At 66.1% G+C, this 906,057-nt stretch carries 821 protein-coding genes, 8 tRNA genes, 3 rRNA genes, 7 pseudogenes and 3 riboswitches (2 of these 842 only partly in view); of the genes and pseudogenes, 413 read left to right on the forward strand and 426 right to left on the reverse strand.

The features are described 5' to 3' along the window. The 4 genes from C8C99_RS13060 to C8C99_RS13075 form a co-directional block, all read left to right on the forward strand. Window positions 1-80, forward strand: partial view of a universal stress protein gene (locus C8C99_RS13060; protein ID WP_056647816.1) — the end only. The gene continues 400 nt to the left of window position 1, outside the view; the window shows 80 of its 480 coding nt (coding positions 401-480); its start codon lies beyond the left edge, outside the window; the stop codon is at window positions 78-80. Window positions 81-98: 18 nt separating this feature from the next. After that, on the forward strand, window positions 99-623 hold the full coding sequence (locus tag C8C99_RS13065) for a phosphatidylglycerophosphatase A (RefSeq protein ID WP_056647813.1): 525 nt from the start codon (window positions 99-101) through the stop codon (window positions 621-623). After that, window positions 623-1,150: a CinA family protein gene (locus C8C99_RS13070; protein ID WP_056647810.1), complete on the forward strand. Its 528-nt coding sequence runs from the start codon at window positions 623-625 to the stop codon at window positions 1,148-1,150. Before C8C99_RS13065 ends, C8C99_RS13070 begins: the two co-directional genes overlap by 1 nt. 92 nt (window positions 1,151-1,242) lie before the next feature. Next, a complete protein-coding gene (locus tag C8C99_RS13075; protein ID WP_056647807.1) occupies window positions 1,243-2,151 on the forward strand; it encodes an alpha/beta fold hydrolase in 909 nt (302 codons plus the stop codon). Between the two features lie 16 nt (window positions 2,152-2,167). On the opposite strand, the gene C8C99_RS13080 is transcribed toward C8C99_RS13075, so the two are convergent. The 3 genes from C8C99_RS13080 to C8C99_RS13090 all read right to left on the reverse strand — a co-directional run bounded on the left by C8C99_RS13080 (window position 2,168) and on the right by C8C99_RS13090 (window position 6,187). Then, entirely contained in the window at window positions 2,168-3,130 is a 963-nt protein-coding gene (locus C8C99_RS13080; protein WP_056647804.1) for a D-2-hydroxyacid dehydrogenase, read from the reverse strand. 32 nt (window positions 3,131-3,162) lie between these two features. Then, complete coding sequence (tkt, locus tag C8C99_RS13085) at window positions 3,163-5,145, reverse strand: transketolase (RefSeq protein ID WP_056647800.1); 1,983 nt, start codon at window positions 5,143-5,145, stop codon at window positions 3,163-3,165. Window positions 5,146-5,299: 154 nt separating this feature from the next. Then, window positions 5,300-6,187, reverse strand: coding sequence for a LysR substrate-binding domain-containing protein (locus C8C99_RS13090; protein WP_056647797.1), 888 nt, complete (start codon window positions 6,185-6,187; stop codon window positions 5,300-5,302). A gap of 137 nt (window positions 6,188-6,324) precedes the next feature. On the opposite strand from C8C99_RS13090, the gene C8C99_RS13095 reads away from it, so the two are divergent. The 8 genes from C8C99_RS13095 (at window position 6,325) to C8C99_RS13130 (ending at window position 13,698) form a co-directional block, all read left to right on the forward strand. After that, window positions 6,325-7,074, forward strand: coding sequence for an SDR family NAD(P)-dependent oxidoreductase (locus C8C99_RS13095; protein WP_056647794.1), 750 nt, complete (start codon window positions 6,325-6,327; stop codon window positions 7,072-7,074). Between the two features lie 81 nt (window positions 7,075-7,155). Beyond that, a complete protein-coding gene (locus tag C8C99_RS13100) occupies window positions 7,156-8,139 on the forward strand; it encodes a TRAP transporter substrate-binding protein (RefSeq protein WP_056647790.1) in 984 nt (327 codons plus the stop codon). Window positions 8,140-8,191: 52 nt separating this feature from the next. After that, window positions 8,192-8,692: a TRAP transporter small permease gene (locus C8C99_RS13105; protein ID WP_056647787.1), complete on the forward strand. Its 501-nt coding sequence runs from the start codon at window positions 8,192-8,194 to the stop codon at window positions 8,690-8,692. Continuing rightward, window positions 8,689-9,948 (forward strand): TRAP transporter large permease, encoded by a 1,260-nt coding sequence (locus tag C8C99_RS13110; protein ID WP_056647783.1) that lies wholly within the window; start codon window positions 8,689-8,691, stop codon window positions 9,946-9,948. Before C8C99_RS13105 ends, C8C99_RS13110 begins: the two co-directional genes overlap by 4 nt. 28 nt (window positions 9,949-9,976) lie before the next feature. After that, the gene (locus tag C8C99_RS13115) at window positions 9,977-10,804 is read left to right on the forward strand and encodes a transketolase (RefSeq protein WP_056647781.1); all 828 of its coding nucleotides are present in this window, start codon (window positions 9,977-9,979) and stop codon (window positions 10,802-10,804) included. A gap of 15 nt (window positions 10,805-10,819) precedes the next feature. After that, window positions 10,820-11,827, forward strand: coding sequence for a transketolase family protein (locus C8C99_RS13120; protein ID WP_056647778.1), 1,008 nt, complete (start codon window positions 10,820-10,822; stop codon window positions 11,825-11,827). Continuing rightward, the gene (locus C8C99_RS13125; RefSeq protein WP_233247219.1) at window positions 11,824-13,149 is read left to right on the forward strand and encodes a glycerate kinase; all 1,326 of its coding nucleotides are present in this window, start codon (window positions 11,824-11,826) and stop codon (window positions 13,147-13,149) included. The genes C8C99_RS13120 and C8C99_RS13125 overlap by 4 nt, the downstream gene beginning before the upstream one ends. A gap of 48 nt (window positions 13,150-13,197) precedes the next feature. Beyond that, window positions 13,198-13,698, forward strand: a complete 501-nt coding sequence (locus C8C99_RS13130; protein ID WP_108625967.1) for a nuclear transport factor 2 family protein — start codon at window positions 13,198-13,200, stop codon at window positions 13,696-13,698. 62 nt (window positions 13,699-13,760) lie between these two features. Here C8C99_RS13130 and C8C99_RS13135 read toward each other — a convergent pair whose 3' ends face one another. From C8C99_RS13135 to C8C99_RS13145, 3 genes are all read right to left on the reverse strand, one after another. Beyond that, window positions 13,761-14,357, reverse strand: a complete 597-nt coding sequence (locus C8C99_RS13135) for an IPTL-CTERM sorting domain-containing protein (RefSeq protein WP_146186026.1) — start codon at window positions 14,355-14,357, stop codon at window positions 13,761-13,763. 79 nt (window positions 14,358-14,436) lie between these two features. Continuing rightward, window positions 14,437-15,252 carry a sterol desaturase family protein gene (locus C8C99_RS13140; protein WP_108625968.1) on the reverse strand — a complete coding sequence of 272 codons (816 nt, stop codon included), beginning with the start codon at window positions 15,250-15,252 and terminating at the stop codon, window positions 14,437-14,439. Between the two features lie 30 nt (window positions 15,253-15,282). Beyond that, entirely contained in the window at window positions 15,283-16,137 is an 855-nt protein-coding gene (locus C8C99_RS13145) for a YecA family protein (RefSeq protein ID WP_108625969.1), read from the reverse strand. Between the two features lie 221 nt (window positions 16,138-16,358). Here C8C99_RS13145 and C8C99_RS13150 point away from each other — a divergent pair, with 221 nt between their 5' ends. The 3 genes from C8C99_RS13150 (at window position 16,359) to C8C99_RS13160 (ending at window position 20,936) form a co-directional block, all read left to right on the forward strand. Then, window positions 16,359-18,104 carry an FMN-binding glutamate synthase family protein gene (locus C8C99_RS13150; RefSeq protein ID WP_108625970.1) on the forward strand — a complete coding sequence of 582 codons (1,746 nt, stop codon included), beginning with the start codon at window positions 16,359-16,361 and terminating at the stop codon, window positions 18,102-18,104. Next, the gene (locus C8C99_RS13155) at window positions 18,101-18,910 is read left to right on the forward strand and encodes a hypothetical protein (RefSeq protein ID WP_108625971.1); all 810 of its coding nucleotides are present in this window, start codon (window positions 18,101-18,103) and stop codon (window positions 18,908-18,910) included. The genes C8C99_RS13150 and C8C99_RS13155 overlap by 4 nt, the downstream gene beginning before the upstream one ends. A 283-nt stretch (window positions 18,911-19,193) precedes the next feature. Continuing rightward, window positions 19,194-20,936 (forward strand): ABC transporter ATP-binding protein/permease, encoded by a 1,743-nt coding sequence (locus tag C8C99_RS13160; protein WP_108627152.1) that lies wholly within the window; start codon window positions 19,194-19,196, stop codon window positions 20,934-20,936. 3 nt (window positions 20,937-20,939) lie between these two features. On the opposite strand, the gene C8C99_RS13165 is transcribed toward C8C99_RS13160, so the two are convergent. The 9 genes from C8C99_RS13165 to argS form a co-directional block, all read right to left on the reverse strand. Further along, window positions 20,940-21,431: a putative toxin-antitoxin system toxin component, PIN family gene (locus C8C99_RS13165; protein ID WP_108625972.1), complete on the reverse strand. Its 492-nt coding sequence runs from the start codon at window positions 21,429-21,431 to the stop codon at window positions 20,940-20,942. Further along, on the reverse strand, window positions 21,428-22,723 hold the full coding sequence (locus tag C8C99_RS13170; RefSeq protein ID WP_108625973.1) for a class I SAM-dependent RNA methyltransferase: 1,296 nt from the start codon (window positions 22,721-22,723) through the stop codon (window positions 21,428-21,430). Before C8C99_RS13170 ends, C8C99_RS13165 begins: the two co-directional genes overlap by 4 nt. Then, window positions 22,720-23,202: a thioesterase family protein gene (locus tag C8C99_RS13175; RefSeq protein WP_108625974.1), complete on the reverse strand. Its 483-nt coding sequence runs from the start codon at window positions 23,200-23,202 to the stop codon at window positions 22,720-22,722. The genes C8C99_RS13170 and C8C99_RS13175 overlap by 4 nt, the downstream gene beginning before the upstream one ends. Before the next feature lie 80 nt (window positions 23,203-23,282). Then, a complete protein-coding gene (locus C8C99_RS13180) occupies window positions 23,283-24,872 on the reverse strand; it encodes an RNA polymerase factor sigma-54 (RefSeq protein WP_108625975.1) in 1,590 nt (529 codons plus the stop codon). Beyond that, the gene (gene lptB, locus C8C99_RS13185) at window positions 24,872-25,669 is read right to left on the reverse strand and encodes an LPS export ABC transporter ATP-binding protein (protein ID WP_108627153.1); all 798 of its coding nucleotides are present in this window, start codon (window positions 25,667-25,669) and stop codon (window positions 24,872-24,874) included. The genes C8C99_RS13180 and lptB overlap by 1 nt, the downstream gene beginning before the upstream one ends. Window positions 25,670-25,680: 11 nt before the next feature. Beyond that, window positions 25,681-26,340, reverse strand: coding sequence for a lipopolysaccharide transport periplasmic protein LptA (gene lptA / locus C8C99_RS13190; RefSeq protein ID WP_108625976.1), 660 nt, complete (start codon window positions 26,338-26,340; stop codon window positions 25,681-25,683). Between the two features lie 107 nt (window positions 26,341-26,447). Further along, window positions 26,448-27,104: a thiol:disulfide interchange protein DsbA/DsbL gene (locus C8C99_RS13195; RefSeq protein ID WP_056647739.1), complete on the reverse strand. Its 657-nt coding sequence runs from the start codon at window positions 27,102-27,104 to the stop codon at window positions 26,448-26,450. Window positions 27,105-27,196: 92 nt separating this feature from the next. Next, entirely contained in the window at window positions 27,197-27,853 is a 657-nt protein-coding gene (locus C8C99_RS13200) for an SPOR domain-containing protein (RefSeq protein WP_108625977.1), read from the reverse strand. Window positions 27,854-27,868: 15 nt separating this feature from the next. Then, window positions 27,869-29,578 carry an arginine--tRNA ligase gene (gene argS / locus C8C99_RS13205; RefSeq protein WP_056647733.1) on the reverse strand — a complete coding sequence of 570 codons (1,710 nt, stop codon included), beginning with the start codon at window positions 29,576-29,578 and terminating at the stop codon, window positions 27,869-27,871. 110 nt (window positions 29,579-29,688) lie between these two features. Between argS and C8C99_RS13210 the strand changes: the two genes are divergently transcribed. Further along, complete coding sequence (locus C8C99_RS13210; protein WP_108625978.1) at window positions 29,689-30,216, forward strand: hypothetical protein; 528 nt, start codon at window positions 29,689-29,691, stop codon at window positions 30,214-30,216. 81 nt (window positions 30,217-30,297) lie between these two features. Then, entirely contained in the window at window positions 30,298-30,591 is a 294-nt protein-coding gene (locus tag C8C99_RS13215; protein WP_108625979.1) for a PsiF family protein, read from the forward strand. Window positions 30,592-30,696: 105 nt separating this feature from the next. Here C8C99_RS13215 and C8C99_RS13220 read toward each other — a convergent pair whose 3' ends face one another. Then, window positions 30,697-31,143 (reverse strand): DUF2214 family protein, encoded by a 447-nt coding sequence (locus tag C8C99_RS13220; RefSeq protein ID WP_108625980.1) that lies wholly within the window; start codon window positions 31,141-31,143, stop codon window positions 30,697-30,699. A gap of 173 nt (window positions 31,144-31,316) precedes the next feature. Beyond that, the gene (locus C8C99_RS13225) at window positions 31,317-32,687 is read right to left on the reverse strand and encodes a dicarboxylate/amino acid:cation symporter (protein WP_056647722.1); all 1,371 of its coding nucleotides are present in this window, start codon (window positions 32,685-32,687) and stop codon (window positions 31,317-31,319) included. A 241-nt stretch (window positions 32,688-32,928) separates the two neighbouring features. Here C8C99_RS13225 and C8C99_RS13230 point away from each other — a divergent pair, with 241 nt between their 5' ends. Then, complete coding sequence (locus C8C99_RS13230; RefSeq protein WP_108625981.1) at window positions 32,929-35,604, forward strand: PAS-domain containing protein; 2,676 nt, start codon at window positions 32,929-32,931, stop codon at window positions 35,602-35,604. Between the two features lie 104 nt (window positions 35,605-35,708). Here the strand turns inward: C8C99_RS13230 and C8C99_RS13235 are convergent, their stop codons facing one another. The 3 genes from C8C99_RS13235 to C8C99_RS13245 all read right to left on the reverse strand — a co-directional run bounded on the left by C8C99_RS13235 (window position 35,709) and on the right by C8C99_RS13245 (window position 39,398). Then, entirely contained in the window at window positions 35,709-36,356 is a 648-nt protein-coding gene (locus C8C99_RS13235; RefSeq protein WP_108627154.1) for a response regulator transcription factor, read from the reverse strand. A gap of 29 nt (window positions 36,357-36,385) precedes the next feature. Continuing rightward, complete coding sequence (locus C8C99_RS13240) at window positions 36,386-37,321, reverse strand: LysR family transcriptional regulator (protein WP_015016104.1); 936 nt, start codon at window positions 37,319-37,321, stop codon at window positions 36,386-36,388. A 151-nt stretch (window positions 37,322-37,472) separates the two neighbouring features. Beyond that, a complete protein-coding gene (locus C8C99_RS13245; protein ID WP_108625982.1) occupies window positions 37,473-39,398 on the reverse strand; it encodes an acyl CoA:acetate/3-ketoacid CoA transferase in 1,926 nt (641 codons plus the stop codon). Window positions 39,399-39,628: 230 nt separating this feature from the next. On the opposite strand from C8C99_RS13245, the gene C8C99_RS13250 reads away from it, so the two are divergent. Then, entirely contained in the window at window positions 39,629-41,836 is a 2,208-nt protein-coding gene (locus C8C99_RS13250; RefSeq protein WP_108625983.1) for a malate synthase G, read from the forward strand. A gap of 129 nt (window positions 41,837-41,965) precedes the next feature. Here the strand turns inward: C8C99_RS13250 and C8C99_RS13255 are convergent, their stop codons facing one another. Both C8C99_RS13255 and C8C99_RS13260 read right to left on the reverse strand, forming a co-directional pair. Beyond that, the gene (locus tag C8C99_RS13255; protein ID WP_108625984.1) at window positions 41,966-43,141 is read right to left on the reverse strand and encodes a M20 aminoacylase family protein; all 1,176 of its coding nucleotides are present in this window, start codon (window positions 43,139-43,141) and stop codon (window positions 41,966-41,968) included. An 8-nt stretch (window positions 43,142-43,149) separates the two neighbouring features. Beyond that, window positions 43,150-44,130, reverse strand: a complete 981-nt coding sequence (locus C8C99_RS13260) for a tripartite tricarboxylate transporter substrate binding protein (RefSeq protein ID WP_108625985.1) — start codon at window positions 44,128-44,130, stop codon at window positions 43,150-43,152. 153 nt (window positions 44,131-44,283) lie between these two features. On the opposite strand from C8C99_RS13260, the gene C8C99_RS13265 reads away from it, so the two are divergent. From C8C99_RS13265 to C8C99_RS13285, 5 genes are all read left to right on the forward strand, one after another. After that, window positions 44,284-45,186 (forward strand): LysR family transcriptional regulator, encoded by a 903-nt coding sequence (locus tag C8C99_RS13265; RefSeq protein ID WP_108625986.1) that lies wholly within the window; start codon window positions 44,284-44,286, stop codon window positions 45,184-45,186. 335 nt (window positions 45,187-45,521) lie between these two features. Further along, window positions 45,522-45,686 (forward strand): cysteine-rich CWC family protein, encoded by a 165-nt coding sequence (locus C8C99_RS13270; protein ID WP_369867756.1) that lies wholly within the window; start codon window positions 45,522-45,524, stop codon window positions 45,684-45,686. 39 nt (window positions 45,687-45,725) lie between these two features. Further along, complete coding sequence (locus C8C99_RS13275; RefSeq protein WP_056647703.1) at window positions 45,726-45,917, forward strand: 4-oxalocrotonate tautomerase; 192 nt, start codon at window positions 45,726-45,728, stop codon at window positions 45,915-45,917. A gap of 58 nt (window positions 45,918-45,975) precedes the next feature. Then, window positions 45,976-47,433, forward strand: coding sequence for a DHA2 family efflux MFS transporter permease subunit (locus tag C8C99_RS13280; protein ID WP_108625987.1), 1,458 nt, complete (start codon window positions 45,976-45,978; stop codon window positions 47,431-47,433). Window positions 47,434-47,526: 93 nt separating this feature from the next. Then, entirely contained in the window at window positions 47,527-48,294 is a 768-nt protein-coding gene (locus C8C99_RS13285) for a class II glutamine amidotransferase (protein WP_108625988.1), read from the forward strand. 150 nt (window positions 48,295-48,444) lie between these two features. On the opposite strand, the gene rrf is transcribed toward C8C99_RS13285, so the two are convergent. From rrf to C8C99_RS13345, 12 genes are all read right to left on the reverse strand, one after another. Then, window positions 48,445-48,557: ribosomal RNA gene (gene rrf / locus C8C99_RS13290) — 5S ribosomal RNA — on the reverse strand. A gap of 144 nt (window positions 48,558-48,701) precedes the next feature. Further along, window positions 48,702-51,580 (reverse strand): 23S ribosomal RNA (locus C8C99_RS13295). 392 nt (window positions 51,581-51,972) lie between these two features. Continuing rightward, window positions 51,973-52,048: transfer RNA gene (locus C8C99_RS13300), tRNA-Ala, on the reverse strand. 33 nt (window positions 52,049-52,081) lie between these two features. Then, a tRNA-Ile gene (locus C8C99_RS13305) sits at window positions 52,082-52,158 on the reverse strand. Window positions 52,159-52,210: 52 nt separating this feature from the next. Next, window positions 52,211-53,739, reverse strand: a 16S ribosomal RNA gene (locus C8C99_RS13310). The 16S, 23S and 5S rRNA genes sit together here with 2 tRNA genes alongside, the layout of an rRNA operon. Before the next feature lie 554 nt (window positions 53,740-54,293). After that, window positions 54,294-55,250, reverse strand: coding sequence for a glutathione synthase (gene gshB, locus C8C99_RS13315; protein WP_108625989.1), 957 nt, complete (start codon window positions 55,248-55,250; stop codon window positions 54,294-54,296). A 52-nt stretch (window positions 55,251-55,302) separates the two neighbouring features. Beyond that, complete coding sequence (locus C8C99_RS13320; RefSeq protein WP_108625990.1) at window positions 55,303-56,490, reverse strand: benzoate/H(+) symporter BenE family transporter; 1,188 nt, start codon at window positions 56,488-56,490, stop codon at window positions 55,303-55,305. A 167-nt stretch (window positions 56,491-56,657) separates the two neighbouring features. Then, window positions 56,658-58,526: a potassium transporter Kup gene (locus tag C8C99_RS13325; RefSeq protein WP_056643693.1), complete on the reverse strand. Its 1,869-nt coding sequence runs from the start codon at window positions 58,524-58,526 to the stop codon at window positions 56,658-56,660. A 268-nt stretch (window positions 58,527-58,794) separates the two neighbouring features. Then, complete coding sequence (gene gshA / locus C8C99_RS13330) at window positions 58,795-60,090, reverse strand: glutamate--cysteine ligase (RefSeq protein ID WP_056643695.1); 1,296 nt, start codon at window positions 60,088-60,090, stop codon at window positions 58,795-58,797. Window positions 60,091-60,185: 95 nt separating this feature from the next. Then, window positions 60,186-61,652 (reverse strand): TrkH family potassium uptake protein, encoded by a 1,467-nt coding sequence (locus C8C99_RS13335; RefSeq protein WP_108625991.1) that lies wholly within the window; start codon window positions 61,650-61,652, stop codon window positions 60,186-60,188. Between the two features lie 27 nt (window positions 61,653-61,679). Beyond that, on the reverse strand, window positions 61,680-63,143 hold the full coding sequence (gene trkA / locus C8C99_RS13340; RefSeq protein WP_108625992.1) for a Trk system potassium transporter TrkA: 1,464 nt from the start codon (window positions 63,141-63,143) through the stop codon (window positions 61,680-61,682). Between the two features lie 60 nt (window positions 63,144-63,203). Beyond that, complete coding sequence (locus C8C99_RS13345; protein ID WP_108625993.1) at window positions 63,204-64,484, reverse strand: glutamate-5-semialdehyde dehydrogenase; 1,281 nt, start codon at window positions 64,482-64,484, stop codon at window positions 63,204-63,206. Window positions 64,485-64,530: 46 nt separating this feature from the next. On the opposite strand from C8C99_RS13345, the gene C8C99_RS13350 reads away from it, so the two are divergent. Then, window positions 64,531-64,869, forward strand: coding sequence for a hypothetical protein (locus tag C8C99_RS13350; RefSeq protein WP_108625994.1), 339 nt, complete (start codon window positions 64,531-64,533; stop codon window positions 64,867-64,869). A 376-nt stretch (window positions 64,870-65,245) separates the two neighbouring features. On the opposite strand, the gene C8C99_RS13355 is transcribed toward C8C99_RS13350, so the two are convergent. Both C8C99_RS13355 and holA read right to left on the reverse strand, forming a co-directional pair. Then, window positions 65,246-66,640 (reverse strand): FAD-binding oxidoreductase, encoded by a 1,395-nt coding sequence (locus tag C8C99_RS13355; protein ID WP_233247220.1) that lies wholly within the window; start codon window positions 66,638-66,640, stop codon window positions 65,246-65,248. Beyond that, window positions 66,613-67,668 (reverse strand): DNA polymerase III subunit delta, encoded by a 1,056-nt coding sequence (gene holA / locus C8C99_RS13360; RefSeq protein ID WP_108625995.1) that lies wholly within the window; start codon window positions 67,666-67,668, stop codon window positions 66,613-66,615. Before holA ends, C8C99_RS13355 begins: the two co-directional genes overlap by 28 nt. 188 nt (window positions 67,669-67,856) lie before the next feature. Between holA and rocF the strand changes: the two genes are divergently transcribed. Then, window positions 67,857-68,834 carry an arginase gene (rocF, locus tag C8C99_RS13365; RefSeq protein ID WP_108625996.1) on the forward strand — a complete coding sequence of 326 codons (978 nt, stop codon included), beginning with the start codon at window positions 67,857-67,859 and terminating at the stop codon, window positions 68,832-68,834. Between the two features lie 24 nt (window positions 68,835-68,858). Here rocF and lptE read toward each other — a convergent pair whose 3' ends face one another. From lptE to C8C99_RS13395, 6 genes and pseudogenes are all read right to left on the reverse strand, one after another. Next, window positions 68,859-69,356 carry an LPS assembly lipoprotein LptE gene (gene lptE, locus C8C99_RS13370; RefSeq protein WP_056068079.1) on the reverse strand — a complete coding sequence of 166 codons (498 nt, stop codon included), beginning with the start codon at window positions 69,354-69,356 and terminating at the stop codon, window positions 68,859-68,861. Between the two features lie 4 nt (window positions 69,357-69,360). Continuing rightward, window positions 69,361-72,084 (reverse strand): leucine--tRNA ligase, encoded by a 2,724-nt coding sequence (gene leuS / locus C8C99_RS13375; protein ID WP_108625997.1) that lies wholly within the window; start codon window positions 72,082-72,084, stop codon window positions 69,361-69,363. A 99-nt stretch (window positions 72,085-72,183) separates the two neighbouring features. Next, on the reverse strand, window positions 72,184-72,636 hold the full coding sequence (locus tag C8C99_RS13380; RefSeq protein WP_099731888.1) for a biopolymer transporter ExbD: 453 nt from the start codon (window positions 72,634-72,636) through the stop codon (window positions 72,184-72,186). Between the two features lie 128 nt (window positions 72,637-72,764). Beyond that, window positions 72,765-73,421, reverse strand: a pseudogene (locus tag C8C99_RS13385) (MotA/TolQ/ExbB proton channel family protein); the annotation flags it as partial. Between the two features lie 13 nt (window positions 73,422-73,434). Continuing rightward, the gene (dapB, locus tag C8C99_RS13390) at window positions 73,435-74,274 is read right to left on the reverse strand and encodes a 4-hydroxy-tetrahydrodipicolinate reductase (protein ID WP_108625998.1); all 840 of its coding nucleotides are present in this window, start codon (window positions 74,272-74,274) and stop codon (window positions 73,435-73,437) included. A 63-nt stretch (window positions 74,275-74,337) separates the two neighbouring features. Then, on the reverse strand, window positions 74,338-74,901 hold the full coding sequence (locus C8C99_RS13395) for an outer membrane protein assembly factor BamE (RefSeq protein WP_108625999.1): 564 nt from the start codon (window positions 74,899-74,901) through the stop codon (window positions 74,338-74,340). Window positions 74,902-74,994: 93 nt separating this feature from the next. Between C8C99_RS13395 and fur the strand changes: the two genes are divergently transcribed. Further along, a complete protein-coding gene (gene fur / locus C8C99_RS13400) occupies window positions 74,995-75,411 on the forward strand; it encodes a ferric iron uptake transcriptional regulator (RefSeq protein WP_056643713.1) in 417 nt (138 codons plus the stop codon). A gap of 118 nt (window positions 75,412-75,529) precedes the next feature. Here fur and hprK read toward each other — a convergent pair whose 3' ends face one another. The 4 genes from hprK to C8C99_RS13420 form a co-directional block, all read right to left on the reverse strand. Next, window positions 75,530-76,486, reverse strand: a complete 957-nt coding sequence (gene hprK, locus C8C99_RS13405; protein ID WP_056643715.1) for an HPr(Ser) kinase/phosphatase — start codon at window positions 76,484-76,486, stop codon at window positions 75,530-75,532. A gap of 55 nt (window positions 76,487-76,541) precedes the next feature. Next, window positions 76,542-77,009, reverse strand: coding sequence for a PTS sugar transporter subunit IIA (locus C8C99_RS13410; protein WP_015016130.1), 468 nt, complete (start codon window positions 77,007-77,009; stop codon window positions 76,542-76,544). Between the two features lie 99 nt (window positions 77,010-77,108). Beyond that, a complete protein-coding gene (hpf, locus tag C8C99_RS13415; RefSeq protein WP_056643717.1) occupies window positions 77,109-77,444 on the reverse strand; it encodes a ribosome hibernation-promoting factor, HPF/YfiA family in 336 nt (111 codons plus the stop codon). Between the two features lie 231 nt (window positions 77,445-77,675). Then, window positions 77,676-78,902, reverse strand: a complete 1,227-nt coding sequence (locus C8C99_RS13420; protein WP_108627157.1) for an MFS transporter — start codon at window positions 78,900-78,902, stop codon at window positions 77,676-77,678. A gap of 217 nt (window positions 78,903-79,119) precedes the next feature. Here C8C99_RS13420 and C8C99_RS13425 point away from each other — a divergent pair, with 217 nt between their 5' ends. Further along, entirely contained in the window at window positions 79,120-80,043 is a 924-nt protein-coding gene (locus C8C99_RS13425; RefSeq protein ID WP_056643719.1) for a phosphoribosylaminoimidazolesuccinocarboxamide synthase, read from the forward strand. A gap of 125 nt (window positions 80,044-80,168) precedes the next feature. Here the strand turns inward: C8C99_RS13425 and C8C99_RS13430 are convergent, their stop codons facing one another. Together C8C99_RS13430 and trxA are read right to left on the reverse strand one after the other, a co-directional pair. Further along, a complete protein-coding gene (locus tag C8C99_RS13430) occupies window positions 80,169-81,005 on the reverse strand; it encodes an META domain-containing protein (protein ID WP_108626000.1) in 837 nt (278 codons plus the stop codon). A 48-nt stretch (window positions 81,006-81,053) separates the two neighbouring features. Next, a complete protein-coding gene (gene trxA, locus C8C99_RS13435) occupies window positions 81,054-81,962 on the reverse strand; it encodes a thioredoxin (protein ID WP_056643721.1) in 909 nt (302 codons plus the stop codon). Window positions 81,963-82,122: 160 nt separating this feature from the next. On the opposite strand from trxA, the gene purE reads away from it, so the two are divergent. From purE to C8C99_RS13455, 4 genes are all read left to right on the forward strand, one after another. After that, entirely contained in the window at window positions 82,123-82,617 is a 495-nt protein-coding gene (gene purE, locus C8C99_RS13440) for a 5-(carboxyamino)imidazole ribonucleotide mutase (protein ID WP_056643723.1), read from the forward strand. Continuing rightward, a complete protein-coding gene (locus C8C99_RS13445) occupies window positions 82,614-83,786 on the forward strand; it encodes a 5-(carboxyamino)imidazole ribonucleotide synthase (protein ID WP_108626001.1) in 1,173 nt (390 codons plus the stop codon). The genes purE and C8C99_RS13445 overlap by 4 nt, the downstream gene beginning before the upstream one ends. Before the next feature lie 14 nt (window positions 83,787-83,800). Next, on the forward strand, window positions 83,801-84,817 hold the full coding sequence (locus tag C8C99_RS13450; RefSeq protein ID WP_108626002.1) for an L-threonylcarbamoyladenylate synthase: 1,017 nt from the start codon (window positions 83,801-83,803) through the stop codon (window positions 84,815-84,817). 75 nt (window positions 84,818-84,892) lie between these two features. Further along, window positions 84,893-85,846: an SGNH/GDSL hydrolase family protein gene (locus tag C8C99_RS13455; protein WP_108626003.1), complete on the forward strand. Its 954-nt coding sequence runs from the start codon at window positions 84,893-84,895 to the stop codon at window positions 85,844-85,846. An 89-nt stretch (window positions 85,847-85,935) separates the two neighbouring features. Here the strand turns inward: C8C99_RS13455 and C8C99_RS13460 are convergent, their stop codons facing one another. From C8C99_RS13460 to dacB, 5 genes are all read right to left on the reverse strand, one after another. After that, window positions 85,936-86,622, reverse strand: coding sequence for an OmpW family protein (locus C8C99_RS13460; RefSeq protein WP_056643730.1), 687 nt, complete (start codon window positions 86,620-86,622; stop codon window positions 85,936-85,938). Between the two features lie 25 nt (window positions 86,623-86,647). Beyond that, window positions 86,648-87,790, reverse strand: a complete 1,143-nt coding sequence (locus C8C99_RS13465; protein WP_056643732.1) for an SGNH/GDSL hydrolase family protein — start codon at window positions 87,788-87,790, stop codon at window positions 86,648-86,650. A 164-nt stretch (window positions 87,791-87,954) separates the two neighbouring features. Beyond that, on the reverse strand, window positions 87,955-89,253 hold the full coding sequence (locus C8C99_RS13470; RefSeq protein WP_056643734.1) for a lipase family protein: 1,299 nt from the start codon (window positions 89,251-89,253) through the stop codon (window positions 87,955-87,957). A gap of 133 nt (window positions 89,254-89,386) precedes the next feature. Continuing rightward, window positions 89,387-89,656 carry a SemiSWEET transporter gene (locus C8C99_RS13475; RefSeq protein WP_056643736.1) on the reverse strand — a complete coding sequence of 90 codons (270 nt, stop codon included), beginning with the start codon at window positions 89,654-89,656 and terminating at the stop codon, window positions 89,387-89,389. Between the two features lie 31 nt (window positions 89,657-89,687). Beyond that, window positions 89,688-91,163, reverse strand: a complete 1,476-nt coding sequence (gene dacB / locus C8C99_RS13480) for a D-alanyl-D-alanine carboxypeptidase/D-alanyl-D-alanine-endopeptidase (RefSeq protein WP_056643738.1) — start codon at window positions 91,161-91,163, stop codon at window positions 89,688-89,690. Between the two features lie 90 nt (window positions 91,164-91,253). Here dacB and C8C99_RS13485 point away from each other — a divergent pair, with 90 nt between their 5' ends. The 5 genes from C8C99_RS13485 (at window position 91,254) to corA (ending at window position 95,549) form a co-directional block, all read left to right on the forward strand. Next, window positions 91,254-92,234 (forward strand): DMT family transporter, encoded by a 981-nt coding sequence (locus tag C8C99_RS13485; protein WP_056643740.1) that lies wholly within the window; start codon window positions 91,254-91,256, stop codon window positions 92,232-92,234. A 44-nt stretch (window positions 92,235-92,278) separates the two neighbouring features. Further along, window positions 92,279-92,992 carry a tRNA (adenosine(37)-N6)-threonylcarbamoyltransferase complex dimerization subunit type 1 TsaB gene (tsaB, locus tag C8C99_RS13490; protein ID WP_056643741.1) on the forward strand — a complete coding sequence of 238 codons (714 nt, stop codon included), beginning with the start codon at window positions 92,279-92,281 and terminating at the stop codon, window positions 92,990-92,992. Window positions 92,993-93,013: 21 nt separating this feature from the next. Beyond that, complete coding sequence (rimI, locus tag C8C99_RS13495) at window positions 93,014-93,514, forward strand: ribosomal protein S18-alanine N-acetyltransferase (RefSeq protein WP_056644122.1); 501 nt, start codon at window positions 93,014-93,016, stop codon at window positions 93,512-93,514. Window positions 93,515-93,567: 53 nt separating this feature from the next. Next, complete coding sequence (locus C8C99_RS13500) at window positions 93,568-94,341, forward strand: uracil-DNA glycosylase family protein (RefSeq protein ID WP_056643743.1); 774 nt, start codon at window positions 93,568-93,570, stop codon at window positions 94,339-94,341. A 221-nt stretch (window positions 94,342-94,562) separates the two neighbouring features. After that, window positions 94,563-95,549 carry a magnesium/cobalt transporter CorA gene (gene corA / locus C8C99_RS13505; RefSeq protein WP_015016148.1) on the forward strand — a complete coding sequence of 329 codons (987 nt, stop codon included), beginning with the start codon at window positions 94,563-94,565 and terminating at the stop codon, window positions 95,547-95,549. A 203-nt stretch (window positions 95,550-95,752) separates the two neighbouring features. On the opposite strand, the gene C8C99_RS13510 is transcribed toward corA, so the two are convergent. From C8C99_RS13510 to C8C99_RS13545, 8 genes are all read right to left on the reverse strand, one after another. Beyond that, window positions 95,753-96,505: a 5'-methylthioadenosine/adenosylhomocysteine nucleosidase gene (locus tag C8C99_RS13510; protein ID WP_056643745.1), complete on the reverse strand. Its 753-nt coding sequence runs from the start codon at window positions 96,503-96,505 to the stop codon at window positions 95,753-95,755. Window positions 96,506-96,621: 116 nt separating this feature from the next. Further along, window positions 96,622-98,301, reverse strand: coding sequence for a long-chain-fatty-acid--CoA ligase (locus C8C99_RS13515; protein ID WP_056643747.1), 1,680 nt, complete (start codon window positions 98,299-98,301; stop codon window positions 96,622-96,624). Between the two features lie 94 nt (window positions 98,302-98,395). Then, a complete protein-coding gene (pntB, locus tag C8C99_RS13520; protein ID WP_056643748.1) occupies window positions 98,396-99,808 on the reverse strand; it encodes a Re/Si-specific NAD(P)(+) transhydrogenase subunit beta in 1,413 nt (470 codons plus the stop codon). A 34-nt stretch (window positions 99,809-99,842) separates the two neighbouring features. Then, the gene (locus tag C8C99_RS13525) at window positions 99,843-101,447 is read right to left on the reverse strand and encodes a Re/Si-specific NAD(P)(+) transhydrogenase subunit alpha (protein ID WP_108626004.1); all 1,605 of its coding nucleotides are present in this window, start codon (window positions 101,445-101,447) and stop codon (window positions 99,843-99,845) included. 62 nt (window positions 101,448-101,509) lie between these two features. Continuing rightward, on the reverse strand, window positions 101,510-102,244 hold the full coding sequence (locus C8C99_RS13530; protein WP_108626005.1) for a hypothetical protein: 735 nt from the start codon (window positions 102,242-102,244) through the stop codon (window positions 101,510-101,512). Between the two features lie 318 nt (window positions 102,245-102,562). Further along, a complete protein-coding gene (fba, locus tag C8C99_RS13535; protein ID WP_108626006.1) occupies window positions 102,563-103,627 on the reverse strand; it encodes a class II fructose-bisphosphate aldolase in 1,065 nt (354 codons plus the stop codon). Between the two features lie 90 nt (window positions 103,628-103,717). Next, window positions 103,718-105,037: a histidine kinase dimerization/phospho-acceptor domain-containing protein gene (locus tag C8C99_RS13540; protein ID WP_108627158.1), complete on the reverse strand. Its 1,320-nt coding sequence runs from the start codon at window positions 105,035-105,037 to the stop codon at window positions 103,718-103,720. A gap of 47 nt (window positions 105,038-105,084) precedes the next feature. Beyond that, window positions 105,085-105,789, reverse strand: a complete 705-nt coding sequence (locus C8C99_RS13545; RefSeq protein WP_056643757.1) for a response regulator transcription factor — start codon at window positions 105,787-105,789, stop codon at window positions 105,085-105,087. A gap of 92 nt (window positions 105,790-105,881) precedes the next feature. Between C8C99_RS13545 and C8C99_RS13550 the strand changes: the two genes are divergently transcribed. Together C8C99_RS13550 and C8C99_RS13555 are read left to right on the forward strand one after the other, a co-directional pair. Then, window positions 105,882-106,643 (forward strand): phosphatase PAP2 family protein, encoded by a 762-nt coding sequence (locus C8C99_RS13550; protein WP_233247222.1) that lies wholly within the window; start codon window positions 105,882-105,884, stop codon window positions 106,641-106,643. Further along, a complete protein-coding gene (locus tag C8C99_RS13555) occupies window positions 106,636-107,205 on the forward strand; it encodes a phosphatase PAP2 family protein (protein WP_108626007.1) in 570 nt (189 codons plus the stop codon). The genes C8C99_RS13550 and C8C99_RS13555 overlap by 8 nt, the downstream gene beginning before the upstream one ends. Window positions 107,206-107,279: 74 nt before the next feature. On the opposite strand, the gene pyk is transcribed toward C8C99_RS13555, so the two are convergent. The 5 genes from pyk to speD all read right to left on the reverse strand — a co-directional run bounded on the left by pyk (window position 107,280) and on the right by speD (window position 112,180). Further along, a complete protein-coding gene (pyk, locus tag C8C99_RS13560) occupies window positions 107,280-108,716 on the reverse strand; it encodes a pyruvate kinase (RefSeq protein WP_108627160.1) in 1,437 nt (478 codons plus the stop codon). Window positions 108,717-108,823: 107 nt separating this feature from the next. Continuing rightward, on the reverse strand, window positions 108,824-109,609 hold the full coding sequence (locus C8C99_RS13565) for a CPBP family intramembrane glutamic endopeptidase (protein WP_108627161.1): 786 nt from the start codon (window positions 109,607-109,609) through the stop codon (window positions 108,824-108,826). 14 nt (window positions 109,610-109,623) lie between these two features. After that, window positions 109,624-111,021 (reverse strand): aminopeptidase P N-terminal domain-containing protein, encoded by a 1,398-nt coding sequence (locus C8C99_RS13570; protein ID WP_108626008.1) that lies wholly within the window; start codon window positions 111,019-111,021, stop codon window positions 109,624-109,626. Beyond that, window positions 111,018-111,794, reverse strand: coding sequence for a nucleotidyltransferase family protein (locus C8C99_RS13575; protein WP_108626009.1), 777 nt, complete (start codon window positions 111,792-111,794; stop codon window positions 111,018-111,020). Before C8C99_RS13575 ends, C8C99_RS13570 begins: the two co-directional genes overlap by 4 nt. Further along, window positions 111,791-112,180: an adenosylmethionine decarboxylase gene (speD, locus tag C8C99_RS13580; RefSeq protein ID WP_108626010.1), complete on the reverse strand. Its 390-nt coding sequence runs from the start codon at window positions 112,178-112,180 to the stop codon at window positions 111,791-111,793. Before speD ends, C8C99_RS13575 begins: the two co-directional genes overlap by 4 nt. Window positions 112,181-112,303: 123 nt before the next feature. Between speD and tkt (C8C99_RS13585) the strand changes: the two genes are divergently transcribed. Then, on the forward strand, window positions 112,304-114,385 hold the full coding sequence (tkt, locus tag C8C99_RS13585) for a transketolase (protein ID WP_108626011.1): 2,082 nt from the start codon (window positions 112,304-112,306) through the stop codon (window positions 114,383-114,385). Between the two features lie 88 nt (window positions 114,386-114,473). Continuing rightward, window positions 114,474-115,472: a type I glyceraldehyde-3-phosphate dehydrogenase gene (gene gap, locus C8C99_RS13590; RefSeq protein WP_056643768.1), complete on the forward strand. Its 999-nt coding sequence runs from the start codon at window positions 114,474-114,476 to the stop codon at window positions 115,470-115,472. Window positions 115,473-115,581: 109 nt separating this feature from the next. On the opposite strand, the gene C8C99_RS13595 is transcribed toward gap, so the two are convergent. Next, entirely contained in the window at window positions 115,582-116,685 is a 1,104-nt protein-coding gene (locus C8C99_RS13595) for a mechanosensitive ion channel family protein (protein WP_108626012.1), read from the reverse strand. Between the two features lie 372 nt (window positions 116,686-117,057). On the opposite strand from C8C99_RS13595, the gene C8C99_RS13600 reads away from it, so the two are divergent. Together C8C99_RS13600 and C8C99_RS13605 are read left to right on the forward strand one after the other, a co-directional pair. Continuing rightward, window positions 117,058-117,435: a DUF4398 domain-containing protein gene (locus tag C8C99_RS13600; protein ID WP_108626013.1), complete on the forward strand. Its 378-nt coding sequence runs from the start codon at window positions 117,058-117,060 to the stop codon at window positions 117,433-117,435. Window positions 117,436-117,557: 122 nt separating this feature from the next. Continuing rightward, a complete protein-coding gene (locus tag C8C99_RS13605; RefSeq protein ID WP_108626014.1) occupies window positions 117,558-118,478 on the forward strand; it encodes an OmpA family protein in 921 nt (306 codons plus the stop codon). 67 nt (window positions 118,479-118,545) lie between these two features. Here the strand turns inward: C8C99_RS13605 and C8C99_RS13610 are convergent, their stop codons facing one another. From C8C99_RS13610 to C8C99_RS13620, 3 genes are all read right to left on the reverse strand, one after another. Beyond that, a complete protein-coding gene (locus tag C8C99_RS13610; RefSeq protein ID WP_108626015.1) occupies window positions 118,546-119,565 on the reverse strand; it encodes an aldo/keto reductase in 1,020 nt (339 codons plus the stop codon). 65 nt (window positions 119,566-119,630) lie between these two features. Continuing rightward, window positions 119,631-120,233: a YdeI family protein gene (locus C8C99_RS13615; protein WP_108626016.1), complete on the reverse strand. Its 603-nt coding sequence runs from the start codon at window positions 120,231-120,233 to the stop codon at window positions 119,631-119,633. Window positions 120,234-120,301: 68 nt separating this feature from the next. After that, window positions 120,302-121,132, reverse strand: coding sequence for an RNA polymerase sigma factor (locus C8C99_RS13620; protein ID WP_108626017.1), 831 nt, complete (start codon window positions 121,130-121,132; stop codon window positions 120,302-120,304). Between the two features lie 135 nt (window positions 121,133-121,267). Here C8C99_RS13620 and C8C99_RS13625 point away from each other — a divergent pair, with 135 nt between their 5' ends. The 3 genes from C8C99_RS13625 (at window position 121,268) to C8C99_RS13635 (ending at window position 123,804) form a co-directional block, all read left to right on the forward strand. Continuing rightward, window positions 121,268-121,621 (forward strand): FlxA-like family protein, encoded by a 354-nt coding sequence (locus C8C99_RS13625; RefSeq protein WP_108626018.1) that lies wholly within the window; start codon window positions 121,268-121,270, stop codon window positions 121,619-121,621. A 123-nt stretch (window positions 121,622-121,744) separates the two neighbouring features. Further along, the gene (locus tag C8C99_RS13630; protein ID WP_108626019.1) at window positions 121,745-123,061 is read left to right on the forward strand and encodes a flavin-dependent oxidoreductase; all 1,317 of its coding nucleotides are present in this window, start codon (window positions 121,745-121,747) and stop codon (window positions 123,059-123,061) included. Window positions 123,062-123,204: 143 nt separating this feature from the next. After that, window positions 123,205-123,804: an ATP-dependent Clp protease proteolytic subunit gene (locus C8C99_RS13635; RefSeq protein ID WP_108626020.1), complete on the forward strand. Its 600-nt coding sequence runs from the start codon at window positions 123,205-123,207 to the stop codon at window positions 123,802-123,804. Between the two features lie 79 nt (window positions 123,805-123,883). Here C8C99_RS13635 and C8C99_RS13640 read toward each other — a convergent pair whose 3' ends face one another. From C8C99_RS13640 to C8C99_RS13675, 8 genes are all read right to left on the reverse strand, one after another. Then, entirely contained in the window at window positions 123,884-124,837 is a 954-nt protein-coding gene (locus tag C8C99_RS13640; RefSeq protein WP_108626021.1) for a Gfo/Idh/MocA family oxidoreductase, read from the reverse strand. 24 nt (window positions 124,838-124,861) lie between these two features. After that, window positions 124,862-125,728 (reverse strand): class III extradiol dioxygenase subunit beta, encoded by an 867-nt coding sequence (locus tag C8C99_RS13645; protein ID WP_108626022.1) that lies wholly within the window; start codon window positions 125,726-125,728, stop codon window positions 124,862-124,864. 2 nt (window positions 125,729-125,730) lie between these two features. Further along, on the reverse strand, window positions 125,731-126,171 hold the full coding sequence (gene ligA / locus C8C99_RS13650) for a protocatechuate 4,5-dioxygenase subunit alpha (RefSeq protein WP_108626023.1): 441 nt from the start codon (window positions 126,169-126,171) through the stop codon (window positions 125,731-125,733). Between the two features lie 4 nt (window positions 126,172-126,175). Then, window positions 126,176-127,120 (reverse strand): amidohydrolase family protein, encoded by a 945-nt coding sequence (locus C8C99_RS13655; protein WP_108626024.1) that lies wholly within the window; start codon window positions 127,118-127,120, stop codon window positions 126,176-126,178. A gap of 22 nt (window positions 127,121-127,142) precedes the next feature. Beyond that, on the reverse strand, window positions 127,143-128,141 hold the full coding sequence (locus tag C8C99_RS13660) for a tripartite tricarboxylate transporter substrate binding protein (RefSeq protein WP_108626025.1): 999 nt from the start codon (window positions 128,139-128,141) through the stop codon (window positions 127,143-127,145). Window positions 128,142-128,311: 170 nt separating this feature from the next. Beyond that, window positions 128,312-128,995, reverse strand: coding sequence for a 4-carboxy-4-hydroxy-2-oxoadipate aldolase/oxaloacetate decarboxylase (gene ligK / locus C8C99_RS13665; protein WP_015016178.1), 684 nt, complete (start codon window positions 128,993-128,995; stop codon window positions 128,312-128,314). Between the two features lies 1 nt (window position 128,996). Continuing rightward, entirely contained in the window at window positions 128,997-130,031 is a 1,035-nt protein-coding gene (locus C8C99_RS13670) for an amidohydrolase family protein (protein ID WP_108626026.1), read from the reverse strand. Between the two features lie 35 nt (window positions 130,032-130,066). Further along, a complete protein-coding gene (locus tag C8C99_RS13675) occupies window positions 130,067-130,759 on the reverse strand; it encodes a substrate-binding domain-containing protein (protein WP_108626027.1) in 693 nt (230 codons plus the stop codon). Window positions 130,760-130,922: 163 nt separating this feature from the next. Between C8C99_RS13675 and C8C99_RS13680 the strand changes: the two genes are divergently transcribed. Next, window positions 130,923-131,888, forward strand: a complete 966-nt coding sequence (locus C8C99_RS13680) for a LysR substrate-binding domain-containing protein (RefSeq protein ID WP_108626028.1) — start codon at window positions 130,923-130,925, stop codon at window positions 131,886-131,888. Between the two features lie 125 nt (window positions 131,889-132,013). Here the strand turns inward: C8C99_RS13680 and C8C99_RS13685 are convergent, their stop codons facing one another. The 8 genes and pseudogenes from C8C99_RS13685 to C8C99_RS13720 all read right to left on the reverse strand — a co-directional run bounded on the left by C8C99_RS13685 (window position 132,014) and on the right by C8C99_RS13720 (window position 139,744). Continuing rightward, window positions 132,014-132,928 (reverse strand): NAD(P)-dependent oxidoreductase, encoded by a 915-nt coding sequence (locus C8C99_RS13685; protein ID WP_108626029.1) that lies wholly within the window; start codon window positions 132,926-132,928, stop codon window positions 132,014-132,016. A 61-nt stretch (window positions 132,929-132,989) separates the two neighbouring features. Continuing rightward, window positions 132,990-133,967, reverse strand: coding sequence for a tripartite tricarboxylate transporter substrate binding protein (locus C8C99_RS13690; protein ID WP_108626030.1), 978 nt, complete (start codon window positions 133,965-133,967; stop codon window positions 132,990-132,992). Between the two features lie 8 nt (window positions 133,968-133,975). Further along, window positions 133,976-134,707 (reverse strand): ABC transporter ATP-binding protein, encoded by a 732-nt coding sequence (locus tag C8C99_RS13695; protein WP_056643805.1) that lies wholly within the window; start codon window positions 134,705-134,707, stop codon window positions 133,976-133,978. Beyond that, the gene (locus C8C99_RS13700; RefSeq protein ID WP_108626031.1) at window positions 134,700-135,473 is read right to left on the reverse strand and encodes an ABC transporter ATP-binding protein; all 774 of its coding nucleotides are present in this window, start codon (window positions 135,471-135,473) and stop codon (window positions 134,700-134,702) included. The genes C8C99_RS13695 and C8C99_RS13700 overlap by 8 nt, the downstream gene beginning before the upstream one ends. Window position 135,474: 1 nt before the next feature. Continuing rightward, window positions 135,475-136,470: a branched-chain amino acid ABC transporter permease gene (locus C8C99_RS13705; protein WP_108627162.1), complete on the reverse strand. Its 996-nt coding sequence runs from the start codon at window positions 136,468-136,470 to the stop codon at window positions 135,475-135,477. Continuing rightward, a complete protein-coding gene (locus C8C99_RS13710; RefSeq protein ID WP_056643809.1) occupies window positions 136,470-137,342 on the reverse strand; it encodes a branched-chain amino acid ABC transporter permease in 873 nt (290 codons plus the stop codon). The genes C8C99_RS13705 and C8C99_RS13710 overlap by 1 nt, the downstream gene beginning before the upstream one ends. 293 nt (window positions 137,343-137,635) lie before the next feature. After that, window positions 137,636-138,823: pseudogene (locus tag C8C99_RS13715) on the reverse strand (ABC transporter substrate-binding protein); the annotation flags it as partial. A 144-nt stretch (window positions 138,824-138,967) separates the two neighbouring features. Further along, complete coding sequence (locus tag C8C99_RS13720) at window positions 138,968-139,744, reverse strand: GntR family transcriptional regulator (protein ID WP_056643812.1); 777 nt, start codon at window positions 139,742-139,744, stop codon at window positions 138,968-138,970. Between the two features lie 270 nt (window positions 139,745-140,014). Here C8C99_RS13720 and C8C99_RS13725 point away from each other — a divergent pair, with 270 nt between their 5' ends. Beyond that, on the forward strand, window positions 140,015-141,070 hold the full coding sequence (locus C8C99_RS13725; protein WP_108626032.1) for an aromatic ring-hydroxylating dioxygenase subunit alpha: 1,056 nt from the start codon (window positions 140,015-140,017) through the stop codon (window positions 141,068-141,070). Further along, window positions 141,067-142,032: a PDR/VanB family oxidoreductase gene (locus C8C99_RS13730; RefSeq protein ID WP_108626033.1), complete on the forward strand. Its 966-nt coding sequence runs from the start codon at window positions 141,067-141,069 to the stop codon at window positions 142,030-142,032. Before C8C99_RS13725 ends, C8C99_RS13730 begins: the two co-directional genes overlap by 4 nt. Before the next feature lie 116 nt (window positions 142,033-142,148). Here C8C99_RS13730 and C8C99_RS13735 read toward each other — a convergent pair whose 3' ends face one another. The 3 genes from C8C99_RS13735 to C8C99_RS13745 all read right to left on the reverse strand — a co-directional run bounded on the left by C8C99_RS13735 (window position 142,149) and on the right by C8C99_RS13745 (window position 148,164). Next, the gene (locus C8C99_RS13735; protein WP_056643818.1) at window positions 142,149-142,502 is read right to left on the reverse strand and encodes an HPF/RaiA family ribosome-associated protein; all 354 of its coding nucleotides are present in this window, start codon (window positions 142,500-142,502) and stop codon (window positions 142,149-142,151) included. Window positions 142,503-142,601: 99 nt separating this feature from the next. Then, the gene (locus C8C99_RS13740) at window positions 142,602-144,623 is read right to left on the reverse strand and encodes a CHASE2 domain-containing protein (RefSeq protein ID WP_108626034.1); all 2,022 of its coding nucleotides are present in this window, start codon (window positions 144,621-144,623) and stop codon (window positions 142,602-142,604) included. Then, on the reverse strand, window positions 144,595-148,164 hold the full coding sequence (locus C8C99_RS13745) for a TonB-dependent receptor domain-containing protein (protein ID WP_108627163.1): 3,570 nt from the start codon (window positions 148,162-148,164) through the stop codon (window positions 144,595-144,597). Before C8C99_RS13745 ends, C8C99_RS13740 begins: the two co-directional genes overlap by 29 nt. A 325-nt stretch (window positions 148,165-148,489) precedes the next feature. Between C8C99_RS13745 and C8C99_RS13750 the strand changes: the two genes are divergently transcribed. Then, window positions 148,490-149,389 carry a gamma-glutamyl-gamma-aminobutyrate hydrolase family protein gene (locus C8C99_RS13750; protein WP_056643822.1) on the forward strand — a complete coding sequence of 300 codons (900 nt, stop codon included), beginning with the start codon at window positions 148,490-148,492 and terminating at the stop codon, window positions 149,387-149,389. Between the two features lie 61 nt (window positions 149,390-149,450). After that, on the forward strand, window positions 149,451-149,615 hold the full coding sequence (locus C8C99_RS23930) for a hypothetical protein (RefSeq protein ID WP_156391433.1): 165 nt from the start codon (window positions 149,451-149,453) through the stop codon (window positions 149,613-149,615). Between the two features lie 26 nt (window positions 149,616-149,641). Here the strand turns inward: C8C99_RS23930 and C8C99_RS13755 are convergent, their stop codons facing one another. Further along, a complete protein-coding gene (locus C8C99_RS13755) occupies window positions 149,642-150,583 on the reverse strand; it encodes a LysR family transcriptional regulator (protein ID WP_199226395.1) in 942 nt (313 codons plus the stop codon). Window positions 150,584-150,641: 58 nt separating this feature from the next. Between C8C99_RS13755 and C8C99_RS13760 the strand changes: the two genes are divergently transcribed. The 4 genes from C8C99_RS13760 (at window position 150,642) to C8C99_RS13775 (ending at window position 154,431) form a co-directional block, all read left to right on the forward strand. Beyond that, window positions 150,642-150,992 (forward strand): protocatechuate 4,5-dioxygenase subunit alpha, encoded by a 351-nt coding sequence (locus C8C99_RS13760; RefSeq protein WP_056643824.1) that lies wholly within the window; start codon window positions 150,642-150,644, stop codon window positions 150,990-150,992. Window positions 150,993-151,155: 163 nt separating this feature from the next. Next, the gene (locus C8C99_RS13765) at window positions 151,156-152,001 is read left to right on the forward strand and encodes a class III extradiol dioxygenase family protein (protein ID WP_056643825.1); all 846 of its coding nucleotides are present in this window, start codon (window positions 151,156-151,158) and stop codon (window positions 151,999-152,001) included. A 136-nt stretch (window positions 152,002-152,137) separates the two neighbouring features. Next, window positions 152,138-153,421, forward strand: coding sequence for a putative DNA modification/repair radical SAM protein (locus C8C99_RS13770; protein ID WP_108626035.1), 1,284 nt, complete (start codon window positions 152,138-152,140; stop codon window positions 153,419-153,421). Between the two features lie 23 nt (window positions 153,422-153,444). Beyond that, a complete protein-coding gene (locus tag C8C99_RS13775; RefSeq protein WP_056643829.1) occupies window positions 153,445-154,431 on the forward strand; it encodes a TIGR03915 family putative DNA repair protein in 987 nt (328 codons plus the stop codon). On the opposite strand, the gene C8C99_RS13780 is transcribed toward C8C99_RS13775, so the two are convergent. Both C8C99_RS13780 and C8C99_RS13785 read right to left on the reverse strand, forming a co-directional pair. Then, window positions 154,325-155,326 carry a pyridoxamine 5'-phosphate oxidase family protein gene (locus C8C99_RS13780; RefSeq protein WP_056643831.1) on the reverse strand — a complete coding sequence of 334 codons (1,002 nt, stop codon included), beginning with the start codon at window positions 155,324-155,326 and terminating at the stop codon, window positions 154,325-154,327. The genes C8C99_RS13775 and C8C99_RS13780 overlap by 107 nt on opposite strands. Continuing rightward, complete coding sequence (locus C8C99_RS13785; RefSeq protein ID WP_056643833.1) at window positions 155,323-155,964, reverse strand: glutathione S-transferase family protein; 642 nt, start codon at window positions 155,962-155,964, stop codon at window positions 155,323-155,325. Before C8C99_RS13785 ends, C8C99_RS13780 begins: the two co-directional genes overlap by 4 nt. Before the next feature lie 117 nt (window positions 155,965-156,081). On the opposite strand from C8C99_RS13785, the gene C8C99_RS13790 reads away from it, so the two are divergent. Next, window positions 156,082-157,020 (forward strand): LysR family transcriptional regulator, encoded by a 939-nt coding sequence (locus C8C99_RS13790; RefSeq protein WP_056644136.1) that lies wholly within the window; start codon window positions 156,082-156,084, stop codon window positions 157,018-157,020. Window positions 157,021-157,105: 85 nt separating this feature from the next. Next, entirely contained in the window at window positions 157,106-157,435 is a 330-nt protein-coding gene (locus tag C8C99_RS13795; RefSeq protein WP_056643835.1) for a hypothetical protein, read from the forward strand. A gap of 136 nt (window positions 157,436-157,571) precedes the next feature. Here the strand turns inward: C8C99_RS13795 and C8C99_RS13800 are convergent, their stop codons facing one another. The 8 genes and pseudogenes from C8C99_RS13800 to C8C99_RS13835 form a co-directional block, all read right to left on the reverse strand. Further along, window positions 157,572-158,048 carry a peptidylprolyl isomerase gene (locus C8C99_RS13800; protein WP_108626036.1) on the reverse strand — a complete coding sequence of 159 codons (477 nt, stop codon included), beginning with the start codon at window positions 158,046-158,048 and terminating at the stop codon, window positions 157,572-157,574. A gap of 152 nt (window positions 158,049-158,200) precedes the next feature. Next, window positions 158,201-159,280, reverse strand: coding sequence for a pirin family protein (locus tag C8C99_RS13805; protein ID WP_108626037.1), 1,080 nt, complete (start codon window positions 159,278-159,280; stop codon window positions 158,201-158,203). Between the two features lie 276 nt (window positions 159,281-159,556). Beyond that, on the reverse strand, window positions 159,557-161,029 hold the full coding sequence (locus tag C8C99_RS13810) for an RNB domain-containing ribonuclease (protein WP_108626038.1): 1,473 nt from the start codon (window positions 161,027-161,029) through the stop codon (window positions 159,557-159,559). A gap of 26 nt (window positions 161,030-161,055) precedes the next feature. After that, window positions 161,056-162,276, reverse strand: a complete 1,221-nt coding sequence (locus C8C99_RS13815; protein WP_108626039.1) for an MFS transporter — start codon at window positions 162,274-162,276, stop codon at window positions 161,056-161,058. A gap of 93 nt (window positions 162,277-162,369) precedes the next feature. After that, a complete protein-coding gene (locus C8C99_RS13820) occupies window positions 162,370-163,812 on the reverse strand; it encodes an MFS transporter (protein ID WP_056643845.1) in 1,443 nt (480 codons plus the stop codon). A gap of 149 nt (window positions 163,813-163,961) precedes the next feature. Next, a pseudogene (locus tag C8C99_RS13825) lies at window positions 163,962-164,449 on the reverse strand (DUF1579 domain-containing protein). Window positions 164,450-164,482: 33 nt separating this feature from the next. Further along, window positions 164,483-165,142 carry a glutathione S-transferase family protein gene (locus C8C99_RS13830; protein WP_056643847.1) on the reverse strand — a complete coding sequence of 220 codons (660 nt, stop codon included), beginning with the start codon at window positions 165,140-165,142 and terminating at the stop codon, window positions 164,483-164,485. Between the two features lie 44 nt (window positions 165,143-165,186). Further along, window positions 165,187-165,615: a VOC family protein gene (locus C8C99_RS13835; RefSeq protein WP_056643850.1), complete on the reverse strand. Its 429-nt coding sequence runs from the start codon at window positions 165,613-165,615 to the stop codon at window positions 165,187-165,189. Between the two features lie 113 nt (window positions 165,616-165,728). Between C8C99_RS13835 and C8C99_RS13840 the strand changes: the two genes are divergently transcribed. Continuing rightward, window positions 165,729-166,391, forward strand: a complete 663-nt coding sequence (locus C8C99_RS13840) for a TetR/AcrR family transcriptional regulator (protein ID WP_056643852.1) — start codon at window positions 165,729-165,731, stop codon at window positions 166,389-166,391. A 125-nt stretch (window positions 166,392-166,516) separates the two neighbouring features. Here the strand turns inward: C8C99_RS13840 and C8C99_RS13845 are convergent, their stop codons facing one another. Then, window positions 166,517-167,503, reverse strand: a complete 987-nt coding sequence (locus C8C99_RS13845; protein WP_056643854.1) for a YafY family protein — start codon at window positions 167,501-167,503, stop codon at window positions 166,517-166,519. A gap of 136 nt (window positions 167,504-167,639) precedes the next feature. Between C8C99_RS13845 and C8C99_RS13850 the strand changes: the two genes are divergently transcribed. Beyond that, window positions 167,640-168,368 carry an NIPSNAP family protein gene (locus C8C99_RS13850; RefSeq protein WP_056643856.1) on the forward strand — a complete coding sequence of 243 codons (729 nt, stop codon included), beginning with the start codon at window positions 167,640-167,642 and terminating at the stop codon, window positions 168,366-168,368. Window positions 168,369-168,418: 50 nt separating this feature from the next. After that, window positions 168,419-168,955 carry a hypothetical protein gene (locus tag C8C99_RS13855; RefSeq protein WP_056643858.1) on the forward strand — a complete coding sequence of 179 codons (537 nt, stop codon included), beginning with the start codon at window positions 168,419-168,421 and terminating at the stop codon, window positions 168,953-168,955. A gap of 102 nt (window positions 168,956-169,057) precedes the next feature. Here the strand turns inward: C8C99_RS13855 and C8C99_RS13860 are convergent, their stop codons facing one another. Next, window positions 169,058-169,951, reverse strand: a complete 894-nt coding sequence (locus C8C99_RS13860) for an oxidoreductase (RefSeq protein ID WP_108626040.1) — start codon at window positions 169,949-169,951, stop codon at window positions 169,058-169,060. A 157-nt stretch (window positions 169,952-170,108) separates the two neighbouring features. Here C8C99_RS13860 and C8C99_RS13865 point away from each other — a divergent pair, with 157 nt between their 5' ends. After that, window positions 170,109-171,092, forward strand: coding sequence for a LysR family transcriptional regulator (locus C8C99_RS13865; protein WP_108626041.1), 984 nt, complete (start codon window positions 170,109-170,111; stop codon window positions 171,090-171,092). Between the two features lie 16 nt (window positions 171,093-171,108). Here the strand turns inward: C8C99_RS13865 and C8C99_RS13870 are convergent, their stop codons facing one another. After that, window positions 171,109-171,906 carry an SDR family oxidoreductase gene (locus C8C99_RS13870; protein WP_108626042.1) on the reverse strand — a complete coding sequence of 266 codons (798 nt, stop codon included), beginning with the start codon at window positions 171,904-171,906 and terminating at the stop codon, window positions 171,109-171,111. Between the two features lie 141 nt (window positions 171,907-172,047). Here C8C99_RS13870 and C8C99_RS13875 point away from each other — a divergent pair, with 141 nt between their 5' ends. Together C8C99_RS13875 and C8C99_RS13880 are read left to right on the forward strand one after the other, a co-directional pair. After that, window positions 172,048-172,974, forward strand: coding sequence for a LysR family transcriptional regulator (locus C8C99_RS13875; RefSeq protein WP_108626043.1), 927 nt, complete (start codon window positions 172,048-172,050; stop codon window positions 172,972-172,974). Window positions 172,975-173,050: 76 nt separating this feature from the next. Next, window positions 173,051-173,752 carry an aspartate/glutamate racemase family protein gene (locus C8C99_RS13880; protein ID WP_056643867.1) on the forward strand — a complete coding sequence of 234 codons (702 nt, stop codon included), beginning with the start codon at window positions 173,051-173,053 and terminating at the stop codon, window positions 173,750-173,752. A 5-nt stretch (window positions 173,753-173,757) separates the two neighbouring features. Here C8C99_RS13880 and C8C99_RS13885 read toward each other — a convergent pair whose 3' ends face one another. Continuing rightward, window positions 173,758-174,738, reverse strand: a complete 981-nt coding sequence (locus C8C99_RS13885; protein WP_108626044.1) for an alpha/beta hydrolase — start codon at window positions 174,736-174,738, stop codon at window positions 173,758-173,760. Between the two features lie 37 nt (window positions 174,739-174,775). Then, a complete protein-coding gene (locus C8C99_RS13890) occupies window positions 174,776-175,348 on the reverse strand; it encodes a hypothetical protein (RefSeq protein WP_108626045.1) in 573 nt (190 codons plus the stop codon). Window positions 175,349-175,608: 260 nt separating this feature from the next. Between C8C99_RS13890 and ompR the strand changes: the two genes are divergently transcribed. Further along, window positions 175,609-176,373: a two-component system response regulator OmpR gene (gene ompR / locus C8C99_RS13895; protein WP_108627164.1), complete on the forward strand. Its 765-nt coding sequence runs from the start codon at window positions 175,609-175,611 to the stop codon at window positions 176,371-176,373. After that, entirely contained in the window at window positions 176,370-177,746 is a 1,377-nt protein-coding gene (locus tag C8C99_RS13900) for an ATP-binding protein (protein ID WP_108626046.1), read from the forward strand. The genes ompR and C8C99_RS13900 overlap by 4 nt, the downstream gene beginning before the upstream one ends. Window positions 177,747-177,880: 134 nt before the next feature. Here C8C99_RS13900 and C8C99_RS13905 read toward each other — a convergent pair whose 3' ends face one another. Beyond that, a complete protein-coding gene (locus C8C99_RS13905; RefSeq protein ID WP_108626047.1) occupies window positions 177,881-179,839 on the reverse strand; it encodes a sigma-54-dependent Fis family transcriptional regulator in 1,959 nt (652 codons plus the stop codon). 313 nt (window positions 179,840-180,152) lie between these two features. Between C8C99_RS13905 and C8C99_RS13910 the strand changes: the two genes are divergently transcribed. Together C8C99_RS13910 and C8C99_RS13915 are read left to right on the forward strand one after the other, a co-directional pair. Continuing rightward, window positions 180,153-181,676 (forward strand): aldehyde dehydrogenase family protein, encoded by a 1,524-nt coding sequence (locus tag C8C99_RS13910; RefSeq protein ID WP_056643876.1) that lies wholly within the window; start codon window positions 180,153-180,155, stop codon window positions 181,674-181,676. Window positions 181,677-181,767: 91 nt separating this feature from the next. Further along, entirely contained in the window at window positions 181,768-182,142 is a 375-nt protein-coding gene (locus tag C8C99_RS13915; protein WP_056643878.1) for a DUF779 domain-containing protein, read from the forward strand. Window positions 182,143-182,263: 121 nt separating this feature from the next. Here the strand turns inward: C8C99_RS13915 and C8C99_RS13920 are convergent, their stop codons facing one another. Next, complete coding sequence (locus C8C99_RS13920; protein ID WP_056643879.1) at window positions 182,264-184,225, reverse strand: methyl-accepting chemotaxis protein; 1,962 nt, start codon at window positions 184,223-184,225, stop codon at window positions 182,264-182,266. Window positions 184,226-184,472: 247 nt separating this feature from the next. Here C8C99_RS13920 and C8C99_RS13925 point away from each other — a divergent pair, with 247 nt between their 5' ends. Both C8C99_RS13925 and C8C99_RS13930 read left to right on the forward strand, forming a co-directional pair. Further along, window positions 184,473-184,913 carry an acyl-CoA thioesterase gene (locus tag C8C99_RS13925; RefSeq protein ID WP_056643881.1) on the forward strand — a complete coding sequence of 147 codons (441 nt, stop codon included), beginning with the start codon at window positions 184,473-184,475 and terminating at the stop codon, window positions 184,911-184,913. Beyond that, the gene (locus C8C99_RS13930) at window positions 184,910-185,881 is read left to right on the forward strand and encodes an EamA family transporter (RefSeq protein WP_108626048.1); all 972 of its coding nucleotides are present in this window, start codon (window positions 184,910-184,912) and stop codon (window positions 185,879-185,881) included. Before C8C99_RS13925 ends, C8C99_RS13930 begins: the two co-directional genes overlap by 4 nt. A gap of 48 nt (window positions 185,882-185,929) precedes the next feature. On the opposite strand, the gene C8C99_RS13935 is transcribed toward C8C99_RS13930, so the two are convergent. The 12 genes from C8C99_RS13935 to def form a co-directional block, all read right to left on the reverse strand. Further along, window positions 185,930-186,922, reverse strand: a complete 993-nt coding sequence (locus C8C99_RS13935) for a succinylglutamate desuccinylase/aspartoacylase family protein (RefSeq protein ID WP_108626049.1) — start codon at window positions 186,920-186,922, stop codon at window positions 185,930-185,932. Further along, window positions 186,919-187,893, reverse strand: a complete 975-nt coding sequence (locus C8C99_RS13940; protein ID WP_108626050.1) for a tripartite tricarboxylate transporter substrate binding protein — start codon at window positions 187,891-187,893, stop codon at window positions 186,919-186,921. The genes C8C99_RS13935 and C8C99_RS13940 overlap by 4 nt, the downstream gene beginning before the upstream one ends. A 166-nt stretch (window positions 187,894-188,059) precedes the next feature. Then, window positions 188,060-188,956, reverse strand: a complete 897-nt coding sequence (locus C8C99_RS13945; RefSeq protein ID WP_108626051.1) for a LysR family transcriptional regulator — start codon at window positions 188,954-188,956, stop codon at window positions 188,060-188,062. A gap of 106 nt (window positions 188,957-189,062) precedes the next feature. Next, window positions 189,063-189,887 (reverse strand): orotidine-5'-phosphate decarboxylase, encoded by an 825-nt coding sequence (gene pyrF, locus C8C99_RS13950; protein ID WP_108626052.1) that lies wholly within the window; start codon window positions 189,885-189,887, stop codon window positions 189,063-189,065. Window positions 189,888-190,074: 187 nt separating this feature from the next. Continuing rightward, window positions 190,075-190,632 (reverse strand): FlgO family outer membrane protein, encoded by a 558-nt coding sequence (locus C8C99_RS13955; RefSeq protein ID WP_108626053.1) that lies wholly within the window; start codon window positions 190,630-190,632, stop codon window positions 190,075-190,077. Then, window positions 190,629-191,315: a hypothetical protein gene (locus C8C99_RS13960; protein WP_060985874.1), complete on the reverse strand. Its 687-nt coding sequence runs from the start codon at window positions 191,313-191,315 to the stop codon at window positions 190,629-190,631. Before C8C99_RS13960 ends, C8C99_RS13955 begins: the two co-directional genes overlap by 4 nt. 216 nt (window positions 191,316-191,531) lie before the next feature. Next, a complete protein-coding gene (locus tag C8C99_RS13965; protein ID WP_108626054.1) occupies window positions 191,532-192,731 on the reverse strand; it encodes a phosphoglycerate kinase in 1,200 nt (399 codons plus the stop codon). A gap of 84 nt (window positions 192,732-192,815) precedes the next feature. Continuing rightward, a complete protein-coding gene (locus C8C99_RS13970; RefSeq protein ID WP_056643895.1) occupies window positions 192,816-193,151 on the reverse strand; it encodes an AzlD domain-containing protein in 336 nt (111 codons plus the stop codon). Then, window positions 193,148-193,921 (reverse strand): AzlC family ABC transporter permease, encoded by a 774-nt coding sequence (locus C8C99_RS13975; protein ID WP_235510668.1) that lies wholly within the window; start codon window positions 193,919-193,921, stop codon window positions 193,148-193,150. Before C8C99_RS13975 ends, C8C99_RS13970 begins: the two co-directional genes overlap by 4 nt. A 47-nt stretch (window positions 193,922-193,968) precedes the next feature. Further along, on the reverse strand, window positions 193,969-194,943 hold the full coding sequence (fmt, locus tag C8C99_RS13980; RefSeq protein WP_108626056.1) for a methionyl-tRNA formyltransferase: 975 nt from the start codon (window positions 194,941-194,943) through the stop codon (window positions 193,969-193,971). A 63-nt stretch (window positions 194,944-195,006) separates the two neighbouring features. Then, the gene (locus C8C99_RS13985; RefSeq protein ID WP_108626057.1) at window positions 195,007-195,513 is read right to left on the reverse strand and encodes a hypothetical protein; all 507 of its coding nucleotides are present in this window, start codon (window positions 195,511-195,513) and stop codon (window positions 195,007-195,009) included. Beyond that, window positions 195,513-196,022, reverse strand: coding sequence for a peptide deformylase (gene def / locus C8C99_RS13990; RefSeq protein WP_056643903.1), 510 nt, complete (start codon window positions 196,020-196,022; stop codon window positions 195,513-195,515). The genes C8C99_RS13985 and def overlap by 1 nt, the downstream gene beginning before the upstream one ends. Before the next feature lie 199 nt (window positions 196,023-196,221). Between def and C8C99_RS13995 the strand changes: the two genes are divergently transcribed. Both C8C99_RS13995 and dprA read left to right on the forward strand, forming a co-directional pair. Continuing rightward, entirely contained in the window at window positions 196,222-197,424 is a 1,203-nt protein-coding gene (locus C8C99_RS13995; protein ID WP_082576878.1) for a LysM peptidoglycan-binding domain-containing protein, read from the forward strand. A gap of 71 nt (window positions 197,425-197,495) precedes the next feature. After that, window positions 197,496-198,662, forward strand: a complete 1,167-nt coding sequence (dprA, locus tag C8C99_RS14000; protein ID WP_056644140.1) for a DNA-processing protein DprA — start codon at window positions 197,496-197,498, stop codon at window positions 198,660-198,662. Between the two features lie 95 nt (window positions 198,663-198,757). Here the strand turns inward: dprA and C8C99_RS14005 are convergent, their stop codons facing one another. The 5 genes from C8C99_RS14005 to C8C99_RS14025 form a co-directional block, all read right to left on the reverse strand. Then, a complete protein-coding gene (locus tag C8C99_RS14005) occupies window positions 198,758-201,136 on the reverse strand; it encodes a DUF1631 domain-containing protein (RefSeq protein WP_056643906.1) in 2,379 nt (792 codons plus the stop codon). 17 nt (window positions 201,137-201,153) lie between these two features. Continuing rightward, window positions 201,154-202,104, reverse strand: a complete 951-nt coding sequence (gene secF, locus C8C99_RS14010; protein WP_056643908.1) for a protein translocase subunit SecF — start codon at window positions 202,102-202,104, stop codon at window positions 201,154-201,156. Between the two features lie 12 nt (window positions 202,105-202,116). Further along, the gene (gene secD / locus C8C99_RS14015) at window positions 202,117-204,000 is read right to left on the reverse strand and encodes a protein translocase subunit SecD (RefSeq protein ID WP_108626058.1); all 1,884 of its coding nucleotides are present in this window, start codon (window positions 203,998-204,000) and stop codon (window positions 202,117-202,119) included. A gap of 106 nt (window positions 204,001-204,106) precedes the next feature. Beyond that, a complete protein-coding gene (gene yajC, locus C8C99_RS14020) occupies window positions 204,107-204,442 on the reverse strand; it encodes a preprotein translocase subunit YajC (RefSeq protein ID WP_056643912.1) in 336 nt (111 codons plus the stop codon). A 300-nt stretch (window positions 204,443-204,742) separates the two neighbouring features. Continuing rightward, window positions 204,743-208,324: an indolepyruvate ferredoxin oxidoreductase family protein gene (locus C8C99_RS14025; protein ID WP_056643915.1), complete on the reverse strand. Its 3,582-nt coding sequence runs from the start codon at window positions 208,322-208,324 to the stop codon at window positions 204,743-204,745. Window positions 208,325-208,512: 188 nt separating this feature from the next. On the opposite strand from C8C99_RS14025, the gene C8C99_RS14030 reads away from it, so the two are divergent. Beyond that, window positions 208,513-208,998 (forward strand): Lrp/AsnC family transcriptional regulator, encoded by a 486-nt coding sequence (locus C8C99_RS14030; protein ID WP_056643917.1) that lies wholly within the window; start codon window positions 208,513-208,515, stop codon window positions 208,996-208,998. Window positions 208,999-209,070: 72 nt separating this feature from the next. On the opposite strand, the gene C8C99_RS14035 is transcribed toward C8C99_RS14030, so the two are convergent. Then, window positions 209,071-210,294 carry a murein transglycosylase A gene (locus tag C8C99_RS14035; RefSeq protein ID WP_199226397.1) on the reverse strand — a complete coding sequence of 408 codons (1,224 nt, stop codon included), beginning with the start codon at window positions 210,292-210,294 and terminating at the stop codon, window positions 209,071-209,073. Here C8C99_RS14035 and C8C99_RS24045 point away from each other — a divergent pair. Both C8C99_RS24045 and C8C99_RS14040 read left to right on the forward strand, forming a co-directional pair. After that, on the forward strand, window positions 210,227-210,373 hold the full coding sequence (locus tag C8C99_RS24045; protein WP_199226399.1) for a hypothetical protein: 147 nt from the start codon (window positions 210,227-210,229) through the stop codon (window positions 210,371-210,373). The two genes, C8C99_RS14035 and C8C99_RS24045, sit on opposite strands and share 68 nt — an antisense overlap. A 192-nt stretch (window positions 210,374-210,565) precedes the next feature. Next, complete coding sequence (locus C8C99_RS14040) at window positions 210,566-211,216, forward strand: OmpA family protein (protein ID WP_108626059.1); 651 nt, start codon at window positions 210,566-210,568, stop codon at window positions 211,214-211,216. Between the two features lie 37 nt (window positions 211,217-211,253). On the opposite strand, the gene C8C99_RS14045 is transcribed toward C8C99_RS14040, so the two are convergent. The 4 genes from C8C99_RS14045 to C8C99_RS14060 all read right to left on the reverse strand — a co-directional run bounded on the left by C8C99_RS14045 (window position 211,254) and on the right by C8C99_RS14060 (window position 219,004). After that, on the reverse strand, window positions 211,254-211,883 hold the full coding sequence (locus C8C99_RS14045) for a response regulator transcription factor (protein ID WP_056643921.1): 630 nt from the start codon (window positions 211,881-211,883) through the stop codon (window positions 211,254-211,256). Window positions 211,884-211,968: 85 nt separating this feature from the next. Then, window positions 211,969-214,038: a nitrogen regulation protein NR(II) gene (locus tag C8C99_RS14050; protein WP_233247225.1), complete on the reverse strand. Its 2,070-nt coding sequence runs from the start codon at window positions 214,036-214,038 to the stop codon at window positions 211,969-211,971. Further along, on the reverse strand, window positions 214,035-214,850 hold the full coding sequence (locus C8C99_RS14055) for a carbon-nitrogen hydrolase family protein (RefSeq protein ID WP_056643923.1): 816 nt from the start codon (window positions 214,848-214,850) through the stop codon (window positions 214,035-214,037). The genes C8C99_RS14050 and C8C99_RS14055 overlap by 4 nt, the downstream gene beginning before the upstream one ends. Next, window positions 214,847-219,004 (reverse strand): YhdP family protein, encoded by a 4,158-nt coding sequence (locus C8C99_RS14060; protein ID WP_108626060.1) that lies wholly within the window; start codon window positions 219,002-219,004, stop codon window positions 214,847-214,849. The genes C8C99_RS14055 and C8C99_RS14060 overlap by 4 nt, the downstream gene beginning before the upstream one ends. A 143-nt stretch (window positions 219,005-219,147) precedes the next feature. On the opposite strand from C8C99_RS14060, the gene glnE reads away from it, so the two are divergent. The 15 genes from glnE (at window position 219,148) to C8C99_RS14135 (ending at window position 238,146) form a co-directional block, all read left to right on the forward strand. Beyond that, window positions 219,148-221,904, forward strand: a complete 2,757-nt coding sequence (gene glnE, locus C8C99_RS14065; RefSeq protein WP_108627166.1) for a bifunctional [glutamate--ammonia ligase]-adenylyl-L-tyrosine phosphorylase/[glutamate--ammonia-ligase] adenylyltransferase — start codon at window positions 219,148-219,150, stop codon at window positions 221,902-221,904. A 114-nt stretch (window positions 221,905-222,018) separates the two neighbouring features. Continuing rightward, a complete protein-coding gene (locus C8C99_RS14070) occupies window positions 222,019-222,750 on the forward strand; it encodes a TetR/AcrR family transcriptional regulator (protein ID WP_108626061.1) in 732 nt (243 codons plus the stop codon). Next, window positions 222,747-224,132 carry an efflux transporter outer membrane subunit gene (locus C8C99_RS14075; protein WP_108626062.1) on the forward strand — a complete coding sequence of 462 codons (1,386 nt, stop codon included), beginning with the start codon at window positions 222,747-222,749 and terminating at the stop codon, window positions 224,130-224,132. The genes C8C99_RS14070 and C8C99_RS14075 overlap by 4 nt, the downstream gene beginning before the upstream one ends. Window positions 224,133-224,243: 111 nt before the next feature. Further along, window positions 224,244-225,458 carry an efflux RND transporter periplasmic adaptor subunit gene (locus C8C99_RS14080; RefSeq protein ID WP_108627167.1) on the forward strand — a complete coding sequence of 405 codons (1,215 nt, stop codon included), beginning with the start codon at window positions 224,244-224,246 and terminating at the stop codon, window positions 225,456-225,458. Window positions 225,459-225,470: 12 nt separating this feature from the next. After that, on the forward strand, window positions 225,471-228,605 hold the full coding sequence (locus C8C99_RS14085; protein ID WP_108626063.1) for an efflux RND transporter permease subunit: 3,135 nt from the start codon (window positions 225,471-225,473) through the stop codon (window positions 228,603-228,605). Between the two features lie 106 nt (window positions 228,606-228,711). Next, window positions 228,712-229,914 carry an HD-GYP domain-containing protein gene (locus C8C99_RS14090; protein WP_056643934.1) on the forward strand — a complete coding sequence of 401 codons (1,203 nt, stop codon included), beginning with the start codon at window positions 228,712-228,714 and terminating at the stop codon, window positions 229,912-229,914. A gap of 335 nt (window positions 229,915-230,249) precedes the next feature. Beyond that, complete coding sequence (locus C8C99_RS14095) at window positions 230,250-230,834, forward strand: glutathione peroxidase (protein WP_056643936.1); 585 nt, start codon at window positions 230,250-230,252, stop codon at window positions 230,832-230,834. Between the two features lie 244 nt (window positions 230,835-231,078). Continuing rightward, window positions 231,079-232,389, forward strand: a complete 1,311-nt coding sequence (locus C8C99_RS14100) for an NAD(P)/FAD-dependent oxidoreductase (protein WP_108626065.1) — start codon at window positions 231,079-231,081, stop codon at window positions 232,387-232,389. Next, entirely contained in the window at window positions 232,386-233,201 is an 816-nt protein-coding gene (locus C8C99_RS14105) for a DUF1365 domain-containing protein (protein ID WP_108626066.1), read from the forward strand. The genes C8C99_RS14100 and C8C99_RS14105 overlap by 4 nt, the downstream gene beginning before the upstream one ends. 23 nt (window positions 233,202-233,224) lie before the next feature. Beyond that, window positions 233,225-234,448, forward strand: coding sequence for a cyclopropane-fatty-acyl-phospholipid synthase family protein (locus C8C99_RS14110; RefSeq protein WP_108627168.1), 1,224 nt, complete (start codon window positions 233,225-233,227; stop codon window positions 234,446-234,448). 61 nt (window positions 234,449-234,509) lie between these two features. Continuing rightward, entirely contained in the window at window positions 234,510-235,043 is a 534-nt protein-coding gene (locus tag C8C99_RS14115; RefSeq protein WP_108627169.1) for a chalcone isomerase family protein, read from the forward strand. Continuing rightward, entirely contained in the window at window positions 235,040-236,338 is a 1,299-nt protein-coding gene (locus C8C99_RS14120; protein WP_108626067.1) for an MFS transporter, read from the forward strand. Before C8C99_RS14115 ends, C8C99_RS14120 begins: the two co-directional genes overlap by 4 nt. Window positions 236,339-236,362: 24 nt before the next feature. Beyond that, window positions 236,363-236,905 (forward strand): DUF3833 domain-containing protein, encoded by a 543-nt coding sequence (locus C8C99_RS14125; protein WP_056643944.1) that lies wholly within the window; start codon window positions 236,363-236,365, stop codon window positions 236,903-236,905. After that, window positions 236,902-237,684 carry an SDR family oxidoreductase gene (locus C8C99_RS14130; RefSeq protein WP_056643946.1) on the forward strand — a complete coding sequence of 261 codons (783 nt, stop codon included), beginning with the start codon at window positions 236,902-236,904 and terminating at the stop codon, window positions 237,682-237,684. Before C8C99_RS14125 ends, C8C99_RS14130 begins: the two co-directional genes overlap by 4 nt. 6 nt (window positions 237,685-237,690) lie before the next feature. Beyond that, the gene (locus C8C99_RS14135) at window positions 237,691-238,146 is read left to right on the forward strand and encodes a nuclear transport factor 2 family protein (RefSeq protein ID WP_056643948.1); all 456 of its coding nucleotides are present in this window, start codon (window positions 237,691-237,693) and stop codon (window positions 238,144-238,146) included. Between the two features lie 12 nt (window positions 238,147-238,158). On the opposite strand, the gene C8C99_RS14140 is transcribed toward C8C99_RS14135, so the two are convergent. From C8C99_RS14140 to C8C99_RS14175, 8 genes are all read right to left on the reverse strand, one after another. Next, entirely contained in the window at window positions 238,159-239,064 is a 906-nt protein-coding gene (locus tag C8C99_RS14140) for a sugar phosphate isomerase/epimerase (protein ID WP_108626068.1), read from the reverse strand. Window positions 239,065-239,079: 15 nt separating this feature from the next. Beyond that, a complete protein-coding gene (locus C8C99_RS14145) occupies window positions 239,080-239,979 on the reverse strand; it encodes a VOC family protein (RefSeq protein WP_108626069.1) in 900 nt (299 codons plus the stop codon). Between the two features lie 37 nt (window positions 239,980-240,016). Beyond that, window positions 240,017-240,877 carry a shikimate dehydrogenase gene (locus C8C99_RS14150; protein WP_199226401.1) on the reverse strand — a complete coding sequence of 287 codons (861 nt, stop codon included), beginning with the start codon at window positions 240,875-240,877 and terminating at the stop codon, window positions 240,017-240,019. A 129-nt stretch (window positions 240,878-241,006) separates the two neighbouring features. Further along, a complete protein-coding gene (locus C8C99_RS14155) occupies window positions 241,007-242,011 on the reverse strand; it encodes a TRAP transporter substrate-binding protein (RefSeq protein WP_108626071.1) in 1,005 nt (334 codons plus the stop codon). A gap of 55 nt (window positions 242,012-242,066) precedes the next feature. Continuing rightward, window positions 242,067-243,347: a TRAP transporter large permease gene (locus C8C99_RS14160; RefSeq protein WP_056643955.1), complete on the reverse strand. Its 1,281-nt coding sequence runs from the start codon at window positions 243,345-243,347 to the stop codon at window positions 242,067-242,069. A gap of 27 nt (window positions 243,348-243,374) precedes the next feature. Continuing rightward, window positions 243,375-243,959 carry a TRAP transporter small permease gene (locus C8C99_RS14165; RefSeq protein ID WP_108626072.1) on the reverse strand — a complete coding sequence of 195 codons (585 nt, stop codon included), beginning with the start codon at window positions 243,957-243,959 and terminating at the stop codon, window positions 243,375-243,377. A 207-nt stretch (window positions 243,960-244,166) separates the two neighbouring features. Further along, a complete protein-coding gene (locus C8C99_RS14170; RefSeq protein WP_056643957.1) occupies window positions 244,167-244,883 on the reverse strand; it encodes a TetR/AcrR family transcriptional regulator in 717 nt (238 codons plus the stop codon). Between the two features lie 104 nt (window positions 244,884-244,987). Beyond that, a complete protein-coding gene (locus C8C99_RS14175) occupies window positions 244,988-245,602 on the reverse strand; it encodes a glutathione S-transferase N-terminal domain-containing protein (RefSeq protein ID WP_056643959.1) in 615 nt (204 codons plus the stop codon). A 131-nt stretch (window positions 245,603-245,733) separates the two neighbouring features. Between C8C99_RS14175 and purB the strand changes: the two genes are divergently transcribed. The 3 genes from purB to C8C99_RS14190 all read left to right on the forward strand — a co-directional run bounded on the left by purB (window position 245,734) and on the right by C8C99_RS14190 (window position 248,826). Further along, complete coding sequence (purB, locus tag C8C99_RS14180; protein ID WP_108626073.1) at window positions 245,734-247,113, forward strand: adenylosuccinate lyase; 1,380 nt, start codon at window positions 245,734-245,736, stop codon at window positions 247,111-247,113. A 49-nt stretch (window positions 247,114-247,162) separates the two neighbouring features. Continuing rightward, on the forward strand, window positions 247,163-248,191 hold the full coding sequence (locus tag C8C99_RS14185; protein ID WP_056644157.1) for an acyltransferase: 1,029 nt from the start codon (window positions 247,163-247,165) through the stop codon (window positions 248,189-248,191). A 74-nt stretch (window positions 248,192-248,265) separates the two neighbouring features. Beyond that, a complete protein-coding gene (locus C8C99_RS14190) occupies window positions 248,266-248,826 on the forward strand; it encodes a YaeQ family protein (RefSeq protein WP_056643963.1) in 561 nt (186 codons plus the stop codon). Between the two features lie 83 nt (window positions 248,827-248,909). On the opposite strand, the gene C8C99_RS14195 is transcribed toward C8C99_RS14190, so the two are convergent. Continuing rightward, window positions 248,910-249,215, reverse strand: coding sequence for a hypothetical protein (locus C8C99_RS14195; RefSeq protein ID WP_056644159.1), 306 nt, complete (start codon window positions 249,213-249,215; stop codon window positions 248,910-248,912). 47 nt (window positions 249,216-249,262) lie between these two features. Then, on the reverse strand, window positions 249,263-249,709 hold the full coding sequence (locus C8C99_RS14200) for a DUF3717 domain-containing protein (RefSeq protein WP_056644161.1): 447 nt from the start codon (window positions 249,707-249,709) through the stop codon (window positions 249,263-249,265). A 525-nt stretch (window positions 249,710-250,234) separates the two neighbouring features. Between C8C99_RS14200 and C8C99_RS14205 the strand changes: the two genes are divergently transcribed. From C8C99_RS14205 to C8C99_RS14215, 3 genes are all read left to right on the forward strand, one after another. Next, the gene (locus C8C99_RS14205) at window positions 250,235-250,990 is read left to right on the forward strand and encodes a TerC family protein (protein WP_056643965.1); all 756 of its coding nucleotides are present in this window, start codon (window positions 250,235-250,237) and stop codon (window positions 250,988-250,990) included. An 87-nt stretch (window positions 250,991-251,077) separates the two neighbouring features. Then, on the forward strand, window positions 251,078-251,536 hold the full coding sequence (locus C8C99_RS14210) for a hypothetical protein (RefSeq protein WP_108626074.1): 459 nt from the start codon (window positions 251,078-251,080) through the stop codon (window positions 251,534-251,536). Window positions 251,537-251,609: 73 nt separating this feature from the next. Further along, window positions 251,610-251,963, forward strand: a complete 354-nt coding sequence (locus tag C8C99_RS14215) for a phage holin family protein (protein ID WP_056643968.1) — start codon at window positions 251,610-251,612, stop codon at window positions 251,961-251,963. Here the strand turns inward: C8C99_RS14215 and C8C99_RS14220 are convergent. Beyond that, window positions 251,931-253,391: a M48 family metalloprotease gene (locus tag C8C99_RS14220; RefSeq protein ID WP_233247374.1), complete on the reverse strand. Its 1,461-nt coding sequence runs from the start codon at window positions 253,389-253,391 to the stop codon at window positions 251,931-251,933. The genes C8C99_RS14215 and C8C99_RS14220 overlap by 33 nt on opposite strands. Before the next feature lie 197 nt (window positions 253,392-253,588). On the opposite strand from C8C99_RS14220, the gene moaC reads away from it, so the two are divergent. After that, a complete protein-coding gene (moaC, locus tag C8C99_RS14225) occupies window positions 253,589-254,077 on the forward strand; it encodes a cyclic pyranopterin monophosphate synthase MoaC (RefSeq protein ID WP_056644165.1) in 489 nt (162 codons plus the stop codon). Window positions 254,078-254,175: 98 nt separating this feature from the next. Here moaC and C8C99_RS14230 read toward each other — a convergent pair whose 3' ends face one another. The 10 genes from C8C99_RS14230 to sucC form a co-directional block, all read right to left on the reverse strand. Then, window positions 254,176-255,885 (reverse strand): PglL family O-oligosaccharyltransferase, encoded by a 1,710-nt coding sequence (locus C8C99_RS14230; RefSeq protein WP_108626075.1) that lies wholly within the window; start codon window positions 255,883-255,885, stop codon window positions 254,176-254,178. A gap of 82 nt (window positions 255,886-255,967) precedes the next feature. Next, the gene (locus C8C99_RS14235) at window positions 255,968-256,462 is read right to left on the reverse strand and encodes a pilin (RefSeq protein WP_108626076.1); all 495 of its coding nucleotides are present in this window, start codon (window positions 256,460-256,462) and stop codon (window positions 255,968-255,970) included. 324 nt (window positions 256,463-256,786) lie between these two features. After that, window positions 256,787-257,575 carry an MBL fold metallo-hydrolase gene (locus C8C99_RS14240; protein ID WP_108626077.1) on the reverse strand — a complete coding sequence of 263 codons (789 nt, stop codon included), beginning with the start codon at window positions 257,573-257,575 and terminating at the stop codon, window positions 256,787-256,789. A gap of 10 nt (window positions 257,576-257,585) precedes the next feature. Continuing rightward, on the reverse strand, window positions 257,586-259,850 hold the full coding sequence (locus C8C99_RS14245; RefSeq protein WP_108626078.1) for a CHASE2 domain-containing protein: 2,265 nt from the start codon (window positions 259,848-259,850) through the stop codon (window positions 257,586-257,588). 77 nt (window positions 259,851-259,927) lie between these two features. Then, entirely contained in the window at window positions 259,928-260,578 is a 651-nt protein-coding gene (locus C8C99_RS14250; protein ID WP_108626079.1) for an FHA domain-containing protein, read from the reverse strand. A gap of 41 nt (window positions 260,579-260,619) precedes the next feature. Then, entirely contained in the window at window positions 260,620-261,408 is a 789-nt protein-coding gene (locus C8C99_RS14255; protein WP_108626080.1) for a Stp1/IreP family PP2C-type Ser/Thr phosphatase, read from the reverse strand. Between the two features lie 17 nt (window positions 261,409-261,425). After that, a complete protein-coding gene (locus tag C8C99_RS14260) occupies window positions 261,426-264,059 on the reverse strand; it encodes a CHASE2 domain-containing serine/threonine-protein kinase (protein ID WP_233247227.1) in 2,634 nt (877 codons plus the stop codon). Window positions 264,060-264,319: 260 nt separating this feature from the next. Beyond that, window positions 264,320-265,006 (reverse strand): TerC family protein, encoded by a 687-nt coding sequence (locus C8C99_RS14265; protein WP_056643982.1) that lies wholly within the window; start codon window positions 265,004-265,006, stop codon window positions 264,320-264,322. Window positions 265,007-265,149: 143 nt separating this feature from the next. Next, complete coding sequence (gene sucD, locus C8C99_RS14270) at window positions 265,150-266,046, reverse strand: succinate--CoA ligase subunit alpha (RefSeq protein ID WP_056056609.1); 897 nt, start codon at window positions 266,044-266,046, stop codon at window positions 265,150-265,152. A gap of 15 nt (window positions 266,047-266,061) precedes the next feature. After that, window positions 266,062-267,222, reverse strand: coding sequence for an ADP-forming succinate--CoA ligase subunit beta (sucC, locus tag C8C99_RS14275; RefSeq protein ID WP_056643985.1), 1,161 nt, complete (start codon window positions 267,220-267,222; stop codon window positions 266,062-266,064). Window positions 267,223-267,426: 204 nt separating this feature from the next. On the opposite strand from sucC, the gene argC reads away from it, so the two are divergent. After that, window positions 267,427-268,359 (forward strand): N-acetyl-gamma-glutamyl-phosphate reductase, encoded by a 933-nt coding sequence (gene argC / locus C8C99_RS14280; protein ID WP_108626081.1) that lies wholly within the window; start codon window positions 267,427-267,429, stop codon window positions 268,357-268,359. A gap of 55 nt (window positions 268,360-268,414) precedes the next feature. Here the strand turns inward: argC and recX are convergent, their stop codons facing one another. Next, window positions 268,415-268,873: a recombination regulator RecX gene (gene recX, locus C8C99_RS14285; RefSeq protein ID WP_056643989.1), complete on the reverse strand. Its 459-nt coding sequence runs from the start codon at window positions 268,871-268,873 to the stop codon at window positions 268,415-268,417. Window positions 268,874-268,957: 84 nt separating this feature from the next. Then, window positions 268,958-270,034 carry a recombinase RecA gene (recA, locus tag C8C99_RS14290; RefSeq protein WP_056644169.1) on the reverse strand — a complete coding sequence of 359 codons (1,077 nt, stop codon included), beginning with the start codon at window positions 270,032-270,034 and terminating at the stop codon, window positions 268,958-268,960. Between the two features lie 140 nt (window positions 270,035-270,174). Between recA and C8C99_RS14295 the strand changes: the two genes are divergently transcribed. Continuing rightward, window positions 270,175-270,687, forward strand: a complete 513-nt coding sequence (locus C8C99_RS14295) for a MarR family winged helix-turn-helix transcriptional regulator (protein WP_108626082.1) — start codon at window positions 270,175-270,177, stop codon at window positions 270,685-270,687. Here C8C99_RS14295 and C8C99_RS14300 read toward each other — a convergent pair. After that, window positions 270,660-271,607, reverse strand: coding sequence for a LysR substrate-binding domain-containing protein (locus tag C8C99_RS14300; protein WP_108626083.1), 948 nt, complete (start codon window positions 271,605-271,607; stop codon window positions 270,660-270,662). The genes C8C99_RS14295 and C8C99_RS14300 overlap by 28 nt on opposite strands. Window positions 271,608-271,714: 107 nt before the next feature. Between C8C99_RS14300 and C8C99_RS14305 the strand changes: the two genes are divergently transcribed. From C8C99_RS14305 to C8C99_RS14320, 4 genes are all read left to right on the forward strand, one after another. Continuing rightward, on the forward strand, window positions 271,715-272,680 hold the full coding sequence (locus tag C8C99_RS14305; protein WP_108627172.1) for a tripartite tricarboxylate transporter substrate binding protein BugE: 966 nt from the start codon (window positions 271,715-271,717) through the stop codon (window positions 272,678-272,680). 165 nt (window positions 272,681-272,845) lie between these two features. Beyond that, the gene (locus tag C8C99_RS14310; protein ID WP_108626084.1) at window positions 272,846-273,778 is read left to right on the forward strand and encodes an N-formylglutamate amidohydrolase; all 933 of its coding nucleotides are present in this window, start codon (window positions 272,846-272,848) and stop codon (window positions 273,776-273,778) included. A 127-nt stretch (window positions 273,779-273,905) separates the two neighbouring features. Continuing rightward, window positions 273,906-274,580, forward strand: a complete 675-nt coding sequence (locus C8C99_RS14315) for a response regulator transcription factor (RefSeq protein ID WP_015016303.1) — start codon at window positions 273,906-273,908, stop codon at window positions 274,578-274,580. A gap of 80 nt (window positions 274,581-274,660) precedes the next feature. Next, a complete protein-coding gene (locus tag C8C99_RS14320; protein WP_056643997.1) occupies window positions 274,661-276,112 on the forward strand; it encodes a sensor histidine kinase in 1,452 nt (483 codons plus the stop codon). A gap of 56 nt (window positions 276,113-276,168) precedes the next feature. Here C8C99_RS14320 and C8C99_RS14325 read toward each other — a convergent pair whose 3' ends face one another. The 3 genes from C8C99_RS14325 to C8C99_RS14335 are packed head-to-tail and all read right to left on the reverse strand — an operon-like array spanning window position 276,169 to window position 278,388. Continuing rightward, a complete protein-coding gene (locus tag C8C99_RS14325) occupies window positions 276,169-276,891 on the reverse strand; it encodes an SPOR domain-containing protein (protein ID WP_108626085.1) in 723 nt (240 codons plus the stop codon). A 49-nt stretch (window positions 276,892-276,940) separates the two neighbouring features. After that, window positions 276,941-277,801, reverse strand: a complete 861-nt coding sequence (locus tag C8C99_RS14330) for a biotin--[acetyl-CoA-carboxylase] ligase (RefSeq protein WP_108626086.1) — start codon at window positions 277,799-277,801, stop codon at window positions 276,941-276,943. Continuing rightward, entirely contained in the window at window positions 277,798-278,388 is a 591-nt protein-coding gene (locus C8C99_RS14335; protein ID WP_056644003.1) for an SET domain-containing protein, read from the reverse strand. The genes C8C99_RS14330 and C8C99_RS14335 overlap by 4 nt, the downstream gene beginning before the upstream one ends. A gap of 119 nt (window positions 278,389-278,507) precedes the next feature. Here C8C99_RS14335 and C8C99_RS14340 point away from each other — a divergent pair, with 119 nt between their 5' ends. The 5 genes from C8C99_RS14340 (at window position 278,508) to C8C99_RS14360 (ending at window position 284,081) form a co-directional block, all read left to right on the forward strand. Further along, the gene (locus tag C8C99_RS14340) at window positions 278,508-281,417 is read left to right on the forward strand and encodes a DNA topoisomerase III (protein ID WP_108626087.1); all 2,910 of its coding nucleotides are present in this window, start codon (window positions 278,508-278,510) and stop codon (window positions 281,415-281,417) included. Next, window positions 281,414-281,644, forward strand: coding sequence for a hypothetical protein (locus tag C8C99_RS14345; protein ID WP_233247228.1), 231 nt, complete (start codon window positions 281,414-281,416; stop codon window positions 281,642-281,644). Before C8C99_RS14340 ends, C8C99_RS14345 begins: the two co-directional genes overlap by 4 nt. Before the next feature lie 31 nt (window positions 281,645-281,675). Beyond that, window positions 281,676-282,014, forward strand: coding sequence for a DUF4124 domain-containing protein (locus C8C99_RS14350; RefSeq protein ID WP_108626089.1), 339 nt, complete (start codon window positions 281,676-281,678; stop codon window positions 282,012-282,014). Window positions 282,015-282,215: 201 nt separating this feature from the next. Next, on the forward strand, window positions 282,216-283,199 hold the full coding sequence (locus tag C8C99_RS14355; protein WP_108626090.1) for a glycerophosphodiester phosphodiesterase family protein: 984 nt from the start codon (window positions 282,216-282,218) through the stop codon (window positions 283,197-283,199). Between the two features lie 129 nt (window positions 283,200-283,328). After that, entirely contained in the window at window positions 283,329-284,081 is a 753-nt protein-coding gene (locus C8C99_RS14360) for a tyrosine-protein phosphatase (protein ID WP_108626091.1), read from the forward strand. Between the two features lie 36 nt (window positions 284,082-284,117). Here C8C99_RS14360 and C8C99_RS14365 read toward each other — a convergent pair whose 3' ends face one another. Continuing rightward, the gene (locus C8C99_RS14365) at window positions 284,118-285,434 is read right to left on the reverse strand and encodes an MFS transporter (RefSeq protein ID WP_108626092.1); all 1,317 of its coding nucleotides are present in this window, start codon (window positions 285,432-285,434) and stop codon (window positions 284,118-284,120) included. Window positions 285,435-285,643: 209 nt separating this feature from the next. On the opposite strand from C8C99_RS14365, the gene C8C99_RS14370 reads away from it, so the two are divergent. Next, window positions 285,644-287,065, forward strand: coding sequence for a DUF2130 domain-containing protein (locus C8C99_RS14370; protein ID WP_108626093.1), 1,422 nt, complete (start codon window positions 285,644-285,646; stop codon window positions 287,063-287,065). Between the two features lie 113 nt (window positions 287,066-287,178). Here C8C99_RS14370 and C8C99_RS14375 read toward each other — a convergent pair whose 3' ends face one another. Beyond that, on the reverse strand, window positions 287,179-287,775 hold the full coding sequence (locus C8C99_RS14375; RefSeq protein WP_108626094.1) for a flavin reductase family protein: 597 nt from the start codon (window positions 287,773-287,775) through the stop codon (window positions 287,179-287,181). Window positions 287,776-288,096: 321 nt separating this feature from the next. On the opposite strand from C8C99_RS14375, the gene C8C99_RS14380 reads away from it, so the two are divergent. Continuing rightward, complete coding sequence (locus C8C99_RS14380) at window positions 288,097-288,480, forward strand: VOC family protein (RefSeq protein WP_108626095.1); 384 nt, start codon at window positions 288,097-288,099, stop codon at window positions 288,478-288,480. On the opposite strand, the gene C8C99_RS14385 is transcribed toward C8C99_RS14380, so the two are convergent. The 4 genes and pseudogenes from C8C99_RS14385 to C8C99_RS14400 all read right to left on the reverse strand — a co-directional run bounded on the left by C8C99_RS14385 (window position 288,481) and on the right by C8C99_RS14400 (window position 291,872). Further along, window positions 288,481-289,083, reverse strand: coding sequence for a hypothetical protein (locus C8C99_RS14385; RefSeq protein ID WP_108626096.1), 603 nt, complete (start codon window positions 289,081-289,083; stop codon window positions 288,481-288,483). 25 nt (window positions 289,084-289,108) lie between these two features. After that, window positions 289,109-289,930, reverse strand: coding sequence for a DUF899 domain-containing protein (locus C8C99_RS14390; protein WP_108626097.1), 822 nt, complete (start codon window positions 289,928-289,930; stop codon window positions 289,109-289,111). A 175-nt stretch (window positions 289,931-290,105) separates the two neighbouring features. Then, complete coding sequence (locus C8C99_RS14395; protein ID WP_108626098.1) at window positions 290,106-290,804, reverse strand: PQQ-binding-like beta-propeller repeat protein; 699 nt, start codon at window positions 290,802-290,804, stop codon at window positions 290,106-290,108. 44 nt (window positions 290,805-290,848) lie between these two features. Beyond that, window positions 290,849-291,872, reverse strand: a pseudogene (locus C8C99_RS14400) (helix-turn-helix domain-containing protein). Window positions 291,873-291,983: 111 nt separating this feature from the next. Between C8C99_RS14400 and C8C99_RS14405 the strand changes: the two are divergent. Continuing rightward, on the forward strand, window positions 291,984-292,592 hold the full coding sequence (locus C8C99_RS14405) for a class I SAM-dependent methyltransferase (protein ID WP_108626099.1): 609 nt from the start codon (window positions 291,984-291,986) through the stop codon (window positions 292,590-292,592). Then, window positions 292,589-293,332, forward strand: a complete 744-nt coding sequence (locus C8C99_RS14410) for a tRNA-uridine aminocarboxypropyltransferase (RefSeq protein ID WP_108626100.1) — start codon at window positions 292,589-292,591, stop codon at window positions 293,330-293,332. The genes C8C99_RS14405 and C8C99_RS14410 overlap by 4 nt, the downstream gene beginning before the upstream one ends. 58 nt (window positions 293,333-293,390) lie before the next feature. Here the strand turns inward: C8C99_RS14410 and C8C99_RS14415 are convergent, their stop codons facing one another. Continuing rightward, on the reverse strand, window positions 293,391-294,035 hold the full coding sequence (locus C8C99_RS14415; RefSeq protein ID WP_108626101.1) for a DNA-3-methyladenine glycosylase: 645 nt from the start codon (window positions 294,033-294,035) through the stop codon (window positions 293,391-293,393). 199 nt (window positions 294,036-294,234) lie between these two features. On the opposite strand from C8C99_RS14415, the gene C8C99_RS14420 reads away from it, so the two are divergent. Both C8C99_RS14420 and C8C99_RS14425 read left to right on the forward strand, forming a co-directional pair. Beyond that, the gene (locus C8C99_RS14420) at window positions 294,235-294,486 is read left to right on the forward strand and encodes a hypothetical protein (protein WP_108626102.1); all 252 of its coding nucleotides are present in this window, start codon (window positions 294,235-294,237) and stop codon (window positions 294,484-294,486) included. A 225-nt stretch (window positions 294,487-294,711) separates the two neighbouring features. Beyond that, window positions 294,712-295,284 (forward strand): hypothetical protein, encoded by a 573-nt coding sequence (locus C8C99_RS14425; protein ID WP_056644038.1) that lies wholly within the window; start codon window positions 294,712-294,714, stop codon window positions 295,282-295,284. 24 nt (window positions 295,285-295,308) lie between these two features. On the opposite strand, the gene uvrA is transcribed toward C8C99_RS14425, so the two are convergent. Continuing rightward, complete coding sequence (gene uvrA, locus C8C99_RS14430; protein WP_233247229.1) at window positions 295,309-298,398, reverse strand: excinuclease ABC subunit UvrA; 3,090 nt, start codon at window positions 298,396-298,398, stop codon at window positions 295,309-295,311. 201 nt (window positions 298,399-298,599) lie between these two features. On the opposite strand from uvrA, the gene C8C99_RS14435 reads away from it, so the two are divergent. From C8C99_RS14435 to bcsS, 9 genes are all read left to right on the forward strand, one after another. Next, on the forward strand, window positions 298,600-302,367 hold the full coding sequence (locus tag C8C99_RS14435) for a fibronectin type III domain-containing protein (RefSeq protein ID WP_056644042.1): 3,768 nt from the start codon (window positions 298,600-298,602) through the stop codon (window positions 302,365-302,367). 14 nt (window positions 302,368-302,381) lie between these two features. Then, the gene (locus C8C99_RS14440; protein ID WP_056644044.1) at window positions 302,382-303,437 is read left to right on the forward strand and encodes a helix-turn-helix domain-containing protein; all 1,056 of its coding nucleotides are present in this window, start codon (window positions 302,382-302,384) and stop codon (window positions 303,435-303,437) included. A gap of 120 nt (window positions 303,438-303,557) precedes the next feature. Beyond that, complete coding sequence (locus tag C8C99_RS14445; RefSeq protein WP_108626103.1) at window positions 303,558-305,918, forward strand: IPT/TIG domain-containing protein; 2,361 nt, start codon at window positions 303,558-303,560, stop codon at window positions 305,916-305,918. Between the two features lie 1,370 nt (window positions 305,919-307,288). Then, a complete protein-coding gene (locus C8C99_RS14455; protein ID WP_108626104.1) occupies window positions 307,289-308,467 on the forward strand; it encodes an MFS transporter in 1,179 nt (392 codons plus the stop codon). Between the two features lie 125 nt (window positions 308,468-308,592). Beyond that, the gene (ssb, locus tag C8C99_RS14460) at window positions 308,593-309,150 is read left to right on the forward strand and encodes a single-stranded DNA-binding protein (RefSeq protein WP_056644053.1); all 558 of its coding nucleotides are present in this window, start codon (window positions 308,593-308,595) and stop codon (window positions 309,148-309,150) included. A gap of 391 nt (window positions 309,151-309,541) precedes the next feature. After that, the gene (locus C8C99_RS14465) at window positions 309,542-310,114 is read left to right on the forward strand and encodes a hypothetical protein (RefSeq protein ID WP_108627174.1); all 573 of its coding nucleotides are present in this window, start codon (window positions 309,542-309,544) and stop codon (window positions 310,112-310,114) included. A 666-nt stretch (window positions 310,115-310,780) separates the two neighbouring features. Next, window positions 310,781-313,054 carry a UDP-forming cellulose synthase catalytic subunit gene (gene bcsA, locus C8C99_RS14470; RefSeq protein WP_108626105.1) on the forward strand — a complete coding sequence of 758 codons (2,274 nt, stop codon included), beginning with the start codon at window positions 310,781-310,783 and terminating at the stop codon, window positions 313,052-313,054. Next, on the forward strand, window positions 313,051-315,360 hold the full coding sequence (locus C8C99_RS14475; protein ID WP_108626106.1) for a cellulose biosynthesis cyclic di-GMP-binding regulatory protein BcsB: 2,310 nt from the start codon (window positions 313,051-313,053) through the stop codon (window positions 315,358-315,360). Before bcsA ends, C8C99_RS14475 begins: the two co-directional genes overlap by 4 nt. After that, window positions 315,357-316,079 carry a cellulose biosynthesis protein BcsS gene (gene bcsS, locus C8C99_RS14480; protein ID WP_108626107.1) on the forward strand — a complete coding sequence of 241 codons (723 nt, stop codon included), beginning with the start codon at window positions 315,357-315,359 and terminating at the stop codon, window positions 316,077-316,079. Before C8C99_RS14475 ends, bcsS begins: the two co-directional genes overlap by 4 nt. Window positions 316,080-316,089: 10 nt before the next feature. On the opposite strand, the gene bcsZ is transcribed toward bcsS, so the two are convergent. The 3 genes from bcsZ to C8C99_RS14495 all read right to left on the reverse strand — a co-directional run bounded on the left by bcsZ (window position 316,090) and on the right by C8C99_RS14495 (window position 320,240). Continuing rightward, window positions 316,090-317,379, reverse strand: coding sequence for a cellulose synthase complex periplasmic endoglucanase BcsZ (bcsZ, locus tag C8C99_RS14485; protein WP_199226403.1), 1,290 nt, complete (start codon window positions 317,377-317,379; stop codon window positions 316,090-316,092). Beyond that, entirely contained in the window at window positions 317,379-318,485 is a 1,107-nt protein-coding gene (gene mnmA, locus C8C99_RS14490; RefSeq protein ID WP_108626108.1) for a tRNA 2-thiouridine(34) synthase MnmA, read from the reverse strand. Before mnmA ends, bcsZ begins: the two co-directional genes overlap by 1 nt. Before the next feature lie 93 nt (window positions 318,486-318,578). Continuing rightward, entirely contained in the window at window positions 318,579-320,240 is a 1,662-nt protein-coding gene (locus tag C8C99_RS14495; protein ID WP_108626109.1) for an L-lactate permease, read from the reverse strand. 365 nt (window positions 320,241-320,605) lie between these two features. Between C8C99_RS14495 and C8C99_RS14500 the strand changes: the two genes are divergently transcribed. From C8C99_RS14500 to C8C99_RS14515, 4 genes are all read left to right on the forward strand, one after another. Then, a complete protein-coding gene (locus tag C8C99_RS14500; protein ID WP_108627176.1) occupies window positions 320,606-321,598 on the forward strand; it encodes a LysR substrate-binding domain-containing protein in 993 nt (330 codons plus the stop codon). A 192-nt stretch (window positions 321,599-321,790) separates the two neighbouring features. After that, entirely contained in the window at window positions 321,791-323,257 is a 1,467-nt protein-coding gene (gene tcuA / locus C8C99_RS14505) for an FAD-dependent tricarballylate dehydrogenase TcuA (RefSeq protein ID WP_108626110.1), read from the forward strand. Further along, window positions 323,244-324,425, forward strand: coding sequence for a tricarballylate utilization 4Fe-4S protein TcuB (gene tcuB / locus C8C99_RS14510; protein WP_108626111.1), 1,182 nt, complete (start codon window positions 323,244-323,246; stop codon window positions 324,423-324,425). The genes tcuA and tcuB overlap by 14 nt, the downstream gene beginning before the upstream one ends. A gap of 37 nt (window positions 324,426-324,462) precedes the next feature. Next, window positions 324,463-325,443, forward strand: a complete 981-nt coding sequence (locus C8C99_RS14515; protein ID WP_108626112.1) for a tripartite tricarboxylate transporter substrate binding protein — start codon at window positions 324,463-324,465, stop codon at window positions 325,441-325,443. Between the two features lie 36 nt (window positions 325,444-325,479). Here the strand turns inward: C8C99_RS14515 and C8C99_RS14520 are convergent, their stop codons facing one another. From C8C99_RS14520 to C8C99_RS14535, 4 genes are all read right to left on the reverse strand, one after another. After that, window positions 325,480-325,968: an NUDIX hydrolase gene (locus C8C99_RS14520; RefSeq protein ID WP_056644180.1), complete on the reverse strand. Its 489-nt coding sequence runs from the start codon at window positions 325,966-325,968 to the stop codon at window positions 325,480-325,482. A 44-nt stretch (window positions 325,969-326,012) separates the two neighbouring features. Beyond that, window positions 326,013-326,513 (reverse strand): GNAT family N-acetyltransferase, encoded by a 501-nt coding sequence (locus C8C99_RS14525; RefSeq protein WP_108626113.1) that lies wholly within the window; start codon window positions 326,511-326,513, stop codon window positions 326,013-326,015. 17 nt (window positions 326,514-326,530) lie between these two features. Continuing rightward, window positions 326,531-327,235: a riboflavin synthase subunit alpha gene (locus C8C99_RS14530; protein WP_108626114.1), complete on the reverse strand. Its 705-nt coding sequence runs from the start codon at window positions 327,233-327,235 to the stop codon at window positions 326,531-326,533. Between the two features lie 78 nt (window positions 327,236-327,313). Further along, the gene (locus C8C99_RS14535) at window positions 327,314-328,663 is read right to left on the reverse strand and encodes an esterase-like activity of phytase family protein (RefSeq protein ID WP_199226405.1); all 1,350 of its coding nucleotides are present in this window, start codon (window positions 328,661-328,663) and stop codon (window positions 327,314-327,316) included. A 195-nt stretch (window positions 328,664-328,858) separates the two neighbouring features. On the opposite strand from C8C99_RS14535, the gene C8C99_RS14540 reads away from it, so the two are divergent. After that, window positions 328,859-329,110 (forward strand): hypothetical protein, encoded by a 252-nt coding sequence (locus C8C99_RS14540; RefSeq protein ID WP_056056709.1) that lies wholly within the window; start codon window positions 328,859-328,861, stop codon window positions 329,108-329,110. 193 nt (window positions 329,111-329,303) lie between these two features. Here C8C99_RS14540 and C8C99_RS14545 read toward each other — a convergent pair whose 3' ends face one another. From C8C99_RS14545 to C8C99_RS14575, 7 genes are all read right to left on the reverse strand, one after another. After that, window positions 329,304-331,022: an FAD-dependent oxidoreductase gene (locus tag C8C99_RS14545; protein WP_199226407.1), complete on the reverse strand. Its 1,719-nt coding sequence runs from the start codon at window positions 331,020-331,022 to the stop codon at window positions 329,304-329,306. An 11-nt stretch (window positions 331,023-331,033) separates the two neighbouring features. Then, complete coding sequence (locus C8C99_RS14550) at window positions 331,034-332,026, reverse strand: two-component system response regulator (RefSeq protein WP_056644074.1); 993 nt, start codon at window positions 332,024-332,026, stop codon at window positions 331,034-331,036. After that, window positions 332,023-335,775, reverse strand: coding sequence for a PAS domain S-box protein (locus tag C8C99_RS14555; protein WP_108626116.1), 3,753 nt, complete (start codon window positions 335,773-335,775; stop codon window positions 332,023-332,025). The genes C8C99_RS14550 and C8C99_RS14555 overlap by 4 nt, the downstream gene beginning before the upstream one ends. 122 nt (window positions 335,776-335,897) lie before the next feature. Further along, on the reverse strand, window positions 335,898-337,472 hold the full coding sequence (locus C8C99_RS14560) for a polyamine aminopropyltransferase (RefSeq protein WP_369867428.1): 1,575 nt from the start codon (window positions 337,470-337,472) through the stop codon (window positions 335,898-335,900). 85 nt (window positions 337,473-337,557) lie between these two features. Then, window positions 337,558-337,776, reverse strand: coding sequence for a DUF350 domain-containing protein (locus C8C99_RS14565; RefSeq protein ID WP_015016355.1), 219 nt, complete (start codon window positions 337,774-337,776; stop codon window positions 337,558-337,560). 73 nt (window positions 337,777-337,849) lie between these two features. Next, window positions 337,850-339,364 carry a DUF4178 domain-containing protein gene (locus C8C99_RS14570; protein ID WP_108626118.1) on the reverse strand — a complete coding sequence of 505 codons (1,515 nt, stop codon included), beginning with the start codon at window positions 339,362-339,364 and terminating at the stop codon, window positions 337,850-337,852. 114 nt (window positions 339,365-339,478) lie between these two features. Further along, window positions 339,479-340,528: an SPFH domain-containing protein gene (locus C8C99_RS14575; RefSeq protein WP_056644083.1), complete on the reverse strand. Its 1,050-nt coding sequence runs from the start codon at window positions 340,526-340,528 to the stop codon at window positions 339,479-339,481. A 283-nt stretch (window positions 340,529-340,811) separates the two neighbouring features. On the opposite strand from C8C99_RS14575, the gene C8C99_RS14580 reads away from it, so the two are divergent. After that, window positions 340,812-341,045 (forward strand): DUF2061 domain-containing protein, encoded by a 234-nt coding sequence (locus C8C99_RS14580; RefSeq protein ID WP_108626119.1) that lies wholly within the window; start codon window positions 340,812-340,814, stop codon window positions 341,043-341,045. Between the two features lie 202 nt (window positions 341,046-341,247). Here the strand turns inward: C8C99_RS14580 and C8C99_RS14585 are convergent, their stop codons facing one another. Both C8C99_RS14585 and C8C99_RS14590 read right to left on the reverse strand, forming a co-directional pair. After that, on the reverse strand, window positions 341,248-341,553 hold the full coding sequence (locus C8C99_RS14585; protein ID WP_108626120.1) for a flagellar basal body protein: 306 nt from the start codon (window positions 341,551-341,553) through the stop codon (window positions 341,248-341,250). Between the two features lie 94 nt (window positions 341,554-341,647). Continuing rightward, window positions 341,648-342,628 carry a LysR family transcriptional regulator gene (locus C8C99_RS14590; protein ID WP_233247230.1) on the reverse strand — a complete coding sequence of 327 codons (981 nt, stop codon included), beginning with the start codon at window positions 342,626-342,628 and terminating at the stop codon, window positions 341,648-341,650. A 142-nt stretch (window positions 342,629-342,770) separates the two neighbouring features. Here C8C99_RS14590 and C8C99_RS14595 point away from each other — a divergent pair, with 142 nt between their 5' ends. From C8C99_RS14595 to C8C99_RS24325, 6 genes are all read left to right on the forward strand, one after another. Beyond that, window positions 342,771-344,132, forward strand: coding sequence for an aspartate aminotransferase family protein (locus C8C99_RS14595; RefSeq protein WP_108627178.1), 1,362 nt, complete (start codon window positions 342,771-342,773; stop codon window positions 344,130-344,132). 88 nt (window positions 344,133-344,220) lie between these two features. Next, window positions 344,221-345,738: a CoA-acylating methylmalonate-semialdehyde dehydrogenase gene (locus C8C99_RS14600; RefSeq protein ID WP_108626121.1), complete on the forward strand. Its 1,518-nt coding sequence runs from the start codon at window positions 344,221-344,223 to the stop codon at window positions 345,736-345,738. 399 nt (window positions 345,739-346,137) lie between these two features. Next, on the forward strand, window positions 346,138-348,480 hold the full coding sequence (locus C8C99_RS14605; protein ID WP_108626122.1) for an NADP-dependent malic enzyme: 2,343 nt from the start codon (window positions 346,138-346,140) through the stop codon (window positions 348,478-348,480). Between the two features lie 154 nt (window positions 348,481-348,634). Then, window positions 348,635-349,042, forward strand: coding sequence for a ribonuclease domain-containing protein (locus tag C8C99_RS14610; protein ID WP_056644089.1), 408 nt, complete (start codon window positions 348,635-348,637; stop codon window positions 349,040-349,042). Between the two features lie 131 nt (window positions 349,043-349,173). Then, window positions 349,174-349,599 carry a barstar family protein gene (locus C8C99_RS14615; RefSeq protein ID WP_015016366.1) on the forward strand — a complete coding sequence of 142 codons (426 nt, stop codon included), beginning with the start codon at window positions 349,174-349,176 and terminating at the stop codon, window positions 349,597-349,599. Window positions 349,600-349,658: 59 nt separating this feature from the next. Further along, a complete protein-coding gene (locus C8C99_RS24325) occupies window positions 349,659-349,787 on the forward strand; it encodes a hypothetical protein (protein ID WP_255411686.1) in 129 nt (42 codons plus the stop codon). 279 nt (window positions 349,788-350,066) lie between these two features. Here C8C99_RS24325 and rsmA read toward each other — a convergent pair whose 3' ends face one another. Genes rsmA through C8C99_RS14630 form a run of 3 tightly spaced genes read right to left on the reverse strand, consistent with a single transcriptional unit; the run spans window position 350,067 to window position 354,722 of the window. After that, window positions 350,067-350,846 (reverse strand): 16S rRNA (adenine(1518)-N(6)/adenine(1519)-N(6))-dimethyltransferase RsmA, encoded by a 780-nt coding sequence (rsmA, locus tag C8C99_RS14620; RefSeq protein ID WP_108626123.1) that lies wholly within the window; start codon window positions 350,844-350,846, stop codon window positions 350,067-350,069. A 57-nt stretch (window positions 350,847-350,903) separates the two neighbouring features. Then, window positions 350,904-352,340: a peptidylprolyl isomerase gene (locus tag C8C99_RS14625; RefSeq protein ID WP_108626124.1), complete on the reverse strand. Its 1,437-nt coding sequence runs from the start codon at window positions 352,338-352,340 to the stop codon at window positions 350,904-350,906. A gap of 3 nt (window positions 352,341-352,343) precedes the next feature. Beyond that, complete coding sequence (locus tag C8C99_RS14630; protein ID WP_108626125.1) at window positions 352,344-354,722, reverse strand: LPS-assembly protein LptD; 2,379 nt, start codon at window positions 354,720-354,722, stop codon at window positions 352,344-352,346. A gap of 152 nt (window positions 354,723-354,874) precedes the next feature. On the opposite strand from C8C99_RS14630, the gene C8C99_RS14635 reads away from it, so the two are divergent. The 3 genes from C8C99_RS14635 (at window position 354,875) to C8C99_RS14645 (ending at window position 358,248) form a co-directional block, all read left to right on the forward strand. Continuing rightward, window positions 354,875-356,029, forward strand: coding sequence for an aminoglycoside phosphotransferase family protein (locus tag C8C99_RS14635; RefSeq protein ID WP_199226409.1), 1,155 nt, complete (start codon window positions 354,875-354,877; stop codon window positions 356,027-356,029). Window positions 356,030-356,128: 99 nt separating this feature from the next. Further along, window positions 356,129-356,902: a 16S rRNA (uracil(1498)-N(3))-methyltransferase gene (locus C8C99_RS14640; protein ID WP_108626126.1), complete on the forward strand. Its 774-nt coding sequence runs from the start codon at window positions 356,129-356,131 to the stop codon at window positions 356,900-356,902. 182 nt (window positions 356,903-357,084) lie between these two features. Further along, entirely contained in the window at window positions 357,085-358,248 is a 1,164-nt protein-coding gene (locus C8C99_RS14645) for a diguanylate cyclase (RefSeq protein WP_108626127.1), read from the forward strand. On the opposite strand, the gene C8C99_RS14650 is transcribed toward C8C99_RS14645, so the two are convergent. Both C8C99_RS14650 and C8C99_RS14655 read right to left on the reverse strand, forming a co-directional pair. Next, on the reverse strand, window positions 358,232-358,801 hold the full coding sequence (locus C8C99_RS14650) for a DUF3617 domain-containing protein (RefSeq protein ID WP_146186027.1): 570 nt from the start codon (window positions 358,799-358,801) through the stop codon (window positions 358,232-358,234). The genes C8C99_RS14645 and C8C99_RS14650 overlap by 17 nt on opposite strands. Window positions 358,802-358,954: 153 nt before the next feature. After that, complete coding sequence (locus tag C8C99_RS14655; RefSeq protein WP_108626129.1) at window positions 358,955-360,244, reverse strand: acyl-CoA dehydrogenase family protein; 1,290 nt, start codon at window positions 360,242-360,244, stop codon at window positions 358,955-358,957. A 208-nt stretch (window positions 360,245-360,452) separates the two neighbouring features. Here C8C99_RS14655 and C8C99_RS14660 point away from each other — a divergent pair, with 208 nt between their 5' ends. Then, the gene (locus C8C99_RS14660) at window positions 360,453-361,223 is read left to right on the forward strand and encodes an SOS response-associated peptidase (protein WP_108626130.1); all 771 of its coding nucleotides are present in this window, start codon (window positions 360,453-360,455) and stop codon (window positions 361,221-361,223) included. Between the two features lie 42 nt (window positions 361,224-361,265). Here the strand turns inward: C8C99_RS14660 and C8C99_RS14665 are convergent, their stop codons facing one another. Continuing rightward, window positions 361,266-362,525: a branched-chain amino acid ABC transporter substrate-binding protein gene (locus tag C8C99_RS14665; protein WP_082576888.1), complete on the reverse strand. Its 1,260-nt coding sequence runs from the start codon at window positions 362,523-362,525 to the stop codon at window positions 361,266-361,268. Window positions 362,526-362,608: 83 nt separating this feature from the next. Next, window positions 362,609-364,249, reverse strand: a complete 1,641-nt coding sequence (locus C8C99_RS14670; protein ID WP_108626131.1) for a long-chain-fatty-acid--CoA ligase — start codon at window positions 364,247-364,249, stop codon at window positions 362,609-362,611. 355 nt (window positions 364,250-364,604) lie between these two features. Here C8C99_RS14670 and C8C99_RS14675 point away from each other — a divergent pair, with 355 nt between their 5' ends. Then, entirely contained in the window at window positions 364,605-365,144 is a 540-nt protein-coding gene (locus C8C99_RS14675) for a hypothetical protein (protein ID WP_158274170.1), read from the forward strand. 105 nt (window positions 365,145-365,249) lie between these two features. After that, window positions 365,250-365,882: a hypothetical protein gene (locus C8C99_RS14680; RefSeq protein ID WP_056642180.1), complete on the forward strand. Its 633-nt coding sequence runs from the start codon at window positions 365,250-365,252 to the stop codon at window positions 365,880-365,882. Between the two features lie 104 nt (window positions 365,883-365,986). On the opposite strand, the gene ubiD is transcribed toward C8C99_RS14680, so the two are convergent. From ubiD to C8C99_RS14715, 7 genes are all read right to left on the reverse strand, one after another. After that, complete coding sequence (ubiD, locus tag C8C99_RS14685; RefSeq protein ID WP_056642177.1) at window positions 365,987-367,474, reverse strand: 4-hydroxy-3-polyprenylbenzoate decarboxylase; 1,488 nt, start codon at window positions 367,472-367,474, stop codon at window positions 365,987-365,989. Window positions 367,475-367,540: 66 nt separating this feature from the next. Further along, window positions 367,541-368,137 carry a UbiX family flavin prenyltransferase gene (locus tag C8C99_RS14690; RefSeq protein WP_056642175.1) on the reverse strand — a complete coding sequence of 199 codons (597 nt, stop codon included), beginning with the start codon at window positions 368,135-368,137 and terminating at the stop codon, window positions 367,541-367,543. Then, the gene (locus tag C8C99_RS14695; protein ID WP_108626133.1) at window positions 368,130-368,543 is read right to left on the reverse strand and encodes a putative zinc-binding protein; all 414 of its coding nucleotides are present in this window, start codon (window positions 368,541-368,543) and stop codon (window positions 368,130-368,132) included. Before C8C99_RS14695 ends, C8C99_RS14690 begins: the two co-directional genes overlap by 8 nt. A gap of 3 nt (window positions 368,544-368,546) precedes the next feature. Beyond that, complete coding sequence (locus C8C99_RS14700; protein ID WP_056642169.1) at window positions 368,547-369,074, reverse strand: SCP2 domain-containing protein; 528 nt, start codon at window positions 369,072-369,074, stop codon at window positions 368,547-368,549. A 16-nt stretch (window positions 369,075-369,090) separates the two neighbouring features. Continuing rightward, window positions 369,091-369,711 carry a hemolysin III family protein gene (locus C8C99_RS14705; protein ID WP_056642167.1) on the reverse strand — a complete coding sequence of 207 codons (621 nt, stop codon included), beginning with the start codon at window positions 369,709-369,711 and terminating at the stop codon, window positions 369,091-369,093. 18 nt (window positions 369,712-369,729) lie between these two features. Then, window positions 369,730-370,689, reverse strand: a complete 960-nt coding sequence (locus C8C99_RS14710) for a U32 family peptidase (protein WP_056642163.1) — start codon at window positions 370,687-370,689, stop codon at window positions 369,730-369,732. A gap of 36 nt (window positions 370,690-370,725) precedes the next feature. Next, a complete protein-coding gene (locus tag C8C99_RS14715; RefSeq protein ID WP_233247231.1) occupies window positions 370,726-371,781 on the reverse strand; it encodes a peptidase U32 family protein in 1,056 nt (351 codons plus the stop codon). Between the two features lie 240 nt (window positions 371,782-372,021). Here C8C99_RS14715 and C8C99_RS14720 point away from each other — a divergent pair, with 240 nt between their 5' ends. Then, on the forward strand, window positions 372,022-373,206 hold the full coding sequence (locus C8C99_RS14720; protein WP_056642156.1) for an MFS transporter: 1,185 nt from the start codon (window positions 372,022-372,024) through the stop codon (window positions 373,204-373,206). Here C8C99_RS14720 and C8C99_RS14725 read toward each other — a convergent pair. Beyond that, window positions 373,192-374,115, reverse strand: coding sequence for a LysR family transcriptional regulator (locus C8C99_RS14725; protein WP_056642154.1), 924 nt, complete (start codon window positions 374,113-374,115; stop codon window positions 373,192-373,194). The two genes, C8C99_RS14720 and C8C99_RS14725, sit on opposite strands and share 15 nt — an antisense overlap. 158 nt (window positions 374,116-374,273) lie before the next feature. On the opposite strand from C8C99_RS14725, the gene C8C99_RS14730 reads away from it, so the two are divergent. Both C8C99_RS14730 and C8C99_RS14735 read left to right on the forward strand, forming a co-directional pair. Next, window positions 374,274-375,644, forward strand: coding sequence for a M20/M25/M40 family metallo-hydrolase (locus C8C99_RS14730; protein ID WP_056642206.1), 1,371 nt, complete (start codon window positions 374,274-374,276; stop codon window positions 375,642-375,644). 218 nt (window positions 375,645-375,862) lie between these two features. Beyond that, on the forward strand, window positions 375,863-376,348 hold the full coding sequence (locus C8C99_RS14735; protein WP_056642152.1) for a YidB family protein: 486 nt from the start codon (window positions 375,863-375,865) through the stop codon (window positions 376,346-376,348). Between the two features lie 68 nt (window positions 376,349-376,416). On the opposite strand, the gene C8C99_RS14740 is transcribed toward C8C99_RS14735, so the two are convergent. From C8C99_RS14740 to C8C99_RS14785, 10 genes are all read right to left on the reverse strand, one after another. Further along, window positions 376,417-377,295: an alpha/beta hydrolase gene (locus C8C99_RS14740; RefSeq protein ID WP_108626134.1), complete on the reverse strand. Its 879-nt coding sequence runs from the start codon at window positions 377,293-377,295 to the stop codon at window positions 376,417-376,419. Between the two features lie 139 nt (window positions 377,296-377,434). Further along, window positions 377,435-377,944, reverse strand: a complete 510-nt coding sequence (locus tag C8C99_RS14745) for a peroxiredoxin (RefSeq protein ID WP_082576827.1) — start codon at window positions 377,942-377,944, stop codon at window positions 377,435-377,437. Between the two features lie 67 nt (window positions 377,945-378,011). Then, window positions 378,012-379,502 (reverse strand): M20 family metallopeptidase, encoded by a 1,491-nt coding sequence (locus C8C99_RS14750; protein WP_056642146.1) that lies wholly within the window; start codon window positions 379,500-379,502, stop codon window positions 378,012-378,014. Window positions 379,503-379,572: 70 nt separating this feature from the next. Then, complete coding sequence (locus C8C99_RS14755) at window positions 379,573-380,799, reverse strand: GGDEF domain-containing protein (protein WP_108626135.1); 1,227 nt, start codon at window positions 380,797-380,799, stop codon at window positions 379,573-379,575. Between the two features lie 102 nt (window positions 380,800-380,901). Next, on the reverse strand, window positions 380,902-382,965 hold the full coding sequence (locus C8C99_RS14760) for a methyl-accepting chemotaxis protein (protein ID WP_108626136.1): 2,064 nt from the start codon (window positions 382,963-382,965) through the stop codon (window positions 380,902-380,904). Between the two features lie 155 nt (window positions 382,966-383,120). Beyond that, the gene (locus tag C8C99_RS14765) at window positions 383,121-383,948 is read right to left on the reverse strand and encodes a hydroxypyruvate isomerase family protein (RefSeq protein ID WP_108627182.1); all 828 of its coding nucleotides are present in this window, start codon (window positions 383,946-383,948) and stop codon (window positions 383,121-383,123) included. 232 nt (window positions 383,949-384,180) lie between these two features. Further along, a complete protein-coding gene (locus C8C99_RS14770; RefSeq protein ID WP_108626137.1) occupies window positions 384,181-385,317 on the reverse strand; it encodes a glycerophosphodiester phosphodiesterase in 1,137 nt (378 codons plus the stop codon). Window positions 385,318-385,385: 68 nt separating this feature from the next. After that, window positions 385,386-385,970, reverse strand: coding sequence for a methionine biosynthesis protein MetW (metW, locus tag C8C99_RS14775; protein ID WP_056642134.1), 585 nt, complete (start codon window positions 385,968-385,970; stop codon window positions 385,386-385,388). Next, window positions 385,967-387,097 carry a homoserine O-acetyltransferase gene (locus C8C99_RS14780; RefSeq protein ID WP_108626138.1) on the reverse strand — a complete coding sequence of 377 codons (1,131 nt, stop codon included), beginning with the start codon at window positions 387,095-387,097 and terminating at the stop codon, window positions 385,967-385,969. The genes metW and C8C99_RS14780 overlap by 4 nt, the downstream gene beginning before the upstream one ends. Before the next feature lie 245 nt (window positions 387,098-387,342). After that, the gene (locus tag C8C99_RS14785; RefSeq protein ID WP_056642129.1) at window positions 387,343-387,909 is read right to left on the reverse strand and encodes a TMEM165/GDT1 family protein; all 567 of its coding nucleotides are present in this window, start codon (window positions 387,907-387,909) and stop codon (window positions 387,343-387,345) included. 16 nt (window positions 387,910-387,925) lie between these two features. Then, window positions 387,926-388,111: riboswitch (yybP-ykoY riboswitch) on the reverse strand. Window positions 388,112-388,356: 245 nt separating this feature from the next. On the opposite strand from C8C99_RS14785, the gene C8C99_RS14790 reads away from it, so the two are divergent. Next, on the forward strand, window positions 388,357-388,734 hold the full coding sequence (locus tag C8C99_RS14790) for an RNA-binding protein (protein ID WP_056642126.1): 378 nt from the start codon (window positions 388,357-388,359) through the stop codon (window positions 388,732-388,734). Between the two features lie 271 nt (window positions 388,735-389,005). Then, entirely contained in the window at window positions 389,006-389,563 is a 558-nt protein-coding gene (locus C8C99_RS14795; protein ID WP_056642122.1) for an RNA-binding protein, read from the forward strand. Window positions 389,564-389,679: 116 nt separating this feature from the next. On the opposite strand, the gene C8C99_RS14800 is transcribed toward C8C99_RS14795, so the two are convergent. Genes C8C99_RS14800 through C8C99_RS14815 form a run of 4 tightly spaced genes read right to left on the reverse strand, consistent with a single transcriptional unit; the run spans window position 389,680 to window position 392,690 of the window. Next, window positions 389,680-390,462, reverse strand: a complete 783-nt coding sequence (locus C8C99_RS14800; RefSeq protein WP_056642120.1) for an SDR family oxidoreductase — start codon at window positions 390,460-390,462, stop codon at window positions 389,680-389,682. Window positions 390,463-390,499: 37 nt separating this feature from the next. Next, window positions 390,500-391,120, reverse strand: coding sequence for an LPS export ABC transporter periplasmic protein LptC (gene lptC / locus C8C99_RS14805; RefSeq protein ID WP_056642116.1), 621 nt, complete (start codon window positions 391,118-391,120; stop codon window positions 390,500-390,502). Beyond that, entirely contained in the window at window positions 391,117-391,686 is a 570-nt protein-coding gene (locus tag C8C99_RS14810; protein WP_056642114.1) for an HAD family hydrolase, read from the reverse strand. Before C8C99_RS14810 ends, lptC begins: the two co-directional genes overlap by 4 nt. A gap of 2 nt (window positions 391,687-391,688) precedes the next feature. Next, the gene (locus C8C99_RS14815) at window positions 391,689-392,690 is read right to left on the reverse strand and encodes an SIS domain-containing protein (protein WP_108626139.1); all 1,002 of its coding nucleotides are present in this window, start codon (window positions 392,688-392,690) and stop codon (window positions 391,689-391,691) included. Between the two features lie 212 nt (window positions 392,691-392,902). On the opposite strand from C8C99_RS14815, the gene C8C99_RS14820 reads away from it, so the two are divergent. Next, entirely contained in the window at window positions 392,903-394,888 is a 1,986-nt protein-coding gene (locus C8C99_RS14820; protein ID WP_056642108.1) for a monovalent cation:proton antiporter family protein, read from the forward strand. 114 nt (window positions 394,889-395,002) lie between these two features. Here the strand turns inward: C8C99_RS14820 and C8C99_RS14825 are convergent, their stop codons facing one another. After that, window positions 395,003-398,056 (reverse strand): EAL domain-containing protein, encoded by a 3,054-nt coding sequence (locus tag C8C99_RS14825; RefSeq protein WP_108626140.1) that lies wholly within the window; start codon window positions 398,054-398,056, stop codon window positions 395,003-395,005. A 219-nt stretch (window positions 398,057-398,275) separates the two neighbouring features. On the opposite strand from C8C99_RS14825, the gene C8C99_RS14830 reads away from it, so the two are divergent. Next, window positions 398,276-398,830: an adenine phosphoribosyltransferase gene (locus tag C8C99_RS14830; protein ID WP_056642102.1), complete on the forward strand. Its 555-nt coding sequence runs from the start codon at window positions 398,276-398,278 to the stop codon at window positions 398,828-398,830. 59 nt (window positions 398,831-398,889) lie between these two features. On the opposite strand, the gene C8C99_RS14835 is transcribed toward C8C99_RS14830, so the two are convergent. From C8C99_RS14835 to rpmH, 7 genes are all read right to left on the reverse strand, one after another. Continuing rightward, window positions 398,890-399,852: a hypothetical protein gene (locus C8C99_RS14835; protein WP_056642099.1), complete on the reverse strand. Its 963-nt coding sequence runs from the start codon at window positions 399,850-399,852 to the stop codon at window positions 398,890-398,892. A gap of 110 nt (window positions 399,853-399,962) precedes the next feature. Then, complete coding sequence (locus C8C99_RS14840; protein WP_043565827.1) at window positions 399,963-400,454, reverse strand: Crp/Fnr family transcriptional regulator; 492 nt, start codon at window positions 400,452-400,454, stop codon at window positions 399,963-399,965. An 81-nt stretch (window positions 400,455-400,535) separates the two neighbouring features. After that, on the reverse strand, window positions 400,536-401,957 hold the full coding sequence (gene mnmE, locus C8C99_RS14845) for a tRNA uridine-5-carboxymethylaminomethyl(34) synthesis GTPase MnmE (protein WP_056642096.1): 1,422 nt from the start codon (window positions 401,955-401,957) through the stop codon (window positions 400,536-400,538). Window positions 401,958-402,048: 91 nt separating this feature from the next. Beyond that, on the reverse strand, window positions 402,049-403,755 hold the full coding sequence (gene yidC, locus C8C99_RS14850; protein WP_056642093.1) for a membrane protein insertase YidC: 1,707 nt from the start codon (window positions 403,753-403,755) through the stop codon (window positions 402,049-402,051). Further along, complete coding sequence (gene yidD, locus C8C99_RS14855) at window positions 403,752-404,045, reverse strand: membrane protein insertion efficiency factor YidD (RefSeq protein ID WP_082576826.1); 294 nt, start codon at window positions 404,043-404,045, stop codon at window positions 403,752-403,754. The genes yidC and yidD overlap by 4 nt, the downstream gene beginning before the upstream one ends. Beyond that, on the reverse strand, window positions 404,042-404,560 hold the full coding sequence (locus C8C99_RS14860; protein ID WP_056642090.1) for a ribonuclease P protein component: 519 nt from the start codon (window positions 404,558-404,560) through the stop codon (window positions 404,042-404,044). The genes yidD and C8C99_RS14860 overlap by 4 nt, the downstream gene beginning before the upstream one ends. A gap of 73 nt (window positions 404,561-404,633) precedes the next feature. Continuing rightward, the gene (gene rpmH / locus C8C99_RS14865; RefSeq protein ID WP_005798102.1) at window positions 404,634-404,768 is read right to left on the reverse strand and encodes a 50S ribosomal protein L34; all 135 of its coding nucleotides are present in this window, start codon (window positions 404,766-404,768) and stop codon (window positions 404,634-404,636) included. Window positions 404,769-405,198: 430 nt separating this feature from the next. On the opposite strand from rpmH, the gene dnaA reads away from it, so the two are divergent. The 7 genes from dnaA to C8C99_RS14900 all read left to right on the forward strand — a co-directional run bounded on the left by dnaA (window position 405,199) and on the right by C8C99_RS14900 (window position 415,253). Beyond that, window positions 405,199-406,623: a chromosomal replication initiator protein DnaA gene (gene dnaA / locus C8C99_RS14870; protein ID WP_056642088.1), complete on the forward strand. Its 1,425-nt coding sequence runs from the start codon at window positions 405,199-405,201 to the stop codon at window positions 406,621-406,623. Window positions 406,624-406,790: 167 nt separating this feature from the next. Next, window positions 406,791-407,909 (forward strand): DNA polymerase III subunit beta, encoded by a 1,119-nt coding sequence (dnaN, locus tag C8C99_RS14875; RefSeq protein WP_108626141.1) that lies wholly within the window; start codon window positions 406,791-406,793, stop codon window positions 407,907-407,909. Window positions 407,910-408,064: 155 nt separating this feature from the next. Next, entirely contained in the window at window positions 408,065-410,680 is a 2,616-nt protein-coding gene (gyrB, locus tag C8C99_RS14880; protein WP_108626142.1) for a DNA topoisomerase (ATP-hydrolyzing) subunit B, read from the forward strand. A 66-nt stretch (window positions 410,681-410,746) separates the two neighbouring features. Then, the gene (locus C8C99_RS14885) at window positions 410,747-411,109 is read left to right on the forward strand and encodes a nucleotide pyrophosphohydrolase (RefSeq protein WP_108626143.1); all 363 of its coding nucleotides are present in this window, start codon (window positions 410,747-410,749) and stop codon (window positions 411,107-411,109) included. A gap of 41 nt (window positions 411,110-411,150) precedes the next feature. Next, window positions 411,151-413,631: a DNA/RNA helicase domain-containing protein gene (locus C8C99_RS14890; protein ID WP_233247232.1), complete on the forward strand. Its 2,481-nt coding sequence runs from the start codon at window positions 411,151-411,153 to the stop codon at window positions 413,629-413,631. 49 nt (window positions 413,632-413,680) lie between these two features. Then, window positions 413,681-414,514, forward strand: coding sequence for a DUF3883 domain-containing protein (locus C8C99_RS14895; protein WP_233247233.1), 834 nt, complete (start codon window positions 413,681-413,683; stop codon window positions 414,512-414,514). Between the two features lie 325 nt (window positions 414,515-414,839). After that, window positions 414,840-415,253: a YkgJ family cysteine cluster protein gene (locus tag C8C99_RS14900; protein WP_015011832.1), complete on the forward strand. Its 414-nt coding sequence runs from the start codon at window positions 414,840-414,842 to the stop codon at window positions 415,251-415,253. Between the two features lie 77 nt (window positions 415,254-415,330). Here the strand turns inward: C8C99_RS14900 and C8C99_RS14905 are convergent, their stop codons facing one another. From C8C99_RS14905 to C8C99_RS14925, 5 genes are all read right to left on the reverse strand, one after another. Continuing rightward, window positions 415,331-416,785: an AMP-binding protein gene (locus C8C99_RS14905; RefSeq protein ID WP_108626145.1), complete on the reverse strand. Its 1,455-nt coding sequence runs from the start codon at window positions 416,783-416,785 to the stop codon at window positions 415,331-415,333. Window positions 416,786-416,832: 47 nt separating this feature from the next. Continuing rightward, on the reverse strand, window positions 416,833-418,155 hold the full coding sequence (locus C8C99_RS14910) for a serine hydrolase (RefSeq protein ID WP_108626146.1): 1,323 nt from the start codon (window positions 418,153-418,155) through the stop codon (window positions 416,833-416,835). Window positions 418,156-418,225: 70 nt separating this feature from the next. Beyond that, complete coding sequence (locus tag C8C99_RS14915; protein WP_056642070.1) at window positions 418,226-418,798, reverse strand: thioredoxin family protein; 573 nt, start codon at window positions 418,796-418,798, stop codon at window positions 418,226-418,228. Between the two features lie 36 nt (window positions 418,799-418,834). Beyond that, window positions 418,835-419,557, reverse strand: a complete 723-nt coding sequence (locus C8C99_RS14920; RefSeq protein ID WP_082576825.1) for a cytochrome c biogenesis CcdA family protein — start codon at window positions 419,555-419,557, stop codon at window positions 418,835-418,837. Next, the gene (locus C8C99_RS14925; RefSeq protein WP_056642067.1) at window positions 419,554-420,066 is read right to left on the reverse strand and encodes a DUF2147 domain-containing protein; all 513 of its coding nucleotides are present in this window, start codon (window positions 420,064-420,066) and stop codon (window positions 419,554-419,556) included. Before C8C99_RS14925 ends, C8C99_RS14920 begins: the two co-directional genes overlap by 4 nt. Before the next feature lie 179 nt (window positions 420,067-420,245). Here C8C99_RS14925 and C8C99_RS14930 point away from each other — a divergent pair, with 179 nt between their 5' ends. The 3 genes from C8C99_RS14930 to C8C99_RS14940 are packed head-to-tail and all read left to right on the forward strand — an operon-like array spanning window position 420,246 to window position 423,193. Then, entirely contained in the window at window positions 420,246-421,004 is a 759-nt protein-coding gene (locus tag C8C99_RS14930) for a response regulator (RefSeq protein ID WP_056642194.1), read from the forward strand. Continuing rightward, window positions 421,001-422,320, forward strand: a complete 1,320-nt coding sequence (locus C8C99_RS14935; RefSeq protein ID WP_108626147.1) for an ATP-binding protein — start codon at window positions 421,001-421,003, stop codon at window positions 422,318-422,320. The genes C8C99_RS14930 and C8C99_RS14935 overlap by 4 nt, the downstream gene beginning before the upstream one ends. Before the next feature lie 60 nt (window positions 422,321-422,380). After that, complete coding sequence (locus tag C8C99_RS14940; protein ID WP_233247234.1) at window positions 422,381-423,193, forward strand: DUF72 domain-containing protein; 813 nt, start codon at window positions 422,381-422,383, stop codon at window positions 423,191-423,193. Here C8C99_RS14940 and C8C99_RS14945 read toward each other — a convergent pair. Then, window positions 423,171-423,473 (reverse strand): acylphosphatase, encoded by a 303-nt coding sequence (locus C8C99_RS14945; protein WP_056642062.1) that lies wholly within the window; start codon window positions 423,471-423,473, stop codon window positions 423,171-423,173. The two genes, C8C99_RS14940 and C8C99_RS14945, sit on opposite strands and share 23 nt — an antisense overlap. Before the next feature lie 68 nt (window positions 423,474-423,541). On the opposite strand from C8C99_RS14945, the gene C8C99_RS14950 reads away from it, so the two are divergent. The 3 genes from C8C99_RS14950 (at window position 423,542) to C8C99_RS14955 (ending at window position 425,550) form a co-directional block, all read left to right on the forward strand. After that, complete coding sequence (locus tag C8C99_RS14950; protein WP_056642058.1) at window positions 423,542-423,787, forward strand: ATP-binding protein; 246 nt, start codon at window positions 423,542-423,544, stop codon at window positions 423,785-423,787. An 81-nt stretch (window positions 423,788-423,868) separates the two neighbouring features. Beyond that, entirely contained in the window at window positions 423,869-424,015 is a 147-nt protein-coding gene (locus C8C99_RS23935) for a hypothetical protein (RefSeq protein ID WP_156391390.1), read from the forward strand. A gap of 122 nt (window positions 424,016-424,137) precedes the next feature. Beyond that, window positions 424,138-425,550: a homoserine dehydrogenase gene (locus C8C99_RS14955; protein ID WP_056642055.1), complete on the forward strand. Its 1,413-nt coding sequence runs from the start codon at window positions 424,138-424,140 to the stop codon at window positions 425,548-425,550. Between the two features lie 3 nt (window positions 425,551-425,553). On the opposite strand, the gene C8C99_RS14960 is transcribed toward C8C99_RS14955, so the two are convergent. From C8C99_RS14960 to C8C99_RS14970, 3 genes are read right to left on the reverse strand one after another with little or no spacing between them, the layout of a single operon-like run. Then, complete coding sequence (locus C8C99_RS14960) at window positions 425,554-426,429, reverse strand: ABC transporter permease (protein ID WP_056642190.1); 876 nt, start codon at window positions 426,427-426,429, stop codon at window positions 425,554-425,556. Window positions 426,430-426,455: 26 nt separating this feature from the next. After that, entirely contained in the window at window positions 426,456-427,316 is an 861-nt protein-coding gene (locus C8C99_RS14965) for an ABC transporter ATP-binding protein (protein WP_108626148.1), read from the reverse strand. Then, a complete protein-coding gene (locus C8C99_RS14970; protein ID WP_056642052.1) occupies window positions 427,313-428,329 on the reverse strand; it encodes an ABC transporter substrate-binding protein in 1,017 nt (338 codons plus the stop codon). The genes C8C99_RS14965 and C8C99_RS14970 overlap by 4 nt, the downstream gene beginning before the upstream one ends. Window positions 428,330-428,561: 232 nt before the next feature. On the opposite strand from C8C99_RS14970, the gene C8C99_RS14975 reads away from it, so the two are divergent. Together C8C99_RS14975 and C8C99_RS14980 are read left to right on the forward strand one after the other, a co-directional pair. After that, on the forward strand, window positions 428,562-429,236 hold the full coding sequence (locus C8C99_RS14975; protein ID WP_056642184.1) for a response regulator transcription factor: 675 nt from the start codon (window positions 428,562-428,564) through the stop codon (window positions 429,234-429,236). After that, window positions 429,233-430,708 (forward strand): sensor histidine kinase, encoded by a 1,476-nt coding sequence (locus C8C99_RS14980; protein WP_108626149.1) that lies wholly within the window; start codon window positions 429,233-429,235, stop codon window positions 430,706-430,708. The genes C8C99_RS14975 and C8C99_RS14980 overlap by 4 nt, the downstream gene beginning before the upstream one ends. 102 nt (window positions 430,709-430,810) lie before the next feature. Here the strand turns inward: C8C99_RS14980 and C8C99_RS14985 are convergent, their stop codons facing one another. Both C8C99_RS14985 and C8C99_RS14990 read right to left on the reverse strand, forming a co-directional pair. Further along, window positions 430,811-431,446: an FMN-binding negative transcriptional regulator gene (locus C8C99_RS14985; protein ID WP_108626150.1), complete on the reverse strand. Its 636-nt coding sequence runs from the start codon at window positions 431,444-431,446 to the stop codon at window positions 430,811-430,813. Window position 431,447: 1 nt separating this feature from the next. After that, window positions 431,448-431,927, reverse strand: a complete 480-nt coding sequence (locus C8C99_RS14990; protein WP_108626151.1) for an OsmC family protein — start codon at window positions 431,925-431,927, stop codon at window positions 431,448-431,450. Between the two features lie 99 nt (window positions 431,928-432,026). On the opposite strand from C8C99_RS14990, the gene C8C99_RS14995 reads away from it, so the two are divergent. Further along, window positions 432,027-433,469 (forward strand): PLP-dependent aminotransferase family protein, encoded by a 1,443-nt coding sequence (locus tag C8C99_RS14995; RefSeq protein ID WP_108626152.1) that lies wholly within the window; start codon window positions 432,027-432,029, stop codon window positions 433,467-433,469. Window positions 433,470-433,485: 16 nt separating this feature from the next. Here the strand turns inward: C8C99_RS14995 and C8C99_RS15000 are convergent, their stop codons facing one another. Beyond that, a complete protein-coding gene (locus tag C8C99_RS15000; RefSeq protein WP_108626153.1) occupies window positions 433,486-434,595 on the reverse strand; it encodes an MBL fold metallo-hydrolase in 1,110 nt (369 codons plus the stop codon). 152 nt (window positions 434,596-434,747) lie between these two features. Here C8C99_RS15000 and C8C99_RS15005 point away from each other — a divergent pair, with 152 nt between their 5' ends. The 4 genes from C8C99_RS15005 (at window position 434,748) to C8C99_RS15020 (ending at window position 439,259) form a co-directional block, all read left to right on the forward strand. Beyond that, a complete protein-coding gene (locus C8C99_RS15005) occupies window positions 434,748-435,485 on the forward strand; it encodes a TetR/AcrR family transcriptional regulator (protein WP_108626154.1) in 738 nt (245 codons plus the stop codon). Between the two features lie 87 nt (window positions 435,486-435,572). Beyond that, window positions 435,573-436,124 (forward strand): gamma carbonic anhydrase family protein, encoded by a 552-nt coding sequence (locus C8C99_RS15010; protein ID WP_108626155.1) that lies wholly within the window; start codon window positions 435,573-435,575, stop codon window positions 436,122-436,124. Between the two features lie 58 nt (window positions 436,125-436,182). Further along, window positions 436,183-437,238, forward strand: coding sequence for a sensor domain-containing diguanylate cyclase (locus C8C99_RS15015; protein ID WP_108626156.1), 1,056 nt, complete (start codon window positions 436,183-436,185; stop codon window positions 437,236-437,238). Between the two features lie 98 nt (window positions 437,239-437,336). Continuing rightward, on the forward strand, window positions 437,337-439,259 hold the full coding sequence (locus tag C8C99_RS15020; protein WP_199226414.1) for a radical SAM protein: 1,923 nt from the start codon (window positions 437,337-437,339) through the stop codon (window positions 439,257-439,259). A gap of 100 nt (window positions 439,260-439,359) precedes the next feature. Here C8C99_RS15020 and C8C99_RS15025 read toward each other — a convergent pair whose 3' ends face one another. Next, the gene (locus C8C99_RS15025) at window positions 439,360-439,659 is read right to left on the reverse strand and encodes a hypothetical protein (RefSeq protein WP_108626158.1); all 300 of its coding nucleotides are present in this window, start codon (window positions 439,657-439,659) and stop codon (window positions 439,360-439,362) included. A gap of 163 nt (window positions 439,660-439,822) precedes the next feature. Between C8C99_RS15025 and dinG the strand changes: the two genes are divergently transcribed. From dinG to C8C99_RS15040, 3 genes are all read left to right on the forward strand, one after another. After that, window positions 439,823-441,985: an ATP-dependent DNA helicase DinG gene (gene dinG / locus C8C99_RS15030; protein WP_108626159.1), complete on the forward strand. Its 2,163-nt coding sequence runs from the start codon at window positions 439,823-439,825 to the stop codon at window positions 441,983-441,985. Window positions 441,986-442,047: 62 nt separating this feature from the next. After that, on the forward strand, window positions 442,048-442,407 hold the full coding sequence (locus C8C99_RS15035; protein ID WP_056643602.1) for a zinc ribbon domain-containing protein YjdM: 360 nt from the start codon (window positions 442,048-442,050) through the stop codon (window positions 442,405-442,407). Between the two features lie 156 nt (window positions 442,408-442,563). Beyond that, window positions 442,564-443,067: a pyridoxamine 5'-phosphate oxidase family protein gene (locus C8C99_RS15040; RefSeq protein WP_108626160.1), complete on the forward strand. Its 504-nt coding sequence runs from the start codon at window positions 442,564-442,566 to the stop codon at window positions 443,065-443,067. Window positions 443,068-443,220: 153 nt separating this feature from the next. Here the strand turns inward: C8C99_RS15040 and C8C99_RS15045 are convergent, their stop codons facing one another. Both C8C99_RS15045 and C8C99_RS15050 read right to left on the reverse strand, forming a co-directional pair. Next, a complete protein-coding gene (locus C8C99_RS15045; RefSeq protein ID WP_108626161.1) occupies window positions 443,221-444,633 on the reverse strand; it encodes a serine hydrolase in 1,413 nt (470 codons plus the stop codon). 393 nt (window positions 444,634-445,026) lie between these two features. Next, on the reverse strand, window positions 445,027-448,233 hold the full coding sequence (locus C8C99_RS15050; protein ID WP_369867758.1) for an IPTL-CTERM sorting domain-containing protein: 3,207 nt from the start codon (window positions 448,231-448,233) through the stop codon (window positions 445,027-445,029). Window positions 448,234-448,672: 439 nt separating this feature from the next. Between C8C99_RS15050 and C8C99_RS15060 the strand changes: the two genes are divergently transcribed. The 4 genes from C8C99_RS15060 to C8C99_RS15075 all read left to right on the forward strand — a co-directional run bounded on the left by C8C99_RS15060 (window position 448,673) and on the right by C8C99_RS15075 (window position 451,008). Next, window positions 448,673-449,284 carry a PolC-type DNA polymerase III gene (locus C8C99_RS15060; RefSeq protein WP_108626163.1) on the forward strand — a complete coding sequence of 204 codons (612 nt, stop codon included), beginning with the start codon at window positions 448,673-448,675 and terminating at the stop codon, window positions 449,282-449,284. Window positions 449,285-449,569: 285 nt separating this feature from the next. Beyond that, entirely contained in the window at window positions 449,570-450,151 is a 582-nt protein-coding gene (locus C8C99_RS15065) for an NnrU family protein (protein WP_108626164.1), read from the forward strand. 99 nt (window positions 450,152-450,250) lie between these two features. Further along, window positions 450,251-450,514: a DUF3297 family protein gene (locus C8C99_RS15070; protein WP_108626165.1), complete on the forward strand. Its 264-nt coding sequence runs from the start codon at window positions 450,251-450,253 to the stop codon at window positions 450,512-450,514. Then, on the forward strand, window positions 450,511-451,008 hold the full coding sequence (locus C8C99_RS15075) for a ribonuclease HI family protein (protein ID WP_108626166.1): 498 nt from the start codon (window positions 450,511-450,513) through the stop codon (window positions 451,006-451,008). Before C8C99_RS15070 ends, C8C99_RS15075 begins: the two co-directional genes overlap by 4 nt. A 21-nt stretch (window positions 451,009-451,029) precedes the next feature. On the opposite strand, the gene C8C99_RS15080 is transcribed toward C8C99_RS15075, so the two are convergent. The 5 genes from C8C99_RS15080 to C8C99_RS15100 all read right to left on the reverse strand — a co-directional run bounded on the left by C8C99_RS15080 (window position 451,030) and on the right by C8C99_RS15100 (window position 454,348). After that, window positions 451,030-451,557, reverse strand: a complete 528-nt coding sequence (locus C8C99_RS15080) for a GFA family protein (RefSeq protein WP_108626167.1) — start codon at window positions 451,555-451,557, stop codon at window positions 451,030-451,032. A gap of 47 nt (window positions 451,558-451,604) precedes the next feature. Further along, complete coding sequence (locus tag C8C99_RS15085) at window positions 451,605-452,897, reverse strand: RNA polymerase sigma factor (RefSeq protein ID WP_199226416.1); 1,293 nt, start codon at window positions 452,895-452,897, stop codon at window positions 451,605-451,607. A gap of 6 nt (window positions 452,898-452,903) precedes the next feature. Then, window positions 452,904-453,311, reverse strand: coding sequence for a VOC family protein (locus C8C99_RS15090; protein WP_108626168.1), 408 nt, complete (start codon window positions 453,309-453,311; stop codon window positions 452,904-452,906). A 63-nt stretch (window positions 453,312-453,374) separates the two neighbouring features. Further along, on the reverse strand, window positions 453,375-453,911 hold the full coding sequence (locus tag C8C99_RS15095) for an SRPBCC family protein (protein WP_108626169.1): 537 nt from the start codon (window positions 453,909-453,911) through the stop codon (window positions 453,375-453,377). 23 nt (window positions 453,912-453,934) lie between these two features. Beyond that, the gene (locus C8C99_RS15100; protein WP_108626170.1) at window positions 453,935-454,348 is read right to left on the reverse strand and encodes a YciI family protein; all 414 of its coding nucleotides are present in this window, start codon (window positions 454,346-454,348) and stop codon (window positions 453,935-453,937) included. Window positions 454,349-454,624: 276 nt separating this feature from the next. Between C8C99_RS15100 and C8C99_RS15105 the strand changes: the two genes are divergently transcribed. From C8C99_RS15105 to C8C99_RS15115, 3 genes are read left to right on the forward strand one after another with little or no spacing between them, the layout of a single operon-like run. Then, complete coding sequence (locus C8C99_RS15105; protein WP_233247235.1) at window positions 454,625-456,637, forward strand: TonB-dependent siderophore receptor; 2,013 nt, start codon at window positions 454,625-454,627, stop codon at window positions 456,635-456,637. A gap of 3 nt (window positions 456,638-456,640) precedes the next feature. Further along, window positions 456,641-457,189 (forward strand): YfiR family protein, encoded by a 549-nt coding sequence (locus C8C99_RS15110; protein ID WP_108626171.1) that lies wholly within the window; start codon window positions 456,641-456,643, stop codon window positions 457,187-457,189. Beyond that, complete coding sequence (locus tag C8C99_RS15115; protein WP_108626172.1) at window positions 457,186-459,099, forward strand: bifunctional diguanylate cyclase/phosphodiesterase; 1,914 nt, start codon at window positions 457,186-457,188, stop codon at window positions 459,097-459,099. Before C8C99_RS15110 ends, C8C99_RS15115 begins: the two co-directional genes overlap by 4 nt. Window position 459,100: 1 nt before the next feature. Here C8C99_RS15115 and C8C99_RS15120 read toward each other — a convergent pair whose 3' ends face one another. Continuing rightward, a complete protein-coding gene (locus C8C99_RS15120; RefSeq protein ID WP_056643580.1) occupies window positions 459,101-459,466 on the reverse strand; it encodes a YciI family protein in 366 nt (121 codons plus the stop codon). A 441-nt stretch (window positions 459,467-459,907) separates the two neighbouring features. On the opposite strand from C8C99_RS15120, the gene leuA reads away from it, so the two are divergent. From leuA to C8C99_RS15140, 4 genes are all read left to right on the forward strand, one after another. Then, a complete protein-coding gene (gene leuA / locus C8C99_RS15125; protein ID WP_108626173.1) occupies window positions 459,908-461,587 on the forward strand; it encodes a 2-isopropylmalate synthase in 1,680 nt (559 codons plus the stop codon). Between the two features lie 133 nt (window positions 461,588-461,720). Next, on the forward strand, window positions 461,721-462,227 hold the full coding sequence (locus tag C8C99_RS15130) for a C40 family peptidase (protein ID WP_108626174.1): 507 nt from the start codon (window positions 461,721-461,723) through the stop codon (window positions 462,225-462,227). Between the two features lie 164 nt (window positions 462,228-462,391). Then, complete coding sequence (locus tag C8C99_RS15135) at window positions 462,392-463,492, forward strand: 3-deoxy-7-phosphoheptulonate synthase (RefSeq protein ID WP_108626175.1); 1,101 nt, start codon at window positions 462,392-462,394, stop codon at window positions 463,490-463,492. Between the two features lie 300 nt (window positions 463,493-463,792). Continuing rightward, a complete protein-coding gene (locus C8C99_RS15140) occupies window positions 463,793-468,685 on the forward strand; it encodes an EAL domain-containing protein (RefSeq protein ID WP_108626176.1) in 4,893 nt (1,630 codons plus the stop codon). A 1,287-nt stretch (window positions 468,686-469,972) separates the two neighbouring features. Here the strand turns inward: C8C99_RS15140 and C8C99_RS15145 are convergent. Continuing rightward, complete coding sequence (locus C8C99_RS15145; protein ID WP_108626177.1) at window positions 469,973-470,533, reverse strand: Spy/CpxP family protein refolding chaperone; 561 nt, start codon at window positions 470,531-470,533, stop codon at window positions 469,973-469,975. Window positions 470,534-470,867: 334 nt separating this feature from the next. Between C8C99_RS15145 and C8C99_RS15150 the strand changes: the two genes are divergently transcribed. Continuing rightward, window positions 470,868-471,938 carry a recombination-associated protein RdgC gene (locus C8C99_RS15150; RefSeq protein WP_056643567.1) on the forward strand — a complete coding sequence of 357 codons (1,071 nt, stop codon included), beginning with the start codon at window positions 470,868-470,870 and terminating at the stop codon, window positions 471,936-471,938. Between the two features lie 28 nt (window positions 471,939-471,966). On the opposite strand, the gene C8C99_RS15155 is transcribed toward C8C99_RS15150, so the two are convergent. The 9 genes from C8C99_RS15155 to C8C99_RS15195 form a co-directional block, all read right to left on the reverse strand. After that, the gene (locus tag C8C99_RS15155) at window positions 471,967-472,740 is read right to left on the reverse strand and encodes a gamma-glutamylcyclotransferase (protein WP_108626178.1); all 774 of its coding nucleotides are present in this window, start codon (window positions 472,738-472,740) and stop codon (window positions 471,967-471,969) included. Between the two features lie 39 nt (window positions 472,741-472,779). Beyond that, window positions 472,780-473,553 carry a pirin family protein gene (locus C8C99_RS15160; RefSeq protein ID WP_108626179.1) on the reverse strand — a complete coding sequence of 258 codons (774 nt, stop codon included), beginning with the start codon at window positions 473,551-473,553 and terminating at the stop codon, window positions 472,780-472,782. 168 nt (window positions 473,554-473,721) lie between these two features. Beyond that, complete coding sequence (locus tag C8C99_RS15165; RefSeq protein WP_233247236.1) at window positions 473,722-474,555, reverse strand: enoyl-CoA hydratase/isomerase family protein; 834 nt, start codon at window positions 474,553-474,555, stop codon at window positions 473,722-473,724. Between the two features lie 86 nt (window positions 474,556-474,641). Continuing rightward, on the reverse strand, window positions 474,642-476,441 hold the full coding sequence (locus tag C8C99_RS15170) for a long-chain fatty acid--CoA ligase (RefSeq protein ID WP_199226418.1): 1,800 nt from the start codon (window positions 476,439-476,441) through the stop codon (window positions 474,642-474,644). Continuing rightward, the gene (locus tag C8C99_RS15175; protein ID WP_015011891.1) at window positions 476,438-477,256 is read right to left on the reverse strand and encodes an ABC transporter ATP-binding protein; all 819 of its coding nucleotides are present in this window, start codon (window positions 477,254-477,256) and stop codon (window positions 476,438-476,440) included. The genes C8C99_RS15170 and C8C99_RS15175 overlap by 4 nt, the downstream gene beginning before the upstream one ends. A gap of 13 nt (window positions 477,257-477,269) precedes the next feature. Beyond that, on the reverse strand, window positions 477,270-478,451 hold the full coding sequence (locus C8C99_RS15180) for an ABC transporter substrate-binding protein (RefSeq protein WP_108626181.1): 1,182 nt from the start codon (window positions 478,449-478,451) through the stop codon (window positions 477,270-477,272). 17 nt (window positions 478,452-478,468) lie between these two features. Further along, window positions 478,469-479,506 carry a branched-chain amino acid ABC transporter permease gene (locus C8C99_RS15185; protein ID WP_108626182.1) on the reverse strand — a complete coding sequence of 346 codons (1,038 nt, stop codon included), beginning with the start codon at window positions 479,504-479,506 and terminating at the stop codon, window positions 478,469-478,471. A gap of 94 nt (window positions 479,507-479,600) precedes the next feature. Further along, a complete protein-coding gene (locus C8C99_RS15190; protein ID WP_108626183.1) occupies window positions 479,601-480,491 on the reverse strand; it encodes a branched-chain amino acid ABC transporter permease in 891 nt (296 codons plus the stop codon). Further along, entirely contained in the window at window positions 480,488-481,330 is an 843-nt protein-coding gene (locus C8C99_RS15195; protein WP_108626184.1) for an ABC transporter ATP-binding protein, read from the reverse strand. The genes C8C99_RS15190 and C8C99_RS15195 overlap by 4 nt, the downstream gene beginning before the upstream one ends. Before the next feature lie 155 nt (window positions 481,331-481,485). On the opposite strand from C8C99_RS15195, the gene C8C99_RS15200 reads away from it, so the two are divergent. After that, window positions 481,486-482,355 carry a TetR/AcrR family transcriptional regulator gene (locus C8C99_RS15200; protein ID WP_233247237.1) on the forward strand — a complete coding sequence of 290 codons (870 nt, stop codon included), beginning with the start codon at window positions 481,486-481,488 and terminating at the stop codon, window positions 482,353-482,355. A gap of 352 nt (window positions 482,356-482,707) precedes the next feature. On the opposite strand, the gene C8C99_RS15205 is transcribed toward C8C99_RS15200, so the two are convergent. The 3 genes from C8C99_RS15205 to C8C99_RS15215 all read right to left on the reverse strand — a co-directional run bounded on the left by C8C99_RS15205 (window position 482,708) and on the right by C8C99_RS15215 (window position 485,248). Beyond that, the gene (locus tag C8C99_RS15205; protein WP_108626185.1) at window positions 482,708-484,363 is read right to left on the reverse strand and encodes an ATP-binding protein; all 1,656 of its coding nucleotides are present in this window, start codon (window positions 484,361-484,363) and stop codon (window positions 482,708-482,710) included. 123 nt (window positions 484,364-484,486) lie between these two features. Next, complete coding sequence (gene cueR, locus C8C99_RS15210; RefSeq protein WP_233247238.1) at window positions 484,487-485,005, reverse strand: Cu(I)-responsive transcriptional regulator; 519 nt, start codon at window positions 485,003-485,005, stop codon at window positions 484,487-484,489. 36 nt (window positions 485,006-485,041) lie between these two features. After that, window positions 485,042-485,248 carry a heavy-metal-associated domain-containing protein gene (locus C8C99_RS15215; RefSeq protein ID WP_015011905.1) on the reverse strand — a complete coding sequence of 69 codons (207 nt, stop codon included), beginning with the start codon at window positions 485,246-485,248 and terminating at the stop codon, window positions 485,042-485,044. Between the two features lie 167 nt (window positions 485,249-485,415). On the opposite strand from C8C99_RS15215, the gene C8C99_RS15220 reads away from it, so the two are divergent. From C8C99_RS15220 to C8C99_RS15230, 3 genes are all read left to right on the forward strand, one after another. Further along, complete coding sequence (locus C8C99_RS15220) at window positions 485,416-487,677, forward strand: cation-translocating P-type ATPase (protein ID WP_108626186.1); 2,262 nt, start codon at window positions 485,416-485,418, stop codon at window positions 487,675-487,677. A 118-nt stretch (window positions 487,678-487,795) separates the two neighbouring features. Beyond that, window positions 487,796-489,463 (forward strand): methyl-accepting chemotaxis protein, encoded by a 1,668-nt coding sequence (locus C8C99_RS15225; protein ID WP_056643545.1) that lies wholly within the window; start codon window positions 487,796-487,798, stop codon window positions 489,461-489,463. Window positions 489,464-489,691: 228 nt separating this feature from the next. Further along, complete coding sequence (locus C8C99_RS15230) at window positions 489,692-490,279, forward strand: hemerythrin domain-containing protein (protein ID WP_056643543.1); 588 nt, start codon at window positions 489,692-489,694, stop codon at window positions 490,277-490,279. A 105-nt stretch (window positions 490,280-490,384) separates the two neighbouring features. Here C8C99_RS15230 and C8C99_RS15235 read toward each other — a convergent pair whose 3' ends face one another. Next, complete coding sequence (locus C8C99_RS15235) at window positions 490,385-491,488, reverse strand: alkene reductase (RefSeq protein ID WP_056643541.1); 1,104 nt, start codon at window positions 491,486-491,488, stop codon at window positions 490,385-490,387. 171 nt (window positions 491,489-491,659) lie between these two features. Here C8C99_RS15235 and C8C99_RS15240 point away from each other — a divergent pair, with 171 nt between their 5' ends. Next, window positions 491,660-492,886, forward strand: a complete 1,227-nt coding sequence (locus C8C99_RS15240) for a YbfB/YjiJ family MFS transporter (protein ID WP_108626187.1) — start codon at window positions 491,660-491,662, stop codon at window positions 492,884-492,886. 8 nt (window positions 492,887-492,894) lie between these two features. Here the strand turns inward: C8C99_RS15240 and gstA are convergent, their stop codons facing one another. The 6 genes from gstA to C8C99_RS15270 all read right to left on the reverse strand — a co-directional run bounded on the left by gstA (window position 492,895) and on the right by C8C99_RS15270 (window position 497,490). Next, a complete protein-coding gene (gstA, locus tag C8C99_RS15245) occupies window positions 492,895-493,503 on the reverse strand; it encodes a glutathione transferase GstA (RefSeq protein WP_056643538.1) in 609 nt (202 codons plus the stop codon). Between the two features lie 191 nt (window positions 493,504-493,694). Then, a complete protein-coding gene (locus C8C99_RS15250; protein WP_056643536.1) occupies window positions 493,695-494,468 on the reverse strand; it encodes a class II aldolase/adducin family protein in 774 nt (257 codons plus the stop codon). 412 nt (window positions 494,469-494,880) lie between these two features. Further along, a complete protein-coding gene (locus C8C99_RS15255; protein WP_108626188.1) occupies window positions 494,881-495,336 on the reverse strand; it encodes a carboxymuconolactone decarboxylase family protein in 456 nt (151 codons plus the stop codon). Window positions 495,337-495,562: 226 nt separating this feature from the next. Then, window positions 495,563-496,438 carry an RNA polymerase sigma-70 factor gene (locus tag C8C99_RS15260; protein WP_108626189.1) on the reverse strand — a complete coding sequence of 292 codons (876 nt, stop codon included), beginning with the start codon at window positions 496,436-496,438 and terminating at the stop codon, window positions 495,563-495,565. A 176-nt stretch (window positions 496,439-496,614) separates the two neighbouring features. After that, window positions 496,615-496,881, reverse strand: coding sequence for a YkgJ family cysteine cluster protein (locus tag C8C99_RS15265; RefSeq protein WP_056643532.1), 267 nt, complete (start codon window positions 496,879-496,881; stop codon window positions 496,615-496,617). A gap of 12 nt (window positions 496,882-496,893) precedes the next feature. After that, complete coding sequence (locus C8C99_RS15270; RefSeq protein ID WP_108627189.1) at window positions 496,894-497,490, reverse strand: NADPH-dependent FMN reductase; 597 nt, start codon at window positions 497,488-497,490, stop codon at window positions 496,894-496,896. Window positions 497,491-497,817: 327 nt separating this feature from the next. Here C8C99_RS15270 and mnmG point away from each other — a divergent pair, with 327 nt between their 5' ends. The 14 genes from mnmG to C8C99_RS15340 all read left to right on the forward strand — a co-directional run bounded on the left by mnmG (window position 497,818) and on the right by C8C99_RS15340 (window position 511,467). Then, the gene (gene mnmG, locus C8C99_RS15275; protein WP_108626190.1) at window positions 497,818-499,803 is read left to right on the forward strand and encodes a tRNA uridine-5-carboxymethylaminomethyl(34) synthesis enzyme MnmG; all 1,986 of its coding nucleotides are present in this window, start codon (window positions 497,818-497,820) and stop codon (window positions 499,801-499,803) included. Further along, a complete protein-coding gene (gene rsmG / locus C8C99_RS15280; protein WP_199226420.1) occupies window positions 499,800-500,486 on the forward strand; it encodes a 16S rRNA (guanine(527)-N(7))-methyltransferase RsmG in 687 nt (228 codons plus the stop codon). The genes mnmG and rsmG overlap by 4 nt, the downstream gene beginning before the upstream one ends. A 117-nt stretch (window positions 500,487-500,603) precedes the next feature. After that, the gene (locus C8C99_RS15285; protein ID WP_108626192.1) at window positions 500,604-501,218 is read left to right on the forward strand and encodes a LysE family transporter; all 615 of its coding nucleotides are present in this window, start codon (window positions 500,604-500,606) and stop codon (window positions 501,216-501,218) included. A 24-nt stretch (window positions 501,219-501,242) separates the two neighbouring features. After that, window positions 501,243-502,055 carry a ParA family protein gene (locus tag C8C99_RS15290; RefSeq protein ID WP_056643522.1) on the forward strand — a complete coding sequence of 271 codons (813 nt, stop codon included), beginning with the start codon at window positions 501,243-501,245 and terminating at the stop codon, window positions 502,053-502,055. Window positions 502,056-502,089: 34 nt separating this feature from the next. Then, a complete protein-coding gene (locus C8C99_RS15295) occupies window positions 502,090-502,629 on the forward strand; it encodes an alpha/beta hydrolase (protein WP_108626193.1) in 540 nt (179 codons plus the stop codon). 26 nt (window positions 502,630-502,655) lie between these two features. Next, window positions 502,656-502,952 carry a cupin domain-containing protein gene (locus C8C99_RS15300; RefSeq protein ID WP_108626194.1) on the forward strand — a complete coding sequence of 99 codons (297 nt, stop codon included), beginning with the start codon at window positions 502,656-502,658 and terminating at the stop codon, window positions 502,950-502,952. Window positions 502,953-502,992: 40 nt separating this feature from the next. Next, complete coding sequence (locus C8C99_RS15305) at window positions 502,993-503,910, forward strand: ParB/RepB/Spo0J family partition protein (protein ID WP_108626195.1); 918 nt, start codon at window positions 502,993-502,995, stop codon at window positions 503,908-503,910. 235 nt (window positions 503,911-504,145) lie between these two features. Continuing rightward, complete coding sequence (locus tag C8C99_RS15310) at window positions 504,146-505,504, forward strand: hypothetical protein (protein ID WP_108626196.1); 1,359 nt, start codon at window positions 504,146-504,148, stop codon at window positions 505,502-505,504. A 10-nt stretch (window positions 505,505-505,514) separates the two neighbouring features. After that, window positions 505,515-506,258: a methyltransferase type 12 gene (locus tag C8C99_RS15315; RefSeq protein WP_108626197.1), complete on the forward strand. Its 744-nt coding sequence runs from the start codon at window positions 505,515-505,517 to the stop codon at window positions 506,256-506,258. Between the two features lie 337 nt (window positions 506,259-506,595). Then, on the forward strand, window positions 506,596-508,128 hold the full coding sequence (locus C8C99_RS15320; protein ID WP_108626198.1) for a COG3014 family protein: 1,533 nt from the start codon (window positions 506,596-506,598) through the stop codon (window positions 508,126-508,128). Between the two features lie 36 nt (window positions 508,129-508,164). Further along, entirely contained in the window at window positions 508,165-508,563 is a 399-nt protein-coding gene (locus C8C99_RS15325; protein ID WP_108626199.1) for a YcfL family protein, read from the forward strand. 39 nt (window positions 508,564-508,602) lie between these two features. Further along, complete coding sequence (gene lpoB / locus C8C99_RS15330) at window positions 508,603-509,220, forward strand: penicillin-binding protein activator LpoB (RefSeq protein ID WP_056643504.1); 618 nt, start codon at window positions 508,603-508,605, stop codon at window positions 509,218-509,220. Between the two features lie 192 nt (window positions 509,221-509,412). Further along, window positions 509,413-510,375, forward strand: a complete 963-nt coding sequence (locus C8C99_RS15335; protein ID WP_108626200.1) for a hypothetical protein — start codon at window positions 509,413-509,415, stop codon at window positions 510,373-510,375. A 6-nt stretch (window positions 510,376-510,381) separates the two neighbouring features. Then, entirely contained in the window at window positions 510,382-511,467 is a 1,086-nt protein-coding gene (locus C8C99_RS15340) for an alpha/beta hydrolase (protein ID WP_108626201.1), read from the forward strand. An 11-nt stretch (window positions 511,468-511,478) separates the two neighbouring features. Here the strand turns inward: C8C99_RS15340 and C8C99_RS15345 are convergent, their stop codons facing one another. Together C8C99_RS15345 and C8C99_RS15350 are read right to left on the reverse strand one after the other, a co-directional pair. Next, complete coding sequence (locus C8C99_RS15345; RefSeq protein ID WP_108626202.1) at window positions 511,479-512,114, reverse strand: flavin reductase family protein; 636 nt, start codon at window positions 512,112-512,114, stop codon at window positions 511,479-511,481. A gap of 237 nt (window positions 512,115-512,351) precedes the next feature. Continuing rightward, complete coding sequence (locus C8C99_RS15350) at window positions 512,352-513,299, reverse strand: helix-turn-helix domain-containing protein (protein WP_199226422.1); 948 nt, start codon at window positions 513,297-513,299, stop codon at window positions 512,352-512,354. A gap of 65 nt (window positions 513,300-513,364) precedes the next feature. Here C8C99_RS15350 and C8C99_RS15355 point away from each other — a divergent pair, with 65 nt between their 5' ends. Further along, complete coding sequence (locus C8C99_RS15355; RefSeq protein WP_108627191.1) at window positions 513,365-514,642, forward strand: MFS transporter; 1,278 nt, start codon at window positions 513,365-513,367, stop codon at window positions 514,640-514,642. A gap of 148 nt (window positions 514,643-514,790) precedes the next feature. Beyond that, the gene (locus tag C8C99_RS15360; protein WP_108626203.1) at window positions 514,791-515,303 is read left to right on the forward strand and encodes a DUF1993 family protein; all 513 of its coding nucleotides are present in this window, start codon (window positions 514,791-514,793) and stop codon (window positions 515,301-515,303) included. Between the two features lie 118 nt (window positions 515,304-515,421). Here the strand turns inward: C8C99_RS15360 and C8C99_RS15365 are convergent, their stop codons facing one another. From C8C99_RS15365 to C8C99_RS15375, 3 genes are all read right to left on the reverse strand, one after another. Continuing rightward, window positions 515,422-515,967, reverse strand: coding sequence for an alpha/beta hydrolase (locus C8C99_RS15365; RefSeq protein WP_233247239.1), 546 nt, complete (start codon window positions 515,965-515,967; stop codon window positions 515,422-515,424). Between the two features lie 258 nt (window positions 515,968-516,225). Beyond that, a complete protein-coding gene (locus tag C8C99_RS15370; RefSeq protein ID WP_108626204.1) occupies window positions 516,226-516,537 on the reverse strand; it encodes a YciI family protein in 312 nt (103 codons plus the stop codon). 44 nt (window positions 516,538-516,581) lie between these two features. Further along, window positions 516,582-517,208: an FMN-dependent NADH-azoreductase gene (locus C8C99_RS15375; RefSeq protein WP_108626205.1), complete on the reverse strand. Its 627-nt coding sequence runs from the start codon at window positions 517,206-517,208 to the stop codon at window positions 516,582-516,584. A 161-nt stretch (window positions 517,209-517,369) separates the two neighbouring features. On the opposite strand from C8C99_RS15375, the gene C8C99_RS15380 reads away from it, so the two are divergent. Together C8C99_RS15380 and C8C99_RS15385 are read left to right on the forward strand one after the other, a co-directional pair. Beyond that, on the forward strand, window positions 517,370-518,269 hold the full coding sequence (locus C8C99_RS15380) for a LysR substrate-binding domain-containing protein (protein WP_108626206.1): 900 nt from the start codon (window positions 517,370-517,372) through the stop codon (window positions 518,267-518,269). Window positions 518,270-518,493: 224 nt separating this feature from the next. Beyond that, window positions 518,494-519,912 (forward strand): hypothetical protein, encoded by a 1,419-nt coding sequence (locus C8C99_RS15385; RefSeq protein ID WP_369867465.1) that lies wholly within the window; start codon window positions 518,494-518,496, stop codon window positions 519,910-519,912. A gap of 106 nt (window positions 519,913-520,018) precedes the next feature. Here the strand turns inward: C8C99_RS15385 and C8C99_RS15390 are convergent, their stop codons facing one another. The 5 genes from C8C99_RS15390 to C8C99_RS15410 form a co-directional block, all read right to left on the reverse strand. Next, window positions 520,019-522,256, reverse strand: coding sequence for an NADP-dependent isocitrate dehydrogenase (locus C8C99_RS15390; RefSeq protein ID WP_108626207.1), 2,238 nt, complete (start codon window positions 522,254-522,256; stop codon window positions 520,019-520,021). 241 nt (window positions 522,257-522,497) lie between these two features. Further along, entirely contained in the window at window positions 522,498-523,235 is a 738-nt protein-coding gene (gene pdeM, locus C8C99_RS15395; RefSeq protein WP_108626208.1) for a ligase-associated DNA damage response endonuclease PdeM, read from the reverse strand. Between the two features lie 5 nt (window positions 523,236-523,240). Further along, window positions 523,241-525,964: a ligase-associated DNA damage response DEXH box helicase gene (locus C8C99_RS15400; protein ID WP_108626209.1), complete on the reverse strand. Its 2,724-nt coding sequence runs from the start codon at window positions 525,962-525,964 to the stop codon at window positions 523,241-523,243. Continuing rightward, on the reverse strand, window positions 525,961-527,658 hold the full coding sequence (locus C8C99_RS15405; protein WP_108626210.1) for an ATP-dependent DNA ligase: 1,698 nt from the start codon (window positions 527,656-527,658) through the stop codon (window positions 525,961-525,963). The genes C8C99_RS15400 and C8C99_RS15405 overlap by 4 nt, the downstream gene beginning before the upstream one ends. After that, window positions 527,655-528,719 carry a ligase-associated DNA damage response exonuclease gene (locus C8C99_RS15410; protein WP_056643480.1) on the reverse strand — a complete coding sequence of 355 codons (1,065 nt, stop codon included), beginning with the start codon at window positions 528,717-528,719 and terminating at the stop codon, window positions 527,655-527,657. The genes C8C99_RS15405 and C8C99_RS15410 overlap by 4 nt, the downstream gene beginning before the upstream one ends. 368 nt (window positions 528,720-529,087) lie before the next feature. On the opposite strand from C8C99_RS15410, the gene C8C99_RS15415 reads away from it, so the two are divergent. Both C8C99_RS15415 and C8C99_RS15420 read left to right on the forward strand, forming a co-directional pair. Continuing rightward, entirely contained in the window at window positions 529,088-529,573 is a 486-nt protein-coding gene (locus C8C99_RS15415) for a BON domain-containing protein (RefSeq protein WP_056643642.1), read from the forward strand. A gap of 165 nt (window positions 529,574-529,738) precedes the next feature. Then, window positions 529,739-531,328 (forward strand): annotated as a pseudogene (locus C8C99_RS15420) (ABC transporter substrate-binding protein). 50 nt (window positions 531,329-531,378) lie between these two features. Here the strand turns inward: C8C99_RS15420 and C8C99_RS15425 are convergent. Next, window positions 531,379-531,705 carry a YnfA family protein gene (locus C8C99_RS15425; protein ID WP_199226424.1) on the reverse strand — a complete coding sequence of 109 codons (327 nt, stop codon included), beginning with the start codon at window positions 531,703-531,705 and terminating at the stop codon, window positions 531,379-531,381. Continuing rightward, window positions 531,699-532,427 carry a helix-turn-helix transcriptional regulator gene (locus tag C8C99_RS15430; RefSeq protein ID WP_056643476.1) on the reverse strand — a complete coding sequence of 243 codons (729 nt, stop codon included), beginning with the start codon at window positions 532,425-532,427 and terminating at the stop codon, window positions 531,699-531,701. Before C8C99_RS15430 ends, C8C99_RS15425 begins: the two co-directional genes overlap by 7 nt. A gap of 79 nt (window positions 532,428-532,506) precedes the next feature. Between C8C99_RS15430 and C8C99_RS15435 the strand changes: the two genes are divergently transcribed. Together C8C99_RS15435 and C8C99_RS15440 are read left to right on the forward strand one after the other, a co-directional pair. Continuing rightward, window positions 532,507-532,851 (forward strand): NIPSNAP family protein, encoded by a 345-nt coding sequence (locus C8C99_RS15435; RefSeq protein ID WP_056643475.1) that lies wholly within the window; start codon window positions 532,507-532,509, stop codon window positions 532,849-532,851. Then, a complete protein-coding gene (locus C8C99_RS15440) occupies window positions 532,848-533,192 on the forward strand; it encodes an antibiotic biosynthesis monooxygenase (RefSeq protein ID WP_056643474.1) in 345 nt (114 codons plus the stop codon). Before C8C99_RS15435 ends, C8C99_RS15440 begins: the two co-directional genes overlap by 4 nt. A 57-nt stretch (window positions 533,193-533,249) precedes the next feature. Here C8C99_RS15440 and C8C99_RS15445 read toward each other — a convergent pair whose 3' ends face one another. From C8C99_RS15445 to C8C99_RS15460, 4 genes are all read right to left on the reverse strand, one after another. Then, a complete protein-coding gene (locus tag C8C99_RS15445) occupies window positions 533,250-533,990 on the reverse strand; it encodes a metallophosphoesterase (RefSeq protein WP_056643472.1) in 741 nt (246 codons plus the stop codon). A 96-nt stretch (window positions 533,991-534,086) separates the two neighbouring features. After that, on the reverse strand, window positions 534,087-534,455 hold the full coding sequence (locus C8C99_RS15450) for a DUF1801 domain-containing protein (RefSeq protein ID WP_056643470.1): 369 nt from the start codon (window positions 534,453-534,455) through the stop codon (window positions 534,087-534,089). Window positions 534,456-534,579: 124 nt separating this feature from the next. Further along, window positions 534,580-535,383, reverse strand: coding sequence for a hypothetical protein (locus C8C99_RS15455; protein ID WP_056643465.1), 804 nt, complete (start codon window positions 535,381-535,383; stop codon window positions 534,580-534,582). A gap of 146 nt (window positions 535,384-535,529) precedes the next feature. Next, window positions 535,530-536,954 carry an FAD-binding oxidoreductase gene (locus tag C8C99_RS15460; protein ID WP_108626212.1) on the reverse strand — a complete coding sequence of 475 codons (1,425 nt, stop codon included), beginning with the start codon at window positions 536,952-536,954 and terminating at the stop codon, window positions 535,530-535,532. 169 nt (window positions 536,955-537,123) lie between these two features. On the opposite strand from C8C99_RS15460, the gene C8C99_RS15465 reads away from it, so the two are divergent. From C8C99_RS15465 to C8C99_RS15510, 10 genes are all read left to right on the forward strand, one after another. Beyond that, a complete protein-coding gene (locus C8C99_RS15465) occupies window positions 537,124-537,810 on the forward strand; it encodes a TetR family transcriptional regulator (protein ID WP_056643462.1) in 687 nt (228 codons plus the stop codon). Between the two features lie 95 nt (window positions 537,811-537,905). Beyond that, window positions 537,906-538,904, forward strand: a complete 999-nt coding sequence (locus tag C8C99_RS15470; RefSeq protein WP_056643461.1) for a tripartite tricarboxylate transporter substrate binding protein — start codon at window positions 537,906-537,908, stop codon at window positions 538,902-538,904. Beyond that, window positions 538,901-540,409 (forward strand): carboxylesterase/lipase family protein, encoded by a 1,509-nt coding sequence (locus C8C99_RS15475; protein WP_108626213.1) that lies wholly within the window; start codon window positions 538,901-538,903, stop codon window positions 540,407-540,409. The genes C8C99_RS15470 and C8C99_RS15475 overlap by 4 nt, the downstream gene beginning before the upstream one ends. A gap of 109 nt (window positions 540,410-540,518) precedes the next feature. Further along, window positions 540,519-541,091 carry a hypothetical protein gene (locus C8C99_RS15480; RefSeq protein WP_056643459.1) on the forward strand — a complete coding sequence of 191 codons (573 nt, stop codon included), beginning with the start codon at window positions 540,519-540,521 and terminating at the stop codon, window positions 541,089-541,091. A gap of 106 nt (window positions 541,092-541,197) precedes the next feature. Continuing rightward, the gene (locus tag C8C99_RS15485) at window positions 541,198-541,527 is read left to right on the forward strand and encodes a DUF2752 domain-containing protein (protein WP_233247240.1); all 330 of its coding nucleotides are present in this window, start codon (window positions 541,198-541,200) and stop codon (window positions 541,525-541,527) included. Between the two features lie 269 nt (window positions 541,528-541,796). Continuing rightward, entirely contained in the window at window positions 541,797-542,591 is a 795-nt protein-coding gene (locus tag C8C99_RS15490; RefSeq protein ID WP_108626215.1) for a GntR family transcriptional regulator, read from the forward strand. Next, window positions 542,588-543,409 carry a transporter substrate-binding domain-containing protein gene (locus C8C99_RS15495; protein ID WP_063462183.1) on the forward strand — a complete coding sequence of 274 codons (822 nt, stop codon included), beginning with the start codon at window positions 542,588-542,590 and terminating at the stop codon, window positions 543,407-543,409. The genes C8C99_RS15490 and C8C99_RS15495 overlap by 4 nt, the downstream gene beginning before the upstream one ends. 68 nt (window positions 543,410-543,477) lie before the next feature. Then, window positions 543,478-544,152, forward strand: a complete 675-nt coding sequence (locus C8C99_RS15500) for an amino acid ABC transporter permease (RefSeq protein WP_108626216.1) — start codon at window positions 543,478-543,480, stop codon at window positions 544,150-544,152. 6 nt (window positions 544,153-544,158) lie between these two features. Further along, a complete protein-coding gene (locus C8C99_RS15505; protein WP_108626217.1) occupies window positions 544,159-544,812 on the forward strand; it encodes an amino acid ABC transporter permease in 654 nt (217 codons plus the stop codon). Further along, on the forward strand, window positions 544,796-545,590 hold the full coding sequence (locus C8C99_RS15510) for an amino acid ABC transporter ATP-binding protein (protein WP_108626218.1): 795 nt from the start codon (window positions 544,796-544,798) through the stop codon (window positions 545,588-545,590). The genes C8C99_RS15505 and C8C99_RS15510 overlap by 17 nt, the downstream gene beginning before the upstream one ends. Before the next feature lie 131 nt (window positions 545,591-545,721). Here the strand turns inward: C8C99_RS15510 and C8C99_RS15515 are convergent, their stop codons facing one another. Next, window positions 545,722-546,090, reverse strand: coding sequence for an EF-hand domain-containing protein (locus C8C99_RS15515; RefSeq protein ID WP_108627192.1), 369 nt, complete (start codon window positions 546,088-546,090; stop codon window positions 545,722-545,724). A 330-nt stretch (window positions 546,091-546,420) separates the two neighbouring features. On the opposite strand from C8C99_RS15515, the gene C8C99_RS15520 reads away from it, so the two are divergent. Beyond that, complete coding sequence (locus tag C8C99_RS15520; protein ID WP_108626219.1) at window positions 546,421-546,861, forward strand: hypothetical protein; 441 nt, start codon at window positions 546,421-546,423, stop codon at window positions 546,859-546,861. A gap of 179 nt (window positions 546,862-547,040) precedes the next feature. Beyond that, window positions 547,041-547,610 carry a cob(I)yrinic acid a,c-diamide adenosyltransferase gene (locus C8C99_RS15525; protein WP_108626220.1) on the forward strand — a complete coding sequence of 190 codons (570 nt, stop codon included), beginning with the start codon at window positions 547,041-547,043 and terminating at the stop codon, window positions 547,608-547,610. A 194-nt stretch (window positions 547,611-547,804) separates the two neighbouring features. Here C8C99_RS15525 and C8C99_RS15530 read toward each other — a convergent pair whose 3' ends face one another. The 4 genes from C8C99_RS15530 to C8C99_RS15545 form a co-directional block, all read right to left on the reverse strand. Beyond that, window positions 547,805-548,227: a hotdog fold thioesterase gene (locus C8C99_RS15530; protein ID WP_108627193.1), complete on the reverse strand. Its 423-nt coding sequence runs from the start codon at window positions 548,225-548,227 to the stop codon at window positions 547,805-547,807. A gap of 251 nt (window positions 548,228-548,478) precedes the next feature. Further along, window positions 548,479-549,630, reverse strand: a complete 1,152-nt coding sequence (locus C8C99_RS15535) for an ABC transporter substrate-binding protein (protein WP_108626221.1) — start codon at window positions 549,628-549,630, stop codon at window positions 548,479-548,481. A gap of 183 nt (window positions 549,631-549,813) precedes the next feature. Continuing rightward, on the reverse strand, window positions 549,814-551,355 hold the full coding sequence (locus C8C99_RS15540; protein WP_108626222.1) for an acetyl-CoA hydrolase/transferase family protein: 1,542 nt from the start codon (window positions 551,353-551,355) through the stop codon (window positions 549,814-549,816). Between the two features lie 162 nt (window positions 551,356-551,517). Then, a complete protein-coding gene (locus C8C99_RS15545; RefSeq protein ID WP_108626223.1) occupies window positions 551,518-552,807 on the reverse strand; it encodes a solute carrier family 23 protein in 1,290 nt (429 codons plus the stop codon). Window positions 552,808-552,940: 133 nt separating this feature from the next. Here C8C99_RS15545 and C8C99_RS15550 point away from each other — a divergent pair, with 133 nt between their 5' ends. Beyond that, window positions 552,941-553,690, forward strand: coding sequence for a zf-TFIIB domain-containing protein (locus C8C99_RS15550; protein ID WP_108627194.1), 750 nt, complete (start codon window positions 552,941-552,943; stop codon window positions 553,688-553,690). A 175-nt stretch (window positions 553,691-553,865) separates the two neighbouring features. Continuing rightward, window positions 553,866-554,783: a class I SAM-dependent methyltransferase gene (locus C8C99_RS15555; RefSeq protein WP_233247241.1), complete on the forward strand. Its 918-nt coding sequence runs from the start codon at window positions 553,866-553,868 to the stop codon at window positions 554,781-554,783. Between the two features lie 131 nt (window positions 554,784-554,914). Here C8C99_RS15555 and ubiM read toward each other — a convergent pair whose 3' ends face one another. The 4 genes from ubiM to C8C99_RS15575 form a co-directional block, all read right to left on the reverse strand. Continuing rightward, window positions 554,915-556,213 carry a 5-demethoxyubiquinol-8 5-hydroxylase UbiM gene (ubiM, locus tag C8C99_RS15560; RefSeq protein ID WP_108626224.1) on the reverse strand — a complete coding sequence of 433 codons (1,299 nt, stop codon included), beginning with the start codon at window positions 556,211-556,213 and terminating at the stop codon, window positions 554,915-554,917. Window positions 556,214-556,392: 179 nt separating this feature from the next. Further along, a complete protein-coding gene (locus C8C99_RS15565; RefSeq protein ID WP_056643440.1) occupies window positions 556,393-556,824 on the reverse strand; it encodes a hypothetical protein in 432 nt (143 codons plus the stop codon). 165 nt (window positions 556,825-556,989) lie between these two features. Then, window positions 556,990-557,886, reverse strand: a complete 897-nt coding sequence (locus tag C8C99_RS15570; protein ID WP_108626225.1) for an alpha/beta fold hydrolase — start codon at window positions 557,884-557,886, stop codon at window positions 556,990-556,992. Between the two features lie 239 nt (window positions 557,887-558,125). Beyond that, window positions 558,126-558,737: a TetR/AcrR family transcriptional regulator gene (locus C8C99_RS15575; RefSeq protein ID WP_108626226.1), complete on the reverse strand. Its 612-nt coding sequence runs from the start codon at window positions 558,735-558,737 to the stop codon at window positions 558,126-558,128. Between the two features lie 107 nt (window positions 558,738-558,844). Here C8C99_RS15575 and C8C99_RS15580 point away from each other — a divergent pair, with 107 nt between their 5' ends. Then, window positions 558,845-560,917, forward strand: a complete 2,073-nt coding sequence (locus tag C8C99_RS15580; RefSeq protein ID WP_108626227.1) for an acetoacetate--CoA ligase — start codon at window positions 558,845-558,847, stop codon at window positions 560,915-560,917. Window positions 560,918-561,005: 88 nt separating this feature from the next. On the opposite strand, the gene C8C99_RS15585 is transcribed toward C8C99_RS15580, so the two are convergent. Together C8C99_RS15585 and C8C99_RS15590 are read right to left on the reverse strand one after the other, a co-directional pair. Beyond that, window positions 561,006-562,007 carry a tripartite tricarboxylate transporter substrate binding protein gene (locus tag C8C99_RS15585; RefSeq protein WP_199226428.1) on the reverse strand — a complete coding sequence of 334 codons (1,002 nt, stop codon included), beginning with the start codon at window positions 562,005-562,007 and terminating at the stop codon, window positions 561,006-561,008. A gap of 91 nt (window positions 562,008-562,098) precedes the next feature. Then, complete coding sequence (locus tag C8C99_RS15590; protein WP_108627196.1) at window positions 562,099-564,036, reverse strand: acyl-CoA synthetase; 1,938 nt, start codon at window positions 564,034-564,036, stop codon at window positions 562,099-562,101. Window positions 564,037-564,308: 272 nt separating this feature from the next. Between C8C99_RS15590 and pssA the strand changes: the two genes are divergently transcribed. After that, window positions 564,309-564,935 carry a CDP-diacylglycerol--serine O-phosphatidyltransferase gene (pssA, locus tag C8C99_RS15595; RefSeq protein ID WP_108627197.1) on the forward strand — a complete coding sequence of 209 codons (627 nt, stop codon included), beginning with the start codon at window positions 564,309-564,311 and terminating at the stop codon, window positions 564,933-564,935. Between the two features lie 42 nt (window positions 564,936-564,977). Beyond that, window positions 564,978-565,820 carry a PhzF family phenazine biosynthesis protein gene (locus C8C99_RS15600; protein ID WP_108626229.1) on the forward strand — a complete coding sequence of 281 codons (843 nt, stop codon included), beginning with the start codon at window positions 564,978-564,980 and terminating at the stop codon, window positions 565,818-565,820. 119 nt (window positions 565,821-565,939) lie between these two features. Here the strand turns inward: C8C99_RS15600 and C8C99_RS15605 are convergent, their stop codons facing one another. Together C8C99_RS15605 and C8C99_RS15610 are read right to left on the reverse strand one after the other, a co-directional pair. Continuing rightward, window positions 565,940-566,821, reverse strand: coding sequence for a LysR substrate-binding domain-containing protein (locus C8C99_RS15605; RefSeq protein ID WP_056643432.1), 882 nt, complete (start codon window positions 566,819-566,821; stop codon window positions 565,940-565,942). Window positions 566,822-567,015: 194 nt separating this feature from the next. Beyond that, window positions 567,016-567,939 (reverse strand): DMT family transporter, encoded by a 924-nt coding sequence (locus C8C99_RS15610; RefSeq protein WP_108626230.1) that lies wholly within the window; start codon window positions 567,937-567,939, stop codon window positions 567,016-567,018. Window positions 567,940-568,109: 170 nt separating this feature from the next. Between C8C99_RS15610 and minC the strand changes: the two genes are divergently transcribed. The 4 genes from minC (at window position 568,110) to yccS (ending at window position 572,368) form a co-directional block, all read left to right on the forward strand. Continuing rightward, window positions 568,110-568,868 (forward strand): septum site-determining protein MinC, encoded by a 759-nt coding sequence (gene minC, locus C8C99_RS15615; protein ID WP_108626231.1) that lies wholly within the window; start codon window positions 568,110-568,112, stop codon window positions 568,866-568,868. Between the two features lie 47 nt (window positions 568,869-568,915). Continuing rightward, window positions 568,916-569,731, forward strand: a complete 816-nt coding sequence (minD, locus tag C8C99_RS15620) for a septum site-determining protein MinD (protein ID WP_056643423.1) — start codon at window positions 568,916-568,918, stop codon at window positions 569,729-569,731. Window positions 569,732-569,733: 2 nt separating this feature from the next. Then, on the forward strand, window positions 569,734-570,000 hold the full coding sequence (gene minE, locus C8C99_RS15625; RefSeq protein ID WP_015011987.1) for a cell division topological specificity factor MinE: 267 nt from the start codon (window positions 569,734-569,736) through the stop codon (window positions 569,998-570,000). A 169-nt stretch (window positions 570,001-570,169) separates the two neighbouring features. Next, window positions 570,170-572,368: a YccS family putative transporter gene (yccS, locus tag C8C99_RS15630; RefSeq protein WP_108626232.1), complete on the forward strand. Its 2,199-nt coding sequence runs from the start codon at window positions 570,170-570,172 to the stop codon at window positions 572,366-572,368. Between the two features lie 35 nt (window positions 572,369-572,403). Here yccS and C8C99_RS15635 read toward each other — a convergent pair whose 3' ends face one another. After that, window positions 572,404-572,994, reverse strand: coding sequence for an MOSC domain-containing protein (locus C8C99_RS15635; RefSeq protein WP_108626233.1), 591 nt, complete (start codon window positions 572,992-572,994; stop codon window positions 572,404-572,406). Then, on the reverse strand, window positions 572,991-573,512 hold the full coding sequence (locus C8C99_RS15640) for a flavin reductase family protein (protein WP_108626234.1): 522 nt from the start codon (window positions 573,510-573,512) through the stop codon (window positions 572,991-572,993). Before C8C99_RS15640 ends, C8C99_RS15635 begins: the two co-directional genes overlap by 4 nt. 104 nt (window positions 573,513-573,616) lie before the next feature. On the opposite strand from C8C99_RS15640, the gene C8C99_RS15645 reads away from it, so the two are divergent. Further along, complete coding sequence (locus tag C8C99_RS15645) at window positions 573,617-574,408, forward strand: alpha/beta fold hydrolase (protein WP_108626235.1); 792 nt, start codon at window positions 573,617-573,619, stop codon at window positions 574,406-574,408. Window positions 574,409-574,469: 61 nt separating this feature from the next. Further along, window positions 574,470-575,228 (forward strand): YdcF family protein, encoded by a 759-nt coding sequence (locus C8C99_RS15650; protein ID WP_056643407.1) that lies wholly within the window; start codon window positions 574,470-574,472, stop codon window positions 575,226-575,228. Between the two features lie 2 nt (window positions 575,229-575,230). On the opposite strand, the gene C8C99_RS15655 is transcribed toward C8C99_RS15650, so the two are convergent. Next, window positions 575,231-575,806 carry a flavodoxin family protein gene (locus tag C8C99_RS15655; protein ID WP_056643403.1) on the reverse strand — a complete coding sequence of 192 codons (576 nt, stop codon included), beginning with the start codon at window positions 575,804-575,806 and terminating at the stop codon, window positions 575,231-575,233. A 48-nt stretch (window positions 575,807-575,854) separates the two neighbouring features. Next, window positions 575,855-577,192, reverse strand: coding sequence for a D-amino acid dehydrogenase (locus tag C8C99_RS15660; protein ID WP_108626236.1), 1,338 nt, complete (start codon window positions 577,190-577,192; stop codon window positions 575,855-575,857). Window positions 577,193-577,368: 176 nt separating this feature from the next. Between C8C99_RS15660 and C8C99_RS15665 the strand changes: the two genes are divergently transcribed. After that, the gene (locus C8C99_RS15665; RefSeq protein ID WP_108627198.1) at window positions 577,369-578,280 is read left to right on the forward strand and encodes a LysR family transcriptional regulator ArgP; all 912 of its coding nucleotides are present in this window, start codon (window positions 577,369-577,371) and stop codon (window positions 578,278-578,280) included. 129 nt (window positions 578,281-578,409) lie between these two features. Beyond that, window positions 578,410-579,033, forward strand: a complete 624-nt coding sequence (locus C8C99_RS15670; protein ID WP_108626237.1) for a TetR/AcrR family transcriptional regulator — start codon at window positions 578,410-578,412, stop codon at window positions 579,031-579,033. 103 nt (window positions 579,034-579,136) lie between these two features. On the opposite strand, the gene C8C99_RS15675 is transcribed toward C8C99_RS15670, so the two are convergent. The 5 genes from C8C99_RS15675 to C8C99_RS15695 all read right to left on the reverse strand — a co-directional run bounded on the left by C8C99_RS15675 (window position 579,137) and on the right by C8C99_RS15695 (window position 583,160). Further along, on the reverse strand, window positions 579,137-580,075 hold the full coding sequence (locus C8C99_RS15675) for a fasciclin domain-containing protein (protein WP_108626238.1): 939 nt from the start codon (window positions 580,073-580,075) through the stop codon (window positions 579,137-579,139). A gap of 55 nt (window positions 580,076-580,130) precedes the next feature. Further along, entirely contained in the window at window positions 580,131-580,586 is a 456-nt protein-coding gene (locus C8C99_RS15680; protein WP_108626239.1) for a fasciclin domain-containing protein, read from the reverse strand. A gap of 188 nt (window positions 580,587-580,774) precedes the next feature. Next, entirely contained in the window at window positions 580,775-581,197 is a 423-nt protein-coding gene (locus C8C99_RS15685; RefSeq protein WP_108626240.1) for a universal stress protein, read from the reverse strand. A 113-nt stretch (window positions 581,198-581,310) separates the two neighbouring features. Then, window positions 581,311-582,156 (reverse strand): metallophosphoesterase, encoded by an 846-nt coding sequence (locus C8C99_RS15690; RefSeq protein WP_108626241.1) that lies wholly within the window; start codon window positions 582,154-582,156, stop codon window positions 581,311-581,313. A gap of 26 nt (window positions 582,157-582,182) precedes the next feature. After that, window positions 582,183-583,160, reverse strand: coding sequence for a LysR family transcriptional regulator (locus tag C8C99_RS15695; RefSeq protein WP_108626242.1), 978 nt, complete (start codon window positions 583,158-583,160; stop codon window positions 582,183-582,185). Between the two features lie 138 nt (window positions 583,161-583,298). Here C8C99_RS15695 and C8C99_RS15700 point away from each other — a divergent pair, with 138 nt between their 5' ends. Beyond that, window positions 583,299-583,739 (forward strand): hypothetical protein, encoded by a 441-nt coding sequence (locus C8C99_RS15700; RefSeq protein WP_108626243.1) that lies wholly within the window; start codon window positions 583,299-583,301, stop codon window positions 583,737-583,739. Between the two features lie 206 nt (window positions 583,740-583,945). Here C8C99_RS15700 and C8C99_RS15705 read toward each other — a convergent pair whose 3' ends face one another. The 5 genes from C8C99_RS15705 to norR form a co-directional block, all read right to left on the reverse strand. Next, complete coding sequence (locus C8C99_RS15705) at window positions 583,946-585,817, reverse strand: phosphoenolpyruvate carboxykinase (GTP) (protein ID WP_108626244.1); 1,872 nt, start codon at window positions 585,815-585,817, stop codon at window positions 583,946-583,948. A 308-nt stretch (window positions 585,818-586,125) separates the two neighbouring features. Continuing rightward, window positions 586,126-586,836 carry a 7-cyano-7-deazaguanine synthase QueC gene (gene queC / locus C8C99_RS15710; protein ID WP_108626245.1) on the reverse strand — a complete coding sequence of 237 codons (711 nt, stop codon included), beginning with the start codon at window positions 586,834-586,836 and terminating at the stop codon, window positions 586,126-586,128. A gap of 92 nt (window positions 586,837-586,928) precedes the next feature. Next, window positions 586,929-587,075, reverse strand: coding sequence for a hypothetical protein (locus C8C99_RS24055; protein WP_199226430.1), 147 nt, complete (start codon window positions 587,073-587,075; stop codon window positions 586,929-586,931). A gap of 88 nt (window positions 587,076-587,163) precedes the next feature. Next, window positions 587,164-588,363, reverse strand: a complete 1,200-nt coding sequence (locus C8C99_RS15715; RefSeq protein ID WP_108626246.1) for a threonine ammonia-lyase — start codon at window positions 588,361-588,363, stop codon at window positions 587,164-587,166. A gap of 121 nt (window positions 588,364-588,484) precedes the next feature. Then, window positions 588,485-590,050, reverse strand: coding sequence for a nitric oxide reductase transcriptional regulator NorR (gene norR / locus C8C99_RS15720; RefSeq protein ID WP_108626247.1), 1,566 nt, complete (start codon window positions 590,048-590,050; stop codon window positions 588,485-588,487). Between the two features lie 259 nt (window positions 590,051-590,309). Here norR and C8C99_RS15725 point away from each other — a divergent pair, with 259 nt between their 5' ends. The 5 genes from C8C99_RS15725 (at window position 590,310) to C8C99_RS15745 (ending at window position 596,384) form a co-directional block, all read left to right on the forward strand. Further along, window positions 590,310-592,595, forward strand: coding sequence for a nitric-oxide reductase large subunit (locus tag C8C99_RS15725; protein WP_108626248.1), 2,286 nt, complete (start codon window positions 590,310-590,312; stop codon window positions 592,593-592,595). A 71-nt stretch (window positions 592,596-592,666) separates the two neighbouring features. Beyond that, window positions 592,667-593,095, forward strand: a complete 429-nt coding sequence (locus C8C99_RS15730; RefSeq protein ID WP_108626249.1) for a hemerythrin domain-containing protein — start codon at window positions 592,667-592,669, stop codon at window positions 593,093-593,095. A gap of 292 nt (window positions 593,096-593,387) precedes the next feature. Next, window positions 593,388-595,406 carry a ribonucleoside triphosphate reductase gene (locus C8C99_RS15735; RefSeq protein WP_108626250.1) on the forward strand — a complete coding sequence of 673 codons (2,019 nt, stop codon included), beginning with the start codon at window positions 593,388-593,390 and terminating at the stop codon, window positions 595,404-595,406. A gap of 92 nt (window positions 595,407-595,498) precedes the next feature. Then, window positions 595,499-595,702: an anaerobic ribonucleoside-triphosphate reductase gene (gene nrdD, locus C8C99_RS15740; RefSeq protein ID WP_108626251.1), complete on the forward strand. Its 204-nt coding sequence runs from the start codon at window positions 595,499-595,501 to the stop codon at window positions 595,700-595,702. Next, window positions 595,677-596,384, forward strand: a complete 708-nt coding sequence (locus C8C99_RS15745) for an anaerobic ribonucleoside-triphosphate reductase activating protein (protein ID WP_233247242.1) — start codon at window positions 595,677-595,679, stop codon at window positions 596,382-596,384. The genes nrdD and C8C99_RS15745 overlap by 26 nt, the downstream gene beginning before the upstream one ends. A gap of 154 nt (window positions 596,385-596,538) precedes the next feature. On the opposite strand, the gene C8C99_RS15750 is transcribed toward C8C99_RS15745, so the two are convergent. The 6 genes and pseudogenes from C8C99_RS15750 to C8C99_RS15775 form a co-directional block, all read right to left on the reverse strand. Then, window positions 596,539-597,390, reverse strand: coding sequence for a hypothetical protein (locus C8C99_RS15750; RefSeq protein WP_108626252.1), 852 nt, complete (start codon window positions 597,388-597,390; stop codon window positions 596,539-596,541). Window positions 597,391-597,509: 119 nt separating this feature from the next. Next, a pseudogene (locus C8C99_RS15755) lies at window positions 597,510-598,201 on the reverse strand (HRDC domain-containing protein); the annotation flags it as partial. A 171-nt stretch (window positions 598,202-598,372) separates the two neighbouring features. Next, window positions 598,373-598,816 (reverse strand): DoxX family protein, encoded by a 444-nt coding sequence (locus tag C8C99_RS15760; protein WP_108626253.1) that lies wholly within the window; start codon window positions 598,814-598,816, stop codon window positions 598,373-598,375. A gap of 311 nt (window positions 598,817-599,127) precedes the next feature. Next, the gene (gene recQ / locus C8C99_RS15765; RefSeq protein WP_108627200.1) at window positions 599,128-600,987 is read right to left on the reverse strand and encodes a DNA helicase RecQ; all 1,860 of its coding nucleotides are present in this window, start codon (window positions 600,985-600,987) and stop codon (window positions 599,128-599,130) included. A gap of 254 nt (window positions 600,988-601,241) precedes the next feature. Then, a complete protein-coding gene (locus C8C99_RS15770) occupies window positions 601,242-601,838 on the reverse strand; it encodes a hypothetical protein (RefSeq protein ID WP_056643349.1) in 597 nt (198 codons plus the stop codon). 9 nt (window positions 601,839-601,847) lie between these two features. Continuing rightward, the gene (locus tag C8C99_RS15775) at window positions 601,848-602,429 is read right to left on the reverse strand and encodes a hypothetical protein (RefSeq protein ID WP_056643345.1); all 582 of its coding nucleotides are present in this window, start codon (window positions 602,427-602,429) and stop codon (window positions 601,848-601,850) included. A 137-nt stretch (window positions 602,430-602,566) separates the two neighbouring features. Between C8C99_RS15775 and C8C99_RS15780 the strand changes: the two genes are divergently transcribed. The 3 genes from C8C99_RS15780 (at window position 602,567) to yegQ (ending at window position 606,231) form a co-directional block, all read left to right on the forward strand. Beyond that, window positions 602,567-603,631, forward strand: coding sequence for a homocysteine S-methyltransferase family protein (locus C8C99_RS15780; protein ID WP_056643343.1), 1,065 nt, complete (start codon window positions 602,567-602,569; stop codon window positions 603,629-603,631). A gap of 176 nt (window positions 603,632-603,807) precedes the next feature. Next, on the forward strand, window positions 603,808-604,755 hold the full coding sequence (gene ttcA / locus C8C99_RS15785; protein WP_108626254.1) for a tRNA 2-thiocytidine(32) synthetase TtcA: 948 nt from the start codon (window positions 603,808-603,810) through the stop codon (window positions 604,753-604,755). A gap of 36 nt (window positions 604,756-604,791) precedes the next feature. After that, window positions 604,792-606,231, forward strand: coding sequence for a tRNA 5-hydroxyuridine modification protein YegQ (yegQ, locus tag C8C99_RS15790; protein WP_108626255.1), 1,440 nt, complete (start codon window positions 604,792-604,794; stop codon window positions 606,229-606,231). A 25-nt stretch (window positions 606,232-606,256) separates the two neighbouring features. Here the strand turns inward: yegQ and C8C99_RS15795 are convergent, their stop codons facing one another. Continuing rightward, entirely contained in the window at window positions 606,257-607,201 is a 945-nt protein-coding gene (locus tag C8C99_RS15795; RefSeq protein WP_108626256.1) for a LysR family transcriptional regulator, read from the reverse strand. Between the two features lie 175 nt (window positions 607,202-607,376). On the opposite strand from C8C99_RS15795, the gene C8C99_RS15800 reads away from it, so the two are divergent. Both C8C99_RS15800 and C8C99_RS15805 read left to right on the forward strand, forming a co-directional pair. Then, the gene (locus C8C99_RS15800) at window positions 607,377-609,017 is read left to right on the forward strand and encodes an argininosuccinate lyase (RefSeq protein ID WP_199226432.1); all 1,641 of its coding nucleotides are present in this window, start codon (window positions 607,377-607,379) and stop codon (window positions 609,015-609,017) included. 257 nt (window positions 609,018-609,274) lie between these two features. Continuing rightward, a complete protein-coding gene (locus C8C99_RS15805; RefSeq protein ID WP_108626257.1) occupies window positions 609,275-610,435 on the forward strand; it encodes a hypothetical protein in 1,161 nt (386 codons plus the stop codon). 282 nt (window positions 610,436-610,717) lie between these two features. On the opposite strand, the gene C8C99_RS15810 is transcribed toward C8C99_RS15805, so the two are convergent. Further along, window positions 610,718-612,025 carry a Glu/Leu/Phe/Val dehydrogenase gene (locus tag C8C99_RS15810; RefSeq protein WP_056643325.1) on the reverse strand — a complete coding sequence of 436 codons (1,308 nt, stop codon included), beginning with the start codon at window positions 612,023-612,025 and terminating at the stop codon, window positions 610,718-610,720. A gap of 257 nt (window positions 612,026-612,282) precedes the next feature. On the opposite strand from C8C99_RS15810, the gene C8C99_RS15815 reads away from it, so the two are divergent. Beyond that, window positions 612,283-613,350: a zinc ribbon domain-containing protein gene (locus C8C99_RS15815; protein ID WP_056643322.1), complete on the forward strand. Its 1,068-nt coding sequence runs from the start codon at window positions 612,283-612,285 to the stop codon at window positions 613,348-613,350. Window positions 613,351-613,399: 49 nt separating this feature from the next. Further along, complete coding sequence (locus tag C8C99_RS15820) at window positions 613,400-614,509, forward strand: zinc ribbon domain-containing protein (RefSeq protein WP_056643319.1); 1,110 nt, start codon at window positions 613,400-613,402, stop codon at window positions 614,507-614,509. Window positions 614,510-614,569: 60 nt separating this feature from the next. On the opposite strand, the gene C8C99_RS15825 is transcribed toward C8C99_RS15820, so the two are convergent. Together C8C99_RS15825 and C8C99_RS15830 are read right to left on the reverse strand one after the other, a co-directional pair. Next, on the reverse strand, window positions 614,570-615,481 hold the full coding sequence (locus tag C8C99_RS15825) for a PPK2 family polyphosphate kinase (RefSeq protein ID WP_056643316.1): 912 nt from the start codon (window positions 615,479-615,481) through the stop codon (window positions 614,570-614,572). Window positions 615,482-615,631: 150 nt separating this feature from the next. Beyond that, window positions 615,632-616,621: a GlxA family transcriptional regulator gene (locus C8C99_RS15830; protein WP_056643313.1), complete on the reverse strand. Its 990-nt coding sequence runs from the start codon at window positions 616,619-616,621 to the stop codon at window positions 615,632-615,634. A 98-nt stretch (window positions 616,622-616,719) separates the two neighbouring features. Between C8C99_RS15830 and C8C99_RS15835 the strand changes: the two genes are divergently transcribed. Next, a complete protein-coding gene (locus C8C99_RS15835) occupies window positions 616,720-617,556 on the forward strand; it encodes an MBL fold metallo-hydrolase (protein ID WP_056643310.1) in 837 nt (278 codons plus the stop codon). Between the two features lie 33 nt (window positions 617,557-617,589). Here C8C99_RS15835 and C8C99_RS15840 read toward each other — a convergent pair whose 3' ends face one another. Then, complete coding sequence (locus C8C99_RS15840) at window positions 617,590-618,531, reverse strand: LysR family transcriptional regulator (RefSeq protein ID WP_056643307.1); 942 nt, start codon at window positions 618,529-618,531, stop codon at window positions 617,590-617,592. A 74-nt stretch (window positions 618,532-618,605) separates the two neighbouring features. On the opposite strand from C8C99_RS15840, the gene C8C99_RS15845 reads away from it, so the two are divergent. The 3 genes from C8C99_RS15845 (at window position 618,606) to metH (ending at window position 622,832) form a co-directional block, all read left to right on the forward strand. Further along, on the forward strand, window positions 618,606-619,061 hold the full coding sequence (locus C8C99_RS15845; RefSeq protein WP_108626259.1) for a PACE efflux transporter: 456 nt from the start codon (window positions 618,606-618,608) through the stop codon (window positions 619,059-619,061). An 88-nt stretch (window positions 619,062-619,149) separates the two neighbouring features. Then, window positions 619,150-619,914: a hypothetical protein gene (locus tag C8C99_RS15850; RefSeq protein ID WP_108626260.1), complete on the forward strand. Its 765-nt coding sequence runs from the start codon at window positions 619,150-619,152 to the stop codon at window positions 619,912-619,914. 42 nt (window positions 619,915-619,956) lie between these two features. Continuing rightward, window positions 619,957-620,058, forward strand: a riboswitch (S-adenosyl-L-homocysteine riboswitch). 20 nt (window positions 620,059-620,078) lie between these two features. Beyond that, window positions 620,079-622,832, forward strand: a complete 2,754-nt coding sequence (gene metH / locus C8C99_RS15855) for a methionine synthase (protein WP_255411688.1) — start codon at window positions 620,079-620,081, stop codon at window positions 622,830-622,832. A gap of 76 nt (window positions 622,833-622,908) precedes the next feature. On the opposite strand, the gene C8C99_RS15860 is transcribed toward metH, so the two are convergent. Further along, window positions 622,909-623,310, reverse strand: coding sequence for a RidA family protein (locus C8C99_RS15860; RefSeq protein ID WP_108626262.1), 402 nt, complete (start codon window positions 623,308-623,310; stop codon window positions 622,909-622,911). 158 nt (window positions 623,311-623,468) lie between these two features. On the opposite strand from C8C99_RS15860, the pseudogene C8C99_RS15865 reads away from it, so the two are divergent. Beyond that, window positions 623,469-624,391 (forward strand): annotated as a pseudogene (locus C8C99_RS15865) (LysR family transcriptional regulator). A 102-nt stretch (window positions 624,392-624,493) separates the two neighbouring features. On the opposite strand, the gene C8C99_RS15870 reads toward C8C99_RS15865, so the two are convergent. Continuing rightward, window positions 624,494-624,973: a VOC family protein gene (locus C8C99_RS15870; RefSeq protein WP_108626263.1), complete on the reverse strand. Its 480-nt coding sequence runs from the start codon at window positions 624,971-624,973 to the stop codon at window positions 624,494-624,496. Window positions 624,974-625,232: 259 nt separating this feature from the next. On the opposite strand from C8C99_RS15870, the gene C8C99_RS24430 reads away from it, so the two are divergent. Beyond that, on the forward strand, window positions 625,233-625,655 hold the full coding sequence (locus tag C8C99_RS24430) for a DUF4279 domain-containing protein (RefSeq protein ID WP_108626264.1): 423 nt from the start codon (window positions 625,233-625,235) through the stop codon (window positions 625,653-625,655). Window positions 625,656-625,794: 139 nt separating this feature from the next. On the opposite strand, the gene C8C99_RS15880 is transcribed toward C8C99_RS24430, so the two are convergent. The 4 genes from C8C99_RS15880 to C8C99_RS15895 all read right to left on the reverse strand — a co-directional run bounded on the left by C8C99_RS15880 (window position 625,795) and on the right by C8C99_RS15895 (window position 630,549). Next, complete coding sequence (locus tag C8C99_RS15880) at window positions 625,795-626,337, reverse strand: shikimate kinase (RefSeq protein ID WP_056643290.1); 543 nt, start codon at window positions 626,335-626,337, stop codon at window positions 625,795-625,797. Between the two features lie 323 nt (window positions 626,338-626,660). Then, window positions 626,661-627,830: a serine hydrolase gene (locus tag C8C99_RS15885; protein ID WP_108626265.1), complete on the reverse strand. Its 1,170-nt coding sequence runs from the start codon at window positions 627,828-627,830 to the stop codon at window positions 626,661-626,663. Between the two features lie 107 nt (window positions 627,831-627,937). Next, on the reverse strand, window positions 627,938-629,629 hold the full coding sequence (locus C8C99_RS15890) for a long-chain fatty acid--CoA ligase (protein ID WP_108626266.1): 1,692 nt from the start codon (window positions 629,627-629,629) through the stop codon (window positions 627,938-627,940). A gap of 146 nt (window positions 629,630-629,775) precedes the next feature. After that, window positions 629,776-630,549, reverse strand: coding sequence for an SDR family oxidoreductase (locus C8C99_RS15895; RefSeq protein WP_056057149.1), 774 nt, complete (start codon window positions 630,547-630,549; stop codon window positions 629,776-629,778). A 300-nt stretch (window positions 630,550-630,849) separates the two neighbouring features. On the opposite strand from C8C99_RS15895, the gene C8C99_RS15900 reads away from it, so the two are divergent. Beyond that, complete coding sequence (locus tag C8C99_RS15900; RefSeq protein ID WP_056643279.1) at window positions 630,850-631,851, forward strand: YihY/virulence factor BrkB family protein; 1,002 nt, start codon at window positions 630,850-630,852, stop codon at window positions 631,849-631,851. Between the two features lie 322 nt (window positions 631,852-632,173). Then, entirely contained in the window at window positions 632,174-632,965 is a 792-nt protein-coding gene (locus C8C99_RS15905; RefSeq protein WP_108627202.1) for a glycine zipper 2TM domain-containing protein, read from the forward strand. 66 nt (window positions 632,966-633,031) lie between these two features. On the opposite strand, the gene C8C99_RS15910 is transcribed toward C8C99_RS15905, so the two are convergent. The 3 genes from C8C99_RS15910 to C8C99_RS15920 all read right to left on the reverse strand — a co-directional run bounded on the left by C8C99_RS15910 (window position 633,032) and on the right by C8C99_RS15920 (window position 635,838). Beyond that, window positions 633,032-634,219 carry an amidohydrolase family protein gene (locus tag C8C99_RS15910; protein ID WP_108626267.1) on the reverse strand — a complete coding sequence of 396 codons (1,188 nt, stop codon included), beginning with the start codon at window positions 634,217-634,219 and terminating at the stop codon, window positions 633,032-633,034. 68 nt (window positions 634,220-634,287) lie between these two features. After that, on the reverse strand, window positions 634,288-635,010 hold the full coding sequence (locus C8C99_RS15915) for a TetR/AcrR family transcriptional regulator (RefSeq protein ID WP_056643272.1): 723 nt from the start codon (window positions 635,008-635,010) through the stop codon (window positions 634,288-634,290). 51 nt (window positions 635,011-635,061) lie between these two features. Continuing rightward, window positions 635,062-635,838 carry a ferredoxin--NADP reductase gene (locus C8C99_RS15920; protein ID WP_056643268.1) on the reverse strand — a complete coding sequence of 259 codons (777 nt, stop codon included), beginning with the start codon at window positions 635,836-635,838 and terminating at the stop codon, window positions 635,062-635,064. Between the two features lie 399 nt (window positions 635,839-636,237). On the opposite strand from C8C99_RS15920, the gene C8C99_RS15925 reads away from it, so the two are divergent. The 13 genes from C8C99_RS15925 (at window position 636,238) to C8C99_RS15985 (ending at window position 652,269) form a co-directional block, all read left to right on the forward strand. Then, entirely contained in the window at window positions 636,238-637,857 is a 1,620-nt protein-coding gene (locus tag C8C99_RS15925; protein WP_108626268.1) for a 6-hydroxynicotinate reductase, read from the forward strand. A 12-nt stretch (window positions 637,858-637,869) separates the two neighbouring features. Then, on the forward strand, window positions 637,870-638,790 hold the full coding sequence (locus C8C99_RS15930) for a UPF0280 family protein (RefSeq protein WP_108626269.1): 921 nt from the start codon (window positions 637,870-637,872) through the stop codon (window positions 638,788-638,790). A 21-nt stretch (window positions 638,791-638,811) separates the two neighbouring features. Continuing rightward, on the forward strand, window positions 638,812-639,453 hold the full coding sequence (locus C8C99_RS15935) for an amino acid synthesis family protein (RefSeq protein ID WP_108626270.1): 642 nt from the start codon (window positions 638,812-638,814) through the stop codon (window positions 639,451-639,453). 54 nt (window positions 639,454-639,507) lie between these two features. Continuing rightward, window positions 639,508-640,092, forward strand: a complete 585-nt coding sequence (locus tag C8C99_RS15940) for an amino acid synthesis family protein (protein WP_108626271.1) — start codon at window positions 639,508-639,510, stop codon at window positions 640,090-640,092. Between the two features lie 80 nt (window positions 640,093-640,172). After that, a complete protein-coding gene (locus C8C99_RS15945) occupies window positions 640,173-641,384 on the forward strand; it encodes an ABC transporter substrate-binding protein (RefSeq protein WP_015012054.1) in 1,212 nt (403 codons plus the stop codon). A gap of 176 nt (window positions 641,385-641,560) precedes the next feature. Continuing rightward, complete coding sequence (locus C8C99_RS15950) at window positions 641,561-643,468, forward strand: ABC transporter permease (RefSeq protein WP_108626272.1); 1,908 nt, start codon at window positions 641,561-641,563, stop codon at window positions 643,466-643,468. Beyond that, complete coding sequence (locus C8C99_RS15955) at window positions 643,465-644,253, forward strand: ABC transporter ATP-binding protein (RefSeq protein ID WP_108626273.1); 789 nt, start codon at window positions 643,465-643,467, stop codon at window positions 644,251-644,253. Before C8C99_RS15950 ends, C8C99_RS15955 begins: the two co-directional genes overlap by 4 nt. Continuing rightward, window positions 644,250-644,993 (forward strand): ABC transporter ATP-binding protein, encoded by a 744-nt coding sequence (locus C8C99_RS15960; protein ID WP_108626274.1) that lies wholly within the window; start codon window positions 644,250-644,252, stop codon window positions 644,991-644,993. The genes C8C99_RS15955 and C8C99_RS15960 overlap by 4 nt, the downstream gene beginning before the upstream one ends. A gap of 75 nt (window positions 644,994-645,068) precedes the next feature. Further along, window positions 645,069-645,794, forward strand: coding sequence for a bifunctional nicotinamidase/pyrazinamidase (gene pncA / locus C8C99_RS15965; RefSeq protein WP_108627203.1), 726 nt, complete (start codon window positions 645,069-645,071; stop codon window positions 645,792-645,794). Between the two features lie 120 nt (window positions 645,795-645,914). Then, the gene (locus C8C99_RS15970) at window positions 645,915-647,087 is read left to right on the forward strand and encodes an ABC transporter substrate-binding protein (RefSeq protein ID WP_199226434.1); all 1,173 of its coding nucleotides are present in this window, start codon (window positions 645,915-645,917) and stop codon (window positions 647,085-647,087) included. 21 nt (window positions 647,088-647,108) lie between these two features. After that, a complete protein-coding gene (locus tag C8C99_RS15975; protein ID WP_108626275.1) occupies window positions 647,109-647,615 on the forward strand; it encodes a (2Fe-2S)-binding protein in 507 nt (168 codons plus the stop codon). Continuing rightward, window positions 647,612-651,379, forward strand: a complete 3,768-nt coding sequence (locus tag C8C99_RS15980) for a molybdopterin cofactor-binding domain-containing protein (protein ID WP_108626276.1) — start codon at window positions 647,612-647,614, stop codon at window positions 651,377-651,379. The genes C8C99_RS15975 and C8C99_RS15980 overlap by 4 nt, the downstream gene beginning before the upstream one ends. Before the next feature lie 179 nt (window positions 651,380-651,558). Continuing rightward, a complete protein-coding gene (locus C8C99_RS15985) occupies window positions 651,559-652,269 on the forward strand; it encodes a hypothetical protein (RefSeq protein ID WP_233247243.1) in 711 nt (236 codons plus the stop codon). 427 nt (window positions 652,270-652,696) lie between these two features. On the opposite strand, the gene C8C99_RS15995 is transcribed toward C8C99_RS15985, so the two are convergent. Both C8C99_RS15995 and C8C99_RS16000 read right to left on the reverse strand, forming a co-directional pair. Further along, window positions 652,697-653,236: an EVE domain-containing protein gene (locus C8C99_RS15995; protein ID WP_233247244.1), complete on the reverse strand. Its 540-nt coding sequence runs from the start codon at window positions 653,234-653,236 to the stop codon at window positions 652,697-652,699. Window positions 653,237-653,335: 99 nt separating this feature from the next. Continuing rightward, complete coding sequence (locus C8C99_RS16000; RefSeq protein WP_108626279.1) at window positions 653,336-653,956, reverse strand: LysE family translocator; 621 nt, start codon at window positions 653,954-653,956, stop codon at window positions 653,336-653,338. 101 nt (window positions 653,957-654,057) lie between these two features. Here C8C99_RS16000 and C8C99_RS16005 point away from each other — a divergent pair, with 101 nt between their 5' ends. Then, window positions 654,058-654,507: an Lrp/AsnC family transcriptional regulator gene (locus C8C99_RS16005; protein WP_015012065.1), complete on the forward strand. Its 450-nt coding sequence runs from the start codon at window positions 654,058-654,060 to the stop codon at window positions 654,505-654,507. Window positions 654,508-654,515: 8 nt separating this feature from the next. On the opposite strand, the gene C8C99_RS16010 is transcribed toward C8C99_RS16005, so the two are convergent. The 3 genes from C8C99_RS16010 to C8C99_RS16020 form a co-directional block, all read right to left on the reverse strand. Then, window positions 654,516-654,947 (reverse strand): VOC family protein, encoded by a 432-nt coding sequence (locus C8C99_RS16010; protein WP_108626280.1) that lies wholly within the window; start codon window positions 654,945-654,947, stop codon window positions 654,516-654,518. A 37-nt stretch (window positions 654,948-654,984) separates the two neighbouring features. Beyond that, the gene (locus C8C99_RS16015; protein WP_108627206.1) at window positions 654,985-655,362 is read right to left on the reverse strand and encodes a VOC family protein; all 378 of its coding nucleotides are present in this window, start codon (window positions 655,360-655,362) and stop codon (window positions 654,985-654,987) included. Window positions 655,363-655,461: 99 nt separating this feature from the next. Next, the gene (locus tag C8C99_RS16020; RefSeq protein WP_108626281.1) at window positions 655,462-656,343 is read right to left on the reverse strand and encodes a helix-turn-helix domain-containing protein; all 882 of its coding nucleotides are present in this window, start codon (window positions 656,341-656,343) and stop codon (window positions 655,462-655,464) included. A 103-nt stretch (window positions 656,344-656,446) separates the two neighbouring features. Here C8C99_RS16020 and pobA point away from each other — a divergent pair, with 103 nt between their 5' ends. Together pobA and C8C99_RS16030 are read left to right on the forward strand one after the other, a co-directional pair. Beyond that, a complete protein-coding gene (gene pobA / locus C8C99_RS16025) occupies window positions 656,447-657,619 on the forward strand; it encodes a 4-hydroxybenzoate 3-monooxygenase (RefSeq protein WP_108626282.1) in 1,173 nt (390 codons plus the stop codon). A gap of 331 nt (window positions 657,620-657,950) precedes the next feature. Continuing rightward, entirely contained in the window at window positions 657,951-658,193 is a 243-nt protein-coding gene (locus C8C99_RS16030; protein ID WP_146186029.1) for a hypothetical protein, read from the forward strand. A 412-nt stretch (window positions 658,194-658,605) separates the two neighbouring features. Here the strand turns inward: C8C99_RS16030 and C8C99_RS24435 are convergent, their stop codons facing one another. Then, entirely contained in the window at window positions 658,606-658,743 is a 138-nt protein-coding gene (locus C8C99_RS24435; RefSeq protein ID WP_108626284.1) for a transposase, read from the reverse strand. A gap of 854 nt (window positions 658,744-659,597) precedes the next feature. Between C8C99_RS24435 and C8C99_RS16040 the strand changes: the two genes are divergently transcribed. Beyond that, a complete protein-coding gene (locus C8C99_RS16040) occupies window positions 659,598-660,017 on the forward strand; it encodes a BLUF domain-containing protein (RefSeq protein WP_108626285.1) in 420 nt (139 codons plus the stop codon). A gap of 369 nt (window positions 660,018-660,386) precedes the next feature. Here C8C99_RS16040 and C8C99_RS16045 read toward each other — a convergent pair whose 3' ends face one another. The 10 genes from C8C99_RS16045 to C8C99_RS16095 form a co-directional block, all read right to left on the reverse strand. Next, window positions 660,387-661,529 (reverse strand): sensor histidine kinase KdpD, encoded by a 1,143-nt coding sequence (locus C8C99_RS16045; RefSeq protein WP_108626286.1) that lies wholly within the window; start codon window positions 661,527-661,529, stop codon window positions 660,387-660,389. Between the two features lie 281 nt (window positions 661,530-661,810). Continuing rightward, window positions 661,811-663,093, reverse strand: a protein-coding gene (locus C8C99_RS16050; protein WP_233247246.1) for an IS3 family transposase whose coding sequence is annotated in 2 segments (ribosomal slippage) — window positions 661,811-662,757 and window positions 662,757-663,093 — 1,284 coding nt in all. Because the reading frame shifts where the segments join, the coding sequence is not laid out codon by codon here. A 157-nt stretch (window positions 663,094-663,250) separates the two neighbouring features. Beyond that, window positions 663,251-663,565, reverse strand: a complete 315-nt coding sequence (locus C8C99_RS16055) for an RNA-binding protein (protein ID WP_108626287.1) — start codon at window positions 663,563-663,565, stop codon at window positions 663,251-663,253. 64 nt (window positions 663,566-663,629) lie between these two features. Beyond that, on the reverse strand, window positions 663,630-663,899 hold the full coding sequence (gene infA / locus C8C99_RS16060; protein ID WP_108626288.1) for a translation initiation factor IF-1: 270 nt from the start codon (window positions 663,897-663,899) through the stop codon (window positions 663,630-663,632). A gap of 796 nt (window positions 663,900-664,695) precedes the next feature. Beyond that, window positions 664,696-666,408 carry a tannase/feruloyl esterase family alpha/beta hydrolase gene (locus tag C8C99_RS16070; RefSeq protein WP_108626290.1) on the reverse strand — a complete coding sequence of 571 codons (1,713 nt, stop codon included), beginning with the start codon at window positions 666,406-666,408 and terminating at the stop codon, window positions 664,696-664,698. A 153-nt stretch (window positions 666,409-666,561) separates the two neighbouring features. Further along, window positions 666,562-668,289, reverse strand: coding sequence for an acyl-CoA dehydrogenase family protein (locus C8C99_RS16075; protein ID WP_108626291.1), 1,728 nt, complete (start codon window positions 668,287-668,289; stop codon window positions 666,562-666,564). Window positions 668,290-668,412: 123 nt separating this feature from the next. Further along, complete coding sequence (locus C8C99_RS16080) at window positions 668,413-669,402, reverse strand: Bug family tripartite tricarboxylate transporter substrate binding protein (RefSeq protein WP_108626292.1); 990 nt, start codon at window positions 669,400-669,402, stop codon at window positions 668,413-668,415. 102 nt (window positions 669,403-669,504) lie between these two features. Next, window positions 669,505-670,269: an SDR family NAD(P)-dependent oxidoreductase gene (locus C8C99_RS16085; protein ID WP_108626293.1), complete on the reverse strand. Its 765-nt coding sequence runs from the start codon at window positions 670,267-670,269 to the stop codon at window positions 669,505-669,507. Window positions 670,270-670,298: 29 nt separating this feature from the next. Continuing rightward, window positions 670,299-672,176 carry a feruloyl-CoA synthase gene (locus C8C99_RS16090; RefSeq protein ID WP_108626294.1) on the reverse strand — a complete coding sequence of 626 codons (1,878 nt, stop codon included), beginning with the start codon at window positions 672,174-672,176 and terminating at the stop codon, window positions 670,299-670,301. 40 nt (window positions 672,177-672,216) lie between these two features. Then, window positions 672,217-672,999, reverse strand: a complete 783-nt coding sequence (locus tag C8C99_RS16095) for a crotonase/enoyl-CoA hydratase family protein (protein WP_108626295.1) — start codon at window positions 672,997-672,999, stop codon at window positions 672,217-672,219. A gap of 160 nt (window positions 673,000-673,159) precedes the next feature. Between C8C99_RS16095 and C8C99_RS16100 the strand changes: the two genes are divergently transcribed. After that, window positions 673,160-674,047, forward strand: coding sequence for an amidohydrolase family protein (locus C8C99_RS16100; protein ID WP_108626296.1), 888 nt, complete (start codon window positions 673,160-673,162; stop codon window positions 674,045-674,047). Window positions 674,048-674,075: 28 nt separating this feature from the next. On the opposite strand, the gene C8C99_RS16105 is transcribed toward C8C99_RS16100, so the two are convergent. After that, the gene (locus C8C99_RS16105) at window positions 674,076-674,573 is read right to left on the reverse strand and encodes a MarR family winged helix-turn-helix transcriptional regulator (protein ID WP_108626297.1); all 498 of its coding nucleotides are present in this window, start codon (window positions 674,571-674,573) and stop codon (window positions 674,076-674,078) included. A gap of 183 nt (window positions 674,574-674,756) precedes the next feature. Next, window positions 674,757-676,301 (reverse strand): YifB family Mg chelatase-like AAA ATPase, encoded by a 1,545-nt coding sequence (locus C8C99_RS16110; RefSeq protein ID WP_108626298.1) that lies wholly within the window; start codon window positions 676,299-676,301, stop codon window positions 674,757-674,759. 214 nt (window positions 676,302-676,515) lie between these two features. On the opposite strand from C8C99_RS16110, the gene C8C99_RS16115 reads away from it, so the two are divergent. The 11 genes from C8C99_RS16115 to C8C99_RS16165 all read left to right on the forward strand — a co-directional run bounded on the left by C8C99_RS16115 (window position 676,516) and on the right by C8C99_RS16165 (window position 686,405). Then, window positions 676,516-677,226, forward strand: a complete 711-nt coding sequence (locus C8C99_RS16115) for a TorF family putative porin (protein ID WP_108626299.1) — start codon at window positions 676,516-676,518, stop codon at window positions 677,224-677,226. A 43-nt stretch (window positions 677,227-677,269) separates the two neighbouring features. Next, entirely contained in the window at window positions 677,270-677,608 is a 339-nt protein-coding gene (gene glnK, locus C8C99_RS16120) for a P-II family nitrogen regulator (protein ID WP_015012094.1), read from the forward strand. A 36-nt stretch (window positions 677,609-677,644) separates the two neighbouring features. Then, the gene (gene amt / locus C8C99_RS16125) at window positions 677,645-679,192 is read left to right on the forward strand and encodes an ammonium transporter (RefSeq protein ID WP_108626300.1); all 1,548 of its coding nucleotides are present in this window, start codon (window positions 677,645-677,647) and stop codon (window positions 679,190-679,192) included. Window positions 679,193-679,460: 268 nt separating this feature from the next. Further along, complete coding sequence (gene glcE / locus C8C99_RS16130; RefSeq protein WP_108627207.1) at window positions 679,461-680,600, forward strand: glycolate oxidase subunit GlcE; 1,140 nt, start codon at window positions 679,461-679,463, stop codon at window positions 680,598-680,600. 41 nt (window positions 680,601-680,641) lie between these two features. Then, complete coding sequence (locus C8C99_RS16135; RefSeq protein ID WP_108626301.1) at window positions 680,642-681,463, forward strand: YoaK family protein; 822 nt, start codon at window positions 680,642-680,644, stop codon at window positions 681,461-681,463. 45 nt (window positions 681,464-681,508) lie between these two features. Then, entirely contained in the window at window positions 681,509-682,762 is a 1,254-nt protein-coding gene (glcF, locus tag C8C99_RS16140) for a glycolate oxidase subunit GlcF (RefSeq protein WP_056643173.1), read from the forward strand. A 129-nt stretch (window positions 682,763-682,891) separates the two neighbouring features. Further along, window positions 682,892-683,830, forward strand: coding sequence for a ProQ/FINO family protein (locus tag C8C99_RS16145; protein WP_233247247.1), 939 nt, complete (start codon window positions 682,892-682,894; stop codon window positions 683,828-683,830). Window positions 683,831-684,006: 176 nt separating this feature from the next. Next, window positions 684,007-684,294 carry a DUF2798 domain-containing protein gene (locus tag C8C99_RS16150; RefSeq protein ID WP_108626303.1) on the forward strand — a complete coding sequence of 96 codons (288 nt, stop codon included), beginning with the start codon at window positions 684,007-684,009 and terminating at the stop codon, window positions 684,292-684,294. 178 nt (window positions 684,295-684,472) lie between these two features. Beyond that, a complete protein-coding gene (locus C8C99_RS16155; RefSeq protein WP_108626304.1) occupies window positions 684,473-684,970 on the forward strand; it encodes a GyrI-like domain-containing protein in 498 nt (165 codons plus the stop codon). 65 nt (window positions 684,971-685,035) lie between these two features. After that, the gene (locus tag C8C99_RS16160; protein WP_056643169.1) at window positions 685,036-685,770 is read left to right on the forward strand and encodes a YafY family protein; all 735 of its coding nucleotides are present in this window, start codon (window positions 685,036-685,038) and stop codon (window positions 685,768-685,770) included. 296 nt (window positions 685,771-686,066) lie between these two features. Next, entirely contained in the window at window positions 686,067-686,405 is a 339-nt protein-coding gene (locus tag C8C99_RS16165) for a hypothetical protein (RefSeq protein ID WP_146186030.1), read from the forward strand. A 172-nt stretch (window positions 686,406-686,577) separates the two neighbouring features. On the opposite strand, the gene C8C99_RS16170 is transcribed toward C8C99_RS16165, so the two are convergent. From C8C99_RS16170 to lplT, 3 genes are all read right to left on the reverse strand, one after another. Next, window positions 686,578-687,066 carry a glutathione peroxidase gene (locus tag C8C99_RS16170; protein ID WP_108626305.1) on the reverse strand — a complete coding sequence of 163 codons (489 nt, stop codon included), beginning with the start codon at window positions 687,064-687,066 and terminating at the stop codon, window positions 686,578-686,580. Between the two features lie 67 nt (window positions 687,067-687,133). Next, window positions 687,134-688,030 (reverse strand): DMT family transporter, encoded by an 897-nt coding sequence (locus tag C8C99_RS16175; protein ID WP_108626306.1) that lies wholly within the window; start codon window positions 688,028-688,030, stop codon window positions 687,134-687,136. A gap of 204 nt (window positions 688,031-688,234) precedes the next feature. Next, the gene (gene lplT / locus C8C99_RS16180) at window positions 688,235-689,539 is read right to left on the reverse strand and encodes a lysophospholipid transporter LplT (RefSeq protein ID WP_108626307.1); all 1,305 of its coding nucleotides are present in this window, start codon (window positions 689,537-689,539) and stop codon (window positions 688,235-688,237) included. 156 nt (window positions 689,540-689,695) lie between these two features. Between lplT and alr the strand changes: the two genes are divergently transcribed. Together alr and C8C99_RS16190 are read left to right on the forward strand one after the other, a co-directional pair. Continuing rightward, a complete protein-coding gene (gene alr, locus C8C99_RS16185; RefSeq protein WP_108626308.1) occupies window positions 689,696-690,811 on the forward strand; it encodes an alanine racemase in 1,116 nt (371 codons plus the stop codon). 137 nt (window positions 690,812-690,948) lie between these two features. Further along, the gene (locus tag C8C99_RS16190) at window positions 690,949-691,818 is read left to right on the forward strand and encodes a hypothetical protein (protein WP_108626309.1); all 870 of its coding nucleotides are present in this window, start codon (window positions 690,949-690,951) and stop codon (window positions 691,816-691,818) included. Window positions 691,819-691,912: 94 nt separating this feature from the next. Here C8C99_RS16190 and C8C99_RS16195 read toward each other — a convergent pair whose 3' ends face one another. After that, on the reverse strand, window positions 691,913-692,404 hold the full coding sequence (locus tag C8C99_RS16195) for a MarR family winged helix-turn-helix transcriptional regulator (RefSeq protein ID WP_108626310.1): 492 nt from the start codon (window positions 692,402-692,404) through the stop codon (window positions 691,913-691,915). Window positions 692,405-692,475: 71 nt separating this feature from the next. Between C8C99_RS16195 and C8C99_RS16200 the strand changes: the two genes are divergently transcribed. Beyond that, on the forward strand, window positions 692,476-693,285 hold the full coding sequence (locus C8C99_RS16200; RefSeq protein WP_108626311.1) for a siderophore-interacting protein: 810 nt from the start codon (window positions 692,476-692,478) through the stop codon (window positions 693,283-693,285). A 21-nt stretch (window positions 693,286-693,306) separates the two neighbouring features. Here the strand turns inward: C8C99_RS16200 and C8C99_RS16205 are convergent, their stop codons facing one another. Continuing rightward, window positions 693,307-694,194, reverse strand: a complete 888-nt coding sequence (locus tag C8C99_RS16205; protein WP_108626312.1) for a LysR family transcriptional regulator ArgP — start codon at window positions 694,192-694,194, stop codon at window positions 693,307-693,309. Between the two features lie 77 nt (window positions 694,195-694,271). On the opposite strand from C8C99_RS16205, the gene C8C99_RS16210 reads away from it, so the two are divergent. Next, window positions 694,272-694,880, forward strand: a complete 609-nt coding sequence (locus C8C99_RS16210) for a LysE/ArgO family amino acid transporter (RefSeq protein WP_108626313.1) — start codon at window positions 694,272-694,274, stop codon at window positions 694,878-694,880. 73 nt (window positions 694,881-694,953) lie between these two features. After that, entirely contained in the window at window positions 694,954-696,534 is a 1,581-nt protein-coding gene (locus tag C8C99_RS16215; RefSeq protein ID WP_108626314.1) for an ABC transporter substrate-binding protein, read from the forward strand. 73 nt (window positions 696,535-696,607) lie between these two features. Here C8C99_RS16215 and C8C99_RS16220 read toward each other — a convergent pair whose 3' ends face one another. The 3 genes from C8C99_RS16220 to hpaI all read right to left on the reverse strand — a co-directional run bounded on the left by C8C99_RS16220 (window position 696,608) and on the right by hpaI (window position 699,150). Continuing rightward, window positions 696,608-697,231 (reverse strand): glutathione S-transferase family protein, encoded by a 624-nt coding sequence (locus tag C8C99_RS16220; protein WP_108626315.1) that lies wholly within the window; start codon window positions 697,229-697,231, stop codon window positions 696,608-696,610. Between the two features lie 76 nt (window positions 697,232-697,307). Beyond that, window positions 697,308-698,285, reverse strand: coding sequence for a 2-dehydropantoate 2-reductase (locus C8C99_RS16225; protein WP_108626316.1), 978 nt, complete (start codon window positions 698,283-698,285; stop codon window positions 697,308-697,310). Between the two features lie 34 nt (window positions 698,286-698,319). Continuing rightward, on the reverse strand, window positions 698,320-699,150 hold the full coding sequence (gene hpaI, locus C8C99_RS16230; protein ID WP_108626317.1) for a 4-hydroxy-2-oxoheptanedioate aldolase: 831 nt from the start codon (window positions 699,148-699,150) through the stop codon (window positions 698,320-698,322). A gap of 111 nt (window positions 699,151-699,261) precedes the next feature. Here hpaI and radA point away from each other — a divergent pair, with 111 nt between their 5' ends. The 7 genes from radA (at window position 699,262) to C8C99_RS16265 (ending at window position 705,469) form a co-directional block, all read left to right on the forward strand. Continuing rightward, a complete protein-coding gene (gene radA / locus C8C99_RS16235) occupies window positions 699,262-700,641 on the forward strand; it encodes a DNA repair protein RadA (RefSeq protein WP_108626318.1) in 1,380 nt (459 codons plus the stop codon). Window positions 700,642-700,699: 58 nt separating this feature from the next. Next, the gene (locus C8C99_RS16240) at window positions 700,700-701,119 is read left to right on the forward strand and encodes a glycerate kinase (protein ID WP_108626319.1); all 420 of its coding nucleotides are present in this window, start codon (window positions 700,700-700,702) and stop codon (window positions 701,117-701,119) included. A 113-nt stretch (window positions 701,120-701,232) separates the two neighbouring features. Then, window positions 701,233-702,171, forward strand: a complete 939-nt coding sequence (locus C8C99_RS16245) for a branched-chain amino acid transaminase (RefSeq protein ID WP_056643128.1) — start codon at window positions 701,233-701,235, stop codon at window positions 702,169-702,171. Between the two features lie 5 nt (window positions 702,172-702,176). After that, on the forward strand, window positions 702,177-702,383 hold the full coding sequence (locus tag C8C99_RS16250; RefSeq protein ID WP_056057299.1) for a zinc-finger domain-containing protein: 207 nt from the start codon (window positions 702,177-702,179) through the stop codon (window positions 702,381-702,383). A gap of 3 nt (window positions 702,384-702,386) precedes the next feature. Beyond that, window positions 702,387-703,202 (forward strand): glycosyltransferase family 2 protein, encoded by an 816-nt coding sequence (locus C8C99_RS16255; protein ID WP_108626320.1) that lies wholly within the window; start codon window positions 702,387-702,389, stop codon window positions 703,200-703,202. Continuing rightward, window positions 703,199-704,482, forward strand: a complete 1,284-nt coding sequence (locus C8C99_RS16260) for an O-antigen ligase (RefSeq protein ID WP_108626321.1) — start codon at window positions 703,199-703,201, stop codon at window positions 704,480-704,482. The genes C8C99_RS16255 and C8C99_RS16260 overlap by 4 nt, the downstream gene beginning before the upstream one ends. A 12-nt stretch (window positions 704,483-704,494) precedes the next feature. Continuing rightward, a complete protein-coding gene (locus C8C99_RS16265; protein ID WP_108626322.1) occupies window positions 704,495-705,469 on the forward strand; it encodes a glycosyltransferase in 975 nt (324 codons plus the stop codon). Between the two features lie 205 nt (window positions 705,470-705,674). On the opposite strand, the gene C8C99_RS16270 is transcribed toward C8C99_RS16265, so the two are convergent. Together C8C99_RS16270 and C8C99_RS16275 are read right to left on the reverse strand one after the other, a co-directional pair. Further along, window positions 705,675-706,793, reverse strand: coding sequence for a nitronate monooxygenase family protein (locus tag C8C99_RS16270; protein WP_108626323.1), 1,119 nt, complete (start codon window positions 706,791-706,793; stop codon window positions 705,675-705,677). Between the two features lie 33 nt (window positions 706,794-706,826). Then, complete coding sequence (locus C8C99_RS16275; protein ID WP_108626324.1) at window positions 706,827-707,711, reverse strand: LysR family transcriptional regulator; 885 nt, start codon at window positions 707,709-707,711, stop codon at window positions 706,827-706,829. Between the two features lie 54 nt (window positions 707,712-707,765). Between C8C99_RS16275 and C8C99_RS16280 the strand changes: the two genes are divergently transcribed. Further along, complete coding sequence (locus tag C8C99_RS16280; protein WP_108626325.1) at window positions 707,766-709,034, forward strand: YbfB/YjiJ family MFS transporter; 1,269 nt, start codon at window positions 707,766-707,768, stop codon at window positions 709,032-709,034. Between the two features lie 12 nt (window positions 709,035-709,046). On the opposite strand, the gene C8C99_RS16285 is transcribed toward C8C99_RS16280, so the two are convergent. From C8C99_RS16285 to C8C99_RS16295, 3 genes are all read right to left on the reverse strand, one after another. Beyond that, the gene (locus tag C8C99_RS16285; RefSeq protein WP_108626326.1) at window positions 709,047-710,303 is read right to left on the reverse strand and encodes an ATP-binding protein; all 1,257 of its coding nucleotides are present in this window, start codon (window positions 710,301-710,303) and stop codon (window positions 709,047-709,049) included. 42 nt (window positions 710,304-710,345) lie between these two features. After that, window positions 710,346-711,068 (reverse strand): response regulator, encoded by a 723-nt coding sequence (locus C8C99_RS16290; RefSeq protein WP_056643106.1) that lies wholly within the window; start codon window positions 711,066-711,068, stop codon window positions 710,346-710,348. Window positions 711,069-711,218: 150 nt separating this feature from the next. Next, window positions 711,219-712,613: an MFS transporter gene (locus C8C99_RS16295; protein ID WP_199226436.1), complete on the reverse strand. Its 1,395-nt coding sequence runs from the start codon at window positions 712,611-712,613 to the stop codon at window positions 711,219-711,221. Window positions 712,614-712,743: 130 nt separating this feature from the next. Between C8C99_RS16295 and C8C99_RS16300 the strand changes: the two genes are divergently transcribed. Further along, complete coding sequence (locus C8C99_RS16300) at window positions 712,744-713,595, forward strand: M48 family metallopeptidase (protein WP_108627209.1); 852 nt, start codon at window positions 712,744-712,746, stop codon at window positions 713,593-713,595. A gap of 18 nt (window positions 713,596-713,613) precedes the next feature. Here C8C99_RS16300 and C8C99_RS16305 read toward each other — a convergent pair whose 3' ends face one another. The 4 genes from C8C99_RS16305 to C8C99_RS16320 form a co-directional block, all read right to left on the reverse strand. Beyond that, window positions 713,614-714,714, reverse strand: a complete 1,101-nt coding sequence (locus C8C99_RS16305; RefSeq protein WP_108627210.1) for a GGDEF domain-containing protein — start codon at window positions 714,712-714,714, stop codon at window positions 713,614-713,616. A gap of 242 nt (window positions 714,715-714,956) precedes the next feature. Continuing rightward, the gene (locus C8C99_RS16310) at window positions 714,957-715,595 is read right to left on the reverse strand and encodes an MBL fold metallo-hydrolase (RefSeq protein ID WP_108626327.1); all 639 of its coding nucleotides are present in this window, start codon (window positions 715,593-715,595) and stop codon (window positions 714,957-714,959) included. Between the two features lie 256 nt (window positions 715,596-715,851). Then, a complete protein-coding gene (locus C8C99_RS16315; RefSeq protein WP_108626328.1) occupies window positions 715,852-717,759 on the reverse strand; it encodes a GspE/PulE family protein in 1,908 nt (635 codons plus the stop codon). A 19-nt stretch (window positions 717,760-717,778) separates the two neighbouring features. Then, on the reverse strand, window positions 717,779-718,582 hold the full coding sequence (locus C8C99_RS16320) for an exodeoxyribonuclease III (RefSeq protein WP_056643614.1): 804 nt from the start codon (window positions 718,580-718,582) through the stop codon (window positions 717,779-717,781). 10 nt (window positions 718,583-718,592) lie between these two features. On the opposite strand from C8C99_RS16320, the gene pyrE reads away from it, so the two are divergent. Together pyrE and C8C99_RS16330 are read left to right on the forward strand one after the other, a co-directional pair. Further along, window positions 718,593-719,291, forward strand: coding sequence for an orotate phosphoribosyltransferase (gene pyrE / locus C8C99_RS16325; protein ID WP_056643087.1), 699 nt, complete (start codon window positions 718,593-718,595; stop codon window positions 719,289-719,291). A gap of 5 nt (window positions 719,292-719,296) precedes the next feature. Further along, a complete protein-coding gene (locus C8C99_RS16330; RefSeq protein ID WP_199226438.1) occupies window positions 719,297-719,992 on the forward strand; it encodes a DUF4124 domain-containing protein in 696 nt (231 codons plus the stop codon). A 123-nt stretch (window positions 719,993-720,115) separates the two neighbouring features. Here the strand turns inward: C8C99_RS16330 and gatB are convergent, their stop codons facing one another. Genes gatB through gatC form a run of 3 tightly spaced genes read right to left on the reverse strand, consistent with a single transcriptional unit; the run spans window position 720,116 to window position 723,374 of the window. Beyond that, window positions 720,116-721,567, reverse strand: a complete 1,452-nt coding sequence (gene gatB / locus C8C99_RS16335) for an Asp-tRNA(Asn)/Glu-tRNA(Gln) amidotransferase subunit GatB (RefSeq protein WP_108626330.1) — start codon at window positions 721,565-721,567, stop codon at window positions 720,116-720,118. A 1-nt stretch (window position 721,568) separates the two neighbouring features. Then, window positions 721,569-723,062: an Asp-tRNA(Asn)/Glu-tRNA(Gln) amidotransferase subunit GatA gene (gatA, locus tag C8C99_RS16340; protein ID WP_056643077.1), complete on the reverse strand. Its 1,494-nt coding sequence runs from the start codon at window positions 723,060-723,062 to the stop codon at window positions 721,569-721,571. A gap of 12 nt (window positions 723,063-723,074) precedes the next feature. Further along, window positions 723,075-723,374 carry an Asp-tRNA(Asn)/Glu-tRNA(Gln) amidotransferase subunit GatC gene (gatC, locus tag C8C99_RS16345; RefSeq protein ID WP_094290150.1) on the reverse strand — a complete coding sequence of 100 codons (300 nt, stop codon included), beginning with the start codon at window positions 723,372-723,374 and terminating at the stop codon, window positions 723,075-723,077. Between the two features lie 207 nt (window positions 723,375-723,581). Here gatC and C8C99_RS16350 point away from each other — a divergent pair, with 207 nt between their 5' ends. The 4 genes from C8C99_RS16350 (at window position 723,582) to mrdA (ending at window position 728,361) form a co-directional block, all read left to right on the forward strand. Next, window positions 723,582-724,625: a rod shape-determining protein gene (locus tag C8C99_RS16350; protein ID WP_008907364.1), complete on the forward strand. Its 1,044-nt coding sequence runs from the start codon at window positions 723,582-723,584 to the stop codon at window positions 724,623-724,625. A 131-nt stretch (window positions 724,626-724,756) separates the two neighbouring features. Beyond that, a complete protein-coding gene (gene mreC / locus C8C99_RS16355) occupies window positions 724,757-725,680 on the forward strand; it encodes a rod shape-determining protein MreC (protein WP_108626331.1) in 924 nt (307 codons plus the stop codon). Window positions 725,681-725,723: 43 nt separating this feature from the next. After that, window positions 725,724-726,242: a rod shape-determining protein MreD gene (gene mreD, locus C8C99_RS16360; RefSeq protein WP_056057460.1), complete on the forward strand. Its 519-nt coding sequence runs from the start codon at window positions 725,724-725,726 to the stop codon at window positions 726,240-726,242. 178 nt (window positions 726,243-726,420) lie between these two features. After that, complete coding sequence (gene mrdA, locus C8C99_RS16365) at window positions 726,421-728,361, forward strand: penicillin-binding protein 2 (RefSeq protein WP_108627211.1); 1,941 nt, start codon at window positions 726,421-726,423, stop codon at window positions 728,359-728,361. Window positions 728,362-728,478: 117 nt separating this feature from the next. Here mrdA and C8C99_RS16370 read toward each other — a convergent pair whose 3' ends face one another. From C8C99_RS16370 to C8C99_RS16390, 5 genes are all read right to left on the reverse strand, one after another. Then, on the reverse strand, window positions 728,479-729,366 hold the full coding sequence (locus C8C99_RS16370; protein WP_108626332.1) for a DMT family transporter: 888 nt from the start codon (window positions 729,364-729,366) through the stop codon (window positions 728,479-728,481). Between the two features lie 83 nt (window positions 729,367-729,449). After that, entirely contained in the window at window positions 729,450-730,202 is a 753-nt protein-coding gene (locus C8C99_RS16375; protein WP_108626333.1) for an amino acid ABC transporter ATP-binding protein, read from the reverse strand. After that, complete coding sequence (locus tag C8C99_RS16380; protein ID WP_056643061.1) at window positions 730,199-730,981, reverse strand: amino acid ABC transporter permease; 783 nt, start codon at window positions 730,979-730,981, stop codon at window positions 730,199-730,201. Before C8C99_RS16380 ends, C8C99_RS16375 begins: the two co-directional genes overlap by 4 nt. Window positions 730,982-731,108: 127 nt before the next feature. After that, the gene (locus C8C99_RS16385) at window positions 731,109-731,873 is read right to left on the reverse strand and encodes an ABC transporter substrate-binding protein (protein ID WP_056057476.1); all 765 of its coding nucleotides are present in this window, start codon (window positions 731,871-731,873) and stop codon (window positions 731,109-731,111) included. 261 nt (window positions 731,874-732,134) lie between these two features. Then, window positions 732,135-732,893, reverse strand: a complete 759-nt coding sequence (locus C8C99_RS16390; protein WP_015012153.1) for a TSUP family transporter — start codon at window positions 732,891-732,893, stop codon at window positions 732,135-732,137. Between the two features lie 518 nt (window positions 732,894-733,411). Between C8C99_RS16390 and C8C99_RS16395 the strand changes: the two genes are divergently transcribed. Next, window positions 733,412-734,764 (forward strand): ammonium transporter, encoded by a 1,353-nt coding sequence (locus C8C99_RS16395; RefSeq protein WP_108626334.1) that lies wholly within the window; start codon window positions 733,412-733,414, stop codon window positions 734,762-734,764. A 78-nt stretch (window positions 734,765-734,842) separates the two neighbouring features. Further along, on the forward strand, window positions 734,843-735,172 hold the full coding sequence (locus C8C99_RS16400) for a hypothetical protein (RefSeq protein ID WP_015012155.1): 330 nt from the start codon (window positions 734,843-734,845) through the stop codon (window positions 735,170-735,172). Between the two features lie 35 nt (window positions 735,173-735,207). Here C8C99_RS16400 and C8C99_RS16405 read toward each other — a convergent pair whose 3' ends face one another. Next, the gene (locus C8C99_RS16405; protein ID WP_108626335.1) at window positions 735,208-735,558 is read right to left on the reverse strand and encodes an antibiotic biosynthesis monooxygenase; all 351 of its coding nucleotides are present in this window, start codon (window positions 735,556-735,558) and stop codon (window positions 735,208-735,210) included. Between the two features lie 14 nt (window positions 735,559-735,572). Then, window positions 735,573-737,264, reverse strand: a complete 1,692-nt coding sequence (locus C8C99_RS16410; RefSeq protein WP_108626336.1) for a GMC family oxidoreductase — start codon at window positions 737,262-737,264, stop codon at window positions 735,573-735,575. A 286-nt stretch (window positions 737,265-737,550) separates the two neighbouring features. Between C8C99_RS16410 and C8C99_RS16415 the strand changes: the two genes are divergently transcribed. Genes C8C99_RS16415 through C8C99_RS16430 form a run of 4 tightly spaced genes read left to right on the forward strand, consistent with a single transcriptional unit; the run spans window position 737,551 to window position 741,261 of the window. Beyond that, window positions 737,551-738,675, forward strand: coding sequence for an ABC transporter permease (locus C8C99_RS16415; RefSeq protein WP_108626337.1), 1,125 nt, complete (start codon window positions 737,551-737,553; stop codon window positions 738,673-738,675). Next, window positions 738,672-739,547 carry an ABC transporter ATP-binding protein gene (locus C8C99_RS16420; protein WP_108626338.1) on the forward strand — a complete coding sequence of 292 codons (876 nt, stop codon included), beginning with the start codon at window positions 738,672-738,674 and terminating at the stop codon, window positions 739,545-739,547. The genes C8C99_RS16415 and C8C99_RS16420 overlap by 4 nt, the downstream gene beginning before the upstream one ends. Continuing rightward, window positions 739,547-740,515, forward strand: coding sequence for an MlaD family protein (locus C8C99_RS16425; RefSeq protein ID WP_108626339.1), 969 nt, complete (start codon window positions 739,547-739,549; stop codon window positions 740,513-740,515). The genes C8C99_RS16420 and C8C99_RS16425 overlap by 1 nt, the downstream gene beginning before the upstream one ends. A 53-nt stretch (window positions 740,516-740,568) precedes the next feature. Beyond that, a complete protein-coding gene (locus C8C99_RS16430; RefSeq protein ID WP_108626340.1) occupies window positions 740,569-741,261 on the forward strand; it encodes an ABC-type transport auxiliary lipoprotein family protein in 693 nt (230 codons plus the stop codon). Window positions 741,262-741,337: 76 nt separating this feature from the next. On the opposite strand, the gene C8C99_RS16435 is transcribed toward C8C99_RS16430, so the two are convergent. The 3 genes from C8C99_RS16435 to C8C99_RS16445 all read right to left on the reverse strand — a co-directional run bounded on the left by C8C99_RS16435 (window position 741,338) and on the right by C8C99_RS16445 (window position 746,137). Beyond that, window positions 741,338-742,714 (reverse strand): NAD(P)/FAD-dependent oxidoreductase, encoded by a 1,377-nt coding sequence (locus C8C99_RS16435; RefSeq protein WP_108626341.1) that lies wholly within the window; start codon window positions 742,712-742,714, stop codon window positions 741,338-741,340. Between the two features lie 85 nt (window positions 742,715-742,799). Further along, a complete protein-coding gene (locus C8C99_RS16440) occupies window positions 742,800-744,254 on the reverse strand; it encodes a DUF1501 domain-containing protein (protein ID WP_056643037.1) in 1,455 nt (484 codons plus the stop codon). An 8-nt stretch (window positions 744,255-744,262) separates the two neighbouring features. Continuing rightward, entirely contained in the window at window positions 744,263-746,137 is a 1,875-nt protein-coding gene (locus tag C8C99_RS16445) for a DUF1800 family protein (RefSeq protein ID WP_108626342.1), read from the reverse strand. A gap of 376 nt (window positions 746,138-746,513) precedes the next feature. Here C8C99_RS16445 and C8C99_RS16450 point away from each other — a divergent pair, with 376 nt between their 5' ends. From C8C99_RS16450 to C8C99_RS16460, 3 genes are all read left to right on the forward strand, one after another. Beyond that, the gene (locus tag C8C99_RS16450) at window positions 746,514-746,732 is read left to right on the forward strand and encodes a CsbD family protein (protein WP_056643031.1); all 219 of its coding nucleotides are present in this window, start codon (window positions 746,514-746,516) and stop codon (window positions 746,730-746,732) included. A gap of 108 nt (window positions 746,733-746,840) precedes the next feature. Further along, window positions 746,841-747,422: a hypothetical protein gene (locus tag C8C99_RS16455; RefSeq protein ID WP_056643027.1), complete on the forward strand. Its 582-nt coding sequence runs from the start codon at window positions 746,841-746,843 to the stop codon at window positions 747,420-747,422. Between the two features lie 228 nt (window positions 747,423-747,650). Next, the gene (locus C8C99_RS16460) at window positions 747,651-748,187 is read left to right on the forward strand and encodes a hemerythrin domain-containing protein (RefSeq protein ID WP_056643025.1); all 537 of its coding nucleotides are present in this window, start codon (window positions 747,651-747,653) and stop codon (window positions 748,185-748,187) included. A 252-nt stretch (window positions 748,188-748,439) separates the two neighbouring features. On the opposite strand, the gene C8C99_RS16465 is transcribed toward C8C99_RS16460, so the two are convergent. The 6 genes from C8C99_RS16465 to C8C99_RS16490 all read right to left on the reverse strand — a co-directional run bounded on the left by C8C99_RS16465 (window position 748,440) and on the right by C8C99_RS16490 (window position 754,170). Further along, complete coding sequence (locus C8C99_RS16465) at window positions 748,440-748,811, reverse strand: hypothetical protein (RefSeq protein WP_233247248.1); 372 nt, start codon at window positions 748,809-748,811, stop codon at window positions 748,440-748,442. Then, complete coding sequence (gene creD, locus C8C99_RS16470) at window positions 748,808-750,244, reverse strand: cell envelope integrity protein CreD (RefSeq protein WP_056643023.1); 1,437 nt, start codon at window positions 750,242-750,244, stop codon at window positions 748,808-748,810. Before creD ends, C8C99_RS16465 begins: the two co-directional genes overlap by 4 nt. Before the next feature lie 111 nt (window positions 750,245-750,355). Continuing rightward, complete coding sequence (gene creC, locus C8C99_RS16475) at window positions 750,356-751,822, reverse strand: two-component system sensor histidine kinase CreC (protein WP_108626343.1); 1,467 nt, start codon at window positions 751,820-751,822, stop codon at window positions 750,356-750,358. Window positions 751,823-751,888: 66 nt separating this feature from the next. Beyond that, a complete protein-coding gene (locus C8C99_RS16480) occupies window positions 751,889-752,599 on the reverse strand; it encodes a winged helix-turn-helix domain-containing protein (protein WP_108626344.1) in 711 nt (236 codons plus the stop codon). Between the two features lie 9 nt (window positions 752,600-752,608). Next, the gene (locus tag C8C99_RS16485; RefSeq protein ID WP_015012174.1) at window positions 752,609-753,244 is read right to left on the reverse strand and encodes a MarC family protein; all 636 of its coding nucleotides are present in this window, start codon (window positions 753,242-753,244) and stop codon (window positions 752,609-752,611) included. Window positions 753,245-753,423: 179 nt separating this feature from the next. Further along, window positions 753,424-754,170, reverse strand: coding sequence for an SDR family oxidoreductase (locus C8C99_RS16490; protein WP_108626345.1), 747 nt, complete (start codon window positions 754,168-754,170; stop codon window positions 753,424-753,426). 122 nt (window positions 754,171-754,292) lie between these two features. On the opposite strand from C8C99_RS16490, the gene C8C99_RS16495 reads away from it, so the two are divergent. Continuing rightward, entirely contained in the window at window positions 754,293-754,982 is a 690-nt protein-coding gene (locus C8C99_RS16495) for a dienelactone hydrolase family protein (protein WP_108626346.1), read from the forward strand. 107 nt (window positions 754,983-755,089) lie between these two features. Beyond that, window positions 755,090-755,950, forward strand: coding sequence for an amidohydrolase family protein (locus tag C8C99_RS16500; protein WP_108626347.1), 861 nt, complete (start codon window positions 755,090-755,092; stop codon window positions 755,948-755,950). Window positions 755,951-756,137: 187 nt separating this feature from the next. On the opposite strand, the gene C8C99_RS16505 is transcribed toward C8C99_RS16500, so the two are convergent. Together C8C99_RS16505 and hemB are read right to left on the reverse strand one after the other, a co-directional pair. Beyond that, window positions 756,138-757,379: a magnesium transporter CorA family protein gene (locus tag C8C99_RS16505; protein ID WP_199226441.1), complete on the reverse strand. Its 1,242-nt coding sequence runs from the start codon at window positions 757,377-757,379 to the stop codon at window positions 756,138-756,140. 58 nt (window positions 757,380-757,437) lie between these two features. Continuing rightward, entirely contained in the window at window positions 757,438-758,445 is a 1,008-nt protein-coding gene (hemB, locus tag C8C99_RS16510; protein ID WP_108626349.1) for a porphobilinogen synthase, read from the reverse strand. Window positions 758,446-758,766: 321 nt separating this feature from the next. Between hemB and C8C99_RS16515 the strand changes: the two genes are divergently transcribed. The 21 genes from C8C99_RS16515 (at window position 758,767) to C8C99_RS16615 (ending at window position 773,809) form a co-directional block, all read left to right on the forward strand. Beyond that, window positions 758,767-759,195: a CopD family protein gene (locus C8C99_RS16515; protein WP_015012180.1), complete on the forward strand. Its 429-nt coding sequence runs from the start codon at window positions 758,767-758,769 to the stop codon at window positions 759,193-759,195. Window positions 759,196-759,213: 18 nt separating this feature from the next. Continuing rightward, the gene (locus C8C99_RS16520; RefSeq protein ID WP_108626350.1) at window positions 759,214-760,317 is read left to right on the forward strand and encodes a VanZ family protein; all 1,104 of its coding nucleotides are present in this window, start codon (window positions 759,214-759,216) and stop codon (window positions 760,315-760,317) included. A 98-nt stretch (window positions 760,318-760,415) separates the two neighbouring features. Further along, window positions 760,416-760,775, forward strand: a complete 360-nt coding sequence (locus tag C8C99_RS16525; RefSeq protein ID WP_015012182.1) for a ferredoxin — start codon at window positions 760,416-760,418, stop codon at window positions 760,773-760,775. Window positions 760,776-760,862: 87 nt separating this feature from the next. Then, on the forward strand, window positions 760,863-761,513 hold the full coding sequence (locus C8C99_RS16530; protein ID WP_108626351.1) for an alpha/beta hydrolase: 651 nt from the start codon (window positions 760,863-760,865) through the stop codon (window positions 761,511-761,513). Window positions 761,514-761,610: 97 nt separating this feature from the next. Then, on the forward strand, window positions 761,611-762,780 hold the full coding sequence (locus C8C99_RS16535; RefSeq protein ID WP_056642989.1) for a D-alanyl-D-alanine carboxypeptidase family protein: 1,170 nt from the start codon (window positions 761,611-761,613) through the stop codon (window positions 762,778-762,780). A 265-nt stretch (window positions 762,781-763,045) separates the two neighbouring features. After that, the gene (gene rpsL, locus C8C99_RS16540) at window positions 763,046-763,423 is read left to right on the forward strand and encodes a 30S ribosomal protein S12 (protein ID WP_015012185.1); all 378 of its coding nucleotides are present in this window, start codon (window positions 763,046-763,048) and stop codon (window positions 763,421-763,423) included. 174 nt (window positions 763,424-763,597) lie between these two features. Continuing rightward, a complete protein-coding gene (rpsG, locus tag C8C99_RS16545) occupies window positions 763,598-764,071 on the forward strand; it encodes a 30S ribosomal protein S7 (RefSeq protein WP_005798541.1) in 474 nt (157 codons plus the stop codon). 148 nt (window positions 764,072-764,219) lie between these two features. Further along, window positions 764,220-766,322 (forward strand): elongation factor G, encoded by a 2,103-nt coding sequence (gene fusA / locus C8C99_RS16550; RefSeq protein WP_056642986.1) that lies wholly within the window; start codon window positions 764,220-764,222, stop codon window positions 766,320-766,322. Between the two features lie 142 nt (window positions 766,323-766,464). Next, window positions 766,465-767,655 (forward strand): elongation factor Tu, encoded by a 1,191-nt coding sequence (gene tuf, locus C8C99_RS16555; protein WP_056642984.1) that lies wholly within the window; start codon window positions 766,465-766,467, stop codon window positions 767,653-767,655. 26 nt (window positions 767,656-767,681) lie between these two features. After that, window positions 767,682-767,993, forward strand: coding sequence for a 30S ribosomal protein S10 (gene rpsJ / locus C8C99_RS16560; protein WP_005796953.1), 312 nt, complete (start codon window positions 767,682-767,684; stop codon window positions 767,991-767,993). A 233-nt stretch (window positions 767,994-768,226) separates the two neighbouring features. Continuing rightward, the gene (rplC, locus tag C8C99_RS16565; RefSeq protein WP_056642809.1) at window positions 768,227-768,901 is read left to right on the forward strand and encodes a 50S ribosomal protein L3; all 675 of its coding nucleotides are present in this window, start codon (window positions 768,227-768,229) and stop codon (window positions 768,899-768,901) included. Then, window positions 768,901-769,521 carry a 50S ribosomal protein L4 gene (gene rplD, locus C8C99_RS16570; RefSeq protein WP_008906425.1) on the forward strand — a complete coding sequence of 207 codons (621 nt, stop codon included), beginning with the start codon at window positions 768,901-768,903 and terminating at the stop codon, window positions 769,519-769,521. Before rplC ends, rplD begins: the two co-directional genes overlap by 1 nt. Beyond that, window positions 769,518-769,832 (forward strand): 50S ribosomal protein L23, encoded by a 315-nt coding sequence (gene rplW, locus C8C99_RS16575; RefSeq protein ID WP_007847815.1) that lies wholly within the window; start codon window positions 769,518-769,520, stop codon window positions 769,830-769,832. The genes rplD and rplW overlap by 4 nt, the downstream gene beginning before the upstream one ends. Before the next feature lie 2 nt (window positions 769,833-769,834). Beyond that, on the forward strand, window positions 769,835-770,659 hold the full coding sequence (gene rplB, locus C8C99_RS16580) for a 50S ribosomal protein L2 (RefSeq protein WP_008906426.1): 825 nt from the start codon (window positions 769,835-769,837) through the stop codon (window positions 770,657-770,659). Window positions 770,660-770,669: 10 nt separating this feature from the next. After that, entirely contained in the window at window positions 770,670-770,945 is a 276-nt protein-coding gene (gene rpsS, locus C8C99_RS16585; protein WP_010467177.1) for a 30S ribosomal protein S19, read from the forward strand. Between the two features lie 9 nt (window positions 770,946-770,954). After that, window positions 770,955-771,287 (forward strand): 50S ribosomal protein L22, encoded by a 333-nt coding sequence (rplV, locus tag C8C99_RS16590; RefSeq protein WP_007847806.1) that lies wholly within the window; start codon window positions 770,955-770,957, stop codon window positions 771,285-771,287. Between the two features lie 15 nt (window positions 771,288-771,302). Then, complete coding sequence (gene rpsC, locus C8C99_RS16595; protein WP_015012189.1) at window positions 771,303-772,184, forward strand: 30S ribosomal protein S3; 882 nt, start codon at window positions 771,303-771,305, stop codon at window positions 772,182-772,184. A gap of 2 nt (window positions 772,185-772,186) precedes the next feature. Next, window positions 772,187-772,603 carry a 50S ribosomal protein L16 gene (gene rplP, locus C8C99_RS16600; protein ID WP_015012190.1) on the forward strand — a complete coding sequence of 139 codons (417 nt, stop codon included), beginning with the start codon at window positions 772,187-772,189 and terminating at the stop codon, window positions 772,601-772,603. Between the two features lie 17 nt (window positions 772,604-772,620). Next, on the forward strand, window positions 772,621-772,818 hold the full coding sequence (rpmC, locus tag C8C99_RS16605) for a 50S ribosomal protein L29 (protein WP_056642807.1): 198 nt from the start codon (window positions 772,621-772,623) through the stop codon (window positions 772,816-772,818). A gap of 9 nt (window positions 772,819-772,827) precedes the next feature. Beyond that, on the forward strand, window positions 772,828-773,097 hold the full coding sequence (gene rpsQ, locus C8C99_RS16610) for a 30S ribosomal protein S17 (RefSeq protein WP_056058906.1): 270 nt from the start codon (window positions 772,828-772,830) through the stop codon (window positions 773,095-773,097). A 202-nt stretch (window positions 773,098-773,299) separates the two neighbouring features. Next, on the forward strand, window positions 773,300-773,809 hold the full coding sequence (locus C8C99_RS16615; RefSeq protein ID WP_015012193.1) for a peroxiredoxin: 510 nt from the start codon (window positions 773,300-773,302) through the stop codon (window positions 773,807-773,809). Between the two features lie 69 nt (window positions 773,810-773,878). On the opposite strand, the gene C8C99_RS16620 is transcribed toward C8C99_RS16615, so the two are convergent. Next, window positions 773,879-774,382 (reverse strand): GNAT family N-acetyltransferase, encoded by a 504-nt coding sequence (locus C8C99_RS16620; RefSeq protein WP_369818058.1) that lies wholly within the window; start codon window positions 774,380-774,382, stop codon window positions 773,879-773,881. Between the two features lie 464 nt (window positions 774,383-774,846). Then, the gene (locus C8C99_RS16625) at window positions 774,847-775,350 is read right to left on the reverse strand and encodes a TlpA disulfide reductase family protein (RefSeq protein ID WP_108627212.1); all 504 of its coding nucleotides are present in this window, start codon (window positions 775,348-775,350) and stop codon (window positions 774,847-774,849) included. 185 nt (window positions 775,351-775,535) lie between these two features. Here C8C99_RS16625 and C8C99_RS16630 point away from each other — a divergent pair, with 185 nt between their 5' ends. From C8C99_RS16630 to ptsP, 5 genes are all read left to right on the forward strand, one after another. Beyond that, on the forward strand, window positions 775,536-776,069 hold the full coding sequence (locus tag C8C99_RS16630; protein ID WP_108626352.1) for a hypothetical protein: 534 nt from the start codon (window positions 775,536-775,538) through the stop codon (window positions 776,067-776,069). Next, a complete protein-coding gene (locus C8C99_RS16635) occupies window positions 776,066-777,325 on the forward strand; it encodes an MFS transporter (protein ID WP_108626353.1) in 1,260 nt (419 codons plus the stop codon). Before C8C99_RS16630 ends, C8C99_RS16635 begins: the two co-directional genes overlap by 4 nt. A gap of 86 nt (window positions 777,326-777,411) precedes the next feature. Next, the gene (locus C8C99_RS16640; RefSeq protein ID WP_056642796.1) at window positions 777,412-777,864 is read left to right on the forward strand and encodes a PTS sugar transporter subunit IIA; all 453 of its coding nucleotides are present in this window, start codon (window positions 777,412-777,414) and stop codon (window positions 777,862-777,864) included. Next, a complete protein-coding gene (locus tag C8C99_RS16645) occupies window positions 777,833-778,102 on the forward strand; it encodes an HPr family phosphocarrier protein (RefSeq protein WP_015012201.1) in 270 nt (89 codons plus the stop codon). Before C8C99_RS16640 ends, C8C99_RS16645 begins: the two co-directional genes overlap by 32 nt. 54 nt (window positions 778,103-778,156) lie before the next feature. Further along, window positions 778,157-779,914, forward strand: coding sequence for a phosphoenolpyruvate--protein phosphotransferase (gene ptsP, locus C8C99_RS16650; protein ID WP_108626354.1), 1,758 nt, complete (start codon window positions 778,157-778,159; stop codon window positions 779,912-779,914). Window positions 779,915-779,996: 82 nt separating this feature from the next. Here ptsP and C8C99_RS16655 read toward each other — a convergent pair whose 3' ends face one another. From C8C99_RS16655 to C8C99_RS24060, 5 genes are all read right to left on the reverse strand, one after another. Continuing rightward, a complete protein-coding gene (locus tag C8C99_RS16655) occupies window positions 779,997-780,830 on the reverse strand; it encodes a DMT family transporter (protein WP_108626355.1) in 834 nt (277 codons plus the stop codon). 87 nt (window positions 780,831-780,917) lie between these two features. Next, complete coding sequence (locus C8C99_RS16660) at window positions 780,918-781,631, reverse strand: AraC family transcriptional regulator (RefSeq protein ID WP_108626356.1); 714 nt, start codon at window positions 781,629-781,631, stop codon at window positions 780,918-780,920. A 31-nt stretch (window positions 781,632-781,662) separates the two neighbouring features. Then, window positions 781,663-782,643: a lipoyl synthase gene (lipA, locus tag C8C99_RS16665; protein ID WP_015012205.1), complete on the reverse strand. Its 981-nt coding sequence runs from the start codon at window positions 782,641-782,643 to the stop codon at window positions 781,663-781,665. 15 nt (window positions 782,644-782,658) lie between these two features. Beyond that, on the reverse strand, window positions 782,659-783,354 hold the full coding sequence (gene lipB / locus C8C99_RS16670) for a lipoyl(octanoyl) transferase LipB (RefSeq protein ID WP_199226443.1): 696 nt from the start codon (window positions 783,352-783,354) through the stop codon (window positions 782,659-782,661). A gap of 21 nt (window positions 783,355-783,375) precedes the next feature. Continuing rightward, entirely contained in the window at window positions 783,376-783,693 is a 318-nt protein-coding gene (locus C8C99_RS24060; protein ID WP_056642785.1) for a YbeD family protein, read from the reverse strand. Between the two features lie 288 nt (window positions 783,694-783,981). Between C8C99_RS24060 and C8C99_RS16675 the strand changes: the two genes are divergently transcribed. The 9 genes from C8C99_RS16675 (at window position 783,982) to C8C99_RS16715 (ending at window position 791,152) form a co-directional block, all read left to right on the forward strand. After that, on the forward strand, window positions 783,982-784,455 hold the full coding sequence (locus tag C8C99_RS16675) for an ATP synthase subunit I (RefSeq protein ID WP_108626357.1): 474 nt from the start codon (window positions 783,982-783,984) through the stop codon (window positions 784,453-784,455). A gap of 19 nt (window positions 784,456-784,474) precedes the next feature. Beyond that, a complete protein-coding gene (atpB, locus tag C8C99_RS16680; RefSeq protein WP_056642777.1) occupies window positions 784,475-785,353 on the forward strand; it encodes a F0F1 ATP synthase subunit A in 879 nt (292 codons plus the stop codon). 55 nt (window positions 785,354-785,408) lie between these two features. After that, a complete protein-coding gene (gene atpE, locus C8C99_RS16685; protein WP_015012210.1) occupies window positions 785,409-785,678 on the forward strand; it encodes a F0F1 ATP synthase subunit C in 270 nt (89 codons plus the stop codon). A 34-nt stretch (window positions 785,679-785,712) separates the two neighbouring features. After that, window positions 785,713-786,183 carry a F0F1 ATP synthase subunit B gene (locus C8C99_RS16690; RefSeq protein ID WP_056058864.1) on the forward strand — a complete coding sequence of 157 codons (471 nt, stop codon included), beginning with the start codon at window positions 785,713-785,715 and terminating at the stop codon, window positions 786,181-786,183. A 10-nt stretch (window positions 786,184-786,193) separates the two neighbouring features. Beyond that, entirely contained in the window at window positions 786,194-786,736 is a 543-nt protein-coding gene (locus C8C99_RS16695; protein WP_108626358.1) for a F0F1 ATP synthase subunit delta, read from the forward strand. Between the two features lie 42 nt (window positions 786,737-786,778). Continuing rightward, window positions 786,779-788,332 (forward strand): F0F1 ATP synthase subunit alpha, encoded by a 1,554-nt coding sequence (gene atpA / locus C8C99_RS16700; RefSeq protein WP_056642771.1) that lies wholly within the window; start codon window positions 786,779-786,781, stop codon window positions 788,330-788,332. Between the two features lie 18 nt (window positions 788,333-788,350). Beyond that, entirely contained in the window at window positions 788,351-789,217 is an 867-nt protein-coding gene (atpG, locus tag C8C99_RS16705) for a F0F1 ATP synthase subunit gamma (protein WP_056642768.1), read from the forward strand. 33 nt (window positions 789,218-789,250) lie between these two features. After that, the gene (gene atpD / locus C8C99_RS16710) at window positions 789,251-790,657 is read left to right on the forward strand and encodes a F0F1 ATP synthase subunit beta (RefSeq protein ID WP_056642765.1); all 1,407 of its coding nucleotides are present in this window, start codon (window positions 789,251-789,253) and stop codon (window positions 790,655-790,657) included. Window positions 790,658-790,735: 78 nt separating this feature from the next. Continuing rightward, window positions 790,736-791,152 carry a F0F1 ATP synthase subunit epsilon gene (locus C8C99_RS16715; protein ID WP_056642760.1) on the forward strand — a complete coding sequence of 139 codons (417 nt, stop codon included), beginning with the start codon at window positions 790,736-790,738 and terminating at the stop codon, window positions 791,150-791,152. Between the two features lie 296 nt (window positions 791,153-791,448). Here C8C99_RS16715 and C8C99_RS16720 read toward each other — a convergent pair whose 3' ends face one another. From C8C99_RS16720 to C8C99_RS16740, 5 genes are all read right to left on the reverse strand, one after another. After that, window positions 791,449-791,745, reverse strand: a complete 297-nt coding sequence (locus C8C99_RS16720) for a DUF4148 domain-containing protein (RefSeq protein ID WP_108626359.1) — start codon at window positions 791,743-791,745, stop codon at window positions 791,449-791,451. A 90-nt stretch (window positions 791,746-791,835) separates the two neighbouring features. Next, the gene (locus C8C99_RS16725; RefSeq protein ID WP_108626360.1) at window positions 791,836-792,123 is read right to left on the reverse strand and encodes a DUF4148 domain-containing protein; all 288 of its coding nucleotides are present in this window, start codon (window positions 792,121-792,123) and stop codon (window positions 791,836-791,838) included. Between the two features lie 438 nt (window positions 792,124-792,561). After that, a complete protein-coding gene (locus tag C8C99_RS16730) occupies window positions 792,562-793,104 on the reverse strand; it encodes a TPM domain-containing protein (protein WP_056643677.1) in 543 nt (180 codons plus the stop codon). Then, window positions 793,104-794,024 carry a YgcG family protein gene (locus tag C8C99_RS16735; protein WP_056643675.1) on the reverse strand — a complete coding sequence of 307 codons (921 nt, stop codon included), beginning with the start codon at window positions 794,022-794,024 and terminating at the stop codon, window positions 793,104-793,106. Before C8C99_RS16735 ends, C8C99_RS16730 begins: the two co-directional genes overlap by 1 nt. Before the next feature lie 34 nt (window positions 794,025-794,058). Continuing rightward, window positions 794,059-794,670 carry a LemA family protein gene (locus tag C8C99_RS16740; protein ID WP_369818061.1) on the reverse strand — a complete coding sequence of 204 codons (612 nt, stop codon included), beginning with the start codon at window positions 794,668-794,670 and terminating at the stop codon, window positions 794,059-794,061. A gap of 210 nt (window positions 794,671-794,880) precedes the next feature. Here C8C99_RS16740 and C8C99_RS16745 point away from each other — a divergent pair, with 210 nt between their 5' ends. From C8C99_RS16745 to C8C99_RS16755, 3 genes are all read left to right on the forward strand, one after another. After that, window positions 794,881-795,330 (forward strand): nuclear transport factor 2 family protein, encoded by a 450-nt coding sequence (locus C8C99_RS16745; protein ID WP_056643673.1) that lies wholly within the window; start codon window positions 794,881-794,883, stop codon window positions 795,328-795,330. Window positions 795,331-795,395: 65 nt separating this feature from the next. After that, the gene (locus C8C99_RS16750) at window positions 795,396-796,418 is read left to right on the forward strand and encodes a YheT family hydrolase (RefSeq protein WP_056643671.1); all 1,023 of its coding nucleotides are present in this window, start codon (window positions 795,396-795,398) and stop codon (window positions 796,416-796,418) included. Beyond that, a complete protein-coding gene (locus tag C8C99_RS16755) occupies window positions 796,411-796,959 on the forward strand; it encodes a DUF2946 family protein (protein ID WP_056643669.1) in 549 nt (182 codons plus the stop codon). Before C8C99_RS16750 ends, C8C99_RS16755 begins: the two co-directional genes overlap by 8 nt. 133 nt (window positions 796,960-797,092) lie before the next feature. Here the strand turns inward: C8C99_RS16755 and C8C99_RS16760 are convergent, their stop codons facing one another. From C8C99_RS16760 to C8C99_RS16775, 4 genes are all read right to left on the reverse strand, one after another. After that, window positions 797,093-797,947, reverse strand: a complete 855-nt coding sequence (locus C8C99_RS16760) for a cytochrome c5 family protein (RefSeq protein WP_108626361.1) — start codon at window positions 797,945-797,947, stop codon at window positions 797,093-797,095. Window positions 797,948-798,103: 156 nt separating this feature from the next. After that, window positions 798,104-799,537 (reverse strand): efflux transporter outer membrane subunit, encoded by a 1,434-nt coding sequence (locus C8C99_RS16765; RefSeq protein ID WP_108627213.1) that lies wholly within the window; start codon window positions 799,535-799,537, stop codon window positions 798,104-798,106. Beyond that, window positions 799,530-802,685: an efflux RND transporter permease subunit gene (locus tag C8C99_RS16770; protein ID WP_056643665.1), complete on the reverse strand. Its 3,156-nt coding sequence runs from the start codon at window positions 802,683-802,685 to the stop codon at window positions 799,530-799,532. Before C8C99_RS16770 ends, C8C99_RS16765 begins: the two co-directional genes overlap by 8 nt. Before the next feature lie 13 nt (window positions 802,686-802,698). Then, window positions 802,699-803,994 (reverse strand): efflux RND transporter periplasmic adaptor subunit, encoded by a 1,296-nt coding sequence (locus tag C8C99_RS16775; RefSeq protein ID WP_108626362.1) that lies wholly within the window; start codon window positions 803,992-803,994, stop codon window positions 802,699-802,701. 190 nt (window positions 803,995-804,184) lie between these two features. Between C8C99_RS16775 and C8C99_RS16780 the strand changes: the two genes are divergently transcribed. From C8C99_RS16780 to C8C99_RS16880, 21 genes are all read left to right on the forward strand, one after another. Further along, on the forward strand, window positions 804,185-804,841 hold the full coding sequence (locus C8C99_RS16780; protein WP_056643661.1) for a TetR family transcriptional regulator: 657 nt from the start codon (window positions 804,185-804,187) through the stop codon (window positions 804,839-804,841). A 70-nt stretch (window positions 804,842-804,911) separates the two neighbouring features. Beyond that, window positions 804,912-804,987: transfer RNA gene (locus C8C99_RS16785), tRNA-Arg, on the forward strand. Window positions 804,988-805,088: 101 nt separating this feature from the next. Beyond that, window positions 805,089-805,174: transfer RNA gene (locus C8C99_RS16790), tRNA-Tyr, on the forward strand. A 73-nt stretch (window positions 805,175-805,247) separates the two neighbouring features. Continuing rightward, a tRNA-Gly gene (locus tag C8C99_RS16795) sits at window positions 805,248-805,321 on the forward strand. Between the two features lie 60 nt (window positions 805,322-805,381). Then, a tRNA-Thr gene (locus tag C8C99_RS16800) sits at window positions 805,382-805,456 on the forward strand. Window positions 805,457-805,530: 74 nt separating this feature from the next. Next, window positions 805,531-806,721: an elongation factor Tu gene (tuf, locus tag C8C99_RS16805; RefSeq protein ID WP_056642984.1), complete on the forward strand. Its 1,191-nt coding sequence runs from the start codon at window positions 805,531-805,533 to the stop codon at window positions 806,719-806,721. Window positions 806,722-806,736: 15 nt separating this feature from the next. Continuing rightward, window positions 806,737-806,812 (forward strand) — tRNA-Trp (locus tag C8C99_RS16810). Window positions 806,813-806,903: 91 nt separating this feature from the next. After that, complete coding sequence (secE, locus tag C8C99_RS16815) at window positions 806,904-807,290, forward strand: preprotein translocase subunit SecE (RefSeq protein WP_056641821.1); 387 nt, start codon at window positions 806,904-806,906, stop codon at window positions 807,288-807,290. Beyond that, window positions 807,287-807,883 (forward strand): transcription termination/antitermination protein NusG, encoded by a 597-nt coding sequence (gene nusG, locus C8C99_RS16820; RefSeq protein ID WP_015012231.1) that lies wholly within the window; start codon window positions 807,287-807,289, stop codon window positions 807,881-807,883. The genes secE and nusG overlap by 4 nt, the downstream gene beginning before the upstream one ends. A 161-nt stretch (window positions 807,884-808,044) precedes the next feature. Then, window positions 808,045-808,476, forward strand: a complete 432-nt coding sequence (rplK, locus tag C8C99_RS16825) for a 50S ribosomal protein L11 (RefSeq protein WP_056641824.1) — start codon at window positions 808,045-808,047, stop codon at window positions 808,474-808,476. Then, complete coding sequence (gene rplA, locus C8C99_RS16830; RefSeq protein WP_056059944.1) at window positions 808,477-809,172, forward strand: 50S ribosomal protein L1; 696 nt, start codon at window positions 808,477-808,479, stop codon at window positions 809,170-809,172. Between the two features lie 239 nt (window positions 809,173-809,411). Next, window positions 809,412-809,936, forward strand: coding sequence for a 50S ribosomal protein L10 (rplJ, locus tag C8C99_RS16835; protein ID WP_007850048.1), 525 nt, complete (start codon window positions 809,412-809,414; stop codon window positions 809,934-809,936). A gap of 40 nt (window positions 809,937-809,976) precedes the next feature. Beyond that, window positions 809,977-810,354 carry a 50S ribosomal protein L7/L12 gene (gene rplL, locus C8C99_RS16840; protein WP_056641827.1) on the forward strand — a complete coding sequence of 126 codons (378 nt, stop codon included), beginning with the start codon at window positions 809,977-809,979 and terminating at the stop codon, window positions 810,352-810,354. Between the two features lie 268 nt (window positions 810,355-810,622). After that, a complete protein-coding gene (gene rpoB, locus C8C99_RS16845; RefSeq protein WP_056641830.1) occupies window positions 810,623-814,735 on the forward strand; it encodes a DNA-directed RNA polymerase subunit beta in 4,113 nt (1,370 codons plus the stop codon). 21 nt (window positions 814,736-814,756) lie between these two features. After that, a complete protein-coding gene (rpoC, locus tag C8C99_RS16850) occupies window positions 814,757-818,992 on the forward strand; it encodes a DNA-directed RNA polymerase subunit beta' (RefSeq protein ID WP_056641833.1) in 4,236 nt (1,411 codons plus the stop codon). Window positions 818,993-819,170: 178 nt separating this feature from the next. Then, window positions 819,171-819,776 carry a LemA family protein gene (locus tag C8C99_RS16855; RefSeq protein WP_082576816.1) on the forward strand — a complete coding sequence of 202 codons (606 nt, stop codon included), beginning with the start codon at window positions 819,171-819,173 and terminating at the stop codon, window positions 819,774-819,776. 18 nt (window positions 819,777-819,794) lie between these two features. After that, window positions 819,795-821,264 carry a 16S rRNA (cytosine(967)-C(5))-methyltransferase RsmB gene (gene rsmB, locus C8C99_RS16860; RefSeq protein ID WP_233247249.1) on the forward strand — a complete coding sequence of 490 codons (1,470 nt, stop codon included), beginning with the start codon at window positions 819,795-819,797 and terminating at the stop codon, window positions 821,262-821,264. A 37-nt stretch (window positions 821,265-821,301) separates the two neighbouring features. Further along, window positions 821,302-821,886 carry a DUF4390 domain-containing protein gene (locus C8C99_RS16865; protein WP_056642011.1) on the forward strand — a complete coding sequence of 195 codons (585 nt, stop codon included), beginning with the start codon at window positions 821,302-821,304 and terminating at the stop codon, window positions 821,884-821,886. After that, window positions 821,883-824,177, forward strand: coding sequence for an ATP-binding protein (locus C8C99_RS16870; protein WP_108626364.1), 2,295 nt, complete (start codon window positions 821,883-821,885; stop codon window positions 824,175-824,177). Before C8C99_RS16865 ends, C8C99_RS16870 begins: the two co-directional genes overlap by 4 nt. Window positions 824,178-824,217: 40 nt before the next feature. Next, complete coding sequence (locus tag C8C99_RS16875; RefSeq protein ID WP_056641843.1) at window positions 824,218-824,901, forward strand: response regulator; 684 nt, start codon at window positions 824,218-824,220, stop codon at window positions 824,899-824,901. A 60-nt stretch (window positions 824,902-824,961) separates the two neighbouring features. Next, window positions 824,962-825,037 (forward strand) — tRNA-Phe (locus C8C99_RS16880). 89 nt (window positions 825,038-825,126) lie between these two features. On the opposite strand, the gene C8C99_RS16885 is transcribed toward C8C99_RS16880, so the two are convergent. The 12 genes from C8C99_RS16885 to C8C99_RS16925 form a co-directional block, all read right to left on the reverse strand. Further along, window positions 825,127-825,702 (reverse strand): PIN domain-containing protein, encoded by a 576-nt coding sequence (locus C8C99_RS16885; protein ID WP_108626365.1) that lies wholly within the window; start codon window positions 825,700-825,702, stop codon window positions 825,127-825,129. Then, window positions 825,703-826,170, reverse strand: coding sequence for a helix-turn-helix domain-containing protein (locus C8C99_RS16890; protein ID WP_108626366.1), 468 nt, complete (start codon window positions 826,168-826,170; stop codon window positions 825,703-825,705). It abuts the gene before it with no gap. Between the two features lie 126 nt (window positions 826,171-826,296). Continuing rightward, a complete protein-coding gene (locus tag C8C99_RS24230) occupies window positions 826,297-827,274 on the reverse strand; it encodes a tyrosine-type recombinase/integrase (protein WP_108626367.1) in 978 nt (325 codons plus the stop codon). Continuing rightward, window positions 827,274-827,498, reverse strand: a complete 225-nt coding sequence (locus C8C99_RS23940; protein WP_056641853.1) for a DUF4224 domain-containing protein — start codon at window positions 827,496-827,498, stop codon at window positions 827,274-827,276. Before C8C99_RS23940 ends, C8C99_RS24230 begins: the two co-directional genes overlap by 1 nt. Window positions 827,499-827,508: 10 nt before the next feature. Further along, window positions 827,509-828,021 carry a hypothetical protein gene (locus C8C99_RS23945; RefSeq protein WP_158274173.1) on the reverse strand — a complete coding sequence of 171 codons (513 nt, stop codon included), beginning with the start codon at window positions 828,019-828,021 and terminating at the stop codon, window positions 827,509-827,511. A 118-nt stretch (window positions 828,022-828,139) separates the two neighbouring features. Continuing rightward, window positions 828,140-828,448 (reverse strand): hypothetical protein, encoded by a 309-nt coding sequence (locus C8C99_RS16905; RefSeq protein ID WP_056165032.1) that lies wholly within the window; start codon window positions 828,446-828,448, stop codon window positions 828,140-828,142. A 25-nt stretch (window positions 828,449-828,473) separates the two neighbouring features. Next, the gene (locus tag C8C99_RS16910) at window positions 828,474-829,706 is read right to left on the reverse strand and encodes a phage/plasmid replication protein, II/X family (protein ID WP_158274174.1); all 1,233 of its coding nucleotides are present in this window, start codon (window positions 829,704-829,706) and stop codon (window positions 828,474-828,476) included. Between the two features lie 204 nt (window positions 829,707-829,910). Further along, a complete protein-coding gene (locus C8C99_RS23950) occupies window positions 829,911-830,072 on the reverse strand; it encodes a hypothetical protein (RefSeq protein ID WP_156391387.1) in 162 nt (53 codons plus the stop codon). Window positions 830,073-830,331: 259 nt separating this feature from the next. Then, window positions 830,332-830,577 (reverse strand): hypothetical protein, encoded by a 246-nt coding sequence (locus tag C8C99_RS16915; protein WP_056641863.1) that lies wholly within the window; start codon window positions 830,575-830,577, stop codon window positions 830,332-830,334. Window positions 830,578-830,931: 354 nt separating this feature from the next. Further along, the gene (locus C8C99_RS23955) at window positions 830,932-831,078 is read right to left on the reverse strand and encodes a hypothetical protein (RefSeq protein ID WP_158274175.1); all 147 of its coding nucleotides are present in this window, start codon (window positions 831,076-831,078) and stop codon (window positions 830,932-830,934) included. Then, the gene (locus C8C99_RS16920) at window positions 831,075-831,719 is read right to left on the reverse strand and encodes a helix-turn-helix transcriptional regulator (RefSeq protein WP_108626370.1); all 645 of its coding nucleotides are present in this window, start codon (window positions 831,717-831,719) and stop codon (window positions 831,075-831,077) included. The genes C8C99_RS23955 and C8C99_RS16920 overlap by 4 nt, the downstream gene beginning before the upstream one ends. 141 nt (window positions 831,720-831,860) lie before the next feature. Beyond that, window positions 831,861-832,460 (reverse strand): helix-turn-helix domain-containing protein, encoded by a 600-nt coding sequence (locus C8C99_RS16925; protein ID WP_108626371.1) that lies wholly within the window; start codon window positions 832,458-832,460, stop codon window positions 831,861-831,863. Window positions 832,461-832,822: 362 nt separating this feature from the next. Here C8C99_RS16925 and C8C99_RS16930 point away from each other — a divergent pair, with 362 nt between their 5' ends. Further along, complete coding sequence (locus tag C8C99_RS16930; protein ID WP_056641872.1) at window positions 832,823-834,076, forward strand: Hsp70 family protein; 1,254 nt, start codon at window positions 832,823-832,825, stop codon at window positions 834,074-834,076. Window positions 834,077-834,177: 101 nt separating this feature from the next. Here C8C99_RS16930 and rsmI read toward each other — a convergent pair whose 3' ends face one another. Continuing rightward, the gene (gene rsmI / locus C8C99_RS16935; RefSeq protein WP_056641875.1) at window positions 834,178-835,107 is read right to left on the reverse strand and encodes a 16S rRNA (cytidine(1402)-2'-O)-methyltransferase; all 930 of its coding nucleotides are present in this window, start codon (window positions 835,105-835,107) and stop codon (window positions 834,178-834,180) included. On the opposite strand from rsmI, the gene C8C99_RS16940 reads away from it, so the two are divergent. The 3 genes from C8C99_RS16940 to C8C99_RS16950 all read left to right on the forward strand — a co-directional run bounded on the left by C8C99_RS16940 (window position 835,107) and on the right by C8C99_RS16950 (window position 836,869). Then, complete coding sequence (locus C8C99_RS16940) at window positions 835,107-835,517, forward strand: YraN family protein (protein ID WP_056641878.1); 411 nt, start codon at window positions 835,107-835,109, stop codon at window positions 835,515-835,517. The genes rsmI and C8C99_RS16940 overlap by 1 nt on opposite strands. Before the next feature lie 90 nt (window positions 835,518-835,607). After that, the gene (locus C8C99_RS16945) at window positions 835,608-836,207 is read left to right on the forward strand and encodes an SIS domain-containing protein (protein ID WP_056641881.1); all 600 of its coding nucleotides are present in this window, start codon (window positions 835,608-835,610) and stop codon (window positions 836,205-836,207) included. Beyond that, complete coding sequence (locus C8C99_RS16950; RefSeq protein WP_056641885.1) at window positions 836,204-836,869, forward strand: BON domain-containing protein; 666 nt, start codon at window positions 836,204-836,206, stop codon at window positions 836,867-836,869. Before C8C99_RS16945 ends, C8C99_RS16950 begins: the two co-directional genes overlap by 4 nt. 192 nt (window positions 836,870-837,061) lie before the next feature. Here C8C99_RS16950 and C8C99_RS16955 read toward each other — a convergent pair whose 3' ends face one another. From C8C99_RS16955 to C8C99_RS16970, 4 genes are all read right to left on the reverse strand, one after another. Further along, window positions 837,062-837,976, reverse strand: a complete 915-nt coding sequence (locus C8C99_RS16955) for an NAD(P)-dependent oxidoreductase (protein WP_056641888.1) — start codon at window positions 837,974-837,976, stop codon at window positions 837,062-837,064. 99 nt (window positions 837,977-838,075) lie between these two features. Then, the gene (locus tag C8C99_RS16960; RefSeq protein ID WP_056641891.1) at window positions 838,076-839,212 is read right to left on the reverse strand and encodes a PilT/PilU family type 4a pilus ATPase; all 1,137 of its coding nucleotides are present in this window, start codon (window positions 839,210-839,212) and stop codon (window positions 838,076-838,078) included. Between the two features lie 58 nt (window positions 839,213-839,270). Beyond that, entirely contained in the window at window positions 839,271-839,906 is a 636-nt protein-coding gene (locus tag C8C99_RS16965; RefSeq protein ID WP_056641894.1) for a cyclic nucleotide-binding domain-containing protein, read from the reverse strand. A gap of 67 nt (window positions 839,907-839,973) precedes the next feature. Beyond that, window positions 839,974-841,017, reverse strand: coding sequence for a type IV pilus twitching motility protein PilT (locus C8C99_RS16970; protein ID WP_056641897.1), 1,044 nt, complete (start codon window positions 841,015-841,017; stop codon window positions 839,974-839,976). A 37-nt stretch (window positions 841,018-841,054) separates the two neighbouring features. On the opposite strand from C8C99_RS16970, the gene C8C99_RS16975 reads away from it, so the two are divergent. Further along, window positions 841,055-841,774, forward strand: coding sequence for a YggS family pyridoxal phosphate-dependent enzyme (locus tag C8C99_RS16975; RefSeq protein WP_108626372.1), 720 nt, complete (start codon window positions 841,055-841,057; stop codon window positions 841,772-841,774). A 13-nt stretch (window positions 841,775-841,787) separates the two neighbouring features. Here C8C99_RS16975 and ltaE read toward each other — a convergent pair whose 3' ends face one another. The 3 genes from ltaE to C8C99_RS16990 all read right to left on the reverse strand — a co-directional run bounded on the left by ltaE (window position 841,788) and on the right by C8C99_RS16990 (window position 844,913). Further along, a complete protein-coding gene (gene ltaE / locus C8C99_RS16980) occupies window positions 841,788-842,852 on the reverse strand; it encodes a low-specificity L-threonine aldolase (RefSeq protein WP_056641908.1) in 1,065 nt (354 codons plus the stop codon). A gap of 109 nt (window positions 842,853-842,961) precedes the next feature. Beyond that, entirely contained in the window at window positions 842,962-844,209 is a 1,248-nt protein-coding gene (locus C8C99_RS16985; RefSeq protein WP_108626373.1) for a branched-chain amino acid ABC transporter substrate-binding protein, read from the reverse strand. Window positions 844,210-844,262: 53 nt separating this feature from the next. Next, a complete protein-coding gene (locus tag C8C99_RS16990) occupies window positions 844,263-844,913 on the reverse strand; it encodes a TetR/AcrR family transcriptional regulator (RefSeq protein WP_056641917.1) in 651 nt (216 codons plus the stop codon). A gap of 144 nt (window positions 844,914-845,057) precedes the next feature. Here C8C99_RS16990 and C8C99_RS16995 point away from each other — a divergent pair, with 144 nt between their 5' ends. The 4 genes from C8C99_RS16995 (at window position 845,058) to C8C99_RS17010 (ending at window position 852,705) form a co-directional block, all read left to right on the forward strand. Beyond that, window positions 845,058-846,668 carry an AMP-binding protein gene (locus C8C99_RS16995; RefSeq protein ID WP_108626374.1) on the forward strand — a complete coding sequence of 537 codons (1,611 nt, stop codon included), beginning with the start codon at window positions 845,058-845,060 and terminating at the stop codon, window positions 846,666-846,668. 87 nt (window positions 846,669-846,755) lie between these two features. Further along, window positions 846,756-850,028: a carboxyl transferase domain-containing protein gene (locus tag C8C99_RS17000; RefSeq protein ID WP_108627215.1), complete on the forward strand. Its 3,273-nt coding sequence runs from the start codon at window positions 846,756-846,758 to the stop codon at window positions 850,026-850,028. Between the two features lie 208 nt (window positions 850,029-850,236). Then, entirely contained in the window at window positions 850,237-851,376 is a 1,140-nt protein-coding gene (locus C8C99_RS17005) for an aminotransferase class V-fold PLP-dependent enzyme (protein ID WP_108626375.1), read from the forward strand. A 33-nt stretch (window positions 851,377-851,409) separates the two neighbouring features. Then, on the forward strand, window positions 851,410-852,705 hold the full coding sequence (locus tag C8C99_RS17010) for a DUF445 domain-containing protein (protein WP_108626376.1): 1,296 nt from the start codon (window positions 851,410-851,412) through the stop codon (window positions 852,703-852,705). Window positions 852,706-852,765: 60 nt separating this feature from the next. On the opposite strand, the gene C8C99_RS17015 is transcribed toward C8C99_RS17010, so the two are convergent. From C8C99_RS17015 to purU, 5 genes are all read right to left on the reverse strand, one after another. Beyond that, window positions 852,766-853,491: an LrgB family protein gene (locus tag C8C99_RS17015; protein WP_060984769.1), complete on the reverse strand. Its 726-nt coding sequence runs from the start codon at window positions 853,489-853,491 to the stop codon at window positions 852,766-852,768. Beyond that, window positions 853,475-853,834 (reverse strand): CidA/LrgA family protein, encoded by a 360-nt coding sequence (locus tag C8C99_RS17020; RefSeq protein ID WP_060984770.1) that lies wholly within the window; start codon window positions 853,832-853,834, stop codon window positions 853,475-853,477. The genes C8C99_RS17015 and C8C99_RS17020 overlap by 17 nt, the downstream gene beginning before the upstream one ends. 5 nt (window positions 853,835-853,839) lie before the next feature. Further along, window positions 853,840-855,339, reverse strand: a complete 1,500-nt coding sequence (locus C8C99_RS17025) for an FAD-linked oxidase C-terminal domain-containing protein (protein WP_108626377.1) — start codon at window positions 855,337-855,339, stop codon at window positions 853,840-853,842. 240 nt (window positions 855,340-855,579) lie between these two features. After that, window positions 855,580-856,485 carry a LysR substrate-binding domain-containing protein gene (locus tag C8C99_RS17030; RefSeq protein ID WP_056641939.1) on the reverse strand — a complete coding sequence of 302 codons (906 nt, stop codon included), beginning with the start codon at window positions 856,483-856,485 and terminating at the stop codon, window positions 855,580-855,582. Window positions 856,486-856,494: 9 nt separating this feature from the next. Next, the gene (gene purU, locus C8C99_RS17035; protein WP_108626378.1) at window positions 856,495-857,343 is read right to left on the reverse strand and encodes a formyltetrahydrofolate deformylase; all 849 of its coding nucleotides are present in this window, start codon (window positions 857,341-857,343) and stop codon (window positions 856,495-856,497) included. 71 nt (window positions 857,344-857,414) lie between these two features. Here purU and C8C99_RS17040 point away from each other — a divergent pair, with 71 nt between their 5' ends. Next, window positions 857,415-859,736, forward strand: a complete 2,322-nt coding sequence (locus C8C99_RS17040) for a bifunctional diguanylate cyclase/phosphodiesterase (protein ID WP_199226445.1) — start codon at window positions 857,415-857,417, stop codon at window positions 859,734-859,736. 10 nt (window positions 859,737-859,746) lie between these two features. Here the strand turns inward: C8C99_RS17040 and C8C99_RS17045 are convergent, their stop codons facing one another. Beyond that, window positions 859,747-860,679 carry a ChaN family lipoprotein gene (locus C8C99_RS17045; RefSeq protein WP_233247250.1) on the reverse strand — a complete coding sequence of 311 codons (933 nt, stop codon included), beginning with the start codon at window positions 860,677-860,679 and terminating at the stop codon, window positions 859,747-859,749. Between the two features lie 71 nt (window positions 860,680-860,750). On the opposite strand from C8C99_RS17045, the gene C8C99_RS17050 reads away from it, so the two are divergent. The 16 genes from C8C99_RS17050 to C8C99_RS17125 all read left to right on the forward strand — a co-directional run bounded on the left by C8C99_RS17050 (window position 860,751) and on the right by C8C99_RS17125 (window position 881,963). Next, entirely contained in the window at window positions 860,751-862,688 is a 1,938-nt protein-coding gene (locus C8C99_RS17050; protein WP_108626379.1) for a type IV pili methyl-accepting chemotaxis transducer N-terminal domain-containing protein, read from the forward strand. Beyond that, window positions 862,685-863,419: a response regulator gene (locus tag C8C99_RS17055; protein ID WP_108626380.1), complete on the forward strand. Its 735-nt coding sequence runs from the start codon at window positions 862,685-862,687 to the stop codon at window positions 863,417-863,419. Before C8C99_RS17050 ends, C8C99_RS17055 begins: the two co-directional genes overlap by 4 nt. Window positions 863,420-863,754: 335 nt before the next feature. Beyond that, window positions 863,755-865,047 carry a nitrate/nitrite transporter gene (locus tag C8C99_RS17060; RefSeq protein ID WP_056641957.1) on the forward strand — a complete coding sequence of 431 codons (1,293 nt, stop codon included), beginning with the start codon at window positions 863,755-863,757 and terminating at the stop codon, window positions 865,045-865,047. Between the two features lie 20 nt (window positions 865,048-865,067). Further along, entirely contained in the window at window positions 865,068-866,477 is a 1,410-nt protein-coding gene (locus C8C99_RS17065) for a NarK family nitrate/nitrite MFS transporter (RefSeq protein WP_108626381.1), read from the forward strand. A 35-nt stretch (window positions 866,478-866,512) separates the two neighbouring features. Beyond that, complete coding sequence (locus C8C99_RS17070; protein WP_108626382.1) at window positions 866,513-870,313, forward strand: nitrate reductase subunit alpha; 3,801 nt, start codon at window positions 866,513-866,515, stop codon at window positions 870,311-870,313. A gap of 23 nt (window positions 870,314-870,336) precedes the next feature. Continuing rightward, window positions 870,337-871,860, forward strand: a complete 1,524-nt coding sequence (narH, locus tag C8C99_RS17075) for a nitrate reductase subunit beta (protein WP_056641968.1) — start codon at window positions 870,337-870,339, stop codon at window positions 871,858-871,860. Window positions 871,861-871,880: 20 nt separating this feature from the next. Beyond that, on the forward strand, window positions 871,881-872,582 hold the full coding sequence (gene narJ / locus C8C99_RS17080) for a nitrate reductase molybdenum cofactor assembly chaperone (RefSeq protein WP_056641971.1): 702 nt from the start codon (window positions 871,881-871,883) through the stop codon (window positions 872,580-872,582). After that, complete coding sequence (narI, locus tag C8C99_RS17085) at window positions 872,579-873,310, forward strand: respiratory nitrate reductase subunit gamma (protein ID WP_108626383.1); 732 nt, start codon at window positions 872,579-872,581, stop codon at window positions 873,308-873,310. The genes narJ and narI overlap by 4 nt, the downstream gene beginning before the upstream one ends. A gap of 27 nt (window positions 873,311-873,337) precedes the next feature. After that, entirely contained in the window at window positions 873,338-874,282 is a 945-nt protein-coding gene (locus tag C8C99_RS17090; RefSeq protein WP_199226447.1) for a peptidylprolyl isomerase, read from the forward strand. Window positions 874,283-874,318: 36 nt separating this feature from the next. Continuing rightward, the gene (locus C8C99_RS17095) at window positions 874,319-874,996 is read left to right on the forward strand and encodes a carbonic anhydrase (protein WP_108626385.1); all 678 of its coding nucleotides are present in this window, start codon (window positions 874,319-874,321) and stop codon (window positions 874,994-874,996) included. Window positions 874,997-875,096: 100 nt separating this feature from the next. Next, entirely contained in the window at window positions 875,097-877,541 is a 2,445-nt protein-coding gene (locus tag C8C99_RS17100) for an adenosylcobalamin-dependent ribonucleoside-diphosphate reductase (RefSeq protein ID WP_108626386.1), read from the forward strand. After that, window positions 877,538-878,872 (forward strand): NnrS family protein, encoded by a 1,335-nt coding sequence (locus C8C99_RS17105; RefSeq protein ID WP_108626387.1) that lies wholly within the window; start codon window positions 877,538-877,540, stop codon window positions 878,870-878,872. Before C8C99_RS17100 ends, C8C99_RS17105 begins: the two co-directional genes overlap by 4 nt. 23 nt (window positions 878,873-878,895) lie before the next feature. After that, complete coding sequence (locus tag C8C99_RS17110; protein WP_108626388.1) at window positions 878,896-879,573, forward strand: nitroreductase; 678 nt, start codon at window positions 878,896-878,898, stop codon at window positions 879,571-879,573. Window positions 879,574-879,609: 36 nt separating this feature from the next. Further along, entirely contained in the window at window positions 879,610-880,023 is a 414-nt protein-coding gene (locus tag C8C99_RS17115) for a hypothetical protein (RefSeq protein WP_056641986.1), read from the forward strand. A gap of 122 nt (window positions 880,024-880,145) precedes the next feature. After that, window positions 880,146-880,625 (forward strand): hemerythrin domain-containing protein, encoded by a 480-nt coding sequence (locus C8C99_RS17120; protein ID WP_108627218.1) that lies wholly within the window; start codon window positions 880,146-880,148, stop codon window positions 880,623-880,625. Between the two features lie 255 nt (window positions 880,626-880,880). Further along, window positions 880,881-881,963 carry an AbrB family transcriptional regulator gene (locus C8C99_RS17125; protein ID WP_108626389.1) on the forward strand — a complete coding sequence of 361 codons (1,083 nt, stop codon included), beginning with the start codon at window positions 880,881-880,883 and terminating at the stop codon, window positions 881,961-881,963. 27 nt (window positions 881,964-881,990) lie between these two features. Here the strand turns inward: C8C99_RS17125 and C8C99_RS17130 are convergent, their stop codons facing one another. The 3 genes from C8C99_RS17130 to C8C99_RS17140 all read right to left on the reverse strand — a co-directional run bounded on the left by C8C99_RS17130 (window position 881,991) and on the right by C8C99_RS17140 (window position 884,457). Next, entirely contained in the window at window positions 881,991-882,290 is a 300-nt protein-coding gene (locus C8C99_RS17130) for a DUF3567 domain-containing protein (RefSeq protein WP_055392879.1), read from the reverse strand. Between the two features lie 201 nt (window positions 882,291-882,491). Continuing rightward, window positions 882,492-883,643, reverse strand: a complete 1,152-nt coding sequence (locus C8C99_RS17135) for a DUF3108 domain-containing protein (protein WP_108626390.1) — start codon at window positions 883,641-883,643, stop codon at window positions 882,492-882,494. Window positions 883,644-883,674: 31 nt separating this feature from the next. Then, on the reverse strand, window positions 883,675-884,457 hold the full coding sequence (locus tag C8C99_RS17140; RefSeq protein ID WP_108626391.1) for an IclR family transcriptional regulator: 783 nt from the start codon (window positions 884,455-884,457) through the stop codon (window positions 883,675-883,677). Between the two features lie 102 nt (window positions 884,458-884,559). Here C8C99_RS17140 and C8C99_RS17145 point away from each other — a divergent pair, with 102 nt between their 5' ends. Both C8C99_RS17145 and C8C99_RS17150 read left to right on the forward strand, forming a co-directional pair. After that, window positions 884,560-885,570 (forward strand): fumarylacetoacetate hydrolase family protein, encoded by a 1,011-nt coding sequence (locus tag C8C99_RS17145; protein WP_108626392.1) that lies wholly within the window; start codon window positions 884,560-884,562, stop codon window positions 885,568-885,570. A 97-nt stretch (window positions 885,571-885,667) separates the two neighbouring features. Then, a complete protein-coding gene (locus tag C8C99_RS17150; RefSeq protein ID WP_108626393.1) occupies window positions 885,668-886,645 on the forward strand; it encodes a tripartite tricarboxylate transporter substrate binding protein in 978 nt (325 codons plus the stop codon). A gap of 103 nt (window positions 886,646-886,748) precedes the next feature. Here the strand turns inward: C8C99_RS17150 and C8C99_RS17155 are convergent, their stop codons facing one another. Beyond that, entirely contained in the window at window positions 886,749-887,162 is a 414-nt protein-coding gene (locus C8C99_RS17155) for a VOC family protein (RefSeq protein WP_108626394.1), read from the reverse strand. 364 nt (window positions 887,163-887,526) lie between these two features. Here C8C99_RS17155 and C8C99_RS17160 point away from each other — a divergent pair, with 364 nt between their 5' ends. From C8C99_RS17160 to C8C99_RS17175, 4 genes are all read left to right on the forward strand, one after another. Further along, window positions 887,527-888,690, forward strand: a complete 1,164-nt coding sequence (locus tag C8C99_RS17160; RefSeq protein WP_108626395.1) for an iron-containing alcohol dehydrogenase — start codon at window positions 887,527-887,529, stop codon at window positions 888,688-888,690. Between the two features lie 94 nt (window positions 888,691-888,784). Continuing rightward, window positions 888,785-888,874: riboswitch (glycine riboswitch) on the forward strand. 161 nt (window positions 888,875-889,035) lie between these two features. Continuing rightward, complete coding sequence (locus C8C99_RS17165) at window positions 889,036-891,381, forward strand: penicillin-binding protein 1A (RefSeq protein WP_108626396.1); 2,346 nt, start codon at window positions 889,036-889,038, stop codon at window positions 891,379-891,381. Between the two features lie 342 nt (window positions 891,382-891,723). After that, the gene (locus C8C99_RS17170; RefSeq protein WP_233247251.1) at window positions 891,724-892,806 is read left to right on the forward strand and encodes a hypothetical protein; all 1,083 of its coding nucleotides are present in this window, start codon (window positions 891,724-891,726) and stop codon (window positions 892,804-892,806) included. A 144-nt stretch (window positions 892,807-892,950) separates the two neighbouring features. Next, window positions 892,951-893,631: a type 1 glutamine amidotransferase domain-containing protein gene (locus C8C99_RS17175; RefSeq protein ID WP_108626398.1), complete on the forward strand. Its 681-nt coding sequence runs from the start codon at window positions 892,951-892,953 to the stop codon at window positions 893,629-893,631. 175 nt (window positions 893,632-893,806) lie between these two features. Here C8C99_RS17175 and C8C99_RS17180 read toward each other — a convergent pair whose 3' ends face one another. Together C8C99_RS17180 and C8C99_RS24330 are read right to left on the reverse strand one after the other, a co-directional pair. Next, window positions 893,807-894,709: a LysR family transcriptional regulator gene (locus C8C99_RS17180; protein ID WP_108626399.1), complete on the reverse strand. Its 903-nt coding sequence runs from the start codon at window positions 894,707-894,709 to the stop codon at window positions 893,807-893,809. Between the two features lie 31 nt (window positions 894,710-894,740). Then, window positions 894,741-894,869: a hypothetical protein gene (locus C8C99_RS24330; protein ID WP_255411691.1), complete on the reverse strand. Its 129-nt coding sequence runs from the start codon at window positions 894,867-894,869 to the stop codon at window positions 894,741-894,743. 25 nt (window positions 894,870-894,894) lie between these two features. Here C8C99_RS24330 and C8C99_RS17185 point away from each other — a divergent pair, with 25 nt between their 5' ends. The 5 genes from C8C99_RS17185 to C8C99_RS17205 all read left to right on the forward strand — a co-directional run bounded on the left by C8C99_RS17185 (window position 894,895) and on the right by C8C99_RS17205 (window position 900,603). Then, entirely contained in the window at window positions 894,895-895,623 is a 729-nt protein-coding gene (locus C8C99_RS17185) for a pirin family protein (protein WP_108626400.1), read from the forward strand. Between the two features lie 134 nt (window positions 895,624-895,757). Next, window positions 895,758-896,447 (forward strand): hydrolase, encoded by a 690-nt coding sequence (locus C8C99_RS17190; protein WP_108626401.1) that lies wholly within the window; start codon window positions 895,758-895,760, stop codon window positions 896,445-896,447. 163 nt (window positions 896,448-896,610) lie between these two features. Further along, window positions 896,611-898,503, forward strand: a complete 1,893-nt coding sequence (locus C8C99_RS17195; RefSeq protein WP_108627219.1) for an amidohydrolase — start codon at window positions 896,611-896,613, stop codon at window positions 898,501-898,503. A gap of 2 nt (window positions 898,504-898,505) precedes the next feature. After that, window positions 898,506-898,916 carry a DoxX family protein gene (locus C8C99_RS17200; protein WP_056647691.1) on the forward strand — a complete coding sequence of 137 codons (411 nt, stop codon included), beginning with the start codon at window positions 898,506-898,508 and terminating at the stop codon, window positions 898,914-898,916. Then, window positions 898,906-900,603 carry an MFS transporter gene (locus tag C8C99_RS17205; RefSeq protein WP_233247252.1) on the forward strand — a complete coding sequence of 566 codons (1,698 nt, stop codon included), beginning with the start codon at window positions 898,906-898,908 and terminating at the stop codon, window positions 900,601-900,603. Before C8C99_RS17200 ends, C8C99_RS17205 begins: the two co-directional genes overlap by 11 nt. Window positions 900,604-900,698: 95 nt before the next feature. On the opposite strand, the gene C8C99_RS17210 is transcribed toward C8C99_RS17205, so the two are convergent. Then, complete coding sequence (locus tag C8C99_RS17210; RefSeq protein WP_108626402.1) at window positions 900,699-902,807, reverse strand: molybdopterin-dependent oxidoreductase; 2,109 nt, start codon at window positions 902,805-902,807, stop codon at window positions 900,699-900,701. Between the two features lie 137 nt (window positions 902,808-902,944). Here C8C99_RS17210 and C8C99_RS17215 point away from each other — a divergent pair, with 137 nt between their 5' ends. Together C8C99_RS17215 and C8C99_RS17220 are read left to right on the forward strand one after the other, a co-directional pair. Beyond that, window positions 902,945-904,093 carry an ABC transporter substrate-binding protein gene (locus tag C8C99_RS17215; RefSeq protein ID WP_056647581.1) on the forward strand — a complete coding sequence of 383 codons (1,149 nt, stop codon included), beginning with the start codon at window positions 902,945-902,947 and terminating at the stop codon, window positions 904,091-904,093. A 487-nt stretch (window positions 904,094-904,580) separates the two neighbouring features. Further along, on the forward strand, window positions 904,581-906,057 hold the 5' end (the start) of the coding sequence (locus tag C8C99_RS17220; protein WP_158274176.1) for a DUF11 domain-containing protein. It continues 5,102 nt past the right edge of the window; only the first 1,477 of its 6,579 coding nucleotides appear in the window; it begins with the start codon at window positions 904,581-904,583; its stop codon lies off the right edge, out of view.

Below are 906,057 nucleotides of genomic sequence, written 5' to 3' on the forward strand. Positions count from 1 at the left end.
AGATCGCCCGCACCGCCCCCGTGCCCGTGCTGCTGGTGCGCCTGCCCGCCGAAGCTGCCGGCGGTGCCGCCGGCGCCTGACCCTTTTTCTTCCATGCCATGACCGTTTCCGAGCCCCTGCCACCCCTTGCCCCTCAGCGCCCCAGCGTGCGCTTCATGCTGTCCCACCCCGCCCACTTCATGGCGCTGGGCTTTGGTGCGGGCCTGGCCCCGAAGGCGCCGGGGACCGTGGGCACCCTGTGGGCTTGGCTGGCCTACCTGGTGCTGCAGCAGTGGCTGAACCAGCGGCAAATGGGCTTGCTGATCGCAGTCAGCACCGTGGTGGGCTGGTGGGCCTGCACCACCACGGCACGCCACATGCGCGTGGCCGACCCCGGCAGCATCGTGTGGGACGAGGTGGTGGCCTTCTGGCTGGTGCTGTGGCTGGCCATGCCCATGGGGCTGTGGGGGCAGGTGGTGGCGTTTGGGCTGTTCCGCTTTTTTGACGCCGCCAAACCCGGCCCGGTGGGCTGGGCCGACAGCCTGTTCAAGGGCTTTGGCTGGCGCGGGGGCTGGGGTATCTTGTGGGACGACTTTGTGGCAGCCTTCTGTACCTTGCTGGTCATTGCACTGTGGAGGTTCTGATGGCACCCACATCACTATCAAAAAGTGAGCTACTAGAGCAAGAAGTACAAGCGCTTGATGCCAATTTGACGCAAATATCGCTGCGTTTGCTGGCCCGCCGCCACCTACTGGCCACTGCCGAAAGCTGCACTGGCGGCATGATCGCCGCCGCCTGCACCGACCTGTCGGGCTCCAGCCAGTGGTTCGAGCGCGGCTTTGTGACCTATTCTAACGAGGCCAAGGCCGAGATGCTGGGCGTACCCCCCGGCCTGATCGAGCAGCACGGTGCGGTGAGCGAGCCTGTGGCGCGCGCCATGGCCGACGGCGCCCTTGCCCACTCGCGCGCGCAGGTCAGTCTGGCCGTGACGGGCGTCGCGGGCCCCACGGGCGGCACCGAGACCAAGCCGGTGGGCACCGTGTGGTTCGCCTGGTGCGTGGGCGGGCAAACCCACAGCGAAATGCAGCACTTTGCTGGGGACCGCGCCGCCGTCCGCACGGCCACGCTGCGGTACGCCCTGAAGCGTCTGCTGAGCCTGCTGCCTGCCTGACTTTACCGGGGCACCATGCCCAGGCCTGGCCTGAGTAGCCGCTGTCGTCCACAAGACAGGGCTTCACCCGCCCCTTGCCACACCATACGGCCATGACAACGACATCTCCCTGGTTTGACGGCTTTGCCACTCAGCGCATCACCACCTCGGGCGCGGAGATCTTTGTGCGCACCGGGGGCACCGTGGGCGCTCCGCCGCTGCTGTTGCTGCACGGCTTTCCGCAAACGCATGCGCTGTGGCACCGCGTGGCACAGCAACTGGCACGCCACTATTTTCTGGTGCTGCCCGATCTGCGCGGCTATGGCGACTCATCCCACGCGCCGGGCCTGCCCGACCACAGCAACTACAGCAAACGCGCCCTGGCGCAGGACATGGCCGAGGTGATGACCGCTCTGGGCCACGACCGGTTCTACCTGTGCGGCCACGACCGGGGCGGCCGTGTGGCCCACCGGCTCGCGCTGGACCACGCCGCGCGCGTCAAGAAGCTGTGCGTGATCGACATCGCCCCCACGCTCGACATGTACGCGCGCACCGACATGGAGTTTGCGCGCGCCTACTACCACTGGTTCCACTTGATCCAGCCCGCGCCGCTGCCCGAGACCATGATTGGCGGCAACGCGCGCGCCTACCTGCACGCCAAGCTGGGCGGCTGGGGCAGCGCTGGCCTGGCCCACATCGAGCCCCAGGCCCTGGCCGACTACGAGCGATGCTTTTGCACGCCCGAAGCCATCCACACCGCCTGCGAGGACTACCGCGCCAGCGCAGGCATCGACCTCGACCACGACCGTGACAGCCGCGCGCGCGGCGAGAAGATCGCCTGCGACACCTTGGTGATCTGGGGCGCGCACGGTGTGGTGCACCGGCTGTTTGATCCACTGGCGCTGTGGCAGGCGCAGTGCGCGGGCGTGGTCACGGGCCAGGCCGTGCCGGCAGGGCACTTCATCCCCGAGCAATTGCCTGGAGAGACCGCCCAGGCACTGGTCCAATTTTTCAGCGCCTGAGCCCACTGCCGCAGATTCAGGCGCGCGGCTGCACCACGTTCACGGGGTTGCCCGCCACACAGGCCTCGATGTTGCTGGTCAGCTGGTCGGCCAGCGCCTGGATGGCCTCGGCGCTGGCCCAGGCCACATGGGGCGTGAGCACGAAGTCCGGCCGGTCCAGCAGCGCCATGAAGGGGTGGTCAGGGGGTGGCGGCTCCACGCTCGTCACGTCAAAGGCCGCGCCGCTGATCTGCCCCGCCTGCAGCGCGGGGCCCACGGCCTGCTCATCCACCAAACCACCGCGTGCGGTGTTGATCAGCAAGGGCCGCCGCTGCATGAGCGCAAACTCGGGCGCACCGATCATGTGGCGCGTGTGGGCGTTGAGCGGGCAGTGCAGCGTCAGCACATCGGCTTCGCGCAGCGTCTGCTCGAATGGGGTGTACAGGCGGCCCTGGCCGCTGCGCCCCTTGTGCGCCGCCATCAGCACCCGCATGCCCAGCGCGCGGCCGATGGCGGCCACGGCCTGGCCCAGCGCGCCGTCGCCAATCACACCGAGCGTGGAGCCCGCCAGGTCGCGGATCGGGTGGTCAAAAAAGCAGAACTGTCCGGCCTGCTGCCAGCGCCCGGCGCGCACCGCGTCGCGATAGGCACACAGGCTGCGACGCAGGGCAAAGATCAGCGCAAAGGTGTGCTCGGGCACGGTGTGGGTCGCGTAGCTGCGCACGTTGCTCACCACCACACCCCGGGCCTGGCAGGCCGCCAGGTCCACGTTGTCAGTGCCCGTGGCGGCCACGGCCACCAGGCGCAGGCGCGGCGCCTGGGCCAGCGCCTCGGCGGTGATGCGCACCTTGTTGGTGATCACGACGTCGGCATCGCGGATGCGCGCCACCACGTCGGCCGGAGCGGTGGCGGCATGCTCAGCCCAAGTGTGGTCAAAAGCCGGGCGGCGCAACTGGGTGGTGGGAGAAAGGGTGTCGCGATCGAGAAAGACGATGTGCATGGGAACTCTCTGGGTGGGGTGGTTCAGGCCATTCATGCCGCACGCAGGCGGTGGGCTTCGGCAGCCACGGCCTCGGCGGTGATGCCGAACAACTCGTAAAGCGCGGGCGCGGGGCCCGAAGCACCAAAGCCCCGCATGCCCACGAAGCTGCCGCGAGGTCCCAGGTAGGCGTCCCAGCCCATGCGGCAGGCGGCCTCCACCGCCACGCGCACGCCGCTGCCCAGCACCGCGCGGCGGTAGTCTGCGTCCTGCTGGTCAAACAGCTCCCAGCAGGGCAGCGATACCACGGCCGTGCCCACGCCGCCCTGCTCCAGCAGGTCGCGTGCGGCCACGGCCAGCGCCACCTCCGAGCCAGTGGCCAGCAGCGTGACCTCGCGCGGGCCGCGGGTGGCCTCGTGCAGCACGTAGCCGCCGCGGGCACTGCAGTTGCGGGCGTCGTGGGCGGTGCGTACCAGCGGCAGCGTCTGGCGTGCGAACACCAGGCTCACCGGGCCGTCGGTATGGGCCAGCGCGGCCTCCCAGCATTCGGCGGCCTCCACCGCATCGGCCGGGCGCATGACCCACATGTTGGGCGTGGCGCGCAGCGACGCAAGAATTTCCACCGGCTGGTGGGTGGGGCCGTTCTTGCCGATGCCGATGGAGTCGTGGCTGAACACGAACTTCACCGGCAGGCCCATGAGGGCGGCCATGCGCATGGCGGGCCGCTCGTAGTCCGAGAACGCGAGGTAGGTCACGCTGAGCGGCACGATGCCGCCGTGCGCGGCCATGCCGTTGGCCATGGAGCCCATCACGTGCTCGCGCACGCCGCAGTGCACGTAAGCCCCACCGGGGTCGGCTGCCGTGAAGGCGCGCAGGCCGCGTTTGTGGCTGGTGGGCGCCTCCAGGTCGGCGCAGCCCACCATGCGCTCGGGGATGACGGGGGCGAGCAGGTCGTTGATCTCGGCCGAAAGCAGGATGCCGCCCTGGCCTTCGGGCTGGGTATGGGCACGCGCCTTGTAGTCCTGCAACACCTGCTGCCAGCCCGTGGGCAGGCGCCCTTCCATCACCCGGCAGAACTCCTCGCGCTCCGCCGTGGGCAGGGCCTGCAGACGCTGCTGCCAGGCGGCGTGTTCGGCGGCGCTGCGTTGTCCGGCATCAAGCCAGGCCTGCAACACGTCGGGTGGGACAACGAAGGATGGGTGGGGCCAGCCCAGCAGCGCGCGCGCGTCATCGGCGTCTTGGGGGTGCAGGCGTGCGCTGTGGCCACCGCGCTGGCCCTGCACGCGCGGCAGCCCCTTGCCGATGACCGTGCGGCAGGCGAGGAGCGAGGGGCGCGGGTCCTTGCGCGCCAGGGTCAGCGCGGCCGACACGGCGTCGATGTCGTGACCATCCAACTCCTCCACATGCCAGCCCGCCACACGGAAGCGGTCGGGCACGTTTTCGCTGATGGACAGCGAGGTCGCGCCGTCGTCGGTGATGAGGTTGTCGTCCCACAGCAGCACGAGGTGACCCAGTCGCAGGTGCCCGGCCAGCGAGATCATTTCCTGACCCACGCCCTCCTGCAGGCAGCCATCGCCCACGAAGGCGTAGGTGAAATGGTCCACCAGGGCGCTGCCGAAGCGGGCACGCAGGTAGGCCTCGGCCACGGCCATGCCGAAGGCGTTGGCAATGCCCTGGCCCAGCGGGCCGGTGGTGACCTCGATGCCGTGCCCGGGGTTGCGCTCGGGGTGGCCTTCGCAGATGGCGCCCAGCTCGCGGAAGCGCTGGATCTGTTCCAGGGTGATGGCCTCGTAGCCCGTGAGATGCAGCAGCGAGTACAGCAGCATGGAGCCGTGGCCGTTGGAGAGCACCACGCGGTCGCGGTCCCACCACGTGGGGTCAGCGGGGTGATGCCTGAGGTGCTGGGTGTAAAGCGCCGTTGCGATCTCGGCCATGCCCAGGGGCACGCCCTGGTGGCCTTCGGTGGCGCGAACGATGGCGTCGATCGACAAGAAGCGGATGGCATGCGCCAGGGGCTGCAGGGGGTGGGCACTCATGGGGTGCGCGGCATGCCAGGGGCTGCCGCTTGTCTCCGGGTGGTTGTGGCAAAGGAATCAGCCCGGATTCTTTGCGCCCGAATTCATGAAGACAAGCGACGTTTATTCAGGGATACATGAAATCAGTTCATTCACCGCCCCCGCCTGACCGATCTCATCGCCCTTGGGACTGCAGCGCCTCCTCGCGCACCCAGTCCAGAAACCGCCGCACCTCGGGCCGGGCCGCGTGGCGCCCCGGGTAGACCAGAAAGTGCGCCTGCACCTGCAGCTCCACCTCGGGGCCGAACACAGGCTGCAGGCGGCCTGTGGCGATCAGGGCCTGGCCCAGGCTGGTGCTCTCCAGCGCCACGCCCAGCGACTGCACGGCAGCGTCCAGGCTCATCATCGCGCGGTCAAAGCGCAGCGCAATGCGCTCGGGCCGCTGGCCAGGCAAAAACCGCGCAAACCAGTCGGGCCACTGTGCCACGTTGACCACCGACTGGATCAGCGGCACGCGCAGCAGGTCTTGCGCCGTATGCACCGCATGGGTGCGAATGAACTCGGGGCTGGCCAGCGGCATGACTTTTTCAGCAAACACGGGTTCAACCTCGAGGTGCGGCCAATTGGGCAGCCCGTAGCGGATATCGATGTCTACCAGGCCCAGCTGAAAGTCCGAATGCACGTGCGAGGCCGACAGCGACAGCGCAATGTCCGGGTGCCGCCGCGTGAAACGCGAGATGCGCGGCATCAGCCACAGGCTGGCAAAGCTGGGGCTGCAGTGCAGGTGCAGCGTGTCCTGCATGCCGTGGCGCAGGCTTTCGGTGGCGGTGTTGATGGCTCCGAGCGCGTTGGCCACGCGCTGCAAGTAGCTTTGCCCTGCCGGGGTCAGCTCCACGCCTCGCGCCGAACGCTCAAACAACCGCACCCCAAGCAGCCCTTCGAGCTTGGCGAGCTGGTGGCTCACGGCCGAGGGCGTGAGGTTCAGTTCGCCGGCGGCCAGCGAAAAGCTCTTGCGGCGGGCAATGGCTTCAAACGCCTGCAGGGCACTCAGGGGAGGAATCATGTGGATGACAGTTGTTCACTTATTGCGACGCAACATGAACGAAATTAAATCTTGGGTGAGTTTATATCGTTTGTTTTCAAAGACCCTGCCTTCCAGAATCCAGCCCATCGCAATGCAGTACATACAAGGAGACACGCATGCTGCTCAAAGACAAGGTTGCCGTCATCACCGGCGGTGCGGGACTCAACGGCCTGGGTTTTGCCACGGCACGCATGATGGCCGAACAGGGCGCCAAGGTGGTGATCCTCGATCTGGAAGGGGCCAACCCGCAGGCCGCTGCTGCCCGGCTCGGCACAGAGCACCTGGGGCTGGTGGCCAACGTGACCGACAAGGCCTCGTGTGAGGCGGCGGCAGCAGCCATCCAGGCGCGCTATGGCCACATCGACATCCTGGTGAACAACGCCGGCATCACGCAGCCGGTGAAGTTCCTCGATATCACGGGCGCCGATTACGACCGCATCCTGGACGTGAGCCTGCGCGGCACGCTCTACGCATCGCAGGCCGTGCTGCCGTTCATGGTGGCGCAGAACAGTGGCGCCATCGTCTGCATCTCGTCGGTGTCGGCACAGCGCGGCGGCGGCATCCTGGGCGGCCCGCACTACTCGGCCGCCAAGGCTGGCGTGCTGGGCCTGGCCCGCGCCATGGCCCGCGAATACGGCGGCAACAACATCCGCGTGAACTGCGTGACGCCGGGCCTCATCGCCACCGACATCAACAAGGGCAAGATCCCCGACGACAAGCGGCAAGGGATTCTGGACGGCATTCCGCTGGCCCGCATCGGCGAGCCTAACGACGTGGCCGGCTGCGTTGTCTTCCTGGCCAGCGACCTGGCCAAGTACTGCACGGGCGTCACGCTCGACGTGAACGGCGGCATGTTGATCCACTGACGTGGGCACCGACCGCTGCCACCCGGCCTTCCCACAAGCGCCATCCCCATAAGCCATACCAAAAACCCAGGAGACAAAACCATGCCATCGATCCACATTCTTCGCCGCACCCTGTTGGCCGCCGCCGTGGCAGGCGCAGCCTCATTCGCCTCGGCCCAACCCGTCAAGCTCACGCTGGCGCACGGCAACCCGCCCGACAACCCACGCCACGTGGCGGCCGTGAAGTTCGCGGAAACGGTCAAGGCCAAGACGGGCGGCCGCGTGGAGATCCAGGTGGCCCACTCAGCGCAACTGGGCGACGATGCCGCCATGGTGACGGCCCTGCGCTCGGGCACGCTGGACTTCTCGGCCAACAGCCAGGGCGCAGTGTCCGCCGTGGTGCCCGAATATGCCGCGCTGGGCATGCCGTTCCTGTTCGCCGATGCGCCCAAGGCCTGGTCGGTGATGGATGGCCCCATCGGCAAGGAGCTGGCCGACAAGTCGGCCGCCAAAGGCATGGTGCTGCTGGGGCTGTGGGACAACGGCGTGCGCCAGATGTCCAACAGCAAGCGCCCCATCAAGACGCCCGCCGACATGAAGGGGCTGAAGATGCGCACCCCGCCAGATTCGGTGACGGTGGACATCATGCAGGCCCTGGGCGCCGACGCGCAGCAAATCAAGTTCTCCGAGCTGTACGTCGCTCTGCAGCAGGGCGTGGTCGACGGCCAGGAGAACCCGCTGACCAACATTGCATCGGCCAAGCTCTACGAGGTGCAAAAGTACATCTCGCTCACGGGTCACAAGTACGAGAGCACGCCGTTCCTGATGAGCAAGCGCTCGTGGGACCGCATGGCGCCGGGAGATCGCCAGATCGTGGCAGACGCCGCCACAGAGGCGACGCAGTTGCAGCGCCAGCTGAACAAGGAGATCGACGATAAGCTGGTCGCTGACCTCAAGGCCCGGGGCGTGCAGGTTGACACGGTGGAGCGGGACGCTTTCATGCAAGCCGCCCAGCCGGTCTACACCAAGTGGCTGGCCAGCCCCATTGGCAGCTTTGTCGGCCGCGTGCAGCAGGCCGCCCGCTGATTCCTTCGCCATTCCGGGGCGCACCGGCTGGTGCGCCCGCAAGGAGATCCTGATGAATCCTCTTTTGAGAGCGGTGGACACTGCCATCGCCTGGTGGTGCCATGCCGTGCTGTATGTGACGCTGTCGGTGGTGTTCGCCATCCTGAGCATCAACGTGGTGTTGCGCTACGTGGCTGGCACCAGTCTGTCTTGGGCTTCGGAACTACCTGAGCTGATGTTTCCCTGGATGATCATGGCCGGCGTGGTGCTGGCCGCCCAGCACGGATCGCACATTGCCGTGGTGCTGGTCACGCAGAAGCTCGGCGCTGCACGGCGCTGGGTGCTCACCGCGGGCTCGCTGGTGGTGGTAACGCTGTACCTGGGTCTGTCCTGGGCCGCGTGGCCCGTGTTCGAGATCGCAGCAGACGAGCGCAGCCCCATCATGCAGGTGCCGGGGTCGGTGAGCGTGGGCTGTCTGCTGCTGGGCTTCGTGATGCTGGCCGTTGTGACGCTGTGCCGGCTGCCTCAGGTGTGGCGCGGTACCGCGCACGACGAACCGGGAGCCGACGCATGACCACACTCATCATCGGCCTCTTCATCCTGGCCGCGCTGGCCTCCATACCGATCGCGCACGCGCTGGTGCTGGCGTCTGTCTGTGGGCTTCTGATTATTGACCGTGTGCCCGTACACCTGGCGGTCGAACAGATGATCACGCAGACGCAGAGCTTTCCGCTGATCGCCATTCCCTTCTTCATGATGACAGGCGCGCTGATGGTCAGCGGTCGGCTGGGCCAGAGCCTGGTGCAGCTGCTCAGCATGATGATCGGCCGCGTGCACGGCGGCCCGGCGCAGGTGGGGGTGCTGTCGTCCACCATCTTCGGCGGCGTGTCCGGCTCCGCCGTGGCCGACGCCTCGGCCATTGGATCCATGCTGATCCCCTGGCTCAAGAAGCTGGGCTACCCGGCTCCGTTCGCGGCTGGCACGCTGGCAGCGGCGGCCACCATCGACATCCTGATCCCGCCGTCCATCCCGATGATCGTGTACGCGCTGGTGTCGGGCGCCTCCATCGGCGCGCTGTTCGTGGCCGGCATCCTGCCGGGGCTGCTGATGTGCGGCGGCTTCATGGCCGTGTGCTACATCCAGGGGCGCCGCCGCAACTTCCCGCGCGACACCACGCCCTTCGAGTGGCCGGCGTTCCTGCGGCAGCTGCTACATGCGGGGCCGGCATTGCTGATGCCGGTGCTGATCATCATCTTTCTGCGCTTCGGCATTGCCACGCCGACCGAGGTGAGCGTGATGTCCACGCTGTACGCGCTGGTGGTGTCAGGCATCGTCTACCGTGACCTGACCATCGCCAAGCTCAAGGCCGCTGCGGTGGAGGCCGGCATCTCCACAGGAGTGGTGCTGCTGATCATCATGGCCTCCAGCGTCGTGGGCTGGATCGTCACCTACGAGCAGCTGCCTGCCGCCTTCACGCTGTACGCAAAGGAAACGCTGCAGTCGCCGTGGCTCATCATCCTCGCGATGAACCTGATCATGCTCGCCACGGGCATGTTCATCGACCTGCCGGCGGCCGTACTGCTACTCACGCCCATGTTCGTGCCGCTGGCGTCCGCCGTGGGCATGGACACCGTGCAGCTCGGGATCATGATGATCGTGAACCTGTCCATCGGGCTGTACCACCCGCCCATCGGCACCACCTTGTTCATCACCAGCTCAATCGCCAAGGTGCGCATCGGCGACGTGGTCAAGGAGCTGATTCCCTTTTACATGGTCGCATTGCTGTTGCTGCTGGGCTTTGCCTACCTGCCGTGGCTGACCTTGCACTGATGATCCTTCACCCGGAGACGAACGATCCATGAGCACCCTCCAACACATTGCACAGGCCGCATGGCGCATCCGCCGCTTCGCCGTGCGCATGGGCGAAGTCCAGGGCCAAGGCTACGTCGGCCAGGCACTGGGCTATGCCGACGTCCTGGCCACGGCCTACGCCCACGCGCTGAACCTGCGCCCTGACGACCCACAGTGGGACGGTCGTGACCGTTTCCTGCTCTCGCATGGCCATTACGCCATCGCCTTCTATGCCGCACTCATCGAGGCCGGCACCATCCCCGAATCGGAGCTGGAAACCTATGGCAGCGACGACAGCCGCCTGCCCATGTCCGGCATGGCCACGTACACGCCGGGCATGGAGATGTCGGGCGGCTCACTGGGACAGGGCCTGCCCATCGCTGTGGGCATGGCACTGGGCCTGCGCCACCGGGGCAATCCGGCGTTTGTCTATAACTCCATGTCCGACGGAGAGCTGGACGAAGGCTCCACCTGGGAGGCCGCCATGTCTGCCAGCCACCACCGGCTGGGCAACTTGATTTGCATCGTGGACATCAACAACCAGCAGGCCGACGGGCCGTCGAGCAAGGTGATGGGCTTTGAGCCGCTCACCGACAAGTGGGCGGCCTTTGGCTGGCATGTGCAGCGCGTGGACGGCAACCACCTGCCGGCCGTGGTGCGCGCCTTCGACACGGCGCGCCAGCTGGCAGAGCCCAGGCCCCGGGTGATCCTGTGCGACACGCTCATGGGCAAGGGCATTCCCTTCCTGGAGTCGCGCGACAAGAACCACTTCATCCGCGTCGATCCGCCCGAATGGCAACAGGCCCTTGAGGTACTCGATGCCCATCGTCCTTGAACCCGGGGCCACACCATGAACACTGCAGCAACCGACAAGAAACCCCGGCTGACCACCTCGGCCATGATCGCCTCCATCGCGTCCGAAGGGCAGCGCGTGAAGGCAGCCCCCTTTGGCAAGGCGCTGGTGGAATACGCCGCCAGCCACCCCGAAGTGGTAGGCATGACGGCCGACCTGGCCAAGTACACCGACCTGCACCTGTTTGCCCAGGCTTACCCCGATAGATTCTTTCAGATGGGAATGGCCGAGCAGCTCCTGATGGGCGCGGCAGGCGGCATGGCCAAGGTGGGCCTGGTGCCGTTTGCCACCACCTACGCGGTGTTTGGCACCCGGCGCGCCTACGACTTCATCCACCAGGTGATTGCCGAGGAGAGCCTGCCCGTCAAGATCTGCTGCGCCCTGCCCGGCCTGACCACTGGCTACGGCCCCAGCCACCAGGCCACCGAAGACCTGGCCATGATGCGCGCCATCCCTGGCCTGACGGTGGTGGACCCGTGCGACGCGCTGGACATCGAGCAGGCCGTGCCGCAGATCGCGCAACACCCCGGCCCCGTGTACATGCGCCTGCTGCGCGGCAACGTGCCGCTGGTGCTGGACGAATACGACTACCGCTTCGAGCTGGGCAAGGCCAAGCTGCTGCAGGACGGTGCCGACGTGCTGGTGATCAGCAGCGGCTTCATGACCATGCGCACGCTGGAGGTCGCCAAGCAGCTCGCCACCGACCACATCAGCGTGGCTGTGCTGCACTGCCCCACGATCAAGCCCCTGGACAACGCCACCATCCTGGCCGAGGTGCGCAAGCCCGGCCGGCTGGTGGTGGTGGCCGAGAACCACTCCACGGTGGGTGGCCTGGGCGAGGCCGTGGCAGGCCTGCTGCTGCGCGAGGGCGTGACACCGTCGCGCTTTCGCATGCTGGCGCTGCCCGATGCGTTCCTGGACGCAGGTGCCCTGCCAACGTTGCACGATCGCTACGGCATCTCTGCCGACAAGATGGCCGCCCAGCTCAAGCAGTGGCTGGCGTGACGGCACCGCCGCCCCGCGGAGGCACTGCAACGCCCGGGGGCTTTTTGCGGGGGTTGTTCGACATCGCCGTGCGCGCCGCGCAGCCGGTGCACCGCATGGCGCAGGCGCTGCCCGCGCCGCCTCGGGGACGCACCGTGGTACTGGGTGCGGGCAAGGCGGCTGGTGCCATGGTGCATGCGCTGGAGGCCCTGTGGCCACAGGATGCGCCGCTGTCCGGCCTGGTGGTCACGCGCTACGGGCACACGCCACCTCTCCCGACGGGTCTACCCGCGCGCATCGAGATTGCCGAGGCCGCGCACCCCGTGCCCGATGCGGCCGGACTGCAGGCCGCTGAACGCATGCTGGCCCTTACCCATGGCCTTGCAGCCGACGACCTGGTGCTGTGCCTGATCTCGGGTGGCGGCTCGGCCCTGCTGACACTGCCCTGCGAGGGCCTGACGCTGCAGGACAAGCAGACCCTCAACCGCGCGCTGCTGCACAGCGGGGCCACCATTGCCGAGATGAACTGCGTGCGCAAGCACCTGTCCCGCATCAAGGGTGGCCACCTGGCCGCCGCCTGCGCGCCCGCCCAAGTGGTCACCCTGGCCATCAGCGACGTGCCGGGCGACGACCCTGCCGTCATCGCCAGCGGCCCCACCGTGCCCGATGACTCCACCTGTGCCGATGCATTGGCCATTCTCACCCGCTACGGCATCACCCTGCCCCACGCCGTGCAGGCCGCGCTGCGCCGCGGCGACCTGGAAACCCCCAAGCCCGGCGACCCGCGTCTGGCCGGCCAGCAGGTTCACCTGCTGGCCACGCCCCAGCAGTCGCTACAGGCAGCGGCTGAGGCAGCGGGTGCAACCGGGCTGGCCGTGTACCTGCTGGGCGATGCCATCGAGGGCGAATCACGCGACGTAGGCCGGGTGCACGGCGCCATGGCGCGTGCCGTGGCCCAGGGGCGCAGCAGCCTGCAACGGCCGTGCGTGTTGCTCAGCGGCGGGGAAACCACCGTCACGGTGCGCCGGGCCGAGGGCCCCGCCCCGCGCGGGCGCGGCGGCCGTGCGGGCGAGTTCTGCATGGGCGTGGCCGAGGCCCTGCAAGGGCAGCCTGGCGTGTGGGCCCTGGCAGCGGACACCGATGGCATCGACGGCATGGAGGACAACGCGGGCGCCATCGTCAGTCCCGATACCTTGGCACGGGCGAATGCCCTGGGCCTGGACCTGGCCGGGCACCAGCAGCGCAACGACGCCTACGGATTTTTCTCAGCCCTGGGCGACCTGGTGGTGACCGGTCCTACCCATACCAACGTCAACGACTTTCGGGCACTGCTCGTGCTGTGATGACCGGAGCGTGCGTGTAGCATGGGCAGCCCTTGAGGAGGAGAACCCATGCACCCCAACGCCCAGACCCTGCAACTCTTTTACACCGCGTTTGCGCAGCTGGACCACGCCACCATGGCCGCCTGCTATGCACCCGACGCCACTTTTGACGACGAGGCCTTTTCCCTGAAAGGCCGCGAGCAGGTGGCAGGCATGTGGCGCATGCTGTGCACTGCCACCCAAAAGCCCGGCGCCGCCGAACACTGGAAGCTGGAGTTCAGCGGCATTGACGCCGATGCGCAGGGCGGCAAGGCGCACTGGGAAGCGCACTACCTCTTCAGCGCCACGGGGCGCAAGGTGCACAACATCATCGACGGCACCTTCACCTTCACGCCCGACGGGCTGATCGCCACCCACCGCGACCGCTTCAACTTCTGGCGCTGGGCGCGGCAGGCGCTAGGTGCGCCGGGGCTGCTGCTGGGCTGGTCGCCATCGCTCAAGCGCAAGGTGCGTAGTACAGCGGCGGGGAATCTGAAGAAGTTTCTGGCGCAGGAGGCACGGCCGCTATGACCCGCACACCAGGCCCGCGAAATACGACACAAGCCCCCTGTGCAATTGGCTGCGCTTGAGCTTCAAGTCTTCTTGCGACGCACCGCATTGAATGCCGATGCTGTCATGGCCAGCAACAGCGCCATAAGCCCCCATTCGCTCAGTGTCGGAACAGAGGTTGCGCTGGCAGCCAGCACGTTAAGCGTGGCGTTGGCGGCAGGGGCACTGCCGGCACTGGAATTCAGGCCCGTAGTGACGTTATTTTTTACGCCCGGCGCTGTCGCCGTGACCTGAACAGAAAAGGTGCAACTGCCCCCTGCGGCCAGCGCCCCGCCGGCCAAGGCCACCGCGGAGGAACCCGGTACGGCGGTCACCACGCTACCGACCCCACAGTCGCCCACCAAACCGTTGGGAGTGGACACCGCCAAGCCAGCAGGCAAGTTGTCCGTGAACGTGATGTTGTTAGCAGCCCCCCCCATCCGATTGATGGTGAACGCCAGCGAGGTAGAGCTTCCGACCGCCACGCTTGGCACTCCAAACGCCTTGCTAAAAGTAAAGACAACGCCCGCTTGCGCGCCAGTTGCCCACAATGCGCCGGCGCCGATCAACAGCGCTCCCATCCAACGAACTTTCGACATATCGTCCTCTAAAAAATGCAGGCTTTCTGAACGCTCAATCAAGAGAGTGGCGTTTGTACTTCAATGTTTTGAAAATGTCTTCCAAAAAATGACCGCGCGCACTCGGTCTTGAACTAGCGCCTCAAGGCAGCTTGTCAAAGGGTTGGCTCAAGGCCCGCCAGAGCCCGTCAGGCCGGGCATCGTTGTCGTTGGCCAGTCCCAGGTGCATGTCCTTGTGGCCCAACACTGGTTGCACGCAGTAGGTTCCTGCCAAGTGGTCCCACCAGGGGAACACCATTCCGAAGTTGCTGTTGCCCTCATCCATGCGTTCAGAATGGTGCACACGGTGCATATCCGGGGTCACCATGACCCAACGCAGCCTCCGATCCCAGCGCAAAGGAATCGCAACATTGGCATGGCAAAACGCGGAGTGCACCAGTTGAAACACCGCGTACAACAACAAGGAGACAAGAGGAATGCCCAGCGCCGCGCAAAGCATCAGCGTCAGTGCAGCAAGTGCCGCCACTTCCAGCGGATGGTGTCGCACACTGGTCGTCACATCGAACGCGGCGTCTGCGTGATGCACTTGGTGCATTCGCCACAGTAGTGGAATGGAGTGCGAAGCACGGTGCAGCAGATACTGAATCGCATCAACCAGCAAAACGCCAATGACGATCTTGGGAACACCGGGCAATGCCGATCCGGCCAACCCTGTCCACTCTAAGGACGTCCCCAGTCGTACCGCTGCGGTCTGCACGGGCTCGGCCACCCACCACATCAACAGACCACCCAACCCATACAGCAATAGATTGACCTTTCTCCGCCCTTGGCAGCCTTCGCCGGTCACACGGCGAGGCCAGAAGTGCTCTGTCAAAGCAAGAATGCCCAGGACCACCGAGAACAGTACGTACTGCCCCCATTCAAAGTGATCCATCACGGCCTGGATGAATTGCGCCATTTTTGCGTTTGCAGGGAGGTCCAAGAGGACTCAAGCCCCGTGGCACTTCTTGTATTTCTTGCCGCTACCGCAGTGGCAAGGGTCATTGCGCCCTGGCTCGGGTGCCTTGCGCACGGTCTCCACGCGCGGGCCCATGCTCTTCCACAGCTGGCGGAGGTCGTACACCGCCCAGATGGCTTCGCCGAAGGCTTCCACGCGCGCCTGGCTGGTGCTGGGTGGGCCGTCTTCGTCGTACATGCAGACTTCGGGCTTGCCGGTGTCGTCTTCGGTCAGGGCCACGATGCGGTCCAGCGCGTCGTCCAGCCACTTGGCGGCTTCCTTGTCGCGCGGGGCGGCCCAGTCTTCGGGCCAGTTCTCCACGGCAAACATGAAGCCCAGCGCCCAGACCTGGCCGAAGGACGGGATCTCCTGGTCGTCGCCCATCTCCGCGCGCTGCTCGTCGGTCAGGCTGGCCACGGCACCGCGCATGTCCATGGCTTCGGGCTGGAAGGTGCGATCGTCATCCAGCGTCTTCACATCGGTGTCGAGCTGGGTCACGATCTCGGCCCAGCGGCGGTCCCACAGCTCCAGAAACCGCGCCTGCTGTGCGGCGTCGGCAAACGCGGGCAGCAGCGGCAGCGGCGCGCCCTCCGCCACGTCCAGCTCGGCCCCGTCACCCAGCAGCATGGGCAGGTATTCGGCCGGGGCAATCGGGCGGCGGCTGCAGATCAGCGCCGTCATGAAGCCGTCGCAGAACTCCCACTGCGGAATTTCCTCGCCGCGCGCGCGCAGGTCGTCGAGGATGTTGTCGATCTCCTCCAGCTCCTGCGGGCCCAGCGCAGCGGCCGGGGCGGTCGTGGGGTCGAGTTCGTCAGTGGCGGGGGTGGGCGATGTGGGTTCGGTCATGTTGGCTCCGGTCGTCAAGGGAGAAAGCGGGGATTGGCGGGCAAAGTTTTACTTTTATGATGCGCAGGCCTTGTGCCACGGCCATGTCACGGTCATGGTGCAGCAGCGGCACCGCAGACGTGGGCTGGGGCGGCGCAAGGCAGGCCGCTCACCACCCGGCAACCCGATAAAAAGGCGGTCAGTGTAGCCCTCCCGCGCCGCGGCCCAGAACCAGGACCTCCATGATCCACCAACTGAACTCCCTGTACCCGGTGCGCTACACGGCTTTTGTGCTGTGCGTTTTCGGGCTGCTGTTGTCGCTGTTTGCGCTGGTGGCCTTTCAAGTGGGGCTGCCCGTGGTGCTGGTGTTCGCGGCCCTGGTGGCTTTGGGCGTGTACGACCTGCAACAGTCGCGCCACGCCATCCTGCGCAACTACCCGGTCATCGGCCACATCCGCTTCATGCTCGAATACGTGCGGCCCGAGGTACGCCAGTACTTCATCGAGAGCGACAGCGAAGCCGCGCCGTTCTCGCGCGCGCAGCGCTCGCTGGTGTACCAACGCGCCAAGGGCGACCCGGACAACCGGCCCTTTGGCACACACCTGGACGTGGGCGCGCAGGGCTACGAATGGGTGAATCACTCGCTCGCGCCCACACAGCTGCCGTCGCACGACTTTCGGGTGTGGATCGGGGGCAGCCCCGATGCGCCGTCGCAGTCCGTGTCGCCCTGCACCCAGCCTTACCACGCCAGCGTGTTCAACATCTCGGCCATGAGCTTCGGCGCGTTGTCGGCCAACGCCATCCTGGCGCTCAACCAGGGCGCGAAAAAAGGCGGCTTTGCGCACGACACGGGCGAGGGCAGCATCAGCCAGCACCACCGGCTGCATGGGGGCGATCTGATCTGGGAGATCGGCTCGGGCTACTTTGGCTGCCGCAACCCCGATGGCACGTTCAGCGAAGAGCGTTTTGCCGCCAATGCCACCGACCCACAGGTCAAGATGATCGAGCTCAAACTAAGCCAGGGTGCCAAGCCGGGCCACGGTGGCGTGCTGCCCGGCGCCAAGGTGACGGCCGAGATCGCGGCCGCACGCGGCGTGAAGGAGGGGGAAACCTGCATCTCGCCCGCCAGCCACAGCGCGTTCCACACCCCGGTGGAGATGATGCAGTTCATCGCAAAACTGCGCCTGCTCTCGGGCGGCAAGCCCACGGGGTTCAAGTTCTGCCTGGGCCACCCGTGGGAGTGGTTTGCCATCGTCAAGGCCATGCTGGTCACCGGCATCACGCCCGACTTCATCGTGGTGGACGGCGCCGAGGGCGGCACGGGCGCGGCGCCTGTCGAGTTCACCGACCACGTGGGCGCGCCGCTGCAAGAGGGCCTGCTGCTGGTGCACAACACGCTGGTGGGCGTGAACCTGCGCGACCGCGTGCGCCTGGGCTGCGCGGGCAAGGTGATCAGCGCCTTTGACATCGCGCGCATGATGGCGCTGGGTGCCGACTGGTGCAACGCGGGTCGCGGCTTCATGATGGCGCTGGGCTGCATCCAGGCGCAGAGCTGCCACACCGGCCACTGCCCCACCGGTGTGACCACGCAAGACCCGCTGCGCCAGCAGGCGCTGGTGGTGCCCGACAAGGCCACGCGCGTGGCGCAGTTCCACCGCAGCACGCTGCACGCGCTGCAGGAGCTGGTGCAGGCCGCCGGCCTGCGCCACCCCCAGGACATCACGGCCCACCACATCGTGCGCCGCATCAGCGACACCGAGGTGCGCCTGCTGTCCAACCTCATCACCCGCATGCAACCCGGCGCGCTGCTGGGCCCGCTCGACGCGCAGCACAACGTGTTTCGCCTGTACTGGCCCCTGGCCAGCGCCCACAGCTTTCAGGCCAGCGAGCCTGCTCTGGAGCCGTCGGTGCCACACCATGTGGAGATGGTCCACGCCGCCGCCGCAGCGGGCACGGCTGCCGTGGTGGCGGGAGATGCGGCCGCATGACAACGAACGTTTCGGCCATCGACTACAGCGCCTTTCTGCGCCAGCAGCTGGCCACGCAGCCTCACAACGTGATGAGCCATGTGCTGGGCAATGAGCAGATCTGGATCAAGCGCGCAGGCGCCCCCCATGGCACGGGCCGCTACCGCGCCATGGCCATGCTGGCAGGCCTGCTGCGGCTGCCGGTGCTGCGCCCTGTGCCCAACCCGGGCGGCCCCGCCGCCATTGCCACCGAGGTGCGGCGCCTGCGGGACCTGGCCGCTCGCGGCGTGCGCGTGCCCGAAGTGCTGGCCGCGCAAGAGAATGGCTTTGCCATGCGCCACCTGGGCCGCGTGGGCGAGGAGGCCCATTCACTGGGCAACGCGATCGAGCGGACGCTGCGTGCGCATGACCCCGCCGCCGTGCTCTCGCTGTGGCAGCAAGGGCTGGACGCGCTGGCCCACGTACACCACCAGGGCACCTGCCTGAGCCAGGCGTTTGCGCGCAACATGGTGCGCGACCCCAGCGGTGCGGTTGTCTGCATCGACTTTGAGGACGACCCGGCCGCCGTGTTGCCACTGCCGCTGTGCCATGTGCGCGATGCCCTGTGCTACGCGCACTCCACCGCCATCTTCTTGCACCAAAGCGGCCGGCTGCCCGAGGCCCGCGAACGCTGGGCAGCATGGGTCGCACAGGGCGACGAGGAGATGCAGGCGCTGCTGGCGACCAGTATCCGCCGGATGGGATGGATGCGGCACCTGCCCGCGAGCCGTCGGCTGGGGCGGGATTTGCAGCGGGTGCGGGCGGCGTATGACCTGCTGGTTCCGTAAGCCACGGTGTGCGTCCGGGGCCAGATCGTGGAGTCAAGCAGTCATGCACAGATGAACCACCGGCGCAGCCCTCGTTAGCGGGCGGTCGTCATCCGCTGGCAGCACCAGGCCGAACAGCGATTTAATGTGCAGACGGAGCTTCGCTTCGACCTATTTCTTTGCAATGACCTCTCCTGCCGCCGCGATTCCCGGCCCTTCAGCGCCCGCTCCGTTGCCTCCCCCCGATACCAAACACCGACGCCAGCGCCCGCCGACCCTGTCGCTGGCCGCCTGGAAGCAGTTCATGGGCGTGGCCCGACCCTATTGGGCAGGGGACAAGAAGCGCACCGCATGGGGACTGCTCGCGCTGCTGATCGGACTCATGGTGTGTGAGACGCAGCTTGCGGTGATGTTGATCGACAAGACGGGGGAGATGACATCGGCACTGGCGGCCAAGCAGGCCGACCGCTTCTGGTCGGCGGTGCGCACCACCCTGGTGGTGCTGGCGTTCGCCGTACCGGTATACGCCTTCTACTACTACATGCGCGACGCGTTCTCCAACCACTGGCGGCGCTGGCTCACCTACCGCTTTCTGGACGGCTACCTGAGCGAGCGCAAGTACTATGAAATTGGTGCGGGCAGCGACATCGACAACCCCGACCAGCGCATCAGCGAAGACATCAACACCTTCACGGGCCGGTCCACGCACTTCCTGCTGATCTTCCTGGGTTCGCTGATGCAGCTGGTGGCCTTCAGTGCGGTGTTGTGGTCCATCTCCAAGACCCTGGTGGCCTTTCTGGCCGTGTATGCCCTGCTGGGCACTTTCGGGGCGCTGTACCTGTTTGGCGCGCCACTCATTCGGCTGAACTTCTGGCAGATCCGGCGTGAGGCAGATTTCCGGTTTGGACTGATGCGGCTGCGCGAAAACGCCGAATCCATTGCCTTCTACAGCGGCGAGCCGCAAGAACGCGCCCAGATCGACAACCGGTTCGAAGCTGCCTTCACCAACTACGCGCGGCTCATCAAGAAGCAGCGCTCGCTCAACCTGTATCAGCGCTCTTTCAGCCAGCTCACGCTGGTGTTGCCCAGCATCCTCCTGGCCGACGGCGTGCTGTCGGGCGAGCTGGAAGTGGGGCGGGCCATCCAGGCTGCTGGTGCGTTCGCGGCTGTGCTGGGCGCCATTTCACTGATAGTGGACAACTTCGAGAGCCTGAGCCGGTTTGTGGCGGGCATCGACCGGCTGCACGCACTGTCGCAGGTGGTGCTCAAAACCCCTGCCGCACCCACCCCGTGGGCAGAACCTAGCGCGGGGGGCAAAACGGCGGACGATTTGCCGATGCGCGATGCGTCCCCCGGCACCACCGAGCCGCCCCCGCAAATCATCACCCGCATTGGCGACACATTGGCCATTGAGGACCTGTGCCTCTACACCCCCCAGTTTGGTCGCCTCCTGGTGCGTGACCTGTCGCTTCAGCTGCAGCCCGGCGATGCACTGCTGATCACAGGCCCGAGTGGCAGCGGCAAAAGCTCTATCCTGCGTGCCATTGCCGGCTTGTGGCGCACGGGCACCGGCACCGTGCAGCACCCGCCCCTGCAAGACGTTTTCTTCCTGCCCCAACGCCCCTACATGCAGATCGATACGCTGCGCAGCCAGATCATCTACCCGAGCAGGCAGACCGGGTTGAGCGATGAGCGCTTGCTCGAGTTGCTGCAGGAAGTGCAACTGGAATCACTGGCAGAGCGCGTGGGTGGGCTCAACGCGTCGCACGATTGGGAGAAGCAGTTGTCCATCGGTGAGCAGCAACGCCTGGCCTTTGCCCGGGTGTTGGCGCGCCAGCCCAGCATTGTCATCCTCGACGAGGCGACCAGCGCGCTGGACAGCGCCAACGAAACCGCCCTTTATGAGCGCCTGCGCGCGAGCGGCACCACCCTGATCAGCATTGCCCACCGCCCCGCCGTGCTCAAGCACCACACGCATGTGCTGGAAATCAAGGGCGAAGGCGCGTGGGCGCTGCACGCCGCTGCAGACTTCAGGTTCGATGGCTGAGCGTCAAACGCCGGCGGGCGCCGATTCCTCTGCGCGCTCAAGCACCAGTGCCGTCGCCACATGGGCATCCAGCGTGAGCAGCCGCTTGCGCATGCAGATCACCGCCTTGTCCTTGCTCAGCAAGATGGCGCGGTGCGCGGCGGCCAGATCGATGAATTTCTGGTCGTCGGCGTCCTTGCACACATAGGTGACGCGCGGCGCCACATCCATCAGAAGCGCCTGCGCATCAAACGCCGCCAGCACCTGCGCCGCATCCACCCGGTAGTAGTCCATGCGCGCCACGATGTGTGGGTAGGCCAGCACGCGCTCCAGCTCGTCGCGCATGACCTGCGTGGCGATCCATGACAGGCGACCTTGGGCCAGCAGGGTGCGCAGCGGAACGGTGCGTGGGTCGCTGAAGATCAGCAGGTCGAGCGCGACGTTGGTGTCCACCACCACGGGGCGTACGGGCTCGCCCGCCGCCGCCTCGGCAGGCAGGCTCAGTTCGACCTTCATGGTGCGCCGTTGCCAGCGTCGTGATCAGCGGATGGCTTGGCAGGACGTTCGCGCACCGCACCCTTGATCATGTCGAAGCGGAACATGCGGCATTCGATGGGGCCGTTCCACATGGGCACGCGGCGCGATTCCTTCAGGCGCATCTTGCCGGGCAGCTTGAGGTCGGGCGTGAGCATCCAGGCCGTCCAGCCGCTGTAGTTCTTCTTCCAGTGCGTGGCCAGCTGGCTGAAGAACTCGCCGCCGTCTTCGGTCTGCGCCTCTTCGCGGCCCACGGCCAGGCCCTGGGCGCGGTCGGCCGCGCGCTCACTGGCGTTGCGGCCTGCGCTGCCTGCGGCCGCAATGCGCTCGCCATAGGGCGGGTTGAGCAACATCACGCCGGGCTGCTCGCAAGGCGGCATGCGCTGCAGGGCGTCGCCACCGCGCAGCTGCACGGCCTCGGCCACGCCTGCGCGCTCGGCGTTGCGCTGGGCAAAATCGACCATGCGGAAGGCCACATCACTGCCAAATATGGGTACAGCGCTAGTACAAATTGCGCTTTCAGCTTCGTTTTTGATAGCAGACCAGACGTGCGCCTGGAAGGGCAGTAGCTTTTCAAACGCAAAGCGCCGCAGCATGCCCGCGGGGATGCGGCAGGCGATCTGCGCCGCCTCGACCACGATGGTGCCGCTGCCGCAGCAGGGGTCGTACAGGGGCAGGGGGTTGTCGCCATGCGGGTCCCAGCCGCTGGCAGCGATCATGGCGGCGGCCAGGGTTTCCTTGAGCGGTGCGTCGCCCTTGTCCTCGCGCCAGCCGCGCTTGAACAGCGGCTCGCCCGAGGTGTCGATGTAGAGCGTGGCCTCGTCGGTGGTCAGGTGCAGGTGGATGCGCACGTCGGGCCACTGGGTGTTCACATCGGGGCGCACGCCGCTCTTGTGGCGGAAGCGGTCGGCCACGGCGTCCTTCACCTTGAGGCCCGCGAAGTTCAGGCTCTGCAGCGGGCTGTGCTGGGCTGTCACCTCGACCTTGAAGGTCTGGCGTGTGGTGAACCAGATCTCCCAGGCCACGTCGCTGGCCATTCCGTACAGATCGTTCTCGGAGCGGTACGGGCGGTGCGCAAGTTGCACCAGCACGCGCTGCGCCAGGCGGCTGTGCAGGTTGAGCTGCATGGCCTGGCGCCACGAGGCGCGCAGCAGCACGCCACCCCGGCCCACCAGCAGGTCTTGCCCCGTGAGGCCGGTGATGCCATGCACCTCGTCGGCCAGAAAGCCCTCGACGCCCGCAGCGCAAGGGAGGAAAAGTTGGAGTTGGTTCATGTCGATGGGGAGGATACGCGCTCGGGCAACGTGTGGGAACCCGGCGTGCCGGCGCGCGCCAGCAGCAACTGGCGGATGGATTCAGGGATAGCCGCCACCTTGCGGTCGGCCTTGCCAATGAAGACGATGCCGATCTTGCCGCGCGCCACCTCGCGGCCCGAGGTCTTCTCGGTCATGCAAAAGACCAGGTCGAACCCATAGCGGTTGAAGTCGGCCGGCGCCATCTCCACGCGCATGGTTTCGCCGTGGAAACCTTCGGACTTGTACTGCGCCACGATGTCGCCCACGACGATGGACAGGCCGCCCACGTCCGCCTCGGGGTAGCCCAGCGACTGGAAGAAACGCACGCGCGCTTCGGACACCAGGCTGAGCAACTGCGCGTTGTCCAGGTGCCCGCCCTGGTTCACATGGCTGATGTAGATCTGCAGCTCGGTGGCAAAACCGAAGTGCGCGGGGAGGTCGAAGACGATGCGGGCCATGGTGGGCTGCGGTGGGTAATACGGAAACAACAGAAAAGACTACGGCGGCGCTGGCGGGCAGTGCGCCACCTGCCGAGCGTCTACAAAGCCTTGCGCAAATTCGCCGGCGCGATCTTGAGCGCCTCGCGGTACTTGGCCACGGTGCGGCGGGCGCATTCGATGCCCTGCTCCTTGAGCATCTCGGCGATCTGGCTGTCGGACAGCGGCTTGGCCGGGTTTTCCGCCGACACGAACTGCTTGATCAGTGCGCGCACGGCCGTGCTCGATGCATTGCCGCCCGTTTCGGTGCCCAGGCCGGAGCCAAAGAAGTATTTCAGCTCGTAGGTGCCGATCGGCGTGGCCATGTACTTGGCGGTGGTCACGCGGCTGATGGTGGACTCGTGCAGGCCCAGTTCGTCAGCGATGTCGCGCAGCACCAGCGGGCGCATGGCCAGCTCGCCGTGGGTGAAGAAGTTCTTCTGCCGCTCGACGATGGCGCGCGAGACACGCAGGATGGTGTCAAAACGCTGCTGGATGTTCTTGATGAACCAGCGCGCCTCCTGCAGGCGCTGCTGCATGCCCTGGTGGCCCTCGCCGCCCTTGTGACCGCGCAGCGCGCCGGCGTAGATGTCGTGCACACGCAGGCGGGGCATCACATCGGGGTTGAGGCTGACGATGAAGTTGTGCTGGCCATCGCGGCCGTTGGCACGCCCGGCTTTGCGCACGATGACGTCGGGAATGATGATGTTGCGCTCAACATCGGCAAAACGGCGGCCAGGGCGCGGCTCCAAGCGGGCGATCAGGGCCATGGCGGCGCGCGTGCGCTCCTCGCCATCGCCACACAGCTGCGTCAGGCGGCGGATGTCGCGGCGGGCCAGCATCTCCAGCGGCTGCTGGCAGATGCGCAGCGCGGTCTGCACGGCGTCGGGGTCGGCATCGCTGTCTTCGTCGGCCGCCAGGGCGGTGAGCTGCAGCGTCAGGCATTCGGCCAGGTTGCGCGCGCCGACGCCCACAGGCTCCAGGCTTTGCAGCAGCCTTTGGGCCACCGTGAAGCGATGTACCAGTTCTTCGATCTGCTCCAGGTCGTCGGGCCCGGCGAGGCTGATCGCCAGCTCTTCGAGAGGCTCTTCCAGGTAACCGTCGTCGTTCAGCGATTCGATGAGAAAACGCAGTGCGGCCGTGTCCACGTCAGACAGCCGCAGCGACAGCGCCTGGCGGTGCAGGAAGGCCGTGAGCGATTCGTGCGAGCGCGCCAGTTCGGTGGCGTCGGCCTCGTCGCCCTCGGCGCCGTTATGGGTGCGGGCGGGGGCGTCGCCGCCCCACTCGGCATCATTGGGCACCATCTCGACGGTGCCGTCGCCGCTCCAGTCGGGCTCGTCGGTGCCTCCACCGGAGATTTCAGCATCATTTTGGCTTTCAGTGCTGGTGCTGCTTGCGCTGGCAGCTCCTGAAAACATAGCATCATCGGCACTGTAGTCGTCGGCCTGTGCGGGCGTGTCGGCGGCTTCCAGGCCAAACTCCTCACGCGGGGCTTCGTCGGCATTGCGTTCGAGGAACGGGTTTTCGTCGAGCATCTGCTCGACTTCCTGCGACAGTTCGAGCGTGGACAACTGCAGCAGCCGGATGGACTGCTGGAGCTGAGGGGTCAATGCAAGGTGCTGCGAGACGCGCAGCGACAGTCCAGGCTTCATCACATGCGGAAATGCTCGCCCAGGTACACCCGGCGCACTTCGGCGTTGTCCACGATCTCGGAGGGCGTGCCCTGGGCCAGTACGCGGCCGTCGCTGATGATGAAGGCGTGGTCGCAGATGCCCAGCGTCTCGCGCACGTTGTGGTCGGTGATGAGCACACCGATGCCCCGCGCCTTCAGGAAGCCGATGATGCGCTGGATCTCGATCACGGCGATGGGGTCGATACCGGCGAAGGGTTCGTCCAGCAGGATGAAACGTGGCTGGGTGGCCAGGGCGCGGGCAATCTCGACGCGGCGGCGCTCGCCGCCCGACAGCGCCAGGGCGGGCGAGGCACGCAGGTGGTCCACGCGCAGCTCCTGCAGCAGGGCTGTCAGGCGCTCTTCGATGGCATCGCGCGACAGCGGCTGGCCGTCATCGGCGCGCTGCAGTTCCAGCACGGCGCGCACGTTTTCTTCGACAGTGAGCTTGCGGAAGATGGAGGCTTCTTGCGGCAGGTACGACAGCCCCAGGCGCGACCGGCGATGGATGGGCATGTGGGCCACCGATTGGCCATCGATGCGGATGTCGCCCGCATCGCTGCGCACCAGGCCCACGATCATGTAGAACGACGTGGTCTTGCCCGCGCCATTGGGCCCGAGCAGCCCCACCACCTCGCCTTTTTGCACCACCAGCGACACATCCTTGACGACCTTGCGGCTGCCATAGGACTTGGCCAGGTGCTGCACCTCCAGGCGGCTGCCCGACTGCGAATCAGGCCCCAGGCGGCCACCCGCCTGGGTATCAGGACCGGTACTCACCACAGGCCCGCTCACTTGGCGCCGCCGCCAAGGCTGCTGCTGGGGCGCAGCGCCGGTGCGGGCGCGTCGGGCGCAGGGGCCGGGGCTGCCGCACCGGGCGGCGGGTCCTTGGGCGCCAGCACGGCGCGCACACGGCCACCGGGCGCGGGGGTGTCGCCTGCCGCAGCCGAAGACGCGGGCGCCTTCTGGCCGTCCACGGTGAACACGTCGGTGAGGTTGTTGTAGACGATCACGGCGCCGGTGATCTCATCGTTCAGCACCGACCCACGGTAGCGGCGCAGTTCGGCGCGGGTGATGAAGCGCACGTTGTCGGCCTTGCCGTCGTACTCGATGACTTCGCTCTCGCCTTCGATGAACTCGTCCGGCGCTCCGGTCACGGTGTCGCGCTTCTGGCGGAAGAACGCCCGTTTGCCCGCCTCGGCCGTGACCACGCCGTACTGGTAACCGTCGGCGTCCTGGCGCACATCCAGCCGCGCGCCGCGCAGCACGATGGTGCCCTTGGTCATCACCACGCGGCCCGAGAACACGCTGGTCTGCTTGAGTTCATCGTGACGCAGGGCATCAGCCTCGATGTTCATGGGCTTGGCACGGTCGGCCTTTTCGGCGTGTGCCACGCCCGCAAGGCCAGTCAGGGCTGCGAGCAACAGGAGGGGGAGTAGGCGTTGGGTCATAGGGCACGAATCTTGCAATGATTGTAGCCACCCGATGGTACCCATCCCGAAAAAAAGCCCGCATCAGCGGGCCTTTGGGACAGCTTGCCGACAGGGTCGGCAACTCGTCAGGCTTTGCGCGCCGTCGATGCCAGGTATTCGACCACTTGCAGCACCGTCTGCATGCTGCCAGCCATCGTGCCGTCGGTGTAGTACTTGCCTGCCACACCCATGGATGGCACGCCCTCGACGCCGTACGAATCCTGCAGCTGCGAGGCGCGACGCACCTGATTGGCCACGCTGAAGGAGCCGTAGACCTCCTTGAACTTGGCGGCGTCCACGCCCTGCTGGGTCACCCAGGCCAGGATCTCGTCGTCCTTGGCGAGCTTGACTTTTTCCACATGGATGGCGCGGAAGACCTTGGCGTGCAGGGCGTCGAGCTTGCCCATGCCTTCGAGCGTGTAGTACAGCTTTTGCTGGGGCACAAAGCTGGCATTGAACGCCACGGGCACGCGGCGGATGGAGAGGTCCTTGGGCGCGGCCTTGACCCAGGCGTCCAGCGAAGGCTCGAAGGCGTTGCAGTGGGGGCAGCTGTACCAGAAGAACTCGATCACATCGACCTTGCCAGCGGGGGCATCGGGAGCGACGGGCTTGTCCAGCCGCTTGAAGTCCTTGCCCTCCTTGAACTGGCGGGCTTGCGCCATGGCGGGGTTGGCCACTGGCAGCGTCAGGGCAGAAGCGGCAACCGCCGAGGCGGCGGACAAAGAAAACTCACGGCGTTTCATGACAAAGACTCTCCTGGTTCAGGTATGCGGGATGTGAGACATCCCTTTACAAAAAGTTCAGCCCTGGCGTTGGTGCCGTTTTGACAGGCACTTCAGCGCTGCACGCGCACGAGCGCCGATTCCAGCCCGGCGCCGTCGAGTTTCTCTTTGAGCACCTCGGCATCGTCACGCTTGGTGAAGGGGCCGATGCGCACCCGGAACACCGCCCGGCCATTTTGCTCACGCTCGCTCACGCGGGCCTCCCAACCCAGCATGGCCAGCTTGGCGCGCTGGGCGTCTGCGTCGGCCTGGGTGCGAAAGGCGCCTGCCTGCACAAAGTAGTCAAACGGGTCCGCGCTGCCCTTGGCCGCTGCCTTGGCCACGGCCAGATCGCCCAGGGGGTCGGCACCCGGCTTGCTCTCGGCCTTGGCTTCGGCTTTCGCGTCTGGCTTGCTTGCGGCGGGCTTGGCGGCCGATGCGGCGGCGCGCACCTCAGGGGCCGGTGCCGATGCAGGGGTTGACGCAGCCGCGGCCACCGGGGGCGCGGCGGGGCGGGCCGGGTTCTTGCCATACAGCGGCGAATTCGGGTCCCAGTTTTTGTTTTTCTGGGATTCGGCCGCGTCCATGTCCGCGCCGCGGCCGTTGCCCTTGTTCAGGAACGGCACCGGCACCTTGGTCACGTACACCGCCACGGCCAGCGCCGCGCCCAGGCCCACGATGACCCCGATGATGAAGCCGACAATGGTCCCGCCCGTCTGTTGCTTTTTCATATTGGTAGTAACTGCTTACATTCTGGCCGGAGCCGACACGCCCAGCACAGCCAAGCCATTGTGCAATACCTGGGCGGTGGCAGCGACCAGCGCCAGGCGCGCCTTCTTCACCACCTCGTCGTCCACGAGGATGCGCTCGGCATCGTAGTAGCTGTGGTAGCTGGCGGCCAAGTCGCGCAGGTAGAAGGTCACGTCGTGCGGGGCTTCGCCGTCGGCAGCGGCCGTGAGCATCTCGGGGTACTTGGCCAGTTGCAGCATCAGCGCTTGGGCCTGGGGGCCTTCCAGCGCCGACAGGTCCACGTCCTGGAGCGACGCCACGTCGCCACCACCCGCCTCTTGCCAGGCGCGCAGCACCGACTGGATGCGGGCATGCGCGTACTGCACGTAGTACACCGGGTTGTCGTTGTTCTGCGCCACCGCTAGGTCCACGTCGAAGGTGTACTCGGTGTCGGGCTTGCGAGACAGCAAGAAGAAACGCACCGCGTCCTTGCTGGTCCACTCGATCAAATCGCGCAGCGTGACGTAGCTGCCCGCGCGCTTGCTGATCTTGACCTCTTCGCCGCCCTTGACCACGCGCACCATGGTGTGCAGCACGTAGTCGGGGTAGCCCTGCGGAATGCCCACGTCGGCCGCCTGCAGGCCGGCGCGCACGCGGGCAATGGTGCCGTGGTGGTCGGTGCCCTGGATGTTGACGACCTTGGTAAAGCCGCGCTCCCACTTGGCGATGTGGTACGCCACGTCGGGCACAAAGTAGGTGAAGGTGCCGTCCTGCTTGCGCATGACGCGGTCCTTGTCGTCGCCGTAGTCGGTGCTCTTGAGCCACAGCGCGCCGTCCTGTTCGTAGGTCTTGCCGTTGGCGATGAGCTTGTTCACCGTGGCCTCGACCCGGCCGCTGGTGTACAGGCTGGACTCCAGGTAGTACTCGTCGAACTGGAGGTTGAAGGCCTGCAGGTCCTTGTCCTGTTCATTGCGCAGGTAGGCCACGGCAAACTGGCGGATGTTGTCGTAGTCGTCTACATCGCCATTGGCCGTGAACTCGCGGTCGTCGGCCTTGACGGTGGCCTTGGCCTTGAAGGCCTCGGCAATGTCGGCGATGTAGTCGCCGTTGTAGAAATTCTTGGCCAGCGGGTTGTCGCTGTCGGTGGGCCAGCAGTCGTCGCCGGGCTTGAAGCCCTTGGCGCGCAGCTGCGTGCTCTTGGTGAGGGTGTCGATCTGCACGCCCGCGTCGTTGTAATAGAACTCGCGGTGTACCTTCCAGCCCTGGGTGCTGAACAGGTTGCAGATGGCATCGCCCAGCGCCGCTTGGCGGCCATGGCCCACGTGCAGCGGGCCCGTGGGGTTGGCCGACACGAACTCGACCAGCACCTGCTGGCCGTTGCTGGCCTGATAACCGAAACGTTCACCGGCCGTCAGCACCTCGCGCACCACTTCCTGCTTGGCAGCGGGTTGCAGGCGGATGTTCAGAAAGCCCGGGCCCGCGATTTCAATGGCGGACACCCAGCGTTGAAAGGCTGGCGTGGCTTCGAGCGCAGCCTTGAGCTGCTCGCCCAGGGCGCGCGGGTTGAGCTTGAGCGGCTTGGCCAGCTGCATGGCCGCGGTGCAGGCAAAATCGCCATGGGCCGCTACCTTGGGAGATTCAAAGGCTGCCTTGGCGCCAGCGCCGGGAGACAGGTTTTCCAGCTCGGCTGCGAGCGCAGCGAGCAATTCATTTTTGGCTGTGAGCATCGGCGGATTTTACGGGCCCGCCAGCGGCGGGGCGCCAGACGCGCCGCCACGGGGCATCCCGCAGCCAAAGGCACAATGGGCCACCGTGCCCTTTCACCCGGAGATTGCACATGCCGCCCCCACCCATCTTGCTCTACCGGCGCCGCTGGACCCTGGTGTTTCAGGTGCCTTTTGTGCTGCTGATGACGATGTGCCTGGCGTTCTCGCTGTATTGGGCGTCCGTATCGAACGACCGGCTGCTCACGGCCATCTGCCTGTGTGCCGCGTTCGTCTCCTTCTGTGTGGGCGGAACCCTGGGCCGGTCCGCTCTGGAGGCCTACCGGGAGCAAGACCCGGCAGTGGTCATTGACGCCACCGGCATCACCGATCTGCGCCAGGACGACCCACACACCGTGCCCTGGGAAGCCATGGAACGTGTGCACTTGGACGACTACGAAGGCGTGATCCTGGTCAAGTTGCGACCCGGCCACAAGGACTCTGCCCTGGGCGTGATCATCAAGGCGCTCAAACGCTGGCAGCAACGGGGTGATGTGGTGTTTGCCCTCGGCGGGCTGGCGCACGACCCCCGGCAGATCCAAACGACACTGAAAGCCTTTCACGCAGCAGCGGCCTCCAAGCCCCGCACAAGGTTGTCATGACTTGTGCGCGTTGTCGCACGCCGTGTTCTATGGTGCAATGCCATCGGGACCCCCCATAACGCATTCACACCAGGAGATTCCATGAAAAAGCTTCTTTCCCTGACTGCACTCGGCCTGGCCCTGTCACTGGGCTTTGGTGCTCACGCCGCCGAAGACGCCAAGGCGCCCACCAAACAGCAATCGAAAATGGCGACCTGCAACAAGGACGCTGGAGAAATGAAAGGTGACGAGCGCAAGGCCTTCATGAAGACCTGCCTGAGCAACAAGCCCGCCACCCAGCAGGACAAGATGAAGACCTGCAACGCCGATGCCAAGACCAAGACCCTCAAGGGCGACGAGCGCAAGGCCTTCATGAGCGAGTGCCTAAAGAAGTAAGTTCACGCGCAGTGCGCCGCCACTGGCGCACCCGACAAAACAAAAAGCCCGCCGGCAGCAAGCCGGGCGGGCTTTTCTTTTGGGGAAATTCGGGGGAATTCGCGCTTACCAGCCGCGCGCCCAGAACACCGCAATCATCGCCACCACCGGCAACACATGCGACTGGATCATCACTAGGCGGCGCACCCGCGAGACTTCCTGAGCGGGTGGCAGGGCGCCGGTGCTGCGCAGGTTCTGGCGCCAGCGGCGAAAAGCAGCCGATGGCACAAACGACAGCACCACCATGGCCAGCACCAACGTGATCTTGATGTGGAACAGGGGCTGCGACAGGTACCACGAAGCGCCCTTCACGCCCCAGATCAGCCGGGCCAGCCCACTCCCAAGCATCACTGCCCCGGCCACACCGCAGATCACATCCAGCCGGGCCAGGCGCTCGATCACGGCGGCGTTGAGCCATTCGATACGGCACAGCGCGGCCTGGCTCGACAGGAAAACCACAAAGGTCAGGATGGCCAGAAGGTGAAAGGCGGCCAGGATGGCTTCGAGGGTCATGGTGAGGATTCCTTGTAGTGCCCCAGGCTTTTGAGCCGCGCCAAGCGCTCATAGAGCCGTCAGGCAGGGCCGCCATTGTGCTTGATGGCGGTGACTCGACACTACCCGCAAAAAAAGCGGCGCGGGCCCGAAGGCCCGCGCCGCTGGGGTCTCTATTGCGCAGGTACCCGCGCTCAGGCCACGGTGCGTGCCATCGTTGTCACAGGTACGTCCGCCGACACCACAGGCGCAGAAGCGGCAGATACCGCGAGCGGCAGTGGATGGCCGTTCATCGCTGCGTCCAAACGTTCGTGATCCAGCGCGTTTTCCCAACGCGACACCACCACCGTAGCCACGGCGTTGCCGATGAAGTTGGTCAGCGAACGGCATTCGCTCATGAAACGGTCCACGCCCAGGATCAGCGCCATGCCGGCCACGGGCACTTCGGGCACCACGGCCAGGGTGGCAGCCAGGGTGATAAAGCCCGCGCCCGTCACACCCGCTGCGCCTTTGGACGACAGCATGGCGACGAGCAGCAGCGCCACCTGGTGGCCCAGCGTCAGTTCGGTGTTCGTGGCCTGGGCGATGAACAGCGCGGCCAGCGTCATGTAGATGTTGGTGCCGTCCAGGTTGAACGAGTAGCCCGTGGGCACCACGAGGCCCACCACCGACTTGCTGCAACCGGCCTTTTCCATCTTTTCCATCAGCGATGGCAGGGCGGATTCGGACGACGAAGTGCCCAGCACCAGCATCAGCTCGGCCTTGAGGTAGCGGATCAGCTTGAACACCGAGAAGCCACAAAGGCGCGCCACCAGGCCCAGGATCACCACCACAAACAGCAGCGAGGTGATGTAGAACGAGCCCACCAGCCACGCCAGGTTGACCAGCGAGCCCAGGCCAAACTTGCCAATGGTGAACGCCATGGCGCCAAACGCGCCGATGGGAGCGGCCTTCATCACGATGCCCACCACCTTGAACACGGGGGTCGTCAGCGCGTCCAGAAAGTTCAGCACCGGCCGGCCTGCCTCACCCACCATCGCCAGGCCCACGCCGAACAGCACGGCCACCAGCAGCACCTGCAGGATGTTGTCGCCCACGAACGGACTCACCAGGGTCTTGGGGATGATGTCCATGGCAAAGCCCGTGAGCGTCATCTCATGCGACTTGGCCACATAGGTCTTCACCGCCGTCTGGTCCAGGTCGGCCACGTTGATGTTCATGCCTGCGCCGGGTTGCACCACGTTGGCCACCACCAGGCCCACCACCAGGGCCAGCGTGGAGAAGAACAAAAAGTACGCCATGGCCTTGCCAAACACGCGGCCCACGGTGGAGAGCTGCGACATGCCCGCGATGCCGGTCACGATGGTCAGAAAGATCACCGGAGCGATGATCATCTTGACCAGCTTGATGAACGCGTCGCCCAGCGGCTTGAGCGCCTCGCCATAGGCGGGCTCGAAATGGCCCAGCAGCACGCCCAGAACGATGGCGAACACCACCTGGAAGTACAGTTGCCGATAAAAAGGCAGCTTCAAGGTTGAGGCTGCGGGAGCGGAATGGTTGTGCATGGAACGGGTCTCCTGGGGTCACGGGGCTGCACCACCGGGGTGCCTCCGGCGCGCGTTAGGGTGCCGTTTGTACCGCTGCACTTTGTTTCAGCCGATAACCTATTGGTATTAGTCGAGCACGGCTTCATAGGAGAACGCGTGCACCAAATCAGGGTAACTACTTAGTCCCCAGCCTGGTGCGGCACACTTCCAGCCGCACCCAATTGGCCTTGCTGCCGCACAACCACCCCGCCGGATTTCCATGCCCACACCCCGCCTTCGCCAGTTCTGGACGCTGCTCATCCTGCTTGCAGGCACAGCGGCCAGCATGTTCGCGGCCGGCCAGTGGGCCTGGCACCGGTCTTTGCTGGACGAAAGCGACAGCGTGCAGCGCCAGCTGGCCCTGTACGGTCAGACGCTGGCCCAGCGCATCGACCGCTACCGCACCCTGCCCGAGGTGCTGGCCTTGGACGCGCAACTGCAGGACGCGCTGCGCCGCACCCTGAGCACCGACGAGGTGGCGCGGCTCAACCGCAAGCTGGAGCAGGCCAACGGCGCCAGCCAGTCGTCCACCCTCACCCTGCTCAACCGCGACGGCCTGGCCGTGGCCGCCAGCAACTGGCGCACGGCCACCAGCAACGTGGGTGTGGACTACAGCTTTCGCCCCTATGTGCAGCAGGCACTGGCCCAGGGGCGCGGCAGCTTCTACGGCATTGGCGTGACCACGGGCGAGCCCGGCTACTTCCTGTCGCAGGCCATCCGCGACGACAGCGGCCACATCCTGGGTCTGGTGGCCATCAAGATTGCGCTGCAGGAGCTGGAGCGCGAATGGCTGCAGACCCCCGACATCGTGCTGGCGTCGGACGCGCATGGCGTGGTCTTCCTGGCCAGCCAGGACGCCTGGCGCTACCGCCTGCTGGAGCCGCTGGACGACGATGAACGCCGCGAGCTGAACGCCACGCGGCAATACTCCGACCAGCCCCTGCGCCCGCTCGACTATCGGGTGGACGACCACCTGGACAACGGCGGGCGGCTGGTGCGCGTGCAACCGTCCGCCGACATGCCCACCCCACCCAGCCGCATGCTGTGGCTGAGCCAGCCGTTGCCGGGCACCCCTTGGCAACTGCACCTTGTGCACACCACCCACAGCAGCATTGCCGACAGCCGCTGGGCGGCTGCGGCCGGGGGTGGCGGCTGGCTGGCCCTGTCGCTGCTGGTGCTGTTTGTGCGCCAACGCCAGCGCCTGGCCCGCCTGCGCCAGCGCAGCCGCCAGGAGCTGGAGACGGTGCTGCAACAACACGCGCAAGAGCTGCGCACCGCGCAGGACGGCATCGTGCAGGCCGCGCAGCAGGCTGACATGGGTCTCTCCCGCAGCCTGGAGCACCTGCCCCAGGGCGTCGTCATCATCGACGCCGACCTGAAACTGGTGGCCTGGAACTCGCGCTACGTGCAGCTGTTCCGCTACCCCGCCGACCTGATGCAGGTGGGCCGCCCCATCGAAGACCTGATGCGCCACAACGCGCGCCGTGGCCTGCTGGGCCCGGGCCCGGTGGAAGAAGCCATCGAACGCCGCTTGGCCCACCTTCGCAGCGGCACGTCCCACCTGCACGAAAGTGCCAAGGAAGACGGCACGGTGCTGGAGATCCGGGGCAACCCGCTGCCCGAGGGCGGCTTTGTGACCAGCTACGCCGACATCACCAGCTACAAGAACGCCGCGCGCGAGCTGCGGTCCCTCGCCGACGCGCTGGAGCAGCGCGTGGCCGACCGCACCCGCGACCTGGACGCTGCGCGGCGCGAGGCCGAGCAGGCCAACCGCTCCAAAACCCGCTTTGTGGCCGCCGCTGTGCACGACCTGCTGCAGCCCCTGAACGCCGCGCGCATGTTCACCTCGCTCTTGCGCAGCCACCTGCCGGGCGACGCCGAACGGCACGCGGTGGACAGCATCGACGGCGCCCTGGCCGCGCAGGACGCCATCCTCAACAGCCTGCTCGACATCTCGCGCATGGAGTCGGGCCAGTTCGACGTGCACATCCACGACGTGGCGCTGGGCCCGCTGCTGCAGGTGCTGGGCCACAACTTCGGCGTGCTGGCCGAGAGCCAAGGTTTAAAGCTGCGCTGCATGCCCACCCGCGCCGTGGTGCGCACCGACGAGAACCTGCTACGCCGCATCCTGCAGAACTTTGTCTCCAATGCCATCCGCTACAGCCGACACGGCCGCATCGTGGTGGGCTGCAGACGGGTGAAGCAGGCGGACGGGGACCACCTGCGCATCGAGGTGCACGACCAGGGCCCCGGCATCCCCGAGGCCTTGCAACGCGAGATCTTTGAAGAATTCCGCCGCCTGGACGAAGGCCGCGCCGACGACCGGGGCGCAGGCCTGGGCCTGGCCATCGTCGAACGCCTGGGCCGCCTGCTGGGGCATGAGATCGGCCTGCGCTCCCAGCTAGGGCGCGGCAGCGTGTTCTGGGTGTGTGTGCCCCTGGGCAACCCCGCCGCCGCACAGCAGGCCGCGCCCCCCGCCACCACGCTACAGCCCAGTGACGACGCGCCCCTGCAAGGCAGCAGCGCCTGGGTGATTGATGACGACGGCCCCACCTGCGCCGCCACGCAGGCCCTGCTGCAGCGCTGGGGTTGCACGGTACCGATGGCGGGCGGCGCGCCCGAGGCCCTGGCCGCCGCCCAGCCCGGCCATGCGCCACAGCTGGTGCTGCTGGACGTGCACCTGGGCGCGGGCCTCCACGGCCCCGAGGTGTTCGCGCAGCTGTGCCAGCGCTGGGGCCAGACGCCCGCCGTGATCCTGGTCACCGCCGAGCGCGACGCCACCCTGCGCCGCCAGGCCGCCGAGCGCGGCTGGGGCTTTCTGGCCAAGCCGGTGCGCGCGCCTGCACTGCGGGCGCTGGTGAGCCAGACGCTGCTGAGACAGGCCGCATCCCCCTGAGCCGCTGCGCCCGGATAGAGAGGCTGCGCTCTTGGCTATGCTTTTGATAGCTATCAGCGCTTTATGGACAAGCGATAGCAGCCGCTTTGATTCAAATCCCAGCCTCAGGAAGACACGCCTTCTTCCGTCTCCAGGCTTTTCACCAGCACCGCCGCCTGCGTGCGGCTGTAGCACGCGAGCTTTTTCAGGATGGCGGTGACATGCACCTTCACCGTGTTCTCGGCCAGGCCCAGCGCAGCCGCGATCTGCTTGTTGAGCAAACCATCGGCCAGGCACAGCAGCACGCGGAACTGCTGGGGCGTGAGCTGCGCCAGCCGGGCGGCCAGCTCGGCGTCAGCCTCGGAGCGCTCGGCCGCCATGGGCGGGAACCAGCTGCCGCCGTCCAGCACGGCCTGGATGGCGTCGCCCATGGCGTCGGCGGGGGCGGATTTGGGGATGAAGCCTGCCGCGCCAAACTGCTGCGCACGGCGGATGACGCGCGGGTGGTCGTTGGACGAGATGATGACCACGGGCAGCTCGGGGTATTCGCCGCGCACATGCAGCAGGGCCGAAAAGCCGCGCGTGCCGGGCATGCTCAGGTCCAGCAGCACCAGCTCGACCTCAGGGTGGTCCTGCAGTGCCTGCCCCAGCGTGGCGGCGCTGGCGGCCTCCAGCGTGCGGAACTGCGGCAGCCGCTCGCGCAGCACGTGCAGCACGGCCGCACGGAACAGCGGGTGGTCGTCAGCGACGAGGAGCGTGGGCGGGGTGGACATAGAGTTTGTGCAGTCTGCCACGGGCGCCATCAGCCGCCGGCCTGGGGGCCTTTCCAGAACGCGGGCTGTGCGTACTGGTGCTTGAGGTGCTCGATCCACAGCCGCACCCGCAGCGGCATGTGTTTGCGCTGCGGGAACACCACATAGATGCCGTTGGGCGGCGCGGCAAAGTCGTGCAGCACCTCCACCAAACGGCCAGCGGCGATCTCGGCCTCCACCTCCCAGGTGCTGCGCCAGGCAATGCCGTAGCCCGCCAGGCACCAGTCGTGCAGCACCTGCCCGTCCGAGCAGTCGAGCGGGCCGCCGGGCTTGAGGTGGATGACCTCGGTGCCACCACCCTCGACCGGCATGCGGAACGCCCAGCCGCGTGTCTGCGAGGCCTCGCTCGACAGCGTGAGGCAGTCGTGCTGCACCAGCTCGCTGGGGTGGCGCGGCGTGCCGTGGCGCTGCAGATAGGCGGGCGTGGCCACGCACAGGCGGCGGTTGTCGGCAATGCGAACGCTCACCAGCGACGAGTCGGGCAGGTCGCCCACACGCACGGCGCAGTCGTAGCCCTCGCCCGCCAGATCCACCACGCGGTCGCTGAGGTTGAGCGAGATCGTGACATCGGGGTGCGCCGTGCGAAAACGCGGCACCAGCGGCGCCACATGGCGGCGGCCAAAACCGGCCGGTGCGGTGATGCGCAAATGGCCCGTGGCCTTGACGCCGCCTTCGGACACGCTGGCCTCGGCATTGGCCACGTCGGACAGCAGGCGCTGGCAGTCTTCCAGAAACGCACTGCCCTCGTGCGTGAGGCTGATGCGGCGTGTGGTGCGCACCAGCAGCTTCACGCCCAGGTGTTCTTCCAGCGCATCGAGCCGCCGGCCCATGATGGCCGGGGCCACGCCCTCGGCCTTGGCCGCCGCGGTGAGGCTGCCGCGCGTTGCCACCGACACAAACGATTCGAAGGCCTTGAGTTTGTCCATGGGCGCTGATTATGGGGATAAAGCGGCGGAGGGCCTGGTGGCAGACTCGGGAGCGGTCTGTGATCGGTTTTGAAGCCAAACAGGCCGCATGCGCCAGCGCAACATGCCTGAGCAGCTACACAAATGATAGTAAACCGGCATCACCCGCACTTCACACCAGGCGCGACTTGAGGAACCCCACGGTGCCATAGCGCTTGACCTCGGTGTACAGATCGCGCGTGAGGCCCTGCACCATGGCGGTGTAGGCGTCGGCCAGGTCGGGGGCGATGGTGAAGTGGTCGTAGTTCACGATCACGCCCACGCGCTCGCCCTGTGCGGCGAGCGGGGCGAGCAGGCGGCGCACCTCCTGCTCGATGGCGTCGATGGTGCTGGCGGTGTTGATCTGCAGGCCCGAGAAGTCGATGTGCAGCAGCTGGCGCGCGGCGTCCAGCTCAAAGCGCTGCACCAGCGGGCGGTTGAGCAGCTGCTCGCGCAGGCCCAGCGGGCCGGGCTCGAACAGGCGCAGGTCCATGGTCTGCAGGCCGGGGCTGATGCGCGGCGTGAACGCCATGTGGGCCAGCACGTCGCGGTGCAGATCGATACCGGGCGCCAGCTCGATCAGCTCCAGCGCGCCACCGCCATCCGCTTCGCCCGAGGGCACCAGGCGGAACACGCAGCGCTCCGTCACATACAGCACCCGCTGGCCGCGCCGCAGCGCCTCGGCGCCGCTGAAGGTGCGGTGCTCGACCTCGCGCACCAGCTTGCGCGCGCCGCCCTCGTGCAGGATGTGCAGGTGGCCGTCCACCGCCTCGACCTGCAGCGCGCCGGCGGTGAAGGTGCCGACGAACACCACGGTCTTGGCGTTCTGGCTGATGTTGATGAAGCCGCCCGCACCCGCCAGGCGCGGCCCGAACTTGCTCACGTTGAGGTTGCCGTGCTGGTCGGCCTGCGCCAGGCCCAGGATGGCGATGTCGAGGCCGCCGCCGTCGTAGAAGTCAAACTGGTTGGGCTGGTCGATGATGGCCTGCGGGTTCACCGCCGCGCCAAAGTTCAGCCCGCCCGCCGGGATGCCGCCGATCACGCCCGGCTCGGCCGTGAGCGTGACCAGGTCGATGATGCGCTCTTCGGCCGCCACGTTGGCCACGCCCTCGGGCATGCCGATGCCCAGGTTGACCACCTGGTGCGGGCGCAGCTCCAGCGCTGCGCGGCGGGCGATGATCTTGCGCTCGGTCAGCGGCATCGCCTCCAGCGTGTCCATGGGCACGCGCAGCTCGCCCGCAAACGCGGCGCTGTAGGGCTCGGCAAAGGTCTGGTGGTGGTGCGCGGGCTCGGTGGCCAGCACCACGGCATCCACCAGCACGCCGGGCACCTTGACTTGCCGGGGGTTGAGCGTGCCGCGCTCGGCAATGCGCTCGACCTGCGCAATGACCACACCGCCCGAGTTGCGCGCGGCCATGGCGATGGCCAGCGCTTCGAGCGTGAGCGCCTCGCGCTCCATGGTGAGGTTGCCATCGGCGTCGGCCGTGGTCGCGCGGATGATGCCCACGTGGATCGGAAAGGCCTTGTAGAACAGGTAGTCCTGCCCGTCGATGGGCAGGATGCGCACCAGGTCTTCGGTGGTGCGGGCATTGAGCTTGCCGCCGCCATGGCGCGGGTCCACAAAGGTGTCGAGGCCCACGCGCGTGAGCGTGCCGGGCTTGCCCGCAGCGATGTCGCGGAACAGGTGCGTGATCACGCCCTGTGGCAGGTTCCAGGCCTCGATCTGGTTGTCCACCGCCAGCTTCTGGATGCGCGGCACCAGGCTCCAGTGCCCGCCGATCACGCGTTTGAGCAGACCCGCATGGCCCAGGTGGTTGAGGCCGCGCTGCTTGCCATCGCCCTGGCCTGCGGCGTAGACCAGCGTGAGATCGCGTGGGGTTTGCGTCGATTCCCAGCGCTGGGCCAGCGCCACCGCAATGCTCTCGGCAAAGCCGATGCCCACAAAGCCGCCCGTGGCCACGGTGTCGCCGTCGTGGATGAGCTGCACGGCATCGGCGGCGCTCACGATCTTGTTCTTGTGGGCCGCGTTGAGCGCGCTGGCGTCCAGGGGTGCCTGCATGGGTTTGTCTCCCGGTGGGTTTGTTGTGGGCGCAGCGTAGTGGGTAACGGGCCAAAGCACCATTCAGGGCGACTACGGACCGCCCTCAGTTTTGCGTAAAAGTCACTGGTTTAGAGATTTTCAGCGTATTTATATGGACAAACATTTGCAATACAGTCTGTCCATGGCCTGCTTGTGCGGGCACCGTTTTTCTTTGATCCCCGTTTCCACCACTCTTCTCTAGGCACCCCATGACCGATCGCACCCAAGTTCACGGCCTGCAAGTGGCCACCTCCCTGTACCGCTTTGTCGAAGACAAGGTGCTGCCCGGCACGGGGGTCGATGCCGCCGCCTTCTGGAAGGGCTTTGACGCCATCGTGTCGGACCTGGCCCCGCGCAACATCGCCCTACTGGCAGAGCGCGACCGCCTGCAAACCGAGCTAGACACCTGGCACAAGGCCAACCCCGGCCCCATCCAGAACATGGTGGCGTATCGCAGCTTCCTCGAAAAGATCGGCTACCTGGTGCCCCAGCCTGCCGACGTGAAGGCCACCACGGCCAACGTGGACGACGAGCTGGCCACGCAAGCTGGCCCCCAGCTGGTGGTGCCTATCCTGAACGCACGCTATGCGCTGAACGCCGCCAACGCGCGCTGGGGCAGCCTGTATGACGCGCTGTATGGAACGGACGCCATTCCAGAAACCGATGGCGCCGAAAAGGGCAAGGGCTACAACCCCGTGCGCGGCGCCAAGGTGATCGCATTTGCACGCCAGGTGCTGGATGACACGGCGCCCCTGGCCAGCGGCTCTCACAAGGACTCCACCGGCTACAAGGTCGAGGGTGGCCAGTTGGTCGTGTCGCTCGCCAACGGCAGCACCACGGGCCTGAAGGACGCGTCACAGTTCAAGGGCTACCAGGGCAATGCCGCCGCGCCTTCGTCGGTGCTGCTGCAGCACAACGGCCTGCACCTGGATATCCAGATCAACCGCGCCACCCCCATCGGCCAATCTGATGCCGCTGGCGTGAGCGACCTGGTGTTGGAAGCCGCGTTGTCCACGATTCTCGATCTGGAAGACTCCGTGGCCGCCGTGGACGCCGAAGACAAGGTGCTGGGCTACAGCAACTGGCTGGGCATCATCCAGGCCACGCTGACCGAACAGGTCGCCAAGGGCGGCAAGACCATCACACGCGGCCTGAACGCCGACCGCATCTACACCGGCCCCCAAGGCGGTGAAGTGCGCCTGCATGGCCGTTCGCTGATGTTCCTGCGCAATGTGGGCCACTTGATGACCAACCCCGCCATCCTGTGGAAGGATGCCCAGGGCCAGGTGCGCGAGATTCCTGAAGGCATCATGGACGCGGTGGTGACCACGGCCATCGCCCTGCACGACCTGCAAGGCCATGGCGCCAACGGTATTCGCAACAGCCGCAAGGGCAGCGTCTACATCGTCAAGCCCAAGATGCACGGCCCCGCCGAAGTGGGCTTTGCCGCCGAGCTGTTTGGCCGCGTCGAGAAGCTGCTGGGCTTGCCCGACAGCACCGTCAAGCTGGGCATCATGGACGAAGAGCGCCGCACCAGCGTCAACCTCAAGGCCTGCATTGCCGCCGCCAGCAGCCGCGTGGCCTTCATCAACACCGGCTTCCTGGACCGCACGGGCGACGAGATGCACACCGCCATGCACGCAGGCCCCATGGTGCGCAAGGGCGACATGAAGACCAGCGCCTGGATCCAGTCGTACGAGAAAAACAACGTGCTGGTGGGCCTGAGCTGTGGCCTGCGCGGCAAGGCGCAGATCGGCAAGGGCATGTGGGCCATGCCCGACCTGATGGCCGAGATGCTCAAGCAGAAAATCGCCCACCCCAAGGCCGGTGCCAACACCGCCTGGGTGCCCAGCCCCACGGGCGCCACGCTGCACGCGCTGCACTACCACCAGGTGAAGGTGAGCGACATTCAGATCGAGCTGGAAAAGACCGATGTGAACGCCGAGCGCGACAACCTGCTGACCGGCCTGCTCACCGTGCCCGTGGCCGCCGCCCCCAACTGGAGCGACGCCGAGAAGCAGCAGGAGCTGGACAACAACGCCCAGGGCATCCTGGGCTACGTGGTGCGCTGGGTGGACCAGGGCGTGGGTTGCTCCAAGGTGCCCGACATCCACAACGTGGGCCTGATGGAAGACCGCGCCACGCTGCGCATCAGCAGCCAGCACATGGCCAACTGGCTGCACCACGGTGTGGTGACCGAAGCCCAGGTGCGTGCCACGTTCGAGCGCATGGCCGCCGTGGTGGACCAGCAAAACGCGGGTGACCCGCTGTACCAGCCCATGGCCGGACACTTTGACACCAGCATGGCGTACAAGGCGGCCTGCGACCTGGTCTTCAAGGGCCTGGAGCAGCCCAGCGGCTACACCGAGCCACTGCTGCACGCCTGGCGCCTGAAGGTGAAGGCCGCCACGGCCTGACCAGGCTTGAGCGAAATGCTATTTATTGGATAGCACTCAGCACATACAGGATAGGCACCCGAGGCCTCTCTGATCCAAAAACAACGGCGCCCGAGGGCGCCGTTGTGGTTCTGGGAGCAACCTGCGGGTTCAGACCAGAAAGCGTTGCGCCAGCAGCGCCCAATAGGCCGCACCGATGGGCAGATTGGCGTCGTTGAAGTCGTAGCCGGGGTTGTGCACCATGCATGCCCCCGCGCTGTCGCCGTCGCCGTTGCCGATGAACAGGTAGCTGCCGGGCACGCGCTCCAGCATGAAGGCGAAGTCTTCGCTGCCGGACAAGGCCAGGCCCTGCAGGGTCACATGCGCCTCGCCGACCAGCTCCAGGGCCACCTCGCAGGCGAAGGCGGTTTCTTCCGGCGTGTTGACCAGCACGGCATAACCGGGCCGCCAGTCGATCTGCGCCGTGACGCCCAAGCTGTCCGCCTGCGCGGCGATCAGCGCCTTGATACGCTGCTCCAGCCTGGCGCGCACTGCGCGGTCCAGCGCGCGCACGCTCAGCTCCAGTGTGGCGCTTTGCGGGATCACGTTGTTGGCCTTGCCGGCATGCAGCGCCCCCACGGTCACCACCGCCATCTGCAACGGATCGATGTTGCGCGAGACCACCGTCTGCAGCGCCATCACGATGCTGGCGGCGGCCACGATGGGGTCGGTCGCCAGGTGCGGCATGGCGCCATGGCCGCCGACGCCGGTGAGCGTGACCGTGGCGTAGTCGGACGAGGCCATGGTGGCGCCCTCGCGCAGCACCAACTGGCCTTGTGGCAAGCCAGGCATGTTGTGCATGGCAAAGACCGCATCGCAGGGGTATTTGTCGAACAGGCCGTCGTCCATCATGCGCAGCGCGCCGCCGCCGCCTTCTTCGGCAGGCTGGAAGATCAGGTTCAAGGTGCCCGAAAAGTCCCCGCTCTGCGCCAGATGCTGTGCGGCAGCCAGCAGCATGGCGGTGTGGCCGTCGTGGCCGCAGGCATGCATCACCCCGTCGTGGCAACTGGCGTGTGGCAGGCCGGTGGCTTCATGGATGGGCAGGGCATCCATGTCGGCGCGCAGGCCCAACCGGCGCTGGCCGGAGCCGCGCACCAGCTGGCCCACCAGACCGGTGCCGCCCAGGCCGCGCTCGACTGTGTAGCCCCAGCCCTGGAGCTTCTCGGCCACCAGGGCCGAGGTGCGGTGTTCGTCGAACGCCAGTTCTGGGTGGCGGTGGATGTCGCGCCGCAGGCCGATGAATTCGTCGGCCGTTGCATTCAGTGCTTTCAGCAAAGGGGTGCTCATGGGGACGCTCACTGGGGCTGCAGGTTGATAGATTTGGCGATGGCACGGTAACGCGCGGTCTCGGCCTCGAAGAACGCGGTGGCTTCGGCCAGCGATGTGGACGGCGATGCCAGCTGCGTTTGCGCTGCCAGCTGCGAGCGCACGGAGGGGTCCTGCAGCGTCGCGCCAATGGCCTTGTGCAGGCGCTGGACCACCGCTTCTGGCGTGTTCTTGGGCACCATGAAGCCGCTCCAGATGCCGTAGGAGAAGTTTTTCAGCTCCTTGCCTTCACTGGCGGTCGGCACGTTTTTCAGCAGCTCGGAACGTTGCCCGCCGAGCTGGCCGATGATCTTGACCCGGCCCTGATCGGCCATCGCGCCCATCGCCGCGCTGTACACCAACACGGCGAAATCAACCTGCCCGCCGCCGATGTCCTGCATCAGGGGGGCATTGCCCCTGTAGGGCGCGTGGAGCAGCTTGATGCCGGCGCGTTGCTGCACGTCCTCAAGGATCAGGTGGTACAGCGAGCCCACGCCCACGCTGCCGTAGGTCAGCGGCTTGTCGCTCGATTTGCGCGCCAGCGCAATCAGCTCGTCCACGCTGTTGACCGGCAGATCCTTGCGCGCCACGAAAACCATCACGGCATCCGCCACCGGATGCACCAGGCGGAAGTCCTCCGTCTTGAGCTTCACGGCGGCGTTGGCCAGCGGCGACAGGATGACCTCGTTGGGCGAGCCCTGGAAGATGTAGTAGCCGTCGGCAGGCGCGGCCAGCACCTTTTGGGCAGCAAGACCCCCCGCGGCGCCGCCCAGGTTTTCCACCACCACCGGCTGGCCCAACTCCTTGCCCAAAGGTACGGTGAAGATGCGTGCCGTCGCATCGGATGGCCCCCCGGCCGGGTAGGGCACCATCAGGTTGACCGGTTTGCTGGGGTAGGTCTGGGCGAGGGCGGCGCCGTTGACCAGCAGCGCACTGGCCAGGAGCAGACTGACTGTCTTGAATGCGTTCATGGGGTTGTCTCCTTGGAATATTTGGAATGCATCGGAATGCCTGGAACGGGCGCACTGGGGATGCACCTCAAGAATCCTAGATAGGCCGAATTGATGTGTCCAATGCATTATTTTTCTGCTTATCATTCATTTGACTCATTCATTGGCTGCAGCATGAACCTCCAACAACTCGAACATCTGCTGGCTGTGGCCGAGACCGGCTCGTTCAGCCGCGCCGCCGAGCGACAGCACCTCACGCAATCCGCCCTGAGCCGCAGCATCCAGGCCCTGGAGGAGGATCTGGGCGCGCGCCTGGTCGACCGCAGCGGCAAACGCAACGAGCTCACCCCGCTGGGTGAAGCCGTGGCGGTGCGCGCCCGGCGCATGGTGTTCGAGGCGGCCGAACTGCGCCGCAGTGCCGAACTGCTCAAGCAGGGCGATCTGGGCGCTATCCGCGTGGGTCTGGGGTCGGGGCCGGGCGCGATGCTGATGACGCCATTTCTGATCCACATGGCCAGACACCATCCAGGCGTACAGGTCAGCGTGTCGCCAGGTGCGACCGAACTGCAGCTCATGCAGCTGCGCCAGCGCACGCTGGACGCGCTGGTGGTTGACGTTCGCCGCACGGCGCCGGCGCCCGACCTGGCCATCGAGTACCTCACCGATATGCGTGCCGGTTTTGTCTGCCGCAGCGGCCATCCCTTGCTGCAGGCCGGCGGCCCGGTGTCGTTTGACGCGTTGCTGCGCTACCCACTGGCGTCGATCCCCCTGAGCACCGAAGTCGCCCATCTGCTGGTCACCCGTTTCGGTCCGCAGGCCGACCCGCAGCAGGCCGTGAGCCTGCGCTGCGACGACATCACCAGCCTGATCGCCACCGTCGCGGCCTCGGACGCGATCTACCTGGGCATCCTGGCACCCGCACGCGTGGGCATCGCCGCGGGACAGCTCTCCGAGCTGGCCACCGAGCCACCGCTGGTCAGCGGCGCGCGTTTTGCCTTTGTCACGCTGGCGGGACGCACCGAAGCGCCGTCAATGGGCCTGTTCCGCCAGTTTGTGGCGGAGCAGCTGCGCGACTAAGTGCTCCAGAAATGGCTCTGGTGGCCCACGCCATTGCGACCAGGGGCCGGCGCCATCGAAGATGCCGGGGCGGCGGAAACCAGTCCATTCCAAGCCAAAATGGCCCCCTGCGCCCGTAGATAAAGCGCAAGATGCTACTTTTATGAGAGCATTGTGGAATGAACCGCAGGCGGGCGCCGTTGCGCGACGCTTGCCCCCGGCCCGCCACGCGCCGCCGTACACTGGGCGCCGGTGCCTGTTTCCTGCGCGCGCTGCCCATCTCATCCCGCTCCATGCCACGCCCAGAACCGGACTCCTCTCGTTGCCCCCTGTGCGGCCAGTCCAACCAATGCGCGATGGCGCTGGGGTTGCCGCCCGACAGCTGCTGGTGCATGACAAAGCGCATTGCGCCCGGCGCCCTGGAGGCCCTGCCTGCGACCCAGCGCGGCCAACGCTGCATTTGCCCCGCCTGCGGCGCGCCCGGCGCACGCAGCGAAGACACCGCGCAACCGCCGATATGATTTCTCTTTCGTTTTTTGCCCACTCCCAAGGAAGCTGATATGCCCACGTACCACGTCGAAATGATGGAAGGCCGCACGGTCGAGCAAAAGAAGAAGCTGGTGGAAGAGATCACCCGTGTGTCCGTCGAGATCCTGGGCGGCTCGCCCGAGTCTGTGGACATCCTGATCACCGACATCAAGCGCGAAAACTGGGCCACGGGCGGCAAGCTGTGGCTGGAGCGCACGTCCTGAACGCAGGTTCCAGCACTGTTGTGAACCCCGTCCTACTGCCTCAGCATTTGACCGTTTCATGAACTCCTCCTCGGGGTCACTGTCCGTCTTGCGCGAGCGCTATGGCGAGCGCTATCGGTGGCTGCTGTTGCTGTCCGTCATGGTCGGCACCATGGCCTCCATCATGTCCTCCACCATCGTCAACGTGGCGATCCCGGACATGAGCCACTACTTTGCACTGGGCCAGGAGCGCGCCCAATGGGTCACCTCGGGCTTCATGGTGGCCACCACCGTGTCCATGCTCACCACCCCCTGGCTGCTGTCGCGGTACGGCTACCGCGCGACCTATGTGGGCGCTATGTTGCTGCTGCTGGTCGGCGGTGTGGGAGGCGGTCTGGCGCGCGATTTTGGCCTGGTACTTGCCGCACGGGTGGCCGAGGGGCTGGCGGCCGGTGTTGTGCAACCCATCCCGGCCGTCATCATCCTCTACGCCTTCCAGCCCCATGAGCAAGGGCGCGCCAGCGGCATTTTTGGCATGGGCGTGGTGCTGGCACCCGCCATTGGCCCGAGCATCGGGGGATTGCTGGTGGACTGGTTTGGCTGGCGCTCGATTTTCTTCATGGTCGTGCCGCTGTGCCTGGCATCCATTTGGCTGGCCTACAAATTCGTGCCGATCACTGCGCCCGGGGGCGTTGAGGCCAATCGCCAAGGTCAGGCGCTGGACTGGCGGGGGCTGCTGCTGGGCACCGTGGGCACGCTGTGCCTCCTCAATGGCCTGGTCTCGCTGCATGGTGGGTCCATGACCGAAGCAGGTGTCCTGTTACTGAGCGCGGTCGTGGCCGTGGCTTGCTTTGTGGCTTGGCAACGCAGGCTACTGCGCACCGGGCGCAAGCCGCTGATGGACCTGCGCCTTTTTCAATACCGCCAGTTCGCCATGGGCAGTGTGGTGGCGTTCATCTACGGTACAGCCTTGTTCGGCTCCACCTACCTGTTGCCGGTATTCATGCAATTGGGGCTGGAGTTGTCGGCATCCCACGTGGGCACCCTGATGCTCCCAGCCGGATTCGTGCTGGCCGCCACCATCGCGGTGGTGGGCCGACTGGCCGACCGTCAACCGACCCATTTGCTGGTCAGCACCGGGCTGGGTTTGCTGGCGCTGTCGTTCGGACTGATGGTGTTTGTGGGCCTGGGCTCGTCGCTGTGGATGCTGGTCGCTTTTGCGATCCTGGGGCGCATCGGGCTGGGATTCATTCTGCCCTCGCTGAACCTCGGCTCGATGCGCCCGCTGGACAAGTCGTTGATTTCTCAAGGCTCCAGCGCCATTGGCTTCTTGCGCATGCTGGGCGGCGCAGCAGGGGTCAGCCTGTGTGGCATCGTGCTGGAATGGCGCCTGAGCGCACATGGCGCGTCGCTGGCGGCTGGAGCCAGCAACTCTGCCCGCATTGCAGCGTTTGGCGAGACTTTCTTGATGCTGACTTTTCTGTGTCTGCTGGCTCTGGTAGCGGCTTGGCAACTGCGCGAAGCCCGTTCCGAATGACGCTACCACGCCCCCTATCCTGATGCTTTCGGGCCGGCGTGGCCCAGACTCTATCAAGCTTTTTTTCGACACCGAAGAAACGGAACCTTCGCCATGTGCCAACTGCTCGGCATGAACTGCAATGTCCCCACCGATGTGACCTTCAGCTTCACGGGGTTTGCGCAACGCGGCGGAAAGACCGACCATCACACCGATGGCTGGGGTATCGCGTTCTTCGAAGACAAGGGGCTGAGGCACTTTGTGGACCATCTGGCGGCGGTGGACTCCCCTGTGGCTGAGCTGATTCGCCGCTACCCCATCAAGAGCCGGAACGTCATTGCCCATATCCGCAAGGCCACCCAGGGCGTGGTGAGCCTTCAGAACTGCCATCCCTTCGTGCGCGAACTGTGGGGTCGGTACTGGGTGTTTGCCCACAACGGCGATCTGAAAGACTTCCGTCCACGCCTGCATTCGCATTTCCGTCCGGTAGGCGATACGGACAGCGAGCACGCGTTTTGCTGGATCATGCAGGAGTTGGCCAAGTCACACGCCAGCGTGCCTTCAGTTCCAGAGCTCACGCGGACCCTCAAGGAACTCGCTGCGCGTATGGCCCCTCATGGCACATTCAATTTCCTTCTTTCCAATGGTCAGGCCTTGTGGGCACACGCCTCCACCAATCTGCACTACATAGAGCGCCGCCATCCATTTGGCGCAGCGCATTTGAGTGACGAAGACCTGCAGCTGGATTTTTCGAAGGAAACCAGCGAACACGACCAAGTCGCGGTGATCGTGACGAGCCCATTGACCAGCAACGAGAGCTGGACGGCATTCGGCAAGGGAGAGCTGCTGGTGTTCGAGCAAGGCCGGCGGCTGCCGATTTGATTGCAAGCAATGTCTCGCGGCTAAAGGCCAAGGGAGGGATCAGGAAGAGGGAACCGATGTGTGCGCTGAGAGCTAGTCCTGTGGCGAATCTGGCGCTCCAAAGCAAAAAACCCCAGTCCTTTGGAGACTGGGGTTTTCTGGGCTGTAAGAGCCTGACGATGACCTACTTTCACACGGGAACCCGCACTATCATCGGCGCAAAGTCGTTTCACTGTCCTGTTCGGGATGGGAAGGAGTGGTACCAACTTGCTATGGTCATCAGGCATAACTTGGTGCTGGGCTGTTCTTGTGAACAGCCTGGCGAATTCATAGAGTCTGGAATCAGATTTTTTGTATTTGACTGCGTCTAACTTGGCATAACAGACTTTGAGCTTCACGCTGGTGAGCGTGTTGGCTATCAAAGTTATAGGGTCAAGCCGCACGAGCAATTAGTATCAGTTAGCTTAACGCATTACTGCGCTTCCACACCTGACCTATCAACGTCCTGGTCTTGAACGACTCTTTAGGGGGCTCAAGGCCCCGGCAGATCTCATCTTGAAACGAGTTTCCCGCTTAGATGCTTTCAGCGGTTATCTCTTCCACACTTAGCTACTCGGCAATGCCACTGGCGTGACAACCGATACACCAGAGGTGTGTCCACTCCGGTCCTCTCGTACTAGGAGCAGGCTTCCTCAAATCTGCAGCGCCCACGGAAGATAGGGACCAAACTGTCTCACGACGTTTTAAACCCAGCTCACGTACCTCTTTAAATGGCGAACAGCCATACCCTTGGGACCGGCTACAGCCCCAGGATGAGATGAGCCGACATCGAGGTGCCAAACACCGCCGTCGATATGAACTCTTGGGCGGTATCAGCCTGTTATCCCCAGAGTACCTTTTATCCGTTGAGCGATGGCCCTTCCATACAGAACCACCGGATCACTATGTCCTGCTTTCGCATCTGCTCGACTTGTCAGTCTCGCAGTTAAGCACGCTTATGCCATTGCACTATCGTCACGATGTCCGACCGTAACTAGCGTACCTTCGAACTCCTCCGTTACGCTTTGGGAGGAGACCGCCCCAGTCAAACTGCCTACCATGCACTGTCCCCGATCCAGATAATGGACCTAGGTTAGAACCTCAAACACACCAGGGTGGTATTTCAACGTTGGCTCCATGAGAACTAGCGTCCTCACTTCAAAGCCTCCCACCTATCCTACACAGATCTGTTCAAAGTCCAATACAAAGCTACAGTAAAGGTTCATGGGGTCTTTCCGTCTTTCCGCGGGGAGATTGCATCATCACAAACATTTCAACTTCGCTGAGTCTCAGGAGGAGACAGTGTGGCCATCGTTACGCCATTCGTGCAGGTCGGAACTTACCCGACAAGGAATTTCGCTACCTTAGGACCGTTATAGTTACGGCCGCCGTTTACTGGGACTTCAATCAAGAGCTTGCACCCCATCATTTAATCTTCCAGCACCGGGCAGGCGTCACACCCTATACGTCCACTTTCGTGTTTGCAGAGTGCTGTGTTTTTATTAAACAGTCGCAGCCACCGATTTTTTGCAACCCCGTTGGGCTCCCTCTGTACGAGTTCACCTACTTGGGGCATACCTTCTCCCGAAGTTACGGTATCAATTTGCCGAGTTCCTTCTCCTGAGTTCTCTCAAGCGCCTTAGAATACTCATCTCGCGCACCAGTGTCGGTTTGCGGTACGGTCGTCAATAGCTGAAGCTTAGTGGCTTTTCCTGGAAGCAGGGTATCACTCACTTCGTCTGCAAGCAGACTCGTTATCACCCCTCATCTAAGCCCGGCGGATTTGCCTACCAGGCACGACTACAGGCTTGAACCAACATATCCAACAGTTGGCTGAGCTAACCTTCTCCGTCCCCACATCGCACTATTGATCGGTACAGGAATATTGACCTGTTTCCCATCAGCTACGCATCTCTGCCTCGCCTTAGGGGCCGACTCACTCTACGCCGATGAACGTTGCGTAGAAAACCTTGCGCTTACGGCGAGGGGGCTTTTCACCCCCTTTAACGCTACTCATGTCAGCATTCGCACTTCTGATACCTCCAGCATCCGTTACCAGACACCTTCACAGGCCTACAGAACGCTCTCCTACCACTTGCAATAAATTGCAAATCCGCAGCTTCGGTAACTGGCTTAGCCCCGTTACATCTTCCGCGCAGGACGACTCGATCAGTGAGCTATTACGCTTTCTTTAAATGATGGCTGCTTCTAAGCCAACATCCTGACTGTTTTAGCCTTCCCACTTCGTTTCCCACTTAGCCAATTTTAGGGACCTTAGCTGGCGGTCTGGGTTGTTTCCCTCTTGAGTCCGGACGTTAGCACCCGGTGCTCTGTCTCCCAAGCTGTACTCTGCGGTATTCGGAGTTTGCATAGGTTTGGTAAGTCGCCATGACCCCCTAGCCTAAACAGTGCTCTACCCCCGCAGGTAATACTTGAGGCACTACCTAAATAGTTTTCGGAGAGAACCAGCTATTTCCAAGTTTGTTTAGCCTTTCACCCCTATCCACAGCTCATCCCCTAGTTTTGCAACACTAGTGGGTTCGGACCTCCAGTACCTGTTACGGCACCTTCATCCTGGCCATGGATAGATCACTTGGTTTCGGGTCTACACCCAGCGACTGATTCGCCCTATTCGGACTCGATTTCTCTACGGCTTCCCTATTCGGTTAACCTTGCCACTGAATGTAAGTCGCTGACCCATTATACAAAAGGTACGCAGTCACCCTTGCGGGCTCCTACTTTTTGTAAGCATGCGGTTTCAGGATCTATTTCACTCCCCTCCCGGGGTTCTTTTCGCCTTTCCCTCACGGTACTGGTTCACTATCGGTCGATTACGAGTATTTAGCCTTGGAGGATGGTCCCCCCATATTCAGACAGGATTTCTCGTGTCCCGCCCTACTTTTCTCTAACTTAGTACCACACGTCTGTTTTCGCATACAGGGCTATCACCTGCTATGGCCGGGCTTTCCATCCCGTTTTGCTAACAGTCGTGCTATCACTAGAAGGCTCTTCCGATTTCGCTCGCCACTACTTTCGGAATCTCGGTTGATGTCTTTTCCTCGAGCTACTGAGATGTTTCAGTTCACCCGGTTCGCCTCGCATACCTATGTATTCAGTATGCGATACCTCTTGCGAGGTGGGTTTCCCCATTCAGAAATCTCCGGATCAAAGCTTATTTGCCAGCTCCCCGAAGCTTATCGCAGGCTATCACGTCTTTCGTCGCCTGTAATCGCCAAGGCATCCACCACATGCTCTTAGTCACTTGACCCTATAACTTTGACATCTCTTTCAAGATATCGCCATCATCTTCAAGGACTTGCCAGGTCTTTCACCTGGCGCGTTATGCCGTAATGTGAATAATTCCTCGATATCACTATCAAGAAACATTCGTCATTACTGAGTTCAAATTACTTCGCAATCGCTTTCGCAATCACGTTTGCTCATTGAACATTCGTTTTGACGCAATCAAAAATTTGTCACCAGGGGCACGGTCTGCACTAAACCTTTACGAATGTGCAGTTTCCCCTGGCAACTCTGATTTCGACTCTATGAATTTTTAAAGAACAGCCGATTGATCAATCGATATTGATCAACAACAAAGCAGCCTCTTAGCAAAGCCGCTTTGGTGTTGAATGACCGAAGTCTTCTCTTGTCGTTGGGTGGTGGAGGATGACGGGATCGAACCGACGACCCCCTGCTTGCAAAGCAGGTGCTCTCCCAGCTGAGCTAATCCCCCAGTGTCCTCTTACCGCATCTAGCCATCGGAATTTGGTGGGTCTAGTTGGGCTCGAACCAACGACCCCTGCGTTATCAACACAGTGCTCTAACCAGCTGAGCTACAGACCCTGTTCCAACAACCGATAAGTGTGGGCGTTCAATATTGAATGCAGTTTTCCAGAAAGGAGGTGATCCAGCCGCACCTTCCGATACGGCTACCTTGTTACGACTTCACCCCAGTCACGAACCCTGCCGTGGTAATCGCCCTCCTTGCGGTTAGGCTAACTACTTCTGGCAGAACCCGCTCCCATGGTGTGACGGGCGGTGTGTACAAGACCCGGGAACGTATTCACCGCGACATTCTGATCCGCGATTACTAGCGATTCCGACTTCACGCAGTCGAGTTGCAGACTGCGATCCGGACTACGACTGGCTTTATGGGATTGGCTCCCCCTCGCGGGTTGGCAACCCTCTGTACCAGCCATTGTATGACGTGTGTAGCCCCACCTATAAGGGCCATGAGGACTTGACGTCATCCCCACCTTCCTCCGGTTTGTCACCGGCAGTCCCATTAGAGTGCCCTTTCGTAGCAACTAATGGCAAGGGTTGCGCTCGTTGCGGGACTTAACCCAACATCTCACGACACGAGCTGACGACAGCCATGCAGCACCTGTGTTACGGCTCTCTTTCGAGCACTCCTCTATCTCTAAAGGATTCCGTACATGTCAAAGGTGGGTAAGGTTTTTCGCGTTGCATCGAATTAAACCACATCATCCACCGCTTGTGCGGGTCCCCGTCAATTCCTTTGAGTTTCAACCTTGCGGCCGTACTCCCCAGGCGGTCAACTTCACGCGTTAGCTTCGTTACTGAGTCAGTGAAGACCCAACAACCAGTTGACATCGTTTAGGGCGTGGACTACCAGGGTATCTAATCCTGTTTGCTCCCCACGCTTTCGTGCATGAGCGTCAGTACAGGCCCAGGGGATTGCCTTCGCCATCGGTGTTCCTCCGCATATCTACGCATTTCACTGCTACACGCGGAATTCCATCCCCCTCTGCCGTACTCTAGCTATACAGTCACAAATGCAGTTCCCAGGTTGAGCCCGGGGATTTCACATCTGTCTTATATAACCGCCTGCGCACGCTTTACGCCCAGTAATTCCGATTAACGCTCGCACCCTACGTATTACCGCGGCTGCTGGCACGTAGTTAGCCGGTGCTTATTCTTACGGTACCGTCATGAACCCCAGGTATTATCCAGAGTCTTTTCGTTCCGTACAAAAGCAGTTTACAACCCGAAGGCCTTCATCCTGCACGCGGCATGGCTGGATCAGGCTTGCGCCCATTGTCCAAAATTCCCCACTGCTGCCTCCCGTAGGAGTCTGGGCCGTGTCTCAGTCCCAGTGTGGCTGGTCGTCCTCTCAGACCAGCTACAGATCGTCGGCTTGGTAAGCTTTTATCCCACCAACTACCTAATCTGCCATCGGCCGCTCCGTGAGCGCAAGGCCTTGCGGTCCCCTGCTTTCATCCTGAGATCGTATGCGGTATTAGCAAAGCTTTCGCTTCGTTATCCCCCACTCTCGGGCACGTTCCGATGTATTACTCACCCGTTCGCCACTCGTCAGCATCCGAAGACCTGTTACCGTTCGACTTGCATGTGTAAGGCATGCCGCCAGCGTTCAATCTGAGCCAGGATCAAACTCTACAGTTCGATCTTGATTTTTTCGCTCTTTCGAGCAACTCATAATTAAGAATTGAAGTGAACTTCACTTCTCTCTCATGAGCGTTTGTAGTGCTAAGCACTAGTTCCAAAGAACTTGGCACTCGCCATCAAACGCCCACGCTTATCGGCTGTATGTTTTTAAGGATCCCAACAAAATAAATCAGACCACAATCTTCTTTATTTTGCAAACCTCGCTGCGATCAGCGAAGCCTTGAATTCTAGCACAGTTTTTAAAGAACTGTCAAACTTTCGTCTTCTTTTTTTACCCCGTTTCGACGACTCCCGCATTTCGCAGCAACCATCTCCACCGAGCGAAGCCTTGTATTCTATACCGGTTTTTAACCCACTCAGAACACAAAACCAAACTTTTTCCACCACCTTTCCAGGTCATCCGCAGCAGCACCGAAGCACCACCACAAACCACCCATAGCACCTGAACACTTTTGCGCTCAAGTCTCAGTAGCGAAGCCTTCGACTATAGCACGGTTTCAATGAACGGCAGGGAAAACCCCAGAGACTTATTCGAAAACCCGCTCTGATGATCAGTTGCACGCACCCGCCACAGCCGCCTCCAGCGCATCGATGAACAGGAAGGCCACATCGCAGCCTGTCTGATCAAAGATTTCCTGAAAGCAGGTCGGACTGGTGACATTGATCTCCGTAACGCAGTCTCCAATCACATCCACCCCAGCCAGCAGCAGGCCACGCGACTCCAGCACAGGGCCCAGTGCTTCGCCAATCTCACGATCCCGCGCTGACAGAGGGCGCGCCACGCCCTTGCCGCCAGCGGCCAGGTTGCCCCGCACTTCGCTGCCTTGGGGAATGCGCGCCAGACAGAACGGCACCGGCTTGCCGCCAATGATAAGAACCCGCTTGTCGCCCTCAACGATCTCGGGGAGAAACTTTTGCACCATCACGCTCTGTGCGCCGTGGCGGTTGAGGGTTTCGGTGATGCTGCCCAGGTTGAGGCCGTCTGGCCCCACGCGGAAGATCCCCATACCACCCATGCCGTCCAGGGGTTTGAGGATGATGTCCTGGTGCTCCGCATGAAAACGGCGAATGTCTTCCGCATCCCGGGTGACCAGCGTGGGCCCGATGAACTGCGGGAACTCCATGATGGCCAGCTTTTCAGGGTGGTCGCGCAAGGCGCTGGGCTTGTTGAATACGCGTGCGCCGTCGCGCTCTGCCTGCTCCAGCAAGTGCGTCGCGTAGAAGTACTCGCTGTCGAAGGGCGGGTCCTTGCGCATGAGCACCGCGTCAAAGTCGGCCAACGCTGCGCTGCGCTGCGGCTGGGCCTCGTACCAGTCGGTGGCATCTCCCGTGAGGCGGATGTCCTGCACCCGGGCAGTGACCTTGCTGCCGCGCTGCCAGGTGATGTGCGGCGGCTCGCACACCGTGAGGGTGTGGCCGCGACGCTGTGCCTCGCGCATCATGGCGAAGGTGGTGTCCTTGTAAATCTTGAAGCTTTGCAGCGGGTCGGCGATGAAGAGCAGTTTCATGGTGTCGGGTCAAGAAAGGGAGGAGGCCAGGGGCCCAGGCAGCCAAGGCGGCTTACGCGCCGTTGGCCTGCGAACGCCTGTACTGTTGCACAAATAGCGCAATGCTGCCGGCCACCACTCCCCAGAAGGCAGAGCCCACCCCAACAATGACCACACCGCTGAGGGTGACTAGAAAGGTGATGAGCGCCGCCTCGCGGTGCGACTCGTCCCGCAGCGCCGCCGCCAGACCGTTGCCGATGGTGCCCAGCAGGGCCAACCCCGCGATGGTCACCACCAGTTCCTTGGGAAAGGCGGTGAGCAGCCCCGTGATGACCGCACCAAACAGACCGATCGCCACATAGATGGCACCGCATGCCACTGCGGCCGTGTAGCGCCGGCTGCGATCGGCGTGCGCTTCGGGGCCCATGCACATGGCCGCGGTGATGGCGCTGAAATTGAGAGCGAATGCGCCAAAAGGCGCCAGCACCAGGGTGGCCAGACCCGTGAGCGTGATGAGCCGTGAAATGGGCAGGTCGTAGCCCGACGCACGGATGACCGCCACACCGGGCAGGTTTTGCGAGGCCATGGTCACCACAAACAAAGGAATCGCCAGGCTGATGGCGGCAGCCACGCTGAACTGGGGCGCGGTGAAAACCGGCAGGGCCAACTCCAGCTGCACCGCCGACCAGGCCATCTGCCCCTGGGTGGCCACAAACGCCACCGCCACTGCGAGGGTGATGACCACCGCATACCGCGCAGCCAGACGGCGGCTCACCAGATAGACCATCAACATCAGCAGCACCAAGGGCAACGCGGTCTGGGCTGCCGCAAATGCCTGCAGGCCGAAGCGGGCCAGCACGCCAGCCAGCAGGGCCGCAGCGATTTCCATGGGGATGCGGTTCATCACGCGCTCAAACCAGCCGGTAGCGCCCGCCAGGGTGATGAGCAAGGCGCTGAGCATGAAGGCGCCGATGGCCTCGCCCATGCTGAAGCCGCCCGCCAACCCCGCCGTGGCCAGCACGGCGGCGCCCGGTGTGGACCAGGCCACCATGACGGGCTGGCGCAGGATCAGCGAGGGCACCAGCGAACACAGCCCCATGCCCAGACCCAGCGCCCACATCCAGGACGTAATCTGCGCAGGCGTGGCGCCAAACGCCTGGGCGGCCTGGAACACGATGGCCACCGAACTGGTAAAGCCCACCAGCACCGCCACGAAGCCCGCCACTGCCGTGGAAAGGCTCAGGTCTTTGAAAAATTGCATGGGTGCGATTCTGTCACCGCGCGCATCGGGCAATGAGACAGACCGGCAGCTCGCACCTGTCACTACATTATTAATAGCACTCCAGGCAATTAACACTAGCGCTACCAAGCAAAAACCGCCTCAAACTGCCTCGCAGTACCTGCAGGGGGCCTGAAGAGCCCCTGCGGTCAGATCTCGATCTTGGAGCCGAGCTCGACCACCGCGTTATTGGGCAGGTGCAGGAAGTCGGCCGCACCGCTGGCGTTGTGGTGCATCTGAGCGAACAGCTTTTCGCGCCAGGGCGCCATGCCGCTGCCGATAGTGGGGATGACGGTGTCGCGCGACAGGAAATAGCTGGTGGTCATGGGCTCCAGCTCACAGCCTCGCCCACGCAGCAGCTCCAGCGCACGGGGCAGGTCGGGGTCGTTCTTGAAGCCGTAGTGCACCACCACCTGCCAGCAGTCGTGCCCCAGCGACTCGACCTGCAGCCGCTTGTCCAGGCCAATCCAGGGTGTCTCATGGTTGTGCACGGTGACAAACAGGTTTTGCTGGTGCAGCACCTTGTTGTGCTTGAGGTTGTGCAGCAAGGCATTAGGCACTGCGCCGGTTTCGGCCGTCAGGAAGACGGCAGTGCCATCCACCCGTGTGGGCGGGCTGATGAAGATCGATTCCAGAAAGTCCTTGAGGTCGATGGCATCGGCGCGCAGCTTGTCGTTGAGCAGGCGGCGCCCTTCCTTCCAGGTCATCATGAGCGAGAACACGATGCCGCCGATCATCAGCGGGAACCAGCCGCCCTGGAACAGCTTGAGCAGGTTGGAGGCGAAGAACGCCAGGTCCACCACAAAGAAGCAGCCCGTGGCCGCGATGCACAGCGCCAACGGATAGCCCCAGCCGTAGCGGATCACGAAGAAGGTCAGCGTGGTGGTGATCAGCATGTCCAGCGTCACCGCGATGCCGTAGGCCGCAGCCAGATTGCTGGACGAACGGAACATCACCACCGCCAGCACGATGGCCACGAACAGCCCCCAGTTGACCAGCGGCATATAGATCTGGCCCGTGTCGCGCACGCTGGTGTGCTGGATGTTCAGGCGCGGCAGGTAGCCCAGCTGGATGACCTGTTTGGTCACGCTGAACGCGCCAGTGATCAGCGCCTGCGAGGCAATCACAGTGGCCATGGTGGCCAGGATGACCAAGGGCACCAGTGCCCAGTCAGGCGCCATCAGAAAAAATGGGTTCTTGACAGCCTCGGGCTCGGCCAGCAGCAACGCGCCCTGGCCAAAATAATTGAGCGTGAGGGCCGGCATGGCCACGCCAAACCAGGCCATGCGGATCGGCCGCTTGCCGAAGTGGCCCAGGTCGGCATACAGGGCCTCGGCCCCCGTCACGCACAGCACCACCGCGCCCAGAATGATGAAGCTGGTGCCCGGGTTGGCCCACATGAAGCCCAGCGCATGGTGCGGGCTCAGCGCCCACAAGATCTCCGGGTGGCCCACGATGTGCGACACGCCCAGCAGCGCGATGGTGATAAACCACACCAGCGTGATGGGGCCAAAAAACTTGCCAATGCCGCCCGTGCCGCGCTTTTGCACAGCAAACAGGCAAAACAGCACCACCAGCGTGATCGGGATCACGTAGTGCTTGAAGTGCTCGGACACCACCTCCAGCCCCTCCACCGCCGACAGCACCGAGATGGCCGGGGTGATGACGCCATCGCCATAAAACAACGACGTGCCAAAAATACCCACGCCCAGCAGCACGCTGCGCAGCTGGGGTTTGTCTTTGACGGCCTGCGAGGCCAGGGCCAGCATGGCGATGAGACCACCTTCGCCGTTGTTGTCGGCGCGCAGCACCAGCACCACGTACTTCAGGGAGACGATGACCGTGAGGGTCCAGAAAAAGATGGAGAGGATGCCGTAGACGTTTGCGGGCGTGAAAGGCACATGGCCGGACCCGAACACCTCCTTGACGGCATACAGCACGCTGGTGCCGATATCGCCATACACAACACCGATGGCGCCCAGCGTGAGCGCTGCGAGCGATGACTTGGAGCTTTGCACTGACCACCCCCGGGCGCTCGGCCAGACGGGGTTCCGTTACTTTTGGGAACGCTATTGTGCGCCTGAGCCAGATCAAGCGTCTGGAGGCACCACTCCATGTTGCAATGCAGCAACTCGCTCTTGGCAAGCGGACGTGAGCGTGGCATGCCGGGCGGCACCCTCCCGCTGCAGGCCGTTGCGCGGGCCACTCCAGGGCGCCGCCGCCAACCTGGACAAGCCCGCTTCGCCAAGCCGCACAGGGACTCAGCGGCACGGGCGCCCAGGGGGTTTAGTCGTACACCTCGGCGTCGGGGTTGGTCGCCTCCAGTTCATAGCTGGCCGCGAGCATCGCCAGCCGAGCCACCACGCCATACATATAGAAGCGGTTGGGTGCGCTCACCCCAGGGCGCACGCCGGGCTGGGGCATGTGGGTGCTGTGCTCGAAGGCCAGCGGCACGAAGCTCGCACCCGGGGCATTGAGGTTCTCGTCCACGCCGCGCTCGGCGTGCATGCGGTAGAAGCCGCCCACCACGTAACGGTCCATCATGTAGACCACGGGCTCGGCCACGGCCTCGTGCACCCGCTCCTGGGTCAGCACGCCTTCCTGGATGATGAGGTCGCTGACCGGCTGGCCGTCCTTGATGACGGCCATCTTGTTCTTGGTCTTGCGGTTCATCGCGTCCAGCTCCTTGGCATCGCGCACGGTCATCACGCCCATGCCGTAGGTGCCGTTGTTGGCCTTGACGATGACGAACGGCTTCTCGTTGATGCCGTATTCCTTGTACTTGCGCCGCACCTTGGTTAGCAAGGCGTCCACGGTAGTCTGCAGCTTGTCCATCCCCTTGTCTTCGGCAAAGTCCATGCCGTCGCACTGGCTGTACATGGGGTTGATGAGCCAGGGGTCGATGCCCAGCATCTTGCCAAAGCGCTTGGCCACTTCTTCGTAATTCTTGAAGTGCGTGCTCTTCTTGCGCACGCTCCAGCCGGCATGCAGCGGCGGCAGCAGGTACTGTTCGTGGATATCCTCCAGAATGCCGGGCGCGCCGGCCGAGAGGTCGTTGTTGAGCAGGATGGTGCAGGGGTCAAAATTCTTGAGCCCCAGGCGCCCCTTGTTGCGGACCACGGGTTCCAGCGTTACCGAGTCGCCGTTGGGCAGCTCGATCAACGTGGACTTCTTGATCTCGGGGCTGATGGAGCCCACCCGCACGTTGAGACCCGCCATGTTGAAGATGCGCTGCAGCTGCACCACGTTGGACAGGTAGAACGTGTTGCGCGTGTGGTTCTCGGGGATGATGAGCAGGTTGCGCGCTTCGGGGCAGATCTTTTCGATGGCGGCCATGGCGGCCTGCACCGCCAAGGGCAGCATCTCCTTGGTCAGGTTGTTCCAGCCGCCCGGGAACAGGTTGGTATCGACCGGGGCCAGCTTGAAGCCCGCATTGCGGATGTCCACCGAGGTGTAGAACGGCGGGGTGTGCTCCATCCACTCCAGCCGGAACCAGCGTTCGATGGCGGGCATCGAGTCGAGAATGCGCTGTTCGAGTTCGTTGATCGGCCCCGTGAGGGCCGTGATGAGATGCGGAACCATGGAAAGCCCTCGGGAAGCGATTGCGGTGAATTGTAGGATGTGGGGTCACGCCAGGTTTTCGCAAGTGACCCCGGGTGCAGCCCCTGCCCTGCCCCCTACCGGCGCCAGAACGCCGGGGTCAGCAAGGCCATGAAGCTCAGTATCTCCAGCCGCCCCAGCAGCATGGCCAGCGTACACACCCAGATCTGAAAGTCGGTCAACACCGCATAGTTGGACGCAGGCCCCACACTGCCCAGGCCCGGCCCCGCGCAGTTGACGCTGGCCAACACTACCGAGAACGCCGTCACCGGGTCCAGGTCCGTCAGCAGCATGACCATGCTCAGCCCAAAGACCGTGCCGCCATAGACCAGCATGAAGGCCAGCACCGAGAAGATCACCCGGTTGTCCACCACAGCATCGCCCAGCTGCACCGGCTGCACGGCGCGCGGGTGCACCAGGCGGTTCATCTCGCGGCGCGCCTGCTTGACCAGAATGAGCATGCGCACCATCTTGATGCCTCCGCCCGTCGAGCCCGCACTGGTGGCCACGCCCGACAGCAGCAGCATGAACACCGGCGCAAACACGGGCCAGGCCAGGTAGTCCACCGTGGCGTAGCCGGTGGTGGTGGCCATCGACACCAAGTTGAACATGCCATGGCGCAAGGCATCGAGTGGCGCATAGACGCCCTTGGCCCACAGCAGCAGCGCCACCAGCAGACCGCCGCCGATCAGCGTCACCAGCGTGGCCCGCAGCTCCGGGTCGCGCCAGAAGCCGCCCCACTGGCCCTTGCGAAGGGCAATGAAGTACAACGCGAAATTGCAGCTGGCCACCAGCATGAAGAAGATGCAGATCGCCTCCAGCAGCGGCGACTGGAAGTAACCAAAGCTCAGGTCGTGCGACGACAGCCCGCCCAGGCTCACGGTGGTGAACATGTGCATCAACGCATCGAGCGGCGCCATGCCCCCCGCCCAGTAGGCCAGGCCACACAGCGTGGAGAACAACGCATACACCCCCCATAGCCCCTTGGCCGTGCCGGTCATGCGCGGCGTGAGCTTGGTGTCCTTCAGCGGCCCCGCCGCCTCGGCCTTGAACAGCTGGCTGCCGCCCACGCCCAGCAGCGGCAGCACGGCCACGGCCAGGATCAGGATGCCCATGCCGCCCATCCACTGCAAAAAGGTGCGCCACACATTCACCGACACCGGCAACGCATCCAGGCCCGCCAGCACGGTGGAGCCCGTGGTGGTGAGCCCCGACACGGCCTCGAAATAGGCGTGCGTGAACGACAGCGGGTGCCCGGTGTAGTGCCCGGCCAGCATCAGCGGCAGCGCGGCCGACAGGGGCAACAGCGCCCACACCAGCGAGACCAGCATCACGCCGTGGCGCGGTTGCAGCTCCTGCCGAAAAAGCCGCAGCCGCCACCACAGCCAGGCGCCGGCCAGCATCGTGGCCCCCATGGACAGTGGGTACACAAACCAGACGCCATCGCGCGTCCACAGCGACACCGCCAGCGGCAGGCCCATGGACAGCGAGAAGATCATCAACAGAATGCCCAGCACGCGCAGAACGGGAAACATGTCCGTCATGGAGGTCTCGCGCAGCTCGGTGCCGGGTCAGAAAAAAGTTGCGCTCACGCGGAAGAGCTTTTCCACGTCGCGCACCAGCCGCTTGTTGGGCAGGAAAAACACCACATGGTCGTTGCTCTCGATCACCGTGGCGCTGCGCGGGATGATGACCTCGGGCTCGCGCAGATCGGCAGTGGCTGCACCCGCCGTTTCCGACGCGTCGGGCAGACCGCGCACGATCAGGCCAATGTGCACATCGCGCGGCAGTTGCAGGTCACTGACCTTGCGGCCGACCACACGCGAACTCTTGCGGTCGCCGCGCGCCACGATCTCCAGCGCCTCGGCCACGCCCCGGCGCAGGCTGTGTACCGCCTGCACGTCGCCCTGGCGCACATAGGCCAGCAGCTCACCCAGCATGGCCTGCGCGGGCGACAGTGCAATGTCGATCTGCGTGCCGTGCATCAGGTCGGCATAGCTGCGCCGGTTGATGAGGGCCAGCACCCGGCTCGCGCCCATGCGCTTGGCCAGCAGGCACGACATGATGTTGTCCTCGTCATCGTCGGTGAGCGCGAGGAACAGGTCCACCTCCTCGATGCCTTCGTCACCCAGCAGGTCTTCGTCGGTGGTATCGCCCTGCAGCACCAGCACCTCGGGGGGCAGGGCCGACGCCAGCTCCACGCAGCGGTCCGCATGGTCCTCGATGATCTTGATGTGAAAGCGCCCGCCCGCCTGGCTGAGCTGCCGCGCCAGCCGCAGGCCCACGCGGCCGCCGCCCGCAATCATGATGCGGCGCACGGGCTGGGGCTGCTGGGAGGCGGGCCGGTGCAGGGCAGCCAGCACGTTGGCAATGTGCTCGTGCGCGGCCAGCACGAACACCTCGTCCCCCGGCTCGACGCGCGTGCGGCCGTCGCAGGCGATGAAACGGTCGGGCTCGTCCGGGAACCGCCGGTAGATCGCCACCATGCGCATCGCCAGCTCCGGCGCACTCTCGCGCAGCGCGCCGATGGAGTGGCCCACCATGGGAGCCCCCCCACGCGCCCGCACCGACACCAGGCAGGCGCGCCCCCCGGCAAATTCGCGCACCTGCATGGCCTCGGGGTACTCGATGAGCTTGCCGATGTAGCGGGTCAGCGATTCTTCAGGGCAGATGATGCGGTCCACCGCAAACCCCTCGGGGCCCACCAGCCGTTCATGGGCCTCGAAGCCTGTGGACCGCACCCGCGCGATGCGTTTGGGGATGTTGAACAGCAGTTGCGCGATCTTGCAGCACACCAGGTTGGTCTCGTCCTGCGCGGCGCAGGCGATCAGCAGGTCGGTGTCCTCGGCCCCCGCCTCGGCCAGCACGGCGGGCTCGATGCCGTTGCCCACCACCCCGCGCAGGTCAAACCGCGACTCCAGGTCTCGCAGGCGCGCGGCATCCGTGTCGATGACGGTGATGTCGTTGCGCTCGGACACCAGGCTGTCTGCCACGCTCTGGCCCACGCGGCCGGCGCCGAGGATGATGATTTTCATGTGAAATAGGCCGCAAGCGCTAGTCGAATATGCGCCAGCAGCTATTGTTTCAGGAGCACATCAGGCCCGCACCTCGCCCTCGCCCAGCACCACGTACTTGAGCGAAGTGAGGCCTTCAATGCCCACCGGGCCGCGCGCGTGGAACTTGTCGGTGCTGATGCCGATTTCGGCGCCCAGCCCGTACTCAAAGCCGTCGGCAAACCGCGTGCTCGCGTTCACCATCACGCTGGCCGAATCCACCTCGCGCAGGAACTGCTGGGCGTGCATGTGGTCGCGCGTCAGGATGGCGTCGGTGTGGTGGCTGCTGTAGCGGTTGATGTGGGCAATGGCCTCGTCCACCCCCGCCACGACCTTCACGCTGATGATGGGGGCCAGGTATTCCTCGCTCCAGTCCTGCTCGGTGGCGGGCACCAGATTGGCACCTGGCACCGACTGCAAAATCGCCAGCGACTCGGGGCAACCGCGCATCTCCACGCCCTTGGCGGCATACACCGCGCCGATTTGGGGCAAGAACTCTGCCGCCACGCCGCGCGCCACCAGCAGGCCTTCGCTCGCGTTGCAGGGGCTGTACTTGTTGGTCTTGGCGTTGTCGGCCACCTTGACGGCCATGGCGATGTCACAGGGGTCATCCACATACGTGTGGCAGTTGCCGTCCAGGTGCTTGATGACGGGCACCTTGGCATCGCGGCTGATGCGCTCGATCAGGCCCTTGCCGCCGCGCGGGATGATCACGTCCACAAACTGCGGCATGGTGATGAGCTGGCCCACGGCCTCGCGGTCGGTGGTCTGCACCAGCTGCACCGCGTCTTGCGGCAGTCCGGCCTCGGCCAGCGCCTGCTGCACGATCTTGGCAAGCGCCTTGTTCGAATCAATCGCCTCGGACCCACCGCGCAGGATGCAGGCATTGCCGCTCTTGATCGACAGAGATGCGGCTTCGATGGTGACGTTGGGACGGCTCTCGTAAATCATGCCGAACACACCGATCGGCACGCGCATCTGCCCCACGCGGATGCCGCTGGGCTGCTGCTTCATGCCGAGGATCTCGCCAATGATGTCGGGCATGGCGGCCAGCTGCTCACAGCCCTCGGCGCAGGTCTCCAGCACCTTGGGGGTGAGCTTGAGCCGGTCCACCATCGGGCCCGCCAGTCCATTGGCCACGGCGCGCTCCAGGTCTTTGGCGTTGTCAACCTGCAGCGCAGCCACGTTCTCGCGCAGCAACCGGGCCAGCGCCTTGAGCGCTTTGTTTTTGATAGCTGCTGGCGCTTTGGCCATCAGCGCCGAGGCCGTTTTTGCCTGGAGACCGAGAGAGTGCGTGTATTCAGCGACGTTGAGGGCATTCATCCAGCGATTTTGCCGCACTTGGTATCGGCCCGGTGGGCGCGGGCCCATGGCTGCTTTACCCTCGGGCCTGTCACCCACCATCGATCCGCCCGGCTACGCCATGACCGACACCGCCCACACCCAGCTGACCACCTTCACCCAGGCCCTGCAAGCCTTTGAACGCGGCGACCACACCGCCGCCGCCCTGAGCACCCTGGCCCGCGAGCAAACCACCCTGCTGGCCGCCCTGCCCCCGCGCTACAGCGAAGTGCTGCTGAACCTGCTGGACCGGCTGGAATCGAGCGCGTTGTTCTCGGAAGAAAGCTGCTCGTTCAGCCAGAAGGATCTGGTGGCGAACCTGACGATGTGGGCAGAAAAAGCACAGGGCACCATGAACGCTGGCTGACCACCCCGGGGCCGAGCAACGCGACGGCCCGAGTGGCTGTTCGTTTCCCCTCCCCTCTGTATGCGCCGAGGAGCGCAGCGGCCAGCGGATCAGGGCTCGCGACTGTTTGAGCGCAGCGAGTTTGAGCGAGACCCCGCTGGACGCGAGCACCGCAGGTTGCCCGAAGCGAAGCGCAGGGACGCAGACAGTGGGGTCGCCTTTCTTTTGGGTACTTTTGTTTGGCGAAGCAAAGAAAAGTACCTCGCCCGCCGGGGCGACAACCCGGCTCCCGCCCTGCGCACAGGCTTGCAACCAAATCAACGAGCAAGCCCCGGCAAACGCTACCAATTCAATAGCTGTCAGCGCTTATCTCACAAGCACTAGAAGCCAAAAACAATCAAACCTCCGCCCGCCCCAACCACTTCTCCCGCGCAATATAAGCCCGCACCCCCAGCCCCATGAACGGCTGGGGCGGCATCCGCGTCGGCCCACCCAACGCCAACGCATGCGCCAGCAATGGGTGGTCCTGCCCCAGCGCCAAATCCGCCGCCAAAGCCCCCAGCGCAGTGAACTTGACCACCCCCGCTCCGTTGCACCCCGCCACCCCATGCACCTGCGGGGCCAGCCGCCCCCAGCGCGGCGCACCATTGCGGGTGATGGCGATGGAGCCCTCCCAAAAATGCTCCAGCGCCACATCGCCCAGTTGCGGAAAACGCGCCGCAAACACCGCAGCGTGCTCACACCGCACCCGCTCGCGCACCGCTGGGCTGACGCGGAAATGCGGCGCATATTCAAACCCCTGGCGCACCAGAATGCGGTGGTCGTCCGTGTAACGCAGCGTAGCCCCGGTCACGGCGCTGGCAGGCGTCACGCCCCAGCCCTCGGGCGCACCCAGGCGGCTGCGCTGCTCGGGCGTGAGCGGCGCGGTCAGTGAGCCGAAGGTGACCAGCGGAAAGGTCTCTGCGCCCCAGGCACTGCCAAACAAGCCCAGCTGCTGCGCAAAGCCATTGGCCGCCAGCAGCAACTGCGGCGCACGCACGCGGCCCTGCGGGGTGTGCGCCACCACCCGGCCACCCGACAGGTCCAGCCGCTGCACCGGCGTTTGCTCGTGCAAGGTCACGTTGGCAGGCAACGCATCGGCCAAGCCCCGGCACAGCGCGGCGGGGTTGAGCAGCACGGTGCCCGGCGTGTAGAGCCCAGCGGCAAAGTAGCGGGTGCCCAGGCGTGCGGCCAGGGCGTTGCGGTCCAGCAGCTCGTGCGGAGCCCCCAGGGCGCGCAGCTCCTGCACATGGTGCTGCAGCGTGCGCTCCGCGGCGGGCGATACAGCGCAGTGGTACTTGCCTGCGCGGCGCCACTGGCAGTCGATGCGGTGCTGTGCCACCAGCCCCTCCAGGTCGTTCATGCCCGCCGTGAGCAAGGCCTGGTAGTGCGCGGCCTGGCGCAGTTCTTCGAGCGAGCTGCCAATGTTGTGCGGCACATCAATCGCAAAGCCCGAGTTGCGGCCTGAGGCGTTGTTGCCCACGGTGCCTGCGTCTACCACCACGATGTAGGCGTGCGGGCGCAGCTCGGCCAGGCGGCGCGCAGCGGCCAGGCCCGCAAAGCCCGCGCCCAGCACCAGCCAGTCGGCCAACACATCGCCCTGCAGCGCGGGACGCGGCGTGCGTGGGGGCAAGATGGCAGACCAGCCGTTGGTGGCGTCGTCGTTGGGCAGGCGCAAAGACCGAGAACCCTGCGAGGGCCGCAGGGTGGAATCCGCAGGTGCCATCACCGGGCCGCGCTGGTCAGGCGGCACAGCTGCAGCGCCAGGCGCTGCAGGGCCTGCCAGCCGTCCTGCGGCCAGTCGGGCTGCTTGAGGCCTTTGACAATGCCGTCCACCGTATGTGCCGACTGCAACAGGCGCGCCAGGGCGGCGTCGCTGGCCTTGGGCAGGATGCGTTCAAACAGCCGCTCCTTGGGGCCCCAGATGCGGTTCTCGCGCAGGGCCATGGGCAGTGGGCGGCCGGCGTTCATGGCGTCTTTCACGCGCTTGAGGGCACGGATGTCTTCGGCCAGCGCCCAGTGCACCAGCACTTCGGCCTCGCCCTCGGCCTGCAGGCCATCGAGCATGCGCTGCACGCGGGCGGTCTGCCCGGCGAGCACTGATTCGGACAGCTTGAACACGTCGTAGCGCGCCACGTTGAGCACGGCGGCCTCGACCTGGGCTTGCGTGAGTTCGCCCGCCGGGTGCAGCAGCGCGAGCTTCTGGATTTCCTGGTGCGCGGCCAGCAGGTTGCCTTCCACCCGGTCGGCAAAGAACTGCAGCGTGCGCTGGCCTTCCTCGCCCGCTACCACGCGCTGGCCCTGCGCGGCCAGGCGCTGGGCGATCCACTGCGGCAGCATGCCGCGCTCGATGGGGTCGATCTGAATAGAGACGCCGTTGCCTTCCAGCGCCGCAAACCAGGCGCCAGTGCGTGTGGCCTTGTCCAGGCGCGGCAGCATCACCAGCGTGAGGGTGCTGTCGTTGCCACGTGCGGATTCGGCCACCTGCTGCAGGGCCATGCTGCCGTCCTTGCCGGGCTTGCCTGAGGGGATGCGGATCTCGACGATCTGCTTGTCGGCAAACAGGCTGAGCGAGCCACCGGCGGCCAGCACGGCGCTCCAGTCGAAATGGGCGCCCGCCACGGTGTAGCTGCTGCGCTCGGTGTAGCCCTGGGCGCGGGCCGTGGCGCGGATGGCGTCGGCGGCTTCCTGCTGCAGCAGAGGCTCGTCGCCATGCAAGACATAAAGCGGCGACAGGCCCCGTTGAAGATGCTGAGAGAGTTGGGCCAGGGCGACTTGCATGCGGCAAAGTTTATCGCCTGGGCAGACCCGCCATCGCGCAAATTGCCAGCGGATGCCCTCACAGTGCACAAGGGAGGCCACGAACCGATCAGCTGCGGCGCTGTTCATTGGCGCCCAAAGCCCTGAGAATTCCCCCGGGCGCCAGCGCCCCGACCGCTCACTGCCACCCCCCAGAAAGTCAGACCGCCATGCCCCCCACCGCCCTGCGCAGAGCCCAGCCCACCAGCCTGATCGGCGCCCCCACCGATATCGGCGCCGGGGCGCGCGGGGCCTCCATGGGGCCCGAGGCCTTGCGTGTGGCGGGCCTGCAAGCGGCGCTGGAGTCCCACGGGCTGCAGGTGTTTGACCGGGGCAACCTGAGCGGTCCGGCCAACCCCTGGCAGCCGCCCGTGGACGGCTACCGCCACCTGCCCGAGGTGGTGGAATGGAACCAGCGCGTGTTCGATGCGGTGTATGCCGAGCTGCAGCTGGGCCACCTGCCCATCCTGCTGGGCGGCGACCACTGCCTGGGCCTGGGCAGCATCAGCGCCGTGGCCCGCCATTGCGCGGAGGTGGGCAAGAAGCTGCGGGTGCTATGGCTGGATGCCCACGCCGACTTCAACACCAGTGCACTGACGCCTAGCGGCAATGTGCATGGCATGCCCGTGGCCTGCCTGTGCGGATTTGGCCCCGAGGCGCTGACCGGGCTGGCCCGCATGCCGGGCGGTGGGCCTGCGCTGCACCCGTCACAGATCCGGCAGATCGGCATCCGCAGTGTGGACGCGGGCGAAAAGCGCTTTGTGCACGAGCAGGGCCTGGAGGTGTTCGACATGCGCTACATCGACGAGGTGGGCATGCGCCAGACCATGCAGCAGGCGCTGGCCGGGCTGGACGCGCACACCCACCTGCATGTGAGCTTTGATGTGGACTTTCTGGACCCCGACATTGCGCCCGGCGTGGGCACTACGGTGCCCGGCGGCCCCACCTACCGCGAGGCGCAGCTGTGCATGGAGATGATTGCCGACAGCGGGCGGCTGGCCTCGCTGGACATTGTGGAACTCAACCCCGCGCTGGATGTGCGCAACCGCACCGCCGTGCTGGCGGTGGACCTGGTGGAGTCGCTGTTTGGCAAGAGCACGCTGATGCGCGTGCCCTCGCATGGCCAGGGGCCAACGCTGAGCGCCTGAGCGCGCAGACGCTCAGAGCCGCTCCTAGCGCTTCGCAGCGGCCAGCCGGCGCATGAGCTGCTGCACCAGATCCGTCCGCATGTCGCGGTAGAGCAGCGCCTCTTCGGCTTCCTTGGCCAGCGCAATGGTTTCGTTGTAGCTGATGTCGCGCTGCTGCAGCAGCTCGGTGTCCGGAATCAGCTCCACGCCCGTGGGCGTGCGCAGGCGGAACTTGATGCGCAGGCGCAGCTGCAGCTCGCGCACTTGGCCCGACGCATTGAGGCCCACCACCACACGCTCCTGCTGCTCCTGCAGGAGGTCGAAAATGGCCTCTGCCGTCGGCATGCTGGCCGGGTCGCGCAGCAGCTTGAGCTGGCTGCCCGATCCGTCGAGCGTGCGCTGCAGCTCCCGCGCCAGCGGCGAGCTGGCAGGGGCCGCGATGTAGAGCGAGCCAAACCCGAACTCCGGCACGCCACGCAGCCGGAATCCGCAGGCAGACAACAGGGCCACGGGGGCCAGGCTGAGCAGGGTGCGTTTGTTCATGGGGTCAGACCACCACGTTCACCAGACGGCCGGGCACCACGATCACGCGCTTCGGATGAGCACCGGCAGCCTGGGCCACGAAAGCCTCGCTGGCCAGCGCAATGCGCTCGATCTCGGCCTTGTCGGCCTGGGCGGGCACATGGATGGAGCCGCGCAGCTTGCCGTTGACCTGCAGCATGAGTTCGATCTCGTCCTGCACCAGGGCGCTGGCATCGACCTGCGGCCAGGGCGCATCGAGCAGTTCGCCCAAGGCACCGGCGTAGCCCAGGCCCGCCCACAGGCTGTGGGCGATGTGCGGCGTGGCGGGGTACAGGCAGCGCAGCAGGATGCCAAAGCCTTCGATCAGCGCCACCTGGGCACCGGCCGAGTCGGTGGCCTTGAAGTCTTCGAGCGCGTTGATCATCTTCATCGCGCCCGAGACCACGGTGTTGTACTGCATGCGCTGGTAGTCGTAGTCCACCTGCTTGAGCACGTTGTGGATCTCCAGGCGCAGGGCTTTGGCCTCTTTGCCAAATTCGACATCTTTCAGGCTGCTGGCGCTAGCCACGCTTGCGGTAGCAGCTCCCATATCCATAGCAGACAGCTTCACGCCGAAGTTCCACACGCGGCGCAGGAAGCGGTAGCTGCCTTCCACGGCCGCGTCGTTCCACTCCAGCGTGGCTTCGGGCGGGGCGGTGAACATGGTGTACAGGCGGGCGGTGTCGGCGCCGTACTTCTCGATCAGGTCCTGCGGGTCCACGCCGTTGTTCTTGGACTTGGACATGGTGCCCACGCCCTCGTAGTCGATGGGCGTGCCCACGGGCAGCATGCCGTCGCCGCTGGTGGCTTCGTTCTTGAGCTTGGCGCCGATGATCTTTCCGCCTTCGTCCAGCACATGCTCCACGTCGTGCGGCCAGAAGTAGTCTTTGCCGCCCTTGGCGGTGCGGCGGCTGTAGATGTGGTTGAGCACCATGCCCTGCGTGAGCAGCTTGGTGAAGGGCTCATCGACCTTGACCAGCCCCAGGTCGCGCATGACCTTGGTCCAGAAGCGGGCGTACAGCAAGTGCAGGATGGCGTGCTCAATGCCGCCGATGTACTGGTCCATGCCGCTGCCGCCAGTGGCATGTTGCTGGTCCCGCATCCAGTAGGCGGTACCGTCTGCCACCATGGCGTCGGCATTCTTGGGGTCGCAATACCGCATGAAGTACCACGAGCTGTCCACGAAGGTGTCCATCGTGTCCGTCTCGCGGCGGGCGGGCTTGCCGCACACGGGGCAGGTCACGCCCGCGTGGAAGCCTTCGTGCTTGTGCAACGGGTTGCCCGAGCCGTCGGGGATGCAGTCTTGCGGCAGCACCACGGGCAGGTCTTTTTCAGGGACCGGCACGGCGCCGTGTTCTTCGCAATGGATGATCGGGATCGGCGTGCCCCAGTAGCGCTGGCGGCTCACGCCCCAGTCGCGCAGGCGCCAGGTGGTCTTCTTCTCGCCCAGGCCCTTTTGCTCCAGCGCATGGGCCACGGCGTTCACGGCTTCTTTGTACGACAGGCCGCTGAAACTGTCGGAGTTGATGGTGACGCCGCGCTGCTTGTCGCCGTACCAGTCGTTCCACTGGTGGTAGTCAAAGTGCTCTCCATCGACCAGCACGACCTGCTTGATCTCGATGCCGTACTTGAGGGCGAACGCAAAGTCGCGCTCGTCGTGGGCGGGTACGCCCATCACGGCGCCATCGCCGTAGCCCATCAGCACGTAGTTGCCGACCCAGACTTCGACCTTTTCGTCGGTGAGCGGGTGCGTGACGAACAGGCCCGTGGGCACGCCCTTCTTCTCTTGCGTGGCCAGCTCGGCCTCGGTGGTGCCACCGCTCTTGCATTCTTCGATGAAGGCCTTGAGCGCAGGGTTGGTCTTGGCGGCGTGGGCGGCCAGCGGGTGCTCCGGCGCCACAGCGCAGAAGGTCACGCCCATGATGGTGTCGGCGCGCGTGGTGAACACGTACATCTTGCCGTCGCCGATCAGTGCGCCGTCGTCGCCAGCGATGTCGTGCGTGAATGCAAAGCGCACGCCTTCGCTCTTGCCGATCCAGTTCTCCTGCATCAGCTTGACGCGCTCGGGCCAGCCGGGCAGCTTGTCGCCGGTCACAAAGCCCAGCAGCTCTTCGGCGTAGTCGGTGATCTTGAGGTAGTAACCGGGGATCTCGCGCTTTTCCACGGTGGCGCCCGTACGCCAGCCCTTGCCGTCAATCACCTGCTCGTTGGCCAGCACGGTCTGGTCCACCGGGTCCCAGTTCACGACCTGGGTCTTGCGGTAGGCAATGCCTTTTTCCAGCATCTTCAGGAACAGCCATTGGTTCCATTGGTAGTACTCGGGGTCGCAGGTGGCGACTTCGCGGCTCCAGTCGATGGCCAGGCCCATGGCCTGCATCTGCTTTTTCATGTACGCGATGTTTTCGTACGTCCACTTGGCGGGTGGCACACCGTTCTTGAGCGCCGCGTTCTCGGCGGGCAGTCCAAACGCGTCCCAGCCCATGGGCATCAGGACGTTGTGGCCGTTCATGCGCAGGTAGCGCGTGAGCATGTCGTTGATGGTGTAGTTGCGCACGTGGCCCATGTGCAGCTTGCCGCTGGGGTAGGGCAGCATGGAGCAGGCGTAGAACTTCTTCTTGCTCGTGTCTTCCGTCACGCGGTAGGCGTCGGTGGCGGTCCAGTGGTCGTGCGCCGCGCGTTCGACGTCTTGGGGAGAGTATTTGTCTTGCATGGGAGCTCGGGGGTGAGAGAAGAGTGCAGCCGCAGGGCCGCGCTGCAGGGATTTTAGGCGGTCAGGGACTGGCACCAGCGTGCCAGCAGCCGGGGTGGGTCAGCGGGACGGGGCTGGAGACGCAGGCGACACAGGATTCGCCGCAGGTTCGGCCACAAATCCGATGCGCTGCAGCCCGGCCAGGTGGGCCGCGCCCATGACTTCGACCACGCGGCCATAGGGCACGGCAGCGTCGGCGCGCAGCTGCACCTCGGTGTCAGGGCGCTCGGCGCCAATGCGGCGCAGGCGCTCGGCCAGCGCAGCCTGCGACAGGGGCTGGTCATCCAGAAACGCCTGGCCCGAGGCGTCGACCACCAGCGTGACGAATTGTGGGGCCGTGCCGGGCGTGGCGCCTTCGGTGCGCGGCAGGTCCAGCCGGATGGAGCTGGCCAGCAGCGGCGCCGTCAGGATGAAGATCACCACCAGCACCAGCATCACGTCCACCAGCGGCGTCATGTTGATGTCGCTCATGGGCTGCGGCCCGGTGGTGCGTTCGAGTCGTCCGAAACTCATGCCCCCACGCTCCCCGCTGCGCGTGGTTCGCTGCCCCCCAAGGGGGCTGACCCGCCTTGGGGCGGCCCGGCGGCGGGTCGGATCGCATTGCTCAGACCTGCTGTGGTGCCAGTCAAACTCTGTACGGGCGCCGTGTCGATGACCAGCTCTCGCAGATCGCGCGCAAACCCTTCCAGGTCAGCCTCAATGCGCCCGAGCAGGCGGCCAAACACGTTGTAGGCCAGCACGGCAGGGATCGCCACGGCCAGCCCGGCCGCCGTCATGACCAGGGCTTCGCCCACGGGGCCGGAGACGCGGTCGATGGTGATCTGCCCCGCACCTGCCACGGCCGTGAGCGCGTGGTAGATGCCCCACACGGTGCCCAGCAGCCCTACGAACGGCGCCGTGGAGCCCACCGTGGCCAGCAGCACCTGGCCAAACTGCAGGCGCCCCAGTACATCGTGCAGGGCGTCGCGCAGCACGCGGGTGAGCCGCTGTGACAGGCTGCCGGCCGTGGCCAGCGTGGGTGGGGTCACACCGTCGTGATTTGCTATCAAATTTGCAGCATCCACCAAAGGAAGCACTAGCGCATCCCGGTCAAAAGACTGCAAGCGCTGCTGCGCCAGGAGCAGCGAGGGCGCCTGCCAGAACGCGGCCGTGCAGCGGGCTACATCGGCACTGGCGCGGCGCATGAGCCGCAGCTTCCACACAATGACCACCCAGCTCGCCACCGACATGGCCAGCAAGACCAGCGCCGCACTTTGCGTGACAGCATCACCTTGGCGCCACCAGTGGAGCGCGTCCATGAGAGTCGGCGTGTCAGTTCAAGCCCAGCACGTCGAACATATCGAACATGCCAGTCTTGTGGGCCGCCAGGAAACGCACGGCACGCAGGGCGCCCTGCGCATACGTGGCGCGGCTGGAAGACTTGTGCGTGACCTCGATGCGCTCGCCAATGCCCGCGAACAGCACGGTGTGGTCGCCCACGATGTCGCCGCCCCGGATGGCCGCAAAGCCGATGCTGGAGGGGTCGCGCTCGCCCGTCACGCCTTCGCGGGCGTACACGGCGCAGTCCTTGAGATTGCGGCCCAGGGCTTCGGCAATCACCTCGCCCATCTTGAGTGCTGTGCCCGAGGGCGCATCGACCTTGTGCCGATGGTGGGCTTCGATGATTTCGATGTCGTACCCCGTGGCCATGGCCTTGGCGGCCATTTGCAGCAGCTTGAGCGTGACGTTCACGCCCACGCTCATATTGGGCGAGAACATGACGGCGGTGCGCTGTGCGTAGGCGTCGAGTTCGGCCTTTTGCGCATCGGTGAAGCCGGTCGTGCCGATGACGGCTTTCACGCCCAGTTCGGCGCATACCGCGAGGTGGGCCAGCGTGCCTTCGGGGCGGGTGAAGTCGATCAGCACCTCTGCGTTCTTGAGGCCCGACGCCACGTCGGCCGTGATGGCCACCCCGCTGGCGTAGCCCAGAAAGGCGGTGGCGTCCGAGCCGATGGCGGGACTGGCGGCCACGTCCAGCGCACCAGCCAGTACGCAGTCGTCACTGGCGCGGATGGCCTCGATCAGCATGCGGCCCATGCGGCCCGAGGCCCCGGCAACGGCTACACGAAGGGGGGATGCCGCGGGGGCCGCTGGCGAAGAACTCGCAGTCATGGAAAGGTCCTGTTCAATGAAAGGGCAGCGAGCGCAAAAGGCGCACTGCCAGTGCCGCAGGGATCAGCGCGCGGGCGCTTCGAGCGGCGGGTAACTGGTGGTGACCGGCAGCGCAGGCGTGGTTGCAGCCGCTGGCGCGGGGCGCTCCTTCACCGGGTATTTGGCCAGTTGCTCCGGCGTGGCCTCCAGCACCGGCGTCTTGCCCTTGGCGCCATCGCGCGCACCCAGCGTGGCGACGAATTCGGTCTCGGTCGGCATTTCATCGCCTTCGGAGCGCTCCAGGGCATCGCCCTTGAAGAACACGGTCAGCTTGCGGGTCTGGATTTCTTCACCAGGGCGTTTGAGCGTGAACACGTACTCCCAGCGGTCCGCATGGAACAGGCTGGTGACCAGGGGTGTCCCGAGGATCTCGCGCACCTGCTGGCGGCTCATGCCAGGCTGCAGGGCTTCGACTTGCTCGCGGGACACGAAATTGCCCTGCACCACGTCCACCCGGTAGGGTTTGACGATGCTGGCGATGCGACTGCCGGCGCCATCCAGACTGCCGCAACCGGTCAGGGCAGCCATGCTGGCACCGATCAACATAACCAGGCCCAGACGGGCGCTGTAACGGGCTTGGACGGGCATGGGTAAAAGGCCAAAGGATATGATCGTCCCATTGTAGCGGCAGCCCCTCCAGCCCCCGAGGCCGCTGCCCGCCCCTCCCCCACAGAGCCAGCCATGACCAATATAGACGAACTCAAAAGCACGGGACTCAAGGCCACACTGCCCCGCCTGAAGATTCTGGAGATTTTCCAGAAAGGTGCGCAGCGCCACATGACGGCGGAAGACGTGTTCCGCGTGCTGCTGGAAGAACGCTCGGACATCGGCCTGGCCACCGTGTACCGGGTGCTCACGCAGTTCGAGCAGGCCGGCATCCTGATCCGCAGCAACTTCGAGAGTGGCAAGGCGGTGTACGAGCTCAATGAGGGGCAGCACCACGACCACTTCATCTGCACCTCGTGCGGCAAGGTGGAAGAGTTCTACGACGCAGAGATCGAAAAACGCCAGCATGCGGTGGCGAAGGCCAAGGGCTGGGTGGTACAGGACCACACCATGGCGCTGTACGGCCAGTGCGCTGCCTGCGCGAAGAAATGACTCCCCCTGAGCCGCCTTCGGCGTCTTCCCCCAGAGGGGGACGCTCCCAGCCCTGCGGGGCGGCCCTTGCGCGGGAGCCCTGGCATGGGCCGCGCCAGTTTCGTCGGCCTGAGCGCCGCTAGCCGCCGGTATCGCGCTCCATGGCGCGGCGGTGGCGCTCGACGAACTCCTGGTATGTGTCGATGCCGCGCAACTGCAGGATGGTGTTGCGCACGGCGGCTTCGACCAGCACAGCGATGTTGCGACCGGCCACCACCTGGATCACGACCTTGAGCACGGGCACACCCAGCACATCCTGAGTGAGCGGCTCGTACGGCAGGCGCTCGTAGTCCCGCTCCATCGTTTCCTTGCGCACCAGGTGCACGATGAGCTTGAGGCGCATCTTGCGGCGCACGGCCGTCTCGCCAAAGATGGCGCGGATGTCGAGCAGGCCAATGCCGCGCACTTCCAGCAGGTTCTGCAGGAGTTCGGGGCACTTGCCCTCGATGGTGGTCTGGTTGATACGGAACAGGTCCACCGCATCGTCGGCCACCAGGCCGTTGCCTCGCGAGATCAGCTCCAGGCCCAGTTCGCTTTTGCCCAGGCCCGACTCGCCGGTGATCATCACGCCCAGGCCCAGGATGTCCATGAACACGCCGTGCATCGTGGTGCGGTCGGCAAAGTGCTTGGACAGGTAGGCGCGCAGCACGTCGATGACAAACGCCGACGACTCGTGCGTGGAGAACATCGGAATCTGCGCACGCTCGCACATCGACACCAGCGCATCGGGGGCGGTCTGGTTATCGGCCAGCACCAGAACCGGCGGCTCCAGCGTCACGATGCGGGCAATGCGGCGCTTGCAATCGTCGGGAGACGCGTTGCTCAGGTAGGCGATTTCGCGCTCGCCGAGGATCTGGACCCGGTAGGGATGGATGTAGTTGAGGTAGCCGACCAGGTCGGCGCCGGAACGCGCTGAGCGCACGGCCACTTCGTCAAAGCGGCGCTCTGAGGCGCCAAGACCCGCCACCCATTCCCACTTCAGCAGGCCGCGAAATTCCTCAAAAAGGACGTCGGCACTGACAACATTGGGCTTCACGGCGGTTCAGTCAGTGCAAAAAAACGGTGTGGGGGAGGGCGTGTAGTGCAGGAACTCAGGCGGCCTGCGTGGACTGCCAGCCTGCAATCATGCCGTGCAACTCCGTGGCATCGGTGCAGGCCTTGAGTTTCTCCCGCAAGGCCGAGTCGCTGAGCAGCTCGGCAATTTCGGACAGGATTTCCAGATGCTTTTGCGTCGCCGCCTCGGGCACCAGCAAAAAGATCAGCAGACCGACCGGCAATTCGTCCGGCGCGTCGAAGCCGATGGGGTTGAGTAACTGGAACACCGCGGCCATCGGTGCCTTGAGGCCCTTGATGCGCCCATGGGGAATGGCCACGCCATGACCGAGCCCGGTGGAGCCCAGGCGCTCGCGTGCAAACAGACTGTCGGTGATCAGGGCGCGCGACAGCCCATGCTGGCTCTCGAACAGCAGACCCGCTTCTTCAAAAGCACGCTTCTTGCTGGTGGCGTCCACGCTCACAAGCACTTGAGCGGAGGGCAGGATGGAGGCGAGTCGGTTCATGGTCAAGGGTAACAATTATGCACATATTGGCAAAAACCCTGAGGGCAACAAAAAACCGCCCAAAAGGGCGGCTGCTTTGCCAGGCTCAGGGCTGGCGCATCAAGCATTCAGTTCGCGCTTGACGGCTTCGTGGTGGTGGTCTTGCAAACGATCCTTGTGGCGCACGACCTGACGGTCCATCTTATCAACCAACTCGTCCACAGCGGCATACAGGTCGGCGTGGGAGCTTTCCGCAAACAGGTCGCTGCCCTTGACATGAATATTGCATTCCGCTCGCTGTCTCTTTTCCTTTTCCTTTTGCTTCTCTACCGTCAGCAGTACCTTGACATCGACAACTTGGTCAAAATGGCGGGTGATCCGATCCAGCTTGGTGGTGACGTAGCTGCGCAAGGCGGGGGTAACTTCGAGGTGGTGACCGCTGATCGTCAAGTTCATAAATAAGTCTCCTGTGGCTCTCGGTGGAAAAACGCCGCCCTGGATCAGAGGAGCGGCTCGGCGAACTTGGATGCATCCGTTGACGTGAGTTCACTATGCCCCCGCCCTCCCCGAAAAGCAATCCCATACCGCCGCAGGCCACTGGGTTATGCCCGGCAAGGTGCCAAGCGCTCCAAAAGCGCGCACAATGAGCGGATTGGAGGGGCCGTAGATTCCTGCGCAAGATCCCCCTCAACGGGCTGACGGCGCCGCACCATGGAGCTTGAGCCGGCCCACCACCAGCATCGATAGCGCGCTGGCACTGATGCCCACCAGCGCGGCCACCCAGTAGTTCTGCACCAGCCCCTGCGCATCGCGGCTGATCAGCACCCCACCCACAAAAGACGCGACCCCCATCGAGGCCGATTGCACAGACGCGTTCAGTGTCATGAAGGTCCCCCGCAACGGCGCGTGCGCCGCCGAGGCGATGATGGCCATGCCCGGGATCATGCGGCCGCTGACAAACGTGAACATCAGCGTCGACACGATCAACACCCCCCACAGCGGCAACCCCTGCACCAGGGTGATGCCAAGGATGCATGGCAGGCCCGCCAAGGCCAGCCAACGAAACGTCGGCACCTTGCCGCGCCGGTCGGTCATCCGCCCGAACAGCCGCGCCGTGAACAAGGTCACCACCCCGCCGCACAGGTACACCAGCGGCACCTGGTCGGCGCGCACGCCGGCATTCGTCTGCATGTAAATGGTGATGTACGGGATCACCGTAAAACCTGTAAACATCAGCAACGCCGAGAACAGAAAGGCCCACCGGTGGTTGCCATCGGCCAGCACCTGCGTGATGCCGCCCAATACAGACCGCCCGTTCGCAGCCTGCACATGGCCCGTCATGGTTGGCAGCGTGCGGGCAGCCTGCACAGCCAGCACACCCACCATGACGGCAATGCCAATGAACGGCAGGTTCCAGCCCCCGTACTGCGCAAGGATCAGGCCCAGAGGCACCCCCGCCACCGTGGACACAGAAAACGACGTCATCACGATGCCCATGGCGCGCCCGCGCCGCTCAAAGGGCACTACATCGGCCACGATGGTCTGCGACAAGGCCGACAGCACGCCGCCAAAAGTCCCCGCGAGAATGCGCGCCACCATCAGCGTGCCGTAGGTGGGCGCCAGGCCGCAGGCCAGCGTCGCCAGCCCAAACAGGCCGTAGAGCACCAGCAGCAGCCGCTTGCGACCGAATCGGTCGATGTAGGTCGAGGCCAGCAGGCCCGACGCACCGGCCGACAGCGTGTAGGCAGACACCAGCAACCCAAACTGCGCGTCGCTGATCGCGAACAGCTGCGTCAGCTGCGGCCCCAGCGGCATCATGATCATGAAGTCGAGGATGTGGGTGAACTGGATGCCTGCCAGCGTCAGCAGCAGCCACAGCTCGCGGCGGGGAGAAAGGGCAGGGGAAGAAGACACGGCAGACGGCCACAAAGGCCCAGGCGGGTTCAGGGCCGCCCAGTGTGCCGCATGCGTACCGGGCGCGCACCCCTGCCGCCGCAAGCCCCTGGGAAACCTCCGCGCTCCAGGCCGACGCGTAAAATCGCCGGGTTGCGCCCAGGCCTGGCCTGCCGCACCCCCTCCCCTACGTTCTTCGGCCTGCCCGCAGCGGATACCCACCGCCCACACCGACACCATGACCCAGCCCAGCCCCACCGCCCTGCACACTTCGGCCCTGACTTCGCTGCCCCTGCTGGCACGCGGCAAGGTGCGCGACAACTACGCCGTGGGCGACGACCGTATCCTGATGGTGGCCAGCGACCGCCTCTCGGCCTTCGACGTGATCATGGGCGAACCCATCCCCGGCAAGGGTGAGCTGCTCACGCAGATGGCCCTGTTCTGGTTCGACAAGCTCGGCCACATCTGCCCCAACCACCTCACAGGCGACGCCCCCGAGAGCGTGGTGAGCCCTGAAGAGGCCCCCCAGATCCGTGGCCGCTCGATGCTGGTGCAGCGCCTCCAACCCATCCCGGTCGAAGCCGTGGTGCGCGGCTACCTGGCCGGCAGCGGCTGGAAGGAATACCAGGAGTCGCGCTCGGTCTGCGGTGTGCCCCTGCCCGAAGGCCTGACCAACGCCGCCAAGCTGCCCGAACCCATCTACACGCCCGCTGCCAAGGCCGCCATGGGCGAGCATGACGAGAACATCACATTCGAACGCACGGTGGAGATGATCGGTCTGGACCTGGCCACCCGCATCCGCGACCTGAGCATTGCAATCTACAAGGCCGCAGCCGACATCGCGCTCACCAAGGGCATGATCATTGCCGACACCAAGTTCGAGTTCGGCCTGGCGCCCGATGGCACGCTGGTGCTGATGGACGAGGTACTGACCCCCGACAGCTCCCGCTACTGGCCCGTGGAAGGCTACGCCGAGGCCCTGGCCAAAGGCGAAAACCCGCCCAGCTATGACAAGCAGTTTGTGCGTGACTGGCTGGAACAGGCCCAGGTCAATGGCAAACCCTGGGACAAGACAGCGCCCTCGCCCCGCCTGCCCCAGGCGGTGATCGAGAAGACAGCGGCCAAATACCGCGAGGCGCTGGAGCGGCTGACCTCGGCGTAAACGTTTCCGAGGCGGCTTCTTGGGGACCGGGTCCTTCCGGCTTCCGCTGATCTTTTGAAAGCATGGGGCAGCCGCCTGGCCGTGCGCCCGCCAGGCTGTTGCGCGATGCAAGCCCGACGCCGCCTTCAGCTCAGCGGCGTCTCGGCCGCCTCAAACCGCAACAAGGGCTCGCCGTCTGCTCCTCGCAGCACCAGCCGGGTGCCGTCCTGGCGAAAGCCTTGCACCGCCAACAGAGCTTCAAAATAACGGGTCTCGATCCCGCTGCTCTGCAGACACAAAGCGATGTTGGACACCAACTGGCCCAAACGCAGCCGCCCGCTTTGCGGCTGCCACTCGTAGTCGGCCAGAAAGCGGTTGCAACCGCCCGAACCGATCACCCGCGCCTCCTCTGCCTGAAAAACCAGGTGGGGAGCCACCGCGCCATCGGAAGGGCTTGGGATGGTTTCTCCCGCCATCTCGACGAGCCGCCAATGGGTCAGCAACAAGGGTACCGACGCCTCCACCGTGGCGGCCTGCGGCAGCATCCGCTGCATTTGAACGTCGACATGGCGGTAGGCGGCCTCCTGGGGCACGGGGTAGCGCCTGTCGCTGGCGAGCAGCAAACGCCCCTCCAAGGTCACGGTGGCCCGCACCTCGTAACGCCCCTTGGGCGCAAACCGCATCGAAGGGTAGGGAATCCGCAATGCGTAGGGAGGCTGGCCCGCAGGCGCTCGACGCTGTCGCCCCAGGACGACGGGCGGTTGGTCCGGCTGGGTGACATCCAGCAGCGTGGCCTCAAACACCGCCTCGGGGGGAAACACAACGCGCTCTCGTGACAGCGCCACACCCGTCACGACAGCATCCGGTTCAGGGGGGCGGGTGGCGCAGCCAGCCAGCCCCAGCACTCCCCAGAAAAGACTGCAGTACAGCCCGCGGCGGGCCCAGCCAGCACAGTGCCCCTTGCGCCCGGGTCGAAGCACCATGGCGAGTGCCGTGGTCGCCCTGCTCACCCCTTCAACCTCTCGCCACCCTCAGCTCAGCACCACGCTGGACAGCCGCCGCCGGTAGGTGGCTACCACAGGGTCTTCGGGCGGGATCTGGCCCTCGGCGACCTTGGGCTTGGGGGCCTCGATCAGTTCAAGGATGGCGACATAGGTCTTGCGGGCGGCCTCTTCGCCCCACGCCTTGTCGCGCATGAGGATTTCGAGCAGCTCGTCCATGGCATCGGTCCAGCGCTGCTGGGTGATGAGCCAGCGGGCGCGGGCATAGCGGGTGTCGAAATCCCGCTTGTTGGCCGCGATTTTTGCTTCGAATCCGGCTTCAGCGGAGGCGTCATATGCGCCAGACGCTACGAAATCAAGAGCATCCATCCAGGCCTTGAGGGCCCCCAGCTTGCGCGACATGGCGGCCTTGGCGATCACGGGGGCAAACGCCACCTTGGCATCGTCCTCGCGCCCCAGCTGCAGCAGCAGCTTGACGTAGTCAAAGCGCGCGTCATCGTTGGCAGGGTCGGTGACGACGGCGTGCTGCAGTTTCTCCAACGCGGTGCCGGTGTCACCTTCTGCCAGAGCTTCCAGTGCCTCCTCTTCCTCCGCCTCGGCCACCATTTCTTCGGCGGTGGGTACGTGCTTGTCGAGGAAAGCGCGCACCTGGCCTTCGGGCAAGGCGCCCATGAAGCCGTCCACAGGCTGGCCATTCATCAGCAGCACACAGGTAGGAATGCTGCGGATGCCGAACATGCCCGCCAGCTGCTGCTCCTGGTCGGAGTCGATCTTGGCGAGCTTGAAGCGGCCCGCGTATTCCGTCTCCAGCTTCTCCAGCACCGGCCCCAGGGACTTGCAAGGGCCACACCAGGGCGCCCAGAAGTCCACCAGCACGGGCACATTCATCGAGGCGGCAACCACCTCGGCTTCAAAGTTCTCTACGGTGACGTCAATCATGATGGTGTGGGGCTTAGAACCTGTGGAACAAACAGTTTGCGCGCTATTTTGGCCCATCGAAACAGCCCCATACCCGCCAGGGGAGCGCAAAAAGTAAAATCGCGGGTTCCACCTACAGCGGCTGGGCAGACAAAGCCTGCCCGCCAGCACCCTCCACACCATGAAACCCATCCAGATCGGCGTGGTCATGGGTTCCAGCAGCGACTGGGACACCATGCAGCATGCAGTGCAAATCCTTGAACAGTTCGGCATCGCGCACGAGGCCCGCGTGGTCTCGGCCCACCGCATGCCCGATGACATGTTTGCCTACGCCGAGGCCGCCGCCAGCCGGGGCCTGAAAGCCATCATCGCCGGGGCCGGCGGCGCCGCCCACCTGCCCGGCATGATTGCCGCCAAGACCCCTGTGCCCGTGCTGGGCGTGCCCGTGGCCAGCCGCCACCTGCAGGGTGTGGACTCGCTGCACAGCATTGTGCAAATGCCCAAGGGCATCCCGGTAGCGACCTTTGCCATTGGCACGGCCGGTGCAGCCAACGCGGCCCTGTTTGCCGTGGCCCTGCTGGCCAACGAGAGCCCCGACCTGCGCCAGCGCCTGGAAGCCTTCCGCGCCGAGCAGACGGAAGTGGCCCGCAACATGACCCTGCCGCCCGCCGCATGACCGCCAGTGACCTGAAGCCTTTGCTCCCCGGTGCGACCCTGGGCGTGCTGGGTGGCGGCCAGCTGGGCCGCATGTTCGTGCACCAGGCGCAGGCCATGGGCTACTTCACGGCCGTGCTGGATGCCGACCCGACCAGCCCCGCCGGGTTGGTGAGCCACCACCACATCCAGACGGGCTACGAAGACCCGCAGGGCCTGGCCGAGCTGGCCCGCCTGTCGGATGCGGTGACCACCGAGTTCGAGAACGTGCCCGCCGCTGCATTGGCCGCCCTGGCCACGCAACGCCCGGTATCGCCCGCCGCCAGCGCCGTGTCGGTGGCGCAAGACCGTGCGCGCGAGAAGGCGCACTTTGTGGCCTGCGGCGTGCCCTGCGCACCGTATGCGGTGATCGAAACGGCCGAACAACTGGCCGCCGTATCGCCCGACCTGCTGCCCGGTATTCTGAAAACGGCCCGCATGGGCTACGACGGCAAGGGCCAGGTGCGCGTGAAGACGCCCGCCGAGCTGGCCGCCGCGTGGGAGTCCGTCGGCAAGGAGCCTTGCGTGCTGGAGAAGATGCTGCCGCTGCAGCTGGAATGCTCCGTCATCGTGGCGCGCGGTGCCGATGGGGACATGGTGCACCTGCCCGTGCAGCGCAATCTGCACCGTGACGGCATCCTGGCTGTGACAGAGGTTTATGAAGGAAATCTGCCGCAAGCGCTAGTGGATCAAGCGGTGGCCGCTGCGAAATCTGTAGCACAGGGACTCCAGTACGTGGGCGTGCTGTGCGTGGAGTTCTTTGTGCTGCAGGACGGCAGCCTGGTGGTCAATGAGATCGCTCCGCGCCCGCACAACAGCGGCCACTACAGCCAGAACGCCTGCGATGTGTCGCAGTTCGAGCTGCAGGTGCGCACCATGGCGCGCCTGCCGCTGACGCAGCCCCGCCAGCACAGCGCCGCCGTCATGCTGAACCTGCTCGGCGACCTGTGGTTTGCCCACGGCGACGCGGCGCAAACCCCTGCCTGGGCCGAGGTGCTGGCCTTGCCCGGTACGCACCTGCACCTGTATGGCAAGCACGATGCCAAGCGCGGCCGCAAGATGGGCCACCTGAACATCACCGCCGCCACCCCCGAGGCTGCGCGCGCCACAGCCCTGCAGGCGGCAGCGCTGCTGGGCATCGAGCCCTTCTGAGCCGGGCCCCTCCCATGATCCTCGACGGCAACGACCCCCAGGCCATCGCCACCGCCGCGCGTGCTGTGCGCAGCGGCGCCCTGCTCGGCCTGCCCACCGAAACGGTGTACGGCCTCGCGGCTGATGCCAGCAGCGATACCGCCGTGGCGCAGATCTTTGCCGCCAAGGGGCGACCCAGCGACCACCCGCTGATCGTGCATGTGGCCAATGCCGAGGGCATTGCGCATTTCGCCAGCACGGTGCCCGCGTTCGCCCAGAAGCTGGTCGATGCCTTCTGGCCGGGCCCGCTCACGCTCATCCTGCCGCGCCTGCCCGGTGTGGCCACCGCCGCCACCGGCGGGCAGGACAGCGTGGGACTGCGCTGCCCCGCGCACCCCGTGGCCCACGCCCTGCTGCTGGCCTGCGCAGCAGCGGGCGATGGCAAAGACGCCGGTGGCCCGCCCGTGTGGGGTGTTGCAGCCCCCAGCGCCAACCGTTTTGGCCGCGTGAGCCCCACCACCGCCCAGCACGTACAGGACGAGCTGGGTGCCGAGCTGCTGGTGCTGGACGGCGGGCCCTGCGATGTGGGCATTGAAAGCACCATCGTGGACTGCACGCGCGGTGTGCCTGTGCTGTTGCGGCCCGGCGCCATCACCCGAGCGCAGATTGCAGCGGCTTGCGGTGTGCCTCCACTGTCCAAGGAAGACCTGCCCACGGCCACACCCCGCGCTTCGGGCACGCTGGAGGCCCACTACGCCCCCAGCGCCAAGGTGCGGCTGATGGATGCCAAGGCGCTGCAGACCAGCCTGGACCTGCTGGGCGCCGAGGCCGCCCACATCGCGGTCTATGCCCGCGCTGCACTGCGCACCCAGTCCTCCAAGCTGGTCATGCGGCGCATGCCCGACGACGCGGCCGCCACGGCGCAGCAGCTGTTCGCCGTGCTGCGCGGGTTTGACGATGAGGGCGTGAAGCTGATCTGGATCGAAGCCCCGCCCGCCAGCCCCGAGTGGGAAGGCGTGCGCGACCGCCTGCAGCGCGCATCCGCAGCCTGACCCGGCACGATGGCGCCGCTTTACATCCGTTGACTTTGCGTCGTTAAACTACCCCCCACTTTTCTGGAGAAATACATGGCAGCAAATTGGATGCGCCGCACCATCATGGTCGCCGCATGTGCGTCGGCCGCGTTGCTCGCGGCCTGCGGTTCCAGCACCACCGAATCGGCCATCTCGCCCCAGCGCTTCATTGCGTTCGGCGACGCCATGAACGATGTGGGGCAAAACGGCTCGCGTTACACCGTCAATGACGGCAGCGTCAACAACTGGACCCTGCAACTGGTCGCCAACTATGGCAAGTCGCTCGCTCCGGTCTCCGCAGGCGGCCTGAGCTATGCCACCGGCAACGCCCGCGTCAGCGCCAAGCCCGACGCGGCTGGTAACGCCAGCACCCGCACCGTCACCGAGCAGATCGACACCTTCCTGACCAGCGGCAGCTTCGCAGCCACCGACGTGGTGATCGTGAGTGGCGGCGTCAGCGACGTGATCGCTGGCATGGCGGCTGTGAACGCAGGCACGCAGACCGAAGATGCCATGGTGGCTGCTGCTCGCAAGGCTGGTGAAGACCTGGCAGCCCAGGTACGCCGCCTGGTGACGGCCGGCGCCAAGTATGTGGTGGTGACCGGCACCTACGACCTGAGCAAGACCCCGTGGGCCAAGACCATCGGCCGCGAGGCCCTGCTGACCAACGCCAGCAGCCGCTTCAACGAAGGCCTGCTCGTGGGCATCGTGGACCTGGGCGCCAACGTGCTGTACGTGGACTCGGCCTATTACGTGAACCTGTACACCAGCGTGCCTGGCAACTATGGCTTCAACAACTCCACGGCGGCGGTGTGCACATCGGTGGACGCCAACAACGGCATCGGCATTGGTGCAGGCCAGGTCAATTCGGCCCTGTGCAACACCTCCACGCTGCTGTCGGGTGCCAGCGCTACCTCGTTCGTGTTTGCCGACACCGTGTACCTCACGCCGTCGGCCCAACGCCAGTTTGGCACCTACGCCTACGACCGCCTGCGCGCGCGCTGGTAAGCCGGCACGCTCCGGGTTCTCCCCAAATAAAAAGGCCGCCCACCGGGCGGCCTTTTTATTTGGGGCGGCGGGTCCGCTCCTTGTGGAGGTCAGAACCGGTACACCACACCCAGCGCCACCACGTTGGGATTGAGCTTGACGTCGATGGTCTGGCCCGTGGACAGCGTGTTACGCGTCTTCACAAAGGTCTTGTAATACGCCACATCCAGCGACCACTGTTCGTTGAGCGCGATGCTCACACCCACCTGTGGCGTCAGACCAAACCGCGACTCGGCACTCAGCGTGGTGGGGCGCGAGGGGTTGCCACCGGTCAGCCCGGTCAGCGCAGCGGTGCCGCGTTCCTTGAAGAACTTGGCGTAGGTCACGCCCAGGCCCACATAGGGGCGCACCCGGGCATTGGCCTCCAGAAAGCGGTACTGCGCGAACACGGTCATGGGCAGCACCTTGACCTCGCCGATCTTGCCCACACCGCCGATGGCCCCCGCACCCATGATGTCGTGCTTGAAGGGCAGCGCCAGGGGCACGTCCACCGCCCAATGGTCGGTGAGCATGTAGGTGATGCCGCCCGCCAGTTGCGTGTCGGCACGCACGTCCACCTTGGTGCCTGTGAAGCTGGGCGCGGACAGGTCGCCGCTGGTGACCTGCGGCGAGATTTGCGTGGCGCCCGCGCGTACCAGCCAGTTGCCTGCGGTTTGCGCCTGGGCACCGCCGGACAGGGTGATCGCCAGGGCGGCCAATGCGCCAGCCAGGGAAGGAGAAATGGTTGTGGTTTGCATGGTGTGTGAACCCTTCAACAGCCGATTACAGCCAGCCAGCGCGGGCCAGCGAACGCGATACCAGCTGGCTGACCAGCTGGTGGCCATACGGCGTGGGGTGGAAGCTGTCGGAGAACGCGTAGGTCTTCCACCAGTCCGCACCACCCGTGGCGCCTGCGGGCGGTGTCTGTGCCGACAGGGCGGCTGCCGTGCAGGTGGGGAAGGTATAGGTGGGCAGGCCGTCAGCACCCAGGCCCGTGATGGGGCATGCGGTGTATTTGGCGTTGGTCAGCCCGAACTGCGCAGGGTTGGCCACCTGGTCGTTGAACGAGGTGTAGAAGTCCACCACCACCACCTTGCTGTTGCCCGCAAAACGTTTGGCCAGCTGGGCGTTGAAGGCTTCGAGCCAGGCCTTGAGCAGGCCCTGCACCTGCGCACTGGCGGCAGCGCCCGCTGACGCCGTGATGCCGCCGAGCACCTGCTGCAGGCGCGGCGTCTTGTCGATGGCAGGCATGTTGAGCACCGCCACACGCTGTGCGCCCTTGCTCAAGGCATTGGCTTCGATCGCGTCGTGGAACTTGTCGGCCAGCGCCACCATGTAGGCGCCACCCACCTGGGCCTGGCCCGTGGCACCGCCCGCGAGGCCTGCGTTCACCGTGGCTGCAGGCAGCAAGGTGGACAGCAGCGCGCCGAAGGCCTTGCCGCCGTCCTTGGAGGCCGACAGGTAGGCACCAATGAGGTCCGCGGCATCGTTGCCACCACCGTCGATCAGCAGCAGGTCGCCCGCGCTGAAGCCGTCGACGCCGGCATCGGTCAGTTGCTTGACGATGGAGACAGGCGACGTGGGTGCCGTGAAGTTGTTGATGCGCCCGCCGCCGATGGCGTAGTTGGTGCAGCCCGCCGCATTGTTGAAGGCACTGCCGGTGAACGCATAGCGGGGGCAGAGCGTGTTGCTGTAGCTGCTGGCCACCAGCTCCGGCCAGATGGGTGTGGACGATGGGCCCGTGGGCGCACTGCCCTGCACCGTGAACTTGAAGCCAAACGTGCCGCTATCGGCAATGCTGTCACCCATGACCTTGACGGTCTTGATGGGCGCCACCGGAGCGGTGTCGGCACCGCCGCCTCCGCACGCCACCAGCAGCGACGCTGCCGCCAGAGAAACCCACAAAGCCTTGCGCTGAAAAACCATCGGTATCACTCCTGTTATCGTAAAAATAGAACGACCGTGCTATTCCTCGCGGATCATATTCGCCAACGCAAAAAAGCCCCACCGGGTAAATACCGGTGGGGCTTAGGGGTGGGGTTCTAAAAGCCTGCGAACCCCTTGGGGGCTTCACGCAGGCATCACAGCCGTCACTTGACGGTGTCGAACACCGCCTTGGCCTGCGCGTGGCAGAACGGCGGCTCGTAGGTGCCGTGGTAGCTGCCGTAGTAGGTGGCAAAAGCTGCCGAGGTGGGGTCGGTGGGTGCCTTGCCGCCAGGACCATAGGTGGCCTGGATGGCAGCGTCCACATCCACCGTGTTCACATTCGTCACACCCCGGCTGTCGAAGTCGGCTTTCATGACGGCCATGTGAACTGCTGGGGGCACGGTGGGGTCGCCTGCGCCACCACACAACATGACGCGCGCCTTGGGGGTCCAGCCCAGCAGGTCGTTCTTTTTGGCGGCCAGATACAGTGGATGGGTGGTGCTGGTCTGCGAACCGGTGATGAACGCCGACTGGAACAGCGCGTCACGCGCCTGGTTAGGCGTGCCCGCAGGCAGCGTGCCCGTGGTCACCAGGGTGGTGTAGTTGAGCGTGGGGTTGGGCAACAGGTTCTCGATGTAGCCGGAGTACGGCGCCTTGAACACATCCTTCACGTCGGTGTAGACGGTGCCATAGACCTTCTGCCAGGCCGTGACGAGGTAGGGCACAAAGAACTGCACACCAGCGATCGCGTCTGGAATGCGCAGCGAACCCGACAGGTTGTAGGGGCCGGCCAAGTGAGCGCCCGCGACCACGTTGAATTCGTTGCCGTAGTCCCGCTCGGCGGCGCGCTGCGCCGCCATGGACGAGTGGCCGCCCTGCGAGTACCCGGTGAACATCACCTTGCCCGACAGCGTGGCGCCCACCGTGCTTGCCGCATTGCGTGCTGCACGCACCGAGTCGATGACCGAGGTGGCTTCCGAATCGGCATGCAGGTAGGGGTGGTAGCTGTAGCCCGACTTGGCAAAGCCCAGGTAGTCGGTGGCCACCACGGCATAGCCCTGCGCGGCGTACATGGCGGCCAGCAGGAAGGTTTCGCTGTCCTGCGGGTTCGCCAGGGTGCGGGGCTTTTGCACATCGGTGCCCTTGGCGTAGGCCACCAGTGGAGCGGCCGTGGTGCATGTGCCGGCGGGCACCAGCATCACGCCCGAGGCGTTGGTGTTCTCGCCGCTCTTGGCACCCACGGTCGCATAGTTCAGAGACACCACCTTCACGTCACATTTGGCCTTGCCGCTGATCGCCTGCAGGCCGCTGCTGGCCGTGGCCGCATCGATCTGCGCCACGGTGAGCGTGGTGAGCGTGGCGGGAGGGTCAATCAACGCGCCGCGCGCCGGGTCGTCAGAGCCACCGCAGGCGACAAGCAGGACCGCTGCAGCGGCCACACAGGTAAGGCGGAAATAGGTCATGGATGGATACCTCGGTCAGTGAAGAACGACGCATCGTGCGCGCACCTGCGCTGCAGCATCCATAGGGGATAACGCGGGAGGCCGCACGCCGCCAGACACCTAGGCGACAGCGCGCCGGGGCCCGCGTGACCGGTCAGTCGGGACGGTGCACGCCGTACAGCACCTTCATCCCCAGGATGGTGCCCGCCAGGGCCAGAGTGATGGCATTGGCCACCACGATGGGCCAGGCTGCCAGCGCCAGGCCGTAGGCCAGCCACAGTGCCACGCCCACCGTGAAAACGCTGTACATGCCCAGCGAGATACCGCTGACGTCGCGGGTGCGAAAAGTGTGCAGGGCCTGGGGCACAAAGCTGCAGGTGGTCAGGCAGGCGGCGAGGTAGCCGATCAGTTCGTGGAGTTGCATGGTGGGGAAGAAGCGAGGCAGCGCCGATTGTTCATTGCTCGCGCGCCGTCCAGTCGATGAGGCTGTCGAGCACCGGCCGCGCCGCGCCCGCATTGGCGTGGTTGACCACGGCCACCAGCACATAGCGACGCCCACTCGCGGCATGCACATAGCCCGCCACAGCCATCACGTCGCGCAGGCTGCCGGTCTTGAGGTGGGCAGTGCCCGCCCGGCTCTGGCTGCGGCGCAGTGTGCCGTCCACACCCGTGATCGGCAGCGACGCCACCAGCTCGGGCATCACAGGTGACACCCAGGCCATCTGCAGCATGCGGGCCAGAGCCTGAGCGGTCAGGCGGGCGTCGCGGCTGAGCCCGGCGCCGTTGTCCACCTGCGGCAGGTCCGCATCGCCCATGCGAGCCTGCCACCACTGGCGCAGCACCTCGCGGGCCCCATCAAACGTGGCCACACCGTTTTTTTGCAACGCCAGGGTCAGCAACACCTGCTGTGCCATCACGTTGTTGCTGTACTTGTTCACATCGCGCACCACCTCGGCCAGCGCGGGGGACGTGACCACAAACGCGGGTTTGAGGCCCGGGGGGACCTTGCCATCGCGCACGCTGCCCGTGAGCTTGCCGCCCAGTTCGCGCCACATGCCCTCCACCGCCCGCGCCGCAAAGCCGCGCGGATCGGCCGCAGCCACCGGCCACACGCGTTCACCACACGCGGCGGGGTACACACCCTGGAACGACACCTTCGAGGGGTCCGACAGCTCTGCTCGCAGGGTGGCACGCCAGTCACCACAGTCTGCGCCCGGCGCCGCCAGCGCCACGGTGGGCTGGCGCTGCACCCCGGCCAAAGGCGGGTCGTACTGGATGCGCGCCAGACCGGCGGCAGCATCGGGCACAAAGGTCATCACCGACGACTTGTAATTCAGCAGCAGGGCGTCGGGTGAGACGTTGTAGGGCCGCAGCGGTTCGCCATCAAACCGCGCCGGGTCCTGGTCCGGCACGTCGAACGCGCTGCGGTCCAGCACGATGTCGCCCACGATGACCTGGATGCCCTGGCCCTGCAGCCGCCGCATTAGCAGCCACAGCCGCTCCATGACCAGCTTGGGGTCGCCCTGGCCCTGGATATACACATTGCCCCGCAGGCTGCCGTCCTGCACTGTGCCCTGCACATACACCGGCGTGTTCCAGACATAGGCGGGGCCCAGCTGTTCCAGCGCTGCATAGGTGGTCACCAGCTTCATCACCGACGCGGGGTTCACAGGCACCTGGGCACGGTGCGCAAGGCGCGGACTGGCCTTGCCAACCGGTTGCGCGTCCACCACCATCACCGACAGGGCCTCGCGGGGGAGCTTGGCGCGGACCAGGGCGGCCTCCACCTCGGGCGGCAGAGGGCCTGCAGCGGGAGCCGCCGTCTGCGCCCCCGCCGAGCCCACCCCGCCCGCAGCCATCAGCCACGCAGCACCCCAACCCACCACACCACGCAGCACACGGCGGCGCCAAAGAGCAGAAACAGACAACATGGCGGGGAGTCTATCGCCCACACACCTGCACCAAGCGCCGCTCTACTCCCAGCGCCAGCACGGCCTGCGGCGGGCGCCGATAATCGCCCGATGCGTTTTTCTCCCCGCACCATCGGCCTGCTGGCGGCCGTGGTCACCGTCACCATCTGGACGGGCTTCATCATCATCGCCCGCGCCTCGGCCCAGCGCACGCTCACCCCGTTCGACATTGCACTGCTGCGCATCGTGGGCGCCAGCCTGGTGCTGCTGCCCTGGGGCTGGTGGATGGTGCGGCGACGTCTGGCGGCACGGGGAGCCTCGGCACCGGCGTCCAGCCTGGCGGGCATCTCGCCCCTGCCCTTGCGCACCACGGCGCTGCTGGGCAGCTTTGGCGGGCTGCTGTACGCGCTGCTGGCCTATTCGGGGTTCTTCCATGCACCGGCCACCCATGCGGCGGTACTCATGCCGGGCAGCCTGCCGCTGTGGACGGCGCTGCTGGCCGCCTGGCTGCTGCGCGACCACATCACGCCGCTGCGCGCCGCCGGCCTGGCGCTGATCGTGGCGGGCGATCTGCTGGTGGGTGGGCGCAGCCTGCTGGCGGCGTTTTCGGGCGGCGATGTCTGGAAGGGCGACCTGCTGTTCATGCTGGCCGCGTCGTCCTGGGCCACCTACAGTGTGCTGGCGCGGCGCTACGCGGTGGACGCGGTGCAGGCCACCATTGCCGTCACGGCGTTTGCCTGCGTGGTGTACCTGCCCAGCTACTCGCTGCTGGTCTCGCTGGGTGCGGTCACCAGTCACCTGGCGCTGGCGCCGTGGAGCGAGATCGCGTTCCAGATGCTGTTCCAGGGCGGTGGCTCCGTGGTGGTCTCAGGCATTGGCTTCACGCGCATGATCCAGCACTACGGCCCCGTGCGATCGACCATGATCACGGCCCTGGTGCCTGGACTGTCGGCGATGGGGGCGGTGATTTTTCTGGACGAGCCGATGCACTGGAACCTGGTGGCTGGCCTGCTGCTGGTCACCGCCGGTATCCTCGTGGGCGTGCTGCGCAAAAGCCAGGCCCCGAAAGCCCCTGCCGCTGCCACCCCCTGAGCCCCATCGCCGAACGCGCCGCCAAAGACCACCACACCCAGCCCATGAATCTGCTCGCCTTTGACACCAGTACCGACACCCTCTCCATTGCCGTGCAGCACGGCGATGGCGTCTGGCAGCACCAAGGGCCCGGGGGGCCGCAGGCCTCGGCGGCACTGATTCCCGCCGTGCGTGCGCTGATGGCGCAAGCGGGCCTGACTTTCGACACGCTGGATGCGGTGGTGTTCGGGCGCGGCCCCGGCTCGTTCACCGGGCTGCGCACCGCCTGTGCCGTGGCCCAGGGTCTGGCCTTTGGTGCCAAGGGCGGGCAAGGTGTGCCGGTCTTGCCCGTAGACACCCTGCTGGCCGTGGCCGAGGAAGCCCGCCATCAGCACGGCTGCACCCAGGTGGTGGCGGTGCTGGATGCGCGCATGGACGAGGTCTACCACGCGCACTGCGAGTGGCTGCCCGCCGAAGCCCGCTGGCAGGCCGACGAAGACTTCGGCCTGGGGGCGCCCGAGTCGGTGCAGCCCCCAACAGGCTGGACGGTGGCTGGCAACGCCCGCGCGCCCTACGGCGACCGGTTGGCGCCTACCGCCCCGCACCTCATGGCCTTGCCTACCGCCGCAGCCCTGCTGCGCCTGGCGCCCGCGCTGATCACCGCCGGCCATGCCGTGGCCGCCAGTGACGCCCTGCCGCGCTATATCCGCGATAAAGTGGCGCAAACCACCGCCGAACGCGCCGCACTGCGTGCCGCCCAGGCAGCGGCAACGCCCTGAGAAGGGGTGAACGAATCCCTCATGAGCGCACTGCCCACCTCCTCCGCATCGCCGTCCGGCGCCAGCCCCACCCGCCCCGAGGCACGCTTCGAGGCCCTGACCCTGGCGCGGCTCGATGCCGTGCTGGCCGTGGAGCAACTCGCCTATTCGCACCCCTGGACCCGCGGCAACTTCACCGACGCCATGGCCTCGGGCTACGAGGCGCAGCTGCTGATGGCGGACGAGCATCTGCTGGGTTACTTTGTGGCCATGATGGGCGTGGATGAGGTGCACCTGCTCAACATCACCGTCACCCCCGAGTACCAGCGCCAGGGCTGGGCCCGCGTGCTGCTGGACGCCCTGGCCCTGTGGTCACGCGGGCGCGGTGCACAATGGCTGTGGCTGGAGGTGCGGGTGAGCAACCTGCGCGCCCAGCAGATCTACCAGACCCACGGATTCCGCCGCGTGGGCGACCGCAAGCGTTACTACCCTGCAGCACACGGACAGCGCGAAGACGCCGTGGTCATGAGCCTGGCTCTCTGACCCCACGCCGCACCCGACCCTGCTGAACCTCTGATGGCCTGTTTTCTTTCTGTATGAGCCTCCACCTCAATGCGCGACAGCGCGCCATGCTGCAAGAAATGGGCGTCACCGTGTGGGGCCCAGCGCCGGCCATGGATGCGCCCCAGCAGCCCCCGGCAAGCGCCCCTGCTGTCGCAGTGGCAGCACCCGTCGTGGCGCCGCCGCGCGCCCAGCCCCAGGCCCCGTCGTCCCCCACGCTTGCCGAGCGCCCCCAGGCGCCGCCGGTCCACACCACCAGCCGCAGCGCACCCCCAGCCATCGCACCTGCAGGCGCAGGCCCGGCCGCGCCCGCCCTGCGCCTGCACCCTGCGCAGGCGCTCTACCCCGCCGCCGACCCGGCGCAAACGCCCGCCGGGCTGGGCCGGGGCTGGCTCATCGTGACCGAGAGCATGACCCCTGCCGAGCCCCTTGGCGGCGACGCGGGCCGTTTGCTCGACAACATGCTGCGGGCCATGCAACTGCACCAACATCCGCGCGTGTTCGTGACTACGCTGGAGCGCTCTGCGCCCGGCACGGAAGCCAGCGCGGACATTCCGGCCACACTGGCCGACACCGTGGACCGCCTGCAGCCCGCCATGGTGTTGGTGCTGGGCCACGTGGCGGCGCGTGCGGCGCTGGGACGCACCGAGCCCCTGGGACGCCTGCGCGCAGGCCCCCATGTGCTGGCCGGGTGCCCGGCGGTGGTGACCTACGACCCCGCCTTTTTGCTGCGCTCACAGGACAACAAGGCCGCCGCCTGGGCCGACCTGTGCCGGGCGCTGGCCATGGTGCGCAGTGCCGAGGGCTGACGCCTGTTGAAAGGCTTCGGCGCCCGCGCCACGCCGCACCAGGCGCCCGCGAGGTCATCGCCCGGTGCCATAATCCGCCGCTTGCCTAATTTTTACGGAGACAGCTCCTTGGAAACCTACCCGAGTTGGTAGCTTTCAGCTCCCGGCGCATTTGACTGCTGTGGGGTTGAAAGCACCCCTACCCCCGCACCGCAGACGCCAAAAAACAAGGGAGTGAGCCCATGCTCAACATCTTTACGCTCGCCAATGGCCGGCTGTTCCAGGAAGAAATCGAGTCCCTGGAAGAGCTGACCAAGTTCCAGCCGATCTGGGTGGACCTGGAAGCCCCCACGCTCGAAGAAAAGCGCTGGATCAAGCAGCACTACGGCCTGTCCATCCCTGAGGATGCGATGGACGAGGACATCGAGGAATCCGCCCGCTTCTACGAGGAAGACAACGGCGAGCTGCACATCCGCAGCGACTTCTTGATCGATGACGACGAAGACCCGCGTTCGGTGCGCGTGGCCTTCATCCTGAACCAGCACAACACCAACTTGAAAAGCCGGGGCGTGCTGTTCTCCATCCACGATGAAGACGTGCCCGTGTTTCGCCTGCTGCGCATGCGCGCGCGCCGCGCGCCCGGACTGATCGAAGACGCCAAGGAAGTGCTGCTCAAGCTGTTCGACGCCGACGCCGAATACTCGGCCGACACGCTGGAGAACATCTACGACGAGCTGGAGGCCGTGAGCAAGCAGGTGCTGGCCGGCGACGTGACTGACACCCGCGCCGGCGAGGTGCTGGCCGCCATCGCCCGCCAGGAAGACTTGAACGGCCGCATCCGCCGCAACGTGATGGACACACGCCGCGCCGTGAGCTTCATGATGCGCTCCAAGATGCTCAACTCCGAGCAGTTCGAGGAAGCCCGCCAGATCCTGCGCGACATCGAGTCGCTGGACAACCACACGGCGTTCCTGTTCGACAAGATCAACTTCTTGATGGACGCCACGGTCGGTTTCATCAACATCAACCAGAACAAGATCATCAAGATCTTCTCGGTGGCCAGCGTGGCGCTGCTGCCGCCCACGCTGATCGCCAGCGTGTACGGCATGAACTTCAAGTTCATGCCCGAACTGGACTGGTCGCTGGGCTACCCGTATGCGCTGGGCCTGATGCTGGCCAGCGCGCTCGGGCCCATGTGGTACTTCCGCAAGCGCGGCTGGCTGAAGTAGCCCCCCTGTGGCGCTGCGCGCCTTCCCCCTGGGGGGGGACGCCTCCAGCGGCCCGGCAAAGCCGGTTCCGCCATGGCGCTGGTAGATACATAGCGCCGGTTGCAGCGCATCGTGGCGAACGGCAAACGGGGTGCAGTGGAGCCCTCTTTAGAGGGAAAATCTGCCGCAAGCGCCAGTGCAATATGCCCCAGCCGCTATCAGTTTTATAGCTTCTGCAGAAACGACAGCACCATGTGCTCGGCGTACCGGCTGGCCACGGTCTGCACGAACTGGGCGAAGTCGCCGTGGGCTTCGTCGTCGGCCCGGTCGGAGATGGTGCGCACAGCGGCAAAGGGCAGGCCGTAATCGTGACAGACCTGGGCGACGGCGGCACCTTCCATTTCCACGGCCAGCACATCGTGCCCGGCAGTGCGCAGGGCGGTGCGCAGGCGCTCAGACTCTTGGGCGGTGGAGACAAAACGGTCCCCGCTGGCCACCAAGCCCTGGTGTGCTCGGTGGGCATCCCCGTGGATGGTTTTCAAGCCCCAGAGGCTGCTTGCGCTAGTGACACATAGGTTGGCAGCTTCTGAAAGCATAGCAACCAGCACAGGGTCGCACGCGAGGCGGCTGCGTGCGTAGCCCGGCAGCTCCCACCGAGGAAACAGCGGCGAGGCATCCATGTCGTGCTGCACATAGTCTTGCGCCACCACCACATCACCCCGGTGCACCCCATCGCCGACCCCGCCCGCGACGCCCGTGAAGACGATGCGCGCCACGCCAAAATGTTCGATCAAGGCCGTGGCTGTGGTGGCAGCCGCCACCTTGCCAATGCCCGACAGCGCCAGCACCACCGGGCGGTTGTGCAGCTCGCCGCGCCAGAACGCCCGGCCTGCGTGCATCAGCCGCTGCGGATGCGCCAGGTGCTGCACCAGCGAGCTTTGTTCTTCGGGCAGCGCACTCAGAATGGCAGTGCTCATGCAGAGGTCCTTGGGGTCATGTCATCGGGTCACAGCACACCCGCGCCAGCATCGCCGCGCGGTCGCAAAAAAGGCGGCCGGAGCCGCCTGGGGATTGTGACGTGCCGGAGACTGCGTCACTTCTTGTCGCGCAGTTCGCGGCGCAAGATTTTGCCCACGGGTGTCTTGGGCAGCTCGGTGCGGAACTCGATCACCCTGGGCTGCTTGTAGCCGGTGAGTTCGTGGCGGCAGAACTCCTTGACCTGCGCTTCGGTGAGCGCCGGGTCCTTCTTCACGATGACGAGCTTGACGGCCTCGCCGGTCTTCTCATCAGGCACGCCCACCACGGCGCATTCGAGCACGCCCGGGCAGTTGGCCACCACTTCTTCGACCTCGTTGGGGTACACGTTGAAGCCGCTGACCAGCACCATGTCTTTCTTACGGTCCACGATCTTGAAGAAGCCGCGCGCATCCATCACGCCGATATCGCCCGACTTGAAGTAGCCGTCCTCGGTCATGACCTTGGCGGTTTCATCGGGACGCTGCCAGTAGCCGGCCATCACTTGCGGGCCCTTGATGGCGATCTCTCCGGGCTCGCCCAGCGTGGTGACCTCGCGGCCCTCATCGTCCAGCAGCTTCATGGAGGTGCTGGGCAGCGGCACGCCGATGGTGCCGGTGTACTCGGTGCTGGTGGTGGGGTTGCAGCTGGCCGAAGGACTGGTCTCCGACAGTCCATAGCCTTCGCAGATGGGGCAGCCTGTCTTTTCGAGCCAGAGCTTGGCCACAGCACCCTGCACCGCCATGCCACCACCCACCGAGACCTTGAGGTTCTTCCAGTTGACGGTGTTGAAGTCCGGGTGGTTGGCCAGGCCGTTGAACAGTGTGTTGACGGCCGGGAAGCTGTGGAAGGTGTGCTTGGACAGCTCCTTGAGCACCGCAGGCAGGTCGCGCGGGTTGGGGATCAGGATGGTCTTACCGCCCGTGCGCATGCTCAGCATCATGTTCACGGTGAACGCGAAGATGTGGTACAGCGGCAGCGCACAGATGCTGGTGGGCTGCTCACCCGCCGGCACCTTCTTCATCACGGGCTCGTTCCAGGCCTCGGACTGCAGCACGTTGGCGATCACGTTGCGGTGCAGCAGCACGGCGCCCTTGCTCACCCCCGTGGTACCGCCGGTGTACTGCAGCAGCGCAATGTCGTCGGGCTTGATGTCGGGCTTCTTGAGCGCGCCGCGCGTGCCCTGGGCAACGGCGTCATTGAAGCGCACTGCCCCCGGCAGGTTGTAGGCGGGCACCATCTTCTTGACGTTGCGCACCACGTAGTTGACCAGCGTGCCCTTGAGCAGGCCCAGCTGGTCACCCATGGCGCACAGCACCACGTGCTTGACGGGCGTGTGCGCAATGCACTGCTCCAGCGTGGTGGCGAAGTTCTCGATGATGACGATGGCCTTGGCGCCCGAATCCTTGAGCTGGTGCTCCAGCTCGCGCGGGGTGTACAGCGGGTTCACGTTGACCACCACAAAACCTGCACGCAGCACGGCCGCCACGGTCACCGGGTACTGGGGCACATTGGGCATCATGATGGCCACGCGGTCGCCCTTGACCAGGCCCAGGCTCTGCAGGTAGGCGGCGAACGCACTGGAGAGCGAATCGGTCTGGGCGTAGGTCACGTCCTTGCCCATGAAGCTGTAGGCCACGCGGTTGGCGTACTTCTTGAACGCCTCGTCCATCAGCGCTACGAGGGAGCTGTACTGCGTGGTGTCGATGTCTGCGGGAACACCTTGTGGGTAGGCGGCCAGCCACGGGCGGTCGGTCATTGGGATTGTCTCCTGGTAGGTTTTATGGGGGTCCGGAAAGCACACCGACGCCTTTCAGCACGGTCGTGCTTTTCTTATAAGGGAATTATGCCCCTCAGCTCTTGAGCGCGGTCAGCACCTCGTCCAGCATTTTCTTGGCATCGCCAAACAGCATGCGGTTGTTGTCCTTGTAGAACAGCGGGTTGTCCACCCCTGCATAGCCCGAGGCCATGGAGCGTTTCATCACGATCGAGGTCTTGGCCTTCCACACTTCGAGCACCGGCATGCCCGCGATAGGGCTGGTCGGATCGTCCAGCGCGCTGGGGTTCACGATGTCGTTGGCGCCAATGACCATGGCCACGTCGGCATCGGGGAAGTCCTCGTTGATCTCGTCCATCTCCATCACGATGTCGTAGGGCACCTTGGCCTCTGCCAGCAGCACGTTCATGTGGCCAGGCATGCGGCCTGCCACCGGGTGGATGGCAAAACGCACATTCACACCCTTCTCGCGCAGGGTCTTGGTGATCTCGTACACCGTGTGCTGGGCCTGGGCCACGGCCATGCCGTAACCAGGCACGATGATCACGCTCTTGGCATCGCGCAGCAGCTCGGCTGTCTCGGCGGAGCTGACGGGCACGGCCTCGCCCTGCGGCTCGGCAGCTTCGCCCTTCTTGGCGGGCGTGCCAGCGCCCGAGCCAAAGCCCCCCGCGATCACGCTGATGAAGTTGCGATTCATCGCGTTGCACATGATGTAACTCAGGATGGCGCCCGAGGAACCCACCAGAGCGCCCGTGACGATCAGCAGATCGTTGGACAACATGAAGCCCGTGGCCGCCGCCGCCCAGCCCGAGTAGCTGTTGAGCATGGACACCACCACCGGCATGTCGGCGCCACCAATGGCCATGACCATGTGGATGCCGAACAGCAGCGCGATCACCGTCATCACCATCAACGGCACCATGCCTTGCTCGACGGTCTCGGCGCGCAGAAACTCGCGGCCGAACCAGATCACGATCAGCAACGCGGCCAGGTTGAGCCAGTGGCGGCCGGGCAGCAGCAGCGGCTTGCCGCCGATCTTGCCGTTGAGCTTGCCGAAGGCGATCAACGAGCCGCTGAACGTGATCGCACCGATCAGGATGCCGACGTAGATCTCCACCTCGTGGATGATCTTTTCCGCGCCCTGCAGCTGGATGGAGGTATCGACGTAGCTGGCAAACCCCACCAAGCAGGCCGCCAGGCCCACCAGGCTGTGCATGAGCGCGACCAGCTCGGGCATCTGGGTCATCTTGACGACCTTGGCGGCATAGAGGCCGATGCCGCCGCCAATCACCAGGGCGCCGACAATCCAGGCCACCCCTGCGGGACTCACGCGCGGGCCAAACACCGTGGCCAGAACGGCCAGTGCCATGCCGACCATGCCGAACAGATTGCCCCGGCGGGAGGTTTCAGGGTTGGAGAGCCCCCCGAGGCTCAGGATGAACAAAATGGCCGCGCCCAGGTAGGCGACGGTGGCGAGACTTTGGGACATGTTGGGTGCTCCTAGTGTTCTTGTTGTTGTGGAGTTACTTGCGGAACATGGCCAGCATGCGGCGCGTGACCGCGAAGCCGCCGAACATGTTGACGGCCGTGAGCACCAGCGCAGCAAAGGCCAGCCAGAGGATGAGCCCGTCAGGCCGCCCATTCACCCCCGCATCGGGCGGTGCAATCTGCACCAGCGCGCCGATGGCGATGATGCTGGAGATGGCGTTGGTCACGCTCATCAGCGGTGTGTGCAGTGCAGGCGTGACGTTCCACACCACCATGTAGCCGATGAAGCAGGCCAGCACAAACACCGTGAAGTGCCCCAGGAAGGCCACGGGCGCATAGGCACCGATGGCCGAGAACAGCACAGCCAGCACGGCGAAGACGATGGTCAGCGTCTTCGCGGACATGGGCGCACCCGTGCCGTGGCCATGGCCCGATTTCTTTTCGACCACTGGCGCAGCGACCTTGGGCGCGGGCGCTGGCGCCTGCTTGAGCGGCGGCGCCGGCCAGGTGATCGCGCCGTCCTTGACCACAGTGAGGCCGCGGATCGCGTCGTCTTCCATGTTGACCACGGCCACGCCGTCCTTGGCCTTGCACAGCTCTTCGGTCAGGCGCAGCAAGTTGGTGGCATACAACGTGGACGACTGCTTGGCCAGGCGCGAGGCCAGGTCGGTGTAGCCCACGATGGTGACGCCGTGGCGCACCACGGCCTCGCCGGGCACGGTGAGCTCGCAGTTGCCGCCTTGCTCGGCGGCCATGTCCACGATCACGCTGCCGGGCTTCATGCTCTGCACCATCTCGGCGGTGATGAGCTTGGGCGCGGGTTTGCCGGGGATCAGCGCGGTGGTGATGATGATGTCCGCGTCCTTGGCCTGCTCGGCGTACATCTTGCGCTGCGCGGCCTGGAAGCCATCGCTCATGACCTTGGCATAGCCGCCGCCGCCCGATCCTTCTTCTTCGTAGTCCACCTTGACGAACTCGCCGCCCAGCGACTTGACCTGGTCGGCCACCTCGGCGCGCGTGTCGTTGGCGCGCACGATGGCGCCCAGGTTGGCAGCGGTGCCGATGGCGGCAAGACCCGCCACGCCAGCGCCTGCAATGAACACCTTGGCGGGCGGCACTTTGCCTGCAGCCGTGATCTGGCCGTTGAAGAAGCGGCCGAAAGCGTTGGCTGCCTCGATCACGGCACGGTAGCCGCTGACCCCGGCGGTGGAGGTGAGCGCGTCCATCTTCTGGGCGCGTGACAGTGTGCGGGGCAGGCAGTCGATGGCCAGTACCGTGGCCTTCTTGGCGGCCAGCTGCTGCATCAGATCGGGGTTCTGGGCGGGCCAGATGAAGTCGATGAGCGTCGTGCCCTCGCGCATCCGCGCCACTTCGTCGCTGCTGGGCGGGCGCACCTTGAAGACGATGTCGGATGCCGCCCACAGTGCCGCAGCGTCGCTGACGATCTCGGCGCCTGCAGCACGGTAGGCATCGTCACTGAAGTTGGCGGCATCCCCAGCCCCGGACTCGACCGTGACGGCAAAGCCCAGCTTGATCAGCTTCTCCACCACATCGGGCACGGTGGCCACGCGCTTTTCGCCAGGGAAGGTTTCCCTGGGCACGCCGATACGCTGCGGCTGCGGGACGGGGCTAGTCTGCATCAGAGGTCTCCTCAAGTTTCGTAATCGTTATGCCAGGCCGCCAGACAGGGAGGGCTTGCGCGCTAAGGCCTGGAGGTGGGTGTTGGGAAGGGGAAGGGCGGGATGGCCAGATGACCGTCCACCATACCGGTGCTCAGGCGCACGGCCTGGGCCAGGTCACGCCCCCACTGCAGTGCGGGTCGTCCGGCCACCAGGAATTCCTCGTTGTTGCGCGTGGTCGGACGCAACAGTCGCTGGTCCACCAGCGCATCGACCTTCACCCAGGCACCCGCCTCCGTGACATAGCGATAGCTCAGATAGGTGTATGGCTGGGTCAGAGTGATCTTGCTGGTGCGGAGCCACTCGACAAGGTCTGGCCGGTTCTTGTCCAGCCACTGGGAACTGCTTCCCCATCGCTTGAGCCGCAGACAGTCTGCGCGCACAGGACTGCCTGCAGCGCCATCCTCTACGGTGACGTCCTGCTGGGTGGGGCAATAACCGATGCCTTGCGGAGAACCACTCAGGTCTCCAGCGCGGTTGGTCTGCACGCGCAACACTGCCAGCCAGTCTCCCTGCGCATTCCGCAAGCCCACATCGCGGGTCTGGAGCGCAATACGCCCCCCGGAGCCTGCAATGGCTTCCTCGGAGGTGCCTAGATCCTGCCACGCTCCCGGTGGCAACACCAGGCGGCCGCGGCCCACGGGGTATTCGGATTGGGGAGGAACAGTGAGGGGCGCGCAGGCCGCCGTGAACACCGTCACAGCCAACACGGGCAAGAGAGGCAGCAGCCGCCGGAACTTTGAAATGGTCAGAGTCATAGAGAAAGGTTCATACGAATTCGCCTTCAATCATCCCACGGCACCCGAGTCCGTCCTTCGACGGCTCCTGCCATGCAACAACCAGCTCGGTGGAGCTGGCGAGAAATGTGTTGAAAGCGCCCTGGTATCGGACACTTCTTGCGGCGCTGCCGGTGGGCAAGCTGACCGCGAGCTTACATGAAGAAAATCTTGTCGCTGTCGCCTTTGTCTCCTGTAGAGGGAACTCCCCAGTCCGGGGATGCATGCAGGCAAAAAAAAAGCCTGGCAGCACAACGCAGCCAGGCTAGGCAGCGGCCCCGCAGGGCCCGGTGCCAACGATCAGTTCACCACTTGCGCCAGTGCACCCGAGGCGTACTGGGCGGCCACGGCCTGCAGGCTCAGGCCCTTGATCTTGCTGCCCTGGCCTTCGCAGCCGAACTCCAGGTAACGCTGCTTGCAGACCTGCTTGGCCGCTTCGCGGGCGGGCTTGAGCCATTCGCGGGCGTCGAACTTGTCGGGGTTCTCGAACAGGAACTTGCGCACCGCACCGGTCATGGCCAGGCGGATGTCAGTGTCGATGTTGATCTTGCGCACGCCGTGCTTGATAGCTTCCTGGATTTCTTCGACGGGCACGCCGTAGGTTTCCTTCATCTTGCCGCCGTACTGGTTGATGATGGCCAGGAGCTCGGCAGGCACCGACGAGGAACCATGCATCACCAAGTGGGTGTTGGGGATGCGCCGGTGGATTTCCTTGACACGGCTGATGGCCAGGATGTCGCCCGTGGGCTTGCGGCTGAACTTGTAGGCGCCGTGGCTGGTGCCGATGGCAATGGCCAAGGCGTCGAGTTGCGTGGCCTTCACGAACACGGCGGCTTCTTCGGGATCGGTCAGCATCTGGCTGTGGTCGAGCTTGCCGACCGCACCAATGCCGTCTTCCTCACCGGCATCCCCGGTTTCGAGGTTGCCCAGGCAGCCCAGTTCGCCTTCGACCGTTACGCCCACCTTGTGCGCCATGTCCACCACCTTGCGCGTCACCTCGACGTTGTAGTCGAAGGACGAAGGGGTCTTGCCGTCTTCCATCAGCGAGCCGTCCATCATCACCGAGCCAAAGCCCAGGTCGATGGCGCCCTGGCAGATCTTGGGCGAAGTGCCGTGGTCCTGGTGCATGACCAGCGGGATGTGGGGGAACGCCTCGACCGCAGCCTGGATCAGGTGCTTGATGAAAGGCTCGCCCGCGTACTTGCGCGCGCCAGCGCTGGCCTGCAAGATGACCGGAGCACCCACTTCGTCCGCAGCGGCCATCACGGCCTGCACCTGCTCCAGGTTGTTGACGTTGAAAGCGGGAATACCGTAGCTGTGGGCGGCGGCATGGTCGAGCAGTTCGCGCATCGAAACGAGGGGCATGGTCGTGGGGTCCGTGGTGGGTTGAAGAAGCAGGGGCAAGGCGCTGTAACGCCTGGCGATGCGGTGGTAACCGCTTGGTAACTCCCAATTTTAACCGGGGGACGCCGCCGAGGGCGATGGCAAATCCAACCGGTAGCAGGTGGTAAAGGGCGCCGGCGCCGGCGCTGCGCCAAAGTGCCCCCCATGGATGTCCGCCACGCGGCGCAGGATTTCGTGCCCCAGATGCAGGCTGTCGACCGCCGCCGTCCGCCCCGCTGCGCCGCCTGCTTGCTGGCGCGCACCGTCGTCACACACCTGCAGCCACGCGCCGCCGGAGTCGGCAGTGCCCAGCTGGACGGCGATCTGGGTGCCCTCGGGCGTGTGCTTGAGCGCGTTTTCCACCAGATTGCGCACTGCAATGTCCAGCAGCACCGCATGGCCGGGCACGATCAGCGCGGTCGGTGCGGACAGGCCGAGGTCGTCGCCCCGCTTCCACGCTGCCTGGGCATAGTCGGCGCACACCGACCGGGCCAGGGCGCTCAGGTCCACGGGCGCCTTGGCTTCGTGCAGCTCTGCCCGGCTGGCGCGGGCCAGGGCCAGCAACTGGTTGAGCACATGGCCCGCACGCAAGGCGTCCTGGCCGATGCGCGCCAGCGCCTGGGCCCGGGCCTCTTCCGTCAGCTCCCCCGCCAGGGCGCTGGCCTGCAGGGCAATGGAGGATAGCGGAGTACGCAACTCGTGCGCCACCTCGTTGGCCAGCCGGCGCTCGCGCACCATGGCGACCTGCTGGCGATCCAGCAAGGTGTTGATCGACGCCACCACCGACTCGAACTCGCTCCAGGCATGGCGCGAGGCCAGGCGCTGGGTACTGGCCGGGTCCAGCGCCGCCACATCCGCAGACAGCGCATACAACGGCCGCAGGCCGCGCCACAGCGCCAGCCCCAGGGCCAGCGACACCACGGGCAGCAGCCACAGGCCGGGCTCGATGAGCTGTCCGGCAATGTCATCGGCCAGCTCGTCCCGCTCGCGCAGCTCCAGCATCACCATGATCTTGCGGGTACGCCCGGCATCCCACTGCGAAAAGCTGCGCCAGGCCACCTTGTCGGGTCCAAGCGTGAGGTCGGCAAACCCCTCTGCGTCGCTGAAGGGCGGTTCGGGCACCGAGCCAGTGAGGACCAGCAACCGCCCCTGTGCATCCCACTGCACCACGCTGATGCTCTGCTGGTAGTCGTGCGACTTGAGCCAGGGGGTGGGGGTGCGCTCGGTCCGCCGCGGGCCCTCCATCGCCTCGGTCGCCCGCAGGTTGAGCAGCAGGGCGGCCACGCTGGCCAGGTGCCCGTCGGTCAGTTCGTCGGCCTCGTGCACGCCAGTCTGGTAGCCAATGAAGACGAAACTGCCCCAGACGATGGCCAGCGCGCCCAGCGACCACATCAGTAGCTGCCGGGTCAGCGAAGAGCGGCGCGCAGCGGCGGGAGCGTTCACGCGGGCGTCTCCTGCGGCATGAAGTAACCCACCCCGCGCATTGTCTGGATGCAGGCGCTGCCCAGCTTGCGACGCAGGTGGTGGATATGGACCTCGACCGCATTGCTCTCCACGGCAGCATCCCAGCTGTACAGGCGTTCCTCGATCTGCTGGCGTGACAGCACCCGGCCCCGCGCCTCCAGCAGCACCAGCAGCACCGAAAACTCGCGCGGAGACATCTCCACGGGCTTGCCTTGCTGGCGCACCGTGCGGGTCGCGGGGTCCAGCTCGATATCGCCCAGGCGGATGGTGGGAGAGGCCCGGCCCACCGCGCGGCGCAGCAACGCCCGCAGGCGCGCATCCAGTTCGTCCACGTCAAAGGGCTTGGTCAGGTAGTCGTCCGCGCCCTGATCCAGCCCCGCGATGCGCTGCTGCACCTGGTCGCGCGCCGTGACGATCAACACCGGGGTGGAGGGGTCCGGCAGGACAGCCGAAGCGGCCCCCGTTACGGGGGGACTCAGGCGCAGGCGCCGCAGCAGTTCGCTGCCGTCACCGTCCACCAGCCCCAGGTCCAGCAGCACGGCATCAAACCGCTCGGCGCGCAGGGCGCTCCAGGCGCTGGCGACGCCGTCACTGACATCCACCGCATAGCCACGCTGCTGGAGGTTGCTGCGCAGGCCGCTGGCTATGCCCGCATCGTCTTCGACCACGAGTATTCGCATGCAGGCATTGTCGCAGCCTGTCAGGACCGAGCGGGGCAGGGGCAATCGCTGCTTTAAGACGGCGTTAAGTACGGCCGCCTATCTTTCGGCACATGCAGCATTCGCCCGTCACGCCGTCCGCCACTCCCATCGCGCCGCCCTCTCCCACCCATCGCCATGCGCTGCTTTTCTGGACCCTGGGGGCATTGGCCTGTGTCGTGGCCTGGGATGCTGCAGGGCAAGACCTCGCGTTTGCCCAGGTGTTTGGCTCATCCAACGGGTTTCCGATGCGAGACCAGTGGTTTTTTGTGCAGGTGTTGCACGAAGGAGCCCGCCGCCTGGGATGGCTGCTGGTGCTGCTGCTGGCGCTGAGCGTGTGGTGGCCCCGAGGCTTTCTGCGCAAGCTGGACGCCAGCGAGCGCCTGCAGATGGCCGTGAGCGCCCTGCTCTCGCTGGCCGTGGTCAGCATCACCAAAAACCTCAGCGCCACCAGTTGCCCCTGGGACCTGGCGCAGTTCGGCGGTGTGGCGCGCCATGTGTCGCACTGGGCGCTGGGCGTGCTCGATGGCGGCAGCGGCCGCTGCTTTCCGGCAGGCCATGCCTCTGCCGGGTTCGCGTTTTTAGGAGGCTACTTTGCACTGCGCCACAAGGCGCCCTCAGCCGCGCGCTGGTGGCTGGCGGGCTCGCTGCTGGCCGGGTTTGTATTGGGTGCGGCACAGCAGGTGCGAGGCGCGCACTTCATGAGCCATACGCTGTGGACCGCTTGGCTGTGCTGGGCCACGGGCTGGCTCTGCGATCTGGCGGCCACGGCGTTGCGCCCCCGCTTTCCGAATTTCGCGAGCACCACCCCGCCACCGGACGGCTCCCATGCTTGAACTCGATCTGGTCTTGTTTCAGGCCCTCAATGCAGACGCCGCCACCTTGCCTGCCGTGGTGACGGTGGCACGGTGGGTGTCTCAGCAACTGCCCACCGCCATGGGCGGCCTGCTGCTTGGCAGCCTGGTGCTGGGCAATGCAGAGCAGCGGCGCTCGCTCGCGCTGGCGCTGGCATCCATGGCCCTGGCATGGATCGGCGTACAGCTGTTGCGGCTGGCTTTTCCCATGCCCCGGCCTGCGCAGCTGGGCCTGGGCATCCAGTGGATTGAACACGCTGCGCGTGCGGGTTTTCCCAGCATGCATGTGGCCGGGGCGGCCGCGCTGGCGGCAAGTCTGCTCCTGCGGCCGATTACGGGACTGACCTGGCTGACCTGGCTGGCCGCCGTCGTGACGGCGGCCATGCTGTGGAGCCGCGTCTGCCTGGGCGTGCACTTCCCGTCCGACGTGCTGGCCGGCCTGCTCACCGGTGGACTGGCGGCTGCGGCCATCCACGCACTGGCGGCGCGGGCGCCGCGCCTGCAAGCCCTGCTGCACAAATCGCCACAAGGCAACGCACACTGACCGCCGTCCGGCGCTCCCTGACCCCTCTCCGAGGCGCTGCCCCGGAATAGGGAGGGGGCCACCGACCTCGCTGGTCAGCTGGCGACGCAGATTTTCAGCATGTTCGTGCCGCCCGGCGCACCCATGGGCTCGCCGCAAGTGATGGCGTATACATCGCCCTTTTGCACGATGTTGCGGCTCTTGAGGTGGCGCTCGGCCTGGTCCAGCGCAGTGTCGCGGTCGGCACTGGTGTCCATGAGCAAGGGACGCACGTTGCGGTACATGGCCATCTTGCGTTGTGTGGCCACCTTGGGGGTGAGCGCGTAGATGGGGATGCGGATGCTGTGGCGGCTCATCCACAGCGCCGTGGCCCCGCTGTCGGTCATGGCCACGATGGCCTTGGCGCCCAGGTGGTGGGCCGTGAACAGCGCGCCCATGGCGATGGACTGGTCGATGCGGCCAAAGGTCTGGCCGGTGAAGTCGGCATCCAGCTGGTGGTCTTCAGCCGCTTCGGCAGCCGCACAGATGGTGGCCATCTCTTCCACGGTTTCGAGCGGGTAGCGGCCAGCGGCCGTTTCGGCGCTCAGCATCACGGCGTCGGTGCCGTCGAGCACGGCGTTGGCCACGTCACTTACCTCGGCGCGCGTGGGCACGGGGTTGGTGATCATGCTTTCCATCATCTGCGTGGCGGTGATGACGACCTTGTCCAGATCGCGCGCCATGCGGATCATTTTCTTTTGCAGCGCGGGCACGGCCGCATTGCCCACTTCCACCGCCAGGTCGCCGCGCGCCACCATGATGCCGTCGCTCACGCGCAGGATGGCCTCCAGGTGCGGGATGGCCTCGGCGCGTTCGATCTTGGCGATCAGGCCCGGCTTGTGGCGGTACTCGGACGCGGCCACGTTGCACAGCTGACGCGCCATTTCCATGTCGGTCGCGTTCTTGGGGAAGCTCACCGCCACATAGTCGGCCTGGAAGCTCATGGCCGTGCGGATGTCTTCCATGTCCTTGGCCGTGAGGGCCGGCGCCGTCAGGCCGCCGCCCTTCTTGTTGATGCCCTTGTTATTCGACAGCTCGCCGCCCACCTTGACAGTGGTGTGCACTTCTTCGCCGCGCACCGCATCCACGGTGAGCACGATCAGGCCATCATTGAGCAGCAACAGGTCGCCCGCCTTCACATCGCGCGGCAGTTCCTTGTAGTCCAGCCCCACGCCATTGATGTCGCCCAACTCGGTGCGCGAGGCATCGAGCACGAACTTGGCGCCCGGCTCCAGCTGCACCTTGCCCTCGGCAAACTTGCCCACGCGGATCTTGGGGCCCTGCAGGTCGGCCATGATGGCCACTTCGCGGCCCGCACGCTGGGCGGCAGCACGCACCGTGGCAGCGCGGTCGATATGGTCCTGTGCCTTGCCGTGGCTGAAGTTCAGCCGCACCACGTTCACCCCCGCTCGGATCATCGCCTCCAGCAGCGCCGGGTCGCTCGACGCAGGACCCAGGGTGGCAACAATCTTGGTGGCGCGGCGGGTAGGCATGGACATGTCTCTTTTCTCTCGGTCGTTGGGGATGTAATCGAGTTTCAATTCTCACACGAAGCGGTTACATGCGAGTTACCCGCGCAGCAGCAACACGGCTCAGTGCTTCAGAGCAGCGGGGATGACAACAGATGTGCCAGCACATGCGCAATGATCGCGGCCTCCAGGCCGTGGCGCGCAAACAGCCAGCCCGCCACCAGGCCAAAAACTGTATTGCCCACCAGGACGAACGCCACCACCGGCGCGGTCAACACCCCGGCCAACGCCTGCGCGGCAGGCAGGTGCCCCACGGCAAACAACACGGCGCTCAACAGCACCGCCCCAGCCACCAGCCCCTTGCCTGGGCGCCCCTGACCACGCTGCAACAGGCGCCAGCCCAGCCACAACAGCAGGGTCATCACGCCCCAACGCACCAGTAGCTCTTCGGTGATGCCGCCGTAGAGCAGCTTGACCACCAGCGGCATGGCACTGGCAGGATCGGACGGCTGCAGCGCCGTGGGCGCCAGCCGGGACAGCACCCATAGCCACGCAGCGCCCGCCACGCCACTGCAGACTCCGGGCACAAGTTGGGTACGCAGCGCGGGGCCCATGGGTCTGCCTGTCAACCAGGCAGACACTGCGGGCGCCTGCAGGCCCACGCGGGGCGCCAGCCACACCCCGAGTGCCACGGCCAGCGCCAGGAGCACCGCCGTCTGTAACCCGCTAAGCAAAAGCACGGCCTCTGGCGGCAGCGGCAGCAGGGCGGCATTGGCCTTCAAGGTGGGCAGCAGCGTCCAGACCACCGCCACCACGCCGGGCATGCCCAGCAGCCACAGCGCGCCGCCCAGCCGCCACTTGCCGGGCTGAGTCGGCGCATGGGCCGCATCGGCTCCGGCAGCGTTGTCCACGGCCATGGTGTTGCCCACGTTCAGGCGCGCATCAGCGCCTCGATCTCGTCGGCCTTCACCGGCACGCCGCGCGTGATCAGCTCACAACCCGTCTCGGTGACGATGGCATCGTCTTCGATGCGGATGCCGATGTTATGGAACTGCTCAGGCACCCCTTCGGCGGGACGCACGTAGATGCCGGGCTCGATGGTCAGCACCATGCCGGGCCGCAGGATACGGCTGGGGCGGTTGGTGATGGTTTCACCCGAGAGCGGGTCTTTGCGTTCGCTGGTCTGGCCCACCTCGCCGGGCTCCACATAGCTGCCGCAGTCGTGCACATCCATGCCCAGCCAGTGGCTGGTGCGGTGCATGTAGAACTGGAAGTAGGCACGTTTGTCGATCACGTCCTGTGCGGTGCCCACCTTGTTCTTGTCGAGCAGGCCCAGGTCCAGCATGCCCTGGGCCAGCACGGCCACCGTGGCGTCGTGCGGGTCGTTGAAACGCGCGCCCGCCTTGGTGGCCGCCACGGCCGCATCCTGGCTGGCCAGCACCAGGTCGTACAGCGCGCGCTGCGGGCCGGTGAACTTGCCGTTGGCCGGGAAGGTGCGGGTGATGTCGCTGGCGTAGCTGTCCAGCTCGCAGCCTGCGTCGATCAGCACCAGCTCGCCATCGCGCACAGGCGCTGCATCGGCACGGTAGTGCAGCACGCAGGCATTCGCACCCGCTGCCACGATGGAGCTGTAGGCCGGGTACTGCGAGCCCGCGTCGCGGAACGCATGCAGCAGCTCGGCATCCAGGTGGTATTCGCGCACATCCTCCCCGGCGCGCAGCATGCGGGCCGAGCGCTGCATGGCGCGGATGTGAGCCTGCGCACTGATGGCGCTGGCGCGGCGCATGATGTCCTGCTCGTGCGCGTCCTTGAACAGGCGCATCTCGTCGAGCAAGGTGCACAGGTCGTTTTGCTCGGCAGGGCAGATGGCGCCGTAGCGCACCCGCCCGCGCACCACATTGAGCCAGCCCTCCACGCGCGCGGCCAGGCCGCTGTGGGTGGCAAACGGGTACCAGACGCAGGCCGTGTTTTCAAGCAGGCGCGGCAGCTTGCTGTCCAGCTCGGCCATCGAATGCGCGGCGTCCACGCCCAAGGCTGCGGACGCAGCGGCCGGGCCCAGGCGGTAGCCGTCCCAGATCTCGCGCTCCAGGTCTTTGGGCTGGCAGAACAGCGTGCTACGGCCATCCGCCGCCACAACCAGACAGGCACCGGGCTCGGTGAAGCCGGTCAGGTAATAGAAGTAGCTGTCGTGGCGGAACAGAAAGTCGCTGTCCCGGTTGCGTGGACGCTCCAGCGCCGTGGGGATGATGGCAATGCCCCCGGGGCCCAGCTGGGCAGCCAGGTGCGCGCGGCGCTGGGCATAGACGGAGGCAGGCACGGTGGTGTTCATGGCGCGTCGAGAGAAAGGGTGTTGAGTTCGGCCAGCCGCTCGGGCGTGCCCACATCGGTCCAGCGGCCGGTGTAGAGCTGCGCACTGACGCGGCCATTGTCCATGGCCCGGCGAAGCAGGGGCGCCAGCGGGGCTTTGATGCCGCCCGGGTTGCCCGGTGGAATGTCGCACCAGGGCAGCGCAAACAGCTCGGCGCGCAGCAGGGCGATGGTGCTGTAGGTGTAGCGCGGGGCGGGGTCGGCGGCGGGCAGATTCAGCGCCAAGCCGTCGGCCGACAGGCCAAAGTCGCCGCGCGGGTTGTGGGCGGGGTTGGGCACCAGCCACAGGTGGGCCAGATAGTCACTGGCCTCAAAGGCCGCTACCGCGGCGCTGTCGAACACGAAGTCGGGCGCAAACACATCGCCCGCCGCCAGCCAGAACACCGGCCCCAGCTGGGGCAGCGCGCGCGCAATGCCCCCGGCAGTTTCCAGCGCGCCACCAAAGTCCACCCCCTCGTGAGAGTATGAAATTGATAGCTGTTCAGGCATATTTTTCCTGCACTTGGAGGCAAAAACGCTGGGAAAATACCCGCTGATCTGCCCACCCAACCATGCGGTGTTGATCACCGCCCTCTCGACACCCGCATCCAGCAAGGCCTGTAGGTGCCACTGCAGCAGCGGCTGACCCTGCACCTGCAGCAGGGGCTTGGGGGTGGTGTCGGTCAGCGGGCGCATGCGTTCGCCCCGGCCGGCGGCCAGCAGCAATGCGGGCACCTGGTGGTGAACAGGACTCATGCCGCCACCCCGCTCACCACACCCCGCTGCAGCGCATGGCGATCCACGGCCGTGGGCTGGAACAAGGCCAGCAGCGTGTCCATCAGCGCATGTGCCTTGGCCGAATGGTCGGCGCCGAAGTTACACACATACACATCCAGCGTCACCGCGCGCTGCTCGGGCCAGGTGTGTACACACAGGTGCGACTCTGCTAGTAAAACAGTAGCGGTCACCCCACCAGGGCCGTGCACCGTGGCCGGAAACTCATGAAACAACTGCCCCACGGCCTGCAGTCCGGCGGCGCGCACCGCATCGGTACAGGCCCGGCCCAGGGCGGTGGCGTCCAGCAGCCAGGCACTGGCGCAGCGGCAGCCCTGGAGATCGGCGGTGAGGTGCAGTCCTTGCATGGCCCGCACTGTAGTGCATTGCCGCCCTGCGCCCAGCGTGCGGCTGGCCGATTCAGGCGGGTGAAAGCCGCGCCGGTAAAATGCCGGGTTTCCCCTGAACCTCCCACCCTGAACCACTCCCCCATGGCCAACACCCAGCAATCCCAACAGATGGCAAATGCGATCCGCGCATTGGCCATGGACGCCGTTCAACAAGCCAACTCCGGCCACCCCGGTGCCCCCATGGGCATGGCCGACATGGCCGTGGGCCTGTGGGCTCGCCACCTCAAGCACAACCCCACCAACCCCCAGTGGTTTGACCGCGACCGTTTTGTGCTGAGCAACGGCCACGGTTCGATGCTGATTTATTCGCTGCTGCACCTCACGGGCTACGACCTGCCCATGAGCGAGCTCAAGAACTTCCGCCAGCTGCACAGCAAGACCGCCGGCCACCCCGAAGTGGGCATCACCCCCGGCGTGGAAACCACCACCGGCCCGCTGGGCCAGGGCATCACCAACGCCGTGGGCTTTGCGCTGGCCGAGAAGCTGCTGGCCGCCGAGTTCAACCGCGAAGCCCATGCGGTGGTGGACCACAACACCTACGTGTTCCTGGGCGACGGCTGCCTGATGGAAGGCATCAGCCAGGAAGCGATTTCGCTGGCAGGCGCCTGGAAGCTGAACAAGCTGATCGCCCTGTACGACGACAACGGCATCTCCATCGACGGCCAGGTGACACCCTGGTTTGCCGACAACACGGCCTTGCGTTTTGTGTCCGCCGGCTGGAACGTGATCGGCCCCATCGACGGCCACGATGCCGACAAGGTGGCGGACGCGATTGCGGAAGCCAAGAAGCAGACCGAGCGCCCCACGCTCGTCATCTGCAAGACGCACATCGGCAAGGGCAGCCCCAACCGCGCCAACACCTCCAAGGCCCACGGCGAGCCCCTGGGAGCCGAAGAAATCAAGCTCACGCGCGAAGCCCTGGGCTGGACGGCGGAGCCCTTCGCCATCCCCGAAGACGTGTACGCCGGTTGGGACGCCAAGGCAGCAGGCGCTGCCGCCGAAGCCACCTGGAACAAACGTTTTGCCGCCTACACCGCAGCCTTCCCCGAACTGGCTGCCGAGCTGACCCGCCGCATGAACGGCGACCTGCCCGCCAACTTTGCGCAAGTGGCCGTGGACACCGTGGTCGCCGCCCACACCAAGGGCGAGACCGTGGCCAGCCGCAAGGCCAGCCAGCTGGCGCTGGAAGCCTTCACCGCCGCCCTGCCCGAGCTGCTGGGCGGCAGCGCCGACCTGACGGGCTCCAACCTCACCAACACCAAGAGCACGCCCAACCTGCGCTTCGACATGCAGGGCAACGTGGTCAAGACCGAAGTGGCCGAAGGCCAGAAGATCGGTGGCCGCCACATCAACTACGGTGTGCGCGAGTTCGGCATGGCCGCCATCATGAACGGCGTGGCGCTGCACGGCGGCTTCATCCCCTACGGCGGCACCTTCCTGACCTTCAGCGACTACAGCCGCAACGCCATTCGCATGGCCGCGCTGATGAAGCAGCGCGTGATCCACGTGTTCACGCACGACTCGATCGGCCTGGGCGAAGACGGCCCCACGCACCAATCCATCGAGCACGTGGCCAGCCTGCGCCTGATCCCGAACCTCGATGTCTGGCGCCCGGGTGACACGGCAGAAACCGCAGTGGCCTGGAGCGTGGCCCTGTCCAACCGCAACAAGCCCACCGTGCTGGCCCTGTCGCGCCAGAACCTGCCCTACGCGCCCAAGCGCGACCTGGGCGACATCAGCCGCGGTGCCTATGTGCTGTCCGAGCCCGCCGATGTGGGCATCAAGAAGAAGCCCCAGGCCGTGATCATCGCCACCGGCTCTGAAGTGCAGCTGGCCTTGAAGGCCCAGCGCCTGCTGGCCGACAAGAAGATCGCCGTGCGTGTGGTCTCCATGCCCAGCACCACCACCTTCGACCGCGAAGACGCCAAGTACAAGAGCAGCGTGCTGCCCGCTGGCGTACCCCGCGTAGCGGTGGAAATGGGTGTGACCGACGGCTGGTGGAAGTACGGCTGCGCCGCCGTGGTGGGCATCGACACCTACGGCGAATCGGCCCCGGCCCCCGTGCTGTTCAAGCATTTCGGCTTCACCGAAGAGAACGTGGCCGACGCGGTGCTGGTGGCCATTGGCGCCGCGCGCCTCAAACCCGCCAAAAAGGCCCGGTAAGACTCCCTTTGCCCGCTGCGCACCGCTGCCAGCGGGCGCGCGGCGGCAAATTCCTGATTTCGATTTTGCAACCTTGGAGAGACACCCTATGACGATCAAGATTGGTATCAACGGCTTCGGCCGCATCGGCCGCAACGTGCTGCGCTCGGCCATCCAGAACTTCAGCGACATCGAAGTCGTGGGCATCAACGACCTGCTGGAGCCCGACTACCTGGCGTACATGCTGCAGTACGACTCGGTGCACGGCCGCTTTGACGGCACCGTGGCCGTGGAAGGCAACACCCTGATCGTCAACGGCAAGAAGATTCGCCTGACGCAAGAGCGCGACCCAGCCAACCTGAAGTGGAACGAAGTCGGCGCCGACGTGGTGATCGAATCCACCGGCCTGTTCCTGGACAAGGTCTCTGCGCAGAAGCACATCGATGCGGGCGCCAAGAAGGTGCTGCTGTCGGCTCCCTCGAAGGACGACACCCCCATGTTCGTGTTCGGCGTGAACCACACCACCTACGCAGGCCAGGCCATCATCTCCAACGCCTCGTGCACCACCAACTGCCTGGCCCCCGTGGCCATGGTGCTGAACAACAAGTGGGGCATCAAGCGCGGCCTGATGACCACCGTGCACGCTGCCACCGCCACACAAAAGACCGTGGACGGCCCTTCGAACAAGGACTGGCGCGGCGGCCGCGGCATTCTGGAAAACATCATCCCTTCGAGCACTGGCGCTGCCAAGGCCGTGGGTGTGGTGATCCCGGCGCTGAACAAGAAACTGACCGGCATGTCCTTCCGCGTGCCGACCTCCGACGTGTCGGTGGTGGACCTGACGGTGGAGCTGGATAAGGCTGCCACCTACGAAGAAATCAAGGCCGAGATGAAGGCGCAGTCCGAAGGCGCCCTGAAGGGCGTGCTGGGCTACACCGAAGACAAGGTGGTGGCCACCGACTTCCGTGGCGACACCCGCACTTCGATCTTTGACGCGGACGCCGGCATCGCGCTGGACGGCACCTTCGTGAAGGTCGTTAGCTGGTACGACAACGAATGGGGCTACTCGAACAAGTGCCTGGAAATGGTGCGCGTGGTCGCCAAGTAAGCTTTCTTTGAGAAGTTGAAAAAGCGCTAGAAGCAACTACCCTGTTCAAGCCGGTCGCCTGCAAAGGCCACCGGCTTTTTTTCCGCCTGCGCGGTACTGGCCCACGGAATCAGGTCGCCGCCACGGCAGGTGCCTGCGGCGGCGTGCTGGCAATGTGCACCGTGCGGGTGGGGAATGCAAACTCCACCCCCATGGCCTTGAACTCACGCAGCAGTCCCAGGTTGATGGACTGCTGCAGGTCCATGTACAGGTTGTAGGCCGGGTCTTCGACGATGTAGACCACTTCGTAGTCCAGCGAGTTGGTGCCCAGTGCCTTGAAATGTGCACGGTCAAAGCGCAGCTCTGGGTGCGCCTCGATGAGCTTGCGCACGACGCCTGGAATCGCCTCGGCCTGCTCGGGGGTGGTGCCATAAGCCACGCCAAAGGTGAACACGATGCGCCGCCGCTCCAGCATGCGGAAGTTGCTGATGGTCTGCTTGAGCAGGTCAGTGTTGGACATCACGATCTGCTCGCCCTGCAAGCTGCGGATGCGCGTGGTCTTGAGGCCGATCACCTGCACCGTGCCCGACACGTTGCCCACCACGATGAAGTCGCCTACCTCAAAAGGCTTGTCCACCGCAATCGCCAGCGAGGCGAACAAGTCGCCCAGGATGTTCTGCACCGCCAGCGCCACGGCAATACCACCCACCCCCAGGCTAGCGATGAAGGCCGTGATATTCACCCCCACGTTGGACAAGATGGCCAGCAGCACCACGCTCCACAGCAGCGTGCGCAGCCCCCACGACATCAGCGTGGCCGAAGCGCTGACCTGCGTCATGCCGCTGGACGAGTGCCGCTCCACATAGCGGCGCACGCCGATGCCGATCGCGCGCATGCCCCACAGCCCCATCTGCAGCGCCACGGCCACAAACCACAGCTGGCTCAGGCGGCTCTCCCAACGGCCCGGCAGGTCCAGCAGACTGGCGCCCACCAGCAGCGCCACCACCAGCATCAGCGTGCGGCTCGTGCCTTCCAGCACGTCCACCAGGGTCAGTGCCATGCCGCTGTGTGACTGCGTGGCCCACCCTTTGGCGCGACGGGTCAGCAAGTGCAGCACCACAAGGATGGCGGCGTAGGTAGCGACAGCCGCTGCCAGGGCCACACACAGGCTCCATAGCGGCACACCCGCAAAAGTGGTCTCCTGGACCCAGATGAAAAACGTGGATGGCGGCATGCAGTAACTCTCCTCTTCGTTGTGCAAGGGGGATAGGTGGAAGGCGGGCGTACGGCGTGCGCAAACAGCCCGCGCACAGGCATCGGCAGCAGACGGCGCAGCCTGGGGACAACGCGGTGTGCGTGTGTTGCCCTTGATCGAGGCCCATGCAAAGCGAGAGTTCCCCGACGCGCCTTCACATCCGTCGCACTCACAGTGTCAGCGCCCGGCGTGCAAATGTTCGTAAGACATGCCCGACAGCGATACAGAGGCAGGACCTACGCCCGCTCGCTGAGCGGGCCCCAACAATGCATCAACACCAGAACCCCCTGGTTGCCCACCCCACACACGGGTGCGGCGTCTCCAACAACCTCCAGAGGAGTCCCACACACCATGCATTCATCTGCACTGATCCGCACTGCCACAGCGGCAATCGCACTGGGCGCACTGGCCGCCTGCTCGTCCACCCCCGCCCCCACCGAACAGATGGCGGTCACCCGCACCACCGTGAACCGCGTAGCGGCGGCACCGGCGGTGGCCACCAGCGCCCCCGTACAACTGCAGCAGGCCCGCGAGAAGCTCATCCAGGCCGAGAAGGCCATGGCAGAAAAGGACTATGTGGCCGCGCGCCGCCTGGCCTCAGAGGCAGAGGTCGACGCTCGCGTGGCCGAGACGCGCGCCGACGCCGCGGGCAATGCCGCCACCCTGGCCCAGGTGCAGGACAGCATCCGCGCACTGCAAGACGAAATCAACCGCCGTTCGCCCCGCTAGTCCAGCGCCCTGCGCGGTGCCCAGTGCGCCCCGCCTGGCGGCTACGCCTCTCGCCCACCGGCGCCAAGGCCCCAGATGGCCCCGCGATTGAATTCACTCCAATACCCAAGGAACATCCAACCATGCCACGCTTTTTTCACCGCACCACCGCCCTGTGCACCAGTCTGATTGCCGTGGGCCTGCTGGCCGCCTGCGCTAGTACCACCCCGTCGCCCGCCCTCGAAGAAGCCCGCACTGCCGTGAGCACTGCGGCAGGCGACCCGGCCGTCAACCAGTACGCCCAACTCGAACTCAAGCAGGCCACCGATGCCCTGGCCCAGGCCGACAGCGTGTGGGCCGATGACAAGGACACCTCCGAGACCAACCACCTGGCGTACATCGCCCGCCAGCGCGCCGAGATTGCCACCAACACGGCCCGCGCACGCCAGCTCGATGCCAATATCAAGCAGGCCGGCAGCGAAGCCGATCGCATCCGCCTGCAGGCCCGCACCCAGGAGGCCGATGCCGCCCGCCTGCGCGCACAACAGGCCCAGCAGCAGGCCATGAGCGCCGAGCAGCGCGCCGCACAACAGCAGGCACAAGCCACCGCCGCCATGGCCCAGGCCAACGCCGCGCAAGACCGTGTGCGCGCACTCGAAGCCCAGCTGCGCGACATGGAAGCCCAGCAAACCGAACGCGGCCTGCTGGTGACCTTGGGCGATGTGCTGTTTGCCTTCAACAAGGCCGAGCTGTCAGCGCAAGCGGCCCCACGTTTGGACAAGCTGGCCAACTTCCTCAAGCAGTTCCCGGACCGCAAGCTGCTGATCGAGGGCTACACCGACAGCGTGGGTGGCGACAGCTACAACCAGGACCTGTCAGACCGCCGCGCGCAGGCCGTGCGCGATGCACTGGTGCAGCGCGGCGTGGACAGCAGCCGCATCACCGCACGCGGCTATGGCAAGGCCCACCCGGTGGCCGACAACGCATCACCCGAAGGTCGCGCCATGAACCGCCGCGTGGAGATCGTGATTGCGGATGACAAGGGGAACTTGCGCGGGCGTTGATGCCTCGCACACGCCCTCTCAGGCCGCAGTGAAGCTGCGGTGCTGAGGCCCCACTAGACCGCGCCGCTCACGCTGCGCGGTCTGCAAACGTCTCGGTATCCACTTCGCTCGCAGCTTGCGCGTTGTAGCGGTTGCCCACCACCGTGCGCTCGTTGATCAGCGCATCCAGCCGCGCCATGGTGGCGGCATCCAGCCGCACATTGGCAGCCCCCAGGTCGTCCTGCAAATGCGCCACGCTGGTGGTGCCCGGGATGGGGATGATGTGCTCGGCCTTGTGCAGCAGCCATGCCAGCGCCAGTTGGGCGGGCGTGCAGCCCACATCGCGCGCAATGGCCTGGTAGCCGTCGAGCAGCGCCAGGTTGGCCGCATAAGCGTCGGGCGCAAAACGGGGCATGGCGCGGCGGATGTCCTTGGCGTCGAGCGTGCTCACATCGCGCAGCTCGCCACAGAGAAAGCCCCGCGCCACGGGGCTGAACGCCACAAAGGCGGCACCCAGTTCGTGGCAGGCGTCCAGCACGGCGATCTCGGGGTTGCGCGTCCACAGCGAATACTCGGTCTGCACCGCCGCAATCGGGTGCACCGCGTGGGCCTTGCGCAAGGTGGCGGCCGACACCTCCGACAGGCCGATGCTGCGGATCTTGCCCGCGCGCACCAGATCGGCCAGTGCGCCCACGCTGTCTTCGATGGGCACCTTCTTGTCCCAGCGGTGCAGGTAATACAGGTCAATCACATCGGTCTGCAGGCGGCGCAGGCTGTCTTCGCAGGTCTGGCGCAGCGTGGCGGGGCGGCCATCGATCACGCGCACCAGCTTGCCGTCGCCGTTCACATCAACACCCTGCATGCCACATTTGCTGGCCAGGGTGAAACGGCTGCGTTGCTGCTTGAGCACACGGCCCACCAGGGTTTCGTTGGCGCCAAAGCCATAGAGCGTGGCGGTGTCGAACAACGTCACGCCCGCATCCAGCGCGGCCAGCAGCACGCGCTCGCCCTGCTCGGCAGACACCGGTGCGCCATAGGCGTGCGAGAGGTTCATGCAGCCCAGGCCAATAGCCGAGACGGAGAAAGGTCCCAAGGTTCTTTGTTGCATGCCGCGAGCTTACGGCAAGCGCGGCAACCGACCGGGTGGCTCGGGCTTGGGTGGAGGCGTGGAGCCTAGGCAGCCAGTGGCCGCTTCGCCCACAACTCGATCCGCTCACCCGCTGCGCAGGCGGCCACCAACTGCGCAAACCGCGCCTCCCGGGTCGCATCGCGTTTGGCGGAGGTCACCCAGTGCAGCATCACCTTGCGGTAGCTGGGCGGTGTGGATTCCTGAAAGTACCGCCACGCGGCTTTGTTGCGCTGGAACGCACGCTGCAGCGCCACCGGCAGCTCGGCCACTCCCGCCTGTTCGTGCGAGTAGATGGCCGACTTGTCGGCCTTGCGGTGCGCAAAGGCGGCCAGCCCCGCAGGCGTCATGCGGCCCGCCGCCTGCAACTGCTCCACCTTCGCGATGTTGACCGCACTCCAGATCGACGACGGCTTGCGCGGCGTGAAACGGATCGAGTACGTGTGCTCGTCAATACGCCGCCGAATGCCATCGATCCAGCCAAAGCACAGGGCTTCGTCCACCGACTCCGACCAGCCCATGCTGGGGCGGCCCGAGCCCACTTTGTGAAAACCCACCAGCAACTCAGGCGCGCTGGCCGCATGGCGCTCCAGCCACTGGCGAAACGCCTGCGGCGTGGCGAAGAAGGTGGGGGTGGTCTGGGAGGCCATGGTGTTGCGAACGTCCTTCCTGCGTGCTGCCGGGCGGGCTGGCTATTGCTGCTGTGCCGGTGGGTCGGCTAGGCCACCAAGACGTCTTGCGCAAGCTCGGCGCAGGGCCCCAGGGGCAACACGCACAGTGTCACGCTGTCGAGCGTGAGCACCAAGCCCAGTTGCCCGCCCACCTGCACCACCCCACCCACCGTGGCCGGTGCGCGCGAGGCACGCGATGGCACGGATTGCACGGAGCGCTGCATCGCCATCGCACTCACGGGCGGCTGGCGCAGCAGGGCCCACAGGGCCTGCGGGTCCCGAAATTGCAGCGACTGCAGATAAAGACGCAGCACCGCAGGGTCGCCGTCACTGGGTTCATCGCGCCCATCACCGTGGCGGGCCTGCGTTTGGGACTGCGCTTCGGCCTGCCGCAGGCGCTGCAATGCGCGGCGCAATTGCTGGCGGCTGGCCGTTTCCGTCCGGCCGGTGGCCTGCGCCAGCTCGGCATGGCTGGCATCGAACACCGCATGCAGCAGCACTGCGGCGCCCTCCATAGGCGTCACGCACGCCGCCAGCCGCCGCAATGCGAGCGTGGCTTGCTGCGCCAGCGCGGCATCGGCCTCTGCCGAGGGCGCGACCGAACCGGCAACATCGCCAAGCGCAATCTGCGTGGCTTCGGTCAGCCATTGGGCCATCCACTGGCGCCGCCGCAGGCGGTCGATGGCCAGGTTGCGCACCACCGTCAACAGCCACGCCTGGGCCGCATTGAGCGCCGGGGCCTGGGCCTCCAGCGCACGCACGTAGGCGTCTTGCACGGCGTCCTCGGCCTCGGCCGGACCCAGCAGGCGCGTGGCGGCGCGCAGCAGGGTGCTGCGGCTGGCGTTCACCAGCGCCATCAGATGTTCATCGTTCTGCATCGGGGCATGGTGCCACAGGCTGCGGCAAGCCGCACATCGCCAGACCATGGCTCGCATAGGTTGGCGGCGCTCAGTTCAAGAGCCCGCTTTGCGAGCGGACCGTCAACTTTCCCTGCGCCTTGCCGATATCCAGGGATGCAAGTTGGCAGCACCACCTCCTCCCCCGTCAAACCTTCTTCCTCCAGCGGCAGCAGCGACATCGCCAAGCTGCAAAAGCAGCTGCGTGAACTGACGGAGGAACTCAAGGGCGTGGTCAGTTCCGACATGGACGCCAAGGCCAAACAAGAGAAGGCCAAGCTGCTGCAGGCGCAGATCCAGATGGTGCAAGCCCAGATTACGGCGATACAGCGCGCGCAACAGCAAGAGCAGCAACTGTCCCAGGTGGCGAAGGCCGAAGAGGCGGCGGCCAATGCCGCGCAGCAAAAGAAGACCCAGGCGGCAAAGACTTCATCTTCTGGCCTGGGCAATAACGTCGATACCTACGCCTGAGCAGTAGGGCTTGGGGAGAAGGCTGCCAACCTGCAGCACACCGCCCCCGGCATGCGTCCGGCGCCCCATGGGCCTGCGGCGTCCGCGACAAGCTCCACCCGCCATTGCATGGACAATCTCGGCATGTCTGGCGCACCTACTACTTCACACCCTTCTTCCGCCCACCCCGTACTGATCGCCGGGGGTGGCATTGGTGGCATGGCCACCGCCCTCACCCTGCACCAGATCGGCGTGCCCTGCATCGTCTTTGAGACGGTGCCGGAACTGCAGCCGCTGGGCGTGGGCATCAACCTGCAGCCCAACGCCGTGCGCGAGCTGCACGACCTGGGGTTTGGCAACGACGTGCTGGACACCATTGGCCTGCAGGCGCGCGAATGGGCGCTGGTGGGCCGCAACGGGAACGAGGTGTATGCCGAGCCGCGCGGCCTGGAGGCGGGCTACCACTGGCCGCAGTATTCGGTGCACCGGGGTCAGCTGCAGATGATGCTGTACCACGCCGTCAAAGCCCGCCTGGGCGACAACGCCGTGCAGCTGGGGCAACGTGTAGTGGGCTACCGGCAGGATGCGAATGGCGTCACCGCCATCGTCGAGACACGCGACGGCGAGAAGCGTGAAGTAGCGGGCTCGCTGCTGATTGCGGCCGACGGCCTGCACTCGGCCGTGCGGGCGCAGATGCACCCCACGCAGCCCCCCATCCAGTGGGGTGGCGCCATCATGTGGCGGGGCACCACGCCGGGGGTGCCGGTGCGCACGGGTGCTTCGTTTGTGGGCGTGGGCTCGCTGCGACACCGCGTGGTGTTCTACCCCATCACGCCGCCGGACCCGGCCACAGGCCTGGCCACCATCAACTGGATTGCCGAGATCACGGTGGACAACCAGGGCGGCTGGCAGCACGGCGACTGGAACCGGCGCGTTGCGCTGGAGGAGTTCGCTCACCACTTTGACGGCTGGAACTACAGCTGGCTGGACGTGCCCGCCATGCTGCGCGGCGCCAAAGACATTTTTGAATACCCCATGATCGACCGCGACCCCGTGCCCACCTGGGTGGACGGCCGCGTGGCGCTGCTGGGCGATGCGGCGCATGTGATGTACCCCGTGGGCTCCAACGGAGCCAGCCAGGCCATCGTGGATGCGCGCGTGCTTGGCGCGCAGCTGATTGCGCACGGCGTGGGCCCGCAGGCGCTGCGCGCCTACGACGACAAGCTGTGCAAGGACATCTCGGCGCTGGTGCTGCGCAACCGGGGCTCTGGGCCCTTTGGCCTGCTGGGGCTGGTGGACGAGCGCTGCGGCGGGGTGTTCGACCACATCGACGACGTGCTGCCGCGTGAGGAGCGCAAGGGTTTCATGGCCCGGTACAAAGCGGCGGCGGGGTTTGCCATCGAGACGCTGAATGCAGCGCCGCCCACCATTGCACCGGGGCAGCGCGTGGCGGTGGGCTGAACAGTCCAAAGCAAAGCAGCACCGGGCGGACCAGTCGGTCCGCCATCCATCGCATGCCGAGCGCGCAAGCGCAGGGCCATGTCACGCCCGGCGTGTCTCGTTCGTCAAGGCAGTCCTGTCACTCTATTCAAAGACTTGGCCCCATGGACACGCCAGATACCCACACCCCACCCTCCACCCCTGGCGCCGAGCCGCGCACGTCGTACCTGGAAGAAAAGGCCTTCAAGGCGCGCACCCTGCTGGTCTTCGGCACCATCACCGACACGCTGGCCGCCGATGTGGCGCGGCGGCTGATTGCGCTGGATGCAGAGAGCGCCGAGCCCATCGACATGCTGGTGAGTTCGCCCGGCGGGCACCTGGAGTCGGGCGACACAATCCACGACCTGGTGCGCTTTATCGCTGCGCCGGTGAACATGATCGGCACCGGCTGGGTGGGCAGCGCGGCCACGCACCTGTACCTGGCGGCACCGCGCGAGCGGCGGTTCTGCCTGCCCAACACACGCTTTTTGATCCACCAGCCCAGTGGGGGCGCGGGCGGCCCGGCCAGCGACATCGCCATCCAGGCGCGCGAGATGGTGAAGGCGCGCGAGCGGATTGCAGGCACCATCGCCCGGCAGACAGGCAAACCGCTGGAGGTGGTGCTGGCCGACATCGAGCGGGACCGCTGGATGTCGGCCGAGGAGGCCGTGGACTACGGCCTGGTCTCGCGCGTCATCGAGAACAAAGCGGCACTCAAGGGATGAGGCCGTGCCGCTATTTACTATTAAATAGATAGCTATCAGCGCTTGATGGTCGGGCGGAAACGGCCTTTCTTACTTGAAATCAGCCCGCGTTGAGCTGCTGCTCCAGGTTGTGCAGCACCTGGTAGCACGGCAGCACCTGCGCCACGCTGGCGTTGGGCTCGCGGCCTTCCTTGATCGCGGCGAAGAACTCGCGGTCCTGCAGCTCGATGCCGTTCATCGACACATCGACCTGGCTCACGTCGATCTTCTCTTCCTTGCCGTTCACCAGATCGTCATAGCGGGCGATGTAGGTGGCGGTGTCGCCGATGTAGCGGAAGAAGGTGCCCAGCGGGCCGTCGTTGTTGAAGCTCAGGCTCAGCGTGCAGATCGCACCGTTGGCGGCCTGCAGCTGGATGCTCATGTCCATGGCAATGCCCAGATCCTTGTGGATGGGGCCCTGGATGGCGTTGGCTTTGACGATGGGGCTGCCGGCCTGGTAGGCGAACAGGTCCACCGTGTGGGCCGCGTGGTGCCACAGCAGGTGGTCCGTCCAGCTGCGGGCCTGGCCCAGCGCGTTCATGTTGGTGCGGCGGAAGAAGTAGGTCTGCACATCCATCTGCTGGATGTTGAACTCGCCTGCGGTGATCTTCTTGTGCACGTACTGGTGGCTGGGGTTGAAGCGGCGGGTGTGTCCGCACATGGCGACCAGGCCGGTCTGCTTTTGCAGGGCGACGACCTTCTCGCCATCGGCCAGGATGTCGCACAGCGGGATCTCGACCTGCACATGCTTGCCCGCTTCCAGGCAGGCGAGGGACTGGCTGGCGTGCATCTGCGTGGGCGTGCACAGGATCACGGCGTCCACTTCCTTGATGGCCAGGCTGTCGGCCAGGTCGGTGGTGACGTGTTTGATGCCGTACTTGTCGGCCACTTCCTGGGTCTTGGCCAGGTCGCGGCTGATGAGGGAGACGACTTCCACGCCGTCGATGTTCTTGATGCCGTCCAGGTGCTTGATGCCGAAGGCGCCTGCGCCTGCGAGTGCGACTTTGATGGTCATGGTGTGTGTCCTTTGGCGGGTTTTTTACGTGTTCTCAAGAATCAGGTGGCCCACGGCGGTGTTCGACGCGGGCACATGGTAGAAGCGGTGCGCCAGCTTCGGCGGCTTGCCTCCAGCCACATCGGCCATTGCGCCGCGCGCGATGAGCCACATCACCAGCTCGATGCCTTCGCTGCCCGCCTCGCGCACGTAGTCAATGTGCGGGATGCTGGCGGCGGCCTCGGGGTCGGCAATCAGCTTGTCGAGGAAGGCGTTGTCGAACTCCTTGTTGATGAGCCCCGCGCGCGGGCCCTGCAGCTGGTGGCTCATGCCGCCCGTGCCCCAGATGTGCACGTTCAGGTCCTCGTCGTAGCTCTCCACCGCCTTGCGGATCGCCTGGCCCAGGTTGTAGCAGCGGCGGCCGCTGGGCACGGGGTACTGCACCACGTTCACGGCAAACGGGATCACCGGGCAGGGCCATGCGCCCTTCACGGGGTCCTGCTCGCCAAACATCAGCGACAGGGGCACAGTCAAGCCGTGGTCCACGGCCATCTTGTTGACGATGGTGAGGTCAAAGTCCTGCTGGATGACCGACTGCGCAATGTGCGCGGCCAGGTCGGGGTGGCCGATGACCTTGGGCACGGGGCGCGGGCCAAAGCCCTCGTCGGCCACTTCGTAGTCGGCGGCGGTGCCGATGGCGAAGGTGGGGATCAGGTCCAGGCTGAAGGCGGTGGCGTGGTCGTTGTAGACCAGGAAGATCACATCCGGCTTGTTGTCCTTGACCCATTGCTTGCCAAACTCGTAGCCCGCGAACACGGGCTTCCAATAGTCTTCGTGGGTCTTGCCCAGGTCCATGGCCGCGCCAATGGCGGGCACATGCGATGTGAACACGGAGGCGGTGATTCTGGCCATCGTCAAATTCCTTTCTTGCCCGCGCTGCCCTGGGGCTGGCGGTGCGCCTGCGCGTCGCCGTCTTCGCCAATCACGCGGTTGCCGTTGGCCGACCGGCCACCGTTGATCATCATGTTGCGGTATTCCTCTTCGGTCATGCCGGTCATGCTGCCTGCCATCTGCTGAAAGCTCTTGCCGTCGGTGGAGCCGATCTTGGCCAGAAAGTAGATGTTGCCGCCCAGGCGAATGCACCAGTTCAGGTCGCGCGCCAGCACGGCCTGCTTCTGCTCTTCGGTCATCGCCCATTCGTCCAGGTAGGCGCGTTCATCGGCCTTGAAGCGCGCGCGGTTCTCGGCCTTCATCAGGCTCATGCAGAACTGGTTGAGCCAGTAGCCCTTGCGGCTTTGCTCGGCGTCGAAGATGGTCGTGCCGGGCACGTCCAGGTAGGGTTTGTCGAGTGGCATGGCATCAGCCTTTCTTTGTCACTTCTTCAGGCCAATACAGGCGCATGGGGTTGTCCACCAGCAGCTTCTGCTGCAGCTCAGCCGTGGGCGCGATGTGCGGTATGAAGTCCACCAGCAGGCCGTCGTCGGGCATGTGGTCCTTGAGGTTGGGGTGCGGCCAGTCGGTGCCCCACAGCACGCGATCGGGGAATTCTGCAACCACCTTGCGGGCAAAGGGCACCACGTCCTGGTACGCGTTCTGCTCACCGTTCAACGCCTTGGGGCCGGTCACGGAGAGGCGCTCGGGGCAGCTCACCTTGCTCCACACATTGGGGTGCTGGCGCATGAACTTAAGGAACAGCGCGAACTCTTCGCTGTCCACACCCTTGCTCACATCGGGGCGGCCCATGTGGTCCACCACCACGGTGGTGGGCAGGGCGGTGAAGAAGTCCCACAGCTCGGGCAGGTCCACCGCCTCGAAGTAGATGACCACATGCCAGCCCAGCTTGGCGATGCGCGCGGCAATCTCCATCAGCTCGTCCTTGGGCGTGAAGTCCACCAGGCGCTTGACGAAGTTGAAGCGCACACCGCGCACACCAGCGTCGTGCATGGCCTGCAGCTCCTGGTCGGTGACCGAGCGCTTGACGGTGGCCACGCCACGCGCCTTGCCGCCGGAGTGCACCAGCGCATCGACCATGGCGCGGTTGTCCGCACCGTGGCAGGTGGCCTGCACGACCACGTTGCGCGCAAAGCCCAGGTGGTCGCGCAGCGCAAACAGCTCGTGCTTGCTCGCGTTGCACGGGGTGTACTTGCGCTCGGGCGCGTACGGAAATTCAGCACCAGGGCCAAACACGTGGCAGTGCGCGTCCACGGCGCCCGCAGGCAGCTGGAATTGGGGCTTGGCAGGGCCGGCATACCAGTCAAGCCAGCCGGAGGTTTTGGTGAAATCACCGGAAGTCGGTTTGGACATCTTGGTTCTCGCAGGGTTCGGGTCAATCGGGTTTGATGTTGGCTTCACGCACCAGTTTTTCGTAGCGTTGGCGATCGGAACGAATCAATGCCGCAAACTGGTCGGCCCCGCCCGGCAGCACCTCGCCACCGACGGCCGCCATGCGGTCGCGCACTTCCTTGGTCTGGAGCGCCTTTTGCACTTCAGCGTGCAGCTTGGCGACGATGGGCTTGGGGGTGGCCGCCGGTGCGACCAGGCCGTACCAGACCGAGGCCTCAAAGCCCGGGAAGCCAGACTCGGCAATGGTCGGTGCGTCAGGGAACACAGCGGTGCGTTTGGCGCTCAGCACGGCCAGCACTTTCAGGCGGCCACTCTTCACGTGGGGCTGGGCCTCGAGGGCGTTCACGGCCACCAAGGGCAACTGGCCGCCGATCACGTCGGTCAGCGCCTGAGATCCGCCCCGGTAGGGGATGTGCAGCAACGAGACGCCGGCAGCGCGCTTGAAGAACTCGATCGCCATGTGGGGGGTGGACCCATTGCCGGGGCTCGCAAAGGAAATGCTGCCGGGCCCGGCCTTGGCAGCGGCAATCAGCGACTTGATGTCGCTGTAGGGTGCGTTGATATTGGCGGCAATCACCACCGGCACGCGGCCGACCAGCGCCACCGGGACCAGGTCCTTTTCCGCATCGAACGGCATCGGTTGGTAGAGCGCCATGTTGGCCGCCAGCGCGTTGGCCGCCATCAGCAGGGTGTACCCATCGGGTGGCGACTCAATGACGTATTTGACGGCAATGTTGGTGCCCGCGCCAGGCTTGTTGTCCACCACAAACGGCTGCCCCAGGCTGGCCTGCAATGCCTGCCCTACCGACCGCGCCACAGCGTCCACGGCGCCGCCCGCCGAGTAGCCGACGACGATCTTGACCGGTTTGGAAGGGAAGTCTTGCGCGCGGGCCGCCAGGGGCACCGCCCCAGCCGCCACCAGGGACGAGACAGCCAGCGTGCCCAGCAAGCGACGCGAGATCAGAGCGAATGGAGCGAGCATGGAAGTGGGCCTGTGCAATGGAAGGGATGGAGCAAACAGACGACAAGGACCAACGAGAACCTCAAGGGACGAGGCAACTGGAACCTGGGAGGCATCTGAGCGCTTCATTTTTGATAGCTGCCAGCGCTTTAAGAATAAGCACCAGAAGCCAAAAATACTTGAAAGTCTTGTCAATCGATGTACTTGAGGCCTGCCTTCTCCAGGCCGGGGCGCATGTTGTACATATCGAGGCCCAGCACGCCGCTGGCGAGCTTGGCGCGCTTTTCGCCTTCAAAGCTCTCGCGCTTTTGCGCGGCGGCCAGCGTCTCGGCCGCGCGGGCGGCGGGCACACACACCACACCATCGTCGTCGGCCACGATCACGTCGCCCGGAGTGACCAGCGCACCGGCGCACACCACGGGGATGTTGACCGAGCCCAGCGTGGCCTTGATGGTGCCCTTGCTGCTGATCGCTTTGCTCCACACGGGGAAGTTCATCTCCTGCAGCGTCTTCACGTCGCGCACACCGGCGTCGATGATGAGGGCGCGCGCGCCACGGGCCTGGAAGGATGTGGCCAGCAGGTCGCCAAAGTAGCCGTCGGTGCACTCCGAGGTGACGGCCGCCACCACGATGTCGCCGGGCTGGATCTGCTCGGCCGCCACATGCATCATCCAGTTGTCGCCGGGCTGCAGCAGCACGGTGACGGCGGTGCCGCTGACCTGCTGGCCGCTGTAGATGGGGCGCATATAGGGCTTGAGCAGGCCCACGCGGCCCATGGCCTCGTGCACGGTGGCCGAGCCGAGGGCGGCCAGGCCGTCGGCCGCTGCGCGATCAGCGCGGGTGATGTTGCGGTAGACAACGCCAAGTTCAAACATGTCAGAGCCCCTTTGCCTTCAGGCGTGAATCGAGTCGGGAGAACACGCGGCGCGTGTTGGCTTCGTAGATCTGGTGCTTGTCGTCGGCACTCAAGATGGTGGAGGCCTCGATGTAGCGCTTGGTGTCGTCGTAGTAGTTGCCGGTGGTGGGGTCGATGCCGCGCACGGCGCCGATCATCTCGCTGGCAAACAGCACGTTCTTCACCGGGATCACGGTGTTCAGCAGGTCGATGCCGGGCTGGTGGTACACGCAGGTGTCGAAGAACACGTTGTTCATCAGGTGCGTGTCCAGCAAGGGCTTCTTCATCTCTTGTGCCAGTCCACGGAACCGGCCCCAGTGGTAGGGCACTGCGCCGCCGCCGTGCGGGATCAGGAACTTGAGCGTGGGGAAGTCCTTGAACAGATCGCCCTGGATGAGCTGCATGAAAGCCGTGGTGTCGGCATTCAGGTAGTGCGCACCGGTGGTGTGGAAGCACGCATTGCAGCTGGTGCTCACGTGGATCATGGCGGGCAGGTCGTACTCCACCATCTTTTCGTAGATGGGGTACCAGTGCTTGTCGGTCAGTGGTGGGCTGGTCCAGTGGCCGCCCGAGGGGTCGGGGTTCAGGTTGATGCCCACGGCGCCGTATTCATGCACGCACTTTTCCAGTTCGGGGATGCAGGTGGCCGGGTCCACGCCGGGCGACTGCGGCAGCATGGCCACGGGCACGAAGTGGTCGGGGAACAGCGTGGAGACGCGGTAGCACAGCTCGTTGCAGATGGCGGCCCAGGTGCTCGACACATTGAAGTCGCCAATGTGGTGGGCCATGAAGCTGGCGCGCGGGCTGAACAGCGTGATGTCGCTGCCGCGCTCTTTCATCAGCTTGAGCTGGTTGGTCTCGATGGACTCGCGCAGCTCGTCGTCGCTGATGTGCAGATCCGCCACTTTGGGCATGGCCGCCGGGTCTTTGATGCCGGCGATCTGCGCATTGCGCCAGTTCTCCAGCGCCTTGGGGGCCGTGGTGTAGTGGCCGTGGCAGTCGATGATGAGGCTCATTGTGGGGTGCTCCTGGAAGGTGTTCTGGTGATCGGTCAGGCGGGGGTCATACCCTGTTTCTGCTTGGCTTCAGCCGCAGCAGGAGAGGCCAGGTAGGCCAGCAGCGAATGCGCGGCATCCACCTGTTGCGAATGCACGCCAACGCCTGCGGAAAACGTAGTGGTGATCTGGATGGCCGATGGCAGCGGGCCCACGATCTGGATGCCCTGCACGTGGAGTAACTCGCTCAATTGCTGAAAGCCCAGCGCCACTTCGCCCTTGGCCACCAGCGAGCCCACGGGCACGCCAGGGGGCGCCTGCACCATGCGCGGCGCAATCTGCTCGGCAATGCCCCAGCGCTCGAACAGTTTGCTCAGCGCTACGCCGCTGGGGCCGGTGGACAGGCTGATGCTGGGCGCGGCCAGCACGGCATCGCGCACTGCGCCTTCGCTCGACAGGTCGGGCAGCGGCGCGCCTGCAGGCACGGCCACAGCCACGCCCGAGTGCACCCAGTCCACCTTGCTGCCGGGTACCAAGTGGCCCGCAGCCATGAGCTTGTCGATGGCATCGGAGGCGAGGATGACGACATCGAAGGCCTCACCGGCCGCCACACGCTTGGCGGCGTCCACACCGCCCACCGACTCGACGGCGGCCTGCGTGCCCGACTGCTGTGCAAAGCCGGCCACGAGGTCGGCCAGCACCTGGCGCGTGGCCATGGAAGAAATGCCTCGGATCACTGGCTGCGTCATGCGTTATCTCCTGCCGGGCTGCAGGTGGCCCAGGCGGTGCGTGCAGTTGTATACATGCCGCCGATTGTGGGCAGCGGCGGCCCAAACATGAAGGCGGCACCGGCACTACCAGATATATCATTCCGTGATCGTTGACCTACAGCTATAGCAGAGAGCCTTGCCCATGGACCTGAAGCAGATCGAATACTTTGTGCGGGTGGCCGAGCTGGGCAGCTTTACCCGCGCCTCGGTGGTGCTGGACATCGCCCAGCCTGCGCTGAGCCGCCAGGTGCGCCTGCTGGAGGTGGAGCTGCGCCAGAACCTGCTGGTGCGCAACGGCCGGGGCGCCACGCCCACCGAGGCGGGCAAGCTGCTGCTGGAGCACGGGCGCGGCATCCTGCACCAGGTGGAGCGCGCGCGGGAAGAGCTGGGCCGCGTGCGCGGTGCGCTGGCCGGGCGCGTGGCCATTGGCCTGCCGCCCAGCATTGCCAAGGTGCTGACGGTGCCGCTGACGCGCGCCTTCCGGGTGAAGATGCCGGACGCGGCGCTGGCCATCAGCGAGGGGCTGTCGGTGGCCATGCGCGAATCGCTGACCACCGGGCTGCTCGACATTGCACTCCTCTACAACACCACGCCCGCGCCGGGCATCGAGACCACCGCGCTGCTGGAGGAAGACCTGTTTCTGGTGCAGCGCCGCGCCGGGGGCCAGAGCGAGGCGGAGGCCGACGCCCTGGCCCGCACGCCCCTGCCGCTGGACGAGCTGCCGCGCTTTCCGCTGATCATCCCCACACGCCCCAACTCCATCCGCATGCTGGTCGAATCCGAACTCGCCGCACGCGGCAAACGCCCGCAGATCAGCCTGGAGATCGACGGCGTGGCCGCCATCCTGGACCTGGTGGCCGATGGCGCGGGCTGCGCCGTGTTGCCCATGAATGCAGTCACCACCTCGGGCAAGGCCGAAGTGTTCAGCACCCGACCCATCCACGGCGCGGGCAGCGATGGGGAGAGCGAGGGCGAAGACGGCAACACCCGTCTGCGCAGCAAGCTGTTCATGGCCGTGAGCTCGCAGCGCCCCGCCACGCTCACGCAGCAGGCGATGGCGGAGTTGATTCGGACGACGCTGCAGGCGTTGTATAGAAGCCCCCCCTGAGGCGCTACGCGCCTTCCCCCCCAGGGGGGACGACGCCATCACTGCGGGGCGGCCCTTGCTCGGCGTCCATGATCTACGGCCGCGCCAGTTTTATAGGGCAGCGCCCCATCAAAGGGGTCGAGGCGTCAACCCGCATCAGCTGGAGATGACAAACTGCCTAGCACCCGGTCCGCATAGTCCTGCCAGCGCGCGTCCTTGGGCAGGCCTTGAAACACGCCTTCGCGGGCCAGGTCGGCCACCCACTGCTGCTTGGCGGCGACGGCGGAGGCCATCAGCGGTTCCATGCCGGCCTCGTGCACCGTCTGGGCGGACTCGCGCATTTCCTCGGCGCGGCGCTGGCCGTGTTGCACCACGCGGCTGAAGAAGTAGCGGCCTTGTTCGTGCCAGTCGATGGACGGGAAGGTTTCGGCCAGCGTGGGCAGCACATGCTCTTCCACGCCGTATCGGCGGGCTGTGGCGTAGCTCTCGATGACCAACGCCTCCAGCCCTTTGATCATGATGCTGCGGCACATCTTGATGGCGCTGGCCACGCCCAGTTGCTCGCTCACCGGTTGGGCATCCATGCCCCAGCTGGTCAGCACCGCGGCCAGTGCGGCAGCTTGCGCGCCGCCCAGCAGCATGGGCACGCGGATGCCGTAGGGCGGCACCGAGGTCATCACGCCCGCCTCGACATAGTGCGCGCCCCGCGCCTCGATGAGCACCGCGGCCTGCCGCTTGGTGCCGGGCGATGCAGAGTTGAGGTCCAGGAAAACGGTGCCGGGGCGGATGTGCTGCGCAGCCTCCTGCGCCACGGCCAGCGTGTTCGACGCGGTGACCGCCGAGATGATGCAGTCGCAGCGCGCACACAGCGCCTGCATCGCATCCACCGCCACCACACCCGCCTGCGCGGCGTGCTTCTGCTGGGCGTCGCGGTGCGCGGGGTCGGCCAATTTCAGGTCCCACGCAGCGACGGAGGCCACGCCACGCTGGACGCGCAAGCCCGCACTGAAGATCTTGCCCACCTCGCCATAGCCCACGAGGCCGATGTGTGTGATGTTCATTCGATGTTCCTTCCTGCCCCTGCACCACCGCTGGCAACGCTGGCGCGCAGCGGGGTGGTACTCACTGACGCGCGATCTTGGCCTTGGCGATCACATCGCCCCAGCGGCGCACATCGGCCGCCAGGTGCTCGCCCAGCTGCGCGGGGGTACTGCCCTGGGCATTGAGGTTCAGCTCCAGCAGGCGCTTTTTCACATCGGGCTGGGCCAGTGCCGCCTGCACTTCGCGCGAGAGGCGCTCCACCACCGCCGGGGGCGTCTTGGCAGGAACGGCCAGGCCGTTCCACGACGTGACGTTGAAGCCCGCGAGCGGTCCGCCACTCTCGCGCACCGTGGGCACATCGGGCAGCTGCGGCGCCCGCTGCGCGCCCATCACGGCCAGCGGCCGCAGGGCCTTGGCGCCGATCTGCGGCATGAGTCCGCCCAGGATGTCGATCATCACGTCGATCTCGCCACCCCGCAGCGCCGTGATGATCGGCGGCGTGCCGTTGAAGGGCACCACCTGCGCGTCGATGCCCGCCGTCACCTTGAACAGCTCGGCCGCCAGGTTCTGTGTGGTGCCGATCTGCGGGGTGCCGATGTTGAGCTGGCCGGGGTGGGCGCGCGCATACGTGAGCAAGTCGGCCAGCGTGCGAAAGCGCCCACCTTCCTTCACCACCACGGCCAGATCGAACGTGGCCAGCAGGGAAACGGGCGCAAAGTCCTTGAGCGTGTCAAAAGGCAGCGACTGGAACAGCGCCGCACTCACCGCTGTGCCGCTGCTCACCAGCAGCAGCGTGTGCCCATCAGGCTCGGCCCGCGCCACCACATCGCCTGCCACCACGCCACCGGCGCTGGGCTTGTTTTCGATGACCACGCTTTGCCCTAGCGGGCCAGCAATCTTTTGGCCCACCGTGCGCGCCGTGATGTCGGCCGCGCCGCCCGCCGCATTGGGCACGACGATGCGCAGCGGGCGTGAGGGAAAAGCGGCCTGCGCGCTGGCCGCACCGCCGAACGACGCTACCAGCCACGCCAGGAGGGTTCTGCGGTGCACGGCGCTCATGGTGCGCGCTACCGCGCCACGCCCAGCAGGCGGTCCAGCAGCTCGGGCTGCGCGCTCAGCTCGGCGGCGCTGCCGGTGTGCACCACGGTGCCCCGGTCCAGCACGGCGGCGTGGTCCGAGATGGCCAGGATGGCCTGCGGGTGCTGCTCCACGATGATGGCCGACAGCCCCTCTTCGCGCGTGATGCGGCGGATGGCGCGCAGCAGCTCTTCCACGATGATGGGTGCCAGGCCTTCCAGCGGCTCGTCGAGCAGCAGCAGGCGCGGGTTGAGCACCAACGCGCGGCCCACGGCCAGCATCTGCTGCTCGCCGCCGGAGAGCTGCGTGCCCAGGTTGGTCTTGCGCTCGGCCAGGCGCGGGAACATTTCGTACACGCGCTCGGGCGTCCACTGCCGTGCGGTGGAGCCTTTGCGGCCCGGGCGGGCCACGGCCGTGAGGTTTTCATGCACGGTCAGCGACTTGAAGATGTTGCGCTCCTGCGGCACCCAGCCGATGCCGGCGGCTGCGCGCTCGTGCGGGGGCAGCTTGTGCAGCGCCACGCCACCCAGGCTCACCGTGCCCGCATGCTGGCGTGTGGCGCCGGCCAGCGTGTTGATGAGCGTGGTCTTGCCCGTGCCGTTGCGGCCCAGCAGGGCCAGCGTGTCGCCTTCGGGCAGGGCCAGCGAGATGCCTTGCAGCACCACGGCTTCGCCGTAGCCTGCGCTCAGGCCTTCGATGCGCAGCAGCTCGGTCTTAGACATGGGCGTCCTCCCCATGGCCCAGGTACACGGCCTTCACCTGCGGGTCGTTGGCAATGGTGTCGGGGTCGCCCTCGGTGAGCACGGTGCCGTTGACCAGCACCGTCATGCGGTTGGCAAAGCTGAAAACCAGGTCCATATCGTGTTCGATCAACAGCACCGAGACATCGGCGGGCAGGGCGGCCACGGTCTGCAGCAGCTCTTCGCGCTCACCCGCTGGCACGCCGGCCACGGGCTCGTCGAGGAGCAGCACACGCGGCTCGCAGGCCAGTGCAATCGCAATCTCCAGCAGGCGGCGCTTGCCATAGGCCAGCACGCGGGTTTCCTCGCCCATCACGGACGTGAGGTGGAACTGCTCCAGCAGCTGCTCGCAGCGCTCGGTGACGGCGCGGCGCGCACCCAGCGGCTGCCACCATTTGCTGCCCAGGCCCTGCTGCTGGGACACGGTCAGGGCCAGCGTCTCCAGCGGCGTGAGGGTGTCGAACAATTGGTTGATCTGGAAGGTGCGCACCATGCCGCGCTGCACGCGCTGGTGCGGCGCCAGGCGCGTGATGTCCTGGCCTTCGAGCGTGATGGAGCCCTCGGTGGGCTCCAGCACGCCGGTCAGCAGGTTGATGAGCGTGGTCTTGCCCGCCCCGTTAGGGCCGATGAGCGCATGGCGTGCGCCCTTTTGCAGGTTGATCGTGACGTTGTTGGTGGCCGTGATGCCGCCAAAACGCTTGACCAGGCCCTGCGCCGACAGCACGGTGTTGGAAGTGGTGTTGTTCATGTCAGTGGCCTCCCGCTTTGGGGGCGGCCCCGGCCTTGCGGCCAGCGCCAAACCAGGTCCAGGGGCGGAACAGGCGGTCGCGCCCGACCAGCACCAGCACCACCAGGAACAGGCCGACCCAGAAGGTCCAGTACTGCGGCGTGATGGACGAGATCACGTCCTGCAGCAGCTTGAAACCGATGGCGCCCAGGATGCCGCCATACAGCCAGCCCACGCCGCCGATCACAAGAATCAGCATCACGTCGGCCGAGCGGTGAAACTCGAACAGGTCGAGCGAGGCAAAGCCCGTGGTCTGCGTCAGCAGCGCGCCCGCAGCACCGGCCAGCGCAGCGGCCAGCGTGTACACCTGCGCCAGCTTGGCCGTCACCGGGATACCGATGGCCATGGCGCGCAGCCGGTTGTCGCGAATGGCCTTGAGCGTGGCGCCAAAGGGCGACTGCACGATGCGGCGAGCGATCAGAAAGAACACCAGCAGCACCGTGAGCGAATACCACGCGGCCGTGCGGCCATAGAGGTCAAATTCAAACTTGCCGAGCACCGGGCCCATCATCACGCCCTGCAGACCGTCGGCACCGCCGGTCAGCCAGTCGAGCTTGTTGGCCAGCTCCAGCATCACCAGGCCCACGCCCAGCGTGACCATGAGGCGCGTGAGATCGGTGCCGCGCATGATGGTGAGCGACGCTACAGCGCCCAGCACCGTGGCCGCAGCAATGCCCACGGCCAGGCCCACCAGCGGGTCGGGCATCACATGCTTGGCAAACAGCGCGGCCGCATAGCCGCCCAGGCCAAAGAAGGCTGCGTGGCCCAGCGAGACGATGCCGGTGTAGCCCAGGATCAGGTCCAGCGAGAGGGCGAACAGCGCCACGATGGCGATCTCGTTGATGATGAGCGCGTGGCTGGGCAGCGCGAGCGGCGCAGCGAAGGCCAGCAGCCACAGCACGGGCTCCCACCAGCGAAAGCGCCGGGCCTGCAGCAGGGGGTTGTGCGGGTTCGCCATCACTTGCCCCCCTTGCGCACAAAGAGGCCCTGGGGGCGCCAGATGAGGATCAGGATCATGAGGCTGTACACGATGAAGGCGCCCAGCTTGGGGATGTAGTACTTACCCGCTACGTCGGCAATGCCGAGCAGCAAGGCGGCCAGCAGCGGGCCGGTGATGGACGAGGTGCCACCCACGGCCACCACGATCAAAAAGTAGATCATGAACTTGAGCGGGAAGCTCGGGTCGAGCCCCAGCACTTCAGCGCCCAGAGCGCCGCCCAGGCCCGCGAGGCCCGAGCCGAACGCGAAGGTGGACAAGAACACGATGTTCACGTTGATGCCCATGCCTGCGGCCACGCGCTGGTCGTCCACACTGGCGCGCAGGCGGCTGCCGAAGCGGGTTTTGGTGAGCACGTACTGCAGGCCCACGGTGAGCGCAGCGCACACCGCGATGATGAACAGTCGGTAGTGGCCCATGCCCAGCATGAGGGCGCCGCTGCCGACCTCGGTGCGGCCCTTGAGCCATTCGGGCAGCTGCATGATCTGCTGCGTCGAGCCCACGAAATAGTCCACACTGGCCACGGCCATGAACACCAGACCGATAGAGAACAGCACCTGGTCCAGGTGGGCCTTGTGGTACAGCGGCCGGTACAGCGTGCGCTCCAGCACGCCCCCCAGCACGGCGGTGCCCACAAACGCGAGCGGCAGGCAGACCAGGAAGGGCACGTCCAGCCGCTGCATGAGCAGCACCGTGATATAGCCCCCCGCCATGGCAAAGGCCCCGTGCGCCAGGTTGATGAAGTTCATCAGCCCCATGGTCACGGCCAACCCTACCGCCAGGATGAACAGCAGCATGCCGTAGGCAACGCCGTCGAAAAGAATGGTCAGCATGAAATCACTTCATTGAAGACAAAAAAGGCCGCCGCACTGAGGCTGTGGCTGGGTATCTAACTGAAAGACTGTCGGCTCAAGGGGCTTGCCCCGGCTTCGACAGGCTCAGCCCGAACGGTAAGAGTGCCAGGCACGAACGCACCATACAGGCAGCACCCCACATGAGAACTCCACTCGCGACTACTGGCGCGCCCTGAGCCAGTGCCGCCGTGCAAGGGCCGCCCCGCCGCAGGGGCGGCGTCCCCCTGGGGGGAAGCCGCGAAGCGGCTCAGGGGGGCTTCCTGCTTAGGGGGTTACTTCGTCTTGCCGGGGTCCTTGACGTCCTTGATCACGTCGAATTCCACGTTGTACAGCTGACCGTTCACACGCTCCACCTTGCGCAGGTACACGTCCTGCACGATGTCGCGGGTCTGCGCATCGATGAACACCTTGCCGCGTGGGCTCTCGAAGATCTGGCCCTTCATGGCGGCCAGCAGGGCGTCGCCGCCGCCGGCACCCTTGGTGGTCTTGAGCGCTTCGTAGATCACGCGCATGCCGTCATAGCCACCCACGGCCATGAAGTTGGGGCGCAGGCCCTTGTTGGCCTTCTCAAAGGCTTCCACAAACTTCTTGTTCATGGGCGAGGGGTGCGCAGCCGAGTAGTGGTGCGAGGTGACCACGCCCAGAGCGCCGTCGCCCATGTCGTTCAGTTGATCGTCATCCGTCACGTCACCGGTGCCGATGAGCTTGATGCCGGCCTTGTCCATGCCGCGCTCCAGGAACTGCTTCATCACCGCAGCGCCCGCGCCCGAGGGCACAAAGACGAACAACGCATCGGGCTTGGCGTCGCGCACCTTCTGCAGGAAGGGGGCGAAGTCTGGGTTGCGCAGCGGCACGCGCAGGGCTTCGGTCACCTGGCCGCCGTTGAACGTGAGGCGCTGGTTGAAGTACTTTTCTGCATCGATGCCAGGGCCGTAGTCGCTCACCAGCGTGACCACCTTTTTGATGCCGTTCTTGGGCGCCCAGTCGGCCAGCGCCACCGACACCTGCGGCAGCGTGAAGCTGGTGCGCACCACATAGGGCGAGGCCTCGGTGATGCTGGAGGTGGCAGCGGCCATCACCACCAGCGGGGTCTTGGACTGGGTGGCCAGCGGGGCGGTGGCCATGGCCGAGGGCGTGATGCCCATGCCAGCCAGCACGTTGACCTTTTCGTTGACGACCAGCTCCTGGGCCATGCGGCGGGTCACGTCGGGCAGGCTGGTGTCGTCCTTGACGATGAGCTGCACCTTCTTGCCACCCACCATGTCGCCGTTCTGCGCCATGTAGAGCCGTGCGGCGGCCTCGATCTGGCGGCCCGTGGTGGCCTGTTGGCCAGTCATGGGCAGGACCAGGCCGATCTTGAACACGTTGTCCTGGGCAGCGGCGGGCACGGCGGCCAGGCCGGTGGACAGCACGATGGCTGCCGCAGCCGAAGCACGAAGAAGGTGGCGTTTTTGCATCGTTGTCTCCTGTGGAAAGTCGTTGTATACAGAAAAAACTGCGGCGAGTTTGGCGTGCGCTGGGTTATTTCACAAGCGCAAATTCAAGCATTCAGGTATCACCAAATGACATAACAGACGAGCCACGCCCAAGCCTCGGTCGCCTGTTTATGCCCGCTCCCGGATCAGCTGTACACCGGGCAAGCCCTGCACCTGCGACGCCTGCACTGCCGCCAGCAGGTTGCGCCGGGTGATGCGCGAGTGCTCCCGCAGGATGGCCTCGGCCCGTGCGCCCTCGCGCCGCTCGATGGCGTCCAGTGCTTGCCGGTGCTGGTCCTGCGCCACCACGAGCATGTCACGCGCTTGGGCCGAATGCGTCTGCACCACCACAAACGCCGAGGGCGATGCAAAGGGCAGGCCCTTGACACGGTCCAGCTCCCGGGCGACCACGTCACTGCCCACCATGCGGCTCAGCAGCAGGTGAAACCGCGCATTGAGGTCCACGTAGCGCGAAAAGCCCTCGTCGTCCAGCATGGGCGGGGCCAGCGTGGCATCGATGGCATCGAGGCAGGCATGGGCCTCCGCCAGCAGGGCAGGCGCCACGCCACGCTCTGCGGCCAGCCGGGCGGCCAGGCCCTCCATGGTGCCGCGCAGCTCGATGGCGTCGGCCACGTCGGTTTCAGAGAACGTGCGCACGGCGTAGCCCCCACCGGGCAGCCGGTGCAGCAGGCCCTCTTGCTCCAGCCGCATCAGCGCGGCGCGGATGGGCGTGCGCGACACCCCCAGCTTCTCGACGAGGGTCAGCTCGGCAATGCGGGCGCCGCCGGGCAACTCGCCCGCCAGGATCATCTCGCGCAGGCGCAATTGCGCCTTGACGGCCTGCGAGGTCCCTGCCTCGGCAGGGTCGGACGGCGGGGCAAGGGTCAGGGGGTCGGGAGGGTTCATGGCGGCAGTGGGTGCTGTGGCAAATGGTGGGATTGAAGCCAGCCCTTCGAATGTATACAGAAACCAAGATCACATCCACTCGCACACAAGCAGATCTATTACAAAACAACAACTTATGAGATATACAAAAGTGCAATAGCTGTTTTATGCCTTTTTTATGTATACAGAAAACCAGGTTTTTCGCACAATTGCGGCACCTCAGCTGCGATCTGCGCGCGAGCTGTATACCAAGCTCGCAACAACACCATCCACCCACGGAGAGAGACAACCATGTATCCCAAGAACGCCTGGTACGTAGCCTGCACCCCCGACGAGATCGCGGACAAGCCCCTGGGCCGCACCATCTGCGGCGAGAAGATCGTGTTCTACCGCCCTGCACCCGACCAAGTCGCCGCGCTGGATGATTTCTGCCCCCACCGGGGCGCACCGCTGTCGCTGGGCAGCGTGTGCGAGGGCCAGCTGCAGTGCGGCTACCACGGCCTGCGCGTGGAATGCACCGGCAAGTCGGTGTCCATGCCCGGCCAGCGCGTGCAGGGTTTTCCCAAGGCGCGCAGCTTTCCGGTGGTGGAGCGCTATGGCTTCATCTGGGTGTGGCCCGGTGATGCCGCGCAGGCCGACCCCGCCACCATTCACCACCTGCCCTGGGCCAACAACCCCGAGTGGGCATACGGCGGCGGGCTGTACCACATTGCCTGCGACTACCGCCTGATGATCGACAACCTGATGGACCTGACGCACGAGACCTATGTGCACTCCACCAGCATCGGCCAGAAGGAAATCGACGAGGTGCCCTGCAAGACCCGTGTGGAGGGCGACGAGGTCATCACCAGCCGCTTCATGGAAGGCATCGAGGCCCCACCCTTCTGGAAGATGGCGCTGCGCATGAACGGCCTGCCCGACGACCAGATGGTGGACCGCTGGCAGATCTGCCACTTCAACCCGCCCAGCCATGTGCTGATCGAAGTGGGCGTAGCGCTGGCGGGCCATGGCGGCTACGACGCGCCGGCCGACAAGAAGGCGTCGAGCATCGTGGTGGACTTCATCACGCCCGAGACCGAGACCTCGATCCACTACTTCTGGGGCATGGCGCGCAACTTCAAGCCGCAGGACCCGTCGCTCACCACCCAGATCCGCGACGGCCAGGGCAAGATCTTTGCCGAGGACCAGCAGATGCTGGAGCTGCAGCAGGAGAACCTGACGCGCTATCCCGACCGCAAGCTGCTCATGCTCAACATCGATGCCGGTGGCGTGCAGTCGCGCAAGATTCTGGACCGCCTGCTGGCCGCCGAGCGCGCGCCTGCCGCACCCCAGGCGGTGGCCGCATGACCGCGCAGGAGACCCTGCAGGTCCGCGTCGTCAGGAAGCGGGCCGAGGCCGAAGGCATCGCCAGCTTTGAGCTGGCGCGTTTGGACGGCGCAGCCCTGCCGCCGTTCAGCGCTGGCTCGCATATCGACGTGCACCTGCCGGGTGGACTGGTGCGCCAGTATTCACTGTGCAATGCCTCGCACGAGTCGCACCGCTACCGCATCGCCGTGCTGCGCGACGCGGCATCGCGCGGCGGCTCCGTCGCCATGCACGACAGCGTGCATGAAGGCGACGTCGTCACCATCAGCACGCCGCGCAACCACTTTGCCCTGCACCCGGCACAGCGCACCGTGCTGCTGGCGGGTGGCATTGGCGTGACGCCACTGCTGTGCATGGCCGACCGGCTGGCGCGCACAGGCGCCGACTTTGCACTGCACTACTGCACGCGTTCGGTAGAGCGCACCGCGTTTGCCGCCGAAATTGCCGCTTCGCCCCTCGCGCCACACACCCACTTCCACTTTGATGCGGGAGCCCCCGAGCAGAAGCTCGACACCGCCGCCGTGCTGGCCGCCCCCGGACCCGACAAGCGCCTGTATGTGTGTGGCCCGGCCGGCTTCATCGACCATGTGGTGGCCACCGCCAAGGCCCAGGGCTGGGCGCAGGACCACATCCACCTCGAATACTTTGGCGCCCCGGCGCAGGACACCTCGGGCGACCAGGGCTTTGAAGTGCGCATTGCCAGCACTGGCAAGGTCTACCCCATTGCGCCCGATGTGTCGGTGGTGGAAGCGCTGCGCAAGGAGGGCATCGACATCCTCACATCCTGCGAGCAGGGCGTATGCGGCACCTGCCTCACGCGCGTGCTGGAGGGCGAGGTGGACCACCGCGACATGTACCTGACGGACGAGGAAAAGGCAGCCAACGAGCAGTTCATGCCCTGCTGCTCGCGCGCGCGCAGCAAGCTGCTCGTGCTCGACCTGTAGGCAACCCCAAACAAAAGGCGCTGCCAGCTTATGGCTGCAGCGCCTTTTTCATTCACTCCTGAATTGATAGCTGTCAGTGCACATAAATCATGCACTAGCGGCCTATTTCACCTGAACTACTCTTCTGCGGCCGCCGCGCGGATGGTGTCACGGCCGTTGCGGTCCTTCACCCGGCCCAGGTCGGCGTCGAGGGCGCGGGCCAGCTTGTCGGCCGCGCCGATGAAGGCGTTGGCCATCTTGTCGGCGTCGTCAGTCACGGTGATGGGCTGACGGCCCGTGACGCGCGCCTCGATGCGGCAGCGCTTGTCATTGGCGCCGGACTTGCCCGCATCCACGTCGGACAGAAACACCTCCAGCCGCGTCACATGGTCCTGGAAACGCGACAGCCGGCTCTTGCACTCGTCCGTGATCCAGCGGGCCAGAGAATCGCCGCCTTGGATGTGGTCGTCGGTATTGACTTGTACTTGCATGGGGAGGGTCCTTCCTGATGAAGTTGCGAAGTCCCCATCATGGCACCAGCCTCCATGCCCCCGGTAAATACATGTCAAAGGATGTTGGATGGGCTCGCACTACAACTTGTCGAGCGCCACGGCGGGTTGCCAGGGCGCCCCGGGGGGCAACGCCCGCGCTTCGTCCACGCGCGCCATGAGGCGGGTGGCGGCCAGGTCGCCGGGCAGCCGCCCCAGCACCCGCGCCAGCTGCGCCTCGGCACCGTGCCAATCGCGCGCACGGAAGGCCGCCAGCGCCGCGCTGCTGGCCTCGCGCACCAGGGCGTCGTCACAGGGTGTGAACACCCGCACGGGCTCGGTCTTGCCTTTGACGATCACATCGTCCAGCGCGCGCAACGCCACCGTGGGCGGCAGCTGCGCCGCCGTGGCTTCCGACAGCAGGATGCCGGTGCCAAAAGCCTTGTTGGCGCCCTCCAGCCGCGCGGCCAGGTTCACCGCGTCACCAATCGCCGTGTACGAAAAGCGCTGGTCCGAGCCGACATTGCCCACCACCACGCGCCCCGTGTGCAGCCCGATGCGCATGTGGATGGGCGGCAGGCCGCGCGCACGCAGATCGGCCACCAGCGCGGCCATGGCCTGCTGCATGGCGACGGCAGCGGCCACCGCGTGTTCGGCATGCTGCGGGTCGTCCAGCGGCGCACCCCAGAAGGCCATCACTGCGTCGCCGATGAACTTGTCGACCGTACCACCCGTGGCATGCACGATGGGCGTCATGGCGTTGAAGTAGCCGGTGAGCACCTCCACCGTCTGCTCGGCGCTAAGCTGCTCAGACATTGTGGTGAAGTTGGCCAGATCGGTGAACATGAGCGTGACCTCGCGCGCCTCGCCGCCCAGGCGCATCAGCTCGGGCTGCGCGATGAGGCGCGAGACCACGGCGGGTGGCACGTACTGTGCAAACATGGCCCGCGTCTGGCGCGCGCGCTGGCGCACGATGGCATAGCCTACCAACGCAGCGGCACCATAGACAGCCACGGCACCAACCGCTGGCAACAGCGGCGGCCACCACAGGCGCAGGCTGACAAACAGCCACCACGACACCGCGCCCATCGCCACCACCAGCGCCGCCGTCAGCGCCCCCGCGCCCGCCGGATGCAGCCGCAGGCTGGCCCAGAGCAGCACCGGCAACAGCAGCGCGGTGATCGCCAGGGTCCACGCGTCTGACACGCTGCGCAGCCCGCCTCCGGTCAGGTAGTTGTCCAGCAGCGTGGCCTGCAGCTCCACCCCGGGGAACAGCCGCTCACCACCCGCCGTGCCAAACGGCGAGTTGAACAAGTCGGCCTGCGAATGCGACAGCTCGGTGGCGGTGCGCGCCGAGCGCCCCACGAGCACGATCTTGCCCTGGAAGAAACCTGCAGGCAGCAGCCCCGGCTCCAGCGCCTGGTAGTACGAGCGCGTGTCGAACGTGCCGCGCGGGCCACGGTAGCCGATCCAGTCGAAGGGGTGCAGCGCCGGGGCTTGGCCCCGCGCATCGGCCGCACGCTGGGCCAGCCGCAGCGCAAAGCCTTCGCGTGCGGCGGGCGCACGGCGCACCACGAAGTCGTCGTCGGGCTCCACCCCGGCATCGCCCGCATCGGCGCCCGCATCCAGAAACCGCTGCAGCGGCTGAATCTCCGTCCACAGCGCGGCATTGGCGCTGTCGATCTTCTCGCGCGCGGAGGCCAACACCACCGGCAACCCCCGCCCCGCTTGCGCAATGGCGCGGTCCAGGGCCGCGTCCTCGGCCTCGGTGGACGGGTCGGCAAACACAACGTCCAGCCCCACGGCAAGCGCACCTTCGGTGCGCAGCCGCTCCAGCAGCGCCGCGTGCATGCTGCGCGGAAAGGGCCAGGTCTGCTGCAGCTCCTGAAAAGTCGGCTCGTCGATCGCGAGGATCACCACGGGGGCCGCCGAGTGGTGCGGCGCAGCCAGCGCCGTCAGCACATCAAAGGTCTTGAACTCCAGCGCGTGCCAGGGGCGGCTCACACTGGCCGCGAGCACCAGCAGCAACGCGAGCGCCCCCGCCGCCAGCGAGAGCCACCGCTGCCGCTGCCGGGCGTGTGGCACGGCCGCCGAATCAGAAGCGGTAGCGCGCATCCAGGACATAGCGGGCCTTTTGCCGGTCCGACTTCGGAGCCCACAGGTTCATGGCCGCAAAGCCCACCACCCAACGCTTGTCCTGCGTTTCCCAGAAACCCATCAGGTCCACACCCCAGCCCGGCGCGCGGCGCGTGAGGTTCTCCTTGTCCTCAAATCGCTCGGACCGGTACACCGCACGCGCGCTCAGGTACAGGCGCTGCGCACTGGCCCAGGTGGCGCCCAGCGCCACGGTGTGGCGGGGGATGTAGGGAATGCGCCCCACCACCTCGGCACCACCGTCCAGCGTGCGGCTTTCGCTGTGCTGGTACAGGTACTTGGCGTAGGCCGACCAGCGACGGCTGAACATGTGGTTGACCGTGCCACCCAGGGTCTGCAGCGTGCCGCGCTCAAAGCTTGGCGTGTCTTCGAGCAGGTCGCTGGTGGACAGGTTGACCAGCTGCGCATTGCGCATCTCTTCGAGGAACGGCAGGCTGGGCGTGCGCAAGTCGACCCCGACGGTGCCAGGGTTGTTCACCCGCAGATGGTCGGCGCGCAGGCCCACGAAAGTGCTGGCGCCCACCTCCATGCCCAGCTGCGCCACCGTGCGCTTGTGGCGGCCCCCGGCTTCGACCAGCCGGTCTTCAACGGGGATGCCCGCGGTCTCCACGCTCGCAAGGGTGGAGACGCTCAAGGGACGCATCCAGTCTTGGTAGGCCACGCGCAGCGTGGTGCCCGCCGCAGGCTGCCACACCGCCCCCAGGCGTGGCGTGACCACGCGCTCGGTGTCCGCGCGGCGGGCTTGCTCTTCGCTGAACTGGTCCAGCCCCACCAGATAGCTCTGCGTGAGGCCGTCCACACGGTGGCGGATTTGCTGCAGGCCCAAGGCAGCGTCCAGGCTCAGCGCCGGGTCCACCCGCTGCGTGGTGGCCAGCGTGAGGCCGGTGTAGCGGCGGTCAATGCGGTTGTAGCCCGCCAGCACCAGATAGTCGCGGTACAGCCCCACGCCGGGAATGTCGGCCACCACAGCGGCCTCGCCCGCCAGCAGGTTGTTCTGGCGCTCATGCACATGCTCCAGGGTCACACTCCAGCGGCTGCCCGGGGTGGTATCCACCGTGTGGCGCAGCTGGATGTCGCTGAAGTCCTTGCGCGGAGCACTGCTCACGCCCATGACGCTCAGGAACGGCGGGTCGATGTAGGCCGTGGGGTAGCGCAGCAGTTGCAGGTTGTCCACACTGCGGCCCAGCTTGATCCAGGTCTGCTCGGTCGGCCCCCACCGGTAGGCCATGCCCAGGGCACCCTGGGTGACGGTGTCGTCCAGCGCCGTCTCCTGCGCGTTCTGGCCCCGCAGGCGCATGCTGAACTGGTTGGCATAGGCAAACAGGTTGATGCGCTCAGTAGGCTGCATGCCCACCCCGGCGGTGATGGCGTGGGCCCGCAGGTCTCCCTCGCCCGCCCGCATGGCGGGAAGGCGGTTGACCTGCAGGTCGAACGGATAGGCACTCACATCCGCCGTCTGTGCTTTGAAGAACCACGACACCGGCACATGGCTGTTGTCCAGGCCATTGAGCGTGACCGCAGGCGCGCGCATGCGGTAGAACTCGTGGTCCAGCGTCACGCCCACCGACCCGTGGCTGCCGGGCTGCTGCAGCAGCGGCGAAAAACGCTGACTGCCGCCAAACGCCATGGGGTCTGTCAGGAAGCCCTGAAACAGCGCTGAGTTCTTGTTGAACTCACCCGCATAGCGGTCCGCCATGAACAGGTGGCTGCCGCCCCAGTAGGGGTAGAAGCTCTGCTGCGCCATCTCCAGCGCCCAGTCTTCCATGCCAAAGAACGCCAGCGATGCGCCCAGGTTGGCACTGCCCTTCTGGTCGTTGGCCACCTGGTTGAGCGACTTGAGGTACGGCATGCGCGCCACGGCGGCGCGCGCGGCCTCCACCGCCTCGCCGGGCCGGAACAGATCGGTGTGGATCTGGGCCAGCAGCATGTAGGGCACCGGGTCCTTGTCGTCCAGCACGGTGGCCTGCTGCAGGGTTGTCAGCGCATCCTGGTGGCGGCCCAGCTGGTAGTACGCCACAGCGGTCCAGGTCTTGGCGCGGGCATAGCGCGGCTCCATCACGCCCGCTCGCAAGAACGCATCCAGCGCGGCATCCGACTGCCCTTGCTTGAGGTGCAGCAAGCCCTGGCCGGTGAGCGCAACGTAGTCCGCAGGGTTGTCGCCCAGCGCGGTGGCAAAGGCCTGACCCGCCTCGGTGAACTGGTTCACAAAAGTTTCCAGCGTGCCCAGCTCGCCCCAGGCGCCGGGCGATTGCGGCGACAGCTGTAGCGCGCGCCGCAGGTTCTCGCGGGCGGGGCGCGGGTCTTCGCGCTCGGCATGTGCGCTGCCCAGGCCTTGCCAGGCGCGAGCATCGCCAGGTGCCAGCGTCTGCGCCTCGGCATAGGCCGCCAGCGTGCCGGGCGCATCGCCCCGGCGCCGGGCCAGCTCGGCGCGCACCAGCGCCAGGTCAGCATGGGGCGTGCCCTGCGCCGGGGCCAGGGTGGCCGCCGCTTCGTCCACACGGTCGCTCAGGATCTGCACCCGCGCCAGTTGTGCCACGAGCGCCGGGTGGGCGGGCCAGCGCTGGAGCGCAGTGCGCAGCGTGTCGGCTGCCGCAACCCCTTCGCCCTCCATCAGCTGCACGTCGGACTGCATGAGCCACGCGGGCAACGGCGCCGCGTCGGCGGCAGCCACCTGCCGCGCCAGCAGGCCGCGCGCGGCCAGCAGGTCGCCCGCCTGGAGGGCCACGGCCGCATCGAACACATCCACCCATGCCGGCGCTGCGGAGGTGCGCGCCTGCGCCAGCGCGGCACGGGCCGCCGCCAGGTCGCGGGCCGCCAGAGCATCCCGCACGGACACCAGTGCTGCAGGCACGGGCTCGGCCGACAGGTGGGGCACCGGGTCGGCCCGCAGTGCATTGACCCACTGGATGCGGTCGCGCGGCTGGCTCAGCACCAGCTTGACCGGGGCCTTGCCCACTTCGGCCAACGCCGCTTCGTTGGCACCCACGGACACCGAACCCTGCGCGTTGGAAAACTCCACCGTGCCCGAGAGCACGGTGATCAGCGTGCGGCCGTCCTCCACACTGATGTCCCAGTCGGTGCCCCGGATGGCCGCCGTCGCAGCCGGCGTCTCCAGGTTCAGACGGCTGCCATCGGCGCGTTTGGTCTGCGTCCACGCACGGCCGGCATTGAGCAGCAAGGTGGTCACGGGCTGCGCCGGGGTGGCCACGCCCTTGACCTGCAGCACCGTATTCTGGTGCAGGCGCAGCTGGGTGTCGTCGGCAAACAGCAGCGCCATCCTGGCGGCCTGCCGCGTGCGCACGAAGTCGCCCTGGGCCAAGGCCTGGGCAAGGCGGGCAGGCGCCCAGTCCGCCGCCACTGCAGCGCGCTGGTCGCCCGCCCCTTGCAGGCTGACGATCTCAGCCGCAGCCCCCGCAGGGACAGTGGCCCGCGCAGCCTGCGGCCAGCAGGCTACGGCGGTCGCGGCGGCCAGCACGGCGAGAGCGGACAAACGGAATGTTGGATGGGACATGTTGTGGCTTTCCGGGAAGGCGGGCATCGCGCCACCCAGTGCCCCTCCCTGGCACCGGGTGAACCGAAATTATGGCGAGCACCCCCGCAAAATCCGCCTCCAGCCGCCGGATGTGCAGACACATTTCATGAAGAAAGCCACATTTCGTAGCATGTTGTGGCAGATCGAAGGAGCCTCCTCCAGACCAAAACACCGGGGCACAGCTGCTGCACGGCACTTTCCTACAGACGCCGCAAAGGCACGGTGCTACAACCGCAAAAGTCTCTCCCTCAACGACCACAATGATCGACCACGCGCGCCACGCGCTGCCCGGAGCCCTTCCCCCATGCCCGCTGCTGCCCCCCGCCTCAAGATTGGTCTGTCCGCCTGCTTCCAGCACGCCGACCCCACCCGCCCCCTGTTCACCAACAAGACGTTGCAGTACGTGGAGCAGTCCATCGCGCACTGGATCATGTCGTCGGGCGCCATCGTCGTGATGGTGCCCTGCCCCACGGGCGAGACCGCGCGCGGCGACGTCACGCTGCGGCACTATGCCGAGTGGCTCGATGGCGTGGTGATGCACGGCGGCGCCGACGTGTGGCCCGGCAACTATGGCGAGGAGCCCCTGCGCGAGGAGTGGCTGGGCGACCGCGTGCGCGACATCTACGACCTGGCCCTGGTCAAGGCCTTTGCCGAAGTGGGCAAGCCCATCTTCGGCGTGTGCCGGGGCCTGCAGCTCATCAACGTGGCCTTTGGCGGCGCGCTGTACCAGGACATCGAGACCCAGCACCCCGGCGCGCTGCAACACCGCAACGCCACCACCTACGACCAGCATTTCCACGACATCCAGATCGTTCCCGACTCGCATCTGGCCAAGCTGTACCCCGCCATGCCCCGAGCGCGCGTCAACAGCATCCACCACCAGGGCATCAAGCGCGTGGCGCCCGAGTTCGTGGTCGAGGCCCTGAGCGAACCCGACGGCGTGCCCGAGGCCATCCGGCTCAAGCCCGCTCCAGGCCGTGGCTACATCGCCGCCACGCAGTGGCACCCGGAGTTCCACAAACAAGGCTCGAACACGCTGGACGACACGGCCATCCTCAACGACTTTCTGGCAGCCTGCGTGCAGGCCCGCGAACACCCGGTGCGGCCCGGCAAGCCGGCGGGGCTGAGAGACCGGGCCACGCGATTGCTGCGCGGTGCCTTGCGACGCCAACACAAGGCCGCCACCAAGGTTGCTGAACAATGACGCAGCCCTCCTGCGCCCTCGCCGCGCTGGTAAAGCGCCCCTGCCGCGCTGGGAGCGTGGCATGAGGCCTTTTCATTGCGCGGCGCTTCTCTGCGTGATTGCCGCTGTGGTGCTGGCTGTCGCAGGATTAGGGGGTGCGGCAGGTTTCACCCTGGTGCTCGGCACCGTGATCGAAATCATTGGCGCAATGGCCACCGGCAAGCAAGGGAATGACACCCCGCACTGAGTGGTGCCAGGCGACACCCGACGACTTCACGTACCCCCGCTGGCCAGCGCCGGCCTGACCACGGCTTCCACCTCCCCACGCAGCCACCGGTTCGCTGCATCTTGCTGGTAGCGCGCATGCCAGATCAAATACATCGGCATGGCCGGGCACACCACCGGCAAGGGTGCGCTGGCCAAGCCTGCCAGCGCCGTGCGGGCCAGCAGCGAGGGCGCAGTGGTGAGCAGCGCCGTGCCGCGCACAAACGCCGGTAGCGCCGCAAAGCCCGGCACGCGCACGGCAAAGCGTCGGCGCACGCCGCGCGCCAGCAGCTGGCGGTCCAGATCGAGCCCTCGGTGGGCTTCATAAGCCACGGTGGCATGGTCGGCCGCCAGGTAGTCGGCTTCGGTGGCGGGCGCGCTGCGCACGCTGGCGTCGTAGAACACGCGGTACTGGTCTTCGAAAAGGCGCTTTTGCACGATGTCGGTGCCATCGGGCGGGCGGGGGCTGATGACGAGCTGGCACGCGTCGGAGCGCAGCAGCTCGGCGCTGGGCGCGCCGCTGGGCACGATGCGCAGCGTGACGCCCGGTGCGGCACTGCGCAGGCGGGACGCCAGCGCGGGCAGCAGCAAATCACGCTGAAAGTCGTTGGCTGCAATGGTCAGCTCGGCATGCCAATGCATCGGGTCGAACTCGGCCCCTCGGGCAAACCGCTGCATCTGGTGCAGCATGTCCCGCGCAGGCTGGGCCAGCGCCTCGGCGCGGGCGGTAGGCACGATGCCGCGCCCGCGCTTCACGAACAGCGGGTCGCCCGTGATGGCGCGCAGCTTGTCCAGCAGGTGGCTCACGGCCGACTGGGTGACGCCCAGGCGTTCGGCCGCTGCCGTGATGCTGCCGGTTTCCAGCACGGCCAGCAGCAGTTTCAGCAGGTGGCCGTCCAGCTGCGATCCATCGAAATTGCTCATGCATTCGATGATGTTTTCAGGCTTCATCTTTGGCAATGGCGCGCCGACACTGCGCTCTGACTTACATCAAGCCCCGGAGACTTCCATGCCTTCCCCACTGCCCCCGATCCCCGGCACCACGCCGTTCGATGGCGACCAGGCCCGCAAGGGCTATGCGCTGAACAAGATGTGCTTTTCGTTCAACGACGAGGCCAACCGCAAGGCCTTTCTGGCCGACGAAGAGGCGTACATGCGCAAGTACGGCCTGAACGAACAGCAGGCCGCCGCCATCCGCGCCAAGAACGTGCTGCAGCTGATTGCCGCGGGCGGCAACGCCTATTACCTGGCCAAGTTCGCGGGCATCTTCAAGCTGGACATGCAGGATATCGGCGCACAGCAGACGGGCATGACCAAAGACGAATTCAAGGCCAAGCTGGTGGCGGCGGGCCGGGACTGATCCGCGCGGCGCTGCGCCTTTTCCCCCTTCCCCACCCCCACCCGTTCACGCTGAGCCTGTCGAAGCGCCGCACCAACGACGCGCCCGGGCTTCGACAGGCTCAGCCCGAACGGTTGGGGGGCGGCAACCCCGTCCTCTCAAACACTGCATCTGGAGACATCCCATGGCACAACTCATCGGCGGCCTCGGCACCTCGCACATCCCGGCCATTGGCAACGCCATCCACAAGGGCCTGCAAAGCGATCCGTACTGGAAGCCCTTCTTCGACGGCTTTCCGCCCATCCGCCAGTGGCTGGGCGAGAAGAAGCCCGACGTGGTCGTGATGTTCTACAACGACCACGGCCTGAACTTCTTCCTCGACAAGATGCCCACCTTTGCCGTGGGCGCGGCGGCGCAGTACCACAACGCCGACGAAGGCTGGGGCATCCCCACCCTGGCGCCGCTGCAGGGCGAGGTGGACCTGTCCTGGCACCTCATCAACACGCTGATCGACCAGGAGTTTGACGTGACCACCTGCCAGGAGATGCTGGTGGACCACGCCTGCACACTGCCGCTCAAGCTCTTCTGGCCCGAGGGCGAGTGCCCCGTGGCGGTGGTGCCGGTGTGCATCAACACCGTGCAGTTTCCGCTGCCCTCGGCCAAGCGCTGCTACGCACTGGGCAAGGCCGTGGGCCAGGCGATCCAGAGTTGGGACAGCGACAAGAAGGTGGCGGTGATGGCCTCGGGCGGCCTCAGCCACCAGCTCGACGGCGAACGCGCGGGCTTCATCAACAAGGCGTTTGACCTGCAGTTCATCGAGAGCCTCACCACCAACCCCGAGTGGGCCACGCAGTTCAGCGTGCACGAGCTGGTGGAAAAGACCGGCACCCAGGGCGTGGAACTGCTGATGTGGCTGGCCATGCGCGGGGCCCTCGCCACCGCCCGCGCGGGGGTGCGGCGAGTGCACAGCAACTACCACATCCCCATTTCGAACACGGCCACGGCGGTGATGGCGCTGGAAACGGTCTGACCGCGTTGATTTCAAGCATTTTTGGCTGCTAGCGCTTATCCATCAAGCGCTAGCAGCTATCAATTCAGGATCACACAACCCCTGCGCATTCTCCCCAGGCTGGCATCAGGCATTGAATTCACTGTAAATTCATCCAGTGAATTTACAGTCCAAACTCGCCATCCTGGCCGATGCGGCCAAGTACGACGCCTCGTGTGCATCGAGCGGCGCTGCGCCGCGCGATTCGGTGGGCGGGCGCGGCATGGGCTCGACCGAGGGCATGGGCATCTGCCACAGCTACGCGCCAGACGGGCGCTGCATCTCGCTGCTCAAGATTCTGCTCACCAACTTCTGCCAGTACGACTGTCTGTACTGCGTGAACCGCGTGACGAGCAACGTGCCCCGGGCGCGCTTCACGGTCGATGAGGTGGTGCAGCTCACGCTGGACTTCTACCGCCGCAATTGCATCGAGGGGCTGTTCCTCTCCAGCGGCATCATCCAGAGCCCCGACTACACCATGGAGCAGGTGGTGGAGGTGGCCCGCGTGCTGCGCGAGGAGCACGACTTTCGCGGCTACATCCACTTGAAGACCATTCCCGACGCATCGCCCGAGCTGATGCAGCGCGCCGGCCGGTATGCCGACCGCCTCTCCATCAACATCGAGCTGCCCACGGCCGAGAGCCTCACGGCCCTGGCGCCCGAGAAAAACAGCGCCGCCATCGACCGGTCCATGGCCCGCATGGCGGTGCACATTGGCGAATCGCGCGCGGCCCGCAAGGAGCAAGCCGCGCAGGCCATCGTGTCGATGCCGCAGTCGCGCACCACGCGCCGGGCCAGTGCGCCGCTGTTTGCGCCCGGCGGGCAAAGCACGCAGATGATTGTGGGCGCCGACGCCACGGACGACCGCACCATCCTCGCCACCAGCGCGCGCCTGTACGGCGTGCACCGGCTGCGGCGCGTGTACTACTCGGCCTTCAGCCCCATTCCCGATGCCGCGCGCGCCCTGCCGCTGGCCGCACCGCCCACCGTGCGCGAGCACCGGCTGTACCAGGCCGACTGGCTGATGCGCTTTTATGGCTTTACGCACGACGAGATCGTGCCGCCCAGCCAAGGCAATCAGGTCGGCATGCTGGCGCTGGATGTGGACCCCAAGCTGGCCTGGGCGCTGGCGCACCGCGAGCGTTTTCCGGTCAACCTCAACACCGCCCCGCGCGAACTGCTGCTGCGCGTACCCGGCTTTGGCGTGCAGACGGTAGACCGCCTGCTGGCCGCCCGCCGCGTGCGCCGCCTGCGGCACGCCGACCTGGCGCGGCTGCATGTGCCGCTCAAGAAGGTGCTGCCGTTTGTGGAGGCGGCCGACTACCGCCCCGGCCGTGCGCTGGAGGCTGCTGACCTGGCTGCACAGCTGGCGCCGCCGCCGCTGCAGCGCAGCCTGTTTTGAGCGCACAGTTCCGTTAGGCACGAATGCAGCGCCACACCCTCACGCTGGACCACCCCACCGACTGGCAGGGGTTCCGCGCCGCCGCTCGCTCCCTGGTGCAAGCCAACGTGCCCCCGCAGGCGGTGGACTGGCGCTGCGGGGCCGATGCGGCTGAAGACCTGTTTGCACCTGAACCTCACAGCCCATACGCCCTGCCGCCGCCAGCCACCGATGCGCCCACGCTGCGCGTACCGCCCGACTTTGTGCGCCTGTGCGAGCAGCTCATCCTGCATCGCGATCCGGCCCGCTTTGCGCTGATGTACCGCCTGCTGTGGCGCATGGCGCAAGGCGGCGCGGAAGCCGACGCCGCGCGACAAGACCCGCTGGACGCCGACCGCATGTTGGCCCACCACATGGTCCGCGCCGTGCAGCGCGACATGCACAAGATGCACGCCTTCGTTCGCTTTCGGCCTGTGGTGGAGCCCGATGGCAACACCCTGCACATGGCCTGGTTCGAGCCCGACCACTACATCACCGTGGCCAACGCGGGCTTCTTCATCCGCCGGTTCACGCAGATGCGCTGGGCCATCCTCACGCCCGACGCCAGCGTGCGCTGGGACGGCCAGCAGCTGCACACCGGCCCCGGCGCGCAGCGCAGCGACGCGCCTCCACCCGACGCGGGCGAGGCGCTGTGGCTCACCTACTACCGCCACATCTTCAACCCCGCGCGGCTCAAGCTCACCATGATGAAAAAGGAAATGCCCACGCGCTACTGGCACAACCTGCCCGAGGCCGCGCTCATCACCGAACTGGCGCAGACAGCGCACGAGCGCAGCGCGAAGATGGTGGAGGCCAAGGCCACCGTGCCGCGCAGGCGCATCGCAGCGCCATCGCCGCGTTCGCAGCCCGCCGCAGGGGCGCCACTCATCCCAGCGCCGCCTCGCGCATCACCCGGAACTGAGGGGCCGATACCGGCGACGTCCAGCGCCACGGCAACACCTGCGGCCGCCACAGGGCGCGCAGCACCGTGAGGCGCAAAACGCGTTGTGCGCCAGGCCAGGTAGCACGCGCTGCACGCTCCCACAGCACCTCGGCCTGCGCTGCAATGTGCAGCAAGCCGCCCTCTTCATAGTCCACCACCAGCAAGCCTGCCAGCGGGTGCAATGCGAGGTTGCCCAGGGTGTTGAAGAACTGATTGCCCGGGTAGTCCGGCAAGCTCAGCACCACACCACCCGGTGTATGCGCCACCTGCACAAAGCCCGGCTCGCCACCCCGGTGCGACACGTCCACGCCTTCACTGTGCCCGGCACCGGGGCGCGGCGCCGAGGCACTGGCAATGAACAGCGTGTCGGCACGCTGCACACGCGCGATGGCGGCTTCGTCCAGCTCGGCGCCCAGCCACTGCGTCGGGCCCGGGGCAACCAGCGCTGCGCGCAGGCCGGGCTCGCGAGCCTGGATGTATTTGGGGCAGTTGCCAAAGCTCTGCACCACCTGCACGCCCAGGCCATCGTCGCCAAACGCCGTCACCCGCCCGTTCATGCGGTTGCGTCGCCGGGTGTGCGGCTCCAGCCCCAGCACGCCCACAGCAGCGCCGGGCGCCAGGTGTGCAAGCACCGGGTCCTTGGAGTCCGGCGCGGTCGCGATCTGCATGCGCAGCGCATCGGGGGTGTGCACAAAACCGGGCGGGCCGGCAAGCATGGTGGCCCACGGCTGGCCTTGGTCATCCAGCGCCCCCAGCAGCAAGGTGGGCAGCTTTTCAAACAGCTCGCGGTGCTGGTCGGGCATGTGGTCGCGCAGCACCATGGCACCCACGGCCGCCATGCGCTCGCGCACACCCACGCGCGCCTGCAGGGCCTGCTCGCCAGGGTGGAATGCCTCGGGCGGCACCGGCACCGCAACCGATGCAGCGGGTTCGGTGGCTGTCATGCCGCCACCTGCTCGGCCGTGGGCAGCTGGTCGGCCAGCGACGGATAGCCCGGCAACGCCTGCATGCGCGCCACCCAGGCCGCAATGCGCGGGTAGGCCTCCAGCGGCAGCCCCGCCAGATACGCCTGCGAGGTGTAGCTGACCATGGCCACATCCGCCAGGCTGGGCGCTGCGCCCCCGAGCAACCAGGCCCGCCCCTGCAGTTCGTCCTCCATGAAGGCCAGCAGGCGCTTGCCGGTGGCCTGCGCGACCTCGTTCATGGCACGGCCCGTCAGCGTCGCAAAACGCGGCCCACCGATGCCCGGCGCCAGAAAGCCCGCCGCCAGGCTGAACCAGCGCTGCAGCTGCGCCTGCCCCACGGCGTCTTGCGGCAGCCAGGCACTGCCGGGGGCGTAGCGCAGCACCAGGTACACCAGGATGCCATTGCTGTCGCTCAGCACCTGGCCCGCGTCCACCAGCACGGGCACCTGGCCCAGCGGGTTGAGCGCCAGAAACTCCGCGCGCTGGTGTTCGCCGCGCAGCAGGTTCACGTCGATCAGTTCATAGGGCAGCCCGAGCAGGGACAGCATCAGCTCCACGCGATGGCAATGGCCCGAGATGGGCATGCGGTACAGCTGGAGCGGGGTGGTGGGGAACATGGTGAATCCTCGTCGGTGGGTGAGTGAAAAGATGGCTCGACGATATCTATTGCAATCTGCGATGTGAATAACCAATCACCGCTTTTCATAATTGCGGCATGCGCAATAATGGGCCGCATGGACTATCTCGACACCCTGCGCTGTTTTGTGACCGTGGCCGATGCGGGCGGCTTTGCCGTGGCGGGCCGGCGGCTGGGCTGCTCGGCCACGGCCGTCACGCGCGCCATCGCAGCGCTGGAGGCACGGCTGGGTGTGCTGCTGTTCCAGCGCAGCACGCGCATGGTGAGGCTGACCGAGGCGGGCGAGCGCTTCTTGCAAGACTGCCGCCCCATCCTGAACGACCTGCACGAGGCCGAGCAGGCCGCCAGCGGTGCACAGGCCGAGGCCCAGGGCCTGCTGTCCGTCACCGCCCCGCAAATGTTCGGCATCCAGCATGTGGCGCCCATCGTGCAGGGCTTCTTGCAGGCCCAGCCGCGCGTGCAAGTGCGCACGCTGTTCGTCAACCGGCTGGTGCATTTGCTCGATGAAGGCATGGACGTGGCCATCCGCATCGCGCCCCTGCCCGACTCGGGCCTCACTGCAGTGCAGGTGGGCGCGCTGCGCCGCCTGGTGGTGGCATCACCCGCGTACCTGGCGCAACACGGCAGGCCACGCCACCCTGCAGACCTGAGCAACCACCGCGCCATCGGCTTTGCCTTTGATGCACGCACGCCAGCGCCCTGGAAGTTTCGCGATGGCGCCACCGGCCAGCCGCAGTTCACCTGGATCAGCAACAGCAACGAGGTGGACATTGCCGCCGCAGAGGCGGGCATTGGCCTGACCCGTTGCCTGGCCTACCAGGCCGCAGCGAGCCTGCGCGCGGGGCGGCTGCGCATCGTGCTGGCCGAGCACGAACTGCCCCCCGTGCCCGTGCACATCGTGTACCCCGCAGGGCGGCGGGCCCCGGCCAAGGTGCGCGCGTTTGTGGAATGGGCGCGCGAGCGCCTGACCAAGGAGCCGGTGCTGAACGGGCGCGGCCTGGGGCGCGGTAACGCCTTGTTGCCAATGACTTCGTAACCTGTCATCGCGCCGCCGGCGAGGGCCGTTGCATAGCTAAGTCCGACGCTGTGTCGGGCGGTTATCCGATCTGAAAGGATTTCTCATGAACAAGCTCCTCGCTGCCCTGCTCGCTGGTTTCTTTGTGACCGCCTCGTTTGCCCAAGCCCCTGCGGCCCCCGCAACGCCAGCAACTCCCGCGAAGGCCGCGGCGCCTGCGACCCCTGCCACATCGGCCATGCCCGCCACCCCAGCCACTCCCGCAATGCCCGCCACTCCGGCGGCCAAAGCCGAAGCCAAGCCCGCAGTGATGCCCGCCGCTGCCCCCGCGTCGGCCCCTGCCGAAAAGAAGGCAGAGAAGAAGGCGAAGGCCAAGAAGACCAAGGCAGCGGCAGAGAAAAAAGCCGACGCCGCCAAGCCTGAAGCAGCCAAGTAATTCACGACGCTGTACCCCACAAAAAAGCCCGCAATGCGGGCTTTTTTGTGCCAGGGCATCCACCGCTGCACGCGGGGCAGCAACCTGAACTTCCAAGGTCTGCATGCGTCGCCAGCCTCAGGCTGGCGAGCAGCCATCAATGGTGGTGGCCGTGCGCACCGTGCACATGGCGGTGCGCAATTTCTTCGGCGCTGGCGGCGCGCACTTCGGTCACCTTGCAGCTGAAGGTCAGCGCCTGGCCTGCCAGCGGGTGGTTGCCGTCCAGGTGCACTTCGGGGCCCTTGATCTTGACCACGTTGAACACGGCGGGCTGGCCGTCGTCGCCCACGCCTTGCAGCTGACCGCCGACCTTCACGCCGGGCGGGAACTCGCTTTTGGGGATGGTGCGCACCAGGCTTTCATCGCGCGCGCCAAAGGCGTCTTCCACCGCCAGCTGCAGCGTGGTGCTGAAGCCCACGGCCTGGCCGTCGAGTGCAGCCTCGACCTTGGGGAAGATGTTCTCGTAGCCGCCGTGCAGGTACGACAGGTGGCCCGCATCCAGCGGCTTGCCCTGGGGCGTGGTGACCTTGTAGGTGATGGTGACGGCGGAGTCTTTGGTGATGGTGGTGGCCATAGGGGTCTTGCACTTTCTGCGCGGTGAAGAATCAGCGCGAGACGGATAGGGCTGTGCCGCCAGCCGCCGCGCGGGTCAGAACGAAACCCCGGATTGTCCACGAGGCGCCCGGTGGCATACCGTGCGCCCCGTTCCGGGCTGGGTGAGCAGCCCTATGCGCCCACCGGGGCATCAGCCGGGCGCTCTTCCTCCGTCTGGCCGGGGTAGCGCGCAAAACGCCGCGCCTCGGTGCCGTGCACCGGGTCCTGGTCGGGCCAGGGCCAGCCGCCAAACTGGGTGCGGCGGTAGTCGTTCATGGCCTGCATGATCTCGGCCTGCGTGTTCATCACAAACGGGCCGTACTGCGCCACGGGCTCGGCGATGGGCTGGCCTTGCAGCAGTAGGCATTCCAGCGGCGTAGCGCCGGTGTTGGTCAGCAGCCAGTCCTGGCCGGCCACCAGCTCCAGCGCGGCGTGCTGGCCCACGTCCTGCGGGCCCACGCGCAGGCTGTCGCCCACGAAGAAGTACAGCATGCGGCGCGTGCCCTGGCCGCGCGCGGCGGGCAGCGTCCACTGCGCGCCGGGGTCCATGCGCAGCGTCCAGATGGCCACATCGCCCTCGGGCTGCGAAGCCCAGGACTCGGGCGGCGGCGACAGAGGCGCGGGCGCGCCGGGCAAGGCACCCGCCACCACCGTCACCGTGGTGGCGCGGCCTGCGTCGTCGTTGTGCACCAGGCGCGGAATGCGCTCGTTCCACAGCATGGTGAAGTGGGGCTCCACCATCTTGTTCTTCGCGGGCAGGTTCAGCCAGATCTGGAACAGCTCCAGCGGGTTGGGCTCGTTGGCGTTGAGCAGCGGGAACATCTCCGAATGCACGATGCCCTTGCCCGCCGTGACCCACTGCACATCGCCCCCGCCAAAGCGCGCGGCGGCGCCCAGCGAGTCGGAATGATCAATAAGGCCCTTGCGCACCAGGGTGACGGTTTCAAAGCCCCGGTGCGGGTGGCCCGGAAAGCCAGGCACGGTGTCGCCGTGGTACATGCTCCAGCCGTCCTTGCGGCTGAAGTCGCTGCCGATCTGGCGGCCCTCCAGCGACACAGCCGGCGCAAACGCGCCGTTGCCTGCAGGGTAGGCGTCGTCATGGTGGGCGCAGAACAGGAACGGGTCCATCGTGGGCCACAGCGGACCCAGCGCCTGGGCCTGCACGACGGGCAGGCTGGCGGCCGACGAAGACACGGTGGGGGAGGACGACATCAAAGGCTCCTTGGGTTTGCGCCACCGGCTATCGGGCAGCACGCCTGCCAAAGATAAGGCCAGGGGCCGCTTTCAGAAGTGCGGCGGGTGGAACAGTGCGGTGCGCTGGGCAGGACGGTGGTGGAAGTCCGGCCTGCGGGCGGCGCGCCCCATTTTTGATTAAAACCGCCTCTTGCGCTTGTATTCATTACTAATTTTGCTACACAAAATATAGCAATTCAGTCCGCCGGGCTCATCGCGACAGGGACCGACCGGCCCCGATACCCCGCTCGCGCATCACTGCGCTTGCTCGAAATCGATGAACCCACGTTCCACATTGGTACTGACCAGCTTCACGCGGATCTTGGTCCCGACGTCAAGGTTGAACTCGCCGGACACCAGCAGCCCCTCGGCCGGTGGCGAGAATATGCGCACCCAGGTCGCATTGGCGGTGCGGCCAGTGACGATGGCGTCAAACCTCTGGCCGATCAGCCCTTGCATGAACAACGCTGCCTCGGACTTTCGCACGCTGCGTTCCACCTTTTGCGCCGCGTCTTCCTGGCGCGTGCAGTGCTCGGCCAGCAGGGCCAGTTCGGACACCCCGTAGGGCGGGCGCTCGCCCGCCAGCAGCGCCTTGACCATGCGCAGGCTGATCAGGTCGGGGTAACGCCGGTTGGGCGCGGTGGAATGGGTGTAGTCGCGCACCGCCAGGCCGAAGTGCCCGATGGGCTCGCCCCGCGTGTGCTCCACCACGTACTCGCCTGACCCCATCAGCTTCACGATGACCAGCGACAGGTCCGGAAACCGCACCGGATCAGCCTGGCGCTGGCGTGCCAGAAAGCCCTCCAGCGCGCGCGAGTCGGGTTGCTTGGGCAGTGTCTCGCCGTATTTGCTGGCCACTTCGACGATGCGCAGCCAGCGCTCGGGCGACCGCACCACCCGCCGCAGTGCACTGCTGCCGTGCTGCGCCAGAAACTGTGCGGTGCAGGTGTTCGTAGCGATCATGAACTCTTCGATGAGCTGGCGCGCCCGGTTCTGCACCTGCTGACGAATGTCCACCACGCGGTCCCCGTCAAACACGGCGCGCGGCTGAAAGGTCTCCAGGTCCAGCGAGCCCTGCTGGCGTCGCCGCGCGCGCATGCGCTGCGCCACGGTGTCCTGGATGCGCAGCTGCTCGTCCATGCCGGGCACCGCGCGCGCGGCTGCGGGCAGGTCGTCTTCGCCGTCGATCCACGCGGCCACTGCATCGTAGGCGAGCTTGGCGTGGTTGCGCACCCACGCACGGTGCACGGTGGAATGGGTGACGGCGCCTTCGGTATCCACCACCATTTCCGTCACGATGGCCAGGCGCTCCTGGCCCGGGTTCAGCGAGGTGAGGTCGGTGGAAAGCTGTTCGGGCAGCATCGCAAACACCCGCGCCGAGGTATAGACCGATGTGGTGTTGGTGTGCGCGTGCTGGTCGATGGCGGAGTTCTTCTTGACCAGGGCGTCCACATCGGCCACGGCCACAAAAATCTTCACGACGCCATTGCTCAGCGGTCCACACGCAGTGAGCTGGTCCAGGTCGAGCGAGTCGTCGTTGTCGATCGAGCACCAGGGCAGCGCCGTCAGGTCGCGAATGCGCGGGTCATCGTCGTGGCTGGCAGCGCCGATGGTCTGCAGCTGCTGCAGGGCGCGCTGCGGAAACTCGGGCTCCAGGCCGCGCTCCTTCATGGCATCGGTGGCAATGCGCACCAGATCGCTGCGGTGAAAGTAGTGTTCTTTGTTCATGGCTCCAATGTACGTCTGCGATGCCACTAGCGCCGCCCGACTGCGGCGGGCTGCAGCACCGCAAACACCACCATGGCGGCCAGGGACAGCAGGGCGGCCAACCCGAAAGCCAGCCTTGGTGCAACCGCCCACAGGGCACCCGCCACCAGGGACGCGGGCAGGTACAGGCCGCCCGTCACAAAGTTGTAGACGCCCACGGCGGTGGCGCGGCGCTCGGGCTCCAGGTCGGCGATGAAGGCCTTGCTCTGCGACTCCTCAATGGCATAGAACACACCATAAAGGCAAAAAATGCCCACCATCTCGGGGCGACTGCCCGCCAGCACCAGCCACACATTGAGGGCCGCATACAGCGCATAACCCAGCACCACGATGCGGCTGCGCCCGACGTGGTCGCCAAGTCGGCCTACCAGCGGTGCAGCCACCACACAGGTGGCATTGAACAGTGCGTACAGCAGCACGACCTCGGTCAGCCCGAACCCCACGTCGTGCGCCTTGACCATGAGAAAGCCAAGGCTGAAATACGCCAGCGCAAATACCCCGGCCGGCAGCAGGAACCGCTTGAACCCCGGGCTGAGCTGTTGCCAGTTCTCGCGAACACTCTCGCGCGCATGGGGCGCAGCGCGCTGGTCTGGAATGCGCGAGAGCACCATCACGCTGGCCACGGCCGGCACAAAGGCCACCAGGAAGAGCGTGCTGTAGGTGCTGGCCGATTCGCCCAGCCACTTGAGCAGCCCATAAGCCACCAGCGGACCCAGCACGGCACCCGATTTGTCCAGCGCCTTGTGCACGCCAAAGGCATAGCCCCGCGACTCCTTGCCGGCGATGGATGACAGCCAGGCATCGCGCGGCGGGCCCCGAAAGCCCTTGCCCAGCCGCTCAATCACGCGAAAGACCGAGAGCCCCACGATGGACGATGACACCAGCAGGATCAGCTTGGCCAGTGTCGAGAATGCGTAGCCCGCGGTGGCAAACCCTTTGCGCCGGCCGCTGCGGTCGGACAGCCACCCCGCCAGGTAGTTGAGGGACGACGCCGAAAAATCCGCCAGCCCCTCGATCAGCCCCAGCAGCGCGGCGGATGCGCCGGCCACGGTGGTGAAGAACACCGCAAACACCGAGAAGATCATCTCGGAGCTCAGGTCCGTGAGAAAACTCACCAGCCCGAGCTTGAGCACATCCGGGTGGAGCCTGGAACCGGGGACATCCGCGCTGGCCGGTGATGCAGGGATGTCGTCAGGGGTCAAGCTCATGGCGTGCTTTCTGGGTCCGGTACGGCCTGATTGTGGGGCACACGCCGCCCGCGTCGGCCCTGGAGACCTGGCCCGATGGGCGCGGGCTCCGTCCTACGGATGGGAGCCCTGGCCTTGTGCTGCTGGCGGCAGCGGCGCCGGGCGCAACACCAGACCTCCCAGCAACGCCGCCACCAGCGCGCACAGGGCCGACACCCAGAACGCGAGTTGGTAGCCCGCATTGAGGGCCTCTCGCACACCGGCGCCCGCACCGCGCAGCTGTTCGGTGCGGGCGTCTGCCAAGCTGGCCAGAATGGCCAAGCCCAGCGCACCGCCCATCATGAACGCGGTGTTGACCACCCCCGACGCCAGCCCCGAGTCTTCGGGTTTCACATCGCCCATGGCGGCCAGCAGCAGCGGGTTGAGCGCAATGCCGGCGCCCACGCCCAGCAGCAGCATGCCGGGCAGCACATGGATGACAAAGCGGCCTTCGGTGGGTGCCAGCGCAAACAGGGCCAGGCCCACCGCCGCCAGCAGCAGCCCCCAGCCCAACGTGCGGCAAATGCCAAAGCGCATTACCACCCAGGCCGACAGCCCCAGCGAGCAGCCCGCCATGATGAGGTTGGACGGCAAAAACGCCAGGCCCACCTGCATCGCGTCGTAGCCCAGCACCAGCTGCATGTACAGCGCCGACAGAAAGAACCACGCAAACATCGACGCCGCCCACAGCACGCCCACCACGTTGGAGATGGCCAGGTTGCGCAGCCGCAGCAGCGGCAGCGGCACCAGCGGTGCGGTCACATGCGACTCGATGAACAAAAAGGCAGCCAGCAACGCCGCCGCAGCGCCCAGCAGCCCCAGCGACTGCAGCGAGGTCCAGCCCGCTGCGTTGCCGTTGACGATGGCGTACACCGCCAGCATCAGTGACGCGGTGATGGTGACGGCGCCCGCCACGTCCAGCCGCTGCCCGTGCGCCTGCCCCTTGCCGCCCGGCAGCAGCGCCAGGCAGGCCAGGTAGATGGCCACGCCCACGGGGATGTTGACCAGAAAGATCCAGTGCCAGCTCAACGCGCTGGTAAGCACGCCACCCAGCAGCACGCCAATGCTGCCGCCCCCGGCGCACACAAAGCCATAGACGCCCATGGCGCGCGCACGCTCACCCGGCTCGGTGAACAGATTCATGATGAGCGACAGCGCCACGGCCGACACCACGGCGCCGCCCACGCCCTGCACCGCACGTGCCGCCACCAGCAGCCCCTGCGTATTCGCCAGCCCGCAGGCCAGCGATGCGATGGTGAACAGCGTGATGCCCGCCAGGAACAGCCGCCGGTGGCCATACAGGTCGCCCAGCCGCCCGCCCAGCAACAGGCAGCCGCCAAAGGTGAGCATGTAGGCGTTGACCACCCACACCAGCGAGGTTTCGGTGAAGCCCAGGTCGGCCTTGATGCTGGGCAGCGCGACGTTCACGATGGTGGTGTCGAGCACGATCATCAGCTCGCCCAGGCACAGCAGGATGAGTGCGGGCCAGCGCGCGCGGCCTTCGATGCGGAGGGTCATGGGACGGTGGAAATCAAAAGAGATTGGCAGCGCAGTGTGTCATGCGCGTTGCGCTGGCGACTGGCGGGGCGCAAGGCCAGTGCACCCGTGAGGCTGGCTTTGCCAGTCCACCGGGTGCGTCCCCCTTCAGGCGGAGGCCGCGCAGCGAGTCAGGGAGTCCTCGTGTACTTGGCTTGCATGAACTGCTTCCAGCTGCCGTCCGGCTGCTGTCCGAATGAGGTGAGCGTGCGCTCGTTGGCGCTGACGACGGTGATCACGTCCCGGTAGCGCATGGTGGCGCCGTCGGCCTTGAAGCTGGGCCTTCGGTCTCCAGCGTCAGCACTTTCTGGTCCGCATCCAGCGTGCCACGGTACACCCACATATGCGTCATCATCGAGCCCACCCAGGTGCCGGCAAACGCCTGCTGGTCCGGGTCGTAGCCCAGCGTCATCAGCATGCGGGCCTCGCCACCCCCGCCGGGCATGGAGCCCGCCCCTTCGCACAGCACCCACAGGCTGCCCAGTGCGCGCACATGCTCGGTGCCCCGGCTTTGCGCGGGGGGTTCGCCCGGGCCCATGTCGGCCAGCGACTCGCAGGTCCAGTCGCCCAGCAGTTGCTGCAGCCAGCGGTGCATGGCGTGGGGTTCGGGGTTCATCATGGGGAGTCTCCTGGTGACGTGGTGGGCGCGCGCTCAGTCGCGGTCGGGTGCCCCGAGCGGAAAGTAGTGGCGGTAGGGGCGACCGCCTTCCACCGCGCGTGCAAACGAGGGGCGTGCGAGCAACCGGGCGCGGTAGGCGCGTAGCTGCGGGTAGGTGGCTGTGATGGGGTGCGTCCAGTCGGCATAGAACAGCGAGGGCGCCGCAGCGCAGTCCGCCAGCGAGAACGAGTCGCCCGCCGCCCAGGTGCGCCCTGCCCACATGCCCTCCAGCCAGGCGTAGGCTTTCTCCAGCTTCTCGGTGGCCCAGGCCACGCCTTCTGCCTTGCGCTCGGCGTTGCCGTTCAGCGCGGCGTTGACCGCGTGCTGCACCGGGGCCATCACGTGCAGGTCAAAGAAGCGGTCCATGAACCGCACGTCCAGCGCCGCCCGGGGGTCGGCAGGAATCAGCAGCACCGGCCCCGGGTGCGCGAGCTGCAGGTGCTCGATCACGATGCTGCTTTCCACCACCGTGTGGTCGCCGTCCACCAGCACTGGAAACTTGGCCAGCGGCCAATGGCGCAGCCAGTCGGCGGAATGGCTGACGGGCTCAGCGGGGTCGAGACTGAGCAGCTCAAACGGCGTGCCGTTCTCGTACAGCGCGATCAGCACCTTCTGGGTGTAGGACGAAAAGGGGTGGCCGTAGAGGGCGAGCATGCGGGTTCCTGCGTGTGGGTTGGTGTGGTTGGCGGGGGGCGCACTCATTCGGGGGCCACCACCATCCAGGGCACGCCAAAGCGGTCGGCCACCATGCCAAACGCCTGCGAGAAAAAGGTCTTGGTGAGCGGCATCTGCACCTTGCCGCCATCGGCCAGCGCGTCGAAATAGCGCTTGGCATCGGCCGCATTGGCCGGGCTCAGCGCCAGCGAGATGCCCTGGAAGCTGGCATGACCCGAGCCCATGCCGTCCGACGCCATGATCTGCGTGTCGCCCACGGTGAACGAGGCGTGCATGACCATCTCGGGCGTGGGGCCCGGGCCGCTGCCGTCGGCGCAGCCCTCACCAGCGGCGGGCTCGGGGTTGTCCTTGTAGCGCATGAGCATGGTGACCTCGGCGCCAAGGGCGCGGCGGTAGAACTCCAGCGCTTCATCGCAGCGGCCTTCAAACATCAGGTAGGGCTCGACTTTCATGGGGGTCTCCTGGGAGAGGGTTGACGGGTCAGGAATGATTTCGGTGCACAATTGTGAACACCGTCCACAAACCATAGCAAAGATAATGGACAGTGTCCACATCCAAGCTCCCCATGACCGTAACCACCCGCAACAAAGCTGCCGCCAACCCGCCCACTGCGCGCACCACCTACCGCCACGGGGATTTGCACCGCGCGCTGCTGGACGCGGGCATTGAACTGGCGCGCCAGGGCGGGCCCGATGCCGTGGTGCTGCGCGAGGCCACGCGCCGCGCGGGTGTGGCACCCAATGCGGCCTACCGCCATTTCGCCAACCGCGACGACCTGCTGGGCGCTGTGCGCGCCGCCGCCGTGGCGGCCGCCGCGCGGTCGATGGAGGCCGAGTTGGCCATGGTGCCCACCACCGGCAGCCCGACCGCGCAGGCCCATGCCAAGGTACGCGCCGTGGGCGCCGGCTACCTGCGGTTTGCGCACGCCGAAACGGGGCTCTTTCGCACCGCGTTCGGCGGCCGCTTCACGGTGCAGCAAACCCCCGACCCCGCCATGGGCGGCGCCACGGGGCTCAACCCCTTCCAGCACCTGAGCGCCGCACTGGACGACCTGGTCACCGCTGGCGCCCTGCCACCCGCGCGCCGCCCGGGCGCCGAATACCTGGCCTGGTCCACCGTGCACGGCATGGCTCTGCTCGCCATCGACGGGCCGCTGCGCGGCACGCCCCAGCAGATGCTGGATCTGCTGGGCCAGCGCCTGCTGGACATGGTGGAACGGGGGCTGTGAGCGCCCGGCGCACGGGCCAGTCTTGCCAAAAATCCTGTGCACGGGTGCTTGTGGACTTACGGGCCGGTAGTGCCCACCAATCATGCCTTTATTGCTATTAAATTAGCAGCAATTTCACCGCTACCTCATTCGGCAACCAGCCCATACAGCCGCGCCGTGGCCTGCACCCGCGCCACCAGCGCGCGGCGCAATGCCATGGGCCGCAGCACCTCCACCTGCGGCGACAGCCGCATCAGTTGCCCGCAGGCATGCTCCACCGATTCAATGGGGATCGTCACGGCCGTGCGGCCATCCTTGCGGCGGGACGGCGGGGCGGCGGCCACCGCACGGGCCACAGCGCTGCTGAGCGTGCGCAGGCCGCGCAGCCCTTCGGGCGTGGCCAGCAGTGCGGCCTCGCCCGTGTACAGGCCTGACTCAAAACGCCGGATCGACGCAGCCCAATAGCCGGGCAGGTCAAAGCCTGCGGGGCGTTTGGCCGGTTGGTCCAGCGCCGTGGCCGCGAGGATGTTCGACACCCGGTAGGTGCGTGGCCCGCGCGCGTCCACCCCCGCGGGCAGCGCGACCAGGTACCACACGCCCGCTTTCAGCACCAGGCCGAGCGGACTCACGGTGCGCTCTGCCGTGCGCGCCCAGCCCTCGTAGCGCAGGGTGATCTGGTGGCCGCTCCACACGGCGGCCGCCACCGTGGGCAGGTGCGGTGTGGGGTCGCTCTCGCGGTACCAGTCCACCGGGTCCAGGTGCAGGCGGGTGCTGACACGCTGCGCGTCGTCGCGCCAGGCGGCGGGGAGTGCGGCCAGCAGCTTCAGGCGCGCGCCCGCGACATCGCCGCCCAGACCCAGGTCCTGCGCAGGGCCGGGCAGGCCACTCAAGAACACGGCCTGCGCCTCGGACGGCGTGAGGCCTGTGAGCGCGGTCTTCCAGCCCGGCAGCAGTGCAAAACCACCATGGCGCCCGCGCTCGGCATAGATGGGCACGCCCGCAGCGCTGAGTTGGTCCACATCGCGGTACAGCGTGCGCACCGACACCTCCAGCGCCTCGGCCAGCGCCTGTGCGCTCATGCGGCCGCGCGTTTCCAGCAGCATCTGGAGGGACAACAAACGGCTGGCGCGCATAGGGCTTGGCAGGGGTGGTGCAAAAAGACAGAAGGCCAAAGATAGCGCAAATACCTGCCATGGGTTGGCAGGTATAGCGACACACACTGCAGCCCTGTCTTTGCCTTCTTGCCCCCATACCCTCTCAGGAGCCCCCATGCCCACCACCGATCCCCACGCCATCGTCGAACTGCGCCAATACACCTTGCACCCCCAGCAGCGCGAAGTGCTCATCGACCTGTTCGACCGGGAGTTTGTGGAAACCCAGGAGGCGCTCGGCATGCGCGTCCTGGGCCAGTTTCGCGACCTGGACCGGCCCGACCAGTTCGTCTGGCTGCGTGGCTTTGCCGACATGCCGGCGCGCCACCGCGCGCTGGAGGGCTTTTATGGCGGCCCCGTGTGGGCAGCGCACCGCAATGCCGCCAATGCAACCATGATCGATTCGGACAACGTGCACCTGCTCTGCCCGGCCTGGCCCGGTGCCACGGCCGCCCTGCCGCAGCATGCTCGGCCGCAGCCCGGCGCGCAAGGCGCCGCCGCCGGCATCCTGCAGGTCACCGTGTTCCCGTTGCGGGAGCCCGCCACACCACCGCTGCTGGACTTCTGCCGCCACCGCATGGCGCCCACCCTGCTGCGTGGCGGCGCGCGCCAGCTCGCTTGGTATTGCACCGAGCACAGTCCCAACACCTTTGCCCGCCTGCCGGTGCGCGAAGGCGAGCCCGTGCTGGTGGGCCTGGCCCTGTTTGGCGACGAGGCTGCGTTGCAGTCGTTTGCCGACAGCGGGGCCTGGGCACGCGACGTGGCGCCCGGTCTTGCCTCCTGGCTGGCGGCAGCGCCCGAGGTGCTGCGCCTGCAGCCCACCGCGCGCTCAGCTCTGCACGCCTGATGCACCTGCAAACATCCTCCCCCATTCACGCACCCACCCCGGAGCCCCCCATGTCCACCCCAGCCCACCTCATTCCCATCCCGTCGCCCACCGTGGCGCCCAGCGCCGCGCGCGACTTCGACTTCCTCATGGGCCCCTGGCGCATTCGCAACACGCGGCTGGTGCGCAGGCTCGCGGGCTGCAACGACTGGGAGGTGTTCGACGCCACAGGCACCGCGCATCCCTTGCCCGGCGGCATCGGCAACTTCGACACCTTCACACCGCTGGCCTGGAAGCCCGGTTACGTGGGCATGGCACTGCGGGTGTTCAACCCCGTCACGCAGCGCTGGAGCATCTACTGGCTGGACAACCTCACGGGCGGCCTGGACCCGGCCACGGGCCTGCTGCTACCGCCCGTGGTGGGGGGCTTCCACGACGGAGTGGGCCTGTTTGAAGGCGAGGACCTGTTCGAGGGCCGCCCGGTGCGCGTGCGCTTCGAGTGGTCGCAGATGCACACCGGCGCACCGCGCTGGCAGCAGGCGTTTTCGGACGACGGCGGCGCGACCTGGGAGGTGAACTGGGTGATGGAGTTTGCGTGGCCGGTGTGAGCGTAGGTAGCACCTCAGCACCCAGGCTAAACAATTGGAGCCAAAATAGCCCCTGGCGCTTGATGGCTGAGCGCTGTCAGCTACCAAAACAGGAGCATTTACTCACGCCATCTGGGGCGCTTTTTCCTGCACCGGGAAGTCCGTGGACGCCGCCACCGCACGCCACTGGGCCGTCTCTTTCGCCACGAAGGCATGTTTGTCGGCAATGGTTTGCAGCGTGTCCGTGCCCAGCGGCAGGCGCAGCGGGGGCGTGGGGCTGGCCACCAGCTGCATCACGGCCTGGGCCAGGCGCACGGGGTCGCCGGGCTGGTTCAGGTTGATGCGGCGCGCGGCTTCGCGCACGGCCCCAGCGCTCTCGGCGTAGTCCTCCAGCACCCGGTGTGATACGGCCAATGAGGCGCTGTCCAGAAACTCGGTGCGGAAGTACCCCGGCTCCACCACCGTGGCGTGGATGCCCAGCGGCGCCAGCTCGGCATGCAGCGCTTCGGTGATGCCCTCGACCGCGAACTTGGTGGAGCAGTACAGGCCAAACCCGGCGGCCGACTGCACGCCGCCCAGCGACGAAATGTTGATCACATGCCCGGCGCGGCGCGCGCGCATGGCGGGCAGCACGGCGCGGGTCACATGCAGCAGGCCGAACACATTGGTGTCGTACAGGCGCAGCACCTCGTCGGCGGTGGCTTCTTCGACCGCGCCCAGCAGGCCATAGCCCGCGTTGTTGACCAGCACGTCGATGCGGCCGAAGCGGTCGAGCGCCGCGCCCACGGCATGGCGGGCCTGTGCCTCGTCGGTCACGTCCAACGCCAGGGGCAGCAGGGCATCATGTACGCCCAAGCGCTTTTCGACCGAGGCGGCATCGCGCGACGTGGCGACCACGGCATCGCCCTGGGCCAGCGCGGCCTCGGCAATGCGCGCGCCGATGCCGCGCGAGGCGCCGGTGATCATCCAGACGCGGGAATACGAGGAATGGGTGGTGGTGGCTGTGGTGGGAGTCATGACAGGTCCTTGAGGTGGTGTGGAGCAATGGGCAGTGCCCATGGCGGTGGACTTTAGGCAAGCCATTGCCATGCAACTAGCCCATAATCTCTGGATTCATTCGCAAGCAACGCTTGCCAATCCACCACACAGCCGCCCGGCACAATGCCTGCTCACCATGGCCATCAATGAACTGCGCGCCATCGCCAACTTTGCCAAGGCCGCCGAGCTGGGCAGCCTGCGCCAAGCGGCGGCCGCGCAGGGCATCACGCCACAGGCGTCCAGCCAGTTGCTGGTGCAGCTCGAATCGCACCTGGGCGTGCGGCTGTTCCACCGCACCACGCGCAGCCTGAGCCTCACCGAAGAAGGGCGGCAGTTCCTGGCCTCCGCACAGCCGGGCCTGGCCACACTGCAGCACGCGGTGCAAGGCGCGCGGCGCGGGCGTGAGGCCATGGCGGGGCCGCTGCGCATCGTGGCGCCGCGCTCCATCCTGCTGGAGGTGATCTGGCCGGTGCTGCACGAGTTCTGCCGCCGCCACCCCCTGGTGGAACCCGATGTGCAGCTGGACGACCGCATCGGCAACTGGGTGGAAGACCGCGTGGATGTGGGCTTCCGCTCGGGCTACCCGCCCGAGGGCGGCGTGGTGGCGCGGCGGCTGCTCACGCTGCAGCTCATCGTGTGCGCAGCGCCTGCGTACATCGCGCGCCACGGGGCGCCGGCCAGCATCGACGACCTGGCGCAGCACCGCTGCAGCGGCTTTCGCCATGCGTCCACCGGCAAGCCCATGCCCTGGGAGTTCCAGGTGGGCGACGACATCGTGGCGCGCACCATTCACCCCACGTTCTGCACCAACGACATCGAGGTGGAGGCCCGTGCGGTGCTGGGCGGCCACGCGGTGGGCCAGCTGGTGGGCGTGACGGCCGCGCCGCTGGTACGCAGCGGCCAGCTGGTGCCGCTGCTGCCCCAGCATGTGGCGCAGCACCTGGCGCTGTACGTGTACTACGGCAGCCGCACGGCGCTGCCAGCGCGCGTGCGGGCGTTTATCGACCTGGCGGTGGAGATGGTGGCCAACAACCCCGCCTACCTGCTCACGCCCAAAGAGCTGGCGACCCACGGCCCGGCTGTACAGAAAAAGCCCCGGGCGCGAAAGCCCACGCAGTGAGCGCCGTGCTGACCGTTCAGGCCGCAAACCCGCCGTCGATCAACAAGCTCGCCCCCGTCACCATGCCCGACTCCGGCCCGGCCAGATAAGCCACCATGCCCGCGATCTCGTCAGGGTGCGCGTGGCGGTTCAGTGCCATCAGGCCGTGCATGTCGCCCGCCATGGGGCCATCAGCCGGGTTCATGTCGGTGTTGACCGGGCCGGGCTGCACATTGTTCACCGTGATGCCACGCGGGCCCAGGTCGCGCGCCAGGCCCTTGGTCAGGCCCACGATGGCGGCCTTGCTCATGCCGTACACGCTGAATCCGGCCCATGGCACGCGGTCGGAGTTGGTGCTGCCGATGGTGATAACCCGGCCATAGGCGCCGCCCTGGCCCATGTGGCGCACGGCGGCCTGGGTGGCCACGAACACGGCGCGCACATTCACATTGAGCGTATGGTCAAAGTCGGCCAGCGCAAAGCTGCTGAGCTCACCCGCGATGGCGACGCCCGCGTTGTTGACGAGGATGTCCAGGCGGCCCAGCTCGCGCGCGGCGCGGTCCACCGCCTGCGTGAGGGCGACGGCATCGGCGCTGTCGGCCTGCAGGGCCAAGGCCTTGCCGCCGCTTGCCGCAATGTCAGCCACCAGCGCCTGCGCAGGTGCTGCGGAGCTGCTGTAGGTAAAGGCCACGGCCGCACCGTCGCGCGCCAGGCGCCGCACGATGGCCGCGCCAATGCCGCGCGCGCCGCCGGTGACGAACGCGACCTTGCCGGCCAGCGGGCGGCCAGGCGATGAAGGAGCAGAGACCGGGGATGTTTCAGACACAGAAGACATGGTGTTGTTTCTCCAACGAGATGCATGCAGAAAATGGTTCGCAACCGAACCGGGAAGACCTGCAGTTTCAGAAAAACACTCATGCTCCGGTAGCCATGAATGGGCTGTATATCTTTCAACCCTTGGTTGAAAATACCGCTCATGCAGCCCCTCAGCCACCTCGAATCGTTTGTGCAGTCCGCCCAGTCGGGCAGCTTTTCGGCCGCCGCGCGGCTCATGGGCCTGACGCCCGCCGCCGTGAGCAAGAACGTGGCGCGGCTGGAGGCCAGCCTGGGCGTGCGGCTGTTCCAGCGCAGCACGCGCAGCCTTACGCTCACCGAGGGCGGGCAGCGCCTGCTGGCGCAAGTGGGCCCGCCACTCACCGCCCTGGCCGATGCGGTGGACCACGCGGCCGAGGCCGAGCAGCAGCCGGCGGGCACGCTCAAGGTCAGCATGGGCCAGGCCTTTGGCCGCGCGTACCTGGTGCCGCTGCTCGCCGAGTTCTTGCAGCGCTACCCGGCCATCCAGCCCGACTGGCGCTTTGAGAACCGGCAGGTGGATTTGATCGGCGAGGGCTTTGACGCCGGCATTGGCGGCGGCCTGAACCTGAACCCCGACATGGTGGCGCGCACGCTGGGCCCCATCCACCTGGTGGTCGTGGCCGCGCCTGCGCTGCTGCAGGGCCGCAAGCGGGCGCCGCGCCACCCGGCGGACCTGGCGCAGTGGGATGGCATTGCACGGCGCAACATCCGCACCGGGCGCATCAACGTCACCACGCTGCGCAACAAGGCCGGCGATGCGGCTCCCGTGGAGCTGCGCCCGCGCGTGGTGTTCGACGACCCCGAGGCCATGTGCCAGGCCGCGCTCATGGGCCTGGGCCTGGCCGTGCTGCCCATGCCGTTTGCGCAGCCCTGGTTGGCGCGGGGCGACCTGGTGCGGGTGCTGCCCGGCTGGTGGGCCGATGCAGGGCCGACCTCGCTGTACTACCCCAGCAAGAAGCTGCTGCCCGCACGCACCCGGGTGTTTGTGGACTTTGTGGTGGAGCAGTTCAGCACGCGCGGCTTTGCGCAAAGGGTGCGCGGGGACTGACTGGCACAGCGGTGGGGCTAGGCCACGGCAGCGCGGTGGCAATAATGGGCCTTTGCAACCGCTCTGGACCACATCCATGCCCCAACACATCGGCATCGTGGGCTGCTCCGCCGAAGGGGCTGCTTTGTGTTACCGCACCCTGTGCGCCGAAGGCGCTGCGCTGCTGGGCCGCCCGCATGCGCACCCCGAGGTGACGCTGCACACACCGTCGCTGGCCGACTATGTGGACTGCCTGGACCGGAATGACCTGCAAGGCGTGGCCGACCTGATGCTGGCCTCCGCCCACAAGCTGGCCCGTGCAGGCGCCGATTTTCTGATCTGCCCCGACAACACCATCCACCAGGCGATGGACCGCGTGCTGCCCCACTCGCCGCTGCCCTGGCTGCACATTGCCGAGGTGGTGGCGGCCGAGGCGGCAGCGCGCGGCCACCGGCGTCTGGCCCTGACCGGCACGCGCTGGCTGGTGGACAGCAGCGTGTACCCCGATGCGCTGCAGGCCCAGGGCCTGCAATGGGTGCGCCCCACCGAAGCTGAACGCAGCGAGATCAACCGCACCATCATGGACGAGCTGGTGCCCGGCCTCATTCGCCCTGAGGGCGTGGCCCTGTTCCAGCAGATCATCGCCCGCATGCAGCGCGAGGAAGGCTGTGATGCCGTGGTGCTGGGCTGCACCGAGATCCCGCTGATCCTGAGCGATGCCAACTCCCCGCTGCCCACGCTGGACTCCACCCGCCTGCTGGCCCGTGCTGCGCTGCGGCGGGCCGTGCAGGCTGACTGAACGAACTACTTGAGCCGCTGCGCCACCACGGCGTCCAGCGAGGCCATGAAGGTCTCCACGGCCCGCGTGTAGGCGCTCTCCAGGCCCAGCTGCGCGTTGATCTCGCCATGGGTCAGCTCTTGCGGCAGCACCTCGGCACGGCCGCCCAGGTCGCGCACGCGGCGGGCCATGCCCTGCGCCTGCAGGCAGGGGTGGTCGGGGCGCTCGGTGGAGCAGACAAACTGGAACGGCGGCACCGGCCCTGACAGCGCGTGGTAAGGCGACACCGCCGCCCAGAACAACGGGTTGGCACCCATCACCTCGTCATAGAACGGGTAGTGCGGCGCGGTCATCACCACCGGCACATTGAGCGCCGCGCTGTCCAGCGACACGGTGCCCAGCCAGGGCCAGGCCCCCTCACGCTGGGCCAGGGTGGGCGATGCATTGATGAGCGACACCAGGTGCGCGCCCGCTGAGTGCCCCATCAGGATGAACCGCGATGCGTCGGCGCCCCAGCTGGCAGCACGGCTTTGCGAGGCGGCCAGCGCCATGGCCACGTCCTGCGCCTCCTGCAGCACGTTCACGGCGGGGTACAGGCGGTAGTTCACCGAGATGAACACAAAGCCCTTGGGCACCCAGCGCGCCACCTTCTCCTGCACCACGCGGGACATGGCCTTGTCGCCCGTGCGCCAGGCGCCGCCATGCACCATGAAGATCACCGGCGCGCGCGTACCGCTGGCCACCGCAGCGCTGCTGACGGCGCCGCCAGCGGCGGGCAGGTAGACATCCATGCGCTGCAGCGGGTCCGCACCATAGGGCACATCGGCCAGGCGCTGCACACCGGCGGGCAAGGCCGCGGCGGTGTCGCGCAACTGGGCAAAGGGCCCAAGCCCGCGCAGCTGGGCGTGGGCGGGCGGGGTCAGCACAGCGGCCAGCGCACACAGCGCTGCGCCCAGGCCTGTGCGCAGAAACGCGAACGCGGAGAGTGGGGTGGAAGGACGGGACATGCGGGATCTCCTGGCTCAATGAATGGAAGGTAACGAATCAGGGCCGCGCCGGGCAGGCCATCGGGGCGCCGCTGGCGTCAAAGCAGCTGGCGCTGCGGGAACGGCCGGTGTCCGCGTTGTACGAGCTGCTGGTCTGCACGCTGTTGCCGGTGGTGGCGCTGGTGGCCGTGGTGGTGCGGCCCTGCGTCACGCTGCCGTCAGCGCTGCGCGTGGCGGCGCCCGTGCTCTGCAGCGTGCCCCAGTCGCCCTGGGCGGTAATGGCGCTGCTGTGGCTGGCCGTGCCATCGGCATTCCTTGCGCTCTGGCCCTGGCGCACCGCCGTGGCGCCGTTGGGGCCCACCGCGGCGGCGCCGCTGCGCACGCTGCCCTGGCCCTGGCCGTCGGTGGTCACGCTGCGGCCGCGCAGCACGCCCCCACCGCCCGGCGCTGCGCGGACCACGCCGGTGCGTGCGGTGGTGCTGCCATCGGCGTTGTGCTCCACCGTGTGGCGGCTGCGTGCGCTGGCATCGCTGGCCGCCAGGAGCAGCAGTGCGCCCACGGCGAGGGCGGCCAGCAGCATGGCGCGGTAGGTGGCAACGGGGGCGGACGGTGTCGGGGCGGAAGAGAACATGGCGGTGGGCTCCTTGCAACAGATCAAAGGGTGCGAAGCAGCAGGGTGCTGCGATGGGCTGAACTATGGCCGCGAGGTATGAGCCAGTTGTGGCGCCCGCTGCACGATGTATGACAAAGCATGACAAACCACCGGCACGTGTCATGCGTTGTCATGCACCGCAGCGCCCGCCCGCGCTGGCGCCCGGTGTTTTCGGCCCTACCATTGGCACGCAGCCTTGGCTGCACTCACCCGCCGCTGCCACACCCACACACCGCCCCATGACGGAAGCCCTGGCCAAGATCCTGGTCGCCGATGACGAACCCGACCTGCGTGCGCTGCTGCAGCGCTACCTGAGCGACCAGGGCTACAGCGTGCGCACGGTCGATGGCGCGGGCCCGCTCGATGTGCTGCTACAGCGCGAGCGCTTTGACGTGCTGGTGCTCGACGTGATGATGCCGGGCGAGGATGGCCTCTCGATCTGCCGCCGCTTGCGCGCGCAGGGCGAGACCATTCCCATCCTGATGCTCACCGCGCGCGGAGACCCCGTGGACCGTATCGTAGGCCTGGAGATGGGTGCCGACGACTACCTGCCCAAGCCCTTCAACCCGCGCGAGCTGCTGGCCCGCATCCAGGCCATGGTGCGCCGCCAGCGCCTGCTGGGTGCACACACCGGGCCGCGCCAAGTGGGCGGGCACATCACGTTTGGCGCATTCACGCTGTGGCTGGATGAGCGCCGGTTGGAACGCCATGGGGGCGCGGACGGCGACGGCGCCCAGGACGTGCCCCTGACCACGGGCGAATTCGCGCTGCTTCAGGCACTGGCACAGCAACCGCACCGGCCCCTGGGCCGTGACCGGCTCATCGCACTGGCCCATGGCCCCGACCACACCGCCACCGACCGCAGCATCGATGTGCAGGTGATGCGCCTGCGCAAGCTCATCGAGGCCGACCCCGCACAGCCGCGCCATATCCGCACCGTATGGGGCGTGGGCTATGTATTTGTGCCCGATGGTGCAGCGCCCGGCGGCGGAGGCAAGCCATGACGCCCTCCGCCACACCCCAGACCACCCGGGGCTGGTGGCCACGCAGTCTGCTGGGCCGCAACCTGCTGCTGATGGCGGTGCTCATCGTGCTGGGCCAGCTGGTGGCGGCCATGCTGGTGCGGCAGATGATCTTTCAGCCCCGCGTGGCGCAGGTGGCCGATGGCGTGGCGCGCAACGTGGGCGCGCTGCGCGCAGGGCTGCAGGCGCTGCCCCCGGCAGAGCGCGCCGCATTTGTCGAGGCGTTCAACCAGCAGGCCGTGCGGTCGGCCCCACCGGTGGCAGCGGAGAACGCTGCGCGGCGTGCGCTGCTGTCGCCCATGGAGCGGCAGTTTGTGCAGGCGGTGTCGCGCCGCCTGGGGGCGGACGATACGCCAACAAATACTTCGCAACCCGTATGGCGCCGCGACAGCACGGGCGTGCTGGCCCTGCGTGTGGTGCACCAGGGGCCGGAGGGGGCGGAGACCTATTGGCTGAACCTGCCCAGCGTGTTCCCCACGCGCGAGTTCACCGGCGCGTGGCTGGCCGCCACGCTGGCCAGCATGCTGCTGGCGCTGCTGGGAGCCTGGTGGCTGCAGCGGCACATCAACCGCCCGCTGGCGCAGGTGGTGGCAGCGGCCCGGCAGTTGGCGCAAGGCCAACCGCCCGCGCCGCTGCCCGAGGACGGGCCGGAAGAAATCGCCACCGTGGGCCGCAGCTTCAACCACATGGCGCACAGCCTCGCCGCAGCCGAGCAGGAGCGTGCGCTGATGCTGGCCGGTGTGTCACACGACCTGCGCACCCCGCTGACCAAGCTGCGCCTGGGCGTGGAGATTGCCGGTGCGCAGGCGGATGCGCCCCTGGCCGCGAGCATGGCCCGCAGCATCGACGAGATGGACGGCATCGTGGGCCAGTTTCTGCAGTTTGCGCGCAGCGGTGAGGCAGGGGTGCCCACCCCGGCGTCGCTCAACGACCTGGCCCAGGCCGTGGCCGAGGCGCAGGCCGACCATGGACGCACCGTGCGACTAGCGCTAGGTGCGCTGCCCGATGTGCCGGTGCGCCCCCAGGCCCTGCGCCGCGCGCTGGACAACCTGGTGGAAAACGCCTGGCGCCATGGCACGCCACCGGTGCTGCTGCGCACGGGGGTCGATGCCGACGGCGTGTGGCTGGAAGTGCAGGACCAGGGCCCGGGCATCGCCCCGGCAGAGCTGGACCGCATTCGCCAGCCCTTTGCGCGCGGCGATGGCACGGCACGTTCGGGCGCATCGGGCGCGGGGCTGGGCCTGGCCATTGTGGAGCGCGTGGCGCGCAGCCACGGCGGGCGGCTGGAGCTGCACAGCGCGCCGGGCGCGGGGCTGCGCGCGCGGCTGGTATTGCCACGGAGCGAGCGGGGCTGATGCCGCCGGGCGCGCCCTGCGAACGCCCAGGACATGCCGCACCCTGAAAATTCAGCCAAAAGTGCCGCAAGCGCTAGTGCAATATACGACAACAGCTCTCAAATCAATAGCAAATCAATGAACCTGACAGGCCCTCAGGCCACCGGCATCTTCAGCTTGCGGTACAGCGTCTGGCGGCTGATGCCCAGCTGGCGCGCGGCCTGCGACATGTTGCCGCGCGCAGCCTGCAGCGCCTGATCGATGGCAGCTTGGGACAGCTGCTGCAGGCTCAGGCTGGCTGGCAGGCCGTCCACACCAGCGCCCACTGCGGCATCGCTGCGCGGGCTGGCGGGCACCGCCGTCAGCGCCTGCACCAAGTCGTCCGGCATGTGCTCCCAGCCCAGGGTGTCTTCGCCCTCGGCCAGCATGGCGCAGGCGGTGCGCAGCACATTGGCCAGCTGGCGCAGGTTGCCGGGCCAGGGGTAGGCGGCCAGACGGGCCAGCAGGTCGGGCGCCACCTGCACTTCAAAACCCAGGCCCTGCTCGGTGGCCAGGTCGGCCAGCAGGCGCTGCAGCAGCGCCACAAAGTCGCTGCGCTCGCGCAGTGCGGGCAGCTGCACCGTGAGGCCGTTGATGCGGTAGTACAGATCTTGCCGAAAGCGCCCTTGTTCCGCCGCCTGCATGAGCTGGTTGTGCGTGGCGCAGACCAGTGCAAAGTCCACCGGCACGGCCTTGCTGGCGCCCACGGGCGTCACGCTGCGCTCTTGCAGCACACGCAGCAGGCGGGTCTGCAGGGCCAGCGGCATATCGCCGATTTCGTCGAGGAACAGCGTGCCGCCATGGGCCTCGCGCAGGCGGCCCAGGTGGCCTTCCTTGCGCGCGCCGGTGAAGGCTCCCGCCACGTGGCCGAAGAGTTCGGATTCGATGAGGTGCTCAGGGATCGCCGCGCAGTTGATGGCCACAAACGGCGCGTCGCGGCGCGGGCCGCTGGCGTGCAGCGCCCGCGCAAACACCTCCTTGCCCACGCCCGACTCGCCCTGCACCAGCACCGCAATCGGCTTGCCCACCACGCGGCGGGCCTTGTCGGCGGCGGCGCGCCAGCGGGCGTCGCCGGTGTCCAGCAACGCCAGCGCATCTTGCTGGGGCACTGCGGCCGCCGCAGCGGCGGGCCGTGTGGGGGTGGCAACCCAGGCTGCGTCCATCTGCACCTGGGCAAACAGCAAGGCGCCTTGCAGTGTGCGCAACGCCTGCGGCTGCTGGGGGCGGCGCTTGTGGTGCGAGAGCAGGTCATCGAGCCGCACGTCCAGCACCCGCTCCAGCAAGGTGGCGCCCACGTCGCCCGCATGCAGGCCCAGCTGCGCCAGGGCCACGCGGTTGGCGCCCACGATCCAGCCATCGGCCGACACGGCCACGATGCCCTCGGCCACGCTGCCAATGCCCTCGGGCGCGCTGTGCAGGTGCAGGCGGATGTTGCGTTTGCAGGTGGCGGCCAGCAGGCGGTTTTCAATCATGCGGGCGGCCGTGCTGACCAGGCCCAGCGTGTGGGCGTGGCCGTGGCGGTAGTCGCCCGAGATGTCGAGGATGCCCAGTAGCTCGCCCGTGGCCGACAGGATGGGCGAGGCCGCGCAGGTGAGAAAGTTGTTGCGCTCCAGAAAATGCTCGCCGCCGTGCACCTCCACTGCACAGGCCTCGGCCAGGGCAGTGCCGATGGCATTGGTGCCCCGGTGCGCCTCGTGCCAGGAGGCGCCGCTGGTCAGCGCCACGCGCTCGGCCTTGTCCACAAAGTGCGGGTCGCCCAGCGTGTGCATCAGCATGCCGCGCCGGTCGGCCAGCACCACCACGCTCTGGCTGTGGCGCACCTGCTCGAACAGGTATTCCATCACCGGCCGCGAATGCGCCAACAGCTCGGGGTTGCTGGCCAGCACCTGGCGCAGCGTGCCGCTGCTGGGGTGGTCGATGGCCTGCGGCCGCCCGGTGGGCAGCAGGCCGGCCGCCATGCTGCGCGACCAGGAGCGCGCCAGGCGCTCGTCCACCAGGCCGCTGGGGCACTGGCCAGAGTCCAGCAGATGCTGGCGGGCCTGTCGCAGGGCGACGGGGGAGGTGTTGGGGCGCACGCTTTGTCTCCGTGCGGGCTCAGGGCGGCCCGCTTGTGGTGTGTGGGCCAGTATGGCGGGCTCGACGGCGCGGGGCAAGGGTATGGGCGCAAGCGGGGCGCCAACTGTTCCATTTCGTGACAGGTGTCGCGGCCCGGGACACCCGGGCGCGGGCGGCTGCAACAGGTATCCGCACTGGGCGGCCGAAAAAAGTCAATGAAATCAACACTTCGCGCGCCTTAGCCCGCTGGCATGTGTTTTGAGTAAGGGGTTGGCATCGGACAGGCGCTACAGAGCCCACCCGATGCACACAACCATCGCAGGAGACAACACCATGACCGTTTACGCAGCCCCCGGCGCCGCTGGCGCCAAGATCACGTACAAGCCCCGTTACGACAACTTCATCGGCGGCAAATTCGTGCCGCCCGTCAAGGGCCAGTACTTTGACGTCATCACGCCCGTGAGCGGCAAGGTCTACACCCAGGCCGCCCGCTCCACCGCCGAAGACATCGAACTGGCACTGGACGCCGCCCACGCCGCCGCCGACAGCTGGGGCAAGACCGATGCCGCCACGCGCGCCAACATCCTGCTCAAGATCGCCAACCGCATCGAAGAGAACCTGGAGCGCCTGGCCTACGCCGAAACCGTGGACAACGGCAAGGCCATCCGCGAGACGCTGAACGCCGACATCCCGCTCACCGTGGACCACTTCCGCTACTTTGCCGGCTGCGTGCGTGCGCAAGAAGGCGCCCTCTCCAACATCGACGAGAACACCGTGGCTTATCACATCCAGGAGCCGCTGGGCGTGGTGGGCCAGATCATCCCGTGGAACTTCCCCATCCTGATGGCCGCGTGGAAGCTGGCCCCGGCGCTGGGCGCAGGCAACTGCGTGGTGCTCAAGCCCGCAGAGTCCACGCCGATTTCCCTCCTCATCCTGGTGGAGCTGATTGCCGACCTGCTGCCGCCTGGCGTGCTGAACATCGTCAACGGCTTTGGCCGCGAGGCCGGCATGCCGCTGGCGCAGAGCAAGCGCATCGCCAAGATCGCGTTCACCGGCTCCACCAGCACCGGCCGCGTGATTGCGCAGGCCGCCGCCAACAACCTCATCCCCGCCACGCTGGAGCTGGGCGGCAAGAGCCCCAACATCTTCTTTGCCGATGTGATGGACAAGGACGACGCCTTCCTGGACAAGGCCGTGGAAGGCCTGGTGCTGTTCGCGTTCAACCAGGGCGAGGTGTGCACCTGCCCATCGCGCGCACTCATTCAGGAATCGATCTACGACAAGTTCATGGAACGTGTCTTGAAGCGCGTGGCCGCCATCAAGCACCAGAACCCGCTGGACACCGACAGCATGATGGGCGCGCAGGCCTCCAAAGAGCAGCTGACCAAGATCCTGAGCTACCTGGACCTGGGCAAGCAGGAAGGCGCGGAAGTGCTGGCTGGCGGCGGTCAGGCCCACCTGGGCGGCGACCTGGAAGGCGGCTACTACGTGCAGCCCACGCTGTTCAAAGGCCACAACAAGATGCGCATCTTCCAGGAAGAAATCTTCGGCCCCGTGCTGGCCGTGACCACCTTCAAGGACGAGGCCGAAGCCCTGGCGATTGCCAACGACACGCTGTATGGCCTGGGTGCAGGCGTGTGGAGCCGCAACGGCAACGTAGCCTACCGCATGGGCCGCGCGATCAAGGCTGGGCGTGTGTGGACCAACTGCTACCACGCGTACCCTGCGCACGCAGCGTTTGGTGGCTACAAGGAGTCGGGCATTGGGCGTGAGACGCACAAGATGATGTTGGACCACTATCAACAGACCAAGAACCTGCTGGTGTCGTACTCGGAAAACAAGCTGGGCTTCTTCTGATCTCTGGGAACAGACACGAGATCAAGACAAAGCAAGGGGAGCTGGCAACAGCTCCCCTTTTTGCCTTTGCACAACCACAAGGAGACACCCCATGGTCGACAAAGTCATCGCCACCCCTGCCGCGCTGGAGCTGGTGGCCTTTCTACAAGCCAAGCACGGCCCCGACTTGATGTTCCACCAGTCGGGCGGCTGCTGCGACAACAGCGCAGCCAACTGCTATCTGCCCGGCGAGATCACGATGGGTGCGGGCGACGTGTACCTGGGCGACATCGGCGGCTGTCCGTTCTACATCGGACGCGCGCAGTACGAGACCTGGAAACACACGCAGCTCATCATCGATGTGATCGAGGGCACAGGTGGCACCTTCTCGCTGGAGGGGCCGGAGGGCAAGGCCTTTCACACGCGCTCGCGGGTGTTCACCGACGCCGAGCTGGCCGCGCTGGGCATGGAGCGCCCTCAGGGCTAAAAGCCTGCTGACGATCTCGCGGGGGATCGTCAGCAGGCTCCAGTAGCAAGGTCCATTCAGGAACGGTGGGGTCCTTTCAAGCCAAAACGGCCTATAGCGCCTTGGGCATATGCGCCAGGCGCTATTGAAGTCGTAGCGCTCCGCTGTGGCTGCGCTCATCGCCCAGGCGGAACACTGACACCACGTGCACCAGGTCTTCGGCCTGGTTCTTGAGGCTGCTGGCGGCAGCGGCCATCTCTTCGACCAAGGCGGCATTCTGCTGGGTGACCTGGTCCATCTGCGTGACGGCCTCGCCCACCTGGGCCACGCCCAGGGACTGTTCGTGGCTGGCGGCGCTGATCTCACCCACGATGTCGGTCACGCGGCGGATGGCACCCACCACCTCGTTCATGGTGGCACCCGCGCGGTCCACCAGGGCGCTGCCCTGGGCCACGCGCTCCACGCTGGCGCTGATGAGGGACTTGATCTCGCGCGCAGCTTCGGCACTGCGCCCGGCCAGGCTGCGCACCTCGCTGGCTACCACGGCAAAGCCCCGACCCTGCTCGCCCGCACGGGCGGCTTCCACCGCAGCGTTCAGCGCGAGGATGTTGGTCTGAAACGCGATGGAGTCGATCACACCGATGATGTCGGAGATCTTCTGCGACGAGGCGTTGATGCCATGCATGGTGTCCACCACCTGGGCCACCACCTCGCCCCCCTGGATGGCCACCGTGCTGGCGCTGGCGGCCAGCTGGCTGGCCTGCTGGGCGCTGTCGGCGTTCTGGCGCACGGTGGCGTTGAGCTGCTCCATCGACGCGGCGGTTTCCTCCAGCGCGCTGGCCTGGCTCTCGGTGCGGGCCGACAGGTCGGTGTTGCCCTGGGCGATCTGCACGCTGGCGGTGGCCACGCTCTCCGACCCGCTGCGCACGTTGCGCACCACGTCCGTGAGTTGTGTGCGCATCTGCTGCAGCGCCTGCAGCAACTGGCCTACTTCGTTGGTGCCGTGGGCCAGGGGCGCGCCCGCCAGATCACCCTGCGCCACCGCACGCGACAGCGCCACGGCCTGCGACAGCGGTCCGGTCATGGAGCGCACGAACACCAGCGCCATCGCACTGGTGGCCGACAGCGTGAGCACCAAGGCCAACGCCACCCACAGCAGACTCCGCTGCAATGCAGCCACACGAGCCTGCAGGGCTTGGTCCAGATTGGTCATGGACAGGTTGTTGAGCGCGTTCAGCGCCTCGATGGTGCGGGTGAAGGCGTCGAAATAGTCCTTGGAGGGCAGTTGCAGCTCGGTGGCGTTGATCACGTCGCGCTCCACCATCTGGAGCGACTGCTGGATCTGCCCCTGCACAGCCTGCGCGCTGCTGCCCAGCGCGCGTTGCAGTTCGGCATTGCCTTGCAAGGCACGGTCCAGCCCCCGGAACGTATCGGCCTGCAGCTCAGCCACGCGCTGCTGCAGCACCAGCAGCTGGCCCTTGCCTTGGGGCGTGAGCTCGTGCTTGCCCAGTGCACTGGCGCCCTGGGCGCGCAGCATGCCCAGTTTTTCTCCCAGCATGGGGGCCTGAGCGAGCGATGCCTGGATCAGCGCATGGGTCTCGGCTTCAGGATCGATCTGCAGGCCATAGGCATGCACCAGGGCCTCGTTGAGCTGCAGCAGCGCCGCGATGAGCTGGGTGTGCTGCGCGGTGCTCTGCGCCGGTTCGATGCTGCGCGCGGCCACGGCCTGCTCCAGCGAGCGCCAGGTCTGCTGGGCCTGGGCCCAGGCCGCCATCTGCGAATCGGGCACCTTGGCTGCGGCAAAGCGGGCGCTCACGTCGTCCAGCGCCGTGTTGACCGCATCGCGTGCAGCGGGGCGACGCGCAGCCAGCGACTCGTCGCCGCCGAGCATGCCCACCGACAGGCCCCGGTGCACCTGCATGCGCTGCACCAGCAGCGTGAGTGCCTGCGCGGGGGCCACGCCCTGCGCCTCCCGGCGCGCGTGGTCGATGGAGTGCAGCGAGTCGCGCACCACCAGGTAGGTGGGCAAGGCGCTCATCAAGAGCCCGATGGTCCCCAGGATGAGGAATTTTTCGAGCAGGTTCAACCGGTGAAGCAGTGACATGGCAGCGTGCGCAGTGGAATAGGCCCCAGGGGCGGGTGTCGGCACCGCCGACTGGGTGGTGGCCCTCTAGGGCCGAACGGAATGCTTCTCAATGTAGGGATGTGTCTGCAGTAAGGTTTTGACTCAGGTCAAGTCACGCAGAGCTTCGCCCGGTGGCGGGTGCTGGCGCGCGCACCGCTGCGGGGAGACGGCGGCGGCCGGGCGCTGGAGAATAATGACCGCTTCCCCATCCTTCGGAGCCTCCGGCATGCACTCGACCACCCTGCGCTTCCTGGCGTCTCAGACCACCCTGCCCCAGGCGGGCCGAGTGCCCGGCGGCACGGTGCTGCGCTGGGTGGATGAGGCAGGTTTTGCCTGCGCTAGCGCCTGGGCCCGGGGAGACTGCGTGACCGAGTTTGTGGGCGGCGCCCACTTCGTGCGCCCCATCCGACCGGGCCACCTGGTCGAGGTGCATGCGCGCCTGGCCTACACCACCGACACCAGCATGTGCCTGGCGGTGGAGGTGCGCAGCGGCACAGTGCACGGCGCATCACGGGAGGACGTGGTGCACTGCGTGGCGGTGTACACCGCGGTGGATGCCAGCGACCAGCCGCGCACCGTGGACAAATGGAGCCCCGAGACGCCCGGCGACATTGCGCTGGCCCAGCGCGTGAAGGCGCACATCGACGCAGCGCGCGCGGCGCAATGAGCGGCGCTGCACAGACCGCATCCGCCACCAGCCCGCTGCGCGCGCGCGACCTGCTCGCAGCGCTGGTGGTGGTGATCCTCTGGGGCGTGAACTTTGCGGCGATGAAGTGGGGGCTGCGCAGCTTCAGCCCGTTCCAGCTGGGCGCCGCGCGCTACCTGTGCGCTGCCCTGCCGCTGGTGCTGCTGGTGCGCCCGCCGCGCATGCACTGGCGCTGGGTGCTGCTGCTCGGGCTGTTCCAGGGCGTGGGGCAGTTCGGCTTTTTGTTCATGGGGCTCAAGGTGGGCATGACGGCCGGGCTGGCCAGCGTGCTGCTGCAAACCCAGGTCTTCTTCACGGCGCTGTTCGGTTTTGCACTGCTGCGCGAGCGGCCGGGTCTGCCGCTGCGCGTGGGCATGGGGCTCGCCGCGCTGGGGCTGGTTTGTTTTGCGATGAACTACGTGGGCCCGGGCTCGGGCGTGGGGGTAGCGGCGGCCACCACGCTGGCGGGCCTGCTGCTCACGCTGTGCGGCGCGGCCATGTGGGCGTCGTCCAACATCGTGGCGCGGCTGGCACAGCAGCACAGCCCGGGGTTTGACCCGTTGGCGTTTGTGATCTGGAGCAGCCTGGTGCCGGTGCTGCCGTTCATGGCACTGTCGGCTGCGTTCGACCCCGACGCCGCGCGCTGGCTGCAGTGGCAGACGCTGGCCAGCGTGCCGCTGCTGTCGTGGGCGGCGGTGGCCTACCTGGGCTGGGCCGCCACCATCGTGGGCTACGCGCTGTGGACCAATCTGCTGCAGCGCTACCCCGCCAACCGCGTGGCGCCCTTCAGCCTAGCCGTGCCAGTGGTGGGCCTCACCGCTGGCTGGCTGCTGCTGGACGAGGGCGTGGCGCCCTGGCAGTGGGCGGGCATTGCGCTGGTGGTGGCCGCGCTGGCCTGCGTGGTGCTGGGGCCCCGACTACAAGCCAAAATGGCCGGTAGCGCCGGTTGAATATACCCTAGCAGCTATCAACTAGATAGCAAACAACGACAGCACTGGCTACAGCAACCGGCGCCGCGCAAAGCGCACCACGGTCACTCCGGCACGTGCCTGGCGCACCGAGGGCATGACCAGCACGCAGTCGTCGTACGGAGTGACCACCGGCGTGCCGTCGTTGTCGCCAATCACCGTGCCCGCCTTCTCGAACACTTCCAGGCCCGTGTACGGCGCCACGAACCGGAAGGCGCTGCTGGTGGCGACCACGGGGCCGGTCACCTCCAGCGCCCACTGGCGCGGTGCGTCGGGCAGGCGCCAGCCGGGCAGCTGCTGCGCCAGCGCGTCGGCGCTCAGGGCGCCAGACTGCTCGATGAAGCGCACGCACTGGTCCTGCGCCACAGCGCGGCTGGCCGGGTCGCCATGGAAGCCACACTCGATGAGCAGCGAGCGGGTGCCGTTGTCGTCCAGGTCGCCGAACCGGCCGTAGTCGCGCATGCGTACGCCGTCCTTGTGGCCGGCATCCACCACGATGTGCTCGGGCGAGCGCATGGCGCGCGCCAGCGCCAGGTTGCGCGGCTGGATGCCGGTGAGCAGCAGCGGCGCCGAGGGCTCGTGCATGGAATGGATGTCGAGCAGCCAGTCGGCCTGCGCCACCCACGGGCGCAGCGCGGCGGCGCGGCGGCGCTCGTTGGTGTCGGCCGCGTCGATGCGCTCGTCCAGCCACTGGCGGTTGAGGTCTTCGTCGGTGAAGCGCGAGGCATCGTGGTTGCCGGGGTCAAAGCGGTCGAAGGCATCCAGGTTGCAGAACGCCAGCGTGAGCGTGCCCTGCTGCGGGCGCACACCGGCGTCGAGCAGGCCTTTGAGCGCCCAGGCACCGCACAGCTCGTTGCCGTGCACCAGGGCGCTGACCATCACGCGGCGGCCGGGTCGGCCCGAGTCGAAGTGCCATACGCCTTCGGTGCCGGTGTTGCCGGCACGCCAGGCGCTGATGTCGGGGGCAGGCAGCGCAAACACCAGGGGTTGCACGGACGTGGGAGAGAGGGGGCTGCTGCTCATTCTTCGATCTTGGCGAATTCAACAATCTTTTTGTATTTGGCCACTTCCGTGACCAGGAACTGGTCGATGTTCACGGTGGGCGAGGCCACGGTGGACCCGCTGGCTTCCATCTTCTTGCGGAAGTCCGGCGATTGCAGGCTGTCGGCCAGCGCCTTCTTGAGCTTGTCGGTCACGGGCTTGGGCAGGTTGGCAGGGCCCATGAGCGCAAACCACACGCTGATGTCCACGTTCTTGTACTGCGGCGACTCCGCCAGCGCGGGGATGTCGGGCGTGGTGGCGGAGCGCTTGGCCTCGGTGGTGCCCAGTGCAATCACCTTGCCGCTCTTGATGTGCGGCAGGCCGCTGGAGAGCACGAACACGCCGTACTCCAGGTTGTTGCCCATGAGGTCGCTGGTGAGCGGTGCCACGCCCCGGTAGGGGATGTGCGTCATGAACAGCTTGCCCTGCTCCTTCACGGCCTCGCCCGCCAGGTGCAGCGCCGTGCCCACGCCCGAGCTGCCGTAGCTGAACTTGCCGGGGTTCTTGGACACCTTCTGCGTGAACTCCGCCATGTTCTTGACGCCCGCACCGGTGGAGGCCACCAGCACCAGCGGCTGCGAGGCAATGAGGCCGATGGCGGTGAAGTCCTTGATGTCGTACTTGACCTTCTTGGTCACGAGCTTGTTGATGGCAATCTCGTTGTTGGCGCCCACCAGCAGGGTGTAGCCGTCGGGCGCCGCGTTGGCGACCTTCTGCGCACCGATCGCGCCACCGGCACCGCCCAGGTTCTCGATCACCACCGGCACGCCAAGCTTGTTGCCCAGCTCGGTGGCCACGGTACGCGCGGTCAGGTCGGTACTGCCGCCGGGCGGGTAGCCCACCACGATGGTGATGGGCTTGCTGGGGTAGGCGTCTTGCGCGATGGCAGGGGCAGCGAGGACGGCCAGGCCGCACAGCAGTGCAACACGGCGCAGGGGATGAGCGGTGGTCATGGCGGAACTCCTTGGCAAAGGCGGGGGTGGTTGGAGGCGATTGGTATGAACTGGATTGTGAAAAGCCAGCCCCGGGCTGTTGGTGCCAAAACGGCACCACATCGTGCCGATTCAAGATACGTGGCACGGGGAAACCCGCAGGCCACTTTCGGTCAGCTTCGGCATATCAGCGCTGCGCCAAGGCCTTCCACAGCGCCTCGGCCAGCGGCCCCAGGCGGCGCTTGGGGCGGTACAGACGCACGTCAAACCGCACCTCCATGCGGGCGTCCCCCGCCAGCGCGAGGCGCTGGGCCTTGCAGTCGGCAAACACCATGGACCAGGGCAGCCACGCAACGCCCAGGCCTTTTTGCACGTATTCGTAGTGGGCGTCGGCCGAGTCGCACTCCACCACGCGCTGCAGCCGGGGTGCATGGGGGTTGTGCGCCAGGTGGTCTTCCACCAGCCGCCCCAGGGCCAGTTGGGGCGCATAGGCCAGGTAGGGCACCCGCGTGGCATCGGGCCCGAACCGGTGCAACGCCTGCCCCTGCGCCGTGGCGCGCGACACAGGCACCAGCCGGTCGGAGGCGACCGTCAGGTGCGTGAACTGGCGCGCATCGAGCCGGATGGCCAGTGTGGGGTGGTGGTACACGAGCGAGAAGTCCGCCTCGTTGCGCTCCAGCATGCCCACCGTGTCGGCCAGCGCCCGGGTGCGAATGCACAGCTCGCCGCCCTGCAAAATGGGCTGCAGGCGCACCAGCCAGTCGGCCACCACGGTGCGCGCCAAGGTGCGGCCCGTGGCCAGGGTCACGGTGCGGGCCTGGCGCCCGACCAGGCTTTGCAGCTCTTCGTGCGACTGCGTGAGGTTGCGCACCATTTGCCCGGCGGTGTCCAGAAAACTTTGCCCGGCAGGCGTGAGGGTGACGGGGCCTCCGCCCCGCTCCACCAGCGGCGTGCCCGCCCAGGCCTCCAGCGCGCGGATGCGGCGGCCAAACGCGGGGTGGGTGACATGCCGCAGCTCGGCGGCACGGGTGAAGCTGCGCTCCTGCGCCAGCACGATGAAGTCTTCCAGCCATTTCAACTGCATCGTCGGCTCCTGGAGGGGCGGCTGTCAGGCGGGTGGCAATCTACGGTGCCGGGGTCGCGCCAGCGCCATCAGGGGGCTGTGCGCGACGTTCAGGGTGGTGGGGAACTCAGCCCCGGGCAGCTTCCAGAACGCCCCGGGTGCGTGTGGCTTCGGCACGCGCAGCCGCGGCAAAGTCTTCGCCTTTGGACGCGTAAAGAATGGCCCGCGACGAGTTCACGATGATCGGCCCGTCGTTGCGCAGCCCGGCGCGCACGGTGGCGGCGGCGTCACCGCCCTGGGCGCCCACGCCCGGGATCAGCAGCGGCAGCGTGGGCGCGATGGCGCGCACGCGCTCGATCTCCTGCGGGTAGGTGGCGCCCACCACCAGGCCGAGCTGGCCGTTCTTGTTCCAGCGGCCTTGCGCCAAGCGCGCCACATGTTCGTACAGGAGCGGCTGGCCCTCGACGCTGGCCAGGCGCTGGGTCTGCAGGTCGTCACCGCCGGGGTTGGAGGTGCGGCAGAGCAAAAACGCGCCCTTGCCGTGGTAGGCCAGGTAGGGCTCGATGGAATCGAAGCCCATGAAGGGCGACAGCGTGACGGCATCGGCGCCGTAGCGCTCGAAGGCCTCCTTGGCGTACTGCTCGGCCGTGGAGCCGATGTCGCCGCGCTTGGCGTCCAGGATCACCGGCACCTGCGGTGCGTTGGCACGCATGTGCTGCATCAGGCGTTCGAGCTGGTCCTCGGCACCGTGCGCGGCAAAGTAGGCGATCTGCGGCTTGAAGGCACACACCAGGTCGGCGGTGGCGTCCACGATGGCAGCGCAAAAGTCATAGATCTTGCGCGGGTCGCCCTGCATGCCCGCAGGGAAGCGGGTGGGTTCGGGGTCCAGGCCCACGCACAGCAGGGAGTTGTTCTGCGCCGTGGCGTCGCGCAGCATGTCGGTGAAGTTCATGGGGCGTGATTTTAGGTGGGTGGGCGCGGAAGGCCTCTACCCATGGCCGCGATCATCTGGCGGAGGCGGCATGAGACGCAGGCTGCGGGCGACCTGACCGGTAGCAGCGGGCAATAAAAAAGGCCGTCGAGACGGCCTTTTTGGGTTGGCTTGGAGGCTTCTGCAAGCCTCTGGCGACAACGTGAGATCAGCGGGGCACAGCCAGCAGGCGTTGCACGTCGCGGTCGTTGGGCAGCGCGTAGTCGTAGCCGCGCACGATGCGGCTGTCTTCCGTGCGCACCAGCTTCAGGCTCACGTAGGTGTAGTTGGCGGCTGCCGAGTAGGTCCCCACCAGCACCAGCGAGGCGTTGTGGTTGCGGGCAATGTCCTTGATCTCGCGCGACAGCAGCAGCTCGCCTTGGCCCTCGCGCACAAACACGTCGCCGCGCAGCTTGATTTCCTTCACGTTGAAACCGCTGGCCGCCATGCTGGTGGCGTACTGCTCGGACAACGTGCGGCCCAGAGGGGCGGCGCGGCTCAAGTCATTGACGTTGACCACGGTGGCCACCAGCACAGGGCCTGCACCCAGAGCGTTCATGTCAAAGCCGGTGGTCAGCTTGGCCACCGCATCGCGGCTGGTCTGGATGAACTGGCTGCTGGCGGCTTCCTGGTAGGTGGGCTCGACGCGCACCGGCGCGGAGTTGTTGGCGCAACCGGCCAGCACGGCACCGGCCAGCACCGTCAGAAGAAGTGCGGGGGTTTTCATTGCGAGACAACCTTCATGTTGACGTTCTTGTACGAGGGGCGCGTAAACAGCGGGGTGTCAGCGTTTTCCAGGTAGTACACGTCGGTCTTGCGAGCCAGGTACTGGCCGCCGCGCGTGACGGTGGTGGTCAGGATCAGCTCGGTGTTGGTCGGGCCGCCGGAGTTGATGCTGTTGGCGTAATCAGCGGCAATCGACAGACCGAGGCCTGCGGCCAGCTGGGCGTCGATGTGCTCATGGCGCAGGCCGTAGGCCGCAAACAGGCCCGCAGCCAGCATGGTGAACTGGCCAGGAATGAAGTGCGGGCGGTCGCTGTTGTGGCGCACGACCTGGATACCGTAGGAGACTTCCAGAGCCTGGCCCAGGTTCTGCTGCACCACGGCGCCGTTCTGGACCAGCTTGGTGATCAGGAACTCGCGGAAGGCGGTTTCAAACTGCGTGGCATTGGCGGGCAAAGACACATGCAGGGGGGTATTGGGGGCCACGCCGGCCTTGTCCAGGGTACCCAGCGTCTGGTTGACCACATCGCGCGAGACCAAGTCCCAATGGCCGGCGGAGCGAACCTTGGGCTGCGAGGTGTACTCGAAATTTTCCGCGACGGGAATAGGCGCCCTCTGTGCGCACCCCACCAAAGTTGCCACAGCGCCAGCCAGCACGGCCAAGCTGATTGCCTTTGAAAACGACATGATTCCCTCCTACGGACTGAATTTGCGAGGGTCCGAACAGATGCGACCCGCACGATTGAAAAATAATTCTGGGCGGTATCCTCAACAAAAACAAGAAAAAATTACGCTAACTACGCTCCGGCGTACACAGTTCGTTGTTTTTGGTCACAGTTGTGTGCCGATGCAAGGCGTGTAAGCAGGCAGAGCCACCTTTGCAGCGGCCCGCCTTGCATTTGCTTACACGGAAGCGGCTGCGCGCTGCTCCAGGATGTCGAAAGCGGGCAGCTTTTTGCCTTCCAGCACTTCCAGGAAGGCGCCGCCGCCGGTGGAGATGTAACCCACCTGTTTGTCGATGCCGTACTTGGCAATGGCGGCCAGCGTGTCGCCGCCGCCCGCGATGCTGAAGGCCGAGGATTCAGCAATCGCCTTGGCCAGTTGCTTGGTGCCGTTCTCAAAGGCGGCAAACTCGAACACGCCCACGGGGCCATTCCAGACGATGGTGCCTGCGGACTTGAGCTGCGCGGCCAGCCGGGCGGCGGTCTCGGGGCCAATGTCAAGAATCATGTCGTCGGGGGCCACGTCGGTGGCTGCCTTCACGGTGGCAGGGGCGTCTGCCGCAAAGGTCTTGGCCACGACCACGTCGGTAGGAATCGGCACCTCGGCGCCCCGCGCCTTCATGGCGGCCATCACGGCCTTGGCTGCGTCCAGCAGATCGGGCTCGGCCAAGCTCTTGCCGATGGGCAGACCCGCGGCCAGCATGAAGGTGTTGGCAATACCGCCACCCACAATGAGCTGGTCCACTTTGTCGGCCAGGCTTTGCAGGATGGTGAGTTTGGTGGACACCTTGGAGCCCGCCACGATCGCGGCCAGCGGGCGCTGGGGCTGGGCCAAGGCCTTGGTCAGGGCGTCAATCTCGGCCGACAGCAGCGGGCCAGCGCAGGCCACGGGAGCGAACTGGGCGATGCCGTAGGTCGTGCCTTCGGCGCGGTGGGCGGTGCCGAAGGCATCGTTCACAAAGATGTCGCACAGTGCGGCCAGCTTGCGGGCCAGCTCTTCCTTGTTCTTCTTCTCGCCGACGTTCAGGCGGCAGTTTTCGAGCAGCACGACCTGACCGGGCGCGACGGTGACGCCGTCCACCCAGTTGGCCACTAGGGGAACGTCGCGGCCCAACAGCTCCGACAGGCGCGCGGCCACGGGCGCCAAAGAATCCTCGGGCTTGAATTCACCTTCGGTCGGGCGGCCCAGGTGGCTGGTCACCATGACGGCGGCACCGGCGTCCAGCGCCATGCGGATGCAGGGAATCGAGGCGCGGATGCGGGTGTCTTCGGTGATGCGGCCGGTGTCGTCCTGCGGAACGTTCATGTCCGCACGGATGAAGACGCGCTGGCCTTGGGCCTTGCCCTGGGCACACAGATCGGAAAAGCGGAGGATGTTCATGGGGTGGAAGTTTCCTGGAGGGGCCGGTGGATCAGGGGCGCCATTTTAGGCGGCCATGCTGACGCGGCCGGGCACCGCCAGGCCTCACCACCCCCAGCCGATGTGCAGCGGCAGGTACACCGCCATGCCCACGAGGATGGTGCCCAGAATGCCCCGGCGCCAGAAGTAGTACGCGCTCGCGAACAGCACGGCGGGCAGGCGTGCATCCATGAAGGTGTCGATCAGCTCGCCCTGCGCCATGAGGATCTCGGGCGCAATGACCGCGGTGAGCGCGGCCAGCGGGGCGTACTTGAGGCCGCGTTTGAGCCAGTCCGGCAACGGCAGCTCACGCTCGGGAATCATGAAGAACGAGCGCGACACCACTGTGATGATCGCGAGGCCTACGGTGGCAAGAAAAGGGTAGATCCAGGACCAGCTCATGGATGGCGCTCCTCGCGCAGCGGCACCACATCGCCGGCCTCGACATGCTCGCGCTCTTCAGGGGGCATGACGCTGTCGGCGGGCACCAGCAGCAGCTCGGGTTGGCGGCGGCTGCGGTCCACGGCTTCCATCATCAACCCTGCGGCCACGGCTGCGGCCAGGGCCACCAGGATGTTGAGCTTGAGGGGCAGCGCAAAGGCCGCAATCGCAGCCGCGGCCGCAACGCCTGTCGCCAGCCAGGTGGCGCGGTCAAACAGCAAGGACAGCAGCACGCCCAGCAAAGCCAGCACCCCCGCAAATCCCAGCCCCCAGGACAGGGGCACTGCATTGGCCAGAAAGATGCCCGCGATCGACGGCACCTGCCACGCCAGCCAGTTGGTGGTGGCGGCGCCCCAGAAATACGGCACCTGCTCGGGAGCAGGCCGGGGCTCGGGGAAGCGCTTCATGAACGCCACGTAGATCACGTCTCCGCTGAAATAACCGATGGCCATGCGCGTGCGCAGCGGCAAGTGCGCAAAGTAGCTGCGCCACATGCTGCTGAAGATCACAAAGCGCAGGTTCACGCAGGCGGCCGTCAGCCAGACGACCCACAGCGGCGCGCCCACGGACAGCAGCGGAATGACGGCGAGCTGGGCACTGCCGGCGTAGACCAGCAGTGACATGAACACCGCCATGCCGACTGGCATGCCACTCTTGACCATCGCCACTCCGGTGACCAGCCCCCAGGCCGCAATGCCCAGGGAGGTACCCGCCATGTCGATGGCGGCCATGCGGGACGATGGGTGACGCAGCGTCCGGCCCAGCGCAGCCGTCACGCTCATGCAGGGCGCGCACCCAGCACCATGCCGGGTTGCAGGTCAAAACCGCGCAAAAAATCCGCCGCAGCCAGCCGCTTGCCACCGGCGCGCTGCAAGGTGGTCAGACGCAGGGCCGTGCCTTCACCACACGCAACGCCAACGCCCGAGCCATCTACGCACAAAATCTGCCCGGGGTGCTGGTCCGACATGCCCAGATTGCTATCAATAACATAGCTCCAGACTTTGACCGTTTCGCCGTTGCACTCGGTGCTGGCGCCCGGGAAAGGATCGAACGCGCGGATCCGCTGGCCAATGACCGGGGCGGGCAGCGTCCAGTCGATCGTGCTCTCGGCCTTTTCGATCTTGTGGGCATAGGTGATGCCTTCAGCCGGTTGCGGCACCGCGCTGAGGCCGCCGCAGGCGGCCAGCTCCAGGGCCTCGACGATCATGCGCCCGCCGAGCGCGGCTAGGCGGTCGTGCAGGGTGGCCGTGGTGTCGCTGGGAGCGATGGGGAGGCGCTCGGTGAGCAGCATGTCGCCCGTGTCCAGCCCTGCATCCATCTGCATGATGGTGACGCCGGTTTCCGCGTCGCCCGCCTCGATGGCGCGGTGAATGGGGGCGGCCCCGCGCCAGCGCGGCAGGAGGCTGGCGTGGATGTTCAGGCAACCCAGGCGCGGCAGCTCCAGGGTCCACTGCGGCAGGATCAGCCCGTAGGCGGCCACGACCATCACATCGGCCTGCGCGGCCAGCAGGGCCTCGCGTGCTGCGGCTGCATCGTCGGGGTATTTACCGTCCAGGCGCAGGCTGCGGGGCTGTGCGACAGCGATGCCATGCTCGAGCGCACATTGCTTGACGGGTGACGCCTGCAGCTTCATGCCACGGCCTGCAGGGCGGTCAGGTTGCGTCAGCACCAGCGGGACGGTGAAGCCTGCGGACAACAGCCGCTCCAGGGCCACACGGGCGAATTCGGGCGTACCGGCAAAAATGACTCTCATGAAAACGGGTATCGGCTCAGGTGGGGGCGCAGGATTCAGTCAGTGACTCAGCCGGTCAATCTGTCAGTCGCGCGCGTTGTCAAAATTCGGCAGTTCGTCAGTGAACAGCACTTGCCGCACCACACCTTGGCGGTCCAGGTGCACATGGGCCTGGCGCAGGTCCGAGTTCTGCCGGAAGCGGTAGGTCCAGATATCGCCATCGAAGCGCGCCACCTGCTCGACACGCAAGGGCATTCCGAAGGTGTTTTGCAGGTCGGCACGGATCCAGCTGCCGACGGGCAGGCTCTCGAACCGTTGGTGCGTGAGCACCTGCTCGTTGCGCACCAGCCGGCCGCTGGCATCAAAGTCGAGGTTGTAGGCGGCAAACCCGGCGGGCAGTTCGGAATAGAGCAGACGCTCTCCGGACGGCAAGGCAATCGTGGCCGTGGGCGGTCCCAGGCGGGCAATCACCTCGGCCCGCACCGCACCGGGCTGCTCACGGGCCGGTAGTACGCAGCCTGTCAGCAGGCACACCAGCGCCCAAAGCGCCAGCACTCCGACACCACGACGGGCGCAGAGCGCTGCGCGCATCACTCGCGCGCCTCCCGCTGCTGCTTGACCATTTTGGTCTTGATGCGGTTGCGCTTGAGCGGCGATAGGTATTCGACAAACACCTTGCCCATGAGGTGGTCCATCTCGTGCTGGACACAGACCGCGAGCAGGCCATCCGCCTCGATCACGCGGGATTGGCCCTGGGCATCCAGCGCCCGCACATGCACCGCATCAAACCGCTCCACGCCGTCATAGATGCCGGGCACCGAGAGGCAGCCTTCCTCGTTGAGGTGCTTTTCGGCGCTGGTCCAGACCAGCTCAGGATTGATCAGCACCAAGGGCTGATCACGCTCCTCCGACACGTCGATGACCACCAGCCGCTCATGCACATCTACCTGGGTGGCCGCCAGGCCAATGCCGTGGGCGTCATACATGGTGGCCAGCATGTCGGCGACCAGCGTGCGGATGCGGTCGTCCACCGCCTGGACGGGGCGGGCGACCTTGTGAAGCCGGGGGTCCGGGTAACAGAGAATGGGAAGGATTGCCATGGCTGCAGGTAAGAGATGTCGCTATTTTCGCCACTTTTGCGGCCTACTGCCGCCTTGCGAGCCAATAATCGTTGCCGAATCAAGGGCTTGAGCAGAGAATCTAAGAAGCTTTGTAACGTATTTGCCCGGCTGCACGCCTGCTTTGTGCGCCGAGGTGCCAGCGAGGGGGCGTTTCCCAATGCATGAGAAAAGGAACAACATGACGGCATTCACCAGCGTGCAGCGGACCGCCCTGGGCGCGCTCACCATCATTGCTGGCGCATTGCTGGTCATGCCGGCCCAGGCGCAGAACTACCCCATCTCCAGCAGCCAGCGCGCCACGGCGCAGCAGGTGTCCGAGCGTGGCGTACCCCTGGAAGAGTTGGCCCCCAACGCCCCCGACACCTACACCGTCAAGCGCGGTGACACGCTCTGGGGCATTTCGGGCATGTACCTCAAGCGCCCCTGGCGCTGGCCCGAACTCTGGGGTATGAACCTCAAGGCCATCCCCAACCCGCACCTGATCTTCCCCGGCCAGACGCTGTACCTCATCAAGGAAGGCGGCTACGCCCGCCTGAGCACCAGCCGCTCAAACGAGCCCGAAACCGTGCGCATCTCGCCCCGCACGCGCAGCGATAGCTTGGCCGACAACGCGCTGCCCACGCTCAAGCAGCACCTGATCGAGCCCTTCCTGGTAGAGCCTTTGGTGGTAGATGAGCAAGTGCTTTTGAGCGCCCCGCGCGTTATCGCGACCACTGAAGAGCGCGTGCTGATGGCCGCGGGCGACCGTGTCTACGTGCGCGGAGACGCCGCTTCGCCCATGCTGGCGGAGGCTGGCGAGCCACGCTACTACCGCGTGTTCCGCAATGCCGTGGCACTCAAGGACCCGGTGACGGCTGAAGTGCTGGGATATGAAGCCCAGTACCTGGGCAAGGCAGAGCTGGTGCGTGGCGAGTCCTTCGAAGAAATTCCGAACGGCAAGGGTGGATACACGGCGGAGTACATCCCCGCCACTGTTGATCTGTCGGCCACCAAGGAGGAAGTCCGCGCGGGCGACCGCCTGCTGCCCGCACCCGCTCGTCCGTTCCTGAGCTACACCCCCCGCGCCCCCGAGATGGAAGTGGATGCCAGAGTGGTGTCCATCTATGGGAGCTCGGCGGTGGCCTACGCGGCCCAGAATCAGGTGGTGGCCATCAACATGGGTTCGCAGGACGGACTGGAGCCCGGCCATGTGCTCAGCTTGCTCACCAAGGGCGACCGCATCAAGGACATGACCGACAGCAACAAGGCGATGGTCAAGCTGCCCAGTGAAGTCAACGGCACCGCCATGGTGTTCCGCACCTTCGAGCGCGTGTCCTATGTGCTGCTGCTGGAAATCCGCAACGGCGTTCGCGTCGGCGACCGCTTGGTCAACCCCAAGTAACGCACCATTGGCCGGCGACACACGTGGTGGTGCGGTGACTCCGCGCTGCGGCGGCAGTACCGGTGAGCTTCATGGACCACGAAGAGCTGGGCGCTTGGCTGCGACTGACCTTGACGCCTGGCGTGGGCAACGGTGCCGCGCGACGCCTGTTGGCGCGCTTCGGCCTCCCGCAATCCATCTTCCAGCAGACCGAGGCGGCGCTGCAGCACTGTGTGCCGCCTGCCCATGCGCGGGCCTTGTGCGAGATTCCGAAAGAGTGGGAAGCCCTGTGGCAAACCACTGCCCGATGGCTTGCCAACGCCGCGCCAGAAGGCCCCGCACGCGCCATTGTGAGCCTGGGTGACCTGCGTTATCCGCAGGCCCTGCTGGACACGGAAGACCCGCCGCTGCTGCTCTATCTCATGGGCCCGGCATCTCTGCTGGAGCACCAGCCCTTCCCCATTGACCGCTGCCTCGCAGTGGTCGGCAGCCGCAACCCCACGGCCCAAGGTGCAGAGAACGCGCGCCTGTTTGCCCGGGCACTGCACAGTGCAGGCTTGACCATCGTGTCGGGGCTTGCGCTAGGGGTGGACGCCGCCGCCCATGAAGGCGCGCTGGACGCGGCGACAGCCCCTTGCGCGGTGGCCGCCACCATCGCTGTGGTGGGAACGGGGCTGGACCGTGTCTATCCCCGCAAAAACCTCGACCTAGCCCACCGCATTGCCGCACACGGGCTGATCGTCAGCGAATACCCGCTGGGCACGCCGCCACTGCCCGCCAATTTCCCCAAACGCAACCGCATCATTTCGGGACTCTCACAAGGCACTCTGGTGGTGGAAGCCGCGCTGGCTTCCGGGTCATTGATCACCGCCCGCATGGCGGCCGAGCAAGGCCGCGAAGTGTTTGCCATCCCAGGTTCCATCCATGCGCCGCAGTCACGTGGCTGCCATGCACTGATCCGCCAGGGGGCCAAGCTCGTCGAGTCGGCCCGGGACGTGCTGGAAGAACTCAAAATCCCCGCCACCACTGTTCCGGGCCTGCCCCTGGAAGGCGCGGACGATGCGGGAGCAGCGGTATCGGGCAAGGCCGAAGGCCCGGTGTTGTCGGCGTTGGGCTATGACCCCATGGGCCTGGACGCTCTGGTCGCACGCACGGGCATGGACGCATCAGCCTTGCAGGTGGCCTTGCTGGAACTGGAACTTGACGGCAGCGTTGCGCGGCTGCCGGGGGGCTTGTTTCAGCGGATCGGCAGAGGCTAGCCGGTCGCCAGGGCGATCCCCCGCTCCACGACAGGACGGGCTTTGTGCATGCGACTCATCGCCTCATCCTGGGCGGCGCATGGCACTCCCCGTGCTCAATCCAACAACCGCTCAGGGTTGGCGTCGAGCTTGGCCAAGGCATCGCGGGTGGCACGCAGCGTGATGCCCTCTTCGTCCTGGGCCACCAGCAAACCGGCCTGCAGGTACGCGGCCAGACGGCGCACCTGGATCAGATAGCTGCTGCCATCCACGGCCGCAAAAAGGTGCAACTGCTTGCGCTGGCTTTGCCACGCGTACTGCACCTGGGCCGACGCACCGTTGTGGTCCAGGGTGTACCAGGTGCCCGGCTGCAGGTCCTGCGCCCAGGCCACCATCGCATCGTCCACCGGTGCGCCATTGTCGGCAATCACGTGGATGGACGAGGCGTCGATGCCCAGCATCATCTCGATGTTGTCCGCATTGAGTGGCATGTCGCCGAGCGTGGCATCGCTGATGAAGTCTTCCAGATTGGCCAGGCGCTTGGCCATGGCGTCGATGTGCGCCTGCGGGATGGACGCAGTCTTGGACAAGAACGCATCGGCCAGGGTGTCCGTCAACACCTTGACCTGTGCATCCTGCGCCGCGCCATTCACGCCCAGCAGGGTCAGCCCCTGGCGCAGGCGCTGCAGCAGCGCCGGCAGGTTCTGGATGACCTGTGCTCGGTCGCTGCGGTTGGGCTTGGCACTGGCCGCCCAGACGAGGTCTGCCGCCGTGCGCTTGAAGGCTACCGTGTCGGCATGCTGCGGGCCATCGCGCACGGCCGATAGCGCCAGCACCTCGGCCCAGGTCTTGAACAGGAACTCCCGGATTTCGTCGCGCACCGGCATGTCGCGCAGCATGGTGCGCAGCTCGATGGTGTACTGGATGGCCAAGGTTTCCCGTTGCTCGACCTGCTGGGCGACACTGACCAGGCGCGAGGTGACCTGTTTTTCGGTGAGGAACTTGGCCAGGAATTTCTCGAACTCGTCATAGACCAGCTGGAAGACGCGGCGTCCGGTCTCGGGGTACTGCTCAATCACCTGCACCACACGGCGGATTTCAGCTTCCAGCGCGCTGCCATTGATGCTGGTCGCATCAAAACCCAGTACGCAAGCGCCCATGCGGTCGATCAGCTTGCGGGCGGGGTGGTCCAGGTTGCTGAAGAATTCAGGCTCGGCCAGGGCCACGCGCAGCACCGGCACCTGCAGCCGCGCAAACCACACCCGCACGGCAGGCGGGATGCGGTCTTCAGCGAGGATGCTCTGGAACATCAGCGCCACCACCTCGATGATCGCCTTTTCGCCCGTGGTGGTCGCCTTTTTCTTGAGTTCGGTGGAGCGTTCACGCACCGCACCCACCAACTGCACCACCGCCGCCGGACTGTAGTCCTCCATCAACGTGGCCACGCCGCTGTAGTAGGTGTCGGCATGCACCCGGTGCGCCGTCAACGCATGGGCCAGGGCGGCCGACGCTGGCGGCGCATTGACCATGTCGAAACCGGTGGCGGGCTGTGTGAGCAGGCGCCGCAATTGCCCCATCACGCCTTGGGCACGCTGGCGTGCCCGGGTCAGGGGCGTCATGCCATTGGCAAAGGCAGTGGGCATACCCTGCGGACGAGGGTGGCCACCATGCGCAGGCGGCCGCATCTGCATGCCCGGCGGCCCCATGGGACGTCCCTCGCCAGGCTGTGTACCCCCGCGGGCCGCAGCCATGGCCTGGCGGGTTTGCGCCAGGGCCTGCGAAGCCAGGCCCCCCGCACCCGAGTCCCCGCCGCCCGTTGCTGCACCACCTTGGGTGCGACGTACTTTGGACTTGAGATCGACCTGCGGCGTGATGCCCTGCTCCACATAGAACACGTTGACCGCCTGGTAGTGCTTTTGCAGGAGGTTGGCCAGCTCGCGTTGCAAGGGATCCACCACCGTTTGGAGGTCCGTACGGGGCAGACCGGCGTCCACCCATTGTTCCACCAGCAGCAGGCACACCGTGTCGGGCCGCAGGATGTCGCTGTTGTCCAGCTCCTGGCCTTCCAGGGACTGGGTGCGCTGGCGCAAGGTGTCGAACTGGTGGTTGACCTGCTCAGTCACCGTCAACGCCATGCGTGAGGCGAGGATTTTGTTTTCCACCACATCGTCGCTGAGCAGCTCGAACTGGCTGAGTCCACCGCCACCACCCGCCGCCAGCTGACCGCGCGTGGAACTGACATGGGGGGCCAGCGCCTCTTGCCACGCCTTGCCGGTGCGTTCCGTCCATGCGGAATGCTTTTGCTGGTACTGCATCCACGCATCCCGGCGCGACTGCATTTCACGGGCAGTACCCGTCTGGTTCATCAGCGCGGTAAGAAAGTCCTGAACGGTTTTGTCCAGGTCTGCCAACCCACCACAGATCCCCTCTACGAACCGCTGGCGCGCCTGGCGGGCCAGGCGGCGTTGCGGAACTGAGGGGGGCGTGGTGTGCATGAACAGATATTAGCGGGTCAGACGGCAGCTCCGGCATGGGGATCGTTGGGATCCCCTTCCTTTTTGGCGGGCTTGACAAGGTCCTCGCGCTTCACTCCCAGCCACATCGCGATGGCTGCCGCCACGAACACCGAGGAATAGATACCGAACAGAATACCGATGGTCAGCGCCAATGCAAAGTAGTGCAGGCTGGGGCCACCAAAAAAGAACATCGACAGCACCATGGCCTCGGTGGAGGCGTGGGTGATGATGGTACGGCTCATCGTGCTGGTGATGGCGTGGTCGATGACCTCGTGCGTGGTCATCTTGCGGTACTTGCGGAAGGCCTCACGGATCCGGTCGAAGATCACCACCGACTCATTGACCGAGTAACCCAGCACCGCGAGCACCCCCGCCAGCACCGACAGCGAGAACTCCCACTGGAAGAACGCGAAGAAGCCCAGGATGATCACGACGTCGTGCAAGTTGGCAATGATCGCCGCGACACCGAACTTCCATTCGAATCGGAAGGCCAGGTAAATCACGATGCCCACCACCACCATGGCCAGCGCCATCAGGCCGCCATGCACCAGCTCCTCGCCCACCTGCGGGCCTACAAACTCGGTGCGGCGCAGGGTCACAGCAGCGTCTGCAGCCTTGAGGGCGCCCAGCACCTGCTCGCTCTGCTGCGCGGACGTCACGCCCTTTTGCACCGGCAGGCGAATCATCACGTCGCGCGAGGTGCCGAAGTTCTGCACCTGAACATCGGGGTAGCCCAGCGCCGCCACGGTGTCGCGGACCTTGGCCAACTCGGCGGGCTGACTGTAGGCCACCTCCATCACGGTGCCCCCCGTGAACTCCACCGACAGGTGCAAGCCACGTGTGAGCAGGAAGAACACCGCCAGGGCGAAGGTGATGAAGGAGATCGCGTTGAAGACCAACGCGTGCTTCATGAAAGGGATGTCTTTGCGGATACGGAAGAATTCCATGGTCTTCCTCCTTTAGTTCGTCTTGGCCACAGCGCTGTCGGACTCAGGCTTCCACACCTGACCGATGGCCACACTCTTGAGCTTCTTCTTGCGGCCGTACCACAGGTTCACGAGGCCACGCGAGAAGAACACCGCCGAGAACATGCTGGTCAGAATGCCGATGCAGTGGACCACCGCAAAGCCACGCACCGGGCCGGAGCCAAATGCCAGCAGCGCCAGGCCTGCGATCAATGTGGTCACGTTCGAATCCAGGATGGTGGCCCAGGCACGCTCATAACCCGCGTGGATGGCCGCCTGGGGCGACACACCCTCACGCAGCTCCTCGCGGATGCGTTCGTTGATCAGCACGTTGGAGTCAATCGCCACCCCCAGCGCGAGCGCCATGGCGGCGATGCCTGGCAAGGTGAGCGTGGCCTGCAGCATGGACAGGATCGCCAGCAGCAGCAACACGTTCACCGCCAGCGAGACGGTGGAGAAAATGCCGAAAAGTGCGTAGTAGATGCACATGAACACCGCAATCGCCACCATGCCCCACACCACGCTGTGGATGCCGCGCTCGATGTTGTCAGCGCCCAGGCTCGGGCCGATGGTGTATTCCTCGATGATTTCCATGGGCGCTGCCAGCGAGCCCGCGCGCAGCAGCAGCGCGGTGTCGTTGGCCTCGGCCGTAGTCATGCGGCCCGAGATCTGCACGCGGCCGCCACCGATTTCGGAGCGGATCACAGGGGCCGTAACCACCTCGCCCTTGCCCTTTTCGAACAGCACGATGGCCATGCGCTTGCCCACGTTCTCGCGCGTGATGTCCTTGAAGATGCGCGAGCCCTTCGCGTCCAGCGTGAGGTTGACCGTGGGTTCCTGCGTCTGGCCGTCAAAGCCTGGCTGCGCATCGGTCAGGTTTTCGCCGGTCAGAATGACCTGCTTCTTGACGATGACGGGCTGGCCGTTGCGTTCCAGATAGCGCTCGGAGCCGAAGGGTACGGGACCGCGGCCTGTCTCTGCCGAACGGGCTTCGGTGCCCTCGTCCACCATGCGCACTTCCAGCGTGGCGGTGCGGCCCAGGATGTCCTTCGCCTTGGCGGTGTCCTGCACGCCGGGCAGCTGCACCACGATGCGGTCCAGGCCCTGCTGCTGGATCACGGGCTCGGCCACGCCCAGCTCGTTGATCCGGTTGTGCAGCGTGACCATGTTCTGCTTGAGCGCCTGCTCCTGCACGCGGCGCGTGGCTTCGGGCTTGATGGAGGCGCGCAGCTTGAACTCGGTGCCTTCCGGCGTGGTGGTGACCAGCAGATCGGCGAACTGATCAGCGACCAGGTTGCGCGCGGCCGTGGCCGTAGCTTCGTCACGCACCTTGATGTCGATGGACTGGCCGTCACGGCTGATGCCGCCGTGGCGGATGTTCTTGTCGCGCAGTGCGGTGCGGATGTCGCCTGCATAGGACTCGGCCTTCTTGGTCAGTGCCGCCTGCATGTCCACCTGCAGCATGAAGTGCACGCCGCCGCGCAGGTCCAGCCCCAGATACATGGGGTTCGCGTGCAGGGCCTTGAGCCACAGCGGCGAGCGCGACACCAGGTTGAGGGCCACGGTGTAGGAAGGGTCGTTGGCATCAGGCACCAGCGCCTTCTGGATGGCGTCCTTGGCCTTGAGCTGGGTGTCGGGCGTGTCAAAACGCGCGCGCACCGAATTGCCCTCCAGCGCCACAAAGTCGGGCGTCACGCCCGCAGCCTTGAGCGCCTCTTCCACCCGCTGCTGCACAGCGGTGTCCACCTTGATGGTGGCCTTGGCCGACGACACCTGCACGGCAGGCGCCTCGCCAAAGAAATTGGGCAGGGTGTACAAGGCCCCCACCAGCAGCACGATCACCAGGATCGCGTACTTCCAGACCGGATAACGGTTCATGATCGCGCTCTCACCTCAGTTGTGCAGGCGCCCGAAGCGCCGGCGCCCCCTGACCCCGCGCCCGGCGGTGCCGGGGCGCGCAGCGCCTCAGGGGGATGTTCATGGATTACTTGACGGAGCCCTTGGGCAGCACCTGCACCACGGCGCTGCGCTGCATTTGCACTTCCACGCCGCTGGCGATCTCGATGTGCAGGAAACCTTCGGACAGGCGCGTGACCTTGCCGACGATGCCGCCGGAGGTGGCTACTTCATCGCCCTTGGCGATGGCGTCGATCATGGCGCGGTGTTCTTTCTGGCGCTTCATCTGGGGGCGGATCATGACGAAGTACAGCACCACAAACATGAGCACCAGAGGCAGCATGCCGGTCAGCGAGGACATGATGTCACCGCCGCCAGCGGCTGCGGCAGGTGCGGTTTGGGCGAAAGCGGAAGAAATAAACACGGACTGGACTCCACAACGGATGGTCAAAATTCACACAACCCGCCCACACCAAGCGCCATAGCGCCCGCTGGGGCAGAACAGGGCATTGTATGCGGCGCCCTGCGCACCGCCCAAGGGGTAAGACCCAAGCTGGCACCGGGGGTTTGCCCCCACCGCGCAAGGCTCAAGCCCTCCACAAGGGAATATGGGTAAAAATGGGCCTATGCGCTAGCGAAATATGCCTAGACAGCTATTTTATTAATAGCAAAAGCCCGCGCGAACGCGGGCTTTTGCATGCGGGCTTTAATGCCCCGGGGCCACTCAGGCCACCTGACGCTGGACGGGCGTGCCCGTGCGCCACTGTGTCATCAGGCCGTCCCACTTGGGGCGCGCAGCCTTCAGGTGCCGCTCCTTCACGTGGCCGTAACCGCGAATTTCTTCGGGAATGCGCGCAATCTCCACGGCCAGCGCCAGGTTGTCGGCGTTCAGGCGGGCCAGCAGCTCATCAATGCAGGCGCGGTATTCGACGATCAGCGCACGCTCCATGCGGCGCTCCTCGGTCTTGCCGAAGATGTCCAGGGCCGTGCCACGCAGGCCCTTCATCTTGGCCAGCACGCCAAACGCGCTGCGCATCCACGGGCCGAACGGCTGCTTGACCAGCTCGCCCTTGTCGTTCTTCTTGGCGGTCAGGGGCGGCGCCAGGTGGTGCACCAGCTTGTAGTCGCCTTCGAACATGTTCGCGATCTTGTCCGTGAAGGCCTTGTCGGTGTGCAGGCGCGCCACCTCGTACTCGTCCTTGTAGGCCATGAGCTTGAACAGGTAGCGGGCCACGGCCTCGGACAACTTCGTGCCGGTGCCCAGCTTCGCTTCCGCTGCCTTCACCTTCTCGACGAAGGCTTGGTAGTCGGCTGCGTAAGCCGCGTTCTGGTAGCCGGTGAGGAACTCCACGCGCTTGGTCACCATTTCGGCCAGCGAAGGCTTCTTGACGAACTGGATCACCTGCGCGGCCTGGAACAGCGCCTGAACGGCGGCGAGGTCGTGCGCGCAACGGCGGCCCCATTCGAAGGCCGCCTTGTTGTTCTCGACCTGCACGCCGTTCAATTCCATGGCGCGCATCAGCGATGCGTAGGTGAGCGGCACGCGGCCCTTTTGCCAGGCGTAGCCCAGCATCAGCGGGTTGGTGTAGATGCTGTCGCCCAGCAGTTGGGTGGCCACCTGCTCGGCGTCAAAGCTACCCACACCGCCCGCGCCCACGGCGGCACTGATGGCTGCATCGCAGTTGCCACCGGGGAACTGCCAGTCGGGGTTGTTCACAAACGCAGCCGTGGGCGTGCCATGCGTGTTGAGTGCCACGAAGGTACGACCGGGCTGCATGACGGCCAAGGTGTACTTGTGCGCGGCCACGATGGAATCACAGCCGATCACCAGGTCAGCCTTGGCGGTATCGACCTTGGTGGTGTAGATGGCGTCCGGCCGGTTGGCGATCTGGATATGGCTCCAGGTGGCGCCGCCCTTTTGGGCCAGGCCACCGGCGTCCTGAGTGATGACGCCCTTGCCGTCCAGGTGCGCAGCCATGCCCAGCAACGAGCCGATGGTGATCACGCCCGTACCGCCCACACCGCCCACCACAATGCCCCATGCGCTTTCGGCCACGGGTAGCACAGGCTCAGGAATGGAGGGCAGCGCCGACAGGTCGCCCTTCTTCTCTTTCTTGGGCTTCTTGAGCTGGCCGCCTTCCACCGTCACAAAGCTCGGACAGAAGCCGTTGACGCACGAGTAGTCCTTGTTGCAGGTGCTCTGGTTGATGCGGCGCTTGCGACCGAGTTCGGTCTCCACCGGCTCCACGGACAGACAGTTGGACTTGGTCGAGCAGTCGCCGCAGCCCTCGCACACCAACTCGTTGATGACCACAGTCTTATCGGGCGTGGCCAGCTTGCCGCGCTTGCGGCGGCGGCGCTTTTCCGTCGCGCAGGTCTGGTCGTAAATGATGGCCGTGCAGCCCTTGATCTCGCGGAACTGGCGCTGGATGGTGTCCAGCTCGTCACGGTGGTGCACCGTCACGCCTTCGGCCAGGGCCGCGCCGTCGTACTTGTGCGGCTCGTCGGTCACGATCACAAGCTTGGCCACGCCTTCAGCCTTCAGGCTGTTCATGATCTGCAGCACGCTGTGGCCCTCGGGCCGCTCGCCCACCTGCTGACCACCAGTCATGGCCACGGCGTCGTTGTAAAGCACCTTGTAGGTGATGTTCACACCCGCTGCGATGCTCTGGCGGATGGCCAGCAGGCCGCTGTGGAAGTAGGTGCCGTCGCCCAGGTTGGCAAAGATGTGCGCGTCGGTGGTGAAGGGCTGCTGACCGACCCAGGTCACGCCCTCGCCACCCATCTGCGTGAAGGTGCTGGTACGGCGGTCGGGCATCCAGTTGACCATGTAGTGACAGCCAATGCCCGCCACAGCGCGGGAGCCTTCGGGCACGCGGGTGCTGGTGTTGTGGGGGCAGCCGCTGCAAAACCACGGGGCGCGTTCGCCCGTGTCCACCTTCAGCTCCGTCATTGCGCGCTCGCTGGCCTCGATGATGGCCAGGCGCGCTTCCATGCGGGCCACGATGTCGCTCGATACGCCCAGCTTCTTGAGGCGCTTCGCAATGGCCTTGGCGATGATGGCCGGCGTGAGGTCGGCCTTGGCGCGCAGCAGCCAGTTCTGGCTGGGGTTGGGCATGCTCCATTCGCCGCCGGTGAGGTCTTCACCGTTGGGGCCCTCGGGCTCGTCAAACTTGCCCAGCACATTGGGGCGCACGTCGGGGCGCCAGTTGTACAGCTCTTCCTTGAGCTGGTACTCGATGACCTGGCGTTTTTCTTCCACCACCAGAATCTCCTGCAGGCCCTGCGCGAAGTCGCGGGTGATGGTGGCTTCCAGCGGCCACACCACATTGACCTTGTGCACGCGGATGCCCAGCTGGCGGCAGGTGTCGTCATCCAGGCCCAGGTCCACCAGCGCCTGGCGGGTGTCGTTGTAGGCCTTGCCGCTGGCGATGATGCCAAAGCGGTCTTGTTTGCCTTCGATGACGTTGTAGTTGAGCTTGTTGGCGCGGATGTACGCCAGGGCCGCGTACCACTTGTAGTCCATCAGGCGCGCTTCCTGCTCCAGCGGCGCGTCGGGCCAGCGGATGTGCAGGCCGCCGGGCGGCATCACAAAGTCCTCGGGCAGGATGATCTTGACCCGGTCGGGGTCGATGTTGATGCTGCTGGACGACTCCACCACCTCCTGGATGGTCTTCATGCCCGACCACACGCCCGAAAAACGGCTCATGGCAAAAGCGTGCAAGCCCATGTCCAAAATTTCCTGCACGCTGCTCGGGAAGAACACCGGAGTACCGCAGGCCTTGAAGATGTGATCGCTCTGGTGCGCGGCCGTGCTGCTCTTGCTGATGTGGTCGTCGCCCGCAATCGCGATCACGCCGCCGTGCTTGGCAGTGCCCGCCATGTTGGCATGCTTGAACACGTCGGAGCAGCGGTCCACGCCGGGACCCTTGCCGTACCAGATGCCGAACACGCCATCGAACTTCTTGCTTTGCGGGTACAGATCGAGCTGCTGCGTGCCCCACACCGCGGTGGCGCCCAGCTCTTCGTTCACACCGGGCTGGAAGACGACGTTGTTGGCCGCCAGGTGCTTCTTGGCAGCCCAGAGCGCCTGGTCGTACGTGCCCAGAGGCGAGCCCCGGTAGCCGCTGATGAAACCTGCCGTATTCAGTCCCGCCGCCGCATCGCGCTGGCGCTGCAGCATGGGCAGGCGCACGAGGGCCTGCACACCGCTCATGAAGGCTCGGCCCTCACCCAAGGTGTATTTGTCATCCAGGGTGACGGTCTCTAGCGCTTTGCGGACGGATTCTGGCAGCGGGGCATTCATGGCTATGTCTCCAATGGCTTCTTTGTGGGGCCTGGCCTTGTGGGCCGGTGGGGCAGGATCCGTCCGCCCGTTTAGGGCAGCCGCTCCAATGTGGAGGTAAGTGTATGTCTGCGTCGCTGATATGTCTTTGCGTTCTGTGCCGTGTTTAGGCTATTCTGAGAAAGGATCTTTCTCTTTTCAACCGCTTTGTGAACACTCTCGACAAATTCGATATCGCCATCCTCAACGAGCTGCAGGCTGACGCCCGACTGACGAACGCCGAGTTGGCCCAGCGAGTGGGACTGTCGGCCGCCCCCTGCTGGCGCCGCGTGCGGGCGCTGGAGGAGCAGGGCTTCATCAAGGGATACCGCGCGGAGATCGACCGGCACAAGATCGGCCTCGGGGTGCTGGCCTTTGTGCGGCTGGATGCCGACCGCAGCACGGGCAACCTCACGCGCAAGATGGAGGAAGCCATCCGCCAGATCCCCGAGGTCGTGTCCTGCCACTATATCAGCGGCACTGGCACGTTCGAGCTGCAGGTGGTGGCGCGGGACCTGGACAGCTTCTCGCAATTTGCGCGCGATGTGCTGCTGAACCTGCCCAACGTGAAGGACATGCACACCAGCTTCTCGCTGGGCGAGGTGAAGGCCAGCGGGGCGCTGCCGCTGACGCACCTGAGCCGTCCGCGTGCTTGAAAGCCTACTAGCGCCCTCAGCACACGCCCATGAGCACGGCGGCGCGATGCCAGGCCCGCAGCCCCGCCCGCCTCAGCGTGGCCACAGCGCCCACAGGCGCAGGTTCTGCTTGAGCCGGCCTGCGATGTCGCCCGCCTCCGGTCCCCAACCCGTGAAATAGTCCGCGCGCACCGCCCCGAGGATGGCACTGCCCGTATCCTGCGCCAGCACCAAGCGGTTGAGCTGTACCTGCGGGCCGGTGGACGCAAGCCACACGGGAGTGCCATAGGGAATGCTCTGCCGGTCCACCGCGATGGATCGCCCCGGCGTCAAGGGCACGCCCTGTGCGCCGCGCGGGCCGAAACCGGCGTCCAGCGGGCTCAAGGGCTCTTCACGAAAGAACACATAGCGCGGGTTGCTCCACAGCAGCTCGTTGGTGCGCTGGGGGTTGATGGCCACCCAGGCGCGGATGCCAGGCCAGGTCGCATCGCGCGTGAGGCCCTGGTCGAGCAACCAGCGGCCCACGCTCTGGTAGGGCTGGTCATTGGTGCCCGCGTAGGCTACCCGCACCAGCGAGACGGAGCCATCGGACTCGGTGATGCGCAAGCGGCCCGAGCCCTGGATGTGCAGCACCATGGACTCGATGGGGTCACGCAGCCACGCAATGGCCCGGCCCGCCAGTGCGGCCTGGGCCTCCGGCAGCGTGTCGATCTGCTGGCGCGTGTACCAGGGCTTGCGCGCACCCAGACTGGCGGGCACACGGTAAATGGGCACGGTGAAGCCATTGCCGGGCTGGCGTACAGCATCCATCATGGGTTCGTAGTACGCCGTGAGCAGACCGTCGGGGTTGCCGTCGGTGGACTCGACGCGATAGGGCTGCAGGCGTGCAATGAGCCAGGCGCGCTGTTCATCGGCCGTGGCAATGCTCAGTTGCCGCACCTCGCTGCACAGCGCTGTGAAGGGCGGCTGGGGCCGTTCGCAACTCTTGATCCAGGCATTCCAGGCTTCGTGCAGTGCGTCTTCGGTAAAGCCCGGCAGCTCGGACCAGCGCACCGGCGTCCAGCGGCTTTTGGGTTGCGCCAGGGGCGGTGGCAAAGGACCGGTGTCGCCAGGCAGCACCACGCTACTGGGTGGCAGCGGTGCCGGGGTACCCCCAGGGCGCGCAGGGACAGGGGCAGGGGGCGTGGAGCAGGCGGCCAGCGTTCCTACAATCAGCGCCGTCAACGCAACGCGCAGGAGTGTCAATTTCATGGGGCTGATTTTGCTTGAAGCGCTGCTGGCGCTGGTGGTGCTGGTGGCCATCGTGTGGTGGACCATGTTCTCGGGACGCAAGGGGGGCGAGCTCAAGTCCCCGCAGCCCACCGACCAGGACAGCCCCCCGCCTCCCGCCCCCTGACAGGTGGCGCGCCCGGCGCAGGGGCTGCGGCCATGTCCTACAGCCACGGTGCCGATGTGCTGTTGGCGCCGGCCCGGCTGCAGGGCCACGATGGCACGAGCCGGGTGAAGCCGCTGTGCGGGAATGCGACGACGCTCCCGACGCAGGGGTGCAAAGCCCACCCAGCGCCATCGACTTTCAAGGAGCACGCACATGCGCACACACATTCAACTTCTCGGCGCTGCCGCCGCCATCGTTCTGGTCACCGGTTGCGCGAACATGGACGACACCCAGCGCCGCACGGCCACGGGCGCCGGCATCGGGGCGCTGGCGGGCGCGGTCATCGGCTCTGCCACCGGCGGCAGTGCAGGGACTGGAGCGGTGGTAGGCGCGGGCGTGGGGGCACTGGGCACCTACATCTGGTCGCAAAACATGGAGCGCCAGAAGCGCGAGATGGAACAAGCCACACAGGGCACCGGCATCGCCGTGACGCAGACGGCCGACAACCAGCTCAAGCTGAACATTCCCAGTGACATCTCTTTTGCGGTGGGTCGCTCGGACATCCAGCCCAACTTCGCCCCGGTGCTGGACCAGTTTGCCGCCGGCCTGCGCAGCAACCCGAACACCGACGTACGCATCGTGGGCCACACCGACAGCACGGGCTCCGACGCTGTCAACAACCCCTTGTCCATGGACCGCGCCGCCAGCACCCGCAGCTACCTCACGGCGCGCGGTGTGGATGGCCGCCGGATCGTGATCGAAGGCCTCGGCGAGCGCTACCCCATTGCCACCAACGACACCGCCGAAGGCCGTGCACGCAACCGGCGGGTCGAGATTTTTGTGGGTGAGCGACCCCGGGGCTGAGCGCGCGGGCGTCGAAATCCAGGCCTCGCAGCCAGGCTCAGTGCCCGGTGCGCAGCAGGTTGGCCAACTCCACGGCCGACTTGACCTGCATCTTGTCAAACACGCGTGAGCGGTGGACCTCCACCGTGCGCACGCTGATATCGAGCTGGTCAGCGATCAGCTTGTTGGGCAGCCCCGCCACCACCAGATCCATCACATCGCGCTCGCGCTCGGTCAACTCGGTCAGGCGCACCTGCAGGTCGCTGCGCTCGCGCACCTGCGCCAGGTGCTCTGCAGATCGGGCCAGCGCCTGCTCGATGCGGTCCACCAGCGCGTTGTCGGAAAAAGGCTTCTCGCAAAAATCAAACGCACCGCGCTTGACCGTGTCCACGGCAGTGGGCACATCGGCGTGTCCAGTGAGAAAAATCACCGGCATGGTGGCCAGGTCTCCCCGCGCGGCCAGCACGTCAAACAGTGCCAGACCGCTCATGCCAGGCATGCGCACATCCAGCAACAGGCAACAAGGCTGGCGCTGGGGCGGCCGCTTTTGCAGCATGGCATCGAAGGCCTCGGCCGAATCAAAGGACTCGCTGGGCAGTCGGCGCGAGCGCAGCAGCCAGGCCAGCGCCTCGCGCACGCTGGCGTCATCGTCCACGATGTACACGGTGGCGTTGGTGATGGGCTCCATAAATCAGTTCAGTGGTCCATTGCAATATCTGTCACGCGCACACGCTGAAGCCGCCAGGGCCTGGCACAGGCCCATGCCATAAGCCTCAGGATGTGGCGCCATTGTTCACGGGTAGCGTGAAGGTAAACACCGTACCACGGGGTTCATTCGGCGCAAATCCGAGGAAACCGCCGTGTTGTTCGATGACGGTGCGGCACATGCTCAGTCCCAGGCCCATGCCCTCGGGGCGGGTGGTGAAGAACGGGGTGAACAGCTTTTCTGCGACCTCGGGGGGAATCCCCGTCCCCACATCGGTCACGGCAAATTCAATCCAGCCGTTGTGCGGGTTGGAGGCTGCACGCCGCACCCGGATATCCAGCACACGATTGCGCACGCCGGGGTCGTCCATGGCTTGCATGGCGTTGCGTGCCAGGTTCAGCAGCACCTGCTCCACCATGGTGCGATCGCACAACGCGGGCGCCAGGCCCGGCTCGATGGATGTGTTGACGCGCACACCCAGCTTGCGGGCCTGCAGGCTCACCAGCGGCAGGATGGCATCGAGCAATTGCTGCGCATGCACGGCCTCGCGGGCCTGGTCACGGCGTCGCACAAAGTCGTGGACGCTCTTGATCACGCGGCCCGCGCGCTCGGCCTGGCGGGCAATCTGGCGCATCGCCATGCGCACATCGTCCAGGGCATCGTGCTCGGGGGTGGACGCACCGGCGCCGACACTGGCGGGCGTGGCATGTTCCAGCAGGTTGATGGAGCCATTGGCGTAGCTGGAGATGGCGGCCAGCGGCTGGTTGAGTTCGTGGCTGAGCAACGAGGCCATCTCGCCGACCGTGGCCAACCGCGCAGTGGCCTGCAGACGTTCCTGCGAGGCGCGGGACAGCTCCTCGACCCGGCGCTGCTCGCTGATGTCCAGGAACGCGCTCATCCAGCCCGTGTGCTGGCCTTGGGCGTTGATGAGCGGGGCCTCGATGATCAGCACAGGAAACCGGGTGCCATCCTTGCGCATGAACTCGGACTCAAACCCCTCGCGCGGTGGCATGGTGCCTGCAAAACGGATGGCTTGGCGCTGGCGGTATTCCTCGACACGCTCGGGCGGCCAATAGGGTGCTGACATGCTCAGGCCCAGCAGCTCCTGCGGGCTGAAGCCCACCATCTCGCAAAAGGCCGGGTTGACGTAGGTGATGCGCCCCTCCAGGTCGCGCGCGCGCAGCCCGGTCACCAGCGAGTCCTCCATCGCCTTGCGAAAGGCCAGCGCGTCGGCCAGGTCGCGCTCGGCGCGCAGGCGGCGACGGTTGTCGCGCACCAGCACCACCATCACCGTCACCAGCGCAATCGACATGGCCGTCACCAGGGCTGTGAGCACATTGGGAAACAGGCTGGGCGCGCTGTGCCAGCTGTCCATGCGCAGTACCAGCGTGCTGCCTGGCAGGTCCATCAGGTGCTGTGCCGAGAACATGCGCGAACCCCGGCGTGCCGCACCCAGCACGGCCAGTCGGGTGCCGTCGGCCTCGGTGAAGGAGGCTTCCTGGCTGCGGGTGAGGTTGTGACCCACCAGATTGGCCAGGATGTCCTGCAGCGCATAGGTCGCTACCAGGTACCCGTTGGTGCGCCCGCTGGCAGACAGCGGCACACACAGCTCCATCATCTCCGAGCCCAGACCGTCCCCATGGGGCTGAAAGTAGCTACTGGAATACGCAGGCCCCCCCAGGCGACGCGCGTTGGCGCAGGCGATGGTGAGGTCCGACTGGCCACTGTCGCGCAGTCGCATGTCCCACGCCACCGGTCGGTAGGGCGACTGCACATGGGTGCGCATGTGCAGGCTGGCGTCACGCAGCTCGATGCGCACCAGTTCGCGCCGATTGCGCAGCAGGTCAGACGCCTCGACCTCCCAGGCCAGATGGCTCGGGTTGTCGCTGGGCAGGGCCTGCAGGCTCTGCAGGTTGTGCGTCAGCGCGGTGCGGATGTCAGACACCGCATCGGCCGTGTCGCGCTCCAGGCGGGTCTGCACCTGGCTGGCTTCGTAGCGCCCGGCCAGCCACACCATCGTGGCCAGCATGGACACCACGAGCAGCACCAGCGCAGTCCACAACGACCAGCGTCGCCAGGCGCCGCGCCAGCGCTGCAGCAGCGTGCGTTTGGCGGGGAAGGCAGGGGTGGCAGTCACAGCACGCGGTGGGTCAATGCGGGCAGCTGGGCACGCACGGCGCCCAGGCGTTGCGCGTCCAGCTCTCCGGCGACCACGCCAGCGCCCTGATCCCGCTGCGCGACGATGCTGCCCCAGGGGTCCACCAGCATGCTGTGGCCCCAGGTGTGGCGGCCATTGGCGTGCACACCGCCTTGGGCAGGGGCCAGCACATAGGCCAGGTTTTCCACCGCGCGGGCGCGCAGCAGGACCTCCCAGTGCGCTTGGCCCGTGGTGTGGGTGAAGGCGCTGGGCACCAGCAGCAGGTCGGCACCGGCGCGGGCATGGGCGCGATAAAGCTCCGGAAAGCGCAGGTCGTAGCACACGGACAGCCCCACGCGCCAGCGCCGCCCGTCCCGGGCCTGCAGATCAAAATGCACCGGAGTGTCCCCAGCGTCGATGACCCGGCCTTCGTCGTACTGTTCCGCGCCGTTGCTGAAGCGAAAGAGGTGGATCTTGTCGTAGCGCGCAACGCAGGTGCCCGTCGGGTCGAAGACCAGCGTGGTGTTGCGCACCCGGTCCGGCGCGTCTGTGGCCATCGGCAGCGTGCCGCCCACAATCCACATCTGCAGCGCGCGTGCGGTATCGGCCAGAAACTGCTGGATCACCCCGGCGCCGGCGGTCTCACGGAACGCCAGCTTGTCGGTGTCCTTGTGCCCCATCAGGCAAAAATACTCAGGCAGCACGGCGAGTTCGGCGCCGCCCTGCGCAGCCTGTTCCAGCAGCTCGCGCGCAACACGCAGGTTGTCGTCCAGCGCGGTGCCGGACACCATCTGGATGGCAGCAACTTTCATGAAGGTTCTCCGGTCTTGGGGGGCGGGTTGACGCGGGGCGCCGCCTCGGTGGCAGGGCTCGCTTCGCGCCCGCGGCGGGCCACGCGCACCACGCGCGGGTCGGCCCAGGTGCCATCGACGCGGAACTCCTGCGTGGCCGCCTCGATCAGCGGGCCCCGCAAAAACACCTGGGCCAAAAAGCTGCCCAGGCCAATCACCGGGTTGATGGCCGTGGCCACGAGCGAGGCGGTCATGGCATTGATCTCGGGCACCACCACCACACGCAGGTCCTGCGTTTCCTGGTCGATATTGGCGCTGCCCTCCATCAGCACGGCCGCATTGACGCCCTTCATCTGCAGGTTGTTGGTGGTGGCCACGCCCCGCTCGATGCGCACATCGCCCCGCACAAAATCGAACGCAAAGCCTTCGCTGAACACATCACGAAAATCCAGTGTCAGCCGGCGTGGCAGCGATTGCAGACTGAGCACGCCCAGCAGCTTGGCCAACCCAGGGTCGGCCTTCAGAAACTGGCCGGACTCGACATTCAGGTTGATCTGCCCGGTCATGCTGCGGTAGTCGGGGCTGAACGGCGCGCCAATCCAGCCCACCTGCCCCTCCATGCGGCCCTTGCCACGCCGAACCACGTTGGCCATGCCCAGGCGGGCCAGCAGGTCGCCCGAATCGCGGATATCGAGCTTGAAGCTCAGCACGGTGCGCCGCTCCGCAGAACGGGGGCCCGCCGCAGCGGCATTGAGCACCGCCCAGTTGCCGCTGGCGGTGAACGCTGCCTCAGGCGCGGTGATGTTGAACTTGGACAGACGCCATTCGCGCTGCACGCCCTCGCCGCCCCGGTTCTGGGCCTCCATCTCCACCCGACCCAGCCGCTTGCCCCGCAGCTCAAAGTCGTCCACCACGATGTCCAGCGCGGGCAGATTGCCCGGTTGCTCGTTGAGCAGCTCTTCGACCTGCGTCACATCGCTTTGCGGCATGTTCACCCGCGACAGGCGCGCAAACAAGCGGCCATTGCTGAACTCGGGCGTGCCTGGCTGGCGGTATTCCAGGTAACCGTTGAGTTCGGTGGCATCGAGGTTGGCTCGCCAGGTGGTGCCGTCGCGCAGCGCACCCGCCACCACGTTGTGCAGTGTGCGGCCCTGCAAAGTGAGTTCACGCGCGCGCAGTGCCAGCGTGGTGGGCAGATAGTCCTGCGCCACCGCCGGCCCGGCGGGCGTCGTCGTCGTTGCTGGGCTGCGGGTAGCTGGCTCGGCCGCAGTCACCCGTGTGAGCACCTCGTCCCAGGCGTCCACATCCAGCTTGCCTTGGTTGATGTTGGCAGCCACGCCCTGGGTGGGCATCGGGGCCGACTCACCGTTGCTCAGGCCCACACCGATCGCGCCCCGCAACACGCGCGGCAGGGGGCCGCTCAGGTCGCGCACATAGGTCGCCGATCCGAGGGAACCCAGGTCCAGCGTGATCTGGTCCCGCAGCGGGGGGGCATTGCTCCCGTTGCCGTTGTTGTTCGCCAAGCCCACCAGCGATTCGCGCGCCACTTGGTTGTCGAAACGCAGGGGCAGGCTGCTGTCCGCCGTTTTACCCAGCGGGGGAGGCAAGGCCAGGGCCAGGCCCTGCAGGCTGGTGTTCACCTGCAGTTCAGGCACCCCGCGGCGAAACGACAGGGCCAGTGTGTACGGGGCGCTACCAGTGGCCCGCCGCGCCAGTTGCGACAACATGCCCAGCTGCGGGGTTTGCTGCAGCCCCTCGGCCGTGGCGGTGCCCTGGGCACGGATCTGCACTGCAGACTCGGTGGCCGGGGCATTGGCCGCCAGAGCGCGCATGCCACCTTCCAGCCGCACCGGGCCGCCCAGCGCCTGGGCCTGCACGTTGGACAGCGAAAACCCCGTCTCGCTGAACTGCACGGCGCCCCGCACGCGGGTGAGCGCAGGGGTGTCGGGGGTGATGCGCAGCTCGTTGCCCGCCAGCGTGACGCTGCCCTGCACCTTGGATTTGTTGATGTCGCTGATGGGCAGGCTCAACCGCAGCTGGAAGTCGGCGTTGCCCGTACCGCTGGCCTGCTCCAGCGCATTGCCCGTCATGCGGCCCAGCGGCGAGGTGGCCATGAGCGTGAGCAGCTCGGCCAGCGGGCCGCGTGCATCGGCACTCACGCCCACCACGGTGTGCGCCAGGTCTGGAATCCGCGCCTCGACCTTGGACAGACGCAGGCCCTTGCTGCCTGCAAAGCCGCCGCTCGCGCCGCGCACCTGCATGGACGAGCGTTCAAAGATCAGCTCGCCGCCCAGATCGATCAGCGCGGGCCAGGGCAGGGTGCCCGCGGGCTGCAGTGCGGTGGGCACGTAGGCGTAAGTGACGTCCTTGACCCGCGCCGCAATGCGGAATTCACCTTGCTTGGGGTCGTTGAAGGGCAGATCGTGCAGATCGCCCTTGACGCGGAACTGCACATTGCTGGCGCTGCCAGCCACCACCGCATCGCGCACATAGTGGCGCGAATCAGCGGGGATGGACAGGGGCAGGTAGCGGTGCACCCGGGTGCCGTCAGCGCGGTGCAACGTGCCCGTGAGGTCCAGCCCCCCCGGAAAGCGCGACCGGTGGGGCGCCTTGGATGGGTCGCTGGTGTGCCAGGTGGCGCGGGCATCGCCCTGGGCATCGGCATTGGCGAACTGCACATCGTTAGCCTGCACAGCAATGCGGTCGCCGTCCAGTTGCCAGCGCACATCGGCGCTGAGCCGGTCGAGCGGCAGGACGGGCTCCTCAAAAACCCCCGGCAGTACCAGCGCCCCCGACGCCATGGTCAGCGCCGCCTTGCCCCCTGCCTGGTTCATATCGATGTCCACGTTGGCGCCGCGCAAGCCCAAGTGGGCGGGTGCCGCGACATCGGTAGCACCGGCCAGCGCCAGCCCCTGGATGCGCCCCTTGACCTGGTACTGCTGCAGCGCATCCAGCGGCCCCTTCCAGGTGGCCTGGATCTCGTCCACCAGCCCTTGGGGCGTGTAGGTGCGCAAGGCGTCGTGGGCGGCCGTTCCCAGCGGCAGACGGCTGGCCACCTGCGCCAGTGCCGCCAGGTCCAGCCGGTCGGCCCGCAACTCGCCTTGCGCCGGGGCCTTGCCGTTGGCATCGGTGTGCACCAACCGCAAGTTGCCGCCAGGCCAGGTCAGGCCATCGTCGGTCTGGAACTGCAGCGCCTGCGTCGAGAATTCAAAGCCGCCAACCAAGCGGCGACCTCCCAGGCGCCCCTGGATGGAGGGCAGCACCAGCGGTCGCAAGTCAGGGGCCAGGGTGGTGTTCACATCGGCGAGCGCCAGGTCGGCCGTGCCACCCACGACCTGCCCGCTGCGCACGTCGGCCCAGGCCCGCAGCGCGCCCCGGCCCTGGGCCACCTCGATGCCCACATCGGCGTGGTGACGCAGGCGCGATACGTCCACCCGCGCGAAATGGGCAAACACCTGGCCGCTCCAGTGCTTCCAGTTGCCATCGCGGGCGCGCAGCAGCGGCGCGCGAAACAGGCCCACCAGGGTAAAGCGGTCACCCCATTCCGGCGGTGGCGTGGCATCTACCCGAAGGTTGTGGCGCCAGTTGCCGTTGCGCAAAACCACGTCCACCTTTTCCAGCGCCAACTCCGGGGCGCCGCGCTGCTCATCGGTCCAGCGCACGGTTCCGTCCTTGATGTACACCTCGCCCTGCGAGAACAACCAGTCGGCCGCCGCGCTGCTGTCGCCCTGGTTCTGGGCAAATTCAAGCCCCGCCACATAGATGCGCCCGTCGCTCGCGCGGCGCACGTCCAGGTCAGGGCCTTCGATGTAAAGCTGCTCAAACCCCCACTGCAACAACGAACGGGGCGACAGCGCCACCACCACCCGGGGCAGGCGCAACGCGGTACGGCCTGCCGCATCCAGCAGCGCGACGTCAGACAGCTCAATGGACGGGATCAACCCCTCGGTGCGGGCCACGATGGCGCCGATCTGCACGGGAACCCCCAATACCCGTGCGGCCTGCGCCTGCAACTGTGGGCGGAAATCACCGATTCGCGGCACAATCCAACCATGAAGAGCCCCCCATGCGATGGTCAGCAGCAGCCAGAAGGCGAGCAACAATCCCAGAGACCACCGCGCAAAACCTGCAACTATTTTCAGCAGGCGTGAGGGGTGCGAGGTGGGATCGATCATGGTGAGATGGAAAGTGGCAGGAATTATGACCCGCAGCCCTGGCATGGGTTCACTCGTGACCCGAGTGTCCAGTGAGCTTTTGTATGCCGTCGGGCCCGCAGACCAGCACCTCGCTCCCCGTCCAACATCCGGCTGTGGCTGCCATGCATCCTTCTCTGTCTGACCCCCGCTGCCACCAGCCCCTGCCGGAGGGGCCCCTGGCCGAGCATTCCCGCTTCTACCAGCGCCTGCACCGCCGCTACGCCAACGACCTGCCGCTGCTGCCCCCGGGCGTCCCGGTGCTCGCGACCATGGAACAGGCCTACGACGCCCTGTGCGCGCGCGGCTGCGACACGGGCACCGCGCTGCGCGTGCTGCGCCAGCTGGTCATGGAACGACTGATCCAGCTGGACTGCGAGGCGCAGACACCGCTGGCCGACATCACCCGCACCGTGACCGAACTGGCCGAGCTGGCCCTGGACCGTGCCTGCCAGCAGGCGCGCCGCGAGCTGGACGAACGCCATGGCGCACCGTGCGGCCCGCAGGGCCAGCCCGTGCAGCTGTGGATCATCGGCATGGGCAAACTGGGCGCCCGCGAGCTCAATGTCTCCAGCGACATCGACCTCATCTATGTGTATGAGCACGATGGCGAAACGGCTGGCATGCCCGATGGCCGGGGCCGCATCTCCAACCACGAATACTTCGCACGCGCCGTCAAGGCCATCTACAGCCTGGTGGGTGACACCACCGAGCATGGCTTTGTCTTCCGGGTGGACCTTGCCCTGAGGCCCAATGGCAACTCGGGCCCCGCCTCGGTGTCCCTGGCCGCGCTGGAGGAATACCTGCAGGTGCAGGGCCGCGAATGGGAGCGATTTGCCTGGCTCAAGAGCCGCGTGGTGGCCCCGCGCGACTGCATTGGCAGCCCCGAGGTGCAGGCCCTGCGCGGCGTGGTGCTGCCGTTTGTGTTCCGCCGCTACCTGGACTACAGCGTGTTCGACGCGTTGCGCTCGCTGCACAGCCAGATCCGGGACCATGCGTCCAAACGCAGCGCCGGACACCCCGAGCGCGCCAACGACGTCAAGCTCTCACGCGGCGGCATCCGCGAGATCGAATTCACCGTGCAGCTGCTGCAGGTGGTGCGCGGCGGGCAGTTCCCCGAGCTGCGCCGCCGCCCCACGCTCGATGCGCTGCAGCGCCTGGCCCATGCGGGCCTGATGCCCCAGGAAACCGCCGACGCGCTGGCCCGGGCCTACGTGTTTTTGCGCCGGGTGGAGCACCGCATCCAGTACCTGGACGACCAGCAGACCCACGTGCTGCCCACGCGCGACGACGACCTGGCCTGGATCGCCAGCACCCTGGGCTACAAGGACTGCTGCGCCTTCCTGCACGAGCTGGACGCACACCGCGAGCTGGTGGCCCAGGAGTTCGACACCCTGCTGGGTGGCAACGGCAAAAAGCAATGCAGCGGTGGTGGCTGTGGCGGCCCCCGGGCGGCGGCACCGCCGCCCCCGGAACTGGAAGGCCTGCTGGAGCAACTGCCATCGGGCTTTCGCGAGCGCGTGGCCGAATGGCGCAACCACCCGCGCGTGGCCGGTCTGCGTGACGAAGCGCGGGCCCGCCTGTTCCGCCTGGTGCAGCGCACAGCCCAGTGGCTCAAGGAGGGACGCGTCACTGAAGAGGCGACCATACGCCTGGCCAACTGGCTGGAGCCGCTGCTGCGGCGCGAGAGCTATCTGGCGCTGCTGCTGGAGCGGCCCTCGGTGCACGAACAGCTGCTGCACCTGCTGGGCGCGGCCAAGTGGCCCGCGCGGTACCTGCTGCAGCACCCCGGCGTGATCGACGAGCTGGTGGGCGACGCGCTGCTGTCCGAGCGTTTTGTGGTGGCCGACTTTGAACGCGAGCTGGGCATGCGCCTGGCGTCGCTGCGCTCCACCGGCGAGGACGACGACGAAACTCTGCTCAACCTGCTGCGCCGTGCGCAGCATGCCGAAACCTTCCGCACCCTGGCGCGCGACGTGGAGCGCCGCATCACCGTCGAGCAGGTGGCCGACGACCTCAGCGCGCTGGCCGACAGCGTGCTGCGCATCACCAGCCAGTGGTGTTGGAGCCGCCTCAAGAACCGCCATCGCGACGAACCCCAGTTCGCCATCATTGGCTACGGCAAGCTGGGCGGCAAGGAGCTGGGCTACGGCAGCGACCTCGACATCGTCTTTGTGTTCGACGACGACGATGAGCGCGCCCCCGAGGTGTACGCGGCCTTTGTGCGCAAGCTCATCAACTGGCTCACCGTCAAGACGGGCGAAGGCGACCTCTACGAGATCGACACCGCCCTGCGGCCCAACGGCAACTCGGGCCTGCTGGTCACGAGCTTTGAGGCCTATGCCAACTATCAGCAGCAACGCGGCAGCAACACCGCCTGGACCTGGGAACACCAGGCCATGACACGTGCGCGGTTTGTGATGGGCAGCGAGGCCCTGCGCGAGCGCTTCGACGCCGTGCGCGAGGCGGTCATCACCTCTGCCCGCGACCCGCTGGCGTTGAAGGGCGAGATCGTGACCATGCGCGAGCGGGTGCGCTCGGCCCACCCCACGCCCGCCGGAAGCTTCGACGTGAAGCACAGCCCGGGGGGCATGGTGGACGCAGAGTTTGCCCTGCAGTACCTGGTGCTTTCGCAGTCTGCCGCTCACCCGGAACTGCGTGGCAACCTGGGCAACATCGCCCTGCTGCAGCGCGCCGAGCAAGTGGGCCTGCTGCCCGCAGGGGTGGGCCACGCAGCCGCCGACGCCTACCGCGAGCTGCGCCGGGTGCAGCACGTGGCGCGGCTGGACGAAGCGCCCACCCAGGTCACGCCCCCCGCACTGCAGGCCGAGCGCGATGCCGTGCTCGCGCTGTGGCAGGCCGTGTTTGGTCCTGCCCCGTAGCAAGCGGCCACTTTCGATGCGGTGACAACCCGTTGCACTTTGGTGCAGCAGCAGCTTCTGAAAAATTCATTAATTCAAACAACTGTTTGAATTCTGGTGGTTTAATCCGGGGCCATGAGTTCCGGTGCCCACCCCATTCCCGCTGCAGCCCAGCGCACAGCCCGCAGTGACGGACAAGACACGCGTGCCCGTCTGCTGCAGGCCGCGCTGCAGCTGTTCTCCGAAAGAGGCTTTGCCCAGACGTCGGTGCGCGCCATCGCCCAGGCGGCGGACACCAATGTGGCCGCCATTGCCTACCACTTTGGCGACAAGGCCCAGCTGTACACCGCCACGTTCTACGAGCCGTTTGGCAGCGGCAGCGATCTGATCCCGGTGTTTGCTGACCCGGCCGTGGACCTGCAGGGCGCGCTGCACCACTATTTCGCAGGGTTTCTGGAACCGCTCAAGCACGACGACCTGGTCACGCAGTCACTGCGCCTGCATGTGCGCGAGTTGCTGGACCCTACCCATGTCTGGCCCGAACTCATCGAACGCGAATGCCGCGCCCCTCACATGGCGCTGGTTCAGGTGCTTTGCCGCCACATGGACGTTCCGGCGGTGGACGACGACATGCACCGGCTGGCCTTCTCCCTGGCCGGGCTGGTGATGCAGTTGTGGACGCAGCGCGACCCTCTGGTGGCCATTGCCCCCCAGCTGGCCACTGCCGGGGTAGTGGACCGATGGGTGGAACGGCTGACCGGCTACGCCCTGAGCATGGTGCAAGGAGAAATCGCCCGACGGCAGGCCACACAACGGTCTGGGCGTCGCACTTTGCGGACTTCACACAAGAAGGAATCCAACGCATGAATCTACGTACGACCCGTTTCGCATGGGCTGCGTTGCTGCCCCTGGCCCTGGGCGCCTGCGCGGTGTCTGCGCCGCCCGCCCGGGTGCCTGCGACTCCGCCCATCGCATGGCAAGCTCCACTGCCGCACCAAGGCTTGCTGGGCGATCTGGCCCGCTGGTGGACCCAGCTGCAAGATCCGCTGCTGGTCGAGCTGATCGACGCCGCCCAGACCGTGAGCCCGGGCATCGCGCAGGCCCAGTCGCGCATTGCGCAGGCCCGTGCCACGCAGGTGGGAAGCCGGGCGGCTTTGCTGCCCTCGCTCGACGCACAGGCCAGCGCCAGCCGGGGCTTCAATGACCAGCTGGCCCGCGTGGCCACCACCTCGCAGGCAGGGCTGCAGGCGAGCTGGGAGGTGGACCTGTTTGGCGCCAACCGCGCCGCCAAGACCGCGGCCGATGAACGGCTGGCGGGCGCACAGGCCCTGTGGCACGAGGCGCGCGTGAGCGTGGCGGCCGAGGTGGCGCAGCAGACCAGCAGCATCCGCACCTGCCTGGCCCAGCAGCAGGTGGCCGAGCGCGACGCACAGTCCCGTGGTGAAACGTCCCGCCTGTCGCAGCTGAGTGAGCGCGCGGGCTTCACTGCGCCCGCCACAGCCGCACTGGCCCGTGCCAGCGCCGCGGAGGCCCAGGCCCGCGCCTCGCAGCAGCGCATGCAATGCGATGTGGAAGTCAAGGCCCTGGTGGCGCTCACCGGCTGGGAAGAACCCACCCTGCGCACCCGGCTGGCCCAGCCGGTGGCTGCGGCCCCGGACACTTTATTTACCGTCGACGCACTGCCCGCCCAGGTGCTGGCCCAGCGCCCCGACGTGTACAACGCCGAGCGCGAAGTGGCGGCTGCCAGCGCCGACGTCGCCAGCGCCCAGGCCCAGCGCTACCCACGCCTGACCCTCAGCGGCACCGTGGGTGCAGCCCAGGTGCGCACCGGGGGCGTGACCACCGACCTGAACACCTGGACCATCGGCCCGCTGGCGCTCAGCGTGCCCCTCTTTGACGGTGGCCGCCGCGCTGCGCAGACCGATGCTGCGCAGGCCCGCTACGACGAGGCCGCGTCGCAGTACCGGGCCAAGGTGCGCCAGGCCGTGAGCGAGGTCGAGCAAGCCCTGGTGCGCCTGCAAAGCACGGCCGAGCGCAGCGCCAGCGCGCGCACTGCCGCCGAAGGCTACCGTGCGTCGTTCGACGCGACCGAAGCGCGCTGGCGCGGCGGCCTGGCCAGCCTGGTGGAGCTGGAAGATGCCCGGCGCACAGCGCTGGCCGCCGAGAACGCGCTGATCGCGCTGCAGCACGAGCGCCAGACCGCCTGGATTGCGCTGTACCGCGCCGCCGGTGGTGGATGGAAGCTATGAGACACCCCCCTGAGGCGCTTTGCGCCTCGCCTGCGCATCGCCGGTTTCAAGCGCAGTGGACGACGCCCAACACCATGCACAGCTGATATGAATTTTTCAGGACAGATGCACATGCAACACTCCTCCTTCTCCTTCAAGTTTTCCCCCACCGCCTTCGCCGTGATTACCGCCTGCGTGCTGGCCACGGGCGGTGCGCTGGTTTTCTCGGGCGCATCGCGTGCCGCCGATGAACCCAAGGCGGGCCAGCCCCGGCCTGCGCTCACCGTCAGCACGGCGCAACCGCAGCGCATGCAGGTGCCGCTGCGCCTGGCCGCCAACGGCAACATCGCGGCCTGGCAAGAGGCGAGCATTGGGGCCGAGAGCAACGGCCTGCGCCTGACCGAGGTGCGCGTGAACGTGGGCGATGTGGTCAAGGCCGGGCAGGTGCTGGCCACCTTCTCGGCCGACACGGTGTTGGCCGATGTGGCCCAGAGCCGCGCCAGCCTGCTCGAAGCCCAGGCCAATGCGGCCGAGGCCGCCGCCAATGCCGACCGCGCCCGCTCGTTGCAAGCCACGGGCGCACTCAGCCAGCAGCAGATCCAGCAGTTCACCACGGCCGAGCAGACCGCCCAGGCCCGCGTGGAGGCATCCAAGGCCGCGCTGAACGCGCAGCAGCTGCGCCTCAAATACACCCAGGTGGTGGCGCCTGACAGTGGCGTGATCTCGGCCCGCACCGCCACCGTGGGCGCGGTGGTGGGTGCCGGCACGGAGCTGTTCCGCATGGTGCGCAAGGGCCGCCTGGAGTGGCGCGCCGAAGTCACGTCCACCGAGCTGCGGCGCATCCAGCCCGGCGCCAAGGTCAGCGTCACCGCCGCCAGCGGCGCCGTGGCCGAGGGCACCGTGCGCATGGTCGCGCCCACGGTGGACCCGCAGACGCGCAATGCGCTGGTCTACGTGGATCTGCCCGCCAACACCGACTTCCGAGCCGGGATGTTTGCGCGGGGCGACTTCGCACTGGGCAGCAGCGATGCGCTCACCGTGCCGCAGGAGGCGCTGGTGGTGCGCGACGGGTTCTCGTACGTGTTTGTGGTGGGCGGCGACCAGCGCGTGCAGATGCGCAAGGTCCAGACCGGCCGCCGCGTGGCTGACCGGGTGGAGGTGCTGTCGGGGCTGGATGCGGGCGCCTCCGTGGCCGTGCGCGGTGCGGGCTTTTTGAACGATGGCGACCTTGTGCGCGTGGCGGCCCCTGCGGCGGCGCCAGCGGCGGGCAAGCAGTCCTCCAGCGAGTATTTCATGCAAAAAGTGCCTGTAGCGCTAGTGAATCATGCGCTAACAGCTATCAATTGAGGAGCATTCGAGATGAATGTATCCACCTGGTCCATCAAGAACCCCATACCGGCGCTGATGCTGTTTGTGCTGCTGACCTTCGGCGGCCTGCTGTCCTTCAACGCCATGAAGGTGCAGAACTTTCCCGACATCGACTTGCCCACGATCTCCGTCACGGTGGCGCTGCCGGGCGCCTCGCCCGCGCAGCTGGAGAACGACGTGGCGCGCAAGATCGAGAACAGCATCGCCACGCTGCAGGGCCTCAAGCACATCTACACCAAGGTGCAGGACGGCGGCGCCACCATCACCGCCGAGTTCCGGCTGGAGAAGCCCACGCAGGAGGCGCTGGACGATGTGCGCTCCGCGGTGGCCCGTGTGCGCGGCGACCTGCCGGGCGACGTGCGCGATCCCATCGTGACCAAGATGGACCTGGCCGCGCAGCCCGTTCTGGCCTTCACCATAGCGTCGGCCCGCATGGACGATGAGGCGCTGTCCTGGTTTGTGGACGACGCCGTGGCCAAGAAGCTGCTCACCGTGCGCGGCGTGGGCGCCGTCAACCGCGTGGGCGGTGTGCAGCGCGAGGTGCATGTGGCGCTCGACCCGGTCAAGCTGCAGTCCCTGGGCGCCACGGCGGCCGATGTGTCGCGCCAGCTGCGGCTGGTGCAGACCGAGAGTGCCGGCGGCCGCACCGACCTGGGCGGCAGCGAGCAGCCGGTGCGCACGCTGGCCACGGTGCAGTCGGCGCAGGAGCTGGCGGGCCTGACGCTGGCACTGTCGGACGGCCGTCATGTGCGGCTGGACCAGGTGGCCACGGTGACGGACACCATCGCCGAGCCCCGCGCGCTGGCACTGCTCAACGGCAAGCCGGTGGTGGGCTTTGAAGTGGCGCGCAGCAAGGGGGCCAGCGAAGTCGAAGTGGGCGCTGCCGTGCAGGCGGCCCTGCAGGAGATGCGAGCGCAGCACCCCGACCTTGAAATCACCGAGGCCTTCAACTTCGTGCAGCCGGTGCAGGAGGAATACGACGGCTCCATGCACCTGCTGTACGAAGGCGCGCTGCTGGCCGTGCTGGTGGTGTGGCTGTTCCTGCGCGACTGGCGCGCGACGTTTGTATCGGCCGTAGCGCTGCCGCTGTCGGTGATCCCGGCGTTCATCGGCATGTACTGGCTGGGCTTCTCGATCAACGTGATCACGCTGCTGGCGCTGTCGCTGGTGGTGGGCATTTTGGTGGACGATGCCATCGTGGAGGTCGAGAACATCGTGCGCCACCTGCGCATGGGCAAAACGCCCTACCAGGCCGCCATGGAGGCGGCCGACGAGATCGGGCTGGCCGTGATCGCCACCACCTTCACGCTGATTGCTGTGTTTTTGCCCACGGCGTTCATGAGCGGCATTGCGGGCAAGTTCTTCAAGCAGTTTGGCTGGACGGCGTCGCTCGCGGTGTTTGCCAGCCTGGTGGTGGCGCGTCTGCTCACGCCCATGATGGCGGCCTACATCCTCAAGCCCATCGTGGGCGACCACAAGGACCCACGCTGGATGACGGTGTACCTGCGCTGGGCCGCATGGTGCATCAAGCACCGGTGGATGACTTTCATTGCCACGGCGGCGTTTTTCATCGGTTCGCTCGCGCTGATCCCGCTGCTGCCCACGGGCTTCATCCCGCCGGATGACAACTCGCAGACGCAGGTGTACCTGGAGCTGCCGCCCGGCGCCACGCTGGCGCAGACGCGCGCCGTGGCCGAAGACGCGCGCCAGCGCATCGCCCAGGTAGACCACGTGCAAAGCGTTTACACCACCATCGGCGGCGGCTCGGCCGGCACTGACCCCTTCATGGGCGGCGCCAGCACCGAAACGCGCAAGGCCACACTCACCATCCTGCTGTCCCCGCGCGGCGACCGGCCGCGCAAGCAGGGCATCGAGAACAAGATCCGCGCCGCGCTGGAGACACTGCCCGGCGTGCGCAGCAAGGTGGGCCTGGGCGGCTCAGGCGAAAAGTACGTGCTGGTGCTCACCGGCGACGACCCGCAAGCGCTGACCGCCGCCGCATTGGCGGTCGAGAAAGACCTGCGCACCATCCCCGGCCTGGGCAGCATCTCGTCCACCGCCAGCCTGGTGCGGTCCGAGATCGCCGTGCGCCCCGACTTTGCCCGCGCCGCCGACCTGGGCGTGACCAGCAGCGCCATCGCCGAAACCCTGCGCATTGCCACGGTGGGTGACTACGACGTGTCGCTGCCCAAGCTCAACCTGGCTGCGCGCCAGGTGCCCATCGTCGTCAAGCTGCAGGACGACGCGCGCAAGGATCTGTCGCTGCTGGAGCGCCTGCCGGTGCCCGGCGCCAAGGGCCCGGTGATGCTGGGCCAGGTGGCCACGCTGGAGTTCAGCGGTGGCCCGGCCGTGGTGGACCGCTACGACCGCGCGCGCAACGTGAACTTCGAGATCGAACTCTCGGGCCAGCCGCTGGGCGATGTGACCAAGGCGGTGGAGGCGCTGCCCTCCATCCAGAACCTGCCAGCCGGCGTGCGCCAGATCACGATTGGCGACGCTGAAATGATGGGCGAGCTGTTTGCGAGCTTTGGCCTGGCCATGCTCACCGGCGTGTTGTGCATCTACATCGTGCTGGTGCTGCTGTTCAAGGACTTCCTGCACCCGGTGACCATCCTGGCGGCGCTGCCGCTGTCGCTGGGCGGGGCGTTTGTGGGGCTGCTGATCGCGCAGAAGAGCTTCTCGATGCCCTCGCTCATCGGGCTGATCATGCTCATGGGCATTGCCACCAAGAACTCCATCCTGCTGGTGGAATACGCCATCCTGGCGCGGCGCGAGCACGGCATGACGCGCTTTGAAGCGCTGGTCGACGCCTGCCACAAGCGGGCGCGCCCCATCATCATGACCACGCTGGCCATGGGTGCGGGCATGATGCCCATCGCGCTCGGCGTCGGCGCGGCGGACGCGAGCTTCCGCTCGCCCATGGCGGTGGCGGTGATTGGCGGGCTCATTACCTCCACGCTGCTGAGCCTGCTGGTGATTCCGGCGGTGTTCACCGGAGTGGATGACCTGGGACAAGGGTTCGGGCGGCTGGCTCGCCGCCTGCGCTGGGGACGGCACGGGCCCACGCCACCGGCGGCACCTGCGGCACCGGCCCTGGCGCAGTCCACCCCGCCGCCCGCCCCGTGATGCACCCGCGGCCGTGCCCCTCGGCATGGCTGCGAAAAGCAGGGCAATCACGGGGGTTGCCCGGGCTTTGGCGAGGGGGTAGCCGTCGGATAATGCAACGCGCACCATGAACCTCGTCAGCCTCAACATCGAATCCATCCAGCTGGGCCACCCCCTGCCTTTTGTGCTGCGGGGGGCCGACGGCGCGTTGCTGGCGCAAAAGGGCTATGTGATCCGCACCCGCGAGGAGCTGGCCAAGCTGGTGGAACGCGGGCACGAGCTGTGCGTGGACACCGACGAATCCGGCGGCAGCCACCGCGCCTACCTGGCGCAGCTGCAGCGCATGCTGATCGCCGACACCAACCTGGGCGAGATCGCGGCCATGAAGATGACGGCGGGCGAACAGGCCGCCGCCGCGCGTGCCGGCAAAACCCTGCCCGACTGGCCAGAGTTGCAGTTGCGCGCCACGCAGCTGCTGCGCTCCCCGTCGCCCAGCGACTTTGGCGGGCGCTTTCAGGCGCTGCACGATGAGCTCGCGCGCCATTGCGAGCAGACACCCGACGCCACCCTGCTGGCGCTGATCTATCTCTCGGCCCAGGAAACGCGCATGTACAGCGCCACCCATTCCATGCTGGTGAGCTGCGTGTGCATGGTGGTGGCGCGCGAGATGCTGCGCTGGCCCAGCGGCCGGGTGCATCAACTGGGCCATGCGGCGCTGAGCATGAACATCGCCATGACGGAGCTGCAGGACCAACTGGTGTTGCAGACCCAGCCCCTCACCGCCACCCAGATCGCCGCCGTGGAAGACCACGCTGCGCGGTCCGAGGCGCTGCTGCGCCACTTGGGCGTGGCCGACCCGGCATGGCTGGAGGCCGTGCGCTGCCACCACCACCGCACGCCGGGGCCCATGGCAAAAAAGACCGAAGCCCAGCAGATGGCGCGCCTGCTGCAGCGTGCCGACATTTTTGGCGCCCGCCTGGCCCCGCGCGCGGCACGGCTGCCCATGCCCGTCACGGCCGCCATGCAGGCCAGCTACTACGATGAAGAGCACCAGGTGGACGAGGCCGGCGCCGCCCTCGTCAAGACGCTGGGGGTGTACCCCCCGGGTGCCTTTGTGCGCCTGGCCAGCCGTGAAGTGGGCGTCGTCATCCGCCGGGGCACCACCGCCACCACCCCCCGCGTGGCCGTGGTGACCAACCGCGACGGCATGCCCACGGGGGAGCCCATCCCCCGCGACACGGGCATGCCGCCCTGGAAGATCACCGGCGTCGTGGCGTTCAAGGATGTGCGGGTCAAGCTGCCGCTGGACCGCCTGCTGCAATTGGTCTGACACCCCCGGGGCGCCACAGCCCCCCATAGCTTCCGCTGCCGCCTCCCTCGCGCGGCGGGCACTGCGCTGACGTCCCCGCGCTGATTTCCCCTGAACGGCGCCTCGCACAAGGTGCCGGGTTGAGCTGCCCGCACACCCCTTGCCCCGAGAGGGCCAGCGGGGTACCGCGCCATGCGCGCTTTCACAGCGCGCTTTTTCACGCTCCCACGCCCTTCGGTCAGAAATCTGAATCCAACGGCACTCGGGCCACGTATACCGCTCAGTACAAATAAAAACTTATGTGGACAAAAAAAGATGAAATGGTTAAATTGCCTGCACTAACTGCCCAAAGTCCTATGAACCGCCTCACAAGACTCCTCTCTACAGCCGCCGCCCTGGGGGCTTGGCTGTTGCTGGCGCCCGCCGCCCAGGCGGCCGACGCGCCCGCCGGATGCCCGGCCACGCTGCAGCACACCTTCCCGCGCCTGCAGGACGAAAAGCCCCAGTCGCTGTGCCAGTACAGCGGCAAGGTGGTTCTGGTGGTCAACACGGCCAGCTTCTGTGGCTTTACCGGCCAGTACAAGGGCTTGGAGGATCTGTATGCCCGCTACAAGGACAAGGGTCTGGTGGTGCTGGGCTTCCCGTCCAACGACTTTGCCCAGGAAAAAGGCAGCAACAAGGAAATCGCCGACTTCTGCGAAAACACCTTCGGGGTGAAATTTCCGATGTTTGCCAAAAGCAGCGTGAAGGGCCCTGAGGCCTCGCCGCTGTACCAGCAGCTGGCCCAGCTGTCGGGCACGGCGCCCCGCTGGAACTTCCACAAATACCTGCTGGGCCGCGACGGCAAGCTGGTGGACAACTACTCCAGCCTGACCGGGCCGGACAACAAAGGGCTGGTGCGTGCCATCGAGCAGCAGCTGGCCCAGCCCACACCCCGGTGAGCGCAATGATTTCTTTACATTTCTTGAAAAAAAATACAGGCGGCCTCTGGAACTTCGCCGGAGCGGCCCCACTCTATCCGTTGCGCAAGACGATTGCGCAGCGTACAGTTTTAGTGTTGCGAAGCCTTTCGGTCCCTCGGGTTCCGACTGACCTCCTGGAGCGCTTCTCCTCCCTCCCTCTCTTATTCGTTTCGGGACGCTTCGCAACCTTTTTATTCCGTGCACCGGCCAGAGGGGGCCGGCCATGAAAATCGCCATCATCGGTTCCGGCATCTCCGGGCTCTCCGTTGCGCGCCAGCTGCGTGGCCACGCGGACATCTCCCTGTTTGAAGCGGGCGACTACTTCGGGGGGCACACCCACACCGTCGATGTCACCTTGCCCGATGCGTCGGGCACCCCTGTCACCCACGGTGTGGACACCGGGTTTCTGGTGTTCAACGAGCGCACCTACCCTCATCTCATCCGCCTGCTGGCCGAGCTGGGCGTGGAGACGGCCAAATCCGACATGTCGTTCTCGGTGCAGGTGCCCGCAGCCCTCAGCGGGGGGCGCGCGCTGGAATGGAGCGGCACCAACCTGAGCACCGTGTTTGCCCAGCGCTCCAACCTGGTCAACCCGCGCTTTCTCGGCATGCTGCGCGACCTGCTGCGCTTCAACCAGCTGTGCACGCGCATTGCCGAAAAGCAGGCGGAGGCGGCGCTGATGCAGCCCCTGGGCGACTTCCTGCGAGAGCACCGCTTTGGCGATGCCTTCCGCGACTGGTACTTCTTGCCCATGCTGGGCTGCATCTGGAGCTGCCCCACCGACCAGATGCTGAAGTTTCCCGTGGCCACCATGATCCGGTTCTGCCACAACCACGGCCTGATCCAGGTGAGCAACCGCCCGCAGTGGTGGACGGTGTCCGGCGGCGCGCGCCACTATGTGGACAAGATCGTGGCGGGCATTGCCGACAAGCGCCTGAACACCCCCGTGCGCCGCATCGAGCGCGATGCCGCCGGTGTGCGCGTGGTGACTGCAGACCGCACCGAACACTTTGACAAGGTGGTGCTGGCCACACACTCCGACCAGTCGCTCGCGCTGCTGGCCCAGCCCACGACGCAGGAGCGCACCGTGCTCGGCGCCATCCGCTACCAGGCCAACCGCGCCGTGCTGCACACCGATACGTCTGTGTTGCCCCAGCGCCGCGCCGCCTGGGCCGCGTGGAACTACGAGCGCGCCCCGCAGAAGAGCCGCGAGTCGGCCCGCGTGTGCCTGCACTACCTCATCAACCAGTTGCAGCCCGTGCCTTTTGCACAGCCCGTGGTGGTGTCGCTGAACCCGGTGCGCGACATTGCGCCCGAGCACGTGATCGGCAGTTACGAATACGCCCACCCGGTGTTCGACATGGCCGCCATCCGCGCGCAGCAGCAGGTGGGCAAGCTGCAAGGGCAGCAGCACACCTGGTTCTGTGGCGCCTGGACGGGCTACGGCTTCCACGAGGACGGCCTCAAATCCGGGCTGGCCGTGGCTGAGCAATTGCGGGCAGCCCTGCCAGCCCCTTTGGCGGAGGCCGCGTGAGCCAAGCCCCGGCCCCATCCGCAGCGCCCCTCATTGGCTTCGGCCAGGTGCGCCACACGCGGCTGCGGCCCCGGCGGCACGCGTTTGCCTACCCCACGTTTTTCCTGATGCTGCCGATGCGCAGCCTGAGCGGCACACACACCAGCACACGCACTGGCACACACACGCCGCTGGCGGTGAACCGCAGTGGCGCCATCAGCTTCCATGACGTGGACCACGGCGACGGCCGCAGTGCCGCGCAGGGCGGTGCGCTGGCCTGGCTGGACGAACTGCTGCGCACCGAAGGCATCACCGACGCCACCGGCGAGGTCTGGCTGCACTGCTACCCGCGCGTGCTGGGCTACACCTTCAAGCCCGTGAGCTTCTGGTACTGCCACCGGGCGGACGGCCACCTGCGCGCCATTGTGGTGGAGGTCAACAACACCTTTGGCGAGCGCCATTGCTACCTGCTGGATGCGCCGCAGTACGGCGTGGAGCAGCAGGCGCGCAAGGTGTTCCATGTGTCGCCCTTTTGCGAGGTGAGCGGCGGCTACCGCTTTCGCTTCATGCGCACCCAGGCCGGTGCACAGGATGCAGGCCGCACGGTGGTGCGCATCGACCACGACGACGACACCGGCCCCCTCATCCAGACCAGCGTGAGCGGCACCCTGCAGGCCATCACCCCCCAGACGCTGCGGCAGGCGCTGTGGGGCTACCCCGCCATGACGCTGGCCATCATCGCCCGCATCCACTGGCACGCGCTGCAGCTCTGGCTCAAGCGTGTTCGTTTCCACCGCAAGCCCGAGGCGCCCGCCGCCGCCGTGACCCGTTGATTTCCATGACGAACGAGACCGCCATGAACTCCACCACCGCCCCCCGCTCTGCCCAGACCCTGCCCGCCGGCACCCCTGCTGCCGCCCGCACGGCGCTCAAGCTGCTGCACAAGCTGCAGCACGGTCACCTCACGGTGCAGTTGCCCGACGGCACCCTGCAGCACTTCGGCCACGGCAACGGCCCCTCTGCCGCGATCACGCTCAAGAACTGGAACGTGTGCAGCGCCGCACTCAAGTCGGGCGACATCGGCTTTGCCGAGAGCTACATCGCGGGCGACTGGACCACGCCGCACCTTACCGACCTGCTCAAGCTCTTCGTCGCCAACCGCCAGCAGGTCGAAGGCGTGATCTACGGCACCTGGGCGGGCCGGCTGCTGTACCGCATCAAGCACCTGCTCAACCGCAACACCCGCGCCAACAGCCAGAAGAACATCCACGCCCACTACGACCTGGGCAATGCGTTCTACGAACTCTGGCTGGACGACACGATGAACTATTCGTCCGCCTGGTTCGAGGGCGATGCGGGCGGTGACATGCGCACCGCACAGCACGCCAAGGTGCGCCGCGCCTTGCGCATGGCGGGGGTGGAGCCCGGTTCCCGCGTGCTGGAGATCGGCTGCGGCTGGGGCGCGCTGGCCGAGATGGCGACCGTCGAATTCGGTGCCCGCCTGACGGGGGTGACGCTCTCTACCGAGCAGCTGGCATTCGCGCAAAAGCGCATGGTGCAGCAGGGGGTGGCCGCGCATGCCGACCTGCGCCTGCAGGACTACCGCGACATCCAGGACGGCCCGTACGACGCCATCTGCTCCATCGAGATGGTCGAGGCCGTGGGCCGCGAATACTGGCCCACGTACTTCCAGTCGGTGAACCGCCTGCTCAAGCCCGGCGGCAAGGCCTGCATCCAGAGCATCGTCATCGACGACAGCCTGTTCGACCGCTACATCAGCTCCACCGACTTCATCCAGCAATACATCTTCCCGGGCGGCTGCCTGCCCTGCCCGCGCGAGTTCCGCCGCGAAGCCGAAGCCGCAGGCCTGCGCGTGGTGGACGAGTTCGCGTTTGGCCAGGACTACGCCGAAACCCTCAAGCGCTGGCGCGAGCGTTTTCTGGCGCAGCGCACGCAGATCCTGCAGCTGGGCTTTGACCAGCGCTTCATGCACATCTGGGAGTTCTACCTCGCGTACTGCGAAGCGGCGTTTGCGATGAGCAACATCGACCTGGTGCAGTACACGCTGGTCAAGGACTGATCAAGGGCCGAGAGTCGCTATGAAAAACATAGCTATTACCGCAATATTCACTAGCGCATTGATGGCTTTTGGCCCTCAAACTGCGCTGGCGCAGGTGGCAGAAGCCAGCGCCGCCACTGCAGCCCCGCTGTCGGGCGCGCGGTTGGCGGGGCAGGGCGTGCTGCGCTTTCTGGGGTTTGAGATCTACCGCGCGCGGCTGTGGGTGCAACCCGGCTTTGACGCCGACAACTACGCTGCCCACCCTTTGGCGCTGGAGCTGACCTACCACCGCGATTTTTCGGCGGACGCCATCGCCAAGCGCTCCATCGAGGAGATGCGCCGCGTGGGCAGCTTCACGCCCCAGCAGGCCACGCGCTGGCAGCAGGCACTGGCCGCCGCCTTGCCGGATGTGAAGGCCGGCGACCGGCTGCTGGGCCTGTACCAGCCCGGCGCAGGCGCCGTGTTCAAGATGGGCGGGCGTGTGGTGGGCGAGGTGCCCGACGCCGAGTTCTCGCGCCTGTTCTTCGGCATCTGGCTGTCGCCACAGACCTCCGAGCCCGGACTGCGGCAAGAGCTGATCGCCGCCACCCGCACGGCGGGCCAAGGGCAGCAATGACCACCCACACGCCCATTCGCGCCGGCCAAGGCCTGGCCTATGGGCTGCTGGGCCTGCCGCTGGCGTTCGTCGCACTGCCTCTTTACGTGCTGCTGCCCAACCACTACGCCCGCGAGTTCGGCATGCCGCTGGCCACGCTGGGGTCGGTGCTGCTGGCGGCGCGGCTGTTCGACGCGGTGTCGGACCCGCTGCTGGGCCGCCTGTCGGACTACCTTTTTTACCGCTCGGTGCGCGCTGTGCTGGCAGTGGGCTCGGTGTCGGCAGTGGTACTGGCATTGGGGCTGACCAGCCTGTTCTTCCCGCAGGTAGCAGGGGCCGATGCGCTCATCGCCTGGGCGCTGGTGGCACTGCTCATCACCTACACCGCCTACAGCCAGCTGGGCATTGCGCACCAGTCCTGGGGCGCGCGGCTGGGCGGCGACGAGCTGCAGCGCGGCCGCATCGTGGCCTGGCGCGAGGGCGCTGCGCTGGTGGGCGTAGTGACGGCGTCGGTGTTGCCCGCGCTGCTGGGCCTGCCGGTCATGCTCAGCGTGTTTGCGCTCACCTTGCTGCTGGGCTGGTGGGCGTGGACGCGCGCGCCGCGCCCCACAAGTCACGCGGGCGCCGTGGCCGGCGTTTACCGCCCGCCCCAACGTGCGAGCCTGTGGCGGCCCTGGGGGCGGCCCGCCTTCCGCCGCCTGCTGGCGGTGTTCATGCTCAACGGCATTGCCAGCGCCATCCCGGCCACGCTGGTGCTCTTCTTCATCCAAGACCGCCTGCAGGCCCCGCCCGCGCAGGAGCCGATGTTCCTGGCCGCTTATTTCGTCTGTGCGGCGCTGTCCATCCCGCTGTGGCTGCGTGCCGTGGCGCGCTGGGGCCTGGCGCGCACCTGGCTGGCCGGCATGCTGCTGGCGATTGGCGTGTTCGTGTGGACGGCGTTCCTGGGTGCGGGCGATGTGGTGCCATTCCTCATCGTCTGTGCGCTGTCGGGCGTGGCCCTTGGCACCGACCTGGCCCTGCCCAGCGCCTTGCTGGCCGGCGTGATTGCCGCCGAGGGCGACAGCGGCCAGCACGAGGGCGCTTACTTTGGCTGGTGGAACTTTGCCACCAAGCTCAACCTGGCGCTGGCCGCAGGCCTGGCGCTGCCGCTGCTGGGCTGGTGGGGCTACACGCCAGGCACACGCAGCGACGACGGCCTGCACACCCTGGGGCTGGCCTACGCCGTGCTGCCCTGCGCGCTCAAGCTGGCGGCGGCTGCAGCGCTGTACGCACTTTTATTGCGGCACCCACGCGGTGCAGCGCTGGCCGGAACCTGACTCCCCATACACAAGGCACACCCCATGATGCAACGACGCCTTCTCCTCTCCGCCGCAGTGGCTGCACCCGTGGTGCTGTCCGGCTGCGCCAGCCAGAACCTCGATGGCTACGCCAGCGAAAAACCGGCGCTGGACCTGGCCCAGTATTTCAACGGCAAGATCGACGCCTACGGCATCTTCCAGGACCGTAGCGGCCAGATCGTCAAACGCTTCACCGTGGTGATGGACTGCAGCTGGAAGGGCAACGAGGGTGTGCTGGACGAAGCCTTCACCCATTCCGACGGCACCACGCAGCGCCGCATCTGGCGTCTAACGAAGCATGCTGACGGCCGCTACACCGGCACGGCCGACGATGTGGTGGGCACGGCCAACGGCCAGACGCGCGGCAACGCCTTCCGCTGGAACTACACGCTGGCCCTGCCCGTGGACGGCAAGGTCTACAACGTGGACCTGGACGACTGGATGTACCTCATCGATGACCGCGTGATGCTCAACCGCGCCACCATGAGCAAGTTCGGCGTGCGGCTCGGAGAGATCACCCTGTCCTTCACCAAGCGCGCACCATGAAACTCAACCCTCCCTTGCGCGACTGGAAGGGCCGCCGGGCCTGGCTCATCGGGGCCAGCAGCGGCATTGGTCGGGCCACGGCGGCAGCACTGCATGCGCGCGGCGCGCATGTCATTGTCTCGGCCCGGAGCAGCGATGCGCTGAACGCCTTTGTGGTGCAGCACCCTGGCAGCACGGCGCTGGCCTTTGACACGGCCGAACCGGCGCAGGTACAAGCCGCCGCCGCGCAGGTGCTGGCGGACGGTGCGCCCGACCTGGTGTGCTACTGCGCGGGCTACTACCGCGACATGCGCGCGACCGACTTCGACCTGACCGTGATGCTGCGCCACGAGCAGATCAACTACAACGGCGCACTGCATGTGCTGGCCGCTGTGCTGCCCGCCATGCTCACTGCGGCCCAGACGGGGCACCCTGGGCATGTGAGCCTGATCAGCAGCGTGGCGGGGTTCCGGGGCCTGCCCAAGAGCCTGGCCTACGGGCCCACCAAGGCCGCGCTCATCAACCTGGCCGAGGCGCTGTACCTGGACCTGCACGACCTGGGCCTCGGTGTGAGCGTGATCAACCCCGGCTTTGTGGCCACGCCGCTCACGGCGGGCAACGACTTCACCATGCCTGCGCTCATCTCGCCCGAAGCGGCAGCCGACGCCATCCTGCAGGGCTGGGCGCAGGGGCAGTTCGACATCCACTTCCCCAAGCGCTTTACGCGCGTGATGAAGCTGCTGCGGCTGCTGCCCTACCGGTGGTACTTTCCAGCCGTCCGCAAGTTCACGGGACTCTGAGTTTCCATGCAGCCCCCTTACACCGCACCCGCCACCGAAGAAGCCGTCACGCGCGTCATTGCGTTTTTTGAAAACCTATCGCCCGCCGATGTGGCGAGCATCGGCCAGTTCTACGCGCCCCAGGCGCGCTTCAAGGACCCGTTCAACGAGGTGGTGGGCGTGCCCGCCATCCAGGGCATCTTTGCCCACATGTTCGAGGCACTGGAGCAGCCGCGTTTTGTGGTCACGGGCCGCGTGGTGCAGGGGCAGCAGTGCTTTTTGACCTGGGACTTTTTATTCGCGTTCAAAGACTTCCACAAGGGCGTGACGCAGACGGTGCGTGGCGCCTCACACCTGGTGCTGGACGCCCAGGGCCAGGTGACCTTGCACCGCGACTACTGGGACGCAGCCGAGGAGCTGTACGAAAAGCTGCCCGTGGTCGGTGCATTGATGCGCTGGCTCAAAAAGCGCGCCAATAGCTGACGGTTCGGGCCTTCAACCCACGGCGCGGATGCGCGGGTGCCCCGGCAGCGGCACGGCGCGCTGCAGCACGCCTTCGGCCAGCCACAGCGCGCTGTTCCATGCGCGCTGCGCCACATAGGGCAGCGGCAGCTGCTGGTAGTCGTCGTTGAAGACTTCAAAGCTGTAGTCGCCCTGGTAGCCCATGCCGTCCAACGTGCGCACCAGCTCGGCCAGCGCCTGGCTGTGTACGCCCTCGCCGGGAAACACGCGAAAGTGCCGCGCAGTCTCGATGCGCTCCTGCACCGTGCGCGTCTCCTGCCACATGAAGTCCGACAGCTGCACGAGGTAGATCTTGGCCGGGTCCACATCCTCCAGGGCCGAGAGTGGCGTGCTGGTGGCGAACTGGTGGTACGAGTCGATGGCGAGGCCCAGGTTGGGGCAATCGGCCTGCTCCACAGCGGCCCAGGCCTGGTGCACCTCGTTGATGTGGCGGCCCCACGAGAGGCCTTCAAAGGCCACACGGATGCCGTGGGGCAGCGCCAGCAGGGCCAGCTTGCGCAGGTCGCGCGCAATGGCGTCGGCATCGGCCGTGGCGTGCGATGACGTGGAGCTGCAGGCCAGCAGCACGGGCGCGCCCAGGTCGCGCGCCATCAGGATCATCTGCTTGGCAATGTCCACCTTGTAGCTGTGCAGGTGGCCCGACAGGCCCTCGAAATCGCGCAGCACCTGAAAGCCCGTCACGCGCAGGCCACTGCTGCGCACCGCGTGCACGGCGGCCTCGATGCCCTCAGGGTGGCCCACGATGTCGCGCGCGGCCAGCATGATCTGGCCAAAGCCTGCGGCCTTGACCGCAGCGAGCTTGGCCTCCAGCGGCCCGGCCAGGCTGATGGTGTCCATGCCGAAATCGGCGACGTTGCGTTGCATGGTGGATCGGCGCATGGGCGGTCTCCAGGCTCAGCGCGCGTCGAGCACCAGCTCGAAGCTGGGCGATGCGGCATCGGCGCGCGTGAGGGCGCCGCGCGTGCCGGTGTGCACGCCCGTGGGCGACTCCACAAACTCCACTCCCCGCGCACGCAGCGCCTGAACGGTGGCCAGCACGTCGGGCGTGCCAAAGGCCACGCGCTGCAGCAGCTCCTCGGGGTCGGCATCCAGCGCATCGACCTGCGGCTCAATCAGTTGCCAGTGCAATGTGCCGCACGGGCTGGACAGAATACGGCCGTGGGTGAGCACGCCAAACGACTGGTTGGGCGCCAGCTCGGCGAAGCCGAACAGCTCGCTGTAGAAGTGGATCCAGTCCGCCGCGCGCCCCAGGCCGATGTACTGCACCACGCCGAACAGGTGCAGGTCTTGCAGTGCGGGCGGGCGGGGGTTGACGGTGGGGATGGTCACAAAGTCCACATCGTAGATGGAGAACTCTTTCCAGCGGTCCACAAAGTAGATGCGGCTGGCGCCCACGCCGTGGATGGCGGGGATGTTCAGCTCCATCACCTCGACCTCGGTGTGCACGGCCCAGGCGCCCAGCTCCAGCACGCGGCGGTAGGCGGCGGCCGTGTTGTTCACGCGGAAGGCGACTGCGGTGAGCACGGGCGTCTCGCTGAGCGCGGCTGGCGCGTGCAGCCCGGTGCGCTCGGCATCCTGGTGGGCGTTGACGATGATGTTCATGTCGCCCTGGCGGTACAGCAGCACCTCGCGCGAGCGGTGGCGCGCCACGGGCTGAAAGCCCATGCGCTCCAGCGCCTGGCCCAGCGCCTGTGGGCGGCTGGTGGCGTATTCGATGAACTCCACGCCCTGCAGGCCGAGGGGGTTGGGCAGTTCGCCCAGCGCTTCGCGGGCGGCCATCATCGGGGTGCTCATGGGGTTGGCTCCTTGTGGTTTGCTGCGGGCGATGGCATCAGCGGGTACTGACCAGGCGGCGGAAATGCGCGTCCATGCGCGCGGCATCGGGCGCCTCGCCAGTGAACAGCTCAAACGCGCCCACGGCCTGACCCACGGCCATGCCGCCGCCGTCCGACACCCGGCAGCCCAGCGCGCGCGCGGCCTGCACCAGCGCGGTGTCGAGCGGGAAATACACCACCTCGGACACCCACATGGCGGGCCGCAGCAGCGCCACGTCCAGCGGCAGGCCGGGCAGTTTGTCCATGCCCGTGGGCGTGGCGTGGATCAGGCCGGTGGCTTGTGCCATGGCCGTTTGGATGTCAGCCGCTTCGGCCCGGGCGCCGTAGAGTGCGTTCACGTCGGCCGCCAGTTGCGCTGCGCGCTCGGGCTGTGCATCGACGATGCTCAGGTGCTCGGCGCCCAGGCGCAGCACGGCATGGGCAATCGCAGCGCCCGCACCGCCTGCGCCCAGCAGCACCACGCGGCGCAGGTCGGCGCCGGGCAGCGCGCGGGTAAAGCCCCAGGCCCAGCCCGATCCATCGGTGTTGTGCCCCACCAGTTGTCCGTCACGGATAACCACGGTATTCACGGCGCCCATGGCTCGCGCTTCTTCGGACAGGCTGTCGAGGTGCGGGATCACTGCCTGCTTGCAGGGGTAGGTCACGTTGCAGCCGGCGTAACCCATGATGCGCGCCGCTGACAACAACGTGGGCAGATGCTCCACCGAGGAGGCCGAGCGGTCCAGGTCGATGAGCTGGTAGTGCAGGCGCATGCCGTGGTGGCGTGCTTCTTCTTCGTGCAGCGCAGGCGACAGCGACTTCTGGATGCCGGCACCGATCAGCCCGATCAGCACCTTGCGAGGGCTTGTGGATGGCATGGTGGACGTGGGTGTAGTGACCGGGGGTTCAAGCAGCTGGGTGCTCATGGGGCAGGCGGGATACGGGGTGAATGCACGGCCGGGCGTGGCGGGGCCACTGGCGGCCGTGCGGGGTGGTCAGCGTGGGGCTTACTTGCCGCCGCGCAGCTTGGCCAGCGTGGCGTAAACCTCTTTCACCGTCTCGGCACCCACTTTTTCGCTGTGCTTTTCGACCACGGGCTTGACCTTGGCGCGCAGCTTGTCCAGCTCGGCGGGCGAGAACTCGGACACCTGCATGCCGGCCTTCTTGAGGTCTTCCAGCGCCACGTTGGCCTGCACGCGCGACACACCGCGCTGGAAGGTGGTGGCCTCAGCCATGGCGTCGGTCACTGCCTTCTGGTCGGCAGGGTTGAGGCTGTCCCAGAACTTCTTGCTCACGAGCACGGCCTGGGGGTTGTACATGTGGCGCGTGACGGTGAGGTACTTTTGCACCTCGGAGAACTTGGACGACAGGATGGTGGAAAACGGGTTCTCCTGGCCGTCCACGGCCTTTTGCTCCATGGCGGTGTACAGCTCGGGGAACGGCATGGGCACGGCGTTGGCACCCAGCGCGTTGAACATGTCGATGTAGATGGGCGACTGGATCACGCGGATCTTGAGGCCCGCAATGTCCTCGGCCTTGGTGATGGGACGCTTGCTGTTGGTGAGATTGCGAAAGCCCAGCTCCCAATAACCGAGGCCCACCAGGTTCTTGGCCTGCAGCTTGTCGAGCAGCTTCTTGCCGAAGGGGCCATCCGTCACGGCGTCGGCTTCTTGCGGCGTGGCGAACAGGAACGGGAAGTCGTAGATGCCGAATTCCTTGGCCTGGGCAGACAGGATGCCGGCGTTGAGCACGGTCATCTCCACCGTGCCACCTTGCAGCGCCGACACGGTCTGCAGGTCGCCGCCCAGGGTGCCTCCAGGGAAGAGCTTCACGGCAATGCGGCCGTTGGTCTTGGCCGCCACCAGGTCGGCAAACTTTTGCGCGCCCTGGGCCTGGGGGTGGTCCTTCTGGTTCTGGAAGGCGAACTTGATGGTGCGTTCCTGTGCCTGCGCGGCGGGCAGCAGCGATGCGGCGACGAGGGCCGTGGCGAGCAGGGTTTTGAGCAGCTTCATGGGATGGTCTCCTTGGGTTTTGGGCGGGCAAAAACGGTAGGTGCGGGAGGGCGTGTCAGCCCCCCAGCAGGCGCAAGGGCACAGTCACGATGGACGGGAACAGCACCAGCAGGAACATGACGATGAACTGCGCCACCATGAACGGCATGACGCCCCGGGTGACCTGCGACATGGAAATGCGGCCGACCCCGGCCACCACGTTGAGCACGGTGCCCACGGGCGGCGTGATGAGGCCAATGGCGTTGTTGATGATGAACAGCACGCCGAAATACACCGGGTCGATGCCCGCCGCCTTGACCACCGGCATCAGCACGGGCGTGAGGATGAGGATGGTGGGCGTCATGTCCATGGCGGTGCCCACCACCATGACCAGCACCATGATCGCAATCAGCAAGAGCGTCTGGTTGCCCATGAAGGGCTCCAGCATGCCGATGACAGCGGACGGAAGATCGGCCACGGTGATGAGCCAGGCCGACACCATGGCCGCAGCGACCAGGAACATGACCACGGCACTGGTGCGTGCGGAGGTCTGGAAGATATCCACCAGCTGGCGCAGGGTCAGCTCGCGGTACACGACCATCGCGACAAACAACGAGTAGACGGCAGCCACCACAGCGGCCTCGGTGGGGGTAAACACCCCCATGCGCAGCCCCACCAGGATGATGATGGGCAGACCCAGGGCCCACACGGCCTCGCGCAGCGCCAGCAGCAGCTCGGCGCGTGTTGCGCGCTTGGGCGGCGCCACGTTCTCGCGCCGCACCAGCCACCACCACGTCACGGCCAGCGAGAGCCCCAGCAGCACGCCCGGAACAATGCCCGCCAGGAACAGCTTGCTGATGGACACGTTGGCGGCCACGCCGAAGATTACAAAACCGATGGACGGCGGGATGACTGGCGCGATGATCCCGGCAGAGGCAATCAGGCCTGCCGAACGCTCCTTGTTGTGCCCAGCCGCCACCATCATCGGAAGCAGCAGCGACGCCAAGGCCGCCGCATCCGCCACGGCCGAGCCGGACACAGCCGCCAAGATCACGGCCGCCATGATGGCCACATAGCCCAGGCCACCGGGAACATGGCCCACCACGGTGAGCGCCAGCTTCACGATGCGCTTGGACAACCCCCCCACATTCATGATCTCGCCCGCCAACATGAAGAAGGGCACGGCCAGCAGCGGGAAGCTGTCCGCGCCGTTGATGACGTTCTGCGCCAGGATCTGCGCGTCGAACAGGTCCAGATGCCACATCAGCGCCACGCCGCAGATCAGCAGCGCGTAAGCGATGGGGACGCCGATCGCCATGGCAAGCAGCAGGGAGCCCAGGAAGATGGTGACGGTCATGGTGCGCGTTCCAGTGCAAAAGGGGGATCAGCGGCGCGGGCCTGCGGACGGAGGGGGGGCACTGGCGTCTTCCGTGCGGTGTTGCAGGGCTGCGAGTTCCTCGCTTTCCTGCACCATGACCAGTTCGTTGTCGCTCAGCGGCACAAAGAGCGTGCGCAGCAGGTCACGCAGCAAGATGGCAATGGCGGACCCACCCATGAGCACACCGCTGGCGTAGAAGATGCCCACCGATGCCCCGGTGACCGGGGCCTCAGTGTCGGCATTGATCACCATCTGCGCCCAGCTGCCCTTGAGCAGCAGCCAGGAGACATACAGCATGGCGACCTGTGCGAGCACCAGGCAGACTTTTTTGCCCGGCGCAGGCAGGCGGGACACCAGCACGTCGGTGCCCAGGTGTCCGTGCTCCCGCAAGGCCACCACGGCCCCCATGAAGGTCAGCCACACAAACAGCCATCGCGACAGCTCTTCGGACACCGTGATGCCCGAGTTCACGGTGTAGCGCAACACCACGTTGCCAAACACCAGCACCACCATGATGGCCAGACACAGGCCGGAAAGCATGTCGAGTGCGCGGGTGTATCGCCCGAGCCAGCGGTCGGCCAGTGCAAGCATGGTGTCTCCAGTCGTTATCGGTTGCTGTTTTTAAATTTTGTACGAACTGGTTAGTATTTGATCTAGGTGCAAACCCTGCTCGTGGGCGGCGGTCGGGCCGTGCGGGAATGGCCGCAATGCGGGGACGCACGGCGCCAGACGCAGAGCGTCCTCCGCGCCCGGGAGCACCGCACGGTCGAGGCGCGCAATGCGCCGCAGGGATTCGAGTCAGGGCCGCAGAAAGCGCACGATCATTTCAATGATCGATTCACGGCGTTGCGCCGTGGCGGCAGGCGTGTCCAGCGAGCGCTTGAAGATCGCGCCAAAGGTGTGGCGGTTGGCCACGTTGAAAAAGCACAGCGCCGAGATCGACATGTGCAGATCGACCGGGTCCACATCCGGGCGAAAAACCCCCGCCGCCACGCCGCGCTGGTACACATCGCGCACGGCGTGGATGACCGGGATGTTCAGTTCCTGGATCGTGGCGGATTGGGTGATGTACTCGCCCCGGTGCATGTTCTCGTTCATCACTAGGCGGATGAAGTCGGGGTTGGCGAGCTGGTAGTCCACCGTGAAACCGACCAGGGTACGCAGGGCCTGCTCGGGAGCGAGGTCTTCGAGGTGCAGCTCGGACTCGATGCGCCGGATGCGCCGGTAGGCATCCTCCAGCACCGCCACGTACAGACCTTCCTTGCTACCGAAGTAGTAGTAGATCATGCGCTTGCTGGTGCTGGTCAGCGCCGCGATCTCGTCGATGCGGGCCCCGGCCAGGCCCTTGTCGGCAAACTCCGCCGTGGCCACCTGCAGGATGTTGGCCATGGTGCGGTCTGGGTCGTTCACGCGCACCCGGTCGGCGCCCGGCGTGGCAGCGGCCTCACGCGCAGCGCGCTGGCGGGTCGCCCTCGCACCAGAGACTGGGGGTGGGTTTTGAACCATTTCGTTCATACGTCCGGGAGCATACGGCAAGCGGAGGGTCGAACGGCACAAAGACCTACCGCACTCTGCGGCAGGACGGGCTGGCCGGAGCCTTTCAGCGGCCGCAGGACAGGTCAGGCAGGCTTGGTGTCCGCGAAGCTGGGGCGCTGCATCAGCTTGTCGAGCAGCTTGCCCAGGTTGGGGTATTCGTTGCGCCAGGCGATCTCGGGAAAGCGGAACTCCAGCCAGCCCAACGCACAGCCCACCGCAATGTCGGACAGGCTCAGGTGGATACCGCTGCAATAGGGCTTGTCGCCCAGGCCCTGGCTCATGGACTTGAGGCCATCGTTCACCTTGAGCAACTGGCGGTCGATCCAGGCCTGGCTGCGTTCGCTGTCCTTGCGGTGAACCCAGGTGGCTTCCAGGCGGGCCAGGATGCCGGCGTCCATCACGCCGTCGGCCAAGGCCTCCCAAGTCTTGACTTCCGCGCGCTCGCGGCCCTGGGTGGGGATGAGCTTGCCCACGGGCGACAGGGTGTCGAGGTATTCCACGATGACGCGCGAATCAAACACGGCCTCGCCGCCTTCCATCACCAGGCAGGGCACCTTGCCCAAGGGGTTGGATGCGGAGATGTGGGTGTCGTCTGCCCAGACGTTTTCTTGCACGAACTGGTAGTCGAGCTTTTTCTCAGCCATCACGATACGTACCTTGCGCACGTAGGGGCTGGTGGTGGCTCCGATCAATTTCATGGTGTGTCTTCCAGTGCGCGGGGATGCTGAACAATTCGGGTTTGATTCTATCGACAGCGACCCGGCGTGAGGCTGACTGATGCGCCGCCCCCACAAACCCCGCCAACCCACCCCGCCTACAATGGCGCGCCATGAGCCTGTCCACCATCACCGCCCTGTCGCCGCTTGACGGCCGTTACGCCCCCAAACTTGCCGCCCTGCGCCCGATCATGAGCGAACACGGCTACATGCACCGCCGCGTGCAGGTGGAAGTGGCCTGGTTCATTGCGCTGTCGGATGCGGGTTTTGCGGAATTCAAGCCCCTCACCACCGGAGCACGTGCTTACTTGCTGGGCCTGGTCAAAAACTTTTCCGAGGCCGACGCTGCCGCCATCAAGGAGATCGAGAAGACCACCAACCACGACGTGAAGGCCGTGGAATACTGGATTAAGAGCAAGTTCGAAGCCCGTCCTGAGCTGGAAAAGGCCTCCGAATTCGTGCACTTTGCCTGCACCAGCGAAGACATCAACAACACCAGCCACGCACTGCAACTGCGCTCGGGCCGCGACCAGGTCATCCTGCCGGGCCTGGACCGCATCATGCTCAAGCTGCGCGAAATGGCCCACGCCTTTGCCGACGTGCCCATGCTCAGCCGCACGCACGGCCAGACCGCCAGCCCCACCACCGTGGGCAAGGAAATGGCCAACGTCCTAATGCGCCTGCAAACGGCCTGCGAGAAGATCGCCGCCGTCAAGATCATGGGCAAGATGAACGGCGCCGTGGGCAACTACAACGCCCACCTGTCCGCCTGGCCCGACTTTGACTGGGAAGCCTTCAGCAAGAAGGTCATCGAAACACCCGAGCCGCTGGGCCTGGGCCTGACCTTCCAGCCCTACTCGATCCAGATTGAGCCGCACGACTACATGGCCGAGCTGTTCGACGCCGTGGCCCGTGCCAACACCATCCTGATCGACCTCTCGCGCGACATCTGGGGTTATGTGAGCCTGGGCTACTTCAAGCAACGCCTCAAGGCGGGCGAAATTGGCTCGTCCACCATGCCGCACAAGGTCAACCCCATCGACTTCGAGAACGCCGAAGGCAACTTGGGACTGGCCAACGCACTGCTCAAACACCTGTCCGAAAAGCTACCCATCAGCCGCTGGCAGCGCGACCTGACCGACAGCACCGTGCTGCGCAACATGGGCGTGGCCCTGGGCTACGCCACGCTGGCCTACGCATCGCTGCTGACGGGCCTGAACAAGCTCGAAATCAACGAAGAAGCCCTGGCCGAAGACCTGGACGCCTCGTGGGAAGTGCTGGCCGAGCCCATCCAGACCGTGATGCGCCGTTTTGGCGTTCAGGGCGCCTACGAAAAGCTCAAGGAAGTGACGCGCGGCAAGACCGTGACGGCCGAGGCGCTGCACGGGCTGATCCAGTCGCTGGAAATCCCCCAGGCTGAAAAAGACCGCCTGCTGGCCATGACGCCCGGGAGCTATGTGGGCAAGGCAGCCGAGCTGGCACGCCGGGTTTGACCGCGTTGTGCAGCCCGTAGGCTCGAACGCTTCGCAGTCCCTGGAGCAAATGCGGTCCTATCGGGCGCAGCATCGCATCAACAACTTCGACGCTCTGCGAATGATGGCTGCGCTGCTGGTCATTTGGAGCCACCAGTTTGCGCTCATGGGACTAACCACTCCACTATTTTTCGGCAACGAGCCTGGCGCCGTGGGCGTGGTGATGTTCTTCGCGATCAGCGGATATTTGGTCAGCCAGTCGTGGATGAGTGATCCCGATGTACGGCGCTTCGCACTGCGCCGTGCTCTGCGAATCTGGCCTGGCCTGGCGGTGGCAGTACTCCTCGCAGTGCTAGTGCTAGGCCCATTGCTCACAGAGTTGCCGCTGGCCGCCTATTTCCGCCACCCGGAAACACGCCAGCACCTGGGTAATCTAGTTCTCAACACCTACACCAGCTTACCGGGTGTTTTTACAAGCAATCCTCATCCCTCCTCTGTCAACGGGCCGCTGTGGACCATTCCTCTGGAGGTGGGCTGCTATGTGGGACTCGCCGTTCTGGGAGCCGTGGGCGTGCTGCGCTGGCGGTGGGCATCTGTGGGCGGTTTCTTGTTGCTTACAACCTGGCTGCAGTGGCGTTACCGTGGGCCAGAGTTTCCCCAGTGGTCATTTGCGCTGCAATACGCCATCATTTTTTCACTGGGCGCGACGTTTGCGCAATGGCAACGCTTTTGGAGACCCAGCCCCTGGGCCACGGCTTTGATTTTCCTAGCGGCTTGCGGCATGCTGCTGCAGTGGGGGCCGCCGATTCTGAGCGGACAGGCGCCGTTGTGGGCGTTGGGCGGGCTCGCTGTCATCTGGGGCAGCTGCCGTACGCCCGGCTTCGCGAGCGCTGGGCGCTTTGGCGATTTTTCCTACGGGCTCTATATTTACGGTTTCCCCGTGCAACAGCTAGTTATCTGGAGCTTCGCCAATCAGCTCAGCTTCCCTGCCGCTTTCGCGCTGAGTGTTCTAGGGGCGCTCGCACTGGCCGTTGTATCGTGGCACTGGGTCGAAAAACCGGCCCTCCGGTGGAAGCCACGCATGCCCACTGTGTCCTAGCCCCTTCGCGGAACAGCTGCGAACCGAGACCCGTGATGCGGGCTTATTGCTTTGCGCAAACATATCCCCCTCTTATGGCCATCAAATCCACCATCTTCAAAGCGAACCTTCAGATCGCAGACATCGACCACGGCTACTACGCCGACCACTCCCTTACCCTGGCCCGTCACCCCAGCGAGACGGACGAGCGGATGATGGTGCGGCTGGCGGCGCTGGCCATTCAGGCGCACCAGCTCAACGACCTGTGCAATGGCGACGCCACGCTGGCGTTCGGCGCTGGCCTGTCTGACCCCGATGACCCGGACGCGTCGCTGACCGACTTCACCGGGCGCAAACGGGTGTGGATCGAAGTAGGACAGCCGGAAGATAAGCCGCTGACCAAGGCCTGCAGCAAGGCTGATTCGGTGATCGTGTACTGCTTCAACCACGCGGCCGAGATCTGGTGGAAGGGCATAGAAACCAAGCTCTCGCGGCTGGACAAGCTGCAGGTCTGGCGCATCCCGACAGAAGCCTCGCAGGCGCTGGCGCAACTGGCCGAGCGCAGCATGCAGCTACAGGCAACTGTGCAGGAAGGGGCCATCACCCTGAGCAGCACGCAGGGCAGCGTGCATGTGGAGCCTGTGCGCTGGAAGTGACGCATTTCTCGGCAAAATGCTTGGTAGCGCTAGTGCAATATGCCTCATTAGCTATTAAATAGATAGCAAACAATCGAGTCCCGTCAGTCGCGCGGCATGAGGGCTCCGCAGTGCCAGCACTGCTCGAAACCACCTTCCACCAATTCACCGCAGCGGCAGGCCCAGCGACGCTGGGGCAAGTCCTGCAACGCCTGCAGCAGGGTCTGCGCGCGCGTGGCATGTTCATCGTGGTCCAGCCAGATTTCAGGCAGGCACTGGTCGGGCGGCAAGTGCCCGGCGGCAGCGCCCAGGTACTGGCGCTGCACGGAAGCCGTCATGCCTGCCTCGCACAGGAGGTCCACCCATAGGGTGGCAATCGCGATGTTCGGGGCTTGGGTCAGGCGCAGCATGGCAGCACCATAGCGGTTTGCCGCGCCTGCGTACATCCCACCGCTGCTTAACCCAGCGTACCGTTGGCCACCCCCGGTATCGTCACACCTTCTGCCGCTCGCTCGGCGTACCGGTTGAAACGCCAGGCCGAATGCTCCAGCGTGATGCGGCGCCACACCATCCGCTTTTCTGCAGGGGTAAACGAAGGCCAGAACTGCACCTCATCGAACGTGCGACCACAGCCCTTGCACAGGTCGTCGCCCTGGCTGGTGGAGCAAATTGCGATGCAAGGGGTGTCGGGCGTCGTGTCGTACCAGGCCTGCCACGCGGCCATCGCGGCCGGGGTCAGGCTGCTATCGTCGATCTCGGTCGCACGCCCATAGACCATCAGCGCATAGACCTCACCCAGGGCCTGGACCTCGGGCGCGAGGCTTAGCCCATCGGGCGATGCGGGCGCACGGTGGCGCCAGTGGTTGATGGCGGCTTCGATGTCGGTAATGTGGATGGCAGCCATGAAAACGAGCGAGGGACGCGAAAGCGCGATGGCACTGGAAGGGGGCTGGATCATAGCGGCCCGCCGCGATGGATGCTGGCCGTGGTGTTATCCGATGCGCTCCCCAGGCTGAATCTCCTGCTCAGCGCACGCACTTTTGGATGTACGCAGTAACCACAACGCCCCGGCCCTTGCGCTGCCTCGCCAGGAATGTTCCAATCGCTGTCTCGAAGGGGAGTAGCTCCCGCCTTGCCAGCCGGCCCGCCATCGCTCGGGCTGGACCAGCGCAAGGCATCGGATTTGTCGTCAATACGAAGCCTTGCTTCCGGCAATCCGGGTTCACACACAAGCAGCCTGTGTGGAACTGAGCAAGACCTTTGATGGGCCCACCGTGGGCTGATCAAGGACATCCCTTCGCTTGTCATTCCTCCCCGCTCAGGGGCAAGCCTTCCTTGACCAGGTCACCGTGAGCCCCCTATCCCTGCGAGGGGCTCGGCGCTACAGTGGCGCCAGGATCCTCGTTTCGCCACTGACATTGAGGAATTTATGGACTTTCTGGCTTCGCCCGAATTCTGGCTCGCACTAGGCCAGATCATCATCATCGACATCTTGCTGGGTGGCGACAACGCGGTGGTCATTGCGCTGGCCTGCCGCAAACTGCCTCCGGCGCAGCGCACCAAAGGGATCATCTGGGGCACTGCAGGTGCCATCGTGCTGCGCGTGGTCCTGATCGCCTTTGCGATGACCTTGCTGGCGCTGCCTTTCCTCAAGTTCGTGGGCGCACTGCTGCTGGTATGGATCGGCGTGAAGCTGCTGGCACCCGATGAAGAGGGCCATGGCGACGTGCAAGGCAGTGACAAACTGCTGGCCGCCATCAAGACCATCATCGTGGCCGATCTGGTCATGAGCGTGGACAACGTGATCGCCATCGCAGGCGCTGCGCAAAACGCGGGCGACCACTCTTTCCTGCTGGTCGTGCTGGGCCTGCTGATTTCTATCCCGATCATCGTCTGGGGCAGTCAGCTGGTCATCAAGCTCATGGAACGCTTTCCCTTCATCATCACGCTCGGTGGCATGCTGCTGGGCTGGATCGCTGGCGGCATGCTGGTCACCGATCCCGCCCTGGCCAACCCGGACAAGTGGCAATGGATGCTCAAGATGCCCCTGGACGGCGCGAGTGGTGAGGTGACCGATGTGGTCAAGTACGGGGCCAGCGTGGCGGGCGCACTGCTCGTCCTGTTGGCAGGCAAAATCATTCTGGCCCGGCGTGCCAGTGCTGGCTCGGCACCGGCCGGACACTGACCGATTCACACGGATTGCATTGCATCTGAGGCAGCGCAGGGAGGCCATACCGCTCCCCTGTGGCGTGCCACACACCTGGAGGTGGGTATGGACAGAGTCATCGTGTATGTGGACGACGCGGCGTACGCGCAGCAGGTGTTGGAGCCCCTCTGCGGACGACCGGCCAGCGCAGACACCCATTGGGTACTGGTTGCCTGCGCGCCGCGCATGACGCACCGCGTCAGCAAGTGGGTGAGCCACAGCACACGCGAGAACTGGCGCACCAAGTGGGCGGACAAGCTGTTCGCCCAGATTGTGCCCACCTTGCATGCGCCCTCGGGCGCGGTGACCACCGTGATCGCGAAGGGTCCGTTGGCCGAGCTGACTGCGCAGATTCAGGCCGATGGGGGCGGCATGGTGGCCGCGCCCGTACTGGATGCCCGTCGGCCCAAGTCTGAGCCCGTGCAGCCTGCTGGCCGCGCCGACGGACGCTGGTCGTCGCTTTCGGGCACGCTGGGCAGCGTGCTCACCGGCTTTGGCGTGCTGTGGGTGCTTGCGCTCGAATGAGTGCAGGAGCGGCTTGGTCACGCTAGCCGCATTCACTGACCGCCCACCCGCGGGCCAGTGCTATTCTCCGGCCATGCGACTCCTTCTGAAATGGCTGCTCAGCGCTGCATCGCTGCTGTTCGTGGCTTATATCTACAGCGGTGTGGAGGTGAAGAGCTTCACCTCGGCGCTGATCGCGGCCTTCGTGATCGGCCTGTTCAATGTGGTGCTGCGGCCCGTGCTGGTCGTGCTCACCCTGCCCGTCACCATCGTCACGATGGGGCTGTTTCTCTTCGTCATCAACGCGCTCATGTTCTGGGCGGCGGCCAGCGTGCTGGACGGCTTCCATGTCGCAGGCTTCGGGGCCGCGCTGCTGGGCTCGCTGATCTACTCGGTACTGGGGCTCGTGATCGAATCAGCGCTCGGCGGCCTGTTCACGAAGAAGTGATTCCATCGCGCGCAGGCGCGTGTCGATGATCGACGCCTCAATGTGGTCCACCGTTGCTCCGCCGCGCCGGGCCATGTCCTGGCCCGCCTTGAACCGGTCCACGGCAGCAGCATAGTCATAACGTGCTGCATGCGCCTCCGCCTCCGCGCGGACTGCCCTTAAGGCCTGCCCCTGCGCCTGCCAGGTGGACGCCAGCAGTTGCCATACGGTGGCATCCTTGGGGTGGGTAGCCGCCCAGGCCTGCAATGCCTGCGTGGCCTCACCCGGCCGATTGGCTCGCAAAAGCGCCTGCGTGCGCAACACCAGTTCGGGCCGGCGAGTGCTGCTGTCATCCGCAACGGATGCCAAGGCCGTAGCAGCATCACCCGCCGACAGTTCAATCTCCGCCATCAACAAGCGCGCGAGCCGGTGGGCCGCAGGGTCTGGCCGCACCAGATCATCCAGTTGGCGGACCACCGTGCGCGCGCCCACCGTGTCACGCAGCTGGCTGCTGGCCAGCGCCGCTGCATACAGCACCGCGGCACGGCGTGGCAAGGTCAGTGCCTGAAAACCCGAGCCACGCGGTTCGGCGATCCATTGGCGCAAGGTATCCACCCCCGGGTTGGACAATACGCGCGCCCGTGCTGCCACCATGGCATGTTCACTGGAAGGCTGCGGAGCGGGCCCAGGCGCAGTCGCCCCGCCTGGAGGGATGCGCGACTGCATGTCTGCCATGCGCTCCGTCGTCAGTGGGTGGCTGCGCAAGTAGGGCCACGACCCGTTGTCGTTCAACCGGTTGGCCTGCTGCAGCTTTTCAAACATGCTCACAAAGCCTTGGGGCGCAAAGCCCGCAGGGGCCATGAGCCCATAGCCTATGCGGTCCGCTTCGCGCTCCATATCCCGGGAGAAATTGAGCTGGTTCTGCATGGCCAGCGCCTGCCCCCCCACCACCAATGCCTGCGTGGCACCCGGGTTCTTGCTGGCGGCGAGGGCGCCGAGCACCATCGCCCCCAACAGCAAAGGCGTCTGCTTGCTCTGCTGCGTGATCAGGCGCGAGATGTGGCGCTGGGTCACATGGCTCAACTCATGGGCCAACACGGAGGCCAGCTCGTCGCGTGTGGCCACCACACCAATCAGCCCCAGATGCACACCCAGATACCCTCCAGGCAAGGCAAAAGCGTTCACCGTGCGGTCGCGGCCCAGCAGAATCTCCCACGCAAAGCGCTCATCCAACTCGGCACTCAGCTCCCCCCGAGCTTTGGCGGCTGCCAGGAGCGGCTGCCAGATCCCCTGCACATAGTCAGCCACGACCGGGTCATCCACATAGTCCGGGTCGCGGTACAGCTCCCGGATGATGCGATCGCCCAGGCGGCGCTCGGCGCTGGTGGTGAGGTCGCTGGCGTCGCCGAGGGTAGGGAGGGAGGGCTGGGCAGCAGCCGGCAACGCAATAGCAATGCCAGTCGCTATCAATAGTGCAGCTGTGCAAGCAATTCTGCTATGCGTTTGGAAAGTATTTTGCTCGACATGGTGATGCAGAACGGCATCATTGGCCGAAGGCTTTGCGGGGGGGCATTTGCGGATCCACATGCACGTATGATGCCCTGCCCCCCCAAATGTTTCCCACCTATTCACCTGGTTACGACCCCATGTCCGCACTCACCCATTTTGATGCCCAGGGCCAAGCCCACATGGTTGACGTGGCCGCCAAAGCGGCTACACATCGCATTGCAATCGCCAGCGGCCGCATCGAAATGCTGCCCGCCACGCTGGCACTCATCGAAGCTGGCAACGCCAAAAAGGGTGACGTGCTCGGCATTGCCCGGATCGCCGGCATCATGGCCGCCAAGAAAACCAGCGACCTGATCCCGCTGTGCCACCCACTGGCATTGACCCGAGTTGCTATTGAATTCGAAGCATCCAGTGTTCAAAAATTAGGCACTACAGGCATATTTTGTACCGCAACTGTGGAAACCGTCGGTCCCACTGGTGTGGAGATGGAAGCGCTTACCGCCGTGCAGGTCGCGCTGCTTACCATTTACGACATGTGCAAAGCTGTGGATCGGGGCATGTCCATCCATGATGTGCACGTTGTGGAAAAACAGGGCGGAAAGTCGGGGCGCTACCGGGCAAGGTAGCTTTGTGAGCCTTTTTTTAGAGTCGAGCGAAACGGCCAGAAAATTTGCGCTTTCCGCTTTGAAGGCAGATCGTTTGATCCGCTCCCAGACATAACGGATCACTCAGGCCAGGCCACTTCCGCCATGGGGGGGAAAACAGCTGACTGTTCGTCCCACTGTCTGCGGATGTCTCGCACCTCCCGTTCTCCCAAGCGGTTCATTCGCGTCAGCACAACAATCCAATACTCAGCTTGTCGGGGCTGTCCTGCAAATGCATACATAGCCGCCAGCTTGTAGTTGGCCATTATGCTGGGCAGTAACTTCATGGTCTTGAGGGCTCGCTCCAGATCCTTTTCCGCGTATGTTTTTGAAGGATCAATTCTCGCCAGCCAAATCATGTCCTGCAATTGGGTCAGTGCCACCACGTCAGGGGCAACCCGTTCCCCCGCTTTGTCGAGCTTCTGATGCTCAAAGCGCAGCGTGAAAAAGTCGCGTTCGATACGGGCATAGTCGTATACAGTGATCGACAGTCCAACACCCCCCAGTACCAACGCGACAACAGTCGGCCAGAGGCGGGTACTCAACACGGGCTTGAATTTCAACGCTACGTTCAACGCTCCCAGCATGAGGCCGAACGGCAGCAGGAAGTACGCGTAGTGCAGCGGAAATTCAAGCATGGCATGCACGCCCAAAGCCACCACAAATAACAACATCCACAGCTGCTCCACCTTGGCAACACGCCTCAGCGCACTGACCATCCACACACCCAGCAACAAACACACCGCCAGACCTAAGGGAAGGCCGAGCTCGACCACTAGGTCCATGAACAGGTTATGAGCATGCCGGAGCGTTCCACCGGTCACCATGGCGTACGGATCAGAGGGGAACTGAGCGAAACTCGTTTGCATCCATCCGTATCCAGACCAGGGGTGCTGCAACAATGCATCCGACAATTTGGCCCAAAACTCAAGGCGCAGCTTGAAAGATGAAGTCCCCCGCAACGGCTGTAGCTCTGTGGCTCGCCCCAGCCACACATTGACGAAAGGGAGGGTCACCACAAAAAGGGCAAACACTACCGTCCAGCCAAGTGCGCCCGCCATCAACCGGCGTGATATCGCCAAGCGTTTTCGCAACATGATCAGCGCAGCCAGCGAAACAATCACAACCGCCCAGCTCGTGCGTGACTCGGTCAGCGCGAGGCCAATGGCTAACAGTACCGCCCAGCCCCATGCAGCCAAACCTGGCAGACGCCGTTGCTCGTGTAGCCAAGCGCAGGCCAGAACGCCCAGGCACAAAAGGCTTGCCAGTTGATTCGGTTGGCCAAGATTGCCATGGAAGCGCGCCGGGGGCGCGGGGATGAAAAGCCAGAATGCTGATCCCGGATCGATGCTCCACCATTGCTGGAACTGGATCAACAATGATCCCGACGCGCCGATCAGTACCGCTATGAACAAAAAGTCCGCGCATTGACCGGGTTTCCAACGTTCCCAGGCAGCCCCCACCAACAGTGCCAACATGAGCCCAGCCAAGAACAAGCTGCTGATAAAGGCGACGCCTAACGTCTCGATAAGGCCTGAGGCATATTGCAGCCAAACGACCCCAACACAAGCCAGACCCAGCAAGGGCAGTGCGTGCCACTCCTGCAACGCCATTTTTCGGCTGCGCCAGAGCACCACAACGGCCAGCACCCACAACACACAGGCTGCCCACGCATCGGAATAAAAATCAACCCAAGGCACGTGGTGATTAGGTAACAGCCAGCACAGCGCATAGGCCAAACTGGCAAGAACGGCCCAGCCTGTTGCTTTGGATGTTGAGTCAGTGGTCATGCGAAGTGACGGCAGTCTAGAAAAACAAAAAAGGGAGCCAAAGCCCCCTTCCTATAAATCGCGAACGCAGTTCGCGAAAAACTTAGCGGCAAGAACCTGGTGCGTACTTGGTGGTGTTACCGGTTGCCTTGCACACCCATTCGTACACTTGGGTACCTTGGCCACCAGTAGTAGCCGTGCCCAATGCGTAAACACCGCTAGCGCTATCTTTGTAGGGTGTCAGGGTGATGGAGCCCGGAGTGGCAGTGAGGTCAACGCCCAGATTGGTCTGGTGTGGCACCACTACGATCTGGCCAGTGACTTCGTTGGCGGCGATGGAAGCCACCATCTTGGTGGGGTTGGTCGCATCGCAACCGAAGGCATTGGTACCCGACAAAGTGGCGGTCGGATTCATGCTCTGGATGGTTTCGCTGATGGTGGTGCGGCACTGCGAAGCGGCCAGCACCACTTCAGACATACGCGCCTTGATGGTGTAGTCCTTGTACGCAGGCAGCGCCACGGCAGCCAAGATACCGATGATCGCAACCACGATCATCAATTCGATCAGGGTGAAACCCTTTTGGATAGAACGCTTCATGAAGAACTCCTAGAAAAAGTTGCAAATGCGCTGTGGTTATGCAATTGCTGTGCCTGCCCGTTGAAACAGACGACGATTGCATCAAGCCCACAAGAAGCCCCGCAGGTAGTAAAGACAAAACCGCCTGCCAGCACACTGCAAGCTTTCAGAAGTTCGGCGTTTTTTAGCAAAGCTCTCAAAGAGAGCGCCGCATCCAGCATGAGCCGACGAATCCACCCGACACGGCCCCCGATCTACATTCATGTTTGCTCGGCAGACGACCTCAATTCATTCTCGAAATTACATTTTTGTCGCCCAGTATTGTCACGCCCATGGGCACTTTCGCTAGACCTCCATCGTCTGCCCGGCACTCAGCCACCGAATGTCATGCGGACTGTGGTGGGTACGGGCCGTGCTGTCGAACTGTCGAATCTCATCCATGATGAGCGAAGTCTCCGATGGCTTGGTGTGCGTGATGTAGATGGGGTAGCGATCCGCGGCGGGGATATGCGCCAATTCCTGCGCGAGGGTCTCGGGCGAGAGGTGCAGGCTGCGGCGAGCGAGGTCGCGCTCGCGGTTGCTGAAGGCTGTTTCGATCACCAGGCAAGCCACCGGCATTGCGTTGACACGGTTCCAGAATGAAGGGTTGCGCTCGGTATCGCCGCTGAACACCCACCAACCAGTGTCGCCTTGGACCGCAAACCCTACGGCGGCGACAGTGTGGTGAGCGGGTAGCACCTCAATCTGCGTGCCTGCGATGCTCAACACCTCACCGGACACAAAGGTCCGGTACTGCAGGAAGGGGGATGCCGCAGAAGGTATGGTGCTGAAATCTGGCCAGATGACGTTGTTGAAGACATGGGCCTGAAGCGCCCCGATGGTGTCGGCAAGGGCGTGCACTTGCACGGGACGACGGCGCTGGGACGACACCGCGTCCAGCATCAGGGGCAGGGCGGCGATGTGGTCCAGATGGGAATGGGTCAGCAGTACGTGGTCGATCTTGCCCATTTCATCCAGCGTGAGGTCACCTACCCCGGTGCCAGCATCGAGCAAGACGCTGTCGCCGATCAAGAACGATGTCGTGCGACAGTCTTTGGCGATGGCGCCGGAGCATCCCAGCACGCGAACCTTCATGTGAAGCCTTCTACTTGGTGTCGAAATTGGTGGCACTGTCCCAGTTGGGGTCAAAAGCCTGCCCACGCAGCGCCTCAACCCGGGCGGCATACAACCCGTACAGCATGCATTGAGGCCTGCGCTCTTGCAATTGCGCCATTAGTCTGTCGCATTGTGCCCATTCCTGCGCTGCATAGGCACGCAGAAAACCCTCCCACACCACCAATTCTTCGGCAAGGTCGCTCGACAGCTCTCCCTGGAGTGCAAGCGGCTGGTAAATCGGTACGGCCTGCGCCTTGCCCTTGACGCGCACGCGGTCCATAGCCTGCCATACGAACTGAGGAGCGAGCTGCATGGCGGACTCGCTCACCACGATCGAGGTACCGTAGTGCTTGGAAAGCCCTTCCAGGCGGGAGCCGAGGTTGACCGCATCGCCAATGACCGTGTAGCTACGCCGAATGTCCGAGCCCATGTCGCCCACGCACATGACGCCAGTATTGAGTCCAATGCCTACGCCAATCTCAGGCAGCCCGCGCTGGCGGTGGTCGGCATTGATTTGCCCAATCGCCTGCGACATTTCCAGGGCGGCAGTTACCGCCAGTTGCGCGTGGTCAGGGGTGGCCACGGGCGCACCCCAAAAGGCCATGACGCAGTCGCCCATGTATTTGTCAATCGTGCCTCGGTGGCTGCGGATGATGTGGGTGAGTTTGCTGAATACCTCATTCAACAACCCCTGCAACTGCAATGGCTCCATGCGTTCAGACATGGCAGTGAAGCCCCGCATGTCGCAGAACATCACCGTCAGCTCCCGGTTGGTGGCCTGCATGCTGTAGTGCTCGGGCTGCTTGACCATCTCCGCCACCAGCTCAGGGGGCACGTAGGCACTGAACAGTGCGGCCAACTCACGCTTGGAGCGGCTCTCCACAAAATAGCCGTATGCCATGTTGAGTGCAAAGGCCAGCATCGACATCACCACCGCTGTCGCCAACGGTAGCGCCAGCCCCTGAGCGATGTACATCCACAGATTGAGCCCCACCAGCGCGCACACCACCCCCCCGCTGAGCAAGACCGCAGACGATGCGGACAAGAGGGGTAGTGCCACCGCCAGCAGCACACCCGCGCATAACAGCTGCAGCACATCAAACCCTGCGGCGTAGTCGGGGCGGACTATGCTCTTTCCATCCAGGAATGCCGATAGCACGTTGGCGTGGGTTTCCACTCCGGGGTACGTTCTGCCCACCGGGGTCACGCGCAAATCCAGCAAGCCAGGGGCCGTAGAGCCGACCAGCACCAATTGGTCCTTGAGCTGGCCAGACGGCAGCAGGCCATCCAGAACGTCAGACGCCGAGATGTACCGGAAGGAACCTCCTTTGGCGTCGCCCGGGCCCCGGTAGGGAATGAGTGTGGCCAGCTGCTGGTCTACGGGTAGCACCAGCGCACGGCCGTCCTGCCGTAGCACGACGCTCTGGAGCAGGTCGTGCGTTCCAGAGGGCGTGGGGCTGACAAAGCCTGGATGGATCTCCGGCAGGCCAATGGCGGTACGGAACATGGCCAGCGCCAGCGATTCGTAATACTGCCCCTGGTACTCGCCCAACAAAGGCAAGGATCGAACGACCCCATCTTCGTCCGTGATCGAATTGAAGAACCCCGCCGCGGGGGCCGCGCGGGTAAGTGCCTCGATGTTGCTGCTATACCCACGCCAGGTGGTGGCCCCCAGAGGCAAGCCCCGCAAGCGCTCCAGCGGAAGCGCGGGGTCTGGCAACATGCCCTTGGTGATGCCGTCGCGGTCTTCGCCAGACAGGTAGTAACCCAACACCACCGGCTGCCCTTGCAGAGCCTGCGCAAAAAGCGCGTCATAGTCCAGCGATGGTGCCAGGCGCTCCAGTTGCTCCTTGAAGGCTGGCTGGCTGCGCAAAGGACCCCGCGCCAGTTGCTGCAGCGTAGAAAGCCCCGAGCTTTCATCGGCCTCGGCAAACAGCACGTCAAACCCCACCACCGACACCTGCTGGCGCTCAAACAGTTCGCGCATCAGCGTGGCCATCTTGTCCCTGCGCCAGGGCCATTGGCCTACACGCCCCAGGCTCTTTTCATCGATATCGACAATGACAATCCGCTCGTCCAGCGTGCGCGGCATGGTCACCCGCAAGCGGGTGTCGTAGATGATGTGGTCCAGCCGTTCCAGCACCTGCAGGTGAAGTAAGTCTGCCACGTGCAGCAGCGCAAACACCAGCGGTATCAGTGTGACCGCAATGCGCTGCCAGCGCCGGCGAAACAGATGCAACAGGGACTGCAGCATGTGTCCGCGCGCGAGAAAATGGGTTCAGGTCAGGCCAACAATGGCTCGCAGATACGGCGTAGGCCCTTTGCCAGATGTCAGCTTTGCTCGAACTGCATCTCGGTGCCCGCCAGCTCCAGGCGATCACCGTGCTTGAGGGGAACCGGCGACGCACCAATGGCTGCGCCATTCAGCAAAGGCATGTCAGGCCCCTCGACATGGGCCAACACAAAACCCTGATGCCGCTTGGTGATGGAGGCCACCGCCACACCGGGCTTTCCGATGGTGGTCACTACCTTCTGGAGCGATACCTCGCGACCTGCAGCAGCGCCGGACATGACCCGGATCACCGCTGAAACCGGGGCCGGCGCAGGCGCCGCCTGGGCGGGCCTGGCAGCTGCCACGGCAGGCGGCACCATGCCAGGCTTGAAGATCATGGTCTTCTCGAAGTTCTGGCCTTCGGCATCTTGCAGGAAGCGGATCTTGTACTTGCCCACCTCCACCGTATCGCCATTTCGCAGCTCCTGGCGCTTGACGGCCTTGGCATTCACATAGGTGCCGTTGGTGCTGCCAAGGTCCTCAATCTCCACATCCTGACCCTCCATATGGAGCACGGCATGCTCTCCACTCACCGCAAGGTTGTCGATCACGATGTCGTTGTAAGGACGCCGACCCAGCGTGGTCCGCTCCTTGGTCAGCTGCACTTCCTTGATGACGACGCCGTCGATTGAAACGATCATTCTCGGCATGATCTACTCCTGATGTGATGAATTGTTGTGTTTCGGGCCGTTCAAGAGGCCCCTAGCAATCGAGACATGAGGCCACGTTTTTTGCTTCCTGCGGCAGCCTGCACCAGCAGCACGCTCACGTTATCACGCCCCCCGTTGGCGTTGGCTGTGTCAACGAGCAATGTCGCTTTTTCCTCCAATGGCAGGGGCGCACGCACCAACTCTGCCAGGTCCGGATCGGACACCATGTCGGTGAGCCCATCGGAACACAGAAGAAACAGATCATGGGGCGCCACCTGGAACTCGTTGACTTCCATCAACACATTGGGCTCCACGCCCAGAGCCCGGGTGACCAGGTTCCGGTTGGAGGACAACGCCGCCTGCTGCGCTGTCAGCAGCCCCGCATCCACCTGCTCTTGCAGCCAGGAATGGTCGCGCGTGATTTGCTGCAGAACTCCACCTCGCAGCCGATAGCAGCGCGAATCGCCGATGTGACCCAAGATCAGGCGACTGCTGTGGAACACCGCCACCACCAGCGTGGTGCCCATGCCCGCGTACTGCGGATTGGAGAGGGACGCACCCAGGATAGCGTGATTCGCGTTCTCCACGCAAATTTCCAGCGCTCGGCGCACATCGGTGGACTGGGGACTCGTGCCCGCCTGGGCCAGCCAGCGCGCCATTTCAGTACGGATGAAGGTGGTGGCCATGCCGCTGGCCACCTCACCCGCGTTGTAGCCGCCCATGCCATCGGCCAATATCGCAACCTGCGCATCGCGGTCAACAGCTACCGCGTCTTCATTGTTGGAACGCACGCGGCCCTTGTCGGTCCGCGCAGTGAATTCATAGGTCATGGATGTGGAGGTGTGCGTCATGGGGCGCCCGAAATCGGCGAGGCTGCCGCACCCCGCACGGCGGGGGGCTCCATCACGGTTTCCTGAAAATCCGCCATTTCTTGCCCTGATGCATCGCGGTCCGCATCATAGACGACTGGTTCAGGGGTAAAACTGGCATCGCCCGCCATTGCCTGCCGTAGATCCATCGCGAACTGCCGCCCAGTCTGATAGCGGGCCTCCGGGCGCTTCTGTAACGCCATCGCCACGACCTTGGCCACAGCGGGCGGGAGTTCAGGGCGTAGCTGGCGCACATCGGGCGCCTCCACGTTGGCGATCTTGTGCATCAGCTCGGTCATGGACGCACCACGGAGCGGCAGCGACCCCGTGAGTAACTGGAACAGGGTGATGCCCAACGAATAGAGGTCCGAGCGCCCATCGACCTTCTTCCCCGCCAACTGCTCGGGCGACATGAAGCTGGGTGTACCCAGAACCAGCCCCGTGCGGGTCTTGCTCGAATCCGTGATGCGCGCGATGCCAAAGTCGGTCACCTTGACTGCGTCCGTCGCGCTGTCAAACATGATGTTGGCAGGCTTGATGTCGCGGTGCACCACATTGTGGGCATGGGCGTAGTCCAGCGCATCCGCGACCCGGGCCGCAATGGACAGCACTGTGGGCACAGGCAGCAACCGGTCTTGGCCGCAGGCATGGGTCAGGTCTTCGCCCTTGAGGAACTCCATGGCGATGTAGGCGAGGTCGTGCTCCTCGCCGGCATCAAAAATGGTAACGATATTCGGATGCTGCAATCGACCCGCGGTCTCGGCTTCGCGGAAGAAACGGGCGCGCGCATCAATCAAGGCATCGCCTTCAAACTCCTGCCCCAGGGCCAGCGTCTTGATCGCCACGACGCGGCCGATCTTGGGATCTCGCCCCAAATAGACAACCCCCATGGCACCTTTGCCAATCTCGCGGTCGATCTGGTAGCGGCCCAACATTGGCACGCCCCCCGTGGCGTCGCCTGGCAGCCGGGGTAAAGCAGGGTCTGCCTGCGGCACGGAATCCTTCACGCCCAGCGGGGCTTGCGCACCGGTCTGTGCCTGAGCGCGCGCACGCTTGTAGCGGCTGCGCACGTCCTTGTACTGGCGGTCATGGCGAAGGATGTGTTCGTACACCGCCTGGGCCTTGGCGAAGTGGCGCTTGCGCTCGAAATCCTCTGCCAGGTGGTACAGGTTGTCCAGAAGCGCGTTGCTGGGGGGCACCTTGCGCAGGCGCTCAAAGGCCATGTCCAGCTGACCCTGGCCCTGCAGCGCCAGGCCCATCATGCGGTCGGCCTCAGCGGCTTCGGCAGAACGCCCAGAGACTTCGCCCTGCCGTCCGCGGTACAGAATCGCCGCCATGGCCGCTCCTGCCAGCAGCGCCAGCACCGGAAGCAACAACGGGACCCACAGGCCTCCATACCGCAGCAGGGTCCATTCAGAGATGACCAGGGTGAGCGCGAGCGCAGCGCCCGCACCTACCCCCACTGGACGCGCGATGCGCGGCGCCATCGCCCCCACATACAAAACCACCAGCGCCAACACCAGCCAACCCACGGGGGCGGCCCAACCTGGCTCCAACACACCCAACCCGAGGCGGATCGACGACAGGGTTTGTGCCAACACTTCCACCGGATAGACGGCCGGCTCCCCCGATTGCGCTGCCGGACCAGGCAGCGTATCCGCCATTTCACCCACCAGCACGATCTTGCCCCGAAGGCCGCTGGCCGGGGTGGCTCCGCCAAGCACACTGGAGGCAGACCACACAGGGAAAGAGCCCGCACCGTCGGCGGCCATCTGCCAGCGGGGGCGCATTACGGTAGCTGCATTCGTGGGAATGTTCAGCGCCCCCAACCGCAGCCCGCCAGGCGCGTCGGTCACGCGGAGATCACCCAAACCCAGATGCAGGCTGTGTTGCGCCGCCAGCAACGCCAGGGACGGCACCCCGACACTGTCGTAGCGAAGAAGCAGTGGAACCTGGCGCATGCGGCCATCCTGGTCGGGCTCTGCATAAACGTGCCCCACCCCCGCAGCCACAGCGCCCAGCGAAGCGATAGGGTGCCGAGCCAATTGCACGGGGGTCGCGGCAACACCTGGATCAGGCACCGTGCTGCGGCGCACGTAAGAGGGCAACGGCGCCGAAGCCCCGGTGCTTTCATAGCGCGAAGCAAGGAACACATTGCCCGCCCGCTGGATGGCTGCAGCCAGGCGCGCATCGCCGTCGAGCGCAGCTTCTGCCTCTCCCACCACACGGCCCAGCTCGGCCGTCAATGCGGTTCCCTCGCCCGCCGCAGCGAGGGTTTCGCGGATTTTTCGCAGGTAGCCCAACCCTCTGTCGCTCTGGGGTTGTGTGAATGCGGGGGTATAGACGATGGCCTGGGCGCCAGCCGCTGACAGTCGATCAATGAGCTGCGCGTGAACGTCACGCGGCCAGGGCCAAGGACCGACCGCGGCAAGGCTGGCGTCGTCGATGCCCACAATCACCACGTCGGCCAGCGGGGCGGGGGAGGAAATGCGGACAGCCGCGTCGTAAAGCCTGTGCTCGAGCGCCAGCGATGCGCCCGTGACCGTACACAGGCCTGCGACGACCAGTGCCACCAATCCGCCCCAAAAGCCGTCGGTACGCCATCCATCCATCCGCCGCGCCGAGGTTTTTCGTCCCACTTGCTGTTGTTCCACTCAGTATTGAATGGTTCAAAGCAATATCTGCGCCCATGCTGGCCAAGCACTTCGGGGCCGCAGAATGGCGGTGATTGGCAGCGAATGGGCGATTGCGGTGGAGCGGCGTGTCGTTCTTGTCATGCGATGCGAGACAGGGCGCCACCGCAATGTCATTTTTGTCACCCGTGGACCCGCAAGAAGGATCCGACCTTCGTACGAGCCTCCCGCCGCGACCATCAATTGGTCGACGCGCTGCGCGATCCCTTGCGCCAGAACTTGCCCACACCCACCACCAGCGCAGCGCCGAGCGCAGCAGCCACATAGTGCAGCGCGGGATGCGCCACGGCGTAGTCGTGCAAGATGGCATCGCTGGCGATGGTTTCGCCACCCACCCAGCCAATCAGTGCGGCACCCAACACCACGATGACAGGGAACCGCTCCATGAGCTTGATCATGAGCGTGCTGCCAAAGATCACCAAGGGAATACTGATAGCCAGGCCCAGCACCAACAAGATCACATTGCCTTGCGCAGCAGCGGCCACCGCGATCACGTTGTCCAAGCTCATCACCAGATCGGCAATCAGGATGGTGCGCACGGCGGCCATCAGGCTGCCATAGGTCTTGGATTCGCCCTCATCTTCCTCGTCGTCGCTGAGCAGCTGAAAGCCGATCCACAGGAGCAGGCATCCCCCCACGATCTGCAGGAACGACAGCTCCAGCAGCTTGGCCGCCACAACGGTCAGCAAGATCCGCAAGACCACGGCAGCGCCCGAGCCCCAGAAGACGGCTTTCTTTTGCTGATGGGGAGGAAGGGACCGGGCGGCCAGCGCGATCACCACCGCGTTGTCACCCGACAGGATGATGTTGATCCAGACGATCTTCACCAAGCCGATCCAAAAATCGGCGCTTTGCAGAAACTCCATGACTGACTCCACTGTTATGAATGCAAGAAGCGCCCGGAACCGGGGTTCCGAGCGCTTCTCTTTTGTAGGAGCCGCCAGTCTAGCGGTCTGCGCCGTGCGCCGCGTCCGTAATTGTGCTTACGAACGGGACGGCGCCAGCCCACTTACTTCAGCTGGGCCTTGAGCAGCTTGCCCAGTTCCGAAGGGTTGCGGGTGATGATGAAGCCCGACTCTTCCATGATGGCCAACTTGGCATCGGCCGTATCGGCGCCGCCAGAGATCAGCGCGCCAGCATGGCCCATGCGCTTGCCGGGAGGGGCCGTCACGCCAGCGATGAAGCCCACGATAGGCTTCTTCATGTTGGCCTTGCACCATTGGGCTGCTTCGGCTTCGTCAGGACCACCGATTTCACCGATCATGATCACGGCGTCGGTATCTGGATCGTCGTTGAAAGCCTTCATCACGTCGATGTGCTTCAAGCCATTGATGGGGTCGCCACCAATGCCCACGGCGCTCGACTGGCCCAGACCCACTTCGGTCAGCATGGCCACAGCTTCGTACGTCAGCGTGCCCGAGCGGGACACCACGCCGATGCGGCCCTTGCGGTGGATGTGACCGGGCATGATGCCGATCTTGATTTCGTCAGGCGTGATCAGGCCGGGGCAGTTGGGGCCCAGCAGCAGGGTCTTCTTGCCGCCAGCCGCTTCCTTAGCCTTCATCTTGTTGCGCACCATCAGCATGTCCTTGACGGGAATGCCTTCGGTAATGCAGATGGCCATGTCCAGGTCGGCTTCGACAGCTTCCCAGATCGCATCCGCAGCGCCTGCGGGCGGCACGTAGATCACCGACACGGTGGCGCCGGTCTGCTGTGCTGCTTCCTTGACGGAGGCGTAAATCGGGATGTTGAAGATCGACTCGCCGGCCTTCTTGGGGTTCACGCCTGCGACAAAGCAGTTCTTGCCGTTCGCGTATTCCTGGCACTTTTCAGTGTGGAACTGGCCCGTCTTGCCCGTGATGCCCTGGGTGATGACCTTGGTGTCTTTGTTGATGTAGATCGACATGTGTGTTCTCCGGGCTTACTTGACGGCAGCAACGATCTTGGTCGCAGCTTCGGCCATGGTGTCTGCAGCGATGATGGGCAGGCCGGACTCGGCCAGCATCTTCTTGCCCAGCTCTTCGTTCGTGCCCTTCATGCGCACGACCAGCGGCACGTTCAGGTTCACAGCCTTGCAAGCGGTGATCACGCCGGTGGCGATGGTGTCGCACTTCATGATGCCGCCGAAGATGTTGACCAGAATGCCTTCGACCTTGGGGTTCTTCAGCATGATCTTGAAGGCTTCGGTGACCTTCTCGGGGGTGGCACCGCCGCCCACGTCCAGGAAATTGGCCGGCTCGCCGCCGAACAGCTTGATCGTGTCCATGGTGGCCATGGCTAGGCCAGCGCCGTTCACCAGGCAGCCGATGTTGCCATCGAGGCTGATGTAGGCCAGGTCGAACTTGGAGGCTTCGACTTCGGCAGGGTCTTCTTCGTCCAGATCGCGGAAGGCCACGATTTCGGGGTGGCGGAACAGCGCGTTGGCGTCAAAGTTGAACTTCGCGTCCAGAGCCATCAGGTTGCCCTTGGAGTCGCAGTTCAGCGGGTTGATTTCCACCAGCGACGCGTCGGTTTCCATGTAGCACTTGTAGATCTTGGCGAAGATGTCTACGGCTTGGTCGATGGAAGCGCCAGTCAGGCCGATGGCAGCGGCCACCTTGCGGGACTGTGCTTCGGTGATGCCAGCGATGGGGTCGATCATCTCGGTGATGATCTTCTCGGGCGTGGAGTGGGCCACTTCCTCGATGTCCATGCCGCCTTCGCTCGAAGCGATCAGGGCCACCTTCTGGGTAGCGCGGTCGGTCACCAGCGACACATACAGTTCGTTCTTGATGTCGGCGCCGTCTTCGATGTACAGGCGGCGGACCTTCTGGCCTTCTGGGCCGGTCTGGTGCGTGACCAGCTGCATGCCCAGGATGTCGCTGGCGCGTGCCTTCACGTCGTCAATGGTCTTGGCAACCTTCACGCCGCCACCCTTGCCACGGCCACCGGCGTGGATCTGGGCCTTGACCACCCACACGGGGCCGCCGAGTTTTTGAGCAGCTTCCACGGCTTCTTGCACCGTGAATGCAGGGATGCCGCGCGGAACGGGCACACCAAAATTGCGCAAGATTTCCTTGCCTTGGTATTCGTGAATCTTCATGAGGTCTCTCTCAGGGAAGGGTGGTAGTTACCCGTTTACCATGAACAGATGTCTGGCCGCGGGCTTGGGACATGGCAACCCGCGACTGTATCATGCTGCAACGCACCATCCTTGTGCCTGACTGACACCCCGGGCTGGCCTCACGGCCTTCCCACCCCCATTTTCACCCGGCAGACGCTGCCGCCTTTTTGCAGGAGCACCTCCATGTCCAAAGTCTTTATTGATGGCGAAGCCGGTACCACGGGCCTGCAGATCCGCGAGCGCCTGCAGGCCATGCCGCAGATCGAGCTGGTCAGCATTGCGCCCGGGTTGCGCAAAGACCCAGCCGCCAAGCGCGACCTGATCGCAGGCGTGGACCTTGTCATCCTCTGCCTGCACGACGATGCCGCACGCGACACCGTGGCGATGGTGGACGAGATCGAGCGCACCTCGGGCCGCAAGGTCAAGGTAATCGATGCCAGCACGGCTCACCGCACGGCCGATGGCTGGGTGTACGGGTTTCCAGAACTCGCGGCAGCGCAGACACAGGCGGTGCGCGACGCCAGCCGTGTGTCCAACCCCGGCTGCTATGCCACCGGTGCCATTGCCATGCTGCGCCCGCTGGTCGATGCGGGCATGGTCCCTGCGGACTACCCTTTGAGCCTGCCCTCGGTGTCGGGCTACTCCGGCGGCGGACGCACCATGATCGAAGCCTACGAGGCAGGCACCGCCGCGCCGTATGAGGCCTACGCACTGGGCCTGTCGCACAAGCACATTCCCGAGATCCTGCGCTACACCGGGCTCACACGCCGCCCGGTGTTCATCCCTGCCGTGGGCAACTTCCGCCAGGGCATGCTGGTGCAATTGCCGCTGCACCTGGACCTGCTGCCCGGCGCCCCCAAGGCCAGCGACCTGCACGACGTGCTGGCCAGCCACTACAGCCGCACCAACACGCCCGAGCAGTGGGTGAGTGTGCTGCCGCCCACCGATGATTTGAAGCTGGCGGCCGACACGCTGACCGACACCAACAAGCTGGAGCTGCGCGTGTTTGCCAACGAGCAGTACCGGCAAGCCGTGGTCATTGCGCGCCTGGACAACCTGGGCAAAGGCGCCAGCGGCGCCGCCGTGCAGAACCTGCAATTGATGCTGGGTGTGTAAGCACACCCGAGCCCTTGAGAAGATGAGGAAAAGGCCCCGCAGGTCAGCAGTGCGCTCACCCCTCGTCGGAATCACCGGCGCCCTGTACGGCGCGCCGCGCCACGTCGCCTGAGAACCCCCGCACCAGCAGAAACCGCATCTGCTTGGCGCGGGTTTGGGGGTCGCTTGCGGGCTCGCCAAACTTGCGGCGCCACACCTCGCGGGCACGCTCCAGTTCGCTGCCCTGCAGTTGGGCCACGGCCTGCTGCACGGCCTCGGCGCCCAACCCCTTGGATTGCAACTCCTGCCGGATGCGCGATGCACCCAGGCGGCCGGCGCGCCGGTTCAGCACCGACTCCACGACCCGCGCCTCGCTGATGAAGTCCCGGGCCTGCAGGTCGTCCAGCACGGCGTCCAGGTCTTCGCCCTCTTGCACATGGGGGCTGAGCTTGCGCCGCAGCTCAGCCCGCGAATGTTCGCGCTGGCTCAGCAGCCGCAGTGCACGGCCTTTGAGCGAGAGCGCAGTGAATCCCATGGCTGACCAAACGCTATATTTTCAATAGCTACAGGCGCATATGGAATGTGCGCCTGCAGGCTATTTGGCTTCAAAAACCGGAAATCACTCGTCGGTAGCCGCTGCTGGAGCCTGCAGTGCGCCAGGCAACAGCGCAATGCCCAGCCCTTCGCGCACCTTGTTCTCGATCTCGCGGGCCAGGTCGGGGTTTTCACGCAAAAACTCGCGGGCGTTGTCACGGCCCTGGCCAATCTTCTCGCCGTTGTAGGCGTACCAGGCACCGCTCTTTTCCACGATCTTGGCCGTCACGCCCATGTCGATGATCTCGCCTTCGCGGCTGATGCCTTCGCCGAACAGGATGTCGAACTCGGCCGTCTTGAAAGGCGGGCTCACCTTGTTTTTGACCACCTTGACCTTGGTTTCGTTGCCGATGGCTTCGTCGCCCTTCTTGATGGTGCCGGTGCGGCGGATATCCAGGCGCACGGAAGCGTAGAACTTGAGCGCATTGCCGCCAGTCGTCGTTTCGGGCGAGCCGAACATCACGCCGATCTTCATGCGGATCTGGTTGATGAAGATGACCATGCAGTTGGTCTTCTTGATCGTGGCGGTCAGCTTGCGCAGCGCCTGGCTCATCAGGCGGGCCTGCAGGCCGGGCAGGGCATCGCCCATCTCGCCTTCGATTTCGGCCTTGGGTGTGAGGGCTGCCACCGAGTCCACGATGATCAGGTCCACGGCGCCTGAGCGCACCAGGCTGTCCACGATTTCGAGCGCTTGCTCACCCGTGTCGGGCTGGCTGATGAGCAGGTCGGACAGCTGCACGCCCAGCTTCTGGGCATATTGCACGTCGAGGGCGTGCTCGGCATCGACAAACGCGCAGGTGCCGCCCTGCTTTTGCATCTCGGCCACCACCTGCAGCGTGAGCGTGGTCTTGCCCGACGACTCCGGTCCGTAGATCTCGACCACGCGGCCGCGCGGCAGGCCGCCCACGCCCAGGGCAATGTCCAGGCCCAGGGAGCCAGTGGAGACCACCTGGATGTCCTCGATCACCTCGCCTTCACCCAGGCGCATGATCGTGCCCTTGCCAAACTGCTTCTCGATCTGGGCGAGCGCGGCGGCCAGGGCTTTGGCCTTTTCGGTGTTCACGGGCAATGCGGGGTTGGTGCCTTTGACTGCGACGTCCATGAGAAACTCCTTGAAAAACAACAGGTTGGATGCTTGCATCGCTCTGCGGTTAATCACAGGCTGGATGCTTGAACAGTAGTTTATGCGAGCAATGAAATCCAAATAAAGCGATTTTTAGTCAGTTTGTCTGACAATATCGCATGGCCGATTTTTCTCCTGCCGCCACATCCGTCCCGGGAGCGGATGACCGCTGGCGCCAAACCCACCTGGGCCGCCTGATGGGCAGCGCCCTGCGCCGCTTCGACGCGCGGGTGCTGCAGCTCATGGCGCGCAATGTGGAGGTGCCGCTGGCGCTGTCCAACTTGGCAGCGCGCGACCAGGTGACGGCCGCCCATGTGCACATCACGCGGCACCTGGCCTTGCAGGGCGACCGGCTGACCGACCTGGCCCAGCGCGCGGGCATGACCAAGCAGGCCATGGCCAACCTGGTGGACCAGTGCGAGGCCTGGGGCCTGGTCACACGTCAGCCAGACCCGCTGGATGCGCGGGCGCGGCGCGTGTGCTTCACGCCCACTGGCCTGGCGTGGCTGCAAGCGTTCCAGGATGCAGTGGCGCAGGCCGAGGCGGAGTTCCGCGCCGAGGTGGGCCATGACGTGGCCACCGTGGTGGCGATCGGGCTGGAAGCCTATGCGGGCGGAGATACGGGTGTCTGAGCCCCCATCGGCTCGGCGCACGCCAGCAACCATTCCTTGAAGCACTGCAGCGCGTGCAGCTGCGTGCGGCCTTCGGGGTAACAGAACCAGTAGCCCACATCGCTCCGGTAGCCGCCGCGCAGGTCGGCATCGGGCAGGGGCTCGCGCACCAGACCCGCCGTGATTTCGTCCTGCACCAAGCAGCGCGGCACCAGCGCCAGGCCCATGCCCGCCATCACGGCGCGGATCATGGTCTGGAACTGGTCGAACTGCGGTCCTGCCAGCGGATCGATGAGCCCTTCCACCCCGTGCGTCTCACTCCAGCGCAGCCAGCCTTCCGGCACGGTCACATGGCGCAGCAGGATGTAGCGGGCCACATCGCGTGGGGTGTGGATGGGCCAGTCGGCCACCTTGGTGCGGGGGGCGATCAGCGCCACCTCGTTGCCCGTGATGTGGTGGGCGTGCGCGCCGGGCCAGTGGCCGTCGCCGAACAGGATGGCGCAGTCCAGCTCGGGCCGGGTGAAGTCATAGCTGTGCACATAGGGCACAAAGTGCAGCGTGATTTGCGGGTGCTGCTGCTGGAACTGGGGCAGGCGCGGGATGAGCCACTTGGCCGCAAACGTGGGCAGGCTGGACAGGTGCAGCGCACCGCCGCCGTCATCGCTGGTGATCAGCTCCAGCGTGGCCGCCTCCAGCTGCGCCAGCACGCCACGCACCGCCTTTTCGTAGCGCTCGCCGGCCGGGGTCAGCGCCAGGCGCTTGCGGCTGCGCTCGAACAGCGGCACGCCCACCCAGGTCTCCAGCTCCTTGATCTGCTTGCTGACCGCACTTTGGGTGAGGTGCAAGGCCTCTGCCGCGCGGGACACCCCGCCGAACCGCGTCACCGTGGAAAACGCCCGCAGCAGGTGAAGGGGTGGAGAAAGGCGGCGAAGGGATGACATAGTAAGTAATCAAATCATTCCAAATAGGAATGTTATCAGGCATATCCATTGCTTGGTAGAGCGCATTGAATCCTTTAATCTCAATGCAACTCACAGGAGAAATGCCCATGCAACGCCGTCATCTGCTCTCAGCGCTGGCCGCCGTATCTTTCGCTCCCGGAATGTCTTTGGCGCAAGAGGGCAAGCCCCTGCGCATCATCGTTCCGTTCCCACCCGGGGGCGCCACGGACATCACGGCCCGCAGCCTGCAAGAGTCGCTGGCGCGCATCCTCAAGCAGCCCGTGGTGCTGGAAAACCGGGGCGGCGCAGGCGGCTCCATCGGCATGGCCGAAGTCGCCCGCGCGCCGGCAGACGGCCTCACCCTGGGCGTGGCCACGCTGTCCACCCATGGCGTGAACCCCGCCGTGTACACCAAGCTGCCCTACCACCCGACCAAGGACTTCATTGGCGTGACCGAGATCGTCAAGGCCCCGGGCGTCATCGTGATCAACCCGGCCGTGGTGCCCGTCAAGGACTTTGCGGAGCTGGTGAAATACCTCAAGGCCAACCCCGGCAAGGTGTCCTACGCCACCCCCGGCAACGGCACCATCGGCCACATGTGGGGCGAGTTGTTCAAGAGCAGCACGGGCACCTCCATGGTGCACATCCCCTACCGTGGTGCAGGCCCGGCCATCAACGACGTGCTCGCGGGCCAGGTGGCGGTGTACTTCGACCAGGTGGCTTCGTCGCTCCCGCACGTCAAATCGGGCAAGCTCAAGGCGCTGGCGGTGTCGTGGCCCGAACGCCTGGACGTGCTGCCCGATGTGCCCACCTACGCAGAGCTGGGCTACAAGCAAGCCAACGAGCCTTCATGGTTTGGCCTGGTGGCCCCGGCGGGCACGCCTGCTGCGGCCGCAGACCGCATCCAGCAGGCCGTCGCCCAGGCCCTGAAGGAGCCCGCTGTGCGCGAGCGACTGGCAGGCCAGGGCCTCTACCCCTCGGGCACCACACCCAAGGATTTCACGGCCCAGATCGCCAGCGAGATCGACAAGATGAAGCGCGTGGCGGCCTACGCCAAGGTGGTGCTCGACTGACCTGATTCCCCCCGGGCCCTGGGCCCGGGGACGGCCACAGCTGGGATGGTGAGACGACGCAGGCCAGCCTGCTTCCCGGGCCTGCTCAAGGTCTCAGGGATAACCATAGTCACATCCCGGTCTGGGCGGCTAGGCCAGCCGCCCTCCTTTGCGCACACTCTGCCTATGCATGCAGCCTTGAAACTGATCCACCACCGCTTCCAGCAAGCCCAGCCCGGCGTCACCGGCTCCCCGGGGCTTGCCACTCAACCCTCCACCGCCACTGTCACTGCGGTGCCCGGCAGCACCCCGCTGGTGCTCGACTCTCCCCACAGCGGCACCCGGTACCCCGACGACTTTGGCTCCGCCCTCGACCTGGCTACGCTGCGCCGGGCCGAAGACACGCACGTCGAGAAGATCTACGCCTTTGCCCCCGCGCTCGGCGTGGCCTGGGTCGAGGCCCACTTCCCCCGCATCTACCTGGACGCCAACCGCGATACCACCGAGCTGGACACCAGCTTGCTCAACGGGGACTGGCCCGATCCCATCTCCACTGACTCCAAGGTGCTCAGCAAGGTGCGCCTGGGCAAGGGGCTGATCTGGAAGTTCACCGACCAGGGCGAGCCCATCTACCAGCGCCCGCTCACGGTGGCCGAGGTGCGCGCGCGCATCGACCGCTGCTGGCGCCCCTACCACGCCGCCGTGGCCCAGGCCATTGACGCCGCCCATGCGCGCCATGGCTACAGCATCCACCTCAACTGCCACTCCATGCCCGCCGTGGCCGGGCGCTTTGCCACCGAGTTTCCGGGGCTGGAGCATGCCGACTTTGTGATCGGCGACCGCGACGGCACCACGGCCAGCCCGGCGCTGTCGGCGTTGATCTGCGAGCACCTGCGCGCGTGCGGCTACAGCGTCGAATACAACCACCCCTACAAGGGCGTGGAGCTGGTGCGCCGGTACGGCAACCCCGCGCAGCACCGCCACAGCATCCAGGTCGAGATCAACCGCAAGCTCTACATGGACGAGACCACACTCGCCCAGCACCCCGAGGGCATGGCCCGCCTACAGGCCGACCTGCAAGCCCTGGTGCACAAGCTGCTGGCGCACGACCCGCGCTGACAGCCCCGGACCTGGGCGCTGCGCGCGCAACGGGCGCCGTTTTCTCGGCGCAGCGACGCGCGGCGCCGCCTAAAATCGGCGCACAGGCGCGGCGCCAGACCGCTGCCACCCACCAGGAGACACCCGCATGCGCATCCTCATTGCCGAAGACGACCAGGTGCTGGCCGATGGCCTGCTGCGCACGCTGCGGGCCTCGGGCGCCGTGGTGGACCATGTCGCCAGCGGCAGCGAGGCCGACGCGGCGCTGATGACCAACAACGAGTTCGATCTGCTCATCCTGGACCTGGGCCTGCCCAAGATGCATGGGCTGGAAGTGCTCAAAAAACTGCGCGGCCGGGGCTCCGCCCTGCCAGTGCTCATCCTCACCGCCGCCGACAGCGTGGAAGAGCGCGTGAAGGGCCTGGACTTTGGCGCCGACGACTACATGGCCAAGCCCTTCAGCCTGCAGGAGCTGGAAGCCCGCGTGCGCGCCCTCACGCGCCGGGGCATGGGCGGCACCAGCAGCGCCATCAAGCACGGCCCGCTGGTGTACGACCAGGCCGGCCGCGTGGCCACCATCGACGGCAAGATGATCGAGCTGTCGGCCCGCGAGCTGGGCCTGCTGGAGGTGCTGCTGCAACGCGCCGGCCGCCTGGTGAGCAAGGAGCAGCTGGTGGAGCGCCTGTGCGAATGGGGCGAAGAGGTGAGCAACAACGCCATCGAGGTCTACATCCACCGCCTGCGCAAAAAAATCGAGGGCGGGCCCATCCGCATCGCCACCGTGCGCGGCCTGGGCTACTGCCTTGAGAAGATCCCCAGTTAACTATCAAAACGATAGCTGCTCGTGTATATGAATCCAGCGCTATCGGGTGTTTTGGCTTCTAAACTGCCACGGCGGGTGCTGTGAAGATCTTCCAGCGCGAGCAGCGCTCCCTGTTCGGCGAAATCCTCGACTGGATGCTCACGCCGCTGCTGCTGCTGTGGCCGGTGAGCCTGGCACTGACCTGGCTGGTGGCGCAGGGCCTGGCCAACAAGCCGTTTGACCGCGCGCTGGAATACAACGCCCACGCCCTCGCCCAGCTCGTGAGCGTGGTGGGCGACAAGGCCCAGTTCAACCTGCCCCAGCCCGCCAGCGAGATCCTGCGCGCCGACGACTCCGACATCGTGTACTACCAGGTCATCGGCCCGGGCGGCGAGTTCCTCTCGGGCGAGCGCGAACTGCCCGAGCCCCCCAGCGACGAGGTGCCCATGTCCGGCGAGGTGCGGCTGCGCGATGCGGAGATGCGCGGCATTGACATCCGTGTGGCCTACATCTGGGTGCGCCTGCCGCTGAAAGACACGCCGGTGGCGCTGGTCCAGGTGGCCGAAACGCGCGAAAAGCGCAGCGTGCTGGCGACCGAAATCATCAAGGGCGTGATGCTGCCGCAGTTCGTCATCCTGCCGCTGGCGGTGCTGCTGGTCTGGCTGGCGCTCGCGCGGGGCATCCAGCCGCTCAACCAGCTGGAGCAGCGCATCCGCGCGCGCAACCCCGACGACCTCTCGCCCCTGGACGACCGCACCGTGCCACTCGAAGTCGCGCCGCTGGTGTCGTCCGTGAACGACTTGCTCACGCGCCTGAACGATTCACTGGCCACCCAAAAGCGCTTTCTGGCCGATGCCGCCCACCAGCTCAAGACCCCGCTGGCGGGCCTGCGCATGCAGGCCGACCTGGCCCAGCGCGAAGGCACCAGCACCGAAGAGCTCAAGCGCTCGCTGCAGCAGATCGGCCGCTCCAGCATCCGCGCCACGCACACCGTCAACCAGCTGCTGGCGCTGGCCCGGGCAGAGGGCAGCGGCGTGGGCATTGCCCGCCAGCCCTGCGACCTGGCACGCCTGGTGATCGAGGTGGTGCGCGACTCGGTGCCCCGCGCGCTCGACAAGCACATCGACCTGGGCTACGACGGCGCCGAGCCGGGATCTCCGGGCGTGCTGATCGACGGCAACCCCACGCTGCTCAAGGAGCTGGTGCGCAACCTGGTGGACAACGCCATCAACTACACCCCCTCCACGCCCGACAAGCCCGGCGTGGTCACCGCCCGCGTGCTGGCCGACACCTTCGGCCATGTGCTGCTGCTGCAGGTCGAAGACTCCGGCCCCGGCGTGCCCGAGGCCGAGCGCGAGCTGGTGTTCCAGCCGTTCTACCGCGCCCTGGGCAGCGAGGCCGATGGCTCCGGCCTGGGCCTGCCCATCGTGCTGGAGATTGCCAGCAAGCACGATGCCGAAGTCATGCTCGAGGACGCGCGCCCCGGCCAGAACCCGCCGGGCGCGCGCTTCAGCGTGCGTTTTGCAGCGCGGGACGTGGTGGCTGGCAGCTGACAGGGCAGACCGCAAGGCCGGCGCACCACAGACCTGCATACCCACAGCCAGGCGCTTCAGGCGCAGGTACGCAGCGTCTTGCCCGCCATGGCCGTGCGCAGCACATCCAGTTGCGCGCGCAGCGCGTCGTTCACGGCGGGCAGGCGCAGCGTAAAGCCGGAGGATTCGGCGCGCTCCTGGATCACGCGGGCCGTGCGCACGCCCTTGTTGCCCAGGTTGGTCAGCTCGCGCTCGGCCGCCTCCTTCGAGGCAAAGCGGCCGAGCGACAGGCCCAGCTCCAGCGTGCCGCCGGCACGGTCGTGGTCCACCTTGCGGGCGCGCAGCTCGGCGCGCTTGCGGTCCAGCGTTTCGGCATCGTCAAACCGCCCCATGTAGACCATCCAGCGGCCCGGCACGGGCGTGGGCTCCAGCACCCAGCTGCCCTGGGGCAAGCCGGCGGCGGCCGTACGCAGCGCCTCGGCCTGGCGGTCGTCAAACACCCCGGCCTGCAGACACTCGGCAGCGTCTGCCGGGGCAGAGGGGGAGGGAGAAGAGGGGGGGGAGTCGTTGGCGGCGGTGGCCAGGGATGGGGGGGTGGGGGTCGTGGAGGGCCCCGCGGAGGAGGTCTTGCTGGGGTTGACCTTCAGGATCTGCAGCGTCTCGGGCTTGATCTGCTGGTTCATGCGCTGGGGCTCGGACTGCTCTTGCGGCGCGTAGCCCAACGGCCTCAGCAGCCCTTGCGACCACGCGTAGTACCCCGCGTTGGCCAGCAGCAGCGCGATCACGGCAAGACGGAGCATGGGGTGCAGCCTTTCAAGGACACTTGTCGCATCGGGAAGGGAAGCTGTCTCACACCGGTGGCACTGCCGCCGGCCGGACGCTGATCTCGGAACTGGTGATGGCCTGCATACCGCCCGCCGTGTGCACCAGCAGCGCCCCATCGTCGCCCACGCCATGCGCGGTGCCCGTGTGGCCGTCGCTCAGCGTCACGGCGCGGCCCTGCAGTACGTCGCGGGCTGCAAAGCGGGGCTGCATGGGCGCAAACCCATAGCCCGCAAACGACTGCAGCATGGCCACCAGCGGCGGCACGATGCGCAGCAGCGCGGTGGGCGCGTCCAGGCCCGGCTCCACATCCTGCAGGCTGCCGGGCGGCATGCTCATGCCCTCGGGGCTGCGGGGCAGCACGTTGATACCGATGCCCACCACCACATAGCGCGCAGTGCTGGCCTGGGCGTGTGCAGTTGCCGCCTGGGGCGCGACAAAACTGGCGGTCTCCACCAGGATGCCGCCCAACTTGCGGTCGCCCGCAGCGCCGCCCAGCCAGAGGTCATTGGGCCACTTGAGCCCCACACGCGCAGGCTGGTTGGCACCCAGCGGCGGCAGCGTGGGCTGCAGGCTTTCGGCCACGCTCACCCCCACCGCCAGCGACAGGCCGGACCAATCCTGGGGCGCCAGCGGCAGACCCAGCGACATCATCAGAGAAGACCCCACATCGCTTTGCCATACCCGCCCCAGCCGCCCGCGTCCGGCGGTCTGCTGCTCGGCCACCAGCAGGGTGGGCTCGCACTGCCCGTTGCGCGCACGGCGCATCAGCTCGGTATTGGTGGAGTCGATGGTGGGCAGCACCTCGACGGTGAAGCCCGGCAGCAGCGGTGACACCGCCTCCCAGATGGCCTCGGCGGGCCAGCGGATCGGGGATGTGGCGCTCACTGGCTGCGGCCTCGCGGCTTGGCCTTCTGGGGAGCCTTGGCGGCCTTCTTGGCCTTGGTGGAAGACGGCTTGGACGGGGGCAGCGGCACCGGCGGTGCCCAGCCACGCTTGGGCGCCAGCAGCGTGCCCCGGCAGTTGGGGCTGCCGCACCAGCAGGGGTATTCGGCCTTGAGCTTCGGGGTGTAGCGCTCTTCGATGATCAGGCCGTAGTCGTAGTTCAGCTCTTCGCCGGCCTTGATGTTGCGCAGCGCCGTGATGAAGATGCGCTTGCCTTGCTCGTCGGCGTAGCAGTTGGGGTTGCAACTGTGGTTGATCCAGCGCGAGGAGTTGCCGCCGAACTTTGCGTCGATCACGTGGTCTTCATCCACATGGAAGTAGAACGTGTGGTTGGGCTGCAGGGGGTCGTGCGGGTGCCGGTCCTGCGCCTCCTGCCAGCCGATCACTTCGCCCGTGTATTCGACAAGGACTTCGCCCTCTGCAATATCCTGCACGGCAAAAACGCCCTTGCCGTGCACACCCGAGCGCCGGGTCTGGATGCGGCGGCCCTGGGCGGCGGTCGGGGTTGCAGGCGGTGCTGTGCGGGGCATGGCAAAAACTCTGTTAACTTGAATATGCACACATGCGCGTGCGCGTGTACGCGTGAGGCAACGGATTGTAGAAGCGACCGGCCGGATGCCGGACAGCCAGATTGGCGAGAAACCAAAAAATGACCAAGACCCTGGTAATTGCAGAAAAACCCTCGGTGGCGCAAGACATCGTGCGCGCACTGACGCCCGTAGCGGGCAAGTTCGAGAAGCACGAAGACCACTTCGAGAACGACCGCTATGTAGTCACCAGCGCCGTGGGCCACCTGGTGGAGATCCAGGCGCCCGAGCAGTTCGACGTGAAACGCGGCAAGTGGAGCTTTGCGCACCTGCCCGTGATCCCGCCGTTTTTTGACCTCAAGCCCGTGGACAAGACCAAGAGCCGCCTGAATGCGGTGGTCAAGCAGGCCAAGCGCAAGGACGTGACCGACCTCATCAACGCCTGTGACGCGGGCCGCGAGGGTGAGCTGATCTTCCGCCTCATCGAGCAGTACGCCGGTGGCAGCAAACCGCTGGGAAAACCCGTCAAGCGCCTGTGGCTGCAGTCCATGACACCCCAGGCCATCCGCGATGGCTTTGACGCGCTGCGCAGCGAGCAGCAGATGGCGGGCCTGGCCAGTGCGGCCCGCAGCCGTTCTGAAGCCGACTGGCTGGTGGGCATCAACGGCACCCGCGCCATGACGGCGTTCAACTCGCGCGATGGAGGCTTCTTCTTGACCACCGTGGGCCGGGTGCAGACCCCCACGCTGTCGCTGGTGGTGGAGCGCGAAGAAAAGATCCGCAAGTTCATCAGCCGCGACTACTGGGAAATCCACGCCACCTTTGGCGCCCAGGCCGGTGAATACCCCGCCAAGTGGTTCGACCCCAAGTGGAAAAAAGGCGAGGACGTGGAAGCCCGCGCCGACCGCGTGTGGTCCGCTGCCGAAGCCCAGGCGATCGCCAACGCCGTGCGCGGCAAGCAGGCCACGGTCACCGAAGAGAGCAAGCCCACCACCCAGGCATCTCCCCTGCTGTTCGACCTGACCAGCCTGCAGCGCGAGGCCAACGGCAAGTTCGGGTTCAGCGCCAAGACCACGCTGGCCCTGGCGCAAAGCCTGTACGAACGCCACAAGGCCCTGACCTACCCGCGTACCGACTCGCGCGCGCTGCCCGAAGACTATTTGCCCGTGGCCAAGCAAACGTTTGAAATGCTGGCCGACAGCGGCATGCGCCACCTGGCGCCCCACGCGCTCACCGCGCTGAACAACAACTACGTGCGCCCGTCCAAGCGCATCTTCGATAACAGCAAGGTGAGTGATCACTTTGCCATCATCCCCACGCTGCAGGCGCCGAGCGGCCTGTCTGAAGCCGAACAGAAGCTGTACGACCTGGTAGTGCGCCGCTTCATGGCCGTGTTCTTCCCCAGCGCTGAATACACCGTGACCACCCGCATCAGCACCGTGGCACCCCACAGCTTCAAGACCGAAGGCAAGGTGCTGGTCAAGCCGGGCTGGCTGGCCATCTACGGCAAGGAAGCGGCCGACGAAGTGGAAGGCGGCAAGGACGGCGACAAGGGCCAGAACCTGGTGCCGGTCCAACCCGGCGAAATGGTCAACACCCTGCAGGTAGACCCCAAGGGCCTCAAGACCAAGCCGCCCGCTCGCTACTCCGAAGCCACGCTGCTCGGCGCCATGGAAAGCGCGGGCAAGCAGATCGACGACGACGAGCTGCGCGAGGCCATGCAGGAAAAAGGTCTGGGCACCCCAGCCACGCGCGCGGCCATCATCGAAGGTTTGCTGACCGAAAAGTACATGCTGCGCGAAGGCCGCGAAATCATCCCCACCGCCAAGGCCTTCCAGCTCATGACGCTGCTGCGCGGGCTGGAGGTGGAAGAGCTCTGCCGCGCCGACCTGACCGGCGAGTGGGAGTACAAGCTCTCGCAGATGGAAAAAGGCCAGCTCAGCCGCGAAGCCTTCATGGCCGAGATCGCTGCCATGACCGAGCGCATGGTCAAGAAGGCCAAGGAATACGACCGCGACACCATTCCGGGTGACTACGCCACGCTCGAATCGCCCTGCCCCAACTGCGGCGGCGTGGTCAAAGAGAACTACCGCCGCTTTGCCTGCGTGGGCAAGCCGGGCGCAGAACCGTGCGGCTTCAGCTTTGGCAAATCGCCCGCAGGCCGCACCTTTGAAACCGCCGAGGCCAACGCCCTGCTGCGCGACAAGAAGATCGGCCCGCTGGAAGGCTTCCGCTCCAAGGCAGGCTGGCCCTTCACGTCCGAGATCGTCATCAAGTACGACGACGAGGCGCATAACTACAAGCTCGAATTCGACTTCGGCGACGACAAGAAGGGCGAAGAGTCCGGCGAGATCGTGGAGTTTGAAGACGCCGCGCTGGGCGCCTGCCCGATCTGCGGATCGGAAGTGCATGAGCACGGCAGCAACTACGTGTGCAGCAAGGCCGTGCCCACTGCCGCGCAGCCCACGCCCAGCTGCACCTTCAAGAGCGGCAAGATCATCCTGCAGCAGCCGGTGGAGCGCGAGCAGATGACCAAGTTGCTGGAGACCGGCAAGACCGACCTGCTCGACAAGTTTGTGAGCATGCGCACGCGCCGCAACTTCAAGGCCCACCTGGCGTGGGACAAGGAGGCGGGCAAGGTCAACTTTGAATTTGCGCCATCCAAGTTCCCGCCACGCCCAGGGGCCGCTGCAAAAACAATAGCAACCAAGGCAAAAGCCACTAGCGCTACTGCCAAAAAAGCCCCGACAAAGAAGGCCGCAACCAAAACCACGGCCGCCAAAGCGCCGCGCAAGGCCGCCGCAGGCAAGGCGCCCAGCGCCGCCCTGGCCGCCGTGATCGGCGCCGAGCCGGTGGCCCGCCCCGAGGCCGTGAAGAAAATGTGGGAATACATCAAGGCCCACAACCTGCAAGACCCCAAGGACAAGCGCACCATCGTCGCCGACGACAAGCTGCGCGCCGTGTTCGGCAAGGACAGCGCGGGCATGTTCGAGCTGGCGGGCATTCTGGGCAACCACCTGGGCGGCGAATGATGCAAACGCCCGGCACGGCATCCACCCCGTCGTCCGCAGCGGTCGCGCAGGGCTTCTGGCGCACCGCGCTGGTGGCCCTGATGGTGGCTGCTGCGCTGGGTGGGTGCACCACCACAGGCTCCGCGCGCTCTAGTGACCCGGCCAGCCAGCAGCAGCCCCAGGGTGCGAGCGGCGTGACCGTGTTTGGCGACATCGACGTGAACGTGACGCGCGAGCGCACACGCTGACGGACTTAGCAGGCACTCTCACCGCATCCGCATGCGCAGCCGCACTGAACGCACCGTCCTCACCGCCATCGCGGTGGTGCTGGTGGCGGCGGCCGCCGCTGCGTGGTGGACGCGCGATGCCTGGCTGCCGCACGCAGGGCCGTGGTCCGAACAGATGTGGAAAAAGATCACCCGCCCGGGCCCCGACACCCTGCCGCCTGACAAGCGGCCCGCCCAGGCGCAGCCCGCGCGCAACGGAGCCTCAACCCCCGCTGCACCGCAACCGCGCAAGTGTGTGAAAGACGGCCGCACTACCTACACCGACCAGCCCTGTCCCAAGGGCACGCAAGAGCTGCCGGTGGATGGCGCGGTGACTTCGCTCCCGCCCTGACGGTTCGCTGCCCATCGGACAAAGACGTGCCCAGGCGCCTGAGCCCGCGCTCGCGTGCGGCATGGGTTCTTGCATCGCAGCATTCACTGTCGCCCCGGTGTCTCCTGCGTTTCTGCCCTGCGGACATCCGCGCCACCATGTCACGCCGCTGCAATGGCGCCGCCCTAGAGTCGGCCTCTTTTCAGAAACGGAACCGCTGCCATGAAAGCCTTGTCCTCCTTCGCCGCCGTCTGCTTGTCTGCCCTGGTGCTTGCCGGGTGTGGCGGTAGTGACAATGCACCTGCACAACCCCAGGTCATCGCGCACCGTGGCGCCAGCGGCTATCTGCCCGAACACACCCTGGGCGGCTACGAGCTGGCCATCCGCATGGGGGCGGACTTCATCGAGCCCGACCTGCAGATCACCAAGGACGGCGCGCTGGTCGCCATCCACGACGACACCCTGACCCGCACCACCAACGTGGCCACGCTGTTCGCGCAGCGCAACGGCGGCTACAAGGTGTCGGACTTCACCCTCGGCGAAATCAAGACGCTGACCGTGGTGCCCACTGGCACCGGCAAGGCAAGCTATCCGGGCTTCACGCCCAGCTCGGCCAACGCGTTCGCCGTGCCCACCTTCCAGGAAGTGGTGGACCTGGCCAAAAAACAAAGCAGCACCGCAGGCCGCGAAGTGGGCATCTACCCCGAGGCCAAGCAGGCCGACCCGGTGATGGAAGACGGCATCCTCAAGACCTTGGCCGCCAACGGCTACAACGCCACGAGCAAGGTCTTCATCCAGTCGTTCAGCGATGCCACGCTGCGCAGCCTGCGCACCAAGCAAGTCGCGCAGAACAGCAAGATGCCGCTGATCCTGCTGGGGGTGGCCACCACTGCGGCGGACGGCACCGCGCGCATGGGGGTCACGGGCGCCACCGGCGTGCAGGCGCTCGCGCTCAAGGATGTGGCTGCCTTCACCGAGGGGGTGGGCGTGCTCATCAACAACACCACCTACCCGGTCACGAAGTCCTTCATCGACCAGGCCCATGCCGCAGGCCTGAAGGTGCACGGCTGGACCTTTGCACAGGCCGATGCCGCTCCTGCAGCCGCAGAGTTCCGCAAGTACCTGGACATGGGCATGGACGGCATGTTTGCCAACTACCCCGACCTGGCGGTGACCGCCCGCAACGCCTACGTGCAGGGCAAGTAACCACAGCGCACCGAAGGGGGCGGTCCCCGCACACAGCGGGCCAGTGCGCTGGATAGCCCCCATGCGACAACCGGGCGGACGCATCTGGGCTAGTCTTGCGGCAACGCCCTGTGCTTGAGCCTTTCGACCATGTCCTCTTCTGCCCCTTCTCGATCCCTGCCCCTACGCGGCGCCACCAACTTTCGCGACCTGGGCGGCTACACCGGCCACGGCGGCCGCCCCGTGAAGTGGCGCCGCATCTTCCGCTCCGACCACCTGGCAGGCCTGACGCCCGAAGACCAGGCCCTGCTCGCCGACTTGGGTGTGGCCCGCGCAGTGGACTTTCGGGGCCAGGCCGAAAGCGCCGCGTATGCCTACGCGCTGCCCGGCGTGGCCTACCACCCGCTGCACATCGAACCTACGGTGGTACAGCGCGCGCTGGAGCTGCAACGCACCGGCCGCCAGCTCACCGCCCAAGATGCCGTGGGCCTCATGCAGGACACCTACCGGGGCTTTGTGCACGACAACGCCCCGCGTTTTGCCGAACTGTTCCGCCTGCTGCTGGCCAGCGATACGCCCACGGTGTTTCACTGCACCGCAGGCAAGGACCGCACCGGCTTCGCCGCCGCCCTCATCCTGCTGACGCTGGGCGTGCCGCGCGATGTGGTCATGCACGACTACCTGCTCACCAACGCGCTGTATCAGCGCCCACCCGGCATGGGCAGCCACGCACCAGAGGAAGTGCTGCGCGTGCTGTGGCGCGTGCAAGAGGAGTTTCTGGAGGCCGCCCTGCACATGGTGGACAACGACTTTGGCGGGCTGCAGGCGTATCTGGTGGACGTGCTGGGTGTTGACGCTGCCGCGCAGAAAGAATTGGCGGGCCGGTACCTGCAGGCGGCCTGAGCCGCCGATGGTGCCCGCTGGCGGCGCCTGCCCGGCTTACCCCGGGCTGTGCTGCGGCCGTATTGTCACAGCGCGCTGTTGGCGCACCCGCCAGAACAGCCAGCCCACGATGGACAGGTTCAGCAGGTTCCATCCCATGCCGTTCAAGAACGCCGCACGGTAGCTGCCCGTCAGGTCGAAGATCCAGCCCGACATCCATCCCCCCAGCGCCATGCCGATCAACGTGGCCATGATCACTGCGCCCACGCGGGCACCGGCCTCCTGCAGGGCAAAATACTCGCGGATGATGATGGCGTAGGCGGGCACGATGCCGCCCTGAAACAGCCCGAACATCGCCGAGATGACGTACAGCGGCACCAGCCCGTCAAACGGCAGAAACAGCGCCAGCCCCACGCCCTGCAACGCCGAGCCCAGCAGCAGCGTGCGCACGCCGCCAATGCGGTCGCAGATCACGCCCGACACCAGGCGGCTGACGATGCCACACGCCAGCATCAGCGACAGCATCTCGGCCCCGCGCGCCGCGCCAAAACCCAGGTCGGTGCAATAGGCCACGATGTGCACCTGCGGCATCGCCATGGCCACACAGCAGGCCACGCCCGCCACACACAGCAACAGCTGCGCATGCAGCGGGCGCAGGCCAAACGGGCGGCTGCGGTCGAGCGACAGCGCTGCAGGCACCACACCGGCTGCCGCACCCTGCACCGCTGCGGCCGGCGCAGAGGCTGCGTCCATCTGCACCATGGGTGCGCGCTGGCGCATGCGCAGTGCCAGCAGCAGCATGCCCACGCCACACACCAGACCCAGCAGCACATAGGTGTGGCGCCAGCCGATCAGCTCGATGCCGTGCTGCACGATGGGCGGCCACAGCGCGCCCGCAATGTAGTTGCCGCTGGCGCAGATCGCCACCGCAATGCCGCGCCGCTTGTTCCACCACAGCGCGGTGTCGGCCATCAGCGGCGCAAACGTGGCCGACGCACCAATCAGCCCCATCAACCCATGGGCCAGCCCAAACCCCCAGATGCTGCCCGACAGCCCCGCCCACACAAACCCGCCACACACGGCCACCGCGCCCACGCACAGCACCGGCATCAGCCCATGCCGGTCGGCCATGCGCCCCGTCCAGATCCCGCCCAGCCCCAGGCACACCATCATCAGCGTGTAGGGCAGCGACGCATCCGCACGGCCCACGCCAAACTCGGCTTGCACGGCGGGCAGCACCACCGACACCACATACATGCTGCTGTTGCCCAACACCACCAGGCCCAGCGTGGTCAGCAGGCGCCAGGCGGCTTGGCGGGAGTCGATGAGGGATGCCGGGGCGGCGGCAGAGGGGGAGGCGGGGATGTTGGGCATGCGGGGCAATTTAACTGAAGCAGCGGAAGTGCTGCACGGGGTGCAGCCCACCACCATCGCGCCGTGTGCATCTGCAGACTCGTGCCGTCTGCGGCACACACTTGCCGCACGACGCGTGCAAAGGACGCATGCCGCTCGTTTGCACCCCAAAGCGCCTTCCCCACCCGCTATGCTCCCCATCCAACCCAACAAGACCCACGGTAGCCGCCATGCACGAAATCATCTGCCCCCACTGCAACAAGGCGTTCAAGGTGGACGAAACCGGGTATGCCGACATCCTCAAACAGGTGCGTGACGCGGATTTCAGCGCGCAGTTGCACGAGCGGCTGGAGTTGGCCGAGCAGGACAAGCGCAATGCCGTCGCACTGGCGCAGGCCCAGGTGGCCAATGAGCTGCAGAAGGCGGCAGCGGCCAGAGACGCCGAGATCCAAGCGCTGAAGGCGCAGCTGGATGCAGGCGCGGTGGAGCGTGACCTGGCCGTGGCGCAGGCCCTGAGCGCGGTGGAGAAGCAGCGCGATGCGCTGGAAAACAAGCTGGTGAGTGAGCTGGAGCGTGCGCGGCAGGCGCAGCAGGCGGCGGACCAGTTGGCACAAGCGCGGCTGGCGCAGGAGCTGCAGGGCGTGGCGGCCAGAAAGGACACCGAAATCCAGCAACTCAGATCGCAGCTGGAGGCTGCCGAGGTGGCGCGCAGGCTGGCGGTGACCGAGGCAGTGACGGTGGTGGCCCGGGAGCGTGATGAACTCCAAAACAACCTGAACCTGGTGGTGGTGAAAAAGCAGCTCGAAGAGACCGCCATCAAGGAGCAGTACGCCTTGCAGCTGCGCGACCGCGACGGCGAGATTGCGCGGTTGCGGGACATGAAGGCGCGCCTGTCGACCAAGATGGTGGGCGAGACGCTGGAGCAGCACTGCGAGACGGAGTTCAACCGCATCCGCGCCACGGCGTTTCCGCGTGCGTACTTTGAGAAGGACAACGACGCGCGCAGCGGCAGCAAGGGCGACTACATCTTTCGCGATGTGGACGAGGCGGGCAATGAGATCGTCTCGATCATGTTCGAGATGAAGAACGAGAGCGACGAGACGGCCACCAAGAAGCGCAACGAAGACTTCTTGAAAGAGCTGGACAAGGACCGCAGCGAAAAGGGCTGCGAGTACGCGGTGCTGGTGTCACTGCTGGAGCCCGAGAGCGAGCTGTACAACACCGGCATCGTGGACATGTTCTACCGCTACCCCAAGATGTACGTGGTGCGGCCGCAGTTCTTCATCCCCATCATCACGCTGCTGCGCAATGCGGCGATGAAGTCGCTGCAATACAAATCAGAGCTGGCGCTGGTGAAGGCACAGAACCTGGACATCACCAAGTTCGAATCGCAGCTGGAGGAGTTCAAGGGCGCGTTTGGGCGCAACTGGCGGCTGGCGTCGGATGGGTTCGAGGAGGCCGTCAAGCGCATTGACGAAGCCATCAAGGACCTGGAGAAGACCAAGGAAGCGCTGCACAAGTCGGCCAACAACCTGCGCCTGGCCAACGACAAGGCTGAAGACCTGACGATCAAGAAGCTGACCCGCGGCAACCCGACGATGGCGGCCAAATTTGCGGAGCTGAAGCAGGTGGGGATGTTGGACGGGGAGTGAGACAGGGCGGCACGGTGAACGGCGTGCGGCTGTGCATTGCAAACTGTCACCGCAAGCGGTGACCAGGGCCCCGCTCGGCCTGACGCAGCCACGGTGCGCACATGCGCCCGGGCTCACACCTTGATGGAAGTCCCCGTCGCATAAAACTGCCCGCCCGCCACGTAGTGCAGCGTGCGCAGGTCTTCAGGCCCGGTGTCGAACTCCCAGTGCCCGTTGCGGAACACGCGGTCGTCGGCCCAGGCGGCCACCACTTCGCCAATGAAGAGGTCGTAGGCCTGCTGGTTGTGCGGCTCGGGGACCACGCGGCACAGCAGCCAGGCGGCGCAGCCTTGCACCAGTGGGGGCGTGGTCTGCACGGGCTGGCCCGGTGCTTCAAACAACTCCACGCCATGGCGCTGCAGCTTGTCGGGCATGGTCTTGGCGCTGTCGGTGCCCAGCGCGACGGTGAGCGCCGCCAGGGGCACGGTGGGCAGCTGCAGCGCAAACAACCCGCTGGCCTCCACCAGCTCGCGCGTGCGGGTGGCCTTGTCGAGCACCACCGTGACCTTGGGCGGCGCAAAGTCCAGCGCGCAGGCCCAGGCGGCGGCCATCACGTTGTGCTGGCCCGCGTGCGCGGTCGACACCAGCACGGTGGGGCCGTGGTTGAGCAGGCGGTAGGCCTTGTCGAGAGGCACGGGGGTGACGTGGGGGTGGGAGGCAGTGGGCAGCATGGGGTGTCAAGGCCTGTTCAGAGGGCGATACCAAGCGGTGGGGGCGGGGCGCAGAGCCAGTGGGTGTTGACGACGTTCGCTACAAATTACATAGCTACTCAGACATATTGCACTAGCACTACAGCGCATTTTGACCGCAAACCGGCCTCCGTACCGGCTATGGGGCTGCTGTGGAGCCAGGGCGGCGCGCGCAGCCGTGGCGGCCGTGCAGGGCCCTTTGGCGCCCGGCGTGCATGACGGACTGGTTCCGCGTTGCCCTAACATCGCCCGGCCAGTCCGTTGGCTACAACCCGCCCCCAAGGGGCCTACAGGAGACGATGAATGTTCAGTCATGTGATGGTCGGTGTGAACGACCTGGAGCGGTCCAAGACGTTTTATGACGCGCTGCTGGGCACGCTGGGCGTGCCGCCCGGCCTGGCCAACAAGAACCGCTATTTCTATCGCGGCCCCACCGGTACCTTTGGCATCACCACGCCCATCAACGGCGAGGCCGCCACCTTTGCCAATGGCGGCACGATCGGGTTTGTGATGCAGTCGCCCGAGCAAGCCGATGCCTTTCATGCAGCCGGCGTGGCCCACGGCGGCACCACCTGCGAAGACCCACCGGGCTGGCGCGAAGGCCCCGGCGGCAAGCTGTACCTGGCGTATCTGCGCGACCCGGACGGCAACAAGATCTGTGCACTGCACCGCCCACCCCAGGCGTAGTCAACGGGCGGGGTAGCCCGTGCTGCCCCTGTGGCGCTGCAGCCAGCGTGTGGCGCCCCGTGCGCCGTGGCACGCTGCGCTGGCCGTGACGGCAGTGGCCGCCAGCATGGCCACGGTGTGCACGCCCAGCGCGGCCAGCGCCAGCAGCAAGGGGGTGGAGGATGCACCTGCACCTGCCGCGCCATTGCCCAGGCACAGCGGTGCCAGCGCGGGCACCAGCGCCAGCCCCGCGCCGTGCGCGGTGGCGGCCCCCAGCGACCACAGGGCCATGCCCACCGGCCCGGCGGGCTTGCGCGGGCGATGCAGAGTGCGACCCGGCCGATGCGCGACAGCCAGCGCCAGCGCCACCCTTCCACACAACCCGCCCGCCACGGCCCACAGCACAGGCCGGGACAGCGACAGGCCCCCCACCACCGCAGCAGCCGTCAGTGCCACCGATGCCAGGTGCCCGGCGGCCATGGGCAGCAGCGCGCGCAGCGGCACGCTGCGGTCGTTGGCGTGCAGGCTCCAGGCAGTGGCCAGCCCCCAGCCCGTGAGGGGGTTGAGCCCATGCAGTGCGCCCATGGCGGCGATGGCGAGCCAGGGCCAGAGGGTGGTGTCCATGATCGTGGTCTTGGTCGTGTGTTGCTCAGCCCCGTGCGGAACAGCACCCACCCGGCGCGGGGTGGGACGGGGCGGCCTGAGGTGCCTGCGCAGTGGACGAAGCCGCGGAGCCAGCCGGTGCCTGGGCGGGCGCGTACCGGTCGTGGTGGCGCACCCAGTCCATGGGGTAGGCCGGGTTGGTCTCGTGGCGGCCTTGGGGCGTGAGGTCCAGCAACTGGTAGGTACCCATCATGGCCTCCACGCCGCGCCCGAAGGTGGAGTAGGCGTGGAACACCTCGCCCGCATCGCTGCGCACAAACACGCTGAGGCCCGGGGCCTCGTCGGCGGGGAACGGCCGCATGCCGTAGTTGTAGAGCACCTCGCCATTGCCGTGTGCGCGCTGCTCGGGCGTGAAGCTCACGGCAAAGTCGTGGTTGAAGTCGCTGCCGTGCGACGACGCCCAGCGGAACTGCCAGCCCATGCGCTGGCGAAAGCGCTCGATCTCGGCCAGCGGCGCGCGCGACACGGCGAGCACCGATACGTCACGGTGTTGCAGGTGCAGCTCCATGCCGCCCATGTGGTCGGCCATGAACGAGCAGCTGGGGCAGCCCTGCTCCCACCCCGGGCCAAACATGAAGTGCTGCACCAGCAACTGGCTACGGCCGTCGAACAGGTCGGCCAAGGCGCGCGGGCCCTGCAGCGTGTCCAGCGTGTAGCGCTTGTCCACGCGGGTCCAGGGCAGTGCGCGGCGCTGCGCGGCGACCTCGTCATGCAGACGGGTCAGCGCCTTCTCGCGGTCCAGCAGCGCGTGGCGCTGGGCCAGCCATTGGTCGGCAGAAACCACGGGGTGGGGGGTGGGTGCGTTCATCGGGGTGCTCCTGGTAGGTAGTGGATGACGTTGCGGGATGGGATGGAGGAGTGCACGGGGAGGGCGGCGCCGACAGGCGCACCGCTCCCCGGCCTGCGGCATCGCCTGATGCGCGCAGGGCCTGTGGTGGCAAAGGTGGTGGTGGGTGCGGCGGGGCGCCGCGTCACTCAGGGGGTCAGAGCCGGGCCGCCTTGGGCCGGCGCACGGCGCGGACCTTGCCGCTGCCGCCGCCCCCGCAGTAGAAGAGGTCGGCGCCGTCGGATTCGAGGCCGCTCACGCCCATGCCCATGCCCTGCGGCATATCGAGCTGCTGCAGCACGGCGCCGGTGGCGGGGTCGATGTGGCGCAGCGTGCTTTCGTCGCCCTCCCAGGTGCCATGCCACAGCTCGCCGTCCGCCCAGGTCACGCCGGTCACGAAGCGGTCGGTTTCGATGGTGCGCCGGATGGCGCCGGTGGCCGGGTCGATCTGGTGGATCTTGCGGTCGCGGTACTGGCCCACCCACAGGCTGCCCTCGGCCCAGGTGAGGCCCGAGTCGTTGCCTTTGCCGGGCGCGGGAATGGAGGCCACCACCTCGCCGGTAGCGGGGTCGATCTTGTCGATGCGCGCCTCGGTGATCTGGTACAGGTGCCTGCCGTCAAACGCGGTGCCTGCATCGCTGGCCACGGCCAGCGTGCGCCGGGTTTCTCCGGTGGCGGCATCAAAGGCCACCAGGTGCGCCCCCGTGGCGGCCCAGACATGCTGGCCGTCGTGGGTCACGCCGCTCACGCTGTCCGCGCCCGCAAAGGGGCCGTATTCGCGCACGATCTCGGCAGGCTGTGAGGGCTGGTGGCGGGTGGCGGCAGGTGTCGGGTCGTCGTGGGTGCATGCGGTCATCGTTGGCTCCTGTAGGGTGGCCCGGTGGGGGCTTGGCGTCCACTTTATGCAATTGGCAGCGCAGCGGGGAGTAACAAGATCGTCGTGAATCCGGACAGCGGCGGCGCCAGCCAGCGCTGCGCACGCGCGCGGCCGCAGGAGCGCGCGCAGGCGCCCCACTTCCACCCGCAGCCGCGCGCGGTGGGTGTCGTCAGGGTGGCGGGTGCGAAAGGCCTCGGCGATCAGCGCCTCGCGGTCTGCGTCGCCGGGCCAGGCTTGCGCCAGCGCGCGGGCGAGGGCAAACAGAATGGGTCGGCGTGCCAGTGGTTGCCAGACGGCGGTGGCGTCTGCGGCGGACAAGTCAACGCCCACCCCCACGCAGCGCCGGCACGCGTCCACCACCAGCGCGCCAGACGCCAGCAGGTCGGCCACCTCTGACAGGCGCAGCGGCTGGTCCACCCCTGCCCCCACGCGGCGCGCAGCGGGCTGGTCCAGCAGCGCGCGCGCCTGCGCCACCTCGGCCAGCAGGGCCGGTACGCGGGCTTGCTGGGCGGCCTCCTGCGCGCGGTCCAGGGCCGCGCGGGCGGCGGCCATGTGCAGCGAGCGCAGTGCCAGCTCGGCGCTGGTCAGGTCGGTCATGGCCCGCAGGGCGGGGGGCAGGCCGTCCGCTGAGGGGGCGGGAGCCACGGAGGCCATGGCGGCAGCGGCTTCGTCCAGCCGGCCGATGCGCAGCAGCCGCCGCGCCGCAATCAGCCAGGCCTGTGTGGCGTTGGCAGTGTCGCCATGGGCTTGCAGCGTGTCGGCGGCCTCGAGCAGCGGGCGGGGTGACCCGCCCAGGTCGCGCATGGCCAGCGCCACCTCGGCCTCGGCCACCACGCAGCGGGCACGCGCCTGGGCTTCGTGGGAGCCAAAGGCGCGCGCCGCCTGCCGCAGCAGGTCGCGCGCACGGGGGTGCTCGCCCAGCTGCGCCATGGCAATGCCGCGCAAGGCCAGGGCGGGCGGGTCGTCGCGCAGGGCCACGCGCTTGAGGGCGCCCAGCGGGTCCCCGGCAGCCAGTGCGCGGGCAGATGCGGAGATCAGCGAATCCATGGGCCACAGACTACACGCCCGCCGCAGCCGCCGTCACGCCCACGCCAGGCACCCGGCCGGGTGCGGGATACTCTGGCGCTTTGCTGCTTTCACCGCCACAAGGACCGCCCATTGAAATCCGCCAGTGCCACCACCTTCGACGAGGCCTACTACCAGCGCTTCTATTTCGACAAGAAAACCAGCGTGGTGGACCCGCAGCACTTGGAGCGCCTGGGCACCTTCGTGTGCAGCTACCTCAAGTACCTGCGTGTACCGGTGCGCCGCGTGCTCGACGTGGGCTGCGGCATCGGGCTGTGGAGGGACATCATGGCGCAGCACTTTCCCGCCGCCATTTATCAGGGCGTGGAGTTCAGCCCCTACCTGTGCGAGCGCTTCGGCTGGCAGCAGGGATCGGTGGTGGACTATGCGGCGAGCGAGCCGTTCGACTTTGTGATCTGCCAGGGGGTGTTGCCCTACCTGAGCCCGCCCGACCTGAAGGCCGCCCTGCACAACCTGGGCCGCCTGAGCCGGGGCGCGCTGTATGTCGAAGCGGTCTCGCGCGAGGATTTCGAGCGCGACATCATCGACGAGGACATCACCGACAACCGCGTGTTCCGCCACCGTGCCGATCTCTACCGGCGCGGGCTGCAAGAGGGCGCCATCGAGCTGGGCGGCGGCGTGTGGCTCAGCCGCAAGGCGGAGGTGCCGCTGTTTGCGCTGGAGCAGGCGGGCGGCCAGTGAACGACTCCACGCCCCCGGCCCCCCATGCGGTAGCCCGCCTGCGCGCCGAGCGCCTGGCCCGCAGCGCCAAACCCTTTTTGGCCCGTGGCGGCCCCAAGGGTGAGCGCTGCGCGGGCTGCCGCCTGGTGCCCAGCCACTGCATCTGCGCGCTGCGGCCTGCGCTGCCCACGCGCGCGGGCATGTGCCTACTGATGGCCGACATCGAGCCCCTCAAGCCCAGCAACACCGGCTGGCTGATTGCCGATGTGGTGGCCGACACCTATGCCTTTGGCTGGGCGCGCACCGAGGTGCACCCCGAGCTGCTGGCGCTGCTGGCCGACCCGCAGTGGCAGCCGTATGTGGTGTTCCCCGGCGAGTTCGTGGCACCCGAGCGCGTGGTCACGCAGGTGACCACGGCCGAGGGCAAACGCCCGCTGTTCGTGCTGCTCGACGCCACCTGGCCCGAGGCGCGCAAGATGTTCCGCAAGAGCCCCTACCTCAACCACCTCCCCGTGCTGAGCCTGCAGCCCGAGCAGATCTCGCGCTACCACCTGCGCCGGTCCACGCGCATGGACCACTTCTGCACCTCCGAGGTCGGCGCGCTGTGCCTGGAACTGGCGGGCGAGCTGCAAGCCGCGCAGGCGCTGGAGGCATATCTGGACGTGTTCACCCACCACTACCTGCAGGCCAAGCACCAGTTGCCAGTGGCTGCGGACGATGCCACGCACCTGCGGCTGCGCGCCCTGGCCACGCCCCCCTGAGCCGGTTCGCACCGGTGGCCGTTGCCCGTGCGGGCCAGCCTGCTCACCACGCCCGCGGTCAGCCCCCGCGCTGCGATTGCGCCGCATCCGCCGGTGCAAAGCCCCGGCTGAGGTAACGCGAACCCTGCAACCCGAACCGCCAGGGCATGTTCACCGCCTTGCTGATGCCGATGCGGGGCCCAGCCACCACCGGCTGCGCGCGGCGGTGCTCGGGCGCGGGCTCCAGCAGCGCAAAGGGCGGCGCGTTCAGCGGCAGGTGGTTGAAGCTGGCGTCAATGCCCAGTGCCTGCGCCAGCCGGCCGGGCCCGGCGCACAGCAGCCTGGCGTCTTGCATGCCACCACGCCGTGCGCGCATCACGTCCAGCCCGTGGGTGGGTTCCAGGGCCCGCAGCAGCACGCCCGCGCCGTGCCCCGCCTCGCGGCACACGGTGTTGATGCACCAGTGCAGCCCATACGAGCGGTACACGTATGCCCGGCCGGGCGGGCCGAACATCGCGGCATTGCGCGCCGTGGGGCCGCTGTAGGTGTGCGATGCGGCATCGGCCTGGTCGTAGGCCTCGGTCTCCACGATGCGGCCGCCCACGCCGTCCACCCACAGCGTCACGCCGATCAGGCGCTGCGCCACCGTGGGGGCGGGGGCACTGAAGTCGATGAGCGCCGGCACGAGCGACGGCTCGGGCAGCGAGGGATGGAACGGGGACATGCCCGGATGCTAGTCCACGCGCGGCATGCGGCACAATCGCGCCCCGCACAACGCCTTTGGGTTCCACGCCCCGGCCGACCCACCCCCACCCCTTGCGCGCCCGGGCGCCCCGGTTCGCACTACAGTCGTTCCTCGCGCACCAAGGCCCTGGGGCTGAAGGCGCGCTATTCCCTTGATCACCCGAAACGAAAGAGCTCCCATGACCAAAGACTTGGCCCGCCAGCGTGAACTCCAGCCCATGGTGCTGTGCGAGCCCTGCCAGGGCATCCAGCGCAACTGGCGCAAGGCCCCTGGCCACGCCGAACTGGTGCAACGCGGCAACCGCAAGGAAGACCGCGAAGACGGCACCGTCACCATCACCCGCTACGTGTGCGACCGCTGCGGCACCGCGTGGGAGTACGAGAACGACAAGAACAACCAGCGGGCAGGCTGGTCGGTGGTGGGGCGCTGAGCACAACCCATGCCCCGGTGCCAAAGCCGCCACGCGGGCAGACCACCTGGTTGCCAGCGCGCCATCTCCCTGCCAGCCAATGCACCTGTTTTGATAGCTACACAGGTATATGGCACTAGCGCTACCGCCCTGTAGATCGCATATTCACCTGCGCGAGGGCCATAACCAGCGCACGGGCACCTTTTTGCGCCCCCGGTGTCACACCGGTTTTGACGGAGAGCGCCCATGCTGCATCGCAGACGATTCCTGACCGCAACGACCCGTGGCCTCGCCCTGGGCGGCGTGGCGCTGCTGGCGGCGCGGGGCGCACAGGCCCAGCCCAGCTACACCGTGCCCCTGGCCCAGCTGCAGGCCATGGTGGACCCCAAATTTCCCCGCAGCGTGCCAGTGCAAGGCCTGTTCAACCTGACCGTGCAGACGCCGCACCTGCGCCTGCTGCCCGAGGTGAACCGCCTCGGCGCGGCCATGGCGCTCGACGTGGCCGGCCCGGCTTTGCGGCGCAGCTACCCCGGCAGTCTGGATGTGGAATTTGCGCTGCGCTACGAGGCCAGCGACCGTACGCTGCGCGCCCACCAGATCCAGCTCGGTCGCATGGAGTTTCCCAGCCTGCGCCCGGCGGTGACCGAGCTGCTCAATGCCTACGGCCCGCAGCTGGCCGAGCAGTCCCTGCGCGAGGTCACGCTGCACCAGCTGCGCCCGCAAGACACGGCGGTGTTCGACGGCCTGGGCCTGCAGCCAGGGCCCATCACCGTGACGGCCAAGGGGCTGACCGTGGCGTTTGTGACCAAGGCGCCCTGAGTACAGACGCTAGGCCCCCTGCGCTCAGGCCGACGCTTTTTTCAGATACGGCGCCAGATACCGCCCCGTGTGGCTGGCCGGGTTGGCCGCCAGTTCCTCGGGCGTGCCCACGCCCACCACGGTGCCGCCGCCCGCACCGCCCTCGGGACCCATGTCGATGAGCCAGTCGGCGGTTTTGATCACATCGAGGTTGTGCTCGATGATGACGATGGTGTTGCCCGCGTCGCGCAGCTGGTGCAGCACCTTCAGCAGCAGGTCGATGTCGGCAAAGTGCAGGCCGGTGGTGGGCTCGTCCAGGATGTAGAGCGTGCGGCCCGTGTCGCGCTTGCTCAGCTCTTGCGCCAGCTTCACGCGCTGCGCCTCGCCGCCCGAGAGCGTGGTCGCCGCCTGGCCCAGACGGATGTACGACAGGCCCACGTCCAGCAGCGTCTGCAGCTTGCGCGCGATGGTGGGCACGTCCTTGAAGTACGCCGCCGCGTCTTCCACCGTCAGCTCCAGGATCTGCGCAATGTTCTTGCCCTTCCACTGCACTTCCAGCGTTTCGCGGTTGTAGCGTTGGCCGTGGCAGATGTCGCAGGGCACGTACACGTCGGGCAGAAAGTGCATCTCCACCTTCACCACGCCGTCGCCCTGGCAGGCCTCGCAACGGCCGCCGCCGGACGACTGCGACACGTTGAAACTGAAGCGCCCCGGACCATAGCCACGTTCTTTGGCAGTGTTGGTCTCGGCCATGAGTTCGCGGATGGGGGTGAACAGGCCCGTGTAGGTGGCGGGGTTGCTGCGCGGCGTGCGGCCAATAGGGCTCTGGTCCACGTTGATGACCTTGTCGAAGTACTCGATGCCAACGATCTCTTCGTGTGCGGCGGGTTCTTCGTGCGCACGGTGCACCTGCCGCGCCACGGCGGCGTACAGCGTGTCGTTGACCAGCGTGCTCTTGCCCGAGCCCGAGACCCCCGTCACGCAGGTGAGCAGGCCCACTGGGAAGTCCACCGTCACGCCCTTGAGGTTGTTGCCCGAGGCGCCCACCACGCGCAGCGCCTGCACGGCACCTTGGCGCGCATGGTGCTCGGCCATGCGCTCGGCACGGCGCTTGCTGGCTTCGGTTTGCGGAAAGCGCGATTTGGCCTTGGCCTCGACCACGGGCGCGGGCTGGTCCAGCACGGGCAGCCACGGCGTGCGGCGCTGGGGCACGGCAATGGTGCGCGCGCCCGACAGGTACTGGCCGGTGAGCGACTGGGCATTGGCGCGCACTTCGTCATACGTGCCCTGCGCCATCACCCGCCCGCCATGCACGCCCGCGCCGGGCCCCATGTCGATCACATAGTCGGCGGCGCGCATCATGTCCTCGTCGTGCTCCACCACGATCACGCTGTTGCCAATGTCGCGCAGGTGCTGCAGCGTGGCGATCAGACGGTCGTTGTCGCGCTGGTGCAGGCCGATGCTGGGCTCGTCGAGCACATACATCACGCCCGTCAGGCCCGAGCCGATTTGCGACGCCAGGCGGATGCGCTGCGCCTCGCCGCCGGAGAGCGTCTCGGCGCTGCGGTCCAGGCTCAGATAGCTCAGGCCCACGTCGTTCAAAAACTGCAGGCGCGTGGCGATCTCACGCACCACCTTGTCGGCAATCTCGGCCTTGGCGCCGGTGAGCTGCAGGGCGCGGAACCACGCGTGGGCATCGCTCAGCGTGGCGTGGCTCACTTCGTAGATGGCGTGGGCCTGTTCGCCCTCACCCACCTTCACATGGCGGGCCTCGCGGCGCAGGCGCACGCCGTGGCATTCGGGACAGGGCTGGGTGCTGCGAAAGCGTGCCAGGTCTTCGCGCACCACCACCGAATCCGTCTCGCGGTAGCGGCGCGCCATGTTGGGCAGGATGCCCTCGAACGGGTGCTTTTTGGTGTGCACCTTGCCCTTGGAGGCGCCGCTGTCCATGATGTAGCTGAAGGCGATTTCTTCGTCGCCTGAGCCGTGCAGGATGGCGTGCTGCACCGGCGCAGGCAGCGATTCAAACGGCGCCTCGATGTCGAACACATAGTGCCGGGCCAGGCTCTCCAGCATCGCAAAGTAGTAGCCGTTGCGCCGGTCCCAGCCCTTGATGGCGCCGCTGGCCAGGCTCAGCGTGGGGAAGGCGACCACACGCGCCGGGTCGAACACCTCACGCTGGCCAATGCCGTCGCAGGCGGGGCAGGCGCCCATGGGCGAGTTGAAAGAGAACAGGCGCGGCTCCAGCTCGGCCAGCGAATAGCTGCACACCGGGCACGCGAACTTGCTGCTGAACAGGTGCTCCTGCCCCGTGTCCATCTCCAGCGCCAACACGCGACCATTGCCGTCATGGCCGCCCACGCGCAGGGCGGCCTCGATGCTCTCTGCCAGGCGCTGCTGCAGGTCGGCCCGCACCTTGATGCGGTCGATCACCACGTCAATGTCGTGCTTCTCGGTTTTCTTGAGTGCGGGCAGGTTCTCGTGTTCGTAGATCTGGCCATCCACGCGGAAGCGGATATAGCCCAGCGCCTGCATCTGCGCAAACAGCTCGGTGAACTCGCCCTTCTTCTCGCGCGCCACAGGGGCGAGGATCATGAGCTTGGTGTCCTCGGGCAGCGCCAGCACGGCGTCCACCATCTGGCTCACCGTCTGCGCCGCCAGCGGCAGGCCGTGGTCCGGGCAGAACGGGGTGCCCGCGCGGGCGTACAGCAGGCGCAGGTAGTCGTGGATCTCGGTCACCGTGCCCACGGTGGAGCGCGGGTTGTGGCTGGTGGCCTTCTGCTCGATGCTGATGGCGGGCGACAGTCCCTCGATCAGGTCCACATCGGGCTTGTCCAGCCTCCCGAGAAATTGCCGCGCATAAGCCGACAGGCTCTCCACATAGCGCCGCTGGCCTTCGGCATACAGCGTGTCAAACGCCAGGCTCGACTTGCCCGAACCCGACAACCCCGTAATCACCACCAGCTGGTTGCGCGGAATGTCCAGGTCGATGTTCTTGAGGTTGTGCGTGCGCGCGCCACGGATGCTGATGCGCTGCTCGCGCAGGGCGCGGGCGAGGTAGACACCATCGGCGGATCGGTCGTCGGCAACGGGGGGAGGGGTCACGGGCGGGCTCGGTGCGGGAAAACCCACCATGATAGGCGAGAGTCTCTGAGCCGGAGCCTCACTCTTATGACGAAGCGCTGCGCCCTCCATCCCGGCTTGCTACAGCTACCCCTATAACCTTGATCAATTGTTAACATCACCGGTTTAATCAATATCCAGTCACGCCTTGGATGCATTTCGCCCGACGCAACGACCTCGGCGATGCCGAACGCGGGTCTTCGGGAGGAAACAATGAAATGGATTCTGGGCGCAGCCTTGGGCCTGCTCTTGGCTGGAACGTCGCACGCTGTCAATTACGCCGTACAGGATGGTGGCGCAGCAAACGGCTGCCAGAATGCCTGGCCACCCGCTATCGTCGGTAACTACAACGAAAACGGTACGCTCAACGGAGCGCCCCGCTATGACGGAAACGGCTGGTACCTGTACCGTGCATCCGTCTTCGGACAGGACAACTGGGTCGTCAGCAATTCGCTCGGCAGTACGGACCTCAACAACAGCACCATTGCTTTCTACGCGCTTTCCTCGGCCAGCACGCCTGTCACCGGCACGGGCTACAACAGCACCAACTCGGCCTGCGGCAAGATCAACGTACAGCAGGGCGTGACGGTGCCAGCACCTGATGCGCCTACGATCGGCCCGCTGAATTCTGGTGTACAGCCCTACATCTCCGGTGGGAGCACTACCGTATATTGGTCCGGGGTGGCCGGCGTGGTGGGCTACAAACTCGATGTAGCGACCGATGCCGCGTTCACAACCTTCCACCCAGGCTATAACGGGCTGGTGATCACAGCGTCGCCCACGCCTCCGACCAGCGCCACGGTCACGGGTCTCAGCAACGCTGGCACGACCTACTATTTCCGTGTGCGCTCGTACAACGGCGGCGGTGACAGCGTCCCATCGGCCACGGTGAGCACCACCACAGTACCCGCAGCGCCCACCCTACAGGCGGGCACCAATGTGCGCGCCGATCGCTTCACAGCCAACTGGAATGGCGCCACCGGCGCAGATGCGTACCGCTTGCAGGTATGTACAGACGCAGGGTTTACTTCTTGCATCGCGGGCTACAACCCGGCCAGCGTCGGCGACTCGCCAGCCCTCGTTTCGGGCCTTGCTCAAGCCACCACCTACTACTACCGTGTATCCGCCGGAAATGCGAACGGCTATAGCGCCTATTCCAGCAGTGCCAACGTCACCACCAATACCCGCCCCAGCCTGAGTGGCGGCTTCATGACAAACGGAGCAGTCAACGACAACGCCACGATTGCACCGTTCGCGGGCATCACCGTCTCGGACGCGAATGGCGACGCAGTCTCGGTACAAATCAGCTACACAGCAGCCAATGGCACGCTCTCGGGCACAGGGCTCACGGGCAGCGCGGGCAGCTATGTCTTGACAGCCCAGACACCAGCCACAGTGACCAGCAACCTGCGGGGTCTGGTATTTACGCCCACCTACCAGCAAGGGCCAACAGGGAGCACGGTGACCACCACGTTCACGCTGGTCCCTGACGACGGCACCGATGTCGGCACCAGCAACAGCACCACCAAGGTGACCACCACAATGACCAACGTCGCGCCCAGCTTCGTTGGTGCCACGACAACGATTACGGTCAGCGCGAACGCGGCCTCTACCGACATCAAGTCATTGCTGCACGTGAGCGATACCGACACGGGCCAGACAGAGATATGGTCCGTGCAGACGTCACCGGTGCACGGAACGCTCACCATCAGCGGCACAGCGACTCCCTCGGGAGGAACCGACATTGCACCTTCTGGCACCATCACTTACACCCCCGCAACCAACTACAGCGGCAATGACAGTTTTGCAGTGCGGGTGAGCGACGGCTCCGATGGCGACGTACGCACTATCACGGTGACGGTGCAGGCCGTGGCCCCCGGAGCCCCCACCATCGGCACCGCCACAGCAGGCGATACGCAGGCCAGCGTCACATTCACAGCACCCGTCAGCAATGGCGGATCGCCCATCACCACCTACACCGCCACCTCCAGTCCGGACGGCAAGACCGGCACCTGCGCCGGGCCCACTGCCTGCGCCATCACCGTGGGGTCGCTGACCAACGGGCAGGCCTACACCTTCACGGTGACGGCCACCAATGGCGTGGGCACCAGCTCGGCCTCAGGGGCGTCCAATTCGGTCACGCCCAAGGCCAACCAGATCATCACGTTCGCGCAACCCATCAGCTACAACTTTGGCGCCACGCCGACATTGAACGCCACGTCCAGTTCAGGCCTGACCGTGTCGTTCACTTCATCCACCACGGGCGTGTGCACCATCACCACCGGTGGCGCGCTGACATTCGCCGCCGCCGGCATCTGCACCATCGATGCCGACCAGGCGGGCAATGCATCCACCAATGCAGCCACCACCGTGACGCGCTCGTTCATGGTGAATGCCGTTATGCCGAGCGCACCCACCATCGGCACCGCCACAGCGGGCAACGCGCAGGCCACCGTCACGTTCACAGCACCTGTCAGCAATGGCGGCTCGCCCATCACCACCTACACCGCTACCTCCAGTCCGGACGGCAAGACCGGCACCTGCGCAGGGCCCGCTGCTTGCTCCATCACCGTGGCATCCCTGACCAATGGAACGGCTTACACCTTTACCGTTACGGCCACCAACAGCGCGGGTACGGGGGGAGCGTCCGCCAACTCCAATTCCGTCACGCCCAAAGGCGCGCAGATGATCACGTTCGCCAACCCTGGCGCGCAAAACTTCGGCACCAGCCCGAACCTGAGCGTCTTGAATGGTGGTGCATCGTCCACTTCTGGGCTGGTGGTGGGCTTTACCTCTTCCACGACAGGCGTGTGCACCGTCACGCCCGGCGGCGTGCTGACGTTCGTCACGGCGGGCAATTGCACCATCAACGCCGACCAGGCGGGCAACAGCAGCTATTTGCCAGCCACGCAAGTGAGCCGAACATTCATCGTCAACGCCGTGGTCCCCGGCGCGCCGACCATCGGCACCGCCACGGCGGGCGACACACAGGCCTCGGTGAGCTTCACTGCGCCCGCCAACACCGGCGGGACAAGCATCACCAGCTATACCGTCACGGTCAGCCCTGCGGATGTTGCGCCTGTCAATGGAGCGGGCTCGCCCATCGTGGTCACGGGTCTCACCAACGGTACGGCCTACACCTTCACCGTCACGGCGGACAATTTTGCGGGCACGGGCCCGGCATCGTCCAGCTCCAATTCCGTCACGCCCAAAGGCGGGCAGACGATCACGTTCGCCAACCCTGGCGCGCAAAACTTCGGCACCAGTCCTACGCTCACTGCCACCTCGGATTCAGGTTTGACACCCACTTTCACGTCGTCCACGACTGGGGTGTGCACCATCACCACGGGCGGTGCACTGACCTTTGTAACGGCGGGCTCCTGCACGATCAATGCCGACCAGGCGGGCGACAGCAGCCACCTTCCCGCTACCCAGGTCTCCCGCAGCTTTGCCGTCAACCCAGTTCTGTCCGCCTCTGGTTCCGTGGCAGGGATGGCAGGTGTCGTGACCGCAACGCTGTCGGGTGCCGCCACCTGCACATTCGCGCCCGGTGCCACCAGTTTCATGGTGCCCACGGGCATGCCGGCCGGAGTGTCGGTGCCCCATGGGGCCTTTCAGTTTCAGGCGACAGGGTGTGCCGTTGGCGGTGCGACCATCACGTTGCAGTACCCTTCGGCGCTGCCCGCAGGCATTCAGTTCTGGAAGTACGGCCCGGCCACGGCGGGAGCACCGACTTCCACCTGGTTCGCCTGGACAGGAGCCACCCTCAGCCCGGACCGGCGGACCGTGACCTACACCGTGACTGACAACGGCATCGGCGATGCGGACGGTGCAGTCGGAAGCATCCGTGATCCCTTCGCCCCCGCGTTTTTCGTGAGCGTTGGCGCTGCGACCATTCCCGTGGACAACCCCTGGGCCCTGGGTGTGCTGGTTGCGATCATGGCCTGGCTGGGTGTACGGCGTCGGCACCTGCGCATCTGAACGCCGGGGCCGCAATGCCATCCACCGCAACATTGCCTTCCACTGTCTTCGCCACCAACCACCTGGCGGCCGAGGAGCGCTTTGAGGCCTGGCGCAGCAGCATTTCAGTGATCTTCGACGTCGCTCCCATGGGGCGCGAGCCGCCCGGTGACTTCCAGGCCTCGGTCACCGCCAGCCACCTGGGCGCGCTGCTGGTGGGCGACCTGCATTTTGGCCCGCAGCAATTCTCACGCGGTTCGCCGCGCGTGGCGCGCGACGGGGTCGACCACTATCTGGTGCAGTGGTACCGGAGCGGGGGTTTCGTGGGTCAACACGACGACCGTGCCGACATGGCGGTGCATGCGGGCGACATCACCGTGTTCGACCTGGGGCGCACGCAGCGCACCTATGCCCAGCCGTCACATGTGTTGTCGCTCGTCGTGCCGCGCGAGATCGCCGCCGAGTCCTTCGGCAAGCGCGACGCGAACCTGCACGGCACCGTGCTGCGCCAGGGCACCGCGCTGGGCGGGCTGCTCAGCGACTATCTGCGGTCCCTGCATCACCGCCTGCCGGACATCACGCTCGCTGAAGCGCCTGCCGTGGTGCAGGCCACTACCCAGATGCTCGCGGCCTGCCTGCGGCCCAGCCGCCATACCCTGGCCCAGGCACGCGCCGAAGTGCAGGGTGTGACGCTGGAGCGCATCCAGCGCCACATCGCGCAGAACCTGGCCACACCACTTGGGCCCGACGTGCTGTGCCACCGCTTCGGCATCTCGCGCAGCATGCTGTACCGCCTGTTCGAGCCGCTGGGCGGCGTGGCGCACTATGTGCAGCAGCGCCGCCTGCTGCGCGCCTTCCATGCCCTGGCCAGCCCGGCCAACCGGCGCCTGCGGGTGGCCGAGGTGGCCGCGCGCAACGGGTTCCTGAGCGAGGCGCATTTCAGCCGCACTTTCCGAGCGGCCTTCGGTCTCACGCCCAGCGATGTGCGGGCCATGGCCGCTGGCACATCGGTCGGAGCGGCCGGCGCCGCCGGCAATGTGGGCCGTTCGACGGCCGAGTACGCAGACTGGGTGCGCGCGCTGCAGGTTTAGGCTGCGCAGCGGGCACCGTCTGGAACGGGTAGTCAAGAACGCCAAAACGCCCAGTCAAGCCAACCTGCCGGCGGCGCCTAGCATGGGCCAACGCCTGTTCACACTATTGCGCGCGACCCCATGCATTTCATTCGCCATCTGGCTGCGGCTGTGCTCGTGGCCGTGCTGTGCTGTCCGCTGCTGGCCAGCACCCTGCCTGCCGTTACCAGCGTAGCGCCCACCGAGGGCCTGACCATGGGCTGGACCCAGGTGGTCTTCACCGGCACCAACCTGGGCAGCACCTCGGCCGTGCGCTTTGACGGCGTGGACGCCACCAATCTGTTCGTGGACGGCAGCGGCACCCGCGTCACGGCCACCACGCCAGCACACGCCCGGGGCACCGTTGCGGTGGAACTGGTCACCGCCCAAGGCACGGCAGCGGCGGGCAACTTCACCTATGTGCCCCAGCCGGACATCACCAACTGGAGCCCCGGCGGAGGCTCAATGCTCGGCGGCACGGTGGTCACCATCACCGGCAGCGGGTTCACCGGTGCTTCGACAGTGTTGTTCGGGAGCCAGCCCGCCACCAGCTTCACGGTGGACAGCGACACGCAGATCACCGCTGTCGCGCCGCCCCAGGCCGCGGGCCTCACGGTGATGTTCGAGGTCGCCACGCCCATTGCCCATATGCCGCACCCCATCGGCTATTTCACCTACACCGTGCCGCCAGAACTGCGGCCCACCGTCACCAGCGTAGCGCCCACCGAGGGCCTGACCATGGGTTGGACCCAGGTGGTCTTCACCGGCACCAACCTGGGCAGCACCTCGGCCGTGCGCTTTGACGGCGTGGACGCCACCAATCTGTTCGTGGACGGCAGCGGCACCCGCGTCACGGCCACCACGCCAGCACACGCCCGGGGCACCGTTGCGGTGGAACTGGTCACCGCCCAAGGCACGGCAGCGGCGGGCAACTTCACCTATGTGCCCCAGCCGGACATCACCAACTGGAGCCCCGGCGGAGGCTCAATGCTCGGCGGCACGGTGGTCACCATCACCGGCAGCGGGTTCACCGGTGCTTCGACAGTGTTGTTCGGGAGCCAGCCCGCCACCAGCTTCACGGTGGACAGCGACACGCAGATCACCGCTGTCGCGCCGCCCCAGGCCGCGGGCCTCACGGTGATGTTCGAGGTCGCCACGCCCATTGCCCATATGCCGCACCCCATCGGCTATTTCACCTACACCGTGCCGCCAGAACTGCGGCCCACCGTCACCAGCGTAGCACCGCGCTGGAATCCCCCTGCAGGCGGGGTGCCGGTGGTGCTAACCGGCGCCAACCTCACGGGCACCACGGCGGTGCGCTTTGCCGGCCAGCCGGCCCTCTCCTTCACCGTGGACAGCGCCACGCAGGTGACCGCCATTCCTCCCCCTGCGCCGTTGCAATCGGGAGGCGTGGAGATCACGACCAGCCTCGGCACGGCCCAGGGCTTTTTCCTATATGCCCTAGCGCCGGTCTTGGCCAGCGCCAGCCCTGCCACTGGACCAACGACTGGCGACACCCCAGTAACGCTACGCGGCAGCGGCCTGCTGAGTACGACAGGCGTAAGCTTCGGCGGCGTGGCGGCCCGCAGTTTCAATGTGGTGGACGACACCCGCATCGACGCGGTTACCCCTGCCCATGCCGCAGGCTCTGCCTCTGTGCAGGTGGTGGCAGAGAGCGGAACGGCAATGCTGGACGGTACGGTTTTCACCTTCACCGCGCCGGCCATCGACGGCGCCTGCGGCGCGGCGGACGGGCTGGAGCGCGTCACCCCGCCGACGGTCGGCCTGTGCAGCGCCGGTGTGGCAGGCAGCGTGGCCGCAGCCTCGGGAGCTTTTGCCTGGACCTGCGCGGGCCAGAACGGCGGGGCCAGCTCCCGCCAGTGCAACGCGTCCTGGCCCATGTCCGGTGTCGGGGGGCTGCGCGCATCCCTCACGTTGCCCGACCCGGCCGCCAACCAGGGCTGGGGCCTGGATGCCGCAGCGTTCGATGCCACGTTGCCCGCGCCACTGCCTAGCGGCGCGAGCACGCAGCACCGGGCATTGCGCCTGGTGCTCAGCGGCGGTGGCGTTGGCTCCAGCGCCCAGTTCACGGTGCAATACAGCGAGCCCGTGGCAGCAGGTGCCGTCTACCTCAAATACGGCCCCAGCCCCCCAGGTCTGAACTGTGCCGGTGCCGCCTGCGCCCAGCCCCACTGGTATGCGCTGCCCGGCAACGCGGCGGTGTTTGCCCCCGACCGGCGCAGTGTGACGCTGACGCTGACCGACGGCGGTCTGGGCGACACCGACGCTGTGCCTGGTCGGATCACCGATCCCGGGCTGCCGGTGCTGCTGGCCGGAGCAGGTGGAGGGGTTGGACTGATGTCCGTGCCCGTACTGGGCCCCGGGGCGGTGGCTGGATTGGCGTTGTTGTTGGTATTGCCCCTATTTGGCGGATTGGGACATCGGCTCAGTCAAAAAAAATAGCTGTCCGCAGAACCAATGTATGCGCTGCAGGCAACTGGTTGGCACTGACTGAGAGTTGCTTGGCTAGGCCAGCGGTACTGTTCCTTATCACCTTCTGACCGAGCGGCCCATCCTATCTGGCCTACCCGCAACGCCCTGCAGAACAGCAAAAACCATCGTCCTGCGCTGAAATCAGGAACCGGCGGCGCCAGCTGCCACCCCACGAGCAATATGGGCCGGGGGTGCCGCCTCACCATGCGTGCTGCCGGAGCAGGCCTTTTCCCTCATAGCCACCCAAGCGCACGGGAGGGTCCGGCCGCCATGGTCACATTCACCTATCCGCGAATCACCGCCCGTGGTTCACGCACGGCGCTTTACCTTGCTCCCTCCGAGGTGCGCGCACCGGCACGGCATGTCGGCTCCCTGCGACGCAGAGCAGATCTGCCAAGTACGCCACCTGGGGTTGGCCCCTGCAAGGCATTTCCGACGTCTTCAGAGCTTCACCAGGCGAGCCCAACGTCCAGGACGCAGGCAGCAACGGCAGGGCGGTTGGAACACCTGGTCAACAAAATGCAAACGCAGAGGCAAGCTGCGGTCCAAAGCGCGGCATAGGATGAGCCACGCTCCCTGTGCGGCCGTGCTTTTCGCATGGAGGCTGTGGGTGCGCCGACCTGCCCCATGTCACAAGCGAGCATCCTTTTTCTGCCCAGCCAGCGCCCGCACCTTATGGCCATCTGCACCGTGGCGCGCGCGCCCCTCAAAGGCTGGGCAAGCGCATGGATGCTGGGTGCGGCTTTGTCCGCCAGCGCAGAAACCATGCCACCGCCCCGATCCACCCACCCCGCGCAGAAGCCTCCCACAATAACCACGGTCGCCCTGTCCCCACCCCGTGCACAGGCGGCGGGCAGGCCCCGCCCAGGCCCAGCGGCAGGGTCCAAGCCCGCCAGCACGTCGACAACCCACAATGGGTCGCACATTCCCACCCCTATCGACAACCCCTGGGCACTCGGCATGTTGGCCGCACTTGCAGCCCGGATGCTGTGGATGGACAGGCGTTCCAAGCAAGGCCACGGCTCAGAACGCGAGCGTCCAAATCCGCGTGGGTGAATCCGAACTGTGCGTGTGGGCCTCCATAACCAACACCGTCACGGAGTCCAACGCAGCCATGGCCCGGGCTACGGAAGGTGTTTGCCGTGCGAACAGGTGTGTTGCCGCTGGACAGGTGGACATGGCAGGCTCTTTCGCGCCTTCTCGGTGCGCCAATCGGCGGGCCCGCGCCCAATGGGCGAAAATCCAGCTTTTGCTTTACCGGGCCATAGCGCACCACCGTGCCGGATTCTTCTCCCCTGTCAGCCACGGCCGCAACGCGGCCACCCGCCCTTGACTCCCACATGACCGCCCTGGAGCGCCGCTCCAGCGTCAGCCTGGCGCTGATCTTTGCGCTGCGCATGCTGGGCCTGTTCCTCGTGTTGCCCGTGTTTGCCCTGGAGGCCCGCAAATACCCTGGGGGCGACGACCCCGCACTGGTGGGCTTGGCCATGGGCATCTACGGCCTGACGCAGGCGGTGCTGCAGCTGCCGCTGGGCATGGCATCCGACCGGTTTGGGCGCAAACGCGTGATCGTTCTGGGCCTTCTGGTGTTTGCGGCAGGCAGCCTGTTGGCCGCTTTGGCGGATTCGCTGACCGGCCTGCTGCTCGGGCGGGCGCTGCAGGGGGCGGGGGCCGTGTCGGCCGCCGTGACCGCCCTGCTGGCCGACCAGACGCGCGACGCCGTGCGCACCAAGGCCATGGCGCTGGTGGGTGGCAGCATTGGGCTGATGTTTGCCGTGGCGCTGGTGGCGGCCCCCGTGCTCACTGCTCACGTCGGGCTGGCGGGGCTGTTTGGCTTGACCTGCGCACTGGCACTGGCGGGTGTGGCGGTGGTGGTGTGGTGGGTGCCGCCCGAGCCTGCGCAGCACCAGAACGCCCCCCGGGGCCGCCTGGCCGATGTGTGGGCCCACCCTGATCTGCTGCGTCTGAACCTGGGCGTGTTTGTGCTGCACACCGTGCAGCTGTCCATGTGGGTGGCTGTGCCCGCCATGCTGGTACAGGCAGGCCTCACCAAAGACCACCACTGGCAGGTGTACCTGCCCGCCGTCGTGCTGTCGTTTGCGGCCATGGGCGGGCTGTTTACGCTGGAGCGCGCGGGCCGCCTGCGCACCGCGCTGCTCGGGGCCATCGCCCTGGTGCTGGTGGTGCAGGCCGGGCTGGGCCTGCTGGCGGCCAGCGGTTTGCCTGCCACGCTGTGGGTTCTGGGGCCGCTGCTGTTTGTCTTCTTCTGTGGCTTCAATGCGCTGGAGGCCAGCCAGCCCAGCCTGGTGTCCCGCATGGCGCCAGCCCACCTGCGCGGCGCCGCGCTGGGCAGCTACAACACCCTACAGTCGCTGGGCCTGTTTGCGGGCGGGGCGCTGGGTGGCGCGCTGGTCAAATGGGCCGGCGCTCCAGGCCTGTTTGCCGTGACCACGGCGCTCACGGCCCTGTGGTTGGTGCTGACCTGGCCGTTGCGCCCGGTAGGACGCGGCGGGCACTGAGCCCCAGGTACGGAGGCCCCTTCGGGGGTTCCATTGCTCCTTGGTTGCGGCACAATGGCGCGTTTGGCGCCTGGAATCTTCCCCCAAATCCGGCGCTTTCATCTCTTTAAGGCATAGACAGCACCATGGCATCCGTAAACAAAGTCATCATCGTCGGCAACCTGGGCCGCGACCCTGAAATGCGCACTTTCCCCAGTGGCGACCAGGTGGCCAACGTGACGATTGCCACCACCGACAAGTGGAAAGACAAACAGTCCGGCGAAATGAAGGAAGCCACCGAGTGGCACCGCGTGGTCTTTAACGGCCGCCTCGCCGAAATCGCCGGCCAGTACCTGCGCAAGGGTTCGCAGGTGTATGTGGAAGGCAGCCTGCGCACCCGCAAGTGGACCGACCAGAGCGGCGTTGAAAAATACAGCACTGAGATCCGCGCCGACCAGATGCAGATGTTGGGCAGCCGCCAAGGCATGGGCGGTCAGGGTGGCGGCCAGCAAGGTGGCGGCTACGACGACGGCGGTGGCTATGGGGGTGGCGACCAAGGCGGCTACGACCAGGCGCCCCGTCGTGCTGCGCCCGCGCCACGCCCCATGGCAGCTCCAGCACAACGCCCTGCGCCTGCCCCTGTGGCCCAGGCGCCCCGCGCCGCATCGGGCTTTGACGACATGGATGACGATATTCCGTTCTGATCGCCGATCCGATTCGGCGCGTCACGATTTCTCGGCGCGGGCAGGCACCCAGGGTGTTCTGAGCCTGCTCCTGACAGGGCCCCTCTACGGGGCCCTGCTCTTTTTGGGGTCGCCCCCCCAATCGCCCTCTGACAGCATGGGCGGCAAGCGGCAGAACACGACCCGCATGCCGAGCACCGGCTACACCAGGACCACGAAATCCGCCAAGCACACTGGTGGCAGCCCTGCGGCATCCACGCGACACACTACATTTTGAAACCTGAACGCCACTGCAGTCACAGATCATCCCCCTGCGTTTCATCGATTGCATCTTGCAACGAAGCGCCGTCCGCCTCAGAGCCCCTCGATGGGCCAGCGGCCAGAACACAGCAACAACGAGGGAGGGAGTTTCATGCCGGGGTTCGTCCGAAAAATACTGATATTCACCACGGGCTATGCGTGGCTGCTGCTGATCGCGGGCCCGGGGCTCATCGGCATGTCGGTGTGGAGCCACTGGAAAGCCGAGGGCGACCATGCCTACAAACCACGCGAGCAACTAGAGACCCTGTCCGGCACCGTGACCAGCGCCGCCGAGATCACCGTCAAGCGCAAGCGCCGGGCCACGCAGAAGTACTACGAAATCACGGTCACCCCGGAGGCAGGTGGCGCTGAGCGCAAGCTGCGCATCGACCACAGCACACCCTCCGCGCTGGTGGGCAACCTCATCGACGAAAAGATCTCGGCGCTGTTTGACGGCGATGACAGCAACATCACCTACGAAGTTGTTACCAATGGTCAACCCGTCATCGCGTACGAAACCACCCGCCAGCGGCTGCTTGCGGAAGCTCAGTCCAGTGCGCAATCGCTCAGCGGGGCTGGCATGTGGATCTTGGCGATCCTGCTGACGCTGGCGGGCGCCGGCGGGGCCTGGGTAAATCGCACCCTGTGCCGCACGGACGACACGCTCCAGGCCGCTGCAGCCTGAAACGCGGCACTGATTCATAAAAAGAGAGAGGGAGGGAGGGGCAGCGCCCGGGGTGCGCTCCTCCCGCAGTGGGCGTGGGTCGTTGCGCTCATCTCTGCGCTGAAAGACTGACATCACTGCGCATACGCGGTGACCCCAACGGCAGCCCGGCTCGCCCCGTTGTGGAGAACAACCAAGTGTTCTCGCCCACAGGCCGCCACATGCGCCTTCCAGTCCTTCCGCTTTCTGTTCGCCCCTGCACAGTCAGCGCAGACGGAGCGGGCTTACTTCTTGCGCTCAAAAGAAAGACAGCTGGTTAGTCGAGCACCCAATAAGGCAGATAAACGAGGAATAAGCCCCTCATAGCCGCAAGGACGCGACCTTTACAGCCATTGCAGGACCTTCCGTGCAAGTACGAGCGACAGATCGCCCCTTGACGAGCATCATGAGTTTCTGCCCGTTGTTTTATTTTGTAATAGTTTTTATCTATTGAATTGCAGGGACAATCACGGTTTGCGAACTCGGAATCAAACCCTGCGGCGGCTGTGGACGCCAAGGATTTGGACGCAGCGACGGGACAAGTCGCCGCACGAGCCACGGACCTCTTCTGAAAAAAAGCACGCCGGTTGAATCTGTTGCGCTCAAAAGCCCGTACAACCCATTCTTCTCTCTCCATGTGGTTTTCTTATGCAGGCTGACAAGCATCCGGGAACGCTCTTTCCAGCGTTCTTGCACACACACGCCCGGCGCTTAGAGCTGGCGATTTGGTGTCTGTCCGCGGTTGTATTTGTCTATCTGTCTCTGATTCCAACGACACAGCATGCACAGGTGCTGATTTCTGCAGCGCTACTCACGGTCCTGGGCGGTTGCTACTTGCTTGGCCGACGTGCGCAAGACCCCCGGCGGCGGCGTCTCGCGCGGTTGACCATCATCATGCTGTGCACCTTTCTGTCATTGCGTTACATGCATTGGCGCGCGACCGATTCGTTACCTCTGCAGTTCGGGCTCCTCTCCATGGTGTGCGGGCTGCTGCTCTTCGCAGCTGAAGGCTATGGTTTTGTAAACATGCTGTTCGGCTTTTTCATCAACAGCGAACCATTTGCTCGTCATTCGATACCGTTGCCCGACGATGAGGATGCTTTACCTCATGTAGACATCTACATACCTACTTACAACGAAGATCCGGACATTCTCCGACCCACGGTCATTGCGGCCACGCAGATGCACTACCCGCGCCACAAGCTGCATGTTTATGTTCTGGACGATGGCGGAACAGCACAAAAACTCAACGACGAGAACCCCGCCAAAGCCGCTGCCGCGCATGAGCGGGCGCAAGAGCTCCAATTGATTGCGCGCCAGTTCGGTGCGGGCTACCTCACCCGCGAGCGCAACCTGCATGCGAAGGCTGGCAATATCAACAGCGCGTTGTCCAGCACACAGGGCGAGTTGCTGCTCATTCTGGATTGCGATCACATTCCAGCGGCGGACTTTCTGCAGCGCACCGTGGGGTTCTTTCTGGCGGATCCCCAGCTTTTTGTGCTGCAAACACCCCACAACTTCGTCAGCCCAGACCCCGTGGAGCGGAACCTGGACACCTTCGAGAACTCGCCGGCCGAAAACGAGTTGTTCTATGACGTGATGCAGCCGGGCCTGGATTTTTGGGGCACGTCTTTCTTCTGCGGCTCGGCTGCGGTGCTACGGCGCAGTGTGATTGACAAGCTCGGCGGAGTGTCGGGTCAGACCATCACCGAAGATGCAGAGACCACCCTCGATGCACTTTCCCTCGGATACAAGTCTGCTTATTACAACCGCCCCATGGTGTCGGGACTGCAACCGGAGACCTACTCAGGCTTCATCGTGCAACGCGTCCGCTGGGGCCAAGGCATGCTCCAGATCTTTCTGCTGAAAAACCCCTGGAAGCAGCCTCACCTGACCTTCACGCAGCGCCTTCTCTATACCAACTTTGCCTTCTACTGGGGCTTTGCAGGGGCCCGGGTGATCATGCTGCTCGCCCCTCCGGCGTACCTGATGTTCGGCATCAACCTGTGTGACACCACCGCGCCGCAGCTGCTGGCCTATTCCGTACCGGCTTTGATCGCATCGCTGGTTTCCACCCAGTTTTTTTACGGTCGGGTGCGCTGGCCCTTCATGTCGCAGCTGTACGAAATCGTCCAATCGGTCTACGTGCTGCAGGGTCTCGCGGAGGTGATACGCAAACCGCGCTCCCCGTCGTTCAAGGTGACGCCCAAGGGCGAAGTGCTCAACCAGAACTTCATCTCCTCGCTGGCCTGGCCGTTCTACGTGTTGCTGATCCTGACCATCCTGGGCGTGGGGTTCGGGGTGCTGCGCATATCGAGTGAGCCCTGGAACGTCGGCGCCATCAGCTTTGTGTTGTTCTGGGCCGTCCTGGACACGGTGCTGTTGCTCGGGGTCCTGGGGATCACGTTCGAGCGCCGCCAGTTGCGATCAGAACCAAGGCTGCGCCATGAGGAACCCATCACGGCGCACATCGCCGGGCAGACGTTCGAAGGAACCACCACCAATGCGTCCGCGTCTGGCCTCGCCGTAAAGCTGCGATATCCACCCGGTAAGACCACGCCCGACATCCAGCCAGGCAGCCCGATCGAGATCACCCTGCATGGCCGGCCCGGTCGCCTGCAGGGCCACCTGCAATCCTTCAGGCACATCAACAGCCAGGAGTTCAGCCTTGGGCTCAAATACAGCCACGGCAGGCAAGCCCAAGAGCGTCTTGCCATCGATCTGGCCTTTGGCTCCAGCGATACGCTGGTACAGAACAACCAGCGCCGGCACGCAGGACGGAGCGTGCTGGGCGGCTTGTTGGCCGTTATCCGCTTCGCCCTCACCCAAGGGTTGGGCCATCTGATCTTCCTGGTGCAGCAGCAAGCCCATCGCACGCTTGCCGCAGCGCGCATTCTGCTTTCTCCCAAAAACTCTTCATGATGCATCTCGCCGCGCCCATGCTCCATCACCGCCATGCCTTCAGGGCGACCCGGTTTGCCGTTCTGCTGCCCTTGGTGCTGGCGCCATTGACCGCCATCGCAGACACCAAGCGCCCGGGTGAGCCCAGGGCGCCAGCCCCGCAAGAGCGCACCGATGGCAAAGAATTCACGATCCCGCTGTCGCGGCTGAAGGGGGAAGACAGACCCTACCGCCTGGCGGGCGTGGCCTCCAGCATGAAGCTGTCGCTCCCCCTGCCGGCGCTCGTGCAGGCACAGGAAGTGCGACTCGAACTCTCAGGCACGGCCTCGCGTTCATTGACGGCCTCGTCACAACTGGAAATCGCAGTCAACGGCCGTGTGGTCCGGCAGTTGGGACTGAGTGGCAGTGAAGAGAACTTCCGTCACTCCATCAGTCTCCCGCTGAGCGCTCTGCGCGAGGGCTTCAACGAAGTGCAAATCAGTGTTGCACAGCACTACGCCAGCACCTGTGAATACCCGATGGCCTCCCAACTGTGGACGGACATCCACCTGCGGGAATCACAGTTCGTCGTATCGGCCACCCCCAAGGCCTTGCCAGCAAGGCTCGACAGGCTCGATGCCTTGTTTGACAAGGCGGTGTTTGCCGATCCCGCCCCCGTCGCCATCCTCACGGCCAAGGCGCCGGAAGGCGCGGTGCTCAGCGCTGCAGGACTCGTCGCCCAGGGGGTAGGACACCGCTATGACTACGTGCCCGTCCGCATTTCCAGCGCACGGTTTCCGGCGACACCGGCCGAGATGGGCACCGCTTTGCCACCCCAGGCCCGGGCGGCCGTGGTACTGGGCACCTTCGACAACCTCGGCGCCTATCTCCAGGGGCTGGGGGCGCCCACGGACTCCGGACCGGTGGTCGCCATACGCACCTTGCCAGAGGACCCCACTCGCTTTGTCGTGATCCTCGCGGCAGCCACCGAAGCAGAACTCCCGACGGCAGCCACGGCCTTTGCCATGCAGCGCATGCCCTGGCCGGGCAAGGCGTGGGTCGCAGTGCGTGATCTCAAGCTGCCATCGCCAAAGGATCTGCGCGAGGCAGCTGACGCCCAGGACGCATCAACCCATGCGCAGCCGCTGAGCGCCCTGGGGTACGCCACCACCACTTACAGCGGCCTGCCCACCGGCAACGCAAGCCTCCGTTTCTGGAACTCCAATTGGCAAGGGCGCATGCAGGTGCGACTGCACCTTGCCTACGGCAGCGGCATGTCGGCACAGTCGGCCCTCAATGTGGTCGCCAATGGGGTCATGCATGGCTCCATACCACTGAATAACCCTGCGGGCGGCGTGTACACCAACTACGCCGTGAGCCTTCCCACCGGGTCATTGCGCATGGGTTGGAACACCCTGGAGCTGCAGCCTGTGCTGGTGCCCCAATCCAATGGCGGGGAATGCAAGCCATTCTTCCTGGGCAATCTCGCCACCACGATCTATGACGACAGCACGGTGCAGAACTTCGGGGGCAGCCCGCTCCTGCGTCCCGACCTGGGGCTGATCGCCCGCGACGGGCGCGGCTCTCCGATTCCGCCCCTGGGTGACGGCATGGCGGTGCAGCTGACCGATGCACAGGACCCGACTGTGGGGGCCAGCCTCACGCTCATGGCCAAGCTGGTCCAGGTGCTGCGAACCCCCCTGTTGCGCACCTCTTTCCAGGTCGGCCAGGACGAGAAAGCCACCAACCGCCTCTGGGTCGGGGCCATGGAACGCCTGCCCGAGAACGTACGAGAGCGGGCAGGACTGAACACCGCCAGCAGCCTCTTGCTGAATGTGCCCCTGATGCAATCCGTCAGAGTCCCGGTGATCGAAGGCAATGACACCCTGATGCAGCTGCGCGAACTCATCGAGGGCTCGGCAGCACGCCCCCTGGTGCTGGGTGCCGCCGTAGCGATCAACGATGCCCCCACACAACACGCCATTGCCACCACCGTGTTTGATGGAAACCAGCCCCTGACGGTGTTCACCGCGGCCAACCCCGAAGAACTGCAGGCAGCCCTGCATGATGTGGTGGGGTATGGCCCATGGGGCCAACTGCGCGGTGGCATGGCGTTCTGGCGGCCGGGTGAACCCGTGAAGACGGTGATTTCAGAGGACACACCCTTCAGCGCCTACGCCTTGCGCGGCAGCATCGGGCTGTGGGTTTCGCAGTACCCCTGGTGGTCGCTGGGCATTGTGCTGGCTCTGATCGCTTCGCTGGTCGGACTCACGCGCACGGTGCTGGCCCGCTATCGGCAGCGCAATCTGCCAGTACAAACCCAGCGTGCATCCGGGAGCAAGGCATGAGCCACCACCTGCATCGGTATCTCCTGTTGATCGGGCTGTCCTGTGCGGGCCCCTTGGCATCGGCACAAGACGCTGCGCAAAAGCTCTACATCGGGGGCAGCCAGGGGTCTTCAGCAGGTACCTACACCTATGCCGGGCAGATCGTCCCCCTGGAGGGCGCGCAGGTGGGCCAAGGCTGGTTCCAGAAAACCGTGGCGAGCTGGCTGACCTACCAATACGACACCACGGTGGCGGGAGTGCCCACCGAGGCGAAAGCCGGTGCTGCGGGCATTGAGAGCGGCTGGGGGTACGCCTGGGACACCGCGCGCTTCAAAGGCGACGTGTCGCTCTCTCTGGGCCTGCGCAATACCCACCTGCGCCCGGCCGCAGTCCGGGCAGACGGTCAACACGGCACCCGCGTCACCCTGACACCACAAGTCGCCGCGCGCTATCTGCTCACCCCCCGGTGGGACGCCGACGTTCTCGCGTCGTACAGTGCAGGCACCCAAAGCAGCTTTACCCGAGCGCGCATGGGCGTTCGACCCGGCGACACCGAATGGCGCCTGGGGCTCGAGGCCACGCTGTCCGAGGGCAAGGACTACCGCACCCGGCAAACGGGGGTATTCGCAGGTCGCAGCGTGGGATCTGGCTGGTTTCTGGAAGTCAACGCCGGCCAGGCACGGCCCAAGGATGGCAAAAGCACACCATACGTCGGCCTGTCTGCATCGCTCGTGCGATAGGCTGGCGCGTTTACCGCCAGGGAATCTGCAGCGCACCCTCCGCGCTGAATCGATACCGACCCTCCAGAGCCCCTTGCGCGAACAACGCCAGCACTTGGTCATAGTAGGTCGGAGGGTTTCCCAGCAACCCCGTCGCAAAGCGCGAGGCAGGGCAGCCAAGGGAGGGACGGGCGGCTGGTGCGGCCTGCCGCGTTGAACGCACCACAAGCGCCTGCTGTGCCTGGAGCAGCGCCGTCGCCCCGTGCGCCTTCAAGTACGGCAGAAGTGCGGCAGAAAAGCCGGGCGGCGCCACTCCGAGGCCAGAGCCGTCGTCCGTGCGAACCTTCTGCGGCGGCTGGGCATTGCCAGCAGCGAGCCAGTCCCGCATCCCCCGAAGCCCTTTCAACAGTTCAGGGCGGGCAGGATCGGCTCCATGCACCAAACCCGCCCACAGATACGCACGAATCGCGTCATAGCTGCCCAATGCCGGACTGGCGGCAGTGGCATGCCAGCCTCGGTGCTCACTGTATTCGACCCAATCAGGCACAAAGCCATGGGGTGTCATGGCACGCAGCATGGCGAGCGTGTTGGTGGTGATCTCAGCCCAGGGGCCTTCGCCACGCAGCGCGGCCAAATAGCGCAACTGGTGGATCGGCAGATAGCTCGGGTTGAAACGCCAGCGGGCTGTGTCTGTCTGAAAGCCCTGGGGGGCGGGAAGCAGCATCCAGCCCAGGCCCGGCAGCCGCACCAGCTCCGAGGCTTCAATGCGCGCCAGCAACGATTGCCCCAACTGGCCGTAACTCGGCATGTTCCACAAGCGGGCTGCCTCCAGCAAGGTGTAGACAAGCCACAGGTCTGCGTCCGACGCAGGGTTGGCATCCACCAGCATCCACTCGCCACTGTCGTGCCGCCCCCAGCGCCATCCCGGGAGACGCGCTGTCAGGTCCCCCGCCGCCAGATGGCGCTCTGTCCAGCGCAGCAGCGTGTCAAAACGGCCTCGCTCATTGGCCACCAGACTGAAAAACAAGGCATAAGCCTGCCCTTCGGAGGTGGTGTAGCGCGTCTGGTGCTGGTCATCAATCACACGCCCATCGTCTTGCACAAAACGCGCCAGAAAGGCATCCCACAAAGGCCACGCGGGACACCGGGGCGCAGGCTCATGCAGGGGCGGCGGCGCAGCCGCAACCACCACCGGCCAGGCCAGACATCCAGCGGCCAGGCGACGGCGCCGAAGGTCCACCAGGGGCCGACCCGGGGGCACCTTCAGCGGAGACTCCCCACAGGTCCCAGCGTCGGCAGGCACCTGGGGAGTCTCTGGCATCACACCACGCCCGCAATCACACCGCCACCCAGGCACACGTCGCCGTCGTACAGCACTGCGCTCTGCCCCGGCGTCACGGCCCACTGGGCTTCGGGGAACTGCAGCCCAAAACCGTCCGGCGCGGCCTCCAGCGTGCAGGCGGCATCCTGCTGGCGGTAGCGCGTCTTGGCGGCATAGGCGCCGGGTGTGGGCGTATGACCGGCGCACCAGCTCACGTCCTGCGCCACCAGACGGTGTGACAGCAGCCACGGGTGGTCGTGCCCCTGCACCACGCGCAGCGTGTTTTTTTCCAGGTCCTTGCGCGCCACGAACCAGGGCTCGTGCGCACCGCCACCCCGCTGTGCGCCCCTTTCTTTCACGCCGCCAATGCCCAGCCCCTGGCGCTGGCCCAGCGTGTAGAAACTCAGGCCCACGTGCTGGCCCAGCTTGCGTCCCCGGTCATCCAGGATGGGACCGGGCGCGTGGCTGATGTAGCGGTTGAGAAATTCACGGAACGGCCGCTCACCGATGAAGCAGATACCGGTCGAATCCTTCTTCTTGGCGTTGGGCAGGCCAATTTCCTCGGCAATGCGGCGCACCTCGGTCTTGTGCAGCTCGCCCACGGGGAACAGCGTCTTGGACAGCTGGGCCTGGTTCAGGCGGTGCAGAAAGTAGCTCTGGTCCTTGCTCGGGTCCAGTCCCTTGAGCAGCTCGAACAGGCCAGATGTGGCGTTCTGGCGCGCGCGGGCGTAATGCCCGGTGGCGATCTTCTCCGCCCCCAGCCGCATGGCGTGGTCCAGAAAAGCCTTGAACTTGATCTCTGCGTTGCACAGCACATCGGGGTTGGGTGTGCGGCCCGCCTGGTACTCGCGCAGGAACTCCGCGAACACGCGGTCCTTGTAGTCGGCCGCGAAGTTCACATGCTCGATCTCGATACCGATCACGTCGGCCACGGCGGCTGCGTCCACGAAGTCGATGTTGGACGAGCAGTATTCGCTGTCGTCGTCATCTTCCCAGTTTTTCATGAAGATGCCGACGACCTCGTGGCCCTGCTGTTTGAGCAGGTAGGCGGTCACGGCCGAGTCCACCCCACCGGACAGGCCAACAACGACCCTGTGTTTGTTCATCCCCCGATTATCCCCGGCGCATTGCTACCACCCTCGTTGCGCCCGGAATACCCGCCGTGGGACGGCGGGTAGGGATGTCCACGCACCCAACCGCTATCGCACCACCATCGACGTGAAGGGCCATACGTAGGCCTGCAGGGTTACCAGCAGCCCGACCAGACAGGCCAGCGCGATCGAATGGAAGAAAACGAAGCGCAGGATGTCTCCTTCATGGTTGAACCAGCGGGTGGCGGTGGAGGCCACGACGATGGACTGCGCGTCGATCATCTTGCCCATCACGCCGCCCGAGCTGTTGGCCGCGCCCATGAGATTGGGCGAAAGACCCAGCTGCTCGGCAGCCACCTTCTGCATGCCTCCAAACAGCACGTTGGAGGCCGTGTCGGACCCGGTCAGCGCCACACCCAGCCACCCCATCAGGGTGCCGAAGAAGGGATACAGCACACCGGTGTTCGCGAATGCCAGTCCGAGGGTAGTGTCCGTGCCCGAGTAGCGGGTGAGCGTGCCCAGCGCCAGCATCAACACGATGGTGAGCAGCGAATAGCGCACCAGCCAGACGGTACGGAAGAACGTGCCGACGATGGCCACAGGGCTGTAGCGCATCAGCAAAGCGCTGATGAGTGCGGACAACAGGATGCCGGTGCCGGTGGCCGACAGCAGGTTCAGCGTGTAGACCGCACCTTCCTTGGTGGGCTTGGGCACTACGGGGGGCATCTTCTCGATGAGGTTGTGCAGCCCGTCCATGGGAAAGGCCGGGGAGAAGATACCGTTGAGCCACGTCTTCACCGACGGCAGACCCCAGATAAACACACACACCGACAGAATCACCCAAGGCATCCACGCGTTGATCAGCTGGGCGCGCGAATAGCGCACGGCCGGCTGTGCAGGCTTGGTTTCGCTGGCACTGGGGTCATGGCCCCGCATGGAGGGCGAAGTCCAGATCTTCTTCGGCTGCCACACGCGCAGGAACGCAATCAAACTCGCCATGGAGATGATGGCCGCAATGATGTCCACCAGCTCGGGGCCGATGTAGTTGGAGACCAGGAACTGCGGAATGGCAAACGACACACCGGCCACCAGAATGGCAGGCCAGATCTCCCACATGGCCTTGCGCCCGGCAAATGCCCAGATCAGCCAGAACGGCACCAGCACCGAGAAGAAGGGCAACTGGCGGCCGATCATGGCCGTCACTTCCATCAGGTCGTAGCCATGCACCTTGGCCAGGGTGATCACTGGCGTGCCCAGGGCACCGAACGCCACGGGGGCCGTATTGGCAATCAACGACAGACCCGAGGCCGCCAGCGGCGAGAAACCCAGCCCGATCAGGATGGCGGCAGTGACCGCCACGGGCGTGCCAAAACCAGCGGCGCCCTCAAAGAACGCACCAAAGCAAAACGCAATCAGCAACAGCTGGATGCGGCGGTCTTCCGTGATGTTGGACAGCGAGTCCTGCAGCACCTTGAAGCTGCCGTTCTGCTCCGTGAGCTGGTGCAGAAAAATGATGTTCAGCACGATCCAGCCAATCGGCAGCAGCCCCGTGAAGCCGCCATACAAAGCGGCGCGACCGGCCATGTCGGCAGGCATGCCATAGGCGAAGATGGCCACCAACAGCGCCGCGATCAACCCCATGCCGGCGGCGATGTGGGCTTTGATGTGAAAGAAGCCCAGGGCGGCCAGCATGATGATCACCGGGATCGCGGCCAGCGCAGTGGACGCCACCATATTGCCCACCGGGTTGTAGATTTGTTGCCAGATCATGGCCTGTCTCCGATCGGAAAGGGTTGAAGTGAGGAAATGCCGCCCCACGTCTTCTGCCTGGGGTCATGCATGCAGCTGGATTTTTCGGCAAAGCGTTCGCGCCTCCTTGAAATCAGTTCCACCAGCCATGCAATTAATTTCAAGCCCCCATCCTTCATAGGGAGTTACCGAACGGCTTGTTACCAGACTGCGCGTTTACCCGCAGACCCAGTGTCAGCCTGCTGCAAGTGCTGCGTTGCGCGGCCCTCACGCAGTCGCGAAGGAGTCTGGGTTGTGCGACGGGAATGGTGTATTCGCGCATCTGCGCGTCGCAGGCGCGGTGCGGGCGCGGTACAGGTACATTTCCGCATGACAAAAAGGGCGCCATGGAACTGAGACAACTGCGCTATTTCGTGCGTGTGGTGGAGCAGGGCTCCATGAGCCGCGCTGCGCTGGACCTGGACGTGGTGCAGTCTGCGCTCAGCCAGCAGATCACCCGGCTGGAGAGCGAGCTGGCCACGCGGCTGCTGCAGCGCACGCCGCGCGGCGTCACGCCCACCGAGGCGGGGCTGGCGTTCTTTCGCGAGGCGCAGCTCACCCTGCGCCATGCCGACCAGGCTGTGCGCGCGGCGCAGCAGGCGCGGCTGTCGGGCACCGTCACCGTGGGCCTGGCGCCCACCACCTCGGGCGTGCTGGGCCTGCCGCTGATGCAGGCCATGCGCACACGCTACCCCGACGTGCGGCTGCACATGGTGGAGAGCATGTCGGGCCACCTCACGGCCATGCTGCATGCGCGCGAGCTGGACCTGGCCGTGTTGTTCGACACCCGCCTGCACCAGGCGCAGCAGGCCAGCGGCGCGCGCCGCTGGGACATGGCACCGCTGCTGGAGGAGGACCTGTTCCTCATCTGCGCCCGTGACCGAGGGGAGGGCCCAGGCAACCCCCATGGCCGGCAGCTGCCGGAAACCATCACCGTCGCCGAGCTGGTGCAAGAGCCGCTGATCCTGCCCACCGGCCCACACGGCCTGCGCAGCACGCTGGACACCGCCTTTGCCCGTGACCGCGTGGCGCCGCACGTGGTGCTGGAGGTGGACTCGCTTGCCATGGTGATGGCCGCCGTGGACGCCGGCCTGGGCTCCACCGTGCAGCCCTGGGCCGCCATGGGCCGCTACCCCGACGCGGCGGAGCGCTTTCAGTGCGCACGCCTCACCAACGCGCCCGCGCGCCGCGTCAACCTGCTGTGCAGCCTGCCCGACGAAGAGCTCTCGCCCGCCGCGCTGGCCGCGCGCGTGGTGCTGACGGACTGTGTGCGTGAACTGGTGACGACTGGCCAGTGGTTTGGCACGACATGGATCGGTGGGCAGGGCGCCTGCGCCTGAGTGGCCCCGCCACAGCCATCACGATCCGTGATACCCCCATGACCTGAACCTGCTGCACAGCGGGTCTGCGTCTCCCTACAGTCGCCATCACCCCGATGAACGACACGGCGACCACGCCAGGAGACACCCCATGGGCCCCACACCCCCTTCTTCATTCCCCCGCTCGCAGCACAACGTCGGGAGCCACCGGCCATGAGCGGCGATGCTGTGGTCGATGTGCTGGTCATCGGCGGCGGCAATGCCGCCCTGTGCGCCACCCTAATGGCACGCGAGGCGGGCGCCAGCGTGCTGCTGCTCGAATCGGCCCCACGCGCCTGGCGCGGCGGCAATTCCGCCCACACGCGCAACCTGCGCTGCATGCACGATGCGCCGCAGGACGTGCTGGTCGATGCCTACCCCGAAGAAGAATTCTGGCAGGACCTGCTCAAGGTGACGGGCGGCCTCACCAACGAGCACCTGGCGCGCCTGGTGATCCGCGAGTCGAGCACCTGCCGGCCCTGGATGCGCCGCCACGGCGTGCACTTTCAGCCCGCGCTGGCGGGCACGCTGCACGTGGCACGCACCAACGCGTTCTTCATGGGTGGCGGCAAGGCGCTGGTCAATGCGTACTACCGCAGCGCCGAGCAACTGGGCGTGCAGGTCCGCTACGAGGCGCCCGTGGAGCGCATCGAGATGGACGGCCGCCGCTTCGTTGCCGCCCACCTGGCGAGCGGCGAGCGCATTGCCGCCAAGAGTTGCGTGCTGGCCGCCGGCGGCTTTGAATCGAACCGCGAATGGCTGCGCGAAGCCTGGGGCCAGAACGAGCGCGGCGAGTGGCCGGCCGACAACTTCCTGATCCGCGGCACGGCCTACAACAAGGGCGTGTTGCTCAAGCACCTGCTGGACGACCATGGCGCCGACCGCATCGGCGACCCCACGCAGGCGCACATGGTGGCCATCGACGCGCGCGCGCCGCTGTACGACGGCGGCATCTGCACACGCATCGACTGCGTGTCGCTGGGCGTGGTGGTCAACCGCCATGGCGAGCGTTTCTACGACGAGGGCGAGGACTTCTGGCCCAAACGCTATGCCATCTGGGGCCGCCTGGTGGCGCAGCAGCCGGGGCAGATCGGCTACTCCATCATCGACAGCAAGGCGATTGGCCGCTTCATGCCGCCCGTGTTTCCGGGCGTCAAGGCCGATACCCTGCCCGAGCTGGCGCAGAAGCTTGGCCTGCCCGTGGACACGTTCACGCACACGCTCGATGCCTACAACGCCGCCTGCCGCGTGGGCCGGTTTGACCACACGACGCTGGACGACTGCCACACCGAAGGCGTGGCGCCCGCCAAGACGCACTGGGCCCGGCCCATCGACACCGGGCCGTTCTACGGCTATGCGCTCAAGCCTGGCGTCACCTTCACCTACCTGGGCCTGCACACCGACGACACGGCTGCGGTGCGCTTCAACAACCAGCCCAGCCCCAACCTGTTTGTGGCCGGCGAAATGATGGCCGGCAACGTGCTTGGCAAGGGCTACACCGCCGGCGTGGGCATGAGCATTGGCACCGCGTTTGGCCGCATTGCGGGCACGCAGGCAGCTTTGGCCTCCAAACGCCCGGTAGCGCTAGTCGAAAATGCCTCAAACGCTACAAAACAAGGAGCAAACCATGCAAACGCTTGAGGCCCTGACGCGCGACGCCCGGGCGCTGGCGAACGGCGACATCGTGCTCTCTGCGCCCGAAACCGAAGTGGCGCGCCAGCTGCAGATCTGCAACGCCTGCCGCTACTGTGAAGGCTTTTGCGCCGTTTTCCCGGCCATGACGCGGCGGCTGGAGTTCAGCAAGGCCGACATCCACTTCATCGCCAACCTGTGCCACAACTGCGGCGCCTGCCTGCACGCGTGCCAGTACGCGCCGCCGCACGAGTTTGCGGTGAACATCCCCCAGGCCATGGCCCAGGTGCGCGGCCAGACCTATGCCGACTACGCCTGGCCGCCCGCGCTGGGCCAGCTCTACCAGCGCAACGGCCTCACGTTGGCGCTGGCGCTGGTCGCAGGGCTCACGCTGTTCCTGCTGCTGGCCGTTGCACTGCATGGCCAGGGCATCGCCGCGCTGTGGCAGGCCCCCGTGGGCGGCTTCTACGGCATCTTCCCGCACAACCTGCTGGTGGGCCTGTTCGCACCCGTCTTTCTGTTTGCCGTGCTGGCGCTGGGCCTGGGCGTGCGCCGCTTCTGGCGCGATGTGACGCCCGCCACCAGCGGCGCGCCGCTGAGCGCCCCCGCCACGGCCGAGGCCACCGACGCCGTTCTGCGCCTCAAATACCTGGACGGCGGCCACGGCGACGGCTGCCACAACGAGGACGATGCCTACACCCTGTCGCGCAGGCGCATGCACCACCTCACGTTCTACGGGTTCATGCTGTGTTTTGCGGCCACCAGCGTGGCCACGCTGTACCACTACCTGCTGGGCGCGCCCGCACCGTACGACCTGCCCAGCCTGCCCAAGCTGCTGGGCGGCGTGGGTGGCATCAGCCTGGCGATGGGCACCGCAGGCCTGTGGCGGCTGAACCTGCGCCGCCACCCGCAACACGGCGACGCCGCGCAAAAGCCCATGGACCGCGCCTTCATTGCCCTGCTGTTCCTCACCGCCACCAGCGGCCTGGCCTTGTGGGCCGTGCGCGGCACCGCCGCCCTGCCGCCGCTGCTGTGCCTGCACCTGGGCGCGGTGATGGCACTGTTTGCCACCATGCCCTACGGCAAGTTTGCGCACGGCATCTTCCGCACCGCATCGCTGCTGCGCCATGCGGTGGAAAAGCGCCAGCCCAACCCCATCGGCCTCGGTTCCGATTGATCCCCGCACCCCACCACCCACGATGAAGGAGACCCCCATGAAAAAACGCACCCTCTTGATGAGCGCGCTGGCACTCGCCACCGCTGCCGCGACGCTGTCTGGCGCAGCCCACGCGCAGGATTTCCCGCCCAAGAAGCCCGTCACGCTGGTCGTGGGCTTTGCCGCAGGCGGCGCGGCGGATGCGGCGGCGCGCCTCATCGCCAAGAAGCTGGGCGAGAACATCGGCCAGTCGGTGGTGGTGGACAACAAGGGCGGCGCGGGCGGCAACATTGCCCACCAGTTCGTGGCCAATGCGCCCGCCGATGGCTCGGTGCTGCTGCTCGGTTCGGTGGGGCCGCTGACCATTGCGCCGCACCTGATGAAGGTGAACTACGACCCCTTCAAGGACCTGGCCGCGGTGTCAGGCGGGGTAAATTTTCCGAACGTTCTGGTGGTGCACAAGGGTGCGGGCGTGAAAACGCTGGCCGAGTTTGTGCAGCTGTCCAAGAAGAAGCCCGGCAGCGTGGACTTTGCCTCCACCGGCGCGGGCTCGGCATCGCACCTGGCGGGTGAACTGTTCAACCAGCGCGCGGGCATCGACATGACCCACGTGCCCTACAAGGGCGGCGCTCCCGCGCTGCAAGACCTGCTGGGCGAGCGCGTGACCTCGTACTTCGCCGCACCGCCCACCGCGCTGCCGCACATCGAGGCCGGCAAGCTCATTCCCCTGGCCACCACCGGGCTCACGCGGCCCTCGTACATGCCCAACATCCCCACCGTGGCCGAGGCGGGCTACCCGGGGTTTGAAGCGCTCAACTGGTACGCCTTTGTGGCCCCCGGCAAGACGCCTGCGCCGCTGCTGGACCGCTGGAACCAGGAGATCGTGAAGGTGCTGAACGACCCAAGCGTGAAGGAGGCACTGAACAAGCACGGCCTCACGCCGCAGCCCACCACACGCGCCGAGCTGACCGCCTTCATGAAGAAGGAATCTACGCAGTGGGCCACCATCATCAAGGAACGCAAGCTGACCGCGGACTGAGGCCACAAGACCTCGCGTCGCCCAGCCCGCGCAGAGCTATTGCGCAGCGGGCTCGGTGACCGAAATATCGGTGTGCACCAGCGTCAGCGGAAAACGCTGGCCCGCCAGGTAGTCCTCCAGGCAGCGCAGCAGCAGCGGGCTGCGGTGCCGTTCAGGGCAGGCGCGGATCTCGTCGACCGTGAGCCACAGCGTGCGCACGATGCCGGTGTCGAGCGTGCGCCAGTCATGGTGCGTGCCCAGCTTGCCCGCGAACGCAAAACGCAGGTAGGTGGTGTCGTCACCCGTGCGCGTCTTGGTGAAGCGGTTGAGGTACACGCCGATCAGCGCCGTGGGCTCAAAGTCGTGGGCGGTCTCTTCCAGCACCTCGCGCGCGCAGGCCTGGATGGGCGACTCGCCCGGGTCCAGGTGACCGGCAGGGTTGTTGAGCTTGAGGCCGTCAGTGGTTTCTTCCTCGACCAGCAGAAAGCGGCCATCGCGCTCGATGAGGGCGGCCACGGTGACGTTGGGTTTCCAGCGGTGGGGCATGGCGGGCATTATGACGAGGGCCGGTGACAGTGGGCCTACAAGGTCTACAGCGCTCGCGCCATGTACACGGCGCCGTCGCCGTAGCTGGCCAGGCGGGCCTGCTGGGCGGCGTTCTGCAAGGGGTGCAGCGCGTAGCCCTGCCGCTGCCAGTAGGCCTGCGAGCCCTGCACCGAGACCAGCGCGCTGTGTAGCAGCCCTTCTGCGCGGGCCTGCGCCCACAGGGGCTGCAGCAGCGCATGGGCCAGGCCTTGCCCCGCATGGGTGGGCAGCACCGCCATGTCGTGCAGGTACAGCGTGTCGGGCTGGGCGGTGGCTTCAAAGTCGCCATGCAGCGGGGTGACCTTGCCACGCACGCTGCGGTAGGCCGCCAGGTAAGCGCACACGGTGCCGCCCTGCTCCAGCACCAGCGAGCAATTGGCGGGGCTGGCGAGGCGGCGGGCAAACACCTCGCCACTTTCCACAAAACCCTCGCCATAACAGGCCAGTTGCACGGCCAGCAGGTCGGCCAGATCGCTCAGCGCCAGCGGGCGCACCACCACGGACATGGGAGAACTTCGCTGGGTCAGTGCGGCAGCACCGGGGCCTGCACAAAGTCGTCGAGCGACAGACCCTTTTCTTTCAGCAGCGCCTCCAGCACCGGCTGCAGGCGGCCCAGGCTCTCCTGCACGGCCTCGCGCACGGTGTCCACCACCACCTGAGTGCTGCGCTCGATCTCGATGTTCAGGCGGTCGCCCACTTTTTTGTTTTCAAACACCGTGGCGCGGCGGGTCTCGGGGATCATCCAGATCTCGAACCAGCCCTCTTGCCGGTTCACCTCGGCCACCGTGAGGCTAGCGCCGTGGATGGCGATGTAGCCCTTGGCAAAGATGTAGCGGCGAAACGCCTCGGGCACGGCCACGCGCCACACCAGGTTGTTGTCGAACTCGCGGCGCTCGATGAGCACGCCGGTGAAGTCCACATGGCCCGACAGCGGGTGGCCGCCGATCTCGGCGCCGTCCTTGGCCGCGCGCTCCACGTTCACGCGGTCGCCCTGCGCGTAGCTGCCCAGCGTGGTGATGTTCAGGCTCTGCAGCATCACGTCGAAGTTGGCCTGCGTGGGCGACAGGATCTCGGTGACGGTGAGGCACACGCCATCGGTGGCCACGCTGGCGCCAATGGCCAGGTCCTGGCAGAAGCCCTCGGGGAAATCGAGCGTGAACGTGCGCAGCCCTGCGCGGTCGTGGATGGCGGCAATGCCTGCCGTGGCTTGGACGATGCCTGTGAACATGGTGGCGCGGCTTCCGGGTACGTTGGAACGGGAACCGGGAATTTTGCCACCCGGCCCCCACCGCGCGCTGGTGCCGGGTTACTTGGCCCGGAGCAACTCGCCCACTTCGAGCAGCACCAGCTCGTTGTCATCCGCCTTGTTGGGGTCGCGGCTGCTGCTGAAGGGCAGGTTGTTGTCATTGCCCACCACGATGTGCGTGCTGTCCACGATGTCCACGTTCTCGATGGTGAAGAACGGGAAGGTGAGCACGCCGTTGTTCAGCGGCTTCCTGGCCAGGCGCTTGGGGTCCTGGATGTTCATGAGGTCGATGTAGCCCACCTTGCGGATCTCGCCGCCCACGTTGGCGTCGCTCAGCTCGACTTTGTAGATGCGCTTGAACTTGGCCAAGTCGTGGAAGCAGTCCGTGCGCTTCTGGCCTTCGGCGCAGGCTTTGTCGGCCGTGCCTTCGCCGTTGTCGCGCTCGATGATCAAACCGGTCGTGTTGTCGATCATGTTGAAGTCGCCAATGGCGTGGTGGTTGGCCTCCAGCACGTACTTCCAGTGGCGGCCGGTCCATTGCTCGGTCTTCACATCAAATTCGAGCACGCGCAGGTACTGCTTGCCGCCCACGTTTTCGTACGCCTTGGCGCCGTCGTTCCACAGCGCGCCTTCGAGCAGCGCATAGAGCTTGCTGCCGTCCTTGCTGGAGGCCATGCCTTCATAGCCCTTGGAGCGTTTGACTTCAAAGGGCGTGGGCTTGGCGTCGGGGGCGCCGGGCATCAGCACGCCGGGCGCATCGGGCGAGCGCACGACCTTGCCGTCCACCTGGGTCTCGAACACGGCCAGCACCTTGCCGTTCAGGTCGGCCTTGATGAGAAAGGGGCCAAACTCTTCACCGATCCACAGTGCGCCACCGGCGAACTGGAAGCTCTCGGGGTCGAAGTCGGCGCCGGTCAGGTAGCGCTTGTCGGTGCCTTCGTGGGTGATGCGGAAGGGGATCTTCTTGTCGGGGTCGTGCAGGAAGATGGTCTTGAGACGGTTGAACTTGCCGCTTTGGAAGTCCACGGTGTAGTGGCTCAGGTGCAGCATGAAGTCGGGCGAGTTGGCCTTGGAGCCGGCGCCGTTGTCGGTGAGGATCCAGAACGAGCCGTCGGCCATGCGCTTGATGCCCGAGTGGCCCTGAAGGGGTTGGCCCTGGAAGGGCAGCGACACACCCGTGTCACGGCCACCCGACTGGCCCATCACGCTGCCCACGGCGTCCACACGGCGGGGGGTGGTGAACTTGCCAGCCACCTGCAGGTCTTGCGGCGCGTCTTTGGGCGCAGCAATCACGGTGAGGGCGGGTAGCACGGCGTGGCCGGCCAGGGTGGCCGGGTAGGCCTGCTGGGCTATGGCGGGGGCGGCGCACAGCAGCGCGGCGCAGGTGGCAATCAGAGACAGTCGGGACATGGTGGTCAAGGTGAAAAGAGCCAAAACCGTGAACGATGCCGCCGCCCTGTGACACCGCCATGAAAGGCGGTTGTCCAACGCCCTCCACCAGGCAACGCCGAATCGGGCACACACCAGGGACCTTGCCAGGGACCTTTTTCCGCTGGCAGGAATCACACCGGCCTCACCCCACCCGCACAGCCTGCGCACCCCGCCATGGAAACCCTCTCTGCACTGCAATCCCTCGGCCTGGAGCTGCCCAGCCCGGCCTACATCGTGGGCGCCATTCTGTTTGGCCTGATCGGCATGGCGGCGTACTGGCACGGCAAGCGTGCGCAGCAGCCGCGCACGCGCTGGTGGGGCGTGGCGTTGATGTTCTATCCCTATGTCGTCTCGGCCACCTGGTTGCTGTACGCCGTGGGCGTCGCGTTGTGCCTGGGAATGTGGTGGGACGGGCAGCGCGGCTAGGGACCCTCTGCACGACTCACCGCGCCGTGTGCATCTGCGGTCTCGGGCGGTCTGCGGCGTTGCAAATACTCGCAATAGCTTCAGCTATTGCTGCGTTTTGCGCCTTGTAGCCCATCCCGATCCGCAGTGCCCACTTACCGCTCGATTCGTGCAGAGGATCCCCAGGGGCCGCCCGTACGAATCGCCGCAGGCATCAACCGGCGGCGGCCACCAGCCCCGCGCCGTGCCCACGCGTGAAGGCCTCTTCAAACACCGAATACCCCGACCAGTCGGCATGCGCAAACGCCAGCCGTGCGGTGGTGGGCGTGGGCAACCAGGCGGCACGCTCACCATTTGATAGCACCTTGGGCATGAAAGACCTGCGCTCCAGGCCGATTTGACTCAAAAACTGCTGCAAACTCGGTGTGGGGATGGACATGGCGTGCCCGTAGCGGGTGATGTCCACGCGCGTGGCGCGCTGGCGCAGGTCTGGGTGCGGCACGGCCAGGGCGGCCAGGGCGGCGTCGGCCCAGTGCTGCCAGGGCTGGGTGGCCAACTGCTGGCGGCCGTCCGCCCGGTCGCCCAGTGCCTGGTAGTAGGTAAGCACGGTGGGCCCGGCCAGCGTGGCGCGGGTGTCCAGGCGCTGGTGGCCGGCGTTCACATAGCCCAGGCCGCCCGCCGTAGGGTCGGCGTACAGGACGTTGTCCCAGGCCGGCGCAGCGCCGGGGCGGTCGGTGAGCGGGCTTTGGATGTGGATGTTGGCCACCAGCCAGGGCGCCCACGACAGGCGCTGGGCCGCCCCGGTGAGGAAGGCGGGCGGGTTCTGCACCACACGCGCCGCCACGAAGACGGGCAGCGCCACGATGCAGCGTGGCGCCTGCCAGCGCTCCACGCTGTCGGTGGCGTGGTTGAACGCATCTACCTCCACGCCGTGGCGGCCTTCGGTGATGCGCAGCACACTGGTGCCAGTGCGCAGCTGGCCGCCGCCGTTGGTCGTGTTGGCCAGCGGCTCGGCCAGGCGCCGGGTGATCCAGCCATTGCCCTCGGGCCAGGTGAGTACGCTCTCGCGGGCTTCGTCCACAGCCTCGCCGGGCGCGTGAAAACCGTGGCGGCTGGCAAAGTAGTGGATGCCCGCCCAGGCCGAGACGCGGTCGGCCCCGGCGCCGTAGTCGTCGCGGCAGCAGTAGTCCAGGTACCAGCGCAGGTGGGCATCGTCCAGCCCTTCCTGCGCCAGCCAGGCAGCAAACGTCACCGCATCCAGTGCCTGCTGGCTGGGTGCCAGCGGGCGCTTGGCGGTCCACAGCTTGAGTGCGGGCATGGCAAACCGCGCGGCCTTCGACTCACGCTCCACCGCCTGCGCAAAGCGGCGGTACTGCGCCAGCGTGGCCTCGCCCACGCCCTGCACGGGCAGCAGGCCCTCCTGCCACTCGCCCTCGAAGTACAGGCGCTCCTGCGGGCTGTGGCACAGGTGGCGTTCGTCGTACTGCCAGCGCCCGGCCACGCGCTGGCGCAGGCCCAGTTCTTCCAGCAGGTCCTGCACCTCGCGCGCGTCGCCGCCGGGCACGGGCAGGTAGTGCGCGCCCTGCGGGCAGGCCAGGCCATTTACGGCGGTGCCCCGGCTGTTGCCGCCTGCGGTGTCTTCCAGTTCCAGCAGCGCAAAGTCCTGCACGCCCGCCGTGCGCAACGCGCGCGCAGCGGCCAGCCCCGCCACACCACCGCCCGCGATGATGATCTGCGCGCGCCGCACCACGGCGGGCTCGGGCCAGGTGCCACGCGCCAGCCACTCGCGCAGCTGGTGGCCGCGCGCCATGTCGATGCCGGTGAAGCCGCCTTCCAGCGGCGGCATGGCGCGGTCGCACCCGCCCAGCGCCGCCGTGGCCAGGGCGGCAGCGCCCGCCACAAACTGGCGGCGCTGCAAGGTCCAGGGGGTCATGCGGTCACCCCTCAGTCGGCCCAGCGGGCGCGGATCTCGAGCAGCTGCGGCAGCAGCGGGGCGAACAGCGCCACCAGGGCGGGGTCGAAGTGTTTGCCCGCCTGCGCTGCAATGTGGTCCAGCGCGTCCTGCACGGGCCAGGGCTCCTTGTAGGGGCGGCGGGTGGTGAGGGCATCGAACACATCGGCCACGGCCACGATGCGCGCCGACACCGGGATGGCCTCGCCTGCCAGCCCACGCGGGTAGCCGCTGCCGTCCCACTTTTCGTGGTGGGCCAGCGCAATCTCGCGGGCCAGCTGCAGCACGCCGGACGGGTGCTCGCCGATGATCTCGGCGCCGATCTCGGGGTGGCGACGCATGGTGTCCCACTCGTCGGCGTCCAGCGGGCCAGGCTTGCGCAGCACGGCGTCGGGGATGCCGATCTTGCCCACGTCATGCATGGGTGCGGCGTTGAGCAGGTCTTCGGCCCAGGCCGGGCTGTGGCCGGCAGCCAGTGCCAGCAGCTGGGCAAAGTGGCTCATGCGGATCACATGCATGCCGGTTTCGTTGTCCTTGTACTCGGCTGCGCGGCCCAGGCGCTGCACGATCTGCAGGCGGGTTTCGCGCAGCTCGTCCATGCGCACCAGCGACAGGTGGGTGCGCACCCGCGCGCGCACCACGGGCGGGCTGACGGGCTTGGTGATGTAGTCCACCGCGCCTGCGTCAAACCCGGCGGTTTCGTCCTGGCTGTCGGTGAGGGCGGTGATGAAGATCACCGGGATCGAGGCCGTGGCGGCATCGGCCTTGAGCGCGCGGCACACGGTGTAGCCATCCAGGTTCGGCATCATGATGTCGAGCAGCACCAGATCGGGCCGCTGCTCGCGCGCCACCTGCAGCGCGCGCTCGCCGTCGGTGGCAAACAACAGGCGATAGTCGGCCTGCAGGATGTGGCGCAGCACCTGCAGGTTGGTGGGCTCGTCGTCCACCAGCAACAGGCGGGGCCGCTGGTCAAGGGCCGGGGTCATGCAGGGTTCTCCAGGGGTTCGTCCAACCAGTGCGTGCGCAGCTGCTGCAGCTGCACCACGGCTTGGTCAAAGTCAAAGCGGTCGATGGCCTCTTGCAGGCGCTCGGTAACGTCGGCGGGGAGCAGCTGCACCAGCACGTCCAGCGGCGGCTGGGCCAGCTCGGACTGCGCCAGCGCCTGCTGCAGCGCCTGCGCGGCAGCCAGGGCCTGCTGGCACTGGTCGGCGGTCAGCGGTGCGTGCTGGCCCACGCCGGGGGCGGGCGCTGCGGCGGCCTCGGCCTCGTGGGCCAGGGCCTGCTGCACGGCCTGCAACGCGGTGGGCAGGGCGGCCACCAGCGGCTGCAGCGCCGTGCGGTCCAGGCTGTGGGCGGCCTCCTCGATGCGCTGCGCCAGCGTTTGCAGCGGGCCCAGCGCCAGGTTGCCCGCCGCACCACGCAGGCGGTGGGCCAGAGCGCGGGCCGCATCCATGTCGGGCTGCGCCATCAGGGCCTGCAAGGTGGCCGGGGTGGCAGCGTGGTCGGCCAGCAGGCGGGCCACGGCGTCGCGCAGCAGCGCGCGCTGGCCCCACAGGCGGGTGCCACGCTCCCAGTCCACGGCCGCAGCGGTGGCTTGGGGAGCGGGCGGCATGTCGGCGGGCCGCGCCGGGGTCTGCAGGTGGCTCCAGACCGAGGCCGGGGCATCGGGCTGCAGGTGCAGCACGCGGGCGATCTCGCGGAACAGGCGGGCGGGCTCGAGCGGCTTGCTCGCAAAGCCGTCCATGCCGGCGGCGCGTGCGTTGCGCCGGTCCTGCTCCAGCACGCTGGCCGACAGCGCAATCACCGGCACCGGCTTGCGCCGCTGCGCCTGCTCGAACGCACGGATGCGGCGCGTGGCCTCCAGGCCATCCATGCCGGGCATCTGCAGATCCATCAGCACCACGTCAAAGCGCCCGGCTTCGTAGGCGGCGACTGCGCTTTCGCCGTCCCGCGCCACGGTGATTTGGTGGCGGCCCCGGTCCAGGTGGATCTGCAGCAGCTCGATGTTGGCTGGCACATCGTCCACCACCAGCATGCGCAGCGGCGGCAGCTGCACGGCCTGGCTCACGGTGGCCACCGCTGCTGTGGCCTGGCCCACCGGCAAAGGCACACACACGGTGAACGTGGTGCCCACCCCCAGCGTGCTGCGCACGCTGATGCTGCCGCCCATCAGCTCGACCAGCTGGCGCGAGATGGTGGTGCCCAGGCCCGTGCCGCCAAACTGCCGGGTGGTGGAGGCGTCGGCCTGTGCAAAGGGGTCGAAGATGCGCTCCAGGTGCTGCGCCGCGATGCCGATGCCGGTGTCCTCCACCTCCATCACGAGCGTGCCGTCGTGGTAGTCCAGCCGCAGCAGCACATGACCGCGTTCGGTGAACTTGAGCGCGTTGCCCAGCAGGTTGAGCAGCACCTGCTGCAGGCGCAGCGCATCGCCCTGCAGATAGGGCGGCACGCGTTCAGCCGTCACGCACTGCAGCGCGAGCCCCTTCTTGCCCGCATGGATGCGCAGCGAGGCGAGGATCTGGTCGCACACCTCCTGCAGTGAGAAGTCGGCAATCTCCAGCTCGACCGCGCCCTTTTCCAGTTTGGCGGTATCCAGGATGTCATTGAGCAGGCGCAGCATGGAGCGCGCCGCATGCTGCACGGTGCCCAGGTGGCGCCGCTGCTGCGCGTCCATGGGGGTGTCGAGCAGGGCCTCGGTAAAGCCGATGATGGCGTTCATGGGCGTGCGGATCTCGTGGCTCATGTTGGCCAGGAAGGTGCTGCGCGCGGCGGCGGCCTGTTCGGCGCGGTCCTTGGCGGCGCGCAGGGCCTGCTCCATGGCCAGGCGCTGGCTCAGGTCCGTGGCAAATTTGACGACCTTGAACGGTCGGCCCTGCACGTCGAAGATGGGGTTGTAGGTGGCCTGGATCCAGATGCGCCGCCCGTCCTTGCCCAGGCGCTCGTACTCACCACCATCGAGCTGGCCGGCGCGCAGCTGCGCCCAGAACTGCGCATACGCCTCTGTCTGCGCGTAGGCGGGCTCGCAGAACATGCGGTGGTGCCGGCCCACGATCTCATCAAGCCGGTAGCCCATGAGCTCGCAGAAGTTGGCATTGGCATCGAGCACATGGCCCTGCATGTCGAACTCCACCACAGCGAGTGCGCGGTTGATGGCCCGCACCGTGCTTTCGAACTCGGCATTGCGCTCGCGAAAGACGGTCATGTCCATGATGACGCCGTCGATCCACAGCACCTGGCCGTCATCGCCCACCACGGGGCGGCCGCTTTCCGACACCCAGCGCAGACGGCCTTCGCGATCCCTCAGTCCGAACTCCACGTGGTAAGGGCGGCGCTCCTGAATGGCGACCGAGACTTCTGCCCACAGGCGATCCACCTCTTCGGGCAGCGTGAGCTGCGTGAAGGTGATGCGGCCCTCCAGAAAGTCCTGCGGCAACCAGCCGGTGAGTGCGGTCACCGCATCGCTGACGAACAGCATGGTCCAGTCGGCGTCGTGGCGGCAGCGGAAGGTAACGCCCGGTATGTTGGCCATGAGCGAGCGCAGGCGCTGCTCGCTGGCCTGCAGCTCCTGCTCCATCGCGCGGCGCTGGGTCAGGTCGCTGATGAAGCCCACGAACACCGGGTCGCCGTCGAGCGGCACCCGCCCCACAGAAATGCGAATGGGCACGGTGCTGCCATCGGGCCGCAGCGCCAGCACCTCGCGGCTGTTGGCGCCGACCACGCCGCTGCCCTGGCCTTGCAGGTAGCGCTGCAGATAGGTGTCGTGGCGGGAGCGATCCGGCTCGGGCATGAGCATCGACACGCTCTGGCCCACCACTTCATCGGGGCGCCAGCCCAGGATGCGCTCGGCCGCCGCGTTGAACGACTGCACACGGCCCCGCGCGTCGATCATCACCATGCCGTCCACGGCCGTGTCGGCAATGGCGCGCAGGCGGGACTCGCTCTGGCGCATCTGGAGGTACATCTGCCGGTAGCGCAGGCCCGCGTTGATGGCAATCACCAACAGCCCGATACCTGACGCCACGGCTGCCACCGCCAGGGCCAGGGGCGTGCCCCCGGCCGCAGCCAGCAGCTCCAGTTCGTCGGGTGCATCGGTGAAACGCAAGGCTGCCATGCCCGTGTAGTGCATGCCGGCAATCGCCAGACCCATGACGGTGCCCGCCGCCGCATTGAGCCAGCGCGCGCGCCAGCGCACCCAGCGCTCCAGGCCAAACCGCACCCACAGGGCCACGATGGCCAGCAGCACGGCCACCAGCACCGATGCAGCAAAGCCCCTGGGGTCATAGCGCATGACCGCCGCCCACTGGGAAGCCGCCATGCCGATGTAGTGCATCGCACCAATGCCCGCGCCCACGCACACGCCCCCGGCCACCAGAGCGGTGCGGCTGATCTCGCGGCGCATCAGCAAGCCCAGCGCCACCCACGACGCGCCCACGCTGGGCACCATGGACAGCACAGTGGTCCACACATCGAACTGGCCCCGCGCGCATACCGCGAAGGCCAGCATGCCGATGAAATGCATGGACCAGATGCCGCCGCCCAGCGCCATCGCGCCCGATCCCCGGGCCATCTGCCGCATGAAGCGGGTGTCGGCGCGCCGGGCCAGGCCCGCCATCTGCAGTGCCAGCACCGAGGCCAGCACCGCCATCGCCACCGACAACGCCACCAGCCACGGGTTGTGCTGCGCCCAGAGCAGCGGGTAGGGCTGTGCGTCAGAGAGGAAAAAGAGGTCCAGCATCGGGGGCGCCCACGGCGATCAGGTCTTGGCAGGTTTGTAGCCGATTGTGGTGCCCGTGCCAGCGGGCAGAACCCCTGCAAATTGCTCGGCGAATGGCTGTTGGGGCCCAGTCCACCGGCGGCTCAATGCGCCACCACTTTGCCCCATTCGCGCTCGTAGCTGTGCACCAGCGCCTGGTTGGACAGGCGGTTCACATCGGCCGGCACCCGCGCCATGTCGAGCGGAAAGTCGAACAGCAGCGGCAGCGAAGGGGGGCTCAGAAACCGCAGCCCGTCCGGCAAATGGTCGGGCAGGCGCCAGGGCCTGCGGCTGGCAATGACATAGCCCCATTCGCCAAAGCTGGGCACATGGGCGTGGTACGGCGCTGTCGAGAGGCCCACGGACTCGATGGTCTGCACCACCGTCCAGAAGCTCTGGCGCGCCACCAGCGGCGAGGTGGTCTGCACCACAGCGTAGCCACTGGCCGCGAGTCGCTTGTCCAGCAACGCATAAAAGCTGTTGGTGTAGAGCTTGCCGATGGAGAAGTTGGTGGGATCGGGAAAGTCCACCACGATGACGTCAAAAAGGTCCGTCCCCTGCTGCAGCCAGCCAAAGGCATCGGTGTTGACGATGGTCACCTTGGGGTTTTGCAGCGCGTTGCCGTTGAGCTTTGCCAGCGTGGGGTTCTCGCTGAAGATGCGCGTCATGGCCGGGTCCAGCTCGACCAGGGTGACGGACTCGACCGAGGGGTACTTGAGGATCTCGCGCACCGCCATGCCGTCGCCGCCGCCCAGCACCGCCACCCGCTTGGGCGCGCCGTGCGCAGCCATGGCGGGGTGCACCAGGGCCTCGTGGTAGCGGTATTCATCGGACTCGGAGAACTGCAGGTTGCCGTTGAGGTACAGCCGGTGGCCATAGCGGCCCTGCGTGACCACGATGCGCTGGTAGGGCGTGGCCGTGGTGAAGATGATGCGGTCCTGGTAGAACTTGTCCTCGGCCAGACTCGTGATCTGCTCGGCCCCCGCCAGCCCCGCCAGCAACAGGCCCACCACCATCAGGCAGGCCAACAAGTGGGCTTGAAGGCGCCGCAGCTCATGCCGGAACAGCCACACCGCCCACAGCGCCACGGCGGCGTTCATCAGCCCGAACAGCAGCCCCGTGCGGATGAGCCCCAGGTGCGGCACAAGCAGCAGCGGAAACGCCAGCGACACCGCCAACGCGCCCAGGTAGTCGAACGTAAGCACCTGCGAGACCAGGTCCTTGAGCACCACGTTGCGCTTGAGGATGCGCATGACCAGCGGAATCTCCAGCCCCACCAGCGTGCCCACCACCAGCACCATGCCGTACAGCAGAAACCGGAACGCGCCCGGCGCGTACGCATTGGCCAGGAACAGCGTGGCGGGCAGCGCGCCGCCGATCAGTGCCACCAGCAGCTCGATGCGCAGAAAGTGCGCGGGTAGCTGCCGCTCAAAGTAGCGCGACAACCACGAGCCCAGGCCCATGGCAAACAGGTAGGTGCCAATGATGGTGCTGAACTGCAGCACCGAGTCGCCCAGCACATAGGAGGCCAGCGCCCCGGCGGCCAGCTCGTACAACAGGCCGCAGGCCGCCACGACGAACACGCTGATGAGCAGCGCAATGTCGATGGGGCGGGGGCCGGAGGATGGGGGCGGCACCGCAGTTGCGGGCGCGACGGAAGGCGGGGTGGGAGACGACAAGGCAGCGGTCAGCGCACCCTGCCGGGTGCGCCGCTTCGTTCATTCAGGCGGTAGGGGCTCGAAAACGCGTCAATGCGTCGATGCGTCAATGGATGGCAGCCGCCACGATGATGCTGATGCCCAGGCACATCGCAGCCACCACCAGGCCCAGGGCCTGGTTCTGCTTTTCGACGATCTCGCGCCACAGGTCATAGGGCGTGATCTTGTCAACGATGACAAAGGCCAGCCAGAAGATGATGACGCCAATGATGGCGTAGAGGATGGACCCGAGAAATGCTGCGGGTTTGAGCCATTCGAATCCCATCATGGTGTGATCTCCTTGAAACGTGTGGTCAGTGACAGTGGCTGGTGAACGGTGGACAAGCGCAGACGCTGCACTACTTGTGGCTGCCGCCCGACGAATATCCGCCGTACGAGCCCCCCGAGCTGCGGTAGCTGGAGGACGAGGAACAGTTTTCGACCCGGGGATCGCAGCTGGAGCAGCGGCTCAGCAGGATGAGCAGGATCAGGATCACCACCGCGATGATGATGATGGTGCCGCAACCCAGGCCGGATTTGGCCACGAATGGACCGGGGTCGTCGCGCTTCAGGACATCTTTCTTGTCGTCCAGCTGGAAGGCCTTGGCCACCGTGTCGCTGGAGAGCTTATCCCCCGCAGACCAGGTGATCTCGTTCGGGCTCTGCTCCATCGACAGCAGGCCCTTGCTGTTGGCAAAGTCGCGGTTGGTGGTCTTCTGACCGCGCGTGACCTGCCAGTAGAACTCGCCCAGCACATAGGTGGTCTCGGCCTCGTAGGTGTACTTGAGGTCGTACTTGGTGCCCATGTACGTGGCCGAGCGACCGGTGGACGCCATCTGCGGCGCGCCGGTGGTGGGGCGCACCATGCTCCAGCCTTCTTCGGAATCGACCAGGAACGCAAAACCGCGCTTCTGGTTGTAGAGCAGGTATTCGCTCCAGCCAAAGTGCTCGTCGTCGCCGGGCTCCACGCCCATGCGGTGCTGAAAGCCCACCACTTGCCAGTGCACGCCCTGCAGTTGGCCCTTGCTGCCCAGCGGGATGAGGGGCTGCACGGGTTCGTCCTGCTCGGCCGAGCGCAGCTCGCCGCCCACGCCGCTATCGAGGCTGATGATGCTGGCGCACGAGCCGCAGGTAATGCTCTTGGAGGTGGACAGCTGTACCTGCACGGGCGCACCGCAGTGCGGGCAGTTGAACTGGCGGCCTTTTTCGTCCTTGGCCGATTCGTCCTTGAGGCCCTGCAGCTGCAGGTCTTCGAGCAGCACGGCCTTGCCACGCTCCACATTGGGCGGGGTGTGGCCGTAGTCGATGCTGACCACTTCACCGTCGCTGCTCCTCAGCTCGACCATGCCAAAGGGCTGGCCCAGCGGTGGCAGCTTGGGCAGCTCGCCCTGGGCCGAGATCAGCTGCGCCTGGCCGGTGTAGGCCACGCTGTAGGGCTTGCCGTTGATGGCCGTGGTGGTGCCGATGCGAAAGCGCTCGGGCGCAGGCATCTCGCGACCCGGGTCGATGGGCCGGGTGAAGACGTAGGCACCGTTGTCCTCGCCCAGGGTGGCCAAGGTACCGTCATTCAGGAAGGCCGCCCATTCGGTCCACACGCCCGCATCGCCCTTGTACTGCAGGCGACCGATGAGGGTGAAGGGAACGTCCTTGCCGTCGAGCTGGATGCGCCCGCTGGCCATGAGCTGCAGCGGGCTGTGGTCGTCGAACAGCTCGGCCATCTTGCCCAGGCGCGTGAGCACGTCGCCACTGCGCACCACGGTGCTCTGGCAGTAGCCGCAGACTGCGTGGGTGGACTGCGCGCTCTTGAACTCCACCGGCGCGCCACAGCCGGGGCAGGGCGCGCGGTAATAGCGCTGGGTGGGGTCGGTGGCCATCGTGTGGAGTGTTCTGCCCGCGCCGCGCTAAACGGCTCTGAGGCCTTTTTGGCCTCTAGCGCCTATCCCTCCAGCGCAAGCAGCTATTTTTATGATAGCAATCGAGCCGATCAATCAGACGAGCTTCTTGAGCAGTTCGGCCTTCTTGGCGTCGAACTCTTCCTGCGTGAGGATGCCCTTGGACTTGAGCTCGCCCAGCTTCTCCAGCGTGGCCATCACGTCTTCGGGCTTGACGCCCACCGCAGCGGCCGCCGCTGCAGGCGCTGCCTGGGCTGCTGCACCGCCGCCTTGCAGGCCCTGCTGCAGGTTCTGCGCCAGCACCTGGCCCAGCGCCACACCGGCGCCCAGGCCCATGGCGTCACCCGCCACACCGCCGCCGTTGCCCGCGCCCTCAGCAAACTTGGGGATGGCCTGCGCCGTCTGGTACTGCATGAACTTGCCCATGTCGTTGCCGACCATGCCCATGCCGATCTTCTGGTCGAGGATCTTCTGCAGCTCTTCGGGCAGCGAGACGTTCTGCACCGTGAGGGACTCGATCAAGATGCCCAGCTTGGCGAAGATGGGCGCGAGTTCCTTGGTCAGCGCATCGGCAAACATGACCTGGTTGGCCGCCAGGTCCAGAAAGGGCAGGCCACTGCCCGCAATGGCGTTGCTGATGTTCTGCAGCACCATGCCGCGCAACTGGCCCTCCAGGTCGGCCACGGGGTAGGACTCGCGCGTGCCCGAGATTTCGGTGTGGAACAGCTTGGGGTCGGCAATGCGGAAGGCGTAGTTGCCAAACGCGCGCAGGCGCACGGCGCCAAAGTCCTTGTCGCGGATCGTGATGGGCTGGGGTGTGCCCCACTTCTGGTCGATCTGCTGGCGCGTGCTGAAGAAGTACACATCGCTCTTGAAGGGGGACTCAAAGAGCTTGTCCCAGTTCTTCAGGTACGTGAGCACCGGCAGCGTCTGCGTGGTGAGCTTGTAGGTGCCGGGGCCAAACACATCGGCCACCTGGCCTTCGTTCACGAAGATGGCCATCTGCGACTCGCGCACCACCAGCGTGCCGCCGTTCTGGATTTCCATGCCGGCCATGGGGAAGCGCCAGGCCAGCGTGCCGTCCCCCTCTTCGGTCCATTGAAGGATGTCAATGAACTGTTTCTTGATGAAGTCCATGAGGGCCATGTGTGCTCCCAAAGCAAAAGAGGGGGTTGAAGAGAGCGGCCATCATAGCAACGGGGGCTTTGATGGCAGAGGCTTTTTTCAGCCCCTGAATGTGAACTAGTTCACACGCAGAACCTGTCTGTTTGGGATAGGCACTCTGACGCTGCGCACGGCGTCATTGGATAGCAGCTATCTGCGCTTTAGCGACGATCAATTGGCCTGCGATATTGAGAATCACTACCATTCAAACGTCCCTGCTGCATCACTGCAGGCTCTGTTGAATCCAGCAAGTCAGGAGTCCGCCATGTCCCTCGTCCGCCGCGTTGCCCGCCAGAACCAAACCATGCTGATGAAGACGGGCAGCTACTACCTGATCCACATCTGCGTGGCCGCCCTGGTGGCTTATGCCGTTACCGGCAACCTGTGGGCCTCGCTCACCCTGAGCCTGCTGGAGCCCACGGTGCAGGCGGTGGCCTTCTTCTTCCACGAAAAGGCGTGGGACCAGGCTGGCCAGCGCGTTGTCACCCAGGGCGTCTGAACTTCACCTGCAGGAGCATCACCATGTACACCATTCCACTGCGCAGCCGCACCGCCACAGGCCTGGCCTTTCAACGCTGGCTGATCCACCGCTTGGCGGGGCTGGCCTATGCAGGCTGAGGCCTGCTGAACACGCCCCTATGCGCCAGAAACAAACATGCCCCGACCAGCGGGGCATGGGGGAGCAGGGGCATCACAGACGCTCAGGCTTTCACATCCAGCAGAGAGCCCATCATTTCATCCTGCGTCTTGATGGTCTGCAGGTTGGCCTTGAACGCGTAGGTGGCGGACATTTGCTCCACCGCCTCCTGTTCCAGCGCCACGCCTTTGGCGTCCTGTTCGCGCTGCACGGTGGCGCGCACACCAGCGCTCTCAGCCACTTCTTCTTGCGCAACCACCTCGCGGCGGTAGGCGGGGGTGTTCATGTTGGCCACGTTGTTGGCCGACGCATCCAGCCGCAACTGGGCGGCCTGGAGCCCTGAACTGCCGATGGAGGAAATGCTGGCCATGGGTGCTGCTCCCGACGTCACACAATGTTGCAAAGAAGGCGAATTGTCCGCCTCGCCGCAGTCGCTGGCAAGCCACAGCCCCGCAATGCCCCTGTCAGCGACCGGGGCGGTGCGCGTCTTCCAGGCACTGCGCAAACGCCTGGGCCGCGCGGGCGGGCGCGGGCGAGCGGCGCATCAGGCTCACAAACTGGCAGTGGTAGTGGAACAGCGACGGGTTTACCGCCTGCATGCGGCCCTGGCGCTCGAAGGCCTCGGCATAGTGGTCGGGCAAGAACCCCAGAAAACGGCCCGACAGGATCAGCGTGGCAATGGACTCCTGGTCAAACCCCGTGGCCGCGCGCTGCAGCCGGGCCTGGTGGCTCAATTCCATGTTGGGCGAGTGGTAGCCCAGCCCCGCGAACTGGTAGCCCCGCACCGCGTGCCAGTCGGCCGGGGGCGATGACGCCCCAAATAGCGGGTGGCCCGCGCCGCAATACAGCAGCATGGTCTCGCCAAACAGGTCGGCGTAGGCCAGGCTTTGCGAGCTGCGGTGCGCGGGGATGATGCCCACTTGGTAGCTGCCGTCGATCACGCCGCGCTCGATGGCGTTGATGGAGCCCACATGCAGCTGCAGCTGCACATCGGGCGCCTGGGCGGTGAAGGCGGCAATCGCCTCGCCAATGCGGGCGGCCGGGTTGCTGGCGGTCTTGTCGAACACCGCCACGGCCAGCTGCCCGCCCATGCGCGAGTGGATGTCGTCCACGCTGTCGCGAAAGCTGCGCACCGAGGCCAGCAGGCGCAGGGTTTCGTCATACACCCGCTGCCCCTCGGCCGTCAGCGCAAACCCCGCCCGCCCCCGGCGGCACAGCGTGAGGCCCAGGCGGGCTTCCAGGTCCTTGATGTGGCGGCTGACGGTGCTGGTGCCGATGTTCAGTTCCAGCTCAGCGGCAGACATGCCGCCGCACTCCACTACGCTCTTGAACACCTGCAAAAGGCGCAGGTCCATATCGCTGAGCTGGCCCAGCACGGCACGGTGTTTGCCCGGTACAGCGGGCACCGGGGCTTGGGAGGTTGGAGCGGGGTCTTTTACTTGCATAAATTGTCAAGTAAACATTGATATTGGATTATTTGAGAGATTAACAGGCGGCGCAACAATGCCCTACGTCAAGCCCCAGGCCACTGGGGCAACTTTGCTTTTTTCTCGCCCTTTTGTCGCCGCCTTTGCACTGGAGAACCCCATGAGCTTCGTCAACATCGAAAAACCCGCCGCTGGCGCCGAAGGCCCCCGCATGGACGCCGAGTGGCTGGACGCGCACTGGATGCCGTACACGGCCAACCGCCAGTTCAAGGCCAACCCGCGCATGATCGTGGAGGGCCGCGGCGCCTACTACACCGATGCGGACGGTCGCAAGATTTTTGACGGTCTGTCGGGCCTGTGGTGCGCGGGCCTGGGCCATGGCCGCCGCGAGATCGCCGAGGCCATCGGCAAGCAGGCGATGAAGCTCGACTACGCACCCGCCTTCCAGTTCGGCCACCCACTGGGGTTTGAGTTGGCCAACCGCGTGAAGGAGCTGACGCCAGCCGGTCTGGACTACGTGTTCTTCACCGGCTCGGGCTCCGAGTCGGCCGACACGTCGCTCAAGATGGCGCGTGCCTACTGGCGCGCCAAGGGCCAGGGCACCAAGACGCGCCTGATCGGCCGCGAAAAGGGCTACCACGGCGTGAACTTTGGTGGTATCTCGGTGGGCGGCATCGTGGCCAACCGCAAGCTGTTTGGCCAGGGCGTCGAAGCCGACCACATCCCCCACACCCAGCCCCCCGCAGGCTCGTTCCACAAGGGCATGCCGCCCACGGGCAAGGAGCTGGCCGACCGCCTGCTGGAAGTGATTGCGCTGCACGACGCATCGAACATCGCAGCCGTCATCGTAGAGCCCTTCTCGGGCTCGGCCGGTGTGGTGATCCCGCCCGTGGGCTACCTGCAGCGCCTGCGCGAGATCTGCACACAAAACAACATCTTGTTGATTTTTGACGAGGTAATCAGCGGCTTTGGCCGCAGCGGCGCCTGGACGGGTGCCGAGGCCTTTGGCGTGACGCCCGACATCCTGAACTTTGCCAAGCAGGTCACCAACGGCGCGCAGCCGCTGGGGGGGGTGGTGGCCAGCAAAGAGATCTACGACACCTTCATGGCGGCAGGCGGCCCTGAGTACATGCTGGAGTTCCCGCATGGCTACACCTACTCGGCCCATCCCGTGGCTTGCGCAGCGGGCATTGCGGCGCTCGACATCCTGCAAAAGGAAGACATGATCGGCCGCGTCAAAGCGCTGGCGCCGTATTTTGAAGAAGCCGTGCACAGCCTCAAGGGCGCCAAGCATGTGCTGGACATCCGCAACTTCGGGCTGGCTGCGGGCTTGACGATTGCGCCGCTGCCCGGCGAACCCGCCAAGCGCCCTTATGAGATCGCAATGAACTGCTGGAAAAAGGGGTTCTACGTGCGCTATGGCGGCGACACCATCCAACTGGCGCCGCCCTTCATCAGCGAAAAGGCCGAGATCGACCGCTTGGTCAACGCTTTGGGCGATGCACTGGCTGAAACGGCCTGACCCTGTCCGTCGCAAGATACTCATCTATTGATAGCTGCTAGCGCTTTATAGATAAGCACTATCGGTCAATTTGACTCATATTTTCCCCATGAACCACGACAAGAACGTCACCACCACCATCGGCCACCTGATCGACGGCAAGCTCGTTGCGGACACCGAGCGCACCCAACCGGTGTTCAACCCCGCCACCGGCCAATCCACCACCAGCGTGGCGCTGGCCAGCCAGGCCACAGTCGAAGCCGCAATTGCCTCGGCCGAGGCCGCCTTCCCGGCCTGGCGCAACACGCCGCCGCTCAAGCGCGCCCGCGTGATGAGCAAGCTGAAGGTGCTGCTCGAAGAAAACGCCGACAAGATCGCCGCCCTGATCACGGCTGAGCACGGCAAGGTGCTGAGCGACGCCCATGGAGAGCTGCAGCGCGGCATCGAGAACGTGGAATACGCGAGCTACGCGCCCGAGCTGCTCAAGGGCGAACACAGCCGCAACGTGGGCCTCAGCATCGACAGTTGGAGCGAATTCCAGGCGCTGGGTGTGACGGCGGGTATCACTCCCTTCAACTTCCCGGCCATGGTGCCGCTGTGGATGTGGCCCATGGCCGTGGCCTGCGGCAACACCTTTGTGCTCAAGCCGTCCGAGCGCGACCCCAGCAGCACGCTGTTCATCGCGCAGCTAGCGCTGGAGGCAGGCTTGCCACCCGGTGTGCTGAACGTGGTGAACGGCGACAAGTTGGCAGTGGACACGCTGCTGCGCGACCCCCGCGTGAAAGCCGTGAGCTTCGTCGGCTCCACGCCCATTGCCGAATACATCTACGCCGAAGGCTGCAAGCACGGCAAGCGCGTGCAGGCCCTGGGCGGCGCCAAGAATCACGCGGTGCTGATGCCCGATGCCGATGTGGACAACGCTGTGAGCGCGCTGATGGGCGCGGCCTACGGATCGTGCGGCGAGCGCTGCATGGCCATCCCGCTGCTGGTCGCCGTAGGCGACGAAGTGGGTGACGCCGTGATTGCGGGCCTCAAGACCGAGATCGCCCAAATGAAGGTCGGCCCCGGCACCGACAACGGCAACGACATGGGCCCGCTGGTCACCAAGCCCCACTTCGAGAAGGTGAAGGCCTATGTGGACAGCGGCGTGGCCGAAGGCGCCACGCTGGTGGTCGATGGCCGTGGCGTGAAGGTCGCGGGCCATGAGCAGGGCTACTTCCTGGGCGCCTGCCTGTTCGACAACGTGAAGCCCGGCATGAAGATCTACCAGGAAGAAATCTTCGGCCCCGTGCTGGGCGTGGTGCGCGTGAAGACGCTGCAGGAGGCCATGCAGCTCATCAACGACCACGAGTACGGCAACGGCACCTGCATCTTCACCCGCGACGGCGAGGCCGCCCGCTACTTCACCGACCACATCCAGGTCGGCATGGTGGGCGTGAACGTGCCCCTGCCGGTGCCCGTGGCCTACCACTCGTTCGGCGGCTGGAAGCGCAGCCTGTTCGGCGACCTGCACGCCTACGGCCCCGACGCCGTGCGCTTCTATACCAAGCGCAAGACCATCACGCAACGCTGGCCCTCGGCGGGCGTGCGTGAGGGGGCGGTGTTCAGCTTTCCGAGCAGCCGATAAGCCCTCAGCGGCTCCTTTCAAAAGGCCCCTTTTGGGGCCTTTTGTTTTCCGGCACCGGGCTTTTTGAAGATCAAACCCTTCGGACGTCACGCCTTGGCTAGCGCGGCATGCAGCTTGTTGGCGCAAGAAGAGTCCATGAAGCGCCCCGTTCCCAGAAACCGAGACCTTCCCTCTCAAAAAGCAAAACACTCCATAGCTTTTGTGCATGGATAAAGACCCCTCAAAACGCTGCACAAGCGACACAATCAGTAAGCAAACAGCCTGCAGGTAAGCAGATTCGCTTACTAGGGTTTTTACGCACATCCCCCTACAATCGCAGACCCTTACAAAGCTGACAGCCTGCTGCAGACCCGCTGGAGTACGGTTTTGGCCCTCACCCCCCTGAGTTGGAGACACTGAATGCCCGAGAACACCACGGCCCAGAACAACAACGATTCCGACAAGCGTGCCCAGTTGCGCCGTGCCGCTCTCGAGTACCACGAGTTTCCCAAGCCCGGCAAGCTGTCGATTGCCGCGACCAAGCAGATGATCAACCAGCACGATCTCGCGCTGGCCTACTCGCCCGGCGTGGCCGCGCCCTGCGAAGAGATCGTGAAGGACCCCGCCAACGCCTTCCGCTACACCTCGCGCGGCAACCTGGTCGCCGTGATCTCCAACGGCACCGCCGTGCTGGGCCTGGGTGACATCGGAGCGCTGGCCTCCAAGCCGGTAATGGAAGGCAAGGCCGTCCTGTTCAAGAAGTTCGCGGGCGTGGATGTGTTCGACATCGAGATCGACGAGAAGGACCCCGCCAAGCTGGTGGAAGTGATCGCCGCACTGGAGCCGACCTTTGGCGCGATCAACCTCGAAGACATCAAGGCCCCCGACTGCTTTTACGTGGAGCGCGAGCTGCGCAAGCGCATGAAGATCCCGGTCTTCCACGACGACCAGCACGGCACGGCCATCACGGTGGCAGCGGCCATCGTGAATGCGCTCAAGGTCGCCAACAAGAAGATCGAAGAGGTCAAGCTGGTCACCAGCGGTGCGGGCGCTGCGGCCCTGGCCTGCCTGAACCTGCTGCTCAAGGTCGGCGTGCAGCGCAAGAACGTGTTCGTCACCGACCTGGCCGGCGTGGTGTACGAAGGCCGCGAAGAGCTGATGGACGACGACAAGCGCCAGTTCATGCAGAAGACCGACGCACGCAAGCTGGCCGAGGTGATGGTGGGCGCCGACGTGTTCCTCGGCCTATCGGCCGGCAACGTGCTCAAGCCTGAGATGGTGGCCACCATGGCCGAGCGCCCGGTGATCTTCGCGCTGGCCAACCCCAACCCCGAGATCACGCCCGAGCTGGCGCACAGCGTGCGCAGCGACATCATCATGGCCACGGGCCGCTCGGACTACCCCAACCAGGTCAACAACGTCCTGTGCTTCCCGTACATCTTCCGCGGCGCACTCGATTGCGGCGCCACCACCATCACCGATGAGATGGAAATCGCGGCCGTGCACGCCATCGCCGAGCTGGCCCAAGCCGAGCAGAGCGAAGTGGTGGCAGCCGCCTACGTGGGCGAAAAGCTGTCGTTCGGCCCCGAGTACCTGATCCCCAAGCCGTTCGACCCGCGCCTGATGATGAAGATTGCGCCGGCCGTGGCCCAGGCCGCAATGGACAGCGGCGTGGCCCAGCGCCCCATCACCGACATGGACGCCTACCGCGACCGGCTGCAGACCTTTGTCTATGCATCCGGCACCACGATGAAGCCCATCTTCGACGCCGCACGCACGGCCGCCAAGAAGCGGGTGGCCTACGCCGAAGGGGAAGAAGAACGCGTGCTGCGCGCCGCCCAGATCGTGGTGGACGAGAAGATCGCGCGCCCCACACTGATCGGGCGCCCGGCCATCATCGCCCAGCGCATCGAGAAATTTGGCCTGCGCCTGAAGGAAGGCGTGGACTACGACGTGGTCAATACCGATTTTGACCACCGCTACCGCGACTTCTGGCAGACCTACCACCGCATGACGGAGCGCAAGGGCGTGACCCAGCAGGTGGCGAAGATCGAGATGCGCCGGCGCCTCACGCTCATCGGCTCCATGATGCTCCACAAGGGCGAGGTGGACGGCATGATCTGCGGCACCTGGGGCACCACCGCCAACCACCTGCACTACATCGACCAGGTGATCGGCAAGCACGAGGGCGGCTGCCCCAGCACCGCGCAGGACGTGCCGGTGTATGCCTGCATGAACGCCCTGCTGTTGCCGGGCCGCCAGATGTTCCTGGTGGACACCCACGTGAACTACGACCCCACGCCCGAGGAGCTGGCCGAGATCACCACCATGGCCGCCGAGGAAATGATGCGCTTTGGCATCAAGCCCAAGGCCGCGCTGCTGTCGCACTCCAACTTCGGCACCACCAGCCACCCCAGTGCCGTGAAGATGCGCCAGACCCTCGCCCTGCTGCGCCAGCAGGCGCCCTGGCTGGAAGTGGACGGAGAAATGCACGGCGACGTGGCGCTGGACGGCAAGGCCCGCTCGGCACTCATGCCCAGCAGCGAACTGACCGGCGACGCCAACTTGCTGGTGTTCCCCAACATCGACGCCGCCAACATTGCCTACAACCTGCTCAAGACGGCGGCGGGCGGCGGCATTGCCATTGGCCCCGTGCTGCTGGGCGCTGCCAAACCGGTTCACATCCTGACACCCAGCGCCACCGTGCGCCGTATCGTGAACATGACAGCTCTCACCGTGGCGGATGCCAACGCGTTACGGTAAGCCTTCAAAGAATAGCAAGCGCTAACTTAAAACCCTTGCAAAGCCCTTCAGCGTCTGCCCAATCTTTGTGCAGACGCTTGCTTTTTGGGGACCGTTGAGCGACACTAGCGGCTCGAAATTTCGGGTTAACCCGTAGTTTCTGAAAGGTTCGTTGATGCTGAAGGCTGTAGCCACCCGGGCGCGCAAAGCAGGGTTATTGTGTGTTTTGGGTGTTGCTTTCGTGCTGTCTCCGGTTGCGGGACATGCCCGGAAATCCCCGTCCACTGACGGGTCCATCACCCCCATCGCACTGGCCGAGTTGCCGCCCCAAGGGCGGACAACGTATGCGTTGATCCGTGAGGGCGGGCCCTTTCCGTACGACAAGGACGGATCGGTTTTCGGCAATCGCGAACGGCTGTTGCCCGCCCAAAAGCGGGGCTACTACCGTGAATACACCATCAGAACGCCAGGATCGCGCGACCGGGGAGCCCGGCGCATCGTGTGTGGCGGCAAGCCCCGGACGCCGGATGCCTGCTACTACACCAGCGACCACTACGCCAGTTTTCGCGAGATCGTCGAGTGACCTCCAATGCGGTGTACGCCAGCCCGGACAGCATACGCCGCGCCCCATTGAATTCCCCATTCACAGGCCGCATCCTGCAGCCTCGTGAGATGCCAGAAGTTTGTGGACTTTATAAAGAAAGAGTAGCGGAGATGCAGACGCCACTTCGTAAAGACCTGGAAACGCCACTGCGTGGCGTGCGCACCAACATCGTGCAGTCCATTCGCGCGTTCCGCGTGCAGGACCTGCAGGATGCAGCCACCTCCATGGGTCACCATTTCTTGTACGCCAACCTGGCCCACGCGCAGTCCAAGCAGGATGTGCTGGACCTGATTGCCGCCCAATTCACCTTCCCGTCGCACTTCGGCAAGAACTTCGACGCGTTGTACGACTGCATGACAGACCCCTTGCACAAATCGGGCCCGCAGCCTGGTTTCATTGTGGTGCTGGAGCAGATCCCCGCCACGGGCAAGTTCGACAAGGAAGCGCGCGAGCAGTTGCTCGACATCTTCCGCGACGCGGCCGACTACTGGGGTGATCGCAAGATTCCTTTCCGGTGTTTCTATTCTTTTCTGTAGCCCGTTCTGCATCCACCAGCCAAGCAGAACGGGCGAACGAGGCTAGCGACGCCCAAGGCGTGGAAGGCATCGAAATCAACGGCGAACCCGCTGAAAAGATGCCCACCGACAAGCTCGTGGACGTGTCGCCCATGGCACTGCGCATGAGCAGCCCCTTCAATGCGGGCTATTGGCTCAGCGCCGCATAACTCGGTATATCCCCCTGAGCGGCTACGCCGCTTTCCCCTTCTCTCTGCGCATTACGCGCTCCAGGAAGGGGGACACCGCCAGCGCGGCGGAGTGGCCCTTGCGCGGCGGTCGCTGGTCTGGGCCATACCAGTGCCACTGGTAGTGGCGAAATGAGGCGCCGAAGCTGCAAGCACGACACCATCGCAGGCCAGAAGAGCGCGGCGTCACTCAATACGCCATCGCGTTACGAGCAAAAAAGGTGCTTTGCGCTCGTGCAGCAAGCGCCAATAGCTATAAATTTAAGAGCAAACCTGTGCCAGTGCCACGTATTCGGCCACGGGCACTTCCTCGGCGCGGCGCTGGGTGTCGAAGTAGCCAGCGAACTGGCGGGCTTCGAGCCAGCGGCCCAATGTGTGGCGCAGCAGCTTGCGGCGCTGGCTGAAGGCCACTTGCACCACTTCTTCCAGCAAAGGCACTGACAGGGCAGCCGGTTCCGCATGCGGCACCATGCGCACCACAGCGCTGTCCACGCGCGGGGGCGGGTCAAAGCTCTCGGGCGGCACGAACAGCACGTTTTCCATGGCGTAGCGCCACTGCAGCATCACCGACAGGCGTCCGTAGTCGCTGGTGGCGGGGCTGGCCACCATGCGATCGATCACTTCCTTTTGCAGCATGAAGTGCTGGTCTTCGATCACCTGGACATGGTCCAGCAGGTGAAAGAGGATGGGCGTAGAGATGTTGTAGGGCAGGTTGCCCACCACGCGCAGCTTCAGGTCTGCCTGACCGGCTTGGTCGCGCAGGGTGTGTGCCAGTGCCGTGAAGTCCACCTTGAGCACATCGGACTCGATCACGTCGAGCTGCCCATGCAGGCGCAGGCGCAGCGCCAGGTCGCGGTCCAGTTCGATGACCGTGAGGCGCCCCAGACGTTCCACCAAGGGCTGTGTCAGCGCGGCCAGGCCCGGCCCGATCTCGACCATGGGCTGGCCCGGCAGCGGCGCAATGGCCTGCACGATGCCGTCGATGATGCCCTGGTCGGACAGGAAATGCTGCCCAAAGCGCTTGCGGGGAATGTGTTTCAACGCGGCCTTACCTGTTGTCTTGTCTGAGGGTACGTAGGGGAAAAGCGTGCGCCGCACTCACTGGGGAGGGTCACGGTACTCGACGTACGCCCGCCCGCGCAGTTCCTGCGCCCAGGTGGCGTAGGCTTCGTCGAGCTTCTTCTCGCGCACCGTGCTGCGGGCCATGTCACGCTGCTCGCGCTGGGTGAGCTTGGCTTCGCGGCGCTCCAGCAGCTGGATCAGGTGCACGCCAAAGCGCGAAACCAGGGGTTGGCTGATGTCGCCGGGCTTGAGGGCATCCAGGGCCTGCTCGAACTCGGGCACGTAGCGCCCGGGGTTGGCCCAGCCCAGGTCGCCACCTTCCTTGGCGCTACCGTCCTGCGACTGCTCGCGCGCCAGGGTCGCAAAGTCGGCCTGCCCCGCCAGCACGCGGCGGCGGTAGTCAGCCAGCCGTGCTGCTGCAGCGGATTCGGACAACTGGGGGCCCGTGCGCAGCAGGATATGGCGCGCATGGTTTTGCACCACCGTGCTGGGCAGACCCGCCGTCACACGTTCCACCACCTTGAGCACGTGAAAACCGGCGGGCGAGCGCACCGGACCCACGATGGAGCCCACGGGCAGGCCCAGGGTGGAGTTCACAAACAGTTCAGGATAACGATCCGCAGGCCGCAGGCCCAGCAACCCGCCAGCACGCTGGCCTTCGGGCGCATCCGAGAACTCGCGGGCCACCGCCGCAAAGTCTTCGCCCGCACGCACCTTGTCTGCGGCGCGCTGCGCACGCGCCTGGCGCTCGGCGACCTGCGCAGGGGTGGCGCTTTCAGGCACCAGCACCAGCACATGGCCGAGATTGATCTCCATGGCTGCGACATCCGTACCCTTTTGCTCTTCGCGCAGGAACTGGTCCACGTCCAGATCGCTCACCTTCACCCGCGCTTCGACTTCGCGCTCGCGCAGGCGCTGCTGCAGCAGCTGGTTGCGCAGCTCTTCGCGAAACCGGTCCTTGCCCACGCCTTCACGGGCCAGGCGCACATACAGTTCGTCCACCGTCATGTCGTTCTGGCGGGCCACGCCCTGCTCGGCCTGCGACACGGCGTAGTCATCGACCTTGATGCCCGATTCACGGGCCTGCTGCAGCTGCACCTTCTCCAGGATGATGCGTTCGAGCACTTCACGCGCGAGTGCATCACGCGGGGGCATGGCGCCGCCCTGCTTGGCGATCTGCGCCTCGGCCCGTGCCAGGCGTGAGCGCACCTCGTAGTTGGTCACGGGCTCGGAGTTGACCACCGCCACGATGAAATCGGCCGAGCGCGGGACCGTGCTGTCAGAAGGGGCGGCCAGTGTGACGGAAGGCACGGCGGCAGGCCGCGCCGTCAGCGACGACGGAGAAGAAGACAACCCCGTCTTGCCAGAGGACGAGGAAGCCCCTGAGGGGCGCAGGCCCTGCGCCGCAGCGCCTTGCGCCACGAGGGATGCCAACGCGGCCGTCAAGGCCAGTGCGAGTACACGGTGATTCATGGTCTAGTCGTAGTTGCTGAAGCGGCTGGGCGTGGAGACCTGCTCGCGCAGGTTCTGGTAACGCGGCACATTTTGCTTGAAGGAGTCGAGCGGGCTCGAGCCCAGGCTCAGGCGGGAGAAGCCCACGAATTCGATCTGGAACAGCAGGCGCGTGTTGGAGCTGGTCACGCTGCTTTGCAGGCGCTCCAGCACCACGCGGCCGATCCAGCAGCAGCTGTCGTACTCAAAGCCCACCACGGTGTCCACCAGCTTGCGATCCTTCATGCTGTAGTTCAGGCGGCCCACGCTGTACCAGCGCCCGCCGCCCTGGCCACGGCCGGGGCCCAGGTCCTTGCCCTTGTCGCCCCACAGGTCGTTCAGCGGCCACTGCCACCCGATGTCGATCTGCTCGCTGGTGCCACGCTGCAGGCGGTAGGCCGCGCTCACAGTGCGGTAGTTGCTGGGGCTGTAGCGCGCGCCAATGGTGGAGCGGATGGACTGGCCGGTCTTGGGGTTGTATTGCACGGTGGAGTCAAAGCCCCACTGCGGTGTCCAGTTGATGCCCGCACCCAGCAGCAGGTCCGACAGGCGCTCACTGACCGGCGTACCCCCTGGCAGGGTCACCTTCTGGTCCGAGAACCGCACCCGCTGCGCAATGCCGAAGCGCGCGGCCTGGGCACCGGTGTCGGGGTCCAGCAGGCGCGTGGTCACGCCCAGGGTCAGCAGGTTGTTGTCGGCCAGCCGGTCGTTGCCGCCAAACGCGTTCTCGGTGTAGATGGTTGCAAAGTTGAAGTCATTGGCCGCCGTGTCGTACACCGGCAGCATGCTCTGGTCGCGGTAGGGCGTGTAGGTGTAGAACGCCCGGGGCTCCAGCGTCTGCAGGAAGGCCCGGCCGAAGTAGGCGGTGTCGCGCTCGAACACCAGGCCGCTGTCCAGGCTGAAGGTGGGCAGTGTGCGACTGGCCGAGCGCTGGCCGTTGGAGATGGCGGAATCAAACTGGTACTGCGTGGCATGCAGCTGCAGGCGCGGGGTGATGAAGCCACCCGGCGACAGGAACGGACGGCTGATCTGCGCCATGGCGTAGCTGCGGTCGGCGTTGGGCTGGCCGGTGAGCGCGCGGGCCGCTTCAAAGCGCGTGGTGTCCAGCTCGACGCTGGCATCGAATCCGCCACCCAGCTGCGAGGGGTTGTAGCGCCATTGCACCTGCGGCATGCGGTCATACGGCGGCACGATGGGCGAGGTGACATCCTGCAGCGTTTGCCATTTGAGGGTGCGCACCGTGGCCGACATGTCGTTGCGGCCCCAGGACAGGATGGCATCGTTGGGCAACAGGCGCTGGCGCAGCTGTTCGGTGGCGCGGCTGAAGTCGCGCCAGTAGTTGTCGTCGCTCACGCGGTTGAGGTTGAGGTTGAGCCCCAGCCCGCCAATGGCCGTGTCGAACGCGCCTTCATGCTTGCCGCTGAAGCTCCAGCGCACCCGGTCGCGCAGGCGGTCGGTGGGCATCACATCGGCGCTGATCTGGCCCTTGTAGGTTGGCTCCAGATACCGGAACTCGCCGCCCACATTGGCACCCCGCTTGGTCATGAGCGCAGCGCGCAAAGTGGCATCGCGGTTGGGGGCGATGTTCCAGTAGTACGGCTGCATGTAAGTCACGCCGTCGCGGCTGTCGAGCCCGATGGTGGGCGGCAGCAGGCCGGACTTGCGCTTCTCCGACAGCGGGAAGGTGATGTACGGAATGGGCAGCACCGAGATGCCCTTGAACTCCAGTACCGCATCTTCGGCCGTGCCGACCTCTTCCTCGTTGTCAATGCGGATGGTGGCGGCGCGCAGCACCCAGTCGGGTTGCCAGCTTTCTTCGTTGCCACGCTCGCAGGTGGTGTAGGTGCCGTTGTGCACCACGGCACGGTAGCGGTCCACAAAGTCCACCCGCGTCGCATCTCCATGGGCCTGCGTGGCCAGGAAGCGGTAGCGCGCGTCGCTGAAGAAGCCCTCGAAGGCCTCCACCCGCAGCTCCAGCGCCGTGCCTTCGTACACGTTGCCGGCGCGGTTGATGCGCACCTTGCCGTTGGCCTTGGCCAGATCCTCGGGCACGTTGTAGTCGAGCTGGTCGGCGCGGATGACCGTGTCGCCCCGGCGCAGCTCGGCGTTGCCTTCAATCAGTGCGTTGAGGTCGGTCTGGCCGCTGATGTGATCGCCCTTCACAAACACGGGCAATTGCGAACGCACGGCGTCTGGAATCTTTTCCTGCAGCAGGGGCGAGGTGCGCAGCACCGGGGGTGCGTCCCAGGCGCTGGGCGCGGTGGCCTGCGCCAGCGCGGCCAGCGGCAGGCCGCACCAGGCCAGCGCAACGCCCACAGCCAGTACACGGGGCACGGGGGGCCGCAGCCGTGCAGACTTCGCCATGGCGGGCCGGGCGCGAAGGGAGGTGAGGTTCTGCACGGTGGGGGGCTGGCAGCGTGGCACGTGGGGTGTTGGGGGCGGTAGCAAACAAAGGGACCGGCCCTGGCCAGCGCGCACGGCGCCAGCCACGACCGGTTTGTAAAATCGGATTATCCATGAGCCACCCCATCCCCCCATCGCCCGCTGGCCAGCCCCCCGGCGCCACCGTGGCCACACCTGCTGCGCCCGCCGCCTCCACCCCCGTCAGCTGGCCTGATGCCGCCCGCCGTGCGGCCTTTGACGCCTGGCTCGCACCCCTGGTGGGACCGCACCAGTTGCTGCCTGACACCCTGCGCCCCGCGTCGGCCGATGCCAGCTTCCGCCGCTATCTGCGCATTGACACGGCCACAGGCGCCAGCCGCATCGTGATGGACGCGCCGCCCGACAAGGAAAACTGCAAGCCCTTTGTGCAGGTGCAAGGCCTGATGGCCGCCGCCGGGCTGAACGTGCCGCAGATCCTGGCGTTTGATGAGCCCACCGGCTTCATGCTGCTGTCCGACCTGGGCCACCAGACGGTGATCGAGCGGCTGAACCCCGAAAAACCCCAGGACGCTTACGCCTGCTACCAACAGGCCACCGATGTGCTGCTGCAGTGGCAAAAGGCCTCCACCCCCGGCGTTCTGCCCGCCTACGACGAGCCTCTGCTGCGCCGCGAGCTGGCACTGTTCCCAGACTGGTACCTGGCCAAGCACCGCTCCATCGCCCTGGACGACAAGCAGCAGGCGACCTTGGGCAGCGCCTTTGACGCCATCGTGGCGCACAACCTGGCAGCCCCCAGCGTGTATGTGCACCGCGACTTCATGACCCGCAACCTGATGGCGCCGGTGGAAGCAGGTGCACCCCTGGGCGTGCTGGACTTCCAGGACGCGGTGTACGGCCCCATCACCTACGACATCGCCAGCCTGCTTCGCGACGCTTTCATCAGCTGGGAAGAAGAATTCGTCATCGACATTACCGTGCGTTACTGGGAAAAGGCGCGCAAAGCCGGACTGCTGGGCGCCACCAGCGCCAGTGGCTGGGGCGATGACTTTGGCGAGTTCTACCGTGCGGTGGACTGGATGGGCCTGCAGCGGCACCTCAAGGTCGCGGGCATTTTTGCGCGGCTGACGTTGCGCGACGGCAAGCCCAAATACCTGGCCGATGCGCCCCGGTTCATGGCCTACATCCGCGCCACCGCCAACCGTTACCGCCAACTGGGGCCGCTGCTCAAGATGCTGGACCAGATCGAAGGCACCGAACCCGCGGTGGGCTTTGCCTACGGCCGCATGTAGCTGCAGCCCTCTGCATTGACGGCACACCCCAAGAAATCAAGCAAAAACCGGCTAAAGCGCAGACAAATCATGCGCCAACAGCTATTACAAAGATAGCAAATGCCCCGTTTCCATTGCCCGGCCCTCCTGGCCACCGGCGCCGAGCTGGACCTGCCCCCGGGCGCCGCACGCCATGTGCAGGTGCTGCGCCTGCAGCCCGGCGACGGCATCACCCTGTTCCACGGCGGTCAGGGCGCGGGCGACCCGGGCGGCGAGTTCGATGCCACCGTGCTCAAGATGGGCCGCAGCGATGTGCGCGTGCTGGTGGGTGCGCACCATGCCATCGAACGCGAGGCGCCCCGCGCCGTGCACCTGCTGGCGGGCATCACCGCCAACGAGCGCATGGACTGGCTGGTCGAAAAGGCCACCGAACTGGGCGTGGCCAGCATCACCCCGCTGGTGGCCGAGCGCAGCGTGCTCAAGCTCAAGGGCGAGCGCGCCGACAAGAAGATCGCCCACTGGCAGGCCGTGGCCGTGGCCGCTTGCGAGCAATGCGGCCGCAACCGTGTGCCCGTGGTGCACCCGGCCATCGACCTGGCCGGCTGGCTGCGCACACCCGGACAGGGGATGACCTCCACCGATGGGCACGCTGCGCAAGGCACACCGCAGCGCCTGCTGCTGTCGCTGCGGCCCGGTACGGTGCCACTGCGCGAAGCCACGGGTGGCGAAGGTGCCCAGCGCCCGGTGCTGTTCCTCTCCGGTCCCGAGGGCGGTCTGAGCCCTGCGGAAGAAGACCTGGCGCTGCAACACGGCTTCGCACCGGTCACGCTGGGTCCGCGCGTGCTGCGCGCCGAGACCGCGCCGCTGGCCGCCCTGGCTGCGCTCACCCTGTAGCGCAGCCCCCATGCCCCGTGGCCTGCACCGGCCGCACAGGCCGCGCGCCTGCCCAGGGACGGGGCTGTACGCATGGCACTACCTCGCCGTAAAATTCCCGACTGGCCGGTAACCCTCCCCCCGGGTTGTCGCCCCCCGCCCGCGCACCGCGCGGCCCTCTCTCCTGGCCGGAGCCCCCCACCTTGCGCCCACCCGCCCGCTGGCAGCGCCTCAAGGATGTGATCCTCTCCACCGACCCCCGGCGGCGCACGCTGGTGGGCATGGCCTTGCTGGCGCTCACGCTGATGGTCGGCAGCGCCGGTGTGATGCTGCTGGTGGCACACGCCGGCACCGCCGTGGACAAGACCGCCGTGCAATGGTGGGCCGCCCTGTCGGTGGGCGGCCTGGTGGTGATGACGGCCTTCATCCGCTCGGGCGAAACCGCCCGCCTGCGCGACCCCTCGCTCACCATCCCGCAGATGGTCTGGACCATCACCAGCGGCGCCGTGGCCTATGTGCTGGCGGGCGATGCGCGCGGGCTGGTGCCCAGCGTGCTGGCCATGATCCTGTTCTTTGGCACCTTCGGCCTCACGGTGGCCGAGGTGATTGGCATCGGCATCTACGCACTGCTGGCGTTTGCCTGCGCCATCGGCGCCAGTTCGCGCTTCAACGCCAACGCCAACGCCTCGGGCTACCTCGATACCGCCTACGCACTGATGGTGCTCATCGTGCTCAGTGGCTGCATTGCACTGAACCTGCGCATCCAGCGCATCCGCGCCAAGCTGCAGCAGCAGCGCGAGGCGCTGGCCCAGGCGCTCGAAGTCAACCGCGAGCTGGCCACCCGCGACGAGCTCACCGGCCTCATCAACCGCCGCGCCATGCTGGACCTGATGGCCCTGGAGCACCGCCGTGGCCTGCGCAGCGGCCGCCCGATGCTGCTGGCTCAGCTGGATATCGACCACTTCAAGCCCATCAACGACCAGCACGGCCACGCCACCGGCGACCGAGCGCTGCAGGCCTTTGCGGGCACGGTGCGTGCCAGCGTGCGCGACACCGATGTGCTGGCCCGCTGGGGCGGCGAGGAGTTTGTGCTGATGCTCACCGACACCTCGGCAGACCACGCGCGCGAGTTGCTCGAACGCATCCGCCAGGCCGTGCAGGCGCTGGAGATTGCCCACAGCACCGGCACGCTGCATCTGACGGTGTCCATTGGCCTCGCACAGCACCTGCCGGGCGACACGGTGGAGCACACGCTGGAACGCGCCGACCAGGCGCTGTACCGCGCCAAGGCCCTGGGCCGCAACCGCGTGGTGGTGGCGCCCGCCGCCCACCGCGCAGCGCCGGCAGGGGTCAACGTGCGGACTTGAGCGTGCCGCAGTCGGCCGCGAGCCACTTGCCGTTCTGCACCATGTCGATCTGCTCGGGCTTGCCGTTGGACGTGGTCTTGACCTTGAAATTGCCCGTGTAGGCCGTGGGGCCCTGGAAGGTCATCGTGCCCTCGCCCGTGGTGGGCGGCTGGCCCTGGGCGCCCTTGCAGCTGAACGTCATGGCCACCGCGTTGGGGCCCGTGCGTTGCACGTTCTGCGTGCAGCCTTCCTGGGCAGGAATGCGGTCCAGGTCGGCCTGCTCGGGGCTGATGCAGACCTTCACAGTATTGCCGCTGGGGCCCATGCTCACACCCTGCTGTGCCATGGCCTGTTCCATCTGCTTGCGCTGCGCGGGCGTCAGGCTGGCCATGGACTTCTGCATCTGCGCCATCGCGGCCTCCAGCTGGCCGCTCTGGCTTTTCATGGTCACGCTGTTCTCCCACAGGCCGGGCCGCAGCTTCTGCGCCTGGGCGTGGGCTGTGGTCCAGAGCCCGGGCCCAAGCACGGTGGCGGAGAGGACAACGGCGAGAGCGCGGGGGATGGGGGTGTGCATGGTGGTCAGGCCTCGGTGCAAGCGGCAGAGCCGACAGTATCGACACACCGGCCTTTGCTGCCAAGTAGCAACCACCAAGTGCACGGTGGAAGGTGGGAAGCAGCGGCTGTGGCCCGCGCGCACTGGGCACGCGGTCTCCGTGGGTCTCCGTCCTCAGGCGCTCAGGTGCGGCGGTGCACGCAGCTGCTCGGGGGTGGTGAAGTAGGCTGCCGATGCCCCCAGGCCCGCGCGCGCCTGCGCCAGCTCGTGCCGCGCCACGGTGCGCAGGTGCACCTCGTCGGGCCCATCCATCAGCCGCAGCGCGCGGCCCCAGGTCCAGAAAGCGGCCAGCGGCGTGTCGGGCGACAGGCCCATCGCGCCAAAGATCTGCATGGCGCGGTCCACCACGCGCTGCTGCAGGCGCGCGGCCACCACCTTGATGGCGGCGACCTGGGCGCGTACCGCGCGCACGTCTGCCGTATCGATCTGGTCCAGCAGCCAGGCCGCATGCAGCACCAGCAGGCGCGCCTGGTCAATCTCGATGCGCGACTCGGCCAGCCATTCCTGCACATTGGCCTGCTCGGCCAGCGGCTTGCCGAACGCGGTGCGCTCCAGCGCGCGCTCAGTGGCCAGGCTCAGCGCCAGCTCGCACTGGCCGATGGTGCGCATGCAGTGGTGCACACGGCCTGGCCCCAGGCGCGCCTGCGCCATCGCAAAACCCGCGCCCCAGTCGCCCAGCAGGTGGTCGGCAGGCACGCGCACGCCCTGCAGCAGGATCTCGCAATGCCCCTCCGGCGCGTGGTGGTGCAGCACGGAGATGTTGCGCACGATCTGCACGCCCGGCGCGCCCACGGGCACCAGCACCATGCTGTGGCGGTGGTGGCTGTCTTCACTATCGGCATCCGCGTTGCGGCACAGCACGATGAGCAGCTGGCAGTGCGGGTGCGCCGCGCCGGTGATGAACCACTTGCGACCGCTGAGCACCAGGTCATCGCCCTCGCGCCGCACCGTGGTCTGCAGGTTGGTGGGGTCGGACGAGGCCACGTCGGGCTCGCTCATCGCAAAGGCCGAGCGTATCTGGCCGTTCAGCAGCGGCACCAGCCAGCGGGTGCGCTGGGCGGGCGTGGCAAAGCGGTGCAGCAGCTCGATGTTGCCGGTGTCCGGCGCATGGCAGTTGAATACTTCAGCCGCCCAGGGCAGGCGGCCCATGGCCTCGGCCAGCGGCGCATAGTCAAGGTTGGACAGGCGCGTGCCGGGCTCATCCTCGCGCAGCGTGGGCAGGAACAGGTTCCACAGGCCCTCTTCGCGCGCCAGTGCCTTGAGGTCTTCGACAAACGGCGGCGGGTAGTCGCCCGCCGCCACGGCCGCGTGCCAGGCGGCGTTGTAGGGCAGCAGATAGCGGTCCATGAAAGCCAGCAGGCGATCACGCAGTTCAAGGGCCAGGGGGGAGAGTGCGAAGTCCATGCAGCCATTGTGAAAACAGCGCCAGCACACGTCACAACGCAGGCGACAACGGGCTTGATGCACATCACGGCCAGCCTGGGTGTCTTCCGTGACGGCGTCTCAATTGCTATGTTTTTGATAGCTATTCAGGCATATTGCACTGGCACTACCAGCCCGTTTTGCTTGAAGCATGGCCTGACACCGCCCACCACACAGGTACCATGGCCCCATGAGCACCCATTACGAAACCCTGCAGCACGCCGACACCTACCGCGAGGCGTTTGCGGTGGAGCCCCCTGCGGCGCTGGGTGAACGCCACCTGTGGCCCCGCAAGCCGGGCTTTTTCATCGTGCATACAGCAACGGCGGCCGCCCTGGCCCAAGGGCCGGCCAGCACGGCCGGTGCGGTTGAAGAAGCCGCGCTGACAGCGGCTTCAGACACCCCGAGCGACGCCGCCCCCACCCGCGTGCTGGTGCCCGCGCAATGGGGCCTGGTGCCGCATTGGGTGAAATCCGCGTCGGACGCCAAGCTGCGCGCGCCCAAGCTGGTGAACGCCAAGTCCGACCTGGCCTCCACCGGCACCGCGTTTCGCGACGCGTGGCTGAACGGCCAGCGCTGCATCGTGCCGATGGCAGCGTTCTATGAAGACGACCTGCGCAGCGGCAAGGCCGTGCCCACCCGCGTGGCACGGGTGGACGGTAAACCCATGGGCGTGGCGGGCCTGTGGGCGCGCTGGCAGGGCGCCGGGGGCGAGGTGATCATCAGCTACTGCCTGCTCACAGTGAACGCCAACAACCACGCCTTGCTGCACCGCTACGGCCAACCGGGCAGCGAAAAGAGCATGCCCGCCATCCTGAACGAAGGCGCCTACGACGCCTGGCTCACGGCCCGGCCCGACAAGGCCAAGGAGTTCATGCGCCAGTACGCTGCGCAGTCGCTGCTGGCCAACCCGGTGGAGAAGAAGGCGGACAAGGTGCCGCCCAAGGGGTGGCTGGACTGAAGACAGTCCCCGCCACCCGCCGGGGGCCTGGCCTGTGCTCGCTCAGGACGGCCGCTTCATCTGGCAGGACGTGGGCTGGGCGCTGATGTAGTTGTCCCAGGCCACTTCGGAGCGGAAGCCGTAGCCGGTCTTTTCGGCGTCGTACTTCACACCCTTGCTGCCCTGCTTGGCCCAGATGCCCAGGTACAGCGGCGCTTCAAGCTGGTGGTCGGTCTTGCGCATGCGCACCTCGCCCATGGGGCTCTTGTAGGTCATGCTTTCCAGCGCGAATGCAACCTTCTTGGCATCGGTGGACTGGGCCTTGCGCATGGCCTCGCGCAGCATGTGCATGCTGTTCCAGTGCGCGGCAAACACAAAGTCCTCGCCCGTCTTCTTCTTGTAGTCCACGTAGATCTTTTCCAGCTCGGGGGTGGGCGCGTTGTGCACCCAGTTCCAGATCACCCCGACCTTGCCTTCACCCCAGGGCCCGATCTGCGCGGGTGTGCCGGGGTTGTTGGCGTTGAGCGTGAAGTAGTTGATGTTCAGGCCGTAGTCGCGCGAGGACTTGAACAGCAGCGTGAGGTCGCTGCCCCAGTTGGAGGTGATGACGGTGTCGGCCTTGGTCGCGGCGATCTTGGCCACATACGAGGCGAAGTCGCGCGTCTGCGCGATGGGGATGAAGTCATCGCCCACGATCTCGATGTCGGGCCGCTTGCGGGCCAGGTATTCCTTGGCGGCCTTGGAGACCTGGCGGCCGTGGGTGTAGTCCTGGTTGAGCAGGTACACGCGCTTCACATCCTTGCGGCCCTGCAGGTAGGTGGTCAGCGCCTCCATCTTCATCTCGCTCGATGGATAGAAGCGGAAGTGCCAGAAGCTGCAGCGGTCGTTGGTGAGCTGCGGGTCCATGGCGGCGTAGTTCAGGTACACCGTCGCGCGCTCGGGGTCGCGCTCGGCGAGCTTGTTGAGCGCATCCACCAGCGCCAGCGCCACGCCCGAGCCGCCGCCCTGGGTGATGTAGCGCACGCCCCGGTCGGTGGCGGCCTTGAGCGCGTTCAGGCTCTCCTGCGGCGTGCCCTTGTTGTCGAAGTCCATCACCTCGAACTTGGGCTCGTTGGGCCCGGCCTTGGCGTTGACCTGCGCCACCACCTCACGCAGCTGGTTGAGCGAGCTTTGGCCGGTGAGCGCAAACGGGCCGGACAGCAGGTCGATGAAGCCGATCTTCACCGTCTCGGCCGCCCCGATGTGCGTCGCCATCACCAGCGCTGCGGCGCATGTGCCGACCTTCAACCAATGGCGTGGCCATTTCCTGGGAACCATGTTCATGTGTGTCTCCGTGGGGTGGGTGAGTGGGAACGAGAGGAAAGCCGAAAAGTCAATAAGCCGAAAACCGTCAGCGCGTGGCGATGTCATTCGCCGCCGAACACCGCGCCATGGCGCTGCCGCAGCTCGTTTTTCTGGACCTTGCCGGTGCCGCCCAGCGGCAGGCTGTCAACAAACAGCACATCATCAGGCAGCCACCACTTGGCAACCCGCTGTGCGAGGAAGTCCAGGATCTGCGCCTTGTCCAGCGACTGGCCGGGCTTGCGCACGATGAAGAGCAGCGGGCGCTCGTCCCACTTGGGGTGCTTGACGCCGATGACCGCCGCCATGGCCACCGCCGGGTGCGCCACGGCGGCGTTCTCCAGGTCGATGGAGCTGATCCACTCGCCGCCCGACTTGATCACGTCCTTGGTGCGGTCGCGGATCTGCACCACGCCCTGCGGGTTGATGGTGGCGATGTCGCCCGTGGGGAACCAGCCATCGACCAGCGCCGAGCGCTCGGCCTTGTGGTACCGGTCCACGATCCACTGGCCGCGCACCATCAGCTCGCCCTGCGCCACGCCGTCGCGCGGCAGGCTGGCGCCGTTTTCATCCACCAGCTTGAGCTCGATGCCGAACACCGACTTGCCCTGCTTGGCGACCAGTGCGTGGCGGTCCTCGGGCGGCAGCTCGGTATCACCCGCGCCCAGCACGCTCATGGTGGCGATGGCGGTGGTCTCGGCCATGCCCCAGCCGTGGCGCACCTCCACGTCGTACACGTCGTTGAACTTGGCGATCAGCGCCTTGGGCATGGCCGAGCCGCCCACGCCCGTGCGCCGCATGGTGATAAAGCGCAGCCCGTGCTGCTCCACATGCTGGATCAGGCCCATCCAGATCGTGGGCACGCCCGCGCTGACAGTGACGCGCTCGGTCTCCATCAGCTCGTACAGGCTGGCCGCATCCAGGCGCGGGCCGGGCAGCACCAGCTTGGCGCCGCCAATCAGCGCCGCATAGGGCAGGCACCAGGCGTTGATGTGGAACATGGGCACCACGGGCAGGATGGTCTCCCGCGCGCTGATGCTGAGCACGCCCGGCATGCAGGCCGACAGGGCGCTGAGCACCAGCGCCCGGTGCGAATACAGCACGCCCTTGGGGTTGCCGGTGGTGCCCGACGTGTAGCACAGCGCTGCGCCGGATTTTTCCTCGCACACGGGCCAGGCGAAGCGGTCGTTCTGGCTGGCTACCAGCGTCTCGTACGCCTCGACCCCGCTGACGCCCTGCAGGTCCATCGTGCCCAGCGTGTCGGCATCACACAGCGCCACCCAGTGCCTTACGCGGGGGCACGACGCCGCAATGGCGCGCACCAGGGGTGCGAAGGTGGTGTCGAACAGCACCACCTCGTCGTCGGCGTGGTTGACGATGTAGGCCAGCTGCTCGGGGTGCAGGCGCGGGTTGCAGGTGTGCATGACCATGCCACTGCCCGACACGGCGTAGTACGCCTCCAGATGGCGGTGGTTGTTCCAGGCCAGCGACCCCACCACGCTGCCGGGGCGCAGGCCCAGCGCCTGCAGCGCATTGGCCAGCTGCCGGGCCCGCTGGGCCATGTCGGCAAAGCGGTAGCGGTGCAGGCGGCCATCAGTGTCGCGCGAGACGATCTGCTGATCGCCGTACTGGTTCTCGCCATGTTCAAGGATGGCCGAAACCAGTAAGGGCCGGTCCATCATGCTGCCGGGCTGGTGCTGCTGCATTGCCGTTGTCTCCTAGGGATGTGCGCCTTGCTGCATCGCGGCATCCATAGGGTGCCGGTGCAGAGCCCTCTTTACCGGGGCGGACACATCGTCGCAAACAACGCGGGGCGGGCTTGTCGTTTGCGCGACTCAGACAGCCAATGAAGGCCGCGCCAGCGGAATACAGACGGCGAAGTGATCGTGAGCTGGCATCTGCTCATGGAGAGTGCGGACCCTCACGCCTTGCAGCATCGCTAAGGTCCGCCCGGGCAGCGAGAAGTAAATACCGCTTACCTTGTGAACGAAGTACTCCATGACAGGCCAGTGCCCTCAAACCCAGGTTGCAACCCACTTTCGGGAGCAATTGGTGTCCAGAATGTCCCGCATGGTCCAGTTTGTTTCGCAAGGTTCGCGGGATACATTACGTTGGGTCACCCGTACAACACGCAGGAAGGCTCAGATGAAAAATCCGTATGGGAGCGATGGTCGCCTACAGGATGTTCTGTCGTTGATCCAAGTGCTTGCCTACTCACCAAAGACTCGACGAACCGACCAAGGCCTACAGGCCGAACTAAAGCGCTCACCCGCAAATAGCAATTCGTGGATCGAACTAGCCAAGCAGCACCCGGAATTTTTTCGTGTTCGCGAGGACCACGAGAAGTCATCACATGTTTCGCTCATCGCGCGCAATGCGCAACAGTCGGTTGTCGATGATGACGGTGATCTCTTAAAGCCGCTTCTAACTACAGACGTCGCAAACAAGCTCATGGAGCTTGCTGTCGGCATGCACGATAGGGAAGTCCGTCGCAAGGAGTTTTGGCGAAGCTTCTTCATTCCGATAGTGGTCGCTGTCATTGCCGCCACGGCGGCCGTCACCTCGGCAGTCATAACTGCGCTTTACCGGGCAGGGCCATAGAACCTATGGCATCCGCTCATGTCGAACGTTGAGGTTGTTAGCAGGTCGGCCAACTCGGGCACGTGGCGGCAAAGGGTGGTCACAGCACATTAGGTTCTAAACGCCATGCATCCATTGCTTCCCCAAATTAGTCCAGATCGAAACCAATTCGCAGCTGACCCGTTCGGCTACTCAGCCCTTGCTTGGCAACGCTGGGTTATTGCACAAGAGATTGCCGGGTTTCCAGGAGATCCGACAAAGGCACCCACAAGCGAGGATCTGAAGTCTCCAATCCTTTGGTTGAGTCAAGCTCACGCACTCTCTGAGGCAGCGGCAACAGTTATTCGGAACATGCCGAATGTCGAGCACATGCCCGCTTTAACCAGAGGCGTGTGCGATAGCCAGTATTGCGCCGTCGGCCTTATGCTCGTCGGCTATAGCCTTGAAATCTGCTTGAAGGCTATGCTCATTTTGCGTCTTGGGGTGGAAAAATACTCCGCAGAAGAGCGCAAGCATAGACACCATGATTTGGTGAAACTATCCAGTTTCATGCCCGACCTCAGCGAAAAAGACAAAGCAATTCTTGCCTTGCTAACTCACTTCCTGATGTGGGCAGGTCGCTATCCAGATCCCGGCTCAGGCAGAGAGGACAATGCAACGTTGATATTCGAACTTTCGGAGAAGCATCAGATATCCGCAAAAGACCTCTTCATCCTGTCTGCCAGAGTTATGCGGCATGTACAAGAACTAACGTCATGAGAAGTGCAACGCGCCTAATTGGTTGATCAAGCCAACGTCATCAGACGTCAGAAATCGCGTCGGGTGCCCCTCATCGAACATTTGCTAGGCCTTGGCGGTACACCTCACAACCCCAACCCCGCAAACAACCCGTCCACCCGCTTCACCACCCCCTCCTCCATCCGCATCGGCCTCCCCCACTCCCGCTGCGTCTCCCCCGGCCACTTGTTCGTCGCATCCATCCCCATCTTGCTGCCCAAGCCGCTCACGGGCGAGGCGAAGTCCAAGTAGTCGATGGGCGTGTGCTCCACCAGCAGGGTGTCGCGGGCCGGGTCCATGCGGGTGGTGATGGCCCAGATCACGTCCTTCCAGTCGCGCACGTCCACGTCGGCATCCACCACCACGATGAACTTGGTGTACATGAACTGGCGCAGGTGGCTCCACACGCCCATCATCACGCGCCTTGCGTGGCCGGCGTAGGCCTTGCGGATGCTGACCACGGCCATGCGGTAGCTGCAGCCTTCGGGCGGCAGGTAGAAGTCCACGATCTCGGGGAACTGCTTTTGCAAGAGCGGGATGAACAGCTCGTTCATCGCCAGGCCCAGCACGGCGGGCTCATCCGGCGGTTTGCCGGTGTAGGTGCTGTGGTAGATCGCATCCTTGCGCAGGGTGATGCGGTCCACGGTGAGCACGGGGAACTCGGCGCATTCGTTGTAGTAGCCGGTGTGGTCGCCGTAGGGGCCTTCGAGCGCGTGCTGCCAGCCGCTTTTGTGGTGGGCATCGGGCTGGATATGGCCTTCGAGCACGATCTCGGCGGTGGCGGGCACTTGCAGCGGCACGCCCAGCGCGGGCGTGACCTCAGTGCGCGCGCCGCGCAGCAGGCCGGCGAACTGGTACTCGCTCAAGCTGTCCGGGACGGGCGTGACGGCGCCCAGCAGCGTAGCCGGGTCCGCACCCAGGGCCACGGCCACGGGGTAGGGTTGGCCGGGGTACTGGGCGCAGTGGTCCGCAAAGTCCAGCGCGCCGCCCCGGTGCGCCAGCCAGCGCACGATGACCTGGTTGCGTGAGAGCACCTGCTGGCGGTAGATGCCCAGGTTCTGCCGCGCCTTGCGCGGGCCGCGCGTGATGGTCAGGCCCCAGGTGATGAGCGGGGCCACGTCGCCGGGCCAGCAGTGCTGCACGGGCAGGCGTGCCAGGTCCACGTCGGGGCCTTCCCACACCTCTTGCTGGCAGGGCGCGCCGCGCGCCACGGTGTGCGGCGCCATGTTCCACAGGGTCTTGAGCAACTGGCCCATGCCCAGCATGTCCTTGAAGCCCTTGGGCGCCTCGGGCTCCTTGAGGGTGGCCAGCAGCTCGCCCAAAGTGCGCACGCCATGCAGGTCGGGCACACCCATGGCGCGCGCCACGCGGGCAGGGGTGCCAAACAGGTTGGTGAGCACGGGCATGCGGTGGCCCGTGGGCTGCTCGAACAGCAGCGCCGGGCCACCTGCGCGCAGCACGCGGTCGCTGAGCGCAGTCATCTCCAGGTGGGGCGAGACGCTTTCGCCCACACGGCGCAGGTCGCCCGTGGCTTCGAGCTGGGCCATGAAGTCGCGCAGGTCGCGGTAGGCCATGTCAGGTCCAGAATTTGAATGAAATAGGCCGGTAGCGCAGATATTGATTGCGCTAGCAGCTATGAATTAAGGAGCGTCAAGCTCCAGGCCCTGCCAGCGCGGCGCCAGGTCATGCGGCATGTCGATGAGGTCGAGCGCGCGCGCCACGCTGTAGTCCACCACTTCGCCCACGGTCTGCGGGCGCAGGTAGAAGGCGGGCAGCGGCGGGCAGATGATGCCGCCCATCTCGGTCACGGCCACCATGTTGCGCAGGTGCGTGAGGTGCAGGGGCGACTCGCGCACCATCAGCACCAGGCGGCGGCGCTCCTTGAGCGCCACGTCGGCCGCGCGCGTGAGCAGGTTGTCGGCCAGCCCATGCGCAATGGCAGCCAGCGTGCGCATGGAGCAGGGTGCGACCACCATGGCGTGGCACTGGAACGAGCCGCTGGCAATGGCAGCGCCCACGTTGGCCACATCGTGCACGCGGTGCGCCAGGGCCTCGACGGCGGGGCGGTCCATGTCCAGCTCGTGCTGCAGATTGCGCCAGCCTGCGTCAGAGACGACCAGGTGCGTCTCCACGCCCGGCTGGCTGCGCAGCACCTGCAAGAGGCGCGCGCCATACACGGCGCCGCTGGCGCCCGAGATGGCCACGATGATGCGGCGGGGGGATGCGGACTCAGCCATGGGTAGCCCCCTCGGCGGCCGGGGCACGCAGCGGCTCGGCCAGCTGGTCGGCCTCGACCTGCTCCAGCACCAGGGCGGCCTGCACGGGGTCGAAGTCTTCGTGCACGCGCTTTTTCACACCGTATTGCTGCAGCTGGTAATGCCGGTCGGCCGCAATGCCGTGGCGCGCGAGCGTGCTTTTGACGCAGACCAGCGGACAGCCGTCGAGCGCGATGATGGGCCGGCCCGAGCGCACGGTCTTCATCAGGTGCGGCACATCGCCCCCCACACCGGCGATGCACGACATCTCGGCCACGCCGCGCCGGTCAAGCTGCAGTGCCACGTGGTTGGCCAGTTGCGCGGCGCTGGAGCAACCGGAGCAGGAGTAGACCAGAGGATGGTTCAGGGGATCGGTGTCGGCGGTCATGGGTCACCCTCCTGTGCGCGTGCGGGGCGAGGGATCGAGGCGGCGCCGCAGGTGGCCCAGCACCTGGCGCGGCGCCAGCTTGTGCGCCCACTGGCGCGGGTCCAGCACGGGCAGCTCGATCGCATCGAGCGCGTTCTTCACCACCAGCCCCAGCTCGGTGTCGCCCTCCATCGACAGGCGGCGGCTGAAGAACAGCGTGTCGGGGTCCTGCTGGCGCTGGGCGAGCAGCAAGAAGTCATGGGCCGTGGCGCTCAGCGTGACATCGGCCACCTGCGGCGGCACCAGCGGAGCATGGGGGGCGAAGCGCTGGCCCGTCCAGGCAAAGTCAAAGGCCACGCGCGCATCGCGCACCTGCACCCGCATCTTCTTGTGCAACAGCACCTGGCCCACGTCCGCAGGCAGGTGCCGCGCGAGCGCCAGGTTCAGCGCCGTCACCAGCAGCAGCGAGCCGGGGTAGGCGGGCAGGCGTGCCAGCACGGCACCCACGGGGGCAGGAACGACCAGGGGAAAGGAGAGAGGAGAAGCCGCCATGGAACAGAAAGGGCCCTCAGGCCACGTAGAAAAACACGGTGAAGAAATGGCAGACGCTGCCGCCCAGCACAAACAGGTGCCACAGCCCGTGGCCGTGGCGCACGCGGTGGTCCAGCGCATAGAAGACGATGCCCAGCGTGTAGCAGGCCCCACCCGCCAGCAGCCAGGCAAACCCGGCCGGCGTGAGCGCTTGCCACAGCGGCACCACGGCCACCAGCGCCAGCCAGCCCATGAGCACGTAGATGACCAGCGACAGCACGCGCGCGCCGCGCGCCCACCAGATCTCTTGCGCAATGCCCAGCAGGGCCAGCCCCCACACCACGCCCAGCAGCGACCAGCCCCAGGCACCGCGCAGCGACACCAGCGCAAACGGCGTGTAGCTGCCCGCGATCAGCAGGTAGATGCTGCAGTGGTCCAGCTTTTGCAGCACGGCCTTGATGGTGCGCCGGCGCACGCTGTGGTACGCGGTAGAGGCGGCGTACAGCGCCACCAGCATGGCGCCGTAGATGCTGAACGCCACCACCTTCCACGGGTCGCCCAGGCGCGCCGCGAGGGTGATGAGCACGGCCGCGCCCGCCGTGGCCAGCAGGGCCCCCACCAGGTGGCTGATGCTGTTGAAACGCTCTCCGGGGTACATGCAGGAATCGCCTTCGCGTCAGGAATGGCGCATGGCAGGCCGCATCGCAGCCTCACCACCCGCTGCCCCCTGCATCCCCTGCTCCAGGCCCGGGCGCCCAAACCAGTAGCCGTTGCAGGGCAGATCGGGCATGAAGGGCTGCATGCGCTCCACAAAGTCGGGCGCGTTCTCAGCGGCGGCCGCGGCACGGCGGGCTTCGTCAAACGAGGCCACCACCTGCGGCATGTGCTGGGCCTGCGGGCTCAGGCGCACCACGTCCACGCCCTGGGCCTGCATCGCCGCCAGTTCGTTGGCCAGGTTGTAGACACGGGCCGACTGGGTCTGCGTGCCGTTGAGCACCAGAAAGCCCTCGCTCTCGCGCGTGCGCAGCGGCAGGCCGTCAGCGTGCTGCAGGCAGCTAAACTGGCATTCGTCCTTGGGCAGGTTGCGGTGGCGGGCAGTGAAGCAGCGCGCCGAGTAGGCCAGCGGCATGCGGCCGTAGGCAAACACCTCGGTCTCGATGCCGGCGGGCCGCTGCGCCAGCACGGCAGAGAGCGCCTCCTGCGACATTTCGAGCGGCATCACCCAGCGCGTGGCGCCGAGCTGCGCCATCCACTGCAGCGAGTGCGCGTTGTACAGGTTCAGGTGCGGCCCGGCCACAAAGCCCCGCGGCCCGGCGGGCGCACGCGAGAGGCAGCTCACGGCACCCATGTCGTTGGCCTCGACCAGGAACTCGCCGTTGCCCGTGATCTTGTGCATCACCCCCACGTCGGCGCTGGACTCGATGAGCACCTGGCTGGACAGCACCACCTCCTTGCCCGCGTCCCGCAGCATGCGCGCCAGCGCCAGCCAGTCGGTCAGGCGCAGCTCATGGCGGCGCGAGCACACCGTCTCGCCCAGGTACACCACGTCCACCGGCGTGGCGGCCATGGCCTCGTAGAAGGCGAACACGGTGTCGCAAGGCCAGTAGTACAGCAGCGGGCCGAGAGAGAGTTTCATGGGGCGGTCTCCGGGGGTTGTCATTGTGGGGAAGCACTACTTCCAGGGGCGGTGGTAGGCGCCCAGCGTATGCTGCTGCCCCTCGGCCACCTGGTCGAGGCTGGCCATCCAGCGCGTCTTGGGGGCGTAGCGGTGGGGCTGGGCCAGGCACTGGTCCATGGCCTCGCGCCAGACCTGGGTGACCTGCGCCACATAGGCCGGGCTGCGCTGGCGGCCTTCGATCTTGATCGCGCGCACGCCCATCTTGAGCAGCTGGGGCAGCAGCTCCAGCGTGTTCAGGCTGGTGGGCTCTTCGATGGCGTAGTAGTTCTCGTCGTCCCCCACGTCAAAGCGGCCCTTGCACAGCGTAGGGTAGCCCGCGTTCTCGCCGGGCGCATAGCGGTCGATGAGCACACCGTTCAGGCGCGACTCGCGGCCCTGCGGCGTCTCCACCCAGCGCACGGCCTTCGGAGGCGAGCACACGCCGTGCGTGTTGGGCGATTCGCCGGTCACGTACGACGACAGCGCGCAGCGCCCCTCGACCATCACACACAGGCTGCCAAAGCCAAACACCTCGATCTCGACCGGCGTGCGGTCGATGACCTGGCGCACCTGCTCCATCGACAGCACGCGTGGCAGCACCGCGCGCACGATGCCGAACTGCTCGCGGTAGAAGTTGATGGCCTCGTAATTGGTGGCCGAGCCCTGCACCGACAGGTGCAGCCGCAGCCGGGGGTGGCGCTGCACCGCATACGCCATCAGGCCGGGGTCGGCCAGGATGACCGCATCCACGCCCAGGTCCACGGCCTTGTCCAGCGCGCTGCGCCACGGGCCGGGGTTGCCGGCCTGCGGGTAGGTGTTCAGCGCCATGAAGACCTTGCAGCCACGCGCATGCGCATAGCCAATGCCCTGCGCAATGGCCGCCTCGTCAAAGTTGAGGCCCGCAAAATTGCGCGCGTTGGTGGCGTCGCGCAGGCCCAGGTAGACGCAGTTGGCGCCGTTGTCCACGGCCGCTTTCAGGGCCGGGAGGCTGCCGGCAGGGCAGACCAGCTCCAGAGCCGGGGTTGCAGCCGCTTCCGGCAACGCGGTCGCCATCGATTTCAGGGGTTCCATCACAAGCATTCAAACGCTGGCCCCGGTGGGGAGCCTCAGCACAGGGCGCCACCATACGGGGGCTGCGCTGCGCATCCGCTGATCTTCATCAACGGCGGTGCACAATGCTGGAGCAAAGCAGTCGGGTTTTGACGTGACCCGCCTCTGCGGCGCACCACGCTACCGTGTGGCCCTGGCTTGCGTCCGTGCTGGCCGCCTTTTCCGTTCCTCCTCCTGCCCGCCCCCGAGCGCTGTCCTGCCGTGAACAAGAACCTGTGGTTGCTGGCCCTGTGCCAAGGCCTTTTCCTGACCAACAACGTGGTCTTCATCGCCATCAACGGCCTGGTGGGCCTGCAGCTGGCGCCCTTTGGCTGGATGGCCACGCTGCCGGTGATGGGCTATGTGGTGGGTGGTGCGCTGTCCACCCCCCTGGTGGCCCGCACCCAGGCGCGTTGGGGGCGCAAGGTGTCGTTCCAGATCGGGCTGGCCGTGGCCGTGGCATCGGCCGCTCTGTGTGCCTGGGCGGCCTTCAGCGCCAGCTTCTGGCTGCTGTGCACGGCCACGGTGGTGGCGGGCTACTACAGTGCCAACGGTGGCCTGTACCGCTTTGCCGCCGCCGAGCTGGCGGCCCCGGACTACCGCGAGAAGGCGGTGTCGCTGGTGCTGGCCGGTGGCTTGCTGGGCGCCGTGGCGGGCCCCAACCTGGCCAGCGCCACGCGCACACTGTTTCCAGTGCCGTTTGCGGGCGCCTACATCGCGCTGATCGGCGTGGCGCTGTTGTCCATGCTGTGCATGGCGGCGATCCGCTTTGAGAAGCAGCCCGTGGTGCTCAATGCGGCGGGGCAGCGCGAGCAGGGGCGCCCCCTCTCCGTGCTGATGCGCCAGTCCGCCTTCATCGTGGCCATTGTGGGCGCCGCGCTGGGCTATGGCGTGATGAATCTGCTGATGGCCGCCACACCGCTGGCCATGCAGGTGTGCGGCTTTGACTTTGATGCCTCGGCGCTGGTGCTGGAGTGGCATGTGATCGGCATGTTCGCGCCCGGCTTTGTGACCGGGCACCTCATCAAGCGGTTTGGCGTGCTGCCCATCATGGGCACAGGGGTGTTGCTCAACTTCGCCTGCGTGGCGGTAGCGCTGATGGGCGTGGAGCTGCACCACTTCGGCATTGCGCTGTTCTTCCTCGGCGTGGGCTGGAACTTCCTGTTCACCGGCTCCACCACGCTGGCCATGACGGCCTACCGGCCGGAGGAGAAGGACCGTGCGCAGGCGGCCATCAACTTCTGCGTGTACGCCACGCTGGCGCTGAGTGCGTTTTCGTCGGGCGTGCTCGTCACCACACAGGGCTGGACGCTGCTGAACGCCGGCTCGCTGGTGCCGATTGTGTTGACGGGGCTGGCGCTGGCCTGGCTGGGCCTGCAGCGCAAGCGCGTTTCAACCAGCGTCTGACAACACGGCGGCGGCGCCTTCCGCCGCCACGGTAGTGCGCAGCCACTGTGCGAAGGCCGCCACCGCCGGGTCGTCCAGACGCCCCGGCGCCACGAACAGGCTGTAGCCCCGCGCTCCGCAGTCGTGGTGCGGGTGGGCCAGCACCAGCTCGCCCGATTGCAGTTCGCGCTCCACAAAATAACGCGGCACCAGACCAACGCCCAGGTCGGCGCGCACCGCCTCCACCAGCATCGAGAACAGATCAAAACGGTGGCCGCCCAAGGTATGGACTGGGCCGCGCGTGATGCCCGCGCGGCCCAGCCAGTCATCCCACGCACCCAGGCGCGAGCTGAGCTGCAGCAGGGGCACAGCCCGGAAGTCGCCGCGCTCTGTGGCGCGCCGGTGGCGCGACTGCGGCGCACACACGGCCACGCAGACCTCGGGCATCAGGGGCGCGGGCACCACGCCGGGCCAGGCCGCGTCGTCGTACTGCACGGCCACGTCGAACGGGATCTCTGCCATGTAGATCTGCGTGGGGTACACCTGCAGGTGCAGGCTGCAGCCCTTGTGCGCGGCCAGAAAGGCGGGCAGCCGGGGCAGCAGCCAGCGCTCGGCAAACACGGGCACGCAACCCACCAGCAGGCGCGCGCCATCGGGCCGCTGCGCCATGGCTTCGAGGGTGTGGTTCTGCAGGCGCAACAGGTCGCCCACGATCTGCGCGTGGTAGCGGCGGCCCACGTCGGTGAGGGTGGAGCCCCGCGCGCCACGCTGCACCAGCTGCAGGCCCAGCTGCCCCTCCAAAAGGCGCAGCTGCTGGCTGACGGCGCTGTGGGTGAGGCAGAGTTCTTCGGCTGCCTTGCTCACGCCGTGGTGGCGCGCCACGGCATCAAAAACAAGCAGGGCGCGGGTGCTGGGGATGTGTTTGCGCATGTAAGAAAAACTGTCGGCTGGGCAGATTAAAGCAGAGCCCAGGGGCGGGGTTCGGTCCAACAATTGCATGGCCCTGCATGCCGGCCCACGGCCTCCTCCACGGTGCTTGATGGGTCGGCTACCCCCTCCGTTTTGTGTTTGTGTTTCGCTGGATCACCATGACTCTCCCTCTCCGCACCTTCCGTGCCACGGCCCTTGCTGGCGCCATGGCCCTTGCCACCGCCGCCTTGCTGCCCGGTGCCGCCCATGCGCAGTTCGGCGCCGTGGCGCCCACGCCCACCGTGCTGCGCCCTGCCGTGGACAAGGCCTATGGCCAGCTCATGGCCGCGCCGCAGATCCTGCAGCTGCTCGACGCCGTGAAGGCCGACCACGACCGCGCCACCGAAGACCTGCGCATGCTCACCGAGATCGAGGCGCCGCCGTTCAAGGAACAAAAGCGTGCCGAAGCCTTCCTGGCACGGCTCCAGGCCCTGGGCCTGACCAATGCCGCCATCGACGCCGAAGGCAATGTGGTGGGCGTGCGCAAGGGCACCGGCAACGGGCCCAAACTGGTCATCTCGGCCCACCTGGACACCGTGTTCCCCTCCGGCACCGACGTGAAGGTGAAGGAGCGCGACGGCAAGCTGTATGCGCCCGGCATCTCCGACAACACGCGCGGCCTGGCCGTGCTGCTGTCGTGGCTCAAGGTGCTGAACGACCAGAAGATCGCCACCGTGGGCGACCTGGTGTTTGTGGGCAATGTGGGCGAGGAAGAGCTGGGCAACCTGCGCGGCATGAAGCACCTGTTCAAGGAGCACCTGGACATCGACGGCATGGTGGCGCTGGAGCCCGCACCAGATGGCACGGTGCTGGTGCTGGGCACGGGCAGCCACCGCCACGAGGTGACCTTCAAGGGCCCGGGCGGCCACAGCTACGCCGCGTTTGGCGAGGTGCCCAGCGCCATCCACGGCATGGGCCGCGCCATTGCCAAGATCGCCGAGATCCGCACGCCCAAGAGCCCCAAGACCACCTTCACCGTGGGCACGGTGGGCGGCGGCACGTCCGTCAACACCATCGCGCCCGATGCGCGCATGGCGGTGGACATCCGTTCCGATGAAATGGCCCCGCTGCTGGCCACCGAAAAGCAGGTGCTGGCGGCCGTGGACAGCGCCGTGACCGAAGAGAACGCACGCTGGGGTGTGAACACGCTGAGCGCATCGACCAAGCTCATCGGCGACCGGCCCGGTGGCCGCACCGCCGCCGACACGCTGATCGTGGAGGCCGCCGTGCGCGCCAACACGGCCTTTGGCCGCAAAACGGTACTGGCCGGTGCCAGCACCGATGCCAACGTGCCCATGGCGCTGGGCATCCCCGCCATCGTGATCGGGGGTGGTGGCAAGACGGGTGGGTTCCACGCATTGTCGGAATGGATCGACCTGACGGATGCCTGGAAGGGCGCCCAGACCTCGCTGGTCACGGTGCTGGGGCTGGTGGGGGTGCAGGGGGTGAGCGCACCGCTGCTGGACAAGCGCCCACCCCGCACCAAATAGTTGGGCGGCGCAGGGGCGGCCCCCGGCCGCGCGCCGGTACGGCCGCCGCTGCAACCGTGCCGTGCCTTCCCGTGCGCGCTGTAGGACGCCCTGCCCGCCAGGGCTTCAGTCACACAATTCACGAGGGTTGACACGCAAAAGACGCGCAGGTGCGTACCATGGGTGGTTCCGTCCGGGTCGGCGCACCGCCGCCCTTTATCCCTCTGCAGGAGAACACCATGGGTTTGCTCGATTCCGTTCTGGGTGCCGTCATCAACAACGCGTCGCAAGGCGGCACTGGCACCGCTGCGGCAGGTGGTGGGGCCGGAGGTGGCTTGGGTGGCCTGCTGGGCCTGGCGGCCCAAAACCCGCAACTGGTGCAGGCCGTGATGTCCCTGATCAGCAACGACGGCCCGGTGGGGGGCCTGCCGGGCCTGATGGCCAAGTTCCAGCAAGCGGGGTTGGGCAATGTGATTGCGTCCTGGCTGAGCGCAGGGCCCAACCAGGCGATCTCGGGCGAGCAGTTGTCCCAGGTGCTGGGCAGTGGCCCCCTGTCACAGATCGCGTCGCAACTGGGCGTGGGCCCCAGCGCAGCAGCGGGTCAGCTGGCCCAGGTGTTGCCGGGTCTGGTGGACCAGCTCAGCCCCCAGGGCCAGGCGCCCCACGGCGGGTTTGGCAACGCCAATGACCTGCTGGGGATGCTGGGCGGTTTGCTTCAAAAATGATAGCATTTGAACCATATTGCACTAGCGCAGCCGCCCGTTTCTCCACAAATTCAGCCGACAAGGCTGGCCTACGACCTCGCAGGGATTGCGCAGCGCCGCACCAGCCATTCCCGCAGCAGATCCAGCACCGGCTCCGCCAGCTCGGGGCTTTCGTTGAACAGCTCATGGAACAGGGGTTCAAAGCAGTGGGACTGCACCACGGCCTGGGGTACAGCGGCTGCAAAGGCGCGGCTGCCTGCGGGGTTGACCAGCTTGTCGCTGCCCGCCCACATCAGCAGCGTGGGCACGCTCCAGTGCGCAGCGCGGGCCACGGTGGCGGGGCCGCCTTCGGCAATGAAGCGGGCCAGGCGGGCGCTGATGCGGTCGTGGCACAGCGGGTCGGCCAGGTAGGCGGCCACCACGGCGCTGTCGTGTGAGAGGTATTGCGCGTCCAGCCCATTGCCCACGCGCAGGTTGGGCGCAATGCGCGGCAGCGTGGCCAGCAGCAGCTTTTGCACGGCGCCCAGGCCCGCATCGAGTGCGGGGGAGGACAGCACCAGCGCATCCACCGGCCGCAGGTGCAGGGACACAAACCGCGAGGCCACCAGCCCGCCCATGCTGTGGCCCAGCAGCACCAGGGGCTGGCCGGCAGGCATGCGGGCGCGCGTGGCATCCACCAGGTCCGCCAGGTCGTCCAGCAGGCGCATGTCCGACGTGAGCCCACCGCGCGGGCCGGCCGATTCGCCATGGCCGTACTGGTCGTAACCCCGCACCGCAAACCCCCAATCGTTGAGGCGGCGGGCCAGCGCGTCATAGCGGCCCACATGTTCGCCCAGGCCGTGCACCAGCAGCACCATCCCCCGGCAGGGCTCGCCCTGCGGCAGGGGCCAGTCCTGCACGGCCAGGTTCTCGCCATCGCTGGCGGTGAAGGTGGTCAGGGTCGAAGGAAGCAGTTCGTCAGAAGTCATGGAAAGCAGGGCATTCGAGACGCGATGGGACAGCATACCCGGCGCACCCAAATACCCGATGCACTAAATGGTCAGGCTCGTACTGCCAGCGAGACCCAGAGAGCGTGGCCCCTGATCGGGCTGAGGTGCTCCCGCGTTTTCAAGCCAGCGATACCCAGAGGTCATCCCAGTCGGTGGGCAGGAAATTGCCCTCGCGCCGCAGCACTTGCTGGTGCTTGCGGTTGAGCACGAAGTGCGTGGGACGCCGCGAAATGGCGCCAAAACTGTCCTTGTGCCCCTCTGCGTTTCGCCAGGCAATGGGAAAACGCTGCTCGGCGGGTACCGAAACCTTGAGCAGCTCGATGTACTGCATGAAGTCAGCCGCCTTCTCGTCCATGTTCACGCCCAGCAGCACAAAGTCGCGCTGGCGATTGGCGGTGTAAAACTCGCGCATGAGGCGCAGCTCGTTGGTGCACAGAGCGCAGCCAGCGGTGAAAAAGCTCACCAGACACACCTTGCCCGCATAGTCCGTCAGCATGACCGGCTTGCCTTCGCTGTTGGTACCGGTCAGCGTGTGAAGAGGGCCCGGAGTCTGGGCCAGACCGGACGCCGGCGCGAGAGTGGCAAGGGCAGCGGCAGAGCAGGCGTGGAGAAATGCGCGTTTGTCCATGGTGTGACCCGGTGATGGAAGGCGTGAGAGAGAGCACCCAGGGCGCCTGGTGTGGCGCCCTCGTCTATCAAGGGGCCGTGGCCGCAGCGGCCGCCTGCTGGGCCATGGCCGCCATCACGTGTGCCACGGAGGCGGTGAGGCGCTTGGCATAGGGCACGTGCAGAAACTCATTGGGGCCGTGCGCGTTGCTCTTGGGGCCCAGCACGCCACACACCATCATCTGCGCGCTGGGGAAGCCTTCGCTGAGCATGTTCATGAGCGGAATGGTGCCGCCCTGGCCGATGTAGCCGCAGGGCGCGCCAAAGTGGGCCTGCGAGGCCTCGTTGAGCGCCTGCTCGAACCAGGGCGTGGTGGCCGGGGCGTTCCAGCCCGTGGCACCGCCACCGCTCTGGAAGGTGACCTTGGCCTGATAAGGCGCGTTGTCTTCGAGCAGCGACTTGAGTTGCTGCACGGCCTGCGCGGCGTCCACCAGCGGGGGCAAACGCAGGCTGAGCTTGAACGCGGTGTAGGGGCGCAGCACGTTGCCCGCGTCCTGCAGCGCCGGGAAGCCATCGGCACCAGTCACGCTCAGCGTGGGCTCCCAGGTGCGCTTGAGCAGCGCCTGCACCGGGTCGGTGGTGGTGGGCAGCGCAAACGTGGTGGAGCCGCCGCAGTCGTAGTGCGCCCAGGGGAAGCGCTTGTACACCTCTTCCCCCAGGATGGCCGCCGTGGCGCGGGCCTGGGCCATGCGGTCGGCGGGCACTTCGCAGTGGAAGCTCTGCGGCAGCAGCCGGCCGGAGGCGCTGTCTTCCAGGCGGTCGAGCACCTGGCGCATGATGCGGAACGACGAGGGCACCAGGCCCGAGGCATCGCCCGAGTGGATGCCCTCGGTCAGGATCTCGACCTTGAGCGTGCCGCTGGCCATGCCGCGCAGGCTGGTGGTGAGCCACAGCTGGTCGTAGTTGCCGGCGCCCGAGTCCAGGCACACGACCAACGCCACATTGCCCATGCGGGGCTTGAGCGCATCGATGTAGGGCAGCAGGTCGCGGGAGCCGCTTTCCTCGCAGGTTTCGATGAGGCCCACGATGCGCGGGTGCGGCACGTTCTGGCGCTTCAACTCTTGCACGGCAGCGATGCTGGCATACACCGCGTAGCCGTCATCGGCACCACCGCGGCCGTAGAGCTTGCCGTCTTCGTACTTGGGCGTCCAAGGGCCCAGGTCACTGCGCCAGCCGGAGAACTCGGGTTGCTTGTCCAGGTGGCCGTACATGAGCACGGTGTCGGTGGCATTGGGCTGGGTGGCGGCGATCTCGAAGAACAGCACGGGGGTGCGGCCTTCCAGGCGCACGATTTCGAGCGTCAGGCCCTCGACCTTTTGCGACTCCACCCAGGCAGCGGCATTGCGCACCACGGTGTCGAGCAGGCCCAGCTCGGCCCAGTCGGCCGCGAAGGTGGGGGACTTGGCAGGGATGGCGATGTAGTCGGTGAGCTGGCGAACAATGTCGCTGTCCCAGGCGTGGCTGACACGCTGCAGGGCCAGCTCAGGCTGCAGGACTTGGGAGGGCACGCGGGCGTTCATGGTGGGGCTCCTGAAGGCGGAAGGTGATCAATCCACCATTCCAACACAACCCCCCGCCGGGCGCCATCGATCAATACAGAGACTCTGGCAGGGTCTCGGGATTGGCCTGGGCCACCAGCTGGGCGCTGGGCCGGCGCAGCCCCGTGGCCACCTCGACCCGGTTGCGGCCGTTGTTCTTGGCCTGGTACAGCGCACGGTCGGCGGCAGCGATCAGCATGTCCCAGCTGTCGCCCGATTCCAGCCGCCCGCCGAACACGCCAATGCTCACCGTGACGGCAATGCCAGGGCCCGGCACGCCGTCGACAGGGCAGCGCGACTCCTCTGCCGCCTTGCACAGCTCGCGCGCCAGTTGTTCGGCCCCGGCCAGCCCGGTGTCGGGCAGCAGCACCAGGAACTCTTCACCCCCATAGCGGCCCACCAGGTCCTGCGCGCGCACGCGCTGGCGCAGCACGTTGACCACGCTGCACAGCACGCGGTCGCCCGCAGGGTGACCGTACTGGTCGTTCACATCCTTGAAGTGGTCGATGTCCACCATCAGCAGCGCCATGGGCTCGCGCATGCGCTGTGCACGGGCCACGTCGCGGTCGAGCGCGGTGATGAGCGAGCGGCGGTTGGCCACGCCGGTGAGCGGGTCCAGCGCAGCCAGCACGCGGTTGTTTTCGTCGGCCCGGTCGCGCAGCATGAACACAAACCCCACCGAGCTGACGAGCACCACCGAGAAGGTCGCAAAAAAGGTCAGGGTCTGCAGCGCGCTGCTTTGCAGGATGCTGGTGGCCTCGGCGTGCGTGCTGACGGCCACCACGGCGCGCCCTCCCAGCACCACGGCTTCCACAGCCAGGCCGGCTACCAGCAGCCATTGGCCGCGCCCCACCGTCTCATGCCGGTGCGACACCGCCGCCAGCAGCGCCCACACGGCCTGCAGCCCGATGGACAGTCCCACAAAACTGACCCGCGCCGGAAAGTTGTTGATGAACACCGAGACAAAGACCAGCACCAGCAGCGGAGGCGCCAGCAGCAGCGGCCAGCGCACCGGGCGCCCCTGGAACTGGTAGACCGCCGAGATCAGGCCCACGAACACACTGGACAGCAGCAGATTGCCCAGCACGATGGACAACACATCGGGGATCAGGCCGCGCAACATGATGAGCAAGTGGCCGATGGCATTGACCAGCAGGGCCGCAGCCCACAGGCCCAGGCCATCGCGCCGCCGTCCCCAGCCCACCACGGCCATGGAGGCCGCCATCATGAGGGAGCTGGCAATGATCATTGCCAGCATGGTGGGGACGTGGGCGGCCATAGATGCAGGGGGACGGTGGGGCGGGGAGGAATCAAGCCAGCATAAACCATGGGCGGCCGCCCGCATGCGGCCGCAGGCTCCCTCCCCCCTTATGTCAGCCCCCTATTGCAGCTGGGCGGGCGCCCGGGCGCCGCTGCCGGGCGCATGCTGCCCTTCGCCATCGCCGGTTTGCGCCATGGGTGCGGCCAGGGCCGTGCGCTGGGCATAGCCCAAGCCGCCTTGGCTCGCCGTGCCATCACCACGCGAGAGCTTGAACACCTGCACCGCGCCCGCCAGCCGGGTGGCCTGCTCGCGCAGGCTCTGGGCTGCGGCGGCCGATTGCTCCACCAGCGCGGCGTTCTGCTGCGTCATCTGGTCGAGCTGGTTGACGGCGGTGTTGACCTGGCCAATGCCGTCGGACTGCTCGCTGGAGGCGGCCGTGATCTCGCCAATGATGTCGCCCACGCGTTGGACCGAGCCCACGATCTCGTCCATCGTGCTGCCCGCGTTCTTCACCAGGCGCGCGCCAGACTCCACCCGCTCCACCGACGCGCCGATGAGCGCCTTGATCTCGCGCGCGGCCTCGGCGCTGCGCCCGGCGAGGTTGCGCACCTCGCTGGCCACCACGGCAAAGCCCCGGCCCTGCTCGCCCGCGCGGGCGGCTTCCACCGCGGCGTTCAGCGCGAGGATGTTGGTCTGGAACGCAATCGAATCGATCACGCCGATGATGTCGGCGATCTTGCGCGAGCTCTGGTTGATGTCGCCCATGGTGGTGACCACCTCGCCCACCACCTGGCCACCGCGTGCGGCCACTTCGGCAGCGGTGCTGGCCAGCTGGTTGGCCTGGCGTGCGGCGTCGGCCGACTGGCGCACGGTGGAGGTCAGGTGCTCCATGCTCTGTGCGGTCTGCGCCAGGCTGCTGGCTGTGGCCTCGGTGCGGGCCGACAGGTCCTGGTTGCCGCTGGCGATCTCGGCGCTGGCGGTGGTGATGCTGTCCACGGCATTGCGCACCTGCTGCAGCATCTGCGTGTAGCGCTGGCGCATGCCCTCTACCTCCTGCACCAGCGCACCGATCTCGTCGCGCCGCGTGGTGTGGAAGGCCTCGGTCAGGTCGCCCTGCGCGACCAGCGTGATGGCCTGGGTCAGATCCTGCAGCGGGCGGCTCACGCCCCGGCGCAGCATGACGAACAGGCCGATGGCCAGCAGCACCACGGCCACGGCCATCAGGCCCCACACGGCGAGCGTGACGCGCCGCTGGCTGGCCATGGCCTCACCGTCGGCCACCTCGGCCACCACCCACCAGCCGCCGCTGGTCTTGCGCACCAGCGCCCAGGGGCTCTCGGCGCCGGTGCCCAGCACGTCGGCCGCTTCGCGCACAAAGCCGTCCTGCGATGCAGCCAGCGCTTCAAAGAAGGGGCGCGCCTGCGGGTAGGCCTCCAGCACGCGCTTGCCGCGCGCCGTGGGGTGGTACACGAACACGGCCTGGTCGAGCGAGGTGCCGGGGTTGATCACGTAGGTACCGCCATGCTCGAAGAACTTCGTCTGCGCCACCTGCTTTTGCAGCATGGCATGGAAGACGCTGATGTCGTTGCCGATGAACAGCAGTGCAATGACCTTGCCCGAGGCGTCCTTGGCGGGCAGGTAGTGGCCCATGAAGGGCTTGCCGTTCACCACCGTCACGCCGGTGTAGGGCTCGCCCTTGGCCACCGTGGCGTAGGCCGGGTCGGTGCGGCCGAGCGGCGTGCCCATCTGGCGCTCGCCCTTGTCGTTCTTGACCGAGGTGGTGATGCGCACGAAGTCATCGCCCTTCTTGGCGAACACGGTGGCAATGCCGCCCGTCTCGCTGGCGAATTTATCGACCGAGCCATAGTCTTCGTTGACCAGCGCGCCGTAGCTGCGCAGCTCGCCCGAGGCTTCGTCGAGCTGCATGGTGGCCTCGAAGTAGCGCTGAAAGCCCTTCATGGTCAGCTGCACCAGCTCGCGGTTGGTGTTGTCGGCCGCGTCCAGCGATTGCGCCACGCTCTGGGCGGTGTCGCCCACGCTGGCCACTACCTGCGCGCGGGTGCTGCGTTCGGTCAGCACGGCAATCGCCAGCCCCACCAGCACCAGCACCAGGGCCACCAGCGCAATGGCGGTCAACGTGACCTGACGCGCGACCGATCGGTTGTTGGCAAGGGATGCTGCCATGGGGGATGTCTCCTGCTAGTGAACGCGAATGCACAAAGCCGGCTGGGCCGGTCTGCTCTGAATCTACGGCCAGAGTCTTGTTACATTTATTCACGCATTCCCTTACGCAATTGTGCGGACTGGAGGCCCGGGGCGATTGCGCTTAGGGGTGGGGTTCAGCGCCCTGCAGAAGCTGTCAGCGCCCGGTCCCGCCACGCCAGACCGGCCGAGGTATCAGCCGCCGGGCGGTATTCGCAACCCACCCAGCCCTTGTAGCCCAGGGCGTCGATGGTGTCGAACAGGAACGGGTAGTGCAGCTCGCCCCGGTCGGGCTCGTTGCGCGCGGGCACGCCTGCCACCTGGATGTGGGCCACGCGGCCCGTGGGCAGGTAGCGTTGCAGCTTGCCGTGGAGGTCGCCTTCCACCAGCTGGCAGTGGTACAGGTCCATCAGCACCTTCAGGTGCGGCACCTGGGCCGCATCGAGCAGTTCGTGCGCGTGGTCCTGCCGGTTCAGGAAGTAACGCGGCACGTCGCGCAGGTTGGTGGGTTCGATGAGGATGTCGCACCCTGCGCACCCCGCCTGGTCTGCCGCCCAGCGCAGGTTGCCCACACACAGGGCCTTGAGCGACTCACGCTCCACGTCCGGTGGCACGGTGCCGCACAGCACGTGGATGGAGGGGCAGCGCAGCCTTTCGGCATACCGCAAGGCCTCCAGCACCCCGGCGCGAAACTCTGTCTCCCGCCCCGGCTGTGCGGCCAGACCGCGCGCGCCCCGCTCCCAGGCGCAGGCCATGTCGGCGCGGTCGGCACCGGCTGCCGGGGCGTTGAGCAGCGCCAGCTGCAGACCGTTGTTCTGCAGCCGGGCAGCGATCTCGCCAGGGTCGAACGCGTAAGGGAAGTGCAGCTCCACCGCCCGAAATCCGTCGCGTGCCGCAGCGGCAAAGCGGTCGAGCAGCGGCAGCTCGGAGTACATCAGGCTCAGGTTGGCGCAAAACTGGGGCATGGGCGGTGCGGCGGGTGCCGCAGCAAACAAAACCCTGCCAGCTTATCGCGCCACGGCCCACAGGCAGGCCTGTGAGATCCCCCAGAGGCAGAAAACAGGCCTTATGAGCCGATAGTGCCAGTGGAATCTGCTTCTTTAGCTGCATTATTCATAGCACCCAGATCCCATGCACTGGCAAGGCGGGGTGGCCACGCACACCCTCGGCGGGCGCGTCGCGGGCCCCGTGGTCCGACTATTGGGCCTTCGCGCCGAACGCCTGCACGGCGGCACGGCCCACTGCCGAGTCGTCGGTGAAGAAGCCGTCGATGCCCGCACGCAGGTAGGCCGTGATCTCGGCCACGCTGTCGCCGCGCACGATGCCGTCGGTGGCGGGTGCCTTTTTCAGACCGGCGGGCAGGAAGGCATTTTCAGGCCGCAGCGTCCAAATGTGCACGGCCAGCCCGGCAGCGTGGGCCTGCGCGACCAGCGGCGTGGGCTCGCCGGGCACACCGTCCTTCACTGGCACTACCAGGGTCTTGTAGGGGCCGACGGCGTTGGCGTAAGTGGCCACCTGCTTCAGGCCCTCGGGCGTGATCAGGTCGGCATAGCCGCGCGTGTTGGCCGCGCCCTGGGCCACAAAGTCGTACGGCCGTCCCGAGGGCGCCACCAGCTGCACCAAGCGCACGGTGCTGAGCTTGCGGATGGCCTGCAGGTTGGCCACCTCGAAGGACTGCACGAACACGGGCGCGTCCTTGTGGTTCCAGCCATTCTTTTCCAGCACCGCCAGGAGCGGCGCTTCCAGCGGCTGGCCGATGGACTGGAAGTAAGTGGGATGCTTGGTCTCGGGGTAGATGCCGATGGTGCGGCCGGTCTTGGCCGTGGCGGCCTTGGCCAGGTCGATCACCTCCTGCAACGTGAGCACCTCGAACTGGCCGTTGTAGGCCACGTTGGCCGGACGCTGCGCAGGAATGCGCTCGCGGGCGCGCAGGGTTTTCAGCTCGGCCAGCGTGAAGTCCTCGGTGAACCAGCCGGTGATGGCCTGGCCGTCGATGGTCTTGGTAGCTTTGCGGCCCGCAAACTCCGGGTGGTCCACCACGTCGGTGGTGGCTTCCTTCACCGAGCCGTCGGCGTTCAGGATGGCAATCGCGTTCTCGTGCCGGGCCACCAGCACGCCGTCCTTGGTGATCACCAGGTCGGGCTCGATGATGTCGGCGCCGTCGTCAATGGCCTTCTGGTACGCGGCCAGCGTGTGCTCGGGCCGCAGGGCCGAAGCCCCCCGGTGGGCAATCACGGTGGGGGTGGGCGGCCAGGCCTGCTGGGCCACGGCGCCCAGCGCCCAGGTGGTGAGCAGCGCGGCAGCGGTCACGGCGCGCAGTGCAATGCGTTTCATGCGGGTCTCCTACAAACGGAGACCGCACCTTAGCCGATGCGGTTGACAGCGGTGTGTCGCGAGGAGGCCTAGGCGTGTTCGAAGAGAAAAACGGCTGTGCCCGCGCGCGCATTCGGCAACCAGCGCACCTCTTCCCCATCCTGCAGCCCGAAGGCGTCGAGGATGCGCAGGCTGTTCTTGGTCGCCAGCACCTCAAAGTCCTTGTAGGTGCCCACGCGAATGTTGGGCGTGTCGTACCACTGGTAGGGCAGGCGCCGCGTAACCGGCATGCGCCCGCGCAGGATGGACAGGCGGTTGGGCCAGTGCGCAAAGTTGGGGAACGCCACCACGCCGGTGCGGCCCACACGCGCCGTCTCGCGCAGCATGGTTTCGGCATTGCGCAAATGCTGCAGCGTGTCGATCTGCAGCACCACGTCAAAGCTGTTGTCGTCAAACATGGCCAGCCCCTCGTCGAGGTTGAGCTGGATCACATCCACCCCGCGCTGCACGCAGGCCAGCACGTTGGCGTCGTCGATCTCCACACCATAGCCGCTGCAGCCGCGCTCGCGCTGCAGGTAGTCGAGCATGGCGCCGTTGCCGCAGCCCAGGTCGAGCACGCGCGAGCCGGGGGGCACCAGGCGCGCTAGGGCTTGCATTGCCGCTTTTTCGGTCATGGTTGCAACTCCTTGGCAATGCTATCGAAGTAAGAGCGCATCACGCCCATGTAGCGAGCGTCATCGAGCAAAAAGGCATCGTGCCCATGGGGCGCATCGATCTCGGCATAGCTCACGCTGCGGCGGTTATCGAGCAGGGCCTTGACGATCTCGCGGCTGCGCCTGGGCGAAAAACGCCAGTCGGTGGTGAAGCTCACGAGCAGGAACTTCGCCGTGGCACGGGCCAGGGCGCGCGTGAGGTTGTCGGCATGCGCGCGGGCGGGGTCGAAGTAGTCGAGCGCCCGGGTGATCAGCAGGTAGGTGTTGGCGTCGAAGTAGTCGCTGAACTTGTCGCCCTGGTAGCGCAGGTAGCTTTCGATCTGAAATTCGATGTCCTGCGTGCTGTATTTCAGGTCGATGCCTTCGCGCAGCTGGCGCCCGAACTTCTCGTTCATCACATCGTCGCTGAGGTACGTGATGTGGCCAATCATGCGGGCGATGCGCAGGCCGCGTTTGGGGATCACGCCATGGCGGTAGAAATGGCCGCCGTGAAAGTCCGGGTCGGTCACGATGGCGCGGCGGGCCACCTCGTTGAAAGCGATGTTCTCGGCCGTGAGGTTGGGCGCGCTGGCCACCACCACGGCGTGGCGCATGCGCTCGGGGTATTGCAGCGTCCAGCTCAGGGCCTGCATGCCGCCCAGGCTGCCGCCCAGCACGGCGGCCAGTTGCTGGATGCCCAGGCGGTCCAGCAGGCGGGCCTGGGCGTTGACCCAGTCTTCCACGGTGACCACGGGGAAGTCCGCGCCATAGACCTCGCCCGTGTCGGGGTGCGTGTGCATGGGGCCGGTGGAGCCGAAGCACGAGCCCAGGTTGTTCACACCGATGACGAAGAAGCGGTCGGTGTCCACGGGCTTGCCCGGGCCGATCATGTTGTCCCACCAGCCCTCGCTCTTGTCCTGCCCGGCATACACGCCCGCCACGTGGTGCGAGGCGTTGAGGGCGTGGCACACGAGCACGGCGTTGGAGCGGTCGGCATTGAGCGTGCCGTAGGTCTCGAAGGCCAGGTGGTAGTCGCGGATCGACGCGCCGCTTTGCAGCGGCAGCGCATCCGGGAAGTGCATGGACTGGGGTGTGGCGATGAACGACATAGTTGGAACTGGTAAGCCCTCACGTTCCACCGCTTGCGCACGCTGCAGGTCCCTGGGGAGCCGCTTTTGCCAAAGGCATGCCTTCGGCAAAAAAATACCCGGCGTCGCTAAAAACGAGGCCGGGCAGGTGTGTCGGACGGGTCTTTAGCAGAATTTATAAAGCGCCCGCAAGCTGTGGCAAATCGGCGCGTTCGGCAAATATACCAAAGCAGCGTCGCCTCGCCCAGCCCGTTGCATCGATCAGATCAACCCGCCGACGAAAAAATCGCCAGCAGCCCCAGCACCAGGAAGATGACGGCTGACACCAGGTGCACCGCGCGAATGGGCACCTTGCGCGTGATGCGCTCGCCCAGCCAGACCACCGGCGCATTGGCCAGCATCATGCCCAGCGTGGTGCCCGCCACCACCCACAGGTAGGCGTTGTATTTGGCGGCCAGCATGACGGTGGCGATCTGGGTCTTGTCGCCCATCTCGGCCAGGAAGAACGCGACCACCGTGGTGCCAAACACGCCCCAGCGCGGGGAGCCGTCGGCTTCGCCTTCGTCCAGCTTGTCGGGGATCAGCATCCAGATCGCCATGGCGATGAACGAGGCACCCAGGATCCAGCGCAATACCTGTGGGCCGAGGAAGGTGGTCACCCACGCACCGACCGCGCCGGCCAGGCCGTGGTTCACCAGGGTCGCGACCAGGATGCCCAGCACGATGGGCCAGGGTTTGCGAAAACGCGCTGCCAGCACCAGCGCGAGCAGCTGCGTCTTGTCGCCCATCTCGGCGAGCGCGACGATGGCGGTGGAAATGAAGAAGGCTTCCATGGGGGAGGGGGTCCTATCCGGCCGGATGGGTGGAAAACGCATTGACTGCACCCCGACTCCGGCCATGTGGATCGGTTTGCAGTCAATGGTCTCGCCCAGCTCAAAAGCCGCATACGCCATAGGTTTCAAAGAACCCAAGTGTGTTGACGCATGCCCCCGACGCATTGCGCGGCCGGGCGGGCTACTCCCCAAAGACTGGCGGATTCTACCTTATGGTTTGCCCGGAAATTCACCGAAAAACCACGCCAACCCAGCGTTTTGAGCCCATCTGCCCAGAAATAAAACCCCACGGGCCCCATAAAGTGATTAATAATGGATTCGCTCTTCTGCTCGCAGAGGGGCAGTTAGCTTAGCGGTGAATGGTCAGTTTCGCGTCTTTGAAGTCGTCACAGGTTTGTTGATTGCGTCGGGCTCCATCGCGTTTTTGTGTTTTTTCAGGAGTCCTTCATGGGCAACAAACTTTACGTGGGCAACCTGCCCTACTCTTTCCGCGACGAAGATCTGCAACAGACCTTCAGCCAGTACGGCTCGGTTGGCAGCGCCAAGGTCATGATGGAACGTGACACCGGCCGCTCCAAGGGTTTCGGTTTTGTCGAAATGGGCAGCGATGCTGAAGCCCAAGCCGCCATCCAAGGCGTGCATGGTCAAAACTTCGGTGGCCGTGACCTCGTGGTCAACGAAGCCCGTCCTATGGAGCCCCGCGCTCCCCGTAGCGGTGGCTTCGGTGGTGGCAATGGCGGCGGCGGTTACGGCGGTGGCCGTAGCGGCGGCGGCTACGGTGGTGGCGGCGGTGGCGGTTACGGCGGTGGCCGTAGCAGCTACTAAAAAGTCCTTATCGGCAGTCCTCAGGGTCTGCCGACGGCAAAGAAAGGAGCCTTCGGGCTCCTTTTTGCGTTCTGGCGCGGCATGTGCACCACAGCGTACAAAGCCCCTTGCTTTTTCCGCAAAAGTGTGGCGCATAATGGTCTGGCGGGTTTGGCCCGCATTTCAAGTTTGCGGTGATCCGTCAGTTTCGCGCTGAGAGCGTCATTGAGATTAGCTGGCTGCGTTTTGGGGACTCCATCGCTTTATCCATGTGTTTTTGAGGAGTCCCTCGATGGGCAACAAACTGTACGTCGGCAACCTGCCTTACTCGGTGCGCGACGGTGATCTGGAACAGGCCTTTGGCCAGTTCGGTGCCGTGACCAGCGCCAAGGTCATGATGGAGCGCGACACGGGTCGCTCTAAGGGCTTTGGCTTTGTGGAGATGGGCAGCGACGCAGAAGCCCAGGCCGCCATCAACGGCATGAACGGCCAGCCACTGGGTGGCCGCAGCATCGTGGTCAACGAAGCCCGTCCCATGGAACCGCGCCCACCCCGCAGCGGTGGTTTTGGCGGCGGTGGTGGCGGCTACGGCGGCGGTGGCCGCAGCGGTGGTGGTGGCGGATATGGCGGCGGCCGTGAAGGCGGCGGTGGCTACGGTGGTGGCCGCGAGGGCGGCGGCGGTGGTGGTTACGGCGGTGGCCGGGAGGGCGGTGGCGGGGGCTACGGCGGCGGTGGCCGCAGCGAAGGTGGTTTCCGCAGCCCGTACGGTTCGGGCTCGCGCAACGGTGGTGGCGGCGGCCGCAATGGCGGCGGTGGTGGCTACGGTGGCGGCGGCAACGGCGGCTACTGAACCCCACGGTTCTTTCTGTCAGAAGGCCCCTTCGGGGGCTTTTTTCATGGGCAGCCGGATTTCGAGGGAGTAGTTGGTCGCCCCCTCCGCCTTAGGCGCCAAGCGTGGCGCCGCCCTTACTGCATTTCAGTCTGACGGCGCTTGCGCGGGCGGCCCGCCAGCACCTTGTCGAACAGGGGGTTGGGCAGCATGCGCAGCAGCTTGGCGACCACGCCCATTTGCCAGGGGATGACCCGGTAGCTCACGCCTGCCTGAATGGTGCGGAACGCCCGGTCGGCAAAATCGGCGGGCTGCATCAAAAACGGCATGCTGTAGCGGTTCTGTTGCGTGAGGGGGGTATCGATATAGCCCGGCGACACCGTCACCACGCGCACGCCGTGGGGACGCAACTCACCCCGTAGGCTTTCGCAGTAGCTGATGACGGCCGCCTTGCTGGCGCAATAGGCGCCATGGCCGGGCAGGCCCCGGATGCCGGCCACACTGCCAATGCCCACCAGGGTGCCGCTGCCGCGCTGCACCATGGCGTCCACAAACGGCTGGAACGTGGCCGCCATGCCGATGTTGTTGGTGGCAAAGGTGCGAGCCATGACCTCGATATCGCTCAGCACGGCTGTGTCCATGCCCACGCTGATGCCTGCGTTGGCAATCACCACATCCGGCACCCCCTGGCGCGCAATGCAGTCACGCCCCGCAGCCACGATGCTGTCAGTCACCGACACATCAGCACTATAAATTTCATAGCTATCAGGGCTTATACCTTGAGCACTTGCCCATGTTTTGACCTCGGAAGTGCGCCGCGCCACCAGTGCCAGGCGGTACCCTGCGCGGTGGTAGCGGTGGGCCAAGGCCTGGCCAATGCCGCTGGAGGCGCCGGTGATGAAGACAAGGGGAGTGGTCATGTACGTTCCGGCAGTGGGCGACAAGGCAGGGATGGGACTACCGAGTGGTGCCCGGCAGGATCATGCCGCGCACCCGCCCGCGCAGTTGCAGCACTTGGTCGAGGTTGTCGTAATCCATGCCGTCGGCGGTGAACCGGTCGTTGCCGCGTGTGAGCGTGACGGGCTGGTCAGAGCGCACCCGCTCGGTGTTGGTGAACGCATGCAGAAACTCCCCCCGGAACTCCATGCGGGGCTGCGCCGCTGCCCCGGGCTTGGCGGGCAAGGGTTCGCGCGTGACGATGGCATTGCCGAACAACTGCACCTCCGACCCGTCGGCGTTGCTCAGGGCCCGGTTGGCGGTAGCTACAGTGACGCGGCCATCGAGGCTGACCGAGCGCATGCGGACCTGGTCGATCTCCAGCGTGTCGGTGTCGGGGTAGTGGCGCGCCTCATCGCCCTGCACCTCGCTCTGCAGGCGGCCCGTGGCGTCGAACGTCTTCACCGAGAAGGACTTCATGAAATAGTCTGGCTGATGCTGCACGGGCCGGTCGATGGCGGGCAACTGCGGCATGGGCGCGTTGCGCACCAGCCACCAGGTGCCCAGGGCCAGCAGGCCCATCAGCACCACGGGCAGGTAGATCGAGAGCTGGTCCCAGCCCTGGCGGATCACGCGGATCATGCGGTGTAGTCCGCCAGCAGCGCCGCATAGCGGCCCGTGGCCACGAGCAGCAGGTCGCACAGCTCACGCGCCGCACCGTCGCCCCCGCGCGCCTGGGTGACGAAATGGGCCGCATGGCGCACCTCGGTCTGGGCGTTGGCGGGCGCACACGCGAAGGCGCTGCGGCGCATCACAGGCAGGTCGGGCCAGTCGTCGCCCATGGCAGCGGCCTGCGCCCAGGTCAGGCCCAAGGTGGCAAGGATTTGTTCGGCGGCGGGGCGCTTGTCTTCGGTGCCGAACACCGCGTGCTCTACGCCCAGGGCCTTCAGGCGCACGCGCAGCGGGGCAGAGTCACGGCCGGTGATCACAGCGGGGGTGATGCCCGCCTTTTGCAGCAGCTTGAGACCATGCCCGTCCAGGGTGTTGAAGCGCTTGATCGTCTCGCCCGCTTCGCTGAAGTACAGGCCGCCGTCGGTCAGCACGCCGTCCACGTCGAAGAAGGCCACGCGCACACCCTGAGCGCGCAGCAGCAGCTCCGGGTCGATCTGCAGGGCGGGAGAGGGAAAGGTCTGCGGGGACAGCGCCATCGTCAGATCACCTTCGCACGCATCAGGTCGCCGATGTGGACCACGCCCACCAGGGCACCCGCAGCGTCCACCACCAGCACGCTGGTGATGGCGTGGGCCTCCATCATTTCGGCGGCATCCACGGCCAGCGCGTCGGGGGCAATGCGGCGCGGGTTGGCATGCATGACCTGGGCGGCGGTGGTGGACCGCAGTTCTGCCCCGGCCTCGATGCGGCGGCGCAGGTCGCCGTCGGTGAAGATGCCCAGCACCTGCCCGGCGGCATCGACGATGGCCGAGGCGCCCAGGCCTTTGGCGCTCATCTCGCGCATGAGGTCGCTGAACGAGGCATCGGGGGCCACACGCGGCACTTCAGTGCCCGAACGCATCACGTCGCTCACATGGGTGAGCAGCTTGCGTCCCAGCGCACCGCCAGGGTGCGAGCGGGCAAAGTCTTCAGGGCGAAAGCCCCGGGCGTCCAGCAGGGCCACGGCCAGCGCGTCGCCCATGGCCAGCTGGGCCGTGGTGCTGGCGGTGGGGGCCAGGTTCAACGGGCAGGCTTCGCGCGCCACGCTGCAGTCGAGCACCAGGTCGGCATAACGCGCCAGGGTGGACTGCAGGCCGCCCGTCATGGCGATCATGGGCGCGCCCAGGCGCCGCAGCACCGGCAGGATGGCTGTGAGTTCGCCGCTTTCGCCGCTGTTGGAGATGGCCAGCACCAGGTCGTCGCCGGTGACCATGCCCAGGTCGCCATGGCTGGCTTCGGCGGGGTGCACAAAAAACGCGGGGGTGCCGGTGGAGGCCAGGGTGGCGGCGATCTTGCGGCCCACGTGGCCGCTTTTGCCCATGCCCATCACCACCACGCGGCCCCGGGCCTGCAGCACCATCTGCACCGCCTGGGCAAACACGCCATCCACGCGGGCCGCGAGGCCGTTCAGGGCTTCCGCCTCGATGTGGAAGGTCTCGCGGGCCAGGCGCAGGGCCTGATCAGCATCGAAAGGGGGCAGCGCGGCGGGGGCGGGAGTCATGCACGGATTCTATCGACCGGGCATGCGGGCCGGGCCGCCGCGTCGGCCAAGTCCACTGGCATGGTCCGTGCATCCGGGCAGCAAAGCCTTTGCCCGGCCCACGAGGCTGCAAGACTTGCGCGCACTGGGATGCAGCAATCGCCTGCAGTCCGAGCCAGTGGCTTGATTGAATCCTGTGTTACACAAGTCAAGCCTCGGATAGCATCGAACCCATGTCCTCTCTCGCCCTCACACTGCTTTACCTGCTGGCCGCGGTGCTGGGCGTGGTGGCATGCCGCAGCCTCAAGCTGCCGCCCATGCTGGGCTACCTGGCCGCCGGGGTGCTCATTGGGCCGCATGCGCTGGCGCTGGCGCAGAACTCCGAAGGCGTGCGCCACCTGGGCGAGTTTGGGGTGGTGTTCCTGATGTTTGCCATCGGGCTGGAATTCAGCCTGCCCAAGCTGCGCGCCATGCGCAAGCAGGTGTTTGGCCTGGGGCTGATGCAGGTGGTGCTGACGATGGCCGTCGTGTCCGGACTGGCGCTGGTGCTGTCGCGCTGGGTGGGCGGGGTATGGGACATGGGCTGGCAGACGGCGCTGGCGCTGTCGGGCGTGATGGCCATGAGCAGCACGGCCATCGTGGTCAAGCTCATGGCCGAACGGGCCGAGCTGGAGAGCGAACACGGCCGGCGCGTGATGGGCATCCTGCTGTTCCAGGACCTGGCCGTGGTGCCGCTGCTGGTGCTGATTCCGGCGCTGGGGTCGTCGCCGGACCAGCTGCTCACCTCACTGGGTTGGGCGCTGATCAAGGCCACGGTGCTGGTGGGCCTGCTTCTCACCGGCGGGCAGCGGCTGATGCGCTGGTGGCTCACGCTGGTCGCGCGGCGCAAGAGCGACGAACTGTTCATGCTGAACCTGCTGCTGATCACGCTGGGCCTGGCTTGGCTGACCGAGCTGGCGGGCCTGAGCCTGGCACTGGGCGCCTTCATTGCGGGCGTGCTGGTGTCCGAGACCGAATACCGCCACCAGGTGGGCACGGACATCCGGCCCTTTCACGATGTGCTGCTGGGCCTGTTCTTCATCACCATCGGGATGATGCTGGACTGGCACATCCTGGTGGACCGCTGGGCACTGGTGCTGATGCTGCTCACGGTGCCCCTGGTGCTCAAGCTGGGGATCATCCTGGTGCTGGCGCGCGGCATGGGTGCGACCACCGGTGTGGCGCTGCGCACCGGGCTGTACCTGGCGCAGGCGGGCGAGTTCGGCTTTGTGCTGCTGTCGCTCACGCAAAGCAACGGGCTGGTGCAACCGGCGCTGATGAACCCCATCCTCGCGGCCATGGTGCTCTCGATGCTCGCCACGCCCTTCCTCATCATGTACAGCAACCGCATCGTGATGAAGCTGGTGGCCAGCGACTGGCTGCAGCAGTCGCTGCAGATGACGACCATCGCGCGCAAGTCCATCAACACCAGCAAGCATGTGATCATCTGCGGCTACGGCCGCTGCGGACAGAACCTGGCGCGCATGCTGGAGCACGAGGGCGTCCCGTACATGGCGCTGGACCTGGACCCGGACCGTGTGCGCCAGGCCGCGGCAGCGGGCGACTCGGTGGTGTATGGCGACGCCACGCGCCTGCAGGCGCTGATGGCGGCCGGCCTGGTGCGCGCCAGCGCTGTGGCCGTGACCTATATCGACGTACCCGCCGCGCTGAAGGTGCTGGCCAATGCCCGGTCGCACGCGCCGCAGGTGCCGGTGGTGGTGCGCACGCAGGACGATCTGTACCTGGACAAGCTGCAGGAGGCGGGCGCGACCGAGGTGGTGCCCGAGGCCATCGAGGGCTCGCTCATGCTCGCCAGCCACGCCCTGGCCCTGGTGGGCGTGCCCATGCGCCGCGTGCTGCGCCTGGTGCAGGACCAGCGCGACGCGCGCTACAACTTGCTGCGCGGCTACTTCCACGGCGCCGATGACGACACGGTGAACGAGCGCGACCAGGAGCGCCTGTCTACCATCAACCTGCCCCCGGGCTCCACCGCGCTGGGCCGTAGCCTGGGCCAGCTGGCGCTGCCGGCCATGGGCGTGCGCGTGGTCAACCTGCGGCGCGGCAATGGCCATGTGAGCGCGACGGTGGACGAGGCCCTGCTGGCCGAAGGCGACACGCTGGTGCTGTCGGGCCACCCGGCTGCGCTGGCGCTGGCGGAAGACAAGCTGCTGAAAGGCTGACCGGCCTGGGGCACGCCGCTGGTAACTCAACGGGTGGTCGGGCCCAAAATTTGAATGAAATGTGCCTGTAGCGCCAGTGCAATATGCGCTATCAGCTACATATTTAATAGCAAACTACAGCAACTCCGCAGGCCCAGGCCGCCCGAACAAGTAGCCCTGGAACTGGCGGCAGCCGTTGCGCAGCAAGAACGCGCGCTGCCCTTCGGTCTCTACCCCCTCGGCCACCACGTCCAGGCCCAGGCTGCGGGCCAGCGTGATGATGGTGCAGGCGATGGTGGCATCGTTGGGGTCGGTGAGCACGTCGCGTACAAAGCTCTGGTCGATCTTGAGCTGGTCCAGCGGCAGACGCTTGAGGTAGCTGAGCGATGAGTAACCGGTGCCAAAGTCGTCGAGCGAAAAACCCACCCCCAGCGTGCGCAGCGCCTGCATCTTGAGGATGCTGTCCTCCACGTCGTGCAGCAGCAGGCTTTCGGTCAGTTCGAGCTTGAGCAGGCGCGGGTTGGCGGCCGCATCGCGCAGCGCGGCCAGCACCTGCTCCACAAAATCGGGCTGGCGGAACTCCTGCGCACTCACGTTGACGGCCAGCGTCCACGCAGCCGTCGCCGGGGCGGTGGCCCACTGGGCCAGCTGGCGGCAGGCCAGGGCCAGCACCTGGCGGCCCAGGGGCAGGATGAGCCCGGTCTGCTCGGCCAGCGGGATGAAGTCGGCGGGCGAGACCATGCCGCGCTGCGGGTGTTGCCAGCGCACCAGCGCCTCGGCCCCCAGCAGGTGGCCGGTGGCGTCCACCACCGGCTGGTAGTGCAGCAAAAATTCGTTGCGCGCCAACCCCAAGCGGATGTCCCCCTCCAGCGCTGAGCGCGCCGATGCGGCGGCCTGCATGGCGGGGTCGAAAAAGCACAGGGTATTGCGCCCCTGCGCCTTGGCCTGGTACATGGCCAGATCGGCGCGCTTGAGCAGCTCCTGCACGGGCTGCTGCGCGTCCTGGAACAACGCAATGCCGATGCTGGGGGTGCTGTGCATGTCGCAGCCGTCCACCACGTAAGGCTGGTTCAGCGCCACCAGCACCTTCTGGGCCACGGCCTCGGCCTCGGCGGCGGCTTCGACCTCCTGGCCGTGCAGGCCCTGCACCACGACCACAAACTCGTCACCACCCAGCCGCGCCACGGTGTCGGTGGCTCGCACGCAGGCCCCGATGCGTGCGGCCACCTGCACCAGCAGGCGGTCGCCCCACTCGTGGCCCATGGTGTCGTTGATGCCCTTGAAATTGTCCAGGTCCAGGAACAGCAGCGCACCGTGCCGGCCTTCACGGTGGGTGGTGGCCACCGCACGCTCCAGCCGGTCCATGAGCAGGCGGCGGTTGGGCAGGCCGGTGAGTTCGTCGTAGAACGCCAGGCGCTGGATCTCGGCCTCGGCCAGCTTGCGCTCGGTGATGTCGCGCGCCACGCCCCGGTAGCCGGTAAAGCGGCCCTCTTCGTCAAAGATGGGCTCGCCGCTGATCGACACCCACACGGGTTTGCCATCCTGGGACAGGCGCTGCATCTCGAAGTCGTGAAAGACCTGGTGCGCCTCCAGCTGCTCGCGGTGCGCGCGCCATTGCCCTTCCGTGGCGAAGGTGTCAGGCAGCTCCCAGCGGGTCAGGCCATAGTGCATGTCATCCGGCACGCCCTCGGTGTGGTACGGGTTGCCGTCCAGCCGCACAAAGCGGAACTGGTCGTCCTGCTCCCAGTACCAGTCGGACGACAGGTCCGTCAGGCTGCGCCAGCGCGCCTCGCTCTGGCGCAAGGCCTCCAGCGTGCTCAGGTAGTCGGTGACATCGGTGAAGGTGCGCACGCGCCCGCCGGGCTCCAGGGCACGGGTGCGCACCTCGATGTAGCGGCCCTTGGGCGTGCGCCGCACATAGCTGTCAGGCAAAGGCAACTGGTTGCCGTGGGCCGCGTACTCCGAGGCCACATATTTGCGCGCCATGGGCTCGATGAGCTGGAAATTGGGACCGAAGTCGCCCCGCTCAGTCTGAAAGCGCACCACCTCTTCCACCAGGGGCTGCGTGGCCAGCAGGCTCTCGGGCAGGTCCAGCAGCTCCAGGTAGCGCTGGTTGTAGACGCGGATGCGCCCCTCGGCGTCGACGTTGGTGATGCCCTGGGAGATGTTGGCCAGCGTGCCTTCGAGGGCACCGGTCTTCTCGGCCAGCAGCGCGCTGGTGCGGGCCAGTTCGGCCTCCACATGGCTGCGGGCCAGCGCGGCGCGGCGGGCGGTCTCCAGCTGGCCGATCGTGCTCAGCAAGGGCTGCAGAAACTGCACATCGGCATGGGTGTAGCCGCCGCTGCGGTTGGCCAGGCCCACCATGGCCACCAGCTCGCCCGCCGCGTGAATGGGCAAGCCCAGGTAGGTGTGCAGCGTGGGGTGACCAGGCGGTGTGCCCGCGCTGCGCGGGTCGTGGCTGGCCTCGTTGCTGAGGACCGGCTCGCCCGTCACCAGCGCAGCGCCCACCAGCGAGTGCAGGTTGTCGAACACCATGCCGTCCTCGGCATGCTCGGCGTAGCGCTGGCGCGAGGCCTCGTCCCAGCTGATGTCGGTCATCGCGTGCACCCGCAGATAGGGGTGCCCATCGTCGGCGCGCTGCACCTGCCCCACCAAGCCGAACGCGCTCTGGGTCAGGGTCATCAGCTCGCTCAGCAGCACCTCAAACGCTGCACGGGGGCCCGAGCTGGCTATGAACATGCCCTGGGCGCGCGAGATGGCTTGCAGCAGCCGGTGCTGGCGTGCGAGCATGGCCTCGGCCGCGCGGCGGGCGCGCGCGCTGGAGCTGCGCTCGAGCACCGCCTCGATCTGCGCGGGCAGGGTGAGCAGGTAGTCCAGCGCCGGGTCCTGCACGGTGAAATCGTCAAACCCGTGGCGCATGGCCTGCGCCGCGTGGGTCTCGGCCCCCATGCGCACGATGATGATGGCCGGAACGCCGTCGAGCAGCTGCAGCAGGTCAAACGCCGAGCCGTCCATGGTGCGCTGGGCGGCCAGCACGATGTCGGGGCGGTGGCGCAGCAATTGCTCGCGCGCCTCGCTGATCGACTCCACCACATCCACGCGCCAACCCGACCAGGGGTCTGCCAGCGCCCCCGCCACTGCCTTCGCGTGGGAGTGATCACTCTCGATCAGCAGAACGGAGATGGGCATGGGCCGATCGTCGGGGAGGTTGGGGCGCCGCAGGCGGCGCGCAGTTTGTAACGCCAGTGAAACACATTATGGCGTCTGGTGCGGGTTCGCGTGTCCGGCGCGCGGGCTGTTTACACTCTCGCACTTTCCGAGCTTCGCGCCGCCGGCCAGCCCTGGGCGTGCGCACAGGCGCAGGCCCCTGCCCGGGCCTTCCCCCCGTCATCACTCCCACACCCACCCATGCAGCCCCTCAGCGTCAACCAGTACCTTCGCCAGCACATCCGCACCGTCCCCGACTGGCCCGCGCCCGGCGTGCAGTTCCGCGACATCACGCCCCTGCTGCAGGACCCGAAAGTGTTCCGCGTGCTGATCGACGCGTTCGTGCACCGCTACATGGACAAGGCGCTGCGCCCCGACGTGGTGGCAGGCCTGGACGCGCGGGGCTTCATCCTGGGGGCTGTGGTGGCCTACGAGCTGAACGTGGGTTTTGTGCCCATCCGCAAGAAAGGCAAGCTGCCTTTCACCACGGTGGAGGAAACCTATGAACTGGAATACGGCAGCGCCACGGTGGAGCTGCACACCGACGCCGTGAAGGCCGGTGACCGCGTGCTGCTGATCGACGACCTGATCGCCACCGGCGGGACCATGATGGCTGGCAAGAAGCTGCTGGAAAAGCTGGGTGCCACGGTCACTGAGGGCGCCGCCATCGTGGACCTGCCCGAGCTCGGCGGCTCACAGCGGCTGCGCGAATCAGGCCTGCCGCTGTTCACGCTGGTGGACTTTGCAGGCCACTGATACTGCGGACGACTTGGGGACGCAAGCCCGGCCACGCCCAGCACGCCCCTGTCTCATCCCTAGTTGAGTTCACCGTACTGGGTGCTGCTCAGATCGGGGGCCTGGCCGTCGGCACCAGGCATCTCGGTGTCCTCAAAACCTGTGGGCTGCGACGGCGGCAGCAGTGGGCCGGAGCGCACAGGCACGCCCGGTCTGGCAGCCGCCGCCGGGGCAGCCGATGACCCCGCCGCATTGGCCAGCGCGCGCTTGAAAGCGGCCACCTCGTCGGCCTCGATGGGTTCAAAGCGGGCAGAAGATGGGGGCCGTGCGGCGGCCAGTGGTGCGGATGCGGGCACCAGAGGCGCAGGGGCCGATACCGCGGCGAGCGGACGGCGCGCCGCCAGCGGGGCCGGAGCAGGCGCAGAAGGGGTCAGTGGAGCAGGAGCGGTCGCAGCGGGGCGTGCGCCAGCCAACGGGGCAGGCGATGGAGCCAGGGGCGCAGGGGCAGTGGCCGCTGCTGCTGGCGGACGGCGCACCGCCGTGGATACCGCCTGCAACGGCAGCGCCGCGCCTTGGGGCGCCACGCCCTTTTGTGGAATACCCACCGCCACGTGGTCGTTGATGCGCCAGTACACGGCCGTCACCAGGATGTCGTAGCGGGTCTTGGCCGTCTGGGCGATGAGCGCCTCGATCTCGCTCAGACGCACCGTCTCGCCGCCGTATTCGCGGGCCAAGTCCATCATCACCAGGAACTGGCGGCCGCGCTGGTCAAGCGACAGCACCTTGAATTTGTAGCTGGCCGACAGCACGCCAGCGCGCACCATGGCGTCGCGCACCACCGTGTAGAGCAGCTCGCGGCGCTCCATGCGCTCGTTCTTGCGGTTGGCGGCGTGCTCAGGCGGCTGGGGTTCCACCAGCGGCTTGCCCTGGCGCCCGGTTTGCAGGGGCACGGTGGCGTCGGCGTTGAACAGGCCGGAGGGCTCGGCCGCTGCGCGGGGCTTGGCGGGGGCGGGTTTGCGGCTGAACCAGCTGAACAGGGACATGGCTTGCTTTCTTCGGATGGTGCCCGGACAAAATCCAAATCGAGTGTACCGCGCCATCCCCCTGCAGAAGATGGAAGAAGCCCAAGGGAACCCCCGACGGGGGCAGCCTGTCAGGTGGCCGCAACGCGGCGGCGGCGATTGCCCAGGCGCTTGGCCAGCACGGCCCCTGCCGCCATGGCCAGGCCCAGGGCAATGGCAGGCTGGCGGTTGGTCAGCTCGGTGAAGCGGATGGCCGTGAGGCTCCAGAGTTTGCAAGGAGCGCTGGCCTGCACGGTGGCGCTGCGCGCGCGGTGCGAGAAGAAAGCGCCTTCACCCACTACCGACCCCGCGCCCACAATCGCCAGGCGCAAGCGCTCTTTTTCGTCCTGGTAGTGCACGCTCAGGCTGCCACTTTCGACCAGATACAGCGTGCGGTCCGTGGCACCCTGGCTGAACAGCACCTGCCCTGCGGGCAGCACCACGGGCAGCAGGTAGGACGACAGCACCTCCCACTGGGCTGCCGTCAGCGGGTTGGTCATGCTGTCCTCCGCCGTGGTCTGGGCAATGGCGTCGATCAGACCTTTGAGGTCCACCTTGGAGGCAACGGGCATGGGAACATTCATGGTCCGCCGAAAGTAACCCTGTTACAGATCGGACACAAGCGCTGTTTACGTCCGTTTACAAGATAGGGCGACCAACGGTCGCTATTTGCCGATGCAGAAGCTGGAGAAGATCACCCCGAGCAGGTCGTCCGAGGTGAACTCGCCGGTGATGGCGCTCAGCGCGTTCTGCGCCAGCCGCAGTTCCTCGGCCAGCAGGTCCAGCGCCGGGCCCTGGGCCTGCAGCTGGTCAGCGGCCTCCTGCAGGTGTGACGACACCGCCTGCAGCGCCTGCACGTGCCGCGCGCGGGCGATGTAGATGCCCTCGGGCGCCGACTGCCAGCCCGCCACGTCCAGCAGCAGCCTCCGCAAGCCGTCCAGCCCCTGACCGGTGCGGGCCGACAGGTGCACCGCCGGGCGCCCGGCGCTGACGGAGGAGGCAACACCCGCCGCGCAGTCCAGCTTGTTCCAGACATCGATCACGGGAATGTTCTTGGGCAGTTTTTGCCCCAAGGCGCTTTCGATATCTGCGTCGGCAGCTACATATTCAGGAGCATTCTGCCGCGACAAGTCGTGCAGGAACAGCACGGCGTCTGCCCCCGCGATCTCGTCCCAGGCGCGGGCGATGCCGATGCGCTCGACCTCGTCGCTGCTGTCGCGCAGGCCGGCGGTGTCGATGATGTGCAGGGGCACCCCCTCGATCTGGATGGTCTGCTGCACCTTGTCGCGCGTGGTGCCTGCGATGGGCGTGACGATGGCCAGCTCGGCCCCCGCCAGCGCATTGAGCAGGGAGCTTTTGCCAGCATTGGGCTGCCCGGCGATGACCACCTTGATGCCCTCGCGCAGCAGCGCCCCCTGGCGCGCGCGCTGCATCACCGAGGCCAGGGTTTGCTGCAAGTTCGATAGCTGCCCATGCGCATCGGCCTTGCGCAGGAAGTCGATTTCTTCTTCAGGGAAGTCCAGCGTGGCCTCCACCAGCATGCGCAGGTGGATGAGCGCATCGCGCAAGCTGTGGATTTCTGCGGAGAACGCGCCCGTCAGCGAGCGGCTGGCGCTGCGGGCTGCGGCCTCGGTGCTGGCGTCGATCAGGTCGGCAATCGCCTCGGCCTGGGCGAGGTCGATCTTGTCGTTGAGGAAGGCGCGTTCGGTGAACTCCCCGGGCTGGGCCACGCGCAGGCCCGACAGGCAGGGCTGGCCGGTGGCCGGGTCCGTGGCGGTGCCCGCCTCCAGGCAGCGCGCCAGCAGCAGCTGCAGCACCACGGGGCCACCGTGGGCCTGCAGCTCCAGCACATCCTCGCCGGTGTAGCTGTGCGGGCCGGGGAAGTACAACGCCAACCCCTGGTCGATGGCCTGGCCCTGCGCGTCGCGAAAGGGCAGGTAGGTGGCCTCGCGGGGCTTGAGGGTGCGACCGCACAGCGCCTGCACCAGGGCCTCCAGCCCTTTGCCCGACACCCGCACGATGCCGACGGCCCCACGGCCGGGGGCAGTGGCGATGGCAACGATGGGGTCGTGGTGGCGGGCGAGCATGGGCAGGGACTTTACAAGGTGGACGGAAAAAAGGCCGCTTGCGCGGCCTTTGGGGGGTCAGTTCGTGGATGTCAGCGTTGCCGCTGCGGCATCACTTGAACTTGGGCAGATTGAACTGCGGTGGCACGCCCATGCGGGTGTTGATGATCCACTGCTGCGCAATCGACAGAATGTTGTTCGTCAGCCAGTACAGCACCAGGCCGGCCGGGAAGAAGAAGAACATCACGCTGAAGATCAGCGGCATGAACCACATCATCTTGGCCTGCATCGGGTCTGGCGGCGCGGGGTTCAGGGCCGTCTGCAGCAGCGAGCTGGCCGTCATCAGCAGGGGCAGGATGAAGAATGGATCCGGCGCGGAGAGGTCGTGGATCCAGCCGATCCAGGGCGCATTGCGCATCTCGACGCTGGACAGCAGCACCCAGTACAGCGCGATGAACACAGGGATCTGGATCATGATGGGGAAGCAGCCGCCCATGGGGTTGACCTTTTCCTCGCGGTAGATGCGCATCATCTCCTGCTGCATCTGCTGAGGCTTGTCCTTCAGGCGCTCACGCATCTCCGTGATCTTGGGGTTGATGGCCTTCATCTTGGCCATGCTGGCGTAGGCCTTGGCGTTCAGCCAGTAGAAAGCGATCTTCAGCAGCAGCACCAGCGCCACGATGGACCAGCCCCAGTTGTTCAAGAGTTTGTGCAGCTGATCGAGCAGCCAGTACAGCGGCTTGGACAGGATGGTGAGCCAGCCGTAGTCCTTGACCAGTTCCAGGCCGGGGTACAGCTTTTCCATCATGGTCTCGACCTGCGGGCCGGCGAACAGGCGCGCGTCGACGGTCTTGGTGGCGCCCGGCTCGATGGTGCCCAGCGAGGTCAGCATGCCCACCGAGTACAGGTTGGTGTCCACCTTGCGAACGAAGGGCTCGCGCTGCACGCCATCCGCCAGCAGCCAGGCCGTGGCGAAGTAATGCTGGACCATGGCTGCATAGCCATTGGCAGAGTCCTTGGGGATGTCGATCTTGCCGCTTTCGATGTCCTTGAACTCGATCTTCTGGTACTTCTTGGCTTCGGTGAAGACCGCTGGGCCCGTGAAGGTGGAGTAGAACGAGGACTCGCCGGGCGGCTTGTTGCCGTCACGCACCAGCTGCAGGTACAGCTGGGGCGACACGGCAGCACTACCGGTGTTCACGATCTCGTGCTTGACGGCGATGTCATAGGCGCCGCGCTTGATGGTCCAGGTCTTGACCAGCTTCACGCCACCTTGGTCGGGCGACTCGAAACGGATGCTCAGCTCGTCCTGCCCGTCCTTGAGTTCACGCGGGCCGGGCACGGCCGTCATCGCCGTCTTGTGCGTGGGGAAGGTACCGCCCACCAGGCCCGTCTGCGCCACGTAGACGCGCTGCGCGCTCTCGTCCAGCAGCAGGAAGTTGCGGGTCTTGTCGGTCATGTCGGCGTGCTTGAGCAGCTCGGCCTGCGTGAGCGAGCCGCCTTCACTGTCGAACACCAGACGGTACAGGTCGGTCTTGACTTCGATGCGCTCACGCTTGGCGGGCGCGGCCGCTGGCGTCGGCTGGCCGGGCACCGCTGCTGCGCCTTGAGCAACCGCAGTGGCTGCGGGCACGCTGGTGGCGGGCACGCTGGCTGCCCCGGTCGCGCTGGAAGCAGCACCGGCAGCGGGCGCCGTCACTGCAGGCGTGGTGGGGAAAAAGGTGGCCTTGTTGCCGTTGTGCAACTGCCACTTGTCCCACAGCAAAACCATGGAAAAGCCAAAAATCACCCACAGGATGGTGCGGCGAATGTCGTTCATGAAGACTTCTTTGGTGAGGATGATTGGGTGGTGGACGGATGACGCCGCGAAAAAAGCCGCATGCTGCGCGGCAGATCTTGCGGGACCGGATCGTGGCCCCCGTCACACCAAGGGTGGCAGCGTACCAGCCTGCGCACCGTGAGATAACTGCCTGTCAGAGCGCCGTGCTGCTCCAGCGCCTGCAGCGAATAGACCGAGCAGGTCGGCTCAAAGCGGCAGGCCGAGCCCAGCCAGGGGCTGAGGAACAACCGATAGCCTTTGACCACGCCGATCAGCAGGCGCTGCATCATGGGGCGGTCACCGGCTCTGCCACCGGCGGCACAGGTGCGGCAGCTGGAGTGGCTGAGGCCACTGCAGCGCCCGCATGCCGGGTGGCGTACCCGAACAGCTGCAGCAGCTCCGTGCGCACCGCCTGCTTGAGCTGGTCGGACGTGGCGCTCACAAACTGCTTGCGATCAAACGCCGAACGCAGGCGCACCACATGGGCGGCCTGCGGCAAACGCGCCTCAAACATGGCGCCCACGGTGTAAATCTGCCGCTTGATAGCGTTGCGCGTCACGGCGCGGCGCGCCCAGCGCTTGGGCACCATGGCACCCAGCCAGACGCCAGGAACGACAAACAGGGCCTGCGGCCCTTGCGTGTGCTGCAAGGAGCCGGGCCCTGTGGGTGCAACAGCAGCGGTTTGGCTAGCTGCAGCGCCATTGGCATCGAGTACCAAGCGGTGCAACGCAAAATGCGCCGTGCGGGAGACAGTGCCTCCCGCCATGGCAGCCTGGAACTGCGGCCGGGTTTTTAGCCTGTGCATGCAAGCGCCCCGTTTGGAACCTGGCGGTACAAACCGGGAACAGGCGGGGAGCAGGCCGTAGACCGTAACGGCCTTAGACGGCCAGGCGCTTGCGGCCCTTGGCGCGGCGTGCGTTGATAACGGCACGGCCGCCGCGGGTCTTCATGCGGACGAGGAAACCGTGGGTGCGCGCGCGGCGCGTCTTGGAGGGCTGGTAAGTACGTTTCATGGTGCTATTCCTTGAGGTTCAGTTCCGGACTGCTGCTCTTGAACCCCCTGCAATCTGCACAGCCACGCCGCAAAAACGGCGCCTTGGCGGCAGACCCACGGGGCAGAAATAACGGCGCGCCGGGTCAAATCACCCTGAACACATTCAGGGAAACCCAAAATTATCGCAGGCTTGTGGCTGGCTGGCAATGCCTTTCGGTGAGCGGGCCTTTATCAGCGAGCACTGGAACCCCGGGCGCTGCCCTCGATGGGCCTCTGTGTACAAGAGGGCGTCACGCAGCAGCGTGCGGCTCCGCGACCGTTTCTGCCCTCCATGGCAACCCCGGATTCCCCCGGACGACAGCCGCCATCAAATTGTGGATAACTCCTTGACAAGCTACAATCCACCGCCTCACCCCGTTCCTCCTATCCACAATAAGAATTCCCCAGAAATGACCGAGGAACCCACCCGCAGCTCCCCCAATTCGCCCGGCTCAGATGCCGGTCAGGGCCTGTGGCAAGCCTGCGTTGAGCAACTGGCACAAGACCTGCCAGAACAACAATTCAACACCTGGATCAAGCCCCTGGTGGCCCAGGTGGCCGAAGACTTCTCCAAAGTCACGCTGCTCGTGGGCAACCGCTTCAAGCTCGACTGGATCCGCGCTCAATACGCGGGCCGCATTGCCGCGCTGCTTGAAGGCCTGTATGGCCAACCAGTCACGCTGGAGTTAGCGCTCGCTCAGCGGGAATCTGTTGCCCGCACTTATGTGCGCCCCACGTCGCAGGAGCCCGCCAGCTCCGCAGCGCCCGCCGAATCCCCTTCCAGCAGCAACGATGAAGCCACGGCGGGTGCGTTCCGCAACCGCCTCAACGCCGCCCTCACGTTCGAGACCCTGGTGGAGGGCACAGCCAACCGCATGGCGCGCTCGGCGGCCATGCACGTGGCGGGCATGCCTGGCCACCTGTACAACCCGTTGTTCATCTATGGCGGCGTGGGCCTGGGCAAGACCCACTTGGTGCACGCTGTGGGCAACCGCCTGCTGCAGGACAAGCCCGACGCCAAAGTTCTCTACATCCATGCCGAACAGTTCGTGTCGGATGTGGTTAAGGCCTACCAGCGCCGCACCTTCGACGAGTTCAAGGAGCGCTACCACTCGCTCGACCTGCTGCTCATCGACGATGTGCAGTTCTTCGCCAACAAGGACCGCACGCAGGAAGAATTCTTCAACGCGTTTGAAGCCCTGCTGGCCAAGAAGTCGCACATCGTGATGACGTCGGACACGTATCCGAAGGGTCTGGCCAACATCCACGAGCGGCTGGTCTCGCGCTTCGATTCCGGCCTGACAGTGGCCATCGAGCCGCCCGAGCTGGAAATGCGCGTGGCCATCCTGATCAACAAGGCGCGCGTGGAGGGCACCGAGATGCCCGAGGAAGTCGCCTTCTTCGTGGCCAAGAACGTGCGCTCCAACGTGCGCGAGCTAGAAGGCGCGCTGCGCAAGATCCTGGCGTACTCGCGCTTCAACCAGAAAGAGATTTCGATCCAGCTAGCCCGCGAGGCGCTGCGCGACCTGCTGTCCATCCAGAACCGGCAGATCAGTGTGGAAAACATTCAGAAGACGGTGGCCGACTATTACAAGATCAAGGTCGCCGACATGTACAGCAAGAAGCGCCCAGCCAGCATTGCCCGCCCGCGCCAGATTGCGATGTACCTGGCCAAGGAGCTGACGCAAAAGAGCCTTCCCGAGATCGGAGAATTGTTTGGCGGACGCGACCACACGACCGTGCTGCATGCCGTGCGAAAGATTTCGGGCGAGCGCCAACAGCTGACTGAGCTGAACCAGCAGTTGCACGTGCTGGAGCAGACGCTGAAAGGCTGATGCCCCATGCGCTCCATGAGGCTGGTATCTGTAAGAACTTGTTCATTGCGCCTCCAAGAAGGCGAACAGCCGCTTACAGGGCAAAATGACGGATTGGGCAGCAGGGGGGGCACCACCCGTGCCGCTGCCGACGCACCGGTTTAGAAAATCCACAAGAGGTTGATGACATGATCGTCCTGAAGGCAACACAAGACAAGGTTCTCGCGGTACTGCAGTCCGTGGCTGGCATCGTGGAGCGCCGCCACACGCTGCCCATCCTGGCCAATGTGCTGATCCGCAAGACAGGCAATGCCCTGCAGCTGACGACCAGCGACCTCGAAATCCAGATCCGCACCACGGCCGAACTGGGCGGCGACACCGGCGACTTCACCACCACCGTGGGCGCGCGCAAGCTCATCGACATCCTGCGCACCATGCCCGGTGACCAGACCGTGAGCCTCGAATCCGCCCAGTCCAAGCTCATCCTCAAGGGTGGCAAGAGCCGCTTCACACTGCAGAGCCTGCCCGCCGAAGACTTCCCGCTGGTGCAAGAGTCTGCAGCCTTCGGCCCCGTGTTCGCCGTGCCACAAAAAACGCTCAAGGACTTGCTGGGCCAGGTGTCGTTTGCGATGGCCGTGCAAGACATCCGCTACTACCTGAACGGCATCCTGTTCGTGGCCGAGGGCAAGACACTGAGCCTGGTCGCCACCGACGGCCACCGCCTGGCCTTTGCCAGCGCCACGCTGGATGTGGAAGTGCCCAAGCAGGAAGTCATCCTGCCGCGCAAGACCGTGATCGAGTTGCAGCGCCTGCTGTCTGATGCCGGTGGCGAGAACCAGCCCCACATCGAGATGCAGTTCGCCAACAACCAGGCCAAGTTCACCTTTGGCGGCATGGAGTTCGTCACCAAGCTGGTCGAAGGCAAGTTCCCTGACTACAACCGCGTCATCCCCAAGAACCACCACAACAGCGTGACCCTGGGCCGCGCCCCCCTGCTGGCCAGCCTGCAGCGCACGGCCATCATGACCAGCGACAAGTTCAAGGGCGTGCGCCTGAACCTGGAGCCCGGCACCCTGCGGGTGGCGTCCAACAACGCCGAGCAGGAAGAAGCCGTGGACGAGCTCGACATCGACTACGGTGGCGACACCATCGAGATCGGCTTCAACGTGACCTACCTCATCGACGCCCTGGCCAACATGGGCCAGGACATGGTGAAGGTGGAATTGTCGGACGGCAACAGCTCTGCGCTGCTGACCATCCCCGAGAACGACAGCTTCAAGTACGTCGTGATGCCCATGCGCATCTGAGGCAGCGTGACGCCAGCCCTGTCCCACAGTCGCCTTAACGTACTGTAAACGCTACTGTATTGATAGCTGCAAGCGCATATTCAATATGCGCTTGCGCCCAATTTGACCATTGAACACATTGGAAACCCCGGTTTCCACGGATCCCAAGGCCCACCATGACCGTTGACAACATTCCTTCCGAGCCCGAATCCTCCGGCGTCTCCGGCCATGTGGAGCCCACCGTCAACAAGATCGACACCAACCAGGCCGGCGCCAGCGAAAGCTACGGCGAAGGCGCCATCACCATCCTCGAAGGCCTGGAGGCCGTGCGCAAGCGCCCCGGCATGTACATCGGCGACACGAGCGACGGCACCGGCCTGCACCACCTGGTGTTCGAGGTGGTGGACAACTCCATCGACGAAGCCCTGGCGGGCCACTGCGACGACATCGTCGTCACCATCCACACCGACAACTCCATCAGCGTCACCGACAACGGCCGCGGCATCCCCACCGGCGTGAAGATGGACGACAAGCACGAGCCCAAGCGCAGTGCTGCCGAGATCGCGCTGACCGAACTGCACGCGGGCGGCAAGTTCAACCAGAACAGCTACAAGGTCTCCGGCGGCCTGCACGGCGTGGGCGTGAGCTGCGTGAACGCATTGAGCAAATGGCTGCGCCTGACCGTGCGCCGCGAAGGCAAGGTGCACCAGATCGAATTTGCACGCGGCTTCGTACAAGACCGCCTGCTCGACACCGTGGACGGCTTTGAAGTCAGCCCCATGAAGGTGACCGGCGAGACCGAAAAGCGCGGCACCGAAGTGCACTTCCTGCCCGACACCGAGATCTTCAAAGAGAACAACGACTTCCACTACGAGATCCTGGCCAAGCGCCTGCGCGAACTCTCGTTCCTGAACAACGGCGTGCGCATTCGCTTGAAGGACGAGCGCAGCGGCAAGGAAGACGACTTCTCGGGCGCGGGCGGCGTGCGCGGCTTTGTCGAGTTCATCAACAAGGGCAAGACCGTTCTGCACCCCACCTCGTTCTACGCCGCAGGCGAGCGCCCGGCCGAAACGTACGGCGGCATCCCCGGCACGCATATCGGCGTGGAAGTGGCCATGCAGTGGAACAGCGCGTACACAGAGCAGGTGCTGTGCTTCACCAACAACATCCCCCAGCGTGACGGCGGCACCCACCTGACCGGCCTGCGCGCCGCGATGACCCGCGTCATCAACAAGTACATCGAAGAAAACGAGCTGGCCAAGAAAGCCAAGGTTGAAGTCACCGGCGACGACATGCGCGAAGGCCTGTGCTGCGTGCTCAGCGTGAAGGTGCCCGAGCCCAAGTTCAGCAGCCAGACCAAGGACAAGCTGGTGTCGAGCGAAGTGCGCGCCCCCGTGGAAGACATCGTGGGCAAGCTGCTGACCGACTACCTGCAGGAAAAGCCCGCCGACGCCAAGATCATCTGCGGCAAGATCGTGGAGGCCGCCCGCGCCCGCGAAGCCGCCCGCAAGGCCCGCGAAATGACCCGCCGTAAAGGCGTGCTCGACGGTATGGGCCTGCCCGGCAAACTGGCCGACTGCCAGGAAAAAGACCCGGCGATGTGCGAGATCTACATCGTCGAGGGTGACTCCGCCGGCGGCTCCGCCAAACAGGGCCGCGACCGCAAGTTCCAGGCCATCCTGCCCCTGCGCGGCAAGATCCTGAACGTGGAAAAGGCCCGCTACGAAAAGCTGCTGACCAGCAACGAAATTCTCACGCTGATCACCGCCCTGGGCACCGGCATCGGCAAGGCCGGTGGCACCACTGGCGGCGACGACTTTGATGTGGCCAAGTTGCGCTACCACCGCATCATCATCATGACCGACGCCGACGTGGACGGCGCCCACATCCGCACCCTGCTGCTCACCTTCTTCTACCGCCAGATGCCCGAACTGGTCGAGCGCGGCCACATCTACATCGCACAGCCACCGCTGTACAAGGTCAAGGCCGGCAAGGAAGAGCTGTACCTGAAGGACGCGCCCGCGCTCGACGGCTTCCTGCTGCGCATTGCGCTGAACCATGCCAGCGTGAGCACCGGCGGCGCCAACCCGCAGGTGCTGACCGGCGAGACCTTGGGCGAGCTGGCACGCAAGCACCAGGTGGCCGAGAGCGTGATCGACCGCCTGAGCAACTTCATGGACGCGGAAGCCCTGCGCGCCGTGGCCGACGGCGTGACGCTGAAGCTCGACACCGTGGCCGAGGCCGAGGCCAGCGCCGTGGCCCTGCAGACCAAGCTGCGCGAGCTGAACACCACCGGCGCGCCGGCCGAAGTGGCCGGCGAATTCGACGCCCGCACCGACAAGCCGCTGCTGCGCATCAGCCGCCGCCACCACGGCAACATCAAGAGCAGCGTGATCACGCAGGACTTCGTGCACGGCGCCGACTACGCCGCCCTGGCCGAAGCCGCCGAAACCTTCCGCGGCCTGCTGGCCGAAGGCGCCAAGGCGATGCGCGGCGAAGGCGAGAAGCAGAAGGAAGAAAAGGTCAGCGACTTCCGCCAGGCCATGAAGTGGCTGATTGTCGAAGCCGAACGCACCACCAGCCGCCAGCGCTACAAGGGCCTGGGCGAAATGAACCCCGAGCAACTGTGGGAAACCACGATGGACCCCAACGTGCGCCGCCTGCTGCGCGTGCAGATCGACGACGCGATCGAAGCAGACCGCGTCTTCACGATGCTGATGGGGGATGAGGTGGAGCCGCGCCGGGATTTCATCGAAACCAACGCTTTGCGGGCGGGCAATATCGACGTGTAAGCCAGCCAAGTTGTAGTGAATTAATGAACAACGCCCGGCCTGCCGGGCGTTTTTACAAGCTTGCCTATGTCTGAAGTCGCCGCCACCACGCTGCAACAACTTGCCTTGCGCCTGCAGGACTTCGCGCAGCAGCGCGACTGGAGCCAGTTCCATTCACCCAAAAATTTGGCGTCTGCCCTGATCGTGGAGGCCGGCGAGCTGCTGGAGCACTTTCAGTGGCTCACTGAGGAGCAAAGCCGCAACCTGCCAGCGGACAAGAAGCAGGCCATCGCGCACGAGATGGCGGACGTTCTGCTGTATTTGGTGCAGATAGCTACGGCGCTGGACGTGAATCTGATCGAGGCTGCGAATGCAAAGGTGGCAATCAATGAGCAGAAATACCCTGCGGATCAAGCCAGAGGCAACAGTCGGAAGTACGACGAGCTGTAGCAACTAACCTCTGTGCACCACAATACCTTTGCCTATAGTGTTTGCAGCAATACGACGAAGGCCAGTGGATCAAAGTACAGGGGAGTGCATCGCGGGTGATCATCTACCAAGCCAACAAGCGCGAATTTCTGCAGCACGCTTTTGCGGACAACATCGAAGACGTTGTCTCCAAGCACTACAAACACGCTACTGGCCAAAGCGTTGGCCCCGCCGAGCTGCGGTCTTGGACCAATTCGCTATCGCACATGGCGAAGGTGCTCTACGACGACGAGATTCCCGACGATGCAGGCGTGGCTATTGAGTACCAAGTGCCGCAGACGTCCAAGCGCATCGACTTCCTGATCACCGGCCTGGACGAGCAGCGCCAGCCCAAGGTGGTCATTGTCGAACTCAAGCAATGGTCTGAAGCGCGAGTGAGCGAGAAGGACGGGATTATCTGGGCGCGGCGAGGGGGACGGGCCGGCGAGAGCGAAGGCGCGCATCCCTCGTACCAGGCCTGGTCGTATGCGGCGCTGCTCAACGACTTCAACACCGCCGTGCTGGATGACGGGATGGTGCTGCAGCCCTGCGCCTACCTGCACAACTATCCACAGCGCGACGGGGTGATCGACCACCCAAAATACACGCCCCACATCGACAAGGCACCCCTCTTCCTCAAACCCGAGAGGGATCGGCTGCAGGCCTTTATCCGGCAGCATGTGCGACATGGAGACTGCAAGAACCTGCTGTACCGCATCGAGCATGGCCGTATTCAACCCTCGAAGATGCTGGCAGATGCCGTAGTCGGCCTTCTGCAGGGCAAGAACGAATTCGTGCTGATCGATGACCAGAAACTGGTCTATGAGAGCGTGCTGGAGGCAGAGGCGAAGGCTGTCAATGGACCAAAGCAGGTCGTCATCGTGCAGGGCGGCCCTGGCACCGGCAAATCGGTGGTTGCAATTAACCTTTTGGCTGCGCTAATCGGAAAAGGGCGGAATGCCCGCTATGTGTCGAAGAACGCCGCGCCACGCGCCGTGTTCGAAGCAAAGCTAACAGGTACGTTCAAGAAGACCCGCATCAGCAACCTGTTCAGCGGCTCCGGTGGATTCACCGACCCTGCTGCAGACAGCTTCGATGCGCTGATCGTGGACGAGGCACATCGGCTCAACGAAAAGTCCGGCTTGTATGGCAACCTGGGGGAAAACCAGGTCAAGGAGATCATCACTTCGGCACGGTGCTGCGTGTTCTTAGTGGATGACGACCAACGGGTCACTATCGCGGATATTGGGCACACCGGCGAGCTACGCAAGTGGGCCGCTGCGTTGGGTGCGCAAGTGACCGAACTGAATCTGGCCTCGCAGTTCCGTTGTAGTGGTTCTGATGGCTACGTGGCCTGGCTAGACGACACCCTTGCCATCCGTTCCACAGCCAACCAGACGCTCGACACAACTGAATACGACTTTCGGGTGGTCGACAGCCCAACCGAGTTGCATGAGCTGATCGAAAAGAAGAACCAGGTTGCCAACAAGGCGCGGGTGGTGGCAGGCTACTGCTGGGGATGGCCCAGCAAAACGGATTCGCAGGCGTACGACATCGACATACCGGAGTACGGCTACCAGCGGCGCTGGAATCTCAGCCAAGACGGTAGCCTCTGGATTGTGACGCCCGGCTCAGTAGAGCAAGTGGGCTGCATCCACACCTGCCAGGGGCTGGAGCTTGACTATGTCGGCGTGATCATCGGCCCGGACCTTGTGTACAGGGAGGGTCAGATCCGGCCCGATGCTAACGGCCGCGCCCGATCTGACAAATCTATTAAGGGTTTGAAAAGCCTAGTGAAGAAGAACCCCGTCGCTGCCCAGGAGATGGCAGACCGCATCATCAAGAACACCTACCGCACACTGATGACGCGCGGAATGCGCGGATGCTTTGTGTACTGCACAGATCGCCTTTTGGCAGAGTACCTGCGATCGCGCTTGAGAGGCGTCGTCATGGAGCAACCTGTTGAGCACGTTGACAGGGGCATAGCTGCGAAAGCACCAGCAAGCAACGTTATCCCACTGCGGGTGGTGAGCGCCGCCGAACGAGCTGCCGGAAAGAATGCAGCCCCACTGATCGACCTGCGATTTGCAGCTGGTTCCTTCTCTGAATCGCAGTCGTTTGAAGAAGGCGCGCAACAGTGGATAGAACTACCGGACTGGATTCCATATCAGCCCGGCTTTTTTGTAGCCCAAGTGGTGGGCGAGTCCATGAACAGGCGGATACCCAACGGCTCTTGGTGCCTCTTCCGTGCGGCACCAGGGGGTACTCGCAACGGCAAGGTTGTGGTGGTTCAGCATCGCAGCATTGATGATCCGGAAACTGGCGGCAGCTACACCATCAAACGATATTCAAGTGAGAAGATCATGGAAGCAGATGGAACGTGGCGCCATACGCGCATAGAGCTGTGGCCAGAGACGGACAGCCCGGGATTTGAAGCTATCGTGCTGGAAGTTGGCGAAGACGAGGAGTTTGCTGTAGTCGCAGAAATGTTGACGGTGCTCTAATAACGCGGCACTCCGCCATCAGGAGTGCCAATGAGAGAAGGAGGAGGGGATGGATTGGTCGAGGGAAGAAGTTGAGGCCATCGTCGCAGACTACCTCCACATGTTGACGTTGGAGCTCGCCGGCCAAAGCTACAGCAAGACAGCGCACCGCCGCGCACTTCAGTCCAAACTCAACAGCCGCTCCGATGGATCGATAGAGTTCAAACACGGCAATATCAGCGCGGCCATGCTCGCGCTGGGGTTTCCATACATTCGGGGCTATCAACCACGTTCAAACTTCCAAGCACTCTTGCTCACTGTGCTTGAAGAGCAAGTAGGAACAAGGCCAGCGCTTGACCAAGCGGCGATGGTTGCGGTTCAGCAGCCTGCCATCGCTCCGCTGCAGTCAGATTTCTCGCAGGTGAAAGCGCCGGCGCCGATCAGACAACACCGAACCGCTGAGGCGCAAACACCACTGAGTTTCGCGGGAGTCAAAAGGGACTATCTGGAACGGGAAGCACGGAACCAATCGCTTGGTTTGGCGGGAGAGGAGTTTGTCCTCCAGTATGAACACTGGCGACTCAACCAGTTGGGCCAACCAAAACTTGCAAACCGCGTGGAACACGTCTCTCGCACCAAAGGAGATGGACTAGGGTTTGATGTGCTGTCATACGAAACTGATGGTCGTGAGCGATTCGTGGAGGTGAAGACCACGACTTTTGGGAAAGACACGCCGTTCTTTGTGTCGAGGGGCGAACTCAAACTGTCAACTCAGGCCAAAGACCAGTTCCACCTGTATCGCCTCTTTGAATTCAGAAAAACACCCCGCTTGTTTGCTTTGGTGGGAGCGCTTGAACAACACTGTTCATTGGACGCGATCACCTACCGCGCAAGCTTCAACTGAAATCAGTTCGCCCTGCACATCGACATCACCTCTGACGACGACGCCGACGATGCTTCCCCCGGCTGGTACGCCGTCGCCGCCCGCCTGGACCAGCTCTAGCCCAACCATGAGCCCACGCACTTTGGCACGCTGATCTCGCACATGCTGGGCGGGCCAGACCCAATGAACGACATCAGCACGTAACGGCGCACAGACCCAGTGCCGCGAGCGAACAATGCGGCGAGGGCTGACATTCACTGGAGGGGGGACTGCCAACGGGGGTCCGCGTGGTGCGATTGGCACGTTGGCGCGGCCTCAGAGTTCGGCCCAGGCACAATCCCACCCCATGCGCTCCCCCATCGCCATCGTTGACGTAGACCGCCTGGACACCTGGACCCGCTACCGCGCAGGCCTGTGCGACACCTGCGCGGCCAACTGCTGCACGATGCCGCTGGAAGTGCAACTGTCGGACCTGGTGCGGCTCGAACTGGTGGACCCGTTCGAGGCTGAGCATGAAGAGATTCGCCACATTGCCAAGCGGCTGCAGAAGGCGCGGCTGATTGACCACTTCAACCACAAGAACGCGATCTTCACGATGGCGCGGCGGGCGAGTGGGGACTGCAACTTTCTCGACCCCAAGACCCGACTGTGCACGGTGTATGACAAGCGGCCCGAGACCTGTCGCCTGCACCCGCAGAAGAAGAGCCCCAAGCCGGGCTACTGCGCCTATGGGGCGCGGGATTTGCAGCGGCGGGGCTGACTACAGACAAGCGCTGAGGTGGTTCACATCTCTCATCTGCGCAAGCCTACCGCCGTCAGCAACTGCGCCACCTGCGCTTACGCCATGTCGCGCAGCTCGCGGCGCAGGATCTTGCCGACGCTGGACTTGGGCAGGGCCTCCACAAACACGATCTGCCGGGGCACCTTGTAGGCGGTGAGCGCGGCGCGGCAGTGGGCTGCAATGTGGTCTGCATCCACCGGTGGCGCAGTGCCCGCCGCGCGCACCACATACAGCCGCAGCGCCTCGCCCGTCTTCTCGTCTGGCACACCGATGCAGGCGCATTCCAGCACGCCAAGGCAGGCGGTGGCCACGGCTTCGACTTCGTTGGGAAAGACGTTGAAGCCTGAGACGATGACCATGTCCTTCTTGCGGTCCACGATCTTGAGGAAGCCGCACTCGTCCAGCTGGCCGATGTCGCCGGTGCGAAAGTAGCCGTCGGGCGTGAAGGCGGCGGCGTTGGCCTCGGGCTGTTGCCAGTAGCCGCCCATAACCTGGGGGCCTTTCACGCAGACCTCGCCGGGCTGGCCCAGGGGTGCGGGGTGGCCCTGGTCGTCCAGCAGCCGCAGGTTGGAGAAGTCCACGCCCTGCGTGCCGGGGTGCGCTGCCAGCCCGGCGTACAGCGTGTTGACCCCCATGAACACGCTGGGGCGCGCGGCGTTCAGCACGTGGATCAGCGCGTCCAGGTCACGCGGGTTGGGCACCAGCCAGTTGCGTGCGCCCACCGCAAAGTAGCTGATCAGGTTCACCATCAGCGCGAAGATGTGATACAGCGGAATGGCCGTAACGACGACCTCCTGCGCGGGGCGCAGGGCATCGGGCACGAAGGCCTTGAACTGCTCCACATTGGCCACCAGGTTGCGGTGCGTGAGCATGGCGCCCTTGGACAGGCCGGTGGTGCCCCCGGTGTACTGCAGGAACAGCAGGTCGCTACCCTCCAGCACGGGCGGCGCAAAGGGCAGGGTGGCGCCCTCGGCCAGGGCGCGCGCGAACGAGGTGGTGGTGTGCAGGTGGGCATCCACCTGAGGTCCGGGCAGGTCGGCTGCGATGCCGTCGCCGGGCGCCACGGTGATGATGCTGTGCAGTTCCACCCGGTCCTGGATGGCGGCCAGGGTGGCGGTAGACCCGGCATAGATCACCATCACCCGGGCGCCTGCGTCTAGTAGCTGGTGCTCCAGCTCGCGCGGAGTGTAGAGCGGATTGACGTTGACCTGCACGCAGCCTGCGCGCGCAATACCGAGCATGGCGATAGGGAACGCCATCAGGTTCGGGCACATCACGGCGATGCGGTCGCCCTTGCGCACGCGCAGCACGTTCTGCAGGTAGGCCGCAAACGCGCGGGATTGCTGGTCCACATGCGCATAGGTCAGCGTCTGCCCCAGGCAGGTGAATGCGGGCCGGTGCGCGTAGCGCTGCATGGCGGCACACAGCAGGTGCACGATGCTGGGATGGCTGTCGGGATCGATGTGGGCAGGGATGGCGCCATAGCTGGCCAGCCAGGGTTGGGGGGACATGGTGAAACGGTCCTCGATGAGGGTGGAGCAACAACGTGCGGGCAGGCTCAGCGCACGGCCTTGGCCAGCGCCGCAAAGGCTTGCCGGTCCAACGCGTGGGTGAAGGCGGTGTTGGGCACGGGGTGCGTGGAGAACTTCACAACCACCAGCTCGGCCGCCGGGTTGATGTGGATGTGCTGGCCCATCAGGCCCTTGGCTTCAAAAGTGCCATCGGCATCGTGGGGTATCCACCACTGGTTGTGGTACGAGTAGCCCGCACGCATGGCCGTGCCAGGGGCCTTGATGAACTGGGCGGGGTCGGCCCCTTTGCGCAGCTCGGCAATGGTGGCGGGCGAGACGATCTGCTGGCCGTTGAAGCGGCCATTGGATCGCAGCATCTCGCCCAGACGGCCCAGGTCGCGCAGAGTGGCGTTCACGCCCACGCTGGTGGCCTGGCCGCCGTTGGCATCGGCAAAAACGTACGCGTCCTCTTGCGTGCCCAGCTTGGACCAGATGCGCTCGGACAGCAGCGTAGCGTAGCTCTTGCCGGTGACGCGCTGCAGCAGCCAGCCCAGCACTTCCGTGTCCACCGATTTGTAGGCAAATGCGGTGCCGTGCTCGCCGTCCTTTTGCACAGTGGGCAGGTGCTCGGCCATGCTCTTGGCCCCATTGCTGCCGGGGCGCGCAGGCTGCAGGCCCGCAGCGGCCAAGTACTGAAAGACACCGGAGGTGGGGTCCGCAAAGTCTTCTGCGTATTTCACGCTGGTGGTCATGTCCAGGGTCTGCTGCACGGTGGCATCGGCCCAGGCGCTGTTGGCCAGCTCGGGCAGGTAACGCACGATGCGCGCACTGGCGTCGATGGCGCCTTCCTGGATGAGTTCGGTCACCAGCAGCCCCACCAGCGATTTGCTCATGGACCACAGCACATGTGGCTGCTGCGGCTGCATGCCGATGTGATAACGCTCATACACCACACGGCCCCGGTGCAGCACCAGCAGGGCGTCGGTGTAGGTGGCCTTCTGCCAGTCGGCCAGCGTGGTGGGCGCGCCCTTGTCGTCGGCAAACGCCAGCGTGTCGGGCAAGGCACGCGGCGCTGCGGGCAGTGCGCTGGGCGCTGCTGCACCGCGCCAGATGGTGGCCGTGGGCCCCAGTTCGCGCAGGTGCTGCGCGGCCCAGCGCACGTTGGGGTACTTGAGGATGTTGGCCAGGCGCACGACCTTGTCGGGCGCCGGAGGGAAGCCCTGCATCAACTGCAGGGTCACAGGGTTGGTGGCGTCCGGCGGCGGCAGCTGCGGAGCCTGGGCCTGGCTGTCAGGAGCGGCCCCCAGCAGGGTGCAGGCCAAGGCGACGGCGGTGAAGGAAGGGGTGAGGTGGCGATGAAAAGAGCGCATGGTGAGAAGGCCTCGGTCAAGAAACGTGGGATGGGGAAGAACAAAAAGGACACGGAATCGGTCGGGCCGATCAGCCCCGCGCGGCCAGCAAGGTGCGGATCACGCCCTCGGTGCGCTCGTACTCGCCTTCGCCAAAGTGCTTGTAGCGAATGCGGCCTTGCGCATCGATGAGGTAGGTGGCGGGCCAGTACTGGTTGCCGTAGGCCTTCCAGGTGCCGTAGCGGTTGTCCTGTGCCACAGGGTGCTTGACGCCGTGGCGGCGCATGGCAGCTTCCACATTGGCGGTCGGGCGCTCGAACGGAAACTCTGGCGTATGCACGCCCACCACGGTGAGCCCCTGGGGCGTGTATTGCTCGGCCCAGCGGTTTACATGGGGCAGGGTGCGGATGCAGTTGATGCAGGCGTACGTCCAGAAGTCCACCAGCACCACGCGGCCGCGCAACTGCGCCAGGCTCAGCGGTTCGGAGTTGAGCCAGCGCTCGATGCCGGTGAACTCGGGCGCAGCGCCCAAGTCGGGCAACGCTGCGGCGGGGCTGGCGGGGCCCGCTGCATACGCCAAGCCAGGGGCCGCCAGTGCAGCGGCCATCGACGCCAGGAAAGCGCGGCGCTCGGAAAAGCGCGGGGAAGAGGGGTGCAATGTCATGGTGAAAGCTCCTTGCAATCGGTGGGGTGTCGCCCCTTACAGGCCGCCCCAGCCCGAGGGATAAAACTGCGTAAGCCAGACGGTGATCTGCCCATCCACCTCCCACAGCATGGCCAGCGCGATGGCAATGACCACCACGCCAAACACCTGCTGCACGCGGTGCGCGTGGCGGGCAATGCGGCGCACATGGGTGGCGGCAGCCTGGCCGCCGTAGGCGATGGCCAGCATGGGCAGCGCGGCACCGGTGGAATACGCGAGCAGCAGCACGGCGGTGCCCACGCCCGCAGGCTCCGTGGCGATGAGGGTGAGGATGGAGGCGAGCACAGGCCCGGCGCAGGGCGTCCAGACCGCACCGAGGCTCAGGCCCAGCAGCAGCCCGCCCCAGTTGCCGCCCCCGCTGCCCATGCCCAGGCTGGCCAAGCGGTTGAGCACGCCGCCCGCATGTTGGCTGAGCCATTGGAACGGCCGGGGCCACAAGGTGAGCACGCCAAACACCAGCAGCATCACGGCGGCAAAGCGGCGCAGGCCTTCTTGCGACACACCCAGCACCTGCGTGAAGCTGCTGAACAGCAGTGCCACGGCCGCGAACGACAGTGCAAAGCCCAGGGCAATGAACAGCGGGCGTGTGCGCTGTGCTGAGTCGGCACCGCTCACCGAGGCCCCCAGCACCACGGGCAGCATGGGCAACACGCAGGGCGCGCCCACCGTGAGCATGCCGGCGGCCACCGCCAGCCATGGCGAGGTGGTGGCCATGGTCATTGCCCGCTCCCCTGCTCGGCCGCTGGGCGGCGCCACACCTGGGTCTTGCCGAACAGCGGAATGCCCACATACGCGTGCACCAGCAGTTGCTCCGGCTCGGCTGGCGTCAGGTTGACGCGGTAGGTCTTGGCGTTCTCGCGGTTGTAGATTTCGCCCTGGTACTCGCTGCTGCCGCCCTCCGCCGGGCGCAGGCCCGACAGCAGCGTCATGCCCAGCGCAGGCCGCGCGTCGGCTGCCGCCATGTCAGCGCCCGGCGCGCTCATGGAGCGGTTGGCCAGCACGCGCACCACCTTGCCGCACAGGGCGTTGCCACCGGCGGGGTTGCAGGGTGCGATGTTCACTTCCAGATTGCCGCTTTCGGTGATCCAGCGGCCCAAGGGGGCTTTAGGGTGGGTTGCACCCGGCGCAGGTGCCGCGGCGGCTGGCGGCGCTGCCGCAGCCTCTTGCGCGCTGGCTGCCTGCGCCAGGCCCAGGGTCAGCAGGGCGGTCACGGCGATGGATGGTTTCATGGCAAGGTCCTCGTGAAGTTCAGGAAGACCGCATTGAAGCCAGCGCAGGTATCGGCGATTTGTCTGGCCAGGGCCGTTTGGTATGCGCGCTTGTCGATGCACGGTGCAGACAAGTTCAGATACATACGGGCCTGAAGTCACCCCACCGCGCGCACGCCAAAGCCCGGACAATGGCCGCCATGACGACGCCCGCTCCCGACCACATCCTGATCGTCGATGACGACGCTGGCATCCGCGAACTGGCTGCCGAGTACCTGCAGCGCCAGGGCCTGCAGGTGAGCGTGGCCGCCGACGGGCGGCAGATGCGTGAGGTGCTGGCCACACAGCGCATCGACCTGCTGGTGCTGGACCTGATGCTGCCGGGTACCGACGGCATCACCCTGTGCCGTGAGCTGCGCAGTCCCGGCGCGCCGCCGCTGCCCATCATCATGCTCACCGCGCGCAGCGACGAGGCCGACCGCATCCTGGGCCTGGAGCTGGGTGCAGACGACTACCTGACCAAACCCTTTGCCGCGCGCGAGCTGCTGGCACGCATCCACGCCGTGCTGCGGCGCACGCGCATGCTGCCGCCCAACCTGGCCGTGGCCGAACCCGCGCGCCACCTTGCGTTTGGCGACTGGCGGCTGGACACCACCGCACGCCACCTGCTCGATGCCACGGGCGCGGTGGTGGCACTGTCGGGCGCCGAATACCGGCTGCTGCGTGTGCTGCTGGACCACCCGCAGCGCATCCTCACACGCGACCAGTTACTGCAGCTCACGCAGGGGCGCGATGCCGATGTGTTCGACCGCTCCATCGACCTGCTGGTGAGCCGCGTGCGCCAGCGGCTCGGCGATGGTGCGCGCGGCTCGCGCTACATCAAGACCGTGCGTAACGAGGGCTATGTGTTCTGCGCCGATGTGCAAGCAGCACCAGCACCCGCAGGAGCCGCGCCATGACGCTGCGCTGGTGGCCGCGCTCTTTGTTTGGGCGCATCTTGCTAGTGATGGCACTGGGCCTGGCGCTGGCGCATGCGCTGACGTTTGTGCTCGCGTTCACCGAGCGCAGCATGACCATGCGACGGGCCATGGTGTCGTATTTCGCCAGTGACGTGGCCAGCTCCGTGGCCATGCTGGAACGCCTGCCCGCTGCCGAGCGCGCGCAGTGGGTGGACCGGCTGGCACGCCGCAACTACCGCTTTGCGCTGGTCGAACCGCTGGACGCCCCCGCAGACCCGTCCCAACTCGCACGCCTGGTCGCCAGCGCCGTGGCAGCCACACTGCCTGCCGACCGGGCCGTGCAGGTGATCGACCCCCATGTGCCGGGCACCGAGCTGCGGCTGCAGCTGCGCCTGGCCGACGGTACGCCCCTGGCCGTGGACATGGACGAGCCCCGGCTGCAGATCTCGCCCTGGGTGCTGGGCGCACTGGCGCTGCAGCTGGCGCTGCTGGTGGGCCTGTGCGCCTGGGCCGTGCGCGCGGCCACGCGGCCCCTGCGCACGCTGGCCGATGCGGCCGATGCGCTGGGGGCCGACCGCCCCGCCGTGCCCTTGGCTGAAGACGGCCCGCGCGAGGTGCAACGCGCCGCCGTTGCCTTCAACCACATGCAGCAGCGCATCCAGACGCACCTGCAGGAGCGCATGCAGATCCTGGCCGCAGTTTCGCACGACCTGCAAACACCCATCACCCGGCTGCGCCTGCGTGCAGACTTGCTGGACGACACCACGCTGCGCGACAAGCTGCACGCCGACCTGGCCGAGATGCAGTCGCTGGTGGAAGAGGGCATTGCCTACGCGCGCTCATCACAGGCCGTGCGCGAGCCCCCGCAGCGCGTGGACCTGCGCGCGCTGGTGGAAAGCATTGCGCGCGACTACGCCGATGCCGGCTTGCCGGTGCAAATGTTGCAGGCGGTGGATGTGACCTGCGACACCCGCCCCCAGGCCCTGCGCCGCCTGCTGTGCAACCTGGTGGACAACGCGCTCAATTTTGCGGGTGCTGCCGAGCTGACGCTGGAGGTGGAGAGGCCGGGCCAGTGGCTGGTACGCGTGCTGGATCGCGGGCCTGGCATCCCCCAGACTGACCTCGCCGCCGTGCTGCAGCCCTATGTACGGCTGGAAGATTCGCGCAACCGGGGCACCGGCGGCACCGGCCTGGGCCTGGCCATTGCCAGCGAACTGGCCAAGGCCCTGGGAGGCCGCCTGGTGCTGGGGCCGCGCGCAGACGGCGCGCAGGGGCTGGAGGCGCGGGTGGAGCTGCCGGAGGCGCTCCCCGCATAGGCGTGCGCGCAAGCGCCGCTGCTACAGTGGCCGCTCCGTGGACTCTCAAAGGACACCGCCGTGGACACCTCTGCTAGCACCCGCCAGAGCGAGATCAGCGCAAGCAATCGGCACATCCGCGTCGGCATCGGCGGCTGGACCTTCGAGCCTTGGCGCGGCAGCTTCTACCCTGCAGGGCTGGCGCACAGCAAGGAGCTGCAATACGCCAGCCGACAGCTCACAGCGATCGAGGTCAACGGCACCTACTACAGCACCTTCAAACCCCCCACCTTTGCCAAGTGGCGCGATGACACGCCCGAAGGCTTTGTGTTCTCGCTCAAGGCCAACCGCTTTGCGACCCACCGCCGTGTGCTGGCAGACGCGGGCGATTCGATCGCGCGGTTTGTCGAGAGCGGCATCTCGGAACTGAAGCACAAGCTTGGGCCCATCGTGTGGCAGTTCATGCCGACCAAGGCGTTTGATCCGAGCGACTTCGAGGCCTTTCTGGCCCTGCTGCCGCAGCAGGTGGACGGCCTGCGGCTGCGCCACGCGCTGGATGTGCGCCACCCCAGTTTTGCGACGCCCGCGTTTGTGGCGCTGGGGCGTCGGTATGGCTGCGTGCCTGTGTACACCGACTCCGATCAATTCCCCGCCATCGCAGATGCGGAAGCCGACTTTGCCTACCTGCGGCTGATGCGCAGCCAGGCCGATGTGCCCACGGGCTACACCGCCGAGGCGATTGCGCAATGGGCGCAGGGCGTGCGCACCTGGACCAGCGGCGCGCGGCCACGCGATGTATTCGTGTTCTTCATCAACGGCGCCAAGGAGCGAGCGCCTGCCGGGGCAATGGAGTTGCTGCGGCAGCTGGGCGCTACAACGTCTCCCGCTGCGTGAAGCCCTGCGGCGCCTCGCCACCATCGGGCACATTGCCCACTACCACGCTGTCCACCCGCGCATGCTCCGGCCCCTGGTGCGCCCAGTCGATCAGCGCCAGCACGGCGGGTTCCGGGCCCCAGGCGCAGGCCTCCACACGGCCGTCCTGGCGGTTGCGCACCCAGCCCGTCACGCCCAGGCGCGCGGCGGCCTGCACCATGGACCAGCGGTAGCCCACGCCCTGGACATGGCCGGTGATCAACAGATGGCGGGTGACGATGGAGTTGGGTTCTGCATTCATAGGAGCACTGTAGCGCGCGCCTTGTGGGGAGCCCGCTCCCGGGGCACACTGCCAGCACCCGGCACCCCATGACCACCACAACCCCCAAGGCCTTGCCCACCATCGACCCCCAGCGCTGCACCGGCTGCGGCTGGTGTGTGGCGGTGTGCCCGCCGCATGTGCTGTCCCTGCAGGTGTTGGGCACGGGGCCCTGGGGCCCCAAGTGCTCCGCCCTGCACGATGCGCCCGGCTGCACCGGGTGCGCGCTGTGTGCGGTCCGCTGCCCGTTCGATGCGATCCGCATGGTGCGGGTGGCGGCCACCCAGGCCAGGTGAGGCCGTTGCGCCACAAGCCGACAAAGGTGGGTACAAGCGGGATGACAGGCCCTGGCCCGCATCCGGTACACTGTGCTCTTCATGTCGTACACCGCCATCCCCTCCACCACGCACGCCGCTGCCTTCCAAGGCATGGGCATGATGCCGCCCGCATTCACGCGGGCCAATGGTGAGCAGCGGGCACTGGGTGCACGAATGATTACCACCATTACCGCCGCGGCCACCTGAGCACGCGCAGGTGGCCGTTTCGGCAGCCACCTGGTGATCGCTCTCTTCTCCCCCAAGACGAATGCACGAAACCCAGCTCTGGCAGCTGGGTTTTTTTGTTTGTTCGTTAGCCGGAGAAGTCCATGTACCGCGATCCCGTCCAGTCCCTTGAAGCCCCGTTGTTGCCGTCGTCTGCCACGGCCATGCGCCCCCTGCGCGTGGGCATGATCGGCATTGGTACCGTGGGCGCAGGCACCTTCCGCGTGCTGGCGCGCAACCAGGCGCTGATTGCCGCCCGTGCGGGCCGGGGCATCAAGCTGGTGGTGGTCTGCGCCCGCAGCCTGGCCCGCGCCATGAGCGTGGTGGGCAAGGACGTGGCGCTGACCAACGACCCCATGCAGGTCGCCACGCACCCCGACGTGGATGTGCTGGTCGAGGCCGCCGGCGGCACTGCCCCCGCACGCGACTGGGTGCTGGCCGCCATCCGCGCGGGCAAGCATGTGGTCACCGCCAACAAAGCGCTGCTGGCCGAGCATGGCAACGAGATCTTTGCCGCCGCGCGCCAGCACGGCGTGGCCGTGGCGTACGAAGGCGCTGTGGCCGTGAGCATCCCCATCGTGAAGGCGCTGCGCGAGGGCCTCACGGCCAACCGCATCGAATGGGTGGCAGGCATCATCAACGGCACCACCAATTTCATCCTGAGCAAGATGCGCGACGAAGGCGTGGGCTTTGCCGAAGCCTTGGCGCAGGCCCAGGCACTGGGCTATGCCGAGGCAGACCCGACGTTTGACATCGAGGGCCTGGACGCGGCGCACAAGATCTCGCTGCTGGCAGCCAATGCGTTTGGCATGCCGGTGCGCTTTGCCGACGCGCAGGTGGAGGGCATCACCACGCTGCAGGGCCTGGACGTGGCCTGCGCCGAACAGCTGGGCTACCGCATCAAGCTGCTGGGTGTGGCCAAGCGGCGTAAACATGGCGATACGGACGGCGAGGCGGAAGGCAAAGTGGAGGGAGTGGAGCTGCGCGTGCAGCCCGCGCTGGTGCCCGCCACGCATTTGTTAGCGCATGTGAACGGGTCGATGAACGCCGTGATGGTCAAGGGCGATGCGTCCGGCGTGACGATGTATTACGGCGCGGGCGCGGGGTCGGAGCAGACTGCGTCGGCCGTGATTGCCGATCTGGTCGATGTGGCACGGCTTGATGGCACCCACGCGGCGCAGCGCGTACCGCACCTGGGCTTCCACCCCCACGCCGTGGACAAGCAACTGGCGGTGCTGCCCCGTGCGGCCGTGCACACCCGCCACTACCTGCGCGTGCCGGTGCACAGCGCGCAGCAGATCGAGGCCGTGGGCGCCTGGCTGGCTGCGCAGCACGTGCCCGTGCTGCAGGTGGCGCTGGCACACGACAAGGCCTTGCCTCCCGGCAGCGGCCCCCAGGTGCTGGTGCTGACCGATGCTGTGGCGCAGGCCACCGTGGACGCAGCCGTGCATGCGCTGGCCGTGCACCCGGCGGCGGCCGGGCCGGTGGTCACGCTGCGGGTGGAGGTGCTGGCGTAATCCTCAGAATGCGGCGGGACGCCACTTGAGCAAGCGCCTTTCCAGCTGGCTCAGCAGCAGGTCCGCCGCCAGCGCCACCACCGCCAGCACGATCATGGCCGCGAACACGCCGCTGGCATTGAAGGCGCCCTGCGCCGTAGAGATCAGCAGGCCGATGCCTTCCTTGGCCCCCAGAAACTCGCCCACCACGGCGCCCACCAGGGCAAAGCCAAAGCTCACGCGCAGGCTGGCCAGAATCCACGAGGTGGCGGCCGGAATGACGATGGCGGTGGTGAGCTGGCGCGCCGACGCGCCGAGAATCTGCGCATTGGCGATCATGTACTTGTCGGCCTCCCGCACGCCCTGGAAGGCGTTGCTGAAGACGACGAAGAACACCATCACCACCGCCAGCGCGACCTTGGACGCCATGCCCAGGCCCAGCGCAATGACGAACACCGAGCCCAGCACCACACGCGGGATGGAGTTGGCGATCTGGATGTAGAGGCTGAACACGTCCGACAGCAGCTTGTTGCGGCCCAGCAGGATGCCGCAGACCACGCCACCCACAGCGCCGATGAGAAAGCCGAGCACGGTTTCTTCCAGCGTGACCAGCACCTGTTGCCACAGCGGGCCTTGCGAGGTGCCCTCGTCCACCCATTCCACGATTTGTGCCCAGATCAGGCTGGGCTGGGAGTAGAAGAAGGGGTCGATCCACTTCAGGCGGGCGGCGATTTCCCATCCGCCCAGTACGACCAAGAGCACGGCCAGGCGCAGGCCGATGATGGTGTAGCGGCGCTGGCGGATCGCCGCCTGGGCCGAGGCGGATTCGCGGGCCAGCGCTTCGTCGCTGAGCGCGGCTGGCAGGGCGACAGCGCCCGGGGTGGTGGTGAGGGTGTTCATGGTGGTTTGTTCCGTGAAGGTGGGGGTCACTGGATCACGACTTCCTGGCGCAGGTCGTCCCAGATGTGCTTGGACAACTCGACGAAGTGCGGGTCGTAGCGCACTTCGGACATCACGCGTGGGCGCGGCAGGTCGATGTCGTACACGCGCTTGAGCGTGGCGGGGCGGGCCGACAGCACGAACACCCGGTCCGCCAGCGCGATGGCCTCTTCCAGGTCGTGCGTGACAAACACCACCGAGCCGCCGGTGCCGGACCACAGCTTGAGCAGCTCGTCCTGCATGAGGGTGCGGGTCTGCATGTCCAGCGCCGAGAACGGCTCGTCCATCAGCAGGATCTCGGGGCGGTTGATGAAGGTCTGCGCCAAGGCCACGCGCTTGCGCATGCCGCCCGACAGCTGGTGCGGGTAGTGGTTGCCGAACTTGTCGAGCCCCACGCGCTGAATCCATTGCTGCGCCAGGTCCCGGGCCTCGGCCTTGCGCATGCCGCGAAACAGCGGGCCTGCGGCCACGTTGTCGAGCACGCTGCGCCAGGGAAAGACGGCATCGGCCTGGAACACGAAGCCGATGCGCGGATCAATGCCGTCCACCGGCTGGCCCATCACGCGCACCTGGCCCACGGTAGGGCGCAGCAGGCCGGTGATCATGTTCAGCGTGGTCGACTTGCCGCAGCCCGTGGGCCCGACGATGGCCACGAACTCTCCGCGGGCCACACTCATGCTGAAGTTGCGCAGCGCGACCGTGGCGTTGCCGTCCTGCGAGATGAAGCGCAGCGACACGTCGTTGAACTCGATCGCGGGGGCTGTGCCGGCAGCGGATGCCGTGGCCGCCGCAGCGCGTGCGGCCGTGGGGGCAGTGAAACCGGCGGAGACGGTGGCCGCGGCGCTCATGGCTTGGCTCCAGCCACAAAGGCGTTGGTGAAGGTCTTGGACAGATCGATGTTCTTGCTGCGCACCTGGGGCTTGTAGGTGGCCAGCACCTTCAGCACGTTCTCGGGGCCGCCGTCGGGCATGCGGGCATCGGTGGTGAACATGGGCACGGAGGCCCGCAGGGCCTCGATGTACAGCGCCTTGTCGTTGCCGTAGTAGTCGCGCGGCACCTTCTCGGCAATCTCTTCGGCCGTGTGGGTGTGGATGTAGTGCATGGTGCGCGCAAAGGCGCGGCCCAGCTTGGTGGCCTCGGCCTTGTGCGTTTCGGCCCAGCTGTTTTGCACGTACAGGCTCGCGGCGGGGTACAGGCCGCCCAGCGCCTTGATGGTGTCGGCCTCGTTGCGCAGGTCCACCAGCACCTTGGCCTCGCCGCTCTTGAGCATTTGCGACACGGTGGGCTCGGTGGTCATGCCGGCCTGGATGCGGTCCTGCTTCATGGCCGCGATGAAGGTGTTGCCCGCGCCCACGGGCAGCAGCGAATAGTCCTTCTGCGCCACGCCCTGGCGGTCGGCCAGGTAGCGCGTCAGAAAGTCGGTGGACGACCCCAACCCCGTCACGCCCAGCGTCTTGCCCTTGGCATCGGCCATGGACTTGAAGGTGGGCGCGGCCTTGGTGGACACCAGCTCCACCTCGCCCGGCACCTTGCAGAACACGGCAATCGCCTGGATCTCCTTGCCCTTGGATTGCAGGTCGATGGTGTGGTCGTAGAAGCCCACCACGCCCTGCACGGCGCCCGCGATGAGCTGGTTCTCGGCATCCACGCCGGTGGGCTGCGACTGCAGCTCCACGTTCAGCCCTTCGTCCTTGAAGTAGCCCAGCGCCTCCGTGAGCTTGGCGGGCAGGTAGATGATCTTGTTGATGCCACCCACCATGATGGTGATGGGCGCATCAGCCGCTTGCGCGAGGGGTGCAGCTACAGCCATCAGGCTGCCCAGGGCAAGGCCCAGCATATGGCGTCGGGTCGGGATGTTCATGGAATGTCTCCTGCTCAGTGGTGGATGGCGCCCCGCGCGCTGTGTGTACTTCGCGCCGGGATGAAGTGACTGTAGAAAGTGGCATCCTTCAATCAGCTTTCGCCCGGAGCTGCAATTCCCTAGGGTTAACCCCAAATCACCTCCCATCGGCTGGCAGTCCCATCGAATCAGCCGCTATCAGCTATCAAAACATGAGCACGCCCCAGGCGGGGACGATAAACTGGTGCCCACCATGAAAGTCCTTCTCATCGAAGACAACGAGCAGCTGGCGCACTGGCTGGTGCAGCTCTTGCGGGAGCGGGAGTTCGTGGTGGACCACGTGGGGGACGGCGAGGCCGCCGACCAGCTGCTACGGCAAGGCCACTACGACGTGGTGCTGCTGGACCTGAACCTGCCACTGCTGTCGGGCAAGGGCGTGCTGCGCCGCATCCGCGAGCGCCAGGACGATGTGGCCGTGATCGTGCTGACCGCCACCGCCTCGCTGGACCAGAAGGTGCTGTGCCTGGAGATCGGCGCGGACGACTACCTGGTCAAGCCCATCGAGGTACGCGAGCTGGTGGCCCGCATCCAGGCACTGGTGCGGCGCCAGCGGCCCGGCAAATCCAACGACATCGCCTGCGGCGACCTGCGCTACGACCTGCGCACGCGGCAGTTCACGCTGGCAGGCGCCGACCTGGCCCTGCCGCCACGCGAACGCACCTTGCTGGAGGCGCTGATGCTGCACCTGGGCACGACTGTTTCGCGCCAGGCGCTGGCGGACAGCCTGTTCAGTTTGGACGAAGAGGTCAGCGGCGACGCCATCGACCTCTACGTGCACCGCCTTCGCAAGAAGCTGGAAGCCAGCAGCGCCACCATCATCACGCTGCGCGGCGTGGGCTTTCTGCTGCGCACGCGCGACGACGCATGACAACCGCCATGCTGTCGAGCCTGCGCTTTCGGCTGGCCTTGTGGCTGCTGCTGCCCCTGTCGCTGTTTGTGGCGCTGTGCGCCGCGCTGAGCTGGCGCAACGCCGCCAACGTGGCGGACTATGTGCAGGACCACGACCTGCTCGCATCCGCCAAGATGCTGTCGGACCGCCTGATCTGGGAGGGCAATGACGTGCAGGCCAGCGTGCCCCCGTCGGCGCTGAGCCTGTTCGCATCGCCCGACCGCGACCGCGTGTACCTGAACGTGCAGGGCGCGGGCGGCGAACTGCTGGCCGGCACGCCCGGTTTTCCCTTGCCGGCCGAGCCGCACCCCGAGGGCACGGACCAGGCACAGTGGTACGACACACACTTTCAGGACCAGCCCCTGCGCGCCGTGGTGGTCACCCGCACCATGCACGACGTGGACGGTGCGCGCGCCTACACCATCGCCGTGGGCAAGACCACCCACAGCCGCGACCACATGCTGGCCAACCTGTGGTACCCCACAGTGGCCTATCTACTGGCTGCGCTCGGCCTCACGGTGGCGCTCAGCGCCCTGGCCCTGACCCTGGAGCTGCGCCCCGTAGTGCGGCTGCGGCAGCAGCTGGCGCAGCACGACCCCCTGCACCTGGACCTGCAGGTGGATGCCAAGGTGCTGCACACCGAGCTGCGCCCCGTGGCCGACACCATCAACCGCTTTGTGCAGCAGCTGCGCGCGCACTCGGAGGCGCAGCGCCGCTTCATCGCCGACGCAGCCCACCAGCTGCGCACGCCGTTGGCGCTGCAGTCCACGCAGATCGAATACGCAAGGTCGGCACTCCGCCAGCCCGACGAACAAGACGCCCTGTGGACCAGCCTGCACGCCAGCAACCGCCGCCTGGTGGACGTGACGAACAAGCTGCTGCTGCTGGCGCAGGCCGAGCACCGCGATGCCCATACCCGACAGGAAACGGTGGACCTGGCCGCCGTGGCCCTGCGCTGCGTGGAACAACTGGCGGCACTGGCCGACCGCCAGCACATCGACCTGGGCCTGGACGCTCCGGCCGCTGGCCAGGCCTTGGTGAGGGCTGAGCCCTCGCTGCTGGACGCCCTGGTAGCCAACCTGCTGGACAACGCGTTGCGGTACACCCAGCAGGGCGGCCGGGTCACGGTGGGCGTGCGATGCAGCGCGGGCGCCACGGGCCATTGGGTGGAGCTGTCGGTGGCCGATAACGGGCCCGGCATTCCCGAAGCCGCGCGGGAGCGCGTGTTCGAGCGCTTTTTCCGCGTGAGCGAGGACACCACCTCCGGCACCGGGCTCGGCTTGGCGATCGTGCGCGAAATCGCACAGGCCTTTGGCGCCACGGTGGTGCTCGGGCCCAACCTGCAAGAAGCCCACGGGCTCCTCGTCACGGTGCGATTCGCCGCGCACCCTGCAGCGGCAGGTCCGGTGGTGGCTGCGGGTGGAAACACTGGTGGGGTAAGCGCGGCCTGAGAACGCGTTGGCGCGAGGGTTTTTGGGCCAAATCGGGCGGTAGCGCTAGTGCATCATGCCTGGTTTGCTATCAATTTTGATAGCCCCTGCCGATTGCATCCCTCAGCCCATCAAACGTCCCAGCACCAGCGCCGCCATGTCCTCGGCCGCGCTGGTGCCCTCCGCCATCAGGCCCTGCACCACGCCGGCGCGGTCGGTGTCGGTGCGGTTCTGGCTCACCTTCCAGATGCCCTCCCAGCGCTCCACGGCCAGCTCGATGCCCACGATGGCGCGCAGCAGCTTGTCGATGTAGTCGGGCGGCGCGTCGTCGATGCGCCAGGGGTCGGCGCGGTGGGCCTCGTGCTGCTCACTCAGGGTGTGCAGGATGGCGCGCAGGCGTGCGGGGTCGTCAAACGCGCTCAAAGCGCCGTGGGCGTGCACGGTGGCGTAGTTCCACGTGGGCACCTGCTTGCCGTCCAGGGCCTTGGACGGATACCACGAGGGCGACACATAGGCCTGCGGGCCGTGGAACACCGCCACCGCCTGCTGGGGCAGCAGCGGCCACAGCGCGTTGGCGCGCGCCACATGGCCGATGAGGGTGCCCTGCGGGCCGCGCGCCAGGTCCAGGTACAGCGGGATGTGGTTGACGTGCAGCGCGCCCTCGTGCGCGACGACCAGCGTGGCCAACGGCTGGGCACGCACCAGGGCTTGCTGGGCGGCGGCATCGGCCACCTGAAACTGCCGGTTGGGGTTGGCCATGTCAGCCCCCTTCCACTTCAAGCACCGGGGCGCAGTCGATCTGCGTCTTGACCGAGTTGGCCAGAAAGCACGATCCGTGGGCGCGGTGGTGCAGGTCGTCCAGCTGCGCAGCGCTGGGCGCGTGCGCCGCGTCAAAGCGCGTGACGGGCCTCAGCTGCACGTGGGTGACCACCAGTTGGCCCTCTGCGTTCTTGGCCATGGTGCCCACGGCCGCGTCGGCGTAGTGGTTGAGCCGATAGCCCGCACGGCTGGCAAAGTCCATGAACCACAGCATGTGGCAGCTGGACAGCGCGGCGACATAGGCTTCTTCCGGGTCCACCGCCGCCGCATCGGAGTAGGGCAGCGGCACCACATGGGGCGACGACGATGCAGCCACGGTGGCACCGCCGTCGAACTGCCAGGTGTGGGCACGGTGATAGCGCTTGTCCAGAAAGTCGTCGGTGCCACGGGACCAGGTGATGGTGGCGGTGTGCTCGGCCATGGGGTGCTTTCAACAGGATCAGGCCGGCAAGCTGCGGCCCGGGTTTTTACAATGGTTCTTCAGTTTATGAGTGCATCACCCCATTGAAAGGGCCAATTCGTGCCCAGCCCCGGAGCCAATCGAACCACCGCCACCCTGCGCCAGCAGGTGTACGCGCAACTGCGCCGCGCCATCGAGCAGGGCAGCCTGCGCGCGGGCACGCGCCTGCCGCCCTCGCGCGAGCATGCGGCCAGCCTGGGCGTGTCGCGCAACACCGTGCTGTGGGCCGTGCAGCGCCTGCAGGCCGAGGGCTATGTGGAAGCCCGCGTGGGCGACGGCACCTATGTGTCGCAGGCCGTGGCCGCCACACTGCCCGCCGCGCAAGGCTTGGTGGCGCCGCCCCGGGGCCTGTCGCGCCGGGGGCAGCTGATCGCCGACACGGCAGCGCGCTGGCGCCCGCCCTTGGCGGCGGCCAAGGCATTTCGCATTGGCGCGCCCGAGGTCGCCACCTTTCCGTTTGCGCTGTGGGACCGCCTCACCCGCCAGGCCAGCACGGGCCAGCGCAGCCACCGCGCGCAGTACCTGGACCCGGCTGGCGACCCCGACCTGCGCCAGGCCGTGGCGCAATGGCTGTGGGCCTCGCGCGGCATCCGCTGCGATGCGGCGCAGGTGGTGGTGTGCTCGGGCTCGCAGCAGGGCATTGACCTGATTGCGCGCCTGCTGCTGGACGTGGGCGACGAGGTGCTGGTGGAAGACCCCGGCTACCCCGGCATCCGCGCCAGCCTGCTGGGCCACGGCGCGCTGGCGCGGCCGGTGGACATGGATGGAGACGGCCTGCGCATCGACACCGCTGCAGCGCAGTGGCCGAACGCACGCATGGCCGTCGTCACGCCCACGCACCAGTTCCCCACGGGCGTGTGCATGGGCCTGGCGCGGCGGCAGGCGCTGCTGCAGTGGGCGCGCACGCACGACGCCTGGGTGGTGGAGGACGACTACGACGGCGAGTTCCAGTACGGCAGCGCTGCGCAGCGGGTACCCGCGCTGTGCAGCCTGCCGGGCTCGGAGCGCGTGTTGTACGTAGGCACCTTTAGCAAGACACTGCACCCCGGTCTGCGGCTGGGCTTTGTGGTGGTGCCGCCCGCGCTGGTAGAAGCCTTTGCCATGGCCCGCGCCATCACCGACCGGCATGCACCGGGCGACGCGCAAGCGGTGCTGGCGCGCTTCATTGCCGAAGGCCACCTGCTGCGCCACCTGCGGCAAATGCGCGAGCTGTATCTGCAGCGGCAGCACTCACTGCGCACCGCACTGGCCGAGGCGAGCAACGGCGCCTGGCAACTGGCCGCCAGCGATCGCGGCATGCACCTGTTGCACGAGGTAGCACCCGGCACCGACGACGAAACCCTGAGCCGCCAGGCGCTGGCGGCGGGCGTGATGCTGGCGCCGCTGTCGCGCTATGCGATGCAGTCCGCGCGCCGGGGCTGGCTGCTGGGGTATGCGGGGTTTGGCGATGCAGAGATCCGCGCGGCCGCTCGCGTAGTGGGCGGCCACGTGCGTCAGCGGTGATGCGGACGCTGGTGCGTCACCACGCGCCGGGCTGCGGGGCCAGGGCCGTGCCAAGGCCCTCCGTCTGAACCACCGCCTGCGGCTCCACCTTGCGCCACCAGTGCGTGGACAGCGCGGGCGCGCGGATGTCCAGCCGCTCGCCCATGATGGGCGCCACCAGCGGCACCTGCGCTGCCGCTGCGAGCGCGGTGATGCGCTCGAACGGCTCCACCCACGGGTGCAGCGACAGGTCGAAGGTGCCGTTGTGGATGGGGAACAGATGACGCCCCTGCACATCCAGATGGGCCTGCAGGCTCTCCTCGGGATGCATGTGGATGTCGGGCCAATCGGCGTTGTAAGCGCCGGTTTCGATCAGCGTCAGATCGAACGGACCGAACCGCTCGCCAATCGCCTTGAAGCCGTCGAAGTAGCCCGTGTCGCCACTGAAGAAGATGCGCATCTGGTCAGCTCCTTGGCCCGCGATCAGCACCCACGAGGCCCACAGCGTGCTATTGCCGTCGGACAGACCCCGGCCCGAGAAATGCTGCGCAGGCGCGGCCACCAGCTGCAGCCCACCAATGGTGGTGCCCTGCCACCAGTCGAACTGCTGCACCTTGGCCGCAGGCACGCCCCAGCCAATGAGCCGGTCGCCCACGCCCAGCGGGGTAATGAAGTGCTCCACCTTGGGTGCGAGCTTCTGGATGGCGGCGTAGTCCAGGTGGTCGTAATGGTCGTGCGACAGGACCACGCCGGTGATGGGCGGTAGCTCGTCAATCGTGATGGGCGGCGCATGAAAACGCTTGGGGCCCATGAACTGGAAGGGCGAAGCCCGCTCGGAAAACACCGGGTCGGTCAGCCAGAACTGGCCGTTGATCTTGAAGAGCAGGGTGGAGTGCCCCAGGCGCCACAGGCTCAGGTCGGGCGCGGCCAGCAAATCCGACCGCATCACGGCATACACCGGCACGGGCTCTCGCGGCACCGAGTCGTCGGGCTTGCCGGTGGCAAAGCGCCACATCACCTGCAGCGTCTTGAGGGCGCCCAGCGCATGGCGCGGCGCCGCGTTGCGAAACTTGCCACCCGCGAACTGCGGCGACTGTTCATAAGCGGCCACCGGCTGGGCGGCGCGGGAAAAGAGGCTGTAGGCCATGGCGATCAGTACAACGAGGGCGACACAAAGTGCCGGGAGCAGACGGCGGCGATGGGTGAAAGGGAAGGGCACCGGATCTGCGACATAGAAATTACACTGCACAGTGTAGTTCACTTTTTAGAAAAGTAAACTACCCGGTGTAAAATTTGCACATGAACGCCCCCCAGCCCACACCCCGCCTGACCGACCGCAAGCGCGATGCCATCGTGCAGGCTGCCATCGGCGAGTTCCGCGAACACGGCTTCAACGGCACCAGCATGGACCGCGTGGCGGCAGCGGCGGATGTGTCCAAGCGCACGGTGTACAACCACTTCCCGAGCAAGGAAGAGCTGTTCGAGGCCATCCTGCTGCTGATGTGGGAGCGCAGCCAGTCGCCCGACGAACTGGCCTACACCCCCACGCGCCCGCTGCGCGACCAGCTGCTGGAGCTGCTGGCGCAAAAGATGCGCCTGCTCAACGACGCGAGCTTCATCGACCTGAGCCGCGTGGCCATGGCCGACATGATGCATTCGCCCGAACGCGCGCGCGGCATCACCGCCAAACTCTCGGCCAAGGAGGAGGGCCTGCCGCGCTGGCTGCGTGCCGCCCAGCAGGACGGCCGCCTGCGCGCCACCATGGATGTGCCCTATGCCGCGCAGCAACTGCAGGGCATGGTCAAGGCGTTTGCGTTCTGGCCCCAGCTGGCCATGGGCCAGCCGCCCTTGAGCACAGCGCAGCAGCAGCAGGTGCTGGGCGATGCGGTGGACATGTTCCTGGGGTTCTACGCCGCGCCTAACCAAGAGGCACAACCACTCGCAAAAAAGGCCAAGGCTGGAAGCACCGGCAAGGCAGCGACAACCCGGGCCGCAACACCTTCCAAGCCCATCCCCCGCCGCGCCCCAGCGCGCTGATCAACGCCACCACCCGGGCCAGCACGCAGGCACGCGGAGCGATTTGCACTACGCTCGCCCGTTCTTTCCACGCAGCCTGAAACCACGATGCCCATCGCTCCTTACCTCGACACCGCCCCGGTTCTGGACACCGGCGTTTTCATCCACGACTCTGCCCAGGTGATCGGCGACGTCACCCTGGGCCGCGACAGCTCGGTGTGGTGCAACGCCGTGCTGCGCGGCGATGTGAACCGCATCACCGTGGGCGTGTGTAGCAATGTGCAAGACCTGACGATGGGCCATGTCTCGCACCGCAACGCCAGCAAGCCCGAGGGCTCGCCACTGGTGATTGGCGACTACGTCACGGTGGGCCACTCGGTGATCCTGCACGGCTGCCGCATTGGCAACGAATGTCTCATTGGCATGGGCTCCATCGTGATGGATGACGCCATCATCGAAGACCGCGTGATGCTGGGCGCAGGCAGCCTGGTCTCGCCCGGCAAGGTGCTGGAGAGCGGCTACCTCTACATCGGCCGCCCCGCAGTGCGCCAGCGCGCGCTCACCGATGCGGAGATTGCGTACCTCAAGTATTCGGCCGAGCACTATGTGCGGGTGAAGAACAACTACCTGCCCCCCGCAGAGCCCGCCCCCATGGACTGATCCGCAGCCCGAGGCTGCCATGGCCAAAGGCGATACAGCACCGCATAATTTCCGGCGTATGAGCGAACTTCTTGACCATCTGTCCGAATCCGTCACTGCGGCACGGTCCGTGGAGGAGCTGACGCGTCCGCTGCTGGAGATGCTGGAGGCGGTGACCGGGCTCGAGTCCACCTACCTCACGTCCATCGACGAGGCACAGGGCGTGCAGCATGTGCTGTATGCACGCAACTCCAGCGCCATGCAGATCCCAGAAGGCCTGAGCGTGCCCTGGAACGACACGCTGTGCAAGCGGGCACTCGAAGAAGGCCGCACCTTCACCGACGATGTGCCCGCCTGCTGGGGCGATTCGCAGGCCGCTCGCGACCTGGGCATCCGCACCTACGTGAGCAAGCCTGTGCGCATGGGTGACGGAGCACTGTACGGCACGCTGTGTGCGGCCAGCACCCAGCGCCGCCCGCGCACCCCAGAGGCCGAGCGCATCCTCACGCTGTTCGCCTACCTGATTGGCCAGCAGGTGGAGCGCGAGCAGCTGATCCAGAAACTGCTGGTGGCCAACGAAAAGCTCAGCGCCGTGGCCGCCACGGACCAGCTCACGGGCCTGCCCAACCGCCGCGCCCTCATGCAGGCGCTGGACCGCATGCTCGCGCAGGGCCGTCGTCGCCAGATGGGCGTGCAGATCGCCTTCATCGACCTCGACGGCTTCAAGGCCATCAACGACACCTACGGCCACGAAGTGGGCGACCAGTTCCTCGTGTCCGTCGCGCAGCGCCTGCAGGGGGCGCTGCGCGCAGAGGACCTGGCGGCAAGGCTGGGCGGCGACGAGTTCGTGGTGGTCAGTCTGAGCGATGGCGTAGATGAAGCCGCACAACCTGCGCAGGACGCCCTCAGCCAGCGCATCACCCACGTTACGCAAGGACGGTTTGACCTGGCTGGCGCGTCGCTCGACTATGGCGGCGCCAGCGTGGGCGTGGTCACCATCACCCCCGACCAGCAGCGCAGCATCGAAGACGTGCTGCGCGTGGCAGACCAGACCATGTACCGGGTCAAGCTCGCACGCCGCAACGCCCAAGACGCACTGGCGCAAGCGCGCAGCGGCGCGGCAGCACACCGCTGAATCGCACCGCCCTGCAGCTGCCCAGGCACGGCAGTAGCCACACCGCCCCATGGCAAGGCGATGGCCGGGATAATCGGCGTTCACCACCTCCACGTTCCATGGCCTCTTCCCCGTGCCGCGTGCTCGCTGTCATCCCGCCGATGACGCAGCTGAACACGCCTTATCCCTCCACCGCCTACCTCACGGGCTTTCTGCGCTCGCGCGGGGTTGCCGCCGCCCAGGAAGACCTGGCGCTGGCACTGGTGCTGCGCCTGCTGTCGCCCGAGGGCCTGAAGGCCGTGGCCGCCAAAGTGGACGCGCTGCCCACCAAGAAGCAGAGCCCCGCTGTGCAAAGTTTTGCGGCGCAAAAAGACCGTTACCTCGCCACCATCGGCCCGGCCATCGCCTTTTTGCAGGGGCGCGACAGCACGCTGGCGCACCGCATCGTGGGCCGCAACTACCTGCCCGAAGGCCCGCGTTTTGCCACGCTCGACGTCTATGTGGATGACGAAGGCGGCGACCCGCTGGGCTGGGCCTTTGGCGCCCTGGGCCTGACCGACAAGGCCAAGCACCTGGCCACGCTGTATCTGAACGACCTGGCCGACGTGCTGCGCGATGCGGTGGACGAGCGCTTTGAGTTCGTGCGCTACGCCGAATCGCTGGCGGGCAGCCAGCCCACGTTCGACCCGCTGGCCAATGCACTGGCTGCGCCGCCCACGCTGGTGGACGAGCTGCTGGAGCAACTCACCCACGAAGCCATCGCCCGCCACCAGCCCGATGTGGTGCTGCTGTCGGTGCCCTTCCCCGGGTCCGTGTACGCGGCGTTCCGCATCGCGCAGGCCATCAAGGCACGCTACCCACACATCGCCACCGTGCTCGGCGGTGGCTTTGTGAACACCGAACTGCGCGAGCTGGCCGACCCGCGCGTGTTCGACCACTTCGACTACGTGACGCTGGACGCGGGCGAACGCCCGCTGCTGGCGCTGCTGGAGCACCTGCGCGGCGAGCGCGGCCGCCAGCGCCTGGTGCGCACCTTTGTGCGCAATGATGAAGAAGGCGGCGACGGCACGGTGCAGTACATCAACATGATGGAAGCCGACATCGCCTTCGCCGAGGTGGGCACGCCCACCTGGGACGGCCTGCCGCTGGACCGCTACCTGTCGCTGCTGGACATGCTCAACCCAATGCACCGCCTGTGGAGCGACGGGCGCTGGAACAAGCTCACCGTGGCGCACGGCTGCTACTGGAAGAAGTGCAGCTTTTGCGATGTGAGCCTGGACTACATCAGCCGCTACGAGGGTGCGAGTGCTGGCGTGCTGGCCGACCGCATCGAGCAGATCGTGCGCGAGACAGGGCAGACGGGCTTTCACTTTGTGGACGAGGCCGCACCGCCCAAGGCGCTCAAGGCCCTGGCCACCGAGCTGATTGCGCGCAACGCAGGCATCAGCTGGTGGGGCAATGTGCGGTTTGAAAAAACCTTCACGCCCGAGCTGGCCGAGCTGCTGGCCGACAGCGGCTGCATCGCCATCTCCGGCGGTCTGGAGGTGGCGTCGGACCGGCTGCTGCAGCTCATGAAAAAAGGCGTGTCGGTGGACCAGGTGGCGCGTGTGACCCGGGCCTTCACCGACGCCGGCATCCTGGTGCATGCGTACCTGATGTACGGCTTCCCGACCCAGACGGTGCAGGACACGGTGGACGCGCTTGAATACGTGCGCCAGCTGTTCGCCAACGGCTGCATTCAGAGCGGGTTCTTCCACCGCTTTGCCTGCACCGTGCATTCACCCGTGGGCAAGAACCCCGAGGAGTACGGCGTGACGCTGGCCCCGCTGCCCCCGGGCGACTTCGCCAAGAACGACGTGGCCTTCATCGACCCCACGGGGGTGGACCACGACGCGCTGGGCGGCGCGCTGAAGAAGGCCATCTACAACTACATGCACGGCATCGGGCTCGAAGAAGACGTGCGCAGCTGGTTTCCGTTCAAGGTGCCCAAGACGACGGTGCGGCGGGACCGGATTGAGCGAGCGCTGCGCGAGCGGGGGTGAACGCCACGGGCGATACAACCGCAATTTCAGGCAAAAATAGCCACAGGTGCTTTTTGCATAAGCACTGCCAGCTATCAATAGTGAAGCATCCAAAAGGCGGTCAACGCTTTTGCTTCTGGTAAGCCCTGTCCGCCGGTGGCCCCCGGTCGGTGTCTTGCAGGCCCCGCTGCACATCGCGGTACGCCTGCTCGATTTGTGCGTCAGGTTTCCCATGGGTCATGTCCACGGACTCGTCACGCTCATGGGGCAGCTTGGGCTTTTCTTCCTTGGCGGCCGCAGGGCCCGCTTTCAACGGCCCCTGCGTGGTGGGTCCGGGCGCCTGGCGCTTGGTGGTGTCGACCGAAGGCTCCGGTCCGGCGGGGGCCGAGGTGGGTTCGTCGGGGTGGATTTTGCGGGGCATGGGGTCTCCTGGGTTGGGACCGCAGCGGGTCCCATCCCATGGATCGTAAAAACGCCCCCTTCGTCGCCTTGTAGGCCCACAGGCCATCCAATCGACGGGAGATGGAGACGGTGCGCACAAGCCCCTGGAGCCGCTGGCCGTCCAAGCCATGCGACACTACTGTATGTCTCAACAGGTGTGGGCCGCGCAGGCCCTTGAATCTTTCGATGCGGTGGTGCAGGCCACCGAGGGGTTTCGCAGCCGCGCTGGCCAGCGGCTGATGGCCGAGCAGGTGGCGCACACCTTCAGCAGCGCCACGCTGGGCAAGGTGGATGAAGAAAGCGGTGAAGACGCACCCACGCGCTCCATCGCTGTGATCCAGGCGGGTACGGGTGTGGGCAAGTCGCTAGCGTACTGCGCCCCCGCCATTGCGCTGGCACTGTCGCGTGGCACGCGGGTGCTGATCTCCACCGCCACCGTGGCATTGCAGGAGCAGCTGGTCAACAAGGACCTGCCCGCGCTGGCCGCGCTGATGCCGCAGCCCTTCAAGTTTGCGCTGGCCAAGGGGCGCGGGCGCTATGTGTGCAAGCTCAAGCTCGACCGCCTGGCGGGCACGGGCGAGGCCGAGGAAGAGGCCGACGACGACCTGTTTGCCGAAGAAGAAGCCGCTGCCCGCGCCAAGCGCCCCCGGCATGAGACCGAGGCGCGCATCCAGTTCTATTCGACGATGGCGCAGACGCTGTCGAAGGGCGCGTGGGATGGTGACCGTGACAGCCTCGACACCCCGCCCGAGCCCGAGGTGTGGAGCCCCGTGGCGGCCGAGGGGGCCTCGTGCACCGGCAAGCACTGCCCGGCCTTCAGCCAGTGCACTTACTACGACAAGCGCAAGGAGCTGGTGGGTGCGCAGGTGATCGTGGCCAACCACGATCTGCTGCTGTCGTCCCTGGGCGCGCGCGTGCTGCCCGAGCTGGACAACTGCCTCTTGGTGCTGGACGAAGCCCACCACCTGCCATCGACCGCTTTGGATCAATTCGCGTGCAGCATGGACCTGTCGCGCATCACCTGGATTGAGCGGCTGTCGAGCCGGGGTCTGCGCATTGGCGCGCTGCTGGAGGTGGAGGAAATTGCCGACATCCCCAAGCACTCGGCGCAGCTGCGGCAGACACTGCAGGACCTGGCGCGCATCGTGATGGACGTGTACGGCGCCCAGCTCAAGAGCCAGCCCAGCGCCTGGGGCCCCGCGCGCGTGCGTGTGCCACGGGGCGAGTTGCCAGAACAGCTGATTGCGCCGTTGGGCCTGCTGGCTGCGAGTGCCGAGGGCTTCCTCGACGCGCTGCGCGCCATCAGCAAAGCCCTGCGCGCCGAGATGCGCGACAAGCCCGACGAGGCCAAGCGCCTGTCCACGCTGTACGCGCAGATCGGCATGCTGGCCCCGCGCCTGGAAGAGCTGCACGCCACCGCGCAACTGCTGCTGCAGGATGCGCCCGAGGGCGCCGTGCCTGCCGCCAAGTGGTTCGCGCTGGAGGTGGATGGCGACTTCATCGTGGTCAAGGCGCATGCCAGCCCCATTCTGCCCGGCACCACGCTGCGCAACCACCTGTGGAGCGCGGTGCGCGGTGCGGTGCTGACATCGGCCACGCTCACCAGCTGCGGGCACTTTGATTTCTTCTTGCGCGAGGCGGGCCTGCATGGCGATGAGGCCACCACCACGCTCGAAGTGCCCAGCCCCTTCAACTACGCCGCGCAAGGCACGCTGATTGCGGCCGAAACCCGCGCCGACCCCAAGAACGCCGCGCAGTTCACCACCGAGATGGTCGATGCGCTGCTGCACGACATTGCGCGCGTGGAATACGGCGCGCTGGTGCTGTTCACCTCGCGCGAGCAGATGCGCCAGGCCGTGGATGCGCTGCCCACCGCCATGCGCAGCGTGGTGCTGGTGCAGAACGCGCTGCCACGCACACAGCTGCTCAAGCGCCACCGCGAGCGGGTGGAGAACGGCGAGCCCTCGGTCATCTTCGGCATGCAGTCGTTTGGCGAAGGGTTGGATTTGCCCGGGCGGCTGTGCGAATCGGTGTTCATCACCAAGCTGCCCTTTGCCCCGCCCGACGACCCGGTGGGCGAAGCCCGCGCCGAGTGGCTGCGCGCCGTGGGGCGCGACCCCTTCAGCGAGCTGGTGGTGCCCGCCACCGCTATCCGCCTCGCGCAATGGGTGGGCCGCGCGATCCGCACCGAGGAAGACCAGGCCCATGTTTACTGCTACGACAAGCGCCTGGTGCGCACCAGCTACGGCCAGCGCCTGCTCAAGGGGCTGCCACCGTTTGCGCTGGAACAACGTGCGCCGCTGTGAAGCGGTGATACTTTGCCCCCTTCGATTCCATAACCACTACAACAACCCCAGAGAGGACCTCCATGCCCCACACCGTACCTGCCTGCCCCCAATGCGGCCAGGAGAACACCTACCCCGACGGCAGCAACTACGTGTGCCCGGACTGCGCGTTTGAATGGCCCCAGGTGGCCGACGCTGCCGACACCGATGCCGCCGAAGCGGGCGACGGCATCGTGCGGGATGCGAATGGCAACCCGCTGGCCGATGGTGATGCGGTGATTTTGGTGAAAGACCTCAAGGTCAAGGGCTCGTCGTCCACGCTCAAGAAGGGCACCAAGATCAAGAGCATCCGCCTGGTCGATGGTGCCGACGGCCACAACGTGGACTGCAAGACCGACCTGGGCAGCATGCTGCTCAAGTCAGAATTTCTCAAGAAGGCCTGATCGGCACGGGGCGCAGCTCCCCGTGTCAGACAAGCACCCACAGGCATCGGCGCTGCACGCCGACGCCAGGGTCCAGCAAGGGTGCCTAGAGTGCATGGATGGCCGCGTGATCACCCGGATCGCGCGGACCCTTTGACTCCCCCTGCTGGAGGCCCCATGCACACTGAATCCCCCGCCCACGAAACCCTGTGGAAGCTCATCAAGGACACCCGCTTTGGCATGCTCACGCACCGCACGTCCACGGGCATGCTGCACGCGCACCCGCTGACCACCCAAAACCGGCAGCTGGATGAGCAGGCCGAGCTGTATTTCTTCATCTCCCAATCGGGCGAACTGTACGAGCGCCTGTTGACCGACGGCGAAGTGAACGTGTCATATGCCAACCCCGACGACGACAGCTATGTGTCCGTGTCCGGCCAGGCGCGGTTTGTGGATGACCGCGCGCTGAAGGAGGCCCTGTGGTCGCCCATGGCCAAGGCCTGGTTCCCGGGCGGTGTGTCCGACCCGGACTTAGCGCTGCTCGCAGTGCGCATCCGCCATGCCGAGTACTGGAACGTGGACGAAAGCAAGATGGTGCAGCTGTTCCAGATGGCCAAGGCCGCGATCACCGGCGATCCCCCGCGTCACCTGGGCGAGCACAAGGAACTGACCTTGTCCTGAGCGGCGCCGCTGTGTGCGGCCCGGCACGCCGGGCCCCATGTGCTGGAGCCCACAGACCGCTTCAACAGCCAAATCGGCTCGTAGCGCCAGTGCATATTACCCTGACAGCTACACAATCAATAGCAAAACTCTGACCGCAAGGCGCAGCCAGCGTCATCGCGGCGCATTGCGCGCCTTGCGATAACGCCGGGTGGCCTCGGCCAGCATGGCGTCCTTGGGCAACAGCTGGGTGCCGCCCACCCACAGTTCGGCGGGCACGCCCTTGGCATCGCGCACGCGGCGCACCGGCTGGCCCGGGCTGGCGTAGGCCGATGCTTTCTGCACCACACCGGTGTCGCGCCCGGTGACCGCCAGCTCGGTGGTGGCCGCGTTGAAGGGCACGAACATGGCGGGCACCACCTGACACACCACCTTGCCCATGGGCACCAGGTCGCTCGCGCCCCACAGGCTCCACCAGCGCGCCGCCCAGGCGGCTTCCTTCCTGCCCGGCGCACCATGCTGCTGGAACGCAAACAGGATGCTGGCAATGCCCTCCACCCACTCGGTGGACAAACCATCCTGCGCGTTGGTCAACACGGTCACCGTCAGGTCTAGAGCAGGGAACCGCGCCGTGCGCGACAAGAACCCTTGCAGGCTGCCGGTGTGGCCCACCCATTCGCGGGGGCCCGGCGCGCTGAGCATGGTGCCCAGGCCGTAATGCGACTCGAACAGGTTGCAGGGGTCGCGCCAGCGGCGTTGCGCCATCTCACGGCGGCTGGCGGGCGAGAGGATGCTGTGCGGGCTGTCCGGCGCCAGCTGTGAAAAGAAGCGGGCTACGTCCGACGCGGTGGACACAAACCCGGCCGCCGGGGCCATGGCGTCGCACGGGTTGTCGCCCGGCACGATCAGGCGCTGGCCGAACGGAAACTCACTGCTGTGGCCCACGGCCAGGGGCGCGCGCCGGGGCAGGTGGGGCATGTCGGGCGCGGTCTCTTCCAGGCCGGCGGCGGCAATCACGTGGCGCTGCATCCAGCGCGCGTAGTCCGTGCCGGTGACCTGCTCCATCATCAGCCCCAGCAGGCCGTAGCCGTGGTTGGAATACTTGAGCTGCACGCCCGCCTCCAGCGGCGGCTTGGCGCGCAGGTCCGCCAGCAGCTCGGTGCGCGAGAGAAACGGCCGCCGGTCCAGAAACTGGCCGGCATCGGGGCCATCGCGCGTCACCCCCGCACTGTGCGAAAGCAGCTCGCCGATGCGCGCGCGGGCCAGGTCCTTGTGCAGGCCATCGACATAGCGGCCAATGGGGTCGTCCAGCCCGACCTTACCCTGCTCGCGCAGCAGCATGACACCCGCTGCGGTGAAGGTCTTGGAGTGCGAGGCAATGCGCAGGCGGTGCCGGGGTGTGAGTTGCTTGTGGGTGCGCATGTCGGCCACCCCCAGCGCCAGCTCTGCCACGGTCTCGCCGCCGCGCGCAATGGCCACGGAACACCCGGGCTGGCGATAGCGCTCCAGTTGCAAGTCCAGCCATTGCGGCAGGTACTCCAGTGCGGGGTTGAGCCAGGCTGAATCGGTGCCGTTCTTGCTTTTCATGCGTTGCTCCGCTTGGTCTGTGGAGAAAATGGGTGGGGCAGTGTAGGGCACGCACTACCGCAGGGCTGCCGCACGCGGGCCTGCTTTGCATGCGCCCAAACCCCAAACCAAAATCCGCCGGCGACGCGCTCACCGCTCCCATGGCATCGCTCCAGCAGGTCTCTGCCGGCACCGCTGCGCCCATCGCTTCGACGATCTACACCGCGTCCAGCCAAGCCGCTGGATGAAGGAACAGCAAAAGGGCTGAAGACCGGGGGGCCGGGGCGTGGATTCCTCACGGGCAGCCCCGCCGAACCGCGTTTGGCGAACACCCCCAGAGCGATGCGGCGGATCGTCCTGAAACCTCAGCGGACTGGTGCGGGGTGTCCGCGCCAGCGGCCGTCCTCCAACCGCTTACAGCATGGAACGCTGGCGCAGACTACCCACACCGAGCACCAGCGCCAACAGCGACAGTGCAATCAGCCCCCACGCGTTCAGGGTCGGTATCGAAGTAGCACTGGGGGGAGGTCCTGGCAGGAGCACCGGCGCAAATGGATCTGCGATGGCGCCTAGTACTGGGTTGTTGTCGCCCACACCGTTGTCGGTGACGCTGAAGATCACCGAATCACCCACCACCGTTCCGTGTGCAAACCAGGTGGGCGCAGCCCCTGCGGCTGCAGGGCCGTACTTGTAGGGCTGCAAACCATTCAGGCTGCCTGCGGGGTAGTCAATGCGCACCGACAAGGTGGCATTGGCGCAACCCGCTGCGGTGAAGCTGGCGACGCCCAGTGGGAAGCTCGCGCCAGCTGGCGCTCCTGGCGGCACGGAGGTGCCGATCTGCATTCCAGAAATCGTGCAACCGGGTGGGGCACCCACTTGCACTCCTGCATTGCCACCACCTGGCAAGGTCACAGGAGGCTGGGTCCACAGCTGTGGGGTGGCGTTTGCAGACGCCGAAGCATTTCCGGCACCCGCCCCATTGATGGCCCGCACGCTGAAGGTGTGGGCCACGCCATTGGTCAGGCCCGAGATGGTGCAGGTGAGCGCGCCGGTGGTGTTGCAACTGCCGGCCGGAGCCCCTGTGACCGCATAGCCAATGATGGGGCTACCGCCGTCGTTGACAGGGGCGGTCCACGACAGGGCCACGGCCCCGTCACCTGCTACGGCTGTCAAGCCCGTGGGCGCACCCGGCACTGCGGCCTGGGGCGTGGCCGATGCCGGCGTTGAAGGGCTGCCAGTGCCAGCACCATTGGCGGCTGTGACGGTGAAGGTGTGCGCGACGCCGTTGGTCAGGCCCGGCACTGTGCAGGTGGTGGCAGGGGCCGTGGCGGTGCAACTGCCGGCCGGAACCCCTGTGACGGTGTAGCCCGTGATGGCGCTGCCGCCGTCACTCGAAGGTGCTGTCCAGCTCAGGGTAACGGCACCATTGCCAGCGGTGGCCACCAACCCAGTGGGTGCGCCCGGAGCGGTGACCAAGAACAGTTCACGCACCGACCGCACGAGGGACGACGAGCCGTTCTGGTAGCCGCCCGTGGCGATGCCCTGCGCACGCACCCACACGAGGGCTCCAGTGGGGAAGGTCAGCCCGTCCAGCGCCCAGCCACCTGCTACCCGTGTGGCGGCACCCAGATCCGTCCAGGCTGCCTCACTGGCATTCTCAATGCTCGACACCGCAAAGCGCACTTGACTGAGTTCGGGGCCAGCGCCGCTGCGCATCCAGCGCAGGCCAGTTCCATCGAGGGTAGCGCGCAAGGACTGAAGGGCCATCTCTGGCACGTTCAGCCGCGCAATGCCGTTGCGCGCTTGCCCGCCAATATTCGCGAAATCACCTCCCACCAACACTTTGCCATCGGGCTGCACCGCCACACTGGCCACATTGCCATCAGCATCCGGGTTGAAGTTGATATCTGCCGTGCCGTCGATGTTAAGCCGCGCAATGCGGTTGCGCGCTTGCCCGCCGATGGCGCTGAAGAGTCCCCCCACAAGCACCTTTCCATCGGGCTGCACCGCCAGGCTGAACACAGGGCCATTAGCGTCCAGGTTGAAGCTGCTATCTAACGAGCCATCCGCGTTGAGCCGGGCAATTCCGTTGCGCGCTTGCCCTCCAATACTTGAGAACTGGCCCCCCACCACCACCTTTCCATCGGGTAGCACCACAAGGGATTGCACCGTGGCGTTGGCATCCGGGTTGAAGCTGATATCTAACGAGCCGTCGGCGTTGAGCCGGGCGATGCGGTTGCGCGCATGCCCGCCAATATTGCTGAAATCGCCCCCCACCACCACCTTGCCGTCGGGCTGCAGCGCCAAGCTGAGCACTGCGTTATCGGCATCGGGGTTAAAGGTGGCACTTACTGAGCCGTCAGCGTTGAGCCGGGCAATGCGGTTGCGCGCTTGCCCGCCGATGGTGGTGAAACGGCCACCCACCAGCACCTCTCCGTCGGGCTGTACCGCCAGGCTGAACACAACGTTATTAGCGTCCGAGTAGAAGCTGTTGTCTACCGTGCCATCAACATTGAGCAGGGCGATGCTGCTGCGTGTTTGCCCGCCGATGGTGGTGAAATTCCCTCCCACCAGCACCTTGCCATCGGGTTGCAGCGCCAGGCTGAGCACAGATCTGTTGACACCCGGGTTGAAACCCGCATCTTCCGTGCCATCAACATTGAGCCGGGCAATGCGGTTGCGCGGTTGTCCGCCAATGGTGGTGAAATCCCCTCCCACTAGCACCTTGCCATCGGGCTGCAGCGCCAGGCTATGCACAGGGCCACCGGCATCCGCCACGAAGCTGGCATCTAACGAGCCATCAACGTTGAGCCGAGCAATGCAGTTGCGTGGTTGTCCGGCAATGGTCGTGAAATCCCCGCCCACCAGCACCTTGCCATCCGGTTGCAGCGCCAGGCTGTAGGGCCCCCCGCTAATTGGTTCCGCGTTGAAGCTGGTATCTGCCGTGCCGTCGGAGTTGAGCCGGGCAATTCGGATGCGTGGCTGTCCGCCAATGGTGGTGAAACTGCCCCCCACCAGCACCTTGCCATCGGGCTGCACCACCAGGCTCCCCACGCCGTAATTTGCATTCGGATTGAAGTTGGCATCCACCGAGCCATCGGCGTTGAGCCGGGCAATGCCTATGCGCGGTTGTCCGCCGATGTGAGTGAAATAGCCACCGATCAGCACCTTGCCGTCGGGCTGTACGGCCATGGCGGTCACCGTACTATCAGCGCTCTGGTTGAAGCTGGTATCTACCGTGCCGTCGGCGTTGAGCCGGGCAATGCGGTTGTACGGTTGCCCACCCACAGTGGTGAAATTGCCACCCGCCAACACTTTGCCATCGGGCTGCACCGCCAGGCTGTGCACCGCGAAATTGGCATCCGGGTTGAAGCTGGCATCCAGTGAGCCATCGGCGTTGAGCCGGGCGATGCTGCTGCGCGGTTGCCCGCCCATATTGCGGAAGTCCCCCCCAACCAAGAGCTTGCCGTCAGACTGTATCGCCAGACTGAGCACCACACTATCAGCGTTTGGGCTGAAGCTGGTATCTACCGAGCCGTCAGCGTTGAGCCGGGCAATATGGTTGCGCGATTGCCCCCCATACTTGTGAAATTGCCCCCCACAACCACCTTGCCATCGGATAGCACGACAACGCTCCCGACTTTGGCGTCGGCCCCGGGACCGGGGTCAAAACCATCCAGCGCGCTTTGGGCTGCGGCACGGTGGGGCACCACCATCAGCAAAAGCGCCATGCAGATGCAAGTGGCCAGCCAGTGCCACCACGAGCGAGAGCGCCCCGAGGCTGTTCCAATAGACACGACGCCCGCACAGGCGCGTGAAAAAGCAGGTGGTGGATGCATCGTATTAGGTCAAAGGTGGTCCGCTGCAAACTCTAGGGAACATCTCGTTGCGAGACCGCAAGTAATGTAAATGCGAGGGCGCCCGACGCCAACTGGCAAAGCCCGCTGGGGCCGGCGCGCGGGTTCTGGACGCTCATACTAAGGTTTCTGGCCACCCTTCAACCGGGTCATACTGCGGCGCGCATCTCGCTGGCAGTTGACCTCCCAAAGTCTTTAATCCCATGCCCCCCATCGCCGTCATCGACTTTGAAACCACCGGCGTCTCGCCCGGCCAGGGAGCACGCGCGACCGAGGTGGCCATCGTGCTGCTGGAGCGGGGTCAGGTGGTGGACCGGTTCCAGAGCCTGATGAAGACAGGGGTGTGGATTCCGTCGTTCATCACCCAGCTCACCGGCATCACCAACGCGATGGTGAACGCCGCACCCGATGCGGCGCAGGTGATGCAGGACGCCGCGCGCTTTGTGGGTGATGCGCCCATGGTGGCGCACAACGCGTCGTTCGACAGCAAGTTCTGGCAGGCCGAGCTGGCCCTGGCCGGGCTGGCTGCACCGCAGCCGTTTGCGTGCACGGTGCTGCTGTCGCGGCGCCTGTACCCCGAGGCGCCCAGCCACAGGCTGGGCACGCTGGTGGACTACCACGGCCTGCCGCGCACGGGCCAGGCCCACCGGGCGCTGGCCGATGCCGAAATGGCGGCCGCGCTGCTGGCGCGCATGCAGCACGACCTGCGCACCCGCTGGCGCGTGGCCGAGCCCAGCTACACGCTGCTGCAAACGCTGCAGCGCTGCGCCAAGCCCAAGGTAGGGGCGCTGCTGGCGCAGCATGCGGGCGCCTGACTCGACCTGCCCGCTGGCGATGCCGTTGCTCAGTTACTATTGAATTGATAGCTGCTAGCGCAAGATTCACTAGCGCTTGCGGGACTTCTGACTTGAATCCAGGGCTGACAATCATTCTCCAGAGCATGCGTCTGCAGGGGCCGCGCAAGTCCCTCCGCGGCGGTTGCACTGGCCTGCTCTGCCGATAATCGACCGGGACCTGCACGACGGAGCGGTGCCACCGGTGGCGCAGACCCGCCTTCGTCCTCATAACCTGTTCACGACGACAACATGAAAGGCTTGGCCATGGGGTATCTGGTACTGGGACTGGTGCTGTTTCTGGGTGTGCACTCGGTGCGCATCGTGGCCGACGGCTGGCGCACGCAGACGCTGGCGCGCATGGGCGAGATGCCGTGGAAGGGGCTGTATTCGCTGGTGTCGGCCGTGGGCCTGGCGCTCATCGTGTGGGGCTATGGCCTGGCGCGGCAGCAGCCCGTAGTGCTGTGGGTGCCGCCCATCGGCATGCGGCACGCCGCAGCGCTGCTGACACTAATCGCCTTTGTGCTGCTGGCCGCCACCTATGTGCCACGCAATGCCATCAAGGCCCGGCTGCACCACCCGATGGTGCTGGGGGTGAAGGTGTGGGCGCTGGCGCATCTGCTGTCCAACGGCAACCTGGCCGATGTGCTGCTGTTTGGCAGCTTTTTGCTGTGGGCCGTGCTGAGCTTTCGCGCCGCGCGCCAGCGCGACCGGGCGCAGGGCGCCGTGTACGCGGCGGGCAGCGCTGCGGGCACGGCAGCGGCTGTGGTGGCGGGCACAGTGGCCTGGGCGGGATTTGCGTTCTGGGGCCACGCGTGGCTGATCGGCGTGGCGCCAATGGGCCGGTGACACGGCAGGGTGGTGGTGCGGTAGGGGCTTCGCCCGCCCGGGTGCCGCCAAATCCCGGAGAATCCGCGCTTTGCGTTTTCTCTTTCTCCCGAGACCTGTATGAACGAAGCCCAAAGCCCCGCAACCCCCGCCCAGCCCCCCCTGCCCGACCACCTGTCGGTCAACCCCCGCAGCCCGCACCATGTGGCCGCCGTGTTCGAGCACGACATCGGCATCCGCCTCAATGGCAAGGAGCGGTTTGATGTGGAGGAATACTGCATCAGCGAAGGCTGGGTGAAGGTGCCCGCCGGCAAGACCGTGGACCGCAAGGGCCAGCCGCTGCTCATCAAGATCAAGGGCACGGTCGAAGCGTTCTACAAGTGACCGCTGCACGAGCGGCCACACCGCTCGCCCCTGGTGCCTGGGTGATTCACTGCGATGGCAGTGCCTGGCCCAACCCCGGTCGCATGGGCCTGGGGGCGGTGCTGACGGGCCCCGACGGCACCGTGCAGCACCAGATCTCCGAAGCCACCACCTTTACCGGCTGCAACAACGAGGCCGAGTTGCGCGCGCTGATGTTGGCATTGCAGTGGCTGGCGCTGCAGGGCATCGCCACATCAAGCCCTGTGCAGGTGTTCAGCGACAACAGCGTGCTGGTGGAGCAGCTGGGCAACCACCCCAAGGCACCGATTGAGCGGCTGGCAACGCTGTTTGACGAAGCACGCGAGGCACTGCAGCTCTTCCCACAAGCCCAGGTCCAGTGGATTCCCCGCCACCGCAATGGCGCCGCCGACACGCTGGCGCGCGCCGCCCTGGGACTGGCACCCAAGGCCGCCACGCCACAGGGGCAGACGCTCAAAAAGTGCCGCAGGCGCTGAGTCTCTGCCCGGCACACGCCATCAGGCCGGGTCGAGCCCTGCAGCCGCACGGTACGCCTGGATGCGCGGCAGCACCGCCTGGCGACGAGCGATGCTTTGCGCAGGCCACAACCCATCGCGTTCGTAGTACTCCGCCACGGCGGGTGTCCCGGGCAGCAGCACCACCCAGGGCTGTTTGGAGGCCGTGAAGATGTGGATGTCGGGCGGCAGGTGGTCCGGCGCATCCAGCGTGCCCACGCGCACAAAGGCCATCACGGGCCCCGCGCCTGCATAGTGGCTCCAGACCGTCACCTGGCAGTGCGGGCATCGCGCAATCTGCTGGCCCAGACCGCTTTCTGACGGGGTGTGCACCATCGCTGGGGTGCCTGCGAGCAGTTCCACACGGTCGGCCTCGATCATCGCGTTCAACGCGAAGGCCGCGCCGCTTTCGCGCTGGCACCAGCGGCAGTGGCAGCAGTGCACAAACAGCGGGGGCGTGAGCAGGCGGTAACGCACATGGCGGCAGGTGCAGCCGCCGTCCAGCGGGTACTCAGCGGCAGGGTGGGTCATGGGGCAGTGTCCTTGCAGCGGGGTGAGGGTGGGCGCAACACCGGCCTTCAGCCGCAGGCACGGGCCAGCAGCAGCGCCTTTTCCTGCGCGTTGCGGGTGAGGCTGGCCGCGCGCTCGAATTCGGCACGCGCTTCATCCCCCCGGCCCAGCTTGGCCAGCAGGTCGCCGCGCACGCTGGGCAGCCAGTGGTAGTGGCGCAGCAGGGGGTCACCCGCCAGCGCATCGACCAGCGCCAGCGCGGCTGCGGGCCCTTCGGCCATGCCCACGGCCACAGCGCGGTTCAGTGCCACCACGGGGGAGGGCGCCACCTGCAGCAGTGCGTCGTACAGCGCCACGATGTGGGGCCAGTCGGTGTCTTCGGCCTGCCGGGCGCGTGCGTGGCAGGCGGCGATGGCGCCCTGCAGCGCATACGGCCCCCAGGCGTGGCCAGCGCGTGCCAGCTGTTCGGCCTTGTCCAGGGCCGCCAGGCCCCGGCGCACCAGCAGGTGGTCCCAGCGCGCGCGATCCTGGTCCATGAGCAGCACGGGCTGGCCCTGCGCATCGGTGCGCGCGGGCAGGCGCGAGGCCTGGATTTCGAGCAATGCCACCAGGCCTTGCACCTCGGGCTCGTCGGGCGCCAGGCTGGCCAGCACCCGCACCAGACGCTGGGCCTCGCCACACAGCGCGGGGCGCATCCAGTCGTCGCCCGCCGTGGCGGCATAGCCTTCGTTGAAGACCAGGTAGATCACCTCCAGCACCGAGGCCAGGCGCGGCGCGCGCTCGGCCGCGCCGGGCACTTCAAACGGCACCTGCGCGGCCGTGAGGCTGCGCTTGGCGCGCACGATACGCTGGGCCACGGTGGGCTCGGGCACCAGAAAGGCGCGTGCGATCTCGGCCGTGGTGAGGCCGCCCAGCAGCCGCAAGGTGAGGGCCACACGCGCCTCGGTGGGCAGCACGGGGTGGCAGGCGGTGAAGATGAGGCGCAGCAGGTCGTCACCGATATCGTCCTGCTCGGCGTGCATGAGGGTGTCCACCACATCGGGCGCGTACTGCGCCTCGAGCGCTTCGAGGTCGTGGCCTAGGGCCTCGTGCTCGCGCTGGTGCAGCGCCTGCTGGCGCAGGTGGTCGATGGCACGGCGCTTGGCGGTGGTCATGAGCCAGGCGGCGGGGTTGGCGGGCAGGCCGGTGGTGGGCCAGTGCTCCAGCGCGGCCACCAGTGCATCTTGCGCCAGCTCTTCGGCCCGGCCCACGTCGCGCGTCATGCGCGCCACGCAGGCGATGATGCGCGCGGCCTCGATGCGCCACACCGAGTCGATGCTGCGGTGCAGGGCATCGCGGTCGGGCAGGGCGGATTCGTTCACACCTTCTTAGCCCAAGGCCTTGCTGGCGTCCTGCATATGCACAAACTCCCAGCTGTGGCCGTCCAGGTCGTCGAAGCTGCGCGAGTACATGAAGCCCAGGTCTTGCGCCGGGCGCGGGGTGGTGCCGCCTGCGGCCACGGCCTTGTCCACCAGCGCATCGACTTCGTCGCGACTGCTGCACGAGAAACACACCAGCACCTCCGACGTGGTGCGCGCGTCGGCAATCGCCTTGTCGGTGAAGGTTTGGTAGAAGCTCTTGACGAGCAGCATCACGAACAGGTTCTCACCCACCACCAGGCAGGCGCCCTGGTCGTTGGTGAACTGGGGGTTGAACTCATAACCCAGCGCGCGGAAGAATGCCTGCGCGCGGGCCATGTTCTCGATGGGCAGATTCACGAAGATTTGTTGGTGCATGACGGGCTCCTGAAGGGTACGGACGGTAATGGGAAACAGGGGGTTTGGCAAAGGGGGAAGGGTTCAAGTCGCGGGCTTCTGCGCCACGGCGTGCAGGTTGGCCAGGCCGTCTTCAAAGTCCTGCCCCACCATGCGGTCCATGTTGAACAGCAGGTGGGCGATCTTGGCCAGGTAGGGCACGGGGCCGTGCATGGTCCAGGTGACGCGGGTGGCACCCGCACCCTCGGGTTGCAGCGTGAAAGCAACCTGGTTGTGTGCTTCAAAGGGCTTCACAAAGTCGAGCTTCATGGCCACGCGCCGAAGGGGGGTGGCCTCGACGATCTCCATGCTGCCCACGCCCACCTTGTCGCTCTGCCAGGCGTAGCGTGCGCCGGGGCCGCTGGTGGTGGCGCTGTACTGGCCTTGCAGGGCCGGGTCCTTGCGCTCGTAAGGGTTCCAGGTGTTGAACTGGCGCAGGTCGTGGATGAGCCCATACACCCGCTCGGGCGGTGCCGCAATCACGCGGCTGCGCTCCACGCGGAAGGTGTCGGGGCGGGTGGCGGCAAACGCCAGCAGCAGCGCCAGGGCCGCCAGCAGCACGAGGGCGATGGTCTTGATCATGGGGATGTCCTTTACGCAGGGAATCAGCCGCGCAGGGCTTCGAGGTCGCGAAACTGCTCGACGCCATCCACGCCTGCAAAGTCCTCCATCTCATAGAGCTGGCGCACTTCGATCTCGGCCTCCAGGCCCTCGCCACGCGGATTGGGAAAGCGGCGTGTCCATTCCAGCGCCTCATCGCGGCTGCGTACCTGGATCAGCGTGTAGCCGGCGATGAGTTCCTTGGTCTCGGCGAACGGGCCGTCGGTGACGGTGCGGCCATCGCCGCCGTAGCGCACGCGCCAGCCCTTCGACGAGGCCTGCAGGCCACTGCCGTCGAGCAGCACACCGGCACGGGCCAGCTCCTCGTGGTAGCGGGCCATCTCGGTCATCAGGGCGGCGGTCGGCATGCAGCCCTGTTCGGATTCGGTGGTGGCCTTGACGATGATCATGAAACGCATGGTGACTCTCCGGGTGGTGTGGACAACAAAACAACGGACCCTGCGAACCTGCCGGGTCGCGCTCGCTTCACACCTACGACGAACGGGCCTCGCCCATTTCGACACGCAGGGCTTCCAGTCAGGGTTAACACTGATCCATGAGCCCCGCAGCCACAGAGATATCCGGGCTACAGCCCTGTGATGCGTGCCGTGCGCCCGATACAATTTGTTAGTAGTTTGTAAAGACAGATTCCTCGAACTGCGCGGACGTGCGCCCACCCCCCCGGTGTCCTACCCATGAAACGAGGATCGAAACATCCACCGCAGCTTCCACGTCAGCTGGTCCTGGCCCTATTGCTGGCCTGGACGGCCGGCGCCCACGCGCAGGAAGACATCGCTGACCTGCCGCTTGAGCAACTCATGCAGATGCAGGTGACCACGGCCAGCCGATACGTGCAGACAGCCCTGGAGGCGCCCGCTGCTGTGAGCGTGGTCACGGCCGACGACATTCAGCTGTTTGGCTACCGCACGCTGGCCGACGTGCTGGCCAGCATGCGCGGGCTGTATGTGTCGTACGACCGCAGCTACCACTACCTGGGCACGCGGGGTTTTGCCACGCCGGGCGACTACAACACCCGAGTGCTGCTGCTGGTCAACGGCGTGCGCTTCAACGACAACGTGTACGACCAGGCGAGCATCGGCACGGACTTTCCCATCGACCTGGACCTGGTGGAGCGGGTGGAGTTTGTGCCCGGACCGGGGTCGGCGGTGTACGGAGCCAATGCGTTTTTTGGCGTCATCAACGTCATCACGCGCGACGGACGCCAGCTGGCGGGAGCGCAGGTAAGCGCCGAAGCGGGCAGCCATGGCAGCGCCAAGTTGCGCTTTTCTCTGGGCACCGTCGATGCACAGGGGCGCGACTGGCTGATAGCAGCGACGCGGTCCTCCGCGCGCGGAGCGGACCTGTACTACCCCGCGTTCGATAGCCCGTCCAGCAACGGAGGCGTGGCGCACCACATGGACTTTGACCGCAGCACCCAGTTGTTTGCGCGCATGCGGCACGAGGGACTGACGCTGACACTGGCCCATGGCGAACGCACCAAGGGCGTGCCCACGGGCGCGTTCTCGCAAGTGTTCAACGACCCGCGCTCCCGGTACATTGACACCAGCTCACGCCTGGCGGCCGAATACACCACGCAGTTGCTGCCGTCACTGGTCTTCACGGGCCGCCTGCACGCAGGCCGCTACCAGTATGTGGGTGACTACGTGTACGACTATCCACCGGTCACGGTCAACCGCGATGTCGGCACCGGCCAGTGGTGGGGCACCGAGTGGCAATGGGTGAGCACGGCCATCGCGCGCCACAAGCTGTCCTGGGGGCTGGACTACCGGCGCGACACCCGCATCGCCCAACGCAATGACGACCTGGACCCGCCGGCACAGTACCTGGATGCGCGCCGCAAGGGTGACGTAGTGGGCGTCTACATGCAGGACGAGTTCGCGCTGCGCCCCGACCTCACGCTGCACACCGGCCTGCGCTGGGGCCAGCAATCGGGCAGCGCGGGCAGCTTCAACCCCCGCCTGGGACTGGTGTACTGGTGGAGCACCGCCACCGCGCTCAAGCTGCTGCACGGCACGGCTTATCGCCCCCCGAATGCGTACGAGCGCGACTACCGCGTGAACCTGCCAGGGGGCGTGGTGGATACCACCGACCTGCGCTCGGAGCGCATACGAACCTCCGAGCTGGCACTGGAGCATGCGCCCTCCGGGGCCACGCGCCTGCTGCTGACGGCCTTCCGGTCCAGTGTCAGCGACCTGATCTCGCTGGACAGCCTAGGGCATTCAGACCGGCTCACCTTCAACAACACCCGCAGGGTCAAGGTGCATGGCCTGGAGGCAGAAGCAGAACAGCGTTGGGCAGGCGGTCGGCGCCTGCGCTTGGCCTATGGATGGCAAAGGGCGCGAGACTCGTCAACGGACGGAGCGCTGACCAACTCTCCCCGGCATCTGCTCAAGGCACAGTGGTCCGACGTGTTGCGCACGCCCGCGGGCTGGGGCTGGAACCCGGGCCGCTACGCCATTGAGGCCATTGGCATCGGCCCGCGCAACACGCTGCTCAACACCCGCCTGCCTGGTCATGTGCTCACCCACGTGACCTATTCCACACGCATCGCCGATGTGGATGTGTCGGTGGGGGTGTACAACCTGTTCAATCGCCGGCACGCTGACCCCGCCTCGTTCGAGATACGTGACGACTCGATCCGACAGGATGGGCGCACCTACCGCGTCAAGTTGACCTACGCGTTCTGAGCCATGGCCACTACCTCGCGTCTGCATACCCTGCTGGTGATCTGGCTGTGTATGGTGTGCAGCGCGGGAGCCCACGTGGCCCACGCCACCGAAACCGTCGCAGAGCAGGACCTGAAGGCGGCGTATGTCTTCAACTTCATCCAGTTCATCGAATGGCCGGACAACGAAGGCACCCCAGGCAATGAGGTGACGGTGTGCGTGTCAGCCTTCAGTCCGCTCAAGCGCTCACTGAATGCGCTGGACGGTAAACAGGCCGCCAAGGGGCGTACCGTGCGCGTGCGTCTGCTGGACACAGGAGCCATCCGGGCCTGCCGTGTGCTGGTAGTCCAGAACACCGAGATCGAGCCCGTGCTGCGGACACTGCGTACCCTGCCTGCGTCGCACGGGGTGCTCACCGTCTCCGACGAGGTCACCGTCGCCAGCCCGGAGATCGTCATCGCGCTGACCCAGCAGGAGGGTCGTGTGGTGTTTGGAATCAGCCCCGACGCGGCCAGCAAGGCGGGGCTCACCATCAGCTCCCGACTGATGCGGCTTGCCAAGGGAGTCCGATGACCCTGCACCACACCACCTCCAGTCCCGCTGAACCGGCGCCCCAGGGTACGCACACTGTGCTGTCATCCAGGCTGGTCATGACCGGCATCCTGGCGGCAGGGTTGGCACTGCTGACGGTGGTGCTGGCCCTGACCGCTGTGGACTACTGGAGCTCCCGCGCCTCCATGCTGCAGGACAGCCGGGTGGAGGCAGCCATCGTCGCGGACAACATCTCCGCTGCCGTGATGTTCCGCGACAACACGGCGACCAATGAAATGCTCGGTGCACTGCGGTCTTCGTCGATGGTGATCAGCGCAACGGTGTATGACGAAGATGGCGTGCTGTTTGCCCACTATGCACGCGATCCCGACCCGGGCTTCCCGACCTCCCTGCAGGCCGTGGGCCTGAATGGAGCGGCGGAGCGCTCCGACTGGCGCATGCTGGAGATCGCCCGACCCATCGAGGTCTCGGCGAAAGGCTGGGGCACGCTGTACATCCGCAAGTCCATGGATGCGCTGTACACGCGGCTGGCCCTGCGGTTTGGGAGCGCCCTGCTGATTGCGGCCTGCGTCATGGCCCTGGCCGTCGCCATGGTGCTGCGCAGCCGCGCCGCCGTGCGGGAGGCCGAAGACCGCCTGCACACCCTCGCCCACACCGACGCCGTCACCGGCACGGGCAACCGCCATGCGTTCAACGAGCGGCTCGCGGCGGAGCTGGAAAGAGCACGCAGCACGCGCCAGCGGGTGGCCCTGGTGTATATCGACCTCGACAACTTCAAGACGCTCAACGACACCTTCGGCCACGCGGCGGGGGACGGCCTGCTGCGCCAGGTGGCCCGCCGCCTGCAGTCCGTGGTGCGCAGCACCGACAGCATCTCGCGCCTGGGAGGTGACGAATTTGCACTCATCCTGCGGCTGGACATGGATGAAGCGGGGCTGGAGAAATACGCACAGCGCATCGTCAACGTCTTCCAGGCCGCCTACACCGAAGTCGGCCAGCAGGTGAACGTGACCTGCAGTGCGGGCATAGCGACCTTTCCGGACGACGCATCAGACATGGACGCGCTGGTGAGCAACGCGGACACCGCCATGTACCGCGCCAAGGAGATGGGCAAGAACCGCTGCGTGCGTTTTGACGCATCGATGAACCTGGCCGTGGTGCGGCGCCACGCCATTGAGCAGGCACTGCGCGGCGAGCTGGAGCATGGCACCGGGCTGGCTCTGCACTACCAGCCGCTGTTTGCAGCGGGCGACCAGTCGCTGGTGGGGGCCGAGGCCCTGCTGCGGTGGACGCATGCAGAGCTGGGCTCTGTGTCGCCGCTCGAAGCCGTGACGGTGGCCGAAGATTGCGGCCTCATCGCTCAGCTGGGCTACTGGGTTTTGCGCACCGCCTGCCGCGACGCAGCGCAGTGGAAGGCGGGCAAGCCGCTGCGCGTAGCGGTGAACATCTCGGCACGGCAACTGGGCGACCCACAGTTTCTGGAACGGGTGATGGACATCCTGCGCGAAGAAGGCCTGCCAGCGCACCAGCTTGAAATCGAGCTGACCGAAACCGTGCTGATGGAGAACATGGAAGCCGGAGCACACACGCTGCACCGCCTGAGCCAGCTGGGCATTCACCTGGCCATCGATGACTTTGGCACGGGCTACTCCTCGCTCTCGTACCTGCGCCAACTGCCCATGCGGCGCCTGAAGATCGACCGCAGCTTCGTCAAGGACCTGCCGGGGCAGGAACACAGCCGTACCATCGTCACCGCCATCGTGGCGCTGGCGCACGGCCTGGGGCTGCAGGTGACCGCCGAGGGGGTGGAGACGCAGGAGCAGGCAGACTATCTGGTGCTGCAGGGTTGCGATGTACTGCAGGGCTATGTGTTTGCGCGCCCCATGCCAGCGCCGCAGTTCCTGGCGCTGCAGGCGCGCGCGTCGGCTTGATTCAGTCCACCGCGCCGTCGTAGCAAGGCGCCAGTTCGCGCACCTCCACCGTAGCCCACTCGGCGGCCGGACATTCGCGGGCGATGGCAAGGGCCTCGTCGCGCGTGGCGCAGTCGATGAGGAAGAAGCCGCCCACCATCTCCTTGGTTTCGGCAAACGGGCCGTCCGTCAGACGGGTCTCGCCTTCGCGCACCTGCAGCCGCACGGCCTGCTCGGTCGAGGCCAGCGATTCGCTCGCGCGCAGCAGGCCCCGGGCCTGCAGACTGGCGCCAAAACGTTGCATGCGGGCGTAGGCCTCCTGCCCCCCCGCAAGCCCCCGCTCGGCACGCTGGCCGTGGGGTTCCATGATGAGCAACAGGTAGGACATGGGGTCTCCAAAATCGGGGCCAATCGTGCCACCCGCCACTGGCAAGGGCACACAGGATCTCCATGCTACCAGTCTCAATAGCTACGTTTTTGATAGCTAATAGGGCATATACAACAGGCGCCATAGGCCGATTTCATGTCAATGGTTGCGCGCTGCAGCAGGCCTGTGCTATCTTTGGCTCCCTATGCAACGCAGCATGCTCCTATCCACCCTATCCCTAGGCCTACTAGTGCCTGGCCGGGGTCTGCCTGCGTTCGCCACCGTTGCCTGATCCGCTCAGCGCGACACCTGATCTCCCCCTGACCCCGGCCCGCGAACCAGCCTTTGCACCATGCAAAGGGCTGCAGGGGATGTCACACGTTTTGTTTTTCATTCGTTGTTGACCGGCAGTGCGCCAACACCCATTGCGCGCACTGCACACCGTTCGTGGAGCCATTTCTCATGATTGCCAAGCCCGCCACCAAGTACCAGCCCATTGCCCCGGTCGCATTGACCGACCGCCAGTGGCCCACCCGCAGCATCACCCGCGCGCCCGTGTGGCTCTCCACCGACCTGCGCGACGGCAACCAGGCGTTGTTCGAGCCGATGAACGGCGAGCGCAAGATGAAGCTCTTTCACGAGCTGGTGCGCATCGGCTTCAAGGAGATCGAGGTCGGCTTTCCGGCCGCGTCGCAGACCGACTTCGACTTCGTGCGCCGCCTCATCGACGAGAACCTCATCCCTGACGACGTGACCATCATGGTCATGACCCAGTCGCGCGAAGACCTCATTGCGCGCACCGTAGAGGCCGTGCAAGGCGCGCCGCGCGCCATCGTGCACCTGTACAACGCCACCGCGCCCGCCTGGCGGCGCATCGTGTTCGGCATGAACGTGACGCAGGTGATGCAGCTCATCGCGCACCATGTGGGCTACCTCAAACAGCTCACCGACGCACAGCCTGCAACGCAGTGGACCTTGCAGTACTCGCCCGAGACCTTCAGCGCCACCGAACTCAGCGTGTCCCTCAAGGCCTGCCAGACAGCCATCGCCACCTGGGGCGCAGGCCCCGGCCGCCCCATCATCATCAACCTGCCCACCACGGTGGAGAACGCCACGCCCAACGTGTTTGCCGACCAGATCGAATGGATGGACCGGCACCTCAGCCCCCGCGAGCACATCGTGCTCTCGGTGCACCCGCACAACGACCGGGGCACGGGCGTGGCGGCGGCCGAGCTGGCGATGATGGCCGGTGCCGACCGCGTGGAAGGCTGTCTCTTCGGCAACGGCGAGCGCTGTGGCAATGTGGACATAGTGACCTTGGCGCTCAACATGTACACGCAGGGCGTGCACCCGAACCTCGATTTCTCGGACATCACCTCGGTCGCGCGCATTGCCGAGGAATGCACCTCGCTGCCGGTGCACCCACGCCATCCGTATGCGGGTGACCTGGTGTTCACCGCGTTCTCGGGCTCGCACCAGGACGCGATCAAGAAGGGCTTTGCCGCGCAGGACCCTCATGCCTTGTGGGAAGTGCCGTACCTTCCCATCGACCCGGCGGACCTGGGCCGCACGTACGACAGCGTGATCCGCGTGAACAGCCAGTCGGGCAAGGGCGGCATCGCCTTCTTGCTGGAGCGTGAGCACGGCGTGGTGATGCCCCGGCGCATGCAAGTGGAGTTCAGCGCCGTGGTGCAGCGCCAGACAGACGCGAGCGAAGGCGAGATGAGCGGCGAGGCGCTGTGGGAGCTGTTCCAGACGACCTACCTGCGCGCCCAGGCTCCGGCGGCCATCACCTGTCACGGGCACAAGCTCGATGAAGACGGACAGGGCATCGAGCTGGACGTGACCATCGACGGCACGCGCCAGCATTTGCGCGGCCAGGGCAACGGGCCGATTGCCGCCACGGTGGACGCGCTGGGTCTGCCGCTGCGGGTGGATCACTACGAGGAACGCGCCACCGGCACGGGCGCCAACGCCCAGGCGCTGGCCATCGTGGAGGCGGCGATGGAAGGCGTGACCGGTTCCACCTTCGGCGCGGGCTCCAGCCACAACATCGTGACGGCCTCGGTGCAGGCCATCGTGAGCGTCGCCAACCGGCTGCTGGTGCGGCGCCAGGGCACCCTGGCTGCGGTGGCAGCCTGACGGTGACTGTCTTGTAAAAAAGATAGCTGGAAGCGCTTTACGGATCAGCACTTCCAGCCTTTTTGACCAATATCCCCAAGGCAGGAACGGTGTCCATCGCACACACCAGGTCTCATCCGTTACCCTTCGGCCCATGCGCGTTTTTCACCGTCTGCCCTGCATGGCCTGCACCGTTGTACTGCTGGCGCTGGCCGGCTGCGGCACCTCGCGGCCTCCGTCCACCACCTTACCGCCCTCGGCCTCCACGCGGACCACGCCGCCCCTGACGGCCGAGCAGGCGCACGACATCGCCATCCACGCACTGGGCCTGGTGGGTACGCCGTACCGCTACGGCGGCAACACTCCGGACTCGGGTTTTGATTGCAGTGGCCTGATCGGCTTCGTGTACCGCAACCAGGTGGGTACTCCGCCGCCACGCACGGTGGCGCAACTCAACACCTGGGGCTACCCCATCGACGGCGGTGAACTGCGTGCCGGTGACCTGGTGGTGTTTGGCACCGGCCGCCAGCCCAGCCATGCGGGCATCTACGTGGGCGAAGGGCGCTTTGTGCACGCACCGTCCACCGGCGGAACGGTCCGCATGGACCACCTACAGTCACGCCACTGGGCGCGGCAGAACGCTGCGTTTCGGAGACCTTGAGGACCCCCTGATGCGCTGCTCGCCTTCCCCCGAGAGCGGACGACGCACTAGCTGTGGGGCGGCCCTTGCTCTGCGTCTCTGGCCTGGGCCGCGCCAGTTCCCAGCGGTGTGACCGCACCGTAGCGCCGATGGACGGAGACGGCCGCGCGACAATCGGGGCCACCATGACCCACGCACACCGCTCTGCCACCCCCATCTCCACCCACGACACCACACGCATTGATGACACGCGCATCAAGGCTGTGCGACCCCTGATCACCCCCGCACTGCTGCAGGAATGGCTGCCCGCCTCTGAGGCCGCGCAGGCGCTGGTCGAATCCAGCCGCGCCGCCATCTCGCGCGTGCTGCACGGGCAGGACGACCGGCTCGTGGTGGTGGTGGGGCCGTGCTCCATCCACGACCATGGCCAGGCGATGGAATATGCGCGCCAGCTCAAGCAACAGGCCGACGCGCTGCAGGACGACCTGCTCATCGTGATGCGGGTGTATTTTGAAAAGCCCCGCACCACCGTGGGCTGGAAGGGCTACATCAACGACCCGCACCTGGATGGCAGCTTCGCCATCAACGAAGGGCTGGAGCTGGCGCGCAAGCTGCTGCTGGATGTGCTGGCCACTGGTCTGCCGGTGGGCACGGAGTTTCTTGACCTGCTGAGCCCGCAGTTCATCAGCGACCTGGTGAGCTGGGGCGCGATTGGCGCACGCACCACCGAGAGCCAGAGCCACCGGCAACTGGCCAGCGGCCTGTCGTGCCCCGTGGGCTTCAAGAACGGCACCGACGGTGGCATCAAGGTCGCAAGCGACGCGATCCAGGCAGCCCAGGCCTCGCACGCGTTCATGGGCATGACCAAGATGGGCCAGGCCGCGATCTTCGAGACCCGGGGCAACCAGGACTGCCATGTGATCCTGCGGGGCGGCAAGCAGCCCAACTATCGCCAGGCCGATGTGGATGCGGCCTGTGCACTGCTCCAGGCGGCCGGCCTGCGCGAGCAGGTGATGATCGACGTGAGCCACGCCAACAGCAGCAAGCAGCACCAGCGCCAGATCACGGTGGCCGACGAGGTGGCCCAGCAGATTGCCGCTGGCGACGCACGCATCACCGGTCTGATGATCGAAAGCCACCTGCAGGAAGGCCGCCAGGACATCGTGCCCGGCCAGCCGCTGGCACATGGTGTGTCCGTAACGGATGCGTGCATCAGCCTGGCGCAGACCGTGCCGGTGCTCGAAGGGCTGGCCGCTGCGGTGCGCGCACGCCGCCAGAAGGCCTGATCCACCCCACGCCGAGCGAAGTTCGCCCGAGGCTCTGCGCTAGCGCAGAGCCCGGTCTCTTTTGGGGCAAACCCCCAGGCAAGCAGACCCGCAACCAGGGCCTGTGCGGTGTAGCATTGGTGGCTTCCGCCACAGCAGCTGCGGCCCTGTGGACCCATGTCTGGGGGCGGCTGGCCGTTGCGCTCCCACTACTTACTGCCCGATTGCTTTGCCGACGCTACTCCGCCCCGTCACCCATGGCCTGGTCGCACTGACCAGGCTGGGCCGCTGCGCGCGCAGCGACGCCACGGTGGATTGACCATGCCGCCAGCGCAAGCCACCGCAGAAGCCGCACGGCTCCAGGCACTGCAGTCTTACGCGATCCTCGACACACCTGCAGAAGACAGCTTTGACCAGTTGGCCACGCTGGCAGCGCGCGTGTGCCAGTGCCCGATGGCGGTGGTCAACTTCGTAGACCGCGACCGGCAGTGGTTCAAGGCCGCCGTGGGCGTGCCGTTCAAGGAGACCGAGCGCGCGATTGCGTTCTGCGCACATGCACTGAGTGGCAGCCGCGAGCCCATGGTGGTCAACGACACGCACAAGCACCCCGTTTTTGCCCACAACCCGCTGGTCACGCAGGACCCCCATGTGCGCTTTTACGCCTGTGTGCCGCTGGTCACCCCCGAGGGGCAGGCGCTGGGCACCTTGGCGGTGCTGGACTCCATTCCCCGGCACATCGAGGCCGAGCAGCTGGAGGGTCTGCGCATACTGGCCGAGCAGGCGATGGTGCAGCTGGAGCTGCGCCGCCAGAAGCAGGTGCTGGCCGACCTGGTGCAGCAGCGCGACCAGATGCATGCCGAGCTGCTGGCCCAGAGCGAGACCCTGCGCGTGGCCGGGCAGATGGCCCGCATCGGCGGCTGGATCGTGGAGCTGCCCAGCCTGCAGCTGAACTGGTCGCAGGAGATTGCCACCGCCTTCGGCATCGCCAGCCGCATGGGTTCGGTAGGGCAGATCCTGGCGCTGTACCTGCCGCCCTACCGGGAGGCGATGCAGACGGCATTTGCCAACTGCATCCGCCACGGCACGCCGTTTGACGTGGAGGCCGAGCTCGTCACGCCGGGTGCGCAACATTTCTGGGTGCGCACCACCGGCCAGGCCGTGCGCAACAGCGAGGGCCGCATCGTGCGGGTGCAGGGTGCGTTCCAGGACATCTCGGCCCAGCACCAGGCCTGGCAGGCCCGCCGTGAAAGCGAAGAGCGCTTTCACCTGGTGTCGCGCGCCACGGCCGACGCGGTGTGGGACTGGAACCTGCACACCGATGCCATGTGGTGGAACGAGGGCATGCAAACCCTGTTCGGCGTGCCCCTGGACCAATTGCCGCCCGACAGCACTTCGTGGACCCTGCGGCTGCACCCCGACGACAGCGAAGCAGCGCTCGCAGGCATCCATGCTGCCATCGACGGCACCGCCAACCACTGGTCGGACGAATACCGTTTTCGCCGCCAGGACGGCAGCTACGCCTGGGTGATGGACCGGGGCTTTCTGATCCGCGACCTGCAAGGCAAGGCGGTGCGCATGGTGGGCGGCATGACCGACATCAGCGCCCAAAAGCTGGCCGACCTGGATGCCCAGCGCGACGCGCAGAACCATGCCGAGCTGCTGCAGGTGCAGCAGCGCATCTCGTCGCTGGACATGCCGCTGCCCGAAGTGCTGCAATTGGTAGCCAGCACGGTGCTGCGCCAGACGGAGGCCCGCGGTGCCATGGTGGAGCTGTTGCAAGGCCGCCAGCTGGTGGCGCAGGCCTCGGCCGGTGACCATGTGCGGCCCGTGGGCAACCTGCTGGCAGTGGACGAGAGCCTGCTGTGGCCCGCACTCAGCAAGGGCCAGACCGTGGTGTGCAACGACACCGAAGCCGAAGGCTGGGACATGGCTTCGATGCCCCACCGCCACGGCGTGCGGTCGGTGATGGCGGTGCCGCTGCGCAGTGGCGATGCCATCGTCGGGTCGCTCAAGGTCACCTCCGACAAGGTCAATGCGTTTTCGCGTCGCGATGTGGCGCACCTGGAGATCCTCACCGAGTCGCTGGGGGCCATGGTGCAGTTGCGGCACGTGGCGGGGCAGCTGCATGCGTCCGAGCAGCAGTACCGCATGCTGTTTGACGAACACCCGCACCCCATGTGGGTGTACGACTGTGAAACCCTGCGACTGCAGGCCGTGAACCGGTCGATGGAACGCGACTACGGCTACACCGAGGCCGAGCTGCTGACCCTGTCCATGACGGACCTGTGGCCCGCTGAGCGGCGCCAGAACATTGAAGCCAGCATCCGCTCGATCCCGATGGACCAGCGCAACGCGCCGGTCGTGAGCCGCCATGTCAAGAAGGACGGCAGCTTCATGGATGTCGAGATCACGGCAGGCAGCATCAGCTTCAACGGGCGCCCGGCCCGCCAGGTGCTGGCCACGGACGTGACCGAACGCCTGCGCACCGAGCGCGAGCTGGCGCGCATGGGCCGTGCCCAGCGCCTCCTGAGCGCGTGCAACGAAACCCTGGTGCGCGCCACGTCCGAAACCGCGCTGCTGCAGGCCATCTGCCGGATCGCGGTAGACATCGGCGGCTATCGCATGGGCTGGGTGGGACTGGCGCTGGACGATGAGCGCCGATCCATCCGGCCCGTGGCCCATGCAGGCTACAACCACAACTACCTGGAAAACCTGCACCTGAGCTGGTCTGCCGACGACCCCTACGGCCAGGGCCCGGCAGGCATCGCGGTGCGCACCGGCCAACCGGTGATCGTGCAGGACATCCGCACCGAAGGCAACTTTGCCGACTGGACCGAGCGCATGCTGGAGCATGGCTTTCACGGCGTGATCTGCCTGCCCTTGCGCGAACATGCGCGCGGCCACACGCCAGAGCGCAGCTTTGGCCTGCTGTACCTGTACGCGCCCGACGTGCTCCAGATCAGTCCCGAAGAAGCAGCACTGCTGCAAGAGCTGTCGAGCGACCTGGCCTTCGGCATCACCAGCCTGCGCGCGCACAAGGCGCAGCAGCGGCTGCAGGCCTCGGTACTCAAGGTGGCGGCCGCGGTGTCGGCCAGCACGGGCACCGAGTTCTTTGTGCAGCTGGTGCGCAACATGGCCGATGCCCTGGACGCCCAGGGGGGCTGTGTGGTGCGCCTGTTGCCACAGTCGCAGGGCCAGACCCCCCGGGTGGTCACGCTGGCCGCCGTGCTCGACGGCCAGATGCTGCCCCACGACGAATACGACCTGGCGGGCACGCCCAGCCTGTTGTTGATGTCCCAGCGCACCCATGTGGTGACCGACAAGGTGCAGCAGCTCTACCCCGAAGCCCCCATGCTGCGGTACGTAGGTGCTCAGGCCTATGTAGGCCAGCAACTGTGCAATGCCGATGGCGAGGTGGTGGGCATCGTGTTCGTGCTGTTCCGCCAGGCAATTGCCGACACAGACTTCATCACCTCCACGCTGCAGATCTTTGCCTCGCGGGCCTCGGCCGAGATCGAACGGCAGCTGGCTGACGCCCGCATCCGCCACCAGGCCTCGCTACTGGACAAGGCCCAGGACGCCATCCTGGTGCGCGACCTGGAGCACCGCATCATCTACTGGAACAAGAGCGCCGAGCGCCTGTATGGCTGGTCGCAGCTGCAGGCGCTGGGCCAGTCCATCGAGACGCTGCTGTACGAAGACCCCACGCACTTCCGCCACGCCACACAGGCGGTGCTGGAGCAGGGCGAGTGGACCGGCGAGATCGTGCAGCACCACCGCGACGGCAGCACCATCGAGGTGGAGGGCCGCTGGACGCTGGTGCGGGGCGACGACGGCCAGCCGCAGTCCATCCTGGCGATCAACACCGACATCCGCCAGCGCAAGGCCAGTGAGCGCGAGATCCAGCGCCTGGCGTTCTATGACGCACTCACCGGCCTGCCCAACCGCATGCTGCTGATGGACCGCATGCACCAGGCGCTGGCCACCGCGCAGCGGCGCCAGCAGGGCGGGGCGCTGCTGTTCATCGACCTCGACAACTTCAAGACCCTGAACGACACCCTGGGCCACGACCAGGGCGACCTGCTGCTGCAACAGGTGGCGCAGCGCCTGAACACCTGCGTGCGCAGCGTGGACACGGTGGCCCGGCTGGGCGGTGACGAGTTCGTGGTCATGCTGGAAGAACTCAGCCCCAAACCGCACGAGCTGGCGCTGCATGCCCGGGGCGTGGGCGAAAAGATCCTGGCCATGCTGGCCGTGCCCTACGCGCTGCAGGGCTACCAGTACCGCAGCACGCCCAGCATTGGCATTGCGCCCTTCACGGGGGAGCGCGCCACGGTGGGCGAGCTGCTCAAGCAGGCCGACCTGGCCATGTACCAGGCCAAGACAGCCGGGCGCAACACGCTGCGCTTTTTCGACCCCGACATGCAGGCCGTGGTGACGGCACGCGCCGGGCTGGAGGCCGACCTGCGCTCGGCACTGGTGCAAGAGGAATTCCTGCTTCACTTTCAGCCGCAGATCCACCAGTCCGGCCGCTGCGTGGGCGTGGAGGCGCTGGTGCGCTGGGCCCACCCGCAGCGGGGCATGGTGTCGCCGGCCCAGTTCATCCCGCTGGCCGAAGAAACGGGCCTCATCCTGCCGCTGGGCCGCTGGGTGCTGCACACCGCCTGCAAGCTGCTGGCCGACTGGCACAACGACCCCGCGCTGTCGCACCTGACCATGGCCGTCAACGTGAGTTCGCGCCAGTTCCGCCATGCCAGTTTTGTGGACGACGTGGCCCGCGTGCTGGCCATCACTGGTGCGCCATCGGCCCAGCTCAAGCTGGAGCTGACCGAAAGCCTGCTGGTGGAAGACATGGAGACCACCATCGCCACCATGACCGCGCTGCGGTCGTACGGCGTGGGCTTCTCGCTGGACGACTTTGGCACGGGGTATTCCAGCCTGAGCTACCTGAAGCGCATGCCGCTCGACCAGCTCAAGATCGACCAGAGCTTTGTGCGCGACCTGCTGACCGACCCCAACGACGCCGCGATTGTGGACACCATCATCGGCCTGTCGCGCAGCCTGGGGCTGGAAGTCATCGCGGAAGGGGTGGAAACCCCCGAGCAATGCGCGCTGCTGGCCCGCGCAGGCTGCCAGCTCTACCAGGGCTACCTCTTCAGCCGAGCGCTGTCTGTGGACGTTCTGGACGCCTTCCTGCGCACTTCGCAGGAATAGGGAAGGTTTAGGGCGGGGGCAAGGAAGGGTGGCGGCCTTTTTTGAGGGCCTTCAGCCTTCTGTCATCGCATCACAGGCTCCGGCCTGTTTTTTTCGCCTGCCTCCCCTCGCGGCCTCTCCACACCTTTCTGACCCTTGAGCAGACGGTTCAGGCGACGCGAAAGGGAGGTGAGGCGCACTGGTCAGCCCATCCGCCCACCTCGGCCGCTGCGACCCCTCGCTTGTTCTCTGTCTTCTTCTTATTTCTTTTATAAATACATAGTCGTAGTAGTAGAGGGCGGCCTTGTGTGTGGACAACTGCATTTTTGTCTGCGCTGGCGCGCACTTAGCCTGCCGCCAACCCTGTGCACCGGGCCCTGCTCCCGTTGTCTCACATGCGGGGACAACAGCGGCGCATCGCGCCTTTCTGTGGATAAACCCCTGGTTGTGCCAAAACTATCCCCAGTTTTACGCACCGGGCGCGCAGATGACAGAAATCTGGGTCAAATGAGTCAATAGTGCCGGTACTACATACCTCTTTTGCTCATGTATTTATAGCAATTCAACGGATAGGGGACGCATGGCTCCCTGTGCGGCCAGGGGTTGCAGGGTGCTGCCGCCTAGCCCATGTCCGCCCCGTGAAGGCCGTGGATAGGTTCCAGGAGGCCTTCTAGGGCCTCCTGGCCACCCGTTCTCCCCGTCAGGCAAGAGATGCCTGTCCTTTCCTCCGACGAACCCTTGCGGATACGCCAGCGCCCTCCAGCGTCTGACTGGCTGGGCTGGGCCGTCGCCGCCCTGGCTGTGTTGCGGGGCCATTGCTCGCAGGGATTCCCGCGCCCGCCTGGGACGCGTCAGAAGGGGTGATCTGGGCGCCGGGGTTGGGGTTCTGGTTATTCTTTAATAGCTTTATATATAAATAGCAGTAGTAGTAGAGCAGGCCTGTTTGTGTGGACAAGGGCTTTTTCTTCAATGCTGGCGCGCACTTGCGTCGCCGAAAAGCTTGTGGGGCGGCGCGCGCAAAGTGCGGGGCTCACTGACAACAACTTTCGGGCGACGGCTTTTTGTGTGGATAACTGCCTGGTTGTGCCAGAAATGTGCCCAAGGTTATCCACAGGTGCGTGGTGGTGCGGGCGGGCGGGTCTGAGCCCTGGCCAGGGGGGCTGTCAGGCTGCCATGACAAAAAACCCGGCGTTCTTTGCAGAGCGCCGGGTGAGCGGTGGGGGGTAAGAGCCTGTCGGGTGGGACTTTGCGGCCCACGGTGGGCAGGCTCTGGGGCAACCAGGCCGCAGATGGTCTGGTGGGGCGCCCTTACTTGGCCGGAGCGGGTGCCGGACGGCCTTCGCCCCCGCGCATGCCACCGTGCCCGTGGCGGCCATCGCCGCCCCGCATGCCATCCATGGGGCGGCCCCGGTGGGCCTGGGCATCAAAGGTTTTTTGCTGCTCGGGCGTCAGCGTGGCGTAGAAGGCCTTGGTGGCCTCTCCACGGCGGTCGGCTTCGGCGGCATGCTGGGCGCGCAGGGCGCGCATGCGGTCGATACGTTCGGGGGTGGTCAGCTTGTCCATGTCCTGGAGATCCAGGCGTGCGGGGCGTTCGCCGGGTTGCATGGCGGTGGTGAACGTGGTCCAGGCGGGTTCCTGGGCGGGGGTCAGCTTGAGCTGGGCTTTCAGGTCTGCCAGCCGCTTGGCATGGCGCTGTGCCATGTCGCCATGGTGGCGTTCGTGGCGGCCCTCGGCGGCCTTGGTGGGGGCTGCGGGCGATGCCGCAGGCGCGGCAGGGGGTTGCTGTGCCAGCACGGGCAACGCCATGGCGGCGAGCAGGGCGGTGGCGGCGAGACGGTGGGAAATGCGGGGGGAGAAACGGGAGGCCATGGTGAGAGTCCTTTCACGGTGGTGAGCTCGCTGCAACGACCGTTTCAGCGATTGGAGTCCAGTGTCCGCCGCCCACGTATCGCCACCGTGCGCGTTGGGTGAGGCTGTGTAAAGTTGCGGCGAACGCTTGCAAAGCATCCTCCAGAATCATTTGGAGCAAATAGCGGGCGATGCGCTGGTGCCATATGCCCTGTTTGCTATTGATTGTGTAGCGTTTTCAGTCCCCCAAGGGCTGTCCGTGCCCCGGCTGCCCGGCGCCGGGGTGGCGACCGCCGACAATGGCGGGTTCTGTGTCCGTGTCGTTGTTCGCAGCGACCCCAACCAAAGGTTTTCCGTGTTCAAGAACATGATCGTGTACCGCATTGCTCCGCAATGGCAGGTCGAGTTGACGCAAGTGGAAGAAGCGCTGGCCAAGGCCCCTTTCCAGGAATGTGGCGCTACGCAGGAGAAGTCGCTGGGCTGGGTGCCCCCCCGGGGTGAGCAACACGGCCCCCTGGTCGAATCGGTGGGCGGGCAGTGGATCCTGCGCTTCATGGTCGAGACCAAGGTGCTGCCCGGCAGCGTGCTGGCGCGCAAGGTCAAGGAAAAGGCCGAACGCATCGAAAAGGAAACCGGCCGCAAGCCCGGCAAGAAGGAAAGCAAGGAGCTCAAAGACGAAGCCAAGCTCGACCTGCTGCCCATGGCCTTCACCAAGCAGGGCTCGATGTGGATCTGGATCGACACGGCCTCGCGCCTCTTGGTGCTGGACACGTCCAGCCAGGGCCGCGCCGACGAAGTGGTGACCCTGCTGGTCGAATCGCTGCCCGGCCTGTCGGTATCGCTGCTCGACACCCAGACCAGCCCCCAGGCGGCCATGGCCCACTGGCTCAAGGAGCAGGAGCCGCCCGTGGGCTTCACGGTAGACCGTGAGTGCGAGCTGAAAAGCGCCAACGAAGAAAAAGCCGTGGTGCGCTACGCCCGCCACCCGCTCGACATCGAAGAGGTGCAGGCCCACATCGACGCCGGCAAGCTGCCCACCAAACTCGCCCTCACCTGGGACGACCGTGTGAGCTTCATGCTCACCGAGGGCTTGCAGATCAAGAAAGTGTCGTTCCTGGACACGGTGTTTGAAGGCACCAAGGCGGACGATGGCGGCTTTGACACCGACGTGGCGATTGCCACGGGCGAGCTGGTCAAGCTGATCCCGGACCTGATCGAGGCGTTGGGAGGGGAGTCGGAGAGTGGGGTGGCGGGTGCAGCGCAGGCAGTGGCCAGCGACAGGGCTGAAGCTGCTCCAGCGGCATCACAGCCACCGATGGCTGCAGCAGCACCCTCAGCCCCGGCGCGTAAAGTGGCTGGGGGTGGGGTGGTGACTGGTCCCCGCGAAGTGCCCGTCGATACCGACCCGGAATCGGCGCCGTTCTGACATCGTGGCCCGCCGGGCCACTGTGGCTTCAGCGGTCGCTGCTGCAGGCAGCGTCCACCAACGCCGCCAGCTCACGCACATAGGCATCTTCAATGCCCAGCACCTCGCACTGCTGCACCAGCTGCTCCAGATAGTCCCGGTTGCTGCCAATGCGCCCGCAGGCGGTGGCAATGGTGGCGGCCGTGGCCTGCAGGGTCAGGTCGCCCCGGTAATGGGGGTGGCCCGTGTTGGCCACCAGCACCAGCGCCTGCACCTCACCCTGGGGCGTTGGCAGGGGCAGCAGCTGCGGGCAGTAGGCGCCGGTGATCATTTCGCGCCGCCACAACATGCGGGATTCTGCGTCCACCAGCGAGGGCGGGATGCGGAATGCCAGGCCCTCGCAGTCCTGGGAGGTGGCGGGGTCCTGCGGCTCCGCGGTTCCCATGCGCTGCAAGGTCAGCACCAGGCCTGGGCAATCGGGTGTGCCCCGGCCGATGGAGGTACTCAGCGCAAAGCGGCGTGCAAAGCCGGGCAGGCGGGCGCGGCGCACTTCGTCAAAGTGAAAGCCTGGGTTCCACATCAGCGAGCCATAGGCAAACACCCACAGATCCTGCCGCTGCGCGGTGATGGTGGAAAGCACCTCGCGGCGGGATTGCTCGACCTCAATGTCCGGCAGGCGCCAGTGGGCGGGCAGGCCCTGGCAACGCGCCTGGGCGTCCCATTCGGCCAGCACCTCGTCGGTGAGGCGCAGGCCCGAGGCATGGGCAGGGGTCAGCCGGCCTTGCAGCTCGGGCAGGTGAAGGAAGGCGTTGTCGGGGGTCATGGGGGCAGTTCCGCGCGCTGGGGTGGGGCTTCAGGCGTCTCAACGCCGCGCCAAGTCAAACACCAGCACCTCAGCGTGGTGGCCATCGTGCAGGGTCAGCGTGTTCTCGCCGTCCAGCAGGGCGCCATCGCCACCAGACAGTGTGATGCCGTTGACCTGCAGCGCGCCCCGCGCCACGTGCACATAGGCCAGGCGTTCAGGGTTCAGCACTTTCGTGGCGGTTTCGCTGCCGTCTAGAAAGCCCGCCCAGATGGAGGCATCGGCATTCATGCTGACCGAGCCGTCCTCACCCTTGCGAGAAGCTATGCGAACGAGGCGGCCCCGGCGGTCTGCGGGCGGGAAGTGTTTTTGCGCGTAGCTGGGGCGGATGCCTGTGAACAGGGGCTTGATCCAGATCTGCAGGAAGTGGGTGGGCTGGTTGGGTAGCGCATTGAACTCGCTGTGCCGCACGCCCCAACCGGCGCTCATGCGCTGCACATCGCCCGGATGCAGGATACCGCTGGGGGCTTCCGCCGAATCAGCCCCTGGCGCCCCCGGGGCCGCTGGGCCGCCAGGTTGTTGGCCAGTGCTTTCGTGCAGGTTGTCCTGGTGGGCGAGGGCGCCTTCGAGCACATAGCTCACGATCTCCATGTCGCGGTGCCCGTGCGTGCCAAAGCCTTTGCCAGGCGCCACGGTGTCGTCGTTGAGTACCAGCAGGTTGCCATGGCCCTGGTGGCGCAGGTCAAAGTAGTCGCCAAATGAAAAGCTGTGGGCGCTGTGCAGCCAGCCGGTGGAGGACCGGCCCCGTTCGGAGGAGGGGCGGACGGTGATCATGGGGATGTGTCTTTCGCGCACCCAGCGGGCTGCACTGCACACACTGTAGACGGCCGGAGCGCCGGGAAAAACCCGGGCTTGTCAAACGGAGTGTTCTGGAATCGGGACCAATGCCTGCGCAGGACGGCCGTGGCGCAACGGGGAATGAGAAAAGGACGGGGTGTCGGACTAGCGCCCCCCAAACTGCGGGCTCTGGCGCTGGTGAAACGCTTCCACCCCTGCACGGAAGTCCTCGGTGCCCGCACAGTGCACAAAGGCGTCTTTTTCAGCGGCCAGCTGCTCGGGCAGGGTGTGGTCCATCGACGCGCGCATCAGGCGCTTCATGGCGCCGTAGGCCAGCGTCGGACCATTGGCCAGGCGCTGGGCGAGGGCGGCGGTGGCGCTGTCCAGTTCAGCAGCGGGCACCACGCGGTTGACGAGGCCCAGGCGCAGCGCGTCGTCGGCTGTGAAGGCCTCGCCCAGCAACGCAATCTCCAGCGCCTGGCGCACGCCCACGATGCGTGGCAGCGCCCACGAGGCACCCACGTCGCAGCTGGTGCCCAAATTGATGTAGGCCAGGTTGAAGCGCGTGCCTTCGGCGGCGATCACGTAGTCGGCCATCAGCACCAGGCTCAGGCCCGCACCGGCGGCCGCGCCGTGCACCTGGGCGATGACCGGCGCGTTCATCTGCGCGAGCAGCAGCAGGGCCTGGTTCAGCGACGTGAGGATGTCGATGGCGCCCTGCACTGGGTCGGCGCGCAGCGTGGCCAGGTCGCCCCCGGCCATGAAGCCCCGGCCGTTGCCACACAGCACCACGGCGCGTACACCGGGGTCGGCAGCGATGGACTGCACGGTGGCGAGGAAGGCGTTGGCCATGGGCACGTCGATGGCGTTGAGTGCCTCGGGCCGGTTGAAGCGCAGCGTGGCGATGGCGCCGTTGCGCTCCAGCAGCAGGGGTGGCTGTGGGGTGGGCGCGGACGGTGCGGTAGTGGCTGCTGCAGGGTCTGTGGCGGTATTTTTCATGTCCAATCCGCTTCAAGCGCTAGTAGATATTGCGCTATCAGCTCCTGTTTTGATAGTGAATAGGTCCCAATGCGCTAAGCCCAGGGCTATTGGTACAGCGCCTCGATCTCGGCCGCATAGGTCTTGTAGATACTGGATCGGCGCACCTTCATCGTCGCGGTCACCTCGCCGTCGTCGTGGTCCAGCTCCTTGGTGAGCAGGTGGAACTTGCGGATCTGCGAGACCTGCGCGAGGCGCTGGTTGCCCTGGTTGATTTCGGCGTCGATGAGGCCGCGCACCTCGGGGTGCTCCACCAGCGAGCGGTAGTGCGTGAACGGTATGCGCCGCGCCTCGGCCCACTTGCCCACCGTCTCGTAGTCGATCATCACCAGCGCGCCCACAAACTTGCGCGCCTCGGCCACGATGATGCATTCCTTGATGAAGGGGCTGCCCTTCATCGTGTTCTCGATTTCGGACGGCGTGAGGTTCTTGCCGCCGGCCGTGATCATGATGTCTTTGAGGCGGTCCACGATCTTGATCTGGCCTTGCTCTTCGCGCACCACGTCGCCGGTGTGCAGCCAGCCGCCCACGATGCTGCTGGCCGTGGCCTCGGGGTTCTTGTAGTAGCCCGCAAACACCATGTCGCCTTTGAGCTGCAGTTCGCCGTTGTCGGCAATGCGGTGCTCCACGCCCAGCGTGGGCACGCCCACGGTGCCCACCACCACATGGTCCAGACGGTGGCCCGTGACCATGCCGGTCGATTCGGTCAGGCCATACACCTCGATGAGCGGCACGCCCAACACCCGGAAGAAGCGCACCACGTCGGGCGGAATGGGTGCGGCGCCCGTGAGGGCCACATGGGCATTGCGCAGGCCGATGAAGTTCTGCAGCGCGCGGAAGACGAGCCAATAGCTGGCGGCAAAGGTGAGCTTGTCGGTAGCGCTCCAGGCACTGCGCGGCTTGTCGGCCAACGGCTTGCAGACGTTGTAGGCCTTGTGGAACAGCGCGCGGCGCAGGCCGCCGGTTTCCTGCAGCTTGATGTGGATGGCGGCGTGCAGCTTTTCCCAGATGCGCGGCACGCCGAGGAACATGGTGGGTGCGACTTCGCGCAGGTCTTCCTGCACGGTGCGGATGGATTCGCCAAAGTTCACCTGCGAGCCGATGTACATGGGCACAAAGCTGGTCAGCATTTGCTCGGCCACGTGGCACAGCGGCAGGTACGACAGGTGCGTGGTGCCTTGCGACAGCTCCAGCCGGTCCACGATGCCGGGCACCACGCCCCGGATGTTGCGGTACGAAATCATCGCGCCCTTGGGCTTGCCGGTGGAGCCCGAGGTGTAGATCATCAGGCCTACGTCGTCGAGTGTCTGGCGCGCGAGGGCGTCGTTGATGACCGCCTGCTGGTCCGATGCCGCGCCGAGTTTTTCTACCTCGTCAAACGTGGTGATGAACTGCCGCACCTCGGGCGCAAAGCTGCGCAGGCCCTTGGTCTCCATGACCACGATCTTTTTCAGGCGCGGCAGCTCGGGCAGCGCGGCCAGCAGCTTGTCGGTCTGCTCCTGGTCCTCGCAGACCATGATTTCGATGTCGGCATGGCCCACCACATAGGACACCTCGTTGGTGGGGCTGGTGGGGTACACACCCACGGTCACCGCGCCCACCAGGCCCGCGCCCATCTGGGCCAGCACCCATTCGATGCGGTTCTCGGAGATCACGCCCACATGCCCACCTGCAGGCAGGCCCAGTGCCCGCAGCCCCAGGCCGAAGTGGCTGGCGCGCTGGTGGTACTGCGCCCAGGTGAAGGGCTTCCAGATGCCGAAGTCCTTTTGCCGGATGGCGATGCGCTGAGCGTCGGTGCGCGCGCGCTCGCGCAGCATCTGGGGCAGGGTGAGGTCGGGGAGCGTCATGACAGCCATCTTTTGCGGCGCTTGTAGTGCTTGATCTCTTTGAAGCTCTTGGCCTCGCCGCCACCGCCCATGCCCAGGTAGAACTCGCGCACATCGGGGTCGTTGGCCAAGCGTTCGGCCGTGCCGTCGATCACGATCTTGCCGTTCTCCATGATGTAGCCCCGGTGCGCCACGGCCAGTGCCACGGTGGCGTTCTGCTCCACCAGCAGCATGCTGGTGCCACGCTCGGCGTTGATGCGCGCGATGATGGTGAAGATGTCTTCGACGAGCTTGGGAGACAAGCCCAGCGAGGGTTCGTCGAGCAGGATGAGCTGGGGCTGCGCGATGAGTGCGCGGCCAATGGCCAGCATCTGCTGCTCGCCGCCCGACAGATAACCTGCAAGACCCTTGCGCCGCTCGTGCAGGCGCGGAAAGTAGCTGTAGACCAAGTCGAAGTCCGGCGTCGCATCCTTGCGCCCCGTGAGCGCATAGGTGGCGGCCACCAGGTTCTCTTCGACCGTGAGGTCTTCAAACACGCGGCGGCCTTCCATCACATGGCTCAGGCCGTTGCGCACCAGCTGCTGCGGGGCCACGGCGGCCGTGGGCTGGCCGTTGAAGTGGATGCTGCCACTTTCGACCACACCATCCTCCAGCGCCAGCAGGCCCGAGATGGCCTTGAGCGTGGTGCTCTTGCCCGCCCCGTTGCTGCCCAGCAGTGCCACGATCTGCCCCCGTGGCACGGCCAGCGACAGGCCGCGCAGGGCCTGCACCACCTTGTTGTAGATGACCTCGATGTTGTTGACTTCGAGGACGTGGGCCGGGGTTGGCTGGGTCATGGCGCAGACAAGGTCAGAGTTTGATCCAGTCGGAGGCGGCCACCATTTTTTGCGCCTTCATGTCCGCGCGGTACACGCGACCCACGGGGATGGAGTTGCCGCTGATGGTGATCGGCACACCAATCAGGCCACCCGTGTCGAAGTCCTTGATGGAGTTGAGCGCCGCCTTGAGGTTCTTGCCGTCGAGTGGCTTGCCCGCATCCAGCGTGCGCTTGGCGGCTTCGGTGAACAGCATCGCCGCCAGGAAGCCCTGGATGTAGGCCGTGCTCTGGTACTCGGGGCGCAGGGCACGGATCTTCTCCAGCATGGGCGCCTTTTCGGTGTCGTAGTAGTAGCGGTAGGGCATCACACCCATGAAGCCGTCGGCGGCCTCGCCCATCTTCATCACGGTGGAGCTGTCCATGGTCCAGAAGGTGCCCATCCATTTGCTGGTCATGCCCTGCTGCTTGCCCTGGGTGATGAACTCGGGGATGGGCGCGAGGATGTAGCCGTGGAAGATGGTGTAGTCGGGCGCTGCGCGGCGCAGCTTGATGACCTCGGTGGACACGTCCACGCTGCCGGCGGGCGTCATGATCTTGATAGGCACCGAGAGGCCCAGCTGCTTGGCCATGGCTTCGCTGGACTCAATGGGGTCGCGGCCGAATTCGGAGTCGGAGTACACGAAGGCCACCTTAGCGCCAGGCTTTTCCTTGGCGATGTGCTTGAGCAGAATGCCGAACATCTCGGTGTAGTCGGGCCCCACGAGGAACTGGTTGGGGTACTTCTTGGGGTCGTTGAGTTCGGTGGCAAACGATGCGCCCGCCATCAGGATGTTGCCGTTGCGGTCCAGCTCGGGGTTGATGGTTTTGGAGAAGCCTGTGGAGTCGCCGTAGTACAGGTTGACCTTGTTCTGGCTGGTGATCTTCTTGAACGCAGCCACCGACACATCGACCTTGTAGCCCGTGTCTTCGGGCACGTACTTGACCTTGCGGCCCTTGATGCCGCCCGCGTCGTTGAGCATCTTCACGTAGTCGCCCATGCCCGCGTTGATGCCCACGCCCGCAAACGCGAACACACCGGTGAGCGGGATCGAGCCGCCGATCACGATCTCTTCGGCGCCTTGGGCCAGCACCGACAGCGGGTGGGTGAGGGCGACAGCTCCCGCAGCGGCGGCGAGCAGCGAGCGGCGCTGGAGGGAAGTGTGTGGTGTGTCCATGAGGGTCTCCTGTTGGTTTAGTTGCGGAAAGGCCAGAGATGGAAGAAACGACGGACGCGCCGCCACACTTCGGCCAGGCCATGGGGCTCGAAGACGAGAAAACCGATGATGAGCAGGCCAAAGATGACCGTGCGCACGGGCGAGAGGAACACCGTGAGTTCGCTGCCGCCGGGCATCAGGTCCACCACGAGCTTGAGCAGCTCGGGCACCATGGTCATGAACACCGCGCCCAGGATGCCGCCCAGGATGGAGCCCATGCCGCCGACGATGATGGCCGCCAGGAAGAAGATGGACATGAGCAGCGGAAAGCTCTCGGGCGTGACCACGCGGAAGAAGTACGCCCACAGCCCGCCTGCCACACCCGCATAGAACGACGACAGCCCAAACGACAGCAGCTTGTAGCGCAGCAGCGGAATGCCCAGCACCTCGGCCGAGATGTCGCGGTCGCGAATCGCGATGAACGCACGGCCCACGCGCGTGCGGAACAGGTTGGCCGCGCCCAGCAGCATGAGGATCGTCACGGGCACGATCAGCCAGTACAGGCGGAACGAGGTGTCGAGCGCCATGCCAAGCAGCTTGGCGGGCGGCACGCTCAGGCCCCCGGTGCCGCCGGTGAACTTCCAGTTGGCAAAGATGAAGTGCGCAATGAACGATGCGGCAATCGTGGCAATCGCCAGGTACAGCCCCTTCACGCGCAGCGAAGGAATGCCCACCACGATGCCGCCCAGCATGGCGACAAAACCACCGGCCAGGAGGTTGAGCACAAAGGGCGTGCCCACCTTGGTTTCCAGCACGGCCACGGTGTACGCGCCCAGGCCCATGAAGGCGGCCTGCCCCAGGCTGACCAGCCCCGTGTAGCCCGTGAGGATGTTGAGCCCTGTGGCGCTGGCCACATTGATGCTGACCAGACAGGCCAGGTACAGCCAGTAGTCGCTGGCCATGAAGGGGAACAGCACCAGCAGCGCAGCGCCCACGGCCAGCCACACCTTTTGCGTGCGCGAGTCGAACAGCGCCGCGTCGGCGATGTAGGTTTCCTTGAGGGTTCCGATGCGCATGGGTCAGGCCTGCCGCCGGGCCGGCCCAAGGGAGGCCTGCGCCCCCTTGGGGGGCAGTGGATACACGAGGTGATGAACGTGGGGGCTCATGTTTTTACAGTCTCTCGATTTCGTGGGTGCCGAACAGGCCGTACGGCCGCGCCAGCAGCACGGCCACCAGCACGATGAAGGTGGCCAGCAGCTTGTATTCACCGCCCAGGTAGGCCCCGGCCAGCGCCTCGATCAGACCGATGAGGATGCCGCCGACGAGCGCGCCCAGCACGCTGTCGAGCCCGCCCACGATGACGACCACCAGCACCGACAGCCCGAACACACCCATGCTGGACGAGATGCCGCCAATCGAGCCGACGATGATCCCGGAGATGGCCGCGAGCATGGCCGAGGCCACCCAGGCCAGCGAGAACACACGTGGCACGTTGATGCCCACCGAGTACGCGGCGGCCTGGTCGCTGGCCGTGGCGCGCAGGGCCACGCCGCCGCGCCAGAAGCGGAACACCACCAGCACCGCTGCGATGAACGCGACGGCAATCACAGCACCCCAGAACACCTTGGGCGCGAGGAATGCATCGCCCACCATGATGGGCTGCGTGGGCATGAAGTCGGGCAGGCGGCGCTGGTCGGCCGTCCAGATCATCTCGACCAAGCCCACGAGCACCGAGGCCAGGCCCACGGTGACCATGAAGACGGAGATCGGCGGCTCGCCCAGCAGCGGGCGGATCATGGTGCGCTCGATCACCGCGCCCAGCAGGCCTGTGCCCAGCACGGCGGCCGGGATGGCCAGCCACAGCGGCAGCGCAAACATCGATGCAAAGGTGAAGAACAGGTAGGCGCCTACCATGAGCAGCTCGCCAATGGCGATGTTGACCACGCGGGTGGCCTTGTAGACCATCACAAAGGCCAGCGCTGCCAGCGCATACAGCCCGCCACCAGCGATGCCGGTGAGGCTGATCTCAAACAGGTAGGCCCAGTCGAAGTTGCCTGTCATGCGGTGGTCACCCCCTGCAGCTTGGCACGCAGGTCGCCCACATCGCCCGCGCCCAAGTAGGCGCGGATGACCTCGGGGTCCGCCTGCACCTGCGCGGGCGTGCCTTGCGCGATGACCTGGCCGAAGTTGAGCACCACCACGTGGTCCGACAGGTCCATCACCATGCCCATGTCGTGTTCGACCATGAGCACCGTCACGCCCCATTCCTCGCGCACGTCGAGGATGAAGCGTGCCATGTTTTCGGTCTCTTCGCGGTTCATGCCGGCCACGGGTTCGTCCAGCATCAGGATCTGTGGCTGCATGGCGAGGGCCCGGGCCATCTCCACGCGCTTTTGCAGGCCGTAGGGCAGGGCCGAGACGGGTGCGTGGCGGATGTGGTCGATTTCGAGAAAGTCGATGATGCGTTCCTCGATGTCGCGGCGCAGCGCGGCCTCTTCGCGGCGTGCGCGGCCCAGGTAGAACAGCGCGTCGAGCACGTTGGTTTGGAGGTGCGCGTGGCGGCCGAGCTTGATGTTGTCGAGCACCGTCATGCCGCGAAACAGCGCAATGTTCTGAAAGCTGCGGCCCAGGCCCAGCTTGGCGCGCTGCGGCGCGGGCACGCGGGTGATGTCTTGCCCCTGAAAGCGGATGGAGCCCTGGCTGGGCCGGTAAAAGCCCGAAATGGTGTTGAACAGCGAGGTCTTGCCCGCACCGTTGGGGCCGATGACGGCGGTGATGGAGCCAGGCTGCACATCAAACCCCACGCCGGTCAGCGCCTTCACGCCACCGAACGCCAGGGTCACGCCCTGCACCTGCAGCAGGGGCGTGGCAGCAGCGGGGCCGGAAGGGGTTGTCTCCATTGGCTTTCTAATACGGGTTGACTACAGCTTTTGACAGAAATTTCGATGGAACCCAGCGCAAATTTCCTACTTGTGCGTAAACTGTTTACTCGCAAGTAGATTCTGGAAGCCGCGACCCTCATCAGCATCCGTACTTTCCCGAGGAACTGCCATCCATGCCCCACGCCAAAGTGGCAACCCGCCGCCGCAGCGCCACCCCCACCGCCGCAGCGCCGTCTTCTGCACCCGCTGCCAAGCAGGTCAAGCTGGCCAAGCCGGTCAAAAAGGCCGCGAAGGCTGAGTCGGCCCCAGCCGCCCCTGCGTCAGCCCCGACCGCTGCGGCGTCTCCCTGGCCCCCGGTGTCGCACCGCGAGCGCCAGCGCGAGGCCAAGCGCAATGCGGTGCTGCAGGCGGCGGCCCAGTTGTTCAACGAACGCGGCTTTCACGCCACCTCGCTCGACGACATCGCCGCGCGCCTGAACGTGACCAAGCCCACGCTGTACTACTACGTGAAGAACAAGGACGAGATCCTGCTGCAGTGCGTGAGCAAGGGCCTCACGATGATGCTGGAGGGGATTGATGCCTCGCGCGCTGCGGGCGGCAAGGCCATTGACCAGCTCATGACCTGCATGCAGGTGTATGCGCGCATCGTCACCATGGACTTCGGCATGTGCCTGATCCGCGTGGGCGACGAGCAGCTGCCCCCCGAAAGCCGCAAGGAGCTGCGCCGCCTGAAGTCCGCCATCGATCAGGAGTTCCGCCGCCTGGTGGCCGAGGGCGTGGCCGAAGGATCGCTGCAGCCCTGCGACCCGAAGATGACGGCTTTTGTGATTGCCGGTGCGCTCAGCTGGATCGGCCGCTGGTACCAGCCCGATGGCGAATACACGCCCGAGCAGGTGGCGCAGCAGTGCATTGCGACGCTGTGTGATGGGGTGTTGCGGCGGCCTGCGGCGGTCATCGCCGATAGCGCTGTTTCAGCGCCAGTCCCCCAACCAAAGCCCGCCAGCGGCAAGGCAAAGACCCGTGCCCAACGCGGTGGAGGCTAGCGTGTTGTATCTACCGATGGATTGAGGCAGATTGGCTTTTGGCGTCCTTGGATAGGCGCTGAAAGCTATCTATCGAATAGTGTTTTCAGGGTATTGAGCCTGTATCTCTGATGCTTGACGTGCTTGTTTGGGCTGAGCTTGTCAAAGCCTCACGCTGCGCCTTGGCAAGTTCAGCGAAACCGGTTTTCATCAACGCATTGCCTTTTTCACGTGATGTGCGCGAACGGCTTCCTGTGACCGGCTTGTTTAAACAGGTTGTTTAACCCGCTACCGTATTCTTTGTGCGGTTTTGGGTTTTATAAGTCATTGATTTATATGGAAATATTCTGCGACATAAAGCATTGCTTTACCCCTAGGTATTGCCAGTTGGCTTAAAGACGGCTGCCTCTGATAGATACCAACGGGCCCAGCGCCGCTGACCGAGAACATTGATCACCCCTTCATTGCGCAACTCATCCAGGAGCTTCTGTACGGCCTTCATGGGAAGGGACGGCAGCACTTGTCTGAACTCGCTCAGTGGCGCACCGGCTTCGCCTTGGTCTTTGAGATGCTGCAGCAGCAAAGCCTTGTTGGTTCCATGATCCAAGCCCCGCTTCCGGGTATAGCTGCCTTTACTACCCAGCGACGCATACAAGGCGGCCGCCAGGATGTACTTGGCGGTCTTGCCCCTACCGATAGTTTCTACGGCACCCACTTCCGCAAGGGCGGGCAACCGTTCCAGCAGCTGAGGTGCCATGGGCCGACCCTGTTGCAGGCATTCCAGCGCCAAATAGTCCAATGTAGAAAAGCTGCGCAGCGTCTCGTCCCCCAGCCGCTCCATGAACCGCACAAACGCCGGGTTGCGCACGCCACCCTCCAGCGTCAGCCGCACCTCGTGCGCGGCAGTACCTGCAAAGCTGGGCAGGGGCTTGCCTTGGCGCACGGCGCTTTCCATCATCAGGTTCAAGCCCTGGCCGGATCGTTCGATGAGCCCGCAGCGCCCTAGCGCCTCGGCCAGGCGGCGGTTGCGCGGGTATTGCTGGTCAATGATGTTCTCGGGCGTGATGCCGGGCGGCAGGCCACCGGGGCTAACCACCTCCAGCCGCTTGGCAAATTGCCGCACAAAGACCGAGCCGCCCAGGCGGTAGTCGCGGTGGGCCACCGCGTTCAGGATGGCCTCGCGCACGGGCACCTCGTCAAAGGTGGGCAGGTCCATGCGAAAGAAATCGTCCTGGTAACTCTGCCGGTCGTTGCGCAGGTTGATCTTTTTCCACAATGCGTCCTGCCAGGCAAAGAAGCCTGCGCGGTATTCCTCGCGGTCGGCTGCCGGGCCTGCGGCTTCGGACGAGCGGTATTCAAACACCAGCTCTGCCTGTGCCAGCCACCGCGTGAGGCCCGCACGCGTACCAAACAGAATGAGCGCTGCATAGCTCACCTGATCGCCCTCCACCAGCAGTTCGGTATCGCGCAGCGTTTGCAGGTCGCTCAGCTCGCGCCTGCGTGGGTCGCCAGTCTTGCGCGCCCAGCGTTCGCGGAACAGGGCGATGGACTCGGGCTCCAGGTCGGCCAGCGTGGCGCCGGGGCAGGGCTGTGCCGAAAAGTCGGGACCTGTTTCTGCAAACATCTCCCGCAGCTCTTGGCCGCTCAGGGCTGCTAGGTCGTCACCCGCGCGCTTGAAGTAGCGGCCATCGATCTCCCATGCTGTGCCCGGCAGGCGTGGCGGAACGTGAACGATCACCACGCGCCCTTCGGGCAGCAACAGCTCTTCTACGGGGATGCGGTGCCCAAGCTTCTGGTGCAGACCCGCCTCGGTGCGTCCTGGCTCTTCAAACGCCTGTGTGCCCACAATGCGACGGGGCCGCTTGTCCGTCACGCCCAGCACCATGGTGCCGCCGCCCTCGTTGGCCAGGGCCACGCAGTACTTGACCAGCGTGTCAAAGTGGTAGTTCTGCTTGGCCTCCTTGAATTCCAGGCGCTGGCCTTCGGGTTCAAGCAGCCATTGTTGAAGCTGGGCGACAGAGGTGGGCATGAGGCAGGCAGTAGCAGGCAGTGGGAACTGCCTGAGAGTCTGCCATGCGGAGCCGCCGGGGCCTAGTGTGAGCAGTTTTGAGGCTCTTTGTGCCCCAAGCGGTACTCGATCATGCGCAAGCAGCTATTGATTTGGTAGCGTTTTGCGCAAGGCCCGGGGTGTGTGGTGTTCTGCCTGCCCGGAGGCCAGATCGTCCAGGATGGGGCAGTCCGGCCGGTCGTTGCCCTGGCAGCAGGACACCAGCGTTTGCAGGCTGCGCTGCATGGCCTGCATCTGGGCGATGCGTTCGCTCAGGTCGTCGATGTGCTGCTGCGCGATGCGCTTGACCTGGCTGCTGGCGCGGCTGTGGTCGTGCCACAGGCCCAGCAGCTCGGCGATTTCTTCCATCGAGAAGCCCAGGTCGCGGCTGCGGCGGATGAAGTGCAGGGCGTGCACATCGGCCTCGGTGTACTGGCGGTAGCCGCTGTCGGTGCGCGCCACGCCGTTGATGAGGCCCAGCGATTCGTAGTGCCGCACCATGCGCGCCGAGATGCCTGCGCGCCGCGCGGCGACGCCGATGGGCACGGGCCAGGCGATGGCGCGGGGCGCTGCGGCCTTGGTGCGCGCGGTCGGCGCGGTATTGATGGACTGGGGCGTGGTCATGGTGTGGCCTTCGCTGGGTGCTTGGTGGCGTGGAGCTCAGGCCGCGACGGTGTAGCCTTCTTCGGCAATGGCGGCGGCCAGGGCTTCGCGGGGGGCGGTGCTGTCCACGTCCACCTTGCCGCTGGCGCGGTCGATGCGGACTTGGGCGTTAGGGTCTACCTGCTGCACGGCCTGGGTGACGGCGCGTTCGCAGTGGCCGCATGTCATGCCCTGTACTTGGAAGGTTGTGGTGTTGGTTGCCATGGTGTGTCCTTGTTGGATTTGGAAATGTGGCCGTGGATGCGACCGAAGCGAATGTTGAAGCTTGACATCGTGGCAGAGTCAAACGCTGCGCAAGACACTCATGATGTGAGGGTTGATCAATATCAATGCTTGACCTTGCCATCACGTCAAGGATCAGCATCCCGGCCATGAACACCATCACCACCCCCCCCAACACTGCGCCCGAGTCCCTCCACTCGCTGGACCTGGGCATTTCTGGCATGACCTGCGCAAGCTGCGTGGGCCGTGTGGAGCGCGCGCTGCGCAAGGTACCCGGCGTGCAGGAGGCCTCGGTCAACCTGGCGACCGAGTCTGCGCGCATTGCCTTTGTCACGCAGGTGGGCGCTGACGCTGCCGCGATGGAGGCGGTGCTGCGCCGCGCGGTGCGCAATGCGGGCTACGAGCCCCGGGCGCTGGGGCAGGACGAGGCGGTGGAAGACCTGTCGCCCTGGGCGGGGTTCCTGCCCGTGGGCATTGGCCTGCTGCTGTCGGCGCCGCTGGTGCTGCCGATGATCGGCGACCTGTTTGGCCAGCACTGGATGCTGCCCGCCTGGATGCAGTTTGCGCTGGCCACGCCGGTGCAGTTCATTCTGGGGGCGCGGTTTTACAAAGCGGGCTGGCATGCGGCCAAGGCGCTGAGCGGCAATATGGATTTGCTGGTGGCGCTGGGTACCAGCGCGGGCTGGGGCCTGTCGATGTGGCTGTGGCTCACAGCGCCCACAGACCATCCGGGGCATGTGCCGCACCTGTACTTCGAGGCCTCGGCCGTGGTGGTCACGCTGGTGCTGCTGGGCAAGTGGCTGGAGGCGCGCGCCAAGCGCCAGACCACGGCGGCCATCCGCGCGCTGCATGCGCTGCGGCCCGATGTGGTGCATTTGCTCTCCAAATCTGGCGAGGTAGATGTGCCCGTGGCCGAGGTACTGGTGGGCGATCAATTGGTCGTGCGGCCCGGCGAGCGCATCCCTGTGGACGGCACGGTGCACGAGGGGCACACGCAGGTGGATGAATCCATGTTGACCGGCGAGCCCCTGCCGGTGGCGCGCGATGTGGGCGCGGCGCTGACGGGTGGATCGATCAACGGTGATGGCCGCATCGTGATGGCGGTGACGGCTGTGGGCGCCGAGACGGTGCTGGCCCAGATCATCCGGCTGGTGGAAGACGCCCAGGCCGCCAAGGCGCCCATCCAGCGGCTGGTGGACCAGGTGTCGGCCATCTTTGTGCCGGTGGTGCTGGTGGTTGCGCTGGTGACCCTGGCGGGCTGGCTGGCCATGGGTGCGGGGCTGGAGGCGGCGCTGATCCACGCGGTTGCCGTGATGGTGATTGCCTGCCCTTGTGCGCTGGGGCTGGCCACGCCCGCGGCCATCATGGCGGGCACGGGTGTAGCGGCCAAACACGGCATCCTGATCAAGGACGTGCAGGCGCTGGAGCTGGCCCACAAGGTGGATGTGGTGGCCTTTGACAAGACAGGCACGCTGACCGTGGGTCAGCCCCGGCTCACGGCGTTTGAGGTGGTACCGGGTCTGGATGATGCGGTGGTGATGGCGGCGGTGGCGGCGGTGCAAAGCGGCAGCGAACACCCGCTGGCGCGGGCGGTGGTGGCGGCTGCGGGCGAGCGGCAGATCCACGTGGCCACCGCGCAGGACGTGCGCGCCGTGCCCGGGCGCGGCACCGAGGGCGAGGTGGAGGGCCAGAGCTACCTGGTGGGCAGCCTGCGCTGGATGCAGGAGCTGGGGGTGGGCCTGGGCCCGCTGTCAGACCGCGCGGAGGCTTTGCAACGCGAAGGCGCCACAGTGTCCGCCGTGGCCCAGCGTGTGACTGAGGGATTGGCATTGCGCGCGGTCATGGCCTTTGGCGACGAGCCCAAGCCCGGCGCGCGCGAGGCGCTGGCGGCACTGAAGGCGCGGGGCATTCGCACGGTGATGGTGTCGGGCGACAACCGGGGCGCGGCTGAGGCCATGGCGCGCCGCCTGGGGCTGGACCCGGCTGCGGGCGAGGTGATGGCCGAGGTGCTGCCGGGCGACAAGGCGGCCAAGGTGGCTGCGTTGCAACAGGGCAGTGATGGCAAGCGCCATCATGTCGCGATGGTGGGCGACGGCGTTAACGATGCCCCGGCGCTCGCTGCGGCCGATGTGGGCATGGCGATGGGCAATGGCACGGACGTGGCCATGCATGCAGCGGGCATCACGCTGATGCGTGGCGACCCGATGCTGGTGGCGGCGGCGCTGGATATCTCGCGCCGCACGGTGATGAAGATCCGCCAGAACCTGTTCTGGGCGTTTGCGTACAACGTGGCGGGCATTCCGCTGGCGGCCCTGGGCTTCCTGAGCCCGGTGGTGGCCGGGGCCGCCATGGCGCTGAGTTCGGTCAGCGTGATGGCGAATGCCCTCCTACTCAAGCGGTGGCGCATGTGATAAATACGTACAGAACGGTTATCGATGTCTGGCAAACTGCAACGATTTGTTGCCCGTCTGCGGCCTCTGGGGAGGTGCGGCGAGCGCATCGACCAAGCTATATCAAGGACGACAGATCATGAATCTCTTCTCGCTCATGCGGCAGTTCACCATACGTTTGCGCATGCTGGGGGCCATTGGGGTGGTGCTGGGGCTGTTGGGCCTGCTGGGCGGCGCGGGCATGCTGGGCATGTTCCGCATCCACGACATGAGCCAGAACTTCATGGACAACGCGTTTGCCAAGGTGAGCACCATGGCCGAGCTGCGGGGCGAGATGGGGGCCATCCGCCAGTACGAGAAGGACATGATCATCGGCTACGAAAAGACGGAGGCCGTGAAGGCGGCCCACACCAAGTGGCTGGCCAGCCACGAGAAGGCCAAGAAGACCGCCAGCAAGTTCCTGGAAGGCGCCGATGACGCCGACAACGCGGTGGTGCGCAAAATCATCACCAAGCTCGACAGCTACAAGGACCTGTTCGCCCATGTGGCGCGCCAGCTGGAGGCCGGTGGCTACGACACCGCCACCATTGCCAACCGCATGAGCGGCAAGGCCGTGGCCGAGTTTGACGAGGCCGACAAGCTGATGGCCGAACTGGACACCGTGCTGCGCAGCGAGGTCAGCAAATCCGTGGCGCAGCAGGGCGAGGTGTCCAACCAGACCAAGTGGCTGTTTGTGCTCGCGGTGCTGATCACGGTGGTCGTGGTGGTGCCGACCACCCTGATGAACATGAACTCCATCTGCCGTCCGCTGGAGGACGCACGCAAGATGGCACAGGCGATTGCGGGGGGCGACCTGTCGCAGCACATCACCGCCGAGGGCAAGGACGAAGTGGCCGACCTGCAGCGCGCGCTGCGTGAGATGCAGCAGGGCCTGGGGGCGCTGGTGGCGCAGGTGCGCGATGCCAGCGGCAACATCGCCACGGCCAGCCAGGAGATCGCCACGGGCAACCAGGACCTGTCGCAGCGCACCGAGCAGACCGCCAGCAACGCGCAGGAGGCTGTCTCCTCGCTGTCGCAGCTCACGTCCACGGTGCAGCAAACTGCATCGTCCTCGCAGATGGCGAACCAGCTCGCCGCATCGGCCTCGCAGATGGCCACCCAGGGCGGTGGCGTGGTGCAGCAGGCCGTGGCCAGCATGCACGAGATCTCGACCTCCAGCCGCAAGATCGGCGACATCATCGGCCTGATCGACTCGATTGCGTTCCAGACCAACATCCTGGCGCTGAACGCGGCCGTGGAAGCCGCGCGGGCAGGCGAGCAAGGCCGGGGCTTTGCCGTGGTGGCCAGCGAGGTGCGCAGCCTCGCCCAGCGCAGCGCAGCGGCGGCCAGCGACATCAAGGGCCTGATCCAGAACAGCGTGACGGCCGTGGACGGCGGCGTGCGCCATGTGGAAGAAGCGGGCACGGCGATGAAGGACATCGTGAGCAGCGTGCAGCGCGTGGGCGACATCATTGGCGAGATCACGGCGGCGGCGTCCGAGCAGTCGGCCGGCATCGGCCAGGTGAACAGCTCAGTGGGCGAGATCGACCGCATGACGCAGCAGAACGCCGCGCTGGTCGAGCAGTCGGCCGCTGCGGCCGAGTCGCTGCGCGAGCAGGCTGCACGCCTGTCGCACGTGGTGCAGCAGTTCCGGCTGGCCGAGTCGGCGGCGGGCTACGGCCATGGCGGCCTGGTCGCTGCGGCATATGCCGATCAGCAGCCCCAGGCGCTGGCTGCGGGCCCCGCCCAGGCGCGCCTGGCGCACTGAATGAATGGTGGCGGGGCGCGCGCGCCCCTGAGCTGCCCTTAGCGCGCTTCCTGTCCCCATCCCTACGAGCCCCGCAGGCCTGTCCTGCGGGGCTTTTTTGTGGGCGGTGGCTGGGGACTTGCAGGGCATGGGCCCGGTGCTTTGCCCGGTCGTTTATTGACCTGGGTCATGGGCGCGCCGGGGCGTGCGTGGCACCCTTGGGGCCTTGTTGAACCTGGGGAGTGCACCATGCCGTCGATCAGTCTGCGAACCATTCGCGAAGAGCACGCGTCGCTTGCGGCGGTGTTGCACTCGCTGCGCCTGATGCTGGACCAGGGTCCGGGCGACGAACCCGCTGCGTTCTTTGACGTGATGCGGGCCATGCTGTTCTACATCGACGAGTTTCCGGAGCGGCAGCACCACCCCAAGGAGACGCAGTTGCTGTTCCCCAAGGTGGCCGAGCGCTCACCCCAGGCAGCAGAGGCCATTGCACAACTGGACCGGGACCACGAGGGTGGCGAGGCAGCGGTGCGCGAGTTGCAGCACCTGCTGCTGGGCTGGGAGCTGATGGGCGACGCGCGCCGTGAGGCGTTTGTGCTGGCGCTGGAAAGCTATATCCGCTTTTACCTGGAGCACATGCGCCTGGAAGAAACCGTGGTGCTGCCAGCCGCCCAGGCAACCCTGCTGCCAGATGACTGGGCCGCCATCGACGCGGCCTTTGCCAGCAACACCAACCCCCTGGCTCCGGGCAAGCCGCGCGACGCGGCGTATGACCGGTTGTTCACCCGCATCGTGATGCGGGCGCCGAGCCCCATTGGATTGGGAAGCCCCTCCTGAGTCGCCTTTCCCCAGGGGGGCGCCGCCAGCGCGACGGTCGCTGGCTTGCGCCGCGCCAGTTGCAACCAGCGCGGCCCAAGAAGGCCGCTTCTTCTCGGTGCGAACTCAGGCGCTGAGCACTGGATAGTCCGTGTACCCCTCGGCCCCGCCGCCATACAGCGTGGCACGGTTCACCTCGTTGAGTGGCGCGTTGGCCTTCAGGCGCGCTACCAGGTCGGGGTTGGCGATGAAGGGGCGGCCAAACGCCACGATGTCGGCGCCTTTGGCCAGGGCGGCGTCGGCCAGTTCGCGGGTGTAGGCGTTGTTGACCATCCACGCACCCTTGCCGCCTGCAGCGTGGTAGGCGGCCTTGAGGGACGCGTAGTCAAACGGGCGGCCTTCCACCTCGCGCGGGCCGCCGGTGGCGCCTTCGATGACGTGGATGTAGGCCAGGCCCAGGGGCGCCAGCTGGCGCACCACATGGTCGAACAGCGGCTGGGGGTCGGCGTCCACGATGTCGTTGGCGGGGGTGACGGGCGACAGGCGGATGCCGGTGCGGCCGCCGCCGATTTCCTCGACGATGGCGCGCGTCACCTCCAGCAGCAGGCGGGCGCGGTTTTTGATGCTGCCGCCGTAGTCGTCGGTGCGCTGGTTGGCACCCGTTTTGAGGAACTGGTCGATCAGGTAGCCGTTGGCCGCGTGGATTTCGACACCATCAAAGCCCGACGCAATGGCGTTGCGCGCGGCGTGGCGGTAGTCCTGCACGATGCCGGGGATCTCTTCGGCATCAAGCGCGCGGGGCATGGAGGTGGGGGTGAAGGTGGGCACGCCGTCCTTGATGAGCACGGTCTTGGTGTTGGCCTGCACGGCCGAGGGTGCGACGGGCGCGGCGTTGCCGGGTTGCAGGTCGGTGTGCGAGACGCGGCCCACATGCCACAGCTGCACCACGATCTTGCCGCCGGCATCGTGCACGGCGCGGGTCACCTTCTTCCAGCCGTCCAATTGTTCGGTGCCGTACAGGCCGGGCACATCCGCATAGCCCTGGGCTTGCGGGCTGATGGCCGTGGCCTCGGAAATGATGAGACCGGCACTGGCGCGCTGTGCGTAGTAGGTGGCGACCAGGTCGGTGGGGATGGCCTCGGGCGAGCGGTTGCGCGTGAGCGGCGCCATGGCGATGCGGTTGGCCAGCTGAAGGTCGCCCGCGCGGGTGGGTTCAAACAAAGAGGTCATGGTGAGAGTCCTGAGAAAGACGATGTGCAAAAAAGCAGGCTGACAGCTTAATGCTGCAGCGCAAAACGTGCAGCGCACCGGCGTCAACAAGGGCTCCGGTTTTGTGTTAGCCCGGTCGCTCAGGTCCGTCGTGCCTGCAGCGTCGCGGCCCTTGCATGAGAATGAACAGCCATGTCCCTGCCACCGCCCCCCGCACCGTTCCCCGTTTCCCCGTTGCGCAGCCTGTGGCTCGCCGTGGCCCTGTCGATGGGGGCTGCCATTTCACTGGGCATCACGCGGTTTGCCTATGCCCTGTTGCTACCGCCCATGCGCGAAGACCTGGGCTGGTCGTACACGCTGGCAGGGGGCATGAACACGGCGAATGCGCTGGGCTACTTGCTCGGCGCTCTGGCCACGCCCTGGCTGTTGCGGCGCGTGGCGCCAGGGGCTGTGCTGCTGGCGGGTGCGGTGATGGCCACGGTGTTCATGGGCCTGAGCGGCTTTTTCACGCAGGCGGCACCCCTCCTGGTGCAGCGCCTGCTGGCCGGTGGGGCCAGTGCGCTGGTGTTCATTGCCGGTGGCCTGCTCGCGGCGCGGCTGGGTGCCCAGGTGCCGGGGCGCAGCGGTTTGTTGCTGGGCCTGTATTACGGTGGCACGGGTTGGGGCATCAGCCTGTCGGCGCTGCTGGTGCCCGCGGTGCTGGCAGCGGCCCCCGCACCGCACAGCTGGACCTGGGCCTGGTGGGCGCTCGCGCTGGCCTGTGTGGCGGCCACGGCGGCGCTGCTGTGGCCGGCGCGGGTGTTGCACGGGCTCGCTGCACCCGTGGCCGCGGCTTCCGGGACCACACCGGCGGCTGCAGTGCCCGACCGCGTGCGCTGGCGGGCCTTGGCCCCTGCGCTGCTGGGTTACGGCCTGTTTGGCGTGGGCTATATCGGCTACATGACCTTTGTGGTGGCGCTGCTGAGCGAGCAGGGCCGGGGTGCGGGCGAGGTGACGCTGTTCTACGCCCTGCTGGGGCTGGCTGTGGTGCTGTCGTCGCGCATCTGGGCCGGGCTGCTGGACCGCAGCCGGGGCGGTGAGGCCCTGGCGCGCCTGAATGCGCTGCTGGGCATGGCCACCATCCTGCCCGCCATCACCGGGGCCTGGCCGGTGGTGTTGGCCTCGGGGCTGCTGTTTGGCGGGGTGTTTTTGTCGGTGGTGGCATCGACCACGGCGCTGGTGCGGCACAACCTGCCGCAGGCGCTGTGGGCCAGCGGCATCAGCGCGTTCACCATCGTGTTTGCGGCCGGGCAGATCGTGGGGCCCACGGTGGTGGGCTGGATCGCCGATGGGCCTGGAGGCCTGGCGCGCGGGCTGGTGTTCTCGGCCTGCGCGCTGTGGGTAGGGGCGCTGGTGGCGTGGCGGCAGCGCCCCTTGTAGCCCCAGCCTTACTTCAGCAGCCCTTCAGCCTTCATCGCGGCTTGCACTGCGGGGCGGGCACCCACGCGTTCACGGTAGGCCGCCAGGTTCGCCAGGCCGGAGATGTCGAGCTTGGTGGGCTGGGTCCAGTTGGTCACGGTGAACAGGTAGCCATCGGCCACGGTGAACTGGTCGCCCATCAGGTACTGCTTGCCGGCGAGCTGGCTGTCCACCCACTGCAGGCGCTGCAGCAGGCGCTCACGCACCATGGGCTTGTAGTCTTCGGGTGTGGCGGGGTTGAACAGGGGGCTGAAACCCTTGTGCAGTTCGGTGCCGATGAAGGTCAGCCACTCTTGCAGGCGGTAGCGCGCCAGGGTGCCGTTGGCGGGGGCCAGCTGCTTGTCGGGCACTTGATCCGCGATGTACTGCACGATGGCGGGGCCTTCGCGCAGGCGCTCGCCGTTGTCCAGCTCCAGCAAGGGCACGTAGCCCAGGGGGTTGATGCCGTAGTAGTCGGTGCCATCCTGGAGCTTGTGGCTCTTGGTGCTGGCCAGCACGGGGGTGTGGGCTAGGCCGGCTTCGTGCAGGGCGATGTGGGGCGACAGGGAGCAGGCGCCGGGGGAGTAGTAAAGCTTCATGGATCGGTCCTTGAAAACGGTCGGAAACCGCCGATCCTATGCGCTGCGCAGCTTTCTTGCTGGCCGCCTACGCTGCACAGGCCCCGGAGGCGGAAACTGGCACGGCCCAAGTCAGTGCCGCCGTGCAAGGGCCGCCCTGCCGCACGGGCGGCGTCCCCCTGGGGGAGGGCGCCGAAGGCGACACAGGGGGGTTAGGTGTCGTAGCCTGGAAGGTCGCGCTGCACCTTGCGCAGCAGCGCGGGCCAGGCAAAGGCACCGCCCAGGCCGCCGGTCTGCACGCGCATGGCCTGGGCCACGCCGCTCACGATTTGCGGGTTCACCTGCGTCAGTTCGCCACCCGCCTGCGCATCGATCTGGATGCGGCAGGTGTTCTCGAAGGTGTACATCGACAAGAATGCGTCGGCAATCGTCTTGCCCACGGTCAGCAGGCCGTGGTTGCGCAGCATGAGGAAGTTGGCCTCGCCCAGGTCGGCCTGCAGGCGCGGCTTTTCTTCGTCGCGGAAGGCCACGCCTTCGTACTCGTGGTACGCCAGCGAGCCCAGCACAAAGGTGCTTTGTTGGCTGATGGGCAGCACGCCGCCCTTTTGCGCGCTGACGGCCACGCCGGCGCGGGTGTGGGTGTGCAACACGCAGCCCGCCTCGGGCCGGGCCTCGTGCACGGCGCTGTGGATCACGAAGCCTGCCGGGTTCACCGGGAAGGGCGATTCGTGCAGCTTGTTGCACTGCATGTCCACCTTGATCAGGCTCGACGCGGTGATCTCGTCGAACATGAGGCCGTAGGGGTTGATGAGGAAGTGGTGCTCGCCCGGGCCCGACACCGACTCGGGCAGTTTGGCGCTGATGTGGGTGAAAACCAGGTCGCTCCAGCCGTACAGCGCCACGAGCCGGTAGCACGCGGCCAGGTCGCAGCGCAGCTGCCATTCTTCAGGGCTGACGCTGCCTTGCAGCGAGGGGATGTTGAGCATGGGGGGTGTCTCCGGTGTTGTGGGTGGGAAGACACCACTGTAGGGCGGGGCGGTGACCGGGTCTGTCAGGCAGGCTACACCCGTGGCCATGTTTCGGGTGTTCTTTGCTCTATTATTGATAGCAATAGAGGCAATATCCACTGGCGCTACCAGCCAGTTTGACCCGATTTTTGGTGTCTGTCGCCTTTGGCAGGCTCCAGGGTCCGATGTGCACTCCACCGGCCCCTAGGGATGTCCTGCATAACTTCCTGCGGTCTGTGATAGCGCGGCCTCGGGCCATCCGCTGCGTTGCTTTTTTTGCCAATAGCCCGGCTATTGGCTGCAAAAAGACGCCTTGCGGCCTGTCCCGATCCGCACTACCGCCGACTCGCGAGGGTTATGCAGGACATCCCTAGCGTTCGTCGGCCAGCGCTCAGCCGGCCTGCGGGATCGGCGCGCGCATGCCCGCGTTCAGCAGGTTCCAGGCGTTGATGATGGCGATGGCAAAGACCAGGTCGGAAATCTCGGCGTCGGAGAACAGGGCCGTCAATTTCGCGTATTCGTCATCGCTCGCGTCGCTGTGGGGCGTGGCGGTGATGATCTCGGCCCAGCGAAACGCGGCGCGTTCGCGTTCGCTGAAGAACGGTGCCTCGCGCCAGCCGGCCACGGCGTTCAGGTGGCGTGGGTCGGCGCCGTCCTTGACGAGCGCGCTCCAGTGCATGTCCATGCAGTAGGCACACCCGTTGATCTGCGAAACACGCAGGAACACCAGCTCGGCCAGCCGGGTGCCCAGCGGGCCTTTCTTGATGGTTTCAGAGACGTTGACCAGGCCCATGAAGGCCTTGGACGACAGTTGGTGGTAGGGCAGGCGGACGCTGTGTTGCGACATGGAAATCTCCTGGGTGATGGCAAAGGGTTGATGACGGGGGTGAAAGACGGCGCTGGTGCGGGGCCTTCTGGCGATGTCGCCATGTGGCTGCATTGCCGTCTTCCATACCCATCAAGACGCTGCGCCGTGCCGGGTTGTGACAGGAGGCCTGCTTTTTTTCTGCCCTGGCGCGCTTGCCGGGGCCGCCTGTGCAGCGGTTCTCACGAACAGCGCTGTGCCCGTGTCTTTACAGTGGCAGCGTGGCGGGGATGCCCGCCAGCTTGTCCGGGTTGCGCACCGCGTAGATGGCCACGATGCGCTCGCCATCGGTCACAAACGCCTGGGCCGACTCGATGCGCCCGTCCACATAGCGCAGCAGGCCCGGCTCGCCGTTGATGAGCGCCATGCGGTAGACCACCTGCGCGCCCAGGCGCCGGAACAGTGCCCAGTACAGATTGGTGATGCGGAACGGCCCCACCAGCGGCTTGGGGAACGAGGGCACCACGCCGCCGCCATCGCCGATGAGCTGGGCGTCTTCGCTCAGCAGCGCCTCGATGGCTTGGCGGTCGCCACTCTGGGCGGCTTTCATGAAGCGTTGCAGCAACTGGTGGTGCACCGCCTGCGGCACCTCGAAGCGGGTGCGCGCCTGCTGCACGCGCTCGCTGGCGCGGTGCACCATCTGGCGGCAGCTGGCCTCGGTCTTGCCCAGCTGGGCAGCGATCTCGGGGTAGTCGTAGTCGAACACCTGGCGCAGCAAAAAGGCCGCGCGCTCCTCGGGCCCCAGGCGTTCCAGCACGTACATGAACGCCACCGACAGTTCGCCCGCCAGCTCGGCCGCCGACTCGGGCGTGTGGGCGTCCAGCTCCACCAGCGGCTCGGGCAGCCACCAGCCCACATAGGCCTCGCGCTCGGCCTTGGCCGCGCGCAGCCGATCAATGGACAGCCGCGTGACGATGGTCACCAGCCAGGCCTCGGCCGACTGCAGGGTGCTGGCGTCAGTGCGGCTCCAGCGCAGCCAGGCGTCCTGCAGCACATCCTCGGCATCGGCCCGCACGCCCAGCATGCGGTAGGCAATGCCAAAGAGGCGAGGGCGCAGGGTGGTGAAGGGGTCGGTGGTAGTCATGGCAATGGCGGCGGTGGAGTGCTTCAGTGAAGCACAGACGGCGCATACCTGCAGTTTGTGACAGCCGAGTTTGCAGACTACTATTTTGATAGCTGCTGGCGCATGTGGCACTGGCGCTTGGGTCACTTTGGGGCTTGAACCGCCTGCAATGTCCCGCGAGGGCCCCGCAAGACCGGCTACGGGCGCGGGGCCGGTTGCGTGAGCGATTCCAGCCGCGACAGGTAGTGCAGGGCCTGCGCCTGGCTGCTGCCACACATCTCGGCCGAGGGCATCAGCCCCGCGCACACTGCCGGGCGCTCGGGTTGGCCAAAGATGCGGCAGCGCGCGTCGTCCCCCAGCTGAATGCAGCGTACCCCCGCCGGCTTGCCCTGGGGCATGCCCGGGATGGGCGAGCTGATGGAAGGAGCGGTGCAGCAGGCGCCGCAGCCGGGGCGGCAGTCCACGAGCGGGCCGCGTTATTGGTCGCCAGCGGGCTGGAGGCGGCTGGCGCCCCACAGCACCTGGTCCACCACGGCACGCACGCGGTCGCGGTGGGCTAGCTGGATGAGGGCGCCACTGTCGTCAAATGCGCTGCCTGCCGAGCCCAGGGCAAACGCCTTCGGCGCGAGCCAGCATTCGGCGTTGATCAGCAGGGGGGCCAGGTGGCTCTGCGAGCGCAGGCCGCCCAGGGCGCCGGGCGAGGCGCTCAGCATGCCTACGACCTTGCCGCGAAAACTCTTGCCACCGTCCTGCCAGTCGGGGTTGCCCTTGACGGGGCTGGAGGCCCAGTCGATCGTGTTCTTGAGCAGGGCGGTGTAGCTGCCGTTGTACTCGGGCGAGCAGATGATCCAGGCCGGGTGCTGCCAGAGGATTTCCTTGAGGCGGATCACATCGGCGGGCGTGCCCTGGGCTTCGAGGTCGGCGTTGTACAGCGGGATGTTGAAGTCCGACAGCTCCATCAGCGTGACGCTGGCCCCCGCATCGCGCGCGATGGCGGCAGTGGCGTGGGCCAATTTGCGGTTGAAGGACTGTTGGCGGGTGCTGCCCGCGAAGATGAGAAGTTGGGTGGTCATGCGGGCCATTGGAGCACAAAGCCGGGGCAGGAATACTGCAAGCTGCCGCGCCAAAACGGGCGTGAGCGGGTGCTTGTTTCACGTGGAACATCCGTCCCAGGCAGTATGGTCCAGCAGCGCCGTGGACGAATGGCGCAGCCGCAGTGCCCAGGGCTTTGCACAAAAAGCATGCAAAGGTGGGAAAATCGCGGGTTTCCCCTTGCACCCTTGCCGCCCTGATGGGCCGGCGGTGGCGCAGCCCGCCGCCGTGCGACCTGCCCTTGTGGGGCCGTCGCAGGACGGCAGACGGTTTTGAATGTCGGGCCCACCGTGGCCCCGGAGCACCCCATGTTGTACCCCCAGGAATTTGATGTGATCGTTGTCGGCGGTGGCCATGCAGGCACCGAGGCCGCGCTGGCCGCTGCGCGCATGGGCCGCAAAACGCTGCTGCTGACCCACAACATCGAGACCCTGGGCCAGATGAGCTGCAACCCCAGCATCGGCGGCATCGGCAAAGGCCACTTGGTCAAAGAAGTGGATGCGCTGGGCGGTGCCATGGCGCTGGCCACGGACGAGGGCGGTATCCAGTTCCGCATCCTCAACAGCTCCAAGGGCCCTGCGGTGCGGGCCACGCGGGCGCAGGCGGATCGCATTCTGTACAAGGCCGCCATCCGCCGCATGCTGGAGAACCAGCCCAACCTCTGGCTGTTCCAGCAGGCGGTGGACGACCTGATGGTGGAGGGTGACCGTGTGGTGGGCGCCGTGACGCAGGTGGGCATCCGCTTTCGCAGCCGTACCGTGGTGCTGACGGCCGGCACCTTCCTGGACGGCAAGATCCATGTGGGCCTGAACAACTACGCGGCCGGCCGGGCGGGTGACCCGCCTGCGGTGTCGCTGTCGGCACGCCTCAAGGAGCTGAAGCTGCCCCAAGGGCGCCTGAAGACCGGGACGCCGCCGCGCATTGACGGGCGCAGCATCGACTTTTCGAAGTGCACCGAGCAGCCCGGGGACGGCATGCCCGGCGGTGTGAACGAGGGCACGGTGCCCGTGTTCAGCTTCATGGGCAATGCCGCCATGCACCCCCAGCAGGTGCCCTGCTGGATCACCCACACCAACGAGCGCACGCACGAGATCATCCGCAGCGGCTTTGACCGCAGCCCCATGTTCACCGGCAAGATCGAGGGCGTGGGCCCGCGCTACTGCCCGAGCGTGGAAGACAAGATCAACCGCTTCGCCGACAAGGACAGCCACCAGATCTTTCTGGAGCCCGAGGGGCTGACCACGCACGAGTTCTACCCCAACGGCATCAGCACCAGCCTGCCGTTCGATATCCAGTACGACCTGGTGCGCAGCATGCCGGGGCTGGAAAACGCACACATCCTGCGCCCCGGCTACGCCATCGAATACGACTACTTCGACCCGCGCTCGCTCAAGAGCAGCTTCGAGACGCGCCAGATCCAGGGCCTGTTCTTTGCCGGGCAGATCAATGGCACCACCGGCTATGAAGAGGCCGCGGCCCAGGGCCTGTTCGCCGGCATCAATGCCGCGCTGCAATGCCGGGGCGATGCGCCCTGGCTACCCGGCCGCGACGAGGCCTACCTGGGCGTGCTGGTGGATGACCTGATCACCAAGGGTGTGACCGAGCCCTACCGCATGTTCACCAGCCGGGCCGAGTTCCGCTTGCAGCTGCGCGAGGACAACGCGGATATGCGCCTGACCGAAGTGGGGCGCCAGATGGGTCTGGTGGATGACGCGCGCTGGGATGCCTTCAGCCGCAAGCGCGATGCGGTTTCACGTGAATCAGAACGCCTCAAGGCCACCTGGGTGAACCCGCGCAACCTGCCCGCCGCCGAATCCGAGCGGGTGTTGGGCAAGAGCATCGAGCACGAGTACAACCTGTTCGAGCTGCTGCGCCGCCCCGATGTGAACTACGCCAACCTGATGTCGATGGACGGTGGCAAGTACGCAACCGTCGATGTTTCACGTGAAACCCTGGGTGACCTGAGCGAGCCGGTGGTGGAGCAGGTGGAGATTGCCGCCAAGTACGCGGGCTACATCAACCGCCAGAAGGATGAAGTGGAGCGTGCCGCGCATTTCGAGAAGCTGCGCCTGCCGCCCGACCTGGACTACATGCAGGTCACGGCCCTGAGCATCGAGGCGCGCCAGGTGCTCAGCCGCCACCGGCCCGAGACCCTGGGCCATGCCTCGCGCATCACGGGTATCACGCCCGCGTCGATTTCGCTGCTGATGGTGCACTTGAAGAAGGGCGGTTTCAAGGAGTTTGCTGTGGCCCCAGCAACGCCCGCCAAGGCAGAAGGCGAAGTGGCGGCATGACGATGGCGGTGAATACCAACCACGACAGCTTGCGCCAACAACTGCAAGCCGGGGCGGACGCCCTGGCGCTGGGCTTGAGCGATGCGCAGGTCGGGCTGTTGATGGACTTTCTGGCGCTGCTGCAGAAGTGGAACAAGGTCTACAACCTGACGGCTGTGCGCGACCCGCAAGAGATGATGACGCACCACCTGCTGGATAGCCTGGCCGCTGTGGCGCCGCTGCGCAGGCATGTGGCAGGCCTGCAGCAGGGTGGGGCGGTGGCAGCGGTGAGGCTGCTGGATGTCGGATCGGGCGGCGGCCTGCCCGGCGTTGTGTTTGCCATCTGCTGCCCGGATGTGGATGTGAGCTGCGTAGACACCGTGGGCAAGAAGGCGGCGTTCATCCAGCAGGCGGCGGTGGCGCTCAAGCTGCGCAACCTGCATGGTGTGCATGCGCGGGTCGAGACGCTGACCACGCCGTTTGACCTCATCAGCTGCCGCGCGTTTGCCTCGTTGCCGGACTTCGTCACCTGGTCGCGCAGCGCGCTGGCGGCGCCCCACGGTGTGTGGCTGGCCATGAAGGGCAAGCACCCATACGATGAAATCGCCGCGCTGCCTGCGGATGTGGCGGTGTTTCACGTGGAACAGCTCACGGTACCCGGCCTGGACGCCGAGCGCTGCATCGTCTGGATGAAGCCCGCCTGATGGCCTTGGCGCTGCGGCGCCGACTTTTCAGCGACTGGGGCAGGGGGCTCGCGTAAACTCGGCTGCTCACCCGGGTGCATCTTTTGGCCGCACCCTCCCCGCGCACCAGGAGAAACCATGTTCGGCATCGCAGACTACGGCGCCTTTGTCGCTGCCATTGTGTTGTTCCTGCTCATCCCAGGCCCTGGCAATCTGGCGCTCATCACTTCCACCAGCAAGGGCGGTATCCGCGGCGGTTTGGCCGCCACCATGGGCGTGATTGCGGGTGACCAGGTGCTGATGTGGGCGGCGGTGGCCGGTGTGGCCACGCTGCTGGCCACCTACCCGGCGGCTTTCAACGCCGTGCAGTGGCTGGGCGCGGCCTACCTCGCGTGGCTGGGCTTCAAGATGGTCACGGCCAAGCCGGGCGCCCAGCCCATCCTGAACATCGAGCCGCGCCACTACTTCAAGCAGGCCGGGCTCATCACCTTGCTCAACCCCAAGGCCATCGTGTTCTACATGGCGTTCTTTCCTCTGTTCGTGGACCCGGCCCGGCACCAGGGCATGCTGACCTTTGGCGTGATGGCGGCCACGGTGGCGGCACTCACGTTTCTTTATGGCCTGGTCGCCGTGCTGCTCACGCACTTTCTGGCCGAGCGCATGCGCGCCAACCCGCGCATCGGCCGCGCGCTGGAAAAGATTGCGGGCGTCTTCCTGATCGGCTTTGGCATCAAGCTGGCCATCTCCAAATAACACCACTCGAACTGCAGCACCCACATGGCCAAGATTTTTTGCGTTGCCAATCAAAAGGGTGGGGTGGGCAAGACCACCACCACCGTCAACCTCGCCGCCGGCCTGGCCAAGATCGGCCAGCGCGTGCTGATGGTGGACCTGGACCCGCAGGGCAACGCCACCATGGGCTCGGGCGTGGACAAGCGCAGCCTCGACCTCACGGTGTACGACGTGCTGCTCGAATCCGCCTCGGTGAAAGAGGCTGCCGTGCTGTCGGACAAATGTGGCTACTGGGTGCTGGGCGCCAACCGCGAACTGGCGGGTGCCGAGGTGGAGCTGGTGACGCTGGAGCACCGCGAAAAGCGCCTCAAGGCCGCGCTGGCCGAGGCGGATGCCGACTTCGACTTTGTGCTCATCGACTGCCCGCCCTCGCTGTCCATGCTCACGCTCAACGGCCTGTGCAGCGCGCACGGCGTGATCGTGCCCATGCAGTGCGAATACTTTGCGCTCGAAGGCCTGACCGATCTGGTCAACACCATCAAGCAGGTGCATGCCAACCTCAATGCCGACCTGCAGATCATCGGTCTGCTGCGCGTGATGTTCGACCCGCGCATCACTCTGCAGCAGCAGGTGAGCGACCAGCTCAAGGGCCACTTTGGCGACAAGGTGTTCAACAGCGTGATCCCGCGCAACGTGCGCCTGGCCGAGGCGCCCAGCTACGGGCTGCCCGGCGTGGTGTTCGACCCGGCCGCCAAGGGCAGCCAGGCGTTTGTGGAGTTTGCGCAGGAAATGGTCGAGCGGGTGCAAAGCATGCCTGCCGCAGCCTCTTCCATGGCCAAAATGGCCGCAGGTGCTTAAAGAACAAGCGTTGATAGCTATAAATTCGATAGTAATGAAGGCCTCCAACATCCTGCTGCTGCCTGGTTGGCAGAACTCCGGCCCCGACCACTGGCAAAGCCGCTGGGAGGCCGCGCACGGCTACCAGCGCGTGGAGCAGCACGACTGGATGCGCCCGCTGCGCGGCGATTGGTCGGCCCGCCTGGAAGAGACCGTGGCCGATGCCGACGGCCCGGTGGTGTTGGCGGCGCACAGCCTGGGCTGCATCCTCACGACCTGGTGGGCGGCGCACACCCGCCACGCGGCCAAGGTGCGCGGCGCGCTGCTGGTAGCGCCGGGCGATGTGGAGCGGCCGGACCTGGCAGCGCAGATCCACGGCTGGGCGCCCATCGCGCGCCAGCCTCTGCCTTTCCCCACCATGCTGGTGGGCAGCCGCAGCGACCCGTATTGCAGCTTCGAGCGCGCCCAGGGCCTGGGCGAGGCCTGGGGAGCGCGTTTTGTCGACTACGGCGAGCGCGGGCACATCAATGCCGAATCCGGGCTGGGCGACTGGGACGAGGGGCGGGGCTGGCTGATGCAGCTTGCCACGGCGTAAGCCGCACAACGGCCTGTTTCCGAGCCATGTCCAAAATCTCTCTCGCCGCCATTGCCGATCAACTGCCCCGCGCCTGGAACTCCACGGTAGTGGGTCGTGCTGCGGGCGCCAACCTCAAGGTGCTGCGCATGGACGACGCGGCCTACCCCGACGAGTCGCACGACTTTGACGAAGCGCTGTTGGTGCCGGACGGCTGCATGCGCCTGGACCTGCAAGGGCAGGTCACCGAGGTGAACGCGGGCGAGGTGTTCATCGTCCCGGCAGGCGTGCCCCACGCCGTGGCGCCCGGCAGCCACGGCACGCTGGTCATCATCGACCGCTGATTCTTCCCCCTTTCCTTTTTCCTTTCGCGAGACGCATTTCATGGTCACCAAAAAACCCAAGGGCCTCGGCCGAGGCCTGGAAGCCCTGCTGGGCCCCAAGGTCGAAGACAAAGTGGAGCAGGCCCAGGCCGCCGAAGCGGGCCTGCCCAGCAGCCTGCCGTTGTCCGAGCTGGTGCCGGGTGTGTACCAGCCGCGCACGCGCATGGACGAGGGCGCGCTGTACGAGCTGGCCGAGTCCATCAAGGTCCAGGGCGTCATGCAGCCCATCCTGGTTCGGCGCCTCACGGGCGGTGAGCACGCGGGCAAATACGAAATCATTGCGGGCGAGCGGCGCTTTCGGGCCTCACGCCTGGCAGGCTTGGCCGAGGTGCCGGTGCTGGTGCGCGATGTGCCCGACGAGTCAGCCGCTGCCATGGCGCTCATCGAAAACATCCAGCGCGAAGACCTCAACCCCCTGGAAGAAGCCCAGGGCCTGCAGCGCCTGGTCAAGGAGTTTGGCCTGACGCACGAGCTGGCCGCGCAGGCCGTGGGCCGCTCGCGCAGCGCCGCCAGCAACCTGCTGCGCCTCTTGAACCTGGCCGAGCCGGTGCAGACCATGCTGATGGCGGGCGATATCGACATGGGCCATGCGCGTGCGCTGCTGTCGCTGGACCGCGCCGCACAGATCACGGCCGGCAACCAGATCGCGGCCAAGAAGCTGTCGGTGCGCGAGGCCGAGGCCTTGGTCAAAAAGATCGGCGCCGAGTTCAGCCTGGTGCCGCAAAAGCCCCAGAAGGAAAAGTCGCGCGACTTGAAGCGCGTGGAAGAAGAACTCTCGGACCTCCTCATGGCCGAGGTCGAGGTGCGCGTGAAAAAACGCGTCAAGCGCCACGGCCGGGTGGAAGACATGGGCGAGCTGGCGATCCAGTTCGGGTCACTGGAAGCTTTGAACGGGCTGATCGACCGCCTGCGCGGCTGACGGATCGTTCCGCGCTGGCGCGGCCTGTCGCCGCGCAAGATGGCGTGAAATAGCGCACATAAACGGTTTCCACAAGTAACTTGCAGGGGCAAAATGCGTCCTTGCGGGGCCTACACTGCGCTGCGTTCAACACACCCGGGTTGACCGCAAGGCCTCTTCACTGGGCGGCGACGAAGCCGCTTTGCGGCCCACGATGGTTTGCCGGGTGATCCATGTATCTCCTGGAGCAGACCCGATGACGAAGACCCCTTTGCGCTACCTGACCCCCGCCTGCCTGGCCGCCGGCCTGTGCATTGCCAGCCTGGGCGCCCAGGCCCAAAACACCAAGGCCCCCAAGGTGCAGCTGTGGATGGACCTGTCCACCGGCACCATGGCCGGCATGCCCGAGATGGACAGCCTGCCCGGTGGCGGCGGCATGCTTGGCGGTCTCATGGGGGGCATGGGCGGCGGCGCTGCGGCGGGTATGGGGGGCGGCAGCAACACGTCGTACGGCAACGCACGCGCCATGTCCATCATGCCGCCGCGGGTCATCGATATCGCCTTGCACAACAGCCTGCGCCCCGGCGTCGAGGCCAGCCAGTCCATCCCGCCGGGCATGCGCATGGGCGAGTCCCTGCCGCTGATCCCGCCGCGTGCCCAACCCACCCAGACCGAGCCGGGCGAAGTGCCGCGTGAGTACCAGCAACAGCAGCCCAAGGGCCGCATCCTGCTGTACTGGGGCTGCGGTAGTGCGGTGCGTCCGGGCCAGCCCCGCGTCATCGACCTCGCGCGTGCCAAGCCCTCCGACTACGCCCAGGCCTTTGCAGGCCGTGCCGTGCCCGACCGGGGGCCGCGTGTGGGCCCGGCCTATGCGCTGTATCCCAACGAGCGCAACCAGGTCAGCCTGTCGCGGGACAGCTCGGTGGTGGGCGACCATCAGGTGCGTGGCGACGGCGTGCCCGCGTCGATGAAGTTCACGCTGGGCGCGGCGCAGGACCTGATGCCCGCCATTGACCTGCGCACCACTGGCAAGCCGCAGGACAGCATGGGCACCAGCTGGCAGCCGGTGCGCAATGCGCGCGCCTACTACCTGCACGCCATGTCGCAAAGCGGCGACGACCTCATCATGTGGTCCAGCGCCGAGACGCCCGACACCGGCATGGGCCTGTTCGACTACCTCTCGCCCGCCACCATCGACCGCTGGCTCAAGGAGCGCGTGCTGCTGCAGACCGAGACCACGCAGTGCGCCATCCCCCAGGGCATCTTTGCGGGCGGCGGGCGCGATGCCACGCCCATGCTGCGCATGATGGCCTATGGTGGCGAAAGCCACATCGTGTACCCACCCCGCCCGGCCGACCCCAAGGCCGCTTGGGAGCCCGAATGGGCCGTGCGCGTGCGAGTGAAGTCGCACACCATGGCCATGCTGGGCGAGGAGATGCAGGGGCGCCGTGGCGGCATGGGCGCGGCACCCGGCGCACCGTTGGGCGGCACAGGCGCCTATTCCAGCGGCATGGGCGGTGCGCCTGCAGGCCAGCCGCCGGCGGGCGACGGCGGCACGGACGCCGGCAACGTGGTCAACCCCGTCAATCTGCTGCGCGGCATTTTTGGCCGCTGAGAACGGAACCATGCTCGCCCTGCGCATGCCCTGGCCCCTTCCCGCACTGGCGGCGTGGGCGTGCGCGTGGTTGATCTTCGTGGCGCTGCAGCGCGCGGTTCCGCCGGTGGCCGCCTTGCTGGTGGCCTGCCTGCTGGGCACGGCTGCCAGTGTGCTGGGCGACAGCTGGTGGCGGCGCGGGCTGATTGCCGCCGGGTTCCCGTTGTCGCTGGCGTTGCTGGGGGCGGCCAGCCTGCCCACCTGGGCATGGCTGGTGCCGCTGTCGCTGTTGTTGCTGGTCTATCCGCTCAATGCGTGGCGCGATGCGCCGCTGTTCCCCACGCCGCGCCATGCGCTGCAGTCTCTGGCGGTGCAGGCACCGCTGCCTTTGGATGCGCGCGTGCTCGATGCGGGCTGTGGCCTGGGCGACGGCCTCCACGCCCTGCGCCATGCCTACCCCGCCGCCCAGCTCGACGGGCTGGAGTGGAGCTGGCCGCTGCGCCTGCTGTGTGGGTTGCGCTGCCCCTGGGCCCAGGTGCGGCGTGCCGACATGTGGAAGGCCGACTGGAGCGCCTACCAGATGGTGTACCTGTTCCAGCGGCCCGAGAGCATGGCCCGCGCGGCCGCCAAGGCCCAGGCCGAGCTGGCCCCGGGTGCGTGGCTGGTGAGCCTGGAGTTTGCGGTGCCTGGCTGGCTGCCCAGCGCCCAGCTGCGCGCCCCTGGCGGGCGGGTGGTGTGGCTGTACCGCATGCCGCGTTTGCGTGGGGAGGTCTGACCATGCGATGCAAGCAACAAGGACGCTGGTCCGCGTGTTCATGTGTGTTGCGGGCCCCACACACCGTTACAGAAAAGACACAACCTTTTGCTACATTGCGCGGCTGGCTACAACCCCATACACAACAACCAAGAAACTCACAGCCACAGGGGGGCCGCGCACAGCACGTATTCGCACCGGGAGGGGGCGCACGCGCTGACAGCACCCGCCTTGACCGGATTTCCACCACGCACGCCGTATTCGCAGCGCGCAGCCCCCAGGGTGGCCGCTGCGTGGCCGTGCGTGGGGAGCGCGGGGCGTTTCTGGTGAGCAATTGACCGATCTGCAAGGAGCATCCATGACCGCCCACCCATCCCGTTTCCGTCCGCGCCTGCTGTGGGCACTGGCGCTGAGCGCAGCCCTCACCGGTTGCGCCACCATGCAGAGCCACGACAAGCTGGCCACCGACATGCAAACCGCCGGGCGCAGTGGCGGCATCCCCGCCGCGCTGGCCAGCCTGGAGAGCACGGCCAAGACCGAAGAAGAAAAAACGGCGCTGCTCTACAACATGGAACGCGGCGAACTGCTGCGCATGGACCGCCGCTACCCCGACAGCACCAACGCCTTCCTGCTGGCCGACAACAAGGTCAAGGAATGGGAAGAAACCGCCAAGACCAACCCCAGCAAGCTCATGGGCACCGTGGGCGCAGCCTTGGTGAGCGAGCGCCTGAAGGTCTACGAAGGCCAGGACTATGAAAAGGTGTGGCTGACCACGCGGCTGGCGCTCAACCGCATGGCCGTGGGCGATTTTGAAAACGCCCGTGTGGACATCAAGCGCACGCACGAGCGCGAAGCCATCATTGCCGAGTTCCGCTCCAAGGAGACCCTGGCAGCCGAAGAAGAAGCCAAGTCCAAGGGCGCTACATCGGGCGGCAAAGAGCTCAACGGCTACCCCGTGGAGACCCTCAATGACCCCGAGGTGCTGGCCCTCAAGAACGGCTACTCCAACGCCCTGAGCCACTACCTGGCGGGCTTCCTGTACGAAATGCTCAATGAGCCCGGCCTGGCCGCGCCCGGTTACCGCAAGGCCATCGAGCTCAAGCCAGACACTCCCGTGCTCGAAGAAGGCCTGCGCGGCCTGGACAACCGCACGGGCTTTACCTGGAAGCGCCGCCAGCGCATGACCGATGTGCTCTTCATCGTCGAAGCCGGTGACGCGCCCGCACGCAAGCCCAAGGCCTTCACCATTCCCGTGCCCACGGGCCGTGGTCTGGTCACCGCCAGCATCTCCTACCCCGTCATCGAGCCCTCCAAGGACGCGCCCCTGACGGTGGTCTCGGCCGCCGGCACCGACCTCAAACTGGAAAAAGTGGTGGACGTGAACGTGATGGCGCGCCGGGCGCTCAAGGACGAAATGCCCGGCATGGTGCTGCGCGGCTTCACCCGGGCCGTGGCCAAGGGCGTGCTGCAGAACGAGCTGCAAAAGCGTGGCGGCCTGATCGGCGGCCTGATTGGTGCCGCTGCCTCGGTGGCTACCGAGCAGGCCGATGACCGCCTGTGGCGCATGTTGCCCGGCCGCGTGTATGTGGCCCGTGGCTACCTGCCTCCTGGTGAGCACACCGTCACCATCAATGGCCGCCAGTTGCCTCAGCCGATCAAGATCGACGGCCAGTACGCCCTGGTGCCCCTGCGCATGTATGACAACAGCGTGCTGACCGGCGACGTGGCCATGCTGGGCCAGCTGCCCACGGTGGCCGCTGCGCCGCAGCCTGCTCCCGCAGCAGCCGCCGCTGCTCCGGTGCGCACCACCAACAACAACCGCGCCCGTACCGTGCCGTCGTCCACCGTCAAGCCCACGGCCGCCCAGCCCGCCGCGGCCGCCAAGAACTGACCCCCTGTTTCTGACCCCATTGAAGGAGCCTCCGGCATGAGAAACCGTTTTGTTGTCCCCGCAGCGCTGTGCGCGGCCCTGATGACCCTGGCTGGCAGCGCCAGCGCCCAGCTGCACGACCCGGCCACGCCGTTGGCTGTGGCTTCCAAGGTCGCATTGCGCGGCGAAGCCAACAGCATCGCCGTGCGCGAGATGCGCATCGTGCGCAAGAACGACATCCTGGTCGTGCAGGCCGACATGGCCAACATGGGCCGCACCGACCGCACCGTGTTCTACCGCTTCAAGTGGCTGGACAACGTGGGCAACCAGGTGGGCGACGGCGAATCCTGGAAGCAGATGAGCGTGCTCGGCCTGGGCCAGCAGACCGTCAAGAGCGTGGCCCCCACCAGTGCCGCCGTGGACCTGCGCCTTGAAATGAATGTGGAGCCGCGCTGACGCGCCGCACCAATCCCTGTTTGAGTGAGGAGTAAAACCATGACAACCAAGAACCGCATCCAGCGCAGCGCGCTGATCCTGGCCTTTGCGGCCAGCACCCTGGCCCTGTCGGCCTGCCAGAACCTGTCTTCGCCCACCGTGCGTTTTGACCGCCAGGTCAACTACGGTGACGCCAAGGCTGTCGAGCTGGTGACCAACGAATTCGGCTCCACCGACCTGCAGATGATTGCCGAGAAGATGACAGGCGGTCTGCTCGAAACCGGCATCTTCCAGGGCCGCCCCACGGTGACGATCTCCACCGTGAAGAACAAGACCAGCGAATACATCGACACCACCAACGTGATGAACTCGATCCAGACCGCGCTGGTCAAGTCGGGCAAGGTGCGCTTCGTGCGTTCCATCAACGAGATGCAAGCGGGCGTGGACGAGCTGCAGCGCCAGAATCAGAGCGGCCTGTACAAGCAGGGCACCACTGCCAAGGTGGGCCAGATGACGGCCGCCAAGTACAGCATGGAAGGCGAGCTCACCAGCATCGTCAAGCAGAACAACGCCACCAAGGACGTGTACTACAAGTTCACGCTCAAGCTGTTTGATGTGCAGGAAGGCACGATCGAATGGCAGGACGAGAAAGAAATCAGAAAGACAAGTAAGCGGTGACATCCCCCTGAGGCGCTGCGCGCCTTCCCCCTTCTCTCGGCTTCGCCGGGAAGGGGGACGCCGCCAGTGCGGCGGGGCGGCCCTTGCACGGCGGCCGCTGGCCTGGGCCGCGCCAGTTTCGAAGGATGTCGGTGCCGGAGCCACATCGCTCGATGAATTCATGACTTTCCGTTAGCTCACAAGGAGCACACCATGCAACGCAGAATCACCCTCCACACGGCCCTGGCCGTGATCGCGGCCACCACGCTGGCCTGGGGCACCGGCGCGCAGGCGCAGCAGCCCGGCGCCGCCCCCCGCATCGCCGTGACCGACCTGGCCTACGCCCAGCGTGTGTCCGAGTACTTCATGGCGGGCACCTACCAGCGCAGCAGCCAGATGAGCGCCCAGGGCAGCCAGGGCGGTGGCTACAGCCACGGCATGTACGGCGGTGGGGGCTCGTACTCGGGTCAGCAGTCCATGCAGGCGTCCGAGCAGGCCAGCGGCACGTATGTGGCCGGGCGCTACAGCTACATCGAACAGCGCGAGCTGGGCGGCTACACCAACGACATCAAGGGCGCCATCCTGCAGGGCACATACTTCCGCCTGGTGCAGGGCAAGGGCTTTGACGCCGGCAAGCCCCAGCCGAGCAAGGCCGAGCAGGTGCTCAACCAGGTGCAGGGCGGCAAGATGGCTACCCCGCAAGCACAGCCCCAGGTCAACGATGTGATCACCCGCATCAAGAAGGGTGAGTTCAACGGCGCCGACTACGTGCTGTTCGGCGTGGTGTCCAGCATCGAGTTCACCGATGCGCTCTCGCCCCTGCAAGGCACCACCAGCGCCACGCGCCAGTACGGCCTGCAGTTGCTGACTGACTTCTCGCTCATCAACACCAAGACCTACGAGATCAAGGCAGCGTTCTCGGCCCAGGGCGAAGGCAACGACACCAAGATCCTGTCGATCCGTGGCGACATTGCACCCCCCAACCGGGCCAAGGTGATGCGTGAAACCTCGCTGTCGCTGGCGCAGGACGTGTACCAGCAGCTTGCCATGCAGCTGGGCTACACCGACGCCAACCTGGCGCGCGGCGTGCGCCCGCCCGTGGTGTACCAGCAGGGCGGCCAACCCATGCCCGTGCCGCAGCCCCAGCAGCCCGAGCAGGTGCTGATTCTCAAGTAAGCCGCAATGCGCACCGCCGTGCACCAGCAGCCCTGGCGGGCGAAGGCCTGTGCGGTGCGGACCCTCTCCAAGGCCAGCCCTGTGCTGGCCTTTTTTGCGTCTGCCACCCTGGCCATGGCGCTGGCTGGTTGCTCGGCCCCGCATGTGCCTGAGGGCGCTACTGCGGCACAGCCGGACCTTGTGGTGCCCGCCGTCGAACAGGGCCCGGCGCCGGGTGCAGGGTTCATCCTGGGGGTCTTGCCGGGCGTGGGCGACGCCGTGCTCCAGACCCTGCAGCGCGCGGAGCGCACTGCGCCGCTGCGCTACCGCGTGATCGTCATCCCCGGCTCGGGCTGCGCAGGCATGGGGCCCATCGCGAACCGATACTTCGCCGGCCTGCTGCACGCACAGGTGCTGGTGCTGCACAAGCCGGGGGTAGACCCCCGGTCACAGACGAAGCCTGCCGACTGCCCCCACCGGTTTGTGCTGCAAGACCGCCATTCCACCTGGCTTGCGCAGGCACGTGCCGCGCTGCGCGCGGATGCTCAGCAGCTCCAGGGCCAGCCAGCCGTGCCGCAGCTGCTGGTGGGCATCTCTGAAGGGGCCGAGCTGCTGCCCGCGCTCGCCCCTGAGGTGCCGCACCTGGCCGGGTTGGTGCTCGTTGGCGCCAGCGGCCTGGACCCGCAGGAGGCTGGGGCACTGCAGGCCCGCCGCGTGGGCGCAGAAGGCGACTGGGCCGCGCTGGAGCAGCTGGTGGCGGGTGCCCCGCATGACAGCGTGGTGGTGCAAGGGCGCAGCCTGGGTTACTGGCGCGACCTGTGGCACTGGCCCGTGGCGCAGCCGCTCATCGACGGCCCCTGGCCGGTGTTGCAGGTGTGGGGCGGGGACGATGCTCTGGTGCCTGCGCAGGCCTACGAACGGTTTGCGCAACGGGCGGCTCCGCGTTCACCCGCCGGGTGGTGTGCGCGCCGCATGGAGGGCGCAGACCATGGTCTGCAGCAGCCTGCGGCGAACGGTGAACCTCGGAGGGACGGTCTGCAGCAGGTATGGGCCTGGCTGGAACAGTGGGCACGTGCACCCCGGAGCGGGCTGTGTGCGCCGCTGCAGCGCTGAGCGCCCGGAGCTCACCGGGGCCGGTACATCCTGAACAACTGCTCCGGCCCCACCGTGAAATAGTCGGCCGGGCCGCCGCCGCGCAGGATGTGGCCTGCATTCGCCGTGTCGTATACGCCGTCTTTCAGCAGGGCGGTGTCGATGTGCACGGCCACCACCTCGCCCAGCACCAGCCAGGTGTCCACTTGGGCTCCGTCCACCCCCTGCAGCTGCAGGATCTGCGTGCTGCGGCATTCAAAGGTGACCGGGCTTTCGGCCACGCGTGGCGGGCGCACGCGGGTGGAGGGCAGGGGGGTGAGGCCGGTCAGGTCGAACTCGCTGACCTCGGGCGGCACGGCGGCGCAGCTCTGGTTCATCACCTCGGCCAGGTCGCGTGTCGCCAGGTTCCACACGAACTCGCCCGTGGCCTGCACGTTGCGCACCGTGTCTTTGTAGCCAATGCTGGCAAAGCCCACGATGGGCGGCACGTAGTTGAAAGCGTTGAAGAAGCTGTAGGGCGCCAGGTTGGTGGCGCCTGTGGCGCTTTGTGTGGAGATCCAGCCAATGGGGCGCGGCCCCACGATGGCATTGAACGGGTCGTGCGGCAGGCCGTGGCCCTGGCGGGGTTCGTAGCTGTGGACGGTGCGTGAGGGCTGTGGGGTGGTCATGGGGCTCGGCAGGGTGGGGCGAACAGGCAGACACCTTAGCGGCAGTCGCGGCGCGCTGCAGTCATCGGGATATCTGGTTGCTCACTTTTTTATGGCTATTCGGGCATATGGTTCTAGCGCACAAGGGCAATAGCAGGCAGATAGGGTCACAGAGCGCCTGCACACCCTGGCTAATGCCCTGTGCGGCGAGGCCATGCCGTAACGCCCGGCAGCCCCGGCTGCACGCACCGCACGGGGTTACGGGACCACGGCCGCCGGCTGCTGCTGCCCCAAAAACCGCCCTGGCGGCTGCCCCACCGACTTGCGCACCATGGCGCTGAAGGCGCTGGCGCTGTAGCCCAGCTCGGCGGCGATCTGGCCCATGGGCATGCGGCCGGCGGCCAGCGACACGGCCTTGGCCAGGATCACCTGCTGGCGCCATTGGGTGAAGGTGCTGCCCAGCTCGGAGCGGAACAGGCGTGCCACGGTGCGGGGGCTGGCGCCCGTGTCCTGCGCCCAGTCGGCCAGGGTGTCGTGGCGTGTGGGGTCGGCCAGCACGGCTTCGCACAGGTGGCGCAGGCGCTTGTCCTGGGGCAGGTCCACGCCCAGCTTCACGGCGGCGGCGCGGGCCAGTTGGTCGCGCACCAGGGCGCTCAAATGCTGTTCGCGCCGCAGGTCGGCGGGGCTGATCGCGGGGCCGCCGTCGGGCGTGGTGGGCATCTCGCGCACCAGGGCGCGCAGCAGGTCGGACACCTCCAGCACGCGGCACTGGCGCCAGGCGTCTTCCTGGTCGCGTGGCACGCCGGGGCCGCAGCGGCCCCGGGGCTGGTGGAAGTACAGCGTGCGCAGGTCGGCGTCTTCCACCATGGTCACGGCGTGTTTCACGCCGGGCGGAATCCACAGCGCGCGCGAAGGGGGCACGATGTAGGTGCCGTGGTTCACCGTGAGCCGGATCACGCCCGTGGTCGATATCGCCACCTGCGCCCAGGGGTGGCTGTGGGGCATGACCTGCGTGTCGGCGGCCAGCCAGCGCAGCTTGGCGCGCACCGGGCGGGCGGCGGTGGGCACAAACAGCTCGGGCGTGAGCGAGTCCACGTACGACATGCCGCGCGGCTTGCCACCGGGCGCACGGGACACGGCCTGGGCCGCAAAGTGTTCCCCCCCCGGTTCGGCGGGCGCGGCGAGTTCAGTGGGCGGGTTTGGCATGTTTGCGATAGAAGTTGTCTGCCTATCGTAAACCTGCCGAGGCCATGCTGCCTAAGATCGAGACCATGACTGCTTCCACCTCCGGCGCTACCGCCACCACTGCCAACCCCGTCCCCTTGCGGCAGGACGCCCGCACCATCGGCCTCATCGGCCTGGCCCACGGCAGCTCGCACTTCTTTCACATGCTGCTGCCGCCGCTGTTTCCGTGGCTGATCGGGGAGTTCGGCTTCAGCTATTCCGAGCTGGGTCTGCTGGTGTCGGTGTTCTTCGTGATCTCGGGCGTGGGGCAGGCGCTGTCGGGCTTCCTGGTGGATCGCGTGGGCGCGCGGCCGGTGATGTTTTTTGCGCTGTCGAGTTTTGCGGCCGCGGGCCTGGCGGCGGGCACGGCGCAGGGCTACACGGGCCTGCTGCTGGCGGCGGCTTTGGCCGGGCTGGGCAATGCGCCGTTCCACCCGGTGGACTTCACGATTCTGAACAAACGCGTGTCGCCACAGCGCCTGGGGCATGGTTTTTCGGTGCACGGCATCAGCGGTAACCTGGGCTGGGCGACGGCGCCGGTGTTCATGGCGGGCATTGCCACGGCCACAGGCTCATGGCGCACGGCCTGCCTGTGCGGCGGCCTGCTGGCCCTCACGGTGCTGGCCATCATGGTCTGGAACCGCGATGCGATTGACGACCGTAAGGGCGCCTGGGCGCACCAGGCCAAGGGCGGCGCAGCGGCGGCCCAGCCCGAGCACCCCATGGCCTTCCTCAAGCTGCCCTCGGTGTGGCTGTGTTTCTCGTTCTTCTTCTGGAGCACCTGCGCACTGAGCGCCATCCAGAGCTTTGCCAGCCCGGCGCTGCAGTCCATGTACGGCCTGCCGCTGAGCGTGACGGCCATGGTGGTCACGGGCTACATGCTGTGCGGTGCGGCGGGCATGCTGGTGGGCGGTTTTTTGGTGGGCCGTGTGCAGCGGCTGGAGAAGATCATCTCCGTGTGCCTGCTGGGCTCGGCCGCGCTGCTGGTGGTGGTGGCCTCCGGGCTGCTGCCGGGCATGGCGGCGCTGGTGGTGGCCTCGGTGGCAGGGCTGGGCACAGGCCTGGCCGGCCCCTCGCGCGACATGCTGATCAAGCGCGCTGCCCCTCCTGGCGCCACGGGCCGCGTGTATGGCACGGTGTATTCGGGGCTGGACTTGGGCTTTTGCCTGGCGGCCCCGGTGTTCGGCGCCATGCTGGACCACGGCATGACGGCCGGCATCTTCTTTGGCTCGGCCCTGACTCTGGGCCTGAGCGTGGTGTCGGCGGCGCTGGTGGGTGTGGGCGTGGCAGCACGGGCTACGAGGCCCGTGCCTGCAGCGGCCTGAAGGGCCCACGGCGGGGGGGCTCTGTACGGCGCCCAGCACGCCGCGCGGGCCTGTGTTGCAATCCTTGTCGGTGGCGCCGGGGCCCTGGTTGGCAGGGCCCAGAGCGGCGCCCTTTGTTTTCTTTCAACACACTTCCAGGACACCGCCCATGACGACCCCCATGTACAACGCCAGCATTCCCGTCTTTCGCCAGATGCTGGGCTCGCTCCAGGATATCCTGGCCAAGACCGAGGCCCATGCCACGGCCCGCAAGATCGAGCCGGACGCGCTGCTGCAGGCCCGCCTGTTCCCCGACATGTTCCCCATGGCCCGCCAGGTGCTGATCGCCTGCGATTTTGCCAAGGGCGTGGCCGCGCGCCTGGCCGGTGTGGAGGTGCCTTCGCTGCCCGACGCCGAGCGCCCCGGTTTTGCCGACCTGAACGAGCGCATCAGCACCGTGCTGGCGTTCATCGAAGGCCTGCCGCAGGCCGCGTTTGCCGAGGCCGCCACGCGCCAGATCACCATCCAGCCCGGCACGCCGCGCGAGAAGCAGTTTGTGGGCGAACACTACCTGCTGCACTACGGCCTGCCGCAGTTCTTCTTCCATGTGAACGCGACCTACGCCATCGCGCGCCACAACGGCGTGGAGCTGGGCAAGCGCGACTACATGGGCAAGATTTGATGCTGCATAGGCGGCTCCGTGGTTGCTGAACCATTGTGGTGCCGCATCCATCCACCGGAACCGCTCGCGCCCAAAGAGACCCACACCCTGCCCTGCAGGCATAGCCTTTCAGCGCTTTCTATCGCCTGCCCGACGCCGCCCGCTCGATGAGTGCCACCACGGCCTGCGGGTGGCTTACCAGCGACATGTGGCTGGAGCGCACGGTGGCCACTGTGGCGCCGATGCCTTGCGCCATGGCGCGCTGTGCCGCAGGCGGTAAGGCCTGGTCGTTCTCCGTGACGAGGTACCAACTGGGCTTGTGACGCCAGGCTGTGGCACCCAGCCTGTCGCCAAATGCGCGGGCCGAGATCGGCTGCTGCACAGCCGCCAGCTGTGCGGCCCGGGCTGTGGGCACGTCGGCGGCCATGACATGCCGGTAGACCTCGGGATCGTCCAGCCAGACCAGCCCCTGCGCATCGGGCGCGAGCCCGTCCATGGGGGCTTGCAGCCTGGCGAGCAGGTCGGTGACCGATTCACCTGCGTCGGGTACCAGGGCAGAGAGATACACCAGGCCGCGGACGTTGTCGGCCATGCCGGCTTCGGTAATGACGGCGCCAGCCCATGAGTGGCCGACGAGAAGGGTGTCGCCCGTCTGCCGAGCCAGCACGCGGCGTGTGGCCGCCACATCGCTCCGCGAGCGAGGTCAGCGGGTTCTGCACCGCCGTGACGTGATAGCCCTTGCGCTGCAGCCGCTCTATCACGGGCCCCCAGCTCGATCCGTCGGCAAAAGCGCCATGCACCAGCACGATGTTGCGCACGCCAGGCACAGCGGGACCGGGCCCGGCGGCTGACTGCGGCACCACACAACTGGTCGCCAGCATGACCAGCAGCGATGCAGGCCAGCGTTTGAGCCGGGATGCCCCCGGCATGGCTGATGCGCGCATCACGCCACCACCTTGGCCTCGGGGGCCCAGTCAGCCGGAAAAACCCCGGCGCGCAGGGCTGCGCCAAAGCCGAGCACAGCGTGCTCCACCAGGCGGCGCTGGGCAAAGGAATCCTGCGCAAGCATCTGGTCCAGTGTCTCGCGGTTCTCGCTGCGCGCCAGCACCAGGCCCCCTGTCCGGTCCTCCAGCGGACCCGCCACCAGGATGCGGCCAGCGCGAGTGTGTTCCACCAGCCAGTCGCGGTGGGTGTCCAGGTGCGCGTGGACTTCTTCAACGGGGCGGATGTAGCGCAAGGTGACAAGGTAAAGCATGGGGTTCTCCTGTGGATCGAAAAATGGCTGTAGCGGTGCTGCGTTCAGTGCGCTGGGGCGGAATCTGGCGACAGATCGGCCACTGCGGCGTAGGCCCCTCGCATGGACGTTTCCCGCGCCTCGGGGCCGCGGGAGAGGTTCTCGGCCCGGACTACCTGCACGTCGGTGATGCCGATGAACGCCAGGACGGCGCGCAGATAGCTTTCCTGGAAATCCAGGGGCGCCAGCGCGCCACTCGAATACAGGCCGCCGCGGCTTGATGCAATGAACACCCGTTTGCCTGTGGCCAGGCCCACCGGACCCTGCGCGGTGTACTGGAACGTGCGACCCGGCTGCACCACACGGTCGATCCACGCCTTCAGCTGGCTGGCCACCGAGAAGTTGTACATCGGTGCGCCGATGACGAGGATGTCGCTGGCCAGCAGTTCGGCCACGAGCGTTTGCGAACGCGCGTGCTCGACGGCCGTGGCCGCGTGGGCGGGTGGCGTGATGGGCCGAAAGCCCGCAGCGATGGCGCCGTCCAGGTGTGGAATAGCTTCCGCGACGAGATCGCGGTAGTTCACGGTCGCTGTGGGGTGCTGACGCAGCAGCCCGGCCACGATGGCCTGGCTGAGTGCGCGCGACGCGGAGCTGTCGGCGAGGATGCTGGAGTCGAGATGGAGAATCTGCATGGAATGCCTGGTTGGGAAGAGATCGTTGAAAAGCGGTGGCGCGGGGCCCGGAACGGCCGGCAGCGTGAGCGCGGTGTCCAGGCCCCAAGCATCCGCAAACGCGCCGCGCCTGTCCAAGACGGAATGTGAGACAGTTCAGACCTGAAAGGACTGAACCCGCCATGTTTGAACTGCGCCAGCTGCGTTACTTCATTGCCGTCGCCGAAACCGAAAACGTGGGCCGTGCGGCTGAGCTGCTGCACATCTCGCAGTCGCCGCTGAGCCGGCAGATTCAGCAGCTGGAAGCGCAGCTGGGTGTGCCGCTGTTCGAACGCAGCAAGAAGCGCCTCCACCTCACGCAGGAGGGACGCGACTTTCTGGCCGAGGCGCGCGTGCTGATGGCCAACGCCCAGCGCGTGGAGGCATTCGGACGCCGCCTCGGCGCCGGGGGGGCCGGGCATCTGGCGGTGGGCTACGTGGAAGGGGCGATGCAGGCCAACGTGCTGGGCCCTGCGCTGCGCCGGTTCCGGCGCGCGCACCCTGGGGTGGCGCTGTCTCTGCAGGGGCTGGGCTCGGGCGTGCAGTTCGAGCGCCTGCACCAGCACACGCTGGACCTCGGGTTGACCTACCGGGCCCCGCCCGAGGCATCCGGGCTGCACAGCGCCCAAGTAGTGGATGAACCCCTGGTTCTGGCCCTGCCTCCGGACGACCCGCTGCGCAAGGTGCGGCACCTGCAGCCCGCGCAGCTGCACGAGCGCCCCTGGATTGCCGTGGCCCGCCAGCCGGTGGATACCATCCGCCCCGCGCTGCTGGCGGGCTGCCAGCGCGCCGGGTTCACACCCGACATCGTGTACGAAACCTCAGACCCGCAGTCCGCGCTGCAACTGGTGGGGGCCGGCCTGGGACTGGCCGTAGTGCAGGCCAGCCTGGGTACCGCCCATGCACCACGGGACGTGCTCCTGCGCGAGCTGCCGTGGCTGGACTTGCGCGTGAGCGTGCATCTGGTGTGGCGCGCGGATGACCCCCGGCCCTGGGTAGCGCAGTTTCGCCAAGCTGTGGCGAAGGCGGCTTCTTCTGCGTAGCCCCAGGAAAGAGGGCTTACACAGCGCACGCGGCGGCGCAGCGCGATATACATCTGCAATGTCTCTCAGTAGCATCTTCCCCGCGTGCTGCCGACAGAAGGTCCAGCACCGAAAAGATCGCCCCCTGGGCATCGTCTGCGGGTTGGCCCGAAGCCGGCATATCTCCGGCGCCCCTACGATGTGCCGGTACGCACTTTGCCTTTTCTTTTTTACTCGCCCGTACCATGCCTCACACCCTGCGATATCCCCCCGGCAGCCCGCTCCGCGCCCGCCTGGTTGCCCGGGGGCTGGCCTTGGCGCTGGCCCTGCCCTTATGTGCCAGCCTTTGGGGCTGCGCGGGTGCTGCGCCGCCTGCGCCGGTGCAAGGACCCGCAACGCCCGAGGCGGCGCCCCATGCCAGCACATGCCCTGCGGAGCTCGCGCACTTGGCGCGCTGCCTGGCAGGCCGGGACAGTGCTGGCGCCTACTACCTGATCGCCCTGCCGCAGCAGTGGAACGGCCACCTGGTGCTGCACGCCCACGGCGGCCCGGCCCTGGGCGCGCCGAAGATGGAGCGGTCGGTGGAAGACCTGGAGCGCTGGGCCATCATGGTCCGCGCGGGGTACGCGTGGGCGGGCAGCACCTTCCGCCAGGGCGGCGTGGAGGTGCGTGCCGCCGCCGAGGACACCGAGCGGCTGCGCCAGATCTTCGTGCGCCATGTGGCCCAGCCGCAGCGCACCATCCTGCACGGCCAGTCCTGGGGCGCCAGCGTGGCGTCCAAGGGGGCCGAGATGTTCCAGACCACGGCCGACGGCAAGCGCCCCTACGACGCCGTGCTGCTCACCAGCGGCGTGCTGGCGGGCGGCACACGCTCGTACGACTTCCGCACCGACCTGCGCGTGGTCTACCAGTACCTGTGCAACAACCACCCCCGGCCCAACGAGGCGCAGTACCCGCTGAACATCGGCCTGCCTGCCGATGCGGCGATGACGCAGGCGGACCTGGCCGCGCGCGTGAACGAATGCCTGGCGCTGAACAAGCCCGCTGCCGAGCGCACGCCCGAGCAACAGCGCAAAGTCAAAACCATCGTGGATGTGATCCGCATCCCGGCCAGCTCCATCCAGGGCCACATGAACTGGGCCACCTTCCACTTCCGCGACGTGGTGCAGCACCGCACGGGCGGCGCCAGTCCGTTTGGCAACCGGGGTGTGCAGTACCGGGGCTCGCCCGACGATGCCGCCCTGAACGCCGCCGTGCTGCGCTACCGTGCCGACCCCGCTGCCGTGGCCCGCTTCGCGCAAGACACGGACCTGACCGGCCGCATCCCCGTGCCCGTGCTCACCGTCAAGGGCGTGGACGACCCCACGGCCTTTGTCGAGCTGGACGCGGCCTTCCGGGCCACCATGGCACAAGGCGGCAGCGCGGACCGCCTGGTGCAGACCTTCACCCAGCACAACACCCACAGCTACCTGAGCGACCCCACCTATCCCACGCTGATGACCGCGCTGCTGCGCTGGGTGGACAAGGGCGATAAGCCCACGCCCGAGGGCATTGCGCGGCAGTGCGCTGGCATGGAGGCCCTGTTTGGCAAGGGCTGCGCCTTTCTGCCCGGCTATGCACCGGCTGCGCTGAACACCCGCGTGGCCGACCGCGAACGGCCGTAGGTTGTTTTCTGTGGCGGTTCCCGCTGCCCCATAAAAAAAGGCCCCGCAGAGCGGGGCCTTTTTTTATGCTGCTGCGACGCAGGGCCGCAGCAGCGGGGGGCCTGCATCAGACCGCCACGGCCTTGAGGGCTTCGTTCAGCGTCTTGCTGGGGCGCATCACGGCGTCCAGCTTGGCCACGTCGGGCAGGTAGTAGCCACCGATGTCGGCGGGCGCGCCCTGCACGGCGGCCAGCTCGGCAACGATGGTCTGCTCGTTGTCGGCTAGTTGCTTGGCCAGTGGAGCGAACAGTTTGGCCAGTTCGGCGTCGGCCGTCTGTGCGGCCAGCTCTTGCGCCCAGTACAGGGCCAGGTAGAACTGGCTGCCACGGTTGTCCAACTGGCCGGTCTTGGGCGAGGGGTTCTTGTTGTTGTCCAGCAGCTTGCCCGTGGCGGCGTCCAGCGTCTGGGCCAACACCTTGGCCTTGCCGTTGCCGGTCTTCAGGCCCAGGTCTTCCAGCGACACGGCCAGCGCCAGGAACTCACCCAGCGAATCCCAGCGCAGGTGGTTTTCTTCCACCAGCTGCTGCACGTGCTTGGGGGCCGAGCCGCCCGCCCCGGTTTCGTACATGCCGCCACCGGCCATCAGGGGCACGATGGACAGCATCTTGGCCGAGGTGCCCAGTTCCATGATGGGGAACAGGTCGGTCAGGTAGTCGCGCAGGATGTTGCCGGTGGCGCTGATGGTGTCCAGGCCGCGGATCACGCGTTCCAGCGTGTAGCGCATCGCACGCACCTGGCTCATGATCTGGATGTCCAGGCCGGTGGTGTTGTGCTCGTGCAGGTACATCTTGACCTTGGTGATCAGCTGCGCTTCGTGCGGACGGTACGAGTCGAGCCAGAACACCACAGGCATGCCGGAGTTGCGGGCGCGGTTCACGGCCAGCTTGACCCAGTCGCGGATCGCGGCGTCCTTGACCTGGCACATGCGCCAGATGTCGCCTTGCTCCACGTTCTGGCTCAGCAGCACTTCGCCCGTGGCCAGGTCGGTGATGTTGGCCACGCCGTCTTCAGGGATTTCGAAGGTCTTGTCGTGCGAGCCGTACTCTTCGGCCTGCTGCGCCATCAGGCCCACGTTGGGCACGGTGCCCATGGTCTTGGGGTCGAACGCGCCGTGCCATTTGCAGAAGTTGATGATCTCCTGGTAGATGCGGGCGAAGGTCGATTCGGGCATCACGGCCTTCACGTCCTTCAGGCGGCCGTTGGCGTCCCACATCTTGCCGCCGTTGCGGATCATGGCGGGCATGGAGGCGTCCACGATGATGTCGTTGGGCGAGTGGAAGTTGGTGATGCCCTTGGCCGAGTCCACCATGGCCAGCTCGGGGCGGTGCTCGTGGCAGGCGTGCAGGTCGCGCTTGATCTCGTCGCGCTGGCTTTGCGGCAGGGTTTCGATCTTGGTGTACAGGTCCACCATGCCGTTGTTCACGTTCACGCCCAGTTCTTCAAAGGTCTTGGCGTGTTTGGCGAACGCGTCCTTGTAGAAGATGCGCACGCAGTGGCCGAACACGATGGGGTGGGACACCTTCATCATCGTGGCCTTCACGTGCAGCGAGAACATCACGCCCGTCTTGCGCGCGTCTTCGATTTCCTTCTCGTAGAACTCCAGCAGCGCCTTCTTGCTCATGAACATGCTGTCGATCACTTCGCGGTCGAGCAGGCTGACCTTGGGCTTCAAGACGATGGCCTTGCCGCTCTTGGTGATCAGCTCCATCTTCACGTCACGGGCGCGGTCCAGCGTGATGGACTTTTCGCCGTGGTAGAAGTCGCCGGCGTGCATGTGCGACACATGCGAGCGCGAAGCCTGGCTCCACTCGGCCATGCTGTGCGGGTTCTTGCGCGCGTATTCCTTCACGGCCTTGGGCGCGCGGCGGTCGGAGTTGCCTTCGCGCAGCACGGGGTTCACGGCCGAGCCAGTGCACTTGCTGTAGCGGGCTTTGAGTTCCTTTTCCTTGTCGTCCTTGGGCTGGTCCGGGTAGTCGGGCAGCGCGTAGCCCTTGGCCTGCAGTTCGGCGATGGCCGCCTTGAGCTGCGAAACGGATGCGGAGATGTTGGGCAGCTTGATGATGTTGGCATCGGGCTGCAGCGTCTTCTTGCCCAGGTCGGCCAGGTTGTTGGGCACGCGCTGTTCTTCGGTCAGGTAGTCGGAGAACTCACCCAGGATGCGTGCTGCCACCGAGATGTCGCTCTCCAGCACGTTGATGCCTGCCGGTGCCGCAAACGTGCGAATGATGGGCAGGAAGGAAGCCGTGGCCAGACGGGGTGCCTCGTCGGTCAGGGTGTAGATGATGGAAGGTTGCTGGGTCGTCATGGCTTGTCTCACGAAACAGAGTAGGTAGATGCCCCCGGCTGCGTCGCAGCGGGGCCAAACGCGGATGCTCTCTGATTCTCCTTGCTCGGGGCTGTCACAGCCCGCTGTTTTTGCAATCGAATCTCACAATGCAAAATTATCATAAGCCCAGGGCACTTTTTTTCACCAAATAGGCGGTAATCACCCTGCGGCCCCCTGCAGTTTGATCGTCTTGGCGCCCGCGCGCCACCCCCTGCAGACCCTACGAAAAAGTCCCTGGAACAGCCACCACCCGGCCAGGCAGCACCGCAAACTGCGCCCAGTGCGCAGGCAGGGTGTCGGGCGCCGTGCCGGTGAAGGCCCCGAAGGCGGGCAGGACCAACTGCCCGTTGCCCCAGCCAAAGCAGGGCGTCCGCAGCGCATCGCGTGCCGGGCCGCGCAGCCGCAGCGTGGGGTGCAGGTGCCCGGCAATCACCGTGTGGCCCGCCACCGCCTGCGGGTGGTGGCAGGCCAGCACCGGCGCCTCGGCGCAGGGCAACCAGGGCTCGTTGACCAGCGCCACCGCCAGCGCCGCCGGTGGGTCGCCTGCATGCAGGTCGTGGTTGCCGCGCACCAGGGTCATCGCCACATGCGCATGGCGCTGGCGCCAGGGCAGCAACTGCTGCCACAGCGCATCGGCCGCGCCGCTGCGCGCGTGCAGAAAGTCCCCCAAGAACACCAGGTGGTCGGCACCAGTGGCAGCCAGCACCGCATCCAGCCGCTCTAGGTTGTCGGCCGTGGTGCCATGGGGCACCGGCTGCCCCGCGCGGCGGAAGGTGGCCGCCTTGCCGAAATGCACATCCGCCACCAGCACCATGCGTGTGGCGGGCCACCACAGCGCGCGCTGGGGCAGCAGCTGGAGGGCGGTGCCGCAGGGGAGGGTGATGGCGTGGGAACCCATGGGGAGCGCAGGGACGGCCTGCGTCTCGGGGGCGGATGTGTGAAAGGGAAGCGTGGTCATCGTGCTCAGAATCCGTGGCGTCTGCGGGCGCGGCGCGGGGCGTCCCCAGCCGCAGCCTGGCGCGCGCGAGGTGTGCGGGGCCCAGAGCTTTCGGGCAGGTCCCACACGATGTCCGTGGGCTGCGCGGCATGCTGCGCAAGGTGCGTGCCCGTGGTGGCGTCGGCCGCTTGCTCCAGCGCCTGCACCATGCGCGCCAGCCGGTCGGCCAGGGTCTCGGTGCTCAGGCGTTCGCGAAAGCGCTCCACCATCAGCGCCAGGGCGAATGGGGTGGGGCGCTCCAGCGCGTGGATGGACAGGGTCTGCGCCTGCATGCCGCGCAGCGTGCGCGCCAGGCGCTCCATGTCCAGTTCGTTCGTTAGCAGCTCAGCGCGTGCCTGGGCCAGCAGCAGGTTGTCGGGGTCGTACTGGGCAAACACGTCGTAGTACAGCGACGACGACGCCTGCAACTGGCGGCTGCTGCGCTGCTCGCCGGGGTGGCTTTGAAAGATGAGCCCCGCAATGCGCGCGATCTCGCGGAAGCGCCTGCGCGCCATCTCGGTGGCGTTCAGGCTGGCCAGCACTTCGTCTTCGAGCCCGCTGCCGATGGTGGTGTGCGTGCCTTCGCCAATCAGGCGCGGCAGCAGCGTGGCCCAGTCCACGGGCTTGGCCGACAGCAGCTCCAGCCCGTAGTCGTTGATTGCGATGGAGAAGGTGTTGGGCACTTGTTTCGACGCGCGCCAGCCCAGCAGGCCGGCCAGGCCCAGGTGCACCAGGCGGCCAGCCAGCGGGTACAGGTACAGGTGCCAGCCCTCGCGGGTGTGCAGGGTCTCGGTCACCAGGCGGCTGGGTGTGGGCAGGGCCGACCAGGCCTGCTGCAGCTCCAGCAGCGGCTGGGCGCAGCGCATCTCGGGCGTGGAGAACTCGCCGCGCTCGGCCTGCGCCAGCTGCTCCAGCATCGCATCGGCCAGCGTGTTCGACAGCGGCATGCGCCCGCCGCTCCAGCGCGGCAGGGCGGCGCTGCCCTTGGGGGCGATGCGCACATAGGCCGTCATCTGCTGGGTGCGCACCAGCTCCAGCAGCCGGCCTGCAAACATGAACACATCGCCCTTGCGTAGCCGGGCGATAAAGCTCTCTTCCACCGACCCTAGTCGCCCGCCGCTCACAAACTGCACCTGCATGGCGGCGTCGCTCACGATGGTGCCGATGTTGCTGCGGTGGCGACGCGCCAGGCGGGCATCGGGCACGCGCCAGATACCTTCGTCGTCGGGCACCACGCGGTGAAAGTCCGGGTAGGTGGCCAGCGATGCGCCACCCTGGCGCACGAACTGCAGTGCCCACTGCCAGTCGTTGTCGGCCAAGGCCGCGTAGGCCGGGGCGCGGCGCACTTCGGCCAGCAGTGCATCGGGCACAAAGCCGCCGCCCAGCGCCACCGTGACCAGGTGCTGTACCAGCACATCCAGCGGCGCACGTGGCGTGTGCCGGTCTTCAATGCGGCCCTGTGCCAGCGCATGGCGCGCGGCGGCAGCTTCCACCAGCTCCAGGCTGTGCGTGGGCACCAGTGTGATGCTGGAGCTGCGCCCCGGCGCATGGCCCGAGCGGCCCGCGCGCTGCACCAGCCGCGCCACGCCCTTGGCCGAGCCGATCTGCAGCACCTGTTCCACGGGCAAAAAGTCCACGCCCAGGTCCAGGCTGGACGTACAGACCACTGCCTTGAGCTGCCCGGCCTTGAGGCCTTGCTCCACCCAGTCGCGTACCTCATGCCCCAGCGACCCGTGGTGTAGCGCAATGGCGCCGGCCCAGTCGGGCCGCGCCTCCAGCAGCGCCTGGTACCAGCGCTCGGCTTGCGACCGGGTGTTGGTGAACACCAGGGTGGACGCCGCCGCTTCGATCGACTGCACCACCTGCGGCAGCAGGCTCAGCCCCATGTGGCCCGCCCAGGCAAAGCGGTCGGCCCGCGCGGGCAGCATCACCTGCACCTCCAGCTGCTTGTCGATGCGGCCCTGCACCAGCGTGGCGGGCGGTGGTTGCGGCGCGCCGGGCGCGCTGGGCGCAGGTTGGGGCAGCAAGGTGTGCAGGGCCTCCTCCAGGTTGCCCAGCGTGGCCGACATGCCCCACACCTGCAGCGCAGGGTTCCAGCCGGACAGGCGCGCCAGCGCCAGTTGCACCTGCACGCCGCGCTTGTTGCCCACCAGCTCGTGCCACTCGTCCACCACCACTAGGCGCACGCTGGCCAGGCGTTCGCGCGCATCGGCACGGGCCAGCAGCAGCGAGACGCTTTCGGGCGTGGTCACCAGCAGCGTGGGCAGGCGGCGGTCTTGCGCTGCGCGCTCGCCGCTGGGGGTGTCGCCGGTGCGCAGGCCGCTGGTCCAGGTGGGGGCCAGGTCGGGCAGTGGCGCCTGCAGCGCGCGCAGCGAATCGGCAGCCAATGCGCGCATGGGCGTGATCCACAGCACGGTGAGGGGTGGTGCCGCAGCGCGGCGCGTGCGCAGGGCGGTGCGGGCGTTGTGGGCTTCTTCAGGCTCCGGTGCGGCATCGGCCCGCGCCAGGTGCTGCAGCGCGCCCAGCCACACCGCATAGGTCTTGCCCGCGCCCGTGGTGGCGTGCAGCAGGCCCGAGCGGCCCTCGCCCATCGCGCGCCACACGTCGTGCTGAAAGCCAAAGGGCTGCCAGCCGCGCGCGGCCATCCAGTCGGCTGCGGCACTCGGTGCCACCGGGGGCAGGGCCTTGCGCGGGCGGCGGGTGGTGCTCATGCCGCAACGCCCTGCCCTGGCAGCAGTGCCATCAGCGTTTGCAAGGTATCGGCCTCGGCCACGGGCTTGTCTTGCCGCCAGCGCAGCATGCGCGGAAAGCGCACGGCAAGGCCGCTCTTGTGGCGCGGGCTGCGCGCAATGCCCTCGAAGCCCAGCTCAAACACCAGCGTCGCGTCCACGCTGCGCACCGGCCCAAAGCTCTCGCGCGTGGTCTTGCGGACGATAGCGTCCACCTGCGCAATCTCGGCATCGGTCAGGCCCGAATAGGCCTTGGCAAACGGCACCAGCTGGCGCTCCGGGTCGTCCTGCGGCCCGGTCCACACGGCAAAGGTGTAGTCGGTGTACAGGCTGGCACGGCGGCCGTGGCCGCGCTGGGCGTAGATGAGCACCGCGTCCACGCTCATGGGGTCGATCTTCCACTTCCACCACACGCCCACATCCTTGGTGCGGCCCACGCCGTACTGCGCGCTGCGGTGCTTGAGCATGAAGCCCTCCGTGCCCGTACTGCGTGCAGCCTCGCGCTGTCGTGCGAGGTCTTGCCAGCCGTCGCCATGCAGCAGTGCGCTCAGGCGCAGGGCCTTATGGGGTGGGGGGGCGATGGCGGTGTCATCAGGCGGCTGCAGCGTGGTCTCCAGCAGCGCGCGGCGGGCTTGTTGCGGCTCTTGGCGCAGGTCTTGCCCGGCGTGTTCGAGCAGGTCGTAGGCCACCAGCACCACGGGCAGCTCGCGCAGCAGCTTGGGGGTCAGGCTCTTGCGGCCCAGGCGCTTTTGCAGGTCGGCAAAGGGGCGGGGCTGGGGCTCATCGGGCAGCCAGACCAGGATCTCGCCATCGACCACCGTGCCATCGGGCAGGGCCGCCAGGGCGGCCTCGGCCAGTTCGGGAAAGCGGTCGGTCACCAGTTCCTCGCCGCGCGACCAGACCCAGACTGCGCCTGCGCGCCGCACGATCTGCGCGCGGATGCCGTCCCACTTCCATTCCACCAGCCAGTCGCCGGGCGTGCCCAGCAGTGCGGGCATGTCGGCCACAGGCTGGTTGAACGGGTGGGCCAGAAAGAAGGGGTAGGGCTGGCCTGCATCGGCGGCATCCTGCGTATTGGCATCGTCGTCCACCGGCGCGATCAGTGCCTGGTAGTCGCTGGCCTGCGGCTGCCTGCCGATCTGCGTGTAGCCCATCAGCCGATGGGCGATGCGCTTGGGGTCCAGCGCACTCACCGTGGCCAGCGCCTGCGTCACCTGCAGGCGCGACACCCCCACGCGGAAGTTGCCGGTGATGAGCTTGAAGTACACAAAGCGCTGCTCAGATGCCAGCATGTCCCATTGCGTGCGCAGACGGGTATCGACCTCATCGGGCGGCAGGGTGCGCAGGGGCAGCAGCTGGGCCATCCATTCGGCCAGTGTCAGTTCGGTGGGCTGGGTGGGCAGCGGCAGCAGCAGCGCCAGCGTTTCGGCCAGGTCGCCCACGGCCTGGTAGCTTTCCTCGAACAGCCACTCGGGCAGGCCCGCAGCCTCTTGAGCCAGCACCTTGAGGCGCTTGGTGGGCACTATCTGGCGGGGTTTGCCGCCTGCGAGAAAGTACGTGGCCCAGGCTGCATCGGCGGGCGGTGCCACGCGCAGGTAAGCCACCAGTGCCGCGAGTTTGGCCGACTGTGCGGTGGTGGCGTCGAGCGCCTGGAACAGCTGGGCAAAGGCCTTCATGCGGCTGCCTCGGGTGTAGGTGTGCTGCCTGGCACCTCAGGCGCCGCCCCTGCATCGTCCTCGTTGTCATCGGCGCCGTATTCGGTGGCGAACACCTGGGCGTCCAGCCCTTGCTCGCACAGCCAGCGCACCATCACGGCCGTGCTGCCATGCGTCACGATGATGCGCTCCGCGCCCGTGGCGCCAATGGCTTTCTGCAGGCTCGGCCAGTCGGCGTGGTCGCTCATCACAAAGCCCCGGTCTACGCCCCGGCGTCGGCGTGCGCCGCGCACCAGCATCCAGCCGCTGGCAAACGCGTCGGAGTGTTCGCCAAACCGGCTGAGCCACGGTGTGCCCGCTGCCGAGGGCGGGGCCAGCACCAGTGCGCGTTTCAGGTCCGCCTTGGTCAGGCCTGGGTCCGTCACACGCAGCGTAGGTGGTAGGTCTACACCGGCCGCGCGATACACGGCATTGAGCGGCTCCACCGCGCCATGCACCACGATGGGCCCGATGCTGGCATCCACGCCATGCAGCAGCCGCTGCGCCTTGCCGAAGGCATACGCATACAGCACGCTGGCCTTGCCCGCCGCAGCGTTGGCCGTCCACCAGGCATTGATGTCGGCAAACAGCACGGGCTGCGAGGGCCAGCGGTAGATGGGCAGGCCAAAGGTGGATTCGGTGATGAAGGTGTGGCAGCGCATCGGCTCGAACGGTGGGCAGGTGCCATCGTCTTCGAGCTTGTAGTCGCCCGAGGCCACCCATACTTGGCCGCCGTGTTCGACGCGCACCTGGGCCGAGCCCAGCACATGGCCCGCTGGGTGCAGCGAAACGCGCACGCCATGGTGGTCGATGACCTTGCCGTAGGCCAGTGTCTGTAGTGCGATGTCCGCCCCCAGCCGGTTGCGCAGCGTGCCCGCGCTGTCCTCGTGTGCCAGGTAGTGGGCCGAGCCCATGCGTGCGTGGTCTGAATGGGCGTGTGTGATCACGGCCCGCTCCACCGGCCGCCAGGGGTCGATGTAGAAGTCGCCATGCGGGCAGTACAGGCCTTCGGGGCGGTGGACGATCAAGTCATTGCGGAGCATGCGTGTGGCATCGTAGGCGGCAAGGCAAAGTCGGTGGGGCCGCCCGGGTTTGCGCGGCGGGGTGTTGCAGGCCTTTTGGGCATTCAATCTGCTGCATGCGCCGGTGTTATATGCCTTGTTCGCTATCAATAATGAAGCGTTTGGTCTGCGGGGTCGTCCCGCTGCCGGAGCATGCCCTCCATCATCCCGTTGTGGATTGGGCCGTCTGCAGGACTGCGCCGCGTTCTGCGTACCGGCGCCTGTCTTTACTGCAAAACACCACGCCCGTAGGATGGCGTCGCCTGCGGCGCTGGCCCGCAGCCGGGGATTCATCCATGCGCTTGTATCCGTCGTATCGGTCGCTTTGTGCCCTGCTGGGCGGCTCGGCCATGGCCCTGTGCGCTGCAGGGGGAGCCGCCCAGGCTTCTGCCGACGGCCCCCCGCGCACCAACGCCTTCAACGACCCTTTCGTCCAAGTCACCAGCGCCATCCCGCAATGCCCCGTGCCTGAGGGCCCGCTGTACACCGAGGCCGAGGTGCGCGAGCTGGCGCATGTGCGTTCCCAACATGGCGGCAGTTGTCACCGCGTGGGGCGCTGTCGCCTGCCCAACTCCTACCTGTACGACGCCGAGATCATCCCGCGCGTGCAGCGCTACATCCAGCAGGACGGCCGCTTTGACGACACCAGCGTGTGGGTGCTGGGCGAGCGGCGGCTGGTGACGCTCAAGGGTTGCGTGCAGTCGCAGGCGCAGTCCGACGCGCTGGAGAAAGCCGTGTGGCTGGTGGACGATGTGATGGGGGTGATCAACCTGCTGCAGGTGGGGACGGATGCGGCGGCGGCGCGGTACCCGCTGGCTGCGCCGAAAAAGCCGTGACATGCACGGCCAGTTGGCGGCGCGTATCCCAGGCGCAGTGATTGCGCAACGGTCCTAGCGCCAGCGATGAATCACTGGCACCACACCGCTTGCTAAGCGCTTGGGCTGGCGCGCGTCCTGCTGCATATTGCAGGTTCGTCACGCTTCATTGATGAGGGAGTTTCCATGCCATTCAAGTTCTCATTGCCGGCGGTAGCCACCCTGGCCCTGGCAGTTGTTGCCTCCCCCGCCGTATTGGCCAAACCCTTCAAGTGGTCCGGCTCCAGCGACATCCAGACCATGGACATCCATTCGCAGAACAGCGCCCTGGGCAACGGCATCCATGCGGCGGTGTATGAGTCGCTGGTGATGTTCAACAGCCGCACGCTCAGGGTGGAGCCGCTGCTGGCCACGTCGTGGCAGCCAGTCAGCCCCATGCAGATGCGCTTCAAGCTGCGCCAGGGTGTGAAGTTCAGCGACGGATCGCCCATGACGGCGGACGATGTGGTCTATTCGCTGCAGCGCGCGATGAGCAAGACCTCCACCTATGCCATCTACACCCAGGGCATGGACCGCATTGCCAAGGTGGATGGCGAGACCATCGACATCTTTCTGAAGAACCCCAACCCGGTGCTGCTCAACCAGCTGACCGAGCTGCGCGTGATGAGCAAAGCCTGGGCCGAGAAGAACAACGCGGTGGAGCCTAAGGACATCAAGGCGAAGGACGAAACCTATTCGCACCGCAATGCCATGGGCACCGGCCCGTTCGTGCTCAAGGAATGGGTGCCCGACCAGAAGATCGTGTTCGCTGCCAACCCGGGCTGGTGGAACGCGGGCAAGGCGGAAGGCAACGTGACCGAGATCACCTACCTGCCCATCAAGTCCGAGGCCACGCGCATTGCCGCGTTGCTGTCCGGCGAGGTGGACATGGTGCGCGACACCAGCATCCAGAACCTGGGCCGCATCAAGGCCAACCCGAACCTCAAGGTCATGGAGATGGTGGAGAACCGCACCGTGTACCTGGCCATGGACCAGTTCCGCGACGAGCTGCCCGGCGGCAACATCAAGGGCAAGAACCCGCTGAAGGACCTGCGCGTGCGCAAGGCGCTGTACCAGGCCATCGATGGCGCGACCCTGCAGCGCGTGACCATGCGCGGCATGTCCAAACCCACCGGCGCCATGGTGTCGCCCCTGGTCAACGGGTAGACCGACGCGGTGGACAAGCGTCTGCCCTACGACCCCAATGCCGCCAAAGAGCTGCTGGCACAGGCCGGCTACAGCGATGGCTTTGAGGTGGACTTTGCCTGCAGCAACAACGCCATCGTGCAGGACGAGCAACTGTGCCAGGCGATCACCGCCATGTGGTCGCGCATCGGCGTGAAGGCCAAGCTGCGCACCATGCCCGCCGTGAGCTACTACCCCATGGCCCAGCGGCACGAGGCCAGCATCGCGCTGCTGAGCTGGGGCGTGCCCACGTTCGATGCGCTGTACACACTGCAGTCGCTCACCCGCACCAAGACCACGGGCGGCGACGGCAACTACAACCTGGGCCGCTACAGCAATGAGCGCATGGACTACATCGTGGACCGCGTGAAGACCGAGACCGACCTGCCCGTGCGCAACCGCCTGCTGACCGAAGGCCTGCAGCTGCAGAACGACACCGTGGCCCACATCCCGCTGCACAACCAGATGCTGGCCTGGGCCATGAAGAAAAACGTGGAGCTGGTGCAGCGGCCGGACAACCGCATTGACTGGCGGTTGATCAAGGTGAACTGAGTCGCTTCCTGAGGTGCTGGCCTGCGCCCTGCCTACGGCGCAAGTCTGCGTCAGCGCGCAGGTTGCAGCATGATGATCGCCATGCCCGCCAGCGCCACCAGCACGCCCGCCACATCCCATGGCGTGGGGCGGATGCCATCTACCGCCCACAGCCATACCAGTGCCACCCCGATGTAGACCCCGCCGTAGGCCGCATACACGCGGCCTGCGCCAGTGGTGTCGTGCAGCGTCAAGAGCCATACGAACAGCGCCAGGCTCGCGGCCGCAGGCAACAGGAGCCACGCGGGCTTGCCTTGGCTGAGCCAGAGCCAAGGCAGGTAACAGCCCACGATTTCGGCGAGGGCCGTGGCGATGAAAAGCAGCAATGTGTTCAGCATGTTGCGGGGCCTTGTGGGGCACTGAGGTTTGGGGCATCCGGATGGGTGGCCAGCCACTGGCGCAGCGCCAGCTCGCCCTTGGGGGTGAAGTGCACCACGCGCGAGTCCTGAGCGCGTTGGGCCCATCCCCCGTCGAAGAGGCGCTGCAGCAGCGCCGCGCCCAGGGCGCCGCCCAGGTGGTGGCGGCGCTCGCTCCAGTCCAGGCAGGGGCGGCACACCATGCGCCGTTGCTGCCCCAGCGCGGACGTGTCGATACCCACGTGCGCAAACCACTGCGCGCCAGCGGGTGTGATGGCCGCCCCTTGGGGTGTGGCCTGCAGCATGCCCTGGCGTACCAGTGCTTCATAAAACTGCACGCCCACCTCGCCCGCCAAGTGGTCGTAGCACATGCGCGCGCGGCGCAGCGCTGGCTCGCGGGGGCTGGCGCGCAGCCGCACGGCACCGGCGCGAAACGCCACGTTCATCAGCGACTCCAGCAAGTGCGCCACATCCCGATCCGCCAGCCGGAAGTAGCGGTGCCGGCCTTGGCTCTCCACGGCGATCAGGCCCGCATCGAGAAGCTTGCCGAGGTGGGCGCTGATGGTCTGCTTGGTCACGCCTGCAATGTCGGCCAGCTCGGTGGCCGTGAGCGCGCGGTCCGCCATCAGGGCGGTGAGGACTTCGGCGCGTGCGCTGTCGCCGATGAGCGCGGCAATGCGCGCGATGTGGGGGCCGTCTTTCATGGTTCGATCTTGGGCGAACCATCGAGTGCCGTCAACCGTCTATCGTGAATCCCTTGTCCACCAACCTATCCAGAGCTTCATGATCACCTGCTTTATCCGCTACGAGATCGACCCCTTCCAGCGCGAGGCGTTTGCCGAATACGCGCGCCGCTGGGGCCAGATCATTCCCCGCTGCGGCGGCCATTTGCTGGGCTACTTTCTGCCGCACGAAGGCAGCAACTACGAGGCCTGGGGTTTGATCGGTTTTGACTCCCTGGCCGCCTATGAGGCCTACCGTGCCCGCCTGCGCGCCGACCCCGAAGGCCGCGCCAACTTTGCTCTGGCGCAGGACAAGCGCTTCATCCTGCGCGAGGAGCGCACGTTCACGCAGGGGGTGGAAGGCACACTGGGCCTGCCTGCCCACCCACAGGGGGCCGTCACATGATGGCTGTGATCTTCGAGGTCACACCTGCGCCCGGCCAGCGCAGCGCCTATCTGGATGCAGCCGCAGCGCTCAGGCCGCTGCTGGCGCAGATCGACGGCTTCATTTCTATCGAGCGCTTTGAAAGCCTGAGCGCGCCCGGCAAGCTGCTGTCCCTGTCCTTCTGGCGCGACGACGAGGCCTTGGCCTTCTGGCGCCAGCAAGAGGCGCACCGCAGCAGCCAGGCGGCCGGGCGCGACCATGTGTTTGCCGACTACCGGCTGCGCGTGGCGGCGGTGGTGCGTGACTATGGCATGGACGACCGGGCACAGGCGCCTGCCGATTCCCGCGCGGTGCACGGCTGACTGCGCGCACGTCGCTGGAGCCGGTTTGCGATCCCCTGCGAGAGCGCAAACAGGCGCTCACACCGGCATGTAGCCCGTGCGCAGCGCGTGGGCCCACTCCGGTCTGCCATTCCTTTGTGCCAGCAGCGCCATGGGCTCGTGGTTATAAGGCACCCGGTGGTGCGCCACTTGCCAGCCTTGTGCTGTGCGGTCCGCGATGGCGTAACACGCATCCGGCGTGCCGTTCTCGACTTTGTGGGCCACAGGGTGGTCGTCGCCATAGGCCTGCAGGCCCACGCTGCCGGGGTTAACCAGCAAAACGCCCGCTCCCAGCCGCACCTGGCGCGGCACATGGGTGTGGCCGCAGGCCACCAGCGGGGCGTATTGGCCCGACAGGCGCTCGTCGATCTCGGTCGGGGTGGCGGCGCGTACCGTGGAGCCGTCCAGCGTTTCGAGCAGGTATTCATGGTCGCTGCGCGGCGAGCCGTGGCACAGCAGCATGTCTTCTTCCAGGCGCAGGGTTTGGGTCAGGCTGCGCATCCAGGCAAATTCCGCCTCGGTGAGCTGCGCGTGCGCGTACTGGTCCGATGCACCACCGTGGCCTGGGCGCAGCTGCAGCACCTGGCGCTCGTGGTTGCCCGCTAGCGAGAGCCAGTCCGAGGCCATGAGCCACTGCGCCGTCTCGCGCGGCAGCAGCGGGCCCGAGAGGTTGTCGCCCAGGTTGACCACACGGTCGGCGCCCCGGCGCGTGATGTCGGCCGCTACGGCTTCAAGGGCCGCGAGGTTGCCGTGGATGTCCGAGACAAAAGCAATGCGCATGGGAAAACCGTGTTGTGGTTGGTGGGTGGGTCAGCACGGCGATACGTCGGCGCCTGTACCGCTGCAAGCATGCAGCATGCAGCATGCATCCCCATGCTATGTGTTTGCCCGCGCGGCTTCCAGCGCCAGGGGCAGGTACTGCGCCAGTTGCTTGTTCACCAGGTCGTCGATAGAGCGCAGCTTCAGGTGCCTGCGCTCCTTGCCCGCCCCCTCCAGGTGGGCGAAGGGGTCGCTGATGTGCGCGCCCCGCCCGAACTCCACCGACACATGCCCCTGGTAGGCGAACACGCCGCAGAACGACACCCCCTGCGCGGCAAACAGAATGCCACCGTATTTCACCTCTTCCGTGGGCGCCTCAAAAGGCGGCTGCAGCACCAGGGCGCGCACGGCCTGCACCATGGCGTACTGGGTTTCGCCAAGGAAGCGGATGTCTTCAAGCAATGCGGGGGCAGAGCGTGTGGCCACGGTGTGCGAGTGAGAGCTGCGGACAGTGCGCAGCGTAGGCGATGTTGCTGACAACGGGGTGGCAGCAGAGGAGACAATCCGGTCCTGAATCGGGCGGTGCTCTCCAGGATCTTGGCATCGGTGGTCAGGCTGTGATCCTGCCCTGCGGTGGCGCCTGCTGTGCCAGAAAGGCCCGCAGGTCGGCGGGGGTGTAGTCGGCTGCGGTGTGGTGGTGCCAGAAGCGGATGGACAGGTCGCGAAACGCCATGGGCGTGTGCTTGGCAGCGGCCATTGGCTCTTGAGGTGTGAGGGTTTGCCGGTTCGACCTGTTTCGCAGGCCGGTGGCCTCAGCCCGGATGTAGTCAAAGCGGTCGTTCTGCAGAGCGGCCAACAGCGCGTCAATGGGGGTTCCGGGCGGGCATGAGGCCGTGTCCTCAATCGCTTGCAGCGCCGCCCAGCGGCAGACGTCCTCGGGCGCTTCGGCGAGCCACTGGATGCGCCGCCAATGGGCCTCGTCGTCCCACCTCAACCAGCGGATCTCGAACAGGAGCTGGGGTGCCAGCAGCGGGTCTGTGTCGCGCCGCTCCTCCAGAACGCGGATGAGGCGGTCTGCGCTGTCGGGGTAGCTCAGTTTTCCGAACGTGTAGGCCGCCTGGCTGCGGATATGAAAAGCGGGCGCGCGCAGGCACCGGTCGAGCGCGTCGAACAGGCCCGAGCCTGGCAGCAGTGCGCGAAATGCGAGCGTGATCTCTTGCTGAAAAAGTCCGATGGAGACATCACGGATGAACAGGACAGCGTCATCGAAGCGCTCTGTCTCCAGGCTGCGTACGAGGCGCACGGCGGCATCCACCAGCGCAGCCGCGCCGTGGCGCGCCAGGGCTGCCTCGATATAGGCTTCGTCCTGGATGTGGTCCAGGTACGAAGCAATCACGGCTTCGGGAGTGGTCATAGTGTGCACCCCTGCATGGGCACGGCCCATGGGGACAGGCGAGGTGGGCCTGAGCGCCCAGCTGTACGCAGCGTGCTACAAGAATGCAAGAAAATAGCCGATTCCGCCTGCCGGTATTGTATTTTAAGCTATCAATAGAGTAGCAATCACAGGATGAAAATCTTCCCCGGATTCAGAATGTTCTTCGGGTCCAGCGCGCGTTTGATGGCGCGCATCATGTCCACCGCGCCGGTGCCGGTTTCGTCCAGCAAAAAGCCCATTTTGTGGATGCCCACGCCGTGCTCACCCGTGCAGGTGCCGCCCATGCTCAGGGCCCGGGCCACCAGGGTGTGGTTCATGGCTTCGGCCTTGGTGCGTTCTTCGGCGCTGTTCGGGTCGATGAGGTAGCCGAAGTGGAAGTTGCCGTCGCCCACGTGGCCGACGAGGAAGTAGGGGATGCCGCTGGCTTCCACCTCGTCCACCGATTCGAGCAGGCAGTCGGCCAGGCGGCTGATGGGCACGCAGGTGTCTGTGCTGATGGCGCGGCAGCCGGGGCGGCTTTGCACGGCGGCAAAGTAGGCGTTGTGCCGGGCGGTCCACAGGCGGGTGCGTTCTTCGGGCGTGCTGGCCCATTCAAAGGCCTGGCCGCCAAATTCGCTGGCAATGTCTTGCACCATCTCGGCCTGTTCCTTCACGCTGGCGGGCGAGCCGTGGAACTCCATGAGCAGCATGGGTTCCTCGCGCAGGGTCAGCTTGCTGTGCGCGTTCACCATGCGCACGGTGTGGTGGTCGATGAGTTCCACGCGTGCAATCGGCACGCCGATCTGGATGATCTGAATGGTGGTGCGCACGGCCGCTTCGATGCTGGGGAAGGAGCAGATGGCGGCGCTCACCGCTTCGGGCAGCGGGTACAGGCGCACGGTGATCTCGGTCATGATGCCCAGCGTGCCCTCGCTGCCCACCATCAGGCGCGTGAGGTCGTAGCCCGCGCTGCTCTTCTTGGCACGCGTGCCGGTGTGGATGATCTCGCCGCTGGCAGTCACCACCTCCAGCGCCAGCACGTTCTCGCGCATGGTGCCGTAGCGCACGGCGTTGGTGCCGCTGGCGCGCGTGGCGCTCATGCCGCCGATGCTGGCGTCAGCGCCGGGGTCGATGGGGAAGAACAGGCCGGTGTCCTTGATGGCCTCGTTCAAGGCCTTGCGCGTGATGCCTGGCTGCACCGTCACGGTGAGGTCTTCAGCGTTGATGCTGAGCACCTGGTTCATGCGGCTCACATCGATGCTGATGCCGCCCTGCACGGCCAGCAGGTGGCCTTCGAGCGACGAGCCTGCGCCGTAGGGGATCACGGGCACGTTGTACTGGCTGGCCAGTTTGACCGCGTCGGACACGTCCTGCGTGCTTTCGGCAAACACCACGGCGCTGGGTGGCGGGGCCTGCAGCGAGCCTTCGTCGCGCCCGTGCTGCTCGCGCACGGCCTGGGCCAGCGAGCACTGCGCGCCGAAGCGCGCTTGCAGCGCATCGATGAGGGCCTGGGGCACGTCGCGCAGTTGGATTTCGGGCAGCAGGTGGGCGGCAGCGGTGGGGGCGTTCATGGTGTGTGTCTCCGGTGGGTGCGGTCAGTGAGAAGCATTCTAGGTTCGGCCCCGTGTGTGGCCTCTGGTGATCCACCTTGGGCCCGCTTCGGGATGCGGGTATTCACGGACTTGTGGGTCCGCGTCTGCATAAATACATTACGTTCGAAATGTATATTGTGAAAGCACCATGAACCACCGTGTTTCCCCCAAGACAGGAGCGCGCCGCACCCATGCCGAGCGCAGCGCCGCCACCCGCCAGCACCTGATTGCCACGGCCATCGACGTGATCCAGCACCGCAGCCTGGAGGAGATGTCCATCCACGAGCTGGCCAAGTCAGCGGGCATGACCTCGGGCGCGGTGCAGCACCACTTCGAATCGAAAGCGGTGCTGATGATGAATGTGCTCAGTGAGCTGATCGAGTCCACCATGCGCTCGGGCGAGCTTTGGCCCAGCCCGGCGCTGCCAGCGCGCGAGCGGGCGGCGAAGTTTGTGCAGGCGGTGTGGATCCTGGTCTATGCGCAGCCGCGCTTTATCGTGGCCTGGAACATTTACCTGGGCTGTCGCAACCAGCCCGAAGTGTTGGGCCACATTGCCGAGCTGCGCCAGATCGTGCAGGCGCGCATGCACGAAGGCTTCTTCGGCGCCTTCCCCGAACTGGCGGCAGAGCCCGACCGCGATGGCCTGCTGGGCCTGGTGCTGTCGTCGCTGCGCGGGCTGGGGCTGCTGCAGTTGTTTGCACCCGCACCACAGTCTGCACCGCCCACCGTGCCCGATGCTGCCCAGCAGGCGCAACTGTCCTGCCTGGCCGACTGGATTGCCGCCCGGTGCGAAGCCGCTGCTGTGCCTCCAAAGGCGCGCACACGCCGCCGCTGATCCCCCATTTGTCTGCTTGTTGTGGTGTGCGGCATCTCCCGCCTGCACACCACGCAACGCGTACATCCATCGAAAAAATCACTAGGAGACACACCATGACCTCAGCATTCACGCGCGTTCCACGCACGGTCGCGCTGGCCGCACTCGCCTGCCTGGCCGGTGGCGCCCTGGCACAGCAGCCCGCAGCCTACCCGGCGAAACCCATCCAGCTCATCGCCCAGCAGCCGCCGGGCAGCGGCTCGGACGCGATGACCCGCGTGTGGGCTGATTGCGCCGCGCGCGAGCTGGGCCAGCCCGTGGTGGTGCAGAACAAGCCCGGGGCCAACGGCATCCTGGCCGTCAACTACCTCAAGGCCCAGCCTGCAGATGGCTACAACCTGCTGAGCATCGGCATGTCGCAGATGACCATCACGCCCTACGTCTACAAGCAGCAGCCTTATGACCCGCTGCGCGACTTTGACGGCGTGGCTGTGCTGGGCACATCGCCGCTGGTGCTGGCTGTGCCAGCGGGGCAGGGCATTGCCAGCTTGGCGGATCTGCAGAAGCTGGCGCGCGCCACCCCGGGCGGTATCAACTTCGGTTCGCCGGGCAAGGGCAGCCCGGCGCACCTGCTGACCTCTGCGCTCGTCGAAAAGCTGGGCGTGCCCGGCACCCATGTGCCCTTTGTGGGCGAGGGCGCGGGCCTCACCGCGCTCATGGGCCAGCAGATCCACGCGATGACGCTGGTGATTGGCACGGCGGCCGCGCAGGTCAAGGCGGGCAAGCTGGTGCCTCTGGCGCTGTTTGGTACGCAGCGCTCGCCCTTGCTGCCCGATGTGCCCACCATCGCCGAGGCCCTGCCCGCCGCCAGCGACCTGGCGCGGCCCGCGTGGATTGCCGTGGTGGCCAAGGCCGGCACCCCGCCCGAGCTGCTGAACCGGCTCAATGCCGCCACAGAGAAATGCCGGGGCGGCGATGCGCAGTACAAGTCCCGCCTCGAAGCCATGAACGTCACGCTCACTGCCACCGCGCCGGCCGACGCACGCGCCTGGGCGGCACGCGATGCGGCCGTGTGGCGCCCACTGATCGACAAGCTGGGCCTGGCCACCGAATGACGGTGGGCACTGCGGAGCCCCGAGTCACGCTGGCCCATGGTGGGCAGCTGCGCGGCCTGTGGGAGGAGGGCGTGCGTGTCTTCTGTGGCATGCCCTACGCACAGGCGCCACGCGGCGCGCTGCGGTTTGCGGCGCCGGTGCCAGCTTCGCCGTGGATCGGTGTGCGCGATGCCACGGCGTTCGCGCCCATGGCACCCCAGCTGCCCCGCACCGCGCGTGCCGATGCGCCCATGCTGGGGGGCGACGACTGCCTGGCCATCAACGTGTGGGCGCCGCCCGCTGAACCTGGCGCGCATCTGCCCGTGATGGTGTGGGTGCATGGCGGCGGCTTCTTTCGCGGCGCGGCCAGCGAGCCGCTGTACGACGGCGCGGTGCTCGCGCGGCGGGGCGTGGTGCTGGTGTCGGTGCAGTACCGGCTGGGCATAGACGGTTTTTTGCACTTCGAGGGCGAGGAGCAGGCTGCGCCTGCCAATCGCGGCCTGCTGGACTTGATGTTGGCACTGCAGTGGGTGCGGGACCATATCCACGCCTGGGGCGGCGATGCAGCGCGCACCACCGTGTTCGGCCAGTCGGCCGGCGCCGGGGCCGTGGCCTGCTTGATGGGCATGCCCGTGTCGCGCGGGCTGTTCCAGCGTGTCATTCTGCAAAGCCCCAGCGTGGCCTGCCAAACTTTGGAGGAAGCCGCCGCCGCGCGCCGCGCCGTAGCCACGCTGGCCGGGGTGGAGCCCACCCTGACTGCATTAGCAGGAGCGCCGCAGACCGTTGTGTTGCACGCCGTGCACCGGCTGGCGTCCGAGCCTGCGCTGCGGCAGCAGCACGGGCTGGGCGGGCGCAACTTCTTTCCTCTGCGGCCCGTGGTCGATGGCCAAGTGCTCACCGCACCGCCAGTGGAGGCGCTTGCGCAGCAGTGGGCGGCCCAGCCGCCCGACCTGCAGGTGCTGGTGGGCAGCAACGCGCAGGAGATGCGCCTGTACCATGTGCCCGGCGGCGCCATAGACCGGGTGACGGAGGCGCAGGTCCATGCCTTCGCGCAGGATGTGGGTTTGAGCCCTGGTGCCGCCGAGGCCCTGCGCCACCTGCTGCCGCCCGCGCAGCAAACGCCCGGGGAGTGGCTGTGTGCATTGCAGTCCGACTACTACTACCGCGTGCCCGCGCAACGCATTGCCGCGCTGGCCAGCCGCTGGGCCCGCAGCGCCCATGGCTATGAGTTCACCTGGCCCTCGCCGCAGTGGCGCGGGCGCCTGGGCGCTGCGCACGGGGTGGAGTTGCCGTTTGTGTTCGGCAATCTTCGCACATCCACGGGGCAGGAGCTGGCAGGGCCCGCGCCGCCCGCTGCGCTGTCCGAAGCGCTTCAGCAACGCTGGGTGGCGTTTGCGCGGGATGGCCACCCTGGATGGGCGCCGTATGCCGGCGCACAGCCGTCGGTCGAGCATGTGGGCGAGACACTGTTCTGCGCGCCCCACACGCAGCCGGAGCAGTTCGTGCTGTGGGAGGGCGTGCTGTAGCGATCCGCTCTCTGGGATCTCTCGCCAGGGGGTACCACAGCAGCAGCTGGCTCGCTACACTGGGCCGGCGCTTGTGCGCGACCAACCAACTACAGAGAGAGGGATTGCCATGGCTTCAGCCAGTGTGGGAGATTGCCTGTCGGGTGCCTGGGGCACCTTCAAGAAAAACGTCCTCACCCATGTGGTGTGCACCTTGCTGGTGATGGTGGTCGCCGGTATCAGCGCCGGCCTGCTGGCCGGGCCCATGATGGTGGGCTACATGCGCATGATCGAGCGCGAGACGCGCGGCGAAGCGGTGCAGATCGGCGATGTCTTTCGGGGCTTTGACGACTTTGTGCCCGCGTTTGTGGCGGGGCTCATCAGCTCGCTGGTCGTGTCGCTGGGCTTCATGCTGTGTTTCATCCCTGGCCTGCTGGTCATGGCGCTGCCCCCGGTGGCGTTGTTCCTCGTGGCGCGCGGTGAGCGCGACGGTGTGGCCGCCTTCAGCCAGGCCTGGACCATCGTGACCAAGAACCTGGGCTCGGCCTTCTTCTGCTCGCTGGTGCTGGGCATCGTGGGCTCGCTGGGCTTTCTGCTGTGCTGGGTGGGCGCGTTGCTGACGCTGCCGCTGTCCACCATCGGCTCGTACTACATGGCACGCCAATTGGTGGGCGATGAACCGGTCGCATTGCCTCCCCTCTGACCCCGGACCCGCTGTGGTGCCGGTGGGCGGCACGCCCGCCTGGCAGCCGCTGGATGGGAGCGCGCGGCGGTTGCGGTTGGCGTTCGGTCTGGGCTGGCCCCTAGCCATGGCTGCCACGCCGTCGTGGCTGGGGCGGGGCGGGCTGGGCCTGGGCTGCGGGTTTCGCGCGCTGACGGGCATGCCCTGCCCGCTGTGCGGCGGCACCCATACCTGTGCAGCCCTGGTCCAGGGCGACTGGGCGGCCGCCTGGGCCGCTAACCCGGGCGCGCTGGTGCTGCTGCTGTGGCTGGTGCTACTGGCGGGCCAGGCGGTGGTCGAAGGCGCCCAGGGCCGCCGCCGCGTGGCGCGCTGGCCGTGGTGGCACCCAGCGGTGTTGGCCGCAGTGGGCGGTGGGCTGGCGGTGTCCTGGGTCTTGCGCCTGACCGGACTCGTATAACGGCTTGCTGCGCCCGGAGGGGCTTTGTTGCTTCCCTACAGGCAAAAGCGATAGCTTTCTGCGGCCGTTAGGGTGCCGTGCGTAGTTAGTGGCCCGCCAGCGCCAGGGGCTGCACCACATCCATGCACCAGCATCCCTTTGGGTCGGCTTGGCGCAGCCCCGCGCCTCGTTGCGGGGCAGGCCGCCCCCATGGTGCACAGCCTCCGTGCGCCAGGCTGGTGCATTGAGCTTGTATACCAGTTGGCACGGAACCTGCGATACCGCAGGCAATGACCACCGCCACCGAGATCAGCAACCGCATCATCGAAGCCGTGATGGCGCAAAAGCTCGCGCCCGGCTCCCGCCTCGGCGAGCAGCAGCTGGCCATGCTGTTCGACTGCAGCCGCACCATCGTGCGCGAGGCGCTCACGCGGCTGGCCACACGCGGCATCGTCACCGTCAGTGCCCGGCGCGGCTGGTATGTGATCGAGCCCTCGCAGGACGAAGCGCGCGAGGCCTTCGAGGCGCGCCGCGTGATCGAACTGGGTTTGCTGCACCAGCTCAAGGTGGTGGACAAGACGGCGCTGCGCCAGCTCAAGAGCCACCTGCAGCGCGAAAAAGCCGCGCTGGCGGGCACCGATGTGGGCATGCGCAGCTTTCTGCTGGGCGACTTTCATGTGTGCCTGGCCGAATGCCTGGGCAACAGCCTGCTGGCCGACACGCTGCGTGACTTCACGGCGCGCACCACGCTCATCGCCATGCTCTACCAGTCGTCGCACGATGCGGCGCAGAGCTGTGCCGACCATGTGCGCATCGTTGAGGCGCTGGAGGCGGGTGACATTGCCCGCGCCGAAGCACTCATGTCCGAGCACATCGGCACCGTGCAATCGGCCCTGCGCCTGCAGGCCAGCAGCGATCCGCTGGCCGGGTTGCGCGACGCGCTGGCACCGGTGAGCAAGAGCCCGGAACCAGCCACCCCACCAGCCCGCGCGCGCAAGCCCCGCGCTGCCAAGAGTTCCATCCCCCCAGCGTCTGACCCAGACGCACCTGCCGACGCATCCACCTACCTAGGAGCCCTGCTATGACCACCGTCCGCACCGTCACCTCGTCCACCCGCCGCCTGACCCTGGGCGTGCTTGCCGCCACCGGCCTCGCAGCGGCATTGATGGCGCCCGCCGCCCACGCGCAGAACGCACTGGACAACATCCTCAAGGCCAAGGAAATCAAGATCGCCATCCCCACCGACTACCCGCCCTACGGCTTTGTCGGCACCGACCTCAAGCCCCAGGGCCTGGACGTGGAGATGGCCAACTACATCGGCGCCAAGCTGGGTGTGAAGGTCGAGCTGATCCCCGTGACCAGCGCCAACCGCATCCCCTACCTGCAAACGCAGAAGGCCGACCTCGTGATCTCCACGCTGGGCAAGAACCCCGAGCGCGAGAAGGTGATCGATTTCACGGCCGCCTACGCGCCGTTCTTCCAGGCCGTGTTTGCGAGCAAGAGCTTGAACATCAAGAGCTTTGCCGACCTGGCGGGCAAGACGGTGGCCGTGACGCGCGGCGCGATGGAAGACCAGGAGCTGGCCAAGGTTGCGCCCCCCGGCGTGGACGTGAAGCGCTTTGAAGACCACGCCGCCAGCATTGCGGCCTTTGTGTCGGGCCAGACGCAGGCGATTGCGACCAGCGCATCGACGGCCGGCACCATCATGGTCAAGAACCCCAACCTGGCCACCGAATACAAGCTGCTGCTCAAGGACAGCCCCAACTTCATCGGCGTGGCCAAGGGCGAAGACAAGCTGCGCCTGCGCGTGAACGAAATCATTGCCGAGGCGCGCAAGTCCGGCGACATCGACAAGCTGTCGAGCAAGTGGCTCGGCCGCCCTGCGGGCGACCTGCCCCTGTGATGCTGTGCACCGGATGAACTGCTGAAACCCAAGGGCCTGCGGCGCGACAAGCGCCGCAGGGCATAAGCATGCTGATTGCGCTCGATTTTTCTGCCGTCTTCGCGTCGTGGCCTTTGCTGGTGCGCGGCGTGGTCTGGACCATGGGCCTCACCATCGTGGGCACCGTGCTGGGCCTGCTGCTGGGCACGGCCTGCGCCTGGGCGCGGGCGCGCAACCTGGGCCACCGGCCCACGGCGCTGCGCTGGGTCGTGGCCAGCTATGTGGAGCTGGTGCGCAACACGCCGTTCATCGTGCAGCTGTTCTTCCTGTTCTTCGGGCTGCCCGCGTTGGGGCTCAAGCTCTCGCCCGAATTTGCATCGGTGCTTGCCATGGTGATCAACCTGGGCGCGTATTCGGCCGAGATCATCCGCGCGGGCATCGAGGCCACGCCACGTGGCCAGATCGAAGCCGCACACAGCCTGGCCCTCACGCCGGGCCAGACCTTCCGGCGTGTGGTGCTGCCGCCCGCGCTGCAAAAGGTGTGGCCCGCCATGGTCAGTCAGATCATCATCGTGATGCTGGGCTCTGCCGTGTGCGGGCAGATCTCCACACCCGAGCTGAGCTATGCCGCCAACCTCATCTCCAGCAACACCTTCCGCGCGTTCGAGGCCTTCATCCTGGCCACGGCCGTGTACCTGGTGCTGTCCATGTTGACCCGCCGCCTGCTGATGTGGATGGGTGCACGTTTTCTGGTGGGAAGGTAAATCGAGATGGTCGAGTTTTCTCTCTGGGACATCCTGCGCAACCTGCTGCTGGCAGCGCGCTGGACGGTGTCCCTGTCCCTCATCGCCTTTATCGGCGGCGGCCTGGTGGGGCTGGTGCTGCTGGTGCTGCGCCTGTCCAAGCTACGTGGCGTGGACCGTGCGGTGGGCGTCTACGTGCAGGTGTTCCAGGGCACGCCGCTGCTGATGCAGCTGTTCCTCGCGTACTTCGGCATTGCGCTGTTCGGTATCAAGACCTCGCCGTGGACGGCCGCTGCGGTGGCGCTCACGCTCTACACCAGCGCCTACCTCACCGAGATCTGGCGCGGCTGTGTGGCCTCCATCCCCAAGGGGCAGTGGGAGGCGGCGCAGAGCCTGGCGCTCAACTTCGGCGAGCAGCTGCGCCATGTGGTGTTGCCGCAGGCGCTGCGCATCGCGGTGCCGCCCACGGTGGGCTTTCTGGTGCAGGTGATCAAGGGCACGGCGCTGGCCTCGTTGATCGGCTTTGTCGAGCTGACCAAGGCGGGAAGCATGATCTCCAACGCCACCTACCAGCCCTTCCTTGTTTACGCCTGCGTGGCGCTGCTCTACTTTGCCCTGTGCTTCCCCGTGAGCCTGGTGGCGCAATCGCTTGAAAGGAAACTCCATGGCAACCGCCGTTGAAACCACCCCCGCCCCCGCGCATGACGGCATCGTGGTGGGCGAGCCCCCCATCGTGGACATCACCGCCTTGCGCAAGTCCTACGGCAGCAACGAGGTGCTCAAGGGCATTGACCTCAAGGTGCAGCGCGGCGAGGTGATTGCCATCATCGGCAAGAGCGGCTCGGGCAAGAGTACGCTGCTGCGCTGCGTGAACGGGCTGGAAGAGTTTCAGGAAGGCGCGCTCAGCGTCAACGGCCAGAAGCTGCTGCACGACAGCCCCGCAGCCATGCGCGCGCTGCGCCAGCAGGTGGGCATGATATTCCAGAGCTTCAACCTGTTTCCGCACCTCAGCGTGGGCCGCAACATCATGCTCGCGCCCACCTTGGTGAAGGCGCGCGATGCCAAGGCCGCCGAGGCGCAGGCGCGTCAGCTGCTGCAGCGTGTGGGTTTGGCTGAGAAGTTTGATGCCATGCCCGACCAGCTCTCGGGCGGCCAGCAGCAGCGCGTGGCTATAGCCCGCGCGCTGGCCATGGAGCCGCAGGTGCTGCTGTGCGACGAGATCACCTCGGCGCTGGACCCTGAACTCGTGGGCGAAGTGCTGCGCGTGGTGGAGTCGTTAGCGCAAGAAGGCATGACGCTGATGATGGTCACGCACGAGATGGCGTTCGCCCGCAAGGTGAGCGACCGCGTGATCTTCATGCACCAGGGTCGGGTGCACGAGCAAGGCACACCTGCTCAGCTGTTTGGCAGCCCGCAGACGCCTGAACTGCAGCAGTTTTTGTCGTCGTTGCACGACTGAAATTCATTTGCCGATGCTCGTACGCACAAAGGCCTGCCCACGCCCTGGAGTTCCAGCGCGGGCAGGCTTTGCAGTTTGGTAGTTGCGCCTACCCCGGCCTCTGGCTCAGAGCGGGTAAGCGGTGGGCAGGGTCAGGACTGCACCCCCTTGTCGAATTCTGCGCGGGACAGCGATCCGTTCTTGTCGGTGTCGAGTTCCTTGAAACGTTGGCTGATGGCTGGCAGCGTGGCGGCCTCTTGCACGCTCAGCTGGCCGTCCTTGTTCACGTCGGCCTTGTCAAAGGCGGCAGTGGCTGCGGATGAAATGCCACCACTGTTGGGCCCCACCGAAAAGCCCGAGCCTGCCTGTGCGGAGCTCTTGCTCTGGGGACCGAATTGGGGAGGGGAGGACGGTGATGAGGTCTGTGCCTGCAAGGCACCCACACCACCCAAAGAGAGGGCTGCGAAGAGCATCACGCTGCGCGTGTCGAACGAGTAGTTGCGTCGTTGCAGTGCTTTCATGTTGAGCCTGGCTCCTTTGAAGTTGAACAGGCTTGCATTGCACCGCAGCACAGCTTGCGGCGCCAGCATTCTTGCCTGCTGTTGCCTCACTCTACATTTGCCTGCGCTGTGTAACGCCCCGGCCGTGTTTTGTGTCTGAGCCCGCGCCGGATGTAGCCAAACGTAGGCCTGCTCCCTGGCTACGGGCAGAGCCTCGCCCTACGCCCCAGGGCTCGCAGGGGCTGACCGGCATGCCAGCGTGTGTCCTACAGCCCCTGCCCACGCTCCTTCCAACAATGACCTTCATGCATTCCCTGCGGATGCTGTTGTTCAACTTCAAGGAGCTATTCCATGCACAAGCAAACCGTTCTCGCCGCACTCGCTGCCTTCGCCTGCACAGCGGCATTGGCCCAGGCGCCCGCCAACAACACCGCGCGTCCTCCGGCCGAGGTGAACCCTGCGGCATCGGGAGGCGCTGCCGCGTCGGCGGCCCAGAACAAGGTGGACCAGCGCGCCAGCCGCAGCACGGTAGCGCCCGCCAACCCTGCCGCCGGTGATGGCCGCGCGGCCCCCGTGGCAGAGATCAATCCCAGCGCTGCGGGCGGCAAGGCGGCGGCCAAGGCCGACATGCGCGTGAATGCGCGGCTGATGGACACCAATGGCGATGGCATGGTGTCGCGCGCCGAATGGGACACCTACCACGCGCAGGCCTGGAACCAGATGCAGCCTGGCAACACGGGCGTGTCCACGGCAGACATTGACAAGCTGAACCGCACTTCCGCCACGCACTGATACCGATCCATGCGGCTGTGTCCCGTTCACCGGTCCGGCCAGCCGTCTTCAGCGTGAGTCATTCGCCCCTTGCGCCCTTGCGCAGGGGGCGTTTTTGCATCTCGACCGCGCGGTCGGGAGGGGGAATGTGCGCTCGGGGACAATCGGGCCTATCCCTCCTTCGCTGACTGCATCCACACATGGCCAACCGACTTTCACAGATCGCCACGCGCACCGGCGACGCCGGCACCACCGGCCTGGGCAACAACCAGCGCGTCTCCAAGAACAGCTTGCGCATCCACGCGATGGGGGATGTGGACGAACTCAACTCCCACATCGGCCTGCTGCTGTGCGAGCCCATGCCCGACGAAGTCCGCGCCCTGCTGGTCGAGGTGCAGCACCAGTTGTTCAACCTGGGCGGCGAGCTGTCGATCCCGGGCTTTGAATTGCTCAAGGCCGAAGCCGTGTTGGCGCTGGACGAAGCCCTGGCCCACCACAACGCTGCGCTGCCGCGCCTGCAGGAGTTCATCCTGCCCGCTGGCACCCGCGCCGCATCGCAAGCCCATGTTTGCCGCACCGTGGCCCGCCGCGCCGAGCGCGCCGTGGTCGCCCTGGGCAACGAAGAGGCGCTGAACGACGCCCCGCGCCAATACCTCAACCGCCTCTCCGACCTGATGTTCGTGCTGGCCCGCGTGCTCAACCGCATGGATGGCGGGGATGACGTGTACTGGAAAAGCGAGCGCCTGGCACAGCAAAATGCTACTAAATAAATAGCTGTTAACGATTGTCTGGTAAGCGCTAGGGGCCGAGTTCAATCAAATTCCCAGCCTGTGCCATGGGCGTGCCCCGTGCCAGGGATGCCAAGAAAGGGCCGCCCCGCAGCGAGGGCATCGTCCCCCTTCCCGAATCGCGTCAGCGATTCGAGAGAAGGGGGAAGCGGCGCAGCCGCTCAGGGGGAAGTCCTCTACCTCGGTGCAAGAATCGCCATCGTCAGCCGCGACACACAGGTCAGCTCACCCGCTTCGTTGTGCAGATCGATGTGCCACACGTGTGTGGTGCGGCCGATGTGCACCGGCTTGGCCGTGCCGGTCACCCAGCCGCTGGTCGCAGAGCGCAGGTGGTTGGCGTTGATGTCCAGGCCCACGGCGCGGTAGCCCTCGGGCAGGGCGTAGTAAGCGCCGGTGGAGCCCATGGACTCGGCCAGCACCACGCTGACGCCGCCGTGCAGCAGGCCAAAAGGCTGGATGGTGCGGTGGTCCACCGGCACGCGGGCGCGCAGAAAGTCGTCACCCACCTCGACAAATTCAATGCCTAGGTGCTCTACGGCGGTGTTGCAGTTGGCGGCCTTCAGCAGGGCCAGGTCGATGGGTTTCTTCCAGATGGGCATGGTGTTCACAGGGCAGGGCCAAGTCAGTGCAAGCCGCTGATTGTGCCAACGCCTGTGGCCCCGCCCTGTGCCGCAGGTGCCTAGGAGCCTGTCGGACTTGGAAGTCGTCGGCTGCAAATCGGCCGCAGCGGTCCATTTTTTACCGTCTTTTTGCCCCATAGCCGGGCTATGGGTCTGCAAATCCGGCAAAAACTGTCCGCGCTGGGGCCGATTCTCGCTATCGACGCTCCAAGTCCGACAGGCTCCTAGCCTCAGCCCACAAACTTTCCGTTGGCGCCCATCACCCCCAGGTCCAGAAAGCGCGAGCCCACATACGGCGCGCCGCTGGCGTAGTCGATGGACAGGCCACCCAGGTCGTTGCTGCGGATGCCTGCGAGGGCGTTGCGCAGCTTGGCACGGGTCAGGTCGCGGCCGGCGCGCTCCAGGCCCTCGGCCAGCACGCGGGCGTTCACATAGCCTTCAAAGCTGCGGGCCGAGAACTCCTGATAGCCCAGTGCGCGCATGGCCTTCTGGTAGTCGCGCACCACGGCATAGCTGGTGCGGGCCGCATCGGGCAGCACCATGGACAGTGCAATGCCCGAGGCCTTGCCGCCCAGCTGGCGCAGGTTGTCGCCCGACAGCGCCACGCTGGTGGCAGCCAGCGGCGTGCTGGGCGAGACTTTCTTGAACTCGTTCACCAGCGTAGCGGTGATGTCGCCCGCCGTGCCCAGCAGCACCGCATTGGGCTTGGCGGCCACGGCCTTGCCGACCACATCGGCCACCTGGGCGCCTTGGGCGTCGAGCTTGAAAGCCTTGGGCGCGGGCTGCTTGGCGGCAGCCATGGCCTTGGTCACGTCGGCCAGAAACTCGCGGCCAAAGGCGGTGTCCTGGTACACGACGGCCAGCTCGGTGATGCCCATGGACACCAGCTTCTGCGCCAGGCGCTGGGCCTCGTCGGTGTAGCTGGCGCGCACGTGGAACACCGAGCGGTACTCGGCCTTGCGCAGCGAGGTGGCGCCGCTCTGGGGGGCAACGTAGGGGATCTGCGCCTCGTCCACCAGCGGCAGGATGCGCTGGTTGTTGGCCGTGCCCATGCAGGAGATCAGCGACACCACGTTGGCATCGGCAATCAGCTTGCGCACGTTGTCTTCGGAGCGCGCGGCGTCGTAGCCGTCGTCCAGGGCCAGCAGCTTGATTTCGCGGCCGTGGATACCCTTGGCGTTGGCCTGGGCAATGCCCGCATCCAGCCCCTGCTTGAGTTCCTTGCCCAGGCTGGCCAGCGCGCCGGTGGTGCCCAGCGAGCAGCCAATGGTCACGCTCTTGGCGTCCATGGGGTCCTGCACGCCCACAGCGCGCGACAAGGGGGCAAGCAGCAGGCCGGTGCTGGCGGCCACGAGGGATTGGGTGAACTGACGGCGTTGCATGGTGACGAAAACTCGCAGACAAAAATGCCACCAGCCCCGGGTGGGGGCTGGTGGGGATGACAGGGGGAGGGGGTGAACCCAGGGTAAACCCTGAATGTTATCCGGCCCCGCTGGCAATTGGCTGTCAATGGCTCGCACGCCCACAGGCCCCGGGGGGCCTTTGATGGGGCCGGGTTCCTGCCCTTATGCCGCGCCGGCGGGGGGCGGGTTCAGCCGCATGCTGCCTGTTTCCACATAACGCTGGTGCCACGACAGCGCCTCGTTCAGCAGGTGCGGCGTGTGCTGGCCCACGGCTCCCTTGCGGGCGCGTGCCACATAGTCGTGCAACGCCGGGCGAAAGTCCGGGTGCGCGCAGCGGTCAATGATGATTTCGGCGCGCTGTGAGGGCGAGTGCCCGCGCAGGTCGGCCAACCCCTGTTCGGTGACGAGGATTTGCACATCGTGCTCGGTGTGGTCCACATGCGAGGCCATGGGCACGATGCACGAGATGCTGCCGTTCTTGGCCAGCGACGGCGTCATGAAGATCGACAGATACGCATTGCGCGCAAAGTCGCCCGAGCCGCCGATGCCGTTCATGATGGCTGAACCCATCACATGCGTGGAGTTCACGTTGCCGTAGATGTCGGCCTCGATCATGCCGTTCATCGCAATCAGGCCCATGCGGCGGATCAGCTCAGGGTGGTTGCTGATCTCCTGCGGGCGCAGCACGATGCGCTGCTTGTAGTAGTCGATGCGGTCGTTGAAGTCCTGCATGGCCGCCGGGCTCAGCGACAGCGCGGTGGCCGAGGCGCTGGCCAGCTTGCCCGAGCGCAGCATGTCCAGCATGCCGTCCTGCAGCACCTCGGTGTAGGCCGTGAGGTTCTCGAACGGGCCGTTGTTCAGCCCCGCCAGCACCGCGTTGGCGATGTTGCCCACGCCCGACTGCAGCGGCAGCAGGTCTTTGGGCAGGCGGCCCTTTTTCACCTCGTGCTGCAGGAACTCGATGATGTGGCCCGCGATGCGGTTGGAGGTGTCGTCCGGCGCGGCGTACACGCTGTTGCGGTCGGGCTGGTTGGTCATCACCACGGCGATCACCTTGCTCGGGTCGCAGCGCAGGTAGGGATCGCCGATGCGCTCGTCGGGCCGTGTCATGGGGATGGGCTTGCGGTGCGGGGGGCGGTCGGTGCCGTAGTAGATGTCGTGCATGCCCTCCAGCTGCGGGTTGTGCCACGTGTTCACTTCCAGGATGACCTTGTCGGCCTGGTCCAGCCAGGTCTTGTTGTTGCCCACCGAAGACGACGGGATCAGCCGCCCGTCGGGCAGCACGCCCGCCACTTCGACCACGGCCACATCCAGCTTGCCCAGAAAGCCGAACCACACAAACTGCGCCACGTGCGACAGGTGGATGTCCACATACTGCATCTGCCCCGCATTGATCTGGCGGCGCACCGTGGGGTCGGACTGGTAGGGCAGGCGCATCTCGATGCCGTCCACCTGGGCCAGCGCACCGTCCAGCTCAGGCGCGGTGCTGGCCCCTGTCCACAGCCCGATCTTGAAACCATGGCCCTGCGCGTTCAGGCTCTCGATGCGGCGCGCCAGGGCACCGGGCACGGCCTTGGGATAGCCCGCGCCGGTAAAGCCGCTCATGCCCACATGGGCACCGGCGGGGATCAGGGCGGCCGCCTCGTCGGCGGACATGGTGCGGGAGAGAAAGTCGGGGTACAGCACCCGATCGGCCAGGGACATGAACAAGCTCCGCAAAAAGAAAAGAGGCCACCCGCCCGGTGAGCGGATGGCCCCGTGGACAAAACCCAGGATGCTAGCCTTCGTTCCTTACAAATTAGGGGTTAACCCTTACAAATGCAGGCCGGTCGGCTCAGAACGTGTTGACGGTCACGCACCCGCAGATTACGCCGCTTTGCGGTTGAGCAGTGCGTACAGCAGGATCGCCCCGAAGGTGGCGGTGCCGATGCCGCCCAGCGCAAACTGGCCGAACTTCAGCGTGAAGTCGCCCGTGCCCAGGATGAGGGTGATGGCCGCCACGATGAGGTTCTTGTTCTGCGAGAAGTCCACCTTGTTGTCCACCCAGATCTTGGCGCCCGCCACTGCGATCAGGCCAAACACCACGATGGACACACCGCCCATCACCGGCAGCGGAATCGTCTGGATCAGCGCGCCGAACTTGGGGCTGAAGCCCAGCACCAGCGCAAACACACCCGCCAGCAGGAACACGGCGGTGGAGTAGATCTTGGTCGCCGCCATCACGCCGATGTTCTCGGCATAGGTGGTCACGCCCGTGCCGCCCGCGCTACCGCTCACCATGGTGGCAATGCCGTCGCCGATGAATGCGCGGCCCATGTAGCGGTCCAGGTTCTGGCCGGTCATGGCCGTCACGGCTTTCACGTGGCCCAGATTCTCGGCCACCAGGATGATGGCCACGGGCGCAATCAGCAGCATGGCATTGCCGCTGAACACCGGCGCGGCAAAGTTGGGCAAACCAAACCACGCGGCGTTGGCCAGTGCGGTCAGGTCCATGGGCTTGCCCAGGCCCAGGCCGTTGGTCAGCACCGCGTAGATGATGCTGGCCACGATCAGCCCCACCAGGATCAAGAGGCGCTGCACCATGCCGCGCGTGAGCACGGCCACCAGGCCCACGCTCACAAAGGTCACCACCTGCATCCAGCTGTCAAAGTTGCTGGCCGCCATGTTCTTGATGGGGATGCCCGCCAGGTTCAGGCCGATCACCGCCACCACCGAGCCTGTGACCACGGGCGGCATGAAGCGCTCGATCCAGCCCGTGCCAATGGCCTGCACCAGCGCGCCGATGAGCGTGTAGACCAGGCCACAAGCAATGATGCCGCCCAGCGCCACGCCGATATTGGCGTTGGGGCCCTGGCCCGCATAGCCCGTGGCCGCAATCACCACGCCGATGAACGCAAAGCTCGACCCCAGGTAGCTGGGTACCTTGCCGCCGGTGACGAGGAAGAAGATCAGCGTGCCGATGCCGCTCATCAGAATGGCCACGTTCGGGTCAAAGCCCATCAGGATGGGCGCCAGCACCGTGGCGCCAAACATCGCAATCACGTGCTGCACGCCCATCACCGCCGTCTGCGGCCAGGGCAGCCGCTCGTCGGGCGCGATCACGCCGCCTTGTTGCAACACCTCAGCGCTTTTCACGCGCCAGTTCATGAATCCCATGTTGTTGTTCCTTGTGGTTGAGGCGCGAATGCTAGTGGATGCGGCGAGGGTGGGGGACGAAGGCGCCTGGCGGGTTACGATGCGCCCGCCCCCGCAAGGCGCCCCTCGCACCGTTGCCCAGACCCAGACTGCCATGTTCACTGCACCCACCTGCCCGTCGTGCCGCCAGCCCATGCAGGCCCACCGCTTTGCCAGCAACCTGGGTGATTCGCTGGAGCTGGACATCTGCTTTGCCTGCCAGGGCCTGTGGTTTGACCGGCACGAGAACCTCAAGCTCACGCCCGCCGCCGTGGTGGAACTGTTCCGCCTGCTGCACGAGCACCGCATCGACCAGCACCAGCCCCTGGCCGAGAGCATGGCCTGCCCGCGCTGCAACACCAGCCTGACCAAAGGCTTCGACGTGGTGCGCAGCGGCCGCTACATGATCTACCGCTGCGGGCGCCAGCATGGCCGCTTCAGCAGTTTTTCGTCCTTCATGGCCGAAAAGGGCTTTGTGCGCCACATGACGCGCCCCGAGATCGACGACCTGGCCCAGCGCGTGGGCGCCATCTACTGCACCAGCTGCGGCGCTCCCGTGGACATCCGCAAGGACCACGCCTGCCCCTACTGCCGCGCCGCGTTCTCCCTCATCGACCCCCAGGCCGTGGTGCGCGCCATGGAGGGCTACGCCCAGGCGGGCGCCCGTGCCAAGGCCCAGGCGGCAACCGCGTCGCCCGTGGACATTGGCGATGCCCTGGTGGCGCTGGAGCGCGACCGCACCCGCGCAGAGCGCGAGCGCCAGAAGCGCGCGTTCACCAGCAGCAGCGATGGGGATGACAGCTCCTTCACCGGGGACCTGCTGGCCGCAGGGGTGGCGCTGGTGTGGGCACTGATGAAGGACTGAGAACGTGAACATGTGCTGAGGGCCCTGCCTGCGCATTGACATACCGCAGCATGCGCTGCGGTCATTCACGACAGACTGGGGCCGACCGTTCAGAATGGTCGCAGGCCCTTGCCCTGACCTTGGGCCCCCGCATCCCACGCAACCGTGGCGCCCGCTGCCACTGGAGGAGCGCCCCGTGCCGCAGTCCCCCGCCCGACGCCGTGTCCGACCGCCGCGCAGCCCGGCGCCACCAGAGGGCGCGGCTGGCTGCACCGCCAGCCTGCAGCAGCGGCGCGCGCAGCTGCCGCCCGTGCCCAGCACCCTGCTCATCCCGTTGGCCGCTCGCGCTCACGGGGGCCGCTACTTTCCCTGGCTCGACTGTCACGACGCCGTGGCCCCGGCCTTGCTGGCCGAGCTGGGCGCCGACGTGAACGGCACCCTGAATGACCTGCACACGGTGCTGCACGTGCTGTGGCGCACCCGGGCCATCAAGGAGGCGGGGCGCGCCTTTTTTGCCGAGCATCCCCAGGCCCTGGGCGTCAACCTGGGGTGTGGGCTCACGCACCACTTTCAGTGGCTGGACACAGGCGCTAACCAGTGGCTCGACGCCGATCTGCCCGAGGTGATGGCGCTGCGCGCGCCGCTGTTGCCCCCGCAGTGCCCGCGCATGCGCCACGCCAATCTGGACCTGTCGCAACCCGGCTGGTGGCAGCGGCTGGGGCTGCCCACACAGCCCAAAGCAACGCCGGTGCTGCTGGTGTGCGAAGGCGTGCTGATGTACCTGCCGCCCGCACAGGTGCACGCCGTGCTGGCCGAGTTTGCGCAGCACGCGCCGGCGGGCTCGCGCATGGTGCTGGATGTGATGACGCGCCAGGCCGTGGGCTGCGCGGCCCGCCACGCCAGCGTGGGGCCTACGGGGGCCGAGTTTCGCTGGGGCGTGGGCCGCATGGCAGAGCTGGCGGCCGTGCACCCGCGCCTGCGGCTGCTGCGCGAGCAAAGCGTGGCAGAGGGCTATGGCTGGCCGGGCATTGCCCTGGATTTGCTGTGGCGCCCCTGGTTCGGCGCGCCACTGTATGGCCTGGCCACGCTGGGCCTGAAAGATCTCTCGCCTTGAGCGGCTCCATCTCCTCCCCTGCGGAGGCCACCCGAAGGGTACTGGTGCAATGCGCGCCTGTTGTGCCGTTGGTGGTGCCGTGGCTTTCAGGCCAAAACCGCCTGAAGTCCAATAAAGACAAGCGCTGAAAGCTATTGTTTTGTGAGTTCTGCCGCCTGCCCAGGTGCCAGCACCCGCATCCACGCGGGGGCCTTGCCCGTGAGCTGCCCCACGATGGCCGCCTGCAGCGGTGGCAGGCGCCGCGCACCCTGCAGCACCAGCTGGCGCAGCAGGCGCGGCACCGGGCGGGCGTCGGTGTACAGCCGCACGATGGCGTTGGTGCCCTGGTAGATGGGCCAGGCGTGGCGGTGGTGGCCCTGGGCGTAAGGGGTCAGTGCGTCGGCGCTGCCCATGTCCTGCCCGCGCTGGCGCGCACTCACCAGCGCGGCCGTGAGCCGTTCCACCCCCGCCAGGCCCAGGTTGTAGCCATGGGCTGTGACCGGGTGCATGCCAACGGCGGCGTCGCCCAGCAGTGCGCAGCGGTGGCCTGCAAAACGTTGCGCATACACAGCCACTAGTGGGTAGGCATGGCGTTCGCCCACCAGCGCCATGGGCCCCAGCCGGTCGTTGAACTGGGCCTGCACCTGGGCGGCAAAGGCCTCGGGGCTCTGGGCCATCAGCGCCGCTGCATCGGCCGCGCCCGCCGTGACCACCACCGAGCACAGCGCGTGCCCCTCTTGCGGGTCATCGGGCAGGGGCAGCACGGCCAGCGTGCGGTCGTAGCCAAAACACTCATGCGCCACGTTGCCGTGGGGCAGGGCGTGGCGCATGCGGCAGACGATGACGGTGCGGCCAAAGTCACTCATCTGTGCGCCAATGCCCAGCTGGCGGCGCGTGGCCGAAAAGCGGCTGTCGGCGGCCACCAGCAGTGGGGCCGTCAGACGCTGAGGCGCTGGTGCTGCTGCGTTCGCGGGCATGCAGTCCAGCTCGGCATGACCAGTCAGCGTGGCCACGCGGGTGACCTGCGTGCTGGTGAGCAGGCGCACGCCAGGGGTGCGTGCCGCCACCGTGTAGGCCGTGCGGCGCAGCGCGTGGTTGGGCACGATGAAGCCCAGGGCGCCGGGGGCTGATGCATCACCGCGCGTGCCGCTGGCCGCGTTGAGTTGCAGCGCGCTGTGGCGGCCCAGCGGGCCGTCGTGCACTTGCGCCTCGGCAATCTGGCCCACTTCGTGGTTGGCTAAGTGGGCCCAGCTGCCCAGCCGCTGCAGCGTGGCCCGGCTGGGGTGGGTGAGGGCGATTTCGCGGCCGTCGGGTGCGGGGGCGGCCAGCGCGCTGTCGCTCTGCTGCTCCACCACGGTGGCGGTGAACCCGGCCTGCGCCAGGGAGGTGGCCAGCGACAGGCCCGCCGGGCCTGCGCCGACGATGAGGACGTCGCTGTGGTGGGTGGTCATGGCGGGAGGAATGCAGGGTGACAAGGTGCCCGCCCCGGGACGGGGAGGCCGCGCGCCATTGTGGGCGGGCGGGTTGGGGCACGCTTTGCCCTGCGTCAAGCCATGGTGTGGAGATGCTATCTAAACAATAGCTGCTCAGGCATGTGGTTCTAGCGCCTGGGGGCTAAAACCCATAAAACTCAGTCTTTGGCGGCCTTGCGCGGGGCTTTGGCGGACTTCTTTTTGGCCGGGCCCGCCTTCTTGCCGCGCAGGTGCAGCACCCACGCCACCAGCAGCCACAGGTAGCCCGCCGGGATGCTGTACGCCGCCCAGGCCGCCAGCGACAGTGGCGGTGCGGTGATGGAGCGGGGGTTGGCAATGGTCTCCAGCAACTGGCGCGTGCCGGTGCCCAGCGTGGGCGTGGCGTGCTGGCTGCCCGAGCGGGCCATGAGGGCGCCCATGAAGGTGAAGAACTCCATGAGCAGCGCGCCGATCAGAAAGCACGCAAGCAGGGCCATCAGCTGCGCCACCGCGCGCCGGTTGCCCTTGGCCAGGAACACGATGACCGACACCAGCCACAGCACGGGCAACAACAGGGCCACGGCGGGCCAGGCGGACAGAAGTTTGGACATCAGAGAAACGGCAGTGGCAACAGACAGCAACAGGCAACAGGGCCGCCGGTGCAGGCACCAGCGGTTCATCGGCAACGCGCCCAGGGGCGCGACTGCGGATGATAGAGGCTGGCTGTTTCGGGCCGGCGGCGAACCGCGCCGGAGGCCGCCGCGCTCCCGGATGCCTCAGGCGGCCACGAAGTCCGCCACCGCCTGCAGTACCTCGGCCTGCTGCAGGATCTTGCGGTGGCCCAGCCCCTCGGTGGCAACGAGCGTGGCGCCGGGGATGTGGTCGCGGTAGGCCTCGCCGTCGGCAAAGCGGTTGATGCGGTCGCCCCGGTCGTGCACCACCAGCGTGGGAAGGGCAATGCGTGGGCCCACGGCCGGGGGCTCGAACTGGCGCATCAGGATGCCCTCGCGTGCCTCGATGCGCCGCTGTATGGCGGCGCGCGTGCGCTCGGACAGGCCGAACACCTGCGCGAACAGGCGCGTGTACTCGTGCGGCGAGGCGGGCGGCGCCAGCAGCACCAGGCGCCCGGTGTCCAGGCCCCGACTGGCCGCGTGGGCCGCAGCGTTGGCCGCCAGCGAATGGGCCACCACGGCGTGAGGCGCCGAGTCCTGCGCGTGCAGGCGGGTGGTGGTGTATTCGATGGCGCGGGCGAACTGCGGCAGGTTGCTCACGCGGCCCCGGCTGCCGCCGTGTGCGGGCAGGTCCACCAGCACCGGGCGCAGGCCGCGCGCGGTCAATGCGTCGGCCAGCGGCAACATTTGGCGCGCATGGCCGCCCCAGCCGTGCAGCAGCAGCACCGTCGGGCCGTGCGGCTGGGCCTGGGGCAGGTAGAGCGTGATCTCGGCGTCTTCAAACGCCAGGCGCTCCGTGCGCCAGCGGCCCGGTGGGACGGCGCTGCGCCCCCGTTTGCGCAGGGGCAGGGGCGTTCCAAACAGGCGGTAGGCCGCGCGCACGGCCAATGTGGGCCACAGGCGTTCGGCCGTGCCCAGCGCCAGGCGCGCAAAGCGCATGCCGGGGTGCTCGCCGTAGAAGCTGGACGTGGCCTGCAGCGCGGTGGAGGGGGAGGTGTTCATGGTGGGGCTCCAGAAGGGAGATGGGAGGAGGCGGACCGGGAGGACGGTCAGTAAAAGATCCAGTCCCGGTTGCTGCGCGGGAGACTGGTGAGGGTGCTACGCAGCGCCCGGATGGCGCGCGCTGCAGCCGCGATGGCGGCAATGCCCAGGATGATCAACATGGTGGTTCCTTTCTTCGCACGGTTGTGCGAAATTGGGGCAATAAAAAACAAGAGGCCTCCATCGCGCACCACCGGGTGTCAGGCAGGGAGAGGGAGGTAACTCTTGACGAGGCGCGCCCAGGACGCCTCGGTGCGTGCCACTGCCTGCGGATCGCGCAGGAAGCGAACGTCGTGCAACAGACCCATGATCAGGGAATAGATTTCGCCCACCAGCTGGTCAGGCGGGGTGTCGGCCGCCAGGTGCCCGGCCTCGATGGCCTGCAGCACCGTGCGGCGCAGGGCGGCGCGCCAGCGGGTGATCTCGGCGTGCAGCAGGTCGCGCAGTTCGCCCTCGCGGTCGTCCAGCTCGAACGCGCCTGCGGTGTAGATGCAGCCCGTGAAGGCTTCCACGTCGCGCGTGCGGGCAATCCAGCGGCGCATGATGTCCTGCAGACGCGGCAGGCCCTTGGGTTGCTGCATGGCGGGCACGAACACGTCGGCCAGAAAGCGGCGGCCAAACTCCTCGATCACCGCCTTCTGCAGCGCCTCGCGCGAGCCGGCGCGTGAGAACACGCCGCTCTTGGACAGGCCCACGCGGTCGGCCACGGCCTGCAGCGTGATCGACTCCAGCCCCTCGGCCGCAGCCAAGTCCAGCGCCGCGCCGACAATGGCGGCGCGGGTGAGTTCGGCTTTCTGGGTCTTTGCGTCCATGGCTGAAATTTAGCACGATTGTGCGAAATGGCGCAATCCCCCGCGCTGTCAACCGGGTGACGGGCGCGGCTGGCCTCTACCGGGCACCGCTGGTACGCTGCGTCGCCATGGAGACAACACACACAACCCCGCCTTACATCCCCCAGATCCGCCTGTACCAGAACTGGCTGCGCGATCAGCGCGGCCTGCAGTTCGACAGCTACGACGCACTGTGGCGTTGGTCCACCACCGAACTCGACGCCTTCTGGCAAAGCGTGTGGGACTACTTCGATCTGCAGTCGCCCACGCCCCACACCGCCGTACTGGCGAAGAACACCATGCCCGGCGCGTTGTGGTTCCCTGGCGCCCAGGTCAACTACGCGCGCCAGGCGCTGCGGCATGTGGATGCTGCCCACGCCGCAGGTCTGCCCGCCATCATCAGCCGCAACGAAAAGGGCCAGCACCGCGAACTGAGCTGGCCCGAGCTGCGCCGCCAGGTGGCGTCGCTGGCGCTGCACCTCAAGGCCCAGGGCGTGATGCCGGGCGACCGCGTGGCCGCCTACCTGCCCAATGTGCCCGAGGCGATGATCGCCTTTCTGGCCACGGTGAGCATTGGCGGCGTGTGGAGCATCTGCGCGCCCGACATGGGCACGCATGCGGTGCTCGACCGCTTTCGCCAGATCGAGCCCAAGGTGCTGATCGGTGTGGACGGCGTGAGCTACGGCGGCCGCGACCACGACCGCCGCCCCGTGCTGGCCGAGCTGCGCGAGGCCCTGCCCAGCGTGCAGCACGCGGTGCTGCTGGGCAATCTGGATGCTTCTGTTTCGATAGCTGACTGGGCAAGCTGGACTGGCGCTACCGCCCGAAATGATGCAGAAACGGCCGCATTCGAGCCGATGTGGCAGCCGTTTGACCACCCGCTGTGGATCGTCTATTCCAGCGGCACCACCGGCCTGCCCAAGCCCATCGTGCACGGCCACGGCGGCACGGTGCTGGTGGCGCTGCAGCTCAAGGTGCTGCACAACGACATCGGCTGCAGCTACGAGGCCAACAGCTTTGGTGAGCGCTACCACTGGTACAGCTCCACCGGCTGGGTGATGTGGAACGCGCAGCTCAGCGGCTTGCTGTCGGGCACCACCTGCGTGATCTACGACGGCAACCCTGGCGGCAGCAAGGACCACCCCGACTGGGGCGTGCTGTGGCGCTTTGCGGCCGATACGGGCGTGACCTTCTTCGGCGCGGGCGCGGCGTTTTTTGCCAACTGCATGAAGGCGGGCATCACGCTCAGCGACTACGGCGACCTCACGCGCGTCCGCGCGCTGGGCACCACGGGCTCGCCGTTGTCGCCCGAGGTGCAGCAATGGGGCACGGCGCAGTTCGAGGCCATCGGTACGCACGACATCTGGTGGAACAACATTTCAGGGGGCACCGACTTTTGCGGCGCCTTCATCGGCGGCAACCGCGAGATGCCCCAGGTGCCTGGCGAGATGCAATGCCGCATGCTGGGCGCAGCCGTGGAGTCGTGGGACGCCGAGGGCCGCCCCGTGGAGGACGCGGTGGGCGAGCTGGTCTGCGCGCAGCCCATTCCATCCATGCCGCTCTACCTGTGGGGAGACAAGGACGGCAGCCGCTACCTGTCGAGCTACTTCGACATGTACCCCGCAGGCCACGGCCGCCAACCGGGTGGTGGCGACGGCCCCGCGAGCATGGGCGCGGTGTGGCGCCACGGAGACTGGCTCAAGATCGGCGCCAACGGCGGCTGCGTGATCTATGGCCGCTCTGACGCCACCATCAACCGCCACGGCCTGCGCATGGGCACGAGCGAGATCTACAGCGCGGTCGAATCCCTGCCCGAGGTGCTCGACAGCCTGGTGGTGGACCTGGAGTACCTGGGCCGCGAGAGCTACATGCCGCTGTTTGTGGTGCTGCGCCCGGGCTACGCGCTCGACGACGCCCTGCGTGCGCGCATCAACGGCGCCGTGCGCACGGCGCTGAGCCCACGCTTTGTGCCTGACGACATCTTTGCCGTGGCCGAGGTGCCGCGCACGCTGAGCGGCAAGAAGCAGGAGCTGCCCATCAAGAAACTGCTGCTGGGCCAGCCCATCGAGAAGGTGGTGAACAAGGACGCAATGGCCAACCCGGGGTGCCTGGACTGGTACGTGGCGTTTGCGGCACAGCAGGCGAGTGTGCTGCAAAAATGATAGCTGCTAGCGCTTATTGAATAAGCGCTAGAGCCTTTTTTGGATGCAAGAGTGAGTGCGGCACCTAGGCGCACTGCGCCTCGGCGCGTCAGTCCAGCTTCGCGCCCGATGCCTTGATCAGCCGCTCCCACACCGGGCGCTCCTTGTTCATGGCCGCAGTGAACAAGGCCGGGGAGCTCTTTTGCACGTCAAAGCCCATGGCGGTGATGCGCTGGGCCACATCGGGATGCTCGGTGGCCTTGCGCACCTCGGCGGCAATGCGCTCCAGGATGGCGGGCGGCGTGCCTGCGGGGGCCCCCATGGCCAGCCAGCCCGCCACGCGGTAGGCCTCGTCGTTCAGGCCCTGCTCGCCCAGTGTGGGCACATTGGGCAGCGTGCCCATGCGGCGCTCGCCACTCACGCCAATGGCCTTGAGCTTGCCGGCGTCGATGTGCGCCTTGACCTGCAGTGCGCTCGCAAAGGCAATCTGGATCTGCCCGCCCAGCAGGTCCTGCACCATGGGCGCCTCGCCCCGGTAGGCCACGTGGCTCATGTCGGCGTTTTGCGACTGGCTCATGTACGCGCCGGCCAGGTGCGGGTAGGCGCCCGTGCCGTACGAGCCATAGGCCACCTTGCCTTTGTTGGCGGCGATGTACTTCAGCAGCTCGGGCCCCGTGGCCACCGGCACGCTGGGGTGGGCCACCAGCACCAGGGGCGCGATGGCGATCTGGTAGATGGGCGCGATGTCCTTCTCGGGGCTGTAGGGCAGCTTGGTGTACAGGAACTGGTTGGTGAGCATGGAATTGCTCAGCGCCAGCAGCAGGGTGTAGCCGTCCGGCGCGGCTTTGGCCACCGCGTCGGTGCCGATGATGCCGGCCGCGCCGGGCTTGTTGTCGATGACCATGGGCTGGCCCAGGCCCACGGCCATCTTTTCGGCCAGCACGCGCGCCAGCACGTCGGTGGCACCGCCGGGGGCGAAGGGCACCACCACCTTGATGGGCTTGTTGGGGTAGGCGGTCTGCGCCCAGGCGGTGGTGCTGGCGCAGGTGGTGGCAGCGGCCAGCGCGGCGGCGCCGAGCCATGAACGGCGGGTCAGGGCGTGGAAGGGCATGGGTTTGTCTCCTGTCATGGTTATCAAAATTCACTCAGCGGGCTGCGCCATGCATGGTGGCGGGCCGGGGCCTGGCTGTCACGCCATGGGCTTATGCGGTCTGGGGGCTCCCTGCGGCGGGGGCGGCGGTGACGCGAACGGTGAGGGGCAGGGGCGCAAGCACTTCGCGCAGGCGGGCCTGCAGCGCGTCTGCGTCAGGGCCCGGGGCCACGGTCACGCGGACCGCGTTGTCGCCCTCGGGCTGTACCTGGGGCCGGGGGCTGCCCGGGGCTTCTGTGCACACACCATCCACCAGCGCCTGCACCGTGTGGCAGGCGGCGCGCTGACGCAGCTCAGGCTTGTAGATCTTGCCCACGTTGGTCACGGGCATGGTCTCGATCACCTGCACCCAGCGCGGGCGGGCCACGGCCTCGTCCACCCGTTCGGCGGTGAAGGCCGTCAACTCCGCTTCCGTCACCTGCACGCCAGGCCGCAGCGTGGCGTAGACCACGGGCAGCTCGCCCGCATAGGCATCGGGCGCACCCACAGCGGCGCACAGCTGCACGGCAGGGTGGGCGCCCAGCGCGTCTTCGATCACCTTGGGGTCGATGTTGTGGCCGCTGCGGATGATGAGGTCCTTGGAGCGGCCGCTCAGGTGCAGGCGGCCTTGGTCGTCCACAAAGCCCAGGTCGCCGGTGGCCAGCCATCCATCCGCCGTGAAGGCTTTGGCCGTGTCGGCTGCGTCCAGAAAACCGGAGAACAGGTTGGGCGACTGGAACAGCACCATGCCCGGCTGGCCGGGCGGCAGGTCCTGGTCCGACGCATTGCCCTGCGCATCCAGCGCCACCACACGCAGCTGGGTGTAGGGCAGCCGCCAGCCCACGCACCCTGCGGGCGCGTTCACGCCGGGTGGCGTGATGGTGGAGATGCCCGCCATCTCCGTCATGCCCAGGCTTTCATGGATGCGCAGATTAAAAAGGCGCTCAAACCGCGCCGCCAGCTCGGGCGCCAGGATGGCTGCGCCGGTGCGGCAGTAGCGCAGCGTGGAGATATCGGCGCCGTCCAGCGGCACATTGGCTAGCGCCGCCAGCACCGTGGGCACGGCCGAGAGGTAGGTGCAGCGGTAGCGCTCCACCAGCCGCCAGTAGTTCGCAATCACCTCGCGGTTGCGGAACAGGCCGGTGGTGGGGATGATGGTTTCCACCCCCGCCGACAGCGCCGCCAGCGAGCCCGGCAGTACGCCCGCCACATGGAACAGCGGGTAGCCGTTGATGCCCACATCCTCGGGCCGTATGCCCTGCATCTGCACGCTGCCCCAGGCGGTGAACACCTGCGCGCCGTGGCTGTGGCGCGCCAGCTTGGGCGCGCCGGTGGTGCCGCCGGTGTGGAAGTACGCGGCGATGTCGCTGGCCGCAATGCGGCGGCCGCTCGCCAGGTGGTCGCCCGGGTGCTGGTGGCGCGCGGCCAGGTCCAGCACGCCAGCGGGCAGGGCGGGCGCGGCTCCCGGCGCCTCATCGTGCGGCGCCACGCGCAGCACCGTGGTCAGCGTGGGCACCAGGGCGCGCAGGCGCAGGGCCTTGCTCCAGTAGCCCAGGTCGCCCTCGCCGCCATAGGCAATCAGCACCTTGGCACGGGCCAGGGTCATCATGGCCGCGATCTTCTCGTCGGTGAGCATGGGGTTGAGCGGCTGCACGATGCCCGCCGCTTCTCCACCCCACAGGGCCAGGTGGTATTCAAGGCAGCCGGGCAGCAGCACGGCCACGGCGTCTTCGGGCCCCACGCCCAGGTGGTGCAGCAGGTTGGCCGTCTGGTGGATGCCGGTGAGCAGCTGCGCATACGACCAGCGGATGGGCTCGGCAGACGGGTCGGCGGTGGGCAGAAAAGTCAGCGCCGTTTTGTTGCCAAACGCGTGGGCCGAATTCACGAAGATTTCGTAAGTGCTCTGCACCGGCAGCGCCTCGGCCAGGGGGCGGGCTTCGATCCGTTCCACATCCTGCAGGCTGCGCACTGGGGGACCGGGGGCAAAAGGGGGCTGCAACGGGTGGCGCATGGGGTTGTCTCGGGTCTTGTGGGGAATCAGGTCGGTCACCGACGGAGCACATATGCGGCGTCGTCCTACCTGGCGGCGACCGCCGCGTGCCCACAGTCTGTCCGTGTGCCAGCGTAAAAGCAGTCACGCAGATGTCAGAGCAGGTTTTCGGGGCCTATGGGCGATGATCCCCCGCGAGATGGCCAACACGCTCCTGACGCGCCGGTGACGCGGCACACACCCATAATGGACCTTGTTGTTTGTCACTGCGCGCGCCCGCGCGCTACCCCTTCATGAACACTCCGCAGCCGCCCAAACGTTTTTCGATGATCCGCGAGTTCCACCTCGCCGACTGGTTCACGCTGGGCAACGCGGTCTGCGGCGTGGGCGCATTGTTCTCGTCGATGACCTACCTGGAAACGGGCGACGTGGTGCATGTGTACTTTGCCTGCGCGCTGGTGCTGGCCGCACTGATCTTTGATGTGCTGGACGGCCGCATCGCCCGCTGGCGTCAGAAGAGCTCGGCCATGGGCCGCGAGCTGGACTCGCTGGCCGACGTGATCTCGTTCGGCGTGGCTCCGGCCATCATTGCCTACGGCTGCGGCATGCAGGGCCTGTACGACCGCATCGTGCTGGCCTACTTCGTGGCCTGTGGCGTGTCGCGCCTGGCACGCTACAACGTCACGGCCGAAACGCTGTCGGGCGACGACGGCAAGGTCAAATACTTCGAGGGCACACCCATCCCCACCTCCATCGTGCTGGTGGGCCTGCTGGCCCTGGCCGCCTGGCTGGGCGCAGTGCGCGAGAACCTGTGGTTTGGCAAGCTGCTGATCGGCGGCTTCACGCTGCACCCGCTGGTGCTGCTGTTCGCGGTGTCGGGGTCGCTGATGATCAGCCGGATCAGGATTCCGAAGCTCTGAGTCACGCGCGGGGTCGTCCCCTGTTTCTGCACGTTGAACCCCATGGCACTTCAAAAAATTGCAGCGTTCTCCGATGGCACCCAGGGCGGCAACCCCGCCGGTGTGTGGATCGGTGACGCACTGCCTAGCCCCGCCGACATGCAGCGCATTGCTGCCGACGTCGGCTTTTCTGAAACCGCGTTTGCCGCGCCGCTGGGCGATGGCCGCTGGCGGGTGCGCTACTTTGCGCCCGAGAGCGAGGTGCCCTTCTGTGGCCACGCCACCATTGCCCTGGGCGCCGCGCTTGCGCAGCGCGAGGGCGACGGCGTGTTTGCGCTGTCGCTGAGCCAGGCCGAGATCACGGTCGAAGGTCGCCGCGCGGGCGATCTGGTGCAGGCAGCGCTGCAGTCGCCCCCCACGCGCAGCGGGCCTGCGTCTGCCGCGCTGCTGGCCGATGCGCTGGCTTTGTTTGGGCTCGGCGCAGCCGATCTGGACCCGCGCATTCCGCCCGCGCTCATCCACGGCGGGGCCGACCACCTGGTGCTGGCCCTGCGCAGCCGCGCGGCGCTGGCGGCCATGCACTACGCGCTGGACGCGGGCCGCACGCTGATGGTGAATGCCCAGCTGGTCACCATCGTGCTGGTGTGTGTGGAGTCAGACCGCCTGCTGCACACCCGCAACGCTTTTGCCTCGGGCGGCGTGCTGGAAGACCCGGCCACCGGCGCTGCCACGGCCGCACTGGCGGGCTACCTGCGCGACCTGGGTTGGCCGCACGGCGGTGCCATCGACGTGGTGCAGGGCGAGGACATGGGCATGCGCTCGCGCCTGCGGGCCGAGATCGGGCCGGTGGCGGGCAGCTCCATCCGCGTGTCGGGCACGGCGCGGTGGATGGGTGACGGCGAATGATTTTTGCTATTGAAAATATAGCTACTGGCGCATGATGCACTAGCACTACCGCCCGATTTGTGCATAAGTTGGGACAAACGGGCGCGTTGGGGCCTCTGTACGCTCTGCCCGGCGCTCCCTCAAGCGCTGATCTCGTCCTGCAGCCACTGCACAAAAACCAGCGTCTCCGGTGACGGGTCCGGCGCCATGCCCAGGTAGTGCCGCGTGAGTGGCAGGCGCAGGGTGGGCAGCGGCGACACCAGCCGCCCCGAGGCCAGGTCGTGGGTGATCAGCGACACCGGGGCCACGGCAAAACCCAGCCCGTCCAGGGCGGCCTGCAGCACAAAATGCAGGTGGTCAAACTGCAGGCAGCTGGCGGGTTGCAGCCCGGGGGCGTTCACCTGCTTCTTCCAGCCTTCCCAGTCCTTGCTGCGCGATTTGGACAGCAGCAGCACATGGGCCGACAGCGCCTCGGGCTGCGCCACCGGGCGCTGGGCGAACAGGGCGGGCGCGCCCACCACCAGCGCCTCGTCCTCCAGAAACGGCTGCACCTGCATGCCCGGCGGCCACCCGCGCGGGCCGCGCCGCAGGGCCAGGTCGAAGGCCTCGGTGGCGTGGTCTGGCGCCAGCGTGCTGGTGATGACCTGGGGCTCGATGTCCGGGTGCTGGGCCACGAAGCCCGGCAGCCTCGGAATCAGCCAGCGCACCGCAAAGCTGGGCCGCACATTGATCTTGACGCTGCGCAGCCCGGCATCGCCGCGCAGTGCCTGGGCGGCGGCGCCGATCTGCGCGAGCGCAGGGCCCACCTGCGCGTGGAACTGGTGGCCCGCCGCCGTGAGCAGCACCTGCCGCGTCTTGCGTTCGAACAGGTCCACGCCCAGGTGGGCCTCCAGCGCCTTGATCTGGCGGCTGATGGCGCTGTGGGTGACGTGCAGCTCCAGCGCGGCGTGGGTAAAGCTCTGGTGCCGCGCCGCCGCTGCAAAGGCGCGGACCGCATTCAACGGGGGCAGGCGGGGTGACATGCGAGGGATCTTCTCACGCGTGCAGACAGAGGCGCCATGTACTCGGTGCGCGTTTGCCACAGACCTTCACCGCTGCCCCCCGCCCGAAGGTCAATGAGTGGTTGGGGTGAGAATTGCTATAAAAATAAGAGCATTTAATGTATGAAAAATAAGCGCTACGGCCTGTTTTGGCGCCCATTCTTCTGTGCCAGGGCTCAGGCTGCCGCCGGCCGCCGGTTCACTAGCACGATGCCCGTTGCCACCAGCACCAGCGCTGCCACCAGCCCGGGCGTCACGGGCTCGCCCAGCCACCATGCGCCAAACAGCAGCGCAAACACGGGCGTGAGGAATACAAACACGGAGATGCGGGTGGCAGGGTAGTGCGCCAGCATCCACATCCAAGCCAGGTAGCTCACAAACGCGCCCACCAGCGCCTGCACCAGCAGCGAACCCCAGGCAAAGCCACTGAATTGCCAAACCCAGGCCTCGCCCAGGCCCAGCGACAGCAGCGGCAGCACCGCCGTGCTCACAGCCACTTGGTAGAAAAGCTGCTTGGCGGGGGCCACGCGCGCCAGCGGCGTGGTGCGGATGACCACGGTGGTCAGCGCCCACATCAGGCCCGCTGCCAGTCCCAGCAGGTCCCCCAGCCAGCCTTGGGGCAGTGCCGCGCTGGCATGGCCCAGCAGCCCATCGCCCAGCGCCAGCCCCACCCCCACAAACGCCGCCGCCAGGCCCAGCCACTGCCAGCCCTGCAGGCGCTCGCCGGGGATGAAGCGCGGCAGCAGCAGCGCCACCCAGAAGGGCGAGGCATACAAAAACACCGTGAGCCGCGATGCGGTGGTGTACTGCAGGCCCAAATAGATGCACGCAAACTCGCACGCAAACAGGGTCCCCGCCAGCAGGCCGGCGCGTGCCGCGCCCGCCGGTTCCCCCGCGCTGGACAGCCGCACCCCGCGCCACAGGCACCAGGCCGCAATGGCCACCGCAGCCAGCGCAAAGCGCACAAACGCCTGGAATACGGGCGCCACCTCGGCCACGGTGGCCTTGACCAGCACCTGCTGGAAGCCCCAGAACATGCAGCAGGCAAGCAACAAAGAGATGGCGAGGGCGTCGAGGTGGGTTTTGCGGGGAGAAGGCATCGCTGCATTATCAAAGGGCCGGGCCGCACGGCCGGTCGCCTGTGTGCGCTGCCAAGCCCCCACGCAAGCCGGTGTTCATGCCGGAAAGGTGCGAACCAACGCTTACACAGGCCCACGGTACACTTTGCGGCTTCTGAAACAGGTTCCCGCGCTCCTTTTCCTATCCCCTCATGGCCCTTACGACGGCGGCGCAGTCCCGCTCCAGCTTTGACCTCAAGAGCGCCTCGCTGCCGGTGGTGGCGGTGTTGCTCAAGACCACCGACGCCGCCCAGTTCGTAGCCGACCTGGCCGAGCGCGTGGCCGATGCCCCGGGATTTTTTGACAACGACCCGGTATTGATTGACCTGGCGCCCGTGCGTGAGGCCGAAGCGCCCATCGACTTTGCCGCCATCGCAGCCGCGCTGCGCGAACACAACACCCTGCCCGTGGCCGTGCGCGGCGGCAGCCCCGACCAGATGGAGGCGGCACGCACTGCGGGCTTGGCTGCAGCGCCCGATGCGCCCCCCGCGCGAGCCGAGGCGCCCGCGCCGGTGCAGGAAGTGGTGCGCGAGGTGATCCGCGAGGTCGAAGTGGTGCGCGAAGTGCCCATGCCCGGCCCCGGCACGGTCGTGGTGGACAAGCCCTTGCGCTCCGGCCAGCAGGTCTATGCGCGCGGCGCCGACCTGGTGGTGATGGCCGTGGTGAGCTTTGGCGCCGAGGTGATTGCCGACGGCAACATCCACGTCTATGCCCCGCTGCGTGGCCGCGCGATTGCCGGTGCACGCGGCAACACCGAAGCCCGCATTTTTTCGACCTGCCTGGAGCCACAACTGGTTTCCATCGCAGGGATCTACCGCACCACCGAGACCGAGCTGCCCGCCGATGTGCGCGGCAAGCCGGCCCAGGTGCGGCTCGAAGGCGAGAAGCTCCTCATCGAGCCGCTGACCTGATCCCTTCATTCCCCATTCGTACCAACCCCACAGAGAATCAGCAACACATGGCCAAAATCGTCGTCGTGACCTCCGGCAAAGGTGGCGTGGGCAAGACCACCACCAGCGCCAGCTTTGCCACCGGCCTCGCCCTGCGCGGCCACAAGACCGCCGTGATCGACTTTGACGTCGGCCTGCGCAACCTGGACCTCATCATGGGCTGCGAACGCCGCGTGGTGTATGACCTGATCAACGTGATCCAGGGCGAGGCCAACCTGAACCAGGCGCTCATCAAGGACAAGCAGTGCGACAACCTGTTCGTGCTGGCCGCCAGCCAGACGCGTGACAAGGACGCGCTGACGCAAGATGGCGTCGAGAAGGTCCTCAAGGACCTGGCCGCGATGGACTTTGAATACATCGTCTGCGACTCGCCCGCCGGCATCGAAAGCGGCGCGCTGATGGCCATGCACTTTGCCGACGAGGCGCTGCTGGTGACCAACCCCGAGGTGTCTTCGGTGCGCGACTCCGACCGCATCCTGGGCATGCTGGGCAGCAAGACCAAGCGCGCCATCGACGGCGGCGAGCCGATCAAGGAACACCTGCTCATCACGCGCTACAACCCCAGCCGCGTGCAGGACGGCCAGATGCTGAGCCTGGAAGACATCCAGGACATCCTGCGCATCAAGCTGATCGGCGTGATCCCCGAGTCCGAAGTGGTGCTGCAGTCGTCCAACCAGGGCACGCCAGCCATCCATGCGCAGGGCAGCGATGTGAGCGAGGCATACAAGGACGTGATCGACCGCTTCCTGGGGCAGGACAAGCCGCTGCGTTTCATTGACGCCGAAAAGCCCGGCTTCTTCAAACGCCTGTTCGGGAGCAAATAGCCATGGCTTCTTTCCTGTCCTTCCTGCTCGGCGAGAAGAAAAAAACCGCCAGCGTAGCCAAGGAGCGGCTGCAGATCATCCTGGCGCACGAGCGCAATGGCCGCAATGCGTCCGAGCCCGACTACCTGCCCGCGCTGCAGCGCGAGCTGGTGGCGGTGATCTCCAAGTACGTCAAGATCAACCCCGACGACCTCAAGGTGCACCTGGAGCGCCAGGACAACCTGGAAGTGCTGGAAGTCAAGATCGAGCTGCCCGATACCGTGCGATAGGACGCCACGGCCACCGGGCCGCGCACTCCCATCGCGCCCCTTCGTCGCCCCAGACCCTGTCCCGCAACCTGCGCGGCAGGGTTTCTTTTTGGGCTGGTGGGGCCTGATTTGGCCTGACAATTGCTAGATGTACTAGGGTAATCCCTAATCTCTCGGCAACAAGGCTCCTGTGGACACAACCTGGAAACTCAGCTGGCAGCGTGCGCGTAACCATGAGGGCGTCACGCGCGGCGCACGTGCCTTGGTGGCCCTGGCCGCCGTGCTGGCCTATGGCTGTTGGGCCGACTGGCAGGCCGAGCTGATGCCGGTACTGCTGGGCGTGATCGCCAGCGCACTCACCGAAACCGACGACAGCTGGCGCGGGCGCCTGCGGGCGCAGTGCCTGGCGCTGGCGTGTTTTGGCCTCATGGCCGGGGCCGTCTGGGCCGCGGTGTCCTGGCCCCGGGTGCTGATGGGGGTGATGGCATTGCTGGCCTTTGGCATCACCATGCTGGGGGCGCTGAGCGAGCGCTATCGCGCCATTGCCTTTGGGTCGCTCATCCTGTTCATCTATGCGGGGCTGGCCGCCCACAGCAGCCGTGCGGGTGCGGGTGACGCCATTCCCCGCATGCTGGCCGGTGCGGCCTGGTACGGCGTGGTGTCTGTGATGTGGCATGCCGTGCTGCCGCGTGCACCGGTGCGCTACCGCCTGGCCAAGCTCTACGCCATGCTGGGCGAATACCTGCGCCTGAAGGCGCTGTTGCTGGAACCGGTGCGGGATGTGGACCTGGAGCGCCGCCGCATGGCACTGGCGCTGCACAACGGCCGCGTGGTGGACGCCCTCAACGCCACCAAGGAGAGCCTGATCACCCGCATGGGCCGGGGCACGCCCCCGCTGTGGCTGCAGACCGCCATGCACCAGTACCTGGCGGCGCAGGACGTGCACGAGCGCGTGAGTTCGTCCCACGAGCATTACGACCTGCTCGCCCAGTCGTTTTTTCACAGCGATGTGCTGTACCGCTGTCAGCGGGTGCTCACGCTGCTGGGTGAACAGGCGCTCAAGCTGTCGGTGGCGATCGAGGCGCAGTCGGTGCCCCAGCACTGGGGTGTGACGGCCCGTGCCATCGAGGACATGCAGGCTGCCGTGGCGCACCTGGAGTCTCGAACGCAGTCCAGCGGCGCCATACCCCCACCCGCCCAGGCCCGGCCGTTGCGGTCGCTGCATGCGCTGGCCGACAACCTGACGGCGCTGGCCGGGGTGTTTGCCGGTGCGCTGACGCTGCCGGCTAACGCCGCTGAAGCGGCGGTGGACTATGCACTGTTTGACCGGGAGCCCCGCAGCCTGCGCGACGCCTGGGTGCGCCTGCGCTCGCACTGGCAGTTGCAGTCTCCCTGGCTGCGCCACAGCCTGCGGCTGAGCCTGTCCCTCATGGTGGGCTTTGCCCTCATGCAGGCCACGGCCGACCCGCACGGGTACTGGATCTTGCTGACCATTGTGTTCGTGAGCCAGCCGCAGTACGCGGCCACGCAGACGCGGCTGATGGAGCGCGCCAAGGGCACGGCCATGGGGCTCGCACTCGGGTGGGCGGTGATCCAGCTGTTCCCGGGCGAGCTGGTGCAGGCCGCTTTGCTGGTGCTGGGGGGCGCGGTGTTTTTTGGCGCGCGGCACACCCGCTACACCCTGGCCACGGCGGCGGTCACCACCTTGCTGCTGCTCAGCTTTCACCAGATGGGCGCGGCCAGCGGCGTGATCTCTGCGCGCCTGCTCGATACCGTGGTGGGCTGCGTGATCGCGGCCGTGGCCTCATGGCTGGTGCTGCCGTCGTGGCAGTCGCGCCACTGGCCCCGGCTGGCCGCCCAAGTGCTGCAGACCCAAGCGCTGTACCTGCGGGAGATCCTGGCGCAGTACCAGGGCGGCAAGTGCGACCACCTGGCCTACCGCCTGGCCCGGCGCAATGCCCACAACGCGGATGCCGCGCTGTCCAACTCGTACAGCGCCATGCTCAAGGAGCCTTTGCATGTGCGTGGCAACGCCGAGGTGGTGGGGAATTTTCTGTGCCTGTCGCACACCCAGCTCAACTACCTGTCGGCGCTGGGCGCCCAGCGCGGTGCCGCAGCCGCTCAGCCTATGGACGATGCCACCCGCGAGCTGGCGCAAACCCTGCTGGCGTCCCTGCAGCAACTGGCGCTGGAGCTGGAGCGCGCGCAGCAGTCAGGCCGGGTGCGCAAGGCCCACAGTGCCCCGGCAGTGGCCGAGGTACTGCGCGAGTGGGGTACGGTACCGGCAGCGCCCAGCGCGCACAGCCTCATGGCGGCGCAGCTGCAGCTGGTGGGCAAGGTGTTTCCGCAGCTGCAGGCGCAGGCGCGCCAGCTGGTGACCACGGAATAGGGGAAGCGCGCGGTGCCCGGGTCTGCCCAAGCGGGTCAACGTGCGTGCTTGGAGAACTTGCCCGCAAAAGCCTGGGCAATGCTCAGCCCGCGTTGCCCCGCGACCAGCGTGGCGGTCTGCCCGGCGGCGATGGTGCCGGGCCGGTCCACCGCCAAGTAGTAGCCGCAGCAGCCCGCCACCGCCATGGCGCGGCCGGCCTGGACAAAGCCCATCACGGCATTGAACTTGAAGCAGGGCTCGCGCGGCGCCGCCACGCGCAGCACGCAGTCGGGGAAATGCCACTCGTCGCCCACAAACACCTCATGCTCCAGCGGGCCGTCGATGGTGAGGTTCTCGCCCATGAAGCCCGGCGGCAGCGTTTCGTCGAACAGGCTCACGCCCCGGTCGCGCCGCTGGGCCTGCCAAAACGCATAGTGCGCGGCGGGGTAGGCATACACCGCCTTGGTCAGGCCGCCGTGCACGCTCAGGTCGGCCTGCTCGTCCCCCGCCAGCCCCAGCGGGCCCACGGCCACGGGGCCGGTGACGGATGTTTTGCCGATGGCGGTGAGCACCGACCGCTCGCCCACCTTCAGCCGCCGGGCGGTGCCGATGTTCACGTTGCGGACCACCACGGAGGGCGCCGTCACAGCGGGTGCTCGGTGTAGAACTTGCCGCCGTGGTACAGCAGGGGCGATGCGCCCTCGCGGTGCTCGCAGCGCTCCACCTCGCCCACGAAGATGGTGTGGTCACCCTCCTTGTACTGGCTGCGGTTGAAGCACTCGAACGTGGCGGCGGCACCGGCCAGCAGCGGCGCGCCGCTGATACCGGGGCGGTGCTCCAGGCCAGCCCAGCGGTCAATGCCGCGGGTGGCGAACCGTTCGGCCAGGTCCTTCTGGTCAGCCGCCAGCACGTGGATGGCGTAGTGCGAGCCGTTGGCAAACGCCGGCATGGTGCTGGCGCCGTGCGACAGGCTCCACAGCACCAGCGGGGGCTCCAGCGATACCGAGTTGAACGAACTGGCCGTGAGCCCCACCAGTTCTCCCCCCGCATTGCGGGCGGTGACGATGGTCACGCCCGTGGCGAACATGCCCAGCGCATCGCGGAATTCGCGGGACGAAAAGCTGGGTGGCAGGGCAAGGGCGGGGCGGGGGGGCGAAGGGTTCACAAAAGCGGCGCCAGCGGTGGCGGCGTGGGGGCAAGCGACAGGACCTATTATCAGGCGCCACCTTCCGCCGCGCTGTTGCGGGGTTTACTTCTGCTTGTCACCGCATGGCTGCTTCGCTTCCGACCTTCACCACCCTGGGCTTCGGCCCCACCGTGCTCATGCTGCACGATGCCGACGGCGACCACCTCACCTTTGCGCCCCAGGTGGAGACCCTGGCCACGATGGGGTACCGTGCCGTGGCCTGGGACATGCCCGGCTATGGCCGCAGCGCGCCCGTGGAGCCCTACACCTTCAAGGCGCTGGCGCAGAGCTGCCTGGCGCTGATCGATGCCCTGCGCTGCGGCCCGGTCACGCTCGTGGGCCATGGCATGGGCGCCATGGTGGCGCTGGAGGCCGCCGTGCGCGATGCGTCACGGGTGCGTCGCATGGTGCTGTGCGCGGGTGGTCCGGCGCTGGATGCCCAGGCCGTGCAAGACTGGGTGGCACCGCGCGAGCAGGCCCTCAAGGCCCTGGACGCGGGCGGCAGCATGGAGCAATTGGCCCAGACCCTGGTGCCGCAGTGCATCGGCACCGGTGCCCTGCCCGAAGGCGTGCGGCTGGCGGGCCATGCGTTGGGGCGGGTGTTTCCGGGTGCCTACCGCCGCGCCCTGGACGCCCTGCCCACGTTTGACCGGGGGGCCGCCGCGCTGGCGCATCTGGCCATGCCGGTGTTGCTGGTGGGGGGCGAACAGGACCGTTGCACGCCGCCCGCGGCCCTGCAGGCCCTGGCCCAGGTGCTGCCGGATGCGCAGATGGAGCTGCTGCCGCATGTGGGGCATTGGCCCCAGCTGGAAGACCCTGAAGGCTTTGACGCAGCGCTGCTAGATTTTCTGGCCCAGCGGCGCACGCTGCACTGACCCTTTGGACCCCGCTTTGCCCAGCCACCGCGCCGGGGCATGAACGCTGCCTTTTTTCTCCATGTTGTTTGCCCTCAAGAAAATTCTGTCTGCGCTGCTGTTGCCGCCGGTGTCCAGCATCGTGCTGGCGCTGTTCGGCCTGTGGCTGGCGCGCTACCACCGTCGCACGGGCAATACGCTGGTGGTGCTGTCGCTGCTATCAGTGCTGGTGCTGTCCTGGCCGCCGGTGTCGGACGCGCTGGTGCGCAGCCTGGAGCGCTACCCCGCCGTCACGCCGCGCCAGCTGCCCGAGGCGAAGGTGCAGGCCATCGTGGTGCTGGGTGGCGGCGCCGACACCGTGGCGCCCGAATACGGGGTGGACGTGCTCAGCCGGGGTGCGCGCGAACGGGTGCGCTATGCCGCCTACCTGCAGCAGCAGACGGGTTTGCCCATTCTGGCCACCGGGGGCTCCACGGGCGGCACACGGGCCGAGGCCCTGGTGATGAAGGATGTGGTGGAGCGGGAGTTCAAAGGCCGGGTGCGCTGGACCGAAGTGGAGTCCCTCGACACCCGCAACAACGCCACCAGGTCGGCCGTCCTGCTCAAGGCCGCGGGCATCGAGCGCATTGCGCTCGTTACCCACGGCTGGCACATGGTGCGTGCCGCCCGGGACTTTGAGCAGGCCGGGCTGCAGGTACTGCCTGCGCCCATGGGCTTCAAAGGGGGGCAGGCGCGCAAGCTGTATCGCGTGCTGCCGCGCGCCTCGGCGCTGTCCGACAGCAGCCTGGCGCTGCATGAGTGGCTGGGCATAGTGGCCCAGCGTGCTTCGCTGGACCGCTGAGATCAGCTCGCAGCGGGCGTAGCAAAGAAGCGGCTGGCCGCCTCCACCGCCTGCGCGTCGGCCTGCACGGCGCCCGGGGGGCCGCCCTTGCCCCACAGCGCACCGCCCCAGGTCATGGACAGGAACTGCGCACACAGCGCCACCGAATCGATCATGGGCTGGGCCTTGGTGCGGTCGCCGCTGGTGGTGATGAGCGACAGGGTCTTGCGGCCCATGGCGTCCTTGAAGTCCAGGCCCGGCACGCGCATCCAGGCGCTCCAGTGGTCAAGGTAGGTCTTGAGCGGCGAGGGGATGCTGTACCAGTACACCGGCGCCACCCAAACGATGTGGCTGGCGGCCAGCGTGGCGTCCAGCAGGGTTTTCATGTCGCCCTCAGGCGGTGCGTAGGTGCCGGTGGTGTGGCGCTGGTCCACAAAGGGCGGCAACTGCATGCGCGCCAAGTGGTGCCAGGTTTGCTCCGTGCCCGCAGGCAGGGCGGCAGCGGCCTGCCGCGCCAGCCATTCGGTGTTGCCGAGGTGGCCGGGTTCGCGGGTGGAGGTGGTGAGGAAGAGGTAATGGGGTGCAGACATGGCCGGCATCGTAGCGGCACCGGCCCGTGTCTGCAGGCGCGCTGTGGGCGCCGCCTATCAGGCCGCGACTACGGTGCGCGGCGCGCGCACGGCTTCGGCCCCCAGAAAGCCGAAGTTCATCGCAGGCTGCTCGCCGCTGATCAGCTCGGCCAGGGCCTTGCCCGAGCCCGCACCGTGCGTCCAGCCCAGTGTGCCGTGGCCCGCGTTCACCCAGAGCTTGCCCACGCGGGTGCGGCCGATGAACGGGATGTTGGTGGGCGTGGCGGGGCGCAGGCCGGTCCAGTACTGCGGGTTGCCGCCTTCCTCGGGCGTGCGGGTGTCGCACACGCCGGGAAGGATGGCCTCAATGCGGCGCGAGAGCATGTGGCAGCGGGCGCGGGCCAGCGAGCTGTCGAGGGTCAGGTCCCAGCCATTCAGTTCGATGGTGCCCGCCACGCGCAGGAAGTTGCCCAGGCGGCTCATGGCGATCTTCTTGCCGTCGTCAATGGTGGAGACCATGGGCGCACCCTCGGGCTTGAGCAGCGGGAAGGTCGCGCTGTAGCCCTTGCCGGGGTAGATCGGCAGGTCCACGCCCACGCTGCGCAGCAGCGGCGCGCTGTACGAGCCACAGGCCACCACAATGGCGTCCGCCTTCAATATGAAGTCTTTTTTGCCGCTTGCGCTAGTGGAATTTGGCATGACTGCTACTGAATCAATAGCATTGCCAATCTTGTTCAGCCGCAGCACATCGTGGCCGTACAGGAACTGCACGCCCCGTGCCGCGCAGCGGCGGGCCAGTTCTTGGGTGAAAGCCCGTGCATCGCCGCTCTCGTCAGTGCTGGTGTAGGTGCCGCCGGTGATCTTGTCGCCGTAGGCCTTGAAGGCCGGTTCGATCTTGAGCAGCTCGTCGCGGCTCACCAGGCGGCGCTGCACGCCGTGCTTGCGCATCAGCTCCACAGCATGGCCTGCGGCGTCGAACGATTTCTGGTCGGTGTAGAAGTGGGCAATGCCGCGTTCGAGCCGGTTGTATTCGATGCCGGTGGTTTTCACCAGGTCCTTCAGCGCGGCATGGCTGTAGGCGCCCAGCGCCACAATCTGCTGCACATTGCGCTCGAAGGCCGCATCGTTGCACTGCGCCAGGAACTGCAGGCCCCAGCGCCATTGCTGCCAGTCCATCTGCGGGCGAAACAGCAGCGGCGCTTCCTTGTCGAACATCCACTTGAGCGCCTTGAGCGGCGCCTCGCGGTTGGCCCAGGGCTCGCAGTAGCTCACCGAGATCTGCGCCGCGTTGGCAAAACTGGTTTCGAGTGCTGCATCGGGCTGGCGGTCGATCACGATGACTTCGTGACCGCGTTCCAGCAGGTGCCACGCTGTGCTGATGCCGATGATGCCGGCGCCGAGAACAATGGTTTTCATATGCGGAATGCCTTGTGAGCCTTTGCGTGCCACACGCCCCAGTGCGGGACACGATGGGGCGGAGTGTGCGCGACATTGCATTCAACTAAAAGCAAAATTAAACTTACTCCAAAAACATCAGCGCACCTAATGAATAGCGCTGCGGAGACAACCCTCTTTTGTTCGAGTTCGAGACCATGAGCACCTACGATCCCGCCGCCCTGGAATGCCTTGCCGCCATCGTTGAAGAGGGCGGCTTCGAGCGCGCTGCGCAGCGCCTCAATGTCACGCAGTCGGCCGTCTCGCAGCGCCTGCGTGCGCTGGAGGCGCAGGTGGGCTCGGTGCTCATCGTGCGCAGCCGCCCGCTGCGGCCCACGTCGGCCGGGCAGCTGCTGCTCAAGCACACCAAGCAGATGCGCCTGCTGCGCGCCGACCTGGAGCGCGACCTGCAGGAGCTGGCGCCCAGTGCGCCAGGGGGCTCGCGCGAGGACGAGCGCATCTCGATCGCCATCAACGCCGACAGCATCGCCACCTGGGCCATGGGCGCGCTGCACGACCTGGTGCGCCAGCGCCTGCCGCTCGAAATCATCGTGGACGACCAAGACTTCACGCAGGAATGGCTGCGCTCGGGCCAGGTGCTGGGCTGCGTGACCACGCTCAAGCAGGCGCTGCGTGGCTGCAAGATGGTGCCGCTGGGGGCCATGCCCTATGTGGCGGTAGCGTCGGCCAGTTACGCACAGCAGTACCTGCCGCAGGGGCTGACGCCCCACAACTTCCGCGATGTGTCGTTTTTGTCGTTCAACCGCAAGGACGACATGGCGGCCGAGTTTGTGGCCCGTGCGTTCGGGCTCAAGCGCGTGGCGCTCAACCACCTGTTTGTGCCGGGCTCCGAGGCGCAGATGCGCGCGGTGGCCGCTGGCTGGGCCGTGGGGGTGATGCCCGAGCTGATGGCGCGGCAGGCGCTGGCCGACGGCAGCATGGTGGACCTGGCCCCCGGCCGGTCGCTGCCGATCCAGCTGTACTGGCATTGCTGGAACCTGGAGTCCGAGCTGCTGGATGCGTTGTCGTCGGCACTGACGAGCGCTGCAGCCCAGGCGCTGGTGTCCTAAGAACCTGTTCAAAGGCCGTCTGGCTGTGCCCCTGCGGCGGGGTGCGCGGCACGTTTTGTGCTGTCAAAAACGTGAACGACGTAGTTGCATTGCAACTTCGTCATTTATTTTTTTACTGCAATGTATAAAATGGACGCCATGCAAACGCCGCAACCCAAAGTTTCGTTCAAGGAGCAGATGCACCAGGCCCGCGAGGATGCCATCCTCCAGTCCGCCTGCCGCCTGCTGGGTGAAAAGGCCTTCGACGCCATGACCATGGACGACGTGGCCAACGCCGTCGGCATCGCCAAGGCCAGCCTGTACAAGCATTTCTGCAGCAAGGAAGAGCTGTGCAGTGCCGCCATGGTGCAGATTCTGGGGCGGGTGCAGACCTACCTGGCGGGCCTGCCCGCGGACATGCCGCCGCTGGAGAAGCTGCATGCGCTGGTGCGCTGGTCGCTGGAACGTCTGCTGACCAACGAGATGCCCCTGCTGCCCAGCCGCAACTCCACGCTGCGTGCCGTGCTCATGGCCAACAAGGACTATCTGAACGGGCTGGTGGCAGTGAGCGACCAGATCGGGGAGTGGATCACCCAGGCCCAGGCCCAGGGGGTGATCAGCCCCACGCTGCCGCCGCTGGTGGTGCTCTACACGCTGTATGCGCGCGCCTGCGACCCGGTAGTGAGCTTCCTCAAGGAAGGCGGGCAGTATTCGGACGCCGAAATCGTGGACCTGGTGGTGCGCACCTGTTTTGACGGGCTGGCAGCGCGTTGACTGGGCGGCCCAATCAACCGCACCCATAAAAAAAGCCCGGCGTGCCGGGCTTTTTGCTGTGTGGGTGCTGCGCCGGTGGGGGCGCGCAGCACCTGGGATCCTGTCACTTCGGCAGGATCACCTTGTCCACCACGTGGATCACGCCATTCTTGGTGAATACGTCGGTAGCCACGATGTTGCTGGTGCGCATGTTCTGGTCGGTGATCACCAAGCTGGAGTTGATGGTGAAGGTCTGGCCCTGCACGGTGGTGATGGCGGTGTTCACGGGCACTTCGGCCTTGAGCACGCGCGCGGGCACCACGTGGTAGGTCAGTACCTGGGTCAGCAACGTCTTGTTGGCCAGCAGCGCGTCCTTGGTCACGCCCAGCTCGGTCAGCAGCGCTGCAAACGCCGCGTTGGTAGGAGCAAACACGGTGAAGGGACCAGCGCCTTGCAGTGTGCTCACCAGCCCGGCAGCCACTACGGCCTCGACGAGGATGCTGAAGTCGGGCAGCGCCGAGGCGGTGGCCACGATGTCCTTGTCGGCGGGCAGCAGCACCTTGTCCACCAGATGCACCACGCCGTTGCTGGCCTGGATGTCGGTGCTGGTGATGGTGCTCACGCGATTGCGGCCGTCGGTGATCTTCAGGCCGTTGTTCGACTCGATCTTGAAGAAGCCGCCCGACACCGGCGTGATCGCCTTGCCCAAGGGCACATCGGCCCGCATCACCTTGCTGCCCAGCACGTGGTAGGTGAGCACGGCAGTCAGCAGGGGCTTGTTGGCCAGCAGCGCTTCCTTGGTCACACCCAGTTCGGTCAGCAACGCGGCAAACGCTGCGTTGGTGGGTGCGAACACGGTGAGCGTGCCCGTGCTCAGCGTGGGCGCGAGGCCCGCAGCGACCACGGCTTCGACCAGGATGCTCAGCTCGGGGGTGTTTTGGGCCAGCTCGACGATGTTGCGCTGGGGCTCGTCGTCTCCGCCCCCACAGGCTTGCAGCAGGGTGGCGCTGGCGCCCAGGGCGGCAGCCATCAGGACGGTGCGGCGATTGAATACGGTGTTCATGGCGGCTTCTCCTCGTGAATGGATGGTGGGTGAAAAGAGCGGTGGTGCCGGTGGCTTACTTGGGCATCAGCACCGTGTCGATCGCATGGATCACGCCGTTGCTGGCGGCCACGTCGGTGGCAATGACCTTGGACTGGTCGACCATCACGCCCATGCTCGTGCTCACTGTGAGTTCCTGGCCTTGCACGGTCTTGACCTTGCCGGCCTTCACGTCGCTGGCCATGACCTTGCCGGGCACCACGTGGTAGGTCAGCACCTTGGTCAATGCGGCCTTGTCGGCCAGCAGGCCGTCCAGCGTGGCCTTGGGGATCTTGGCGAACGCTTCGTCGGTAGGGGCAAACACCGTGAACGGGCCGGGGCCCTTGAGGGTGTCCACCAGACCGGCGGCCTGCACGGCGGCCACCAGGGTCTTGAAGTTGCCCGCCTTCACGGCGGTATCGACGATGTCTTGCGCCATGGTGCTGAAGGTGGCGCCTGCGGTCAGAGCGAGTGCAATCAGGGTCTTCTTCATGGGTCGTTCCTCTCGGTTTCGATGGAATTGACACGCCAAGATGGGCGTGGCGCGAATGTATAACCATTTGGTACAAAAGTAAACTTATTGGTTATTCAATAACCACTTAGTCGTAACGAGATGAAAAAAAGCCCTGCAAGGCAGGGCTTTTGGATGGTGTTGCGCGGTTGCGCAGCGGAGCTGGACGTTCAGCGAACGATCAGCAGCGGCACCTTGCTGTGCGCCAGCACCTGGGTGGTCACCGAGCCCATCACCAGCGTGGCGATGGCGCCATGGCCGTGCGAACCCATGACCAGCAGGTCGAACTTGCCGGTGTCTGCCACCTTGGCGATGGTTTCGCCCACCGTGCCGACCTTGACGCTGCGCTTGGCATCCACGCCGTGGCGGCCCAGGAACTTGCACACAGGGGCGAGGATTTTTTCGGCTTCTTCGGCGTGGTAGTTGTCCACCACTTCCTTGCCCAGCGCGGCGCGGGCGCGGGGAGGCAGCGGGGCCTGCACCGTCAGTACGGTGTAGGTGTGGGTGCCGCCCAGCAGTTCTTCGTGGGTGGCCAGGTAGGCCAGCATTTTCTTGGTGTAGGCGCTGCCATCGACAGCAAGCAGGATATTCATGGTGTTCTCCGAAAAGGGATGGGGCAGACTACTCTGCGCGGGTGCCTGTTGTCTTGACCTGGGTCATGTTGTTCTGTTCGGCGCGTGGCGGATTCGTACGAACCGCATGCTGATCATACGGTGACCACGCAGCGCGGCTGAAACGCTGCCTGCTCGCCCTTGCGTGCGTAACCCAGCGGGTTGGCCACCACCCGGCACTGCCAGGGCGATCCGTCGCTGCGCTGACCCTGCGCGGTGTAGTCGCTGGGCGCATGCAGGTGGCCATGCAGCCACAGCGGGGTGTGCATCAGCAGGTCGTCCAGTGCGTTGCAAAACCCTGCTGTGCCGGGCACCAGGCCGTAGCGGGGGTCGGCGCTGCGCAGGCTGGGTGCAAAGTGGGTGACGACCACGGTGGGGCCGTCAAACGGCTGCTGCAGCACATCGCGCAGCCACTGCTGGCAGACCAGCGCCTGCTCGCGCATGGGCTCGGCCAGAAACGGCTCTGTGTGGCGCGTGCCACCGGTCTTGCGCAGGTAGAAGTTGGCCGCGCGAAAGGCCTTGTCCCGCAGCTTGAGCCGGCGCGTGAGGTCGGTCGTGCCCTCATGGTCGGCCAGTGCGTCGAAATCGCTCCACAGCGTCGTGCCCACAAAACGCACGCCTTGCAGCACCAGGGCTTCACGCTCCAGCCACGCAATGCCCAGGCGCTCGCAGGTCTGGCGCAGGCGCAGGTGCGCGGCATCGAAGTCCTGGGCGTCGTACTCATGGTTGCCGGGCACAAACAGCACAGGGGTCGGCCAGCCCCCATGCTGGGGCAGCGGCGAAAACCGGGCCAGGCCGAAGTCGTCGTCGCCCAGCTGGGAGCCTTGCTGGTAGGAGCCCACATCCCCCGCCAGCACCAGCACATCGGCGCCGGGGGCGGGTTCGGGCACAAAGTGCGGGTGAGCCTCCAGGTGGAGGTCAGAGAGAAGCTGGATATTCATCAGACTGGAGGGCAGATGGGTGCAGTCTACGGCGTGCCGTGCAGGTCCTTCCCAGGGAAGGTGCGCCGCGCTGACCGCGCAAGGGCCTGCAGCAGCCAGGTCATCGCGGCCTGCTGGGGGCCGCGGCGGCGCCACAGGGCGTCTACGTGTACGGCGGGAACGTCCAGCGGCAGGGCCCGTTGCACCAGGGCGTCGGCAATGCCGGTCACCGGCACAAAGTGGCGTGGCAGCACGGTCAGCAGGTCCGAGCCCGACACCACCCGCCCCGCCGTGAAGAACTGGTTGACCGTGATCACCACCTTGCGCTCGCGGCCCAGCGACGCCAGGGCTTCGTCGATGAAGCCAAAAGGGCGACCCGAGAAACTCACCAGCATGTGCCGCGCTGCGCAGTAGGTGTCCAGCGTCAGCGGGGCGTCGGCCAAAGGGTGGCCCTGGCGCATCACACACACGTATTCGCCGTCGTACAGCCGGCGGCTTTCAAAGGCCACTACGCCGCCTGATTGCGCCCGCGCGGTGAGGTCGGCCAGCGCTGCGGGAAAGTAGCCCACGGCCATGTCGGCCGCCTCTTCTTCCAGCAGGCGCCGGGGGTCGCGCGTGGTGAGTGGCAGCACGCGGATGGAGATGCCAGGGGCTTCGCGCTCGATGATTTCCACCAGGGCGGGCACCAGCGTCGCCGCCGTGGCATCGGCCATGGCCAGCACAAAGGTGGACTCCGCCGTTGCCGGGTCAAAGTGACCGGGCGCCAGGGACTCCTGCAAATGGGCCAGAGCCTCGCGCACCGGCGGCCACAGGGCCAGTGCGCGTGGCGTGGGCTCCACGCCCTGGCCACTGCGCACCACCAGTTCATCCCCCACTACATCCCGCAGGCGCCGCATGGCGTTGCTGACGGCCGGCTGGGTGATGGAGAGCTTGTGCGCGGCCCGGGTGAGGCTGCGCTCGGCCATCACCTCGTCAAAGACGCGCAGCAGGTTCAGGTCCAGGGAGCGGAAGTTCAAAGGAGTCATGGTCGCCCCAACAGCATATTCATCACAAACATGAATATCAATGATTCAAAATATAAACTTGAACATGCAAAGGGTAAACCCTAATATCACCCCATCGCCCGGCAATCTCGCCACAAGCGTTAGAAAAGGGAAACCGAAATGACCGCCTTTGCACACGTTGAGTACCCCACCGAACACCCCGGCGTTGTCCGCGCCGAAAACGCTGCCGCCGCCCTGAAGAGCGCTGCCGCCCATTTTGACGGCGCGCGTGGCGCAGCCTCCTTGCTGCTGGCCGCCGTGGTCTCCGCGCTGCTGGTGGTTGCCAATCAAGTCATCGACACCTGGACCGAAGGCCACCTGCTGGCCGCCTGGATGGTGCTGTGGCTCGTGGCCTTTGCCGCGCTGGCCCTGCTGACCAGCCCCGCCCGTCGCGCCGGTGTGGCGCTGCGCGGTTCCGCGCTGGCCTGGGCTGAAAACCGTCGCCGCGCCGCTGAAGATCAGCGCACCTGGCAAGTCGCCATGAAGGACCCCCGCATCATGGCCGAGCTGAACCACGCGATGGGCATTCCCACCGTGGACAGCATTCGCAAGTACTACTGAACTGAGGGTTTAGCGCAGCACACTGCGCAACCCAGCCCATTCAAAGCCGTGGCAGACGCCACGGCTTTTTTTATGTCTGTGCTTGTCATGTCCCATTCCTGGTGCTCCAGGCCGCTGCTGTTGCTGCAGCGCGGGGGCGAAAAAAAGCCGCCCCGCGAGTGCGGGACGGCTTTGAGTAGGGAAGCTTCCTGGATCAGACGAGCGTATCAGGCCGCCAGGCGCTTTTCCAGTTGCGCCTTGGTATCGAGCAGCGCCTGGGGCAGGTGGTAGGCCAGCTGCTCAAAGTGGGCGGTGTGCAGCTTGAACTCTTCCGTCCATGCGGCCTTGTCGATGCTGGTCACGGCGTCGAACTTCTGGGCATTGAAATCCAGCCCGGTCCAGTTGATCTCGGCGTACTGCGGGGCCACGCCGAACATGGTTTCCTGGCCTTGGGCTTGGCCTTCGATGCGGTCGATCATCCACTTGAGCACACGCATGTTGTCGCCATAGCCGGGCCAGACGAACTTGCCGGCTTCATCCTTGCGGAACCAGTTCACGCAGAACACCTTGGGCAGCGCCTTTCCGGTGGCGGCAATTTGGCCTTCCATGTTCAGCCAGTGCTGGAAGTAGTCGCTCATGTTGTAGCCACAGAACGGCAGCATGGCGAAGGGGTCGCGGCGCACCACGCCTTGGGCGCCAAAGGCGGCGGCGGTGGTTTCGGAACCCATGGTCGCTGCCATGTACACGCCTTCGGTCCAGGTGCGGGCTTCGGTCACCAGTGGCACGGTGGTGGAGCGGCGGCCGCCGAAGATGAAGGCGTCAATGGCCACGCCATTGGCATCGTCCCACTGGGGGTCGAGCGCTGGGTTGTTGGTGGCGGCCACGGTGAAGCGCGAGTTCGGGTGGGCGGCCTTGGCGCCGGTTTCCTTGGCGATCTGGGGCGTCCAGTCCTTGCCTTGCCAGTCGATCAGGTGGTCGGGCAGCTTGCCCGTGTCCTTTTCCATGCCTTCCCACCACACGTCGCCGTCGTCCGTCAGGGCCACGTTGGTAAAGATCACGTCCTTGTCCAGGCTGCGCATGCAGTTGGGGTTGGTATGCATGTTGGTGCCGGGGGCCACGCCAAAGTAGCCAGCCTCGGGGTTGATGGCGTACATCTTGCCGTCGGCATGGGGCTTGATCCAGGCGATGTCGTCACCGATGGTGGTGACCTTCCAGCCGGCAAAGCCCGCCTCGGGCGGCACCAGCATGGAGAAGTTGGTCTTGCCGCAGGCGCTGGGGAAGGCCGCTGCCACGTGGTACTTCTTGCCTTGGGGGTTGGTCACGCCCAGGATGAGCATGTGCTCGGCCAGCCAGCCCTGGTCACGGCCCATGGTGGAGGCGATGCGCAGGGCCAGGCACTTCTTGCCCAGCAGCGCGTTGCCGCCGTAGCCCGAGCCGTAGGACCAGATTTCGCGCGTTTCGGGGTAGTGCACGATGTACTTGACCTTGGGGTTGCAAGGCCAGCTCGTCGTGTCCTTCTCGCCTTCGGCCAGGGGAGCGCCCACGGTGTGCATGCAGGGCACGAACTCGCCTTCCACGCCCAGCACGTCGTACACGGCCTTGCCCATGCGGGTCATGAGCTTCTGGTTCACGGCCACGTAAGCGCTGTCGGTCAGTTCCACGCCGATGTGGGCAATGTGGCTGCCCAACGGGCCCATGCTGAAGGGCACCACGTACATGGTGCGGCCCTTCATGCAGCCGTCAAACAGCGGCTGCAGGGTGGCGCGCATTTCAGCGGGGGCCATCCAGTTGTTGGTGGGGCCGGCGTCTTCCTTGGCGGCCGAGCAGATGTAGGTGCGGTCTTCCACGCGGGCCACGTCCGATGGATCGGACCAAGCCAGGAAGCTGCCGGGGCGCTTGGCGGGGTTCAGCTTCTTGAAGGTGCCGGCATCGACCAGTTGCTGGCACAGGCGGTCGTACTCTTCCTGGGAGCCATCGCACCAGTAGATGTTGTCGGGCTTGCACAGGGCGGCCATGTCGGCCACCCAGGCGAGCAGCCGGGCGTTTTTGACGTAAGCGGGGGCGTTGAGATTCAGGCCCTGCATCGTGGGTGCGTTCATCGGGGAGCTTCCTAAGTTGAAAAAACGTTTTTTCAAAGGAAGCGGACCGAACGGGTCACGGCGAGGCCTGGCGCAATTGCGGTGCTGAGCGCTGCCTTTGAAAAAACGGCTTTCGTGCTCAGTCGGCGGGCGGGAGCGTGTGTCAGCCCCACGGGTGGAGGCTAGTTCCACGGATTCCGCGGGTCGGCTGGGATGTCAATTTTATGAATCTGCCGCCCATTTGTCTGTCAGACAGGGATCAAAACCATGCAAAAAAAACATGGGGTTATGCATTCAATCCTACGCCCGGTAGACGCCTGGCTGTGGCGCTAGGGCTGGGTCGCCGCACCGCTCCAGCGCTCAAAGCCCGCCTTGCGCAGCGCACACGCCGGACAAGTGCCACAGCCGTACCCCCAGGCATGCAACGTGTCGCGCACGCCGTGGTAGCAGGTATGCGAGTCGTTCACGATCAGATCGACCAGCGCCTGCCCACCCAGGGTTCGCGCCAGCTCCCAGGTCTCGGCCTTGTCCAGCCACATGAGGGGCGTCTCGAACGTGAACCGCTGGCCCATGCCCAGCGACACCGCCACCTGCAGCGCCTTGAGCGTGTCGTCGCGGCAATCGGGGTAGCCCGAAAAATCGGTCTCGCACATGCCGCCCACCAGGGTGTGCAGCCCGCGCCGGTAGCCTACGGCGGCGGCCAGCTGGAAGAACAGCAGGTTGCGCCCCGGCACAAAGGTGTTGGGCAGGCCGGCGGCGGTCATCTGGATCTCGGCGTCGCTGGTCAGCGCGGTGTCGCTGATGTGGCCCAGCACCGCCAGGTCCAGCATGTGGTCGTCGCCCAGCCGGGCGTTCCACTGCGGAAACTGCGCGCGCAGCGACGCCAGCACCGTCTGCCGCGCCTGCAGCTCAATGTGGTGGCGCTGGCCGTAGTCAAAGCCGATGGTTTCCACATGGGCGAAGTGTTCAAGCGCCCAGGCCAGGCAGGTGGTGGAGTCCTGGCCTCCGGAAAAGAGGACGAGTGCGTGTCCGGGTCTCATGGGGGTTCTCCAGGTCAAACGAGGATGGGAGTGGGGGCTGGACGAAAAAAAGCCCCGCACTGCGGGGCTGTGGGGGATGCCTGCCGGAGCGGTCAGGCCATCATCACGGCAATGAACGCCAGCAGGAACATCATGATGCCGCCCACCACCGGCAGCACCATGGGGACCACGTGAACGACGTTTTCCACGGGGTCGTTCGATGGCGTTGCAGAGGCGTGCGAAGTGTTGTGGTCAGACATGGTGGGCTCCAGATGCTTAAAACTTGCGCAATTCTAGCCGCGAGAACCTGCGCAGGGGCAAAACCCTCTGGTCTCTATGAACCGGCTCTCAAATCAGGTCGGCCTGCATGCCCGCCGCCCGCAGCTGTCCCAGCACCTCATCGACATGGGTCTTGCCCCGGGTTTGCAGCACCAGTTCGATCTCCACGTTCTGTGCGGCCAGCATGGTGAAGGCGCGCTGGTGGTGCACTTCCTCGATGTTGGCGCCCGCGTCGGCCACGGTGGCGGTGATGCGCGCCAGCACGCCGGGTACATCGCGTGCGCTGACCTTGATGCGCGCCAGGCGCCCCGAGCGCACCATGCCGCGCTCGATGATGGCCGCCAGCAGCAGCGGGTCGATGTTGCCGCCGCACAGCACCAGGCCGACGCGCTTGCCCTTGAAGCGTTCGGGGTAGCGCACCAGAGCGGCCAGGCCGGCAGCCCCTGCGCCTTCGACCAGGGTCTTTTCAATCTCCAGCAGCATCAGCACCGCCTGCTCGATGTCGCCCTCGTCCACCAGCACCAGGTCGTCCACCAGGCGTTTGACGATCTCCTGCGTGATCTTGCCCGGCGTGCCCACGGCAATACCCTCGGCTATTGTTGACGTGCCCTGCGGGTGGTGCGTGCCCTTGACGGCGTTGACCATGGCCGGAAAGCGTGCGGTCTGCACGCCCACGATCTCGATGCCGGGCTTGAGCGCCTTGGCGGCCGTGGCCACGCCCGAGATCAGCCCGCCACCGCCGACGGCAATCACCAGCGTTTCGAGGTCGGGCACGGCCTGCAGCATCTCCAGGCCCAGCGTGCCCTGGCCGGCGGCCACGCCTTCATCGTCATACGGGTGCACAAAGGTCAGCCCCTGCGCGTCGGCCAGGGCGTAGGCGTGGGCACGGGCTTCTTCCAGCGTGTCGCCATGCAGCACCACCTCGGCACCGAACCCGCGTGTGCGCTCCACCTTCACCCCGGGCGTGAAGCGCGGCATCACGATCACCGCGCGCAGGCCCAGGCGCTGCGCGTGGTAGGCCACGCCCTGCGCATGGTTGCCCGCGCTCATGGCCACCACGCCGCGCGCTCGCTCCGCGTCGGTCAGCAGCGTGAGCCGGTTGCAGGCGCCCCGCTCCTTGAACGACGCGGTGAACTGCAGATTCTCGAACTTGAGGAATACCTGCGCGCCCACGATCTGCGAGAGCGTCTTGGATTCCACACAGGGGGTGTCCAGCACCTGGCCTTGCAGGCGGGTGGCGGCGTCGCGGATGTCTTGGAGGGTCAGCATGGGCCGATTGTGGCGCAACGTGGGAGGGTAGGGCGCTGTGGCGGGTGCGGAGCAGGTATTTGAATGAAAAGTGCCGCAAGTGCTAGAGATTCATGCGCTTATTGCTATCAATTTTGAGCGTCTATTTGACGCCCAGCCTGCGCGCCAGCTTGTGCAGGTTGCTGGCGTCCACCTCGAGTGCACGCGCGGCCCGGGCCCAGTTGCCCTGGTGGCGGGCCAGGGCCTGGGTGATGGCGAGCCGCTGGCAGGCATCCACGGCATCGCGCAAGGGGCCCTCGGCGGTGGCGGGTGGGGGTAGCTCCGCAGCCATGGCGGGGGCGCTGGCGTCCAGCGGCGCATGGGCCGCGCTGGCGGCTTGGGCGTCCAGGTCCAGCAGCGCGGGCTCCAGCGTCACGATGTCGGCGCGGTTCACGCCCCGGCTCAGGGCCTTGAGTGCGGCGCGGCTGATCACGTGCTCCAGCTCGCGGATGTTGCCGGGCCAGGGGTAGCGGCGCAGTGCGTCCTGCGCACTGGCCGACAGGCGCAGGCTGCGCAGGCCCAGGCGAGCGCGGTTCAGTTCCAGAAAACGGCCCGCTAGCAGCAGCACATCGTTGCCCCGTTCACGCAGCGGCGGGATGGGCACGGGATACACCGACAGCCTGTGGTACAGGTCGGCGCGAAACGCGCCGTCGCGCACCTGCTCGCGCAGGTTGCGGTTGGTGGCGGCGATCACGCGCACGTCCACGCGGCGCGGGCGGTCGGCGCCCAGGCGCTGGATCTCGCCGTTCTGCAATGTGCGCAGCAGCTTGGCCTGCACGGCCAGCGGCAGCTCGCCCACTTCGTCGAGAAACAGTGTGCCGCCCTCGGCAGCCTCGAAGCGCCCGGGCCGGTCGGTCACCGCGCCGGAGAACGCGCCACGCACATGGCCGAAGAGTTCGCTCTCGGCCAGCGATTCGGGCAGCGCCGCGCAGTTCACGTGCACCAGCGGCTTGGTGCGGCGCGTGGACTGGCGGTGCAGCAGGCGCGCGAGCAGCTCCTTGCCCACACCGGTTTCGCCCAGCAGCAACACGGGCAAGTCCGAGCCGGCCACCACCTCCAGCTCGTGCAGCAGGCGCAACAGGGGCTCGCTCTGGCCGACGATCTCCATGTCGCCATCGCCCGCGCGGGTGGCGCGCTCATCGTCGGCGCTGCGCGTGTGGGGGGCGCTGCGCAGTGCCTGCACTTCGCGCTCCAGCCGCGAGATGCGCACGGCCGCCTCCACCAGCACCTTGCAGTCGGCCAGCGCGGCGCGTGCGGCTTCGCCAAAGGTGCCGGTCTGCAGGGCGTCGAGCGTGAGCACGCCCCAGGGCTGGCCATCCACCTGCAGGCCCATGCCCATGCAGTCGTGCACCGGCAGGGGCTCGCCCACCAGGGTGTCGAGCAAGCCGTCATAGGGGTCGGGCAGGCTGCTGTCGTGGTCAAAACAAGTCACCTCGCGCCGCGCCAGGATGGCCGCGAGCCGGGGGTGCTGGCTGACCGCAAAGCGCCGGCCCAGCGCCTCGCGCACCAGGCCGTCCACGGCCAGCGGGCGCAGGTGCTCTTCTTCCAGTTGCAGCAGCGCCACGGCCCCGCAGTGGAACCGGCTGCGCAGGTGGGCGACCAGCCGCTGCAGGCGCACGGCCTGGGGGAGGTCGGTGGCCAGGTCGGCCAGCAGCGGGCTATGGTCCATGGTGATATTTACCTTTGATGGGTGAATTAAACCCTATTTGCAAATGGTGAAAAAAACCATGACCGCTGTAAGTGGTTGATTTGATGGGCTTGTGGCCCTGGCCTGGCGCTTGCAATGTAGGTCGCGACACCGACTCACTCGTTCAGAAAAGCCATGACCACAAGACCCCGACCCCCGGCGGCCCCCTGCGCGGCCCGCCGTGCTGCCAGCGTGCGCTGGCGCCGTCCCGTTGTTGTTCAGTTCCAGCAGGAGGCCCGCCATGGGTAACTATCGCAAGCTCTGGTTCACGCTGATCGGCGTGCTTATCGTCACCTTCAGCCTGCTGGGCTACTACGGCGCGGAGGTCTACCGCACCGCGCCGCCCATCCCGGCCAAGATCGCCACGGCGGGGGGCGAGGTTCTCTATACCCACGACAGCATTCTCGACGGCCAGACCGCCTGGCAGTCGGTGGGGGGCATGCAGCTGGGCTCCATCTGGGGCCATGGCGCCTACCAGGCGCCCGACTGGACGGCCGACTGGCTGCACCGCGAGCTGACCAACTGGCTCGACGTTGCGGCAGAGCGCGCGCACGGCAAGCCTTTTGCAGACATCGACACCGCTGCCCAGGCCGTGCTGCGCGACCGCATGAAGACCGAGTACCGCACCAACACCTTCAACCCCGATACGGGCGTGGCCACGGTGTCTTCGACACGGGCCGACGCGATCGCCATGACGGCGCTGTACTACGATCAGCTCTTCAGCGACGCGCCCGCACTGCACAAGTCGCGTGAGCATTTCGCGATGAAGGAAAACACCCTGCCCAGCGCCGAGCGGCGCGCGCAGATGATGGGTTTCTTTTTCTGGACGGCCTGGGCTGCCGCGACAGAGCGCCCCGGCAGCGTCGCCACCTATACCAACAACTGGCCACACGAGCCACTCATCGGCAACAAGCCCACCGCAGAGAACATGGTGTGGTCGGTGATGAGCGTGGTCGTGATGATGGCGGGTGTGGGCTTCCTCGTCTGGGGCTGGTCCTTCCTGCGTAAGCACGACGAAGTGGAGCCCACGCCCCCCCAGCATGACCCGCTTGCACGCGTGCCGCTCACGCCCTCGCAGCGCGCTTTGGGCAAGTACCTGTTCCTCATCGTCGCGCTGTTCAGCTTCCAGGTGCTGCTGGGCGGTTTCACCGCGCACTACACGGTGGAGGGCCAGCAGTTCTATGGCATCAACGTGTCGCAGTGGTTCCCGTATTCGCTGGTGCGTACCTGGCACATCCAGAGCGCGCTGTTCTGGATCGCCACGGGCTTTCTGGCTGCAGGCCTGTTCCTCGCGCCCCTCATCAATGGCGGCAAGGACCCGGCTTATCAGAAGCTGGGCGTGGACATCCTGTTTTGGGCGCTGGTCGTGGTGGTCGTGGGCTCGTTCGTGGGCAACTACCTGGCCATCGCGCAGATCATGCCGCCCGAGTGGAATTTCTGGCTGGGCCACCAAGGCTATGAATACGTGGACCTGGGCCGCCTGTGGCAGATCGGCAAGTTCATCGGCATCGCCTTCTGGCTGGTGCTGATGCTGCGCGGCATTGTGCCGGCGCTGCGCACACCCGGCGGCGACAAGAATCTGCTGGCGCTGCTGACTGCGTCGGTGGTGGCCATTGGTCTGTTTTACGGCGCGGGCTTCTTCTACGGCGAGCGCACCCACCTGTCGGTGATGGAGTACTGGCGCTGGTGGGTGGTGCACCTGTGGGTCGAGGGCTTCTTCGAAGTCTTTGCCACCACGGCGCTGGCCTTCATCTTCTCGACCCTGGGTCTGGTGTCGGTGCGCATGGCCACCACGGCCAGCCTGGCATCGGCCTCGCTGTTCATGCTGGGCGGCGTGCCCGGCACCTTCCACCACCTGTACTTTGCAGGCACCACCACGCCCGTGATGGCGGTGGGCGCGGCCTTCAGCGCACTCGAAGTCGTGCCCTTGGTGGTGCTGGGCCACGAGGCCTGGGAACACTGGCGTCTGCAGCACCGCGCGCCCTGGATGGCCCGCTTGCGCTGGCCGCTGATGTGCTTCGTGGCCGTGGCCTTCTGGAACATGCTGGGCGCGGGCGTCTTCGGCTTCATGATCAACCCGCCCATCTCGCTGTACTACGTGCAGGGCCTGAACACCACGCCGGTGCACGCCCATGCCGCGCTGTTCGGGGTGTACGGCTTCCTGGCGCTTGGCTTCACGCTGCTGGTGCTGCGCTACATCCGGCCGCAGCTGGTGTTCAGCGAGCGGCTCATGAAGACGGGCTTCTGGTGGCTCAACGCCGGCCTGGTGCTGATGATTGCCACCAGCCTGCTGCCCATCGCGCTGTTCCAGTTCCACGCCAGCGTGAGCGAAGGCCTGTGGTACGCCCGGGGCGAGGAATTCATGCAGCAGCCTTTCATCCAGACATTGCGCTGGGTGCGCACCTTCGGCGACGTGGTCTTTATCGTTGGCGCGCTGGCCATGGCCTGGCAGGTGGTCAGCGGCGTGTTTGGTTCGCGTGCCCCGGCTGCATCGGCAGGGGTTTATCTGGCGGAGTCCCGCCGCTGATCCGCGCCGCACTGCCGCCACCACCCCCCCGCGGCAGCGCTGGCTATCCATCGATCCCACAAGGAGTGAACATGAACCTCGACAAATTCAAGCACCAGCACACCGACATCCTGCGCAGCATCGCGACGCTGCGTGCCCTGGCACAGGCGGGCGTGGAAGCCAATGCCAGCGCCATTGCGCAGGGCATCGTGGCGATGAGCGGCACCATCAAGCTGCACCTGGCGGTGGAAGACCAGGTGCTGTACCCCGCGCTGCAGCGCGGTGGCAACCCCGAACTGGCCCGTCTGGGCCGCCAGTACCAGAGCGAAATGGCCTCGATTGCCAGCGCCTACGACGCCTTTGCGCGGCGCTGGAATACGGCCGAGAACGTGCGGCGCGATGCCCAGGGCTTTCGCAACGAGGCCAACGTGGTGTTGCGCCGCGTGTTCGAGCGCATGCAGCGCGAGGACCATGACTTCTATCCCCGCATCGAAGAGGAAGAAACCGCCGGCTGCCATTGAGCGAGAGCGCAGCCCGTCCGCAGCGCAGCAGCCCCGCAGCCCCATCACAGCAACCCGCCTTTTCACCGCGCGCTGCGACCACCCACTCCTCGTGCGCCAGCGTGTCACCGCACGCTCCCCCATCCATCGGTAGGGCCTGACGGCACCTCCCTTTTGCCGGCCTTTGTGCCGGCTTTTTTTTACCCCTGCTTACCGCTGCGTTTGTGCTGGGTCAAACTACCTATAGTGTCTGGTGGGTATCGTAGACACCATAGGTAGTGTTTTTAATCCATTCCACTGATTGGTCGAACCCATGGTGCCCACCCTTGTCACCCTGCTCCGCGATGTTGTGCAGCGCAGCGGTCAGCGCGTTCCTTTTGACGCCGAACGCATCCGCGCTGCACTGGTCAGCGCCGGGCAGGCCTCGGGGGAATACGGCGATGAGGAAGCCGCGCTGCTCACCGCCCAGGTCACCAAGGTGCTGATCCACCGCTTTCATGGCGAGGCGCCTACGGTCGAGCAGATCCAGGACGTGGCCGAGCAGACATTGATCGCCGCCAACCACCTGGCTACGGCCCGCGCCTACATCGTCTACCGCGAGCAGCACGCCACGCTGCGTGCCGACAAGCAGACCTTGGTGGATGTGGAAAGCTCCATCAACGAATACCTCACGCGTGCTGACTGGCGTGTGAACGCCAACGCCAACCAGGGCTACTCCCTGGGCGGCCTCATCCTCAATGTGGCGGGCAAGGTCACGGCCAACTATTGGCTCTCGCACGTGTACACGCCCGAGATCGGCAAGGCGCACCGCAGCGGCGATATGCACATCCATGACCTCGACATGCTCAGCGGCTACTGCGCAGGCTGGTCGCTGCGCACCTTGCTCAATGAAGGGCTCAATGGCGTGCCCGGCAAGGTCGAAGCCGGGCCGCCCAAGCACATGAGCTCGGCTGTGGGACAGATCGTGAACTTTCTGGGCACGCTGCAAAACGAGTGGGCGGGTGCGCAGGCGTTCTCGTCGTTCGACACCTACATGGCGCCGTTCGTGCGCGTGGATGCGATGGACTACGCCGCCGTGCGCCAATGCATCCAGGAGCTTGTCTACAACCTCAACGTGCCCTCGCGCTGGGGCACGCAGACACCGTTCACCAACCTCACCTTCGACTGGACCTGCCCCGAGGATCTGCGCGAGCAGGTGCCCGTGATCGCAGGCCAAGAGATGCCGTTCGCGTATGGCGACCTACAAGAGGAGATGGACCTCATCAACCGCGCCTACATCGACGTCATGACCACAGGCGACGCCAAGGGCCGCGTGTTCACCTTCCCCATCCCAACGTACAACATCACCAAAGACTTCCCGTGGGAGAGCGAGAACGCACAGCTGCTGTTTGACATGACGGCCAAGTACGGCCTGCCGTACTTCCAGAACTTCATCAACTCGGAGCTGGAGCCGAACATGGTGCGGTCCATGTGCTGCCGTTTGCAGCTCGACTTGCGCGAATTGCTCAAGCGCGGCAACGGCCTGTTCGGCAGTGCGGAGCAGACGGGCAGCCTGGGCGTGGTGACGATCAACTGCGCTCGCCTGGGCTACCTGCATGCGGGCGACGAAGCGGGTCTGTTCGCCGCGCTCGACCGCCTGATGGAGCTGGGCAAGCAAAGCCTGGAAACCAAGCGCAAGCTCATCCAGCGGCTCATGGACCAGGGCCTGTTCCCCTACACCAAGCGCTACCTGGGCACGCTGCGCAACCACTTCAGCACACTGGGCGTGAACGGCATCAACGAGATGGTGCGCAACTTCACGCACGACCAGCACGACATCACCAGCGACTGGGGCCACCAGTTTGCGGTGCGCCTGCTCGACCATGTGCGCGAGCGCATGACGCAGTTCCAGGAAGAAACCGGCCACCTCTACAACCTGGAGGCCACGCCCGCCGAGGGCACCACCTACCGCTTCGCCAAGGAAGACAAAAAGCGCTGGCCCGCCATCCTGCAGGCCGGCATGGCGGAGCAGCCGTACTACACCAACTCGTCGCAGCTGCCCGTGGGCTTTACCGACGACCCGTTCGAGGCGCTGATGCGCCAGGAGGCGCTGCAGCCCAAGTACACCGGCGGCACCGTGCTGCACCTGTACATGGGCGAGCGATTGTCCAGCGGCACAGCCTGCCGCGACCTCGTCAAGCGTGCGCTCACCCGCTTTCGCCTGCCGTACATCACGGTCACGCCGACGTTCTCCATTTGTCCCACGCATGGCTATTTGGCAGGCGAGCACCCGTTCTGCCCCCGCTGCGACGAAGAGCGCCTGGCGGCCAAGTGTGCGCGCCTGGCTGCATGAGTGGAGTAGAGCAGGGCGGCAGAGACCCTGGCGCCTTTTGATCAGGTCTCTATTGCTATCAAAACCATAGTCTTTCAACCAAGGAGCATTTCATGAGTCATTTTTCGTCCGCAGAACACACCGCCCTGTCCGCCGTGCAGCTCACCGACGACGAACGCCAGCCCTGCGAAGTCTGGACCCGCGTGATGGGCTACCACCGCCCGGTGGCCAGCTTCAATACCGGCAAACGCGGTGAGCACGCCGAGCGCCGCTTCTTCTCCGAGCACACGCGTGGTTGCAGCATCAGCGCCTGCTGACGCAGCGCCTGGGCCAGCGCTGCGCCTGGGCGGCTTCACGCCGCTGACCACCATCGACTTCCCTGGCCGCCTCGCGGCCGTTTTCTATTGCCAGGGTTGCCCCTGGCGCTGCGGCTATTGCCACAACCCCGAGCTGCTGGACGCCACCGCGCCGCCCGCGCTGCCGTGGGAGCGCGCGCTGGCCTTTCTGGAAAGCCGCCGGGGCCTGCTCGACGGCGTGGTGTTCTCAGGCGGCGAGCCCAGTTTGCAGGCTGCGTTGCCCGCCGCGCTGGCCGAGGTGCGCGCCATGGGCTTTGCCACCGGCCTGCACACCGGGGGCATGTACCCCGAGCGACTGGCCGGTTTGCTGCCGTTGCTGGACTGGGTGGGGCTGGATATCAAGGGGCCCCTGCATTGTTATGACGCCATCACACGCGCAACGGGTAGCGGTGTGAAGGCCTATGAGTCGTTGCGTCGCCTCCTCGCCAGCGGCGTGGCCCACGAATGCCGTACGACTTGGCACGCAGGTCTTTTTAGCCAGGATGAACTGCTGGAATTGGCCGCATTTCTGGCTGGCCAAGGTGTGAAACATTGGGCCGTGCAGGAATGTCGTACCCCGGAGGCGGGATCGGCCGATTTAGCGTTTTTGCGAAGCACCCGGATCAACCGGGACTTTGTCTCCCTGACAGTTCGCTCTTTTTGAGCGTCAGCTCGTACAGTGGACGGCGCAGCTTTTTACCCGGTGACGTTACGAACTCGCAAGACCTGACGCTGGCGCGATACCGATATTGCACTTACCTTGGCCTGTGCAGGTGCCTCCGAGCGAGACACCTGTACAGGCGCAATGGATGATGGACTTAGTCCGATGCGCCCTGCGCTGCCAATTGGCTCAGCTGGCGCTCCAGCTCCGTCAAGGTGGGAGCGGTTTGCTCTGAGTCCTTGAACACTATGCCCGTGCCGATACCCGAAGGTGTCGTCAAACGTCGGATTGAAACCAACTGATCGGTCAGAGCGGCGCTCGAGTTCAACATTCGACCCTCGCCCTCATTGACGCTGTAAGCGAACCAGTATCCACGTTGCAGTTGGCCCTGTGCGTTTATCTTCGCGCATAGCACGGTGCCGGCCATGCTGCCGCTCACTTGGTGCTCGCAACCGAACAGGCCATCAGAGGACGCCACGACACCATTGCCCGTGCTGGTCGATGAGCCACTCACAGTCAAATTGACGGCCTCGGTCGTCAGACCCAATGACCCCATGGAAGTGAAGTTCCAGATGCCTTTGAGGCTGGAGGGCGCGAATGGGTAACCGAAATTGAAGCGTGAAATGGCAACCTCTCCCTCATTGGGGAAAGTGATGAACCCGGTAGTCCCAGACGTAAAACGGATGCTCACGTTGCCAGGGCTTCCTGCCGCCGCGCCTGACCGTGCACCGCTACCAAAATAGCGACCACCGGTGTATTTGGTCAAAGGTGCGGTCACCTTGTTGTCAACGACATCCCCGACAACCAGATAGAACGTCGATTGGCCACTGTTTTCGTACGCATACATCTGCATCACCAAGGTGGTGTTTTGCACATCGATACCAAAGCCGCGCCCGGGTTTGCCGTCCAATTCGGAAGTGACAACCCACGTGCCAGCCTGGGGTGAGAAGGCATGCACTAAGCCAGCGCCCATGAACAACGCTGTCGCGGCCAATTTCTTGAAAAACATGGAGGTCCCTCTCTCTTGTCTTGAAGCGTGAAGTAATTGCTGAAGTAGCGAGGCGAATGTATCGGAAATGCGGGGTATGTAACAAGATAACTTTTGCCCCCGGTCATATTCGCGTGGGTCTAGCTCTTCTCCACAACCCCCAGCACCTCCGTCCCATACGCTTCCAGCTTCTTCGCCGCCATGCCGCTGATGCCCGGCAGCTCGTCCAGCGATGCTGGGTTGCGCCCGGCAATGGCTGCTAGGGTGGCGTCGTGGAAGATCACATACGCTGGCAGGTTGTGCTCGCGCGCCCCTTCGGCGCGCCAGGCCTTCAGGTTGATGAAACTCATCTGCGCGTTGGGCCCCAGGTTGGCGGCGCGGCTGGTGGCGCGCTGCTTTTACGGCTGCGTTTGGCGGGAGCCGGCGACACCGATTCGCGCAACTGCACCGGCACCTCTCCGCGCAGTACGGCGCGCGAGCCTTCGGTGAGGTACATGGTGTCAAAGCTGTGGTCGCTGTCCAGCATCACCTTCTGCGGGCCTGAATCGCACAGTGTGGCGGCCAGTTCTTCCACACGTTTGCGCGACTGGCAATACACAACGCCGGCCTTGTCCGCGTGTTCGGGCTCGATGAAGCGCAGCAGCTGGGTGGTGGCGTCTTTCTTTTCCTCGATGCGGAAGCGGATGTTGGGCCGGTAAAAGCTGCAGATGAACAGCCGCGCGTCTTCGAGCTGCAGCCGCTCGATGATGTCGGCACGTGTGAGGTCTTCTGGTCGCCAGCGGTGTGGCGCACGAGTGCCGCACCACCTGGCATGCCGGACTGTTCCCGACCGAGGGACTGTAGGTGCTGGGCAATACGCTGGCCAGCGCAGGGGCCAAGCTGTGGAAGGTGCAGCCCTGCAACCTTGCGGACGATCCCGCGGCGGCGCGCCCATAAAAAAGCGACCAGGGCAGCTACGTCGTGTCGTAAGCCGTCCTGGTCGCGCGGGGGGCAAGCGCTGGCTTCAGCTGCGGCCGGGCACCCAGCCGAGCAGGCCTGGTTCCTTGCGCCATGCGTCGGCAAAAACCACCAGGGAGGCCACAGCCCAGAACACCAGGTATTCCACCCCGGACTTGTTCCAGTACCAGCCCACACCATTGACGATCATGATCGCGCCCGCTGCCACCACCATCAGGCCGGCGGACATCAGCGCCGCATACTTGGTGAACACGCCCAGCAGTAGCGCCACCCCTACCGCCAGTTCCATGCAGCCGGACAACACCACAAACACCTCCGGCGGCTGGAACCCGGCCTTGCCGAAGAACACCACGGTGCCTGCAAAGCCGACGATCTTGGACAGCACATGGGGCAGGTAAAAAAAGCCCACGAGCATGCGCAGGGCGCGCATCAGGGGATCGTTCGCCTCCCGGGAGGCGAACGAGGAAGCAGTGAGTGGGAGCGATGACATGATGACCTCGACAACGGTGCACCTTCCACGTGCGAGGCGGCGAGACCTTTTGGGCCTTGCCTGGCAACCCCGTTCATCCAGAAGGTGAAGTCAGTGTATTGGTCGCAGATTTGTTGATAAATCAGGCGACGCAGAACACACTGGTGCGCCATTGGTGTTGATATTGTTTTCAATGCTTGATGCATATCAACCACGGTGGGTGCCTGTTGCGCTGGTGTTTTGTTGGCCTTCACGGCGAGGCGTGCATGCAGGCATGCACGCTGTCCTGCGGCGTTTACGTTTGGCCGATGCTCCTCTTGCCCCACGGCCTTCTAGGTGCCTGTGCAAACCCTCAGCACCTCCGTCCCATACGCCTCCAGCTTCTTCGCCCCCATCCCGCTGATGCCCTGCAGGTCGTCCAGCGACGCCGGGTTGCGCTCGGCAATGGCTGCCAGGGTGGCGTCGTGGAAGATCACATACGCCGGCAGGTTGTGCTCGCGCGCCACCTCGGCGCGCCAGGCCTTGAGGTTGATGAAGCGCACTTGCGCGTCGGGGCCCAGGTTGGCGGCGGCCGCTGGGGGGGCGCTGCCCTTGCGGGTGCGCTTGGCCGGTGCGGACGACACCGATTCGCGCAGCTGCACCGGCACCTCGCCCTTGAGCACCGCGCGTGAGCCCTCGGTGAGGCACAGCGTGTCGAAGCTGTGGCCGCTGTCCAGCATCACCTTCTGCAGGCCGAGGGCGCCAGTGGCGATCAGCTGGCGCAGCACGCCGCGCAGCTGGGGCTCCGATAAATCGGCGCCAATGCCGAAGGTGGAGATCTTCTCGTGCCCGAACTGCGCGACCTTCTCGGTTTTTTTGCCGCGCAGGATGTCCATGATGTGCCCCGTGCCAAAACTGATGCCGCTGGCCTGGTTCACGCGGTAGATGGTGGACAGCAGCTTGCGGGCGGCATCGGTGGCATCCCACACCGCGGGCGGATTCAGGCAGTTGTCGCAATTGCCGCACGGCGTGGACTGCTCGCCAAAGTAGGCCAGCAGCCGTACGCGGCGGCAGTCGGTGGCCTCGGCCAGCGCCAGCAGGGCGTCGAGCTTGCCGCGCAGCGCCTGCTTAAACTCCTCGCCCGCCGGGCTCTCGTCGATCATGCGGCGCTGGTTGACCACGTCGTTCAGGCCGTAGGCCATCCAGGCGTCGGCGTTCAGGCCATCGCGGCCCGCGCGGCCGGTCTCCTGGTAGTAGCCCTCGATGTTCTTGGGCATGTCCACATGCGCCACAAAGCGCACATCGGGCTTGTCGATGCCCATGCCGAACGCGATGGTGGCCACCATCACGATGCCTTCCTCACGCAGGAATCGGTCCTGGTTCTTCTGGCGCACCTTGGTGTCCAGGCCCGCGTGGTAGGGCAGGGCCGTCAGGCCAGCGTCGCTCAGCGTGGCGGCCAACTCTTCCACCCGCTTGCGCGACTGGCAATACACCACGCCGGCCTCGCCCGCGTGCTCGCGTTCGATGAAGCGCAGCAGCTGCGTGGTCGCGTCCTTCTTCTCGACGATGGTGTAGCGGATGTTGGGCCGGTCAAAGCTGCTGATGAAAAGCCGTGCGTCTTCGAGCTGCAGCCGCTCGATGATGTCAGCGCGCGTGAGTGCATCGGCTGTGGCTGTGAGCGCGATGCGTGGCACACCCGCATAACGCTCGTGCAGCACGGTGAGTGCGCGGTACTCGGGGCGAAAGTCGTGGCCCCACTGGCTCACGCAATGCGCCTCGTCGATGGCAAACAGCGAGAGGTGCCCACCCTGGTACAGGCTGTCCAGCAGCCCCAGGAAGCGCGGTGTGTTCAGCCGCTCGGGCGCGGCGTACAGCAGGGTGATGTCGCCCGTCTGCAAACGCAACTCCACATCCTGCGCCTCGTCAAAACTCAGGGTGGAGTTGAGAAACGCGGCGGAAACCCCCGCCTCGTGCAGCGCGCCCACCTGGTCGTGCATCAACGCGATCAGCGGCGAGATCACGATGGTCACCCCGCGCCCCTGCTGCTGGCGCACGATGGCCGGCACCTGGTAGCACAGCGACTTGCCGCCACCCGTGGGCATGAGCACCAGCGCGTCGCTGCCTGCGATTACATGCTCGACGATGGCCTGCTGGGGGCCGCGAAACTGTTCGTAGCCAAAAACGTCCTGCAAAACGGAATGGGCAGGGGACAGTGCGGGGGACAGGCGAGAGGACAAGCGGATACTCTGAAATTGATAGCTACTAGCGCGCTTTGATAGTGAGCTAGGGGCGATCTGTCTGATTCTTCGGTAAGCAGTGACTACTGCTGACAAGGCTTATTGTGCGCCGCTGCCATCTCCTGGCACTTTGAGAACGTGTTGGGATTCCGATATCCGCGCTGCCGGTGGCGGAGCGAATCCTTGGCTCTCCACCTCGGCCCCCATAGGGCCGAGGTTACAAGGTCAGGTTATTTTGCAAGTGCCGTTGACTGACGCAGCGCTACGATAAGTTTCGCCAATGCGTCATCGCTCGCTCTGACGGCTGCCAACGAGAAGTTAGATTTGAACTCGGAGAATTCCGCTTGACCGCGTCCTTCCACCCGCAGCGAATCCAGCGTCTTACCTTGCATGTCCTTGATTTGGCAGGACAGCGTCACTGTGAAAACCGTGGGCGGCCACGTCAACGCGCTTTCTGACGAGGAGTTGGTGGTGATCTCTGGAGTAATCAGCAGCTGAATGCCACTGGCACTCAACTCCGCTGCATCGGTTGGATTGTTGATTTTGGCGACATCGCGAAACACTACCCCCAGAGCCTTGTACAGGCCAGGCTCTAGATCCCGATAGGGAAAGTAACGCACCTTGTCGCCGCCTCCGCCCGGTGTAGTGACTTCCAGGGCTTTGGACGCCGCCGAAATGTGATAACCCGCTTTTTTGTCCAGCATCGGCTTGTCCGCCGCAGGTTGGACAGTGGCCAAGTTGGGTGCCATGGAGATGGGATGCGCGCAGCCCCCCAGGGTGAGGGCCAACACTACGCTGAGCGACAAGAAAACAATGCGCTGGTACATGTTGTCTCCTTATCGTTGCTTGAGAGAGGCAACGAAGTCCGGATCAGCAAACAGAGCCCCCAAGAGGTCTTGCACCATCAGCGGATAGTTGTTTGCGGCCTGAGGGATAGCGACAGCGCCAGCGAATGCACCTTCCCACTGTCGTGTGATCTTCTTGACCTTGTCGTACCGAACTTCCGCCCCCTTCTTCACGACAAATTGCGCCTCCAACTGCCCATCATTGGTTTGGATTCCACCCGCATTGATGTTGTTGTGCAGCAGGGTGCCTGACACTTCGACAGGGGAGTTGGGGGCGTGCAGCTTTGCCAATTCGAGCTCGGAACGCAGAGCCGCTGCAAGATAGTCGCCATAGTTTTTGCCCACAGGCGACACCATGGAAGAGGCTCTCAGGGATATGGCGTCCGCGCTTTGCATTCCTGGCTTGGTGGCGAACGTGCCAACCTTCACCTCAGAGGATGAAGTTTTCTTCAGTCGCTCTACGTTGTCTACCGACGGTGTGTAGTTGGGCGCAGGTCCAGCGCAACCGACCAAAAAAATGCAGGCCAAAGCGGCCAGCGGCAGTGCAAGAAAAATTGGGCGTTTCGATGCCATTAAATAGCCTCCCTCTCATTGAAAATTTGGATTTGTCGGCGCGTGGAATGTGGCGACGCGCGGCATCATATAGGACTCAATTCAGGGAAGGCCCCGTTCTTGGGGGGCGTCAGCGACGCTTTCTACAATAGCGCCCTATGCAAGCCCTCCACTACACCCGCGCCGCGCAACTGCCCGACATCCTCGCCCAACGCATCGTCATCCTCGACGGTGCCATGGGCACCATGATCCAGCGCTTCAAGCTGGGCGAGGCGCAGTACCGGGGCGAGGGCTACACCGGGCCGGATGGCGCGGGCGATCGGTTCAAGGACTTTGCGTACGACGTGAAGGGCAACAACGAGCTGCTCAGCATCACCCGCCCCGACGTGATCCGCGACATCCACGAGCGCTACCTGGCGGCCGGGGCCGACCTCATCGAGACCAACACCTTTGGCGCGACCACCGTGGCGCAGGAGGACTACCACATGGCCCACCTGGCGCGCGAGATGAACCTGCGCTCCGCCCAATTGGCGCGCGCGGCTTGCGACAAGTATTCGACGCCCGACAAGCCCCGCTTTGTGGCCGGCGCCCTGGGCCCCACGCCCAAGACGGCCAGCATCAGCCCAGACGTGAACGACCCCGGCGCGCGCAATGTCGACTTTGAAACGCTGCGGGCCGCGTACTACGAGCAGACCGAGGCGCTGGTCGAAGGCGGCGCCGATGTGCTGCTGGTCGAGACCATCTTCGACACCCTGAACGCCAAGGCCGCGCTGTTTGCGATTGATGAGTTCTTTGAAAAGAGCGGCGAGCGCCTGCCGCTCATCATCAGCGGCACCGTGACCGACGCCTCGGGCCGCATCCTGTCGGGCCAAACGGTGACCGCCTTCTGGCACAGCGTGCGCCACTCGCGCCCCCTGGCCATTGGCCTGAACTGCGCGCTGGGCGCCACGCTGATGCGTCCCTACATCCAGGAGCTGAACCGCGTGGCCGAGGACACCTTCATCAGCTGCTACCCCAACGCTGGCCTGCCCAACCCGATGAGCGACACCGGCTTTGACGAAACGCCCGAGATCACCAGCCGCCTGGTGCACGAGTTCGCGGCCGAGGGGCTGGTCAACATCCTGGGCGGCTGCTGCGGTACCACGCCAGACCACATCGGCGCCATTGCCAAGGCGGTGGCCGATGTGCCCACGCGCAAGATGTTCTACCCCGCAGAAGCCTGAATTTGAGTCGAATTGGCTGCTAGCGCTTGTTCCATATGCGCTGGTAGCTATAAAAATAGTAGTCAATGCCGTACCAGCGCAGTGCGGCAGCCCATTGCAAGGCGCCGCCGGGTGCGGCAACCTTGCAATCCCCCTTCATTGCGCCTTCCCGTTTCGCCGTCTGGTCCGTTCACCCCATGCTTGATACCGCCACCCCGCCCGCCTCGTCCTTTGTGGAGGGCGACGACGCAGCCGCAGCGGCCGCCAAGGCTGCCGCGCACGCCGCGCTCAAGCTCGAAAAGCGCCTGGTGCGCCAGGTCGCCCAGGCCATTGGCGACTTCGGCCTCATCGAAGACGGCGACAAGGTCATGGTGTGCGTCTCGGGTGGCAAGGACAGCTACGGCCTGCTGGACGTGCTGCGCATGCTGCAGCAGCGCAACGGCAACAAGTTTGAGCTGATCGCCGTCAACCTCGACCAGAAGCAGCCGGGCTTTCCTGCCCATGTGCTGCCCGAATATCTGACCCAGGTGGGCGTGCCCTTCCACATCGAAACGCAGGACACCTACAGCGTTGTGAAGGAGCACATCCCCGAAGGCAAGACCATGTGCAGCCTGTGCAGCCGCCTGCGCCGGGGCATTCTGTACCGCGTGGCCGACGAGCTGGGCTGCACAAAGATTGCGCTCGGCCACCACCGCGACGACATGCTGCAGACGTTCTTTTTGAACATGTTCTTTGGCGGCAAGCTCAAGGGCATGCCGCCCAAGGTGCAGAGCGACCGGGGCGACCACCTCATCATCCGCCCGCTGGCTTACGTGGCTGAAGACGACCTCACCCGCTGGGCCGAACACCGCCAGTTCCCCATCATTCCCTGCACCCTGTGCGGCAGCCAGGAGAACCTGCAGCGCAAGCAGATCGGCCAGATGCTGCGCGACTGGCAGCAGCTCTACCCCGGCCGCATCGAGAACATGGCCGTGGCGCTGCGCAACCTGGTGCCTTCGCACTTCATGGACCCGCGCCAGTTCGACTTCAAGGGCCTGGTGCCCAACGGCGTGCAAGACGCCGATGGCGACAAGGCGTTTGATGCCGAAGAATTTCCTGCGCAGGCCGTGGGCATGCTGGGCGGCCTGCCGCTGATGCCGCGCTGAACCCGACCCCCGACGATTTTTAGATTGGGCCACCCCATGACCACGCTCAAAGCCCCCGAACTCCTCCTGCCCGCTGGCTCGCTCGACAAGATGCGCGCCGCCTACGACTTTGGTGCCGACGCGGTGTACGCCGGCCAGCCGCGCTACTCCTTGCGCGCGCGCAACAACGAGTTCCGCCTGGAGCAGATCAAGCAAGGCATTGACGAGGCCCACGCACGCGGCAAGAAGTTCTTTGTGACCAGCAACCTGATTGCGCACAACGACAAGATCCGAACCTACCTGCGCGACATCGAGCCCGTGATCGACTGCAAGCCTGACGCATTGATCATGGCCGACGCGGGCTTGATCATGATGGTCAAGGAAAAGTGGCCCGAGCAGGTGGTGCACCTCTCGGTGCAGGCCAACACCACCAACTGGGCGGCGGTGAAGTTCTGGCAAAAGATGGGGGTCGAACGCGTGATCCTCTCGCGCGAACTGAGCCTGGACGAGATCGAAAAAATCCGCCAGGAATGCCCCGACATGGAGCTGGAAGTGTTCGTGCACGGCGCGCTATGCATCGCGTATTCAGGGCGCTGCCTGCTCAGCGGCTACTTCAACCACCGCGACCCCAACCAGGGCACCTGCACCAACGCCTGCCGCTGGAACTACGCCACGCACGACGCCGACATCGACCCCACCACGGGCGAAGCCATCGCGCAGAAGATGGAGGGAGACTTCAACTTTGAGGCCGCGCAGCAGAAGGCCGAGCAGGCCTTTGCATCCACCACCGGCAGCGGCGAACGCCACCCCAAGGCCGACAAGGTCTACCTGATCGAAGAAGCCGGCCGGCCCGGGCAGATGATGCCCATCATGGAAGACGAGCACGGCACCTACATCATGAACAGCAAGGACCTGCGTGCGGTGGAGCATGTGGCGCGCCTGGCGCAGATCGGCGTCGATTCGCTCAAGATCGAAGGCCGCACCAAGAGCCTGTACTACGTGGCCCGCACCGCCCAGGTCTATCGCCGCGCCATCGACGACGCCGTGGCGGGCCGCCCCTTCAACCCAGAGCTGCTGATTGAGCTGGAAGGCCTGTCCAACCGCGGCTACACCGGCGGCCTGCTGGAGCGCCGCCCGAGCAACGACTACCAGAACTACATCAGCGGCCACTCCGTCACCCAGCGCAGCCAGTACGTGGGCGAGGTGCTGGGTGCCGAGGGCCAGGCCGATGTGGGGCTGGCAGGCGACTGGGTGCTGGTGGAAACCAAGAACCACTTTGCCGTGGGCGACCTGATCGAAGTGGTGCACCCCAGCGGCAACATCACCGTGCGGCTTCAGGAAATGCGCAACGTGGAAGGCCAGCCCGTGCAGGTCGCCCAGGGCAGTCCCGTGCGCGTGTGGATTGCGCTGCCCGCACGCTACAGCGGCGCGCTGCTGGCCCGGGTTGTGGAGGCCCAGGCGGGCGATGCGAAGGCTGAGCCTGCACTGACCGCGTGAGCAGATGCGCCGCGGCACGTCTCGGTCAAGCCGACAGGGAGAGCACGTGCTCGATGAATGCGTGGCAAGAATGGGCCGGGTTGGCGAGCACATCCGTTTTGACCAGCACGCCAAGAGGCCCCACACCCTGGGGTCTCCACGATAGAACGGCCAGTTCTTTGCGCTGTACCAACGGCCGCAGAAGGCTTGCTGGTGCGCAAACGAGCATGTCGCTCTCGGTCAGCATGGCGTAGATGATTTCTGTCGAGCGGCTCGACACCCTGCACAGTTCGGGCACGCCGCCCAGATCGTCGAAAAGATTCTCGACCTGCTGGGGCCCCAGCCCCGTGAGCGGTGGGGCCAGCCAGCGCTGCGCCAGCAGCTCAGCGGCCGTGACGGCGGCCTGCCGGGCCAGCGGGTGCCGGGGGCGACAGGCCACCACGAACTCATCCCGCAGCGCGGCGCGAAACTCGAACCCCTGCGGCAGCGGGGCCGGTTCGCGGCAGATCGCCAGGTCCAGCGTGCCCTCCTGGATGCTCTCCAGCAAATTGTCGATCGTGACTTCGTGGACATCGATGGCGGCGTCAGGGTGCTTGGCGAAGTAAGCCGGGATCGCCGCCGCCAGCAGCCCATTGATACCCGCCGCGATGCTGCCGATGCGGATCAATGCGGACCCCGCCCCTTGCTGCATCAGCGCCGCATTGCCTGCAACCGCCTGAAGCGGAACCAGCGAGGCCCGCAGCAGCGGCAAGATCGCTTCTCCCAGGCGGGTCAACCGCATGCCCTTGGAGTGCCTCTCGAACAGGGGGCCGCCCAGAGAACTTTCCAGCTCGACCAGTGCGTGGGTCGCTGCGGGCTGGCTCAGGCCAATGGAAGAGGCCGCGCGGTGCAGGCTTTGCAGGTCGGCAATCGCAATGGCCAGCTGCAGGTGCTTGAGGCGCACGCGCCCCAGGATGCGGTTGAACAGGACCGAGGGCGTCAAGTCTGGCATGGGCTATTCAAAAAATGAATTCAATTGAAAAAGAAGCATTGGCCTTGCTGGGACCGTTGTGGAACGATTCCGGGGCCAGTAGGGTGCAAGCCCATGCTGGGTTCATTCAATTAACGAATCTTATTCCCGCACCAGCCCACCGCTGGCTGAGCGGGAGCTCAGGAGACAAAACCCCATGCTATCGCCTCAGCGCCGCCCTGCGCGCACGATCATCTTGCGCCCCACCCGCTTCCTGCTCGCCCCGGTCGTGGGCGCCATCCTGGCCATGGGTCAGGCACAGGCTGCAGACACCCTGGACACGGCCTGCAAGACCACGGCCGAATGCCAGGCGCAGGTCGCCAAGATCCAGGGCCTGGTCAAGGGCGATGCCACCAGCGCCCTGTCCAAGTCGCAGGACACCTTCTACTGGTTTGGCCGCATCAACATGGCATCGACCGTGGTCAACGTGGAGCAAGGCATCATCCCCAAAGCCCAGGCAGGCCGCATCGCGCGCGGTGTGGAGCTGTCGATCACGCAGGCGACGGCCCCGGGTGGTAAGCGCCCCACCGATGTGCTGCAGGTCGAGAAAATCATCACCGACGCCGTGGGCCCCGAGGCCACACTGATCCACACCGGGCGCAGCCGCCAGGACATCCACTCCACCCTGAACGCTGCGCAGTTGCGGCTGGAGATGCTGGACTTTGCCGATGCCCTGGACCAGGTGCGCGCACGGCTCATCACCATCGCCCAGGCGCACACCGCCACCTATGTGCCCGCCTACACCAACGGCGTGCAGGCCATGCCCATCAGCTACGGGCACTACCTGATGGCGTTTGCCGATTCGTTTGCGCGCGACTCTGCACGCATCCGCGAGGCCTACGCGCGCATCAACCTCAGCCCCATGGGCACGGCCGTGTTGGCCAACTCCAGCTGGAGCATCAACCGCGAGCGCCTCGCACAGCTGCTGGGGTTTGACGGGCTCATCGTCAACTCGCTGGATGCGGGGCAGATCAGCACGTACGACATTCCTATCGAGGCCACGTCCATCGCCAGCTCCACGGCGATCCGCGTGGGCGCGTTCATGCAGGACGTGCACACCCAGTACCACCAGACCCGGCCATGGCTGCTGCTGGCCAGCGGGAAGACCTACACCAGCAGCGCCATGCCGCAAAAGGCGAACCCGGGCATCATCCAGAACACCCGCGCCAAGGCCAGCGATGTGGTGGCGTCGGCCCAGGCATCGCTGTGGCGCGCCCATAACGTCACGCCCGGCATGATCGACTACAAGAACACCTGGAGCCCCGGCAGCGCCAAGACCTTTGTGCAGGGCGTGGAGATGCTGCAGCAGCTGGCCGATGTGCTGGACTCGCTGCGCATCGACCCGGCCCGCGCGCTGGACGAACTCGAATCCGAATGGACCACGTCGATGGAGCTGGCCGAAACCCTGCAGCGCACCCATGCCATTCCGTTCCGGGTGGGCCACCACTTTGCGTCGGATGTGGTGGTGTATGCCAAGGAACGCAACATCCGGCCCAAGGACTTTCCGTACGCCGAAGCCGTGCGCATCTACCGCGAAGCGGGCAAAAAGTACGACATCAAGGACCAGCGCCTGCCGCTCACGGAAAAGGAATTCCGCCGCGCTTTGTCTCCCGCAGAAATGGTGGCCACCCGCACCGGCACAGGCGGACCGCAGCCCCAGGAGGTCACCCGCATGGTGGCCGTCGCCAAGGACGTTCTTGCCAAAGACCGCGTCTGGTCGGGTGAGGCTCGGCAGCGCCTGCTGGCCGCCGAGGCGGCATTGAACGCGGCGTTTGAGGGGGTGAAGGCGCTGCCCTAGAAAGGGCTCGGGCGCGCCGGAGCGGCTCATCCCCCTTCTACAGACGGCATTTGGAAGTAAATGGGCTGCAGCGCCAGTGAATATTGGCGATGTAGCTATGAATTTGGTAGCGATTGCCAGCCCGCTGGTCCCCCAGCGCCCGCCCGGATGAGGGAAGGACACTGCGCAAAGTGCCGGGGGCCAAAGCGCTGGCGGGCGCTGTTCATGTCGTGTGAATCACTACAGAATCGGGCATTCGTCCCCCCTGAGTGTCCGGCATGTCCCTCCCCATCGACCCTACCCGCAGCGCCCTGCCGCCCGTGGCCCAGTTCTTGGCCGAGGCGGCGCTGCAGCGGCAGACGGCGTTGCTGGGGCTGGACAAACCCAAACCCGCGGCCCCCGCACCGTTGCCTATCGCAGACCCCAGCGCGCCGCCTCCCTCTGTCACATCGCCCAGTCCGCCCGGCGGACCGCTGCCTACACCGGCGGATCAGGCCAGCATCTCGCCCCAGGCGCGTGAACAGCTGGCGGCGGGCTTCGACCCGCGCCGGCCTGGCGGGGCCGATGGCGGTGTACCGGGCGCCAGGGGCGACGGCGCTGCACAGGCTGGTTTGTCACCGGCGCTGCCCCGTGGCGCCACCGCAGCGGCGCCAGGCAATGCGGCTGCACCGGCGGCCTCTGCCACGGGCGCGGCAACCTGGCCTGCGTCGGGCCTTGGCACGCCGTTGCTGCGCATGGTCAGCGCGCTGGTGGCGCAGGTGACGGCGCAGGCCGGGGTGCCGCAGCGCGTGGTGGCCGCACAGCCCTGGCCCATTGGCATGGCGCAGGCGCTGGAGAGCGGGGCGCTGGATGCCGACCAGCCGCCGCTGCAGACCTGGCTGGTGCGCCAGGGCGTGGTAGCGACCCCCGAGGGGCCGCGCGGGCTGGCGCTCACCTTGCGTGCCCCGGTGCCTTGGCTGGCGGCCCAGGCGTCGCCCGCCGCTGCGGGCGCGGCGGCGGTGCCAGCTGGCGCAAGCCTGGGCGTGGGCGCCACCGCTGCGGGTGGTGCGCTGCAGGTGCCTTATGCGGGCGGGGGCCAGGCGTTGCAATCGGGGGTGATGGCCTTGGTGTTGCAGGGCATGGATGCTGCCGCGCCGCGCACCAGCGCGCTGCTGGTGCTGGACCTGCAACCGCAACTGGCCGCCACCGTCTACGGCCGCGACATGCTGCAGCAGGCCACCGGCCGCCTGGACCCTTGGACCCAGATGGCCGTGCTGCAAGCCAGCGGCCAGGTGCCGCGCGAGGACGAGCGTGCACGCAATGGCGCATCGGGCCTGTGCGACACCGCAGGCTGCCCTTACGCAGCGCGGGCCGCATGCGTGCAGCCGTTTTGCATGGCGATGCGCGGCGTGCTGCCGCCCGAGCCCGTGGGGCCCGTGCCGCTGGCAGGAAACCCGTAGGGGTCCCCCGCAAGAATCACCGCGCCCTGTGCCTCTGTGGCCTGGGGCTGCCTGTGGCGTTGCGAAGGCTCGGGGTAGCTACCGGCTGTGGCTGTACTTTGCGCCTTGCAGCCGTCCCGATGCGTAGCGCACACTTTCCGCTCGATACGTACAGGGCATCTCTGGCGAAAGCGCGAACAAAAAACCGCCAGGGCCGGGTCACGGCATCTGGCGGTCTTGGGGCAAGCCAACGGCGTGATGCGCCGGTGCTTGCTCAGGCTTGCACAGCGTGTTGCGCAGAGCTTATGGATACAGACCGCGCATTTCGCGCGCGTGCAGGATGCGCTGGCAGGCCACGATGAAGGTGGCGGTGCGCAGGCTCACCTTGTGCTCTTGCGCCACTTGCCAGATGCCCGCAAAGGCCTCTTGCATGATGCGCACCAGGCGGGCGTTGATCTCGTCCTCGCTCCAGAAGAAGCTGGAGAAGTCCTGCACCCATTCAAAGTAGCTCACCGTCACGCCGCCCGCATTGGCGATCACGTCGGGCAGCACCAGCACGCCCTTGTCGTGCAGGATGTCGTCGGCCTCGGTGGTCGTGGGGCCGTTGGCGCCTTCGATCACGAGCTTGGCCTTGATCTGGCCCGCGTTGTCTTTGGTGATCTGGCCTTCCAGCGCGGCGGGGATCAGGATCTCGCAATCCACACCCCAGAACTCTTCGGCCTTCATCACATCGGCGCCGGCAAAGCCGCCCACGCCGCCCCGGGCCTTCACATGCGCCAGCAGCGCGGGCACATCCACGCCCTTGCTGTTGAAGATGGTGCCGGTGTGGTCTTGCACCGCCACCACCTTGGCGCCCGCTTCTGCAAACAGCTTGGCGGCAATGCCGCCCACGTTGCCAAAGCCCTGCACGGCCACGCGGGCGCCGTCCAGCGCCAGGCCGGTCAGCTTGGCGGCTTCCACGCCCACGGTGAACACGCCGCGGCCGGTGGCTTCCACACGGCCCAGCGAGCCGCCCAGGTCCACAGGCTTGCCGGTGACCACGCCGGTGGCGGTGGCGCCCACGTTCATCGAGTAGGTGTCCATCATCCAGGCCATGATCTGCCCGTTGGTGTTCACGTCGGGTGCAGGGATGTCCTTGGACGGGCCGATCAGCAGGCCGATCTCGCTGGTGTAGCGGCGCGTCAGGCGCTCCAGTTCACCCATCGACAGCTTCTTGGGGTCCACACGGATGCCGCCCTTGGCGCCGCCGTAAGGCACGTTCACCGCCGCGTTTTTCACCGACATCCAGGCCGACAGGGCCATCACTTCCGACAGCGTCACGTCCTGGTGAAAACGCACGCCACCCTTGCCGGGGCCCCGGCTCAGGTTGTGCTGCACGCGGTAGCCTTCGTAGTGGGCGATGGTGCCGTTGTCCAGCTCGATCGGCACGTCCACGATCAGGATGCGCTTGGGGCGCTTGAGCGTTTCCACCCAGCGCGCCAGGCTGCCCAGGTAAGGGGTGACGCGGTCCACCTGCTGCAGGTAGTTGCCCCAGGGGCCGAGGTGGTCGGCCTGCAGGTACGAGGGCAGGGGGTGGGATTGTGCGGCGGGGGCGCCGACAGGGTTTGACATGGTGAATTTCCTTGTGGGATCAGTTCAGGCTGCGAAGCTTATGCCTGGCCCGGGGCACTGTCCAAGGCCGGTGTGTTTGTGGGTTATGCGTTTAATGCATACATTGCCGACATGCTTCCGATGCTGCAGTGCGGCAATCCGCGCGGGGTAAAACGCTGCAGAACGGCACGGTCATCTCCGGGCCATCCATTGCCCCTAGACTCAGCCGACCGGACGCAGAGCCGGACACCCAGGTTTTTGAAAAGAGAGGGATCTGAATGAGCGTGACATGTCCTGCCTGCCATGGCGACAACCGTGACAGCGCGCGCTGCTGCACCACCTGTGGCGCCGAGCTGACCACCGCCTGCCCGCAATGCCAGGCCCGCAACAAGCCAGCAGCGCGTTTTTGTGCGCAGTGCGGGCACTCGCTGGTGCCGTCGACCGTGCCGACGGAGGTGGCGCCCGAGCCTGTGGCCGTGGCAGCGCCCGCACCGGCCGCCGTGCCTGCGGCCGACGCCGTTGCGGATCCGCTGGTCGAGCCGACTTTCCACCCCACGGTGGAGCCCATTGCCGCGTCGATGACCGAGTCCGTTATGGCCCCCGTGATCGCGGCCGCTTCCGACCCCGTACCCCGACAGCACACCGAGCCCCTCGCCACCGGCGCCCTCCCTGCAGGGGCGTCCCTGTCGACACCCGCAGCCGCAGCGCCGATGGACTTTGTGTTCGATGACGATGAGCACCCCCATGCACCCCGCGCCCGCCAGCGGCCCGCCGGGGCCTATGCGTTGGCGGCGGTGGCGCTGCTGGCCGTGGCGGGCGCTGCGGGCTGGTATCTGCTGGGTCGGCCCGATGCCGCGCCGGCCACGCCCCCGGCCCCTGCCGTGGTGGCGCCGGCAGGCGTGCCGGACACCCCGGGCGTGGCGGAGTCTGCACCCGCCCGCGCCGAGCCGGTGGAAGAAATCATCGAGTCCGAGCGTGCGCGCGCTGCAGCCGCTGCACCGGCGCCGGTCGGCGCCATCGCTGCACCGGCATCGGGGCCGGTGCCTGCGCCAGCGGCGGCCGAACCCGCGTTCACCCCGGTCACTGTGCCCCGCGTGGCCGATGCCGCCCCGCCACCTGGCTCCGCCAAACCGCGCCCCGCAGCACCCAACGACGACGCGCCCTGGCCCTCAGCGGCCCGGCCCGCGGCGTCGCCCGCCGACAGTCTGGCGCGCCTGCGCGGCGCGCTGGCCCAGTGCGCCGCCATGGGCAACGAGCTGTCGCGTGCGACCTGCCTGGCGCGCACGCGGCAGAACTTCTGCGGCGACGCCTGGGGCCGCATCCCCGAGTGCCCGCCGGGCCAATGACCGCCCATGCGGACGACATACATAACGACACCCAGAGAGGGATCCCCACATGAACCACCCCCAGCGATTTCTGCCCAGCGATGACCACCCGTATTCGATCTTCCGCCTGCCCGAGGCGCTGACCTGCTGGCAGGCCGTGGCTGTGATGGGCGCGTCCTACCTCGCCGCAGCGCTGCTGGCCGCTCTGGGCAGCATGGTGGGCCATGTGTCCATCGTCTTCCCCGTGCTGCTGGGGTTGCTGGCCCTGGTGCTCGTGATTGCGGGCACCAGCGGTGCCGGGGTGTGCCTCACCGACCTGGCGCGCGGCCGCCCCTACCGGGGCGTGCTGAGCTACTGCGTGGCGGGCCTGTTCAGCCTGCCCAAGCTGCTGGGCGCCGGGCTGTTGATGCTGCTGCTGTACGGCGCAGTGCTGCTGGGCGTGGCGCTGGTGCTGCTGGTGTGCAAGCTGCCAGGCATCGGCCCCGTGCTGCTGGTGGTGGCGGTGCCGCTGCTGGTGCTCACGGTGGCGCTGGCGCTGCTGGGGTACTACGTGGCCGTGTCCATCGTGGGCCCTGCGATCTGGGATGGCGAGCGGGTGATGCACGCGTTGTCCATCACCTGGGGCATCACCCGCAACCACCCGTTTGCGGCCATCGGCAAGATCATCGGCGGCCTGCTGCTGTCGGGCATTTTTGCGGCCCTGGTGTTCGGCCTGGTCGGCGTCTCCAGCGCCATCGTGGGGGGCATGGCGGCACCCATCATCGGAACGGGCATGGGGCTGGACTGGGATGCACTGGTGGGGGGCTACGGCAGCAGCCACTGGGTGGGCGCGGGCATCGGGTACGTGCTGGTGTTTGTCACCGCGTCGGCCTTCGTGTTCTTGCTGCCGCTGATGGTGGGCGTGCTCACCTGGTGCGAGTTCTCGGACAAGGTGGACCGGAGCACCATCCGCTCGTCCACCGACTCCGCGCTGAACGACGTCAACGCCCGTGTGGCCGAGCTCAAGGACAAGGCGCAGACTCCGGTGGCCCCCGCTGCTGCACCCGTGGTCGCCGCCGCTGCTGCTGGCGCCACCAGCGCCGCCGTGGCCGCGCACCCGGGCAACCGTTGCCCCCAATGCGCGGGCGTGGTGCACGCGGACGACCGTTTTTGCGAGCACTGCGGCCACAAGCTGCAGTAAGCCCAGCGCCCGGCCTGCCCGGCCCGCCGATCCCCCGCGCGGGCAGCGTGCGGGGCTGGGCTATTCGATGCGTATCTGCTGCAGCGCCGGGTCGCCCGGCGGGTAGCGCAGGTCCAGGCCGGTGAGCACCTCGCGCACCAGCGTGGCGATCATCAGGTTGCGGTGGGTCTTGGAGTTGGCGGGCACGATGGTCCACGGCGCCCAGGGCGTGTGCGTGGCGGCCAGCAGCATCTCATAGGCCTTCTGGTACTGGCTCCACTGCTTGCGGGCCTCGATGTCGCCCATCGAAAACTTCCAGTGCTTGGTCGGGTCGTCCAGGCGCTCCTGCAGGCGTTCGCGCTGCTCGTCGGCGCTGATGTGCAGCATGAACTTGAGCACGACGGTGCCAGTCTCGCTGAGCATGCGCTCGAAGTCGTTGATGTGCGCCAGGCGCTGCTGGTGCTGCTCGGGCGTGATCCAGCCATTCACCACGGGCACCAGCACGTCCTCGTAGTGGCTGCGGTTGAATACCGTGATCTCACCCGCCTGCGGCACTTGCTGGTGAATGCGCCAAAGGTAGTCGTGCGCCAGCTCGGCCTCGGTGGGCGCCTTCCAGCCCACGGTGTGCACGCCCAGCGCGCTCATGCGGCCAAACACGCCCCGGATCGTGCCGTCCTTGCCGGCTGTGTCGGTGCCTTGCAGCACCACCAGCAGCTTGTAGCGTTTGTCGGCGTAAAACAGGTTCTGCAGCGTGTCCAGCTCCTGCGCGAGTGACTCGGTGACGGTCTTGTCCTTGAGCTTGTCGCCCAGCGAAAACGGTTTGGCCGACGGATCAAAGTCCTTCAGCGACACCGTGCGACTGTGCTTGCCCGCCTTGCGCCGCTCGGGCCGGCCATCGGGCTGCGGGTCGTCGTCATGCTGCAGGGCGTCCGGCTGCCATTGCGACCAGCGCTGGGCCACGTCTTTGTTGCTGCTGTGAAACGGGTGGTTCATGCGGGCTCCTCGATGGGCCATCGTACGCCAGCAGCGTGGGCGTGGTTTTCCTTTCTTGCGAAAATGGGATGCTACTAAAGTGATAGCTATTTGCGCATGATTCACTAGCGCTTGAGGCTGATTGGGCTTGAAACTGGCCGCACGGGCCGCTCAGCGCGCGCCATGCGCCATGCGGTAGGCCAGCGGCGTCTGCCCTGTGGCCTGGCGGAACGCGCGGTGCAGTCCGGCTTCGCTGGCAAAGCCCAGGTCTTCGGCAATGCGCTTGAGCGGCAGCGGCGTGTCGCACAGCGCCTCGCTGGCCTGGCGCAGCTTGATGCGGCGCATCCACAGGGCCGCCGTCAGGCCCGTGTGGGCCTGCACTCGCCGCGCCAGTGTGCGGGGCGAGAGGCCCAGCGCCTGGGCCAGCGCGGGCAGCCGCAGATCGGCGGCGGGGCTGCGCTGCACCCACAGCATGGCGCGGCGCAGGTCGGCGTCTGCCAGCGTCATCAGGTCATGCCCGGCAAATGCCGGGTGCGCCGTGCGGGGGCGGGGCAGCATCAGCAGCTCCTGCAGGTCGGTCAGCGCCTGGGGTGACAGGCGAGCGGCCAGCGCGTGCAGCATCAGCGGCAGGTAGCCATTGGCCCCGGCGGCCGTGGTGGCGGTGGGGCCGGCCACCAGCGGCTCGTCAAAGCGCCAGTCCACCTGCGCGAACTGCTGCTCCAGCGCGGCACGCAACCACCAGGTGGCCGTAGCCCCCTGGCCGCGCAGCCGCCCGCTGGCGGCCGCCAGCACCACGCCCGCGCAGTAGCTCCACACCTGCGTGCGCCGGGGCAGCGCGCGCAAGGCCTGCACCACCGGGGCCAGCTGCTGCAGCGGCCCTTGCAGCTGGTCGGCCGACGAGAGCCACAGGCCCGGCGCCAACACTACATCGGCCTCAGCCTGCTGCAGCGCCACGGTGGGGGCCAGCGGGGGGCCCTGCCAGGTGGGCACGGGCAACAGGTCCACCCCCGCCCAGCAGATGTCCATCACGCTGGCCTGCGCACGCAGGTTGGCGGCGCGTGCCATGTCTGCCGCCGCAAACAGGCCGGCGGGCATGCAGCCCGGGTAGAGCAGCAGTGCCACGCGCAGGGGCGGCTGGGGTACGGATGTTGGAGAAACCATGAGTGGCACAAAGGCGCAAGAAATTGTCAATCTGCGCCATTTTCGCGGAAGGCCTGCTTTTCAACAATGGCAGCACCTCCTCCCACTGAAAGCACCCCATGCTCATCACCCAATTGCGCAACGCCACCGTTCTGCTGGAGTTCCCGCACGCGGGCCGCCCTGTCGGCCTGCTGGTGGACCCCATGCTCGCGCCCCGGGGCAGCCTGCCTGCGCTGCGCTACCTGGGCACCCGGCGCCAGCGCAACCCGCTGGTGGACTTGCCCCCCGAGGCCGACGCGGCGCTGCAGCGCGTGACCCATGCGCTCATCACCCATTGCCAGCGTGGGCACTTTGACCACCTGGACCGCGCGGGCAAGCAGTTTCTGCGCGAGCGCCAGATTCCCGTCCTCTGCATGCCGCACGACGCCGCCTACCTGGCGCAGCGTGGCCTGCAGGTGCTGCCGCTGGCGGGCGAGGGCCGCCAGCCTTTTGCGCTAGGCGGGCAGGTCACGCCCGTGGCCTGCACCCACGGCCGGGGCTGGGTGGCGCGCTTCATGGAGCATGGCCACGGCTACCTGCTGGAGCTGCCGGGCGAGCCCAGCGTGTACCTGGCAGGCGATACCGTGCTGACGCCCCCAGTGCGCGACTGCCTGCAGCACCTGCGGCCCGATGTGGCCGTGCTGCCCGCCGGTGGCGCCCAGTTCGACCTGGGCGCGGATATCTTGATGGATGCTGCGGAGGTCGCGCAGGCCGCCGCGCTGACGACCGGCGCGGTGGTGGTCAACCACCTGGAGGCCCTGGACCACTGCCCCACCACCCGCGCCCAGGTGCGCGCCCTGGCGCAGCGCGGCGGGTGGGCGCACCGCCTGTGGGTGCCCGAGGACGGCGAGAGTCGGCACTACCCCTGGCCCACCGTCAAAAGCAATGCTATGAATTCAGTAGCTGCAGAGGCATGATCGACTGGCGCTACCGCCCAAAAAGGCCGTAACTCACGCCAGCTCGACCTCCAACGCGCGCTGGTCCCGCATCAGCGCCACAAACCGCGCAGCGCCCAGGCCCAGCGGCCGCTCCTTGGACCACACCACGTCCACCCACAGCGCGGCGCCGTTGCTCAGATTCTCGAACGGCATCTCCACCAGCCGCCCCGCCTCGATGCGCGACTGCACCAGCGCGCGCGGCTGCCAGCCCCAGCCCATCCCGGCTTCGATGAGGCCCAGCGCGGCCAGGTGGTTGTCGGTGCGCCAGTGGTGGCGGGCAAACACAAAGCGCGGGTCGGTCTGTGCCAGGTCGCGGCTTGCGACCACGATCTGGCGTGTGGTGGTCAGGTGTTCCTCGCGCAGCATGGCGTCTTCAGGCGGGGCGCCGCGCGCCTGGGCCGCAGTGCGGGCGGCCACCAGCACCGGGTGCTGTGGCGCCATCACCGCCACCAGGGTTTCGGTGCCCACTTCCTGAAAGCCCTCGCGCCCGTCGATGCTGGGCCGCTCAAACACCAGCGCCAGCTGCGCGCGGCCGCTGTGCAGCAGTGCCAGCGCATCCACCTGCGGCGCGGCCAGCACCTCGATCTGCAGCAGCGGGTGCTCTTGTGCCAGTGCCGCCAGCGCCTCCGTCCAGCGCGCGGCCAGCAGCTCGGGCGCAATGGCCAGCGTGAGCCGCTCCTCCAGCCCCTGGGTCAGCGCCAAGGCCTGGGCGTTGAGCTGCTGCAGCTGCCCCGCCAGCAGCCGGGCCTGGGGCTCCAGCGCGCGGGCGGCGGCGGTGGGGCGGGGCTCGCGCCCGCTGCGGTCAAACAGCTGCACATCCAGTTCGGCCTCCAGATGGGCCATGGTCATGCTCACGGCCGACGGCACACGCGACAACGCCCGCGCGGCGGCCGAGAACGAGCCGTGGTCGAGCACCGTCAGAAACACCTGCACGCTGTCGGAGTTGAAGGCCATGGCGGTTTGATCTATCAATAAAACTGAAATAAGCTGACTTTATGTGTCAGTGCAGCGAATATAAAGTACCGGCCATGGACAAGACACCGACTCTTTTTGGCCTGCAAGGCGTCAAGCGCCGCCTGATCTATGTGACCTTGTACGAGCTGATCGCCATTGGCGCCGCCACGGTGGGTCTGGCGCTGCTCACGGGCCAGGGTGCGGGGCATTCGAGCGTGGTGGCGGTGGCGGCCTCGGCAATTGCCATCGTCTGGAACATCGTCTTCAACTGGGCGTTCGAGCGCTGGGAGGCGCGCCAGCCCGTGCGCGGGCGCAGCGTGGCGCGGCGCGTGGCGCACGCCATCGGGTTCGAGGGCGGCCTGGTCTTCACGCTGGTGCCGCTGTTTGCCTGGTGGTTCGGCGTGAGCCTGTGGCACGCGTTCGTGATGGACCTGGGGCTCATCGTGTTCTTCCTTTGCTACACCTTTGTCTTCAACTGGGTGTTTGACCACCTGTTCGGCCTGCCCGCATCGGCCATGGCGGCGTCGTAACAACAGCCTAGGCCACGCTTCTTCAAACAATGTCAACCGCCGTTCGGCGACGGGCAGGGGCGCTCAGCCGCCACCCATAATCGGCCCCATGAGAGGGCCGTTTTTGTTGTTGCTGCTGCTGCGGGGATTGCCGGGCCGGTGGGCTGGCGTGGCGGTGTCCTGCTGCGCGCTGGCAGGCTGTGCCAGCAACGCTCCCACGCCGCGCGGCGAGGTGAATGGGGCGCCCACCCATGCCGCGGAAATGGCCCAGTCCGACGCCAACCGCATGGCCACCCTGGCCATGCAAGAGAACCTGGAAGGCCTGCTGCGCCTGGCCGACAAGCTCTACCGCCGCAACCCCGCCGAATGGCGCAAGGGCACCGCCACCAGCCGAGAGCAGGCGCTGGAGCAGTTGCGCACCGCCGTGTTGCAGCGCCAGCCCTGGGCCCCGCTGCAGGGCCGCCGCGACATCGCCGCCATGGCGCAGGCGCTGGCGCCCGAGTTCGTGGGCGACCGCGTGGCGGCCTTCATCCATGCCACGGCCGACATGATCATCACCGCCCACGGCGGCAAGACGGAGTTCTTCTTGCTCGACGGCATGGACGCCCAGCACCTCTACAACGCCGCACGCAACGTCGAGACCGCCGTGTGGCTGCTCGCGCAGCGCCGCAACGCCCAGGGCCAGCCCCTGCTGCTGGCCGACGAGATCGGCGCCCAGGGCCGCAACCTGAGCTTCGAGCGCGAGTTCAGCAAGATCATCGCGCGGCTCGACCTGCTGGCCGCCTTTACCACCGAAAAGTACCGCCGCGCCGCCATCAGCTATGTGCAGGGCATCGTGGGCGGCAGCTTCTTGCAATTCCTGCCCGTGCGCTGATGCGGCGAACGCCTGCTCGTATCACCCGGTAAAATCTAGCCCTTGCCCAAGGAGCGTTGCAGCGGCCCCACCGCCATGGTGAAGCCGTCAGGCTTGGGCACTCCAAAAGCTATTCAAGCCCCACCGCAACGACGCTCACCTGTTTTTCTGCTGCCCCTGCACAGGTGAGTCCTATGTCCGCGTCTGCCCCGTCCCTGCCCCCCATGAAGCTGTCCGGCCTGGAGCCCGTCTCCATTGGCGAGGGCACGCTGTTCGTCAACATCGGCGAGCGCACCAACGTCACCGGCTCCAAGGCGTTCGCGCGCATGATCTTGAACGGCCAGTACGAAGAGGCCCTGGCCGTGGCGCGCCAGCAGGTGGAAAACGGCGCGCAGGTCATCGACATCAACATGGACGAGGCCATGCTGGACAGCAAGGCCGCCATGGTGCGGTTTCTGCAGCTCATCGCGTCCGAGCCCGACATCGCCCGTGTGCCCATCATGGTGGACAGCTCCAAGTGGGAGGTGATCGAGGCCGGACTGCGCTGCATCCAGGGCAAGGGCATCGTCAACTCCATCAGCATGAAAGAGGGCGTGGAGAAGTTTAAGCACGAGGCGCGGCTGGTCAAGCGCTACGGCGCTGCCGCCGTGGTGATGGCGTTTGACGAAGTGGGCCAGGCCGACACCTACGCCCGCAAGATCGAGATCTGTGAGCGCGCCTACCGCGTGCTGGTCGATGAGGTGGGCTTCCCGCCCGAAGACATCATCTTCGACCCCAACATCTTCGCGGTGGCCACCGGCATCGAGGAGCACAACAACTACGCGGTCGATTTCATCGAGGCCACGCGCTGGATCAAGCAGAACCTGCCGGGCGCCAAGGTCTCGGGCGGTGTGTCCAACGTGTCGTTCAGCTTCCGTGGCAACGACCCCGTGCGCGAGGCCATCCACACCGTGTTTTTGTACCACGCCATCAAGGCCGGCATGGACATGGGCATCGTCAACGCCGGCATGGTGGGTGTGTACGACGACCTGGAGCCCGTGCTGCGCGAGCGTGTGGAAGACGTGGTGCTCAACCGCCGCCCCGACGCGGGTGAGCGCTTGGTCGAAATCGCCGAAACCGCCAAGAGCGGCGCCAAGGACGAGAGCAAGAAGCTCGAATGGCGCGGCACGCCCGAGCACCCCAAGACCGTGGGCGAGCGCCTTTCCCACGCGCTGGTGCACGGCATCACCGACTTCATCGTCGAAGACACCGAAGAGGCTTACCAAGCCATCGTTGCCAAGGGCGGCCGCCCGCTGCACGTGATCGAAGGCCCGCTCATGGACGGCATGAACGTGGTGGGCGACCTGTTTGGCGCGGGCAAGATGTTTTTGCCCCAGGTGGTGAAAAGCGCTCGCGTGATGAAGAGCGCCGTGGCCCACCTGCTGCCCTACATCGAAGAAGAAAAGCGCCAGCTCGAAGCCGCGGGCGGTGACGTGAAGACCAAGGGCAAGATCATCATTGCCACCGTCAAGGGCGACGTGCACGACATCGGCAAGAACATCGTCACCGTCGTGCTCCAGTGCAACAACTTCGAGGTGGTGAACATGGGCGTGATGGTGCCCTGTCACGAGATTCTGGCGCGCGCCAAGGTTGAGGGGGCGGACATCGTGGGCCTGTCGGGCCTGATCACGCCCAGCCTCGAAGAAATGCAGTACGTGGCCGGCGAGATGCAGAAGGACGACCACTTCCGCGTCAAGAAGATCCCGCTGCTCATCGGCGGCGCCACCACCAGCCGTGTGCATACCGCCGTCAAGATCGCACCGCACTATGAAGGCCCCGTGGTCTACGTGCCCGACGCCTCGCGCAGCGTGAGCGTGGCGCAAAGCCTGCTGGGCGATGGCGTGCAGAACTATGTGGACGAGCTGAACGCCGACTACGACAAGGTGCGCACCCAGCACGCCAACAAAAAAGCCACGCCCCTGTGGCCCTTGGCCAAGATCCGCGCCAACAAGACGCCCGTGGACTGGTCGGCCTACCAGCCCGCCGTGCCGCGCGCGCTGGGCCGCCGCGTGTTCAAGAACTTCGATCTGGCCGAGCTGGCCAAGTACATCGACTGGGGCCCGTTCTTCCAGACCTGGGATCTGGCCGGCCCGTACCCTGCCATCCTGACCGACGAGGTGGTGGGCGTGGAAGCCACGCGCGTGTTTGCCGACGGCCAGGCCATGCTGAAAAAGATTATCGAAGGCCGGTGGCTCACGGCCAGCGGCGTGATGGCGCTGCTGCCCGCCAACAGCGTGAACGAAGACGACATCGAGTTCTACACCGACGACACCCGCACCGAAGTCGCCATGACCTGGTACGGCATGCGCCAGCAGGCCGAGAAGCACACCATCGACGGTGTGACCCGCCCCAGCCGGTGTCTCGCCGACTTTGTGGCGCCCAAGGAGAGCGGCATTGCCGACTACGCGGGCCTGTTCGCGGTGACGGCGGGCCTAGGTGTGGAGAAGAAGGAAAAAGCCTTCATCGACGCGCTGGACGACTACTCCGCCATCATGTTCAAGAGCCTGGCCGATCGCTTGGCCGAAGCCTTTGCCGAATGCCTGCACCACCGCGTGCGCACCGACCTGTGGGGCTACGCTGCCGGTGAAGCGCTGAGTAACGACGACATGATTGCCGAGAAGTACCAGGGCATCCGCCCCGCGCCTGGCTACCCGGCCTGCCCGGACCACAGCGCCAAGACCGACCTGTTCCGCGTGCTCAACGCCGCAGAGATCGGCATGACCCTGACGGAGAGCCTGGCCATGATGCCTGCGGCCAGCGTGAGCGGTTTCTACATCGGCCACCCCGATGCGGTGTATTTCAACGTTGGCAAGATCGGCGAAGACCAGCTGCACGACATGGCAAAACGCCGGGGCATGGACGAGAAGGTGCTGGAGCGGTTGCTGGCACCCAACTTATGATGCTATGAAATAAATAGCTGTTGGGGCTTGTCGTGAAAGCACCAGCAGCCTATTTGATTCAAATTTCTCGGGGCCATCAGCCCTCGCTGTCCGGCAGCTTTGCGATCACCTTGATCTCGAACTGAAACCCATACAGCCAGGTCACCCCGATGCCCGTCAGCGTGGGGTAGGGCGCCTCGCCCCAGAACTCGGGCACGACGCCCCAGACGGTTGCAAAGTTCGCCTCGGGGTTGACCACAAACATCGTCACATCCACCACGTCATCAAACGTGCAGCCCGCAGCCTGCAGCACGGCATTGAGGTTGCTGAACGCCAGGCGCACCTGCGCGGCCAGGTCGGGCTCGGGCGAGCCGTCTTCGCGGCTGCCCACCTGGCCGGAGACAAACAAGAAACCGTTGGCACGTACGGCGGGCGAATAGCGGTTGCGCTCGTACAGCGCCTGGCGGCCTGCAGGGAAGACAACATCACGTTGGGGCATGGAAATCCTTTCGTTCTGCAGGGCAGAGGGTTGCGATGCAGGCACTGTAGAAGCGTGCGTTGTTCTGATAAACAGGCTAATCTGCGCACCACTGTTCCTGATCGCCAAACAATGGTGGGCGTGTCGCTGCTTCAACATGCCCCAACGACCTACATGCCATGGACCGTTTTGACGCCCTGCAGGCCTTCGCCCGCGTTGTGGAATCCGGCAGCTTCACCAAGGCCGCCCTCACCCTGCACCTGAGCCGCACCACCGTCACGCAGCTGGTGCAGCAGCTCGAAGCCCGCCTGCGCGTGAAGCTCCTGCACCGCACCACCCGGCGCGTGCAGGTCACGCCCGATGGTGCCGCGTACTACGAGCGCGTGGTGCGCCTGCTGGCCGACCTGGACGACGCCGACGCCAGCGTTTCCACCGCCGCCGCTGCGCCCCGGGGCCGCCTGCGGGTGGATGTGCCCAGCCCCCTGGCGCGCCTGGTCCTCATCCCCGCGCTGCCCGCGTTCCACGCGCAGTACCCCGACATCCTCCTGCACATGGGCGTGAGCGACCGCCCCGTGGACATGGTGGGCGACAACGTGGACTGCGTGGTGCGTGGCGGCCCCCTCACCAACCCCGCGCTCGTCGCGCGCCATGTGGGTGACCTGCAACTGCGCGTGTACGCCGCCCCCAGCTACCTGCAGCGCGCGGGCGCGCCCGAGCACCCGCAGGCGCTGGAAGGCCCGCACCACCGCACCGTGGGTTTTCTATGGGCACGCACTGGCCAGCCCCTGCCGTTCGAGATGCGCCGTGGCACCGAACACGTGCGCGCCCAGGGCCACGACATCTGCGCCGTGGACGACGGCAACGCCTACCTGGCCGCAGGCCTCGCGGGCCTGGGCGTGCTCTGGCTGCCTGACTACATGGCCCGCCCCCACGTGGCCACCGGCGAGCTGGTGCCCTGCTGCAGGACTGGGCGCTTGCGCCCATGCCGCTGTACGTGGCCTACCCACCCCAACGGCATGTGAGCGCCAAGGTGCGGGTGTTCATCGATTGGGTGGCGGAGCTGATGGCGCGGCATGCGCCGGTGGTGGGGCGCGGCAGGTAAATGCTATTGAATAGATAGCAGACAAAGATTACTGGACAGGCGCAAGGCAGTGTTTTGAGTCAGAAAAATGCACTGGGCAAAGTGCAAAAACCTGCGACCCCCTCATCCGCGCCACGCCGCCTCAATCGCCGCCACATCAATCTTGCGCATGCCCATCATCGCGTCAAAGGCCCGCTTGGCCGCTGCGCGGTCGGGGTCGTTGATGGCCTGGGTCAACACCCGTGGCGTGATCTGCCACGACAAGCCCCACCGGTCCTTGCACCAGCCGCAAGCGCTCTCCTGCCCGCCGTTGCCCACAATCGCGTTCCACAGCCGGTCGGTCTCGGCTTGGTCCTCTGTCGCCACCTGAAACGAGAACGCCTCGCTGTGCGTAAAGGCCGGACCGCCGTTCAGCCCCAGGCACGGGATCCCCAGCACCGTGAACTCCACCGTCAGCACATCGCCCTGGTGCCCTGCGGGGTAGTCGCCGGGCGCATGCATCACCCGCCCCACGGCGCTGTCGGGAAAGGTGGCCGCGTAGAACGTCGCCGCCTCTAGCGCCGTGCCGTTGAACCAGAGGCAGAGGGTGGCTTTGGGGGACATAGGTGCTCCTGTTAGGGGCGGGAGGGGGCTCGGGCTGAGCGGGGTGGAGCCGAGATTTTGGCAGTTTGTGTGGTGCCGCTTTGGACCTTTGTGACTAGGCTGGAATGGGCCCGAAGGCGACAGTGAATCAGAGCACTGCAAAGCGATCATTGATTCATCACAGGGCGGCTCGTGTCCTGAACCCAGCCAGTTCCTAGCTATAGTTTGCCTACTGAAGTTAGCCGGTTTTTGCGGATTTTCACCGTCCCACACACAGCTCATGACATCCCCACCACTTACGACCCGTGAGTACGCCTACTTTCATGTCACGGGGCCGGGCACGCATGAGGAAGTGACAGCGTTGCTCGGCCTAAGACCTTCAGAAGCGTGGAATGTTGGTGACACCAATCTGCGCAACGGGAGGATGCGAAGCTCAATGAGCTGGCGAATGAATAGCGGCCTTGACGACACCAGTCCTCTAGCGGAGCACATTGCCGCACTTCTACATCGGCTGCAGCCTAAAGCATCGGATCTCCGACAGCTATGGGTTGAGCACGACCTTACTTTGCAGTGCGTGGGCTACTTTCCGCCAAGCGGGCACGGGATGCACTTCGACCGCGAACAAGTCCGTAAAGCTGCTCAACTAGGGTTAGCGCTGGATCTTGACTTTTACTACGTGGATGACCACGAACATGAAATCTAGCTTGGTAGGCTTCTGGACGCCATTGGCGTTGATGTCTGCTTTCGCTTTCTAGCAATGACTGCTCGTGGCTACTATCTGCCGTTGGTTGTCTGAATCGATAAGTCTTAAACCGCGCCCGGACCCCGCACTGCCTTGTCCTTCAGTGCGACCCCGCCCCACCCGCACTCTCCGCCATTTCCAACTGCATCATCACCATGTTGACCAGCGTGTGCACGGACGGCCGCCCGGTCTCGATCACGTAGTGGGCCGTCTCGCGGTACAGGTGGTCGCGCTGGGCGTAAAGGTCGCGCAGCTTGTCCATGGGGTTGCCGCCTTGCAGCAGGGGGCGGGTCTTGTCGTGTTTGACGCGTTTGTAGATTTCTTCGGGCGATGCGCGCAGGTACAGCACGTTGCCGAACTGGCGCAGCACCTCGCGGTTCTCGGGGCGCAGCACAGCGCCGCCGCCGGTGGACAGAACCATGCCGCCGGGCTGGCGGGCCACGTCGGCCAGCACCTGGGCCTCGATGTCGCGGAAGCGGGCTTCGCCTTCGGCCTCGAAGAAGCTGCGGATGGTGGTGCCCAGGGTCTGTTCCAGCCGGTGGTCCAGGTCGATGAAGGGCACGCCCGCCCGGTGGGCTAGTTGCCGGCCGACGGTGGATTTGCCCGAGCCGGGCATGCCGACCAGTGCGCAGCGAATCTGCATAGGTTCAAGAAAGAGGTCTGGGGGACGGGCTTGCGCACTGCGGGTGGAGCTGTGTCGCGTGCCGTGACTGGAGGCCGAGTGTAAGCCTGCCCCCGCGCACCGCATGTCCGGCACGCCCTTCGCAACTGGCGCGACCCAGACCAGTGGACGCCGAGCAAGGGCCGCACCGCAGCGAGGGCGTCGTCCCCCTGCCCGCGCGCAGCGCGAGAGCGGGGGCTGAGGGCCGCGGCTCCGAGCCTGCCTGCGCAGGCTTGGACGGCCTGAAGAGCTGCCGCCTCTGGGGGCAGCCCCGTGGCGCGAAGCTCCTCAGGGCGGTGTCCGAATCACAGTGCTGCGTACACCAACGCCGGATACAGCTCGCACAGATACCGCAGCTGGCCGGGCGCCTGCGTGAGCAGGATGGCGAACAGGTCTTCTGCCGGGTCCACAAAAAAGAAGGTGCCGCCCAGGCCGCTCCAGCTGTAGTGCCCGGCCGATCCGGGGCGGGTGGCCTGGCCCGTGGCGGTGCGCACGGCCACGCCCAGGCCAAAGCCGTAGCCGGTGGGCAGGATGTCGCCCGCCACGGGCAGGCTGCCCAGGTGGTCGGCGGTCATGAAGTCCACCGTGGCGCGGCCCAGCAGGCGAACAGGGGCGCCAAGGCCGTTGGGGCCGTCGGGCCCGGGGGCGGTGCCCCGGCCCAGCATGAGCTGCAAGAAGCGCGCGTAGTCGCTGGCGGTAGACACCAGCCCGCCACCGGCCGACTCGAACACGGGCGGCGCGGTCACCTCAATCAGCGGCATGCCAAGGCCGGTTTGCGGGTCGCGCTCAAAGGCTTCGGCCAGGCGGTGCTGCTGCGCGGCCGGTACCGAAAAGCCCGTGTCGTGCATACCCAGTGGGCCAAACACACGGCGCAGCAGGATGGCGCCCAGGCTTTCGCCCTCGATCACCTCCAGCACCGCACCCAGCACGTCGGTGGCGCGGCTGTATTCCCAGCAGGTGCCGGGCTGGTGGACCAGGGGCAAGGGCCCCAGCGCCGCGACCAGATCGGCGTTGCTGTGGCGGCGCGAGCCAATGCGGGCGGCGCGGTAGGCGTCGGGCACGGTGCCGGCCTCCCATGCGTAGCTCAGGCCGGCGGTGTGGCGCAGCAGGTCGTGCACCGTGGCCTCGCGCTGCACGGGGGCGGTGGTGCCGGTGGCTTCGTCGTATACGCGCTGGCCGGCAAAGGCGGGCAGGTAGTGCGCCACGGGGTGCGACAGCAGCAGGCGGCCTTCTTCCATGAGCATCATCGCCACCAGCGAGGCGATGGGCTTGGTCATGGAATAGATGCGGAACACCGTGTCGGGCGCCATGGCGGGCACCGCCGATTCGGCGCTGGGCGGGCGCTGGTGGCCCACCGCCGTGTGCAGCACCGTGTGGCCCCGGTGGTGGATGAGGGCCACGGCACCGGGCAGCAGGCCCTGGTCCACATGGGTTTGCAGCACGGAGCGCAGGCGGGCGAGGGCGGTGGGGTTCATGGCGGGTGGAAGTGGGTTTTGAGGTAATTTTGGCCGGTAGCGCTAGTGCAAATTACGCTGGCAGCTATCAAAAACAGAGCAAATCTGGCAGACCTTGAATGCGGGTTTCAGGGCGTCGCATTGGCCGCGCGGCTGCGTTCCTGCTCTTGCAGTTCGCGCCATTGCACCTTGCCCGTGCCGGACTTGGGCAGGCTGTCCACCAGCTGCACGATGCGCGGGCTTTTGTAGGCGGCCATGTGTTCGTGGCTCCAGTCGATGATGGACTGCTCGCTCACCTTGCCCTGGAAGGCGTCGCGCAGCACGACCAGGGCCTTGACGGTCTCGCCCCGGCGCTCGTCGTGCGCCGCGATCACGCACACCTCCTGGATGGCGGGGTGGGCGTACATCATGGCCTCGACCTCGGCGGGCCAGACCTTGAAGCCCGATGCATTGATCATGCGCTTGAGCCGGTCCACCATGAAGAAGTAGCCGTCCTCATCCACCTGCGCCAGGTCGCCCGTGCGCAGAAAGCGCTTGCTGTCTAGCGTCACAAAGCTGTCGGCGGTGGCCTGCGGGTTGTTCCAGTAGCCCCGCATGACCTGCGGGCCGTGCACCACGATCTCGCCAATCTCGCCCGGGGGCAGTTCGGCGAACGTGGCCGGGTCCACCACGCGCGCATCCACGTCGAACACCGGGATGCCCAGGCACTGCGGCTTAGGGCGGTGCGGCGGGTTGATGTGGGTAGCGGCCATGGTTTCAGACATGCCGTAGCCCTCCACATAGTCGAGCCCGGTCAGGTCCTTCAGCTGCTGCGCCACGGCCTTGGGCATGGCCGCGCCGCCGCCGCGTATGGCCTGGATGCTGCTGATGTCGTAGTCGGCGATGCGCGGGTTGGCCAGAAAGTCCACCACCATGGTCGAGATGGCCTGCCAGATCGTGACCCGGTAGCGCTGGATGAGCTGGGCAGCCGCGTCACGGTCCCAGCGCGGCAGCACGACCACGGTGGCGCCCACAAACAGCGGCCCGTTCATGCTGCCCGACAGGCCGGTGACGTGGAACAGCGGCAGCACCGCGAGGTAGGTCGAATCCTGCGTGCGCGCAAACCACTGCACTCCGCCCACCAGCGTGCTCATGGCGCTGCGGTGCGTGTGCATGCAGCCCTTGGGGTGGCCCGTGGTGCCCGAGGTGTAGGGCATCACGCACAGGTCGTCGGGTCCGGTGGTGATGGGGCCGGGGGAGCGCTGCTGCGCCAGCATGTCGCTCCACAGCGTGACGCCGGGGGCATCAATCGCCTGGCGCGGTGCGCTGACGAAAGCAGGCACGGGCAGGTCGGTGGGCACCTGCAGGTAGTCGCTGTAGGCGGCCACGATCAGGTGCTTCAGCTTGCCTTCGCTCCCAGCAGCATCCACCAGCGGCTGCGCCTGCGCGTGCAGGTCCTGCGGCACAAAGGCCACGGTGGCGCCGCTGTCGTGCACGTAGTGGCGAAGCTCGTCGGTGCGGTTCATGGGGTTCACCGGCACCACCACCGCATTGGCGCGCAGGATGCCGTAGAACGCCAGAATCCACTGCGGGCTGTTCTGCATGTACAGCAGCACCCGGTCGCCCGCCTTCACGCCACACACCTGCTGCAAGAAGCCTGCGATGTGCTCGGCCTGCTGCTGGAACTGGCGGAAGGTCACCAGCGTGTCGTAGAACACCAGAAAAGGCTTGTCCGGGTAGCGCGCGGCCGACACCTCGGCGTTGTGGAACAGGTGCGTCTGCGGCAGCGTGAGGTGGCGCGACAGGCCGGGCGGCCAGTGGGCGAGGTGGCGGTCGGACATGGGATACGGAACTCTGGGTTGATTCGTGCGGGGTACAGGCCGGGCAAAACAGGGCACAACTCAGGCGAGGGACGGCCAGCAAGGGCCGCCCCGCAGCCAAGGCCGTCGTCCCCCTGAGGGGGAAGGCGCGCAGCGCCTCAGGGGGCTCAAATCAAGCTAGCGCCACCATCCACCACGATGCTTTCACCCGTGATGTGCCGAGAGGCGTTGGACGCCAGAAACACCACCGCGCCCTTGAGGTCCTCTTCGCCGCCAATGCGGCGCAGCGGCGTGCGCTCGATCATTGCCGGGCCCAGCTTTTCGATGAGGCCGCTGGCCATTTTGCTGGGGAAGAAGCCGGGGCAGATCGCATTGACGCGAACGCCGTAGTGCCCCCATTCGGACGCCAGCGTGCGCGCAAAGTGCAGCGCGGCGGCCTTGGAGGTGTTGTAGGCAATGGTGTTCATGCCCGGGGGCGTGCCCTTGAGCGCGGCCACCGAGGCCGTGACGATGATCGAGCCCTTGCCGCGCGGGATCATGCAGCGCTTGCCCACTTCGCGCGACAGGAAGAACGGCGCGCTCACGTTCAGGTCCATCACCTTGTGCCAGGCGGCGTCGGGGTAGTCCTCGGCCTTGGCGCCCCAGGTGGCGCCCGCGTTGTTGACCAAAATGTCGATGGTGCCAAAGCGTTCGACCACCTGGTCCACCAGGCCGGGGATGTCCTCGGTCTTTTGCAGGTCGTTCACCACGGTCAGCACCTCGTAGCCCATGCCTTCCAGGTGCTTTTTGGCCTCGGCCAGCTCATCGGCCTTGCGCGCGGTGATGGCGAGTTTGGCGCCCATTTCGCCCAGGGCTTCGGCCATCTGCAGGCCCAGGCCGCGCGAGCCGCCGGTGACCAGGGCGACCTGGCCGGTGAGATCGAAGAGTTGCTTGACGCTCATGGAGAAAACGCTTTCGTGCAGAGAGAGGGTGAAGGTGAATGAATGCCCGATCCCGGGTCCCGGTGGCTCGTGGCGCGCCGGGTGGGGTGAAGGGGGGCGGGGAAGGCGGCGGTGGCCGCCGTGCAGGTCGATTGGTCAGCGCTTCATGCTAGCCCCGCACCCGCCCGGTGTAAAACCGGCGCTGTCACCTTTGAAACTCTGGGCGCTGCCGCTTTTCTCGCCGGGTGTGGGATGGCGCCTACCCCCGCTTGCGGCCACGGCGGATGGACGGATGAGCGCCATGGCCCTAGGCTCGCGGGGATGAACGAGTCTTCCCCGCCCCTAGCGACAACCCCCTGGCTTGCCCGCATGGCCCAGCCCTTGCAGCCGCTGTGGCGCTTGGTGCAGCCGTTCTGGCGCGCCGCGCAGATGTGGTTGGACGCCGACGGGCTGCGCATGAGCGCGGCCATGTCGTTCTACGGCATGCTGAGCCTGGCGCCCCTGCTGCTCTTGCTGGTGGGCGTGCTGGGCTGGTGGGTGGACCGTAGCTACCTGGAGAGCAGCCTGGTCGCCCAGGTGCAGTCGGTGATGGGCCAGCAGGTGGCCGATGTGGTGCGCCAGGCCCTGACCAGCGCCCGGGCGCCTTCAGAGGGGCGGCTGGCATCGATCATCGGTTTTGGGGTCCTGGTCTCGGGGGCCACCGGGGTGTTTGTGGAGCTGCAGTCCGCGCTGGAGCGGCTGTGGCGCAAGGAGGGCTACACGCCGCCCCTGCGCGCCGCGTGGTGGCGCATGGCGTCGCTGCGGCTGCGGGGGCTGGCTTATGTGCTGGCGTTGGGGTTCTTGCTGCTGGTGTCGCTGGCGCTGTCCACCTTGATCCACCTGCTGGCGGGCTGGGCCGGGCAGCGCTTGGCCACAGCCCATCTGCCCGCATTGGCACCCCTGGCGCCGCTGCTGCAGCTGGTCAACGAAGCCATTGCCTTCGGGCTGGCCGTGGCGCTGTTTGTGGGGCTCATGCGCATCGGCGCGGGCCCCAAGCCGTCGCTGCGCTACCTGGTGATGGGCGCCGTGGTGGGCGCCACGCTGTTCACGGTGGGCAAGCAGCTGCTGGCCTGGTACCTGTCCACCGCCGCCGTGGTGTCGGCCTACGGCGCGGCGGGCTCGCTGGTGGTGCTGCTGATGTGGATCTACTTTTCGTCGGCCATCCTGCTGTTTTCTGCCAGTTGCGCCCAGGCCCTGGAGGATGCCCTGCACTCGGGCCCCCGCCGCCCGGCGGCGCTGGCGCGGTGGGCGGCATTGGCCCGTGCGCGGGCGCAGGGGCTGTAAATGTTGGCAACAGTGGGTTTTGCATGGAACACAGGGCATTGCCGTGGCCCCGCTGGCGGCGCGGGCCGTGTCCCGGGCGCTGGCCTGCGATGCAAGTGGGCCCATTGCTCGGGGCCCTGCGAGCCAAAGTTAGCCATAGGCGGCTTACCGCTGCTTACGGTCGCTTACAAAGCGGCCGCACCGCAGTGCCTGTGGCTGTGTACCTTTGCACCATCCGGCCCGTTGAACGACCACGGCCCCCCGCCCCGGCAGGCGCATCGAGCCTCCTCGCGCACCCGCCGCCCTGCGGACACCTCCTACCACATTGCACAAGGAAATGACCATGAACCTGACGGTTTCTACTCCCACCCCGCCCGCAACCGCCGCAGCCCCTGCCGGTTCGGCCATGAAATGGATGTGGGCGGCCATTGGCGTGCTGGGCGTGAGCGTGCTGGCCCTGGGCGCCACTCTGGTGATGCAAAACCGCACGCCCTCGGCGGCCGATGCGGCATCTCCCGCCACTCTGGCGGCCGCCCCCCGCACGCCCGAATCCCAGATCATTGATGAAAAGCGGGCGCAAGCGCCGGTTGTATCTGGTCAAGGCGCTATGAATAGCGGAGCAAACTACCGTCCGCAGGCGGGTGGCAGCGCAGGCCGATCCGGTGACATGGCGGGCAGCATGGCCCCCGGAGGGGTGGCGCAGCCCGTGCGTGCAGCGGCGCCCCTGTGCCAAAGCTGCGGCCGTGTCGAGTCCGTGCAGGCCGTTCAACAGGCTGCCCCTGCCACAGGCGTGGGTGCTGTAGCTGGTGGCGTGCTGGGCGCGGTGGTAGGCAACCAGATCGGCAAGGGCAGCGGCCGCACCGCCGCCACCGTGCTGGGTGCCGTGGGCGGCGGTTACGTGGGCCACAAGGTCGAGGAGCGCAGCCGCACCCACACGGTGTACCAGATCGCCGTGCGCATGGAAGACGGTTCGCTGCGCCACTTCCAGCGCGCTGAGCCCACGGCGGTGGGCACGCCCGTCGTGCTGCAAGGCAAGGGCTTCCGTGTGGACCAGGGGGGTCAGGCGCGCGCCGCAGACCCCTATGGCCAGCCGCAGCCTCAGCCGGGCGCGGTGCGGGTGTCTGACACTTACTGAGTCAGCTGCTTCAAGAAAGACAAAAGCCCGCAGATGCGGGCTTTTGTCTTTCTTGCCTGAGCCTGGTTAGAGAACCACCGGAATCTCGGTCGCAGGCGGCGTGTTGCGGCTGCGTCCACAGCGCACCAGGCCATCGATCATCACCATGCCAATGCCCGGGATGTCGCCCAGCTGCACGCTCTCCAGCAGCGTGGCGCCCGCAGTGTGCTGCGCCCGGTCCATGAACACAAAGTCGGCCGCGCGGCCCACTTCGACCAGGCCACAGTTCAGGTTGCGGATGCGCGCCGTGTTGCCGGTTGCAAAGCAGAACACCAGCTCGGCCGGGATGTCGGCAAAGCTCGATATCAGCGCAATCATGCGCAGCATGCCCAGTGGCTGCACGCCTGAGCCCGCCGGGCCGTCTGTGCCCAGGATCACGCGGTGCGGGCACTTGAGTTCGATGGCCGCGCGGGCGGCCTGGATGGCGATCTTCTCGTTGCCGTTGTGCACCAGCTCGATCGCGCGGGACGACTTCTCGCACAGCTCGCACACATGCTTCCAGGGCAGGGAGGTGTGGCCGCCGTTGATGTGACCGATCACGTCGGCATCGGCCTCCAGCACCACGTCCTTGTCGATCAGGCCCGAGCCCGGGATGGACGGGCCGCCCGTGTGGATGGTGCTCTGGATGCCGTGCTTGCGCGCCCAGGCCACCATTTGCTGGGCCTCGTAGCCCGCCTTGACGGAGCCCAGGCCCACTTCGCCCAGCAGGGTCACACCGGCATCGGCCAGGTCCTTGAAGTCCTGTTCGGTCATGCCTTTTTCGATGACGGGGGCGCCCGCGATCACCTTCACACCACCGGGGCGGAAGTTGTCGAACGAGCGCTGCGCCGTGATGGCCAGCGCCTTGAGGCCCACGATGTCCTTGGGGCGGCCGGGCAGGTGCACTTCACCGGCCGAGACCATGGTGGTCACGCCGCCGTTCATGGTCGAGTCGATCCACCCGATCTGGTTCTGGCGCGGCGTCCAGTCGCCAAACACCGGATGCACGTGGCTGTCGATCAGACCGGGCGCCACGCAGGTCTGGCGCGCGTCGATCACGGTGTTGGCGTGGTCGGTGTCGCAGTCCTTGTAGCGGCCCACGGCCACGATGAGTCCGTCGTTGACGACGATGGTGTCGGCGTCGAGGATGGGGCGGTCCAGGTCGCCCGACAACAAAAGACCGATGTTCTGGATGACGACCTTGCCTGACTTGCCGCCGGCTGCTGCTTCTGCCATGGATTCTCCTCGTGGGGTGGTGAGCGGGGCGCCATGCGGCGCTCCGCAGGGAAAAATCTCTTGTCGATTCAGGCCGTTGCTGTTGCCTTGCCCTTGGGCAGGCTGGGGCCGGGCGCCACGGTGCGCAGCACGCTGTCGATGACGAAGGATTCCCAGTGCGCCAATGCATCGGGCGTCTCCAGGTCTTCGCCCAGAAAGGCCGACAGCGTGTGCCGGTTGGACATGTAGAAGTAGCCCGTGGCGGCGATCAGCAGGTATACGTCGCGCGCCGACACGTCTTTGCGGAACAGTCCCTGCGCCTGGCCGCTTTCGAGCACGCGGCGGATCACCTCGATGGCGGGCGACGAGTATTCGCGGGCGCGCATCGACTTGGAGATGTGCTTGCCCTTGTGCAGGTTCTCGGTGTTGAGCAGCGTGATGAACTCGGGGTTCTTGCGGTAGTAGCCCACCACAAAGCGGATCACGGCCTGCAGTGCCTCGACCGGTTTGGCGGTGTCCAGATCCAGTTTGGATTCCGCATCGTTCATGCGCCGGTAGGTTTCTTCCAGCACCTCGATGAACAGGCCTTCCTTGCTGCCGAAGTAGTAATAGATCATCCGGTCGAAGGACTTGGCTGCCTTGGAGATCTTCTCCACGCTGCCGCCTTCGTAGCCGTAGCGGGCGAACACCTTGGTCGCCGCTTTCAGGATGTTGTCGCGCGTGGTCTGTGCGGCCTGTTCACGCACGCCCGTCTTGCGGGTTGATGCGGAGCGGGGGGACGCGGTCCGGGTCTTGGTGGGAGTGGCAGACATGGCGGGTCCTGGTGGATGACGCGGGCCCCGGGGGAGGGGCCTGCCGGGGGATCACTGCTCTGCGAACGCGCGCTCGATCACGAAGTCACCGGGCTTCGTGGTGTTGCCCTCATTGAAACCGCGCGCTTCCATCATGTGCTTGAGGTCGCGCAGCATCTCGGGGCTGCCGCAGATCATCACGCGGTCTTCGGCGGGGTTGAGTGCGGGCAGGCCCAGGTCGCGGGCGAGCTGGCCGTTTTCGATCACGGTGGTCACACGGCCCTGGTGTTTGAACTCCTCGCGCGTCACCGTGGGGTAGTACTTGAGTTGCTTGGTGACCATCTCGCCCAGAAACTCGTGCTGCGGCAGTTCCTGGGTGATGTAGTCGTGGTAGGCCAGTTCCTTCACCTCGCGCACACCGTGCACCAGGATGACTTCCTCGAACTTCTCGTAGGTCTCGGGGTCGCGGATCAGGCTCAGGAACGGGGCCACGCCCGTGCCGGTGGAGAGCATGTACAGGCGTTTGGCAGGCAGCAGGTAGTCGATCAGCAGGGTTCCCGTGGGCTTCTTGCCCACCACGATGGTGTCGCCCACCTTGATGTGCTGCAGGCGCGAGGTCAGCGGGCCGTCGGGCACCTTGATGGACAGGAACTCCAGGTGCTCTTCGTAGTTGGGGCTCACGATGCTGTAGGCGCGCAGCAGGGGTTTGCCGTTCTCGCCGCGCAGGCCAATCATCGTGAAATGCCCGTTGGAAAAGCGCAGCGCGGTGTCGCGCGTGGTGGTGAAGGAGAAAAGGCGGTCGGTCCAGTGGTGGACCGTCAGGACGCGTTCGTCAAGAAAGGCGCTCATGGTGCGTTAGATGGAAAAGTTGGAAGCAAATACGAAAAAGCAGCTGAAGTGCTGGCCTGGAAACGCCTTAGAACAAGGTTTCCGGGCCGGATGGCTTGTGGCTCGCAACCCTCCATTGTTCCGCATCTCGCAAACACACCTTTCTCGGCGTGGTTGAAGGCCGCCGGACAGCCTGGTTCGGGTGTCGGCACCAAATGCGGACATTCGTCTTTGCGTGCGTCATTTTGGGGCTCCTCATGCACCGTTTTTGGGGGTGCGAAAACACCATTGCAGAGTCTTATTGATTCCGCTACATTGACATCAAATGTAGCGTTCACAACATTTAAGTTAAGTGAATGCTACACAAAATGCAATGCGCATACAAGCACTTGCGACAAGAGCAATGAATGGGCCGTCAAGATGACTGAACACACCAAGACCGATGGGCTGCCGGGCATGGATGCGCCAGATCTGCCGCAGGTGCTGGAGCGCGCCCGACCGCGCAACGACCGCATGAATGCTGCCAAGGTCGAGTGCAATGCGTGCCCGGTGCTGTGCCAGATTTCCGAGGGCCGGGCCGGTGCATGCGACCGCTATGCCAACCATGCGGGCGTGCTGGTGCGGCTGGACCCGGTGGTGTTGCTGCGCAAGACGCTGGAATCCGGCGAGGCCACGCTGGTGCCGTTTGCGGGCCGCGCCGAGGCTGCAGAAGGTGCCGGGACCGCAGTGGCTCCTGAACCCGCATGGAACGGCGATCTATTGCTGTCGGAAGAAGTGTTTGTGACAGGCGTGGGATCGTCCACCACCTACCCTGACTACAAACCTGCGCCCTTCATCGTGGGCTCCCAAACCGATGGCGTGGACATGGTCACCGTGGTCACCGAGGGCATCTTCAGCTACTGCAGCTTCAAGGTGAAGATCGACACCGACCGCTTCCTCGGCTCCGAACAGGCCAACGTGCGCTGCAAGGGCGAGGTGGTGGGGCATGTGACCACGGCCGAATACGGCTCGCAGATGCTGTCGCTGGGTGGTGTGCACCACCTCACGGGTGGCACCAAGAAGGAAGGCCGCATCACCGCCGAGATGATGCAAGCCCTGGGCAACAAGCAGGCGGTGGAGTTCACCATCGACGGTGGCTCGCAGCTCGTGATCCAGGCTGGGCGCGCGCCCATCGTCAATGGCGTGGCCGAGCAGCGCATGCGTGTGGGCTGCGGTTCTGCGGCCATCGGCATCTTTGCGCGCCAGTTCTTTGGCCATGCAGATGAGGTGGTGGTGGTGGACGACCACATCACCGGCGTGCTCACCGAGCACCAGGCGGGTCGTTGCCTGGACATGAAGCCATCGGGCATCCAGATGCGCGGGCGCAAGTCCACGCCGGGCCGTTACTTCCAGGTGGCCAACCCGGGCACCGGCTGGGGCGGCACCGACATTGCTGACCCGCTGTCCATCATTGAGGGCTGGGACGAATCCGTGGCCTGGCCGGGGCTGCGCCTGTTGATGACCTCCACCACCGGGGAGCATGCCTCCTGGTACGTGCTGGACGCGCAACTCCATCCGGTGGAGGCCGAGATGCCCGCCGAAGTGCGCCGCATCGTGGACCGCATTGGTGAAAACTGCGAGCCCTCGCTGGCTTCCGTGCTGTTCCTCGGCGGTGCAGGCGGCAGCCTGCGCGCAGGGGTGACCGAAAACCCGGTGCTGCTCACCCGCTCCATCAAGAACGCGCTGGTCAACGTGACCTGTGGCGGTGCCCCGGCCTATGTGTGGCCGGGCGGCGGTATCACCGTGATGGCCGACGTGCTGCGCATGCCAGACAACAGCTTTGGCACCGTGCCCACGCCCGCCATCGTGGCGCCCATCGAGTTCAGCATGCGCCGTGCGGACTACGAAGCGCTGGGCGGGCACACCGAACAGATCCGCAGCCTGCGCGACATACTGGAGCGCGGTGCGTGGCACAACGACGGTGCCCCGCAGGCGCGCGTGTGGCAAACCTTGCCCGCTGCCAACCCGTGGCCGCTGGGTCGCCCACCTCTGCTGGGTTGAGTGGGTCGCGCCGTGAACGCTTGCCGCAATCTCCTGTCCGACGGCCGTTGGCATTTCCAGCATGGCCCGATGGACCTTATCCTCCAGGCCGAAGGGGCGCGCGACGCCGTGGCCCTGGCGCATGAGCGTGCGTGGCAGCGTTTTGAAGGGCTGCTGCAGGAGCTGGTGAATGAACTCCCCGGCCTGCGGGCGCCGGTGGGTGCGCATTGCACGTTGCAGGGCGCGGTGGCGCGCCGCATGTGGGCCGCCTGCAGCCCTTATCGCGCAGGCTTCATCACATCGATGGCGGCGGTGGCGGGCGCGGTGGCGCAGGAGATTCTGGCCTGCTACGAACAGCCGGGCATAGACCGCGCCTGGATCAACAACGGCGGCGACATTGCGCTGCACCTGGCGCCGGGCCAGTCGGTCACGGTGGGGGTGTACGCTGACATCGCCGCACTGAATGCTGCACAGTTGCGCAACGGACTCGTACTGGATGGACAGATCCGCATCGACAGCGCCATGCCAGTGCGCGGTGTGGCCACTAGTGGCTGGCGCGGGCGCAGCCAGTCGCTCGGCATTGCCGACAGCGTGACGGTGCTGGCGCGCACGGCGGCGCAGGCCGATGCAGCGGCAACCATCGTGGCGAACGCGGTGAATGTGGCCGATGTGCGGATTGTGCGCAGGCCCGCATACCAGGTGCGGGACGACAGTGACCTGGGTGTCATCCCTGTCACCGTAGATGTCCCCGCCTTGCCCAAAGAGCTGGTGAGCCGGGCCTTGCACCAGGGGCTGCAAAAAGCGCAAGAATTGCAGTCCAGCGGCCTGCTGTGGTTTGCACTGCTGGCATGCCAGGGCCAGTGGGTGGCGACCTCGGCGCCCCAAGCCCTGACGGGAGCGGCGTTGCCGCGGGGTGCAGAGAAGGAATCGGAAGTTGGTTCAGTATTTGCTTAACGAATTGCACAGGTCTCCAGAATGATCCAGATACGACGCGTTTTCACCCATCTTGAGGAAATCCGGCACGAATTCGGGCCGGTGGCCGACGTGCCGCTGCTGCGTGGTGCCATCGGCGCGGTGCTGACCAACCCGTTTGCGGGACGGTACGAGCCCGACATCCTCCCCATGATGGACGCGCTGCAGGACGTGGGGCTGGACATGGCCCAGCGCCTCCTGAAGGCCATGGGCGTGCTCGCCGAGCGCATCGAGACCTATGGCAAGGGTGCCATCGTGGGCGCGGCCGGCGAGCTGGAGCATGGCGCGCTGTGGCATGTGCCCGGTGGCTACGCCATGCGCGAACTGCTGGGCTGGAAGGGCGACCGCAACGCCTACGCCAAGGGCCAAGCCGAAGAGAAGACGGGGCAGCCCGCCAACGCGTTGTCCATCGTGCCCTCTACCAAGAAAGTGGGCGGCCCCGGCGCGGCGCTGGATGTGCCGCTGACCCATATCAACGCCAGTTACGTGCGCAGCCATTTCGACGCGATCGAAGTGCGTGTTCCGGGCGCGCCCTCCGCCGATGAGATCGTGTTCATACTTGCCATGTCCACGGGACCGCGCATCCATGCCCGTGTCGGCGGGCTCCAGGCGGCAGACATCAGCCAGTGGAACGGCCTGCGCTGAGCAGCGCGCCGACCTGCACACCATCGAACAAGACAAGACCCCAAGGAGCCAAAAATGTCAGCCAAGATTCGAAAGATCATCGTCCAGACCGACGAAGTCCGCGTGGAAATGGGGCGTGACGTTCAGCCCCCGGTGCGCAAGGCGCTGGCCATGGCCGTGATCGAGAACCCCTTTGCCGGACGTTATGTGGAAAACCTCGACGAACTCATCGCCATCGGCGAGGAGCTGGGCGGTCTTCTGGGCGCTCGCTGCGTGCAGGCCCTGGGCATTGAACCCAGCCAAGCCCAGAGCTACGGCAAGGCCGCCATCGTGGGCGAGGCGGGCGAGCTGGAACATGCCGCTGCCATCCTGCACCCCAAGCTGGGCGCACCCCTGCGTGTGGCGGTCGAGAAGGGCGCCGCTCTGGTCCCATCCAGCAAGAAGATGGGAGGCCTGGGCACGGCCATCGACGTTCCCCTGGGCCACAAGGACGCCGCCTACGTGCGCAGCCATTTCGACGCCATGGAAGCCCGTGTGGCCGATGCCCCGCGGGCCAATGAAATCGTGGTGGCCGTTGTCGTGACGGACAGCGGGCGGCCGTTGCCACGTGTCGGTGGCCTCACGGCCTCTGAAATAAAAGGCGTTGACGGCCTGCGCTGAGTCCGGCGCGCGCGCAACACTCACCTGTCCTGTCTTACCCCCGTTCGATCTCTCTCCAACCATCCTTCAGGAGTCTCCCCATGACGATGCGACGAAACCTCATGCGTGCCACGGCTGCGGCTGCATTGGCCCTCACCCTGGCCCCTGTTTTTGCCCAAGGCGTGATCAAGATTGGCGAGGTCAACAGCTACAAGGCACAACCTGCTTTCCTGGAGCCCTACAAGAAAGGCATGGAGCTGGCGGTCGATGAGATCAACGCTGCGGGCGGCGTCAATGGCAAGAAGATCGAACTGATTACGCGCGACGACAACGCCAACCCCGGCGACGCCGTTCGCGTGGCTGAAGAGCTGGTGTCGCGCGAGAAGGTCGATGTGCTGGCGGGCACCTTCCTGTCGAACACCGGCTTGGCGGTGGCCGACTTCGCCAAGCAGAAGAAGTTTTTCTTCCTGGCTGGCGAGCCGCTGACCGACAAGATGACCTGGCAAGGAGGCAACCAGTACACCTTCCGCCTGCGTCCTGGTACCTACATGCAGGCCGCCATGCTGGTGCCCGAGGCCGCCAAGATGAAGAAAAAGCGCTGGGCTGTGGTCTACCCCAACTACGAATACGGGCAGTCTGCCGTGGCGGCCTTCAAACAACTGCTCAAGGCCGCCCAGCCCGACGTGGAGTTTGTGGCCGAACAAGCCACTCCACTGGGCCGGGTGGACGCCGGCAGCGTGGTGCAAGCGCTGTCCGATGCCAAGCCCGACGCCGTCTTCAACGTGCTGTTTGGCGCGGACTTGTCGAAGTTCGTGCGCGAAGGCAACACGCGCGGCCTCTTTAAGGGCATTGAGGTGGTCAGCGTGTTGACGGGCGAACCCGAATACATGGACCCCCTGAAAGACGAGGCCCCCAACGGCTGGCTGGTGACCGGCTATCCCTGGTACGGCATCAACACCCCCGCACACAAGGCGTTCGAGCAGGCCTACCAGGCCAAGTTCAAGGACTACCCGCGTCTGGGCTCGGTGGTGGGCTACAGCATGATCAAGTCGGCCGCGGCCGGTATTGCCAAAGCCAAGAGCACCGACACCGACAAGCTGGTCGCTGCCTTTAAGGGTCTGCAGGTGGACACCCCGTTCGGCAAGATCACCTACCGTCCCGAAGACCACCAGGCCACCATGGGCGCGTTTGTCGGTCGCACCAAGAACGAAGGCGGCAAGGGCGTGATGGTGGATTACGTCTACCTGGATGGCGCTGATGCCAAGTACCAGCCGTCCGCAGCCGACGTGAAGAAGTCGCGAAGCGCTGATTGATTCCCTCTGAGGTCTGAGGCGCCTGCCGCGCCTCGGTCCCGGCAGGCGCTACCTGCAGTCCGGCACCGCCCGGTTCTGCGGGTGCTGGCTGGTGTTGGCTGGAGCACGGCCGGCTTCTTTCATGGCCTTCGCGCTGGCAAAAACGGTGTGAACAGGCCCTACAGGGTTTATCGAACATGAGTTTTTCGGGTTTCATCGTCCAGCTCATCAACGGGCTGGCGAGCGCGTCGTCGCTGTTCCTCGTGGCGGCGGGTCTGTCGCTGATCTTTGGCGTGACCCGCATCGTGAACTTTGCCCATGGCTCGTTCTTCATGGTGGGCATCTATGTCGCGTACTCGCTGGTCGAGCGCCTGAGCGGTGCCCTGGGCTTCTGGGTGGCCTTGCCACTGGCCGCGCTGATCGTCGGCGTGCTCGGGGCGCTGATCGAGGTGGTGCTGCTGCGTCGCATCTACAAGGCGCCCGAGCTGTTCCAGCTGCTGGCCACGTTTGCCCTGGTGCTGGTCATCAAGGACGCTGTGCTGTGGCTTTGGGGCCCTGACGAACTGCTGGGCCCACGCGCGCCGGGCCTTTCAGGTTCGGTCAGCTTGCTGGGGCGGCAGTTCCCCAGCTACGACCTGTTCCTCATCGTGGTCGGTCCGCTGGTGCTGGGCGCAGTCTGGCTGCTGCTCACGCGTACCCGGTTTGGCACGCTGGTGCGTGCCGCCACGCAAGACCGCGAGATGGTGAGCGCCCTGGGCGTCAACCAGGCCTGGTTGTTCACGGCCGTGTTTGCGCTGGGCGCGATGCTGGCTGGGCTGGGTGGCGCACTGCAGCTGCCCCGCGAGCCCGCCACGCTGGAGATGGACCTGCACACCATCGGTGCCGCCTTCGTGGTGGTGGTGGTGGGGGGCATGGGTTCCATCCCGGGCGCGTACGCCGCGGCCCTGCTGATCTCCGAGATCAAGGCCATCTGCATCTGGCTGGGTGTGGTCGATGTGTTCGGCCTGAGTGTTTCGTTTTCCAAGCTGACCCTGGTGGTGGATTTTCTGGTGATGGCGGTGGTGCTGGTCTGGCGCCCGTGGGGCCTGTTCGGCCGGCCGCAGGCACCCAGCCGCTATGTGGGTATGCAGGAGGAGCCGTTGCGTCGCCCGCGCAAGGCTTATCTGGTGGCGGCCGCCGTGCTGGGCCTGCTGCTGGCAGCAGCGCCGGTGCTGACCGCGCAGTCACCGTACACCACGGTGCTGCTGATTGACTTGCTGATCGCAGCGCTGTTTGCGGCCAGCCTTCACTTCATCATGGGGCCTGCGGGCATGCACTCCTTCGGCCATGCCGCCTACTTCGGGCTGGGCGCCTATGGTGCGGCCCTGCTGGTGCGCTCGCTTGGGCTACCCATGGAGGTCGCATTGGTGGTGGCGCCGCTGGTGGCCGCCGCCGGGGCGTTTGTCTACGGCTGGTTTGCGGTGCGGCTGTCGGGTGTGTACCTTGCCATGCTGACACTGGCCTTTGCCCAGATCACCTGGGCCATCACCTACCAGTGGGACAGTTTCACGGGGGGCAGCAACGGCCTGACCGGTGTCTGGCCTGCGGCCTGGCTGGCAGACAAGCGCATGTATTACTGGCTCACGCTGGCACTGGTGGGGGCGGGGGTGTGGTGGCTGCGCCGCGTGCTGTTCTCGCCGTTTGGCTATGCGCTGCGCGCGGGGCGCGACTCTGTGCTGCGGGCCGACGCCATCGGTATCGACGTCAAGCGCATGCAGTGGGCGGCGTTTGTGGTGGCGGGCACGGCGGCAGGGCTGGCAGGGGCGCTGTATGCGTTCTCCAAGGGCAGTATTTCGCCGGAGTCGCTGTCCGTGGGCAAATCGGTGGATGGGTTGGTGATGGTGCTGCTCGGCGGCATCCAGACGCTGGCTGGCCCCGTGGTGGGTGCGGTCACCTTCACCTGGCTGCATGACACCGTGGCGCGCAACACCGACTACTGGCGCGCCATGCTGGGCGCCATCATCCTCATCCTGGTGCTGCTGTTTCCGCAGGGCATCGCGGGCACCATCAAGCAGATTTTTGACAACATGCGCGACGCCAAGAACACCAAGGAGGGCACGGCATGAGCCTCCTCAAAGTCACCGGTCTGGGCAAATCGTTTGGCGGCGTGAAGGCGGTGGACGGCATCCACTTCGAACTCGCTGCGGGTGAGCTGCTGGCGCTCATCGGCCCCAATGGCGCAGGCAAGTCCACCACCTTCAACATGGTCAATGGCCAGCTGCCCGCCGATGCCGGCTCCATCCAGCTCAACGGCCAGGAGCTGGTGGGCCGCAAGCCCCGCGACATCTGGCGCATGGGGGTGGGCCGCACCTTCCAGATCGCCGAAACCTTTGCATCGCTGACGGTGGTGGAGAACGTGCAGATGGCACTGATCTCCAACGACGGTCTGCTGTTCTCGATGTGGCGCAGGGCTGCCGACCACAAACGCGAAGAAGCCCTGGCGCTGCTCGACCAGGTGGGCATGAAGTCGCAGGCCGACCGGCCCTGCAGCGTGCTGGCCTATGGCGATGTGAAGCGTGTGGAGCTGGCGATTGCCATGGCCAACTCGCCCAAGCTGTTGCTCATGGACGAGCCCACCGCCGGCATGGCGCCCAAGGAGCGCAACGAGCTCATGGCGCTGACCAAACAACTGGTGATCGACCGCCACATGGCTGTGCTGTTCACTGAGCACAGCATGGACGTGGTGTTTGCCTATGCCGACCGCATGATCGTGCTGGCGCGCGGGCGCCTGATTGCAGAGGGCAAGCCGCTGGAGCTGCGCGACCACCCCAAGGTGCAAGAGGTCTACTTCGGCACCGGCAAGACGTTTGAGAAGAAAGCCGCAGCCCCTGCGGAGGCGGCATTACCATGACGACCCAGAACCCCAAAGAACTGCTGCTCCAGGCCAAGGGCCTGCAGGCCTGGTACGGCGCCGCGCAAATCCTGTACGACGTGGACCTGGACGTGCGCCGGGGCGAAGTCGTGGCGCTGATGGGGCGCAACGGCGCAGGCAAGTCCACCACGCTCAAGACGCTGATGGGCATGCTGGCCAAGCGCAAGGGCAGCATCCAGTTCATGGGCAAAGACCTCTCCAAAACCGACCCGCACGACGCCGCGCGCCTGGGCCTGGGCTTTGTGCCCGAAGACCGCCGCGTGTTCACCGACCTCACGGTGATGGAGAACCTGGAAGTGGGCCGCCAGCCCGCCCGCACCTGGCCCGACGGCACGGCTGCCCCGGTGTGGACGCCCGAGCGCCTGTTCAAGCTCTTCCCCAACCTGGGCGAGATGCCCCAGCGCCCCGGCGGCCGCATGAGCGGTGGCGAGCAGCAGATGCTCACGGTGGCCCGCACGCTCATGGGCAACCCCTACTTGGTGCTGCTGGACGAGCCCTCTGAAGGTGTGGCCCCTGTCATCGTGGAGCAGATGGCGCACATGATCCTGGAGCTGAAGGAGCAGGGCGTGAGCATCCTGCTGTCCGAGCAGAACATGCACTTTGCCGAGCTGGTGTCCGACCGCGCCTATGTGCTCGAAAAGGGCCAGATCCGCTACCAGGCCAGCATGGAAGAGCTGGCCGCCAACGAAGAGGTGCGGCGCGCCTACCTCAGCGTCTGAAGCAGAAGTTCCCCGGCCCTGGCCCTACCGGGCCGTGGCCGATGTGTCAGTGCGTTCCCAACCGGAGTGTTCACCATGCAAACTGCGCAACGTCGTCGCTTTCTTCTTCAATCGGCCGCGCTCACCGTGGCCGGGGCCAGCTTCCCTGCCAGCTGGGCGGCAGGCAAGATCAAACTCGGTGAGCGAGCGGCGCTCATCGTGGTCGATGTGCAGAACTGTTTTGTCCCCGGCGGCACGCTGCCCGTGGCCAAGGGGGATGAGGTGGTGCCCGTCATCAACCGCATTGCCGCAGCGTTTGAAAACGTGGTGGTCACGCAGGACTGGCACACCCAGGGTCACGCCTCCTTTGCCAGCACCCATGCAGGCAAGAAGCCGTTTGAAACCACCAAGCTCAGTTACGGCCAGCAGGTGCTGTGGCCCGATCATTGCGTGCAGGGCACCGACGACGCCGCCCTGCACAAGGACCTCCAGGTGCCCAAGGCCCAGGTGATCCTGCGCAAGGGCTTTCACCAGCATGTGGACAGCTACTCGGCCTTTGAAGAGGCCGACCGCAAGACCTCCACCGGCCTGGCGGGCTACCTCAAGCAACGCGGCATCAAGACCGTGTTTGTCACGGGCCTGGCCACCGACTTCTGCGTGGCCTGGACGGCGCTCGACGCCAAACGCCTGGGCTTCGAAACCTATGTGGTCGAAGACGCCACCCGCGCCATCGACCTCAACGGATCGCTCGATGCGGCCTGGAAGAACATGAAGGCCAAGGGCGTCAAACGCATCCAGTCCAGCGATATCGACGTCGCCTGATGGCGCACCGCCCCTGCGCTTCGGCGCCGGGGTTTGACGGATTCACAACACCCCGCAGAAATGGTTGCGCTGCCGCTCCGCTTGCAGGGAAACTTGCGCACTTGATGTAAGGAGCGTTTCATGAAATGTCGTGGGATGGAGGAGGGGAGCATCGACCGCCGTGCGGTGCTGACAACACTGGCCGCCGCTGCTCTAGGGGCCGCAGGCCCGGCAGCCGCCGAGACCGGGGTGACAGACACCCGCATCAAGGTGGGGCAGTCGGCCGTGTTCACCGGCCCGGCCAAGGATTTTGGGGTGGACTACAAGGCGGGCATTGCGCTGGCGTTCGACAAGGTCAACAAGACAGGTGGCGTGCAGGGGCGCACGCTGGAGCTGGTGTCGCACGACGATGCCTACGAGCCCAAGAAGACGGCCGAGAACACGGCCAAGCTCATTGATGAAGACAAGGTCTTCGCCCTGATCGGCTATGTGGCCACCGGCAACCTCATCGCCGCCATGCCCCTGGCGGAGAAAGCGGGCGTGCCCATGTTCGCGCCGCTGGTGGGCACCACGTCGTTCCGCACCACGCACAACCGCTACCTGTTCCACGTGCGTGCCAGCTACGAGACCGAGCTGCGCAAGATCGTGGGGCATCTGGCCACGCTGGGCATCAACAACATCGCCGTCATCTACCAGAACAGCGCGTTCGGCAAATCCAACCTCGACACCTGCCTGCAGATTGCCCAGGGCCTGAAGGTCAAGGTGGTCGATTCCGTGCCCATGGAGATCGCCGCCACCGACGCCAAGCCCCAGGTCGCGCAGCTCACCAAGGCCCAGCCGGGCGCGGTGGTGATGATCATGGCGGGCAAGATGGTGGAGGTGTTCCTGCGCGATTACCGGGCCGCAGGCGCAGCGTCGCCGCTGTACACCATCTCGGTGGGCATCACCGACGCACCGGGCTCTGCGCAGCGCCTGAACGGCGGCATCGAAGGCCTGGTCACAGCCAGCATCGTGCCCTCGCCGCAGGCCAGCCGCCTAGCCATCGTGGCCGACTACCGCAAGGACCGCGCGGACGCGGGCGAGAAGATCGATAGCTACACCATGCTGGAGGGCTACATCGCCGCGCGCGTGTTTGTGGAAGGTGTCAAACGCGCAGGCAAAGCGCTCACGCGCGAAGGCTTCATCAAGGCCATGGAAGACATGGGCACCACCAAGATCGGGGACTTTCCGCTGGTGTATGGCCCGGGCAACCACAATGGCTCCAACTTTGTGGACCTGGAGATGTACACGCGCACCGGGTCGCTGCGACGCTGACTGAGAGCACCCCACCGAGACATGCACGCGCCCGCTTCACCCTCTCCGGTCGTCATCAATGGCCAGCCGTTTGCCCTGCCGCAGAGCACCTTGGCCAGCGCCACGCTGCTGCACGTGCTGCGCAACGACCTGTCGCTCAACGGCCCCAAGTACGGCTGCGGCCTGGGGCAGTGCGGTGTATGCACGGTGCTCGTAGATGGATTTGCCGCGCGGGCCTGCGTGATTCCCGCCCAGGGCGTGGCGGGCCGCGAGGTGACCACGCTGGAGGGGCTGCCCGGGCGCTGCCGCAGCACCGCAGGACTTCACCCGGTGCAGCAGGCCTTTGTGGATGAGCAGGCCGCGCAATGCGGCTATTGCCTCAATGGCATGGTGATGATGGCCGTGGCCCTCTTGGAACGCAACCCCGACCCCGATGAAGCGGCCGTGCGCCGCGAGCTGTCGGGCAACCTGTGCCGCTGCGGCACGCATGTCGAAATCATCCGCGCCGTACTGAGCGCGGCGGTGCTGATGCGCGAGGCCCAGGCATGAGCGCCACACCTGACAACGCCGCGCCCCTGCGCGCCCACAGCCCGCTCACCCGCGCCGACTTCCATGCCGCCCAGGGCGTGCTGCTGGTGGTGCGCAACCCGCCGCCCGCACCACCGCCCGTCAAGGGCCAGCCCGCGCTGGTGGCGGGCAACCCGGCCGAGGGCGTGGAGATACTGATCGCCGTGTGGGACGACGGCAGCGTGACCGCGCTCAACGGCCATGTGGACCTGGGCACCGGCATCCGCACTGCACTCGCGCAGATCGTGGCCGAAGAACTCGATGTGCCGCTGGCGCAGGTGAACATGGTGCTGGGCGACACCACGCGCGCGCCCAACCAGGGTGCCACCATCGCGAGCGCGTCCATCCAGATCCATGCCAAGCCCCTGCGCATCGCCGCTGCGCAGGCACGCCACTGGCTGGTGGCGCAGGCCGCAGAGCGGCTGGGCGTGCCGGTGGAGGCACTGCAGGTGCGTGCAGGTGTGGTGCAGGTCACGGCAGACCCGTCGCGCCAAGTGGCCTACGGCGCGCTGCTGGCGGGCGCACACACCACGCTGGAGCTGATGGACGCCACGCCCACCAAGGCCGCCGCCGATTACACCGTGGTCGGCCAGTCCGTGCCGCGCGTGGACATCCCCGCCAAGGTCAGCGGCGAGCTGGTGTTTGTGCACGACATGCGCGTGCCCGGCATGCTGCACGGCCGCGTGGTGCGCCCGCCGTATGCGGGGGCCGACCATGGTGACTTCATCGGCAACACGCTGGAATCGGTGGACCAGCAGTCCATCGCCCACATCCCCGGCATCCGCGCCGTGGTGGTGATCCGCGACTTCGTGGGGATCGTCGCCGAGCGCGAAGAACAGGCCGAGCAAGCCCTGCGCGAGCTGAATGTGCGCTGGAAGGACTGGCCGGCCTTTCCGCGCCAGGACAGCGCCGAGGCGCTGGAGCAGGCCATCCGTGCCAATCCCGCCACGCAGCGTCGCCTGGTGGACGAGGGCGATGTGGAGGGCGCCCTGGCCGCGCTGTCTGCCGACGGCCAGCCCATGCCGCGCACCTATGTGTGGCCGTACCAGATGCATGGCTCCATCGGCCCGTCGTGCGCGGTGGCCGAATGGCGCAGTGATGACAGCACAGGCCGCCCGCGCATGACGGTGTGGGCCGGCACGCAAAACCCCCATGTGCTGCGCGCCGACCTGGCCCGCCTGATGGGCCTGCCCGATGTGGACATCGACCTCATCCGCATGGAGGCCGCAGGCTGCTATGGCCGCAACGGGGCCGACGATGTGGCGGCCGATGCCGCACTGCTCTCGCGTGCCGTGGGCGCCCCGGTGCGCGTGCAGCTCACGCGCGAGCAGGAGCACCTGTGGGAGCCCAAGGGCACGGCCCAGCTCATGCAGGTGCGCGGCGGGCTCAAGGCCGATGGCACCGTGGCGGCGTACGACTTTGAGACCTCCTACCCCTCCAACGGCGCGCCCACGCTGGCCCTGCTGCTCACCCGCACCATCGAACCCGTGGCCCAGGCCTACGAGATGGGCGACCGCACGGCGCGCCCGCCCTACCAGTACGACAACCTGCGCGTGGCCGTCAACGACATGCCGCCCATCGTGCGCGCATCGTGGCTGCGCGGCGTGTCGGCGCTGCCCAATTCGTTTGCGCACGAGTCGTATGTGGACGAGCTGGCCACGGCAGCGGGTGTGGACCCGGTGCAGTTTCGCCTGCAGTTGCTGAACGACCCGCGCGCTGCCGAGCTGGTCCAGGCCACGGCCGAAAAGGCGGGCTGGATTCGCCGCACCGGCCCGCAGCAGCGCCCCTTGGATGCTGACAACAGCGGTGAATGGGTCCAAGGCCAGGGCTTTGCGTACGCCCGCTACATCCACAGCAAGTGGCCCGGCTTTGGCGCCGCCTGGGCCGCCTGGGTGGCCGATGTGGAGGTCAACAAGAAGACCGGCGAGGTGCACGTGCGCCGCGTGGTGGTGGGGCACGACGCGGGCCTGATGGTGAACCCCGCCGGTGTGGAGCAGCAGGTGCATGGCAACGTGCTGCAGACCACCAGCCGCGCGCTCAAGGAGCAGGTGACTTTTGAGCCCGTCAAGCAGGCCGTGGACAACCGCGAATGGGGCAGTTACCCCATCCTGAGCTTCCGCGAGGTGCCGGTCATCGAGGTCATGCACATGCCCCGGCAGGACGAGGCGCCGTTGGGCTCGGGCGAGTCGTCGTCCGTGCCGGGCACGGCGGCGATTGCCAACGCGATTTTTGATGCGACGGGCGTGCGCTTTCGTGCGCCGCCGTTCACGCCCGAGGTGGTGCGCGCTGGGCTCAACCCCTTGCCTGGTGGCGCAGGCGAGGCCGCAGCAGGCGGGACCCCACCCACCGAGCCCGCCGAGGTATTGCCCACGCTGGAGCTGCCCGCGCCCACCGTGCCCGCCAGCGCCACATGGACCGCAAAACGCAGCCCCTGGGCACGCGCCCTGGCTCTGGTCGCTGGTGGCATCGCCATGGGCGCAGCGCTGCTGGGCTGGCGCCCCTCCATCGCGCCCGTGGTGCAGACGGCAGGCGCGTCGGTCTACAACGCCGCCACCATCGAGCGTGGCCGCCTGCTGGCCGCTGCGGGTGACTGCGCGGTGTGCCACACCGCCCCCGGCGGCACGCCCAACACGGGCGGCCGCGCCATGGAAACGCCCTTTGGCAAGGTCTACACCACCAACCTCACGCCCGACGCCGAGACCGGCATCGGCCAGTGGTCCTTCAGTGCCTTCCAGCGCGCCATGCGCGAGGGCATCTCGCAGGGCGGCAAGCACCTGTACCCCGCCTTCCCCTACACATCGTTCGCCAAGATGAGCGACGACGATCTCACGGCGCTGTACGCCTACCTCATGGCGCAGCCCGCAGTGCGGGCCGAGGTGCCCAAGACCGAGTTGACCTTCCCCTTCAGCGTGCGCCCCCTCATGGCCGGCTGGAACGCGCTGTTCCACGACGCCACGCCGTTCAAGCCGGACCCAAACCGCCCCCCCGAATGGAACCGGGGCGCCTACCTGGTGCAGGGCGTGGGCCACTGCGGTGCCTGCCACACGCCGCGCAATGCGCTGGGGGCCGAGTTGGGTGGCGCTGCGTTCCTCTCGGGCGCCATGATTGATGGCTGGGAGGCGCCTGCGCTCACCGGCCTGTCGAAGGCGCCCGTGCCCTGGACGGCTGATGCGCTCTACGCCTACCTGCGCCACGGCCACAGCCCGCAGCACGGCAGCGCCTCCGGCCCTATGGCACCCGTGGTGCGCGAGCTCGCCCACTTGCCCGACGACGACATTCGCGCCATGGCGGGCTACCTGGCCTCGTTCACCGCGACAGACGCTGCTACCCAGCCAGCCGCCCAGCCTGTGTCTGACCCGCAGCAGCGCGCCCAGATCGCCGTGGCCCAGGCCGCCGCGCTGGCCCCGCAGCCTGGCCAGGCCCAGCGCCTGTTCGACGGTGCCTGTGCCGCCTGCCACCACGACGGCGACGGGCCCAAGCTGCTGGGCGTGAACGTGCCCTTGGCGCTCAACAGCAACCTGCACAGCGACCGGCCCGACAACCTGCTGCAGGTCATCGTGCACGGCATCCGCGAGCCTGCCGCGCGGGACATTGGCTTCATGCCCGGCTTCGGCCATGCGCTCAGCGACGCGCAGATCACCGAGCTGGCGGGCTACATGCGCCAGCGCTACGCCCCCGGCCGCCCGGCGTGGCGCGATGTGCCCGAGGCGCTGGCCCGCGTGCGGGCGGGGCCTGCGCATCCTTAGAGCGGCTCTTAGACGGTTCTGACGACCCTCCAGGTCATGTCTGGGGGATCGTCAACACGGTTTTGAAGTCTTTTGGTGCTGATGCGCCAGTGGAATGTGCGCAAGCAGCTATCAAAATTGGAGCAAATGCAGGCCCCGTGGTCAGCCCGACAATCAGGCTGCACCACCGCCCAGACACCATGACCGCTGCCGCTCCCTTGCCATCGCACAGCGCCCTGCGCACCCCACACCGGCGCGTGCAGCGCATCGGCGGGGCCGCGACGCTGGCCCTGTGTTGCCTGGCCCTCACGGCCTGCGGGCCGGAGGTGCAAGGGTCGCCCAAGCCGCCTGCGGCGTTTGGCCCCGTGCAGAGCAGCTGGTTCGGCTGCCCGTCCCTGCAAGGGGTGTACGCCTGGCCGCAGGTGGCGCCTGCGGGTGTGCGGGGCAGCCTGCCGTTTTTTACCGGCTCGGCCGAGATGCAGGTCTGGGTGCAGCAGCAGCGCGGCGAAACCACGCTGCGCACGCGCACCATCAACCGCGCGCGCAACGTGCGCACCTCACTCACCCGGCAGTGGAGCCTGGTCACCTACAGCGGCGCGCAGGCCCGCTGCAGCTCCGGCATGCGCGACCTGGCTCCGCAGACCGCGTCGTCCGGCAACGAGCCCGGGACCTCTGGCAAGCTGCAGGGGTTCCGGCTGGCGCTGCTCAAAGACGGCGGCCTGGCTGTGGGCAAGCGCACGCTCACCACCGGCAACAAGGGCTCGTACTTTTCGTGGGGCGGGCAGTCCTACGGCAGCTACGACGCGCCCGATGTGGAGACCTGGACCTGGTTCAAGTTGGCCCGCACCGCAGCCGGGGACAGCGAGCCGCCAGTCATCGACGCCTACGTGCCCGGGGCCACCTCTCCTTAGGCGTTTTGCCTGCAGAGCGGCGCGCCAAAAAGCCCGCGAACTTCCCCGTTTATCGCGCTACCGCCTTCGCTGCCTCCTCGGCACAGTGGCATCGGGGCTTGGTCCATGGTGGGGCAGGCCCGGGCGCCCGCCTCTTTGTGTCGTGGCAGGTGCCCATGTCATCGGCCAGCCACGCGGCGGCCGCCCACTGTTGCCGTTCAAGGAGAAGACCATGCCCGCTAGCGAAATTGAAATCCACGCCATCGTGCTGCGACTGCTGCGTGAAGGCTATACCGCCCTGACTGCTGCCCAACGCCGGGTGGTGGACACGTTGATGGCGGTGTGCTGACGCCCATCTGCAGGCTGTTCGAGGGCCCCACGGGGCTGTGCGAAATCGGTTTGAAGCCTTTTGGGCCGGATGCGCTAGTGCAGATTGCCTGAGGCGCTATTAAAAATGTAGTGATTGCAGCTCGGCCCGCATCGCCTGCGCAATCAGGCGCATGTCGTGGTCGCTGACGGCAAACAGCCCAAAGCGGAACTTGCTGCCCCAGCGCTGGCGGTCGTCCACAAACTCCAGCGCGTCCAGCAGCGGCGCAATCGCCGCCTCACGCGCAGGCACATACGTCACATCCCGGCGCGACGGCACAAACCCGCCGCCCATGTCAAACGCATACGGTGCGCCCGGCAGCACGATGCCGATGGAGACAAATGCCTGCAGCCGGTCCTTGCCGCCCATGGTCACCGTGGGCGCGTAGTACGCCACGCGGTCGCCGGGGTGTATGCGCTGCAGGGGCGCCACCTTGCCATGGCACACCTGCATGTAGCCCGCGCCCGGTGTGGCACAGCCCCGGCGGGCGTGCTGGGCGCAGGCCACAGCGATCCAGTTGCGGCGCGTGGCGGCTGCAGAGGTCGCTGCCGACAGGGGCATGTCGTTGCGCACAGGCTCGGCATCCGGCCAAAGGGGGTGTTGCAGCAGGGCGTCGGTCATGAAAAAGCTCCTGGTCAAAGAAGCCACCGATAGTGCGGGCCTGCTGCTGACACCGCAGTGTCAGTACCTTTGCAGCATCCCTGCGCGTAACGCAAAGCCTCAGGCCAGTTGCCCCCACTGCCACAACGCAAATCCACCCAGCAGCAAGGCCGACGCCCGGTTGATGCGCTGGCGCCAGGCGGGTGTGAAGCGCTGCCGCTGGTAGGCAATCGCACTGGTCAGCAGCAGCCACCAGGCAGCAGACCCCACCAGCACGCCCGCCACCATCCACAGTGGTGACGGCAGGCTCGGCCGGCCGCTGCCCAGCGAGCCAAACACCGCAATGAACGACACGATGGTGGCCGGGTTGGCCAGCGTCAGCGCAAACGTGCCCGCCGCCAGGCCCAGCAGGCCCCGTGCATCGCGCGCCGGGGCAGCGTTGTGGGCCACCGGCGCGTGCCAGGTGCGCCACGCCAGCACCAGCAACAGTGCGCCGCCGCCCAGTGCCAGCGGCGTTTTGGCGTGCGTCAGCCCGTCGATGAGCCAGCGCACGCTGAAAGCGCCCACGGCGCCATACACCGCATCGGCCGCAGCGGCGCCCAGGCCCGTGGCCAGCCCGGCCGCCAGGCCCCGCTCCAGGGTGCGTTGCATGGTCAGCAGGCCAATGGGGCCCACAGGGGCCGCGATGAGCACGCCGATGACGGCGGCTTGCAAAAACACGGTGAGTGAAGTGAAGTCCATGCACCGATGCTAGGGCGGCGGCTGGCGGTAGAGAATGCAGAAAATTCGGCGGATCCCGCATTGGGTTTCGTTTTTTTCTGTTCCCATCGATAAAGGCTTGTATGGAAGTCGATGACAAAGCCTGGCGCCTGATCAGCGCGCTGCAGGCCGATGGCCGCGCCTCGCTCAAGGAACTGGCCGAGGCCGTGGGCCTGTCGGTGCCCGCCACGCTGGAGCGCTTGCGCCGCCTGCAAGAGGCGGGCGTGGTGCGCGGCGTGCATGCCGACATCGATCCCGCCAAGGTCGGCTACGGTGTGCGTGCCGTGGTGGGCATCAACGTGCCGCAGCCCGGCAAGAAGGCACTGATCGACAAGCTGCGCCAGTCGCCCCAGGTGCTTGAGTGCCACCACGTCAGCGGCAACGACTCGTATGTGATGCAGGTCGTGGCGCGCGACCTGCCCGATCTGGAGCGCTTTCTGGGCGACATCAACGGCTATGGCGAAACGCGCACGTCCATCGTGTTCTCCACGCCCATCCCGCTGCGTGGCCTGGCCCGTCCTGAGGCGGGCTGACCCACACCTCAGAACGTGATCTTTACCGACGCCGCACTGCGCTGCGCGTCGCCATGGAACACGGCCTCGATGTTGTTGCCGTCCGGGTCCAGCACAAACGCCGCGTAGTAGCCGGGGTGGTAAGCCCCCCGCTCGCCCGGCGCGCCGTTGTCGGTGCCGCCGTGGGCCAGCGCGGCGCGGTAGAACGCGTCCACCGTCGCCCGGTCCTGCGCCTGAAAGGCCAGGTGGTGCCGGCCGGTCAGGTGCCCCTGTGCGGCCACGCTGTCGGCCGTGGAGACGAACAGCTCATCCGCCCAGAAGTAGTCCTCGGCCGTGCCGCCCATGGGCACGTTCAGTGCGTCGAACACGGCCGTATAGAACCTGCGGCTGGCGGCGAGGTCGCGCACCACGAGCTGGATGTGGTCGATCAGCCGGCCTCGGTGCAGTTCCTGTGTTTCCATGGGGTCTCCTTTCGGTGAGAGGGATCGGTGCCTGGTTTCAATCGGGCGCATGCAGCCCGACACGATTGCCATCCAGGTCATGGATGTGCGCAAAGAAGCCCATGCCCGGCGGCAGCGCTTGGCGGGGCAGGGCCACACGGCCGCCCTGGGCCACCGCGCGCTCCAGCGCGGCGTCGAGCGAGGGCGATGCGTCCAGGTACACCAGTGTGCCGCTGCCCGACACCTGGGGCGCCGTGGGGCCCATCATCAACGCGCCGCCCGCGCCATCGGCCTCGGGGTCGTAGGCAAACACGGCGCCTTCGCTCGGGCCCATGTTCTCGCGGCGCATGGGCTGGCCCAGCACGGCTTCGTAAAAGGCCTGGGCGCGGTCCAGCTGGGTGGTGGGGATTTCAAACCAGGCGATGGCGTTTTTCACGAAAGGCTCCTTGTCGTTCAATGGGTGATGGAAAGAAAGAAGCCCCGATGGTGAGCGGGGGCTGCTGACAGCGGCGTGTCAGCAGCCTGTCACGCGGCATCACATCGCCGGGGTGGGCGCCGACGCTGCCACCTGCGCCCGAAACGCACGCGGCGACAGCCCCGCATCGCGCGTGAAGGCGCGGGTGAAGTACGCCGGGTCGGCATAGCCCAGCGTGTAGGCAATGGTGGCCACGCCCAGGTGCGTGTAGGCCAGGTTGCGCCGCGCCTCGCGCATCAGGCGCGCCTCAATCAGCCGCTGGGCCGACACGCCCGTGGCAGCCCGCGCCACGCGGCTCAGGTGCGTGGGTGACACGGCCAGCTCTCGCGCATAGTCCGCCACCTGCCAGTGCTCCAGAAAATGCGCTTCGATCAACGCCTCCAGCCGCTGCACCAGGCTGGACTCTGGCGCCGCCGCATCGCTCGGGCTGTGCTCTTCCATCGCGCGCGCCACCCAGCCCAGCAGCGTGGCGCTCAGCCCCCGCAGCGCCAGCGCGCGCGCCTTGGCGCGGCCCGAGAACTCCTGCCAGACCTGGCCCATGGCCTGGTGCAGCTCTGGCGGCGCAGGCGCCACGGCGGGCCGCGCCAGGTCGCGCCGCACATCGCCCACGCGCACAAAAATCTCGTCCATCAATTCATCCGCCAGCGTGGCCACCCAGCCCTGCGTGTGCTGCGTAAAGCGAAACGCGTGCACATGCCCTTGCGGTACGTTGATGAGCGCACCGGCAAACAGCGGCACCCGCTCGCCATCCAGGTGCGCCACGCCCCCGCCTGAGGTGATCAGCAGCACCTGGTGCAGCCGCGTGTGCCGGTGCGGCGCCAGCTCCCAGTCGTGCAGCGCCGACCGCTCGGCAATCGTCTCGCAGTGCAGCACATCGGGCAGGTGCTGCGACTCGCCGAACAGGCTGTACGAGTGGATAGTTCCGATGTTCGAAAAGTCCATGTTCTGGCTCCATCCGTCCATTCAACGCGGCGACTGTGCCACGTATCTTTGGGTGGTCCGTTTGACCCATGTCATGAACACACCAACCACTACTGGAGACACCATGAAAACCCAGGTTTGCATCATCGGCGGAGGCCCCTCGGGCCTCATGATCTCGCAGCTCTTGCACCTCAAGGGCATCGACACCATCGTGCTGGAGCGCCAAAGCCGCGAATACGTGCTGGGCCGCATCCGCGCCGGCGTGCTGGAACACGGTTTTGCCGCGCTGATGCGCGAGGCCCAGTGCGGCGAGCGCATGGACAAGGAAGGCGAGATCCACGACGGCTTCATCATCGCCCACGACGGCCAAATGGACCGGGTCGATTTGCACAAGTACAGCGGCGGCAGCTCGGTGGTCGTCTACGGCCAGACCGAGCTGACGCGCGACCTGTATGAAGCGCGCGACCGCATGAAGGGCGTCGTCATCCACAACGCCGAAGACGTGCAACCGCACGACCTGAAAAGCGCCAACCCGTATGTGACCTACCGCAACGGCGACGAGGTGGTGCGCATCGACTGCGACTTCGTCATCGGCGCCGACGGCTTTCACGGCGTGAGCCGCAAGTCCATCCCGCGCGACGTGCTCAAGGAATACGAGAAGGTGTATCCCTTCGGCTGGCTGGGCGTGCTCTCGCGCACCAAGCCCGTCTCGCCCGAGCTTATTTACGCCAAGCACGAACGCGGCTTTGCGCTGTGCTCGCTGCGCTCGCAGGTGCTGAGCCGCTACTACATCCAGGTGCCGCTGACGGACAACGTGGAAGACTGGTCCGACGAAGCCTTCTGGGCCGAGCTGAAACGCCGCCTGCCCGCCGAGGTGGCCGCCAAACTCGTCACCGGTCCGTCCATCGAAAAGTCCATCGCCCCCCTGCGCTCCTTCGTGGCCGAGCCCATGCGCTACGGCAACCTGTTCCTGGCCGGCGACGCCGCCCACATCGTGCCGCCCACCGGCGCACGGGGCCTGAACAGCGCCGCATCCGACATCTACTACCTGTACCACGCCATGGTCGCGCACTACAAGGATGGCGACAGCACCGGCCTCGACAAATACTCCGAAAAGGCCCTGGCCCGCGTGTGGAAGGCCCAGCGCTTCTCGTGGTGGATGACGACCATGCTGCACACCTTCCCCGAGTCGCTGGCGTATGACCAGAAGCTGCAGGACACGGACCTGGCGTATCTGTTCTCGTCGGAGAAGGCGCTGGGGTCGCTGGCGGAGAACTACGTGGGGTTGCCGTTCTGAGCACCTGGCAGTAGCACTGCCACCCCATCCAAGGCCTGCATGGGGTTCTCTCATGCAGGCCTTGTGTGTGTGCCCGTTCGGCGTTGTGTGCAACCGGCGCTACGTCTGCTCACGCGGCGCACCCCACGGCCTGCGCATGGCGGCTCCATGCGGCCCTTATGACAACGCCGCTTTGCATGCAGCCGCCCGGCATGGCAATCTCCATCTGCTACGGAAAATTTAGGCAGAACTGATGCTTACGCCCGCACAGCAGGCCCGATAGCATCGCACCAAGTTTTCAGATCATTGGCCCCGTGCTGCCGATGTGCAAATCGACGATGGATTGAACACGATGAAGCTGCTGAAGCAGCGTTTTGAGGCAATGCACTTGACCGTAGTGGGTGCCCATCAGCAACCAGGAAAGCCGTCACAAATGGATTGGGTCCCGATAGTCTTCATCACCTTCAAGGTGCTCGTGTTTGGCACCTGCATGTTCTACGCCATCAAGTGGCATCACGACCAAGGGAAGAAGGCGAAAGAAGGGGCTAGCAAGCGGCAAGGCTTGACCGAACAGGCACAGGAGGCGTCGGAGTAGCCGCTGATTTCTGGCGACGGTCTGGCCTGCATCAGCCCGACCGCGCGCGAATCACCCAACCCCGGAGTTCAGCTTTGCCAAGGTCTTCGTTTGGCGGGACGGCACTACTGCGAGTTGACTGGTAATCGATGGCGTGAATTGAGCCACTGAGGAAGTAGGGCGAGACGCATCGCGAAGCAGGTATTTGAGAGTGGCTGCTTCAGGCTGAGAGCAGCCGCTCCTCCCGTAGTTGACAACCGACCGCTTTGCGCAGAAACGGCCATTTCGGGCTTCTTAGATCTTGGCCTGCCACGTACTCATACGCCTTAGCGAAACAGGAACTGGGTCCGGCGTAACTCTCGTTAAGCTGCCCGACCTCAGACTCAGACGCGCAGCGCAAAGGCTCGTGGGTACGCATATCCATGACGCCGCCTTACTCCTGGCTGACCCAGCGGCGCAGTACGCTTTGCTCAATGCCCAGGTATTTCGCTATGCGCGTGACCTTCGCACCAAGCTGCTTGAGCAGCTTCAAAGCCTCACGCTTGAACTCGTCTGAAAACGCTCTCCTCATCTTTGGTATGTTTGCCTCCCCACCGCTTCATGTCGTTCGATGTGTCTGGGAAACTGAGGGAAGCCTATGTAACACCTAGAGCGGGAATGTGTGTGGGCTTAGGGCCAGCGACTAGGGCGCTACACATTTAGTGGGGCAGTGCCCGCGCCTCTTGAGGCGCCGATGCGGTAGGGCGGCGGCAACCCTCGACCTATGCATTCATCACGGCCAGATCTTTGATTGGCTTCTCTCCTTTACGTTCGCGTTGTGAGCATATCGAAGGGCGAGGTATGCGTAAATCAACTCTCCGATGGATGGAAGAAGTCATGCAAAACCAACTGGTAACTTTTCATACCAGGCAGTACAATGCGCAACGAATTGCTTGAAATAGCCGAGTTTGCTCCGCGCCTTCCCCGGTATCTACACCCGTCAACATGAAGCATTTTTCGACGTACCCATGCAAAAGTAGGCAGCGCCTGACTGCTGTCTTCGGCTTAGTCAACGCACTTTGCTACGGATGCCGGTCTACAGCGTGCTCGACGCGCTGACCGGCGTGGTGTCAATGGTTTTGGTGCACATGCCACGGCATTGGCGGCGAACTAGGGAATAGCTCAACGAAGTTCTCCCCGTACGTGGTTCGGGCCATTCAGAAGGTCGACCTGACCGTCTATGTTCCTGTGAAAAAGGGCGACACCGGCAGCGCGATGGTGGCGGTGCGCAACAACCTCGCGCAACTGCGCTGCGTAGCGACGGTACCAGCCGACCACGTTGTTGCAACAGTCGACTTAAAGAAATATTGTTCTTACCGGGTTGATTCCCTTGGCATCTGTCCGGGATCACCACTTCCGGATTAGCGAGAAATATAGGAGCTAAATATGTTAGTGCAGTTAATCTATGCAAGCCGATGCTCGCGCGTACTGGGACCAGCAGACGTGAAAGACATTCTGGGGGCCTCCCAGCGCAACAACACCCGCGCTGGGATTACGGGTGCTCTCTGCTTGAACAATGGTATTTTTCTACAGCTATTGGAAGGTGATCGTGGAGTAGTCAATGGTCTTTATCACCGTCTGCTCAAGGACAGCCGACATCGCGACACTGCACTATTAGATTTAAGTGAAATACCCTGCCGTCGCTTCACCGGCTGGTCGATGGGACTGATCGCCTCGCTCGAAGCGAATCGGCAAATATTTCTCAAGTACTCTGGCACTTCTGATTTCGATCCATACACGATGAGTACAGTAAGCCTACGCAGCTTCTTTGAGGAAGTCTTGCAAAATGTGCGATGGCTCGAATAAGGTTAATGGACTTCACCCGCTTCGCTAGACAATTTTTAACTTTAACGTCGAAGTTGTTCGAAGCTCCCTCGGAGCCTGCGCGTTAACAGCTCCTATTTGTAGTTGAGGCCGTGGCCGTTCAGTGTGATTTCGCAGAGATGTCTCGCCAAAGTCGGCTGCGTCTCTGAAACCAATCATCGTGCCCGCGAGTCCCCATATTCTTCAGATGACGACCTCCGGATACCGAGCGTGACGTGACGTGACGTTACGGTGCGGTGCGGGAACTGGTGACTTCAACCGCTGAAAAGCAGACATCGGGACGCCAAATCCGCGTCAGTCTGGCTGACTGTGGTTGAAGCTCCACCTACTACCGCGCAGCCGCTTAACTTTTCAGTTATTAGACTCTGGTCTTGCAGGAAGCTGCACCGTAAAAACGGTTCCCCTTTCAGCGTCCGATTGCACTTCGATTGAGCCACCGTGAGCTTCAGCGATTTCACGCGCCACGAACAGACCCAAACCGAGACTGGTACGCGGACGCTCGTCTTGTGCGCCCTCTTCAGGCAGCTGAACCAACGGTTTGAAGATCGCAATAAGCGACGCAGCCGGAATCGGCTGCCCGTGGTTTATGACTTGTACGTTGATACCGTTGGCTTTGCCATGAACACCGATTACCACCGGTCTATCGCGGTCACCATACTGCGCAGCGTTGAAAAGAAGGTTGGCAAAAAGTTGGTGCAACCTTACTCCGTCAAAGACTCCTGTCGTTTTGCCTGTGGTCTGCAGCTCAAAACTATTGAGCGGGTGCGCCGCCATGGCATCTTCCAATGCCGATTCACACACCGTGTACACATCTACCAATGCAGGAACGATAGGCATACCACTGCCGAGTTGTGTACGCGTGTAGCCCAGCAGATCGGCCACCATACTGTTCATGAGCCGGGTGCTGCTGCGGATTCGATCACCGGTTTCCGCGATCTCGGCGGCCGACAAATCAGCCCGCTTCAAGCGCTCCCCTGCCAATCGCATCGAGAACAACGGCATCCGCAGGTCATGGCCCAGAATGGCTAAGAAAAGTTCGCGTGTCTGATCCGCCTTGGACGAATAGGTGACGACTGCTTCGGCCTGGGCTTGATCGATGGACTCGTTGAAGCGCACCATCTGATTTGAGATCACCTCGGTCATCGCTCCAACTCTAGGCAACCAAAGACGCAATACCGTCGCGCGAAGCGCACGAAACTCTGCACACAACTGGAGCAAGGAAAAGTCGTGCGCCTGCCGCTGGCTGCCATGGCTAGAAGCGGCAGTCTGAACGGCACCGACCAGATGCGGCGCATTGCCACGTGACTTCTGGTACTGCTGTTCAGGGTTCTGAACAGTCTCGATGTCAAGGGCTATGGCTTGCAGCATCCCTCTGGCGTAGTTCCGCAAAGCAAGTTGAGAAGTCGAGGCCTCTGGCACCAGGGTCAGCGAAAAGTCTTCCCACTCAGAGAGGATCTCCTCGATATGCTCAGTCAGGAAGTGGTCTAGTTTCATGGCGTAATCCCAGCGTCGGTACCGCTTTTTGTGTTTCTGATCAGCGGGAGAATTCATATCCCCCCGTGAAAGTAGTGTGCGTGTAAGCAGCAGTCCGCGTTGGTGCTTGAGGTCTGGCTCTCCGCAACCGCAGTAATGGACTTGTGTTCGAGGCGCATCGTCGGCTAGTCGATGAACGACACCATGCAGGCCTCAAAGGTGAGCGATACGCTTTTGATGGCACTGTGGCGTCGAGGCAAACCGGCTGCTCTTGATGTTGCCCCCGTATTCCCGCCCCCATCCTATTCGCAATAAAGCGCCTGGTCCATCGCTGGCTCCCGGCGCACTTGGGCGGCCTGCTGCCGCCTGAACTCCCGCGGTGAGCGCATTCTCAACGACGAGTGCGGATGCACCTCGTTGAAGTGCTCGAAGGCGGCAGGCAACTGCGCCAGCACGGTCTGTGCGTCGCGCAGGTCCATGCGCGCCACGTAGTCTCGCTTGAAGGTGTTCACGAAGCTCTCGGCCATCCCGTTGCTCTGCGGGCTGCACACGGGTGTGTTGATGGGTTGCAAGCCCAGCGAACGTGCCAGCGCACGCGTGTCTGCCGCGATGTACGCCCCGCCGTTGTCACTCAGAAACTCCAGTCGATAACCTTTGGGGACGGCCTCAACCGCCCCGAAGCGCCGCTCCACCGCTTCGATGAGCATCTCGCGCACCGGCTCGCCCGGCAGTCCCTTGCCCTCCCAAGCCCGCCAGGCCATGACCTCGCGGTCGCAGCAGTCTTTGGCGAAGGTGGCCGTCACCGTCTGGCCCGAGTCGCACTTGATTTCCAGGCCGTCAGAGCACCAGCGCAGGTCGCTGCGCGTCACGGACACCGTGCCCTCGTGCGTGCGGGCCGACTGGCGTCGCCGCGGCGCCTTGGGCAATAGCAAACCCGCCTGCGCCATCACGCGATACACGCGCTTGGGATTGACCCGTGCCTCGCCGGCAACCGTGCGCTTGCGGTTGACCAACGCGCACGCTCGTCGGTAGCCATAGCTAGGCAGCTCGGCAATCTCCTGGCGCAGTTCGTCCAGCAAGCTGGCATCGTCCTTGGGTGAGCGATGGGTGCGACCATCCGTCCAGTCGTCACTGCGTCCCAGCAGCTCACGCACATGCGAGCGCGCCAGCCCCATTGTCCGGCAGACCGTCTTCACAGGTCTTCCCCGGGCAACAAGGGCGAGCGCGCAATCCACTTTTTTTCGGCGGCGTACTCCACGGCTTCCTTGAGGATTTCGTTCTCCAAGGTCTTCTTGCCCAGTACCCGTTGTAGCTTGGCAATCTCCGCACGAGCAGCCGCGAGTTCAGACGCGGGAACCACGGCCTCACCAGCGGACACAGCAGTCAACGCGCCTTGCCTCTCGAGCTTGCGCCACTGGAACAACAAGCTGGCGGCCACGCCTTCCTGACGGGCCACCAGCGACACGCTCATGCCCGGCTCGTAGGTGCGCCGCACCAGGGCTGCCTTCTCGGGGAGGGACCAGCGCCTGCGGCGCTGGTCTTTCAGAATCACCTCCACCGACTCCGTATGCCTAGTCGTATTCATAGTCCTATTCCTATCTCAAAGATAAGCGATAGGACGGGACCGGGGAATCAGGGGGCTATCTCACTCTTATGCCCCACTCCGGCCAAGGCAGCCCCTCTCAACAAGCGTCATGAAAAAAGCCAGCTTGCGCTGGCTCTTGTGGGTGATCAGTCAACGATCAATAGCTGTTGCGACGGGAATCTCCGTAGCCGCCGCCGTAGCCACCACTACGGGGCGGACGGGCTTCCATCGGGCGAGCAACGTTGACGGTCAGGTCACGACCCCCGATATTCTTGCCATGCATAGCCTGGATAGCCGCCTCGGCTTCCGTACCGCTCGACATCTCGACAAAGCCAAAGCCTTTCGAGCGACCTGTGTCGCGCTCCATCATGACCTTGGCCGATTGGACTTGGCCAAAGGGAGAAAACTGTTGGTGCAGATCGTCGTCGCGAACCGAGTAAGACAGGTTGCCGATATAAAGCTTGTTGCTCATTTTGAGCCTTTCAAAAAAGTGCCCTGCAAAGTGGGGGCGCAGGTTAAAACAGTTGTGAGTGAAATCAGTGCTTGCGCTTGAAAGCGGGCGCACCCGCAGAGCGAGGCTGACGGTTTTCGATGTGGCGGAAGGTGATCCGGCCTTTGGTGAGGTCGTAGGGGGACATCTCCAGCGTGACGTTGTCGCCCGCCAGAATCCGGATTCGGTGCTTGCGCATCTTGCCGCCGGTATAGGCAATCAATTTGTGGCCATTGTCCAAGGTCACTCGGTAGCGAGTGTCAGGCAGCATTTCATCCACCTTGCCGTTCATTTCGATGAGTTCTTCCTTGGCCATAGAGCCTCCTTGAAGTTGCGGTTTACGCCAGAGAGGCGGGATTGACTAGCCAGTTACGACCTTGCGTGGCGGCATACATCAGGGCGCTGTCTTGCGTCTTGAACTCGGGCTTGAAGGTGTAGACCCGGTCATGTGTCTGGCTTCCTCGCCCACTCTTGATGGAGAGCAAGGCGGTGTGTTGATCGCCACCATGAGCACGGCTAAGCGGTGTGATCCGGAACTTACCGACGGCGAACGAATGGGTGTTTACAAATGACATTAAAAACAATGGTGCTCGGGCGCGTGTAGCCCGGATTCATGCCGTCACGATGAGCAACGAAGCATGGGCAAAAACGACTGCGTGAAAGTCGTTAAATTGAAGCTTGCCTAGGGAAAAGTCAGACCACCGAAGAGCCCACAGTGACGTGGTGTGCGGTGGAGGTGTGCGGTTTTGGGGTACCGCTGCCCAGATCGAACCTGCTTGCAGCGCGAGTAAGCAAAAGCTGCTGCAACGGAACTAATGTAGGGCGCTTAGGCCTTCTGAACAAGAGATTTCTGAATAATTTTGAAAAGGACTAGCGACAGTATCGGATACGTATGACAGCTTGTAGCCGGTAGCCCCCATTCGTGACCGAGATGCGAACGGCTGCAATCGCTGCAAAGCCGCCAAAGAATCCACGTGGATCGCTTCTCGCAAGTTTGTAGTGCGGGCCAAAAATTCTGGAACTTCCGGGGGGCATGAAGCAGAGCTTTCGGTCACCCCTTCGCCCATAGAAAAAGCCCGGCACAAGCCGGGCTTCTCACTTTCAGGTGGCCATCACTTACAGCTAAAACTGCTCGCACTCTCCACATCCCCCGTGCCGTTGTAGCGGGCCACCTTGGGGTACACGCACAGCGGCCGGGTGCGGTTGGCGGACCAGCTGGCGGGCAGCTCGGTGTTGACCACATTGGCGCCTGCGCCGCGTGCCTTGGCGGTGACGCTGTCGGGGGCCTTGCCTTGCTCCACCCAGGCGACCAGCGGGGCCAGCATGTCGAACTGATCGGTGGCGGGGCCGCCGGAGCAGTGGTTCATGCCGGGCACCAGGAACAGGCGGGCAAAGGCGTCGGCCTTGCCGCTGTGGTTGGCCTGCAGGCGGTCCATCCAGTTGGCGGTGTCCATGGGCGAGAACACGCCGTCGGCCACGCCGTGGAAGACGATCATCTTGGCGCCCCGGTTCTTCAGGGTGCTCAGGTCCGTCTCGTTGGGCGGGGTCATGTATGACCAGGGCGACTCGGTGTAGGTGGTGTTGGTGGCGAACATCTTGGGGTAGTCGGTCTCCATGCTGAAGTTCAGCGCGTACTGCATGCCGGGGATGGCGGTGAACGCAGCCACGCTGGATGGGGGCGAGGTGAAGATGAAGGCCACCGCACCCGCGTCACGCGTGGCGGGGGCGCCAAAGTGCCACGACGCAAAGTTGGCGCCGGCAACGCCGGGGTCCCACCAGGTGCCGGCGTACTGCGCTTCGCCCTTGCTGTTCTTGGGGCCCGCAAAGATGCTGGCCAGCACACCCTTTTGCTCGCTGGTGATGCAGCTGCCGTCGCGCGCGCCGGTGCAGGTGGGCACGTCGGTCTGCAGGTTGAAGGCGGTCTGGCAGGCGGCCACGTCGTTGACCTGGCCGTCGGTGGCGCCGTCCAGCGCGTCGCACTTGGCGACGATCTTGCTGCTGATGAGCTTGAACTCGGCCGGGCTCACAGCGGTGGTCAGGTCGGGCAGGCCGCTGGCGTCCTTGGTGGATACCTTGGCGTATTGCTGGGCCTTCCACAGCTGCGTGGTGGCGGCCTTGGGCAGGTGAAAGCCGGGGTTGCCCGCCAGGATGCCGTCGTACTGCTCGGCATAGCGCGATGCGCCCACCATGGCGTGGCGGCCGCCGTTGGAGCAGCCGGCCAGGTACGAGCGGTCGGGCGCCTTGCCGTAGGCGCTCTTGATGAGGTTCTTGGCCATGGGGGTGAGGGTGCCCACGGCCTGGTAGCCGTAGTCCAGCCGGGCCTGCGGGTCCACGCCAAAGAACGGGGTGGGCGCGCCGTGGCCTGCGTCAGAGCTGAGCACCGCAAAGCCTTGCACCAGGCCGGGCGCCACGGGGGCACCACCGCTCACCGAGCCCAGCGCAAGCACTACGCTGCCGTCCAGGCCGCCGTTGGCCTGGTGCAGAAAGCGGCCGTTCCACTCCACGGGCAGGCGCATTTCAAAACCAATGGCGTAGCTGGCGCCGTCCACGGGGCCGGTGCGCTCTTTCATCTTGCCTTTGACGAGGCAGTGCGCGGGCGCCTGGGTGGTCACGCCCTGCAGCGTCAGCGGGCCGGCGGGCACTTGCTCGGCCGAGGTGATGCGCGTGTCGGGCAACGCCAGGCTGCTGGCCAGCGTGGCGCACGACTGCAGTGTGGCGGGGGTGGCAGCGGAGAGCTGGGGCAGGGCGGCATCGGACGAGCCGCCGCAGCCCATGAGCAAGGCGGCGGCTGCGGCCGAGAGTGCCAGGGGGTGGTGGGCACGCATCCGGTTTCTTCTCATCTTCAAGCGCATGGTGTTGTCTCCAGTGGTTTTTTTGAGGCGCAAGGAACCCCGCAACGTGGCCTCAACACGCTGTGGGTGGGAGATGGATGAAGCTTGTGTTTTGCTACTGAATCAGGAGCTGCTGGCGCAAATGAATCATGCGCTTGCGGCCTCCTGGGGCCTGAATTCAAACGCCTGGGCAATGCGCTGGCGCAGGATGGCGGTGCGCAGATCGAACTCGGGCAGCACCCACTGGGCGAAGGCCTGGGCGGGTGGGGTCCAGCGGTCTGTGGCGGCCGTGGATTGTTCCGCGCGGTGGGGGCGGGCGGCGCCGATCTGGGCCCAGGCCCATTCCAGCAGCACCAGAGCCACGGCGCGCAGGTAGTCGTCGGCCACCCAGTAGGGCAGTTCGGGGTCGGACTGGGCGGCAATCGCCAGGGTCTGCGTGATCTCCACCAGGGCATGGCGGCGAGCGCTGGCGGCGGCGCTGGGGGCTGCGCCGGGCAGTGTGGTCAGCAGCGTTGCCAGGCCTTGGCCGCCATCGGCCAGCACCTTGCGCACCAGCAGGTCGATGGCCTGGATCTCGTTGGTGCCCTCGTAGATCATGGCCACGCGCGCGTCGCGCACGATCTGCTCGATGCCCCATTCACGCACATAGCCGTGGCCGCCAAACACCTGCAGGCAGGCGCTGGCGCCGTGAAAGGCCTGGTCGGTGAGTGCAGCCTTGAGCACGGGCGTGACCAGCGCGCACCAGCGCTGCGCGGCGGCGCGTTCGCCGGCGTCGGTGCTGTGTTTGGCCACATCGAGTTGCAGGGCCGTGTGGTAGGCCAGCACGCGGCCGCCGTCGATCCAGGCGCGCTGCGTGTGCAGGATGCGGCGGATGGCAGGGTGGTCTTGAATGAGGCTGGTGTCCTTGGCGCCGGGCGCGCGCATCTGGCGGCGCTCTGCGGCGTAGGCGCTGGCCTTTTGCCACGCGGCTTCCAGCAGGCCAATGCCTTGCAGGCCCACGTGCAGGCGGGCGGCGTTCATCATCACGAACATGGCGTTCAGGCCCTTGTTCGGCTCGCCCACCAGCCAGCCGGTGGCGTCGTCAAAGCGCATCACGCAGGTGGGGCTGCCGTGCAGGCCCATCTTTTCTTCGATGCGCTCGCAGACCACGGCGTTGTGGCTTCCATCCTGAAGAATCTTGGGCACCAGGAACAGCGACAGGCCCTTGGGCCCCGCAGGCGCATCGGGCAGGCGGGCCAGCACCAGGTGCACGATGTTGTCCGTCAGGTCGTGTTCGCCGCCGGAGATAAAAATCTTGCTGCCGTTCACCCGCGCGCTGCCGTCGGGCTGGGGCACGCCGCGTGTGCGCACCAGCCCCAGGTCGCTGCCCGCGTGGGCTTCGGTCAGGCACATGGTGGCCAGCCATTCGCCGGTGGCGACCTTCTCCAGGTACTGCGCCTTGAGTTCGTCGCTGGCGTGGTGCTTGATGCATTCGTACGCGCCGTGCAGCAGGCCGGGGGCCATGGTCCAGCCGTGGTTGGCACCGGCCAGCCATTCAAACAGCACACACTCCAGCACCGCAGGCAGGCCCTGGCCGCCATCGTCGGGCGCGCAAGACAGCGACGGCCAGCCCGCTTGCCAAAAGGCCTGGTACGCATCGCGAAAACCTGCGGGTGTGTGCACGCGTCCACCGTCAAAGCGGCAGCCTTCTTCGTCGCCGCTGCGCTGCAGCGGGGCGATGGCGCTGTCCACAAACTTGGCCGCCTCGTCCAGCACCTGGGCCGCCAGGTCGCCGTCGGTATCCACAAACGGTGCCAGGCCCTGCCAGCGCGTGGGCGCCTTCAGCACGGTGGTCAGCAGGTGCTGGATGTCGGCAAGGGTCTGGCGGGCTTGCATGGTTTGCTCTCTTATTAGTAGCTGTCTGCGCTTGTTGAATGGGCGCTAGCGGCTGTTTTCTTGTATTTTTTGCCATGCGGCAGCCCGGACTGGGGTCAGTCCGGACCTGCGGCGCAGGAGGGATCAGGACTCTGCGGTGAAGCCGATCTTCTTGATCAGCGGGCCCCAGCTGTCGTACTCGGCCTTTTGCCAGCGGGCCTGTTCTTCAGGGGTGGAGCCATGGGGCATCAGGCCCACGATGGCCAGGCTGTCGATGACCGACTTTTCCTTCAGCGCAGCGTTGATGGCAGCGTTGGCAGCAGCAATCACCGGCTTGGGCGTGGCGGCCGGGGCGTAGAAGCCAAACCATTCTTCGGTGGTCAGCTCAGGGAAGCCTTGCTCGGCAAACGTGGGCACGTCGGGCACGTACTGCGAGCGCTTGGGGCCCGAGGTGGCCAGGATGCGCAGCTTGCCCGCCTTGTAGTTGGCGATGAAGTCACCGTGCGGCGTGAACATGGCCGCCACCTGGCCGCCCACCACGTCCGTCACGCCGGGAATGGAGCCGCGGTAGGGCACGTGGCGCAGGTCCACGCCGCTGTTGATGCCCAGCAGCGCGCCCAGGAAGTGGGGAGTGGAGCCTGCACCGGGCGAGCCGTAGCTGGCGTCCTTGGGGTTGGCCTTGGCCCAGGCCAGGAAGTCCTTCACCGTCTTGACGCTGGCGGGCACCATGGGGCCCACGGCCAGGCCGTGGTGCATGATGGCTGCGATCGACACAGGCGCGAAGTCCTTGTCGGAGTAGTTCATCTTGCTGTAGATGTGCGGGTAGTTGGCGAGGGCCGACACCTGCGCCACGGCCAGCACCGAGCCGTCAGCGGGCGCTGCCTTGAGCGTCTCCAGCGCAATGCGGCCGCCTGCGCCGGGCTTGTTTTCCACCACGCCAGGGTTCTTGCTGAACGCGCTGCCAGCCCATTTCTCGGCCACGCGGCGGGCCACGGTGTCGCCCGAGCTGCCGGCGGGGAAGCCGAAGTACACCTTCACCTGGTCCACCTGGGCATGGGCGGCAAAGGGGTGGAAGGCGCCCAGCGCGGCGCTGGCGCCAAGGGCCTGAACAAATTGACGGCGGGTGGTGGTCATGCTGATGTCTCCTGGTGTGTGTCTGACGGAAATCTCGGGGGTCAAGCTGGGGCGCTTGCGCGCCCTCTTGTTATTTGTTGGTTGAAGTGGTGCGCTCGTTGTTTACCGGGGCGCCATGCGCAGGGCTCCGTCCAGGCGAATGACTTCGCCGTTCAGGTGGCCGTTGGTCACGATATGGCAAGCCAGCTCGGCAAACTCTTCGGGTTTGCCCAGGCGTGGCGGGAAGGGGATGCTGGCCGCCAGCGACTCTTGCACGGACTCGGGCAGCTCCTTCATCAGCGGCGTGGCAAACAGGCCGGGCGCCACGGTGCACACGCGGATGGCGTGCTGCGCCAGGTCGCGCGCCATGGGCAGCGTCATGCCGGCCAGGCCCGCCTTGGAGGCGCTGTAGGCTTGCTGGCCCACCTGGCCGTCAAAGGCGGCCACCGATGCGGTGAACATCATCACGCCGCGCTCGCCGTTGTCCAGCGTGGGCAGCTTGCTGCAGGCGGCGGCAAACAGGCGGCTCACGTTGTAGCTGCCGATGAGGTTGATGTTGATCACGCGCACGAAGTCTTCGAGCGGTGCTGCGCTGCCGTCGCGCTGCACCACGCGCTTGGCGCTGCCGATGCCGGCCACGTTCATGAGGATGCGGGCGGGGCCATGAGCGGCGGCAGCCTTCTCCAGCGCAGCGGTCACGCTGGCGGCGTCAGTGATGTCGCAGGGGCAGGCTACGCCGCCAATTTCAGCGGCAACTTTTTCGGCCAGCTCGGCATTGCGGTCGAGCACGGCCACCTTGGCGCCCAGGCGGGCCAGTTCGCGTGCGGTGGCCTCGCCAAGGCCCGATGCGCCGCCGGTCACGAGGGCGGCTTGTCCTTGAATCTGCATGGTGGGTCTGTCCTGTTCGGGGTGGGGTTTCAGGCGCCGGGCTTGAGGATGCCCGGTGCCGTGTCGTCGTGCAAGGCCGTGACCAGCGCATCGCGGTGCTTGAGCACGGCGCGCTGGTTGACGGAGCCCTTGTCGGTGATCTCGCCCAGGTCGATGGAAGGCGGCTCGGCCATCAGCAGCGCACGGGCCACGCGGCTGGCGCTGCCCGTGGCTTCGCGGGCCAGCCCGTCCAGCACGGCTTCGATGCGCTGGCGCACGGCGGGGTGGGCCACCACATCGGCCCCGGGGGCGTCCGGGCCCAGGCCGGCGACTTCGCGGCAGGCGGGGGAGGGGAACAGCAGGGCGCCGACTTCCTTCATGTTCAGGCCGGTGAGCACCACGTCCTGGATGTAGGGCGCGCCCGCCACAATGATCTTGGCGCGCATGGGGCCCACGCTCACAAAGGTGCCGGTGGAGAGCTTGAAGTCTTCGGCAATGCGGCCGTCAAACGCCAGACCCCGGTGGATGTTGTCCTCGTCGATCCATTTCACCGCGTCGCCGGTGCACAGGTAGCCTTCGTCATCGAACGCATCGCGCGTGGCGGCGTCGGAGCGCCAGTAGCCGGGCGTGACGTTGGGGCCACGGTAGCGCACCTCGGTCTTGCCATCCACCTCCACCAGCTTGAGCACCATGCCGGGCACGGGCGCGCCAATGTGGCCCGAGCGCACGTCGGGGCTGTTGCAGAACATGGCCGAGGGAGCGGATTCGGTCATGCCCAGGCCCGTGCACATCACGATGCGCTCGCCAATGGCGGCCTCTTGCGTAGCGTGCAGGCTGTCCCACACAGGCTGGGCGAGGCCGGCGCCCGAGTAGAAGAACAGGCGCACGCGTGACAGCAGGTTGGCGCGCAGCTGGGCGTCGGTCTTCATGGCCTCGGCAATCATTTCAAAGCCGGTGGGCACGTTGAAGTACACCGTGGGGGCGATCTCGCGCAGGTTGCGCAAGGTCTCGCCAATCAGTGCGGCCGTGGGCTTGCCGTCGTCGATGTACAGCGTGCCGCCATGCATCATCGTGAGGCCGAAATTGTGGTTGCTGCCGAAGGTGTGGTTCCACGGCAGCCAGTCCACCAGCACGGGCGAGGCCTCGGCCAGCACGGGCAGCGACAGCGAGATCTGCTGCAGGTTGGCGCACCACATGCGCTGGGTGTTGATGACCGGCTTGGGCATCTTGGTGGAGCCGCTGGTGAACAGGAACTTCACGATGGTGCCGGGGCCGGTGGCGTGCATGGCCGCGTCCACCGCCGGGGTGGCGGGGGTGTGGCGCAGGTTCTGGAACGTGCCGGCCTTGCGGCCCTCCAGCGCGCCCTGGGCCAGGATCACTTCGACATCGGCCGCCACGGTGGCCGCGATGGCCTTGCCGTAGCGCGCGCCGTCGGCGGCAAAGACCAGGCCGGGGGTGAGGGTGTCGATGACGTGGCGCAGCTTGTCGTAGTCCTGGCTCACGGTGGCGTAGGCGGGCGACACGGGGCAGTAGGGCACGCCGGCGTAGATGCAGCCCAGCGCCAGCAGCGCGTGCTCAATCGTGTTTTCGCTGAGCACCACCACCGGGCGCTCGGCGTTCAGGCCCCGGTCCAGCAGGGCCTGGCCGATGCTGCGCGCGGCGTCGAGCGCTTGGGCGTAGCTCACATGCTGCCATTCACCCGTCTTGCCACCGGGCAGTTGCTCGCGGCGCGCCAGAAAGCTGTGGTCGGGCGTGGTCTCGGCCCAGTGCACCAGGTAGTCCGTCACGCGGCGGGCAAAGGCGCCCAGGGGCAGGTCCGCCTGCAGGTAACGCACGCCCGGGGCACCTTCACGCAGGCTGACGCGGGTCACGCCGAAGGTCACGGGGCGGTAGCGGGCCGGGGCGAGGGGGGTGGAGAGGTCGCTCATAGGGGGTTCCAGCAGGGGCAAGGGGTGACTGGGGGCGGGCTCAGTCCTTGCGGACCTTGGCGGCGCGGCCTTCCAGGAAGTCGGCGAGGCGGGACTTGGCTTCGGGTGCGCTCTGGGCGATGGCGGCCATCATGGCTTCGGTGAAGAAGCCTTGGTCGGCGGGCTGCTCGGCAATGCGGGGCAGGGCGTGCATCAACGCGTAGTTGGTCAGCGGGGCGTTCTGCGCCACGCGCACGGCCAGCTCGAAGGCCTTGGCAAAGGCCTGGCCTTCGGGCACGAGGTATTGGGCAAAGCCGACTTTTTCGCCGTCCTGCGCGTTGTAGACGCGGCCGGTGAGCATCATGTCCGTCATGCGTGCAGCGCCGATGAGCTTGGGGATGCGCACCGCGCCGCCGCCGCCCACGAAGATGCCACGCGAGCCCTCGGGCAGCGCGTAGAAGGTGGATTCGTCGGCCACGCGGATGTGGCAGGCGCTGGCCAGCTCTAGCCCGCCGCCCACCACGGCGCCATGCAGCGCAGCGATGACCGGCACGGGGCCGTACTGCACACGTTCCAGCGCGGCGTGCCACATGCGCGAGTGGTGCAGGCCTTGGCCGGCGTCGCGCTCTTTCAGCTCCGACAGGTCCAGTCCAGCGCAGAAATGGGGGCCGTCGCCATCAATGACAGCGGCGCGCACGGTGCTGGGCATTTTCTCGAACAGGTCGCGCAGCGCGAGGATCAGGCCGTCGTTCAGCGCGTTGCGCTTGGCCGCGCGGGTCAGGCGGATCACGGCCACTTCCTGGTGGTCGCCGCGCAGCTCGAAATGGATGTCTGGATGGGTCATAGAGGCTTTCGTGTTGGTTGAATTGTGGTTATAGTTCATAATCAATTCAAGCAAGCCAAGCCCGTTTTTTATTGGTGTTTACCCTTGATCTGTGTCATGCCTCGTGGCGCATGCTGGGGACCTGACACCGCACCGGCGGGCGCTAACCCAGGAGACACGCATGGACCACGCCAATCTGATCGCCATCGACATCCACACCCACGCCGAGGTGAGCTGCTGGAACCCCTTTGACAACTACGGTGAGGAGTACGACCGCGCTGCGGACAAGTACTTCAAGAACGGCCGCCGCCCCACCATTGCGGAGACGGTGGCTTACTACCGAGAGCAGAAGATTGGCCTGGTGATGTTCACGGTGGACGCAGAGTCCAAGATGGGCCGCCGCCGCATCCCCAACGAAGAGATCGCCGAGGCCGCCAAGGCCAACAGCGACATGATGACGGCCTTCGCCAGCATCGACCCGCACAAGGGCAAGATGGGCGCGCGTGAAGCCCGCCGCCTGATCGAGGAGTTCGGCATCAAGGGCTTCAAGTTCCACCCCACGGTGCAGGCCTACCACCCCTACGACAAGATGGCCTGGCCCATCTACGAGGTGATTGCCGAATACGGCATGCCGGCCATCTTCCACACCGGCCACAGCGGCATTGGCAGCGGCATGCGCTGCGGTGGCGGCCTGCGGCTGGAGTACAGCAACCCCATGCACTTGGACGATGTGGCCATCGACTTCCCCGACATGCAGATCGTGATGGCTCACCCCAGCTTTCCGTGGCAGGACGAGGCGCTTTCGGTTGCCACGCACAAGCCCAATGTGTGGATCGACCTGTCGGGCTGGAGCCCCAAGTATTTTCCGAAGCAGCTGGTGCAGTACGCCAACACGCTGCTGAAGGACCGCGTGCTGTTCGGCAGCGACTACCCGCTGATCACGCCCGAGCGCTGGATGAAGGACTTCCAGGAAGCGGGCTTCAAGCCCGAGGTGATGCCCGGCATCCTGAAGGGCAACGCTGTGCGCTTGCTGGGGCTGGACAAGGCCCAGGCTGCGCCGGCCGCCTGACGCACCGCAGCGGGCGGTGGCTGCCCGCTCAGTCGTAGACTTTTTGCAGCAGCCGAATCAGTGTCTTGCGCTCGGCCGTCGTCAAGCGGTTGGTGGCGTCTTCTTCCAGTTGCGCGGCCGTCTGCTCGGCCTGCGCGGTCAATTCCACCCCGGCGGGCGTCAGGTGCACGCCCATGGCACGCCCGTCGCTGGGGTGTGGGCGGCGCTCGATCAGGCCGCGCCGCTCCAGCGCCGCAATCAAGCCCACCATGTTGGGCGGCAGCACGCTGAGCGTGGCGCACAGCTGGCGCGAGGTGATACCCGGGTTGTGCGCCACCAGCGACAGCACCGAGAAATCCACCACCTTCAGGTCGTACACGGCCATGCGTTCCATGAACACGGCAATGATGGACAGCGCCGCGCGACGCGTGTTGTAGCCCACCAGCGTGCGCAAAAAGCCGGTGTCCACGGGCTCGCTGGCTGGCGCTGCAGTGTCTGCGGGGGCGGGAACCGAGGGGGATTTCTTGGAGGAACGGACGCTGGACATGGGGGGAGATTGTGCCGGGCGCCCGGGCCCCCGCGACCGGCCCGCAGTGCCCGCTAGGTGCTGCGGCGCCTCTTTTTGATCGAAATCAGCCGCATGCGCTAGTGAAACATGCGCTAGGTGCTATCAATTTGATATCTGCCCGCACCACCGCTCCGGTTGGGCGTGCCGCGCCGCCCGCGCCGCTCATGCCGGGCTACGCAGTACGCGGCGGTATTGCACGGCCTCGGCTACGTGGCTGACCTCGGTGGTGGGCGCGCCCGCGAGGTCGGCGATGGTGCGCGCCACCTTCAGCGCCCGGTGCGTGCTGCGGGCCGACCAGCCCAGGCGCGCGGCAGCGGTGTTGAGGAACTTGGCAGCCGCATCATCCAGGTGCAGGTGGGCGTCGATGGCCTGGCCCTGCAGCGCCTGGTTGGTACAGCCCTGGCGTGCCAGGGCCAGGGCGCGGGCCTGCTCCACCCGGGCGCGGATGCTGGCGGTGGATTCGCCCGCAGCCGCCTGCACCAGCTGCTCGGCGGGCAGGGCGGGCACCTCCACATGCAGGTCGATGCGGTCCAGCAGCGGGCCGCTGAGCTTGGCCTGGTAGCGGTGCACCTGGTCGGGTGTGCAGCGGCAGGCGCGCTGGGTAGAGCCCAGAAAGCCGCAGGGGCAAGGGTTCATGGCCGCAATCATCTGGAACCGGGCCGGAAACTCCGCGCGTTGCGCCGCCCGGGCGATGGTGATGTGGCCGGTCTCCAGCGGCTCGCGCAGGGCCTCCAGCGCAGCGCGCGGGAATTCGGGGAGTTCATCGAGGAAGAGCACGCCCTGGTGGGCCAGCGAAATCTCGCCCGGTCGGGGTGGCGAGCCACCGCCCACCAGCGCCACCGCGCTGGCCGTGTGGTGGGGCTGGCCCGTGGGGCGCACGCCAAAAGCCTCGGGCCTGAAGCGGCCTGCCAGGCTGGCAATGGCGGCGCTTTCTAGCGCTTCGTCCACCGTCATCGCAGGCAGCAGCCCGGCAAAACGCTGCGCCAGCATCGACTTGCCCGAGCCGGGAGGCCCGGCCATCAGCACGCTGTGGCCGCCGGCCGCTGCAATCTCCAGCGCGCGCTTGGCACCGGCCTGGCCCTTCACATCGGCCATGTCGGGCCCGGTGGTGCTGGCGGCGAGCGCGGTGGCCTGCAGGCGCGTCCAGCCGTCGTTGGCCACGTCGGCATCGCCACCGGCCGTGCTGCCGGGTGGCAGGAACGCCCGTACCACGTCCAGCAGGTGGTGGGCGCGCACCACGCGTGCGGCGGGCACCAGGGCGGCTTCTTCGGCGCTGCCGGGGGGCAGCACCAGCTGGGCGTCGATCTGCTGCGTCTGCAGCGCCAGGCTGGTGGCCAGCGCACCGCGCACGGGGCGCAGTTCGCCCGACAGCGACAGCTCGCCCGCAAACTCGTAACCCGCCAGGCGGCTGGCGTCCACCTGCCCGCTGGCGGCGAGGATGCCCAGGGCGATGGGCAAGTCGAAGCGGCCTGAGTCCTTGGGCAGATCGGCGGGGGCCAGGTTGACGGTGATGCGCTTGTTCGATGGGAACTCCAGCCCCGCGTTCTGCAGCGCCGAGCGCACGCGTTCGCGGGCTTCTTTCACCTCCACCTCGGCCAGCCCGACCAGCGTGAAGCTGGGCAAACCGTTGGCCAGATGCACTTCGACGGTGACTGCAGGCGCCTGCAGCCCCAGAAGGGCGCGGCTTTGCACCAAAGCAAGACTCATGAAGCGATTTCTCCCCAGATGGGTGCGTTTTGTAGGTTTTTAGCGCGGCCTGCGGGGCGTCTGCACCAGTTGAGTGCGATGCGCCGACCGCGTTCACCGCCACTGTACTGGGGATTGTTGTAACGCGACGCAACCGTGCGGCCCGTCATGCACCTTGGTGTGGCACGGTCCGTGCTTAAAGCGCTTGTCCCTACTTTGTCCAACCGGAGGAAACATGACCCGCGCCATCATCAAGACCCTGGGCGTTGCCCTTGTTGCAACCCTTCCCATGCTGGCCAGCGCCCAGCTCACCGCCAACGTCAGCCTGACCACGAACTACAAGTTCCGCGGCCAGGACCAGGACACTTCCAAGGTCAAGACCGTCAAGCCCGCACTGCAAGGCGGCTTTGACTACGCCTTCGGCGAGACCGGTTTCTACGTGGGCAACTGGAACTCCAGCGTGGACTGGCTGTCCGGCAACTCGCTCGAATCCGACCTGTACGGCGGCTACAAGTTCAAGGCCGGTGACGTGGACCTGGACGTGGGCCTGCTGACCTACATCTACCCCGGCAACAGCGCTGGCAACACCACCGAAGTCTATGGCGCAGCCACCTTCGGCCCCGTGACGGCCAAGTACTCGCACACCCTGTCCAAGGACTACTTCGCCTACGCCGGTCCTGGCATGAAGGGCCGCAACACCGGCTACCTGAACCTGGCGTTTGCCCAGGAAGTGGCCCCCAGCACCACGCTGAAGGCTTCGGTCGGTTTCACCCGCTTTGGTGGTGACATCACGGCCCCCAACTTCATGGACTACAGCCTGGGCGGCGCGTACGACTTCGGCGGCGGCGTGTCCCTCGGCGCTGCCGTGGTCGGCGCCACCAAGAAGGCCTTCTACGGCCCGGTCAACAAGTCGCGCGTGATCGTCACGCTCACCAAAACCCTGTAAGTCTCAATGGGCGCCGGTGGCGCCCATTCCGGAGGATCTGAAAATGAAAATGGTGACAGCCATCATCAAGCCCTTCAAGCTCGACGAAGTGCGCGAAGCGCTCTCCGACATCGGCGTGCAAGGCATCACGGTGACCGAAGTCAAAGGCTTTGGCCGCCAAAAGGGCCACACCGAGCTGTACCGCGGTGCAGAGTACGTGGTGGACTTTCTCCCCAAGGTCAAGATCGAGGCCGCCGTGGCCGACGACCTGGTGGACCGCGTGATCGAGTCCATCGAGACCGCAGCGCGCACCGGCAAGATCGGTGACGGCAAGATTTTCGTGACCCACCTGGAGCAGGTGGTGCGCATCCGCACTGGCGAAACCGGCAAGGAAGCCCTGTAAGGGCGAGGCCGCATCCCATCCAAGAAGAGAAACGCCATGAAAAAACTGCTTGCTTCCTTCATTCTGGGGCTGAGTCTGCTGTCCGGCGGATCGGCCGTCCTCGCCCAGGCGCCAGCCACGGCAGAGGCCTCGGCACCTGCTGCGGCTGCACCCGCTGCTGAGGCCGCCGCACCGGCTGCTGCTGCCGCCGCACCGGCTGCTGCTGCCGCCGCTGCGCCTGCAGCGCCCGCCGCAGAAGCGCCTGCTCCCGTGCCCAACAAGGGCGACACCGCCTGGATGATGACTTCCACCATCCTCGTGATCCTGATGGTCCTGCCTGGCCTGGCACTGTTCTACGGCGGCCTCGTGCGCAGCAAGAACATGCTGTCCGTCCTCATGCAGGTCATGGTCACGTTCTCGCTGATCGTGGTGCTGTGGTTCATCTACGGCTACAGCCTGGCCTTCACCGAAGGCGGTGCCTTCATCGGTGGGTTTGACCGGCTGTTCATGAAGGGCATCTGGGACAACGCGGCGGGCACGTTTGCCAACGCCGCCACGTTCAGCAAGGGTGTCGTGATTCCGGAAGTGGTGTTCGCCGCCTTCCAGGCCACGTTCGCCGGTATCACCTGCGCACTGATCGTCGGTGCGTTCGCCGAGCGCATCAAGTTCAGCGCCGTCATGCTGTTCATGGTCCTGTGGTTCACCTTCAGCTACCTGCCGATCGCCCACATGGTGTGGTTCTGGATGGGTCCTGATGCCTACGCCTCCAAGGAAGTGGCTGACGCCATGACCAGCAAGGCCGGCCAGATCTGGCAGTGGGGTGCTCTGGACTTCGCTGGCGGTACCGTGGTGCACATCAACGCCGCTGTGGCGGGCCTGGTGGGCGCGTTCATGGTGGGCAAGCGCATTGGCTACGGCAAGGAAGCCATGGCGCCTCACAGCCTGACGCTGACCATGGTCGGTGCCTCGCTGCTGTGGGTGGGCTGGTTCGGCTTCAACGCCGGCTCTGCCCTGGAAGCCAACGGCTTCGCTGCCCTGGCCTTCATCAACACGCTGGTGGCCACTGCCGCTGCCGTGCTGGCATGGTGCATGGGTGAAGCGCTGATGCGTGGCAAGGCTTCGATGCTGGGTGCAGCGTCGGGTGCCGTGGCTGGCCTCGTGGCCATCACGCCCGCTGCCGGCAACGTCGGTATCGGCGGTGCGCTGGTGATCGGTCTGGTGGGTGGTTTTGCCTGCCTGTGGGGTGTCAACGGCCTCAAGAAGCTGCTGGGTGCAGACGACTCGCTCGACGTGTTCGGCGTGCACGGCATCGGCGGTATCGTGGGTGCACTGCTGACCGGCGTGTTCAACTCCCCCAGCCTGGGCGGCCCCGGCTTCGTGGCGGACTGGGTGACGGCCACCGGCGTGACGGCTGCCGACTACTCCATCGCTGCCCAGGTGTGGACACAGGCCAAGGCCGTGCTGCTGACCATCGTGTGGTCGGGCGTGGTGTCCTTCGTGGCTTACAAGGTGGTTGACCTGACGGTGGGCCTGCGTGTCTCGGAAGAAGACGAACGCGAAGGCCTGGACATCACCTCGCACGGCGAAACGGCGTACAACCGCTGATCGTCCTGCGCCCTACGCGCTGCGGTGTCTGGTGGCACCGCAGCGTTGCCATAAGAACAAGCGCGTTACTCCTCTGGTTATTTCAGCCCGCCGACCACCGGCGGGCTTTTTTCGTACCGGTGGGTGGCGTGCTGCCGGGGCGACGACAGGCGTGAGCGGTGGTGCAGAGGCTGCCTGGGGCGTGCGCCAGTCCTTTGCACACCCGCTGTTCAAAAAATTCACGCTCCTCCCAAGCCGTGCGGCCGACCGCTGCCGCTACGATGCACGGATGGACTTTTCCCTCGCCCCGATCACTGAGCGCGTGCGCGCCGCCGCCGCCGACCAGACCCCGTTGCGCATCCGTGGCGGGGGCACCAAGGACTTCCATGGCCTGGCGCTGCACGGCGAGGTGCTGGACACCCGGGTGCTGCGCGGCATCGTGAGCTACGAGCCCAGCGAGCTGGTCGTCACCGTGCGGGCTGGCACCCCGCTGGCCGAGTTGGAGGCCACGCTGGCCGAACAAGGCCAGTGCCTGCCGTTTGAACCCCCGCATTTCGCCAAGACCCCTGCAGACGCCGCCACCGTGGGCGGCATGGTGGCCGCTGGCCTGTCGGGCCCGGCCCGCGCCAGCGTGGGGGCCGTGCGTGACTACCTGCTGGGCGTGACGCTGCTCAACGGCAAGGCCGAGCTACTGACGTTTGGCGGCCAGGTCATGAAGAACGTGGCGGGGTACGACGTGTCGCGCCTGATGGCCGGCGCCTGGGGCACGCTGGGGCTGCTGACGGAGGTGAGCCTCAAGGTGCTGCCCGTGGCGCCCGGCGAGGCCACGCTCCGGTTCGAGGGCATCAACCAGGCCGATGCGCTGCGCAAGCTGCACGCCTGGGGCGGCCAGCCGCTGCCCCTCAACGCCAGCTGCTGGCTACAAGACGCGGCGGTGGACGAAGGCGCAGGCACCCTGTATGTGCGCCTGCGCGGCGCCGTGGCGGCGGTGGAGGCCGCGTGCAAGACCATGGGAGGCACCCGCATGGACAACGCCACCGTCGCCGCCGACTGGACCGCCTGCCGCGAGCAGACCTTGCCTTGGTTCGCAGCCCGCGCCGCGCTGCCCGGCCATGCGCTGTGGCGCCTGTCGGTGCCCGCCACGGCCCCGGTGCTGGCCCTGCCCGGCGGTGCGCAGCCGCTGGTGGAATGGCATGGCGCGCTGCGCTGGGTGCAGGCGCCCGAAGCCGCAGGCGACGCCCTGCGCGAAGCCGCCCGGGCAGTGGGTGGGAATGCTTCTGTTTTTGTAGCTGCGGAGGCAAATAAATCGGGCACTAGCGGCACTTTTGAATTGCAATCCAAGGCGCTGGAGCAAATCCATGCCCGCCTCAAGCACAGCTTTGACCCGGCGGGCATCTTCAACCCCGGCCGCATGGCGCAGGCCTGGTAGGCAAGGCGACAGCCATCATTGCCATCCACGCTTCCCTCCCCATGCGACGCCTTTTTCACCTCACCGGACACCACCGCACGGTTGCGGGCAACCAGGTGCTGGGCTTGCTGCTGGCGTTCAACGCCGGGGCGGTCAATGCGGGGGGCTTTCTGGTGGTGCACCTCTACACCTCGCACATGACGGGCTTTTTGTCCTCGCTGGCCGACAACCTGGTGCTGGGGCAGATGAAGCTGGTGCTGGGCGCCGTGGGCGCGCTGTGGGCCTTTATGTCGGGGGCGGGCACCACGGCCATCATGGTCAACTGGGCGCGCCAGCGCAAGCTGCGCAGCACCTACGCGCTGCCGCTGCTGCTGGAATCTGTGCTCATGCTGCTGTTCGGCCTGGTGGGCGCCATCACCCTCAGCTGGCCCACGCCGTTTGCGGTGCCCCTCACGGTGCTGCTGCTGTCCTTCATCATGGGGTTGCAGAACGCCACGGTGACCAAGATGTCTTCGTCCCAGATCCGTACCACCCACATGACCGGCGTGGTGACCGACCTGGGCATCGAGATGGGCAAGATGCTGTACTGGAACCGCACCGGCACCGCACCCGAGTCGCAGGTGCGCGCCAACCAGGCCCGGCTGCGTATGTTTGCCGGGCTGGTTGCCATGTTTCTGGTGGGCGGCATCGCGGGTGCAGCGGGCTTCAAGCACGTGGGGTTTGTGTTTGTGGTGCCGCTGGCGCTGGTGCTGCTGGCCCTGTCGCTGCCCCCACTGTGGGCCGACCGCGCGCGCCTGCGCCACCCGTTGCGCAAGCCCTCGGCGCCTGCCGCTCCGGGCGACCCGAGCCTGGGCCCCCCAGCGGACCCACCGGCCGCGCGCTGACGAACCCACGCCGAAATTTCTGTCTCTTCGCCCAGGCTGCTCTCCATGCAAACCCAGCTCTCTCCTGAATACCGCGCCCGCGCCGATGGCCTGGAGGCCGAATCCATCCTGCGCAAATGTGTGCACTGCGGGTTCTGCACCGCCACCTGCCCGACCTACCAACTGCTGGGCGACGAACTGGACGGCCCACGCGGCCGCATCTACCTCATCAAGCAGGTGCTCGAAGGCGAGGCCCCCACCCGCAAGACCCAGATGCACCTGGACCGGTGCCTCACCTGCCGCAATTGCGAAAGCACCTGCCCGAGCGGTGTGCAGTACGGCCATCTGGTGGACATCGGCCGCAAGATCGTCGATGAAAAAGTGCCGCGCCCCGTGGGCGAAAAGGCCCTGCGCTGGGCCCTGAAGGAGGGCCTGCCATCGTCGCTGTTTGCCCCCGCCATGAAGACCGGGCAAATGGTGCGCGGCCTGCTGCCCGAGGCGCTGAGGGCCAAGGTGCCCGCGCCCCGGGATGCCGGTGCATGGCCCACGCGCCAGCATGCGCGCAAGGTGCTCATGCTGGCGGGCTGCGTGCAGCCGGCCATGATGCCCAACATCAACACCGCCACCGCGCGCGTGCTCGACGCGGTGGGCATCCAGACCGTGATCGCATCCAAGGCCGGCTGCTGTGGCGCCGTCAAGTTTCACCTCAACGACCAGGCAGGCGGCATGGCCGAGATGCGCGCCAACATCGACGCCTGGTGGCCGCTGGTGGAGGCGGGGGGTGTCGAGGCCATCGTCATGAACGCCTCGGGCTGCGGCGTCACCGTCAAGGAATACGGCCACATCCTGAAGGACGACCCGCAGTACGCAGCCAAGGCCGAACGCATCAGCGCCCTCACGCGCGACCTGTCGGAGCTGCTGCCTGCCGTGCTGCCCGAGCTGGCCGACAAGCTGCAGGGCCGTGTGAACCAGCCGGACACCCTGTACGCCTACCACCCTCCTTGCACCCTGCAGCATGGGCAAAAGCTGCGTGGCGGTGTGGAGGCGCACCTGAATCAGCTGGGCTTCAAGCTGCACACCGCGCGCAACGATGCGCACCTGTGCTGCGGCTCGGCCGGTACGTACTCGGTGCTCAACCCGGACCTGTCCTACCAGCTGCGCGACCGCAAGCTCGGCGTGCTTGGCGAGGCGTTTGGCAACCAGCCGCCCGACATGATCCTGTCGGCCAACATCGGCTGCATCACCCACCTGCAAAGCGGCACGGGTACGCCCGTGCGACATTGGGTGGAGGTGCTGGACGAGGCGCTGCGCGTGGGTTGATGGCGCGCTGGGCGAGGCGCCGGACCCTCCCGGCGCGCGCCAGAATCAGGCCTGTTTGGTGCCCGCCGACCCAACGCTGGCATGATCGAGGGTTTTGTCGTCTCCTATTCGCCCCCGAACCGCACTGCCATGACCGACTCCGTGTCCGCACAAGAACAACCCCATACCGCACCTGTCGTGCCTGCAGCACCCCAGGCCGCGCCCGTGCCGACCGAGGCTGCTGCGGTCGCCGTGGCGGCCTCTGAACCTGCTGCGTCGGCCGAAGCCGGTGCGCCCCAGCGGCGCCAGGATGGCTCGCGTCGGGGCGGCCGCAACCGCCGCAAACCTGATGGGCGCCAGGCGCCGCAGGGCCGTGCAAACGCCGAAGGTGCAGCAGACGCTGCTGCGCCTGCTGCGCCTGCTGCGCCTGCTGCCGGCGCACCGCGCGCACCACAACGCGTGCACCCCGCGCTGGAGCAGCTGGCCGGGCTCTACCCCTCTCTGTTTGGCGCCGTGTTCCGCCCGCTCAAGCGCGGCATCTTCCAGGACCTCCTGGCGGCCCACCCAGAGTTGTTCGAGCGCGAAGCACTCAAGGTGGCGCTGGGCATCCACACCCGCTCCACGCGCTATCTGCAAAGCGTGGCGGCGGGCGACAAGCGCCACGACCTGCAAGGCCAGCCCGTGGAAGACATGGCCCCCGAGCATGTGCACCACGCGCTGCTGGAGGTGTACCGCCGCAAGAAGGCGCGCGCCACCGAAGACCTGCTGCCCAAGCTGCGCAACCGCATGATGGCCGCGTTCGAGGCCTCGGGCCTCACGCGCGAGGCCTACACCGAGCGGGTGTTGAGCCGCGACGACGCCGCCAATGCCATCCTGGAAGAAGCCTTTGCCGAATGGTCGGCCCGCAACGCCAAGGACGAGGCCCTGCTGCGTGCTTTTGAAGCCAGCGGCCAGACGCTGGAGGCCTTTGCCGACATGTACGGCCTGGTGCCCCGCACCGTGGGCCAGCAGCTGGAGCGTGCACGCCGCCTGGCAGCCGCGCGGGCTCAGTCCACGGCGGCCGCAGCGCCTTCAGACCAGGAGGGCTAAGGCCGGCTCGGCCTGGATAGAATCACCTCGCGACCCGGTTCATGGGTTGCCGTAAGCGTTTACGTCAATCAACGTGCCTACCAACGCCGGCCCTGCCGGGGTGGTGGCCCCCAGCCCGCAGATGTTGCAGGGAGGGGGCGGCACCTTGCTTGACCGGTGTGCTTTCTGGAACTTCAATGAACCAACCTTCTTCGCTCGCCCCGTCTTCCCGCAAGACCTTTTTCGGGCTGCCCAAGCTGCCCGCACGCTCGGCGGCCTGGGTGATGCCGCTGCTGCTGTCGCTGCTCATGACCTTCATCGTGTCGCTGATCAGCACGGTGCGCGTGGCCGGCTTCTCGCTGGACTTCCTGCGCTTGTGGCTGAGTGCCTGGGTGCTGTCCTGGGTGGTGGCCTTCCCCACACTGCTCCTGGTGCTGCCCGTGGTGCGCCGCGCCACGGCGGCCATCGTCGAGACGCCGAACTGACCTGTGACGGGGGCGGGTGCCTCCCGCCCCCGTCACTGCGCGCACCCCCGGGTCACAGGGGTGCGCGCAGGCTACTGACATCATGCTGTCAGCAGTAGGCACGCACCATGCCTCTCTCGCGCTGCGCCCACGGGCCGGCGCACCGATTCCATCGACCGACCCAGAGAGAGGACCTGCCATGACCGCCACCATCACCTTTCCCGCGCCCACCTGCATCCAGATCCCTGCGTTCAGCGTGGCGGGCATCAGCGTGCGCACGCGCAACAGCGAAGAAATGAACCCTGCCATCGCGCGCCTTGGGGGGCTGTGGAACCGCTTTTTCAGCCAGAGCTGGGAGCGCCAGCTGCCCAGCCGGGGCGATGACGGCCGCATCTTTGGCGTGTACAGCGCCTATGAGTCCGACGAACACGGCGCCTTCGACGTGACGGCCGGTGTGGCCGTGGCCGAACCGCATCTCGCGCAGGCCGTGCCAGGCGCGCACCGCGTGGACATCGAAGCGTGCGACTACCTTGTGTTCACCGGCGAGGGCGACATGCCGCAGATGGTGATCGACACCTGGATGCGTATCTGGCATTACTTTGCCGACAATCCGCAGGTGCAGCGCCGCTTTGGTACCGACTTCGAGGCCTATGAAGGGCCTGACAAGGTGGCTATCCATGTGGGTGTTGTGCTATAAGTAATGTAGCTATCAACGCTTGATGAACAGGCGCAAAAACCTAAAAACATTCATATTCCCAGCCCATGCGCCGCGCCGACCGCCTGTTCCAGATCGTCCAGCTCATCCGGGGGCGGCGCCTGTCCACCGCTGCTTTCCTGGCCGAACGGCTCGAAGTCTCGGCCCGCACCATCTACCGCGACGTGGCGGACCTCCAGCACCAGGGCGTGCCCATTGAGGGCGAGGCCGGTGTGGGCTACCGTCTGGGCGCAGGCTTTGACCTGCCACCGCTGATGTTCAGTCAGGGCGAGGCCAATGCCCTGGTCGCCGCCGCCCGCCTGGCCCAGGCGTGGCTTGATGCGGGGCTGGCCCGCGAGGTGGAGGGCGCCCTGGGCAAGATCCTGTCCGTGCTGCCCCCCGCTGCGCGCGTGGCAGCAGAGGCACAGGCGCTCTATGCACCCTCGGTGGGGCTGGACCCCCGTGTGCAGTCCCATCTGCAGGCCCTGCGCGAGGCCGTGCACAGCCGCCACGTGGTGCAGGTGGACTACGCCGACGTCAACGGCCGCCCCAGCCTGCGCCGCCTGCGCCCGCTGGGCTGCTTCTACTGGGGCAAGGTCTGGACGCTGTCCGCCTGGTGCGAACTGCGCAACGACTTTCGCGGCTTTCGCATCGACCGCATTGCGGCCATCACCGTGCTGGAAGAACAGTTCCGCCAAGAGCCCGGCAAGACCCTGGCGGACTTGCTGCGCAAAGTGGAGGGGGAGATGGAGGGGCGGCCGGTGGAGTGGGGGACTGCGCCGGGGGCAGATGGGAACTCCTGAAGAGATGGAGTGCAAGTAGTGGGGGGCCGAAGACGGCAATGGGCCCTGAGCCGACGGTGACCATCGTCTCCCAAGAGCCGTCACTGATTTGAAATCGCTTGATTGATGCCGAAAATCGGCCCTTGGCTCTACCGGGCCATGCCAATGACGACGCTATAGTTTGTTGTGCAGACGCTTGTCGGGAAATGCTGAGTTTTACTCACAGGTTGTTTGCGCGCTGCTTTACGGTATGCCTCACACTCATAAGCTCGGAGCGACCTCTGTCCCTCACTTCAGCCTCACTTGAAGCCGTCTTCGTGAAGCTTCGTCCGGTCTGGTATCCACAATTGGACGCTGCGGGCGAGGACATTCCCCTTCGCGACGTGAACCAACGCAATGTCTCCTTGGAAACGCCGCTTATTGTTGCTGCCCAGCACTTGCTGCCGATGGACATTCAGACACTGGTTGAGAACGGTGCCGAACTAGACGCTAGGAGCGGCTCCGAGCAGCATCACGCGGCGTTGCACGTCGCGAGGTTAATGCGCCGCTTTGACAATGCAGCGAAGCTAATTGAGTTGGGAGCAGACGTGACACTCAAGGATGGCATCGGCAAGACACCCTTGGATTACGGAAACCACGTCAAACATGAAGATTAAGGTGAGTGAGACAAAACGTGCCGGTCTCTTTCACGCTGAGCGACCGCTTTACCAGAGCGTCTAGGGCCGCTCCTGGCCGAAAACGGCCGTTGAGCCCAGAGGGGTAGAAATGCCGCAGATCCCCGGGGCCGCATCATTCTGGTGGTGACGCGGCGCCACAGGGCGCGCCCTCTCAACTTGCCAGCGCCGCCTCAATATCCCCCGCCAGCTTCTTCGGTGCATCCTGCGGCGCATAGCGGCGGATCACGCGGCCGTCCTTGCCGACCAGGAACTTGGTGAAGTTCCACTTGATGGCCTTGCTGCCCAGCAGGCCCGGTGCCTCGGCGGTGAGCCACTGGTACAGGGGCGATGCGTTGGCGCCGTTCACGTCGATCTTGGCCATCATCGGAAAGCTCACGCCGTAGTTGAGCTGGCAGAAGCTGGCGATCTCGTCGTTGCTGCCGGGGTCCTGGGCGCCGAACTGGTTGCAGGGGAAGCCCAGCACCACCAGGCCCTTGTCGGCATATTCCTTGTACAGCTCTTCGAGCCCGCCGAACTGGGGCGTGAAGCCGCAGGCGCTGGCGGTGTTCACGATGAGCAGCACTTTGTCCTTGTATTGCGACAAGGGCACGGTCTGGCCGTTCATCTGCTGGGCTTCAAAGTCGTAGATGCTGGTGGGCATGCGGGTACTCCGGGTGGGGATGACGGGCCATCGTAGCCCCAGCCGCTCCAGCCTGCGCGCGTGCGGGTCAATGACCCGCGGCGCCCGGTCGGCGGAACTGCAGCGCCGCCAGCAGCGAGGCCAGCAGGATCAGCGCGCCGCCCAGCACGGTGCGCGTGTTCAGCGTGGCCGCGCCCAGCAGGGCCGATGACACGCTGGCAAACATCACCTCCGACAGCATCACCAGCGCGGTGGTGCCGGCCGCCAGTCGGGCCGCGCCAAATTGCAGTGCCCAGTTGCCCAGCATCAGCACGCCCGCCAGCAGCAGGCCGGTGACGACCCAGGTGCTGTTGACGGCGGGGAAGGGCTCCACCACGCCCACTTGCAAGCCGATGCCGGCCACGGCCAGCGCCATGAGCATGCAGCCGCCAAACATGGAGAACATGCGGGCGGGGCCCGGCACGGTGTGCAGGCGGCGCAGCGTGACGTTGGTGAGTGCAAACATGAACCCGCCCAGCAGCGCCAGAGCGTCGGCCAGCGACAGGTTTTGCAACAGGCGAGATACCGGCGCGCCCTCGGGCAGCAGCACCAGCACCACGCCCGTGAAGGCCAGCGCCAGGCGCAGCAGCGCCGCCGGTGTGGGGCGTTCTCCAAGAATGCGCCAGGCCAGCAACACGGCCCAGGCGGGCATCAGGTAGAACAGCAGGATCACGCGCACCACGTCGCCAATGGTCACGGCCCAGTTGAAGGCCACGTTGTTCAGCCCCGAGGCCAGTGCCAGCAGCCACAGCTGCGGATGCGCGCGCACCTGCCGCAGGATGCCGGGGCGCCACGCCAGCAGTGCCAGCAGCACCACGGCGTACATCGACGCCGTGGCCCACAAGGGGTGCAACCCCGCCTGGTGCATGTGCTGGAACGGCCACCACGCCAGGCCCCAGACAAAGGCGTTGAATAAGAGCGCGGCGAAGGGGAGCGGAGAGTGCATTGAAAGAAAAAGCAAGCTGTAGCGCCCTTGAAATATGCGCTAATAGCTATAAATTATGTAGCAATCCGTGCCGGGCGGCACGGCGCCAAAAACTGGCACGCCCCCAGGTCAGTGCACCCGTGGATCTGGCTCTGCCAGGCCACCGGGTGCGTCCCCCTCGGGGGGAAGCGGCGAAGCCGCACAGGGGGGCTTCGCAATCAGGAGTCAATGGTGCGTATCGTGCCGCGCGATGTCCAGCAGGTGGTTCACTTCGTCGCGGTGGTTCACGCAATTGCGCTGGTGCCAGCGGCGGATGACCCACATGATGCCCGCCACCACCAGCCCGAAGGTGGTGATGGCTCCGAACACCGACAGGCCGAGCTTGAGCGACAGGCTGTAGAACGCCCCCAGCCCCAGGATGCAGGCCTGCTCGTTGAAGTTCTGCACGGCAATCGAACGGCCCGCACCCATGAGGTTGTGGCCCCGGTGCTGCAGCAGCGCATTCATGGGCACCACCAGATAGCCGCCCAGGCCGCCCAGCACGATGAGGAAGGGGATGGCCAGCCAGATGTTGCTGATGAACACCATCAGGATCAGCAACAGCCCCATCGCAATGCCCAGCGGGATCACGCGGGTGGCCATGTCCAGGCGCATGCGCATCGATGCCACCACGGCTCCCACGGCGGTGCCGATGGCCACCACACCCGTGAGGGCCGAGGCCTGCGTGGTGTTGTAGCCCAGGGCCACGGCGGCCCAGGCCAGCACGATGAATTTGAGGTTGCCACCAGCGCCCCAGAAGAGGGTGGTGGTGGCCAGCGAGATCTGGCCCAGCTTGTCGCGCCACAGGCGGCTGTTGCAGGACCAGAAGTCCGGCAGCAGGTTGAGGGTGTTGGCCAGCACGCTGCGCGAGGGGTCGGCGCGCAGGGGGCGCATCTCGACGCCGGTGTGGGGGATGCGGGTGTTGAACCACGCGGCCAGCGCGTACACGGCGATCAGCGCTGCAATGGCGGCCTCGGCAGGCGTGTCCACGCCGGTGTCGATCAGCGGAAAGTCAAAGCCCAGCAGCATGCCCGACAGCTGCTGCCCCACCAGCTGGCCGCCAAACAGCACGCCCAGGATGATCGATGCAATCGTCAGGCCCTCGATCCAGCCATTGGCCTTCACGAGCTGGGATGCCGGCAGCAGCTCGGTCAGGATGCCGTACTTGGCGGGCGAGTAGGCTGCAGCCCCCAGGCCGACGACGGCGTAGGCCATGAGCGGGTGTGAGCCAAACAGCATCATCAGGCAGCCCACTACCTTGATGGCGTTGCTGACGAACATGACCTTGCCCTTGGGCAGCGCATCGGCAAAGGCGCCCACGAAGGGCGCCAGCACCACATAGAACAATGCGAACATGGGCACCAGGGCCGCGCGTTGCCACTCGGGGGCGCCTCCGGTGCGCAGGAGTTCCACAGCGGCTACGAAGAGTGCGTTGTCGGCCAGCGAGCTAAAAAACTGCGCCGACATGATGGTGTAAAAACCGCGCTTCATCGAATGGCTGGTGAGAGCATCAGTTGGGCTGATGCCCTGTTAAATGTGAGGAACCGTAGCAAGGGACAGGCGGTTATATCACGCGGATAAACGGCCACAGTGCCAGAATCCGGCGCTGGTCCCCCGGTAAATCCCTCGCTCCATCAGGTCTGTCCCATGCCCCGTCCCATTGCTGCCACCATCCACACCACGGCCCTGCATCACAACCTGGAGCGTGTGCGCCAGTCGGCACCCGACGCCAAGGTGTGGGCGGTGGTCAAGGCCAATGCCTATGGCCATGGCATCGAGCGCGTGTACGAAGGCCTGCGCGGCGCCGACGGCTTTGCACTGCTGGACCTGGCCGAGGCCGAGCGCGTGCGCCACCTGGGCTGGCGCGGGCCCATCCTGCTGCTCGAAGGCGTGTTCGAGCCGCGCGACCTGGAACTGTGCTCGCGCCTGGGCCTGTGGCACGCGGTGCATTGCGACGAGCAGATCGACATGCTGGCCGCCCACAAGACGCAGGTGCCCCACCGGGTGTTCCTCAAGATGAACTCGGGCATGAACCGCCTGGGCTTCACGCCCCAGCGCTACCGCAGCGCCTGGGCCCGGCTCAACGCGCTGCCGCAGGTGGACGAGATATCGTTCATGACCCACTTCAGCGACGCCGACGGCCCGCGCGGCATTGCGCACCAGATGGCCGCCTTCAACACCGCGGTGCAGGACCTGCCCGGCGAGCGCAGCCTGAGCAACAGTGCCGCCATCCTGCTCCACGCGGCCCTGGCCGGGGTGCGCGCCGACTGGGTGCGCGCGGGCATCGTGGTGTACGGCAGCGCCCCCGACTTCCCCGAGCACAACGCCGGCCACTGGGGGCTGCAACCCACCATGACCCTGTCCACCCGCCTCATCGCCACGCAGCAGCTGCAGGCGGGCGACACCGTGGGCTATGGCTCGCGCTTCACGGCCGATGGTCCGCTTACCATCGGCATCGCCGCCTGTGGCTATGCCGACGGCTACCCGCGCCACTGCGACACCGGCACGCCGGTGCTGGTCAATGGCGTGCGCACGCGCCTGGTGGGGCGGGTGAGCATGGACATGGTGACTGTGGACCTCACGCCCCTGCAGCAAGCGTGCGTGGACGCAGGCTTTGGCAGCGAGGTCACGCTGTGGGGCCGGGCCAGCAGCGGTGTGGAGTTGTCCATCGACGAGGTGGCGCAGGCCGCGGGCACCGTGGGTTACGAGTTGATGTGCGCCTTGGCCCAGCGCGTGCCGGTGGTCGTGGACGGCGGGGCCTGACGCCCTCCCTCTCTCTCTGTCTGCCCCGGCGGTTCGCGCAGAAGTTCACGCAGCTGGCATAGGCCGCGCGCGGGGCGGCCGCAAACTGGTGTGAAATGGCGCCGTCTGTTTGCCACTCCGTGCAGCGCGATCCTTCCATGGCCACACCCCGCAGCAATTCCTCCGGTTCCAAGAAAAAAAACAGTTCCACCTGGCGCTCAGTGCGCATGCCGCACCACGGCGCGGTGGCGCGCACCCTGCAGCAGCGCTACAGCCTGCGCTGGCACGGGTTGCTGATCGGCAGCTTCACGCTGCTGCTGATGTGGGCCGCTTCGCACCTGCAGATGGTGCTGGGCGTGGATTCGCTGGCGCTGCGGTACTTGATCACGCTGTCGGTGGGCTACATCGGCTATCTGCTGGTGCTGCGCGCCTGGGCGGCGCGGCTGGTGCGGCGGGACGGGCCATCGGGCGATGGCAGCAGTGTGGATGTGCCCGACATCTCCTGGCCCAGCGGCAACGGCCCATCGGGGGGCGGCCAGGTGCCCCTGCCGCGCACGGGCGGGGGCGACTTTGGTGGCGGTGGCGCATCGGGGGACTTCGGGGGCGGGTGGACACAAGGCCTGTCCAGCGGGGGCTCCAGCAGCGACTCCAGCGTGCTGGGCGACATTGCCGGGGGCGCGGCCGATGCGCTGGGCAGCGCCGACGAGGGCGCCGTGGTGGTCGTGCCTGTGGTAGCCATCTTTCTCATTGGCGCGGCGCTGATTCTGGGCGCGGGCTCGCTTGCCATGCTGTTCTTTGGCTGGGATGTGCTGCTCACGGTGGCGGTGGAGATCGCCTTTTCGGTGGCCACGGCCCGCGCCGCCGTGGGGGTGGAGCGGGAGGGCTGGCTCAGCGCCGCTGTGCGCCTGACCTGGAAGCCGCTGCTGGGCGCGCTGGTCTGCGCCGTGCTGCTGGGCGCCACCATCGACCACTTCCTGCCCCATGCGCATTCGCTGCCCGAGGCGTTGCGCGTGATCCAGGGGCGCTGATTTGCTCTTTATTTGATAGCTGCCTGGGCATATTGCACTAGCGCTTGGGGCAAAAAAGCCTTCAAAAAGCGTCGGAAGCGCCTCCGAGGGGCCCCTACCGGGAGTGTCGGCCCTTGCCGTAGCTGCAGTCCTCGCCTGTCTCCAGGGGTGGGAGCGCATCCAGGTTGGACCGCACCCGCGCCAGCAGGGCCAGCAACTGCGCCTGCGTGTCGTCGTCGCAGCCCGCCAGCACCTGGGTCGACAGGGTCTGCCGCGCGGCCTGCAGGGCCTGGTACAGCGCCTGGCCTTCGGCGCTCAGCGTGAGGCACAGGCTGCGCCGGTCCTCGGCGTGGGGTTGGCGCTCCAGCCAGCCCTTGTCCTGCAACAGGCCCAGCATGCGCGCCACCTGCGCCTTGTCGGCGCCGCTGTGGCGCACCAGCTCTTTCTGCGTGGCGCCGGGGTGGCGGCCAATGAAGTTCAGCGCGCGCACTTCGTTGAAGGTCAGGTCCGGGTGCACGGAGGTCATGGCGCGCACCATGCGCGCCCGGTAGGCGTGCATCAGGTCGTGCAGGGCTTCAAACACATCGGGGCGGGCGCGTGGGGGCATGGCGTGGCTATCGGTTGACAAAGTCAACTGAATGGCGGATGATTTGGTTGATTAAATCAACATTTTACGCCATGAACGCACCTCTGCCCCTGGCCGCCACGGCCCCCTCCCTCGCCATCGAGCGCATTCGCCACCCTTTGCTGGGCCGTCACCTCCAGGTGGTGCGCCGCACCCAGGTCAGCCCCGGCTTTGTGCGGCTGACCCTGGCCGGCCCCGAGCTGGCGGGGTTTGCGAGCGCCGGGTTTGACGACCACCTCAAGCTCATCCTTCCCTCGCCCGGGCAAGACCGCCCCACCTTGCCTACGCTGCAGGATGGCCGCCCCGTGTTTGACGGCCCGCGCCCCACGCTGCGCGACTACACCCCCGCGCGCTTTGACGCAGCAGCAGGCGAGCTGGACATCGAAGTCGCCCTGCACGACGCAGGCCCCGCCACCGACTGGGCCGCCAGCGCCACCGTGGGCCAATGGGTGGGCATTGCCGGGCCGCGCGGCAGCATGGTGGTGCCCACGGGCTTCGACTGGCACTGGCTGCTGGGCGACGAAACCGCGCTGCCCGCCATCGCCCGCCGCCTGGCCGAGCTGCCCGCCAGCGCGGTGGCCACCGTGCGCATCCAGCTGAACAACCCGGCCGACCAGCGGGTGTTGGCGAGTGCGGCGAAGGTGGACCTGCAATGGGTGAGTGCGCTGCCTACTGCCGTCGAAGCCATGGCGCTGCCGCCCAGCGCGGGCTTTGTCTGGGCTGCAGGCGAACACAGCGACATGGCCGCCGTGCGCCGCGCCGTGCTGGCCAAACCGGGTGTGGACCCAAAACGCATGCGTATCTCCGCCTACTGGAAGCGCGGGGCGGCGGACCACCACGAAGACCTGGCGAACGCCGCGTAGTCGGCACTCGCCGCCTTTCTTTCAGCGAAGCAGCGTCAGCGCCGCCGCCTTCTGCACCGCCTGCGTCATGTGCTGCAGCGCCTGCACATTCAGACGCCAGCACTGCCAGTACAGCGGCACATCCACGGGCTTGTTCGCAATCAGCTCGACCAGGGCGCCAGTCTTCAGGTCGTCCTCCACCAGCGGGTCGGGCGTCATGCCCCAGCCCAGGCTGGCGCGGGTGGCTTTGACGAACGCGTGCGCCTCGGGCAGCCAGTGCACGGGTGGCGCGAGCTTGCGGCGCGTGATGCGGCCCACAAAACGCGCCTGCAGCGCATCCTTGCGGTTGAACACCAGCATGGGCGCCTGCGCCAGCGTGGCAGCGTTCACCCCTTGGGCAAAGTGGCGCTGCATGAAGGCCGGGCTGGCCAGCGCGCGGTAGCGCAGGGTGCCCAGCGGCAGCACCTGGCAGCCCTGCACGGGCTGTGGGTCGGCCGTCACGGCAGCCATCACGCGGCCCTCGCGCAGCAGGTTGGCCGAATGGTCCTGGTCTTCCACATGGATGTCGAAGGTGATGGCCTGCCCCTCGGCCGCCTGCGCCATGGCGTGGGGGAACCAGGTGGCCAGCGAGTCGGCATTCACACCAATCGCCAGCCGCGTGGTGCTGTGCTGCCCGCCGCCAATGGTGGCCAGCGCGTCGGCCTCGCTCAGCGCCACCTCGCGCGCGTGGCGGTACAGCGCTTGCCCGGCCTCGGTGGGCGTGCAGGGCGTGGCGCGGCGCACCAGCACCTGGCCCACGCGCTCTTCCAGCAGCTTGATGCGCTGCGACACCGCCGAGCGCGTGACATGCAGCACCGCCGCCGCACGCTCGAAGCTGCCCTCGTCGATCACCGTGGCAAAGGCATTGAGCTGGGCGGAGTCGAGTGGCATAGGTGGTTAGCGATTCTGACGGATCGTTAAAAAGTATAGCTGGCGTCAACAAGACGCAGTGACCACAATCCGCACCCATGGTTACCACTGCTTTTGCCCACGGCTTTACGTCCACCGCCCTGCTGATCATGGCCATCGGCGCACAGAACGCCTTTGTGCTGCGCCAGGGCCTGCGGGGTGAGCATGTGTTGCCGGTGGTGCTGGTGTGTGCCTTGTCCGACGCGGTGCTGCTGCAGGCGGGCGTATGGGGCATGGGTGGTGTTCTGGCGGCGCGGCCTGAGTGGGCGCAGTTCATGCGTTGGGCGGGGGCGCTGTTTCTCGCGGCCTATGCCGTGCAGGCGGCGGCCCGGGCGCTGCAGCCAGCGCACCTGCTGGTGTCGGCCAACGGGCCGGGAGCGAGCCTGCGCACCACGGTGCTCACCGTGGTGGCGCTGACCTGGCTCAACCCGCATGTCTATCTGGACACGGTGGTGCTGCTGGGCACCATGGCAAGCCCCTACCCCATGTGGGGCCGGGCCACCTTTGCAGCGGGGGGCTCGCTGGCCAGCGCGCTGTGGTTTCTGAGCCTGGGCTACGGCTCGCGCTGGTTGGCGCCAGTGTTTGCGTCGCCCCGGGCTTGGCGGGTGCTGGACGGGAGCACGGCCATCACCATGATGGGGCTGGCGGTTGCAATGGGTCTAAGCTAAGAAAGATAAGTTCGTTACACAAACGCAGGGTTTGGTTCATAGTGCAGGGCTGACTGATCTGGAGTGACCCTTCATGCGTTTCAAGACCCTTTTGCTGGCCGCCGCAGTGGCCGCTGCGCTGCCTGTTGCGGCACAGGCCAAGACTTTCCGCTGGTCCCGTTCGGTGGACATCTCCACCTGGGACATCCACACCCAGAACGTGGGCGTGAACAACACCATGCACGGCGCGGTGTACGACACGCTGGTGGAATACAACAGCAAGACCTTCAAGCCCGAGCCGTCGCTCGCCACCGAGTGGAAACTCATCAAGCCCACGCAGCTGCGCCTGACGCTGCGCAAGGGCGTGAAGTTCAGCGACGGCAGCGAGTTCACCGCCGACGACGCCAAGTTCTCGCTGGAGCGGGCCAAGGCCAAAAGCTCCAACTTCGCTGTCTACACCCAGGGCGTTGACCGTGTGGAGAAGGTCGATGCCTACACCATCGACATCCACTCCGACCTGCCCAACCCCGTGCTGGTGAACCAGCTCACCGAGCTGCGCATCATGAGCAAGGCCTGGGCTGAAAAGAACAAGTCGGTGGAGCCCAAGGACATCAAGACCAAGGACGAAACCTTTGCCCACCGCAACGCGCTGGGCACGGGCCCCTACCAGCTCAAGCAGTGGACGCCCGACCAGCGCGTGGTGCTGGAGCCCAACCCGCACTGGTGGGGCAAGGGCAAGTACCCCACCAACCTGACCGAGATCGTCTACACCCCCATCAAGGCAGATGCCACGCGCACCGCCGCGCTGCTGTCGGGTGAGGTGGACTTTGTGATCGACCCCAGCCTGCAAGATCTGGCGCGCATCAAGCAGACGCCCAACCTGCAGGTGCTGGAAGGGCCGGAGTACCGCACCATCTTCCTGGGCCTGGACCAGTTCCGCGACGAGCTGCCCGGCTCGGACGTGAAGGGCAAGAACCCGCTCAAGGACCTGCGCGTGCGCAAGGCGCTGTACCAGGCCATCGATATCCAGTCCATCCAGCGCGTGGTGCTGCGTGGCCTGGCCCAGCCCACGGGCACGCTGATCGCCAACCAGGTGAACGGCTGGACCAAGAAGGCCGACGTGCGCTACCCCTACGACGCCAAGGCCGCGCAAAAGCTGCTGGCCGATTCGGGCTACCCCAATGGGTTTGAAGTGGACTTTGCGTGCAGCGCGGGCCGCTACATCAACGACGAGCAGCTGTGCCAGGCCATCACCTCGCACTGGGCCAAGGTGGGCGTCAAGGCCAAACTGCGCTCGCTGCCGTTTGCCACGTATTTCCCGATGATCCAGCGCAACGAGGCCAGCATCTACCTGTTGGGCTGGGGCGTGCCCACGTTCGATGCGTTCTACAGCCTGCAGTCGCTGGTGCGCTCGCCCGGCGCGGGCGGGGACGGCAACTTCAACCTGGGCCGCTTCTCCGACCCGCAAATGGACGCACTGATCGAGCGCGTGAAGAAGGAAACCGATGCCACCACGCGCAACCAGCTGATCGAGCAGGCGCTGATCAAGGAGCACGAGCTGGTGTCGCACATTCCGCTGTACAACCAGGTGATTCCATGGGCGGGCACGAAGAAGGTGGAGATCATCCACCGCGCGGACAACCGCATCGACTGGCGGTATTTAAAGGTGAACTGATCCCCGTCGCAAACAAAGCCCCGGTGCTTCTGACCTGAAGCACCGGGGCTTTTTTGCGTCTGTTGGTGGCGTATCAGGCCATTGCGCGCTGCACCGCCGGGCGCTGCAGCATGCGCTGCGTGTGTGCAAACACCTTCGGAAACTGGGCAATGTCCACGCCATCGCTGTGCAGCCAGGTGCCGATGGTGAACAGGTAGCCGTCGGCCACCGTGTATTGCTCGCCCATCACCCACGGGCCCTGGTCCGCGTTCGGCAGGTAGTGGCCTTCGATGAGGTTGAAACACTCCGTCATGTTTTGCGGCACCTTGCGCTGCATGGCCGCTTGCGCCTCGGGCTCGTCGGCCCAGCGGCTGGCGCGGGGGCGGTGGGCATGGGCGATGTGCACGGTGGACGCGAGGTAGCTGTGGAACTCCTGCAAACGCGCAAAGCCGTAGGCGTCGGCGGGCGCCAAGCGCGCCTCGGGGAAGCGCTGCGCCACATAGGCCAGCAGCGCGGTCGTTTCGGTCAGCGTGCCGTGCGGTGTAACCAGCGCGGGCACGCGGCCCTTGGGGTTTACCGCCAGGTACTCGGGCGTGCGTTGCTGGCCAGCGGCGAAGTCCACGCGCACCAGGTCGTAAGGAGCGCCGGCCTCTTCCAAAGCGATGCGAACAGCCTGCGCGCAGGTGCCGGGGGTGTAGTACAGCGTGAGTTGGATCATGGTTGATATGCTATGAATTAAATAGCTGCTTGCGCATATTTCACTAGCGCCTGCAGCCGATATTGCTTGAACTGGATCAGTACAGGCCGCGTGTGCGCGCCATCAGCCGCACCAGGCCCAGCAAGGCGTCGGTGTGGGGCGTGGGGGTGTGGGTGATCTGCCCCAGCTCGCGCACGGCGCCCACCAGGGCGTCGATCTCCAGGGGCTTGTTCGCTTCCACGTCCTGCAGCATCGAGGTCTTGAACGCGCCCAGCTTGCGCGTGACGGCGTGGCGGTCCTCGGGCTGCTGGTCAATCGGCAGGCCCAGCTTTTCGCCAATGGCCTTGGCTTCCAGCATCACCGCGCTCACAAAGCCGCGCACCAGGTCGTCGTCCAGGATGCGGTCGGTGGTGGCACCGGTGAGGGCACTGATGGGGTTGACCGTGAGGTTGCCCCACAGCTTGAACCAGATGTCTTTCTGGATGGTGGTGCTCACCTCCACATCGATGCCGCCGCGCTGCAGCGTGTCGGCCAGTGCTTGCAAGCGCTCGCTGCGGCTGCCATCGGGCTCGCCCACGATGAGGCGGTTGCCGAAATGTTGTTTGACGAAGCCCGGCGCCTCCAGTGAACAGCTGGTGTGCACCACGCTGCCCACCACATGGTTCGTAGGGATAGCACTGGCGATCACGCCGCCCGCGTCCACGGAGGCGAGCGCATGCCCCTTGGCGGCGCCGCCAAAGCCGTCGAGGAACCACCACGGCACGCCGTTCATGGCGGTGAGCACGATGGTGTCGGGTCCGATCAGCGGGGCCATGGCACGCGCCACGTCAGGCAGGCCCGGCGCCTTGACGGCGACCACCACCAGGTCTTGGACGCCCAGGGCTGCCGGGTCGTTGTGGGCCGTGACGGCCACCTGCGCCAGCGTGCCGTCGGGGCGGCGCAGGCGCAGCCCTTCGGCCTGTAGCGCGCGCAGTGTGTCGCCCCGCGCCACCATGCTGAGGGTGTGGCCTGCCTGCGCCAGGGCCACGCCCAGCCAGCCGCCGATGGCGCCCGCGCCGTAAATACATGCTTTCATGGATGTCTGTCCTTGGGTCTGAAAGAAAAAAGGCTCAGTAGCCTGCGGGCCGGGTGGGGGCTGCGTCTGCCGCGCTGCGGTAGCGTGCCAGCAGCTCCTGCGCAGCGCTCACCAGCAGCATGGTGTCCACGCCCACGGCCACAAACAGCGCACCGGCCGCCAGCCACTGGCGCGCCTGCGATTCGGTGGTGGCCAGGATGCCCGGCGCCTTGCCCGCGCGCAGGATGCGCGCAATGCCGTCGTGGATAGCGGCCTGCACATCCGGGTGCCCCGGATTGCCGGGGTGGCCCATGGATGCCGACAGGTCGGCCGGGCCGATGAACACGCCGTCCACGCCGGGGGTGGCGGCGATGGCGTCGAGGTTGGCCATGGCCTCCACCGTCTCGGCCTGCACCAGCAGGCAGATCTGCTGGTTGGCCTCGTGCACGTACTGCGGGTAGGCCTGCCAGCGCGACGAGCGGGCCAGCGCGCTGCCCATGCCGCGCACGCCCTCGGGCGCATAGCGCGTGGCGCGCACCAGTTGCTGGGCCTGCTCGGGCGTATCCACCATGGGCACCAGCAGGGTTTGTGCGCCGATGTCCAGGTACTGTTTGATGAGGGCCGTGTCACCCACCGGCACCCGGGCGATGGGGTGGGGCGCCTGCGCGCCGGGGGGCAGGGCGCTGGTGGCGCTGGCGATGGCTTGCAGCTGGTGCAGGATGGAGCGCAGGTCGTTGGGTGCGTGTTCGCCATCGACCAGCAGCCAGTCGTAGCCGGTGCCCGCAAGGATTTCGGCGCTGTAGCCGTTGGCCAGCCCGAGCCAGAGGCCGATTTGCGCCTGGCCCTGGGCCATGGCTTGTTTGAAGCGGTTGGTGGGTGTCTGCAATGTCAACTCCGTGCGGTGCCAAGCCCGCCATCGTACGGGCTGTGGCGGATCGGTGTCGGCATGGCCGCTATAGTCGGCTGCCCCCCTTGGGGCTCCCACCCGTTACCTGCCATGGCCAAAGAAAAAACCACGTTCACCTGCACCGAGTGCGGCGGCACCAGCCCGCGCTGGCTGGGCAAATGCCCGTCCTGCGGCGCCTGGAACACGCTGATCGAGCAAGTGGCCGAGGCCGGGCCGGGCAAGAACCGCCTGAGTGCGCCCCAAGGCTACGCGGGCCTGGCCAACGCGCAACCCGTCCTTCCGCTGGCGGCCATCGAGGCCCAGGACGTGGCCCGCACCCCCAGCGGCATCGACGAGCTGGACCGGGTGCTGGGCGGTGGCATTGTGGAAGGCGGGGTCGTGCTGATCGGCGGGGACCCGGGCATTGGCAAATCCACCCTGTTGCTGCAGGCCATGGATGCGCTGCAGCGCGCGGGTCTGCCCACGCTGTATGTGACGGGTGAGGAAAGCGGCGCCCAGGTGGCGCTGCGTTCACGCCGCCTGGGCATCGAGGGCAGCCAGGTGCAGCTGCTGGCCGAGATCCAGCTTGAGAAGATTCTGGCGACGGTGGACGCCATGCAGCCCGCCGTGGTCGTCATCGACTCCATCCAGACCACCTATTCCGACCAGCTCACCAGCGCGCCGGGCTCGGTCGCCCAGGTGCGCGAATGCGCGGCGCACCTCACGCGCATGGCCAAGGGCACGGGTATCGCCGTGATTCTGGTGGGCCATGTGACCAAGGAAGGTGCGCTGGCGGGGCCGCGTGTGCTGGAGCACATGGTGGACACGGTGCTGTACTTCGAAGGCGACACCCACAGCCAGTTCCGCCTGGTGCGCGCCATCAAGAACCGCTTTGGCGCCGTCAACGAGATCGGCGTGTTCGCCATGACCGAAAAGGGCCTCAAGGGCGTGAGCAACCCGAGCGCCATCTTTTTGAGCCAGCACAGCGAGCCGGTGCCCGGCAGCTGCGTGATGGTGACGCTGGAGGGCACGCGTCCCCTGCTGGTGGAGATCCAAGCGCTGGTGGACAGCGGCGGCCCCAGCCCCCGGCGCCTGTCGGTGGGCCTGGACAAGGACCGCCTGGCCATGCTGCTGGCCGTGCTGCACCGCCACGCGGGCGTGGCCTGCATGGACCAGGACGTGTTTGTGAACGCGGTGGGCGGCGTGCGCATCAGCGAGCCTGCGGCCGATTTGGCGGTGATGTTGTCCATCACCTCCAGCCTGCGGGGCAAGGCACTGCCCCGGGGCTTTTTGGCGTTTGGCGAGGTGGGCCTGGCGGGCGAGGTGCGGCCCGCGCCTCGCGGCCAGGAGCGCCTGAAGGAAGCTGCCAAGCTCGGTTTCAGTGTGGCCGTGGTGCCCAAGGCCAACGCGCCGAAGAAGCCCATCGAGGGCCTCACCATCCACGCGGTGGAGCGGGTGGAAGAAGCGATGGACGTGGTCCGGGGCTTGTAAACCCCATCTACGCAATGCCCACAGCGCTGCGAATGCGGCGCCGTAAGACAATCGAGCCATGAATTTGCGCAATATCTTGGTGCCGCTGGGCGGCTTGGCCTTGGTCGGCTTTGGGTTTTATGCCTATGGCTGGGCCGGTGTGGCGGCGGTCGTCGGTGGGTTGGTCATGTGGGCCCTGCTGCACTTCACGCGGCTGGTGAACGTGATGAAGAAGGCCGCCAAACGGCCCATCGGCTATGTGGGCAGCGCCGTGATGCTCAACGCACGACTGGCCGAGGGCGTGAACCTGATGCACGTGGTGGCCATGACGCAGGCGCTGGGTGAGCGGCTGTCTCCCGAGGGCGAGGACCCCGAGATCTACCGCTGGACCGATGGCACCCAGTCGCACGTGACCTGCGAGTTCCGCCATGGCAAGCTTGTGAAGTGGACGCTGGTGCGGCCGCAGGCGGACGCTGACACCCCGACTCAGGAGGCATAGACCCCGCCTGGATCTGGCGGGTTTGCTGCACTGCACCCTCGGGCGGCGGTTCCCGGCGGGCTGGGGCCCCGTAAAATCCCGGTTTTGCGACCCACAGCAACCAAAGGACACCCATGAGCCCCGTAGTTCCCTCGATGGCCGACCGTGACGGCAAGATCTGGATGGACGGCCAGATGGTCGATTGGCGCGACGCCAAGATCCACGTGCTGACGCACACCCTGCATTACGGCTGCGGCGCCTTTGAAGGCGTGCGCGCTTACAACACGGCCAACGGCACGGCGATCTTCCGCTTGGAAGAGCACACCGACCGCCTGTTCAACAGCGCCAAGATCCTGCGCATGAAGATCCCGTTCACCAAGGAAGAAGTGAACGAGGCCCAGAAGGCTGTGGTGCGCGAAAACAAGCTCGAATCGTGCTATCTGCGCCCATTGACCTGGATCGGCTCGCAAAAGCTGGGCGTGTCTCCCAAGGGCAACCAGATCCACCTGATGGTGGCCGCCTGGGCCTGGGGCGCCTACCTGGGCGAAGAGGGCATGAAGCGCGGCATCCGCGTCAAGACCAGCAGCTACACGCGCCACCACGTCAACATCACCATGACGCAGGCCAAGGCGGTGAGCAACTACACCAACTCCATCCTGGCAAACATGGAAGCGCTGGACGACGGGTATGACGAAGCCCTGCTGCTCGACAGCTCCGGCTTCGTGTCCGAAGGCGCGGGCGAAAACATCTTCGTCATCAAGAACGGCGTGATCTACACGCCCGACCTGTCGGCCGGTGCCCTGAACGGCATCACCCGCAACACGGTGTTCCATATCGCCAAGGACCTGGGCCTGGAGATCGTGCAAAAGCGCATCACCCGTGACGAGGTGTACATCGCCGACGAGGCCTTCTTCACCGGCACGGCCGCTGAAGTGACGCCCATCCGCGAACTTGACCGCATCGAGATCGGTGCCGGTTCGCGCGGCCCGATCACCGAAAAAATCCAGAGCGCCTTCTTCGACATCGTGAACGGCCGCAATCCCCAATACGCCCACTGGCTGAGCAAGGTCTGAAGAACATGTCCCAAGCTACCGTTGAACTCCTGGCCAAAGACCTGAACGCCCAAGGCGGCGTCTTCTGCCCCAGCCCCAAGGCCGACATGAAGCTGTGGAACAGCCACCCCAAGGTGTACCTGGACGTGGCCCGCACGGGTGAAGCCAAGTGCCCGTACTGCGGCACGGTGTACCGCCTGAAGGCCGGTGAGCACGTACACGCTGGCCACTGATTGATGCCAGCTGCAACCGGCGGCGCATCGGCGGCGCCCACGTTGACCGTGGCGGTGCTGACCCTCAACGAGGCGCACCGCATTGAAGCCTGCCTGCAGAGCGCCGCGTTTGCCGACCAGTTGCTGGTGGTGGACAGCGGCAGCACGGACGACACCGTGGCCATCGCCCAGCGCCTGGGCGCGGAAGTCCACAGCTATCCCGACTGGAAGGGCTTTGCCGTGCAGCGCAACCGGCTGCTGGCCCATGCGCGGGGTGACTACATCTTCTTCCTGGATGCCGACGAGGTGATGACGCCTGCGTTTGCGCAGGAGCTGCAGGCCATCGTGCGCTCTGGCGCGCAGGCCGTGTGGACCATCCGCTGGCGCATAGTGGCCTACGGGCACGAACTCAAGTACTTCCGCTCGCAATCGCAGATCGAGCGCTTGTTCGTGCGCGCCATGGTCCGCGAGTTCACGGGCGTGGTGCACGAGCAGGCCGAACTGTTGCCACCACCGGGCGGTGGCACGGTGCCACGCCGCCTGATTGAGGCGCGGCTGCTGCACTACTCGCGCACCACCGTGCGCGGCAGCCTGGAGAAGCTCACGCAGTACGCGATGCTGGGGGCTGCCAAGCGGGCAGCGGCGGGCAAGAAGGGTGGCGTGGTGCGAGGCCTGGCCTCGGGCACCAGCATGTTTCTGCGCCTGTATGTGTTCCGCCTGGGCTTTCTGTGTGGCGGGGCCGGTTTTCTGTATTGCCTGTTTGTGGCGCTGGAGGCGTTCTTCCGGTATGCCGCCCTGGAGTACGACCACCAGCAACTGAGTGAGAGCGTGCGCCGTTGACCAAAACTGACGAAATTTTTGTGCGCTTGTCGGGCGTGGCGGCCTTCATGGTGCCGGGTCTGGCACTGTGGGTGCGCTCGGGCTATTCGTGGGGCGCGGTGGTGTTGCTGTTGTGCAGCCTGGCCACTGCCGGGGTGTGGCTGCGGCGCCGGCCGGGGCGCGATGCCTGGCTGCTTTTTGCCTCCATCGTGGCGATGGGCACGGTCTGGGCGCTGGATTTTGACCCGGCCCAGGGCAGCTGGTCCAACCTGGACCGGCCTGCCAAGTACCTGCTGGCGCTGCCGTGCCTGCTGTACGTGCTGGCCTATCCCCCGCGGGTGCGCTGGCTCTGGGCTGGTATCGCGGTGGGCGCTTGCGGGGCGGGCCTGATCGGCCTGTACCAGGCCCTGGTGCAGCACCTGCCACGCGCCAACGGCTTTACCAATGCCATCCAGTACGGCGGGCTCAGCCTGTTGCTGGGGTTGATGTGCTCGGTAGCACTGCTGGTGCTGTGGGACCGCTGGAAGCCCTGGCAGCGCGCAGGCTGGGCGGTGGGCATTCTGCTGGGGCTGGAGGGGTCGCTGCTGTCCGAGTCGCGCGGGGGCTGGGTGGTGCTGCCCATGGCGCTGCTGTTGTGCGTATGGCTCCAGGGGCGCTCTGGCCAACCCCGCAGGGCCATCGTCGGTGCCGTGCTGGTTGTGCTGGGGGCTGTGGGTCTGATGGCCTTCAAGGCCAACGAGGTGCGCCTGCGGGTGGACGAGGCGCGGCAGGAGATCACGCAGTACGAGTCGCGGGGCGACGCGGCCAGTTCGGTCGGTCAGCGCCTGGCGCACTGGGGCCTGGCCTGGCGCATGGGCCTGGACCGCCCCTGGAGCGGCTGGGGCCGCTATGGCTATGAGGCCGAGAAGCAGCGCCGCGTGGCTGCCGGCGAGGCGCACCCGATTGTTTTGCAGTTCAGCCACGCCCACAACGAGTTGCTGGACATCTTTGCCAAGCGTGGCATCCCCGGTGTCGTGGTCTTGCTGATTTTTTATGGCGTGCCCCTGGTGCTGTTCTGGCCCACGCGGCGGCGCGTGTTCCCCGGCGGTGCGGGTGAGCTGGATACCGAGGGCCTGTGCCTGCGCATGATCGGGGTGCTGCTGCCCGTGTCCTACATGGGCTTTGGCACCACCCAGGTGTTTTTGGGGCACAACAGCGGCACCATGTTCTACCTGTTCATGGGCATGCTGGTGCTGGCCATCCTGCAAGGCCGCGAGCGCCTGCGGCTGCAAACGCCCGGGCAAGCCGTCTCCCTTTCCTGAAGGACCTCTGCCATGCACATCCTGCTGGTCAACAACTCCCCCATCCCGGTGTATGGCTACGGCGGCACAGAACGCGTGATCTGGGACCTGGGCAAGACGCTGGTGCAGCAGGGCCACCGCGTGAGCTACTTGGTGCCCGAGGGCTCGACCTGCGACTTTGGCCAGGTGCTACCCATCCAGCCGGACGAGCCCTGGGAAGGCCAGATCCCGGCCGACGTGGACATCACGCATTTCCAGTTCAACCCGCGCTCCGAGCTGTCCAAGCCCTACCTGGTGACAGAGCATGGCAACGCCCGCAAGCCCAAGCCGCTGCCGCGCAACACGGTGTTCCTGTCGCGCGACCACGCGGCGCGCTATGGCTCCAGCGAGTTCGTCTACAACGGGCTGGACTGGGCCGGTTATGGCCCGGTGGACTTTGACCGCCCGCGTTCGCACTACCACTTCCTGGGCAAGGCGGCCTGGGGGGTGAAGAACGTGCGCGGTGCCATCAAGGTGGCGAAGATGGCCGGGGTGGAACTGGACGTGCTGGGCGGCAACCGCATCAACTTCAAGCGCGGCTTTCGCTGGACGCTGTCGCGCAAGATCTACTTCCACGGCATGGTGGGCGGCTCGCAGAAGACGGGTCTGCTCAACGCCTCGCGCGGGCTGATCTTTCCGGTGCGCTGGCACGAACCCTTCGGGCTGGCAGTGATCGAGAGCCTGTACTTCGGCTGCCCCGTGTTCTCCACGCCTTACGGCGCCTTGCCCGAGCTGGTGCCCGTGCACTGTGGCGTGCTGTCAGACCAGGCCTCGGTGCTGGCCGATGCGGTACGGGGCAACCGCTTTGATGCCCGCGCCTGCCACCAGCATGTGGTGGAGCACTTTGGCGCCGAGCGCATGGCACGCAACTACCTGCGCATGTACGAACGGGTGCTGGCGGGCGAAACCCTCAACGCCCAGCCGCCCATGATCCAGGGCCCGGCGCGCGAACTGCCCTGGAGGCAGTGAAGCCCCCCTGAGTCGCCTGCGGCGCCTTCCCCCAAGGGGAACGCCACCCGTGGCCTGGCAAAGCCAGCTCCACGGTGGCACTTGGTTTCACAGCGCGCCAGTTTTGAGTGCCCTGCTCATATCAGGGAGACTACTACGCGGGTTCTGGGGCGTTTTTGGCCGCAAGCGCTAGTTCAATATGCCCCTGCTGCTATAAAAATAGTAGTTATTGGTGGCCGATAGTGGAGGTGCCACGCGGCGCGGTGGCCTGTTGCCACTCCTGGGCCAGCAACGCCATCAACTGTGCCGCAGGCATGGGTCGCACCTGGGCCACCCCCTGGCCTACCCACAGCGAGAGGCAGTCGGCCTGGCCCGCCTGGGCGGCCGCTCGGCGCAGCGCACCGGTCAGCGCGTTCTGCACGGGGTAGGGCGGCACGGTCGCTTCGTCGGATTGCAGGGCTTGCATCATGCGGTTGACGATGCCGCGCGCCGGCCGGCCCGAGAAGATGCGGGTGGTGCGCGTGTCGGTGGCCTGGGCGCGTGTCAGGGCCTCGCGGTAAGCGGTGCCAATGGCCGACTCGGGGCAGGTGAGGAATGCCGTGCCCATCTGCACCGCCTGGGCGCCCAGTGCCAGGGCGCCCGCAATGCCACGCCCGTCCATGATGCCGCCCGCAGCAATCACCGGGATGGACAGCGCCTGCACGCACTGCGCCACCAGCGGCAGCGTGCCCACCATGCTGGCGGCAAAGTCGGCCAATGACGGCGCCGCCCCGGTGGCGCCGGGCTGCGTGGGGGTGAGGAAGGTGCCTCGGTGTCCCCCGGCTTCCATGCCAGAGGCGCACACAGCATCCGCGCCCACGGCGGCCCAGGCCTGCGCCTCGGCCAGCGTGGTGGCGGTACCGATCACGTAGCTGCCCACGGCCTGCAGCCTGGCCACCTGGGCCGCCGTGAGGATGCCGAAGGTGAAGCTGGCCACCGCGGGGCGTGCGGCCACCAGGGCGTCGAACTGCGCGGCAAAGTCCTCGCACCACTGCGCGGGCCGCTCGGGCACCAGGCCGAACTCGGCATAGAACGGCGCCAGGCGGTGCAGCGCAGCTTGCACCGTGGCATCGTCGGGTGTGGGCGTGGCCTGCACAAACAGGTTCATGCCAAAGGGCCGGTCGGTGCGGCGGCGCACTTCGGCGGCCGCCTCGGCCATGGCGGCGGGCGAGCGCATGCCGCAGCCCAGCATGCCCAAGCCGCCAGCCTCGGAGACGGCGGCGGCCAGTGCGGGCGTGTCCGACCCGGTCATCGGGCCCTGGATGATGGGCAACGCAAGGCCCAGGTGGGTGGTGAAGGCGGGCATGGCGGGCTCCTTGTGCGATCTGTGGGAAAGGGGTCAGGTCGATGTAGCGGGACGGGGCGCTTCGCCTGCGGTCAGCGTGGCGCGCAGCGCGTCCAGCGCGGGCGACTGGTAGCCGCGCCGGTGCACCAGCACCGTGTCGCACGTGGCCAGGGGCACCAGACGCAGCGCGGGCGGCTCGCGCATGAGGTCGATCACGGCCTGGGGCACCACGCCCGCGCAGCGCCCCGACGCCACGCAGGCCAGGATGGCGTGGTAGGACGCCAATTCCAGCACCTGGGGCGGCGTGCCGCTCTTTTGCTGCATGAAAGCTTCGCCCATGCGGCGGTAGGTGCAGCCGCCGCCAAAGGCGGCCAGGGTGTCCAGTTGCAGGTCGGCCGGTGCGGCCACTGGGGGATGGTTGGCGGGCAGCGCCAGCATCAGGGTTTCGGTAAACACGGGCGCGCGCTCCACCGGAGCATCGGCATCCACGCCGGGTGGCGGCCAAGCCACCAGTGCGCAGTCGATGGTGTGGGCCAGCACCTGCTCCACCAACTGGCGCGAGGGGGCGGTGGACAGCTCCAGCATCAGCCCCGGCCACTGCGCATGCAGCTGCGCCAGCGGCTGGGGCAGGCGCGCTGCGGCCGTGCTTTCCATGGCGCCCAGACGCAGCCGGCCACCGGGCTCGCCGGGGTGCACGGACTGGCGTGCTTCTTCGGCCAGCGCCAGCAGGCGGTCGGCATAGCCGCGCAGCGATTCGCCCGCAGGCGTGGGCACCATGCGCTTGCCTTCGCGCTGGAAGAGCGTCGCGCCCAGCTGCTCCTCCAGTTGCTGCACGCGCGTGGTCACGTTGGACTGCACCCGTCCCAGCCGCTCGGCGGCACGGGTCACGCTGCCTTCCTGCGCTACGGCGCGGAAGATCTCCAGAGCAGTGAGGTCCATGATTGTTCTCTTTGTGAGATGATTTAAAGAAAATATATCTCAAAAAAGAATCATATGCGCAAGCCCGATACCCTGGAATCTCCCACCGCCCCACCCCTGTCCGAACGCCCGCTGGCCGTGGCGCTGGCGGGCATGGCTGCGCTGGCCGTGGCCATGGGCATCGGGCGGTTTGCCTTCACGCCGCTGCTGCCCATGATGCTGCACGACGGCGTGGTCACGCTGGCGGGCGGCAGCTGGCTGGCCACGGCCAACTACCTGGGCTATCTCATCGGAGCGCTGGCCTGCATGGCGCTGCCGTGGGTGGCGCCCCGTGCGCGGCAGCGGTGGCATGCAGCGCGGCTGGCGCGCTGGGGACTGGCGGCCACGGTGCTGCTCACGCTGGGCATGGCGCTGCCGCTGCCGGGCACCTGGCCCGCACTGCGGTTTGCGGCAGGGGTCGCCAGTGCGCTGGTGTTCTTGAATGTCTCGGTGTGGTGCATGGTGCGGCTGGTGGCGCTGGGCCAGGCCGCATTGGGCGGCCTGATCTTTTGCGGCCCGGGGCTGGGCATCGTGCTCACCGGGCTGTCGGCCAGTGCCATGGTGGCGCTGCAGTGGCCTGCCGCAGCGGGCTGGGCGGTGTTCGGGTTGCTGAGTGTGGGGCTGTGCGCCGCCATCTGGCCCGTGCTGCAGGGGGTGGCCATGCCGGCGTCGGCCGCAGCCGCCGGGCCTGTGGTGGACGGCTCCACCCCCGGCCACGGGTACTGGGCGCGTACGGGGCTCACGCTGGCCTACGGGCTCGCGGGGCTGGGGTACATCGTCACCGCCACCTTTTTGCCGGTGATTGCGCGCGCGGCGCTGCCTTCCGGCTCGCCCTGGCCCGACCTGTTCTGGCCGCTGTTTGGTGCCGGGGTGGCGCTGGGCGCAGCGTTGTCCACCCGCACGCCGGCCGCGTGGGACCGGCGCTGGCTGCTGATGGCGGCCTACGTGGTGCAGGCCGGGGCCATCGCGCTCAGCCTGGTGTGGCCGGGCCCTGCGGGGTTTGCGCTGGGCAGCCTGCTGCTGGGCTTGCCGTTCACGGCCATCACCTTCTATGCGCTGCAGGAGGCGCGGCGGGTGTGGCCTGCGGCGGGCGACAGTTTTCCCGGTCTGCTCACGGCCGCCTACGGCATCGGTCAGATCGTGGGCCCGCCCATGGTGGCGTGGATGCTGCACCACGCTGCCACGCAGGGCCAGGGTTTTGTCTACGGGCTGGCCGTGGCGGCCGCAGCGCTGGGGGTGGGGGCGGTGCTGTTTGCCGCCATGGCCTGGGGCTGGCCCCTGGCGCACCGCTCGGTGGCGCGGTGATTCCTGCGTCGATCAGTGCGTGGACGGTGCCAGCGGCAGCGCCAGCACAAAACACGCGCCGCTATCGCCGTCAGCCCGGTCCTGGCAGTGCACGGTGCCGTTGTGGCGCCCGGCAATCGACCGCACCAGCGCCAGCCCCAGGCCCACGCCGCCCGCTCGCTCGCTCGCGCCCGGCAGGCGGTAGAAGGGCTCGAAGATGCGCTCGCGCTGGCTGGGCGGCACGCCCGGGCCGTGGTCACACACATGCACCTCGGCGCGGCCCTGGCGGCGGTGCACCACCACCGTGATCTCGCCCGTGCTGTAGCGGCGTGCGTTTTCCAGCAGGTTGCGGATGGCCCGGCGCAGCAGCTTGGCCACGCCGCGCACCTCCAGCGAATCGGGGCTGGCGCTCACGTCCAGGTCGGCGTCCACGCGCGCACATTCCTCGGCAGCCAGGCCAATCAGGTCCACCAGCTCCACGGTACCCACGTCGGCCTCGCGTGCATCCAGGCGGCTGGCCAGCAGGATTTCGTCCACCAGCTGGTCCAGCTCGGCGATGTTGCGCAGGATCTCTTCGCGGAACGCGGGCGAAGGCTGCTGGCCGCCCATCAGCTCCAGCCCCATGCGGATGCGGGTCAGGGGCGAGCGCAGCTCGTGCGAGGCATTGGCCAGCAGCGACTTGTGTGACTTGACCAGGGTTTCCACACGCTCGGCCGCTGCGTTGAACTGCCGCGCCAGGTCGGCGACCTCGTCCTGGCCTTGCTCGGGCACGCGCACCGACAGGTCGCCCTCGCCAAATTTCTTCACGCTGCGCTGCAAGGCCTCCAGCCGCTGCGTGAGGCGGCGGATGATGGGGTACACGCCCACCGCCACCGCCAGGCCCACGATGCCCAGCAGCCACAGGAAGCCGAAGGGCGGCCGGGTCCAGAAAGCAGCCTCGTCCTGGCCGGGGCCACCGGGCCGCCCGCCGTTGCGGCCCATGCGGGGCTGGCGGGGGGCCATCTGCAGGGTGAAGATCTGGCCGTTTTCCGCCTCGATGTGGAATTCCACCACCTCGCCCGGATCGGACGGCTGGCGCGTGGCCATGCCGCGCAGCACCAGGTTGCCCCCAGGGTCGCGCACCGCCATCTCGCGCGAGGGCGGCACAAACGGTTGGTTGGTCTGGGCCTTTTGCTCCTCGGCCATGCGCCAGGCCCAGCCCACGGTGAGCGTCAGAACGGCCATGCCGCCGACCACGGCGAGCCAGATGCGCAGATAGAGGCGGCGGGAGAAGGGGTTGGACAGGGACATGCGTGGGGCGGCAGCGCAGGCAGCGGGGGCCTGCGTCAGCGATCAATCTTGCTGCTTGGCAAACACATACCCGACACCACGCACCGTGAGGATGCGGCGCGGATTCTTCGCGTCGGCTTCGATGGCCGCGCGGATGCGGCCCATGTGCACGTCGATGGAGCGGTCAAACGCCTCCAGCTCGCGGCCGCGCACGGCTTCCATGATCTGGTCGCGGGTGAGCACCCGGCCCGCGCGCTCGGCCAGCGCCACCAGCAGGTCGAACTGGTACGAGGTGAGGTCCGCCGCCTGCCCGGCCACGGTCACGGTGCGCGCGTCGCGGTCGATCTCCAGCGTGCCAAAGCGCAGCACCTGGGTGGCGGCTGCGGCGCCTCCGCCATCTGTGCGCCGGCGCAGGATGGCGCGGATGCGGGCCAGCAGCTCGCGGGGCTCAAAAGGCTTGGGCAGGTAGTCGTCGGCGCCCAGCTCCAGTCCGATGATGCGGTCCATGGGGTCGCCCTTGGCGGTGAGCATGAGCACTGGCACCTGTGCCGCGTTGCCCTGCAGCGAACGGATGCGGCGGCACACTTCCAGCCCATCCATGTCGGGCAGCATCAGGTCCAGGATCACCAGATCGGGCAGTGGCCCGGCATCGGGGCCCTGCAGCTGCGCCAGGCCGCTTTTGCCGTCGGCACGGTGCGTGACCTGCAGGCCCGATTGGCCCAGGTACTCGCCCACCATCTGCGCAAGGCGGGCGTCGTCTTCGATCATCAGCAGTTGGGAGCTCATGGCGGCAGTGTAGTAGCGAGGCTTTGAAACGGTCTTCATGGTCCGGCCCAGCCGTCTCCCCGTGTTGAAGCCCCCGTAAAGTTCCGGTAAACCGGGTGGCGAAAGGCTTCAATGTTTGCTGCTAATTCAATAGCATTCGAGGCAAATGCATCAGGCGCCTCCGACCTTCTGAATGCGGGATGCCAGCCACACCAGTACCAGTACCGGCAGCCCCAGCAGCGCCGTGGAGGTGAAGAACTGGGCGTAGCCAAACGCATCCACGTAGTCGCCCGAGAAGCCCGCCACAAACTTCGGCAGCAGCAACATCATCGAGCTGAACAGCGCGTACTGCGTGGCCGAATAGCTCACGTTGGTCAGGCTCGACAGGTAGGCGATGAACGCGGCCGAGGCGATGCCGCTGGCCAGGTTGTCGGCAGACACCACGGCAATCAGCGCCGTCACGTCGTGCCCGTGGCCCGCCAGCCAGGCGAACAGCAGGTTGCTGGCGGCGCTCAGGATGGCGCCCAGCATCAGGATGCGCATCACGCCAAACCGCATGGACAACACGCCGCCCACGAAGGCGCCTGCCAGCGTCATGATCACGCCGTAGATCTTGGTCACGGCGGCCACTTCGTCCTTGGTGAAACCCATGTCCACGTAGAACGGGTTGGCCATGATGCCCATCACCACGTCGCTGATGCGGTACACGGCAATCAGCGCCAGGATCAGCGCCGCGTGCCAGCCGTAGCGGCGCAGAAAGTCGGCAAATGGAGCCACCAGCGCGCCCTGAATCCACTCGGCAGCGTTCTTGGCCGGGGGCAGCGCCACCGGCGCGGGCTCGCGCGAGAACAGCACGGTGACCACGCCCACCGCCATCGACGCGGCCATGGCCAGGTACGCGGCCTGCCAGGCGCCGTTCTGGTACGCGGCAGCACCTTGTGCGATGGCTTGGCCTACAGCGGGCGCGACCTCGGAGCGTGCGGCAATCCACAGCACACCGGCACCAGCCCAGATCATCGCCAGCCGGTAACCCGTCTGGTACGACGCCGCCAGTGCGGCCTGGTGGTTGGCATCGGCCGATTCGATGCGGAAGGCATCGAGCGCGATGTCTTGTGTGGCCGATCCAAATGCCACGGCCAGGGCGCACCACACGATGGGCCCCAGGGTCAGGCGCGGGTCGGCCAGGGCCATGCCCACCAGGCCCGCCACCACCACCAGTTGCGCAAGCAGCAGCCAGCTGCGCCGCCGCCCCAGCAGCCGTGTGAGCACCGGGATCGGCATGCGGTCCACCAGCGGCGCCCACACCCACTTGAAGCCGTAGGCCAGGCCCACCCAGCTCAAGTAGCCGATGGTGCTGCGGTCGATGCCCGCCTCGCGCAGGCGAAAGCTCAGCGTGCCCAGCACCAGCAGCAGCGGCAGCCCGGCCGAGAAGCCCAGTGTCAGCATGCGCAGGCTGGCAGGCTCCAGGTACACGCGCAGGGTTTGCAGCCAGGGGGTGCGCGGGGGCTTGTCCGCGGCGGTAGCGGTAGCGAGGCCGGGGGTGGAAGATGTGGAGGTGTCTGACATGGGGGAGCGGGGGTTTTGTCTATCATCGCCGACGCACCCTTGTAGCCATCCTGCCAGCCTCCATCTGCGCGGCAGGCTCTGGTGTGTTGTGTGCCAGCGCTGCTCATTATTCCTTCTGGGATTGCCTTGTATGTGTCTTTTCTGCCCCGCTCCCTCCTTCGCGCCGTCGTCACACTGGTCCGCACGCCGCGCGTTCCTGCTGGCGGCGGGTGCCAGCGCGGCTGCGCCGGTACTGGCGCAGGTGGACGTGGGCTCGTCCTCCAGCCTGCGCAAGCTGGTGCCCGCCGAGACGCTGGAGCAGTCTGCCGCCCAGCAGTACCGCCAGATGCTGGAGCAGGCCCGCGCAAAGCGCGCGCTGGCACCCGACAACCACCCCCAGCTGCAGCGCCTGCACGCCATCGCCAAGCGGCTGATCCCGTACGCCACGCCCTGGAATGACCGCGCCCGCCAGTGGCGTTGGGAGGTCAACCTGATCGGCAGCTCGCAGATCAATGCGTTTTGTATGCCCGGCGGCAAGATTGCGTTCTACACCGGCATCCTCGACCAGCTCAAGCTCACCGACGACGAGACTGCGATGGTCATGGGCCACGAGATGGCGCATGCTCTGCGTGAACACGCGCGCGAGCGCATCGCCAAGACGCAGGGCACCAACCTGGCGCTGCGCCTGGGTTCGCAGCTGCTGGGGCTGGGCGACCTGGGACAGGCGGCTGCGGGCCTGGGCGGGCAGTTGCTCACGCTGCAGTTCAGCCGCTCGGACGAAAGCGAGGCCGATCTGGTGGGGCTGGAGCTGGCCGCGCGTGCTGGTTTCCAGCCCTCAGCGGCTGTGAGCCTTTGGCAGAAGATGGGCAATGCCAGTGGCAGCAAACAAGGCGGGCTGGCATTTTTGTCCACCCACCCTTCGGGCCCCGCGCGCATCCGCGAACTGGAGCTGAACGTGCCCAAGGTGCAGGGCCTGTACGAGGCCGCGCGCCGCAACGGTTGAACCGCTGAGCCAGCGTATTTAAGCGCTGGCCGCCACTGTGTCGGTGGCGTTTTCACCCGCCAGCTGCACCTGGTTGCGCCCCGCGTGCTTGGCGGCGTACAGCGCCTGGTCTGCGCGGGCAATGGCGGCCTGCAGATCGTCCGGCCCGTGCACCTGGGCCACCCCAAACGACAGCGTCAGCGCAATGGGTGCAGTGCCCACCGGCAGCGGCGCCCGGGCCACGGCGGCGCGGATGCGTTCGGCCGTGGCGCTGGCGGCGTCCAGCGGGCTGGCGGGCATCAGCGCCAGAAATTCTTCGCCGCCCCAACGCGCCAGCACATCGCCCTCACGCAGGTTATCGGCCAGCACCTGGCCCATGGCCACCAGCACCTGGTCGCCCACGGCATGGCCGTACTGGTCGTTCACGCGCTTGAAGTGGTCCACGTCGCACAGCAGCAGTGTCACGGGCATGCTGCTGCGCTGGCTGCGCTCCAGCGCCTCGGTGGCCTGTGCGTCGAAGTGGCTGCGGTTGGCCAGGCCGGTCAGCGGGTCGCGCGTGGCCTGCTTGCGCAGGCGCGCCTCGGCAATGAGGATGGTGCGGCGGTAGAAAGCCGACAGCGCTGCCGACATGGCAAACACCACGCAGATGTGCACCCAGTTCACGATCTTCACGCTCTGCGCGGGCAGCGGGTCCAGCGGCCCCACCGCGTCGCTCAGCATGTGCAGGCCCAGGTAGTAAGCCAGCAGGGCCAGCACCATGGGCGTGGCATAGCCGCGCGTGTTGGCGATCACGATGGCGGGGATGAACATCAGCAGGTAGTAGTGAAAACCGCTCTCCCAGCCGATGAGTAGCGAGCCCAGGGCCGAGTGCCCGATCACCTCCAGCCAGATCAGTGCCAGCGCTGCGGTGTTGTAGCGCTTCTGGATGAGCCAGTGGGCGCCCAGGTACATGGCGATGCTCAGCACATTGATGGCCGCCAGCGGCATCGAGCCCAGCCAGAGAAACAGCAGGATGTAGCCCGCATCGATGGCGGCAGCCGTCAGCGCCACCCGCTGCACCATGGCCCAGTAAGCCTTGCCCGCGAGGCTGGAGCCACGCTGGGGTTCAAGCGGGGGGCGCGATGCGTTGGATGGGGTCATGGCACAGGGGCATGGGCGGCCCGCAAGGGTGGCAAACCACACCATCGTAGCCCCCGGCGGTGTCGGAGGTGCGGCGAACTGGCCAGTATCCCCCGGCCTGATCGCCGCTGGGCCCCGGCGGCACGGAGCACGCCCCAGAGGCCTGGGACGGCCTCCAGCAACCTATTTCAAGCCCAATCAGCCGGATGCGCTAGTGGAATATGCCTGAGTCGCTATGAATAATGTAGCGACGGCGATAGCGCTCAGGTCCCGCCCACGTAGGGATTGCTTTGCCGCTCGCGCCCGAAGGTGCTCTCCGGCCCATGGCCGGGAATGAACACCGTCTGGTTGCCCATGGGCCACAGCCGCTGCGTGATGCTGTCGATGAGCTGCTGGTGGTTGCCCTGGGGGAAGTCCGTGCGGCCGATGCTGCCCGCAAACAGCACGTCACCTACAAACGCGCGGTCGATCTGCGGCGCGTGGAATACCACATGACCGGGCGTGTGGCCGGGGCAGTGGCGCACGTTCAAGGTCTCGTTGCCGATCTGCACGGTGTCGCCATCGTGCAGCCAGCGCGTGGGCGTGAAGTGCTGCGCGGGCGGGAAGCCGAACATCGCGCTTTGCTGCGGTAGCCCGTCGATCCAGAACTGGTCGCCCGGGTGGGGGCCGACGATGGGCAATGCCAGGCGCTGGGCCAGCTCGCCCGTGCCGCCGGCGTGGTCGATGTGGGCGTGGGTGAGCCAGATCTGGGCGAGCTGCAGCCCCAGTCTTTCAACTTCTGCCAGCAGCGTGTCCAGGTCTCCGCCTGGGTCGATCACGGCGGCTTGCCGTGTGGCGTCGCACCAGACGATCGAGGCGTTCTGCTGGAAAGGGGTAACTGGGACGGTGAGGTAGCGGAGCATGGGGTGGAAGGCAGAAGCCCGACGCGCCAGCGCCGCTTGCAATGATTGCGACGGCGGGTTCGCGCGGTGGCGGCAGGGCCAGAAGGCGATAGCGACGAGTTTCGCACAGGGCGCGTGTGCTGCGCATCGGGAGGGGCGGCCAGCGCAAGACGCAGCAATAGCTGTAGCTGTAGCTGTTGCTTTAGCGAGTGTTTGCAATGTCGCAGACCGCCCGAGACCGCAGAAGCCCACGGCGCGGTGATTCGTGCAGAGGGCCCTAGAGGTTGGTCGCCGCCACCACTTCGCTCATGTCGGTCAGCCCCTGCAGCACCTTGTCGATGCCGTCCTGGCGCAGGGTAAGCATGCCCGCTGCGAGGGCCGAGTGCCGGATGTCCGAGGCGGGGGCCCGGTGGCGGATGTGCTGGCGAATGGTTTCGTCGCTCATCATCAGCTCGTGAATCCCCAGACGGCCGTGGTAGCCATGGCCTTCGCATTTGGTGCAGCCCACGGGGCGCCACATCCGTAACTCGCCCTGGGTATCGCCATATTGCTGGCGCCACAGTGCGATCTGCGCGTGGCGTGCCTCGGCGGTGTTGTGGGTGCCGCTTTCAAGGTACTGCGATGCCAGCCCCGCCAGCATGTCGTCGTCGGCCACGCGCGGCTCGCGGCAGGTGGTGCACAGGCGCCGCACCAGGCGCTGCGCGAGGATGGCCAGCAGCGAGTCCGAGAAATTGAAGGGGTCCAGGCCGATTTCGAGCAGGCGCGCGATGCTTTCGGGCGCCGAGTTGGTGTGCAGCGTGGACAGCACCAGGTGGCCGGTCAGCGAGGCCTCGATGGCGATGCGCGCCGTCTCTTCGTCGCGCATCTCGCCGATCATGATCACGTCGGGGTCGGCGCGCAAAAAGGTGCGCATGGCGGCGGCAAAGGTCCAGCCGATGCGCGGGTTTACCTGCACCTGGCGCAAGCCCTCCTGCGTGATCTCGATGGGGTCTTCGGCTGTCCAGATCTTGCGGCCAGCGGTGTTGATGTCGCGCACCACCGAGTGCAGCGTGGTCGTCTTGCCGCAGCCCGTGGGGCCGCACACCAGCACCAGGCCATAGCTTTTCTGCACCACCGCGCGCAGTGCCAGAAGGTTGGACTGGCTCAGGCCGATGTTCTCCAGCGGCAGCGGCTTGGCGCCCGCCAGCAGGCGCAGCACCACATCCTCCAGCCCGCGCGAGGTGGGCACGGTCACCACGCGCAGCTCCACCGGGGGGCCACCAAAGCGGGCAAAGTCGATCTTGCCGTCCTGCGGTTTGCGGTGCTCCGAGATGTCCATGCTGGCCATGATCTTGATGCGAGCCACCATCGCAAAGCGGTAGCGCGCGGGCAGCTCCAGGTAGGGCACCAGGTCGCCGTCGATGCGCAGGCGCACGCGCACGTTGTGCGGGGCGGGCTCGGTCTCGATGTGGATGTCCGACGCGCGGTGGCTGATGGCTTCGTCAATCACCGAGTTGATGAGCCGCACCAGGGTGTTGTCCGACTCGCTGATCACGTCGGCCTGTTCGGTGTCGGCGTCCGGCGACGCGGTGGCCAGGTTGGTCAGCAGCTCCTGCGAGGTGGCGCGTGCGCCCGACGCCGCGCCGCCCGTGTCCGTGGGGTGGGTGCGGTAGGCTTTGTGGATGGCAGGCATCAGCGTGCCGGGCGCCGCCCGCAGCGGAATCAGCCGCCGCTGGGTCAGAAAGCGGATTTCGTCGATCAGCAGGCGGTCCCAGGGGTCGGCCATCAGCAGCACCAGCGCGTCCTCGCGGGCGATCAGGGGCAGCACGGATTCGCGTTCGGCCACGGCACGGGGGATGAGGGCCAGGGCCGACGCTTCGGGCGCGATGTCGCCGGGGTGCACGGTGTACTCGCCCAGCCAGGTCGCAATCACGCTGCGTAGCTGGTCTTGGGTGAGGGCTCCCCGGTCCACCAGGATCTGGCCGATGGGCCGCTGCACGCCGTTGCCGCGCTCCTCCTGCTGCGCCCGCAGGCCCTCCGCGAGGGCGGGTGTGGACAGCAGACCTGCATGCACCAGCGCCTCGCCCAGGTGCCGCGCCTTGCCCACCGTGGGGTGGGGGGTGGATATCTGGCGCCACAGCGCCTCGGCGCTCTGGGGGCGAAAGCTGTGGGCGGGGGGCGGTGCGGAGGTACTGGCGTCGGTCATGTGGATGAGTGTCTGGGGCTTACAGGGTCAGTGCGTAGTCCACCGTGATGGGTGCGTGGTCCGAGAACTTTTCGCCCTTGTAAATATGTTCTGCGCGCGCCAGCGCCGCGATTGCAGGGGTGGCCAGGTGGTAGTCCAGCCGCCAACCCACGTTGTTGGCATAGGCCTGCCCGCGGTTGCTCCACCAGGTGTAGGCGGTGTCGGTGGCGGTAGGTTGTAACTGACGGTAAACGTCTATGATGCCGCCGCCTTCATCAGTTGTGTGCAACAACTTTGTCATCCAGGCGCGCTCTTCGGGCAAAAAACCACTGTTCTTCTGGTTGCTGCGCCAGTTTTTGAGGTCGATTTGCTGGTGCGCAATGTTGATGTCGCCGCACAGGATGAACTCGCGCTCGGCCTTCAATCGCATGAGGTGGGGGTGGAACTCGGCCAGAAAGCGGAACTTGGCCAGCTGGCGCTCTTCGCCCGAGGAGCCGCTGGGAAAGTACGCGCTGATGATCGACAGCTTGCGGGCGGGCGTGTCAAAGCGCAGCTCGACATATCGGCCTTCTGCATCGAACTCTGCCGATCCATAGCCAATGACTACATCCGACGGCTCGTGCCGCGTGTAGACGCCCACGCCCGAATAGCCCTTTTTCTGGGCAAAGTGAAAGTGCCCCTGCAGCTCGGCCAGGCGCTCGAACCGGTTGGCCATGTCGGCCGCCTGGGCCTTCACTTCCTGCACACAAATACAATCCGGCCGCGTGGCTGCCATCCAGCTTTCCACGCCTTTGCTGGTGGCTGAGCGGATGCCATTGAGATTGAGGCTGGTTAACTTGAACAAGGATTTCCCCATGGTGGATGTTGGCGTGCAAACCCCCGAACAGGGCCAGCTGGCGCAGGATTTCGTCCGTTTTGCCGTCGAGTCCGGCGTGCTGCGGTTTGGTGAATTCAAGACCAAGGCAGGGCGTCTGAGCCCCTATTTTTTCAATGCCGGTCTGTTCGACGACGGCCGCAAGATCGGGCGGCTCGCGGAATTCTATGCAAAAGCCCTGCTGGCCAGCGGCATCGAATTCGACATGGTGTTTGGCCCCGCCTACAAGGGCATTCCGCTGGCCGCCACGGTGGCGGTGGAGCTGGCGCGCCTGGGCCGCAACGTGCCCTTTGCGTACAACCGCAAGGAGGCCAAGGACCATGGCGAGGGCGGCACCCTGGTGGGCGCACCCCTGAAGGGCCGGGTGCTCATCGTGGACGACGTGATGTCGGCCGGCACCGCTGCCCGGGAGTCCATCGCCATCATCCGCGCCGCCGGTGCCACGCCCCATGCAGTGGCTATTGCACTGGACCGCCAGGAAAAAGCCACGGAGAATGGTCAGGACGTGGACCACAGCGCCGTGCAATACGTGCGCGGGCAATTAGGCATGCAGGTGTGCGCCATTGCACGGCTGGCAGACTTATTGCTATTTCTTGAGCAAAATGGGGAAGAGGGGATGCGTTCCCACCACGAAAAAGTGCTGGCCTACCGCCAGCGGTATGGCGTCAACGAGGGGTAGATGATTTGAGCAAATCGGCGTGGATCATGGGCGGGGTTCTATTGGCCACCCTGGGCGCTGATGTGGCGTGGGCGCAAGCCCCTGGGACTTCCAGCGGCATCTACACCTGCGTGGACCGCAATGGCCGGCGCCTGACCGCCGACCGTCCGATCGCCGAATGCATGGACCGTGAGCAGCGAGAGCTGGGACCTTCGGGCATCGTGCGGCGGCAAATCGGCCCCTCGCTGACCGAGCAAGAGCGGGCGGCGCAAGAGGTCCAGCGCCGCAAGGAGGCCGAGGCCCGTGCCCGCGAGCTGGAAGAGCGCCGCCGCGAACGCGCGCTGACGGCCCGCTACCCCGACAAGGCCACACACGATGTGGAGCGCGCCGCGGCCATCCAGTTGGTGGACGACGTGACCGCCACTGCCGAAAAGCGCCTGGTCGAGCTGGCGCAACAGCGCAAAGCCTTTGATGTGGAGATGGAGTTCTACAAGAAGGACCCCACCAAGGCCCCCATGTCGCTGCGCCGCAAGATCGCCGAGAATGAAGAAAGCATTGCCGAGCAGCAGCGATTCATTGCCGGGCAAGACCAGGAAAAGCGCCGTGTGCACCAGCGCTTTGATGTGGAGCTGGCCCAGTTGCGCAAGCTGTGGGATGCTCAGCGCATGCCCTTGCCGAGCGCAGCACCCGCCAGCGACGCCGCATCCGCCGCCACGCGGTGAGGTGTGCGCGCTGAGGAGCACGGGCCTCCGCCCTTGGCACAGAGAGTCCAACCGAAGCGCAAATAACAAAGGGCCTCACGGCCCTTTGTTATTTTTGTGGTGGCTTCGATCCAGCGTCGCGCGTCAGTCTGCCAGCTTGGCGCGCAGCAACTCGTTGACCTGCGTCGGATTGGCCTTGCCCTTGCTGGCCTTCATGATCTGGCCGACCAGTGCGTTGAACGCCTTGTCCTTGCCCGCACGGAACTGGGCCACGTTGTCGGGGTTGACGGCAATCACCTCGTCGATGATCTTCTCCAGCGCGCCGGAGTCGTTCATCTGCTTGAGGCCCTTGGATTCGATAACGGCATCCACGTCGTTCGATTCGCCGGTCCACAGCGCATCAAACACCTGCTTGGCGGCGTTGTTGGAGATCGTGCCGTCGGCAATACGGCCGATCAACGCGGCCAGTTGGGCGGCGGTGACGGGTGCCTGCTCGATGCTGGATTCGCCCGCATTCACGCGGCGCGATACCTCGCCCATGATCCAGTTGCTGGCCAGCTTGGGCTGGCCGCAGGCCTTGGCCACGGCTTCGAAGTAGGCCGCCATGGCCTTGCTTTGCGTGAGGGTCGTGGCGTCGTATTCGGGCAGGCCATAGTCGGCCACAAAACGGGCGGCCATGGTGCGAGGCAATTCAGCCATCTGCGCACGTTCATCCTGCACCCACTGCTCTGAAATGTGTAGCGGAGGCAGGTCGGGGTCGGGGAAGTAGCGGTAGTCCGCCGCGTCTTCCTTGGTGCGCATCGCGCGCGTTTCGCCCGTGTCCGGGTCGAACAGCACAGTGGCCTGCTGGATCGCGTGGCCGTCTTCGATCTGCTCGATCTGCCAGCGGATCTCGTAGTCGATGGCCTGTTGCATGAACTTGAACGAGTTCAGGTTCTTGATCTCGCGGCGCGTACCCAGCGGCTGGCCCGGCTTGCGCACGGACACGTTGGCGTCGCAGCGGAAGCTGCCCTCCTGCATGTTGCCGTCGCAGATGCCGATCCAGGTCACGATCTTGTGCAGCTCCTTGGCATAGGCCACGGCCTCTTCGGACGAGCGCATGTCGGGCTCGGTCACGATCTCCAGCAGCGGCGTGCCCGCGCGGTTCAGGTCGATGCCCGATTGGCCAATGAAGTCTTCGTGCAGCGACTTGCCCGCATCTTCTTCGAGGTGGGCGCGCACCAGGCGCACGGTCTTCTTCTCGTCACCGAGAAAGAACTCGACCTCGCCACCCTGCACCACGGGGATTTCGAACTGGCTGATCTGATAGCCCTTGGGCAGGTCGGGGTAGAAGTAGTTCTTGCGCGCAAAAATGCTCACAGGCGCAATGTGGGAGCCCAGGGCCAGTCCCAATTTGATAGCGCAGGCCACGGCCTCGCGGTTCATCACGGGCAGGGTGCCGGGCAAGGCCAGGTCCACCGCGCAGGCCTGGGTATTGGGCTCGGCGCCAAAGGCCGTGGGGGCGCGGCTGAAGATCTTGCTCTGTGTGGCGAGCTGGGTGTGGGTTTCGAAGCCGATGACGACTTCATAACCGTGGATCAATTTGCTGGTCGTCATGTCACAGACCTCCGGGTTGGCGGAGGTGGAAATCGGTGGCTTGCTGCAGGCGGTGCGCAGCGTTCAGAAGGCGGGCTTCCTGGAAGTAGTTGCCCAACAGCTGCAGGCCCACGGGCATGCCGCCCTCACCAAAACCAGCGGGCACGCTCATGCCAGGCAGGCCGGCCAGCGAGCCGGGCAGGGTGAAGATGTCGGCCAGGTAGTCGGCCAGCGGGTCGTTGCCGTGGTCGCCCAGCTTCCAGGCCACGGTGGGGGCCACGGGGCCCGCGATCAGGTCGCAGTCCTTGAACGCGTTCTGGAAGTCGTCGGCGATCATGCGGCGGATCTTCTGCGCCTGCAGGTAGTAGGCGTCGTAGTAGCCATGGCTCAGCACATAGGCGCCGATCATGATGCGGCGCTTGACCTCGTCGCCAAAGCCTTCGGCACGGGTCTTCTTGTACATGTCCACCAGGTCGGTGTAATCCTTGGCGCGGTGGCCGAACTTCACGCCGTCAAAGCGGGAGAGGTTGGACGACGCCTCGGCTGGGGCAATGATGTAATAGACCGGGATGGACAGCTGCGTGCGCGGCAGGCTGATGGGCACGAGCTTGGCGCCGAGTTTTTCGTATTCCTTGAGGGCGCCATCCACGGCGGCGCGCACATCGGGTGCCAGGCCTTCACCGAAGAACTCGGCGGGGATGCCGATGCGCAGGCCGTCGATGCTGTCATTGAGCTTGGCGCTGAAGTTCTCTGCGGGTACGTCCAGGCTGGTGGAGTCGCGGTCCGGGTCGGGGCCGCACATGGCGGACAGCAACAGTGCGCAGTCTTCGGCCGAGCGGGCCATCGGCCCCGCCTGGTCGAGGCTGGAGGCGAAAGCGATCATCCCGTAACGGCTGGCGCGGCCATAGGTCGGCTTGATGCCGGTGATGCCGCAGAACGAGGCGGGCTGGCGGATGGAGCCGCCCGTGTCGGTGCCAGTGACAGCCGGCGCCAGGCGCGCGGCCACGGCCACGGCGCTGCCGCCGGACGAGCCGCCCGGGATGCGGTCGGTAGCCCAGGGGTTGCGCACGGGCGCGGGGGCGTCAAAGCCCACGGGGGCAACGGCCGAGTTTTCGTTGGCCGAGCCCATGGCGAACTCGTCGCAATTCAGCTTGCCCAGGGTCACGGCGCCCGCGTCGGCCAGCTTGGTGACCACGGTGGCGTCAAAGGGCGACTGGTAGCCCGCGAGCATCTTGGAGCCGGCGGTGCTGGGGAAACCCTTGGTGACGAAGATGTCCTTGTGCGCAATCGGCACGCCCGCCAGGGGGCCGGCGGTGCCTGCGGCAATGGCGGCGTCCTGGGCGCGGGCCTGGGCCAGGGTGGTGTCGGGGTTCACGGCCACGTAGGCGCCCAGGTTCTGGTGGGCCTGTGCGCGGGCGAGGAAATGCTGGGCGGCCTCGACGGCCGAGACGCGGCGCTCGCGCAGCTCGGTGGCCAGCTGGGCCACGCCCAGGTCATGCAATGCGGTGGAAGTCATGCGGAGGGGGTCTTATTCGATCACTTTGGGCACGAGGAACAGGCCTCGTTCGACGGCGGGGGCGCTTTGCTGGTTGGCTTCGCGCTGGTTGGGCTCGCTGGCCACGTCCTCGCGCAGGCGCAGCTGCACGTCCTGGATGGCGGCTACGGGGTGGGCCAGGGGCGTGACGCCCGAGGTATCCACAGCCCGCATCTGTTCCACGATGTCAAAGAAACCATTGAGCTGCGTAAGCATGCGCTCACTTTCGGAAGGTGTCAGCTCAAGCCGTGCCAAATTAGCGATGCGGCCGATGTCCTGGGGGGTCAGTGCCATAGGGAGGAGAATCTAGAGAAACCAGAAGTAAAGCTGTGATCCAGGCTGCGCCGGAGGGAGTTATTCACAGGGGATGGGGTATTATCCCGGCTTTGCCGCAATAGCCTCGAAACCGCCAGGCGTTGTGCGAAAAAAGCCCATAAACACCCCCCTGAATACCTGGCGACGGCAAGCCGACGCGCATGCCGTGCCCGAGAGGATTTTTGAATGTTCGGAGCTTTCCGTCGGTACTTCTCCACCGACCTGGCCATTGACCTTGGCACAGCCAACACCCTCATCTTCGCCCGCGACAAAGGCATTGTGCTCGACGAGCCCTCTGTCGTCGCCATCCGCCACGAAGGCGGTCCGCACGGCAAGAAAGTCATTCAGGCCGTAGGCCACGAGGCCAAAGCCATGCTGGGCAAGGTGCCCGGCAACATCGAAGCCATCCGCCCGATGAAGGACGGCGTGATTGCCGACTTCGTGATCACCGAGCAGATGATCAAGCAGTTCATCAAGATGGTGCACCCGCGCACGCTGTTCACCCCCAGCCCGCGCATCATCATCTGCGTGCCCTGCGGCTCCACCCAGGTCGAGCGCCGCGCCATCAAGGACGCAGCCGAGGCCGCAGGCGCCACGGCGGTGTACCTGATCGAAGAACCCATGGCCGCCGGTATCGGCGCTGGTCTGCCCGTGTCGGAAGCCTCGGGCTCCATGGTGGTGGACATTGGCGGTGGTACCACCGAGGTCGGCGTGATCTCGCTGGGCGGCATGGTCTACAAGGGCAGCGTCCGTGTGGGCGGTGACAAGTTCGACGAAGCCATCATCAGTTACATCCGCCGCAACTACGGCATGCTGATCGGTGAGCCCACGGCCGAAGCCATCAAGAAGAACATCGGCTCCGCCTTCCCAGGCTCTGAAGTGCGCGAGATGGAAGTCAAGGGCCGCAACCTGTCCGAAGGCGTGCCACGCAGCTTCACCATCTCCAGCAATGAAGTGCTGGAAGCCCTGACTGACCCGCTGAATCAGATCGTTTCGGCCGTGAAGAACGCGCTGGAACAGACCCCTCCCGAGCTGGGTGCCGACATTGCCGACCGCGGCATGATGCTCACCGGCGGCGGCGCGCTGCTGCGCGACCTGGACCGCCTGCTGGCCGAAGAAACCGGCCTGCCCGTGCTGGTGGCCGAAGACCCGCTGACCTGCGTGGTGCGCGGCTGCGGCATCGCCCTGGAGCGCATGGACCGCCTGGGCAGCATTTTCACGAGCGAGTAAGCCGGCAGGCCTGTATGCTGCAGGCACTTTTTTGCGCTCCGAATTGCATGACTGCCCCTGCTCCAATGCTTGTTTCTGAGCACCCGCCCGTGGAGCCCGCTCCCCGCGGCAGACACTGACCGCTGCGCACCATGCCCCTGGGTACTCTGGAGCGCAGCGCTCCCCCTTTCTTCAAACAGGGCCCTTCGGCCCTGTCGCGTTTGGCCGTGTTCAGTGCGCTCGCACTGTTCCTCATGGTGGCCGACGCACGCTTTCAGATCACCGGCCCCTTCCGCCAGGCCGTGGCCACCGTGCTGTACCCGGTGCAGTGGCTCATGCTGCAGCCGGTGGAATTCGCGAGCCACGGGAGCAGCTATTTCCAGTCGCTGCAAACCGCGCAAGAAGGCCTGGATGCCGCCCGCAAGAAGATGACCGTGATGGGCCAGCGCGCCAACCAGGCCGACCAGTTGGCCATGGAAAACCAGCGGCTGCGCAAACTGCTGGAGCTGCGCGACCGGCTGCAGACACCCGCACAGGCGGCCGAGGTCATCTACGACACCGCCGACCCCTACACGCGCCGGGTGGTGCTGGACCGAGGGCAACTGGGCGGCGTGGAGCTGGGCGCTCCTGTGATGGACGAGGCCGGCGTGCTGGGCCAGGTCACCCGCGTATTTCCGCTGGTCAGCGAAGTCACGCTGCTGGTGGACCGTGATCAGGCGATTCCGGTGCTCAACATCCGTACCGGTGTGCGCGGCGTGGCCTACGGCGACCCGGTGGCAGGCCATGGCGGCGGCATGGAGCTGCGCTTCATGCCCGCCAACGCCGACATCCGCGAAGACGACCTGCTGACCACGAGCGGCGTGGATGGCTTGTACGCCCCTGGCCTGCCCGTTGCGCGTGTGGTGAAGGTGGAGCGCCGGGCCGACTCTGCCTTTGCGCGCATCTACTGCGCTCCGCTGGCCCAGGTGCAGGGCGCGCGCCACGTGGTGGTGCTCAAGCCGCTGGGCGACAACGAATTGCCCCGCCCGGATGCGGCCCCGGCCGCGCCTGCGACCAAACGCGGAGGCCGCAAATGACCCACTGCACCACCCCGATGACCCCGACACAAGGAGGCCCGCGATGATCATGCCGCGGGGTGAACCCCTGTTGATGCCGGTGAACCCGGTGTTCATATGGGCCAGTCTGGCTGCGGGCCTGGCCATCAACATGCTGCCTTTGGGCCGCGTGGTGTGGATGCCCGATCTGCTGATGGTGCTGCTGGTGTTCTGGGGCGTGCACCAGCCCCTGCGCATTGGCATGGGCGCGGCGTTTGTGCTGGGCCTGTGCATGGACGTGAGCCAGTCTGCGCTGCTGGGCCAGCATGCGCTGTCCTACACCGTGCTGTCGTTCGGTGCCATCGCCATCCACCGCCGCCTGCTGTGGTTCAGTGTGCCGTCGCAGGCGTTGCAAGTGTTTCCGTTGTTTGCCGTTGCCCATGCCATCGAGCTGCTGCTGCGCATGGCCGCAGGTGGGATCTTCCCGGGGTTCTGGAGCTTTCTGGCCCCGTTCCTGGAGGCGCTGCTGTGGCCCTTGGCCAGCTGGGTGCTGCTGGCGCCCCAGCGCCGCCCACCCGACAAAGACCAGAACCGACCCTTGTGAACATGAGGCAACTCCCTGAGCGGCTGCGCCGCTTCCCCCTTATCTCGCAGCGCTGTGCACTGCGGGCGGGGGGGCGGCGCGCTCGCGGCGGGGCGGCCCTTGCCCGGTATCCCCTGGCCTGGTCCGCGCCAGTCGCACAGGCAGCGAGTTTCTGGGCCTTGTCTTCGGGGGGATGGCCATGACCGAGGTGCGCAGCAGCGAAGCCGACGCCTCGCGGTTCCGGGGCCGCGCCGTGGTGGTGGGCCTGGTGGTGATGGCGGCGTTCTGCATGGTGGCAGCGCGGCTGGTGTACCTGCAGGTGGTGCGCCATGAGGACCTGGCGGCTCAGGCCGAAAGCAACCGCACGGCCGTGGTGCCCATCGTGCCCAACCGGGGGCTCATCCTGGACCGCAACGGGGTGGTGCTGGCCACCAACTATTCAGCCTACACGCTGGAGATCACGCCCTCCCGCGCGGGGGTGCTGGACGAGACCATCGACGCCCTGTCCAAGGTGGTGGACATCCAGGCGCGCGACCGCCGCCGGTTCAAGCGGCTCATGGAAGAGTCGCGCAACTTCGAATCCCTGCCCATCCGCACCCGCCTGACCGACCAGGAGGTGGCGCGTTTCACCGCCCAGCGCTACCGCTTTCCGGGTGTGGACATCAAGGCGCGGCTGTTTCGCAACTACCCGCTGGGCGACGTGGCCAGCCATGCCATCGGCTACATCGGCCGCATCAACCAGACCGAGAAGGCCCGCATCCAGGACTCGGAAGACGAGGCGAACTACCGGGGCACGGAATACATCGGCAAGCTGGGCATCGAGCACAGTTTTGAGTCGGCCCTGCATGGCGCGACCGGTGTGGAGCAGATGGAAACCTCGGCGGGCGGCCGTGCCGTGCGCAAGCTGTCCAGCCACGCGGCCACCCCGGGCGACAGCGTGATGCTGTCCATCGACATCAAGCTGCAAAAACTCATCGAAGAGCTGTATGGCAGCCGCCGGGGCGCCCTGGTAGCCATCGACCCCCGCAACGGCGAGATTCTGGCGCTGGTGAGCAAGCCCACGTTCGACCCCAACCTGTTCGTCGAAGGCATCGACGCCGAAAACTGGGCCGCGCTCAACGAGTCCATCGACAAGCCGCTGCTCAACCGCGCCCTGCGCGGCACCTACCCACCCGGCTCCACCTACAAGCCCTTCATGGCCCTGGCGGCCCTGCAGCTGAACAAGCGCTCGCCCAGCCTGGTGGTGAACGACCCGGGGTTCTATACCTTTGGCGGCCACACCTTCCGCAGCCACGAAGGCGGCCTGGGCGGTGTGGACATGCACCGCGCCATCCAGTTCTCCAGCAACACCTACTTTTATTCGCTGGCCGTGGACATGGGCGTGGACGCCATCCACGACTTCATGAAGCCGCTGGGTTTCGGCCAGTCCACGGGCATCGACCTCAACGGCGAAGTGCGGGGCACGCTGCCCAGCACCGAATGGAAGCGCAACACCTACAAGCGGGCCGACATGAAGCGCTGGTTCCCGGGCGAAACCGTGTCGCTAGGCATTGGCCAGGGCTACAACAACTTCACCATGCTGCAGCTGGCGCTCGCTGAGGCCACGCTGGCCAATGGCGGCATCCGCTACCGCCCGCACATGGCCAAGGCGGTGAAGAATGCGGTCACCGGCGCCATCACCGAGATCGTGCAGCCCCCCGGCATCAACCTGGGCTACCAGGCCAAGAACGTGGAGCTGGTGCGCAATGCCCTGGTGGCGGTGAACAAGGGCGGCACAGGCACGCGGGTGTTCATGGGCGCGCCCTACACCTCGGCCGGCAAGACGGGCACCGCCCAGGCCGTGAGCCTGGGCCAGAACGTGAAGTACAACGCCAGGGCGCTCGAAGAACACCAGCGCGACCACTCGCTGTTCGCCGCCTTTGCCCCCGCCGAGAATCCCACCATCGCACTGGCGGCCATCGTCGAGAACGCGGGCTTTGGCGCCGCCCATGCCGCCCCGATTGCGCGGCGCGTGTTTGACTACTGGCTGATGGGCGAGTACCCCAGCGAAGAAGACATCGCCGCCGTGCAGAAGGGCCTGGCCAGTGCGCCCATGGGCAAGCCCCGCAAGGTCGACGAGGTACCGTTGGTGGCACCTTGATGGAATGCCTGATTGCTCCCAAATACATAGCAATTGACGCAATATCGACTAGCGCTATCGGGTTTTTTGGCTTCAAAAGCTGACACAGGATGCCTGCGGGCTTGTCCGTCGATGGAGCTACGCAGGGGCGGCGCGCGGTGATGGCTGGAGCTGGCTGAAAACCAGCGCAGCCACCATCAGCGCTGCCCCGCTCAGCCCGGCCCAGCCCATCTGCTCGCCCAGCAGCGCCCACGCCGTGAGCGCGGCAAATACCGGCTCCAGTCCGAACACGATGGCGCTGCGCATGGCGTCCACGCGCTGCTGGCCCCAGGCCTGCAGCGTCACCACCACCACGCTCGCGAGCAGGCCCAGGTACAGCAGGGCCACCAAGGCATCCGCCGGCAAATGGGCGACGGAGCGCACCCAGTCCATGTTGCCGCTTTGCACCAGCAGCAGTGCGCTGGAGGCCAGCGCCATCACCGTGGCCTGTGCGGCGGCCATGCGGGTGGCGCGCAGGGGCTGCGCGGCCGTGCGGCGCGCGCACTCTTCCAGCGCCAGGATGTACAGCGCGTAGAACACGGTGCTGGCCAGCGTCAGCGTATCGCCCAGGTTCCAGGGCTCGTTCTCGTGGAACATCAGCGCCATGCCCGCCAGTGCCATCATGCAGGCGGCCCACAGGCGCCAGCCGTAGCGCCGTCCCAGCGCCGCCATCGCAATCAGCGGCACCACCAGCACGTTCAGGCCGGTGACAAACGCGTTGCGGTTGCTGCTGGTGCGCGCCAGCCCCTCAATCTGCAGCCAGAACGCCAGGAACAGCAGCAGGCCTAAAGCGCAGCCCCAGCGCCGCTCGTGGCGCAGCATGCCGCGCCACAGGGGTGCCAGTACCACCAGCGCAATCACAAAGCGCAGCCAGATGATCTGCAGCGCGTCCAGGTGCGCCGAGAGCAGTTTCATCGCCGGGAAGGTGGTGCCCCACACCACGGTCACGGCCAGCAGGGCCATCAGGCCCCAGCGTTCAGTACGCATCGAAAGAAATCCCCCAACCAAAAAAGAAAAAGGGCCGCCGGTTGCCCGGCGGCCTTGGCGTCGCAGCGCGGCGCGGCCCCGGGTCAGTGGCTGACCTGGCCCAGAAACGCCCGGATACGGTCGTTGGCCGGGTTGCTGAAGAACTCCTGCGGAGGCGCATCGTGGGCGATGCGGCCCTGGTCGAAGAACATGACGCGGTCGGCCACCTCGCGCGCAAAGCCCATTTCGTGGGTGACCACGATCATGGTCATGCCGCCACGGGCCAGGCCACGCATCACGTCCAGCACTTCCTTGACCATCTCGGGGTCCAGCGCCGAGGTGGGCTCGTCAAACAGCATCACCTTGGGCTGCATGGCCAGCGCCCGCGCAATGGCCACCCGCTGCTGCTGCCCGCCCGACAGCTGCCAGGGGTACTTGTGTGCGTGGTCCTGCATGCCCACACGGCGCAGCAGCTGCATGGCTTCGTCGTTGGCCTGCGTGCGCGGCGTGCGGCGGATGCGGCGGGGGGCCAGGGTCACGTTGTCCAGCACGCTCATGTGGCCGAACAGATTGAACTGCTGGAACACCATGCCCACCTCGCAGCGCTGGCGCTGCAGGGTGCTGATGTCATCGCACACCTCCACGCCATCGATGGTGATGCGCCCACTGTCGTGGGGCTCCAGGCGGTTGATGGCGCGCAGCAGCGTGCTCTTGCCCGAACCCGAGGCGCCGATGATTACCGTCACCTCGCCGGTGTGGAACACGGTAGAGACATCCTTGAGCACCTGGTGCGAGCCGAACGACTTGCACACCCGCTCGGCCACGATGTAGGGCTTGGGTGGAGTGTGGGGGTTCATTGGTTACGGCCCTCCACGTCAAAGCGGTACTCGACGGCGTTGGAGATTTGGGTCACCAGCGTGGTCAGCAGCAGGTAGGTGATGGCCACCGTGGTCAGCGTGGCGATGGGCTGGAAGGTGGCCGACTGGATGCGGTTGCCCACGTTGGTCAGCTCCACCACACCAATGGCATAGGCCAGCGACGAGTCCTTGAGCAGCGCCACAAAGTTGCTCACCAGCGGCGGCAGCGAGATCTTGAACGCCTGCGGAAACACCACATCCATGAACACATGCATGCGGCCCAGGCCCAGCGCCCGGGCGGCTTCAGTCTGCCCGCGCGGCACGGCCAGCAGGCCCGCGCGCAGGGCCTCGGCGTTGTACGCGCCCACGTTCAGTCCCAGGGCCACCACGGCGGCCGCAAAGTCGGGCAGGTTCAACCCCGGAACCAGCACCGGCAGCGCAAAGTACACAAACAGGATCTGCACCAAGAGCGGGGTGCCGCGAATGGCCCAGATGTACACGCCAGCAATCCAGCGCACGGGCGTCCAGCGGGCCGTACGGGCCAGCGCCGCTGCCGTGCCCAGCACCAGTCCCACGGCACCGCTGACCAGCGTGAGCCATAGCGTGGTGCGCGCACCTTCAGAAAACGCCTGGGCGTTGGGGCCGATGGGGTCGGGAAAGAACGACAGCAGGTGGCCCAGCAGCGAGAGAGCCAGCACCATCACCACCAGTGCAGCGACCAGCGTGGCATTGCTGCGCTGCTGTCGGGACCAGCCTTGTGGCCAAAGAGCGAGAAGCATGGATCGGACGACCAGAAGGTCTTGGTTGGAAATCGGGTGGGCGGCGGGAACATTGCCCTATGCCGCCACAAAAGGCAAAAGGTGCGCAGAGGCTCCTGGCCTTCTGCGCACCCCATGTGCCATCACATCAGTTGCAGCGCACGTCTTCGTTGAAGTACTTCTTGGAGACGGCGGCGTAGCTGCCATCGGCCAGCACTTCGGTGAACGCCTTGTTCCAGGCATCGGCCAGGCCGGTGTTGCCCTTGGCCATGGCGGGGGCGATGCGCTCGATGAACAGCATGTCGCCCAGCTTGAAGCCAGCCTTGGCGTTCTTGGCGGCGGCTTCCTTGGCCACGAACTTGTCGCTGACCCAGGCGTCCACGCGCTTGGAGATCAGGGCGCGCTGGGCGTCGGTGTCTTGCGGGAAGTTCTTCACTTCCTTCACGCCGCTGACCTTCTTGACCTGCTCTAGGTAGCTGGTGCCGGTCTGCACGGCCACGACCTTGCCGGTCAGGTCCTTGGCGTTGCGGATCTTGTCGTCCATGGCCACGATGATGCCGCCCGAGCAGTAATGGGGGTTGGCAAAGGTCACGGCCTTGGAGCGCTCGTCGGTCACACCGTGCGAGGCGATCACGGCGTCCCAGCGGTTCTGGCCCAGGCCGGTCAGCAGCGCGTCAAAGCCCAGGGTCTTCCATTCGAGCTTGAGACCCATCTTTTTGACCACCAGCTCTGCCACTTCCACTTCGAAACCTGTCAGCTTGGTGCCTTCAAAGTAGTTGAACGGGGCAAACTGGCCCTCGGTGGCCACGATGATCTTGCCGTCCTTCTTGACTTCGTCCAGCGTGCGGGCCTGGACGGCGAGGGCAGCGCACAGCGCCACGGCGGTGACAACGGCAGACTTGAAAAATTGCATGACAGGTTCCTGTGGGGGTGGTTCAGGTACAAAAAATCCGGCCTGCGGGTAGGCAGGCCGGAACGGGTGAATAAGGGCATCGCCGTTGGCGATGGGCCCCGTCATCAAACGGAAACGTGCAGAAATTATAGGACGCACGTTCACATCCGGGCCATGCAGGGCAACCCCGATGACCTCGGAGCGCCCTGGTGGTAGGCCGTGCAGCGCGTCGCAAGTTGGGTGCCACCCTGGCAACCGAACCCTGGTGCGTGAAGAGCAGGCCTACCGCAGGAAAGCGTCGTACCCCGTCTTCAAGATCAGCGTGCTCACCACCACGATGAAGATGCCCCGCACAAAGCCAGTGCCATGCTTGAGCGCCATGTGCGTGCCCAGCAGGCTGCCCAGCACGTTGGCCACGGCCAGCGTCACCGCAAAGTGCCACCACACATGGCCCTTGGCGGCGAACAGCGCAATCGCGGCAATGTTGGTGGCGCAGTTGAGCAGCTTGGCCGAGGCCGAGGCATTCAGAAAGTCGTAGCCCAGCAGCCGCACGAACAAGAAGACGAAGAAGCTGCCCGTACCCGGGCCAAAGAACCCGTCATAAAAGCCGATGAGCACGCCAATCAGGCAGGCGGCGATCACCTCGGCCCGGCCCGCAAACCGGGGCGTGTGGTGCCGCCCCAGCTCCTTCTTGGCCAGTGTGTAGAGCAGCACGCCCAGCAGCACCAGGGGCAGCAGCTTGCGCAAGAAGTCGGCCGACACCACGGTGACGGCCCAGGCGCCCACGAACGAGCCGGCAAAACCGGCGGCCGCGGCCGGCAGCATGGCCGACCAGCGGATCTGCACCTTGCGGCTGTATTGCCAAGTGGCCATGGCCGTGCCCCACACCGAGGCCGCCTTGTTGGTGCCCAGCAGCGTGGCTGGGGGCGCGCCCGGAAAAGCCGCAAACAGCGCGGGCACCATTACCAGTCCACCGCCTCCCACGATCGCATCCACAAAGCCCGCGAGCAGCGAGGCCAGGGTCATCAAAATCCATTCCATCGCAGGATTGTCGCACCGGGCCTGCTATCGATTCAGGACTGCTCAGGATCTAGGGATGGCCTGCATAACCCTCGCGAGTCGGTGGTAGTGCGGATCGGGATGGGCCGCAAGGCGCCTTTTTCTTGCCAATAGCCCGGCTATTGGCAAGAAAAGCAACGCAGCGGATCGCACGAGGCCGCGCTATCACCGACCGCAGGGAGTTATGCAGGCCATCCCTAGCAGGCAAGAAAAAGGCGCTGGGATCGCCAGCGCCTGAAAGGGTTCACACCTCGTTGGGTGTTTTGAATGTGGTTCTTGGTAGAAAGGTTGTCTCCTCGGGCCCCTCGCTTGGCACACCGAAGCGCGCTTTCGAGTGCCGCAACTGTAACGGCTGCACTTTGCTGGTGCATTGGGGGTTTCCCGCCCCCCGTTGTTGGGCGCCGGAGGGACGGCCGGTGCGTCCTGTGCCCCGATTCGGTGGGACTTTGCTGGCATGGCTCGTGCAATGCGCTTGTAACAAATTGCGAAAGGGAGCGTGCATGCGTGCAGTCAACCACCGGGTCGTTGCGGTCGTGTCGTTGTGTCTGGGGCTTTGCACTTGTGCGCTCGCCCAGGGCGTGCCAGAGGTTCCTGCCATCGCGGCGCCCGTCACCCGCCCCGCCCTGGTGGCGCAGGACACGGTGAATGCGGCCCACACCGGCTGGATGATGACCTCCACTGCCCTGGTGCTGCTGATGACGCTGCCGGGCATTGCGCTGTTCTACGCAGGCATGGTGCGCAGGAAGAACGTGCTCAACACCATGGCGTGCGTGGTCGCGATTGCGGCGCTGGTCAGCCTGTTGTGGTTTGCGGCGGGGTACTCACTGGCTTTCACACCAGGCAGCGCCTGGCTGGGGGGCTGGGACCGCGCTGGCTTTGCGGGGCTCGACTTTCAGCTGGAGGCGGGCAAGCTGGCCGTGAGCCACATTGCGCCGCTGATCCCAGAGTCGGTATATGCGATGTTCCAGCTCACGTTCGCCATCATCACGGCCGCTCTGCTGGTGGGCGCGTTCGTCGAGCGCATGCGGTTCTCGGCCATGCTGGTCTTCATTGGGCTGTGGACGCTGGTGGTGTACGCGCCCGTGGCGCACTGGGTGTGGGAGCCCGGGGGCTGGCTGGCGCAGATGGGCGCGCTGGACTTTGCGGGCGGCTCGGTCGTGCACGTGAATGCGGGCGTGGCGGGGCTGGTGTGTGCCTGGTTTCTGGGCCGCCGCGCGGGGTATGGGCGCGAGCCGTTTGAACCCTACAACCTGGGGCTCACCATGGCGGGCGCGGGCATGCTGTGGGTGGGCTGGTTTGGCTTCAACGCGGGCTCGGCGGTGGCGGCCGATGGGCGCGCCGGGCTGGCCATGGCAGTGACGCACCTGGCCGCTGCAGCCGGGGCGCTGTCGTGGATGCTGGGTGAGTGGGTGGTGCGCGGGCGCCCGTCGCTGCTGGGGCTGTGCTCTGGCCTGGTGGCGGGGCTGGTGGCCATCACGCCTGCCGCCGGTTTTGTCACGCTGCGTTCGGCCGTCGTGATTGGTCTGGTGGCCGGGCTGGCCTGCTACTGGGGCGCCACGGGGCTCAAGCGGCTGCTGCGGGTGGACGACTCGCTCGACGTATTTGGCGTGCACGGCGTTGGCGGCATCGTGGGTTCGCTGCTGACGGGCGTGCTGGCCAGCAGGGCCGTGGGCGGGGTGGCCGGTAGCCTGCTCACCCAGGCCATCGGCGTGGGCGCCGTGGCGGCCTACAGCCTGGTGATGACGGCCGCGCTGCTGTGGGTCGTCAACTTTGCGATGGGCCTGCGGGTGGACGAGCAAAGCGAGCAGACCGGGCTGGACATTGCCCAGCACCGCGAGCGCCTGGGCGGCTGAATGCGCCGCCGCGTCCTGTGATGTGCGGGCCAGCGAATGCAGTCCGATGGATGACCCCAATGCAGTAAGGAGCCGAACATGTCCGATTCCGACAAGCTGGCGATTGCCGCCCACCTGCATGTGCTGTTGCGGCGCAAGACAGGGCGCGTGACCGATACCGAATGGATGGCTGCCAACGCGGACTACGCGCAGGAGATCGTGCGGTTTGCGCGCCAGCGCGCCACCGAAGACAACGCGCCCGACCTGGCCGAATGGGCCGACCGCCTGGAGCAGGCCCTGCACGCAGCGCCCCCTTCCGCCCAGCGCCGACCGCTGCTGGATGCTGCGGCGCAGGCAGTGCGTGCGCGCCCCGCACCGCCCCCCGAGCCTGCCCCCGAAGTGCCGCGCTATGTGGGCGGCATCCGCTGACCTGCCAAGCGGTTTCTGCGCCGGGGGCTCAAGGATCAGTGGGGTGCTGTGCCCTGCGCGAACAGCCCGGCCGTGGGCAGCAGTCCAGCCAGCCGGTTGTCCCCGTAGGTGCGCAGCACCTGCGCAATCACCACCTGGTAGCCATTGAGCCACTGCGCCTGCGCGGCCTTGGCCTTCAGGTGCGCGGGGTGCTGCATCAGCGTCTGTAGCGCCTCCAGCGACTGCCAGTAGTACACGTTGGAGACCAGGCCGTTGCCCGTGTCCGTCCACGACTCCTCGCCCAGGTAGCCGTCGATAGCGCGGGCGGCGGTGGCGATGGCTTCGTCCAGCCGGTGAAAGGCGTCGTCGAACTGCTTGGTCGCAAAGATGAAGGTGGAGGAGTACATCGGCGCGATGCTACTCACGCCGCCTGCCGTGACTGGATGATCCACTCCGCGGCCTTCTCCGCCATCATCAGCGTGGGCGAGTTGGTGTTGCCGCTGGTGATAGTGGGCATGGCGCCCGCATCCACCACGCGCAGCCCGGCCACCACGCCGCCACGTCCGTCGCGCACGCGCAGTTGCGCATCCAGCACGGCCATCGGGTCGCCGTCGCGGCCCATCTTCGTGGTGCCCACGGGGTGGAAGATGGTGGTGGCAATGTCGCCCGCCAGGCGCGCCAGGTCTTCGTCGCTTTCAAACTGCACGCCGGGCTTCCACTCCTGAGGCTGGTACTTGGCCAGCGCGGGCTGGGCCACGATGCGGCGCGTGACGCGCAGGCTGTCGGCCGCCACCTGGCGGTCTTCGGGCGTGCTGAGGTAGTTGGGCGCGATGGCGGGCGCGGCCTTGAAGTCGGCGTTCTTGATGCTCACCGTGCCCCGGCTGGTGGGGTTGAGGTTGCACACGCTGGCGGTGAACGCCGGGAACCCGTGCAGCGGCTCGCCAAACGCATCGAGCGACAAGGGCTGCACGTGGTACTCGATGTTGGGGTACGGCTGGTCGGGGCTGCTGCGGGTGAACGCACCCAGCTGCGAAGGCGCCATGCTCATGGGCCCGCTGCGCTTGAGCGCATATTCAAGCCCGATCTTGGCCTTGCCGACCAGCGAGTTGGCCATGGTGTTGAGCGTCTGCACGCCCTGCACCTTGAACACCGCGCGGATCTGCAGGTGGTCCTGCAGATTGGCGCCCACGCCCGGCAGGTCCACCTTCACTTCCACGCCGTGCTGGCGCAGCAGTGCGGCGGGGCCGATGCCCGACAGCTGCAGCAGCTGGGGCGAGTTGACGGCGCCCGCGCTCAGGATCACTTCGCCCGCCGCGCGGGCCGCGACCATCTCGGTGCCGTCCCACACCTGCACGCCCGTGCAGCGCTGGGTGCCGTCGGGCTGGGTCTCGATGAGGAGCTTGGACGCCTGCGCGCTGGTCCACATCTCGAAGTTGGGCCGGCCGTAGCAGGTTGGGCGCAAGAAGGCTTTGGCCGTGTTCCAGCGCCAGCCGCCTTTCTGGTTGACCTCGAAGTAACCCACGCCTTCGTTGCTGCCGCTGTTGAAGTCGTCGGTGGCCGGGATGCCCGCCTGCTGCGCAGCGTGGGCAAAGGCGTCGAGCACATCCCAGCGCAGGCGCTGTTTTTCCACCCGCCACTCGCCCGTGCTGCCGGTGGCCTTGTTGCCGTGCAGGCGTTTGAAATTTTCGTTCACGGCCCCGGGCTGGTCCAGGCGCCAATGGTCTTCGTGGCGGCGGAAGTAGGGCAGGGCGTTGTCCCAGCGCCAGCTGGCGTCGCCGGTCAGCTCGGCCCACTGGTCGTAGTCGCGCGCCTGGCCGCGCATGTAGATCATGCCGTTGATGCTGCTGCAGCCGCCCAGCGTCTTGCCGCGCGGGTAGCGCAGGGTGCGGCCGTTCAGGCCCGCGTCGGGTTCGGTGTTGTAGAGCCAGTCGGTGCGCGGGTTGCCGATGCAGTACAGGTAGCCCACGGGGATGTGGATCCAGTGGTAGTCGTCCTTGCGGCCCGCTTCGATCAGCAGCACGCGGTGGCGGCCGTCGGCGCTCAGGCGGTTGGCAAGCAGGGCTCCGGCCGTGCCCCCGCCGATGATGATGGTGTCAAACGTGGTGTCGCTCATGGAAAAGGGGCGGTGCCGATCAAGGGTGGTAACGGTGGGCCATTGTGCGGATGGGGCAGGCCCTGTCGATAGGGTGTGTGCCTATTGCTACATTTTTGGTAGCTACTGGTGCTTATAGATATTGCGCTTGGCGTCGATTTGATAATAATTACACGCTTCGCCGCCTGTCTTTGCTTGACAGGCTGGTGTCCGACAGCGCGTGCAGGATTCGCTCCGCTACCATGCACGCTCTTCCTTGCTGCTTCTTGACGACCCACCCCCTGCGGCTGCCCTGGCGGCCTGACCCATGACCGACCACGCCCCCCACATCGTTCGCGCCGATACGCCCCAAGGGCCGTGCGCGCAGCTGCGTGGGCGCTGGGGCGCGGCCGAGTTGGGCAGCGCGAAGCAGTGGCAGGCCGTGTCGGACCAGCTGCGCGACGCACCGCCTGCCCCCACCCTGGGCTGGGACCTGCGGGAGCTGCAGTGGCTGGACCATGTGGGCGCGCAGCTGCTGTGGAACCACTGGCAGCACGCCTGGCCCGCCCAGCTGGCCTGCACCGACAGCCAGCGCACCATGCTCACGCGCGTGGCGCAGTTCACCTGCGTGGCACCGCCGCCCGAGCCCTGGCGGCTGGGCGAACAGATCGACCACCTGGGCGTGCTGGTGCTGCATGGCGTGGACCATGCCCGCCACCTGCTGGAGATGGTGGGCCAGCTGGTGCTGGACCTGGGCCGCCTGGCGCGCGCACCGCGCAAGGGGCCGTGGCGCGATGTGTCCGGCCACCTGTACCGCATGGGCGCCACGGCGCTGCCCATCACGGCGCTGGTGGGCTTCCTCATCGGGGTGGTGCTGGCCTACCTGATGAGCCTGCAGCTGCGGCAGTTTGGTGCCGAGTCGTTCATCGTCAACATCCTGGGCATCTCGCTGATCCGCGAGCTGGGGCCCATGCTGGCGGCCATTCTGGTGGCGGGCCGCTCGGGCTCGTCCATCACCGCGCAGATCGGTGTGATGCGCGTGACCGAAGAGCTGGACGCCATGCGCGTCATGGGCATCCCGCACGGGTTCCGCCTGGTGATGCCGCGCACGCTGGCATTGGCGCTGGCCATGCCGCTCATCAGCGTATGGACCACGCTGGCCGCGCTGGCAGGCGGCATGCTGGCGGCCGACGTCTCCATGGACATCTCGCCGTCCTACTTTGTGCAGGCACTGCCCGCCGCGGTGAAGGTCGGCAACCTAGGCCTGGCGATGGCCAAGTCGGTGGTGTTTGGTGCATTCATTGCGCTCATCGGCTGCCACTGGGGCCTGCGCGTCAAGCCCAACACCCAGAGCCTGGGCGAAGGCACGACGGCGTCGGTGGTGTCGTCCATCACCATGGTGATCATCGTGGACGCGCTGTTTGCGGTCGCCTTCAAGAACATTGGCATATGACTGAGCGCATCGCCAAGCCCGAACACATCGCCGTCGCGCCGGGCGAGCCGCCCATCGTGGACGTGCAGGGCCTCTGGACGCAGTTTGGCAAGGGCGATGAAACCTTCACCGTGCACCAGGACCTGAACTTCACCGTGCAGCGCGGCGAGATGCTGTCGCTGGTGGGGGGCTCGGGCACGGGCAAGACGGTGCTGCTGCGCCAGATCCTGGGCCTGGCACGGCCCACGCGTGGGCAGGTCACGGTGCTGGGCCGTCCGGCGTCCGAAATGGGGCGCGAGGGCGCGGCCAGCCGCGTGGGCATGCTGTTCCAGCACGGCGCGCTGTTCTCGGCCTTCAACGTGCTCGACAACGTAGCCTTTGCGCTGCGCGAGCAAGGCACGCTGCCGCCCGAGCTGGTGCGCGACGCTGCGCTGGTCAAGCTGCAGATGGTGGGCCTGCAGCCCGAGCACGCCACGCGCATGCCGGCCGACCTTTCGGGGGGCATGGTCAAGCGCGTGGCGCTGGCCCGTGCGCTCATCATGGACCCGCCGCTGCTGCTGCTCGATGAACCCACGGCGGGCCTGGACCCGAGCAGCTCCGACGACTTCTGCGCATTGCTGCGCGAGCTGCGCGCGGCGCTGGGGCTGACGGTGGTGATGGTCACGCACGACCTGGATACGCTGTTCGCACTCAGCACCCGCGTGGCCGTGCTGGCCGACAAGAAGGTCATCGTCACCGGCCCACCGCACGAGGTGGCGCACTTTTCGCACCCGTTCATCGAGCACTTCTTCATGGGCGAGCGTGGCCAGCGGGCCATGGCGCCCGTGCCTTCTGTGCAGCAGGCTCCGGCGCAGGTCGCCACGGCGCCTGCGCCCCACAAGGAACATCCCTGATGGAAAACAAATCCCACGCCCTCGCCGCAGGCATCTTTGTGCTGGTGGTCGCCGCCATGCTGGCAGGCCTGGCCATCTGGCTCACGCGCGACAACGCCAACTACGAGCAGTACGAACTCTCCACCCGCGACGGCGTGAGCGGCCTGCAGCCCCAGGCCACCGTGCGCTACAAAGGCGTGGCCGTGGGCAAGGTCACGCGCATCGGGTTCGACCCCCAGGTGAGCGGCAACGTGCTGATCCGTATCGCCGTCAACGAACAGGCGCCCATCAGCCCCACCACCTTTGCCGTGCTGGGCTACCAGGGCGTCACCGGCCTGGCCCATGTGCAGCTGGACGACGCCGAGAAGCCCTACCCCGAGCTGCCCCCCGGCCCCAGCGGCCTGCCACGCCTGCCGCTCAAGCCCTCGCCGTTTGGCAAGCTGGCCGAGCAGGCGCCCGCCATCCTGGGCCAGGTCGAAGAGGCCACGCGCCGCATCAACCAGCTGCTGGGCGACGGCAACCAGCAAAAGCTCACCGAGGCGCTGTCCAACATCGGCCAGGCCGCAGGCAGTGTCAACACCCTGACCCAGCGGCTCGATGCCACCGTGGCCCAGCGCCTGGACCCGGCCCTGGCCGCGCTGCCGCCCCTGGCCAGCGATGCGCGCCAGACGCTGCAGTCGCTGCAGCAGGCGGGTGCCAGCGTGTCCGCCCTGGCGGTGGACCTGGGCAAGACCAACCAGCGGCTCAACGCCGAGGGCGGAGCCATCGACCAGATCACCGTCGGCACCCAGTCCCTGGCGCGCGCGGCGGACCAGTTCAGCACCGCCACCTTGCCCCGGGTGAACCGCGCCGCCGACGACACGGCCCGCGCCGCCCGCCAGATGGGCCGCGCGGCCGGGGGCATCAGCGATAACCCGCAGCTGTTCATCTATGGCTCGGGGCGCATCCCCCCCGGGCCGGGTGAGCCCGGTTTTGGTGGTGGCCGATGAGCGGTGTCTCCGACCGCGCCGCATGGGCAGCGTGGGCCCTGTGAGGAGTGAATATGATTACTATCAAAAATATAGCAACAAAGGCATATAAATCCGGCACTACCGCCCTGTGGGGCTGTGGGTTGGCGGCGGTGCTGGTGCTCACGGGCTGTTCGGCCCTGCCGGCCGCCCCCACCCGCCCTGTGCTGTATGACTTTGGGCCCGGTCCGCTGGCCACCGTGCCCACCGACCGGCGCGCACCCCTCGCGCCGTTGGCGCTGGCCGACATGGATGCGCCCGGCCTGCCCGAGGGCGGCAACGCCGTGCTGTACCGCCTGGCCTATGCCGACGCCCAGCAGCTGCGCCCCTACAGCCAGGCCCGCTGGAGCCAGCCGCCCGCGCAGCTGCTGCAGCAGCGCCTGCGCGAACAACTGGGCCTGCGCCGCGCCGTGCTCAAGGCCGACGACGGCGCCGCACAGGCCCGCGAACCCGCCCAGGGCAACAAGCTGCCCCTGGTGCTGCGCACCGAGCTGGAGGAGTTCAGCCACCTGTTCACCAGCCCCAGCGACAGCGCGGGCGTGGTGCGCCTGCGCGCCACGGTGGTTGAGCTGACCCCGTCGGGCGAATCCCTGCGCGGCCAGCGTGTGTTCATCGTGCAGCAGCCTGCCAAGTCGGCCGATGCGGCGGGCGGCGTGGCCGCGCTGGCTGCGGCATCAAGCCAGGTGGCCGGGGAGCTGGCGGCGTGGGTGGAGCAGGTGGGGCAGTAACGCACTAGGTCTTTGTGGACCTCCCGTGCCAGCGCGCGCCGGCCTTGGCCGTGGCGCCACGCAGTGCGGCTGGCCGTCAGGAGCCCGGCTGTGTGGGGGATGGAGGTGCGGCCTCCGGGCGTTCAATGCCTGTCACCACCCGCGCGTAGCGCGCAAAGCTCCAGTACGCCCAGGCCCAGTCCAGCAGCACCACCAGCCGGTTGCGAAAGCCAATCAGAAAGTACACGTGCGCAAACAGCCAGAACAGCCACGCAAAGTAGCCTGAGAACCGCACTGGCCCAGCGGGCGAGGTGAGGTCCACCACGGCAGAGTTGCGGCCGATGGTGGCCAGGTTGCCGTAGTCGCGATAGCGAAACGGCTGCGTGGGCTGGCCCGCCAGCCGGCGCAGGATGTTGGCTGCGGTGGCGCGGCCCATCTGCTTGGCGCCGGGCGACACGCCGGGCACGGGCGTGGGCTCGTGGCCGGGGGCATGGCTCTTGGCGGCTGCCAGGTCGCCGATCACGCTGATCTCGGGGTGGCCGGGCAGCGTCAGGTCGGGCTCCACCACCACGCGGCCCGCGCGGTCGGTGGTGGCGCCGGTGGCGTCTGCCAGGTGGCGGCCCAGGGGTGATGCGGCTACGCCCGCAGCCCACACAATACATTTGCTATTTATTTGATAGCTATTTGCGCTGAATGTACTAGCGCTTGCGGGTGATTCGACCTTCAATCCACCGCTGTCGATGGCGGTGACGCGCACGCCCAGGCGCACGTCCACACCCAGCTTGTCCAGTTGCTCCTTGGCGCGCTGGCTCAGGGCTTCGGGCATGGCCTGCAGCACGCGCGCACCGCCTTCGAGCAGGATGATCTTCGCGCTCGCAGGGTCGATGTGGCGGAACTCGCCGGGCAGCGTGTGGCGCGCAATCTCTGCCAGCGTGCCGGCCATTTCCACGCCCGTGGGGCCCGCGCCCACGACGACAAAGTTGAGCCAGTCCGCACGGCGTGCGGGGTCGGGTTCCTTCTCGGCCGCCTCGAAGGCCAGCAACACGCGGCGGCGGATCTCGAACGCATCGTCCAGCGTCTTGAGGCCGGGCGCATAGGCCGCCCAGTCGTCGCGGCCAAAGTAGCTGTGCGTGGCACCGGCGGCCACGATGAGATGGTCATACGGCAGCGCGGCGCCGTCTGCCAGGTGCACGGTGCGCTGGCCCACGTCGATGCGCGTGACCTCGCCCAGCAAGGTGGTCACGTTGCGCTGCTGCCGGAACAGGTGCCGGATGGGCGCCGCAATGGCCGGGGCCGACAGGCCGGCCGTGGCCACCTGGTAGAGCAGGGGCTGGAAGAGGTGGTGGTTGGTCTTGTCCACCAGGGTCACATCCACCGCCGCGCCCCGCAGGGCGCGGGCCGCTTCGAGGCCGCCGAACCCGCAACCGATGATGACCACGCGCGGGCGAAGCGGGGGAGCAGAGGGAGTCGTCATGCCGCCATTATTGGGGAGCCGCGTGGTGGCCCGGCCTCGTGACCTGGGCCTGACCTGCGGCCCCAGGCTGCGGGGGCTCAATGCGTTACAGGAACCCCAGGTCCACCGGGTAGTCCGGCCGACCCGCCGCTGCGCCAAAGTGCGTGATGTTGGGCAGCACACCCGCCATTTCGTTGTCGGCCACGCCGAACCACTTGGCCAGGGTGGCCGCGTACTGGTCCACCGAGGTGGACGGCAGCAGGCGACCCTGGCCCACATGCCACTGGTCTTCGGGGGCGGCTGTGTTGGTGATGCTGACCGGCGGCGCGCTGCCGTAGAACGCCTTCCCTTTGACCGCGCCGCCCACCATGAGGTGGTGGCTGCCCCAGCCGTGGTCCGAGCCGTCGCCGTTGGAGCTGAGCGTGCGGCCAAAGTCGGAGGCGGTGAACGCCGTGACCTTGTCGGCCACGCCCAGCTCCACCGTGGCGTTGTAGAACGCGGTCATGGCTTCGCTCACCCGTTGCAGCAAGCCGGGCTGCTGCGCAATGAGGTTGTCGTGCAGGTCAAAGCCGCCCAGCGACACCATGAACACCTGTCGCTTGCTGCCCAGGGTGCTGCGCGCACCAATCAGGCGCGCCACCATCTTGAGCTGGTTGGCCAGCGAGTTGTTGTTGGGAAAGGTCGTGGACAACGTCACGCCCGCGAGCCCGTTGGTGATCTGGCTTTCTGCCGTCACGGCCCGGGTGGTCACGCGGTTGTATTCGTTCTCCAGCGTCTGCGTGCGCGGCTGCTGGATGAGCGACGCGAGCGCGCTTTGCACAGCCGATGACCCGTACACCCGGTTCTTCACACCATTGATGGCCACGGCCCCATTGGTGCTGACCTGGTACTGCAGGGCCGAGTCGCCCGACAGGAACACCGCATTGCCCGTGACAGAGATGCAGGTGAACAGCGAGTTGCCGTTGGACGACAGCGCCAGGTCGCCGATGTTGCCGCCCCAGCCCACGGTGGAGCCCTCGGGCGAGGACGACTGCCACACCGACTGCTGGTCGTTGTGCGAGAACAGCTTGGGAGGCACGGGGTAGGTGGCGCGGTCGGCACTGTTGTACTGCGCGCGGGTCAGCGGCACCACCAGCGGGCCGACGTTGAGCTGCACGGCGGCCTTGCCGTTGTTGAACAGGCCGGCCAGCCCTGTCATGGCCGGGTGCAGCGCGTACTGGCGGCCGCCCGGCAGGGGCGTGGTGGGGGTCAGCAGCGTGGGGGCCAGTGCTGCCTTGGCCAGTGCAATGCCGCCTGCCGACTGGCCTGCGCCGCCGCCCCGGATGGTGCTGTAGCGGTTGTAGCTGTCGTCGTCGTAGGTGATGACGGTGTTGGCATAGTCGTTGCCGCCATACAGAAACACGCAGACCAGTGCCTTGTAGTCGGTGGCGGTGAAGGCGGCCGCCTCGCCCATGGCGGCCAGGTTGAGGGCAAAGGGCAGGGCTGTGCCCGCAAGCCCCAGCTGGGTGGAGCGGCGCAGGAACGTGCGGCGGGTGTGGAGTTCGGGTTGAAGCAGGTGCATGGCAGGGCTTACTTTTGAACGAGGTATTCGGCCGAAGCCATGACCAGGAAGACGGCGGCCGCCACGCGGTCGAGCTTGACTGCGTCGGTGCTGGCGGTGGTGACGGGCGTCGCCTTCAGTGCATCCGCAATGAGCTTGACGGTGGCGGCTGACAGCTGGCCTGCGCACATCAGCAGGTTGATGCGGGCCACCAGCGCATCAGCGTCGGCCGCGATGGCCAGCTCGTTCGTGTAGCTGGCCTTGATGTCGTACCCGTTGTTGGAGGTGCTGGCATTGTTGGGCAGCTCGGGGGCATTCACGTAGATGCCGTTGCGGATCACGCCCTGCATGTAGTTGAGGTAGCCCCCCACGCTGCTTTCGTTGACCAGCTGGAACTCGGGGGCCACAGCGCCTGAAGTGGCCAATGCCGTGGACGGCGGCACATAGCCAGGCCGGAAGAAATTGAACACGGAAGGGGAGCGCAGCGGGCTCTGGCCCAGCCGCGAGCCCAGATCGCTCAGGTCGCCAATCTTCCAGCTGCCCTGCGCCGAGTTGATGCCAAAGGTGCGGCCCCATTGCACCAGGCGCAGCATGGGCTCACGCAGCTTGCCAAAGGCCGGCTGGGTGAGCCCTGCGGGTGAACGTGCCTCGTCGTCCAGCAAGATGGCCTTGACCACAGCGCGCAGGTCGCCGCGCACTCCCGCGCCGTTGTTGTTGAAGGCGGCCGCCACGCGCGCCACATAGCCGGGCGAAGGGTTGCTGGTGACCAGCCGCTGGATGAGCTGCTTGCCGATGAAGGGACCCACATTGGGGTGATTGAAAAGCGTGTCCAGCGCGGTCTTGAGCGCCGCAGCGCCCGGTGTGTTGGCGGGGATGGTGGTGCCCAGAAACGTCGCGGCCAGCGTGGAGTGGCGTGACGCATTGAGCGCCATGGGGAGGCGCGTGTAGGTGGTGTTAGGCACCACGCGCGTCGTGCCGGGCACGGTGATCGGGACGTTCTGCGACTGGTCGTAGTCGTAGCCGGTGAACACGCGCGCCAGGTTGGTCACGTCGTTCATGGTGTAGCTGTCTACGGGCTTGCCGGCGCCGTCCTTTTTGGGAGTTCCGTCGGAGTTCAGCTCCACCAGCCCGATGGACATGAGCTGCATCACCTCGCGGGCGTAGTTCTCGTCCGGCTGGCGGCCCGTGGCGGCGTTTTCCTTCTGGTTGCCCCGGGTGTTGAGGTAGTAGCCCATGGCAGCGTTGAGCGTCACGTTCTCCAGCACCGAGCGGTAGTTGCCAAACGCGTTGTTCACCAGTTGGTCCCAGTACCACGCCATGGCATGGCAGCGCCAATTGATGTCCACGCCATTGGTGGACACCACACAGATCTCAGACAGCGCGAGCGCCACCCGCTTGCGCAGGCCATCGGGCGACTTCATGAGCTGATACCAGATCATGTAGTCGGCAGGGTAGGAGTTGTCGTAGTAAGCCGTGTCGTTGCTGACGTCCGCGTAGCCGCGCTGGTTCAACCAGTCCCAGCCGCCCTGGCTGGGGCCTGCGCTGAACTGACTGTCCAGCCAGCCGGCATAGGTGGTGGCGCGCAGGGCCGCGATCTCGGCCGTCGATGCCGAGAACTGGGCCTGCAGCAGAAAGCGGGCGGCCTCGTTGTCCGTCGTGGCAGAGGGATGGGCGTAGTCGCCGAGCGAGGGGGTGGAGGGCGCGGGTGTGCCGGGGGTTCCCGCACCCGGCGCGCTGTCGCCACCGCCCCCACCGCAGGCGGCCAGGGCGCTGGACGCCAAGAGTGCGGTCAGCAGGGGCGCATGGGCCAGGCCGCCCGTCGTCGCATGTTCTGGGGAGAGGGGCTGGCCCTCGGGTGCCTCTGCCACCGCGGTGGTCAGAGTCTCCGGGTATGGATGGGTCATGGGATGGTCGTGGTGAAACGTGCGCAGTCGGGCAGGCACAACCGTGACTAAATCACACGCCGCGTGCGCTGGGAAACACAAGTGTTACCAGGCGAAACAGGCACTGGTGCGCGGGCTGCGAGCAGGGCCGCCAATGATGGGCGATTGCAACACTTTGTACCCCTTGCGGGGTCTGTTCCGGGCGAGTACCCGAGTGAAGGCGCCGCCACATCGGCGGTGTCCGGCAAGCCCGTAGGCCTGTGCTGACGTGTGCTGCGTGGCATGGACTACGGCGTCTGCTCCGGATCATTTTTACAGTGAATTCCATCGCATCACGCAAGTGTTCCACGCACTCCGAGTGGATGGCTGAAGCGAAGTGTTTATGAGGAACCACACCATGAATGAAGACACCATCAAGGGCAACTGGAAGCAGTTCAAGGGCAAGATGACCGAGCAGTGGGGCAAGCTCACGAACGACGACTTCGATGTCATCGACGGCAAGCGCGAACAGTTCCTGGGCAAGCTGCAAGAGCGCCAGGGCATCGCCCGCGACGTCGCCGAAAAGCAGCTCAAGGAATGGCAAAGCCGCCATCCTGATTTCCGCTTCAACGACTGACGGTGCCATGGCAACGGGGCTAGTGCCCCGGCCTCGCCAGGAGCCCCCTGGCAGCCGCCGCCAGCAGATTTCATTCGATTGCATTCATTCCATACCGAGGAGAAACCCATGACATTCAAACGCACCCTGATCGCCGTCTGCGCCACCGGTCTGATGGCCACCACCGCTTTTGCCATGACCCCTGCAGAGCACAAGGCCGCCAAGGAGAGCATCTCGGCGGACTACAAGATGAACAAAGAAAAATGCGATGCCCTCAAGGCCAATGCCAAGGACATCTGCATGAAGGAAGCCAAGGGGGCCGAGGACGTGGCCAAGGCCGAGCTCGAAGCCCAGTACAAGCCCAGCCCCAAGGCCAGCCAGAAGGTGGCCGAAGCCCGCGCTGACGCCGCCTACGCCGTCGCCAAGGAAAAGTGCGATGACCTGACCGGCAACGCCAAGGATGTGTGCGTGAAGGACGCCAAGGCCGAACATGTGAAGGCCAAGGAGAACGCCAAGGTGGCGGCCGCCCAGGCCAAGCCCGCCGATAACGCGGCGGAAAAGGCCGCTAACGTGGCCGAAGCCCGCAAGGACGCGACGGCAGAGAAGAACGAGGCCAACTACAAGGCCGCCAAGGAGCGCTGCGACGCCATGAGCGGCGACCTGAAGTCCAAGTGCGTGGACGACGCCAAGCGCATGTACGGCCACAGCTGATCGAAGGCGGGCGCGGGGCGCCTGAACTGCGATCCCACGGCAAAGCTGCATGGACCCTGCCCGCATAGCGGTGCAGGGTTCTGCTGTGTCTGGCGAGGTGGCGAGGCTTTGGGCGCCGGTTGTCGCAGCCGCCGCATACGGCGCCGCGCCATGACCTGCGTCAACACCCGGACCGCCCGGGGCTCCTAAGCTCGCACCTTCGTTTGATCTGCCTGCACAAGGATTCCCATGGCCCAACTCGAATGGTCTGACGCGCTGAACCTCGACCTGCCCCTGATGGATGACACCCACCGGGAGTTCGTCGATCTGCTGGCCGCCGTGGACCAGGCCGATGACGCCAATCTGCTACCCCGTTGGCGCGCGCTGGTGGACCACACTGAGCAGCATTTTGGCCAGGAGGACGACTGGATGGCCTCCACCCGTTTCGCATCGGGCAACTGCCACAGCATGCAGCACAGTGTGGTGCTGAAGGTGATGCGCGAAGGCACGGCACGCGCCGAGCAGGGCGACCTCCAGGTGCTGCGCGTGATGGCCAGCGAGCTGGCGCTGTGGTTCCCGCAGCATGCACAGGCCATGGACGCCTCGCTGGCCCTGCACCTGCGCCGTGTGGGGTTTGACCCGGCGACGGGCGTGGTGCATGCCCCCGGCGCATTGCCGCAGGAGCTGATCCACGGCTGCGGCGGGGCCACCTGTTCGGACACGGATGCCCAAGGCGCCGACATACCCGCCGCGCAGCCTGACGCAGCGTCCGCCGTACCCGCCTGACCGGCGCCCCATCGGGTCGTCTATCCCCAGCGCTTGTCACTCAGCGTCGGCGCCTGCAAGGGAGGCTGCCGTTGTGTGCCCCACCGTGCAGCGACCTGGCGCGCGCGGTCCAGCGCGAGGGGCGCAGTCGCAGGGCGGCTGGGTGATCGCTCTTTTTTTTGATAGCTGATGGTGCATATTGCACTGGCGCTATCGCCCATTTCGATTGAAATTTGGTCCGCAGGGTCTGTCCACATCCCACTAGGTGGGCATTCAGACCCTATGGTGGCGCGGCATCAACAGGCCGGCCGTGCGCCATGCCAAGTCACGCAGGGCTCGGCGCAGGGCGGGTGAATCTGCGGCGGCATCTGCAGCACCGGCAGGGTCTTCGGGGGTATGGTCCGCTGCTGCACCGTGCGGGCAAAAGGCCGCGTCCAGCACCTGTTGCTTGGCGCAATGCAAGGCCAGCCGGTCCTGCGACCGCAGGGCCGCCATCAACTGGTCGCGGTGGCGCTGCACGCGGTCCGCTTCGGCGGCGGTCAGCGCGGTGCCCCTTGCGGGGCCGGTGCTGGCGGGCGGCGTCAGGGCCTGGGCCTGCGCCAGGTACTGGGCCCAGCGCGTGGTGTGGGCGGCGGTGGCGTTCATGCGGCCTCCGTGCGGGGCGCTGTGGGGCGCTGTACCGGTGGCATGGTGGGGCGCGGGGGCGTGCCGCCTTGCGACAGCCCGTACCAGTTCACCTTGCGCGTCAGCACCATCACCGCCGCCAGCACCAGGAAGAGTGCAATCGCCCCCACCACCAGCGCCGTCTGCTCCAGCTGCAGCAGCACATACAGCAGGCCATACAGCAGCGCAATGCCCGCCCCCAGCGGCACCCCGCGCGTGAGCCCGCCCAGCATGTGGCTGGCGTAATAGGCCAGCAGCAGCACACACGCGCTGGCGGCCACCGCGTACGAGATGCCAAACGGCAGGTGCTCCGACAGGCTCACCAGCAGCAGGAAGAAGCTGCACAGCGCGCTGCCCACCAGCAGGTACTGCACCGGGTGCACGCGCAGCTTCTTCATCAGCTCGAACAGGCCCACGGCCACGAAGGTGAGGGCGATGAACAGCACGCCGTACTTGGTGGCGCGGTCTGACAGGGAATAGGGATTCACCGGGTCGATGAAGGCCACGCTGAAGCTGTCGGCGCAGTCGCCCGGCGTGGCCCCGGTGTGCGCATAGTCGCTGCCCTCGTCCGCGCCCAGGCAGATGCGTTTGCCGCTGGCAATGTCGGCCTGCGCCGTGGTGGCCAGTGACGACAGGCGCCACTGGGCCGAGAAGCCGGTCTTCTTGACCTCGCGCTCCGACGGCAGAAAGCGCCCGGCAAACGACGGGTGGGGCCAGCTGCTGGTCATCAGCACTTCGGTGTTGCCGCCCAGCGGCACGATGGCCAGGCGCTCGGTGCCCACCAGTTCCAGGTCCAAGGTGGCCGTGAGGCCATCGGCCTTGCCGCGCACGGATTCGGGCAGCATCGCATGCAGGCCCCGGCTGTAGGTGGGGTGGAAGGTGCCAGGCTTGAGCGCCAGCGCCTGGCTGCCCATGGTGAACTGCGCGGTGCGGATGCCGCGCGCATCGCCCACGGCCATCATCACGATGGGTGCGCCGCAGTGCATGCGCGAATTTTTCATGCTGCTCTGCGGCAGCAGGTTGGCCAGCGACCCCCATTGCGCCGTCACGTTGGCCTTGAGGTTGTAGGTGTTCACCTTGTGCAGGCCGCGTGCGCGTTCTTCCATCGCGGCGCCGGTGGTGAGCTTGAGCTGCTCGGGCATGGCGGTCAGGATGAACTCGCGGCGCTTTTCGACCATGCGGCGCTCGTCACCCTTGCCGACTTCTTCATCCCAGCTCTCCACGCAGGCGCTGTGGATCATGGGGCCCATCAGCGTCTGCGACCCGGCCAGGCTCTCGGCCACGCTTTGCGCGGTGATGCTGCGGTAGCGCAGCCGGTCGCGCACCACGTCTTCGATCAGGCCCAGGCCAAAGAGCAGCAACACGGTGATGGCGGTCAGCGCCGCCAGCTTGGTGAACAAGGGGTGTTTGAACAAAAGATCCTCCACAAGTGACTGTTGTGGAGGCAGTGTTGTGGCGCGCTGTGAGGGCGCTATGAAGTTTGTGAGGCCAGTGTGAAGTGGAGTGCTGGCCGTGTCTTTGGCGGCTCAGGCGGTGCGGTACACCAGCTCCACCCGCAGGCCCGGCGCCGTGTTGCGCGCCACCATCTGCCCGCCATGCAGCGCCATCACGCGCTGGACGATGGCCAGTCCCAGGCCCGATCCGCTGCGCTCGCCGCCCGGTCGTGCGGTGGTGAAAAAGCGTTCGCCCAGGCGCGGCAGCGCGTAGTCGGGCACGCCGGGGCCGCTGTCCTGCACGGCCACCGTGGCGCCGTCCAGGTCCACCCGCACCGTGCTGCCTGCGGGCGCAAAGTCGATGGCGTTGTCCAGCAGGTTGGTCAGCGCCAGCGTCACCAGCTCAGCCTCCCACGGGCCGCTGGTGCCGTGGCCGCTCAGCGCCAGGGCGATGCCGCGCTGCCCGGCGCGGGCGCGGGTCTGGGCAATGGCGGCCTCGGCGCAGTCTTGCAGCGCCACGGGCGCGCGGCCTTCGGCGTGCTGGCGCTGCTCCAGCTTGGACAGCTCCAGCAGCCGGTCGATGATGCGCTGCAGGCGCTCGCTCTGCTGCACCACCTGGGTTGCAAACTCGGCGCGGTCGGCGGCGGGCAGCTCGTCCTGCAGCAGCTCGCCCGCGCCGCGGATGGCGGCCACAGGGCTTTTGAGTTCGTGCGTGAGCGCGCGCACATAGCCCTCGATGTAGTCGCGCCCCTCCAGCCGCGCGCGCATGCGGTCCATGGCGCGGGCCAGGTCGCCCAGCTCGCCGGGCACCTCGGGCACGGCCAGGGCGGTGGGGGGCGGCAGGTTCGGGTCGTGGCGTTCGCCGTCGGCGGGGCCCTGCACACTCAGGGCGTAGTCGCGCAGGCGGCGCACGTTCCACACCATCCACAGCGTCACCGCCACGCCCACGGCGGCCGATAGCGCCAGCAGCAACAGCCCGCCCATGAACACCTTGCGCTCGGCCCGGTCGATGAAGCGCTGCACCGTGCGCGTGGGCTTGGCCACGGTCAGCACGCCCGCAATCTGGCTGTTCACGTAGATGGGCGCGGCCACATGCATCACGCCGCTGGTGTCGTCGTCTTCCACATCGCGGGTCGAGCGCGCGCCGTACTCGCCGCGCAGCGTGCGCGCCACGTCGCGCCACTGCGAATAATCGGCACCAATGGCACGGTTTTCGGAGTCGAACAGCACGCGCCCCGTGGTGTCGGTCACATAGATGCGGTAGTCGAGCGACTGCTTGGAAAAGCCCCAGATGGCCGCATCGATGGGCCGCGTGGCATAGCGCCGCACATGCTGGGCAAACGGGCTGGTGCTGCTATTGTCGGCCTCCGCCGCCAGCCGCCCGGCGGCTAGGTCTTCGCTGGCCAGCTCGGCCAGGATGTTGGCCGTGTCCACCATCATGTCCTCCATCACCTCGCGCACGCTGGGCTTGATCTCGGCCATGAACACGCGCAGCACAAAGAACGCGGCGATGCCGTTGATGAGGAAGAAGGCGAACAGCAGGCGGATGCCGAGGCGCATGGTGCGTTACTTCAAAAACAATAGCTGCCAGCGCTTGATAGATATGCGCCGGCGGCCAATTGGGCTTCAGATGTCCAGGCAATACCCCATGCCCCGGTGCGTGCTGATGTACTCGCGCGCCGGGTCCACTTCGCGCAGCTTGGCGCGCAGGGTCTTGATGTGGGTGTCCACCGTGCGGTCGGTGCTGTCGCTGTCGTCGCCCCAGGCGGCGGCCAGCAGCGCGTCGCGCGAATGGATGCGGCCTGCGCCGCGCAGCAGGTGGGATAGGAGGCGGTATTCGCGCCGGGTCAGCGGCAGTGCCTGGCCGCGCAGGCTGATGCGTTGGCCGGCTTCGTCGTCGTGGAACAGTGCGGCGGCATTGGCGGCGGGCGCTGTCGGGTGGCCGTTGCCATTTCCGTTCCCGTGGCCTGCGCGGCGCAGCAGCGCCTTCACGCGGGCGGCCAGCTCGCGGGGGCTGAAGGGTTTGGTCAGGTAATCATCCGCGCCCAGCTCCAGGCCCAGCACACGGTCGATCTCCTCCCCGTGGGCGCTGAGCATCAGCACGGGCAGGGCGGCGGTAGGCGGTGCATTGCGCACATCGCGCAGCAGATCCAGGCCGCTGCCGTCGGGCAGGCCCACGTCCAGCACCAGCAGGTCAAAACGCGTGCGCTGCAGCTGCTGGCGCGCGTCATGCACCAGCAGGCTGTGCGTGACGGTCAGACCGTCGCGCTCCAGCGCATAGGCCACGGTGCGGGCGATGGCGGGGTCGTCTTCGAGCAGCAGCAGGCGGGCGGACATGGGGGGGAGTCAGCGGGCGATCAACACCGGGAAAATCTTGCCCAGCCCGTCCGCCATCACCTCCACGGCCAGTGCGGCCAGGATCAGGCCCATGAGCCGGGTCATCACATTGATGCCGGTCTTGCCCAGCACGCGCGCAATCGGGTCGGCCAGCGCAAAACACACGGCCGTGGCCAGCGCGATGACCACGCCGTAGCCCACCAGCGCCAGCGTCTGCCACACGCCCTGCGCGCGGTCGGCGTAGATCACCACGGTGGACATGCTGGCGGGGCCCGTGAGCAGCGGGATGGTGAGCGGCACCACGGCGATGCTGCTGCCGGCGGCGGCTTTCTCTGCCCCTTCTTCAAACTCGTTGGTGCTGGGCTTGGCCTCGGCGGGCTGGGCGTTGAGCATGTTCATCGCGCTGATGAGCAGCAGCATGCCGCCGCCCACCTGAAAGCTCTGCAGCGAGATGTTGAAGAAGTCGAGGATCTGCAGGCCCAGCAATGCGCAGGCGGCAATCACGCAGAACACGCTGAAGCTGGCCACCTGGATGGTGCGGCGTCGCTGCGGGTACGAGAAGCCCTGGGTGTAGTGGATGAAGAACGGCACGATGGCCAGCGGGTTCACGATGGCCAGCAGGGTGATCAGGGGTTTGAGGTCCATCAGGGCGCTCCCAGGGGCAGGTGGGCAGGGTGGTTCTTCGGGGTGCTCAGGCCAACGGCCGATGAGGGTGGCGCAGCCCGGGCTGTGCGCGAGTATGCGGTGTTTTCTGCACCGTTTGGGGGTTGGGCATGCTGCGCTGCAGCGTGCCCGCCATGGGTGGCGCCAAGCCTTCCGTGCCCCTAACGCCCGCCCGACACATCCATCAAGGTGGCGGTGGTGTAGCTCGCTGCGGGCGACATCAGCCAGACGATGGCCTCGGCCACTTCGTCGGCCGTGCCACCGCGCAACATGGGCACTTGGTGCGAGAGGTCGCGCACGCGGTCGGGCAGGCCGCCGCTGGCGTGGATGTCGGTCTCGATCAGGCCCGGGCGCACGGCGTTCACGCGGATGCCCTCGGCGGCCACCTCGCGCGCCAGGCCGATGGTGAAGGTGTCGATGGCGCCCTTGGCCGCCGCGTAGTCCACATACTGGTGGGCCGAGCCCAGGCGCGAGGCGGCGCTGGACACGTTGACGATGGCCCCGCCGCTGCCGCCATGGCGCGTGCTCATGCGCCGCACGGCCTCGCGAGCGCAGACGATGCTGCCGATCACGTTGGTATCGAACATGCGGCGCAGGCGCTCGGTGCTCATTGCGTCCACCCGGGCGGTCACGTCCACCACCCCGGCGTTGTTGACCAGGGCGCTGATGCGGCCCAGCTGGGTGTCCACCGCCTGGAACATGGCCAGGATCTCGGCTTCGCTCGCCACGTCACCCTGCACCGCGATGGCGGTGCCGCCGTCTGCACGGATGGCATCGACCACGCCCTGCGCGGCGGCCTCGTTGGTGAGGTAGTTGACGGCCACGGCCCAGCCATGTTTTGCGGCCAGCCGTGCGGTGGCGGCGCCAATGCCCCGGCTGGCGCCGGTGATTAGTGCGATCTTCTCCATGGGGTGGGGTCTCCTGCAAGAATGGCGCATTGGAACAGGTTCTGCGGCCCGCCGCGCAGCGTCCTGGCCGACATCGCGGCCCATTCGCGCACCATATTTACCAAAGCAAAGGAGCATTCAGCATGGGACAGTTTGTTGATCTGACATCGAGTGACGGTTTTGTGGCCCCCGCCTGGGTCGCCAAGCCCGAAGGCCCCCCCCGTGGCGCCGTGGTGGTGCTGCAAGAGATTTTTGGCGTGAACTCGCACATCCGTTCGGTGGCTGACCGCTACGCCGCCAGCGGCTACCTGGCCGTGGCGCCGTCCACCTTCCACCGCGTCAAGCAGGGCGTGGAGCTGGGCTACACCGGTGACGACATGCAGGCTGGCATGGGCCTGAAGGCTGCCGTCGAGGCCCTGCCCGCGCCGGGCGTGATGCCCGACATCCAGGCCGCCATCGACTACGCCGCGCAGCAAAGCGGCGGCAAGGTGGGCATCGTGGGCTACTGCTGGGGCGGCCTGCTGACCTGGCGCTCGGCCTGCCAGCTGCAGGGCCTGTCGGCCGCTGTGCCGTACTACGGCGGCGGCGTGACCACGCCGGAAGAAGTGGCCCGCACCCCCAAGGTGCCGGTGCTGGCCCACTTTGGCGAGCGCGACCACTGGATCCCGCTCGACAGCGTGCAGGCCTTCGGCAAGGCCCACCCGGAGGTCGAAGTGCATGTGTACGCCGCCGACCACGGCTTCAATTGCGACCAGCGCGGCAGCTACGACGAGGCCGCCGCCAACACGGCCCGCGAGCGCACCCTGGCCTTTTTTGCCAAGCACCTGGGCTGAGACCGCCCCAGTGACCGCGACACGATAGCGAACGACCAACAGGGGTGAGCATGGCGGATTTCAGGCGTTTTCGGCCCCAAGCGCTAGTCCGTCATGCGCTGGCAGCTATGGGTTTGATAGCGTTGTGCGCTGCCGCCCACGCGGCCGACTACACCGGCCCCCTGTTCGACGCCCACCTGCACTACAACGAGGAAGCCTGGGATGGCAGAGCGGGCCCGCACCCACCCGCCGATGTGCTGGCGCGCATGAAGGCCAGCGGTGTGCGCGCCATCGTGGCCAACTCGCGGCCCAATGCCGGGTCGCTCACCCTGGCCGGCCTGCCGCAGACCCGCGAGGCCGGCGTGACGGTGGTGCCGTTTGTGCGGCTGTACCGCAACCGCGCCGACTACACCGGCTGGTTTGCCGACGACACCATCTACGACATGGTGCAGACCGAACTGGGCCGGGGCACACCGGCCGGCCCGTACCGGGGCCTGGGCGAATTCCACCTGTACGACAGCGCCAATGCCAACGGCCCGGTGGCCAAAAAGCTCATGGCCCTGGCCGAGCAGCGGGACCTGGTGGTGCTGGCCCATGTGGACGACACCGCCATCGACCTGCTGATGGCCAACACCCCGTCCAAGGGCCAGAAGGCCCGGCTGATCTGGGCCCACACCGGCATCGGCGGCACGCCGGTGGAGCGGGTGGACGCCCTGATGGCGCGCTACCCGGGCCTGGTGGGCGAACTCTCGTACCGCCCCGGCCTGGTGTGCGACGACAACCAGCTGTGCCCCGCCTGGCGCGCGCTGCTGCTCAAGTACCCCACGCGCTTCGTGATCGGCTCGGACACCTGGGTCAACCAGCGCTGGCAACACTACGAAAGCCTGATGCAGGGCTACCGCCAGTGGCTGGGCCGCCTGCCCGCCGATGTGGCCCGCAAGGTGGCGTGGGACAACGCGGCGGGGCTGTTTGGGGTGGCCAGGCCGTGAGTGGGCCATCGCTGGGGCATTGAGGCTTGTGCCCTGGCTGCCTTCTAGCTGGCAGCCGTTGAAACCGGCGCTGCCCCTACCAGCGACCGCCGTGCAAGGGCCGCCCCGCCGCACTGGCGGTGTCCCCCTTCCCGAATCGCTAGCGAGTCGAGAGAAGGGGGAAGGCGCGCAGCGCCTCAGGGGGTTGTCACCGCGTCCTGGCCAGATACCGCTTGCGCCAGAACAGCAGCACCAGGGCCACCGCGATGAACACCATCGACCCCATGGCCCACCAGAAGCCATCGGCCTTGTGCACCAGCGGAATGAACTCGAAGTTCATCCCGAAAATGCCCGCGATCAGGTTCAGCGGCAAAAACACGGCCGTGAGTGCCGTGAGGGTGCGCATGATGTCGTTGGTGCGGTTGCTCTGCACCGAGAAGTGCATCTGCACGGCGGTTTCGGTGCTCTGCTCCAGGCGCCTCACGTGGTGCACCACGCGCTCGATGTGCTCCAGCACGTCGCGGCTGCGCACCTTGAGCAGGTCCAGCTCCCGCAGGCCGGTGGGGGTGTCGGGCAAGGCCCAGGTTTCCAGCGCGTCGATCCAGTCTTGCACGGCGGTGCGCTGGTCTTCGCAGATCTCGTCGAGCATGTGCAGCGACAGGCGCGCTTCGAGCAGCGAGGTCCAGTTCACGTACCGCGCGCGGGGCTTGAGCAGCTCGGTCTGCCAGTGGTCCAGCTGGCGGGTGAGCTCGCGGCGCAGGTCCAGGTAGCCGTCCACCATCTGGTTGACCACGCGCAGCATCAGGTCGGCCGGGCTGGTGGGCAGGCGCGAGCCCGAGATGGGGCTGCTGCGGCCTTCGCCCATGCCGGGGCCCGCGTGGGCGTTGCCGTGGGCAGCATGGCTGGCGGTGGCGTTGGTGCCATTGCTATTGCCATTGCCATTGGCCGGGGTGGCCGCCAGCAACCGTGTGGCGTAGGCATCGCGCACTGCGCAGTCGGTGGGGTGCACGGTCAGCAGCAGTTGGTCGAACACCGCAAACCCCACGGGGCTGGTGTCGATGCGCCGCAGCACGGGCGGGCCGCTGCGTTTGGCGGGGGCGTTGGGGTTGTCGGGCTCGGCCGCCGCGGCCGGTGCAGCGGGGGCTGCAGGCGCAGGCTGTCCAGGCGCTGCAGCGTCGCTGTGCACCGTGGCCAGGCGGCGGAACACCAGCAGGTCGTACTGCGAGGTGTAGTCGTAGTGCGAGGGCAACTGCGCGTTGAGCAGGTCGGACACATGCAGGTCCACCAGCTGCAGCCCGATCAGCGCCTGCAGGCGGCCCTGGATCTCGGCCAGCCGCGCCTGGAAGGCCGGGCGGGCGCAGGCCACCCAGAGAAAGCCCTGCGCCGGCATCTGGGCAGGCAGGGCGGTGAGCTCCTGCACGCCGCTGCTGTGGATGTGAAAGATGCGCATGGACACCGTTTTCAGTCAAAAGCGCCGGTAGCGCTAGTGGAATATGCGCTGACAGCTATTATTTTTGCAGCTTGCGTGCCACGTCGCGCGCAAAGTAGGTCAGCACGCCGTCGGCGCCGGCGCGCTTGAAGGCCAGCAGGCTTTCCATCATCACGGCGTCGTGGTCCAGCCAGCCGTTGGCGGCCGCGGCCTTGATCATGGCGTACTCGCCGCTCACCTGGTAGGCGAAGGTGGGCACCTTGAACTCGTCCTTCACGCGGCGCACGATATCGAGGTAGGGCATGCCGGGTTTCACCATCACCATGTCGGCGCCTTCGGCGATGTCGATGGCCACTTCGCGCAGGGCCTCGTCGCTGTTGCCGGGGTCCATCTGGTACACGTTCTTGTCGGCCTTGCCCAGGGCACCGCGCGTGCCCACCGCGTCGCGGAAGGGGCCGTAGAAGGCACTGGCGTACTTGGCGCTGTAGGCCATGATGCGGGTGTGGATGTGGCCCTGCACTTCCAGCGCCTCGCGGATGGCGCCGATGCGGCCGTCCATCATGTCGCTGGGCGCGACGATGTCCACGCCCGCCTCGGCATGCGTGAGCGCCTGGCCGGTGAGGATCTCCACCGTTTCGTCATTGATGATGTAGCCGGTCTCGTCCAGCACGCCGTCCTGGCCGTGGCTGGTGTAGGGGTCCAGCGCCACGTCGGTCATCACGCCCAGGTCGGGGAATTCCTTCTTCAGCGCCCGCACCACGCGCGGGATCAGGCCGTCGGGGTTCAGGGCTTCCTTGCCGTCCGGCGTTTTGAGCGACGGGTCAATTGCCGGGAACAGCGCCAGCACCGGGATGCCCAGCTTCACGCAGTCCTCGGCCACGGGTAGCAGCAGGTCCAAGCTCAGGCGGTCCACGCCGGGCATGGAGGTCACGGACTCGCTGCGGTTGGTGCCCTCGTGCACGAACACGGGGTAGATCAGGTCGTCGGCGGTGACCACGTTCTCGCGCACCAGGCGGCGGGTGAAGGCATCGCGGCGCAGGCGGCGGGGGCGGTTCTGGGGGAAGGGGGCAGGGCTTTGGAGGTGCATCACCAGATTATGAAGCCCTCCCTGCGGCGCCGTGCATTGACGCGCGAGGGCGGCGCAGCCCGCTGAACCGGTCAAGCCGAACCCCCGGTGGCACTGGCAGGCGGCGGGGGTTGGCGCTCCGGCGCGCTGTGGAAAAGCCGCTTGTAACCGCCCAGGCCCAGTGCTAGATTGGGGCCGGGCGGCTTGCCGCCCCCCGCTTTTCCTCCCTGAGCGGGACCTGGGCTGCAGCGATGCGGCACAGGCTTTCCCGGCCCGGCGGATCTGCCGGGCTTTTTTTTGGGGTTGACCCGTCAGAGCGGCGTAGGCCCGTAAACTGCCCCCATGCTCTGGGTCAAAGCCTTTCACATCGTTTTCGTGGCCAGCTGGTTTGCGGGCCTGTTCTATTTGCCGCGCATCTTCGTCAATCTGGCGATGGTGGCGCCCGGCTCGGCCGCCGAGCGCGACCGCCTGCTGCTCATGGCGCGCAAGCTGATGCGCTTTACCACCCTGCTGGCCGTGCCCGCCATTGCGCTGGGGCTGTGGCTGTGGCTGGGCTACGGCATTGGCCGGGGCCCGGGCAATGGCTGGATGCATGCCAAGCTGGCCGTGGTGGTGCTGGTCATCGGCTACCACCACGCGTGCAGCGTGCTGCTGCGCAAGCTGGCCGACGGCACCAGCCGCCGCAGCCATGTGTGGTTCCGCTGGTTCAACGAAGCGCCGGTGCTGCTGCTGCTGGTGGCCGTGGTGCTGGTGGTGGTCAAGCCCTTCTGACGGAGACGCAGAGGGCGCATGCACAAAACCTCTGCCTGGCCGCTCGCGCTGACGTACACGGCGCTTATCGTTTTTGCCAGCCTGTTCCCGTTTGACGGGTGGCGCGAACAGGGCATCGACCCCCTGGTCTTTTTGTTTGCACGGATCCCCCCGCCTTACTGGACGGGGTTTGACGTGGTGACCAACATCGTGGGTTACGCGCCCCTGGGCTTCTTGTTGGTGCTGGGCCTGTTGCGATCGGGCTGGCGGCGTGTGCTGTGGGCGGTGGCGCTGGCCACGCTGGTGGGCACGCTGCTGTCGCTGTGCATGGAGTTTTTGCAGATCTACCTGCCCCGGCGTGTGCCCTCCAACCTGGACCTGGCGCTCAACGCGCTGGGCACGCTGGCCGGTGCGCTCAGTGCCGCACTGCTGGAGCGGCTGGGGGCGCTGGACCGCTGGAGCAACTTCAGGGCGCGCTGGTTTGTGTCCGACGCTTCGGGGGCCATGGTGCTGCTGGCGCTGTGGCCGCTGGCGCTGCTGTTTCCGGCCGCCGTGCCGTTTGGCCTGGGCCAGGTGCTGGAACGGCTGGAAGCCGCGCTCATTGACCTGCTGGCCGACACCCCGTTTCTGGACTGGCTGCCCCTGCGCGAGACTGAGCTCGATCCCTTGTCGCCCAGTGGCGAACTGCTGTGCGTCACCCTGGGGCTGCTCATCCCCTGTCTGCTGGGCTACTGTGTGATCCGCCAGATGGGGCGGCGCGCGCTGTTTGCGCTGGCGGTGGTCGGGGTGGGGGTTGTCCTGACCGCTCTGTCCGCCGCGCTGAGCTGGGGCCCCGTGCACGCCTGGGAGTGGATGGACCTGCCCGTGCGCGTGGGCGTGTGGGCGGCGCTGGCGCTGGCGCTGCTGATGCTGGCCCTTCCGCGCCGGGCTTGCGCCGCCGTGTTGCTGCTGGCGCTGACCTGGCACCTGGCACTGCTGAACCAGGCGCCCACCAGCGCCTACTTTGCCCAGACCCTGCAGATCTGGGAGCAGGGCCGCTTCATCCGCTTTTACGGCCTGGGCCAGTGGCTGGGCTGGCTGTGGCCCTACCTGGCGCTGCTGTATGTGGTGTTTCGGGTGTCGCGCAGAGAGAGTGCCGCCTGAGTCGCAGGGCGATGGCCCCTTGCGTTCTGTGTGTCCGCGCAGGGGTTTGGGGCTGCGCTCCGCCCGCTCTGGCAGGCGGGGGTCCTTAAAATGCAGGGATGAGCGACACCCCTTCCGCACCGGCCGCAGCGCCCGGTTACTACCAGCGCCACATCTTCTTCTGCCTCAATGAGCGCACCAACGGGGAAGACAGTTGCGCCCACCACAACGCGCAGGCGGGTTTTGACCGCTGCAAAGCCCAGGTCAAGGCCGCCGGGCTGGCGGGTGCCGGCAAGGTCCGTGTGAACAAGGCCGGTTGCCTGGACCGCTGCGCGGGCGGCCCTGTGGCCGTGGTCTACCCCGAAGGCACCTGGTACACCTATGTGGACGCGGCGGACATCGACGAAATCGTCGAATCGCACCTCAAGAACGGCCAGGTGGTGGAACGCCTGGTCACGCCAGCGGAACTTGGCCGCTGAGCGAGGCTCCATCCCTGTCTTGGAACGATTTTGGCAGCAGGCGCTAGTGGATCATGCCCCTGCTGCTATTGATTGAGTAGCAAATCCGTGAATGCCCAGACCGAACGCCTGACCCTGTCCGGCCCCGCAGGCGCCATCGAGGCCGTGCGCGACAGCGCCGCCCTGGCCGATGGCGCGGCGCCCCGTGGCGTCGCCATCATTGCCCACCCCCACCCGCTGTTTGGCGGCACCATGGACAACAAGGTGGTGCAGACCCTGGCGCGTGCGTTTGTGCAGTGTGGCTGGACGGCGGTGCGCTTCAACTTTCGCGGCGTGGGCGCCACGGCTGGCGTGCACGACGAAGGCCGGGGCGAGTTGCAAGACCTGCTGGCGGTGGTGGCGCAGGTGGCGCCCGCCGCCGAGGGGCAACCCCTGGCGCTGGCGGGGTTTTCCTTCGGGGCGTTTGTCACCAGCCATGCCCTGGAGGCCCTCTGGCCCACGCAGCGCGTGGAAAAGGCCGTGCTGGTCGGCACGGCCGCCAGCCGCTTCACGGTGGCCCCGGTGCCGCCCGACGCCCACCTGCGCACGCTGGTCGTGCACGGCGAGCAGGACGACACCGTGCCGCTGTCGGCCGTGATGGACTGGGCCCGGCCCCAGATACTGCCTGTCACAGTCGTCCCCGCGGGGGGGCATTTCTTTCACGGACAATTGCCGCTTCTGAAGAATCTGGTGGTCCGCCACCTGCAATCGGGCGCCTGAGGGGCGCCGCCCGGACTGGCTGCGGCCGTCCGCTGTCCTCCCTCTTCCGCCTTTTCCCCCACCCCTTTTTCGAGCCTTTTCAGCCCCCTCCTGCCCCATGAAACGAATCCTGTCTGCGTTGCGATCCCTGGCCGTCTTTGCTGCGGTGGCCCCGGCTGCCTTTGGCGCCTTTGCCCAGGCACCCCAGCCGCCTGAAATCGCCGCGCGCACCTATCTGCTGGTGGACGTCACCGCCAACCAGGTGCTGGCCGCCAAGGACATCGACGCGCCAGTGGAGCAGGCCTCGCTCACCAAGCTCATGACGGGCTATCTGGTGTTTGACGCGCTGCGCTCCAAGAAGATCGCGCTGGACCAGAAGCTGCCCGTGAGCGTGCGCGCCTGGAAGATGCCCGGCTCGCGCATGTTCATCGACCCCAAGATGCAGGTGCCGGTCGAAGACCTCATCAAGGGCATGATCGTGCAGTCTGGCAACGACGCCACCATGGCCCTGGCCGAAGGCGTGGGTGGCACGGCCGAGAACTTCGTCAAGCTCATGAACGACCAGGCGCAGGCGCTGGGCATGAAGGGCACGAGCTACAAGAACCCCGAAGGCCTGACCGAGCCCGGCCACACCACCACGGCCCGCGACCTCTCCGTGCTGGCCATGCGGCTGATGAAGGACTTCCCGGAGTACATGCACTATTACTCCACTAAGCAGTACAGCTACCCTGGCACCCCGGCATCGAATGGCAGCAACCGCAATTCGCTGTTGTTCCGTGACCCCACGGTGGACGGCCTCAAGACCGGCCACACCGCCGCTGCAGGCTACTGCCTGGTGGCCACGTCCAAGCGTGAATTCCCCGGTGTGGGCCAGCGCCGCCTGCTGTCCATCGTGCTGGGTGCCGCGAGCGAAAACGCGCGCGCGAACGAAAGTCAGAAGCTGCTGAACTGGGGCTACACCGCGTTCGAGGCGGTCAAGCTGTTTGACGCGGGCAAGCCCGTGGCGACCCCTGCCGTCTGGAAGGGCAAGGACAGCGTGCTGAAGATTGGCCGCGAAGAAGCCATCGTGGTCGCCGTGCCCGCAGGCAGCGCCGGAAAGATCACCACCCAGATCGCCCGCCCCGATCCGCTGGTCGCGCCCTACACCAAGGGCCAGGCCATCGGCACCCTCAAGGTCATGCTGGGCGACCAGTCCATCGGCGAAGTGCCCCTGGTGGCGCTGGAGGCGGTGGAGCAGGCCGGCATCCTGGGCCGCGCTTGGGACGCCATCCGCCTCTGGATCAAGTAACGCTGGGTTGCAGAAGTGAAGGGGCTACTTCTGAAACCATAGCTGGCTGCGCAGGTCTGGCAGGTGCCGGGTCTGGTTTTGGCCTCCTTTTGGCGGCCAGCGCCTGCTAGTCATCGCGGCCGCAGCAAGTGCCCTTGGTCGCCACAAGCCGCAGCAGGCTTGCCTTTCGGGGGGCATCCTGCTACATTAGAAGGCTTTTCGGAATTTCCGAAGGGATTCACGTTTTCGCTTTCACGAAGCAAATTCACGTTTAGGGACGTATTTCATGCCAACCATTAATCAACTGGTCCGTCAGGGGCGCGAGGTCGAAAAGACCAAGTCCAAGAGCCCTGCGATGGAAAACTCTCCACAGCGCCGTGGCGTGTGCACCCGTGTGTACACCACGACGCCTAAGAAGCCTAACTCCGCTCTGCGTAAGGTCGCCAAGGTGCGCCTGACCAACGGTTTTGAGGTGATCTCCTACATCGGCGGTGAAGGCCACAACCTGCAAGAACACAGCGTGGTGCTGGTTCGCGGCGGTCGTGTCAAGGACTTGCCTGGTGTGCGTTACCACATCGTGCGTGGTTCGCTGGACTTGCAAGGCGTGAAAGACCGCAAGCAAGCCCGCTCCAAGTACGGTGCGAAGAAGCCAAAGGCCAAGTAAGCCCTGGCCTTCTGGTCTGAAAAATTTTCGGTGCTGTTTTTCCGCGTGGCGCGGAGTTGCAGCGTAGTGACCCCAAACGCAGGTGTTCTGCGCGGGTCGAGTAAGTGGGAGTCCAGAGATTGGCTCTCGCGGTGTCTGAAAAGATGCCAACTGAAGCAAAGATAGAGGTAAAAAATGCCACGTCGTCGCGAAGTCCCCAAACGTGAAATCCTGCCGGATCCCAAGTTCGGCAATGTAGAGCTGTCCAAATTCATGAACGTGATCATGGAAGGCGGCAAAAAGGCTGTTGCAGAACGCATCATTTACGGTGCCCTGGAACTGATCGAGAAGAAGCACCCCGATAAGGACCCTCTGGAAGCCTTCACCGTTGCCATCAACAACGTGAAGCCCATGGTGGAAGTGAAGTCCCGCCGCGTCGGCGGTGCCAACTACCAGGTGCCCGTGGAAGTGCGTCCTGTCCGTCGTCTGGCCCTGTCCATGCGTTGGATCAAGGAAGCCGCCCGCAAGCGTGGTGAAAAGTCGATGGCCCAACGCCTGGCCAACGAACTGCTGGAAGCCACCGAAGGCCGTGGCGGCGCCATGAAGAAGCGTGACGAAGTGCACCGCATGGCCGAAGCTAACAAGGCATTCAGCCACTTCCGCTTCTAAAACGCGGATTTGCCCTGATATAGGCCCAAGGCTGCTGGCGTTTTGCCTGCAGCCTTGTGTCGATTTCAGGCAGTCACAAAATTGACGGGCTTTCTTGCCAGTATGGCTGCCCGACACCCTCTCCAATACGACCCATCAAGGATCCACCATGGCTCGCAATACCCCCATCGAGCGCTACCGCAATATCGGTATCTCGGCCCACATTGACGCTGGCAAGACCACGACCACCGAACGTATCCTGTTCTACACGGGCGTGAGCCACAAGATTGGTGAAGTGCACGATGGTGCTGCCACCATGGACTGGATGGAGCAAGAGCAAGAGCGCGGCATCACGATCACCTCGGCTGCCACGACCTGTTTCTGGAAGGGTATGGACAATACCTATCCCGAGCACCGCTTCAACATCATCGACACCCCCGGCCACGTGGACTTCACGATTGAAGTGGAGCGTTCTATGCGCGTGCTCGACGGCGCCTGCATGGTGTACTGCGCCGTGGGTGGCGTGCAGCCTCAGTCGGAAACCGTCTGGCGCCAGGCCAACAAGTACAAGGTGCCTCGTCTGGCCTTTGTGAACAAGATGGACCGCACTGGTGCCAACTTCTTCAAGGTCTACGACCAGATGAAGCTGCGCCTGAAGGCCAACCCTGTGCCCGTCGTGATTCCGATCGGCGCAGAAGACACGTTCACTGGCGTGGTGGACCTGCTGAAGATGAAGGCCATCATCTGGGACGAAGCTTCCCAGGGCATGAAGTTCAGCTACGAAGACATCCCGGCCAACTTGGTGGAATCTGCCAAGGAATGGCGCGAGAAGATGGTGGAGGCTGCGGCCGAAGCCTCTGAAGAGCTGATGAACAAGTACCTGGAAGAGGGCGACCTTTCCGAAACCGAAATCAAGCTCGGCCTGCGTACGCGCACGATCGCTACAGAAATCCATCCGATGCTGTGCGGTACCGCGTTCAAGAACAAGGGCGTGCAGCGCATGCTGGATGCTGTGATCGACTACCTGCCTGCGCCGACGGATATTCCTGACGTGACCGGTACCGACGACGACGAGAATCCAGTCACCCGCAAGGCGGATGACGGCGAGAAGTTCTCTGCGCTCGCATTCAAGCTGATGACCGACCCGTTCGTGGGCCAGTTGACCTTCGTGCGCGTGTACTCCGGCGTGCTGACCAAGGGCGATACCGTCTACAACCCCATCAAGGGCAAGAAAGAGCGTATCGGCCGTATCGTGCAGATGCATGCCAACGAGCGCCAGGAAGTCGAAGAAATTCGCGCCGGCGACATCGCTGCCTGCGTGGGCCTGAAGGAAGTGACCACGGGCGAAACCCTGTGCGACGTGAACTCGCAGATCATTCTCGAGCGCATGATTTTCCCTGAGCCTGTGATTTCGCAAGCTGTGGAACCCAAGACCAAGGCTGACCAGGAAAAGATGGGTATCGCACTGCAGCGTCTGGCTGCCGAAGATCCATCCTTCCGCGTGAAGACCGACGAAGAATCCGGCCAGACCATCATCTCCGGCATGGGCGAGCTCCACCTCGAAATCATCGTGGACCGCATGAAGCGCGAATTCGGCGTGGAAGCCAATGTGGGCAAGCCCCAAGTGGCTTACCGCGAAACCATCCGCAAGACGGTGGAAGAAGCCGAAGGCAAGTTCGTGCGCCAGTCCGGTGGTAAGGGCCAGTACGGTCACGTCGTGCTCAAGATCGAACCCAACGAAGCCGGCAAGGGCATCGAGTTCGTCGACGCGATCAAGGGCGGTGTGGTTCCTCGCGAATTCATCCCGGCCGTGGAAAAGGGTATCAACGAAGCCGTCACGCAAGGCGTGCTGGCCGGCTACCCCGTGGTCGACGTCAAAGTCACGCTGCACTTCGGTTCGTACCACGATGTGGACTCGAACGAACTGGCGTTCAAGATGGCTGCCATCTTCGGCTTCAAGGAAGGCTGCAAGAAGGCCGGTCCGGTCATTCTGGAACCCATGATGGCCGTGGAAGTGGAAACGCCTGAAGACTACGCCGGTAACGTGATGGGCGACCTGTCCAGCCGTCGCGGCATGGTGCAGGGCATGGATGACATCCCAGGCGGTGGCAAGGCCATCCGCGCTGAAGTGCCGCTGTCGGAAATGTTCGGCTACTCCACGACCCTGCGTTCCGCAACGCAAGGCCGCGCTACGTACTCGATGGAATTCAAGCACTACAGCGAAGCACCTCGCAACGTGTCTGAAGCCATCATGGCAGCACGCGCCAAATAAGTAAGCACTTCGCCCGGGCCTTTCTGGTCCGGGCTTTGTTTTGTCTGCGATCCGGTGCCACTCTGTCCCCTGTGCGGAGTGAATCAGCAACCAGATGCAGACGTAAAACCACTACACAGGGATTGCTCTTTGGAGAATTGAAATGGCAAAAGGTAAGTTTGAACGCACCAAGCCCCACGTCAACGTGGGCACGATCGGCCACGTGGACCATGGCAAGACGACGCTGACGGCAGCGATTGCCACGGTGCTGTCCGCCAAGTTCGGCGGCGAAGCCAAGGCCTACGACCAGATCGACGCTGCGCCCGAAGAAAAGGCCCGCGGTATCACGATCAACACCGCTCACGTGGAATACGAAACGGCCAACCGCCACTACGCCCACGTGGACTGCCCCGGCCACGCCGACTATGTGAAGAACATGATCACCGGCGCTGCCCAGATGGACGGCGCTATCCTGGTGTGCTCGGCCGCTGACGGCCCCATGCCCCAGACCCGCGAACACATCCTGCTGGCCCGTCAAGTGGGCGTGCCTTACATCATCGTGTTCCTGAACAAGTGCGACATGGTGGACGACGAAGAACTGCTGGAACTCGTCGAAATGGAAGTGCGCGAACTCCTGGACAAGTACGACTTCCCAGGCGACGACACCCCCATCATCCGTGGTTCTGCCAAGCTCGCCCTGGAAGGCGACAAGGGCAAGCTGGGTGAAGAAGCCATCATGAAGCTGGCCGAAGCCCTGGACACCTACATCCCCACGCCAGAGCGCGCTGTGGACGGTGCCTTCCTGATGCCCGTGGAAGACGTGTTCTCCATCTCCGGCCGTGGTACCGTGGTGACCGGTCGCGTGGAACGCGGCATCATCAAGGTCGGCGAAGAAATCGAAATCGTGGGTATCCGCGACACGCAAAAGACCATCTGCACCGGCGTGGAAATGTTCCGCAAGCTGCTGGATCAAGGCCAAGCTGGCGACAACGTCGGCCTGCTGCTGCGCGGCACCAAGCGTGAAGACGTGGAACGCGGCCAAGTGCTGTGCAAGCCCGGCTCGATCAAGCCCCACACCCACTTCACGGCTGAGGTGTATGTGCTGAGCAAGGACGAAGGCGGCCGCCACACTCCTTTCTTCAACAACTACCGTCCCCAGTTCTACTTCCGCACGACCGACGTGACTGGCGCCATCGAGCTGCCAGCCGACAAGGAAATGGTCATGCCTGGTGACAACGTGTCGATCACTGTGAAGCTGATCAACCCCATCGCCATGGAAGAAGGTCTGCGCTTCGCTATCCGCGAAGGCGGCCGTACCGTGGGCGCTGGCGTCGTGGCCAAGATCATTGCTTAATTCACAAGCAGAACAAGGAACTTGCCATGTCCAAGCAAAAAATCCGCATCCGTCTGAAGGCGTTTGACTACAAGCTGATCGACCAGTCCGCTGCTGAGATCGTTGACACCGCCAAGCGCACCGGCGCCATCGTCAAGGGCCCCGTGCCCCTGCCTACGCGCATGAAGCGTTTTGACATCCTGCGTTCGCCGCACGTCAACAAGACCAGCCGCGACCAGCTCGAAATCCGCACGCACCAGCGTCTGATGGACATCGTGGACCCTACGGACAAGACCGTGGACGCCCTGATGAAGCTCGACCTGCCAGCCGGCGTGGACGTCGAAATCAAGCTGCAGTGATGCAGCAACGGCTGCTGTGAGGCGGGCTTGCCCGTCTTGCAGTGCCTGAAAATAACGCGAACTTGCTTGAAAAAGCAGTTCGCGTTATACTTTAGGGCTTCGCTCGATTTTCGCCTGTCAAACGGCGCGTATCGGTGAAGTTTTATTAACCTTCTTTCATGCACGCAAGCGAGAGTTTGCGGAAACGCTGCAGCCAATTGAAGTTGTGGCGGTGAGAGTTTTGGAGAAAACCAATGAGTCTGAGCAACTCCCTCGGGTTGCTGGGTCGCAAAGTGGGCATGATGCGTCTGTTCACCGATGATGGGGACGCAGTGCCTGTCACGGTGGTGGATGTGTCCAACAACCGCGTTACCCAGATCAAAACCCAAGAGAATGATGGCTACGTGGCCCTGCAGGTCACGTTCGGTTCGCGCAAAGCATCGCGCGTGACCAAGCCAGAAGCCGGCCACCTTGCCAAGGCAGGTGTGGAAGCCGGTGAAATCATCCAAGAATTCCGCGTGACCGCTGAAACCGCCGGCAAGTATGCCGCTGGTGCCGCTGTGCCCGTGGCGGATGTGTTTGCCGTGGGCCAAAAGGTCGACGTGCAAGGTACTTCGATCGGTAAGGGCTACGCCGGCACCATCAAGCGCCACAACATGAGCTCGCAGCGCGCGTCGCACGGTAACAGCCGTTCGCACAACGTGCCTGGCTCGATCGGTATGGCACAAGACCCAGGTCGCGTGTTCCCCGGCAAGCGCATGACGGGCCACCTCGGCGATGTCACCAAGACCACGCAAAACCTCGATGTCATCCGCATCGACGAAGCGCGTCAACTGCTCTTGATCAAGGGCGCTATTCCGGGCTCCAAGGGTGGGTTCGTGACGGTGCGTCCAGCGATCAAGGCCAAAGCCTCCAAAGGAGCGAACTAATGCAGCTCGAACTCCTGAATGACCAAGGCCAAGGCGCATCCAAGCTGGATGTTCCCGAAACCGTGTTCGGTCGTGAATACAACGAAGATCTGGTCCACCAGATCGTGGTGGCCTACCAGGCCAACGCACGCCAAGGCACTCGCGCCCAGAAGGACCGCGAGCAAGTCCGTCACTCGACCAAGAAGCCTTTCAAGCAAAAGGGTACGGGTAACGCACGTGCAGGTATGACTTCCTCGCCACTGTGGCGCGGGGGCGGTCGGATTTTCCCGAACATGCCTGACGAAAATTTCACGCAGAAGATCAACAAGAAGATGTACCGCGCCGGTATGTCTGCCATCTTGTCGCAGCTGGCCCGCGAAGGTCGTCTGGCTGTGGTCGACTCGCTGAAGCTTGACTCCCCCAAGACCAAGGTCCTGGCCGACAAGTTCAAGGCGATGAACCTGCAATCGGTGATGGTGATTGCCGACGAAGTGGACGAAAACCTGTACCTGGCTTCGCGCAATCTGGTGAACGTGCTCGTCGTTGAGCCCCGTTATGCCGATCCCGTGTCGCTGGTGCGTTTCAAGAAAGTGCTCGTCACCAAGGGTGCAATCGACAAACTCAAGGAGATGTTCGCATGAGCACACTCAAGTTTGACGAAGGTCGTCTGATGCAAGTGCTGGTCGCTCCCATCGTGTCCGAAAAGGCCACCATGGTTGCCGAGAAGTCCAATGCAGTGACGTTCAAGGTGCTGCAGAACGCTACCAAGCCCGAAATCAAGGCCGCTGTGGAATTGATGTTCAAGGTGGAAGTCAAGGGCGTTTCTGTGGTGAACACCAAAGGCAAGACCAAGCGTTTCGGCAAGACTGTCGGCCGCCGCGACAATGTTCGCAAGGCATACGTCACGCTGCAGCCAGGTCAAGAGCTGAACCTCTCCGGGGAGGCCGCGTAATCATGGCTGTCGTTAAGATGAAACCTACCTCGCCCGGCCAACGTGCCGTGGTGAAGGTCACGCGTGACCACCTGTACAAGGGTGAAGCGTACGCCCCCCTGCTGGAGCCACAATTCCAGAAGGCCGGTCGTAACAACAATGGTCACATCACCACCCGTCACAAGGGCGGTGGTCACAAGCACCACTACCGTGTGGTGGACTTCAAGCGCAACAAGGACGGCATTCCGGCCAAGGTTGAGCGCATCGAGTACGACCCCAACCGTACGGCCCACATCGCTCTGGTGTGCTACGCCGACGGCGAGCGTCGCTACATCATCGCTCCCCGCAACCTGGAAGTGGGCGCAACCCTGCTGTCCGGTTCGGAAGCCCCGATCCGCGCTGGCAACACGCTGCCTATCCGCAACATCCCCGTGGGTTCGACCATCCACTGCATCGAGCTCAAGCCCGGTGCCGGTGCTCAGATCGCCCGCTCGGCTGGTGCTTCGGCAACGCTGCTGGCCCGTGAAGGCGTGTACGCCCAGGTGCGCATGCGCTCCGGCGAAGTGCGCAAGATCCACATCGAATGCCGCGCCACCATTGGTGAAGTGGCCAACGAAGAACACAGCCTGCGCCAACTGGGCAAGGCCGGTGTGAAGCGCTGGATGGGTATTCGTCCCACGGTTCGCGGCGTGGCCATGAACCCGGTGGATCACCCTCACGGTGGTGGCGAAGGCCGCACCGGCGAAGGCCGCCATGCAGTCGATCCTTGGGGCAATCTGACCAAGGGTTATCGCACCCGTAACAACAAGCGCACACAGATCATGATCGTGTCGCGTCGCAAGAAGTAAGGGGTAACAGATGACTCGCTCTCTTAAAAAGGGTCCATTTGTTGACCATCACTTGCTGGCCAAGGTCGAAAAGGCCGTCGCCACCAAGGACAAGAAACCAGTCAAGACCTGGTCGCGTCGCTCCATGGTTCTGCCCGAGTTCATCGGTCTGACCATTGCCGTGCACAACGGCAAGCAGCACGTACCTGTCTATGTCACCGACCAGATGGTGGGCCACAAGCTGGGCGAATTCGCCCTGACGCGCACCTTCAAGGGTCACCCCGCTGACAAAAAAGCGAAGAAGTAAGGAACGACCATGTCTGAAACACGTGCAGTCCTCCGGGGCGTCCGTCTGTCGGTCGACAAGGGCCGTCTGGTCGCCGATCTGATCCGCGGCAAGAAGGTGGACCAGGCTCTGAACATCCTGAACTTCACGCAGAAAAAAGCTGCGGGAATCGTCAAGAAGGTTCTGGAGTCGGCCATCGCCAACGCCGAACACAACGATGGCGCTGACATCGACGAACTGAAGGTCAAGACCATCTACGTCGAACAAGGCACCACGCTCAAGCGCTTCACCGCGCGCGCCAAAGGCCGCGGCAACCGCATCAGCAAGCCCACGTGCCATGTGTACGTGACGGTTGGCAACTAAAGGCTCGGGAAGACTATGGGACAGAAAATCCATCCTACCGGCTTCCGCCTTGCGGTCAGCCGCAACTGGTCCAGCCGTTGGTACGCCAGCAACCGTGATTTCGCGGGCATGCTGGCCGAAGACATCAAGGTGCGTGAGTACCTGAAGGCCAAGCTCAAGAACGCGGCTGTGTCGCGTATCCTGATCGAGCGTCCTGCCAAGAACGCCCGCATCACCATTTACTCGGCACGTCCTGGTGTGGTGATCGGCAAGAAGGGCGAAGACATCGAGAACCTGAAGAAGGAACTCGCGTCGCGTCTGGGCGTGCCCGTCGCAGTGAACATCGAAGAAGTGCGCAAGCCTGAAATCGATGCCAAGCTGATCGCCGACAGCATCACGCAACAGCTCGAAAAGCGGATCATGTTCCGCCGCGCCATGAAGCGCGCCATGCAGAACGCCATGCGTCTGGGTGCCCAGGGCATCAAGATCATGTCGTCCGGCCGTCTGAACGGTATCGAAATCGCTCGTTGCGAGTGGTACCGTGAAGGCCGCGTGCCACTTCACACGCTGCGTGCGGACATCGACTACGGTACCTCTGAAGCCAAGACCACCTACGGTGTGATCGGCGTCAAGGTCTGGGTCTACAAGGGCGACACGCTGGGTCGTAACGACCTGCCAGCGGTGGAAACCCCTCGTCCAGACGAAGAGCGCCGCCCACGCGGTCCACGTCGTGATGGCCGCCCAGGTGGCGATCGTCCAGGCGCAGGCCGTGGCCCACGTCGTCCTGTCGGTGGCAACACCGCTCCGGCCGACGGCAGCGACAAGCCAGCGGAAGCTGGTGGCGCTGATAACAATGCCGTTAAGCGCGTACGCAAGGTCGCCGCGCCCGCTACAGCAGCGGACGGTAAAGGAGAATAAAGATGCTGCAACCTGCTCGCCGTAAATACCGCAAGGAGCAAAAGGGCCGTAACACTGGCGTCGCAACGCGGGGTGCCTCCGTTGCCTTCGGTGATTTCGGTCTGAAGTGCACCGATCGTGGCCGTCTGACGGCCCGCCAGATCGAAGCTGCACGCCGTGCGATTTCCCGTCACGTCAAGCGTGGCGGCCGTATCTGGATCCGCGTGTTCCCGGACAAGCCAATCTCTACCAAGCCCGCAGAAGTGCGTATGGGTAACGGTAAGGGCAACCCCGAGTACTACGTGGCCGAAATCCAGCCCGGCAAGATCGTGTTCGAAATCGTTGGTGTGCCCGAAGAACTGGCCCGCGAAGCGTTCCGCCTGGCTGCTGCCAAGCTGCCGCTGCGCACCACGTTCGTCAGCCGTCACCTCGGCGCGTAATTCAGGAGACCATGAAAATGACCAAAGCTACTGAACTGCGCCAAAAAGACGTTGCCGGCATCGAATCCGAAATCAAGGCGCTGCAAAAGGCCCATTTCGGCCTGCGCATGCAAAAGGCTACGCAGCAACTGGGTAACACCAACACGCTGCGCACCACCCGCCGTGATATCGCACGTGCCAAGACCATCCTTGCTGAAAAGCAAGCCGCCAAGTAAGGAGCCCATATGACGGAACCTAAAAAATCCCTCAAGCGCACCTTGATTGGCAAGGTGGTCAGCGACAAGCGTCAAAAGACTGTGACCGTGCTGGTCGAGCGTCGTGTGAAGCACGAGCTCTACGGCAAGATCGTTGCGAAGTCGAGCAAGTACCACGCCCATGACGAAAATGGCGAATACAAGCTGGGCGACGTGATCGAAATCACCGAAAGCCGTCCGCTCTCCAAGACCAAGAATTGGGTGGCTACCCGCTTGGTGCAAAAGGCCGGCCTGCTGTAAGCAGCTGTCCATGCCTGTTCCGGGGGCGCAAACCCCTGGGCAGCAAGGCCCTTCAAAACGACCCACAATGTGGGTCGTTTTGCTTTGTGGGCCTCCTTTTTTTTATGCGCACGGTGCACGGCACAGTGTCCAGAAGGAGCGTCCCGAGGCATGGCGTTCTCGGGTTTCCAACAGCCCATCCCAACATCCCTAGGAGAAAACAATGATCAAAGTCGGTGATACCCTGCCCGCAGCCACGCTGATGGAATATTCCGAAGTCGAGGGCGAAGGCTGCAGCATCGGCCCGAATCCCGTGGCGGTGGACAAGGCCACGGCGGGCAAGACGATTGCCCTGTTTGCCTTGCCTGGTGCCTTCACGCCCACCTGCTCGGCCAAGCACGTGCCTGGCTATGTGGAGAAGGCTGCCGAGTTCAAGGCGGCTGGTGTGGATGAGATCTGGTGCGTGAGCGTGAACGATGCGTTCGTGATGGGTGCCTGGGCCCGCGACCAGAAGACCGATGGCAAGGTGCGCATGCTGGGCGACGGCAGCGCCGCCTTCGCACAAGCCACGGGCCTCACCCTGGACCTGACCTCCAAGGGCATGGGCCTGCGCAGCAACCGCTATTCCATGCTGGTGCGCGATGGCAAGGTGGTGACGCTCAATGTCGAAGCGCCTGGCAAGTTTGAAGTGAGCGACGCGGACACCCTGCTGGCCCAGGCCAAGGCTGCGTGATGCGCTGCTGATCGCTATTGAATTAATAGCTGCTAGCGCATGTGCATCCTGCGCTAGCGCCTCAAGTGGTCAAAAAATATCGACCTTGAGGTAATGTGCCCCGGGTATGGGGTTGTGGTAGTAGGGCGGGATTTCTTCGAAGCCCAGATCGGTGTACAGCGCGCGGGCCGACTCCATGTCATCCAGGGTGTCGAGCAACACGCAGGCGTACCCCGCCTGCCGCGCCCGGTCCAGCATGGCTTCGGCCAGCTCGCGGCCCAGGCCAAAGCCCCGAAACGCCTTGCGCACGTACAGCCGCTTCATTTCGCTGGCATTAGGGTAATCGGCGTTGTCCAGCGGGCGCAGGGCGCAACAGCCGGCCAGCGCGCCTTCGACTTCTGCGACCAGCAGGGCGCCACGGGGTTCAGCGTAGTCGCCAGGCAACTGTGCCAGTTCGGACTCAAAGTCCTGAAAACACAGATCCACGCCCAGCGTGCTGGCGTACTCGCGAAAAATGTCTCTGACCGTGTCCCACTCGGCGGCCGAGGCGGGGGTTCTCAGGGAGATAGAGGGCTTGTCCAAAGCGCGGGGCATGCAAACGACGGAGCCGCCAGTGTAGCGACTTCGCTCAGCGCACCGGTGTCGCCGGCAACACGAACCTCGGCATGTGCCCAGCGGGATGCGCTCCATGGCCAACGGCCGTCTGCCTTTTGAGGCCAAAGAGAGGCCGAAAAGCATCAATGCGGTGACCCCCATGGCCAAGCAGCCCAGGCTCCGGACTTTTGCCGAAGAGCCGCAAGCAGAGTCCGTCAAACTTGCGGCCCCTGGATGGATTCCTTAGGCAACCCCAACCCGCTTTTTCCTGTTACCGCAGGCGCCTGCAAGGCCCGCCGCGACAACGCCCGCACAAAGTGAATCAGGGAGCAGGGGAGGTTGTAGTTGCTATGCTTTACGTAGCAATAAGAACAGATTCCACTAGCACAAGAGGCCAATTTCTCTCGAAATTGGCCTCTTGTATGTTCGCGGCGGGTTTTGGGGCAGAGGATCTGCGCGGCCCGTCAGGTCTCCGCCAACAGCTTCTCGATCAACTGGTGCAGTTCCGGGAAGTTGGGCGCACCCACATAGGTCTTCACGATCTCGCCCCGTTTGTTCACGATGAAGGTGGACGGCGTCAGGCGCACATCGCCCCAGGCCTTGGCCACGTTGCCGGTGTTGTCGATGGCTACCTGGAAGGGCAGCTTGCGCGTCTCGGCAAAGTTCACCACGTAGCTGGGCGGGTCGTAGCTCATGGCCACGGCCAGGGTGTCAAAGCCTTTGTTGTTGTACTTGTTGTAGGTGGCGATGATTTCAGGCATTTCGGCCACACAGGTGGTGCAGCTGGTGGCCCAGAAATTGACCAGGGTGACCTTGCCTTTCAGGTCGGCGGTGGATTTGCTGGAGCCATCCAGCAGCACGAAGGTTGATGCAGGCGCTTCGGTGCGGCCCGTGTCCAGGTACACATAGGCGCCCACAGCGGCAAACGCTGCCACCGCCACACCTGCTGCCCAATGTTTGATCGCCATGACTTCACCATCCATCCAAAAAAGACCCGGAGGGCCTGTTGCGCCCCACCCCGCATTGTGCCGGACTGGCCCATCCACCGCACCGAAACGCCTACGACACCCGTGCTGGATTCGATTCATCCTGAAAAGTTCGCCGTAAAACGCGCTGGACTGCCGACAACAGCCGCCCTGTCGATAATGCCCTGATGAAATGGACATTGACCGGGGCTGCAGCCCTTCTGATCGCGGGTTGCAGCCCCGCGCTGAACTGGCGCACCGTGCCGCTGCCCGAGGCAGACCTGACCGTCACCCTGCCGTGCAAACCCGACCAGGCCACCCGCACCGTGGAGCTAGCCGGTGCACCGGTGGAGCTGTCCATGGTGGGCTGCGACGCCGATGGTGCGACCTTTGCGGTGTCCCACGCTGCGTTGGCCGACCCCGCCCAGGCGGGCGCGGCGCTCACCCACTGGCGCACGGCCATGCTGGCGCGTCTGGGCGCAGGGGCGCAGGCGGGGGCCAAAGATGTTCCCTACGCGCCACGCGGCACCTTGCCCTTGCCGCAATCGGTGCGCACGGTGGCCCAGGGCCAGCGCCCCGATGGCAGCGCGGTCACGGCGCAGGCCGTGTGGTTTGCGCGTGCTGCAGGGCCGCAGGTGCGGCTGTACCACGCCGTGGTCTACACCGCCAAGCCACGGCCTGATGTGGCCGACCAGTTCTTTGCCGGCCTGGCGCTGCCATGAGCGGCAGCGTGTTGCCCCGGCGGGCCGCCGTCGTTGCCTTTCTGGCGTTTGCGTTTGCGTACTTTCTGTCGGCGCTGGTGCGCGCGGTTACCGCCACCCTGGCCCCGACGCTGGCCCAGGAGTTCTCGCTGCATGCGCGTGACCTGGGGCTGCTCGCGGGTGGGTACTTTCTGGGCTTTGCGGCCACACAGCTGCCTTTGGGCACCTGGCTGGACCGCCATGGCCCCAAGAGGGTTGCTCTGGGGTTTCTGGGCGTGGCCGTGATAGGCAGCCTGGTGTTTTCGGCGGCCACGGGGTTTTCGGGCCTGCTCGCGGGACGGGTGTTGTGTGGCGCAGGTGTCAGCGCGTGTCTGATGGCGCCCCTCACGGGCTACCGCCGTTGGCTGGAGCCCTTGGCCCAGATGCGGGCGAACTCGTGGATGCTGATGACGGGCTCATTGGGCATGGTGGCGTCCACGCTGCCTGTGCAGTGGGCGCTGCCGCTGGTGGGCTGGCGCCCGCTGTTCTGGGGGCTGGCGGTACTGATTGCGGTGGCCATGGGGGTCATCGCTGTCTGGGTGCCGCGTTGGGCGGCCGCAGGCGCGGCATCGCCCACGGCACAGGCCGGAACGGCCGAAGCGCCCCAGGGCTATGGCGTGGTGTGGCGAGACCCGTATTTTCAGCGCCTCGCCCCGCTGGGTTTCTTTTGCTATGGCGGCATGGTGGCCATGCAGACCCTGTGGGCGGGGCCGTGGATGCAGCGCGTGGCGGGCTACACCGCCCTGGAGTCGGCCACGGGCCTGTTCTGGATCAACATCTCCATGTTGTGCACCTTCTGGACCTGGGGCATGGTCAACCCGTGGCTGCTGCGCAAGGGGTTTGGTGCCGATCGGTTGATGGCCATGGGCCTGCCGCTGTGCCTCGTGGTGTTGCTGGGCATCATCCTGGCGGGGCCCCAGGCCGGGGGCGGCGCCTGGGCGTTGTTCTGCGTGTCGTGCACCTTCGTGTCGCTGTCGCAGCCTGCCGTGGCCATGGCGTTTCCGCAGGCGCTGGCGGGGCGCGCGCTGTCGGCCTACAACCTCGTGATTTTTGCAGGCGTGTTTGTGGTGCAGTGGGGCATTGGCCTCGCGGTGGACGCCTTCGATGCCGCCGGGCTGGCCACCGTGCCGGCGTTCCAGGCAGCCATGGCGGTGTACCTGGCATGCAACGCGAGCGCCTACGCGTGGTTCCTGCTGCGGGGGCGGCGCCATAATGTGCTGCCCATCCCCACACCATGAAGACCTGCGCAAACATCGATGCAACCACCGGCAGTGCCTTCCTCGCCGGCCCTTCGTTGCTGCCCGGTGTGGCGTAAGTCGTGACCATGACCCCCACCAGCATCCTCATCATTGCCCACGCCCCGCTGGCCCACGCGCTGCGTGAATGCGCATTGCATGTCTTTGCCGACTGCGGCAGCAGCGTGGCTGCGCTCGATGTGCAGCCCAACCAGCCCCCCGAAGAATCGCTGGCCCAGGCGCGCATCATGCTGGACCAGCTGGGCACCGACACTACTCTGGTGCTGACCGATGTGTTTGGCGCCACGCCCTGCAATGTGGCGCAGCGCCTGGTGGATGGCGTGCGCTCGCGCCTGGTGACGGGCGTCAACCTGCCCATGCTGCTTCGCGCCGTGAGCTACCGGGCCGAGCCGCTCGACTCCGTGGTGACCCGCGCCGTCGTGGGGGGCACCCAAGGGGTTATGCAGGTGGCCATTTCCGCACCGCAGAACCAGAACCGCCGTAACCGACATGATCAAGACCCGTACGACCATCAGCAATAAACTGGGCCTGCACGCCCGCGCATCGGCCAAGCTCACCAAGCTGGCCGGCAGCTTTCCGTGTGACGTTTTCATGAGCAAGGGCGAGCGCCGCATCAACGCCAAGAGCATCATGGGCGTGATGATGCTGGCCGCCGGCCTGGGCTCTGAGGTGGAGCTGGAAACGAGCGGCGACCGCGAGCAGGAGGCCATGGACGCTCTGCTGGCGCTGATTGCCGACAAATTTGGCGAGGGTGAGTGAGCCTGCCAACCCCGCCAGCCCCGCCAGCCCCCTTGAACCCTTGATGACACCACCATGACCTTCTCCGTCCACGGCCTCGCAGTTGCACGCGGCATCGCCATTGGCCGGGCCGTGCTGGTGGCGTCGAGCCGCGTGGACGTGGCGCACTATTTTGTGGAGCCAGAGCAGGTCGAGGGCGAGATCGAGCGCGTGCGCCAGGGCCGCAATGCCGTGGTCGAGGAGCTGCAACGCCTGCAGACCGACATGCCCGCCGACGCGCCGCACGAGCTGACCGCGCTGCTGGATGTGCACCTGATGCTGCTGCAGGATGAGGCCCTCACCGGCGGCGTCAAGCACTGGATCACCGAGCGCCTTTACAACGCCGAGTGGGCGCTCACCACCCAGCTCGAAGTCATCGCGCGCCAGTTCGACGAGATGGAGGACGAGTACCTGCGCGAGCGCAAGGCCGACCTGGAGCAGGTGGTGGAGCGCATCCTGCGCTACATGAAGGGCGTGGCCAGCCCCGTGGCGCCCCCGGCAAGCAGCCCGCGCCGCAAGACGCAGCAGGACCTGCTGCTGGACGACACGGTGGATGTGCCGCTGGTGCTCGTGGCGCACGACCTCTCACCCGCCGACATGCTGCAGTTCAAGCAAAGCGTGTTCGCGGGCTTTGTGACCGATGTGGGCGGCAAGACCAGCCACACCGCCATCGTTGCGCGCAGCATGGACATCCCCGCCGTGGTGGGCGCGCGCGCCGCCAGCCAGTTGGTGCGGCAGGACGACTGGGTCATCATCGACGGCGATGCGGGCGTGGTCATCGTCGATCCGTCGCCCATCATCCTGGCCGAATACGGATTTCGCCAGCGCCAGGTCGAGCTGGAGCGCGAGCGCCTGGCGCGCCTGCGCCACACACCCGCCATCACCATCGACGGCCACAAGATCGAGCTGCTGGCCAACATCGAGCAACCGGGTGATGCCGCCGCGGCCGTGCGCGCCGGGGCGGTGGGCGTGGGGCTGTTCCGCAGCGAATTCTTGTTCATGGGCAAAACGGGCAACCTGCCGGGTGAAGACGCGCAGTACCGCGCCTACTGCGAGGCCATCGATGGCATGCAGGGCCTGCCCGTCACCATTCGCACCATCGATGTGGGAGCGGACAAGCCGCTCGACCACAAGAGCCACAAGGACGGTTACCTGAACCCCGCGCTGGGTCTGCGCGCCATCCGCTGGAGCCTGGCCGACCCCGCCATGTTCCGCACCCAGCTGCGCGCCGTGCTGCGTGCGGCGGCGCATGGCAAGGTCAACCTGCTGTTCCCCATGCTGGCCCACACGCACGAGATCCAGCAGACCCTCGCGCAGGTCGATCTGGCCCGGGGCGAGCTGGATACGCGTGGCGAGCCCTACGGCCCGGTGCAGCTGGGCGCGATGATCGAGGTGCCCGCCGCCGCGCTCATGGTGCGCACCTTCCTCAAGTATTTCGACTTCCTCTCGATCGGCACCAACGACCTGATCCAGTACACCCTGGCCATTGATCGTGCCGACGAGGCTGTGGCCCACCTGTACGACCCGCTGCACCCCGCCGTGCTGCGCCTGGTAAGCGATGTGATCGCCGAGGGCGAGCGCCAGGGCAAGAGCGTGTGCGTGTGCGGTGAGACGGCGGGCGACGTCAGCATGACGCGGCTGCTGCTGGGCCTGGGCCTGCGCAGTTTCTCCATGCACCCCGCGCAGATCCTGGCCGTCAAGCAGGAAGTGCTGCGCGCCGACACGCGCAAGCTCGCGCCCTGGGCGCAGCAGGTGCTGGAAGGCGACGAGCCTGCCGTGCTGCTGACGGCATGAAGGTCGTTGATTACTTCAAAATTGATAGCTGCTAAGGCATATTAATCGGGCGCTATCGGGCGATTTGGTCGAGTTTTGTGCGTCAGCGCGCCCGCATCCCCATCACGGCCGCGCTGATGATCATCACCGTGGCCAGCGCAATGCTCCAGGTGAAGGTGCGTCCGCTCACCAGAATCAACAGCGCGGTGGACGCCAGCGGCGTGATGTAGCTCAGGATGCCGATGTGCCGCGCGTCCCCCAGCTTGAGCGCCTTGTCCCACATGAAAAACGACGCCCCCAGAGGCCCCAGGCCCAGCACGGCCAGCAGCCCCCAGTCGCGCGGCTGCAGCGCGACGGCGGGCTCCAGGAGCGCATGGCACAGCAGCGACAGCACGCCCGACACCAGTCCGAACAGGCCAATGGCCGTGGTCGGGAAGGCCGCCACGCGCTTGGTCAGGAGCGAGTAGGTGGCCCAGATGAAGGCCGCCGCCAGCGCGGGCAGATAACCCCAGGCCAGCGCCCCGCTCAGCTCGCGCCCGCCTGCAATGGCGATGGCCGCACCCCCAAAACCCAGCAGTGCCGCCAGCACATGCGGCAGGCGCAGGGCCACGCCGGGCAGCACCACAGGTGAGAGCACCACGATGAACAGCGGCCACAGGTAGTTGACCAGGTTGGCCTCGACCGGAGGCGCATGGCGCAGCGCGATGAACAGCAGGAAGTGGTACGCAAACAGGCCGTACACGCCCAAGGCCAGCGTGCGCAGCGGGATGCGCCACTGCGACGGGTCACGCAGCACAAACGGCCAGGCCGGCACGCTGCCGATGATGAGCGCGATCCCCGTGAGCAGGAAGGGCGGAATGTGGGTGAGGGACACCCCCAGTGAAGCGAGAGAAGCCCATAGCGCAATGGCGCCCAGGGCATAGAGGTTGGCTTGCATGGGCGCACTGTAAACGTGCCAGGCATCGCGCAACGATGGTCGGTCGTCGCCATCCTGCGGTCTTGGAACAGGTCAGGGTGTGACCGGTCAGCCGCGGCGAAGGGCGGCCGTCAGGGCCGACGGCGAACGGTAGCCTGTGCGCCGGGCCACCTCTGCCACGGGCATGCCGCCCGAGCGCAGCAACTGGGCGTGTTCCAGTCGTTGACTGCGCAGCCAGGCCATGGCGCCCTGGCCCTGCTCGTCGCGGCAGCGGGCGGCGAACTGGCTCGGACTCAGGTGGACCTGCTGCGCAATGTCCGCCACCGACAGCGGCCGGTGCCACTGCAAGGCGGCCCATTGGCGCAGCGCTGCCCAGTCGATGGTGCGGCGGCGTGCGCCGGCATCCGCCGGGGCCGACCCTGGGGTGGAGTGGGGAAGGGGCTGCAACCAGGCCTCCAGCAGCAGCGCGGGCCCGTGGGCCAGGGCCAGAGGGCGACCCTGTTGCAGGGCGCTGGCAAGATACCGGGCCAGGGTGAGCGCAGGGGGGGGTGGGGTGGTCTGCAGTGCGGGGCCGGTGCAGTGCCTCCAGCCCATGTCGCCGCTGTCCAGCACCAGGCAAAGGCTGCCGCCAGTGGCCTCGAAGTCGTGGTGCGCACCCGGCGCAATAACGCAGCCGCCACCGGTGGGGACACGCATGCCGCGCCCGTCGATCTCCAGCTCCAGAGCACCAGCCAGGCCCAGCAGCACCTGGAAGTGGTCGTGGCTGTGGCTGCCGGGGGAGGGGCCGTACCGGCGCAGCGAGAGCGAGCCGGTGTTGTCCATGGCGATGGTCGCGTCGTGGCGGAGAGCGGGCTTACACGCCGGCCGCGTGCGCCTGCTGGTCGGCGTGGTAGCTGCTGCGCACCATGGCACCCACGGCAGCGTGGCTGAAGCCCATCTTGTAGGCTTCTTCCTCGAACATCTTGAAGGTGTCAGGGTGTACGTAGCGGCGCACGGGCAGGTGGCTGTTGCTGGGTGCCAGGTACTGGCCGATGGTCAGCATGTCGATGTTGTGCTCGCGCATGTCGCGCATCACCTGCAGGATCTCTTCGTCCGTCTCGCCCAGGCCGACCATGATGCCGCTCTTGGTCGGCACGTTGGGGTGCAGCGCCTTGAACTTTTTCAGCAGATTCAGGCTGAACTGGTAGTCCGAACCGGGACGCGCTTCCTTGTACAGGCGGGGTGCGGTCTCCAGGTTGTGGTTCATCACGTCCGGAGGCGCCGCCTTCAAAATTTCGAGCGCGCGGTCATCGCGGCCGCGGAAGTCCGGCACCAGAATTTCAATTTGCGTTTGGGGCGACAGCTCGCGGATGTTCTGGATGCATTCCACAAAGTGGCCGCTGCCGCCGTCGCGCAGGTCGTCGCGGTCCACGCTGGTGATCACCACGTACTTGAGCTTGAGCGCGGCAATCGTCTTGGCGAGGTTCAGCGGCTCGTCCTTGTCGAGCGGGTCGGGGCGGCCGTGGCCCACGTCACAGAATGGGCAGCGGCGGGTGCATTTGTCGCCCATGATCATGAAGGTGGCCGTGCCCTTGCCAAAGCACTCGCCAATGTTGGGGCATGACGCTTCTTCGCACACGGTGTGCAGCTTGTGCTCGCGCAGGATGTCCTTGATCTCGTAGAAGCGCGTGGTGGGGCTGCCCGCCTTCACGCGGATCCACTCGGGCTTCTTGAGCACTTCGCCTTGCTCCACCTTGATCGGAATGCGCGACAACTTGGCCGCAGCCTTTTGCTTGGCCAGCGGGTTGTAGGCTTCGGTGGATTGCGCTTCGCGGACGACTTCAGGGGTGCTCATGGCAGTAGGCAGAGTTCAGGGAGCCAACCGGATGCTGAGCTGCTGGCCCAGCACCTGCGCGGCTTCTTCCCAGGTGGTGTGGACCCCGATTGTAGAAAGGTCCACCGTTTTCAATCCTGCGTAACCGCAAGGGTTGATGCGGCCGTAGGGCTCCAGGTCCATGTCCACGTTCAGCGCCACGCCGTGGTAAGTGCAGTGCCGGCTGACCTTGATGCCGAGCGCTGCGATCTTGCCCAGGCCTTCGAAATCAGGCGCTGGCACCTCAGGGCCCATGCGTTTTTGGGGGCGCTGGGGCAGCATGGCGTGGCTTTGTGGGTCATCCAGGCGCACATAAATACCGGGTGCGCCAGCGACCCGGTGGCCGGTGATACCGAAGTGCGCCAGCGTACGGATCACGGCCTCTTCAACGCGGTAGACGTATTCCTTGACGAAATAGCCCGCACGCTGCAGGTCGATCAGCGGGTAGGCAACGACCTGGCCCGGGCCGTGGAAAGTGACCTGCCCCCCTCGGTTGGTGGCGATCACGGGTATGTCGCCTGGGTGGAGCAGGTGATCGCTTTTGCCTGCAATGCCCTGCGTGTACAGCGGGGTGTGCTCGCAAATCCACAGCGCATCCGCGTCCGAGGGCGTGCGGGTGGCTGTGAAGTCCTGCATGGCTTGCACGGTGCCGGCGTAGTCCACGCGGCCCAGCAGGCGGATGTCAATCGTCATGGCGCAATCTGCAGGGGGCGGTTACAGCACCACTTTCACCAGGGGGTGCGAGGACAGCGCGCGGTACAGGTTATCCAACTGCTCGCGGCTGGTCGCCGTGATGGTGATGGTTACTCCGAGGTAATTGCCCGCGCGGCTGTCGCGCAGTTCAATGGTGGCGGCGTCGAAAGTGGGGTCGAACTGGTGGGCCAGTTCGGTGATGGCATGCACGAACCCGTCCACCTTGGCGCCCATGACTTTGATCGGGAACTTGGAGGGGTATTCGATCAGCGAGTCTTTGCGCGGATCGGTGGTGTGTGTGTCAAGGCCATTGGCGGGTGGCGGACTGGAGGATGTCATGGTGGAGTTCGGTGGGTGGGATGCTGCGGATTCAATAGCTGACAGGGCGCTGTCATTGTGCGCCTGGGGGGCGCGGAGGGGTTTTGGGCAGGGTGTTCATCGCGCGCCAGATCGGTGCGTTGTTCGTGCTTTGTGAGGCGCTTCAGCCGTTGGCTGGTCACCACAACAGTGCATGCGCGCTCGATGGCTCCGGGCGCGTTTGCGGGTTTTTGTCTAGAGCCATGGGTTTTTACTTATAATTAGAGGCTTTGTAAAAGTTGCGGTCTGTAACGCGGGCGTCATTCATCAATGAAAACAATCCCGCCAGAGACTGAAACTGAGGCTGAAGAATCTGACTTCAAGCCCCTGACGGCCCAAGAGGCGCAGCAGTGGCGCAGTCGCCATCCGCCCCTTTCGGTGTGGAAGGTGGTGGCAGGTCAGGCGCTGGTCGGAATGCTGGTGGCCCTGGTGGCCTGGGTTCTGACGGGTAGGGCGGTGGTGGGCTGGTCTGCAGCCTATGGCGCCCTGGCAGTGGTGGCTCCGGCTGCACTGTTCGCCCGCGGTGTGTTGCGCCACAGGGCGTCATCCAATCCGCGGGCCGCCATGGTGGGGTTCTTTGGGTGGGAAATCGCCAAGATCATGTTGACGGTGGCGCTGCTGGCGGCGGCACCTCGGCTGGTGCCGGGCTTGAGCTGGATTGCCTTGCTGATTGGCATGGTGGTCGCAATGAAAACGTACTGGGTGGCGCTTTTGGTGCGGCCCGGTGTCCGAAAAACCGATTGATAGAGAGAAGAGTTGTCCGATGGCCGCAGAAGCGCACGCTCCGACTGCAAGTGAATACATCGTTCACCACCTGCAGCATCTTCAAAACATCAACCAGACCAAGATTGTTGATTTCACCGTCATCAACTATGACTCGATCATCGTGGGTTTGGTTCTGGGTGCCCTCACCCTTTTGATTCTGTGGTCAGCTGCCCGTAAGGCAACCTCTGGTGTGCCAGGCCGCTTCCAGGCGGCGGTGGAAATGCTGGTCGAGATGGTGGACAACCAAGCCAAGGCCAACATCCACAACGCTGAAAGCCGCAAGTTCATCGCTCCCCTGGGCCTGACGGTGTTCGTCTGGATCTTTCTGATGAACTTCATGGACATGCTGCCTGTGGACCTGCTGCCTGCCGTCTGGGCGCAGATCTATGGCGCCGCCGGCCATGACCCTCACCATGCCTATCTGCGTGTCGTGCCCACGGCCGACCTGTCCACGACCCTGGGCCTCGCTTTTGCCATTCTGATCCTGCGCTTCTGGTACAGCGTCAAGATCAAGGGCGCTGGTGGCTGGGCGCACGAACTGGTGTCTGCTCCTTTCGGCACCAGCAAGAATCCCATCTTCGCCCTGATCCTGGGCGTAGTAAATCTGCTCATGCAGATCATTGAATATGTTGCCAACACCGTGTCCCACGGCATGCGGTTGTTTGGCAACATGTACGCTGGCGAGCTGGTGTTCATGCTCATCGCCCTCATGGGTGGTGCTGCGGCCCTGTCGCTGTCGGGTGTGCTGCTGCCTGTGGGCCACGTCATCGCTGGCACCATCTGGACGCTGTTCCACATTCTGGTGATCTCGCTGCAAGCCTTCATCTTCATGATGCTTGCGCTGATCTACCTTGGTCAGGCGCACAACGCGCACTAAGTTTCCCTTTCGTTTTTTCTTTCCTTAACTTTTCTTTTTTAACTCAGGAGTCATCATGGAAAACATTCTCGGTCTCGTCGCTCTGGCTTGTGGTCTGATCGTTGGTCTGGGCGCTATCGGCGCTTCCATCGGCATCGCCCTGATGGGTGGCAAGTTCCTCGAATCCTCGGCACGTCAGCCTGAACTGATCAACGAACTGCAAACCAAGATGTTCATCTTGGCTGGTCTGATCGACGCTGCGTTCCTGATCGGCGTGGCTATCGCTCTGCTGTTCGCTTTCGCCAACCCCTTCGTTTCTACGCTCTTGGCCAACCTGCCCAAGTAAGTCCCGTTCAACGCCACTTTAGAAAGGTGTTGCCGTGAGTATCAATGCGACCCTGTTCGTTCAGGCCATCGTCTTCCTGATCCTCGTGTGGTTCACGATGAAATTCGTGTGGCCTCCGATCGCGAAGGCTCTGGATGAACGAGCCCAGAAAATCGCCGATGGCCTCGCAGCTGCCGACCGTGCCAAATCCGAACTGACCGCTGCCAACCAGCGCGTTGAAAAGGAACTGTCGCAGGCGCGCAACGAGACGGCCTCGCGTCTTGCGGACGCCGACCGTCGTGCCCAGGCCATCATCGAAGAAGCCAAGGCCCGCGCCACAGAGGAAGGCAACAAGATTGTTGCTGCTGCCCGCGCCGAGGCCGAGCAGCAGACGGTCCAAGCCCGCGAAGCCCTGCGTGAGCAGGTGGCAGCGCTGGCCGTCAAGGGCGCTGAGCAGATTCTCCGCAAGGAGGTCAACGCTGGCGTTCATGCCGACCTGCTCAACCGCCTGAAGACCGAGCTGTAAGGGGACACACATGGCTGAACTCGCCACCATTGCCCGCCCTTACGCTGATGCCTTGTTCAAGGCTGCCACTGCGGGCGCGGGCGTCGATCTGGGCAGCACCGCTGCCTGGATGGACGAACTGGCGGCGATTGCCGCCAACCCCCAGCTGCGCCAGTTGGCGGACAACCCCAAGGTGACGGCAGACCAGGTGTTCGCCGTATTCACCGGGGTCGCTCGCTCGGCCCTGCCGGACATGGCCAAAAATTTCCTGCGCACAGTCATCGACAGCGGACGCATTGATGCGCTCCCGGAAGTGGCTGCGCAGTTTCGTGCCCTCGTGAATCGTCGCAACGGATCTTCGGATGCCGTGGTGTACAGCGCATTTCCGATGGACGGTGCTGCACTGTCCCAGGTCAGCGCGGCGCTGGAAAAGCGCTTCGGCCGCAAGCTCAACCTCGCTGTACAGCAGGATGAGTCCCTGATCGGTGGTATTCGCGTAGTGGTGGGTGACGAGGTGCTGGACACTTCGGTCAAGGCCCGTCTTGAACAAATGAAAGCGGCCCTCGTCGCGTAATGCGCGGCGAGGACAGCGAACCAAAGAAAGAAGGAAAGAGTCATGCAACTCAATCCCGCAGAAATTTCTGAACTCATCAAGAGCCGCATCGAAGGTCTGGCAGCCAGCAGCGATATCCGCAACCAGGGCACCGTGGTGTCCGTGTCTGACGGTATCGTGCGCGTTCATGGCCTGTCGGACGTGATGCAGGGCGAAATGCTCGAGTTCCCCGCTACCAAGGACGGCCAGCCTTCCTACGGCCTGGCGCTGAACCTGGAGCGCGACTCCGTGGGCGCCGTGATTCTGGGCGAGTACGAGCACATTTCCGAAGGCGACACCGTCAAGTGCACGGGCCGCATTCTGGAAGTGCCTGTCGGTCCAGAGCTGGTCGGCCGCGTGGTGAACGCACTGGGCCAGCCGATCGACGGCAAGGGTCCCATCAACGCCAAGCTCACCGACGTGATCGAAAAGGTCGCTCCGGGCGTGATCGCCCGTAAGTCCGTGGACCAACCCCTGCAGACCGGCCTGAAGTCCATCGACTCGATGGTGCCCGTGGGCCGTGGCCAGCGCGAGCTGATCATTGGTGACCGCCAGACCGGCAAGACGGCCGTTGCCATCGACGCCATCATCGCCCAGAAGGGCCAGGGCGTGACCTGCATCTACGTCGCCATCGGCCAGAAGGCTTCGTCGATCAAGAACGTGGTGCGCGCACTGGAACAAGCCGGTGCCATGGAGTACACGATTGTGGTGGCCGCATCGGCTTCCGAATCGGCAGCCATGCAGTACGTGTCGGCCTACTCGGGTTGCACGATGGGCGAATACTTCCGCGACCGCGGCGAAGACGCTCTGATCGTGTACGACGACCTGTCCAAGCAAGCCGTTGCTTACCGTCAAGTGTCGCTGCTGCTGCGCCGTCCACCAGGCCGCGAAGCCTATCCTGGCGACGTGTTCTATCTCCACAGCCGTCTGCTCGAGCGCGCAGCCCGCGTGAACGCCGACTACGTCGAAGCCTTCACCAAGGGTGAAGTCAAGGGCAAGACCGGTTCGCTGACCGCACTGCCGATTATCGAAACGCAGGCTGGCGACGTGTCCGCCTTCGTGCCTACCAACGTGATCTCGATCACCGACGGTCAGATCTTCCTGGAAACCAGCCTGTTCAACGCCGGTATCCGCCCCGCCATCAACGCCGGTATCTCGGTGTCGCGCGTCGGTGGTGCTGCCCAGACCAAGCTGGTGAAGAACCTGTCCGGCGGTATCCGTACCGACCTGGCCCAGTACCGTGAACTGGCTGCGTTCGCGCAGTTCGCTTCCGACCTGGACGAAGCCACCCGCAAGCAGCTGGACCGCGGTGCCCGCGTGACAGAACTGCTCAAGCAGGCGCAGTACAGCCCGCTGTCCATCTCGCTGATGGGCGCCACGCTGTTCGCTGTGAACAAGGGCTTCATGGACGACATCGATGTCAAGAAGGTGCTCGACTTCGAACACGGCCTGCACCAGTTCCTGAAGACCAGCCACGCCGCTTTGCTGGCCAAGCTGGAACAGGCCAAGGCCATGGACAAGGACGCAGAAGCCGAATTGACCGCAGCGATCGCCGCGTTCAAGAAGTCGTTCGCTTAAACCGGACGAGGAGCCATCATGGCAGCAGGCAAGGAAATACGCGGCAAGATCAAATCGGTGGAAAACACCAAGAAGATCACCAAAGCCATGGAAATGGTGGCCGCATCCAAAATGCGCAAGGCGCAGGACCGGATGCGGGCTGCCCGTCCATACAGCGAGAAGATCCGCAACATTGCAGCCAACCTCGGCAAGGCCAACCCGGAGTACGTGCATCCGTTCATGAAGGTGAACGATGCCAAGACCGCTGGCGTCATCGTCATCACGACAGACAAGGGTCTGTGCGGTGGCATGAACACCAACGTGCTGCGTGCCGTGACGACCAAGCTGCGTGAACTGCAAGGTGCTGGCGTCTCGACCGAAGCCGTGGCGATTGGCAACAAGGGCCTGGGTTTCCTGAACCGTGTGGGCGCCAAGGTGGTTTCGCACGTGACGGGCCTGGGCGACACCCCCCACCTGGACAAGCTGATTGGCCCGGTGAAGGTGTTGCTCGATGCTTACGCGGAAGGCAAGATCAACGCGGTGTACCTGAGCTACACCAAGTTCATCAACACCATGAAGCAGGAATCGGTGGTGGAGCAGCTGCTTCCCCTGTCCTCCGAGCAGATGCAGGCTGAGAAGACGGAACACGGCTGGGACTACATCTATGAGCCCGATGCGCAGACCGTGATCGACGATCTGCTGGTCCGCTATGTCGAGTCCCTGATTTACCAGGCCGTTGCGGAAAACATGGCGTCCGAGCAGTCGGCACGCATGGTGGCCATGAAGGCCGCCACCGACAACGCCGGCAGCGTCATTGGCGAGTTGAAGCTGGTCTACAACAAGACGCGCCAGGCAGCGATCACGAAAGAACTTTCGGAAATCGTGGCTGGCGCCGCTGCTGTGTAAGCAGCTCAACAAACTACTTTATTGGAGCGAAAAATGGCTCAAGTGCAAGGCAAGATTGTTCAATGTATCGGCGCTGTGGTGGACGTTGAGTTCCCACGCGACCAGATGCCCAAGATTTATGACGCCCTGAAGCTCGAAGGCTCGTCGCTGACGCTGGAAGTGCAACAGCAGCTGGGCGACGGCGTGGTGCGTACCATTGCCCTGGGCTCGTCCGACGGCCTGCGCCGCGGCATCATGGTGACCAACACCGGCAACTCCATCACCGTGCCTGTGGGCAAGGCGACGCTGGGCCGCATCATGGACGTGTTGGGTGCTCCCATCGACGAACGTGGTCCGGTCAGCCAGGAGCTGACGGCCTCCATCCACCGCAAGGCCCCTGCGTACGACGAACTGTCGCCCTCGCAAGAGCTGCTGGAAACCGGCATCAAGGTGATCGACTTGGTCTGCCCGTTCGCCAAGGGCGGCAAGGTGGGTCTGTTCGGTGGCGCCGGTGTGGGCAAGACCGTGAACATGATGGAACTCATCAACAACATCGCCAAGGCCCACAGCGGTCTGTCGGTGTTCGCTGGTGTGGGCGAGCGTACCCGCGAAGGGAACGACTTCTACCATGAAATGGCCGATTCCGGCGTGGTGAATCTCGAGAAGCTCGAAGAGTCCAAGGTGGCCATGGTGTACGGCCAGATGAACGAGCCCCCAGGTAACCGTCTGCGCGTGGCCCTGACCGGTCTGACCATTGCGGAATCTTTCCGTGACGAAGGCCGTGACGTGCTGTTCTTCGTGGACAACATCTACCGCTACACGCTGGCCGGTACCGAAGTGTCCGCTCTGCTGGGCCGTATGCCTTCCGCCGTGGGCTACCAGCCTACGCTGGCCGAAGAAATGGGCCGCCTGCAAGAGCGTATTACGTCCACCAAGGTCGGTTCGATCACCTCCATCCAGGCCGTGTACGTGCCAGCGGATGACTTGACCGACCCATCGCCTGCTACGACGTTCGCCCACTTGGACTCCACCGTCGTGTTGTCGCGTGACATCGCTTCGCTGGGTATCTACCCCGCTGTGGACCCTCTGGACTCGACCAGCCGCCAGCTGGACCCGAACGTGGTGGGCGAAGACCACTACACCACGGCCCGTGCCGTGCAGGGCACGCTGCAGCGTTACAAGGAACTGCGCGACATCATCGCCATTCTGGGCATGGACGAACTGGCTCCTGAAGACAAGCTGGCCGTGGCCCGCGCGCGCAAGATCCAGCGTTTCCTGTCGCAGCCTTTCCATGTGGCTGAAGTTTTCACGGGCTCGCCCGGCAAGTACGTTCCCCTGTCGGAAACCATCCGTGGTTTTAAGATGATCGTGAGCGGCGAATGCGATCACCTGCCAGAACAGGCGTTCTACATGGTGGGCACCATTGACGAAGCCTTCGAAAAGGCCAAGAAGGTGGCCTGATGAGCCGTCGGTCGGGCAGCCCACGGTGGCGGTCCGGCCTTCAGCAATCAAGCAACCCACCTTTTCCTAGGAGCAATGATGAACACCATCCACGTTGATGTGGTCAGTGCCGAAGAGTCCATCTTCTCCGGTGAAGCGCGTTTTGTCGCTCTGCCTGGTGAAGCTGGCGAATTGGGCATCTACCCCCGCCATACCCCGCTGATCACCCGCATCAAGCCAGGCTCGGTGCGCATCGAAATGGCTGACGGTGGCGAAGAGTTCGTTTTCGTGGCCGGTGGCATTCTGGAAGTGCAGCCCAACTGCGTGACAGTGCTGTCCGACACCGCCATCCGTGGCAAGGATCTGGACGACGAGAAGGCCAATGCAGCCAAGTCTGCAGCCGAAGAGGCGCTCAAGAATGCCAAGAGCGAGATCGACCTGGCGAAGGCACAGTCCGAGCTGGCCGTCATGGCGGCCCAGATTGCCGCCCTGCGCAAGTTCCGCCAGAAGAAGTAAGCAGTCGCCTGCACGGCGGCGCTGAACAAAAAAACCCGGCATTGCCGGGTTTTTTTATGGCTGTCTCTGGATGAGGCCGGGAGGTCGTTTCCCTCTTCTGTTGTGCAGGAACAAGTGCGTGCTATCACTATCGCCTCCGCCAATAGGCCTTGAAAACGATGGGTGGCTTGCGCGTCCGATCCAGGCGCATATCCATCAAACAAAAAGGCCGGGGCCCCTCACAGGGCCCCGGCCTTTTGCATTTGCATTGGCACTTCTCACAAAGCCCTCATGCCGTGCGCATGGGGCCTTGGGAATTACATGGCGTTGCCGATTTCGCCTGCAGAGATCTTGCCGGTACGCACAGCTTCAGCAGCCTGGGCACGCACGGCAGCGCGGTCAGCGGTGGACTTGTAAGTCACCACACGCGAACCAGCAGGCTCGATGGAACGGGTCTGGGCCACGGTAGCGGCTTCGGCAGCCACTTCAGCGCGGGTGCGGTTGGTTTCGAACTTGGTGGCAAATTGCGAAGCATCGGCTTCATCAGCCTGGGCACCAAAGGAAGCGAAAGCGGCGACAGCGGCGATAGACAGGAAACGTGCGGTGTTGTTCATGGTGAAACTCCGAAAAATTCAAAAATAAGGGATTGGGGTACTGAGAGATACGGCGCAGCCAGGGCAGCAGATTCAGCCGCCCCTGGTCAATCAGCCGCGCTCACCCGAAGAAATCTGGCCAGTGCGCACAGCTTCAGCAGCCTGGGCACGCACGGCAGCACGGTCAGCCGTGGACTTGTAAGTCACCACACGCGAACCAGCGGGTTCGATGGAACGGGTCTGGGCCACGGTAGCGGCTTCAGCAGCCACTTCAGCGCGGGTGCGGTTGGTTTCGAACTTGGTGGCGAATTGCGAAGCATCGGCTTCGTCAGCCTGGGCACTAAAGGAAGCGAAAGCGGCGACAGCGGCGATAGACAGGAAACGTGCGGTGTTGTTCATGATGGAAATCCTTGAAGTTAAAGAAGCGGCTCAGAAAAACCGGAGCAAAGCGCCAAAAACAAAGAAAGCTGCTTCAGACCGGGTTCGGTGAGTCGCCTTGCGGGTTCGGCTCATCGATGGGATGAACTGTACGCGGGTGGGGGGCAGAGAAAAACCACCGGGTCGCGAACTAACTGTTCCAGTATTGGAAACAATAAGGATCCGTTGGAAGCCTGTGCGCCAGTGCAGGCTGACTTGGGTGGGCCTCGACGGGCCTTGATCATGGATTACCCGGGTACGAATTCGGGACGGTCGGTATGCGCTCTATGGGAGGCGGCCTGGGCGGGGAAGAAGGCCCTGGCGCGCGCTCGAGGCGGCAGGGACCCACAAGGCGGGAAGGAGCATGTGGTGTGGGCCTTCTCCGCGCGCAGCAATGGTCTGCGGCCTGCTCAGCGGCGCTCAGTGCACCATCGGTGCGTCAGGCAACTCGTTGATCGATGGGGAGTCCGCGGTGCGTGGAAAGTGCTCTGCCAGCAAGGCGCCCACCGCATCTATGGCCTGCGCCAGACCGTCCTCGTAGCGGCCTTGCTGAAACCGGGCCGACATCTGCTCGGCCATCCTTTGCCAGGTGGCGGGGGGCACATGCCGCGCCAGTCCCCGGTCGGCAACGATCTCGAATGCGTGCTCGGGCATCAGCAGGTAGATCAGTACGCCGTTGTTGTGTTCGGTGTCCCACACACGGTGTTTGCTGAACAGCATGAGCGCGCGTTCACGTGCCTTGGCGTGGCGCCGCAGGTAGCTCCAGGGCAGCCCGCTCTCCACCACGATGCGGATCTGCCCGGTGTGGTGCAACTCGCTGACAGCGACCTGCGCGCCGAGGCGCTGCAGCGTAGGCGCCGGAATGGCGGATCGGCCAAACGCATCGTGCCAGCGGTGGCGGACCAGGCGCGAGATGGCGCGCCATGGGGTGTGCGTTGGTCGGTCGTTGTTCTCCGCATCCATCACCAGTCTCCCGAAGCGCCGCCACCACCAAAATCGCCACCACCGCCTGAGCTGAAGCCACCACCACCACTGCCGCTACCGAAACCGCCGGAACTGCCGCTGCTCCATCCGCCCGAGCCTCTGCCGCCATGCCCCAGGCTGACGGGGCCGCTGCTGCCCCCGAAAAGCCAGGTGTAGAGCAGCGCGATCACGCCCGCGCCGACCGACAGCAACAGGCTGGACGTGAATACGAACGCCAGGGCACCCACACCGCCTCCCACCACCAGCCCGCCCAGGGCCGCGCCCAGGATGCTGCGGGCCAGGGGGCCGCCCACCATCACGCCAAAGAACAGGAAGATGGCAAAGTCGGTCCAGTCAAAAAGGCCATGGCCTGGGCCTTTTGCGGTTGCGGAAGGCGTGGTGGGCGGAGCGGGCAGCGCCTCGCCTGCAATGCGTGCGCCAATTTGGGTGACGGCGGCGGCCAGGCCACCGGCAAAGTCGCCCTGCTGAAAGCGGGGCTTCATGGCGCCGTCGATGATGCGCGCGGCCGCAATGTCGGGGATCGCGCCCTCCAGCGATTTGGCAACCTCGATGCGCATCCGGCGGTCGTTCTTGGCCACCACCACCAGCACGCCATCACCCACTTCGCGGCGGCCGATCTTCCACAAGTTGCCGACGCGGTTGGCGTAGGCGGCGATGTCTTCCGGGGCGGTGGTGGGCACCATCAGTACGACGACTTGCGCGCCATGGGCCCTCTCGAGCGCAGCCAGTTGGCCTTCCAGCGCCTGGGTGTCTGTGGTGGTGAGCGTGCCGCTCTGGTCGATGACGTGGCCGGTGAGGGGTGGCACGACCAGCGGTTGCGCCTGGGCCCAGCCCAGGGTAGGCAAAAATGGTATTAAAAATATAGCTGTCAGTGCATATCTTGTAAGCGCTAGCAGCATATTCGGCTCACATCATCTCGTGTGGATGGGTTGTCTATTGCTTGGGCTTGGAGGCGGAGAAATCCACGGTGGGAGGCGCGGCAATCTGGGCCTCGTTGGCCACGGTGAAGCTGGGCTTGGGCGCGTAGCTGAAGGCCATGGCCGTCAGGTTGGTGGGGAAGCTGCGCGCCAGCACGTTGTACTCCTGCACGGTCTGGATGTAGCGGTTGCGGGCCACGGTGATGCGGTTCTCGGTGCCCTCCAGCGTCACCCGCAGGTCACGAAATCCCTGATTGGCCTGCAGCGTGGGGTAGCGCTCGGACACGACCATCAGGCGCGACAGGGCGCTGGACAGCTCGCCCTGGGCCTGCTGGAACTTGCTGAATGCCTCGGGGTTGTTCAGCGTCTCGGGTGTGACCTGGATCGCCGTGGCCTTGGCGCGGGCCTCGACCACCTTGGTCAGCGTCTCTTGTTCAAAGTTGGCCTCACCCTTGACGGTGGCGACGATGTTGGGCACCAGGTCGGCGCGGCGTTGGTACTGGTTGAGTACCTCGCTCCAGGCGGCCTTGGACTGCTCGTCCAGGCGCTGGAAGTCGTTGTAGCCGCAGCCGCCCAGCGCGAGCGTGGCGGCCAGCAGGGTGAAGAGGGCGAGAAGACGTTGGATCATCATGATGGTGGAGTCCGCCGAGGGGTGGTAAATGGAGCGACTGTGCCAGAAGCCATGGTGCGCCTGCTGTGTGGCGGGCCTGCTGCAGTGGCCGGGGCATCCAGGCGCGTACAAAATCACAGGCCAGCACGGTCATGCGCCGCCACCGCACAATAGCAGGCTGGCGCCGCAGCTGTCACGCCATTCCATCCCACACCTCTTCTGAACACCATGCCCCGCGCCCAATCAAGAGCAGCCACCCTGGGTGGCTCCTCGGATGAAACCGAATCTGCGTTCTACGAAGCGCTGCAGCGCGGCGACATCGACCTGCTGATGTCCTGCTGGGCGGACGATGACGAGATCGTTTGCGTGCACCCAGGCGGTCCGCGTCTGCTGGGGCCCGCCGCCATCCGCGCCGCGTTCGAGGCCATGTTCTCGCACGGCACGTTGCGTGCGCGGCCGGTGCAGGTGCACCGTGTGGTGGCGCTGACGAGTGCGGTGCACAGCGTGGTCGAGCAGGTCGAGGTGATGCTGCCTGATGGACTGCACCAGGCCATGGTGCTGGCCACCAACGTCTATCACAAGACCCCCGAAGGCTGGCGCATGGTGGCCCACCATGCCAGCCCCGGCGTGGCGCCAGATGCCCAGGTGGACGTGGCGCAGCGCCCGGTGCTGCACTAGGGCCCTGGCATGGAGATTTATGACCTTTTTGGCCAGAAGTGCCGTCAGAATATGCGTCAATAGCTATGAAATACATAGCACCAAGATGGCTCCCCGGTGGCCAGTTGCAAACGATCTGGCCCGCACTCTACGCGCGCCGCGCGTTCGGCCCCCGTCCCGAATATCGCCGCGAGCGGTGGGACACGCCTGACGGTGATTTCGTCGATGTGGACTTCCTGCAAGAGGGTGGGAGTGACGCAACAGGCGCCGCCCCCCGGCCGCTGCTGGTGGTGTTTCATGGGCTGGAGGGCTCATCGCGCAGCCACTACTGCGAAGCCTTTGCCGATCTGGCGCGCGAACACGGCTGGGCCTGCGCGCTGCCGCACTTCCGCGGTTGCAGCGGCGAGATCAATCGCGCCCCGCGCGCCTACCACTCGGGCGACCATGCCGAGATCGGCTGGATGCTGGGGCAGCTGCGCGCGCGCCACCAGGGCCCGTTGATGGCGGTGGGGGTGTCGCTGGGTGGCAACGCGTTGCTGCGCTGGGCCGCCGAAGTGGGCACTGACGCAGCGCGCAGCGCCGACGCAGTGGCCGCCGTGTGCTCGCCCATCGACCTGGCGGCGGGCGGCCATGCCATTGGGCGTGGCTTCAACCGGCTGGTGTACACCCGCATGTTCATGCGCACCCTGGTGCCCAAGGCGCTGCAGAAGCTGGCCCAGCACCCAGGGCTGTTTGACCGGGAAGCACTGTTGAAAGCGCAGGACCTGTACGCGTTTGACAACGTTTTCACTGCCCCCGTCCACGGGTTTCGCAATACCGAGGATTACTGGCTGCGGGCGTCGGCCAAGCCGCTGCTGCACCGCATCCGCATTCCGGCGCTGGTGGTGAACGCGCGCAACGACCCCTTCGTGCCTGCCAGCAGCCTGCCGGGCATGCGCGAGGTAGGGCGCCATGTCACGCTGTGGCAGCCACCCCACGGCGGGCATGTGGGGTTCCCGCGCGGGTTGCCACCGGGGCATGTGCGCGCCATGCCCGACGCCGTGGGCGCGTGGCTGGCCGAGCACAGCGGGGCGCCGCACCTGCACGGAGCACAATCGGCCCATGGATGACATCGTCAAACAGGCACTGGCCAAATGGCCCAACGTGCCCGACTGTTATGGCTGGCTGGGGCTGGATACGCGCGGGCACTGGTATTTGCGTGATGACGCTGCGCAGGCGGCAGGGGCTTTTCCGCGCAGCAAAGGCACGCTGCTGCAACACGACAAGTTGCTGGCTTTCATTGCGCGCAACTACGAGCACGACGACCAGGGTCAGTGGTTCTTTCAGAACGGCCCCCAGCGGGTCTACGTGGAGCTGGAGGCTACGCCCTGGGTGTGGCGCCTGCAGCCCCAGGACTTTCGTGCAGCCAGCCACACCGGCCTAGAAGCGTCGGTGCGCCGCTGCCTGCTGGACGAACAGGGCCGTGTGTACCTCGAGACAGACTTGGGACTGGGGTTGGTGCACACGCTCGATGTAGCCATAGCTGCCGAGGCGGTGACAGGCGGGTACTGGACGCCCGAGGACGTGAAGGCGCAGGACCTTCCGGCGCGCTACGGTTATGTGTGCAGTCCGCACGCGCTGTGGCAGGCAGGGAGGCCACCGCAGCCCTGACGCCAGCGGTTGCAGTCCCGAGGTACGGTCGCGCATGGGCGGTAGGGATCTCGGCGCCTTGCTCTGGCCCAACGGGAAGCGGGCACAAAAAAGCCGGTCACGGGGACCGGCTTTCGGGGGGGGTGAGCCGTCCTTACTTGGCGGCGGCTGCCATGAACTCCACAGCCGCGCGCAGGTCGGCGTCAGAGGCCTGTGTGCCGCCACGGGGAGGCATGGCACCTTTGCCCTTGGCGGCGCTGGCGTACAGCGCGTCGATGCCCACTGACAGGCGGGTGGCCCAGGCGGCCTTGTCGCCAAACTTGGGGGCGCCGGCTACGCCTGCAGCATGGCACACCTGGCAAGCCTGTTTGTACAGGGCCTCGCCAGCACCGGCGGAGGCTGCTGCAGGTGCCGGTGCAGCGGGCGCTGCAGCGGCCACGGGGGCAGCAGCAGGCGCTGGGGCAGCAACAGCGGCGGCGGCCGGGGCGGCATCCGCTTGTGCTCCAGCCGCTGCGGGGGCTGCAGGCTCGGCAAACTTGGCACCGCCGGCATTGGCCATGTAGGCCACGGCGCGGGCGATTTCGGTGTCGTTGAAGTCGCCGCCGCCTTGCGGAGCCATGGCGCCCTTGCCCTTCAGGGCCGACTGCACCAGGGCTTCAAAACCGGTGCCGATGCGCGCAGCCCAGGCGGCCGCATCACCAAACTTGGGGGCACCCGCCGCGCCGGACGCATGGCAGGCCGAGCACTGGGCCTTGAACACGTCTTCGCCGCTCTTGAGCGGACGGTTGGCATCACGCACCTCGACCATGCCGATCTTCTGGATGCGTTCGGCGATGGCCTTTTCGGGGTTGACCGCGCCGGCAGCGGGCTTGTCCGCTGACGTCACATACAGGACCAAGCCAATGATGGCAAAGATCGGAACTACAAACGAGAAAAGTACCGCGACCAGCAACTGCTTGGGGTTCTTGATCGGGCCGGTATGGGCTTCTTCGTGGTGGTTGTCGCTCATGTCGTCCTCAGGTGTATCGGGGGCTTCGGTGTAATCAACCTTAAATTATATCTGCGGGGATGGTTATTCCCATCCCCGCGCGATGCAGACACCCACGGGTTTGCCCCAAAGAGGGCGCCGCGCCCGAGGGGACTGAGCACCCTCGAAGGCGTGGGCTCAAGAGGGCGTCTGGGCGGTGGTGTCGGGCGCACCGCCCCCCAGTGCCTTGTACAGCGACACCTGGTTTTGCAGCTGTGCCAGTCGCACCTGCACCACCGCCTGCTGGGCGGTGAACAGCGAGCGTTGGGCGTCCAGCAGGTCCAGATAGCTGGCCACACCGTTACGGTAGCGCAGGTCGGCCAGTTGCAGGCGTGCAGCCTCTGCCTGCGCCTGCTGTTGCTGGGCCTGGGCCTGTTCGCCCAAGGTGGCTTGCCCGGCCAGGGCGTCCGAGACTTCGCGGAAGGCGGTCTGGATGGCCTTCTCGTACTGCGCCACGGCAATCTCCCGGCCGACCCGTGCGCTGTCCAGGTTGGCCTGGTTGCGGCCCGCGTCAAAGATGGGCAGCAGCAGCGACGGCGCGATGGTGAAGCCCCAGGAGCCGCTCTTGAACAGACCCGAGAGCTCGCCACTGGCCGTGCCCGCCTGCGCCGTCAGCGCGATGCGCGGGAAGAACGCCGCCCGCGCGGCACCGATGTTGGCATTGGCGCCGATCAGTTGCTGCTCTGCCTGGCGGATGTCCGGCCGGCGGGTGAGCAGCTCAGACGGCACGCCGGCGGGCAGCGACGCCATCGCAGGCGCATCGGCCAGCTTGCCACCGGCCAGGCTGGCCCGGACATCCTGGGGCAGCGCCTGGCCCAGCAGCAAGGCCAGCGCGTTTTCGTCAAGGGCGCGCTGGCGCTGCTGCTGCGCCAGGGTGGCGCGGGCCGCCTGGGTGAGCGACTCTGCCTGGCGGAAGTCGAGTTCGGACGCCACGCCTGCGTCCAGGCGCATCTTGGTCAGGCGCACCGACTCTTCGCGCGAGGCGAGGGTCTGGCGCGACAGGTCCAGCAGTTCCTCGTCGGCCAGCAGGGTCAGCCAGCCGTTGGCCACGGCCGCTACCAGGCTGACCTGGGCGGCGTTGCGGCCTTCTTCGGTGGTGAGGTACTGGGCCAGGGCCTGCTCCTTGAGGCTGGCAATGCGGCCAAAGAAGTCGATCTCCCACGCGGATACGGCCAGGCCTACGCTGAACGAGTTGGTCAGGTTGCCCGTGCCGGTGGCGGGCGCCCGACTGGCATTGGCAGCCAGGCCCACGCCCGGGTACAGGTCTGCCCGGCGCACCTGGTAGGTCGCCCGAGCCTGCTCGATATTCAGCATGGCCACGCGCAGGTCGCGGTTGTTGGCCAGCGCAATGTCGATGAGCTGTTGCAGGCGTGGCTCCGCAAAATAGCTTTGCCAGGGCACGGTGGGGCCCGACTGTGCTGCTGCGCCTGCGGTTGCGGCCGCCCCGCTGGCGTAGGCCGCAGGGACCGGTGCCTGTGGGCGCTCGTAGGTGGGGATGAATGAGCAGCCAGCCAGCAGCGCAGCCGCTGTAGCCGCTGCCAGCGCCATGGAGGTGCTGCGGTGCTTAGTCATGGGTTCCAACTCCTGCTTCTTCTGCATGGCGGCGGTTCATTTCCTGCTGGCGTGCGCTGCCCTTGAACAGGCTGCGCACCACCACAAAGAACACGGGCACAAAGAAAACGGCCAGGGCAGTGCCCGTGACCATGCCACCCAGCACGCCGGTGCCGATGGCCCGCTGGCTGGCCGAGCCTGCGCCCGACGCAATGACCAGCGGCAGCACGCCGAGACCAAAGGCCATGGAGGTCATCACGATGGGGCGGAACCGCAGATGCGCGGCGGCCAGCGCCGACTCGATCACGCCCTTGCCCTGGGCCTGCAGGTCCTTGGCGAACTCGATGATCAGGATGGCGTTTTTCGCCGACAGGCCAATGATGGTGATCAGGCCCACCTGGAAGTACACGTCATTGGCGTAGCCGCGCAGCAACGTGGCCAGCAGCACGCCCAGCACCCCGAGCGGTACCACCAGGATCACGGCCAAGGGGATCGACCAGCTCTCGTACAGGGCGGCCAGGCACAGGAACACGGCCAGGATGGCAAAGCCGTACAGGATGAGGGACTGCGACCCAGCCAGCTTTTCCTCGCGTGACTGGCCTGTCCACTCAAATCCGAAGCCTTGGGGCAACTGGCCCGCGAGCTTTTCCATCTCGGCCATGGCGGCGCCCGTGCTGTAGCCAGGCGCAGGCGATCCAGAGATGCGCATGGCCGGGTAGCCGTTGTAGCGCACGGTTTGCTGTGCACCGGTCACCCAGCGCGTGGTGGCAAAGGCCGATAGCGGCACAGGCTTGCCCTGGCTGTTGGTGGCATTGATGCGCAGCAGGTCATCGGGCTGCATGCGCGCCGGAGCATCCGCTTGCACCACCACCCGCTGCAGGCGGCCCTGGTTCGGAAAGTCGTTCACATAGCTGGAGCCCAGCGCCGTGGACAGCGCGGAGTTGATCGCATCAAAGGGCACGCCCAGCGCGTTGGCCTTGTCCCGGTCGATGTCGATCTGCAGCTGTGGAGCGTCTTCCAGGCCATCGGGGCGCAACTGCGTCAGCACCTTGCTTTGCGATGCCATGCCCAGCAGCTGGTTGCGCGCCTTCACCAGGGCTTCATGCCCCGCACCGCCGCGGTCCTGCAGGCGGAATGTGAAGCCGCTGGCGTTGCCCAGCTCAGGAATGGGCGGCGGGCTCAGGGGGAAGATGAACGCATCGCGGATGCCCATCAGTGCACCAAACGCGCGGTTGGCCACATCCTGCGCCGACTGGCCGGGGCCATGGCGCTCGCTCCAGTCCTTGAGGGTCACGAACGCGAGGGCCGCATTCTGTCCCTGGCCGGAGAAGCTGAAGCCCAGCACACCCACCATGCTCTGCACCTCGGGCTGCTTGAGGATGAAGCCCTCGACCTGCTCCATCACGGCGAGCGTGCGCTCCTGGGTGGCGCCAGGGGGCAATTGCACGTTGACGATGATGTTGCCTTGGTCTTCACTGGGCAGGAACGAGGTGGGCAGGCGCATGTACACCACGGCCACGGCCCCGACGATGGCTGCGTAAATGACCAGGTAGCGAGCGGCGCGCCGGAGAATGCGCGCCACGAAACCTTCGTAGCCTTTGGCGGTGCGCGAAAAACCGCGATTGAACCAGCCAAAAAACCCGGTCTTCTCATGGTGGTGCCCTGCCTCTACGGGCTTGAGCAGCGTGGCGCACAGTGCGGGGGTGAGCGACAGCGCCATGAAGGCCGAGAAGCCTATGGAGGCCACCATCACCGCCGAGAACTGGCGGTAGATGTTGCCGGTGGAGCCTGCGAAAAATGCCAGTGGCACGAACACCGAGATCAGCACCACCGTCACGCCTATGATGGCGCCGGAGATCTGGCGCATGGCCTTGCGCGTGGCTTCCAGTGGCGACAGGCCTTCCTCGCTCATGATGCGTTCGACGTTCTCCACCACCACGATGGCGTCGTCCACCACGATACCGATCACCAGCACCATGCCGAACATCGTCAGCACGTTGATCGAGAAGCCCAGCGCGAGCAGCGTGGCAAACGTGCCCAGCAGCGCAATCGGCACCACGATGGTCGGGATGATGGTGTAGCGCCAGTTCTGCAGAAACAGGAACATCACCAGGAACACCAGCACCACCGCCTCGACCAGTGTTTCTGCGACCTGCTTGATGGAGATGTCCACGAAGCGCGAGCTGTCGTACGGAATGCTCCAGCTCATGCCTTCGGGAAAGTAGCGCGACAGCTCGTCCATCTTGGCACGTACGTCCTTGGCGGCTTCGAGGGCATTGCCGCTGGGCGACAGCTGAACGCCGATACCCACCGCAGGCTTTCCGTTCAGACGTGCGGCGGTGGCATAGGCCTGGCCGCCCAGTTCCACACGCGCCACATCCTTGATGCGCACGGTAGAGCCATCGGTGTTCGCACGCAGCACGATGTTGCCGAACTGCTCGACGCTGGACAGTTGCCCGTTGACCACCACGGTGGCGGCAATGCCCTGGCCCGCGACGTTGGGCAGGTCGCCAATGGTGCCGCTGGCCACCTGGGCGTTTTGGGCGCGGATGGCGGCGGTGATCTCTGCGGCTGACAGGTTGTAGCTCAGCATCTTGGCCGGGTCGATCCAGATGCGCATCGCCCGCTCGGTACCGAACAGCTGCGCCTGGCCAATGCCCTTGAGGCGTTGCAGTTCTGGCACCACGTTGCGCGAGGCATAGTCACCCAGGGCCACGGTGTCGGTGGCCGGGTTGGTGGACGACAGCATGGTGAACAGCAAGAAGTTGGAGCGTGATTTGTCCACGCGCACGCCCTGCTGCGTCACGGCAGACGGCAGACGCGGCGAAGCGCGCGAGAGCCGGTTCTGCACGTCCACTTGCGCTAGGTCGGCATTGGTGCCGGGCTGGAAGCTCAGCGTGATGCTGCCGGAACCATCGGCTTGCGCCACCGACTCCATGTAGATCAGCCCGGGAGAGCCGTTCATCTCGCGCTCGATCACCGACAGCACGCTGTCTTCGAGGGTTTGTGCCGACGCCCCGGGGTAGGCTGCGTTGATGACGATGGATGGGGGCGCCACTGGCGGGTACTGGGCAATGGGTAGCTGCGTGATGGCCACGCCGCCCATCACCATGATGAACAGCGCAATCACCCACGCAAAGATGGGGCGGTCAATGAAAAATTTGGCCATGCTGGATTGCCCCTTATGGCTTGGATGCGGCCGACGCAGGCGCTGCCGGTGCCTCTTCGGAGGTGGGCGCAGAGGCTGTGGCTGCTGCTGGCGCAGGCGTGCCTGGCGCTTGCCATGGCACGGGTTTGACCGGGGTTCCTGGGGGCAGCATCTGCAGTTTCTGGAATCCGTCCACCATCACCTTTTCACCCGCCTTCAGACCGTCCAGCACCACCCAGCGGTTGTTCTGGGCTGCGTTGATCTTGACGGTGCGTTGCGACACCTTGCCGTCATCGCCGACCACGCTGACGGTATCGCCCTGCTGTGTGCGGGTGACCGCCTGTTGCGGCAAGGTGATGGCGTTGCTGGCTTGGGCCTGTTCAATCCGCACCCGCAGATAGAGCCCGGGCAGCAGTTCACCCTTGGGGTTGGGGACTTCGGCGCGCAGGGTGACTTGGCCGGTTGTTGCGTCCACCGACAGGTCGGTGAACAGCAGTTTCCCGGTTTGCGTGTAATCGGTGCCATCACTGAGCACCAGCTTGACGCTGGCCGCCTGACCGTTGCCCGCGCGCTTGAATTGGCCGCTTTCCATGGCGCGACGCAGCTGGAATACGTCGCTGGCCGATTGGGTGAAGTTCACGTACACCGGGTCGATCTGCTGCACCACTGCCAGTGCAGTAGCTTCGCCCTGGCCGACAAGGGCCCCCTCGGTGACCAGCGCGCGGCCAATGCGGCCGGAAATCGGGGACGTCACGCTGGCGTAGCTGAGGTTGATGTCGGCGGTGCGTACGGCGGCCTTGGCCGCTGCCACATCTGCCTGTGCCTGCTTCTCGGCCGCCTCTGCATTCACAAAGTCCTGCTTGCTGATGGCATTGGCGGCCACCAGGGGCCGGTAGCGCTCCGCTTGCGCGCTGGCCTGTGCGAGGTTGGCCTGTGCTTTGGCCAAGCTGGCGCGCGCGCTCTCAGCGGCGGCGGCGTAAGGAGCGGGATCAATGCGGAACAGCACTTGCCCCGCCTTGACGTCACTGCCTTCCTTGAAGACGCGCTGCTGCAGGATGCCTGCAGCCCGTGCACGCACTTGAGCCACCCGCGACGCTTCGACGCGGCCAGGCAGTTCGGTGACCAGTCCCACGTCGCCGGGGGTGGCGGTGACCACCCCCACTTCTACGGGTGGGGGCTTGGGGCCCCCGGCGCCAGCAGCCTGTCCGTCGGTCTTTCCGCATGCGGACAGGAGCAACACCGCTGCGCTGATGGCAGCCAGCGAAAGCACTCGTCGGGTGGGGGCGGCACGCAAGTGCGGGGTGCCGGATGCGTCACGCAGTTGGGGCATGAGAGTCCTCTGTTGGATGTGCGTCAAAAAGGGAGCGTCAGAAAGAAAATGCGGACGCAGGGCGGCGCACGCAATGTCCCGACAGTTTGATCAGAAATTATACATACAGACATGAATGTATAATTGTTGACTGCTCAAGATGCCCCTAGGCAGCTGTAAGGGCTTTGGAGACTCAACGAGGTATTTGACTATGGCGCGCCGGACAAAAGAAGATGCAATCGCTACCCGTAACGGGTTGATCGATGCTGCCGAGCGGGTGTTTCGGGAAAAGGGCGTGTCTCGGGCCTCTTTGAGCGATATTGCGCAGGCAGCAGGGGCTACCCGGGGGGCGATCTACTGGCACTTTAAAGACAAGGTGGATTTGTTTGGCGCCATGATGGACCGGGTTGCGTTGCCGCTGGAGCAGGGCTTTGCCAGGTTTGAGGACAGTGCCGATGCGGATCCGGTGCAGCGGCTTCGTGCGGTCATGGCGCTGGTGCTGCACAGCGTGGCTTCGGACGAGCACACCCGACGGGTTTTTGAGATTGCTCTGTACAAGGTGGAATACGTGAGCGAGCTGATGGGCTTGCGCGAGCGCCATGTGGCAGCGTCCGAGGGGTTTACGCAGCTGCTGGCGCGCGACTTTGCGCTGGCGGCTAGTTCGCAGGAGGTGGTGCTGCCCATGACGGCCATGGAGGCCGCCATCAGCTTGCATGCATTGTTCGATGGCCTGATCCGCAACTGGATCCTGAATGACGGGGGTTTCGATCTTGTTCGCGTGGGGGGCGCCAGCACCGACGCATTTTTGCTTGGAGTGGGGTTGTCGCTAGGCGACTTGAAGATGCCCGCTGCGTCCTGCGGAGGCTGAGAACCGGGGGCTTTTCTTGGTGAGATGCTTGTCGCATGCAATAATGAAAGGCTGTGTTGATCAGAGGTATGCGGCTGTAGCTCAGTGGATAGAGTATTGGCCTCCGAAGCCAAGGGTCGTGGGTTCGATCCCCGCCAGCCGCACCATGATGCATGCAGTCGCAAACGCTGTCCGTGTTTGTGATGGGCGCCAAAAACGCTAATTTTCTGAATGCGCGAAAATTTGGTGCTATAATTCGAAATTCTCCGGAGGGGTGCCCGAGTGGCTAAAGGGGGCAGACTGTAAATCTGTTGGCTTACGCCTACACTGGTTCGAATCCAGTCCCCTCCACCAGTGAGTGAGCAGTGTTGAGAGTGATGCTTGATTTGTGATTGCAAAGTCAAGTTCGCAAAGACCGATGGTCTGCGCGGGAGTAGTTCAATGGTAGAACCCTAGCCTTCCAAGCTAATGACGCGGGTTCGATTCCCGTCTCCCGCTCCATTGTTTGTTGTGCTGGTTTGTTGAGTAGAAATTTTTGGTGCTGCGCAAGCGGTGTCAATTGCCCATGTGGCTCAGTGGTAGAGCACTCCCTTGGTAAGGGAGAGGTCGCGGGTCCGATTCCCGCCATGGGCACCACTTTCTGGTGCGTCCGGTTCTGGTTGCGCCGAGATCCTGTTGTGTTGATATAGATTTTTTTCGGAGTCGGAAAAATGGCAAAAGGAAAGTTCGAGCGGACCAAGCCCCACGTCAACGTGGGCACGATCGGCCACGTGGACCATGGCAAGACGACGCTGACGGCAGCGATTGCCACGGTGCTGTCCGCCAAGTTCGGCGGCGAAGCCAAGGCCTACGACCAGATCGACGCTGCGCCCGAAGAAAAGGCCCGCGGTATCACGATCAACACCGCTCACGTGGAATACGAAACGGCCAACCGCCACTACGCCCACGTGGACTGCCCCGGCCACGCCGACTATGTGAAGAACATGATCACCGGCGCTGCCCAGATGGACGGCGCTATCCTGGTGTGCTCGGCCGCTGACGGCCCCATGCCCCAGACCCGCGAACACATCCTGCTGGCCCGTCAAGTGGGCGTGCCTTACATCATCGTGTTCCTGAACAAGTGCGACATGGTGGACGACGAAGAACTGCTGGAACTCGTCGAAATGGAAGTGCGCGAACTCCTAGACAAGTACGACTTCCCAGGCGACGACACCCCCATCATCCGTGGTTCTGCCAAGCTCGCCCTGGAAGGCGACAAGGGCAAGCTGGGTGAAGAAGCCATCATGAAGCTGGCCGAAGCCCTGGACACCTACATCCCCACGCCAGAGCGCGCTGTGGACGGTGCCTTCCTGATGCCCGTGGAAGACGTGTTCTCCATCTCCGGCCGTGGTACCGTGGTGACCGGTCGCGTGGAACGCGGCATCATCAAGGTCGGCGAAGAAATCGAAATCGTGGGTATCCGCGACACGCAAAAGACCATCTGCACCGGCGTGGAAATGTTCCGCAAGCTGCTGGATCAAGGCCAAGCTGGCGACAACGTCGGCCTGCTGCTGCGCGGCACCAAGCGTGAAGACGTGGAACGCGGCCAAGTGCTGTGCAAGCCCGGCTCGATCAAGCCCCACACCCACTTCACGGCTGAGGTGTATGTGCTGAGCAAGGACGAAGGCGGCCGCCACACTCCTTTCTTCAACAACTACCGTCCCCAGTTCTACTTCCGCACGACCGACGTGACTGGCGCCATCGAGCTGCCAGCCGACAAGGAAATGGTCATGCCTGGTGACAACGTGTCGATCACTGTGAAGCTGATCAACCCCATCGCCATGGAAGAAGGTCTGCGCTTCGCTATCCGCGAAGGCGGCCGTACCGTGGGCGCTGGCGTCGTGGCCAAGATCATTGCTTAATCAAGCAAGGTATACAGGGGTATAGCTCAATTGGCAGAGCGTCGGTCTCCAAAACCGAAGGTTGTAGGTTCGATTCCTACTGCCCCTGCCACTTGAATGTGGCCCCCAACAAGCCCGCCAGACCCTGGCGGGCTTCGGTGTCTTAAGTGATGCCGTGACTCGGAAGCAGGAAATACTCAAAGATGGCCACTTCACAGGTTGAAACTGTCAATACCGGCGCAGACAAGGCCAAGCTCGCAGCTGTGGTGGCTTTGGTCATTGCATCCGTTGCGGGCTTTTATTTGTTGAGCAAGCAGGGTGCTGTCGTGCAATGGGCGGCACTGATTGTCGGGCTGGTAGCGGCAGCGGCAGTGTTTCTTGTGTCCGAGTCTGGGCGCCAGTTCGTCGCGTTTGCCAAAGATGCATGGCGCGAAGTCAAAAAGGTGGTCTGGCCCACGCGCAAAGAGACCTTGCAGATGACAGCGTATGTGTTCGCCTTCGTGGTGATCATGGCGCTTTTCCTGTGGTTCACTGACAAGACGCTGGAGTGGGTTTTGTACGACTTGATTTTGGGTTGGAGAAAGTCATGACGACCGCTGCGGAAATTACGGGAGCACAGGCTCCTGCAGGCGCTTCTGCCTCGGCCAATCCGGATCTGCGCTGGTACATTGTCCATGCCTATTCGGGCATGGAAAAGGCGGTCGAGCGCAACATCCAGGAGCGCATCGGTCGTTCGGGCATGCAAGACAAGTTCGGTCGCATTCTGGTGCCTACCGAAGAGGTCGTCGAAATGAAGAACGGCCAGCGCAAGACGACGGAACGTCGTTTGTTCCCTGGTTATGTGTTCGTTGAAATGGTGATGGACGACGATACCTGGCACTTGGTGAAGCACACCAACAAAGTGACTGGTTTTGTCGGTGGTGCCAAGAACCGCCCCGCGCCCATCTCGGAAGACGAAGTGCAAAAGATCGTCAGCCAGATGCAGGAAGGTACAGACAAGCCTCGCCACAAGATCGAGTTCATGGTGGGTGAGTTGGTCCGCGTCAAGGAAGGTCCTTTCACCGACTTCAATGGTTCTGTCGAAGAAGTCAACTACGAAAAGAGCCGCGTACGCGTCTCCGTGATGATCTTCGGTCGCTCGACCCCAGTGGAACTGGAGTTCGGGCAGGTCGAAAAAACGTAGGTCTGCTGATGCAATCCTGGCCAGCTTCAATGGTCGGGGTAAATTTTTTGGATGCCGCACTTTTCGACTCGGTGCGGACATCGTCACAGTGAGTCGTTAACCCCGGGGAGCTGGTGGTTGCAGGATGCAACACAAGCGTTATGACCCGTCAGGAGTAAAGCATGGCGAAAAAAATCGTCGGTTTTATCAAGCTGCAAGTTCCAGCTGGTAAAGCCAATCCATCCCCACCCATCGGCCCAGCACTGGGTCAGCGTGGCCTCAACATCATGGAGTTCTGCAAGGCATTCAATGCGCAGACCCAAGGTGTGGAGCCAGGCCTGCCACTGCCGGTGGTCATCACGGCGTTCGCAGACAAGAGCTTTACCTTCATCATCAAGACGCCGCCCGCGACGACTTTGATCAAGAAGGCCATCAAGCTCGAAAAGGGTTCTTCCAATGCCCTGAAGATCAAGGTTGGCAAGATCACGCGCGAGCAGCTCGAAGAGATCGCAAAGACCAAGATGAAGGACATGAACGCCGCGAACGTTGACGCCGCTGTCCGTACGCTGGCTGGTTCCGCACGCTCGATGGGCGTGACGGTGGAGGGTTTGTAAATGGCCAAGTTGACGAAAAAGCAAAAGGCCCTGCAGGGTAAGGTTGACAGCACCAAGCTGTACGCCTTCGCAGACGCAGTGGCGCTGGTGAAAGAAGCCGCAACGGCCAAGTTCGATGAATCCATCGACGTGGCAGTGCAGCTGGGCATTGATGCCAAGAAGTCGGACCAAGTGGTGCGCGGCGCCGTTGTGCTGCCCAATGGCACTGGCAAGACAACCCGAGTGGCTGTGTTTGCGCAAGGCGCCAAGGCAGAAGAAGCCAAGGCCGCTGGTGCTGACATCGTTGGCATGGACGACCTGGCTGCCATGGTGAAGGCTGGCGACATGCCCTTCGACGTGGTGATTGCTGCCCCCGACGCAATGCGCGTCGTCGGTACCCTGGGTCAGATCCTGGGCCCCCGTGGCCTGATGCCTAACCCCAAGGTGGGCACGGTGACTCCTGATGTGGCCACGGCAGTGAAGAACGCCAAGGCTGGTCAAGTGCAGTTCCGCGTAGACAAGGCCGGCATCGTCCACAGCACCATTGGTCGCCGCTCGTTTGACAACGAAAAGCTCCAAGGCAATCTGGCAGCACTGATTGATGCCCTGAACAAGGCCAAGCCTGCTTCGAGCAAGGGCCTGTATCTGCGCAAGGTCGCTGTGTCTTCCACGATGGGCGTCGGCGTCCGCGTGGATACCCAATCCATCGCAGCGTAATTGCGATAAAAATCTTCGGGTCTGTCAAAGGGCCCGATGTGGTGGGCTGGAGGCGGTACAACATCCGTCCCCGGGCCATCCAAGACCGTTGGTGTGCGGTTCGCCGCACTTAATCCCCTCCCGGGGCCAACGCAGATGGCGATCCCGCTGCAGATGGAATTCGTTCCGAAACAGTTGGTCGCTGCAACAAGAGCGCGCAGGAGGGTGCGAACCCGAATGCGCAATTTAAGGAGTAGACCTTGAGTCTTAATCGCAGTGAGAAAGAAGCGGTCATCAGTGAAGTGACCAGCCTCGCCGCTAAAGCTCAAACGCTTGTGATCGCGGAATACCGTGGCATCACGGTCGCCGACATGACCAAACTGCGTGTGGATGCTCGCAGCAAGGGCGTGACCCTGAGTGTTCTGAAGAACACCCTGGCTCGCCGTGCTGTTGCAGGTAGCGCGTTTGACGTGGTGGCTGACCAGATGACTGGTCCGCTGATCTATGGCTTCTCCGAAGACGCTGTGGCCGCCGCCAAGGTGGTGGCCGATTTCGCGAAAACCAACGACAAGCTGGTGATTCGCGGTGGCGCTTTCGGTGGCAAAGCCCTGGATGTCAACGGCGTTAAGCAACTGGCCAACATTCCTTCCAAGGAAGTTCTGTTGGCACAGATTTGTGGCTTGCTTATGTCCCCCATGTCGCGTACGGCCGTTGTGCTGGGCGCGCTGGCGGCGAAAAAAGGCGAAGGCGCAGCCGCACCGGCCGCCGAACCTGTCGCGGCTTGATTGCCCGATAGATAACCAACAAAATTGTTAGGAAATAAAAATGGCATTCGATAAAGACGCATTTTTGACCGCTCTGGACAGCATGACGGTTCTGGAACTCAATGACCTGGTGAAGGCCATTGAAGAGAAGTTTGGCGTGAGCGCTGCCGCTATGGCCGCTCCAGCTGCCGGCGGCGGCGGCGGCGGTGCAGCTGCTGCTGAAGAAAAGACGGAATTCAACGTGGTGCTGACCGAAGCCGGCGCCAACAAGGTGTCCGTCATCAAGGCAGTGCGCGAAATCACCGGCCTGGGCCTCAAGGAAGCCAAGGACCTGGTGGACGGCGCTCCCAAGAACGTCAAGGAAGGCATTGCCAAGGCCGACGCCGAAGCAGCCGTCAAGAAGCTGGTGGAAGCCGGCGCCAAGGCCGAACTCAAGTAATTCGGTCTTGCTCAAGGGCTGGAGTGCTCCTCAAAGGGCCTCCAGCCTTTGGTGCTTTCAGAGCGCACCCGCAAGCTCCGTCCCCTGGTGGGGCTTGCGAGTGTCTTCTGTCAATCCCGACAGCAGAAGACGCCTTGGTTCGGGTGATGTGCAACGCATCACCGTCCGCCATGGTTGGTAGTGGCCAACCGCCAAGCCCGTAAAGGACCATGCTCCTTGCGGGTCAGTCGTCGAAGACCCAGGACTCATGTCTTTGCCCGGAGATCTCATGGCCTATTCCTACACCGAACGCAAGCGAATTCGCAAAAGTTTCGGCACCCGCGATAGCGTGCTCGAAGTTCCTTATCTGCTGCAGATGCAGAAGGACGCATACACCGCTTTCCTGCAGGCAGATACAGCGCCCCAGAAAAGAACCATCGAAGGCCTTCAGGCTGCATTCGACGCTGCCTTCCCCATCGTCTCCCACAACGGTTTTGTGGAGATGAAGTTCATCGAGTACAACCTAGCCAAACCGGCTTTTGACGTGCGTGAGTGCCAGACCCGCGGTCTGACGTTCGCCTCGGCCGTGCGCGCCAAGGTGCAGCTGATCATCTATGACCGCGAGTCTTCCACGTCGCAGTCCAAGGTGGTCAAGGAGGTGAAGGAGCAAGAGGTCTACATGGGCGAGGTGCCCCTGATGACCGACAAGGGCTCGTTCATCATCAATGGCACCGAGCGTGTGATCGTCTCGCAGCTGCACCGTTCTCCCGGCGTGTTCTTTGAACACGACAAGGGCAAGACCCATAGCTCGGGCAAGCTGCTGTTCTCGGCACGTATCATTCCCTACCGTGGCTCTTGGCTCGACTTCGAATTCGATCCCAAGGACATCCTGTACTTCCGCGTGGACCGTCGCCGCAAGATGCCGGTCACGATCCTGCTCAAGGCCATCGGCCTGAACCCAGAGTCCATCTTGGCGAACTTCTTCGTCAACGACAATTTCCGCCTGATGGACAGCGGTGCGCAGATGGAATTTGTTTCCGAGCGTCTGCGCGGTGAAGTGGCCCGTTTCGACATCACCGACAAGTCTGGCAAGGTCGTCGTGGCCAAGGACAAGCGCGTCACGGCCCGCCACACCCGCGAACTGGAACAGTCCGGTACCACGCACATCAGCGTGCCCGAAGACTTCCTGATCGGCCGCGTGGTGGCTCGCAACATTGTGGACGCCGATACCGGTGAAATCATTGCCAAGGCCAATGAAGAGCTGACTGAAGCGCTGCTCAAGAAGCTGCGTTCTGCCGCCGTGCAAGACCTGCAGGTCATCTACACGAACGAACTCGACCAGGGCGCGTACATCTCGCAAACCCTGCGTATCGACGAAACGGTGGACGAATTCGCCGCCCGCGTGGCCATCTACCGCATGATGCGCCCCGGCGAGCCGCCAACCGAAGACGCTGTACAGGCCCTGTTCCAGCGCCTGTTCTACAACCCCGACACGTACGACCTGTCGCGCGTGGGCCGCATGAAGTTCAACGCCAAGATCGGCCGCGACGAATCCACCGGTCCCATGGTGCTGTCCAATGAAGACATCCTGGCCGTGGTCAAGATCCTGGTGGATCTGCGCAACGGCAATGGCGAGGTCGATGACATCGACCACCTGGGTAACCGTCGCGTGCGCTGCGTGGGCGAGCTGGCCGAAAACCAGTACCGCACCGGTCTGGCACGTATCGAAAAGGCCGTGAAGGAGCGTCTGGGCCAGGCTGAGCAAGAGCCCCTGATGCCCCACGACCTGATCAACAGCAAGCCGATCTCGGCTGCCCTGAAGGAATTCTTCGGTGCCTCGCAGCTGTCGCAGTTCATGGACCAGACCAACCCGCTGGCGGAAATCACGCACAAGCGCCGTGTGTCTGCCCTCGGCCCTGGTGGTCTGACCCGCGAACGCGCAGGCTTTGAAGTGCGTGACGTGCACGTGACCCACTACGGTCGCGTCTGCCCTATCGAAACGCCTGAAGGCCCGAACATTGGTCTGATCAACTCGCTGGCCCTGTATGCCCGTCTGAACGAGTACGGTTTCATCGAAACGCCGTACCGCCGCGTGGTCGATGGCAAGGTGACCAACGACATCGACTACCTCTCGGCCATCGAAGAAGGCAAGTACGTGATTGCGCAGGCCAATGCGCAGCTCGACAAGGACGGTCGCCTGACAGGGGACTTGGTTTCTGCCCGTGAAAAGGGTGAATCCATCCTGTGTGGTGCAGACCGCGTGCAGTACATGGATGTGTCGCCGGCACAGATCGTGTCGGTGGCGGCCTCGCTGGTGCCGTTCCTGGAGCACGACGATGCGAACCGCGCGTTGATGGGCGCCAACATGTCGCGCCAGGCTGTGCCTGTGCTGCGTCCTGAAAAGCCATTGGTTGGCACGGGCATCGAGCGCGTGGCGGCTGTGGACTCGGGCACCGTGGTCACCGCAACCCGCGGCGGCATCGTGGACTACGTTGACGCCACCCGCATCGTGGTGCGCGTGAACGATGACGAAGCTGTGGCCGGTGAAGTGGGTGTGGACATCTACAACCTCATCAAGTACCAACGTTCCAATCAGAACACCAACATCCATCAACGTCCCATCGTCCAGAAGGGCGACAAGCTGGTGAAGGGCGACGTGGTGGCTGACGGCGCATCGACGGACTTTGGCGAAATCGCCATCGGCCAGAACATGCTGATCGCGTTCATGCCCTGGAACGGCTACAACTTCGAAGACTCGATCTTGATCTCCGAACGCGTGGTGTCCGAAGACCGCTACACCTCGATCCACATCGAAGAGTTGGTTGTGATGGCCCGCGACACCAAACTGGGTGCCGAAGAAATCACACGCGACATTCCGAACCTGTCGGAACAGCAGCTGAACCGCCTGGACGAGTCCGGCATCATCTACGTCGGCGCCGAAGTGCAGCCTGGCGACACGCTGGTCGGCAAGGTCACGCCCAAGGGCGAAACCACACTCACGCCTGAAGAGAAGCTGCTGCGCGCCATCTTCGGTGAGAAGGCTTCCGACGTGAAGGACACCTCGCTGCGTGTGGACCAAGGCTCGTCGGGCACCGTGATCGACGTGCAGGTGTTCACCCGCGAAGGCATCCAGCGCGACAAGCGCGCCCAGCAGATCATCGACGATGAACTCAAGCGCTTCCGCCTGGACCTGAACGACCAGCTGCGCATCGTGGAAGCCGACGCTTTCGACCGTATCGAGAAGCTGTTGACCGGCCGCGTGGCCAATGGCGGCCCGCAGAAGCTGGCCAAGGGCACCAAGATCGACAAGGCCTATCTGGCTTCCGTCGAGAAGTTCCACTGGTTCGACATCCGCCCTGCGGAAGACGAAGTCGCTACCCAGCTCGAATCCATCAAGAACGCGCTGGAGCAAACCCGCCACAGCTTCGATCTGGCTTTTGAAGAAAAGCGCAAGAAGCTCACGCAGGGCGACGAGCTGCCAGCTGGCGTGCTCAAGATGGTCAAGGTGTACTTGGCCGTCAAGCGCCGCCTGCAGCCTGGCGACAAGATGGCCGGCCGCCACGGTAACAAGGGTGTGGTGTCCAAGATCGTTCCGGTCGAAGACATGCCTTACATGGCCGACGGTACCCCTGCCGACATCGTTCTGAACCCGCTGGGCGTGCCCTCGCGGATGAACATTGGTCAGGTGCTGGAAGTCCACCTGGGCTGGGCCGGCAAGGGCATTGGTCAGCGCATTGGCAACATGCTGCAAGAGCAGGCCAAGGCGTCCGAGCTGCGTACCTTCCTCGAAGAGGTGTACAACTCGCGTGGCCGCAAGGAAGATCTGTCGCAACTGAGCGACGACGACCTGATGGCCATGGCGGAGAACCTGACGAGCGGCGTGCCTTACGCCACCCCCGTGTTCGACGGTGCTTCGGAAGAAGAAATCAAGGACATGCTCAAGATCGCCTACCCGGACGACATCGCTGAGCGCAAGGGCCTGACACCGACCCGCACGCAGGCTTACCTGTTTGATGGCCGCACGGGCGAGCGCTTCGAGCGCCCGACCACCATCGGCTACATGCACTACCTGAAGCTGCACCACTTGGTGGACGACAAGATGCACGCGCGCTCGACCGGTCCTTACTCGCTCGTCACGCAGCAGCCGCTGGGTGGTAAGGCGCAGTTCGGTGGCCAGCGTTTCGGGGAAATGGAAGTGTGGGCGCTGGAAGCTTACGGCGCCGCCTACGTGCTGCAGGAAATGCTGACCGTGAAGTCCGACGACGTGGTGGGCCGTACCAAGGTGTACGAGTCCATCGTCAAGGGCGAACACGCCATCGAAGCCGGCATGCCGGAATCGTTCAACGTGCTGGTCAAGGAAATCCGTTCGCTGGGCCTGGACATCGAGCTGGAACGCTCCTAAGCAGAAAAGGAAAGAGTCACTATGAAATCGCTACTCGACCTGTTCAAGCAATTCACGCCGGATGAGCACTTCGACGCCATCCGCATCGGCATGGCTTCGCCCGAAAAGATCCGTTCGTGGTCTTTCGGTGAAGTGAAGAAGCCTGAAACCATCAACTACCGCACGTTCAAGCCCGAGCGCGACGGCCTGTTCTGCGCCAAGATTTTTGGTCCCATCAAGGACTACGAATGCCTGTGCGGCAAGTACAAGCGCCTCAAGCACCGTGGCGTGATCTGCGAAAAGTGCGGCGTTGAAGTCACGCAGACCAAGGTGCGCCGCGAGCGCATGGGCCACATCGACCTGGCCGCGCCTTGCGCCCACATCTGGTTCCTGAAGTCCCTGCCTTCGCGTCTGGGCCTGGTGCTGGACATGACGCTGCGCGACATCGAACGCGTGCTGTACTTTGAAGCCTACGTGGTGACCGACCCTGGCATGACCCCGCTGAAGAAGTTCAGCATCATGTCCGAGGACGACTACGACGCCAAGCGCAAGGAATACGGCGACGAATTCATCGCCAAGATGGGCGCCGAAGGCATCAAGGACCTGCTCGAATCCATCGACATCGACCTGTCGATCGAGCGCCTGCGCGGTGACTTGACCGGCTCCGAAGTCAAGGTCAAGAAGAACGCCAAGCGCCTGAAGGTGCTCGAAGCGTTCAAGAAGTCGGGCATCAAGCCCGAGTGGATGGTGCTGGAAGTACTGCCCGTGCTGCCCCCGGACCTGCGTCCGCTGGTGCCGCTGGACGGCGGCCGTTTCGCCACGTCCGACCTGAACGACCTGTACCGCCGCGTCATCAACCGCAACAGCCGTCTGCGCCGTCTGCTGGAGCTGAAGGCCCCTGAAATCATCGCCCGCAACGAAAAGCGGATGCTGCAGGAAGCCGTGGACTCGTTGCTGGACAACGGCCGCCGTGGCAAGGCCATGACGGGCGCCAACAAGCGCGCTCTGAAGTCCCTGGCCGACATGATCAAGGGCAAGTCGGGCCGTTTCCGCCAGAACTTGCTGGGCAAGCGCGTGGACTACTCCGGTCGTTCCGTGATCACCGTGGGCCCAACGCTCAAGCTGCACCAGTGCGGTCTGCCCAAGCTGATGGCCCTGGAGCTGTTCAAGCCCTTCATTTTCTCGCGCCTCGAAGCCATGGGCATCGCGACGACGATCAAGGCTGCCAAGAAGGAAGTCGAATCCGGCACCCCCGTGGTGTGGGACATCCTGGAAGAGGTCATCAAGGAACACCCCGTGATGCTGAACCGTGCGCCTACGCTGCACCGTTTGGGTATCCAGGCGTTCGAGCCCATCCTGATCGAAGGTAAGGCCATCCAGCTGCACCCGCTCGTTTGCGCGGCCTTCAACGCCGACTTCGACGGTGACCAGATGGCTGTCCACGTACCGCTGTCGGTGGAAGCGCAGATGGAAGCCCGCACGCTGATGCTGGCCTCCAACAACGTGCTGTTCCCCGCGTCGGGCGAACCCTCCATCGTTCCTTCGCAGGACGTGGTGCTGGGCCTGTACTACGCCACCCGTGACCGCATCAACGGCAAGGGTGAAGGCCTGGTGTTTGCTGACACCGGTGAAGTGCAGCGTGCCTTGGACGCTGGCCAGGTCGAACTGGCTGCCAAGATCACGGTGCGCATGACCGAGTGGACCAAGAACAAGGAAACGGGCGAATTCGTGCCTTCGACCTCGCTGGTGGAAACCACTGTGGGCCGTGCATTGTTGTCCGAGATCCTGCCAAAGGGCCTGCCGTTTTCCAACATGAACAAGGCGCTCAAGAAGAAGGAAATCTCGCGCCTGATCAACGTGTCCTTCCGCAAATGCGGTCTGAAGGAGACGGTGGTGTTTGCCGACAAGCTGCTGCAAAACGGCTTCCGTTTGGCCACGCGCGCCGGTATCTCGATCGCCATCGACGACATGCTGGTGCCGCCGCAAAAGGCCGGCATCATTGAGCGCTCCGAGAAGGAAGTCAAAGAGATCGAACAGCAATATGTGTCCGGTCTGGTGACGTCTGGCGAGCGCTACAACAAGGTGGTGGATATCTGGGGCAAGGCCGGCGACGAAGTGTCCAAGGTGATGATGGCCCAGCTGTCCAAGCAGAAGGTCATGGACCGCCACGGCAAGGAAGTGGACCAGGAGTCCTTCAACTCCATCTACATGATGGCCGACTCCGGTGCCCGCGGCTCTGCTGCCCAGATCCGTCAGGTGGCCGGTATGCGGGGTCTGATGGCCAAGCCAGACGGCTCGATCATCGAGACACCCATTACCGCGAACTTCCGCGAAGGTCTGAACGTGCTGGAGTACTTCATCTCCACCCACGGTGCCCGTAAGGGTCTGGCCGACACGGCGCTGAAGACCGCTAACTCCGGTTACCTGACCCGCCGTCTGGTCGACGTGACGCAGGACTTGGTCGTGACCGAAGAGGATTGCGGCACTTCCAATGGTTCGCTGATGCGCGCCATCGTCGAAGGCGGTGAAGTGATCGAGTCGCTGCGCGAACGTATCCTGGGCCGTACGGCGGCTGAAGACGTGCTGCACCCCGAAAACCGCGCGGTGCTGGTCGAAGCCGGCGTGATGCTGGACGAAGACCTGATCGAAGAGCTGGAAGCTGCCGGCGTGGACGAAGTGAAGGTGCGCACGGCCCTGACCTGCGAAACCCGCTACGGCCTGTGCGCCAAGTGCTACGGCCGCGACTTGGGCCGCGGTGGCCTGATCAACCTCGGCGAAGCCGTGGGTGTGATCGCCGCCCAGTCCATCGGCGAACCCGGCACGCAGCTGACCATGCGTACGTTCCACATCGGTGGTGCCGCTTCGCGTGCTGCCATCGCTTCGAGCGTGGAAGCCAAGTCCAACGGCGTGATCGGCTTCAACGCCACGATGCGCTACGTGAGCAACACCAAGGGCGAGCTGGTGGTGATTGCGCGTTCGGGTGAAATCATCATCCAGGACGAGCATGGCCGCGAGCGCGAGCGCCACAAGGTGCCTTACGGCGCGACGCTGACGGTGAAGGCCGACCAGCAGATCAAGGCCGGCACGATCCTGGCCAACTGGGATCCGCTGACCCGACCCATCATCACCGAGTTCGCCGGTCAGACCAAGTTCGAAAACGTCGAAGAAGGCCTGACGGTGGCCAAGCAGGTCGATGAAGTGACCGGCCTGTCCACGCTGGTGGTGATCGATCCGAAGCGCCGCGGTGCCGCCAAGGTCGTTCGTCCTCAGGTGAAGCTGATCGACGCCCAGGGCAACGAAGTGAAGATCCCTGGCACTGACCACTCGGTGACCATCGGCTTCCAGGTCGGCGCCCTGATCCAGGTGCGTGACGGCCAGGACGTGGGCCCTGGCGAAGTGCTGGCGCGTATTCCGGTCGAAGGCCAGAAGACCCGCGACATTACCGGCGGTCTGCCCCGCGTTGCCGAGCTGTTTGAAGCCCGTACGCCCAAGGACAAGGGCACGCTGGCCGAGATGACCGGTACCGTCTCGTTCGGCAAGGAAACCAAGGGCAAGGTGCGCCTGCAGATCACCGACCCAGAAGGTCGCGTGTTCGAAGAGCTCGTGCCCAAGGAAAAGAACATCCTGGTGCACGAAGGCCAGGTGGTGAACAAGGGCGAATCGATTGTGGACGGCCCGGCCGACCCACAAGACATCCTGCGTTTGCTGGGTATCGAGGAGCTGTCGCGCTACATCGTTGATGAAGTGCAGGACGTGTACCGCTTGCAAGGCGTGAAGATCAACGACAAGCACATCGAGGTGATCGTTCGCCAGATGCTGCGCCGCGTCGTGGTCGAGAACGTTGGCGAGTCGAACTACATTGCCGGCGAGCAAGTCGAGCGCTCCGAGATCCTCAACACCAACGAGGCTCTGCAGGCCGAGGGCAAGATCCCCGCGACCTACAGCAACCTGCTGCTGGGTATCACGAAGGCATCGTTGTCCACCGACTCGTTCATCTCGGCCGCTTCCTTCCAGGAAACGACCCGCGTGCTCACCGAGGCTGCCATCATGGGCAAGCGCGACGAGTTGCGTGGCCTGAAGGAAAACGTGATCGTGGGCCGCTTGATCCCCGCCGGTACGGGTCTGGCCTACCACCAAGCACGCAAGGCCAAGGACGCCATGGACGACGCCGAGCGCCGCGCCATCGCCGAAGCCGAAGCCGCCGAAATGGCAGCCCAGTCGGACGCCTCGGATGTGGACAGTGGCAGCGTCACTGCCACCGACGCAGCGGCAGACTGATAGAAAACAGCAAGGCCTGCTCAGGCCCTGCTGCGGTCGCCACAGCGCCCCCGTCCTGTCCCAGGCAGGCCGGGGGCGTTTTTGATGGGCGTGTGTCTTTTCACTGCCCGTCGTTTGTTTCAATCTTCTGCTTTTCGGGCCGAAACGGGTGTAGCCGCACCTGCTTTGGCAACTGCGCATGTTGTGGTCATCGCCCCTTTTCTGGATTGCTTTTGCCGTCTTTCTGTTCTGGGCCCTGGGGGCCTACAACCGTCTGATGCGCCTGCGCTCGGCCGTTGTTCAGTCGTTCGGCAGTTTTGACGCGCACATGGTGCGGCTGGTGGCCTTGCTCGGCGAGTTCGGGGCGGCGCAGACGGTACAGCGCGGCAGCCTGCTGGCCGATGGGGGTGCGCAAGAGCTGGCCGCGCTGCAGGGTGCCGTGACGCAACTCAGTGCATCGCTGGCTGTGGCACGCGCCCGCCCATTGCAGGGCGATGCGGTGGCCGCGTTGGCGGCTGCCCGTGAGGTGCTCCGTGCGACTTGGGCCACGGCCTTGCAGAAGCTGCTGGCCGACCCTGCGCAGCCAGCGCCGCTGGCTTTGGGGGACGATACCGACGTAGCCCCGACGACTGCGCCTGTGGTGCTGTCCGTGTGGCAGGTTCGCTGGGAGGAGCATGCCGTCCAGAACGAGCAGGCGATTCGCGTGTTCAATGAGGCCGTGGTGCAGTACAACGCTGCCATTGCCCAGTTCCCGGCCCGCCTGCTGGCTTGGGTGTTCGGCTTCAAGGCGGCGCGTGCGCTGTAACCCGTTTTCAGTATCACGATGACTTCACCTCCCCACAATCGCTCCCGCCATGCGGGTGGCAATGCGCCACGCCCTGTGCGCGCAGGCTCCGGCCCGTCTCTGCGAGCGGGTTTTGCTGCGGTTCCGCCGGGTGCAGCGCCCTCGTCGGGTGCCACGCCCGTTCCCCTTTGGCGCTTGCTGACGGCGGTGGCGGGCGCCTTGCAGGCGATCCGGGGTGGGCAATCGGGCACGGCAGCGCTGGCGGCGGTGGACACGGCCTTGCGCCCTGGCGTGCAGGCCCTGCTGTTTCAGGTACTGCGCCAGGCTGGGCGGGCCGAGGCCCTGCGCCGACAGCTGGCCGCCCGCGCTCCCGCACCCGCCGCCGATGCCCTGCTGTGCAGTGCACTGGCGCTTTGCTGGGACCCGCAGGCCTCGCCCTATGAGCCCTTCACTCTGGTGAACCAGGCGGTGGAGGCAGCCAAGCACCACCCGGGCACACGCGCGCAGGCTTCGTTCATCAACGGCTGCCTGCGCCGCTTTCTGCGCGAGCGCGACGCCCTGGTGGCTGCCACCGACAACGACCCCGTGGCGCGCTGGAATCACCCGGCATGGTGGGTGCAGCGCCTGCGCAAGGACCACCCCCAGCATTGGGAGCAGATCCTGCAGGCCAACAATGCCCACGCACCCATGGTGTTGCGGGTTAATGAACAAAAGTGCACGGTAGTGCAGTATCTGTCTGCCTTGAATGCTATTGTTTTGGGAGCAATCGCGGTGGGCCAGCACGGCGTCGCCCTACGCCAGGCGGTGCCCGTGCAGTCGCTGCCACACTTTGCTGAGGGCTGGGTGTCGGTGCAAGACGCCGCCGCCCAACAGGCAGCTCCTTTGCTGCTCCAAGGGCTGGACCTGAGCCAGCCCCTGCGAGTGCTCGACGCCTGTGCCGCCCCCGGCGGCAAGACGGCGCACCTGCTGGAGATGGCAGGGCCGCAGTCTCCCCTGCAGGTCACGGCACTGGAGATCGATGCCACGCGTAGCGCGCGTATTGGTGAAACCTTGCAGCGGCTGGGGCTGACGGCCCAGGTTTTGGTGGCCGATGCCGCGCGCCCGCAAGACTGGTGGCAGTCGCAGTGTGGCGGTGCGTTGTTCGACGCCATCCTGCTCGACGCACCGTGCACAGCGTCCGGCATCGTGCGGCGCCACCCGGACGTGCGCTGGCTGCGCCGGGAGTCCGACATCGCCCAGCTGGCTGCCCTGCAGGCTGCCCTGCTCAAGGCCCTGTGGCCGCTGTTGCGTCCCGGCGGGCGCCTGCTGTATTGCACTTGCTCCGTCTTCCGGGCCGAGGGCGATGCCCAGGTGCAAACGTTTCTTGCACACAACACCGATGCGCAATTGCTGCCTTCGCCGGGCCATTTAATTCCCGGCAACACGGACAAGGGCGGGGCTGTCCCGGACAATCTGAGCGGTGACCACGACGGCTTTTTTTACGCACTGTTGCAAAAATCGGCGCAATGAGCCCGGTAGGGCCCATTGGTTGCTCGTGTGTGTGTGCATGTGGCTCCTTTGGGTGGGCATGTTCTGCCTGGCGCCACAGGCCTCGGCCGCGCAAGCCGCTTCCACCGAAGTTGGCGACCTGCGGCTGGACCGCGGTGATGACGGCCTGTATCTGAGTGCCACCCTGCAGTTTGAACTCCCCGATCTGGCCGAGGACGCCCTGCAAAAAGGCATTCCCATGTTCTTCGTGGCCGATGCTCAGGTACTGCGTGACCGCTGGTACTGGTCGGACCGGCAGGTGGCCGAGACCACAAGATACTTCCGCCTGAGCTACCAGCCGCTCACCCGCCGGTGGCGCCTGAACATCTCTTCGACACCCTTTACCAACAGCGGCCTGGGGGTCGTGCTGGGTCAAAACTTTGACAACTATGCCGATGCCCTTTCGGCTATTCAGCGGTTTTCACGCTGGAAGATCGCTGAACGCGATGTGATCGAGTCTGATGCTGTGCATACGGTGAACTTCCGCTTCCGCCTGGACATGTCCCAACTGCCGCGACCCTTCCAGATCGGCGCAGTCGGCCGGTCGGGCTGGAATCTGCTGGTCTCCCGCAGCCAGCGCTTGGGCGCAGAACCCGCCAAGTGAGCACTTCCCCCCCATCCACCGGCGTTTCGGCATCGACCCACGCCACGGCCCGCCAGTCCCGCGCAGTGCGCTGGGCCGTGGGCGTCGGCGCGGCCATCATGTCGGCCATCGGCTTGGTGCTGCTGTTCTTGCTGACGCTGGCCACCAACAATCGCGTGCTGTACGAGCGCAACTACGCCTGGCTGTTTGGCGTCAACGTGTTTGTGGCGTTGCTGCTGCTGCTGGTGCTGGGCTGGGTGGCGGTGCGCCTGGGCTTGCGCTTGCGCAAGGGGCGCTTTGGCAGCCGCCTGCTCGTCAAGCTGGCAGCCATTTTTGCGCTGGTGGGGCTGATGCCGGGGCTGCTGATCTATGTGGTGTCTTACCAGTTCGTCACGCGCTCCATCGAAAGCTGGTTCGACGTGAAGGTGGAGGGGGCGCTGTCCGCGGGTGTCAACCTGGCCCGTGTGTCGCTCGATTCGCTGGCCACGGACATGGCGGCCAAAACCCGCAATGCCAGCACCCAGGTGGCTCAGGTGCCCGATGCCGCTGCGGGCCTGGTGCTGGAGCGCATTCGCGACCAGCTGGGCGCGACCGACGTGGTGCTCTGGAACGCGTCCGGCCAGGCAGTGGCCAGCGCGGGGCAGTCGCGGTTCAGCCTCAACCCGGAGCGGCCGGGCGCCGCCTCGCTGCGCACCGCGCGCCAGCAGCGCGCCACGGCGCAGATTGAAGGGTTGGACGACATTGCCGACCCTGCATCCGCGCAGAACGCGCGGGTCAAAGTGTTGGCGCTGGTCAGCAGCCCCAGCGTGGGCCTGTTGATGGAGCCGCGCTATCTGCAGGCCACCTTGCCCCTGCCGCCGGCTCTGGTGGCCAATGCCATCGCCGTGCAGGAAGCCAACCGCGAATACCAGGAGCGTGCGCTCGCCCGGGGCGGGCTGCGGCGCATGTATGTGGGCACGCTCACGCTGAGCCTGTTCCTGGCCGTGTTCGGAGCCGTCTTGTTGGCCGTGCTGCTGGGCAACCAGCTGGCGCGGCCCCTGCTGGTGCTCGCCGAAGGGGTGCGCGAGGTGGCGGCTGGCAACCTGAGCCCCAAGGCCGCGCTGCAGAGCAAGGACGAGCTGGGCGGCCTCACGCGCTCGTTTGCATTGATGACGCAGCAACTGGCAGACGCGCGCCAGGCGGTGGAGCAGAGCATGGGCGAGGTCGATGCCTCGCGCGCCAACCTGCAGACCATCCTGGACAACCTCACGGCGGGCGTCATCGTGCTGGACGCGCAGGGACTGATCCGCTCGTCCAATCCGGGCGCTACCCGCATCCTGCGCGCCCCCATGGCTGCGTACGAGGGGCGGCCATTGTCCGAAGTGCCTGGGCTTGCCGAGTTTGCCGCGTCCGTCCAAGGCCATTTCGATGCGTTTCTGGGGGACCATGAACGCCATGGCCTAGACCATTGGCAGCAGCCGTTTGAGCTGCATGCCTCCTCCGGCGGCGCCGGACAGCACGCTACCAGCCTGGTCGCGCGGGGGGCCGAGCTGCCCGATGCCACCCGACTGTTGGTTTTTGACGACATTTCGGAGATCGTTTCCGCCCAGCGCGCGCAGGCTTGGGGCGAGGTGGCGCGCCGGCTGGCGCACGAAATCAAGAACCCGCTGACCCCTATCCAGCTCTCCGCCGAGCGGCTTGAAATGAAGCTCTCGGGCAAGCTGCCAGACGCGGAGCAAGCCATCCTCGCCAAGTCCGTCAAGACCATCGTCGATCAAGTCGATGCAATGAAGCGGCTGGTCAACGAGTTCCGCGATTACGCCCGTCTGCCCGCTGCAGAACTGCATGCGCTGGACCTCAACGCACTGGTCGCCGACGTGCTTCATTTATATGGCGCAGAAAACGCCACCGTGCCTGTAGAAGCCGAGCTGGACCCGCGTTGCCCCTGGATTGCGGGCGATGCGCAGCAGTTGCGGCAGGTCGTGCACAACCTGCTGCAGAACGCCCAGGACTCCACCGAGCAGGCCCGCGCCGGGGCTTCCGAGCCGGTGCCGCCGGTGCGCATCAGCACCCGCTGGAGCGAATCGTCACGCCGCGTCCGGCTCACGGTATCGGACAGTGGCGGGGGCTTTCCGTCGCACATCCTGCAGCGCGCTTTCGAGCCCTATGTCACCACCAAACCGCGAGGCACCGGCCTGGGTTTGGCCGTGGTCAAAAAGATCGCAGATGAGCACGGCGCGCGCATCGAACTGTCCAACCGTACCGAAGACGGCGTGGTCCGCGGCGCCCAAGTGTCGTTATCATTCGCCCCTGAACCAGCGGTGGCGTCATAACAACACCGCCCCGCAGTACCCCCAAGGCGCTTCAACACACATGGCAAACATTCTGGTGGTCGATGATGAGCTCGGCATTCGTGACCTGCTGTCGGAAATCCTGAACGATGAAGGTCACAGCGTAGACCTCGCAGAAAACGCCACCCAGGCCCGAGCGGCCCGGGCGGGCAACGCCTATGACCTGGTGCTGCTGGACATCTGGATGCCCGATACCGATGGCGTCTCTTTGCTCAAGGAATGGGCCACCGCCGGCGTGCTGACCATGCCGGTCATCATGATGAGTGGCCACGCCACCATCGACACGGCGGTAGAGGCCACGCGCATCGGCGCCTTCTCGTTCCTCGAAAAGCCCATCACCCTGCAAAAGCTGCTCAAGGCCGTGGAGCAGGGTCTTGCCCGCAACGCCGCCCACCAGGCTGCGCCCGTGGCTGCCGTGGCCGCGCCCGCTAGCGCGCCGGCCGACCCGACCTTCTCGCAGCTGCCTGCCGTTTCGGCGGTGATGGCCGGGGTGGACCCCGGCCCGCACGCCCACCAGGGCTTCGACCTGGACCGCCCCTTGCGCGAAGCGCGCGACGGTTTTGAGAAGGCTTACTTTGAGTTCCACCTGGCCCGCGAAGGCGGCTCCATGACCCGCGTGGCCGAAAAGACCGGCCTGGAACGTACCCACCTGTACCGCAAGCTGCGTCAGCTGGGCGTGGACCTGGGGCGCGGCAAGCGCGGCTGAACAATTAATTTGTGCCTTTGGCCGGAAGCGCTGATTTTTCTGGCTATAATTTGAGGCTCAGGCCCGGTAGCTCAGTCGGTAGAGCAGAGGATTGAAAATCCTTGTGTCGGTGGTTCGATTCCGCCCCAGGCCACCAGTAAGCATGCGCCCCAGCGCCCGAAAGGGTTCTGGGGCGTTTCTACATTTCCGCGCGCATTTCTACAAAAAGCGGAATTGGGATGGGCTCTAGATCAAGCCTTGTGCCTCGCGCAGGTGAGCCGCAGAGAGCGGCATCATCCTTTTCTCCAACGCCTCAATCAGTTCGTCGGCGGAGCGCGGAGGGTTTTTCCAGCGCGCACGCATCATCTTGATGGCTTCGAGGGCGCTCAATTCTTGGAGCTGGAGCTGGTTCATCACGAAGTCGTCCGGGTGCTGAACCTCAATGCCGTGAGGGGCCAAGACCGATAGAGGGAAGTCCTTGGTGTTGAACGTGACAATTGCATCGGCATGGCCCGCGATCGCTGCAGCCAAGACGTGTTGATCCTTAGGATCAGGCAGCGTGATACAGCCCACGAGGGGCTGATAGTTCTGGACCAAACAATCTGGGATCGCTCGGTTCATCGCGGCCACGATGGCTGGTAATTTGCTTGCGTACTCCGGTTTGTCTTGGGCCAGGTTGCGCGTCCATTCTTCATGAATCGCATCGGTCCATCGGGCGTGATACAGGCCCGCTGCAGCTAGGCTGAGCAAGAGATCACGAACGAGAGTCGGATACAGCGTGTTGGCATCCAAGATCGCCGTGTAACGTGCTGAGCCTGCCATTCAAAATTCCATTCCTAGGTCTTCTGACAGGTCTGTCAGCTCTTGAAGAGCGGCAGCGGTGTTCGTCCGTTGCTCAGCTTTGTAACGCTGGAGTTCAGCGTACTCAATGCGCCGATGCCGATTGACCTTGTGGCACTTCAATCGACCGGCCTCAATCTCCTTGATGACGAAGGGGCGCGAGACGTTGAGGAAGGCTGCTGCCTCTTGGGTTGTCAGCTCGTGCCTTTGAGGCATGAGGACGATGGGCTGCTGCTGGGCCATTCTCTTCAGAACTTCGGCGAAAAATCGCAGGGCCTGTGGAGGAAGCACCAGCGCCGGTGCGTCTGTCTCTTTGCCGCCCTCATCGACCAGCACGATGCGTGGCGCATTCGAGTGATCTAGGGCTGTAGTGAGGCAGCGATAGGCCACCTTGGCCATTTCCGCGTCCTCTTCGCTCACTACTGGATCAAGCAGGTCTGGCGCTTTCATTTGGTTCTCCTTGGGGTGCTCAGAAAAGACTTTGAGTCATTTTATGCATATTCGCATTATTCGAATCAATCGAATTAAACGAAGTTCCCCTGAGCGTGATCTGCACGTATCCAACCAAGAGGGTAGCTACCGGAGGGGTCTTACGCGCTCTCCCACTCGACTTTTCACATAGTGCTCTGTCATCTCCCGATTCTTGTGCGCCAGCAGCTTCTGCGAGTGTGCAAGGTCGCCCGTGTCGGTCGCAGCCTTCGCCCGGATATCCCGGAACTGAAAATCCACCTTCGCCAGCGTGCGCGCCTTGTCAAAGCGCGAGCGCAGCGCCCCCTGGCTGAGCGGCTGGCCGTTCTCGTCCTGAATCAGAAACGCGCTGATGGCCTTCCGGGGCCGCTGGTTGATGCGTTCGATCACGGCGGCCAGCTCGCCCGTTATCTCGATGCCCAGGCGTGCTCCGGTCTTGTTCTGCACGATCCACAAGGCGCCGTCCCGAATGTCGGTGCCCTTGATCTTGAGCACATCGGCGGGGCGCTGGCCGGTGAGCAGGGCAATGTCCATGGCGTCCACCACAGTGCAATGCGCGTTGGCCCGCACGCGGTCGAATTCCTCGTCGGTGACATAGCGAGAGCGCCCAGTTTCCTTGAAGCCCTTCACGCCCTGGCAGGGGTTCTGCGCGGTGGTGAAACCCCATTCCCTGGCCTTGTTGAAGATGTGCGAGAACAGGGCCTTCTCGCGGTTGGCGCGCACCTTTGCCACCTGGCCGCGCAGGTCCATGTACTGGCGGATGTGCATGGGGGCGATGGCCTCGATTGGCATGTGGCCGAACACGCGCAGCAGGTTGGCAAGTTCCTTGTCGTTGTCGCGCCTGGTCTGCACGCTCTTGGTGGAGAACACCTCGCGCACGTACCGCCTGGCCACCACTGAAAAAAGCCGGGTCGATTCGTCTTCCCGCACCCCTTCACGCTGTGCCCAGAGGCGCAGAGCTTCGGCGCGGTCGTTGGAGAGTTTGGTCCACACGCGGGGCAAGGTGCCGCTGACGTGATACCAGACGTTGCCCTTGCGGTGAAAGCGCGGGGGATCATCAAAGTTGGATTGCCTACGCCGACCCATTACGCCCCCTGCAGCGCCCTGAAATTGGGCTGGTAGCTCTGTTCCTCGGGAGCCCCGCAACCCAGCATCTTTTCTGCGTATTTGCGGGCCACGATGGCCTGACGATTGCCGTTGATCTCGAAACGCCAGCCCTTGGTGCGCAGCCACTCCACTTGCCTTTTTGGGGTCTTGAACCCGGTGAGCGTGCTGAGTTCATCGGCGGTGAGAAAGAGCGGCGAGTCCACGGTCCCCCCCTCAGCGGCGAGCAGCAGCGCGCGTGCGTTCCAATGCCTGCATGGCCTGTGTGGCGCGTGGCGAAACGGGTGCGGGGGGCGCGTTCTGGATGGGCGCAGAGGCTTCGAGAGGCAAAGGCAGTGCGGCATCGGCATCGAAGGTTGGAGGCTGCTGGTGGCCGAGGTCGGGCAGCTCTTCAAAAAGTGGTTCATTGGCTGAGCCCGCATGCATGGCACGAAGCCCCGTGATGATGTCTTTGGCCTTCTGGTACTGGTCCTGCAGGATGCAGACCTGCCGGTACAGCAGGCGGATTTCGTTCACCTGCTCAGTGAAAATTTGGGAGCGGCCGTATTGCGACTCCCAGAAGAGAGCCAGTACAGCAGCGCGCGGGGGCCTGCCTTCAGACAGCCACCGATAAACAGTGCGTTCCGTGACGCCCAGGTGCTTGCGAACGCGCTGGACTCCCCCCAGCTCATCAATGAACATGCGCAGCAGCTCGGGCCCGTAGATGTCTTTGGGTGCGTGGAAGAACATGGGAAACCTCGTTTCGTGGCCGCTGGTGGCCTACATGGGGTAAGCTGCCAGGGCCGATCACGGATAGGGTTTTGTGGTTTGGTGGGCGCTCATGTGTTGCTGCACGTGAGCGCTTTTTTTATTCCGACTCGGGCAGCTTGAATGGCTGCTGGAACTTGGCTTTCACCAGCGTCACAGTGGCTGTGCCATCTTTTCCCGGCCTGGTCTTGGTCGTGATGTCGTAGATGGCCGGGGCGCCGTAGTGCTTGATGTCGTTGAACACCTCGTCGCTGATGGCAACCTTCATCGGCTTGTCGCCTACCGCGTTGGGTGTCTCGACCTGGGTGTCGCTGATGAAATAGACGTTGGCGCCCTTGATGATTTCGCCGGTTTTTTCGCTGGTGAATTCGTACCGGTCGGCACGCAATACGAGAACGGTTTCGCTCATGATGATTTCCTTGGGGAAGATGGCCTTACGCGGCCAGTTGGAGTAGTCCGCTTCGGTAGTCGAAGGCGGGTCTTTCGCGCACCAGGCTGGTACAGCGCCTGGCGTTTGCACGAACGGGGGAGAAATCAGCGGGCAGCATTTGCCCCTGACGCTCAATGAGTTGCATGTCGGTGGCGAGCCAGGACACGCCCGCTTCTTCGAGGTGTTTGCGAAGGCGGTAGAAGGTCGGTCGAGTGACGCGCTTCTTCATGTCTTCTTCGCCATGGGTGGCAAGACCCAGCCAGAAACCGTGCAAGCGGGCGGCCAGCTCCGGTGAGTGAAGGGCTTCTACGCGATCCCGCACTGCCAGGCTGGAACGGACCACGTTCACACCATCACGACCCTCACGCATCAGGCGGGCAATTTCCTTGTCGAAGACGGCTTGCAGATAGTCGGTGGTGACCTCGCGCACCTTGGGCTTGTGGCCGAAGTCGTAGTCCAGCTTTTCTGCATGGACTTCCACCTCGGCGCGCAGGCGGTTGTTTGCAAGGCGCTGGATGGCCGCAACCTTGCGATATGCCTGCCGTTGGGCCCAATCTGGGGCGGCGTCGCGCGGCTTGTTTTCCTGAAAGAAGTTGCGCAGCACCCAGGCCAGGCGCTTGCGGTCGTTCTTCTGGAACTCGGGCCCCTTGTGGTACAGCTTGATCGTTGTGGTGGTGCCCGGCACGAAGATCGACTCGTTGCCGTATTTCTGCATCTTCCGGCGCGGGAAGGCCACGTGGTAGATGCCCTCGAAGAACTCCTGCACCGCCTGGTAGGGCAACTGGAAAGACTCGGCCCAGTCCACACGCTGCACGGTCCAATTGCCGGTGTGAGGCAGTTCAATGCCCATGAGCTGCTGCAGCAGCGTGCGCACGTTCTCGCAGGCTGTTTGCATGTCCTCGATCACCCCATAGACGTTCTGGCCGTGCATGGCCTTGGGGACTGAGCACTCGACGATCAGATAGGGCGGGCTAGGGTGCCATTCGGGCTTGCCGCTCTTGGACTTCTGGCAGTCCTCGTACATGGGTTTGACCATGATGCGTGAGTCGTAGGAGCCCTTGAGGTTGGTGCGGGTGACCTCCCACAGCAGCTCCCCGGTTTCGTTGAGCACCTGGCAGTAGCTCTGTCCCTGGGCTTTGACCTTGTCCACGATGTTGCGGGCCATGTAAGGGCTTTTGATCCGTACCGTATCGAGTCCCATGAGCTGCTGCGCTTCGCTGGCTGCTGTCTCACTCATGAGACTCATACGGGGTGTTACTGCCCGTGAAGGGGAAAATTTGTGCCGTTGCACGGGTGGCCTCCTGTGGTCGTTGGGGTGCGGCCTTTGCGCCAGAAAATGGACGGCGATGCAGGCCCGTGGCGGGCTGTGTGGGCGCGCGATGCAATGCGCGGGTGGTGGGGGTGGTCCACCAGGCGAAGGTGGGCTGTGCGGGCTTCTGGCTCATACCTTCACCCAGGGCCACAGCAGCGCGAGCTGCACGGGCTTGATGAACAGGAAGATGCCCTCGTGGTCGATAGAGAACGAGAAAGGGCCGGTGTTGGCCGAAGGGTTGGAGAGCACGTACCAATCGAGCTTGGCAACGCCCAAATCGAGTTTGACCATGATTCAGAGCCTCTGTGTGAGGTGTTGATGGGGTGACCTGGGCTGGGTCTGCGGCGGGGCGCTGTGGCCCTGCGTCCAGCCCGCTGCGTGTGATGAAAACCGTGCGGGGGTCTTGCCATGTCAGGAGAAAACCGGCAGCGCGCCAGACGGCCACATAGCCATCGAAGCACTGCAGCAAGCGGAAGCGCTTGCAAACGCCGTTGGGAAGGGTGGCCGTGGCGATGAAAGGCGAAGGGGGCGCGGCGGTCGTGCTCATGCCTCAGGCCTTTCGTTTGGGGCTGGCGATGGCCGCCAAAACGCGGGGCTCCAGCTCATTCATGCCTGGCGTGTCCAGGGTGCCCAGCAGGGCGAGGCGAACGGCCTTCAATGCAGCCCAAAGATTGGGCAGCGCGCCCAGCTTGATTTCGGCGGCGTCCTGGCCGTCGCGCAGCATGCGTTCCAGAACCTCATTGGCGGCATCGTTCAGCTCGTAGAGCTGTTCTTGGGAAAGGGTGAGCAACGGCATGTCAGGCTTCCATGGGGGTGAAGCGAGCGGGGAACTGGCAGGCGCACGCGGTGGCGCTGGCAGTGCTGGGCGCGAGCGCCCTGATGGACGTGGTTCCCTCCTCCCCCGCATGCACTGGCGTGCAAGCGGGTGCCCCGGTCGGCGCCTTGTGGCGCCACGTCTGGGCAGGGCGGGGGGATGCGCAGGCACCCTGTTTGGCATTGAAAGGGGCCGCCTGGCTGCTGCGTGCGTGTTGGCCGCCGCTACTGCGCGTAGGCCAGTCGGTGCCCGCTGCTGTCTGCGCGACCGCCGCAGACGCAACAGGCCCGAAACCCGCATCAGAACTGGGTTTTGACGGTTCTGACCGCATCAAAATCACCGTCCGGTGGTCTGATTGCGTGCTGTCGGATCGCTCTTGGACGCAAGCGCCAGCATCAAAAGCAGTCCGATAACGCCGGCGGCCAGGGCTGCGCCCTTGCCAGAGCCGGCGACCATCGAGATAGGGGTGGTGAAGGTGTTCATGCTGCCTCCGCTTCGGCATCGGCAGGGTCAGCCTCGGGCAGCAGATCGGCCAGTGGCGATGCCGCCAGGTAGCCCGAGAGCCAGTCCCCCATGGTCTTGGGCTGGGCACCTTCTGGCAACTTGCGGGCGATGTTCCGGCCCTGCAGCATCAGGATGGCCACGTAGTTCAAGGCCAGCAGCGCGAAGATTTCGCGGATTGCGTTCTCGGTGGCTTCCGAGAATTCGCCACCGAAAAATCCACCCGTGGCGAACTCGGTGTTCAGGATGTCGCCCACCTTGAGGCGGTTGGCCTCGATCAGGTCAGCGAGCTTTTCCGCCTGGGCTGCGGGCACATCCTCAGACAGCAGGATGGCAGGGCGCGTGATGCGCTTGACCATGCCGCCCAGGCCCTGCAGCAGGTCTTGGTCGCTGGTGTCCTGCGCTTCGGGGAAGTCCTGGCCCTGTTCCTTGTATTGGGCTTCGAGGTAGGTGCGCAGTTGGGCCTGCTGGGAGGCAGAGAGATTGCGGGTTTCGTTGCGGAACTCGCTGATGTAGGCCTTGGACAGGCCGGTCCCCTCTGCAATTGCCGCAACCGTTAGGTTGAGGTCTTTGGCTGCCTGGCGCAGCTGTTCGGGCGAAACGCCCTTCTTTGATGTGTTCATGTATGCCTCGTGTCAAAAACACCCACATGGGTGTAATTGAGACTTTATGGCATGGTTTTGAAAACGTCAAATTTATTTTTTTGCAGACCTGATGAAGTGAGCGTTGGGGGGAGCGGGTTGTAAAACTTTCTAAGAAAGGCGCTAGGTTGGATCGCCCCGATTCACCTTGTCGGTTTCGTCCGCTGCCGTGAGGATAGAGGCGGCGTACTTTCGAGCGACTTCTGTATCGACCAGCAGCTTCCCGTGAAGGGTGGCTTCAAATTTGCCCGTCGCCACAAAGAGATTGATGCCACTTTCGGCCTCTGCAGACCTGCGGCGCTCTACCGTTGCCTTCACTCCGTGTCTTGCCGTAGCGAGGGCATTGGCGAGTTGGTAGAAAGCTGCGCACTCGCTTGAGGAGAGAAGCGGGAGCAAAAATTCCAATCGAGTCTTGTAGTCAATTGGCTCAGCGGAAGTTGACTCCATCTTGTGGTGCCACGTCCGTTCAGGAAACGGGTTCTCATCTCCAAAAATGAGTCGGTTGGGACTGATTCGGAGGACTTGGCATAGCTGCTTGATCTCACGAGCTCCGGGAAAATTTCTTCCCGTTTCATATCCCTTGATGGCGGAAAGCGATACCTGACTGCGCGTTGCTAGCTCTGCCTGGGTGAGGCCAAGCAGCTCACGAGCCTTGATGATCTCGGAGCCAATGGTCTGTTTCTCTGCCTGAAGCTCGGGAGTGTCGTTGGTAGATCCTGCCATCGGCGCAGTCTATCGCACGGATGGGCTTGCGGTGCTTCTACAAATCGGAGGGGAGCGACGGATTCATGCGGCTCGACGTGGCACAATCCCGCTCCCTTTTGTAGAGGGCTTTTTCTTGTTGGCCGTTGCTGCGCAAGGATTTTTTGAGAGATTGAAAATCCTTGTGTCGGTGGTTCGATTCCGCCCCAGCCACCAAATAAAAGCCCTTGATTTGTAAGAATCAAGGGCTTTTTCAATTGCACGCTGCCAACGCGGGTCACGCCCGCACGGCTGGTGCCGTATGCCGCGGTCCTGCCGTTGCCTTGGTGCGGGCTGCCGTCGGCACCGCGCCGCATTCCTTGTTGTCTCTCCCCACATCTCCCATGCTCCTTCTGCAGGACACCACCCTTGGTATCGACTTTGGCACTTCCAATTCCGCGATGGCGGTGCGGCGGGGTGCGGGCCTGTCGCGAATGGTGGCACTGGAGGGGGATGCCCCCACGTTGCCCACGGCACTGTTCTTCAATGCGGAAGACCAGCGCACGCACTTTGGGCGCGATGCGGTGGCGCAGTACCTGGCGGGTACCGAGGGGCGGCTGATGCGCTCGCTCAAAAGCCTGCTGGGCAGTGCGCTCCTGCAGGACAAAACCGCAGTGCATAACCAGCTGGTCAGCTACCAGGACATCATCGGCCTCTTCTTGCGGATGCTGGCGCAAAAGGCCCGTGACGAGCTGGGTGGTATGCCCGCGCGGGTGGTGATGGGGCGGCCGGTGCATTTTGTGGACGGCGATGCCGCGCGCGATCAGCAGGCCGAAGACGCGCTGCGCCAGGCCGCGCTGTCTGCAGGGTTCGAGAACGTGAGCTTTCAGTTCGAGCCCATTGCGGCCGCGCTGGACTATGAGCAGCGCATCGACCGGGAGTCGCTGGTGCTGGTGGTGGACATTGGCGGCGGCACCTCGGACTTCACCGTGGTGCGCCTGGGCCCCGAGCGCATGGCCCGGGCCGACCGTAGCAGCGATGTGCTGGCCACCACCGGCGTGCACATCGGCGGCACGGACTTTGACCGGCGCCTGAGCCTGGACCTGCTCATGCCGCTGCTGGGCTTTCGCCACATCGGCCCGACGGGGCGCGAGGTGCCCAGCCGCGTGTTTTTTGACCTCTCGACCTGGCACCTGATCCAGTGGCTGTATTCGCCGCGCGCGCTGCGCGACGCGCAGAACTTGCGCACCGACTATGCCGATGCCGCGTTGCACGCCCGGCTGATGCGGGTGCTGAACGAGCGGCTGGGCCACCGCCTGGCCAACACGGTGGAGCAGGCCAAGATCGCGGCTTCGCTGGCCGATGCCGAGGCGCCCATGCCGCTGGATTGGGTCGAGGCCGGGCTCAGCGCAGCGGTTACGCCGCCCGGATTGGCGCAGTCCTTGGCGCAGCCGCTGGAACAGGTGGTGGCCTGCGCACGCGATTGCCTGCAGCTGGCGGGCTTGGGCGATGGGGGGGTGGATGCGATCTACCTGACCGGGGGCTCGTCGGCATTGCGGCCCTTGCGGCAGGCGCTGCGCACGGCCTTCCCGGCAACCCCGCAGGTGGAGGGCGATCTGTTTGGCGGGGTGGCTGCGGGCCTGGCGGTTTCGCGGTAGTGATGCACCCCAGATCGCTATCAATTAAATAGCTGACAGAGCATGTTGCACTAGCGCTACCGCCCGAAAACGCTCAAAACGCTGCTTAGAAGCATCTGGCGTCAGTCCTGCGCCCCGTCTTCGCGCTTCCACTCCAGCGCGGTGTCGTACAGCAGGTTGCGCGATGCGCCCGTGATCTCGGCAGCCAGGCGCACGGCGGTCTTCAGGGGCAGCTCGGCCAGCAACAGGCGCAGCACGCGGTGGCTGTCGCCCGCGTCGCTGACCACCGGCACCGGGTGCAGCAGCACCACAAACTCGCCGCGCGAGCGCTGGGGGGACCCATCCAGCCACGCGGTCAGCGCCTGTGCGGGCTGGGTGGTGACTTCTTCAAACTGTTTGGTCAGCTCGCGCGCCAGGGTGACGGGGCGCTCGCCCAGCACGGCCAGGGCCTGGGCCAGTTCGCCAATGCGATGGGGGGCTTCGAGCAGCACCACGCACCGGGGCTCGTGGGCCAGCTGCTGGGCAATCACGTTGGCACGTTCCGCGTTCTTGACGGGCAGGAAGCCTGCAAACACAAAGCCGCCATGCTCGGTGCTGTGGGCCACGGCGCCGGCCACGCTCAGTGCGGTGGTGATGCTGCTGGCGCCCGGCAGTGGCACGGCGCGCAGGCCTGCGGCCTGTACTGCCGCTACCAGACGTGCGCCAGGGTCGCTCACGCCGGGGGTGCCTGCGTCGCTCACATAGGCCACGCGCTGGCCTTGCTGCAGCCGGTGCACCACGTTCTGCGCGGCTTCGGCCTCGTTGTGCTGGTGCACGGCCAGCAACTGGCTGGCGCCCTTGTCGATGCCGTAGGCACGCAGCATGGACTGCGTATGGCGCGTGTCTTCGCAGGCCACCGTGTCGGCCAGTTGCAGCACGTGCAGGGCCCGCAGGGTGATGTCGGCCAGGTTGCCGATGGGCGTGGCCACCACGTACAGCGCGCCCTGCGGATAATGCTGCGCAGCGGCGGCGTCGTGCGCCGCGCTCTGGGCTGAAGCGAAAGATGCGCTCAATGAATTTCCTTGGAAAAAGACCACCCGACGTTGCCGCCCCAGGCGCTGCCAAAAAAGTCACCACGCGTGATCGAGGTAACGCTGCCGAGGATCAGGCATTGACCCATCTGCAGGCGGCCGGCCTGCAGCTGGCGGTGCGCAATTATCGGACGCCCGGGCGCGGCGGGGGTGAGATTGATCTGGTGATGCGCGACCGGGACGGCACCCTGGTGTTTGTGGAGGTGCGCAGCCGCACGCATGGCGGCTTTGGCGGCGCCGGGGCCAGCATCAGCGCGACCAAGCAGCAGCGCATCATCTTTGCCGCGCGGCACTACCTGATGCGCTTGCCGTCGCCACCGCCCTGCCGTTTTGACGTGGTGCTGGTGGAGGAGGGGGTGCAGTGGCTCAAGGCGGCGTTCGATGCGCAGTAGCGGCGGGCGACCCACTGGCCGCCAGCGCAATGCAGGTGGCTACCGTTTGCTACAAAAGCTGTAACACGCGGCGGGTATCATCGGGCCCTCATGCTTGAGCAACGCATCCAACAGCATTTCATCGACAGCGCCGACCTGAAGTACCAGGCCGCGCAAACCCTGAGCCACCCCATTGCCGCTGCCGTACAGGCCGTGCTGGCCTGCGTGACGAGCGGCGGCAAGGTGCTGGCCTGTGGCAACGGCCCGTCAGCCGCCGAGGCGCAGCAGTTCGCCGCTTTTTGTGTGGCCGGCTTTGAGCGCGAACGCCCCGAGCTGGCGGCGCTGGCGCTCACATCGGACAGCACGCTGCTCACGGCGGCTGTGGGCGGCACCGATGCCGCCCAGCAGTTTGCGCGCCAGGTGCGTGCGCTGGGCCAGGCGGGCGATGTGCTGCTGGCGCTCACCGTCCATGGCAACGACCCTAACCTGCTGGCTGCCGCCGAAGCCGCGCACGAGCGCGACATGACCGTGGTGGTGCTGGCAGGTCGCACCGGCGGCAAGCTCGCCGCCATGCTGCGGGAAACCGACGTCTTGATCAGCGTGCCCCACGACCGTGCGGCACGCGTGCGCGAAGTCCATACGCTGGTACTGCACTGCCTGAGCGACGGCGTGGACGCACAGTTACTTGGTGAACAGGAGATTCCACTATGAACCCAACAACCCTGAACCGCACCCGCCGCGTGGTGGGCACTGCCCTGGCTGCCGCCACGCTGGCGGCGGCACTATCGGCCTGCGCGCCCCTGATCGTCGGCGGCGCCGTGGTCGGTGGCGTGATGGCGGTAGACCGCCGCACGACAGGCACCCAGATCGAGGATGAGGGCATTGAGCTGCGCGCTGCCAACCGCATTCGCGAAGCGCTGGGCGACCGGGCCCATGTCAACGTGACCAGCTACAACCGCCAGGCGCTGTTGACCGGTGAAGTTGCCACGGCCCAGGACCGCCAAGCGGTGGAGCAGATGGTGTCACAGGTGGAGAACGTGCGTTCGGTCGTCAATGACCTGGCGGTGATGCCCCCCTCCACGCTGAGCCAGCGGTCCACGGACACCTTCATCACCGGCAAGGTGCGCGCGAGTCTGGTGGATGCGCAGGACATCTCGGCCAACTCCTTCAAGGTGGTGACCGAGCGCAACACGGTTTACCTGATGGGCCGTGTCTCGCAGCGTGAGGCCAACCGTGCCACGGACATCGCCCGTGGCGTGAGCGATGTGCGCAAGGTGGTGCGCGTGTTCGAGATCGTTTCGGAAGAAGAACTGCGTCGCATCGCGCCGCAGCCCGCGCCCGTTACCACCGATACCAAGCCTTCCGGGGGCTGAGGACGGCAGCATCAGACCGTAGGGTCCAAGTCCCAGGCCGCGTTGCGTGGCCTGGGACTTTTTCTTGAAGTGCAGCTATCGCCGTGCATGCTGCACGGGACTGGCGCAGCACCCGCAAATGCTCCCGAGGAGCCGCTGGTTGAGCCGTTGTGCCTTCCCTGGGGGGTGGCACCGCTGGCGCGGCTCAAGAGGCTATTTCAAGCGTTGGATCAGGCTGGACGTATCCCAGCGGTTGCCACCCATCTTTTGTACATCGGCGTAGAACTGGTCCACCAGCGCCGTCACGGGCACGCGCGATCCGTTGCGCTTGGCCTCATCCAGCACCAGGCCCAGGTCCTTGCGCATCCAGTCCACGGCAAAGCCAAAGTCGAACTTGCCGTCCACCATGGTCTTGCCACGGTTGTCCATCTGCCAGCTTTGCGCGGCGCCCTTGCCAATGACTTCCAGCACCTGCTTCATGTCCAGCCCGGCGTTCTGGCCAAACGCCACGGCTTCCGACAGGGCCTGCACCAGCCCGGCAATGCAGATCTGGTTGACCATCTTGGCCAACTGGCCCGAGCCGCTGGCGCCCAGCAGCGTGAAGGCGCGCGAGAACGCCATGGCTACGGGCTGAGCGGCCTCGAAGGCCGCGGCGTCGCCACCGCACATTACCGTGAGCAGGCCGTTCTGTGCCCCGGCCTGGCCGCCGGACACGGGCGCATCCACAAACTGCAGGCTCAGTGCCTGGGCGGCGGCATACAGCTCGCGCGCCACTTCGGCCGATGCCGTGGTGTGGTCCACAAAAATCGCGCCGGGCTTCATGCCCGCAAAGGCGCCATCGGCACCCAGCGTGACCGAGCGCAGATCATCGTCATTGCCCACACAGCAGAACACGATGTCGGCGCCCGCGGCTGCCTCGCGGGGCGTGGCTGCATGTTTTGGGGCTTTGGTGCCCGCATATTCTGCGCACCATGCTACGGATTTGGTAGCGGTGCGGTTGTACACCGTGACTTCATGGCCGGCCAGCGCCAGGTGGCCTGCCATGGGGTAGCCCATCACGCCCAGGCCCAGAAAGGCGACCTTGCGGGAGGGGGTTGCGTCGTAGTTGCGGGGATTGGTGCTTGGCATGGTGTGATCGCGTGATGATCTGAAAGTATGGGTGAAAACGAAAACCCGCCCAGGAGGGCGGGTGAAGCTGGGCGAAGGCGTGTGGGGCTGGCTCTGGCGTCACACAATCGCGAAATGCTCGGTGCCCTGCGCCAGATCGGGCGACTTGGCGCGCTGGCTGTTGAGCTTGATCTGCAGGCGCAGGTCATTGAGCGAGTCGGCATTGCGCAGCGCGTCTTCGTAGCTGATGACGTTGGCCTCGTAGGCATCGAACAGCGCCTGGTCGAAGGTCTGCATGCCCAGGTTGCGGCTCTTCTTCATGATCTCCTTGATCTCGGAGACCTCGCCCTTGAAGATCAGGTCGGAGATCAGCGGGGTGTTGAGCATCACTTCCACCGCGGCGGCGCGGCCCTTGCCGTCCTGCTTGGGGATCAGGCGCTGCGAGACCATGGCGCGCAGGTTGAGCGACAGGTCCATCAGCAGCTGGGCGCGGCGCTCTTCAGGGAAGAAGTTGATGATCCGGTCCAGCGCCTGGTTGGCGCTGTTGGCGTGCAGAGTGGCCAGACACAAGTGCCCGGTTTCGGCAAATGCCACCGCGTGTTCCATGGTCTCGCGGTCGCGGATTTCGCCCATCAGGATCACGTCGGGGGCCTGGCGCAGCGTGTTCTTCAGGGCGGCTTCCCAGCTGTCGGTATCGAGGCCCACTTCCCGCTGCGTCACCACGCAGTTCTTGTGGGGGTGCACAAACTCCACCGGGTCTTCCACCGTGATGATGTGACCGAACGAGTTCTCGTTGCGCCAGTCCACCATGGCGGCCAGCGTGGTCGATTTGCCCGAACCCGTGGCACCCACCAGGATGCACAGGCCGCGCTTGGTCATCGTCACTTCCTTGAGCACCTGCGGCACGCCCAGGCCGTCGATGGTGGGCAGCGTGAGCGGAATGGTCCGCAGCACCATGCCCACCTTGCCCTGCTGGATGAAGGCGTTGACGCGAAAGCGCCCAATGCCAGCCGGCGAGATGGCGAAGTTGCACTCCTTGGTGCGCTCGAAGTCGGCCACCTGCTTGTCGCTCATGACCGCGCGTGCCAGCGTGAGTGTGTGGTTGGGCGTGAGTGGCTGCGGCGATACCTTGGTCACCTTGCCATCGACCTTGATGGCGGGCGGAAACTCTGCCGTGATGAACAAGTCGCTGCCATTGCGGCTCACCATCAGCTTGAGCAGGTCATTGATGAATTTACTGGCCTGATCGCGTTCCATCAAAAGTTCTCCCGGGGGTGGTCGTCTGCCGGACGATCTTGTGTCATGGATAGGTGCATCATTTCTGGTTGTCGCTCAGGCGCGCGCTCACCACGCGCAGGCGCAGCGACAGCTTGCGCGCCAGCAGGGCAATCAGGCTGGCGGCCAGTTGCGGGTCCTTGGTCATCATGTCGTCCATGGCCTCAGCAGACAGCACGGCGATCTCGCAGTCGGTCAGCGTGGTGCAGGCCGAAAAGCGGATGCCGCTGTCCAGCAGCGACATCTCGCCCAGGATGTCCCCCGGGCGCGTCTCGGCCAGGCGCAGCTGCTCGCCCCAGGGCTGCACGCGGTCCACGGCAATGGTGCCGGTGAGCAGCACCACCATGAAGTTGCCGTACTCGTCCTGGCGGATCACGTCACGGTTGGAGGGGATGGCCGCAAACTCGAAAAAGCGCTCCATGCGTTCCACGGCGTCCTTGTCCAGGTGCGCCATGTACTTGTCTTTGGCCCACAGGCCTTGCAGCAGCTTGCCGCCGCGGCTGGTGGGCAGGCGCTTGGCGCCCACTTCCACAGCGCGGGCCTCCCAGGGCACCAGCATGGAGTCGTCTACACCCTGGCCTGCAAAAGCGGTGGAGAACAGCACGGAATCCGTGTGATCGTCCGATGGCTTGCCGCTGCGGGCTTTCATTTTCAGAAGGCTCAAAATGCCTTTCATATCGCGCTCCGGTATGCGGCGCCCGCGGGGGCCGCAAAGTCGTTCATGGGTGTGTGCTGTCGGGGGCTCAGCCGGGGAAGTTCTCGGGGATCTTGGCCTTGCTGCGTGCTTCGGCCGGGCTGATGATGTTGCGGCGCACCAGATCCGTGAGGTTCTGGTCGAGCGTCTGCATGCCCACGCTGTTGCTGGTCTGGATGGTGGAATACATCTGCGCCACCTTGGCCTCGCGGATCAGGTTGCGGATGGCGCTGGTGCCCAGCATGATCTCGTGCGCTGCCACGCGGCCCGATCCGTCCTTGGTCTTGCACAGCGTCTGCGAGATCACGGCTTGCAGCGATTCGGACAACATCGCGCGGACCATTTCCTTTTCTTCGGCCGGGAACACGTCGATGATCCGGTCAATGGTCTTGGCGGCGCTGGAGGTGTGCAGCGTGCCGAACACCAAGTGGCCCGTTTCAGCAGCCGTCATGGCCAGGCGAATGGTTTCCAGGTCGCGCATTTCGCCCACCAGGATGGCGTCCGGGTCCTCACGCAGTGCGGACTTCAGGGCTGCCGCGAACGACAGCGTCATCGGGCCGACTTCACGCTGGTTGATCAGGCACTTCTTGGACTCGTGCACGAATTCGATCGGGTCTTCCACCGTGAGGATGTGGCCGTATTCGGACTCGTTGAGGAAGTTGACCATGGCGGCCAGCGTGGTGGACTTGCCCGAGCCCGTGGGGCCGGTCACCAGCACCAGGCCGCGTGGTTTGAGCGCCAGATCGCCGAAGATCTTGGGGGCGTTCAGCTGCTCCAGCGTCAGGATCTTGCTCGGAATCGTCCGGAACACGGCGGCTGCGCCACGGTTCTGGTTGAAGGCGTTGACGCGGAAACGGGCCAGGCCTTCGATCTCGAACGAAAAGTCCACCTCCAGGAACTCTTCATACGTCTTGCGCTGCGCGTCACTCATGATGTCGTACACCATGGCGTGCACCGTCTTGTGGTCCAGCGCATCGACGTTGATGCGCCGCACGTCGCCGTGGACCCGGATCATGGGCGGCAGACCGGCGGAAAGGTGCAGGTCGGAGGCCTTGTTCTTCACGCTGAACGCGAGCAATTGGGTAATGTCCACGGAGTCCCTCTATCGTTTGGTACGCTTGCCAAACATTATGACCACGATTGCTAACAACCTCCAACAGGTTATGGGCAGGATTGCCCGGGCATGCCAGGCCGCCGGGCGCGACCCGGCCCAGGTGGGCCTGCTGGCCGTTTCCAAGACCTTTGGCGCCGATGCGGTGCTGGAGGCGGCGGCCGCAGGCCAGCGTGCCTTTGGCGAGAACTACATCCAGGAGGGCGTGGACAAGATTGCCGCCGTGCGCACTGCCTTGCCTGATGTGGCGCTGCAGTGGCACTGCATTGGCCCCATTCAGAGCAACAAGACCCGCCTGGTGGCCGAGCACTTTGACTGGGTCCACACGGTGGACCGGCTCAAGATCGCCGAGCGCCTGTCGGCCCAGCGGCCCGATCACCTGCCGCCCCTGCAGGTGTGCATCCAGGTCAACATCGACGGGGGGCCCACCAAGTCCGGCGTGGCCCCGGCCGAGGCCCTGGAGCTGGTGCGCGCTGTCGCAAAACTGCCACGGCTTGCCGTGCGGGGGCTCATGAGCATCCCGGACCATGCTCCTGAATTGGAAGCGCAACTGGCAATACACACTAGCGCCAGAAGGCTTTTTGACCAGATATTGGCCGCGGAAGAGCCCCGCCTGGGGCAGTTTGACACCCTGTCCCTGGGCATGACGGCCGATCTGGAAGCCGCCATCCAGGCGGGCAGCACCCTGGTGCGCGTGGGCACCGGCATCTTCGGCGGGCGGACTTACCCCGCCGCCTGACGCCGGGAGTGCATCAGCCCGCGAAGCGCGCCACGCAGTCCAGCGCTGCCGTCACATCCGCCTCTCTCACATCCAGGTGCGTCACCCAGCGCAGCCGCATGGCGCCGCCATACAGGCTACTGGTCACGCGCACGCCATGCTGCGCCAGCCAGGCGGTGAATGCGGGCGCCACCTCTGCATGCAGGTCGGTGAACAGGATGTTGGTCTGCCATGGCAGCACTGTGATGCGGCCTTGCAGCGCGGGGTGGCTGCGGTTGGCTTCGGCCAGGCCTTGGGCCAGCCGGTCCAGGCGGGCGTGGTCTTCGGCAAGACGCCGCACATGGTGCTGCAGCGCGTAGTGGCCGGCGGCCGCCAGCACACCCGCCTGCCGCATGCCACCGCCCAAAATCTTGCGGGTGCGGCGGGCCTGCCGGATGAAGTCGCGCGAGCCCAGCACCAGCGAGCCCACGGGCGCGCCCAGGCCCTTGCTCAGGCACAGCGATGCGGAATCAAAGTGGCTGCACAGCGCGCGCGCCTCGTCGTACACATCGGTGCCGTTGCGCGCGGCATTGGCCGTGGCCGCGTTGAACATGCGTGCGCCGTCCAGGTGCATGGCCAGCCCCCGGCTGCGCGCCAGTTGCGCCACCTCGGCGATGTAGGCGGGCGGCAGCACCTGACCACCGGTGGTGTTTTCCAGCACCACCAGGCGGGTGCGCGCAAAGTGCGGGTCGTCCGGCTTGATGGCGGCGGCGATGTCGGTCAGGCGCAAGGTGCCGTCGGGCTGGGTCTCGACCGGCTGGGGCTGGATGGAGCCCAGCACCGCCATGCCGCCCGCCTCCCAGCGGTAGGTGTGCCAGCTCTGGCCCACGATGGCCTCGTCGCCGCGCTGGCAGTGGCCCCATAGCGCGATCAGGTTGGTCTGCGTGCCGGAGGGGGCGAACAACGCGGCCTCAAAACCCAGCAGCTCGGCCGCATGGTCCTGCAGTGCATTCACCGAAGGGTCGTCGGCAAACACATCGTCGCCCAGCGGGGCCTTGAACATGGCCTCGCGCATGGCGGGCGTGGGCTGGGTGACGGTGTCGCTGCGAAAGTCGGGCATGGGCGCGGTCCTTGTGGGGCGGGTCAATGAATGCGATGACCGGCCATGGTAGCGGCGGCCCATGGCAGCTGCTGCCGTGGGGTCTACCGCGCGCTGATGCGCCGTGGTGTCAGGGCCGCGCCATCTTGCAGTCCGTGCCCTGCGCCAGCTCATTGCCGGTGTAGGCCGCATCGGTGCGGAAGCCGTAGTTCGTGCCCTCCCAGCCCACCTTCACGGCCTTGCCGTCCACCGGCGCGATGGTGTTGACCACCTGCGGCAACAGCAGCTGGTGGTCTTCGCCGCGCATGCGCACGGGGCCCACCACCGATTCCAGCGTCAGGTCTTCCAGCGCGCGCGCCACCTTCACCGGGTCGGTGGACTGGGCCTTGTTGATGGCGGCCGCCAGGAAGCGGGGCGTCATCTCGATGCGCGGCGCGAGAAAGTCCTTGCCCGTCTTGGCCTTGTAGGTTTTGGCCAGCGCGTCCACCTTGGGGGTGTCGGCCTGGCCGGGGTGCCACTCGGCCACCCAGGTCAGCTGGCCCTGCTTGGCCTGCGACACCGCCAGCACCGTGCCCGGGATGGAGCCCGCGCTGTGGTTGAAGTAGCGCAGGTTGTAGCCCGCGTCACCCGCGGCCTTGAGCAGCAGCGTCATGTCCTGACCCCAGTTGCCGGTGATGACCGAGTCGGCCTCCGTGCTCTTGACCTTGGCGAGGTAGGGCGCGAAGTCTTTCACGCGGCCGATGGGGTGCAGCGCCTCGCCCACAAACTGGATATCGGGTCGCGCCAGGCCCACCATCTCGCGGCCGTAGTGCGCCCACTGTTTGCCGTGCGCGTAGTCCTGGTTCAGCAGGTACGCCTTCTTGATGTCCGGCTGCTTCTTGATGTAGTTGGCAATGGCCTTCATCTTCATGGCCGTGTTGGCCTCGAACTGGAAGTGCCAGAAATTGCACGCCTTGCCCGTCAGCTCGGGGTCGATCGAGGAGTGATTCAGCACCAGGATCTCCTTGCCCGGGTTGCGCTGGTTGTGGCGCGCCGCCGCCTGCACCAGCGCCGTGACCACGGACGAACCCGAGCCGCCCGTCACGATGGCCTTGGCCCCTTGGTCAATGGCGGCCTGCAACGCGCTCTGGCTCTCCTGCGCCGAGAGCTTGCTGTCGAATTGCAGCAACTGCAGCTTGGTGCCCTTGAGCACGCCGCCCTTGGCATTGATGTCCTCGATGGCGTACTGCGTGTGCGTGAGCATCAGCTCCCCCACGTTGGCAAACGGGCCCGACAGCGGGTCGATGTAGGCGACCTTGAAGGTCTCCTGCGCGCTGGCGGCCGCGCCGATGAGTAGCGCCGCCGCAGCGGCCAGGGGGGTGAGGAACACGGTTTTCATGGGTTTTGTCTCCGGTGGTTGTAGTGCTGGATGTAGGGGCGCTGCGGTGCGCGTCAGGCTGGGTTGCGCTTGCGGGTGCGCCGTAGCCCCAGCACGCGCCAGGCCAGCTGCGCCAGCTCCTGCGCCACCTCGTCTTGCGACAGGCGGCCGTCAGGGCGGTACCAGTTGTAGAGAAAGCCGGGCAGGCTGCAGGCAGCCAGCGCGGTGATCTTGGTGTCGTTGAACTCGAACATGCCGTCCTCGCGGCCTTGTTCCAGCAATGCGCACAGCCGGTCGTAGAAGTGGTTCGCCAGATCCTTCTGCGCCGCCAGGTACTCGGGCCGGTACACCTGCGGCTCGCGGTACGGGAAGAAGGCCGAGGGGTGGTGCTCCAGCGTGGCGCGGATCAGCCGCTCGATGCCCTCCGTCACCTTCACATGCGCAGGCCGGTCATCGTCCGCCGCAAAGTCCATCGCAGTGAAACACGCCACAGCAGGCGCCCAGGACAGCGTCTCGAAGATCTCCTGCTTGTTACGAAAGTAGTAGTACACAAAGGGCTTGGTCACGCCCAGCTGCTGCACGATCTGCTCGATGGTGGTGTTGGCGTAACCCTGCGCATCGAACAGCGCCTCGGCTGCGCGCAGGATGCGTTCGCGCTTCTCGTCGGACCCGGCCGTGGCGGCCTTCTGGCGGCCGCTGGCCTGCACGGGGGGCTGCTGGTTCATCGGTGTCCTTTGCGCGACGATAGATTTATACCCATGGGTAGCATTGTTCTACCGAGCGGTATATATTGGCAAGACGCTGGCGGGTGCGAGCACCTAGCAAAAACCCCAAGAACCAGCGATTCCAGACACCTCGGAGACAACGCCATGCCTTCTGCCACACCGCAGCTGCCGCTGCACGAACACCTGCGCCGCTACGCGGGCGAAACGCCCGACCGCACCGCCTACCTCTGGTACGGCCAGCCCATCACCTGGGCGCAGCTCGACACGGCCAGCGATGCCTTCGCCGCGCGCCTGCAGGCGCTGGGGGTGGCCAAGGGCGAGCCCGTGGCCCTGTTCATGAACAACTGCCCCCAGTACGTGATGGCGCACTACGGTATCCAGAAGATCGGCGCCATCGTCTGCCCCTGCGGGCCGCTGAACAAGGAGCACGAGCTGGAATACCAGCTCACCGACCTGCAGGCGCGCGTGATCGTCGCGGCCGACGTGCTGCTGCCCGTGGTAGACAAGGTGCGCGCCAAGACGGCGCTGCAGCATGTGTTTGTGGTGCGCTATGCCGAGCTGTTGCCAGACGGCGCACCCAGCATCGACGTGCCCGCCGAGCTGCTGAACATGCGCACCGCCATGGGCCCGGTGCCTGCGGGCTGCGAAGACTTCCTGGCCGCCACCCGCACCGGCGCGCGGCCTGCGCCCGTGGCGCTGGCGATGGACGACGTCTCGCTCATGACCTACACCTCGGGCACCACCGGCCTGCCCAAGGGCGCGATGTTGAGCTACGGCAACGCCACCTTCAAGACCGCCGCGTCGGCCGACTGCAATGGCATGACACCGCACGAAACGCTGCTGGCAGTGGCCCCGCTGTACCACATCGCCGGCATGGTGATGGGCGTGAACCTGCCCATCTACACCGGCGCCACGGCCGTGCTGCTGTACCGCTTTGACCCGCTGGGCGTGGCCCAGGCGCTGGAGCGCCACCGCGTCACCTGGTGGTACAGCATTGCGCCCATGAACGGCGCGCTCATGCAGGTGCCGGGCGTGCGCGACATGGACTGGAGCGCGCTGCGCCGCAACCCGGTCACCAGCTTTGGCATCACCTTCACCGAGCAGCTCGCCCAGCAGTGGCAGCAGTTCGCGCCGAACTGCATTGCGCACGAGGCGGCCTACGGCTTGTCTGAAACCCACACCGTGGACACCGCCATGCCGGTGGACGCGATCCGCTGGGGCACCCAGGGCAAACCCGTTCCGGGCAACACGATCCGCATCGTGGACCCCGACACCGGCGCGCCACTGGCCGCAGGCGAGGTGGGCGAGATCACCATCCACGGCCCCGGCAACTTCAAGGGCTACTGGAACAAGCCCGAGGCCACGGCCAAGACGCTGAAGGACGGCTGGGTCTACACCGGTGACATGGGCCAAATCGACGCGGACGGCTACCTCACCTTCATCGGCCGCTTCAAGGAAATGATCAAGGTCTCGGGCTACAGCGTGTTCCCCGAAGAGGTCGAGACCTTGCTCATCAAACACCCTGCCGTGGCCCAGGCCGCTGTGATCGGCGTGCCCGATGCGGAAAAGGGCGAGGTGGTGCGCGCCTTCATCGTCAAGAAGCCCGGCCAGGACGTGGATGCCGCCGCCCTGGTGGCCTGGTGCCGCGACAACATGGCGCCCTACAAGGCACCGCGCGAGGTGCGCTTCATCGACGCGCTGCCCGCCACGGGCGCGGGCAAGGTGCTGCGCCGCCTACTGCGTGATATTGCTTGATTGAGTGAAAAATCAGCCGCTGGCGCTAGATGAATATGCGCTGGTAGCTATAAAAAATAGAGCAACTGCCCCATGCCATCTTCTGTTCTGTTCACCAAAGTGCTGGTTGCCAACCGGGGCGAAATCGCACTGCGTACCGTGCGAGCCCTGCATGACCTGGGCATTGCCAGCGTGGCCGTGTATGCCGACGACGACGCCGCCAGCCCCCATGTGCAGACGGCCAGTGTGGCCGTGGCGCTGGGCGCCACCGGCCCCGCCGCCTACCTGGACGGCGCGCGCCTCATCGCCATCGCCCAGGCGCAGGGCTGTGATGCCGTGCACCCGGGCTACGGCTTCTTGAGCGAGCGGGCCGACTTCGCCCGTGCCTGCGGCGAAGCGGGGCTGCGCTTCATCGGCCCCACGCCTGCGCAACTGGCGCTGTTCGGCGACAAGGCGCAGGCCCGCGCGCTGGCGCAGCAGCAGGGCGTGCCGCTGATGCCCGGCACGCAGACGGCGGTGACGCTGCAGGAGGCGCAGGCCTTCTTTGCGCAGCACGCCCATGCCGGCATCGTGATCAAGGCTATCGGGGGCGGCGGCGGGCGCGGCATGCGCGCGGTGGCGTCGGCCGATGACTTGCCCGTTGCCCACGCGCGCTGCCGCAGCGAGGCGCAGGCCGCGTTTGGTGTGGACGGTGTGTACGTCGAGCGCCTGATGAGCAACGCCCGCCACATCGAAGTGCAGGTGCTGGGCGACGGGCGCGAGGTGATCGCCCTGGGCGAGCGCGAATGCACGCTGCAGCGGCGCTTTCAGAAAGTGGTGGAGATCGCGCCCAGCCCCTCGCTGCCGGGCGCATTGCGTGAGCGCATCACCACGGCCGCGCTGTCCATGGCGCGTGCCGTGGACTACCAGGGCCTGGGCACCTTCGAGTTTCTGGTGGACCTGGCCAGCGCCGACCTGCCTTTTGTGTTCATCGAATGCAACCCGCGCCTGCAGGTGGAGCACACCATCACCGAAGAGGTCACTGGCGTGGACCTGGTGCAGGCGCAGATCGCGCTGGCGGCGGGCCGCAGGCTGCAGGACATCGGTCTCGACCCTGCCGCACCGCCCACCGTGTTGGGCTTTGCGATTCAGTGGCGCATCAACGCCGAAACGCTGGACGCGCAGGGCAACGCCGCCCCTGGCAGTGGCACGCTGCGCCGTTTCGATCTGCCCGCAGGCCCTGGCGTGCGCGTGGACACGCACGGCGCAGCAGGCGCCACGCCATCGCCGCACTACGACACGCTGCTGGCCAAGCTCGTCGTGCACACGCGCAGCCCGCGTTTTGCCGACGCACTGCGCAGCTCGCAGCGCGTACTGGCCGAGTGCCGCATCGACGGCGTTGCCACCAACCTGGTGCTGCTGCAGGCGCTGGCTGCGCGGCAAGAAATGGAGAGCCAGCAGGTGCACACGCGCTGGCTGGAGTCTGTGCTGCCAGAGCTTCTGGTTGCTACTAAAGATATAGCCGCTAAGGCATATCCGAATAGCGCTACAGGGCAAAAAGACCCGCAGATCGCCTCTGACGCACCCGAAGGCGCCGTGCTGGCCCCCATGCCCGCCCGCCTGGTGCAGCTGAGCGTGGCCGAGGGCGATGTGGTCGCCGCAGGCGCCGAGCTGGCCGTGCTCGAAGCCATGAAGATGGAGCATGTGCTGCTGGCTCCACACTCGGGCCGCGTGGGCGCACTGCTGGCTGTGGCTGGCGGCTACGTGGTTCAGGGCCAGCCACTGCTGGTGCTGGAGGCCGTGGAAGACGCGGCCGATCTGGGATTGCAGGACCACACGGCACACGACCCCGACCACATCCGCGCCGACCTGCAACGTGTCATCGACCGCCACGCCTTCACGCTCGATGCCGCACGGCCCGAGGCCATCGCCAAGCGCCACGCTCAAGGCGGCCGCACCGCGCGCGAGAACATTGCCGACCTGTGCGACGACGGCAGCTTCATCGAATACGGCGCCCTGGCCATCGCCGCGCAGGCCCGCCGCCGCAGCAAGGAAGACCTGATTGCCAACACGCCCGCCGACGGCATGGTCACGGGCATTGGCGGCATCAACGGCGCACTGTTTGGCGACGAGAAGTCCCGCGCTGTGGTCATGTCCTACGACGCCACCGTGCTCGCGGGCACCCAGGGCGCCCGCAACCACGCCAAGACCGACCGCATGCTCGGCATCGCGCTGGCGCAGAAGCTGCCCGTGGTGCTGTTTGCCGAAGGCGGCGGCGGCCGCCCGGGCGATACCGACATGCCCATCGTGGCGGGGCTGCATGTGCACACCTTCGCCAGCTACGCCGCGCTGTCGGGCCAGGTGCCGGTCATCGGCATCGCCGCGGGGCGCTGCTTTGCGGGCAACGCCGCCCTGCTGGGCTGCAGCGACGTGATCATCGCCACGCGCGCCAGCAACATCGGCATGGGCGGCCCGGCCATGATCGAAGGCGGTGGCCTGGGCGTGTTTAAGCCCGAGCAGATCGGCCCGAGCAGCGTGCAGCACGCCAATGGCGTGATCGACGTGCTGGTCGATGACGAAGCCGGGGCGGTGCAGGCCGCGCGCCACTACCTGTCGTTCTTCCAGGGCCGCACATCGCAGTGGTCCGCGCCCGGCCAGCGCCTGCTGCGCGCCGTGGTGCCCGAGAACCGCCTGCGCGTGTACGACACCCGCATGGCGATGGCTGGCTTGGTGGACGAGGGCAGCTTGCTGCTGCTGCGCACCGGCTTCGGTGCAGGCATTCACACCGCACTCGCGCGCATCGAAGGCCGCCCCGTGGGCCTGCTGGCCAACAACCCGCAACACCTGGGTGGCGCCATCGATGCCGACGCGGCCGACAAGGGCGCGCGCTTCATGCAGCTGTGCAACGCGCATGGCCTGCCCATCGTGAGCCTGGTGGACACGCCCGGCTTCATGGTCGGTCCCGAGGTCGAGGCCACGGCCCAGGTGCGCCATGTGAGCCGCCTGTTCGTCACCGCCGCCAGCCTGCGCGTGCCGACCTTCAGCGTGGTGCTGCGCAAGGGCTATGGCCTGGGCGCCATGGGCATGACGGCCGGGGGCTTTCACGCACCCGTTTTCACCGTCGCCTGGCCCACAGGTGAGTTCGGCGCCATGGGGCTCGAAGGCGCCGTGCGCCTGGGCTTTCGCAAGGAACTGGAAGCGCTGCCCGAGGGCACCGAGCGCGACGCGCTGTTTGCCAAGCTGCTCGCCAAGTCGTACGCCAACGGTGAGGCCATGCACATGGCGGCTACGCTGGAGATCGACGCGGTGATCGACCCGGCCGACACGCGGGCCTGGCTGGCGCGGGGGCTGGCGTCGGCGCAGGTGGCGCCGCTGGGGCACCGCTTCATCGACACCTGGTAAGAGCGGCTCACAAAACTCTTCTGGCTTCGTTGCCGCGTCTTGTCGTACCGTTCGTACTGCCTGTGACGCAGCGCCTAGCCAGAACCGTTTCGCTGAGTTTTGTGAGCCGCTCTAGGTGCATGCGCAGGCCGCGCGGTGCATGCTAAGCTGGCCCGCCTAGCCCACCCCGCGCCGGGGTGGCGCCCCTGTTTGATGGAGACTTTGCACCATGCCCGGACTGCTGCCCGATATCGACCCTGATGGCCTGCTCGAATTTTCGGTGGTCTACACCGACCGCGCGCTCAACCACATGTCCAAGCGCTTTACCGGCGTGATGCAGGACATTCTGGGCACGCTCAAAGAGGTCTACCACGCCCACACCGCCGTGCTGGTGCCCGGCAGTGGCACCTTCGGCATGGAGGCTGTAGCGCGCCAGTTTGCCAACAAGGAAAAGGTGCTCATCGTGCGCAACGGCTGGTTCAGCTACCGCTGGACGCAGATCTTTGATGCCGACAAGGGCCTGGGCGGCGGCTCGGTCGTCTGCAAGGCGCGCCAGCAGGGCAGCGGCCCGCATGCCCCCTGGGCGCCGTGCCCGGCGGACGAAGTCGCAGCCACCATTCGCGCCGAAAAGCCCAAGGTCGTGTTCGCCCCGCATGTGGAAACGGCCAGCGGCATCATCCTGTCTGACGACTACCTCCGCACCCTGACGGCGGCTGCGCATGAGGTGGGCGCGCTGTTTGTGCTGGACTGTGTGGCGTCGGGCGCCATGTGGGTGGACATGCAGGCCACGGGGGTGGACGTGCTCATCAGCGCACCGCAAAAGGGCTGGAGCGGGTCGCCCTGCTGCGCCATGGTGATGCTGAGCGAACGCGCACGCCAGGCCATCGAGGGCACGACGAGCAGCAGCTTCTCGTGCGACCTCAAGAAGTGGATGCAGATCGCCGAGGGCTACGAAAAGGGCCAGCACGCGTACCACACCACCATGCCCACGGATGCATTGGTGCGCCTGCGCGACGTGATGGCAGAGACCCGCGCCTATGGCTTTGCCAAGGTGCGCGAGGAGCAGATCGAACTGGGCGCCAAGGTGCGTGCGTTGCTCGAATCGCGTGGCTTCCCCAGCGTGGCGGCCGATGGCTTCAAGGCGCCCGGTGTGGTGGTGAGCTACACCACCGACCCCGGCATCCAGAACGGCAAGAAGTTCATGGAAGTGGGCCTCCAGACCGCCGCAGGTGTGCCGCTGCAGTGCGACGAAGGTCCGGACTTCAAGACCTTCCGCATCGGCCTGTTCGGCCTGGAGAAGTGGCACAACGTGGACCGCACGGTGGGCCATCTGTCGAAGGCGCTGGACCAGATTGCGGCAGCTGCCTGACGGGTTGCCGACCAGGGCAGTGGGCTGGGCCGGATGAAGCCGGAGACTGACAGCGCAACCCTTGCCTTGCGGCGTGCCAAGCGGCAGGCGCTGGGCCTGCTGTTGCTGGTCACGGCCGTGTTCATTGCCACCAGCGTGGTGGAGCGCGGCCTGTGGCTCAACGCCGTGAAAGCCATGGCCGAGGCCGCCATGGTGGGCGCGCTGGCCGACTGGTTTGCGGTGGTGGCGTTGTTCCGCCGACCGCTCGGCCTGCCCATTCCGCACACGGCGGTCATCGCGCGCAACCAGGCGCGTATCGGCCGCAACCTGGCTACCTTTGTGCGCGAAAAGTTCCTGGACGTGCCCTCGCTCGTGTCGCTGATCCGCAGGCACGACCCGGCCGAGCGGCTGGCGCAGTGGCTTACCGCGCCCGGCAACGCCGCGCTGCTGGGGCACCAGGCCACGCGCCTGGCATCGGCTGCGCTGGAGACGGTGCAGGATGCGCAGGTGGAGCGTTTCATCCAGAAGGCCGCGCGTGCCTTGATCGGGCAGGTGGACATGTCGCGCGCCCTGGCGGCGGTGCTCGACACCCTCACGCACAACGGCCGCCACCAGGCGCTGCTGGACGATGTGCTGGCCAAGCTCATCGAACTGTTGCAGAACGAGCAGACCCGCACCTGGGTCGCACAGTCCATCGTGGCCTGGCTCAAGAAGGACCACCCGCGCACCGAGAAGTTGCTGCCCAGCGATTGGCTGGGCGACAAGGGCTCGGCCCTGCTGGCCCGCGCTCTGGAGAGCCTGATGGCCGATGTGGCCGCCAACCCGCAGCATGCGTTGCGCGCGCAGTTTGATACCGCCGTACAGCGCTTTATCGAGCGCCTGCGCAGTGACCCGGAATGGGCGCGCAAGGGCGAGGAGATCCGCACCTGGCTGCAGACCGATGCCACCGTGGGCGGCTATGTGCAGACCTTGTGGCTGGACCTGCGTGGTGCGTTGCAGCGCGATCTGGCCGACGCTGACTCCGTGCTGGCTCGGCAGGTGAGCAAGCTGGGGCTGTGGCTGGGGGAGTCTTTAGCGGGGGATGCGGTGCTCAGGCAGTCGTTCAATGACCGGCTGGAGCGTTGGGTGGAGGGGCTGGCGCCGGATGTGTCGGCGTTCATTGCGCAGCACATTGAGGATACGGTGCGGCGGTGGGATGCGGAGGAGATGACGCAGCTGATCGAGCTGAACATCGGCAAGGACCTGCAGTACATCCGCATCAATGGCACCGTGGTGGGTGGACTCATCGGGCTGCTGCTGTTCGGCGTGTCGCACGTGGGGGCCATGGGGCGGGCTTTGTGGGGCGGGTGAGAGCCGCTGAGCGCTGCGCTGCGTAGCGCAGGACGGGAGGCGATGCCCCCGCCACACCCATCATAACAGCCGGAACACCAGCGGCATCAGCACCGCCGCCAACACCACCTGCAGCCCCAGCGCCAGTCCTGCATACGCCCCGGCCTCGGCATGCACCTGCAGCGCATGCGCCGCCCCGATGCCGTGCGACGCAGTGCCCAGCGCAAAGCCTCGCAGTGCCATACCTTGCGCGTCGGTGGGCAAGCGCATCAAGCCGAACAGCCAGCGTGCAGACAGCGCCCCCACCATGCCCGTCAGCGCCGCGAACACGGCGGCCAGGGCGGGCACGCCGCCAACCTGTGCGGCGATGCCCATCGCGACCGGGGCGGTGACAGATTTTGGGGCCAGCGACATCAGCACATCACCGGGCAGGCCCAGTACCCAGCCCAGGCCCACAGCACTGGCGGCCGCCGCGCTGCCGCCCGCCAGCGAGGCCAGCACCAGCCGGCCCCAGCGTGAGCGCAGCGCCGCACGGCGCTGCCACAGGGGCCAGCCCAGTGCCACCACCGCAGGGCCCAGCAGGAAGTGGATGAACTGCGCACCCGCAAAGTACGTGGGGTAGGCCGTGCCCGTGGCCAGCATGACGCTGGCCAGAATGGCCACCGACACCATCACCGGATTGGCCCAGGGGGCGTGGCCGGAGCGCACCGACAGTGCCTGTGCCAGCACATAGACCGCCAGCGTGGCCGTCAGCCCGAACAGCGGGGCCGAGGCCAAGTACACCCACAGCTCAACGAAGTTCGCCATGGTCCTCCTTGGGCTGCAGAAGACGCAACACTTGCGCCGTCACCGCCATGCCAATCCAGGTGGACAGCACGATCACCGCCACCAGCTGCAGGCCATAGGTGCTCAGCAACGCGAGGTGGGTCATCACCCCCACGCCCACCGGCACAAACAGCAGCGACAGGTGCTGGAGCAAGAAGCCCGCCGCTGGGGCGACGGCATCCTGCACCGGCTGCCAGCGCAGCGCGAGCAAGAGCAGCACCATGCCAACCACCGGCCCAGGCACCGGGAGCTTCAAAAAGTGAGACAGTGCCTCGCCCCCCGACTGCATGAGCAGAAGAAAGGCCAGTCCTTGCAGCGCCTTCATGGCGGTCAGAAGCGCGGCAGATCGGGGTGCTTGATCTGCCCCCCGCGCACCAGCATCTTCCCGTACTCTGCACACCGGTTCAGTGTGGGGATCACCTTGCCGGGGTTCAGTAACCCCGCGGGATCAAACGCGTGCTTGAGCCCGAACATCTGCGCGTTCTCTGCCGCAGAAAACTGCACGCACATGCTGTTGAGCTTCTCCACGCCCACGCCATGCTCACCCGTCACCGTGCCGCCCATGGCCACGCTGGTTTCCAGGATGTCGGCGCCAAACAGCTCGCAGCGGTGCAGCTGGTCGGCATCGTTCGCATCGAACAGGATCAGCGGGTGCAGGTTGCCGTCGCCCGCGTGGAACACGTTGGCGCAGCGCAGCTGGTATTTCTTTTCCATCTCCTGGATGGCGAGCAGGATGTCGGCCAGGCGCTTGCGCGGGATGGTCGAGTCCATGCACATGTAGTCGGGGCTGATGCGGCCGCTGGCGGGGAAGGCGTTTTTGCGGCCACTCCAGAAGCGCAGGCGTTCGGCCTCGTCGCGGCTCACGCTGATGGCGGTGGCGCCCGCAGTGCGCAGCACCTCGCTCATGCGGCCGATTTCTTCTTCCACTTCTTCGGGGGTGCCGTCGCTCTCGCACAGCAGGATGGCCTCGGCGCTCAGGTCGTAGCCTGCATGCACAAAGTCTTCGACGGCGGCGGTCATGGGCTTGTCCATCATCTCCAGCCCGGCGGGGATGATGCCGGCGGCGATCACGGCGGCCACCGCATCGCCTGCCTTGCGTACGTCGTCAAAGCTGGCCATGATGCAGCGCGCCAGCAGGGGCTTGGGGATGAGCTTGACGGTGACCTCGGTGGTCACGGCCAGCATGCCCTCGCTGCCAATGACGGCGGCCAGCAGGTCGTAGCCGGGGGCGTCCAGCGCCTCGCTGCCAAATTCGACGGGATCGCCCTCCACCGTGAATCCCTTCACCTTGAGCACGTTGTGCACCGTGAGGCCGTATTTCAGGCAGTGCACGCCACCCGAGTTCTCGGCCACGTTGCCGCCGATGGTGCAGGCGATCTGGCTGCTGGGGTCGGGCGCGTAATACAGGCCGTAGGGCGCCGCGGCCTCGCTGATGGCCAGGTTGCGCACGCCGCACTGCACCACGGCCGTGCGGCTTTCGAGGTTGATGTCGAGGATGCGGTTGAACTTGGCCAGTGACATCGTCACGCCCAGCGCATGGGGCATGGCCCCGCCCGATAGCCCCGTGCCCGCACCGCGCGCCACCACCGGCACCTGCAGCCGGTGGCACACCTGCAGCACGGCCTGCACCTCGTCGTAGGTTTCGGGCAGGCACACCACCAGGGGGCGCTGGCGGTAGGCGGTGAGGCCGTCGCATTCATACGGCGTGGTGTCTTCGCTGTGCCAGAGCAAGGCGTGCGCGGGCACCACGCGGCTCAAGGCCTGGACCACTTCGGCCTGGCGTGCGGCGCGTTCGGACAGGGCTGCGGTGGGGTCGGCGGCAGTGTTCATGGCTGTCACTGTAGGGGATGGCTGGGTGCCCGGGCTTGAGCTTTTCTGCAGGGGATTGTGAAAAACACCGGATTGCTCACCAATTGATAGCTGCCGGCGTTTGTTGGACAAGCACTAGAGGCAAATTTTTGCCCGAACTTGGTGGAGGAGGGCGCGCCTCGGGCGAGGGCTGCGTCACCCTTCCCGGCGCAGCCGAGAGAAGGGGGAGGGCGCCAAAGGCGACTCAGGGGGATGCCTCTACTACGCCATGGTTTTGCGCAGCCATTCGGCAAACGCTGCGCACTCCCACCGGTCCATGGTGCCCGTGCGCCAGCACAGGTAGTGCGCGTGGGGGCTGGCGGTGTCGGTGGCAAACAGGCGCACCAGCGTGCCGTTCTCCAGCCAGGGGGCCCCGAGCTTGAGGCGCACCAGCGCCACGCCCATGCCGGCGGCGGCGCCGTCGCACATCAGGCCGATGTCGTTGAACTGCGAGCCCTCGCTGGGCTCGGCCCAGTCGAGGCCGGTGGCGGCAAACCAGGTGCGCCAGGGCTCCAGCGGGCTGCGCAGCAGGGGCACACCTTCAAGGTCTTCGGGGTGGTCGAACGGGCCGTGCTCGCGCACGAAGGCGGGTGAGGCCAGGGGCGTGACCACGTCGCGCGCAATCTCCGCGTGCTCGACATCGGCATAGTGGCCGGCTCCAAAGCGCACCATCAGGTCGGCGTCCTCGGCCACCACGTCCAGCAGCGGAATGGACACCTGCAGCGCCAGGTCGATTTCGGGGTAGGCCTCGGTGAACTGGCGCAGGCGCGGGATCAGGATGGCGCGCGCAAACGTAGGCGTGACGGCCAGCTTGAGCCTGCGCCGCCCGGGGGCTGCCACGGCGCCCGGAAACCGTTGCAGCGCGCCCAAGCCTTCGCGCACATGGGCGAGATAGGCGCTGCCCTCGGTGGTCAGCGAAAAATCAGCCCGACCGAACAGCTGTACGCCCAGGATCTGTTCGAGCTGCTTGACCCGGTGGCTCACGGCGCTGGGCGTCACGCACAGCTCGTCGGCGGTCTGCGTCACGCTGCGCAGGCGCGCCAAGGCCTCGAAGGTCAGCAGGCACTGGATGGGCGGGATGCGCCGCGCCGCGCTGCTGAGGAAGGACGACGGGGCTGCCGTGGCCATGGGCAGGCTTTATCTGAAGATCACGGTCTTGTGGCCGTTCAGGATCACGCGGTGCTCGCTGTGCCACTTCACGGCGCGGGCCAGCACCTGGCTTTCGGTGTCGCGGCCCCGGGCGGTGAGGTCTTCCACCGTGTCGGTGTGGTCGGCACGGGCCACGTCCTGCTCAATGATCGGACCTTCGTCCAGGTCGGCCGTCACGTAGTGGGCGGTGGCGCCGATCAGCTTCACGCCCCGGTCATGGGCCTGGTAGTAAGGCTTGGCGCCCTTGAAGCTGGGCAGGAAGCTGTGGTGAATGTTGATCGCCCGACCGGCCAATTTTTGACACAGATCAAGAGAAAGGACCTGCATGTAACGGGCCAGCACCACCAGTTCGGCCCCTTCGGCCTCGATAATCTCCAGCTGCCTGGCTTCGGCCTGGGGTTTGGTGGCGGCAGTCACCGGGATGTGGTGGAACGGCACGTTGTAGCTGGCCGCGAGCTGGTAAAAGTCGCGGTGGTTGCTGATGATGGCGCGGATGTCGATGGGCAGCAGGCCACTCTTGCAGCGGAACAGCAGGTCGTTCAGGCAATGGCCTTCCTTGCTGACCAGGAGCACGGTTTTCATCGGCGCTGCTGTGGCGTGCAGGCGCCAATGCATCTTGTTGGGCTCGGCAAACGCGGCCAGGCGGGTCTTGAGCGTTGCATGGTCATGCTGATCGCAGGCAAACTGCACACGCATGAAGAAGAGGCCGGTATCGTGGTCGTTGTACTGTGCTGCTTCTTCGATGTTGCCGCCGTGCTCCAGCAAAAAGCCCGAGACGGCGTGCACCAGCCCCAGGCGGTCGGGGCAGGACAGGGTAAGGATGTAGGCGTTGGTCATAGCTGTGCAATTGTCGCAGCAAGGGCCATGGACCGCGAAACCGTGGAACCGTGAATCCAACAAGGAGCGCAATGGGCAACGAGGGCTATGCCTCATCACTGGTCCCCTGGCGGGGCATGCTGCTGTACCTGGTGCTGGGGGTGGCCTGGGTGTTTGCGGGTGATGCGTTGCTGGCCCACTGGGTGACCGACCCAGTCCTGCTGACCCGTTTTCAGACCTGGAAGGGCTGGGGCTATGTGGCGCTGACCAGCGGCCTGGCCTGGTGGCTGCTGCGGCGCATGCGCCGGGCCGAAAAGGTACGCATGGCCATGGCGCAGGAGCTGACGCAGATCGTGCGCCATGCGCCGGCCGGGTTTGTGCGGGTGGCGCTGGACGGCCGCTTTTTGTGGGCCAACACCCGCCTGTGCGACCTGCTGGGCGCCACTCCGGCGCAGACGCTGGGCCTCAATTTCCGCGATGTGATGATTGCCCAGGACCGCGACTGGGCCGCGTCCCAGTTGGAGCGCCTGCTGGCCGGCGAGATCGACCACTACGTGGGCGAACGCCATTGCCTGCGCCTGGACAACAACCGCCGGGTCCCCGTGCTGTGCACCGTGACGCTGGCGCCTGCCGTGGGGGACGAGCCTGCGCACCTGGTGTGTGTGGTGCAGGACCTCGACGAGATCAAGGCTGCGCGCGCTGCGCTGCAGCGCAGCGAGGCCCGCCAGCGCCTGGCGGCCACGGTGGTGGACAACACCATGGAAGGCGTGGTCGTGACCGACGCGGACAGCCGCATCCTGTCGGTCAACGCCGCGTTCACCCGTCTGCTGGGCTACACCGAGGAGGAGCTGCTGGGCAAGACGCCCCGCGTGTTCAAGTCGGGCCGCCACGACAAGGCCTTTTATGAAGCCATGTGGGCGGCGCTGACCGAGACCGGGTACTGGCAGGGCGAGATCTGGAACCGCCGCAAGAACGGCGAGATCTTCCCGGAGCACATGTCGCTGTCGGCGGTGCGCGACCCGGCGGGCGAGATCACGCACTACGTGTGCATGTTCACCGACATCTCCGAAGAAAAGGCCCAGCAGCGGCAACTGGAATATCTGGCGCACAACGACCCACTCACCGGCCTGTCCAACCGCACCTGGTTTGGGCACCAGCTGGAGCTGGCAGTGCAGGAGGCGCAGGTGAGCGGTGAGCACATTGCGGTGCTGCTGCTCAACCTGGACCGGTTCAAGGACGTGAACGACAGCTACGGCCATGCCACGGGGGACGAAGTGCTCAAGCACATCGCGCGGCAGGTGCAGTCGGCCCTGCGGCCCGGGGATGTGCTGGGGCGCATGGCGGGCGACGAGCTGGCCGTGGTGGCGCGCCACCTGCGCCATGCCGATGGCGCCGCCGCCGTGGCGCGGCACCTGATCCGCGCCGTGGCCGAGCCCTGGCGCTCACCCGACGGGCTGGAGGTGGTGGCCGGCGTCAGCGTGGGCATCTGCATGTTCCCCGAGCACGCAGGCACCACCGAGCTGCTGTTGCAGGGCGCCCACGCGGCGGTCTACGGGGCCAAGGCGCGGGGGCGGGGCGCCTGGTGCTTCTTCCATGAGGCCATGACCCAGGCGGCTCGCGAGCGGCTGGAGCTGGAGTCGCGCCTGCGCCTGGCGCTGGCCCAGGGCCATCTGCAGATGTACTACCAGCCCCAGATCGACATTGCCACGGGCCGCATCCAGGGCGCCGAAGCCCTGGTGCGCTGGAACGACCCGCAGGAGGGGCTGATCTCGCCCGCACGCTTCATCCCGGTGGCCGAGACCTCGGGCGTGATCGGTCCGCTGGGTGAATGGGTGGTGCGCGAGGTCTGCCGCCAGGGCCAGCAATGGCGCGATGCGGGGCTGCCCGAGTTGACGCTGGCGCTGAACGTGTCGCCGCGCCAGTTCCACCTGACCGATCTGGCCGGCTGCACGGCGGCCGCGCTGCAGGCCAGCGGCTTCCCGGCCGCGCTGCTGGAGCTGGAGATCACCGAAAGCGCGCTGGCCGAGCGCACCGAAGAGGCCCGCCAGGTGTTGGTGCGCCTGCGGGAGCTGGGGGTGCGCATCGCGGTGGATGACTTTGGCACGGGCTACTCGTCGCTGGCACAGCTCAAGCGGTTTCCCATCGACGTGCTCAAGATCGACCAGGGTTTCATTCGCGACATTCCGCAAAGCGAGGACGACATGGCCATCAGCGCCGCCATCATCGCCATGGGACACAGCATGGGCCTGTCGGTGCTGGCCGAGGGCGTGGAGACCGAGGGCCAGCTGGCCTTTCTGCGCGCCCGGGGCTGCGACGCCTACCAAGGTTACCTGTGCAGCCGCCCCGTGCCTGCCGATGATTTTGGGGCGCTGCTGCGCGCACAGGCGGTGCCTGCCGCTGCGGCTCAGGGTTGAAAAGGCGCGCTCAGACCTTTTGACCGGGCGGCGCAGGGCGCCATTGCTCGCGCAGCTCTGTGCATGCATCGCGCGGGGGCAGCGGCGGGGTCAGGACCACGGCATCTGCTTCTGCACCTGATTTGATAGCGGCTGAAGCATGTTCTACCTGCGCTATCACCACTTTTGACACCAAAGTTGCCGGCCAATGCGTTGGCACACCCAGGTGGCGCAGCACGTGGCCGCCGCCAGCCACCAGCAGCACCGTCTGGCCGGAGCGCAACGCCTCCTGGGCCGTCTGGGCCATGCTGGCGTCGCGGGCGATCTGGATGCGTGTCATGGGCGCTATTTGCGATTCGGGCAACAGGCCGCAATGGCCGTCCCGCACGGCCTGTTGCTGCTGCGCCAGCTCTGGGGCGGGCAGGTGCTGGTCCCAGGCGGTATTGGCCATGGCGGCGCGCATGCGGGCGCGGGGCAGGTTGCCACCCAGCACGGGCACCCCGGCGCCCACGGCGGCCATCACCACCGGGCCGTAGGCCTTCCAGGGCCAGGCCGCGTCGTTCCACTGCAGGGCGGCTTGGGCCTGCGCCTCGCTGGCATCGCGCGGCAGGCCCCGGGTGCTGTGGCCCCGCTCGGCCATTTCCATCACGAGGGCTGCAAGCTGACCGCGCCCAGCCAGCCAGGCCACCGCCTCGCGCTGCAGGCGCTGGTGGTCGGGCGCATCGTGCTGCTCGCCCAGCAACAGCACATCGGCGGGCAGGAGGTGCTGCAGGCGTTCGGTCCAGGACGCTGCGGGCGACCCGGGATTGGCCGGGTCGGTCAGGGGTGGAGGCGGGGATGCCTTGGCGGAATGGCCCGCGCAGCCTGACAGGGCCCCCAGGCTGGCCAGTGCCCAGGCTGCGGCCCAGGGGCGCCAGGCCGTTGCAAGGGTGGCGAATGAGAGAAGGGGGTTCTGCGTGTGCATCCGGCCATGCTAGCGGGTGCAAACTTGACTTAAGTCAAGAATTGCCCCATCCCCCTTGCCTACACTGCGCCATGCGCTCCAAGCCCTCGCTTTCCGCCAAGCTCCTCGCCATGGGCGCTGGCTTCCTGCTGGTGGCCCTGGCGTCCATCGGCTTGACGCTGTGGGTGACCTGGAAACTCGAAGGGGGCGCTGCTGCGGTGAACGAGGCGGGCCGCCTGCGCATGAACATGCTGCGCATGGTGCTGGTGTTGCAGACCGAGCCACCTGAGGCGGTGCGTGACCGGGCGCGCCAGTTCGACGCCAGCCTGGAGCTGCTGCGCACGGGCGATCCGTCGCGCCCACTGGCCGTGCCGTGGAGCGACGAGACGCGCATGCGGTTCGACGGCATCCGTGCCCGGTGGACCGAGGCTCGCGCGGGTTGGGTCAGCGCCTTGCCCCCGGACCGCGCACAGATCCTGGTGGAGGCCGATGCCTTTGTGCAGCAGGTTGATGGCTTTGTGGACGCCATCGAGGTCCAGATCGCAGGCTGGACTGCCGCGCTGCACCTGTTCCAGCTGTTCATGATGGCACTGGCCATTGTGGCCGCCGTGACCTTCATGGTGATGAGTTATCTGCTGGTCATCAACCCCGTGGCGCGCCTGCAGCAGGCCCAGGTCCGCCTGCGCCAGGGCGAGCTGGGTACGCGCCTGCCCGTCGATACCGATGACGAGTTCGGCCAGCTCTCGGCGGGCTTCAATCTCATGGCGCACGCGATGCAGGCGTCGCACGATGAGCTGGAACACAAGGTGCGGGAGAAGACCGCCAGCATCGCCGTGCAGAACCAGCGCTTGGCCGCGCTGTACGAGGTGAGCGCGCTGGCCTCGACCGCCAGCAGCCTGGAGCTGCTGGCGCAAGGCTTTGTCCAGCAGATCCGCCGGGTGGCGGGCGCTGACGCTGTGGCCGTGCGCTGGTCCAATGAAGCCAACGAGCGCTATGTGCTGCTGGCGGGTGACGGCCTGCCGGCGACCATGGCCGAGGGCGAGCATTGCCTGCACACGGGCAGCTGCCTGTGTGGTCAGCCGCAAGCCCAGGCGCGCACCCGGGTGATCCCCATCACACCGTCCACGGACGTGGCCCTGCCGCACTGCCGGGATGCCGGGTTTGAAACCATGGTCACCATCCCCGTCAAGATGCAGTTGCGCATGCTGGGCGAGGTCAATCTGTTCTTCCGCTCACCGGTCGAGATGACCGACGAACTGCGCGACCTGCTCGAAGCCATGACGCGCCATCTGGCCAGCGCCATGGAGGGCCTGCGCGCCACCGCGCTGGAGCGAGAGGCCGCGGTGGCCGAAGAGCGAAGTCTGCTCGCGCGGGAGCTGCACGACTCGATTGCCCAGTCGCTGGCCTTCCTGAAGATCCAGACCCAGCTGCTGCGCGACGCCGTGGCCCGTGGTGATGTTGCCAAGCGCGACCGCAGCATCGGAGAGCTCGACATGGGCGTTCGCGAGTGCTACTCCGATGTGCGCGAGCTGCTGGTGCACTTTCGCACGCGTACCAGCGACGAGGACATCGAGTCCGCGCTGCGCGCCACGCTGTCCAAGTTCGAGCACCAGACCGGCATGGCGACCACGCTGGGCATGGTGGGCCACGGCTTGCCGCTGGCGCAGGACGTGCAGATCCAGGTGTTGCACATGGTGCAGGAGGCGCTGTCGAACGTGCGCAAGCATTCGGGCTCCACGCGGGTCGATTTGCTGGTGCACCGCCACCCGCGCTGGCGCTTCGAGGTGCAGGACAACGGCACCGGCTTTGACGTCACCTCCGTGCCGCCCGATTCGCTGCATGTGGGCCTGGGCATCATGCGCGAGCGGGCCCAACGCATTGGCGCCGTCGTGCAGGTGGAGTCCACACCGGGGCAGGGTACCCGCGTGTGCATTGAGCTGCCCTCCGTGGCGCCTGCCCAGGCAGTCGCTTTTGCCAAGACCACAGCGCCGGGGGCCGCAGCCTCTCCACAAACTGCCCCCACACCATGACGACCCACGCACCGCCTCTTACCTCCACGTCGGCGCCGGCCGCCACGCCGGTCACGTTGCTGGTGGTGGATGACCACACGCTGTTCCGGCGCGGGCTGACCGCGCTGCTCGAGCAGTACGAGGGCCTTTCTGTCGTGGGCGAGGCAGGTGACGCGGCGCAGGCCCTGCGGCTGGCACCCCAACTGCAGCCCCAGGTGATCCTGCTCGACAACCACCTGCCCGGCGTGATGGGTGTGGATGCCATCCAGGGTCTGCGCGAAGTGTCGCCCGCATCACGTGTGCTCATGCTGACGGTGAGCGAGGACGCGCAAGACCTGGCAACCGCCCTGCGCAACGGCGCGCAGGGCTACCTGCTCAAGACCATTGATGGCGACCTTTTGGCTCAGGCCATACGCCGCGCTGCCCGCGGCGAGCCCGTGGTCAGCCCTGAGCTGATGGGCAAGCTGGTGGCGGCATTCCAGTCACAGGGCGCCCCCGAGGTGACGCCTCCATCGCCCCCGCCAGCCGACGCCCCAGGGGTGGCCGCCAACGGATTCACCCCCCTGTCGCCGCGCGAAGAAGACGTGCTGCGCGAGATTGCACGCGGCGCGAGCAACAAGGAGATCGCGCGCACGCTCGACATCGCCGAGACCACAGTGAAGATTCACGTGCAGCACATCCTGCGCAAGCTGGGTCTGAGTTCGCGCGTGCAGGCGGCGGTGTACGCATCGGACCGCCAGCGCGTGGAGTAGCGCAGCTAGCAGCCCGCACGGTGCCTGCGGCGGGATCTCTTGTTCCCATGGCTCGGGCGCGCGCAGGTCGGTCCGTCTGCAGTGCCTTGAACGAAATCCAGAGACCGGCCTTCGGTAAGAAATGCATTGAAGTTGTCATTTCTATTCGATATAAAACCGGCTCTGGTCCCCGGTGTGCTCTGCGGCTGCTTTTTGCAAGGCCATAGTTCTTTCGAACGATGGCTATCTCCCAGTGACTACTCCTTCTGCCGCGTTGCGCATGTCCTAGCGAAGGATGGGCAAGGTCTCCGAAAAGAGGGACTATTCCTGTCATGCAAAAAGAGAGGAATCGTGCAATGGCAAACGCAACTCTGCCCCCGGGCGACAGTCCGCAACGCACGCGTCAGGCATGGTCAGTGCTCATCGTGAGCACCTTCGCCTTCACCGTCTGCTTCATGGTCTGGATGATGTTCGGCGTCATCGGGATCCCCATCAAGAAAATGCTCAACCTGAACTCCACGCAGTTCGGGTTGCTCATGTCCATGCCCGTGCTCACGGGCTCGCTGGTGCGGGTGCCGTTGGGCATCTGGACCGATAAGTTCGGCGGCCGCATCGTGATGGCTGCCGTCATGGCCACCACCGTGCCCGCCATCTGGCTCATGAGCTACGCCACGGAATACTGGCACTTCCTCACCATCGGCCTGTTTGTGGGTCTGGCGGGGGGCTCGTTCTCGGTGGGTACGCCCTATGTGGCGCGCTGGTTCCCCAAGCACCGCCAGGGCACGGCCATGGGCGTGTATGGCGCGGGCAACTCGGGGGCAGCCGTCAACAAGTTCGTGGCTCCCGTCATTCTGGTGGCCTTTGGCTGGGCCATGGTGCCCCAGGTGTATGCCGCCATCATGCTGGGAACGCTGGTGCTGTTCCTGCTGTTCAGCCACAGCGACCCGGCCCACTTGGTGCCCAGCAATGTCAAGTTCACCGACCAGCTCAAGGCGCTGAAGGACCCCAAGGTGCTCAAGTACTGCCAGTACTACAGCATCGTGTTCGGTGGCTATGTGGCGCTGTCACTGTGGATGGTGCAGTACTACGTGGGTGAGTTCGGTCTCGACATCCGCGTGGCGGCACTGCTGGCCGCCTGCTTTTCGCTGCCCGGCGGCGTGCTGCGCGCCATCGGCGGCATGCTGTCTGACAAGTACGGTGCCCACAGCGTGACCTGGTGGGTGATGTGGGTGAGCTGGATCTGCCTGTTCCTGCTGAGCTACCCACAGACCGACTTCACCATCCTCACCGTCAACGGCGCCAAGACCTTCCATCTGGGCCTGAACGTGTATGCCTTCACCGGCCTCATGTTCCTGCTGGGCATCTGCTGGGCCTTCGGCAAGGCCAGCGTCTTCAAATACATCAGTGATGACTACCCCAAGAACATCGGTGCCATCAGCGGCATCGTGGGCCTGGCCGGTGGCATGGGTGGCTTCATCCTGCCCATCCTGTTTGGCGCACTCATGGACCTCACGGGCGTTCGCTCCAGCGCCTTCATGCTGATGTACGGCGTGGTGTGGGTCTCGCTCATCTGGATGTACTTCACCGAAGTGCGCCGCACCCCCGTCATGGGTTCGCAGGACGCTGCTGCGTCGGCGACCACCCGCTGATTTTTTAAAGGACTCTCACCATGTCTGCCACCACCACCAGCGGGCGCCAGGGGCGCCTGCTCACCCTCTGGACCCCGGAGGACAAGACCTTCTGGGAACGCGAGGGCGAAGCCGTCGCCAAGCTCAACCTCTGGATCTCGGTGCCCGCGCTGTTCCTGGCCTTTGCCATCTGGCAGGTCTGGAGCGTGGTCGCCGTGAGCCTGCCGGGCCTGGGCTTCAAGTATTCGACCAACCAGCTCTTCTGGCTGGCCGCGGCGCCCGCGCTCTCGGGTGCCACGCTGCGCATCTTCTATTCGTTCATGGTGCCGCTGGTCGGTGGCCGCCGCTGGACGGCCATCTCCACCGCTTCGCTGCTGATCCCCGCGATCGGCATCGGCTTTGCGGTGCAGGACAACACCACGGCCTACCCCACCATGCTCATCCTGGCGCTGCTGTGCGGCCTGGGTGGTGGCAACTTCAGCTCCAGCATGGCCAACATCAGCTTCTTCTTTCCGAAGGAGCGCAAGGGCTCGGCACTGGGCGTGAACGCGGGCCTGGGTAATCTGGGCGTGTCGGTGGTGCAGTTCCTGAGCCCGCTGGTCGTCACGGCCGGCATTTTCGGCATCTTTGGTGGCGAAGGCCAGAGCATCGTGAAGAACGGCAGCACCGTCCAGGTGTGGACGCAGAACGCCGCCTTCATCTGGGTGCCATGGATCGCCCTGACGGCACTGGCAGCCTGGTTTGGCATGAACGACATTGCCGACGCCCGCGCCTCGTTCGCTGCACAGGCCGCCATCTTCAAGCGCAAGCACAACTGGCTGATGTGCGTGCTGTACCTCGGCACCTTCGGCTCGTTCATCGGCTACGCCGCAGGGTTCCCGCTGCTCATCAAGAGCCAGTTCCCCAACATCAATCCCCTGGCCTATGCCTGGCTGGGCCCGCTGGTGGGCGCTGTGATCCGCCCCTTTGGCGGCTGGCTGGCCGACAAGCTCGGCGGTGCTCGCGTCACGCTGTGGAACTTCATCGTGATGGCCATCGCCGTGGTCGGCGTGACGGTATTTCTGCCATCGGGCGGCAACGAGGGCCAGTTCGCCGGCTTCTTTGTGTGCTTCCTGGTGCTGTTCCTCACCACCGGCATCGGCAACGGCTCCACCTTCCGAATGATCCCCGTGATCTTCCTGACCGAAGCTATGCGTGGTGTGGACCCCCGCAACGCCGCCGCCGTGGCCCAGGCCAATAAGGAGGGCAACACCCTGGGCGCCGCCACGCTGGGCTTTACCGCCGCCATGGCTGCCTATGGCGGGTTCTTCATCCCCAAGAGCTATGGCAGCTCGATTGCATTGACGGGCAGCCCCCATGCCGCGCTGTGGACGTTCTTTGCTTTCTACATCGTTTGCATCGTGATCACCTGGTGGCACTACGCGCGCAAGAACGCCGCCATGCCTTGCTGAAGACCCCCTGAACAGAACAGAACAAGGAGCCCCCGATGAGTCATTTTCTCGATCGCCTCTCGTACTTCTCGCAACCGCGCGAGACCTTTGCCCAAGGCCACGGCGAGACCAACGGCGAAGACCGCACCTGGGAAGACGCCTACCGCGACCGCTGGGCACACGACAAGATCGTGCGCAGCACCCACGGCGTGAACTGCACGGGCTCCTGCTCGTGGAAGATCTACGTCAAGGGCGGCATCGTGACCTGGGAAACCCAGCAGACCGACTACCCCCGCACCCGCCCCGACCTGCCCAACCACGAGCCCCGTGGCTGCGCCCGCGGCGCTAGCTACAGCTGGTACCTGTACAGCGCCAACCGCGTGAAGTACCCCATGGTGCGCGGCCGTTTGCTCAAGCACTGGCGTGCCGCCATTGCCCTGGCCAAGAGCCCCGTGGATGCCTGGGCTGCCATCGTCGAGAACGACGCCTCGCGCAGCGAATGGCAAAAGCAGCGGGGTCTGGGCGGCTTCGTGCGCAGCACCTGGGACGAAGTCAACCAGATGATCGCCGCGGCCAACGTCTACACCATCAAGAAGCACGGCCCTGACCGCATCATCGGCTTCTCGCCCATCCCCGCGATGTCGATGATTTCGTACGCTGCCGGTTCGCGCTACCTGAGCCTGATCGGTGGCGTGTGCATGAGCTTCTACGACTGGTACTGCGACCTGCCACCCTCCAGCCCGCAGGTGTGGGGCGAGCAGACCGACGTGCCCGAGTCGGCCGACTGGTACAACAGCTCCTACATCATTGCCTGGGGCTCCAACGTGCCCCAGACGCGCACGCCCGATGCGCACTTCTTGACCGAGGTGCGCTACAAAGGCACCAAGGTCGTGTCCATCACACCCGACTACTCCGAAGTGGCCAAGCTGGGTGACCTGTGGATGCACCCCAAGCAAGGCACCGACGCCGCCGTGGCCATGGCCATGGGCCACGTGATCCTGAAGGAGTTCTACTTCAAGGACGGCGGCAAGGGCCGCAGCACCTACTTCGACGACTACGCGCGCCGCTACACCGATCTGCCGCTGCTGGTGGTGCTCAAGGAAAAGACGCTGCCCGATGGCAGCAAGGTCATGGTGCCCGACCGCTATGTGCGCGCCAGCGACTTCCCGGGCCAGCTCGACCAGTCCAACAACCCCGACTGGAAGACCGTGGGTTACGACGAGCTGGGCCAGGTCACGCTGCCCAACGGCTCCATCGGCTTCCGCTGGGGTGCTGACGGCCGCGCCGATCAGGGCCTGTGGAACCTGGAGAACAAGGAAGCCCGCACCGGCAACACCGTCAAGCTCAAGCTGTCGGTGATCGAAGACGGCGCGCAGGCGCATGACGTGGCGAAGGTAGCCTTCCCGTACTTTGGTGGCGTGCAGACGCCCAATTTCACGGCCAACGAACAGGGCAGCGATGTGATGGTGCGCCCCGTGCCCGTGACGCACCTGGAGCTCGCCGGCCATGAGGCCCAGGGCCGCGTGATGGTGGCCACCGTGTTCGACCTGCTGGCCGCGAGCTACGGCATCGACCGGGGTCTGCCTGGTGAAGAACCCGGCGGCAGCTACGACGCAGACCGCCCCTACACCCCTGCCTGGCAGGAAAAGATCACGGGTGTGCCGCGCGACCAGATCATCACCGTGGCACGCCAGTTTGCCGACAACGCCGACAAGACGCATGGCAAGTCCATGGTCATCATCGGCGCGGCCATGAATCACTGGTACCACAGCGACATGAATTACCGCGGCATCATCAATATGCTGATGATGTGCGGTTGTATCGGTCAGAGCGGTGGCGGCTGGGCGCACTATGTGGGCCAGGAAAAGCTGCGGCCTCAAACCGGCTGGACGGCGCTGGCCTTTGCCCTTGACTGGATCCGCCCACCCCGCCAGATGAACAGCACCAGCTTCTTCTACGCCCACACTGACCAGTGGCGCTACGAGAAGCTGGGCATGGAGGAAATCCTCTCGCCCCTGGCCGACAAGAAGGCCTACCACGGCGCGCAGATCGACTACAACGTGCGCGCCGAGCGCATGGGTTGGTTGCCTTCGGCGCCCCAGCTCAAGACCAGCCCGCTGCAGGTGGCCAAAGACGCCGCTGCCAAGGGCATGGAAGCCAAGGATTACGTGGTCAAGTCCCTGAAGGATGGCAGCTTGCAGATGAGCTGCGAAGACCCGGACCACCCCGACAACTGGCCGCGCAACATGTTCGTGTGGCGCTCCAACATCCTGGGTTCGTCGGGCAAGGGGCATGAGTATTTCCTCAAGCACCTGCTGGGCACGACCCACGGTGTGCAGGGCAAGGACCTGGGACAGGACGAAGCCAAGCCCGAGGAAGTGCAGTGGCACTCCAAGGCCCCCGAAGGCAAGCTGGACCTGCTGGTCACGCTCGATTTCCGCATGAGCACCACCTGCCTGTACTCCGACATCGTGCTGCCTACGGCCACCTGGTATGAGAAGAACGACCTCAACACCAGCGACATGCACCCCTTCATCCACCCGCTGTCCACCGCGGTGGACCCTGCCTGGCAGGCCAAGAGCGACTGGGAAATCTACAAAGGCTTTGCCAAGGCTGTGAGCGAGGTCAGCGTGGGCCACCTGGGCGTGGAAAAGGACGTGGTGCTCACGCCCATCATGCACGACACGGCGGGCGAAATGGCCCAGCCCTTTGGCGTGCGTGACTGGAAGAAGGGCGAGTGCGAACTCATCCCCGGCAAGACCGCGCCGCAGGTCACGGTGGTCGAGCGCGATTACCCCAACCTCTACAAGCGCTTCACGGCCCTGGGTCCCTTGATGGACAAGGCCGGTAATGGTGGCAAGGGCATCGGCTGGAACACGCAGACCGAAGTCGGCCAGCTCGGCGATTTGAACGGCCGCGTGAAGGAAGAGGGCGTGACGCAAGGCATGCCCCGCATCGTGAGCGACATCGACGCCACCGAGGTGGTGATGATGCTGGCCCCCGAAACCAACGGCCACGTGGCCTGCAAGGCCTGGGAAGCCCTGGGCAAGCAGACCGGCCGCGACCACGTGCACCTGGCGCTGCACCGCGAGGACGAGAAGATCCGCTTCCGCGACATCCAGGCGCAGCCGCGCAAGATCATTTCTTCGCCCACCTGGTCGGGCCTGGAAAGCGAAAAGGTCAGCTACAACGCCGGTTACACCAACGTGCATGAGCTGATCCCATGGCGCACCCTCACGGGCCGCCAGCAGTTCTATCAGGACCACCCCTGGATGCGCGACTTCGGCGAAGGCTTTGTGAGCTACCGCCCACCAGTGCATCTGAAGACGCTGCACGAAGTCGAGGGCAAGAAGCCCAACGGCAACCGTGAGATCCAGCTGAACTTCATCACACCGCACCAGAAGTGGGGTATCCACAGCACGTACAGCGACAACCTGATGATGCTCACGCTGAACCGGGGCGGCTCGGTGGTGTGGCTGAGTGAAGACGACGCGAAGGTCGCCGGCATCGTGGACAACGACTGGGTCGAACTCTTCAACTCCAACGGCGCCATTGCGGCCCGCGCGGTGGTGAGCCAGCGTGTGAACCCCGGCATGGTGATGATGTACCACTCGCAAGAGAAGATCATCAACACCCCCGGCTCCGAGATCACGGGCACCCGTGGCGGTATCCACAACTCGGTCACGCGCATTGTGCTCAAGCCCACCCACATGATTGGTGGCTACGCCCAGTACAGCTACGGCTTCAACTACTACGGAACCATCGGCACCAACCGCGACGAGTTCGTGCTGGTGCGCAAGATGGACCGCGTGGACTGGCTGGACGACGAAGTGTCCGACACCGGCGCGCACGCCTGAAGCCGAAGACAAGGAGAAACACGATGAAAATTCGCGCACAAATCGGCATGGTGCTGAACCTGGACAAGTGCATCGGTTGCCACACCTGTTCCGTCACCTGCAAGAACGTCTGGACCAGCCGCCCCGGGGTGGAATACGCCTGGTTCAACAACGTCGAGACCAAGCCCGGCATCGGTTACCCCAAGGAATGGGAAAACCAGGACAAGTGGAACGGCGGCTGGGTACGCAGCCCTGACGGCTCCATCGCGCCCCGCCAGGGCGGCAAGTGGAAGCTGCTCATGCGCATCTTCGCCAACCCCAACCTGCCGCAGATCGACGACTACTACGAGCCCTTCACGTTCGACTACGACCACCTGCAGTCGGCGCCGGAAAGCAAGGCGGCTCCCACAGCCCGCCCCCGCAGCCTGATCACCGGCAAGCGCATGGAGAAGATCGAATGGGGCCCGAACTGGGAAGAAATCCTGGGCGGTGAGTTCGCCAAACGCAGCAAGGACAAGAACTTCGACGATGTCCAGAAGGACATTTACGGCCAGTTCGAGAACACCTTCATGATGTACCTGCCGCGCCTGTGCGAGCACTGCCTGAACCCGGCGTGCGTGGCGTCGTGCCCGAGCGGCTCGATCTACAAGCGCGAGGAAGACGGCATTGTGCTGATCGACCAGGACAAGTGCCGCGGCTGGCGCATGTGCGTCAGCGGCTGCCCCTACAAGAAAATTTACTACAACTGGCAATCGGGCAAGGCCGAGAAGTGCATCTTCTGCTACCCCCGCATCGAAGCCGGCCAGCCGACCGTGTGCTCGGAAACCTGCGTGGGCCGTATCCGCTATCTGGGCGTGCTGCTGTATGACGCAGACCGCATCCAGGAAGCCGCCAGCGTGGAGCGCGACCGCGACCTGTACCAGGCGCAGCTCGACATCTTCCTGAACCCGAACGATCCTGACGTCATCAAGCAGGCGCGCATCGACGGCATCCCCGACAGCTGGATGGACGCCGCGCGCAACAGCCCCGTCTACAAGATGGCCGTGGACTGGAAGGTCGCCCTGCCGCTGCATCCAGAGTACCGCACGCTGCCCATGGTCTGGTACGTACCACCGCTCTCGCCCATCACAGCGGCTGCCAACGCAGGCCATGTGGGTGTGAATGGCGAGATCCCGGACGTTTCGCAACTGCGCATCCCTGTGCAGTACCTGGCCAACCTGCTCACTGCCGGCGACACCGGCCCCGTGGTGCGGGCGCTGGAGCGCATGCTGGCCATGCGCACCTACCAGCGCGACAAGCACGTGGAGCAGCGCCAGAACCTGACGGTGCTCAAGCAGGCGGGCCTGTCGATGGCCGAGGTCGAGGAGATGTACCACGTGATGGCCATTGCCAACTACGAGGACCGCTTTGTCATCCCATCGGCCCACCGCGAGTACGCCGAGAACGCGTTCGACATCCGCGGCGGCTGTGGCTTCTCGTTCGGCAACGGCTGCTCGGATGGTGCCACTGAAACCAGCATGTTCGGCGGCAAGAAGCCCCGCACGATCCCGATCAAAGCGACTGTCTGAGTGCGACGGAAGGAATCACCATGTTCAAGAAGAACCCGACCTCCGTGCGACTGACTCTGCGGGCCCTGGGCTACCTGCTCAGCTACCCCGATGCGCAGCTGCGCAGCGTGATGCCGCAGCTGATCGATGCGCTGCAGGCAGAGCAGGCCCTGACCGCCGAGCGCATGGAGGAGCTGAAGGCTGTGTGCCAGCACCTCGCGGCGCTGGACCCGCTGGAAGCCGAAGCCCGCTACGTGGATAACTTCGACCGAGGCCGCCAGACCTCGCTGCACTTGTTCGAGCATGTGCACGGCGACTCGCGCGATCGGGGCCCGGCGCTCATCGACCTGATGCAGACCTACGAAAAGGCCGGCCTGCAGTTCGAGGCCGACGAGTTGCCAGACCACCTGCCCGTGGTGCTGGAGTTCGCCTCCACCCAGCCGCCCGAAGTGGCCAAGGAATTCCTGGGCGAGATGGCCCACATCCTCAATGCGCTGTTCAGCGCGCTCGTGGCGCGCAACAGCCCCTACGCCAGCGTCATTGCCGCCGTGCTCGAAGTTTCGGGTCAGCGCGTGCAGTCGGTCGCGCTGACGCCCGAGCCGCCTATGGACGAAGTCTGGGCAGAGCCCGAAGCGTTTGGCGGTTGCAGCACCCAGGGCCAGTCCAAGCCTGACCAGCCGCAACCTGTGCATTTTGTCCGTACCCCCCGCGCCGAGCGGGCACCAGAAGGAGTCTCCGTATGACCGCCTGGCTTGATACCCTGTTGTTTGGCATCTATCCCTATATTTGCCTGGCCGTTTTCTTCATTGGCAGCTGGGCGCGTTTCGACCGCGACCAGTACACGTGGAAGAGCGATTCGTCGCAGCTGCTGCGCACCGGCAGCCTGCGCTGGGGCAGCAACCTGTTCCACATCGGCGTGCTGTTCCTGTTCTTCGGGCACACCTTTGGCATGCTGACGCCGCACTTTGTGTATGAGCATTTCATCAGTGCAGGCAACAAGCAGCTCATGGCCATGGTCTCCGGGGGCATTGCGGGCTTGCTGGCCTTTGTGGGCATCTCCATTTTGTTGCACCGTCGCCTGTCGGACGCGCGCATCCGCGCCACGTCCAAGACCAGCGACATTGTTCTGCTGATCCTGCTCTGGCTGCAACTGGCGCTGGGCCTGGCCACCATCCCGCTGTCGGCACAGCATCTGGACGGCTCCATGATGATGAAGCTGGCCGAGTGGGGCCAACGGGTGGTGACGTTCCGCAGCGGCGGGGTGGAGCTGCTGGCCGAGGCCGGCTGGATCTTCAAGGCCCACATGTTCCTGGGCATGAGCATCTTCCTGATTTTCCCGTTCACCCGCCTGGTGCACGTCTGGAGCGGCTTTGGCACGCTGGCCTACGTGCTGCGTCCCTACCAGGTGGTGCGTGCGCGCCGTCTGAACCTGCCTCCAGGCCACATGCAGTCGCAAGACCGCCGCGCCTGAAACCCACTGATTCCCAAGGAGTACACCATGAGCGGATGTGGAACCGGGAGCTGCGGATGCGGCTCCACAGACAGTAGCGCGGCGGCAGCCACTGCCAGCACGCTGACGCCCACGCAGTCGGCAGCCTATGAAGCCTTGGCCGCAACGATGGATCAGGCACCGCCACTGGCTGCGCCGTCGCCCGATGCCGGTCACCCGCGCGGTCTGGTGGCTGACATCGCGCGCATCAACGGTGTCGCCCTGAATGCGGCGCACGAGTTGCTGGATGAGGAGGCCCTGCGCCAACGGGCCTGCACGGAACTGCTGCGGCAGGCTGCCCAGCAGGCAGGGTTGCTGTCGGCAGACGATGTTCCGGGCTCCGAGGGCGCGATCAGCACCGAGGCCTCGGACGCGATCGAGCAGCTGCTGGACCGCGAGCTGCCCGTCCCTGATCCGTCAGAGGAAGCTTGCCGACGCTACCACGAGGCCCACCCAGCGGCACACGCCCAGGGCGAGCGCGCACAACTGCGCCACGTGCTCTTTGCCGTGACGCCGGGCGTGGACGTGAAGCAGCTGCGCCTGCGGGCAGAGGCCATGCTGATCGACTTGCGCTGCGCAGACGATGGTGGTGCCAAGTTCGCCGAGGCAGCCGCCCAGTGGTCCAACTGCCCCAGCGGCCAGCAGGGCGGCGACCTGGGCTGGTTGACCCGTGCCGACTGCGCGCCAGAGTTCGCCCGCGAGGTGTTTGGCAGCGCCGAGATCGGCGTGCTGGCGCGCCTGGTGCACAGCCGCTTTGGCCTGCACGTGGTGGAAGTGGTGGCCCGCGACCCTGGGCAGCAGCCCTCGTTCGAGGAAGTGCGCCAGGCCATCTCGCTCACCCTGCGTCAGCAGGCCTGGGTGAATGCGCTGCGCCAGTACCTACAGCTGCTGGCCGGTGCGGCCGTGGTGGATGGTGTGGCACTGGACGCGGCGGATACCCCGCTCGTGCAGTAATTGCATCGCCCCTCTCCGCTACCGATTGCCCGCCCCATGCCCGACGAGTTGCTGGACCGTTTGCGCCGCTTCCATGACGACGCCTTTCCCCAGTATCGCCAGCAGTTCCAGGCGCTGGTGGATGAGGGGCAGCATCCCACCACCTTGTTCATTGGCTGTTCCGACTCTCGCCTGGTGCCCTACCTGCTCACAGGCGCAGGGCCGGGTGAGCTGTTTCTGGTGCGCAATGTGGGGGCCTTCATTCCGCCGTATGACGGATCGCATGGCCACCATGGCACCACGGCGGCCATCGAATTTGCGGTGCTCAACCTGAAGGTGCGCCGCATCGTGGTGTGCGGCCACAGTCACTGTGGGGCTATCAAGGCGATGTATGGTGAGGTGTCGCCTGAGGCGCCCAACCTGAACCACTGGCTGGACCTGGGGCGCGAGGCCTTGTTGCCCATGCAGCCAGGCCCCGAGGTGCTGCGCCGCACCGAGCAGCGTGCCGTGGTGCTGCAACTCGAACGCCTCATGGAGTACCCCATGGTGCGCAGTCGTGTGCAGTCGGGCCAGATCAGTCTGCATGGCTGGCACTATGTGATCGAGGACGGTGAGGTCCATGTGTTCGATGTACAGACCGGTGGGTTTGTGCCTGCCTCGCAGTCCGACCACAGCGGTACCGGCCCCTATCAGCCGTATGTGGAGCATGACGGGCAAGTGCTGGTGGACGAGTGACCTGTCCCCCGCTTGCCAGGAGCCAGCATTCGGAGTGGAATGAGCGCTCCTTGACGGAACGCAACCCCGTTTCAGCGTGAAACCCAAATCATCGGCCCCCATGAAACGCGAACCCCAGCCCCCTCTCCACCCCACCGCTTCCCTGCAGCCCATCAGCCTGGATGTGCTGCGCGAGAAATACCTCAAACCCGGCGAGACCACCGCTGACGAGCTTTACCAACGCGTGGCGCGGTCCCTGGCCTCGGTCGAAAAGCCTGAGCTGCGCGAAAAGTACGAAACCCTGTTTTTGGCCAATCTGAAGGCGGGCGCCATCGGTGCTGGCCGCATCATGAGCGCCGCAGGCACCGATATCCAGGCCACGCTCATCAACTGCTTTGTGCAGCCCGTGGGCGACTGCATCCAGGGCGTGGACGACGAGGGCTTTCCGGGCATCTATGAAGCCCTGCGCGAGGCCGCCGAGACCATGCGCCGTGGCGGTGGCGTGGGCTACGACTTCTCGCGCATCCGTCCCAAGGGCGCGCAGGTCAAGGCCACGGCTTCCATGGCGTCGGGGCCGTGCAGCTACATGAACGTGTTCGACCAGTCTTGCTCCACCGTGGAGAGCGCCGGCGCACGCCGGGGCGCCCAGATGGGCGTGCTGCGCATAGACCATCCCGATGTGCACGAGTTCATCACCGCCAAGCGCACGCCGGGCCGCTGGAACAATTTCAACGTGTCGGTGGGGGTGTCGGACGAGTTCATCCATGCCGTGCAGAACAACGCGCCGTGGGAGCTGGTGCACAAGGCCCGCCCTGGCGCTGCCGTGCTGGCCCAGGGCGCCTACCAGCGTGCCGATGGCCTGTGGGTGTACGCCACCGTGCCGGCGCGCGAGCTGTGGGACACGATCATGAAATCGGCCTACGACTTTGCCGAGCCGGGCATCCTGTTCCTTGGCCGCATCAACGAAGACAACAACCTGCACTATTGCGAAGACATCGCGGCGACCAACCCCTGTGGCGAGCAGCCGCTGCCTTCGTACGGGTGCTGCGACCTGGGTCCCGTCATCCTGACCCGTTTTGTGCGCCACCCCTTTGGCTTTGGTGGTGTGGCGGCGTTTGACTTCGACGCCTTCACCAAGGCGGTGGCGCTGCAGGTGCGTGCCCTCGACAACGTGCTCGATGTGACCTACTGGCCACTGCCGCAGCAGCGCGACGAGGCCATGGCCAAACGCCGCATTGGCGTCGGCTTTACCGGCATGGGCAACACGCTGGCCATGCTGTGCCTGCGTTACGACCTGCCCGAGGGCCGCACCATGGCCGCGCGCATTGCCGAGTGCATGCGCGACGCTGCGTACGCCGCATCGGTGGACCTGGCGCGCGAGAAAGGGGTGTTCCCGAAGTTCGACGCCAACGGCTATCTGGCCGAAGGCACGTTCGCCAGCCGCCTGCCGGAATCGCTCAAGGCGGCCATTCACCAGCACGGCATCCGCAACAGCCACCTGCTGTCCATCGCCCCCACGGGCACTGTGAGCCTGGCCTTTGCCGACAATGCGTCCAACGGCATCGAGCCGCCGTTTTCGTGGATGTACAAGCGCAAGAAGCGCGAGTCGGACGGCAGCACCACCGAATACGCGGTGGAAGACCATGCCTGGCGCCTCTACCGCGAGCTGGGCGGCGACGCGGATGCGCTGCCCGACTACTTCGTATCGGCCCTGGCCATGCCTGCCGAAGGCCACATCGCCATGATGGAAGCCGTGCAGCCCTTTGTGGACACCGCGATTTCCAAGACCGTCAACATCCCCGCTGACTACCCCTACGAAGGGTTCAAGGACCTGTATCTGCAGGCCTGGCGTGCGAAGCTCAAGGGCCTGGCCACCTACCGGCCCAACGCCATCCTCGGATCGGTGCTGGAAACCCATGCAACTCCTGCGCCTGCGCCCGCTGCGGCACCTGTGGCGGCACCTGCACCGGTGGTGGACCCCATGCGCACCGTGATCGAGAGCCGACCGCAAGGCGGGCTGTCGGCGGTGGCCGAAAAGCTCGAATACTGGACACAGGAGGGCCACAAGACCCTGTACCTCATCGTGTCGTTCCTGCCCGTGCCCACGGGCGTGGGCAACGGTACGGTGGACCGTGCCATCGAGTTCTTCATGCCCGTGGGCCAAAGCGGCGAGTCGCAGCAGTGGATCACTTCCAGCATGCGGCTGTTGTCGCTCGCAGCGCGTGGGGGCTTCCTGGAGCGGGCGCTGTCGGACATGCGCAAGGTCGCCTGGGACCGTGGCCCGGTGCGCCTGGGCACTCATCGCAAAGACGATGGCACCATGGTGCCGATGTGGCATGACTCCGAAGTGGCGGCCATGGCCTACGCCATCCAGAACATCCTGGCGCGCCGGGTGGCCGACCCGGTGCAGCAGCAGCTGCCGCTGGATGAGCCCGCTCCCCCGCCCGTGGCCGTGCCCCAGGCCATGGCGGGCAAGAAGTGCAGCGAATGCGGGGCGCACGCCGTGATCCGCAAGGATGGTTGCGACTACTGCACGCAGTGTGGGCACCTGGGAAGCTGCGGATGACCACTCCTCGGCCCACCATTCCCGTGCGGGCAGCGTCGGGCAAGCCGTCTGCCGAGGCACTCGCGCAGATGGACAGGCACTGGCGCTGGCGCTATGTGATGCTGGCGCCCCATCGGCTGGGTTTTTTGCTCGCCATGGCGGTGCTGGTGGCTTCGGGGATGTGGTGGGCATTGGTGCAGGTGGACCGGTCCACCCAGTGGTGGGCATTGCCTGCCGCGCTGCCGCCCACGCTGGTGCATTCCGCAGTGATGGCTTTTGGATTCATCCCGCTGTTCTTCTCGGGCTTTCTCTTCACGGCGGGCCCCAAGTGGCTGGGGGTGGAGCCGCTGCCTGTCAGCGCGCTGCGGTTTCCCCTGCTCGCCCAGGCTGCAGGCTGGTTGCTGTGGCTGGCTGGCGCGCATTGGCATGCTGTGGTCGCGCTGGTCGGGCTTGCGCTGGCCTGCGGCGGGCTGGTGTGGATGACGGTGCAGTTCTGGGGCCGGGTGCGGTTGAGCCAGGCGCAGGACCAGCTTCATGCGCGCGTGATTGCGGGCGCTTGCCTGCTCGGCAGCGTCAGCGTGGCGGGGCTGTGGCTCAGCCTGGTGCTGGGGGCCCCCGCAGTGGCCAGGGCGTGGGTGATCACGGGCCTCTGGGGGTTTGTGGTCGTGGTGTATGTCACGGTGGCGCACCGCATGATTCCCTTTTTTACCTCCAGTGCCATGCCCATGGTGCAAGCCTGGCGGCCTTTCTGGGTGCTTTGGCTCATGCTGGCGGCGGCGTTCCTGCAGGTGCTGGCCGTGTGGCTTGAATGGGCCGGCATCTCTGCCAGCGCCGCGGGCCCCGCCTGGGGACTGGTGCATGGCGCGCTGCAGCTGGCGGTGGGGGGCGTGCTGATCTGGCTGGCCTGCGTGTGGGGGCTGGTGCAGAGCCTCAAGAACAAGCTGCTGGCCATGCTGCACATTGGCTTCTTGTGGCTGGGTGTGTCCTTCTTGCTCGGGGGCGTGTCCGCGTGGCTGGCCTGGGGGCTGGGCGTTGGCGGCCTGGGCCTGGGCGCCCTGCATGCGCTCACCATGGGATGCCTGGCGTCGTTGATGCTGGCCATGGTCACGCGGGTGTCTTGTGGGCACAGCGGGCGGGCGTTGGTGGCTGACCGCATGGCGTGGTCGCTGTTCTGGCTGCTGCAGGCCGCCACGGTGCTGCGCATTGTGGCTGCGGTGCCGGGTGTCCCCGGTGTGGTGCTGCTCTGGCTGCTACCGGTGGCCGCCGTGCTGTGGGCTGGCACCATGGCGGCGTGGGGTGTGCGCCTGGGCCGCTGGTATGGCTGTCTGCGGGCCGATGGCCGACCGGGCTGAACCCGCTCCTTCAAGGATTTGCAATGGCTGTCATTCCCTGGCCTTTGAGCCACGTATCCAAGCCTCCCGCTGCCTCCGCACGCGCGCCGGTGGCGGAGGATGTGGCGGGCATGGCTGCGGCGCTGATCCAGTCGCGCCAGACCATCCTGCCCAAGCGACTGGGCACCCCCGGGCCGAATGCCGCCGAATTGGCGCAGATCCTCCAGGCCGCAGCCCATGCGCCAGACCATGGCCAACTGGTGCCCTGGCGGTTTGTGCTGGTGCCTGATGCCTCGCGCCCCATGCTGGCCGGTGTGTTTGCCCAGGCCTTGTTGGAGCGCGACCCGGCTGCCACCCCCGAGCAGGCCGAGCAGGCGCGGGAGAAGGCATACCGGTCTCCCGTGCTGCTGCTGGCGGTGGTGGACGCTGAGCGCGGCGATGCCGAGATCGACCTGGCCGAGCGCACCGTCTCTGCTGGTTGCGCCGTGCAGAATATGCTGCTGATGGCCACCGCGCAGGGGTTCGGATCGGCACTGACTAGCGGCAAGGCCTTGAAGGCGGCCAGCCTGCGCGCACTGTTTCAGCTGGCACCGTCTGAGCAGGCCCTGTGTTTCATCAGCATCGGTACCGTACAGTCGCGCAAAGCGGCGCGGGCTCGTCCCGCGGCGAGGGCCTACGTGAGTACGCTGGATGCCGAACGGGGCGTGGTACCCGGTTTTTAAAGCCCCGCCCCCTTTCTTTGATTGCGAGACTTTTTCATGGATATTTCCAGTTTTGACGACCTGCTGCAGGCAGCACGCATGCAGCCTGAACCCCAGCGCCTGCTGTTTGTCTTTGCGGCGGTCGAGTTGCCTGATGACGCCACCCCCGCGCAGCGCGCGCGTTTCGAGGCCGGGCAGGGCGGCTCCCTGGCGCCGCTGATGTGCGTGGACAAGACGCCACAGGAACTGGCATCGTTCGACGCGTTGGTGGACGAGGCCCGCCAGTTCACCGCCCCGGGCCACGACTGGGCCATCGTGTTTGCGGCGGCCCTCTCGGGCACGCTGAACAAGGCGCCCACCAGTGCCGATGCCGAGGCTCCGTTGCAGCGCATGGTGGATGCGATCAAGGGCGGCGCGCATGGGGCGTTCATTCCGTTCGACCGCCAGGGTCACCCTGTGCGGTTTGGCTGAGGCGAGCCATGGCTTCTGCCTCCGCACCTGCACCGACATCGGCTGCCATCCTCGGGGGCGCCATACCGCGCCACGTGCCAGGCTTCAGTGCGCCCGCCGTGGGCTTCGAGCAGCCCTTTGCCATGCTGGAGGCTTGCCACGAACGCGTGCAGCGTACGCTGGGTTTGCTGGGCCGCTTGCGTGCCCATGTGCAGGCGCAAGGGGTGGACAACGATGCCCGCCAGGCCGCGCGCGATGTGCTGCGCTATTTCGACATCGCGGCGCCGCTGCACCACCAGGACGAAGAGCTGCATGTGTTCCCGCTGCTGCTTGCCCAAGCCACGCCCGAAGTGAAGGACCTGGTCTCGCAACTGCAGCGGGACCATGTGGCCATGACGTCCGACTGGGCGGCAGCCCGGGCTGGCCTGCAGGCGATGGTGGACGGGGGCTCCTCGGGCTTTACCCCGCAGGATGAGGCCGCGTTGGACCGCTTTGCTGCCCGGTATGACGCCCACATTGCCGCCGAAGAAGGGGTGGCCTACCCCGCAGCTGCCACGTTGCTGGCGCCAGATGCGCTCGCCGCGATGGGGCGTGAGATGGCTGCGCGGCGTGGTGCTACCTGATTGCTATTAAAAATATAGCTTTCGAAGCATATTCGACTAGCGCAAGAAGCCATTTGGGCTGGATTTCTTGCCTGGACGGCTTTTCAAGGGCCTGAAGAGTCCCTGGGACGCGCAGCGCACGGTGGTGGCCGTTGCCCGGTGGCGATGCCAGCCGTTCCGTCTGGGCAGTACCGTTGCAGCCGCAGCGGGTAGGTGCCGCGCGATACTGCGGGGTTGCGCACGCCGCCTGCTGCGCCTGCTAGTCCCCCGTTTCGTATGCCCCCCCACTTCGTTGTTCGTACCCTGGCCACCCTTGCCCTGGCGTGGGCCGCCGCCGCTGCCTGTGTGGCGCTGCACACCCCGCTGCCCTGGATGATCGGCCCGCTGCTCGCCACCTCCATCGTGTCGATGGCCGGCGGTCCCACCGAGAGCTGGGGCCCGCTGCGCAACGCTGGGCAATGGACCATTGGCGCCGCCCTGGGCCTGTATTTCACGCCCCAGGTGGTCGCGCTGATCGGGGGGCTGTGGTGGGCCATCGTGCTGGGCATCGTGTGGGCGCTGTTCCTGGGCTGGCTGTTTGGCGCGTGGCTCTACCGCGTGCACGCACCGCGCATGCATGGCGTGCCCGCCTCCATGCTGCGTGCCACCAGCTACTTTGCCGGGGCGATTGGCGCGGCGTCCGAGATGACCTTGTTGTCCGAACGCGAAAACGCGCGCACCGACCTGGTGGCCGCCAGCCACAGCCTGCGGCTGCTGATCGTCACGGTGACCATTCCGTTCGCGCTGCAGTTCAGCGGCCTGCACGGCCTGGACATCTTGCCGCCCACGCTGCGGGTGGTGAGCTGGCCCGGGCTTGCGCTGTTGGCGGTGCTCACTGGTGCGGGCGCGCTGCTCATGGAGCGCCTGGGCCGAGCCAACCCGTGGTTCATGGGGGCCATGCTGGTGTCCATGGGCCTGACCATGGCGGGCCAGAGCCTGTCGGCCGTGCCCCAGGGCATGGTCAATGCGGCCCAGCTGGTGATCGGAGTGAGCTTGGGTGTGCGGTTTCGCGCGGAGTTTTTGCACACCGCGCCGCGTTGGCTGGCCTCGGTGGCGCTGGGCACGGTGGGCCTGATGGGCGTGTGCGCGCTGTTTGCTGGCGCCCTGGCCTGGGCCACGGGGCTGCCCTGGGTCACCTTGCTGCTGGGTACCTCGCCGGGCGGCATCACCGAAATGGCCATCACGGCCAAAGTACTGCAGTTGGGGGTGCCGGTGGTGACTGCGTTTCAGGTGTGCCGGCTGATTGCGGTGCTGATGCTGGTGGACCCGCTGTACCGGCGGATTTATCCGCCCAGCGAGCACGTAGGCACGGTGGGCTGAGCTAGCGCACCGTGCCTTGTCGCGGCGTCAATGCACCACGACCGGGTTCTGCGCCAAGCCCGCGTAGCGGTCCAGTGCGTCTTCCACTTCTTCCTGGGTCGGGGTGTCGCGCTGCCAGGCCAGGATCTGCTCCTGGAACATCTCGGCCCAGGAGCCGTCCAGATACACCTCTTTGCCCGAGCGCTTGTCCACGATTTCAAAGCCGTGGCGTGCGAGTTGGGGAACAGCAGGGGCGGTGTCGTTGAGCACCTGGGCGCTCTTTTTCTCCACGGCGTCGGGCAGCATGTGGACCACCACGAAGGATTCTGAGTCGTAGAGCATGTGCATCGTGTTCCCCTTGTCGATATAGATGTCAGATGACAGCGGGTGCACAGAGTTCAAGGGGCCCCGGTAAAGCCCGTGGCTTTTGCCCTCTGTTGCGTTGCAGTATTTCATGAAAAACGGAGCACTCCGGGTTCACGGGGCTTTTTTGCCCGGATGGCGTTTGGGCGCAACACTCGGTTCGGCGCAAGCAAGCGCAGGCCGCGCTCAGGGCGGGCCGCTGGCGCGCAGCAGCAGGTCGGCGAAATCGCCGTTGGCCTGGGTGAGCTTGATGCGCACGGGCAGGTAGCCCAGCCCTGGGGCCACCCAGAGCTCGGCCTTCTGGTCATAGTCCTTGCGGGGCAGGCGCAGCAGCTTGAGGGCGGGTGTGGGCCCGGCGGGCAGGTCCAGGGTTTCGGGGCCTTCGACGGTGAAGGTCCAGCGGTCGGCGCTGCGAGCGCTCACAGTGGTCAGCGTGATCTGGGTGCCGGGCACAAACCGGCCCGGGTCTGCCGCCAGCATCGCGCCCAGCTGGATGAACAGGCTCAGGCGGTCCTGCACCCCGGGGCCCGCCACGGCATCGGGCGTGTTGGCGCTGAAGGTGACACGGCCCTTGGCGTAGTCGAAATGGGCGGCCTGCTCGCTGCGGGATTTGTCGGAGAACTTCTCGGGCAGCAGTCCTTGCTCTGTGACCGTGCCGACGCTGCGCTGCGTGCGGGTGCCCACCAGAAAGGCGCTGATCTCCTGGCGCGCCTCGTAGCGGTTGCCGTCGTGCTGCCACAGCAGCTCGGCCTTGGCGCTGTAGGCGAACTTTTTGGCCTGGCCGCTCACGTCAAACGCAAGACGCGTGGGGGCGGGCATGCGCACGGGCGGAGGTGAGGCGCTGGCACTGCGGCCGGTGCCTCCGGGCGGGCGGATGTCCACGCCTGTGCCGGTCTGGGCGTCTTCGGCGGGGGGCTCTGGGGGCGTGGCTGGTACCGATGCCGCAGGCGCGGGTGCAGGGGCGGCGTCGTTGGTAGGTGTCTCAGGGGTTGCGCTGGCCACAGTGGTTGCGGCACCGGTGTCCGCAGGCGTGCCAGCTTCTACGACAGGGGCGGCTACCGGTGCAAGTTCGGGACGGTCCTGGGCCGCAGGGGCTGGGGGGCGCTTGGGGGAGGGCGCCTTTTTACGGGGCGGAGTTTGCGGTGCGGCAACCGGCACGGCAGTCACGCCGGCAGGCGCAACGGTTGGTGGTGGCGGTGCGGGCGCAATGCTGCGCGTGCTGAACACCTGGCTGGACGGCTGCGCGGGGCTGTCCCAGGCCAGAGGCACGCCGCTGAGCACCAACCAGTGCAGGGCCAGCACCAGGGCCGTGATGAAAACCAGCGCGCGCCGTGGCATCTGCTCGCCGCTTGTGTGGGGGGCGGGGCCGTCAGGCGCTGCCTGCGCCCAGGTCGCTGGACAGCTGGGCCGCCGCCGTGCGCAGTGGTGCATCAATGGCGCCGCCCCATTCGGGGTCGAAGGTGGCGATGGAGCCCAGGGTGGTGATGCCCAGCTCCAGGTGGCCGTCGGCGTCGAACACCGGGGCGCAGAAGGCGACGATGCCGGGCAGCAGTGTGTCCACCACGCGGGCGGCGCCGCGCTCGCGCACCTCGGCCAGCAGGGTGTTCACCTCGGCCATGGTGGCGGGCAGATCGGTACGGCGCATCTTGACGGCGCGGGCCAGCTCCTCTTTCAGCAGCGGCGCCACCACCTCCGGTGACATGAAGGCCGCAAAACACCGGCCCGTGGCCGACGACAGCAGTGGCATCACGTCGCCCAGGCGCAGGTTGGCGGTGACAGCCTGGGGCGATTCCTCCCAGTGCACGATGGTGGGGCCGTGGTTGCCCCACACGGCCAGCGCCAGCGTGTGGCCGATGGTTTCCATCAGTGCCGGCATGCGCTCGCGGGCCAGGCGCACGCCATCGAGCCGCGTCAGCGAGGCCAGCCCCAGCTTGAGCGCGGCCGGGCCCAGGTCGTAGCGCGCGGTGCGCGGATCTTGCGTGACCAGACCCAGGCGCTGAAAGCTCACCAGATACCGGTGCGCCTTGGCCGCGCTCATGCCCGCCGAGGCGGCCACGTCCTTGAGCATCAGCGGCCCGCGCGAGCGTGTCAGCCCCTCCAGCAGGGCAAAACCCACCTCGACCGATTGAATTCCTGCACGTTCTTTGTCCATGTGCACTAAAATTTGCGAGTTTTGTTTAGTTAAATCAATTTACCCAAGCGTAATTCGTGCTGGGTGAAGCCTTCAACCCCTTGAGACAAAGGTCCTGCCACCATGAAACTCGCTACCTACAAAGACGGCTCGCGCGACGGCCAACTGGTTGTCGTCTCCCGCGACCTGGGCACGGCCCATTATGCGACCGGCATTGCCAGCAAGATGCAGCAGGCGCTGGACGACTGGGGCTTCCTGTCGCCCCAGCTGCAGGACCTGTACGACCAGCTCAACAGCGGCCGCGCGCGCCACGCCTTCCCCTTCGACCCGGCCCAGTGCATGGCCCCGCTGCCCCGCGCCTACCAGTGGGCCGACGGCTCGGCCTACATCAACCACGTCGAACTGGTGCGAAAAGCGCGCAACTCCGAAGTGCCTGAGAGTTTCTACACCGCCCCCCTGATGTACCAGGGCGGCAGCGACGACTTCATCGGCCCCTGCGACGACGTGGTGGTGCCCAGCGAGGCGATGGGCATCGACTTCGAGGCCGAGATCGCGGTCATCACCGGCGACGTGAAGATGGGCACCAATGCCGACCAGGCGCTGGACGGCATCCGCCTGGTGATGATTGCCAACGACGTGAGCCTGCGCAACCTGATCCCGGCCGAGCTGGCCAAGGGCTTTGGCTTCTTCCAGAGCAAGCCCGCCACCGCCTTCGGCCCCGTGGCCGTGACGCTGGACGAACTGGGCGACGCCTGGGACCACGGCCGCGTGAACCTGACCGTGCAGTCCACCTGGAACGGCCGCAAGGTCGGCATGTGCGACGCGGGCCCCGAGATGACCTTCCACTTCGGTCAGCTGATTGCTCACATCGCCAAGACACGCAACGTGCGCGCCGGCTCCATCGTGGGCAGCGGCACCGTCAGCAACAAGGGCGTGGAGCAGAACGGCCGCATGGAATGGCCCAAGGGCTACAGCTGCATCGCCGAAAAGCGCTGCATCGAAACCATCCAGGACGGCAAGCCCAGCACCGAGTTCATGAAGTTTGGCGACACCATCCGCATCGAAGTCAAGGGCAAAGACGGCGCCAGCATCTTTGGTGCCATCGACCAGACGATTGCCGCACCGGCCGCCTGAGGCCCTGCAGCGCAAAATTTTGAATAAAACCGGCTGCATGCGCAAGTTGAATATGCGCTGGCAGCTATCAAATTCATAGTATCAAGGAGACAACCCCATGCAACGCCGTACCCTCTTGTCCGCCCTGGCCGCCGCAGGCGCCACCACCGCCGCGCCCTGGGCCGCCGCCCAGTCTGCCTGGCCCGACCAGCCCCTGCGCTGGGTGGTGCCGTACCCCGCCGGTGGCGGCACCGACGTGCTCGCCCGTACCGTGGCCGAGGCCATGCGCCAGACGCTGGGCCAGCAGATCGTGGTCGACAACCGCCCCGGTGCCTCGACCAACATCGGCGCGCAGATGGTGGCCACGGCCAAGCCGGACGGCAACACCTTCATGTCGGCCGACAACGCCGTGCTGGCCTACAACGAGCACCTGTTCACCAAGCTGCCGTTCAACCCCGAAAAGGACTTCACCTACGTGGGCGGCATCAGCCGCTTCCCGCTCGCGCTGGTGGTGAACCCGGCGTTTGAAGCCAAGACGGTGAAGGAATTTCTGGCCTACGCGCGCGCCAATCCCGGCAAGCTCAACTACGCATCGCCCGGCAACGGCTCGCCGCACCACTTGGCGATGGAGATGTTCAAGAACCGCACCAAGACCTTCCTCACGCACATCCCCTACCGCGGCGCCGCGCCCGCGCTGCAGGACGTGATGGGTGGCCAGGTCCCCTGCATGTTCCTGGACCTGGCCGCCGGCCTGCCCGTGATCACCTCGGGCAAGGTGCGCGCCCTGGCCATCGGCTCGGCCAAGCGCATCGCTGCGTTGCCCGACGTGCCCACGCTGGCCGAGGCGGGGGTGCCCAACACCGAGGTGTTCGCGTTCCAGGGCATCCTGGCGCCCGCTGGCCTCCCCGCTGCCATCACCGCGCGTTTGAATGTCGACCTGAACAAGGCCCTGCTGAACCCCGCCGTGGTCAAGCGCATGAACGACTTCGGCATGGAAGCCTTGCCCGGCACGCCTGAACAGTTCCGCGCCATGGCGCGGGCCGAGTCCAAGCGCTGGGGCGAGATCATCAAAGCGGCTGGCGTAAAGCTGGACTGATCGCGCAGCACTTCGGTGCACAGGGCAGTGCACTGGGTGGCTTGGTTTTGCCGAGCCTTGCCACCTCTGTGGCCTCGCAGGCCGCCTGCCTGTTCAAGCCCACCTATTCAGGCAGATGGCACACCGCCTCGATGTTGTTGCCTTCCGGGTCGATGACAAACGCGCCGTAGTAGTGCGGGTGGTAGTCGGGCCGCAGACCCGGGGCTCCGTTGTCTTGGCCCCCGGCTTCCATGGCGGCGCGGTAGAAGGCATCGACCTGGGCCCGTGTGGCGGCCCGCCACGCCAGGTGGCAGCCTGTGGTGGCGGGCGGGCCGCCGTAGGGCGAGGGGCCGTCGATGAACCACACGTCGGCTTTTTTGCCGTCGGGCTCGGTCGGGGCCGGGTAGGCAAAGCCCAGCATGTTTGAGCCGTAGTTGCCTTCAAAACACAGGCTGTAGCCCAAAGGCGTGAGGGCGACGGTGTAGAACGCCTTAGTGCGGGCAATGTCGGTGACGCGGAAAGTCATGTGGTCCAGCATGTGAAATGGCTCCTGGGCTGATGAAGGGTGGTTGATTGCACGAATACTGTATTTATGTACATGTATTTTGGCAAGCATTTCAGGGGAAGCGTGGTGACACGCAGCACCTGACTCCACCTCCGGTCGAGTCGCTCGGGGCGCTCCCGCTTTCGCTTTGCCGCCGCGGCGCCCCGCGCCCCAAGGGCGCGCGCACTCGGAGGCGCTGAACGGCGCCTTACCCCCGATGGCCCGTCCCCGCCGTGGGCGCCCGGCTTGGCGGTGGTGGCCACAGGGTTATCGCGCGCGCGACGCGGCCCGTGTGCGGGTGCGCCGCACAATGCGTGCCCCAGCGGCGCCCGCGCCCGCCTTCCTCAGAAAGATTCCCATGCTGAACTTCGACTTTCACAACCCTACCCACATCGCCTTCGGCCAGGGCCGCATTGCCGAACTGGCCAAGCTGGTGCCCGCTGCCGCCAAGGTGCTGATCCTGGTGGGCGGCGCCAGCGCCGAAAAGACCGGCACGCTGGCCGAGGTGCGCGCCGCGCTGGGCGATCGCCAGCACGCCACTTTCAGTGGCATCGAGCCCAACCCGAGCTATGAAACCTCCATGAAGGCCGTGGCACAGATCCGCGAAGGGGGCTTTGACTTTCTGCTGGCCGTGGGCGGTGGCTCGGTGATCGACGCCACCAAGTTCATCGCGGCCGCTGTCCGTTTCGAAGGCGATGACCCCTGGGCCATCCTTGAAAAGCACGGCCGGAACATCAAGGGCGCCATGCCGTTCGGCTCAGTGCTCACGCTGCCCGCCACGGGCTCGGAGATGAACAACGGCGGCGTCATCACCCACCGCGGCAAGGGTGCCAAGCTGTCGTTTGGCAGCGTGCATACCTACCCTGTGTTCTCGGTGCTCGACCCCACCAAGACCTACACCCTGCCGCCCCAGCAGCTGGCCAACGGCGTGGTCGATGCGTTTGTGCATACGGTGGAGCAGTACCTCACGTACCCGGTCAATGCGCCGGTGCAGGACCGTTTTGCGGAAGGCATCCTGCAGACGCTGATCGAGGTGGGCCCGCGCCTGCTCGCGGCCACCGAGCCCGTGTACGACGACCGCGCCAACCTGATGTGGGCCGCCACCATGGCGCTCAACGGCCTGATCGGCGCGGGCGTGCCGCAGGACTGGGCCACGCACATGATCGGCCACGAACTCACGGCGCTACACGGCATCGACCACGCGCGCACCTTGGCCATCGTGCTGCCCGCGCTGCTGAACGAGCGCCGGGTGGCCAAGCGCGCCAAGCTGCTGCAGTATGGCGAGCGCGTATGGGGCATCACCACCGGCACCGACGACGAACGCATCACGGCGGCCATCGAGCGCACGCGCGATTTCTTTGAGGCCATGGGCATCGCCACGCGCCTGTCGGGCTACGGCCTGGGCAGCGAGGTGGTGGACACCGTGGTGGCGCAGCTCGAAGCGCACGGCATGGTGACGCTGGGCGAGCAGCGCGAGATCACACCCGCCGTGAGCCGCCGCATCCTCGAAGCCGCGCTGTAACGCTGCGCACGGGGCGCGCCAGCGAAAAGGCCCAAGACCCCGGGCCAATGACCTTGAGGCCCGGTTCGGTTTGTGCGCGTGGGTTAGAGTCAACCCTTCTCTTGCGGGAGAGCGGGGCGTACGGCGCCCCCGCCGAAGGCGCAAACTCCCATCATCGCTCAGGCAACCGGACCGCAAGAGACCATCGCCGACTGGAGAGAGGCCGCCACCATCGCGCAACGCGGGTGGGGTCCACCGAAGGGGCTGGCTGCCACCGCAGCTGAAACTCTCAGGTAACAGGGACAGGGGGAGAGGCGCCGCAGGCCCGTCTTGGAACGGGCACTGCACCAGCCCGAGTTCCCTCCCATGCCGTCATCATCTCCGTCTGTCGCCGCGCCCAGCGGTGCGCTTCACCCCAAGCGCTCGGCGCTCAAATTTCTCTGCGGGTTCCTGGTGGGCCTGGTCCTGGCCGGGGGCTCCGGCGGGGCCTGGGTGCTCCATCTGCTGTGGCAGCAACTGCCCACCGTGGACCACCTGGCCGACTACGACCCCATGCGGCCCTTGCGCATCTTTGCGCGCGACGGCAGTCTGCTGGCGGAGTTTGGCGAGGAGCGCCGCGAGGTCGTGCCCATCGGCGACATCCCGCTGCATGTGCGCCAGGCGCTGCTGGCCATTGAAGACGCGCGCTTTTACGAGCACGGCGCGGTGGACTTCACCGGCCTGGCGCGCGCGGCGCTGCGCAACGTGGTGTCCGGCGAACACGCCCAGGGCGCCAGCACCATCACGATGCAGGTGGCGCGGGTGTTCTTTCTGAGCCGCGTGAAAACCTACAGCCGCAAGCTCATGGAGATCCTGCTGGCCTACAAGCTGGAGGCCACGTACAGCAAGGACAAGATCCTGGAGCTGTACATGAACCAGATCTACCTGGGCGAGCGCGCCTACGGCTTCGCAGCGGCAGCGTCGGTGTACTTCGACAAAACCCTGGACGAGCTGACGGTTGCCGAGGCGGCGATGCTCGCCGGCCTGCCCAAGGCACCTTCAGCCTACAACCCCGTCGTCAACCGCGAGCGCGCTACCGTGCGCCAGCAGTACATCCTGCAACGCATGCACGCGCTGAGCTACCTGGACACCGCCGCCTACGACGCGGCCAGTGCCGAGGTGCTCACGCTGCGCACGCAGACGCGATCCATCGATCCGGCAGCGGCCTTTGCCGTGGGGCAGGCACGCAAGACGGTGGTGGCCCACTTTGGCGACGATGCGTACGCGCTGGGCCTGGATGTGGTCACCACCCTCAGCGTGGCCGACCAGCGGGCCGCCACGCAGGCCCTGCGCGCCGGGCTGCTGCGCGCCCAGGAGGCCCAGGGCTATGCGGGGCCAGAAGCCTGGGTGGCCGCCCGCGTGCCCGCCGGCCATCGCCGCGAAGTGCGCGCGGCCCTCGCGCCCTTTCCGGACAGCGGTGAACTGCGGACGGCCCTGGTGCGCGAGGCGTCGCCGGCGCAGGGCATCACCGCCGTGCTGCGCGACGGTACGGGCGTGCAGATTCCGCGCAGCCGGTTGAGCGCGGGCGCGCGGGCGGCGCTGTCGCCCACAGCGTCCCCGGGGCGGCGCATTGCGCCCGGTGCGGTGATCCGCGTGGTGGCCGATGCGCGACAGCAATGGCGCCTGGCCCAGTTGCCGGGCATGGAGGGGGCCCTGGTCTCGCTGGACGCAGACACTGGGGAGATCCTGGCGCTGGCCGGGGGCTTTGACCACGCGCTGAACCAGTTCGACCATGCGGTGCAGGCCCTGCGCCAGCCCGGCTCCACCTTCAAGCCGTTCATCTTTTCCGCCGCGCTGGAAAAAGGCTACGCGCCCGGCACGCTGGTGGACGACGCGCAGCGCGTGGTGACCCCTGCCGCCCGGGGGCGCGCCGCCTGGAGCCCGCGCAACTACGGCGGCAACTACGAAGGCTTCATTTCCGCGCGGCGCGGCCTGGTGCGCTCCAAGAACATGGTAGCCGTCAACCTGATGGAAGCGGCCGGGGTGCAGTACGTGCAGCAGTTCGCCGCCCGCTTCGGATTCGACCCCGCGCTCAACCCGCCGCGGTTGCCGTTGGCGCTCGGCGCGGGCGCTGTCACCCCGCTGCAGCTCACGCAGGCCTACGCCGTGTTCGCCAACGGCGGCACACTGGTCCAGCCCCGGCTGATTCGCAGCGTGAGCAAGCGCGGCGGCGCGGTGCTGTACGCGGCGGACGGGCCCTCACCCCGCGCCACTGTGGTGTCCGAGCGCAACGCCTTCGTGCTGGACAGCCTGTTGCGCGACGTGGTCGAGCACGGCACCGGCAGGCGGGCCAAGGCGCTCGGCCGCCCCGACGTGGCGGGCAAGACCGGCACTTCCAACGACGCGCGCGACGTGTGGTTTGCGGGCTATTCGTCGGGCGTGGTCTCGGTGGTCTGGATGGGCTACGACCAGCCGCGCAGCCTGGGCCGACAGACCGGCGGCACGCTGGCGCTGCCGGTGTGGACCGAGTACATGGCCGTGGCGGTGCAGGGGCGCCAGCCGGTACTGCGCACCATGCCGCTCGATCTGATGCGCTTTGGGGACGACTACCTGTACCCAGAATACGTCTTTGGCACCTGCGTCGATGACCGCACAGACTTTGTCCAGAGCCCCTTCGAGTGCGGCCTGACCGGACGCCGCCCGCCAGCCGAGGGTGCTTTGGATTTTGGTTGAAAACGGATAGGGCGCTTGTTGATTAAGCACTGGGTGCTACGAAATGGGGAGCGAATATTCACGCCCGCACCCCCGCGCCCTCCATCCACCGCCGCCGTCGAGTGCATGGCATGGTGACCCTGGGCGAGCAGCGCGAGATCGGGCCCGCCGTGAGCCACCGAATCCTCGAAGCCGCGCTGCAAGCGGTTGCGGGCGGTTAGGGCGGGCATGCGCTCGCCCCTTTCGCTCCGCATTTCGCGCCGCGCAGCGGCGTTTCGTCGCAGGGCGCTGGAGCCCGCCGGTTGTGCCGCCTACAGTGCCGTCAAGCCGCCCCTCTGGGTGGCATTTGACGAAAGGCGCACCGTGACCCTCATCTTCTTTCTGGCCCTCCGCTCTGCATGGCGAAAGGCCCGTGCCCCGCTGCTGGCGGCTTTTGTGGCGCTGCTGGCCTGGGCCACGCCGGCCTCGGCCCAGTACGCCGGCCTGCGCACCCTGGTGGTCCCTGGCGCCCAGCCCGTGACCGTGGCACTGTTCTACCCCACCCCGGTGGTGGCGCGCACCCAGCCCATGGGCCCGTGGCGGCCCGTGGTCACGCCGGGCGCGCCGGTGGCAGCCGCGCCCCTCAAGGGCTTGATCCTCATCTCGCACGGCACCGGCGGCCATGAACTGGGCCACCACAACCTGGCCACGCGCCTGGCGGCCGACGGCTATCTGGTGGCTGCACTGCGCCACCCGGGCGACAACTGGGAAGACCGGTCGATGATCACCTCGGGCCACTACTTCAGCGAGCGCCCCCGCCAGGTGAGCCGCGTGCTGGACGCGCTGCTGGCCAGCCCCGAATGGGGCCCCCGCATTCCGGCCGGGCACATTGGCGCCGTGGGGCACTCGGCGGGTGGCTACACCGTGCTGGCCCTCGCTGGCGCACAGGCAGAACCGGCCCGTGCGGCGCAGCATTGCGGCAGCGTGTCGGACGACCCTGGCTTTTGCAGCCTGGGCAAGCTCCCGAGCCGTGCCCAGTCTGGTCAGGCCGCGCCGGCTGCTGCCGCTGCGGCGCCCGCGCAGGGCTCCGCCGTCGTGCAGGACGGCCCGCTGGTCTCGGTGGCAGACCCCCGCATCCGCGCCGTGGTGGCCATGGCGCCCATGGCGGTGGTGTTCACGCAGGGCAGCCTGAAGGCCATCAGCGTGCCCGTGCGGCTGATGGTGGCCGAGCGTGATGCCGTGCTCACCGGCAAGTACCACGGCGGCTACGTGGCGGCCCAACTGCCCTCCGCACAGGCCAGCACGGTGCCGGGAGCAGGCCACTTTGCCTTCATGGCCCAGTCCGTCTGGCCGCTGGCCTCCGAGGCGGGAGACGCCGCCGCCAACCCCGAGGGCTTCGACCGCGTGGCCTACCACGCCACACTGGAGAACGAGGTGGTGGAGTTTCTGGCGAGGCAGCTGCGTTGAAGGTCTGCGGCGACGGCACGCACGGCAATGCCATGCTGTAAGCCAATGCCGCCAACCTGCGCGCACCGTGGGACAAAGGGCCCCATGGCTGGTAGGGTGTCGTTTTCTGTTCTCCCGATCAACGCCACAACGAAAGCGACACCCATGGCACACATCCTCATGGTTCTGACGTCCCACGACCAACTGGGCGATACCGGCAAAAAGACGGGCTTCTGGCTGGAAGAGTTTGCCGCTCCGTACTACGTGTTTAAGGACGCAGGCGCGCAGATCACGCTCGCATCGCCCCACGGCGGCCAGCCGCCGCTAGACCCCAAGAGCGACGACGAAAGTGCCCAGACTGCTGCCACGCGCCGCTTCAAGGCCGATGCCGCCGCGCAACAGCAGCTGGCCAGCACCGTGCCTCTATCGAGCGTGAAGGCCGGGGACTTTGATGCCGTGTTCTACCCCGGCGGCCACGGCCCGCTGTGGGACCTGGCCGAAGACGCGCAGTCCATCGCCCTTATTGAAAACACCTTTGCCGCAGGCAAGCCGCTCGCGCTGGTGTGCCACGCACCGGGCGTGCTGCGCCACACCAAGGCGCCCGATGGGTCGCCCCTGGTCAAGGGCAAGAAGGTGACGGGGTTTACCAATACCGAAGAAGACGCGGTGCAGTTGACAAAGATCGTGCCGTTCCTGGTGGAAGACATGCTCAAGGCCAACGGGGGCGTGTATTCCAAAGGCCCTGACTGGGCGCCTTATGTGCTGACCGATGGCACGCTGATTACGGGGCAAAACCCGGCGTCGTCAGAGCAGGGTGCACACGCTTTGCTCCAGCAACTGGGTTAATAAGAAAAAAGGGGCTTCGGCCCCTTTTTTTGCGCTGTGCGTACGCACGGGGTGTCCGTGGCGCAGATTTGAAAAGGAAATGACCGCTAGTGCTTGATGCATAAGCGCAAGCAGCTATCAAATTGGAAGTGATTGTGCGGTGCTGCCTGCCGTTGGCCCGCACAGCGTTCCCGCTTCAATACGGCAGGATGCCCGGCAACAGCGGGCGGTCCAGCCGGTGGCGCCACCACTTGAGCGCCTCGCCCATGTGCTCGGGCCGCCAGGCCAGCCAGAAGGTTTCGTCCGGGCGGGGCTCCTCCACCTGCAGCTCCACCAGAATGCCGGTCTCCAGCTCCACGCGCACACAGGCGCGCGGCACAAAACCGTGGCCAAGACCGGCGGCCTGGCAAGCGATCTTGGCCTGCATCGATGGCACGGTGATGCGGCGCTGGCCCGACAGCAACCCCACCGTGCGGTCGTTCAGCGAGCGCGCCCCGTCGCCCACCACCACGGCCGTGTGTTCCAGCAAGTCGCTGCGCGTGAGCGGCCGCTGCAGCTTGGCCAGCGGGTGTGTGGCCGTCACGCAGAACGCAAAGGCCAGGCTGCCCACGGCCACTGCCTTGTAGCCGCCGCCCGCAGGGCCTTCGCCTGCGGCCACGACGATGTCTGCGCGCCCTTCGCGCAACGCCTCCCAGGTGCCTGTCAAGGCTTCGCTGCTGATGCGCAGGCGCGTGCCGCAGTGCAGGTCTTCAAACGCGCAGATGTCCTGGTTGAACGCGTGTGTGGGGATGAGCGAGTCGTGCATCAGCCGCAGTTCGGACTCAAAGCCCGTGGCGATCTGCCGCATCCGCGATTCAAGCTGCTGCGCGGCCGCCAGCAGCCAGCGCCCCTCCTTGAGCATCTCTTGCCCGGCCGGCGTGAGCGTGACGCGCGGACCGTTGCGGATGAACAGGGCCAAGCCCAGCTGGTCTTCCAGCTTGCTCACGGCGTATGAGATGGTGGACGGCACCTTGTGCAGCCGCTCGGAGGCGCCTGCAAACGAGCCGTGGCGGGCAATGGCGTCGATGGTTTCTATGGCTTCCAGCGTGAGCTTCAACATGGCCCTAATTCCTTGATCTGAATCATCGAAATTATCGATGATGAATGGCTAAACCTTTCAATCTGATGCCTGCTGATGCGCCGGATACTTCATCCATCGCAGCACTAAATACCAATGAAATCGAGCAAATTTCAAAGCGACCACCCAGTGTGAAATTCATCGACAGATATTGAAAGAAAGACACCATGCTCGACATCCGCAAGGCCCAACACCGCGGCAACGCCAACCACGGCTGGCTCCATTCGCGCCACACCTTCTCGTTTGGTCACTACCACGACGCCAACCAGCAAGGCTTTTCCGACCTGCTGGTCATCAACGACGACCACGTGGCCCCGGGCAAGGGTTTTGGCACCCACCCGCACCGCGACATGGAAATCTTCTCGTATGTGCTGGAAGGCGCGTTGGAGCACAAGGACTCCATGGGCACGGGCTCGGTCATCCGCCCCGGCGACGTGCAGATGATGAGCGCCGGCACCGGCGTGCGCCACAGCGAGTTCAACCATTCGGGTGTTGAGCCCGTGCACTTCCTGCAGATCTGGATCGTGCCCGGCCACCGCGGCGCCGAGCCCCGCTACCAGCAGGTGCATTTCAGCGAGGCCGACAAGCGCGGCCGCCTGCGCCAGATCATCTCGCCCGAAGGGGCCGACGGATCGCTGGCCGTGCACCAGGACGCCCGCGTCTACGCCGGCTTGTTCGACGGCAGCGAAGAATCGGCCGATCTGGACGTGGGCCCGGGCCGCAACGTGTATGTGCACGTGGCCCGCGGCAGCCTGGAGGTGAACGGCGAGCGGCTGGCCGAGGGTGACGGCGCCCGCATCCGCGACGCCGGGGCCCTGCGCTTTGCCAACGGCGAAGGTGCCGAGGTGCTGGTGTTCGACCTGCGGCCGAACGAGCTGCCCACGATGCCGCACTGAGCGAATGGGCGCCCTGGAGCGCGGGTGGGTGGGCGATGTCGCCCATTCCTCCCGCGCCGGCCCGCCGCATTGCCTTGTCTCGTTTTTGTTCTTCTTCTCGACGTACTTCATCTTCAATTTCCAGGGAGCTCACCATGACCCACGCCAACACCACGACTGCCAGCGCCACCGCCCGCCTCGTTGCCTACGCCAAGCCCGGTGCCACGCTGCTGAACGCCGACGACCACGCCCTGGTCATGATCGACTTCCAGTCGCAGATGGCCTTCGCCACGCACTCCATCGATGCGATCACGCTGCGCTCCAACGCCGGCCTGGTGGCCAGCGCAGCCGCCGGTTTCGGTGTCTCCACCATCCTCACCACCGTGGCCGAGAAGAGCTTCAGCGGCCCCATGTTCGAGGAAGTGACCGCGCCGTTCCCCGGCCATGCGCTGCTGGACCGCACCTCCATGAACACCTGGGAGGACGAGGCGGTGATCGCCCGCATCAACGCCATCGGCAAGCCGCGCATCGTGCTGGCAGGCCTATGGACCAGCGTGTGCATCGTGGGCCCCGCGCTGTCGGCGCTGGACCAGGGCTTTGAGGTGTATGTGATCGCCGATGCCTGCGGCGACATCTCGGCCGAAGCCCACAACCGCGCCATGGAGCGCATGGTGCAGGCCGGCGCGCGCCCCATCACGGCCTTGCAGTACCTGCTGGAGCTGCAGCGCGACTGGGCACGCGGCGAGACGTACGACATGACGACGGGCATCGCCAGGAAGTTCGGCGGCGGCTATGGCCTGGGCATCACCTACGCCAAGACCATGTTCAACGCCCACGAAGGCTAAAAAAGGGTGCATTGGCCTACTGCGCGACCCGATCCCGCACCTGCGGCTCTCGCCGTACGCTTGTACGGCTGCGGTCCTCGATGCAGGCTCGGGCCGCTCGCTACGGCCACTGCACCCTTTTTTGCACTCTGCCATCGCTGAAATTCTTGAAGGCCTGGACACCATGACCCAACCCGCCATCACCCCTGACCTCATCCTGCGCAATGGGCGCTTCACCACGCTGGACCGCGCCAACCCCGTGGCCAGTGCGGTCGCCATTGCACAAGGGCGCTTCACGCACGTTGGCGACGACCGCGAAGTGATGGCGCTGGCCGGTGCGGGCACGCGGGTCATCGACCTGGGCGGGCGCAGCGTGCTGCCGGGGCTCATCGACAACCACCTGCACATCATTCGCGGCGGGCTCAACTTCAACATGGAGCTGCGCTGGGACGGCGTGAAGAGCCTGGCCGACGCCATGGCCATGCTCAAGCGCCAGGTGGCCGCGACGCCCGCGCCGCAGTGGGTGCGCGTGGTGGGCGGTTTCACCGAGCACCAGTTCGTGGAAAAGCGTCTGCCCACGCTGGCCGAGCTGAATGCCGTGGCGCCCGACACCCCCGTGTTCATCCTGCACCTGTACGACCGCGCGCTGCTCAACGGCGCCGCGCTGCGCGCCGTGGGCTACGGCAAGGACACGCCCGCGCCGCCCGGCGGCGAGATCGTGCGCGACAGCGCGGGCAACCCCACGGGCCTGCTGCTGGCCAAGCCCAACGCGGCCATCCTGTATGCCACGCTGGCCAAGGGCCCCAGGCTGCCGCACGACTACCAGGTCAACTCCACGCGCCACTTCATGCGCGAACTCAACCGCCTGGGCGTGACGGGCGCCATCGACGCGGGCGGCGGCATGCAGAACTACCCGGACGACTACGACGTCATCCAGGAGCTGGCCGATGCCGACCAGCTCACCATTCGCCTGGCCTACAACCTGTTCACGCAAAAGCCGAAGCAGGAGAAGGAAGACTTCCTGAACTGGACGGCCACCTCGCAGTACAAGCAGGGCACGGACTACTTCCGACACAACGGCGCGGGCGAGATGCTGGTGTTCTCTGCCGCTGACTTCGAGGACTTCCGCCAACCCCAGCCCGAGCTGGCGCCTGGCATGGAGGGCGAGCTGGAAGAGGTGGTGCGTATCCTGGCCCAGAACCGCTGGCCCTGGCGCATGCACGCCACCTACGACGAGACCATCGAGCGCGCGCTCAACGTGTTCGAGAAGGTCAACCAGGACACACCGCTGGCCGGCCTGAACTGGTTCTTTGACCACGCCGAGACCATTTCGGAAAAATCCATTGACCGCATCGCCGCCCTGGGCGGCGGCGTGGCCGTGCAGCACCGCATGGCCTACCAGGGCGAGTACTTTGTCGAGCGCTACGGCGCCGCGGCGGCCGAGGCCACGCCCCCGGTCAAGCGCATGCTGGAGAAGGGCGTCAACGTGTCCGCCGGCACCGACGCCACCCGCGTGGCCAGCTACAACCCCTGGGTGTCGCTGTCCTGGCTCGTGACCGGCAAGACGGTGGGCGGCCTGCAGCTCACGCCGCAGCGCAACTGCCTCACCCGCGACCAGGCCCTGCGCATGTGGACCGAGAACGTCACCTGGTTCAGCAACGAGCAGGGCAAGAAGGGCTGCATCGAAGCGGGCCAGCTGGCCGACCTCGTCGTGCCCGACCGCGACTTCTTTGCCTGCCCCGAATCCGACATCGCCGACACCTCGTCGTTGCTGACCGTGGTGGGCGGCAAGGTCGTCTACGGCGCGGGTGAATTTTCGGACTTCGACGAATCGGCCCCACCGCTCGCCATGCCCGATTGGTCGCCTGTGCGCACCTTCGGCGGCTATGGCGCCTGGGGCGCGCAGGAAGGCGCGCCGCTGCAATCGGTCCTGCGCAATGCTGCCGCGAACTGCGGTTGCGCCAGCAACTGCAACCTGCACGGCCATGCCCACGCCACGGCCTGGAGCAGCAAGCTGCCGGTGTCCGACCTCAAGGGCTTCTGGGGCGCCCTGGGCTGTGCCTGCTGGGCGGTGTGACCGTGCAGCACGCATTGCAATCGGCCGCCACCGCGCCCTGGGTGCAGACGCTGGCGCTGCTGTGCCTGTGCGCTGCCTACCTGCAGGGCGGCATCGGCAAGGCCCGTGACTTTGCCGGGGCCGTGGCCGAGGTGCGCTCGCTCGGCTTGGCACCCGCCGCGCCCATCGCCGCCGCCACGCTGGTGCTGCAGCTCTCGGCCTCGGCGCTCATCCTGTCGGGCTGGTACCGCTGGCTCGGGGCGCTGGCCCTGGCGGGCTTCACCGTGCTCGCCGCCTTGCTGGCGGACCGCTTCTGGGCTGCGCCGCCACCCGAGCGGCAGCGCAGCGCCAACGCATTCTTTGAACATTGGGGCCTGGTGGGCGGCATGCTGCTCGTCGCCTGGCACGACCTCGGAGGCCACCATGCCGCATGATCACCACGATCACCACGATCACCACAACCACTCCGAACCCGCGCCGGCAGCACCTGCGGCTGCGGCGTCCGGCAGCTTCGCACCCCTGGCCATCCCTGTCTTTGCGGTGCTCTGGGCCGCCACGGTGCTGGGCAACATCGGCAGCTTCATGCGCGACGTGGCCAGCGCCTGGATGGTGACCGAGCTTTCATCCAGCCCCACGGCTGTTGCGCTGATCCAGACGGCGGCCACGCTGCCGGTCTTCCTGCTCGCCATTCCCGCAGGTGTGCTGTCGGACATCCTGGACCGCCGCGGCTTCCTCATCGGCGTGCAGGTGCTCCTGGCGGCCGTCAGCGGCACGCTGCTGGTGCTGGCGCAGACCCACACGCTGACCGTGGAGTGGCTCGTGGCGCTGACCTTCGTGGGCGGCATCGGCGCCGCGCTCATGGGGCCCACCTGGCAATCCATCGTGCCCGAGCTGGTGCCGCGCAGCGAGCTCAAGAGCGCCGTGGCGCTCAACTCGCTGGGCATCAACATTGCGCGCGCCATCGGCCCTGCGGCCGGCGGCCTGCTGCTGGCCAGCTTCGGCGCGGCCATGGCCTACGGCCTGGACGTGCTGAGCTATGTGTTCGTGATCGCCGCGCTGCTGTGGTGGAAGCGCCCGAAGGCCGAGGCGTCGGGCCTGAATGAGCAGTTCTTCGGCGCCTTCCGCGCCGGCGTGCGCTATGCCCGCGCCAGCCGCGAGCTGCATGTGGTGCTGCTGCGCGCGGCCGTGTTCTTCCTGTTCGCCAGCTCCGTCTGGGCGCTGCTGCCACTGGTGGCGCGCCGCATGCTGGGCGGCACGGCCGGCTTCTACGGCGTGATGCTGGGCGCCGTGGGCGCGGGCGCCATCCTGGGCGCCGTGCTGCTGCCCCGCTTGCGCCAGCGGCTGGACACCGACGGCCTGGTGCTGCTGGCCTCGCTGCTCACCGCAGCCGTGATGGGCGTGCTGACCGTGGCCCCGCCCCAGTGGGCCGCCGTGGCGCTGATGCTGGTGCTGGGCCTGGGCTGGATCATCGCGCTGACCACGCTCAACGGCGTGGCCCAGGCCGTGCTGCCCAACTGGGTGCGCGGGCGGGGCCTGGCCATCTACCTCATGGTCTTCAACGGCGCGATGGCCGCCGGCAGCCTGGGCTGGGGCCTCATCGCGGGGCAGGCCGGGCCGCCGGTCACGCTGCTGGCCGGCGCGGCCGGGCTGGTCGTGGCGTCGCTCATCTTTCACCGCGTGAAGCTGCCCACCGGCGAAGCCGACCTGCAGCCATCGAACCACTGGCCCGAGCCCCTGCTGGCCGAGCCCGTCGCGCACGACCGGGGTCCGGTGATGGTGCAGATCGAATACCGCATCGCCAAGCCCGACCTGCCCGCCTTCCTGCTGGCGATGCAACACCTGTCCCAAGAACGCCGCCGCGACGGCGCCTACGCCTGGGGCGTGGCCGAACACACGGGAGAGCCGGGCCGGGTCATCGAATGGTTCCTGGTCGAGTCCTGGGCGGAGCACCTGCGCCAGCACCACCGCGTGTCCAAGGCCGATGCCGACCTGCAAGCGGAGGCGCTGCGCTTCCATGTCGGGCCGGAGCGGCCAGTGGTGCACCACTTTCTGGCGCTGACGCCAGGGGGCGTGGGTGCAGAGGGCGCAGCCCCGTCAACGAACGCTTTGCACGCACACTGAGGGGGGATTTTTAGTAAAACCAGCCTGTAGTGCTAGTGGAGTATGCGCTGAATGCTATTAAATTGATATCAAACCGGTTGCACAGATGAACGCGATCAGGCAGATGCCAGTGTTTGCGTTTCCTCCGCGCTGGCCTCTACCTCCACCAGGCAGTCATAAAACGTTGGCGCACGGCCCAGGTCGGTCAGCGCCTGGCTGGTCACCTCGTTCACGTTGGTACCGTTCAGCCCCAGCTTGCGCCACCAGATGCCCAGGCCGTTGACCACACCGGGCCGCGCGCGGCGCGAGACGGTGGCGTGGCACAAGTAGCTGCCCCGGTCGTTGAACACACGCACCACGGCGTCGTTGGCGATGCCACGCGCCTCGGCGTCATCGGGGTGGATCTCCAGCAGCGGGCGGCCTTCAAGGGTGCGCAGGCTCTGCACGTTCACGAAGGTGGAGTTCAAAAAGTTGCGCGCGGGCGGCGAGATCATCGCCAGCGGGTAGCGCGCGTTGGTGCCCTGCAGCTCGTAGTTGGGCAGGTGGTCGGGCAAGCCGTCCAGGCCCTGCGCGGCCAGGCGGGCGCTGTAGAACTCGCACTTGCCGGAGGGCGATGGGAAATTGCCTTCGGCAAACGGCGCATCGGGCAGCGCCAGCGTGGCAAACCCCTGGCTTTCGAGCAGTGCGTAGTCCACCGCGTCGCCAAAGGCTTGGCGGCACAGGGTCTCGTCGCTGTCGGCAAAACACGGTTCGGTGAAGCCCATGCGCGCTGCCAGGTCGCGAAAAATCTGCGCATTGCTGCGCGCCTGGCCCTGCGGCGCAATGGCAGGGCGGTTGAGCAGCACGTCGGTGTGGCCGTAGCTCAAGTGCACATCCCAGTGCTCCAGCTGCGTGGTCGCGGGCAGAATGTAGTCGGCGTAGTCGGCCGTGTCGGTGCGGAAGTGTTCCAGCACCACGGTGAACAAGTCCTCGCGCGCAAAGCCCTGCACCACTTTGCCGGAGTCGGGGGCCACCGCCACGGGGTTGCTGTTGTAGACCACGATGGCCTCGACCTTGGGGCCGAACTGGGCGGACGTGTCGCGCAGCAGGTCGTCGCCAATGGTGGACATGTTGATGGTGCGCGGCGTCTTGGCGGGCATCAGGTCGGGCCGCTGCAGCACGCCGCGTTGCGCCGGGAACTGGCCCGAACTGGACAGCAGCACGCCGCCCGCGCGGTGGCGCCAGGCGCCCGTGAGTGCTGGCAGGCAGGCCACGGCGCGCACGGCATTGCCGCCGCCGCGCACGCGCTGCATTCCGTAGTTCAGGCGGATGGCGGCGGGCTTGGTGGTGCCGTAGTCCTTGGCCAGCTGGCGGATCTGCTCCACCGGAATGCCGCACGCCTCGGCCGCGCGCTCGGGCGGCCACTGCAGTGCGCGCTCGCGCAACGGGTCCCAGCCCAGCGTGTGGCGGGCGATGTAGTCGTGGTCCAGCCAGTCATTCACGATCAGCTCGTGCATCAGCGCCAGTGCCAGCGCGGCGTCAGTGCCGGGGCGCAGGGCTATGTGCTCGTGGCACTTGTCAGCCGTCTCGCTCTTGCGGGGGTCGATGCACACCAGCTTGGCGCCATTGCGCTTGGCCTGCTGGGCATAGCGCCAGAAGTGCAGGTTGCTGCCGATGGAGTTGCTGCCCCAGATGAGGATGAGCTGCGACTCGGCAAAAAACTCCACCTTCATCCCCACCTTGCCGCCGAGGGTCTGGACCAACGCCTCGGCACCGGCGGATGCGCAGATGGTGCGGTCGAGCTGCGAGGCGCCCAGCTTGTGGAAGAAGCGGCGGTCCATGCTCTCGCCCTGCACCATGCCCATGGTGCCCGCGTAGCTGTAGGGCAGAACGGCCTCGGGCGCGCGCGCGGCGATGGACTGCAGGCGCTGGGCGATGTCGGTCAGGGCTTCGTCCCAGGTCACGGGCGCGAATTGGCCGCTGCTGCCCGGGCCTTTGGGCCCTGTGCGCTTGAGCGGTGTGAGCACGCGCTCGGGGTGGTAGCTGCGTTCGGTGTACTTGCTTACCTTGGCGCACAGCACGCCGTCGGTATGGCGGTGGTCGGGGTTGCCCTGCACACGGGTGGCGACGCCGTGCTCGTCCACGGTGGTCAGCAGGGCGCAGGTGTCGGGGCAGTCGTGGGGGCAGGCGCCGCGCACCTGAATCAGGGCCGATGGAGGGGATTTAGCGTCAGAAGGCGTGGGCATTCGGGGGCTGGATCGTTAAACTGGCTGTCAGGGTTGGAACGGGCGTGCATATATGACCCCTGTTTCCACGGGGCTGCCTACCGGCAGCGCGGAGGGGGATGCCCCTTCTTTCTTCTTACAAGAGCAGAGATTTCACCATGAACCAGACAGTATTGGGCCGCCGGCAGTTTTCAGTGGGTGTGGGGGCCGTGGCGCTGGGCGGGTTTGGTCTGGCGCGTGCGCAGGGCGATGGCCGGATCGTGCTGGGGCAGTCGGCCGCCTTCACCGGCCCGGCGGCCCAGCTGGGTGTGCAGTTCAACCAAGGCGCCAAGCTCTTTTTTGACCAGCTCAATGCCCAGGGCGGCGTGGGCAAACGCATGGTGGAGATCCACACCATGGACGACGGCTACGAGCCCGACCGCTGCGCCGAGAACACCCGCAAGCTGATTGCCGACGAGGTGTTTGCCCTGTTTGGCTACATCGGCACCCCCACCAGCCTGGCCGCGCTGCCGCTGTTCACCAAGGAGAAGGTGCCGTTCTTTGGCCCCTTCACCGGCGCAGAGGCGCTGCGCCAGCCGTTCAACCGGCTGATCTTCCATGTGCGTGCGTCCTACTACGACGAAACTGCACTCATCGTGCGCCAACTCACCAATCTGGGGCTCAAGAAAATCGCGGTGTTCTACCAGAACGACGCCTACGGCAAGGCCGGCCTTGACGGCGTGACGCGTGCACTGGCCGAGCTGAAGCTGACCCCTGTGGCCACTGCCACGGTCGAGCGCAATTCCAGCGACGTGAAAGCGGCCGTGGACAAGCTGGTGCCGGCCAAGCCCGATGCGGTGGTGCAGATTGCTGCCTACTCCGGCAGCGCCGCTTTTGTGCGCGCGGCGCGCAAGGCCGGCTTTGGCGGCACCTTCTACAACGTGTCTTTTGTGGGCACCCAGGCGCTGGCCGACGAGCTGGGCAAGGACGGCGCAGGCGTGGTGGTGTCGCAAGTGGTGCCCTCGCCCTACCAACCCTCGCGCCAGATCACGCGCGAGTTTCTGGAGGCCATCAAGAAGGGCGGCGACAAGGTCCAACCCAACTACTCCAGCATGGAGGGCTACCTGGCCGCCCGCGTCTTCACCGAGGGCCTGCGCCAGGCCCAGGCCAGCGGCAAGATCACGCGCGAGAGCTTCATCGCCGGCACGGAGTCCATCGGCAACCAGGTGATCTCGGGCTTTCCGGTGTCGTTCAGCCCCACCAGCCATGCGGCATCGAAGTTTGTCGAGATGTCGATGCTGACCGGCGACGGCCGCGTGAGGACCTGAGCTGCCCCCGAGTTCCCTCCACAGGCCGGGAGGCTGTGTTCACGGAGGTGGCTGTTTCTCTGCGGCTTGGAGAATTGCATGTGACAAAGTGTTGCAAATTTTCCAATTTGTGCCAAAAGCAAGTAACAGTTCTGGTGTAGCAGCAACGACTCCGGGAATAATTTGCTCTTCCGGGGCGGGTTGTTCATCGTCCGGAGGGGGTTAGCTACGGTCCGAGACAGGGCAGGGGGCGGGCCTGCAGTGCACGGACGTTTACGCTATGGCTCACTTTCTCAAGCCCATCCTCAAAGGGATGGCATCGGTTGCTCTCGTCATTGCTGGTTCTTCAGTTACCGGCGAGCCGTTTCCCCCCACGCTGTCCAACGGAGCGGCGCATTTCCCTCCCGTAGCTTGGCCCGCGGAGCCCGCGAATCCCTTGCAGTGCGGCCAGCAGTGTGGCGAGTGGCTCCCCTACACACGCTTTCAGAGCGGCGTTGCCGACCCCCGCGTGCAGGACCCCTCCAACGGGGGCACCGCGCCACAGAACTACGTCAACATCTCCTCGTCCTGCGTCGACAAGTCCTACCCCAGCGTGTATTACTCGCTGCGCCAGGGGGCAGCGACCGACGGCACCCAGGACGTCATCATGTTCCGCTGGCGGGTGGAGCAGATTGCCAACACCTACGCGACGGGACCGAGTGCTGGGGCGTATGGAGCTTCTGATCCCTGGAGTTCCGCGCTCTGGAGCGTGATGTTCGATGTGGATGGCGACGGCTACCTGGACCTGGCCGCGCACCTGGACGGGTCCTCGGGCTCGCCCTCTGCCTCCATTGACCGCATTGCCGGCATCTGGAGCCGCCGGCCCACCCAGTCGCTGGACTATGTGGGCGATCCTACGAATGTGCGGTTGCTGGCGCATAACCCCACCGCGTTCGTGGACCCCGGCACGAGCCGGTTGCTCAATTTCGGCAACCGCATCGCGGGCGTGCCGCAGCCCACGTGGCCCAACGGCAGCGCCGAGACCACGTGGGACTACGGCCCCACCCGCGCCAAACGCGTTTCGTCCAGCCCCTGCAACGAGTTCTTCATCGACTACCAGATCCCCGTGCAGATGCTGGACGCAAGCGCGCAAGGGGGGCCGAAGATCACGCGCAGCACGCCCATCTCGATGGTGTTCTGCACGGCGAACAGCCTGAACAACCCCTTCCAGAAAGACTGCGCCATCAATGCGCGCTGGACGGGCGAGGCCGCCACACCGGCGCCGTTTGGCGACTATGTGTCCTTCAATCAATCCGAACCCTACGCGCAGCCGATTGTTTCAAAGGTGGTGGCCACGCCGCCCAACACTTGCCCGGGCAGCTACACGCTGACTGCGACGGTGCAGGACACGCTGGCCGTGGTGAATGGCGCGGTCGTCCCTTCTGTGCAGGCGGTGCGGTTTTATTACTACCACGACGCGAACGGAAACGGCCTGGCCGACGATGGCGGCAGCTGGACCTTTGCTGCAGATGGCAGCCTGCGCGCCGGCACCTTCAACACTTGGACCGGCCAATGGAGCGGCGCAGGCCTGCCCAAGGGCAGCTACTTGATTGGTGTGCAGGCGCTGGACGACAACACCAAGGTCGATTTGGGCGTTACGCCTTCGGGCGTGAACAACCGCACCTTCTCGTACGTTGCAGGCGATGCGCAGAACCGCATCCAGGTGGGCGGCACCAGCTACGCCACCGTGCCTGCCCATGACCCCGCCATTGGCTCCGTGCCCTCTGAGAACTGGTGGGGCAACCCCTCGGTCACGGGCAGCCAGGTGGCGCTTGTGGGCCTGGCGCTGAACGATTGCGGCGTGGCTCCCACAATCAGCAAGGCTGTGAGCCAATCCAACATCGCCACCGGAGGCGCGACCACCTTCACGGTCACGGTGACCAACAGCACTGGTTCGCCCATCACCCTGAGCCGCATCGACGACCCCTTGCCCAGTGGCTTTCTGT

Origin of the sequence: Acidovorax sp. 107 (assembly GCF_003058055.1) — a bacterium.
GTDB lineage: Bacteria > Pseudomonadota > Gammaproteobacteria > Burkholderiales > Burkholderiaceae_C > Acidovorax.

Bases quoted from the DNA above. Each gene is read 5' to 3' on its own strand.
- C8C99_RS13065 (WP_056647813.1), top strand. From the start codon at position 99: ATGACCGTTTCCGAGCCCCTGCCACCCCTTGCCCCTCAGCGCCCCAGC.
- C8C99_RS13070 (WP_056647810.1), top strand. From the start codon at position 623: ATGGCACCCACATCACTATCAAAAAGTGAGCTACTAGAGCAAGAAGTA.
- C8C99_RS13075 (WP_056647807.1), top strand. From the start codon at position 1,243: ATGACAACGACATCTCCCTGGTTTGACGGCTTTGCCACTCAGCGCATC.
- C8C99_RS13080 (WP_056647804.1), bottom strand. From the start codon at position 3,130: ATGCACATCGTCTTTCTCGATCGCGACACCCTTTCTCCCACCACCCAG.
- tkt (WP_056647800.1), bottom strand. From the start codon at position 5,145: ATGAGTGCCCACCCCCTGCAGCCCCTGGCGCATGCCATCCGCTTCTTG.
- C8C99_RS13090 (WP_056647797.1), bottom strand. From the start codon at position 6,187: ATGATTCCTCCCCTGAGTGCCCTGCAGGCGTTTGAAGCCATTGCCCGC.
- C8C99_RS13095 (WP_056647794.1), top strand. From the start codon at position 6,325: ATGCTGCTCAAAGACAAGGTTGCCGTCATCACCGGCGGTGCGGGACTC.
- C8C99_RS13100 (WP_056647790.1), top strand. From the start codon at position 7,156: ATGCCATCGATCCACATTCTTCGCCGCACCCTGTTGGCCGCCGCCGTG.
- C8C99_RS13105 (WP_056647787.1), top strand. From the start codon at position 8,192: ATGAATCCTCTTTTGAGAGCGGTGGACACTGCCATCGCCTGGTGGTGC.
- C8C99_RS13110 (WP_056647783.1), top strand. From the start codon at position 8,689: ATGACCACACTCATCATCGGCCTCTTCATCCTGGCCGCGCTGGCCTCC.
- C8C99_RS13115 (WP_056647781.1), top strand. From the start codon at position 9,977: ATGAGCACCCTCCAACACATTGCACAGGCCGCATGGCGCATCCGCCGC.
- C8C99_RS13120 (WP_056647778.1), top strand. From the start codon at position 10,820: ATGAACACTGCAGCAACCGACAAGAAACCCCGGCTGACCACCTCGGCC.
- C8C99_RS13130 (WP_108625967.1), top strand. From the start codon at position 13,198: ATGCACCCCAACGCCCAGACCCTGCAACTCTTTTACACCGCGTTTGCG.
- C8C99_RS13140 (WP_108625968.1), bottom strand. From the start codon at position 15,252: ATGGCGCAATTCATCCAGGCCGTGATGGATCACTTTGAATGGGGGCAG.
- C8C99_RS13145 (WP_108625969.1), bottom strand. From the start codon at position 16,137: ATGACCGAACCCACATCGCCCACCCCCGCCACTGACGAACTCGACCCC.
- C8C99_RS13150 (WP_108625970.1), top strand. From the start codon at position 16,359: ATGATCCACCAACTGAACTCCCTGTACCCGGTGCGCTACACGGCTTTT.
- C8C99_RS13155 (WP_108625971.1), top strand. From the start codon at position 18,101: ATGACAACGAACGTTTCGGCCATCGACTACAGCGCCTTTCTGCGCCAG.
- C8C99_RS13160 (WP_108627152.1), top strand. From the start codon at position 19,194: ATGGGCGTGGCCCGACCCTATTGGGCAGGGGACAAGAAGCGCACCGCA.
- C8C99_RS13165 (WP_108625972.1), bottom strand. From the start codon at position 21,431: ATGAAGGTCGAACTGAGCCTGCCTGCCGAGGCGGCGGCGGGCGAGCCC.
- C8C99_RS13170 (WP_108625973.1), bottom strand. From the start codon at position 22,723: ATGAACCAACTCCAACTTTTCCTCCCTTGCGCTGCGGGCGTCGAGGGC.
- C8C99_RS13175 (WP_108625974.1), bottom strand. From the start codon at position 23,202: ATGGCCCGCATCGTCTTCGACCTCCCCGCGCACTTCGGTTTTGCCACC.
- C8C99_RS13180 (WP_108625975.1), bottom strand. From the start codon at position 24,872: ATGAAGCCTGGACTGTCGCTGCGCGTCTCGCAGCACCTTGCATTGACC.
- lptA (WP_108625976.1), bottom strand. From the start codon at position 26,340: ATGACCCAACGCCTACTCCCCCTCCTGTTGCTCGCAGCCCTGACTGGC.
- C8C99_RS13195 (WP_056647739.1), bottom strand. From the start codon at position 27,104: ATGAAACGCCGTGAGTTTTCTTTGTCCGCCGCCTCGGCGGTTGCCGCT.
- C8C99_RS13200 (WP_108625977.1), bottom strand. From the start codon at position 27,853: ATGAAAAAGCAACAGACGGGCGGGACCATTGTCGGCTTCATCATCGGG.
- argS (WP_056647733.1), bottom strand. From the start codon at position 29,578: ATGCTCACAGCCAAAAATGAATTGCTCGCTGCGCTCGCAGCCGAGCTG.
- C8C99_RS13210 (WP_108625978.1), top strand. From the start codon at position 29,689: ATGCCGCCCCCACCCATCTTGCTCTACCGGCGCCGCTGGACCCTGGTG.
- C8C99_RS13215 (WP_108625979.1), top strand. From the start codon at position 30,298: ATGAAAAAGCTTCTTTCCCTGACTGCACTCGGCCTGGCCCTGTCACTG.
- C8C99_RS13220 (WP_108625980.1), bottom strand. From the start codon at position 31,143: ATGACCCTCGAAGCCATCCTGGCCGCCTTTCACCTTCTGGCCATCCTG.
- C8C99_RS13225 (WP_056647722.1), bottom strand. From the start codon at position 32,687: ATGCACAACCATTCCGCTCCCGCAGCCTCAACCTTGAAGCTGCCTTTT.
- C8C99_RS13230 (WP_108625981.1), top strand. From the start codon at position 32,929: ATGCCCACACCCCGCCTTCGCCAGTTCTGGACGCTGCTCATCCTGCTT.
- C8C99_RS13235 (WP_108627154.1), bottom strand. From the start codon at position 36,356: ATGTCCACCCCGCCCACGCTCCTCGTCGCTGACGACCACCCGCTGTTC.
- C8C99_RS13240 (WP_015016104.1), bottom strand. From the start codon at position 37,321: ATGGACAAACTCAAGGCCTTCGAATCGTTTGTGTCGGTGGCAACGCGC.
- C8C99_RS13245 (WP_108625982.1), bottom strand. From the start codon at position 39,398: ATGCAGGCACCCCTGGACGCCAGCGCGCTCAACGCGGCCCACAAGAAC.
- C8C99_RS13250 (WP_108625983.1), top strand. From the start codon at position 39,629: ATGACCGATCGCACCCAAGTTCACGGCCTGCAAGTGGCCACCTCCCTG.
- C8C99_RS13255 (WP_108625984.1), bottom strand. From the start codon at position 43,141: ATGAGCACCCCTTTGCTGAAAGCACTGAATGCAACGGCCGACGAATTC.
- C8C99_RS13260 (WP_108625985.1), bottom strand. From the start codon at position 44,130: ATGAACGCATTCAAGACAGTCAGTCTGCTCCTGGCCAGTGCGCTGCTG.
- C8C99_RS13265 (WP_108625986.1), top strand. From the start codon at position 44,284: ATGAACCTCCAACAACTCGAACATCTGCTGGCTGTGGCCGAGACCGGC.
- C8C99_RS13270 (WP_369867756.1), top strand. From the start codon at position 45,522: ATGGCGCTGGGGTTGCCGCCCGACAGCTGCTGGTGCATGACAAAGCGC.
- C8C99_RS13275 (WP_056647703.1), top strand. From the start codon at position 45,726: ATGCCCACGTACCACGTCGAAATGATGGAAGGCCGCACGGTCGAGCAA.
- C8C99_RS13280 (WP_108625987.1), top strand. From the start codon at position 45,976: ATGAACTCCTCCTCGGGGTCACTGTCCGTCTTGCGCGAGCGCTATGGC.
- C8C99_RS13285 (WP_108625988.1), top strand. From the start codon at position 47,527: ATGTGCCAACTGCTCGGCATGAACTGCAATGTCCCCACCGATGTGACC.
- gshB (WP_108625989.1), bottom strand. From the start codon at position 55,250: ATGAAACTGCTCTTCATCGCCGACCCGCTGCAAAGCTTCAAGATTTAC.
- C8C99_RS13320 (WP_108625990.1), bottom strand. From the start codon at position 56,490: ATGCAATTTTTCAAAGACCTGAGCCTTTCCACGGCAGTGGCGGGCTTC.
- gshA (WP_056643695.1), bottom strand. From the start codon at position 60,090: ATGGTTCCGCATCTCATCACGGCCCTCACGGGGCCGATCAACGAACTC.
- C8C99_RS13335 (WP_108625991.1), bottom strand. From the start codon at position 61,652: ATGACGGACATGTTTCCCGTTCTGCGCGTGCTGGGCATTCTGTTGATG.
- trkA (WP_108625992.1), bottom strand. From the start codon at position 63,143: ATGAAAATCATCATCCTCGGCGCCGGCCGCGTGGGCCAGAGCGTGGCA.
- C8C99_RS13345 (WP_108625993.1), bottom strand. From the start codon at position 64,484: ATGAATGCCCTCAACGTCGCTGAATACACGCACTCTCTCGGTCTCCAG.
- C8C99_RS13350 (WP_108625994.1), top strand. From the start codon at position 64,531: ATGGCTGCTTTACCCTCGGGCCTGTCACCCACCATCGATCCGCCCGGC.
- holA (WP_108625995.1), bottom strand. From the start codon at position 67,668: ATGCAAGTCGCCCTGGCCCAACTCTCTCAGCATCTTCAACGGGGCCTG.
- rocF (WP_108625996.1), top strand. From the start codon at position 67,857: ATGCCCCCCACCGCCCTGCGCAGAGCCCAGCCCACCAGCCTGATCGGC.
- lptE (WP_056068079.1), bottom strand. From the start codon at position 69,356: ATGAACAAACGCACCCTGCTCAGCCTGGCCCCCGTGGCCCTGTTGTCT.
- leuS (WP_108625997.1), bottom strand. From the start codon at position 72,084: ATGCAAGACAAATACTCTCCCCAAGACGTCGAACGCGCGGCGCACGAC.
- C8C99_RS13380 (WP_099731888.1), bottom strand. From the start codon at position 72,636: ATGAGTTTCGGACGACTCGAACGCACCACCGGGCCGCAGCCCATGAGC.
- dapB (WP_108625998.1), bottom strand. From the start codon at position 74,274: ATGACTGCGAGTTCTTCGCCAGCGGCCCCCGCGGCATCCCCCCTTCGT.
- C8C99_RS13395 (WP_108625999.1), bottom strand. From the start codon at position 74,901: ATGCCCGTCCAAGCCCGTTACAGCGCCCGTCTGGGCCTGGTTATGTTG.
- fur (WP_056643713.1), top strand. From the start codon at position 74,995: ATGACCAATATAGACGAACTCAAAAGCACGGGACTCAAGGCCACACTG.
- C8C99_RS13410 (WP_015016130.1), bottom strand. From the start codon at position 77,009: ATGAACCGACTCGCCTCCATCCTGCCCTCCGCTCAAGTGCTTGTGAGC.
- hpf (WP_056643717.1), bottom strand. From the start codon at position 77,444: ATGAACTTGACGATCAGCGGTCACCACCTCGAAGTTACCCCCGCCTTG.
- C8C99_RS13425 (WP_056643719.1), top strand. From the start codon at position 79,120: ATGACCCAGCCCAGCCCCACCGCCCTGCACACTTCGGCCCTGACTTCG.
- C8C99_RS13430 (WP_108626000.1), bottom strand. From the start codon at position 81,005: ATGGTGCTTCGACCCGGGCGCAAGGGGCACTGTGCTGGCTGGGCCCGC.
- trxA (WP_056643721.1), bottom strand. From the start codon at position 81,962: ATGATTGACGTCACCGTAGAGAACTTTGAAGCCGAGGTGGTTGCCGCC.
- purE (WP_056643723.1), top strand. From the start codon at position 82,123: ATGAAACCCATCCAGATCGGCGTGGTCATGGGTTCCAGCAGCGACTGG.
- C8C99_RS13445 (WP_108626001.1), top strand. From the start codon at position 82,614: ATGACCGCCAGTGACCTGAAGCCTTTGCTCCCCGGTGCGACCCTGGGC.
- C8C99_RS13450 (WP_108626002.1), top strand. From the start codon at position 83,801: ATGATCCTCGACGGCAACGACCCCCAGGCCATCGCCACCGCCGCGCGT.
- C8C99_RS13455 (WP_108626003.1), top strand. From the start codon at position 84,893: ATGGCAGCAAATTGGATGCGCCGCACCATCATGGTCGCCGCATGTGCG.
- C8C99_RS13460 (WP_056643730.1), bottom strand. From the start codon at position 86,622: ATGCAAACCACAACCATTTCTCCTTCCCTGGCTGGCGCATTGGCCGCC.
- C8C99_RS13465 (WP_056643732.1), bottom strand. From the start codon at position 87,790: ATGGTTTTTCAGCGCAAGGCTTTGTGGGTTTCTCTGGCGGCAGCGTCG.
- C8C99_RS13470 (WP_056643734.1), bottom strand. From the start codon at position 89,253: ATGACCTATTTCCGCCTTACCTGTGTGGCCGCTGCAGCGGTCCTGCTT.
- C8C99_RS13475 (WP_056643736.1), bottom strand. From the start codon at position 89,656: ATGCAACTCCACGAACTGATCGGCTACCTCGCCGCCTGCCTGACCACC.
- dacB (WP_056643738.1), bottom strand. From the start codon at position 91,163: ATGTTGTCTGTTTCTGCTCTTTGGCGCCGCCGTGTGCTGCGTGGTGTG.
- C8C99_RS13485 (WP_056643740.1), top strand. From the start codon at position 91,254: ATGCGTTTTTCTCCCCGCACCATCGGCCTGCTGGCGGCCGTGGTCACC.
- tsaB (WP_056643741.1), top strand. From the start codon at position 92,279: ATGAATCTGCTCGCCTTTGACACCAGTACCGACACCCTCTCCATTGCC.
- rimI (WP_056644122.1), top strand. From the start codon at position 93,014: ATGAGCGCACTGCCCACCTCCTCCGCATCGCCGTCCGGCGCCAGCCCC.
- C8C99_RS13500 (WP_056643743.1), top strand. From the start codon at position 93,568: ATGAGCCTCCACCTCAATGCGCGACAGCGCGCCATGCTGCAAGAAATG.
- corA (WP_015016148.1), top strand. From the start codon at position 94,563: ATGCTCAACATCTTTACGCTCGCCAATGGCCGGCTGTTCCAGGAAGAA.
- C8C99_RS13510 (WP_056643745.1), bottom strand. From the start codon at position 96,505: ATGAGCACTGCCATTCTGAGTGCGCTGCCCGAAGAACAAAGCTCGCTG.
- C8C99_RS13515 (WP_056643747.1), bottom strand. From the start codon at position 98,301: ATGACCGACCGCCCGTGGCTGGCCGCCTACCCACAAGGTGTTCCCGCA.
- pntB (WP_056643748.1), bottom strand. From the start codon at position 99,808: ATGTCCCAAAGTCTCGCCACCGTCGCCTACCTGGGCGCGGCCATTTTG.
- C8C99_RS13525 (WP_108626004.1), bottom strand. From the start codon at position 101,447: ATGCAGACTAGCCCCGTCCCGCAGCCGCAGCGTATCGGCGTGCCCAGG.
- C8C99_RS13530 (WP_108626005.1), bottom strand. From the start codon at position 102,244: ATGACTCTGACCATTTCAAAGTTCCGGCGGCTGCTGCCTCTCTTGCCC.
- fba (WP_108626006.1), bottom strand. From the start codon at position 103,627: ATGCCCCTCGTTTCGATGCGCGAACTGCTCGACCATGCCGCCGCCCAC.
- C8C99_RS13540 (WP_108627158.1), bottom strand. From the start codon at position 105,037: ATGTGGTCGCTGGGCGCGCTGGCCATCGTCTGGGGCAGTTTCGTCTTC.
- C8C99_RS13545 (WP_056643757.1), bottom strand. From the start codon at position 105,789: ATGCGAATACTCGTGGTCGAAGACGATGCGGGCATAGCCAGCGGCCTG.
- C8C99_RS13550 (WP_233247222.1), top strand. From the start codon at position 105,882: ATGCAGCATTCGCCCGTCACGCCGTCCGCCACTCCCATCGCGCCGCCC.
- C8C99_RS13555 (WP_108626007.1), top strand. From the start codon at position 106,636: ATGCTTGAACTCGATCTGGTCTTGTTTCAGGCCCTCAATGCAGACGCC.
- pyk (WP_108627160.1), bottom strand. From the start codon at position 108,716: ATGCCTACCCGCCGCGCCACCAAGATTGTTGCCACCCTGGGTCCTGCG.
- C8C99_RS13565 (WP_108627161.1), bottom strand. From the start codon at position 109,609: ATGGCCGTGGACAACGCTGCCGGAGCCGATGCGGCCCATGCGCCGACT.
- C8C99_RS13570 (WP_108626008.1), bottom strand. From the start codon at position 111,021: ATGAACACCACCGTGCCTGCCTCCGTCTATGCCCAGCGCCGCGCGCAC.
- C8C99_RS13575 (WP_108626009.1), bottom strand. From the start codon at position 111,794: ATGAGTCCTGTTCACCACCAGGTGCCCGCATTGCTGCTGGCCGCCGGC.
- speD (WP_108626010.1), bottom strand. From the start codon at position 112,180: ATGCAAGGACTGCACCTCACCGCCGATCTCCAGGGCTGCCGCTGCGCC.
- tkt (WP_108626011.1), top strand. From the start codon at position 112,304: ATGGCCAACACCCAGCAATCCCAACAGATGGCAAATGCGATCCGCGCA.
- gap (WP_056643768.1), top strand. From the start codon at position 114,474: ATGACGATCAAGATTGGTATCAACGGCTTCGGCCGCATCGGCCGCAAC.
- C8C99_RS13595 (WP_108626012.1), bottom strand. From the start codon at position 116,685: ATGCCGCCATCCACGTTTTTCATCTGGGTCCAGGAGACCACTTTTGCG.
- C8C99_RS13600 (WP_108626013.1), top strand. From the start codon at position 117,058: ATGCATTCATCTGCACTGATCCGCACTGCCACAGCGGCAATCGCACTG.
- C8C99_RS13605 (WP_108626014.1), top strand. From the start codon at position 117,558: ATGCCACGCTTTTTTCACCGCACCACCGCCCTGTGCACCAGTCTGATT.
- C8C99_RS13610 (WP_108626015.1), bottom strand. From the start codon at position 119,565: ATGCAACAAAGAACCTTGGGACCTTTCTCCGTCTCGGCTATTGGCCTG.
- C8C99_RS13615 (WP_108626016.1), bottom strand. From the start codon at position 120,233: ATGGCCTCCCAGACCACCCCCACCTTCTTCGCCACGCCGCAGGCGTTT.
- C8C99_RS13620 (WP_108626017.1), bottom strand. From the start codon at position 121,132: ATGCAGAACGATGAACATCTGATGGCGCTGGTGAACGCCAGCCGCAGC.
- C8C99_RS13625 (WP_108626018.1), top strand. From the start codon at position 121,268: ATGCAAGTTGGCAGCACCACCTCCTCCCCCGTCAAACCTTCTTCCTCC.
- C8C99_RS13630 (WP_108626019.1), top strand. From the start codon at position 121,745: ATGTCTGGCGCACCTACTACTTCACACCCTTCTTCCGCCCACCCCGTA.
- C8C99_RS13635 (WP_108626020.1), top strand. From the start codon at position 123,205: ATGGACACGCCAGATACCCACACCCCACCCTCCACCCCTGGCGCCGAG.
- C8C99_RS13640 (WP_108626021.1), bottom strand. From the start codon at position 124,837: ATGACCATCAAAGTCGCACTCGCAGGCGCAGGCGCCTTCGGCATCAAG.
- C8C99_RS13645 (WP_108626022.1), bottom strand. From the start codon at position 125,728: ATGGCCAGAATCACCGCCTCCGTGTTCACATCGCATGTGCCCGCCATT.
- ligA (WP_108626023.1), bottom strand. From the start codon at position 126,171: ATGCCACTCGACAAACCCTACCTGGACGTGCCCGGCACGACCATCTTC.
- C8C99_RS13655 (WP_108626024.1), bottom strand. From the start codon at position 127,120: ATGTCCAAACCGACTTCCGGTGATTTCACCAAAACCTCCGGCTGGCTT.
- C8C99_RS13660 (WP_108626025.1), bottom strand. From the start codon at position 128,141: ATGCTCGCTCCATTCGCTCTGATCTCGCGTCGCTTGCTGGGCACGCTG.
- ligK (WP_015016178.1), bottom strand. From the start codon at position 128,995: ATGTTTGAACTTGGCGTTGTCTACCGCAACATCACCCGCGCTGATCGC.
- C8C99_RS13670 (WP_108626026.1), bottom strand. From the start codon at position 130,031: ATGAGCCTCATCATCGACTGCCACGGCCACTACACCACGGCCCCCAAG.
- C8C99_RS13675 (WP_108626027.1), bottom strand. From the start codon at position 130,759: ATGACGCAGCCAGTGATCCGAGGCATTTCTTCCATGGCCACGCGCCAG.
- C8C99_RS13680 (WP_108626028.1), top strand. From the start codon at position 130,923: ATGGACCTGAAGCAGATCGAATACTTTGTGCGGGTGGCCGAGCTGGGC.
- C8C99_RS13685 (WP_108626029.1), bottom strand. From the start codon at position 132,928: ATGAACATCACACACATCGGCCTCGTGGGCTATGGCGAGGTGGGCAAG.
- C8C99_RS13690 (WP_108626030.1), bottom strand. From the start codon at position 133,967: ATGAGCGCCGTGCACCGCAGAACCCTCCTGGCGTGGCTGGTAGCGTCG.
- C8C99_RS13695 (WP_056643805.1), bottom strand. From the start codon at position 134,707: ATGTCTAAGACCGAGCTGCTGCGCATCGAAGGCCTGAGCGCAGGCTAC.
- C8C99_RS13700 (WP_108626031.1), bottom strand. From the start codon at position 135,473: ATGAACAACACCACTTCCAACACCGTGCTGTCGGCGCAGGGCCTGGTC.
- C8C99_RS13705 (WP_108627162.1), bottom strand. From the start codon at position 136,470: ATGGCGAACCCGCACAACCCCCTGCTGCAGGCCCGGCGCTTTCGCTGG.
- C8C99_RS13710 (WP_056643809.1), bottom strand. From the start codon at position 137,342: ATGCTGACCATTCTTTTCGACGGCGTTGCCTACGGCATGCTGCTGTTC.
- C8C99_RS13720 (WP_056643812.1), bottom strand. From the start codon at position 139,744: ATGAACCCTCCCGACCCCCTGACCCTTGCCCCGCCGTCCGACCCTGCC.
- C8C99_RS13725 (WP_108626032.1), top strand. From the start codon at position 140,015: ATGTATCCCAAGAACGCCTGGTACGTAGCCTGCACCCCCGACGAGATC.
- C8C99_RS13730 (WP_108626033.1), top strand. From the start codon at position 141,067: ATGACCGCGCAGGAGACCCTGCAGGTCCGCGTCGTCAGGAAGCGGGCC.
- C8C99_RS13735 (WP_056643818.1), bottom strand. From the start codon at position 142,502: ATGCAAGTACAAGTCAATACCGACGACCACATCCAAGGCGGCGATTCT.
- C8C99_RS13740 (WP_108626034.1), bottom strand. From the start codon at position 144,623: ATGTCCTGGATGCGCGCTACCGCTTCTGATTCGGCGGCCGTGCCACAC.
- C8C99_RS13745 (WP_108627163.1), bottom strand. From the start codon at position 148,164: ATGTCCCATCCAACATTCCGTTTGTCCGCTCTCGCCGTGCTGGCCGCC.
- C8C99_RS13750 (WP_056643822.1), top strand. From the start codon at position 148,490: ATGCCCGCTGCTGCCCCCCGCCTCAAGATTGGTCTGTCCGCCTGCTTC.
- C8C99_RS23930 (WP_156391433.1), top strand. From the start codon at position 149,451: ATGAGGCCTTTTCATTGCGCGGCGCTTCTCTGCGTGATTGCCGCTGTG.
- C8C99_RS13755 (WP_199226395.1), bottom strand. From the start codon at position 150,583: ATGAAGCCTGAAAACATCATCGAATGCATGAGCAATTTCGATGGATCG.
- C8C99_RS13760 (WP_056643824.1), top strand. From the start codon at position 150,642: ATGCCTTCCCCACTGCCCCCGATCCCCGGCACCACGCCGTTCGATGGC.
- C8C99_RS13765 (WP_056643825.1), top strand. From the start codon at position 151,156: ATGGCACAACTCATCGGCGGCCTCGGCACCTCGCACATCCCGGCCATT.
- C8C99_RS13775 (WP_056643829.1), top strand. From the start codon at position 153,445: ATGCAGCGCCACACCCTCACGCTGGACCACCCCACCGACTGGCAGGGG.
- C8C99_RS13780 (WP_056643831.1), bottom strand. From the start codon at position 155,326: ATGACAGCCACCGAACCCGCTGCATCGGTTGCGGTGCCGGTGCCGCCC.
- C8C99_RS13785 (WP_056643833.1), bottom strand. From the start codon at position 155,964: ATGTTCCCCACCACCCCGCTCCAGCTGTACCGCATGCCCATCTCGGGC.
- C8C99_RS13790 (WP_056644136.1), top strand. From the start codon at position 156,082: ATGGACTATCTCGACACCCTGCGCTGTTTTGTGACCGTGGCCGATGCG.
- C8C99_RS13795 (WP_056643835.1), top strand. From the start codon at position 157,106: ATGAACAAGCTCCTCGCTGCCCTGCTCGCTGGTTTCTTTGTGACCGCC.
- C8C99_RS13800 (WP_108626036.1), bottom strand. From the start codon at position 158,048: ATGGCCACCACCATCACCAAAGACTCCGCCGTCACCATCACCTACAAG.
- C8C99_RS13805 (WP_108626037.1), bottom strand. From the start codon at position 159,280: ATGTCGTCCTCCCCCACCGTGTCTTCGTCGGCCGCCAGCCTGCCCGTC.
- C8C99_RS13810 (WP_108626038.1), bottom strand. From the start codon at position 161,029: ATGAACAAAGAACACTACTTTCACCGCAGCGATCTGGTGCGCATTGCC.
- C8C99_RS13815 (WP_108626039.1), bottom strand. From the start codon at position 162,276: ATGAGCTTGACCCCTGACGACATCCCTGCATCACCGGCCAGCGCGGAT.
- C8C99_RS13820 (WP_056643845.1), bottom strand. From the start codon at position 163,812: ATGACCCTCCGCATCGAAGGCCGCGCGCGCTGGCCCGCACTCATCCTG.
- C8C99_RS13830 (WP_056643847.1), bottom strand. From the start codon at position 165,142: ATGCTCGCCCTCTACGGCCACCCCTTTTCGTCCTACACCCAGAAGGTG.
- C8C99_RS13835 (WP_056643850.1), bottom strand. From the start codon at position 165,615: ATGAAAGTCGAGCCCTACCTGATGTTTGAAGGCCGCTGCGATGAAGCG.
- C8C99_RS13840 (WP_056643852.1), top strand. From the start codon at position 165,729: ATGACCGTAACCACCCGCAACAAAGCTGCCGCCAACCCGCCCACTGCG.
- C8C99_RS13845 (WP_056643854.1), bottom strand. From the start codon at position 167,503: ATGCGCGCCAGCCGTTTGTTGTCCCTCCAGATGCTGCTGGAAACGCGC.
- C8C99_RS13850 (WP_056643856.1), top strand. From the start codon at position 167,640: ATGCCCACCACCGATCCCCACGCCATCGTCGAACTGCGCCAATACACC.
- C8C99_RS13855 (WP_056643858.1), top strand. From the start codon at position 168,419: ATGTCCACCCCAGCCCACCTCATTCCCATCCCGTCGCCCACCGTGGCG.
- C8C99_RS13860 (WP_108626040.1), bottom strand. From the start codon at position 169,951: ATGACTCCCACCACAGCCACCACCACCCATTCCTCGTATTCCCGCGTC.
- C8C99_RS13865 (WP_108626041.1), top strand. From the start codon at position 170,109: ATGGCCATCAATGAACTGCGCGCCATCGCCAACTTTGCCAAGGCCGCC.
- C8C99_RS13870 (WP_108626042.1), bottom strand. From the start codon at position 171,906: ATGTCTTCTGTGTCTGAAACATCCCCGGTCTCTGCTCCTTCATCGCCT.
- C8C99_RS13875 (WP_108626043.1), top strand. From the start codon at position 172,048: ATGCAGCCCCTCAGCCACCTCGAATCGTTTGTGCAGTCCGCCCAGTCG.
- C8C99_RS13880 (WP_056643867.1), top strand. From the start codon at position 173,051: ATGCCCCAACACATCGGCATCGTGGGCTGCTCCGCCGAAGGGGCTGCT.
- C8C99_RS13885 (WP_108626044.1), bottom strand. From the start codon at position 174,738: ATGTCCCGTCCTTCCACCCCACTCTCCGCGTTCGCGTTTCTGCGCACA.
- C8C99_RS13890 (WP_108626045.1), bottom strand. From the start codon at position 175,348: ATGTTCTCTTCCGCCCCGACACCGTCCGCCCCCGTTGCCACCTACCGC.
- ompR (WP_108627164.1), top strand. From the start codon at position 175,609: ATGACGGAAGCCCTGGCCAAGATCCTGGTCGCCGATGACGAACCCGAC.
- C8C99_RS13900 (WP_108626046.1), top strand. From the start codon at position 176,370: ATGACGCCCTCCGCCACACCCCAGACCACCCGGGGCTGGTGGCCACGC.
- C8C99_RS13910 (WP_056643876.1), top strand. From the start codon at position 180,153: ATGACCGTTTACGCAGCCCCCGGCGCCGCTGGCGCCAAGATCACGTAC.
- C8C99_RS13915 (WP_056643878.1), top strand. From the start codon at position 181,768: ATGGTCGACAAAGTCATCGCCACCCCTGCCGCGCTGGAGCTGGTGGCC.
- C8C99_RS13920 (WP_056643879.1), bottom strand. From the start codon at position 184,225: ATGTCACTGCTTCACCGGTTGAACCTGCTCGAAAAATTCCTCATCCTG.
- C8C99_RS13925 (WP_056643881.1), top strand. From the start codon at position 184,473: ATGCACTCGACCACCCTGCGCTTCCTGGCGTCTCAGACCACCCTGCCC.
- C8C99_RS13930 (WP_108626048.1), top strand. From the start codon at position 184,910: ATGAGCGGCGCTGCACAGACCGCATCCGCCACCAGCCCGCTGCGCGCG.
- C8C99_RS13935 (WP_108626049.1), bottom strand. From the start codon at position 186,922: ATGAGCAGCAGCCCCCTCTCTCCCACGTCCGTGCAACCCCTGGTGTTT.
- C8C99_RS13940 (WP_108626050.1), bottom strand. From the start codon at position 187,893: ATGACCACCGCTCATCCCCTGCGCCGTGTTGCACTGCTGTGCGGCCTG.
- C8C99_RS13945 (WP_108626051.1), bottom strand. From the start codon at position 188,956: ATGCAGTTGAAATGGCTGGAAGACTTCATCGTGCTGGCGCAGGAGCGC.
- pyrF (WP_108626052.1), bottom strand. From the start codon at position 189,887: ATGAACTTCACCGACATGCTGCGCGACGCCACGGCGCAGAACAACTCC.
- C8C99_RS13955 (WP_108626053.1), bottom strand. From the start codon at position 190,632: ATGAAAACCCCCGCACTTCTTCTGACGGTGCTGGCCGGTGCCGTGCTG.
- C8C99_RS13960 (WP_060985874.1), bottom strand. From the start codon at position 191,315: ATGTCGTTTTCAAAGGCAATCAGCTTGGCCGTGCTGGCTGGCGCTGTG.
- C8C99_RS13965 (WP_108626054.1), bottom strand. From the start codon at position 192,731: ATGAACATCCTCCGCTTTTCCGATCTGTGTGCCCAGGGCAAGGCCCAA.
- C8C99_RS13970 (WP_056643895.1), bottom strand. From the start codon at position 193,151: ATGAGCTGGTCCTGGATCTACCCTTTTCTTGCCACCGTAGGCCTCGCG.
- C8C99_RS13975 (WP_235510668.1), bottom strand. From the start codon at position 193,921: ATGGCCGCCATCGACATGGCGGGTACCTCCCTGGGCATTGCGGCCTGG.
- fmt (WP_108626056.1), bottom strand. From the start codon at position 194,943: ATGAGAGTCATTTTTGCCGGTACGCCCGAATTCGCCCGTGTGGCCCTG.
- C8C99_RS13985 (WP_108626057.1), bottom strand. From the start codon at position 195,513: ATGCGCGCAGCGCTCTGCGCCCGTCGTGGTGTCGGAGTGCTGGCGCTT.
- def (WP_056643903.1), bottom strand. From the start codon at position 196,022: ATGGCAATCCTTCCCATTCTCTGTTACCCGGACCCCCGGCTTCACAAG.
- C8C99_RS13995 (WP_082576878.1), top strand. From the start codon at position 196,222: ATGACGGCATTCACCAGCGTGCAGCGGACCGCCCTGGGCGCGCTCACC.
- dprA (WP_056644140.1), top strand. From the start codon at position 197,496: ATGGACCACGAAGAGCTGGGCGCTTGGCTGCGACTGACCTTGACGCCT.
- C8C99_RS14005 (WP_056643906.1), bottom strand. From the start codon at position 201,136: ATGCACACCACGCCCCCCTCAGTTCCGCAACGCCGCCTGGCCCGCCAG.
- secF (WP_056643908.1), bottom strand. From the start codon at position 202,104: ATGGAATTCTTCCGTATCCGCAAAGACATCCCTTTCATGAAGCACGCG.
- secD (WP_108626058.1), bottom strand. From the start codon at position 204,000: ATGAACCGTTATCCGGTCTGGAAGTACGCGATCCTGGTGATCGTGCTG.
- C8C99_RS14025 (WP_056643915.1), bottom strand. From the start codon at position 208,324: ATGAATGCCCCGCTGCCAGAATCCGTCCGCAAAGCGCTAGAGACCGTC.
- C8C99_RS24045 (WP_199226399.1), top strand. From the start codon at position 210,227: ATGGGGCTGATTTTGCTTGAAGCGCTGCTGGCGCTGGTGGTGCTGGTG.
- C8C99_RS14035 (WP_199226397.1), bottom strand. From the start codon at position 210,294: ATGGTCCACCACACGATGGCCACCAGCACCACCAGCGCCAGCAGCGCT.
- C8C99_RS14040 (WP_108626059.1), top strand. From the start codon at position 210,566: ATGCGCACACACATTCAACTTCTCGGCGCTGCCGCCGCCATCGTTCTG.
- C8C99_RS14045 (WP_056643921.1), bottom strand. From the start codon at position 211,883: ATGGAGCCCATCACCAACGCCACCGTGTACATCGTGGACGATGACGCC.
- C8C99_RS14055 (WP_056643923.1), bottom strand. From the start codon at position 214,850: ATGAAAGTTGCTGCCATCCAGATGGTGTCCGGCACCGCGCTGGACGAC.
- C8C99_RS14060 (WP_108626060.1), bottom strand. From the start codon at position 219,004: ATGATCGATCCCACCTCGCACCCCTCACGCCTGCTGAAAATAGTTGCA.
- glnE (WP_108627166.1), top strand. From the start codon at position 219,148: ATGCATCCTTCTCTGTCTGACCCCCGCTGCCACCAGCCCCTGCCGGAG.
- C8C99_RS14070 (WP_108626061.1), top strand. From the start codon at position 222,019: ATGAGTTCCGGTGCCCACCCCATTCCCGCTGCAGCCCAGCGCACAGCC.
- C8C99_RS14075 (WP_108626062.1), top strand. From the start codon at position 222,747: ATGAATCTACGTACGACCCGTTTCGCATGGGCTGCGTTGCTGCCCCTG.
- C8C99_RS14080 (WP_108627167.1), top strand. From the start codon at position 224,244: ATGCAACACTCCTCCTTCTCCTTCAAGTTTTCCCCCACCGCCTTCGCC.
- C8C99_RS14085 (WP_108626063.1), top strand. From the start codon at position 225,471: ATGAATGTATCCACCTGGTCCATCAAGAACCCCATACCGGCGCTGATG.
- C8C99_RS14090 (WP_056643934.1), top strand. From the start codon at position 228,712: ATGAACCTCGTCAGCCTCAACATCGAATCCATCCAGCTGGGCCACCCC.
- C8C99_RS14095 (WP_056643936.1), top strand. From the start codon at position 230,250: ATGAACCGCCTCACAAGACTCCTCTCTACAGCCGCCGCCCTGGGGGCT.
- C8C99_RS14100 (WP_108626065.1), top strand. From the start codon at position 231,079: ATGAAAATCGCCATCATCGGTTCCGGCATCTCCGGGCTCTCCGTTGCG.
- C8C99_RS14110 (WP_108627168.1), top strand. From the start codon at position 233,225: ATGAACTCCACCACCGCCCCCCGCTCTGCCCAGACCCTGCCCGCCGGC.
- C8C99_RS14115 (WP_108627169.1), top strand. From the start codon at position 234,510: ATGGCTTTTGGCCCTCAAACTGCGCTGGCGCAGGTGGCAGAAGCCAGC.
- C8C99_RS14120 (WP_108626067.1), top strand. From the start codon at position 235,040: ATGACCACCCACACGCCCATTCGCGCCGGCCAAGGCCTGGCCTATGGG.
- C8C99_RS14125 (WP_056643944.1), top strand. From the start codon at position 236,363: ATGATGCAACGACGCCTTCTCCTCTCCGCCGCAGTGGCTGCACCCGTG.
- C8C99_RS14130 (WP_056643946.1), top strand. From the start codon at position 236,902: ATGAAACTCAACCCTCCCTTGCGCGACTGGAAGGGCCGCCGGGCCTGG.
- C8C99_RS14135 (WP_056643948.1), top strand. From the start codon at position 237,691: ATGCAGCCCCCTTACACCGCACCCGCCACCGAAGAAGCCGTCACGCGC.
- C8C99_RS14140 (WP_108626068.1), bottom strand. From the start codon at position 239,064: ATGCGCCGATCCACCATGCAACGCAACGTCGCCGATTTCGGCATGGAC.
- C8C99_RS14145 (WP_108626069.1), bottom strand. From the start codon at position 239,979: ATGAGCACCCCGATGATGGCCGCCCGCGAAGCGCTGGGCGAACTGCCC.
- C8C99_RS14150 (WP_199226401.1), bottom strand. From the start codon at position 240,877: ATGCCATCCACAAGCCCTCGCAAGGTGCTGATCGGGCTGATCGGTGCC.
- C8C99_RS14155 (WP_108626071.1), bottom strand. From the start codon at position 242,011: ATGAAGCTGCTCAAAACCCTGCTCGCCACGGCCCTCGTCGCCGCATCG.
- C8C99_RS14160 (WP_056643955.1), bottom strand. From the start codon at position 243,347: ATGACCGTCACCATCTTCCTGGGCTCCCTGCTGCTTGCCATGGCGATC.
- C8C99_RS14165 (WP_108626072.1), bottom strand. From the start codon at position 243,959: ATGCTTGCACTGGCCGACCGCTGGCTCGGGCGATACACCCGCGCACTC.
- C8C99_RS14170 (WP_056643957.1), bottom strand. From the start codon at position 244,883: ATGAACGAAATGGTTCAAAACCCACCCCCAGTCTCTGGTGCGAGGGCG.
- C8C99_RS14175 (WP_056643959.1), bottom strand. From the start codon at position 245,602: ATGAAATTGATCGGAGCCACCACCAGCCCCTACGTGCGCAAGGTACGT.
- purB (WP_108626073.1), top strand. From the start codon at position 245,734: ATGAGCCTGTCCACCATCACCGCCCTGTCGCCGCTTGACGGCCGTTAC.
- C8C99_RS14185 (WP_056644157.1), top strand. From the start codon at position 247,163: ATGCGGTCCTATCGGGCGCAGCATCGCATCAACAACTTCGACGCTCTG.
- C8C99_RS14190 (WP_056643963.1), top strand. From the start codon at position 248,266: ATGGCCATCAAATCCACCATCTTCAAAGCGAACCTTCAGATCGCAGAC.
- C8C99_RS14195 (WP_056644159.1), bottom strand. From the start codon at position 249,215: ATGCTGCGCCTGACCCAAGCCCCGAACATCGCGATTGCCACCCTATGG.
- C8C99_RS14200 (WP_056644161.1), bottom strand. From the start codon at position 249,709: ATGGCTGCCATCCACATTACCGACATCGAAGCCGCCATCAACCACTGG.
- C8C99_RS14205 (WP_056643965.1), top strand. From the start codon at position 250,235: ATGGACTTTCTGGCTTCGCCCGAATTCTGGCTCGCACTAGGCCAGATC.
- C8C99_RS14210 (WP_108626074.1), top strand. From the start codon at position 251,078: ATGGACAGAGTCATCGTGTATGTGGACGACGCGGCGTACGCGCAGCAG.
- C8C99_RS14215 (WP_056643968.1), top strand. From the start codon at position 251,610: ATGCGACTCCTTCTGAAATGGCTGCTCAGCGCTGCATCGCTGCTGTTC.
- moaC (WP_056644165.1), top strand. From the start codon at position 253,589: ATGTCCGCACTCACCCATTTTGATGCCCAGGGCCAAGCCCACATGGTT.
- C8C99_RS14230 (WP_108626075.1), bottom strand. From the start codon at position 255,885: ATGACCACTGACTCAACATCCAAAGCAACAGGCTGGGCCGTTCTTGCC.
- C8C99_RS14235 (WP_108626076.1), bottom strand. From the start codon at position 256,462: ATGAAGCGTTCTATCCAAAAGGGTTTCACCCTGATCGAATTGATGATC.
- C8C99_RS14240 (WP_108626077.1), bottom strand. From the start codon at position 257,575: ATGAAGGTTCGCGTGCTGGGATGCTCCGGCGCCATCGCCAAAGACTGT.
- C8C99_RS14245 (WP_108626078.1), bottom strand. From the start codon at position 259,850: ATGCTGCAGTCCCTGTTGCATCTGTTTCGCCGGCGCTGGCAGCGCATT.
- C8C99_RS14250 (WP_108626079.1), bottom strand. From the start codon at position 260,578: ATGCCGAGAATGATCGTTTCAATCGACGGCGTCGTCATCAAGGAAGTG.
- C8C99_RS14255 (WP_108626080.1), bottom strand. From the start codon at position 261,408: ATGACCTATGAATTCACTGCGCGGACCGACAAGGGCCGCGTGCGTTCC.
- C8C99_RS14260 (WP_233247227.1), bottom strand. From the start codon at position 264,059: ATGGATGGATGGCGTACCGACGGCTTTTGGGGCGGATTGGTGGCACTG.
- C8C99_RS14265 (WP_056643982.1), bottom strand. From the start codon at position 265,006: ATGGAGTTTCTGCAAAGCGCCGATTTTTGGATCGGCTTGGTGAAGATC.
- sucD (WP_056056609.1), bottom strand. From the start codon at position 266,046: ATGTCGATCTACATCAACAAAGACACCAAGGTCATCACCCAGGGCATC.
- sucC (WP_056643985.1), bottom strand. From the start codon at position 267,222: ATGAAGATTCACGAATACCAAGGCAAGGAAATCTTGCGCAATTTTGGT.
- argC (WP_108626081.1), top strand. From the start codon at position 267,427: ATGTCCAAAGTCTTTATTGATGGCGAAGCCGGTACCACGGGCCTGCAG.
- recX (WP_056643989.1), bottom strand. From the start codon at position 268,873: ATGGGATTCACTGCGCTCTCGCTCAAAGGCCGTGCACTGCGGCTGCTG.
- recA (WP_056644169.1), bottom strand. From the start codon at position 270,034: ATGGACGTCGCAGTCAAAGGCACCAACCCCGCATTGCCCGTGAACACC.
- C8C99_RS14295 (WP_108626082.1), top strand. From the start codon at position 270,175: ATGGCCGATTTTTCTCCTGCCGCCACATCCGTCCCGGGAGCGGATGAC.
- C8C99_RS14300 (WP_108626083.1), bottom strand. From the start codon at position 271,607: ATGTCATCCCTTCGCCGCCTTTCTCCACCCCTTCACCTGCTGCGGGCG.
- C8C99_RS14305 (WP_108627172.1), top strand. From the start codon at position 271,715: ATGCAACGCCGTCATCTGCTCTCAGCGCTGGCCGCCGTATCTTTCGCT.
- C8C99_RS14310 (WP_108626084.1), top strand. From the start codon at position 272,846: ATGCATGCAGCCTTGAAACTGATCCACCACCGCTTCCAGCAAGCCCAG.
- C8C99_RS14315 (WP_015016303.1), top strand. From the start codon at position 273,906: ATGCGCATCCTCATTGCCGAAGACGACCAGGTGCTGGCCGATGGCCTG.
- C8C99_RS14325 (WP_108626085.1), bottom strand. From the start codon at position 276,891: ATGCTCCGTCTTGCCGTGATCGCGCTGCTGCTGGCCAACGCGGGGTAC.
- C8C99_RS14335 (WP_056644003.1), bottom strand. From the start codon at position 278,388: ATGCCCCGCACAGCACCGCCTGCAACCCCGACCGCCGCCCAGGGCCGC.
- C8C99_RS14340 (WP_108626087.1), top strand. From the start codon at position 278,508: ATGACCAAGACCCTGGTAATTGCAGAAAAACCCTCGGTGGCGCAAGAC.
- C8C99_RS14345 (WP_233247228.1), top strand. From the start codon at position 281,414: ATGATGCAAACGCCCGGCACGGCATCCACCCCGTCGTCCGCAGCGGTC.
- C8C99_RS14350 (WP_108626089.1), top strand. From the start codon at position 281,676: ATGCGCAGCCGCACTGAACGCACCGTCCTCACCGCCATCGCGGTGGTG.
- C8C99_RS14355 (WP_108626090.1), top strand. From the start codon at position 282,216: ATGAAAGCCTTGTCCTCCTTCGCCGCCGTCTGCTTGTCTGCCCTGGTG.
- C8C99_RS14360 (WP_108626091.1), top strand. From the start codon at position 283,329: ATGTCCTCTTCTGCCCCTTCTCGATCCCTGCCCCTACGCGGCGCCACC.
- C8C99_RS14365 (WP_108626092.1), bottom strand. From the start codon at position 285,434: ATGCCCAACATCCCCGCCTCCCCCTCTGCCGCCGCCCCGGCATCCCTC.
- C8C99_RS14370 (WP_108626093.1), top strand. From the start codon at position 285,644: ATGCACGAAATCATCTGCCCCCACTGCAACAAGGCGTTCAAGGTGGAC.
- C8C99_RS14375 (WP_108626094.1), bottom strand. From the start codon at position 287,775: ATGCTGCCCACTGCCTCCCACCCCCACGTCACCCCCGTGCCTCTCGAC.
- C8C99_RS14380 (WP_108626095.1), top strand. From the start codon at position 288,097: ATGTTCAGTCATGTGATGGTCGGTGTGAACGACCTGGAGCGGTCCAAG.
- C8C99_RS14385 (WP_108626096.1), bottom strand. From the start codon at position 289,083: ATGGACACCACCCTCTGGCCCTGGCTCGCCATCGCCGCCATGGGCGCA.
- C8C99_RS14390 (WP_108626097.1), bottom strand. From the start codon at position 289,930: ATGAACGCACCCACCCCCCACCCCGTGGTTTCTGCCGACCAATGGCTG.
- C8C99_RS14395 (WP_108626098.1), bottom strand. From the start codon at position 290,804: ATGACCGCATGCACCCACGACGACCCGACACCTGCCGCCACCCGCCAC.
- C8C99_RS14415 (WP_108626101.1), bottom strand. From the start codon at position 294,035: ATGTCCCCGTTCCATCCCTCGCTGCCCGAGCCGTCGCTCGTGCCGGCG.
- C8C99_RS14420 (WP_108626102.1), top strand. From the start codon at position 294,235: ATGACCAAAGACTTGGCCCGCCAGCGTGAACTCCAGCCCATGGTGCTG.
- C8C99_RS14425 (WP_056644038.1), top strand. From the start codon at position 294,712: ATGCTGCATCGCAGACGATTCCTGACCGCAACGACCCGTGGCCTCGCC.
- uvrA (WP_233247229.1), bottom strand. From the start codon at position 298,398: ATGGTGGGTTTTCCCGCACCGAGCCCGCCCGTGACCCCTCCCCCCGTT.
- C8C99_RS14435 (WP_056644042.1), top strand. From the start codon at position 298,600: ATGAAATGGATTCTGGGCGCAGCCTTGGGCCTGCTCTTGGCTGGAACG.
- C8C99_RS14440 (WP_056644044.1), top strand. From the start codon at position 302,382: ATGCCATCCACCGCAACATTGCCTTCCACTGTCTTCGCCACCAACCAC.
- C8C99_RS14445 (WP_108626103.1), top strand. From the start codon at position 303,558: ATGCATTTCATTCGCCATCTGGCTGCGGCTGTGCTCGTGGCCGTGCTG.
- C8C99_RS14455 (WP_108626104.1), top strand. From the start codon at position 307,289: ATGACCGCCCTGGAGCGCCGCTCCAGCGTCAGCCTGGCGCTGATCTTT.
- ssb (WP_056644053.1), top strand. From the start codon at position 308,593: ATGGCATCCGTAAACAAAGTCATCATCGTCGGCAACCTGGGCCGCGAC.
- C8C99_RS14465 (WP_108627174.1), top strand. From the start codon at position 309,542: ATGCCGGGGTTCGTCCGAAAAATACTGATATTCACCACGGGCTATGCG.
- bcsA (WP_108626105.1), top strand. From the start codon at position 310,781: ATGCAGGCTGACAAGCATCCGGGAACGCTCTTTCCAGCGTTCTTGCAC.
- C8C99_RS14475 (WP_108626106.1), top strand. From the start codon at position 313,051: ATGATGCATCTCGCCGCGCCCATGCTCCATCACCGCCATGCCTTCAGG.
- bcsS (WP_108626107.1), top strand. From the start codon at position 315,357: ATGAGCCACCACCTGCATCGGTATCTCCTGTTGATCGGGCTGTCCTGT.
- bcsZ (WP_199226403.1), bottom strand. From the start codon at position 317,379: ATGCCAGAGACTCCCCAGGTGCCTGCCGACGCTGGGACCTGTGGGGAG.
- mnmA (WP_108626108.1), bottom strand. From the start codon at position 318,485: ATGAACAAACACAGGGTCGTTGTTGGCCTGTCCGGTGGGGTGGACTCG.
- C8C99_RS14495 (WP_108626109.1), bottom strand. From the start codon at position 320,240: ATGATCTGGCAACAAATCTACAACCCGGTGGGCAATATGGTGGCGTCC.
- C8C99_RS14500 (WP_108627176.1), top strand. From the start codon at position 320,606: ATGGAACTGAGACAACTGCGCTATTTCGTGCGTGTGGTGGAGCAGGGC.
- tcuA (WP_108626110.1), top strand. From the start codon at position 321,791: ATGAGCGGCGATGCTGTGGTCGATGTGCTGGTCATCGGCGGCGGCAAT.
- tcuB (WP_108626111.1), top strand. From the start codon at position 323,244: ATGCAAACGCTTGAGGCCCTGACGCGCGACGCCCGGGCGCTGGCGAAC.
- C8C99_RS14515 (WP_108626112.1), top strand. From the start codon at position 324,463: ATGAAAAAACGCACCCTCTTGATGAGCGCGCTGGCACTCGCCACCGCT.
- C8C99_RS14520 (WP_056644180.1), bottom strand. From the start codon at position 325,968: ATGCCCCACCGCTGGAAACCCAACGTCACCGTGGCCGCCCTCATCGAG.
- C8C99_RS14525 (WP_108626113.1), bottom strand. From the start codon at position 326,513: ATGTCCGTGGTGGTGCGCCCGCTGGCGCTGAGCGATCTGGCCGACCTG.
- C8C99_RS14530 (WP_108626114.1), bottom strand. From the start codon at position 327,235: ATGTTCACAGGCATCGTCCAAGCCACGGCAGGCATTGCCGCCATCCAC.
- C8C99_RS14535 (WP_199226405.1), bottom strand. From the start codon at position 328,663: ATGTCCCGACTGTCTCTGATTGCCACCTGCGCCGCGCTGCTGTGCGCC.
- C8C99_RS14540 (WP_056056709.1), top strand. From the start codon at position 328,859: ATGGAAACCCTCTCTGCACTGCAATCCCTCGGCCTGGAGCTGCCCAGC.
- C8C99_RS14545 (WP_199226407.1), bottom strand. From the start codon at position 331,022: ATGACCCCCTGGACCTTGCAGCGCCGCCAGTTTGTGGCGGGCGCTGCC.
- C8C99_RS14550 (WP_056644074.1), bottom strand. From the start codon at position 332,026: ATGACCCCGGCCCTTGACCAGCGGCCCCGCCTGTTGCTGGTGGACGAC.
- C8C99_RS14555 (WP_108626116.1), bottom strand. From the start codon at position 335,775: ATGCTGGACCTCTTTTTCCTCTCTGACGCACAGCCCTACCCGCTGCTC.
- C8C99_RS14565 (WP_015016355.1), bottom strand. From the start codon at position 337,776: ATGGGATTCGAATGGCTCAAACCCGCAGCATTTCTCGGGTCCATCCTC.
- C8C99_RS14570 (WP_108626118.1), bottom strand. From the start codon at position 339,364: ATGGCCACCGACCCCACCCAGCGCTATTACCGCGCGCCCTGCCCCGGC.
- C8C99_RS14575 (WP_056644083.1), bottom strand. From the start codon at position 340,528: ATGGCCCTCATGGACTTCATCAAGAAACAGTTCATTGACATCCTTCAA.
- C8C99_RS14580 (WP_108626119.1), top strand. From the start codon at position 340,812: ATGTCCCTCGTCCGCCGCGTTGCCCGCCAGAACCAAACCATGCTGATG.
- C8C99_RS14585 (WP_108626120.1), bottom strand. From the start codon at position 341,553: ATGGCCAGCATTTCCTCCATCGGCAGTTCAGGGCTCCAGGCCGCCCAG.
- C8C99_RS14590 (WP_233247230.1), bottom strand. From the start codon at position 342,628: ATGCAAGTAAAAGACCCCGCTCCAACCTCCCAAGCCCCGGTGCCCGCT.
- C8C99_RS14595 (WP_108627178.1), top strand. From the start codon at position 342,771: ATGAGCTTCGTCAACATCGAAAAACCCGCCGCTGGCGCCGAAGGCCCC.
- C8C99_RS14600 (WP_108626121.1), top strand. From the start codon at position 344,221: ATGAACCACGACAAGAACGTCACCACCACCATCGGCCACCTGATCGAC.
- C8C99_RS14605 (WP_108626122.1), top strand. From the start codon at position 346,138: ATGCCCGAGAACACCACGGCCCAGAACAACAACGATTCCGACAAGCGT.
- C8C99_RS14610 (WP_056644089.1), top strand. From the start codon at position 348,635: ATGCTGAAGGCTGTAGCCACCCGGGCGCGCAAAGCAGGGTTATTGTGT.
- C8C99_RS14615 (WP_015016366.1), top strand. From the start codon at position 349,174: ATGCAGACGCCACTTCGTAAAGACCTGGAAACGCCACTGCGTGGCGTG.
- C8C99_RS14625 (WP_108626124.1), bottom strand. From the start codon at position 352,340: ATGAATCACCGTGTACTCGCACTGGCCTTGACGGCCGCGTTGGCATCC.
- C8C99_RS14630 (WP_108626125.1), bottom strand. From the start codon at position 354,722: ATGGCGAAGTCTGCACGGCTGCGGCCCCCCGTGCCCCGTGTACTGGCT.
- C8C99_RS14635 (WP_199226409.1), top strand. From the start codon at position 354,875: ATGAGCCACCCCATCCCCCCATCGCCCGCTGGCCAGCCCCCCGGCGCC.
- C8C99_RS14640 (WP_108626126.1), top strand. From the start codon at position 356,129: ATGCCCCGTTTCCATTGCCCGGCCCTCCTGGCCACCGGCGCCGAGCTG.
- C8C99_RS14650 (WP_146186027.1), bottom strand. From the start codon at position 358,801: ATGCACACCCCCATCCCCCGCGCTCTCGCCGTTGTCCTCTCCGCCACC.
- C8C99_RS14655 (WP_108626129.1), bottom strand. From the start codon at position 360,244: ATGGACTTCGCACTCTCCCCCCTGGCCCTTGAACTGCGTGATCGCCTG.
- C8C99_RS14660 (WP_108626130.1), top strand. From the start codon at position 360,453: ATGAGCACCCATTACGAAACCCTGCAGCACGCCGACACCTACCGCGAG.
- C8C99_RS14665 (WP_082576888.1), bottom strand. From the start codon at position 362,525: ATGAACATGGTTCCCAGGAAATGGCCACGCCATTGGTTGAAGGTCGGC.
- C8C99_RS14670 (WP_108626131.1), bottom strand. From the start codon at position 364,249: ATGCAGCAGCACCAGCCCGGCAGCATGATGGACCGGCCCTTACTGGTT.
- C8C99_RS14675 (WP_158274170.1), top strand. From the start codon at position 364,605: ATGTCCCGCATGGTCCAGTTTGTTTCGCAAGGTTCGCGGGATACATTA.
- C8C99_RS14680 (WP_056642180.1), top strand. From the start codon at position 365,250: ATGCATCCATTGCTTCCCCAAATTAGTCCAGATCGAAACCAATTCGCA.
- ubiD (WP_056642177.1), bottom strand. From the start codon at position 367,474: ATGGCCTACCGCGACCTGCGCGACTTCATGGCCCAGCTCGAAGCCACG.
- C8C99_RS14690 (WP_056642175.1), bottom strand. From the start codon at position 368,137: ATGGCTGAGTCCGCATCCCCCCGCCGCATCATCGTGGCCATCTCGGGC.
- C8C99_RS14695 (WP_108626133.1), bottom strand. From the start codon at position 368,543: ATGACCGCCGACACCGATCCCCTGAACCATCCTCTGGTCTACTCCTGC.
- C8C99_RS14700 (WP_056642169.1), bottom strand. From the start codon at position 369,074: ATGGCGGCTTCTCCTCTCTCCTTTCCCCTGGTCGTTCCTGCCCCCGTG.
- C8C99_RS14705 (WP_056642167.1), bottom strand. From the start codon at position 369,711: ATGTACCCCGGAGAGCGTTTCAACAGCATCAGCCACCTGGTGGGGGCC.
- C8C99_RS14710 (WP_056642163.1), bottom strand. From the start codon at position 370,689: ATGAAACTCTCTCTCGGCCCGCTGCTGTACTACTGGCCTTGCGACACC.
- C8C99_RS14715 (WP_233247231.1), bottom strand. From the start codon at position 371,781: ATGGAACCCCTGAAATCGATGGCGACCGCGTTGCCGGAAGCGGCTGCA.
- C8C99_RS14725 (WP_056642154.1), bottom strand. From the start codon at position 374,115: ATGCGCAAACACATCCCCAGCACCCGCGCCCTGCTTGTTTTTGATGCC.
- C8C99_RS14730 (WP_056642206.1), top strand. From the start codon at position 374,274: ATGACTCTCCCTCTCCGCACCTTCCGTGCCACGGCCCTTGCTGGCGCC.
- C8C99_RS14735 (WP_056642152.1), top strand. From the start codon at position 375,863: ATGGGTTTGCTCGATTCCGTTCTGGGTGCCGTCATCAACAACGCGTCG.
- C8C99_RS14740 (WP_108626134.1), bottom strand. From the start codon at position 377,295: ATGACTTCTGACGAACTGCTTCCTTCGACCCTGACCACCTTCACCGCC.
- C8C99_RS14745 (WP_082576827.1), bottom strand. From the start codon at position 377,944: ATGGACAAACGCGCATTTCTCCACGCCTGCTCTGCCGCTGCCCTTGCC.
- C8C99_RS14750 (WP_056642146.1), bottom strand. From the start codon at position 379,502: ATGAACGCCCGCGTGCCCTCCCAAGTCCTGCAGCCTGAGCTGGCCCTG.
- C8C99_RS14755 (WP_108626135.1), bottom strand. From the start codon at position 380,799: ATGGCCGCCCACGTCCCCACCATGCTGGCAATGATCATTGCCAGCTCC.
- C8C99_RS14760 (WP_108626136.1), bottom strand. From the start codon at position 382,965: ATGGCAGCATCCCTTGCCAACAACCGATCGGTCGCGCGTCAGGTCACG.
- C8C99_RS14765 (WP_108627182.1), bottom strand. From the start codon at position 383,948: ATGCCCCAGTTTTGCGCCAACCTGAGCCTGATGTACTCCGAGCTGCCG.
- C8C99_RS14770 (WP_108626137.1), bottom strand. From the start codon at position 385,317: ATGAAACGCATTGCACTGCGCGCCGTGACCGCTGCCGCGCTGCTCACC.
- metW (WP_056642134.1), bottom strand. From the start codon at position 385,970: ATGACCGAAAAAGCGGCAATGCAAGCCCTAGCGCGCCTGGTGCCCCCC.
- C8C99_RS14780 (WP_108626138.1), bottom strand. From the start codon at position 387,097: ATGTCGTTCATCGCCACACCCCAGTCCATGCACTTCCCGGATGCGCTG.
- C8C99_RS14785 (WP_056642129.1), bottom strand. From the start codon at position 387,909: ATGGAAGCCTTCTTCATTTCCACCGCCATCGTCGCGCTCGCCGAGATG.
- C8C99_RS14790 (WP_056642126.1), top strand. From the start codon at position 388,357: ATGGGCAACAAACTTTACGTGGGCAACCTGCCCTACTCTTTCCGCGAC.
- C8C99_RS14795 (WP_056642122.1), top strand. From the start codon at position 389,006: ATGGGCAACAAACTGTACGTCGGCAACCTGCCTTACTCGGTGCGCGAC.
- C8C99_RS14800 (WP_056642120.1), bottom strand. From the start codon at position 390,462: ATGACCACTCCCCTTGTCTTCATCACCGGCGCCTCCAGCGGCATTGGC.
- lptC (WP_056642116.1), bottom strand. From the start codon at position 391,120: ATGATCCGCGTGATCCGCCAGGGCTGGGACCAGCTCTCGATCTACCTG.
- C8C99_RS14810 (WP_056642114.1), bottom strand. From the start codon at position 391,686: ATGGCGCTGTCCCCGCAGACCTTTCCCTCTCCCGCCCTGCAGATCGAC.
- C8C99_RS14815 (WP_108626139.1), bottom strand. From the start codon at position 392,690: ATGACTCCCGCCCCCGCCGCGCTGCCCCCTTTCGATGCTGATCAGGCC.
- C8C99_RS14820 (WP_056642108.1), top strand. From the start codon at position 392,903: ATGTCCTCTCTCGCCCTCACACTGCTTTACCTGCTGGCCGCGGTGCTG.
- C8C99_RS14825 (WP_108626140.1), bottom strand. From the start codon at position 398,056: ATGCCCATCTCCGTTCTGCTGATCGAGAGTGATCACTCCCACGCGAAG.
- C8C99_RS14830 (WP_056642102.1), top strand. From the start codon at position 398,276: ATGCAGCCCCTCAGCGTCAACCAGTACCTTCGCCAGCACATCCGCACC.
- C8C99_RS14835 (WP_056642099.1), bottom strand. From the start codon at position 399,852: ATGTCCCTGTTCAGCTGGTTCAGCCGCAAACCCGCCCCCGCCAAGCCC.
- C8C99_RS14840 (WP_043565827.1), bottom strand. From the start codon at position 400,454: ATGAATGTTCCCATGCCCGTTGCCTCCAAGGTGGACCTCAAAGGTCTG.
- mnmE (WP_056642096.1), bottom strand. From the start codon at position 401,957: ATGCTCGCCCGCCACCACGACCCCATCGTTGCCATCGCCACTGCCCCC.
- yidC (WP_056642093.1), bottom strand. From the start codon at position 403,755: ATGAACGACATTCGCCGCACCATCCTGTGGGTGATTTTTGGCTTTTCC.
- yidD (WP_082576826.1), bottom strand. From the start codon at position 404,045: ATGATGCAGCGCCTGCTGATCGGCGTGGTCAAAGGCTATCGGTTGTTC.
- C8C99_RS14860 (WP_056642090.1), bottom strand. From the start codon at position 404,560: ATGCACAGGCTAAAAACCCGGCCGCAGTTCCAGGCTGCCATGGCGGGA.
- rpmH (WP_005798102.1), bottom strand. From the start codon at position 404,768: ATGAAACGTACTTACCAGCCCTCCAAGACGCGCCGCGCGCGCACCCAC.
- dnaA (WP_056642088.1), top strand. From the start codon at position 405,199: ATGACCGAGGAACCCACCCGCAGCTCCCCCAATTCGCCCGGCTCAGAT.
- dnaN (WP_108626141.1), top strand. From the start codon at position 406,791: ATGATCGTCCTGAAGGCAACACAAGACAAGGTTCTCGCGGTACTGCAG.
- gyrB (WP_108626142.1), top strand. From the start codon at position 408,065: ATGACCGTTGACAACATTCCTTCCGAGCCCGAATCCTCCGGCGTCTCC.
- C8C99_RS14885 (WP_108626143.1), top strand. From the start codon at position 410,747: ATGTCTGAAGTCGCCGCCACCACGCTGCAACAACTTGCCTTGCGCCTG.
- C8C99_RS14895 (WP_233247233.1), top strand. From the start codon at position 413,681: ATGGATTGGTCGAGGGAAGAAGTTGAGGCCATCGTCGCAGACTACCTC.
- C8C99_RS14900 (WP_015011832.1), top strand. From the start codon at position 414,840: ATGCGCTCCCCCATCGCCATCGTTGACGTAGACCGCCTGGACACCTGG.
- C8C99_RS14905 (WP_108626145.1), bottom strand. From the start codon at position 416,785: ATGTCCCCCCAACCCTGGCTGGCCAGCTATGGCGCCATCCCTGCCCAC.
- C8C99_RS14910 (WP_108626146.1), bottom strand. From the start codon at position 418,155: ATGCGCTCTTTTCATCGCCACCTCACCCCTTCCTTCACCGCCGTCGCC.
- C8C99_RS14915 (WP_056642070.1), bottom strand. From the start codon at position 418,798: ATGACATTGCACCCCTCTTCCCCGCGCTTTTCCGAGCGCCGCGCTTTC.
- C8C99_RS14920 (WP_082576825.1), bottom strand. From the start codon at position 419,557: ATGACCATGGCCACCACCTCGCCATGGCTGGCGGTGGCCGCCGGCATG.
- C8C99_RS14925 (WP_056642067.1), bottom strand. From the start codon at position 420,066: ATGAAACCATCCATCGCCGTGACCGCCCTGCTGACCCTGGGCCTGGCG.
- C8C99_RS14930 (WP_056642194.1), top strand. From the start codon at position 420,246: ATGACGACGCCCGCTCCCGACCACATCCTGATCGTCGATGACGACGCT.
- C8C99_RS14935 (WP_108626147.1), top strand. From the start codon at position 421,001: ATGACGCTGCGCTGGTGGCCGCGCTCTTTGTTTGGGCGCATCTTGCTA.
- C8C99_RS14945 (WP_056642062.1), bottom strand. From the start codon at position 423,473: ATGAATGCAGAACCCAACTCCATCGTCACCCGCCATCTGTTGATCACC.
- C8C99_RS14950 (WP_056642058.1), top strand. From the start codon at position 423,542: ATGACCACCACAACCCCCAAGGCCTTGCCCACCATCGACCCCCAGCGC.
- C8C99_RS23935 (WP_156391390.1), top strand. From the start codon at position 423,869: ATGTCGTACACCGCCATCCCCTCCACCACGCACGCCGCTGCCTTCCAA.
- C8C99_RS14955 (WP_056642055.1), top strand. From the start codon at position 424,138: ATGTACCGCGATCCCGTCCAGTCCCTTGAAGCCCCGTTGTTGCCGTCG.
- C8C99_RS14960 (WP_056642190.1), bottom strand. From the start codon at position 426,429: ATGAACACCCTCACCACCACCCCGGGCGCTGTCGCCCTGCCAGCCGCG.
- C8C99_RS14965 (WP_108626148.1), bottom strand. From the start codon at position 427,316: ATGAGCGCCGCGGCCACCGTCTCCGCCGGTTTCACTGCCCCCACGGCC.
- C8C99_RS14970 (WP_056642052.1), bottom strand. From the start codon at position 428,329: ATGAACATCCCGACCCGACGCCATATGCTGGGCCTTGCCCTGGGCAGC.
- C8C99_RS14975 (WP_056642184.1), top strand. From the start codon at position 428,562: ATGAAAGTCCTTCTCATCGAAGACAACGAGCAGCTGGCGCACTGGCTG.
- C8C99_RS14980 (WP_108626149.1), top strand. From the start codon at position 429,233: ATGACAACCGCCATGCTGTCGAGCCTGCGCTTTCGGCTGGCCTTGTGG.
- C8C99_RS14985 (WP_108626150.1), bottom strand. From the start codon at position 431,446: ATGGCCAACCCCAACCGGCAGTTTCAGGTGGCCGATGCCGCCGCCCAG.
- C8C99_RS14990 (WP_108626151.1), bottom strand. From the start codon at position 431,927: ATGGCCGAGCACACCGCCACCATCACCTGGTCCCGTGGCACCGACGAC.
- C8C99_RS15000 (WP_108626153.1), bottom strand. From the start codon at position 434,595: ATGGCCTACAGCCTCTTTTCCCGCGCCGCCCAGCCGGTGGCCGCTTAT.
- C8C99_RS15005 (WP_108626154.1), top strand. From the start codon at position 434,748: ATGAACGCCCCCCAGCCCACACCCCGCCTGACCGACCGCAAGCGCGAT.
- C8C99_RS15010 (WP_108626155.1), top strand. From the start codon at position 435,573: ATGCCCATCGCTCCTTACCTCGACACCGCCCCGGTTCTGGACACCGGC.
- C8C99_RS15015 (WP_108626156.1), top strand. From the start codon at position 436,183: ATGAGCGAACTTCTTGACCATCTGTCCGAATCCGTCACTGCGGCACGG.
- C8C99_RS15020 (WP_199226414.1), top strand. From the start codon at position 437,337: ATGGCCTCTTCCCCGTGCCGCGTGCTCGCTGTCATCCCGCCGATGACG.
- C8C99_RS15025 (WP_108626158.1), bottom strand. From the start codon at position 439,659: ATGCCCCGCAAAATCCACCCCGACGAACCCACCTCGGCCCCCGCCGGA.
- dinG (WP_108626159.1), top strand. From the start codon at position 439,823: ATGTCTCAACAGGTGTGGGCCGCGCAGGCCCTTGAATCTTTCGATGCG.
- C8C99_RS15035 (WP_056643602.1), top strand. From the start codon at position 442,048: ATGCCCCACACCGTACCTGCCTGCCCCCAATGCGGCCAGGAGAACACC.
- C8C99_RS15040 (WP_108626160.1), top strand. From the start codon at position 442,564: ATGCACACTGAATCCCCCGCCCACGAAACCCTGTGGAAGCTCATCAAG.
- C8C99_RS15045 (WP_108626161.1), bottom strand. From the start codon at position 444,633: ATGAAAAGCAAGAACGGCACCGATTCAGCCTGGCTCAACCCCGCACTG.
- C8C99_RS15060 (WP_108626163.1), top strand. From the start codon at position 448,673: ATGCCCCCCATCGCCGTCATCGACTTTGAAACCACCGGCGTCTCGCCC.
- C8C99_RS15065 (WP_108626164.1), top strand. From the start codon at position 449,570: ATGGGGTATCTGGTACTGGGACTGGTGCTGTTTCTGGGTGTGCACTCG.
- C8C99_RS15070 (WP_108626165.1), top strand. From the start codon at position 450,251: ATGAACGAAGCCCAAAGCCCCGCAACCCCCGCCCAGCCCCCCCTGCCC.
- C8C99_RS15080 (WP_108626167.1), bottom strand. From the start codon at position 451,557: ATGACCCACCCTGCCGCTGAGTACCCGCTGGACGGCGGCTGCACCTGC.
- C8C99_RS15090 (WP_108626168.1), bottom strand. From the start codon at position 453,311: ATGCACCAACAAATCTTCGTGAATCTGCCCATCGAGAACATGGCCCGC.
- C8C99_RS15095 (WP_108626169.1), bottom strand. From the start codon at position 453,911: ATGATCAAGACCATCGCCCTCGTGCTGCTGGCGGCCCTGGCGCTGCTG.
- C8C99_RS15100 (WP_108626170.1), bottom strand. From the start codon at position 454,348: ATGCGTTTCATGATCATCGTCAAGGCCACCACCGAATCCGAACAGGGC.
- C8C99_RS15105 (WP_233247235.1), top strand. From the start codon at position 454,625: ATGAAACGAGGATCGAAACATCCACCGCAGCTTCCACGTCAGCTGGTC.
- C8C99_RS15110 (WP_108626171.1), top strand. From the start codon at position 456,641: ATGGCCACTACCTCGCGTCTGCATACCCTGCTGGTGATCTGGCTGTGT.
- C8C99_RS15115 (WP_108626172.1), top strand. From the start codon at position 457,186: ATGACCCTGCACCACACCACCTCCAGTCCCGCTGAACCGGCGCCCCAG.
- C8C99_RS15120 (WP_056643580.1), bottom strand. From the start codon at position 459,466: ATGTCCTACCTGTTGCTCATCATGGAACCCCACGGCCAGCGTGCCGAG.
- leuA (WP_108626173.1), top strand. From the start codon at position 459,908: ATGATTGCCAAGCCCGCCACCAAGTACCAGCCCATTGCCCCGGTCGCA.
- C8C99_RS15130 (WP_108626174.1), top strand. From the start codon at position 461,721: ATGCGCGTTTTTCACCGTCTGCCCTGCATGGCCTGCACCGTTGTACTG.
- C8C99_RS15135 (WP_108626175.1), top strand. From the start codon at position 462,392: ATGACCCACGCACACCGCTCTGCCACCCCCATCTCCACCCACGACACC.
- C8C99_RS15140 (WP_108626176.1), top strand. From the start codon at position 463,793: ATGCCGCCAGCGCAAGCCACCGCAGAAGCCGCACGGCTCCAGGCACTG.
- C8C99_RS15145 (WP_108626177.1), bottom strand. From the start codon at position 470,533: ATGGCCTCCCGTTTCTCCCCCCGCATTTCCCACCGTCTCGCCGCCACC.
- C8C99_RS15155 (WP_108626178.1), bottom strand. From the start codon at position 472,740: ATGACCCCCGACAACGCCTTCCTTCACCTGCCCGAGCTGCAAGGCCGG.
- C8C99_RS15160 (WP_108626179.1), bottom strand. From the start codon at position 473,553: ATGATCACCGTCCGCCCCTCCTCCGAACGGGGCCGGTCCTCCACCGGC.
- C8C99_RS15165 (WP_233247236.1), bottom strand. From the start codon at position 474,555: ATGAAAAATACCGCCACAGACCCTGCAGCAGCCACTACCGCACCGTCC.
- C8C99_RS15170 (WP_199226418.1), bottom strand. From the start codon at position 476,441: ATGACGCTCCCCGACCTCACCCTGCCCCAGATGCTGCGCGAGCGCGCG.
- C8C99_RS15175 (WP_015011891.1), bottom strand. From the start codon at position 477,256: ATGACCCAGCCAACCCCGGCCCACGTCCTCGAAGTCAACAACATCGAG.
- C8C99_RS15180 (WP_108626181.1), bottom strand. From the start codon at position 478,451: ATGGACACACCACACACTTCCCTCCAGCGCCGCTCGCTGCTCGCCGCC.
- C8C99_RS15185 (WP_108626182.1), bottom strand. From the start codon at position 479,506: ATGCGCATCGGAACCCTCAAGGAAACCTACATCGCCGACGCGGCGCTG.
- C8C99_RS15190 (WP_108626183.1), bottom strand. From the start codon at position 480,491: ATGACAGGCAACTTCGACTGGGCCTACCTGTTTGAGATCAGCCTCACC.
- C8C99_RS15195 (WP_108626184.1), bottom strand. From the start codon at position 481,330: ATGGAGACAACCCCTTCCGGCCCCGCTGCTGCCACGCCCCTGCTGCAG.
- C8C99_RS15200 (WP_233247237.1), top strand. From the start codon at position 481,486: ATGCCCCACGCCAAAGTGGCAACCCGCCGCCGCAGCGCCACCCCCACC.
- C8C99_RS15205 (WP_108626185.1), bottom strand. From the start codon at position 484,363: ATGCCCACCTCTGTCGCCCAGCTTCAACAATGGCTGCTTGAACCCGAA.
- cueR (WP_233247238.1), bottom strand. From the start codon at position 485,005: ATGACCACGCCCCAGTCCATCAATACCGCGCCGACCGCGCGCACCAAG.
- C8C99_RS15215 (WP_015011905.1), bottom strand. From the start codon at position 485,248: ATGGCAACCAACACCACAACCTTCCAAGTACAGGGCATGACATGCGGC.
- C8C99_RS15220 (WP_108626186.1), top strand. From the start codon at position 485,416: ATGAACACCATCACCACCCCCCCCAACACTGCGCCCGAGTCCCTCCAC.
- C8C99_RS15225 (WP_056643545.1), top strand. From the start codon at position 487,796: ATGAATCTCTTCTCGCTCATGCGGCAGTTCACCATACGTTTGCGCATG.
- C8C99_RS15230 (WP_056643543.1), top strand. From the start codon at position 489,692: ATGCCGTCGATCAGTCTGCGAACCATTCGCGAAGAGCACGCGTCGCTT.
- C8C99_RS15235 (WP_056643541.1), bottom strand. From the start codon at position 491,488: ATGACCTCTTTGTTTGAACCCACCCGCGCGGGCGACCTTCAGCTGGCC.
- C8C99_RS15240 (WP_108626187.1), top strand. From the start codon at position 491,660: ATGTCCCTGCCACCGCCCCCCGCACCGTTCCCCGTTTCCCCGTTGCGC.
- gstA (WP_056643538.1), bottom strand. From the start codon at position 493,503: ATGAAGCTTTACTACTCCCCCGGCGCCTGCTCCCTGTCGCCCCACATC.
- C8C99_RS15250 (WP_056643536.1), bottom strand. From the start codon at position 494,468: ATGCTCAACATCCCCTCGCTGCAAGGCAGCGTCAGCCCTGAAGAATGG.
- C8C99_RS15255 (WP_108626188.1), bottom strand. From the start codon at position 495,336: ATGTCGCAACACAGCGTCCGCCTGCCCTACCACCAACTGTCGTCCAAG.
- C8C99_RS15260 (WP_108626189.1), bottom strand. From the start codon at position 496,438: ATGACTACCACCGACCCCTTCACCACCCTGCGCCCTCGCCTCTTTGGC.
- C8C99_RS15270 (WP_108627189.1), bottom strand. From the start codon at position 497,490: ATGACCACCCAACTTCTCATCTTCGCGGGCAGCACCCGCCAACAGTCC.
- mnmG (WP_108626190.1), top strand. From the start codon at position 497,818: ATGTTGTACCCCCAGGAATTTGATGTGATCGTTGTCGGCGGTGGCCAT.
- rsmG (WP_199226420.1), top strand. From the start codon at position 499,800: ATGACGATGGCGGTGAATACCAACCACGACAGCTTGCGCCAACAACTG.
- C8C99_RS15285 (WP_108626192.1), top strand. From the start codon at position 500,604: ATGTTCGGCATCGCAGACTACGGCGCCTTTGTCGCTGCCATTGTGTTG.
- C8C99_RS15290 (WP_056643522.1), top strand. From the start codon at position 501,243: ATGGCCAAGATTTTTTGCGTTGCCAATCAAAAGGGTGGGGTGGGCAAG.
- C8C99_RS15295 (WP_108626193.1), top strand. From the start codon at position 502,090: ATGAAGGCCTCCAACATCCTGCTGCTGCCTGGTTGGCAGAACTCCGGC.
- C8C99_RS15300 (WP_108626194.1), top strand. From the start codon at position 502,656: ATGTCCAAAATCTCTCTCGCCGCCATTGCCGATCAACTGCCCCGCGCC.
- C8C99_RS15305 (WP_108626195.1), top strand. From the start codon at position 502,993: ATGGTCACCAAAAAACCCAAGGGCCTCGGCCGAGGCCTGGAAGCCCTG.
- C8C99_RS15310 (WP_108626196.1), top strand. From the start codon at position 504,146: ATGACGAAGACCCCTTTGCGCTACCTGACCCCCGCCTGCCTGGCCGCC.
- C8C99_RS15315 (WP_108626197.1), top strand. From the start codon at position 505,515: ATGCTCGCCCTGCGCATGCCCTGGCCCCTTCCCGCACTGGCGGCGTGG.
- C8C99_RS15320 (WP_108626198.1), top strand. From the start codon at position 506,596: ATGACCGCCCACCCATCCCGTTTCCGTCCGCGCCTGCTGTGGGCACTG.
- C8C99_RS15325 (WP_108626199.1), top strand. From the start codon at position 508,165: ATGAGAAACCGTTTTGTTGTCCCCGCAGCGCTGTGCGCGGCCCTGATG.
- lpoB (WP_056643504.1), top strand. From the start codon at position 508,603: ATGACAACCAAGAACCGCATCCAGCGCAGCGCGCTGATCCTGGCCTTT.
- C8C99_RS15335 (WP_108626200.1), top strand. From the start codon at position 509,413: ATGCAACGCAGAATCACCCTCCACACGGCCCTGGCCGTGATCGCGGCC.
- C8C99_RS15340 (WP_108626201.1), top strand. From the start codon at position 510,382: ATGCGCACCGCCGTGCACCAGCAGCCCTGGCGGGCGAAGGCCTGTGCG.
- C8C99_RS15345 (WP_108626202.1), bottom strand. From the start codon at position 512,114: ATGACCACCCCACAGCCCTCACGCACCGTCCACAGCTACGAACCCCGC.
- C8C99_RS15350 (WP_199226422.1), bottom strand. From the start codon at position 513,299: ATGCCAAACCCGCCCACTGAACTCGCCGCGCCCGCCGAACCGGGGGGG.
- C8C99_RS15355 (WP_108627191.1), top strand. From the start codon at position 513,365: ATGACTGCTTCCACCTCCGGCGCTACCGCCACCACTGCCAACCCCGTC.
- C8C99_RS15360 (WP_108626203.1), top strand. From the start codon at position 514,791: ATGACGACCCCCATGTACAACGCCAGCATTCCCGTCTTTCGCCAGATG.
- C8C99_RS15370 (WP_108626204.1), bottom strand. From the start codon at position 516,537: ATGCTTTACCTTGTCACCTTGCGCTACATCCGCCCCGTTGAAGAAGTC.
- C8C99_RS15375 (WP_108626205.1), bottom strand. From the start codon at position 517,208: ATGCAGATTCTCCATCTCGACTCCAGCATCCTCGCCGACAGCTCCGCG.
- C8C99_RS15380 (WP_108626206.1), top strand. From the start codon at position 517,370: ATGTTTGAACTGCGCCAGCTGCGTTACTTCATTGCCGTCGCCGAAACC.
- C8C99_RS15385 (WP_369867465.1), top strand. From the start codon at position 518,494: ATGCCTCACACCCTGCGATATCCCCCCGGCAGCCCGCTCCGCGCCCGC.
- C8C99_RS15390 (WP_108626207.1), bottom strand. From the start codon at position 522,256: ATGACGACCCAGCAACCTTCCATCATCTACACCCTGACCGACGAGGCA.
- pdeM (WP_108626208.1), bottom strand. From the start codon at position 523,235: ATGACCACGCTTCCCTTTCACACATCCGCCCCCGAGACGCAGGCCGTC.
- C8C99_RS15400 (WP_108626209.1), bottom strand. From the start codon at position 525,964: ATGAGCACCACCCGCCGCCCGCGCAAGGCCCTGCCCCCGGTGGCACCG.
- C8C99_RS15405 (WP_108626210.1), bottom strand. From the start codon at position 527,658: ATGAAGGCCTTTGCCCAGCTGTTCCAGGCGCTCGACGCCACCACCGCA.
- C8C99_RS15410 (WP_056643480.1), bottom strand. From the start codon at position 528,719: ATGCTCCGCAATGACTTGATCGTCCACCGCCCCGAAGGCCTGTACTGC.
- C8C99_RS15415 (WP_056643642.1), top strand. From the start codon at position 529,088: ATGGCCCTGTGCGCTGCAGGGGGAGCCGCCCAGGCTTCTGCCGACGGC.
- C8C99_RS15425 (WP_199226424.1), bottom strand. From the start codon at position 531,705: ATGCTGAACACATTGCTGCTTTTCATCGCCACGGCCCTCGCCGAAATC.
- C8C99_RS15430 (WP_056643476.1), bottom strand. From the start codon at position 532,427: ATGAAAGACGGCCCCCACATCGCGCGCATTGCCGCGCTCATCGGCGAC.
- C8C99_RS15435 (WP_056643475.1), top strand. From the start codon at position 532,507: ATGATCACCTGCTTTATCCGCTACGAGATCGACCCCTTCCAGCGCGAG.
- C8C99_RS15440 (WP_056643474.1), top strand. From the start codon at position 532,848: ATGATGGCTGTGATCTTCGAGGTCACACCTGCGCCCGGCCAGCGCAGC.
- C8C99_RS15445 (WP_056643472.1), bottom strand. From the start codon at position 533,990: ATGCGCATTGCTTTTGTCTCGGACATCCACGGCAACCTCGCGGCCCTT.
- C8C99_RS15455 (WP_056643465.1), bottom strand. From the start codon at position 535,383: ATGACCACTCCCGAAGCCGTGATTGCTTCGTACCTGGACCACATCCAG.
- C8C99_RS15460 (WP_108626212.1), bottom strand. From the start codon at position 536,954: ATGAACGCCCCCACCGCTGCCGCCCACCTGCTGCCCGAAATCCAACTG.
- C8C99_RS15465 (WP_056643462.1), top strand. From the start codon at position 537,124: ATGAACCACCGTGTTTCCCCCAAGACAGGAGCGCGCCGCACCCATGCC.
- C8C99_RS15470 (WP_056643461.1), top strand. From the start codon at position 537,906: ATGACCTCAGCATTCACGCGCGTTCCACGCACGGTCGCGCTGGCCGCA.
- C8C99_RS15475 (WP_108626213.1), top strand. From the start codon at position 538,901: ATGACGGTGGGCACTGCGGAGCCCCGAGTCACGCTGGCCCATGGTGGG.
- C8C99_RS15480 (WP_056643459.1), top strand. From the start codon at position 540,519: ATGGCTTCAGCCAGTGTGGGAGATTGCCTGTCGGGTGCCTGGGGCACC.
- C8C99_RS15485 (WP_233247240.1), top strand. From the start codon at position 541,198: ATGGCTGCCACGCCGTCGTGGCTGGGGCGGGGCGGGCTGGGCCTGGGC.
- C8C99_RS15490 (WP_108626215.1), top strand. From the start codon at position 541,797: ATGACCACCGCCACCGAGATCAGCAACCGCATCATCGAAGCCGTGATG.
- C8C99_RS15495 (WP_063462183.1), top strand. From the start codon at position 542,588: ATGACCACCGTCCGCACCGTCACCTCGTCCACCCGCCGCCTGACCCTG.
- C8C99_RS15500 (WP_108626216.1), top strand. From the start codon at position 543,478: ATGCTGATTGCGCTCGATTTTTCTGCCGTCTTCGCGTCGTGGCCTTTG.
- C8C99_RS15505 (WP_108626217.1), top strand. From the start codon at position 544,159: ATGGTCGAGTTTTCTCTCTGGGACATCCTGCGCAACCTGCTGCTGGCA.
- C8C99_RS15510 (WP_108626218.1), top strand. From the start codon at position 544,796: ATGGCAACCGCCGTTGAAACCACCCCCGCCCCCGCGCATGACGGCATC.
- C8C99_RS15515 (WP_108627192.1), bottom strand. From the start codon at position 546,090: ATGAAAGCACTGCAACGACGCAACTACTCGTTCGACACGCGCAGCGTG.
- C8C99_RS15520 (WP_108626219.1), top strand. From the start codon at position 546,421: ATGCACAAGCAAACCGTTCTCGCCGCACTCGCTGCCTTCGCCTGCACA.
- C8C99_RS15525 (WP_108626220.1), top strand. From the start codon at position 547,041: ATGGCCAACCGACTTTCACAGATCGCCACGCGCACCGGCGACGCCGGC.
- C8C99_RS15530 (WP_108627193.1), bottom strand. From the start codon at position 548,227: ATGCCCATCTGGAAGAAACCCATCGACCTGGCCCTGCTGAAGGCCGCC.
- C8C99_RS15535 (WP_108626221.1), bottom strand. From the start codon at position 549,630: ATGCAACGCCGTCAGTTCACCCAATCCCTCGTGGCCGCCAGCACCGGC.
- C8C99_RS15540 (WP_108626222.1), bottom strand. From the start codon at position 551,355: ATGTCCCTGGCCGATCGGGTGCTGTACCCCGACTTTCTCTCCCGCACC.
- C8C99_RS15545 (WP_108626223.1), bottom strand. From the start codon at position 552,807: ATGGGATTCATGAACTGGCGCGTGAAAAGCGCTGAGGTGTTGCAACAA.
- C8C99_RS15550 (WP_108627194.1), top strand. From the start codon at position 552,941: ATGTTCACTGCACCCACCTGCCCGTCGTGCCGCCAGCCCATGCAGGCC.
- ubiM (WP_108626224.1), bottom strand. From the start codon at position 556,213: ATGACCACCCACCACAGCGACGTCCTCATCGTCGGCGCAGGCCCGGCG.
- C8C99_RS15565 (WP_056643440.1), bottom strand. From the start codon at position 556,824: ATGTCCAAACTTCTGTCCGCCTGGCCCGCCGTGGCCCTGTTGTTGCCC.
- C8C99_RS15570 (WP_108626225.1), bottom strand. From the start codon at position 557,886: ATGAACACCTCCCCCTCCACCGCGCTGCAGGCCACGTCCAGCTTCTAC.
- C8C99_RS15575 (WP_108626226.1), bottom strand. From the start codon at position 558,737: ATGGACGCAAAGACCCAGAAAGCCGAACTCACCCGCGCCGCCATTGTC.
- C8C99_RS15580 (WP_108626227.1), top strand. From the start codon at position 558,845: ATGGAGACAACACACACAACCCCGCCTTACATCCCCCAGATCCGCCTG.
- C8C99_RS15585 (WP_199226428.1), bottom strand. From the start codon at position 562,007: ATGCCCTTCCACGCCCTGACCCGCCGTTCATGGCTCGGCGCCGCCGCG.
- C8C99_RS15590 (WP_108627196.1), bottom strand. From the start codon at position 564,036: ATGCGCCACCCGTTGCAGCCCCCTTTTGCCCCCGGTCCCCCAGTGCGC.
- pssA (WP_108627197.1), top strand. From the start codon at position 564,309: ATGAACACTCCGCAGCCGCCCAAACGTTTTTCGATGATCCGCGAGTTC.
- C8C99_RS15600 (WP_108626229.1), top strand. From the start codon at position 564,978: ATGGCACTTCAAAAAATTGCAGCGTTCTCCGATGGCACCCAGGGCGGC.
- C8C99_RS15605 (WP_056643432.1), bottom strand. From the start codon at position 566,821: ATGTCACCCCGCCTGCCCCCGTTGAATGCGGTCCGCGCCTTTGCAGCG.
- C8C99_RS15610 (WP_108626230.1), bottom strand. From the start codon at position 567,939: ATGCCTTCTCCCCGCAAAACCCACCTCGACGCCCTCGCCATCTCTTTG.
- minC (WP_108626231.1), top strand. From the start codon at position 568,110: ATGGCCCTTACGACGGCGGCGCAGTCCCGCTCCAGCTTTGACCTCAAG.
- minD (WP_056643423.1), top strand. From the start codon at position 568,916: ATGGCCAAAATCGTCGTCGTGACCTCCGGCAAAGGTGGCGTGGGCAAG.
- minE (WP_015011987.1), top strand. From the start codon at position 569,734: ATGGCTTCTTTCCTGTCCTTCCTGCTCGGCGAGAAGAAAAAAACCGCC.
- C8C99_RS15645 (WP_108626235.1), top strand. From the start codon at position 573,617: ATGGCTGCTTCGCTTCCGACCTTCACCACCCTGGGCTTCGGCCCCACC.
- C8C99_RS15650 (WP_056643407.1), top strand. From the start codon at position 574,470: ATGTTGTTTGCCCTCAAGAAAATTCTGTCTGCGCTGCTGTTGCCGCCG.
- C8C99_RS15655 (WP_056643403.1), bottom strand. From the start codon at position 575,806: ATGCCGGCCATGTCTGCACCCCATTACCTCTTCCTCACCACCTCCACC.
- C8C99_RS15660 (WP_108626236.1), bottom strand. From the start codon at position 577,192: ATGAAAACCATTGTTCTCGGCGCCGGCATCATCGGCATCAGCACAGCG.
- C8C99_RS15665 (WP_108627198.1), top strand. From the start codon at position 577,369: ATGAGCACCTACGATCCCGCCGCCCTGGAATGCCTTGCCGCCATCGTT.
- C8C99_RS15670 (WP_108626237.1), top strand. From the start codon at position 578,410: ATGGACGCCATGCAAACGCCGCAACCCAAAGTTTCGTTCAAGGAGCAG.
- C8C99_RS15675 (WP_108626238.1), bottom strand. From the start codon at position 580,075: ATGAACACCGTATTCAATCGCCGCACCGTCCTGATGGCTGCCGCCCTG.
- C8C99_RS15680 (WP_108626239.1), bottom strand. From the start codon at position 580,586: ATGAAGAAGACCCTGATTGCACTCGCTCTGACCGCAGGCGCCACCTTC.
- C8C99_RS15685 (WP_108626240.1), bottom strand. From the start codon at position 581,197: ATGAATATCCTGCTTGCTGTCGATGGCAGCGCCTACACCAAGAAAATG.
- C8C99_RS15690 (WP_108626241.1), bottom strand. From the start codon at position 582,156: ATGAATATCCAGCTTCTCTCTGACCTCCACCTGGAGGCTCACCCGCAC.
- C8C99_RS15695 (WP_108626242.1), bottom strand. From the start codon at position 583,160: ATGACTCCTTTGAACTTCCGCTCCCTGGACCTGAACCTGCTGCGCGTC.
- C8C99_RS15700 (WP_108626243.1), top strand. From the start codon at position 583,299: ATGACCGCCTTTGCACACGTTGAGTACCCCACCGAACACCCCGGCGTT.
- C8C99_RS15705 (WP_108626244.1), bottom strand. From the start codon at position 585,817: ATGAACGCACCCACGATGCAGGGCCTGAATCTCAACGCCCCCGCTTAC.
- queC (WP_108626245.1), bottom strand. From the start codon at position 586,836: ATGAGACCCGGACACGCACTCGTCCTCTTTTCCGGAGGCCAGGACTCC.
- C8C99_RS24055 (WP_199226430.1), bottom strand. From the start codon at position 587,075: ATGTCTGACCACAACACTTCGCACGCCTCTGCAACGCCATCGAACGAC.
- C8C99_RS15715 (WP_108626246.1), bottom strand. From the start codon at position 588,363: ATGCTGACCCTCCAAGACATCCGCGACGCCGCCACCCGCCTGCAAGGC.
- norR (WP_108626247.1), bottom strand. From the start codon at position 590,050: ATGGACCATAGCCCGCTGCTGGCCGACCTGGCCACCGACCTCCCCCAG.
- C8C99_RS15725 (WP_108626248.1), top strand. From the start codon at position 590,310: ATGGGTAACTATCGCAAGCTCTGGTTCACGCTGATCGGCGTGCTTATC.
- C8C99_RS15730 (WP_108626249.1), top strand. From the start codon at position 592,667: ATGAACCTCGACAAATTCAAGCACCAGCACACCGACATCCTGCGCAGC.
- C8C99_RS15735 (WP_108626250.1), top strand. From the start codon at position 593,388: ATGGTGCCCACCCTTGTCACCCTGCTCCGCGATGTTGTGCAGCGCAGC.
- nrdD (WP_108626251.1), top strand. From the start codon at position 595,499: ATGAGTCATTTTTCGTCCGCAGAACACACCGCCCTGTCCGCCGTGCAG.
- C8C99_RS15750 (WP_108626252.1), bottom strand. From the start codon at position 597,390: ATGTTTTTCAAGAAATTGGCCGCGACAGCGTTGTTCATGGGCGCTGGC.
- C8C99_RS15760 (WP_108626253.1), bottom strand. From the start codon at position 598,816: ATGTCATCGCTCCCACTCACTGCTTCCTCGTTCGCCTCCCGGGAGGCG.
- C8C99_RS15770 (WP_056643349.1), bottom strand. From the start codon at position 601,838: ATGTACCAGCGCATTGTTTTCTTGTCGCTCAGCGTAGTGTTGGCCCTC.
- C8C99_RS15775 (WP_056643345.1), bottom strand. From the start codon at position 602,429: ATGGCATCGAAACGCCCAATTTTTCTTGCACTGCCGCTGGCCGCTTTG.
- C8C99_RS15780 (WP_056643343.1), top strand. From the start codon at position 602,567: ATGCAAGCCCTCCACTACACCCGCGCCGCGCAACTGCCCGACATCCTC.
- ttcA (WP_108626254.1), top strand. From the start codon at position 603,808: ATGCTTGATACCGCCACCCCGCCCGCCTCGTCCTTTGTGGAGGGCGAC.
- yegQ (WP_108626255.1), top strand. From the start codon at position 604,792: ATGACCACGCTCAAAGCCCCCGAACTCCTCCTGCCCGCTGGCTCGCTC.
- C8C99_RS15795 (WP_108626256.1), bottom strand. From the start codon at position 607,201: ATGCCAGACTTGACGCCCTCGGTCCTGTTCAACCGCATCCTGGGGCGC.
- C8C99_RS15800 (WP_199226432.1), top strand. From the start codon at position 607,377: ATGCTATCGCCTCAGCGCCGCCCTGCGCGCACGATCATCTTGCGCCCC.
- C8C99_RS15805 (WP_108626257.1), top strand. From the start codon at position 609,275: ATGTCCCTCCCCATCGACCCTACCCGCAGCGCCCTGCCGCCCGTGGCC.
- C8C99_RS15810 (WP_056643325.1), bottom strand. From the start codon at position 612,025: ATGTCAAACCCTGTCGGCGCCCCCGCCGCACAATCCCACCCCCTGCCC.
- C8C99_RS15815 (WP_056643322.1), top strand. From the start codon at position 612,283: ATGAGCGTGACATGTCCTGCCTGCCATGGCGACAACCGTGACAGCGCG.
- C8C99_RS15820 (WP_056643319.1), top strand. From the start codon at position 613,400: ATGAACCACCCCCAGCGATTTCTGCCCAGCGATGACCACCCGTATTCG.
- C8C99_RS15825 (WP_056643316.1), bottom strand. From the start codon at position 615,481: ATGAACCACCCGTTTCACAGCAGCAACAAAGACGTGGCCCAGCGCTGG.
- C8C99_RS15830 (WP_056643313.1), bottom strand. From the start codon at position 616,621: ATGGTTTCTCCAACATCCGTACCCCAGCCGCCCCTGCGCGTGGCACTG.
- C8C99_RS15835 (WP_056643310.1), top strand. From the start codon at position 616,720: ATGCTCATCACCCAATTGCGCAACGCCACCGTTCTGCTGGAGTTCCCG.
- C8C99_RS15840 (WP_056643307.1), bottom strand. From the start codon at position 618,531: ATGGCCTTCAACTCCGACAGCGTGCAGGTGTTTCTGACGGTGCTCGAC.
- C8C99_RS15845 (WP_108626259.1), top strand. From the start codon at position 618,606: ATGGACAAGACACCGACTCTTTTTGGCCTGCAAGGCGTCAAGCGCCGC.
- C8C99_RS15850 (WP_108626260.1), top strand. From the start codon at position 619,150: ATGAGAGGGCCGTTTTTGTTGTTGCTGCTGCTGCGGGGATTGCCGGGC.
- C8C99_RS15860 (WP_108626262.1), bottom strand. From the start codon at position 623,310: ATGCCCCAACGTGATGTTGTCTTCCCTGCAGGCCGCCAGGCGCTGTAC.
- C8C99_RS15870 (WP_108626263.1), bottom strand. From the start codon at position 624,973: ATGTCCCCCAAAGCCACCCTCTGCCTCTGGTTCAACGGCACGGCGCTA.
- C8C99_RS24430 (WP_108626264.1), top strand. From the start codon at position 625,233: ATGACATCCCCACCACTTACGACCCGTGAGTACGCCTACTTTCATGTC.
- C8C99_RS15880 (WP_056643290.1), bottom strand. From the start codon at position 626,337: ATGCAGATTCGCTGCGCACTGGTCGGCATGCCCGGCTCGGGCAAATCC.
- C8C99_RS15885 (WP_108626265.1), bottom strand. From the start codon at position 627,830: ATGAACCCCACCGCCCTCGCCCGCCTGCGCTCCGTGCTGCAAACCCAT.
- C8C99_RS15890 (WP_108626266.1), bottom strand. From the start codon at position 629,629: ATGTCCGACCGCCACCTCGCCCACTGGCCGCCCGGCCTGTCGCGCCAC.
- C8C99_RS15895 (WP_056057149.1), bottom strand. From the start codon at position 630,549: ATGAGCGTCAAGCAACTCTTCGATCTCACCGGCCAGGTCGCCCTGGTC.
- C8C99_RS15900 (WP_056643279.1), top strand. From the start codon at position 630,850: ATGAACGAGTCTTCCCCGCCCCTAGCGACAACCCCCTGGCTTGCCCGC.
- C8C99_RS15905 (WP_108627202.1), top strand. From the start codon at position 632,174: ATGAACCTGACGGTTTCTACTCCCACCCCGCCCGCAACCGCCGCAGCC.
- C8C99_RS15910 (WP_108626267.1), bottom strand. From the start codon at position 634,219: ATGGCAGAAGCAGCAGCCGGCGGCAAGTCAGGCAAGGTCGTCATCCAG.
- C8C99_RS15915 (WP_056643272.1), bottom strand. From the start codon at position 635,010: ATGTCTGCCACTCCCACCAAGACCCGGACCGCGTCCCCCCGCTCCGCA.
- C8C99_RS15920 (WP_056643268.1), bottom strand. From the start codon at position 635,838: ATGAGCGCCTTTCTTGACGAACGCGTCCTGACGGTCCACCACTGGACC.
- C8C99_RS15925 (WP_108626268.1), top strand. From the start codon at position 636,238: ATGACTGAACACACCAAGACCGATGGGCTGCCGGGCATGGATGCGCCA.
- C8C99_RS15935 (WP_108626270.1), top strand. From the start codon at position 638,812: ATGATCCAGATACGACGCGTTTTCACCCATCTTGAGGAAATCCGGCAC.
- C8C99_RS15940 (WP_108626271.1), top strand. From the start codon at position 639,508: ATGTCAGCCAAGATTCGAAAGATCATCGTCCAGACCGACGAAGTCCGC.
- C8C99_RS15945 (WP_015012054.1), top strand. From the start codon at position 640,173: ATGACGATGCGACGAAACCTCATGCGTGCCACGGCTGCGGCTGCATTG.
- C8C99_RS15950 (WP_108626272.1), top strand. From the start codon at position 641,561: ATGAGTTTTTCGGGTTTCATCGTCCAGCTCATCAACGGGCTGGCGAGC.
- C8C99_RS15955 (WP_108626273.1), top strand. From the start codon at position 643,465: ATGAGCCTCCTCAAAGTCACCGGTCTGGGCAAATCGTTTGGCGGCGTG.
- C8C99_RS15960 (WP_108626274.1), top strand. From the start codon at position 644,250: ATGACGACCCAGAACCCCAAAGAACTGCTGCTCCAGGCCAAGGGCCTG.
- pncA (WP_108627203.1), top strand. From the start codon at position 645,069: ATGCAAACTGCGCAACGTCGTCGCTTTCTTCTTCAATCGGCCGCGCTC.
- C8C99_RS15970 (WP_199226434.1), top strand. From the start codon at position 645,915: ATGAAATGTCGTGGGATGGAGGAGGGGAGCATCGACCGCCGTGCGGTG.
- C8C99_RS15975 (WP_108626275.1), top strand. From the start codon at position 647,109: ATGCACGCGCCCGCTTCACCCTCTCCGGTCGTCATCAATGGCCAGCCG.
- C8C99_RS15980 (WP_108626276.1), top strand. From the start codon at position 647,612: ATGAGCGCCACACCTGACAACGCCGCGCCCCTGCGCGCCCACAGCCCG.
- C8C99_RS15985 (WP_233247243.1), top strand. From the start codon at position 651,559: ATGACCGCTGCCGCTCCCTTGCCATCGCACAGCGCCCTGCGCACCCCA.
- C8C99_RS15995 (WP_233247244.1), bottom strand. From the start codon at position 653,236: ATGACCGACGCCCTGCTGCAACACCCCCTTTGGCCGGATGCCGAGCCT.
- C8C99_RS16000 (WP_108626279.1), bottom strand. From the start codon at position 653,956: ATGGACTTCACTTCACTCACCGTGTTTTTGCAAGCCGCCGTCATCGGC.
- C8C99_RS16005 (WP_015012065.1), top strand. From the start codon at position 654,058: ATGGAAGTCGATGACAAAGCCTGGCGCCTGATCAGCGCGCTGCAGGCC.
- C8C99_RS16010 (WP_108626280.1), bottom strand. From the start codon at position 654,947: ATGGAAACACAGGAACTGCACCGAGGCCGGCTGATCGACCACATCCAG.
- C8C99_RS16020 (WP_108626281.1), bottom strand. From the start codon at position 656,343: ATGGACTTTTCGAACATCGGAACTATCCACTCGTACAGCCTGTTCGGC.
- pobA (WP_108626282.1), top strand. From the start codon at position 656,447: ATGAAAACCCAGGTTTGCATCATCGGCGGAGGCCCCTCGGGCCTCATG.
- C8C99_RS16030 (WP_146186029.1), top strand. From the start codon at position 657,951: ATGAAGCTGCTGAAGCAGCGTTTTGAGGCAATGCACTTGACCGTAGTG.
- C8C99_RS24435 (WP_108626284.1), bottom strand. From the start codon at position 658,743: ATGAGGAGAGCGTTTTCAGACGAGTTCAAGCGTGAGGCTTTGAAGCTG.
- C8C99_RS16040 (WP_108626285.1), top strand. From the start codon at position 659,598: ATGTTAGTGCAGTTAATCTATGCAAGCCGATGCTCGCGCGTACTGGGA.
- C8C99_RS16045 (WP_108626286.1), bottom strand. From the start codon at position 661,529: ATGAAACTAGACCACTTCCTGACTGAGCATATCGAGGAGATCCTCTCT.
- C8C99_RS16055 (WP_108626287.1), bottom strand. From the start codon at position 663,565: ATGAGCAACAAGCTTTATATCGGCAACCTGTCTTACTCGGTTCGCGAC.
- infA (WP_108626288.1), bottom strand. From the start codon at position 663,899: ATGGCCAAGGAAGAACTCATCGAAATGAACGGCAAGGTGGATGAAATG.
- C8C99_RS16070 (WP_108626290.1), bottom strand. From the start codon at position 666,408: ATGCGTGCCCACCACCCCCTGGCACTCTCGGCCGCAGCCGCCGCCTTG.
- C8C99_RS16075 (WP_108626291.1), bottom strand. From the start codon at position 668,289: ATGCAAGCCCGCCAGACCCTTGCCGACATCCAGCACCTGCTGACCACC.
- C8C99_RS16080 (WP_108626292.1), bottom strand. From the start codon at position 669,402: ATGACCACCACCCGCCGTCAATTTGTTCAGGCCCTTGGCGCCAGCGCC.
- C8C99_RS16085 (WP_108626293.1), bottom strand. From the start codon at position 670,269: ATGCAGATTCAAGGACAAGCCGCCCTCGTGACCGGCGGCGCATCGGGC.
- C8C99_RS16090 (WP_108626294.1), bottom strand. From the start codon at position 672,176: ATGAGCGACCTCTCCACCCCCCTCGCCCCGGCCCGCTACCGCCCCGTG.
- C8C99_RS16095 (WP_108626295.1), bottom strand. From the start codon at position 672,999: ATGACCCATCCAGACATCCATTTCGAGCTGCGCGGCGACCACCAGGAA.
- C8C99_RS16100 (WP_108626296.1), top strand. From the start codon at position 673,160: ATGGACCACGCCAATCTGATCGCCATCGACATCCACACCCACGCCGAG.
- C8C99_RS16105 (WP_108626297.1), bottom strand. From the start codon at position 674,573: ATGTCCAGCGTCCGTTCCTCCAAGAAATCCCCCTCGGTTCCCGCCCCC.
- C8C99_RS16110 (WP_108626298.1), bottom strand. From the start codon at position 676,301: ATGAGTCTTGCTTTGGTGCAAAGCCGCGCCCTTCTGGGGCTGCAGGCG.
- C8C99_RS16115 (WP_108626299.1), top strand. From the start codon at position 676,516: ATGACCCGCGCCATCATCAAGACCCTGGGCGTTGCCCTTGTTGCAACC.
- glnK (WP_015012094.1), top strand. From the start codon at position 677,270: ATGAAAATGGTGACAGCCATCATCAAGCCCTTCAAGCTCGACGAAGTG.
- amt (WP_108626300.1), top strand. From the start codon at position 677,645: ATGAAAAAACTGCTTGCTTCCTTCATTCTGGGGCTGAGTCTGCTGTCC.
- glcE (WP_108627207.1), top strand. From the start codon at position 679,461: ATGGACTTTTCCCTCGCCCCGATCACTGAGCGCGTGCGCGCCGCCGCC.
- C8C99_RS16135 (WP_108626301.1), top strand. From the start codon at position 680,642: ATGCGACGCCTTTTTCACCTCACCGGACACCACCGCACGGTTGCGGGC.
- glcF (WP_056643173.1), top strand. From the start codon at position 681,509: ATGCAAACCCAGCTCTCTCCTGAATACCGCGCCCGCGCCGATGGCCTG.
- C8C99_RS16145 (WP_233247247.1), top strand. From the start codon at position 682,892: ATGACCGACTCCGTGTCCGCACAAGAACAACCCCATACCGCACCTGTC.
- C8C99_RS16150 (WP_108626303.1), top strand. From the start codon at position 684,007: ATGAACCAACCTTCTTCGCTCGCCCCGTCTTCCCGCAAGACCTTTTTC.
- C8C99_RS16155 (WP_108626304.1), top strand. From the start codon at position 684,473: ATGACCGCCACCATCACCTTTCCCGCGCCCACCTGCATCCAGATCCCT.
- C8C99_RS16160 (WP_056643169.1), top strand. From the start codon at position 685,036: ATGCGCCGCGCCGACCGCCTGTTCCAGATCGTCCAGCTCATCCGGGGG.
- C8C99_RS16170 (WP_108626305.1), bottom strand. From the start codon at position 687,066: ATGCCCACCAGCATCTACGACTTTGAAGCCCAGCAGATGAACGGCCAG.
- C8C99_RS16175 (WP_108626306.1), bottom strand. From the start codon at position 688,030: ATGCACTCTCCGCTCCCCTTCGCCGCGCTCTTATTCAACGCCTTTGTC.
- lplT (WP_108626307.1), bottom strand. From the start codon at position 689,539: ATGAAGCGCGGTTTTTACACCATCATGTCGGCGCAGTTTTTTAGCTCG.
- alr (WP_108626308.1), top strand. From the start codon at position 689,696: ATGCCCCGTCCCATTGCTGCCACCATCCACACCACGGCCCTGCATCAC.
- C8C99_RS16190 (WP_108626309.1), top strand. From the start codon at position 690,949: ATGGCCACACCCCGCAGCAATTCCTCCGGTTCCAAGAAAAAAAACAGT.
- C8C99_RS16195 (WP_108626310.1), bottom strand. From the start codon at position 692,404: ATGCCCCCACGCGCCCGCCCCGATGTGTTTGAAGCCCTGCACGACCTG.
- C8C99_RS16200 (WP_108626311.1), top strand. From the start codon at position 692,476: ATGAACGCACCTCTGCCCCTGGCCGCCACGGCCCCCTCCCTCGCCATC.
- C8C99_RS16205 (WP_108626312.1), bottom strand. From the start codon at position 694,194: ATGCCACTCGACTCCGCCCAGCTCAATGCCTTTGCCACGGTGATCGAC.
- C8C99_RS16210 (WP_108626313.1), top strand. From the start codon at position 694,272: ATGGTTACCACTGCTTTTGCCCACGGCTTTACGTCCACCGCCCTGCTG.
- C8C99_RS16215 (WP_108626314.1), top strand. From the start codon at position 694,954: ATGCGTTTCAAGACCCTTTTGCTGGCCGCCGCAGTGGCCGCTGCGCTG.
- C8C99_RS16220 (WP_108626315.1), bottom strand. From the start codon at position 697,231: ATGATCCAACTCACGCTGTACTACACCCCCGGCACCTGCGCGCAGGCT.
- C8C99_RS16225 (WP_108626316.1), bottom strand. From the start codon at position 698,285: ATGAAAGCATGTATTTACGGCGCGGGCGCCATCGGCGGCTGGCTGGGC.
- radA (WP_108626318.1), top strand. From the start codon at position 699,262: ATGGCCAAAGAAAAAACCACGTTCACCTGCACCGAGTGCGGCGGCACC.
- C8C99_RS16240 (WP_108626319.1), top strand. From the start codon at position 700,700: ATGAATTTGCGCAATATCTTGGTGCCGCTGGGCGGCTTGGCCTTGGTC.
- C8C99_RS16245 (WP_056643128.1), top strand. From the start codon at position 701,233: ATGAGCCCCGTAGTTCCCTCGATGGCCGACCGTGACGGCAAGATCTGG.
- C8C99_RS16250 (WP_056057299.1), top strand. From the start codon at position 702,177: ATGTCCCAAGCTACCGTTGAACTCCTGGCCAAAGACCTGAACGCCCAA.
- C8C99_RS16255 (WP_108626320.1), top strand. From the start codon at position 702,387: ATGCCAGCTGCAACCGGCGGCGCATCGGCGGCGCCCACGTTGACCGTG.
- C8C99_RS16265 (WP_108626322.1), top strand. From the start codon at position 704,495: ATGCACATCCTGCTGGTCAACAACTCCCCCATCCCGGTGTATGGCTAC.
- C8C99_RS16270 (WP_108626323.1), bottom strand. From the start codon at position 706,793: ATGCCCGCCTTCACCACCCACCTGGGCCTTGCGTTGCCCATCATCCAG.
- C8C99_RS16275 (WP_108626324.1), bottom strand. From the start codon at position 707,711: ATGGACCTCACTGCTCTGGAGATCTTCCGCGCCGTAGCGCAGGAAGGC.
- C8C99_RS16280 (WP_108626325.1), top strand. From the start codon at position 707,766: ATGCGCAAGCCCGATACCCTGGAATCTCCCACCGCCCCACCCCTGTCC.
- C8C99_RS16285 (WP_108626326.1), bottom strand. From the start codon at position 710,303: ATGTCCCTGTCCAACCCCTTCTCCCGCCGCCTCTATCTGCGCATCTGG.
- C8C99_RS16290 (WP_056643106.1), bottom strand. From the start codon at position 711,068: ATGAGCTCCCAACTGCTGATGATCGAAGACGACGCCCGCCTTGCGCAG.
- C8C99_RS16295 (WP_199226436.1), bottom strand. From the start codon at position 712,613: ATGTCAGACACCTCCACATCTTCCACCCCCGGCCTCGCTACCGCTACC.
- C8C99_RS16300 (WP_108627209.1), top strand. From the start codon at position 712,744: ATGTGTCTTTTCTGCCCCGCTCCCTCCTTCGCGCCGTCGTCACACTGG.
- C8C99_RS16305 (WP_108627210.1), bottom strand. From the start codon at position 714,714: ATGACCCCATCCAACGCATCGCGCCCCCCGCTTGAACCCCAGCGTGGC.
- C8C99_RS16310 (WP_108626327.1), bottom strand. From the start codon at position 715,595: ATGCTCCGCTACCTCACCGTCCCAGTTACCCCTTTCCAGCAGAACGCC.
- C8C99_RS16315 (WP_108626328.1), bottom strand. From the start codon at position 717,759: ATGACCGACGCCAGTACCTCCGCACCGCCCCCCGCCCACAGCTTTCGC.
- pyrE (WP_056643087.1), top strand. From the start codon at position 718,593: ATGGTGGATGTTGGCGTGCAAACCCCCGAACAGGGCCAGCTGGCGCAG.
- gatB (WP_108626330.1), bottom strand. From the start codon at position 721,567: ATGACGACCAGCAAATTGATCCACGGTTATGAAGTCGTCATCGGCTTC.
- gatA (WP_056643077.1), bottom strand. From the start codon at position 723,062: ATGACTTCCACCGCATTGCATGACCTGGGCGTGGCCCAGCTGGCCACC.
- gatC (WP_094290150.1), bottom strand. From the start codon at position 723,374: ATGGCACTGACCCCCCAGGACATCGGCCGCATCGCTAATTTGGCACGG.
- C8C99_RS16350 (WP_008907364.1), top strand. From the start codon at position 723,582: ATGTTCGGAGCTTTCCGTCGGTACTTCTCCACCGACCTGGCCATTGAC.
- mreC (WP_108626331.1), top strand. From the start codon at position 724,757: ATGCCCCTGGGTACTCTGGAGCGCAGCGCTCCCCCTTTCTTCAAACAG.
- mreD (WP_056057460.1), top strand. From the start codon at position 725,724: ATGATCATGCCGCGGGGTGAACCCCTGTTGATGCCGGTGAACCCGGTG.
- mrdA (WP_108627211.1), top strand. From the start codon at position 726,421: ATGACCGAGGTGCGCAGCAGCGAAGCCGACGCCTCGCGGTTCCGGGGC.
- C8C99_RS16370 (WP_108626332.1), bottom strand. From the start codon at position 729,366: ATGCGTACTGAACGCTGGGGCCTGATGGCCCTGCTGGCCGTGACCGTG.
- C8C99_RS16375 (WP_108626333.1), bottom strand. From the start codon at position 730,202: ATGAACCCCCACACTCCACCCAAGCCCTACATCGTGGCCGAGCGGGTG.
- C8C99_RS16380 (WP_056643061.1), bottom strand. From the start codon at position 730,981: ATGCTTCTCGCTCTTTGGCCACAAGGCTGGTCCCGACAGCAGCGCAGC.
- C8C99_RS16385 (WP_056057476.1), bottom strand. From the start codon at position 731,873: ATGCAATTTTTCAAGTCTGCCGTTGTCACCGCCGTGGCGCTGTGCGCT.
- C8C99_RS16390 (WP_015012153.1), bottom strand. From the start codon at position 732,893: ATGGAATGGATTTTGATGACCCTGGCCTCGCTGCTCGCGGGCTTTGTG.
- C8C99_RS16395 (WP_108626334.1), top strand. From the start codon at position 733,412: ATGCGTGCAGTCAACCACCGGGTCGTTGCGGTCGTGTCGTTGTGTCTG.
- C8C99_RS16400 (WP_015012155.1), top strand. From the start codon at position 734,843: ATGTCCGATTCCGACAAGCTGGCGATTGCCGCCCACCTGCATGTGCTG.
- C8C99_RS16405 (WP_108626335.1), bottom strand. From the start codon at position 735,558: ATGTACTCCTCCACCTTCATCTTTGCGACCAAGCAGTTCGACGACGCC.
- C8C99_RS16410 (WP_108626336.1), bottom strand. From the start codon at position 737,264: ATGAGCGACACCACGTTTGACACCATCATCATCGGCGGGGGCACGGCC.
- C8C99_RS16415 (WP_108626337.1), top strand. From the start codon at position 737,551: ATGACCGACCACGCCCCCCACATCGTTCGCGCCGATACGCCCCAAGGG.
- C8C99_RS16420 (WP_108626338.1), top strand. From the start codon at position 738,672: ATGACTGAGCGCATCGCCAAGCCCGAACACATCGCCGTCGCGCCGGGC.
- C8C99_RS16425 (WP_108626339.1), top strand. From the start codon at position 739,547: ATGGAAAACAAATCCCACGCCCTCGCCGCAGGCATCTTTGTGCTGGTG.
- C8C99_RS16430 (WP_108626340.1), top strand. From the start codon at position 740,569: ATGATTACTATCAAAAATATAGCAACAAAGGCATATAAATCCGGCACT.
- C8C99_RS16435 (WP_108626341.1), bottom strand. From the start codon at position 742,714: ATGACGACTCCCTCTGCTCCCCCGCTTCGCCCGCGCGTGGTCATCATC.
- C8C99_RS16440 (WP_056643037.1), bottom strand. From the start codon at position 744,254: ATGCACCTGCTTCAACCCGAACTCCACACCCGCCGCACGTTCCTGCGC.
- C8C99_RS16445 (WP_108626342.1), bottom strand. From the start codon at position 746,137: ATGACCCATCCATACCCGGAGACTCTGACCACCGCGGTGGCAGAGGCA.
- C8C99_RS16450 (WP_056643031.1), top strand. From the start codon at position 746,514: ATGAATGAAGACACCATCAAGGGCAACTGGAAGCAGTTCAAGGGCAAG.
- C8C99_RS16455 (WP_056643027.1), top strand. From the start codon at position 746,841: ATGACATTCAAACGCACCCTGATCGCCGTCTGCGCCACCGGTCTGATG.
- C8C99_RS16460 (WP_056643025.1), top strand. From the start codon at position 747,651: ATGGCCCAACTCGAATGGTCTGACGCGCTGAACCTCGACCTGCCCCTG.
- C8C99_RS16465 (WP_233247248.1), bottom strand. From the start codon at position 748,811: ATGAACGCCACCGCCGCCCACACCACGCGCTGGGCCCAGTACCTGGCG.
- creC (WP_108626343.1), bottom strand. From the start codon at position 751,822: ATGCGCCTCGGCATCCGCCTGCTGTTCGCCTTCTTCCTCATCAACGGC.
- C8C99_RS16480 (WP_108626344.1), bottom strand. From the start codon at position 752,599: ATGTCCGCCCGCCTGCTGCTGCTCGAAGACGACCCCGCCATCGCCCGC.
- C8C99_RS16485 (WP_015012174.1), bottom strand. From the start codon at position 753,244: ATGGACCTCAAACCCCTGATCACCCTGCTGGCCATCGTGAACCCGCTG.
- C8C99_RS16490 (WP_108626345.1), bottom strand. From the start codon at position 754,170: ATGGAGAAGATCGCACTAATCACCGGCGCCAGCCGGGGCATTGGCGCC.
- C8C99_RS16495 (WP_108626346.1), top strand. From the start codon at position 754,293: ATGGGACAGTTTGTTGATCTGACATCGAGTGACGGTTTTGTGGCCCCC.
- C8C99_RS16500 (WP_108626347.1), top strand. From the start codon at position 755,090: ATGGGTTTGATAGCGTTGTGCGCTGCCGCCCACGCGGCCGACTACACC.
- C8C99_RS16505 (WP_199226441.1), bottom strand. From the start codon at position 757,379: ATGCGCATCTTTCACATCCACAGCAGCGGCGTGCAGGAGCTCACCGCC.
- hemB (WP_108626349.1), bottom strand. From the start codon at position 758,445: ATGCACCTCCAAAGCCCTGCCCCCTTCCCCCAGAACCGCCCCCGCCGC.
- C8C99_RS16515 (WP_015012180.1), top strand. From the start codon at position 758,767: ATGCTCTGGGTCAAAGCCTTTCACATCGTTTTCGTGGCCAGCTGGTTT.
- C8C99_RS16520 (WP_108626350.1), top strand. From the start codon at position 759,214: ATGCACAAAACCTCTGCCTGGCCGCTCGCGCTGACGTACACGGCGCTT.
- C8C99_RS16525 (WP_015012182.1), top strand. From the start codon at position 760,416: ATGAGCGACACCCCTTCCGCACCGGCCGCAGCGCCCGGTTACTACCAG.
- C8C99_RS16535 (WP_056642989.1), top strand. From the start codon at position 761,611: ATGAAACGAATCCTGTCTGCGTTGCGATCCCTGGCCGTCTTTGCTGCG.
- rpsL (WP_015012185.1), top strand. From the start codon at position 763,046: ATGCCAACCATTAATCAACTGGTCCGTCAGGGGCGCGAGGTCGAAAAG.
- rpsG (WP_005798541.1), top strand. From the start codon at position 763,598: ATGCCACGTCGTCGCGAAGTCCCCAAACGTGAAATCCTGCCGGATCCC.
- fusA (WP_056642986.1), top strand. From the start codon at position 764,220: ATGGCTCGCAATACCCCCATCGAGCGCTACCGCAATATCGGTATCTCG.
- tuf (WP_056642984.1), top strand. From the start codon at position 766,465: ATGGCAAAAGGTAAGTTTGAACGCACCAAGCCCCACGTCAACGTGGGC.
- rpsJ (WP_005796953.1), top strand. From the start codon at position 767,682: ATGTCCAAGCAAAAAATCCGCATCCGTCTGAAGGCGTTTGACTACAAG.
- rplC (WP_056642809.1), top strand. From the start codon at position 768,227: ATGAGTCTGAGCAACTCCCTCGGGTTGCTGGGTCGCAAAGTGGGCATG.
- rplD (WP_008906425.1), top strand. From the start codon at position 768,901: ATGCAGCTCGAACTCCTGAATGACCAAGGCCAAGGCGCATCCAAGCTG.
- rplW (WP_007847815.1), top strand. From the start codon at position 769,518: ATGAGCACACTCAAGTTTGACGAAGGTCGTCTGATGCAAGTGCTGGTC.
- rplB (WP_008906426.1), top strand. From the start codon at position 769,835: ATGGCTGTCGTTAAGATGAAACCTACCTCGCCCGGCCAACGTGCCGTG.
- rpsS (WP_010467177.1), top strand. From the start codon at position 770,670: ATGACTCGCTCTCTTAAAAAGGGTCCATTTGTTGACCATCACTTGCTG.
- rplV (WP_007847806.1), top strand. From the start codon at position 770,955: ATGTCTGAAACACGTGCAGTCCTCCGGGGCGTCCGTCTGTCGGTCGAC.
- rpsC (WP_015012189.1), top strand. From the start codon at position 771,303: ATGGGACAGAAAATCCATCCTACCGGCTTCCGCCTTGCGGTCAGCCGC.
- rplP (WP_015012190.1), top strand. From the start codon at position 772,187: ATGCTGCAACCTGCTCGCCGTAAATACCGCAAGGAGCAAAAGGGCCGT.
- rpmC (WP_056642807.1), top strand. From the start codon at position 772,621: ATGACCAAAGCTACTGAACTGCGCCAAAAAGACGTTGCCGGCATCGAA.
- rpsQ (WP_056058906.1), top strand. From the start codon at position 772,828: ATGACGGAACCTAAAAAATCCCTCAAGCGCACCTTGATTGGCAAGGTG.
- C8C99_RS16615 (WP_015012193.1), top strand. From the start codon at position 773,300: ATGATCAAAGTCGGTGATACCCTGCCCGCAGCCACGCTGATGGAATAT.
- C8C99_RS16620 (WP_369818058.1), bottom strand. From the start codon at position 774,382: ATGCCCCGCGCTTTGGACAAGCCCTCTATCTCCCTGAGAACCCCCGCC.
- C8C99_RS16625 (WP_108627212.1), bottom strand. From the start codon at position 775,350: ATGGCGATCAAACATTGGGCAGCAGGTGTGGCGGTGGCAGCGTTTGCC.
- C8C99_RS16630 (WP_108626352.1), top strand. From the start codon at position 775,536: ATGAAATGGACATTGACCGGGGCTGCAGCCCTTCTGATCGCGGGTTGC.
- C8C99_RS16635 (WP_108626353.1), top strand. From the start codon at position 776,066: ATGAGCGGCAGCGTGTTGCCCCGGCGGGCCGCCGTCGTTGCCTTTCTG.
- C8C99_RS16640 (WP_056642796.1), top strand. From the start codon at position 777,412: ATGACCCCCACCAGCATCCTCATCATTGCCCACGCCCCGCTGGCCCAC.
- C8C99_RS16645 (WP_015012201.1), top strand. From the start codon at position 777,833: ATGATCAAGACCCGTACGACCATCAGCAATAAACTGGGCCTGCACGCC.
- ptsP (WP_108626354.1), top strand. From the start codon at position 778,157: ATGACCTTCTCCGTCCACGGCCTCGCAGTTGCACGCGGCATCGCCATT.
- C8C99_RS16655 (WP_108626355.1), bottom strand. From the start codon at position 780,830: ATGCAAGCCAACCTCTATGCCCTGGGCGCCATTGCGCTATGGGCTTCT.
- C8C99_RS16660 (WP_108626356.1), bottom strand. From the start codon at position 781,631: ATGGACAACACCGGCTCGCTCTCGCTGCGCCGGTACGGCCCCTCCCCC.
- lipA (WP_015012205.1), bottom strand. From the start codon at position 782,643: ATGAGCACCCCTGAAGTCGTCCGCGAAGCGCAATCCACCGAAGCCTAC.
- lipB (WP_199226443.1), bottom strand. From the start codon at position 783,354: ATGACGATTGACATCCGCCTGCTGGGCCGCGTGGACTACGCCGGCACC.
- C8C99_RS24060 (WP_056642785.1), bottom strand. From the start codon at position 783,693: ATGACATCCTCCAGTCCGCCACCCGCCAATGGCCTTGACACACACACC.
- C8C99_RS16675 (WP_108626357.1), top strand. From the start codon at position 783,982: ATGAAAACAATCCCGCCAGAGACTGAAACTGAGGCTGAAGAATCTGAC.
- atpB (WP_056642777.1), top strand. From the start codon at position 784,475: ATGGCCGCAGAAGCGCACGCTCCGACTGCAAGTGAATACATCGTTCAC.
- atpE (WP_015012210.1), top strand. From the start codon at position 785,409: ATGGAAAACATTCTCGGTCTCGTCGCTCTGGCTTGTGGTCTGATCGTT.
- C8C99_RS16695 (WP_108626358.1), top strand. From the start codon at position 786,194: ATGGCTGAACTCGCCACCATTGCCCGCCCTTACGCTGATGCCTTGTTC.
- atpA (WP_056642771.1), top strand. From the start codon at position 786,779: ATGCAACTCAATCCCGCAGAAATTTCTGAACTCATCAAGAGCCGCATC.
- atpG (WP_056642768.1), top strand. From the start codon at position 788,351: ATGGCAGCAGGCAAGGAAATACGCGGCAAGATCAAATCGGTGGAAAAC.
- atpD (WP_056642765.1), top strand. From the start codon at position 789,251: ATGGCTCAAGTGCAAGGCAAGATTGTTCAATGTATCGGCGCTGTGGTG.
- C8C99_RS16715 (WP_056642760.1), top strand. From the start codon at position 790,736: ATGAACACCATCCACGTTGATGTGGTCAGTGCCGAAGAGTCCATCTTC.
- C8C99_RS16720 (WP_108626359.1), bottom strand. From the start codon at position 791,745: ATGAACAACACCGCACGTTTCCTGTCTATCGCCGCTGTCGCCGCTTTC.
- C8C99_RS16725 (WP_108626360.1), bottom strand. From the start codon at position 792,123: ATGAACAACACCGCACGTTTCCTGTCTATCGCCGCTGTCGCCGCTTTC.
- C8C99_RS16730 (WP_056643677.1), bottom strand. From the start codon at position 793,104: ATGGATGCGGAGAACAACGACCGACCAACGCACACCCCATGGCGCGCC.
- C8C99_RS16735 (WP_056643675.1), bottom strand. From the start codon at position 794,024: ATGCTGCTAGCGCTTACAAGATATGCACTGACAGCTATATTTTTAATA.
- C8C99_RS16740 (WP_369818061.1), bottom strand. From the start codon at position 794,670: ATGATCCAACGTCTTCTCGCCCTCTTCACCCTGCTGGCCGCCACGCTC.
- C8C99_RS16745 (WP_056643673.1), top strand. From the start codon at position 794,881: ATGCCCCGCGCCCAATCAAGAGCAGCCACCCTGGGTGGCTCCTCGGAT.
- C8C99_RS16750 (WP_056643671.1), top strand. From the start codon at position 795,396: ATGAAATACATAGCACCAAGATGGCTCCCCGGTGGCCAGTTGCAAACG.
- C8C99_RS16755 (WP_056643669.1), top strand. From the start codon at position 796,411: ATGGATGACATCGTCAAACAGGCACTGGCCAAATGGCCCAACGTGCCC.
- C8C99_RS16760 (WP_108626361.1), bottom strand. From the start codon at position 797,947: ATGAGCGACAACCACCACGAAGAAGCCCATACCGGCCCGATCAAGAAC.
- C8C99_RS16765 (WP_108627213.1), bottom strand. From the start codon at position 799,537: ATGACTAAGCACCGCAGCACCTCCATGGCGCTGGCAGCGGCTACAGCG.
- C8C99_RS16770 (WP_056643665.1), bottom strand. From the start codon at position 802,685: ATGGCCAAATTTTTCATTGACCGCCCCATCTTTGCGTGGGTGATTGCG.
- C8C99_RS16775 (WP_108626362.1), bottom strand. From the start codon at position 803,994: ATGCCCCAACTGCGTGACGCATCCGGCACCCCGCACTTGCGTGCCGCC.
- C8C99_RS16780 (WP_056643661.1), top strand. From the start codon at position 804,185: ATGGCGCGCCGGACAAAAGAAGATGCAATCGCTACCCGTAACGGGTTG.
- tuf (WP_056642984.1), top strand. From the start codon at position 805,531: ATGGCAAAAGGAAAGTTCGAGCGGACCAAGCCCCACGTCAACGTGGGC.
- secE (WP_056641821.1), top strand. From the start codon at position 806,904: ATGGCCACTTCACAGGTTGAAACTGTCAATACCGGCGCAGACAAGGCC.
- nusG (WP_015012231.1), top strand. From the start codon at position 807,287: ATGACGACCGCTGCGGAAATTACGGGAGCACAGGCTCCTGCAGGCGCT.
- rplK (WP_056641824.1), top strand. From the start codon at position 808,045: ATGGCGAAAAAAATCGTCGGTTTTATCAAGCTGCAAGTTCCAGCTGGT.
- rplA (WP_056059944.1), top strand. From the start codon at position 808,477: ATGGCCAAGTTGACGAAAAAGCAAAAGGCCCTGCAGGGTAAGGTTGAC.
- rplL (WP_056641827.1), top strand. From the start codon at position 809,977: ATGGCATTCGATAAAGACGCATTTTTGACCGCTCTGGACAGCATGACG.
- rpoB (WP_056641830.1), top strand. From the start codon at position 810,623: ATGGCCTATTCCTACACCGAACGCAAGCGAATTCGCAAAAGTTTCGGC.
- rpoC (WP_056641833.1), top strand. From the start codon at position 814,757: ATGAAATCGCTACTCGACCTGTTCAAGCAATTCACGCCGGATGAGCAC.
- C8C99_RS16855 (WP_082576816.1), top strand. From the start codon at position 819,171: ATGTTGTGGTCATCGCCCCTTTTCTGGATTGCTTTTGCCGTCTTTCTG.
- rsmB (WP_233247249.1), top strand. From the start codon at position 819,795: ATGACTTCACCTCCCCACAATCGCTCCCGCCATGCGGGTGGCAATGCG.
- C8C99_RS16865 (WP_056642011.1), top strand. From the start codon at position 821,302: ATGTGGCTCCTTTGGGTGGGCATGTTCTGCCTGGCGCCACAGGCCTCG.
- C8C99_RS16875 (WP_056641843.1), top strand. From the start codon at position 824,218: ATGGCAAACATTCTGGTGGTCGATGATGAGCTCGGCATTCGTGACCTG.
- C8C99_RS16885 (WP_108626365.1), bottom strand. From the start codon at position 825,702: ATGGCAGGCTCAGCACGTTACACGGCGATCTTGGATGCCAACACGCTG.
- C8C99_RS16890 (WP_108626366.1), bottom strand. From the start codon at position 826,170: ATGAAAGCGCCAGACCTGCTTGATCCAGTAGTGAGCGAAGAGGACGCG.
- C8C99_RS24230 (WP_108626367.1), bottom strand. From the start codon at position 827,274: ATGGGTCGGCGTAGGCAATCCAACTTTGATGATCCCCCGCGCTTTCAC.
- C8C99_RS23945 (WP_158274173.1), bottom strand. From the start codon at position 828,021: ATGTTCTTCCACGCACCCAAAGACATCTACGGGCCCGAGCTGCTGCGC.
- C8C99_RS16905 (WP_056165032.1), bottom strand. From the start codon at position 828,448: ATGAGCGAAACCGTTCTCGTATTGCGTGCCGACCGGTACGAATTCACC.
- C8C99_RS16910 (WP_158274174.1), bottom strand. From the start codon at position 829,706: ATGAGTGAGACAGCAGCCAGCGAAGCGCAGCAGCTCATGGGACTCGAT.
- C8C99_RS23950 (WP_156391387.1), bottom strand. From the start codon at position 830,072: ATGGTCAAACTCGATTTGGGCGTTGCCAAGCTCGATTGGTACGTGCTC.
- C8C99_RS16915 (WP_056641863.1), bottom strand. From the start codon at position 830,577: ATGCCGTTGCTCACCCTTTCCCAAGAACAGCTCTACGAGCTGAACGAT.
- C8C99_RS23955 (WP_158274175.1), bottom strand. From the start codon at position 831,078: ATGAACACCTTCACCACCCCTATCTCGATGGTCGCCGGCTCTGGCAAG.
- C8C99_RS16920 (WP_108626370.1), bottom strand. From the start codon at position 831,719: ATGAACACATCAAAGAAGGGCGTTTCGCCCGAACAGCTGCGCCAGGCA.
- C8C99_RS16925 (WP_108626371.1), bottom strand. From the start codon at position 832,460: ATGGCAGGATCTACCAACGACACTCCCGAGCTTCAGGCAGAGAAACAG.
- C8C99_RS16930 (WP_056641872.1), top strand. From the start codon at position 832,823: ATGCTCCTTCTGCAGGACACCACCCTTGGTATCGACTTTGGCACTTCC.
- C8C99_RS16940 (WP_056641878.1), top strand. From the start codon at position 835,107: ATGAATTTCCTTGGAAAAAGACCACCCGACGTTGCCGCCCCAGGCGCT.
- C8C99_RS16945 (WP_056641881.1), top strand. From the start codon at position 835,608: ATGCTTGAGCAACGCATCCAACAGCATTTCATCGACAGCGCCGACCTG.
- C8C99_RS16950 (WP_056641885.1), top strand. From the start codon at position 836,204: ATGAACCCAACAACCCTGAACCGCACCCGCCGCGTGGTGGGCACTGCC.
- C8C99_RS16955 (WP_056641888.1), bottom strand. From the start codon at position 837,976: ATGCCAAGCACCAATCCCCGCAACTACGACGCAACCCCCTCCCGCAAG.
- C8C99_RS16960 (WP_056641891.1), bottom strand. From the start codon at position 839,212: ATGGAACGCGATCAGGCCAGTAAATTCATCAATGACCTGCTCAAGCTG.
- C8C99_RS16965 (WP_056641894.1), bottom strand. From the start codon at position 839,906: ATGAAAGGCATTTTGAGCCTTCTGAAAATGAAAGCCCGCAGCGGCAAG.
- C8C99_RS16975 (WP_108626372.1), top strand. From the start codon at position 841,055: ATGACCACGATTGCTAACAACCTCCAACAGGTTATGGGCAGGATTGCC.
- ltaE (WP_056641908.1), bottom strand. From the start codon at position 842,852: ATGCCCGACTTTCGCAGCGACACCGTCACCCAGCCCACGCCCGCCATG.
- C8C99_RS16985 (WP_108626373.1), bottom strand. From the start codon at position 844,209: ATGAAAACCGTGTTCCTCACCCCCCTGGCCGCTGCGGCGGCGCTACTC.
- C8C99_RS16990 (WP_056641917.1), bottom strand. From the start codon at position 844,913: ATGAACCAGCAGCCCCCCGTGCAGGCCAGCGGCCGCCAGAAGGCCGCC.
- C8C99_RS16995 (WP_108626374.1), top strand. From the start codon at position 845,058: ATGCCTTCTGCCACACCGCAGCTGCCGCTGCACGAACACCTGCGCCGC.
- C8C99_RS17005 (WP_108626375.1), top strand. From the start codon at position 850,237: ATGCCCGGACTGCTGCCCGATATCGACCCTGATGGCCTGCTCGAATTT.
- C8C99_RS17010 (WP_108626376.1), top strand. From the start codon at position 851,410: ATGAAGCCGGAGACTGACAGCGCAACCCTTGCCTTGCGGCGTGCCAAG.
- C8C99_RS17015 (WP_060984769.1), bottom strand. From the start codon at position 853,491: ATGGCGAACTTCGTTGAGCTGTGGGTGTACTTGGCCTCGGCCCCGCTG.
- C8C99_RS17020 (WP_060984770.1), bottom strand. From the start codon at position 853,834: ATGAAGGCGCTGCAAGGACTGGCCTTTCTTCTGCTCATGCAGTCGGGG.
- C8C99_RS17025 (WP_108626377.1), bottom strand. From the start codon at position 855,339: ATGAACACTGCCGCCGACCCCACCGCAGCCCTGTCCGAACGCGCCGCA.
- C8C99_RS17030 (WP_056641939.1), bottom strand. From the start codon at position 856,485: ATGGCCACGGCAGCCCCGTCGTCCTTCCTCAGCAGCGCGGCGCGGCGC.
- purU (WP_108626378.1), bottom strand. From the start codon at position 857,343: ATGACCAACGCCTACATCCTTACCCTGTCCTGCCCCGACCGCCTGGGG.
- C8C99_RS17040 (WP_199226445.1), top strand. From the start codon at position 857,415: ATGGGCAACGAGGGCTATGCCTCATCACTGGTCCCCTGGCGGGGCATG.
- C8C99_RS17045 (WP_233247250.1), bottom strand. From the start codon at position 860,679: ATGCACACGCAGAACCCCCTTCTCTCATTCGCCACCCTTGCAACGGCC.
- C8C99_RS17050 (WP_108626379.1), top strand. From the start codon at position 860,751: ATGCGCTCCAAGCCCTCGCTTTCCGCCAAGCTCCTCGCCATGGGCGCT.
- C8C99_RS17055 (WP_108626380.1), top strand. From the start codon at position 862,685: ATGACGACCCACGCACCGCCTCTTACCTCCACGTCGGCGCCGGCCGCC.
- C8C99_RS17060 (WP_056641957.1), top strand. From the start codon at position 863,755: ATGGCAAACGCAACTCTGCCCCCGGGCGACAGTCCGCAACGCACGCGT.
- C8C99_RS17065 (WP_108626381.1), top strand. From the start codon at position 865,068: ATGTCTGCCACCACCACCAGCGGGCGCCAGGGGCGCCTGCTCACCCTC.
- C8C99_RS17070 (WP_108626382.1), top strand. From the start codon at position 866,513: ATGAGTCATTTTCTCGATCGCCTCTCGTACTTCTCGCAACCGCGCGAG.
- narH (WP_056641968.1), top strand. From the start codon at position 870,337: ATGAAAATTCGCGCACAAATCGGCATGGTGCTGAACCTGGACAAGTGC.
- narJ (WP_056641971.1), top strand. From the start codon at position 871,881: ATGTTCAAGAAGAACCCGACCTCCGTGCGACTGACTCTGCGGGCCCTG.
- narI (WP_108626383.1), top strand. From the start codon at position 872,579: ATGACCGCCTGGCTTGATACCCTGTTGTTTGGCATCTATCCCTATATT.
- C8C99_RS17090 (WP_199226447.1), top strand. From the start codon at position 873,338: ATGAGCGGATGTGGAACCGGGAGCTGCGGATGCGGCTCCACAGACAGT.
- C8C99_RS17095 (WP_108626385.1), top strand. From the start codon at position 874,319: ATGCCCGACGAGTTGCTGGACCGTTTGCGCCGCTTCCATGACGACGCC.
- C8C99_RS17100 (WP_108626386.1), top strand. From the start codon at position 875,097: ATGAAACGCGAACCCCAGCCCCCTCTCCACCCCACCGCTTCCCTGCAG.
- C8C99_RS17105 (WP_108626387.1), top strand. From the start codon at position 877,538: ATGACCACTCCTCGGCCCACCATTCCCGTGCGGGCAGCGTCGGGCAAG.
- C8C99_RS17110 (WP_108626388.1), top strand. From the start codon at position 878,896: ATGGCTGTCATTCCCTGGCCTTTGAGCCACGTATCCAAGCCTCCCGCT.
- C8C99_RS17115 (WP_056641986.1), top strand. From the start codon at position 879,610: ATGGATATTTCCAGTTTTGACGACCTGCTGCAGGCAGCACGCATGCAG.
- C8C99_RS17120 (WP_108627218.1), top strand. From the start codon at position 880,146: ATGCTGGAGGCTTGCCACGAACGCGTGCAGCGTACGCTGGGTTTGCTG.
- C8C99_RS17125 (WP_108626389.1), top strand. From the start codon at position 880,881: ATGCCCCCCCACTTCGTTGTTCGTACCCTGGCCACCCTTGCCCTGGCG.
- C8C99_RS17130 (WP_055392879.1), bottom strand. From the start codon at position 882,290: ATGCACATGCTCTACGACTCAGAATCCTTCGTGGTGGTCCACATGCTG.
- C8C99_RS17135 (WP_108626390.1), bottom strand. From the start codon at position 883,643: ATGCCACGGCGCGCGCTGGTTTTCATCACGGCCCTGGTGCTGGCCCTG.
- C8C99_RS17140 (WP_108626391.1), bottom strand. From the start codon at position 884,457: ATGGACAAAGAACGTGCAGGAATTCAATCGGTCGAGGTGGGTTTTGCC.
- C8C99_RS17145 (WP_108626392.1), top strand. From the start codon at position 884,560: ATGAAACTCGCTACCTACAAAGACGGCTCGCGCGACGGCCAACTGGTT.
- C8C99_RS17150 (WP_108626393.1), top strand. From the start codon at position 885,668: ATGCAACGCCGTACCCTCTTGTCCGCCCTGGCCGCCGCAGGCGCCACC.
- C8C99_RS17155 (WP_108626394.1), bottom strand. From the start codon at position 887,162: ATGCTGGACCACATGACTTTCCGCGTCACCGACATTGCCCGCACTAAG.
- C8C99_RS17160 (WP_108626395.1), top strand. From the start codon at position 887,527: ATGCTGAACTTCGACTTTCACAACCCTACCCACATCGCCTTCGGCCAG.
- C8C99_RS17165 (WP_108626396.1), top strand. From the start codon at position 889,036: ATGCCGTCATCATCTCCGTCTGTCGCCGCGCCCAGCGGTGCGCTTCAC.
- C8C99_RS17175 (WP_108626398.1), top strand. From the start codon at position 892,951: ATGGCACACATCCTCATGGTTCTGACGTCCCACGACCAACTGGGCGAT.
- C8C99_RS17180 (WP_108626399.1), bottom strand. From the start codon at position 894,709: ATGTTGAAGCTCACGCTGGAAGCCATAGAAACCATCGACGCCATTGCC.
- C8C99_RS24330 (WP_255411691.1), bottom strand. From the start codon at position 894,869: ATGAATTTCACACTGGGTGGTCGCTTTGAAATTTGCTCGATTTCATTG.
- C8C99_RS17185 (WP_108626400.1), top strand. From the start codon at position 894,895: ATGCTCGACATCCGCAAGGCCCAACACCGCGGCAACGCCAACCACGGC.
- C8C99_RS17190 (WP_108626401.1), top strand. From the start codon at position 895,758: ATGACCCACGCCAACACCACGACTGCCAGCGCCACCGCCCGCCTCGTT.
- C8C99_RS17195 (WP_108627219.1), top strand. From the start codon at position 896,611: ATGACCCAACCCGCCATCACCCCTGACCTCATCCTGCGCAATGGGCGC.
- C8C99_RS17205 (WP_233247252.1), top strand. From the start codon at position 898,906: ATGCCGCATGATCACCACGATCACCACGATCACCACAACCACTCCGAA.
- C8C99_RS17210 (WP_108626402.1), bottom strand. From the start codon at position 902,807: ATGCCCACGCCTTCTGACGCTAAATCCCCTCCATCGGCCCTGATTCAG.
- C8C99_RS17215 (WP_056647581.1), top strand. From the start codon at position 902,945: ATGAACCAGACAGTATTGGGCCGCCGGCAGTTTTCAGTGGGTGTGGGG.